Source organism: Nocardia sp. NBC_01499 (assembly GCF_045040275.1).
Classification (GTDB): domain Bacteria; phylum Actinomycetota; class Actinomycetes; order Mycobacteriales; family Mycobacteriaceae; genus Nocardia.
Genome location: NZ_CP109426.1, coordinates 9,190,728 through 10,113,473, shown reverse-complemented (window position 1 = coordinate 10,113,473; position 922,746 = coordinate 9,190,728). Strand labels below are relative to the sequence as shown.

689 protein-coding genes, 1 tRNA gene and 9 pseudogenes (2 of these 699 running past the window's edge) are annotated in these 922,746 nt (G+C 66.6%); 313 read left to right on the top strand and 386 right to left on the bottom strand.

The window, feature by feature from the left end:
• A protein-coding gene (locus OG203_RS45460) for a mannitol dehydrogenase family protein (protein WP_405163400.1) crosses the window boundary here: on the bottom strand, positions 1-1,144 show its 5' portion. 413 nt of this gene lie to the left of the window's left edge; the window shows 1,144 of its 1,557 coding nt (coding positions 1-1,144); its start codon is at positions 1,142-1,144; its stop codon lies beyond the left edge, outside the window.
• A gap of 537 nt (positions 1,145-1,681) precedes the next feature.
• Positions 1,682-2,638 (bottom strand): hypothetical protein, encoded by a 957-nt coding sequence (locus OG203_RS45455; protein WP_405163399.1) that lies wholly within the window; start codon positions 2,636-2,638, stop codon positions 1,682-1,684.
• Positions 2,639-2,711: 73 nt separating this feature from the next.
• Between OG203_RS45455 and OG203_RS45450 the strand changes: the two genes are divergently transcribed.
• The 7 genes from OG203_RS45450 (at position 2,712) to OG203_RS45420 (ending at position 10,543) form a co-directional block, all read left to right on the top strand.
• On the top strand, positions 2,712-3,761 hold the full coding sequence (locus OG203_RS45450; RefSeq protein WP_405163398.1) for a Gfo/Idh/MocA family oxidoreductase: 1,050 nt from the start codon (positions 2,712-2,714) through the stop codon (positions 3,759-3,761).
• 129 nt (positions 3,762-3,890) lie between these two features.
• Positions 3,891-4,784: a bile acid:sodium symporter family protein gene (locus OG203_RS45445; RefSeq protein WP_405163397.1), complete on the top strand. Its 894-nt coding sequence runs from the start codon at positions 3,891-3,893 to the stop codon at positions 4,782-4,784.
• A 67-nt stretch (positions 4,785-4,851) separates the two neighbouring features.
• Positions 4,852-6,462, top strand: a complete 1,611-nt coding sequence (locus OG203_RS45440) for a serine/threonine-protein kinase (RefSeq protein WP_405163396.1) — start codon at positions 4,852-4,854, stop codon at positions 6,460-6,462.
• A 47-nt stretch (positions 6,463-6,509) separates the two neighbouring features.
• Positions 6,510-8,066 carry an AMP-binding protein gene (locus OG203_RS45435; protein WP_405163395.1) on the top strand — a complete coding sequence of 519 codons (1,557 nt, stop codon included), beginning with the start codon at positions 6,510-6,512 and terminating at the stop codon, positions 8,064-8,066.
• A gap of 9 nt (positions 8,067-8,075) precedes the next feature.
• A complete protein-coding gene (locus tag OG203_RS45430) occupies positions 8,076-8,873 on the top strand; it encodes a M50 family metallopeptidase (RefSeq protein WP_405163394.1) in 798 nt (265 codons plus the stop codon).
• A gap of 155 nt (positions 8,874-9,028) precedes the next feature.
• Positions 9,029-9,913: a DUF5995 family protein gene (locus OG203_RS45425; RefSeq protein WP_405163393.1), complete on the top strand. Its 885-nt coding sequence runs from the start codon at positions 9,029-9,031 to the stop codon at positions 9,911-9,913.
• 66 nt (positions 9,914-9,979) lie between these two features.
• Positions 9,980-10,543, top strand: coding sequence for a DJ-1/PfpI/YhbO family deglycase/protease (locus OG203_RS45420; RefSeq protein WP_405163392.1), 564 nt, complete (start codon positions 9,980-9,982; stop codon positions 10,541-10,543).
• Here the strand turns inward: OG203_RS45420 and OG203_RS45415 are convergent.
• The gene (locus OG203_RS45415) at positions 10,538-11,107 is read right to left on the bottom strand and encodes a gluconokinase (protein ID WP_405163391.1); all 570 of its coding nucleotides are present in this window, start codon (positions 11,105-11,107) and stop codon (positions 10,538-10,540) included. The genes OG203_RS45420 and OG203_RS45415 overlap by 6 nt on opposite strands.
• A 106-nt stretch (positions 11,108-11,213) precedes the next feature.
• Complete coding sequence (locus OG203_RS45410) at positions 11,214-12,092, bottom strand: dihydrodipicolinate synthase family protein (protein WP_405163390.1); 879 nt, start codon at positions 12,090-12,092, stop codon at positions 11,214-11,216.
• Between the two features lie 125 nt (positions 12,093-12,217).
• Here OG203_RS45410 and OG203_RS45405 point away from each other — a divergent pair, with 125 nt between their 5' ends.
• Genes OG203_RS45405 through OG203_RS45395 form a run of 3 tightly spaced genes read left to right on the top strand, consistent with a single transcriptional unit; the run spans position 12,218 to position 14,203 of the window.
• A complete protein-coding gene (locus tag OG203_RS45405) occupies positions 12,218-13,138 on the top strand; it encodes an LLM class F420-dependent oxidoreductase (RefSeq protein ID WP_405163389.1) in 921 nt (306 codons plus the stop codon).
• 13 nt (positions 13,139-13,151) lie between these two features.
• Positions 13,152-13,301, top strand: coding sequence for a class I SAM-dependent methyltransferase (locus OG203_RS45400; RefSeq protein ID WP_405163388.1), 150 nt, complete (start codon positions 13,152-13,154; stop codon positions 13,299-13,301).
• Positions 13,298-14,203 (top strand): dienelactone hydrolase family protein, encoded by a 906-nt coding sequence (locus OG203_RS45395; protein ID WP_405163387.1) that lies wholly within the window; start codon positions 13,298-13,300, stop codon positions 14,201-14,203. Before OG203_RS45400 ends, OG203_RS45395 begins: the two co-directional genes overlap by 4 nt.
• Before the next feature lie 7 nt (positions 14,204-14,210).
• Here the strand turns inward: OG203_RS45395 and OG203_RS45390 are convergent, their stop codons facing one another.
• The 3 genes from OG203_RS45390 to OG203_RS45380 form a co-directional block, all read right to left on the bottom strand.
• Complete coding sequence (locus tag OG203_RS45390; RefSeq protein ID WP_405168198.1) at positions 14,211-15,707, bottom strand: FAD-dependent monooxygenase; 1,497 nt, start codon at positions 15,705-15,707, stop codon at positions 14,211-14,213.
• An 11-nt stretch (positions 15,708-15,718) separates the two neighbouring features.
• Positions 15,719-16,303, bottom strand: a complete 585-nt coding sequence (locus OG203_RS45385; RefSeq protein ID WP_405163386.1) for a TetR/AcrR family transcriptional regulator — start codon at positions 16,301-16,303, stop codon at positions 15,719-15,721.
• Positions 16,304-16,384: 81 nt separating this feature from the next.
• Complete coding sequence (locus OG203_RS45380) at positions 16,385-17,284, bottom strand: LysR substrate-binding domain-containing protein (protein ID WP_405163385.1); 900 nt, start codon at positions 17,282-17,284, stop codon at positions 16,385-16,387.
• A gap of 117 nt (positions 17,285-17,401) precedes the next feature.
• Between OG203_RS45380 and OG203_RS45375 the strand changes: the two genes are divergently transcribed.
• Positions 17,402-18,520, top strand: a complete 1,119-nt coding sequence (locus tag OG203_RS45375) for a PQQ-dependent sugar dehydrogenase (RefSeq protein ID WP_405163384.1) — start codon at positions 17,402-17,404, stop codon at positions 18,518-18,520.
• A gap of 5 nt (positions 18,521-18,525) precedes the next feature.
• Here OG203_RS45375 and hutI read toward each other — a convergent pair whose 3' ends face one another.
• From hutI to hutH, 5 genes are all read right to left on the bottom strand, one after another.
• Positions 18,526-19,683, bottom strand: coding sequence for an imidazolonepropionase (gene hutI, locus OG203_RS45370; RefSeq protein ID WP_405163383.1), 1,158 nt, complete (start codon positions 19,681-19,683; stop codon positions 18,526-18,528).
• Complete coding sequence (locus OG203_RS45365; protein ID WP_405163382.1) at positions 19,671-20,975, bottom strand: formimidoylglutamate deiminase; 1,305 nt, start codon at positions 20,973-20,975, stop codon at positions 19,671-19,673. Before OG203_RS45365 ends, hutI begins: the two co-directional genes overlap by 13 nt.
• Positions 20,972-22,171 carry an allantoate amidohydrolase gene (locus OG203_RS45360; RefSeq protein WP_405163381.1) on the bottom strand — a complete coding sequence of 400 codons (1,200 nt, stop codon included), beginning with the start codon at positions 22,169-22,171 and terminating at the stop codon, positions 20,972-20,974. The genes OG203_RS45365 and OG203_RS45360 overlap by 4 nt, the downstream gene beginning before the upstream one ends.
• A gap of 37 nt (positions 22,172-22,208) precedes the next feature.
• Entirely contained in the window at positions 22,209-23,861 is a 1,653-nt protein-coding gene (hutU, locus tag OG203_RS45355; RefSeq protein WP_405163380.1) for a urocanate hydratase, read from the bottom strand.
• Between the two features lie 66 nt (positions 23,862-23,927).
• Complete coding sequence (gene hutH, locus OG203_RS45350; RefSeq protein ID WP_405163379.1) at positions 23,928-25,487, bottom strand: histidine ammonia-lyase; 1,560 nt, start codon at positions 25,485-25,487, stop codon at positions 23,928-23,930.
• An 87-nt stretch (positions 25,488-25,574) separates the two neighbouring features.
• On the opposite strand from hutH, the gene OG203_RS45345 reads away from it, so the two are divergent.
• Positions 25,575-26,360 carry an IclR family transcriptional regulator gene (locus tag OG203_RS45345; RefSeq protein ID WP_405163378.1) on the top strand — a complete coding sequence of 262 codons (786 nt, stop codon included), beginning with the start codon at positions 25,575-25,577 and terminating at the stop codon, positions 26,358-26,360.
• A 3-nt stretch (positions 26,361-26,363) separates the two neighbouring features.
• On the opposite strand, the gene OG203_RS45340 is transcribed toward OG203_RS45345, so the two are convergent.
• Positions 26,364-28,832, bottom strand: a complete 2,469-nt coding sequence (locus tag OG203_RS45340; RefSeq protein WP_405163377.1) for a transglycosylase domain-containing protein — start codon at positions 28,830-28,832, stop codon at positions 26,364-26,366.
• A 178-nt stretch (positions 28,833-29,010) separates the two neighbouring features.
• The gene (locus tag OG203_RS45335) at positions 29,011-29,808 is read right to left on the bottom strand and encodes an SAM-dependent methyltransferase (protein ID WP_405163376.1); all 798 of its coding nucleotides are present in this window, start codon (positions 29,806-29,808) and stop codon (positions 29,011-29,013) included.
• Positions 29,809-30,060: 252 nt separating this feature from the next.
• Here OG203_RS45335 and OG203_RS45330 point away from each other — a divergent pair, with 252 nt between their 5' ends.
• Genes OG203_RS45330 through OG203_RS45320 form a run of 3 tightly spaced genes read left to right on the top strand, consistent with a single transcriptional unit; the run spans position 30,061 to position 31,934 of the window.
• Complete coding sequence (locus OG203_RS45330; protein WP_405163375.1) at positions 30,061-30,516, top strand: MarR family winged helix-turn-helix transcriptional regulator; 456 nt, start codon at positions 30,061-30,063, stop codon at positions 30,514-30,516.
• Entirely contained in the window at positions 30,513-30,935 is a 423-nt protein-coding gene (locus tag OG203_RS45325; RefSeq protein WP_405163374.1) for an organic hydroperoxide resistance protein, read from the top strand. Before OG203_RS45330 ends, OG203_RS45325 begins: the two co-directional genes overlap by 4 nt.
• Before the next feature lie 15 nt (positions 30,936-30,950).
• Positions 30,951-31,934 carry a zinc-binding dehydrogenase gene (locus OG203_RS45320; RefSeq protein ID WP_405163373.1) on the top strand — a complete coding sequence of 328 codons (984 nt, stop codon included), beginning with the start codon at positions 30,951-30,953 and terminating at the stop codon, positions 31,932-31,934.
• Positions 31,935-31,939: 5 nt separating this feature from the next.
• Here the strand turns inward: OG203_RS45320 and OG203_RS45315 are convergent, their stop codons facing one another.
• The 3 genes from OG203_RS45315 to OG203_RS45305 all read right to left on the bottom strand — a co-directional run bounded on the left by OG203_RS45315 (position 31,940) and on the right by OG203_RS45305 (position 35,358).
• Complete coding sequence (locus tag OG203_RS45315; RefSeq protein ID WP_405163372.1) at positions 31,940-33,487, bottom strand: phytoene desaturase family protein; 1,548 nt, start codon at positions 33,485-33,487, stop codon at positions 31,940-31,942.
• Positions 33,488-33,611: 124 nt separating this feature from the next.
• Entirely contained in the window at positions 33,612-34,319 is a 708-nt protein-coding gene (locus OG203_RS45310; RefSeq protein WP_405163371.1) for a hypothetical protein, read from the bottom strand.
• Positions 34,320-34,425: 106 nt separating this feature from the next.
• The gene (locus tag OG203_RS45305) at positions 34,426-35,358 is read right to left on the bottom strand and encodes a PDR/VanB family oxidoreductase (RefSeq protein WP_405163370.1); all 933 of its coding nucleotides are present in this window, start codon (positions 35,356-35,358) and stop codon (positions 34,426-34,428) included.
• Positions 35,359-35,505: 147 nt separating this feature from the next.
• Between OG203_RS45305 and OG203_RS45300 the strand changes: the two genes are divergently transcribed.
• From OG203_RS45300 to OG203_RS45255, 10 genes are all read left to right on the top strand, one after another.
• Positions 35,506-36,663 carry an acyl-CoA dehydrogenase family protein gene (locus tag OG203_RS45300; RefSeq protein WP_405163369.1) on the top strand — a complete coding sequence of 386 codons (1,158 nt, stop codon included), beginning with the start codon at positions 35,506-35,508 and terminating at the stop codon, positions 36,661-36,663.
• A gap of 26 nt (positions 36,664-36,689) precedes the next feature.
• Positions 36,690-37,214 (top strand): YiiD C-terminal domain-containing protein, encoded by a 525-nt coding sequence (locus OG203_RS45295; protein WP_405163368.1) that lies wholly within the window; start codon positions 36,690-36,692, stop codon positions 37,212-37,214.
• Positions 37,211-38,104, top strand: coding sequence for an alpha/beta fold hydrolase (locus OG203_RS45290; RefSeq protein ID WP_405163367.1), 894 nt, complete (start codon positions 37,211-37,213; stop codon positions 38,102-38,104). Before OG203_RS45295 ends, OG203_RS45290 begins: the two co-directional genes overlap by 4 nt.
• A gap of 9 nt (positions 38,105-38,113) precedes the next feature.
• Positions 38,114-39,247 carry an ABC transporter ATP-binding protein gene (locus OG203_RS45285; RefSeq protein WP_405163366.1) on the top strand — a complete coding sequence of 378 codons (1,134 nt, stop codon included), beginning with the start codon at positions 38,114-38,116 and terminating at the stop codon, positions 39,245-39,247.
• A gap of 46 nt (positions 39,248-39,293) precedes the next feature.
• Complete coding sequence (locus OG203_RS45280) at positions 39,294-40,667, top strand: ABC transporter substrate-binding protein (RefSeq protein ID WP_405163365.1); 1,374 nt, start codon at positions 39,294-39,296, stop codon at positions 40,665-40,667.
• An 11-nt stretch (positions 40,668-40,678) separates the two neighbouring features.
• The gene (locus OG203_RS45275) at positions 40,679-41,569 is read left to right on the top strand and encodes a metallophosphoesterase (RefSeq protein ID WP_405163364.1); all 891 of its coding nucleotides are present in this window, start codon (positions 40,679-40,681) and stop codon (positions 41,567-41,569) included.
• 4 nt (positions 41,570-41,573) lie between these two features.
• The gene (locus tag OG203_RS45270; protein WP_405163363.1) at positions 41,574-42,536 is read left to right on the top strand and encodes a carbohydrate ABC transporter permease; all 963 of its coding nucleotides are present in this window, start codon (positions 41,574-41,576) and stop codon (positions 42,534-42,536) included.
• Positions 42,526-43,338 carry a carbohydrate ABC transporter permease gene (locus OG203_RS45265; RefSeq protein ID WP_405163362.1) on the top strand — a complete coding sequence of 271 codons (813 nt, stop codon included), beginning with the start codon at positions 42,526-42,528 and terminating at the stop codon, positions 43,336-43,338. The genes OG203_RS45270 and OG203_RS45265 overlap by 11 nt, the downstream gene beginning before the upstream one ends.
• Positions 43,339-43,537: 199 nt before the next feature.
• On the top strand, positions 43,538-44,722 hold the full coding sequence (locus tag OG203_RS45260) for a lipase family protein (protein WP_405163361.1): 1,185 nt from the start codon (positions 43,538-43,540) through the stop codon (positions 44,720-44,722).
• Positions 44,719-45,408, top strand: a complete 690-nt coding sequence (locus OG203_RS45255; protein ID WP_405163360.1) for a DUF998 domain-containing protein — start codon at positions 44,719-44,721, stop codon at positions 45,406-45,408. The genes OG203_RS45260 and OG203_RS45255 overlap by 4 nt, the downstream gene beginning before the upstream one ends.
• A gap of 12 nt (positions 45,409-45,420) precedes the next feature.
• Here OG203_RS45255 and OG203_RS45250 read toward each other — a convergent pair whose 3' ends face one another.
• The 9 genes from OG203_RS45250 to OG203_RS45210 form a co-directional block, all read right to left on the bottom strand.
• Complete coding sequence (locus OG203_RS45250) at positions 45,421-46,425, bottom strand: acyl-ACP desaturase (protein WP_405163359.1); 1,005 nt, start codon at positions 46,423-46,425, stop codon at positions 45,421-45,423.
• A 100-nt stretch (positions 46,426-46,525) separates the two neighbouring features.
• Positions 46,526-46,762, bottom strand: a complete 237-nt coding sequence (locus tag OG203_RS45245; RefSeq protein ID WP_405168197.1) for a hypothetical protein — start codon at positions 46,760-46,762, stop codon at positions 46,526-46,528.
• On the bottom strand, positions 46,759-48,327 hold the full coding sequence (locus tag OG203_RS45240; RefSeq protein ID WP_405163358.1) for a PfaD family polyunsaturated fatty acid/polyketide biosynthesis protein: 1,569 nt from the start codon (positions 48,325-48,327) through the stop codon (positions 46,759-46,761). Before OG203_RS45240 ends, OG203_RS45245 begins: the two co-directional genes overlap by 4 nt.
• Complete coding sequence (locus tag OG203_RS45235; protein ID WP_405163357.1) at positions 48,324-50,495, bottom strand: beta-ketoacyl synthase; 2,172 nt, start codon at positions 50,493-50,495, stop codon at positions 48,324-48,326. The genes OG203_RS45240 and OG203_RS45235 overlap by 4 nt, the downstream gene beginning before the upstream one ends.
• Positions 50,492-56,830, bottom strand: coding sequence for an SDR family NAD(P)-dependent oxidoreductase (locus OG203_RS45230; protein WP_405163356.1), 6,339 nt, complete (start codon positions 56,828-56,830; stop codon positions 50,492-50,494). The genes OG203_RS45235 and OG203_RS45230 overlap by 4 nt, the downstream gene beginning before the upstream one ends.
• A gap of 31 nt (positions 56,831-56,861) precedes the next feature.
• Positions 56,862-57,467, bottom strand: coding sequence for an SGNH/GDSL hydrolase family protein (locus OG203_RS45225; protein WP_405163355.1), 606 nt, complete (start codon positions 57,465-57,467; stop codon positions 56,862-56,864).
• Entirely contained in the window at positions 57,464-58,714 is a 1,251-nt protein-coding gene (locus OG203_RS45220; RefSeq protein ID WP_405163354.1) for an NAD(P)/FAD-dependent oxidoreductase, read from the bottom strand. Before OG203_RS45220 ends, OG203_RS45225 begins: the two co-directional genes overlap by 4 nt.
• A gap of 149 nt (positions 58,715-58,863) precedes the next feature.
• Positions 58,864-60,531, bottom strand: coding sequence for an AMP-dependent synthetase/ligase (locus OG203_RS45215; protein WP_405163353.1), 1,668 nt, complete (start codon positions 60,529-60,531; stop codon positions 58,864-58,866).
• 112 nt (positions 60,532-60,643) lie between these two features.
• Positions 60,644-61,576: a LysR family transcriptional regulator gene (locus OG203_RS45210; protein ID WP_405163352.1), complete on the bottom strand. Its 933-nt coding sequence runs from the start codon at positions 61,574-61,576 to the stop codon at positions 60,644-60,646.
• Positions 61,577-61,923: 347 nt separating this feature from the next.
• Here OG203_RS45210 and OG203_RS45205 point away from each other — a divergent pair, with 347 nt between their 5' ends.
• Entirely contained in the window at positions 61,924-63,057 is a 1,134-nt protein-coding gene (locus tag OG203_RS45205; protein WP_405163351.1) for a BTAD domain-containing putative transcriptional regulator, read from the top strand.
• A gap of 75 nt (positions 63,058-63,132) precedes the next feature.
• On the opposite strand, the gene OG203_RS45200 is transcribed toward OG203_RS45205, so the two are convergent.
• A complete protein-coding gene (locus OG203_RS45200; protein WP_405163350.1) occupies positions 63,133-63,672 on the bottom strand; it encodes a hypothetical protein in 540 nt (179 codons plus the stop codon).
• A gap of 213 nt (positions 63,673-63,885) precedes the next feature.
• On the opposite strand from OG203_RS45200, the gene OG203_RS45195 reads away from it, so the two are divergent.
• From OG203_RS45195 to OG203_RS45185, 3 genes are all read left to right on the top strand, one after another.
• Positions 63,886-64,314, top strand: a complete 429-nt coding sequence (locus OG203_RS45195) for a hypothetical protein (protein ID WP_405163349.1) — start codon at positions 63,886-63,888, stop codon at positions 64,312-64,314.
• A gap of 77 nt (positions 64,315-64,391) precedes the next feature.
• A complete protein-coding gene (locus OG203_RS45190) occupies positions 64,392-64,574 on the top strand; it encodes a hypothetical protein (RefSeq protein ID WP_405163348.1) in 183 nt (60 codons plus the stop codon).
• A gap of 141 nt (positions 64,575-64,715) precedes the next feature.
• On the top strand, positions 64,716-65,015 hold the full coding sequence (locus OG203_RS45185; RefSeq protein ID WP_405163347.1) for a lipoprotein: 300 nt from the start codon (positions 64,716-64,718) through the stop codon (positions 65,013-65,015).
• Here OG203_RS45185 and OG203_RS45180 read toward each other — a convergent pair.
• On the bottom strand, positions 65,012-66,265 hold the full coding sequence (locus tag OG203_RS45180; protein ID WP_405163346.1) for a PucR family transcriptional regulator: 1,254 nt from the start codon (positions 66,263-66,265) through the stop codon (positions 65,012-65,014). The two genes, OG203_RS45185 and OG203_RS45180, sit on opposite strands and share 4 nt — an antisense overlap.
• 126 nt (positions 66,266-66,391) lie before the next feature.
• Between OG203_RS45180 and pruA the strand changes: the two genes are divergently transcribed.
• From pruA to OG203_RS45110, 14 genes are all read left to right on the top strand, one after another.
• Complete coding sequence (gene pruA / locus OG203_RS45175; protein ID WP_405163345.1) at positions 66,392-68,029, top strand: L-glutamate gamma-semialdehyde dehydrogenase; 1,638 nt, start codon at positions 66,392-66,394, stop codon at positions 68,027-68,029.
• Positions 68,029-68,997, top strand: coding sequence for a proline dehydrogenase family protein (locus tag OG203_RS45170; protein ID WP_405163344.1), 969 nt, complete (start codon positions 68,029-68,031; stop codon positions 68,995-68,997). The genes pruA and OG203_RS45170 overlap by 1 nt, the downstream gene beginning before the upstream one ends.
• A gap of 150 nt (positions 68,998-69,147) precedes the next feature.
• Positions 69,148-70,584 (top strand): amino acid permease, encoded by a 1,437-nt coding sequence (locus OG203_RS45165; RefSeq protein ID WP_405163343.1) that lies wholly within the window; start codon positions 69,148-69,150, stop codon positions 70,582-70,584.
• A 220-nt stretch (positions 70,585-70,804) separates the two neighbouring features.
• Positions 70,805-71,599, top strand: coding sequence for an NAD-dependent epimerase/dehydratase family protein (locus OG203_RS45160; protein ID WP_405163342.1), 795 nt, complete (start codon positions 70,805-70,807; stop codon positions 71,597-71,599).
• Between the two features lie 115 nt (positions 71,600-71,714).
• Positions 71,715-73,115: a sugar porter family MFS transporter gene (locus OG203_RS45155; RefSeq protein ID WP_405163341.1), complete on the top strand. Its 1,401-nt coding sequence runs from the start codon at positions 71,715-71,717 to the stop codon at positions 73,113-73,115.
• 5 nt (positions 73,116-73,120) lie between these two features.
• Positions 73,121-74,152 carry a lactonase family protein gene (locus tag OG203_RS45150; protein WP_405168196.1) on the top strand — a complete coding sequence of 344 codons (1,032 nt, stop codon included), beginning with the start codon at positions 73,121-73,123 and terminating at the stop codon, positions 74,150-74,152.
• Positions 74,149-75,114 (top strand): LysR family transcriptional regulator, encoded by a 966-nt coding sequence (locus OG203_RS45145; RefSeq protein ID WP_405163340.1) that lies wholly within the window; start codon positions 74,149-74,151, stop codon positions 75,112-75,114. Before OG203_RS45150 ends, OG203_RS45145 begins: the two co-directional genes overlap by 4 nt.
• A 10-nt stretch (positions 75,115-75,124) precedes the next feature.
• Complete coding sequence (gene kdgD, locus OG203_RS45140; protein WP_405163339.1) at positions 75,125-76,051, top strand: 5-dehydro-4-deoxyglucarate dehydratase; 927 nt, start codon at positions 75,125-75,127, stop codon at positions 76,049-76,051.
• On the top strand, positions 76,048-77,184 hold the full coding sequence (locus tag OG203_RS45135; RefSeq protein WP_405163338.1) for a mandelate racemase/muconate lactonizing enzyme family protein: 1,137 nt from the start codon (positions 76,048-76,050) through the stop codon (positions 77,182-77,184). The genes kdgD and OG203_RS45135 overlap by 4 nt, the downstream gene beginning before the upstream one ends.
• A gap of 15 nt (positions 77,185-77,199) precedes the next feature.
• Positions 77,200-78,651 (top strand): aldehyde dehydrogenase (NADP(+)), encoded by a 1,452-nt coding sequence (locus tag OG203_RS45130; protein ID WP_405163337.1) that lies wholly within the window; start codon positions 77,200-77,202, stop codon positions 78,649-78,651.
• The gene (locus OG203_RS45125) at positions 78,648-79,928 is read left to right on the top strand and encodes a glucarate dehydratase family protein (RefSeq protein WP_405168195.1); all 1,281 of its coding nucleotides are present in this window, start codon (positions 78,648-78,650) and stop codon (positions 79,926-79,928) included. The genes OG203_RS45130 and OG203_RS45125 overlap by 4 nt, the downstream gene beginning before the upstream one ends.
• A gap of 127 nt (positions 79,929-80,055) precedes the next feature.
• Positions 80,056-81,450 (top strand): amidase, encoded by a 1,395-nt coding sequence (locus tag OG203_RS45120; protein WP_405163336.1) that lies wholly within the window; start codon positions 80,056-80,058, stop codon positions 81,448-81,450.
• Between the two features lie 29 nt (positions 81,451-81,479).
• Positions 81,480-81,962 carry a pyridoxamine 5'-phosphate oxidase family protein gene (locus OG203_RS45115; RefSeq protein ID WP_405163335.1) on the top strand — a complete coding sequence of 161 codons (483 nt, stop codon included), beginning with the start codon at positions 81,480-81,482 and terminating at the stop codon, positions 81,960-81,962.
• Positions 81,963-82,041: 79 nt separating this feature from the next.
• Entirely contained in the window at positions 82,042-82,566 is a 525-nt protein-coding gene (locus OG203_RS45110) for an Lrp/AsnC family transcriptional regulator (protein WP_405163334.1), read from the top strand.
• A gap of 44 nt (positions 82,567-82,610) precedes the next feature.
• Here the strand turns inward: OG203_RS45110 and ald are convergent, their stop codons facing one another.
• Positions 82,611-83,717 (bottom strand): alanine dehydrogenase, encoded by a 1,107-nt coding sequence (gene ald, locus OG203_RS45105; protein ID WP_405163333.1) that lies wholly within the window; start codon positions 83,715-83,717, stop codon positions 82,611-82,613.
• 268 nt (positions 83,718-83,985) lie between these two features.
• Between ald and OG203_RS45100 the strand changes: the two genes are divergently transcribed.
• The 4 genes from OG203_RS45100 to OG203_RS45085 all read left to right on the top strand — a co-directional run bounded on the left by OG203_RS45100 (position 83,986) and on the right by OG203_RS45085 (position 86,933).
• Positions 83,986-84,627 (top strand): GntR family transcriptional regulator, encoded by a 642-nt coding sequence (locus OG203_RS45100; protein WP_405163332.1) that lies wholly within the window; start codon positions 83,986-83,988, stop codon positions 84,625-84,627.
• Entirely contained in the window at positions 84,627-85,862 is a 1,236-nt protein-coding gene (locus tag OG203_RS45095; RefSeq protein ID WP_405163331.1) for an MFS transporter, read from the top strand. Before OG203_RS45100 ends, OG203_RS45095 begins: the two co-directional genes overlap by 1 nt.
• 275 nt (positions 85,863-86,137) lie before the next feature.
• Complete coding sequence (locus tag OG203_RS45090) at positions 86,138-86,512, top strand: RNHCP domain-containing protein (protein ID WP_405163330.1); 375 nt, start codon at positions 86,138-86,140, stop codon at positions 86,510-86,512.
• Positions 86,513-86,522: 10 nt separating this feature from the next.
• The gene (locus tag OG203_RS45085; protein ID WP_405163329.1) at positions 86,523-86,933 is read left to right on the top strand and encodes an RNHCP domain-containing protein; all 411 of its coding nucleotides are present in this window, start codon (positions 86,523-86,525) and stop codon (positions 86,931-86,933) included.
• Between the two features lie 50 nt (positions 86,934-86,983).
• Here the strand turns inward: OG203_RS45085 and OG203_RS45080 are convergent, their stop codons facing one another.
• The 9 genes from OG203_RS45080 to OG203_RS45040 all read right to left on the bottom strand — a co-directional run bounded on the left by OG203_RS45080 (position 86,984) and on the right by OG203_RS45040 (position 97,411).
• Positions 86,984-87,877, bottom strand: a complete 894-nt coding sequence (locus OG203_RS45080; RefSeq protein WP_405163328.1) for a hypothetical protein — start codon at positions 87,875-87,877, stop codon at positions 86,984-86,986.
• A 106-nt stretch (positions 87,878-87,983) separates the two neighbouring features.
• Entirely contained in the window at positions 87,984-89,441 is a 1,458-nt protein-coding gene (locus tag OG203_RS45075) for an FAD-dependent oxidoreductase (protein ID WP_405163327.1), read from the bottom strand.
• An 86-nt stretch (positions 89,442-89,527) separates the two neighbouring features.
• Positions 89,528-89,821 (bottom strand): sensor histidine kinase, encoded by a 294-nt coding sequence (locus tag OG203_RS45070; RefSeq protein WP_405168194.1) that lies wholly within the window; start codon positions 89,819-89,821, stop codon positions 89,528-89,530.
• 151 nt (positions 89,822-89,972) lie between these two features.
• Positions 89,973-91,277, bottom strand: a complete 1,305-nt coding sequence (locus tag OG203_RS45065; protein ID WP_405163326.1) for an IS256 family transposase — start codon at positions 91,275-91,277, stop codon at positions 89,973-89,975.
• A 165-nt stretch (positions 91,278-91,442) separates the two neighbouring features.
• A complete protein-coding gene (locus OG203_RS45060; RefSeq protein ID WP_405163325.1) occupies positions 91,443-91,910 on the bottom strand; it encodes a hypothetical protein in 468 nt (155 codons plus the stop codon).
• A 259-nt stretch (positions 91,911-92,169) separates the two neighbouring features.
• The gene (locus tag OG203_RS45055; protein ID WP_405163324.1) at positions 92,170-93,435 is read right to left on the bottom strand and encodes a cytochrome P450; all 1,266 of its coding nucleotides are present in this window, start codon (positions 93,433-93,435) and stop codon (positions 92,170-92,172) included.
• A 115-nt stretch (positions 93,436-93,550) separates the two neighbouring features.
• Positions 93,551-94,927, bottom strand: coding sequence for an FAD-dependent oxidoreductase (locus OG203_RS45050; RefSeq protein WP_405163323.1), 1,377 nt, complete (start codon positions 94,925-94,927; stop codon positions 93,551-93,553).
• On the bottom strand, positions 94,924-96,144 hold the full coding sequence (locus OG203_RS45045) for a cytochrome P450 (protein ID WP_405163322.1): 1,221 nt from the start codon (positions 96,142-96,144) through the stop codon (positions 94,924-94,926). Before OG203_RS45045 ends, OG203_RS45050 begins: the two co-directional genes overlap by 4 nt.
• A gap of 31 nt (positions 96,145-96,175) precedes the next feature.
• A complete protein-coding gene (locus OG203_RS45040; protein WP_405163321.1) occupies positions 96,176-97,411 on the bottom strand; it encodes a cytochrome P450 in 1,236 nt (411 codons plus the stop codon).
• Between the two features lie 242 nt (positions 97,412-97,653).
• On the opposite strand from OG203_RS45040, the gene OG203_RS45035 reads away from it, so the two are divergent.
• The 6 genes from OG203_RS45035 to OG203_RS45010 are packed head-to-tail and all read left to right on the top strand — an operon-like array spanning position 97,654 to position 102,677.
• Positions 97,654-99,312, top strand: coding sequence for a fatty acyl-AMP ligase (locus OG203_RS45035; RefSeq protein ID WP_405163320.1), 1,659 nt, complete (start codon positions 97,654-97,656; stop codon positions 99,310-99,312).
• Positions 99,313-99,351: 39 nt separating this feature from the next.
• On the top strand, positions 99,352-100,140 hold the full coding sequence (locus tag OG203_RS45030) for a ferritin-like domain-containing protein (RefSeq protein WP_405163319.1): 789 nt from the start codon (positions 99,352-99,354) through the stop codon (positions 100,138-100,140).
• Positions 100,141-100,144: 4 nt separating this feature from the next.
• Complete coding sequence (locus tag OG203_RS45025) at positions 100,145-100,720, top strand: PaaI family thioesterase (RefSeq protein WP_405163318.1); 576 nt, start codon at positions 100,145-100,147, stop codon at positions 100,718-100,720.
• Positions 100,717-100,974: an acyl carrier protein gene (locus tag OG203_RS45020; RefSeq protein WP_405163317.1), complete on the top strand. Its 258-nt coding sequence runs from the start codon at positions 100,717-100,719 to the stop codon at positions 100,972-100,974. Before OG203_RS45025 ends, OG203_RS45020 begins: the two co-directional genes overlap by 4 nt.
• The gene (locus OG203_RS45015) at positions 100,971-101,819 is read left to right on the top strand and encodes an SAM-dependent methyltransferase (protein WP_405163316.1); all 849 of its coding nucleotides are present in this window, start codon (positions 100,971-100,973) and stop codon (positions 101,817-101,819) included. Before OG203_RS45020 ends, OG203_RS45015 begins: the two co-directional genes overlap by 4 nt.
• A 15-nt stretch (positions 101,820-101,834) precedes the next feature.
• On the top strand, positions 101,835-102,677 hold the full coding sequence (locus OG203_RS45010) for an acyl-ACP desaturase (RefSeq protein WP_405163315.1): 843 nt from the start codon (positions 101,835-101,837) through the stop codon (positions 102,675-102,677).
• A 61-nt stretch (positions 102,678-102,738) separates the two neighbouring features.
• On the opposite strand, the gene OG203_RS45005 is transcribed toward OG203_RS45010, so the two are convergent.
• The 9 genes from OG203_RS45005 to OG203_RS44965 all read right to left on the bottom strand — a co-directional run bounded on the left by OG203_RS45005 (position 102,739) and on the right by OG203_RS44965 (position 112,109).
• Positions 102,739-103,248 (bottom strand): PaaI family thioesterase, encoded by a 510-nt coding sequence (locus OG203_RS45005; protein ID WP_405163314.1) that lies wholly within the window; start codon positions 103,246-103,248, stop codon positions 102,739-102,741.
• 118 nt (positions 103,249-103,366) lie between these two features.
• A complete protein-coding gene (locus OG203_RS45000; RefSeq protein WP_405163313.1) occupies positions 103,367-104,017 on the bottom strand; it encodes a response regulator in 651 nt (216 codons plus the stop codon).
• A complete protein-coding gene (locus OG203_RS44995) occupies positions 104,014-105,252 on the bottom strand; it encodes a sensor histidine kinase (RefSeq protein WP_405163312.1) in 1,239 nt (412 codons plus the stop codon). Before OG203_RS44995 ends, OG203_RS45000 begins: the two co-directional genes overlap by 4 nt.
• Positions 105,253-105,309: 57 nt before the next feature.
• Positions 105,310-105,726, bottom strand: coding sequence for a hypothetical protein (locus tag OG203_RS44990; RefSeq protein WP_405163311.1), 417 nt, complete (start codon positions 105,724-105,726; stop codon positions 105,310-105,312).
• A gap of 137 nt (positions 105,727-105,863) precedes the next feature.
• Positions 105,864-107,615, bottom strand: coding sequence for a hypothetical protein (locus OG203_RS44985; RefSeq protein ID WP_405163310.1), 1,752 nt, complete (start codon positions 107,613-107,615; stop codon positions 105,864-105,866).
• Positions 107,599-107,988 (bottom strand): hypothetical protein, encoded by a 390-nt coding sequence (locus OG203_RS44980; protein WP_405163309.1) that lies wholly within the window; start codon positions 107,986-107,988, stop codon positions 107,599-107,601. Before OG203_RS44980 ends, OG203_RS44985 begins: the two co-directional genes overlap by 17 nt.
• Before the next feature lie 159 nt (positions 107,989-108,147).
• Positions 108,148-109,425, bottom strand: coding sequence for an ABC transporter permease (locus OG203_RS44975; protein ID WP_405168193.1), 1,278 nt, complete (start codon positions 109,423-109,425; stop codon positions 108,148-108,150).
• A gap of 163 nt (positions 109,426-109,588) precedes the next feature.
• Positions 109,589-111,163: a Na+/H+ antiporter gene (locus OG203_RS44970; RefSeq protein ID WP_405163308.1), complete on the bottom strand. Its 1,575-nt coding sequence runs from the start codon at positions 111,161-111,163 to the stop codon at positions 109,589-109,591.
• Positions 111,164-111,257: 94 nt separating this feature from the next.
• Positions 111,258-112,109: an alpha/beta fold hydrolase gene (locus tag OG203_RS44965; protein WP_405163307.1), complete on the bottom strand. Its 852-nt coding sequence runs from the start codon at positions 112,107-112,109 to the stop codon at positions 111,258-111,260.
• 132 nt (positions 112,110-112,241) lie between these two features.
• Here OG203_RS44965 and OG203_RS44960 point away from each other — a divergent pair, with 132 nt between their 5' ends.
• The 3 genes from OG203_RS44960 (at position 112,242) to OG203_RS44950 (ending at position 115,555) form a co-directional block, all read left to right on the top strand.
• Entirely contained in the window at positions 112,242-113,159 is a 918-nt protein-coding gene (locus OG203_RS44960) for a cupin domain-containing protein (protein ID WP_405163306.1), read from the top strand.
• A gap of 294 nt (positions 113,160-113,453) precedes the next feature.
• Complete coding sequence (locus OG203_RS44955; protein ID WP_405163305.1) at positions 113,454-114,572, top strand: glutamate--cysteine ligase; 1,119 nt, start codon at positions 113,454-113,456, stop codon at positions 114,570-114,572.
• 176 nt (positions 114,573-114,748) lie between these two features.
• The gene (locus tag OG203_RS44950) at positions 114,749-115,555 is read left to right on the top strand and encodes an SAM-dependent methyltransferase (protein ID WP_405163304.1); all 807 of its coding nucleotides are present in this window, start codon (positions 114,749-114,751) and stop codon (positions 115,553-115,555) included.
• A gap of 63 nt (positions 115,556-115,618) precedes the next feature.
• On the opposite strand, the gene OG203_RS44945 is transcribed toward OG203_RS44950, so the two are convergent.
• From OG203_RS44945 to OG203_RS44920, 6 genes are read right to left on the bottom strand one after another with little or no spacing between them, the layout of a single operon-like run.
• Complete coding sequence (locus OG203_RS44945) at positions 115,619-116,848, bottom strand: cytochrome P450 (RefSeq protein WP_405163303.1); 1,230 nt, start codon at positions 116,846-116,848, stop codon at positions 115,619-115,621.
• Positions 116,849-116,859: 11 nt separating this feature from the next.
• Complete coding sequence (locus OG203_RS44940) at positions 116,860-118,101, bottom strand: cytochrome P450 (protein ID WP_405163302.1); 1,242 nt, start codon at positions 118,099-118,101, stop codon at positions 116,860-116,862.
• Complete coding sequence (locus OG203_RS44935; protein ID WP_405163301.1) at positions 118,098-118,703, bottom strand: GTP-binding protein; 606 nt, start codon at positions 118,701-118,703, stop codon at positions 118,098-118,100. Before OG203_RS44935 ends, OG203_RS44940 begins: the two co-directional genes overlap by 4 nt.
• On the bottom strand, positions 118,678-119,031 hold the full coding sequence (locus OG203_RS44930) for a DUF742 domain-containing protein (RefSeq protein ID WP_405163300.1): 354 nt from the start codon (positions 119,029-119,031) through the stop codon (positions 118,678-118,680). The genes OG203_RS44935 and OG203_RS44930 overlap by 26 nt, the downstream gene beginning before the upstream one ends.
• A complete protein-coding gene (locus tag OG203_RS44925; RefSeq protein ID WP_405163299.1) occupies positions 119,028-119,456 on the bottom strand; it encodes a roadblock/LC7 domain-containing protein in 429 nt (142 codons plus the stop codon). The genes OG203_RS44930 and OG203_RS44925 overlap by 4 nt, the downstream gene beginning before the upstream one ends.
• On the bottom strand, positions 119,456-120,874 hold the full coding sequence (locus OG203_RS44920) for a sensor histidine kinase (protein ID WP_405163298.1): 1,419 nt from the start codon (positions 120,872-120,874) through the stop codon (positions 119,456-119,458). Before OG203_RS44920 ends, OG203_RS44925 begins: the two co-directional genes overlap by 1 nt.
• 683 nt (positions 120,875-121,557) lie before the next feature.
• On the opposite strand from OG203_RS44920, the gene OG203_RS44915 reads away from it, so the two are divergent.
• Positions 121,558-121,989, top strand: coding sequence for an SRPBCC family protein (locus tag OG203_RS44915; RefSeq protein ID WP_405163297.1), 432 nt, complete (start codon positions 121,558-121,560; stop codon positions 121,987-121,989).
• 50 nt (positions 121,990-122,039) lie between these two features.
• On the opposite strand, the gene OG203_RS44910 is transcribed toward OG203_RS44915, so the two are convergent.
• On the bottom strand, positions 122,040-122,954 hold the full coding sequence (locus OG203_RS44910) for a LysR family transcriptional regulator (RefSeq protein WP_405163296.1): 915 nt from the start codon (positions 122,952-122,954) through the stop codon (positions 122,040-122,042).
• Positions 122,955-123,096: 142 nt separating this feature from the next.
• Here OG203_RS44910 and OG203_RS44905 point away from each other — a divergent pair, with 142 nt between their 5' ends.
• The 3 genes from OG203_RS44905 to OG203_RS44895 are packed head-to-tail and all read left to right on the top strand — an operon-like array spanning position 123,097 to position 126,619.
• Positions 123,097-124,194 carry a tartrate dehydrogenase gene (locus OG203_RS44905; RefSeq protein ID WP_405163295.1) on the top strand — a complete coding sequence of 366 codons (1,098 nt, stop codon included), beginning with the start codon at positions 123,097-123,099 and terminating at the stop codon, positions 124,192-124,194.
• Positions 124,191-125,498 carry a 2-hydroxycarboxylate transporter family protein gene (locus OG203_RS44900; RefSeq protein ID WP_405163294.1) on the top strand — a complete coding sequence of 436 codons (1,308 nt, stop codon included), beginning with the start codon at positions 124,191-124,193 and terminating at the stop codon, positions 125,496-125,498. The genes OG203_RS44905 and OG203_RS44900 overlap by 4 nt, the downstream gene beginning before the upstream one ends.
• Positions 125,495-126,619 carry a glycerate kinase gene (locus OG203_RS44895; RefSeq protein WP_405163293.1) on the top strand — a complete coding sequence of 375 codons (1,125 nt, stop codon included), beginning with the start codon at positions 125,495-125,497 and terminating at the stop codon, positions 126,617-126,619. The genes OG203_RS44900 and OG203_RS44895 overlap by 4 nt, the downstream gene beginning before the upstream one ends.
• A 10-nt stretch (positions 126,620-126,629) precedes the next feature.
• Here OG203_RS44895 and OG203_RS44890 read toward each other — a convergent pair whose 3' ends face one another.
• From OG203_RS44890 to uraD, 19 genes are all read right to left on the bottom strand, one after another.
• Positions 126,630-127,376, bottom strand: a complete 747-nt coding sequence (locus OG203_RS44890; RefSeq protein WP_405163292.1) for a class I SAM-dependent methyltransferase — start codon at positions 127,374-127,376, stop codon at positions 126,630-126,632.
• Between the two features lie 18 nt (positions 127,377-127,394).
• Positions 127,395-127,832 carry a hypothetical protein gene (locus OG203_RS44885; protein WP_405163291.1) on the bottom strand — a complete coding sequence of 146 codons (438 nt, stop codon included), beginning with the start codon at positions 127,830-127,832 and terminating at the stop codon, positions 127,395-127,397.
• Positions 127,833-128,045: 213 nt separating this feature from the next.
• The gene (locus OG203_RS44880; protein WP_405163290.1) at positions 128,046-128,669 is read right to left on the bottom strand and encodes a class I SAM-dependent methyltransferase; all 624 of its coding nucleotides are present in this window, start codon (positions 128,667-128,669) and stop codon (positions 128,046-128,048) included.
• Positions 128,670-128,716: 47 nt separating this feature from the next.
• A complete protein-coding gene (gene alc, locus OG203_RS44875) occupies positions 128,717-129,745 on the bottom strand; it encodes an allantoicase (protein ID WP_405163289.1) in 1,029 nt (342 codons plus the stop codon).
• Positions 129,738-131,063: an allantoinase AllB gene (allB, locus tag OG203_RS44870; RefSeq protein WP_405163288.1), complete on the bottom strand. Its 1,326-nt coding sequence runs from the start codon at positions 131,061-131,063 to the stop codon at positions 129,738-129,740. Before allB ends, alc begins: the two co-directional genes overlap by 8 nt.
• Positions 131,056-132,237 carry a glycerate kinase gene (locus tag OG203_RS44865; protein ID WP_405163287.1) on the bottom strand — a complete coding sequence of 394 codons (1,182 nt, stop codon included), beginning with the start codon at positions 132,235-132,237 and terminating at the stop codon, positions 131,056-131,058. Before OG203_RS44865 ends, allB begins: the two co-directional genes overlap by 8 nt.
• The gene (gene gcl / locus OG203_RS44860) at positions 132,234-134,039 is read right to left on the bottom strand and encodes a glyoxylate carboligase (RefSeq protein ID WP_405163286.1); all 1,806 of its coding nucleotides are present in this window, start codon (positions 134,037-134,039) and stop codon (positions 132,234-132,236) included. The genes OG203_RS44865 and gcl overlap by 4 nt, the downstream gene beginning before the upstream one ends.
• Before the next feature lie 150 nt (positions 134,040-134,189).
• Positions 134,190-135,065: an NAD(P)-dependent oxidoreductase gene (locus tag OG203_RS44855; protein ID WP_405163285.1), complete on the bottom strand. Its 876-nt coding sequence runs from the start codon at positions 135,063-135,065 to the stop codon at positions 134,190-134,192.
• Complete coding sequence (locus OG203_RS44850; protein ID WP_405163284.1) at positions 135,062-135,862, bottom strand: hydroxypyruvate isomerase family protein; 801 nt, start codon at positions 135,860-135,862, stop codon at positions 135,062-135,064. The genes OG203_RS44855 and OG203_RS44850 overlap by 4 nt, the downstream gene beginning before the upstream one ends.
• Entirely contained in the window at positions 135,859-136,239 is a 381-nt protein-coding gene (locus OG203_RS44845; protein ID WP_357383995.1) for a gamma-glutamylcyclotransferase, read from the bottom strand. Before OG203_RS44845 ends, OG203_RS44850 begins: the two co-directional genes overlap by 4 nt.
• Before the next feature lie 129 nt (positions 136,240-136,368).
• Entirely contained in the window at positions 136,369-137,436 is a 1,068-nt protein-coding gene (locus OG203_RS44840) for an XdhC family protein (protein ID WP_405163283.1), read from the bottom strand.
• A gap of 17 nt (positions 137,437-137,453) precedes the next feature.
• A complete protein-coding gene (locus OG203_RS44835; RefSeq protein WP_405163282.1) occupies positions 137,454-138,896 on the bottom strand; it encodes an NCS2 family permease in 1,443 nt (480 codons plus the stop codon).
• Between the two features lie 139 nt (positions 138,897-139,035).
• Positions 139,036-141,369 carry a xanthine dehydrogenase family protein molybdopterin-binding subunit gene (locus OG203_RS44830; protein WP_405163281.1) on the bottom strand — a complete coding sequence of 778 codons (2,334 nt, stop codon included), beginning with the start codon at positions 141,367-141,369 and terminating at the stop codon, positions 139,036-139,038.
• A 118-nt stretch (positions 141,370-141,487) separates the two neighbouring features.
• On the bottom strand, positions 141,488-142,888 hold the full coding sequence (locus OG203_RS44825; RefSeq protein ID WP_405163280.1) for an 8-oxoguanine deaminase: 1,401 nt from the start codon (positions 142,886-142,888) through the stop codon (positions 141,488-141,490).
• Positions 142,885-143,355, bottom strand: a complete 471-nt coding sequence (locus OG203_RS44820; protein ID WP_405163279.1) for a (2Fe-2S)-binding protein — start codon at positions 143,353-143,355, stop codon at positions 142,885-142,887. The genes OG203_RS44825 and OG203_RS44820 overlap by 4 nt, the downstream gene beginning before the upstream one ends.
• Positions 143,355-144,224, bottom strand: coding sequence for an FAD binding domain-containing protein (locus OG203_RS44815; RefSeq protein WP_405163278.1), 870 nt, complete (start codon positions 144,222-144,224; stop codon positions 143,355-143,357). The genes OG203_RS44820 and OG203_RS44815 overlap by 1 nt, the downstream gene beginning before the upstream one ends.
• 2 nt (positions 144,225-144,226) lie before the next feature.
• Complete coding sequence (gene pucL / locus OG203_RS44810) at positions 144,227-145,102, bottom strand: factor-independent urate hydroxylase (protein ID WP_405163277.1); 876 nt, start codon at positions 145,100-145,102, stop codon at positions 144,227-144,229.
• A gap of 3 nt (positions 145,103-145,105) precedes the next feature.
• The gene (gene uraH, locus OG203_RS44805) at positions 145,106-145,405 is read right to left on the bottom strand and encodes a hydroxyisourate hydrolase (protein WP_405163276.1); all 300 of its coding nucleotides are present in this window, start codon (positions 145,403-145,405) and stop codon (positions 145,106-145,108) included.
• On the bottom strand, positions 145,402-145,914 hold the full coding sequence (gene uraD / locus OG203_RS44800; RefSeq protein WP_405163275.1) for a 2-oxo-4-hydroxy-4-carboxy-5-ureidoimidazoline decarboxylase: 513 nt from the start codon (positions 145,912-145,914) through the stop codon (positions 145,402-145,404). The genes uraH and uraD overlap by 4 nt, the downstream gene beginning before the upstream one ends.
• Positions 145,915-146,076: 162 nt before the next feature.
• On the opposite strand from uraD, the gene OG203_RS44795 reads away from it, so the two are divergent.
• Complete coding sequence (locus tag OG203_RS44795) at positions 146,077-147,582, top strand: PucR family transcriptional regulator (protein ID WP_405163274.1); 1,506 nt, start codon at positions 146,077-146,079, stop codon at positions 147,580-147,582.
• 43 nt (positions 147,583-147,625) lie between these two features.
• Here OG203_RS44795 and OG203_RS44790 read toward each other — a convergent pair whose 3' ends face one another.
• Positions 147,626-148,165: a MarR family winged helix-turn-helix transcriptional regulator gene (locus OG203_RS44790; protein WP_405163273.1), complete on the bottom strand. Its 540-nt coding sequence runs from the start codon at positions 148,163-148,165 to the stop codon at positions 147,626-147,628.
• Positions 148,166-148,240: 75 nt separating this feature from the next.
• On the opposite strand from OG203_RS44790, the gene OG203_RS44785 reads away from it, so the two are divergent.
• The 3 genes from OG203_RS44785 (at position 148,241) to OG203_RS44775 (ending at position 152,035) form a co-directional block, all read left to right on the top strand.
• Positions 148,241-148,960, top strand: coding sequence for an SDR family NAD(P)-dependent oxidoreductase (locus OG203_RS44785; RefSeq protein WP_405163272.1), 720 nt, complete (start codon positions 148,241-148,243; stop codon positions 148,958-148,960).
• A 125-nt stretch (positions 148,961-149,085) separates the two neighbouring features.
• Entirely contained in the window at positions 149,086-150,018 is a 933-nt protein-coding gene (locus tag OG203_RS44780) for a family 2A encapsulin nanocompartment shell protein (RefSeq protein WP_405163271.1), read from the top strand.
• A complete protein-coding gene (locus OG203_RS44775) occupies positions 149,990-152,035 on the top strand; it encodes a family 2A encapsulin nanocompartment cargo protein cysteine desulfurase (protein WP_405163270.1) in 2,046 nt (681 codons plus the stop codon). Before OG203_RS44780 ends, OG203_RS44775 begins: the two co-directional genes overlap by 29 nt.
• 119 nt (positions 152,036-152,154) lie before the next feature.
• Here the strand turns inward: OG203_RS44775 and OG203_RS44770 are convergent, their stop codons facing one another.
• Positions 152,155-153,165 (bottom strand): polysaccharide deacetylase family protein, encoded by a 1,011-nt coding sequence (locus OG203_RS44770; protein WP_405163269.1) that lies wholly within the window; start codon positions 153,163-153,165, stop codon positions 152,155-152,157.
• 205 nt (positions 153,166-153,370) lie between these two features.
• On the opposite strand from OG203_RS44770, the gene OG203_RS44765 reads away from it, so the two are divergent.
• On the top strand, positions 153,371-154,882 hold the full coding sequence (locus OG203_RS44765) for a putative glycoside hydrolase (RefSeq protein WP_405163268.1): 1,512 nt from the start codon (positions 153,371-153,373) through the stop codon (positions 154,880-154,882).
• A 15-nt stretch (positions 154,883-154,897) separates the two neighbouring features.
• Here the strand turns inward: OG203_RS44765 and OG203_RS44760 are convergent, their stop codons facing one another.
• Positions 154,898-156,118, bottom strand: a complete 1,221-nt coding sequence (locus OG203_RS44760; RefSeq protein WP_405163267.1) for a phthiocerol/phthiodiolone dimycocerosyl transferase family protein — start codon at positions 156,116-156,118, stop codon at positions 154,898-154,900.
• Positions 156,119-156,265: 147 nt separating this feature from the next.
• Here OG203_RS44760 and OG203_RS44755 point away from each other — a divergent pair, with 147 nt between their 5' ends.
• Complete coding sequence (locus OG203_RS44755; protein ID WP_405163266.1) at positions 156,266-156,748, top strand: cation:proton antiporter regulatory subunit; 483 nt, start codon at positions 156,266-156,268, stop codon at positions 156,746-156,748.
• A gap of 12 nt (positions 156,749-156,760) precedes the next feature.
• Here OG203_RS44755 and OG203_RS44750 read toward each other — a convergent pair whose 3' ends face one another.
• Positions 156,761-157,477, bottom strand: coding sequence for an SDR family NAD(P)-dependent oxidoreductase (locus tag OG203_RS44750; RefSeq protein ID WP_405163265.1), 717 nt, complete (start codon positions 157,475-157,477; stop codon positions 156,761-156,763).
• A gap of 87 nt (positions 157,478-157,564) precedes the next feature.
• Between OG203_RS44750 and OG203_RS44745 the strand changes: the two genes are divergently transcribed.
• The 3 genes from OG203_RS44745 (at position 157,565) to OG203_RS44735 (ending at position 162,694) form a co-directional block, all read left to right on the top strand.
• On the top strand, positions 157,565-158,131 hold the full coding sequence (locus tag OG203_RS44745) for a TetR/AcrR family transcriptional regulator (RefSeq protein ID WP_405163264.1): 567 nt from the start codon (positions 157,565-157,567) through the stop codon (positions 158,129-158,131).
• Between the two features lie 12 nt (positions 158,132-158,143).
• The gene (locus OG203_RS44740) at positions 158,144-158,929 is read left to right on the top strand and encodes an alpha/beta fold hydrolase (protein WP_405163263.1); all 786 of its coding nucleotides are present in this window, start codon (positions 158,144-158,146) and stop codon (positions 158,927-158,929) included.
• A gap of 288 nt (positions 158,930-159,217) precedes the next feature.
• Positions 159,218-162,694, top strand: a complete 3,477-nt coding sequence (locus tag OG203_RS44735) for a DNA-directed RNA polymerase subunit beta (RefSeq protein ID WP_405163262.1) — start codon at positions 159,218-159,220, stop codon at positions 162,692-162,694.
• 51 nt (positions 162,695-162,745) lie between these two features.
• Here the strand turns inward: OG203_RS44735 and OG203_RS44730 are convergent, their stop codons facing one another.
• Positions 162,746-164,281, bottom strand: a complete 1,536-nt coding sequence (locus tag OG203_RS44730) for a DHA2 family efflux MFS transporter permease subunit (protein WP_405163261.1) — start codon at positions 164,279-164,281, stop codon at positions 162,746-162,748.
• A 27-nt stretch (positions 164,282-164,308) separates the two neighbouring features.
• Positions 164,309-165,214 carry a 4-hydroxy-tetrahydrodipicolinate synthase gene (gene dapA / locus OG203_RS44725; protein ID WP_405163260.1) on the bottom strand — a complete coding sequence of 302 codons (906 nt, stop codon included), beginning with the start codon at positions 165,212-165,214 and terminating at the stop codon, positions 164,309-164,311.
• A 71-nt stretch (positions 165,215-165,285) separates the two neighbouring features.
• Between dapA and OG203_RS44720 the strand changes: the two genes are divergently transcribed.
• The 4 genes from OG203_RS44720 (at position 165,286) to OG203_RS44705 (ending at position 169,373) form a co-directional block, all read left to right on the top strand.
• On the top strand, positions 165,286-166,164 hold the full coding sequence (locus OG203_RS44720; RefSeq protein ID WP_405163259.1) for a LysR family transcriptional regulator: 879 nt from the start codon (positions 165,286-165,288) through the stop codon (positions 166,162-166,164).
• A gap of 76 nt (positions 166,165-166,240) precedes the next feature.
• Positions 166,241-167,692 carry an MFS transporter gene (locus OG203_RS44715; RefSeq protein WP_405163258.1) on the top strand — a complete coding sequence of 484 codons (1,452 nt, stop codon included), beginning with the start codon at positions 166,241-166,243 and terminating at the stop codon, positions 167,690-167,692.
• 50 nt (positions 167,693-167,742) lie between these two features.
• Positions 167,743-168,393, top strand: coding sequence for a class I SAM-dependent methyltransferase (locus OG203_RS44710; protein ID WP_405163257.1), 651 nt, complete (start codon positions 167,743-167,745; stop codon positions 168,391-168,393).
• Between the two features lie 257 nt (positions 168,394-168,650).
• Entirely contained in the window at positions 168,651-169,373 is a 723-nt protein-coding gene (locus tag OG203_RS44705) for a PAS and ANTAR domain-containing protein (protein ID WP_405163256.1), read from the top strand.
• A gap of 2 nt (positions 169,374-169,375) precedes the next feature.
• Here the strand turns inward: OG203_RS44705 and OG203_RS44700 are convergent, their stop codons facing one another.
• Positions 169,376-170,098, bottom strand: coding sequence for a GAF and ANTAR domain-containing protein (locus OG203_RS44700; RefSeq protein WP_405163255.1), 723 nt, complete (start codon positions 170,096-170,098; stop codon positions 169,376-169,378).
• Positions 170,099-170,322: 224 nt separating this feature from the next.
• Here OG203_RS44700 and OG203_RS44695 point away from each other — a divergent pair.
• Positions 170,323-170,396, top strand: a tRNA-Pro gene (locus OG203_RS44695).
• Positions 170,397-170,486: 90 nt separating this feature from the next.
• On the opposite strand, the gene OG203_RS44690 is transcribed toward OG203_RS44695, so the two are convergent.
• The 3 genes from OG203_RS44690 to OG203_RS44680 all read right to left on the bottom strand — a co-directional run bounded on the left by OG203_RS44690 (position 170,487) and on the right by OG203_RS44680 (position 173,454).
• On the bottom strand, positions 170,487-171,737 hold the full coding sequence (locus OG203_RS44690; RefSeq protein WP_405163254.1) for a hypothetical protein: 1,251 nt from the start codon (positions 171,735-171,737) through the stop codon (positions 170,487-170,489).
• Positions 171,738-171,861: 124 nt separating this feature from the next.
• Complete coding sequence (locus OG203_RS44685; protein ID WP_405163253.1) at positions 171,862-172,107, bottom strand: helix-turn-helix domain-containing protein; 246 nt, start codon at positions 172,105-172,107, stop codon at positions 171,862-171,864.
• A gap of 771 nt (positions 172,108-172,878) precedes the next feature.
• Positions 172,879-173,454: an SMI1/KNR4 family protein gene (locus OG203_RS44680; RefSeq protein ID WP_405163252.1), complete on the bottom strand. Its 576-nt coding sequence runs from the start codon at positions 173,452-173,454 to the stop codon at positions 172,879-172,881.
• Between the two features lie 421 nt (positions 173,455-173,875).
• On the opposite strand from OG203_RS44680, the gene OG203_RS44675 reads away from it, so the two are divergent.
• Positions 173,876-174,445: a DUF6790 family protein gene (locus OG203_RS44675; RefSeq protein WP_405163251.1), complete on the top strand. Its 570-nt coding sequence runs from the start codon at positions 173,876-173,878 to the stop codon at positions 174,443-174,445.
• A gap of 86 nt (positions 174,446-174,531) precedes the next feature.
• Here the strand turns inward: OG203_RS44675 and OG203_RS44670 are convergent, their stop codons facing one another.
• From OG203_RS44670 to OG203_RS44650, 5 genes are all read right to left on the bottom strand, one after another.
• Positions 174,532-175,437 carry a CAP domain-containing protein gene (locus tag OG203_RS44670; protein WP_405163250.1) on the bottom strand — a complete coding sequence of 302 codons (906 nt, stop codon included), beginning with the start codon at positions 175,435-175,437 and terminating at the stop codon, positions 174,532-174,534.
• Between the two features lie 755 nt (positions 175,438-176,192).
• Complete coding sequence (locus OG203_RS44665; RefSeq protein WP_405163249.1) at positions 176,193-177,938, bottom strand: CocE/NonD family hydrolase; 1,746 nt, start codon at positions 177,936-177,938, stop codon at positions 176,193-176,195.
• Positions 177,935-178,381 carry a hypothetical protein gene (locus OG203_RS44660; RefSeq protein ID WP_405163248.1) on the bottom strand — a complete coding sequence of 149 codons (447 nt, stop codon included), beginning with the start codon at positions 178,379-178,381 and terminating at the stop codon, positions 177,935-177,937. The genes OG203_RS44665 and OG203_RS44660 overlap by 4 nt, the downstream gene beginning before the upstream one ends.
• Before the next feature lie 239 nt (positions 178,382-178,620).
• Positions 178,621-178,821 carry a hypothetical protein gene (locus OG203_RS44655; RefSeq protein WP_405163247.1) on the bottom strand — a complete coding sequence of 67 codons (201 nt, stop codon included), beginning with the start codon at positions 178,819-178,821 and terminating at the stop codon, positions 178,621-178,623.
• 41 nt (positions 178,822-178,862) lie between these two features.
• Positions 178,863-179,621, bottom strand: a complete 759-nt coding sequence (locus OG203_RS44650; RefSeq protein WP_405163246.1) for an SDR family NAD(P)-dependent oxidoreductase — start codon at positions 179,619-179,621, stop codon at positions 178,863-178,865.
• A gap of 195 nt (positions 179,622-179,816) precedes the next feature.
• On the opposite strand from OG203_RS44650, the pseudogene OG203_RS44645 reads away from it, so the two are divergent.
• Positions 179,817-179,918: pseudogene (locus OG203_RS44645) on the top strand (hypothetical protein); the annotation flags it as partial.
• A 92-nt stretch (positions 179,919-180,010) separates the two neighbouring features.
• Positions 180,011-180,275 (top strand): annotated as a pseudogene (locus OG203_RS44640) (AMP-binding enzyme); the annotation flags it as partial.
• 88 nt (positions 180,276-180,363) lie between these two features.
• On the opposite strand, the gene OG203_RS44635 reads toward OG203_RS44640, so the two are convergent.
• Entirely contained in the window at positions 180,364-180,957 is a 594-nt protein-coding gene (locus OG203_RS44635) for a TetR-like C-terminal domain-containing protein (RefSeq protein WP_405163245.1), read from the bottom strand.
• 291 nt (positions 180,958-181,248) lie between these two features.
• The gene (locus tag OG203_RS44630) at positions 181,249-182,094 is read right to left on the bottom strand and encodes an SAM-dependent methyltransferase (protein WP_405163244.1); all 846 of its coding nucleotides are present in this window, start codon (positions 182,092-182,094) and stop codon (positions 181,249-181,251) included.
• A 431-nt stretch (positions 182,095-182,525) separates the two neighbouring features.
• Between OG203_RS44630 and OG203_RS44625 the strand changes: the two genes are divergently transcribed.
• The 9 genes from OG203_RS44625 to OG203_RS44585 all read left to right on the top strand — a co-directional run bounded on the left by OG203_RS44625 (position 182,526) and on the right by OG203_RS44585 (position 193,631).
• Positions 182,526-183,110, top strand: coding sequence for a hypothetical protein (locus OG203_RS44625; RefSeq protein ID WP_405163243.1), 585 nt, complete (start codon positions 182,526-182,528; stop codon positions 183,108-183,110).
• Positions 183,111-184,030: 920 nt separating this feature from the next.
• Positions 184,031-184,795, top strand: coding sequence for an AraC family transcriptional regulator (locus OG203_RS44620; RefSeq protein ID WP_405163242.1), 765 nt, complete (start codon positions 184,031-184,033; stop codon positions 184,793-184,795).
• A gap of 151 nt (positions 184,796-184,946) precedes the next feature.
• Positions 184,947-186,113: a 4-hydroxybenzoate 3-monooxygenase gene (locus tag OG203_RS44615; RefSeq protein WP_405163241.1), complete on the top strand. Its 1,167-nt coding sequence runs from the start codon at positions 184,947-184,949 to the stop codon at positions 186,111-186,113.
• A gap of 836 nt (positions 186,114-186,949) precedes the next feature.
• Positions 186,950-187,876 carry an ArsR/SmtB family transcription factor gene (locus OG203_RS44610; RefSeq protein WP_405163240.1) on the top strand — a complete coding sequence of 309 codons (927 nt, stop codon included), beginning with the start codon at positions 186,950-186,952 and terminating at the stop codon, positions 187,874-187,876.
• A 115-nt stretch (positions 187,877-187,991) separates the two neighbouring features.
• A complete protein-coding gene (locus tag OG203_RS44605; protein ID WP_405163239.1) occupies positions 187,992-189,215 on the top strand; it encodes an MFS transporter in 1,224 nt (407 codons plus the stop codon).
• Between the two features lie 10 nt (positions 189,216-189,225).
• Positions 189,226-190,410 (top strand): cytochrome P450, encoded by a 1,185-nt coding sequence (locus OG203_RS44600; protein WP_405163238.1) that lies wholly within the window; start codon positions 189,226-189,228, stop codon positions 190,408-190,410.
• Positions 190,411-190,412: 2 nt separating this feature from the next.
• Positions 190,413-191,189 (top strand): methyltransferase, encoded by a 777-nt coding sequence (locus OG203_RS44595; protein WP_405163237.1) that lies wholly within the window; start codon positions 190,413-190,415, stop codon positions 191,187-191,189.
• 310 nt (positions 191,190-191,499) lie between these two features.
• On the top strand, positions 191,500-192,615 hold the full coding sequence (locus OG203_RS44590; protein ID WP_405163236.1) for a cytochrome P450: 1,116 nt from the start codon (positions 191,500-191,502) through the stop codon (positions 192,613-192,615).
• 14 nt (positions 192,616-192,629) lie between these two features.
• Positions 192,630-193,631: a hypothetical protein gene (locus tag OG203_RS44585; RefSeq protein ID WP_405163235.1), complete on the top strand. Its 1,002-nt coding sequence runs from the start codon at positions 192,630-192,632 to the stop codon at positions 193,629-193,631.
• 64 nt (positions 193,632-193,695) lie between these two features.
• On the opposite strand, the gene OG203_RS44580 is transcribed toward OG203_RS44585, so the two are convergent.
• Complete coding sequence (locus OG203_RS44580) at positions 193,696-193,884, bottom strand: hypothetical protein (RefSeq protein ID WP_405168212.1); 189 nt, start codon at positions 193,882-193,884, stop codon at positions 193,696-193,698.
• Between OG203_RS44580 and OG203_RS44575 the strand changes: the two genes are divergently transcribed.
• Genes OG203_RS44575 through OG203_RS44560 form a run of 4 tightly spaced genes read left to right on the top strand, consistent with a single transcriptional unit; the run spans position 193,816 to position 196,106 of the window.
• Positions 193,816-194,184, top strand: coding sequence for a TetR/AcrR family transcriptional regulator C-terminal domain-containing protein (locus tag OG203_RS44575; RefSeq protein ID WP_405168192.1), 369 nt, complete (start codon positions 193,816-193,818; stop codon positions 194,182-194,184). The genes OG203_RS44580 and OG203_RS44575 overlap by 69 nt on opposite strands.
• Before the next feature lie 53 nt (positions 194,185-194,237).
• Positions 194,238-194,654, top strand: coding sequence for a hypothetical protein (locus OG203_RS44570; protein WP_405163234.1), 417 nt, complete (start codon positions 194,238-194,240; stop codon positions 194,652-194,654).
• 21 nt (positions 194,655-194,675) lie between these two features.
• Positions 194,676-195,602, top strand: coding sequence for a hypothetical protein (locus tag OG203_RS44565; RefSeq protein WP_405163233.1), 927 nt, complete (start codon positions 194,676-194,678; stop codon positions 195,600-195,602).
• A gap of 30 nt (positions 195,603-195,632) precedes the next feature.
• Entirely contained in the window at positions 195,633-196,106 is a 474-nt protein-coding gene (locus OG203_RS44560; protein ID WP_405168191.1) for a hypothetical protein, read from the top strand.
• A gap of 42 nt (positions 196,107-196,148) precedes the next feature.
• Here OG203_RS44560 and OG203_RS44555 read toward each other — a convergent pair whose 3' ends face one another.
• Positions 196,149-196,763: a TetR/AcrR family transcriptional regulator gene (locus tag OG203_RS44555; RefSeq protein WP_405163232.1), complete on the bottom strand. Its 615-nt coding sequence runs from the start codon at positions 196,761-196,763 to the stop codon at positions 196,149-196,151.
• Between the two features lie 344 nt (positions 196,764-197,107).
• Here OG203_RS44555 and OG203_RS44550 point away from each other — a divergent pair, with 344 nt between their 5' ends.
• Entirely contained in the window at positions 197,108-199,999 is a 2,892-nt protein-coding gene (locus OG203_RS44550; RefSeq protein WP_405163231.1) for a helix-turn-helix transcriptional regulator, read from the top strand.
• A 223-nt stretch (positions 200,000-200,222) separates the two neighbouring features.
• Here the strand turns inward: OG203_RS44550 and OG203_RS44545 are convergent, their stop codons facing one another.
• A complete protein-coding gene (locus OG203_RS44545) occupies positions 200,223-200,894 on the bottom strand; it encodes a hypothetical protein (protein WP_405163230.1) in 672 nt (223 codons plus the stop codon).
• A gap of 56 nt (positions 200,895-200,950) precedes the next feature.
• Between OG203_RS44545 and OG203_RS44540 the strand changes: the two genes are divergently transcribed.
• Positions 200,951-201,628, top strand: coding sequence for a class I SAM-dependent methyltransferase (locus OG203_RS44540; protein WP_405163229.1), 678 nt, complete (start codon positions 200,951-200,953; stop codon positions 201,626-201,628).
• A 414-nt stretch (positions 201,629-202,042) separates the two neighbouring features.
• Here the strand turns inward: OG203_RS44540 and OG203_RS44535 are convergent, their stop codons facing one another.
• The 3 genes from OG203_RS44535 to OG203_RS44525 all read right to left on the bottom strand — a co-directional run bounded on the left by OG203_RS44535 (position 202,043) and on the right by OG203_RS44525 (position 206,613).
• On the bottom strand, positions 202,043-203,002 hold the full coding sequence (locus OG203_RS44535; protein ID WP_405163228.1) for a lipase family protein: 960 nt from the start codon (positions 203,000-203,002) through the stop codon (positions 202,043-202,045).
• A 416-nt stretch (positions 203,003-203,418) separates the two neighbouring features.
• Entirely contained in the window at positions 203,419-204,840 is a 1,422-nt protein-coding gene (locus tag OG203_RS44530; RefSeq protein WP_405163227.1) for an alpha/beta hydrolase family protein, read from the bottom strand.
• Positions 204,841-205,476: 636 nt separating this feature from the next.
• Positions 205,477-206,613, bottom strand: a complete 1,137-nt coding sequence (locus tag OG203_RS44525; RefSeq protein WP_405163226.1) for a GNAT family N-acetyltransferase — start codon at positions 206,611-206,613, stop codon at positions 205,477-205,479.
• A 74-nt stretch (positions 206,614-206,687) separates the two neighbouring features.
• Between OG203_RS44525 and OG203_RS44520 the strand changes: the two genes are divergently transcribed.
• Entirely contained in the window at positions 206,688-207,929 is a 1,242-nt protein-coding gene (locus tag OG203_RS44520; protein WP_405163225.1) for an MFS transporter, read from the top strand.
• On the opposite strand, the gene OG203_RS44515 is transcribed toward OG203_RS44520, so the two are convergent.
• From OG203_RS44515 to OG203_RS44500, 4 genes are all read right to left on the bottom strand, one after another.
• Complete coding sequence (locus OG203_RS44515) at positions 207,851-208,669, bottom strand: hypothetical protein (protein WP_405163224.1); 819 nt, start codon at positions 208,667-208,669, stop codon at positions 207,851-207,853. The two genes, OG203_RS44520 and OG203_RS44515, sit on opposite strands and share 79 nt — an antisense overlap.
• A gap of 15 nt (positions 208,670-208,684) precedes the next feature.
• Complete coding sequence (locus tag OG203_RS44510) at positions 208,685-209,959, bottom strand: diaminopimelate decarboxylase family protein (protein ID WP_405163223.1); 1,275 nt, start codon at positions 209,957-209,959, stop codon at positions 208,685-208,687.
• 32 nt (positions 209,960-209,991) lie between these two features.
• Entirely contained in the window at positions 209,992-210,711 is a 720-nt protein-coding gene (locus tag OG203_RS44505; RefSeq protein ID WP_405163222.1) for a 2OG-Fe dioxygenase family protein, read from the bottom strand.
• A gap of 66 nt (positions 210,712-210,777) precedes the next feature.
• Positions 210,778-212,142: an ATP-grasp domain-containing protein gene (locus OG203_RS44500; RefSeq protein WP_405163221.1), complete on the bottom strand. Its 1,365-nt coding sequence runs from the start codon at positions 212,140-212,142 to the stop codon at positions 210,778-210,780.
• Positions 212,143-212,380: 238 nt separating this feature from the next.
• Here OG203_RS44500 and OG203_RS44495 point away from each other — a divergent pair, with 238 nt between their 5' ends.
• The 3 genes from OG203_RS44495 (at position 212,381) to OG203_RS44485 (ending at position 216,964) form a co-directional block, all read left to right on the top strand.
• On the top strand, positions 212,381-213,007 hold the full coding sequence (locus tag OG203_RS44495) for a hypothetical protein (protein WP_405163220.1): 627 nt from the start codon (positions 212,381-212,383) through the stop codon (positions 213,005-213,007).
• Between the two features lie 771 nt (positions 213,008-213,778).
• Positions 213,779-215,305, top strand: coding sequence for a M4 family metallopeptidase (locus OG203_RS44490; protein WP_405163219.1), 1,527 nt, complete (start codon positions 213,779-213,781; stop codon positions 215,303-215,305).
• A 249-nt stretch (positions 215,306-215,554) separates the two neighbouring features.
• A complete protein-coding gene (locus OG203_RS44485) occupies positions 215,555-216,964 on the top strand; it encodes an FtsW/RodA/SpoVE family cell cycle protein (RefSeq protein ID WP_405163218.1) in 1,410 nt (469 codons plus the stop codon).
• Positions 216,965-217,016: 52 nt separating this feature from the next.
• Here OG203_RS44485 and OG203_RS44480 read toward each other — a convergent pair whose 3' ends face one another.
• From OG203_RS44480 to OG203_RS44465, 4 genes and pseudogenes are all read right to left on the bottom strand, one after another.
• A complete protein-coding gene (locus tag OG203_RS44480) occupies positions 217,017-217,631 on the bottom strand; it encodes a delta-60 repeat domain-containing protein (protein ID WP_405168190.1) in 615 nt (204 codons plus the stop codon).
• A gap of 87 nt (positions 217,632-217,718) precedes the next feature.
• Positions 217,719-218,360, bottom strand: a pseudogene (locus OG203_RS44475) (delta-60 repeat domain-containing protein); the annotation flags it as partial.
• Between the two features lie 136 nt (positions 218,361-218,496).
• Entirely contained in the window at positions 218,497-219,621 is a 1,125-nt protein-coding gene (locus OG203_RS44470) for a TerD family protein (RefSeq protein WP_405163217.1), read from the bottom strand.
• A 386-nt stretch (positions 219,622-220,007) separates the two neighbouring features.
• A complete protein-coding gene (locus tag OG203_RS44465; RefSeq protein WP_405163216.1) occupies positions 220,008-220,523 on the bottom strand; it encodes a hypothetical protein in 516 nt (171 codons plus the stop codon).
• Positions 220,524-220,764: 241 nt separating this feature from the next.
• On the opposite strand from OG203_RS44465, the gene OG203_RS44460 reads away from it, so the two are divergent.
• From OG203_RS44460 to OG203_RS44450, 3 genes are all read left to right on the top strand, one after another.
• A complete protein-coding gene (locus tag OG203_RS44460) occupies positions 220,765-221,016 on the top strand; it encodes a nuclear transport factor 2 family protein (RefSeq protein ID WP_405163215.1) in 252 nt (83 codons plus the stop codon).
• Between the two features lie 8 nt (positions 221,017-221,024).
• Positions 221,025-221,567, top strand: coding sequence for a TetR family transcriptional regulator (locus OG203_RS44455; protein ID WP_405163214.1), 543 nt, complete (start codon positions 221,025-221,027; stop codon positions 221,565-221,567).
• Between the two features lie 583 nt (positions 221,568-222,150).
• Positions 222,151-223,254: a hypothetical protein gene (locus OG203_RS44450; protein WP_405163213.1), complete on the top strand. Its 1,104-nt coding sequence runs from the start codon at positions 222,151-222,153 to the stop codon at positions 223,252-223,254.
• Here the strand turns inward: OG203_RS44450 and OG203_RS44445 are convergent.
• The 6 genes from OG203_RS44445 to OG203_RS44420 form a co-directional block, all read right to left on the bottom strand.
• On the bottom strand, positions 223,213-223,713 hold the full coding sequence (locus tag OG203_RS44445) for a cysteine dioxygenase (RefSeq protein WP_405163212.1): 501 nt from the start codon (positions 223,711-223,713) through the stop codon (positions 223,213-223,215). The genes OG203_RS44450 and OG203_RS44445 overlap by 42 nt on opposite strands.
• Positions 223,710-223,982, bottom strand: a complete 273-nt coding sequence (locus OG203_RS44440) for a hypothetical protein (RefSeq protein WP_405163211.1) — start codon at positions 223,980-223,982, stop codon at positions 223,710-223,712. Before OG203_RS44440 ends, OG203_RS44445 begins: the two co-directional genes overlap by 4 nt.
• A 38-nt stretch (positions 223,983-224,020) precedes the next feature.
• On the bottom strand, positions 224,021-224,389 hold the full coding sequence (locus tag OG203_RS44435) for a hypothetical protein (protein WP_405163210.1): 369 nt from the start codon (positions 224,387-224,389) through the stop codon (positions 224,021-224,023).
• Positions 224,382-225,134, bottom strand: a complete 753-nt coding sequence (locus tag OG203_RS44430; protein WP_405163209.1) for a glycoside hydrolase domain-containing protein — start codon at positions 225,132-225,134, stop codon at positions 224,382-224,384. Before OG203_RS44430 ends, OG203_RS44435 begins: the two co-directional genes overlap by 8 nt.
• Before the next feature lie 63 nt (positions 225,135-225,197).
• Positions 225,198-225,554 (bottom strand): hypothetical protein, encoded by a 357-nt coding sequence (locus OG203_RS44425; RefSeq protein WP_405163208.1) that lies wholly within the window; start codon positions 225,552-225,554, stop codon positions 225,198-225,200.
• Between the two features lie 59 nt (positions 225,555-225,613).
• Positions 225,614-225,985, bottom strand: coding sequence for a hypothetical protein (locus OG203_RS44420; RefSeq protein WP_405163207.1), 372 nt, complete (start codon positions 225,983-225,985; stop codon positions 225,614-225,616).
• A gap of 244 nt (positions 225,986-226,229) precedes the next feature.
• Between OG203_RS44420 and OG203_RS44415 the strand changes: the two genes are divergently transcribed.
• Positions 226,230-226,853, top strand: a complete 624-nt coding sequence (locus OG203_RS44415; protein ID WP_405163206.1) for a hypothetical protein — start codon at positions 226,230-226,232, stop codon at positions 226,851-226,853.
• Between the two features lie 112 nt (positions 226,854-226,965).
• Here the strand turns inward: OG203_RS44415 and OG203_RS44410 are convergent, their stop codons facing one another.
• A complete protein-coding gene (locus tag OG203_RS44410) occupies positions 226,966-227,433 on the bottom strand; it encodes a hypothetical protein (protein ID WP_405163205.1) in 468 nt (155 codons plus the stop codon).
• A 247-nt stretch (positions 227,434-227,680) separates the two neighbouring features.
• Here OG203_RS44410 and OG203_RS44405 point away from each other — a divergent pair, with 247 nt between their 5' ends.
• A complete protein-coding gene (locus OG203_RS44405; RefSeq protein ID WP_405163204.1) occupies positions 227,681-228,568 on the top strand; it encodes a hypothetical protein in 888 nt (295 codons plus the stop codon).
• Between the two features lie 602 nt (positions 228,569-229,170).
• Here the strand turns inward: OG203_RS44405 and OG203_RS44400 are convergent.
• The 4 genes and pseudogenes from OG203_RS44400 to OG203_RS44385 all read right to left on the bottom strand — a co-directional run.
• Positions 229,171-229,992: pseudogene (locus OG203_RS44400) on the bottom strand (glutamate ABC transporter substrate-binding protein); the annotation flags it as partial.
• A gap of 99 nt (positions 229,993-230,091) precedes the next feature.
• A complete protein-coding gene (locus tag OG203_RS44395) occupies positions 230,092-231,345 on the bottom strand; it encodes a hypothetical protein (RefSeq protein WP_405163203.1) in 1,254 nt (417 codons plus the stop codon).
• A gap of 48 nt (positions 231,346-231,393) precedes the next feature.
• The gene (locus OG203_RS44390) at positions 231,394-232,266 is read right to left on the bottom strand and encodes an SAM-dependent methyltransferase (RefSeq protein ID WP_405163202.1); all 873 of its coding nucleotides are present in this window, start codon (positions 232,264-232,266) and stop codon (positions 231,394-231,396) included.
• 150 nt (positions 232,267-232,416) lie between these two features.
• The gene (locus OG203_RS44385) at positions 232,417-233,835 is read right to left on the bottom strand and encodes a class I SAM-dependent methyltransferase (protein ID WP_405163201.1); all 1,419 of its coding nucleotides are present in this window, start codon (positions 233,833-233,835) and stop codon (positions 232,417-232,419) included.
• Between the two features lie 179 nt (positions 233,836-234,014).
• Between OG203_RS44385 and OG203_RS44380 the strand changes: the two genes are divergently transcribed.
• On the top strand, positions 234,015-234,788 hold the full coding sequence (locus OG203_RS44380; protein WP_405163200.1) for a hypothetical protein: 774 nt from the start codon (positions 234,015-234,017) through the stop codon (positions 234,786-234,788).
• Between the two features lie 110 nt (positions 234,789-234,898).
• Here the strand turns inward: OG203_RS44380 and OG203_RS44375 are convergent, their stop codons facing one another.
• Together OG203_RS44375 and OG203_RS44370 are read right to left on the bottom strand one after the other, a co-directional pair.
• The gene (locus OG203_RS44375) at positions 234,899-236,071 is read right to left on the bottom strand and encodes a P1 family peptidase (RefSeq protein WP_405163199.1); all 1,173 of its coding nucleotides are present in this window, start codon (positions 236,069-236,071) and stop codon (positions 234,899-234,901) included.
• A 4-nt stretch (positions 236,072-236,075) separates the two neighbouring features.
• Positions 236,076-236,693: a TetR/AcrR family transcriptional regulator gene (locus tag OG203_RS44370; protein ID WP_405163198.1), complete on the bottom strand. Its 618-nt coding sequence runs from the start codon at positions 236,691-236,693 to the stop codon at positions 236,076-236,078.
• Between the two features lie 116 nt (positions 236,694-236,809).
• On the opposite strand from OG203_RS44370, the gene OG203_RS44365 reads away from it, so the two are divergent.
• Complete coding sequence (locus OG203_RS44365) at positions 236,810-238,219, top strand: APC family permease (protein WP_405163197.1); 1,410 nt, start codon at positions 236,810-236,812, stop codon at positions 238,217-238,219.
• Here OG203_RS44365 and OG203_RS44360 read toward each other — a convergent pair.
• Entirely contained in the window at positions 238,207-238,680 is a 474-nt protein-coding gene (locus OG203_RS44360; RefSeq protein ID WP_405163196.1) for a hypothetical protein, read from the bottom strand. The two genes, OG203_RS44365 and OG203_RS44360, sit on opposite strands and share 13 nt — an antisense overlap.
• A 136-nt stretch (positions 238,681-238,816) precedes the next feature.
• Here OG203_RS44360 and OG203_RS44355 point away from each other — a divergent pair, with 136 nt between their 5' ends.
• The 5 genes from OG203_RS44355 (at position 238,817) to OG203_RS44335 (ending at position 244,202) form a co-directional block, all read left to right on the top strand.
• Positions 238,817-239,932, top strand: a complete 1,116-nt coding sequence (locus OG203_RS44355; RefSeq protein ID WP_405163195.1) for an FAD-dependent monooxygenase — start codon at positions 238,817-238,819, stop codon at positions 239,930-239,932.
• A gap of 10 nt (positions 239,933-239,942) precedes the next feature.
• A complete protein-coding gene (locus OG203_RS44350; RefSeq protein WP_405163194.1) occupies positions 239,943-240,584 on the top strand; it encodes a TetR-like C-terminal domain-containing protein in 642 nt (213 codons plus the stop codon).
• Between the two features lie 445 nt (positions 240,585-241,029).
• A complete protein-coding gene (locus OG203_RS44345) occupies positions 241,030-242,220 on the top strand; it encodes a PucR family transcriptional regulator (RefSeq protein ID WP_405163193.1) in 1,191 nt (396 codons plus the stop codon).
• A 272-nt stretch (positions 242,221-242,492) separates the two neighbouring features.
• Positions 242,493-243,707 carry an acyl-CoA dehydrogenase family protein gene (locus OG203_RS44340; RefSeq protein ID WP_405163192.1) on the top strand — a complete coding sequence of 405 codons (1,215 nt, stop codon included), beginning with the start codon at positions 242,493-242,495 and terminating at the stop codon, positions 243,705-243,707.
• 126 nt (positions 243,708-243,833) lie between these two features.
• Entirely contained in the window at positions 243,834-244,202 is a 369-nt protein-coding gene (locus OG203_RS44335; RefSeq protein WP_405163191.1) for a MerR family transcriptional regulator, read from the top strand.
• Positions 244,203-244,494: 292 nt separating this feature from the next.
• Here the strand turns inward: OG203_RS44335 and OG203_RS44330 are convergent, their stop codons facing one another.
• Entirely contained in the window at positions 244,495-244,911 is a 417-nt protein-coding gene (locus tag OG203_RS44330) for a hypothetical protein (RefSeq protein ID WP_405163190.1), read from the bottom strand.
• Between the two features lie 280 nt (positions 244,912-245,191).
• Positions 245,192-246,295: an alpha-hydroxy-acid oxidizing protein gene (locus OG203_RS44325; RefSeq protein ID WP_405163189.1), complete on the bottom strand. Its 1,104-nt coding sequence runs from the start codon at positions 246,293-246,295 to the stop codon at positions 245,192-245,194.
• Between the two features lie 182 nt (positions 246,296-246,477).
• Here OG203_RS44325 and OG203_RS44320 point away from each other — a divergent pair, with 182 nt between their 5' ends.
• Entirely contained in the window at positions 246,478-247,386 is a 909-nt protein-coding gene (locus tag OG203_RS44320; protein ID WP_405162543.1) for an IS5 family transposase, read from the top strand.
• An 8-nt stretch (positions 247,387-247,394) separates the two neighbouring features.
• Here the strand turns inward: OG203_RS44320 and OG203_RS44315 are convergent, their stop codons facing one another.
• Complete coding sequence (locus tag OG203_RS44315; protein WP_405163188.1) at positions 247,395-247,883, bottom strand: MarR family winged helix-turn-helix transcriptional regulator; 489 nt, start codon at positions 247,881-247,883, stop codon at positions 247,395-247,397.
• Between the two features lie 115 nt (positions 247,884-247,998).
• On the opposite strand from OG203_RS44315, the gene OG203_RS44310 reads away from it, so the two are divergent.
• The 6 genes from OG203_RS44310 to OG203_RS44285 all read left to right on the top strand — a co-directional run bounded on the left by OG203_RS44310 (position 247,999) and on the right by OG203_RS44285 (position 257,142).
• Positions 247,999-249,522: an FAD-binding oxidoreductase gene (locus tag OG203_RS44310; RefSeq protein WP_405163187.1), complete on the top strand. Its 1,524-nt coding sequence runs from the start codon at positions 247,999-248,001 to the stop codon at positions 249,520-249,522.
• A gap of 82 nt (positions 249,523-249,604) precedes the next feature.
• Positions 249,605-252,511, top strand: a complete 2,907-nt coding sequence (locus OG203_RS44305; RefSeq protein WP_405163186.1) for an FAD-binding and (Fe-S)-binding domain-containing protein — start codon at positions 249,605-249,607, stop codon at positions 252,509-252,511.
• A 14-nt stretch (positions 252,512-252,525) separates the two neighbouring features.
• Positions 252,526-254,133 carry a benzoylformate decarboxylase gene (gene mdlC, locus OG203_RS44300; RefSeq protein WP_405163185.1) on the top strand — a complete coding sequence of 536 codons (1,608 nt, stop codon included), beginning with the start codon at positions 252,526-252,528 and terminating at the stop codon, positions 254,131-254,133.
• A gap of 174 nt (positions 254,134-254,307) precedes the next feature.
• Positions 254,308-255,507 (top strand): cytochrome P450, encoded by a 1,200-nt coding sequence (locus OG203_RS44295; protein WP_405163184.1) that lies wholly within the window; start codon positions 254,308-254,310, stop codon positions 255,505-255,507.
• Positions 255,508-255,546: 39 nt separating this feature from the next.
• On the top strand, positions 255,547-256,134 hold the full coding sequence (locus OG203_RS44290) for a TetR/AcrR family transcriptional regulator (RefSeq protein WP_405163183.1): 588 nt from the start codon (positions 255,547-255,549) through the stop codon (positions 256,132-256,134).
• 339 nt (positions 256,135-256,473) lie between these two features.
• On the top strand, positions 256,474-257,142 hold the full coding sequence (locus OG203_RS44285; protein ID WP_405163182.1) for a hypothetical protein: 669 nt from the start codon (positions 256,474-256,476) through the stop codon (positions 257,140-257,142).
• 69 nt (positions 257,143-257,211) lie between these two features.
• On the opposite strand, the gene OG203_RS44280 is transcribed toward OG203_RS44285, so the two are convergent.
• From OG203_RS44280 to OG203_RS44260, 5 genes are all read right to left on the bottom strand, one after another.
• Positions 257,212-257,547 (bottom strand): ribonuclease domain-containing protein, encoded by a 336-nt coding sequence (locus OG203_RS44280; protein WP_405163181.1) that lies wholly within the window; start codon positions 257,545-257,547, stop codon positions 257,212-257,214.
• A gap of 228 nt (positions 257,548-257,775) precedes the next feature.
• Positions 257,776-260,295: an ABC transporter substrate-binding protein gene (locus tag OG203_RS44275; RefSeq protein ID WP_405163180.1), complete on the bottom strand. Its 2,520-nt coding sequence runs from the start codon at positions 260,293-260,295 to the stop codon at positions 257,776-257,778.
• A gap of 13 nt (positions 260,296-260,308) precedes the next feature.
• On the bottom strand, positions 260,309-260,662 hold the full coding sequence (locus tag OG203_RS44270) for a hypothetical protein (protein WP_405163179.1): 354 nt from the start codon (positions 260,660-260,662) through the stop codon (positions 260,309-260,311).
• 159 nt (positions 260,663-260,821) lie between these two features.
• A complete protein-coding gene (locus OG203_RS44265) occupies positions 260,822-261,397 on the bottom strand; it encodes a GNAT family N-acetyltransferase (protein WP_405163178.1) in 576 nt (191 codons plus the stop codon).
• 117 nt (positions 261,398-261,514) lie between these two features.
• Positions 261,515-262,048: a GNAT family N-acetyltransferase gene (locus OG203_RS44260; RefSeq protein WP_405163177.1), complete on the bottom strand. Its 534-nt coding sequence runs from the start codon at positions 262,046-262,048 to the stop codon at positions 261,515-261,517.
• A 513-nt stretch (positions 262,049-262,561) separates the two neighbouring features.
• On the opposite strand from OG203_RS44260, the gene OG203_RS44255 reads away from it, so the two are divergent.
• A complete protein-coding gene (locus OG203_RS44255; protein WP_405163176.1) occupies positions 262,562-263,395 on the top strand; it encodes an SDR family oxidoreductase in 834 nt (277 codons plus the stop codon).
• A gap of 184 nt (positions 263,396-263,579) precedes the next feature.
• On the opposite strand, the gene OG203_RS44250 is transcribed toward OG203_RS44255, so the two are convergent.
• Positions 263,580-264,266 carry a TetR/AcrR family transcriptional regulator gene (locus OG203_RS44250; RefSeq protein WP_405163175.1) on the bottom strand — a complete coding sequence of 229 codons (687 nt, stop codon included), beginning with the start codon at positions 264,264-264,266 and terminating at the stop codon, positions 263,580-263,582.
• A 35-nt stretch (positions 264,267-264,301) separates the two neighbouring features.
• Here OG203_RS44250 and OG203_RS44245 point away from each other — a divergent pair, with 35 nt between their 5' ends.
• Positions 264,302-265,675 (top strand): FAD-dependent monooxygenase, encoded by a 1,374-nt coding sequence (locus OG203_RS44245; RefSeq protein ID WP_405163174.1) that lies wholly within the window; start codon positions 264,302-264,304, stop codon positions 265,673-265,675.
• A 241-nt stretch (positions 265,676-265,916) separates the two neighbouring features.
• Here the strand turns inward: OG203_RS44245 and OG203_RS44240 are convergent, their stop codons facing one another.
• Positions 265,917-266,489, bottom strand: coding sequence for a TetR/AcrR family transcriptional regulator (locus OG203_RS44240; RefSeq protein ID WP_405163173.1), 573 nt, complete (start codon positions 266,487-266,489; stop codon positions 265,917-265,919).
• Positions 266,490-266,601: 112 nt separating this feature from the next.
• Positions 266,602-267,489 (bottom strand): LysR family transcriptional regulator, encoded by an 888-nt coding sequence (locus OG203_RS44235; protein ID WP_405163172.1) that lies wholly within the window; start codon positions 267,487-267,489, stop codon positions 266,602-266,604.
• A gap of 191 nt (positions 267,490-267,680) precedes the next feature.
• On the opposite strand from OG203_RS44235, the gene OG203_RS44230 reads away from it, so the two are divergent.
• Positions 267,681-269,219 carry a serine hydrolase domain-containing protein gene (locus OG203_RS44230; protein ID WP_405163171.1) on the top strand — a complete coding sequence of 513 codons (1,539 nt, stop codon included), beginning with the start codon at positions 267,681-267,683 and terminating at the stop codon, positions 269,217-269,219.
• A 346-nt stretch (positions 269,220-269,565) separates the two neighbouring features.
• Entirely contained in the window at positions 269,566-270,699 is a 1,134-nt protein-coding gene (locus OG203_RS44225; protein WP_405163170.1) for an acyl-CoA dehydrogenase family protein, read from the top strand.
• A gap of 300 nt (positions 270,700-270,999) precedes the next feature.
• Here the strand turns inward: OG203_RS44225 and OG203_RS44220 are convergent, their stop codons facing one another.
• Positions 271,000-271,788 carry an SDR family NAD(P)-dependent oxidoreductase gene (locus OG203_RS44220; RefSeq protein ID WP_405163169.1) on the bottom strand — a complete coding sequence of 263 codons (789 nt, stop codon included), beginning with the start codon at positions 271,786-271,788 and terminating at the stop codon, positions 271,000-271,002.
• Between the two features lie 177 nt (positions 271,789-271,965).
• Between OG203_RS44220 and OG203_RS44215 the strand changes: the two genes are divergently transcribed.
• The 3 genes from OG203_RS44215 to OG203_RS44205 all read left to right on the top strand — a co-directional run bounded on the left by OG203_RS44215 (position 271,966) and on the right by OG203_RS44205 (position 274,321).
• Complete coding sequence (locus OG203_RS44215) at positions 271,966-272,460, top strand: hypothetical protein (RefSeq protein ID WP_405163168.1); 495 nt, start codon at positions 271,966-271,968, stop codon at positions 272,458-272,460.
• Positions 272,461-272,468: 8 nt separating this feature from the next.
• Positions 272,469-273,377: a TIGR03620 family F420-dependent LLM class oxidoreductase gene (locus OG203_RS44210; RefSeq protein ID WP_405163167.1), complete on the top strand. Its 909-nt coding sequence runs from the start codon at positions 272,469-272,471 to the stop codon at positions 273,375-273,377.
• Between the two features lie 404 nt (positions 273,378-273,781).
• Entirely contained in the window at positions 273,782-274,321 is a 540-nt protein-coding gene (locus tag OG203_RS44205; protein ID WP_405163166.1) for a cysteine hydrolase family protein, read from the top strand.
• Between the two features lie 112 nt (positions 274,322-274,433).
• Here OG203_RS44205 and OG203_RS44200 read toward each other — a convergent pair whose 3' ends face one another.
• Entirely contained in the window at positions 274,434-274,763 is a 330-nt protein-coding gene (locus OG203_RS44200) for a hypothetical protein (RefSeq protein ID WP_405163165.1), read from the bottom strand.
• Between the two features lie 341 nt (positions 274,764-275,104).
• Between OG203_RS44200 and OG203_RS44195 the strand changes: the two genes are divergently transcribed.
• Positions 275,105-276,265: a GGDEF domain-containing protein gene (locus OG203_RS44195; RefSeq protein WP_405163164.1), complete on the top strand. Its 1,161-nt coding sequence runs from the start codon at positions 275,105-275,107 to the stop codon at positions 276,263-276,265.
• A gap of 30 nt (positions 276,266-276,295) precedes the next feature.
• Here the strand turns inward: OG203_RS44195 and OG203_RS44190 are convergent, their stop codons facing one another.
• On the bottom strand, positions 276,296-277,048 hold the full coding sequence (locus tag OG203_RS44190) for a transporter substrate-binding domain-containing protein (protein ID WP_405163163.1): 753 nt from the start codon (positions 277,046-277,048) through the stop codon (positions 276,296-276,298).
• 232 nt (positions 277,049-277,280) lie between these two features.
• On the opposite strand from OG203_RS44190, the gene OG203_RS44185 reads away from it, so the two are divergent.
• The 4 genes from OG203_RS44185 (at position 277,281) to OG203_RS44170 (ending at position 281,859) form a co-directional block, all read left to right on the top strand.
• Entirely contained in the window at positions 277,281-278,000 is a 720-nt protein-coding gene (locus OG203_RS44185) for a TetR/AcrR family transcriptional regulator (RefSeq protein ID WP_405163162.1), read from the top strand.
• The gene (locus OG203_RS44180; RefSeq protein ID WP_405163161.1) at positions 277,997-280,093 is read left to right on the top strand and encodes an acyltransferase family protein; all 2,097 of its coding nucleotides are present in this window, start codon (positions 277,997-277,999) and stop codon (positions 280,091-280,093) included. Before OG203_RS44185 ends, OG203_RS44180 begins: the two co-directional genes overlap by 4 nt.
• A 111-nt stretch (positions 280,094-280,204) precedes the next feature.
• Positions 280,205-281,083: an alpha/beta hydrolase family protein gene (locus OG203_RS44175; RefSeq protein ID WP_405163160.1), complete on the top strand. Its 879-nt coding sequence runs from the start codon at positions 280,205-280,207 to the stop codon at positions 281,081-281,083.
• 56 nt (positions 281,084-281,139) lie between these two features.
• Complete coding sequence (locus tag OG203_RS44170) at positions 281,140-281,859, top strand: haloacid dehalogenase type II (RefSeq protein WP_405163159.1); 720 nt, start codon at positions 281,140-281,142, stop codon at positions 281,857-281,859.
• Between the two features lie 224 nt (positions 281,860-282,083).
• On the opposite strand, the gene OG203_RS44165 is transcribed toward OG203_RS44170, so the two are convergent.
• Both OG203_RS44165 and OG203_RS44160 read right to left on the bottom strand, forming a co-directional pair.
• Positions 282,084-282,761: a DUF998 domain-containing protein gene (locus tag OG203_RS44165; RefSeq protein ID WP_405163158.1), complete on the bottom strand. Its 678-nt coding sequence runs from the start codon at positions 282,759-282,761 to the stop codon at positions 282,084-282,086.
• Between the two features lie 599 nt (positions 282,762-283,360).
• Positions 283,361-284,119: a nuclear transport factor 2 family protein gene (locus tag OG203_RS44160; protein ID WP_405163157.1), complete on the bottom strand. Its 759-nt coding sequence runs from the start codon at positions 284,117-284,119 to the stop codon at positions 283,361-283,363.
• 133 nt (positions 284,120-284,252) lie between these two features.
• Here OG203_RS44160 and OG203_RS44155 point away from each other — a divergent pair, with 133 nt between their 5' ends.
• Positions 284,253-285,125 carry a helix-turn-helix transcriptional regulator gene (locus OG203_RS44155; protein WP_405163156.1) on the top strand — a complete coding sequence of 291 codons (873 nt, stop codon included), beginning with the start codon at positions 284,253-284,255 and terminating at the stop codon, positions 285,123-285,125.
• Between the two features lie 113 nt (positions 285,126-285,238).
• Here the strand turns inward: OG203_RS44155 and OG203_RS44150 are convergent, their stop codons facing one another.
• Positions 285,239-286,378, bottom strand: a complete 1,140-nt coding sequence (locus tag OG203_RS44150; protein ID WP_405163155.1) for a lipase family protein — start codon at positions 286,376-286,378, stop codon at positions 285,239-285,241.
• Positions 286,379-286,450: 72 nt separating this feature from the next.
• Between OG203_RS44150 and OG203_RS44145 the strand changes: the two genes are divergently transcribed.
• The gene (locus OG203_RS44145; protein WP_405163154.1) at positions 286,451-287,059 is read left to right on the top strand and encodes a TetR/AcrR family transcriptional regulator; all 609 of its coding nucleotides are present in this window, start codon (positions 286,451-286,453) and stop codon (positions 287,057-287,059) included.
• 21 nt (positions 287,060-287,080) lie between these two features.
• On the top strand, positions 287,081-287,917 hold the full coding sequence (locus OG203_RS44140) for an SDR family oxidoreductase (protein WP_405163153.1): 837 nt from the start codon (positions 287,081-287,083) through the stop codon (positions 287,915-287,917).
• Positions 287,918-288,058: 141 nt separating this feature from the next.
• Here the strand turns inward: OG203_RS44140 and OG203_RS44135 are convergent, their stop codons facing one another.
• The 14 genes from OG203_RS44135 to OG203_RS44070 all read right to left on the bottom strand — a co-directional run bounded on the left by OG203_RS44135 (position 288,059) and on the right by OG203_RS44070 (position 305,082).
• Positions 288,059-289,780: a hypothetical protein gene (locus tag OG203_RS44135; RefSeq protein WP_405163152.1), complete on the bottom strand. Its 1,722-nt coding sequence runs from the start codon at positions 289,778-289,780 to the stop codon at positions 288,059-288,061.
• 179 nt (positions 289,781-289,959) lie between these two features.
• On the bottom strand, positions 289,960-291,372 hold the full coding sequence (locus OG203_RS44130; protein ID WP_405163151.1) for an FAD-binding oxidoreductase: 1,413 nt from the start codon (positions 291,370-291,372) through the stop codon (positions 289,960-289,962).
• Between the two features lie 12 nt (positions 291,373-291,384).
• Positions 291,385-293,631, bottom strand: coding sequence for an MMPL family transporter (locus OG203_RS44125; protein WP_405168189.1), 2,247 nt, complete (start codon positions 293,629-293,631; stop codon positions 291,385-291,387).
• The gene (locus OG203_RS44120) at positions 293,631-295,322 is read right to left on the bottom strand and encodes an AMP-binding protein (protein WP_405163150.1); all 1,692 of its coding nucleotides are present in this window, start codon (positions 295,320-295,322) and stop codon (positions 293,631-293,633) included. The genes OG203_RS44125 and OG203_RS44120 overlap by 1 nt, the downstream gene beginning before the upstream one ends.
• Positions 295,322-295,909 (bottom strand): methyltransferase family protein, encoded by a 588-nt coding sequence (locus tag OG203_RS44115; RefSeq protein ID WP_405163149.1) that lies wholly within the window; start codon positions 295,907-295,909, stop codon positions 295,322-295,324. Before OG203_RS44115 ends, OG203_RS44120 begins: the two co-directional genes overlap by 1 nt.
• 25 nt (positions 295,910-295,934) lie before the next feature.
• Complete coding sequence (locus OG203_RS44110; protein WP_405163148.1) at positions 295,935-297,065, bottom strand: GNAT family N-acetyltransferase; 1,131 nt, start codon at positions 297,063-297,065, stop codon at positions 295,935-295,937.
• Positions 297,062-298,174 (bottom strand): DUF3419 family protein, encoded by a 1,113-nt coding sequence (locus OG203_RS44105; protein WP_405163147.1) that lies wholly within the window; start codon positions 298,172-298,174, stop codon positions 297,062-297,064. Before OG203_RS44105 ends, OG203_RS44110 begins: the two co-directional genes overlap by 4 nt.
• Entirely contained in the window at positions 298,158-298,973 is an 816-nt protein-coding gene (locus tag OG203_RS44100) for a phosphopantetheine-binding protein (protein WP_405163146.1), read from the bottom strand. The genes OG203_RS44105 and OG203_RS44100 overlap by 17 nt, the downstream gene beginning before the upstream one ends.
• On the bottom strand, positions 298,970-299,611 hold the full coding sequence (locus OG203_RS44095; protein WP_405163145.1) for a hypothetical protein: 642 nt from the start codon (positions 299,609-299,611) through the stop codon (positions 298,970-298,972). Before OG203_RS44095 ends, OG203_RS44100 begins: the two co-directional genes overlap by 4 nt.
• Positions 299,592-300,689 carry an SDR family oxidoreductase gene (locus OG203_RS44090; protein ID WP_405163144.1) on the bottom strand — a complete coding sequence of 366 codons (1,098 nt, stop codon included), beginning with the start codon at positions 300,687-300,689 and terminating at the stop codon, positions 299,592-299,594. The genes OG203_RS44095 and OG203_RS44090 overlap by 20 nt, the downstream gene beginning before the upstream one ends.
• Entirely contained in the window at positions 300,686-301,843 is a 1,158-nt protein-coding gene (locus OG203_RS44085) for a hypothetical protein (RefSeq protein ID WP_405163143.1), read from the bottom strand. Before OG203_RS44085 ends, OG203_RS44090 begins: the two co-directional genes overlap by 4 nt.
• Positions 301,836-302,720 (bottom strand): diiron oxygenase, encoded by an 885-nt coding sequence (locus OG203_RS44080; RefSeq protein WP_405163142.1) that lies wholly within the window; start codon positions 302,718-302,720, stop codon positions 301,836-301,838. The genes OG203_RS44085 and OG203_RS44080 overlap by 8 nt, the downstream gene beginning before the upstream one ends.
• The gene (locus OG203_RS44075) at positions 302,720-303,676 is read right to left on the bottom strand and encodes a 3-oxoacyl-[acyl-carrier-protein] synthase III C-terminal domain-containing protein (protein ID WP_405163141.1); all 957 of its coding nucleotides are present in this window, start codon (positions 303,674-303,676) and stop codon (positions 302,720-302,722) included. The genes OG203_RS44080 and OG203_RS44075 overlap by 1 nt, the downstream gene beginning before the upstream one ends.
• 452 nt (positions 303,677-304,128) lie before the next feature.
• Complete coding sequence (locus tag OG203_RS44070) at positions 304,129-305,082, bottom strand: TetR/AcrR family transcriptional regulator (RefSeq protein ID WP_405163140.1); 954 nt, start codon at positions 305,080-305,082, stop codon at positions 304,129-304,131.
• A 69-nt stretch (positions 305,083-305,151) separates the two neighbouring features.
• Between OG203_RS44070 and OG203_RS44065 the strand changes: the two genes are divergently transcribed.
• Complete coding sequence (locus OG203_RS44065) at positions 305,152-307,194, top strand: CocE/NonD family hydrolase (RefSeq protein ID WP_405163139.1); 2,043 nt, start codon at positions 305,152-305,154, stop codon at positions 307,192-307,194.
• On the opposite strand, the gene OG203_RS44060 is transcribed toward OG203_RS44065, so the two are convergent.
• The 6 genes from OG203_RS44060 to OG203_RS44035 form a co-directional block, all read right to left on the bottom strand.
• The gene (locus OG203_RS44060) at positions 307,195-308,106 is read right to left on the bottom strand and encodes an alpha/beta fold hydrolase (protein WP_405163138.1); all 912 of its coding nucleotides are present in this window, start codon (positions 308,104-308,106) and stop codon (positions 307,195-307,197) included.
• A gap of 48 nt (positions 308,107-308,154) precedes the next feature.
• Complete coding sequence (locus OG203_RS44055; RefSeq protein ID WP_405163137.1) at positions 308,155-310,185, bottom strand: CocE/NonD family hydrolase; 2,031 nt, start codon at positions 310,183-310,185, stop codon at positions 308,155-308,157.
• Positions 310,186-310,369: 184 nt separating this feature from the next.
• A complete protein-coding gene (locus OG203_RS44050) occupies positions 310,370-311,890 on the bottom strand; it encodes a flavin-containing monooxygenase (RefSeq protein ID WP_405163136.1) in 1,521 nt (506 codons plus the stop codon).
• The gene (locus OG203_RS44045) at positions 311,887-313,065 is read right to left on the bottom strand and encodes an FAD-dependent monooxygenase (protein ID WP_405163135.1); all 1,179 of its coding nucleotides are present in this window, start codon (positions 313,063-313,065) and stop codon (positions 311,887-311,889) included. Before OG203_RS44045 ends, OG203_RS44050 begins: the two co-directional genes overlap by 4 nt.
• Before the next feature lies 1 nt (position 313,066).
• Entirely contained in the window at positions 313,067-320,242 is a 7,176-nt protein-coding gene (locus OG203_RS44040; protein WP_405163134.1) for an amino acid adenylation domain-containing protein, read from the bottom strand.
• 335 nt (positions 320,243-320,577) lie between these two features.
• Positions 320,578-321,804, bottom strand: a complete 1,227-nt coding sequence (locus tag OG203_RS44035) for a Glu/Leu/Phe/Val dehydrogenase dimerization domain-containing protein (protein ID WP_405163133.1) — start codon at positions 321,802-321,804, stop codon at positions 320,578-320,580.
• A gap of 290 nt (positions 321,805-322,094) precedes the next feature.
• On the opposite strand from OG203_RS44035, the gene OG203_RS44030 reads away from it, so the two are divergent.
• Entirely contained in the window at positions 322,095-324,200 is a 2,106-nt protein-coding gene (locus tag OG203_RS44030; protein ID WP_405163132.1) for a glycosyltransferase family 39 protein, read from the top strand.
• 58 nt (positions 324,201-324,258) lie between these two features.
• On the opposite strand, the gene OG203_RS44025 is transcribed toward OG203_RS44030, so the two are convergent.
• Positions 324,259-324,783 (bottom strand): gamma carbonic anhydrase family protein, encoded by a 525-nt coding sequence (locus OG203_RS44025; protein WP_405163131.1) that lies wholly within the window; start codon positions 324,781-324,783, stop codon positions 324,259-324,261.
• Positions 324,784-325,448: 665 nt separating this feature from the next.
• Here OG203_RS44025 and OG203_RS44020 point away from each other — a divergent pair.
• From OG203_RS44020 to OG203_RS43995, 6 genes are read left to right on the top strand one after another with little or no spacing between them, the layout of a single operon-like run.
• Positions 325,449-326,594, top strand: a complete 1,146-nt coding sequence (locus OG203_RS44020) for an LLM class flavin-dependent oxidoreductase (protein ID WP_405163130.1) — start codon at positions 325,449-325,451, stop codon at positions 326,592-326,594.
• A gap of 13 nt (positions 326,595-326,607) precedes the next feature.
• Entirely contained in the window at positions 326,608-327,456 is an 849-nt protein-coding gene (locus OG203_RS44015; protein ID WP_405163129.1) for a class I SAM-dependent methyltransferase, read from the top strand.
• Positions 327,457-327,497: 41 nt separating this feature from the next.
• Complete coding sequence (locus tag OG203_RS44010; RefSeq protein ID WP_405163128.1) at positions 327,498-329,894, top strand: hypothetical protein; 2,397 nt, start codon at positions 327,498-327,500, stop codon at positions 329,892-329,894.
• Positions 329,895-329,931: 37 nt separating this feature from the next.
• Positions 329,932-330,213 (top strand): acyl carrier protein, encoded by a 282-nt coding sequence (locus OG203_RS44005; RefSeq protein WP_405163127.1) that lies wholly within the window; start codon positions 329,932-329,934, stop codon positions 330,211-330,213.
• Positions 330,210-332,552, top strand: coding sequence for an MMPL family transporter (locus tag OG203_RS44000; protein WP_405163126.1), 2,343 nt, complete (start codon positions 330,210-330,212; stop codon positions 332,550-332,552). Before OG203_RS44005 ends, OG203_RS44000 begins: the two co-directional genes overlap by 4 nt.
• Positions 332,553-332,576: 24 nt before the next feature.
• Positions 332,577-333,566 (top strand): enoyl-CoA hydratase/isomerase family protein, encoded by a 990-nt coding sequence (locus OG203_RS43995; RefSeq protein ID WP_405163125.1) that lies wholly within the window; start codon positions 332,577-332,579, stop codon positions 333,564-333,566.
• Between the two features lie 22 nt (positions 333,567-333,588).
• Here OG203_RS43995 and OG203_RS43990 read toward each other — a convergent pair.
• The 3 genes and pseudogenes from OG203_RS43990 to OG203_RS43980 form a co-directional block, all read right to left on the bottom strand.
• A pseudogene (locus OG203_RS43990) lies at positions 333,589-336,000 on the bottom strand (type I polyketide synthase); the annotation flags it as partial.
• Positions 336,001-336,029: 29 nt separating this feature from the next.
• Positions 336,030-341,672 (bottom strand): type I polyketide synthase, encoded by a 5,643-nt coding sequence (locus OG203_RS43985; protein ID WP_405163124.1) that lies wholly within the window; start codon positions 341,670-341,672, stop codon positions 336,030-336,032.
• A 67-nt stretch (positions 341,673-341,739) separates the two neighbouring features.
• Positions 341,740-342,735: a ParB/RepB/Spo0J family partition protein gene (locus OG203_RS43980; RefSeq protein ID WP_405163123.1), complete on the bottom strand. Its 996-nt coding sequence runs from the start codon at positions 342,733-342,735 to the stop codon at positions 341,740-341,742.
• 842 nt (positions 342,736-343,577) lie between these two features.
• On the opposite strand from OG203_RS43980, the gene OG203_RS43975 reads away from it, so the two are divergent.
• On the top strand, positions 343,578-344,033 hold the full coding sequence (locus OG203_RS43975; protein ID WP_405163122.1) for a DUF2867 domain-containing protein: 456 nt from the start codon (positions 343,578-343,580) through the stop codon (positions 344,031-344,033).
• Here OG203_RS43975 and OG203_RS43970 read toward each other — a convergent pair whose 3' ends face one another.
• From OG203_RS43970 to OG203_RS43960, 3 genes are all read right to left on the bottom strand, one after another.
• On the bottom strand, positions 344,034-345,215 hold the full coding sequence (locus OG203_RS43970; RefSeq protein ID WP_405163121.1) for an acyl-CoA dehydrogenase: 1,182 nt from the start codon (positions 345,213-345,215) through the stop codon (positions 344,034-344,036). It lies immediately after the preceding gene.
• 211 nt (positions 345,216-345,426) lie between these two features.
• Positions 345,427-346,395, bottom strand: a complete 969-nt coding sequence (locus tag OG203_RS43965) for an NADPH:quinone oxidoreductase family protein (protein ID WP_405163120.1) — start codon at positions 346,393-346,395, stop codon at positions 345,427-345,429.
• A gap of 167 nt (positions 346,396-346,562) precedes the next feature.
• On the bottom strand, positions 346,563-346,985 hold the full coding sequence (locus OG203_RS43960) for a hypothetical protein (RefSeq protein WP_405163119.1): 423 nt from the start codon (positions 346,983-346,985) through the stop codon (positions 346,563-346,565).
• 194 nt (positions 346,986-347,179) lie between these two features.
• On the opposite strand from OG203_RS43960, the gene OG203_RS43955 reads away from it, so the two are divergent.
• Positions 347,180-347,434: a hypothetical protein gene (locus tag OG203_RS43955; RefSeq protein WP_405163118.1), complete on the top strand. Its 255-nt coding sequence runs from the start codon at positions 347,180-347,182 to the stop codon at positions 347,432-347,434.
• A gap of 49 nt (positions 347,435-347,483) precedes the next feature.
• On the opposite strand, the gene OG203_RS43950 is transcribed toward OG203_RS43955, so the two are convergent.
• Positions 347,484-347,969, bottom strand: coding sequence for a MarR family winged helix-turn-helix transcriptional regulator (locus tag OG203_RS43950; protein WP_405163117.1), 486 nt, complete (start codon positions 347,967-347,969; stop codon positions 347,484-347,486).
• A 160-nt stretch (positions 347,970-348,129) separates the two neighbouring features.
• Between OG203_RS43950 and OG203_RS43945 the strand changes: the two genes are divergently transcribed.
• From OG203_RS43945 to OG203_RS43925, 5 genes are all read left to right on the top strand, one after another.
• Positions 348,130-348,597 carry an SRPBCC family protein gene (locus OG203_RS43945; RefSeq protein ID WP_405163116.1) on the top strand — a complete coding sequence of 156 codons (468 nt, stop codon included), beginning with the start codon at positions 348,130-348,132 and terminating at the stop codon, positions 348,595-348,597.
• A 14-nt stretch (positions 348,598-348,611) separates the two neighbouring features.
• Positions 348,612-349,766 (top strand): epoxide hydrolase family protein, encoded by a 1,155-nt coding sequence (locus tag OG203_RS43940; protein ID WP_405163115.1) that lies wholly within the window; start codon positions 348,612-348,614, stop codon positions 349,764-349,766.
• A gap of 35 nt (positions 349,767-349,801) precedes the next feature.
• On the top strand, positions 349,802-350,650 hold the full coding sequence (locus OG203_RS43935; protein WP_405163114.1) for an LLM class flavin-dependent oxidoreductase: 849 nt from the start codon (positions 349,802-349,804) through the stop codon (positions 350,648-350,650).
• Between the two features lie 155 nt (positions 350,651-350,805).
• Positions 350,806-352,338, top strand: a complete 1,533-nt coding sequence (locus tag OG203_RS43930) for an alpha/beta fold hydrolase (RefSeq protein WP_405163113.1) — start codon at positions 350,806-350,808, stop codon at positions 352,336-352,338.
• Positions 352,339-352,379: 41 nt separating this feature from the next.
• A complete protein-coding gene (locus tag OG203_RS43925; RefSeq protein ID WP_405163112.1) occupies positions 352,380-352,934 on the top strand; it encodes a GNAT family N-acetyltransferase in 555 nt (184 codons plus the stop codon).
• Here the strand turns inward: OG203_RS43925 and OG203_RS43920 are convergent.
• The 3 genes from OG203_RS43920 to OG203_RS43910 all read right to left on the bottom strand — a co-directional run bounded on the left by OG203_RS43920 (position 352,931) and on the right by OG203_RS43910 (position 355,750).
• A complete protein-coding gene (locus OG203_RS43920) occupies positions 352,931-353,302 on the bottom strand; it encodes an avidin/streptavidin family protein (RefSeq protein WP_405163111.1) in 372 nt (123 codons plus the stop codon). The genes OG203_RS43925 and OG203_RS43920 overlap by 4 nt on opposite strands.
• 42 nt (positions 353,303-353,344) lie before the next feature.
• Positions 353,345-353,980, bottom strand: coding sequence for an AAA family ATPase (locus OG203_RS43915; RefSeq protein ID WP_405163110.1), 636 nt, complete (start codon positions 353,978-353,980; stop codon positions 353,345-353,347).
• A 225-nt stretch (positions 353,981-354,205) separates the two neighbouring features.
• Positions 354,206-355,750 (bottom strand): amidase, encoded by a 1,545-nt coding sequence (locus OG203_RS43910; RefSeq protein WP_405163109.1) that lies wholly within the window; start codon positions 355,748-355,750, stop codon positions 354,206-354,208.
• A 17-nt stretch (positions 355,751-355,767) separates the two neighbouring features.
• On the opposite strand from OG203_RS43910, the gene OG203_RS43905 reads away from it, so the two are divergent.
• The 4 genes from OG203_RS43905 to OG203_RS43890 all read left to right on the top strand — a co-directional run bounded on the left by OG203_RS43905 (position 355,768) and on the right by OG203_RS43890 (position 360,267).
• Positions 355,768-355,908, top strand: a complete 141-nt coding sequence (locus OG203_RS43905) for a hypothetical protein (RefSeq protein ID WP_405163108.1) — start codon at positions 355,768-355,770, stop codon at positions 355,906-355,908.
• A gap of 790 nt (positions 355,909-356,698) precedes the next feature.
• Positions 356,699-357,208 (top strand): SET domain-containing protein, encoded by a 510-nt coding sequence (locus tag OG203_RS43900; protein WP_405163107.1) that lies wholly within the window; start codon positions 356,699-356,701, stop codon positions 357,206-357,208.
• 471 nt (positions 357,209-357,679) lie between these two features.
• A complete protein-coding gene (locus OG203_RS43895; protein ID WP_405163106.1) occupies positions 357,680-359,236 on the top strand; it encodes a prenyltransferase/squalene oxidase repeat-containing protein in 1,557 nt (518 codons plus the stop codon).
• A gap of 188 nt (positions 359,237-359,424) precedes the next feature.
• Entirely contained in the window at positions 359,425-360,267 is an 843-nt protein-coding gene (locus OG203_RS43890; RefSeq protein ID WP_405163105.1) for an SAM-dependent methyltransferase, read from the top strand.
• 63 nt (positions 360,268-360,330) lie between these two features.
• Here the strand turns inward: OG203_RS43890 and OG203_RS43885 are convergent, their stop codons facing one another.
• Positions 360,331-361,800: an APC family permease gene (locus tag OG203_RS43885; RefSeq protein WP_405163104.1), complete on the bottom strand. Its 1,470-nt coding sequence runs from the start codon at positions 361,798-361,800 to the stop codon at positions 360,331-360,333.
• Between the two features lie 101 nt (positions 361,801-361,901).
• Here OG203_RS43885 and OG203_RS43880 point away from each other — a divergent pair, with 101 nt between their 5' ends.
• The 3 genes from OG203_RS43880 to OG203_RS43870 all read left to right on the top strand — a co-directional run bounded on the left by OG203_RS43880 (position 361,902) and on the right by OG203_RS43870 (position 364,857).
• Positions 361,902-362,630 carry a hypothetical protein gene (locus tag OG203_RS43880; RefSeq protein ID WP_405163103.1) on the top strand — a complete coding sequence of 243 codons (729 nt, stop codon included), beginning with the start codon at positions 361,902-361,904 and terminating at the stop codon, positions 362,628-362,630.
• Between the two features lie 140 nt (positions 362,631-362,770).
• A complete protein-coding gene (locus tag OG203_RS43875; RefSeq protein ID WP_405163102.1) occupies positions 362,771-363,814 on the top strand; it encodes an NlpC/P60 family protein in 1,044 nt (347 codons plus the stop codon).
• A 368-nt stretch (positions 363,815-364,182) separates the two neighbouring features.
• On the top strand, positions 364,183-364,857 hold the full coding sequence (locus OG203_RS43870) for a YitT family protein (protein WP_405163101.1): 675 nt from the start codon (positions 364,183-364,185) through the stop codon (positions 364,855-364,857).
• 105 nt (positions 364,858-364,962) lie between these two features.
• Here OG203_RS43870 and OG203_RS43865 read toward each other — a convergent pair whose 3' ends face one another.
• Both OG203_RS43865 and OG203_RS43860 read right to left on the bottom strand, forming a co-directional pair.
• Positions 364,963-366,459 (bottom strand): FGGY-family carbohydrate kinase, encoded by a 1,497-nt coding sequence (locus tag OG203_RS43865; RefSeq protein ID WP_405163100.1) that lies wholly within the window; start codon positions 366,457-366,459, stop codon positions 364,963-364,965.
• Positions 366,460-366,547: 88 nt separating this feature from the next.
• A complete protein-coding gene (locus OG203_RS43860; protein ID WP_405163099.1) occupies positions 366,548-367,555 on the bottom strand; it encodes a ParB N-terminal domain-containing protein in 1,008 nt (335 codons plus the stop codon).
• A gap of 330 nt (positions 367,556-367,885) precedes the next feature.
• On the opposite strand from OG203_RS43860, the gene OG203_RS43855 reads away from it, so the two are divergent.
• From OG203_RS43855 to OG203_RS43835, 5 genes are all read left to right on the top strand, one after another.
• Positions 367,886-370,153 carry a molybdopterin-dependent oxidoreductase gene (locus tag OG203_RS43855; RefSeq protein WP_405163098.1) on the top strand — a complete coding sequence of 756 codons (2,268 nt, stop codon included), beginning with the start codon at positions 367,886-367,888 and terminating at the stop codon, positions 370,151-370,153.
• A gap of 237 nt (positions 370,154-370,390) precedes the next feature.
• The gene (locus OG203_RS43850; RefSeq protein WP_405163097.1) at positions 370,391-370,984 is read left to right on the top strand and encodes a methyltransferase family protein; all 594 of its coding nucleotides are present in this window, start codon (positions 370,391-370,393) and stop codon (positions 370,982-370,984) included.
• Between the two features lie 36 nt (positions 370,985-371,020).
• Positions 371,021-372,415 carry an ABC1 kinase family protein gene (locus OG203_RS43845; RefSeq protein ID WP_405163096.1) on the top strand — a complete coding sequence of 465 codons (1,395 nt, stop codon included), beginning with the start codon at positions 371,021-371,023 and terminating at the stop codon, positions 372,413-372,415.
• Entirely contained in the window at positions 372,412-373,533 is a 1,122-nt protein-coding gene (locus OG203_RS43840) for a cytochrome P450 (protein ID WP_405163095.1), read from the top strand. Before OG203_RS43845 ends, OG203_RS43840 begins: the two co-directional genes overlap by 4 nt.
• Positions 373,530-374,612, top strand: coding sequence for a cytochrome P450 (locus OG203_RS43835; protein WP_405163094.1), 1,083 nt, complete (start codon positions 373,530-373,532; stop codon positions 374,610-374,612). The genes OG203_RS43840 and OG203_RS43835 overlap by 4 nt, the downstream gene beginning before the upstream one ends.
• Positions 374,613-374,620: 8 nt before the next feature.
• Here the strand turns inward: OG203_RS43835 and OG203_RS43830 are convergent, their stop codons facing one another.
• Entirely contained in the window at positions 374,621-376,177 is a 1,557-nt protein-coding gene (locus OG203_RS43830) for a phytoene desaturase family protein (protein WP_405163093.1), read from the bottom strand.
• A gap of 6 nt (positions 376,178-376,183) precedes the next feature.
• Positions 376,184-378,400, bottom strand: coding sequence for an MMPL family transporter (locus tag OG203_RS43825; protein ID WP_405163092.1), 2,217 nt, complete (start codon positions 378,398-378,400; stop codon positions 376,184-376,186).
• A 225-nt stretch (positions 378,401-378,625) separates the two neighbouring features.
• Here OG203_RS43825 and OG203_RS43820 point away from each other — a divergent pair, with 225 nt between their 5' ends.
• The 3 genes from OG203_RS43820 to OG203_RS43810 all read left to right on the top strand — a co-directional run bounded on the left by OG203_RS43820 (position 378,626) and on the right by OG203_RS43810 (position 382,022).
• Positions 378,626-379,027, top strand: a complete 402-nt coding sequence (locus OG203_RS43820) for a nitroreductase/quinone reductase family protein (RefSeq protein WP_405163091.1) — start codon at positions 378,626-378,628, stop codon at positions 379,025-379,027.
• A gap of 351 nt (positions 379,028-379,378) precedes the next feature.
• Positions 379,379-380,632 carry an alpha/beta hydrolase gene (locus tag OG203_RS43815; protein WP_405163090.1) on the top strand — a complete coding sequence of 418 codons (1,254 nt, stop codon included), beginning with the start codon at positions 379,379-379,381 and terminating at the stop codon, positions 380,630-380,632.
• 88 nt (positions 380,633-380,720) lie between these two features.
• Positions 380,721-382,022 (top strand): NtaA/DmoA family FMN-dependent monooxygenase, encoded by a 1,302-nt coding sequence (locus OG203_RS43810; RefSeq protein ID WP_405163089.1) that lies wholly within the window; start codon positions 380,721-380,723, stop codon positions 382,020-382,022.
• Here the strand turns inward: OG203_RS43810 and OG203_RS43805 are convergent.
• From OG203_RS43805 to OG203_RS43795, 3 genes are read right to left on the bottom strand one after another with little or no spacing between them, the layout of a single operon-like run.
• Positions 382,011-383,183: a mandelate racemase/muconate lactonizing enzyme family protein gene (locus OG203_RS43805; protein ID WP_405163088.1), complete on the bottom strand. Its 1,173-nt coding sequence runs from the start codon at positions 383,181-383,183 to the stop codon at positions 382,011-382,013. The genes OG203_RS43810 and OG203_RS43805 overlap by 12 nt on opposite strands.
• Positions 383,183-384,517, bottom strand: a complete 1,335-nt coding sequence (locus OG203_RS43800; protein ID WP_405163087.1) for a cation:dicarboxylate symporter family transporter — start codon at positions 384,515-384,517, stop codon at positions 383,183-383,185. The genes OG203_RS43805 and OG203_RS43800 overlap by 1 nt, the downstream gene beginning before the upstream one ends.
• A 15-nt stretch (positions 384,518-384,532) precedes the next feature.
• Positions 384,533-385,648 carry a mandelate racemase/muconate lactonizing enzyme family protein gene (locus OG203_RS43795; RefSeq protein WP_405163086.1) on the bottom strand — a complete coding sequence of 372 codons (1,116 nt, stop codon included), beginning with the start codon at positions 385,646-385,648 and terminating at the stop codon, positions 384,533-384,535.
• A 138-nt stretch (positions 385,649-385,786) separates the two neighbouring features.
• Here OG203_RS43795 and OG203_RS43790 point away from each other — a divergent pair, with 138 nt between their 5' ends.
• Positions 385,787-386,500: an FCD domain-containing protein gene (locus tag OG203_RS43790; protein WP_405163085.1), complete on the top strand. Its 714-nt coding sequence runs from the start codon at positions 385,787-385,789 to the stop codon at positions 386,498-386,500.
• A gap of 446 nt (positions 386,501-386,946) precedes the next feature.
• A complete protein-coding gene (locus OG203_RS43785) occupies positions 386,947-387,519 on the top strand; it encodes an LmbU family transcriptional regulator (protein ID WP_405163084.1) in 573 nt (190 codons plus the stop codon).
• Between the two features lie 55 nt (positions 387,520-387,574).
• Here the strand turns inward: OG203_RS43785 and OG203_RS43780 are convergent, their stop codons facing one another.
• The 4 genes from OG203_RS43780 to OG203_RS43765 all read right to left on the bottom strand — a co-directional run bounded on the left by OG203_RS43780 (position 387,575) and on the right by OG203_RS43765 (position 391,631).
• Complete coding sequence (locus tag OG203_RS43780) at positions 387,575-388,531, bottom strand: hypothetical protein (RefSeq protein ID WP_405163083.1); 957 nt, start codon at positions 388,529-388,531, stop codon at positions 387,575-387,577.
• Positions 388,532-388,851: 320 nt separating this feature from the next.
• Positions 388,852-390,432 carry an amino acid adenylation domain-containing protein gene (locus tag OG203_RS43775; protein ID WP_405163082.1) on the bottom strand — a complete coding sequence of 527 codons (1,581 nt, stop codon included), beginning with the start codon at positions 390,430-390,432 and terminating at the stop codon, positions 388,852-388,854.
• A gap of 39 nt (positions 390,433-390,471) precedes the next feature.
• Positions 390,472-391,239 (bottom strand): hypothetical protein, encoded by a 768-nt coding sequence (locus OG203_RS43770; RefSeq protein ID WP_405163081.1) that lies wholly within the window; start codon positions 391,237-391,239, stop codon positions 390,472-390,474.
• 41 nt (positions 391,240-391,280) lie between these two features.
• Entirely contained in the window at positions 391,281-391,631 is a 351-nt protein-coding gene (locus tag OG203_RS43765; RefSeq protein ID WP_405163080.1) for a phosphopantetheine-binding protein, read from the bottom strand.
• Between the two features lie 286 nt (positions 391,632-391,917).
• Between OG203_RS43765 and OG203_RS43760 the strand changes: the two genes are divergently transcribed.
• Positions 391,918-392,562, top strand: a complete 645-nt coding sequence (locus tag OG203_RS43760; protein ID WP_405163079.1) for an FMN-binding negative transcriptional regulator — start codon at positions 391,918-391,920, stop codon at positions 392,560-392,562.
• Positions 392,563-392,630: 68 nt separating this feature from the next.
• On the opposite strand, the gene OG203_RS43755 is transcribed toward OG203_RS43760, so the two are convergent.
• The 9 genes from OG203_RS43755 to OG203_RS43715 all read right to left on the bottom strand — a co-directional run bounded on the left by OG203_RS43755 (position 392,631) and on the right by OG203_RS43715 (position 402,102).
• Positions 392,631-393,404, bottom strand: coding sequence for an ABC transporter permease (locus OG203_RS43755; RefSeq protein WP_405163078.1), 774 nt, complete (start codon positions 393,402-393,404; stop codon positions 392,631-392,633).
• A complete protein-coding gene (locus tag OG203_RS43750; protein ID WP_405163077.1) occupies positions 393,401-394,375 on the bottom strand; it encodes an ATP-binding cassette domain-containing protein in 975 nt (324 codons plus the stop codon). Before OG203_RS43750 ends, OG203_RS43755 begins: the two co-directional genes overlap by 4 nt.
• Before the next feature lie 45 nt (positions 394,376-394,420).
• On the bottom strand, positions 394,421-395,266 hold the full coding sequence (locus OG203_RS43745; RefSeq protein ID WP_405163076.1) for a DUF4097 family beta strand repeat-containing protein: 846 nt from the start codon (positions 395,264-395,266) through the stop codon (positions 394,421-394,423).
• Positions 395,267-395,313: 47 nt separating this feature from the next.
• Positions 395,314-395,820 carry a toxin-antitoxin system HicB family antitoxin gene (locus OG203_RS43740; protein WP_405163075.1) on the bottom strand — a complete coding sequence of 169 codons (507 nt, stop codon included), beginning with the start codon at positions 395,818-395,820 and terminating at the stop codon, positions 395,314-395,316.
• 129 nt (positions 395,821-395,949) lie between these two features.
• Positions 395,950-397,161: an alpha/beta fold hydrolase gene (locus tag OG203_RS43735; RefSeq protein WP_405163074.1), complete on the bottom strand. Its 1,212-nt coding sequence runs from the start codon at positions 397,159-397,161 to the stop codon at positions 395,950-395,952.
• Positions 397,162-397,169: 8 nt separating this feature from the next.
• Entirely contained in the window at positions 397,170-397,364 is a 195-nt protein-coding gene (locus OG203_RS43730) for a ferredoxin (RefSeq protein WP_405163073.1), read from the bottom strand.
• A gap of 4 nt (positions 397,365-397,368) precedes the next feature.
• A complete protein-coding gene (locus OG203_RS43725; RefSeq protein ID WP_405163072.1) occupies positions 397,369-398,568 on the bottom strand; it encodes a cytochrome P450 in 1,200 nt (399 codons plus the stop codon).
• Between the two features lie 43 nt (positions 398,569-398,611).
• Entirely contained in the window at positions 398,612-400,888 is a 2,277-nt protein-coding gene (locus tag OG203_RS43720) for a DPP IV N-terminal domain-containing protein (protein WP_405163071.1), read from the bottom strand.
• A gap of 20 nt (positions 400,889-400,908) precedes the next feature.
• Complete coding sequence (locus OG203_RS43715; protein WP_405163070.1) at positions 400,909-402,102, bottom strand: cytochrome P450; 1,194 nt, start codon at positions 402,100-402,102, stop codon at positions 400,909-400,911.
• 289 nt (positions 402,103-402,391) lie between these two features.
• Between OG203_RS43715 and OG203_RS43710 the strand changes: the two genes are divergently transcribed.
• A complete protein-coding gene (locus tag OG203_RS43710) occupies positions 402,392-403,300 on the top strand; it encodes a phytanoyl-CoA dioxygenase family protein (RefSeq protein WP_405163069.1) in 909 nt (302 codons plus the stop codon).
• Positions 403,301-403,375: 75 nt separating this feature from the next.
• Here the strand turns inward: OG203_RS43710 and OG203_RS43705 are convergent, their stop codons facing one another.
• Genes OG203_RS43705 through OG203_RS43690 form a run of 4 tightly spaced genes read right to left on the bottom strand, consistent with a single transcriptional unit; the run spans position 403,376 to position 430,838 of the window.
• On the bottom strand, positions 403,376-404,602 hold the full coding sequence (locus OG203_RS43705; protein ID WP_405163068.1) for a cytochrome P450: 1,227 nt from the start codon (positions 404,600-404,602) through the stop codon (positions 403,376-403,378).
• Positions 404,599-404,829 carry an MbtH family protein gene (locus tag OG203_RS43700; protein WP_405163067.1) on the bottom strand — a complete coding sequence of 77 codons (231 nt, stop codon included), beginning with the start codon at positions 404,827-404,829 and terminating at the stop codon, positions 404,599-404,601. Before OG203_RS43700 ends, OG203_RS43705 begins: the two co-directional genes overlap by 4 nt.
• 10 nt (positions 404,830-404,839) lie before the next feature.
• Entirely contained in the window at positions 404,840-412,945 is an 8,106-nt protein-coding gene (locus OG203_RS43695; RefSeq protein WP_405163066.1) for an amino acid adenylation domain-containing protein, read from the bottom strand.
• 1 nt (position 412,946) lies between these two features.
• A complete protein-coding gene (locus OG203_RS43690) occupies positions 412,947-430,838 on the bottom strand; it encodes an amino acid adenylation domain-containing protein (RefSeq protein ID WP_405163065.1) in 17,892 nt (5,963 codons plus the stop codon).
• Between the two features lie 255 nt (positions 430,839-431,093).
• On the opposite strand from OG203_RS43690, the gene OG203_RS43685 reads away from it, so the two are divergent.
• Genes OG203_RS43685 through OG203_RS43665 form a run of 5 tightly spaced genes read left to right on the top strand, consistent with a single transcriptional unit; the run spans position 431,094 to position 436,507 of the window.
• Entirely contained in the window at positions 431,094-432,281 is a 1,188-nt protein-coding gene (locus OG203_RS43685) for a LeuA family protein (RefSeq protein WP_405163064.1), read from the top strand.
• A complete protein-coding gene (gene leuC, locus OG203_RS43680) occupies positions 432,281-433,702 on the top strand; it encodes a 3-isopropylmalate dehydratase large subunit (protein WP_405163063.1) in 1,422 nt (473 codons plus the stop codon). The genes OG203_RS43685 and leuC overlap by 1 nt, the downstream gene beginning before the upstream one ends.
• A complete protein-coding gene (gene leuD, locus OG203_RS43675) occupies positions 433,690-434,325 on the top strand; it encodes a 3-isopropylmalate dehydratase small subunit (protein WP_405163062.1) in 636 nt (211 codons plus the stop codon). The genes leuC and leuD overlap by 13 nt, the downstream gene beginning before the upstream one ends.
• Positions 434,322-435,494, top strand: a complete 1,173-nt coding sequence (locus tag OG203_RS43670; RefSeq protein WP_405163061.1) for a pyridoxal phosphate-dependent aminotransferase — start codon at positions 434,322-434,324, stop codon at positions 435,492-435,494. Before leuD ends, OG203_RS43670 begins: the two co-directional genes overlap by 4 nt.
• An 11-nt stretch (positions 435,495-435,505) precedes the next feature.
• On the top strand, positions 435,506-436,507 hold the full coding sequence (locus OG203_RS43665; RefSeq protein WP_405163060.1) for an SAM-dependent methyltransferase: 1,002 nt from the start codon (positions 435,506-435,508) through the stop codon (positions 436,505-436,507).
• A gap of 53 nt (positions 436,508-436,560) precedes the next feature.
• Here the strand turns inward: OG203_RS43665 and OG203_RS43660 are convergent, their stop codons facing one another.
• Genes OG203_RS43660 through OG203_RS43640 form a run of 5 tightly spaced genes read right to left on the bottom strand, consistent with a single transcriptional unit; the run spans position 436,561 to position 453,368 of the window.
• Positions 436,561-437,715 carry an alpha-hydroxy-acid oxidizing protein gene (locus OG203_RS43660; protein WP_405163059.1) on the bottom strand — a complete coding sequence of 385 codons (1,155 nt, stop codon included), beginning with the start codon at positions 437,713-437,715 and terminating at the stop codon, positions 436,561-436,563.
• Positions 437,716-437,725: 10 nt separating this feature from the next.
• Positions 437,726-438,481 (bottom strand): thioesterase II family protein, encoded by a 756-nt coding sequence (locus OG203_RS43655; protein ID WP_405163058.1) that lies wholly within the window; start codon positions 438,479-438,481, stop codon positions 437,726-437,728.
• The gene (locus OG203_RS43650; RefSeq protein WP_405163057.1) at positions 438,481-450,843 is read right to left on the bottom strand and encodes an SDR family NAD(P)-dependent oxidoreductase; all 12,363 of its coding nucleotides are present in this window, start codon (positions 450,841-450,843) and stop codon (positions 438,481-438,483) included. The genes OG203_RS43655 and OG203_RS43650 overlap by 1 nt, the downstream gene beginning before the upstream one ends.
• A gap of 41 nt (positions 450,844-450,884) precedes the next feature.
• Complete coding sequence (locus OG203_RS43645) at positions 450,885-452,042, bottom strand: cytochrome P450 (protein WP_405163056.1); 1,158 nt, start codon at positions 452,040-452,042, stop codon at positions 450,885-450,887.
• 3 nt (positions 452,043-452,045) lie between these two features.
• Positions 452,046-453,368, bottom strand: coding sequence for a lysine N(6)-hydroxylase/L-ornithine N(5)-oxygenase family protein (locus OG203_RS43640; protein WP_405163055.1), 1,323 nt, complete (start codon positions 453,366-453,368; stop codon positions 452,046-452,048).
• A 455-nt stretch (positions 453,369-453,823) separates the two neighbouring features.
• Between OG203_RS43640 and OG203_RS43635 the strand changes: the two genes are divergently transcribed.
• Genes OG203_RS43635 through OG203_RS43625 form a run of 3 tightly spaced genes read left to right on the top strand, consistent with a single transcriptional unit; the run spans position 453,824 to position 457,130 of the window.
• On the top strand, positions 453,824-454,849 hold the full coding sequence (locus OG203_RS43635; protein ID WP_405163054.1) for a helix-turn-helix domain-containing protein: 1,026 nt from the start codon (positions 453,824-453,826) through the stop codon (positions 454,847-454,849).
• A 25-nt stretch (positions 454,850-454,874) separates the two neighbouring features.
• Positions 454,875-455,636 carry a class I SAM-dependent methyltransferase gene (locus tag OG203_RS43630; RefSeq protein ID WP_405163053.1) on the top strand — a complete coding sequence of 254 codons (762 nt, stop codon included), beginning with the start codon at positions 454,875-454,877 and terminating at the stop codon, positions 455,634-455,636.
• Positions 455,637-455,684: 48 nt separating this feature from the next.
• Positions 455,685-457,130 carry a purine-cytosine permease family protein gene (locus OG203_RS43625; protein ID WP_405163052.1) on the top strand — a complete coding sequence of 482 codons (1,446 nt, stop codon included), beginning with the start codon at positions 455,685-455,687 and terminating at the stop codon, positions 457,128-457,130.
• 75 nt (positions 457,131-457,205) lie between these two features.
• Here OG203_RS43625 and OG203_RS43620 read toward each other — a convergent pair whose 3' ends face one another.
• Positions 457,206-458,423: an ROK family transcriptional regulator gene (locus OG203_RS43620; protein ID WP_405163051.1), complete on the bottom strand. Its 1,218-nt coding sequence runs from the start codon at positions 458,421-458,423 to the stop codon at positions 457,206-457,208.
• 107 nt (positions 458,424-458,530) lie between these two features.
• Here OG203_RS43620 and OG203_RS43615 point away from each other — a divergent pair, with 107 nt between their 5' ends.
• A complete protein-coding gene (locus tag OG203_RS43615) occupies positions 458,531-460,051 on the top strand; it encodes a carboxylesterase/lipase family protein (RefSeq protein WP_405163050.1) in 1,521 nt (506 codons plus the stop codon).
• Positions 460,052-460,057: 6 nt separating this feature from the next.
• Here the strand turns inward: OG203_RS43615 and OG203_RS43610 are convergent, their stop codons facing one another.
• The 3 genes from OG203_RS43610 to OG203_RS43600 all read right to left on the bottom strand — a co-directional run bounded on the left by OG203_RS43610 (position 460,058) and on the right by OG203_RS43600 (position 464,353).
• Positions 460,058-462,001: a YhgE/Pip family protein gene (locus OG203_RS43610; RefSeq protein WP_405163049.1), complete on the bottom strand. Its 1,944-nt coding sequence runs from the start codon at positions 461,999-462,001 to the stop codon at positions 460,058-460,060.
• Positions 461,998-462,675: an ATP-binding cassette domain-containing protein gene (locus OG203_RS43605; protein WP_405163048.1), complete on the bottom strand. Its 678-nt coding sequence runs from the start codon at positions 462,673-462,675 to the stop codon at positions 461,998-462,000. Before OG203_RS43605 ends, OG203_RS43610 begins: the two co-directional genes overlap by 4 nt.
• A 73-nt stretch (positions 462,676-462,748) precedes the next feature.
• Positions 462,749-464,353, bottom strand: coding sequence for an FMN-binding glutamate synthase family protein (locus OG203_RS43600; protein ID WP_405163047.1), 1,605 nt, complete (start codon positions 464,351-464,353; stop codon positions 462,749-462,751).
• A gap of 359 nt (positions 464,354-464,712) precedes the next feature.
• Here OG203_RS43600 and OG203_RS43595 point away from each other — a divergent pair, with 359 nt between their 5' ends.
• Positions 464,713-465,186, top strand: coding sequence for a hypothetical protein (locus OG203_RS43595; RefSeq protein ID WP_405163046.1), 474 nt, complete (start codon positions 464,713-464,715; stop codon positions 465,184-465,186).
• Positions 465,187-465,260: 74 nt separating this feature from the next.
• Here the strand turns inward: OG203_RS43595 and OG203_RS43590 are convergent, their stop codons facing one another.
• The 3 genes from OG203_RS43590 to OG203_RS43580 form a co-directional block, all read right to left on the bottom strand.
• Positions 465,261-466,574 carry an aldehyde dehydrogenase family protein gene (locus tag OG203_RS43590; RefSeq protein ID WP_405163045.1) on the bottom strand — a complete coding sequence of 438 codons (1,314 nt, stop codon included), beginning with the start codon at positions 466,572-466,574 and terminating at the stop codon, positions 465,261-465,263.
• A gap of 161 nt (positions 466,575-466,735) precedes the next feature.
• Positions 466,736-467,701, bottom strand: coding sequence for an alpha/beta hydrolase (locus tag OG203_RS43585; protein ID WP_405163044.1), 966 nt, complete (start codon positions 467,699-467,701; stop codon positions 466,736-466,738).
• A gap of 14 nt (positions 467,702-467,715) precedes the next feature.
• On the bottom strand, positions 467,716-468,258 hold the full coding sequence (locus OG203_RS43580; RefSeq protein WP_405163043.1) for a hypothetical protein: 543 nt from the start codon (positions 468,256-468,258) through the stop codon (positions 467,716-467,718).
• 124 nt (positions 468,259-468,382) lie between these two features.
• Here OG203_RS43580 and OG203_RS43575 point away from each other — a divergent pair, with 124 nt between their 5' ends.
• Entirely contained in the window at positions 468,383-469,003 is a 621-nt protein-coding gene (locus OG203_RS43575) for a TetR family transcriptional regulator (protein WP_405163042.1), read from the top strand.
• A 64-nt stretch (positions 469,004-469,067) separates the two neighbouring features.
• Here the strand turns inward: OG203_RS43575 and OG203_RS43570 are convergent, their stop codons facing one another.
• On the bottom strand, positions 469,068-469,517 hold the full coding sequence (locus tag OG203_RS43570; protein ID WP_405163041.1) for an SRPBCC family protein: 450 nt from the start codon (positions 469,515-469,517) through the stop codon (positions 469,068-469,070).
• A 465-nt stretch (positions 469,518-469,982) separates the two neighbouring features.
• Between OG203_RS43570 and OG203_RS43565 the strand changes: the two genes are divergently transcribed.
• The gene (locus tag OG203_RS43565; RefSeq protein ID WP_405163040.1) at positions 469,983-470,588 is read left to right on the top strand and encodes a winged helix-turn-helix domain-containing protein; all 606 of its coding nucleotides are present in this window, start codon (positions 469,983-469,985) and stop codon (positions 470,586-470,588) included.
• A gap of 66 nt (positions 470,589-470,654) precedes the next feature.
• On the opposite strand, the gene hemC is transcribed toward OG203_RS43565, so the two are convergent.
• From hemC to OG203_RS43540, 5 genes are read right to left on the bottom strand one after another with little or no spacing between them, the layout of a single operon-like run.
• Positions 470,655-471,623, bottom strand: coding sequence for a hydroxymethylbilane synthase (gene hemC, locus OG203_RS43560; protein ID WP_405163039.1), 969 nt, complete (start codon positions 471,621-471,623; stop codon positions 470,655-470,657).
• A 9-nt stretch (positions 471,624-471,632) separates the two neighbouring features.
• The gene (locus OG203_RS43555; protein WP_405163038.1) at positions 471,633-472,217 is read right to left on the bottom strand and encodes an O-methyltransferase; all 585 of its coding nucleotides are present in this window, start codon (positions 472,215-472,217) and stop codon (positions 471,633-471,635) included.
• Complete coding sequence (locus OG203_RS43550; RefSeq protein ID WP_405163037.1) at positions 472,210-473,208, bottom strand: hypothetical protein; 999 nt, start codon at positions 473,206-473,208, stop codon at positions 472,210-472,212. Before OG203_RS43550 ends, OG203_RS43555 begins: the two co-directional genes overlap by 8 nt.
• On the bottom strand, positions 473,208-474,467 hold the full coding sequence (locus OG203_RS43545; RefSeq protein ID WP_405163036.1) for a cytochrome P450: 1,260 nt from the start codon (positions 474,465-474,467) through the stop codon (positions 473,208-473,210). The genes OG203_RS43550 and OG203_RS43545 overlap by 1 nt, the downstream gene beginning before the upstream one ends.
• Positions 474,468-474,518: 51 nt before the next feature.
• The gene (locus OG203_RS43540) at positions 474,519-476,153 is read right to left on the bottom strand and encodes a PfaD family polyunsaturated fatty acid/polyketide biosynthesis protein (protein ID WP_405163035.1); all 1,635 of its coding nucleotides are present in this window, start codon (positions 476,151-476,153) and stop codon (positions 474,519-474,521) included.
• A gap of 185 nt (positions 476,154-476,338) precedes the next feature.
• Here OG203_RS43540 and OG203_RS43535 point away from each other — a divergent pair, with 185 nt between their 5' ends.
• Genes OG203_RS43535 through OG203_RS43525 form a run of 3 tightly spaced genes read left to right on the top strand, consistent with a single transcriptional unit; the run spans position 476,339 to position 478,562 of the window.
• Positions 476,339-476,629: a hypothetical protein gene (locus tag OG203_RS43535; protein WP_405163034.1), complete on the top strand. Its 291-nt coding sequence runs from the start codon at positions 476,339-476,341 to the stop codon at positions 476,627-476,629.
• Between the two features lie 2 nt (positions 476,630-476,631).
• Positions 476,632-478,203 carry a peroxidase family protein gene (locus tag OG203_RS43530; protein ID WP_405163033.1) on the top strand — a complete coding sequence of 524 codons (1,572 nt, stop codon included), beginning with the start codon at positions 476,632-476,634 and terminating at the stop codon, positions 478,201-478,203.
• Positions 478,200-478,562, top strand: a complete 363-nt coding sequence (locus tag OG203_RS43525) for a hypothetical protein (RefSeq protein WP_405163032.1) — start codon at positions 478,200-478,202, stop codon at positions 478,560-478,562. Before OG203_RS43530 ends, OG203_RS43525 begins: the two co-directional genes overlap by 4 nt.
• Positions 478,563-478,736: 174 nt before the next feature.
• Here OG203_RS43525 and OG203_RS43520 read toward each other — a convergent pair whose 3' ends face one another.
• Both OG203_RS43520 and OG203_RS43515 read right to left on the bottom strand, forming a co-directional pair.
• The gene (locus OG203_RS43520) at positions 478,737-486,212 is read right to left on the bottom strand and encodes a beta-ketoacyl synthase N-terminal-like domain-containing protein (RefSeq protein WP_405163031.1); all 7,476 of its coding nucleotides are present in this window, start codon (positions 486,210-486,212) and stop codon (positions 478,737-478,739) included.
• A gap of 36 nt (positions 486,213-486,248) precedes the next feature.
• Positions 486,249-492,353 (bottom strand): SDR family oxidoreductase, encoded by a 6,105-nt coding sequence (locus tag OG203_RS43515; RefSeq protein ID WP_405163030.1) that lies wholly within the window; start codon positions 492,351-492,353, stop codon positions 486,249-486,251.
• Between the two features lie 337 nt (positions 492,354-492,690).
• Here OG203_RS43515 and OG203_RS43510 point away from each other — a divergent pair, with 337 nt between their 5' ends.
• Positions 492,691-493,131, top strand: a complete 441-nt coding sequence (locus OG203_RS43510; RefSeq protein ID WP_405163029.1) for a LuxR C-terminal-related transcriptional regulator — start codon at positions 492,691-492,693, stop codon at positions 493,129-493,131.
• Here OG203_RS43510 and OG203_RS43505 read toward each other — a convergent pair.
• From OG203_RS43505 to OG203_RS43490, 4 genes are read right to left on the bottom strand one after another with little or no spacing between them, the layout of a single operon-like run.
• The gene (locus tag OG203_RS43505) at positions 493,115-494,515 is read right to left on the bottom strand and encodes a wax ester/triacylglycerol synthase domain-containing protein (protein WP_405163028.1); all 1,401 of its coding nucleotides are present in this window, start codon (positions 494,513-494,515) and stop codon (positions 493,115-493,117) included. The genes OG203_RS43510 and OG203_RS43505 overlap by 17 nt on opposite strands.
• Before the next feature lie 12 nt (positions 494,516-494,527).
• Complete coding sequence (locus OG203_RS43500; protein WP_405163027.1) at positions 494,528-496,039, bottom strand: HAD-IB family hydrolase; 1,512 nt, start codon at positions 496,037-496,039, stop codon at positions 494,528-494,530.
• A complete protein-coding gene (locus OG203_RS43495) occupies positions 496,026-497,804 on the bottom strand; it encodes a 1-acyl-sn-glycerol-3-phosphate acyltransferase (RefSeq protein WP_405163026.1) in 1,779 nt (592 codons plus the stop codon). The genes OG203_RS43500 and OG203_RS43495 overlap by 14 nt, the downstream gene beginning before the upstream one ends.
• Positions 497,805-497,830: 26 nt before the next feature.
• Positions 497,831-498,064, bottom strand: coding sequence for a hypothetical protein (locus OG203_RS43490; RefSeq protein ID WP_405163025.1), 234 nt, complete (start codon positions 498,062-498,064; stop codon positions 497,831-497,833).
• A 226-nt stretch (positions 498,065-498,290) separates the two neighbouring features.
• Between OG203_RS43490 and OG203_RS43485 the strand changes: the two genes are divergently transcribed.
• Positions 498,291-500,498: a hypothetical protein gene (locus OG203_RS43485; RefSeq protein ID WP_405163024.1), complete on the top strand. Its 2,208-nt coding sequence runs from the start codon at positions 498,291-498,293 to the stop codon at positions 500,496-500,498.
• Positions 500,499-500,531: 33 nt separating this feature from the next.
• Complete coding sequence (locus OG203_RS43480) at positions 500,532-502,322, top strand: fatty acyl-AMP ligase (protein WP_405163023.1); 1,791 nt, start codon at positions 500,532-500,534, stop codon at positions 502,320-502,322.
• A 5-nt stretch (positions 502,323-502,327) separates the two neighbouring features.
• Here the strand turns inward: OG203_RS43480 and OG203_RS43475 are convergent, their stop codons facing one another.
• Positions 502,328-502,573 carry an acyl carrier protein gene (locus OG203_RS43475; RefSeq protein WP_405163022.1) on the bottom strand — a complete coding sequence of 82 codons (246 nt, stop codon included), beginning with the start codon at positions 502,571-502,573 and terminating at the stop codon, positions 502,328-502,330.
• Between the two features lie 147 nt (positions 502,574-502,720).
• Between OG203_RS43475 and OG203_RS43470 the strand changes: the two genes are divergently transcribed.
• From OG203_RS43470 to OG203_RS43440, 7 genes are all read left to right on the top strand, one after another.
• Positions 502,721-503,266: a hypothetical protein gene (locus tag OG203_RS43470; RefSeq protein ID WP_405163021.1), complete on the top strand. Its 546-nt coding sequence runs from the start codon at positions 502,721-502,723 to the stop codon at positions 503,264-503,266.
• Positions 503,263-503,796, top strand: a complete 534-nt coding sequence (locus tag OG203_RS43465; protein WP_405163020.1) for a hypothetical protein — start codon at positions 503,263-503,265, stop codon at positions 503,794-503,796. The genes OG203_RS43470 and OG203_RS43465 overlap by 4 nt, the downstream gene beginning before the upstream one ends.
• Positions 503,797-503,834: 38 nt before the next feature.
• Positions 503,835-504,440: a hypothetical protein gene (locus OG203_RS43460; RefSeq protein WP_405163019.1), complete on the top strand. Its 606-nt coding sequence runs from the start codon at positions 503,835-503,837 to the stop codon at positions 504,438-504,440.
• On the top strand, positions 504,440-505,063 hold the full coding sequence (locus tag OG203_RS43455) for a hypothetical protein (RefSeq protein WP_405168188.1): 624 nt from the start codon (positions 504,440-504,442) through the stop codon (positions 505,061-505,063). Before OG203_RS43460 ends, OG203_RS43455 begins: the two co-directional genes overlap by 1 nt.
• A 19-nt stretch (positions 505,064-505,082) precedes the next feature.
• Positions 505,083-505,607, top strand: a complete 525-nt coding sequence (locus OG203_RS43450) for a hypothetical protein (protein ID WP_405168187.1) — start codon at positions 505,083-505,085, stop codon at positions 505,605-505,607.
• Positions 505,608-505,724: 117 nt separating this feature from the next.
• Positions 505,725-507,128, top strand: coding sequence for a class I adenylate-forming enzyme family protein (locus OG203_RS43445; RefSeq protein WP_405163018.1), 1,404 nt, complete (start codon positions 505,725-505,727; stop codon positions 507,126-507,128).
• Positions 507,129-507,238: 110 nt separating this feature from the next.
• Positions 507,239-507,646 (top strand): nuclear transport factor 2 family protein, encoded by a 408-nt coding sequence (locus OG203_RS43440; RefSeq protein WP_405163017.1) that lies wholly within the window; start codon positions 507,239-507,241, stop codon positions 507,644-507,646.
• Between the two features lie 55 nt (positions 507,647-507,701).
• Here OG203_RS43440 and OG203_RS43435 read toward each other — a convergent pair whose 3' ends face one another.
• Positions 507,702-509,162, bottom strand: a complete 1,461-nt coding sequence (locus OG203_RS43435) for an SAM-dependent methyltransferase (protein WP_405168186.1) — start codon at positions 509,160-509,162, stop codon at positions 507,702-507,704.
• Positions 509,104-509,280 (bottom strand): hypothetical protein, encoded by a 177-nt coding sequence (locus OG203_RS43430; protein ID WP_405168185.1) that lies wholly within the window; start codon positions 509,278-509,280, stop codon positions 509,104-509,106. The genes OG203_RS43435 and OG203_RS43430 overlap by 59 nt, the downstream gene beginning before the upstream one ends.
• On the opposite strand from OG203_RS43430, the gene OG203_RS43425 reads away from it, so the two are divergent.
• Positions 509,227-509,523, top strand: a complete 297-nt coding sequence (locus OG203_RS43425) for a hypothetical protein (protein WP_405168211.1) — start codon at positions 509,227-509,229, stop codon at positions 509,521-509,523. The two genes, OG203_RS43430 and OG203_RS43425, sit on opposite strands and share 54 nt — an antisense overlap.
• Positions 509,524-509,985: 462 nt before the next feature.
• The gene (locus OG203_RS43420) at positions 509,986-512,892 is read left to right on the top strand and encodes an AfsR/SARP family transcriptional regulator (protein ID WP_405163016.1); all 2,907 of its coding nucleotides are present in this window, start codon (positions 509,986-509,988) and stop codon (positions 512,890-512,892) included.
• On the opposite strand, the gene OG203_RS43415 is transcribed toward OG203_RS43420, so the two are convergent.
• From OG203_RS43415 to OG203_RS43350, 14 genes are all read right to left on the bottom strand, one after another.
• Positions 512,844-513,782 carry an ACP S-malonyltransferase gene (locus OG203_RS43415; RefSeq protein WP_405163015.1) on the bottom strand — a complete coding sequence of 313 codons (939 nt, stop codon included), beginning with the start codon at positions 513,780-513,782 and terminating at the stop codon, positions 512,844-512,846. The two genes, OG203_RS43420 and OG203_RS43415, sit on opposite strands and share 49 nt — an antisense overlap.
• Positions 513,779-514,990, bottom strand: coding sequence for an FAD-dependent oxidoreductase (locus OG203_RS43410; RefSeq protein WP_405163014.1), 1,212 nt, complete (start codon positions 514,988-514,990; stop codon positions 513,779-513,781). The genes OG203_RS43415 and OG203_RS43410 overlap by 4 nt, the downstream gene beginning before the upstream one ends.
• Positions 514,987-516,042, bottom strand: a complete 1,056-nt coding sequence (locus OG203_RS43405) for an LLM class F420-dependent oxidoreductase (RefSeq protein WP_405163013.1) — start codon at positions 516,040-516,042, stop codon at positions 514,987-514,989. Before OG203_RS43405 ends, OG203_RS43410 begins: the two co-directional genes overlap by 4 nt.
• A 43-nt stretch (positions 516,043-516,085) precedes the next feature.
• A complete protein-coding gene (gene fabG, locus OG203_RS43400; protein WP_405163012.1) occupies positions 516,086-516,841 on the bottom strand; it encodes a 3-oxoacyl-ACP reductase FabG in 756 nt (251 codons plus the stop codon).
• Entirely contained in the window at positions 516,838-517,104 is a 267-nt protein-coding gene (locus OG203_RS43395; RefSeq protein ID WP_405163011.1) for an acyl carrier protein, read from the bottom strand. The genes fabG and OG203_RS43395 overlap by 4 nt, the downstream gene beginning before the upstream one ends.
• 41 nt (positions 517,105-517,145) lie before the next feature.
• The gene (locus OG203_RS43390; protein WP_405163010.1) at positions 517,146-518,111 is read right to left on the bottom strand and encodes a beta-ketoacyl synthase N-terminal-like domain-containing protein; all 966 of its coding nucleotides are present in this window, start codon (positions 518,109-518,111) and stop codon (positions 517,146-517,148) included.
• Positions 518,108-519,307 (bottom strand): beta-ketoacyl-[acyl-carrier-protein] synthase family protein, encoded by a 1,200-nt coding sequence (locus OG203_RS43385; RefSeq protein ID WP_405163009.1) that lies wholly within the window; start codon positions 519,305-519,307, stop codon positions 518,108-518,110. The genes OG203_RS43390 and OG203_RS43385 overlap by 4 nt, the downstream gene beginning before the upstream one ends.
• A complete protein-coding gene (locus tag OG203_RS43380; protein ID WP_405163008.1) occupies positions 519,291-520,271 on the bottom strand; it encodes a beta-ketoacyl synthase N-terminal-like domain-containing protein in 981 nt (326 codons plus the stop codon). The genes OG203_RS43385 and OG203_RS43380 overlap by 17 nt, the downstream gene beginning before the upstream one ends.
• Positions 520,268-521,401: a beta-ketoacyl synthase N-terminal-like domain-containing protein gene (locus OG203_RS43375; protein WP_405163007.1), complete on the bottom strand. Its 1,134-nt coding sequence runs from the start codon at positions 521,399-521,401 to the stop codon at positions 520,268-520,270. The genes OG203_RS43380 and OG203_RS43375 overlap by 4 nt, the downstream gene beginning before the upstream one ends.
• Positions 521,398-522,918, bottom strand: a complete 1,521-nt coding sequence (locus OG203_RS43370) for an AMP-binding protein (RefSeq protein WP_405163006.1) — start codon at positions 522,916-522,918, stop codon at positions 521,398-521,400. Before OG203_RS43370 ends, OG203_RS43375 begins: the two co-directional genes overlap by 4 nt.
• Positions 522,915-523,145, bottom strand: a complete 231-nt coding sequence (locus tag OG203_RS43365; protein ID WP_405163005.1) for an acyl carrier protein — start codon at positions 523,143-523,145, stop codon at positions 522,915-522,917. The genes OG203_RS43370 and OG203_RS43365 overlap by 4 nt, the downstream gene beginning before the upstream one ends.
• A gap of 168 nt (positions 523,146-523,313) precedes the next feature.
• Complete coding sequence (locus tag OG203_RS43360; RefSeq protein WP_405163004.1) at positions 523,314-525,101, bottom strand: aldehyde dehydrogenase family protein; 1,788 nt, start codon at positions 525,099-525,101, stop codon at positions 523,314-523,316.
• Positions 525,098-525,757 (bottom strand): class I SAM-dependent methyltransferase, encoded by a 660-nt coding sequence (locus OG203_RS43355; protein WP_405168184.1) that lies wholly within the window; start codon positions 525,755-525,757, stop codon positions 525,098-525,100. The genes OG203_RS43360 and OG203_RS43355 overlap by 4 nt, the downstream gene beginning before the upstream one ends.
• Before the next feature lie 5 nt (positions 525,758-525,762).
• On the bottom strand, positions 525,763-526,629 hold the full coding sequence (locus OG203_RS43350) for a helix-turn-helix domain-containing protein (RefSeq protein WP_405163003.1): 867 nt from the start codon (positions 526,627-526,629) through the stop codon (positions 525,763-525,765).
• A 457-nt stretch (positions 526,630-527,086) separates the two neighbouring features.
• Here OG203_RS43350 and OG203_RS43345 point away from each other — a divergent pair, with 457 nt between their 5' ends.
• Positions 527,087-527,734, top strand: coding sequence for an RNA polymerase sigma factor (locus tag OG203_RS43345; RefSeq protein ID WP_405163002.1), 648 nt, complete (start codon positions 527,087-527,089; stop codon positions 527,732-527,734).
• 80 nt (positions 527,735-527,814) lie between these two features.
• On the opposite strand, the gene OG203_RS43340 is transcribed toward OG203_RS43345, so the two are convergent.
• Positions 527,815-529,200, bottom strand: coding sequence for an FAD-dependent oxidoreductase (locus OG203_RS43340; protein ID WP_405163001.1), 1,386 nt, complete (start codon positions 529,198-529,200; stop codon positions 527,815-527,817).
• Positions 529,201-529,224: 24 nt separating this feature from the next.
• Positions 529,225-530,397, bottom strand: coding sequence for an acyl-CoA dehydrogenase family protein (locus tag OG203_RS43335; protein WP_405163000.1), 1,173 nt, complete (start codon positions 530,395-530,397; stop codon positions 529,225-529,227).
• Between the two features lie 211 nt (positions 530,398-530,608).
• On the opposite strand from OG203_RS43335, the gene OG203_RS43330 reads away from it, so the two are divergent.
• The 10 genes from OG203_RS43330 (at position 530,609) to OG203_RS43285 (ending at position 540,934) form a co-directional block, all read left to right on the top strand.
• On the top strand, positions 530,609-531,328 hold the full coding sequence (locus OG203_RS43330; protein ID WP_405162999.1) for a DUF2867 domain-containing protein: 720 nt from the start codon (positions 530,609-530,611) through the stop codon (positions 531,326-531,328).
• Positions 531,329-531,432: 104 nt separating this feature from the next.
• Positions 531,433-532,665 (top strand): cytochrome P450, encoded by a 1,233-nt coding sequence (locus OG203_RS43325; protein ID WP_405162998.1) that lies wholly within the window; start codon positions 531,433-531,435, stop codon positions 532,663-532,665.
• Positions 532,665-533,720, top strand: a complete 1,056-nt coding sequence (locus OG203_RS43320; RefSeq protein ID WP_405162997.1) for a UbiA family prenyltransferase — start codon at positions 532,665-532,667, stop codon at positions 533,718-533,720. Before OG203_RS43325 ends, OG203_RS43320 begins: the two co-directional genes overlap by 1 nt.
• Positions 533,721-533,731: 11 nt before the next feature.
• Positions 533,732-533,983, top strand: coding sequence for a phosphopantetheine-binding protein (locus OG203_RS43315; protein WP_405162996.1), 252 nt, complete (start codon positions 533,732-533,734; stop codon positions 533,981-533,983).
• Complete coding sequence (locus tag OG203_RS43310; RefSeq protein ID WP_405162995.1) at positions 533,980-535,134, top strand: beta-ketoacyl synthase N-terminal-like domain-containing protein; 1,155 nt, start codon at positions 533,980-533,982, stop codon at positions 535,132-535,134. Before OG203_RS43315 ends, OG203_RS43310 begins: the two co-directional genes overlap by 4 nt.
• Complete coding sequence (locus OG203_RS43305) at positions 535,131-535,622, top strand: hypothetical protein (protein ID WP_405162994.1); 492 nt, start codon at positions 535,131-535,133, stop codon at positions 535,620-535,622. The genes OG203_RS43310 and OG203_RS43305 overlap by 4 nt, the downstream gene beginning before the upstream one ends.
• Entirely contained in the window at positions 535,615-537,720 is a 2,106-nt protein-coding gene (locus OG203_RS43300) for an AMP-binding protein (protein WP_405162993.1), read from the top strand. The genes OG203_RS43305 and OG203_RS43300 overlap by 8 nt, the downstream gene beginning before the upstream one ends.
• Positions 537,717-539,213: an MFS transporter gene (locus tag OG203_RS43295; RefSeq protein ID WP_405162992.1), complete on the top strand. Its 1,497-nt coding sequence runs from the start codon at positions 537,717-537,719 to the stop codon at positions 539,211-539,213. The genes OG203_RS43300 and OG203_RS43295 overlap by 4 nt, the downstream gene beginning before the upstream one ends.
• A 30-nt stretch (positions 539,214-539,243) precedes the next feature.
• On the top strand, positions 539,244-540,173 hold the full coding sequence (locus OG203_RS43290) for a polyprenyl synthetase family protein (RefSeq protein WP_405162991.1): 930 nt from the start codon (positions 539,244-539,246) through the stop codon (positions 540,171-540,173).
• Positions 540,174-540,430: 257 nt separating this feature from the next.
• On the top strand, positions 540,431-540,934 hold the full coding sequence (locus OG203_RS43285; protein ID WP_405162990.1) for a hypothetical protein: 504 nt from the start codon (positions 540,431-540,433) through the stop codon (positions 540,932-540,934).
• A 150-nt stretch (positions 540,935-541,084) separates the two neighbouring features.
• Here OG203_RS43285 and OG203_RS43280 read toward each other — a convergent pair whose 3' ends face one another.
• The 13 genes and pseudogenes from OG203_RS43280 to OG203_RS43220 all read right to left on the bottom strand — a co-directional run bounded on the left by OG203_RS43280 (position 541,085) and on the right by OG203_RS43220 (position 598,612).
• The gene (locus OG203_RS43280; RefSeq protein WP_405162989.1) at positions 541,085-541,678 is read right to left on the bottom strand and encodes a DUF2867 domain-containing protein; all 594 of its coding nucleotides are present in this window, start codon (positions 541,676-541,678) and stop codon (positions 541,085-541,087) included.
• 121 nt (positions 541,679-541,799) lie between these two features.
• Positions 541,800-543,215 (bottom strand): cytochrome P450, encoded by a 1,416-nt coding sequence (locus OG203_RS43275; RefSeq protein WP_405162988.1) that lies wholly within the window; start codon positions 543,213-543,215, stop codon positions 541,800-541,802.
• A gap of 24 nt (positions 543,216-543,239) precedes the next feature.
• On the bottom strand, positions 543,240-544,454 hold the full coding sequence (locus OG203_RS43270) for an aminotransferase class I/II-fold pyridoxal phosphate-dependent enzyme (RefSeq protein ID WP_405162987.1): 1,215 nt from the start codon (positions 544,452-544,454) through the stop codon (positions 543,240-543,242).
• Positions 544,455-544,533: 79 nt separating this feature from the next.
• A pseudogene (locus tag OG203_RS43265) lies at positions 544,534-550,896 on the bottom strand (SDR family NAD(P)-dependent oxidoreductase); the annotation flags it as partial.
• A gap of 78 nt (positions 550,897-550,974) precedes the next feature.
• Entirely contained in the window at positions 550,975-553,206 is a 2,232-nt protein-coding gene (locus OG203_RS43260) for an MMPL family transporter (RefSeq protein ID WP_405162986.1), read from the bottom strand.
• Between the two features lie 205 nt (positions 553,207-553,411).
• On the bottom strand, positions 553,412-565,105 hold the full coding sequence (locus OG203_RS43255) for an SDR family NAD(P)-dependent oxidoreductase (RefSeq protein WP_405162985.1): 11,694 nt from the start codon (positions 565,103-565,105) through the stop codon (positions 553,412-553,414).
• Positions 565,106-565,119: 14 nt separating this feature from the next.
• Positions 565,120-575,934 (bottom strand): annotated as a pseudogene (locus OG203_RS43250) (SDR family NAD(P)-dependent oxidoreductase); the annotation flags it as partial.
• 11 nt (positions 575,935-575,945) lie between these two features.
• Positions 575,946-582,470, bottom strand: coding sequence for an SDR family NAD(P)-dependent oxidoreductase (locus OG203_RS43245; RefSeq protein WP_405162984.1), 6,525 nt, complete (start codon positions 582,468-582,470; stop codon positions 575,946-575,948).
• Between the two features lie 42 nt (positions 582,471-582,512).
• The gene (locus OG203_RS43240; RefSeq protein WP_405162983.1) at positions 582,513-588,002 is read right to left on the bottom strand and encodes an SDR family NAD(P)-dependent oxidoreductase; all 5,490 of its coding nucleotides are present in this window, start codon (positions 588,000-588,002) and stop codon (positions 582,513-582,515) included.
• Between the two features lie 231 nt (positions 588,003-588,233).
• A complete protein-coding gene (locus OG203_RS43235; protein WP_405162982.1) occupies positions 588,234-596,390 on the bottom strand; it encodes a type I polyketide synthase in 8,157 nt (2,718 codons plus the stop codon).
• Positions 596,390-597,157: a beta-ketoacyl synthase N-terminal-like domain-containing protein gene (locus tag OG203_RS43230; RefSeq protein ID WP_405162981.1), complete on the bottom strand. Its 768-nt coding sequence runs from the start codon at positions 597,155-597,157 to the stop codon at positions 596,390-596,392. The genes OG203_RS43235 and OG203_RS43230 overlap by 1 nt, the downstream gene beginning before the upstream one ends.
• 94 nt (positions 597,158-597,251) lie before the next feature.
• Complete coding sequence (locus OG203_RS43225; RefSeq protein ID WP_405162980.1) at positions 597,252-598,370, bottom strand: AMP-binding protein; 1,119 nt, start codon at positions 598,368-598,370, stop codon at positions 597,252-597,254.
• On the bottom strand, positions 598,367-598,612 hold the full coding sequence (locus tag OG203_RS43220) for a hypothetical protein (protein ID WP_405162979.1): 246 nt from the start codon (positions 598,610-598,612) through the stop codon (positions 598,367-598,369). The genes OG203_RS43225 and OG203_RS43220 overlap by 4 nt, the downstream gene beginning before the upstream one ends.
• Before the next feature lie 165 nt (positions 598,613-598,777).
• On the opposite strand from OG203_RS43220, the gene OG203_RS43215 reads away from it, so the two are divergent.
• Positions 598,778-599,488 (top strand): thioesterase II family protein, encoded by a 711-nt coding sequence (locus OG203_RS43215; protein ID WP_405162978.1) that lies wholly within the window; start codon positions 598,778-598,780, stop codon positions 599,486-599,488.
• Between the two features lie 50 nt (positions 599,489-599,538).
• On the opposite strand, the gene fni is transcribed toward OG203_RS43215, so the two are convergent.
• The 3 genes from fni to OG203_RS43200 form a co-directional block, all read right to left on the bottom strand.
• On the bottom strand, positions 599,539-600,621 hold the full coding sequence (fni, locus tag OG203_RS43210; RefSeq protein ID WP_405162977.1) for a type 2 isopentenyl-diphosphate Delta-isomerase: 1,083 nt from the start codon (positions 600,619-600,621) through the stop codon (positions 599,539-599,541).
• A 90-nt stretch (positions 600,622-600,711) separates the two neighbouring features.
• Positions 600,712-601,395 carry a L,D-transpeptidase family protein gene (locus OG203_RS43205; RefSeq protein ID WP_405162976.1) on the bottom strand — a complete coding sequence of 228 codons (684 nt, stop codon included), beginning with the start codon at positions 601,393-601,395 and terminating at the stop codon, positions 600,712-600,714.
• A gap of 120 nt (positions 601,396-601,515) precedes the next feature.
• Positions 601,516-602,208 carry a hypothetical protein gene (locus OG203_RS43200; protein WP_405162975.1) on the bottom strand — a complete coding sequence of 231 codons (693 nt, stop codon included), beginning with the start codon at positions 602,206-602,208 and terminating at the stop codon, positions 601,516-601,518.
• Between the two features lie 272 nt (positions 602,209-602,480).
• Here OG203_RS43200 and OG203_RS43195 point away from each other — a divergent pair, with 272 nt between their 5' ends.
• Positions 602,481-604,058, top strand: a complete 1,578-nt coding sequence (locus OG203_RS43195; protein ID WP_405162974.1) for an adenylate/guanylate cyclase domain-containing protein — start codon at positions 602,481-602,483, stop codon at positions 604,056-604,058.
• Between the two features lie 3 nt (positions 604,059-604,061).
• Here the strand turns inward: OG203_RS43195 and OG203_RS43190 are convergent, their stop codons facing one another.
• The 4 genes from OG203_RS43190 to OG203_RS43175 all read right to left on the bottom strand — a co-directional run bounded on the left by OG203_RS43190 (position 604,062) and on the right by OG203_RS43175 (position 609,979).
• Positions 604,062-605,297 (bottom strand): hypothetical protein, encoded by a 1,236-nt coding sequence (locus OG203_RS43190; protein WP_405162973.1) that lies wholly within the window; start codon positions 605,295-605,297, stop codon positions 604,062-604,064.
• A 155-nt stretch (positions 605,298-605,452) separates the two neighbouring features.
• Positions 605,453-607,468, bottom strand: coding sequence for an ArnT family glycosyltransferase (locus tag OG203_RS43185; protein WP_405162972.1), 2,016 nt, complete (start codon positions 607,466-607,468; stop codon positions 605,453-605,455).
• 251 nt (positions 607,469-607,719) lie between these two features.
• A complete protein-coding gene (locus tag OG203_RS43180; protein ID WP_405162971.1) occupies positions 607,720-609,255 on the bottom strand; it encodes a sensor histidine kinase in 1,536 nt (511 codons plus the stop codon).
• Complete coding sequence (locus OG203_RS43175) at positions 609,233-609,979, bottom strand: response regulator transcription factor (protein ID WP_405162970.1); 747 nt, start codon at positions 609,977-609,979, stop codon at positions 609,233-609,235. Before OG203_RS43175 ends, OG203_RS43180 begins: the two co-directional genes overlap by 23 nt.
• Before the next feature lie 294 nt (positions 609,980-610,273).
• On the opposite strand from OG203_RS43175, the gene OG203_RS43170 reads away from it, so the two are divergent.
• The 3 genes from OG203_RS43170 to OG203_RS43160 all read left to right on the top strand — a co-directional run bounded on the left by OG203_RS43170 (position 610,274) and on the right by OG203_RS43160 (position 614,065).
• Entirely contained in the window at positions 610,274-611,152 is an 879-nt protein-coding gene (locus tag OG203_RS43170; RefSeq protein ID WP_405162969.1) for an alpha/beta fold hydrolase, read from the top strand.
• Between the two features lie 640 nt (positions 611,153-611,792).
• On the top strand, positions 611,793-613,229 hold the full coding sequence (locus OG203_RS43165; RefSeq protein WP_405162968.1) for a flavin monoamine oxidase family protein: 1,437 nt from the start codon (positions 611,793-611,795) through the stop codon (positions 613,227-613,229).
• 104 nt (positions 613,230-613,333) lie between these two features.
• Entirely contained in the window at positions 613,334-614,065 is a 732-nt protein-coding gene (locus OG203_RS43160; protein WP_405162967.1) for a response regulator transcription factor, read from the top strand.
• 6 nt (positions 614,066-614,071) lie between these two features.
• Here the strand turns inward: OG203_RS43160 and OG203_RS43155 are convergent, their stop codons facing one another.
• From OG203_RS43155 to OG203_RS43100, 12 genes are all read right to left on the bottom strand, one after another.
• Positions 614,072-615,469, bottom strand: a complete 1,398-nt coding sequence (locus OG203_RS43155) for an FAD-dependent oxidoreductase (protein ID WP_405162966.1) — start codon at positions 615,467-615,469, stop codon at positions 614,072-614,074.
• The gene (locus OG203_RS43150) at positions 615,462-619,808 is read right to left on the bottom strand and encodes an amino acid adenylation domain-containing protein (RefSeq protein ID WP_405162965.1); all 4,347 of its coding nucleotides are present in this window, start codon (positions 619,806-619,808) and stop codon (positions 615,462-615,464) included. The genes OG203_RS43155 and OG203_RS43150 overlap by 8 nt, the downstream gene beginning before the upstream one ends.
• A gap of 3 nt (positions 619,809-619,811) precedes the next feature.
• Entirely contained in the window at positions 619,812-621,647 is a 1,836-nt protein-coding gene (locus OG203_RS43145) for a non-ribosomal peptide synthetase (RefSeq protein WP_405162964.1), read from the bottom strand.
• Positions 621,644-622,534: an alpha/beta hydrolase gene (locus OG203_RS43140; RefSeq protein ID WP_405162963.1), complete on the bottom strand. Its 891-nt coding sequence runs from the start codon at positions 622,532-622,534 to the stop codon at positions 621,644-621,646. The genes OG203_RS43145 and OG203_RS43140 overlap by 4 nt, the downstream gene beginning before the upstream one ends.
• Positions 622,527-623,591: a methyltransferase gene (locus OG203_RS43135; RefSeq protein WP_405162962.1), complete on the bottom strand. Its 1,065-nt coding sequence runs from the start codon at positions 623,589-623,591 to the stop codon at positions 622,527-622,529. Before OG203_RS43135 ends, OG203_RS43140 begins: the two co-directional genes overlap by 8 nt.
• Positions 623,592-623,643: 52 nt before the next feature.
• Entirely contained in the window at positions 623,644-624,444 is an 801-nt protein-coding gene (locus OG203_RS43130; RefSeq protein WP_405162961.1) for a tryptophan 2,3-dioxygenase, read from the bottom strand.
• A complete protein-coding gene (locus OG203_RS43125) occupies positions 624,441-625,622 on the bottom strand; it encodes an aminotransferase class V-fold PLP-dependent enzyme (RefSeq protein ID WP_405162960.1) in 1,182 nt (393 codons plus the stop codon). Before OG203_RS43125 ends, OG203_RS43130 begins: the two co-directional genes overlap by 4 nt.
• Positions 625,619-626,446 carry a phenazine biosynthesis protein PhzF gene (locus tag OG203_RS43120; protein WP_405162959.1) on the bottom strand — a complete coding sequence of 276 codons (828 nt, stop codon included), beginning with the start codon at positions 626,444-626,446 and terminating at the stop codon, positions 625,619-625,621. Before OG203_RS43120 ends, OG203_RS43125 begins: the two co-directional genes overlap by 4 nt.
• The gene (locus OG203_RS43115; RefSeq protein ID WP_405162958.1) at positions 626,446-627,330 is read right to left on the bottom strand and encodes an LLM class flavin-dependent oxidoreductase; all 885 of its coding nucleotides are present in this window, start codon (positions 627,328-627,330) and stop codon (positions 626,446-626,448) included. Before OG203_RS43115 ends, OG203_RS43120 begins: the two co-directional genes overlap by 1 nt.
• Positions 627,327-628,229, bottom strand: coding sequence for an L-tyrosine 3-hydroxylase (locus OG203_RS43110; protein ID WP_405162957.1), 903 nt, complete (start codon positions 628,227-628,229; stop codon positions 627,327-627,329). Before OG203_RS43110 ends, OG203_RS43115 begins: the two co-directional genes overlap by 4 nt.
• Positions 628,226-628,696 (bottom strand): VOC family protein, encoded by a 471-nt coding sequence (locus tag OG203_RS43105; RefSeq protein ID WP_405162956.1) that lies wholly within the window; start codon positions 628,694-628,696, stop codon positions 628,226-628,228. Before OG203_RS43105 ends, OG203_RS43110 begins: the two co-directional genes overlap by 4 nt.
• Before the next feature lie 319 nt (positions 628,697-629,015).
• Entirely contained in the window at positions 629,016-630,203 is a 1,188-nt protein-coding gene (locus OG203_RS43100; RefSeq protein ID WP_405162955.1) for an MFS transporter, read from the bottom strand.
• Positions 630,204-630,292: 89 nt separating this feature from the next.
• Between OG203_RS43100 and OG203_RS43095 the strand changes: the two genes are divergently transcribed.
• From OG203_RS43095 to OG203_RS43060, 8 genes are all read left to right on the top strand, one after another.
• On the top strand, positions 630,293-630,769 hold the full coding sequence (locus tag OG203_RS43095; RefSeq protein WP_405162954.1) for a MarR family winged helix-turn-helix transcriptional regulator: 477 nt from the start codon (positions 630,293-630,295) through the stop codon (positions 630,767-630,769).
• A 171-nt stretch (positions 630,770-630,940) separates the two neighbouring features.
• Entirely contained in the window at positions 630,941-632,419 is a 1,479-nt protein-coding gene (locus OG203_RS43090) for an FAD-binding protein (RefSeq protein ID WP_405162953.1), read from the top strand.
• A gap of 83 nt (positions 632,420-632,502) precedes the next feature.
• Positions 632,503-634,302 carry a gamma-glutamyltransferase family protein gene (locus OG203_RS43085; RefSeq protein WP_405162952.1) on the top strand — a complete coding sequence of 600 codons (1,800 nt, stop codon included), beginning with the start codon at positions 632,503-632,505 and terminating at the stop codon, positions 634,300-634,302.
• A 34-nt stretch (positions 634,303-634,336) separates the two neighbouring features.
• Positions 634,337-635,404: a methyltransferase domain-containing protein gene (locus OG203_RS43080; RefSeq protein ID WP_405162951.1), complete on the top strand. Its 1,068-nt coding sequence runs from the start codon at positions 634,337-634,339 to the stop codon at positions 635,402-635,404.
• Positions 635,405-635,406: 2 nt separating this feature from the next.
• The gene (locus OG203_RS43075; protein ID WP_405168183.1) at positions 635,407-636,585 is read left to right on the top strand and encodes a cytochrome P450; all 1,179 of its coding nucleotides are present in this window, start codon (positions 635,407-635,409) and stop codon (positions 636,583-636,585) included.
• Between the two features lie 139 nt (positions 636,586-636,724).
• Positions 636,725-636,901 (top strand): aldehyde dehydrogenase family protein, encoded by a 177-nt coding sequence (locus OG203_RS43070; RefSeq protein WP_405162950.1) that lies wholly within the window; start codon positions 636,725-636,727, stop codon positions 636,899-636,901.
• A gap of 25 nt (positions 636,902-636,926) precedes the next feature.
• Positions 636,927-638,783, top strand: a complete 1,857-nt coding sequence (gene asnB, locus OG203_RS43065; RefSeq protein ID WP_405162949.1) for an asparagine synthase (glutamine-hydrolyzing) — start codon at positions 636,927-636,929, stop codon at positions 638,781-638,783.
• Positions 638,784-638,827: 44 nt separating this feature from the next.
• Positions 638,828-641,119, top strand: coding sequence for an ATP-binding cassette domain-containing protein (locus OG203_RS43060; protein ID WP_405162948.1), 2,292 nt, complete (start codon positions 638,828-638,830; stop codon positions 641,117-641,119).
• Between the two features lie 3 nt (positions 641,120-641,122).
• On the opposite strand, the gene OG203_RS43055 is transcribed toward OG203_RS43060, so the two are convergent.
• The 4 genes from OG203_RS43055 to OG203_RS43040 all read right to left on the bottom strand — a co-directional run bounded on the left by OG203_RS43055 (position 641,123) and on the right by OG203_RS43040 (position 645,987).
• Positions 641,123-643,273: an SGNH hydrolase domain-containing protein gene (locus tag OG203_RS43055; RefSeq protein WP_405168182.1), complete on the bottom strand. Its 2,151-nt coding sequence runs from the start codon at positions 643,271-643,273 to the stop codon at positions 641,123-641,125.
• Positions 643,274-643,471: 198 nt separating this feature from the next.
• Complete coding sequence (locus tag OG203_RS43050) at positions 643,472-644,287, bottom strand: alpha/beta fold hydrolase (RefSeq protein WP_405162947.1); 816 nt, start codon at positions 644,285-644,287, stop codon at positions 643,472-643,474.
• Between the two features lie 556 nt (positions 644,288-644,843).
• On the bottom strand, positions 644,844-645,335 hold the full coding sequence (locus OG203_RS43045) for a DinB family protein (RefSeq protein ID WP_405162946.1): 492 nt from the start codon (positions 645,333-645,335) through the stop codon (positions 644,844-644,846).
• Between the two features lie 25 nt (positions 645,336-645,360).
• Entirely contained in the window at positions 645,361-645,987 is a 627-nt protein-coding gene (locus OG203_RS43040) for an SAM-dependent methyltransferase (protein ID WP_405162945.1), read from the bottom strand.
• 48 nt (positions 645,988-646,035) lie between these two features.
• Between OG203_RS43040 and OG203_RS43035 the strand changes: the two genes are divergently transcribed.
• A complete protein-coding gene (locus OG203_RS43035; protein ID WP_405162944.1) occupies positions 646,036-646,662 on the top strand; it encodes a helix-turn-helix domain-containing protein in 627 nt (208 codons plus the stop codon).
• A 448-nt stretch (positions 646,663-647,110) separates the two neighbouring features.
• Positions 647,111-647,335 (top strand): hypothetical protein, encoded by a 225-nt coding sequence (locus OG203_RS43030; RefSeq protein ID WP_405162943.1) that lies wholly within the window; start codon positions 647,111-647,113, stop codon positions 647,333-647,335.
• A gap of 17 nt (positions 647,336-647,352) precedes the next feature.
• Here the strand turns inward: OG203_RS43030 and OG203_RS43025 are convergent, their stop codons facing one another.
• On the bottom strand, positions 647,353-647,967 hold the full coding sequence (locus OG203_RS43025; RefSeq protein WP_405162942.1) for an FMN-binding negative transcriptional regulator: 615 nt from the start codon (positions 647,965-647,967) through the stop codon (positions 647,353-647,355).
• A 267-nt stretch (positions 647,968-648,234) separates the two neighbouring features.
• Between OG203_RS43025 and OG203_RS43020 the strand changes: the two genes are divergently transcribed.
• Positions 648,235-649,380: an LLM class flavin-dependent oxidoreductase gene (locus tag OG203_RS43020; RefSeq protein ID WP_405162941.1), complete on the top strand. Its 1,146-nt coding sequence runs from the start codon at positions 648,235-648,237 to the stop codon at positions 649,378-649,380.
• Between the two features lie 226 nt (positions 649,381-649,606).
• Here OG203_RS43020 and OG203_RS43015 read toward each other — a convergent pair whose 3' ends face one another.
• The 13 genes from OG203_RS43015 to OG203_RS42955 all read right to left on the bottom strand — a co-directional run bounded on the left by OG203_RS43015 (position 649,607) and on the right by OG203_RS42955 (position 663,731).
• Positions 649,607-650,479 (bottom strand): hypothetical protein, encoded by an 873-nt coding sequence (locus OG203_RS43015; protein ID WP_405162940.1) that lies wholly within the window; start codon positions 650,477-650,479, stop codon positions 649,607-649,609.
• A gap of 57 nt (positions 650,480-650,536) precedes the next feature.
• Positions 650,537-650,896, bottom strand: coding sequence for a hypothetical protein (locus tag OG203_RS43010; protein WP_405162939.1), 360 nt, complete (start codon positions 650,894-650,896; stop codon positions 650,537-650,539).
• A gap of 115 nt (positions 650,897-651,011) precedes the next feature.
• A complete protein-coding gene (locus OG203_RS43005) occupies positions 651,012-652,556 on the bottom strand; it encodes a M28 family metallopeptidase (protein WP_405162938.1) in 1,545 nt (514 codons plus the stop codon).
• Positions 652,557-652,827: 271 nt separating this feature from the next.
• The gene (locus OG203_RS43000; protein WP_405162937.1) at positions 652,828-654,291 is read right to left on the bottom strand and encodes an MDR family MFS transporter; all 1,464 of its coding nucleotides are present in this window, start codon (positions 654,289-654,291) and stop codon (positions 652,828-652,830) included.
• Positions 654,292-654,557: 266 nt separating this feature from the next.
• Positions 654,558-655,373, bottom strand: a complete 816-nt coding sequence (locus tag OG203_RS42995; RefSeq protein ID WP_405162936.1) for a MerR family transcriptional regulator — start codon at positions 655,371-655,373, stop codon at positions 654,558-654,560.
• Positions 655,374-655,468: 95 nt separating this feature from the next.
• Entirely contained in the window at positions 655,469-656,614 is a 1,146-nt protein-coding gene (dgoD, locus tag OG203_RS42990) for a galactonate dehydratase (RefSeq protein WP_405162935.1), read from the bottom strand.
• On the bottom strand, positions 656,611-657,366 hold the full coding sequence (locus OG203_RS42985; protein WP_405162934.1) for an SDR family NAD(P)-dependent oxidoreductase: 756 nt from the start codon (positions 657,364-657,366) through the stop codon (positions 656,611-656,613). Before OG203_RS42985 ends, dgoD begins: the two co-directional genes overlap by 4 nt.
• A 17-nt stretch (positions 657,367-657,383) precedes the next feature.
• Complete coding sequence (locus OG203_RS42980; protein WP_405162933.1) at positions 657,384-658,328, bottom strand: sugar kinase; 945 nt, start codon at positions 658,326-658,328, stop codon at positions 657,384-657,386.
• Positions 658,329-658,501: 173 nt separating this feature from the next.
• Entirely contained in the window at positions 658,502-659,113 is a 612-nt protein-coding gene (locus OG203_RS42975; RefSeq protein ID WP_405162932.1) for a bifunctional 4-hydroxy-2-oxoglutarate aldolase/2-dehydro-3-deoxy-phosphogluconate aldolase, read from the bottom strand.
• Positions 659,103-660,005: an SMP-30/gluconolactonase/LRE family protein gene (locus OG203_RS42970; protein WP_405162931.1), complete on the bottom strand. Its 903-nt coding sequence runs from the start codon at positions 660,003-660,005 to the stop codon at positions 659,103-659,105. Before OG203_RS42970 ends, OG203_RS42975 begins: the two co-directional genes overlap by 11 nt.
• Positions 660,006-660,112: 107 nt before the next feature.
• On the bottom strand, positions 660,113-661,171 hold the full coding sequence (locus OG203_RS42965) for an ABC transporter permease (RefSeq protein WP_405162930.1): 1,059 nt from the start codon (positions 661,169-661,171) through the stop codon (positions 660,113-660,115).
• Positions 661,168-662,691 (bottom strand): sugar ABC transporter ATP-binding protein, encoded by a 1,524-nt coding sequence (locus tag OG203_RS42960; protein ID WP_405162929.1) that lies wholly within the window; start codon positions 662,689-662,691, stop codon positions 661,168-661,170. Before OG203_RS42960 ends, OG203_RS42965 begins: the two co-directional genes overlap by 4 nt.
• Positions 662,682-663,731 (bottom strand): substrate-binding domain-containing protein, encoded by a 1,050-nt coding sequence (locus OG203_RS42955; protein WP_405162928.1) that lies wholly within the window; start codon positions 663,729-663,731, stop codon positions 662,682-662,684. The genes OG203_RS42960 and OG203_RS42955 overlap by 10 nt, the downstream gene beginning before the upstream one ends.
• Before the next feature lie 142 nt (positions 663,732-663,873).
• Between OG203_RS42955 and OG203_RS42950 the strand changes: the two genes are divergently transcribed.
• Together OG203_RS42950 and OG203_RS42945 are read left to right on the top strand one after the other, a co-directional pair.
• Positions 663,874-665,106, top strand: a complete 1,233-nt coding sequence (locus OG203_RS42950; RefSeq protein WP_405162927.1) for an ROK family protein — start codon at positions 663,874-663,876, stop codon at positions 665,104-665,106.
• Between the two features lie 23 nt (positions 665,107-665,129).
• A complete protein-coding gene (locus OG203_RS42945; RefSeq protein ID WP_405162926.1) occupies positions 665,130-665,813 on the top strand; it encodes a hypothetical protein in 684 nt (227 codons plus the stop codon).
• A gap of 114 nt (positions 665,814-665,927) precedes the next feature.
• Here the strand turns inward: OG203_RS42945 and OG203_RS42940 are convergent, their stop codons facing one another.
• On the bottom strand, positions 665,928-666,896 hold the full coding sequence (locus tag OG203_RS42940) for an Acg family FMN-binding oxidoreductase (protein ID WP_405162925.1): 969 nt from the start codon (positions 666,894-666,896) through the stop codon (positions 665,928-665,930).
• Positions 666,897-667,121: 225 nt separating this feature from the next.
• On the opposite strand from OG203_RS42940, the gene OG203_RS42935 reads away from it, so the two are divergent.
• On the top strand, positions 667,122-667,547 hold the full coding sequence (locus OG203_RS42935) for a hypothetical protein (protein ID WP_405168181.1): 426 nt from the start codon (positions 667,122-667,124) through the stop codon (positions 667,545-667,547).
• Between the two features lie 84 nt (positions 667,548-667,631).
• Here the strand turns inward: OG203_RS42935 and OG203_RS42930 are convergent, their stop codons facing one another.
• Positions 667,632-668,738 (bottom strand): esterase/lipase family protein, encoded by a 1,107-nt coding sequence (locus OG203_RS42930; RefSeq protein ID WP_405162924.1) that lies wholly within the window; start codon positions 668,736-668,738, stop codon positions 667,632-667,634.
• Positions 668,739-668,848: 110 nt separating this feature from the next.
• Here OG203_RS42930 and OG203_RS42925 point away from each other — a divergent pair, with 110 nt between their 5' ends.
• On the top strand, positions 668,849-669,832 hold the full coding sequence (locus tag OG203_RS42925) for a GlxA family transcriptional regulator (RefSeq protein ID WP_405162923.1): 984 nt from the start codon (positions 668,849-668,851) through the stop codon (positions 669,830-669,832).
• 471 nt (positions 669,833-670,303) lie between these two features.
• Here OG203_RS42925 and OG203_RS42920 read toward each other — a convergent pair whose 3' ends face one another.
• The 7 genes from OG203_RS42920 to OG203_RS42890 all read right to left on the bottom strand — a co-directional run bounded on the left by OG203_RS42920 (position 670,304) and on the right by OG203_RS42890 (position 680,303).
• Positions 670,304-671,929: an amino acid adenylation domain-containing protein gene (locus tag OG203_RS42920; protein ID WP_405162922.1), complete on the bottom strand. Its 1,626-nt coding sequence runs from the start codon at positions 671,927-671,929 to the stop codon at positions 670,304-670,306.
• A gap of 121 nt (positions 671,930-672,050) precedes the next feature.
• Positions 672,051-672,482: a hypothetical protein gene (locus OG203_RS42915; protein WP_405162921.1), complete on the bottom strand. Its 432-nt coding sequence runs from the start codon at positions 672,480-672,482 to the stop codon at positions 672,051-672,053.
• A 76-nt stretch (positions 672,483-672,558) separates the two neighbouring features.
• On the bottom strand, positions 672,559-677,397 hold the full coding sequence (locus OG203_RS42910) for a hypothetical protein (protein ID WP_405162920.1): 4,839 nt from the start codon (positions 677,395-677,397) through the stop codon (positions 672,559-672,561).
• 21 nt (positions 677,398-677,418) lie between these two features.
• Positions 677,419-677,715 carry a WXG100 family type VII secretion target gene (locus OG203_RS42905; protein ID WP_405162919.1) on the bottom strand — a complete coding sequence of 99 codons (297 nt, stop codon included), beginning with the start codon at positions 677,713-677,715 and terminating at the stop codon, positions 677,419-677,421.
• A gap of 203 nt (positions 677,716-677,918) precedes the next feature.
• Positions 677,919-678,719: a DUF6585 family protein gene (locus tag OG203_RS42900; RefSeq protein ID WP_405162918.1), complete on the bottom strand. Its 801-nt coding sequence runs from the start codon at positions 678,717-678,719 to the stop codon at positions 677,919-677,921.
• Positions 678,720-678,859: 140 nt separating this feature from the next.
• The gene (locus OG203_RS42895) at positions 678,860-679,303 is read right to left on the bottom strand and encodes an SRPBCC domain-containing protein (RefSeq protein ID WP_405162917.1); all 444 of its coding nucleotides are present in this window, start codon (positions 679,301-679,303) and stop codon (positions 678,860-678,862) included.
• A gap of 70 nt (positions 679,304-679,373) precedes the next feature.
• Positions 679,374-680,303, bottom strand: a complete 930-nt coding sequence (locus OG203_RS42890; protein ID WP_405162916.1) for an RNA polymerase sigma-70 factor — start codon at positions 680,301-680,303, stop codon at positions 679,374-679,376.
• Positions 680,304-680,472: 169 nt separating this feature from the next.
• On the opposite strand from OG203_RS42890, the gene OG203_RS42885 reads away from it, so the two are divergent.
• The 13 genes from OG203_RS42885 (at position 680,473) to OG203_RS42825 (ending at position 694,792) form a co-directional block, all read left to right on the top strand.
• Entirely contained in the window at positions 680,473-680,958 is a 486-nt protein-coding gene (locus tag OG203_RS42885; RefSeq protein ID WP_405162915.1) for a carboxymuconolactone decarboxylase family protein, read from the top strand.
• Positions 680,959-681,544: 586 nt separating this feature from the next.
• Positions 681,545-681,760 (top strand): hypothetical protein, encoded by a 216-nt coding sequence (locus OG203_RS42880; RefSeq protein ID WP_405162914.1) that lies wholly within the window; start codon positions 681,545-681,547, stop codon positions 681,758-681,760.
• A gap of 89 nt (positions 681,761-681,849) precedes the next feature.
• Complete coding sequence (locus OG203_RS42875) at positions 681,850-683,352, top strand: dolichyl-phosphate-mannose--protein mannosyltransferase (RefSeq protein WP_405168180.1); 1,503 nt, start codon at positions 681,850-681,852, stop codon at positions 683,350-683,352.
• Positions 683,353-683,486: 134 nt separating this feature from the next.
• The gene (locus OG203_RS42870) at positions 683,487-684,503 is read left to right on the top strand and encodes an ABC transporter substrate-binding protein (RefSeq protein ID WP_405162913.1); all 1,017 of its coding nucleotides are present in this window, start codon (positions 683,487-683,489) and stop codon (positions 684,501-684,503) included.
• Between the two features lie 12 nt (positions 684,504-684,515).
• Positions 684,516-685,328, top strand: coding sequence for a siderophore-interacting protein (locus tag OG203_RS42865; RefSeq protein WP_405162912.1), 813 nt, complete (start codon positions 684,516-684,518; stop codon positions 685,326-685,328).
• 106 nt (positions 685,329-685,434) lie between these two features.
• Positions 685,435-687,777, top strand: coding sequence for a bifunctional salicylyl-CoA 5-hydroxylase/oxidoreductase (locus tag OG203_RS42860; RefSeq protein WP_405162911.1), 2,343 nt, complete (start codon positions 685,435-685,437; stop codon positions 687,775-687,777).
• 5 nt (positions 687,778-687,782) lie between these two features.
• Positions 687,783-688,565: an SDR family NAD(P)-dependent oxidoreductase gene (locus OG203_RS42855; protein ID WP_405162910.1), complete on the top strand. Its 783-nt coding sequence runs from the start codon at positions 687,783-687,785 to the stop codon at positions 688,563-688,565.
• A 1-nt stretch (position 688,566) separates the two neighbouring features.
• Entirely contained in the window at positions 688,567-689,106 is a 540-nt protein-coding gene (locus OG203_RS42850) for a MarR family winged helix-turn-helix transcriptional regulator (protein ID WP_405162909.1), read from the top strand.
• On the top strand, positions 689,106-689,957 hold the full coding sequence (locus tag OG203_RS42845) for an enoyl-CoA hydratase family protein (RefSeq protein ID WP_405162908.1): 852 nt from the start codon (positions 689,106-689,108) through the stop codon (positions 689,955-689,957). The genes OG203_RS42850 and OG203_RS42845 overlap by 1 nt, the downstream gene beginning before the upstream one ends.
• Positions 689,958-689,959: 2 nt before the next feature.
• Positions 689,960-691,129 (top strand): acyl-CoA dehydrogenase family protein, encoded by a 1,170-nt coding sequence (locus OG203_RS42840; RefSeq protein WP_405162907.1) that lies wholly within the window; start codon positions 689,960-689,962, stop codon positions 691,127-691,129.
• Between the two features lie 35 nt (positions 691,130-691,164).
• Positions 691,165-692,802: an AMP-binding protein gene (locus tag OG203_RS42835; protein ID WP_405162906.1), complete on the top strand. Its 1,638-nt coding sequence runs from the start codon at positions 691,165-691,167 to the stop codon at positions 692,800-692,802.
• Positions 692,799-693,209 (top strand): RidA family protein, encoded by a 411-nt coding sequence (locus OG203_RS42830; RefSeq protein WP_405162905.1) that lies wholly within the window; start codon positions 692,799-692,801, stop codon positions 693,207-693,209. The genes OG203_RS42835 and OG203_RS42830 overlap by 4 nt, the downstream gene beginning before the upstream one ends.
• Before the next feature lie 5 nt (positions 693,210-693,214).
• Positions 693,215-694,792 carry a carboxylesterase/lipase family protein gene (locus tag OG203_RS42825; RefSeq protein WP_405162904.1) on the top strand — a complete coding sequence of 526 codons (1,578 nt, stop codon included), beginning with the start codon at positions 693,215-693,217 and terminating at the stop codon, positions 694,790-694,792.
• 60 nt (positions 694,793-694,852) lie between these two features.
• Here the strand turns inward: OG203_RS42825 and OG203_RS42820 are convergent, their stop codons facing one another.
• The 3 genes from OG203_RS42820 to OG203_RS42810 form a co-directional block, all read right to left on the bottom strand.
• Positions 694,853-696,118, bottom strand: a complete 1,266-nt coding sequence (locus OG203_RS42820; RefSeq protein ID WP_405162397.1) for an IS256 family transposase — start codon at positions 696,116-696,118, stop codon at positions 694,853-694,855.
• Positions 696,119-696,273: 155 nt separating this feature from the next.
• On the bottom strand, positions 696,274-697,737 hold the full coding sequence (locus tag OG203_RS42815) for an alpha/beta fold hydrolase (protein ID WP_405162903.1): 1,464 nt from the start codon (positions 697,735-697,737) through the stop codon (positions 696,274-696,276).
• A gap of 461 nt (positions 697,738-698,198) precedes the next feature.
• Entirely contained in the window at positions 698,199-698,606 is a 408-nt protein-coding gene (locus OG203_RS42810; RefSeq protein ID WP_405162902.1) for a MerR family transcriptional regulator, read from the bottom strand.
• A gap of 49 nt (positions 698,607-698,655) precedes the next feature.
• Here OG203_RS42810 and OG203_RS42805 point away from each other — a divergent pair, with 49 nt between their 5' ends.
• Complete coding sequence (locus OG203_RS42805) at positions 698,656-699,525, top strand: NAD(P)-dependent oxidoreductase (protein WP_405162901.1); 870 nt, start codon at positions 698,656-698,658, stop codon at positions 699,523-699,525.
• A 35-nt stretch (positions 699,526-699,560) separates the two neighbouring features.
• Here OG203_RS42805 and OG203_RS42800 read toward each other — a convergent pair whose 3' ends face one another.
• Positions 699,561-700,547, bottom strand: coding sequence for an ABC transporter ATP-binding protein (locus OG203_RS42800; RefSeq protein ID WP_405162900.1), 987 nt, complete (start codon positions 700,545-700,547; stop codon positions 699,561-699,563).
• A gap of 259 nt (positions 700,548-700,806) precedes the next feature.
• On the opposite strand from OG203_RS42800, the gene OG203_RS42795 reads away from it, so the two are divergent.
• Both OG203_RS42795 and OG203_RS42790 read left to right on the top strand, forming a co-directional pair.
• Positions 700,807-701,817, top strand: coding sequence for a hypothetical protein (locus tag OG203_RS42795; RefSeq protein WP_405162899.1), 1,011 nt, complete (start codon positions 700,807-700,809; stop codon positions 701,815-701,817).
• A 43-nt stretch (positions 701,818-701,860) separates the two neighbouring features.
• The gene (locus tag OG203_RS42790; RefSeq protein WP_405162898.1) at positions 701,861-702,394 is read left to right on the top strand and encodes a DUF1990 family protein; all 534 of its coding nucleotides are present in this window, start codon (positions 701,861-701,863) and stop codon (positions 702,392-702,394) included.
• Here OG203_RS42790 and OG203_RS42785 read toward each other — a convergent pair.
• The gene (locus OG203_RS42785; protein ID WP_405162897.1) at positions 702,391-703,017 is read right to left on the bottom strand and encodes a DJ-1/PfpI family protein; all 627 of its coding nucleotides are present in this window, start codon (positions 703,015-703,017) and stop codon (positions 702,391-702,393) included. The genes OG203_RS42790 and OG203_RS42785 overlap by 4 nt on opposite strands.
• A 78-nt stretch (positions 703,018-703,095) precedes the next feature.
• Between OG203_RS42785 and OG203_RS42780 the strand changes: the two genes are divergently transcribed.
• On the top strand, positions 703,096-704,433 hold the full coding sequence (locus OG203_RS42780) for a PLP-dependent aminotransferase family protein (RefSeq protein ID WP_405162896.1): 1,338 nt from the start codon (positions 703,096-703,098) through the stop codon (positions 704,431-704,433).
• Position 704,434: 1 nt separating this feature from the next.
• On the opposite strand, the gene OG203_RS42775 is transcribed toward OG203_RS42780, so the two are convergent.
• The 4 genes from OG203_RS42775 to OG203_RS42760 all read right to left on the bottom strand — a co-directional run bounded on the left by OG203_RS42775 (position 704,435) and on the right by OG203_RS42760 (position 707,839).
• Positions 704,435-705,028 (bottom strand): class I SAM-dependent methyltransferase, encoded by a 594-nt coding sequence (locus OG203_RS42775; protein ID WP_405168179.1) that lies wholly within the window; start codon positions 705,026-705,028, stop codon positions 704,435-704,437.
• Positions 705,029-705,182: 154 nt separating this feature from the next.
• Entirely contained in the window at positions 705,183-705,839 is a 657-nt protein-coding gene (locus OG203_RS42770; protein WP_405162895.1) for a maleylpyruvate isomerase N-terminal domain-containing protein, read from the bottom strand.
• A 115-nt stretch (positions 705,840-705,954) separates the two neighbouring features.
• Positions 705,955-706,881: an SDR family NAD(P)-dependent oxidoreductase gene (locus tag OG203_RS42765; RefSeq protein ID WP_405162894.1), complete on the bottom strand. Its 927-nt coding sequence runs from the start codon at positions 706,879-706,881 to the stop codon at positions 705,955-705,957.
• Between the two features lie 307 nt (positions 706,882-707,188).
• Positions 707,189-707,839 (bottom strand): class I SAM-dependent methyltransferase, encoded by a 651-nt coding sequence (locus tag OG203_RS42760; RefSeq protein ID WP_405162893.1) that lies wholly within the window; start codon positions 707,837-707,839, stop codon positions 707,189-707,191.
• Positions 707,840-708,014: 175 nt separating this feature from the next.
• Here OG203_RS42760 and OG203_RS42755 point away from each other — a divergent pair, with 175 nt between their 5' ends.
• Entirely contained in the window at positions 708,015-708,824 is an 810-nt protein-coding gene (locus OG203_RS42755; protein WP_405162892.1) for an MBL fold metallo-hydrolase, read from the top strand.
• Between the two features lie 41 nt (positions 708,825-708,865).
• Here the strand turns inward: OG203_RS42755 and OG203_RS42750 are convergent, their stop codons facing one another.
• Positions 708,866-709,273 carry a nuclear transport factor 2 family protein gene (locus OG203_RS42750; protein ID WP_405162891.1) on the bottom strand — a complete coding sequence of 136 codons (408 nt, stop codon included), beginning with the start codon at positions 709,271-709,273 and terminating at the stop codon, positions 708,866-708,868.
• 58 nt (positions 709,274-709,331) lie between these two features.
• Here OG203_RS42750 and OG203_RS42745 point away from each other — a divergent pair, with 58 nt between their 5' ends.
• On the top strand, positions 709,332-709,913 hold the full coding sequence (locus OG203_RS42745; protein ID WP_405162890.1) for a TetR/AcrR family transcriptional regulator: 582 nt from the start codon (positions 709,332-709,334) through the stop codon (positions 709,911-709,913).
• Here the strand turns inward: OG203_RS42745 and OG203_RS42740 are convergent.
• From OG203_RS42740 to OG203_RS42730, 3 genes are all read right to left on the bottom strand, one after another.
• Positions 709,900-710,361: an SRPBCC domain-containing protein gene (locus OG203_RS42740; RefSeq protein WP_405162889.1), complete on the bottom strand. Its 462-nt coding sequence runs from the start codon at positions 710,359-710,361 to the stop codon at positions 709,900-709,902. The two genes, OG203_RS42745 and OG203_RS42740, sit on opposite strands and share 14 nt — an antisense overlap.
• 144 nt (positions 710,362-710,505) lie before the next feature.
• Positions 710,506-710,943: a hypothetical protein gene (locus OG203_RS42735; protein ID WP_405162888.1), complete on the bottom strand. Its 438-nt coding sequence runs from the start codon at positions 710,941-710,943 to the stop codon at positions 710,506-710,508.
• 116 nt (positions 710,944-711,059) lie between these two features.
• Positions 711,060-711,647 (bottom strand): MFS transporter, encoded by a 588-nt coding sequence (locus tag OG203_RS42730; RefSeq protein WP_405162887.1) that lies wholly within the window; start codon positions 711,645-711,647, stop codon positions 711,060-711,062.
• Positions 711,648-711,957: 310 nt separating this feature from the next.
• Here OG203_RS42730 and OG203_RS42725 point away from each other — a divergent pair, with 310 nt between their 5' ends.
• Positions 711,958-712,413 (top strand): nuclear transport factor 2 family protein, encoded by a 456-nt coding sequence (locus OG203_RS42725; RefSeq protein WP_405162886.1) that lies wholly within the window; start codon positions 711,958-711,960, stop codon positions 712,411-712,413.
• A 45-nt stretch (positions 712,414-712,458) separates the two neighbouring features.
• Here the strand turns inward: OG203_RS42725 and OG203_RS42720 are convergent, their stop codons facing one another.
• Positions 712,459-713,142: an alpha/beta fold hydrolase gene (locus OG203_RS42720; protein ID WP_405162885.1), complete on the bottom strand. Its 684-nt coding sequence runs from the start codon at positions 713,140-713,142 to the stop codon at positions 712,459-712,461.
• Positions 713,143-713,229: 87 nt separating this feature from the next.
• The gene (locus OG203_RS42715) at positions 713,230-715,959 is read right to left on the bottom strand and encodes an AAA family ATPase (RefSeq protein WP_405162884.1); all 2,730 of its coding nucleotides are present in this window, start codon (positions 715,957-715,959) and stop codon (positions 713,230-713,232) included.
• Between the two features lie 192 nt (positions 715,960-716,151).
• Here OG203_RS42715 and OG203_RS42710 point away from each other — a divergent pair, with 192 nt between their 5' ends.
• The gene (locus OG203_RS42710; RefSeq protein ID WP_405162883.1) at positions 716,152-716,817 is read left to right on the top strand and encodes a hypothetical protein; all 666 of its coding nucleotides are present in this window, start codon (positions 716,152-716,154) and stop codon (positions 716,815-716,817) included.
• A 2-nt stretch (positions 716,818-716,819) separates the two neighbouring features.
• Here OG203_RS42710 and OG203_RS42705 read toward each other — a convergent pair whose 3' ends face one another.
• Positions 716,820-717,728, bottom strand: a complete 909-nt coding sequence (locus OG203_RS42705; RefSeq protein ID WP_405168178.1) for an alpha/beta hydrolase — start codon at positions 717,726-717,728, stop codon at positions 716,820-716,822.
• A gap of 238 nt (positions 717,729-717,966) precedes the next feature.
• Between OG203_RS42705 and OG203_RS42700 the strand changes: the two genes are divergently transcribed.
• Positions 717,967-718,530, top strand: a complete 564-nt coding sequence (locus tag OG203_RS42700; RefSeq protein WP_405162882.1) for a helix-turn-helix domain-containing protein — start codon at positions 717,967-717,969, stop codon at positions 718,528-718,530.
• On the opposite strand, the gene OG203_RS42695 is transcribed toward OG203_RS42700, so the two are convergent.
• On the bottom strand, positions 718,519-719,583 hold the full coding sequence (locus OG203_RS42695; protein ID WP_405162881.1) for an FAD-dependent monooxygenase: 1,065 nt from the start codon (positions 719,581-719,583) through the stop codon (positions 718,519-718,521). The genes OG203_RS42700 and OG203_RS42695 overlap by 12 nt on opposite strands.
• A 3-nt stretch (positions 719,584-719,586) precedes the next feature.
• Here OG203_RS42695 and OG203_RS42690 point away from each other — a divergent pair, with 3 nt between their 5' ends.
• A complete protein-coding gene (locus OG203_RS42690; protein WP_405162880.1) occupies positions 719,587-720,033 on the top strand; it encodes a TetR/AcrR family transcriptional regulator in 447 nt (148 codons plus the stop codon).
• Positions 720,034-720,125: 92 nt separating this feature from the next.
• Here the strand turns inward: OG203_RS42690 and OG203_RS42685 are convergent, their stop codons facing one another.
• Positions 720,126-720,866 carry an alpha/beta fold hydrolase gene (locus tag OG203_RS42685; RefSeq protein ID WP_405162879.1) on the bottom strand — a complete coding sequence of 247 codons (741 nt, stop codon included), beginning with the start codon at positions 720,864-720,866 and terminating at the stop codon, positions 720,126-720,128.
• Positions 720,867-721,047: 181 nt separating this feature from the next.
• On the opposite strand from OG203_RS42685, the gene OG203_RS42680 reads away from it, so the two are divergent.
• The gene (locus OG203_RS42680) at positions 721,048-721,650 is read left to right on the top strand and encodes a TetR/AcrR family transcriptional regulator (protein ID WP_405162878.1); all 603 of its coding nucleotides are present in this window, start codon (positions 721,048-721,050) and stop codon (positions 721,648-721,650) included.
• Between the two features lie 16 nt (positions 721,651-721,666).
• On the top strand, positions 721,667-722,785 hold the full coding sequence (locus OG203_RS42675) for an ADP-ribosylglycohydrolase family protein (protein ID WP_405162877.1): 1,119 nt from the start codon (positions 721,667-721,669) through the stop codon (positions 722,783-722,785).
• 108 nt (positions 722,786-722,893) lie between these two features.
• Here OG203_RS42675 and OG203_RS42670 read toward each other — a convergent pair whose 3' ends face one another.
• Entirely contained in the window at positions 722,894-723,364 is a 471-nt protein-coding gene (locus OG203_RS42670) for an SRPBCC family protein (protein ID WP_405168177.1), read from the bottom strand.
• A 36-nt stretch (positions 723,365-723,400) separates the two neighbouring features.
• Positions 723,401-723,928, bottom strand: a pseudogene (locus OG203_RS42665) (YbhB/YbcL family Raf kinase inhibitor-like protein); the annotation flags it as partial.
• A gap of 139 nt (positions 723,929-724,067) precedes the next feature.
• Here OG203_RS42665 and OG203_RS42660 point away from each other — a divergent pair.
• On the top strand, positions 724,068-724,757 hold the full coding sequence (locus OG203_RS42660) for a GntR family transcriptional regulator (RefSeq protein ID WP_405162876.1): 690 nt from the start codon (positions 724,068-724,070) through the stop codon (positions 724,755-724,757).
• 512 nt (positions 724,758-725,269) lie between these two features.
• On the top strand, positions 725,270-726,175 hold the full coding sequence (locus OG203_RS42655) for a DUF1152 domain-containing protein (protein WP_405162875.1): 906 nt from the start codon (positions 725,270-725,272) through the stop codon (positions 726,173-726,175).
• A gap of 152 nt (positions 726,176-726,327) precedes the next feature.
• On the opposite strand, the gene OG203_RS42650 is transcribed toward OG203_RS42655, so the two are convergent.
• Genes OG203_RS42650 through OG203_RS42640 form a run of 3 tightly spaced genes read right to left on the bottom strand, consistent with a single transcriptional unit; the run spans position 726,328 to position 728,473 of the window.
• Positions 726,328-726,873, bottom strand: coding sequence for a TetR/AcrR family transcriptional regulator (locus OG203_RS42650; RefSeq protein WP_405168176.1), 546 nt, complete (start codon positions 726,871-726,873; stop codon positions 726,328-726,330).
• 24 nt (positions 726,874-726,897) lie between these two features.
• Positions 726,898-728,283 (bottom strand): amidase, encoded by a 1,386-nt coding sequence (locus OG203_RS42645; protein ID WP_405162874.1) that lies wholly within the window; start codon positions 728,281-728,283, stop codon positions 726,898-726,900.
• Positions 728,270-728,473: a hypothetical protein gene (locus OG203_RS42640; RefSeq protein ID WP_405162873.1), complete on the bottom strand. Its 204-nt coding sequence runs from the start codon at positions 728,471-728,473 to the stop codon at positions 728,270-728,272. The genes OG203_RS42645 and OG203_RS42640 overlap by 14 nt, the downstream gene beginning before the upstream one ends.
• A 123-nt stretch (positions 728,474-728,596) precedes the next feature.
• On the opposite strand from OG203_RS42640, the gene OG203_RS42635 reads away from it, so the two are divergent.
• The 6 genes from OG203_RS42635 to OG203_RS42610 all read left to right on the top strand — a co-directional run bounded on the left by OG203_RS42635 (position 728,597) and on the right by OG203_RS42610 (position 733,335).
• The gene (locus OG203_RS42635) at positions 728,597-729,490 is read left to right on the top strand and encodes an MBL fold metallo-hydrolase (protein ID WP_405162872.1); all 894 of its coding nucleotides are present in this window, start codon (positions 728,597-728,599) and stop codon (positions 729,488-729,490) included.
• 135 nt (positions 729,491-729,625) lie between these two features.
• The gene (locus OG203_RS42630) at positions 729,626-730,186 is read left to right on the top strand and encodes a GNAT family N-acetyltransferase (RefSeq protein ID WP_405162871.1); all 561 of its coding nucleotides are present in this window, start codon (positions 729,626-729,628) and stop codon (positions 730,184-730,186) included.
• A 372-nt stretch (positions 730,187-730,558) separates the two neighbouring features.
• Positions 730,559-731,212 carry a TetR/AcrR family transcriptional regulator gene (locus OG203_RS42625; RefSeq protein ID WP_405162870.1) on the top strand — a complete coding sequence of 218 codons (654 nt, stop codon included), beginning with the start codon at positions 730,559-730,561 and terminating at the stop codon, positions 731,210-731,212.
• Positions 731,209-732,630: a CoA transferase gene (locus OG203_RS42620; protein ID WP_405162869.1), complete on the top strand. Its 1,422-nt coding sequence runs from the start codon at positions 731,209-731,211 to the stop codon at positions 732,628-732,630. Before OG203_RS42625 ends, OG203_RS42620 begins: the two co-directional genes overlap by 4 nt.
• A 100-nt stretch (positions 732,631-732,730) precedes the next feature.
• On the top strand, positions 732,731-732,958 hold the full coding sequence (locus OG203_RS42615; RefSeq protein WP_405162868.1) for a hypothetical protein: 228 nt from the start codon (positions 732,731-732,733) through the stop codon (positions 732,956-732,958).
• 77 nt (positions 732,959-733,035) lie between these two features.
• A complete protein-coding gene (locus tag OG203_RS42610) occupies positions 733,036-733,335 on the top strand; it encodes a hypothetical protein (RefSeq protein WP_405162867.1) in 300 nt (99 codons plus the stop codon).
• A 381-nt stretch (positions 733,336-733,716) separates the two neighbouring features.
• Here OG203_RS42610 and OG203_RS42605 read toward each other — a convergent pair whose 3' ends face one another.
• A complete protein-coding gene (locus OG203_RS42605) occupies positions 733,717-734,262 on the bottom strand; it encodes a hypothetical protein (protein WP_405162866.1) in 546 nt (181 codons plus the stop codon).
• A gap of 383 nt (positions 734,263-734,645) precedes the next feature.
• Entirely contained in the window at positions 734,646-735,617 is a 972-nt protein-coding gene (locus OG203_RS42600) for a zinc-binding dehydrogenase (protein ID WP_405162865.1), read from the bottom strand.
• An 81-nt stretch (positions 735,618-735,698) separates the two neighbouring features.
• Between OG203_RS42600 and OG203_RS42595 the strand changes: the two genes are divergently transcribed.
• Positions 735,699-736,325: a TetR/AcrR family transcriptional regulator gene (locus OG203_RS42595; protein ID WP_405162864.1), complete on the top strand. Its 627-nt coding sequence runs from the start codon at positions 735,699-735,701 to the stop codon at positions 736,323-736,325.
• Here the strand turns inward: OG203_RS42595 and OG203_RS42590 are convergent.
• Entirely contained in the window at positions 736,311-737,579 is a 1,269-nt protein-coding gene (locus tag OG203_RS42590; RefSeq protein ID WP_405162863.1) for an FAD-dependent oxidoreductase, read from the bottom strand. The genes OG203_RS42595 and OG203_RS42590 overlap by 15 nt on opposite strands.
• A gap of 69 nt (positions 737,580-737,648) precedes the next feature.
• Here OG203_RS42590 and OG203_RS42585 point away from each other — a divergent pair, with 69 nt between their 5' ends.
• Positions 737,649-738,218, top strand: coding sequence for a TetR/AcrR family transcriptional regulator C-terminal domain-containing protein (locus OG203_RS42585; RefSeq protein ID WP_405162862.1), 570 nt, complete (start codon positions 737,649-737,651; stop codon positions 738,216-738,218).
• 72 nt (positions 738,219-738,290) lie between these two features.
• Here the strand turns inward: OG203_RS42585 and OG203_RS42580 are convergent, their stop codons facing one another.
• Both OG203_RS42580 and OG203_RS42575 read right to left on the bottom strand, forming a co-directional pair.
• A complete protein-coding gene (locus OG203_RS42580) occupies positions 738,291-739,046 on the bottom strand; it encodes an SDR family NAD(P)-dependent oxidoreductase (protein ID WP_405162861.1) in 756 nt (251 codons plus the stop codon).
• Positions 739,043-739,807, bottom strand: a complete 765-nt coding sequence (locus OG203_RS42575; RefSeq protein ID WP_405162860.1) for an SDR family NAD(P)-dependent oxidoreductase — start codon at positions 739,805-739,807, stop codon at positions 739,043-739,045. The genes OG203_RS42580 and OG203_RS42575 overlap by 4 nt, the downstream gene beginning before the upstream one ends.
• 159 nt (positions 739,808-739,966) lie before the next feature.
• Here OG203_RS42575 and OG203_RS42570 point away from each other — a divergent pair, with 159 nt between their 5' ends.
• The 4 genes from OG203_RS42570 to OG203_RS42555 all read left to right on the top strand — a co-directional run bounded on the left by OG203_RS42570 (position 739,967) and on the right by OG203_RS42555 (position 743,295).
• Complete coding sequence (locus OG203_RS42570; RefSeq protein WP_405162859.1) at positions 739,967-740,797, top strand: helix-turn-helix transcriptional regulator; 831 nt, start codon at positions 739,967-739,969, stop codon at positions 740,795-740,797.
• Between the two features lie 66 nt (positions 740,798-740,863).
• Complete coding sequence (locus tag OG203_RS42565; protein ID WP_405162858.1) at positions 740,864-741,739, top strand: LLM class F420-dependent oxidoreductase; 876 nt, start codon at positions 740,864-740,866, stop codon at positions 741,737-741,739.
• Positions 741,740-741,888: 149 nt separating this feature from the next.
• Complete coding sequence (locus OG203_RS42560; RefSeq protein WP_405162857.1) at positions 741,889-742,527, top strand: O-methyltransferase; 639 nt, start codon at positions 741,889-741,891, stop codon at positions 742,525-742,527.
• Positions 742,528-742,530: 3 nt separating this feature from the next.
• Positions 742,531-743,295: an SDR family NAD(P)-dependent oxidoreductase gene (locus tag OG203_RS42555; protein WP_405162856.1), complete on the top strand. Its 765-nt coding sequence runs from the start codon at positions 742,531-742,533 to the stop codon at positions 743,293-743,295.
• A gap of 25 nt (positions 743,296-743,320) precedes the next feature.
• Here the strand turns inward: OG203_RS42555 and OG203_RS42550 are convergent, their stop codons facing one another.
• The 8 genes from OG203_RS42550 to OG203_RS42515 form a co-directional block, all read right to left on the bottom strand.
• Complete coding sequence (locus tag OG203_RS42550; protein WP_405162855.1) at positions 743,321-744,028, bottom strand: hypothetical protein; 708 nt, start codon at positions 744,026-744,028, stop codon at positions 743,321-743,323.
• A gap of 13 nt (positions 744,029-744,041) precedes the next feature.
• Entirely contained in the window at positions 744,042-744,584 is a 543-nt protein-coding gene (locus OG203_RS42545; protein WP_405162854.1) for a hypothetical protein, read from the bottom strand.
• Entirely contained in the window at positions 744,584-745,345 is a 762-nt protein-coding gene (locus OG203_RS42540; RefSeq protein WP_405162853.1) for a hypothetical protein, read from the bottom strand. The genes OG203_RS42545 and OG203_RS42540 overlap by 1 nt, the downstream gene beginning before the upstream one ends.
• Entirely contained in the window at positions 745,342-745,662 is a 321-nt protein-coding gene (locus tag OG203_RS42535) for a type VII secretion target (RefSeq protein WP_405162852.1), read from the bottom strand. The genes OG203_RS42540 and OG203_RS42535 overlap by 4 nt, the downstream gene beginning before the upstream one ends.
• A 232-nt stretch (positions 745,663-745,894) precedes the next feature.
• Positions 745,895-746,761 (bottom strand): SAM-dependent methyltransferase, encoded by an 867-nt coding sequence (locus OG203_RS42530; RefSeq protein ID WP_405162851.1) that lies wholly within the window; start codon positions 746,759-746,761, stop codon positions 745,895-745,897.
• A 173-nt stretch (positions 746,762-746,934) separates the two neighbouring features.
• On the bottom strand, positions 746,935-748,260 hold the full coding sequence (locus OG203_RS42525) for a hypothetical protein (protein ID WP_405162850.1): 1,326 nt from the start codon (positions 748,258-748,260) through the stop codon (positions 746,935-746,937).
• A gap of 82 nt (positions 748,261-748,342) precedes the next feature.
• Positions 748,343-748,867 carry a CAP family protein gene (locus OG203_RS42520; protein ID WP_405162849.1) on the bottom strand — a complete coding sequence of 175 codons (525 nt, stop codon included), beginning with the start codon at positions 748,865-748,867 and terminating at the stop codon, positions 748,343-748,345.
• Between the two features lie 120 nt (positions 748,868-748,987).
• Complete coding sequence (locus OG203_RS42515; protein ID WP_405162848.1) at positions 748,988-749,689, bottom strand: TetR/AcrR family transcriptional regulator; 702 nt, start codon at positions 749,687-749,689, stop codon at positions 748,988-748,990.
• Between the two features lie 100 nt (positions 749,690-749,789).
• Between OG203_RS42515 and OG203_RS42510 the strand changes: the two genes are divergently transcribed.
• A complete protein-coding gene (locus OG203_RS42510; RefSeq protein ID WP_405162847.1) occupies positions 749,790-750,917 on the top strand; it encodes an FAD-dependent oxidoreductase in 1,128 nt (375 codons plus the stop codon).
• Between the two features lie 33 nt (positions 750,918-750,950).
• Here OG203_RS42510 and OG203_RS42505 read toward each other — a convergent pair whose 3' ends face one another.
• Positions 750,951-751,874, bottom strand: coding sequence for a helix-turn-helix domain-containing protein (locus tag OG203_RS42505; protein WP_405162846.1), 924 nt, complete (start codon positions 751,872-751,874; stop codon positions 750,951-750,953).
• Positions 751,875-752,168: 294 nt separating this feature from the next.
• On the bottom strand, positions 752,169-752,654 hold the full coding sequence (locus OG203_RS42500; RefSeq protein WP_405162845.1) for an NADAR family protein: 486 nt from the start codon (positions 752,652-752,654) through the stop codon (positions 752,169-752,171).
• Between the two features lie 181 nt (positions 752,655-752,835).
• On the opposite strand from OG203_RS42500, the gene OG203_RS42495 reads away from it, so the two are divergent.
• On the top strand, positions 752,836-753,306 hold the full coding sequence (locus OG203_RS42495) for a GNAT family N-acetyltransferase (RefSeq protein WP_405162844.1): 471 nt from the start codon (positions 752,836-752,838) through the stop codon (positions 753,304-753,306).
• A gap of 224 nt (positions 753,307-753,530) precedes the next feature.
• Here OG203_RS42495 and OG203_RS42490 read toward each other — a convergent pair whose 3' ends face one another.
• Entirely contained in the window at positions 753,531-754,592 is a 1,062-nt protein-coding gene (locus tag OG203_RS42490; RefSeq protein WP_405162843.1) for a cytochrome P450, read from the bottom strand.
• 78 nt (positions 754,593-754,670) lie between these two features.
• Complete coding sequence (locus OG203_RS42485) at positions 754,671-754,748, bottom strand: tryptorubin family RiPP precursor (protein ID WP_405168175.1); 78 nt, start codon at positions 754,746-754,748, stop codon at positions 754,671-754,673.
• Positions 754,749-754,937: 189 nt separating this feature from the next.
• Here OG203_RS42485 and OG203_RS42480 point away from each other — a divergent pair, with 189 nt between their 5' ends.
• The 5 genes from OG203_RS42480 (at position 754,938) to OG203_RS42460 (ending at position 758,973) form a co-directional block, all read left to right on the top strand.
• The gene (locus OG203_RS42480; protein ID WP_405162842.1) at positions 754,938-756,173 is read left to right on the top strand and encodes a cytochrome P450; all 1,236 of its coding nucleotides are present in this window, start codon (positions 754,938-754,940) and stop codon (positions 756,171-756,173) included.
• A 16-nt stretch (positions 756,174-756,189) separates the two neighbouring features.
• Positions 756,190-756,600 (top strand): amidase family protein, encoded by a 411-nt coding sequence (locus OG203_RS42475; protein ID WP_405162841.1) that lies wholly within the window; start codon positions 756,190-756,192, stop codon positions 756,598-756,600.
• Positions 756,582-756,971 (top strand): amidase family protein, encoded by a 390-nt coding sequence (locus OG203_RS42470; RefSeq protein ID WP_405162840.1) that lies wholly within the window; start codon positions 756,582-756,584, stop codon positions 756,969-756,971. Before OG203_RS42475 ends, OG203_RS42470 begins: the two co-directional genes overlap by 19 nt.
• Positions 756,972-757,156: 185 nt before the next feature.
• Positions 757,157-758,362, top strand: coding sequence for a glycoside hydrolase family 76 protein (locus OG203_RS42465; protein ID WP_405162839.1), 1,206 nt, complete (start codon positions 757,157-757,159; stop codon positions 758,360-758,362).
• A gap of 206 nt (positions 758,363-758,568) precedes the next feature.
• Positions 758,569-758,973 (top strand): hypothetical protein, encoded by a 405-nt coding sequence (locus OG203_RS42460; protein ID WP_405162838.1) that lies wholly within the window; start codon positions 758,569-758,571, stop codon positions 758,971-758,973.
• Between the two features lie 175 nt (positions 758,974-759,148).
• On the opposite strand, the gene OG203_RS42455 is transcribed toward OG203_RS42460, so the two are convergent.
• Positions 759,149-759,766 carry a TetR family transcriptional regulator gene (locus tag OG203_RS42455; protein WP_405162837.1) on the bottom strand — a complete coding sequence of 206 codons (618 nt, stop codon included), beginning with the start codon at positions 759,764-759,766 and terminating at the stop codon, positions 759,149-759,151.
• A 169-nt stretch (positions 759,767-759,935) separates the two neighbouring features.
• Here OG203_RS42455 and OG203_RS42450 point away from each other — a divergent pair, with 169 nt between their 5' ends.
• Positions 759,936-761,153: a phthiocerol/phthiodiolone dimycocerosyl transferase family protein gene (locus OG203_RS42450; protein WP_405162836.1), complete on the top strand. Its 1,218-nt coding sequence runs from the start codon at positions 759,936-759,938 to the stop codon at positions 761,151-761,153.
• A 3-nt stretch (positions 761,154-761,156) separates the two neighbouring features.
• Here the strand turns inward: OG203_RS42450 and OG203_RS42445 are convergent, their stop codons facing one another.
• On the bottom strand, positions 761,157-762,077 hold the full coding sequence (locus OG203_RS42445) for a PLP-dependent lyase/thiolase (protein WP_405162835.1): 921 nt from the start codon (positions 762,075-762,077) through the stop codon (positions 761,157-761,159).
• Between the two features lie 210 nt (positions 762,078-762,287).
• Here OG203_RS42445 and OG203_RS42440 point away from each other — a divergent pair, with 210 nt between their 5' ends.
• Complete coding sequence (locus OG203_RS42440; RefSeq protein ID WP_405162834.1) at positions 762,288-762,953, top strand: epimerase; 666 nt, start codon at positions 762,288-762,290, stop codon at positions 762,951-762,953.
• Here the strand turns inward: OG203_RS42440 and OG203_RS42435 are convergent.
• Positions 762,950-763,747 (bottom strand): helix-turn-helix domain-containing protein, encoded by a 798-nt coding sequence (locus tag OG203_RS42435; protein WP_405162833.1) that lies wholly within the window; start codon positions 763,745-763,747, stop codon positions 762,950-762,952. The genes OG203_RS42440 and OG203_RS42435 overlap by 4 nt on opposite strands.
• A 123-nt stretch (positions 763,748-763,870) precedes the next feature.
• Here OG203_RS42435 and OG203_RS42430 point away from each other — a divergent pair, with 123 nt between their 5' ends.
• A complete protein-coding gene (locus OG203_RS42430; protein WP_405162832.1) occupies positions 763,871-764,809 on the top strand; it encodes an NAD(P)H-binding protein in 939 nt (312 codons plus the stop codon).
• Here OG203_RS42430 and OG203_RS42425 read toward each other — a convergent pair.
• A complete protein-coding gene (locus OG203_RS42425; RefSeq protein ID WP_405162831.1) occupies positions 764,763-765,542 on the bottom strand; it encodes a class I SAM-dependent methyltransferase in 780 nt (259 codons plus the stop codon). The genes OG203_RS42430 and OG203_RS42425 overlap by 47 nt on opposite strands.
• Positions 765,543-765,759: 217 nt before the next feature.
• Here OG203_RS42425 and OG203_RS42420 point away from each other — a divergent pair, with 217 nt between their 5' ends.
• From OG203_RS42420 to OG203_RS42410, 3 genes are all read left to right on the top strand, one after another.
• On the top strand, positions 765,760-766,563 hold the full coding sequence (locus OG203_RS42420) for an SDR family NAD(P)-dependent oxidoreductase (protein WP_405162830.1): 804 nt from the start codon (positions 765,760-765,762) through the stop codon (positions 766,561-766,563).
• Between the two features lie 23 nt (positions 766,564-766,586).
• Complete coding sequence (locus OG203_RS42415) at positions 766,587-767,300, top strand: DUF2306 domain-containing protein (RefSeq protein ID WP_405162829.1); 714 nt, start codon at positions 766,587-766,589, stop codon at positions 767,298-767,300.
• Positions 767,301-767,800: 500 nt separating this feature from the next.
• Positions 767,801-768,658, top strand: coding sequence for an NAD(P)H-binding protein (locus tag OG203_RS42410; RefSeq protein ID WP_405162828.1), 858 nt, complete (start codon positions 767,801-767,803; stop codon positions 768,656-768,658).
• An 18-nt stretch (positions 768,659-768,676) separates the two neighbouring features.
• Here OG203_RS42410 and OG203_RS42405 read toward each other — a convergent pair whose 3' ends face one another.
• Positions 768,677-769,210 (bottom strand): GNAT family N-acetyltransferase, encoded by a 534-nt coding sequence (locus tag OG203_RS42405; protein ID WP_405162827.1) that lies wholly within the window; start codon positions 769,208-769,210, stop codon positions 768,677-768,679.
• Between the two features lie 267 nt (positions 769,211-769,477).
• Between OG203_RS42405 and OG203_RS42400 the strand changes: the two genes are divergently transcribed.
• From OG203_RS42400 to OG203_RS42390, 3 genes and pseudogenes are all read left to right on the top strand, one after another.
• Positions 769,478-770,350, top strand: coding sequence for an LLM class F420-dependent oxidoreductase (locus tag OG203_RS42400; protein WP_405162826.1), 873 nt, complete (start codon positions 769,478-769,480; stop codon positions 770,348-770,350).
• Between the two features lie 147 nt (positions 770,351-770,497).
• A pseudogene (locus OG203_RS42395) lies at positions 770,498-770,566 on the top strand (hypothetical protein); the annotation flags it as partial.
• 74 nt (positions 770,567-770,640) lie between these two features.
• On the top strand, positions 770,641-770,784 hold the full coding sequence (locus OG203_RS42390; RefSeq protein ID WP_405168210.1) for a hypothetical protein: 144 nt from the start codon (positions 770,641-770,643) through the stop codon (positions 770,782-770,784).
• A gap of 56 nt (positions 770,785-770,840) precedes the next feature.
• On the opposite strand, the gene OG203_RS42385 is transcribed toward OG203_RS42390, so the two are convergent.
• Entirely contained in the window at positions 770,841-771,734 is an 894-nt protein-coding gene (locus OG203_RS42385; protein ID WP_405162825.1) for an alpha/beta hydrolase, read from the bottom strand.
• Between the two features lie 41 nt (positions 771,735-771,775).
• Here OG203_RS42385 and OG203_RS42380 point away from each other — a divergent pair, with 41 nt between their 5' ends.
• Positions 771,776-772,249 (top strand): MarR family winged helix-turn-helix transcriptional regulator, encoded by a 474-nt coding sequence (locus tag OG203_RS42380; RefSeq protein WP_405162824.1) that lies wholly within the window; start codon positions 771,776-771,778, stop codon positions 772,247-772,249.
• A gap of 43 nt (positions 772,250-772,292) precedes the next feature.
• Here the strand turns inward: OG203_RS42380 and OG203_RS42375 are convergent, their stop codons facing one another.
• Both OG203_RS42375 and OG203_RS42370 read right to left on the bottom strand, forming a co-directional pair.
• The gene (locus OG203_RS42375) at positions 772,293-773,087 is read right to left on the bottom strand and encodes an alpha/beta fold hydrolase (RefSeq protein ID WP_405162823.1); all 795 of its coding nucleotides are present in this window, start codon (positions 773,085-773,087) and stop codon (positions 772,293-772,295) included.
• A 173-nt stretch (positions 773,088-773,260) separates the two neighbouring features.
• Positions 773,261-773,707, bottom strand: coding sequence for a hypothetical protein (locus OG203_RS42370; protein WP_405162822.1), 447 nt, complete (start codon positions 773,705-773,707; stop codon positions 773,261-773,263).
• Positions 773,708-773,942: 235 nt separating this feature from the next.
• Between OG203_RS42370 and OG203_RS42365 the strand changes: the two genes are divergently transcribed.
• Entirely contained in the window at positions 773,943-774,101 is a 159-nt protein-coding gene (locus OG203_RS42365) for a hypothetical protein (RefSeq protein ID WP_405162821.1), read from the top strand.
• Positions 774,094-774,684 (top strand): helix-turn-helix domain-containing protein, encoded by a 591-nt coding sequence (locus tag OG203_RS42360; protein WP_405162820.1) that lies wholly within the window; start codon positions 774,094-774,096, stop codon positions 774,682-774,684. The genes OG203_RS42365 and OG203_RS42360 overlap by 8 nt, the downstream gene beginning before the upstream one ends.
• An 8-nt stretch (positions 774,685-774,692) precedes the next feature.
• Here OG203_RS42360 and OG203_RS42355 read toward each other — a convergent pair whose 3' ends face one another.
• Positions 774,693-776,246, bottom strand: a complete 1,554-nt coding sequence (locus tag OG203_RS42355) for an acyl-CoA carboxylase subunit beta (RefSeq protein ID WP_405162819.1) — start codon at positions 776,244-776,246, stop codon at positions 774,693-774,695.
• 284 nt (positions 776,247-776,530) lie between these two features.
• Positions 776,531-777,289, bottom strand: a complete 759-nt coding sequence (locus OG203_RS42350; RefSeq protein WP_405162818.1) for an alpha/beta hydrolase — start codon at positions 777,287-777,289, stop codon at positions 776,531-776,533.
• 244 nt (positions 777,290-777,533) lie between these two features.
• Here OG203_RS42350 and OG203_RS42345 point away from each other — a divergent pair, with 244 nt between their 5' ends.
• On the top strand, positions 777,534-778,733 hold the full coding sequence (locus tag OG203_RS42345) for a dipeptidase (protein ID WP_405162817.1): 1,200 nt from the start codon (positions 777,534-777,536) through the stop codon (positions 778,731-778,733).
• Positions 778,734-778,756: 23 nt separating this feature from the next.
• On the opposite strand, the gene OG203_RS42340 is transcribed toward OG203_RS42345, so the two are convergent.
• Both OG203_RS42340 and OG203_RS42335 read right to left on the bottom strand, forming a co-directional pair.
• Complete coding sequence (locus OG203_RS42340) at positions 778,757-779,569, bottom strand: SAM-dependent methyltransferase (protein WP_405162816.1); 813 nt, start codon at positions 779,567-779,569, stop codon at positions 778,757-778,759.
• Positions 779,570-779,766: 197 nt separating this feature from the next.
• On the bottom strand, positions 779,767-780,396 hold the full coding sequence (locus OG203_RS42335) for a TetR/AcrR family transcriptional regulator (RefSeq protein ID WP_405162815.1): 630 nt from the start codon (positions 780,394-780,396) through the stop codon (positions 779,767-779,769).
• 159 nt (positions 780,397-780,555) lie between these two features.
• Between OG203_RS42335 and abc-f the strand changes: the two genes are divergently transcribed.
• Positions 780,556-782,154, top strand: coding sequence for a ribosomal protection-like ABC-F family protein (abc-f, locus tag OG203_RS42330; protein WP_405162814.1), 1,599 nt, complete (start codon positions 780,556-780,558; stop codon positions 782,152-782,154).
• Between the two features lie 85 nt (positions 782,155-782,239).
• Entirely contained in the window at positions 782,240-782,893 is a 654-nt protein-coding gene (locus tag OG203_RS42325) for a CatB-related O-acetyltransferase (RefSeq protein ID WP_405168174.1), read from the top strand.
• 74 nt (positions 782,894-782,967) lie between these two features.
• Here the strand turns inward: OG203_RS42325 and OG203_RS42320 are convergent, their stop codons facing one another.
• Positions 782,968-783,528: a GNAT family N-acetyltransferase gene (locus OG203_RS42320; RefSeq protein ID WP_405162813.1), complete on the bottom strand. Its 561-nt coding sequence runs from the start codon at positions 783,526-783,528 to the stop codon at positions 782,968-782,970.
• Between the two features lie 199 nt (positions 783,529-783,727).
• Between OG203_RS42320 and OG203_RS42315 the strand changes: the two genes are divergently transcribed.
• On the top strand, positions 783,728-783,991 hold the full coding sequence (locus OG203_RS42315) for a hypothetical protein (protein WP_405162812.1): 264 nt from the start codon (positions 783,728-783,730) through the stop codon (positions 783,989-783,991).
• Between the two features lie 11 nt (positions 783,992-784,002).
• On the opposite strand, the gene fdxA is transcribed toward OG203_RS42315, so the two are convergent.
• On the bottom strand, positions 784,003-784,350 hold the full coding sequence (fdxA, locus tag OG203_RS42310) for a ferredoxin (RefSeq protein WP_405162811.1): 348 nt from the start codon (positions 784,348-784,350) through the stop codon (positions 784,003-784,005).
• A 110-nt stretch (positions 784,351-784,460) separates the two neighbouring features.
• Here fdxA and OG203_RS42305 point away from each other — a divergent pair, with 110 nt between their 5' ends.
• From OG203_RS42305 to OG203_RS42295, 3 genes are all read left to right on the top strand, one after another.
• Positions 784,461-785,390, top strand: coding sequence for a LysR family transcriptional regulator (locus tag OG203_RS42305; protein ID WP_405162810.1), 930 nt, complete (start codon positions 784,461-784,463; stop codon positions 785,388-785,390).
• 176 nt (positions 785,391-785,566) lie between these two features.
• Complete coding sequence (locus OG203_RS42300; RefSeq protein ID WP_405162809.1) at positions 785,567-786,613, top strand: alpha/beta hydrolase family protein; 1,047 nt, start codon at positions 785,567-785,569, stop codon at positions 786,611-786,613.
• A 174-nt stretch (positions 786,614-786,787) separates the two neighbouring features.
• Positions 786,788-787,156 carry a hypothetical protein gene (locus tag OG203_RS42295; RefSeq protein WP_405162808.1) on the top strand — a complete coding sequence of 123 codons (369 nt, stop codon included), beginning with the start codon at positions 786,788-786,790 and terminating at the stop codon, positions 787,154-787,156.
• Between the two features lie 61 nt (positions 787,157-787,217).
• On the opposite strand, the gene OG203_RS42290 is transcribed toward OG203_RS42295, so the two are convergent.
• The gene (locus OG203_RS42290) at positions 787,218-788,228 is read right to left on the bottom strand and encodes a LacI family DNA-binding transcriptional regulator (RefSeq protein ID WP_405162807.1); all 1,011 of its coding nucleotides are present in this window, start codon (positions 788,226-788,228) and stop codon (positions 787,218-787,220) included.
• A gap of 275 nt (positions 788,229-788,503) precedes the next feature.
• Here OG203_RS42290 and OG203_RS42285 point away from each other — a divergent pair, with 275 nt between their 5' ends.
• The 4 genes from OG203_RS42285 to ileS all read left to right on the top strand — a co-directional run bounded on the left by OG203_RS42285 (position 788,504) and on the right by ileS (position 795,805).
• Positions 788,504-790,084, top strand: a complete 1,581-nt coding sequence (locus OG203_RS42285; protein ID WP_405162806.1) for a sugar ABC transporter ATP-binding protein — start codon at positions 788,504-788,506, stop codon at positions 790,082-790,084.
• Positions 790,085-790,139: 55 nt separating this feature from the next.
• Positions 790,140-791,270, top strand: a complete 1,131-nt coding sequence (locus OG203_RS42280) for an ABC transporter permease (protein ID WP_405162805.1) — start codon at positions 790,140-790,142, stop codon at positions 791,268-791,270.
• A gap of 64 nt (positions 791,271-791,334) precedes the next feature.
• Complete coding sequence (locus OG203_RS42275; protein WP_405162804.1) at positions 791,335-792,318, top strand: substrate-binding domain-containing protein; 984 nt, start codon at positions 791,335-791,337, stop codon at positions 792,316-792,318.
• A 337-nt stretch (positions 792,319-792,655) separates the two neighbouring features.
• Positions 792,656-795,805 carry an isoleucine--tRNA ligase gene (gene ileS / locus OG203_RS42270; RefSeq protein ID WP_405162803.1) on the top strand — a complete coding sequence of 1,050 codons (3,150 nt, stop codon included), beginning with the start codon at positions 792,656-792,658 and terminating at the stop codon, positions 795,803-795,805.
• A gap of 251 nt (positions 795,806-796,056) precedes the next feature.
• Here ileS and hrpB read toward each other — a convergent pair whose 3' ends face one another.
• Together hrpB and OG203_RS42260 are read right to left on the bottom strand one after the other, a co-directional pair.
• Positions 796,057-798,498 carry an ATP-dependent helicase HrpB gene (hrpB, locus tag OG203_RS42265; RefSeq protein ID WP_405162802.1) on the bottom strand — a complete coding sequence of 814 codons (2,442 nt, stop codon included), beginning with the start codon at positions 798,496-798,498 and terminating at the stop codon, positions 796,057-796,059.
• A gap of 230 nt (positions 798,499-798,728) precedes the next feature.
• Entirely contained in the window at positions 798,729-799,688 is a 960-nt protein-coding gene (locus OG203_RS42260) for an SDR family NAD(P)-dependent oxidoreductase (protein ID WP_405162801.1), read from the bottom strand.
• A gap of 55 nt (positions 799,689-799,743) precedes the next feature.
• On the opposite strand from OG203_RS42260, the gene OG203_RS42255 reads away from it, so the two are divergent.
• Positions 799,744-800,160: a MerR family transcriptional regulator gene (locus tag OG203_RS42255; RefSeq protein WP_405162800.1), complete on the top strand. Its 417-nt coding sequence runs from the start codon at positions 799,744-799,746 to the stop codon at positions 800,158-800,160.
• 111 nt (positions 800,161-800,271) lie between these two features.
• Here the strand turns inward: OG203_RS42255 and OG203_RS42250 are convergent, their stop codons facing one another.
• Together OG203_RS42250 and OG203_RS42245 are read right to left on the bottom strand one after the other, a co-directional pair.
• The gene (locus tag OG203_RS42250) at positions 800,272-800,793 is read right to left on the bottom strand and encodes a nuclear transport factor 2 family protein (RefSeq protein ID WP_405162799.1); all 522 of its coding nucleotides are present in this window, start codon (positions 800,791-800,793) and stop codon (positions 800,272-800,274) included.
• Between the two features lie 74 nt (positions 800,794-800,867).
• A complete protein-coding gene (locus tag OG203_RS42245) occupies positions 800,868-801,728 on the bottom strand; it encodes a class I SAM-dependent methyltransferase (RefSeq protein WP_405162798.1) in 861 nt (286 codons plus the stop codon).
• Positions 801,729-802,038: 310 nt separating this feature from the next.
• On the opposite strand from OG203_RS42245, the gene OG203_RS42240 reads away from it, so the two are divergent.
• Complete coding sequence (locus OG203_RS42240) at positions 802,039-802,536, top strand: hypothetical protein (protein WP_405162797.1); 498 nt, start codon at positions 802,039-802,041, stop codon at positions 802,534-802,536.
• On the opposite strand, the gene OG203_RS42235 is transcribed toward OG203_RS42240, so the two are convergent.
• Together OG203_RS42235 and OG203_RS42230 are read right to left on the bottom strand one after the other, a co-directional pair.
• Positions 802,451-802,645: a helix-turn-helix domain-containing protein gene (locus tag OG203_RS42235; RefSeq protein ID WP_405168173.1), complete on the bottom strand. Its 195-nt coding sequence runs from the start codon at positions 802,643-802,645 to the stop codon at positions 802,451-802,453. The genes OG203_RS42240 and OG203_RS42235 overlap by 86 nt on opposite strands.
• A gap of 10 nt (positions 802,646-802,655) precedes the next feature.
• Entirely contained in the window at positions 802,656-803,615 is a 960-nt protein-coding gene (locus OG203_RS42230) for a helix-turn-helix transcriptional regulator (protein WP_405162796.1), read from the bottom strand.
• Positions 803,616-803,756: 141 nt separating this feature from the next.
• On the opposite strand from OG203_RS42230, the gene OG203_RS42225 reads away from it, so the two are divergent.
• The 8 genes from OG203_RS42225 to thrS all read left to right on the top strand — a co-directional run bounded on the left by OG203_RS42225 (position 803,757) and on the right by thrS (position 811,834).
• Entirely contained in the window at positions 803,757-804,218 is a 462-nt protein-coding gene (locus OG203_RS42225) for a VOC family protein (protein WP_405162795.1), read from the top strand.
• Positions 804,219-804,259: 41 nt separating this feature from the next.
• Positions 804,260-804,751, top strand: a complete 492-nt coding sequence (locus tag OG203_RS42220; protein ID WP_405162794.1) for a hypothetical protein — start codon at positions 804,260-804,262, stop codon at positions 804,749-804,751.
• Between the two features lie 170 nt (positions 804,752-804,921).
• Positions 804,922-806,265, top strand: coding sequence for a family 1 glycosylhydrolase (locus tag OG203_RS42215; RefSeq protein WP_405162793.1), 1,344 nt, complete (start codon positions 804,922-804,924; stop codon positions 806,263-806,265).
• Between the two features lie 108 nt (positions 806,266-806,373).
• A complete protein-coding gene (locus tag OG203_RS42210) occupies positions 806,374-806,973 on the top strand; it encodes a winged helix-turn-helix domain-containing protein (RefSeq protein WP_405162792.1) in 600 nt (199 codons plus the stop codon).
• Positions 806,974-806,976: 3 nt separating this feature from the next.
• A complete protein-coding gene (locus tag OG203_RS42205) occupies positions 806,977-808,284 on the top strand; it encodes an MFS transporter (RefSeq protein ID WP_405162791.1) in 1,308 nt (435 codons plus the stop codon).
• A gap of 217 nt (positions 808,285-808,501) precedes the next feature.
• Positions 808,502-809,760, top strand: a protein-coding gene (locus tag OG203_RS42200) for an IS3 family transposase (RefSeq protein WP_405162070.1) whose coding sequence is annotated in 2 segments (ribosomal slippage) — positions 808,502-808,775 and positions 808,775-809,760 — 1,260 coding nt in all. Because the reading frame shifts where the segments join, the coding sequence is not laid out codon by codon here.
• Between the two features lie 13 nt (positions 809,761-809,773).
• Positions 809,774-810,424 (top strand): SDR family NAD(P)-dependent oxidoreductase, encoded by a 651-nt coding sequence (locus tag OG203_RS42195; protein ID WP_405162790.1) that lies wholly within the window; start codon positions 809,774-809,776, stop codon positions 810,422-810,424.
• A 165-nt stretch (positions 810,425-810,589) separates the two neighbouring features.
• Positions 810,590-811,834 carry a threonine--tRNA ligase gene (gene thrS, locus OG203_RS42190; RefSeq protein WP_405162789.1) on the top strand — a complete coding sequence of 415 codons (1,245 nt, stop codon included), beginning with the start codon at positions 810,590-810,592 and terminating at the stop codon, positions 811,832-811,834.
• A 130-nt stretch (positions 811,835-811,964) separates the two neighbouring features.
• Here thrS and OG203_RS42185 read toward each other — a convergent pair whose 3' ends face one another.
• On the bottom strand, positions 811,965-814,085 hold the full coding sequence (locus OG203_RS42185) for a HelD family protein (protein WP_405162788.1): 2,121 nt from the start codon (positions 814,083-814,085) through the stop codon (positions 811,965-811,967).
• 96 nt (positions 814,086-814,181) lie between these two features.
• On the opposite strand from OG203_RS42185, the gene OG203_RS42180 reads away from it, so the two are divergent.
• Entirely contained in the window at positions 814,182-814,805 is a 624-nt protein-coding gene (locus OG203_RS42180) for a TetR/AcrR family transcriptional regulator (protein WP_405162787.1), read from the top strand.
• A gap of 6 nt (positions 814,806-814,811) precedes the next feature.
• On the opposite strand, the gene OG203_RS42175 is transcribed toward OG203_RS42180, so the two are convergent.
• Positions 814,812-815,150: a hypothetical protein gene (locus OG203_RS42175; RefSeq protein WP_405162786.1), complete on the bottom strand. Its 339-nt coding sequence runs from the start codon at positions 815,148-815,150 to the stop codon at positions 814,812-814,814.
• A 272-nt stretch (positions 815,151-815,422) separates the two neighbouring features.
• Between OG203_RS42175 and OG203_RS42170 the strand changes: the two genes are divergently transcribed.
• Entirely contained in the window at positions 815,423-817,033 is a 1,611-nt protein-coding gene (locus OG203_RS42170; RefSeq protein WP_405162785.1) for an acyl-CoA carboxylase subunit beta, read from the top strand.
• A 197-nt stretch (positions 817,034-817,230) separates the two neighbouring features.
• Here OG203_RS42170 and OG203_RS42165 read toward each other — a convergent pair whose 3' ends face one another.
• Positions 817,231-818,334 carry a ParB N-terminal domain-containing protein gene (locus tag OG203_RS42165; RefSeq protein ID WP_405162784.1) on the bottom strand — a complete coding sequence of 368 codons (1,104 nt, stop codon included), beginning with the start codon at positions 818,332-818,334 and terminating at the stop codon, positions 817,231-817,233.
• A 670-nt stretch (positions 818,335-819,004) separates the two neighbouring features.
• On the opposite strand from OG203_RS42165, the gene OG203_RS42160 reads away from it, so the two are divergent.
• On the top strand, positions 819,005-821,839 hold the full coding sequence (locus OG203_RS42160) for an AAA family ATPase (protein ID WP_405162783.1): 2,835 nt from the start codon (positions 819,005-819,007) through the stop codon (positions 821,837-821,839).
• A gap of 150 nt (positions 821,840-821,989) precedes the next feature.
• Positions 821,990-822,748, top strand: coding sequence for a thioesterase II family protein (locus tag OG203_RS42155; protein ID WP_405162782.1), 759 nt, complete (start codon positions 821,990-821,992; stop codon positions 822,746-822,748).
• Here the strand turns inward: OG203_RS42155 and OG203_RS42150 are convergent.
• The 7 genes from OG203_RS42150 to OG203_RS42120 form a co-directional block, all read right to left on the bottom strand.
• On the bottom strand, positions 822,745-828,039 hold the full coding sequence (locus OG203_RS42150) for a type I polyketide synthase (RefSeq protein ID WP_405162781.1): 5,295 nt from the start codon (positions 828,037-828,039) through the stop codon (positions 822,745-822,747). The two genes, OG203_RS42155 and OG203_RS42150, sit on opposite strands and share 4 nt — an antisense overlap.
• Before the next feature lie 4 nt (positions 828,040-828,043).
• Entirely contained in the window at positions 828,044-843,925 is a 15,882-nt protein-coding gene (locus tag OG203_RS42145; RefSeq protein ID WP_405162780.1) for an SDR family NAD(P)-dependent oxidoreductase, read from the bottom strand.
• A 72-nt stretch (positions 843,926-843,997) separates the two neighbouring features.
• Positions 843,998-845,338: a methylaspartate mutase gene (locus OG203_RS42140; protein WP_405162779.1), complete on the bottom strand. Its 1,341-nt coding sequence runs from the start codon at positions 845,336-845,338 to the stop codon at positions 843,998-844,000.
• A complete protein-coding gene (locus tag OG203_RS42135; RefSeq protein ID WP_405162778.1) occupies positions 845,335-845,841 on the bottom strand; it encodes a cobalamin B12-binding domain-containing protein in 507 nt (168 codons plus the stop codon). Before OG203_RS42135 ends, OG203_RS42140 begins: the two co-directional genes overlap by 4 nt.
• Positions 845,842-847,089 carry a type III PLP-dependent enzyme gene (locus OG203_RS42130; protein ID WP_405162777.1) on the bottom strand — a complete coding sequence of 416 codons (1,248 nt, stop codon included), beginning with the start codon at positions 847,087-847,089 and terminating at the stop codon, positions 845,842-845,844. It abuts the gene before it with no gap.
• Positions 847,086-848,567, bottom strand: coding sequence for an AMP-binding protein (locus tag OG203_RS42125; RefSeq protein WP_405162776.1), 1,482 nt, complete (start codon positions 848,565-848,567; stop codon positions 847,086-847,088). The genes OG203_RS42130 and OG203_RS42125 overlap by 4 nt, the downstream gene beginning before the upstream one ends.
• 120 nt (positions 848,568-848,687) lie before the next feature.
• Positions 848,688-850,214 carry an AMP-binding protein gene (locus OG203_RS42120; RefSeq protein WP_405162775.1) on the bottom strand — a complete coding sequence of 509 codons (1,527 nt, stop codon included), beginning with the start codon at positions 850,212-850,214 and terminating at the stop codon, positions 848,688-848,690.
• Positions 850,215-850,355: 141 nt separating this feature from the next.
• Here OG203_RS42120 and OG203_RS42115 point away from each other — a divergent pair, with 141 nt between their 5' ends.
• Complete coding sequence (locus OG203_RS42115; protein ID WP_405162774.1) at positions 850,356-850,604, top strand: phosphopantetheine-binding protein; 249 nt, start codon at positions 850,356-850,358, stop codon at positions 850,602-850,604.
• A 10-nt stretch (positions 850,605-850,614) separates the two neighbouring features.
• Here the strand turns inward: OG203_RS42115 and OG203_RS42110 are convergent, their stop codons facing one another.
• From OG203_RS42110 to OG203_RS42045, 14 genes are all read right to left on the bottom strand, one after another.
• On the bottom strand, positions 850,615-851,559 hold the full coding sequence (locus tag OG203_RS42110) for an ACP S-malonyltransferase (protein WP_405162773.1): 945 nt from the start codon (positions 851,557-851,559) through the stop codon (positions 850,615-850,617).
• A gap of 101 nt (positions 851,560-851,660) precedes the next feature.
• Positions 851,661-852,560, bottom strand: coding sequence for a proline iminopeptidase-family hydrolase (locus OG203_RS42105; protein WP_405162772.1), 900 nt, complete (start codon positions 852,558-852,560; stop codon positions 851,661-851,663).
• Positions 852,561-852,570: 10 nt separating this feature from the next.
• The gene (locus OG203_RS42100) at positions 852,571-868,674 is read right to left on the bottom strand and encodes an SDR family NAD(P)-dependent oxidoreductase (protein WP_405162771.1); all 16,104 of its coding nucleotides are present in this window, start codon (positions 868,672-868,674) and stop codon (positions 852,571-852,573) included.
• A gap of 1 nt (position 868,675) precedes the next feature.
• The gene (locus OG203_RS42095; RefSeq protein WP_405162770.1) at positions 868,676-884,107 is read right to left on the bottom strand and encodes an SDR family NAD(P)-dependent oxidoreductase; all 15,432 of its coding nucleotides are present in this window, start codon (positions 884,105-884,107) and stop codon (positions 868,676-868,678) included.
• Between the two features lie 39 nt (positions 884,108-884,146).
• Entirely contained in the window at positions 884,147-888,955 is a 4,809-nt protein-coding gene (locus tag OG203_RS42090) for a type I polyketide synthase (RefSeq protein ID WP_405162769.1), read from the bottom strand.
• A 53-nt stretch (positions 888,956-889,008) separates the two neighbouring features.
• Positions 889,009-894,321 carry an SDR family NAD(P)-dependent oxidoreductase gene (locus tag OG203_RS42085; RefSeq protein ID WP_405162768.1) on the bottom strand — a complete coding sequence of 1,771 codons (5,313 nt, stop codon included), beginning with the start codon at positions 894,319-894,321 and terminating at the stop codon, positions 889,009-889,011.
• A gap of 215 nt (positions 894,322-894,536) precedes the next feature.
• Entirely contained in the window at positions 894,537-895,199 is a 663-nt protein-coding gene (locus tag OG203_RS42080) for a class I SAM-dependent methyltransferase (protein ID WP_405162767.1), read from the bottom strand.
• A gap of 24 nt (positions 895,200-895,223) precedes the next feature.
• Positions 895,224-896,306 (bottom strand): HAD-IIIC family phosphatase, encoded by a 1,083-nt coding sequence (locus OG203_RS42075; protein WP_405162766.1) that lies wholly within the window; start codon positions 896,304-896,306, stop codon positions 895,224-895,226.
• The gene (locus OG203_RS42070; RefSeq protein ID WP_405162765.1) at positions 896,303-897,421 is read right to left on the bottom strand and encodes an acyl-CoA dehydrogenase family protein; all 1,119 of its coding nucleotides are present in this window, start codon (positions 897,419-897,421) and stop codon (positions 896,303-896,305) included. The genes OG203_RS42075 and OG203_RS42070 overlap by 4 nt, the downstream gene beginning before the upstream one ends.
• Positions 897,414-897,695, bottom strand: a complete 282-nt coding sequence (locus OG203_RS42065; protein WP_405162764.1) for an acyl carrier protein — start codon at positions 897,693-897,695, stop codon at positions 897,414-897,416. Before OG203_RS42065 ends, OG203_RS42070 begins: the two co-directional genes overlap by 8 nt.
• A complete protein-coding gene (locus OG203_RS42060; protein ID WP_405162763.1) occupies positions 897,692-898,552 on the bottom strand; it encodes a 3-hydroxyacyl-CoA dehydrogenase family protein in 861 nt (286 codons plus the stop codon). Before OG203_RS42060 ends, OG203_RS42065 begins: the two co-directional genes overlap by 4 nt.
• Positions 898,549-899,997 (bottom strand): FAD-dependent oxidoreductase, encoded by a 1,449-nt coding sequence (locus OG203_RS42055; protein WP_405162762.1) that lies wholly within the window; start codon positions 899,995-899,997, stop codon positions 898,549-898,551. Before OG203_RS42055 ends, OG203_RS42060 begins: the two co-directional genes overlap by 4 nt.
• Entirely contained in the window at positions 899,994-900,446 is a 453-nt protein-coding gene (locus OG203_RS42050) for an SRPBCC family protein (RefSeq protein WP_405162761.1), read from the bottom strand. Before OG203_RS42050 ends, OG203_RS42055 begins: the two co-directional genes overlap by 4 nt.
• Positions 900,447-900,584: 138 nt before the next feature.
• Positions 900,585-901,859 carry an LLM class flavin-dependent oxidoreductase gene (locus OG203_RS42045; protein ID WP_405162760.1) on the bottom strand — a complete coding sequence of 425 codons (1,275 nt, stop codon included), beginning with the start codon at positions 901,857-901,859 and terminating at the stop codon, positions 900,585-900,587.
• Positions 901,860-902,112: 253 nt separating this feature from the next.
• On the opposite strand from OG203_RS42045, the gene OG203_RS42040 reads away from it, so the two are divergent.
• The gene (locus tag OG203_RS42040) at positions 902,113-902,961 is read left to right on the top strand and encodes a mycofactocin-coupled SDR family oxidoreductase (protein ID WP_405162759.1); all 849 of its coding nucleotides are present in this window, start codon (positions 902,113-902,115) and stop codon (positions 902,959-902,961) included.
• Between the two features lie 57 nt (positions 902,962-903,018).
• On the opposite strand, the gene OG203_RS42035 is transcribed toward OG203_RS42040, so the two are convergent.
• The 5 genes from OG203_RS42035 to OG203_RS42015 form a co-directional block, all read right to left on the bottom strand.
• Positions 903,019-903,513: a flavin reductase family protein gene (locus tag OG203_RS42035; protein WP_405162758.1), complete on the bottom strand. Its 495-nt coding sequence runs from the start codon at positions 903,511-903,513 to the stop codon at positions 903,019-903,021.
• 47 nt (positions 903,514-903,560) lie between these two features.
• Complete coding sequence (locus OG203_RS42030) at positions 903,561-904,622, bottom strand: hypothetical protein (protein WP_405162757.1); 1,062 nt, start codon at positions 904,620-904,622, stop codon at positions 903,561-903,563.
• A gap of 14 nt (positions 904,623-904,636) precedes the next feature.
• A complete protein-coding gene (locus tag OG203_RS42025; protein WP_405162756.1) occupies positions 904,637-905,899 on the bottom strand; it encodes a cytochrome P450 in 1,263 nt (420 codons plus the stop codon).
• Between the two features lie 132 nt (positions 905,900-906,031).
• Positions 906,032-906,301, bottom strand: coding sequence for a hypothetical protein (locus tag OG203_RS42020; RefSeq protein WP_405162755.1), 270 nt, complete (start codon positions 906,299-906,301; stop codon positions 906,032-906,034).
• 231 nt (positions 906,302-906,532) lie between these two features.
• The gene (locus OG203_RS42015; protein ID WP_405162754.1) at positions 906,533-908,125 is read right to left on the bottom strand and encodes an MFS transporter; all 1,593 of its coding nucleotides are present in this window, start codon (positions 908,123-908,125) and stop codon (positions 906,533-906,535) included.
• A 114-nt stretch (positions 908,126-908,239) separates the two neighbouring features.
• On the opposite strand from OG203_RS42015, the gene OG203_RS42010 reads away from it, so the two are divergent.
• Complete coding sequence (locus OG203_RS42010; RefSeq protein ID WP_405162753.1) at positions 908,240-908,848, top strand: TetR/AcrR family transcriptional regulator; 609 nt, start codon at positions 908,240-908,242, stop codon at positions 908,846-908,848.
• A gap of 12 nt (positions 908,849-908,860) precedes the next feature.
• Here the strand turns inward: OG203_RS42010 and OG203_RS42005 are convergent, their stop codons facing one another.
• The gene (locus OG203_RS42005) at positions 908,861-909,433 is read right to left on the bottom strand and encodes a TetR/AcrR family transcriptional regulator (RefSeq protein WP_405162752.1); all 573 of its coding nucleotides are present in this window, start codon (positions 909,431-909,433) and stop codon (positions 908,861-908,863) included.
• A 65-nt stretch (positions 909,434-909,498) separates the two neighbouring features.
• A complete protein-coding gene (locus tag OG203_RS42000; protein WP_405162751.1) occupies positions 909,499-912,285 on the bottom strand; it encodes an AAA family ATPase in 2,787 nt (928 codons plus the stop codon).
• 876 nt (positions 912,286-913,161) lie between these two features.
• Between OG203_RS42000 and OG203_RS41995 the strand changes: the two genes are divergently transcribed.
• The 4 genes from OG203_RS41995 (at position 913,162) to katG (ending at position 917,450) form a co-directional block, all read left to right on the top strand.
• Positions 913,162-914,364 carry a cytochrome P450 gene (locus OG203_RS41995; RefSeq protein WP_405162750.1) on the top strand — a complete coding sequence of 401 codons (1,203 nt, stop codon included), beginning with the start codon at positions 913,162-913,164 and terminating at the stop codon, positions 914,362-914,364.
• Positions 914,365-914,369: 5 nt separating this feature from the next.
• The gene (locus OG203_RS41990) at positions 914,370-914,597 is read left to right on the top strand and encodes a ferredoxin (RefSeq protein WP_405162749.1); all 228 of its coding nucleotides are present in this window, start codon (positions 914,370-914,372) and stop codon (positions 914,595-914,597) included.
• Between the two features lie 164 nt (positions 914,598-914,761).
• Positions 914,762-915,178, top strand: a complete 417-nt coding sequence (locus tag OG203_RS41985) for a Fur family transcriptional regulator (RefSeq protein ID WP_405168172.1) — start codon at positions 914,762-914,764, stop codon at positions 915,176-915,178.
• Positions 915,179-915,215: 37 nt separating this feature from the next.
• Positions 915,216-917,450, top strand: a complete 2,235-nt coding sequence (katG, locus tag OG203_RS41980) for a catalase/peroxidase HPI (protein WP_405162748.1) — start codon at positions 915,216-915,218, stop codon at positions 917,448-917,450.
• Between the two features lie 84 nt (positions 917,451-917,534).
• On the opposite strand, the gene OG203_RS41975 is transcribed toward katG, so the two are convergent.
• Positions 917,535-919,475 carry a potassium transporter Kup gene (locus OG203_RS41975; protein WP_405162747.1) on the bottom strand — a complete coding sequence of 647 codons (1,941 nt, stop codon included), beginning with the start codon at positions 919,473-919,475 and terminating at the stop codon, positions 917,535-917,537.
• Positions 919,476-920,181: 706 nt separating this feature from the next.
• Between OG203_RS41975 and OG203_RS41970 the strand changes: the two genes are divergently transcribed.
• Positions 920,182-922,746, top strand: partial view of an FAD-dependent oxidoreductase gene (locus tag OG203_RS41970; RefSeq protein ID WP_405162746.1) — the 5' portion only. Its footprint extends 588 nt past the window's final position; only the first 2,565 of its 3,153 coding nucleotides appear in the window; it begins with the start codon at positions 920,182-920,184; its stop codon lies off the right edge, out of view.

Sequence of the window (922,746 nt, the reverse complement as noted above, 5' to 3'; positions counted from 1 at the left end):
ACCGGCGCATCAAATCGTCTACCGTCCTGCGCAATTCGGGTGTCGCGAGGGCAAGCGTCGGCCCCTGCTCGTCCAGCATGAACTGCCTGGCCAGCGCCGCGAGCTCCGGGCTCGCCGTCGCCTCGGCGATGGTGCGGTGGCCGGCCACGCCGCCGAGATAGGCGAGCAGCATGTGTGTTCCGTTGAGCAGCCGCAGCTTGGCGAGCTCGTAATCCTTGACGTTGGAGACGAATTGGGCGCCGCCGAGTTCCCACTGCGGGCGCTCGCCATCGAAATCCTCGATCGTCCAGGTCATGAACGGCTCGGCCGATACCGGCGCGAGATCCTCGATGCCGCCCAACCAGTTACGGGCGACCGCGGCGTCGGTGGGCGCGGTCGGCTGCACGATACGGTCGACCACGCTGTTCGGGAACTGCACGTGCCTGGCGATCCACTCGGCCAGATGATCGTCGCGCAGCAGCGCGAAATCGATGACCGCGCGGCGCAGGGTGCTGCCGTTGGCGCACAGGTTGTCGCAGCTGATGATCACCGGCGGGGTGCTGCCCCGGCGCCGGACCAGCTCCAGGCCCTGTGCGAGCATGCCGATCGGGGTGATCGGCCTGGTCGGCGACCGGAGGTCGTGGCGGACGCCTGGGCAGTCCACCTCCAACCGCCCGGTGACCGGCGAGACGCAGTAACCGCTGGCGGTGACGGTGAGCGTGACGATCTTGACGCGCGGGTCGGCGATGCGCTGCGGCACGCCGATCAGGTCTGTCGGGGCGTGTACGGCCTCGGTGATCGACCCGACCACCTCAACGCGCGCCTGCCCGTCTTCGTGCAGCAGCGTGGTGTACAGGTGGTCCTGCGCCCGCAGCGCGTCGACGACCGTCGGGCGGTTGATCGCGACGGCGGCGATGCCCCAGCGCGGATCGCCGGTCTCGTTCATCGCGTGCTGGGTTGCCAGGGCCTGATGGGCCCGGTGGAACGAGCCGCAGCCGAGGTGCAGGATGCCGGTGGTCAGGCTGCGCGGGGCGAACCCAGGCCTGGCGACCGAGTCCGGCAGCTTGGTGAGCATGTCGGTGGACAGGCGCGGCACCACCTTGCCCGGTATCCGGGCGTTCATTTCGGTATGAGATTTCTTCGCCGTAATCAGCGGCACACGCATGTGCGGCCTCCGTTGGGTCTGCGAGAAGGGGCGATATAGAACGCCGTATCAGCATTGACTAAGCGACGTTTCACACGTTAGGTCAGGTCGGCCAGTATTTCGACAGCAAACCCCGAATTGCCCAACTGAAGGCACTTCGCAGCAGGTCATCACCTGTATTGCAAATATTCCGTAAAGCACCACCTCAGGGCGCATGAATGGACGGTAACAATCGGAAATACGCACTCCGCAAATGGTTGCCGGTGACCTCTGTCACGCGCACTCATTTCCGTTTTGCCCGATAGGAAACGCTTTAAGATTGCTCTAAGATTTGCTGGGTAATTGCCGACTTTTCCAAGGGGAATACGGCGTAAACGCCCGCCTCGAGGGTCGGTGAGACGACGAGAAGCGCTGCGGCATACATGCTTCCGGATGGAAGCATCACCGGGACGGACGCCGCGACGAAGGGCCAGATCGTTCGCAAGACTAAGGTTGCTTCACAGTTGCGGAAGGCCGCCGGTGTGAACCGATCGAATTCCACTCTGCCGCGACACGCCGCTAGCCCACCGCGCGAGCCGCCCGGCGCGTCGCCACGATAGCCAGCACCCCGGCGGCCGCTCCGAACACAGTATTCGACGCCAGATCCACAAGCAGGGAGCCGCCGCCCTCCGGCCGCATCGGAAACGAGATCCACACATACGTCAGCAGCGCGCCGACGCCGAGCGCACAGGTGTGCCGTTCGGTCCACCCGGTCCGGCGCGACCAGCACACCACCAACCAGGCACCGAGGCCGACCACGACGGACCACACCCCGACACCGATCCACCCGTGCCAGTCGGACGACACGAGGATGACACTGGAACCCACCAGCGACACCAGCCCGACCCGCCACGGCGCTGGCGGCCGGCCCGCCGTCCGGGCGATACGCGGGGGCACGAGCATCAGGGCGGCGGCGACCAGCACCACGATCACCACCATCATCGAGCCGAACTGCCATGGCGAGGCGAGGAAACACCCCTCACTGTAATTGCCATAGAAGACGAGCACGGCACCGGCGACGAACAACACCGAGCTGACCACCAGCCCGATTCGCCCGAGCCACAGCACATTTCGCCGCTCCCCCGCCATGGCTTCGACCAGGACGATCGGCACACAGATGCTCCAGATCGTGTGCAACGACAACACCTGCTGCGTCAACGCGACACTCATCCCGAGCGCCGGGAGATACGTAGGCCCGTGCAACAGGTCCCGCTGCGCGTACGAGTCGTTCCACAGCAACTGATCGACCGGCCCCTCCTCGAACAACGCGTACGCGGCCGCGAGCAGCACCATCGTCGGCCAACCGCGAGTCCGTCTGCCGACCTCACGCACCAGCAGCGCGCCGCCGCCGTACATCGGCGCGAGCAGCAGACCGAGCGGCAACGCGGACACGGTCAGATTGCCGAGCAGGAATTCACCGACAAAGGGCGCAACCACCAGCAGGCCGAGTACCGGCCCCCATTGAGTCCGCCCCATACCTGGCACGGTAATCAGCCGCGGCCCGTCGATCACGACCCGAATTCCTGGGACGATCCGCTAGCGTCGAAGGATGACGCTCCAGGTCGCTGTAGTCGGGTACGGGTTGGCCGGGTCGGTCTTCCACGCGCCGTTGATCGCCGCCGAACCGCGCATGCGGGTGGCGGCGGTGGTCACGTCGTCGGACGAACGCGCGGCGCAGGCCCAACGCGAACACCCCGGCGTGCGGGTGGTCGCCACCGCCGATGAACTGTTCGCGGACCCCGCCGGAATAGACCTCGTTGTCATCGCGACCCCCAACCGCACGCACGCCCCATTGGCCAGGCAGTCGCTGGACGCGGGCCTGCCGGTGGTGGTCGACAAGCCGTTCGCGGTATCGGTCGCCGACGCCGAGGATCTGATCAAACGCGCCGAACAGGCCGCTATAGCGCTGACGGTCTTCCAGAATCGGCGCTGGGACGGCGATTTCCTGACCGTGCGCACCCTCGCCGAGTCGGGCAGGCTCGGGCAGGTGCGGCGCTTCGAGTCCCGGTTCGAGCGCTGGCGCCCGGTGCCGAAGGGCGGCTGGCGGGAGCTGGGCGACGCCGCCGACGGCGCCGGACTGCTCTTCGACCTCGGCAGTCATCTCATCGACCAGGCGCTGACCGTGTTCGGTCCGACGAAATCGGTGTATTGCGAACTGGATCGGCGGCGTACCGGCATCACGACCGACGACGACGCGTTCGTCGCGCTCACCCACGCCTCGGGCGTTCGATCCCACCTGTGGATGAGTGCCGTTGCGCCGCAACTTGGTCCACGATTCCGGGTGCTCGGTTCCCAAGCGGGTTACCTCACCTACGGGCTCGATCCACAGGAGAGCGCACTAAGGGATGGTCGCCGCCCCGATGACGGCAAACCTTGGGGCACAGTCGAATCCGATAACTGGGGCGTTTTCGGCGCCGAGGGTGCCGTCGAACCGGTCCCCACCATCGCGGGCAATTACCCCGCCTTCTACGCCGCGATGGCCGCCGCCCTGCTCGACGGCGGCGCGGTACCGGTCGACCCGCGTGACGCCGTCGCCACGCTGCGCGTACTGGAAGGCGCGCGGCGCTCGGCCGCCGAGGGCGAGGTCGTCGCCGGGTAAACCGACGGCAACCGTGACAACGGCTCAGCCCTCGGCAAATTGACTGGCAACCTCCGCGATTGATCGATAACGTCGACGCCCGTGTGTCGGCCGTGCGTTGGCCGCTCGTTCGGCTGAGAGGAGATCCCCATGGGGTCAACGATTTTCGCGGTGTTCCTACCGCTTGCCCTCGCCCTTGTGATGTTCGGGCTCGGATTGACCCTGGCTGTAGACGATTTCGCGAGGGTGCTGCGTTATCCGAAAGCGGCGATCGTCGCGCTGGTGTGCCAGATGGTGCTGCTGCCCGCGGTCTGCCTCGGCCTGATCTACCTGTTCCAGCTCGAAGGGGCGCTCGCCGTCGGCATGCTGTTGCTCGCCGCGTCGCCGGGCGGGCCGTCGGCCAATCTGTTCAGCCACATCGCGGGCGGCAACGTCGCGCTCAATATCACCCTCACCGCGATCAACTCGGTGCTCGCCGTGTTCACCATGCCGCTGATCGTCGCGTTCGCGTACAGCCAATTCATGGACGGCGACGGGTCGTTCGGGCTGCGACCGGACAAGTTCGCGCAGGTGTTCGCGATTGTGCTGGTCCCGGTCGCGATCGGCATGTGGGTGCACCGCCGGTTCACCGGGTGGGCCGAGCGGATGCGCGGCAACGTCAAGATCCTCTCGATCGTGGTACTCGCGCTGGTGGTGCTCGCGGCCGTGGCGAAGAACTTCAGCACGCTCACCGAGAACATCGGCACACTCGCCTCGCTCAGCCTGGTGTTCGCCGTGATCAGCCTGGCCGTCGGCTATTTCGTGCCGCGACTGTGCAAGGTCGACGCCGATCAGGCGATCGCCTCGGCCATGGAGATCGGCGTCCATAATGGCGCGATCGCCATCGCCATCGCGGGGTCGGTGCTGCACAACGACGCGATGGCTGTCCCCGGCGCGGTCTACGGAGTGCTCATGAACATTCCCGCCGCGATCGCGGCCTATCTGCTGGCCAGGTATGTGCGGCAAGACAGTCCGGCGCCGGTGCCGGTGCGTACGGCCAACTGAACCAGACACCGCGTCGAGCGGTAGGTAACCTTTCGATGTTCGACACTCGAAGGGAATCAGCATCGCGATGCGACCGCTCGGCGCCGACGATCCACCGCGGATCGGCGATTACCGCCTACTCGGCGTGCTCGGAACGGGCGGCATGGGCCGGGTATATCTTGGCCGCAATGCCGGTGGCCGCACCGTCGCGGTCAAGGTCATCCGACCGGATCTGATCGGCGACAACGAATTTCGGGTGCGGTTCCGCCGCGAGGTCACCGCCGCGCAACGGGTCGGCGGGCAGTTCACCGCGCCGGTCCTCGACGCCGATGTCGACGCGAACCCGCCCTGGCTGGCAACGGGTTACGTAGCCGGATTCTCGCTGACCGAGGCGGTCGAGGCGTACGGGCCGTTCACCGGGAGCTCGCTGCTTGTGCTCGCGCACGGGCTGGCCGAAGCCCTGGTCGCGGTGCACGCCGCCGACCTGGTGCACCGCGATCTCAAACCCTCCAACGTGCTGCTCGCCCTCGACGGACCCAAGGTGATCGACTTCGGCATCGCCCGCGCGATCGACGACAGCCAGTTCACCACCACCGGAAAGGTCATCGGCTCACCGGGATTCATGTGTCCCGAACAGGTGACCGGCGATCCGGTCGGCCCCGCAAGCGATGTGTTCGCGCTGGGCGGCGTGCTGGTGTTCGCGGCAAGCGGGCACGGTCCGTTCGGGGTCGGCGAGATGGTGCAGCTGCTGTGGCGCGTGGTCTACGAGGAGCCGCGGCTCGACGCGGTGCCGCAACGACTGCGCCCGCTCATCGCGGCCTGCCTCACCAAGGACCCCGCCGCCCGCCCGACCCCCGAACGCATCATCGCCGACCTGACCGCCCTCGGCATTCCCGGCCGCAGCGGCTGGCTGCCCGGCCCCGCGCTGGAGGAGGTCAGCAGGCGCGCGGTGCAGTTGCTCGATCTGGATTCCCGACCGTTCGAGGTGCCGGAGGCACTCGCAAAGCCGGTCACGGATCCGCTGCGGACCGCCGACACGGTGGTGCGGCCGTTCCAGGATCCGAACGCGCGGACCGCGACGAGCCTGCCCGCGGCCGGACTGGCGGATGCCGAGCCGCAAGGGTGGTGGCAGGGTGCACCCGAAGTGCGGCCGTATTCCTATGGGCCGCAAGACAGTTCGTACCAGCCCCAGCAACCCACCCGCCGCCGCCAACGCCGCCGCGCCGCACTGATCGCCGGTGCGCTGGTGTTGCTCCTCGTGATCGCGGGCGCCGCTTTCGTGATAACCAAGCAATTCACTGGCAACTCCGGCGGTTCCACCGCGCATCCCGCCGCATCGACCGGCGGTCCCGCCGCGAACCTGTCGGAAGCGTTTATCGGCGAATGGAAAGGTGTCGCCGATGACAGACTCGGCGGTTACGACATCGTGCTGACATTGCACGAGGCAAGTGTTGGCCAAGAAGCCGGTAGCTCCTCGAATACTGGACATGTCGCGGGCCTGACATGCGGTCGAGCGGAAACGCTGACGACCGCGGCGCCGAACGAAATCACGCTGACCGCCAGGCTCACCGTGGACGGCGGCGGCTGCAACGACAACGGCGCGACCACAACGGTGCGGCTACAACCCGACGGCAGGCTGTCCTACAGCACCCACGGAGTCCTCGGTGATATGGCGGGAATTCTGACCAAAACCTCATGACCCGGTCTGCGCTACCGGGTAACTGTGGAAGTGGCAGACTGCGAATCATGGGCGATGCTTTGGGCAGCATGTCAACACCAACCATTACCTGCGCGGGCCGTGTTCGGTCGCAGGCCGAGGCGCATCAGCGGGCGGGTCGGCTGGCCGCCGCGCTCGCGGCGGCGGGGGTGAGACCCGGGGACCGCGTCGCGATGATGATCCGCAATGACATCGAGTTTCTCGAGGTGTCCCTTGCCGTCGCGGCCTGCGGGGCGAATTCGGTGCCGATCAATACGCGCTGGCAGGTGCCCGAGGTCGCGCACGTGCTCGACGACAGCGGCGCGCGGCTGGTCATCGCGCACACCGAGTTCATCGATATCGTCGAACAAGCTGTGCCGCAGGACGATACGACCATTCTCGAGATCGCCATGCCGAGCGAACTGCTCACCGAGGCCGGGCTCGACGCGGCGCTGGCCGAGACGACCGGCAGGCACGCGACACTGGAGCAATGGATCGACACGCACGTCGAACCGCTCGGCCGCATCGAGGGCTCCCGCGACGACTCGACCGGCCTGATCTACACCTCCGGCACCACCGGACGACCCAAAGGCGTACTGCGCGAACGGATGACGCCACACCAGTGGTTATCGATCGCCGGTAGCGCGGCGAAGCGGCTCGGGCTCACCCCACGCGGACAGGCGGTGATTCCGGGGCCGCTGTATCACGCGAGCCCGAACGGGATCGCGACGCTCGCACTGCGGGTCGGCACCAACATCACCATCATGCCGCGCTGGGACGCCGAGCAGTTCCTGCGCATCGTCGACGAGCGCCGCATCACCCAGGCCAAGGTGGTGCCGACCATGTTGTCCCGGCTGCTCTCACTGCCCGCGGCGGTGCGCGGCCGATACGACGTTTCCAGCCTCACCCATCTCATCCACTCCTCGGCTCCGTGTCCGCCCGCGTTGAAGCGGGCCGCGATCGACTGGTTCGGGGACGCGCTTGTCGAGTTCTATGGCTGCGCCGAGGCGGGCACGATCACCTGGATCTCCGCCAGCGAGTGGCTGGCGCATCCGGGCAGCGTCGGCCGCCCGACCGACGGCGCGGCCGCCATGGTCGTCGACGACGCGGGCAATCCGCTGCCCGCGGGCCAGACCGGCCAGGTGTTCGTGCGCGGCGCCGATTACTGGCCCAAGTTCCGCTACCTGCACGAAACGGGCGAAGAGGACAGTCCGGTACCGGGCTTCCTCGCCGTCGGCGATCGCGGCTATCTCGACGACGACGGATACCTCTACCTCACCGGACGGTCCAGCGAGATCATCATCTCCGGCGGCGTGAACATCTACCCCGCCGAGATCGAGAACGCGATCATGGCATTAGAGGGCGTCGAGGACGTCGCGGTGTTCGGCATCCCGCACGACGGTGACCTCGGTGAAACCGTTGCCGCCCAGGTCGTCCCGCGACCCGGCGCCGCGCTCACCGAGGAAAGCATCCGCACCGGCCTCGCCGACCAGCTCGCCGCGTACAAGGTGCCGAGGGTGCTGCGGATCGTGGCCGAACTCCCCCGTGACGATGCGGGGAAGATCTACAAACGTCGGCTCCGAGCGGAGATGTCCGGCGCCGGATAAGGTGCGGCGGTGGACAGAGCCGAATGGGTCGAGCATGGCACCTCCATCGTCGACCGCTTGACGACAACACAAGCCCAGCCGCCGTGGTGGTTGGTGGCAGGGGCCGGGGTGGTGGCGCTCGTGCTTGTCGGATACACGCCCATCTGGCGATTCACCCGCAATATCGTCACCATCGCGCACGAGGGCGGGCACGCGCTTGTCGCGCTGCTCACCGGGCGCAGGCTCAACAGCATCCGATTGCATTCGGACACTTCGGGTCTGACCGTGTCGAGCGGAAAACCCTACGGCCTCGGCATGATTCTCACGACGATGGCGGGTTATCCTGGACCGCCGCTGCTCGGGCTCGCCTTCGCCGCGTTGCTCGGGGCGAGCCGGATCACGCTGATGCTGTGGGTCGCCATCGCGCTGCTGGCCGCGGTGTTGATCATGACGCGCAATGTCTACGGCATGCTGACGGTGTTCGCGGTCGGCGCGACGGTGTTCGCGGTGTCCTGGTTCGGCACCGACACGCTGCAGGCGGGTTTCGCCTATCTCGGCGCCTGGTTCCTGCTGCTCGCCGGGGCGCGCCCGGTGATCGAGTTGCAGCGCGGCCGTTCCCGGCAGCTGCGCAGCCGCTACCAGGAAGATGTCGCCTCCGACGCCGACCAGCTCGCTCGGCTCACCCACCTGCCCGGTCTGCTGTGGGTCGGGTTGTTCGGCGTGATTGCGGTGGGGTCGCTATTGATCGGCGCTGGTTTCCTGATTACCGACATCTCCGGGATCTGCCTCCCGAATCTGTCCGGCGGGTCCTGCCCCACCGGGGGATAACGCCACGGCTGTTGTCGCGCGGCCAACGGATCATGATCGACTCGGCTAATGTTGGGCCAACTTCGGTTTCGCCGGAGTGTTCTCGACCCACCCTCGCCGTCGTCGACCGTCAGCGCACGTCGCCAACGCGGTGCGCGAACATCCCGGAGCAGCACATGATCACGACCCGCCGCGTCGCCCTCGTCACGACCCTGCTACTCGGCTGCGCCACGCTGTTCGGCGCGGGCCAGGCCGGTGCCGCCGCCGACTCCGCCTGTGGCACCGCGCTCTCGCCCGCCGAAATCTCCTCGATCGCTGACCTTTCCGACACCAGCACGCTCACCGGCACCTCAATGCAGCGGCTGGAACAAGCCGTCGAACAGAATCGGCAACTCACCGCGATCCTCGTTCAGCATCGCGATCTGCGCGGCGTCTTCGCGCTCGGCCTCGACGCTGTCGAGCAGGCGGCGGTGATGCCGTTGCAGCGCGACCCGGCGGCGTTCGCCGATCCCGAGTGGGCGCATCGGATCAGCCTCGAACTGCTGTCCCGATTCCTGCGCAACGTGCACGCCGAATTCACCGGCGCGCCAACCGATCCGCAGTGGACCAACTACTTCGACCTCACCCGCCGCTGCGACCTGTCCCCCGCCCGCGTCGCGATGGCCGGATACGACGCCCATCTCTCCGTCGATCTCTCCTACGCGGTGGCGGCCGTCGGCGGCACGCCCGCGAACGCGCCCGACTACTTCAAGATCGTCGACGCGATCGCGCAGCAGGGTTCGCTGATCGTCGATTCGACCAAGGACATCTATCACGGCGACCTCGGCCCGCTGTGGCGGTTCTACTTCGTCGGCGAGGGCCTCGACCTGCTCGTCGGCCAAGGCGTGGCCACTCCCCAACTGCTGCGCCTCGCGGACGCGGGCGCCAACGTGGTGATCTTCGGCAACGGTCTCGCCCTGACCGACCCCGCCCTCGCCCCGGCCGCCCGCGTCGAGATCGACGCCCTCTGGCGCAGTGCCGACGTGGCCTTCGAGGTGCTCACCCGGCTTGGTGGGCTGTAGAGGTTTAGCTTTCCGGATTCGCGGCACGCCTACTCCTGGGACGAATGATGGAAGGAGTGTCGGCACATGCCGGAAGACCTGAATGGGACGCGCGTACTGATCATCACGTCGAACACGGGGGTGGAGCGTGATGAGCTGCTGGTTCCACAGAAAGAACTGAAGGATCGGGGTGCGACCGTGGTGCATGCCGCGCCCAAGAACGAGCAGGTGCAGACGTTCGAGCACGACACCGAGAAGGACGTGACGGTGCAGCCGGATTCGTCGTTCGATGATGTCGAGGTCGATGACTACGACGTGTTGGTGGTGCCCGGTGGCACGGTCAACGCGGACAAGTTGCGGGCCGAAGATCGCGCCGTTGAGCTGGCCAAGGGGTTCGCGGCGGCGGGGAAGCCGATCGCCGCGATCTGCCATGGGCCGTGGCTGCTCGTCGAGGCCGAGCTCACCCCGGACAAGACGTTGACGTCGTATTTCTCGCTGCGCACGGATGTGGTCAACGCGGGCGGCAGATGGGTCGATCAGCCGGTGGTGCGGTCGGCCGAGAACGGTTGGGCGCTGATCACTTCCCGCAATCCCGACGATCTCGCCGACTTCTGCGGGGCGATCGCCGAGGAGCTGGTCACGAAGTCATAGATCAGCGGCCGGTCGAAGCTGGTCGCGACGTTGTCGGTCGCGCAATGCCGCCGACGTTTCGCGGGCCAGTTCGACCGGGTCGCGGGTCGCGTCGACCGTGCTGCCGTGCTCGTCGCCTGCCAGGGGCTCGAGCGCGGCCAACTGCGAGTCGAGCAGGCTCGATGGCATGAAGTGTCCGGTGCGGCCGGTCATTCGCCGCGCGAGTTCGTCGCGCGGCGCGGCCAGATGCAGGAAGAAGGCGTCCGGGGCGGCGGCGCGCAGTCGGTCACGGTAGGCGCGTTTCAGCGCTGAGCAGCTGATCACGCCGCCCTGGGCAGAGCGTTCGGCCAGCCAGGCCGCCACCTCGTCGAGCCACGGCGCCCGATCCTCGTCGGTCAGCGGGATGCCCGCCGACATCTTCGCGATGTTCGCCGCCGGGTGCAGGTCGTCGCCCTCGGCATATTCGACGCCGAGCGCCGTCGCCAGCGCCCTGCCCACCGTCGACTTGCCGGTCCCCGACACCCCCATCACCACTACAACGGGCAGCGCTCGCTCCGGCACATCGGCTCCTTTGCTCTCGCGCATCGCCCCGACGGTGGGCGCTGCGGCAGGTTCGATCTGACATTAGCGCGGCCAGGGCGATGCCCCGTCGGGCTCGGTCAGCTATCGACCGCCCCGGCCAGGCTCGGCATCATCGGCTAACCGCTGCGATCAGCTCGGCGATCGTGCGACGAGTGTCGTCATCCACCGGTAGCAGTGGTGGTCTCGGATCGCCCGCTTCGATGCCGAGTGAGTTCAGGCCCGCCTTGACGGTCCTCGGCAGGCCGCCACGGCCCAACGCGAGGAGCAATGGTTCCAACCGTTCGAACAGCTTTGTCGCCGAGGCGGTTTCACCAGCCGTCAGCAGTCGCCACACCTCCACGACCTGCTCCGGCACCAGACCCGGTGCGGCCGTGCACCATCCGGTGGCTCCGGCGGCGAACGCTTGCAGCGCAAGCCGATTGCTGCCGTTGAAGACGGGCACGCCGGCCTCGCCGAGCTCGGCGATCCGCGCGATATCTCCGCTGGACTCCTTGACCATCGTGATGTTGTCCACGGCCCCAACGAGTTCCATCAGAAACTTCGGCGTCATATCGATCCCACTCGTGCCGGGATTGTTGTAAGCCATGATCGGCAGCCCCACCGACTCGGCCACCGCCGTGAAATGCCTGCGCACTTCGTCTTCGGTCAACGGCCAGTACGCCACCGGCAACATCAACAGCGCGGTGGCCCCGAGCCGTTCCGCGAGCCGCGCGCGAGCGATAGTCCCCGCCGTGCTCAACTCCGACACCCCGACGACCGTCGGCACCCGCCCATCGACCTGCTCCACACAGATCGTCGCCACCGCGGCCCACTCCTGATCATCGAGATACGCGCTCTCCCCCGTACTCCCCAGCGGCGCAACAGCATCCACCCTCGCGTCGACCATCCGATCTACGATCCCGCGCAGCACCCCCTCCGCGACCTTGCCGCTATCGGCATCGAACGGCGTCACCGGATACGCCACGATCCCCGCGATAGACCCAGTCATCGAAAACCCTCCATTCCTCGACTCGATCATTCCTCGAATGCGGCGCGTGGCGCAGGTCATAGTGAGGGATAGACCGCACACCCCGGCCGGACCGAGCGGAAACACCCTGGGGCACCATGGTGATCATGGAACTGCGCATCTTCACCGAGCCGCAGCAGGGTGCCAGCTATGACACACTGCTGACCGTTGCCAAGGCCACCGAGGACCTGGGATTCGACGCGTTCTTCCGGTCCGACCACTATGCCGCGATGGGCGACGCGGACGGGCTGCCCGGCCCGACCGACGCGTGGATCACCCTTGCCGGGCTGGCCCGCGAGACGAAGCGGATCCGACTGGGGACCCTCGTCACCGCCGCCACCTTCCGGCTGCCTGGCCCGCTGGCGATTCAGGTCGCGCAGGTTGACCAAATGTCGGGCGGCCGTGTCGAACTCGGTCTCGGCAGTGGGTGGTTCGCCGAGGAGCACGCCGCGTACGGGATCCCGTTCCCCGCGGACAAATTCGCGCGTTTGGAGGAGCAGCTCGCGATTATCACCGGATTGTGGTCGACCAAGCCGGGTGACAAGTTCGACTTCGCCGGCGAGCACTACCAGCTCACCAACTCCCCCGCCCTGCCGAAGCCGGTACAGGAACCGGTGCCGGTGCTGATCGGCGGTCACGGCGCGCACCGGACGCCGCGGCTGGCCGCGCAGTACGCGACCGAGTTCAACATGCCGTTCGCCTCGATCGAGGACAGCGTCGCCCAGTTCGGGCGGGTCCGCGCGGCCGCCGAGGCGCACGGGCGCGGGGCCGACGACCTGGTCTACTCGAACGCCCTCGTCACCTGCGTCGGCGCCGACGATGCCGAGGTGGCGCGGCGGGCCGCGGTGATCGGACGCGAGGTGGACGAGCTCAAGACGAACGGTCTGACCGGTTCGCCCGCCGAGGTGGTCGACAAGATCGGCCGATACGCCGAGATCGGCGCGCAGCGGATCTACCTGCAGATACTGGACCTCGCCGATCTCGACCACCTCGAGTTGATCGCCAGCCAGGTGCAGGCACAGCTCTAACATCCGGTTGTTCATGGCTGGCCGGTCGCGCTTCGCTGAGGAGACGGTCGCCGACGCGGTGGCGGACGGGGCGCGGCAGGTGGTGATCCTCGGCGGCCAGCGCGCGCCGTTGCCCGGAAAACCGGGCGGGTCGCGGCGGTGGGGCCTACCTTGGTTGGCATGACGCCGCTGCAGCGCTATATCGCGGAAGAGATCGCCGCCGATCATGCCGACGGCTTACTGAATCGCCGTGAGGCGTTGCGGCGCCTCGGCCTACTCGGGTTCGGCATTCCGGCGGCCGCCTCGTTGCTCGCCGCCTGCGCCAGCCAGCACAACGATCAACCTTTGACGTCGCAACCGCCTTCCGCTCCAACAACATCCGCGCCGCCCGGGTCGAGCGCCGCGGTGGCGACGACGCCGATTACCTTCGCGGGCCCCGACAATCGGCAATTGCAGGCTGCCTGGGCCGCTGCGGCGCAACCCCGTGGCGGCGTGCTGGTCATCCACGAGAACAAGGGCCTCACCGACCATATTCGTTCGGTGACAGGACGATTCGCCGGAGCCGGATACTCGGCACTCGCCGTCGACCTGCTCTCCGAAAAGGGCGGCACCGCCGCCTTCACCGATCCGGCCGAGGCCACCGCCGAGCTCAGCAAGATCCCGCAGGACCAGTTCGTCGCCGACCTGCGCGCTGGCCTCGACGAGCTCGGACGGCGGGTCCCGGACAAGAAGCTCGGCACCACGGGGTTCTGCTTCGGCGGCGGCCTGGTCTGGCTGCTCCTCGCCTCCGGACCGTCCGCGCTCGCCGCGGCGACACCGTTCTACGGCCCGTTCCCCGACAACGGCGATCTTTCCGCCTCCAAGGCCGCCGTGCTTGCGATCTACGGCGCGTTGGACACCCGGGTGGACGCCACCCGCCCGGCCGCCGAGGCCGCGCTGGGCCGTTCGGGCGTTCCGCACGACATGTGGGCCGCACCGGATGCCGACCACGCGTTCTTCAACGACACCGGGCCGCGCTACGCACCGGCCGCCGCCACCGAGGCGTGGCGTCGGGTATTGGATTGGTACGGAACATATTTGGGCTGACCAGGGATCACCAGGCGGCTAAGAAGTCCTGGATCGGCGCGGGATCGGTGGCGATGACGCCGATGTAGCCGTCAGGACGGACCAGCACCAGCGTGCCTGGGCCTGCTGGGTCGATGTCGTAGTTGCGGAAGGGCTCGCCAACGCCGGTGGCTGTTCCGTCGCCAGGTTCGATCACTAGCGCGCGGACCCGATCACCCTGCGCGCGAACGACTTCGGCGACCGCCGCGGCGGTATCGGCGCCGAAACCGAGCACCGTGAAATGCGTGCCACGGAACAGGTCGAACAGGCTGGAATCACCGCATTGAGCGTCGGGCGCGCGGTCGCCTGCCCGCACAGCGCCCGGCGTCTCACGTGCGTCCACGGCCAACGGTCCGCCACGGTAATTGACCTTCAGCTGAAAGATATCCAGACTCCCCTGCCCCGGCTCGGCGTCCTGAAAGTCGCGTCGATGCGAGCGTGTCGTCACGTCGAGGACCCGTGCCGCGATCGGAAACCGCTCGGCCTCATAGGTATCCAGCAGCCGGTCCGGGCCGCCCGACAGCACGGCCGCCAGCTTCCAGCCCAGGTTGTAGGCGTCTTGCACGCTGGTGTTCAGGCCCTGCCCACCGGAGGAGGAATGCACGTGCGCCGCATCGCCGGCCAGGAACACCCGGTCGACCCGAAAACGGTCGACCATACGGACGTTCACCCGGTACACCGAGATCCAACGCAGCTCGAACAGCCGGATATCCGAGCGGCCGGACCGCTCGTCGAGGATCTTCTGCACCGCCGCCACGGTCAGCTCGGGCACGTCGTCTGCGGTCATCGAGGCAATGAACTGGTAGTAGTCGGTGCCAGGCATGGACCACAGCGAAAAGCGTTCCCGCACATCGCCGGTCGTCAGCATGTGACAGTACGTGCCGGTGAGCCCCTTCGCTTTGACGTCACCGATCAAAGTTCGCTCGGTCTCGAAGGTTTCGCCCTCGAAGCCGACGCCGAGCGTCTTGCGCACGACGCTGCCACCGCCGTCCGTGCCGACCAGGTACCGGGAGCGCACCTGCTCGAGTTCCCCGTTGCGGCGCAGTGTCACCGTGACACCGGTCTCGTCCTGGACGAAATCGACCAGCTCCGTGCCCAATTCGAGGCGGCCGCCGAGTTCGAGCAGCCGGTCGCGCAGCAGCTCGTCGGTGCGCCACTGCGGCAGGATCCACGCGTTCGGATAGGGCACGCCGTGCTCGCGCTCGAGTGGTGACAGACCAAGCATCTCGTGCACCGTCCGCGTCCATTGCACCTGCGTGTCCGCGTACATGCGAAACGACGGGAACACGGCACCGTGCGCGAGCACCTCGTCGATCAGGCCGAGATCGTCGAAGACCTCCAGAGTCCTTGGCTGCAAACCCTTTCCGCGCGAGCCGATAAAGAGTTCGGTCGCCTTGTCCACCACCAGGCAGTCGATCCCACGCCGAGCAAGATCGCAGCCGAGCGTCAGCCCGGTCGGCCCGGCGCCGACGATCAGCACCGGCAAGTCTGTTGTGGTCATCTATCTTCTTTCGTCGAGAAAGTTCGGGTGAGGATCGGCAGCAGTAGTTCGTCGACCAAGTCGATGAAGAACGCCCGGTCCATGGGCTCGCCGAGGAACATCCGGCGCATGATCTGCCCCTCGGATACCTGGTGTGCCAGTTCGGTTTCGGTGCCCTCGGGCAGGTCGCCGCGCACGATCGCGCGGTCGACGATGGTGCGGAACGGGCCGAGATCCTCATCGGCCACGTGTTCGCGCAGCGCCGCCGCGAGTTCGGCGTCCACCCGCATGGCGTGCATCAGGCCGGTCATCATGGTCACGTAGTGGTCGTCGACCTGCGCGTTCAGCTCGACCAGCGCCGCGATCAGGTCGCCGCGCACCGTCCCGGTGTCCGGGATATCGGCGACATACTCCGCGTCGTGCGCGTCCATCGCCGCCTTCACCAGTGCGGGCTTTCCCGGCCACCGCCGATAGATGGTCGCCTTGCTGGCCTGCGCCCGCGCCGCGACGGCATCCATTGTCATTGCCCCGTAACCGATTTCGCCGAGCAGCTGGTAGGTGGCAGCGAGTATCGCCTGCTCGCGTTCGGCGCCCCTGATCACACTACCTCCAAGTGAACGGTACGGTTTCGTTCACTAAGAACGTAACGGAAGAAGGCTGGTCGGCACAAGGCCGACGCCCGATTAAGACGCTTGATCGCCGAGCGCGACGTCCCGGCAGGCCTCGAGCAGCGGATGCAGCCGCTCCATGGCATTGGTGCGCACCGCGAGCACCGTGGGCAGCGCGAGCACACCGGGCGTGCAGACCGGCAGGAAGGCCACCCGGCTGCTGTGCAGCAGCCGCGCGTGCGGCGCGTACAACACGGTCCACCCCGCGGCACCAGCGCCGAGCGCGGCGAGGGTGTCTTGAATCGACACCTGTTCTGGACCGAAGACCGGCTCGAATCCCACCTTGCTGCAGGCGGTCAGCACCAGATCATCGAGCAACGCGTTGTTCTGCCGGTTGGTCAGATACAGCGGCAGCTCGGCGAGCTGGGCCAGATCGACGCAGCGCTCGGCGGCCGAGGGGTGATCGGCGGGCAGCGCGACGACGAGTTCGTCGTGCCATACCGGAATCTGGCGCACGCCCTCGGGCGCCGCCACCTCGCCGCGCAGAAACGCCGCGTCCCACTCGTGCTCCGACACCTTGCGCAGCCGCTGCCCGAGGGCCGCCGAGGTCAACTCAACCTTCACCCCCGGCGCGCGCTGCTTCAGCGCGACGAGCAACCGTTCCAGCCGTTCGCCCATGCCACGGCTGGTCCCGATCCGCAACACGGTCGGCGCAGTCAGGAAGTCGGCGACGCTGGTCCGCGCGCGCCGCTCGGCGGCGAGCACCTTCTTCGCGGCAGGCAGAAACGCCGCCCCGGCCTCGGTGAGCCGGACGCTGCGAGGCGACCGTTCCAGCAGTACGACGCCGAGCTCGCGTTCGAGCCGGCCCAGCTGCTGGCTGACTGACGATTGCACAATCATCAGCCGTTCCGCCGCCCTGCCGAAATGTAGCTCTTCGGCCACCGCGACGAAATACCTCAGTTGACGAAGTTCCATGACCTCAACGTGGTTCGGGGACAAGACTGGGTCAGGCTACCGCCCGCGGTGCGCGGCCTAACGATGTGGCTTCATCCCGCGCGCCGCGCACACACGAATATCGCCGGAGGTGCCCGCGTGAGTTATGTGAATGTCAGGTCAGCGCGTCGTCACATTGTTGCTGTCGCGATCACCGTATTACTGGCCGCGACGGCGATCTCGGCATGCGAAAGCGACCGGCCCACACCCTCCCCCGCGACGGTAAGCGGCACCGCGCCGAGTAAACCCACCGGCGCACCCGACCTCGGCGCACCGGAGGAGATCGCGCACGGCATCGATGTCCCGTGGGGGCTGGCATTCCTGCCCGACGGCAACGCACTCGTCGCCGAACGCGACAGCGCGCGGATACTGCGGATCGGGCCAGGTCATGCGCCCGAACAGGTCTATCAGGTGCCCGGCGTGGTCGCGGCCGGTGAGGGCGGACTGCTCGGCTTGGCGTTGTCGCCGCAGTATGCCGAAAACCATTACATCTATGCCTACTTCACCGCCGAATCCGATAATCGGATCGCGCGATTTCGGCTCGACGGTCCGCCGGAAGTGCTGTTCGACGGGATCGCCAAGTCCGTCAATCACAATGGCGGCCGGATCGCGTTCGGGCCGGACGGCATGTTGTATGCCGGGACCGGCGACGCGGGACAGCGCGATCGGGCGCAGGATCCGGCGAGCGTCAATGGGAAGATTCTGCGGCTGACCCCGGAAGGCCGACCGGCGCTGGACAATCCGACACCGGGTTCGCCGGTGTACAGCCTCGGGCATCGCAATGTGCAGGGGCTGGCCTGGGATCGCGCGGGACGGCTTTTCGCGGCGGAGTTCGGGCAGGACCGGTTCGACGAAATCAATCTGATCGAACCGGGACACAACTACGGCTGGCCGGCGGTCGAGGGGATGGGCAGCACGGATCGCGGATTCACCGAACCGTTGACGACGTGGGCGACCGCGGACGCCTCCCCGTCCGGGATCGCGATCGCCGGAGACACGCTCTACGTCGCGGCGTTACGCGGTGAACGGCTGTGGACCGTGCCGCTGCGTGACGGCGCCGTCGGCCAGCCCCGAGATGTGTTGCGGGGCAGCTACGGTCGGTTGCGTACGGTCGCGGTCGCGCCGGATGGCGCGCTGTGGCTCACCACCTGCAACACCGATGGTCGCGGCACTCCACGTCCGAACGACGATCGCGTCCTTCGCTTCCCGGCGCGGTGAGCCGGTCAGTCGGCCATCGGGACGCGGACCCGCTGACCGAGCCGCCACACCGCGTAGGTCAGCGGTACTCCTGGGCGGTAAGCCAAATGGGTGACCGACGGTGCGTCCAATACCTGGAGATCCGCGCGAGCACCGACGCGGACAACGCCCACATCGTCGCGACGCAACGCCTTCGCGCCGCCCGCGGTCGCCGCGTGGACTGCCTCGGCCACCGAAAGTCCCATCTGCAGAACGGCGGTGGCGACGCAGAAGGCCATCGAGGTGGTGTACGAGCTGCCGGGGTTGGCGTTGGTGGCCAGCGCGACCGTCGCACCCGCGTCCAGCAGTGCGCGGGCCGGTGCGAGGCGCTGCCTGGTGGACAGGTCGCAGGCGGGCAGCACGGTGGCCACGGTGTCGGAGGTGGCGAGGGCTTCGATATCGGCATCGGTCAAGTAGGTGCAGTGGTCGACGCTCGCCGCACCGTGCCGCACCGCCAGTTGCACGCCGGGGCCTTCGCCGAGCTGATTGCCGTGCACCCGTAGGCCGAGTCCGCGCGCGGCGGCGGCGCGCAGCACCCCTTCCGATCGATCCTCGTCGAAAGCGCCTGTCTCGCAGAAGACATCGGCCCACCGCACATACGGCGCGACGGCGTCGAGCATTTCGCCGCACACCAGGTCGACGTAGGCGTCGGCATCCATATCGAACGGGACCAGATGGGCGCCGAGAAACGTCACCTCATCGGCGGCCGCCGCGGCGAGCCGGGCCGAGCGCAGTTCGTCCGCGACGTTGAGCCCGTACCCGGTCTTGGTTTCCAGGCAGGTGGTGCCCTGCCGCCGCGCCTCGGTGATATGCCGCGCCAGATTGACCGACAGCTGGTCGTCCGTCGCGGCCCTGGTGGCCGTCACGGTGGTGGCGATGCCGCCCGCGCGGTACGGGCGTCCGGCCATCCTGGCCTCGAACTCGGCGGTGCGGTCACCGGCGAAGACGAGATGGGTGTGGCTGTCGACCCAGCCGGGCAGGGCCGCCCTGCCGTCGAGGTCGACCCGATCGTCGGCCGCCGGAGCGGAATTCGCCGGTCCGACCCAGGCGAAGTGCTCGCCATCCAGGACAACCGCGGCGTCGCGCAGCGGGCCGCCCTCGGTGTTGGTGGTGAGTTCGCCGATGCCGGTGATCAGGGTCGACACAATGCCTCGATTTCCTCTCGCAACACGGTTTCCGGATGTGCCACTCGCAGATGGCGGTGCTCGGACACGACGGGACGGCCCGCGACGAGCACCGAGCGGATATCGCTCGCGGTCGCGGCGAACAGCGCGGCGGCCGGTGCCGTGCCCGCCGTGCGGATCGAGTCCAGGTCGATGGTGACCAGGTCGGCCGCGGCGTTCGGCTCGATCCGGCCCGCCTCCGGCCAGCCGATAGACGCGTGATCGGTTGCGGCACGGTACAACTCGGCCGGGTTGAACCGGCCGCGAGCCCGGCTGGCGAGCCGCTCGTCGAGTTCGAGTGCGCGCCACTCCTCGAAGGCGTCGATCACCGCGTGACTGTCGGTGCCGAGGCACAGACCCACTCCGGCGTCCGCCAGTGCACGGGCCGGGCCGATGCCGTCGCCGAGGTCGCGTTCGGTGGTTGGGCAGAAACACGCGCGAGTGCCGCTCTCGGCGAGCAGATCGATGTCGGCGCTCGTGAGGTGGGTCGCGTGTACCGCGACCGTCTGCGGGCCGAGCAGGCCCGCCTCCGCCAGCACTGCGGTCGGCGTACGGCCGTGCGCGGCAAGGCAATCGGCGTTCTCCGAGGGCTGCTCGGACAGGTGCGCGTGCACCGGCCGACCCTGCGCCGCGGCGGCGACGACCGAGAGCGCGGCAGCCGGGACGGCCCGCACCGAGTGCGCGGCGACGCCGGTCCGTACCAGCTCCGGTTTCGGCGTGAACGCGGCGGCGCGTTCGGCCCACGCGTCCACCGTGCCGTCGCTGAACCTGCGCTGATGCTCCCCAAGCTCGACCCCGAATCCCCCTGTCAGATAACACGTATCGAGCAGCGTCAGCCGAATACCGGCGTCATCGGCGGCCGCCGCGAGTGCCGCGCCCATCGCGTTCGGATCCGAGTACCGCGCACCACCGGGAGCGTGATGCAGATAGTGGAACTCGCCGACACTGGTGTATCCCGCCAACACCATCTCGGCGTACACCCCGCGCGCAAGCCGATAGTAGGAGTCGGGATCCAGTTGGGCGGCAACGGCATACATGCGCTCCCGCCACGTCCAGAACGTGCCTTGATCGTGCTGGGTGCGCCCGCGCAGCGCACGGTGGAAGGCGTGCGAGTGCGCGTTGGCGAAACCGGGAATCGTCAATCCCGCGAGCACCGTGCCGGTGCGATCGGTATCGCGGGCCACCGACTGGATGGTCGCGCCGTTCACCTCGATCGTCACCGCCGCGGCCAATCCGTCCGGCAGCCAGGCGTATTCGGCCCAGTAGGTGCTCATCCGGCGAGCTCCTCCAGCACCCGCGCGAGACCCTGTGCGCCGCTGGCGATGTCGGCGGGCTCGGCGTATTCCTCCGGGGCGTGGCTGATCCCGGTCGGATTACGCACGTACAGCATGCCGGAGGGAACATGCGCGGCGAGGATGCCCGCGTCGTGTCCGGCGCCGGTGGGTAGCGCAGGCACGCCGCCGAGCACCTTGTCCATCCGGTTTCGGAGGGTCTCATCGAAAACGACGTCGTCCGAATAGGACTCCTCGGTGACGGTGAGCTGACACCCTTCGCCCTCGGCGGCCGCCCGCGCCGCCTCGGTGATGTCCTCGACCAATGCCGCGGTGCGGCCGTCACCGGCGACGCGTGCGTCCAGCCACAGATCGACCGAGGACGCGATGACATTCGTGCCACCGGGATTGGGCACCAGCCTGCCGACCGTCGCGCGCGCGTCCGACATCGCGGCGGCGGCCCGGCGCGCGGCCGCGACGACCGTCGCGGCCGGGATCATCGGATCGTGCCGGTCGACGAGCCGGGTGGCGCCCGCGTGATTGCCCTGGCCGGAGAAGGAGAATCGGTACCTCCCGTGCGCGATGATGCTGCTTCCGGTGGCGATCGGACTGTCCAGCTCGATCAGCCCGCGCCCCTGCTCCACGTGCAGCTCCACGAAACAGCCGATCTGGGCCAGTGATTCGGGATCGGCGCCGAAACGCTTCGGATCGGCACCGGCCTTCACCGCCGCTTCGGCGAGCGTGACACCGTTGTTGTCGCGCAGATTTCGGGCGCGATCGGCGTCGATGGCGCCGGTGAGCAAGCGGGAGCCGAGGCACGGCACGCCGAACCGGCCGCCCTCCTCCTCCGCGAACACGAGCAGCGCGAGCGGCTTGGCCGGGGTAAAGCCCTCGCCCTGCAAGATCTGCACGGCGGCGAGCGCGCTGGCCACGCCGAGCGGACCGTCATACGCACCGCCGCCTGGCACCGAATCGAGATGGCTGCCCGTGACGACCGCACCGGTCCCTGGACTTCCCCACCAAGCCCAGATATTGCCGTTGCGATCGGTGTTCACGTCCAGGCCGCTGTCCAGTGCCTGGTCGATGAACCAGTCCCGCAACTCGAAGTCGGCGTAGTCGTAGACGTGCCGCGAGTAGCCGCCGCGCCGGGAATCCCTTCCGACACCGGCGATCTCGCCCATCAGCTCGTTCACGCCCACCGCGTTACTCCTGTCATGCCGTGCTCTCGGTTTCGGTTCACGGCGCCTCGTGCATCGGAATGCGCACGCCGCGTTCGGTAGCCACCGCACCGGCAATGTCGTAGCCCGCGTCCACGTGCCGGATCACGCCGGTGCCAGGGTCATTGGTGAGCACGCGCTCGATCTTTCGCGCGGCCAGTTCGGTACCGTCGGCCACGCACACCTGCCCGGCGTGAATGGACCGGCCCATGCCGACGCCGCCGCCGTGGTGGATCGACACCCACGTCGCACCGGACGCGGTGTTGAGCAGCGCGTTGAGCAGCGGCCAGTCCGCGATGGCGTCGGAGCCGTCGGCCATCGACTCGGTCTCGCGGTACGGCGAGGCGACGCTGCCGGAGTCCAGATGGTCGCGGCCGATCACCACCGGCGCGGACAGTTCGCCGCTGGCCACCATCTCGTTGAAGCGCAGACCGGCCAGGTGCCGCTCGCCGTAGCCGAGCCAGCAGATGCGGGCCGGAAGGCCTTGGAAGGCAACGCGTTCACTGGCCATCCTGATCCAGCGCCGCAACGATTCGTTCTCCGGGAACAGCTCGATCATGGCGCGGTCGGTGGCCGCGATGTCCTTCGGGTCGCCGGACAGCGCCGCCCAGCGGAACGGGCCCTTGCCCTCGCAGAACAGCGGGCGGATGTAGGCGGGCACGAAGCCGGGAAAGTCGAAGGCCCGCGCACAGCCGCCGAGGGCGGCCTCGCCGCGCAGCGAGTTGCCGTAGTCGAACACCTCGGCACCCTTGTCGAGGAAGCCGAGCATGGCCCCGACGTGCTCGGCCATCGATTCGCGGGCCCGATCGGTGAACTCGTCCGGCTTCTTCGCCGCGTAGTCGGCCCAGTCCTCGACGGCGATGCCGCGCGGGAGGTAGGCGAGCGGGTCGTGCGCGGAGGTCTGGTCGGTGACGATCTCGGGGTCGAGGCCGATCGCGAGCAGCTGCGGCAGCACCTCGGCGGCGTTGCCGATCAGGCCGACGGACAACGCCTTTCGCTGCCTGCGCGCGTTCGAGACCCGGATCACCGCGTCGTCGAGGTCGGTCGCGATCTCGTCGAGGTAGCGTTCCTGCACCCGCCGCTGCGCGCGGGCCGGATCGCACTCGATCACCAGCGCGACACCACCGTTCATGGTGACCGCCAGCGGTTGCGCGCCACCCATCCCGCCGAGCCCGGCGGTCAGCGTGAGCGTGCCGGCCAGGGTGCCGCCGAACCGCTTGTCCGCCACCGCCGCGAACGTCTCGTAGGTGCCCTGCAGGATGCCCTGGGTGCCGATGTAGATCCACGAGCCCGCGGTCATCTGGCCGTACATGGTCAGCCCGAGCGCCTCTAGCCTGCGGAACTCCGGCCAATTCGCCCAGTCGCCAACGAGATTCGAGTTGGCGATCAGTACCCGAGGCGCCCACTCGTGCGTGCGGAACACCCCGACCGGCTTGCCCGACTGCACAAGCAGCGTCTCGTCGGTCTCCAGCGTCGTCAGGCACCGCGTGATCGCGTCGAAGCTGGCCCAGTTCCTGGCCGCCTTGCCGGTGCCGCCGTAGACAACCAGATCCTGCGGCCGCTCGGCCACCTCCGGATCGAGATTGTTGTGCAGCATCCGCATCGCCGCCTCGGTCTGCCAACTCTTGGCAGTGAGCTGCGTGCCGCGCGCCGCCCGAACTATCCGACTCATAGAACCAACCTCCAATGGATTCCTGCCGCCGGCCTTGGCCGCGGCAAAGTTCGAAAGGCCCTGCTGTCACGATCCGTTCGAGGACGCGAAGTGCGGGGCGACCGCGCGGGCGAGGTCGCCGGAGCGGACCAGTTCCTCGGCGGCGGCGATTTCGGGAGCGAGATGACGATCCGAGCCGGGACCCTCGACCTTCGTGCGCAGCAAGGCCAGCGCCGCGGCGGTGGCGGGTGCCGGACGCAACGGCGCACGGAAGTCCAGTGCCCGTGCGGCCGTAAGGTATTCGACGGCGAGCACGGTGGTCAGACCCTCGACCGCGGTGCGCAGTTTGCGGGCGGCCGACCAGCCCATCGAAACGTGGTCCTCCTGCATCGCGCTGCTCGGGATCGAGTCCACCGACGCGGGCACGGCCAGCCGCTTGAGCTCGCTCACCACCGCGGCCTGGGTGTACTGCGCGATCATGTGCCCGGAATCGACGCCGGGATCACCGGCCAGGAATGCCGGAAGTCCATGCGAGCGTGCGACATCGAGCATCCGGTCGGTGCGGCGCTCGGCCATGCTCGCCACGTCGGCCACCGGGATGGCGAGGAAGTCGAGCACGTAGGCGACCGGGGCGCCGTGGAAGTTGCCGTTGGATTCCAGCCGCCCGTCCGCGAGCACCACCGGATTGTCCACGGCGGCAGCCAATTCGCGACCGGCGACCAGCTCGGCGTGCGTGACGGTGTCCCGCGCCGCGCCGTGCACCTGTGGCGCGCAGCGCAGCGAGTAGGCGTCCTGCACCCGATTGCAGTCCGGCCCACGATGACTGGCCACGATCTCCGAACCGGCCAGCGCGGCACTGATCCGCGCCGCCGAGCGGGCCTGGCCGGGATGCGGGCGCAGGGCCTGCAGGTCGGCGGCGAACACCCGGTCGGTGCCGAGCAGCGCCTCAACGCTCATCGCCGCGGTGAGGTCGGCGACATCGAGGAGCATGTGCAGATCGGCAAGCGCGAGCACCAGCATGCCGAGCATGCCGTCGGTGCCGTTGGTCAGCGCAAGCCCTTCCTTCTCGGCGAGCACGACCGGCTTGATTCCGTTGGCGCTCAAGGCCGTTGCCGCGTCGGTGACGTTTCCGGCGGCATCGCTGACCTCGCCCTCACCCATCAACGCGAGGGCGACCGCGGCCAGCGGCGCGAGGTCGCCGGAACAGCCGAGCGAGCCGTATTCGTGCACGATCGGGGTGATGTCGGCATTGATCAGCGCGGCCAGCGTTGCGGCCGTCTCCGGCCGGATGCCGGTGTGGCCGGTCGCCAGGGTGCGCAGGCGCAGCACCATCAGCGCGCGCACCACCTCCCGCTCGACCGGGCGGCCCGCCCCCGCCGCGTGCGAGCGGATGAGCGAACGCTGCAGCGCGACCCGGCTCTCCTGCGGGATGTGGCGGGTCGCCAGCGCGCCGAAGCCGGTGGACACGCCGTAGGTCGGCACCGTCCCGGCGGCCAGCGCGTCGACGTGCGCCCGCGCCAGGGCCAACCGGTCCTCGGTGGCCTCGCTCAGGTGAACCTTGGCGCCGAGCCGCGCGACGGCGACGACCTGTTCCCCGGTCAACGGTCCGTCGAGTGCCACGGGCGGTAGCTGTGCAGTTTCGGGCATGGGGTCCATTCCACCGTCGCGGCGGGCAGTGGAGAATGAGCGCAGGTCCGATTCCGTCTGATATCCAAGACTTGCCGAGGAGATGGCATGGGAACAAGCAGCGACGTCCCGGCGTTGCGCCGCGGCTTGGCGGTGTTGCAGCTACTCGCGGGCCGGGCCGGGCCCATCTCCGCCTCGACCATCGCGCGCGAACTCGGCCTGCCGAGGTCGACCACCTATCACCTGCTCGGCGAGTTGGAAGCGGCCCGCTTCGTCACCCGCCTGCCCAGCGAGCGCCGCTACGGGCTCGGCATCGCCGCGTTCGAGCTCGGCTCCGCCTATCTGCGCCACGATCCCCTGGAACGGCTGGCCGGACCGCTACTGCGCGAACTGGTCGAGCAGGTCGGGCACAACGCGCACCTCGGCGTGCTGCACGGCAACGAGTTGCTCTACTTGATCAAGGAACGTCCGTCGCGCCCGGAAACCCTGGTCACCAACGTCGGCGTGCGGCTGCCCGCGCACCTGACGGCCTGCGGCCGCGCGATCCTCGCCTATCTGCCCGCCGCGCAGATCCGCGCGCTGTTCCCCTCGGCGTCCTCGTTCGTCCGCCGCACCGAGCGCGGACCCAATTCGCTCGCGTCCCTGCGCAGCATCCTCAGCACCGAACGCAATCGCGGCTGGGCCTGCGAAGACGGCCACGTGACGCCGGGCTTCGCCTCCGTCGCGTATCCCGTCTTCGATCACAACCAACGCCCGATCGCGGCCATCAGCGTCACGCTGCGCCACCACTGCGAGGCCACGCCGTGCCCCGCCGACTGGGCGCCGCTGGCCGTCCGGGTCAGGACGACCGCCGACAACCTCACTCAGCGCATCGGCGGCCGGGTCACTCAGTAGCGGCTAGCCGGGTGACCGGCCCGAATCCTGCGGCTGTTGCGGAGCGCATGGATTGAAGAACGAGGGCGGCAGCATGGGAATGGGTTGCCCGCAGTCTTGCGTTCCGGTCGTCGGCGCGGGCGGGGGCGCGGAGGGCGAGACGGAGACGGAGGGGACGCCGCCGGGCTGACCGCCGATCGAGGCAGGTTTGGGGAAGTCCTCGTTCGGGGTGCCCTGCAGTGCCGCGTCCATCGTGTCCTTCCAGATATCGGACGGCAGCCCGGATCCCCACATGACATTGCCCTTCGAGGTCTCGAGCGCGGTGCCGTCGGGGGTACCCACCCAGACGGCCGTCGACAGCGACGGGGTGAAGCCGACCATCCAGGCGTCCTTGTTCTGACCGGTGTCGCCGAGCTGGGTGGTGCCGGTCTTGGCGCCGGACCTACGGCCGCCGGCCAACCCATGTTTCAGTGACGACGCGGCGATCGGTTCCATCGCCGCGGTTACGTTGTCCGCCACCGCCTTCGAGACGCGCTGCTCACCGGCCACCGAGCCGCGATCGAGCAGTACCTGACCGTCGGCCGCGACAACCCGCTGCACCAGGTGCGGCTTGTGGTAGACCCCCGAGGCCGCGAAAGTCGCGTACGCCGAGGCCATATCGTGCACGCGGACCGAGTACTGGCCGAGGATGATTCCGGTGTTGGGTGGCGAGCCGTCCGGCTCAACCAGGGTCTTGCCGAGATCGGGGATGGTGTCGGGGATGCCAGCCTTGTGCGCCATCGCGGCGATCTTGTTCGGGCCGCCGGAGCCCATATCCAGCTCCATCCGATAGAAGCTGGTGTTCAGCGAGAGCCGGAGCGCTTCGGCGATGGTGCAGGTGCCGCAGGTTTCGCCGGGCTCGGCGTTGGTGATCTTCTTCGTGGTACCCGGCGCGGTCAGATCCGAGCTGTCGTACATCTTCGACAGCGGAATGCCGAGATCCAGGTTCTCGGCGAGACCGAACACCTTGAACGTCGATCCGGTCTGCAGCGGGTGGTCGGCGAAGTCCCAGCCCTGCCCGTTGTCGCCACCGTAATATGCCTTCACCGCACCGGATTTCGGGTCGACCGACACCACCGCCGTGCGTGTCTCCGGCCGCTCGCCCGGCATGTTCTTCTGGACCGCGTCGACCGCGGCCTGCTGTGTCTTGTTGTCGATGGTGGTGGTGATCTGCAGGCCCTGGGCGTTGAGCTGACTCTCGCTGATGCCCGCGTCGGCCAACTCCGCGATCACCTGTCTCTTGATCAGGCCGTTGGGGCCTTGATCGGACTTGTCAGCACTGCTCTGTGCCGCCGGAACCACCTGCGGGAACTGCATTTTCGCTCGGTCGGCCTTGGTCATCGCACCGGTGTCGACCATCGCGTCGAGCACGTCGTTCCAGCGGCTCTCGGCACCCTTGCGATTCTTCTCCGGATCCAGGTTCGATGGTTCCCTGGGGAGCGCGGCCAGCATCGCACCCTCGGCCGGAGTCAGATCCGGCACCTTCTTGTTGAAGTAGGCCTTGGCCGCCGCGTTGATGCCGTTGGCGCCGCGACCGAAGTAGATGGTGTTCAGGTAGGCGGTGAGGATGTCGTCCTTGCTCCACTGCCGCGCCATCTTCGCCGAGATCACCAGCTCACGCCACTTGCGGCCGAGTGCGTGCTCGTTGCCGACGTAGGCGTTCTTGACGTACTGCTGGGTGATGGTCGAGCCACCGCCCGCGTCCTCGCGGTTGAGCAGGTTGTCGCGCAACGCACGGCCGAAACCGGGGATCGAGAAGCCGGGGTTGGTGTAAAACGTTCGGTCCTCGATCGCGATCACGGCATTACGCACATGCGGTGGGATCTGATCGATGGAGACGTCGGTGCGGTCGCCCTGCGGCGGTACCACCTTGTTCAGCACGGTTTTGCCGTCGGACGCCACGATGGTCGCCACCAGGTTGGTCTTCAACGCACTTGGCCGGGGAACCGTGGCCATGTTGTACGCGACCACGAAGGCCGCGCACGGCACGATGATGACCAACGCCAGCAGGATGTAGAGAACGCGACGGATGGTCCGCCACCGCGATCTCGTGACCGCAGGTCGGGGACCCCCGGGGCCGTTCGGCCGAGTTGCCTTGCCGGAACGCTGATTTCGTTGTGCGGGGGCCTCGCCGAGGTTTGCGGGCACCCGCCTTTGTGGCACCTGTGTATTCGGCGCTCCCGGACCAGGGCGCTGTCGCGGGGGCGGGACTGGACCACGCGGATCCGCGCCCTGTGGTGCCGGACCGCGATACGGCGGGGCACCCGACGGTCGTACGCCACCCGGCGGTACCGGGCCGGGCCCCTGCCGCAGCGGTGGCATCGGCCGCGCCCCCTGCGGTGGTCCGGACGGACGCGGTGGCGGATAGCCGCCCGGTCCCGGTTGCCTGCCGCGAGGAGGGCGACCGTTGTTCGGTCCATCGTCGTAGGGCGAAGTCACAGCCTGGGTCTCCATAGCTCGAAACGGTCTGCCCCGCAACGCCATCCACATCACGGAAGGCGTCGCGGTTCGCAGGAACGTTACGCAATCACCCCGGCGGGACCCGCGCCAGCACCCTGACACAGGGCAGCCATAGTCCCTACCAGGGCATCATCGCGGGATCACCGAGGAGGTCCAGGACGGTGCCGCCGCCTCAGGGCTTGTAGCCGATGCCGCCCCACGCGGCGGAGGGTTCCTCGCTGGTGGCCTCGGAGTCGGCGCGCCACTGGTTGACCGGAACGATGCCGGGCGGTACGAGCTCGAGATTCTTGAAGACTTCGCGGATCTGGTCGACCGATCGTACGTAATACGGAACGGCGCCGGTTTTCGAGTAGTAGTCCGAAAGGCGCACCAGCCGAGGATCTTCGGAGGTGCCCTCGTACATCGCGAAATAACTACCGGATGGAATGGCTTCGATAAGCGCGCCGGTGATGCGCATAACGTCATCCCAGGTGCGCGCGTGGCCGAGAACGCCCATGAACATGACCGCGATCGGCTTGCTGAAGTTCAGAATGTTGCGCGCCTCGACGACAATCTGATCAGGATCGTGGAAATCTGCTTCCACAAGTGCGGTAACACCTTCGTCGGTGGTGGTATTGACCAACAGCGCGCGAGCGTGCGCGAGCACAAGTGGATCGTTGTCGACATAAACGACCCTGGCGTCCGGCGCGACCGATTGCGCGACCTCGTGGGTGTTCTGCATGGTCGGCAGCCCGGTGCCGACGTCGAGGAACTGATGGACACCGGCCTCGGCCGCGAGGTAGCGCACCACGCGGATCAGGAACTTGCGCGATTGCCGCGCCATCGTGCCGATATTGGGATACACCGTTATCCCCGACTCACCGGCTATTCGATCGACTTCGTAATAGTCCTGACCACCGAGCCAGTAATTCCAGATTCGTGCGGAATGGGGTACATCGGTGCGGATCAGCCGATCGCTTTCGCGGACCATGATGCGGCTCCTCGAGAGGGTGGTACGTGCGGCTGACTGTACAAGCGTCCAACGGCCGGTGTCGGCTAATTCGAACATAAACACCGAAGAGTCAGATTGGACACGAGTCGCGTGTTCCGCAGTGCGCGCGGCGTCGCTTCTCATCAGCCCGGTTGGCTTCGACACTCTACATCCCAAGACGTCCAGGACTGTGACCGGGAACACCCAGTTGATTGGTTGTGCACAATATAGTTGCGGACTACGTTTACAAACATGACCGACGACCATCTCACCCTCGATGAGCAGCTGTGCTTCCCGCTGTACGCGGCATCCCGGGCGATGACGGCGGTCTACCGGCCGAAACTGGAACGGCTCGGGCTGACCTACCCGCAGTACCTGGTAATGCTCGCCCTCTGGGAACGCGACGGGCGTAGCGTCGGCGAGGTGTGCCACGCGCTCGCGTTGGACTCGGGCACGCTGTCTCCGCTGCTCAAACGGCTGGAGGCGGCGGGTCTCGTGCGGCGGCGGCGCGCGGCCGACGACGAACGTCGCGTCGATATCGAACTCACCGAACGCGGCCGCGAACTGCGCGCCGAGGCCCGCGGCATCCCGGCCGAAATGGCCGAGGCCTGTGGCCTTTCCGTTGACGAATTCTTGGCGCTGCGCGCAACCCTGCGGCGACTCACCAGCGCACTCTCGGCACCACCGATCGAAGGAGAACAGGCATGAAGATCCTCTACACCGCGGAGGCCTTGGCGACCGGCGACGGCCGCAACGGGCACGCCCGCACCACCGACGGCAAGGTCGACGTGGACCTGGCCACCCCGCCGGAGATGGGCGGCAGCGGCGCGGGCACCAACCCCGAGCAGCTGTTCGCGGCGGGCTACGCGGCCTGCTTCCATTCGGCGCTGCGCCTGGTCGGCAAGCAGGACAAGGCGAACGTCGACGATTCCGCGGTCGGCGCGAAGGTCGGCATCGGCCCGAACGACGCCGGCGGTTTCGAGCTCGCGGTCACCCTCGAGGTGTCGCTGCCCCATCTGTCCCGCGAGGACGCGCAGGCCCTCGCCGACAAGGCACACCAGGTGTGCCCGTACTCCAACGCCACCCGCGGCAACATCGACGTCACCGTCGTTGTCGCCGAAGACTGAACGAAGGAGCGAAGCATGCGTGCGGTAGTCATCGAAAGTTTCGGCGAGCCCAAAGACGTACTGACCACGGCGGAGCGGCCGCAGCCAGCACCGGGCGAGGGTGAGGTTCGGGTCGAGCTGATCCTCGCGCCCATCCACAATCACGACCTGGCCATCGTGCGCGGCGTGTACGGCTACCAGCCGCCGCTGCCCGCGATCCCCGGCACCGAGGGCGTCGGGCGGATCGACGCGCTCGGCTCCGGTGTCACCGGACTGACTGTCGGCCAACGGGTTACGGTGTCCGGCGCGCAGAACGTGTGGGCCGACTACTTCGTCACCAAGGCCGCCCAGGTGGTGCCGGTGCCGGACGCGGTGTCCGACGAGACCGCCGCCCAGTTGCTCGCCATGCCGCTCAGCGCGCTGATGCTGCTCGAGGATCTCGAGGTGGCGTCCGGGGACTGGATCGCGATCAATGCGGCCAACGGCGCGGTCGGCAGGTTGGTGAATGTGCTTGCGCGGCAACGCGGTGTCAACGTGCTCAACCTGGTGCGCGGGCCGAAGTCGGTGGCGGCGCTGCGTGCCGCTGGCTTCGAGCCGGTCTTCGACACCGAGGCCGAGGGCTGGCGTGACGCGGCCGTCGCCGCGACGTCGGGCGCGCCGATCGTGCGCGCGGTCGATCAGGTGGGCGGACGCGCGGCCAGCGATGCGATGGCATTGCTCGCGCCCAAGGGTGAGCTGATCTCGTTCGGCGCACTGTCCGGCCAGCCGCTGACCCTGAGTCCCAGCGACCTCATCTTCAAACAGACTGTGGTCAAGGGTTTCTGGGGTTCCAAGCGGATCGAGGAGACCTCCGCCGAGGATCGCAGGCGGCTGATCGGCGAACTGGTGTCCGCGGCGGCGCAGGGCGTCCTGCGGCTCGACGTCGAAGCCACCTACCCGCTCGACGCGGCGGCCGACGCGGCCGTCGCCACCGAAAGCCCTGGCCGCAGCGCGAAGATCGTGTTGGCCCCTAAGGTCTGACGCGCTTACGGGCGCGGTTCGAGCACGGCCATGGCGGCATTGTGACCTGGAATGCCGCTGACACCGCCGCCTCGGACCGCGCCCGCGCCGCAGAGCAGAACATTGCGGTGGCCGGTCGAGACACCCCACCGGGCGGCCGGGTCCGATTCGGCGTCGTCTCGAAAGGGAAATGCCAAGTCGCGGTGGAAGATATGACCACCGGGCAGACCGACCTCCCGCTCGAGATCGAGCGGGGTCTTCGCTTCCAGACACGGTTCGCCGTTCTCGTCAACGGCCAGGCAATCGCCGATCGGCTCGGCGAGCACCGAATCAAGCTGCGCCATGGTCGCTTTCACGAGCTCAGCCTTCACCGCCGGGTCCTTGGCGAAAAGCTTTGCCGGGGTGTGCAATCCGAACAGGGTGAGGGTGTGCGCACCCTGCGCGGCCAGCTCCGGCGACAGGATCGACGGATCGGTCAGCGTGTGACAGTAGATCTCCGACGGCGGCGCCGACGGAATCCGGCCGATCGCCGCCTCGCCGTAGACCCGGTCCAGCTGTGCGTACGATTCGCCGATGTGAAAGGTCCCGGCGAACGCCTCGCGCGGATCGACCGAGCTGTCGCGTAGCCGGGGCAGGCGCGTCAGCAACATGTTCACCTTCAGTTGCGCGCCTTCGGGTTTCGGCTCCTGCGGTTCGCCGAGCAGCCGCGCCAGCTCGTGCGGCGCGGCGTTCACCAGCACGTGCCGAGCGCCGATCACCCCGCCCGAACAACGCACTTCGGCTGCGCGACCGTCGGTTTCGATCGAGGTCACCGCACAGTCGGTGACGATCTCCGCGCCCGCCGCGCGCGCCGCGTCGACGAGCGCATCCGTCAGCGCACCCATACCGCCAACCGGCACATCCCAATCCCCCGTCCCGCCGCCGACCACGTGATACAGGAAGCACCGGTTCTGCCGCAGCGACGCATCATGCGCGTGCGTGAACGTCCCGATCAACGCATCCGTGAGCACCACCCCGCGCACCGTGTCGTCGGCGAACTCCGACTCGATGATCTCCCCAAGCGGCCGCTCGAACAGTGCCTCCCAGGCCATCTCGTCATCCACGACACCACGCAATTCCGCACGCGACGGCAACGGCCGCGTCAACGTCGGAAACACCCGCTCGGCCAGCCGCCCCGTCATCGCGTAAAACCGTTGCCACGCAACAAAATCCCGATCCGACCCGGTCAGCCCGACGAAACTCGCCCTCGTCCGCTCTTCGGACCCGGTATCCACCAACAGCCCACCCGCCCCCACCGGCGTATATGACGAAATCCGCCGCCGCCGCGTCGCGAACCGCAACCCCAACTCCTCGACGATCTGGCGCGGCAACAGGCTCACCAGATACGAATACCGCGACAACCGCGCGTCCACCCCCGCGAACACCCGCGCCGACACCGCCGCCCCGCCGGTGGCCGACTGCCGCTCCAACACCGCCACCGACCGCCCGGCCCCGGCCAGATACGCGGCAGCCACCAACCCATTGTGACCACCACCAACAACCACCACGTCATACGACGACCGAGTCGGCTTCATCCGTCCTCGATAGCACGGATTCCGGCCGATCGACACCCGAACACCGCGAAGACCCCGCCCGGTCACGAGGACCGGACGGGGTCGGGTGTCCCCCAACGAACGCCGTTGGGATCTTCCCCACTACCTACTTGGCCGGGGGCGCCGGGGGCATCGGCGGCTGGGCGATAGTGGCGAAGTACTGGATCGCCGCACCGATGGCGACCGGGGCGGTCACCAGGATCTGGCCCGTGACGGTGCCGAGGGCACCGACGGCGATGATGCCGCCGAGGCAGCCGATGGCGGCGGCCGGGATGAACGGGCCGAACATGCCGACGATGGTGGCAGCCGCGGCGGTGGCACCGAGGATGCCGCCGAGCACACAGCCGACGGCAGCGCCGCCGAGACCACCGACGAGGGTGCCGATGGTGGCACCCATCGTGATGGTGCTGGTCATGCGGGTCCAGGCGGCCTGTTCACGGTCGTAGTCGGTCTTCCACGGCGCCTTGTCCTCGAACGGAAGGGCGACCGGCTTGTAGACCGCCTTGTCCATTTCGAACTGCGGCGTCAGCGTCGCGGTGTGATCGGAGATGTCGGCCGCGATCGGGTACTCGAACTCGTCGACCCGGAACTTCAACGGCGTACCCGCGATGGTGGTGCCGTTGGCCGCCTTGATCTTGAACACGCCGTCCTCGACGACCATCGAGCCGCCGTCGGTCTTGATGACGGTCTGCGTCTCGGTCGCATTGGCCGTGAAATCGACCGCGTCGGCCCCTGCGGGCTGAGCGGCGGCCGTGCCGGCGGCGATGCCGACTGCGGCGGCCACTCCCGCGGCCACCGCAACAATTTTCCTCATCTGTACCCTCTTCCTGTGGAGATTCGGCACGCAAGCGTGCCGCGTGCCGGTCGCGGATCGCGCCGACAAGTCAATGCCCGGCTGCCGGTGGCGCCGTGCGAACCGGTCAAAGATCCAGCACGAGCACGTCCGACCTGGCACGCGAGACGCACAGCATCATGGTGTCGCCGCGCGCCCGCTCCTCGGCCGTGAGCAACGAATCACGATGGTCGATATCGCCTGCGCGAACGGCTGTTTCGCAGGTGCCGCAGGTGCCTTCGCGGCAGGAGGTGACGATGCTGATGCCCGCCCGCTCCAGTACGTCGGCGATGGATTGGTTCACCCCGACCCGGAAAGTCGCACCGCTGCTTGCCAATCGGACCTCGAAGGCCTCGTTCGGCGCGAATTCCCTTGGCTTCGGCACGAATCGCTCCAGATGCACCGCCAGCCCTTGCCGCGCCCCCTCGGCTTCCACTGCGGCGAGTAACGGCTCTGGCCCGCAGCAGTAGACCGCGGCATCGCGGTGCCCGGCCAAGATCTCGGCGAGCGGCAGCAGCCCGTGTTCGTTCTGCGGCAACAACTTCGCGGCCGGATACCTGTTCGCGAGATCGTCGGCAAACGCCATGTGCGCGCGGGTGCGGCCGCCGTAATACAGCGACCAGCTCGCGCCTGCCGCGTCGGCTGCAGCCACCATCGGCAGGATCGGCGTGATCCCGATACCGCCCGCGACGAAAACATACCGCCCGCAATCAACCAGCTCGAAATTGTTGCGCGGCATCGACACTCGCAGCACAGTACCGGGCAGAGCGGTACTGTGCAGATAATGCGATCCGCCACGGCCGCTTGGCTCGTGTAAGACCGCGATGCGCCAGTGGCTCGACTGCGCCGGATCACCGCAGAGCGAATACTGACGGACACCCGAGGCACCCACAGCAACATCGATGTGCGCGCCCGGTGTCCACCCCGGCAACGCCGCGCCCGCGACCGAGGCAAGTTCGAGCGAGAACACACCCTCGGCCTCGTCGCGGCGAGCCGCAACCCGTACCGGAAACTCAGTCATCTCTGCCTTCTTTCGCGGGTTGGTCGGGCCAGATCACCGTCGCGGAGATCCCGTGGCAACGCACCAGGCGAACGGGCAGTCGATTCGCGCAATCGACGTTGACTATCGCCCCGACTCAGACGGCCCATCGGCCCCGAAACTTGCGCCATGACGACTGTGGGGCAATTGGTGGACAAAACCACCCGGTTCATTCGTGACCAGGTCGTTCCGGTGGAACGCGAGGTCATCGTCGACGGGCGGGTGATGGACGACGCGCTGCGCCTCGACCTGCAGAAGAAGGCCAAGGAGGCGGGCGTTTTCGGCCCGCTGTCCGACCCGAAGTACGGCGGACTCGGCCTGGATACCCGGGCTCAGGCCCAGGTGCTCGAGGCGGCGGGGGCCAGCCTGCTCGGCCCGATCGCGGTCAACGCCTGGGCACCCGACGACGGCAACATCCATCTGCTCGCCCACGTGGCCGACCCCGAGCAACAGCAGCGCTACCTCGCGCCGCTGGCCGCAGGCGAGGTGCGCTCGGCGATCGCGATGACCGAACCGGCACCCGGCGCCGGATCCGATCCAGGCATGCTGCAGACGGTGGCCGAGGAGACCGACGACGGCTGGATCATCAACGGCGCCAAGCACTTCACCACCGGCGCGCAGGGCGCCGCGTTCACCATCTGCGTGGCCCGCACCGGCGACGGGCCGACCATGTTCCTGGTCGACCAGGACAACCCCGGGCTGCGGGTCGGCCGCCGGATGCCGACGCTCGACCACACCAGCGCGCCCGGCGGACACTGCGAGGTCACCTTCGTCGACTGCGAGGTCCCCGATTCCGCCGTGCTCGGCGAGGTCGGCCAGGGACTGGTACTCGCCCAGGTGCGGCTGGCCCCGTCCCGGCTGGTGTTCTGCATGAACTGGCTCGGGCTCGCGGTGCGCGCACACCATCTCGCCATCGAACACATCAGCACCCGAACCTCTTTCGGCGTCCCGATCGCCGAACACGGGCTGGCCCAGGGCATGGTCGCGGACAACGAGATCGACATCGCCGCCGCCCGCGGCGTCATCCGCACGGCGGCCGAGACCATCGACGCGCAGGGACCGACCTCGTCGCAGGCGCGCCACGACGCGTCGATCGCGAAAACCTTCGTCTCCGAGGCGGTCTGGCGGGTGCTCGACCGCGCCGTCCAGCTGCACGGCGGGCTCGGCGTCTGCGAGGACTACCTCGTCGCCCGATTCCTGGTCGAGGCCAGGGCTTTCCGCATCTACGAGGGACCGTCCGAGGTCCTGCGCTGGTCCATCGCCCGGCGCGCACTGCGCAATCGCTGAACCGTAATCGCTGAAGGGAGAACCGCATGACCACGCGAGAGATCGCCGGCTTCGCCGCCGCCTACCCCGAACTCGACGGTGCCGCTGTCGACTACGAATACCTGCGGGCCGTGTCGCAGGACCTGGTGCCGTTCGGCCGCCACGTCGGCACCCTGATCACCGAGATCGGCCCGGAGCGAGCCGTTGTCGAGATCCCCGTCGCGGACACCGTGCGCAATCACATGGGCACCGTGCACGCCGGTGCGCTGTTCACCGCCGCCGATATCGGCGGCGCCGCCGCGTTCGTCGGCGCGGCCGCCCCGCGCCTGTCCACCATCGAGCGCCTGGTACTGCGGGCGGGCACGGCGTCCTACCGCAAGCCCGCCCTCGGCCGGATCCGCGCCATCGCCACCGTCGACCGGCGCGAGCTGGCCGAGGTGCTGAGCACGACCGTGTCGAACCGTTTCGAGTTGTCCGGCAAGGCTTCCCTGGTCGACGACAGCGACGTGGTCGTCGCCAAGTTCACCTTCGACTACGTCTGCGATGTGACGATCCAGGAGTCGGACCGGTGACCACCGCGGCTCCCAAGAAGGGCTCCGAGTTCGCGGCCCTCGAATCGACGACGGTCTCGACCTCCGACGGTGTCACCTTCACCGTCCGCTTCCTGCCCGGCAAGAAGGCCGACGCACCCGTAGTGCTGATCCTGCCCGCCATGGCGATGAAAGCGAAGAACTACCTGCTGCTCGCAAAAGAGCTGAACGCCCAGGGCCTTTCGGTCGCCACCTGCGACCTGCGGGCACACGGCGAGGCACAGCCCGAACTCGGGCTGCACCGCAATTTCGGCTACCGGGAGATGCTCGAGATCGACATGCCCGCGATCGTCGCCGCTGTGCGGCAACGGTTTCCGGGCGCGCCGATCCACCTGTTCGGGCACAGCCTCGGCGGACAGGTCGCGCTGCTGTACGCCGCCGCTGAGCCGGACAGCGTCGCCGGGGTCACCGTCATCGGCACCGGCACGGTGTTCTGGTGGGCGTTCGGCCCGCGACGCTGGTTCGAGGCGCTGAGCCAGATCCAGTGGATCGGCCTGGTCGCGCGCTGGAAGGGCCACTGGCCCGGCGGCGTGCTCATCCCCGCGCCGATGCCCGGCGGCGTCATGCGCGACTGGGCGATGCACTCGCTGACCAGCTACTACCGACCCAAAGGCAGTGCGCGACAGTACAACACGCTGCTGCGCACTATGACAGCGCCGGTGCTGGTCATCTCGCTGTCCGACGACGTCCTCGGCCCGAAGTCCAATGTCGACTTCCTGGTCTCCCGGATGCCGAAGGCGCGCGTCACCCAGTGGCACATCGACGAGGACTCGCCGATCGCGCATCGCGATCACTTCACCTGGGTCAAGGATTCCCCGGCGATCGCGGCCCGTGTCGCGACCTGGATTGTCGCCGGCGAACTGCCCGGCTGAGGAGAACTGGTGGCAAGACTGCGAATTGACAAGGTGTCGAAGCAATTCGGCGCGACCTACGCGGTGCGCGAGGTGAGCCTCGACATCGCCGACGGCGAGTTTCTGGTGCTGCTCGGACCGAGCGGCTGCGGCAAGTCGACGCTGCTGCGGATGATCGCGGGCCTGGAGGATCCGACCGACGGCCTGATCCTGTTGGACGACAACGACATCACGCACCTTGCGCCGCAGCAGCGCGACCTGGCGATGGTGTTCCAGAGCTACGCCCTCTACCCGCACCTCACGGTGGCCAAGAACATCGGCTTCCCGCTGCGCGCCAGGCGCACCCCGCGGACCACGATCGCCGAACGGGTGGCCGAGGTGGCCGCCGTGCTCGGGCTCGACGAGCTGCTTCGCCGCAAGCCTGGCGCGCTCTCGGGCGGCCAGCGGCAGCGAGTCGCGTTGGCCCGCGCCATGGTTCGCGATCCCGGCGCCTTCCTGATGGACGAGCCGCTGTCGAACCTGGACGCCAAACTACGCAGCGCGACCCGCGCCGAGCTGATCGCGCTGCACCGCAGGCTCGGCGCGACGTTCCTCTACGTCACCCACGACCAGGTCGAGGCGATGACCATGGCCGACCGGATCGCGCTGCTCAACGACGGGCAGGTGGAGCAGGTCGGCACCCCGACCGAGCTGTACGACCGGCCGCGCTCCACCTTCGTCGCCGGATTCCTCGGCGCCCCGCCGATGAACCTGTTTCCTGGCACCGTCACCGAACGTGACGGCCGACTGTTCCTGGTGGCCGACGGCATCGACGTCGAATTGGCCATCACCGCTGCGGATTTCGGCACGACCGTAGACGTCATCGCCGGAATCCGCCCCGAGCAGCTTCGGCTCGACGCCACCGCCGCCGACCTCCGCGGCCGGGTGACCATGGTCGAGAACCTGGGCAGCGAGGAACTGGTCCACTTCACCACCGGCGACCACACGCTCTGCGCCCGCGCGCCGCGCCCCGCCCAGGTCAACGCCGACGACAGCATCGGGCTGCGCGTCGATCCCGCCCACCTGCACCTGTTCGATCCCGCGTCCGGTCTGCGCATGACATGGCAAGAGCCGCAGCGGGATTCGCTACGCGAGGGCGCCGAAGAAGTCGTCGCCGTCGCCTGACTCGTGACAACGCCGTCCGACATCCCCCATCAATGAGGAGAACACCGTGAACCGCACCGCGCCCATTTTGGGCCTGGTGTTCGCAACCACCGTCGCGCTCAGCGCTTGCGGCGGACTCGGGAGCACCACCACCGATTCGAACTCCAGCACCGCGCAGATCCCGGACCTGAAGCCGGATCAGCACGTGTCCATCGTGTTCGAGTCCTACAACTACGGACTCGCCGGAGCGTGGACCGATACCTTCAACACGCTGATCGCCGACTTCCGCAAGAAGTTCCCGAACATCACGGTTACCGCGCAGAAGCCGCAGGGCAACAGCCCGAACCCGGCCACTGACACCATCTCCAGCATCCAGAACCAGACGGTCGCCGGTACCCCGCCCGACGTCGCGCAGCTCGGTTTCAGCGACCTGGACTACACCGTCCATCAGCTCGGCGCCAAGCCGCTGGACACGCTGGTCTCCAAGGAAGAGGTCCAGCGCAACTTCGACGGCGCCAAGTATCCGTACGCGCCCAAGGCCCGCACGCTCGCCGATTGGGACGGCCACACCTACGGCGTACCGTTCGTCTTCTCCACCCCTGTCCTGTATTTCAACGCTTCGCTGTTCACCCAGGCCGGACTCGATCCCGCCAAGCCGCCGAGCACCTGGCAGCAGGTCGCCGACGCGTCCGCCGCGATCACCGGCAAGACCGGTAAGGGCGGCATCTACGTCGACTGCCTGACCAAGACGGCCAAGGACTGGTGCTTCCAGTCGCTGGTCCGGTCCAATGGCGGCCGGGTCATCTCCGAGGACCGCAAAACCCTCGACTTCGCCGACGCGCCCGCCGTCGAGGTCGCCCGGATGCAGCAGCAGCTCGTCGACTCGGGCAGCATGCCGAAGCTCAACCAGAAGCAGGGCTACGAGGCCTTCGCCCGCGGCGATATCGGCATGATCTTGGAGACCAGCGCGATCCAGGGCACCTTCACCACCGGCGCCAAGGACAAGTGGGACCTGCGTGCCGCGCCGATGCCGAGCTTCGCGGGCAAGCCGACGGTGCCGACGAATTCCGGTGCGTCGCTGCACATTCTGTCCAACGACCCGGCCAAGCAGCGCGCGTCGTGGGAGCTGATCAAGTTCCTCACCAGCGAAGAGGCCTACACCAAGATCTCGGAGGGCATCGGCTACCTGCCGCTGCGCACCGGGCTGATGGATGACCCTGCCGGACTGAAGGATTGGTCGGCGCAGAATCCGCTGCTCCAGCCGAACGTCGCCCAGCTGGCGAACATGGAGCCGTGGATCTCCATGCCAGGCACCAACTATCTGCAGATCCGCGACGGCATGATGGACGCGGTCGAGGCGATCGTGTTCCAGGGCAAAGATCCGCAGTCCACCCTGACCGCCGCCCGCGATCAGGGTGCCAAACTGCTTCCGAACTCATGAAGGGGGACATCATGAACGGGCACAGCATGAATGGGGACGGCCGCGACGGCGTCACGATCGTCCAGCTCACCGACACCCACATCCGGCCCGCCGGTCAACGGGTGCACGGCAAGGTCGACACCTACGAGAACCTCACCCACGTGCTGCAGCAGCTGCGTGCCTCGCAGCAGCGGATCGACGCGCTGGTGCTGTCGGGCGATCTCACCGATGACGGGTCGCCCGAGGCGTATCGGCGGCTGCGCGACGCGGTCGAGCCGGTGGCCGCCGAGCTCGGCGCGCAGACGGTGTACGTGATGGGCAATCACGACGAGCGCGCGGCGTTCGGCACCGAACTGCTCGGATCCGATTCCGCCACAATCGATCCCGACTTTACCCACGACGTGGTCACCGATGTCGCCGGGCTGCGGGTCATCGCGCTGGACAGCACGACACCGCGCCGCCACGACGGACGGCTGGAACCGGAACAGCTGGACTGGCTCGCCGCTCAGCTGCGCGAGCCCGCGCGGCACGGCACGCTGCTCGTGCTGCACCACCCGCCGATCCCGTCGCCGATCGCGACCACCGAGTACCTGCGGCTCGAACAGCCCGAGCTGCTCGACGAGGTGCTCTCGGGATCGGATGTGCGGCTGATCATCTGCGGGCACAACCACCTGACCGGTGCGGCCGCGCTCGGCGCCATCCCGGTCTGGATCGGACCCGCGCTGTCCTATCGGATCGATCCGATCGCGCCGGTCGGACGGCACCGCGGGCTGGTCGGCTTCGGGTACAGCCGCATCGATCTGCTCGGATCGTCGTTGGTGGCCACCGCGATCGAGGCGACACCGGCCGAAAGCGTCTACGACAGAACGGAACAGGACGTGCTCGATCAGCTCGCCGCGTTGGCCGCGGCCGAGACCAGGTAGGTCGATGTTCGTCATCGAAATCCCCCGCGCTACCGAGGAAGTGGCCGAGCCGGTCACTTCCCCGGTGCCGCAGTCGCGCCGCCTCGCCCGGTTCCGCCGGGCGGGGCGGTTCGTGGTGCCGTACCTGTATCTGGCGCCCGCGCTGTTCCTGCTCGTCGTGTGGACCTATCGGCCGCTGGTGCAGGCGTTCGAATTGTCCACCTACTCGTGGAATCTCCTGCCGACCTCGCCGATGAAGCCGGTCGGCACGGGCAATTACGAACGGCTGATGGAACTTCCGGCGTTCTGGAATTCGATCGGCCGGACCGGTGTGCTGATCGCGGGCATGCTGCCGTTCACGGTGCTGCTTCCGGTGCTCATCGCGCTGGCGAGCAAGCGGGTGCGGGGGCGGGCGAGGACGATCTATCAGGCGTTCATCTTCGTGCCGTTCCTGGTGGCTCCCGTTGCGGCGGCGGCGGTTTGGCGGTGGCTGCTGCATCCCGGCGCCGGGTTCGTCGACCAGCTGCTCGGCTCGAAACGCAACTGGGTGTACGACGTGAGCACCGCGCACCTGGTGATCATCGGAATCACCGGCTGGCAGCTGCTCGGGTTCTCGGTGCTGGTGGTATGGGCCGGATTGGCGGGTATCAGCGGGGATTACCACGAGGCCGCCCAGGTGGACGGCGCGAGCCCGGCGCAGATTCGGCGCTGGATCACCCTGCCGCTGCTCTCGCCGACGGTGATGTTCCTCGTCCTCACCACCGTATTGCTCAGTCCCATCCTGACTTTCCCGCTCATCGACTCGATGACGCAGGGCGGTCCGGCGCAGGCCACCACGAACATCTATTACCTGCTGTGGGACTACGCCTTCCACAGTTTCGATGCCGGGCTCAGCGCGGCCGCCGGAGTGCTGTTGTTCGCCGGATTCGGCGTAATCGCCGGGATCCTGGTGTGGATCTCGGAAAAGGTTGCCTTCCATGATGATTGATCGAATACGCAATGTGGGTAGCCATGCGCTGCTCGCGGTGACCGCCATTGTGTGCATTTTCCCGGTGTACTGGCTGTTCGCCACCTCGCTGCGCAGGCCGGAGGACGTCACCTCGCTGTCGCCGATTCCCTGGCCGATCTCGTTCGCCAACTACGCCGACGCCGCCGAGAAGGTCGACGTGCTCGGGCTGATCGGCAATACCTTCTTCGTCGCGGCGCTGGCCGCGGCGGGCCAGTTGCTCGTCGCCCTGCTTGCCTCCTACGCGTTCGCGATGTACACGTTCCCGTTCCAGAAGGTCCTGTATCTGGCGTTCGTCGGCACCTGGCTTGTCCCGTTCCAGGTGACCATGCTGCCGAACTACGTGCTGCTCACCCAGCTCGGCCTGATCAACTCGCTGATCGGCGTCGTGCTGCCGACGCTGTGCTCGGCGCTCGCGGTGCTGCTGCTGCGCCAGCACATGGCGAGCTTCCCCAAGGAGCTCGTCGCCGCCGCCAAGATCGACGGTCGCTCCTCGTGGTCGATCCTGTGGACGGTGGTGGTGCCCAATCTGCGGCCCGCGCTGGCCGCGCTCGGCATCCTGCTGTTCATCAATGCCTGGAACGAGTACTTCTGGCCCGCGGTCGTGCTTCGCCAGTCCAACAGCGTGCTCCAGCTCGGGCTGCGCAGCTTCATGGGCACCGAGGGCGACCAGTGGGGTCCCATGATGGCGCTGGCGAGCCTGGCGTGTCTGCCCGTTCTCGTGATGTATCTGTTGTTGCAACGCCACATCGTGAACGCGTTTGTGCGGTCTGGACTGAAGTAGTTTCAGGTGGTCGGTTACGAATCGGTGCGCGATCTGAGATTCCGCTCACTCGGCGATGCGGAGACGGCGATCACAGGACATCCTGATCTTGCTTGGAACGGCACGCCCCGGCGAATCCGACCGGGCAGGCGAATCGTAGGGGCCGTGCCGACACGGGGATCGAGACAGAGCGCGGCAGAGTCGAAGGAGCGAATGGATCGTGCGTCCGAAGAGGGCACTGACGTGGGTTTCCCTGGCCGCGACGGTGGTGCTGGCCGCGGCGAGCTGCGGTTCGTCGTCGGACACCGGTTCTTCGGACACCGGCGCGCCGCCGCAAAAGCCGGGCACGCTGCTCTCCCACCGACCACTGACCAACGGCGGCCCGATGATCTCGGCAGCCGCCGCCTCGGCGACCTACATCCGATACGTCTCGACCGCACCGGATAAATCGCCCATCGAGGTCTCCGGCGCGGTGTATCTGCCGAAGGGCGCGGCACCGGAGGGCGGCTGGCCGTTGGTCGCCTACGGGCACGGCACCTCCGGCGTCGTCAACGACTGCGCACCGACCAGCTCTCCCTCGCTGTACGGCAACGACACCACCGTCACGGAATTGCTCAACAACCACAAAGCCGTGGTGATGACCAACTACCAGGGGCTCGACGGCCCCGGCTCGGCACCGTATCTGCAAGCCGAGTCCTCGGGTTACGACGTGCTCGACTCCGTCCGGGCCGTGCGACAGCTCGAGCTGCCGGTGACCAAGGACGTTGTGCTCGTCGGGCTCTCCCAGGGCGGGCGTGCCACGGAGTCGGCCGCCGAAACGGCCAAGGACTACGCACCGGAGCTGAAGATCCTCGGCGATGTGCTGCTCTCGCCCGCGCTGCGCAGCGAACTCGCCGAGGCCGCCGCGACGAACACCTTGACCGTCGGTCAGTACCTGCTGCTGCCCTACCTCGTTGCCGCGGTGCGCTACGACCATCCCGACTACTCCTACGACAAGCTCCTGCACGGCCCGCTGCTCTCGGCGGCGCCGCGGCTCGAGGGACTCTGCACCGGCCAGACAACGCTGAGAGATCTGGCCATCGGCCAAACGGCAACACCGGCCGCCGCCCAGTTCGTCGACGACGCCGCGCACAGCGCGCTGGCCGACTACGAGTCCGGCGGCAATCTCCCCAAGGTCGCCACCGACATCCCCACCTTCATCTCTCGCGGCGACAGCGACGACCTCGTCAACACCGCGTGGGGAAACCAGGCCGTCGCGGACATGTGCGGCCTCGGCGTCAACCTGGTCGACCATGTGCTGCCCGGCGGCCACGAGGCCTGGCGCGCCCGCGGCGATCTGGTCACCGCGTGGATCACCGACCGCTTCACGGGTGCCCCCGTCCCGCCGACCACCTGCCGCCGTTGACCGCGCGCCTGAAAACCGGTGCGGCCCTTCTGTTCCTGACGATCACGTACTACCTCGCCGAGCTGATCGTCGGTAACCGCTGGCACGACGCCAACCCTTACAGCTGGTCCGCCAACATGATCAGCGACCTCGGCGTCCCCGAATGTTTCGGCGATATGGCCCAATACGGCGCCAGCACGCCCCGCTACATCTGTTCGCCGTGGCACGCATGGATGTCCGCCGAGTTCGTGCTGCTTGGCGTCCTCGTCCTCGCCGCAGCGCTATTACTCACCCCGCTACTGCCCAAAACCCTTGCCGGACGGTCGATTCCCTACCTCGCCCTGGTCAACTGCCTCGGCATAGTCCTCGTCGGCACCTTCCCCGGCAGCGCGGGCGAGGTGCCGGGCGGCAACCACCTGCGCGCCGTCCTGCACCCCACCGGCGCCTACCTGGAACTACTGTCCGGCCTGGCGATCATGATCATCATCGCCCGCGTCTACCGCACCCATCGCGCTTACACGGCGGTCACTGTCGTACTCATCATCGTCACCGTCGTCGGCATGATCACCAGCCTCGCCCCAGACCACCTCGGCCTGGGCGCAGGCACCGCCGAACGCCTCGCGATCGACCCGTTCGTCGTCTGGCGAATCCTCACCGGCATCGTCGTTTTCGTTGCCCTGCCACGGCTCTACCGCCCGGCCGGCTGAGGCCGATCTCGATCAGCTCAGGGTGGTGGTGAGGGGTGCGGAGTCGCGCTTGGTGGCTTGGCGGGCGGCTATGCGGTCGCGGCGCTCTTCGAACTTGAGGATGTCGCGTTCGTACTTGGCGAGGTAATCCGCGAGTTTGTCGCGGGTCTGCTCGCCGGCGGCGGTGAAGTCGTCGCGCTCGAAGATCTTCCAGATGCGCAGCACCGGCATCACCACGTCTTCGAGGTGCTGGCGCATGTCGTAGATGCCGTGCTTGGCCATCAGGACGCCGTAGCGGCGGAAGTTCGGGTTCTCCGCGCCGGGCATCTGGAAGTTCATCAGGGTGAGCGCGATCGCCTCGATCGCCTGGTCGGGGACCAGGTCGAGGGCGGCGCCGCACATGTTGCGGTAGAAGATCATGTGCAGGTTCTCGTCGGCGGCGATGCGCTGCAGCATCTTGTCGGCGATCGGGTCGTCGCACACCCGGCCGGTGTTGCGGTGGCTGAGGCGGGTGGCGAGTTCCTGGAAGGTCACGTAGGCAACGCCGAGCAGGAATCCGGTGTCGGGAACATCGATCGGATCGACGTTGCCGTACTTGGCGACGGCCAGCGGGTCGAAGCCGGTGGTCATCGCGATCATTCTGGCGTTTTCCAGTTCGACCGGGTCGACGCCGCGGGTGACGACCAGGTAGTCACGCAGCACGATGCCGTGCCGGTTCTCCTCGGCGGTCCAGCGACCGACCCAGGTGCCCCAGGCGCCGTCCTGGGAGAAGTTCTCCGCGATCACCCGGTGGTAGGAGGGCAGGTTGTCCTCGGTGAGCAGGTTGGTGATCATCGCGGCCTTGGCGACGTCGGATAGCCGCGACTGGCTGGGGTCCCAGTCGACGCCGCCCATCGCGGCGAAGTTGCGGCCCTCGTCCCACGGCACGTAATCGTGCGGGTGCCAGGCCTTCGCCATCGACAGGTGTCGATTGACATTCGCTTCCGCGACCGGCTCGAGCTCGGTGAGCAGCTCGAGCTGGGTCAGAAGTCTCCCCATTTGCGTTACCCCTCAGACATTTTGGCTCAGCATGCGCTGGACCGGAAGACGGCCACCAGCGCGACAACCTCCGCGAGCCTACGGATCCGTAGGTGGCAATTCAACCGGCCAACCTGGTGCCCCCGGAACTGGTGGCAGTGCCGATCAAGGCGGTGTCGTTGGTTGCTGCGCGGAAGCGCGGGTGGTCGAGAATGTCGTGCAGGAACTCGGCGGTCGTGGCAATCCCCTTGCCGCGGACGTGGGTTTCGGCGAGAGCACGGCGCATGCTGGCGATAGCTGCGGGACGGTCCGGCGCCCAGACGATGATCTTGGCGAGCAGGGAATCGTAGTGCGTCAGCGTGAGCGTTGCTCCATCGGTCGCGGAACGAATCGGGTGCAGTCGGCGGGTAGCCGCGCACCCGCGGTGCGTAGCTGAGCGATTCGGGTCAGATACGCGGCGCCGAGCATCATCTGGTCGGCGATATCGGCGACGTGGCGGTTACTCAGCGCGGCCAGGTAGGTCCCGGCGACCCAGTTGTTGAACCCACCCATCGCGGGCCCGCACCACACCTGGTAGTCGGCGACACGGTCGGCTTCACCGCGGATACTCCACCCGGACGACAGGCCCAGGTACCACCGAAACACCAGGGCCATCTTGCGTTTCGGGTCCTCGGCCGCGCCGACCAACTGTGCCGGGTCGCGTTCGGTGAAGTAGCTGACGCAGTCCTGCCACACGGTGTCCATGGGCCGCCGGAACAGCGTGGCCGCGAGGTCACGGCGCGATTCGGCTGGGATGTCGTCGATTCCGGCGTAGGCGCGGTAGGTGTCGTACAGCCGTTGCGCGCGGGCGGCGAACATGGTGCCCCGGCGCAACACCTGTACTTGCACACCTAGTTCGAACATGTCCGAGGACGGCGCCATCGTGCAGTCGGCGAAATCCGCTTGGGCCAGTAGCTGTTTGGTGGTGTCGCACTGGGCGGCCTCGCGGGTGGCCTGGTTGATCGAGCCGGTCACCACGTAGGCGGCGCCGAGCGCGAACGCCGCCGCGGCCGCGGCGGGTGTGCCGATACCGCCCGCGGCACCGATCCGTACCGCCGCCGCGGCCGGCAGGGTGCTGCGATCGCGCGCGGCGATCAACTCGGGCAGCAGCACCAGCAGTGGCCTGCGGTCGGTGTGCCCGCCGGAGTCGGCCTCGGCGGTGATGTCGTCGGCCATCGGCACCTGCTCGGCCAGGCGTGCCTGCTCGGCCGTCACGTCGCCCGACACGACCAGCTGACGCAGCAGATTCGCCGGTGCGGGACGCAGGAACGGTTCGGCCACCTCGACGCGAGAAACCTTGGCGATCAGCCGGTTCCGCACTTCGAGTTGCCCGTGCCGATCAATGCCGAGTCCCGCGACCCGGTAGCGGACGACCTCGGCGGTGAGGCCCATGAATGCCGACGCCTCCACACAGCGCACCTCGTGCCGCAGGCAGGAATCGACAATCGCCCGTTCCAGGGCAGGTTCGGCGGGACTGTGGATCAGGTTGCAGGCGAACGGCTTTCCCCGCAACGTGGCACTCAGTTCGGCCAGTGCCGCGTCCACCACGGCAGGTGTGACGCCCGCGGCACCGTACGAGGCGAGATAGCCGGCCCGCGCCATCGCCGAAACCAATGCCGGGGACGCGATCCCATTGGCCATCGCCCCCGCCGCATATGCGGCGCGCACGCCATGGGTGGCGTGGAACTGCTTGTCGCCGAGCAGTTCCGGAGGCAGCGGCGCGACCGCGGTGAGGACCTCCGACCGAGCGGCGATCCCCTCGTCCGAGGTAGCACCCACCTGGCCGTCGTGACGCACGATCCAGCACGGTCGCCGCACATCGAGCAGTAGTGCGCTGATCTCGTCGGCCGTCTGCGCGACAACGCTCATCCGGGACGTGGTCATGAGCCGTCCTTCCGCTCGCCGAGTTCGACCGCGAGGTCGCTGAGTTCGTAGATGCGCAAGCCCGGTTTCCAGAGCGAGCCGTCCACGATGACGGTGACGCCGTGCGGTCCGCGCCGGACCTCCTTGATGTGCGCCTCCAGTTCCACCGTGCCGTCGGTGGGCAGGAACTGGCCGCGGTAGCGCCAGCTGAAGGCGATGTCGGCGGGGATGCGGAAGACCGGATCGCTGAGCGAGTCGGCGAATCCGGCGTCCAGGATCCACTCCTGCACCGCGTGGATGACCGATTCCACGCCCAGCGAGCCCGGTATCACCGGATCGAGGTGGAAGTGGCGGTCGAAGTACCAGTCCGACGCGTCGATCGCGCGCAGCGAATGCAGATAGCCCGCTTGGTATTTCCCGCCGCCGTCGACCACGTCGATGTGGTCGATGAGGGCCAGGGTCCGGCGCGCGCACAGCCCAGCGTGCGGGTCGGCGCGGCGAGCGGCGACGTCGATGGTCCGAATCGGTGCGCCCGCATGCTCATCCAGCCAGGTCGGTGCCGCCTTTCCGGCGTCGAGGCCGGTCTGGTTCGCCAGCGCCTCGTCGCTGAAGTAGCCGAACATGGTCTCGCCGGAGTAGAACGGTTCGCCGTCCACGCTCAGCGTGTAGTCGAACGTCTGCAGCGACGAGCCGGGCAGGATCGTGGTCGACAGCAGCCGGGACGACTGCTCGATCGTCTTGTCGCGCAGGTCGAGCTGCCGCAGTATTGTCGCGGTGCCGCCGAGGTTACGCAGGCTGAGCGTCACGCCCGGCTGGGTGAGCGTCGGCCCGGCGTAGTAGCCCATCAGCAGCGCGGCCTGCAGCGAGGTTTCCATGTAGACGAAGTGCGGCATGGACTCGTTGGCGGTGTCGCCGTAGTACCAGGAGTCAGCGGGTGAGTCGTATTCGCTGGTGTAGGCAGCGCCGTCCAATCGGCCTCGTGCGCCGTCGAATTCGATGACTCGGTCGACGAGCAGCAGGCCGCCGGTGGGCAGGCGGGTCGCCCGCACTCCGGTGTATTCGGCGAATTCCGGTCCCATGGCGATGCTTTGATCCCCACGGGAGAGGTGCGTCATGTGGAATTCGTTGAGCAACAGGCCCGGAGCGGCTTCGCCCGGTCCCACTCCGGCGCCGACGGGCTCGACGACGGTAACGGTGACCCGCAACTCCCCTTGTGCACCAGCGATACTCGCCGTCGCGGTGACGTGCGGCCGTAGTACCAGGTCGATGTCGGTGACAACGAGGTCCATGGTTCCGGCGGCAATGCCCTCGACCGCACCGCTCACCTGCGCCGCGGTCAACGTGCTTCCCGACAGGCACAGCTGCATGCCGGTGAACAGCGCGAACACCTCCGCCGCCTGCACCGCCGCCGCGCGTGGGTCGCCGTCGAAATGCGCGACCACGCGGCCTTTCCCGGTGCCGCCACGCAACTCGATCGTCACAACCTCGGTGAGTACCAGCGGCCCGGAGGCGGCGAGCCGCGCCACCGATGCGACGCCGGAGCGCTGATACCCGGCCCCGAACACGCTGACGACGTCACCCTCGGTGAGTCGAACCAGGGCAGCGTGGTCCAGACTGCCGCACCGAGTACGAGCCAGCGCCTTGAATGCCGATTCCGCTGCGGCGACCACCGGCTCGGCGGCCGTGACACCGGCGGAACCGGTGCCGTTCGAGAGCCCGTCGCGGCCTGCTCGCTGACCACGGGCGGCGATGGCGCGACCGTCGACGGAGACACCGCCGGTCGCGGCGGCGGCGGGATCGGTGCTCGCCACGCGGGCGGAGGTCGCCGCGCGCAGCGTCCGCTGCCAGGCCGCCCGCTGCAACGCCACCTGAGCGGTCAGCGCCGAACGATGCGCGGCGACGACGCCAGAGCGAATCTCGCTGAGCAGCTTGGCATCTCGTGACCCGCCGCCGACCACCGCGGCAGCGATCTGCCCCGCCATCGGGCTGCCCTCGGCGCCAGTACCACCGTTGTCGAACCTCAGCGCCACGGTGTCACCGCTCGGCCGTTCGCTTCGCGACGAGGCGGTCGCATGCTCCCGACCACTTGTTGTCGCCGCGTCTGTGTGCTCTGCCGGTGTCGCAGCAGGCACCACCGGGGACCCAGCCACCGGATTGAACGGAATTCCATCGAACTCGATGACCGTCATGCCATCCACCGCCGCACCGAGGTCTGGAACTTCTCTGTCAGGTCCGGTGTCGTCACCACGGTGACGTCCGAGAATCGTTGCAGCACTGTGCCGTCCGCCGTGGTCGCGGTGGCGTCGATGCGGGCATCGACGCGCCCTGTTCGCGGGTTGTCCACGGTGAGCAGGAAGGTCTCGTCCGTGGGCAGTGGCCGATAGTAGTCCACCCGGCCGACTCCGAGGGGCAGGCAGGCGCCGCCGAGCAGGCGGTAGCCGAGAACCGGTGGGCCCTGCAGGATCAGGTCGGCGAGGACCGGGTCGTGCAGGCGGCCCGCGTAGGCGCCGTTCGCCACTCGTGTTGCCGGGAGCGAGCATTCGAAGACGATGGCGTCATCGGAGGCCGCCCGCACCAAGCGCAGGCCTTGCAGGGCCGGGGCGTGGAACTGGATGGCGTCGCGGTAGATATCGGCGTCGCTGGCCGATCCGCTCGGAATCAGCTTGCTCGGCGCCTCGTCCGCTTCGGTGGCCATCAGCAGAGTTGCCCGGAAGTGCGCGACATTGCCGCCGCGGATGTTCGCCTCGACCAGGGTCCGGCCGTCGGCGGTCGCACCGGGGATCAGCTCGAGTTCCAGTTCGTCCACCGGACGATCGAACACGATGCCCTTGAGCACCTGGAAGTCCCTGGCGCCGACCACGGTTCGGCCGACCAGGCCGCGCTCGGCGAGGTTGATCATCGCGCCGAGGCCGAAAGTGGCTGGCAGCACGACATGTTCGCCGATGCGGTGGGCCTGGATGATCGGCTCATCCACCAGGCTGGTGATGACCCTGCGTGCGGCAACAGCACTCGGATCGACCGCGACGCCGCCGGACAGCCCGTTCGCGGGGCCGATGAGGACGACGGTGTCCTCGCGATGGTCCACCGTGAACTGCTCGGTGAACGCCGCCGCCCCGACCTCGGGGTCGAGCAGCGCGATACCGCGGGACAGGAAGTGACCGCGCAGCGCGGGTGTCACCATGCCGCCGTCCCAGGCGCCCCAGTCGATCGCGGTGACGTGGCAGTCGGGATGATGCCGCCGCCAGCTCACCGCGAACCGGGACAGTGCCTCGTTCGCGGCCGCGTAATCCGCCTGTCCCGCATTGCCGAACAGGCCCGCGACCGAGGTGAACAGCACCAGATGCCGCAGTTCACCGAGCGCGGCGAGCACGGTGGCCAGTCCGGAGATCTTCGGATCCAGCACGCGACCGATGGACTCGGCAGTCTTGTCCGTGATCATCGAGTCCGCCAGCACCCCTGCCCCGTGCACGACACCGGTAATGGCGTCCCGCCACGGTGCGAGCGCGGAACTCACCGCAGCATCGTCGGTGGCGTCCACCGCGAGATACTCGGCCCGCGAACCCAATTCGGTCAGCGTGGCACGGATCTCCCTGGCGGCCAGTACCCCGGCACATGCGCGCTCGATTTCTCGGGGCTTCGCTCCCGTGCCCGCCAACGCGCGAACGGCAGCGGGTTTGAGGTCCGCATCGGAAACGCCTGTTGCCCAGTCGGGTTCAGGAGTCAGCTCGGATCGCCCGAGCAGAACGAACCGTGCTGCACTGCGTTCGGCCAAGGCTTTGACACACGTCGCCGTGACCCCACGCGCGCCGCCGGTGACCAGCAGAACATCCGCCGCTGTCAGCAGACTCGGCCGCTGCTCGACGCCGGGACGCACGATGGTGACGGAACTGGCAGACGCGTATCCACTCGGCACCAGCGTCCGCCGCTGGCCCGCCGCGTCGATTCCGACTTCCAGGGTGTCCCGTGCCGCGTCGAACAACTCGGCCGTGACGAGGTCGGCCAGCCGTTCCGGCGCGACGCCCGGCGCGATGTCCAGCGCCCGGCAGAACAGTGCCGATTGTTCGGCCGCAAGGGTTTTCATGACACCGCCGACGCCGCCGAGCAGCGCATGTACCGGATCCGCCGTACCTGTGAAGCCGAGGTGACCGTCGAGGCGGGTGATCGTGACGAAGCTGGCCCTGTCGTCTGTCTTCTGCAACAGCGGCACCGCCTGACCGGCGGCCAGAATGGTCTCGCCGATCCACCGCTGTGCCGACGCCCAATCCGGCGAACCGCCATCAAGGACGACGACACACACGTCGACGGATGCGAGCGCTGTCAAACCTGCCGCACCGCTGATGCGGTGAACTGTCCAACCGAGCGCGCCGAGCGCGGATTCGATTGCCGCACAGTCCGGCTCGGCCGCTCCGCTGAGGTCGAGGAGCGCGACATCGGCATCCGCGCGATAGGGCGCGACGGCCCGGTCCAGCGCCGGCAGGGTGATCAGTTCGACGGCGTGCCGCGGCGTTTCGGCCGCGGCCTCAGCTTTTGGGTGGACATCACCGCCCACCGACGTGGCGAGCTCGTCCACGATCTGATCCAGGGTGCGCAGCGTGCCCAACTGTTCCGGGCCGAGGCTCGGTAAGTCCGGAAACCGTTCCTGCAGTGCACCGATGACCTGCACCCGCTTGATCGAGTCGACACCGAGATCGGCCTCCAGATCCATGGACGGATCCACCATCTCCACCGGGTAACCGGTCTTCTCCGCGACCACCTCTTGCAGCGCGCGTCGCAGGATGTCACCGGTAGGTGCGCCCGCTTCAGCCGGGACGGCAACACTGGACGGGACCGTTCCATTCGGAGCTAAATCTACCCCGTTCAGACTGCTGGAGGCCCCATTCGGCTCAGCCTCCCCGAGCAGGCTGGCGATCTGATCGAGCGTACGCAAGGTGCCGAGCTGCTCCGGGCCGAGGTTCGGCAGGTGCGGGAAGCGTTCCTGCAGCGCACCGATCACCTGGACCCGCTTGATCGAGTCGACACCGAGATCGGCCTCCAGATCCATCGACGGATCAACCATCTCCACCGGGTAACCGGTCTTCTCCGCCACCACCTCTTGCAGCGCCCGCCGCAGCGCGTCGGCCGATACCTGGTCGTCGGCCACCGGTGCGTGCGAGCCGTTCCCGTTCGTCCGCACCTCGGCAATGACCGGTGCCGCAACAGTTTCCACGGGGGCCACCGGCTGACGATCGTCGACGACCGGCGCGGTGGTCAGCGGCCGACGCTCGGGCGCCGGCTCGAGCGCGGGCTGTCGTGCGGACTCCACCCGACGAGCGACCGGAGCCGCCGCCCGGGCCGCGGGCGCGAAACCACTTTCCAGCTCGGCCAGCTGCGCGAGCACATCACTTGCCCGCGAATGGCTTTCGCTGATCGCGACACCGTGATCCTTGACGGCCTCGATCGCCCGCACCATCGCGTCATCGAGCGACCCGGCACCGAGGACACCCGCGAGCCCGCGGGCCATATCCAGCTGTCCGTCGAGGAATTGGCGGTGTGTCTGCAGGTGCTGCGCGAGCGCGCTGTCCAGCGCATCCGCTCCTGGGTCGTAGGACTGCTTGGGTTGATACACGGTGGTCTCCGTTGCTTCGGTGAAAGGTGGGGCCACGGCCGCTATTTCGGGCTGGTGATCGACCACGGTGTCGACAGGCACTGACACGGGTGCCGCCAGGCTCACGCGGTATCCGTCGTCGAGCGCGGCGGCATAGGACGTGCGCCGACTCTCGGGCACGTATTCGGGTGCCGACATCGTCACGGTCATCGCGCGACTCGGCTTGTGCCGCACCGAGACCGGGGCGGCATGCCGGTTGATGTCACGCAGGCCGAAGCCGAGCACGGCCAGCCGGACGGCGGCCCGCGCCAGTGCGAGATCGCTGTTACCGATCGGACCCGAATCGGTGGGGATGGCGACGACGTCGTCGCCGAGGGTGCGCCGCACCAGCGAGGTCAGCACCTGCTTGGGACCGAACTCCACGAACACCGTGCAGCCCGCCGCGCGCATCGCCGTCACTGCCGACGCGAATTCGACCGGCTTGCTGAGCTGTTCGGTGAGCAGATCCCGGTTGGCCGCGACATCACTGCCGTAGTGCGCGTCCGGCGTGTTCGCGTAGACGGGTGCGTCCGGCTCGCCGATCGATACTGTCGCGGTAGCTTGCGCGAACGCCGACACCGCGTGCGCGACATACGGCGTATGGAAGGCACCGGACACCGGCAGCGCCCGGGTGGCAACGCCGCGCTCGGCACTGCGCGCGACCACCGCGGCGACGCCATCGGTCCCGCCGCCGATGACGACCTGATCGGGCGCGTTGTGGTTGCAGATCCACACGTCGTCGATGCCGTCGAGCAGTTCCTCGGCGGTCTCCCTGGCGGCACCGAGCGACACCATGGTGCCCGCTTCGACACCGTCCTCCGGCGTCATCGCCACACCGCGCGCCCTGGCCAGTGCGAAGAACTCCTCGGTGCCGATGGCACCGGAAGCCCACAGCGCGGTCAGTTCACCGAAGCTGTGCCCGAGGTAGCCGTCGGCGCGGAAGCCGTACCCGGTCAGCGTCTTGAACTGTCCCGCCGCCAGCGCGCCGATCGCGGGCTGCGCGAATTCGGTGCGGCGCAAAGCGGCTTCCTGCTGCCGCGCGGTCTCCTCATCGAAGGCGGGCGGCGGAAAGACCACCGACGACACCCGTACCGGCGCATCGGTGAACGCGATGTTGGCCGCGTCGAAGGCCGCGCCGACCGTCGGATTGTTCAGTGCCGCATCGAGTCCCATGTCGACGTACTGGCTGCCCTGCCCGGCGAACAACGCGCCGACCTTGCGGTCCGGCAGCGCGGCGGCCCGGAAGTACACGCCTTCGGGGTGATCCCACACCGCTGCGTCCGGCCTGCGCACCAGCTCATCGACGGCGAGAGTCCGCAGGTGCTCGGTATTCTCGTCGTCCACCGACACGAATCCGATGCGCGCGTGGCCTTCTGGGATGTCGCCACCGTCCACCGGATCGGCACTGCGTACCGCGTCGACCAGTGCGGCGACATCGGGTGCGTGCCACAGGTGTGCCCGCGCGGTCCGATGCAGCACCGGCTCGTGGCGGGACGAATCGGCCTCTTCCAGGACCACGTGAAAGTTGGTGCCGCCGAACCCGAATGCCGACGCCGCGGCCCGGCGAATCGGACGCTGCGGATCACGGATCCACGGCCGGGTGCGCGTATTCACGTAGTACGGCGCATCGTCGGGGGCTATTTCCGCGTTGGGCGCCGACACATTGATGGTGCCGGGCAACACCTTCTGATGCAGTGCGAACGCGAGCTTCATCAGGCTCGCCGTGCCCGCGGCACCCTTGGTGTGCCCGATCTGCGATTTAACGCTGCCCAGCGCGGCGAACTTCGGCTCCGAAGTCGCGTCCGACAGCAGCCCTTTCAGCGCGGTCAGCTCGGTCTTGTCCCCCACCGGTGTGCCGGTGGCGTGCGCCTCGATCAGCGCGACATCGGCGGGCGAGCACTCCGCGTCGGCGTAGGCGCGATCAAGCGCGACCCGCTGCCCGCTGGCCCGCGGCGCGTAGATGCTCTTGGCCCGCCCGTCACTGGACGAGCCGAGGCCGCGGATGACGGCGTAGATCCGATTGCCATCGCGCCGTGCGTCTTCCAGCCTGCGCAACGCGAGCATCGTGATGCCCTCGCCGAGCAGGGTGCCGTTGGCGTCGGCGGCGAACGGACTGATCTGCCCGCTCGACGACAGCGCGCCGACCTTGCTGAAACACATATAGATGAAGATGGTGTTCTCGGTATCGACGCCACCGGTGATCATCATGTCGGCCCGGCCGTCCTGCAGCTCGGCGATCGCCGTCCGCAGTGCGGCCAGCGACGCCGCGCACGCCGCGTCGACGGTGCAGTTGATGCCGCCGAGACCCAACCGGTTCGCCACCCGGCCCGCGGTGATGTTGGCGAGCAGGCCGGGGAACGAATTCGCCTCCCACGGCGCGAACGCGGCGACGAACTTGTCCGCGATCGCGTCCGCGTCGGTATCGGAGAGCCCGACCGAGCGCGCCGCTTCCTTCAGCACCGGCGTCGACAGCCGCGCGGCCAGCGGATGCATCAGCGGCACCGGCCCGGTGGTGCCGAGCACCACGCCGGTGCGGCCGGGGTCGTACCAGGTGGCATCCACCGCACCGGCGTCGATGAGCAGATCGCGGGCAACGCCGAGGCTCAGCGTCTGCATGGTGCTCGTCACCTCGAGCTGGTTCGGCGGCAGCCCGAATTCCAGCGGGTCGAACTCGATATCAGGCAGGAACGCGCCGCGACGCGAGTACGTCTTGTCCGGTGCGTCCTGATCGGCGTCGAAGTAGTCGTCGAGGCTCCATCGCGACGCCGGCACCTCGGTGGTGCAGTCGACGCCGTCGACGATGTTCTGCCAGTACTCACGATGGTTGTGCGCGTTGGGCAGCAGCCCGGACATCCCGACAATGGCGATCGGGTTGCGCGCCAGGCGTCTGTCGTCTGTCACGAAAGTTCCTCTCGAACCGGATGGAGAAAGATCAGGCGGCGACGGTGGTCGCGGTGCGCGACGCGATGAGCTCGGCCGCGCCCGCGGCGAACATGTGATGGCCGAGCGAGCTCGGGTGCAGGCCGTCGGCGGTCCACACCTCGGGCAGCGCCCAGTCCGGCTCGGTGGCGATATCGAGCAGCAGCGTGCCGGTGTCGGCGGTGACCTCGGTGAGTACCGCGTTGGCGAAGTCGAAGCGTTCCCGCAGCAGCGCACGGAAACTGTCCGGCACCGGGAGCCGCGCGGGGATATCCGGGTAGCTCGCGGCGAACACCGTTGCGCCACTGGCTCGTAACGTCTCGAAGACGGTGGTCAGGTTGCGTTCGAAACGCGCGGCGTCGAAGTCGCTGACAAGATCGTTCACCCCGACGACGACACCGAAGAGTCCGGCGCGAGCCGAAACCGCCCTGCGCAACTGCTGTTCCACCACGACCGTCGTGGTCGCGCCGTGCACGCCGAAGTTACGTACCGCGGCGGGCCGCAGGCCGAGCTGGCCACCGAGTCGCGGCACCCAGCCGCGGTAGCCGCCCCCGGCCGCGGCGTCGCCGCGGCCCTCGACAAAGCTGTCCCCCAATGCCGTCAGGCCCGGGACACTCATGCGGAGACCCCAGCCTTGGTGACATGCCGTGCCGCCGCCGGGAAGTCGACCTTCTCGTACAGGTCGGCCAGCTCCTGCTCACCGAAGTACTTGTCCGGGGAGTAGATTCCGGCGATCAGGCCGAAGAAGCCCTTCGTGTACTCCGCGTCATAGCTGGTGGCCCGGAACACCGAGTCGTAGTACGGCGTCAGCGACAGTTCCGAAATGCTCTGCGTCAGTTCATAAGTGCTCGCGCTCTGCAGGTCGCGCTCGCGCTGGTACTCGGCGAGTACCTCGCCCATCGGCCGCACGCCGGACAGGCCCTCGTGCACCAGATCCGACAGCAGCTGCGCGTACTTGAAGGCGTCGGTGATGCCCCAGCCGGTGAACGGATCCTTGTGGTAGCCAGCGTCACCGACGAGCGCCCAGCCGGGGCCGAAGGAGCGGCGGCGGTAGTTGTCCGGGTACAGCATCGGCCGGAACTGCTCGACCCGCTTGCCCGTATCCCGCAGGCGCGCACCGAGTTCCGGGTCGATCTGGGAGACGATCTCCTGCACACCGGCGTCGGGGTCGGTGCGGAACTCGCGGAAGCGATCCCGCTTGCGCATCACCGCGACCAGCTGCAGACCGTCATTGGTCGGCCACGCCGCGAACTGCTGCTCACCGAAACCGGTGCGGTGCTGCATGCCCCAGTCGAGGCCGTCGTAGTAGGAGTAGTAGATGAAGCACGCCGCCGGGGACCCCTCGTACACCTCGGCACCGACCGCCTTGGCGACCGTCGAGTTCGCGCCGTCCGCGCCGATCACCAGCGCGGCGCGGAACTCCTGCTCGGCGCCGTCGCCGACCTGACCCCGGATACCGACAACCTGGTCGCCGTCGAAAACCAGCTCGGTGACGGTGAATCCGTTGATCACCTCGACACCGGCGTTACCCGCCGCGTCGACCAGGATCTTGTCCAGCACGGTGCGGCGCGGGCAGTACACGGCGTCGATGCCGTCGGCCGACACATCGGCGAAGCCCTTGATGACGATGTCGGTGTAGGAGAAGTTCAGGTGGCGGATCGCCGGGGCGCCCGAGGCGACGACCTGGTCGAGCAGTCCCCACGACTGCAGCAGGCCTAGCCCGGCCTGGTGGATGTAGTGGGTCGAGGGGGTGTCGCTTGGAAAGGTGGCGCGGTCCACCGCGAGGACACGGTAGCCCTTCCTGGCGAGCAGCATGGCCAGCGGAGAACCCGCGACCCGAGTTCCGACAACGATGACGTCGTACATGTTCGCATCACTTTCCGGTAGTCGAATACTGAATTGAGTCTGTGGCCGTCACGGGGTGCGAACCACCGGGGGCAGCCGTAATTCATCGGGCGATTGGCGTGGCCTATCTACGCAGTCCGGGCCGGACCGAGTAGCGGGCAGACAGCGGTCTATAGCGCGGGCTGGCGGGCCCGATAGAGATCGTCGATATCCGCCGCATATGCCGTCGCGATGGCGGCCCTTCGCAATTTCCGGGACGAGGTCAACAATCCGTCCTCGACGGTGAAATCACCGGCGACGATTCGGAATGCGCGAATCGACTCTGGCCTGGAGACAAGCGAATTCGCGTCGTCGACCGCGGCCTGGATGGCGGCCGTCAGATCATCGTCGGGGGCGCCGTCACGCCAGCGCCGCACCTGAATCGGATCCAGGGTCACCAGCGCGGTGACGAAGTCGCGTCCGTCCCCGACGACCATGCAGTTGCTCACCAGCGGATGCAGCCGCACCCGGTCTTCCAGGGGCGCCGGCGCGACGTTCTTGCCGCCGGAGGTCACCAGGATTTCCTTCTTGCGGCCGGTGATGCGCAGGTAGCCGTCGGCGTCGAGTTCACCGATATCGCCGGTGCGCAACCAACCTTCGGCGTCGACGACGGATTGATCGGCGGCGGCGCCCCAGTAGCCGGGCGAAACGTGCGGGCCGCCGACGAGCACCTCGCCGTCGATGTCCGCGATCGCCACCGATGTACCGGGGATCGGTCTGCCCACGGTGCCAAGACGATTCGTCTCCGGCGCGCTGACCGTCACCGCGGTCGCGGCCTCGGTGAGCCCGTAACAGTTCAGCAGCACCACGCCGAACCCGGCGAAGAAGCCCGTCGTCGAATCATCAAGGGACGCACCGCCGGAGATGACATAGCGCAGCCGACCGCCGAGCGCGGCCGCCACCGGATGCGCCGAAGGTTCCGGACTACCCTGCGCGCCAAGCAGTTCCAGCCCGCGCGCCACCGCATCCTGCTCCTCGGTGCCGGACAGCATGGTGCGGCAGTACTTGCGAATCTTCTCCAGCCCGAACGGAATCAGCGCGAGGAAGGTCGGGCGCAGCATCGGCAACACCGGCACCAGATCGGGAATGCCGGGCAGCAGATGGGTGCGGCTGCCGCCCGCCAGGCACGCGAACAGGATGGTCTGGCCGAACACGTGCGACAGCGGCAGGGCGAGCACGGTCGTCCCGTCGAACATCGCGCCGCACTGGCGCACCGTGTTAACCGAGGAGACGAACATGTTGCGGTGAGTGATCAAGCAGCCCTTGGAAACTCCGGTGGTGCCGCTGGTGTAGACGATCATGGCCACGTCCTCGGCGCGTACCGCCGCGACGCGGTCGGTGATGGCGGGGTCGACCTCGCCGCCCGCCCAGGTGGCGAGCTGGGCGAACGTCCACACCTCCCCCGCGCCCGCCGCCGTCAGGCGCTCGGCATCCGCCTCGTCCTCAGCGGCGAAATACGCACTGCCGCTGTCGCTCAGGATGTGCTCGATCTGCGAGTGCGATGAGGTCGGATATACCGGAACCACCACCGCGCCGAGGGCGAGCAGCGCGCAATCCAGCAGCGCCCATTCCAGACTGGTGCGGCCGAGGATCGCGACCCGATCCCCCGCCGCGACCCCGCGCGCCGCCAGCGCCGAGGCGAGTGCCATGGCCTGGCGGTCGACGTCGGCACAGGTGAGTTGCGTTCCGTCCGCACCGCACAGCGAAAGCCGTTGCGGGTGTCGCGCGGCCGCCCCGGAAATCACCGAGTACAAACTCGCGTCGTCCGGGAGATCGATTCCATTCTCGGTGCTTGACACCGCGGTGACAGAAACTAGGTTCACAGTGTCGAATTCTGGTCGCCGACACCGAATTACGGTCCGTTCGATATCGCGGTTCCTACCGCGCGAATGTCATGGCCTATCGAAGGGACTAGGCCGACACCGCGCGGGCAATATCGATGCGTGCCGGCTCAGGCGATTCAACGCACTCCAGGAAAAGCGATACCGCCGGATTCGTCTCGTCCGCACGCCACACCGCGTACAAATCCAAAGTCGGCACCGGATCGAGCAATTTGACCGCCACCGAACTACTGCCCGGCGCACCCATACCCATCGAAATCGCGCGCGGCAGCGAGGCGAAACCCACCAGCGGCCGCACCGAAACCATGTGCGCGGTCGCGCCGGGATCGTCCGCGGTCTGCGCGACCGACAGCGTGATCCTGGTATCGGCCGCCGCGCGGAAGATCGAGTCGTACATGGCCGGACACTGTTCGCGGGCGAACAGCACACACTCCTGGCCCTCCAATTCGGCGAACGGCACGCCGGGCCGGTCGGCCCACCTGTGCCGCCTGCCGACCACCGCCACCAGCGGAACCCGGTGCAGCAGACGCCGATACCGGAAATCGGTGGTGCTCGGATGGCCGTACACCAGTGCAAGGTCGAGCGAGCCGTCGGAGAGCGCGGTGAGCTGTGGCCCGGTGCGTTTCTCCCACAGCGACACCACGATGTCTGGGTGCTGCTCGGTCATCTTGGTCAGGGCGTCCGGCAGCACATGTCTGCTGGCCGGAAGGTTGTAACCGATGTTGAGGGCGCCCGCCCGCCCCTCCGCGGTCGCCTTGGCGACCTGGGCGGCCCGGTCCATCTGAGCGACGATGATCCGGGCTTGACTCTCGAATTCCCGTCCCGCCGGGGTCAATTTGACCTCGTGCGAGTTGCGTGCGACCAGTTGCACGCCTAGCGACTTCTCCAGCTTCTGTAGCTGGGCACTGAGACTGGGCTGCGTGAGATGCAAGCGCTGCGCTGCGCGGCCGAAATGCAGCTCTTCGGCAATTGTGATGAATGAAACCAGATGTCGGAACTCCATGCCGCCGGCTCCTTTTCCGCGTACCCCGAAAGGTAGGCCGCGTCGGGTAACCCCGGATGAACCGCGATCGCACGGATGTTGCCGGGACCGTTGCGGGCGGGTGAACTCGCCCTGGTCCAGCGGCGGAGTGTGCTAAGTCGATTGCCGTGACCATCCAGCATCCCCGATCGGACCGGGCAGGGCAAGCCCCGACTCGCCGTCAGCGGCTGGAAAACGTTGTCGGCCAGCGACAATGCCGCCGACGACACGGCTTCGGCACGCGCGACCCCCGCTCGTCTGCCGCGACGATCAGCGCGCTGGGTAGGCTCACGGATGAGGTGTCGATGCTGTCGTGAGGAGTTTCCGCAATGCCCGAGGTTCGCGCGCAGTTCGGCGTGCTCGGTGCGGTGGAGCTGACCGTCGACGGTGTCGGGCAGGCGCTCGGCGGGCCGAAACAGCGGGCGGTACTGGCGTATCTGGTGATCAACGCGAATCGGCCGGTATCGGTGGAGGCGCTGGCGCAGGCGGTGTGGGAGGACAACCCGCCGCCCGATATCAGGGTCAGCCTGCACACGATCGTCTCCAATCTGCGTAAACCATTGCGGGACAACGGCATCGACGCGCGGACGATGCTGGCGCAGGTCGGTCCCGGCTATCGGGTCACGGTGGCCGACGGTGCCAGCGACGTACAACGGTTCCGGGTGCGCAAGGACGCCGGGTTGCGGGCGCTGAGCACAGGGCAATTCCGGACGGCCAGCGAGTTGCTGTCCAGTGCGCTCGGCCAGTGGCGCGGGCCGGTGCTCGCCGACCTGCGCGGGCTCGGTTTCGCCGACGCCTACGCCACCGTGCTCGACGACGACCGCCTCGGCGCCATCGAGGCGCGCGCCGAGGCCCATATCGCGCAGGGACGCGCCGCGGCCGTGGTGTCCGAACTCGCGCTGCTCGTCGGCGAATACCCACTGCGCGAACCACTCTGGGAACAGCTGATCACCGCCCTGTACCTGGACGGCCGCCAGTCCGACGCGCTCGACGCGACCCGGCGACTGCGCGCCACCCTCGCCGCCGAACTCGGCATCGATCCGAGCCCGCCCATCCGCGAGTTGGAGGCGCGCATCCTGCGCCAGGATCCCCTCAACGGCCGCGCGCTGGCCGCCGCGGCCTCGATCGGTGCGACGACCATCGTCGACCAGGGTTCCGGCGCGCACATGGCATTGCTGCGGGAGCGCTCCGGCATGACCTACACCATCACGAACACCAGCACCCGCATCGGACGCCTGCCCGACAACGACATCGTGCTCGAACACGGCAAGGTCAGCCGCCATCATGCGGCGATCCTGCACAACGGGATCACTTATCTCATCAAGGATTTGATGTCGTCGAACGGTGTTTTCGTCGACGGGATGCGCATTGTCGATGCCGACGTGCTGAACGACGGTGCGGTGATCCGAATCGGTGACTACGAGCTGACTTTCACGGTTGTGCCGCCGGAATCGCTGGGCTGAGACTCGGCCGTTGGTCCGTCGTTAGCGAACCGTTGGTAGGTGCGACGAGAGTTGTCCTCAGCCGAAACCGGCTGGTCAACACCCCTCTAAGACCGCAGACATGGTCTGTACCCCCGTTCCTCGCCCCCTGCGCGCACTGCCCGTCGCGCCGGGAATCCGCGGCGGGTGGTCGGTTTCGGCGTTCTCTTTCCACCTGCAAGGTCGGCGGCTGTTCAGCGGCGCGGAGTGGGTTGCGCTGACGGCGAGGTTGTTTGAGTTGGCCGGGTGGGGCTCGGGGTGGGTGTTCGGGTCGGGGTGGAGGCTGTTGCCGGAGGTGATGTTGTCGGGCGCTGGTTCAAGGGCGGCACCGTTGTTGGTCGGCAAGTTACGGATGGGCGCGGCGGCGGCGTGGTTGAGCTTGGTGGTTTCGAGGTGGAAACTGTTGTCGGGGTGGATGTTCGGGGTGGGGTGGTGGAGGTCGTCGGCGAGACCGATGTGGTCGGTCGCTGGCTGCTGGTCGGTGTTGGCGTGGTTCCACAAGGTACTGGCGATGGCGATGGCGATGGCGATGGCGATGGCGATGGCGATGGCGATGGCGATGGCGATGGCGATGGCGATGGACAGACCGTCGCGCATGGACGCGGCGAGCGGCCCCCGATATCGATCGTCACCTCGATCGATACCTCGATCTGGGGTGGCTGCGTTGCGGACGAGGGGGTCGGCAAATCCGTCGTGGATGTAGGCGTCGGCAGATCCGTCGTGGTCGTGATGGTCGGCGGGTCCGTCGTGGTCGTTGGAGTCAGCGGGTCTGTAGTGATCGATGGGTCTGTCGTGATCGGCGGATCAGTTGTGGTCGACGGATCAGTTGTGGTCGGCGGGTCTGCTACCGGCGTGGAGTCCAACGGCTCTGCGATGGGCGCGGTGTCCGATGGCCCCGCTGGCGGGGTGGAGTCCGACGGCTCCGCAGGTGTGGAATCCAACGGCACGATCGGCGGGTCAAGTGCGGTCGTGTCTCCCCCGGGCGTGCTCGACCCCCCAGGCGCGGCACTATCGGTCGTATTCGGCACCGCCGGAACAAGATCCGCCGATTGGTCGCTCGTCGGATCAGGCAGGCTGATCGACAACGCCGACCGGTTCTCGGGCGTGTCCGGCCGCGCCGCGGTCTGCGCCGCCGACCCCGAAATCAGCAACCCGGCCACAACCACCAACGATCCGGTAATCGGCCCGGATCTTCGCATCGTTCGCGCCGCCCGCCACCACTCTCCGACTACAGCTTGAATTCCGAACACCGTGTGGAGCATGGCACGAAGCACGTCACCCTGCGCTCCCCAGTCGATTGGGGAACCTGGCTCGGCGTGAGCGCTACAGCGAAGGAGGCAAGCGAAGCCTTCGGCGCACGTCTACGTGACCTTCGCAAGGACGCCGGACTGACCGGCAGGCGACTTGCCGATACTGACGACGCAAGCGGTGCGCGGTCGGACGCACGAGCGATCATCTCCGCAGCAATGGAAGATCTGCGAGCTGACAGCGAGGTGTAGCGCCCGATACGCATGGTTTCGGTTTGTCGGCGGCGGGGCCGATGTGCGCGGGCGGGGCGCGGGCAGGAGGCATGGATCGGTTTGCGTGGACGGGGGTGGTGGGGGCGGGTAGGGTCTCCCCATTCTGATGAGGAGAACGTGATGAAACGCATTGCCTTGCTGGTCATTGGGGCTGTGGTGGCACTGTCGGGGTGTAGCTCGGCGGCGAGTACGGGGGCGGCGCCGACCACCGCGTTGAATCCCGCGGTGCGCGGGAAGTCGTGCCAGGACTACCTGCCGGTGCTGAGCAAGTTGAAGGAGGTCAGTGCGGAGTCGGCGAACAAGACTGCGGAGGACTCCATTTCGATGCTCCAGCAGTCGGCGCAATGGCCAACCCTCAGCGAGGTGGACCGGCAATCGACCATCGCCGGAATCCGCGACGCCGCAACGGGAAAATGCTAGCGGGGTCCGCCCTCGCGACCGTGCTCACGCCGGTGCAGTGCGAGCTGGATCTCCAGTAGGAGGCGGTCGGCGGGGTCGGTGAGATCGATGCGGAGGATCTCTTCGACGCGACGGATGCGGTAGCGCAACGTGTTCGGGTGAACCTGGAGAGCGGTGGCGGCGTTGCGTACATCGCCGTGTTCGCGCAGGTAGGTATCGACGCTCTCGCGCAGACTCGAGGAATGCTTGTGGTCGTAGTCGGACAGGGTGCGCAGGCGCAGGTCGTGCAGTTCGGGTCGGGTGCCGACGAGGTCGAGGATTTCGCCGAGTAGCACGGCGGTCCGAGATTCGGCGAGCGTGGTGACCCGGCCGCGCGGATACGTCGCGATCGTACTGTCGAGGACCCGATCGACCTCACGCCTGGCGTCGGCGACACTGCTCAGGTCGGGCACGGGACAGGCGATCGCCGCTCGAAGTGCCAGCGCGCGTTTGGATTCCAGCTGCTCGACGAGCTGGCGAGTCCAGGCGGTAACGGCATGCGCGGCTTTATAACTCGGCAACAGGACATAAACGCGGTCACCGAGCGCGGCCGTCACCGAGTCATTGCGAAATGAACTGGCGCGCAGCCGAAGCATGTTCCCCAACGCGGAAGGCTCAGTGGCAGAAGCAGTTTCGGTAGCGGTGAGCGCGAAGCCGACCACGGCCGCCGGACCGGTCAACGGCAAGTTCAACGCACTCACCACCGACGCGACATCAACAGACCCACCCTCACCGAACAGCCGCTGCACGAGCAACGCCTCGGTGGACGGCGCGTCAAGACTGCGCGAGATGAGCCGAGCCGCGATGGCCGATGCCCCGCGCAGGATCTCCGGCGCGTCCGGCTTGAACGGCCGATCCCCCTGCTGCAACCAGATCGTGCCGAGCACCCTCGGCGCCCGAGCGGCCCCATCTGCGGGATGCCGCACGCTCACCGCGAGCCTGCGCTTGATGTTCAACCCCTCGTGCTCCGGCACATCGATGACCTCGTCGGTCCGTCGCAGCCGGTCGAACACGCCCCACTTGCGCAGCACCGCCAGATACTCGCGCGGCCCCTCCCTACCCAGAATCGACATCACCCGCATCTGGTCGGCCGCCTCATCCGAGGCGGAATAGGCCAGCACATGAGACTGCGGGTCTTCGATCGACACCATGCCACCCGCGTTCTGCGCAACGATCTGCGCCAAACCGAACAGGTCGATGTCCGCGGCAACAAGCCCACTATCAACAGCCACGACTACGCCTTTCGGCCAACTCGACAACACACTCATCCCATCTTTGTCCTTTTAGCCCATTTCCCGGGCACTTTTCCGGTGTTGACTTCGGCTGACCTCAGTATCGCCATATCCACAGGAGGAACTATGGACGCCGTCGTGTCCACACCGCGGCCGGTCAACGAACCGGTCGGCACGTTCGCACCCGGTAGTGCGGAACGTACACGGTTGCAGGCGAAACTGGCCGAGCTCGGCGCGACCCCGACCGAGGTGCACCACGTTATCGCGGGCGAGCACCGGCGCAGTTCGGGCAAGACCATCAAGGTCGTGCAGCCGCACCGGCATGCCGCCACGCTCGGCACACTCACCACCGCGAAGCCGAGCGACGTGCAGGACGCGATCAACGCGGCCACCGCGGCGGCACCCGCGTGGCGGGCACTGTCGTTCGAGGATCGGGCCGCGGTGTTCTTGCGCGCCGCCGACCTGCTGGCCGGTCCGTGGCGCGAAACCATCGCCGCCGCAACGATGCTCGGACAGTCGAAGACCGCGTACCAGGCCGAGATCGACAGCCCGTGCGAGCTTGTCGACTTCTGGCGGTTCAACGTGCATTTCGCGCGGCAGATCCTGACCGATCAGCCGATCTCCTCCCCCGGCGTGTGGAACAAGGTCGAATACCGGCCGCTGGACGGCTTCGTCTACGCGATCACCCCGTTCAACTTCACCGCCATCGCGGGCAACCTGCCGACCGCGCCCGCGCTGATGGGCAACACCGTGGTCTGGAAGCCGGCGATGACCCAGTCGGTCGCCGCGTACTGGACGATGAAACTCCTTGAAGCGGCCGGTCTGCCGCCCGGCGTGATCAACCTGGTGAACGGTGCGGGACCCAAGGTCTCGGATGTGGCGCTGGCCGACCGCCGACTGGCGGGCATCCACTTCACCGGTTCCACGGCGACGTTCCAGCACCTGTGGCGTTCGGTCGCGGCGAACATCGCCGACTACAACTCCTACCCTCGGCTGGTCGGCGAGACCGGCGGCAAGGACTTCGTCGTCGCGCACAGCTCGGCCGACCCTGAGGTACTGACGACGGCGCTGATTCGCGGCGCGTTCGACTACCAGGGCCAGAAGTGCTCGGCCGCCTCGCGCGCGTTCATCCCGAAGTCGGTGTGGGCCAAGATGGGTCGCGAGTTCGTCGACAAGGTGGCCACGCTGAGCTACGGCGATGTCACCGACTTCAGCAACTACGGTGGCGCGCTGATCGACAAGCGCGCGTTCGACAAGAACGCCGAGGCCATCGCCCGTGCGAAGGCGACGCCGAGTCTGTCGATCGCCGCCGGCGGGCACGCCGACGATTCGGTCGGCTACTTCGTCGACCCGACCGTGCTGCTCGGCGAGGATCCGACCGACGAGGCGTTCAGCACCGAGTACTTCGGCCCGATCCTGTCCGTGCACGTCTACGACGACTCGGTCCGCGGCTCCTTCGAACAGACCCTCGACCTGGTCGACAAGGGCTCGCCCTACGCGCTGACCGGTGCGATCATCGCCGACGACCGCACCGCGATCGCCAAGGCGACCGAGGGCCTGCGCTTCGCCGCGGGCAACTTCTACATCAACGACAAGCCCACCGGCGCGGTCGTCGGGCAGCAGCCGTTCGGCGGGTCGCGCGCCTCGGGCACCAACGACAAGGCAGGCTCGGCACAGAACCTGCTGCGCTGGACCTCCGCCCGCACCATCAAGGAAACGTTCGTCCCGGCGACCGATCACCGCTACCCGCACCAGGAGCTCTGATGGCCTTCTCCGCTCTGCTGCGGCCCGCCATGCTGGCCGCGTCGCGCTCGCCGCGCATGGAACGCACCATCACCAGGATGCCGACGACCAAGAAACTGGTCGACCGGTTCGTCGCCGGTGACTCCGCGGATCAGGCGGTGGCCGCCGTCGAAGCCCTGCTCGGCTCCGGCCGGTATGTCACCATCGACTACCTCGGCGAGGACACCACCGAGATCGAGCAGGCCCGCACCACCGTCACGCACTACCTGCACATGCTGTCCGCGCTGGCTCAGCTTAATGTTCGGGCGGAGACGGAATCTGTTCGGCCGCTGGAGGTTTCGCTTAAGCTGTCGGCGCTCGGCCAGTCCCTGCCTCGGGACGGTCACGCGATCGCACTCGAGCACGCGCACCGGATCTGCGCGGCGGCGGCCGAGGCCGGGGTCTGGGTGAACATCGACGCCGAGGACCACACGACCACCGACTCCACCCTGGCCATCGTGCGCGAACTGCGCGCCGACTTCCCCAGCCTCGGCACCGTGTTGCAGGCGTACCTGCGCCGCACCGAGGGCGACTGCCGGGACATGTCGGGCTACGGATCGCGCATCCGGTTGTGCAAGGGCGCGTACAAGGAACCGGCGTCCGTCGCGTATCAGGGTCGATCCGAGGTCGACGCGTCCTATCTGCGCTGCCTGCGGGTGCTGATGCTCGGCGACGGCTACCCGATGGTCGCGACCCACGATCCGGCGCTCATCGAGGCCGCGCAGCGGTGTGTCGAGACGACGCATCGCAAGCCCGACGAGTTCGAGTTCCAGATGCTGTACGGCATCCGCGACGCGGAGCAGCGCAGGCTGGTCGACGAGCGCAACCATCTGCGGGTCTACGTGCCCTACGGCGACCAGTGGTACGGCTACTTCATGCGCAGGCTGGCGGAGCGTCCGGCCAATGTCGCGTTCTTCCTGCGTTCGCTGAAACCCGGTAGTCAGCGCTAACGGCGTCCCCGTCCGGTTGGCCAACCAGCCTGAACTTTATTTGGCCAACTCGCCGATCACACTCGCGCTGTGGTCGTATTTAGTAACCACAGCTCGAAGTGTGATCTGCGTTACGCATCGTCGCGTGACGCGGAGGACGAAAGGAACCACATGTCCATCGCGGAGTTGCGCATCCAGATGCTGCGCCGTAAACCCATGGGGCAGGTCGACGACGAGGGACCTGCCGATGAGCAGTTGTCGCGGTCGCTCGGCCTGTGGCAGCTCACGGCGATCGGCGTCGGCGGCATCATCGGCGCGGGCATCTTCACCCTGGCCGGTGCGGTAGCGCACAAGGTCACCGGACCGGCGGTGCTGATCTCGTTCCTGATCGCCGGTGTCGCCAGCGCGGCCGCGGCGCTCTGCTATGCCGAGTTCGCCGGGATGGTGCCGAAGGCTGGTTCGGCATACACCTACGGTTACGTCTCGCTCGGCGAGATCGCGGGCTGGTTCATCGGCTGGGATCTGCTGCTGGAGTACATCGCGGTGGCGGCGGTGGTCGCGATCGGCGTGTCCGGCTACTTCCGCTTCCTGCTCGGGCAGGTGGATATCTCGCTGCCGGACTGGATGATGGGCGCGCACGGCACCGGATCAGGCCATGTGGTCGACGTTTTCGCGATGCTGTTCTGTCTCGGCACGGCGTGGCTGCTCTCGCGCGGCATCAAGAGCGTCGGCCGGTTCGAGACCATCGCGGTGGGCATCAAGGTGGCCCTGGTCGTGCTGATCGTGGTGCTCGGCGTCTTCCACATCGACAGCTCGAACTACACGCCGTACTTCCCGTTCGGCACCGGCGCGGTGTGGACCGGCGCGGCCACCGTGTTCTTCGCCGTGTTCGGCTACGACGCGATGAGCACGGCCGCCGAGGAATCGACCGACGGCAAGAAGCATCTGCCGAAGGCCATCCTCTACTCGCTTGCCATCGCGATGGTGCTGTACGTGCTTGCCACGCTCGTGCTGACCGGCATGCAGAAGTACAGCGAGATCAGCCCGACGAGCGGGTTCTCCACCGCGTTCGAATCCGTTGGCATGCCTGGCATCGCGAACATCATCGCGATCGGCGCGATCGTCGGCATCGTCACCGTGGTGCTCACGTTCATGCTCGGCGTGACCCGCGTCTGGTACGCGATGAGCCGCGACGGGCTGCTGCCGGAGTGGTTCGCCAAGACGCACCCGGTGCGGAAGGTGCCGACCAGGGTGACCTGGATCGTCGGCATCGGTGCCGCGTTGATGGCCGGTCTGCTCGATATCACCGTGGTCGCCGAGCTGACCAATATCGGCATCCTGATGGCCTTCATCGTGGTCTCGGTCGCGGTAATCGTGTTGCGGCGCACCAGGCCTGACGAGCCGCGCGAGTTCAAGCTGCCGTTCATGCCGGTGGTCCCGCTGATCGGCATCGGCTTCTCGCTGTATCTCATCTGGTCGCTGCCGTGGCAGACCTGGGTGCGGTTCGTGGTGTGGCTGGTGGTCGGGCTTGTCGTGTACTTCACGTACTCACGGACGCATTCCAAGCTGGAGCGCACGGGTTCGGCGGATACGGCCGAGGTCGTCTGAGGATTTCCGAGGGGCACTGACGCCAGCTTCTCGGGCGGGTTGGGTGGGTTGGCCGATGGCCGCCCACCCAGCTTTATTTTCAGAGCAGACACTGATGCTCGACTGGCATCAGTCGATATCGAAAGGGTGTTGGACACGTATCAGTCCAGCGCCTTAGCCTTCTGACACGTCGCACGGCGAGTGATCCATCCCACACTCGCCGGTGCACACAGGAGGACACATGGCTCGGATTCTGATCACCGGCGCGGGCGGTGGCATCGGCACGCTGATGCGGCCGCGACTACGTCACCCCGACCGCGTTCTGCGACTGCTGGACCTGACCGAACTCCCCGCTCCCACAACGGATGAGCGGGTCGAGATCGTCACCGGATCGCTCACCGACGCCGACACCATGGTGGCCGCCTGCCGGGATGTGGACGCGATCATCCATCTCGGCGGGATCAGTCGCGAGGACAGCTGGGAGCGGGTGCTCGCGGTGAATGTCGATGGGACGCATACCGTTCTGGAGGCCGCGCGGCAGGCGGGCGTCTCGCGAATCGTGCTGGCGTCGAGCAATCATGCGGTGGGGTACCGGGCTGTCGAGACGGACCCGAATCTCATTGCGGGAGAGGCACCCCCGCGACCCGATACCTATTACGGGTTCAGCAAGGCGGCGATCGAGGCGCTCGGCAGTCTCTACCATTCGCGGTTCGGTATGGACGTGATCTGCGTTCGGATCGGGTCGTGCTTCGAGCGGCCGAATGATGTTCGGGGACTGTCGATGTGGCTGTCACCCGATGACTGCGCGCGACTGTTCGAAGCCTGCGTGAGCGCGGAAAGCCCTGGCTTTCGAGTGATTTGGGGCGTGTCGAAGAATACCCGCGCGGTGGTGTCACTGCGGGAAGCCGAGGCGCTCGGTTACCGCAGCCTGGACGACGCGGAGAAATTCGCGACGGAGCTCCCCGATGGCACGGCACCGACGTTTATCGGCGGTGCATTCCTCGATACCCCGCTCGGCACGCCGAATCCACTCTGACGCAACTCGAAACGCATAGCGCGATACCGAGTTCGCATCACGCTTTCCCTCAGTACAGCCCGGTCGGCGTGTGACGCTGAGGGCACTTGCTCGACCGCGAAAGAAGCGCAGCACAATGCCAGACAAATCAACGGTGCAGGCACGGAAATCGGCCCTCGGCACCAATGTTCATTTCCTCTATTTCTTCGGCGCGCTCGGCGGCATCCTGTTCGGCTACGACCTCGGTGTCATCTCCGGTGTGCTGCTGTTCCTCAAGGACACCTGGGAGCTGACCTCGGTGACCAAGGGCGTGATCGGCGGTTGCCTGGCCGCCGGCGCGATCATCGGCGCGGCCATCGCTGGCCGGATCACCGATCGGCTCGGCAGGCGCCGCGCCATCATGATCGCCGCCGTCGTCTTCGGCATCGGCGCGCTCGGCTGCGCGGCGGCACCGACGGTGCCGATGCTGGTCGTCGCCCGATTCATCACCGGGATCGCGGTCGGCTGTTCCTCCGCGACCGTGCCGACCTATCTGTCGGAGCTGGCGCCGACCAGGGCGCGCGGTGCGTTGTCGACATTGAACCAATTGATGATCGTGTCCGGCATTCTCATTGCCTACATTGTCGACTGGGCGTTGTCCGGGTCGGGGAACTGGCGTTTGATGTTCGGGCTCGCCGCGATTCCCGCGGTGGTGCTGTTCCTCGGATTGACGGTGCTGCCGGAAACGCCGCGCTGGCTGGTGAAGGCGGGGCGCGAGGACGAGGCGCGTGCGGTGCTCGCCGGCACCCACCGGTCGAATGAGATCGACGCCGAACTCAACAGCATCCGTACCGTCAACCAGCTGGATGTACAGCAGAAGGGCCGTCTGCGCGACCTGTGGGCGCCGTTGGCCAGGCCCGCGTTGGTCGTCGCGCTCATCCTCGCCGTCGGCCAGCAGTTCTGCGGCGTCAACGCGGTAAACCTCTACGCCCCAACGATGTTCACCGATCTGGGTTTCGGCAACTCGACGTCGCTGCTTGCGGCCATCGTGCTCGGTGTTGTCAAGGTGGCGTTCACCGCGTGGGTGATCTTCGTGGTCGACCGGTGGGGTCGCAAACCGCTGCTGCTGCTCGGGAACGTCTGTATGGCGTCGTCGCTGTTCCTGCTCGGCATCATCGTGCTCACCGTCGACAATCACACGGTCACCGGGTTGACCACGCTGATCCTGCTCAACGTCTACCTGGCCGGCTATGAACTCGGCTGGGGTGCGGTGGTCTGGGTGATGATGGCGGAGGTGTTCCCGCTGCGCGTGCGTGGCGTCGGAATGGGTGTCGGCAGCGTGGTGCTGTGGAGTTCGACGTTCGCCATCACCTTCCTGTTCCCGGTGATGAACGACCATCTCGGCCTTGCCAAGTCGGCCTGGTGCTTCGCGGCGGTCAGCGTGGTGTTGTTCGTGCTGGTGCGGCGGTTCGTGCCGGAAACCAACGGGCGCAGCCTGGAACAGATCGAGCTCGATCTGCGCGCCAGGGTCGGCGGGCGCGCCACGGAGCGGGCGTGATTCGCATGCCGCCTGCCGAAACACGCAGCGTCGTCTACGTATCGAACGCCGACAGTCGCGAGATCTCGGTGCTGCTACTCGACGCCACCGGCATGCTCACGCCGGTGACGTCGGTACCGGTGGACGGAACGGTGATGCCGTTGGCGATCAGCCCGGACCGCCGGTTCCTCTATGCCGGGCTGCGCTCGGAACCGTTCTCGGTCACGGCTTTTGCCATCGATCCGTTGTCGGGCCGACTGGCGGCGTTGTCCACCACGCCGTTACCCGACAACATGGCCTACCTCGCTACCGACCGAGCGGGACGGTTCCTGTTCAGCGCCTCCTACAGCGGCAACAAGATCGCGGTCAATCCGATCTCGCGTAACGGCACCGTGGGGTCGCAACCGGACGAGGTCATTCCCACTGCGCCGCATGCGCATTCGATCCTCGCCGATCCGTCGAATCACCATGTGTTCGTTGGCGTACTGGGTGGCGACCACATCCTGCAGTACCGCTTCGATTCGACCGCGGGCAGGCTGATACCGAACCGGCCTGCGGCCGTCGGGACCGAACTCGGTGCGGGACCGCGACATATCGTCTTCCACCCGACCGGCCGGCTGGCCTTCGCGACGAACGAGCTGGACGGAACGGTCAGCGGCTATCTGTTCGATCCGGTGACCGGCACGCTGACGCCGGTGTCATCGATATCCGTTCTGCAAGAGGGCTTTTCCGGTAGCCCATGGACATCGGATATTCACGTGACCCCCGACGGCCGCTATGTCTATGTGTCCGAACGAACTTCGGACACCATCGTCGGCTTCCGCGTCGACGGCACACCCGGCGCTCTCGAACTCCTCGGCCACACCCCCACCGAGTCCCAGCCGCGCGGCTTCGCCATCGATCCGCACGGACGCTTCCTGGTGGTCGCCGGCCAGAAGTCCCACGCGATCACCAGCTACGCCATCGACCAGGACACCGGTGCGCTCACCCCCATGCACCGCGTCCCGGTCGGCCGCAACCCCAACTGGGTCGAGATCATCGACCTGCCCACCGCATGACCCGCCACCTGGACGACGCGCGCCCGTGGCTGCGCGATCGCCCGCAGCATCGACCGGAGGCGGGCAGGCTGGCAGCCATGGTCTCACTGGAGCAGGTCCGAGGGTTTGTCATGGTCGCCGACGAGGGCAGCTTCCGCCGTGCGGCGGAGCGGCTCCGGATGACGCAGCCGCCGTTGAGCAGGCAGATCCAGAAGCTCGAGCGCGATATCGGGGTCGAGCTGTTCGATCGCAGCCAGCGGCAGGCGCAGCTGACCCCGGCGGGTGCGGTGTTCCTGATCGAGGCGCGCAGGCTGCTCGCCCTCGCCGAGGGCGCGCCGGGGACCGCGCGGCTGGTCGCGGCGGGCGGCGCGGGCACGGTGCGGATCGGCTTCACCGCGGCGTCCGGATTCGGGTTCCTCGGCCGGTTCCTCAATCACATCGAGCAGGGGCTGCCGGGGGTCGAGGTGGTGCTGCGCGAGATGGTCAGCTCGGATCAGTTCGAGAACCTGCGCAGCGGCAAGCTGGACCTCGCACTGGCCCGCCCGCCGTTCGACCGCACCGAATTCGACTGCGAGCTGGTGCATTCCGAACGCCTCATGCTCGCACTGCCCGACGCGCACCCGCTCGCCGCCGACGGCCCGATCGCGGTCGAGGAGCTCGGTGGCGAGACACTGCTCGTGTACGCGCCGGGTCCGGCGCGGTATTTCGCCGATCTGGTCGCGGGAATCCTTGCAGCCGTGCCTTATACGTCGACGCACGAGCTGACCCAGGTGCACACCATGCTGGCGCTGGTCGCCGCGGGCCGTGGCCTGGCGCTGGTACCGGAGACGGCCAGTCATCTGCATCCCGACGGCGTGCGGTTCCGGCCGCTGGACGGCGTCGACGATCCGGTTGTCCTGTACGCGGTGTGGCGACGCACCTGCGCGAACCCGGCGCTGCCTCGGGTCGTGCGACTGCTCGACTCGCTGCCACCCGTTCATTGAAAGGAAGACAATGTCGCATCTATCCGCTGCAGAACTAGGGCCTGCGCTCGGCAAGGGTCTGCTGTCGTTCCCGGTCACCCATTTCGACGCGGACCTCGCGTTCGACGAGGCCGCGTACCGCAAACACATCGCCTGGCTTGCGCAATACGAAGTCGCCGGGCTGTTCGCCGCCGGGGGCACCGGTGAGGGCTTCTCGCTGACACCGTCCGAGATCGATCAGGTGGTGCGTGCGGCGGTCTCCGAGACCGGCGGACGGGTACCCGTCATCGCACCGGCGACGGCAGGCACCGCGACCGCCGTCGAGCAGGCCAGAGCGGCGGAAGTCGCTGGGGCCGAAGGCATTCTGCTGCTGCCGCCGTATCTCACCGAGTCCGGTCCGGCGGGCCTGGTCGAGCATGTCGCCACCGTCTGCGCGGCCACCTCGCTCGGCGTCATCTTCTACAGCCGCGCCAACGCCACCTGCAACGACGTGACCTTGGCGCGGATGGCCGAACGCTGCCCGAACCTGGTCGGCTTCAAGGACGGCGTCGGCAATATCGAGACGATGACCCGGATCTACGCGCGGCTCGGCGACCGGCTCACCTACATCGGCGGGCTGCCCACCGCGGAGACCTTCGCCCTTCCGTACACCGAAATGGGTGTCACCACTTACTCTTCCGCGATCTTCAACTTCCTTCCTGAGTTCGCGCTCGCGTTCTACCGCGCCGTGCGGGCGCGGGATCGCGATACCGTCTACCGGCAGCTGCGCGAGTTCGTCATCCCCTACCTCGACATCCGCGACCGGCAGCCCGGTTACGCGGTGTCCATCATCAAGGCCGGGCTGACCGCGATCGGCCGTCCCGCCGGACCGGTGCGGCCGCCGCTGACCAACCTCACCGAGGACGAGCGTGCCGAACTCGGCGCACTGATCCGCACCATCACCGGACCGGCGGCATGACCGGCGCGGCAACGCTGGATCGCATCGTCGACGTCACCATCTCCTCGGTCGCGCTGCCCCTGCCGACCGGCATCAGCGATGCCAAGGTGTTGACGGGACGGCAGCGGCCGATGACCGAGGTGGCGGTGCTGTTCGCCGAGATCACCACCGCGGCCGGGTTAACGGGCCTCGGCTTCAGTTACTCGAAACGGGCAGGCGGGCCTGGGCAATTCGCGCACGCGCGTGAACTCTCCCCAGTGCTGCTCGGCGAGGATCCCAGTGATATCGCCAAGATCTGGGACAAGCTCATGTGGGCGGGGGCGTCGGTCGGTCGCAGCGGGCTTGCCGTGCAGGCGATCGCGGCGTTCGATGTCGCGCTGTGGGACCTCAAAGCCAAACGTGCCGGGTTGCCGTTGGCCAAACTGCTCGGAGCGCACCGGGATTCGGTGCGCTGCTACAACACCTCCGGCGGATTCCTGCACGCGCCGATCGAGGAGGTCCTGGACCGGGCGACGGAAGCGCTGGCAAGCGGGATCGGCGGCATCAAACTCAAAGTGGGGCACCCGGACAGCGCCGTCGACCTCGCGCGGGTCACGGCGGTGCGCGAGAAACTCGGCGACCGGGTGCCGTTGATGGTCGACGCCAACCAGCAGTGGGATCGGGCGACCGCACGCCGCATGTGCCGTGCGTTCGAGCCGTTCGGTTTGGCGTGGATCGAAGAGCCCTTGGACGCCTACGATTTCGACGGCCACGCCCGCCTCGCGGCAACCTTCGACACCCCGATCGCAACAGGTGAAATGCTGACCAGCGTGGCCGAGCACACCCAGCTCATCCGTGCGAGCGGTGCCGATATCGTGCAACCCGACGCGCCACGAATCGGCGGCATCACCCAGTTCCTGAAGGTGATGACCATGGCCGACAGCGAAAACCTGCGACTGGCCCCGCATTTCGTGATGGAGGTGCACGTCCACCTCGCCGCCGCCTACCCGCGCGAACCCTGGGTCGAGCACTTCGAATGGTTCGACCCGCTGTTCGACGAGCGCCTGGAGATCGCCGATGGGCGAATGCATCTGTCGGGTCGTCCCGGCCTCGGGGTGACCCTCAGCGAGCAAGCCCGCGCCTGGACCGTGGCCGAATACTCGACCCGCGCCTGACCTTTCGGAGGAATCATGGACACCGACCCGAACGACCTATCCCGAATCATCGGCGCGGCAGCGGCATCCGCCGCCCAGCTCGCCGACTCCACCCCGGCCGGACGCGCGCGCTGGCTCACCAACGCCGCCGACGCGCTCGATGCCGCGGCCGACGAACTGATCCCACTCGCCGCCGAGGAAACCCATCTTCCGGAAAACCCGCGCCTGCGTGGCGAATTGGCGCGCACCACGTTTCAGCTGCGCCTGTTCGCGGAGGTGCTGGCCGACGGCGAGTTCCTGCGCGCCACGGTGGACCACGCGGACCCGCAGTGGCCGATGGGTCCGCGGCCGGATATCCGCCGCAGCGTTGTCCCGATCGGACCGACGCTGGTGTTCGCCGCGAGCAACTTCCCGTTCGCGTTCAGCGTCGCGGGTGGCGATACCGCCGCCGCACTGGCCGCGGGCTGCCCGGTCATACTCAAGGCGCACCCCGGGCATCCGCGCTTGTCCGCGCGCACCGGAGTCATCGTGCGCGACGCCCTGATCGAAGCAGGGGCCCCGGCCGGAATCTTCGAGGTCATCCACGGTATCGACGCAGGAACCACCGCACTGCGTCACCCGGCTATCGCTGCGGCGGCCTTCACCGGGTCGGTACCAGGCGGGCGTGCGCTGTTCGATATCGCCACCGCACGTCCACGGCCGATCCCGTTCTACGGTGAACTGGGCAGCGTCAACCCGGTGGTGGTACTACCGGAAGCTGTTCGCGCGCGCAGTCGCCAGATCGTGGCGGGTTTCCTCGGCTCGTTCACCCTCGGCGCCGGACAGTTCTGCACCAAGCCAGGCCTACTGTTGCTGCCCGCAGGCCACGGCCTCACCGACGCACTCCGTACGGCCGTTCGCGAGGCGCCTGGGCAACGGCTACTCAACGATCGCATCGTCGACGGCTTCCGCGCGCGGATCACCAGCCTGCGCGAACATCCTTCGGTCACAGCGCTTTCCCTGCCCGATATCGGAGACGACCTGCTCGCCCCGACGTTGCTGAAGGTGTCTGCCGCCGACTTCCGCGCCGGTGGCGAGCTGCTGCGCACCGAATGCTTCGGCCCCGCCGCACTGGTGGTCGAGTACGCGAATCCCGCTGAGCTGCAGTCACTTCTCGAGGAACTCGAACCAGGCCTCACCGCAACGGTCTTCGCCGAGGACAACGAAATCGACGCCGTTCGCCCACTACTGACCGCGCTCACCGCGCTGGCCGGACGCCTGATCTGGAACGAATGGCCGACAGGCGTAACCGTCACCTGGGCTCAACAACACGGCGGCCCCTATCCGGCCACCACCGCACCCACCACCACCTCGGTGGGCACCGCCGCGATCGACCGATTCCTGCGCCCCGTCGCCTGGCAGGGCTTCCCCGATGCCCTGCTCCCGCCCGCGCTGCGCGAGGAAAACCCTTGGCGCCTACCGCGCCGCATCGACGGAAAGCGTGACTGACCATGTCCCCTGTCATCACCGACGTCCGCCTCACCCCCATCCTCATCGCCGACGCACCCCTGCTCAATGTCGGTGGCGTGCACCAGCCGTACACGCCGCGACTGATCGTGGAACTCGAAACCGACAGCGGCACGGTCGGTCTCGGCGAAACCTACGGCGACCACCAATACCTCTCCCGCGCAACGGAACTGGCACGACACCTGATCGGCATGCCGGTTTCCGCGAGCAACGCGATCCGCTTGCTCGGCGCGGGAGACACCCGCCTACTCGACGACAACCCGGTCGCCGGAGGTCTGCGCGGCACGCTGACCACGGACAAGGTCCGGCTCAGCGTGATCTCGGCCTTCGAGACCGCGGCACTCGACGCGCACGGCCGCGAACTCGGCCTGCCCGTGCACGCCCTGCTCGGCGGCAAGGTGCGCGACCGCGTCGACTACTCCGGCTACCTGTTCTACAAGTGGGCCGAACACCCGATGCCGGACGCGCCCACCGACGAGTGGGGCGAGGTGCTCGACCCGGACGGCGTCGTCCGGCTGGCCGAAAGGTTCAGTGCCCATGGCGGATTCCGCTCGTTCAAGCTGAAAGGCGGCGTATTCCCGCCCGAGGAGGAAGTCGCCGCGATCACCGCGCTGGCCAAGGCGTTCCCCGAGCACCCACTGCGCCTCGACCCCAACGGCGGCTGGTCACTGGCCACCGCGACCGCGGTCGCCGAACAGCTCACCGGTGTCGTGGAATACCTCGAAGACCCCACCGCCCGCCTCGCCGACATGGCCGAACTGCACCGCCGCACCGGAATGCCGTTGGCCACCAACATGATCGTCACGTCCATCGACGAGATCCGCCCCGCCTTCGACGCGAATGCGGTCCAGGTCGTGCTGTCGGACCACCATTTCTGGGGCGGCCTGCACGCCACCCGCGACCTCGCCGCGGTCTGCCACGCCTACGGCAAGGGCATCTCGATGCACTCCAACACCCACCTCGGCATCAGCCTCGCCGCGATGACCCAGGTGGCCGCCACCGTCGCGGACCTCGACTACGCCTGCGACACCCACTACCCGTGGCAGGCCGAGGACATCATCACCGCACCGTTCGCCTTCACCGACGGCGCCATCGAGGTCACCGACACCCCAGGCCTCGGCATCGAGCTCGACCGGGACGCGCTGGCGCGGCTGCACGAGCGCTGGCAGTCGATGCCCGCGCTGCGCGATCGCGACGATGTCGCCGCCATGCGCACCGCCGATCCCGGATATCGCCCGCCGAGTTCGCCGAAATACTGAACTCTCTGTGATCCGCATCCGTATAGATTGCGAAATGGTCATACGGCTATCTACTGTCGGGTCTTCGGCCCGACGGCTCAGTCGTGCTGGTCACGCGATCGAGCGTGGCCGAGAGGAGCGGTAGTAGATGGATCTCCAGGACGTCGTATCCGCGGGTTTGGTCGAGCAGCGGGAGTTGCTGGAGCAGGGAGTCCTGTCCTCGCAGGAACTCGTCGCCGCCACGCTGACGGGCATCGACGCGGCCGCTGACCTGAACGCGTTCACCCAGGTGCTGCACGAACAGGCCCGCGCCGAGGCGATCGAGCGTGATCGGGAGCGCGCCGCGGGCGAGGTGGGCCCGCTGCACGGCATCCCGATCGCGATCAAGGACGAGATCGATATCGCCGGCCTGGTGACCACCTTCGGCACCCGCGCCAACTCGACCCCGGCCAAGGCCGACGCCGAGGTCGTGCGCCGATTGCGGGCGGCGGGAGCCGTGATCGTCGGCAAGACCGCGATGCCGGAATTCGGGCAGTGGCCGTTCACCGAGTCGAGCACCTACGGCGTCACCCGCAATCCCTGGAATCGAAACCACACCACCGGCGGCTCCAGCGGTGGCTCGGCCGCGGCGGTCGCGGCGGGCCTGGTCCCGGTCGCGATCGGCAGCGACGGCGGCGGCTCGATCCGGATCCCGTCGGCCTGCTGTGGGCTGTTCGGCCTCAAACCGCAGCGCGGGCGGGTGCCGGTGGCGCCGTTCGAGCAGCTGTGGTGGGCGCTCGGTGCTACCGGGCCGTTGGCCAGGGGGGTAGTCGACTCGGCGATCGTGTACGACGTGATCCGCGGCAACACACCCACCGACCGGTTCACCGCGCCGGACCCGGTGATGTCGTTCGAGCAGGCCGCACGGCAGTCGACAACGGGTCTGCGGATCGGCGTCAGCACGACCTCGCCCAACCGACTGGCGAAGCCGGATCCGGAGCACGTGCGCGCGGTCCGCGATACCGCGAAACTGCTTGCCGAACTGGGACATTCCGTGTTCGAGGTGGATCCGCACTACCCCGAGTCGCTGCACGCCTTCTTCCCGCAGTTCTTCGGCGGCGTGCGGGACGAAGCCGACCACGTCGAGCATCCCGAACGCCTCGAACGCCGCACCCACCAGACCATCGCGATGGGTGCCTGGGCCAGGCGCCCCGTGGTGGAGTGGGCGATCCGGCAGGGAGAATCGTTGGCGCGCAAGGTAGATCGCGTCTTCGTCGACTGCGACCTGCTGCTCACCCCCACCCTCGCGGGCCGCCCGCCGCGCATCGGTGCGCTCGACGGCGCGAGCACCGTTCGCGCCCAACTCAGGTCCGTCCCGTTGGTGGCCTACACGACGCTATGGAATGTGACGGGCCACCCGGCCGCCTCGCTGCCCGCCGGCGTCGGCGCGGACGGGCTGCCGCTGGCGGTGCAGCTGATCGGGCCGAGCAATGGCGAGACGACCATCCTCACCGTCGCCGCGCAGCTGGAACAGGCTCGGCCGCACGCTCGTCCGCTGGCCTGACCGCCGATGCGGCGGCTAAGGTGGCCGGTGTGACCGAATTGGGCGATATCGCACCACCTTTCGTAGAACTGGCGCACCGCATCGTGTGGTGCACGGCATCCACGACCGATGCGGCGGGACGCCCGCGCAGCCGCGTCCTGCATCCGATCTGGGAGTGGGACGGGCAGCAGCTGACCGGCTGGATCGTCACGGGGAAGACCCCGGCCAAGTTGGCCCAGCTCACGCACAGTCCCTATGTGGCGTGCAACTACTGGGCGCCGACGCACGACACGTGCCTCGCCGAGTGCGCGGCCGAATGGGTCGACGATGTCGGGACGAAGACCAGGCTGTGGGAACTCTTCAAGAGCACACCGGCACCGCTCGGCTACGACCCCGGCGCGATCGGCGTCCCCGGATGGACGGGACCGGAGTCGCCGGATGTCAGCCTGCTGCGCCTGCGGCCGTGGCGACTACGCGTGCTGCCCGGCAAGGACTTCCTGACGGGATCGTCCGCGATCTCCTGGCGTGCGTAAACGCGACTAGCGCAACGATATAGCGAAGATCATTCACAAATAAGGCGGATTTACGAACAAGATTCTGTACGGTCGAGGTATGCGCAAGAATGATTCACCCGGCGGCTCGGTTCCTCCCGTGCCGCCGATCCATCCTCCGGCCGGGGTACCGATCGATGATATCGACCGGATCCTGCTCGACCAGCTCGCGCGGGACGGTCGGATGACGAACAACGCGCTCGCCGCAGCCGCGGGCATTGCGCCGTCGACCTGCCTCGGCCGGGTACGAGCGCTGGTGGAGCGCGGCGTTATTCGCGGGTTCCACGCCGATATCGATCCGGCCGCGCTCGGCCGGAGCCTGCAGGCCATGATCGCGGTGCGGTTGCGCGCAAGCGCCCGCCAGCACCTCGCCGAATTCGGCGAGCAGATGTCGGAGTTCGAGGAGGTGCTCAACGTGTACTTCATCGCGGGCGCCGACGACTACCTGATCCACGTCGCCACCTCACACACCGACGAACTGCGCCGGTTCGTGCTGAACAATCTGAGCGAGCATCCGGCCGTCGCCTCGACCGAGACGATCCTGATCTTCGAGCACATGCGGCCGAGGACGAATCCGACGACATGACAAGGACGGCCGACCCGGTGGATCGGCCGCCCTTGCGAAATGTGTTACGCGGCCAGGCTTTCCGCCACGTAACCGTGCGCGGCCGCGACAGACGCGGACAGCAGCACACCACCATGCGTACTGAGACCGTCCGCCAGGCCCTGGTCCTTCGCCACCGCCTCGCGCCAGCCGTGCTGGGCCAGCGAAACCACGTACGGCAGTGTGGCATTGGTGAGCGCGACGGTCGAGGTGTAAGGCACCGCGCCGGGCATGTTGGCGACGCAGTAGAACACCGACTCGTGCACCCGGTAGGTCGGGTCGGCGTGCGTGGTCGGCCGCGAATCCGCGAAGCAGCCGCCCTGGTCGATGGCGATGTCGACCAGCACCGAGCCCGGCTTCATCTGCGCGACAAGGTCATTGGAAACCAGCGTCGGGGCCTTCGCGCCGGGGACGAGCACCGCGCCGATCACCAGATCGGCCTCGCGCACGGCCTTTTCGACCTCGAGGCGGTTGGACATGATGGTCCGCACCTGGCCCTTGTACTGCGCGTCGATCTCGCGCAGGCGGGCGATGTTCAGGTCGAGGACGGTCACCTCGGCGCGCATGCCGTGCGCGATGGCGATCGAGTTGCCGCCGGCGACGCCCGCGCCGATCACGACCACGTTGGCGGGCGGGGTGCCTGGCACGCCGCCCATCAGCACGCCGCGGCCGCCGCCGTTGCGCATCAGGTGGTAGGCGCCGGCCTGCGGGGCCAGGCGACCGGCGACCTCGCTCATCGGGGCGAGCAGCGGCAGCGAGCCGTCGCGGCCGGTGACCGTCTCATAGGCGATCGAGGTGATGCCGGAGCTCAGCAGCGCGTCGGTGCACTCCTTGGAGGCCGCGAGGTGCAGGTAGGTGAACAGCACCTGGCCGTCACGCATGCGTGAATACTCCTCGGCGACCGGCTCTTTCACCTTGAGCACCAGTTCGGCGGTGGCCCAGACCTCGTCGGCGGTGTTCAGCACGCGCGCGCCGGCGACGGTGTATGCCTCGTCCTCGAACGCCGATCCACGACCGGCACCGGACTCGATGTACACCTCGTGCCCGCGGGAGACGAGCTCGTGCACACCGGCCGGGGTAATCGCAACCCGATACTCGTGGTTCTTGACCTCGCGGGGGACCCCGATCTTCACCTTTGTGCTCCTGAATGTCGATGGATGGATGTTCACGTCTGTCGATAGGCGATCCGCATAATATGGATCGTTACTGCTTAAATTATGAATATCATGCAAGATCAGGTCTAGATCTATGAAGATAATTCTTCAGATTGACTGATATATCGTCGAATCATCAGATCGACTACGGCTGGGCGGCCCTCGTTCGCACGATGTTCGGTCAGCAGGCCCGCCCGTAACAAACCTCACAGTCGGTCAACCGTTGATCTTGCCTAAGATACAACTTGTGTCTAAGACGTATTCATCAGCTGAGCAGGCCTATCGCGAGGTGAAGGAACGCATCCTCACCGGGACGCTGTCGGGTGGCGAGCTGATCAGCGAGGGTGAGATCGCGGCCGACCTCGGCACGTCGCGGACGCCGGTGCGCGAGGCGTTCCTGCGGCTGGAGACCGAAGGGTGGATGAAGCTCTATCCGAAGCGCGGCGCGCTGGTGGTGCCGATCCCGCCGGACGAGGCCGAGCACGTCGCGTATGCCCGCTATGTCGTCGAGGCTGCCGCGGTGCGCGCGCTGGCATCGACCGATCGCACGGCGCTGACATCGCTGTTCCGTTCCTCGCTCGACCGGCAACGCGAACTGGCCGCCGCCGGTGATCTCGACCAGTTCGCCCTGGTGGACACCGACTTCCATCGCTCGTATGTGATCGCGGCGGGTAATCCGCTGCTGGCGAGCTTCTACGATTCGCTGCGCGAGCGGCAGCGCCGGATGAACAGCGTCGCGCTGCGCCGCGGCCCGATCGACATCGACCGGATCATCGAACAGCACGCCCACCTGGCCGGCCTGATCGAAGCCGGTGACGTCGACCGCTTCGCCACCGCGTTAGCCGAGCACCTCTCCGGCGTGCACCAGCTAGAACTACGGGGGCTGTGATGGCGACGCTGACCACCGAGGTCCGGCCCGCGCCCACCGAGGTCGCGGCGAAGGCGTGGTTGGGTGTCGCCGCCGCGATGTTCGCGATCGCCTGGGGCGGAAACGAATTCACTCCGCTGCTGGTGATGTACAAGAACCACGGCCTGCCCGCGACCACCGTCGATCTGCTGCTGTTCTACTACGTTCTCGGCATCGTGCCCGCGCTGCTGATCGGTGGACCGCTCTCAGACCGGTACGGGCGGCGCGCGCTGCTGCGTCCGGCGCCGCTGATCAGTGCGGCGGGCTCGCTGCTGCTGGCGTTCGGCTCCGCGTCGGTGCCGGTACTGTCCGCCGGACGGGTGCTGTGCGGGATCGCGCTCGGGCTGGCGATGGCGGTCGGCAGCAGCTGGTTGAAGGAACTCGCGCAACCACCGTTCGGACCGGCGCTGCCCGGCGGCACCGGGGCACGACGCTCAGCGATGAGCCTCACCGGCGGCTTCGCGGTCGGCGCGGGATTCGCCGGTGTACTGGCACAGTGGGCGCCGTGGCCGAACACCCTCGCCTATCTGATCAATGTGACGCTGTGCGTTCTCGCCGCATTGTGGGTGGCGCGTGCCCCGGAAACGGTGCTCCCCCAGCAGAATCCGGGTCGGTTGATCGATGACCTGAAGGTGCCCGCCGCCGCCCATCGCCGATTCCGTTGCGTGGCACTGCCGGTCGCGCTGTGGTTGTTCACCTCCGCCGGAACGGCTTACGCGATCATGCCGACATTGATGGCCCCGCACATCCACGGCGCGCCGATCGCGTTCTCGGCGCTCGTCGGCGTGATCACGCTGAGTTGCGGTTTCGCGATCCAGTCCGTGGCCCGGCGGATCGACAAGCCGGGCACCGCACGCGCGGCCGTCGTCTCGCTGGTCTTCGTGACATGCGGAATGGTCGCGGCCACTTGGGCTTCCGGCGCACTGACACTCTGGGCGACCCTGGCAACGGCCGTCGTGCTCGGCGCGGGTTACGGCATCGGACTGGTCGCCGGATTACAAGAGATCGAACGGATCGCGCGCCCCGACGATCTAGCCGGACTCACCGCGGTGTTCTACTCGATGAGCTACCTCGGCTTCGGCGCACCCGCACTGCTGTCGTTCCTGCATCAACAACTCGGCTTCGGCTACCCGCCCATGTTCGCCGTCGCCGCCCTCGCCGCGGCGGGCAGCCTGGCGCTCGTTGTCCGCAACTATCGCGACCGATCCCTCGATTGATTTCGTCTGCCGACAAAATCGGTGGCGGCCATGCAGCGCGCGTTGCTACGGTTGCCGCCGCGCCGGTTGCGCGCGAGTGATCGGTTTACCCAGGGCGGACAGCCCGTGGAAGAAAGAGTGTTTATGACCCGGACCGCGCCGAGCGCGCCTCACCGCGTGGCGTCGAGCCGCACCGGTTCCGCCCACGCCCGCACAGCCAACAGCCGCTAAATACGCTTCGAGGCGCGCTCGGCCTGCTCCTGCTGCATTCAACCCTCAGCAAAGGAGTAATCCGGGTGTCAGACAACACCTCTCACGGTCCGAGCGCATCGCTGCGCACCGACACTTTCCCCTGCGTCCGCTGCGGTCTCGTCGTGTCGACGCTCGCGCCGGACAGCAGCTGGCGCAACCACTGCCCGAGCTGCCTCCACTCACGGCACACCAACGACCACGTCGAGGGCGGCGCCTCCGACTGCCGCGCCAGGATGGCGCCGCTGTCGATCGCCGTGCTGCGCACCGGCGAATGGGCCGTGGTGCATCGCTGCACCCGCTGCAATGAGCTGGCGCTGCACCCCGTGTGCGGCGATGACAACCAGCTCATCCTGATGCGCATGGCGGTCCGGCCGCTCTCCGAACCACCGTTCCCGCTCGAAGTCTTCGGCGACCTGTAGGAGGTGCGACATGCCACGCAGAAAACCGGCGGCCCGCCGCCCGCAACGCGTCAAGGACGTATTACACGGCCGCGCAGGCGAATCCGGCGACGCGTTCCGCTGCGTCGGCTGCCGAATGGACATACCGACCGTCGCACCGGGCACCGCCCACCGCAACCACTGCCCACACTGCCTGGCCAGCCGCCACGTGGACCGACGCGTCCCCGGCGACCGAGCCGAGCTGTGCCGGGGGCGTATGGAAGCGGTGAGCATGTCCGCCCGCGACGACGGCGAATGGCAACTCGTGCATCAATGCCTGGCCTGCGGTTCCCTCAAAGCGAACCGCATCGCGGGCGACGACAACGCACTGGCTCTCGTGCGAATAGCGTTGCGCCCGTTGGCCGATCCCCGCATCGGCCACCGAGCGCTGCTCGCGCTGTGAGGGTGTCCGGTGCCTACCGCGCGATCGGTGGGCACCGGAACCAGCGCTTTCTATGTTGATTCGCCGGTCGATTCAGCGTCGGCCGGTTGGGTGTCGGACTGCAGCGCGCGGCGCACCTGGGCGGCTTCGGCGTCGAGTGCCGCCGCCTGAAGGTACGCGGCGGTGGTTTCGGCGAGGAGGGTGGTCCAGCGGGTGACGCGTTCGGCGCGGTGGGCGACTTCACGCTCGGCGAGCGTGGTGTCGTCGCCATTGGCGGACGCCTCAGCTACGGCGGTGTGTGCTTCGCGCAGCTTCTGGTCGGCTCGGAACTGCAGTTCGCGGCAGTGGTCGGGGTCGAAGACCTCGGAGCGGATGTCGGAGGCTTCGGCTTCCAGTTCGATGATGCGGGCCAGGCGGGGGTCGGACTGGTCGATCGTCTCGTCGGGGGTCCACGCTTCCTCGGTGGATTCCCATGGGAGGTCGAAGGTTTCGTCGTTCAGCGCCTTCTGCTCGAGGAAGCGGCGGTGGTCTTCTTCGGCCCACTCGAGGTATTCGCGGTATTCGGTCATGTCGTCGTCGGTGATCGGGCGGTGCCGAGGGTGGGCGGTCATCGATACCGCGAGACTGCCGTCGGTGTAGCGCAGGATCACCGTGACGACGGTGACCGGGGTCGGTTCCGGCCGGCCTTCCACGCGCGCCATCATCACCTCGTAGCGGTACTCCTCCACCGCCCGGTCGCACGCCTGCTCGAACACCCCCGAGGCGATCTCGTAGTGCTGGCCCGCGGTGCTCCCGGTCAGTGGATGCGATTCGCCGAGGCGGTTCTCGCCCGACTCGACGGTCGTCCCGTCGTGGACGATCTCCCAGGTGTAGGACTCGGCGAGCTCCTCGGCGGGCGTTCCCGGCCGCGCCTCGGTGGTGTCGGTGACGTCGTGCACAGTCCGCTCCCATCTCTGGTCGAACATGGCGGAGGCGGCACGCTTTCGAAGCGCCGTTCCGCTGGCGGTTGCACGCCTATATTTCTCCTTCCGAGCCCAGCACGCCAGCGGCAAATCTGGGGACCCTCGAGCGTTACGCGGCGAGGGCGACCGCGTCGGCCAATACCGTCGAGATCGACTCGCCGTAAACGCGGACCTCGGCGCGGATCGCCCGCTGCGCTTCGGTGCTCTCGCCGCTCAACAGCGCGTTGAGCATGGTGGCGTTGACGACCTCGCTCGGCGCGACGAGCAGGCCGGTCATCGCGAAGTAACTCAGGAAGGTCGGGTCAAATCCGGTTGTGCCGCTGGTGAACTGCTGGGTCATCCGTTCCAGCGCGAGGTCGAAGTACTTGTGCAGCAACGCGATATTCTTGAACGGCGCTCCGCCGGTGTGTTCGACGCCGGGCCAGCGGAGGTCTTCGAGCGCGCTGAGCCACCAGGCCGGGTGGGACGCGCGCTGGATCGCCGCGAGCGCGTCCCGTTCGAAGCAGGGCCCGTCCTGTTCGCGCAGGCAGGTGGCGATGCTCTCGGCCTGGATGGCGGCCACCGTCATGCCCTGACCGTAGATCGGGTCGACAGTGGACAGCGCGTCACCGAGCACAAGCAGTCCGGCGGGCCACCGCCGCAGCTGCTCGTAATGCCGTCGGACGCAGACCGGAACGCGAAAGCCGCGCGGCGCGGTCAACGGTTCGGCAGCGCGCAGCGCCTCGGCGATGGCGGGACTGATCAGTTCGGTCAATCCCCGTTCGAACCCGGCGACACCGGTCGGCGGATACTGGCCGCCGATCCCGGACAGGCACGCGCTCCAGACATCGCCCTCGATACGCTTCAATACCCCACCGGCCGGATTCCCTGCGGTGCAATCGTTTTCGATCACCAGCAGCGCGGCGACATCCGCACGATTCGGCACGCGGTAGTAGCGGGTGCTGTAACCGATCCCCGACGTGACGACCTCATCCGGCGGCGCGGGGTAGCCGAGGACGGAAAGCCATTGCGGCAGTTTCGAAGAGCGTCCGCTCGCGTCGACGACCAGGTCCGCCGGCACGGTGGTCGCATACTCCGGCTGGCTACCGTACCGGCACTTGACGCCAGTGACTCTCGTACGGTCGGCGGTGGCGCACAGGTCGACGACCGTCTGCTCATAGCCGAACCGCACGTTGGCAATCGACCGCACCCGCTCGCGAATCGCCTGCTCGACAAGCCCTCTGCTGTAGAAGGCACCGCGCTCCGGCGCGGGCATTGTCATCGTGCCGTAGCGATTGGTCCACTTCAGCACGGCGTCGGTCAGCGGAAAAGCGCCGAGCCGCAACACATCATCGAGGAAGCCGGGAAACAGTCGCTCCAGAATCTGCTCGCCGCACGGCAGCATCTGATGCAGATGAAACGACTGCGGAACACCGCGCCGCTGCACCCCCTCCCCCGGCTGCTCGTCGCGATCGAGCACCACCACCTCGCCGTAGTGCTCGGAAAGCGCTCGCGCCGACAGCAATCCAGCGATCCCACCACCGATGACCACTGCCGTATTCCGCTGACCACCCTGCGAACTGTCCATACCGATAACGCTAGGTGCCCGCACCCGCCCCCTACCTCACTCTCCAGCATGAAGGCCGCATCACACGCGAGTATGAGTCGCAGGCCTCAGACCGACTGCGGGAAGGCGAGGCGGAATAGGGCGCCGTTAGGGGCGGATTCGGCGGTTACGGTGGCGCCGTGCAGATCCGCCACCTGTTTGACGATGGCCAAGCCGAGGCCGTGGCCGGGTTTCGCGCGGGCGGTGGTGGATCGGTAGAAGCGGTCGAAGATGTGCGGGAGGTCGGCGGGTGGGATGCCGGGGCCTTGGTCGCGGACCGTCAGGACGTTGCGGTGGAGTTCGACATGGATGACGCCTTGGGGCGGGCTGAATTTGGCCGCGTTGTCGAGGAGGTTCGTGATGGCGCGGGTGAGTCGGGCGGGGGTGCCGTGGATGGTGATCTGTTCGAGCTCGTGTTCGAATGCCAGTGTGGGCCAATGGCGTTCGGCAGTGCGGAGGCAGTCGACGACCAGCGGGTCTGTCCAGGTAACGGTGTAACTCGGGTTGATTGAACTATTTTCGGCCGGCGGTGAGTCGGCCTTCGAAGGTGATGTCGAAGGCGTTGAGCGCGGCTTTCCATCGGGTGATCCATCGTTTCTGGCCCTCGCCGGTGGGATCGAGGGCCATGACCGCGAGGTAGACGCATTTGAGGGCGGCTTGCTCGTTGGGGAAATGGCCGCGAGCACGGACCGCGCGGCGGATACGAGCGTTGACCGACTCGATCGCATTCGTGGAACAGATGACCCGTCGGATCTCGGTGTCGAAGGCCAGGAACGGAGTGAACTCGGCCCACGAGGTTTCCCAAAGCCGCACGATAGCAGGATATTTCGTGCCCCAGGCCTCGGCGAACTCGTAGAACCGTTCCAACGCCGCGGCTTCGGTCGCGGCGGTGTAGACCGGTTTCAAGGCTTTGGCGATCACGGCCCAGTCCTGGCGCCCGGCATAGGAGAACGACGCGCGCAGCAGGTGCACGATGCAGGTCTGAACGACCGCGGCCGGCCAGGTCTGCCCGATCGCTTCGGGTAGTCCTTTGAGCCCGTCGCAGACGAGCATGCAGACGTCCTCGACACCACGGTTTTTCAGCTCGGTCAGGATCTGCAACCAGAACTTCGCGCCTTCACCGCCGTCACCGGCCCAGAGCCCGAGGATCTCGCGGCCGCCCTCGACCGTGACGGCCAACGCGAGGTAGATCGGCCGGTTGGCGACCTTCCCGTCGCGGATCTTGACATGGATCGCGTCCAGGAAGATCACCGGATAAACCCGGTCCAGGGGCCGGTTCTGCCATTCGGTCATGCCGTCGATGACCTTGTCGGTGATGGTCGAGATCGTCTGCTTGGACACCTCGGCGCCGTAGACCTCGCGCAGATGCGCCGAGATCTCGCCATGAGTCAGGCCCTTGGCCGAGAGCGACAACACCATGTTCTCCACCCCGTTCAACCGGCGCTGGCGTTTACGCACGATCTGCGGCTCGAAACTGGCGTCGCGGTCACGCGGGACATCGATCTCGACCGGACCGACATCGGTCACGACCGTCTTCGAGCGGGTTCCGTTGCGGGAGTTCGGTGTTCCACGACCCGCCGGATCGCCGTGGTCATAGCCGAGGTGATCGGTGATCTCCCCGTCCAGAGCGGACTCGACCACCATCTTGGTCAGCTGCCCCAACAGACCGTCTTCGCCGGTCAACTGCAGCCCGCTCGCGCGGGCCTGGGCCACGAGCCGGCCCACCAGCTCGGCATCCACCACCGACGACTTCGCTTTCCTGGGTCTGGCCACCGAATCAGTATCGACCACATCGACCGCCACCACATCAGAGTTCATGTGCCACTCCTTGTTTCGGAGTTACACCGTTGTTTGTACAGTCCCGGCGACTCTGCCCCGGCAAGTAGCCGCAAGAGACGCGGGACCCGGCGCCGCTCCGGCTTCGGGTCCCGCACACCGACCGAAATCGCCTAGTACTGCAGCGGACGATCCAGTGGTTATCGGTTACGTGCCGATGGTCAGGGTAATGGGGGTTGCCTTTGCTTCCGGGTACTTGACCTGGCGTTCTTCGCCTACATGGCAGCTGGCTGTTATAACGTGCTGACCTGCGCGGACGCGGGCGAGGGTGGCCTGGCCTGTTTGGCCGGGAAAGACGCGATCGCGGCTGTCGTGGAAGACGATGAGGGGGTTGTGGCCCCCTGCGACCGGAAATGTGTCATCGAAGAACGCCCAGCAGTTGATGTTCGAGAACTCCGCGTTCGGGTTGACGACCGTCACATCGATTGTCGTGCCGAGTCCGTCGCCTCGGTCCGGGTTAACCGTCGCGGTCAGCGTCGGGGGTGCCAACTGGCTTCGATAGTCGGTCCGGATCGGTGCTGCGGTCGTTGCGGGTGCGACGAGCGCGGCTCCTACGAGTAGCGCCATGACCCCGCCCGTGCCGAAAAGTGACCAACGGCCCCATGTTTTGCTCATGCTGTTCGCGCTCCCCACCTGTTCCCTGCTGCAAGCAAATGCATGCGGCTGCGACGATCCTATACACCTCCGCTGGCTGTACACATCCTATTCGGGGAACCACGCTTGTAACCCAATTCCATTGCAGCAGAAGTCATCTGCGGGACGGCGAGTCTCGACGACGGGCAATCCTCGTCGAGCCGACTTCACTATGAGTGACTCACACGCGAGGGACCCGGTGCCCCTCCGGCCCCGGGTCCCTCGCACCGACCGAGGTCGGCTAGGCAGGCGTGAAACGCGTGGGCAACGACTCCAGCCCACGGATCACGACATTCGGCTTGTACGACGGCGTGTCGGTGAGCACGTCGATGTCCTTGACCTTGCGCAGCAACACCTGCAGCAGGACTTCCATCTCCAGCAGGGCCAGCGGCGCGCCGAGGCAGTAGTGGATGCCGAGGCTGAAGCCGAGGTGCTTCTTGGCCGGGTTCTTCGGATCGGCGTAGCGCGCCACGTCGACCCGGTCCGAGTCGACGTACGCGTCATCGTCGCGGTTGGCCGAATTGATCAGCACCACAACGCCTTCGCCGGTCTCGAAGTCGTGACCGGCCACGGTGATCGGCCTGGTGGCGGCCCGGGTGGTGATCTGCACCGATGGCTCGAGGCGAAGCAGTTCGTCGGGCGCGTAGGCACACAGATCGGGACGCGCACGCAGCGCCGCGATTTGATCGGGATTGCGCATCAGCTGCAGCATGCCGGTACCGACCAGGTTGGCGGTGGTCTCGTGCCCGGCAACGAAAGTGGTGATGCAGGTGGCAAGCAACTCCTGCTCGGTGAGCACATCGCCGCGATCCTCGACCTGGGACAGCACGCTGAGCAGGTCGTCCTTCGGGTCCTTGCGCCGCTCGTTGAGCAGCTCACGGAAGTAGCCCATGAATCCGCGCGACCCGGCGCTGCGCGCCCGCAACGCCTCCTCGGGCAGCGTGTAGTCGTGGTCGAAACCGCGCGCCAAGTCCTGCGACCACTGGTGCACCTGGTCGTAGGCCTCCGGCGGCACGCCGATCAGCTCGCAGGCGATGATCAGCGGCAACGGGTAGGCGATGAACTCGATGAGATCGAATTCCCCTGCCGCCAAGGCCTTGTCGACGAGCTGCTCGGTGAGTTCCTCGATGCGCGGGCGCAGCCTGGTCACCATGCGCGGGGTGAAACCCTTGGTCACCAGGTTGCGCAGCCGGGTGTGGTCCGGCGGCTCCATCCAGAGGAACGAGGTGGGCAGCTCCTCGGGCGCGTCCTCCGGCGATACCGTCGGATGCATCATCGCGGCCTCTTCCGCGTGACTCCACGCGGTCGTCGACAGCACGGCGACGCAGTCCTCGTAGCGGGTCAGCAGCCGATGCCCGAGCGGGGTCTGGTGCACCCGGCCCGCCTCGCGCAAGACGCGTGCGGGCTTATACGGGTCGGATCTGCCTTCGGGGCCGAGCAAATGGGCGATCGCGGTCTGTACGGAATCCTGTTCCGCGACAGCCGTGCTCGCGTGCGACGAGTCCATGTCGAGTGGTCCCTCCTGTGCGGTGCACCGACGAGCTGCCGGTGCTGCCGGTCGTTCGGAATACGTCAGCGTTCGGAATGGGTAAGGAGGTGCTCGCCCGCGACAATGCGGGCCGTCACCTCGTCGGCTCGATGGGGATCGGTGTGCGGTCGACGGACGGTTGCCCGCCGAAGTCGGTGGCCGCGGCGGCTCTGCCGTTGCCGCGCAGCAGGATTCGACTCGCGATGCGCGGCCGCAGCAGCGCGGTCGGCGGTTCGACGAGATTGGCCACGCGCAGAAAGGTCCGCCCGACCAAGGGATCCACGTGCGCGGCCCGGTGCACACGCGCTACGTAGGCATTGGTGAGGCGAGTTCGCGGCGTGCGCGGGCCGACCACACCGGGATGACTCAGGTCCGCGCCCGCGGCCAGCTGCCAGGCGACATCCACCACTTTGCCCGCGGCGGAATAGAACCGGGCGGGCAGATCGGCAGACTCGGCACCGTCGTGCAGACAGTCACGCAGGGCGAGAGCCTGCTGCGCGGCCACCGCCATGCCCTGGGCATATAGCGGATTGAAGCTACACAGCGCGTCACCGAGCACCAGAAAGCCTTGCGGCACAGCGTCGAGCCGCTCGAACCGGCGGCGCACCGGCGACCGGAAGCGGTGCGGCACAGCATCGTCGAGCGGTTCGGAGGTGGTCACGATCTCGTGGATGTCCGGCGCCGAAATGGTTCCCGCGAACGCCGCGAAGCCCTCGGGATCGGTGGGCGGATGGTCGCCGAGCATCCCGGCCAGGGTGACGTGCCAGCGGTCGCCCTCGACCCGAATCGCCCCGCCGCCACGGCCGTTCGGTCCGGTGGAGATGATCACCGAGGAGTGGTCGCCCAGCTGCCCAGGCGTGCGCCGGAACATCCGTGACGCGTACCCGAGATCGACCTCGAGCCGATCCTCCGCCGGTGCCTGCGCGCCGAGGGCGGTCAGCCACGCTGGCGCTCGTGATCCACGCCCGGTCGCGTCGACGACCAGGTCCGTCGCGTGCGCCTGCGCGCCGTATTCCCCGGAGACCGACACCGCGCGCACGCGATGCGCGTCGCCGATCAGCCCGCGAGCGGCCCCCTCGCACAGGCGAACTCCGGGTGCGGCCAGAGTCCGTTGCCGCAGTACCGATTCCAGCAGCGGCCTGGTGGCCATCACCGAGGTGAGCCCCGTCGTGGTCGGCGCGACCCGCAATCCGCCTACGTACCAGCGGGTTCCGACGAGCGCCTCGGCGGTGGTCGCGCCACGCTCGGCCAGCTCGGAGGTGAACCCCGGGTACAGCTGTTCGATGATGGTGCGACCGCGATCGAGCAGCCCGTGCAGATGCCGCGCCTGCGGCACCCCGCGCCGCACACCCGCCCCCTCGACGCTGTCCCGTTCGAAGAGGGTCACCTGCGAGAAATAGTCGGAAAGCACACGGGCGGCGAGCAATCCGGCGATGCCTGCACCGAGCACCACCGCATGCGACTCCGTCACAACGTCACCGGCAGCGCCATGATGCCCCGATGGATCAGACTCGGCTGGTAGGCGATGGTGTCCGCCGCGAGCGCCAGCTTCGGTGCCTGGTCGAGCAGTTGGCCGAGCGCCGCTTCGGCTTCGATCCGGGCGAGGGGCGCGCCGACGCAGTAGTGGATGCCGAGGCTGAACCCGAGATGCTTTCGGGCAGGCCGGTTTCCGGCGTAACGGGTGATATCGAACGAGTCGGCGTCCGGAAAGACTCGATCGTCCCGGCTCGCCGACGCGGTCAGCACGACGACACCGTCGCCGCGCTGGAACCGATGTTCGCCGACCGCGGTGTCCGCCAACGCGACCCGGATGGTGAACTGGGTCGGTGCGTCGTAACGCAGCATCTCCTCCAGCGCGGGACCCATCAGCGTCGCGTCATCCCGAAGCAGCGCAAGCTGTTCCGGATTGCGCAGCAAGGCCAGCATGCCGTTGCCGATCAGATTGATCGAGGTCTCCATGCCGGCGACCAGCGTGAGCAGCGCGATGCCGATCACCTCCGGTTCGGTAAGCAAGCCGTCCACGCTGGCGGCGACCAAGGCGCTCAGCAGATCCGGCGTCGGGTTCGCCTTCTTCTGCTGGATCAGCCTGGCGAAGTAGCCCATGCACTCCATCGCCGCCATGCCGCGCGCGGCCACATCGGCCTCGCCGAGCAGCGAATCCGGGTCGCTACCACGGGCGATCGCCAACTGCCACTGCCGGAACAGCGCGGCATCGGCGGGATCGGCGCCGAGCAGCCGCACCGGCACCATCGCCACCGCCAGCGGCACGGCCAGCCCGTTCAGCACATCCAGCTCGCCGCGGCGCACCGCGGCCTCGACCAGGTCGCGCACGACCTGTCCGGCCAGGGGCACCATCTCGGCCATCATGCGCGGCGTGAACGCCTTGGCGACCAGCTTGCGGTAGCGGCCGTGCTCGGGCGGGTCCATCCGGACGAACGAGCCGGGGATCGCGGCGGTGGTGTCGCGGAACGGGCTGATGCCGGCGGCGTAACCGTGGCCCCAGTCGGCGCCGGTCAGGATCGCCGCGCATTCCTCGTAGCGGGTGATCAAAGTGACTGGGACGTCGCCGAATTCGTAGGGGAACAGCGGCGCGGCGTCGCGCACCCGGCGATAGGCGGGATACGGATCGGCCCGCTCGCTCGGATCGAAGGCGTCGAAGGTGACATCGGCGGGGATGGCAGTGCTCATCGTGGCTCCTGTATCGGTGCGAATCCGCGCCTCATCTGCTTTCCAGCCGGACGCGAAGTTGCGACATGCCGCGCACGACCACGTTCGGGCGGTACGGCGGTTCCTCGAGCAGGGTCATCGTCGCGACCCGCTCGGTGATCGCGCGCAGCACCACCTGCATCTCCAGCCGGGCAAGCGGCGCGCCGAGGCAGTAGTGCAGGCCGAGCCCGAAGGACAAGTGCCGCTCCGATTTTCGGCCTCGGGCATAGCGGGCGATGTCGAAGCGGTCGGCGTCGGGGAAGGCAAGCGGGTCCCGGTTGGCCGAGGCGAGCAGCACGATCACCGCGTCGCCCGGCGCGAAAGTGCGCCCGGCGATGGTGATGTCGTCGTGTGCGGTTCTGGTGGTGAGGTGCACCGGCGCGTCGTAGCGCAACACCTCGTCGACCGCGGGTTCGCAGAGTTCGGGATAGGCGCGCAGCCGCTCGAACTCGTCCGGGTTGCGGATGAGCGCGAGCACGCCGTTGCCGATCAGATTCACCGTAGTCTCGTGCCCGGCCACCACGAGAATCAGTAATGTGCCGAGCAATTCGGTGGATGTCAGCTTCGCGCCCGCGTCGTCGGCCTGCACCAGCGCGGTGATCAGGTCTTCGCGCGGGGATTTGCGCCGCTCCTCCGCCAATTCGCCGAAGAAGTCGAGGAAGGCGTAGACAGCGGCGGTACGCGCGGCGAGTTCGTCCGGCGACAACAGCACGTCGGGATCGAGGCCGCGGGCGATGGCCGTCGAAATCTCGCGCACATGCTCGTGCGCGTCCGCCGGCACCCCGAGCAGGTCACACACCATGGTCAGCGGCAGCGGATAGGCCAGCGCGTCGAGCAGGTCGACGTCGCGCTCGGCCAGCATCTTCGCCAGCAGGTCGTCGACCAGCCGCTCGGCCCGCTCCCGCATGCCGCTGATGGTGCGCGCGGTGAACGCCTTGCTCACCAGCCCACGCAGCCGGGTGTGGTCCGGCGGCTCCATCCACAGGAACGATCCGGGCAGCTCGACATCGCTGTCACCGTGCAGCAGCTGCGGCTCTTCCGCGTGGCTCCATCGAGGGTCCTGCATGATCGTCTGCGCCTCGTGATGACGGGTCACCAGGTGCATATCGTGCGGGCCGGGCACGAACGGGCCAGCGTCGCGCAGCACCGCGTAACTGTCGTACGGGTTGTGCCGCATATGCGGCGCGACGCTCTCGATGACCGCCAGCTGGACCGGGGTCAATTCGACCGCCGAATGGTCGGAACTCACCGGCAACTCCTGGATCGCTGAAAAGGGAAAGAACAGCACGTAAATTCAGGTAGGAAAGTAATTCCGCGGTCCATCGTCGTGCTTCCCGACACCAGGGAGCGGCGGCGATCACCCGTTCCTATCGCGCCATAGTCGAAATCCTTTATCGTGCACTACGATTGGTTGATCGTCCTTCTTTATCGAACACCGCAATTCACAATCAGTTCAAGGCACCGTCACAATTCGCTGTTGTCGTTGCAGTCATGAATTCTGCGGAATCGGTCGAAACCCTGCACGGCCGCATGGCCGAGATCGCGGCCGGGCATCCCCGGGTGCTCGCCACGTTCTGGTCGGTGTCGGAAACCGTGGACTACGCCGAGCTGCACCGGCGCTCCCAGGCGGCCGCGGGCGCACTGGTCCGGCGGGGTATCTCGCGCGGCGAGCCGGTCGGCATCCTGTGCCCCAACGCTCCCGAGTTCCTGAGCAGTCTGTTCGGGGTGGCGGCGGCAGGCGGTGCGGCCACTCCCCTGCCATTGCCCGCGGGTGCGCGGCAGCTGAGCGGATATCCGGCGAAGCTGGCGGCCATCGTCGAGGCGGCGGGCATGCGCACCGTGCTGATGTCGCATCGTTTCGCCGAGCTGGCCACACTGCTCGGTGACGCCGTTGATGTCGAATTGGTAGACACCGCAACGCTGTTCGACGAGACCGACACCGAAGACATCCCACTGCCCGTGCTCGGCTCGGACGATCTCGCCATCGTGCAGTTCACCTCGGGCAGCACCGCGACGCCCAAAGGTGTTCGCCTGACCCACCACAACGTGCTCAGCGGGTTGGCCGCGATCCGCACCGGCATCGCGCTGGATCTGGCCGACACCGGCGGCTTCTGGCTGCCGCTGTTCCACGATATGGGCCTGTTCGGCACGCTCTCGGCGATCCTGCGCGGCATCCCCGCGCACGTCTGGTCGCCGCTGGCATTCGTCAAGGATCCGGCGCGCTGGCTCGCCGAATTCGCCAGCAGCGCAACGACGATCACCGCCATGCCGAACTTCGGTTACGAGGCGCTGCTCGCCGCAGTACCGCCGGAGCAGGTGGCCGACTACGACCTGAGCAACTGGCGGATCGCGTTCAACGGGTCCGAGCCGATATCCCGCGAGGTGGTCACGGCGTTCTGCGAGCGTTTCGCGCCAGCGGGCTTCGCGCCGACGACCATGTTCGGCGTCTACGGCATGGCCGAGGCCACCCTCGCCGTCGCCTTCCCGCCGCTGGGCCGAGAGCCGCTGTTCGAGTGGGTCGATCGCGCGACGCTCTCGGATGACGCACAGGCACAGCGCGTTTCGGCCGACGCCTCGGGCGCGCGGGCGGTGGCGGGTGTCGGCTCCGCCGTCGACGGCATGCGGTTGCGCATCGTCGACCAGGACGACCGCGAGCTGCCCGACGGTGCGGTCGGCGAGATCCTCATCCAGGGCCCGTCCGTCACCGACGGCTACCTGACCGCCGAGCCCGAGACCGTGGCCGGTCTGTTCACCGACGGTTGGCTGCGCACCGGCGATCTCGGATACCTGCGTGCAGGTGAGCTTTTCGTGACCGGCCGGTGCAAGGACATGATCACCGTACGCGGCGTCAACTACTACGCCCAGGACGTCGAGGCCACCGTCCGCGACCTCGACGGCGTCTACAAGGGCCGATGCACGGCCGCCACCGATCCCGACGGCGCGGATGTGATCGCGCTGATCGCCGAATCCGAACTGACCGGCGCGGCCGCCACGGCGCTCGGCGACCGAATCAGGGCGCGGGTCTCGGCCGAACTCGGGCTTGCCGCAGTCGAGGTGTACCTGGTCGCGCCGCGCAGCATTCCACGGACCAGCAGCGGCAAGCTCAAGCGGCTCGCCGCCCGCGATCTCGTCGCTTCTCGAAAGCACTGACCACCAAGCCACTTCGCACCAACCGAACTGGAGTCACCTGTGCACAGCTATGAAGTCTTCCGCCATTACGAGCGCCTGCATTGGAAACTGGCCGACCTGGATCTCGACGCCGTCGACCGCACCCTGGTCCGTCCCGAGTACGTGACGCTGGCCAAGAGCGCCACGATGGGCGAGTCCAACGTCATCGCCGCCGTGCACGGCTTCATGAACGAATTCGTCGACGACTACGACTTCTCCACCTTCGCCGTGGTGTGGGGCTACCAGGAAGTGCAGCACCACTACGCGTTTCGGTCCTGGCTCGGCGCGATCGGCGAGAGCGTGGACGACAAGGTCGTCGACTCGATGCGCGAGCCCTACGCGCCGGGCAGCACGCCGTCGGCGACGCTGGCGACCAACATCATCTCTGAGCTCACCGTCAACCACATCTACCGTGCGGTAGCCAGCTGGGTGCAGGAGCCGGTGCTGAAAGGCCTGCTGCTCAACGCGAGTCGCGACGAAGCGGGCCACGCGCGCGAGTTCATCTATTACGCGACCAAGCGCCTCGAGCAGCGTCCGGAGGAGCTGCCCTCCGTGCTCGAGACGCTGTATGTGTACAGCTCCGAGGCCAAGATCAAGCATCCGGTGAGCACCTTCAAGGCCGGCATCAGCGAGCTGGGCGAGCACGAGACCATCGACACCGGGTTCGACCTGTTCCTCGAGCAGGTCGCCGCGGAGGGTGAGCTGGATGTGTTGCACGACAAGGTGCGTCGCACCTTCGCCAACATGACCGGGCTGGAACTGTCGAGCAATGCCAAGGTCCGCCGTGCGCTCGCCGACGCGATCGCTTAGCACGATGGACCAGGCAATCGCCGTAGGCGCAACCGTCGAGCCGCCGCACCACGCGGCGGACACCGTTCAGGTGCCGTGGTCGGTGATCCCCGATTACCACTGCTTCGGCTGCTCACCCCATAACCCGACCGGTCTGCGGTTGGCCTTCACCCCGCATCCCGACGGCCTGCAGGCCCGGTTCCGGCTCGGCCGCGAGTTCGAGTCGTATCCCGGTGTCGTGCACGGCGGCCTGGTCGGCGTGATCTGCGACGAGGTGATGGGCAACCTGATCGTGCTCGCGCGTAACTATCCCGCGTTCACCGTCTCCCAACGCACCCGGTTCATCACACCGCTGCTGGTTGACCACGAATACCGCTGCGTCGCAACACTGTCCGAGCAGGCGCCGGATCGGCCGATCCAGGCGTCCGCGGAGATCCTCGACGGCAACGGCGCCGTCTGCGCGGCCTCGACCGCCGCCTACCAACGGTTCGCGCTCGACGATGTGCGCCACCAACTCACGCTCGGCGACGACGAGGTCGCCTTGCTCTCCGACGCGCTGTCCGCCGCGAATACCTTCTCTACGAATGGAGTTCACTCATGACGAATCCCGCCGACATCCTGCGCACCGTCACCGAGATCGCCGCCGCCGAGACCGGCATCGCCGAGGCCGACCTGCTGCCCGACGTGGATCTGCGCGGCATGGCGGGCGTCGACTCGGTGCGAGTGCTGCGCATGGTCGCCAAGATCGAGCGCACCTACGACATCGAGATGGAGGACGAGGACGTCTTCGGCCTGTCCACGCTCAATGATGTGGTCAAGGTGGTCGACCGGGCGTTGCGCGAGGACGCGGCATGACCGTCACCGAACAGCCGGTCACCGCGGACACCAATCAGCACTACGACCTGGATCCGGATATCTTCGGCCAGTTCCTCGACCCGCTGCGCAAGTACAGCTCCGCGCTGTACGCCACCGATACCGACACCTTGGCGCAGGCGCAGCGCAACAAGCTGCGCTTCGTCGCCGATCGGCTCGGGCTGCGCGGCGGCGAGCGACTGCTCGACGTCGGCTGCGGCTGGGGTTCGCTGATCCTGTTCATGGCCGAGGAATTCGGCTGCGACACACTGGGTGTCAGCCCGGCGCCGCGGCAGCACGAGTACATCGCCGAACAGGCGCGCGCCCGCGGGGTCGCCGAGCTGGTGCACACCCAGGTCGGCCATTTCGAGCGGCTCGACCTGCCGCCGCGCAGCGTCGATGCCGTCACGCTGCTCGGCTCGATCGTGCACATGCCCGATCTCGGCGAGATCTTCCGCCGTTCCCGCGCGGTGCTTCGCCGCGGCGGCAGCCTGTATGTCTCGGAGAGCTGCTTCCGAAATGCCGCGGCGCGCACCGCGTTCGACAGCAAGGTCGGCACCGAGTTCGTCCGCGAGGACATCTTCGGCTGGGGCGATCTGCGGCCGCTGTCGGATCTGGTGACGGCCGCGGAGGACGCGGGTTTCTCGATCATCGCGGTGGACGATCTCACCGAGCACTACCGGCGCACCATCGACGACTGGATCACCAATGTGTACGCCTCCGCCGAGCGCATCGACGCGCACGGACCTGGGCTTGCCGCGAAGCTGCGGCACTACCTGGAGATCGCCAACGCCGGATGGGGTTACACGACAAAGCATTACGCGCTGACCTGTCGTAACGCCCGCTGAGGCGAGGAGAGGCACATGGATATCGAGTCAACACTGATTCCCGTCGGCGAGGTGGCCGAGGCGGTCGACGGCTTCCTCGCCGCCTCCCCCGCGGCCAGGGCCTGGGATGTGGAGACCGCGTTCACCTGGTCCCGCGCCGACGCGGGCAGGCTCACCGAGGGGCAGCGGTCGGCGGTACAGTTCGTCACGCTGATCGAGGACCACCTGCCCGGCTATTTCGAGGTCTACCACCGGTATTTCCCGGTCGATGACAGCGTCAGCCGGGAGGCGTTCATCCACAACCGCGAGCTGTACCACTTCACCGTCCGCTGGGCCCTGGAGGAGGACACGCACGCACGCGCGTTGACCAGGTATCAGGAAGCATCCGGCATCGCCGAACGTGGTTCGCTGCGTTCGGAATTGGCGATCGAGGGGCAGAAGCCGTTCGACCTGCCCTACGACCATCCGGTGCAGTTCTTCGCCTACGCGCTAGTGCAGGAGAAGGCGACGCAGATGTACTACCAGCAGCTGCGGGACGTGGTCGACGATCCGGTGCTCGCGTCGGTGCTTGCGCGGCTGTCGCGCGACGAGGCACGGCATTTCAGCTTCATGGCCGACATGGTCGGCCGCTACCTGCGGGTGCACGGCGACGCGACGGTGGAGCCGATCCGCGATGTGATCGCCAACTTCCGAATGCCGTTGGCCGGCACCATGCGTGGCTATTGGCGGTGGGCGCTGAAGATCGCCGATGTGGCGTCCTACGACCACACCGAGGCGTACGAGCATCTGGTGAAGGTAATCGATCGCGCGGTGGATGCCCGCACGGATCGAGTGGACGAATTGGTGCGCTTCATCGGGGAGTGCACCACCCTCGCCTGATTTCGGGCGCCGAAATGGCCCTGCCGCAGAAGTTACTGAGCGGCAGGGCCATTCGCGTTGTCTACTTCTCCGGGGCCAGCACCAGGATCGTGGTGGAGCCGTGCGCGATCAGCTTGCCGTTTCCGTCCAGAATCCGGCCCTCGGCCGTCGCGGTCCGCCTGCCGACGTGAATCGCGTTGGCCTCGCAGGTGAGTCGCGAACCGTCGAGGGTGACCGACCGAATGAAGTTCACCTTCAGCTCCAACGTCGTATAGGCAACGCCATCACCGAGTTTGGTGAAGACCGCGCTGCCCATCGCGGTGTCCATCAGGGTCGCGATGACCCCGCCGTGCACGGTGAACATGGCGTTGATGGTGGCCGGGTTCGGATCGAGGTAGTACCGCGTGTAGCCGTCCCCCGCGGATTCCAGCCGAATTCCCAGCGACGCGCCGACGCCGAGGTTTTCCTGCAGCCCACGCTCGAAAACCGTGGTCAGTTCGTAGACGCGGGACGACACGGTGGCGTCGACCTGCGTGGCTGCGCCGTTGGTGTGCGTGCCCGGCTCGTTGGCATGTGTCTCGGTGCTGGTCATGGCCTCTTCCTCCCTGGCGAACGATGCCAGCCCATTCGATCAGCGCCCGGTGAACGCCAGGAGGCGTGCCTCCCTTGCATTTTCAGCTTCGATCGGGTCATCGAAACAAGGGGTCGGTTCAACCGGTCGGCCTGCCGGTACTCAGCAGGCCGCGGTGGTAGGCCTCGGCGACCGCGGCGGCGCGATCGGTGACCGCGAGTTTGGCGTAGATGTTCACCAGGTGGGTTTTCACCGTGGCCTCGGTGATGAACAGCCCGGCGGCGGCCTCCCGGTTCGTGTTTCCGGCGGCGACCAGCCGCAGTACCTCGAGTTCGCGCTTGCTGAGCGGTCCTGGCGCTGGCGTGCGCACCCGATTCATCAACCGTGCGGCCACCGAGGGGGCGAGCACGGCTTCCCCCTTGGCCGCCGCCCGGACCGCACGCAACAGGTCCTCGCGTGGTGCGTCTTTGAGCAGGTAACCGGTGGCGCCCGCCTCGATCGCGGGCAGCACGTGGCTGTCGGTGTCGTAGGTGGTCAGCACCAGCACCCTGGCGGTGACGCCGCGCCTGGCCAGCTCGGTGATCGCGGCGACGCCGTCCATGCCAGGCATCCGCAGGTCCATCAGGATCACATCGGGGCGCAGGGTGGCGGCGAGTTGGATGGCCTCGGTACCGTCTGACGCCTCGCCGAGCACCGTGAAGCCGGGATCGCGGGCGAACATGCTGCTGAGGCCGTCTCGGACTACCGGATGATCATCGACGATCAACAAGCTGATCTTCGTGTCGGTCATGCCCGCACCTCGCTAGCGGGTACACAGGCCGAAATACCCGTGCCGCCACCAGGTTCGGACTCGACCCGCAGGCTGCCCGCGAGCGCCTCGACCCGCTGACGCATCGCGACGAGCCCGAACCCGTTGTCGCCGAGCCGATCCGGATCAAAACCTGCCCCGTCGTCGCGCACGTCCAAGACCACCTCGTTCTCCATGTACGACAGTGTCACGCCCACCCTGGTCGCCCGCGCGTGCTTGGCCACATTCGCCAGCGCCTCTTGTGCGGTGCGTAGTAACGCCACTTCGACATCGGTCGGCAGCGGCCGCGCGGTGCCGGTCGTCGCGGCCTGCGTCGGTATGTCGTGCAACGCCGACCAGCGGGCGGCGACATCGGTGAGCGCGTCGCTCAGCCGTGCCGTCTCCAACTGCTCGGGACGTAACGCGTGCACCGAGCGCCGCGCCTCGGAAAGGCTCTCCCTCGCCAAAGTCGTTGCGGCGCCGACGTGCCGGCGCCGTGCGACCGGGTCGGCGTCGGCGTGTTCGGCCGCGTGCAACTGGGTGATGATCCCGGTCAGCCCCTGCGCCAAGGTGTCGTGGATTTCCCGTGCCATCCGCTCGCGTTCGTCGCGGACCCCACCGGCGCGTGCCTGACTCAGCAGCTGTTCGTGCAAGCCCGCGTTTTCCGAGAGCGTCGCTTCGAGCCGCTTGTTGGCCGCGCTCAGTTCGACGAGCGCCTGCCTGCGCTGCTCGTCCTGCATACCGCTGTGCCAGGCGAACCAGGCGAAACCACACATGGGCACCGCGTTCGCCACCAGTACGGCGAGATAGAAGACGAGGCCGAGCACCGTGCTCTTGTCCAGCTCGACGGCCTGTGCGGTGCCCGCGATCATCGCGACCGCCGCGACACCGGCCAGCCGCCACGGCCACGGCAACAGGCGGAAGGCGTACACGTAGGCGGCGGGCGTGAACAATCCGAACCAAGGGTCGCGCACCACAAGGATCGCCGAGAGGCCGAGCAGCACAGTGAAGAACACGGCCATCCGCGGCGGCTGCGCTCGCCACTCGGGGTGCAGGGTGACCATCCACAGCATCCACGCGGCGGCCAGCGCACACAGCAGCAGATCGAAGACCAGCGACCGGCCAGCGGGCTTACCCAACACGGTGAACATCGCGAGCAGAGCCAGCAGCAGATAAGGCCCTATGGCGACCACCGCGGGCCAGCCCCGCGCCCGCGCATTGGCCAGGGCCTCGGTCATCCATCTCCTCCCAGGTCGGTCTTCGACCACCAACCTAGTCACGGCTGCCATCGCGTCCTAAGCGAACGCCGCACGCACGTGCTTGCCGTTCACGACGACGACCACGGCCAGCAGCACGATCCCGCACATGCCCTGCTGAATCTTCAGCCACACCGGAAACGGGCCGGGCAGTGCGATGATCACCGCGATGGCCACCACCATGATCGCCGAGACGATCCGCAGCCGCAGGTAGGCCCGTGCGGCACCGCCTGCCGCACGGGAGGCGAACAGGAGCATCAGGATCGCGGTGACGGCAACGATCGTCACGCGGACCCATACCGCGTCGTTGACCACGGCGGTCTTGTCGCGCAGCACGACGATCGCGAGGAAGGTCACCGCGCTGATCGCCGCGTAGATTCCGACAAGCCATCGCGCACTGCGCAATGCGGTCCGGGCGCGCGGATGTTCAGCGAGGGCGACACGAGAGCTGTTCATGGACAGAGCCTTTCGTCGACTGCGGAGTTGCTCTCAGCCTCGCAACGGCGCACCGCACAGACATCGCCCGTTCCGGCGGACCCTCGGTGGATTTCGGCACTCCACCGGACGGCCGAGCGCATCAACCGATCGGTTGATCAGACGTGCACCATGACGCGCTGGTCATCGGCGTTGACCAGGCCGAAGCCGGTGCGTTGCTCCAACTCGGTGAGCCTGCGCAGGATCGCTTCCGGATCAGGGAAGCCGTGCAGGGCTAGTTCGGCGAGTAGTTGGCCGCGGAACGGCATGAGTGGGGCCACCGCGCCGAGGATGACCAAGGCTTCCAGTAGGTCGCGGTCGTAGTCGAGCAGGGCGTAGATGCCGCCGGCGTCGAGGGTGCGCCACACCTCGATGAGGCGGTCGTCGGGCACGGTGTTCAAGCCGCTGTCCAGGTAGAGGTGCTTGGCTACCTCGGGGAGTTGGTCCTGCACAGCGGCGAGGAGGGCGGCCTGGGGTGTTGCGTCGAGGACACCGTCGACCACGCGCCGCATCCGTTCGAACAGCTCCACATACCGCTCGCCCGGATGGGCGTGGGTGCGCAGCAGCGCCATTTCGTCGGCATCGTCGGGCTCGATGCCCGGCGCGACGATGTCGATGGCCGAGTCCGGGCCGTACACGACTATCGCCCGGTGCAGGCCGGAGGACAGCGCACTGAACACCAATTCCACTGTGCCGCTGCCCGATTGCGGCGACGCGTCGGGCGCGCGACCGCGCAGCAGCACCCGTTTGCCGAGCCGGACTACGTATTTGCCGCGCCGCGCGACGGTCACCTCGACAGCCGCCGTGCCGAGCCGCACGATATGGCGGCGGTCGAGCAGCACACCGAAGGCCCGGCGCAGGCCCTCGGCAAGCTCCGCGTCGGCGGTGTCGGCCACTTTCCGAGGCTCGGCGTTCAGGTCGGTGAGCAGTACCGTGTACGCGCGTTGGCCCGCCCGCCAGCGAGCGGTCGAAACATGCAGCGGTGCCGCCCATTTCGCCGACTCCGTCGGTGCACGCGACAAGATCAACGCTTCCAGCGTCGCGACGTCGGCCTCGGTGATGCGCGCCAGTTCGCGCACCCGGCCGGTGACGTGGTCGACGATCAGGTTGGCCAGCTTGCCCATATCCTTTTCGCCGGTGCCGAGCAGGATTTCGACGAGCCGTCGATCCTCGAAGAAGAACCCGCGCAGCAGCGCGAGCACCAGATCGGTTTCGGTGTACAGCCGATCGCAGCGGCGGCGCACGTCACGCCACATGCTCTTGACGCTGAGATAGCCGAGCAGATATCCGTCCTGATCGTCGGCGAGCCCGGTCGCGAGCACGTTCACCTTGCGACGGATGCCAGCCTCGCTCACCCGAATCGTCCTGAGGTGCGCGCTGATCGGCAGCGACATCGCCAACGTTGCCGCGCGGTCACCGACCATCGGGGCGAGATCGCCGTCCGCCGCGGGGCCGAGGATGTGCGGCGCCTTCCCGGAGAACAGGTTGATGGCGGCCAGCATGGGTGCCGTGGCCACCGGGCTGTGCACGGTGTTCACGTCGAACTCGGCGAACAGCGCCAGTCCCTCGATCAGCGGCCGCAGCACGGCGGACACCGTGTGGTAGGCCACCGCGTCCCGCTGTATCCAATCGACGGCGCGCCCGTCACCGCTCAGCGCAGCTCGCGTCATCCGGTATTGCAGTCCGGTGATCGCGAAACCGACCGCCGAGTGAAAGCACCAGTGGTGGGTGAACTCGTGCAGGCACCCGAGCGTCAGCTCCGGTGATCCCTTGCCCGGGTGCAGCAGCTCGTCGAGGTGATCGGCGAGCCGGACGGCGCCGAGATGGGTGAGATTGCTGGAAAGGTCTGTCCAGCTACGGGTTTGCGCCACCGTCGCCCTCGGGCAGGCCCTGCAGGCCGAGACCGTCGATCAGTTGCTTGATCACCTGCGCGTCCGGCGCCTCGCTCTCGCTGAACGAGATGATCGCCGAACGGTCCACCTCGCTGCCGTCGGAGTACAACACCTTGGCACGCAACTCGATCCGCTGTTTTCTGCGGTTCTTCAGCGCCCACGCGGCCAGCGCCTGAATCGTCGGAATCGCGAACGCCACCGCGAGCACCAGCATGGTCGGCTCGCCGTAGCGGCTGCCCGGCACCGCTTCCGGCGTCAATCCCGGTGACTGCGTGGCCAATTCGCGGCTGATGTCCTGGACATCGGCGTGATCCAAGTCGAATAACGTGATTTTCACCGGTTCGGCGGCCATCTGACGACTCCCAGCTCTCGGCCCGCCGCGACACTGTCCGCCGCAAGCGCTGGCACCCGAGTATCGAGCAATGTCGGGTGGTTGTTAGCGAATTGCGGTTTCTCGCCTTCCAGCACGCGGAATTCGCGGCCGGAACAGCCGAGCGAGCCGCAGCACGCGTTATGCCGGGGCGGGCCGCCCGGTTCCGGTGCGCCGCAATCCTTTGTAGTCGTAGAAGCGGGTGATCACCAGGCCGAGCACGAGGCCGACGGCCAGGCCGAGCGCCGCCATCCACACGCCTCGCGACAGGCCGGCCGGGCCGCTGGCGTCGAAGTAGAGGATCGCGCGGACACCGAGGAACACCTGGTGCATCGGCTCGAACGAGGCGAGCCAGCCGAAGTACTTCGGCGTCGCCTCGATCGGCACGGTGCCGCCGGAGGAGGGCAGGCCGAGAATGATGAACAGGATGAGGTTGATCAGCAGGCCCGCCGAGCCGACGGCCGCGAGCACGGACAGGCCCGTGACGCCGACGGCGATGATGGCCAACGCGCTGTAGAGGAACAGCCCGAGCGGGTGATCGATCGGCATGCCGAGTGCCTTCGCCACGATAAGAAACACTCCCGCAACGACATTCGCGGTTACCACCATGACGCCCCACTTGATCAGCAGGGTATGGAAGCGCGAGATGGGTGTCGGCGGGAAGTGGACGAACCACGGCCCGTACTCGGTGGGCACGAAGCCGAGCTGCGCGTCGATCATCGTGTGAATGGTCATCGAGCCGACCAGACCGGCCAGCAGGAGCAGCAGCGCGTAGAAGAACGCCGTGAGACCCTGACCAGTACCGCTCGGCAGCGGGTGGAACGGTTCGACCCCGATCTGCAGCGGCTCGGCGAGTGCCACCCGGGTGGCGCCGCTCAGCTCGGGCGCGGGCGGACCGCCGGGCGGCGGCGTCAGCTGCGCCTGCACCTGCTGGGTGAGTTGCGCGCCGACCTGCTTGTTCACCTGCTCCAGCGCCTGGTTGCCGATCTGGGTGACGATCTCGGTGACGAAGGCGCCGCTGCGCGGATTGGTCTGCAACGTGATGATCGGACGTTGGATGTCACCGGGGATCACGCTGCCGACGCCGAGGATGCCCAGTCGTTTGCTGAAGTCGCTCGGAATGAGGATTGTTCCGTAGACCTTATTGTCCTGCATCCGCTGCGAAGCCTCGTTGACGGCGAGCACCTGCAGATCGATCTTGTCCGAGGGCACCGCCTTCTTCAGCCCCTCGGTCACCTCGTCACCGAACGTGACGTGCCGCTGCTGCCCCGGCGCGCCGATGGTGTCACCGACGTCCTGATTGACCAGTGCGATCGGGAAATCGTGCATGTTCGCTTCCGGATCGACCACATAGTCGAGATACATCGTGCCGAGCAGGGCCATGAACACGGCAAGGATGGCGACCGGCAAGAGCCACATCCGCAAGCCGAGGCGGCGGTCCGAGCGAGCTGCTTCCACGCTGTCCGTAGTCACGGTTTCGGACGGTAGCAGCAGACCGGACGATGATTCGGGAGCTTCGCCGGGCCGTTTGCTATGAAGATGCGGACAATCCGATTGCATTCCGCAATCGGATGACCTATCGCTAAGGCGAGCGTAGGTCGAGGCGGCGCATCACTCGATCCACCAGATCCGGCGGCACGCCCGGTTCCCGCCGCGCGGCCATTGCTTCGGTGCGCCCGGCCGAAAGCACCTCCTGATTGATCCGGTCGAGTTTGCGGTTGAGGCGGAAGCTGCGCTCGGCGGCGGCCTTGGCGTCGTCGGCCGCTTCGGGATCGGCTCGGGCGAGCCGTCTTTCGATACCGACGTGCAACCGGTCGTAGACCTCTTCCGGCAGGTTCTCGGTGCGCGCGACCTCCTGTAGGCGGGTCAGCTCGGCGCGCAGGATGCGAGTCCACAACTGGCGCTCCATGTTCCGCTCCGCCTCGGTATCGACGCGAACTCCGGTCGCGCGCACCACAAGTGACAGAGTCGGCCCCTGAATGAGCAGCGTGAACAACACCAAAGCGAAGGCGGTGAACAGGATTCCGCTGCGCCACGGGAAATCGGCGCCCGACTCGGTGTTCAACGGCACGGCCAGCGCTAACGCGACTGTGGCCACGCCACGCTGGCCCGCCCACCAGGTGACCATGGTCTCGCGCCAGGTATACGGCTCGTCGGCCTCGCGACGACGCCACCAGCGGCCGAACAACGCCCAGGTCGCCATCAACCACACCAACCGGATGCCGACGACGGCGGCGATCACCGCGCCGGAGACACCGAGGAAGCCCGGCCACTCCGGACCGACATCACGCAGCACGGTGGCCAACTCCAAGCCGATCAGGCCGAAAGCGATTCCGGTGACCAGCATTTCGATGATCGCCCAGACCGAGTCGCCGATCAGCCGATAGTCGCTGTCGCCGAAATCGGTGGCCGCGTCCGTCAGGTACAGCGCGCACACCAGCACCGCGAGCACCGCCGACCCGCCCAACGCGTCGCCGAGCCGATACGCCGCGAACGGCAGCGCCAGACCCAATGCCACCTGCCACGCGGCCTCGTCCAGGCGCCGCATCAGCCAACTGCCGCCCCAGCCGAACACCAACCCGACCGCGACGCCGACCACCGCGGACAACACGAAATCCATCGCCGCCGACCACGCGGAGAACTCCCCCGTGACCACCGCCTGCACCGCGATCCCGTACAGCACGATCGCGGTGACATCGTTGAACAGCCCTTCCCCCTCCAGCACCGCGACAAGCCGCCGCGGCAACCCGAGCCGCCCGGCCAGCGCGCCGACGGCCACCGGGTCCGGCGGTGCCACCAGCGCGCCGAGCACGCACGCGGCAGCAAGCGGCACCACGGGCTCCCACAGGTGCACCGCCACCGCGACAACGGCCGCGGTGGCGAAGACCAACCCGACCGCCTGCAGCGCGATCACACCCCAGTTCTGCGCGAACGTCCGCCACGAGGTGCGCCGAGCCGCCGCGTACAGCAGCGGCGGAAGCAGCAGCGGCAGAATCAGATCCGGCGAGACCCGCACATCCGGCACCGCCGGTATCAACGCGAGCACACACCCGTACACCGTCATCAGCACGGCCGGGGCCACGCCGAGCCGCCGCCCGATAGGCTGGGCGAGGATCGTGCCGAACAGCACGAGAAACGGCAACTCCAGATGACTCACGCCAACGCAGTCTGTCTTCGGTTTCTGAGAAACCAGACCGCGCCAGCCTGAGAATCGCTGATGTGTTGACGCGCCCGAGGCCTTGCCGGGTGCGCTAGCCCTGCACGCTGCCCGCCGCCGTCTCGATCACCGCGGCGACCGCCTTCGGCTGCGACAACGCGACCGCGTGACTGCCCGCCTGCTCGACGGTGGTCGCGTTCATCCGCTTGGCCATCTCGCGCTGTCCGTCGGCGGGGATCATCCGGTCGTCCTTGGCGACCAGCGCCCAGCTCGGCAGCGACTTCCAGGCAGGGACACCGCTCGGTTCCATGAACGAGGCCACCGCGATCGGGCGCTGTGCGGCGGCGAGCACGGTCGTCTCGCTCTCCGGCAGGTCCTGGGCGAAGTTGTCGTGGAACTTGTCCGGCGCGATGACCAGCTCCTGGCCGACCCCGCCGCCGGGCAGCGGAAACTCGTGCGGCACACCGATTTTGGTGGCCGGTCCGCCGAACTTGGCGTCCAGCGCGCCGACCGGCTCGCCCTGGTCCGGGGAGAACGCGGCGATGTACACCAGGCCCGCCGCCTTCGGCGAACCCGTTGCGGCATTGGTGATCACAGCACCGCCGTAGGAGTGGCCGACCAGAATCGTCTTGCCAGGCAACCCATCCAGCACGCTGCGGATGTAGGCGGAATCGTAGGTGAGCCCGCGCAGCGGCACGGCCGCCGTCGTCACCTGATAGCCGTCGTGCTGCAGCTGTGCGGCGACCTTGCTCCAACTCGACCCGTCGGCGAACGCGCCGTGCACAAGCAGCACGGCAGGCTTGTTCGCGTTCGGCGCCGGGTTCGGCTCGCTGTCGGCGGACGCGGTGCAGGCCGAGGCGGTCACGCCGAGCGTGACCGCGGCGACGGTCAGTACCACGCCGCGCAGGCCGCGTGCCGCGCTGAAGCGGGAAGTGTTGTTGCGCATGGTTTTTAGACCCTTCGATGATGGAACGTACGGACTCTCGCGGCGAGCAAGCTCCAAGTTAGCTGGACAATCAGGCAATAGCTATGCTTCAAAAGCCGAGATAGTTTGCCGAAACTCCAGGAGCGTGTGATCGTGTTCACCCAGACCGAGGACCTCGACGCGTTCTCGGAAATCCTGGAGGCCGTCCGGCTACACGGGGACACCGTCGTCCGGTTCGCCCCGCCGCAACCATTCGAGGTGACCATCCCGGACGGCATCCGCCTGTTGCACATCGTGGAACGCGGCACGATCCGGCTGCGCGTCGGCGACGACCCACCGATCCTGCTCGGCCCGGGCGACCTGGTACTGCTCGGCTGCGGCGACGCCCACTCGCTCAGCGTCGGCACCGGCACGACCCCACGGCCGCTGCGGGATTCGGACACCTTCCGCCTCGACACCGAGCTCGCCGATCCCGAGGCGCCGCGCTGGGTCACCGGAACGTTCGCGGTGCAGGAAGCCATCGCGGCACCGCTGCTGTCGGTACTGCCGAGGGCGATCCACATTCCGGCGGACCCGAGCCACCGTCCATGGCTCGCGGCCATCCTTCCGGTGCTGCTGATCGAGGTGACCAGCCCGAATCCCGGTGCCTCCGCGATGATTTCGCGCGTACTGGATCTGCTGTTCATCCACACGCTGCGCGCCTGGTTCGCCGGGCACGATGCCGCGCCTGGCTGGCTGACGGCCGCCATGGATCCCGCGCTCGGCCCGGTCCTGGCCGCCATCCACCGGGACCCGAGCACACCATGGACCGTCACCACCATGGCTCGTGACGCCAGCATGTCCCGTTCCGCCTTCGCCGAACGCTTCACCCGCCTGCTCGGGCGCGCACCGGCGGCCTACGTCACCGAGCGCCGCCTCGACCACGCCGCCGAGCTGCTGCGCTCGACCACCGACCCGGTGTCGCGGATCGCCGCCGACATCGGCTACACCTCCAACGCGGCGTTCAGCCGCGCCTTTCAACGCCGATACGGCGACGCTCCGCAACGCTGGCGCAAGCTGACAGTGCGGTGAACGAGTTGTCCGGTGGACGTCCGGGCGATCACCGTTTGGGGTGCGCCACACTGCGGCAATCTGGTGCTTACGAGGCAGTTCCCCGAGGTGGTGAAAGGAGAGTTCGATGATTATCGGAATGGTCAGCCACTGGGTTCGCATGGTGCTAGATGTGATCGGTATTTGACCCGACGATTCACGAACGTGCTACCGCGTGGAGACCCGCGAGACCGTTCGGTCTCGCGGTGCTCTCCGCACGACCGCGGTAACTCCGAAAGACGCCTATGACCTCGACGGACGGGTAATCTAACCGCCATGGACGCAGACACTGCGACCGTCGGTGTCGAGGAGGAATTCCTCCTCGCCGATCCCGAAACCGGTGCGCCTGTCGCGAAAAACGTCGAGGTCGCCAGGACCGCGGCCGAACTCGGCATCGATCTGCAACTCGAACTCACCCGATGCCAGGTGGAAACCAGCACCGGCGTGCACAACGATGCCACCGAGCTGGCAACGGAATTGCGCGATCTGCGCTGCGGCATCGCCGCCTGCGCGGAGAAGAACGGCACCAAGCTACTCGCGGTGGCCATTCCACCAACCGTGCCGGACAAGTTCCCGATCACCGACATACCGCGCTATCAGCGGATCGCCACGGCGTTCGGCATGCTCGCGCAGGAGCAGGGCCTGTGCGGATGCCACGTCCATGTAGCCGTGCCCGACCGCGAAAATGCCTTGCAGGTCAGCAACTTCCTGCGCCCCTGGCTGCCGCTGTTCTTGGCGCTCACCGCGAACTCGGCCATCTATCGCGGCATCGACACCGGCTTCGCCAGTTGGCGAAGCATTCTGTGGCGGCGCTGGCCGAGCGCCGGTCCGCCACCGTATTTCGGCTCGGTCGCCGAATACGACGCGATGGTCGCCATGATGCTGTCCAGCGGCAGCATCCTCGACAAGAAGATGGTCTATTGGGATGTCCGCCCGTCACTGAGCTTTCCGACGGTGGAGGTCCGCGTCAGCGATGTGCCAGCGACGGTCGAGGAGACGGTACTGCTCGCGACCCTGGTCCGCGCGACGGTAATGACCGCCCAGAACTCGTTGGCGCGCAACATATCCGCGCCACCGGTCAGCGACGAGGTGCTGCGCGCGGCCTACTGGAAAGCGGCGCGCACCGGCCTCGACGGCGACGCGGTAGACCCGGTACATGGCCGCATCATGCCGGTACCCGACCTGCTCGCCGAACTCCTCGGCTACGTCGGCCCGGCACTCGACGAGCTCGGCGACCAGCAACTGGTCACCGACTCCCTCGCCGCCGTCCTGGCCCGAGGCAACGGAGCGATGCGACAGCTCAACGCCTTTCGCGCCAACCACGACGTCGGCGATGTCGTGACGGAGCTGGCGGCAGCTACTTTAGAAGGCTGTCCCGCGACTACCGCCACATGAGACAGAAGATGTGCCCCACTGGAGTGGGCAAACGTCGGGCGGGGGTCGTCACGTAACTCTCTGCAACAGCGAAACATGTTGTGGTCAAATGTGACTCGTCATTGAAGCAGGCCCCCTCCGCCGCCGAGGCTCCTACGATGAGAACCGACAGAGTTCACGACGAGGGGGCAAGAGAGATGACCGACCTGACCCACGTGATCGACCAATCCAAGCCGAGTATCGCCCGGGTGTACGACTACCTGCTCGGCGGCAAGGACAACTTCGCCGTCGACCGGACGATCGGCGACCACTTCAAGAACAACCTGCCCGGCTCGGTGGCCATCGCCACCACCAACCGGCAGGCGCTGATCCGCGCCGTGCGCGACCTCGCCCGCGATGGTGTGCGGCAGTTCATCGATCTGGGCAGCGGGCTGCCGACCGCCGACAACGTGCATCAGGTCGCACACCGCTACGCGTCCGACGCCAAGGTGGTCTACATCGACAACGATCCCATCGTCCTCGCGCACGGCCGCGCACTGCTGGCCACCGACACGAACACCACTGTCTTCCAAGCGGATCTGCGTGACCCGCGTTCGATCAGGGAGCACCGCGAGGTCATCGAGATGATCGATTTCGACCAGCCGGTGGCGGTCATCTTCAGCGCCATCCTGCACCACCTCAACGACGACGAGGACCCGGCCTCGGTGGTGCGCTACTGGTCCGAGCAGCTCTCGCCCGGCAGCCTGGTGTACATCTCGCACTTCCGCTCGGGCGACAACCGGGAGACCGCTGTCGCCGAGGACAAGCTCCAGTCGACCTTCGGGCGCGGCCGCTGGCGTAGCGACAAGGAGATCGAGGCGCTGTTCGGTGAGCTGGAGATCCTCGAACCCGGTATCGCGCCCTGCGCGAGCTGGCGGCCGGATCTGACGGCAATCGACACGGCGGACCGCGAATTGACCATCTGGGAACAACTCATCGTGACCGGCTTGGCACGGAAGAACTAGCGGACATTCGAAAGGGGTGCCGCAACGCGCCACCCCTTTCGCGAATACAGCTGTGCTACTTGACTACTCGGCGGGCTCCAGGATCACCGGCAGCTTGCCGTGACCGTTCGAGATGAAGCTGACCACGGTCCCCAACTCCGCAGGATCCGCCGCCAGGCGCATGTTCGGGAAGCGCGCGAAGATGGCGGGCAGCGCGAGCGCCGCCTCCAGCCGGGCAAGCGGCGCGCCGAGGCAGTGGTGCACGCCGTGCCCGAAGGCCAAGTGGTCCTTGGTAACTCGGGTCACGTCGAACTCGTCGGCGGTGTCGCCGTGCACCTTCGGATCCCGGTTGGCCGCCGCGTAGGCGGGCAGGATCGGGTCGCCCTTGGCGATGTGCAGGCCCTCGATCTCGATGTCGTCGACCGCGAAGCGCAGCGGCAGGTGCGCGACCGGCGCCTCGAAGCGCAGCGACTCCTCGATCAGATCCGACCAGCTGACCTTGCCCTCCAGCACGGTCGCCCGCTGCTCGGGCCGGGTGATCATCGCGTAGATCGCCTGATCGAGCAGGTTGACCGTGGTCTCGTGGCCCGCGCTGATGACGAGCAGCAGCGTGTCGATGAGCTCCTGCTCGGTGAGCTTCGAGCCGTCGTCCTCGCTGCGGTGCGAGATGAGCAGGCTGGTCATGTCGTCGCTGGGGTTTTCGCGCCGGTAGGCGACAAGCTCGGCCAGGATGCGGTACATCTCCATGTAGTTGGCCTGCGACTCCTCCGGGCTGAGGGCGGTGTCGAAGATGCCGTCGACGCACTTGCGCAGACCGGGATTCAACGATTCCGGCACGCCCATCAGCTCGGAGATGACCTCGATCGGCACCGGATAGGCGAAACCCTCACGCAGATCGACCACTTCGCCCGCCGGCACCGCAGCGAGCTCGGTGAGCAGCCGCTGCACGATCCGGTCGATGCGCGGCCGCATCGCCTCGGTGCGCCGGTGTGTGAAGGCGGGGGCGACCAGCTTGCGCAGCCGCCGGTGGTCGGCGCCGTACGCGGTGAACATGTTGTTCACCGCGACCCAGAGAAACAGCGGCCAGTCCTGCGGCACTTCACCTTTGGCGAAGGCGGGCCAGTGCTGCCTGGCATCCTTGGACACTTTCGGATCGACGAGCAATCGCTTCAACAAGTCCGCGTCGGTGATCGACCACGCGCGCACGCCTCCCGGCAGCTCCACCATGGTCGCCGGTCCACGCTCGCGCAGGCGGGCGGCTTCTCCTTGAATGTCGGTGCCCGTCGGGTCTAGGACTAGAGGCTCAGTGTCCATCGGGGGTCTCCTTAAAACACGTTCAACGGTGGTGACTTAGGGAAGACTACCGGGAGGGAGACCAGTGCTCGGTGGAAAGGACCTGGCCGCCAAGACAATTCGTTGGCGGCGACAGCAAGACTCAACTCGGGCAACGCATCGAGAAGCTGATCGATGGCGTCCTGCACGATCAGGTAGGCCATCGACCTGGCGGGGCAGGCGTGCGGGCCGACGCTCCACGCCAGATGCGAGCGATTGTCCACGTACTCACCGACACTGATGGTCGGGTCGTTGTTGCAGCCGGACATGCTGATCACGACCGGCTGGTGCGCGGGCAGCCACACCCCATCGATCAGTATCGGCTGCCTCGGGTAGGACACGCAATAGTTCGCCATCGGCGGGTCGGTGAACAGCACCTCGTCGAGCGCGTCGCGGGTCGAAAGACTGCCGCCGAGAACGTTTCCCGCGAAGCGTTCGTCGGTGAGCATCAGCAGCAGCGTGTTGACGATCAGGTTCTGCTGCGGCTCGATGCCAGCGCCGTACAGCGTGACGAGCTGGTGGATCATCTCCACGTCGTCGAGCTTGGCCGGATGCGCGAGCAGCCGCGAGGTGATGTCGTCACCGGGTTCTTTGCGCTTGGAGTTCACCAGATCGAACAGCGCGTCGGTGAGCATCGCGTTGCCCTTGTCGGCGTTGACGCCCTCGAAGATCGCGGCCATGCCGGTCGCGACCTGCTGGCCGATCTCCGGCGGGCAGCCGAGCGTCGCGTTGAGCACCGCGAAGGTGAGCGGAAAGGCGTACTGGCTGATCAGGTCCGCGGCGCCGTCCTGGCAGAAGGCATTGATCAGCGGGATGGCGATGCGCTCGACGGTGGCGTGCAGGCTGTGCAGGTCGACCTCGGCGATGGCGGCCACGTTGGCCTGCCGGTACTTGCCGTGGTCGAGGCCCGCGCTGCGCAGCGCGTTCGGCCGCCACTCCAGCATCGGCAGGATCGGGCACTCGCCTGGCACGCCCTTCTGCCAGATGCGCGGGTCGGCCGGAAAGTGCTCGGGGTCGTTGAGGATTCGCAGCGCGGTGTGGTAACCGATCACCAGCGTGGCCGGCACGTCCGGCGAGAGGTCGACCGGCACCAGCGAGCCGTATTCGCGGCGCATCTCACGGTAGGCGCGGTGCGGGTCGGCGGCGAAATCCTCCGAGTACAGCGACACCCGTGGGCCGTCGGTGTCGATCGGTGATCCGTGCTGGACCGGGCAGGAACGCGATGGCGTGGTCAAAGACGTGACTCCTGACGATGGAACAGGAATTCGACGAGCGTGATGAGGGACCGCAGGCAGGTGCCCCGGTCACGTGCGTCTAAGGAGGTGATCGGGGTATCGGGCGCTAGGTCCAGTGCGTCACGGACCTCGCCTAGCGGAAAGTTCCGTGCGCCTTCGAACTGGTTGACCGCCACCGAATACGGCACCCCGCGCTCCTCGAGCACCGAAAGCACCTCGTCGGACTTCTCGATGCGCCGGGTGTCGACCAGCACCAGCGCGCCGAGCGCGCCACGGGCCAGCTCTTCCCACAGCGGCACGAACCGCTGCTGGCCCGGCGTGCCGAACAGGTAGAGCGCAAGCTGCGGGTTCAGCGTGATGCGGCCGAAGTCCATCGCGACGGTCGTTTGGGACTTGCCTGGCAGGCCGACCATGTCGTCGACGCCGACGCTGGCCTCGGTGATCGTCTCCTCGGTGCGCAGCGGCTTGATCTCCGAGACGCTGCTCACGAAGGTGGTCTTGCCGACCCCGAAATTGCCTGCCACCAACAGTTTTACGGAACGGGTAACGGTCTCCGGCACATAGTCGACTGGACGATCAGACGGCGAGAGCACGGAGCCCATTAAGTACCTCCTCGAGCAGAGCGATCTCCGGCACATTTTCGGCCGGGGTAGGTGTGACCAGATGACCGTTGTCCATCAGATCGGCGACAACGATCTTCACTACGGACGGCGGCAGATCGAGGTAGGCCGCGATCTCGGCGATCGACAGCGTGCCTCGGCGGCTACAGAGAGTGATGACCCGGCGTGCGTCGGGCGCGGCACCCGGTGACGGGTCCTTCGCGGCACGGACCAACGTGACCAGGTCCAACTCGCGGGTGGGACGGGTGCGTCCCCCGGTGCGCACGTATGCCCGAACCAAATCGGGATCACGCCGGGCCCGTGATGTCATGGCAATTCGCCACCATCAACACGCCTGCGCGGCTGGCTGCCGAGCTCGTGTCCGACCCGTCCGGCGAGTTCGTTCATCCGGTGCGCGATGAGCGCGACGTCGATCTCCGGGGTGGTCGCCACGCCGAGCAGCGCGCCGTCACCCGCGGCGGTGATCAGGATCATGCCCTGGTCGTATTCGGTCATGTTCTGTCGCACACCGTTATCGCCGTCGCCGCAGAACTCCCCGAGTGCCTTGCCGAGCGAGCGCAGGCCCGACGCGGCGGCGGAGAAACGCTCGGCCTGATCGCGCTCGATCCCCGCCGAATGCGCGATCCGTAAACCGTCCTCGGACAACAGCACCGCGAATCGGACGCCAGGGACGTTGACGAGATCTTCGAGTAGCCAGCCCAGCTTGTTACTGCTGTCGGTCAAGGGTGTGGCCATCAGGATGTCATCCCTTCCGTGTGATCGGAGTGATCGGACTGATCGGAGGCGGCGGCGCGGCCGCTCTTGGAACCGGTGTGCCAGGCGGCGGCGACATCGGGCCGGGCGAGGCCGGGTTCGGTGCGCGGACCGACCGGAGCGAGCGCGACCGTCCGGCGGCGCCGCTTCGGTAAGCCGCCGCTGGTGATCTCGTGCACGGCGAATTGCTCACTCTCACTGGGCTCTTCGTCGCTCTCCGGTGCCCGGTGCGCTGCGCTCGCGGTAGCAGCCGCGGGAGCGGGAGCGGGTTCGGCGGGTATCTCGACCTCGCGGGCCGGCACTGCCTCCTGGATCGGCTGCACGGTCATCAGCAAGGCTTCGGGGATGTAGACCATCGCGCGCATGCCGCCGTAGACGTTCGGGCCGTCGATGTAGACGGTGAAGCCGTAGCGACGGGCCAGCGCGGCGATGCCGGGGAAGCCGACCTTGGGCGCCGGGCCGAGCTGGTGGATGTCGACCGAGCGCTCGTGCGCGAGCACCTGCCTGGCCTCCTCCATCTGCTCGGCGTTCATCCGCACGCCGGCGTCATCGATGATGACGGTGACGCCGTGGTGGCCCTCCTGGAAGCTGACATCCACGAAAGACGTTGGCGGGGAATAGCGCAACGCGTTGTCGAGCAAGGTGGCCAGGGTGTGCACGAGCGGCTCGACCGCACGGCTGATGACCACCCGATCGAGCTGGGTCGGGCGCACCCGCAGGTAGTCGCGCACGCGGCCGACCGCGCCACCGACGACGTCGGTGAGCGACTGGGCGGGCCAGCGCCTTCCTGGCAGGCCGCCGCAGACGATCACGTAGGACTGCGCCTGACGGATCATCTGCTGCACGGTGTGGTCGATGCGGGTGAGGGTTTCGTACACCTCGTCCTTGCGGTGCTCGCGCAGCGCGGAGCTGACCACCTGGCTGACGTCGGCGCCGAGACTGACCACCGACGTGCCGAACGAGCGCACGGCCGCGCTGGTCGCCTGCCTGGACGCGGTCGACACCTCGGTGCGGACCTTCTCCTCGGCGGCCTTGATCGCCTGCTGCGCCTCGTGATTGGTCTGGTCCCTGGTTTCGGACCGCAGCAGGCTCAGGTCGTCGGCGTATCGCTCGGCGACCCAGCGTAAAACCTGCGCGATGCGCGAGTTCTCCAGGCCCGGCGGCACTTCCACCGTCGGGGCCGGGCTGTCGAAGCGTCTGATCGCCTCGGCTACCGACGGCATCGTGGTAGTCGCGAAGCGCTCGACGGCCTCCTCCGCGGCTCGCTGCTCTCTACTGAGTGCTTCGGCCCTGGCTCGCTGCTGTCGCGCGTACTGCACCGCGTACAACGCGACGCCCGCCGCCACTACGAGGGCGGCGGCGAGGATCCATGAAAGCACCACGGCGATATCTTGATTCATCAGTTCTTTCGTCGTCGATTGGCGCCGAGGATTGGGAGCGCTTGCGAGCGCGCATGCGCGAGGCCGCGCCGACTCTCCGTCATGTGCTTCGTCCCGCCTTCCTCGCGACGCCGACCAGCACACCCTGGTCGGATCTGGTCCACGTCGGAGGACCGGCTACCTGCCGAACAACAGATTGTGTCCGAACAGTTACCAGAACCCGACGCCCCGACATTAGCAGCAATGCAACCAGTTCTCTTCAGATCCACTCACATGATTGCGTTTGCAGACAACAGATGACGAGTGCCGCAAGATAAGCAATAATGCTGCGCCACTGCTGATCACGACCGCTTGCCACGCGATGACCAGCGGTCTTTCCGGAGTTGCGATAGAGGACACATCATCCGATCTATCGGCGGTGCCGCACATCTCGCACATGCCGTCAACCGCGCCTATCCGAAGCGGGTGGGAGAACAGGGTATTCGGCCATACACCGACTGGAAGTTTGCTGGAACGTCCAGTTTGTTATTGGCCTGGTTCGTCCTAGTCGTCCGCGATGCCACACCGGTGAAGGTTGCTCAAATGTCGCCCGACCAGGCTCGCTCGGACGGTTCGGGTCCGATCATGAAGCCCAACTGAAGGGCAGACCGCCGAACCTCCGGCATCAACTAGGGCGAACCGCGAGTACCGGATACTATGCGGCAATGGCAAAGCTGAAGGTCTCCGTCGATGTGCCGATCTCGCCCGAGGAAGCGTGGTCGCATACGTCCAATCTGGCCGAACTCGACAAGTGGCTGACAATGCACGAGGCGTGGCGCAGCGAGGTGCCCGCGGAGCTGACGGTCGGTACCCAGCTGGTCGGTGTCGCCTCGGTGAAGGGGTTGCGGAACCGGGTGACGTGGACCGTCAAGGCCGCCGAGGCGCCGCGGCGACTGCTGCTGACGGGTGCGGGCAAGGGTGGGACCAAGCTCGGTCTCGAACTGCTGGTCGCGCCGAAGGGGACGGGCTCGGAGGTGACTGTCGACATCGAGCTGGGCGGCAGGCCGTTGTTCGGGCCGATCGGCGCCGGTGTCGCGCGGGCGGTCAAGGGCGATATCGAGCGCTCACTGGACAAGTTCGTCGCGCTGTACGCCTGAATCAGGCTGCGCCACAGAGCCAATCAGGCTGCGCCGCAGAGCTACAGGCGCTAGCGCGCCATGCCGGTGATGCGGCGGCCGAGCCCGGACTTCAGGTGGTCGATGACGGCACGGGTGCGGCGCGGTAGCGGGGCGGCCGCGGCATAGACCGCGGCGATATCGGCGCTCGGAGTCCGCATGTCGGGCAGTACCTGGATGAGTGTGCCGTCGCGCAGCAGCGGCTCGACATGCCAGAGCGACCGCATCACCAGACCCCGTCCCGCCAAACACCATTGGGTGATCACGTCGCCGTCGTTGCTGATCAGGTTGCCGGCCACCCGGACCGCGATCTCCTTGTCCCCGTTCTCGAATCGCCACAGCGCGTAGTCGGATTCGTTCTCGCGCAAGATGATGCAGGTGTGCTGTTCGAGTTCCCCGAGGCTCGCCGGTGTTCCGTTGCGCCGCAGGTACTCCGGTGACGCGCACAGCACCCTGCGGTTGACCCACAGCCGGGTCGCGGTCAATCTCGAGTCCTGTAGCGGGCCAACCCTGATGTCGATGTCGAAGCCGGTGCCCGCGATATTCAACGGCAGCGACGAGAGTTCCAGATCCACCTGCACCATGGGGTTCCGCTCGACGAAATCGCCGACCAGCGGCGCGATATGCGCCCGCCCGAGGCCGATGGTCGACCGGACGTGCACCCGGCCGCGCAGTTCGTGGCGTTGCTCGGCGATCGAGTCTTCCAGCTCCTCGAGTTGCGCGGCGATCACCGAGGCGCCCGCCGCGTAGCGCTCCCCCTCCGGTGTCAGCGCAAGCCGCCGGGTGCTGCGCTGCACGAGCAGCACGCCGAGCCTGGCCTCCATCTGCGCGAGTCGCTTGCTGACCGAGGACACCGAGACGCCGAATTCGCGGGCCGCCTCGGTCAGGCTGCGCGAACGGGCGACGATGTCGAAGAATGTGACGTCGTCGGTGGACGCACCCGGCACGGCGACCTCCTCGTCTTTTCCACTCCGGAAAGAGTCTCTTTCTCGTTCCGCGCTTTTGCCACGGAATATCCGAGCCTACCGTTGTGATCGGCCCCTCAGCACCGAAACCGGGGCGCTATCAACGAGATCGGAGAACGCGACGATGGGTTCAACGCATCGCATTGCCGTCATTCCAGGCGACGGCATCGGCAAAGAAGTCGTGCCGCAGGGAGTTCGAGTACTCGAGGCCGCCGCGGCCGCATTCGACTTCGGACTCGAATTCACCGAGTTCGACTACGCGAGCGCGGACTATTACACGGCGACCGGCGCGATGCTGCCGGACGGCTGGTTCGATGAGCTTGCCGGGTTCGACGCGATCTTCTTCGGCGCGGTCGGCTGGCCCGAGGTTGTGCCGGACCACATTTCGCTGTGGGGCAGCCTGTTGCAGTTCCGGCGGCATTTCGATCAGTACGTCAGTTTGCGACCGGTCCGGTTGTTGCGTGGCATCAGCAGCCCGCTGGCCGGACGGCGGCCAGGCGAGGTCGACTTCTATGTGGTCAGGGAGAACACCGAGGGCGAGTACTCGAGCATCGGCGGCAAGATCTTCGAGGGCACCGATCGGGAAACGGTGGTCCAGGAGACGGTGATGACACGAACCGGGGTCGATCGAATCCTGAAGTACGCCTTCGAACTCGCCGAGCGGCGGCCGAAGCGGCATCTCACGTCGGCGACAAAGAGTAATGGGATTTCCATTACGATGCCCTATTGGGATGAACGTGTCGCTGCCATGGCGATGGACTATCCCGATATCGATGTCGACAAGTATCACATCGATATTCTGACTGCTAATTTCGTGCTGCATCCCGACTGGTTCGATGTTGTCGTCGCGAGTAATCTCTTCGGCGACATTCTTTCCGACCTCGGTCCCGCGTGCACCGGCACCATCGGGATCGCACCGAGCGGAAACATCAACCCCGAGCGGCTGTTTCCGAGCCTTTTCGAGCCGGTGCACGGGTCCGCGCCCGACATTGCCGGAAAGGGGATCGCCAATCCGATCGGGCAGATCTGGAGCGGGGCGATGATGCTCGAGCACCTCGGCGAGCAGGCCGCAGCCGATGCCGTGCTGGCGGCCGTCGAAACGGTACTCGCCCAAGGGAAGCCGGCGCTGACGCCGGACATGGGCGGGGACGAAACGACGGACTCCGTTGGCGGACAGGTGCGCAAGCAGCTCGAGTCCGCGACATCGATGGCCCGATCATGAGTCTGCAAGCCAAGACCTCGCGGTCGTTCACACTGCCGACACTCGACGGAATCCCGCTGATAGTCCCGATCATCCTCACCGCGGGGGTGCTCGCCGCGGGCGTCTTCGACGCCATACCGAAGAACATGATCGGCGGGCTTGCCGTGATCGTCGGGCTCGGCATGCTGCTCGGGCCGCTTGGCAATCGGCTGCCGGTCATCTCGAAGATCGGTGGCGGCGCACTGATCTGTCTGATGGTGCCGTCGGTGTTGGTGTACTTCAGCGTGTTCAACGCGAACACGTTGTCCGCCGTGAACGCCTTGATGAAGGAGGCCAACTTCCTCTACTTCGTCATCAGCACGCTGGTGGTCGGCAGCATCCTCGGGATGAGCCGAAAGGTGATGGTCGGCGGACTGATTCGCATCTTTCCGCCGCTCGTGCTCGGGACGGTGGTCGCGGTGTCGGTGGGGATCGGTGTCGCGATGACGTTCGGATACAGCTTTCATCGGGCGTTGTTCTATATCGTGGTGCCGATTATCGGCGGCGGCATCGGTGAGGGGGTCATTCCGCTGTCCTCGGCGTACGCGTCGGCGTTGGGCGGGGAATCGGGAAGCTATGTCGCGGAACTGATTCCGGCGGCGATCATCGGGAATATCGCGGCGGTCATCCTCGCGGGGCTCTTGCGCAGGCTCGGTGATCGCCGACCGCAGCTCGACGGTGGGGGTCGGTTGGTCAAGGTCGCGGCGCCGGATGTCACTGCGGCCGCGCCGGTTTCGCGGCCCGACATCGCCGCGCCCGGTCGCAATCACGCGCTGGGCGTTCTGCTCATCTGCGGCCTGTTCGTGCTGGCCACGCTACTGGAGCAGATCGTGCACCTGCCCGCGCCGGTGCTGGTGATCATCATGTCGGTGCTCTGCAAGCTGTTCGGCGTCTTCCCCGCCGCCGTCGAGGACAGCGTGCGCGGCATCTACACGGTCATCGCGCGCTACTTCATCTATCCGACCATGATCGGTCTCGGCATGCTGTACCTGCCGTTGCAGAACATCATGGGGGTGATCTCGGTGGGTTATGTGGCCGCCTGCATCGCCGTCGTTGTCGCGATGGCGGCCACCGGATTCTGGGTCGGGCGAGCCATCGGCATGTATCCGGTCGACGCGGCGCTGGTGACGGTGTGTCACAGCGGGCTCGGCGGAACCGGTGATGTGGCAATACTTTCGGCCTCGAATCGGATGAATCTGATGCCGTTCGCGCAGATCTCGACGCGGATCGGCGGGGTGACCACCGTCATTTCGGCGGCGGCGTTGATCAGGGTGTTCGAAGGATGAGGGTGTTGATCGCGCCGGACAAGTTCAAGGGCAGCCTGACCGCGGCCGAGGTCGCGGGATGGCTCGCCCTTGGTCTTGCGAGGTCCGGTGTCGACAGCGTGCGGCTGCCGCTTGCCGATGGTGGTGACGGGAGTGTGGCTGCCGCCGTCGCGGCTGGGTTCGCCGGGCGTTCGTACACCGTCGCGGGTGCTATGGGAACACCGCGGCGCGGCAGGATGGCGGTCCGTGGCGACACCGTCGTCGTCGAGGTCGCGAATACCTGCGGACTGGCTACCCTGCCCGGTGCGCGGAAGCAGCCGCTCGATGCGTCGAGTCTCGGTCTGGGACAGGCGGTTCGGCAGGCGCTGCGGTTGTCGCCGCGGCGCGTGGTGCTGGCGCTCGGTGGCAGTGCGAGTACCGACGGGGGTATGGGACTGCTTACCGCCCTGGGGTTTCGCTTCATCGACGGCTCCGGGCGGATCTTGCCGCCGAGCGGCCGGGCGCTGCTCGATATCGCTGCGATCGATACCTCTGCGGCCGTCCGCTTACCGGCGGTGGACCTTGTGGTCGCCTGTGATGTCACCAACCCGCTGACCGGGCCTGAAGGGGCCGCGGCTGTGTACGGTCCGCAGAAGGGAGCCGATCCGGCAGAGGTGCGGCTGCTCGATCGAGGGCTTCGCCGTATGGTAGAGATGTTGTCCCGCAGCGGTTTTCCCGAGGCGGCGGATCTTGCCGCGACGCCTGGTGCGGGTAGCGCGGGTGGGCTCGGATTCGCAGCTCTGCTGCTCGGCGCTCGCATGACCTCTGGGGCGGAATTCTTCCTCGACCTGCTCGACTTCGATCGTCATTGCGCTGACGTTGACTTGGTCATCACCGGTGAGGGCAGCCTCGACGCGCAGACCGAGCACGGCAAACTGGCCGTGGCCGTCGCCCGGCGCGCGAAACCCATTCCCGTTATTGCCGTTGCAGGACGCAACGAGATCCCCCGAACGCGTAGAACAGGTTTTGCCGACGTCTACGCGCTTACCGACTACACCGATCGGGACACCGCGCGCGATCCCACGCTGACAGCCGACTTACTCGTGCGGATCGGCTGCCAGATCGGGCACTCACGGTTGCTGGAGTCGACCCGCGCTCAGTGATTTCGGCCGCTCAGCCAGGCAGGTCCGCGGTGACGAGCCGGTATCCGAGATCGAGGTGCGGTTGATCGAGGAGTTCGGCGTAGCGGGTGTGCCATGCGCCGGTCTCCAGATCCGCTCGTAGCCGCGACAACCCCTCTCGCAGAAGTGGTTTCGGGGTGAGTGCCAACATCGACATGCCCGCTTGGACTGTCTCGTCGAGATACGCCTCGGGCCTGCGCCAATAGGCGCCCCCGAAGCCGTCTACGCAGTCGTGCGGAACCGGGATGATCTGTATCTCAGGATCTTTCAACAATGCCGTGAGCCGGGTAAGCGAGACGCTGAGTCTCGCATCCGTTTCCGCGGCCGCCGGTAGATAGTCGCGAACCAACCAGAACTGCCGGAACGCCGCGTGATCCCAGGTGAGAATCGCGATGCGGCGCCGGGCGACTCGAACCATCTCGACGATGCCACGCTCGAGGTCGGACCAGTGATGGATGGTGAGCACGGCGAGCGCCGCATCGACCGAGCCGGTAAGCACCGGCAGGTGTTCGGCGGTCGCACGGACCGCCGATGCCGCGCCTGCCGGGCGTTGCGCAATCATCACCTGGCTGGGTTCCACCGCGAGCACCGTCTGGTCCGGCTCGTACGAACCGGTGCCCGCGCCGATATTCAGTACCGTTTCCATGCCGCGCAGCGCATCGGCAATCGCGTCTTCGATGCGCGGATCAGGCTGTCGGGTCAGCGAATACGTCCGACCTGTCGCGTCATAGACGGTCATCGTCGCACCCCGGCGCGGTCAGCAATCCCACGACGACCCCTGGTGGCCGGGGCAGTAGACGAGAATAGTCGGATGAGAAGCCCCGAGGACCAGCTTCCCGCCGGACTCCGTCTTCATGGTGTAGTCAGAGTTGATTTCGTATGCGCCTTGCCTGGTCGGCGTCCACTGCATGGTCGCGATGCCGTTCTGCGTCGGAATCGGGTTGTAACAGGTCGTGTAGCCATTGCCACTGATGCAGAATCTGACCGTCCCCTCCACGGGCGGGGTCGCTGTGACCGTCAATGCATAGGTCGAACCGACCGACCACTGACCATGGTCGGAGGACACCGTCAGTGGCGCGTCATGCCCCACCGGGGGATCCGCGGCAGCGATAGGAGCGGCGAGCACCATAGCCGCGGCGGCCGCCGCGGCACCCAGACCAAGCCGACGCAGACGCCCACTCGTATACGTTGTCATCACAGCTGATTCCCCCTCGATTTTGAAGCTACGTACCGGGCCGCGGCCGAGCCGCACCCACCATGCACACTACCTGCGACATGATCGATCTCACTCGCGAACGACGGCGACGCTTACACCCAGATCCCTTGAGCCGTAAGGTGATTCGCTCAGCACGGGTCGGACATTGCGAAGCTTTCAGAGTAGCTGCGATACCTCCCCCACGACGCACCCTCAGCTGGCGGAGGCCCAGAACAGTGCGTGTCCGGTGTCGCCTTCGGCAACGAACTCCTGGCGGGTGATCGTCAGTCCCGCGCGGGTCAGCCAGTCACGATAGGTGCTGGCATCGGCCTGACTCCACCACATCGTGGCACCGCCGCCGAGCCAGTTGTCGTCGGTGCCGGTCCACGCGGTGTGGCCGGTCGTGCCGACAAACCAGCCGCCGGGCCGCAGCCACGTCGCGATCTTGTTCAGCACGGCGAATTGCTCGTCGAGCGGCATGTGGATGAGCGCGTAGAAGCAGACGACGGCGTCGAACGAGTCGGCGGGAAAATCGAGATCCGCCGCATCGGACCGGATGAATTCGGCCTCGGGCACGAGGTCCCGAGCCCTGTCGATCTGAACCGCACTGATGTCGACACCGACGACGCGTCGTCCTGCCGCGGTCAGGGCGCGGGCGACCGGAAGTCCGGACCCGCAACCGAGGTCGAGGACGACGCCGTCGACCGGGATGTGGTCGCACAACTCCGTCAACCACACCTCGTACTTCGTCTCGGCGCCGTACGCCTCGTCGTAACGAGACGACAGCACGTCGTATCCCAACCGAACGAGTTCCTTCGGGTCGTCATCGACATCCATCAGAGCATCGTCGCACCGCTTGCGGCGGATCGCCGCTCAATATCCGGTCACCGCTTGTCGGAGAGCCACCGGGAGTTCAGCTCGCGCTCGGCGTCCGGCGTCAGCGCGCCGAGGATCCGCAGCCGGGCGATGCCGCCGTCCGGGTAGATATCGACGCGGACGTGGGTGGCCGGTCGGCTGGCCGGTGCGAGGCGGAAGCGGTGCGGGGTGTCGGGCTGGAGGGTGGTTCTGGGGAGCAGTTCGAACCAGGCGGGATCGTCCGTGGGCGGAAGGGGTTCTGGCCCTTGATGATCGATGGCGAGGATCCGAGTCTCCCCCGGGGCGTTGAACAGCAGGTTGCTGGTGTCGAGTTCGATCAGCGCTGGCACGCCTTGGGCGGCGAGTTCGATGACGGCCCAATCGTTTCCGGTGTCGCGGCGGCGCGCGGTCTCCCAGCCTTCGGCCTGGTTGCGGGCCAAGCCGGGCGAGAGCATGTTGTCGGGGGCCGAGTAGAACATGTTGGAGCAGGCCACGGTTCGGGCGCCGTTGTCGAGGGCGGCCAGGTCGACGGTGAGGCCGGTGAGCAGGGTCGGGTCCGGGACCACCTCGCCGTGGACGCGCAGACGGGCGACGCCGCCGTCGGGGTAGATGTTGAGGCGGACGTGGGTGAAGATGCGGTCGTCGGCGACGGGCAGCTCGTGCTTCGCGTCACCACCCAGTGCGCTGCGCGGCACGATTTCCACCCAGTCGGCTGAATCCAGTTGGGACGGTGCCGGATAGCCGGGTGCGCGGCAGGCTTCGATCGAGGTGAAGGGCGGGTAGTTGCCCTTGAACCAGGCGGTGTCGATGACGACGCCGCGGATCACGCCTGGCATGCCGAGCCGGATGATGGCCCAGTCGTGGCCTGGGCCGCGATGGCGGCGGGTCTCCCAGCCGTCGTACTCCTGGCCCTTGGGGCCGAAGGTGTGCTCGGCGAAGCGGGGTTGCCAAGGGTTGATGAGGTTTTCGCGTTCCTCGAACGACTCGTCGCTCGCGGCGATCACACCGGCGCGGTTGGTGCGCAGCGCCAGGTCGGGCAGGCTGGTGAAGTCAGACATTGTTCCCTATCCGGTTGGGGTGCAAGGAGATAAGGCTTCCGGCGGGCGGGTGGCCGTTACCGACGACGCGGCCGCGGAGCCAGGTGGCGTGGACGAGGCCGCGCAGTTCGCGGCCGCCGTAGGGTGTGATCGGATTCTTGTGCGCCAGCGCGCCGGGATCGACGGTGATCGGCGCCCACGGGTCGAAGGCGACCAGGTCGGCGTCGCAGCCGACGGCGATCCGGCCCTTGTGCGGCAAACCGGCCAGTTCGGCGGGCGCGGCGGCCATCCAGCGGACCACATCGGTCAGCCGGAACCCGCGCTCGGCGGCGGCGGTCCACACCGCGGGGAGGCCGATCTGCAGCGACGAGATACCGCCCCATGCGGTCGCGAAATCGCCCTCTTTCAGGTCCGGCGTGCACGGTGAATGGTCGGAGACCACGCACGACAGCACACCGTCGGCCAAGCCCTGCCACAGCGCGTCCTGATTGCCCGCGTCGCGAATCGGCGGGCAGCACTTGAACGCGGTGGACGACGCCTCGGCGGCCGAGAGGGTCAGATAGTGCGGGCAGGTTTCCGCGGTGATCCGGACACCGCGCGCCTGCGCGGCCGCGAGCGGTTCCAGGCAGGCGGCCGCCGAGACGTGCAGGATGTGCGCACGCACGCCGGTCAGTTCGGCGAGCGCGATAACCTCTTGGACCGCAGCCTTTTCCGCTGCTCCCGGGCGCGAATCCAGGAACGCCCGGTACGACCCGTCGACCGGATCATGCAGGCGCACCGGATCTTCGGCGTGCACGACGAGCAGCCCGTCGAACGCAACCAGCTCGCGCATCACCTGCTCCACCTCGCCGAGCCCGAGCGGCGGGAATTCGTCGACCCCGGACGGTGAGAGGAAGCATTTGAAGCCGACAACGCCCGCCTCGTGCAGCGGCCGCAGCGATGCCAGGTTGCCGGGAATCGCACCGCCCCAGAAGGCGACGTCGACATGGCATTGCCCTTCCGCCACAGCCTGTTTCGTCGCCAGGTCGGGCACGGTGACCGTCGGCGGCAGCGAGTTGAGCGGCATGTCGACGATCGTCGTCACCCCGCCGGCCGCGGCGGCCTTGGTGGCCGTGGCGAAACCCTCCCACTCGGTACGCCCCGGCTCGTTCACGTGCACATGCGAATCCACCAGGCCTGGCAGCACGACAAGGTCGGCGAGGTCGGTGGTGGCCGCCGCGGCGAGCACGGCGTCGTAGTCCGCCAGTGCGGCGATCTTGCCGTCCCGCACGGCGATCGAGGCCGCGCGAATTCCCCCCGGCAGTGCGACCCGCCGGGACCGGATAACCAGATCATGCATGAGCACTCGCTCCCAGCCAGGCTCCGGCGATCTCACCGGCGAGCCGTTCCAACAGGGGTCCTGCCTTCGCCATGCAGACCTCGGGGTCGGGCTCGAAGTCGGTCAGCGCGTACGCCTGCTCGATGTGCGCGCGACGCAACTGTTCGCCGCTGAGCGAGCGTTGCCCGGCCACCGCGACGACCGGCACGGCGGCACCCGCCGCGGCCCGCGCGACCCCGACCGGCGCTTTGCCGTGCAGGGTCTGCGGATCGAGGGAGCCCTCGCCGGTGATCACCAGCCGCGCCCCCGCGACCTGCTCGGCGAAGGACATCAGTTCGAGGATGATGTCGATACCCGGCCGCACGGTCGCGCCGAGGAAGGCGAGCGCGGCGTAGCCGACACCGCCCGCGGCGCCCGCGCCCGGCCGGTCCGCGACATCGGCACCGAGGTCGCGTTCGACGATGGCGACCAAACGTGCCAGGCCCCATTCCAATTCGTCGATATCGCCGGGCCGCGCGCCCTTCTGCGGGCCGTAGACCTGTGCGGCGCCGCGCGGGCCGAGCAGTGGGTTGTCCACGTCGGAGGCGACGATCACCGGCACCTGCAGCATGTCGCTGGCATCGATGCGCGCCAACCTGGTCAGCGCCGCAGCGCCGCGGGGCAGCTCGCGACCATGGTCGTCGAGGAATCGGACGCCGAGCGCGGACATCATGCCGACTCCCCCGTCCGTGCACGCGCTGCCGCCGAGCCCGAGCACCACGCTGCGGGCACCGCGGGTGGCGGCCGCCCGGATCAGTTCGCCGGTGCCGTAACTGGTTGCGGTCATGGCGGTTTGGAAGGTCGGCCGAATAGGCAGCCGACGCAGGCCGGACGCTTCCGCGAGCTCGATCACGGCCGCCTCGCCCCTCATCGCGAACGAGGCCGCCACCGGTAACCCCAGCGGACCGGCGACACTCGTCTGGAAGCGGACGAAGCCCGACTCCACGACGGCGTCGACCGTGCCGTCGCCCCCATCGGCCACCGGCATGGTGACGACGGGGATGTCCGGGCGAACCCGGCGGAGTCCGGTCGCGAGGTGCGCGGCGACCTGAGGCGCGGTCAGCGACCCCTTGAACTTGTCGGGGGCGACGACGCAATGTCCATCGCGCCACCCGCCGCGCACCGCTGTCGAGAGCGAAGCGTCCGGCCCGCTCACCTGCCGCCTCCGACCGGTTCCGGTTCCGGTTCGATGGCGACGGTGGCTGTTGGCGCGTCCGCGGCGGACAGCGCCAGTTCCTCGAATTCGACGATATTGTCGATTTCCAAGCCCATGGACACGTTGGTGACGCGTTCGAGGATGCATTCGACGACCACCGGCACCCGATGCTCGACAATCAGCTTCTTCGCATCTTCCAAGGCCTGGCCGATGTCTTGGGGATCGAAGACACGAATTGCTTTGCAGCCCAGCCCTTCCACCACCTTGACGTGATCCACACCGTAGCCACCGACCTCGGGGCTGTTGATGTTGTCGAAGTCGAGCTGCACGTAATAGTCCATGCTGAACGCCCGCTGTGCTTGCCGGATCAGACCCAGGTACGAGTTGTTCACCAGCACATGGATATACGGAATGCCGAACTGCGCGCCGACAGCCAATTCCTCGATCAGGAACTGGAAGTCGTAATCGCCCGAGAGTGCCACCACTGTCGCGTCCGGATCGGCCGTTGCGACACCGAGTGCCGCGGGCAGGGTCCAGCCGAGCGGCCCGGCCTGGCCCGCGTTGATCCAGTGTCGCGGTTTGTAGACGTGCAGCATCTGTGCCGCCTGGATCTGAGAAAGACCGATAGTGCTGACGTAACGGGTTTCGGGTCCGAACGCCTTGTTCATCTCCTCGTAGACCCGCTGAGGTTTGATCGGCACGTTGTCGAAATGGGTTTTGCGTTGACCCAGCTGCTTTCGTGCCCGCACCTGCCCCGCCCAATCACCGCGATCGGGCAACTGTCCCGCCGCGGCGAGTTCGCGAGCGACCTCGATGAACACCTTCAGCGCCGCACCGGCATCCGAAGTGATGCCGAAGTCCGGAGCGAAGACTCGACCGATCTGAGTCGGCTCGATGTCGACATGCACGAAAGTGCGGTCCTTGGTATAGGTCTCGACACCACCGGTATGCCGGTTGGCCCACCGATTACCGATACCGAGCACGAAATCCGATTCGAGCATCGTGGCATTGCCATAGGGATGTGAGGTCTGCAGCCCAACCATCCCCGCATACAGCGCGTGATCGTCGGGGATCGTGCCCCAGCCCATCAAAGTCGGCACCACAGGAACACCGGTCAACTCAGCGAACTCGACAAGCAGCTCCGCAGCATCGGCGTTCACGATGCCACCACCCGCGACGATCAGTGGACGCTCAGACGCATTGAGCATCGCGATCGCCTTCTCAGCCTGAACCCGCGTCGCGGCCGGGCGATGCACCTGCAACGGCTCGTAGGTCTCGATGTCGAACTCGATTTCAGCGAGCTGCACATCGATCGGCAGATCGATCAACACCGGTCCCGGCCTACCCTCACGCATCAACCGGAACGCCTTCTGAAAAGTACCCGGCACCTGCGCGGGCTCCAGCACAGTGACCGCCCACTTAGCAACCGGCCCAGCGATCGAGGCGATATCGACAGCCTGAAAATCCTCCTTGTGCAACTTGGCCACCGGCGCCTGACCAGTGATACACAAGATCGGAATCGAATCCGCACTCGCCGAATACAACCCGGTGATCATATCCGTACCCGCAGGACCCGAGGTGCCGATGCACACACCGATATTGCCTGCAGTAGCACGGGTATAACCCTCGGCCATATGCGAAGCAGCCTCGACATGACGAGCCAGCACATGCTTGATCCCGCCATGCGCGCGCATCGCACTATAGAACGGATTGATCGCCGCACCAGGCAGACCGAACGCCTGTGTCGCGCCTTCCTTTTCGAGAATCAACACCGCGGCATCCGCGGTACGCATCCGTGCCATGTCAACCCTCCTCGTTCTGGCGTGTACTGCGTGACCGCATCGGGTGCAACACCGCACTGTCGGCAGGTTTGTCGCTGCGAATCCAGCCGTCGGGCAGCCGGATACCGCATTCCTCGTGGAGCGCGAGCGTTTTTGGCATGGCGTGCACCCTCATGCTTCGCCCTTGCCCGACAGCGCCTCCGCGACCAGCAGCAGCCCGGAGTGGTCCAGCGAGCCGTAGCCCATGGCCCTCGCCGCGGCGATGAGCTGGGCGGTCAGCGCGCCCATGGGGATGGCCACCCCGGCCTCGCGGGCGGCCTGCTGGATGATGCCCATGTCCTTGTGATGCAGGTCGATTCGGAAGCCGGGCACGAAGTTGCGGGCGAGCATGGTCTCGCGCTTGAGCTCGAGGATCTTGCTGCCCGCGAGCCCACCGGCGAGCACGTCGAGGCCCTTGGCCGCGTCCGCGCCCAGGTTCTCCATCAGCAGGATCGCCTCGGCGACAAGGGCATACGTGCCACCGACGACGAGCTGGTTGGCGGCCTTGACGCATTGGCCAGCGCCGTGATTGCCGACAAGCGCGAAGGTCTTGCCCACCGTCTCGAAGATCGGTGTGGCGGCGGCGAAGTCGGCCGCGGACCCACCGACCATGATCGACAGGGCCGCGTTGATCGCACCGTTCTCCCCGCCACTGACCGGGGCGTCGAGCACTCGGAGCCCGTTCTTCTTGCCCTGCTCGGCGGTCCACTTGGCGGTCTTCGGGGTGATCGTGGAGAAGTCGATGTAGAGCGTGCCGGGGACGGTGTGCTCGACGATGTCGGGGAAGACCTCCTCGATCTGCTCGTCCTGCGGCAGCATCGTGATGACGATGTTCTTGTCCCGGACCGCCTCGGCGACACTGGCGGCCGCGGAACCGCCCGCCTCCTTGAGCTTTTCCAAACCCTTGGGACCGATGTCGTACCCGGTTACCTCGTGCCCGGCCTTGACCAGGTGCCCCGCCATCGGGCTGCCCATGATCCCGAGGCCGATAAAACCGATCTTGCTCATTTCATCCACGTCCAATCAAGCTCGGGGTCTTTGTATTCGAGGCCGATCCAGCCGTCATAGCCAGCGGCGCTGAGTGTTTCGAACAGCGTGTCGAAGTCGAGATCGCCCGTCCCCGGACGGCCGCGACCCGGATCATCGGCGATCTGTACATGGCCGATGTACTGCGCGTAGCTCTTGATCACCTGAATCAGGTCCTCGTCCATGCGGGCCAGGTGGTAGAGGTCGCAGAGGAAGCGCACGTTCGGCTCGCCGGTCTGCTCGAGCACGCGCACGGCCTGCTCGGCGCGCACGATCGGATAGTGCGGCGACTCATGGGCATTCAGCGCCTCGACCAGCACGGTGGCGCCGATCCGGGCGGCGGCGCGAGCGGCGAGGCGCAGGTTCTCCAGGGCGAGATCGTCCTGCTCGACCGGGTCCTCGCCCGCGATGCGGTTGCCGTACAAGGCGTTCAGCGCGCGGCAGCCGGTGCGTTCGGCGATCCCGACCGCCACCTCGATATTGTCGCGGAACCGGGCGATCTCGCTGGGGACGGAAACCAGGCCGCGACCCACCGGAATCAGATCGATGAAATTCAGTCCGACCAACCGCACACCGGCATCATCGATCGCGCGAACGAATGCATCGATCTCTTTATCGCCCGGCGTCGGATCTTCCCCGAAGGGCCACCAGAATTCGACCGCTTCGAACCCGGCGTCTTTGGCAGCGGCCGGACGCTCGAGCAATGGCAGGTCGGTGAATAGAATAGAGCAATTGACGTCGAATTTCGGGAGACCGGACTCCCCTTCGTAATGCTTCACTCAGCTCCTTCGCGGTATTTCTTCCAGCTGCCGATGCGGGTGATGTCGATGAGTTCCGGGTACGACGTCGGCGGTCGGCGCAGCACCATCGACAGGACCGAGCGGCCGTCGTCCAGCTCGATCGCGCCGAGCTCCAGCTCGGGCGGTTCCGCAGGTAGGAGGTGTTCGCGGAGCACGTCGAGTGGCACGTCGAACAGTTCGCCGGTGATCGAGTAGCCGCCGTCCGGCGACGGGTCGAGACCGGGAAAACGGTCGCCGACCGAGAAGAATCGGTAGCGCGGAGCGGTTTTCGCTTCACCGGCGAACGGCGCACCGTTCAACAGATGGTTGAGCGGCCCGCCGCGCATGGCGGAACCGTTCAGGAAAATCAACGGCATTATCGGGTCCTTTTGTGTCGAATTTAACCAAGTATGCAGGGATTACGCGGTATCGGGATAGATGAGATCAACCCAAAGCTGCTCGATCATTCCGAAGTCGATTTCGTATGATGCTCCAGCCGAACGCTTTCACCAGGTGGGAACTAAGTCCCGGTGGATCGGCCCGTCGCTGGTCGTCAGCGACCGCGTCGAGCCGCCGCGCCGAACAGCGACGATCTCCGCCGCGATGGCAACGGCGGTCTCCTCGGCCGTGCGCCCGCCGAGATCCAGTCCGATCGGCGAATGCAGCACGGCCAGTTCGGCTTCCGAGAGACCAGCGGCACGCAGACTGGCCATCCGCTGATCATGGGTGCGTCGCGACCCCATCGCGCCGACGTAGGCGACGGGGAGCCGTAATGCCTTCTCCAGCAAGGGGATATCGAACTTGGCGTCGTGCGTCAGCACGCACAGCACGGTCCGGGAGTCGACCTCGGTGCGGGCCAGGTAGCGGTCGGGCCACTCCACGACAACCTCATGAGCGTCGGGGAATCGCGCCTGCGTCGCGAACACCGGGCGGGCGTCGCAGACGGTGACGCGATAGCCGAGAAACCGGCCGATCCGCGTCACCGCCGCCGCGAAATCTATTGCGCCGAAGACGATCATGCGCGGCGGCGGCACGTAGGATTCCACAAAGACCGTGCTCTCCCGCTCGCCGCAGCCGATGACCCGCACACCGGTAGCGCCTACCTCGAGCATCGCCCTGGCTTCCGCGGTTACCACCGGATCGAAACTCGCCCCGAGTGTCCACCACGGCCCCAAAGCCATTGCGGCGCCGGTGTTCAGGTCGCGGACGAGTGCCACCGGCTCGGCGGATCGCAGCAGCGCCTCGATCGTGTCGTACTCGTCGGGGGTGATCGGCTGGATGAACACCTCGATCGTGCCCCCGCAGGTCAGTCCGACGGCGAACGCGTCGTCGTCGCTGTACCGGAAGGTTTCGCGCATCGACTGTCCGGTGCGCAGTGCCTCGCGGCAGAGCTCGTACACGGCCCCCTCGACGCAGCCACCGGAAATGCTGCCGATGACAACGCCTTCGGTGTCCACCGCGAGGGCGGCGCCCGGCGGTCGCGGCGCGCTGCCGCTGACGCCGATGACGGTGGCGACGGCGTAGGACTTGCCCGCCGTGTGCCATGGCAGGAGTTCTACCGCGAGATCACGCATGGTTCTTGTTCGCCGTTCTATCCGCCGAGCAGTAGTTCGATGGCCGCGATACCGAAGTAACCGGCGAACACGACGCCGACAACCCAGATCAGCCAGTGGATTTCGCGGAACTTGCCGCGCGCCGCCTTGATCACCACGTAGGCGATGACGCCGGCGCCGACACCGTTGGTGATCGAGTAGGTGAACGGCATCAGCACGATGGTCAGGAAGGCCGGTACCGCGACCTCGAGGTCGGCCCAGTCGATCTTGCGGGCCTGGGTCATCATCAGCGCGCCGACCAGCACGAGTGCCGGTGCCGCGGCCTGGATCGGCACCACCGCCGCCAGCGGCGTGAACAGCACTGCGAGACAGAACAATCCACCGGTCATCACGCTGGCAAGTCCGGTACGCGCACCCTCACCGACGCCCGTCGCTGACTCGACATACACGGTATTGCCCGCACCGCCGCTGATCCCGCCGATGACCTGCGCGACACCATCGATGGTCAGCACCTTGCCGAGGCCGGGCATGGTGCCGCGCTCGTCGAGCAGTCCCGCCTCGTCACAGACCCCGAACACCGTGCCCATGGCGTCGAAGAAGCCGGTCAGCACCAGGGTGAACAGCACGGCGCCCGCGACAATCCCACCCGCCCTTGCGAATCCGCCGAACAGGTCGACATTGAGCAGCAATCCGAAATCCGGCGCGGCGAAGAACCCCTTCGGCGTCTCCGGCACCACCGGCCCCCACGTCTTCGGGTCGATCTTCGTCAGCGCGTTGACCGCGATGGCGAGCACCGTGGCGATGGTGATGCTGATCAGGATGGCGCCGGGCACCTTGCGGATGAACAGCGCCAGCATGACCAGCAGCCCGACGGCGAAGATCACCACGGGCCAACCGACGAGGTGACCACCGGTACCGAGGGTGACCGGCGGGCCGGTCTGCGAACCGTGGCCGACCACCCCGGCCGACACCAGGCCGATCATCGCGATGAACATGCCGATCCCGACGCCGATGGCATTCTTCAGCGACAACGGGATGGCGTTGATGATCATGGTGCGCAGGCCGGTCGCGGCCAGGATCACGATGATCACACCCATCAGCACCACCAGGCCCATGGTCTGCGGCCAGGTCATGTGCGGGGCCGCCTGAAAGGCGACCACCGGAACCACACCGAGCCCGGCGGCAAGGGCGAGCGGAACATTGCCGACGAGGCCCATCAGGATGGTGCTGAGCCCGGCCGAGAACGCGGTCGCTGTGGTGAGTTGGGCGATGCTCAGGCTGTTGCCGTCGATGTCCTGCACCCCGCCGAGGATCAGCGGGACGAGCAGGATAACGTAGGCCATCGCTACGAAAGTGGTGATACCGCCGCGGATTTCGCGGGAGATGGTGGTCTTGCGGGTGCTCAGCCGAAAGTATCGGTCGAGCGGGGACCTTCCGGTGACCGGCTCCGGGACGGAGGAGTGGGTCTGGACTTGGGTCATGGCGTGCCCTCCTCGGGGCATGGCCGACCTACGAACCGGTATCAGTGGCCGGATCGCGTGGTTCGGTTCTGCTGTTGTGGGGTCTGCGCTCTCGTGTCGTGTAGACGATGCCCGGCATGCGAGACACAACCCCTGTTGATCAACTGCTCCGGATGATGTCTTCCGGACGCACCGGCACACGGTTGATGTGCACGGTTCCTCCCGCGGATCGGCATGCGTCCCGAATGGCCGAGACGATCGCGGGAGTCGAGGAGAGTGTGGGTGGCTCTCCGGCGCCACGCAGCCCGTATGGGGCGTGCGGGTCGGCGTTTTCGAGAATCTCCAGCCGCTGTGGCGGCGTATCGAGAATCGTGGGGATCAGGTAGTCGGTGAAGGACGGGTTGAGCACCTTTCCGTCGCGGACTTGTATTTCCTCCATGACCGCGAGGCCGAGGCCCTGGGCGGAGCCGCCGTGGATCTGGCCCTCCAGCGACAAGCGGTTCATGATCTTTCCGACATCCTGGACGGCGTCCAGGGCGACGACCTTGACCAGGCCGAGTTCGGTGTCGACATCCACAACGGCCCGGTGCACGCACAAAGCGAGCTGGGTGTGGCTGTTGCCCTGGCCGGTAACGGGATCCATGCCCGTGGTCGGCTTGTGGTGGTATTCCCTTGTCTCCTCGATGATTTCGTCACCGAGCAGGTCGACGAGCGCGATGTGCACCTCGCCGGTGCGGGAGACCACCTTGCCGCCCACCAATCGAAGGTCGGCGGTGGCGCCGAAACGTCCTCGGGCGAGGGCGAATACGCGCGTTCGCACCGCCTCGCACGCGGTCTTCACCGCGCCGCCGGTCATGTAGGTCTGCCGGGATGCGGACGAGGAACCGGAGTCGCCGACCTGGTTGTCGGCCGGGTGAATGGTGACCCGCTCGATGCCGAGTTCGGTGCGCGCGATCTGCGCCTCGACGGTGACCAGCCCCTGGCCGACCTCGGCCGCGGCGGTGTGCACCAGCGCGACCGGTTCGCCGCCGATGACCTCCAGCCGCACCCGGGCGGTCGACAGGTCGTCGAAGCCTTCGGAGAAGCAGATGTTCTTGATGCCGACGCCGTAGCCGATGCCGCGCACGACGCCCTCGCCGTGCGTGGTCTGCGAGGCGCCGCCGGGTAGGTTGCGGATGTCGGAGGCGTCGAGCGGCGCGGGCAGCGGCATCGCGCGGGCCTGACCGAGCATCTCGACCATCGGCATCGGCGCGTGCACGATCTGACCGGTCGCCAGCTTCGAGCCCTGCGCGACGGCGTTGACCTGACGGACGTGGATCGGGTCGAGATCCAGGGTCGCCGCGAGCTTGTCCATCATCGACTCGTGCGCGAAACACGCTTGCACCGCACCGAATCCGCGCATCGCGCCGCACGGCGGGTTGTTGGTGTACACACCGTAGGCGTCGATCTTGATGTGCGGAATCTCGTACGGGCCGAGCGCGAGTGAGGACGCGTTGCCGGTGACGTTGAGCGTCGCCGAGGTGTACGCGCCGCCGTCGAGCACGATCTGCACCTCGGCGAAGACGATCTTCCCCGCGCGGGTCGCGCCGTACTCGTAGCGCATCTTCGCCGGATGCCGGTGCACGTGCCCGAAGAACGATTCCTCGCGGTTGTACATCATCTTGATCGGCTTGCCGGTGTACAGCGCGAGCATGCCCGCGTGGATCTGCATGGACAGGTCCTCGCGGCCGCCGAACGCGCCGCCGACGCCGGCCAGGGTCATCCGGATCTTGTCGTCGGGCAGGCCGAGACAGGGGCCAATCTGTTTGAGGTCGTTGTGCATCCACTGGGTGGCGACGTAGAAATCGAGTCCGCCATCCTCACCCGGCGCGACCAGGCCAGCCTCCGGGCCGAGGAACGCCTGGTCCTGGATGCCGACCTCGTACTCGCCGGACACCACCACATCGGAGAGCGCGCGCCCGACCGCGATATCGCCGACCCGGACGGGCTGGTGCCTGGCGATGCCGCCGCGTTCCTGCACCTTGTTGGCCTCGGGGTCGGCGACCACCGCGAGCGGATCGGTGATGGGGGTCAACACCTCCCACTCGATGGCGATCACCTCGATCGCGCGGCGCGCGATCTCCGGATGGTCGGCGGCGACGAGCGCGATCGGCTCGCCGTGGTGGCGGACCTCGCCGATGGCGAGGACCGGCTGGTCCCAGGTGTGATCGAGGCCGTAGACGTTGCGGCCAGGCACGTCCTCGTTGGTGAGCACGGCGTACACACCGGGCAGTGCGAGCGCCTGGCTGATATCGATGCTGACGATGCGGGCGCGGGGATGCGGGCTGCGCAAGGTCGCGCCCCACAGCATGCCGTCCATCCACAGGTCGGAGGCATAGGCGAACTCGCCCTTGACCTTCAGGGTGCCGTCGGGGCGCAGCGGGCTCTCGCCGATGCCGCCTTTACCCGGCGCGGCGACCTCGCCGGGGAACCGCGTCGTGCGTGCGGTGGTCATCGCTTCTCCTCTTTCCGGCGCGGGCTAGTACAGCCCTTCGACAACGTCGTCGGTGTGCACATCGGCCGAGGAACCCGGCTGATGAACACGCCGCGCGCCGAGCGTGGGTGCGGTGTCGTCATGGCCGTCCCCGCATCAGTCGCTGGTGGGCGTTGGCGCCCGCTCGGCCGATCGCGTCGTGCGAGACGGTGCGCAGTTCGTCGTTTTCTACAACGGTGCGACCGCCGACGAGCAGCCTGGCCAACGGTGGCGTCGGCCCGAAAACCAGTGCGCAGACCGGATCTTCGACCGCGGCCCGGAACCCGTCGACCCGCCACATCGCGATATCAGCGAGCTTGCCGACCTCGAGGCTGCCGAGTTCCTGCTGGCGGCCGAGATTGCGTGCGCCGCCGAGGGTTCCGATCTCCATGGCCTGCCGGGCGGTGAGCGCGGTCGGCCCGTGCACGGCCCGCTGGAACAGCATGGCCTGGCGCATCTCCCCCGCCATCGAGGTCAGTTCGCTCGACGCCGCGCCGTCGACGCCGAGGCCGACCGGTGCTCCGGCACGCAGCAATTCGGAGACGCGGGCGATGCCGGCGCCCAGGCGCGCGTTGGAGCTCGGGCAGTGCGCCGAGCCGGTGCCGGTCTCGGCGAAGCGGCGGATATCGGCGTCGTGCAGGTGCACCGCGTGCGCGAACCACACGTCCTCGCCGAGCCAGCCGAGCTTCTCCATGTATTCGACCGGGGTGCAACCCATCTGCTCGCGGCAGTGCTCTTCCTCGTCGAGCGTCTCGGCGAGATGGGTGTGCAGCCGAACGTTCTTGGTGCGTGCCAGGAGAGCGGCGTCGGTCATCAGACCCTCGCTCACCGAGAACGGCGAGCACGGCGCGACGGCGACGCGCAGCATCGAGTCGAACGACGGATCATGGTACTTGTCAATGGTTTCCGAGGTGTTGATCAGGATCTCGTCGCGATCCTCGACCACCTCGTCCGGCGGCAGGCCACCATCGGACTGGCCGCGGTCCATCGAGCCGCGGCACGGGTGGAAGCGGATGCCGAGTTCGTGCGCGGCGCGGACCTCGGCGTCGAACAGGTCGCCGCGGCCCTTCGGGAAGACGTAGTGGTGATCGCTGCTCGTGGTGCAGCCGGTGAGCGCGAGCCAGCCCAATCCCGCTGCGGCCGCGCCGTATACGACATCGGCGTCCATGCTCGCCCAGGTGCGGTAGAGACCGGTCAGCCATTCGAACAGCGTCGAGTCCTGGAACAGGCCCTGGCTGGCCCACTGGTAGAGGTGGTGGTGAGTGTTGACCAGGCCGGGGGTGACCAGGCAGCCGGTGCCGTCGATACGTTGCGCGTCGGGCACGATGGGTGCCGTTCCCGCGCCGAGGGATTCGATCCTGCCGTTCGCGATGACGAGGTACCCGGACGCGATCTCCGGACCGACCACCGGTGCTATATAGGCATTTTCGATGACAGTCTTGCGCCAACCCGTCGCCCGGCCGCCACCCCGCACCGAATCGCTGCGCGATGCTGTGTTCATGCTCCCGCCTTCCGCTCGGCCGCCAGGCGCACGGCATCCAGGATCTTCTCGTATCCGGTGCAGCGGCACAGGTTTCCGGCCAGCGCCTCGCGGATCTCCACGTCAGAGGGATCGGGGTTGTGTTCGATCAGGTCGTGCGCCTGGATGATGAGGCCCGGTGTGCAGAAACCACATTGGACCGCGCCCGCTTCGACGAACGCCTGCTGCATCGGATCCAGCTTCGCGCCACGCGCCAGGCCCTCGACGGTCCGCACCGAGCGGCCCTCGGCCTGCCCGGCCGCGACCAGGCAGGAACACACCGGCGTGCCGTCCAAATAGACTGTGCAGGAACCACATTCGCCCTGTTCGCAGGCATTCTTGGAGCCGGGAAGGCCCATCCGCTCGCGCAGCATGTAGAGCAGGCTCTCGCCCTCCCACACGTCGTCGACGGTCTCCGTGGCACCGTTCACGTCGAAGGTCACGCGCATCAGGCTGCCTTCCTTTCTGTTAGGTAGTCCGTCCATGCCCAGCCCAGGGTGCGGCGGGCCAGCACCGACAGGGCGTGCTTGCGGTAATCCGCGGTGCCGCGCACGTCATCGATCGGTTTGGCGGCGGCCGAGACGAGCGCGCCGAACTCGCGCAGCACCCGCTCGGTCAGCGGGGCGGGATCGTGCCACGGCAGTTGCGTGGCCAGGAATTCCTCGGCGGGTTCGGCGCGCAACGGCGTCGGACCGGACGAGCCGATGCCGGTGCGCACCGTTCCGCTGTTCGGATAGAGCGCGATGGCGAACGAGCAGACCGCGATCACCATGGCGTTGCGGGTACCGACCTTCGAAAAGTACTGCGGCCCTTCGGCGGGCGGCAGCCAGACCGCGCTGATCAGTTCGTCGGCTTCCAGGGCGGTCTTGCGCACCCAGATGTAGAAGTCGTCGATCGGGATCATCCTGGTGCCTCGGGCCGCCGACGCGACCTCGACCACCGCGTTGCCGGCGAGCAGCGCGGGATGGGCGTCGCCGGCCGGGGACGCGCCACCGAGGTTGCCGCCGACGGTGCCGCGATTGCGGATCTGCGGCGAGCCGACGGTGCGGGAGGCCTGGGCCAGGCCGGGCAGCTGACTGCCGAGCCGGTTGATGATCCGGACGTACGGCACGCCGGAGCCGATGCGGATCTTGCCGTCGATCTCCTTGTAGTCGAACAACTCTCGGCACGGGTTCAGGTCGAGCAGCGCGCTCGGGCGACCCTTGTCGAAGTTGAGTTCGACCATCATGTCGGTGCCGCCCTGAATGGGCGTGGCGTCCGGACGGCCTGCTTTGATGTCGAGGGCGTCCGCCCACGAGGTGGGTCGTAGGAAATCCATCGTCACTCCCACGCCGGACCGGCGGCGGGCGCGTCCTCGCGCAACACGGTGCCCTCGATCAGGCCGTAGGGGCGATCGGCGGCATAGAAGACCTCGTTGTCGTTCGCCAGTCCGAAGGCGGACAGGTCGACGACAAAATGGTGCTTATTGGGCAGCGACAGCCGGACCTCGCCGATCTCCGGGCAGGTGTTCAGCACTCGCTCGCCCATCGCGTACAGGGTCTGCTGCAGTGAGTAGCTGTAGGTCTCGGCGAATGCCTCCAGCAGCGCGCGCCTGGCCTCGCGGTAGGTCTTGTCCCAGTCGCTCGGCTCGCCGGTGAAGCGCCACTCCGCGTTGACCTCGGTGGCGAGGACGCGGTCGTAGGCCTCCTTCAGCGTCGTGTACTTGTCCTTCAGGTAACCGTGGAACTCCGAACCGGTGGAGTTGAGCACCACCAGGCCCTGCAAACCCGCGACAACCCAAGCCTTTTCGCCGTCGTAGTGCACCCGCGCGGTGCGGGTCTCCTGGCCGGAGCGGACGAACGAATGCTGCTCAGTGCTCGCGTCGAGCACGATGCGCTCCCAGGCGTACTCCTCGATGCTGACCCGCGCGTGGTGAATGGTCGGCTGCGAATCGACGAAATGCCGTGCCAGCAATACACCGAACGCCTCGGGCGAGGTGATGCCGTGCTCCTTGGCGAACGCGAAGACGGTGTTCTTCTGCGTGTCCGTCGTCAGCACCGCGCCGTTGTCGCCGGTGCGGTGCACGTCATCCATGTCGCCGGAGAGGGCTACCCCGACATTGAGATCGCGGATCTCGTGCACTCCACCGTTTTTCGTCGCGCTGACGACATGGGTCTCCGCTTTGCCATATCGGTTCGGTCCGAGCTTGATCGACATTGTTCAGCTACCTCGATAGGTGGAGTAGGAATACGGACTGAGCAGCAGCGGCACGTGATAGTGCGCGGCCGGGTCGGCGACGGTGAAGTCGATGGCGACCGAGGGGTAGAACGGGCTGATCTCGCCGGTGTCGAAAGTCAGCCGGTGCGTGCCGGTTTCGGGAGCGGGCAGGTCTTTGACGCGGCCGTCGTCGTCGGTGTGCCGCTCGGCGAGCACCGTTCCGTCACCGCGCGAGAGCTGAACCCGCAGCCCCGCCGCGGGGCGGCCGGTCACCGCGTTCAATACGTGGGTGGACAGACTCACCTGTCCCCCAGCAGCTTTCGTACGCGCAGCCGGGTGATGTCGGCGAGTTCGCTCTGCACCTTGATGCGCTCGTCGAGCACCGAGTTCGCCAGGCGCTTACGCAGCTCGGTGAGCATCTCCTCGGCGCTGCGGCCGGTGGCGCGGATCAGGAAGACATGGCCGAAGCGATCCTCATAGGCCAGGTTGCCGGCGGCAAGTTCTGTACGCACCGCGGCATCGGCGGTTGCGGCACCGGACTGTTCGCCGCGCGACCACGCGGCCTCCCGCTCGGATAACTCCGCCTTGGCCCGGTCACCGATGCGCGGATGCGCCGACAGCGCCTCCTCGACCTCCGGCCAACTCAGCTCGCACACCGCGGCAACGGCCGCGGCCACGGCGCTCGCGGCGTCGGGATAGGGCCGGGATGCCGCCACCTTCTGCGCCCACTGCCGGGACGCGCAGCAGGTCAGCAGTTCCTGCTCGGCCCGGTCCGGCGGCAACGAGTTGAGCCATCCGATGTCGCCTGCCATCTGATCTCCTGTCGGGGTTCGCCACTCTGTCCCGCAAGTACACCCGCCGGGGAACACCGCAGCTAGAAACGAGAAATCTGAACTGTGCGAGAGTTCACACCGAAGTCTTTGTGCGAATGTCCAAGGGCGTTTACCAGGGGGGCGACTGTTAGCCTTCGCACCGTGCGCCTTCGATCACTGCTGACCATGGCGGACCTGGGGCTCGAGCTCGTCACCGGCGAGGAAGAGCTGGACCGGTTCGTGCGTTGGGTGGTGACCACGGACATGCTCGATCCTGGTCGCTACCTGTCCGGCGGGGAGCTCGTGCTCACCGGCCTGCAGTGGCGGCATGATCCCGCCGACAGCGAGGTGTTCGTCAGAGCGCTCGCCCAGGCCGGGGTTGCGGGGATGGCCGCGGGTGACGCCAGGTACGGCGGTGCGCCGCCGGACGTGGTCGAGGCCTGTCGCAAGCATCGGATTCCGCTGTTCACGGTGCCGGAGACGGTGGCGTTCGCCGCGGTCACCGAGCAGATCACCCGCAATCTGTCGACCGGGCGGGCCGCAGATCTGACCGCGATCCTCGACCGGCATCGCCAGCTCGTCTCGGGGGCCGGGCTCGGGTCGGTGCTCGACCTCATCGAACGCGATCTCGGCATGCGATGTTGGGTGGTGTCGTCGACCGGGCGGGCGGTGGCCGGGCCTGGCACGCCGCCGCCGGTCGAGGTGACCACCGCGTTTCTCAGTGCCCGTCGGCTGCCGTTTGCGTTTCTGCATGAGGGCAGCCGGTTTTCCCTGTTCGCGGTCGATGAGCATCGGACCTCGCGAGCCGCGGACTGGTTCCTGGTGTTCGAGGGGGACTACACCGAATGGCCCGAGGAGCGGCGCGCGCTGGCCGGTGAACTGGCCGCGGTCGTGTCGCTGGAACGCGCCCGACAGGACGATCGGCAGAGCGCCGAGGGGCGGCTCGCCCAGGAACTCATCGAGCTGATCGTGTCCGACGCGAAACCGACGGAGATCATCTCGCGGCTCGAACTGACCGGCCTCGGGCCCGCCGAAACCTATATCGCGGTCGCGGCCGCCGCCGATGACACGTTGCGGCCCGGTGAGTTACGCGTGCTGCTGCGCGAAATCCTTTACGGCAGAAGGCCAGCCGCGGGGGTGGTGGACGGCGAGGCGATCGCACTGATCCCCGCAGGCCCGGATACCCCGGTGATCGACGAAATCAACCGTGCGGTAACCGCTTTGGAGCCCGGACTACGCGGCAGCCGACTATCGGTCGGCGTCAGTGGTGTCGTCGACGGCGAGGGCCTGCGCGGCGCGGTCGAAGAAGCTCGCTACGCGCGCCGGATGGCCGCGGGCCGACTACAACCCGCCAGCGTCGTCGGCCACGACGAGCTTGCCACCCACATGCTGCTGCTCGCCTCGGTCCCCGACGAGGTCCGCCGCATGTTCCGCCTCCGCCTGCTCGACCCCCTCACCACCTACGACCAGGACAACCGCGCCGACCTGGTGCACACCCTGGAAACCTTCCTCGAGGTCTCCGGCTCCTGGACCAAATGCGCCGATCTCCTGCACGTCCACGTCAACACCCTGCGCTACCGCATCCAGCGCATCGAAGAACTCACCGGCCGCGACCTGTCCCGCCTCGAAGACCGCGTCGACTTCTTCCTCGCCCTCGCCCTGCGCTGAGTCGCACGCGGGTCCGCCTGACAGTCAACGACTTTGGCCTCGGCTACGTTTCCGCGGTGCCGACCTGGATGATCTTGCCGAGACCGAGGCGGGTCATCAGGTCCTGATGCAGGATACGGAGCAGGTCGGCCAGGTCGGCCTGCTGCGCTGCGGTCAGACTCGAGAGCAGGTCGAGCTCGCGGCCGAGCACCTGGTCGACCAGTCGTTCGACCTCGGCGTGTCCGGCGGGAGTGAGCGCGATGACCACGCCGCGCGAACCGTCGTCCAGTGTGGTCCGGGTGACCAGGCCGCTTGCCTCGGCGCGGCCGACCCGCTGGGAGATCGCGCCGCCGGTGAGCATGGTGCGTTCGGCGAGTTGCCGGGTGGTCAATCGATACGGCGGGCCGCTGCGGCGCAGCACGCTGAGCAGATCCAGCGTCGCCGCGTCGGCCTGTTCAGCGACGAGCACCCGGCGCCGGTCGTCACCAAAAGCCTTGGCCAGATGCCATATTCGCGTTACGACGCCGATGCTGTCGACCGGGGTTCCCGGCCGCTCACGGAGCCACGCGAGCGCGATAGCGTCGACCGGATCATTGTCGTCCATGCCACTCCTCGGTTGCGTTTAGGCCTAAATGAAGTCTACGTTTAGGTCTAAATGTACTCGATAAGGGAGATCGACATGGGACGCAACATCGTAGTGACCGGCGGAGCCACCGGGATCGGGCGGGCGATCGCGCGCATCTTCGCGGCCAAGGGCGACTCGGTGGTGATCACCGGTCGCCGGGCCGAGCCGTTGCACGCGACAGCCGAGGAAATCGGCGCGACGGCACGGGTCTGCGACGCGACCGATCCGGCGCAGATCGAGGCACTGGTCGCCCAACTCCCCAGCGAGATCGACGTGTTGGTCAACAACGCGGGCGGCAATACCGACTTCGACACGGACGCACCGACCGACCTGCGGGGGCTGGCCGACGCCTGGCGGGCCAACCTGGACGCCAACTTGATCAGCGCGGTATTGATGACCTCCGCGCTGAGCGAGCGACTGGCCACCCCGGGGGCCGTGGTGAACATCGGCTCGATCGCCGCGGACAAGGGTGCGGGCGCCTACGGTGCGGCCAAAGCCGGACTCGCCTCGTGGAACACGCAACTGTCCGCCGAGCTGGGACCGCGCGGCATCACCGCGAATGTCGTTGCCCCCGGCTACATCTCGGATACGGAGTTCTTCCGCGACAAGCTGACCGACGAGCGCCGCGCCGCACTCATCGCCGCCGCGCACACCCGCCGCCCCGGCGTTCCCGAGGATATCGCCGCCGCAGTGCACTACCTCGCCTCCCCCGCGGCCCGGCAGGTGACCGGTCAGGTGCTCGCGGTCAACGGCGGCGAACGCACCACGCGATGAGTGGCGAAAACGGGGCGCGGCGCGCGGCGTAAGGCGGGCAATAGGGGCGATCCGGGCAACCGGGAGGGTAGGGGCTAGCATGATCGAGCTGGTAACGGTGGATTTGCCGATCCCAAGGTGGTTCGATGACGAAAGCTGTTCCACGGCCGGTTGCGCTGGGCGATGATGCTGCCCGGACACTGGCTAATGCCACGAAGTCCGTTCCGCAGATGGAGTCGATCACCCCACGGTGGTTGGTTCATCTGTTGAACTGGGTGCCCGTCGAAGCCGGTATCTACCGGCGTAACCGGGTCACCGACGAACAAACCGTCGATATTCAATGCGATAACTTCGACGAGTCTCCGCTGCCGGAGACATTTATCGACTACGAGCGAGACCCGCGGGAGTACCGACTCAAGGCGGTGCACACGATTCTCGATGTGCACACCCGCGTCTCGGATCTGTATTCGAGCCCGCACGATCAGATTGCTCAACAGTTGCGGTTGACCATCGAGGCAATCAAGGAGCACCAAGAGGGCGAGCTGATCAACAGCCCGGACTACGGTCTCATCGCGAATGCTACGAAGAAGCAACGGCTCTCGACGATCGCCGGGCCGCCGACGCCGGACGACCTCGACAATCTGATCACGAAGGTCTGGAAAGAGCCGGGGTTCTTCCTTACCCACCCGCAGGGCATCGCGGCGTTCGGTAGGGAATGCACCCGGCGCGGTGTGCCGCCGCCGACCGTGAGCATGTTCGGGTCGCAGTTCCTGACCTGGCGCGGGATTCCGATCATTCCGTCGGACAAGGTTCCGGTGGAACGAGGGAAGACCAAGTTCGTGCTGATCCGCACCGGCGAGGCCCGTCAGGGCGTGGTCGGTCTGTATCAGCCGGGTCTGGCCGGTGAACAGGGACCGGGCCTTTCGGTGAAGTTCATGGGTATTGATCGCAGCGCGATCGCGTCATATCTGGTGTCGCTGTACTGCTCGCTGGCGATCCTGACCGACGATGCGGTGGCAGTGCTCGACGGAGCCGAGGTGGGCAAGTTCCATGACTACGCACCGACCTACCGGAGCTGACATCTCACGCCCAGCGGAAGATGGTGGCGCCGAGTGGATGCTGCCGGACGAGGCGACGCTGAATCGCCTTGCCGGTGCGTTCTTCTCGGCGCTGCCGTCGGGGTCGGCGGGCCTGCCCGCCGCTCCGGTGGGCCTGAGTGTCGCGCAGCCCGATCTGCCGACTTCGCCGCCGAACGTGCCGGTGCCGTCCCCGGTGCCCGCGGCGACAGCGGCTGGTGCGCCGGGGTTTTCCGGCGCGACGCATCCCGGTGGACATCCGCCGGAGGCGGCATCGCCGGGCGCACAGGGCGTTTCGAGTGCCACGCCGCCCGGCGGACGTACGCCGGAACCGTCGGTCCCCGGAGTACCGGGGGTTTCCGGTGTGACGCCGCCAGCTTCGTCTGGTGCGCAGGGACTTTCAGGTGCCACACCGCCTGGCGGCAGCACACCCGAGCCGTCGGTGCCTGGCGTGTACGGCACCGCGCCGCCCAGCGGTCGCACATCCTCGGGTGCACAAGGGTTTTCCGGTACCACGCCACCCGGCGGCAGCACACCGGACCCGTCGGTACCGGGCTGGGGACGCGACGTGCCCATGGCCGACGCGGCGGGCCCGCCCGCGCACCCGCCGGTGAGTACCTCCGGAATACACAACGACCCATTTCTCACGACGCTGCCGTCGTTGCGCGGAGTGCTTTCGCCGCAACGCTTTCCCGATGCCGCGGCACCGCAGCCGTCCGCGGCACCGAGCTTTTACTTCCTGGACTCGTACAGCCCCGCGACGTCGTCCGGTCCCGCTCGACTGCCCGACACGCACCCGATCTTCGACGTGCACGCCGTCCGCAACGATTTCCCGATCCTTCGGGAACGGGTCAACGGCCATCCGCTGGTGTGGTTCGACAATGCCGCGACGACGCAGAAGCCGCGCTCGGTGATCGAGCGCATCGCCCACTTCTATGAGCACGAGAACTCCAATATCCACCGGGCCGCACACGAATTGGCGGCCCGCTCGACCGACGCCTACGAGCAGGCCCGCGATATCGTTGCCCGGTTCATCGGCGCGTCCTCGGCGGAGGAGATCATCTTCGTCCGCGGCGCCACCGAGGGCATCAATCTGATCGCACAAACCTGGGGCCGCAAGAACATTCACGCGGGCGACGAGATCATCGTCTCGCACCTCGAACACCACGCGAACATCGTGCCCTGGCAGATGCTTGCCGCCGAGACGGGCGCGGTACTCAAGGTCATTCCGGTCGACGACAACGGCGAGCTGATGCTCGGCGAATACACCAGGCTGCTCTCCGATCGCACGAAACTCGTTTCGGTTACTCATGTTTCGAACGCGCTCGGCACCATCACGCCGGTGCGCGAGATCGTCGCCGAGGCGCAGCGGGCCGGGGCGGTCACCCTCGTCGACGGCGCGCAATCGGTACCGCACACCAGCATCGACGTGCGCTCGATCGGCGCCGATTTCTTCGTGTTCTCCGGCCATAAGCTGTTCGGGCCGACCGGAATCGGCGTGGTCTACGGAAAATCCGAGATACTGCAAGATGTTCCGCCCTGGCAGGGCGGCGGCAATATGATCAGCGATGTCACGCTGGAGCGTTCGTTGTTCCAGCCGCCGCCTGGACGTTTCGAGGCGGGCACCGGCAATATCGCCGATGCGGTCGGGCTCGGCGCGGCCATCGAATACGTCGAGCGCATCGGCATGGACGCCATCGCACGCTACGAGCACGGACTGCTCGAGTACGCGACCCCGCGCGTCGCCGCCGTGCGCGGCATCCGACTGGTTGGCACTGCCGCCGACAAGGCGAGCGTGCTCTCCTTCGTAATGGCGGGCTACGAACCCATCGAGGTCGGAAAGGCGTTGAACGAGAAGGGCATCGCGGTCCGCGCCGGGCATCATTGCGCCCAGCCGATTCTGCGTCGCCTCGGCCTGGAGGCAACGGTGCGTCCGTCGTTCGCCTTCTACAACACCTGCGAGGAGATCGACCGAATGGTCGCCGTCCTCGAACAACTCGCCGCTCGTTCGCCGCGGTGACTATCGCGTTCGGCACAACTCGACCACGCGCCTTTACGTCAGCCGCACACCCCTGCGGCTGACGTAAAGGATTGTGCGCCAACGACAGTAAGGCGCAGCCCCACCTCCCACTTCGCTGATCAGTACGACTTGGCCTTACCCGAATACCGCGGGTTCAACGTCCCGGACAAGCGCGCAGGGAAGGAGATCTGCTTTGGGTTGCCATCCGAGGTGTAGCGCTGTTCCGGGTTCGCGGCGAGCCGATCCAGCCAGTAGGTCGAGTCGAAGTCGACCGGTGTTGCGCCGGAACGGATTCGGGGCACAGCCGTGGCATCCAGTTCGCCGTATTGCGAGGGAGCCGGCTCGGCACCGACCAGCAGCACCGCCTCGAACGAATAGTTCGTGCCATCCCAGCTGCCCGCGGTGGCCAGGGTGCGGTCGGTCGGTGCGATGCCGAGCGGCAGCGCCATGGTCCGCACCGGTCCCGGTGTCGCCGACACGATGGCGCGGACGTTGTCCGCCAGCTCGCGTTGGACTCCGACGCCGTCCAGCTGCCCGAGGTTCGCGTGGGTCGCGGTGTGGGCGCCGATCTCGTATCCGTGTGCGGCCAACCAGGATAGGGCTCGCGGATCTGCACCGAACGGCTGATTGTTGACGTAAAAAGTCGCGGTCGGCGCGAAGTCCGGATACTCGGCCCGGAACTGTTCGAGGATGCCGACGGCGGTGTCGGGCGCGACCTTGCCATCAGCGGTGAACGCGAGCTGGCTGAGCGTCGAGTCGTCGAAGGTGAGCACCACCGGATGCGTGCCTGCGGGCAGGTCGATGGCGCCGGAGATGTAGGCGGCGGTGGTCACCGGACGGTAGTTCTCGCGATGTAGTCGTTCGAGTTCGGCGCGGAATTTCGCTGGCGTCTGGTCATATTCGCTCTCCGGCTCGGACACCAGCTGGTGGTACATGAGGACGGGCACAACGCCGAGCTCATTGGCGCCCACCGCGGCCGGATCGGGTGCGGGACTGCTCGACGGCGGCTTGCTCCCCGTCGGCGCATCTCGCGGGTCGGCCCGGTCATGGTCCGCCGCACAGGCCGCGGCGGCCGTGAACACCAGCACCGACAACATAACTCGAACACTGATAGTCGCGTTCTTCGTCACCGCGCAAACAGTACGCGAGCTCGACCATTTCGTAGCGTAGGGAACACGGGCAAAGTAGCGACGGGCGCGGGCCGAACCCGCGATAGTTGAGCCATTCTCCGGACGAAAGTTGGTGTGCGCGTTGCTAGAAAGACTAGGCGTTACAGGACACCGGCGGTTGACGACAGTCCTAGTTATCTCAGCCTTATCAATTCTTATCGCTTCTGTGACCCTCAGCTGGGTTCGCACCGAACCCAAGGGATTGACCGTCACCGGTCTCCCGAACAGTCTGGTCGGCGCGGCGACCTTGTCCGCCATGACATTGCGTGTCGACGCGGGTGCATACGACCCCGCGGCCATGCAGCTCGAGCTCGACGGCAATCCGGTCTCCGGCACTGTCGACGGCCGCACGGTGGTGTACCGGCCGGGTGCGCTGCCCGATGGCGAGCACAAGTTCACCGCCGAGATCCCGCCGAGTTTCCTCGGCTTCCTCCGCACCGGCCCCGGCGTGTCCAAGACGTTCACCGTCGACAACGAGCCCCCAGCTTTGGAACTGACCCAACCCGCTGGCGTGTCTTCCTACCGCCAGCCGGTTACCTTGCGCGGCAAGGCAACCGGGGCGCAGCGCGTCTCGGTCGGCACGCAGACGGTGACCCCCGCCGACGACGGAACGTTCGAGATCCCGATGCCGAGGATGCAAACCGGCGCCAAGGTGGTCGCCGTGGACGCGGCGGGCAACGAAGCCACCCAGGCGATCACGGCGGCGGTGGAGCAGCCGCCGATCAAGGCGGTGCACGTGACCGCGTACGGGTGGTCCGACGACGGACTCCGCGAGGACGTGTTGACCATGGCCCGCGACGGGCGGATCAACACCGTGCAGCTCGATATCAAGGACGAGGACGGTGTCGTCGGCTACGACTCGCAGGTGCCGCTGGCCCGCGATTCGGGTGCCGTCACGCGCATCTACGACGCCCCTGCCGCACTGCGGCAATTGCACGACATGGGTATTCGCGTGGTCGGCCGGATCGTCGCGTTCCGGGACGCGATGATGGCCGAATGGGCCTGGCAGAACGGTCGTCCGGACTGGGTCGTCCAGGACCCCTCCGGCCAGCCGTATTCCAGCAGATACGGCGCGATCGCCTTCACCAACTTCGCGAATCCCGAAATACGCAGATATAACATCGATCTCGCGGTCGAGGCGGCCAAGCTCGGCTTCGACGGAATCATGTACGACTATGTCCGGCGCCCGGACGGCGCGCTGTCGCAGATGCAGTTCCCCGGCTCGACCGTGTCGCCCACCGTGTCGATCGCCGAATTCCTCCATGAGAGCCGCGATCCCGTGCGCGACGCCGGTGCCGAGCAGAGCGCCGCGGTATTCGGCGTCGCGGCCACCAGGCCCGAGGAGATCGCGCAGAACATTCCGATGATGGCCAAGTACGTCGACTACATCGCGCCGATGCTGTATCCCTCGCATTGGAACGCCGGTGAATACGGTGTGGCCAACCCGAATTCGCAACCGTACGACATCATCTACCGCTCGTTGCAGGATTTCCGCACGCAAACCCAAGGCACCGGGGCCAAGATCGTGCCGTGGTTGCAGGACTTCAGTCTCGGCGTCGATTACGGCTCCGGTGAGGTCCGTGCGCAGATCAACGCCGCGAACGACGCTGGCATGAACGGCTTCTTCCTCTGGAGCCCGACGGTGCGCTACCACCTCGCGACAAGTCCATCGGACTGACCGGCAGAGGACTCGCTATACGACCGACAACAGGCGACTTCGCAGCGCCGCGACGATTGCCCGATGACTGTCGGTCAGTTCCGGCATGAGCAGGTCGACGCTGAGTCGACCTGCGAAGCCGGTGATCACGAAGAACGGCGTCGGGTTCGTCTCGACCAGGTCGGGCGGTAGCGATGCGTCGAGATGGAACAGCGGCCAGAAGTCGACCAGTTCCAGCGCGGGCGGATGGCGCAGGGTCGGGATCTTGCCCCAGTTCGTGGCAAGCGCCCCCGCCGGTGCCTGCTGTAGCTCGTGCAGCACGGTCACCTTGCTCCCCACCGCCCGCACTGCGGCGTGCTGGATTGTCCGGTCGGCAAGATCCGTGGCGAGCCTGGCGCCGATCGCCCGCGCGATATCCGCGAGATCGACGGCATCGCCCTCGGTGATGTAGCGCCCGTAGCCCAGGATGTTCGTGCCCGCGGTGAAGGCCACCGGCGGCGAGAGGCGCGACCGCAATTCCACCAGGAAGGCGTAGGCGGTCGCGGTCAACGGCACCTCGTGCACGTCCGCGATGGCGAGCAGGATGGCCGCCGAGACCAAGCTGTTGATCGTCGTGCCATGCCGGTGGCCGAAGTCGACCAGGGCCGCGGTCTGTGCTTCATCGAGTTGGCAACGCAGGCAAGACAGTTCGATGAGTTGCCGATCACCGACCGGTGCGTCGCTCGGCGCGGCGGCAGCGGCTGCGGCGTCGGCGAGATCGATGCCGCGTTCGGCGTACAACGCCTCCAGCGACATCGGATACCCATGCCGCCGCCTCGATGGAACAGCCGTTCCCGCAACGAAATCGGTGTACAGCGACCAGAACTCCGCCAATATCGCCAGCGCGTGATGCCCGTCGGCGATGCTGTGATGGATGAGCAGAGTCACGTTCGCGCGATCGCCTTCGCGCACCACATGCAGCTCGCACACCGCCCGGGCCGCGTCCAGGTCCGTGTCGTAAAGGACGGACGCGACGTCACCGTCGAACACCCGGATCACCGGCGGCGCCGACGAGTTGACTATCGACGCCCCCTGATCATCGGCAACGACATGCGCACCGAGAATCGGGTACACCCGCCGCAGCGCGGCGAAGGCCTGGGACAACGCCGCGATACCGAGCTGCCCACGCACTCGAACGGAGTACCCGACAAACAATCCGAGACCGACATAGATCGCCTCGGTCGGTGCCAACGGTCTAATCGCAGATGTGGTCGTCACGGTGGATCTCCTCAGTGGCCTGATGCCTCGGTAGTTCACAGACTCCAGCCGGGTCAGCTACCCTCAAGCTACAATACGAACGACCGATCGGTTAGTTACCATGATCAGCATCACACCCCGAACAGCGCGCGCGGTTAGTCTGGTGAGGTGAACGTTGAGGTGACGCGCCTGCCGGGTATCGGTGTGCGCAAAGACTTTCCGATCAAGGGCGTTCGCCGCCGCATCGGCGTCATCGATCACAAGGACGGCACGATCCACCTGATCGTCAGCAAAGCCGACAATCCGGAAGCTACCGACCAGATTCCGCCGTCGGCGTCGGAGGCGGCCGCGCTGGCCAACCTGCTCGGCGCCCCACAACTGGTAGCGCAGCTACGCGAGGAACATCGCGAATTCGACGGCGTGCACACTCGGCAGTTCGCCATCCTCGGCGGCTCGCCCTACGCGGGCCGTCCGCTCGGCGAGACCGAGATGCGCACCAGGACAAGGGTTTCCATCGTGGCCATCATGCGAGGCGGTGCGGTGATCCCGTCGCCGGGCCCGGACTTCACCTTCGCCGCCGGTGATCTGCTGGTGATCGTCGGCACCGCCGAGGGACTCGACGCCGCCGCCAGAATCCTCACCGACGGCTGAGACTTTCCGCGGTCAGCCGCTGAACAGGTCGAAGACTTCTTCCGCCCGGTCGCGGGCGCGGTACATGTCCCAGGCGGTGGCGGCGAGGTCGTCGGGATCGAGGGTGTGGCCTTCGAGCGAGCCGAAGCGGGCCGGGTCGGCGGTGACCATGGCGTGGATGTCGCCACGTTCGATGAGGCCGCCGATGGTGAGAGTGCCCGCGTAGACGCCGCGGTCGGCGAGGGCGGCATGGAGGGTGACGGCGTAGTTGCGCAACGCGGCCGAGGGCAAGGCCAGGTGGCCGAGCATCGGCATCGGACGAACGCTGGAAAGCCCACCCGCGAAGATCAGGGCGCCGGCACCTCTGGCGAGCATCGCAGGAAGGACCTCGTGCACCATATCGATGGCGGGCCAGACCCAGTCGAACGCGGATTGCGCTGTGACGGAGTCTATTTCGTCGAGCGGGATGGGTTGCTGCGTCGGGCCGGGACCGTAGTAGGCGAGCTCGATGTCGCCGTCGCTTGCGATCTCGGCGAGAATTGACCGCAGACGGGCCCGGTCGGTGATGTCGGCGACATACGCGGCGGCGTCGATGCCTTGCGCGGCAAGCTCTTTCAGGTAGCCCTCGTGCCGCGCCGCGCCCCGCGAGATCAGCGCGACGCGGAATCCTTCGCTACCGAAACGCCTGGCCATGGACATTCCGAGGCCGGGTCCGACACCGACGATCACGGCGGTTGGTGTGCTGGACATGATGCTCCTTCGATAATTTGAGGAGGCCCTCAATTTCAAAAATAGCACGAAATCGAGGAGCCCCTCGACTTTTGTAAGATGGCCCTTATGACCAAACCGTTGCGCCGCGACGCGGCCCGCAACCGCGAGAAGCTGTTGTGCGAGGCCGCCGGTGTGTTCACCGAACAGGGGCTCGACGGCTCGCTGGAGGAGATCGCGCGGCGGGCCGGGGTCAGCATCGGGACGCTGTACAACCACTTCCCGCACCGCGACGCGCTCATCGACGCACTGCTGCCGCAGCGCCTCGCCGCGCTGGACAAATTCGCCGCTCGGGCCGAGGCCGAGCCGGACGCGTGGACCGCGTTCACTCGGTTCATCGAGGAACTACTCGGTCAGATGACCGCCGACCGCGGGCTGCTCGAGGCGTTCACCGGCGACCATCCCGCCGCCGCCCAGCTGACCGAGGCGTGCCATCGCGGGATGTCACACCTGTCGACGCTGCTCCAGCGCGCTCGTCGGGCGGGCGCGATGCGCGCCGACGCAAGCGACGAGGACGTGGTGCATCTGGTGTGGGCACTGTCGCTGCTCGGCGAGACGACCGGGTCACCCGTGTGGCGCCGTAGCCTGGAACTGGTCCTCGACGGCCTGCGCCCTACCAACCAACCGATCCGATAGGGGAACAACACCGTGCCATATGCCAAGGCCGCCAACGGCGTTCGCCTCGCGTACCAGATCGCGGGCGAGGGCACTCCCCTGCTCCTGCTCGCCGGGCAAGCCAACAATCATCACTGGTGGGACGGGATCCGGGAGGATTTCCAGGGCCGATATCGCACCATCACCCTCGACTGGCGCGGCACCGGGGACAGCGATAAGCCCGACGAGCCTTACAGCACAGTCGGTTTCGCCGATGACGTGGTCGCGGTGCTCGATGACCTCGGCATCGAGCGGGCCGCGGTGTACGGCACGTCCATGGGTGGTCGCGTCGCGCAATGGCTGGCCGCCCGCCATCCCGACCGGGTGCATGCCCTGGTCCTCGGCTGCGCCTCCCCCGGCGGCAAACACAGCCTCGAACGCGGACCCGATATCCGGAAGTCGCTCATCAACCCCGATCCGGACGCGGCGAGACAGGCACTGCTTGAACTGATGTACACCCCGGAATGGTTGGCGCGTACCACCGGCCCGTACAACACCCTCGGCGATCCGGCCATGCCCGCCTACGCCAAGCGCCGCCACCTGATGGCGAGCAACCGGCACGACGCCTGGAACGTGCTGCCGGACATCGCGACTCCCACCCTGATCGTGCACGGGACCGATGACCGGTTCAACCCGCCCGCGAACGCGCCGCTGCTCGCCGAGCGCATCCCGCACGCTCGGCTGCGGCTGATTCCCGGCGCACGGCACGCCTACTTCGACGAATTTCGGGATGTCGCAAGCCCCCTCGTCCTCGATTTCCTCGACGAGGCGCATACATAGCGCCTATCACCCCGAAAGTCTTGACGCAGGCAACTTCCCGAGGTTATGATTCCCATAGAGGAAACATTCGACGTGGTTCTTGCATGAGCCCAAGTCTCGAATGCCTATTGTGGTGCGCTTAATAAGCGAGTAACTTGGGACGTTGCGCTGGCTGCCTCCTGTCCGACCACACGAACCATTATTTTGTGAATCACCACGTGGTGTTCGCTTCTTACGGTGTGCGAGTTTCGTTCGGGTAGGTGACCACACGCAATTCATCAGCAGTGTGAGGTCGCGGAAGGACGCACCGTGTCAGTCTCGTCCCAAAAAGTCACCACTACAGCCCAGGTAGTTGCCGGAGTCCCCGGCGCCCCGAAGCGGGTGTCGTTCGCCAGAATTCGTGAACCCCTGGACGTGCCAGGGCTGCTCGACGTGCAAACTGACTCGTTCGAATGGTTGATCGGCGCGCCGCAATGGCGTGCGCGGGCCGCCGCGCGTGGCGAGAACAACGCGGCAGGCGGCCTCGAAGAGGTGCTCGCCGAGCTGTCCCCGATCGAAGACTTCGCGGGCACCATGTCGCTGACGCTGTCCGACCCTCGATTCGAAGAGGTCAAGGCCTCCATCGACGAGTGCAAAGACAAGGACATGACCTACGCGGCGCCGTTGTTCGTCACCGCGGAGTTCATCAATAACAACACCGGTGAGATCAAGAGCCAGACGGTCTTCATGGGAGATTTCCCGATGATGACCGACAAGGGCGCCTTCATCATCAACGGCACCGAGCGCGTCGTCGTCGCCCAGCTGGTTCGTTCGCCGGGGGTCTACTTCGACCACTCCGTCGACAAGACCACCGAGAAGGACCTGCACAGTGCGCGCGTCATTCCGTCACGTGGCGCGTGGCTGGAGTTCGACATCGATAAGCGCGACACCGTTGGTGTCCGCATCGATCGTAAGCGCCGCCAGCCGGTTACCGTGCTGCTCAAGGCATTCGGCTGGAGCGCGGAACAGATCGTCGAGCGTTTCGGATTTTCCGAGATCATGATGTCGACGCTGGAAAAGGACCACACGGCGGGCACCGACGAGGCGCTGCTCGACATCTACCGCAAGCTGCGTCCGGGCGAGCCGCCGACCAAGGAGTCCGCGCAGACCCTGTTGGAGAACCTGTTCTTCAAGGACAAGCGCTACGACCTGGCGCGCGTCGGTCGCTACAAAATGAACAAGAAGCTCGGTCTCGACATCGACGCGGCCACGCTGACCGAGGCGGATCTCGTCGCCGTCATCGAGTACCTGGCGCACCTGCGCGCGGGTGACAAGACCATGACCGCCGAGGGCGGGGTCGAGGTGCCGATCGGGGTCGACGATATCGACCACTTCGGCAACCGTCGGGTCCGCACGGTCGGCGAGCTGATCCAGAATCAGCTCCGGATCGGCCTGTCCCGGATGGAGCGGGTGGTTCGTGAGCGGATGACGACGCAGGACGTCGAGGCGATCACGCCGCAGACCCTGCTCAACATCCGTCCGGTCAGCGCGTCGATCAAGGAGTTCTTCGGCACGTCGCAGCTGTCGCAGTTCATGATGCAGGACAACCCGCTCGCGGGCCTGACCCACAAGCGTCGACTGTCGGCGCTCGGGCCCGGTGGTCTGTCGCGGGAACGGGCCAGCATCGAGGTCCGCGATATCCACTTCAGCCACTACGGCCGGATGTGCCCGATCGAAACTCCGGAAGGGCCGAGTATCGGCCTGATCGGCTATCTTTCGGTGTTCGCCAGGGTCAACCCGTTCGGTTTCATCGAGACGCCGTATCGCCAGGTTGTCGACGGTCGGGTGACCGACGAGGTGGTCTATCTGACCGCCGATGAGGAGGAACGGTATATCCGCGCGCAGGCCAACTCGCCGGTCGACGCCACGGGGCGGCTGCTGGAGAGCAAGGTCCTCGCGCGGCGCTTCGGTGACGAGGTCGAATTCGTCTCGCCCATCGAGGTGGACTACATGGATGTTTCGCCGCGCCAAATGGTTTCGGTCGCGACGGCGATGATCCCGTTCCTCGAGCACGACGACGCCAACCGCGCCCTGATGGGGGCGAATATGCAGCGTCAGGCGGTGCCGCTGATCCGTTCCGAGGCGCCCGTCGTGGGCACCGGCATGGAGCTGCGGGCGGCCATCGATGCGGGCGATGTGGTCGTCAATGAGAAAGACGGTGTGGTGGAAGAGGTTTCGGCCGACTACATCACCGTGATGGCCGACGATGGCACGCGTAAGAGTTATCGTCTGCGTAAGTTCGCCCGGTCGAATCAGGGCAACTGCGTCAACCAGCGGCCCATTGTCGATGAAGGGCAACGGGTCGAGGTCGGTCAGGTCCTCGCTGATGGGCCGTGCACCGAGAACGGTGAGATGGCGCTCGGCAAGAACCTGCTCGTCGCGATCATGCCGTGGGAAGGCCACAACTACGAGGACGCGATCATCCTGTCGCAGCGTCTGGTCGAGGAGGACGTGCTCACCTCGATCCACATCGCAGAGCACGAAGTCGACGCTCGCGATACGAAATTGGGCGCGGAGGAGATCACTCGCGATCTTCCGAACGTCTCCGATGACGTGCTGGCCGACCTCGATGAGCGCGGCATCATCCGGATCGGTGCCGAGGTGCGCGACGGCGATATTCTCGTCGGCAAGGTGACCCCGAAGGGTGAGACCGAGCTGACCCCGGAGGAGCGGTTGCTGCGCGCCATCTTCGGTGAGAAGGCGCGCGAGGTCCGTGATACGTCGCTGAAGGTGCCGCACGGACAATCCGGGAAAGTCATTGGTATCCGGGTGTTTTCGCGGGAGGACGACGACGATCTGCCTCCCGGTGTCAACGAGCTGGTGCGGGTATATGTGGCGCAGAAGCGCAAGATCCAGGACGGCGACAAGCTCGCCGGTCGCCACGGTAACAAGGGTGTTATCGGCAAGATCCTGCCGACCGAGGACATGCCGTTCATGCCCGACGGCACCGCGGTCGACATCATCCTGAACACCCACGGTGTGCCGCGTCGGATGAACATCGGCCAGATCTTGGAGACCCACCTCGGGTGGATCGGCAAGACCGGCTGGGAGATCACGGGTGCACCCGACTGGGCCGCGACGCTGCCGGCAGAGATGCTGGCCGCGCCCGCCAACAGCAATATCGCGACACCGGTGTTCGACGGTGCTCGCGACGAGGAGCTCACCGGGCTGCTCGGCTCGACGCTACCCAATCGCGACGGTGACGTGATGGTCGGCGCGGACGGCAAGGCCACGCTGTTCGACGGCCGCTCCGGCGAGCCGTTCCCGTACCCGGTGGCGGTCGGCTACATGTACATCCTGAAGCTGCACCACTTGGTCGACGACAAGATCCACGCCCGCTCGACCGGTCCGTACTCGATGATCACCCAGCAGCCGCTCGGCGGTAAGGCCCAGTTCGGTGGCCAGCGCTTCGGTGAAATGGAGTGCTGGGCCATGCAGGCCTACGGCGCGGCCTACACGCTGCAGGAGCTGCTGACGATCAAGTCCGACGACATCGTTGGCCGCGTCAAGGTTTACGAGGCGATCGTCAAGGGCGAGAACATTCCGGAGCCGGGCATTCCGGAGTCGTTCAAGGTGCTCCTCAAGGAACTCCAGTCGCTGTGCCTCAACGTCGAGGTGCTGTCTTCGGACGGCCTCGCGATCGAGATGCGCGACGGCGATGACGAGGATCTGGAGCGCGCCGCTGCGAACCTGGGCATCAACCTGTCCAGGAACGAAGCGGCGACCATCGAGGACCTGCCGAGCTGAGGACCGTGCGCCGAGATCACCTGCCGGGCAGGTGATCTCGGCGTATCAGCGCTAAACGTGTACCGCGACAGCCGCGTCGGCCAGATCCGGGTTCTTCGGCTTGGTGCGCGGCAAGAAGAACGCCGGAACCAGGGTGAGGATGATGAGCACCAGCGCGACGATGTAAGAGTGACTGAATGCCGTTGCGGCCTCTTTCAATCCGGCCTCCAGCGCACCGGGTGGCAGCTGACTCTTCAGCTCCGGTCTGGTGGTCGCCGCGATCGCCATGCCGGCGAACTGCTTATCGTTGAGCAGCGAGGTGAGCACCACCGAGATCGTCGCGGTACCGATCGAGCCGCCGGTCTGGTTGATGATGTTCATCAGTGTCGAGCCGCGGGCGACCTGCTGATGACTCAACGTCTGGATCGCCGCGGTCATGATCGGCATCATCGTGCAGCCCATGCCGAGACCCATCACGAACAGCGCGGTGAGCATGAGCGGATACGAGGTATCCACCTTCAGCTGCACGAAGAACGCCGTGCTCAGCGCGATCAGCGCGATACCGACCATGACGATCTTGCCAGGCCCGATCTTGTCGACGAGTCGTCCCGCGATCGGCATGGTGAGCATCGCGCCCAATCCCTGTGGCACGAGCAGCAATCCGGCATGCAACGGCGACTCGCCACGCACCTGCTGCAAATAGGCCGACAGCAGCAGGCTGCTGCCGAAGAACGCGATCGCGAACAGCACCATGGTGAGGACGGCGAAGGTCAGCGCACGGTTGCGGAACAGGTGCAGGTCGATCAGCGGGTGCTCGGTACGCAATGCGTGGAACACGAAGCCGATCAGCAGGATCAGGCCGATGATCGCGGGCAGCAACACCTTCGCCGCCAGCACCGTCCCCTCACCGGGAATCGACGAGACACCGTAGAGGAACAACGCGAGACCCGGCGAGGCGAGCAGCATGCCGACGAAGTCGAACGACTCCGACGGTTCCGGCTTGTCCGAGGGGAACACGACGTACGCCAGGATGAGCGCGATGATGCCGATCGGCACATTGATCAAGAAGATGTACTGCCAGTGGAACTCGATGAGCCAGCCGCCGAGAATCGGGCCGGAGATCGGGCCGAGCAGCATCGGCACGCCGAGCACCGCCATCACCCGGCCGACCCGCTGCGGGCCCGCCGCGTGCGTCATGATCGTCATGCCGAGCGGCATCAACATGCCGCCGCCGATGCCCTGGATTACGCGAAACGCGATGAGCGACTCGATGTTCCATGCCAGCGCGCACAGCACCGAGCCGAGTACGAAGAACGTGAGCGCGGCCATGTACAAGCGTTTGGTGCCGAACCGGTCCGCCGCCCAGCCGGTCAGCGGGATGACGGTGGCCAATGCCAGCGTGTAGCCGGTCATCGTCCACGCCGCGATGGCGTAGCTGGTGTCGAACTCGATCTGGAAGGTGGGGAGCGCGATGTTGACGACGGTGATATCGAGGATGGACATGATCGCGCCGAGCACGACCACGCCCGCCACCTTGAAGACGGCCGCGTCCAACTTGTCGGCGGTCGGGTCAGGCGCCGTCGCCTGATTATCCGGAGGTTGAGTCACCGCTTCAGCGTTGCACCTCCTCGGCTCCTACACCAGCAATTTCTGTGGCAATTCGGCAGAACAATTTTCGAATGCGGCCAAAGCGGCCGATGTGGCGGCCCCGCTGGCGGGAAGTAAGGGCAGGCGAACCGCCGGGCTCGGGATGCGCCCCTTGGCCGCCAGGACCGCCTTGATGACGCTCGGGTTGGGTTCGGCGAAGAGGGCGGCCGACAGCGCTGCCAGGCGGTGGCCGAGGGCGCGGGCCTCGTCGAGCGGGCCGTCGCGCCAGGCGGTGACCAGGGCGGCGAACGACGCGGTGACGAGGGTCGAGGAGGCGAGGATGCCGCCAGCGGCACCGAGGGCGAGCAGGGGTGCCGCGTACAGGTCGTCGCCCGCGAGGACGGCGAAATCGACTTGGCGCGTTCGCATCAGCTCGATGGTGGTGTCGTCGATGCTACCGACGGCGTGTTTGACGCCGATGATGTTCGGCTCGTCGGCGAGCTGGCGCAGCGTGTCGGCACCGAGGGTGCGGCCGGTGCGGTACGGAATGTTGTAGATGACCAGGGGCACGGGGCTGGTGGCGGCGAGGGCCCGGAAGTGCGCGAGCACGCCCGCTTCCGACGGGCGGGTGTAATACGGGACGACGGTGAGCGCGGCGGTGATGTGCGGGCTGAGGGCCGCGAGCGCCTCGATCGAGTCGGCCGTGCAGTTGGAGCCGGCGCCGACGATCAAGGGGGCGTGGTGTTCTCGGCACACGCGGGCGCAGATCTCGACGACGAGTCCGCGTTCGACCGCGTTCAGGGTGGCGGCCTCCGCGGTCGTGCCGAGCGCGACCAGGCCGGTCGCGCCCTCGGCAAGGGCCGAGTGGGCAAGTCCTTCCAACGCGTCCGCGGCTAGCGCGCCGTCGGCGGTGAACGGCGTGACAAGGGGAACGAATAAGCCTGCGAGCGTCATAGGCACCAGCCTGACCCGATTGACCCTTCAGGTCTAGTTCACGTTCCTACGGTGGAGCATAAGGTGAACTGATGCTCGATATTCGTAAGTTGCGGCTGCTTCGCGAGCTGGCACACCGCGAGACCATCGCGGCGGTCGCCGACGCACTCGCCTACACGCCCTCGGCCGTCTCACAGCAGCTCAGCGCGCTGGAACGCGAGGCAGGCGTGCCGCTGCTCGAGCGGACCGGCCGCCGGGTCACGCTGACCCCGGCCGCGCGCACGCTCGTCGAGCACGCGGAGACGATCCTCGCGGTGCTCGAACAGGCCGCCGCCGAACTGGCCACTACGCGCGCCGACCTGACCGGAACGCTGCGGATCGGTGCGTTCCCGACCGCCGTTCGGACCATCCTGTCCCCCGCGCTCGTCGCACTGAGCCGTGATCATCCCGGGCTCGAGCTGATGGTGACCGAGCTCGACCCGGCGACCGCGCCCGCCGCCTTGCGCGCGGAGACGCTCGACGTCGCGCTGGTTCAGGAGTACGACTATGTGCCCGTCGAGCCGGATCCCGCGCTCGACACCGAGCCGCTGCTCGAGGAAACCATCTATCTCGCCGCGCTATCCGACGAGCCGTTGGCCGGTTGGCGCGAAACCTCATGGATCGCGGGGACTCCCGATACGTTATGTCACACGATGACCGTGCGCGCCTGTCAGGCAGCGGGTTTCACGCCACGCATCCGTCATCATGCCGACGACTTCGGCACCGTGCTCGCGCTCGTCGCGGCCGGGCAGGGTGTCGCGCTAGTGCCGGAACTCGGTGCGTTGACGTGCCCGGCAGGGGTCACGCTCACGCCGCTACCGACGCGACGGCGGACACTGCTGGCGTACCGGCGCGGCACCGGGAACCATCCGGCCGTGCTGGCCGCCCGCTCGGCATTGCGCACGTCCGTCGCGGCGATGCCGCAGCCGTGACGGCGCCATCACACTGCTCTGAATACTTGCTGTCCCCTCGGGTAATCGGTCCGCACTGACCGAAGGTGGGTGGCCTGTGAAGACGATATCGACCGATATTCCGGCGCGGCTCGATCGTTTGCCATGGTCGCGCTGGCACTGGATGGTGGTGATCGGGCTCGGGTCCGTGTGGATCCTTGACGGCCTCGAGGTCACCGTCGTCGGCAGCGTGGCGAGTCGGCTGTCCGAGCCGGGTAGCGGCATAACCATCACTGCCGCACAGGTTTCCGGGCTCGCCGCGGCGATGTATGTCACCGGGGCTGGCTGCGGCGCGCTGTTCTTCGGTTGGCTCACCGACAGATTCGGCCGCAAGAAGCTGTTCCTCATCACCCTCGCGGTGTACCTGTTCGCGACAGCGATGACGGCGCTGTCGTTTTCGATGTGGTGGTTCATCCTGTTCCGCTTCCTCACCGGATTCGGCATCGGCGGCGAGTACGCGGCGATCAACTCCGCGATCGACGAACTCATCCCGCGAAAGTTTCGCGGGCGCATCGACATCGTGATCAACGGGACGTTCTGGCTCGGCGCCGTTGGCGGTTCGCTGCTGTCCATCCTGGCGTTGAATACCGATCTGTTTCCGCCGAACATCGGCTGGCGCTTGACCTTTGCGCTTGGCGCAGTCTTCGGGCTGATCATTCTGGTTGTGCGGCGCCATGTTCCGGAGAGTCCGCGCTGGATGTTCATCCATGGGCGCGAGGACGGGGCCGAGGCGATCGTCGGCGATATCGAAAAGCAAGTCGGCGCCGATACCGGTCGTGCACTGGAGGACGTGTCGGACCAGCGGATCGAGATCCACCAGCGGCACACCATCAGCTTCCGAGAGATCGCCGCGGTGATGGTGAAGCACTATCCGCGGCGCAGCGTCCTCGGGTTCTCGCTGTTCGTCGGGCAGGCGTTTCTCTACAACGCCATCACCTTCAATTACGCGCTCATCCTGTCGAAGTCGTTCCACGTGGCCGACGATCGGGTCGGCTACTACTTCGCGGTGATCTGCTTCGGCAACTTCCTCGGGCCGTTGTTCCTCGGCAAGCTGTTCGACACGGTCGGGCGTAAACCGATGATCGCGGGCTGCTACATCGGTTCGGCGATCCTATTGTTCGGCACGGCATGGCTTTTCGCGGCGGGAGTGTTGTCGGCGGTGACGCTGACCGCGTGCTGGACCGCGGTGCTGTTCGTCGCCTCCTGCGGCGCAAGCGCGGCGTATCTGACCGTGAGCGAGATCTTTCCGATGGAGACCCGCGCCATGGCCATCGCGTTCTTCTACGCGATCGGGACCGTCGCGGGCGGCGTGGCCGGGCCGCTGGTGTTCTCGAAGCTGGCCGCCGACGGTGATCCAGGCAAGACCGCACTCGCCTTCGCCATCGGGGCCGCCGCGATGTTCGCCGCCGGGCTCGTCGAGGTGGCGTATGGCATTCGGGCGGAAGGTCGTTCGCTCGAGGACATCGCGAAGCCATTGAGTGCCACCTCCGCGCCGGCCAAGACTTCCTAAATTGTCTCAGACAATTTAGTCTTGAGGTCAGTTACGCCGAAGGGACACCGATGTCAGCCGCCATGCCGCACGCACCGACCCGCGCGTTCAACAACCTCGTCACCCACGGCTGGAATCGGCTCGCCAGGGTGTACAACATCCCCCTGGTACAGCGGGTCGCCTACCGGCCGCCGCAGGACGAGATCATCGCGCAGCTGCGGCAGGCCGATATTCGGCGAGTCGCCGATGTCGGTTGCGGCACAGGGATTCTCGCCTCTCGCATCCAACAGGACCTCACGCCCGAGCTGGTGTACGGCTGTGATGCGTCCGTCGGCATGCTGCGGCAAGCGAAAGCCCGCTCCGGCCAGGTGAATTGGCTCAACGGACGGGCCGAGAACCTCGGCCTACCCGACGGCGCGGTCGATGCCGTGGTCTCGACGCACGCCTTCCACTTCTTCGATCATCCGGCGGCGCTCGAAGAGTTCCACCGAATCCTCTCCCCCGGTGGGCTGCTCGCGATCGTCCTCATCAATCCTCGCCACCGGTTCGCGCAGTTGCTGCAGCCGACACCGATTCAGGGGGTCGCGTACTTTCCGTCGCCCGACGAGATGCGGCTGTTGGTCGAGGCGGCGGGATTCCGGGTCACCGAGCAGCGCCCCGTGCACCGGCCGGTCCCTGCCGTGCTCGTGCCGGATGTACTGACCGTCGCCAGGCGCGCTTGATCAGGGAACCACTGTGGCACAACCGCTCTGGATTCTGACGGCGCGGATCGATCTCTTCGACCGGGTGTCTGACGTCGCGCGCACAGCCCACTGGTACGTCTGACCTCGCCGTTTCGCACGTCATCCCGCTCGCCGAGCCTCGCCGACGAACAGTCGGCCAGCCCAGGTAATCTAGTCGACCGGAACGCGCTGCCCCAGACCCCGCCAGCCGACCGTCTTTGATACTGACATCGGTCTAGATCGAGAGGGGCAGGTCGTTGGATCAGTCTGTTGATGTTCCGGAACTCGCGCACGGGGGCGGCAAAACGCCGACAGTAGAGCCCATCGGGTCCGAGACGGTCCGGCCGGTCGAGGAGGTACTCGTCGCGGGCAGGGCGCAGGTCGCGGGAACCTTTCGCTTCTGGCTCGCCGACCAGCGCTGGGAATGGTCCGACGAGGTCGCGCTCATCCACGGCTACCAACCAGGATCGGTGCGCCCGACCACCGAATTGTTGCTCTCACACAAACATCCAGAGGACCGCGAGCAGGTGGCCAACACGATCGCCCGCACCGTCGAGACCGGCGAGCCGTTCTGCAGCCGCCACCGGATCATCGACACCAAAGGGGCTGTGCACCACGTCCTCGTGGTCGGCGACGACATGGTCGGCGACGACGGCGACGTGATCGGCACGTCAGGGTATTACGTCGACATCACCAACGCGCTCGAAGAAGACCGCAGGCTGACCCTCGACGGCGCGCTGCCCGAGCTGTACTCCGCGCGCGCGGCGATCGAGCAGGCCAAAGGTGTCCTGATGGTGATCTACGGGATCACCGCCGAACAGGCGTTTCGGGTGCTGACCTGGCGTTCCCAGGAGACCGGGACCAAGCTGCGCGCGCTGGCCACCCAGCTCGTCGCCGAGGTCAGCACGCTGGACGGGCCGATGGTCGAGCTGCGCACCCGGTTCGACCATCTGCTGCTCACCGTGCACGAGCGCCTGTGAGGTCAGCGGTCCAGGATCTTGTCCATATCGATGGTGCGATCGACCACGCCACGAGCCAGCTCCGGTAGCCGCGCGCGGGTGCGGCGTGCGTAGCCGCGCAGGGCGTCGAAGGCGGCTTCGGGGTCGAGATCGCCCTGCGCGGCGAGCATGCCTTTGGCCTGCTCGACGACAATGCGGCTCTGCAACGCCAGCTGCAACTGCCCGTTGACCGTCTTGTGGTCGGTGAGCAGACGGGCCTGCAGAATCGCGATACTCGCGATATCGGCGAGCGCCTGCCCGACCAGCAGATCGTCCTCGGTCATCTGCTCCTCGCCCGCGCTGAACAGATTCAGCGCGCCAACCCGGTCCGTCCGCAACCGCAGCGGCAGCGCGTACACCGACCGAAAGCCTTCCAGCAGAGCCTGTTTCGCGAACGCGGGCCACTCGTCGCGCACCTGCTCGAGGTCCTCGACGATAACCAGCTCACTGCTGCGATACGACTGCACGCACGGCCCGTCCTGCGCCTGGATCTGCAGCAACTCCAGCCACCGCGTCGCCTCACTCGTCGACGCCAGCACCTTCAACTCACCATCCTGCCCTGCCAGCAGCACCGCCGCGGTATCGACGGGTAGCAGGTCAACGGCGCGATCCAGCAGCTCCTGCACCACGTCCACCGGGTCGTAGTCCTCCACCAGCGAGTCCGCCAGCTGCACAAACGCCTCGACCAGTCGCCGTTCCCGACTCATACCCGCCGTCTCCTTCCGCTACACCGGCCCCGTGGACACCGGCACTTTCCTACTGTCGGGAATGCCCCCACTGCTCGCCGCCAATCGACCCCACCCCCGGACCTGCGCCACACCCCCTGCGGCCGACCAGCTTTCACGCCCTCCGCCACGCCGCTCACCAGGCGATTCGCTCTCCCGGCCGCACCTGAGGTAATCTCTTCGAGCGCCCAGCGATGGGCGCGGAACGGGCTGTGGCGCAGCTTGGTAGCGCACCTGACTGGGGGTCAGGTGGTCGCAGGTTCAAATCCTGTCAGCCCGACAGAAACGCCAGGTCAGAGACACTCTCTGACCTGGCGTTCAGTGTTTGAATCGAGCCGACGGCACATCAACAGCACAAATTGGGCGCCTGTCAGGTACTGCCGAACAACTCTTCGATGATCGATCGGTGATCGGGCGCCATGTCTGGCATGTCGGTGTAGTGGGTACGAGCGATATCCTTCGTGTTGCCCAGTTGCCTCCGGGCAGCATCGCCGTCCTGGGTCCGCTCATATACCCGCGTCGATACCGCCTTGCGCAGAGTCCGCAGCGTCACCCACTCGAACTCGGTCCCGCGAGCCTCCCGGAACGCGCGGTTGAAATTGTTGGGACTGCGCGGGGTGCCAGACCTCGACGGAAGCAGCAGACCATCCGGATTCGGCCGCTTCGAGTCCTCTAGCTCTTTCACCAGGGCACGCACCGCCGCCGCGCCATATCTGGAGAGCCACACGCCGCGCCAGCCGTTCTCCGACTTGGGGACGGGCTTGCGAATCCATCCGCCCGTGCCCTTGCCCTTCGTCTCTATCAGGGTTCCGGTCACCAGCAGATAGGGGTCGTCGGTATCGAGGTCACGGATGTCGTCGAGCAGCACGGCAAAGATCTCATAGGGCCGAAGACCGGTGTCGAGATCCAGGTCGAAGACCAGCGGAATCGCGTAGTCGCGAGGTGGGCCCGAGGTGTATTCCGTGCCTCCCGGGACCGCCTTGCCGTCCGCCCAGTCGCGCAGTTGCTGCCGCAACCGCGGTAACGCTTCGAGCTCGCGAATCTTGCCGCGCGCCACCGTCTTTCGCTTTCCCAGATACACAGTTCGGTCGATCGGGTTGTCCGACCATCCGAGCGCGCGAGCGGCGATATCCATCATCCGTCGCAGAATTATCCTGTGTTGCTTGGCTTTTCGCCGATTCCCCCTGGCGATGATCTTGCGCAAGTGGGCATCCAGCTGCCCCGAGTCGGCTTGCCAGATCGCCATCCATCCAATGCTGTTCTCGATTTTGATCGTTGCCGAGTTCGCGCGCTTGTCGCGACTGACGAATATCTCACGGCGGTAGTCTTCGATATTGCCCTCGGTCTCATCCGGATCCGCTTCCATCTCCGAGAGCAGGATGGTCCCGAGTTCCAGAAGAGTCGTCTTCACCGTGATCGAGGCACCTCGATGCTGGGGCTTGAGATCCCGAAGCTTCTCCAAGAGGCGGGACTTGGCCTGTTCGGCCGTCTTGGCGTAGGCCTGAACAAGTTCGGGCCCGGACGGGAAGTAGAACCTCGTCGCAGCTCGATAACTGCCGGTCGGCTGCCGCTTGACCGAAATTTCGCCGTACGTGCCGACCGGGTGCTGTTGGCGGCTCATTCGATCACTTTCCCCACCCAGCGGCGGCAGGAAGCACGGATGCCAACCTGGCCGTGTGGCCTTCCAGATCTCTCAACCTCCGCCCAGCGGCGGCACAGCCCGGAACTCCCCGCATGAACTCCTCCTAACCATCTTCCTTTGCGGTGATAGTCGACCCACCTCCGTTCCTGAGCTGCTCTTCCTCCCACGCCAGCAGGTCGTCGAGCCGGTAGCGGCGAAACCGGCCAATCCTGGCAAACCGAGGACCGCGACGACCCGACGCCCAGACTGCGAGTGTTTTGGCGGGCACCCTCAGTCGTTGAGCAACCTCCTCGGTGCTGAGCCAGGCCGCTTCACCCGTTTCCACGAGGAAGACTCCCGCCCGGGGCATGACAATTCAAGGCTCCAAAGTGTGCTGTATGGTTGCCGACCGTCAGGTAGCCGTTCGAGCGCTCGTGTCGAACGAATGGCCCTCCAAGGTCTCGCATGCAGGTTGGGCTCACCGCGCAACACGCGCTCCTTAACTGAGCGGTCGGTAAATCATGCCAGCGCTTGCCGAATGAGGACAACCATTGAACCGATAAGGCATTCAACATCATGACACCCTCCCTAAGTCCGGCCCGTCAATCAATTTGAGAGAGTTTCCTGTCGCCACTACCTCTAAGTACCACTAAGGCTCGAAGCATCCCGTCAGCTCCTTCTATAACCAGAATTGCAATAATTCTGCGTGGATACCAGCCCAGTTAGAACATTCCATATGGGGGCTTAGAAAGCTTCCATGCATCGGGGCGTCGGTCGCGCCCTGAGGTCGGCGGGGCGGGAGCCCGATATACCGGCGACATGGCTTGCCGCGAGCAAGCGGCAGACCGTTGCGAGGCTCACGAATCGCGACACGATCGTGTTTCTGTCGGACTTCCAGACGCTCAGCCGGTTGCAGAGTCCGGCATCGGCGTCGGCAGCGCGCCGAAACCAGATCTCGGCCTTCCCCGTGGGCGTAGTGGTCGTGTCCAGAGGGGGACACAACCACTGCACGCCCACGAGGGCATGATCCGCAACTTCTTCGGTGCGATCGAGGTCGATATCGATGCCGAGCTGGCCGCGCTTGGGCCGACCGGTTACCGGTCGCTGCGCGTGCGCGACACCCTGTTCCGATCGGCTCATGTCAATCGGTGTCCAATCGCCGAGCCGCATCCCACAGCAGCGCACCAAAGTTCTCGTAACGATCATCATCAGGACTGCTGCCGTCGCCGGTAAACCATTCGTACGCGGCCCACTCACCGTCCTGCGCGGCGCCGTCGGGGTGCAGCAGCCAGCACACGCCGGGCCCGCCATCGTCTTGTGCGATCAGCAAGCTCTGCTCGAGGATCGAGCGACTAGTGTCGTCGATTGCGGAGCTCCAAGCCTCCACGAGCTCGGGGTCGCGTTCGGGAAGCCACCCGATCTCGTCCACGTTGAGCAGATCGACATGGTCGACATAGCCAAAGCCGTTGCTGGCCATCAGAAAGTTCCGGTACGTCGGCGGCAGTCGAGTGCCGAGCCGCTCTTCGGCAGCCGATACGGCGTCCGCACTCGCCGGCTCGTAGCCGATCCATCCCTCACGTTCGACGTGACTCCTGACGAAAGTCCCGGCCCCGTTCTCCTCGAGCGCACGCAACAAACTCGAATTGTCCAGGAACTTCGAACCATAGTCACGCAGGAACGTGCGCCACTCGGTGATGCTGAAAGGGCGAATGTCCACGCGTGAACTCCTCTGCAGAGTGTTGATTGATCAGCCACACCAGTTGGCCATACAACGAGAACTACGACTTCGGCCGAACATGCTGGTGGGGTGGCACCGCTGTGCGGTGCACCCCACCACTCACTTCGAGACAGAACCTAGTGGCCCGCGCCCGGGCCGGAGCCTGGGCCGCTGGGCGGTGGCCACGGCGGGGGCTGCCAGCGCGAGGGCTGCCGCGGCGGCGATTCCCGCAGCGGCAATGCCGCGGCGAAGGGTGAGCAGGTGCATCTGATCTCCCGATCCAGGACGACGATTCGTCCTTGCTGTCCGGGCCGCGACCGTCCGGTCGGGCCCCACCCTCGGAGGCTAACAAAAAGGGTGCGTGCTCGTCTTGCGGCGTAATCCGGGAGACAGATTGTGTCACAAGGGATTACATCGCGATATGAGCAACACGTCTTACCTAGCACAGACCTCAGCCCCTCTGATCTGGCCGCTCATCGCGGTCGTCGGCGCACTTGTTGCTACCCGGCACAGTCCCTCTCGCGCGGCCGCATTGGAGACCTGGCAGCGGTGGTGGGCTGTAGTCGCGCTCGGCTTCGGCAGTTTGTGGATGACGTTCGCGTTCCTCATGGTGCCGGAGGTGATGGCGACCGCGATCGGGTTCGACTCGACTCCGTTCCAGTTCGAGATCGCCTTTGCCAACCTCGGGCTCGCGGTGATGGGTTTTCGTGCCGTCTCGGCCTCGGCTCGTGAACGCATCACCATCGGCCTCGGCGCCGGAATGTTCCTGTGGGGCGCGCTGATCGGGCACGTCTACCAGTGGTTCGCGCACGGCGATCACGCTCCTGGCAACACTGGTGGGGTCCTGGTCTGCGACCTGCTTTTCCCTGCGGTCATGATCGCCCTCGCCTACCGCGCACAACAACTGTCCACACAGCAGCTTGGGACTTCGAACCTGTTGTCCAGCAGCATGATTGACTCGTCGCACGCAGCCGGGAGCAGGCGGGCATGAACACGACAGGTAATTCGGCGGAACCGCGAACGCGGCTCGACCTCGTCGGCAAACAGCGTTTCGAAGTGCGGTGCCGTACGCGGTGATCAGCGTGCACCGAACATCTGAGTCCACCACGGTCCCGTGTCGAGCAACGAATTCCCGCGCCCGGTAGTGCCTTTCAGCGCACCGATGCCCACCGATGTCCAGGAGCATTTGAGTAGCTCCTCCCGGTGACCCGAGCTGCTCAGCCAGCCCTGCATGGCCTCCCGGGGGTTACTCGCCCCCAGCGCGATGATCTCCGAAACCTCGCCCCGGTAGCCTTGCGCCTTCGCCCGATGCTCGGGGTAGGGGTGGGCAGGGTCGGGGCTGATGTGGTCGAAGTACCTTCGGTCTCGCATTTCCTGGTTGTGCAGGCGCGCGGCCCGGGTCAACCGCTCATCCAGTCGTAGTGGCGGACAACCCTTCTTGCTTCGCTCGGCATTGGTGAGGTCGAGGATCTGCTGCTCCCACGCCGTCGCACCCTCGCCAGGGCCCGGTTTCGTCGGCTCCTCCGGTTTCGTGGGTTCCTCGGGTCTCGTCGGCTCTGCTGGTTCGGTCGGCTCGGGATCCCCGCCCGAACAGTCGGGCGCCGCCGGTTCGTCGGTTCCGGTGTCGACGAAGGCGTCGCTGATCCACCGACCGCTGTCGAGCTTGTCCCACACGTCGGTGGCAGCCCATGCGCCCTTGACGCGGTCGCCACGAGTCGTGCACACGATCGTCACCCGATTGCCGTGCCGAATTCGGCCGACCTTCGGACTCCGCAAGCTCGGACCGGACCGCACATTGACCGGCCAGCGGCCGTTCGGCGACTCGACGGTCCCCGTCACCGGCTCGTCCGGCTCAGCCTCGGCCGGGCCGGCCAGCGCTCCCCCGGTGACGACAGCGACCACGCACACCGCACCGAACGCGGCCCGCGACCGCCGACCAGCGCGCTCCCGCAACGCATTCCACATCTTCAACCCTGCATTCATCGACATCGCCTCTCCCGCTGGACATTTGGCGATTCGATGGCGGTGACTACGATTCTCACAACTCTCCGTACTCGCGCTGATCCAGTTCCGATCAGCGGTGAAGCCACCTTGATCCACCTGCTGATCAGTACCGAAGCGTAGAGGCCGATGACGCGGCTGCCGAGTTACATTAGGTCTCGGTAATTCGAGTCAAGGTCAGCCTGAAACCGCCACCGCGATCCGGCGGCAGATCTCCCCGACTGCCGTGGATGTTGCTGACAATCAACACAATTCGTGGCGGAATGGTCGTTGAATGCGGTCGCCTATGGCCGTGGCATGGCCATAGGCAGGCACCGCGCGCGCCGTACTCGGCCACCACAGTGCCGGCCACCCCCAGCGTCGATCCCAGAAAAGCCGCATAACCGCGCCAGCGCCGCCGCGGAGACCTGCGACGGTTTGATGCCGCCCTTTTCGTCAGAGGTACCTTTCTGCCCTTCGCTCATCATCCCGATCTGCTCGCATTGTCACCGCTTCGATTCCACCACGTTATAAGCCGTGCGGACCACAACGTCTATCGCCGGGACTACCTGTGACACAACGTATCTCAGCCGCTCAACTCGCATAATGTCGGCCTAACAATTACGAACAATCCGGCGGCGGTGCGAGGGCGATCCGACCAGCCGGGGAGGGCACGAACACGATACGTGCTTGTGCCCCATCGGATTTGGCGCCTGGGAACCGTTCACCGCTCCCGGTACCAATTCCGCCCCGTCCGACTACGAGCGGGGAATGCAGGGCAGCAGGACATATGGCCGCTGGTCGGCCGCTCCGGTCAGTGTCGTCTGCCCGTCGAAGACCGGCTTGTCGCGGTCACCCGGCAGTTCGTGCCAGTACGCACCGCTGCCGAGCAGTTCGCGACCATAGGCAGACTCTTGTTTGCCGGGCAGGCCGTGGGTGTAGTCCTGACCACGCACCGACACTCCGATCTGGTATCCGGCCGGCGCGACGATCGAGAACGGCCAGATTTCGACATCGGCTTCGTATACGGTCCCTGGATCCACCGGCGCCGCTTCGGTATGCGTGTGCCACGGACGATACGGCAGCGAACGGTCCGCATCGAGGGTCCGCTGCGACAAGCGCAGCCATCCCTGTGCGAGGGGCCCGTGCGGTTCGAATGCCGTGGGGAACAAGACCTCGGTCCCGTCGGGATCGAACAAGTGCATGGTGACGAACAGATCCGCATCGGCTGTCGTCGATGAGACGAACAACTTCAGCGCGGCCGGCCCGGTGAGCTCCAACTCTTCCTCCAGGACCGGCAGTTTGAACATGACCCCCGCCGAGCGCGCCTCGAACGTCACGCGCTGATCCGTCGAGGGGACGTCGCGGGTGATCGACCCGGAGTCGATATCGAGGAAACAACGAGTCCACTCGGTCCTGGCCAGCGGCCACTCGTTCTCCGCGCGGACGAAGAAGTCCTCCGGGGTGCGCACTTTGAGCTGGACCGGGGGCTTGGTGTCCCAGCCGTTGTCCTCGCCCTTGAGGAAATGGTCGAAGAACTGCCGCTGCAGGTCGAGTCCGTAATTCGTGTAGAACTCGGTCCAGTGCTCCAACCCGTGCACTTCAAGCCACTTCTGTTCGGAACCGACTCGGGTGAATGCCTCGAAGTTTCCGCGTGAATGCAGCCCCATCCCGCCCCAGTTCGACGCGGACAAGACCGGAACGGTGATCTTCTCCAGCACCGCGGAACGATCCTGGTAGTAACTGTTGACCGTCGGGTTCTCCCGAAGGACGTCACCGATGGCGATCGCGTTCTCCGCGAGCTCAGCTTCCGTTCGGATCGGCAGCCCGGAGACGCGGCGTCCGGTGTGCGGGTTGACTTCGGCGTCGGCGCGGCCGTGCTGCACGCTCGTGACCTGATACGGCATCCAGCTGGGCAGGAATTCGGACGCGATGCCACCGTGATGGGTGTATTCGCGGTAGTAGTCTGAGGCGCCCTCCCACGGGCAGATGGCGGCCAGATGCGGTGGCGCGAGTTCGGCGACCTGCCACTGATTGCTGGCCAGGTAGGAGATGCCGAGCAGGCCGATCTTCCCGGTGCTCCACGGCTGCGCGGCCGCCCACTCGATGCAGTCGTAGAGGTCCTGCGTTTCCTGCGGCGAGAAGAAGTCGATGGCGCCTTCGCTGGCACCGGCGCCGCGGGTGTCGATTCGCACGCAGGCATAGCCTGCGGGGACCCATCGTTCGGGGTCTGGATATTCCCATACCTGGTAAGCGTTGGTGGAATGCTCGGCGACCTCTGGATGCTCGTCGAGCAGGCTCTTCAGCTGGCTGGTAAAGCCCACCGCGAACGGCAGTCCCTTGCCGTAGGGGCTTGCGGCGAGCAGCACGGGGTGCGCTTCGTCGTCGTCCGGACGGAAGATGTCCGCGGCCAGGGTGATGCCGTCGCCCATCGTGATGCGCACGTCCCAATCGACGCGCATGCCGTCGCGCAGCTCACTCTTCGGTGCGTAATGTTCTGTCATGACAAACCTTTCTGTGAATACACAATAGGTGCCCGGCCCATTGCCGCCATGGCGGCCAAGCCGATGATGGGAATTACCGTCAGTTGGATTATTCCGGCGGTCTGCCAGCCGAAACTGTCCCGCATATGAGCGAAGAAGTATCCGGACGCGGCGGCGGGAATGTACATCGCGGCGACGAACAGCCCGCTCACCCGTCCGAGATATTTGACGTCCACCGAACGTTGCATCAGCGCACTGGTATTCGTGTAAACGATGCCGGTGAAGGAAATACCGAGGAGCAATGAGAGAACCATTTGCACCGGGAGCGGAGTGACGAAGCCGAAGAAGGCGCCGCCCAATATCATGATGCCGAGAAAACCGGTGCCGCAGTCGCGGGGCCCGATCCTGCAGGAATTCGGCGTAAGCGTCGAAGATCCGCGTGCCCAACCTGCGGTTGTCGGCATCGGCGACATCGTCGAGCAGCGGCCGGAGGGCGGGGAAATACCGTAGATCCCACACCAGAGTCCGGTCTTGCCGAGGATAAGTGAATCCGGCCAGCGCCCTGGTCATTGCCGCTTGCGCACGGGCGACCGCGACGAATTGTGCTGTGGTCGAGCGGTTTTCGCTCAGCGCGGATCCGGGTAGGAACTTCATCACCCGCAGTACGCGCGCGGCGGGGGCGTCGGCTCGCGCCAGACCGTACTCATATCTTCCGTCGACTCCGGACCGTGGGGATCGGCAAGGCCGGGGCCACCTCGGCGAGATGGAGCAGCACAACGGTCTGTTCATTCAGTGGCGGCGTGCTGACGCTGAGCCCGCTGGCCGCCATGAGGGCGTCGAACGGGGGCAGCACCGATGTTTCATCAGGTGCCGTCAGAGCGTGAATCCGGTTGGTGCTCAACATGTTCACTCCTGAGGGAAGGCTGGATCGGTTCCGCTGGACGGCTAGGACGCGACCCAGCCGCCGTCGATCAGCAGGCTCGAGCCGTGGATGTACGCGGCCGCAGGCGAGGCCAGGAAGGCGACGGCGGGCGCGATATCGCCGACCTCGCCGACGCGACCTGCCGGTGTCGAGTCGAGCATCGTTTTCTCGTACTCCTCGTCGGCGAGGAGATGGGCGTTGATGCTGGTCCGCACATTGCCGGGCGCTACCGCATTCACCCGGACTCCCCTCGGCGCGAACTCCGCGGACAGCGACTTCACCAGAAGTTCGACCGCACCCTTGGTGGCGCAGTAGGCGGTCGAGTTGGGGAATCCGACGTAGCCGCAGATCGACGAAACGAAAATGACCGCGCTTCCGTCGGGCAGGTGTTCCGCGACAGCCCGGGTGAGGCGGAACGGGGCCCGCACATTGACCGCCCATTGAATATCGAGTTCAGAATCTGGCGTCTCAACGAAGGGCGTCGGCAGAAAGACGCCGGCCGCATGGACCAAGATGTCGATCGATCCGAAGCGAGCAAGTGCCTTGGCGACGATCTGCTCCGGAGCCTCATCCGCGGTGAGTTCGACGCTCAGTCGGTCTGTTTCCGCGCCGGTGTCCGCGAGTTCGGCGCGGACGGCATCCAGGCGCTGTTCGTCGCGGCCGACTAGAAGAACCGAGGCGCCCCACTGGCTGAGTTCGCGCGCGATTTCCGCGCCGATGCCCGAACTGGCGCCGGTGACCACCGCGACCTTGCCCGCGAGTGACGTGTTTGTCGGGGACATTATGAATCCTCTTCTGTGCGCCGGTAACTACGAAAATCTCTGCAGGCGTTGATGATCCGATCGACTGCTGAGGTCGGGACGAGGCGGGAGCAGACCAGCGGCCGAGCGCCGTCTGATGGGCCGTCGCAGACTCGCCCCGCATCCTTAATGTAATGATTCCTGCATTAACAGCAGTATGTCCCGTGCCGCCCACTAATGCAAGAGTTCTTGCAAAACTCAGCTCGGCGGACGGACACTGTGGTGCCGCACTGGCACGCACCCTTCACCGACGTACTCGACTGGTCCGACGCTCCGGTCACGAAGTGGTTCGTGAACGGACAGCTCAACATCGCCTACAACTGCGTCGACCGCCACGTCCTGGCCGGCCACGGCGACCGGGTCGCGATCTACCTGCCGATGACCGCGAAACCTACTGGTCCCGCTACTCCGAGCAGGGCTGGTACTTCGCCGGCGACGGAGCCGAGTACGACGAGGACGGGGCCGTGTGGGTGCTCGGCCGGGTCGACGACGTCATGAATGCCTCCGGGCACCGCATCTCCCCCGCCGAGGTCGAATCGGCCCTCGCCGAACATCCCGATGTCGCAGAGGCCGCGGTAGTCGGCGCGGCGGACGAGACCACCGGGCAGCGCATCGTCGCGTTCGTCATCCTGCGGCAACGGCGTCGAACACACCGGCGACATGTCGACGCTGGTCGACCCGACGCGATCCGGGAAAGTATTTCCCCACGGTGAGAAGGGTGTGGTCAGCTGCCCTCGGTGAACGCGCGGTCGACCAAGGCCTCGAGCTCGAGGCCTGCGGGAGCGTACCCGAAGATCGCGCGGAGGTAGATCGGCGCGAGAACGATGTCGAAGATCCGCTCCACAGTGGGCGGGTTTCCGCCTTTCTCGGCTCGGTGATGGTCGATCGCCTGCTGGATCTGCGCCATCCGTCTGCCGAGGTAGGCGGCCGCATCGACCGCGGGATCGGCCTCGCCCTCGATGAACAGGGGGGATCGGGCCATGGCCAAGGCGCGATAGAAAGCGAAACCCTCCCGCGTCTGCACCTGTTTCGCGACCGCGTTCGCCCAGTCCAGCAGATCGCGCCGCAGATCTCCCGAGTCGGGAAACGGCGACTCCTCGATGAGCTGAGTGACCGCGACATCCAGTACAAGCGACTCGATCGTGCCCCAACGACGATAGAGGGTGACTTCGTGAATGCCGGACCGCTCGGAAACCTCCCGGATGGACAGGGCGTCGCGGCCTTCACTGAACAGTGACCGTACGGCGTCGTGCACCTTCTGGCGGGTCTTCGCGGTGCGTCCCCCGGGACGAGCCCGACCGGCCTGTGGCTGGGTCATACTCGAAGGTTAGACTAGATCTGCAAGTTTAGCTGCATTAAGCTGGGACGTGCACGGCGCGACCGGAAGTCGTCATCAGTTGCAGCGCAGCGCTTACGTCATCCGCCTTCACGATGCCCGCCTCCAGGCGGCGGGCCGGTAGGCCCACAGTGCCGCAGCCACCGCAGGCCGGCCTCGCGGAGGATGGCCATGCCCAGGGATCGATCCTCGCGGTGTATTCGGCCGGTCCGTTGTTCTGATCCGATCGCAGCGGGGGTGTCCTCCGCGAAGGCCGATCCGGTCGAGGTCGGTTCAGGGTTTGCGGCCTACCCCCGCCCAGACCCACGCGGTGTCGGTGCTGGGGTCGAAACCGGGCATCGGCCGGTCGAGGAGATCGGGGCGCCAGTCCACCACCGACACCACCCCTGGCTCCACGAGGTCGGTTCCGGCGAACAGGGTTTCCACTTCGGCCCGGCTGCGCGCGACGAACGTCAGACCGGCCTGCTCGGCGGCTCGTTCGACGTGCGCCATGGCGCGTGGATCGAAATCCCCGGTGGGGTGACTGAGGGCAATAAGGCTGCCGGGAGGCAGCGCAGCGAGCAGCCGTTCGATGATGGTGCGTGGATCGTCTTCGTCGTCGCGGAAATAGATCATGACCGAGATCAGCATGAGGGCGATGGGGCGGTCGAAGTCGAGCGTGCCGGTGAGAATCGGGTCGGTCAGGATCGAGACGGGATCGTGCAGATCGGCGTGGATGTAGGCGGTCCTGCCCTGCGGTGTGCTGCCCATCAGGGCGCGGGCGTGCGCCAGCACGACCGGATCCTTGTCGACGTAGACGATGCGGGCCGAGGGGTCCAGCTCCTGGGCCACCTCGTGGGTGTTGCGTGCGGTCGGAATGCCGGTGCCGATGTCGAGGAACTGGGTGATGCCCTGCTCGGCGATCGCGTAGCGGACCGCGCGCCAGACGAACGCGCGGTTGGCGCGAGCCATGGTCCGGATGCCAGGGATCAGGGCGGCGACCTCCTCGCCGAGGGCCCGATCGGCCGGGTAGTTGTCCCTGCCGCCGAGCCAGTAATCGTAGACCCGCGCCTCACTCGCGACCGTGGTGTCGATTGTGGTCGGTAATCCGGAGTCCGCCCCGCCGCGGCTGTCCGACATGATCGACCCCTCTCCGCGCTGCTCACGCACGTCTTGCCGATCACACCACACCGAGCCGCCGACCGTGGCGACTCGCCGAAATACGGAAATATCGTTGCAGGTACCCCATTCATCGTGGAGTACATGACCGCCGCGTAAGTTCGTGCGCGCCGCATAGCGGTCACTCACGTATCGCTTCCTGCACCGACGGTCACCGGCCGTCGCGTTCCGGTCGCTCGAGTGAGCCGTAGCCGCTGGCCGCCAGCCGATCTCGTGACTATCCGGTATTAGCCGCAGAGCCCGCGTTCGTGAACGTCCGGATCTGCCGATGTGCGTGCGTTGCGACGTGGCCCATCCATGGTCGGCGCGGTTCCGAATAGGCTCTTGGACCGGTCCTGGGCTTTCAGTGTGATCGGTCATCATCGGTTTCGTCGCTATCACAGGAGGCTGGAATGGGTGCTCGAATGGTGGGGATCGGCTCGGCGTTGGCGGTGACTGCGGCGATGCTGAGCGCAGGGATCGACACTGTAGCGATAGCACACGCCGAGCCTGCCACTCAATCCCAGAACGACGCGGCCGAACCGGGTACCGGCCGGTCCGCCAGGGTTGAGTCGGATGGCGACACCACCGGGGTGACACAGGAGGCTTATGACGCCTACTACGCGCTGAAAGAGCAGAAGAAGTTCCGCTTTCTCGTCTTCAAGATCGTCGGCGCCAGACTTGACCAAGTCGCGCTGGAGACGGCCTCCTCGTCGACCGATTACGACGACTTCATCGAAGCAATCCAGGCGGGAGGCGACGGCGCGTGCCGCTATGGCGTCTATGACTTCCAGTACGAGCGTGACGGCAAGCAGCACCGCAAGATCTTTCTCATCGGTTGGGCGCCCGAGGATGCAAAAACCAAGCAGCTTAGCCCCTACGCGAAGGGTGTGGATTCGGTCCAGAAAAGCCTGGCAGGCACGACGTTCTACGCGGCGCGCGAGCAGTCGGAACTTTCCTACAATGCGTTATTGGAGAAGGCTCGCGAGACTCCCTGATCGCCCACGCCACGCCCGGTGAGTAGCGATAGCAGCGGCAAATCCGGCTCCGAGAGCACAGCCTGCGCAGACCACCATCACGCCCACCTGACGACGTCCGGAAATCAGCATCAGACGTTCTACGTCGCACTCGCCCGTGCTGACTTCAGTCGGAACCAGTGAGCGGTAATGCCGCGACCCGCGCGGTCAATGAGGAACAAACGCTGGCCAACCGTTGATCTCGCGAACATGCTCATAGCCGAGTTGCGGACACCGCAGCTGGGGCGGGATCCTCGGAGCGGGGTGCGATCCATGTGCCGCACCAGACCGACACCGGCAACGGCCGTGACGGTGGCAACGGGTACGCAGCCTTCATCTGGACGTCCTGACGCTGAATCATCACGGCTCCGGCAATCTCCGCAACAGCGGGATGAGGCGCACATTTCATGGGCCGAAAAGCGTGAACGATCAAGAACATCAGCAGGTCGGGGCACTCCAACGTGTCCCGACCTGCTGCATTGGTGCAGACGAAAGGCTCCGACCTCACTCGCCCCGAGCGACAATCTGCAATCTACGAAACCCGTGGCAATGCAAGCAATTCGCAACATCACAACGATAGAGCCTGCCCCTGCACCGCATCGGCACAAGCTGACTCCAGAGGGCGATTAGCGGTAGTCAGCGTAAGACGTTCTGCATGACATTCGTCCATGCTGGCTTCAGTCGGAAACAACAAGCTGGTCATCCGTCCAAATCGGTTGGCTGACAGCGCTTCGCAACGCGCGCAAATGCCGCATATCGCGGGTTGGTCAGCCGTCCAAAATGGTTGACCGACTACGCTTCCCGGCGCGCGCTCAGCCGATTATGTGGTGTCCGGCGGTTTGGTGATCGGCTCGTCGGGTGGAGAATGATGTTGCGCGGTATCGCCGGTAAAGTGGCGACCGATGCCGGAACCTCGCCAATCTGCCGCGCCCCCTCCGACGTTCCCGAAAGAGGTATCGCACGGTGCGGGCTGGCTCGCGCACGGCTTCCACATCGAGGCCCACTCGCACACCGATGGTCAACTCGTGTACGCGGCGTCCGGCGTCTTGGCCACCACGACCGAGCGGGGCACCTGGGTCGCGCCCGCGAACCGGGTGACGTGGACGCCGCCGGGATTCGTCCACTCGCATCGCTTCTATGGCAGGACCGATGCGCGCCTCGTCGTCATCCCCGCCGATTCGTGTGATGCACTGGTGGCGCACCCCAGCGTATTCACCGTGAATCCCTTACTGCGCGAGGTACTCCTAGCGCTGACCGATCGGCGGGAAGCCCGCCCCGGCGCCTACGAACGGCTGCGCGCCGTGGTGATCGACGAACTCGTCGAGGCCCCGAGCCAGTCCCTGCACCTGCCCGAACCGCGCGACGACCGGCTGCGTGCCGTCACCGATCTACTACGCGACGATCCCGCCCAGACCACGACCCTGGTCGAGCTGGGACGGACCGCCGCAGCGAGCGGGCGCACCCTGAGCCGCCTGTTCCACGCCGAGCTCGGCATGAGCTTCCACCGCTGGCGGACAATCTTGCGGATCCACCACGCCCTGGTTCATCTCGGCAACGGCCAATCCGTCACCGACACCGCGATCGTCTGCGGGTGGTCCAACCCCGACGAGCTTCATCGAGGCGTTCACCGCCGTCGTCGGCCAGACGCCGGGTCGCTACCAGGCTGATCTGCACGACGGTAGGTAACCCCGCCACAAGTTGGCGAGTTTGCCATATCGGCTGTCCATTTACCGGTTGGCGGAAATGGTTGACGCGACCACAGTGGTGATCGGCGCGCGTGCGCCACCCGGGCTGATTCTCGAGGAGTATCGAAAACACATGAGCACAACTGCTGAGAAAACTTTCGTGGTTATCGTCGGCGGCGGAGTTGCCGGGCTCGCACTCGGTAATTTCTTGTTGCGCAGCGGAATTGGCTGCATCATTTTGGAGAAAGACAGCTGTGAATACGTCGAGCATCGGCAACGGGCCGGGGCACTCGACGGTCGCGGTGTACGCATGCTCCGCGAGTGGGGACTCGAAGAGGTTTTCGGAGACTTTTCCGCCGGACCCACCGACTCGGCGGGCTTCCCGCTGCTGATCGACGGCGAACCACGACTGTGGGACGCCGCTGATGACGACAGCGAGGGCATCTTCTGTCCGCAGCAGATCCTCGTCCGAAACCTTATAAAAGTCTTTCTTCGTGATGGCGGAGACCTTCGTTTCGAAGCCGCCGACATTTCCCTGGAAGACCTCGGTGATCGACCGACGGTCCGCCATCTGGACGCCACCGGATCCGCGAAGGTGATCGACTGCGAGCTGATCGCCGGGTGCGACGGCGACCGCGGCATCAGCAGGCCGTCCATACCTGCCGACATCCTCACTCGCTACGCCCACGAGCACGGGTATGCCTGGCTGGCCGTTCTCGCCGATGTCCCGGCGGATCCGCTGGCGGTGATGGCAGTGCACTCTCGCGGCTTCGCCGCGCAGATAACCCGCGGCCCGAACGCGAGTCGCTTCTACCTGCAGTGCCCGCTCACCGACACCCTCGATCAGTGGCCCGACGAACGCATCTGGAGCGAACTGGGCGCTCGGTTCGGCCGACCCGTCGCGGCCACGGGTCCGATCACGGACAGACAACTCGTGCCACTTCGCAGCGTGGTGTACAGCCCCATGAGCTACGGAAGGCTCTACCTACTCGGCGATGCGGCACATATCGTTTCACCGATGAGCGCGAAAGGGATGAGCCTCGCCCTGCACGACGCCGAAGTATTCGCGCGGGCTGTCATCCACCAAGTCGAGAAGGACGATTCGAGCTTGCTCGACAGCTACTCCGAGACTTGTCTGCGACACATCTGGAACGCTCAGACATCCGCGGTCTGGATCACCGAGACAATGCACAACTCCGGTGATGCTTCCTACGAAGGTGAATTCCGCAAACAGCTCGCCCGCGTAGAACTGGAACGCATGATCGAGTCACCCACGGCCGCGAACCGCCTTTTCGAATAACTCGGCGCAGAGTGATCCGAGACGAGTGAGCCCTCATCAGCGTAAGACGTTCTGCATCGCACTCCCTCGTGCTGACTTCAGCCAGCGCGAGTGAGCGATGATGTCGCTGCGAGGGCGTTGGTCAATTGCCCAGATTGGTTGGTCGACAGGGCTTCCCGACGCGCGGTAGTAGCCGATGGGCGTGCCTACGGAGCAGTCGGGCGTCCTGGCTATTTGAGGCGTTCAGTCCAGATCGAATCGACCTCAGGCTCGCAGCGGACCAGGTGTAGGGCCACGGCTCCTGCGTGCTGACCTACCTGGCCGAGGAACTACACACTGGGACGTCGCGGTGACCGGGGTGCAGGCGTAGCGGCGCGTCAGTCCGGCAGCCAGTGCAGCTCGTGTGCCATTCCGCTGACTGTCAAGCTGCGGCGGAGGTCGATGGGGTGATGAGAGGTTGGCCGAAAGCTTTTGTCGGGTCGTAGGTTTGGCGGGTTTGCAGGCAGTGGTGGAGTTGGCCGAGCATCTTGTTGAACAGGTGCCGGACGGCAGGGACGTACCGGTCGCCGTGGTCGCGGCGACGCCGGTAGTGCCCGTAGGCGGACCGGATAAGGCAACCAGGGTGGTGCCCCACACCCAGCCCAGGGCCGCGAGGCGATCGTTTTTGATTCCTTGGTGGGTGATGGAGATGGTCTTGCCGGATGCTCGGGTGACCGGCGCCGAGCCAGGCTCTGCGGTGGTCCCTTTCCCTCTGACAGTCGACATAAGACACATTTCTGTACGATGAATTGGTGTTTCGGATACGGTGCACCGTTGATGATCTTATGCGGGTGTCCATTGCTCAACACCCAGAACCGATGGCGGAACTGACATTTGCGTTGGAGATGCTGCAGCGTGGGGGTTCGGATCCGATATTTACTTCTTGGCGGCAGCGGATAGCGAGGACGTGGGACAAACCGGCAGGATTGCTGCTCGAGTTGGTGTCACCGTCGGGCGCTGGGCCGTTCTTTCTCGATCCGCCCAGCCCAACGCTCGAGGAAGGCGTAGACCGCGTCTTATCCACCCCACGGGCCGAGGTGCGCTCGGAGCTGGGGCGAATGTGCGCGATCGATCGCCCGATCACCCCTTGGCTGCGCAGGCTCGCCGACAAGGACCGCGAAGCCTGGCAGGTGCTCGAGCAGGCGTTGAACGCGGCTTACCGCACCATCCTCGCCAGCCAGTGGCCCAGCATTCGCGCAGGCTTCTATGCCGAAGTCGCCTGGCGTGCCCGGTATCTCGCCTCGTACGGCTTGCATGCGACCCTGACCAGTCTCGGCCCGTCCATTCGCTGGTTCGACCAGACCCTGGAAGTCGACTGCCCACGCAATCTGAATTTCGTGCTCGATGGCCATGGCATCGTCCTGCAGCCCTCACTGTTGTGGACCGGGCATCCGTTGGTCAGTTATCAGCCTGATGGGCCTCTGATACTGATCTATCCGGCTGTGACACCACTGCCTCTGCTGGAACCGGTTGCGGCGGAGAGCGATCCACTGACGGCGTTGCTCGGTGCGACCCGTGCTCAAGCGCTTCAGATGCTGACTCGCGAGCACACGACTAGTGAGCTCGCCCGAGATCTGTCGACCACCGTCGCGGCCGCGTCCCGGCAGGCGAAAGTCCTCCGTCAAGCCGGACTCGTCACGTCCTTCCGCGACGGCAAAGCTGTTATTCATACATGCACCCACCTCGGCCTCGACCTCCTCACCGCGCCTACCGAAGTACCGAATTCACGGCAAGGCAACGTTTGATTCCTGGCGCAAAGGTTAGACGCGCGCTTCTCCGACCGGCACAGTGTGAAGCAGACGAGCCGAAGGTTCGCAATCAGGGAATAGGTCCTTGAAAAGTGGTGGGGGGATTCGGAATATGACCGGTGCATCCGCCCCGCCGAGCCGCTACCGCGATGCTCTTGCTATTGGCGAGTTTCGCGCGATCTTCGTGTCCCAGGTCATTTCTACGCTCGGTGCAGTGATCGTGGAAATCGTGCTGACGGTCACGGTGTACGACCGCAGTCGATCCGCACTGTTGGCCGCACTCGTCCTCACACTGAGTTTCCTGCCCTATCTGTTCACGGGCGTTTTCGGGTCGTCACTCATCGACCGGTTTCCGACTCGGGCTCTGCTGATCAGCTGCAACCTGGCGTCGGCCGTGACGACCGCACTGATGGCTGTGCCGACCATACCCGTACCCGGCCTGCTCGTACTGGCCTTCGCGCTCGGTTCCATCGCACCGGTGTTCGCCGGTGCCCGAGCCGCCACGCTGCCCGAGGTGCTCCCGGCAGCCGCCTTCGCGCCGGGGCGAAGTCTGCTACGAATCGTCGCGCAGGGCGGGCAAATCGTCGGCTTCGCTGTGGGTGGAGTGCTGCTGGCGGTAATGCCGCCGAATAGTGCGTTACTGATGACTGCCGGGTGTTTCCTGGGATCGGCGGCCGTGCTACGAGTGGGGACCCGCGAACGGCCCTGCGGCTCCATGACGCGACCCCGGATTCTGCGCGACTCGTTGGCCGGGCTCGGCTCGGTTCTCCGGACGCAGCCCCTCGGCGGGATTTTGACCCTCGGCTGGGCGGTGCCCTTCTTCGCCGCCGCGCCGGAGGCGCTGTTGATCCCGTATGCCCGCCAAGGTGGGGCGGGAGGCATCGAAACCGGTCTACTGATGGCGGCTATGCCTACCGGATTCGTGCTCGGTGAGGTGCTGGTGATCTGGTACGTCGCACCCGGCACTCAGATACGGCTCATCCCGCTACTCAGCCTGCTGTCCCTGGTGTCACTGCTTGGCTACTCACAACGGCCGAACCTCACGGCAGCCGCCGCGTTATTGCTGCTGTCGGGCATGGGGGGAGCCCACCATCTCGGATTAGATCGGTTGCTGGTCGAGGCGCCCTCGGATCTGCGGGCACGAGCGCTCAACATCCAACCGTCCGGGTTGATGTTCGCCCAGGGGGTCGGTTTCCTCACTGCGGGTGCCGTGGCCGAGAGCATCCCCATCCACGTGGTCGTGGCGGCCTCAGCGGGAATCGGGACGATCATCGTCGCCATCTGCCTACGAAATCTCGGCCGCTCGGTCCCATATTTCCGATTCAGCAAAATATAAGGATTCAGCAATGCTCGACAATGCTTCCTTCACGCTGCGCGACCCCAACGTGATTGCCAATCTCTACTCCTACTACACACTTTTTCGCGAACTCGATCCGGCGCATTGGGACGAACGATTGCGGGCGTGGATATGCACCGATTACGAGACCTGCCGACATGTGCTGCGCAGTCCGGAAATTTTTACCGCGGACCCTCGGCGACTAGGGATCGAAATTCCTGATGTGATGCTCACACTCCAGGTGCTGGATCCTCCGGAACATGCACCGATCCGCCAACTCATGGCCGCCGCTTTCCGTGCGCAGGACATGCCGGAATTCGAAAGGACGGTGCGATGTGTTGTTCGAGAATGTATCACGCAGCTTCCCGCGCACAGTTCGGTCGACCTGACCACTCAACTCATCGGTCCGATCGCATTACGGTCCGTCTGCGGTTTCCTCGGTGTGACTGTTCCGGATCTCGACTGGTTCGTCGAGGTGTCGGATCGGCTGGTTCTCGGCATGGACGGTGGCTATGTGCCGGAAGCGATACCGGGCGCGGTCCGTGCGCGGGAAGAGCTCTCGACACTCGTCGCGACCTGGATCGAAGAGGATGTGCCCAATGGCCTGGTTGGTTTCCTGCTGCGAGCTCAGCGTGCGGAAAACGTATCGCGCACCCTTCTGGTAAATACGGTTCGCGCGACCCTGCACGCCGGTCATTCCTCGACCAGTAGGTTCATGGAGAATGCCGTATTGATCTGCCTGCAGAATCCCGGTATCAGAGCAGAACTGCGGCAGCTCTCGGGAACCGAAGCCATGCGGACGGCCGTCGACGAGCTCATGCGTTTCGACGGTCCCGTCCAAGCGGGCAGCCGTTTCTGCGTGGTGGACACGGTCCTGCGTGGCCGGAAGATACGTCGGGGCGAGATGGTGACCGTCATTCTCGGTGCGGCCAACCATGATCCACAGGTCTTCGACCACCCAGAGCTGCCGGATCTGCAGCGTAAACCGAATCCGCATCTGGGATTCGGCCGAGGTATTCACTCATGCCTGGGGGCGGGAATGGCTCTGTTGGTGACGCAGATTTTTCTGGAGGAACTATTGAACGTCTACCCGCATGCATCTCTCATCGACGAGCCGAAACGCCGGATCAGCGGCACGGTCCGCGGCGTCGCCAGTATTCCGGTGGTGCTGCTTCCTGCGCACTCGGTGGTCTGACGATGGGCGGCACCTCCGATACCCATCGACTCGTTGATCCCTACGAGGTCGCGGCGCTGTATTACGACTTGACCGTGTCGCATCCGATCGGCAATACGACCCCGCAGCCGAGTTTCTTTGCATCCCTTGCGGATGTGCGACAGCGGGTGTTGGAGATCGGGGCCGGAACCGGACGCACGACGCTGGCTGTTGCCGAGCGTGCCCGATCGGTGTGGTGCTTGGAGCCCTCACCGGCGATGCGATCACTTCTACTCAACCGTGTTCAGCACAGCGCGCTCCCGCCAGATCGGGTCACGATTCTGCCGTTCCGGGAGCTCCCCGAGACACTGCCGGGGCGATTCGACTACGCGGTGCTCGCCGGCGTCCTTGGCTCGGTCGCCCACGACGACCGTCCGAGGCTTTTCCGAACTATCGCCGGTCATCTGACGCACGGGGCAATTCTCGCATCGGACATGTTCGGTGACACCGACTTCTCTCCCGCGTCGCCAGTGTTGATCGCCGAGGCACGCCTTGGGGAGATTCGATACACCACCCATGTCGAAGTAACCGACGCCGTTTCGGGACCCGAAGGCGGTATCGCCGAAACAAAATACGTGTACCGAACATATTTAGGGTCGCAACTGCTCACCGAAGAGGAACAGGTACAAGTCAGGCACGGCACGACGCGCAGCATTGTTATCGAGCAGTTGAACGAGGCCGGATTCACCGTGCTCGCACCTGGACAGCGCGCGGGCAGTGTCGTGGCTCCGTTGGATGTGTTGCTGGCCGAACGTAATTGACTGCTCGCCGTGACCCGGTGAGACCTTATGTTCGAGAAAGGGGGTGTTCGGAAATGATGTACTGGCACTGAATCCATGAATGAAATTCGGTTACAAGATCACATTGGCGAAAATGAGAAGAAGGGTCCCCATCTGTTCGACGGCTCCGGCCCGGCAGATGGGGCCCGCCCATCGCGAGGAAAGCTTCGGAAAGATGCCACCCCATCGTCAGACAACGGTTCATGAGATTCCGCCTGATTTCTCGTCGCAATTCGATCCGTATCCGATACTGGACCGGATACGCGAAGCGGGCCCTATACAGCGAGCTCATATGCCGGGGATCGGAGAGTTCTGGATCGTCACCGGCTACGACGAAGTGCTGGCGCTGCTCACCGACGACCGGCTGCGCGCCGAACACCAGAGCGACGAATCTACGCCAGCGCCTGCCGCCGATACCGACAACCCGGTAGCGCACACTCTCCTGGCCGTCGATCCGCCGGACCATACCCGGCTGCGCCGCTTGGTTACCCGTGCATTCAGAGTCCGCCGCATCGCGGCGCTGCGCCCCCGCATCCAGCAGCTCACCGGTGAACTCCTCGATACCATCACACCGGCGGGCGAAGGTGATTTGGTCGCCGATCTGGCGGTCCCGCTCACCATCGGAATGATCTGTGAGCTGCTCGGCGTGCCAGCGGTCAACCGGGCAGACTTCCGGCGATGGTCGGTAGCCGGTGTTCTCCCACCCGCGCCGCCGGAAATTCTGCGTCTGGCCGAGGAAGCACAGAAGAAACTGACCGGCTACTTCCGGGATCTGATCGAGCAGAAGCGAGCTGACCCGCAAGACGATCTGCTGAGCGACCTGGCCTGTGCGGGCTCCGGCGACAACGCCCTATCGGATACGGAACTGATCGGCATGGCAATCTTGCTCGTCATCGCCGGGCACGACACGACCGTCAATCTCGTCGGCACCGGCCTGATGACGCTGCTACGTCGTCCCGACCAGCTCGCCACCCTGCGCGCGGACCCGAGCCTGCTGCCCGCCGCCGTCGAAGAACTTGTCCGCTTCTGCGGTCCAATCGGCCTGGGACTCGCCCGCTTCGCCGCGGGAGACATCGAGTTCTCGGGAGTACGAATCCGCCGAGGTGAACTGGTCATGGCGTCGCTCGCGGCGGCCAACCGTGATCCTGCCCGGTTCGACCGGCCCGCCGTGCTGAACGTCGCACGAAACGAACTAGCCCATCTGGGCTTCGGCTACGGTATCCACTTCTGCCTCGGGGCCGCACTCGCCCGCTTGGAAGCCACGGTGGCCATCGGCACTGTGCTCCAACGGATTCCAGATCTGGCCCTGGCCAAACCCGCGGAACAACTACGGTGGCGGACAACGTCGCTCCGCGGTGTCGCTGAACTGCCGGTAACTTTCGCACCCCAACCGCGGCCGCAAGACTGACCTCAGGGGGGAGCTTGGACACCTGGGACCAAGAGCGTTACGCCGCAGCGTGTACCGCGGTCACGCGCGTCTGCGCGGATGACCGGCTCGGCCAAGTCCTGCGTAGCGCGCGGTTCGAGACCGGTGATCTGCTGGCGGCATTCAACCGCCATAGGCGCAGCGTCCTGATATCTGTAGCGCTGGAGTCCGCGCGCTGGCGTGTGGCCCGCTGGCGGGCCGAGCGCGAGCGCCGCCTTGTACGGATCGAGGAGGCCGGGCACAAGCCGTGGGCGCTGGTGTGGTGGCTGAGCGAACGGCTCGGTCAACTCCTGCTCGTTGCTGGTGTCGGAGGTGGCCTGATCGTCACTCCCCTCGCGGCGTTGCAACTCAACCAGATCATTGCCGGGCCCGAGCCGAGCCGTCTGCCTGACAATCAGGAGTGCTACACACTGTCGACGGGCATGGCGGGAGCCACAGAACTGGCCTACCTCCTGATGCTCGCGGTGATCTGTGCGCTGGTGATCGCCTCGAGCACCGTCCTGCTTCGGCAGTCGGACAACAGCATTGACTCACTCACCAGGCGCCAGCAGCGGGCGACCCGCGCTGACGATCTCTGCATCACAGCACGTAACGACTGGAGCCGAGCACTGACACGGCGGGTACTCGAACCATTCGCCCTCGCCCTGCTGGAATCCGCCATGCCGTCACCAGCAGCGCTACGGTGTGCTGCTGTGCTCGGCCTGGTTAAACAAGTCGCAATGAGCGCACTGCGGGCGGCAGTTGACTTTCTCCGGCTCGCAGGACGCGCATCGCGAGCCGTCGCGTATACCGCCGCGCTGCTGATACTCGGCGGCGTCGCAGGTTCCAGCGCGCTTTGCGTAATTATCTTCGCGTTCGGGTCGGTCTTCTCAGTCTTCGGCGCGGCAACGGGGATGTGTCTCAACAGCGAGCCGGGCCTGCACCTACTGGCTGCTCTCGGGGCGATGCTCGTGACAGGCCTACCTGCCAAATGGCTCGTAGAGCGGTTGTTTCCCTGACCCTGGCCTCCCGACTGGTGAAACCGACAGTTGAATCCGCGAGCTGCGGCCTAGGTCCGAGGACTCATGTTCGACCGAATGTCGGGCCTTGCACGCAGGCGTTGTACCGAGTGGCGTTTACGTGGACAGCCGCGACGACCTGCTCGACCTCATGGCCGATGCGGTACAGGACGACCACGTACCGCTGCCGGGAGACCGGCGTGCCGACCTCGAGGCGTACGCCCACCACGAGCGCGAGCTGTGGCTGCGGCATACCTGGCTGGCCCCGCTGCTGGCCACCCGACCATCGCTCGGTCCCAACTGGCTGCGGAACCTGGAACTGACATTATCTCCCGGGGTCGACAGAGCTCCGCGCAATCATATGGCAGTGCCGAAGGTAGAAACATCCGCGAGTAGGCGGATATTTATGAATCCGATAACGGTTCCAAGGCGGGATCTTTCGTGTTTCCGGGGACCTCTGGGCAATGCGCCCGAGTGGATGTACCGTTTGCGATGTAAGGGAGCCGAGTTTGCCGACCGCGGGCGTCGAGACAGTCTTGACTGTGGTCGCTGAAGGACCGGCAACGCGGTGCCGGTATGGGCTCGGATAGGAATGAGGGTGCGTCCATGGGGGATTCGGGGAAACGGTTCGGTGTCGACCTATACGAACTGGAGCAAGCTGCGAAGGGGGATTTTCCGCAGATCGCGTTGGACTACAGTATTGCGATCGGCAGCTGCAACAGCGTCTCAGATGGGCTGGCGCAGGTTTTGGAGCGGCCAGTGTACTTCGGTGGTTCCGCGCAAGGTCCGGTGTATGACGCCTATCGCGCTCTGCATGCGACGGTGCTTGGTTTCCTGACAGATACCCAGAAGAATCTGGAAGACACCGCGACGGCCCTGGACAAGGCGGCGCAGTATTTCGCTGGGACCGATCGAGAGGCCGGCGACGAGATGAACCGACTTATGCGCGACGATCCGACACTTGGCGCCACGCAGAACCCGCCGAAGCAGTATGGGCCGGGCCACCTCAGGTACGACTTCTAGTGGATTGGGAGGTGGCGGGAAATGAGTTTCGATCAGCTCATGCAACACGCACATGACATTGCCGACAAGGCCGCCGAAATCGCGCGCAGGGAGCGGACGCCCGCTACCACCGGCAGATCCGGCGTCGGCGCCCCGCCGATGGACCAGATCAGGCAGGAATTCGCCTCGATCGAGCCAGCGTTCGAGCCGTTCACCAAGATGCCCGATCCGGCGCACTACGACTCGCTGATCAATGATCTGAAGCGGGCGATGGGGCAGGTGAACACCGGCTCCGCTCCCCCGACGCAACTCACCGGCGATGTGATGTTGTCGAACGTCGACCTGGCCCACATGACGACCGACGGCAGCTATCTGGCGGGCTGGACCGGCGAGGCCGCGATGGCGTTCAAGAAAGACTTCGTCGATCCCTTCGGCATGGTTGCCGGAAATCAGTTCACGGCGCTGTCGACCATGCGAGGTGTCCTCGAGGCACATCAGGCGATGTGGGCCGCGGCGCGCAAGGATATCGACAATATCGCGGAAACCACATTGCATGCGTTGGACAACGTCGGTGGTTGCAACAAGACTCAGTGGAGTTACCTGTTCACGGTGCTCTCCGCGGTCGCCACGATCGCTTCAGGGCTTATCACCGTCGGAACCGGCGGCGCTACGGCGCCGATCGTGCCGGTCGCAGCGGGCGTCGCCCTCGGCAATGTGACCTTGGGCGGTGCGAATCTCTCGCAATCCGGCAACTCCGCTGAATCCGTCATCAGCTCGATGATGCAGGGTATCGATACCCTGCGCCAGCATATTCAAGACGTCGAGCAGAACCATATCGCAAATTACATCCCACCGCTGATCGGCGCATTCACCGGTAACACGGACAAGCTTGTCGCCGCACGGCCGACCTTGGCGGGAATGAGCCTGCCCGACCTCTACGGCGACCACGGCATGGGCGGCCGCAATTAAGATGGGGGCGGTACCATGATTGATTTGGCGATGCAATTGGACAATATCCGTGTCCGTGTGACCGCACCTGGCACGGACATCGAAGCAGAGTTGTCAAGGCGTACCGATATCGCGTTGTTCTTCAAGGACAGCGATTACGCGTTCGTCAATGAACCGATAATGGAGCGGGCGTTGACGAGTATCGCCAGGCTGCTGTGGGTCGGGTGGCAGCGTGAGTACAGACGGGCGATCGAGTATACAAATCTGAGCATCGATGCCGAGAATGCGGCGGATTTCGCTTTCTTCGCCGAGCGGGACGCCGTCGAGGCGGCCGGCGAATCGAGCAACAAGCGGATCACGGTCGCCACGGTAGGCATGAAGAGTTTCTCGGTGCACATCGAGCCCGACACCGTCCGGGACCTATCCCAAAGTGAGTTCTGTACGAGCGTCTCCGAAGCTGCCGGAAACTTGATTCAGAACTACCTGGCCGAGGTCGGCGAGCTCAAGAAGCGGTACTACGACTGACCCCAGTTCGGCGCGGTCCCCCCGAACAGCATCCGCAGGGGATCACCGTGCGGTGTCGGCGATTTCGCCGACGGAGGCGGACGCGAGTCCCGCAAGCAGGCCCGCCGCCGTGGTCTGGAACATATCGAGATCGCCGTAGAGCCGGGCAACGAGCAGCGCGCCTTCCAGGCAGCTGATGATCATGTGCGCCTTCTCGCGCGCAGACCCGGTGAAGGCGAGGGTGTGTTCCCGCTGTCCCTGTGTCAGCACTTCGGACAGCCATGCCTGATTTCGTTCGAAGAAGTGGACCACCGATTGCTGCATCGGTTCCGACAGGGTCCGGTACTCGGCGGCGAGCATGCCGCACAAGCACATTCGCTGCTCACGCAGGACACCCGCGTATAGGCTCGCATAGTGCTCGAGCCGGGCGGGGGCGTCCTCGTCGCTGACCGTCGCCAGCGCATCGAAGAACCGTTGCTCATATCGCTGCACGAGCGCGAGCCCCAGCTCTGCCTTGCTCGGAAAGTGGTAGTGCAGAGCCGGTTTGGAGATCGCCAGGACCGCGGCGATGTCGGCGTAGCTGAATCCGTTGAATCCCCGGCTCTGCACAATTCGCTCGGCGGCGTCGAGGATGTGTGACCGGGTGCTGCGGTCGCCGCCCGGAGTGCGTGGCGTCATGGTCTCCTGCCTCTTGACTATCTGGCGGGTCCTGGTGAGAATTTGACCTACTAGTAAATCAGTGTACTTCGGGCGGCCTGATCCAACAGCGTCCGTTCTGCGAAGTTGTTGCGGTATCGGCATTTTCGGTCGAGCGTCGAGCATCGCGGTCCGGGTGTCGTACGGGCTTCGCCGAGCCGGGAACTCGTCCATGGAGGAGGGCGAGCCCGGCCAACGTCATGGGGTGACGGATTGGCTGCGGCGGCCGAGTCCGCCTGTGCCCGTAGGACATCGCCGACAATCTCGGATTCCCAGGCGGCAAGAATATGCAAGGACTCAGTGCAATCGACTCAACGGCCGCACCGGTGGGGACGTCCGGAGCGGGTGAGTCGCTCAGGTGCCCGCCGCACGACGGTCCGGCCGACCGGTTGATCGGCCGACAGGACGAGCTCGATCGGATGGCGGACCGGATCGACAAGTTGGTCGCGGGAGAGGGCGGGGTGGTTCTCCTCGAGGGCGAACCCGGCATCGGCAAAACCGCAGTGCTCAGGGCGGCAACACAATTGACGGCCGCGCGCGGGCTGCGCGTGCTGTGGGGCGAAGCCAAGGAGCTCGAACAGCATGTGCCGTTCGCGGCGATCGGGCCACTGCTCGCCGCGGTCGAGGCGGTGGCGCCGACCACGGCGGAGCCCCTCCGGAACCAAGGGGTCTTCACCGGCACAATGGCAATCGGGTACGAGATGGCGGCGATCGCAACCCTGCTTGCCGCGACCGAGACCTTGTGCGCGACAGGGCCGTTCGTGGTGATCCTGGACGACGCACACTGGGCGGATCCGTCGAGCCTGCTGGCACTGCATCGGCTGGGAGAACTCCTCAACGAGCTCCCGCTGCTCCTCATGCTCGCGGTCCAACCGCTGCCCCGTGAACGTGGGCTGTCGGGCCTGCTCGCTGAATTCGAGTCGCGAGGTGTCGAACTGGTGCGACTCGGGCCGATGAGCGATTCGGAAACTGCTGTGCTGGTGGAACTCTTGCTGGGCGCGGCTGCCGGGCCGCTGCTGTCGGCGGCCGTCGCCAGCGCAGGCGGCAATCCGCTGTACGTCACCGAACTGGTTACCGGAATGTCGCAGGCCGGGATGCTCGAGTCCGGGGAAATCAGTTCGGACGCATGGACATTCGAAGGGAACGGATCGAGAAATATCCGCCTGCCGGAATCGCTGACCGAGGCGATCCTGCGGAGGCTGGACCATCTTCCGGCCCGATCACAGCAGATCCTGTCGATGGCGGCGGCATTGGGCCAGGGCGTCGAAGCGATCGAGCTGTCCGAGGTGCTCACGGCCCCGCTCATCGACGTGTGGAACGTGATCAGTGTGGCGGTCGCGTCGGGAATCCTGATTCGTTCCGGCGCCGAGCTGACCTTCCGGCACGATTTGATCCGTCAGGTGCTTGCCGACCAGCTCCCGCCCACTTCGCGAGTGACGCTGCAGCTGCGAGCGGCGCGGGTACTGATGTCGATGGAAGCGCCAGTGGAGCGCGTCGCGATGTACCTGCTGGCCGATGACGGCCCATTGGACGCGACCGGTCTGGAGTGGCTGACGAACGTCGTGGAGAGGCTGGTGATCCGTGCGCCGGAACTGGCTGCCGGACTGCTCGCTCGGGCCATCGAGACCAGCAGACTCGACCCGCAGCGCCACGACGAGTTGCGGCTCTGGCAGGTCAGGGCACTGCTGTGGAGCGGGAATCCGACCGAGGCCGAGGCGGTGGCGCGGCACGCGTTGTCGCAGGGCGCCACCATGGTCGGTCGGCGACAGGAAGTCGGCACCATGCTGCACTGGCTGCTGGCCCATGCGTGCTTCGCCCAGGGAAATCTGTCCGACGCCGTCCACGTCGCCGAGTCGGTACTCGCCAAGCCCGGCCTGAGCTCACTGCAGCAGGGGCAATTTCACGGGTTTCGCGCCTTGTCCAATACTCTGCTCGAGCGTTTCGATATTGCCGAAGAGGCGTCAGCACAGGCGATTTCGACCGGCCTCGCGAATGCGGATCCGGTCGCGACGGATCTGGGTTCGCTCGCGCTCGGCTTGTTACGGCTCCACCAGGGATTTCTCGATGAGGCGCGGCAACTCGGCGATCGACTGGCGCGGAACTTCGAATCCAATGGCCGTCGGCAGCTATCCAACATCGAGCCGTACTCGCTGAGCGGTCGTTGCCTGACCGAGCTCGACGAACACGCGATCGCGGAAAAGACACTGACGCTGGCAATTCGGTACAGCGAACACACCTCCGGTACATATCTCGGCTCGAACCGGCTAGAACTGGCACGATCACACTTCCTGCGGGGGCACTGGGACGAAACCCTGGCAGCACTGCGCGCCTGCCGAGACGCACCGGATATCTTCGGATACGCTGCGGCGGCTGAGTGCCTGACGGCTCTCGTCGCGGTGCATCGCGGCACGTTCGCCGGTACCCCGGAGTCGCTACCCGCCCCCGATGATCGGTTGGAGGGCCTGGTCTACCGGTATCTGCACCCGTGGGTACAGGCGCTGGTATATGAGACACAAGGTGATTCGAGCCGGGCCATGGAAACACTGATCGGCCTTTGCGAGGAGTACACGGACGGACTGGCGCCGGCCACGGTGAGTCAGATGTATCCGGATCTGGTGCGCGTGGCGGTCGCTGCCGGGCGGGCGGATGTCGCCGCCAATGTCGCCATCGCCGCCGACGCGTTGCAGGCGCGTCATCCCACGCACAGCCGACGCGCTACGGCGGCGCTGTGCCGCGGGCTGGCCGAGGGTGATTCCGCGCTTGTCGCCCAGGCCGTCGAATCGTTCCGGCAGGCGGGTCGCCCCTGGTATCAGGCACAGGCGAACGAAATGCTCGCCACCCTGCTCGCGGGCGACGGTCATGCCGAGCAAGCTCGATCCGCATTGGCGAACGCGATCGACCTGTACACCGGATTCGGCGCCGAGTGGGATATCGCACGGGCCGACGCGCGCCTGCGGGAATTCGGGATTCGCCGTGGCCGCCGCGGCCGCCGCAACCGGCCCAAGACCGGCTGGCAGGCGCTGACACCCACGGAGAAGAAGGTTGCCGCACTAGTAGCGCAGGGACTATCGAACCCCGAAATTGCCACCAGAATGTTCCTGTCGCCCCGCACTGTGCAGTCGCACCTGTCGAAGATTCTGACGAAACTGCGTCTGCAATCGCGGATTCAGGTAGTCGTTGCCCTGGCTCAACAAGGCACATTCACGACCACGGGTTGAGCTTCGATTCGTTTCTCCCAGATGGGGATTAGGCTCGCAGAACCTACCGAAACAGGGCAGGGCCGAGCTTCTCAGCCTGTTCGGCAAACACGGCGAACGCATCCACGTACGCACCCGAGCCCCCATCGCTGAAGCCGACCAACCCTGCTACCCGCCTGGGAGACATCGCTTTTAGCTCCCTACAGTGGTTCGACCGTGCCCCATGCCATTCGGGTGTGCGTGGCTATGCCAGCTTGGCAGCCAGTGTGCGGATCACCTCGGACAGCACCTTGTCCCGCCATACCTCATCGGGCTTGACCCTCGGGTGGCTGCCACTCACCTCGAAATAGAGCTGATTGCTATGGCATGCTATGGCTGGCTCACTAACGTTCGTGAAGTTAAAGCACTGGATGCCCGCGGCATTCAGGTCGACGGGACTGCCATGGTCGGCCTCCATCTGGCGCTCGTAGTACAGCGTGACCGCAGCGCGCGTAGAGATCACGGGGATCGTGATCCCGACAGAGGGGCCGAGAACCAAAGATCTCTTACCCGGCGACGATGCGGGCAATTCGAGGATGTAGTCGCATTCTCCCTTCGGGAGAACCCCCGTAAGAGCAAGAGTGGAGGGATCACGGATGGAGACCGCTTCCGAATGTCGTTCGATATTCGTTGCTTGCGGCAGGATCGCGAGCAGTTCCTGATCGGTCAGCACACCGCAGGTGTCCGGCCAGTCGGAAGCGGCGACTGACCCGTCCGGTTGCACGCTCACCGCGATCTTGCCGGAAGGCCGTGCCGAACCGAACGTGATCTCGGTGTCCGATGAGGAGGTAGTCGATAGAGAAGTGCCGGTATGGGGTGTCGACGGCGCCCCACCGCACCCCGCGAGGAGGCCCGCCGACACGAACAACCCGGCCATCAGTCGTAGACGAACCCTCATCATCACCTCAGAGATAGTGTCCTGGGTCAAAGATCTTGACAGAATCCAGTGGCTCGCGACAGGCCCCCGGAGCAGGCGGCGGGTCCTTCGCGCGATGGCTGTGTAGTGCCGTATTGCCCGGTGGTCGAGTACTCGCCGTCGATGCCGACCCGCGCCACCTCACCGACCTACCCGGCCGCGGTGGCGAGGTCGCCCAGCTCGACCTTGTCGCCAACGACATCGCTGAAGGCGCATTCGATTTCGTCCACACCCGATTCGTCCTACTGCACATTGCCGATCGCGACATCGTCGTGGAGCGATTGGCCCGAGCGCTGGCACCCGGCGGCGTGCTCGTGCTCGAAGAAGGCGATGGGCTCGGAGTACTCGATGAAATGCCAGGTGCTTTCGGCGAAGTTTGGCGCGCCTTTGCACGCTCGACCGAAATCGCGGGCGCGAGTCAATCGTGGGCCCGGAACCTGCCGACGCAGTTGGAGGCACTCGGGCTCGTCGATGTTCACTCCGAAGCGGACATCCCGATGTTTCGCGGAGGCTCACCGATGGCACGCATGTGGAACCTGACCTGGGCACAAGCCCACGACACCCTGGTCGGTCTCGGTGTCCGGCCCGAGGTGATTGCCGCCGCGCAGGCTGAACTGGAAGACGAACAGCGATGGCTCTACGCCCCGCCCACGGTCCGTGCATGGGCCCGCCGACACGATATGCCCGGGCTGTGAGCGGGGCATCCGCTTCTGCCGCTTATCGCGCGGTCGCTGAACCACGTTGCTGCCCAACACATCCGGTAATCACCATAAGACGTTCTGCGTCATACCCGTCCATGCTGACTTCAGTCAGTCCAGGTGAGCGGTAACCAGCCGAATACCGCGGGTCGGTCGGTGGTCCAGATCCGTTGGTAGACACGGGTTCCCAACGTGCGCTCATGCCGAATAGCGTGCATCTGCTGTCGCCGACTGCGCCCGTTTGGCGACACGGGCGCAATACGCGGTCATGCCGGAAGGGACTCGCATCATGCCGACCATCCAGCAAGGCGGGGTTTATACCGGTTCGTCCCCTCATTAAGCGTTGTTATATGCAAACGGACGTGAGGCGGTTTCCTTTGCGCGGTCCCGTAGGGGGTGGCTTGGTAATGCCTAGGGCACGTTGCTGGTGCTGCACCCGCTGGGTGCCGGTGTGTCGGTGTTGAGGCGTTCCTGTAGCCACGCGAACGCGGCGGGATTGCCTCCGAGGGCCTCGTGGAGGTGTTTGCTCGCGGCGGAGCGCGTGTAGGTCACCGGAGTTCCGGCGGCACAGTAGTTGTCGACCATTCGATCGGTCGTGGCGACCGGATTCCATTGGTCGGCTACGCCTTGGTACACATACAGTGGCGCGGTCGGGGCCGGAGCGCCCAGTGCGGTCGAGTCGAGTGTCTCCTTGATCGTGGGCAATGTGAGGAATTGAGTCAGCGGCATGTCCAGATACCGCGACCAGTGGGGGCCGCGTTGTGTCAAAGCCCAGGTGGTCGCGCATTCCGACCGGATCTTGTCCACTACGGCGCTGCCCTCCGGGGTCAGGTGTCGCCCCAGCATGGCACCGAACTCGGGAGAGGCAGCCGCCAGAGACGCGAGGATCATGCCGACCTGGCCCGAGGTGTCCTGGTCGTCGTTGCTCAGCATGACGGCGGCGAGATCGGGTACCGGACCGCCCATGGTGGCACCGGCGAGGTTGATTTCGGGTGCGTAGCTCGGCGCCATCTGGGCCGTCCACCCGGTCGCCAGGCCGCCGGCGGAGTATCCGGCGAGTCCGACCCTGGTGTGTGGGTTCAGCCCGAGCGGGCCGAATCGTTGGGCGGCCCGGATACCGTCCAACACCATGTACCCGGGTTCCTTGGCGACGCCGAAGTGACCGAACCGGCCTTCGACGTCGGGCACCGACACCACCCAGCCCTTGAGCAACTCCGGCACGTAGAACGGCAGCTGCCCCCCTGTCGCTGTGACCGGCGCGTCCGCGCGCTGTAACTCATAGGACGGCACGCACTGCGGGCCGGAACTGTCCTCGAAGAGCTGGTGTGACACCAACGGGCGATCCGGTGGGGCGCCTGCGGGCAGGATCACCGTGGTGACCGTGACGTCGGGCTGGTCGAACAGATCGGTGGTTGCGGTACAGCAGCTGCCACGACTGTGCCGGTACCGGCAGGAACGGCAGCTGCACCGGGCGCGACCGCAGGATCGTGCCCGGCTCCGCGGCCGCGAATTCCTCCGGCGGCTGGTAGAACGGATCGACCTGCGGCATTGGTGGATCCGCGTGGGCGGGCACCGGTAACCCGGCACCAGCCCCGACCGATGCGACAACTACCGCACCGATCACCGCTGCCGTGCGGATACCTAACCGGGGTAACAGGAACCGGCGTGGACGCATATCGGGGAACATATCGACCTCCGGTGAGATGCACGGGTGTGGATCTGTTCGCTGGAATCACTCCTCGGATTACTTCTCGTATCCGAGTACTTTTCACGACAGTGCGCCAACCTTACGGGATCAGCAGTCCCCAGTAGATCGCCCAGGGCACGAAGACCGCCCCGGCGGCAAGCAGCAGGAGCAGCCGTAGCCGATCACCACCGATGGTCTCGTGGCGATGTCGCCACCATGACAGCCCGGTGGCGACCGTCGCCAGCACCATACCGACCGCGAGCAGTTGCAGGACGAGCCACGGGATCGGCCGGGCGAGCACGAGCGGACCCAGATGGCGCATGCCGATAATCTGCAGCAGCCCGAAATAGCCGAGGAAACCGGTGACGGCGAGTGCGCCGGTCGCCACGAGCACACGGGCCTGGCCGCGCACCGGCGATAGCGCACGCCGTCGGCGAATCCTGCTTACCAGCCCCGCCAGCGGGTATGCCGCGAACGCCACCAGGAACAGCACGAGCGCAAAACCCTGCGCCCACAACGATTCATACCAAGCCAACGGTGGCAACGCCTCGGTCTGGCGGTCCTGGGGTGGCGGCGATTCGACCACCACATCCCGTCTCCCCTCCGCCAGCGCCGTGAGCCAGCGACCAACCAATTCCGGATACTGCGGGGCGAGTTGCGTCAGTGTGTTGTACCCACGCTCACTCGTCGCCTCGAGGTCTGGGCCGCCGCCCGGCACGAATTCGATCGCGTAATCCCGATTACCGCCGCGCTCCAATGCATCGGCGACAACGCGCGAGCCCTCCTGCGGCGGGTGCGATATGTCGTACTCACCCCACAGCGCGAGCAGCGGCTGATGAACTCGCTCCAGTACCGGCGCGGGTTTGTAATCGGCCTCCGGAAAGAGACCCAAGGCGACGATGAGCCGAGTTCCATTGTGCGCAAAAGTCTTCGGCATGGACCCGGATACACCCTGATGCCGGATAACGTTTTCCTGATACCAGGCGGTCTGCCGGGCCCCACCCGTGCCCGAGGCACCCACGGTGATCACAAAGCCGACGTGATCGGATCGCGATGCCGCCAGTGGAGCCACCCAACTGCCCTCGCTTACTCCCCACAACCCGACCCGCGCCGGATCGACATCCGGCCTGCTGCGCAGCAATTCGACAGCGCCGAGCGCGTCCTCGGCGAGCACACCGTAGTCGCGGTGCGTCTTCGAATATCCGATCGTCCGCTTGTCGAAGGTGAGCGTCACCAGCCCGAGCCGCGCGAACATCTCCGCGTGCTGGCGCACATCGGCCCGGACCTTCCAGTCCGAGCCGCCAAGCAGCACGATAGCGGCGCCCGGTTGTCGCCCTGTCGCTGGTGCAATGACGGTGCCGTGCAACACCACCCCACCGCTGCCGGTGAACGACACGTCCGTGGTGGACATGTCGAAGTCCTGCGCGGAAACCGCGGGAGCGAACGACAAGACCGTCGCCAGCAGCGCTGCGACAACCACCAGTCCACACCACGTGCGGCGCGCATAGCGTGCACTCGTCATCGACGGATCCCCTCAACAGTGCCCGGTCATGAACCAACAATGCCGACCGACCGTCAGTCCGCGAATCACCCTACGATCGTAATGTCATGCCTTACCGAGGTATTGGCGTTCGCGACGGCGTTCACGCCGTCGGGGGCAGTTGCCCGATAGCCCGCTGACATCTGAACGTCCGTACATCAGCGATGACGTTCCGTATCGCACACATCCATGCCGGCTCCAGTCGAGACGAGTGAACGATAATGCCAGATCCGCGCGTTGGCCGGCCGTCCAAATTTGTTGGTCGACAAGGCTTTCCAAAGCAAAACGCCTGGGCGGCAACACCGTTGCGGTCGCCGAGGCAATGCCCACTCATCCAGCCCACTGACGATTCCCGACGGCGGAGCCCGCCGGCCCCCTCGCGCCGCACGCCCAACATCCCCGTGCCACCCCTCCACCTCGGCATCGAGCGCCGCCCTGCCGCGCCCCGGACACCGAGAACCCCAGGTCAGAAGCAAATTCTGACCTGGTCCGGTGCCATGTCCGGCATCGCGGAAGGCACGGTTGAAGTTGTTCGGGCTGCGCGGGGTTCCGGCCCGCACAGTTCTGTCGTGCCGGTCGCTATGACGACGAGTCCATCGGGAAGTTGCCCGACAGGGGTCAGCTATGCCCCGTGACCAGTCGTGCAAAGGTGTCGTGCAGGTCCGGGGAAAGCCCCTTGACGTAGGCATGCTGGCGGACCAGTCGACAGCCTCGGCGCTGTTTCGCCTCTTCGGTGCCGGTCGAGTAGTGGATGACGCGCACGCCGAGGCGCCAGGCCCGCTCGATCAGGTGGTAGAAGAGCAGCCCGAAGTAAACCGGTAGGCCCTCGGTAGCCGCGTAGTCGAAGCCGGCCGTACGTACGTACATCTCTTCGTGGCGGCGGAAATACAGTAGGGAGCCGACCGCATCGCCGTCCAGCCGGGCGAACTCCACACCGGCGTGCTCACCCGCGTGCCGGGCGATGGTATTCCGCAGCCGCTGCACGGCGCTGTCGTCGAAGGTGCCGTACTTGCGGTTGAGCTGCCTCTCCAGCCGGTCCACCTCGGCTAGTGCGGCTGGATCGAGCGGTCGGGACTCGTACCGCACTCCGGCATCTGCCAGCTTCTTGGTCTCACGCCGTACGCTGTTGCGCGCGTTCCTAGTCAGGGGGGTCTGGTGTGTTCCCTGGATGTATGCATCAAAGCCGCCGTCCGGCACGTCCAGCACGGCGGCGCGGTAGTGCGGGAAACAGACATAACCACGTTCCGTGAGCACCTGCCGGAGAACGGTCATCCCTTCATCGACATAGAGCATTCCAACACTTCTCAATGCTCTCCGCTGTGCGGCATTTTCCGCCTCGGCGAGCAGGTCGTGCAGCACACTCGCTTGCCAGGCACTATCGGATTCCACCGCACTCGCGCCTATGCGAGTGTGAGCTGGATTCCTACCGCCGAGAAAGAGCGACGGCATCATGGCATTGACCACATCGGCGCCCTCTCCCACCGCACAGGATTCAATGAATTGCGCGGCAAGAAAGTTCAGGCGACAGAACGGAAAAGGCGAATCAGCGGCCATCGGATAACAGGGAAGAGTAGCCAGGGCCCCTCCCGGAATCGTCAACCGCAGGTAGAAGGGAGGAATATCAGCTGTCTCTTCGGCCACCCGCAACCACGGCCGTGACGCATAGAAGTTGCCCGCTCCCAGCGAGGCGTCCCACTCGAACGGGTCCAGATCGCGAACGCTGGAAGCCTCGCGGCATGCCGGTCTCGGCTGCATGGGTTCCCTTCCTAATTCCCTGTTGGCCATATTCCTTGTTGACGCTGTGTCGGTCGAGTTGATTGACTGTCGGGGTGCTCGAGACGGACCGACTGCTGAAGTGGGTTCTGGGTTCCGACATTCCACGTCCTGCGCTTCGACCACTCACGTCGATTGGCATCAACTTTGCGGCCCTCTCCGTGTTCGCCACATATTTTGGGCCGTGGCTCATAGGGAAAGTGGGCGCTACTGCGGGGCAAGCCTCCACCGCGTACATTGCGGCCGGCCTTGCCGGTGTTGCGGGTGGGTATCTGGGTGGCCGGATCACCGACAGATTCGGACCACGTCCCGCGGTCCTCCTCGGCTCCGCCGCCCAGGTGGCCGGGAGTGCCGTGCTGCTGCTGCCCGGCGTCGGCGTGGGCACGGCGTGCGCGGTGCTCATCGTGGTGACATCGCTACAACCGGTGCGTGGTGTTGCACAACGCATCGCCTTGGCGGACACCGCGCCCGAGAGCCGTCGCGAGAGACTCTTCGCCGGGTACCGCCTGGTCATCAACGTCGGAGCATTCGCAGGGCCGATGTTGGGCGCCGGCCTCGTCAGTCGGAGTTGGTGGCTGCTCCACCTCGAAGTCACCATCCTCTTCCTTATCTCAATGCTCGCCGCCCTCCGCGTTCATTACCACGCCCCCGCGACGGCAGGCAGGCCGTCGCGTGGTCGGAGCGGTCTGGTTGTACTGGGCGACTGGAGGCTGTACGCCCTCATGCTCGCCACCACCTTGGCTTGGACTGTGGTCTACATGTACGAAACCGTCCTGCCGATCGCGCTCACCCAGAGCTACGGGCTGTCCCCCGCTACCTGGGGCATCCTCTACTCCCTCGGACCGGTGCTCGTAGTTCTGCTGCAACTGCGGATCAGTCGCTGGACTGCGGATGGATCCCCCCGCATCCGGCTCGCCGCCGGCACGGTGGCGATGGGCGCCGCATTTCTCGTCCTCACGGTGGACACGTCGCTGTGGGCGGTCGTCATCGTGGTGGTCACCTTCCTGGTCGGCGACATGGTGTGGGGACCAGCGAGCGAGACCGCGCCGCTGCGTCTGGCCGCCGCGGAACACCGTGGTCGGTACGTCGGTGTGCTCACCTCCAGCATTTGGCTCGGGAGCGCCCTTGCACCGGGAATCGGACTCCCACTCCGGCAGGCCTACGGCGACACCGTGCTGTGGGTGGCGGCGTTCGCTTTCGCCGTATTGTCGGGCGCGGTCTACGTCGGGGCCGACGTGCTCGCCGTATCCCGCGGCGGCGACACCGGGTCCGGCAGCGACCGCGCCAACTCCTCGTAGATCTCAACTGCCCGTTCGTATTGCGCCTGCCGCTCCCGTGGCACCGCAACCTCTGCCTCATCATCCGGCGGCAGGATGGTGTGGCTGGACTCCAGCGTCGTGTGCCACTTCGCTTGAGACTGCTCCTCTGCCTCGGACCACCTGCGGATGCGCCCGTTCCGCCAACTCAGCATCGATTCCTGGAACGGCAGTCGAACCTGTTCGCAGTAGCCACGCAGCACCGTTTCCGGGTGCCGCCGGAAAGCATCACCCTCCACGACCACCGGCGGATGACCGAGTTCCGAGCGGATGCGGGTGAACAGCGCGTGCAGCGCCGTGTAGCCGAACTCGTCCTCGGTGAAGTTCCCTTTGAGCGGCGTCAGCGAACGCAGCACTCGTCTGGGGTGCCGAATGATAAAGGTGCTGGTGATCCTGGTCAGCAGGTTGTCGGTCAGGTACGGGCCGGCCTGAAAGGCCAGGTCCTTGACGAACACCACAGGCGCAGCCACCGAGAACACCGCCTGCGCTGCGGCTCGTGCGTCATAGTCGGCCTGCTGCGGCTGGTTGCCATAGCGGGCCGAGCGGCGCTCGGGCCCGAAGTAGTAGCAGTCTGTGTACGGCTCGTGGACGACGCGGGTGTCGGTACGGCACGAGAAGGTTTTCTCGAAAGCCGTTGACACTGAGCGGGGTACCGCCCACAGCGCGACGAACCGCCGCTCACCCGGAAGTGATTCCGGCTTGGATTCGGTCTGCTTGCTCAACTGTCCTCCTAGTCTCTAGGGGTGCTGGTCGAAGCGGAAGATGTCCTCATCTGTCTCGGCACGCCACACCAATTCGGCCGCTCCGCCGCTAACCGCGACCACGCCGACGCGCGGTCGATTGAAACTCGTGGCGCGGGTTGTGCTGTAGGCCCCCGCGTCGCGCACGGCGACGAAATCTCCACGGCGGATGTCGCCCGGCAGCCCGGCGTCGAGGGAGAACACATCACCCTCGTAGCACAGCGGCCCTCCGAGGAAGTACGAGACATCCGGCGCTTCCCTGCGCAGCGCCTCGTAGCGGTGCCGTTCCGCCACCCCGGCTGTCGGCAGCAGGTTCAGCCCGCCGTCCAGCAGAACCCACGTTCCCGGGACGGTCCGCTTGACCGCCGCGACCCGGGTGAGGAGCGTCATCGCATCGGAGACCACGGCCCGCCCCGGCTCCCAGATCACTCGTAGGTCCCCGAGACCGTACCGGTCCAGCAGCGCACGTACTCCTTCGGCGAGGGCAGCCGAGGAGAAGGACTCCTGCTCCCCCGGGTCCTCCTTGGCGGCTTGCACCTGGCTGAGTCCGGCCACCGCCCCCTTCAGCCGCTGAATGCCCGGGACTCCGAAGCCGCCGCCGAGATTCAGGTGGACGAGTGGGGTCTGCTCCCTGAGCTTGGCCGCCCAGGCAATCACCGTCCCCAGCGCCTCCAACAGCGCCGGCACGCTGACGATCTGAGAGCCGAGATGGCAGTGCAGGCCGGTCAACCGTAGTTGCGGCCTGTCCCGGATGGCTGCGACAAGCCGGTCGGCGTCGGCGGTGGCCAGTGGCCACCCGAACTTCGACGGCGTGGTGCGCTCGGGCAGCGGTAGCGTACCCGCGTAGATGTCCTGGGGCGGGAACACCCTCAGGCCCACCGGAATCGGCTCTCCCCTCGATGCGGCGAACTCCGCCAGGGTGTCGATCTCCTCCGCACCATCGATGTTGACGTACACCCCGTGCTCGACCGCCGCACGCAATTCGTCGACGGTCTTCACCGGGCCGTTGAAAACGATCTTCTCCGGCGGGAATCCAGCGCGTAGCGCCGCCCGCAGCTCGTAGCCCGAAACCACGTCCACGCCGAATCCGTGGTCACGGACGACTTCCGTCACGGCAGGCAGGTGGTTGGTCTTGAGCGAATACAAGACGGTGTCGGGAGACAGGTCACCAGCGACAGCCGTCAGGTTGGCCCGCAGTCGGTCGAGGTCGAGGACGTATACCGGTGTACCCCAGCGTTCGCCGACGGCGGCCAGGCCGCGTGCGTCGCTCACGACTCCACCTCGCTCACGCTCGCTCACAACGCTCACATCCCGGCGGGCACGGAGGCGGCGCCATCCCCGGCAAGGGCCTGGCGCTCGAACTCGGCACCGTACTTCCGGGTCTCCCAGTCGTTGAATGCGACGATCCACAAGTCGCGGTGGCCGCCCATCTCGTCCTTGGCAACGATGTCGGTGGCGTTGTGCCACATCGCGCCGTCCTGGTAAACCAGGGCTTGATTGGGCTGGAGCGTGACCTCGAAGAAAGGGTCACCGCCGCCTGTCGGCATGAGCTGATTGGTCCCGCCGGTGATGTTCCGGCGAGCGAAGACCGCGAGCATGCCGTAGTCGTGACCGTCACGGTGTGGACCCTCGGGAACCGAGATGCCCGCCACCTCAGGAGTGGAGATGACCCGGCACTGATGGACATTGAGCTGCCATGAACGGTCACGATCGAGGTCGAGCGCTCTGGCCCCGGCCGCGATCTGTGGCGACGGGTCGATGCGCAGCGGCTCGAACGGCCGCTGGACGCCACCCATGAAACCGTTCACCATGCGCGGCTGGAGGAAGGGGCGATGCGGCAGTAACTCCAGCTTCCAAGCGTCAGTGCTCTTGTCATAATCCACCCTGTACTGCGAGAAGCGGCGGAAGCGCTGGCGGCCACCGGTAAATTCGTCCCGGGGGAGCTTGTCGAACTCAGCGAGGACGCTCGGGTCGGGTGCCGGGATGTCGATCACGCGGTACTTGCTGTCCCAGGGGTTGACCATGATGGTGACTCCTTCCATCGATAGGTACGCGGGCTGCACGTGAGGTGCTTGCGATGCAGCCTGTGATCAGCTCTCGGAGCAGGTCACGAGATGGATCTGGGCGAGCGCTGCATCGGCTCTGCGGCCTGCCTCGGCAGAGGTGGTAGCGGCGGCGACGACATGGCCGTACAGCTCGTGGTTGCTTGTCGGCGGTCCGACCTGGTAGCCCGGCACAGCCTTCACTTCGACCTCGGAAACACCGTCGATGCGGCCGGCGAGGTCGGCGCCGTACACGGCCCGCACGGTGCCGCGTTCGCGAGCCATGAGGTAACGGGAGGCGGCGCCACCACTCCGGGCTGGCGTCAGGTCGGGGCGTTCGCCCAGGTGCATCCGCACAACCTGCTCGCGATAGCGAATGCCGTAGGCCAGTTCCACCAGGTCGGCGATCTCGGCGCCGGCGATGCGCGCGTTGATCTCGATGAGCTTCGGCCCGTCGGCGGTCATCCGCAGCTCGGTATGGGCGGCACCGAAATCGAAGCCGATGGCGGTAAGACTGTCGAGTGCCGTCCTGGCAAGAGCGGACGTGACCGACTCCGGCAGGGTGGAGGGGAAGGTGTCGCCGATCTCCGCGAAGTAAGGGGCAGCGCCGAGCTGCTTGTCCGTGACACCGATGAGTGTCGTGGCCCCGTCGTACGTCACGGTCTCCACGCTCACTTCGTAACCGAGCGCATACTCCTCGACCAGCACCCCGGGTCGGCGGCGCTGACCACGTGCGTCGTAACGCTGCCTGACGATCTGCTGAAAGTACTCGCTGACATCGGTCTCGGTGAAGGCCAGCGAAACACCCGTACTAGCGGATTCGGTCATCGGCTTGATGACGCAAGGGAATCCGAAGCGATGTGCCGCTTCCAGTGCTTCGGATTCCGTCGTAGCGTGCACGAACTGTGGTGCGGGAATCCCGGCTGCGAGGCAAGTCCTCCGGGTCTCCAGTTTGTCCCGGGCGGTGGCAGCAGCCGCCGGAGCGAGACCGGGGAGTCCGAGTGCCGCTGCGGATTCCGCGACGAACGGGAGGTTGTAGTCGCAGTGGGTGTAAAGGCCGGCCAGGCCCCAGCTCCCCACCAGGTCACCGACGGCGTCCAGGACCCCAGCCGACGAGTTGGTGTCGCCAACGATCACTTTGGAGACGCAATCGGAGAAGACGGCCGAGTAGTTGCCGAGCCCCTGATATCGCTCGGGGTCGTTGCTGACGAAGATCACTTCACAGCCGAGCCGATGCGCAACCTCGAGGGGCAGTAGGCCGGAGGTGGAAAGCTGCGCCTCCACCATTGCGAACAATGGCTTGTCACTTGGCGACATGTGAGAGACGCTAGCTGCTGTACGGATGATACTCAACTTCTTTTCAATACCGAGACGCGTTCGCAAATCCGTTGGTACGCTTGGGTTTTCATCCATCGCGCGCCACGGGCGTGTCCACCGTCCACCGGCACCGACTACCCTCTGCGGCGTCGCGATTCCCGGCGCGGACGGGCCGACCGTGGAGGGGTGGGAGTTCCGTTGCGGGCGAAGGGGTTTCCCGATGACAGATCAGCCAATTTACAATCGCGTCAGACACGCTATAACGCGATTGCTAGCCGCGCATACACACGGCAGGAAAGTGTTATGTGACGGCGGTCGGGTAGGCTGGTGAACCGTGATCAGGATTCGACATCTGGTTCTGGCCGGTATCGTGGCGACGAGTGTGACCGCGTGCGGCGTGTCCAGGTCGGATACGTCGGAGTCGGCGGAGACGACATCGGCTCCGACGACTCGCACGGCGTGCAACGCCAGTGCGGCAACCGGATCCGTCTTTGCCACCGAGGGACGCCCTGATAGGCCGCTCACGATCCAGCTTCCGCAACTGACGGGCTGGCAGGTGACGCAGGCAGAAGGGGACGAATTGGTGTTGGGTCGTGCCGATCAGCACGCGGGGAAGGACATCGCGACCGTCACCCTCCGCGTGGACCGTCCGCTCCCTGCCAACACCATCATCGCATCCGCGTTCAGTACGGACGGACACGAATGGCGGCAGTCACGATCCGAGACCATCGATATGTGCGGTCGGTACGCCACCCGGGTCACCGGAATTATGCGCGCCGCCGGTATCGACGGAACCGACATCTACCACGAGTTCCTCAATTCCGATTACATTGCAGGCGAAATGCTGTACCCGATCCGAATGTCGGTCCAGACAACGGCCGCCGATCAGCACACGTACCAACCCGATATCGACACCTTCGTCAACGGACTGCAGATCGTGCCGATACCTCCGACCGGTTGAGCAGCGTCGTTTCATGCGGCGATGATGGCAACCCACTCCACCATGCGGCCGGATACGCTGTCGAACCGTGATACGTAGCTCCACATAGCTCCGCGGTTCGGCTTGCCGTACAACGCCTCTGGCGGCCCCGGCCACCACCGGTGGCCGGGGCCGCCGAAGCGGCGGGGATGGCGCGGGTTCGGCCTGCCGCCCGAAGCTGGTCCAGGCTCCTGAGACGACACCGGCTCCGGTACATGCTCCGCCGCTGTTGGTATCCGGGGAGGCGGGGTGAAGAGCCCGGCACTCGAGCTGCGCGAATCGTGAGCTGGCTTGCGGCACTGAAGAATTGTTGATCCCCATCATGAGCAGGTGTCGTACATTGATCGGCCCACGACGTTGGAAGCTGTTCTGTCCGAGCACTTTAGGCGATCGGATTCTCGCCTTCTCGGACATTGAATGTAATCGGATGTCGGTGTGATCCGATGCGGCAGGGCTACCTGACCTGTCGCGAGTGAAGTCGAAATATATTCGCGCATAACAACTTATGACTTGCGTCCCGTTAGCTCAAAGATTCCCAGCTTTTCCCCAGTCTCGTCTCCAGTCGAGTTGATCACCCGTATGTGGTTCTACTTGGTCATGAAACCCACACATAAACGGGCGGGTCGAAATACCGCCTTCGCGATAATTGCTGTCGGGGCAATGATCTTTGCGTCTGGCCCTGGCGCTAGCGGGCAGCCGCCAGCCAGTCCATCCGCACCGGCGAGTTCGGATTTGTCTGTCGTTCCGAAAGAAGTGACCACAGATCCCCAAGGAGCCGTCGAGCAGGTGGTCCCGAAGGAGCCGATCAAGGTTCCGGCGGGAACGGCTGCCGATGCCAAGGCCGCGGCGCAGGCGCACGCGGCCGGTGTGCAGAAGGCGCTCGGCGGAAATGGCGATACCGCAGGTGTTCTGGTTGTGGAGTCTGTGTTCCGGGTTGGTAAAGGGTCAACGGTCCGGCTGCGTCAGGAGATCGACAAGGTACCGGTGTTCGGCGCGTCGGCGGCGGAGTCGCTGACCGCCGACGGTTCACTCATCTCGGTGACCGGGTCGTTGTCGAAGAAGTCGCAGGGCAAGTTCGCGACGACCACACCGTCGGCGCAGGTACAGCAGACCGCGCTGAAGAAGGTCGCCGAGCAGAGTAAAGCCGCGCCCGACAAGCTGACCGTCACCGAGACGAAGTCCTACTGGTACGACGCGAAGCTGGTTTCCAAGGGTCATGCGCAGAGCGTCGCGGTACCGGCGTTCAAAGTCGACATCAAAGGCCCCAGCGCCGACAAGAAGGGCGAGCCCGCGACCTGGATCGTCTTCGTCGACGCCAACAACACCGGCAAGGTGCTCGACAGCTGGAGTGAGACCAAGCACCTCAACCGGGTCGTGTGCGACAACGCGAACCAGCCCATCGACCCCAACCAGGCAGGCTGCGGCACCGACAGCATCCAATCGACCAGGGCGGAGGGCGAGGCTCCCAGTGGCATCGAGGATGTCGACAAAATCTATGACTACCTGGGCAACACCGAAAAGTTCTACGCCAAGTACACCCAGGTGGCGAACCTGACCAACTTGATCGGCAATGACACCGGGGATGGTCACGGTCAAGCGTTGCGCGCCACCGTGCGTCTCTGCACCGTCGACGAGTGCCCGTATCAGAATGCTTTCTGGTCAGGCACTTACATGGCCTACGGTTCGGGTCTGACCACCGAGGACATCACCGCGCATGAACTCACCCACGGCGTAACCCAGAACACCAACGGCCTGGTCTACCGCGATGAGCCCGGCGCGATCAACGAGTCTATGTCGGACGTGTTCGGCGAGCTCACCTTCCTGGTGGACACCGCGAACCCGTGCAATACCGCCGAGAATCGGTGGAAGCTCGGTGCCTGCAGCTCCATTGGTGTGATCCGGGATATGGAGAACCCGAAGGCGCACCAGCAGCCCGACTCCTACAACGGGCAGTACTGGTACACCGGTAGCGGCGACAACGGTGGCGTACACACCAACAGCGGAGTGGGCAACAAGACCGCGGAACTCCTTGTCGACGGCGGCAGCCTCAACGGCGTGACCGTTACCGGTTTGGGTATCGAGAAGACCGCCGCGCTCTACTGGACCACCCAGACAATTCTCTCGGCCAATTCCGACTACGCGGCATTGTCGAGTGCGCTGAAGAACGCGTGCAACACCAATGTCCAGAACAGCACCGCCGGCACAACGGCCGCCGATTGCGTCCAGGTGGCCAATGCCACCAAGGCCACCGCGTTGCCGCAACTGCAGACCCGCACCTAACAACCACTATTGGGGTAAAGCCGGATGTCTCACCGCGCTCGTCATGAGCTCGGTGAGACATTCTTTGCCCTTCGGCAATGTTGTTGTAGGGCGGCCGATGACCACCCGGCTCAGGGCGCTGAGGCCGGTCCGTAGACGCCAGCCGGGGCCGGTAACGGTCAGTGCTGAACGGCGGTCACCGTGCTACATCAAGCGCGGTGGTCCAGGCGGTAGGCTGCTGGCCCGCCGCCGTAGGCGTTACCGTAGGGCGTGATCGCGTTTCGAGAACGCCATGGCGTGCACGGGTCCGATCGAAGCAACCCGCGCCGCGCGGAGCTGAGTCTCTGCGTTGCGGCGGTGATCCTCACTGCCTGCGCGGGCTCGGCAATGGCGGTCGGCGCCGGTGTCGGCGCCGACGCCACCACGGTGCGATCGCTCGCGGTGTTCGCCGGGCTCGTGCTGTTCGCGCATTTAGCGGTGCGGCGCTGGGCACCGATGGCCGATCCGGTGATCCTGCCGTGTGTGGTGTTGCTGAACGGGCTCGGGCTGGTGTTGATCGACCGGCTCGACCACGCCGCCGCCGGTACCGAGGCAGGTTCGGACGCCGCACATCAACTGATCTGGACCGGTATCGGACTCGTATTGTTCGCCCTGATCCTGGCTTTCGTCCGCGATCACAGCCACCCCGCACGTTATGGATACACCTGCGGGCTGACAGGCGTTGTCGCGCTACTGATTCCGGCGGTGCTGCCAGCACGGTTCAGTGAGGTCAACGGCGGCAAGAGCTGGATCCTGTTGCACGGCTTCTCGATTCAGCCCGGCGAGTTCGCCAAGGTGCTGCTGCTGATCTTCATCGCCGCATTCCTGGTCGCCAACCGGGAACTGTTCACCAACGCGGGTAAACGCTTCCTCGCCATGACCTTTCCCCGGCTACGCGATCTCGCACCGCTGCTGCTGGTCACCTTCGTCTCGGTCCTGGTGCTGGTGTATGAGAAGAATCTGGGATTCTCGCTGCTCATCTTCGGCACCGTGCTCGCGATGATCTACATCGGCACCGGCCGACTGTCCTGGTTGATCATCGGCATCATCATGTTCGCCGTCGGCGCCGTGATCGCCTACTACCTGTTCGATCATGTCCGCGTCCGAGTTCACGTGTGGCAGGACCCCTTTGCCACCTACTACACCACCGGCTACCAGATTTCGCAGTCACTGTTCGGGATGGCGACCGGTGGACTGTTCGGCACCGGGATCGGCGCGGGCCAACCACAGAGCGTGCCGTTCGCCAAGACCGACTTCATCATCGCCACCATCGGCGAAGAACTCGGCCTGGTCGGCCTGAGCGCGGTCATCGCGGTGTTCCTGGTGATCACCGTCCGCGGCTTCATCGCCGCACTCACCACCCGCGACGCCTTCGGCAAACTGCTCGGCGGCGGCCTCGCCTTCTCACTGGGCTGGCAACTGTTCGTCGTGGTCGGCGGTGTCACCAAGCTGATCCCACTGACCGGCCTGACCACCCCGTTCATGTCCTACGGCGGATCATCGCTACTCGCCAACTACATCATCATCGCCCTGCTGATCCGAATCTCACACGACTCCCGCACAGCCCCAACACCTCCCCCACGCCCACCCAACGCGATCGCAGAAGCGAAAACCGTCCACGTCAACCGGGCCTCCCACTGATCACCGCCGCAGTGCCTGAAGGTTGGCCGTCTTCGGACTCATTCGCCCGGATTCATCCCTGATAACGGACGATAGCGAAGTTATCACCCAGAGCAGGATCGCTGGTCACCCCTGCGACCACGATCTTGCCGTCGGATTGCAGTGCCACGGCGTCGGCGCGGTCGGACTGCGACCCCAGATCGGTGCTCACCGTGCCTGCCTTACCGAAGGTCGCGTCGAGTTGCCCGCTACTGGTGTAGCGAGCGACAGCGAAGTCGTCCCCGGTGCTCGCACCACGACTGGTCCCCACCGCGACGATCTTGCTATCGGGTTGGATTGCGACAGCGTTGGCGACGTCGGATTTCCCACCGAAATCAGTCGACACCTTTCCACTGTCACCGAAGCCGGTGTCGAGTTTGCCGTCGGTGGTGTAGCGAACGATCGCGAAATTGTCGCCCTGCGCGGGGTCGTGGGTCGAGCCAGCCACAACGACCTTGCCGTCGGATTCCAGTGCGACCGCGTGGGCGTGGTCGGCTTGGGTGCCGAGATCGGTGGAGACTTTACCGCGGTCGCCGAAGGTGGTGTCGAGTTGCCCGGTACTGGTGTAGCGGGCAACAGCGATGTCGTCCCCGGTACTTGTGCCGTGACTGGTCCCGACCGCGATGATCTTCCTATCATTTTGGACCACAACAGCATTCGCGACATCGGACGTACCACCGAAATCGGTCGACACCTTCCCGCCATCACCGAAGCCGGTATCGAGTTTGCCATCGGTGGTGTAACGGACGATCGCGAAATTGTCACCCTGCGCGGGGTCATTGGTCGAGCCGGCCACCACGATGTCACCGTCGGACTGCAGCGCAACGGCGTTGGCGCGATCGGCTCGACTGCCGAGGTTGGTCGAGATTCTGCCGCCGTCACCGAAGCTCGAGTCGAGTTGCCCGGTGTCGGTATAACGGGCGATCGCGATGTTGTCCCCGGCGCTTGTGCCGTGGCTGGTCCCGACGGCGACGATCTTGCTATCAGGTTGGACCACAACAGCATTGACGACATCGGACTTGCCACCGAAATCAGTCGACACCTTCCCGCCAGCACCGAAGCCGGTGTCGAGCTTGCCGTCGGTGGTGTAACGGACGATCGCGAAATTGTCACCCTGCGCTGGGTCATTGGTGGCACCGGCGACAACGATCTTCCCATCGCGTTGGATCGCAACAGCATTCGCACGATCTGAGGTGCCGCCCAGATCGGTGCTCACCTTCCCCGCCGAACCGAATCCCGAATCCAGCCCGCCCGCCGATGGCAATACCGTGCCGTTCGAGGCCGAGCACGCAGTGAGCGCCAGCCCGACGACGACGGCACAGCCCAAGCGCCGAAGGAGGTCCCCGGCCGTTCCTGTGTGACTTGATGAGCGCAACATGTGGAGCTACCTCATTTCAATATTGAAGGGGTAGAGCCATAGTTCGACATAGTATCGATCTGTCGGTTCCGTCTGCTGGACCGAATCGCCGCTGACGCCGCAAGTACTGATCTCGGCAACCGAAATTGTTGTGCTATTACAGAAACGGTGCGATCTGTTCGGCGGCTTCGACCGGATGGCCGGCCTGGATCGGCTGATCAAGGGCCCGTAGTTTCCACATACCTTCCGCACGATAGACCTTCGCCACCACCATGCCGGTATGTGCGCCGCCGACGCGCAGATTGGCGCGGGCGAGTTCGGTGTCGGTTGCCCCGTCGATCAGACGCCAGTACGCATTGCGCACCCGTTCGAAGGTGTGGCCCGCATAGGAGGTCACGGTGAACACCACCGCCGTCACCGTGGGCGCGAGGCGGGTCAGGTCCACGGCGATGGTCTCGTCGTCACCTTTGCCTGCACCGGTGAGATTGTCTCCCAGGTGCCGCACCGCACCGTCACTCGAGGACAACTTGCCATAGAACGCCGTGTCGACGAGGTTGTCGCCGGCGAAGATCAACGCCGAGGCGTCCAAGTCGATCTCGGCCGCGCGCACCCCGAATCTGCCATGCACCCGGACCGGATCCCAGCCCAACGCCATCTTCACATAGGTCAGCGCCGCACTTCCCTTCCGCAACGGCACTTCATGCCCCGCGGCCGAGGCACGCGGATGGTTGCTCGTCTGCGGCGATCCGGGAATCAGCTGCGGGGAGGCGATTGCCAATGAGCTTTCCACGACGACACCATGGGCAGTGACCAACGTCGCGAACCCACTGCGGTAACTCTGCCCGAGCGCACGGACTCGCCACCCGGGCCCCGTTCGGTCCAGATCCACCGCCACGACCGTCGACGCCACCTCTAAACCCTCGATCACGTACTCGTACAGCAGGTTTCCAGCAATATCGGCGATACATAGCTGCGGCGCGGGATAGTCACCCAGGTGCGCGTGCTGGTCGGCCAGCGCAATAACCACCCGCACGTGTTCGATCCCGGGCGGCACCGCGTATAGGTTGACTACCAGTGAATTCGATTGTCCCGCTGTCGATATCAGGCCCACCCCGGGTCCGCTTGGTTGGTTGTAGAAGATCAGATCCCCCGCACCACGCACCCTCCCCCTGTCGGTGAGCAGCAACGCCGACAGCTCTATCGCCGCGCTATGTCGAACCGACACCGTGAGCTCATCGACATCGAGATCCGCCACCTGCCCTTGACTCAACCCCACGGCCATCCCACCACCCTATGTCGGCAACCAGCCATCGAGCACGTGACGCGGTTCATCACTGAACCGCCAGCGCGACTGCGGGATTCACCGATCTATGCGGGCTGAGGTTGCGGTCTTGCGGTTCAGTTCTGGTACGCAACCCTGACCCGCAAGGCGTAAGTGCCCGGTCAGTGTCCAATCACTGGCTGTCACCAGTAGGGAGCTGACAGCCAGTGCCACACATCGGCGACCGACGGAACAGGAACGCACTCTTCTAGCTACTTACGGCGCGATCGGAAGGGTGAGATGTGCTGCGGCACATAATATCCGCATCTGGCAGCCGATGAGCGGATGCTTGGGTATTCATCGCAGCAGAACAGAGCGGTCGTCCTCTGCGCAATGCGGCTCTGCTGTCAGCCGCCGACTGTGGCGAGCGCTGTCGTCCAGTCGGTGGCGATAGCCTCCTGAGCTGTCTGCAGCGGCACCGTGCCGTTGCAGACCAGTTGGTGCAGGCGGTTTTCCACGCTGTCCTTGGCGTTGGGTGAGGCGCCTGGTTCCACCCAGAGGTTGCGCGGATCGTTCGGGTCGCCGCCTAGTTCCAACGGAACAAGATGGTCGTATTCGGCCGAGGAGAGCGGGCCGGTGTAGTCGTAGGACTTGGCGTTGAGCTTCTTCTCGGCATCGGTGATCGAGGCCGGTGGCCGGATGGACTTGGTGTAGCCGGACCGGCAGATGGTCGAGTCCAGGGTATCGGGGGTGACCTTGGGATTCGTGGCGCCGGGTGTGCAGACGGGATCCGGGAGGGCTGCACCGCCCGCGGAGGTTCGGTAATGGCAGTTGCTCGGCTGCGGTTCGACCACGTAGTTCCCGGAGGGGCCCGGCCCCACCGGAATTGTGGCCAGCGCCGTGCCCGTGGATACGAAAAGCATTGCCGTCACACCTATTCCGACCACAATCGCTCGCGTTCTCATGCCTAATCCTAAGCAGTCACACGCCACGACGGCCGCAAATCGACTGAGACCCTTAGGTGAACGGTATGCAAACAGGCGAATCGGAGAGCCCCGCATGAGGTTTCGACGTCAACCTCGATGTCGCTCCCCCGGCGTCCCCGCCGTCCTGACCGGGCGCGCGGCGATTCGAGACTATTTATCGGCCATCTCCAGCACGCCGATGAAGATAGCCAGCTTTGACACCACGGTCTACGACACATCCGACCCGGAAGTCATCCTCATCGAGTGCGACGCCGCAGGAACGGTCACCTCGTCCGGGAAACCATTCGTCATGCGATACATCCAACTGCTGCGCAGCCGCGACGGCGAGATCATGACCTGGCGCGACTACTGGAGCCCGCTGCAAGGAGCCGAAATCCTCGGCGGCATACCCGAAACCTGGTTTCCGACAGACGATCCCGCCTCAAAATAGCTCCGGCCGTGTCCTCCGACAACAAACCAACCCGCGCGCAGCAGCGCCGACGCACCGAGGACCGCATCCTCACCGCTGCCCGGGTGCTGTTTTCCGAAGTGGGCTACGAGCGGGCGACCGCTCGCGCCGTCGCCGACGCCGCGAACGTCGACCCCGGCCTGATCACCTACTATTTTCGGTCGAAGAGCGAACTGTTCTCCCGAGTCACCGAAATAGCAGCGGAGGAGCCAGTTTACGGATCGCCACAACAAGTCACGGAACTCCTGCTTGCCGCGATCCACGCCAAACTCAGCGATGAGCCGTTATCGACGTTGGCCATGCTGCGATCGATGCTGACACATCCCGAAGCAACCGAAGGCGTCCGCCAGTCCCTGAGCCGGCAGCAACAGCAACTCAGCGACGCCCTGACAGCCGACAATGCATTGTTGCGGACCGGTCTGACCAGTGCGATCACCCTCGGCGTCGTGGTCGGCCGTTACATGTTGAAGCTGGACGGGCTCCGCGATGCCGATCCCGGCGAAATCACCGCGCTACTGCGCCCCGGTATTTAGTCGCTCACATGCGAGGAAAACATGCCGACCGACAACTCGCCGGACTATGCGCAGTCGAAAAAACGCGGCCCCGCAACGTGATTCGCCTACAAAGGATCTAACTTGTGCCAACAGTCCGGCATAACCCTGACACATACCCGATGCTGCGCTGCGGACGGCCCACGAACTGCGTCAACTCAACCGGCAACCGACAATACGACACACCCCTGAACTATGTGGAGAAGTTATGTCGCGCAGTCCCGACACCGAACCATGCGCATCACCCGCCTTTGATCGAAACCAGCTCAGCGATCCGCACCCTGAGAACTCGTAGCCCAGCAGTGCGCTAAGTAGCCGCGGAGCGCGCGTTTTGAGCGGACGGTGGCCGACCTCTGATCGGTTGGCCGCCAGCACCTTTGGAACGTCCGTTACTAGCCGATATGCGTGCGTCTGCACCGGAGGCCACAGCGACGTACGCCTAGATCACAGGCGCACGCTGGGGCTGCGAACGTGCGTAATCAGAACCAGGCCGCCTACGCCTTGCCTCGAACGTCTTAGTCTGCGATTATCTTAGTAGCTAAGACGTTTTAGAGTGGGGGATGTCATGAGCTCCGAGTCCGTGTCGATGTCTCGTCGTTGGGTCTGGGCGCCGATTACGGCACTGCTGCTGTTCGCGCCGATTCCACCCGAAATATTAACGGGCTCAACGTCATTCGAACTCTTTCGCCGGTTCGACCCGTATGTGGCCGAGATGCTGACCTACGGTTGTGCCGCGCTGCTCGCACGGGCGGTGGTGCGGCACAAGCGACTTGGTTGGGGCGCTCTGCTCACACTCGCCGTGGCCTACGCCGTGGCCCAGGAGTTTCTCATCGACCGAACGGCGCTGCTGCCCATTGTCGGTCGGCCTCTCGACGCACCGGTCTACGGCGGGCACGCACTCGGCGTCAACTGGTTGTGGACCGTATGGGCGGTGGGCGCGGAGGCGGTCGGACCGATCATCATCGCCACGCTGCTGATCGAGGTGTTGTTTCCACGCCTGCGCACGGACCCGTGGATCGGTCGCAACGGCGCGATCATCACAACACTGGCGCTGCTCTACGCAGGCAGGGGGGCATGGCGCATCTGGAAGTCCGTGGAGCCCGTCATCTACGGCCGCTTCGTCGCGGACCCGGCGTGGTGGCTGGTGCTCGCAGGTGGGTTGATCGTCGCGGTGTTGGTGGTGAGCGTGCTCGTGCGACGGCCCCGGCAGGCCATCATCGTCCATCGCGTGGACCGGCCCGCACCCGGCTGGTGGCTTGTCGGGGTGACAATGGCGATGTTGTCCACCGGTTGGTACACACTGGAGCTGTTCATCTACCGCGACAGCTTTCAGCGGCTTCCCGCCTTCGTGCCGTATATCGCAGCGGGATTGATCGCACTGCTCGCGGTGACGTCCTTGCGGCGCTGGTCGGCCGGTCGAGGGTGGGACGACCGGCACCGCCTCGCGGTGGCCGGTGGCACCCTGATCGGCTGCCTTCGCCTCACCGACCGGGAAAGCACCTTGTCCTACACGCCGTTCGAGTTCGTCGTTGCGGCAGGCATCGCGGTGGTGATCGCCTGGGCCGCAATCCGTAACCGGCAGGCACTGCATTCAGATACCGACGACACCCCCGCGGGCTGGCGGATCTCACCAATCCAGTCCAGCGTGTTCGATCGCGAGCTGGGATAGGTGGCCGCTGTCGATTCGGTAGCGCGTCATTGTGGTCAAGGCCGGTGCGTACAGGTGCAGGCTGACTGCTGGAGCGGGACCGCGGTTGGCGACGTCATGCAGATGTCGTGGGCCGAATGTCCGGTATCGCGAGGCGGAATATACGCGGTTACGTAGCCGTACTTTTTCGCCGTCTGGACGCGGGGTCACCACGGTCTCGTGCAGCACGCCGCGGAGCACAACGAAGGCTCCACTCGATCCACCGTGGTCGTGCAGGCCGGTGAACTGGCCGGGGCACCATGTCGTCAACCAGGCTTCGCGATCGGGGGTGGTGGCTATGCGGTAGAAGTAGCGCTGTTGCGGGTCGAATCGGATGAAGGGCCGCCACAGGTCCGGGGTATCTGCCAGCATCATGACGAGTTGGCCGAGTGTTGTGCGCAGATCACCGCATTTCTCGTCATCGAGGTATTCGTTACTCATGACATCACCGCCACGGCTACCGCGGTTTTGGCGGTAGCGCCCTGGTCGTATAGCCGCCGCCAGTCGACGGCGCCGGCCGATCCGGGCGCGAACATGGATAGCGTGTACTCGACCTGCCATAGCCAGTAGGCGTATTGCTCATCACCCGCGGCGGCGCGGCAGAGCGGCAGATGCCGACGGGATTCGCGGAACCGCTGCATCTTCACGGGGAAGATGCGGGCTTGGCCGCGCAACGGATTAATGTGCGAGGAAACTTCGTTGGTGTTCATAGCCAGTCCTGTAGTTCAGTGCGTTGTTCGGTGGTTTCCTAAGACCACCCTTCGATTACTGCTGCGATCTCCACCGGCATCGGTGGCAGGTCGGGAACGGACTGGATATAGGCAACCAGCTCCGTGATTACGCGCTGCAGTTCTCGCCGCGCGGTGTCGCATGCCGTTAGCTCGGCATCTTTGTGCCGAAGCATGGCAAGCGCCATATTTTGGATTGCCTGAGCGGAACTGACCTCGGAATTCTCGGCCGCCGCCATCGACTGCTCCATCTGCGCGATCAGTTTCCGTCGCTGATAGCGGTGCATGAGAATGAACTGCAGCCCACCCGCACCGAGTAATGTGCCGATGATCGACATGACGTTATACAGGGCGGAGCCGGACATGTCTTTACCTCGTTTTTCAGCCATGGGCGATCGGTCCGAGGAGTGCCGCAGTCCGGTCCGACAGTTCTTTCACCGCATCGAGGATGGCCTGAGCCTGATCTTTGGCGAGCATTGGCGCCTGAGGTGGCGGGCTCGGCTGATTCAGGTGCAGATTCCACTGGCCGAAGTCGGGTCGACGCACTTCGTTGACATCACATTCGGCGCCGCCGACCAACACAGAGCCAAGGTCATTACGTTGATAGAGGTGGATGCCGTCATAGACCTGACCACCCGACCATGCCTGGGTCTGCCACAGATAGATCTCCGGGGTCCATTGATGGACGCGCTGACAGACATAATATGACCCGTACACTCCGACCGACTGCACCCCGAGAAAATCGACACACGCTTGAAGGTATTCGTTGATGTCGACTTGCTGTTCAGGGGTGCTGTCGAAATCGCAGGAGAAATAGACGACGGCATTATCTGGGCCACCACACATCTTATGCTGATCCCACGCCCGGCGAACATCGTCGTAGCCCCCGTTGGCGCCGCGTAGCATCATGTCGGCCGTGGTTTCCCAGTTGCTCACCAGTGCCTGATCGGCAGCGATATAGGATTTCGCCTCATCGGCAAGCAGGAGCTTGCCAGGCAACTCCGAGCCACCGTCCGACAGGTATCGGCAGATGCCCGAGTAGATGGATGCTTGGACAGCATTCCCATATGGGCGACTTGCCGAGTCCAGAATCAGCGGATACGAATACCCTCGAGGAATGTACAGGTTGACCATTTCTAACTGCCTATGCCAATTTCACCGCACTCGCCGCGGCGACAAGCTGATCGGATCCGAGATCTAAATCGGCCGCAGATTGCAGACGAAGTCCGTCGGCGAGCGGAACACAAAGTCACAATCGGGGTTCGGGCAATTGACCGGATAACGCGTCGCCTTACTCCTGGTCACGCAGGCGCCGCAGATGAACCCGATATATGCAGCGCCAGTGGATATCACATGCGGTACGTCGCAGATATAGTCGGCCCGATTTGTGCACTGCACTTTGGTGCCCAGTTTTCGTATCTCACATTGTGGATGCATTTCGGACTCATATTCGGACAAGAGTTCGGCGTCCATATTCATTTCCTCCACCTCGCGCAACCTCGGCAAAATGTCCTGCTTGTTACTATTGTTCGCCGATATCAGCGAAGCGATCACGGAGTTCCGGTATCGCGACGATTTCCGCCCGAGCGGCTCGTTCTACTTCGTCGATCACTTCACGACAGCTCCGCAAGCACTTCGCGGCACAAATCGATGAGCTCGATAATTCCGTCGCCGGTCAACGAGATATCCGCGATCAGGTCTCCGTTGCGCTCGATCACCAGGAACATTTGTGTCCTTGCGCGGTCGACATATATCATCAGCCGATCGGATCCGCCACGTAATTCAATTTCTCTATCGTGGCATTCGAGCACAGTAGACAGATCTTCGTAGTGCGCTTTCAGCGCCCTGATCGTTTCTGCTTCCGGCTCTACTATGTTGCCTATATCGATGGTATCGGCGAGCTGCCCAAGATAGTTGACAATATGCTCACGGAGCGTCATCCCCAGCGGGGACTCCGGCGGTTCATCAGACAGCGGATTCGACATGGCGACCCGCTTTCATCTGGATACGCCGACATAACCTGGGCACCTGGCCCATTTCATCTAAGGGGCGGCAGGTGGCTTCGTTCTGGCCGATAGCTCTTTGCCGCTTCGTTGCGGACATGTCGCCAGTGTGGAACCAGCTAGATAGATCGGCAAGCATAAGCACTTAACAAGTGCTAATATTGACCTTATCGTGACCCAGTGGCTCTTGATCAGCCACACCTGTCTAGACCACAGGATGGATAGCATGGACGCACTGCGACTCGGCAGCCGGGTCAAAGCCAGGCGACTCGAATTGCGGTTGGCCAGAACCGATCTGAAGGCTCTGGGCGGTCCGAGTGGCGATACGGTCCGGCGCATCGAGGAAGCGGTCGTCGCGCCGGCGAGCATCCGCCGAGCGACCCTGGAGGGCCTCGATATTGCCCTGGGGTGGCGACAAGGTAGCTGTCAGGAGATCCTGGCCGGGCAACAACCCGTGACAACGAATGACTACACCACGACAACGATCGCCCAGCAGGCCCTGTCCGGTATCGACAAGGAACTGCGCGTGGTCCCGGGGTGGATGGTGACCAATCTCGCGGCGTTGGTCTCAGAGTTGATGATCCTCACCCGCGTCGACCAGGTGAATATCCGTCAGATCACCGAAACCGTCTCCCGCACACACACTTTAGCGACAGATATGCTCGCACTGGCGGCAGCCGCCGAACGCAACCCCGCCGAACTCGCCCAGCTCATCGGGGTGGTGGAATCCGCACGTAACACGCGAACCGACCACACCGATACCGTTAATTATGGTTCCCGCAACGATGCGGCCCAGAGCTCTGGCGATGTGGCGCGCTTATCTCGATCAACATCCGTGCCCCAGTGTTGATGAAACCAGCCCGGGTCGAACGACGGTCCGCCGGTCCATCGCACGGGGACGAGCCAAATCCGATAACTGGTCGTGCGGCTCGATGACGTCATTGCCGGAACTCGAATAGATATCAGGTGGCGCGGAACGTGACCGCGCGATCGTCGGTCGCCGCGGCAGGCACTCCGACCGTGATCCGCCTGGTGCCTGGAATCAGCAATGCCGTCGCGGCGCCACGGCCGGGAGCCGTCCACGCGAAAGCCCCCGAAGGTACGGCGACCCGCCAGCGGTGGACTCGCCCGTCGCACCGGATCCAGGCCCCGCACTCACTACCGCCGGTGGGCGTGCACCCGGACTCGCTGAGGATTACCTCGACCGCGGCGCGGGCCGCGCCATTGCCCGGGCAGCAGGCGGTGCCGGAAACCGTGGCGAACTCGTCGAGCCCGCAATCCACACCGACATCGGGATCTACGGTGATCGCAGCACGGGTGGACGGGCTGGCCAATGCGGCAGGGGCAATGCTCATTTCCGCGACGACCGCAGGCGCTGCCGGATGCCCGATGCGGTGCGCACTACGCATCTTCTTCTTACTCGACCTCATGACAGGCCTCCTCGATTTCTCCGGGATACGATTCCGCGAGAAACTGACTATCGCCGAGACAGAACTTTTGTTACGCCGTTCGCGGACGCTGTCACAGCATCGAGACAGGCGCCGACGATAGGACCCGCGGCAAAGTATCAGTGCGGCATACTTTTGGTTACAGGATCAGCGAAATCACCTTTGCCACTATTTCGGCAGTAGAGTCGCGTATCCGATTCACTACACTTTCGGAAGCCAGGAAAAAGTCATGTCAAACGATGTAAACCTCTTCGTCCGCACACAAACAGTGACGGTCGATGCCACCGGGAAAGGCGTCGCAACCTTTACGGTAGGAAATTTTGGCCCCAACCCGACCGTCGGGAACTCGAGCCTCAAGGTGACAACACCATTCTTCGTGAATATCGACAGCACCGGCGTACTTCCTCCCGGCATGGTGACACTGTTTCAGGATTTGCGTCCCGACGTCCCGTCGATTGTCAAAGTTCCGGTCGGCCCCGGACTCGCGGCAGGCGCTACACAAACTATCAATATTCCATTCATGTTGCTGCCGGGTGCGCCGACGGTGGCCCCCGGTGGGCGGGCGACCTTCACCACCGAGCCCGGTTCGGCGGATAACGACTTGGATCTGTCCCGCAACAGTCAGCAGTACTATGTGATTCGTTCCGTGCTCCCGGTACCGGCGAACGGCACCGTCAGCCTGCTGTACACATACGATAATTTGTTCCTGAAGCCGGCCAATCAGTGCTACATGCCTGTTCATCTTTTCAACAACGGCCCGAATCCGACACAGAAGAATTCTTATTTGACCCTGTTCACCCCGTTCTACGTGAACTTCGGCTCCCCGTTCGTTCCTCCCCTGCTCCCGCTAGGCATAACGTTCGATGTCCTGTATTCCAATCCGGACCCATCGGTGCCCGAGATCGCCCGGGTCAAGATCCCGCCTGGACTCGGCGGGCTACTCAATAACGAGATAACGGTGCAGATTCCGCTGGTGTCTGTCGCCGGCGGCCCACGATGCTCGGTAGCGGGTGGCGGCATCTACGTGCCGGACCTGGCCAACCCCACCAATCCGGACACCGACCCGGACCGGTCAACCAACCACCATCCGTTCGGTTTGGTCCTGCTTGGTTCGTGAATTCGCCGCCGAGCAGACAACCATGATCAACGTTTCGATGTGCTCCGTTCGAAGCACAATCGGTTGACGAATACCGGATCAGCCGCGAGGAGATTCGCCACCTGGTGGATCTCCTCGCGGATTGCCTGCCGTCGCACTCGATCGGCCGGGCCGCATGCGGCCCGGCCGATCGAGTCTAATCCGGTATTCGCCTACTGCTCCGGGCTGAAATCAGTTGCCAGACCACACCATTGCCACTGGCCGTTGTTCTTCTGCCAATTCACCGCGACGTCCTCGGTGTTCACATACTGCTTGTACCGGTCGGGCACATTGCTGAACCACATATGAGTGGTGGACTGCCCCTTATCCGCACTGCTCTGCGTCACGCCCATGATGTCGATATGCGGCTGCACATCCTTGAGCTCATCGGCCAGCGCCGCGTCCCGATTGGGGATCATCTGGGCGATCAGCATGCCTGCGTCGGGTTTGGAAGTGGTACATGCCGATTCGACCAGCTGATCAGAGTTCTTGCTGACAACCGCGTTCACCGCGTTGTTCACCGCGGCCGTCAAATCCGCGTCGACGGCGCCGGTGCCTCCGGAGGCGGCGGTGGTGCGGCCGAATACCGCGGGCGGATTCGGCATCGGGTATCCGGACCCGCCGATGTTGTTGTCGAAGGCGGTCTTCCAGCTGCCGTCGGCGACCATATCCGAGACCGCCGCGGTGAGCTGCTGCTGCCGGTTCGTATCGCCCTTCTTCAGGCCGATGCCGTAATACTCCCTGGTGAACGGCTTACCGACCAGCTTGAATTCGCCTGGGCTCTGTGCGGCATATCCGGCGAGGATCACGTCATCGGTGGTCACCGCGTCGACCGAGCGGTCGCGCAGACCCGCGACACAATCGGAGTAGGTCGGACGCTCCATCAGCTGCACCTGCGAGGAGAAATCGTTCTTGATCTTGTCGGCCGCCGTCGATCCGGCGGCGGAGCAGGTCTTCTTGCCGTTGAGACCGTCCGGACCAACGATATCGCTATTATCGGCCCGAACCAGGAGCGACTGCCCCGCGATGAAATACGGACCGGCGAAGGCAACCTGTTCACTGCGTTGCTTGTTCATCGAGTACGAGGCGACCACCAGATCGACCGCACCGTTGTTGATCATGTCCTGGCGATTATCGGATTGGACGGTCTTCCAGGTGATACCACTCTCGGCGACGCCGAGTTTCTTCGCCACATACTTGGCGACGTCGATATCGAACCCGTGGTACGTCCCATCCGCGTTTCGCATCCCGATACCGGGCTGATCGGCCTTGACGCCGATCGTCATTGTGGAAGCCGAGGGTTTATCGGCTGTATTGTTCTTGTCGTCCTTGCTACTACAGGCCGCAACGAGCAGTGCGCCCATGCAGAGCAGCACCAATATCCGATTCCTCGCGAGCGAGTTCATCGATGAACCCTTCCTGTTGTGTGGCGTGTGCCGGAACTAACCGCAAAAGCTGGGCCGGAATCGGTGCGAATTGACCTCCTTTCGGTCCATCCCAGGGGACTACCAGGTGACCGTGAGGCGCGTGGCTCGGCGGAGCAAGAGGTTGGCGAGGCGGGGTGCCGGGGCTTCGGCCGTGAGAGTCAGGTTCGGCAGGGCCTCGGCAAGGGCGGTCAGGGCGTGCTGCGCGACGAAACGGGTGTAGAGAGCCCCGGGGCAATAGTGGTCGCCTGCACCGAAAACGAGCGTGGGGGGAATGTCGTCGCGTTGATAGTCGAAGCTGTGGGGTTCGGCCGTGCCGTGCACCTCATCACGAGCGCCGGAGTGCATGAGAAGCAGCAGACGAGCGTCTCGCGGGAGCTCGACGCCGGCGAGTGTGACGGGGTGTCTGGTGGTGCGCAGCCAACCGATCAGGGGTGGGTCCACTCGCAGGGTTTCTTCGATCGCGGTGCAGGCGCGTTCGGGGTGGTGCGTGAGATGACGGTAGCCATCTCCGGTGAGCAGGTGCCGCAGGGCGGTGGTGATCAGCAGGGCCAGGGTTTCGGTGTTCGTGGTGAGGACCTCCATGAGGGTTGAGGCGATCTCGGCGTCGGTCAGCGGGGTTCCGTCGGCGTCGCGGTAGGTGGTCCACGCGGTAGTGAGGTTGGCCTGTGGGTCGGCGCGATATCGGCTGACCAGATCGGTACAGAGTTTCCACTGCTCGACCACGGCCTGAGCACAGCGCCGTTGATCGATGGGCTGTTGGAATGACCACAGGAGGTCGGACATGCCGGACGAGCCGTCGATGACGCACTGTTCCTCGTGCGGTGTGACGCCGATCAGATCGCTCATGACGCGCATGGTCAGCGGTTGCACGTAGTCGGCGAACAGCTCGCCGAAGCGGTCCGGTCGGGCAGCGAAGGCTTCGGCTGCCTCGCGGGCACGGCTTTCGATGCGGGGTTGCCAAGGGGCGAGCCTGGTCGCGCTGGTCGGCCATACCGCCGTGAGGGCGTTTCGGTAGCGAGTGTGGATGGGGGGATCGGTGGACGCGGCTACCGGAACGTCGTGGACGGCCGTGTAGATCCGGCTTGCCTCGGGGTCCATGGGCTGGATCGGGTCGTAACTGTGGGCCGGTGTGTAGGCGTGCTCCCGGTCGCGCAGTACTTCGGCGATATCGTCGTGGCGGGAGACGACCCAGAGCTCGAGGTCGGAGTCGTGGTAAACGGGATGGTCGTGCCGCAGATGGGTGTAGACGGAGTGGAAGTCGTCGTCGGCGTGCCGGGCGATGTCACCCGGGATGTGGGCAGGGCAGCGGCGGTGAGTGGTCGTATCGGTCATGGGGCCTTCCTGAACTCTGCTGAGCGGGGGGCTATGACAGACAGGTCACTACTGGGTTGGGCCGTGCATCAGGCAGGCGAGGTAACGCGTCTTGTCGGCCAGGAAGGCGAGGATGTCGGCGAGCGCCGCGTCCATGACTTCGGCATAGGCGGTGCCGAACTTCTCGGCGATCAGTGTGCGGTTGTCCTGGTAGACGCGGCCGAAGGCGAGGCAGGTGGGGGCTATGTGTTCGGTCAGGTCGTGCAACTGTTCGAGGGCGAGTCCGGCGGCGCGGATCTGTTCGCGGACCTGAGCGTCGCTGGGCAGCGGGCAGAAGGCGAAGGCGTCGCGGCACATGGTGAGTTCGGCCTCGGTGGCCGGGACCCGCTGGGTGTAGAAGGTGACCAGGATCGGGGCGCCGATGCGGGCGACGCGGGCCAGCTCGCCCAGGCCTGTCACGGGGTCGTTGAGGTGGGGAAAACTGTCGAGGGCCCAGACCGCGTCGAAACCGCCGGATGCATAGGGCAGGTCCATCGCGTCGCCGAATTCGAAGCGGACCCGGTCGGACAACTCCGCGGCTTCGGCCCGCCGGGTGGCTTCGGTGATCTGGGCCTGGCTGATGGTGCATCCGGTGATGTCGAGCCCGCGCTGCTCGGCCGCGTGAATCGCGGGGCTGCCGTGGCCGGAGCCGACGTCGAGCAGACGCGCGCCCGCGTCGAGACCGAGCAGGTCGCAGAACAGATCGGTCATCCGATTCTGGGCAAGGGTCGTGAGTTGTGCTGCGGGCAGCGGCGCGTCGAGGTCACCCGGCTGCCACCGGCCGTAGTGGAAGCTGTCGCCGCTGATCAGTTTGCAGAGTTCGTCCGAGGCGTCGTACCAGGCGGCGACCTGTGCCGTCGTGAGCGTGTGTGGGGTGCCGGGGACTATTGGGGTCGTAGTCATGGGAGCTGGACCCACCGTTTCCGCACGAGCGAGTTCATCGTGGTGAACCCTTCCTGTTGTTTCGGAGTGCGCGAAGCCAACCTCAACAGCAAATACTGACCGGTCTTTCGGTTTTACCGGGCGAGATTGGAGATATTGCGGCCGAGGTGATCAGATCTCCAGCCGCGGCGGCCTGGCCACCAACATGACCCCGCTGTCGCTCAATGAAGTGACACCAGCGAGATGCTCGGCCAGCGCCGCCCGCATCTCGGCCTCGCGCGGATGGCCCTGATACCAGAGTCCAGCGATGACCCGAGCCGTCACCTCCGGATCGCCTTCCGGGAACTGCACATTCACCGTCAACGGGTAAAACGACAGCTCGGTGAAGCCGCGCGCGGCCAGGACCCGGCCCGCCTCGGCAAGCAGAAAGCCTTGATGGTCGGGGCGTTCGCCCGCGATCGGCGCGCAGATCCGATTGAGCAGGCCGATCACTTCGTTGTCGGGCGCCCCTTGCACCAGCACGATGCGGGCTTTCGGATGGTTGATATCGCAGACCCTGGCCATCTCGGACACCGCGAGCACTGGGTCGTCGGCATAATGCAGCATCCAGGTGGCGACTACGCCGTCGAAAGATGCGTCGGCGTACGGGAGTTGCTCGGCCCGGCCCGGCTGCACCTCGATAACGTCGTCGCGCATGCTCCGCACGCGATCGGCATCCGGTTCGATCGTCGCGCACGAGCCGATCTCGGCGGCGATGGCCGCGACGACCGCGCCGCTGCCGCCACCCACGTCCAGCACCCGCTCATTACCGGCCAGCACCTCGATGACCGGGGCGATATCCTCGCGATGCAGGCGCTGCTCGAACGGCAGCCAACCGGCCTGACTCAGATCATGCGGACCGCGATAACTGTCCGGATGCGGATACGGCCCACACAAGGTGTGCGCTGGCACGGCGGGACCGCCGGGGCGGCGGGCCAAGCAGAACAGATGCCACTCGACGTCCATGCCGGGGAAGTTCGGGACGAATTCGCTTTCGCGGGCGTGCACTACGGTCAGCCCGGCAGCCGCGAGCCGCTCGAGGTAGACCTCGGTGGGATAGCTGGTGGCCCTGACCTGCTGGCCCATCCAGATCATGTCGTAGTTCTCGACATCGAGCGGGACAGTCGCGAGGACAAGACAGCCACCGGGCGCGATCCAGGTGCCGATGCGCGCCAGGGTGGCGTCGAGGTCGTGCCGGGGCATCTGCAGGAGTGGGAAGAAGGCGCACACCGCATCGAAAGATGCTGCCCCCGGGGCGAATTCGCGCACATCCAGCTGGTAGAACACGCCGTCGGGAACCTGCCGAGCGGCCAGTTCCACCATGGTCGCCGACACGTCTATTCCGGTGACCGCGAATCCGGCGGCGGCCAGCCGGGCCGCGGTGGGGCTGCCGGTCCCGCAACCGATGTCGAGAACCCGCGCGCCCTCGGGTAGGCGGGCGATCAGCCAGTCGAGCGCGGCGTGCTGTTCGGGCAGATGCCCGTAGGCGCGCTCGTATTCCATACCGAGGACGTCGAAGGGGCGGGCGGCACGCTCCGCGGAGGCGTCCATGGCTCCCCCTCCTCGCCGCTCGGTCCTGTTGTTCGCGAGCTCACTCACAGTGGCCTCCCCTGACCGAGACGTGTCAGATTGCTGATTACTAGCTAATCGGAGCTGCAGACCTAGTTTAATGATCATGCCCGTCTCTGTTGGCACAACGCGCGGGAGTCATCGTGAACGCTCACACCGTTATGAACGCTCGGAACGAATCGACTACCCAGTACGCCGGATACTTCGCACTGCGCGCCTGTCTGCTCGGTCCGTCCCGCACCAAAACGCTGACCGGTCAGGAGCTGATCGATGTTGGGCGGTTGGTGTACGGCGACCCCTCGGGGATGTCGCTGTACGGCGTACCCGCACCGCAGATGGCCACCCACGGGCTGCGCATACTCGGCCGCACCGCCATCGAATGCTCGGTCGACGCCTATGCGATCGCGGTCGCGAACTGGCTCGCGGCCAGCGAATTCGCCCCGCCCGCAGACGCATTCGTCGCCGACCTGTTCTGCGGATCGGGCAATATCGGCTATCACCTCGGCGACCGGCTCGACATCCCCGTGCACGCCGCGGAGCTCGACCCGCTGGTATTCGACCACACTCGGCACAACTTCTCGGTGATGGACATCGGGGTGAACCTGCAACTGCTCGACTACCGAGACCTACTCAGCAAACTCGGCGCGAGCAGCCCGACCGATATCTACGTGGTCGAGCCGCCCTGGGGTCCCGCCTTCACCGCGGACGGGCTGAACCTGGCCACCACCGCACCGCCCGTCCCGGAGATCCTCGCCGATATCGCCGCTTCCCGGCGGGGCGTCCCATGTCTGATCGTGATCAAGACCAACGATCAGATCGCCTACGACTCACTCGGTTCCTGCTTCGCCGAGGCTCGGCATCTGACCTCGGTCACGCCCGCACCGGTCCTGCCGACCGGCGCGAATATGGACTTCCACGTGTACCAACTGGAATGACCCGCGATCTCCGGCCGAGCTGGTTCGAACGGGGGCGGGCCACCACCTGTTCTACTCCCCCGAAGCGGCCCAACCGCAATCGACAAGGGCGGCCCGTGATCATCGCCCGCCTATCGAATTCCGTTCGCCAGCAAGGACTTCAGCTGGTCGTGTGGGAGGGCGGGCGAGTGGTGGCCGTCTCGACCGGTCATCGAGGTGTTCACGATGAGGGCGTTCAGCACCGCCTCCTCGACCGCCTCGACGACCGCGGTGTACATCGAATCCATCCGGTTCCACGGCAGGCGGGCAGCGGTCACGAGGTCGGCCGCGGTGGGATCGCCGATCGGAAAACCGGTGTCGGAGGGGCGATCTCCGGCGGTGGAGAAGGCCAGGAACAGATCACCGGAGAAGAGGCTGCCGGTGGTGCCGGTGCGGGCCAGTCCGAACGGAACTCGGCGGGCCATGGCGGTGCACTGTAACGGGTCGAGCGGGGCATCGGTCGCCACGACGACGATGACCGAACCCGAACCGCCTGGCGCGGCAGGCATTCGGTCGGGCCCGGTGCCCCAGTCGGTCGATTCCATCGGATTGCCGACCGCGAGCTGATCGCCGACACGCCGTCCGCGGATCGTCAATTCGTGCCGGGAGCCGAAGTTCGCCTGCAGGAACACCCCGACGGTGTAGGTGTGCGGCCCGAACTCGACCAGTCGTGACGCGGTGCCGCTGCCGCCCTTGAAGGCGTAGCAGTTCATTCCGGTGCCACCACCGACCGAGCCCTCGTCGAGCGGCCCGGTGCGGGCCGAATCCAACGCGGCCACAACGTGTTCCGGTGTGACGTGGCCGCCGTTGATGTCGTTGAGGTAGCCGTCCCAGGTTTCGGCGCAGACCGGGAGCAGCCACTGCCTGGCGAGCGCCGGATCGGTCTTGTTGATCCACTGGATCGCGCCGGTGTGACAGGCGCCGATGGCATGGGTGTTGGAGATCGTGACGGGCATCGACAGCTGGCCGACCTCGTCGATCCATGCGGTGCCGGTCATTTCGCCGTTTCCGTTGAGCGAGTAGCGGCCCGCGGCGCACGGCCGACCGACGCCGGAACGGCCGCGCGGCAGAATCGCCGTCACACCGGTGCGTACCGGGCCGACGCCGACCCGAAGGGGACCATCCCCTTCGATCAGCGTCTGATACCCCACCTCGATTCCGGCCACATCGGTGATGGCATTGCACGGACCCGGCGTGCCGTCGGGCGCGAGGCCGAGTGCACGTGCCCTTGGGCGTCCGTCGGGGGAAAGTGATCGGTGCTCCATCGGGTCATCCTTCGGGCGTCGTGATGTCGAGGCAGTGCGTGGCTGTCCGCGCATAGGAGCAGATCAGTTCGGCGGCACGGGTTTTCGTGATCGACCGGTTCCGGCTGACGATGTGCAGGCCGTAGGCGTCCTCCAGCGCAACCAGATTCGCGGCGACGTCCAGGATCGGCGCATCGATGGTGAAGTGCCCCTGTGCGATTCCCACTTCCAGCGCGCTCAGGTACACCGCGACCTGCTGCTCGAACAGCGCGGTGATCAGGTCGCCGTGCTCGGCGGCGACGCTGCGATAGGCGGCCAGTCGGTACAGCGCGACGACCAGTTCATCGGCCTCCGAGGCAGGCAGTCCCGCCCAGATCAACGCGCCGATCTTCGCGCGGGCGTCGGTGATCGTGGCGACCATGGCCAGCCTGCCGCCGAAGAACCGGTCGCTGGCCTCGCGATGAACCTCGCGCAGCAGGTTGTCGAGGTCATCGAAGTAGTAGTGCACCGTCGCGGGCGAAACCCTCGCGAACTCGGCGACCTCACGGATCTTGAGCTTGCCGACGCCACGGTCGGACACCGCGGTCAGCGCCGCATCGAGAATCACCCGACGGGCCGCCTCCTGATCCTTTCGGCGTGCCATCCACCCCTCCTGCTACCTCATGTTGATGACGAATTAACTATTCGTAACGTCAAAAACCAGATCTGCACAGCATCTTTAGGTCATTCTTTGACTGTACATCAAAGAAAGGACCGGCCATGGCGACCCAGACCACCGGCCAGACTGCCGACGACGACCATCAACAACCCCGCTACCGCCAACAGCTGTCGCGCGCGCTTGGCATGGGGGAAAACATCCTGATCACGCTGTCGGCGGTGACACCAGCGTCGAGCGTGTTCATCATCATTCCGTCGATCCTGTTGGCGGCGGGTGGGGCGTCGGTACTGACACTGGCCATCGCGGCGGTGGCGTCGGTGTTCATCGGACTGTGCTACGCCGAGCTCTCGGCGACCTTTCCGATCGCCGGCGGCGAATACACCTGGGCCGCACGACTACTCGGCCGACCCATCGGGTTCGCCCTGTTCGCACTCACGCTGGTGAACGGGGTGTTGATCATCTCGGTCATCGCCCTCGGCACCGGCGACTACCTCGGCGTCGCGATACCCCAGCTCGGTGGAAAATGGGTCGGCATCGGCGTCATCGTGGTGACGACCGGCATCGCGGTGCTCAACATCAAAGCCAACGCCTGGGTCACCGGTGTTTTCCTGTGCATCGAGATCGCGGCGATCGCGGTGCTGGTGTTCCTCGGATTCAGCAATGTCCAACGCGGCCCCTCGGAATGGTGGCACGCGGTCACGATCGCCGACGGCAGCCCGGCTCAGGTGGGAGCGGGAGCGCTGGCCGCCCTCATCCCGGTGGCACTGTTCGGCTACAACGGCTACGGCACCGCGGTCTACTACGCCGAGGAAACGAAGAACGCGACGCGAACCATCGGCCGCGTGATCATGGTCTGCCTGGCCGCCACCGTCGCCATCGAAATCCTGCCGCTGGCCGCCGTTGTCCTCGGTGCGCCGTCGATGACCGACCTACTGACCAGTCGAGCACCGATGAACTACTTCCTGACCGCGCGCGGCGGATCCACGGTGAACACCCTGGTGAGCGTCGGCATCGCGATCGCGATCGTGAACGCGGTAATCGCCATCATCCTGCAGATCTCGCGACTGGTGTTCGCCTCGGCGCGCGACCGGAGCTGGCCCGACCCGATCGATCGGGCGCTTGGCAGTGTGCATCCGCGGTGGCACACACCGGCGGTCGCCACCGTCGTGGTCGGGGCGTTGGCCGCCGTCGCGGCGGCCGTATTACCGCTGTCCTGGCTGATCACCGCCACCGGCGCGGGACTTGTCCTGGTGTACCTGTTCGTCGCGCTCGCCGCGTTCCGGGTGCGTAGCCGTCCGATATCCGGTGGCTATCGGATGCCGCTGTGGCCGCTGCCGCCCATCATCGTCGTCGCCGCCATGGGCTATGCGGCGTACAGCGTCCTCGACGCCTCCTGGCAGCAGATGGTGGTCGCCGTCGTCGCCATGCTGCTCGGCTGCGCCTATTACCTGATCTACCTGCGTCCGCGTCCGGAGCGCTGGCAGCTGCCCGATCCCATTCAGGAATCGTGAGGCACGAGGGTCGCCACCAGTTCATCGAGCACGCCAAGGAATTCCGTCCGATGGATTTCGGTGGTGAAGACGGTTCCGTCGTGCTCGGGATGCGTTCGCAGATGTTCGCGGCGCCAAAATTCCAGTGTGATCGTCAGTAGCTCCCCTGTGCGGAACAGGCAGGTCACGACGTTGTCAGTCGTGGGGCCCCAGTCGAGGAAACCCGGGAAGCGTTCGGACAGTTGGCCGTTGGGATCCTGGTCCGGGTGTACCAATGTCGCGGTACGCCGAACGGAGCCGCGGAACTGGGGGGTGTACACCAGGTTGTCGTCGCAGGTAATCCATTGGTTCGCTGCCCAGAGGTCGACGCGGCGAAACGGAGCTTCGGCGGGATGGACGTAAGCGCGGGTGAACGCGCCGAGGGCAGTGTCCGGGCTGCCCACCTCCGCGGCGAACTTGCGCCTGTCACCGATCAGTGTCACGCCCGCACCGTGACAGATCACACCGGCAACGCGCAACGAAATAGATCGGCTGAGTCACTAGCAGGCGCTAGCTTAAAGCGACAAAATGACGCTATAGTGAAGGTGGTTGGAAAGCCGACACGACGAAGGAGCGACCATGCGGATTTTGATCAGTGGGGCAGGAACAGCCGGGCTCAGCGCCGGCATCGACTTGGCGCGGGCCGGTCACGAGGTCGAGATCGTCGAGCGGGCGAACGTGTTGCGCGCCAACGGCTCTCCCATCGACGTGCGCGGCGAGGCTATCGAGACCGCGCGCGGCATGGGCATCCTCGACGCGGTGCATGAGCACCGGATCACGATGACCGAGCAGACGATGTTCGTCGACCGGTCCGGCGCGGTCGTCGCCCCCTTGGCGATGCAGGAGATCAACGAGACGCCCGATGACATCGAGCTCCCCCGCGAGGACCTCATGACCATCCTGCGGCAGACCCTGCCCGAGCAGGTCGATCTGCGCTTCCAGGAGCACATCGTGACGCTGGTCGACGACGGGGACCTGGTCACGGTCACCTTCGCCTCCGGCCGCCAGAGCGCCTATGACATCGTCGTCGGTGCCGACGGGGTGCACTCGGCGGTGCGCCGGCTGGTGTTCGGGCCGGAGCAGGAGTTCACCGAGCACCTCGGGGTGTACGTCGCGATCGGGGATGTACCCGGCCAGGTGACTCCCGGCACCGCCCGCGTGACGGAGATCCTCAACCTGCCGGGACGCTTGGCCGGCGTGGCCCGCTACCACGACAAGGCGCTGGGGATCTTCGAGTTCCGGTCCGAGCCGATCGACTACGACTACCACGACCTGAACGCGCAGAAACGCATCCTGGCCGAGGCCTTCGCCGGGATCGAGGATTGGCAGGTCCCCGAGCTGGTCAAGACCGTCCAGGACGACCCAAACCTCTACTTCGACGCGATCGCCCAGATCCTCATGCCGAGCTGGCACCGGGGACGGGTCGTGCTGATCGGGGACGCCGCGCACTGCGCGACGCCGATGGCCGGGCGCGGCGTCTCGCTGGCACTGCTCGGCTCGTGGACGCTCACCGAGGAACTCGGCAGGCACGGCGACGACCTAGCGGCGGCCTTCAGTGCCTACGAACAGCGCCACCGCCCGCACGCGGCGGCGGCCCAGGAATTCGCGCGCGCCGGAGCCGACCTCATGGTCCCCGCCACCTGGGCGGACATCGCCACGCGCAACACCCGGCTGCGCGCGGCCCAGCCGCTGTAGGCTGCCGTCCGTGGCCGAGAACGGACCGACACGAGAACCTGGCCGCCGCCCGGGCGGGCGCACCGCTCGGGTGCGGCACCGGATTCTCGACGCCGCCGCCGCGCTGATCGCCCGCGAAGGGATCGGTGGCCTGCGCTACGACCAAGTCGCCGAGCTCGCCGACGTCAACAAGGCCAGCGTCTACCGCAATTGGCCCGATCGCACCACGCTGGTCGCCGACGCGCTCGCCACCTTCGGCGCCGACGCCGCTCCCCTGCACGATTCCGGCGACATCGACGCCGACCTCGTCGACTTCCTCGAGGCCCTCGCGGCCGCCATGGCGAGCCCGCAAGGCCGGGCGCTGCTGAGCGTGGTGGCCTCGGCCAGGGAGAACCCCGAGCTGCGGGCCATCGTCGACGAGGTGTTCGACCGGCGGTTGGCAATCCTGCACGACCGCCTGCGGACCGCGGTCGAACGCGGCGAGCTGCCCGCGATCGACCTCGCCTTCCTCGGCGAGATGCTCACCGGACCCGTCCAGCTGTTCGTCACCCGCGGTGCCCGCCCGTTCACCCGAGCCGACGCGCACCAGGTGAGCACGACCGTGCTCGCTGGCGTCCGTGCCACCGCCCACGACGGAGCCCCGCTCGACGCCGAAGAAACTCGACACCCGTGACCCCGCTGCGAATGTCTTGTCCGCCACCAACATTGACGAGATCTTTCGGCCGGACGGGCTGATCTCGTTGTGATCGGGAAGTGATGTGGTGCGGGTGTAGCCACTGCCCACGTCCGTTAGCGTCGGCTGGGTGAGGGAACTCATTCTCGCGGTCGTGGTGTCGTGTGCCGTCACCACCCGGATACGTATGACCGGTAGATGTGCCCGCGTCATCATCCTGCCAGGCGGGTGAACGTATCGAGATCGAGCCGATTGTGCGGACGGATCGGATCTTGTTGACGCAGTGGGCAATACCGCCGATCAACGGTCACCACGATCAGGAGGGCGGGCAGTAACGCGGGCCTAGGTCAAGGAGCTGAGGCCGCATGGTGCGGTCGATTTCGCGCAAGCGGCGTGCCCGTGGCCGATCATCGAGGAGACCATCGCGCTCGTCGGGGAGGATCCGGTGCGCTGGGCAATCGAGCTTGGCGGCGAAGTCGCGGTACAGATCCTCGCGGAGGTGCCGTCCCTCGGTGGCGGCGCCGGGGCCCGCGAACGGCTCCGCCGCGGCACCGAGGCGTCCGCCGTGCAGGTACTTGCCTCCCTCTTCGAACAGTCCGGGGAGCCCCCGCCGATCAGCGAGCCAACGGCGGATGGGATGCGCGAGCATGTCCACCGGGGCATCCCGCTCGCGCATGTGTTGCGCGGGCTGCGCATCGCGCACGCGCGGACGACCGAGGCGTTCCACCGTGCCTGCGCCGAACTCCTCGATCCGGCCGCGGCCATCGAAGAACTCGCGGCGGTCACGCAAGCACTGTTCGACCGCATCGACAAGCTCGCCGACGCGATGATCCGGGAATACCTCACCGAACACGCCGCGTGGAGTGTCAGCACGGCTGCCGCGCGCGCCGGTGTCGTTCGCGCACTGCTTTCCGACAGTCCACCCGCGGACACCGAGCAGGCTGCACGCACCCTCGGGTACGACCTCGACCGCACGCACGTGGCTGTCGTCCTGTGGTCGGACTCGCCCTCCGCGAACCCCGCGCTGCAGACGGCCGCGACCGAGCTGCTGCGCTCACACGGCGCGACCGCGACGCTGGTGGTGCCGATGGCGTCCGGCCAGGTGTGGGCGTGGGGCGCCGTGCGTGCACCGATGGCCGGTTCAGCGGACGCCCGCGCGCTGGCCCCCGACCTCCAGCCACAGCACGGACTGCACGTCGGCATCGGCCTTCCCGCCAACGGTGTCGACGGTTTCCGCCGCTCGCACGCCGAAGCCGAACGGACGGAACGATTCGAACACCTGCGCCGCGAGGCCGGACAACAACCACGCGAGTCGACTGCCTACGCCGACGTCGCCGTCGCGGCGCTGCTGACCGCCGACCTGACGGCCGCCGGCGAACTCGTGCGTCGCGAACTCGGCGCGCTAGCCGAACGCACCGAGACGATGGCGACCCTGCGAACAACCTTGCGGCAGTACCTCGACGCCGAGCGCAGCTTGGTGACCGTGGCCCAGCGCCTGCACATCGCTCGCGGCACCGTCACCTATCGCGTACGGCGGGCACAAGAAATACTCGAACGCGCAGTGGACGAACGCCCTTTCGCACTGCGGACCGCCTTGGAGCTTGCCGAAGAGCTTGGTGACGCGGTCCTGCGCTGAGCGCGGGCAAGGCAGCCGCGCGCAACGTCGCGGCGCAGTCTTGCGCTCGCAGACCAAGAGGCCCCTGCCTTCCCCACGGTCTTATAGGTGATGCCGGAACGCTTCCGGCGCGCACGTCGAAGGCGGCGACCACGTACTACTCGTCGTGCGTGCCGAAGAAGCCGCGTCGACCACGACCGCTCCGCTGATCTACGCGCGCCGGGTCTTCGGCACACATTCCGCCCTCGACCTCGCCAGCTGACCCCGCACCACTACCCGAAAGAGCGCAAACAATGAGCATCGCCCTGGACGCACCGCACGTCACCGACGAAGCCCGCGAGCTGCGCGCCGAACTCGTCGAGCGCGCCGCCAAGCTGCGGACGCTGATCGCCAGCAACGCCGACCAGACCGACCGCGAGCGCAACGTGCCAGCGGCGAACGTCGCCGCGCTGGCCGAGAGCGGCCTGCTCTCCCTGCTGCGGCCCGCTCGCTACGGCGGCCTGCAGACCGACCTCCGCACGCTGCTCGAGGTCAGCCGCGAGGTCGGCCGGGCCTGCGGCTCGACCTCCTGGATCACCACGCTGCTCAACGTCAACTCCTGGTTCGTCGGGCTCTTTCCCGCCAAGGCGCAGGACGACGTCTGGGCCGACACCCCGCAATCCCGCGTCGCTGGCATCCTCGCCCCCTCCGGGACCGCGGCGGCAGCCGACGGTGGATACCTCGTCAGCGGCCGGTGGGCGCCTGCTTCCGGCAGCGCGCACGCGGACTGGGCGCTGCTCGGAGTGCAGCGGCCGGACGCGGAAGGCACCACCGATGCCACCGGGCTGGTGCTCGTGCCGATGTCGGAGCTGACCGTCGAGGACACCTGGTTTGTCGTCGGGATGCGAGGAACCGCATCGAACACGCTGGTCGGCAAGGACATCTTCGTTCCAGCCCACCGTTTCCACTCCACGAAGGACGCGGTCGAAGGTCACTACGCCACCCCATACACCGAGGAAGCGCTCTACCGGTCGGCATTCGTGCCGGTCGCCACGCTCGTGCTGGCGGGGCCCCAGCTGGGACTTGCCGAGGCCGCCGTCGAAATCCTGCGGGAGAAGGCACCACAGCGGTCGCTGACCCAGACGTTCTACGACATCCAGGCCGAAGCCCCGTTCATCCAGCAGGCCGCCGCACAGGCCGCGTCCCTGGTCGACTCCGCCCAGCTGCACGCCTACCGCGCGGCGGCGGACATCGACGAGGCCGCGCACCACGGGATCCTGCCGGACTACGACGCCAGGGCCAGGATCCGGATGGACGCCGCGGTCGCCGCAGCCAACGCGCGGGAGGCGATCCGCCTGGTGTGCTCCGCACAGGGCGCCTCGAGCTTCGGCGAATCGAACCCGCTGCAACGGATCTGGCGCGACAGTGAGACCGGCAGCCGGCACGGGGGCCTGCGCTCCGATATCGCCTCGGACGCCTACGGCAAGTCCCTCTTCGGCATCCGCGGCACGGTGACCGCATTCATCTGAGCACTTCCGACATCCGGGGTGAATCCGCCTGGCGCGCCGCCGAGGGCAATCTCGGCGGTGCTGTCGCCGGCACAGCGCGATGCGCACACGCGTCGGGGCCTGCCAACGTTGAACCCGAGAGGCGCTGTGCAGCAACCGAACCCCGACTCCGCCGACGACGCCGGCACCGCCGACAAACTCGACGACGACACCTATCCCGCCTACAGCATGGGCCGCGCCGCGGAAATACTCGGCGTCACCCAAGCGTTTCTGCGCGGTCTCGACGCCGCGAAACTACTGGCACCGCAACGCTCCTCCGGCGGACGCCGCCGCTACTCCCGCTACCAACTACGCATCGCCGGGCGCGTCCGCGAACTCGTCGACACCGGCAACACCCTCGAAGCGGCCTGCCGCATCGTCATCCTCGAAGACCAACTCGCCGAAGCCCAACGCCTCAACACCGACCTCCAACACGCACTCGACAACCGGACATCCACCAACCCCACCGCGGACTGATCGACCGCAGACCGCCCATGGAGTGAACTCGCCTCCCCCGCAGCTGGTTCGACCTACCCGCCGGGCGGCCGGAAACCCACCCATCGGGTCGTTCCCTCAACTCAGAATGTGCAGCGCGGTCGACAGCACCCCGCAAAAGACCAACGGCCCGAGTGAACTCGGGCCGTTTCAGTGCGCGCACACGCCGATTACACAACGTTGCCCGGATCTGCTCATCAGGCGCGAGGCCCTCCAGACCCGGGCGCGTCGCGGTTCCGAACCATCGGTCAGGGTGCGCCGCGGGTGGGTTGTGTCACCAACTGTCGATGCCCATTACCCGGGCCGCGTCGTTGATGGCGTTGTAGTGCGGAATCGACATGCCGGACTGCTTGTCCTCCGACGGAAGATTCCGGTCCGTCCGCCGGAACTCGTCGCGAGCGGCAGCCAGCAGACTGGTCCCCTGGCCGACCGGCACCTTAGTCGTTCCGTGAACAGGCTGCGATCTAGCAGCCGTCTGGCTACCCGCCCTTGCCAGGATGTTCCGTGCCTGGTTGTAAGCGGCCGCCTCGATCCTCTTCGGGTTCGACAACTCGGTGTGCGCAATCGGCAGGACTGTCGCCGAAACAGGTTGAGCTACTGCACTTTCCGCAGAAAGCAGACAGAACATCGCTGCCGCTACGCCGATAGCAGCGCCCTTGCCGTATATCGAGCTCGTCTTGTACAACCGCATAGCTTCCTCCCTCGAGCCTGATCGTCATTCGTTGAAACGGACCACCCAGCAGACGGTTCCGATCAGTAGCGTAACCACCTCGGCCCCATCGGCGTTCCGTTCTCATCAAGCGCGCGTCGGCTAGATAGGGGACGGCTCAGCTTGTCGCGCAAGACATTACGGTCACACCCGCCGATGCTGGGACCGGATCATCCGGACACGTTGGCCAGCAGAGAGGTGATCCCGCCCTTCGACCTAGGTCTCGGGCCTCTTCGGCAAGCGCTGAACAGTGACGAACGGGCTATCCGGTCGGCAAGATCGCCGCGGGGGTGAGCTCGGCGATGGCTGGGTAGCCGTCGAGGCCCATGAGCAGGTCTGTTTCTTGTAGGAGCGCGTCAAGCACACTGACTATGCCGTCAGAACCGCCGCAGGCGAGGCCGTAGATGTAGGGGCGGCCGATGCCGACGGCGGTCGCGCCGAGGGCGAGGGCCTTGACGACGTCGGCCCCGGAGCGGATACCGGAGTCGAAAAGCACCGGCGTTCCGGCGGCGGCCGCGACGACGCCGGGCAACAGATCGATGGCGGCTAGCCCGCCATTGGCTTGTCTGCCACCGTGATTGGAGCAATAGATGGCGTCCACGCCCGCGTCTTTGGCGCGCCGGACGTCGTCGGGGTGACCGATTCCTTTGAGAATCAACGGAAGATCGGTGAGCGAGCGGAGCCAGGGCAGGTCGTCCCAGGTGAGGCGGTTGCCGAAGATCGAGTTCCAGGTGTCCATCGCGGCCGAAGGATCTTCCTCGGGTGATTTCGGCAGCAGCTGCTGAAACACCGGATCGGTGAGATAGTTCGCCAGGCACTCGCTGCGCAGCCGGGGTGAGTTGGTCAGCGAGGGGTCGCGGGGTCGCCAGCCGGTGTGCCAGCAGTCCAGGGTTACCACCAGCGCTCGGAAACCGGCGGTTTCGGCGCGTTGTACCAGGCTTTGCGCCAGGTCGCGATCGGTCGGGGTATAGAGCTGGAATATGCCCGGGGTGTCGCCGAAATGTGCGGCGACGGTTTCGAGCGGGTCGACGGCCATGGTGGACGCCATCATGGGTACCCCGGTGCGGGCCGCGGCCTGAGCGGTCGCGACCTCACCGTGCCCCTGTGGATCGCACAACCCGATCACGCCGACCGGGGCCAGGAAAAGTGGCGTCGCCAGGCTCATGCCGCACAACTCGACCGACAGATCACGGTGTTCGCTCGCGCGCAGCATGCGGGGCAGCACACCGAGTTTCCGAAATGCGGCCACATTGTTGGACTGGGTGAATTCATCGCCCGCCCCGTGCGAGACATACGACCAGATATCGGCCGCCATCGTGGTGCGCGCCTTGTCCTCTAGTTCGGTGTAATCCGCGAAGTTCGTCATGTCGTTCCTTTCCGATCGTCGAGGCGGAGCATGGGTGAGCTAGGGCCTGTTTCATAAGTGCTGGGGCAGCGCAGATGAGCTGAAAGTTGTTGCGGTGGTTGGCGTGTTGGTGACCTGATGCGAGGGAGGTCTCCGGTAAAGGGGTTTAGCGACCAAGCAAAACCTTGAATACCGGAGACCTCGTGACCAGCGTATCGGTCGCGGGGCGTGCGGATCTGACCGATGCCCAGTGGGCGCGGTTGGAGCCGTTGCTGCCCCGTGGTGTGAAGGCGGGCCGTCCGCCGAAGTGGACGAAACGGCAGCTCATCGACGGGATCCGGTGGCGGACCCGCACCGGCACGCCGTGGCGGGATGTGCCGGTGCGGTATGGGCAGTGGCAGACGATCTATGGGCTGTTCCGGCGCTGGCAGCGTGGCGGGAGGTGGGCCTTGATCCTGAAAATGTTGCAGGCCTTCGCTGATGCTGTCGGCGCGATCATCTGGCAGATCAGTGTGGACTCCACCATCATGCGGGCCCACCAGCACGCCGCTGGCGCCCGCCGCGACGGCGACGGGCAGAAACATCCACCCGGCGGGGTCGAAGTCGAACCCGCCGACCACGCGCTGGGTCGCTCGCGTGGCGGATGGACCACGAAACTGCACCTGGCCTGTGAGCAGGGCCTACGGCCTCTGGCGTTGCTACTGACCGGCGGCCAAGCCGGTGACAGCCCGCATTTCGCCGCCGTGCTCGCCTCGATCCGAGTGCCACGCCTCGGACTGGGCAGGGCGCGGGTCCGACCAGATCGGGTCCTGGCCGATAAGGCCTACTCCTCCCGCGCCAACCGCGCCTACCTGCGCCAACGCGGGATCAAAGCCACCATCGCAATCCCGGGTGACCAGGTGGCTCACCGCCGTAACCGCGGCTCGGCCGGCGGTCGGGCACCGGCCTTCGACTCCGAGGCTTACCGAAACCGCAACGCTGTCGAACGCGGCATCAACCAGCTCAAGCAACACCGTGCTGTCGCAACCAGATACGACAAACTCGCCGTCCGCTACCTGGCCACGATCCACATCGCCGCCATCAACCAGTGGCTCCGATGCCCCGACTTATGAAACAAGCCCTAGCCGTGCAGGACTGGTCTGAGCATGCGAATCAGGGCCGGGGAGGTTGCCAGGGAAGCAAGCGCCGGTCGCAGGCTCGAGGCCAGGGCGACGCGGTCGTCGGCGCTCAGGTGTTGCAGGAAGTAGCGGCGTACCCGGTCGATGTGTTCGGGGGTGACGGCACGCAGCAGTTCGTGGCCTGTCTCGGTGAGCACGACCTCGACGCCTCGTTTGTCGGCCTCGGCCCGCTGCCGGTCGACCAGGCCGCGTGCCTGCATGCGCTTGATCTGCTGGGACAGCCTGCTCTGGGAAAGCAAGGCCGCCTCGGCCAGTTCGTTCATCCGCACGCGGAGATCCGGTGCCGCCTCCAACGCGACCAAGATCCCGTATTCGTCCAGTGTCAGTCCGTGCCCACGCCTAAGGTCGGTATCGAGGCGGTCGAGCAGTAATCGGCTGGTGAACACCAACGACCACCACGCCATCATCTCATCGGCTTCCCACCTGCTCATATGTTCAGTATCTGCAGACTTTCCGTGCGCGACCATGATCACATCCCCTTCTTCGCAACTCTTCAGCTACTATACAATTTACATTAAATTTGATGTAAATCGAGAGGAGATTGCTATGAGCGACATCGCAAAGCTGCTCCACCGGCACCAGCCCTCGGCACAGCGGAGCTTCCAGGATTTGGTACACGATCGGCTTCCCTCGACTCCGGTGTCATTCCCGCAGGACGCCACGTTCGACGAGGCGACCGCGAGCTGGAACTACCTGGCACCCGCGCAGCCGGTCGGCGTGGTAGCCCCGCGTTCGACCGCGGAGGTGCAAGAAATCATCCGCTGCGCTCGCGAGGCCGGCGTCACGCAGTTGGCCATCCGCTCGGGTGGGCATTCCTTCGAAGGCGCCAGCCTCGGCGGCCGAGACGGTCACGCGGTGGTGATCGACATGGTCGAGATGAACGACATCACCATCGACCGCGACGCGCAGACCGCGACCGTCGGCGGTGGCACCCTCACCGGCAACCTGATGGTGGCGGCCTTCGAACAGGGCGGGCTGATGCTGCCCACCGGCGAATGCATCGCTGTCGGCATGGGCGGTCAAATCCAGTGCGGCGGCTACGGCCACTACTCACGCACCTACGGCATTCTCACCGATCGTCTATTGCGGGCCGAGATGGTGCTGGCCGATGGATCCGCGGTCACCGTGGACGAGCACACCAACGCGGATCTGTTCTGGGCGATCCGCGGCAGCGGTACCGGCTCGTTCGGCGTCATCACCAGCCTCACCGTCCAATTGAACAAAGCCCCCGCCGCACCCGCGAACTTCTTCATCAAATACCCGATGACCGACGCCGCGTCGTTCGCGTCCACATTCAAGGCGATGCAGGAGTACTCACTCACCGCGCCGCCCGCGTTCAATCCGATGATCGTCATCTGGCGCGGGAACCTGGAAATCCTCGGCTCCCTGGCCACCGAAACCGCGGCCGAACGCGACGCGCTCGTCGCGGACATGCGCGAAAAGCTCCCGCCCACCGACCAATTCGACATCCAACCGGCCGACTACGTGGAAACCATGCGGATCCAAGGCCTCGAGGACACCTCCGCGCCGTACTACCCCGACCTCAGCGATGTCCGGCGCGAACGCCGAGAGCACCTGCGCTACATGAAGATCAAGGCCGGATTCGTCCCCGAACCGTTCACCGACGAATTCATCGAAACCCTGGCCGAATTCGCCATCACCCAACCCACGGAAGGACTACGGATTCAGATACTGGGCCTTGACCCGAATTCCGGACTTCCGGCCGAAGCCACCGCCATCAAGAACCGCGACTGCCCGTGGCTGATGGGGATGTCGTGCTGGGTGCCACTCAGCGACGCGGGTGACATCGCCACAATGGAAGCGACCGGCAAGAACTACGAACAGTGGCTCAACCAGGCCTACGAGATCTTCTATCCGTACACCACCGGCGGCTACATCGGCGACGACGACTACGCCGAAGGCGACCAAGGCCGTGACATGTTCGACAGCTACTACGGCCGACACCTGCCGCAGCTCAAAGCGGTCAAAAGCAAATACGACCCCGACAACCTGTTCCACCACAAACTCAGCATCCCGGTATCAGACGAGCCATCGGCGCCGCAGCGCTGACGCGCGGCCACCAGATCAAAGATCGGCTTTCAGCCCATATTCGGCATTCGTTGACCGGTTCGTTGCATCGAAGGAGCTGACCGTGAAGTTGTGGCAACCACTTCTCCATGCGCCCGCGCTGCTGGATTCGCCCGGCGGCTGTGCCGACGCCGCGCCTGCGGAGTTGGCCGAGGGTTCTCCCGCGTCGTTGCAGGCTGATTTGGCGGCGTTGCTCGATGCGGACAAAGTGCATGCGCGGGCGATTGATCTAGTGCGGTATGCCAGTGATTACAGCCCTTACCGTTTGATTCCGAAGGTGGTGGTGAATCCGCGGACACCGCAGGAGGTCGCCGCGGTAATGGCATACGCCCGCGAGCACAGGCACACGGTGACCTTCCGGGCGGCGGGCACCAGCCCGAACGGCCAGGCGGCAGGCGACGACATCCTGGTCGATGTGCGCCGCGGCTGGGCCGGCACGATCGTGGCGGACAAGGGTCGACGGGTCCGGGTGCGCCCGGGCACCATCCTTGCCATGGCCAACGTGGCTCTCGCGCGGCACGGGACCCGGTTGGGGCCCGATCCGGCCAGTGGCCATGCGTGCACGGTGGGTGGCGTGATCGCCAACAACTCGTCCGGTTTCGCGGCGGGCGTGACCCAAACCGCCTCGGCCACAATGCGTTCGGTCACGGTGGTGCTGCCATCGGGGACGATCGTCGACACCGGCGCCGACGATGCCGATGAGGCGCTCGCGACCGCAGAGCCGGAGTTGGCGGCGGGGCTGATGCGGATCAAGGCCGAGATCGAGGCCGATGCCGAGCTCGCGGACCGCATCCGCCGCAAGTTCAGCATCAAGAATGCCAGCGGATATCGGCTCGACGGCTTCCTGATCGGCGCGACACCGGCGCAGATCCTCACCCGGCTGATGGTGTGTTCCCAAGGCACACTGGGATTCGTCGCCGAGGCCGTCTTCGACACGGTGCCGCTGCTGCCCGCACGCGCCACGGCCTTTCTGCACTTCGACACCCTCACCCACGCCGCCGAGGCGGTGCCGAAGTTCACCGCAGCCGGTGCCCAGATCGCCGAACTGCTGGACGGCCGCACCCTGCGCGCGTGCGCGCAGTTGCCCTCCGCGAATCCGGCCTGGGCCGAACTGGATCCGGATTCGGCGACACTGCTGGTGGAGGTGCGCGCCACTGACGAGGCGGCGCTGGATGCGGCTTTGTCGGCGGTGGCGGCCGTGCTCACCGACTGCTCGCTCACCGAGGCCGGTGGCTTCACCCGCGACCCGGCCGAGATCGCCGCATATTGGGAGATCCGTGAAGCGCTGGGCGGTTTGGTGGGGATGCAGCGCCCCGTCGGCGCCACCATGCTTACCGAGGACGTTTGCGTGCCGCCCGCCCGGGTCGCCGACGCAGCGAAAGACCTTGTCGCCCTGCTGGACAACCACGGCTACGACCCCTCCCTGCAGGGGCATGCCTCGGCCGGCAACTTCCACTTCTCGCTGATGGTCGACTTCGGCACCGACGAGGGAAAGAACAACTACGCGAAGTTCATGGCGGAGCTGGTCGAGCTCATCGTCGGGAAATACGACGGTTCCCTCAAGGCCGAACACGGCAGCGGCCGCAATATGGCGCCGTTCCTGCCGATCGAATGGGGTGACAAGGCAACCGATCTCATGTGGCGGATCAAGAAACTGTTCGACCCGCACGGGGTGCTCGCCCCGGATGTGCTGCTCACCCGCGACCGCAACGTGCACATGAAACACCTGCAATCGATACCGCGGGTGGAAGACACGATCGAGCACTGCATCGAATGCGGTTTCTGCGAACACGTCTGTCCCAGCCGCCATCTCACCACCACTCCCCGTCAACGCATCGTCGTGCGCCGCGAAATAGCGCGCCAGGGCGGCGATACGCCGTTGCGGCGCACGCTGCTCGAGCAATACGAGTACGACGCGGTGGAAACCTGTGCAGGAGACGGCAGTTGCTCGATCGTCTGCCCGGTCGACATCGACACCGGCACCATGATGAAAGCCTTCCGCCACACCGAACACACTGCGCGAGAAGAGAAAATAGCGCTGCTGGTTGCCGAGCGCTGGGGCACGGTCGAGCGGATGGCTCGGGTGGCGGTGCGCATGGGTCACCTGCTGGGCGCCACCGCGATGACGGCCATCACCGGCCTGCTGCGGCGAGTCGTCAGCACGGAGCTGATGCCCCGCTGGATGCGCGAAATGCCTGCCGCGGCACCGGCGAAGCTGCCGCGGACCGAGCGCGGCGGTGCCGCTGCGGTCTACTTCCCCGCCTGCATCAACCGCATCTTCGGCCGCAGCCAACAGGATCGGCATGACCTGAGCCTGCCCGCGGCTCTGGTCACGCTCTCCGCCCGCGCCGGGATGCCGCTGTGGATCCCCGACGATGTGCGCGGCAGCTGCTGCGCCACGGTCTGGCACTCCAAGGGCTATCAGGACGGCAACACCTACATGGCCAACAAGATTGTCGAAAACCTGTGGCGCTGGTCCGATTCCGGCGCCTTACCGGTCGTCATCGACGCCGCCTCCTGCACCCTTGGCGTGCTCGACGAGATCACCGACTACCTCACCCCGGACAACGCGGCCCACCGGGCCGCGATGACGGTCATGGACGCCACCACCTGGACCAAGCAGCAACTGCTGCCCAATCTCACCGTCGAGAAACTGGACCGGGTCGCGGTGCACCCCACCTGCTCGACCCGCCACCTCGGCATCGACGGCACACTCACCGAGATCGGCGCCGCGCTCGCCGAGGAAGTGGTCGTCCCCGCGAATGCCACCTGCTGTGCCTTCGCCGGGGACCGCGGCTTCCTGCACCCCGAACTCACCGAGGCGGCCACCCGCGACGAGGCCGACGAACTCGCCGGCCAGCACTTCGACGCCTACCTGTGCAACAACCGAACCTGCGAAATCGGGCTCGAACACGGAATCGGCGGTCACTACGAATCATTCGTCTTCGCCATGGAACGCCGAACACGCTGAGGAAGGAAAGCAGCATGACGACGGTACGAGAAGCTTCCTACGAGGTCCTGCGATCGCTGGGAGTCACCACCTTTTTCGGCAATCCAGGATCGAATGAATTGCCGTTCCTGCAAGAGTTCCCAGACGATTTCCGTTACATCCTCGCCCTCCAGGAGGGCGCCGGTCTCGCGATGGCCGACGGCTACGTCCAATCCACGGGAAAACCAGCGCTGGTCAGCCTGCACTCGGCGGCGGGTGTTGGCCAGGCGATGGGCAACCTCGTGAACTCTTGGCAAGCGGGAACGCCACTTGTGCTGATCAGCGGCCAGCAGTACCGCCCACTGATCACCTTGCAGGGCATGCTCACCAACCACGATGCGACAACTCTGCCGCGACCGCTGGTCAAATGGAGCTTCGAAGCTCCGTCACCGCAAGCGGTTCCGGCCGCCCTGGCCCGAGCGGTCGCCTGCGCGACGACCGCGCCGACCGGGCCGGTGTATCTCTCTGTGCCGCTGTCGGATTGGAACGAACCCGCCGACACCGGCAACCTGCCCTACCTTTTGGGCCGCCAAGTGGCAGGACGGCCCGTAGCCGAGCGCGCGGCGCTGCGTGAACTCGCCCGGCGGCTGGACACCGCCGAGCATCCCGTTCTGGTCCTCGGACCCGACGTGGACGCCTACGGCGGCTGGGACGCCGCCGTACGCCTCGCCGAAAAAGCGGGACTACCAGTCAAATTCGGGACATACGAATACCCGAGGATCTCCTTCCCGACCAAGCACCCCTGCTACCAAGGCACCCTCGGCGCGAGTATCGGCCAGGTCCGAGATCAACTGGCCCCCTACGACTTTGTCGCCTGGGTAGGCGGCGCGGTGCTGCCTTACCACGCCTGGGAACCGGGACGATACCTGCGCGAAGGCACCGAACTGACCCTCGTCACACCCGACCCCGACCAAGCCGCACGCGCACCACTCGGCAACGCCATCATCGGCGACCCCGCCGAAGCGCTAACTCAGCTCGCCGACTGGGTCACCACCACCCGGCCACTGCCCGCACCGATGAAACGACCTGCGCCGGTTGATATCTCGGCGCAGCACACAGATACGGTCAGCGAGGTTCAGTTCCTCCAAGTACTCGCCGAACACCATCCGGAGAACGCCGCGTGGGTGTACGAAGCGCCGTCACTCGGCGCGTGGTGGGACAGACTGCCGATCACCGAGCCCAACAGCTTCTTCTGCGGCGCTGCCAGTGCCCTTGGCTACGGGCTACCCGCGGCGGCCGGAGTCGCACTGGCCCAACCGAACCGGCCCGTGCTAGCGCTCATCGGCGACGGCTCGGCCAACTACAGCATCACCGGCCTGTGGAACGCCGCCCAGCACAACCTCGACATCACCTACCTCATCGTGCACAACGGCGCCTACCAAGTCCTCAAGGACTACGGCACCTGGCTCGACGCCGACGGACTACCCGGCTTGAACCTGCCCGGCATCGACTTCACCGACATCGCCACCGGTTACGGCGTCCCCGCCCGCACCGTCACCACCACCAGCGAACTCGCCGACGCGCTGAAACAAGCCTTCGGCACCCCCGGTCCGCACCTGATTCAGGTCCAAATCACCGACGAACCCAGCACGATATTCGACTGAAACATACAGCGGCACAGCAGTATACGGTGTCGGTCGACGGAAACGGCTGCCAGCGTTTCGAGTTCGTCGGATGTCGGCCATTTGCTGGAGGACGCCGACGGCCGGCACTACCGCTGCGCCATCGAACGCCCAAACTGGTAGTAATGCTATCGTTTTGGACGTAGGCTGGCTGTCATGACGCAGGTACCTGAAGTGCCGCTGTACATGCGGCGCGTTGTCCTCGATCCGAGTCCGGCGCTCGGTGCAGCCCGTGAGTCGGTCGGCGTGCAGAAGATCGACACCGCGCTGGGAATGCCGGCCTACCTGGTGACCCGTTACGACGACGTCAAGGCGGCGCTGGCGGCCCCAGAGCGGTTCTCCAATCGCAAGCCGCCGGGCTGGTTCGCCGGTGCCCCGGCGGTTGCCGATGATGAGCACGCACAGTCCACCGCCGGGAATCTGCTTGGCATCGATCCCCCCGAACATCTGCGGCTGCGCCGCATGCTCACCTCCGAGTTCACCGTCCGGCGGATGAGGCGCCTGGAGCCGCGGATTGCCGAAATCGTCGACCAGCACCTGGACGCGATGGAACAGGCGGGCGCGCCCGCCGACCTTGTTTCCAGTTTCGCGCTGCCGATCCCGTCGCTGGTGATCTGCGAATTGCTCGGTGTCCCATACGAGGACCGCGCAGACTTTCAGCGGCGTTCGTCGCGCCTGCTCAATTTCAGAATCCCGCCCGCCGAGCGCTTCGCCGAGAACCATGCGAGCCGCGAGTACATGATGACGCTGGTTCAGCGGGCGCGGCGCGAGCCGGGCGAGGACATGCTCGGCATGCTGGTTCGCGAGCACGGCACCGAGGTCAGCGACTACGAACTCGTCGGTATCGGTGTACTGCTGTTGCTGGCCGGACATGAGACAACGTCGAATATGTTGAGCCTTGGCACTATTGCGCTGCTGCAACACCCCGGGCAACTGGCCGCCGTCCGAGACGACCCCGACGCCCTCGGACCGGCCATCGAGGAACTGCTGCGGTACTTGTCGGTAGTGCAGCACGCGATCGCGCGGATCACCACGTGCGAGGTCGAGGTCGGCGGCGTGGTCATTCCGGCGGGGCATCTGGTGATCCTGTCCCTGCCTGCCGGTAATCACGATCCCCGCTTCATCCACGCGCCGGACACCTTCGATGTCAGCCGCGGTGCGCCGGGTCACCTGGCATTCGGTCACGGTGTGCATCACTGCCTCGGAGCGCCGCTGGCGCGGATGGAGATGCGGATCGCGTTCCCGGCGTTGCTGCGTCGCTTTCCGCACCTGGCGCTGGACGAGGACCTGTCCGAGGTCCCGTTCCGGGAACTGAACCTCGTTTACGGCGCGGAGTCGCTGAAGGTGCGGTGGTGAGCTTCGCCCCGCGGTGACCTTGCGCGGTAGCGTGAGCCCATGTCCGCCAGTAGCGTGCCCGGCCTGCGATCCGATGCGGCGCGCAACCACCTGCGGATTGTGACCGCCGCCGCCATCGCCTTCGAAGAGGACGGTCCCGGGGTCTCACTGGACGACATCGCGCGCAGGGCGGGCGTGGGAATCGCGACGCTCTACCGGCGTTTCGGGACCCGCGAGGAACTCATCAAGGCCGCCGCCGAGCATGTCTTCGCCGCCGAGGTCGTCGCGGCGATCGTCGAGGACGGGGCGGATCCCTGGGCAGATCTCGTCGCGACACTGACCGCCACCATCGATGCGTTCGCCGCTCATCCGGTGCTGACCGCACTGGCAAAAGAGCACGCGGTGTTCGATATCGACACCAGGGACGCCTACGCGGCCGCCAAAGAACGAGTGCTCGGCCGCGCCAGGGACGCGGGTGTGGTGCGTTCGGATCTGACCACCGACGATATGACGGCGGTGGTCTGGATGGCACTGGCCATCGTGCACAAGACGGGCCGCGACGCCGCTGCCAACAGCCGCTACGTGACCATGCTCCTCGACGGACTACGTCCGACCGGGCGGGACCTGCCCGCAGCGCCTCGCTCTTGACCAACCAGCGTGCGTCCGGCGCCGATCGGGAATCTGTATAGCGGAGCATGCCGGTTCTATCAACTGTTCTCGAGAACTGGTGACCCCCAACATTATTGGGGCTTTGCAGGACATGCCAGGGCGGTCGATGATCGATCAGGGGGTGTGACACCCCCGATCTGATTACCGCACCGATCTATCGAAGATGACCATTCGCGAACGCACCGCGCCGCCGGTTTCGGCCGGTCCGAGATCACGAGCCGTGTCGAAGAGTTCGTTGTCGATGCGGAGTAGGTGATGCGGGCTTACGCGCGGGAATGTTGTTGACTCGCTGCCGTTTTGGCTCGAAGGAGTTTCGTCATGTTCAGAACAATGTGCTACGCACGGGCGGCCCTGATCGCGGTGAGCTGTACCGCAGCCGCGATGGCGGTCGGCGCCGGTCCGGCACAGGCCGACAGCTCGACCACGGTCAGCCCGGCCGGGGCCGGCGTCGCAACCGCGAACTATAACGCGGTGGTCTTCGGGACCGGCGCCGCGACCGTCAATTGCTATACCGGCACGACCAGCGGCGGTTCCGTTCCCCCAGCACCGAACAACAAGAACTCGAGCGGCCCGGTAACCGTGTCGCTCGGGCCCTTGACCCTGGGCAGATGCAGCACCGACCAGTCCGGTCGCACCGTCAAGGTAACAACCACCGGCAACTGGGGAATCGCGGCGCAGAACGGGTCACCGATCGCCGCCGGGCTGGTCATTCCCCAAGGGGGACTGACAATCACAACCAGTGGATCGGTGAACTGCACCACCGTATACGCGCCGGACGGACCCGTGACGGTGCCCGGTACCTACACCAACAGCGTCGACAACGGCGGCCTGAAGTCGCTGCCGTCGATGACGGTCCTCGATGAAGTGCCGAACCGGACAACCGGTGACGCCTCCTGCCCGACGGGAGATTCATGGGACAGGGTGTCAGCCACCTTCTTGGTGAACAACCCCGCCGACCCAGGGCACATGATCACCGTCGGTCCGTAACTCCGTCGGATCCGACCGGAGCCCTGATCGATTGCCCGACAACACATCCAAGCAAGAGTCGGACGCGGTTCAGCAGCTGAAGTCGATCTTTTCGAACGAGTTGTCGCGGCCGGTGGTGTAGTAGTCCTCTCGAGTAGCTTGGCCGGTGATGATGCGCCGCGAACCTCTGTCGGACGAGCCGGGCGTGACGACGGTGTATTCGTGGTAGTAACCCGTGGCCTGCTTGGGAAGCACACGCCCCTTGTTGGCGAAGACGTCGCCGTCCTGGGGAAACGAGAAAGGACCGCCACTGTCGATCTGATCCAGTGTGTCGTGCGCTTGCGCCGGTAATTTGCTGTTGCACGTCGAGCCGACGGTGGCTGCGGCCGGTGCAGGTAGGCACACGGCTGGACCGAAGACCAGCACCCCCGCAGCGAGACCAGCGGCGGCACGAGTCCTGGCTGCTCTGATTATTCGCATGGCCAGGAAGTCTGGCAGATACACCCGCGTACCGGTCCGATCGAAACATAGCGCGCGTGTCGCAACCCCGCAGCCGCTGACGCCCGGGTTCAGAGCCTCGGTGCGCCGAGACCGCGACCACCGCTGCCGTCAAGTACGCCGAGGCTGAAGGGGCAAACCTACCGGTGGCACGCGCTACTTAGGTGGTGTCTGCGGGTTCTCGTCGGCGTCGCCGGGGCACCAGGCATCGGGAAGCTGTGCACGGCTAGGGAATTCACCACAATAGGCTTGAATCTTCGGGACTACGTTGCCGTTTTCGACGCGCAGCACAGAAATCTGCTTGTGCTTGGGCACATTCGGGCGCACATCCCCGCCATAGTTGAACGTCCCCGTAACCCCTTGCACGGTCCCGATCTTGGTGATCTGCCTGGACAGCGCGACCAGGCCGACATCACCGGAAATGGTGCGGCGCAACTGTTCCACCGCCGCGATATACACCTGCATGGCGTCGTAGGTCAGTGCGGCGTGGCTGTCCAGGGAGCGCTCGTCATCGTTCTCGAAGGTGAACAGGTTCGCGAGATCAGCATAGAACTCGGGGGCAGCGCCGGGCTCGGAGTCGGTGATCGGAGCCGGCGCGAAGGACATGAAATAGTAAGGCACGTCCGCGATTCGGCGCCTGGCGGCGGTGTCGGCGACATGCCTTGTCACGTCGTCGTCGCCGATGATGACCGTCTTGTCGTTGCCACCGCATTTCGACGCTCCGTCGAGGAAGGTGCCGAAATCGGGGACGCCGCGGGCGGCGAAGAAGGCGACGCCGCTGCCGGAGCAATTGTCGGCGCCCGCCGCGCCGGCGTCGCCGATCAATCGGTCGCCGGGTTCCGGCCGCTGGGACTCGGTGCCCTGACCCGCCGGAGTGAAAGCCGTCGCCTGCACGGTGAACCCCAATCGCTTGAACCAATAGGTCGCGTCATCACGCAAATTGGCGCTGTAGAGGTCGTTCGGGTCGCCCGAGTAGTAGACGCGAGCCGTCTTCGGTGTCGGCAAATGCGCGGCGAAGCCCGCCGCGGTCGCGGCCTCGCTGCGGTCCTGCGGCGCGACCTGAACGAACAGCGGAATCCAGTCGGCGAGATAGTCGAACGACAACGTCGTCGCGACAGTCGGGATGTGCGCGTCGTTGAGTTCGGCGACGGTGTTCTTGGTTGCGGCGTTGCTCAGGTTCAAGCCGATCACCCCGACAATGGTCGGGTCTTTGTGCGCGGCGTCGATCACCTGCGCGGCGACCTCGGGACCGTAGTGCATATCGCGTCCCGCGTTGCCGATCAGGACGCGCACGATCGGCGCGGTGGCACCGGGGGCGTCGAGTTGGCGGTTCTGCGCGACGGCCAGACCTTCCAGGCTTTCACGTTCGGCGGTCAACCCGGCCGCGGTGCCACCCTCGGGGGCGGTGAGCGCCTCGAGATCGATCAGCGTGACATAGGGCCGCTCGGGGTGGTCGCGGTGTCGCTGCTCGGCCGTCTGATTCTGATCCCGAATCGTCTTCTCCACCAACCCGATTCGGTCTTCGACCCGCTGATCACGGTCGGCCGGTTGGAACAGGTCGTACGCGCCGTCGGTCAGTCCGATGCATTCGTCGCCCGCGGTGTGCAGCGATTCGATGTCGGTATCGCAGTGCGCGCGAAGGAAATCCGCGTGGTTCTCGATGGTCGTCACGCCGACGGCAGCGCCCGCGCCGACCACCGCCGTAACGACCAGCCCTGCCGCGGTGCCGATCAACCGCTTCTTGCGCCCAGACATGCCGGGCCGCAACGGTTTCAGCGGGCCAGCGCCGAGGTTCGGGAACAGCGGCTCGTCGGCGAGGTCACGCCCGTTCTGTTCCGGCGTATGCACCTGCGGCTGCGGCGCGTGTTTTATCGGCTGCAGGCGCTTGATGATGAGTCGACAGATCTGGCGCAGGCTCATCGGCCCAGGCTGCTGCGGATCACCGCTGCACAGCACGTCGAGCAGCGCCCTGCCGAACAGGGTGAAGGAATCCTGGCTGGCCAGTTGGGCGGGATCCTTCGAACTGGACGCGCACAGCAACGCGACACCACCGGATCCGAAGCCGTCCTCGCGCGCTACCTCCTGCTCGAGAGCCTCGTCGATCTCGGCGGCGGTGGCTTCGTACGCCTCGTCGAGCACCACCTCCTGCTCGACGACCTCCTCCACCTTCGCGTCCGCGACTTGTTGCACGTCGCTTTGGAAGTCGTTGACCGCGTGCGCCGCGAAACACGAGTCGAGGATGACGATTCTCGCGCTCTTTGGTGCGGTGTTCTTCAGCGTGCGAGACAACGCGGAGACCCGCAGGCTGGTCTCCACCGGGGCGGGCTCGTGGGTGTCGCGCAGCAGCAGGCAATAGAACCGCTGCACCTCGAAGAACGCGCCGTGCCCGATGTAGGTGACGAGCACGAGCATGCCTCGGCCGTGCCTGCTGCGCGTTCGCCGCATGTGTCCGCGCAGGAACGCCTCGATCCGATCGAAATGCTCGACTGCGGAGCAGTCACTGTCGAACAGGTCGAGCACGTTGTCATCGGCCAGCCGCAGGCCCGTCTCGCTGGTCAGATAGTCCTTGAGCCCCAATGCGGTTCTGCGGAAGGCCTTCGCGGGCGTGAACCGTTCCAGTCGCGGCCAGCTGCTCGCCCCACAGATGATCGCAACCGTTTTGTCGGTATCGTGCACGCTGTCGTTCGTGTCACGCCCGATCGTCGCCGGCGAGGAACTGTTGCAGTATTCGCTCGTGACGGTCCGTCAACGGTCCCGTCACATCCACGCTCTCGCCGGTATCGGTACGGCTCAGGTGCACGGTCGCGTCGTAGCGGCGGGCCGCCCATCTGGACAGCTCGCGGATCAGCAACGCCGCGGTCGGCGAGGTCAACACGATCGTCAGAATCGTCCCGAGATCCTGATGCAGCTCATTGTCGCGAGACCGCGTGGCCGCCGCCTCCGGCACGGCTTCGCCGAGACTGTCCGAGAGATCAGCGCATAGGTCGTCGGCGGTCGCGAGATCCACGCCGGGAAACGAACACGTCACCACGATCTCATCCATGCCTGATCACCCCTGTCCTCCCGTTCACGCGCCGAGAATCACCACTCGATAGCCCGCCACCCGTACTGCAATCTATACCCGACACCCTTCTCGCAGAACGTAATCCGCCGAACAGGCAATCTGGGCTCGCACCACGATGACCGAAACGCCTCATCGTCGTCAGTCCGGGCGCACCTGGCTGGTCGGGTGCTGGCGGCGGGCGGCGAGCCGGGGCTTCACCATGTGGACCGCACCGCTGATGTGGTTGGGCGGGAGGGGATCCGGTGTGGGCAGGAGTCGGTAGCCCGCGTTGTAATACATGCGAATGTTGCGTTCGCTGCGGGCGCCGGTGAACAGGATGAATCGCTCGATGTGCGGTGGAGCGAGAGTTTCGATCAGGCGCAGTAGCTGGGAACCGGCTCCCCGGCCGGTCAGGTCGGGCGCGACCATGAGCCGTCCGACGTGCCAGTCACTGCCTTCGACCTGGCCGCGTACCGCAGCCACGAGACGTCCGCGTTGCCGCACGACCAGGGTCATCGACGTGGTAGCCCACGCCAGTACCTCGTCGTGGGTTTCGCGCAGTGGCGGAAGGTCGAGCATGTTGTTGAGCACTGCCTCCGGAACCCAGCAGCATCGTTGTAAGACAACGAGTTCGGCGAGATCGTCTGCGGCGAAGCGGGACAGTGTGGAATCGGCGAGCACGTTCGAGAGGGCGTCGCGGGTTAGCTCTATCTGATACGGCGACTGCGCGGCCATGAGCGGGTTCCTAATCGGTCTACGGGCAGGTCGGGTATTCGGCGGGGTCGCGCGGTGACTCCGGCACCAGGTGTGGGTGGACTTCCAGGGCGACTACGCCGCGTGAGACATCGAGTGTCAGCGCATCAGCTTGTGGAAGATGAGGAAATCGCACGGGGTGGCGAGCAGCGGCACCAGGTGTGGGTAGCTCTCCTCCAGCCCGCCCTTACGCTCGAGGACGTACCCGAGCCGCAGATACCAGCCGCGCAAGAACTCCTTCACCGGATGCGCCCAATTCCGGGGCACCAGTAGCTCCAGCTGCACCGTCCGCGCGCCTCGCTCGACACAGTGGCGCTCGGCGAAATCGACTAGGGCTCGGCCGATTCCGGTGCCGCGCCGCTCGGGCGCGCACACCAGCATGCCGAATTCGCCGATGCCGTCGGCCAATTGCCGAATACAGGCGGCTCCAACGATTCGGCGATCCGCATCGCGCGCAACGGCGACATGGCCTGCGGTGATCAACCCCGCCAGCTCGGATGTCGTTGTGCGGCTTGCACCGTCACACCACAGTCCCTCTTCTGCCACCTCGTACACCCGATTCACCAGGTCGGTAAGCTCCGCGACCAGCGCGGTATCGCCCGCCGCCGTCGGCAGCATCTCGATGGACACCATCGGTACTCCTTCTCGCATCGTGCCATGCGGCGTGCGGCCACCGGCTATCAAGACCATCCGCCCTGTCACGCTCCGGGAACGAGCACGAACGTCGAAAAGATTCGGGTCATGTAGATGACAGCTTTCCGTGCACGGGCCTGCGGCCGCGTGGCCGTCGGGAAGCGCTCGATAAACGGCCGCTGACAATGTCCGCGATATCGAAACGCACAGCCTGAAAATAGGACGCGTCACCGCACAGAGGGAAGCAAAGGTCGCGTGTTTCAGCCGAGCGGCTGGCCTGATCCGGCTCATCGGCGGGGGTCGGCAAGTACTGCTGTCGAGTCCATGGCCTCCGGCACGATACAAGAACTCAATACACGCACATGCTGATGTGTGCGCGTCTGCGTCGGAAGCCGACTCGGGCAGCCACTCGGCGGAACTATTCAACCAGCTGGCCGGTTCCCTTGCTCGACAACGAATTCTATGGTTCGAGCCGTCTGAATAAAGGAGTCGAATTCTTATGTTGGTGGCCGCATGTCAAGAATGAGATTCCTCATAACGGGTGCCTCCAGCGGCATCGGTCGAGCGGTTGCCGTCAGACTCGCGGAGGGTGGGCATGAGGTTGTGGCTGGAGTGCGGCGAATTGCCGACGCGCCAGCCCACCCGCGCATCCGGCCGGTAGCGCTCGACGTCACAGACGCCGCGCAGCTGGCTGCGGCGGCGACGGATGTCGGGCCGCTGAGCGGCTTGATCAACAACGCTGGAGTCACCTTTTCCGGACCCATGGAGCACATACCGCTCGATCGTTTGCGCGAGCAGCTGGAGATCAACGTTGTCGGGGTCCTAGCCGTGACGCAGGCGTTCTTGCCCGCGATCAGGGCTGGCCGTGGACGCCTCGTCATGATCAGTTCGACCGCCGGACTCGTCGCCACTCCCCTGCTCGGCGCCTACAGCGCCTCGAAGTTCGCCGTTGAAGCGATCGCGGACACGCTGCGTCAGGAACTGGCGCCATGGGGTGTTCCCGTCATCGTGGTCAACCCAGGTAGCTTCAGATCGCGGAACCGGGCCAAAACCGAGGCAACGGTGCAGACAGACCGCGCGATCATGGGCGAAACGGCAGAGCGCCATTACGGCCAGGCCATGGATGCCGCCACTCAGTTCAACAAAAAGGTAGAGGCCGGGGCCGGAGCACCGGAGCGGGTCGCCGCCGTCGTCGAGCGAGTGCTCACCACGCGCCGTCCCCGACCGCGCTACCTCGTCGGTACCGACGCACGAGTAGCCGTCGCTCTGAAGCGACTGCTGCCGGCCCGAACCATGGACACGCTCCTGACCAGAACCATGGGCCTGCCACGGAACTCCCCGAATTGATACTGAACCACTTATCGCCGATGTCGGTGCGGCGGCCTCGTGCGCGCAAACGTCCTCTCGTGGCGCGAGGCGGGCGTTCTGCGCGCGAAATCGACTGCGGCGCAGAACGTCCGATAGCGCTGAATGTGGTGTGCCGCGTAGCTGGTTTCCGATTCGGGTGAGATCGGTCTCGGTGCCTTCGTGATCACTTCGCCGTCTGCTGAGAGTCCGCGATCCCGGTGAGGATGCGGCGCAAGCCGAACGAGAACTGTTCGGCCGGGCTGCGGTCGGCAGCCTTGGTCATCTGCGAAACCCGGGGATACGCACCGCTCTCGATGACCTTGCGTAAGTACGGGGCGACGGTGGCGCGCCACTGGTCCTCGGTCTGACCGGTGCGCCGCTGGGTCTCTTTCTCGGCGAGCTCGCGCATGACCGCGCCGCGCACGTAGTCCCTGATCAGTCCGACGGCCGAGGCGGTGGCGGCGATATCGGAGGTCAGCGGGGCGGCCGCGGCGAGGGCATGTTCGAGGCCGCGCAGCCAGTTGGGGCCGAGGGATGGTCGGCTGGCCAGCAGCGGGGCGAGCCAGGTGTGCCGTAGCCACAGTTCGCGCTCGTGGTGGGCGTACGCCTCGAGGTCGGCGCGCCAGTCTCCCGTCAATGGCACGTGGCTGTCCTGTACCGCATCGGCCATGAGGTTCAGCAGGTCGTCGCGGCTGTCCACGTAGCGGTAGAGCGTGGTCGTGCCGGTCGACAGCTCGGCGGCGACGCGGCGCATCGACAGCGCGTCCAGGCCCTCGGCGTCGGCGATGGCGATGGACGCGTCCACTATGCGCTGCACGCTCAGGGCCTGACTTTTCGGCCGGTACGGTTCGCGGTCCCAGATCAGCGACATGGACGGGAGTCTAGCGAAGTGGGTACAGTGTGCCCATGAGCGGGCACACTGTTCCCACAGAAGTTTTGATCGTCGGCGGCGGATCCGTCGGGCTGATGCTCGCGGTGTTGTTGCGCCACCACGGTGTCAAGCCCCTCGTCGTCGAGGAGAAGCCGGCGCTCTCGCCCCACCCAAGGGCCACCGGCATCGGGTCGCGGTCGGTGGAGATCCTGCGGGAGGTCGGCCTGGAGCAAGCGGTCAACGAGGCCGCTGTCGACTTGCGGGCGGGGAAGATCAAAGGGCGCACGCTCGCCGAGGCCGACTTCACCGAAAGCGCTGAGTGGAAGGCGAAAAGCGCGGTCGAGCTCAGCTACACACCGGCCCGGATCCGCGGCACCTGCGCACAGAACCGGCTCGATCGCGTGCTGATCACCAGGGCGGGCGACGTGGAGTTCGGCGTGGCGCTCGACTCGTTCGCGCAAGACCCCGGCGGCGTCACCGCGACCCTGTCCGACGGGCGTGTCGTGCGGGCGCGCTATCTGGTGGCGGCCGACGGTGTGCGCAGCCGGGTTCGGCAGATCCTCGGGATCGGCGTCACCGGTCCAGGCGTGATGGGTCAGGAGACAACGAGTGTCCTGTTCCATGCGGATCCGCGCCCGCGCGAGCCGTTCGCCATGTGCAATATCGAGCATCCGGACGCGACCGGCCTCTTGGTGACCGTCGACGGTGAACGCGAGTGGGTGTTCCTCACCCGCCTCGACGCGGAGCCGACGCCCGACCTCCTCCGCACCGCGCTCGGCGACCCGTCGATCGAGGTGGAAATCCGCAGCGTGCTGAGGTTCCGGGGGCGCGGCCAGGTGGCCGATCGGCTCTGCGTCGGGCGGGTTTTCCTGGTGGGCGACGCGGCGCACGCGATCCCCCCGCTTGGCGCGTTCGGGCTGAACACCGGCATCGCCGACGCGCATAATCTGGCGTGGAAACTCGCGCACGTCCTGCGCGGTGCGGCCGGGCCCGAGTTGCTGGAGACGTACCACACGGAACGCCATCCGGTGGCCCTCATGACGATGGAGCAGGCGCGCCTGCGGTTCGGCGATCCGTCCCTGCACTGGGGAAAAGACATGGCGGCGGCGCGCAAGGCAGCGGGAGCGATCAACGCGCCAGTGGTGCATATGGGCTACCGGTACGGCGGCGCGGAACTCCCCTCCACCGAGGACGTCGCCCTCGACCTCGACGGGTCGCCGGGATCTCGCCTGCCGCACATGTGGGTGGCCGACGGGGTATCCACGCTGGATCTCGTCGGATCGCAATGGTGTGTGCTCACCGCCGATCCCGGCGTGGATGCCGACGTTCCGGTGCACCTCGTGGCCGACTGGCCGTACGGGACGGTCCTGGTCCGCCCTGACGGGTTCGTGAGCCGCCCGTACGGCTAGCCGCGCCCGGCACTCTCGCAACCCGCGCGGCTCGAATCGGCTGCGACAATGTCTCGAAGATCAACGTCGCCGACAGACGCACTACTTTGCCGCGACCAACGTCTCTCGAACACCCGAAATTGCCGATTTCCGCGAGTTGCCCCAATTGCAGTGTTGGCTGCCAAAAACGGCGTGCTGTCGACCGTGGTTGCTCGGCCGCGCGCTTTCGATCTCAGTGTGCGCGATAGCTTTGATCGGGCTGTTAGCTAGCGCCGGCTCCGGCCGCGCGTACTTCGGCGAGCGCTTGCCGTACCAGCGGGCCGAAGCCCTCGCTGTTGTTGGGGTCGATCCACTGCTCGAAGGCGATCTCCCAGGCGAGCGTGCCCAGTTGCGCGGCAACGCGCGCGGTCAGGCTCGGGACGCCGCGGCGGTTGAGGGCCTCGATCATCGAGGCGGTGAGGTCGATCCTTTTCAGGGCTTCGCGTTCGCGCAGTTCCGGATTGGCGTTCAGCACGGCCTGGCGCCGGCCGCTGAACTCGCGGCGGTCGGCGGCGAAAAACGTCCGGCCGAGCGCATCGAGGGCGTCCGCTACCGCGTCGAACGGCCCGGCCGCCGGCGGCGCCGAGGCGATCCCTTCGGCGAGCACACCGGTCAGCGCGCCGCTGCCGAAGAGCACCTCGCGCTTGTCCGGGAAGTGCCGGAAGAACGTGCTCTTGGTGAGCCCCGCACGCTCCGCGATCTCGATCACGGTCGTGTTCTCGTAGCCGCGCTCCTCGAAGAGCTCGAGGGCGGCGGCGGCGAGTCGTCCTGGTGCGTCGGGTTGCCAGCGAGCCATGGGAACAGCGTACGGGACTTCATCCCATCACTGGCCAGGAGAGGTCACCGATGAGCGACGCAGGCCCAGAGGCATGTTCACGGCAAAATCGTGGTCGCACCGCGTTGGCCGGTCATAGCGTGATCGGGCCGAGATCGGTGACGGTCTGGGCGAGGGCGCGGATGAGATCGGTTTCCGCGGCGTCCCGCCAGACGAGTGCGAATTCGGCGGGTGGCGCGTCTCGGATGGGCAGATAGGCGATTTCGGGACGAGGTGCGAGTCTGATGGCTTGAGCGTGGACCGGTGACACGGCCTCGCCGGTAGCCAGAATGGGGATCATTTCCGCAAAGCTCCGCACAGTGGGCCCGACGGGGATCAGACGGCCGCTTGGGGTGTGTGACGGCACGAGAGTTCGGCGCCAGTAGTCGGGGGTCGCACCCGCCATCACCGTGTGGTCTGCCAGATCCTCGTAGCCGACCGATTCTTGTTGCGTCAGTGCGTGTTCGGCAGATACTGCCAGGACGACCGGGTCGGTGAAGACAACGGGGCCGACAGTCAGGTCCGGCTCCCGTACCGGCAGCCATAGGATCGCCGCGTCGATGGCCCCCGCGCGTAGCGGACCGAACGGGTCGCTGAACTGCACCGCACGGATCTGAATTCGGCATCCGGGTCGCCGAGTGGTGAAGGCATCGAAGACCGGGCGCAGATCGTCGGTGTTCCAGCCGAGCATCCCGATTCGCAAGACGGCAGCGGTCGTGCGCGCGGTCTGCCTGGCCCGATCGATACCGGCGTACAGCCCGGCGTAATGGGGACGCAAGTCGTCGCGAAGTTGCTCCCCGAGCGGGGTCAAGCAGACATTCCGGCGAGTCGATCGGTCGAACAGCGCCCCGCCGATGAGACGTTCCTGATATTTGATGGCCTGGCTGACGCGCGCCTGCGTGACGTGCAGGCGGGTGGCCGTGCGACCGAAATGCAGCTCTTCGGCCAGGGCCAAGAAGATCTCGATATCTCTCAGTTCCATAGCCACCCCAGCCGACATAACACATTGGTTATGAAATCTTACGTGATCGGCCGTTGATCCGGGATACCCGGGCTGGGCATTCTCGAACTTGTACCGCCACAGCGGGCCGCGTCAACGACAGACCGGTATCAGCCAGGCGGACAACAACATTCACGAACCGACCGCGCAACGCAGGCAAGGAATACATCACCATGTCGATCACCCTTACCGACCAGGACAAGAACACGCTGCGAGTCGCAGCGTGGGGCGCGGTTTCGCTGCTGGCCGCCACCGGCGGCACACCGCACAAGGCCGCCACCAACGCCTCCCTCGCCCTGACCTCGGCGACCGGCCCGATCGGGCACGTACTCGCCACGAAAGCCAGCGAGATCAAACTGAACGGCAAGACCGTCGCCGAACTCGCCGACCAGGTATTGCCGGCCCTGACCGCGACGATGAATCTGCTGACACAGCAGGATCGCGCTGAGGCCGACAACTTTCGCACGACCATCGCCATCGCCGTCGACGCAGCCGCCCGGCCCCGCAACGGCGAGCCAAGCCCCGCCGCCACCGCGATGGCCCGCAAGATCACCGCAGCCCTCGACGCCGGGGCGGACAGTGGGGCCCCGTCGACCGGGCAGGATCGTCCGGAACTGCAGAAGGCGATCGAGGAGATCGTCGATTCCGGTATCGCCGGGCTGACGCTGCGCGTGCGCGATGAGCGGGGCGAGTGGGTCGGCAGCGCCGGGGTCGCCGAGCTGGGCGGCAACGCGAAGCCGCCGATCGACGGGTATGTCCGGATCGGCAGCAACACCAAGACCTTCACCGCGACACTGGTCTTGCAACTGGTGGGCGAGGGCAGGATCGGGCTGGACACCTCGGCGGCGCACTACCTGCCCGAGCTCGGGCTGGACGAGCGGATCACGGTGCGAATGTTGTTGCAGCACACCAGCGGAGTATTCAACTTCACCGGTGAGCATTACCCGGACGGGACGATCGCGCTGGGAATCGCCTCGGCGGGTACCCCCTTGGCCAACGAGTGGGCCGACAACCGGTTCCGCACTTACCTGCCGGAGGAGCTGGTGGAGTTCGCGTTGTCCAAACCGGCGCGGTTCGAGCCCGGGACGGACTGGAGCTATTCCAACACCAACTACGTGCTTGCCAGGCTGTTGATCGAGAAGGTCACCGGCCGCTCGTATGCCGCAGAGATGCAGCGGCTGATCCTGGGACCGCTCGGACTGTCGGGCACCATCGCACCGACCACACAGTCGGAACTCCCCGAGCCGCACGCCCACGCCTACTACCGATACGACGGCGATCAGGGCAAGACGCTCGACGTCACCGAACAGAACCCCTCCTGGATATCCAGCGGCGGCGACATGATCTCGACCAGCCAGGACCTGCACACGTTCATCTCCGCGCTGGTGACCGGCAAGCTGCTGACTGCCGAACTGCTGGCCGAGATGTACACGCCGCACCCGACGGGCATCCCTGGCATGGACTACGGACTGGGGGTATTCGTGAAGGACAGCGGGCCCGGTGGCACCGTCATCACGCACAACGGCGGCGCCGCAGGTCACGCGGCCCTGATGTACAGCACACCCGACGGCAGCACGACGCTGACCGCCACGCTGAACTATGTGGACGACTCCGCGCTGTCCCTGGGAGGCCCGTTCCAGGCGGCGAACCAGCGGCTCGTCACCGAAGTGTTCTGCGGCGGGCAGACCGATCCGGCTCAGCCGACGGGCTGAACACCCGCGAGCGCACGTTCCGAGAGACGGATTCGTAGCCGTCGAATAGGAGCGCGAACGCGAAGGGCCACGCCGAACTCAACGAGCTCGGCGTGGTCCGGTTCGCGTCCTCGGACGTGCGGACATCCGCCCAGCAACGGCACGTCGTTCGGCTGGCCGGTCATCGCAGCCGAGAACCTAGCGGCTGCCCCGGCCATCCAGTCGGCGGAGTCATTCGGTCAACTGGCGGTTTCGCCGGTCGTCGCCGTCTTCTAAGTTCGAACCGTGCACATGATCGTGGCCAGTCGGTATCGCAGACGCGGAGAACGGTGTTCTCGGCTCTTCCTCTCACCATGGCGGGTCGTCAATGGAGATTGAGAAGTCCGGCGCCTGCGTATCGTTGCTCGACGATGCCCGTAGTGCGGCAAAGGAATTGGCGGTCGAAGCCGCCGCGACCGAGCGGGATCGCAGGGTCACCGAAGCGAGCGCCGCGGCAGCTCGGCGCGCGGGGGCGTTCGCCTTGGGCGTGCGCCGCTCCGATGGTGGACTCGAGGTCGACCTCACCACCAGGGTCCAGTTCTTGGGTGAGCTCGGGCGAGGCTGTCCCTCGACGGCGTGGATCGCGGCCACGACCTACGAAGCGAAGCGATTGTTGCAGATCGGGGTGTCGGACAAGGCGTATGCCGACGCGTTCGGTGACGTCGACAGCGTGGTGTGTTCCTCGGCGCGGCCGGGGCGGGCCGTACGTGAACCCGGCGGACTGCGCATCTCCGGTCGATGGCCCTACGCCTCGGGCTGCGAACTGGCCGAATGGGCGATGCTGTCGGTGCAGCTGCCCGGCGACGCCGCGCCGCAGCCTGCCGCGGTATTCGCCCGCACCCGGGACTTGGTCGTCGACCGGGACTGGCACATGGCGGGACTGAGCGGCACTGGAAGCCACACCCTCGTCGGCCATGACGTGTGGATCCCGGACTCCCACGAACTCGACTTGCCCCGCATCGCTGCCGCACTCTCGAACATCGCGATCGCGGTGGGCCTGTTCGCACCGCTGTGGGGTGCGGCGCGCGGCGCCCTCGACGTGGTGGCCGCTGTCCTGGCGGCGCGGTCGTCACCGAATCCTGCCCACGCCACGCTGGCCGACTCGCCCGGCGCTCGGCGCAACTTCGCCGTGGCCGCACACAAGATCGATACCGCCGAGCGCCGCATGCTCGGAATCGCCGCAGCTGTCGACGCCACACCGCCCGGCGAGGCGCTCGCGGCCGAGGAGCGTGCGCGGCTGCGGATGGATCTGATCACCGCGGTACGTGAGTGCCGCAGCGCGTTCGAGGACCTGCTGGACCTGCACGGATCCAGCGGTCTGGACAACGCCAACCCACTGCAACGGTACTGGCGAGACTTCGCGGTGGGATCGCGCCACGTCCAATTCACCTCACACGTCGTCGAGGAGGACTACGGCGTCCTGCTGCTCGGAGTAGCCGACGCACCCTCCGGGATGCTCTGAAACCCTCTCGGCCACACGGCAACTGGACGAACAGGGCGTCAACTCAGCACGGGAGCCGTGCAGCGGCATCCCATTGGTAAATGTCGCACCGCAGGGATCGTGCGTAGCAACCCCGGCGAGGCTCCAAAGCAGCCGATCCTATCCGCCGCCCTGTCTGTTGCGATCCGCCCCAGTCGGCGTGACGCGCGCACCGCGACACCATGCCGCGATGCGCGCGTCGGTCATTCGGTCCAGACTGTTTGGGCTGGTAGAGCGCCTCCAACGCACGCCATGCCGATTGCACAGTCGGGCATGCGACTCTCAGGCCGTCTTGATCGCACCGCCGTCGATGATGTGGTCCGCGCCGGTGATGCTGCCGGCCAGCGGTGAAGCCAGGTAGCCGACCAGGGCGGCGACTTCGGCGGGCTCCACGAATCGGCCGCTGGTAATCCCCATCGCGGTCGGCAGCTGCGCCAGGAGTTGCGCATGCGGCACGCCCATCGAACGCGCGAGCTCCGCGCCGTAGCCCTGCGGGGACTCCCACATGGAGGTGCGCACTGGGCCGGGTGAGATGGTGTTCACCCGCACGCCCAGCGGGCCGACTTCCTCGGTGAGCGCCTTGCCGAACGCGGTCAAGGCCGCCTTCGCCGTGGTGTACGGCATCGGCCCGGCGTGCGGCATCCTGGCTCCGTTGGACGAAATGTTCACGATCGCGCCCTTCCGTCGCAGCAGGCTGGGCAGTGCAGCACGAGTAGTACGGACCGCACTGAAGAAGTTCAGCTCGAACATCCGCTGCCACTGTTCGTCGTCGAAGGTGGCGAAGCCGCCGGTCTGGCCGCCGTCGCTGTCGCCGCCACCGACGTTGTTGACCAGCAGGTCGATCTCCCCCAGCTCGGTCAAAGCCCGTTCGACGAGCTGGACGGAGCCCTCGGCGGCGGAGAGGTCGACCGGCACCGCGATCGCCCCGGACGCGGCCAGTTCCGGCGGGACGGTGCGCGAGCCGGCGACCACGCGCATGCCCTCCCCGATCAGCGTGGTGACGATGGCCAAGCCGATACCTCGGCTGGCGCCGGTCACCAAGGCAGTCTTGCCGGCTAGTTGAACGTCCATGTCTTCAACCCTTCCCAATGCATCATCGAAGACCCCAATGGGATCTTAACTGCAACAATAATGTTGCAGTTAAGAAGTTACAAGTGGCACTCCTGTAGTGACTTTTCTTGGCGAGGAGGTAGCGGGCGACACAGCAGGATCGGCCACGACCGGCTGGATGTCCGCGGCGAGCGGACCGTGCAGGCGATTCTCGCGGCGGCCGAATATGTACTGAGCGCCGATCCCACGGCTCCCATGGAGCAGATCGCCGTCGCGGCCAGGACCACCGTCCATCGGCGGTTCGCCACACGCGCCGCGCTGATCAACGAGTTGACCGGGTGGGCGGCCCAGCGGTGCGGCGACGCGGTGCTGCTCCGGGTCGGCGGCGCCAACGGCGGACTCCGAGTCGTGAGCAGCACCGACCAGTACCCGCGTAAGCGCACACGTAGTGACCAGATGCGCTGTTCGAGTGCTACGCGGGCCGGACGCGCCACGTACTGTCCGCCACCCAAGTCAACGGCGTCGGCTCATGCCACGACCCGCGCGCTCGATCACGCGCAAACACGTTGTCCAGCAGTCGGTCTCACGAACGTCCACTCCGCCGAATTCAGTACCACGACCGGTTTCCGAAGCGTGCCGGGCATATGGGACATGCCGGTGTTGTTCATCCCACGTGACGGCCACATGATCTAGGAGACCCCGTGAGCGCGACATTCGTAGATGTCGAGGATGTTCGTCAGCGACTCGGGTCGTTCGGCGTATGGATTGCCCCCATGACGCTGTTGACAACGCCGGTAGCGACCCAGCGTGCGCAATTCGCCCGCATCGAGAGTCTGGGCTATGGCTCGCTATGGAGTGGTGAGCCGCCAGCGGATTCGCCGATGGGTGGACGTGAAGCGTTCGCCGAACACGGCGTGATGCTGGCGGCAACGGAACGGATCGTCGTCGGCACCGGCGTCGCCAACATCACGCGCCGAGATCCGGCAGCCATGCACAGTGGTGCGGCTACCCTCGCCGAGGCATATCCGGGCCGGTTCATCCTCGGGATAGGTGGGCAGACCGGCGATAGCCCGCTGTCGCAACTCCGCGCGTACCTCGACGGTATGGATGCCGCAGCCACGCAAGTTCTTTCGGAAACCGCCTATCCGCGTCTGCTCGCCGCGCTCGGCCCCAAGACTCATGACGTCGCCGCGCAGCGAACCCACGGCGTCCATCCGTTCATGCAGCCGGTCGAGCACACCGCGAACGCGCGTCGCCTTCTCGGCCCGGAACCGCTGCTGATCCCGCACCAGTTCCTGATGCTCAACGAGGACGCCGAAACCGCGCGCGGCGCAATACGTTCGGTGTTCGGCTCCGATGCGGGACTTCCGAACGGATTCTACGCGAACAACTTTCGACGGCTCGGCTTCACCGACGACGACCTGCTCGATGGACTCAGCGACCGTTTCATCGATGCGGTGTTGGCCTGGGGCGGCCGGGACGACATCGTCTCGCGATCGCGGGCACACCTGCACGCGGGTGCCGACCATGTTCTGCTGCACCCGATCGCGCACGACCTGACCGCAGCCGTCGACCAACTCGAACTCCTCGCGCCCCTGCTCCACAACTAGCCACAAGGTCCGCCGCTCTATCACCGCCTCGAACTTGAGTACGTCCGCGACCCGCGCGTTCGCGGACGTACGGCGGCCACCCGTTGATCAGTTGGCCGCCAACGTGTCTCGAACACCCGGCAGTGCCGCATGGCACGCGCTTTGTGCCGACAAGTCCTATCCGTCACACACAGATTGCGCCTGTCACCGGGCAGGACGCACTACAACGAGCAATGCTCCCAATCGATTTCGTCGAGACGAATCCGATCATCCTCGAGCCAATCCCAGATCAGCTGGCCGACACTGGTTGACTGACAACACTTCCCAACGCACGCTCACGCCGAGTATGGACCGGCAGTATGGTGCCGCGTACCGGAAACCGCTGACTTGACCTGAACTAGGGTTTAGCTTCTATCGTCGGCTCAATGAGCGATGCGCTGATCGTTGTCGATATGCAAAACCTGTTCGTCGATTTGGTGGGAGCAGATGGCCCCCGGGTCATCGCCGCCGTGAACCGGCAGGTGGCACTGGCGGCCGAGAGTGGTCGCCCGGTGTTCTACACCCGCGACATCGCGCCGATCGATCTTCCGGAGGGTGATCCGGAGAACCGGACCGAGCTGCATCCCGGCCTGGATGTTCGAGGCACCGTCGTCGACAAGGGGCCTGGCAAACGCGGCGGCTTCTCCGGCTTCGTCCTCGGTCCGGTGCTGGAACCGCAGCAGGCGTACGGAGGCGGCGGCCTTGGACCGCTGGTCCGGTTGGCCCGCGACAGCGGGGCCAGCTCGGTGACCGTGGTCGGTATCGCCGCCGACGTCTGCGTTGCGGCGACGGCGCGCGATGCACTACGCCTCGGTTACGAGGTGACGGTCCCGGTCGAGGCCACCGCATTCGTACACGCCCATCCCCATGGGGACCGGGCAGCGCTGACCGAGTTGCGGGATGCCGGAGTCACCGTCATCGAGTGAGCGAACCCGTCCCGGGGACGAAGCGGCAATGACCGCCTGAACCCGCACCGCCTACCGCACGTCGGCCATCCGCCCAAACTGGTTGGCTGACAGCACTTCCCAACGCGCGACTTCAGGGCGATGGTTTGGTCTCGATCTCGAGCCCTTCGAGCGCGGCCAGCACCGCGGCCATGTCGCGCACTCGCCCGAAATACTCCACCTCGTAGGCATCCTCGAGGAGCGGCAAGACCCTGTCCAGCCACCCGATACATTCGACCAGGATTCGACGACGAAAGTCATCGAGTGCCCCCGATAGCGCCGTGAAGACGCAACCCGCGACGTTCGCATCCACCACCACCAGCTCCACATCCGCGATGTTCACCCCGCGCGCGCGTGGCGGAAAGGGGGCTTGCTCGTGCTCGCCCCACAGCTGTACGAGCAACTTGCGACTCGGCGTGTTCATACTCGAAAGCCTTGTCTCCCAAGCCAGTGGCGGCGATACCCGAGTTCTATGGGACGGCCAGCCTCGAGAACGAATGCACGATATGCCACGAACCGCGCGTTCGTGACCAAACCTGACACAACAGACAAATGCCAGCGGAGTCAGTGTTTCGGCCCGCACGCGCTGCCGCGACATGCGGAGCTGGCGGGTCACCCTGGGGCCGTTGGCTCCACCAACGCAGAGATGCAGGAATGATTCCGATTGGAAAAGATTCGTGAAACAGTTACCATTCAGCTACCCACAGGGTGACGTGCATAACAAGCGGCCGACGATGTGTCGGCCGGAACAAGGCGGTGGTTCTGATGGCCGACAGCCGGTCGCTGATGCGGAGTTGGTGGCGCGATCGGGCCGGTTACGACTGGTTGGTCGACGTGCTCGAAATCCATTCAGCCGTGCGCTACGTAAAGGCGATGATCGGCGCGGGCGGTGCGGTGATGTGCTTGGTCACCGCGGTGTCCCTGATCTCGCGCATCGGGCCGCGCAACGCGTTCTTCGAGATCGGCTGCTGGCTGATCGTCGGGCTCACCGCGCTGTGGGCCCTGCGCTGGTGGCTGTTGCCATGGCCGAGCCGAGCTGAAGCGCTGATGTGGTGTGCCGGAGCCGATCTCGCGATCACCTTCGGCGCGCTTGCCGCGGAGAACCGCGTCTACGGTGCCCTGGTATCGACGCTGATGGTGGTCGTCGGCATGTTCGTGATCTTCCAGGGCCCGCTGATCCTCGGCCTGCACATCTGCTGGTCGCTGGCGTCGGGCTTGGTGCTCGTCACGCTGCTCGTGGCCGACGACCCGGTCCACACCGGCGCCGCGGCCGGTGACGTCCGGCTCGCGATCGCCATCATGTTGATCCTGGTGGCGCTCAACGTGGTCGGACTGCCCACCGTCCAGTTCTGTCACTGGCTGTGGCGTCAGCACGCACTACTCGACCCGTTGACCATGCTGCTGAACCGGCGCGGCCTCGATTACCACCTGTCCTACATATTCCGGCCGAACACAACGGAATACGCCTACATAGCCGCGCTGGATCTCGATCGGTTCAAAGACGTCAACGACACTTTCGGCCACTCGTTCGGTGACGAGGTCCTGGCGCGAGTGGCCGAGCGGTTGCGTTCGGCCGCCGATCCGGACGCGGTGGTCGCACGCACCGGCGGTGAGGAATTCGTGGTCCTCGGCCGGCTGCGCGACGAGCCGGTCGCCGCGATCGCCGAGCGGCTTCGCGGTGCCATCGAAACCATGCCGGACGCATCGGTCCTTGTCACCGCCAGCGTGGGCGCGGCCCTGTGCCAGATCACCGACCTGCGCGATCCGGCGGTCACGCGACGCATCCTGCACCGCTGTGACACCGCGATGTATGAGGCAAAACGCGAGGGCGGCAACATCGTGGTGATCGCGGACTCGGAGACCGCCCCCGACGCCGATCACGACATGCGACATCACTTCTGCCTCAGGACGATCGACCGATCCTAGAGTGCGTCCTACCGCCCGGACAACAGATGCCTATTTGCTGACGTCGGTGCCGAAGTACTTCTCGGAAATCTTCGCCAACGTGCCATCGGCGCGCAGAGTCACCAATGCCTTGTCGACATCGGTCATCAGCGCATCACCTTTGCGGGCCGCGAACGCCTGCAGGCTGGCAGCGCCGGTTTTGCCCGCGATCCGCACACTCGTATCGCCGGTCTTCTTCGTGTATTCGGCCACGGCGAGATTATCGTTGACGGTGGCGTCGACCCGGCCGATCTTCAGCAGCTGGATGGCCTGCACAAAGCCTTCCACCGCTTCGATTTTCGCGCCCGCGTTCGTGGCGACCTTGGCCCAGGTGGTCGTCGCGGACTCCGCACAGGTCTTGCCATTGAGATCGGCGAGCGAGGCGATGCCGTTGTTGTCGGTGCGGGTGACGATCACACCTTCGGAGTAGGTATACGGCTGCGACAGCGCGTACTTGTTCTTGCGGTCGTCATTAACCGTCACCTGGTTGGCGATGAGGTCGAAGCGCTTCGACTCGAGCCCGGCGAAAATCGCATCCCACGGAATCTGCACGAACTCGACTTTCTTGCCGAGCTTTTCGGCGACCGCCTGGACTACCTCGATGTCGTAGCCGGTGAGCTTGCCGTCGGAGCCCTGATAGCTGAAGGGAGCGTAAACGCCTTCGGTGCCGATCTTCAACACATTCGGGTCGGCACTGCCGCAGGCACTGAGCCCGGTGGCGGCGAGGACGGTGAGCATAACGGCGGCGAACAGCTTGCGACGCACGGGATTCCCTCTCTTCGGTGTGCGAACAGCAGATACGTCCACACACCACACAAACCCGACTCAGGAAACTCCGAGACGATCTAACAGACGCTATCCCCCTCGCGGAGCGCCGAGTGCTTCTATGCGGAATTAGGTCGATGCTTTCCGCGATATCGACTCGTCATTAGCTGAGCTGTCCAGAGCACTGTTCACGATTCGGTCTCATGTTCTCGCGCATGGCATAGTGAGCGCCATGGGAGCCCCTGGAACCGCGCGCGCACGAGCCCGCGCTGAGCTGACCCGCGAGATCCTCGCGGTGGCTCGTCGCCAGCTCGCTACCGTCGGGGCCGGCCAGTTGTCGCTTCGGGCGGTGGCCCGAGAGCTGGAGATGGTGCCGTCTGGGCTCTATCGATACTTCGCGAGCCGCGACGACCTGCTGACGGCGTTGATCATCGAGTCGTACGACGCGGTGGGCGATCGAGCCGAACGTGCCCGCGCCGAGGCCGTCGAGAACGATCACCGCGGCCAGTGGCGCGCCGTCTGCGACTCGGTGCGCGGCTGGGCCGTGACCTACCCGCAGGAATTCGCCCTGATCTACGGGTCGCCCGTTCCCGGCTACCAGGCCCCGGCCGACACCGTCGCCCCGGGCGGCCGCGTCTACCTGCTCCTGCTCGACATCGTTGGCGCGAGTTCCCATGCTGGACAGCTGATTCCACCGCGCACTGAACCGCCGCTGCGGACTACCCTTGCCGAAGACGCGACGGCCTTGCTTTCCACGTTCCACGTTTCCGGACTCCCCCCGGCCGTCCTGCTCCGAGCCATGACAGCCTGGACCCAAATACTTGGCGCGATCAGCCAAGAGCTGTTCGGTCACCTCGACCTCGCATTCCGCGATAACGCCGAGTTTTTCGGCTACACCGTCGAGCTCATGGCCGACGTTGTGGGACTTCCCCCTCGACGGGAGGCGCCGTGACGCGACCTGCCGGCGTCGACCTCGCGAACTCCACCAGCTCGGACAAGTCCGGATCGATCGGCTATCGCGCTGATCTGGACGGCCTCCGTGGGCTGGCGATCGCGTTGGTCGTGGTGTTCCACGTGTGGTTCGGTCGCGTATCCGGTGGCGTGGACGTTTTCCTGGTCCTGTCCGGCTTCTTCTTCACCGGATTACTGGTGCGCCGGACCGAATCGACCGGATCGGTGGGCATAGTTCCCACGCTGCGGCGCACGGCACGCAGGCTGATTCCGGCCATGGTGGTCGTGCTGGCCGCGATCGTGGCCGCGACGGTGGTCTTGCGCCCCTACACCCAATGGTCGGACATCGCCGCCCAGACGTTGGCCTCGATGCTCTACTACCAGAACTGGCAACTCGCGCTGACCTGGTCGGACTACCTGGCCGCGGATCCGTCGGTAAGCCCCTTGCAGCACCTGTGGTCGATGTCGGTACAGGGCCAGTTCTATCTTGCCGCGCTCGTGCTGGTCGCATCGATCGCGTGGGCGTGCCGTCGCGGCGGACGAGCAACACGGCTGCGGCCGGTGCTCGGCGCGGTGGTGGTCGTGGCGGCCGTCGTGTCGTTCGGTCTCGCCACGACGGGCACGGCGACCCATCAGGGCTGGAACTACTACGACAGTTTCGCCAGAGCGTGGGAGCTACTCGTCGGCGCGGGCCTGGCCATCGCGGCCCCGTATCTGCGACTGCCGCACAAGCTTCGGATCGTCTTGGCTGGGCTCGGCCTGGCCGGTGTCACGTTGTGCGGGTGGCTGATCCTGGACGGAGCCAACCGATTCCCCGGCCCTTACGCCCTGCTTCCGGTCGGTGCCACCGTGGCGCTGATCGTCTCGGGCAACAACCTCGCCGCCGATCAGCGGCCGCTGTTCAATCGGCTCTTGTCGACGCCCGGAATCCGCTGGCTCGGCGATATCGCCTACCCGCTGTACCTGTGGCATTGGCCGATCCTCATCTTCTACCTCGCCGAACTCGATCACCCAAGTGCGGGACTGCTCGACGGTCTCGGCATCATCGCGGTCTCGGTGCTGCTGGCCTGGGCCACGCACCGCATGATCGAGGAACCGCTGCGGGTACGTTCGCAGGGCGGCGACGTCGCGAAACATTCGGTGCGATCGCGGCGCACCGCCACCGCCCTGGTGACGGCGGCGGCCGTGCCGATGGTCGCGGTCACCGTCCTGTGGCAGATAGCGGTGGGCGTCAGTCCGCCACAACCGGTCGGTGCCCTGGATCCGGCGATGTATCCCGGGGCCGAAGCGCTGGTATCCGGTAAGTCCACACCGCACGCCCGAATGCGGCCAACGGTTTTCGAAGCGCCCGCGGACGCGCCGCCGCCCACCGGGGACGGATGCATCGCCGATTGGGACAACGCCGAGCTCATCACCTGCACCTACGGCGACCCGAACGCCGAGCGAACCCTCGCGGTGGTCGGCAGCTCGCACGCCGAGCACTGGATACCGGCGCTACAGGTACTGGCGCAGCGACATCCCTTCCGCATCCAGGTCTATCTGAAGATGGGCTGTCCGCTCACCCTGGCCGAGGACGCGACGTACAAGGGCGAGCTGATCCCCGATTGCCGCGACTGGTCCCAGCAGGTGATCGAGCGGCTCGGCGCCGACCGACCGGATTGGGTGTTCACCACCGGCACCCGGCCACGCGACGACACCGGCGACGAAACACCACTCGAGTACCTCGACGTCTGGTCGGCCCTCGGCGCCCGCGGCCTCAACGTCATCGCGATTCGAGACACTCCGTGGCTACGCAGCGATGGGGTTCGCTACAAAGCCATCGACTGCTTGGCAAAGGGTGGCGATCGAATCAGCTGTGGCATGAAACGCACGGACGCGCTCGACCCGATCAATCCGGAGCTCGCGCCGAGCTGGTCGTTCCACAACGTATATCCGATCGATCTCACCGACGCGGTCTGCGAGCGTGCGGTGTGCCCGGTCGTCAACGGCAATATCCTCGTCTACCACGACGAACATCATCTGACCGCAAGCTATTCGCGCTCACTGGCCGACGAGCTGGGCCGCCAACTGCAGCCCGTGCTCGGCTGGTGGTAGACCCCGAACCGCTACGGTGAACACGATAATGTCCGACATCGCGTGTGCGAGAACAATGTGGTCGGTGTGGTGGGGGTGATGGGGATCGTTCGTCGAGCCCAGATACTAACTGTGGCAACGGTACTCGCGATCGTTGCCGTCATCGTCGGAAACACGGCCACCGAACGGGCTTTCCCCGCAGCGATAACCTCCGATACCGCACCAGCAGGTCCGGACACACCGCTACGAATCGGCTACGGCACCTCCCCGGACACGTTCGGCGACCTGTATCTCCCCGCCACCGGAGCCGGGCCGTATCCCGTAGTCGTGCTGATCCACGGCGGCGGATGGTCGCAGAATCGAACGCTCGACCATGTCGGACCGCTGGCATCGTCGCTGGCCCAAGCGGGCGCCGCGGTCTGGAACATCGAGTATCGGCGAATCGACGGCGCTGGTGGCTGGCCGGTCACCCTCACCGACGTCGATGACGCCGTGCAGGCCCTCGCCACCGTCGTGAGCCAACGGTCCGGCAACCGCATCGATCTGCAACGGGTCCACCTGGCCGGGCATTCGGCGGGTGCGCAACTGGCGGCGTGGGTGGCGGGGCGACGCATCGATGCGAAGGGAACGACTGCGGCAGTTCACATTCGGAGTGTCACTCTGATGGCTGGAGTGCTCGATCTGGTATTCGCGGTGAACAACGGGCGCGACGCGTATGTGCGCAAGCTACTCGGCGGCCTGCCCGACGAGGTCCCCGACCGCTATCGGATGGCTTCCCCGATCGAGCACCTGCCCAGCGGCATCCGGATCAGCGCCCTGCACGGCGACAGGGACCATGTCGTTTCCCCTGAGCAGAGCCGACGCTATGTCGCCGCTGCCCAACGGGCAAGCGCGACAGCCGATCTGCGGATTCTCGATGGCATCGGTCACGGCGAGTTCGCCGACGCCAACTCACGGGCGTGGGCGGCCGCCCGCAGCACCATCCTCGATCACGTCACAACACTTCGATAAACCACAGGCTCATGGTGCCGCGCCGCCGGTGTTCGCTCCCGTGCTTGGATCGGGTCATGACCGATACGGGGAGGGCGCCACGGGCGTTGCTGTTCGACGTGCAGGGTACCGCCACAGATTTCCATTCCACGGTGTGTGGCGAGGCGGCGCGAATCAGCGGTGGACGCCACCGCGGCGTGGATTGGGCCGAGTTCGTCGGCCGTTGGCGTGCGGAGTACTTCACGGTACTGAAGTCGGCGAAAGGAGACCGGGACAACTGGATAACGGTGCACTCGGTGTATCGGGACGCGTTGGCGCGGCTGCTGGCCGAATACGGCATCACCGACTTCTCGGCGCCCGAGCGCGAGGACCTCGCCCTCGCCTGGCAGCGGCTCGCGCCCTGGCCCGATGTGGTGCCAGGTTTGGCTCGGCTGAAGGACAGGTTCGTGCTTGCCACGTTGTCGAACGCCGATGTGTCTGCGGTAGTGAACATCTCGAAGCGAGGTCGCCTGCCCTGGGATGCGGTGTTCGCCGCCGAGATGGCCGGTGTGTTCAAACCCGACCCCGTCGTGTACCAGATGGCGGCGAGGTATCTGGGGTTGGACCCGGCCGAGATCATGATGGTCGCGTGCCATAAATACGACATCAAGGCCGCGGGTGCGCTCGGATTTCAGACGGCTTTCGTCGCGCGCCCGCTCGAATTCGGCGTACATGGACAGGTCGACGTTTCCTACGACGACGAATTCGACATCAACGCCCGCGACTTCCTCGACCTCGCCGACCAACTCGGCTGCTGACAGCGCCTACCGCACCGCTGGAGTCGAGGACTTCGGGAGTTCGGTTGCCCGCCAGCCATTTTCGGTGCACCAAGAATCTCGGTCGCAGCCCCCGGAGTACGGCCATATCCTGAGTGGATGCCGCGTTTCGAGCGGCCGTACTTGGTGCTGGCGCAATTGGCCGAAGAGATCTTCGCGTGCTGCCCGCGCTGTGGCGGTCGCGCCGTGGTGCTGTGCTCAACACCTCATGCCCGATGTTGTGGGCTCGTCCGAAGCGAGCCCGCCGACGTGGACTGTGCCCGACCGGATGTGAGCGCGATGATCGCCGCGACCACCGTCCACGCCGGAACCGCGAAGGCCGCGATTCGCTCCATCCCACCGATCCCCACCACCGGACCATGCCCGGTGAAGAACAGCACCGCCGACAACACCGCGGCGATAGCGAAGGCACGACTGACAACCCGTGCCCGCCCGAACGCGGCGGTCGCCGGCCCGAACCCCGCGCAGACGAGCCCGATATTGCCCAACCCCAGAATCAACAACGCGCCCAACACATGACGGTTCTCGTCGATGTCGGCGGGAACCAGCCCGACTATCACCCAGCCGACCGCGCTGGCCGCAAACAGAACGCGGGCGGCCCGCGTCATCGCCGTCCGTCCTAAGAACGCGCCGGTCATTAACACCCCTACCAGCAACAAAACCCCTTCGATGAGGAAGGAGGCGTTCACGACCGCGTGCAGTGGTGAACATACATACCGAGGGCGGGACTCATCCCAAATCCGGCAATCGACGTTACCCAGATCGCTGATGTTGTTGGTTGCCCAGCTGTAGTGAGTCGTCCACGCGGCTCCCACGACCAGCTGCGCGATCAGAAACTGTGCGGCACCGACCAGCCACGCCACTGCGCCGATCCTGCCGGTCACAACGACCTTCCTACCGTAACGCCGAGGCACGCGAAACCTGTTGCGGCACGGTGTGATCGACGCCAAAGAACGAGCGCTCGGTCAGGATCATATCGATGGCGTTCACGCCGGAGTTCCGGCACCGCAAACTGGATTAGCACGGCATCAAGCTACGGAAAATGACCTACGGCAAGGAGCCTGCTACCTCTCCAATGTCAGGTCGTGCCAGCACTATTGCCCGCCCGCATCACCGAAGATCCACTGGCCGTGGCCATCCCGAGCCACTGGCATCGATCGACCGTCCGGTACCGGCTCCCGCGACCGAAAGCGGCGAGCCCCGGATCTGGAGCTTCCGATCATCCAGTCGCCTATGGCCTACTGGTTCAGTACTGATGCGACATAGTGCACCCGTCATCCATGATTTCCACAGCCATTCACCGTTCGACGGCAGCTATAGGAAAAGGGAGAACAGCGATAAGGGCGGACACGGACAATTCAAATGTATCGCGGCAGGTGATACGCAACTACTCGACCCAGCCAGGGTCGTCAGCAATGTGCAAGTATTCTCGAACTCCTGCAACGGCGGCTGAAGACCCGACCGATAATGCCCACCGAGTGGGTCAGAAGACGCCGTTGTTGTGCGGCAGCTGTGCCGGAACGGGGGCGACGACGTCCCAATGCTCGACGATCTTGGCGTCCTTGACGCGGAACAGGTCGTAATACGCTGCCGGGACGCCGAACTCGCCCTCGGACTGCAGCAGGACGAAATCGCCCTCGGCGATGACCTGGTGGACCTTCCGATAGACCAACTTCTTGCCCTGTTCGGCCCACTTCGCAACGGCCGCACCGAAACCGGCCAGGCCGTCGGCGGCCTCCGGGTTGTGCTGGTGGTAGGTCTCGGTGGAGATGTAGTCGGTCAGCACCGAATAGTCCGCGCCGACGAAGACCTTCCGCGCGAACTCGGTGACCATGGCGCGGTTGGCCTCGGTCTTGTCGGCATCGGTGACCTCGGTGGGGCCGTCGGTCTGGGTGCGCCCGGAGGCAGTGGTCCGCACGACGGGAGTCAGGGCGTCCCAGTGTTCGGCGAGCTTGCCGTTGGCATCGACGCGGAAGATGTCGAAGCCGACCAGCGGGTCGGGGCCGAAACCGTAGTAGGTGCCGTGCAGCGCGACCAGGTTGCCGTCGGCGATGACGCGGGCGTCCTCGTATCGGAAGTCGGGGCCGAGTCCAGCGACCAGCTTGTGCAAGGCCTCGGGGCCGTCGGCGGCCAGGGCGCTGTGCTGGATGTAGTCGGGAGCTACCCAGCGGTCAACCGCGCTCGGGTCCTTCTTGTCGAACAGCTCAGTGGTGGCGGTCAGCACGATGTCCTTGGCGCTCATGTCAGTACTCCTTAATGATTTCCGACACCGCTGCGGTGCCGGGTTCGTCAACAACTTCAATTTAGGAGGAAATAGCCACTGAAACGAGATACGCTGACGACTAGCGATGGTCAAAAACCGACATCCCCCTGCCGTGAAGATCCCCGAGATCTCCTTTGTCGCACCCGTCGGAACCCCCGCCGGGGTCGAGGTGTTGTCCCTAGCCGAACTGCGGCGTCGCATCCCCGGCGAACAGCTCGCAATCCCCCAGCGGCCAGAATTTCACCACCTGCTCACCCTCACCGGCGGCTCCCTGCGACACATGGTCGACTTCACCGCTTACACCCTCGAACCCGGCGCCTGGCTGTGGATTCGCCCCGGCCAGGTCAATCAATGGAGTGACCTCACCCACGCCGAAGGCACGCTGATCCTGTTCCAGCAGAGCTTTCTCACCCCGGCCACCGTCACCACGGCCCGCATAGACGACCCACACGCCGCCGTCCTGCACCACCCCCTCCCCAGCGACGCCGCCGCCCTGCACCGGGCCACCGACCACCTCACCGCCGAATTCCACGCGTTCGGACATCTCCCCCTCGACGTCCACACCGCGGCCCTGCGCCACCTGCTTTCGGTCCTCGTGCTGCGCCTGGCCCACCTCACCGCGCCCGCCGACGCACCCGCCACCGAACCCGACCCCACCTACCTGCGCTTCCGCGACGCCGTCGAACACGACTTCACCCGCACCCGCCGAGTCGAGGACTACGCCAACACCCTCGGCTACTCGGCTCGCACCCTCTCCCGCGCCACGCTCACCTCCGCCGGAATCGGAGCCAAGGAGTTCATCGACCGCCGCGTCGTGCTCGAAGCCAAACGCCTACTCGCGCACAGCGATCAGGCCGCCGCCCGCATCGCCGACCGCCTCGGCTTCGCCAGCGCGACCCACTTCAACAAGTACTTCCATCAGCGCACCGGACAGACCCCGATCGCCTTTCGTGACGCGACCCGGGCACGTCACACGGGCAACTGAACGCCTTGAACGCGACGCTGTTAGACGAAGCACCCGAGCGGTCGGACGTCGCGGGTCGCGCGTTCGGCCGACGAGATCGGCTGTGGCACAAGATATCCGCTCGGCTTCCCCGTTTATCGAAAGACCGCGGCCAAGAAGGCATTGGTGTCGGGTTGGGCGTCGATGAGCACACGGTCGTGATCGGCATCGGGATAGCTGAGTAACTCGATGTCGCGCGCGCCCCGGTTTTTCAGCTCCAGGATCAGCTGCCACACCGAGGGGGCGAACACGTCGGTGTCGACGAGGCCCTGGGCGATGAGAATGGGACGGCGGTAACCGGTCATCGGCGCGTCCATCAGGGGGTGGGCGAGCATGTCGAAATCGCCGACGGTCAATGGCCTGGTGAGCATTTGGCCGACCGATACATCTGCCATCCGGTTGCTCATGTCGGTCAGGCAGAGGCGTTCCGCGTCGGCGATGATCTGTTTGCCGAGCGGGGTGAGGTAGCTGTCCAGATCGAACTGCGGGCGTGCGGCTTTCAGTCCGCGCAGGACGTAGGCGAGGTAGGCCTTCGCGCCCGGCAGCACGAGGTCGGGTATACCGGGCTGGCCCGCGGTGCTCGCCAGCTCGAGCTGTCCGGCGATGCTCGCGCCGGGGGCATAGGCCACGGCGGCTCGATAGTCCAGTTCCGGCGCGTATTCGGCGACCAGGGCCGCGGTGAACAGCGTGGCCTGCCCGCCCTGGGAATGTCCGGCCACGGCCCACCGCGGTGCGAGGCTGGGATCGACCGCGTGCGCGGCCCGGATCATGTCGATCGTCGCGTGGGCCTCCGCCGGGCCGTCGAGGTAGGCGTGCATGCCGGGGGTGCCGAGACCGATGTAGTCGGTGGCCGCGACGGCGTATCCGTGCCGGACCAAATTGGTGAGGTCGTCCTGGTATCCGCCGAGGTCGGTGGTCGAGGGTGCGCAGTTGTCCGCGATGCCGACGGTGCCGTGGTTCCAGGCAACAACCGGCCATCCGCCCGCTGGCGGTGTGCCAGCCGGGATGAACAACGCGCCGCTCGACAAAGCGGGCACATCCTCGTCGGTCCTGGTCCAGTAGACGAGTCGTCGCGCCGACGCGGCACCGTCGAGATGCAGGCGTGCGGGCATCTCGTCGACCTGAGTCACGGTGCCGGGGATCTGCGGCGTAACAGGTTGCGCCCCAGCGGATAACGCCGACGAACCGAGCACCGCCGCAATGACCATGACGACAGCCATCGACCCGATACGCATCGCACCAACTCCTTCTCTATGTCAGCGAGCATAGAGGATGTTGAGCTGTCAGGGTGGGCTAGAATTTCGGATATGGCCGCACCGCGTGGACGTCGCATCGACGAAATCGGCGAGGAGAGCAGGCGGCGAATCCTCGATGCCGCCGAGGAGTTGTTCGCGGAGAAGGGGTTCGAGAAAACGTCATTCGTGGATATCGCGCACCGTTCTGGCATCAGCCGTGGTTCGATCCCGTGGCATTTCAAGAACAAGGACGGGCTGCTGATGGCGGTGGCCGAACGCGCCATCGCGCGGGGCATCCCGGCCGGACAACTCGCTGCCGAGGTCGCGAGCCCGCGGCGGCTGCTCGATCAGGTCGGGCAGATGATGAAAGAGCACGACACGACGCTGCTGTACATGGTGCTCAACGAGATCCTGGCAGGTGACAGCCCGCTGCGGGAGCAGTACGTCGAGTTCTTCCGTCGCCGCCGCGGCGGCACCGCCGACTGGATCCAGGCCTGCCCCGCCCCCGCCACACCCGGCACCCGCGCCGAAGTCGACGTCCTGGCCGCAGTGATCAACAGTGCCCTGCTCGGCCTGCACCTGCAATGGACCTTGGACCCCGCCGGGGTCGACTACGACGCGGCGGTCGAGCTACTCGGCCGTCTCACGGAAAAAGAGCTCGGGCTCGCACCCGATCGGTAGCGCACGTAAAGGAGAACCAACATGCAGTCTTACGACGGGCGGACCGCCTTCATCACCGGTGGGGCCAACGGGATCGGATTGAGCATCGCCCGCGCGTTCGCCCGGGCGGGGGCCAAGATCGCGATCGCCGACATCGACGCCGCCGCACTCGAGCGGGCGAAGGCGGAGCTGGCGGAATTGACCGAGGTCGAGTCCTATGTGCTCGACGTGCGTGATCGCGAAAGCTATGCGGAGGTCGCCGACGCGGCAGAGCGGGATCTCGGGCCGGTATCGCTGTTGTTCAACAACGCCGGTGTCGCCTCCGCGATGTCGGTCACCGAGCTGAACTATCAGCTGTGGGATTTGGCGATGGGGATCAACCTCAACGGTGTCTACAACGGCATCGCGACGTTCCTGCCGCGCATGCTCGCCCGCGGCGGCGTCGGCCATATCGTCAACACCGCCTCCGGCGCCGGGCTCGCACCGGTCGGCGCCGGATTCCTGTACAACGCAGGCAAATACGCCGTCGTCGGGCTGAGCGAGGCATTGCACCAAGAACTCGCGGACAAAGGCATCGGAGTCAGCGTGCTGTGCCCGGGACCGGTCGCCACCGACATCATCACAAGCAGCCAACGACTCGCTCTCCACCACGGTGCGACCGTCACGCCCGAAATCGCCGCAGCATTAGACCAAGCCGACGCGGCACTGAAACGCCACGGCATTCCCGTCGACACGGTCGGCGAGATGGTCATCGACGCGGTAACCAACAACCGCCTCTATATCCACACCGACGACACCGCCGCCGAGCCCATCCGAACTCGCACCGCAGCACTGCTAGCCGCGATGCCATCGGCCCTCGCCACCCAGCCGACCGACTGAAACCGACTGCCAGGCAAGAACTTCCGAAGCCCGTCCGCGAATGCCGAGCCACGCACGCCGGGCCAGCGAGAGGCGGGACTGGAAGCCGCTGCGCCCCAAGCGAAGTCGGATCAGAAAGCCCGTCAAGTAGCGTCACGATCGTCAGAGGGTTTTGATGAACCGAGCCAAGAGCTCGCCGCTGTAGTCGGGTTGCCCGTCGTTCTGTGTCGCGGCGGCGCTGATGGTATCGATGTGGTTGTAGCCGGGTAGCGATACGACCTGGGCTGCGGCGGGGGCTGGGTAGAAGACGTTGGTGGCGAACTGGACTGCGCTGTCTCCGGCCCACGCGACGAAATTCGGTTTCGGTCGGCTCATGCCGTGGTAGCGCAGACCGGCCATTTCGCCGCCGCGGGCACCGCCGTAACCGGCACCGATATCGATGACCAGTCGCATCGGGAAGTAGGTTTCCCAACCGGCGCCCGATGCTCCGTCGGCTAATGACCCGGTCGCCAATTGCCGTGCCGTATCACGAATATCGCCGACTTCGTGATTCGGCGAGGTGAACGGGATGCCGCGGACGTCGTCGTAATTCCGCCACGTGTACAGGGCGGTGCGGTCGGTGGGGGCGACCCGCTGTTGCGGGCCCGCGCTGAATCGCAGGAAGTTGCCGAACAGCGGAAGCTGGGTGAGCTCACCGGGATTCGGGAAGCTCTTGGTCTGCACCGGGCCGCCGGACAACGCGCCGACACCCTGCTGCAACAGCTGGAAATTGTTCGAGTTGTTGTCGATCAGGACACCGAGCAGTGCGGTGTTGGTGAACCGGTAGTCGCGGATGGTGCCCCAGCCGTCCGCACCGTTGGTGGCGAAGGCGGTCCAGGTCGGGGCGAGCAGGTACGCGAGGGTCGCGTCGATGCTGAAATCGTGCGGCAGGTGCGCCAGCAGCTGGCTCGCACCGTCGGGATCCAGATACGCCGCCAGTCCGGCGAGCCGCATCAGCATGAATGCCTCGGTGCCGAGCACCGGCGTCGGCCCGAAGATGCGCGGCAGGATGCCCGCCCGGAATCCCGCCTGCACGACCGAATCGGCCGTGCCGACAACGGCATTGGTGATGTCGTGCAGCAGCGGAGTGTTCTGGATCGCCACCGGATCCGAGGAAATCAGCGAATCCTGGGACGCGAACGCCGCACACTGGTCGGCGCCGGACCGGCCGTCGAAGTCCCAGTCGGAGAAGAACCCGGTCACCAGCCCGCCGAGCGAGATCCCGGTGCACACGAACTTGCGTTGCCGCGCGTCCTGGTCCGGAATTTCGTGCAGCATGATCTCGTATTCGTCGCGGACGACACGCGCCATTCCCATGAAATCCAGCACCGGCAGATCGGCGGAGGATTTGAAGCCAGGGAAAGTCTGCCCGGCGATCGGCAGGTGGTTGAAATAGTAGTCCACCGCGTCGAGATAATTGTGCGTCTGTAGCGCGTAGTCGAATCCCGTATTCTCATCGAGACACGAACTGCGCCGGGCCAGTGCCCAGAACTCGATATGCTGTCCCATCGCGCGCGCCGAGTGCACGGTATTGAATCCGACATTGTCGGAACCGATCGCACCACCGAACATGCCCGGCTGCTGAATGACCACATGATCGGCGTCGGCCGACGCGGCGGGCCCATCGACCGTACGGTAACGCAGAAATCCGACCCGGTCGCAACTCGCTGGATGCGGCGGCGCATCCGTCGGCAGCGGAAGTGCAAGGCTCACATACGAAGTGACAATTCCGTCGCGGGTCGACAGCACGTTCTCCTGCCGATCGGCCGCCGCGCTGATCGGGAAGGAATCGGCGGCGGCGCCACCGACCGGGAGGAGGGCGGCGACGATTACCGCGGTCGTCACCCACCCGAATGAACTACGCCACCGCCCCCGCTGTGCTGCTCGCCCATACTCACTCTGACTACGCCCCCATCGGCGGACAACACTGTGCATAGATAGCACGTTGCCACTGGCTCATACATCCGTCCAGATGGAAGGTGACAGAATAACCAACACCTTTTCGGCACAGATCACAAGCCAAATTAGGCGCGTTTTTCGCGTGTACGTATATAATCTTCCGAAGAATCCTCATATGCCCTATCGGCGATCTTATTCGGATCAAGGGCGGCGAGCTTGGCGGGGTCGGCGGTCGTCGGGGTGTGCAGATATCGCAGTGCGCTCTCGTCGAGGCAGATGTCATCTAGCTCCGCTACCAGGTCACCGAGGACCCGACCGGTGAGACGATCCGGTCGCACCCCGCAGATCATCATGATCTGGCAGTAAGGATCGGCGGCGGTGGCGCCAAGATACGGCGAGCGAATGGCCTGGGTGAGCACCGAAATCGAGGTGAAACACCCCGTATCGGCCCGGTAGCGGCCGAACAGACTGTGTATGCGATGAAACGCCGACCGGTACCGCGACAGCGGCACCCAGGCGACAAACCACCGAATCGGATGGCCGATACCGTAATTCAACACCGTGTCGGCGAGAACTTCGGCGTCCTGCAGCGTGAGATGGCGCGGCGCGCACACGATGGCGGCACCAGCCCCGGCCTGTGCGAGCCGCTGCAACGGAGCCGGCGTATGCACCGCGGCGCGCCGATATGCCGACCGGGTGACCTGACTGACGCCGCGGCGCAGTCGCCCACCCGCTGTCGCCGGACGCACCTGATAGTTCGCCCATTGACCGAAACGCGGTGAGCGCCGGTCGGATACATCGGTCCAATACCCGCGCTGCATCCGGGCCCCGCGCGCCTCGGTCATCAGCGAAACACCATGCTCCACGAACAGATCGATACTGCGAAAGGTATTGGCATCGTTGGTAAGCCACACCTGGGACTTGTCGATTCGGAGAACGTCGAGTTCGAGGCTGACGATGACGCCATACCGACCGCACCCGGTGAGCAGGCGCCGCAACTGCGCCGGGTCGTCATCCCGACCGCACCGGCGACGCTCGGCCGTCGGCGTGACGTACTCGATCGCCCGAACATTGTCGACGAACAGCCCATAGAGATGGGAAGCAGGACTCACGCCACCCACGGACGCGAACCCGCCCGCCGTGATATGCCGATGATCGCCGACTATAGGCAACCCGAGCCCGCAGGCGGCGAGACGGCGATCGACATCGGCCAGATAAGCGCCCGCCTCGACGGTGACCGAACCAACCTCCGGATCGACCGCGCGAATCCGATTCATGCCCGTCGTCACGAGCAGCGCACCGTGCTCGGCCAGGACGAGATCATTGCCCGAGTGACCGCTGCCGCGAATCACCAACCGCTGACCGAGCGCGGTTGTCTCCGCGACGGCCGCGACGACATCCTCGGCATCGCGTGGCAAATACACCTTGAACGGGTCTTTCGGCGCGATGCCGGGATCGCCGATCCGCGACCAGTCGAAACCGAGGTCGGCGATACTGTCGTGCGACCACGCGCGATGCCCGAATTCCTTGGGATTCATGGCCTTTCCGTTCTACGAGGTGCTGATCGACGGTGCCGGTGCGGGTTCGGTGCGCTGCCGCCTCGACTCGATTGCCGAGCCCGGCCACCAATTCCAGCGACCGAGAACGGCCATCGCCGCGGGCACCAGCATCAACCGGACCAGGACCGCGTCGATCAGGATGGCGGTCGCCAGGGAGAAGCCGAACTGCTTCAACTCCAGGACGTCGGCGGTCAACATGCTGAGCAGGATCGCGGCCATGATGGCCGCCGCCGCGCTGATCGGGCGGGCGCTGTGGGTCAACCCCTCCCCGACGGCCGCCCGGTTGCGTTCGGCGGCATCCGGCTCGTCGGCGCGGCGCCGCCATGCCTCCCGAATCCGGGCCAACAGGAACACCTCGTAATCCATCGACAGCCCGAACAGCATCACGAAGACCGTGACCGGGAGATAGACCTGTAAATACCCGACCGGCGTGAAACCGAGCAGCCGGTGACCGTATCCCGATTGGAAGATCAGGATCGTCAGCCCGACGGACGCGGCGGTGACGAGCAGGTTCACCAGCACCGCCTTCACCGGTATCGCGACGCTGGCGAAGACGAGGCTCAGGAACAACAGCGACAATCCGAGCACCAGCGCGATCACCGCGGCGGTTTTGTGCTGCGTCTCGTGGGTGAGATCCAGGAACTGGGCGGTGGTTCCGCCGACCAGCATCGTCGGATCGTCCGGGTCGGTCGTTGCGATCCGGCGCAGGTCGCTGACGAGGTCTGTCGCCGCCGCCGAGTCGACGGGCAGATCCGACACCGCCACCTGCAGCAGGTAACCGTCCGCCGGATAGGTGGACGTGGCCGTGATGTGCGCATGGGTCGCCACTCGGGTCGCGAGATGCTCTGCGCGCTGCATGTTTTCGGCGTTCATGGGCCCGTGATCGGCTGCTGTATAAGCGATTTGGATGGGCCCGAGCAGGCCGGGGGTGAACTTCTGCGCCAAAACCGCGTTGGCACGGCCGGATTCGGTGTCGGCCAGCGCTTGCCCGCCCAGGTTGAGACCGTAGCGCAGACCGCCGACGGGTATCGCGGCGAGCAGCAGAGCCGCCACCACCAGCAGTCCATATCGCCATGGCCGACGCATCACCCGCTGCGCCCACCGGGTCCAGCGATTGGCCGCGTCGACGGTGCCAGCTGCCGCGTCCGAGGGACGCGCCCACGCGGGCAACGCACCGCGGTTCACCCTGGGGCCGAGCATGGCGAGCACCGCGGGCAGCACCGACACCGCGACCGCGAGCAGGCTGAAGACGGTGGCCGAGATCCCGACCGTGATCTCGTGGAACACCGGCGAATTCACCAGCAGCAATGCCGCCAGGGTGATCACCACCACCAGCGCCGAGATCGTGATGGTGATGCCGGCGGTCGCCATGGTGGTGCCGACCGCGGCGGCGATGCCGGCGGTGTCACCGCGGTCGGTGATGCCCCGTCGCGCGAGTTCCTCACGGAATCGGCTGACGACGAATAGTGAATAGTCGATACCTATTCCGGTGCCGAGTGTGGTCGCGACGGTCACCACGAGCACACTGAAATGCATCGTCGGCATGAGCAACGCGATGACCCCGAAGGCGGTGGCCAGCCCGGCGCCGGCCACGATCAGCGGCACCGCCGCGGCAACCACGGCACCGAACGACAACACCAACACCAGCAAAGCGATGGGCAGGCCGATGGACTCGGCGCGCGCGGTGTCGTTGCGTTCCACGGTGGCGAGATCGTTGGTGGCGGCCGAATATCCGGTCAGCGACACCCGGACCGCGCCCGCGGACAGCCCCGTCAAGCGCGACTGCAGCGATGCCGCCAGGCGCGCGCGATCGTGCGCGCCGACCTGGTTCAAGACGATGAGCGTGAACGCGGATCGCCGGTCCGCCGAGATACGCGGCAGATGCAGCGGATCGACCGAGGCGAAAGGGTCGACGACTGTCCCGACACCGGCGGTGCCGCGCACCACGTCGCTCGCGTCGGCGATCACCCGCCGATATTCGGGATCGTCGACCGTGCGGTCGGCGGAGTCGAAGACGATCATGTCCTGCTCGGCGCCGAGCAGCGGGAACTTGTCCCGGCTGAGCTGCGCGACAACCGCCGCGTCCGATCCCGGCACGGACACATCCGCCGGTGGCAAGTACCGGCCGGTCACGGAAAACCCAGTGGCTCCGACGATTACCACCAGCAGCCAGCCGACCAGCATCGCGGTTCGATGCCGCGACACCAAGACACCCCACCGGTAGGCGAGATCGTTCATCACGCCAGCTCCGTGGTACCGGCGGCGTCGATCACGCGGCCAGGCATGGCACCGTCGGTGAACTGCCGCCACATGTGACGACGTCGCGGCTTTCCGCTCGAGGTGCGCTGCAACATCCGGGAGCTGCCCGCGACCAGCGTGATCTTCGGGGACGCACCGAGTTCCCGCCGCAAAGTCTGATATGCCTTGTCCGCCCAGCGTTCCGGCGCCGCGGCGGCGAAGACGACAACGGTGGGTTGGCCCGCCTCGGTGGTGCACACCACCGTTAGTTTGGTGCGGGGCAAACCGGTGGCCTCGGTGATCCGCGCATCGAGGTCTTCGGCATATACGTTGCGGCCGTTGATGGTAATGCTGTCGCCCATTCGACCGAGCACGTACAGATCCCCGTCGTGCACGAATCCGGCGTCCCCGGTGTACAGCAACCCGTCGCGAAAGGTCGCCGCCTGCTTCTCGGGATTGCCGCGATAACCGACGGCGACGCAACTCCCGCCGACCACGATCTCGCCGAGTGATCCGTCGGGCAGCGCCGTGTCATCGTGATCGACGATGCTGACCGATATACCGTGGTCGGCGGTCGGCAGCCCGTGCCCGATCAGCCAGCCATCGGCGATGGAACCGGGGCAGGACTCCAGCGGAGCCGACTGGTCGATCCGCACCGTCTGACCGAAACGCAGTGCCGCCGAGTCGATCCGGACCGTCGGCACCGGTCGCCCGCGCTGCGCCATGCTGACCGCGAGCGTGTTCTCCGCGAGTCCATAGGCGGGCAAGAAGGCCGACGACGAGTCGAATCCCGCCGCACTCGCGAACTCGCTGAACTTACGCAGCACGGCCGGATCGACCGGTTCGGCACCGACCACGATGCTGCTCAGCCTCGACAGGTCAAGGGAGGCAAGTCGATTGGGCGAGACCCGGCGCGCGGCATAGATCAGCCCGAACGTCGGGCAGGCGGTATGCCTGGCCCGTCCCGGACCGAAGCATTCCAGCCAGCGGGCGGGGTCGCGGAGAAACTGATCGGGTCGCATCAACCACAGGTTGTCCTGGTGCGTCACCGCGAACAGCATGCCGCCGATCAAACCCATGTCGTGATGCAGCGGCAGCCAGCACGCCACTCCCCCGGTGGCATCGCCGTCGCCCCACGACTGGTAGGCGGCGAAGTTGGCGGCAAGATTGTTCCAGGTCACCATGACGCCGGTGGGCCGGTCGGTGGAGCCGGAGGTGAATTGCAGCAGCGCGATCTCGCCGGGATCGCGCACCAGCAGTTCGGTGTCGGCTTCGTCGTCGGCGACCACCCACACCGTGCTGACCTGATCCGCCTGTGCCAGAGCGGTTTCGCACAGTTCGGCGTATTCGGCGGTGGTCGCCACCACCGTCGGCTTCGCCTCGGCGAAGACGTTCGCGAGGTGGGCGATATACCGGTCGGTCGCGCGCAGCAGCGGCGGTGCCACCGGGCAGATGGTGCCACCGGCGACCCAGGTGCCGAACAACGCACTGAGCATGGTTCGCTCCGCGCCGATCACCAGGCAGACGACATCCCCGGGCCCGACACCACATTCGGCGAGTCGGCTGCCGACGCGTCGCGCCGACCGCGCGAGGTCGCGGTACGACAGATAGCTCCAGCCGCCGTTGTCCTCGGCCACGTGGACACCTGTCTGCTCGGCAGGCCGGGACAGCCATGCTGTTACCGAATTCATCACCACACCCCTGGTACTAGATGGGCCGACCGTTTCCGGTAGGAGACATAGTCGGAACCGAAAGCCTGTAGCAGCGCCCGTTCTTCGAGCACGATGCGCGGCAGGAAGCCGACCACGGGCACCAGGATCGCCGCCGCCAGGGCGACGCCATTGCCGACAGCGAGCCCGAATCCGGCCAGGGTCAGCAACGCGCCGGTGTAGGCGGGATGGCGCACCGCCCGATACGGACCCTTGGTCACCAATCGATGGGCGCTCTGAATGGTGACCACCGGTTGAAAGAACTGCCCCAGCGAACGCACCGCCCACAGGCGCAGCGCGATACCGAGGAAGACCAGCGCGATGCCGGCCGCGAACAGCACCCATCCGCCGGATAACCGCGCCCACGGCACGACAAACGGCGTGCTCACGATCAACACGAATCCGAGCAGCCCGCTGCCGAGGACCAGCCACACACTGCCGTGATCATGTCGGCTGCCCGGCGCACGCACACTGTTTCCGCGCAGGAACACCACAAGTTCGGCAAGCTGCCAGCACGCCACGGCCGTCCAGAACAGCACCGTGGCAGCCGGTGTCGCGATGGGAAACAATCGTGCCTCCTGATTCGAAAGATGGCTACACAGTGGCAATTTCGAAGTGCACCGGCGCACCGCCCAGATCCGGTGCCGTCTCCCGTTTGGCCAGATGATCGACCATGACGTTTACGTCGGTCGGTTGGGCAAGCAACCCGCGCAGCGCACCGCTCAGCGGGTCGGCCCGGTCGAGTCCGAGGGCGACGAACGAACACCCCTCGCGGCGCAGCCAGTTGTTCGCATGGGCGAGCAGGGCACGCAGCACAACGGTTTCGGCAGGCGGCACACAGAGATTCACGACCGTCCGATACCGGAATTCGCCGCCCGGGCCTGGCAGCCGTGGCACCCGAGTGACCGGGGCGAAGGCATTGAACACCGGTCGCAGCGCGGCGATACTGCGCGGATAGCGCATGACGCGCATCTGCTTGAGGACGTGCTGATCCCACAGACCGAGAAACCCGACGACCTTGCCGTCGCGGCGCGCGATCAGATAGTCGGAGATGTCCAGGCCGGGGCACTGGTCGATCCAGGCCCGCATGGTCTGCTCGTCGAAGACCGGCGTGCCAGCCCGCGCGGGTGCCACCTGCTCCCACAGTCGAACCAGCTCCGGCACCTCGGCGTCGGTCGCGTGCTCGACCGTCACGCGAAACCGCGCGGTGCGCCGCGGCCCCATCAGGGGAATGCTGTGCGAGCGGACGACGGCCGCCTGATGCAGGCCGAGCCCGAACGCGGCCATCGCGTCCCGGCCGCGATCGATCGGATCATTACCGGCAAGCACGGTGCTGATCCGCAAGCCGTCGAGGCCGACCAGCTCCTCGGCGACCCGCTGCGCCCACAGTGCCAGCGCGACCGCGATCCGGCGGCGACGATGGTCCGGATCCACCTTCAGATCTCCGATATAGGCGACATCTCTTGGCACGCCGTTGAAATGCAGCCGCCGCCGGGAGACCCCGATACACCCCACCGGCACACCATCGGGTCCGTCCACGACGCCGACCCGCCATGGATCGCCCTCTAGCCTGCTGAGTTCGAAGAAGTCGGGTTCGCGGTGGATGCACAGACTGATGTCGCCCTCCATCGGGCAGCTGGCCGCCAGTCTGACCAAGGCGTCGTTGTCGTCGGCGCGGGCGTCGCGGACCGTGGCAACGTCCGCGCTGGCAAAGGATTGGCTCACGCGATCTCCTTGTCGATGTCACAGACGACGAAGCGACGCTGCGAGAAGCTGCGATCGCCGCGAATGAGCTGCGTGCCGAGCTCGTCGTCCTCGATGACGTGCTCGCGCACGGATTCGGGCACGTCGGTCCACCCGACGAAGTTGCGGAAGCACAACCGGGCGTGCGGTAGCGCGGTGCGCACGACTTCGCCGAACAGCTCATCGATCTGACGGGCGTCGAGCCATTCGCAGATGTTCGACAGGGAGAACCCGCCGATGCTGTTGTCCGGACGAGTGCGCAGGTAGTCGGCAAAGCTGCCATCGATGAGGGTCAGCGTGCCCTCGCCCTGATCGGACGCGAGGTAGGGCGGCCGGCCATCCGGTTCGTCCATCGGGTAGCTGCCGGTGAGCAGCTGGTGCAGAAAGTAGTTGTCGCGCACCGGAAGTTCGGTCAGCGCGTTCTCGATCAATCGGCGGAAGTGTTCGCCGAAATCGATCTTGCCCACCTCGGTGAAGAAGTTCGGGTTGTACACCCGATGCATGACGCGCTGATTGAGCAGGACCTTGAAAAGACCGCGCCAGCGTCGCGTATCCCACTTCTCGTAGAAGAAGTTGCGCTGCTCGTCCAGCGACTGCAGCGCAAGCAGTTCGTTGATTCGCCTGCGCGGATGGACACCGGTGGTGAACAGCCCCACCGCGGCTCGGGCGGCGCGCTCGGTCGCCCCGCTATCGAGCACGCCGGATTCGATGGCATCGAGCCGCCGGTCCCAGTACTGCCTGGCCGCCGGCGTCAGCCGCTCCCGCAGTCGCAGGTACTGGCGTCGGCGCAGGGCCGGATTGGTTGGCGCGCCGCCGAGCATGGCGGTCGCCGCGTGCGGGCTCAGTTCCGCGACCACCGCGGCCTTCAACTCGATCAGATGGTTCTGCGTCCGGTTGAGATCGATGGCCACCACATCGGCGGCCCCTTCGGCCAGCAGTGACAGCGCGGTGCAGCCGCCGGAGCCGACGATCGCGATCGGCTGGTGCAACTGGGCTTTCAGCGCCTCGATCTCGAGACGGGGGTCCTCCCGGACCTGCGCGAAAAAGAGCCGGTCGTCGACGGCACCGCCGAGATCAATGCGAGTCGACATGAGCGTTCCCCCGGTCCTGCGCGAGCAGCGCGACTAGATCAGCGATCGTGTCCACCCGCTGCAAATCGGCGTGAGTGAGGATCACGTCGAACTCCTCTTGCAGATCGATGACCATCTCGACCAGCGCGACGCTGTCCACGCCGAGATTGGTGACGGGCGTCTGCGGTGTCAGCGCGCCGCGGGTCGATGGAATTAGCTCGCCGATGCGTTCGGCGACAACATCGAAGGTGATCGGTGGCATAGGTGCACTACTCCCGGTGATGTGGCGGCGTTCCATGGCGATGGCGGCGGCGATGCTGACCGGCCCCCGATGCTCGCCGCGAAAACTGTGGTGGCAGAAGCGGATACGCGGATCGTCGCGGCGACCGGCGAGTGCCGAATCCGAGGCCGGATGCTGCAGGTGATAGTCGAGGAGCCGAGTGTCGGCATTGTTCGGGTCGGCCTTGAACAGCGCCTCCTTGACCGTCCACCAGCGCAGGCACCGGTCGGGATCGGTCGCCAGGTCGACCTCGTCGGCCCGCAGAAAGAAGCGGGCCACCGCCGGATCCAGCGGGCGCGGCAGCTCGCTGTCGATCCCGATGCCGAGCAACCGGTCCGGCACCGGCGGCACCGCGATGGCGGCCATCGCCCCACCGCCGGTGTAGCAGGCGGAGGCGCGCCGATGCGGGAAGCTCAGATCCGTTGCCGCTTCGGCACTTCCAGCACAGGCGAGGGCCAAGGCAAGCACACCTCGCGAGCTCGCCCTGTGCCGCGGTGCCGCATGGCCAGCGCTCAGTATGAGGATCCGCACCCGGTTCACGACCGGCTCCGTTTGGCCGATTGTTCGACGAGGAAGTCGACCCGTTCGTCGTACTCGGCCAGCGTGCGAGCGTAGATCTCCTCGTCGGCGGCGGAGAAGCGGGCGAGGGTTTCGGCGATCGCCGCCTCGCCGTACCGCTCGGCCATATCCTTCAGCGCCTGACCGACATAGGCGATGTGCCAACGCTCGTCGAGCATGATCCGTTCGATCGTGGCGCGCACCGCCGCGGGCGTACCCGGCACCCGCAGGTGCTTGCGATACTGCGAGACCACCCGTTTCTCGAAGACCTGGGTGATCGCCATGACCTCCATCAGATTCGCGGGCACCCCGATGGCGTCGAGGTATTGGTCCTGGTAGGTCTTGCCGAGCTTGATCGGCAGCCGATCGAACTCGGCGATGCAGTCGGTCCAGTACTTCGAATGGTTCGCCTCGTCCGAAAAGTGGTGGGTCACATCGACTTGCAGCGGGCCGCGAATCGTGCGGGCGACGCGACCGAAGAACAGCGCGCCGTTGATCTCCGACGAGCGATAGAAGCTGAGCACCCACAGCTCGTTCTCGCTGAGTTCGCTGTCGGGGCCGGTCACCTTGTCGGAGGGGAGCGGCCGGGGAATGGGCTTGTCAGGCGTGTGCGGGGACATTCGACCTCCTTTGACGTCGGCCCCATCGGGTGGCGACGAGTTCCTGGCACACCGCTTCGACGAGCGCGACCGGATTCGGTGGGCGGTAGTCCGGCCACACGGCGCGCAATCGGCGATTGTCGAAATGCTTGGTGTAATACAGCTGGTCGGCGAACGGGGAGATGGAGTCGAGGGCCGAGCGCAGCGGGCCGCCGGTGCCCGCCGCGGCCTCGAGCACGGTCCGGAACGTCGCCGCGTCGCAGACCAAGGGCGGCAGCAGGCGCCGACGGCGAAACGCCTCGTCGTCGCCGAAGGCATCGAAGGCGATGGTGACCAACTCCCCGAGCGGCAGCGTGTCCTCGGGTGCCGGACAGACGTGGTAGATGCCTCCTGCGGTGGTCGGCTCGAGCAGTGCCAACAGCGCCGAGACCGCGAAGTCGGTGGTCGAGACCGTCACCGGGGTGGCCGGATCACCGGGCAGCAGTGACAGCAGCCCGTAGTAGTAGAGCCGCAGTGTGGTGTGAAAAGCGTTGTACTGGTTCACCGTTCCGGTGGCATCGTCGGCGATCACGGTCGGCATGCGGGCGATGACCGTGGTCGGCATGCCGGGCGACAGCAGCGCTTGTTCCCCTGCCCACTTGGACCATTCGTAATGGTTGACGAAGCCGCGATCCTCGCCAGGATCCTCGTGCACGGTGCCGACCGCCTTACCCACCGCGTAGAGCGTCGACAGGACTACCAGCCGCTCCAGTGCCGGGCAGCGGCGCGCGAATTCGCCCACTTTCGCGGTTCCGGCCACGTTGACCGCCGCCGCGTCGTCCCGGTCGACGGTGAATCGGGTCAGCGCCGCGGTATGCACGATCGCTGTGACGGGCGCGGGGTCGATATCGGAAAAGGGCTCGGCGTCAAGCAGATTCAGCGGTACCACGGTGACTCGATCGCTATCGTTCGCGGCGGCGGTGACCGCGGCCCGCTTGGCGGCGAATTCCGTCCGGTCCGCGGCCCGCACCGTCAGGATCAGCCGATGCTGCGTGGTCGCCAGCAGGGCGGCGGTCAGCCTGCTGCCGAGATAGCCGTCGGCGCCGGTGAGCAGAATCATGCTGCCACCCCGCGTAATTCGGCGGCCACCGCCGTCGCGGCGGCGATCGGGTCCGGCCAGGCCGCGGGGTCGTTACCGTGCCTGGCCGTGATGGCGAACAGCCACCGCTCGAGGCCGAAGGCAAGACAGGCGCTATGGGCTGGCGCCGATCCGCAGGTGATGTCCATCAGTTCCCCGAAGTGTTCGTGATGCTTGTTGGTCGAGGCGAGCGCTAGGTCATCGAAGCGCGCCTCGGTCTTGACCGCCGAAATCCGTTGCAGCAGTGCACGAGGATCGGTGGCGGGTGCGAAGAACGGATCCGTCGCCCCCTCCCACTGCAGCGGAATGTCCAGCTCGCGGCAGAAGCGGTCAACCACGTCGCGGGCCCGGACCACGAAGGCGGCCGCGCAGTCCCGCGTACCGAGGCACACGATCTCCCGCATGCCGAAGACCCGTTGGCGGCGCAGCGGTTGGCAGCTCTGTTCATGCCGGAAGCACACGTTGCGCGTGGTGAAATACTTTGTGCTGTCGAGCTTTTCACCCTGATGAGCGATGTAGATGTGGTAACAGGCCGCCGGGGTGAGCGCCGCGGCCACCGGCATCGGCTGCCCTGCGGTCACCGCCGGTTCGCCACCCGTATCGTTGCCTGGCAAGGCGACAAAGGTTGCCTGATGGGCGAATCCGCGTAGGTAGCCCAGCCGGTCCAACACGGCCAGATCGATCATGGCTGGATGCTGTTCCGCCTCGGCGTCCCATAACGCCGCCAACGCGACCACGGCCTGGTCGATCCGGTTCCATAACTCCAGCAATGGGCCATGCAACCGGACCTGTCCGGTCGCCTCCTCCCAGCGCAAGCCGATATCCGCGGACGCAGAACGACTTTCGGTGACCGGCGCGGCGGCGAGCTCGGGTGCGGCCTGAGTCACGCCGCCGCCGAATCGGTCGACCATCGTGGCGATATCTCGAAAGTCACCGCGCCGCAAGTCATCCGCATCGATCGGCTGACCCCTCAGACGCTCGATCAACTGCAGCAACTCGGGAACATGTACTGACCGCAAGTAGCGGCGTTCGAACAGCGGGGTGTCGTCGGTGAGCTCGTCGGCGGGCAGATCGGCCGCCTTCTCCAGAACCCAGGCGTGCAGGCGGGTACGTAGGTCAAAGTTGGTGTCAGGCATCGAGATAGTCCTCCCCCATGATGTCGGCATTGGACAGGTAGTTCAGGCAGCGCCGCGACAGGGCCCGGCGCCGCTGCCGCTGCGACGGGTGCTGCCACGCCAGCTCGGCTACCTCCCACGGCTCGGCGAAGCCGGCGTCCGCGTAGACCATCGGGTTGTAGTACTCACGCCAGCTCGCCAGAAAGAAGTCGCGCAGTTCCGCGCGCACCGCCGCGACGGTCTCGGTGTCCCACGACGGTGCGCACGCCTGCCACAGCGCCGCGACGACCTCGCGGCCGAACACGAGGTGACGAGTCTCCTCGCGATGGTGGTTGTCATTGATGAAGCGGGCCAGCGGATGCAGCCGGTCGTCACCTGCCTGAATGCGATTGAGCTCGTCGGCGATCTCCTCGAACACCATGGTCTTGGCGAAGAACAGGAAGTCTTCGACATCGCGGGCCCGCTCCGCCGACAGCTGCACCTGGTGACTCGGGTAGATGCGGGCATATCGGGTGCAGAAGCCGCCGAAATAGATGCTGTGCTTGTTCTCCTCGTCGAGGAAGTGATGCAGATAGTCGGTGACGTTCAGCAGATCCTTGCGGTAGAGCCGACTGGCCAGCCCGTTCATCAGCGTCTTCTCGCCGTGGATGTTGAGGCTGTAGAAATTGGCCGCCTCCCAGAAGGCAAGCCGCATCCGGCCGCCCTCATCGAGGTCGTCCCACAGCGGCGTGCCATACAGGCTCACGTGTTCTGGGCTGGTGAACCAGTCGGCCTCGGGCTCGACCGAGGTCGGCCATTCCACTGCGGTGTAAGGGTTTTGGTACGTGCGCACCGACACTTGACTCAGGCGTTGAGACAGGTCGGCGGCATGCGCGAGGGCCTCTCGCAGGGCGGGCATCAGGCGGCCTCCAGGATCACGCACTGCCAGTTGAGCCCGAATCCGGCCATGACCAGCGCTATCCGTTGTCCCGCAACGAGTTTGCCGCTGTCGAGCAGCGCGGACAGGTTGACGATGTTGTCGGCCGAGATCACGTGACCGACCTCGGCCATGGACGGCGCCCATACCTGGGCGTGGTCGATGCCGAGCAGCGACGCGAGCACCTCCCAGGCCCGGGTATTGGTGTTCTGGGTGACCACCCAGTCCAGGTCAGCGGTCGTGAGCCCGGCTCGGTCCAGGGTCTCCAGCACCAGCCTGCGGGTGTAGGTGAAGTAGCTGCCGACCGTCTCGTCGTCGCCCGCCGCGGCCAGGCCACCGTTGGTGAGCTGATGCGCGGTCACGTAGCGAAACCCGGTCGGCGCGCGCCCGACCAGGCAGGCCGCGGCACCGTCGGAGATGAGGTTGTACGCCTGTTCATAGCGTGCGTGTTCGGGAAACCGATCGGCCGAGACACACAGCACGGTGCGCCATCGCGGTTCGCTGGCAAGCATCGCCGTTGCGATCCGCATCGAACCCAACATCGAGGTACACGCCTGCTGGCCGAGGCCGATCACCACGGCATCGTCGAGCCCGAACTCCGACTGCAGCCGGGAGCCCGGAAACTCCATCAGGTATTTGACGTCGCGGGTGCGCTCCCAAGCCTCGGGCGAGCCGAGGTTGCCATTACACGGAAGGCAGGTCGCGTACACGATCGCATCGACCTCGGTCAGCCGATTCTGCTCGGCCAGCGGCACGACGGCCGAGCGGGCCAGGTCGTAAGGCGTTGTCTCGCTGCCGCACACGTGGTGCCAGCCGAACCCGGCATATTCCAGGTCGCCGACGTCACTGACCAGCAATCCATCCTTTGCCGATTCGGTGAGATGCCTTTTGCGTTCCCCTAGGGAATAGCTGAATCCGTCCAGATAAAAATCGCTCATGGGTACCCGTTCCCTCATGGGTGCACAGCTGTCCACCGCTCGTCCGACCGCGGCGTCGGGATTACTGGGTGTGACCGAAGTGAGCCGATCTACTCAGGCTCACTGCGACCATTACAGCATCTACACCTTCTTCGAACAAGAGCCCTTGTTCGGAATCGGTGATCTTGTTCAGAACGCCAAGTTGTCTCAACAATGTGCACGACACGATCGGCTATGCGTCACCGAAAGGCTTGTCTACCTGTACTTTTCATCCAATAGCCCATCGACATCGACAACCAGGACCTGCCGCGGCGCGGGTGAACCTTCCAGATCGAACCCTCGGCGGGATGGGAGCGAGTGGCGAACGCGAGATCGGCTCTGCGACAGGCACGTACGCTGCCGCAGATTCGCCCACCGCGTCGGCGGGGTGCGAAAACGCAACTACGACAGCGCGATCCGCAATCGACGACGGCTCAGCTCGACCGCAGCGCGGATGGTGATTTTCCGGCATCGTCGGAGCCGATACCGGCGCGTACCACGTTGACGAAATTCACCAGATCGGAGATGAGGTCGTCGATATCTCGGCCGGTCGAGGAAGAATTGTCGAAGAACCAGTCCGCGACACCGTCGAAGAGGCCACCGATAACGACAACCGCGAGCTGATGACAATCGACCTCCGCGGCGACGACGCCGTGTTCTCGCCATAATGCCGCGAGAAAATCCGCTCCCCAGCGCCGGTTCGCCCGTCGCTGCGCTTCTACGTTCTGCGATATACCGCCGAGCTCTCTAAACGAGATCATCGCGAACCGGCGGTCGTCGAGCAAACCGTGCACGAATGCGGAGACAAGTCTTCCGGTGATTTCTTCGACGTCCGGCGACGCGTCTACCAGCGCAGCTGCCATGCGCTGCTGTATGCCCTCGAATATCTCATGCAGAATGCCGAGAATGCATTCTTCCTTATTCGCGAACACCTCATAGAAGGCTTTATTGCCGACATAGGCGGTCTGGCACACCTGTTCGATCGAGGTGTTCGCATAACCGTTGCGGGCGAAGAGATCCACGGCGGCATCGAGTAGCTGACGACGACGCAGTTCGCGTCGTTGCTCGGCATCCAGACCGCGTATTCGCCGTCCGACCGGCCGGTACGACGCGGGCTCTTGCGTATCCGAATGGGCCCGGGCATCTCCCATGCCCCTACGGTAGCAAAAGAACCGTCCATCTCGAGCGGCAATCAAGATCCCCAGAATGGCGAGACTGCCGCAGCGAAGAAACAACTTCGCCGCGAACAAATGATCAAACCACGTTCTCATGACACCGCCAAGACATGGCTCATGCCGCGAAACAGTCGCATGTTTGCCGATTCTTCGCTGGCCGCGCGGAGCCGGTGCGAAGGCGTCTGAAAAGAGCACTAATTGCGAAAAAGCCATCTTGTCCGTCGCTGTACTGTGCTGTACTTCGTCGCAAGGTGGCCACTTGGCGAAGGGGAGGATCGGGCGATGCGAGGACTACCGCACATGACCTTGGGGGTGGTGGTCGGTATCGTCGTCGCGGCGGCGGCCGTGCTGCCGGGTCCGACGACGGCATCCGCTCGCGCGCAACCACCGGTGACCGTCCCGCCCGGGGTCGGTGTGCCTGCCGATTACCGGATGCCCCCGACCACCTTCGGGGTGGGTTACGACCTGGGGAAGGTGATCCCGTTGTCGAACGGGACGCAGATCACCGCGGACGTTCGCTATCCCACCGATCCGGCTACCGGCGGCCCCGCAGTTGGCCCGTTCCCCGTAGTCGTCAACCTCACCACCTACGGTGCGCTGAACGGGGTCATCACCAGCGCGATCACCAGTGTCTTCGACGAACTGCACATCGCGCTGCCCGACGAGCTGAAGGACGCGCGTCGCATCCTCAATCAGGCCACCAGTCAGCAGGACGTGCTGGTGCGGCGCGGCTACATCGAGGTGATCGCCGATGTCGCGGGCACCGGATCGGCCACCGGCGCCTGGAATCCGGCCGCCGCCGAGGACGGCCTCGACGGCACCGAGTTGGTGGATTGGGCGGCGCGGCTGCCGAATTCGAATGGCAATGTCGGCATGTTCGGCTACTCGTTCCCCGGTGTCACCGCTATGCGCACCGCCGAGCAGGAACGTCCGGGAAGCCCGTTGAAGGCGATGGTGATCCACAATACGCCCAACGACATCTACAAGTCGTTGGTCACGCACGACGGAATGTTCAGCCCGATCCTGCTAACGGCCGACATTCCGCTCGTGCAATACCTCGGTGTCCTCGGCCCGTTGCTCAATCTTCCGCTGACCCCGCAGATCGTCGCCCAGGCCCTGATCGATCATCTACGGGCCGCGTTCGCCTCGCCGGACAGCCCGCTGCTCAAGCTGTTCGACGCCTATCAGGATGGATCTTTCGCGCACAAGGACCAGTGGTGGGCCGAGCGTGACTTCGGGCCGCACCTGGATCGCATCGCGCAAAACAACATTCCCACGTACTTCGTCGACGGGATCTGGGATCTCTACCAGGACGGCGCTTTTCAGAACTATGCCCAGTTGCAGAACATCGCGGCGGGACGACCGCAGTACGGGCCGATGGACCCGAATCAGAAGGGGGATCCGAGGTTTCAGCTACTGCAGGGTCCCTGGTATCACGTCGAGAACGGCGCCGGACCCTACGTGCGCATGGACACCGACCCCATCACCGTCGCCTGGTTCGACCACTGGCTGAAGGGGATCGACAATGGCGTGGCGCAGGATTCGCAAACCCTGCACGTCGTCGACCAGTCAGGACACGGCGCCAACACCACCTCCTACCCCTTTCGCGAGGCTGCGCCGACCACCTACCGCCTGACCGCCGGGACTCTCGGCACCGAGTCGAGCGCCGCGGGTACGCCTCCCGACCAGTTGACGTACTCCCCGGTCGATAATCCGTGCAACCGGGAGAACTTCGAACAGTGGACCGCCGGTCTGCTCCAGTTCGTCCTCAACCTGGTCGACATCAACGACCCGTGCGCCGCCAATAACGTTGGGCCGCAATATGGCCCGACCTACACCGGTCCCCCGGTGGACGCACCGACCATCGTCGCGGGTCCGGCGACCCTGTCGACGTATATCTCCTCGACCGTCGATGAGGCCGCCTTGCAGGTCTACCTGGATGATGTTGCGCCGGACGGTAGTTCGAGCAACATCACCGGCGGCGCCCAGCTGGCGACCGCGCGCACGCTGGATCCGGACAAGACCTGGCGCACCTCGACCGGCGCCGTCCTGTCCGCTGAACACGACTTGTCCTCGGCGGGCGACACACCGCTCACGCCGGGGCAGATCACCCAGCTCGATATTCGCCTGCGCCCGACCTACTTTCGCCTGGAGCCCGGGCATCGACTGCGCGTTCGGATCAGCACGGGCAACTTCCCGTCCTCGTTCCCGGCGCCGACGAAGATTCCCGGCCTGCTCGGTTCCACGGTCCAGATATTCCACGATGCCGACCATCCGACGACCCTGGTCGTCCCACTGGCCCCGGCCGACGAGTTGCACCTGTGATCACGGTGGACCGAGGAACGGCAGGACGACGGTGCAGGTAGGAGCCTGCGCATGGGTCGGATCCAGGGTGTTGCGGATCTCGCGGACCACGATCGGGTCCGCGGGCAGTTCATTGTGGTCCGTCGCATCGGTCGGGCACAGATCCTGCACGACGATGTTGTGCACGTTCGGTCCGTCCAGCAGACCGGTCGTGTAGGGAGTGGCGATTTCGTCATAGCGAGTGACGATGGTGGTGAACGAAATCGCCGGTGCCACAGCGGGATCGGGGTTGAGTTGGCGCAGCGCGGGCGAGTCAGGGGTCAGCTGGCAGGGTCCGCACTGTCCGATCGCCGCCGCGCCGGGCCCCGTTGCCACCATCGGCAGTAGCTCGGTCAGACCGCTGATCGTCGAACCGTGCAGCGGTGCGGCGAGCGCGAGGTAGTGGTCGATTGTCGGTGCCCCGCCGAGGTGCTCGAGATAGTAGAACGGCACCGCACCCCCCATCGAATGACCAACCAGATCCACCCGTTCGGCGCCGGTCGCGCCTAGGACACGGTGGATGAAGGCACCGATCTGACCGGCGCTGTCTTCGACGGGTCCCATCGCACCGATCGTCGAGCCGAGCAGGCCCGTGCCGAAGGTCGTGCTGAAGACGCAGTAGCCGTCGGCGGATAACGCGGGCGCCAAGGTCTGCCAGGTGATCGTGTCGTTCGAGACACCGTGCAGCAGCACCACCGGATTCGGGTGCTCGGCCGTAGGTCGGCACGACCAGTCGTTCGCGCCGGGCGGCGACTGGCCGGGGGTGATCAGCTGTGCCTGCACCCCGGACAGGAAGCTGTAGGACGGGTCATCCGAGTCTGCCAGCGCGGGCACCGGCCGCACGACCATGAGCAGGATGCCGGGAACGAGAGCGTACTTCCAGTTTCTCGCCACATGATGATCTTCGTAGTCGACGCGCCCCGGGATGGGACGCGTCCTCGACTACCAGCCAGGATCCTGGCCGAGCGGGGCATTCACCCAGCTCGGCGCGTCCGGATCCAGTTGAAGGTGCTCGGCTGCCAGCCCGCTGCCGAACAGGGTCGGGCCGAGCGGCATGGCCTTGGGGAAGTCGCTGGCGTAGACGTCCACCCGTAGCCGATGTCCCGGCGCGAGCACCGCGTCGGTGGGGATCAGACCGATGTCGAGCACGACCGGTTGTCCCGGATTCACCGGCAGCCGTCGCGCCGCCGACAACACCGGGTACGGGTCGGCGTAGTCGCCACCGGCCGAACGGGTGCTCTTGTCGTCGTCTATCTCCCGTAACGAGGCGACGAGCTGCCCGGTGGTCAGCACCGTCGAACGACCGTCCGGCGCAACATCATTCACGCTTGCCGCCCAGAACCCGTCGGCGGTGTCGTGCACCACGTTCAGATGCACCGCGATGGGGCCGGAGAGGGTGGTCGCGGTGCCGACCGGCGGGCTGGTGAAGGTGAGCCCGTCGTGCTCGTGGATGCGATCGTCTTGCACACAGTCGGCGAAGATTTCGAAGGGATCGGCGACCGCGCCCTGTTCGCCGTCGCGCGAGCACATGCTCAGCACCCCGGGCGCGACGGTGAGCCGGGCAGCGTCGGCGTCCGGCTGCGTGACGAGGCTGCCGTCGTGGACGCTGCCCGTCGCCGTCCCGCTGGGCGCGGCCGACAGATACAGCCGCCGATACGCCATCCCCGCCCGGGGGAACTGATCGGTCGTTGTCCAACCGCCGCCCTGCTGCCACAGCGTCAGCGGGCCGAAACCGTCGATGCCGTTATCGATATCCTTGAGCCAGTGGTCGAACCAGGCCCGCTGCAGCACATCGATGCGCGGCGGCTCACCATCGCGTCCGCGCATATCGAAGCCCGCCGTGACATGCATGCCGTCGCCGTAGACGAGCTGTTTCTGCCCGGGCGGCAAGGGAATCGCGTTGTAGATGCGTGGCCCGGCGTTCGCGAAGGCGTCGTGCCAGCCGCCGACGAGCATGGTCGGCACGGTGATCCGCTCGGGGTGGGCGATCCACGCCTGCCGGATCGTGCTGTCTGGATCGAGCATTTCCCTGGCCGCCGGGTCGAGTACGTCGAAGTTCGGCGCGATCAGCGCCTGACTCACGCCCATGAACGCCAACGGGTCGGTGACTCGGTCCATCAGCCACTTCATATCGAAGTGGCCCTGCAGCAACGAGACAACGTCGGGCACGAACTTGGTGACGTTCACCATCAGGAGATACGGCACCAGAATCCCGATCGGCGCACCGCCGGGGAGGTAGGCGTCGCGCAGCAGATCGTTACCCGGCACGACCGGGAAGATCGCCTGCAGCGCGGGTGGGTGGGCCGCGGCGGCCTCGATCTGATTGATCGCCGAATAGGAGACCCCGTTCATCCCGACCCGGCCGTTCGACCACGGCTGACGCGCGGCCCAGTCGATCACCTCGGGAATGTCGGCCTGGTCGCGCGGACCCCACGGCTGCCAATCCCCCTGCGAGAATCCGGTGCCGCGAACGTCGACCACCACCTGGGTGTAGCCGGAGCGAATCAGGTTGCGGTCCACCGAGAAACTACGCGCCAGACCGCCGCCCGCCGTTCGGGTGAGATCGGTGATGCCCTCCAGCGGTGTGCCGGTCAGGTCAAGATCGCGGAAGAACTGCACCACCGCGTCCGACAGCCCCGGGATGGACACCAACGAATCGAGCACCATCGAGCCCAATTTCGTGTACGGGGTGAGATTGACGATGACCGGCGTTGGCGTGTTGATCGGCCCCGCCGCGTCGGCCGGACGGTACACATTCGCCTTCAATACCGTGCCGTCGCTCATGGTGACCGGCACGTCCCAGTCGATGTGCACACCCGAATACTGTTGCGGCCCATCCTCGGTCGCGGTCCACTGTCCCGCCGAATCCGAAGGCTCCGCGAATGCCTGCGCGGGCAACACCATCGCGGCGACCAGCGCCACCGGCGCTAGCAATGGCAGCACTGTACGAACGATCACGCCGCTGAATCTCATTGCGCCCCTTTGCGTTACGACGCCGCTCCGTCGCGGCCCGCAAAAGAAAGCGTAAGCATTCACACCTGCGGTATGTACCTTTTGGAAGCTTTTCTCGCAGCTGCACAACCGAACCCGAGTCGCGTTGGTCGAACAGCGAACGACCGACGCGCTCAGCACCCCCGCGCTCGGTGACGCTCCCCCGTCAGGTGAGCTGGTAGTCGCGCAGGCGCACTCGACGAGTACGGCGCCACATGTTTACCTGCGAGCCGGGCCAGATCGCCGGACGGCCGTTGGCGGCATCGATCAGGTAGTTGGTGCAGCCGTTGTGCCCCCAGGCGCCGCGGCTGGTCGTGCGCCAGCCGCGTTCCATGAATTCTTGCTGCGCTTCGGGTTTGGGCTCGATCGTGCGCAGCTTCCGGTCACGGAAGATGGTCGCGATCTTGGTGAGATAGTGGGTCTGCAGCTCGATGTTCACGATCGCGGAGGTGTGCGCTAATTGCCCGTAGGGCCCCATGATCATGAAGAAGTTCGGGAAGCCAGCGATGCTGATTCCGAGGTGGGCCGCGTAACCGTCCGGGTAGGAATTCTTGGCGATGGTGTTTCCGTTGCGGCCGGTGATCGGGAGGTTGCGGAAGAAGTCGTTGGGTTGAAAACCGGTGGCCCACACAATGGTATCGACCTGACGTACGTCACCGTGTGCGGTAACCACGGTGCCGGCCTCCACTCGCGCCAACCCACTCGGTATCACTTCGACATTGGGTCTACCGAGTGCGGGATAGAAGTCATTCGACATCACCGGACGTTTGCAGCTGAACAGGTAGTCCGGTGTCACCTTCGCCAGCAGCTCAGGATCGGAGATCTGGTGGCGTCGATGTACTGCCGCGATCTTCTCCCACAGCCGATCCACCGACGGGTGGTACTGCGCGACGTGCAGCAACTGGGTGATGCCCGCGGCGATAAGACGCTGCAGCCTGCCGAATCCCGGCATATACCGCAACGCCAGCTGATCGCGTCGCGGGAAGTCACGATCGCCCGGTTTCGGAATGACGTAGGCCGGTGTGCGCTGGATCAGATACACCTTCTCGGCCTTGTCGGCCAGCGGCGGCAGCACCTGCGCGGCGCTCGCGGAGCTGCCGATGACGGCGATGGTCTTGCCGGTCGGGTCGAAGTCGTCGGCCCATTCCCGGGTGTGAATCTGCGCCCCGGCGAACGAATCCCGTCCTGGAATATCCGGAGTGAACGGTTCATAGAGCGGGCCGAAGCCGCCGAAGACGAGTTGCGTCCGGAACCGCCGCCCGTCGGAGCTGGTCAATTCCCATTCGCACGCGGCCTCATCGAAGGTGAAGTCGACGATGTCGGTGTCGAACCGCATGTGTTGTTCCAGGTCGTATTCGCGCGCGATCTCGTAGGAGTACTCGAGGATTTCGGGCTGGTCGCAGTAGAAACGAGACCACGGGCGTTTGTAGAAAAAGGAGAACGAGTAGAACGTGGACGGCACGTCCACCGAACAGCCCGGGTAATGGTTCTGCCGCCAGGTACCGCCGAGACCGGCGTCCTTCTCCAGGATGAGCAGGTCGGTGAATCCGGCCTCCTTCAGTCGAATCGCCATGCACATCCCGCTGAATCCCGCACCTATCACTACGATCTGCGTTCGGGTGACGCCATTGCTGTTCCCGGACAACGGTTTACGATGCTTCCCGGCTCGGGGTGCCCGCTCACTCATAGGGTCGCGCCGGGGAACGTGAGGGCTTCGCGTAGTTCGCGGATCAGCCGTCCCTTGGGCACCACGCGAATCGCGGTGTCGCGCACGATGCTTCGCACTGTGCTCGCGCCCTGTTCGAAGCCAGCGACGCGGTGCGCGGTGTTGAGCATCGTGCGGGTGCGGTCCCGCCGTTCGCGCTCGTATCGGCGCAGCCCGGTCCAGACCTCAGGCGCGCTTGCGAGGTTGCGGGCCAGCACGACGCCGTCCTCGATGGCCATACCCGCACCCTGGCCGAGGCTGGCCAGCATCGGGTGCGCGGCGTCGCCGAGCAAGGTGACCGGGCCTTCGCCGCGTCGTTCCAGGAACGCCCGGTCGCTTTCCGGCACACCGAGAATCGCGTCCTCGGGTGTCACCTCGATGGCAGCGCGCACCTCATCGGGCCAGTCCGCGTAGGCGCGGACAATCTCGTCCTTGTCGACCTGCCACTTCCTGGCGTCGGTCTCGGGCATTTCCTTGGTGGCCCACCAGTAGGCGCGCCCGTGCCCGATGTCGATCAGTCCGAAGCGTTGTCCCTTGGCCCAGTAGTGCGTAACCGAGCCGGTACCGAACTTCGAGTGTTCGAATGGAACAATCGACAACCAGGAGATGTAGCCGCCGTAGCGTTCCTCGTCGCCCGGTCCGACCAACTGTTGGCGAATCTGCGAATGGATGCCGTCCGCGCCGATCACCGCGTCGCCGTCCGCGACGCGACCGTCGGCGAACTCCACCCGCACCCGGCCGGAGTCCGGGTCGGTCTGGTATCCGATCGCGGCGGCGGCGATGTAGATCGGAATGTCGCGCGCGTGCTCCAACATCGCCTGCTGCAGATCGGTACGACTGATCAGCACACTGGCTTTCGGCACCCCGGCCATCGCCTCGGGGTAGGGCAGGGTCCGCAACAAGCGGCCGGTCGAGGTGCGGATCTGATACGATTTGACGACCTGGCCGCGTTCTTCGAGGCGAAGGTCGAGGCCGACGCTGTGCAGCGCGGTGTTGGCGTTGCCGGCGACGGACAACCCGAACCCGGCGGCCTTCAGCTCGGGAACCTGCTCGTAGACCTCGACCTCGATGCCGAGCTTGTGCAGTGCGATGGCAGCGGTGAGCCCACCGATGCCCGCCCCGACCACGATCACTTTAGGGCCGTTGTCTCGAACCATGTCATTCTCCAATCAGGTCGTCGATCAGGGTTGCGACTCGGGCGACGTGCGGTTCCTCGACTATCGATAGGTGGTTGCCTGGAACGGCGAGCACCGTCAGCCGCCCGGTGGTCAGCTCACCCCAGCCGTTGGCGGGGTCGTCGTGCTTGCTGCCGCCGACGCGGTGCAGCAACTCGAGCACCTCGGGCAGCGGTTCGGTGGCGCGCAGCAGCGTCACGTCCACATCGATGGCCTCGGGCCGGTAGGCGAGGATGGCGCGCGTGTTCGCCGCGTAGATGCCGAACAGCCTGCGGATCACCGCCTTGGTACTGCCCTCGGGCAGCACCCCTTCCCGCACAGCGAGTTCGGCCATGTGCTCGAATGCGTCGTCCTGCGTGGCGAATTCGCCGAGCGCCGCCAACTTGGAGTCACCGCCCCGTTGCAGCAACAGCAGCTCCCAGAAGAAATACCGCAGCAGGATGTCCTCGGCGGTGTCGTCAGGGGCATCGATGTCAAGGTCGGCTTGCCTGGCCGGATCGAGCACCACGGTGTCGAGGATGACGAGGTCGGCGATCTGTTCGCCGGCTCGGCGCAGTTGCCTGGCCATTTCGAAGGCGACCAGGCCCCCGAAGGACCAGCCGCCGATCAGGTAGGGGCCGTGCGGCTGTACGCGCCGAATGGATTCGAGGTAGTAGGCGGCGAGTTCGGGAACGGTCGACAGCGGTTCGGTGCCCGCGACCGCACCGGCGGCCTGCAGACCGAAGAACGGCACGTCCCGGCCGAGTCGTCTGGCGAGGGGCACGTAGCACAACACGTTGCCGCCCAAGGGATGGACGAAGAACATCGGGCGGCGGGCACGGATCGGCACCAGCGGATCGAACACCGCGTCCGCCGCGCCGAGACGCAGCCGTTCGGCGAGCGCGGCGACCGTCGGCGCGACCAAGAACTCCGACAGTGGGATGGTGAGCCCGAAGCGTTGCTCGACCTGAACGACGAATCGCATCGCGGTCAGCGAGGTGGCGCCGAGGTCGAAGATGTTGTCCGTGGTGCCGATTGTCGGTTGCCGCAACAGATTCGCGGCGATTTCCACCAGTGCGCGTTCGTAGTCGTCCTGCGGCGGAACGGCCGAGGACAGCGGCGTGGTGAGCGTCAGCCGGTCGAGCGCGGCGTCGTCGCGCTTCCCGCTCGCGGTCAACGGCAGGGCGGGCAGCCACTCGAAATGCGTGGGCACCATGTACTCGGGTAGGAGCGCGCGCAGGTGCTTGCCGAGCTGATCCATGTCCGCGCGGTCCGGCTCGCCGACCAGGAACGCGGCGAGGAAGGAATCGTTGCCGCCGTGGCGGCGCACGGTGACGGCCGCCTCGGTGATGCCGGGATGGTCGTCGGCGAAACGGGTGATGGCCAGCTCGATTTCGGCCGGTTCGACCCGGAAGCCGCGGACCTTGACCTGCGCGTCGACCCGGCCGGTGCACACCACGTCGCCACTGGGCAAGACGAAGCCGAGGTCGCCGGTGCGGTAGAGCCGGGCCCCGTCGGGCAAGGACGGATGCGGCACGAATCGTTCGCGGGTCAGTTCCGGCTGATCCAGATATCCCGCGGCCAGGCAGCTGCCACCGAGGTAGATTTCGCCTTGCGCGCCGAACGGCATCGGACGCAGCCGCGCGTCGAGAACATGCACCGCGGCGCCGTCGATCGCGGTCCCGATCGGTGGCAGCGCCGGGAACATCGCCGGGTCCCCTGTCATGGAACAGCTTGCGGCAACGTGTGTTTCGGTGGGGCCGTACTGGTTTTCCAGGAGCACCCCTGGCAACTGGGCGCAGAGTCGCCGGATCGCCTCGGTCACCAGCAGCTTCTCGCCGGAGGATGCCAGAATTCGCACGCTGCGTGGCCAGCTGTCGAGCGCGGCCGCGGTCTCGGCCAGTTGCTGGAGTGCGACATAGGGCAGGAAGATCCGTTGCACGCCTTCGCTGTCCAGCACCCGGAGCAGCGCGGGAATGTCGCGCCGATCCGCGTCGGAGATTAACACCAGGGTGCCGCCGCCGCACAGGGTCGAGAAGATCTCTTGGAAGGAAACGTCGAAGCTGAGCGGTGCGTACTGGGCGGTAATGCCGCCGACGGCACCGCTCGGCACGCGGTTCTGCCAGGCCACCAGGTTGGCGAGCGCGCGACGCGGCATCGCGACGCCCTTGGGCGTTCCGGTGGAGCCAGAGGTGAACAACACGTAGGCGATGCTGTCCTGGTCGACCTCGGGCAGCGCTCGGCCGCCGGGTTCGGCTGTGCCGGTGCAGATCTCGTCGGCGCTCAGCACGACCGACCGCGCGGGCAGCAGGTGCGTGGTCGCGGCGTCGGCGATCACCAGGAAGGGTTGGGCTCGGTCCACCATTGCCGCGATCCGTTGCGGCGGATAGCTGGTGTCGAAGGGAACCGCGGCGCCGCCCGCTTTCAATACGCCAAGGATCGCGGCAATGGCCTCGGGTGAGCGGTCCATCGCGATCCCGATCCGGTCACCGGGTTGCGCCCCCTCCGATAACAGTCGCTGGGCCACCAGGTCTGCGGCGTTGCCCAATTCCCAATAGGTCCACTGCCGGTCACCGAAGGTGATGGCGGCGGCGTGCGGTGCCGCCGCGATCCGGGCGTCGACGGCGGCGACGACGTCGACCGCCGCGGCGACCTGGGCCGACCGCAGCACGGAATCCTCAGCGAGGAAGGCGAAATCGGGCGCTTCGTCCGGGCGCGTCACGATGCGGCGCAGCACCCCGAGCAACTGGTCGGTGTAAAGGTCGGCCTGCTCCGGGGTGAAAACGCCGCTCCGGCAATCTATTCGCAGTCGGATCGGTCCGTCGAGCGGATCGGCGTAGGCGTTGACCAGCAGGGTGAAGTTGGTCTCTTCCCAAGTGCGGTAATCGATCAGGTCGATGCCTGGCAGTTCGAGAGCCGCGGCCAGCTGGCGGAAGTAGACGTAGTTGAATGCCGTATCCAGCACAGTGGCAGCGAGATCCTGCTGGATGGCGCTGAGCGGATAACGCTGATGCGGATGGGTGCGCTGTTCGGTGCGGAACGCCTCGCGCACCAATGCCAGCCAGCTGGTTGCCGCGGTGTCGACCCGGATCGGGACGGTGTTGAGGAACAGTCCGGCGATACGTTCGGCGTCGGCAAGCTCCGGTCGGCCATGTGTGATGAGGCCGGTGGTGACGTCGGTCGTCCCCGCGGCCAGGCCCAAGGTCGCGCAATGGGCCGCGAACAGTACGGATTTGAGAGTCGTCTTCGCGGCCCGCGCGAATTCCCGTACCGCGTCGGTCAGTTCGTCGGCCAGCTCGACCTGACGGGTGATGACACCGTCCGGTCCAGGGCGACCATGCGGACGGAAGGCAGGCGGCTGGACCAGGGGCGCTCCGTCCAGCATGTTGCGCCAGAAGTCTTGTGTCTCAGTGCTTTCCAGGGCGCGTTGCTCCGCACGCACATACTCCGCCGCCGACGGCAACACCCGGTCGGCGACGGGCCCGACCGCTAGCCCCCATCCGTGCGCATAGTCCTGCAACAACTCGCTGACGAGGTTGGCGACACTGCCGCCGTCGAGGATCGCGTGGTGGAAGCTGAGCACGAGCTCCACGGTGGACTGGCAGACGAATACCTGGAACCGATACAGCGGCGCCTGGTCGAATCGATAGGGATACACGCGCCGCTGTTCGATGTGCTCATCGATCGCGGCCTGGGAGTCCTCGTCCCCGAGCGTACGCAGATCGGCGATCTCGAGCCCACCCCGGACCATCCGGTGCTCGACTTGCAGCGGTTCGGAGAACCCGCCGAGATCGAAACTGGCGCGCAGCACCGGATGCCGGGCCACCAATAGGCCGAAGGCGTGCCGGAATCGTTCGCCGTCCCACGGCATGACGAAGCTGTACTGGAAGACATCGTGGTACATCGCCGAGTCGTCCCGAACGCGGCTGTAGTAGAGCAGACCGAGCTGCATGCGGCTCACCGGGTAGGCGTCGACCGCGTCTTCCAGCCGGGCACGGTCCACTGCGGGCACCAGCTCGAACGGCCGCAGGCCCGCGTCGGTCGAAGGACCGATGGTCGCGCGGCTCGCCAGCTCCGCGACGGTCGGGTGCTGCGTCAAGTCGTTGAGCGAGAAGTGAATTCCCTGCTGCTCCGCCGCCGATCGAATCCGCAGCATCAGAATGGAATCGCCGCCGGAGAGGTAGTAGTCGTCATGGATGCCGACCCGGTCCTTCTCCAACACCTCCGCCCAGATGTCGGCCAAGATCGCCTCCGTCGCGTTGCGCGGCGCGGTGTCCGTCTCGTCGGATATCTCGACGGAAGTCGGCGCGGGCAGCGCCCGGCGATCGGCTTTACCGTTCGGGTTCAAGGGGATTCGTTCGATCCGGACGAGCTGCGACGGGATCATGTACTCCGGCAACGTCTTCGCCAGCGCCGCGCGGCTCCGCTCGGGCGTCTGCTCGGCATCGGCGACGTAGTAGCCGACGAGATATGGTCCACGAGTGGCCGATTCAGTGCTCACCACGACCGCGTCCCGCACGCCGGGAATCTCGGCGAGCGCGTTCTCGACCTCGCCGAGCTCCACTCGGTTGCCACGGATCTTCACCTGCGTATCGAGTCGTCCGAGGAACTCCAGGTTGCCGTCGGCCAGCCACCGCGCGCCGTCCCCGCTCCGGAACAACGCGCCACCCGGGACGAAGGGATCCTCGATGAACCGTTCCTCGGTCAGCTCCGGCCGATTCAGATAGCCGCGCGCGACGCCGACCCCACCGATATACAGCTCGCCGGGGACGCCGACAGGCTGCAGCTGGCGTTGCGGATCGAGCACGTACAGCCGGAGGTTGTCGATCGGCCGCCCGATCGGGACCCGATCGATCGGGCGGTCCGGGCAGTCGTAATAGGAGACATCGACGGTGGCCTCGGTCGGTCCGTACAGGTTCACCAACCTCGGCGCACCGTCCCGGTGGTCGGCGAAGACTCGGTTGAACTGCGCGACCCGGGCAGGCGACAGCGCCTCGCCGCTGCAGAACACCCACCGCAGCGAGCTTGCCTGTGCCCTTCGCTGTGGCGAGGATTCGAGCAGGTCGAGGAACGGTCCGAACATCGACGGCACGAAATGCAGGACGCTGACCCGATGCTCGGCAATCGTCCGCAGCAGTACCAGCGGATCCTTCTCGCCGTCCGGCGGGAGCAGCGCCACGCTCGCGCCTTCGACGGCCCACCAGAACAGCTCCCACACCGACACGTCGAACGAGATCGGCGTCTTCTGCAACACCACATCATTGGCGCCGATCGGGTAGCGCCGCTGCATCCAGGCGAGCCGGTTGACCACCGAACGGTGCTCGACCATCACCCCTTTGGGCTTGCCGGTCGAGCCCGAGGTATAGATGACGTAGGCCAGATTCTGGTCGGTGCCCACCGCTTCCGGCGTACCAGCGGGACCCGCCAGCACGTCATCGATGAACAGTGCGCGAACCCCGCCATCGAGCTGCGGCAGCCGGACATCGCGATCGACCAACGCCACCTCGGCCCCGCTGTCGTCGAGCAGGAAACGGATTCGGTCGACCGGGTAGCCGGGATCGATCGGCACGTAGGCCGCACCGGATTTCAGGACGCCGAGCAGTGCCGCGAGCAGCTGCGTGCTTCGTCCGAGTACTACCGCCACCCGGTCGTCGGGGCGAATACCGCTGGCGCGCAACGCGTACGCGACCCTGTCGGCACGGGCCTCGAGTTCGGCGAAAGTGACTGGCGCACCGTCATTTCCGCCAACGACCGCTACCCGGTCCGGCGTGCGGGCGGCCTGCCGCTCGAACAAGCTGGACAGCGTGGGCGCGCCGGACCGTTCGACCGAGAACCCTTGCCTTTCATACGCCAGATCGGCGTGCTCGGCGGCGGTGAGCATCGACAAACCGGCGACCGGCTCGTCGGGCCGCTCGACGCCATTGCGGATGAGGTTCTGCAGGTGCCGCGCGCACGCCTCGATGGGAAAGTCCGCATCGAACACATCGAGCGCGTAATCCAGCAGGATGGTGAGCGCGCCCGACTCGTCCAACGCCACGGCCCGCACCGACAGCGCCTCCTGATTGTGCAACGGCGCGGTGCCCCAGTCCGCCATGCTGACTCCCGGCAGCGGAGCGACATGGTGGTAGGGCTGGTAGGTGACCGTGACGTCGTAAAGCTGTTGCACGCCAGCGCCATTGCGCGGTAGCGCACGAACGATGTCGCCGATTCCTGGACGATCGTGGTCCCGCATGGCGCGGGTGGTCGCTCGGGCCGCCGCCGCGAGTTCGCGCATCGACACCGCGTCATGCACGACCAGTCGGAACGGCAAGTTGTTCACGAACAAACCAGCGGTAAACCAGTCGTCCGGGGTGTGCCGATTGAAGAACGGAACGCCGAGCACGATGTCGGTGCCGCTGTGTACCCGGGAGAGATACGTCGCGACGGCCGCCGAGAGGAACGCGAACTGCGAGCCGCCGACCCGCTTCATCCCGGCCGCCAACTCCGGGGTGACGGTGAAGGTGTAGTTCCCGTTGCGCGCCATGCGGACTGAGCGAGCGCCGGTTTTCCTGGTGAACAAGGCGGGTTCGACATCGGCAAGTGCGGCCCGGAAGAAATCGAGGTCTGTCTCGTGGTCGGCGCTCGCCCGATAGCGGGCTTCGGACTCGACGGCGGCCAGATAGGACGGCGCGGCGATATCCAACGGCTTACCGTTGCGCATGACGTGTTCGTAATCGGCCGCGACCTGACTGACCATCAATTCGTGTGTTACGCCGTCGGTGACGAGATGGTGTGCCTTCAGATAGAGATAGACGACCGACGGGCTCTCCTTCAGCACGGCGGCCCGATACATCCGGGTGTGCCGCAGCGCGAACGCCTCCTGGGAATCGCGGTCCTGCCAGTCCGCACACGCGGCGGCCGGGTCCGGTGCCCCGGTGAAATCGACCGTCTCCACCTGCGGTTGCTCGACCTCGACCCACTGGAACGGCCGCCCGTCGCGCTCGTCGAAACGGAGCATGAAGGCGTCATTGCGCAATAGCGCCCGTTCGCAAGCGGCGAGCAATACCTCCGTATCGACTTCACCATCCAATCGGCGCCACACGGCGATATTGAACTGCGGATCAGCGGTGGGCGCATAGGATTCGGCCACCCAGATATCCCGCTGATAGGCGGTCAATGGATATTCAGAATATGCGCTCATCGAAATCCTCTCCGGCACCGGACGATACGATCCGAAATCGAACGCCTTGATCAACAGCCAAAGCTGATTAACCGGCACGGGGAAGGGAATTATCACCTTCAACATTGCCACTATGACCAGATCGGTATAGGTGCGCGTCCGCCTCATCGGACGCGATCAAGACCTAGGGAATCTATATGACCGATCGGTCGGCAATCTAGTGGAAGGGGAGGTGTCCTGCATCACAGAGGCAGGTGACTGGCGCGAACGTCACTAATCGCGCAAAAGGGCCGAGTCAGGCGGAGCGGGCGGCCTCGCCGACACAGCCGAGAGGATCGAAGCCGCCGTCCGATGCGTTAGACGAGCTGGTCGAGGGCGATTTCGAAGGCCGTGCTCGCCACATTCGTGGTGAGGTCCGAGCGGGAATGGCAGCGGTCGAGGGCGGTGGCGATGGTGGCCGAGATATCGCCGAAGATCGCCTCGTCCGACACCTCGACATCGCCCTGCATCAGCAACGCGAAAGCGCGGGCCATGCCGCAGTTGGCGATGAAGTCCGGCACCACCGCGACGCTCTTGTCGGCGTGCTCGTAGATCGGCCCGTAGAAGATCTCGGAGTCCGCGAAAGGCACGTTCGCGCCGCTGGCGATCACCTGCAATCCGTTCGCCGTCATCCGATCGATCTGATCATGGGTGACCAGACGCGACGCCGCACACGGCAGGAACACGTCGGCGCCGAGATTCCAGATGCGGTCGTTGATCTCGTCGAACGGCAGCGCCCCGTCGGCGTGCAGCGTGTTACCTCGCTTGGCCAAGAACAACTCTCGGGTTTCCGCGAGCGTGTACCCGGCCGGATTGAGCACACCGCCGTCCCGGTCGATGATCCCGACGATCCTGGCCCCCGCCTGCGCCGCGTAGTAGGCGGCTGCCGCGCCGACATTGCCCCAGCCCTGGACGATCACCCGTTTCCCGGCGAGTTCACCACCGTAGATCCGGTAGAAATGGCGCACCGATTCGGCGACGCCCCAGCCGGTAATCAAGTCCGCGACAGTGTATTTGCCATTCGGATTCGGCGTGAAGCGCCGATCCTCGACCACCTTCGCCACCCCGAGCCGCAGCTGACCGACCCGCTGGACGAGTTCGCGATCATCGGCGCCGTAGTGTCCGTTGACGACACCTTGCTGCGGATGCCACAGCCCGTAACTCTCGGTGATCGGCACGACTTCGGCCATCTCGTCGACATTGAGATCGCCTCCGGTGCCGTAATAGGCCTTCAGCAGCGGCGCGACCGCCCGATACCACCGGCTGAGTACCTCGCGCTTGCGCGGATCACGCGGATCGAAATCGATCCCCGATTTCGCGCCGCCGATCGCGGGCCCGGACACGGTGAACTTGATTTCCATGGTCTTCGCCAGCGATTCGACCTCATTGCGATCGAGTCCGCGGCGCATCCTGGTCCCGCCGCCCGCCGCCCCGCCGCGCAACGAGTTGATCACCACCCAGCCCTTCGCGGTGGTCTCGGAGTCCTGCCACTCGAACACGATCTCGGGAGCCTTCTCCTCGAACTGGGCAAGTAGGTTCTTCATCTGCGTGTTCCTCACCGTTCGGAATGTGCCCTCGACCAAAGGAGCAGGGCGGCAACGCAACTGTGAATTCCCGACGATTTCCGCGCAACCTGCCTAGCGTCTCCAACGCAACCTGCGCAGAATGCCTGCCGCAACCGCCATGTAGTGCGACAAGATGCCTAGCAATCCGGCACAACATTCGACCGGCCGATCCGGCTGGCTCGATGGCTCCCAGCAACTTCACGGCGGGCTCCCAGGGCGTTCGCCGCAGCGGTTGCGTCAATGGTGAGGTGACTACAACTATCGGGGCGATGCCCGAGCTGAGTGCGACGCCGCGGCGAACCGACGGACATCGCACGGTCTGGGAACGGATCGCCCTGGTGGTCCTGCTCGTGGGGACCGCGGTGCTGTACCTGTGGAACATCACCAGCAACGGCATGGGCAACCAGTTCTATGCCGGTGCGGCGCAGGCGGGTTCGAAGAACTGGGAGGCGCTGCTGTTCGGCGCGGTCGACCCGGAGAACTTCATCACCGTCGACAAACCGCCGGTCTCGCAGTGGGTGATGGGCCTGTCCGGGCAGATCTTCGGATTCAGCAGCGCAAGCATGCTCATCCCGGAGGCGCTGATGGCGGTCGCCGCCGTCGCGTTGCTCTACGGCGCGGTCACCCGGATCAGCGGCCGCACGGCCGGACTGCTCGCCGGCGCGTGCCTGGCGCTGACACCGGTGGCGGCGTTGATGTTCCGCTTCAACAATCCCGACGCGGTGATGGTGCTGTTGATGATGGCGGGCGCGTACTGCACGGTGCGAGCGCTGCAACGCGGGTCGACGCTGTGGATCACGCTGGCCGGTGTCGCCCTCGGCTTCGCGTTCCTGGCGAAGATGCTCGAAGGGTTGATGGTGCTGCCCGCGCTCGGGCTCGCCTACCTGATCGCGGCGCCGAACCCGATCCGGACCCGCCTGCTGCAGTTGGTCGCCGCCGCGGTGGCGTTGATCGTTTCGTCCGGCTGGTACGTGCTGGTGACCCTGCTGTGGCCCGCCTCGTCGCGGCCCTATATCGCGGGTTCGACGGACAACAACTTCATGAATCTGGTGCTCGGCTACAACGGGTTCGCGCGCGTCCTCGGACGTAATCACGGACCGGCACGCGGCGGTCCCGGCGCGACACCCGGTCGGAATCCGGGCGTCCCCGGACAGAACGCCGTTGTCCCCGGGCAGAACCCCGCCGTGCCCGGGCAGAATCCCCTCGTCCCCGGCCAAGGCCCCGGCGCTGGTCAAAACCCTGCGGCGCAACGAGGTTTCGGTGGTTTCGGTGGCGGCCAGAGTCACGGCCTGAGCCGATTGTTCGGCGGTGAGTTCGGTTTCGAGATCGCCTGGTTGCTGCCCGCCGCGTTGCTGGCCTTCGTGCTGGTCCTGGTCGCAAGGCGCAAGGCGCCGCGCACCGACCTGGTGCGTGCGGGCGCGATCGTTTTCGGCGGTTGGACGATCATCGACGGACTGGTCCTCAGCTACATGCAGGGCACCATCCACCCCTACTACAGCCTGTCCATCGCTCCCGCGATCGCCGGTCTGTTCGCCATCGGCGTGTTCGAAATGTGGCGTACCAGGGAAAGTTGGTTCGGTCGCATCGGGCTTGCGGCGCTCATCGCGGTCAGCGGTATCTGGAGTTTCTGGCTGCTCCAACGCAACTCCGCCTGGCAGCCCGAACTCCGGGTGGCGATCCTGGCCGTGACCGTGCTGGCGGCGGCCGCGCTGCTGGTCCCGTGGACAGCGCGGCTGAGGCAGCGGGTCGCGGCCGTAGCGTTGATCGCCGGATTGCTCGGCGCGATCGGCGGTTCGGCGGCGTACGCGGTCGAAACGGTCGGCACGCCGCATCTGGGTGGCGGCCCGACGGTCGGCCCGGCCACCTCCCACGGCAATCGTGGCGGATTCGGCACCAGCCAGGACAACCCGCAACTGGACACCATGCTGGAACACACGACGACCAAATGGTCGGCGGCCACCAACGGCTCATCCACCGCCGCAGGCCTCGAATTGTCCACCAACACACCGGTAATGGCGATCGGCGGCTTCAGCGGCAGCGACCCGGCACCCACGCTCGAGCAGTTCATCGACTACGTCAAGAACCACCAGGTCACCTACTACCTGGTCCAGAACAACAATCGCGGTGGCAACGGCGCACGTCCCGCTCCTGCCGAAAACGCCGGTGGCGCAACGCGACCCAACGGTAGCCCCGCACGCACACCCGGCAACCCCGCTCAGGCACCCGGCAACGCTGCCCCCGGCACTCCCGCCCCGGGCGGCGGCCCCGGCTTCGGCCGCGGCCACACCGACATAACCACCTGGGTAACAACCAATTTCAAGCCGGAAACCATCGGATCGACCACGGTGTACAACCTTTCGGGCTACCAAGGCTGACATCCCGAGCAGCCATGATGCCGGTCGACTGAGGAATCTCCTCAGTCGACCGGCATCACTAGATCGCGACAACGCCTTTGCGGTGACGCCGCGCGAGCTCGGCGTAGTAGCCCGGATTGATCTGAATCCACGCTTCGAAATCCGTGCCCGCTATCGGACGCCTGACCCGCATCGGCGAGCCAGAGGCGAGGACGCCGGGCGGGACGTCGAATCCCGCGGGCACCAGGGAATGCGCGGCGATCAACGTACCTGCGCCGATCTTCGCGCCGTCGAGCACCGAGCTCATATTGCCGAGGATGCATTCCGCGCCGAGTATCGCCCCGTGCACCAAGCAGCCGTGCGCGACGGTCGCACCGGGTCCGATCTCGGTGAGCATATCCGGCACACCGTGCAGAATTGAATTGTCCTGGACATTCGCGTCTTTCCGAACGATTATCGGCGCGATATCGCCACGAAGCACCGCGCCATACCATATCGACGCACCCGCCTCCACCTGCACATCGCCGATGAGTGTCGCAGTCGGCGCGATGAATGCCTCGTGGTTGACAACCGGACGCTTACCTTCGAACTCAAAGAGATTCATGCGAAAACAATAAGCACGTCGGCCTGGCGGACACCATGTGCGCGAACGACTACTGACCTGGCGGAACAGCGGCCCGACCGTTGACACGTTGGATCGGGAGCGGCTACCGTGCAAATACGGCCAATGGGAAAGTCGAACGACCACCGGGATACCCGGTCCGGACGGTGTCGTCGTATCCGTCAAACGCAATTCAATGGCCCGAATGCGCTTGATCACCTGACGCAAAAGGGGATTCTCATGCCAGCACCAGCCAGTCGCCGACTGCTGCTCATCGGCTGGTCAGCATACATTGTTGGATTTATTTTACATTCTATTGCGCATATTTATATGTGGAGTCACACCCCCGTCGCCGTGCTGATAATGGGCGCTCTCGCAGATGTTGTCGGGATAGGCATTTTGATCATTATCTTACGAAGACACCCGCTGGCCGCTAACGCTCTCGCACTTTTCGGAGCCGCCGTCGCAATCGGCCTGATTCTGATTCACATCCCGGTCTACTGGGGCCCCTTCAGTCAACCGTGGCACTTCGGAGAAATGGCCCTCCCCTACTGGTTATCACTCGCCGCGGCCGTCGCGGGCGGGCTGACGGCATCCGCTATCGGACTATACGTCGGTCGCCTGACCTCGAATCGAAGCCAACGAAATGGTCACTCATGGATCTCACAATGAAACGCTTTCGGACAGGACTACTCGACGCCGGTCTGCATCCTCGATTCACCCCCGATATGCTGCTGCGCAGCAGCCAAATGCTGGCGGCGGCGGGCGGCGCGGATTCGCTGTGGGTTCCTGATCATCTGATATCGCTGCAGCCGCAGTCGGTCTGGACGCCCAAATACGTCGGCGCCGCGCATTTGGTGCCGCGCATTCACGCCTGCTACGACCCGTGGCTCGCCCTCGGCTATCTGGCCGCGAAGAACGGGCTCGCCCGCAAGCGTCTCGGCATCGGGGTCACCGATACCGGCCGCCGCAATCCGGCGGTGACCGCGCAGGCCGCCGCGACCCTGCATCTACTGACCGGTGGACGCGCCATCCTCGGCATCGGCCCCGGCGAGCGTTTGAACAACGAACCATTCGGCGTCGACTGGCGGACACCGGTAGGCCGGTTCGAGGAAGCGATGGCAACGATTCGCCTGCTGTGGGATTCCGACGGAAAACCGGTCAGCCGCGAATCCCCGTACTTCCCTTTGCACAACGCCGTTTTCGACGTGCCGCCGCATCGCGGGACCAGACCGGAAGTCTGGATCGCCGCGCACGGACCGCGCATGCTCCGCATCGCGGGTCAGTACGCCGACGCCTGGCTGCCCGGACTCTCCATCCAACCGGAAGACTATTCCGCGGGCCTCGACCAGATCCGAACGGCGGCCTCCGATGCCGGGCGCGATCCGATGGCCATTCTTCCCGCGGTGACCTTCACCATTCTCACCGGACCGACCCGCGACGCGGTCGACGAGCTCTGCGAGAGCGTCGTCGCACGAACCCTCACCATCAATGCCTCGGCGAAGATGTGGGCACGCCACGGCGTCGAACACCCACTCGGACCGACATTCTCGGGCGCGCAGGATCTGCTGCCGCAGAAGCTCGACGAACCGACCCTGCTTTCCTATGCCGAAAAGGCGCCGAGCGCGCTGGTGCGCGACCTGAACATGGTCGGCACGCCGAGCGAGATCGTCGAACAGATCGCCGAATGGCGCGATCACGGCGTCCGCTACGCCGTATTGCTGAACGTCAGCTACTTCCAGCACAGTCTCAGCAAGGGAATGGCCGCGAACGCGCTGCTTGTCCAGATCATGCGGCGGCTGCGTCGACTCTGAACGGAGTACTCACGTGGCCGAATCACTGATCGCCAGCGTATCCGACACCGCACGCTGGGTCGCCACCTATCGTGCGGACGAATCCGCAAGACCCGACGCGCTTTTCGATGATTTCCTCGCCGCGGAACTCGCCGGCGAGCGTGGCACGGCGATCGCCGCCGCGGCTAAACGCACGCTGCTCGGCGCCTGGTTCTTCGTAGCCCGCACGAAACTGATCGACGACATGATCGCGACGTGCGTGGCCCGAGGCTGCGATCGCGTCATCAATCTAGCGGCCGGGTTGGACACTCGCCCATACCGACTCGAGCTGCCGCCGGATCTCGAGTGGTTCGAAGCCGACCTGCCCGCGATGATCGACGAGAAGGAACAGCGACTCGCACAGCGGACCCCGCGCTGCCGGATCAGTCGACATCGCGTCGACCTGGCCGACCCGGCGGCGCGCCGTGATTTCTTGAACACGGCCGTGCAGAACGCGGAGAAGACCGCGGTGATCTCGGAGGGACTGCTGCTCTATCTCAGCGAGTCCGAGGTCAGCGCGCTGTCCTCGGACCTGACGCGGCCCGAGATCGCCTGGTGGATCGCCGATATCATCTCCCCCGCGTTCGTCGCACTGTCGAAACCCGCGCTGCGCGGCAAGATGAACAACCTCGTCGTCAAATTCGGGCCAGCCACCGGCATCGGCTATTTCGAGGGCGTTGGCTGGACCATCGAGGACTCCTCGTCCCACCTCGTCGCCGCGGACCGCTGGCATCGGCTACCACCGCTCTTACGGCCGTTCGCCCGCCTACCGCAGCCCGATCCCCGGCGACCGGGCTGGTTGCCGACCTCCGCGGTCGCCCTACTCGGACGCCGCAAGGCCTGATTGTCGAATCTCACCGTTCCAGTTGTGGAGGAAGCCGACCTATGTCTGACAGCCGCACCAGACGACTGCTCGCCGTTGTGTCACAACGCAATACGATCGGCCCGGCGGCGAGTCGCGTACTCGCCGACCTGGCGGGATCGCGCGAGGTCGATACCGCCGCCGCACCGCCGCACGCCGCCATGGCGCAACCCGAATACGAACAGGTGCTGACCAGGGCCCGTCGCTTTCTCGACGCGGTCGCGCCGGAGGACCCGCTTTCGCTCGTGGTCGCCGATTCCCTCGACGCTCTGCCGGATGCCATCGCGACCGCCGCCGCGGGTGACGACGCCGTGCTCACCCTGCTGATCATCGATCACGACGAATGTCGTTACCGCGCCGCCGAACCCGACACGGTGAACAGGATGCTGGCCAAGGTCGCGATCTCGCTACCCGACACCGTCGAATTCGATCCTGGCCCGCATACCGTGCACGTGTACACCGACCCGGATCTCGACACCTGCTACGCGGAGGAGCACTTCACGCCGCGATGGATGCCGACGGACGCGTGGGTCATCGCCGCCGATATCGCCTGCGCGTTCATCGACTCACTACAGGTCAACCTGTACAACCGGCTCCGCCCCGAGTTCTCGAGAAGCACTATCGCACAGGAGCTTTCGGGCTTCATGAACCGGCAGGCCGGTCGGGACTGGGGCCTGCACTACTACACCGGATCCGGCGTAGCCACGTTCATCGACGATATGGAAGCCCACGCCGTAGCCAACGGCAACCCCATCGTCAGGGCGCCGAGCGAGCACAGTCACGGCTGCTCCGCGCTGGCCCGCTGGACGCTGGACGGCGCGCCGTTCGTCATCGTCACGACCAGCGGGATGCACGACGAGTTCCGCGGCACCCTGGCCAACCATGTGGCAACGCGCAGTCGTGGTTTCATCGTCTGCTGCGATTCGCGACCGAATCAATGGCACCCGTTCCAGGGCACCATCCACCGCACCGGTGATTCGCGGCCGTCCTTGCGGGCGCGCGGCTTTCCGGTCGTCTACATCGAGCGGACCGAGCACATCGGCGAGGGCCTACGCGAGGCGTTCGCGGCCTACGACACCGACAGCGGGCCGGTGATGATCCTTGCGACACGCGAAGTGCTGCAAGCCAATCTGGACGTGGACCGGACGCCCGAGCCCGCTGCGCCACCCCGAGTGGAGTCGATACACACGCCCGAACTCACCCGGCTGTCCGAACTGCTCAACACCGCGCGTACCAGGCTGCTGTGCCAGGTCGGCCCACTGTCCAAGGACGCGCAGGAGCTGATGTACACCCTGGCGAGCCGCGCCGGTATCGCGCTGGCCGATTCGGTCGCCCAGCCCGGCACGGTAACCCGCTACCGCGACGGCGCCCGCGTCCCGGAATACCTCGGCACCCTCAGCATGTACGGCTATTCGGCCAGGGTGCACCAATACCTCTACGACAACGGCGAATTGCGGTCCGCGGACGAGCAGAGCGTGCTCTTCCTCAACAGCGCCATACCGCAGATCGACACGCCGTTCGCCGATTCGTCACTGCGCAGGCTTGCCCCGATCCAAATCATTGAACACGCCATCGACCAGGCCCCGTTCGCGGGCTTGACGGTGACCGGTCGCATCGAAGAGGTGTTGCGCGCCTTGCTCGATCGCCTCGACGTCGATCCCGGCGTGCTCGCCTATCGACAGGCCGCGATCGCGTCGACCACCGATTCCTATGGCGATGTCGTCGGCCTGCTGCCATTGCGGCCGATGACGACGAACTACTTCTTCCGCCGCCTCGGATCCGTGCTGGAAGAGCTTATCCAGCAACGGGATTACCGGTATGTCGGTGTCTACGACATCGGCCGCGTCGGCCTCACCGCGGTGAACAACCTGCCGCGCACCAACCGCAGCTTCTCCGGCTGGTACGGACGCGGCTTGATGGGCGACGGCCTGATGGCGCTGCCCGGCGTCGCCACCCGGCGCGACGAGAATATCCTCTGCTTCACCGGCGACGGGACGGCCTCGATGACCCCCGACATCCTGCCCGCGCTGGTGCATCAGATCGCCGTCGACCACGCGCCGATGCCAAAGAGCCTCACCATCTTCCGGTTCGTCAACGGCAGTCACTCGGTCATCCGCACCTATCGCGAGGGACTTCGTCCCGGCGCGGTCAGCGGGCAGACCGGAGTGCTGAGCTTTACCCCGCAGGACTGGGAGCGGCAGGTCGGTCCGCTCACGATCCGGCATCGACGGGTGAGCGCCTTCGACGACGTTCCCTTCGCCGATCACCTCGATGCGAGCAACACGATCAACCTCTATTCGATCTTTCTCGGTCACAACAACGAAGGTGATGGTCTGAGCCGGTTTTCTATGTTGGGATGGCAACGTGACGAACTCGCGCCCGCCGCAGTGACGGCGGCCGGAACCTCGCTGCCATCCTGACGAAACACCAACGCCGAGTGGACGAGAAGGAGCCGTTATGGACCGAGCCGTGATCGAGGAACGCGTCCGCACGCTGATCAGCACAACGATGGCGTTACCGACCGACGAGATGGACGATCCCGCGACGAACCTTCGGGAAGATCTTGGCATGGATTCGATGGACTTCGTCGATCTGCTCGTCGAATTGGAACGCCACCTCGGCCACCGGGTAGACCGGGAACTGCTGATCGACATCCGTACCGTCGGCCAGGTCGTTGACCTCGTCTATAACCTTGCCGCACAACGTGAACAGGCCGGGACGGCCGAGGCCGCTCGTTGACCAGGCAGGTGCCCGCGGCGCCGGATCGTGATGCCACCGAGCCTGATCCGTCCGAGTCCGCCGGCCGGACCCGGTCGGGCTGGCCGGACCGGGTAGCCGGATTCACGGCCCGACGCATCCGGCCGCTCACCGCCGTCTGGGTCGTACTGCTCGTCCTCGGCGCGCTCGGTGGCGCCTCGCTGGCCAATTCACTGAACAGCCAAGGCTGGGACGTCCCCGGCTCTGGCACCGTCGCCGTCCGCCAGGAGCTCGCCGAGGGGTTGGCCGGCCGCGGCGCGACCGACCTGCAGCTGGTGATCCACGACAACCAACAGACCGTCGACAGCCCGGCCTTCGAACAGCGCGCGAAAGAGGTCTTCGACGCGACCATCGCCGATGCGCGATTGCAGGTGAGCGGCAGCTTCGGCTGGAACACGCTGTCCCCGTTGAACAGAGCCAAATTCGTCGGCGCGGACCGGCACACCGTGACCACCGCCATCGGGATCGGCCTCGACAACGACCAGGCCACCAAGACGGTGCCGGTGGTACAGCAGGATCTGGCCGCGCGATTCAGCGGGCAGGGTCTCGATGTCGCCATCTTGAGCGTGCAGGGGATGCAGGGCGAGGCGAACACACTTGCGGCCGAGGGCCTGGTTCGCAGCGAGCTGCTCGCGTTCCCACTGATCGTCATCGTCTTGCTGCTGTTGTTCCGCAGCGTGATGGCGATGGTCGCGGCGATGGCGACCACGATCACCGCCATCGCGGTGACGCTCGGCATCATCGGCGCGATCGCGGCACGCGCCGAACTGTCGATATTTGTCGAAAACATCGTGCTCATGCTCGGTTTGGGCGTCGGAATCGACTACTCGCTCGTCATGATCAAACGCTTCAAGGAGGAGTTGGCCCTCGGCAACGACGTGCCCGAATCGGTGGCGATGACGCTGCGCACCAGCGGCCGTACGGTGCTCACCTCCGGGCTGACCATCATCGTGGCGGCACTGCCGTTGTTCATCGTCCGGATGAACACGATCGTGTCGCTCGCTGTCGGCGCGGTGGTCGTTGTCGCGGTGACCACCCTGACGTCGCTGCTCCTGCTGCCCGTACTGCTGCACGTCCTCGGCACCCGGGTCAACGCGGGCAAGATTCCGATTCCGGCCAGGTTCCGCACCGACGAATCCGCCGACGAGTCCCAGTTGGCGTCGCATCGGTGGCATCGCCTGGCCACGACCGTGATGAACCATCGGCTCGCGTTCGCCGGCGCGGGCATCGCCGTCCTGCTCCTGCTCGCGATTCCGGCGGCGGACATGAAACTGTCACTGCCCGGCCCGGAGATCTTGCCGTCGTCATCGAATATCGGGCGCGGATTCGACCGGGTGGCAGCGCAATACGGTCCCGGTGTCGCCTCGCCGATCCAGGTGGTGGTCCGTACCGACAACGCCGTGACCGACCCCGCCGTCGGCGCCGAACTGAGCAGGCTGGTCGCGGACCTGTCGGCGCTTCCCGATGTCGCCGCGGTGAACTCGGCACTCACCGTCACCCAGCAGATCTCGCCCCAGTTGCAGTGGCAGGCGCTCGACCCGGCCACCTTCGACCGGCTCCCCGGCGACGCGCAACAAGGCTTGCGGTACTACGTGTCCGGGGATCGACACAAATCAGTCATCGAAGTCATCTCGGCCAAGTCTTTCGCGGATGAGGCCACCATCGATCTGCTGGATCGGGTTCGTGCGCGCACCGAGGCACTGCCCGCCACCATGCACGCCGATGTCGGCGGCAATACCGCGCGGGCGGTGGACCCGAACCACGAGATCGAGCGAAAGCTCCCCTGGGTCATCGCCATGATGTTGATCGCGCTCTATCTCGTGCTGCTTGTCTCGTTCCGCTCGATTTTCCTGCCGCTCAAGGCGATTCTGATGAACGGGCTCGCGGTCGGCGCGACCTTCGGTGTCATGGTGGCGATATTCCAGAAGGGATGGCTGCCGCAGGTGCCTGGTCTCGACCAACCCGGATATCTGTTGTCCTTCGCCCCGATACTGGTGCTCGCGTTGATGGTCGGCCTGAGCACCGACTACGAGGTGTTCCTGCTCAACCGGGTCCGCGAGCGATACCTGCGCACCCGCGACAATCGGGATGCGGTCGCGGTCGGCATCGCGCGCACCGCACCGCTCATCTCCGGCGCGGCGGTGCTGATGATCTCGGTGTTCGGCGCCTTCGGCTTCGGCGGCTTCCTCCCGATCGAACAGATCGGCATCGGACTCGCCGTCGCGGTCGCACTCGACGTCACCATTATCCGCAGTGTGATCGTGCCTGCGGCGATGAGTCTCATGGGCCGCTGGAACTGGTGGCCCGGCGATTCGACCTGACCCCACTTCCAGGGAGTGTTTCTGATGGATACGTTAGAGCTCAGTCAAACGGGCCGGGTAGTCACTGCCCGCTACGTCAACCCGCCGTCGAACTTCATCACCGCCGCGTTCATCCGCGATCTCGATCTGCTGACGCGGGCGGTGGACGCGGATCCGTCGGTGGGGGCCGTCGTATTGACCGGCGGGGTCGACGGCCGGTTCCTCGGGCACGCGGAGCCGACCGCGCTGCGCGACAGCTCCGCCGTGGCCCCCGCGCTCCCACCCGCCCTGATGCACGTCGGCGTGCGTGCGATGGATTTCGTCATGCGCGTACCCGGTGTCGACGCCGCCGTGGAGCGCTACGGCGGCACCGCTGGCGTCGGCGCGGTCTGGGCGCACCGGTGGCGGCGGACCATTCTGCGCATGAATCGTTCTGGTGCGGTGTATCTTTCGGCGATCAACGGGCCCGCTCTCGGCGGCGGATTCGAGATCGCTCTCGCCTGCGATCTGCGCTACGCCGCCGACGACGAGCACATCGTGCTCGGCAATATCGAGGTCTTGGCGGGACTGTCGACCGGTGGCGGCGGCAGCCAGCGTCTCGCGCGCATGCTCGGCACGGCGCGGGCGCTTGACCTGCTGCTCGACGGCGCGACGCTGACGGTCCGCGAGGCACTGGACGCGGGCATCGTCCAATCCGTAGTGTCCCCTGCGGATCTGCTCGAACACACCCACGCGACGGCGGCCCGGCTGGCGGCTCGCCCGAGGACCGCCCTCAGTGCCCTCAAGTACAGCGTCTACTTCGGTGCGAGTCAGTCCCTGACGCAGGGCCTGCTCACCGAGGCCGCCGAGTTCCTCGGGGCGGCTTCGGCTACCGCCGCGCACCGCCGCTTGTCGGCACTCGTCGACGACGTCGCCGCGCTCGGCGAGACCCCGTTCGTTGCCCAACCGCAAGCCTGGCGCGACGGGACCAGAGTCGGCCGGAAATACGCTGTGCCGGAACGCAACCCGGCGGTGGCGACGCGGCCGGTACCGTAGATCGCCTGTCGCACAAGGGTGGTCAGGATGTGCCGTCGGCAACCGGACGTGTGGTTTCGACGGCCTCCAGCCAAAACCGGCTGCGCTCAAAAGGATAGGTGGGCAGAGCGATCCGTCGGGCGGGCGGGATTATCCGAGACCAATCCACTCTGGCTCCGCAGGCGTATGCCGAAGCGACGGCGACCGCGATGTCGTGCGCACCGCCCTGGTCGAACGGCGCGAGACCGGCGATCACGACCGCTCGACCGGCACTGTCGGCTTCGGCGACCGACTCGGCGATCCGGCTCGTCGATTCGGATCGCGGACCTAGCTCGATGAAGGTGCGGTAGCCGGCGGACACGAGTTCGGCGATCCGCCCCGTGCCCTCATGCGGCAGGTCATTCGAGATCGCCTCCCGCGCGGCCTGATCCAGCGTCGAGACACCCGCCAACAGCCGACCCGCCGCAGGACACGCATTGTCATCGACGACGGGGACCTGACCTGGCAGATACTCCCGCCACAGCGCGGCCGCCGCGACAGCGAGGGCGAACAATCCCTGCCGGGCGATATCGTCGCGGTCGGGCGGCGGTGCGCCCTGCGCATCGGCCACTACCGCGAGCAGGTCCACTCCCCCTTGCTGGACAAGGGCTTCGGTGCACGCGCGGAACCGCTCGGCGAAAACCGGTGCGGCGCCGAGCAGATCGGCCGCCGCGCGGTGCCATCGGGAGCTGTCGGCACCGACGACGTACGCGACCCGGTGGCCGCCCTTGGTGCCGACGCCCCAGGCGATGCCATCCCGGTACACCATCCGCTTCGGCGCGGGCTGCTCGGCGAGTACCCGCAGGGCAGCACGCAATTCGGCGCTGTCGGCACCGACGACGGCGGCGCGATGTTCCAGGTGCGCCCGGGTGGCGGCCAGGCTGTAGACGACGTCGGCCGACCGGTGCTCGGGATGGGCGTCGAGCCAGGCACCCAGCCTCGCGGCCTGCGCGGCTAGCGCCCGCGCGGTACGCGCGGACAGCGTCAACACGATCGGCGCGGCCGGATTCGACAGCGCGGGAACCTGTTCGGACGACTGCTCGACGGGCGGCTCCTCCACAACGACGTGCGCGTTGGTGCCGCTGGCGCCGAACGCGGAGACCCCGGCCCGGCGCGGCCTGCCGTTCGGGTGCCGCGGCCACGATTGCGGCGTGGTCAGCAGCGACACTGTCGCACCGGTCCAGTCCACCCGGCTGGAGGGCACCTCCGCATGCAACGTCTTCGGCAGGGTGTCGTGGCGCAACGCCATGATGATCTTGATGAGCCCGCTCGCGCCCGCCGCGGCCTGGGTATGACCGAGGTTCGACTTCACCGAACCGAGCCACAGTGGGTGATCGGCGGAATGCGCACGCCCGTAGGTCGAGAGCAGAGCATTCGCTTCGATCGGATCACCGAGCGTAGTTCCGGTGCCGTGCGCTTCCACCGCGTCGACGTCGGCGGTGCGCAGACCGGCGTCCGCGAGCGCGGCGCGGATGACGCGCTCTTGCGATGGCCCGTTCGGTGCCGTCAGTCCGTTGCTCGCACCATCGGAATTCACCGCCGACCCGCGCAGTAGGGCGTGGATGTGGTGGCCGTTGCGCTGTGCGTCGCTGAGCCTTTCCAGCAAGAGCAAACCCATGCCCTCCGACCAGCCGGTGCCATCGGCGTTGTCCGCGAAGGATTTACACCGGCCGTCCGGTGCGAGTGCTTGCTGCCTGCTGAACTCGAGGATGACCGACGGTGTCGCCATCACGGTGACGCCGCCCGCGACCGCGAGATCGGTTTCGCCGCGCCGCAGCGATTGCATCGCCAAATGCGTCGCGACCAGTGATGAGGAGCAGGCGGTGTCCACCGTCAGCGCAGGACCGATGAATCCAAAGGTGTAGGCCACCCGTCCGGAGAGGATGCTGCCCATCATGCCGAGACCCCACCGGCCATTGAGGTCATCCGCGTGCTGGGCGGACAGCCAGGTGTAGTCCTGATACATCGTTCCGGCGAACACACCGGTCGCGCTGCCGCGCAGTGTCGCGGGATCGATACCCGCGTGCTCCAACAACTCCCAGGTGCCCTCCAGCAGCAACCGCTGCTGCGGATCCATCGCGATCGCCTCGCGGTGGCTCAGCGCGAAGAACCTCGGATCGAAATCGGCAACGCCCGACATGAATCCGCCGGAGCGCACATAGGAGGTCCCCTTGTGATCCGGGTCCGGGTGGTACAGCTTCTCCAGGTTCCAGCCGCGATCGTCGGGGAAGTCGCCGATCGCGTCCCGTCCCTCGGCGACCAACTCCCACAACTCATCCGGCGAGTGGACACTGCCCGGATAGCGGCAGGCCATCCCGACCACCGCGATCGGTTCGCCGCGACGCTGCGCGTCCTCGCGCAGCCGCGCGTTCTCCTTCATCGACGCGCGTAGCGCGCGTACCAGTTCTTCGGCGTCAATTGCCATGGTGGGCAACTCCTGTCGAATCAGTCCTCGGACAATGCCTGCCGGATGAGCGACTCGACGTCCATCGCGTCCAGCGCGTCGGCGGCCGCACTCTGGCCGACGTTGTCTGCTTGCTCCGGCACGGCGGTGTCGGACAGCGCGTCGTTCAGGTAGTCGGCGAGCGCGATGGGCGAGGGATAGTCGAAGACAACCGTGGTCGGAATGACAAGGCCTGTTTCGTAATTCAGCCGATTGCGGAGTTCCACCGCGCCGAGTGAGTCGAAGCCCATATCGGTGAAGGCGCGTTCCGGATCGACCGCGTCGGCCGACGGATAACGCAGCACACTCGCGACCTCGGCACAGACCAACCGCAGCAGCTCCAATCCCCGTTCAGCCCCGGGCAATTCGGCAAACCGCCGTTGGGCCGTTCGGGTCGTTGCCGTCTGCGCGGCGGCGGGAACGAGATCCGCGAGCACCGGCGAAAGCGGGATTCCCGAGGCGCGCAGCGCGGCCGGATCCAGCTTCAGCGGGATGACCATCGGTTCGACGGACGCGGCTGTCGCATCGAACAACCGCAGTCCGCTCTGCCGGTCCAGCTCCAGGAAGCCCACGCCGGTGAGTCGCGCCCGGTCGGCCGCCGCGAGATCCCGGGTCATCGCACTCGGCTGCTCCCACATGCCCCACGCCATCGACACCGCGGCGAGGCCACGCTCGCGCCGCCAGCTGGCCAGCGCGTCCAGAAAGGCGTTGGCTGCCGCGTAATTCGCCTGTCCCGGTGCGCCGATCGCGCCGGCCGCCGACGAGAACAAGACGAACGCGGCGAGGTCGAGGTCGGCCGTCAATTCGTGCAGGTGCCATGCCGCGTTTACCTTCGGGCGAAGCACTCGGTCCAGCCGCTCCACGGTGAGCGCGTCGACCACGCCGTCATCGATCACACCGGCCGCGTGCACGACCGCGCGCAGCCGATGTTCGGCGCGGACCTTCGCGATCAACGTCGCGAGCTGATCGCGATCGGCGACATCGCAGGCCGCGATGTCGACGGCAGCACCCGAATCACGCAGTTTGGCAGCGAGTTCCGACACCCCCTCCGCCTGTTCGCCGCGGCGGCTGACCAGTATCAGGCTGCGCACTCCGTGCTCGGCGACGAGATGTTCGGCGACGAGGGCGCCGAGTCCACTGGTGCCGCCCGTGATCAACACCGAGCCGTCGAGTTCGCGCCAGGGTGGTGGTCCGCCGGATGGTCGCAGCGGCCGTAGCCGTGGCACGAGCACCTTCCCGTCCCGCACCGCCAGCTGCGTGATCCCCCCGCGCACGGCCGTGACGACGGTATCGAATTCGCCGGGGTCCTCGACATCGGCGAGGACGAACCGATCCGGATGCTCGGTCTGGGCGCTGCGGACCAAGCCCCACACCGGGGCCACCCGCGGATCCACCACCGACCCGTCCTGGGGCGACACTGCGCCTCGGGTCCGGAAAACCAAGCGCGCTCCGGCGAACCGCCTGTCCGACAACCACTCCTGAACCAGACGCAGCGTATGGTGCGTGACCGCCGCGGTCTCGCTCGGCACGTCCGCGCTATCGATGGACGCCGATATGCCTGCCGCGGGGTCAACGAAGACCAGATCCGGGACGGGTGCACCAGCACCGATGTCCGAGAGCAGCGCCGCGAGGTCGGAGTATCGGCGTGCATCCAATGTCGGCAGCGCACCGATAACCGCGATCGCGGCGGGCTCGGGCGCTTGTGCGGGCTGGTCGATCGCGTGCCAGCGCCAACCGAACAACGAATCCGATGTCCCGGCGCGCGCTGCGGCGAGTTGGGACAGCGAAACCTTTCGTGCGAGTACCGATTCGACCGAAATCACCACGGTGCCCGACCCGTCGATCGCGGTCATCCGCACCGAATCCGTTCCGGCCGAGGACAATCGGACCAGCAACGAGGAGGCGGACCGCGTCGTCGGCTTGATCCTGACCCCGGACCACGCGAACGGCAACCACACGGTGCCGTCGTCGTCGGGTCGTTCCAGGAACGCGGCATGGAAGGCCGCGTCGAGAGTGCCTGGGTGCACCAGGAATTCGCCGGACCCGGTGTCGGTCGGCACGGCGTCGATCTCGGCGAAGATGTCGTCACCGTGCCGCCACGCCGCACGCAGCCCTTGGAACCGCGCCCCGTAGCCGAGGCCACGTTCGGCCAGCCGAGGATACAACTCGGCGATGTCGAGAGCGACCGCCCCTGGCGGCGGCCAGTCCGAATACTGTTGCACAGCAGCCGAATCAGCGCTCAGCGTCGCCACGGCATTGCGGATCCACCCGTCGCCGAGGTTGGCATGCAGGGTGAACGACCGCTGCCCGGCACCGGACACTTCGATGCGGGCCTGCACCGCTACGGCCCGATCGGGTGGGACCACCAGTGGCGCCTCCAGCGTCAATTCGGTCAGCACCGGCGTGCCCCATCGCCCACCGAGATGTGTCGCGATCTCGACGACGGCGGCGCCCGCGACCACGGTACTGCCGAAAACCGTGTGCTCGCACAGCCATGGTTGTGCGGACTGCGACCACTTGCCGACGAACAGCCACCCGGTCCCCGCCGCGAGTTCCAGCGCTCCGGCGAACAGTGGATGCTGGTCGGGGACCATGCCGGAGTCGACGGACACCGTGTCCACGGATTCTCGCTCGACCCAATACCGCTGCCGCTCGAACGGATACGTGGGTAGTTCGATGCGTTCGCCGCTGTCCGGCAAGCCCGCGGACCAGTCGACGGCCACGCCGCCGACATAGGCCCGTGCCAGTGCGTTCAGCAGGGTGACACCCTCTGATATGCGCGGCCGCATCGTCGGGACGACGACGGCGGACTGCCCGGAGTCGTCGAGATGCCCCCGGGCAAGCACGGACAACGCGCCGCCGGGACCGACTTCGAGGAACGTGTCGACCCGCGCGTCGGTGAGCCAGCCGAGACCGGCGCCGAATCGCACGGTATCCCGGACATGACGCACCCAGTACGCGGCGGTGCCGAACTCGTCGGACGGGGCGCCCGTCAGATTCGACACGACGGGTATCCGCGGACTGCCGACACTGATCCGCTTGGCGACATCGGCCAATTCGGCGAGCATCGGTTCCATGAGCGGCGAATGGAAGGCATGGCTGACGGTGAGCCGCTTGGTGCGCCTACCGGACGCCTGCCATCGTTCGGCGATCGCGACGACCTCGTCGTGCGCGCCCGAAAGTACCACCGCCGCAGGGCCGTTCACCGCCGCGATGGCAACGCGGGTGTCCGAAGCGGCGAGATCGGCACGGATCTCGTCCTCGGATGCCGCGACAGCGACCATTGCCCCGCCCGGCGGCAAGGCCTGCATGAGCCGGGCGCGCGAGGCCACGAGCAGGCACGCGTCCGACAGGTCGAGTACGCCGGATACGTGGGCGGCCGCGAGTTCACCGACGGAATGCCCGATCAGATAAGACGCTCGGATGCCGAAGGATTCGATGAGCCGATACAGCGCGACCTCCACGGCGAACAGCGCCGCCTGGGTGTAGCCGGTCTGATCGAGCAGCCCCGGTGTGCCCGTGCCCGCGATGATCTGGTCGAGCGGCTTGTCCAGGTGCCGATCGAGTTCGGCGTGCACCTCTCGATACGCGGCCTCGAAAACCGGGTAAAGCCTGGCCAATTCGGCACCCATACCCACGTATTGCGCGCCCTGCCCGGGAAACATCACCGCGATCGTGGACCTGCGGTCGAGACGAATACGTCCCTTGACGACCGAACCGGCGCTGTCACCGTCGGCCAATGCGGCGAGGGCGGTGCGCAATTCGGTGTCACCGGTGCCGATGATCGCGGCGCGGTGCTCCAGATGTGCTCGGGTTGTGGTGAGGGCGTTCGCGATATCAACGGAATCGTGGCCGGGGTGGGTGTCGAGCCAGGTGCGCAGCTGTGCGGCCTGCGCATCGATAGCTCCCGGGGTGCGCGCGGACAATGCCCACACGATCGGCGCTTCACCGCGCAGCTTCGGTGCGACCGGAATCGCTTGCCGCGGTGGCTCTTCGACGATGACGTGCGCGTTGGTGCCACTGATGCCGAAGGCGGAGACCGCGCCCCGACGCCGCCTGCCGGACGGGTCCGGCGGCCACGGCCTGGATTCGGTGAGCAAGGACACCGCACCGCTGCCCCAGTCCACCTTGCGAGTGGGCACATCGACGTGCAGGGTCTTCGGAAGTGTGTTGTGGCGCAAGGCCATAATGGTCTTGATGAGGCCGCCGACACCGGCGGCGGCCGAGGTGTGGCCGATATTCGACTTGATGGATCCCAGCCACAGTGGGCGCTCTGCCGATCGCCGACTGCCGTAGGTGGCGAGCAGCGCGTTGGCTTCGATCGGGTCGCCGAGTGTGGTTCCGGTGCCGTGCGCTTCGACCGTGTCGACGTCGGCGGGAGTGAGCCCGCCGTCTGCCAGGGCGGCCCGGATGACCCGCTCCTGAGACGGACCGTTGGGTGCGGTCAGGCCATTGCTCGCGCCATCGGAATTCACCGCCGACCCACGCAGTACCGCGTGCACATGATGGCCGTTGCGCCGCGCGTCGCCGAGTCGTTCCAGCAACAGCAGACCCATGCCTTCGGAAAAGCCGGTGCCGTCCGCCGCGTCGGCGAAGGATTTGCACCGACCGTCCGGCGCCAGCGCGCGCAGTCTGCTGAATTCCACATGCACCGAGGGGGTGGACATCACGGTGACCCCACCGACGACCGCGAGGGTGCTCTCACCGCGTCGCAACGACTGCGCGGCCAGGTGCACGGCCACCAGCGACGAGGAGCACGCGGTGTCGATACTGAGTGCCGGTCCGAGGAACCCGAAGGTGTACGCCACCCGGCCCGAGGCGACGCTGTCCATCATCCCGAGACCCCAGCGGCCGTCGAGACCGGCCGTCGGCTCCCGGGTCAGGTAGCAGTAGTCGCCGCTGCAGACACCGAGAAACACTCCGGTCGCGCTGCCGCGCAGGCCCGCTGGATCGATGCCGGCGCTTTCGAACAGCTCCCAGGTGCCCTCCAGCGGCAATCGGTGCTGCGGATCCATCGCCACCGCGTCGCGCGGGCTGATCCCGAAGAATGTCGGATCGAATTCCGCTGCTCCAGAAAGGAATCCGCCCTGGCGCGTGTAACTGGTACCGAGGTGAGCCGGGTCGGAGTTGTACAGATTCGCTACATCCCACCCACGATCTTCGGGGAAATCGCCGATGGCATCGCGACCTTCGGCGACCAACTCCCACAACTGATCCGGCGAGTGCACCTCACCTGGATAATGGCAGGCCATTCCGACCACCGCGATATCCGAATCCGCGGCATCGAGTGACTCCGAAATAGGCGCTGCCGCAGTTGATTCAGCGGATACGGTGCGATCCGGCATGATCCGGCCGAGCAGGTACTCGGCGACCGCGGCGGGATTCGGCTGGTCGAACAGCATCGTCAACGGCAGCTCGATGCCGCTGGCCCTTGACAACTGTTCGGTCAGCGCAAGGCCAGCCAAGGAGTTATACCCGTAATCGAGATAGGCCCGGTCCGGCACCACCTCGGTGGGTGCACAACCGAGCAATGACGCGGTCTCGGTGAGCACGAGATCGAGGCAGAGTTCATACCGGTCCGCCGGTGCCGCCGCCGAAACGCGTTGCGCGAAACCCGAACCCGAGGTGTCCGTCGTATCGGTCATGAGTGATCTTCTTTCCGGATTTCGCGCAAGCAACGCGGCCGTTGTTCACATCTCGACCAGATCGGGATTACGCTGACGATTCGGTTTCCGAGCGCTGATCGAGCAGGTAGGCGAGTTGTTGCCAGCCGCGCGAGTGCTGTCGCGCGAGTTTGGCAATACTTGGCGCACAGTGACTCGGAATGTTATGGACAACCGAGCCCCAATCGGCGCCATTGTCGAATGGGGTCTCCAGCCAGCGCAGCAGTTTGCGCCCGGCATCAGTGAAGCGGAGCGACGGATCTCCGCGCAACTGCCGCAGCACGTCCGCGGTGCTCGCCCATTGCACGGCCGAATCCGGCCCCACTGTGCGAGTGGGATTGTCGACGACATCGGATGTCGGTGCCGCATCATTGCCGGACCAGCGCGCGCCCTGGCGCAGCTCTTTGCGCACCTCCTTGGCCGTGGTGACCGAGATCCCCGCCGCCTGCGCCACCGCCCGCGCCGACAGGGTCCGGTCGGCGGTGAACAACTCGGCGGCACGCCGTCTACCCTGCGAGATGTCGGTTCGATGGAGCACGCCGTTGCGCGCTATGCGGCCGGTCGACTGAGGAATCTCCTCAGCCGACCTGGTGCGGATCGCCGCGACGGTCTTGGGCGAGATTCCGGCCACGGCGGCGATCGCCCGGTCCGACCATTGCGGATAGGACAAAAGGATACGAAGTGCCGCGGTCTTCCGATCGGCCAGCGAGAGTGGCAGGCCATGCTCGGCATTCAATTTCACTGCCAACACGAATGCCTCGGCCGTGCTGCCATCGAAGAGGACAGCGGATATGGTTGTGTCACCGCGGAGCTGGGCGGCCCGAATCCGGTGCACGCCGTCGATTACTTGCTTCGTAGGCCGGTGGACGACTATCGGCGGGAATCTGGTTGTCGACTCGGCGAGCATCCGAATATGACCGGAATTCTCGCCCGCCGTTCGTGGCGGGGAGTCCGACGGTAGCAGATTCGCGATGGGCAAATCCACTCTCGCGGAGCACAATCGCTCTATACCGGCCGAGCTGTAGACGAAGTTGTTTTCTGCCATGGGCACACCGAAATCCATGGGCACCGTCCTTTACTATACTGTCCGCGTAGGGCAGAATTTCTCAACCATCGCCCGGCAACCCCGTACACCGCCCCTCTATTTCACATTCGCCGCATGACAACATGCGGAAAGCGAAACAAAGGAATATCGTAAAACTTGACGACCATTCGGCTGGGCATCAAATAATACATCCGGTATTCAGCGGAATCAGCCGGATAACCATGCCTTCCCCAACAATACCTCGGGGCGAAGACTGACATTAGACACAGATAGTGGGGGCAGCTACCTTCTTGTGGTCCCGCTCGTTCTCGCTATGCCGCGTCCGCGCCGTAAGATCAAAACTCTTCAGCGTGCCATTCGCCATTACTCATCCCCTTCCCTCCATGAGGATTGGACCACACTTCGGCAATCGAGGCAACAAGCAAACGCAATCCGACACGCCCGGAATGATCATTCGACTAGCCGTAATAGCAATATCGCATAACAAAGCCGCGCCGGAGTCGGCGGCATTATTTACCGAGGATTAATGGCGAACTCCGGATTCAATAGGTACCGTGGGGGTTGTTCTTTCGCATTCGACGCGTATGGGGTGAGCGCGGCTCGGGCTACCGATCCGAAACCGCGTGGCACGCAACGCGATCGAGTCACCATCACGCCCCGCACCGGCGGCACCTCCAGCCGCCGCAGGATAGAACCGGTCCAAGTCGGCTGGTCTGCTAGCTGTGTCGAACCCGAGACAGACACGGCGGGGATCGGGCAGACTCCTACTACGAGAGGTCATAGTTCTTTGGTCGGGCGAAGACGGGTGGAGGATGAGGACGACGCCGAAACAGGTTCGTCGGGTGGATGCGCCGCCGAAGATGCCGATAAGCGAGGACATGGTCGAGGTCGACTATGTGTCGGCCTTCGAGTTGAGTGCCTCGGGGTCACGGGACACGCCCGAACTGTGGTCCCGTTTGGTGTTCGAACAAGCGCCCAAGCTCATGCGGGCACTGCTGCGGACGGGGTGGCGGATCATCCTCGGCCTGCGCTTGGGGCCGAGGTCGGCCGACCACGTGCTCGGCTGGCATATCGCCGATCGCGGACCGGATTTCGTTGTGCTCGAGTCACATTCGCGGATTCTCACAGCACAGAACATTGTGCTGACCACCGAATCGACGGTTACCTGGGCGACGCTGGTCCGCTTCGACCGCCGCCTCGCCCGCCTGGTCTGGGCCCTCATGAAACCCGGCCACAATATCGTCATCCCCTATCTACTCAGGCGTGCGGGCAGATCCGACCAGGCCGACTCCGGGTGATCACTCGACCAGGTCGAGGAACTCCCAGTGCGCCTCGGGTTGTGCACCGCTGAGCCACTTTCCGCAGTTCTGCAGGATCACCGGACCCGAGGTGATGTGCTGGGTGCCGGTGCCGAGATCCCGGAGGAACCGTTCGATCGGACCACGCCGGATCGCCGTCGTCGCCGCCCATCGGTGCACCGTCTGGCCGACGTCGTGCACGGTCCACGTCGTGTGGTTGAGTACCAGCCGGATCAGCGTCTCCTGCTCGGTGCTCAGCAACTCACCTGCGGCCAGGGTTTCCTCATGCCCCTGCCACACCTGCATCACCCATGCGCGTGCCGCGCGCAGCTTGGCTTCGGCAACCGCGTACTCGGCATGGAACTGCGCGGTGTCGACGGCGGCGTTGAACGTGCCGGACTTCTTCGAAGCGTAGAGCTTCAATTCGTCGAGCAGTCGCCGACCGACACCGAGTGCCCAGCCGGTGTGCACAATCGCGGACGTGTTCACCACACCGATGCGATAGACCGCGCCGCCGTTGGCGGGGACCATCGTCGTCGCGTGATATGTATGCGTCTGCGGGACATACACATCGGTGCAGTGATAGTCGATGCTGCTCGTCGCACGGAGTCCGAGCACATCCCAGTTGTCGACGAGAGTCACCTGCGATTTGGGCATCGTCAGTATCCGAGGCTCGCCGGTACCCTCGACCAGGATCGCACTGTGGATGTGCGTAGCCAGCGCCATACCTGAGGCGAACTGCCACTCCCCGCTCACCAGGTAGCCGTCGTCCACGGGGACAGCCCGGCCGGGGCGGGTGCCGTGGCCGGAAAGCAAGGCATGGTCACCCCCGGCGACATCCGGGAACAGCTCGGCCGCCGCCACGGCACCGAGATAGGCCGCGGTGGTGCCGGTCATCAGCTGCAACGCCATCATGGTCCATCCAGCGGAGGCGTCGTAGTAGCTGAGCCGCTCAGTCGTCTGAATCAACTGGCGCGGAGCGAATTCGTAACCGCCGAGATTCGCCGGCAGGCCGGCGCGGACGATCCCGGCGGCCAGCAACGACCGCGCGGTATCGTCGGTGAGCCTGCCGAGGTGGTCGGCCGCCGCCGCGTTCGCTTCGATGGACTCGCCGAGCGCGTCGATCCGTTCGAGCATCGCGGGGAATTCTTTGCTGATGTGTAGCCAAGCCGAGGATGTCATACGCTTCCTCCCAGGATTCGATATCGCATTGGGACACAGCGCGTTTGGTCACCTCGGGCGCCCCGCCGCGCCACTACCACTCTCCGCCGCGAACCCCTTCGGCGCAAAGAGCACAGTCGGCTCAGCGGAAACCGCCCAGCTGCGAACTGGGCGGCCGCGTTACCTCGATCTCGGCATCGGCCAGACCTTCGCCGCCTCGATTCGACTGGCGTCAGCGAACTTCGAGGACGACCTTCCCGACCGCACGCCGTTCATCCAGCTCCAGCAGAGCTTCCGCGGCATGCCGGAGCGGATAGGTCGAGCCGACGATGGTCTCGATCGCGCCGGACTCGAGGTGCGGTAGGAGCCGATCCCACTGTGTGCGCAGATATGCGGGTTCCAGCCACCACACCCGCCCGAAGGCCGACCCTCGAACGTCGATGTCGCGGTTGAGCAATCGGTTGACCTTGACGGTCGGTATCTCGCCACCGGTGAAGCCGAGAACCAGCAGCCTGCCTTCTGATTTGAGGCAGCGCAGCGAGTCGGTGAACCGATCCCCACCCACCGGATCGAGCACCATATCGACGCCGAGCCCGCCGGTCAGTCTGGCGACGCTATCGCGGAATCCATCGACCGCCACAACCTCATCGGCACCCGCCTTGCGCGCGATCTCGCCCTTCTCCGGCGTCGACACCACCGCGATCACCCGCGCACCCATCGCACGCGCCACTTGGATTCCCGCCGTTCCGACACCACCGGCAGCACCCTGGATCAGCACCGTCTCCCCCGGCCGCAGTCCACCACGACGAACGAACGCATAATCGACGGTGAGGTAGTTGATCGGCAACCCGGCACCGGCGCTGAACGAAACATGATCGGGCAGCGGAAACACAAGCCGAGCATCCACGGACAACAGCTCCGCGTAACCGCCGAACACCGGGATCGCGGCCACACGGTCCCCGGGCGCGAACCCGGTACCTTCCGCCGCAACCCGAACCACCCCCGCCACCTCATACCCGGGAACGAACGGCAGATCCGGTTTGAGCTGATACTCCCCCCGAGTGAGCAGCACATCAGGAAACGTCACCCCCGCAGCATGAACCTCGATCAACACCTCCCCCACACCCACCACCGGATCATCCACTTCGCGATACACCACCGCCGGTGGACCGTCCAGCCTCATGATTTGAACCGCGCGCATCCAACTCTCGCTCTCCCCCGCACCCACCCCTGGGCGCTACCGCCATTACCACCAAACAATACGGGCACGCGCAGCTCTTGCGCTCGGCGGCGTTCAGCCATTGGCTGGCGGCAGCGCAGGGTCAGCTGGGACAAACGTTGGCTGGCAGTCGATTTCGTGAAAGTCCGCTATCCGGCGGGGAAGACGAGGTCTGGGCTTCGGTAGTGGTCGACCGAGCCTGCGGCCCAGTGCACCTCCAGTTCGGAGTGGTATACATGGCCTGCGACCGGGTTCGCCAGATTGCCCGCACGGTGCGACTGGTACCCGCTGCCGCAGGGGGATGGGGTGTCGAAGACCGTGTGGTCGCCGTCGAGCAGTCGTACCACGACGTTGCATTCGGAGCCGTTGGCGAAGTTCGTGTCGGCCCAGTAGCTGGCTTCGTTGCCGGAATCTTCTTCCTTCACGCAGACCTGCGCATAGCCCGGACCACCACACTGCACCTGCCCGGGGAACGCCGCGGCCGAGCCCGCGCCGACCGTAGCCATACCGGCGGCCACTGCGGCACCGGCCAGCAACGCCGACCCGCGCGTCACGAAATGGGCGAGAACCAATTTCCTACCTCCTCGTGTCCCGGCGCGTTCGGCCGGAACCCCCACCATGCCAAAGCATGATCATTTCCGGGTAAGACGCCGATCACCAGAGAAACCGGCAGGCTCCAGCATGTCGAAACGCCTGAACCAGGTTCGCTCGCTACCCTTGGCCCGCGCTAACCGGCGCACTCGAATTCACGCGAGAGGATCTCACTGTGCGGCTTGGGTTTTCCGGCAGCGTTTTCGCCGCCGCCATCGGCGCTCTGGTCATTGCCGCCACGCCAGCGGCTGCCTTGGCCCAGTCCCCTGGATCCAACGACGGCTCCACCTGGAGTGGTCTCAACCATCCTGGCCGGACCGATCCCAGCGATCCGCACAACAACAAATGGAACTGCGACCGACACGGCAACTGGCACAACGACGAGCACGACGCCCACGGACATAAAGACCCTCGTTGCACGAAGTGGTGACCAGACAACAGACAACCATCCGCGCTGAGCTCACCGCCTTCGACGTCGGCTAAGTCCCCGCGAGGTCGCGCTCGGCCACTCGCGCCAGCATGCTCAGCACGAGCTCGCGCTGAGAACTTGGCACCCCGTCGAACGCGCGGGCCTCGGCGGCATCACGGGCAACGGCGAACTTGGCATAGACCCGCTTACCTGCGGCCGTGATGCGCGGGATCCGCACGCGTCGGTCCGTCGGCGCGACGGTGCGCGTGACGAGCTTCTGCTGTTCGAGGCGGTCGAGCACGCTGATCAGCGTCGATTTGTCGACGCACACGATGCGGCTGAGTTCGAGTTGGTTCGCCTGCTCCCCGTCGGCCAATGCCGCGAGGACGAGCCAGTCGCGCATGTCCTTCAACCCGATCTCGACCGCGGCGCCGTCGAGATGGCCTGCCATGCGCGCGTTCGCCGCGTGCAGCAGGAACGCGAGGTCGTTGGGACGGTTGTGCGGGTCGGCGGCCGGACCGTTCGCGGTGGCATCGGGCGGTCGTCGAGTCTCCATGACAGGCATGGTATCCGGTTCGGCAAGTTAGGCCAAGTTCATATCAGTTTACTCCAGATCATCTTGACTCAAACTATCTAGACTCGTAATGTTTGGGCCTGCCCGTGCGGTGACGTTGTGTCGAGCACGGGGCAGTCATCAGGTGAATCAGGAGAACCGCATGTCATCCGTACCTCGTCCACTCCAGATCTCGCGCGACATCGTCATCGCCGCACCGCCGTCCTCGGTGTTCTCGGTGCTCGCCGATCCGCACCGGCACGCCGATTTCGACGGGTCCGGCACCGTGCGCACCGTGGTCTCGGGACCGGACCGGCTGAGCATGGACGCCACCTTCAAGGCCGCCATGAAACTGTTCGGCGTGCGCTACCGAATCGTGAACACCGTCGTCGAATTCGAGGCGGATCGGCGCATCGCGTGGTGCCACCCCGGCAAGCACCGCTGGCGCTACGAACTCGAGCAGGTCGACGGCGGCACGCGGGTGACCGAGACCTTCGACCTGTCCACCTCACCGGTACGCGGACTACTCGTGCGCACGCCGTGGCCGCGCTGGAACGCCGAAGGCATCGAGAAAACTCTGCCAAGGCTCAAGACGCTGGTCGAAAACGCGGCCGTCACCTCGCACTCGTAACCAAGGAGAGCACAGTGCAATCCGCACCTCGTCCATTCCGGATCGATATTCCCGAAGCAGACCTCGCGGACCTGGCCCAGCGCCTGGACCACACGCGATGGCCCGATGAATTACCCGGGGCCGGTTGGTCTTACGGCGTCAGTAAGGGGTGGCTGCGGGATCTGGCCCACTACTGGCGCAACGGCTACGACTGGCGGGCGCACGAAGCCGCGCTGAACGCGCACCCACAGTTCACCATCGATATCGATGGGCAGAACATCCACTTCCTGCACGTCCGCTCCCCAGAGCCGGACGCGACACCGCTGATCATCACGCACGGCTGGCCGAGCACGATCGCCGACTTCCAGGCGATCCTCGGACCGCTGAGCGATCCCCGCGCACACGGCGGCGACCCGGCCGACGCCTTTCACCTCGTCGTCCCTTCGCTGCCCGGATACGCCTTCTCCGGACCGACCCGCGAACGCGGCTGGGGAATCAACCGCACCGCCCGCGCCTTGGCCGAGTTGATGAGCAATCTGGGGTATCAGCGCTATGCGGTCCAGGGTGGGGATTTCGGCAGTCTCATCGCACCGGAGCTTGGCCGGGTTGCCGGCGAACGGGTGATCGGAATCCATGTCAACGCACTGGCTTTCGCCGCTTGGCCGATGACCTCCGAGGAGCGCGAGCTGCTCAGCGAAGCGGACCGTGAGCGGGCGCGCGACCGCGAGCGCTGGTGGTACGGGCGGTCGGGCTACATGCACGAGATGGGCACCCGCCCGCAGACGATCGCCTACGCGCTCAACGACTCTCCGGTCGGACAGCTGGCCTGGAACCTGGAGTGGTTCGTCGACTACGACCCCACGCAGACCGAACAAAGCCCCGTCGATCGGGACGCGATCCTGACCAATGTCACCATCTTCTGGCTGACCGCAACCGCGGGTTCGGCGGCGCGGCTCTATTTCGAGGTCGGACCCGAGTTGCAGGGCGGACGGCCGGCCTCGTCGGGGGTTCCTACCGCGGTGGCGAACTTCCCCGGGGACAACGCTATTCAGGATCTGGCGCGGCTGTCCAATACGGTCACGCGCTGGCGCGAGTACGACCGCGGCGGGCACTTCCCCGCGTTGCAGGCGCCGCAGGAGCTGGTCTCCGATATCCGGGAGTTCTTCCGCTCCCTGCCTGGCACGCTGTGACTCCCGAATCGTCCAGCCGCAGAAAGGAATCGCTTGTGCAGGTCGGCATCGGACTTCCGAATCAGGTCCGCAATCTCACCGCGTCGATCATCCCGCGCTGGGCGGCGCGGGCCGAGGAGGCGGGGTTTTCCACCCTCGCCACCACCGGACGCTTCGCGTACCCAGGCGTGAGTGACACCGTCGCGCTGGCGGCCGCGGCCGGGGCGACCACGACTATCGGACTGCTCAGTGCGGTCCTGCTTGCCCCGACGTGGCCAAGTGCCTTGCTGGCCAAGGAAATCGCGGGGATCGACGGTGTCTCCGGTGGCCGCCTCACCCTCGGCGTCGGGGTCGGGTCGCGTGAGGACGAATTCAGTGTGCCCGGACACGGCCTCCACGGTCGCGGTGCGCGCTTGGCATCCGATCTGGCGACCTACCGCGACGTATGGGGTGGCGAGCCGGTCGGCAACGGACCGAATCCGGCTGTGCCATCGCGAACTCGACAAGTCCCCATGCTGTTCGGCGGCTACTCCACTGCCACGCTGAACCGGATGGTCCGCTGGGGCGAGGGCTATATCGGCGGTTCGCTGCCGCCAGCCATGACGGCGCCCAGCTTCGCGGCGGCGAAACGAGCCTGGCAGCAGGCAGGTCGTCGGGGAGCCCCGAAACTCGTCGTACTCAACTACTTCGCACTGGGTGACACTGAGACCGGCCAGGCGAACATCCGGGACTTCTACCGGCTGGCCCCCGAATCCATCGCCGATAACGCCGTGCTCTGCACCACCCCGACCATGATCAAACAATCCATCGCCGACTACACCGACCTCGGTATCGACGAGATCATCTTCGTCCCCGCCACAGACGATCTCGACGAGGTCACCCGGCTCGCCGATATCGTCACCTGAACGGGTCGAAGTCGTTGCGGCGCTTATCGAATGCGCCGAGCCCCCATGAGCGAGCCGCCGACTGAACCGTCGGCGGCTGGCCGTCTTGATCCCCAGTCGTGACCAGAGCGATGTGGACACAGCATCATTCGTTCGAGCCCAATATGCTGACACCTGTGTTTGAGCACTGGCGTAGTCGAGCTGCCCTCATCCTCACGGCGATGGTGCTGATCATCGCGGCCGGAGATCGTCTGGCGATAGCGTCCCCGGACACTGCGCCCGGCGGGGTGGCCGGGGTGGCGGTGCCGAAGCTTTCCTGGGTCGACTGCGGGGATCCCGGGTATCAGTGCGCGACAGCGGACGTGCCGCTCGACTATCACCATCTGGCGGCCGGGACGATTTCCCTGGCGGTGCGCCGGCATGTGGCCGGTGATCAGGCGCGGCGGATCGGATCCTTGTTCGTGAATCCCGGGGGGCCAGGGGGTTCCGGTGCCGGGTTCGTTTCCAGTGTGGTCAAGACGATGCCTGCGGAGATCGCGGCGCGGTTCGATGTGGTGGGGTTCGATCCACGTGGGGTGGGCAAGAGCCGCGGGGTCAAGTGCTGGACGGCCGACGAGATGCAACGCGAGTGGGCACAGGTGCCCGCGCAATGGCGGCCAGGGGCTTTCGAGCGCGGACAGGACTCGGCCGCGCGGTTCGACGCGGCATGTCAGGCGCGCAGTGGGGACCTATTGCCTTATATCGGAACCGAATTCGTGGCCAGGGATATGGATCTGCTGCGGGCCGCGGTCGGGGACGACGAAATCAGTTATCTCGGAGTGTCTTTCGGGACCATGATCGGGGCGGTCTACGCCAACCTGTTCCCGCGCCGAATTCGGGCATCGGTGCTGGACGGGGCCTACAACCCCGAGACCTATGCCAACGACCCCTACACCTATGACTACGGCCAATACCGGGACCTGGAGGGCGCGTTCAACCGATTCCTCGGCTGGTGTGCGGACGATCGAACGGCATGCCAGTTCGGCGATCCGGCGCGGGGCGGACCCTCGGCCGCCTTCGACGCCCTCGTCTCCGATCTCACCGACAACCCGGTGCGCGACGAGAGCGGTCAGGTCCTCGCCAACGGAGCGTCGCTCGTCTACGGAATCATGATGCAGCTCAACGGCGGTCGCGCGGTATGGCCCGCCATCGCCGACTCGCTCCGGCAAGCCGCCGAACACCGCGACGGACCCGCACTGCGCCCGGTGGGCCGTTACGCCGAATTCTTCGCCGCCAATGTGGCGGTCGAATGCGCCGACCGCGTATACCCGCCCTCAGCACTGGAACTCCAAGCGCGCCTTGCCCTCGACGTCACCGCCGCCCCACGCATGGGCCCGGTCGCCGCCTGGGGACCACCCGGCTACGACCATTCCCACGCCAATGCCTGTCAACGCTGGCCCGCACCCCGAGCCAGCCGCTATGCGGGTCCGTGGTCTGCCGCCGGATCGTCCCCGATCCTCGTAGTCGGCACGACCGGCGACCCCGACACGCCCTACCAGGACGCGGTCGCCTTGGCAGGCATGCTGGAAAACGGCCGCCTCCTCACCGTCAACGGAGAGGGCCACTCGGGCTTCGGCCACAGCCAGTGCGCCCGCGACACCGAAACGACCTATCTGATCGAATCCGCCACCCCACCAACCGGAACCACCTGCGCAGGCAATACCGACTGAATACCGCGACCCGGAATGCGACGCCTCGATAATAGGTGTCCGTGAAGATCATCCTGCCGGTGCCGCGGACCGAGGGTGCGGCCGCGTTACAGCTGCGCCCATGGCGGTTCGACGACCTGCCCTCTTTGCTTGCGGCGCACCGTGATCCGGGTCTGCGACGCTGGCTCGCCAGTCCCCTGGTCGACGAAACCGATGCCCGGACATGGATGGGCGCCCAAGCCGACGGCTGGATTGATGCCACACGATTCAGTTTCGCTGTCGTCACCGCTAACGATGATCATTCGCTCGTCGGCCATGTGGTGGTGAAGATGGCCACGCCCGGGGTGGCCGAAGTCGGGTATTGGACCGCAGCTCACGCCCGCGGCCGTGGTATCGCCGCCCGTGCTCTCGATGCTGCGTCTCGATGGGCGCTGGCTGAACAGGACATCGTCCAACTGAACCGGCTGGAGCTGCTGCACGCACAGGACAACCACGCCTCCTGTCGGGTGGCGAACAAGTGCGGTTACACCCTGAGGGACCTGCTCCCCGCCGCACCTCCCGCCTTCCCTAGCGATGGGCACCGACACGTGCGCAAAGCCGGTGAGAAGCCGGTCTAACGGGTGAAGGTGTCGCTGTTGGTCAGGACCGCGTGGGCCCACGGGAGGGTGAGGAGTTCAGGTGGGGCGCCGGGGCGCGGCGGTTTGACGGCCTGGTCGGAGACCAGATGCCACACGGTGTGCAGATTTCCGTCACGCAGCAGACCGGTGAAGGAGCAGATGGCGAGGATATCGCCCGCGGCGACGAACGAGAATTGGACGCATGGGCCGATGTGCAGCCCCTGAATCGGGACTGCGGTGCCCGCGAAAGCACTGTCACCCAGCGCAGTTTCGAAAGTGCCACGCAGAGTGCCGTCGCCGTCGTCAGTGATGGTCAGGCGCGAACCGTATTCGTTGCGCCACAGTCCCTTCCAATCGATTTCCGCCATGTCCGCAGCATACCCAGGAAGACGATAGACGGGACCGGCCACTCACAGCCGAGCATTGCGGACCGTGACGGCCATCCGACGCAGCCTGCCGCGCAGCAGACTGTCCGTGTTGGGCGTCAGAGTCAGGCCGACAGTGTCGGCGATACGGTCGGCTACTGCCGCCACCGTGGTGGTGTCGGTCCGAATGTGTTCGGCGAATTCGGGTTTACTCAACTGGTCGAGGCAGTAGTCGAGCTTGTCCACGGCGAACTGTTCGCGGCGAAGTAGTAGATCGCCCTTGCCGATATGGCGCAGGACAGGCGCGAAACCGAGTCCACGATCACTGAGACGATTCAGCACCGTTTCCCGCTCGGCCAGCAACGCGAAATGACGGACATTGTGCCCCGCCTCGCGCAACCGCCCCACTGTCTCGGCGAAGTATCGAGGTTCGACCACCGTCATCGGTGCGATCACCACCCCGTGGTGCTTACGCAGCACGTGATCGAGGACTTCGTACACCCCTTCCCGCCAGCTGGGATAGCTCTGGAAGTCGGCACGCAGACCCGACGGCATCATCCGATGCAGACCGAACCCCACCTGTTCGGGATCACAGATGACACTTCCGGGAAGCCGCCGACGCAGCTCGTGCGCGGTCTGGGTCTTTCCTCCGCCGAAGGGCCCATTGATCCAAATCAGCATGGCCACAACCCTATCTCCGATACCAGCGCGCCCCGGCGGCCTGGATTCCCGCCTGGAAGTCACCGACCGTCTCCCGGGTAACAGCCTCTACCGGTTACCGGGGGACTTTCGGCAGTCTGTGGGGCGATCTGGTTGTCCGGCAACAGGTCTCGCGACACACGGCTCTCGGCCGTATCAGTGTGGGGTCGTTGGCACCGTCCACGTGGAGTGGCCGGACGATGTCGATCACCGGTCGCCGCTGGCCTCCCGCCCGTCGCCGTCGCCGGCCGGGTCCATACCTGCGACCGCGGGGGCGAGAGGGGGTTCGAGGTGGCTCCACGGTTGGGCTTGTTCGAGTTGGGCGGCGAGTTGCAGGAGTAGGAATTCGGAGCCGAGCGGGCCGACGAATTGGGTGCCCAAGGGGAGACCGTCGGCGGTGTGGTGCAGCGGCACGCTCATGGCCGGGCGGCCGGTGACGTTGGCGAGTTGGGTGAACGGGACCGGGGCCAGGTTGGTGAGGACGAGGTCGCGGTAGGTCGGGGTGCGCGTGATCGCCGTGCCAGCACGGAGTTCCAGCAGCATGGCCATGATCTTCTCCACGGCCGCGGGTGGTTTGGTCTGGCCGATGCGCAGCGGCGGCTCGGCGAGTGTTGGCGTGAGCAGCAGGTCATAGGTGCCGTGGAATTCGCTGAGCGCGCGAGTGTAGGTATTCCACCGACCATGGGCCTCGATCAGCGCCGTGGCGGAGTGTGCGCGCCCGGCGGCGGCGACCACGCGGGTGATCAGATCGAAGTCGGATTCGCTTGCGCCGCTGACCTTTCGGGCATGGGCGAGCCTGGCGGCGAGGTTGGCGGTCCACACCGTCATGAAGTCGTGCGCCATCTGCCTGCTGTCCATGCGCGGCGCGGCGACCTCGACGTGATGGCCCAGCTGTGCCAGCAGCGCCGCGGTCGCCTCGACCGCGCGCACCGCCTCGGCGTGCACCGGTGCGCCCAGGGGGGATTCGTGGGTGAATCCGATGCGAAGTCGACGCGGTGGCGTATGCACCGCCGCCGCGTAGGACTGAGCGGACCGGTCCGCCAGATAGGGGCCACCGGGATCGGGCTCGCTGAGGAGGTCGAGCATCACCGCCGAATCGCGGACACTGCGCGACAGCACACCGGCGGTGGCGGCGCCGAAGATATTCTCGGCGAAGTCCGGACCCGCCGGGACCAGGCCGCGCCCTGGCTTGAGACCGAACAGCCCGGTGCACGCCGCCGGGATACGGATCGAGCCGCCACCGTCACTGGCACCGGCCATCGGCACGATCCCCGCCGCGACCGCGGCACCCGAGCCACCGGAGGAACCACCCGGAGTGTGGTCGAGATTCCACGGATTGCGCGTCGCACCGTAAGTCCGGGTTTCGGTGACCGCGACGGCGCCGAACTCGGGCGTTGTGGTCTTGCCGAAGATCACTAAACCGGCGTCGATCCACCGCTGCACCACCGTGCTGTTGTTGTCGGCCTTCACTTTTCGCAATGGACCGGTACCCGACGCCGTGGGATAGCCCGCGAAATCTTGTCCGAGATCTTTGAGCAAGAACGGCACGCCGGCGAACGGTCCTTCGTTCGGTCGTGCGGCCGCCGCCTGCCCGGCCTCGTCCATCCGCAGGCTGATCGCGTTGATCTCAGGGTTGACCTGTGCACAGCGAGCCGACGCGACCTCCAGCAGTTCCGTCGGGCGCACCTCCCCCTTGGCCACCAACTCGGCCAGACCGACCGCGTCATAGGTCCGATATTCGTTGTACCGCATAAACTTCCCTTTCGGCCGTGACCACCAGCATCGGCAATATCGCTGACGAGTTCGTGGGGTCGAGCACCGACATCATGCACCCCGTCCGTTGTCGCGTCATGTTCGGCGGGCTGTTGTCGGCCGCTCGACTGGCTGAGATCAACCAGTTGGCGAACTGATTCCTCCCCATGGCCGGTTCCCGTGCGCGCCATCTGCACGACGAAATGACTTACGTCGCTGCCCATTTCTGGGGCCCAGTGTCGGACGTATCCAATCCATGGGGGCCGCAGATTCGAATACGTGGGGCATACGGTGCACCAGACGGTCTGGTCTACCTCTCCTGGAATGGGGTTCAACCATGCGTCTCGATCCGACTCGAATCGCTACCGTCACCGCATCTTGCGCCATGGTGGCCGCAAGTCTCGCTGTCCTTGGTCCGGTAGCCAACGCGCAGAACGGCAAGTTGGCGTACATGTGCCGGAAGATCGTTGCGGTCGGTGACGGTGGCAGATACAAAGGCACCGACTGCAGAGTCTCACCACAGTCAGGCCCCACGTCCGGGAACATCAACGACCCCTTCGCCATGAGAGGTCCGGGTATCCAATACATCTGCGGTCCGGTCCCGGACGGCGGGCCCCTCGGCAATGTCAGTCACGCGGGTAAGACGTTGAATGTCTATGGGTACAGCTGCTCGACGAACGTCAAGGAATAAACCCACGCCGCGGGTCGCACCCGCCCGCCCACGGCACCAACTGCTGTTGGTCGGATGATCACGGGGAACTGATGGCGGGATTTCCCGAGAGAGGAGTTACCTCAGTTCCCCGTGATCGTTTGTCCAACAGTGCATCTCGGCAGGTTGCCAGCCGAGCGCGAATGCCGCCGCTCGGGGGTGGTAACAACGACACACCGGTGCCGCCGTGCGAGGCGCGGGGCCGACCTCCGGTGCGACAATTCGGGCACGATAGGGGCATGGTCGAATCCTGGATCACTCCGAAGGCTGTCAAGGGCGTCGGTAGCGCCATCGCCGGGCGGGGGCTTGTCGCTGTCGAGCCGATCGCCGCGGGCCATACCGTCGCTGCCAAGGGTGGTCACATCGTCACCACCGATGAGCTGCACCGACTCTCGGAACGCTTGCAGAATTCGGAGATCCAGATCGACGACAACCTGCACCTCGTCGCGAAGACCGACGACGAGTACGAGCGGGTGATGCTGTTCATCAATCACTCCTGCGAGCCGAACGTCGGGTTCGCGGGGAACACACTGCTCGTCGCCATGCGCGACATCGCCGACGGTGAGGAGTTGACTACCGACTACGCGTTATTCGATGACTACGACGGCTCGATGGACTGCTCCTGTGAGCATTCGACCTGCCGTCGGGTAATCGATGGCCACGACTGGCGGCGCCCCGATCTGCAGGCCAAGTACCGCGGTTACTTCTCCCACTATCTCGCCCGCCGCATCAGCTCTTCGCACGCGTAACGACGAGACGCGCGCAGGTCCACGGCAGCCGTTGAGCGCCAGTCGATCTCGCGAGCGGGCATGGGTCGTCGGCCGACCTTGCCGCCTCTCACCGAACAATCCGCCCCACCACCCTGGCCACATCATCGAAATCCAACAACTGGCCATCACCCAACCGGAACACCCAACCGACACCGTCGCCCGCATCCTCGGCAAACCTCCCCGCACACGCGAGTCCTTCCCGACCGAAAACCTCGGTGCCTTCCGGCATCTCCCGGCACGAGCCGCAGACTCAAGACGAATAACATTGGCGCCCAACAGGTTTCATTAAAAAAACCGTCATCCGGGGTTCCTCGCGCCCGCGCGGCCAAGATCGCCATTTCGACGCGTCCGCCCCATTGTGGGAGGACCATATTGTTGTATGTCCGAACGAGTTGTCGCGCGGCAACTCACCAACCCACCCCTCGACCTCGCACCCCGGAAGACTGCCACATGCGACCCGCGACACCCACCCACGCCCAAGCAAGTTGGTCCGCTGACCCCTTCCCGCCGCTCCTCGCCCCCGCGACCGAACGCCTGCGCTCCCATCTGCTGGCGCGCGTCGGTCCCGACGGCGCGGTCCGCGACCCCTGTCACAGCCGGGTCCTCGAATCCGTTCTGGCGCTGAACCTCTTGGAGCGGACCGGTCTGCAACCCCAGCGGCGGACTCGCCTCGCCGACTATCTACGTACCGAGGCCACGACAGACCCACTGGACCGGATCCTCGTCGACCTGGCCCTCACCCGCACCGCGACCGCGGGCCCCACCGCAGGACTGGCCGAGGAGTTCCTCGCTCGTGCACCCGGATTCACCGGCGCCCGCAAACACGCCATGTTCGACGCGACCTTCGCCCTGTACGGCCTCTCACCCCGCGGCCCGCTCGACACGAGCGCCTTCGACCTGACGGGCTTGCACTGCTGGGCCAGGGCACAGGTCACCGCCGTGAAGATAGTTCTCGCCGATGCCGCCGGCCGGCACAACCACATCAGCGACGAGGACGTGCGAATCCTGCTGGAAACCCAACGCCAGGACCAGGTCTGGGAGAACAACGTCCTCATCCATCTGTGGGCGCTGCACGCCCTGCACCGCCTCCCGCACACCGAAAACGTCGTGGCCGAGGGGGTGCTCAAAGCCATGGCCCATCAGCGGGAGGACGGTGGGATGCCGTTCGTCGGCGACACCGACACCTGGTGCACCGCCACCGCCGGTGTCGCACTCGCCGCCGCCAGCGCCCCGCGCGAGGTCCTGCACAGCATCGCCGCGCACCTACTATCCCAGCAGCAGCCCGGCGGCGGATGGTCCTACACCGACGTGGCCTACCAAACCGACGTCGACGACACCTCGGTCGCTATCCAGTTCCTGGACACACTCGACCCGGTCGGATATCGCGAGCCGATCCGCCGAGGCGAGCAGTCACTGATGGCGGTCCGTAATCCCGATGGCGGATTCCCCACCTACATCGGCGGGGCAGCGTCCGAAGCCTGCATGACCGCCGCCGCGCTCGACGCGCTCACCCCGCAGTGGCAACACCACCGCGACACCATCGCCTCCGGGCTCGACTTCCTGGCCGGGCAGCAACACGAGGACGGGTCCTTCCCGCCGGACTGGTCGAGCAGCCGCTTACACACTGTCTTCCGCGCTCTGCTCGCCGCCACCCGCAACCCGCAACACCAGCCAGCACACCTGCGGCAGATGACCAAACAGATCATGGCCCTCGTGCTGGACGGGCAGAACACCGACGGCGGTTGGGGGCAACAACACCGGGAACCGAGCGACCCGATCAGCACCGCCTACGCCCTCATCGCCGTGTGCCACCAGGACGACCCGGCACCGGCCGTACGCGCGGCGACCTACCTACTGGCCTGCCAGCGCGACGACGGCAGCATCGCCTCCATCCCCGATTCGATCGGACCGCGACCGCTGCGATTCACCATTCCGATCCTCGCCGACATCTTCACGCTGCTTGCCCTCGGCCACCTCTCCCGCCGCATCGCTGCGCGTGCTCGTTGAGGGCTGTCCCCGCCCACATCGCGCCGAGCCCGCCCACGCGGAGTATCGACTCGAGAACAGGTTCGGTACGGATTTGCGGCCGATGGAGGACTCACCGGAATATGCTGACGCCGTACGTTTTGGCGAGTAGCAACTTGGAATGGTGAGCTTTGCAGAATCCTGCGCGGCCACCCGCGGAGAGGAGCATCATGTCGGATGGTCGCGATCGGTCCGGTCCTCGCTTGCCGACCACCATCGACACTACGAAACCGCACGAGGCTCGTTTCTACGATTACTGGCTCGGCGGTGCGGACAACTATCCGGTCGATCGTGCGCTCGGCGACAGAATCGCCGCGCACGTCCCCACGATCCGGACCATGGTTCGCCACAACCGCGCCTTCCTCGGTCGCGCCGTGCGCTACGCGATCACCGAACTCGGCATCACCCAGTTCCTCGACATCGGCACCGGCCTGCCGACCGCCCGCAATACCCACGAGGTTGCGCAGGAGGTCGATCCGGCGGCCCGCATCGTCTATGTCGACAAGGATCCGCTCGTGCTCGCCCATGCCCGCGCCCTGATGACGAGTACCCGAGCGGGCAAGACCGCGTTCATCCACGCCGATCTGCACGACCCCGAGTCGATTCTGGCCGACCCGACCCTGACCGCCACCCTCGATCTCGATAAACCGGTCGCCATCACGCTGACCATGATCATGATGTATTTCCGCGATACCGACGATCCGCACGGCATCATCGCGCGACTGTTGGACGCGGTGCCCTCCGGCAGCAGTCTGACGATCAGTCACCCCACCGCGGATTTCAACGCGCAGGCTACGGCGGAGGCCGTGCGGGCCTGCGAGCGCGCCGGTATCACCATGGTCCCGCGCACCCGCGCCGACACCGAAAAGCTGTTCGCCGGAACCGAAATCGTGGATCCTGGCGTGGTCACGCTCGAGGACTGGCACCCCGAACTCGCCGAGGAATCGCTGTACGAGGTCGATCCCGACGCCGGGCCCGCCTGGATCTGGGCGGGTGTGGGACGCAAACTCTGATCGACGCCCGAATACCTTCGGCCGCACACTCCGGTGCGGCCGAAGGTGATGGTCAGCTCGCGGTCAACGCGGCTCGTCGACGAACACCCGCCGCATCTCCGACAGCCGCGCCGGGTGCCGTCGGTACAGATAGACGAGCACGGCAACCCCGATCAGATACCAGACTCCGATGACCAGGCCCGCCTGACTCGACGGGTAGGTCAATGGCGTGACGAACTTCAGCGCCCCCGCACCGATCCCCATCGCGGTGATCCAGGCCGGCACGAACGCAACGATGCCGAGAACCGGAATCACCAGGTGCAGTAGCCAATTGAATTCGGCACGCTGTCGTCGTAGGTAGAACATGACGCACGACAGGTTGAACACCATGTAGACGGCGATCATGACGCCGGCGAGGATCGTCGCGAGGAAGACGAAGGCCGTGGTCGGGCCGAAGTGCAGACCGATCGGCAGGCCGATGGCCAGCGTCACCAGCAATTGGACGACCACGCCGACGTGCGGCGAGTTCCACCGAGGATGCGTGCGCGACAGCGCGGCAGGCAGCAGCCCGATCCTGGACATGGCATACCAGGTGCGGGTCGTCGCCAGGGTGCCCGCGTTCCCGTTGGCGAAGGTCGAGTTCAGGATGGCGAGCAACGCCACCACCCAGCCGATCCCCCACACATCGCGGGCCAGTGCGATCCACGGGCTCCCGTCGCCGAGCTCGCCGAAGCTCGCATACCGCTGCGGCCCGAAGAACACGTCGCCCGCGTAAGTGGTGAAGACATAGAGCAGGCCGATGGCAAAGCAGGACGCGACGACGGCGATCGGAATGGTGCGGCGCGGGTTGCGGGCTTCCTCGGCGAGCGGTGCCGAGGCCTCGAAGCCGATGAACGCCAGGATGGTATAGATCGACGCCGCGGCGACACCGGAAAACCCGTGGTAGCCCTCGACTGTCGCGAAACGCAGCGTGAAAACCGATGTGGTGTTTCCCGATCCGGCCTTGACCACGAGCCAGCAGGCCAGCACGAGAAATACGAGAATCTCGAACAGGCCGAGGACGGTGCCGACCTGCGCGCTGACCCGCACGCCGCGATAGTTCAGCAGGGCGATCAGCACGGCCGCCGCGATCATGACCACGACCCAGGTGGCGGTGAACGGCCAGTCGAACTCGCTGTGCATCACCGAGCCGACCAGATAGCCGACGAGGATCGTCGTCGTCGGACCGATCAGCGCCTCGACGAGCGCGTAACCCCAGCCGACCAAGAACCCGACCATCGGATGCAGTGCCTCGGCGGGGTAGGTATAGATGCTGCCCGCCGACGGCAGGTGTTTGGCGAGCTGCCCGATCGAACTCGCGACCAGCAGACACGCCACCAACGCGAGCAGCACCGCGAGCGGCAGCGCGCCACCCGCATAGGTGGCGCCGACCGCGATCGACAACGCGACCGCGCCCGCGGGCGCCATCGAGGTGACGGATTGGAACAGCACCTCGCGCAAGCCGATAGCGCCGCGCGCCAGGCCCGACGATCCGGTGGAATCGGTGGTCGCCATAGCCGCCCCCTTCGTCTCCGTCCTACGAGCATGCGGTCTCCCCCGCTCCCGCACTGGCGTTTTCACGTGTCTGATCCGCCGCGGGAGGACCATGCTGAGGTATGGCCGCCGATACGACTCGATCCCTGGCATCAAGCCTGGCCCGCTACAGCGCGACGCTGGCCGGGACGGTCGGGCTCGCCTACGCCCCGGTCGGGGGCGAACGGGCCGTCGCGCTCGGCGAGTGGACCGGCGGGGTGGCCTGGTCGACCAGCAAGGTGCCGCTGGCGATCGCCGCGCTGCGGGCGGCTCCGGTCGCCGCGAAAACGGCGGTGGTACCGGCCATCACCGTCTCCGATAACGCCGCGGCCGAGCAGCTGTGGTCGCTGCTCGGATCCCCCGCCGACGCCGCGGCGGCGGTAGCGGCCGTACTGCGCGACGGCGGCGACACCGTCACCCGCGTGCCATCGCGGCGCCGCCGCCCGCCCTATACCGCCTTCGGTCAGACGGAATGGACTGCCACGCAACAAGTTCTGTTCACCGCGCAGCTCCCGTGCCTCGACAACGGCCCCGACGTCCTCGCGCTGATGCGGGCGCTCGCCCCGGAGCAGCGCTGGGGTCTGGCCCGGTTGCCGGGGGCGGCCGCCAAGGGCGGCTGGGGTCCCGACGAGCAGGGAAACCTGGTCCGTCAATTGGGCGTGCTCCCCAACGGAGCGGGGTGGACCGCGGTGGTCCTCGGCGCGCAGCCGACGTCGGGCGCCTTCGTCGACGGAATCGCGCTGCTCGACCGACTCGCCGAGTGGGTCGGCGGTCACCTTCAGCGGCTACCCGCCGGACGATGTCTACGATAGTCGGACGGTGACGCGACGACACCGACTAGATCTCGATCCACGGTGCTTCGAAAGCAATTGAGCCGAACCGCATTACGGACGGAGGTATGGTGGATTCTCATCCAGTTTTCCGGAAGGCCTCGATCCGAACGGATTACGTCATGGGGTACTCGCATCGCCGACTGACCTATCCAGGCATCCTGTTGTGCGCACTGAGTGTCGTTGCCGGACTGTCGATCCCGGCTCGTGCTGAGCCATCACCGCCGCCGGAACCGCCCAGCGCGTATGTCGATGTCGCCGCGGCCACGGTATGGACCACGCCGCAGAGCCCACGTCCGGTCGATCAGCCCGCCTTGACCAACCCGGTCGACGTCCCCCGCTGGATAGCGGATATGACGTTGGCGGAGCAGGAAGCCCTCACCTCCGACAACCTGACACAGACCCAGGCGTTGTATGGCGATCGTGTGTATGTCCTGCGGCAGCAAGGTGATTGGTCCGAGGTGGTGGTCCCCGGGCAGCCGACACCGAAGAACGCGCTCGGCTATCCCGGCTGGATACCCAGCGTTCAGCTGACCACCAGCCCGGAGTTCGCCGCGCTGCAGACACTCACCCCCTTCGCCCTCGCCGACCGCTCCTCGACCACCTGGCTGTACAGCGACCCCGAGCTCACGCGCCGAGACATCGAAATCAGCGCCAACACTCGGCTTCCGGTACTCAGCCGCACCGGTGACGGGATCATGGTCGCCACCCCGCGCAGTGGTCCGAGATGGCTGGACGCCAGCAGCGCCGATGTCTATCCGAAACCCACCGACATCCCGTATCCCACCGCCACCGATCTGGTGCGGACCGCGACCACATTCCTGGATCGCCCGTATCTGTGGGGCGGACGCGCCGGGTTCGGCATGGATTGCTCCGGATTCACCTCGACCATCTATCAGATCCACGGAATCACCCTGCCCAGGGACGCCGGACCGCAAGCCACCGACGGAAACGGCCGCCCGGTCGACAAGAATGATCTACAACCAGGTGACCTGCTGTTCTACGCGCACGACACCAAGGACCCCGGCTCGATCTATCACGTCGCGATGTCCATCGGCGGCGATCGGATGATCGAGGCATACGATTCCGCCACCCCGGTACGCATCACCCCGGTCCGATTCGGCCAGGACTACTGGGGCGCGGAACGCTATTTGCACGGCAGATGACCCGAGCAGCCTTGCGGCCCTTCGGCAGTTAGCTCGGCACACATTGGACGGCTTTTCGATTCGACGCCACCTCGCCTGAGCAGCGTTCACCGACGTTCCCTGCCTCCCATCGAGGCGAGTGATGACCACCACTGATGGGTTGATCCGATGATTCGCCCGTCCTAGGCTTTGCGATGGGGGTTCATAGATACCCAGGTCTCGGTCGAAATGCCAAAGGGGGCAGGCTCTTTCGCGGTCCGGCTAGTAGTTCGGCGCTGGCCTGGCAAGAGTGGCATCGTTTTCCAATGCACGGAGGGGGCCCACATGTTGATCGCTGTCCAGATGACCGAACCTCGATCAGTCGGCAACGCGACCGGAAGAATACCCGCGTGAGCTGGGGACGCGCGGGCCTCTCCCACGCATTCCGAATTCCGACCGTCTCGGAGGCGACGCGGTTGGTTGCGGGATTGGTGCTGTCGGCCGTAGGCACTGTCATGAGCCTGCGCGCCGACATTGGTGTGGCGCCGTGGGACGTGTTCCACGGCGGCATTGCCCACAGCACACCGCTGAGTTTCGGGCAGGCGGTCATCCTGGCCGGGTTCCTCTTGATCGGTGTGAACTGGATACTCGGTATTCCGCCCGGCATCGGCACCGTATGCAACATGGTCTTGATCGGGCTGCTCGATGACGCGCTGCTTGCCACCGATATCGGTGCGCACCTTGCCAACGGGCCGATCGTCGCACGCATCCCGGTGCTGTTCATCGGGTTGGTGTGCATCGGGTTCGGCGCCGCGCTCTATATCAGCGCCGGACTCGGTGCGGGACCGCGTGACAGTTTTCAGCTTTCGCTGTCCAAGACCTTCAATCTGCCGGCGGGGGTGGCACGCACCCTCATCGAAGCAGCCGCCGTCGGAATCGGATGGCCACTCGGCGGCAATGCCAACTGGGGTACCGCGGCAGCGGTCTTCCTCATCGGCCTGATCATCCACGCGTCCTTCGCGCTCCTGCATCTCGACCGCACCGGTAAACGGACGCCAAGCGCGCCGCAACGTCAGACCACATGAGAGCACGATGGTCACGCCGTGTGACTCTGCCGCCTCACTACAGTGCCGCTGCCGCACGCCCTGCCGTATGCGATAGCGACGGGCAGGGATGGCCGCACGTGAGCGTCAATCGTTGTGGTGGGCGCGCCAATCGGCTAGTTTCGCGTGCACGTTCCGCAGTGCCTGGTAGGAGTCGAGGTAGACCTCGAACAGTGGGTCCAGTAGGTCTGCTCGTTCGTTGTCAGGGGTGAAGACACGGTCGATTGTCACGGCTCGGTCTGTGGCGGTGGCGATGTCGGGATAGATCGCGGCGCCGACGCTTGCCAGTAGTGCCGCGCCGAGTACGGCGCTGTAGTCGCGTGTTTCGAGCCGTTGTACCGGTCGGCGGAGTACGTCGGCGAAGATCTGCGACCACAGATCGCTGTTGGCGCCGCCGCCGGAGAAAGTGACCGATGCCAACGGTGTACCGCATGCGGTCTCGACGGCGGCAAGGACCTGCCGTCCGGACATGGCGACACCTTCGAGGACTGCTCGGGACAGCTCCGCGCGCGAGGTGGTCGCGCTGAGGCCGAGGAAGCTGCCGCGCACCGTGGCGTCCCACAGCGGGGCGCGTTCACCCATGAGGTAGGGGGTGAATACGACGCCGGAGCCGCCGGGTGCTGCCGCGGCGGCCTCGGTCACCACTTGCTGAACTGTGCGCGCGCATGTTCGGCTCCACCACCGCAGTGCCTCGCCCCCGGCCTGGGTCGGACCCGCGTGCACATACAGGCCGTCGATGGGTGGGAAGGTCACCACGCCGTGGCTCGCACAGGCGTGTTCCGAGGTGCCTGCGACGACGAGTGAAGTGCCGCAGGCGATCATCGCCCGGCCGGGTGTGATGAGGCCGGAGCCGTAGATGTCGCCGAACGCGTCCATGGTCCCGACGACCACGGTGGCCGAGCCCAGTAAGCCGACGAGCTCGGGGGCGACTACCGCGCCCACCGGTTCCGCCGCACCCGCCAGCGGGGGCAGACGCTCGGCCAGCCCGTCGACAAGGCGCACCGCATCCGCGAGATATCCGGTGCCGTCACCATCGACGAGGCCGACGGAAGACAGTCCGTCGGTAGCGATTTCGCCGGTCAGTCGCGCGTTGATGTAGTCCTTCGGGCTCAATACCCACCGGGTGCGCCGCCAGACCTCGCGATCGTGGCGGGCCACCCAGAGCGCGCGTGACACCAGCCGGGAAGCGTCGAAAGTGAAAGGGCCACCCCAGATCTGAGCCTTCTCCTCGGCAGTGAACCGGCCGTCGAGCTCGCGGGCGACCGCAGCGCACCGTTGATCCTGCCAGGTGATCGCGGGCATCAGCGGGCGAAGGTTCGCGTCGACGAAGATGTGGGTGTTGACCTGACTCACCACGCCGACGGCTCGAACCGACTCGGGCGCAACGTCTTTCAGGACTGCTTCGATGCCGCGAACACAGCCCTGCCACCAGTGCCCCGGGTCCTGCTCGGCCAGGCCAGGACCAGGACGTGTCATCACATGCTCGGTCGCGCACGCGCGCACCAGTGGGCCGCCGACGGTGAACACCGCGACCTTGACCGCCGTCGTACCGACGTCTATGCCGAGAACCAGCTCGTTACCCATTCCACCATCCACCCGACCAGCATCCACGTTCGCTGGCTTCACCGGGGTACGCAGCGCCGGGGTCCTCCACCGAACAGGGTTGTCAGCCTTATCCGGATGAAGTGTCGTCGGGACCTGGGCGAGTATCGCGCCCGGTCCGCTTGGCCAGCTCGTTCGCGAAATTCTGCCAGTTCGCCGCGTATTGCCGGGCGATGCGAGCGATCATCGCATCGCAATGCGACGGCACGCCCGCCAGCATTCTGTCCCAGGATTCGGGATCCAGGGGTTGAGTACCGAGTAGCCGCAACAGGATTCGCCCGGACTCGCTGAACCGTACCGCAGGGTGCTTCTGCAGGCCGCGGAGGAGTTCGGCCAGGAGCTCGGGACTCTCGTCTTGGGTATCCGAGCCGGACGATCGCCGCGATTTCGACGGCACGGGCGGCTCGCCCCGTTGCAGTCTGGCTCGAACGTCGCGCACCGTCGCGGGCGAGACACCGGCTTCGCGCGCGATTTCCCGCAAAGACGCGTCCGGTCGGTCCGCGATCAGTCGCGCGGCGCGCATACGTCCAGCACTCGGGTCGGTGGGGCGCATCTTTCCGTCGAGGCCCAATCGGCTGTGTAAACCAGGGAGGTCGGCACCCGAGCGACGTCGAATCGCCGCCACAGTCTTGGTGGCCAGACCTGTACACGCGGCAATGAAGCCGTCTGACCATTGGGGATGCGTGGACAATATGCGTACGGCCGCGGCCGTACGATCCGCGAGAGTCAAGGGCATACCGTGTGCGATATTCGCCTTCACCGCCACAACGAACGCGTCCATCTCGTCGCCATCGAAGAAAACCGCCGCGACCTGGGTTTCACCACGTAGTCGCGCGGCGCGCAGCCGATGGACGCCGTCCACCACGGACATCGACGATCGGTGGATGATGATGGGCGGAAGCGTTATGTCGAGGCTCGCTATCAACCTGACGTAATCGGGGATCTCACCGGCCAGCCGTGGCGTCTCGCCGATCCGCACCGAATCAATAGGAACTAATTCGACCGCATGCAAAACCTCGCGATCCGTGAATTCGACATCGACAACATGGCCGATGCCGTCAGAGTTCGCACTCGTCACAATATCACCACCCCAGGTCGCCGCCCCGCTGCCAACGAAGGCGGCCGACCTATACTGCCTAGAAATACGATACAGACCTGGTTATTACCCCTCCCCATTCCGGAAATCGGCCTGAATTAAAATAGGTTACGAGTTTATCCTTATCATAACATGATGAATTCTTCGCCGCAGGCAAATCGATATCGCGCCCTCCCCGGATGCCCGACGTCGATCCCCCTCGACTGCCTGCGCCGGGCTGTTCAACCCGGGGAGATCCCTACTTGAACGGCACTACCCGGCGTGAATCAGAACCCGTTGCCACGGTTGACAATTCGAGCGCCTCATATCAAGATGACTGACAGCACCCGGACATCCAGCACCGTCGTTGCTAATCATCACCCCCGCAACAGGATACGATCACCGAACCGAGACTCCGGACCAACACACAGCGAGATGGTTCCATTGTCCGATAACAGTCTTCCTTCAGCGCGGCGCACACATCCTGGCAATGCGGGGACCGACGCTGCCCTCGGTCGGCCGGTGCGCACCTATTGCCGAAACTGTGAGGCACTCTGCGGTATGACAGCCCTGGTCAACGGGCCATCGGTGCTGGAACTACGACCGGATCCCCGCCACGCGATCTCACACGGATACCTGTGCCGGAAAGGCATCGCGATGGCGGGCATCCAGCACGACGACGCCCGAGTACTGCACCCACTGCACCGAACCGACACCGGCGACTTCGAACAGGTCAGCTGGGAACAGGCCGTCGCCGATATCGCACGGCGGCTGGACGCGATAGTCGAAGAATCGGGTCCGGATGCCCTCGCCTGGTATCTCGGAAACCCCGCGGCGTTCAGCCCGACGCATTTGTTCTCGGCACTGGTGTACATGCGGTTGCATGGCAGCCGCCAACTGTATTCGTCGATATCGCAGGACGGTGCCGCCAGATTCGCCGCGTCGGCATTGCTGTACGACGACCCGACCTTCATCGGGATACCCGATATCGAGCGCCTCGACCTGATCGTCATTATCGGCGCGAACCCGTTCACATCCAATGGATCGCAGCTCGTCATGCCGAACATTCAGGCACGTCTGCGGGCCGTCGTGAACCGGGGTGGCCGGGTTATTGTCATAGACCCTCGCCGGACCGACACAGCCGACGCTTTCGAGCACATCCAGATCAGGCCGGGCACAGATGTATGGTTACTCTCGGCAGTGCTCCGCCTGATACTGGAGAGCGACGAATTCGATATCGACTACGCGGATATCTACGCGCGGGGAATCGAGATACTGAAATCGACGGTCGCCGGCGTTACGCTCGAAGAGACGGCACGCCGAACGGCAGTATCCGAGGCGGAGATAGTCGACCTTGCCGATGCTATAGCCAAGGCAACGAGAATGGCGGTGTACGGGCGCACCGGCACCTGTACGAGTGCCGAAGGCACGCTGGTGACGTTCTTGATGGACGCACTCAATATCCTCACTGGAAACATGCTCGACAGTGGCGGCGTACTCGCCGGCTGGACACCGTGGCCGATGCGACTGGCGGCGAACCTCCTCGGCATCGACGGCTACGACCGATATCGATCACGGATCGGCAGGATTCCCGAGGTATTGGGATTCATGCCCGCCATCGAACTCTGGACGGAGATCGCGACGCGAGGCGTCCGTGCGCTGTTCGTCTCCGCCGGGAATCCGGTGCTGACCGTGCCGGGAACCGCTCAGGTGAAGGACGGACTTTCCGCGCTCGAACTCTTCGTCTCCATCGACTTGTATGTCAACGAGAGCAACCGGAACGCCGACTACATTCTGCCTGCCACCACCTGGCTCGAACGCGCCGACAGCCAATTCACCCTATTGCCGCTCATGGCTCGACCGTTCGTACAGTCCACTCAGCGCGTGGTACTACCGCGAGGTCAAGCCCGTGAGGAACGGGAAATCATCCGTCGGCTGCTCTGGGCGGCGCGACCGAGGTCGATAACCCGCCGCGCGATCTCCCGGCTGCTCGCCGTACTTCTCTCGATCGATATCGGGGCGACGATACATCGTCTGAACAGGGCACTGACGATGCTCTCGCGCGGGAACGCGGCGGCCGAACACGGGCACGCCGGGATATCCCTGCGCCGCGCACCGCGTGGGCTCGTCCGGCACATTCGCCGCCACGGCCGAGTGGATCTAGCCCCCGGCCCGATCGTGGCGCGGCTGTCGAAAGTCTTCGCTGAACACACCGAGCCGGATCGGGCATACCCCATGCTGATGATCGGCCGACGCGAACGGACATCGTTGAACAGTTGGCTGCACCTGCCCACCAAGCGACGCGGTGCCCCGACGCTGCAATTGGCACCCCAGGATGCGCAGGCACTCGCGGTGGACGACGGTGACAGAGTCCGAGTGAGTTCCAGGGACGGGCAGTTGATCGCCACCGTCGAAATATCCGACAGGTTGTTGTCGGGAGTCGCGTGCCTGCCACACGGATGGGCCTCGTTCGAAGGCCATGGATGCAATGTCAACAACATAACGCCGGATCGGCTCGAATCCGTCGACAAGCTCTCCGGGATGGCCCGTCTCAACGCCGTGGACGTGCGCATTTCGGCGACCGATGCGTTCGAAATATGAGGTGTAGCACCGAGTGGAATGGTAATGCGCATGCGAGATCTACAACCGCGCCAACACAATCGGCCAGGGTTCAGTGAGGTAGTTCGACGGTGGGAAGGCGCGGACAGCTACGGACGAAGAGTCACGCTGTTCGCGAGAATCGCCGCGTGCGTCGCCCTCTTTTCCCTGACGCGGATATGCCTGCTCAGCCTCGGGATCAACGCCGTCGTGCTGCAGATCCTCGGGTGGTCGGTGTGGTTGATCTGGCTCTCGATCTTGTTTCCGAGAGGCCGACGTCGCTATATACGGGAAGATCCGAGTACCGCCTATCAGCGCGCGGCGCACTATCAGATCATTCCCGGATTCTCCGGATTGTTCGTCCTGCAAATGGGCCCCATTATTTCCGCGGTGGCCGACCTGACGATAATCCGCTCGGCGAGCGAAGTCGGCTGGCCACTCCGCGCGATCGGATTGGCAGTGACTCTGAGCGGTGTGTTCCTCGTTGTCGCTTCGGTCCGCGCGATCGGATTGGCGTCTGTCGGCTTCGCCGACGAGTATGAAACGACACCGCCTGCCCATCTGGTTCGGGGAATTTACAGTTGGTTGCGCCACCCCATTGCCTTCGCCGGGACATTGGGCTCGACCGGGTTGATCATCGCGCTCGGTGGCAATATCGCGCTCGCGGTGGTCAACGTCGCGGTGCTGGCAATCTACGGACCGCTGGAAGATCGGCGCTTACAGGGGGTGTTCGGCGAGGTCAACGCCTCTTATCAGCGCAGGGTGCGACGCTTCGTGCCGATACGTCGTCCGGAAGTTCTCCTCGACAAGCGAATGCCGGGCACGCCTGCCTGATATCGCCGACATCGATCATGCAGTAAAGGACTAGGAATGGCAGCCGAAGATTCACCGATTCCGCGACGTGGGCGAGTCGCACGCACCGTTCCGCTCATCGCCATGGCCGGTAATACCACCGCCGCAACACTGGTCGCCGCGCTACGCCGTGGCTCCGACGCCGATGCCATGCGAAAGCATCACGAGAAGACCGCCAAGCAGTACGCCGAGTACCTGGGCAGATCCAAGGGAATGTTGATGAAGGCGGGGCAGATACTGTCGTTCACCGGTCTCGGATCCACGCTGATCGATGAACACCAGGGCGTGTACGCCCGAGCGCTGGCGCGGCTGCAACAAGACGTCGAGCCGATGCCGTTCGACACCGCCGAGCAGATTGTCGAAGCGGAACTCGGACGGTCGTTGCCGTCGGTATTCGCCGAATTCGACCGCCGCCCAGTCGGATCCGCGTCGATCGGTCAGGTCCATCGCGCCCGCCTGCTCGACGGGCGCGAGGTAGCCGTCAAGATCCAGTACCCGGGAGTCGCCGACGCCATCCGAGCCGATCTCGCCAATACGAAACTGCTTGCCACATTTTTCCAGATGGCCAAGACGGCCGCTCCTGGCCTGCTGCACGCCGACATGACCTCGCTCGCCACCGAGGTTTCCGCGAGAATAGGCGACGAGATCGACTACCGGACAGAGGCCGAGTACCAGAACGAATTCAGCGCGGCCTACCGTGGCCATCCGTTCATTCGAATACCTACGGTCCTACCGGACTTCTCGACAAGCAGAGTGCTGACGCAAGAATTCGCCGACGGTATGCGCTACGAGGAAGCGGTCGAGGCCGAGGAGCAGCTTCGTGACCAGTGGGGCGAAGCGGTCTACCGGTTCACCATCGGAAGCGTACGGCGATTCGGCCTGTTCAACGCGGACCCGCATCCGGGGAACTACCGGTTCAACGCCGACGGCAGCGTGACATTTCTCGACTTCGGCTGTGTGAAGCGATATCCCGAACATCTGGTCGTCGCCATGCAATCGGTGATGAACGCCGCGGTGGACAGCGACGCGAACGCCCTGTTCGCCGGTCTGCTCGAATCCGGGGCCGTCGAGACAACGACGGATCTGACGCCGAGCGACACGCTGGAATGGTTTCGTTCGGGCCTCGATCTGTTAACGGGCCCGCAGCCCTATACCTTCGACCCCGTGTCCACCGAATCCGGTGTGCGCGAGAAGTTTTCGCCGATCGGTCCGCACCGGAACGTCGTGTCCCGCCTTTCGATGCCGCCGGACATGCTGATGATCTTCCGGGTCGAGCTCGGCATGTATTCGATCCTCGCTGGCCTGCGGTCGACGGGGTCATGGGAGACGATCCGGTGCGAATGGGATCGCGACGGCGAACCCGCTACCGCGACGGGGATGTTGGACCAGGAATTCTGGAGGGCACGAACGTGAAAGATGTCCCCATCGACGAGGTGCTGGTGCTGACCAGCTATGCGGACGTTTCTTCGGTGCTGCGCGGGGTCGGCTGGAGCAATGATCCGCGCCTGCACTACGACGCGCCACCCGAGGCGGCGAAGATTCCGCCGATCTTTCTGATGTTCTTCGACGAGGTCGATCACCATCGGGTGCGCGAGATCCTGAACCCGACCTTCACCAGGAGCGCACTCGAGCCCATTCGACCGCTGATCTCGACCATTGTCGACGCGGTACTCGACGGGCTCGCCGAGGAGACCTCGGACATAGTCGACCTGGTGCACAATTACAGCGAGTTGATCCCGCTTGCGGTGCTGTCCGAGCTCCTCGACGTCGGTCCCGAGGCCGCCGAGGCAATCCGCATCCACACCGCCGACGTCGTCAAAATCCTGCAGGTCGGCTCCAATGCCGCCGATTTGGCGGACAGTATCGACGCGGCATTCGAATTGACGGCGGTCTTCACGCCGTTGATCGTGGATCGCCAGAAAAGGCCTGGCAACGATCTCATCAGCGGCCTGCTCGCGTACGGCGGTGTCACGGTCGACGAGGTCCTGGCGATCTGCATGATCCTGCTCGCGGCAGGCTACGAGACGCCGGCGGACACCATCAGCAACGGCGTGCTGGCCCTGCTGCGACAACCCGACCAGCGTAAGTACCTGTTCGCCGATCCGGCACGGGCGGTGGAAGAACTACTCCGGGTGGCGGGATCGATCCGGCTACTCAAGCGAACGGCGTTGATAGACCAGAAGATCGGCGATCTGGACATACCTACCGGCACTACCGTTGTCGTCGATCTGCATCGTGCCAACACCGATCCGCGGCGCTATGCCGACCCGGAACGCATGGACCTGACCCGGCAACCACGAGCGCACGTCGGGCTCGGCAAAGGCGCGCACATGTGTCTCGGCGCCACCTTGGGCAGAATCCAGACCGGCGAAGCATTGACCCGGCTTTTCACGCGGTTTCCCGACATTCGACTAGTCGACAGTCACCGGCCGCAGTGGCGGACGATGAAGGAGTTACAGGGGCTCCTCGCGCTTCCGGTGAAACTCGGTCCTGAGTTCCGTGGCGCACCGGAGCTTGGAGCCGACCGATGAACGCGAATACCGATGCCGCGGTTGTCCTTTCCGGCTACGAAGACGTATTCCAGGTGTTGCGCGGTCCGGGCTGGAGTAGCGATCCGAGCAGATTCACCGATGCCCCAGCGGCAACGCGCGACATTCCGCCCTCGATGCTGATCCTGATGGACCCGCCCGGCCACACGCGGCTGCGGCGGCTGCTCAGACCGTCTTTCACGCGTAGAGCGATCGAACAGGCCGTGCCGAATATCGCCGTGACCGTGGATTCCATCCTGGACGGGCTCGGCGCGGAATTCGATATTCTCGCCGATTACGCCGAGATCGTGCCGCTTGCCGTCATGGCAGACCTGATGGATGTCGGCGCGGAGGGTGCCGCCCTCTTCCGTGCGCACACGCCGAATCTGGTGAAGATACTCGAGGTGGACTCGACAGCGGACGATCTCGCCGCGACGTTCGACGCCGCGTTCGACGTCAGCCTCTTTCTGACGCCGCTGATACTGGAACGGGCAGACCGTCCGGGCAACGACTTCATCAGCTCCATCGTCGAGCACAGTGACCTCACGGTGGATGAAGTCCTTTCGGTCTGCATTTTGCTACTCGCAGCAGGTCAGGACTCGGTGGCGCACACTATCTGCAATTCTGTGCTCGCACTGCTGGAGCACCCCGACCAGCTCGGCCTGTTGCATGCCGACCCGAAACGGGCCGTCGAAGAACTACTCAGGCTCAATGGATCGATCCGGCTGCTCAAGCGCATGGCACTGGTCGATCAGCGGGTCGGCGATCGCGTAATACCGGCTGGCACAACGGTCATACTCGACCTGCACGGCGCGAATACCGACCCGGCCGCATACCCCGATCCGCACCGGTTGGACCTGGGACGGCCATATCGAGGTCATGTCGCCTTCGGCAAAGGCCCGCATGTCTGTCTCGGCGCCGCCCTGGCGAGGGTGCAGATGATCGAGGCGCTGACTCGCCTGTTCACTCGCTTTCCGGCGATACGCCCGGCGGCAGCGGAGCTGCAGTGGCGTACGTCGGCCTCGGTGTACGGCCTGCGCGAGCTTCCCGTACGGGTGGACGGTGCTCCCCCAAGATCATGAGACCACGCTCAACGTCCGGCGATCACGGTGTACAGGCGGCGGCGCGCACGACCACGAATGCCGTTCTGCCGCAACGCCGCTCGTGCGGCGAACGCGCCACACGCACCGTGGACGGCACCGCCGGGATGTGCGGCGGAGCTTCCGAGATAGAGGTTGCGGACGCACGTCTCCGGCCCGCCGAGTCCGGGTAGCGGCCGGAAGATGGCCTGTTGGTGCAGGGCCATCGTCCCGCCGATTCTGGTGCCGATCGCCGTCATATCGCTGGGGCGCTGGACATTTCGGCCGACCAAGGCATTGGCGAAGCCCGGCGCGTGCGCCTCGATGACCGCGTCGATGTTCTTCGCGAGCAGTTCGGCGGAGTCGTCGTCGGTGACGCCGTGCGGCATAAGCGTGTAGGCCCAGGCCGATTCGGTCCCGGTCGGGGATCTGGTGGGGTCACACGTGGTCATCTGGCCGAAGAGCATGAACGGTCGAGCCGGTATCGCGCCGCAGGCCAGCTCGGCGCCCCAGCGGAGTAGGCCGCGCTCGTCCGCGCCGAGGTGCACGGTACCGGCACCGCGCAATTCCGGCGCGAGCCACGGAATAGGTTGCGACACCGCATAATTAACCTTCACCACGGCACTGTCCGGGGTGAAGTGGCGCAGATCCCGCTGCACGCGATCGGGGACCGCGTCGGCAGGCAGCAAGCTCCGATACAGGGTAGGCGCTGAGGTATTGGCGATCACCGCGCGACGTACCGCGATCGTCGCACCATCCGCCGTGCGTACCGCGCTCACACGACCCGCTCGTACTTCCAGGCCGGAAACCGTTACATTGCAGCGCAATTCGGCACCGGCCGCACGGGCGCGGGCCACCAGCGCTTTCGTTAGTTCGCCAGCACCGCCCACCGGGCACGGGAAGCCGGTGTCCTGGGCGAGCATGGTCAGTAGCCAGCCGGTAACACCGGAGAGCGGGGCGTTCACGGCCAGGTCGCCGTGACCACAGTTGCCGAGCAGCAGCAGCCGGGCATGCTCGCTGCGGAACAGTTCACGGGCCATGGTGTCGGCGGGCAACGTCAGGAACCGAACAAGACGCGTCAGCTCCGGCACGCCCTCGGCACGCAGCAGCCGGACCGCCTCCCGAATCGGGTGCATACCGCCGATCCCGATCTGCAGCAACGGATCTCGCACTCGACGCCAGTGCGCAAGCAACTCCAACCATGCCTTGGCGTCCGCGCGGTGGTGGCGGCCGAGTTCGTCGGCGGTCTGCTGTGGATCCGGGTAGAGACCGACGCCGTCCGCCGGTGTCCTGGCTGAGGCGAGCACGGTCGGGGCGTATGCCCAGCGCAAGCCGAAATCGCCCAAATCCAGGCCGCGCAACACCGGCGAGACCGGGGCAAGCGGATAGTTCGCGCTGAACAGATCGGTCTGGAAACCGTCGAACAGCTCTGCGGAACGGACCGCGCCACCGAAATCCGGTTCTTGTTCGAGCACAAGGACATCCCACCCGGCGTCTGCCAGCAGATTCGCGGCCACGAGCCCGTTGTGCCCCGCCCCGATCACCACAGCGTCAACGCTTCCAGTCATCAGCAGTCAGGGCATGGTGCCCGTCGCCGGGTCCATCTCCCTATCCCCCTTTCGATTCGGCGCCGGTCGGGTCATCCACTCGTGCAGCGATCGCATCGGGCCTGGCGCCCACCAGTTGAACCGCCCGAGCATGCGCATGAAGGCCGGGACAAGCAGCAGCCGAACAACGGTCGCGTCGACGATCGCCGTCAACGCCAGGCCGAGCCCGAACATCTGGATGAATGTCACTTTAGCGGTAACCAGGCCCCCGAGGATGATCGCCATCAATACTGCCGCGGCGGTGAAGATGCGACCGGTGCGTACTATGCCCATCGCGACAGCGCGCGTGTTGCTCGCCCCCGTCCGGTCCGAACTCAGCCACTCCTCCCGGATTCGGGACAGCAGGAAGACCTCGTAGTCCATCGACATCCCGAAGACAACACAGAACATCAGGATAGGGATGCTGGCGTTCAGGTATCCGGTCGGCGTGAATCCGAACAGCCCGGCGAAATGACCTTCCTGAAATACCCATACCATTGCGCCGAACGCCGCGGTCAACGACAACATGTTCATAACAAGCGCTTTGACGGGTAGCACGATACTTCCGGTCAACACGAACAGCACACACAATGTGGAGAGCATCACCAAGAGGGCGACCGCGGGCAGGCCGGCCATGATGGCGGCGACGAAGTCCGCATTGGTTGCCGCGTTCCCGGTGAACATGACCTTGCCGGGTGGCGGTATCGCGCGCAACGCCGACAGTTCGGTTTTCGCCCGGTCCGAGAACGGGTCGACCGAGGTGGCCACGGCCACTACGGCCCCCGCGTCGTTGCGGTATCCCGGCGGCGCGAGGAAGACCTGCGTGCCGCCGACGAATATCCCGCCGCCGGACAGCACGGTCGAAACGTCCGTGACCCTGGACATGTCAGCGGCATACCGACTCAACTGAACGTCGTCGCCCTGGAAATCCGGCAGGACGACGTAGGTGACCGAATCGAAATTCTGCGCGAAATCCTTACGCAGGAGGTCACCGACGTCCCGGCTCGGTGCCGCTCCCCGGTGGAGCACTCGGTCGTCGGGATATCCGAGTTGGATCGAAATGAACGGCGTGCCGAGGAGTAGCAGTGCTGCCGTGATCACCACCGCGACCGACATCGGACGCCGCATCGCCGCGGTTGCCGTCCGATACCATATCGTCGACTCTGGTTGTCCGGGTTGGCTTTTGCTGATTCGACGAAACGCCGAGGCGACATTGTATCTATCGATGCGCGGGCCGAGCGCGACAAGCAACGCCGGTGTGATGACAATGGAGGCCGCCGCGGCGCAGGCGACGACCGCGATACCCGTGTACGCGACCGACCGCAGGAAATACATCGGATAGACGAACAGCGCGGCCATACCGATCCCTACCGCAACGGTCGAGAACCATATCGTGCGGCCCGCGGTCTGGACGGCGATCAACGCCGCGGATTCGTAGTCCGCGCCCGCGGCCAACTCCTCCCGGTATCTGCTCACGATGAACAGGCTGTAATCGATGGCGACCGCAAGACCGAGCGCGGTAGCGGTGTTGAGGGCGAAGACCGAAACGTCGGTCACCAGGGTGAACGCGCGCAAGATCGCGAGGGTCGACACGATGGAAAACAGGCCGATAACCAGCGGTAGCAGCGCCGCGACAACGCTGCCGAATACGAGAACGAGAACGAGTGCCGCAAGGGGCAGCGTCACCATCTCCGCGCGAATCAGGTCTTTGACGATTTGGTCATTGACGTCGTGCAAGGTTGCCGCGTATCCGCCGACCGCGACCGTGACGCCGGCGAATCGCGGCACACTGTCGCTGATCTCCTTGGCGGCCTTTTGTATTCGTGTCTCGTCACCGGCGATATGGCCAAGAACGAGTGCGGTCTTTCCGTCTTTGCCGTGCAATGCTGTCCGCAGTGCCATCGACGCGGTCCAGTACGACTGAATATCGCCGACGTCACCGCGCGCGGTGAGCAACGACACAAGGCTGTCACCGGCGGCGCGCGCTTGCGGGCTATCGACGGTGTCGGCCGCGGTGACGGTGAGCACGAGGTTCGGTTGCGCGGTCCCGAAGTGATCGCTCAAAAACCGGGTGGCACGGGAAGACTCCGCGTCTGGCGCCACGAATCCGCCCGCGAGCAGCCGAGTCGCTGTCCCGGCCCCCAGTGCCGCGAAGAGGACGGCGGCAAGCACCGCGCCGATGAGGACACCCCGACGTCGGCGCACCGCGAGAACAGCAAGGCACCTCAGCACACAGTGGAGTCTCTCGGCATCCGGCGCGGAACGCAACCCTTGTTCAACCGCGACGGTGCCGGTTCAATAAGACGGCACGGCAACCGAACTCGCGAAGACGAGCGGAGAGTGAAATCCTTGACGGCGACTAAGCGTACCGCTGTTCAGCTCTTGACAGATACATACTGTAAAGGGATAAACCCTATTCACCGCTGGGTTATGCGTGTCACCGGGAACCGGATTTTCTCGACCACCTTCGAATCCCCACCGACGGTGCAATTACACACCCGAGGGCGCAGGTCCGGAGTCATCCGTAGCTGCCTCCTGGTTGCACCGATCTACGACGAGCACCGAGTCGTACTCGTGGCGGCAAAGGGTGGGGACGACCGTAACCCGGATTGGTACGCGAACCTTGTGGCGCACGCCGAGGTAGAACTAGTTATCAACGGACAGCGCAGCCGCTTCCGAGCCCGGACCGCCACCGGCACCGAGCGGGCGGAACTGTGGCCGCGGATCGTCAAAACATATCGACGCTACGGCTGGTACCAGCAGCGAACGACCCGCGAGATCCCCGTCGTGGTTTGCGAGTCGACGGGCGAGATCCATAGCAGCCCAGCATAATTCACCGATGCCGGTCGATCTATATGTCCTTGCGTGAAGATCGGTTCGCAAGCAAGGTAGGGCTATGACCGACTACGAAACCACCCGTCGTGTCGTCACCGGGCACGGACCATGAGCATTCCACTCCGGCGGAGGGACCGCGTGCGCCAAGGGGTGATGCGCCGCTCGACGCGGTTGCTCGCGAGCATGTTTTTGATTGCCGCGACAGTGTTCTCCGGTGCGTGTGCTGCGCATCGTCCGGACAGCCCTGCGGATCCCGTCGCGGGTGTTCAACTGGAGACACCGGTTTGGCGGCCGTGTGGGGACAACGGGGCCGAGTGTGCCTCGTTGCGGGTGCCGCTGGATTGGGGTGTGCCAGCGAGTGATCGGATCACGCTTGCGCTTGCTCGCCAGCGCGCACGGCATCCTGAGCTGCGCATCGGGCCATTGTTCTTCAATCCGGGCGGTCCCGGTGGAGCGCCGGTGTGGGGTGTCCGGGACTATCCCAACATCTTCGCTGCGGAGCTGCGCGACCGATTCGACATCATCGGTCTCGACCCGCGTGGCGTCGGCGACAGCCGCCCTGCCATCACCTGTCCGATTCCGCCGGTCAGCCGGGATGTGACCGAATTTCCTTCCAGTGCTGCCGAATTCGACGCGCTGTCCGACTACAACCGGTCGGTGGGCACGGAGTGCCTACGGGCTACCGGCCCCTTGCTCGAGCATGTCGACACCGTCAGCGCGGCCCGTGATCTCGAGGCGGCCCGCCGCGCGCTCGGCGGGGACAAGTTCACCTGGCTCGGCCTGTCGTACGGCAGCCTGCTCGGCGCGACGTACGCCCACCTCTACCCGGCCAACATTCGTGCCGCCGTACTCGACGGACCGGTCGATCACGCGGTCACCGCGCGGCAGTTCTTCCTCGACGAAACCCGCAGTGCCGAGGACTCTTTCGCTGGCTTCGCCGACTGGTGCCGATCCGACACCAGCTGCCCGCTGCACGATCGCGATGTCGCCGTCGACTATCGCGATCTGCTCGACCGGGCAGAACACCAACCTGTGCCCGCCAAAAGCACCGCCCCCGGCCTTACCGCCGCACAGATCGGCACCGGCACCTACGGAATGCTCAGCATGCGTATCTTGTGGCCCCGACTGGCAAACGCGATTGCCGACGCGGTCGCGATGACGCCGGACGCCTCCGGCTTCAGTGAGCCCGACGGAGTAGACGCGAGCAAACCCGCCTACCGCACCATCATGTGCCACGACTTCCCCACCGATGTCCGCGATTTCACCGACCTCGCCGACCGCATCGCCACCGCCCGCCGCACCGCACCGCTCACCCGCGGCAACGTCGAGGGCGCCGACGTACAGGCAGGCTGCCTCGGTTGGCCGATCACCGCAGCCAACCCAGCCTCCCCCATCGAGGTGCACGGGGCACCCCCGATCATGATCGTGGCAGGCACACACGATCCGGCGACCCCACACCCCTGGGGCGAAGCAATGGCAAGCCGAATCCAGGGATCATTCCTGGTGACCTGGAACGGCTACGGCCACACCGCCTACCTCAACGACCCGGACACCACCCACCGCGAAATCGACTACCTGCTCGATCCCCTTACGACACGATAGCGCCCGGATTCGAGTGCAGGCTCGGTCAGTTTCGTTCACGCAGAAGCTAACCATCGCGGCGGGCGATCAGGCCCCCTAGCGTCGAGGGGTGGGTGCTACACGGCGGCGGCCGTTGAAAACCGTTACCGGAGTCAGTGGTTCGCCGGATGTGTATGGGGCCGCGGTGGATCCGGGGCAATCCACGGTGGCATCGGCGATCGAGATCGCAAAGCTGGCCGAGGCCAACAAGTTCGACGCGCTGTTCGCCGCGGACCTGCTGAGCTTCGGGACACAAGGGGCGATCGGGGCGCAGGAGCCGCTGATCTTCTTGTCCGCGTTGAGTTCGGTGACCACCCATGTCGGCCTGATCGCCACGGTGACAACGACTTTCCATCATCCGTACAACCTGGCCCGATTGTTCGGCACCCTCGATCACGTCAGCAACGGGCGCGCCGCGTGGAACGCGGTCACCTCGTCGGTGGGCGAGGAGAACTATGGTGACCAGGATCTGCCGTCACCGGAGGAACGCTACGAGCGCGCCGCGGAATCACTCGAGGTCGTCAACGCGCTGTTCGACAGTTGGCGGCCCGGCGCGCTGACGGCGGACGGGCACGGCGGCGCGCTCCTCGACGCGGAATTGGTCCGGCCGATTACCCACGCGGGCAAGTACTTCACGGTGCGTGGACCGTTGAACATCCCGCCGCTGCCGCAGCGACGTCCGGTGCAGTTCCAGGCCGGCCAGTCCGAGGCCGGTGTCGAACTGGGGGCGCGATTCGCCGAGGTGGTCTTCACCTCACTGCCGACCCTGGCTGACGCCATCACCTACGCGAAGAAGATCCGCACCCGCGCAACGGAATTGGGGCGCGCGGACGGACTGCCCCTGATCATGAGTTCGTTCCACGCGACCTACGGCGCCTCCGAAGCCGAGGTCCGTCGCCTGGTGCGCGAGCGAGCCGAGGCCACCGATTTCGACGCCGGTCGGATCGCGCTGGCCGACATGCTCGGTGGCGGCATCGATCTATCGGGTCTCCCGCTGGATCAGCCGATCCCGGAACAGCTGCTGCCCGACGTGCGGTCGGTGCGCCGACGCCGCGGCCGGGTCGAGATCTTCAGCAACTTCGCCCGCTCCGGAAAAACGTTGCGCGAGTTGATCGTCGCGGCCAAGGACACCGGTCACTGGGCGGCCGCCGGCACGCCGGAGCAACTCGCCGACACGATCGCCGAACGCTACGACGCGGGCGTGCTCGACGTGATCAGCCTCGGCGGCCTCGCCGACGCACGCACCCGCGACTTCCTGCTCAACGGCCTGCTCCCAGAACTCCGGCGCCGCAACATCATCGGCACCGATTACCTCGGCACCACCTTCCGTGACAACCTCGAATTGCCTCCCCTACCGCCGTCAGGCGTGTAAGGCACGAAAGACGCGGTGCAGTTCAGCCTTGTCCTCGAACCCGATACCGGGTGTATCGGTGAGGCGAAGTCGGCTGTGCTCGATGACGGCGTCGTCCGCGAAGCCGCCGGTTGGCTGGAATTCGCCGGGATAGGACTCGTTACCGCCGAGCCGAAGGGCCGCGGCGATGTGCAGCGAGAACTGGTGGCCGCCATGGGGAATGCACCGGCGAGCCGACCAACCGTGCTGACGAAGCATGTCTTGGATCCGGAGGTATTCGACGAGTCCGTAGCCGAGCACGGGGTCGAACTGGAGGTAGTCGCGGTCGGGACGCATGCCCGCGTAGCGAATGAGGTTACGGGCGTCCGGCAGTGAGAAGAGGTTCTCGCCAGTGGCCAGCGGACCCGGGTAGCGCTCGGAAAGTGTTGCGTGCAGGGCGAAGTCGAGCGGGTCGCCGGGTTCCTCGTACCAGAACAGGTGGTACGGCGCGAGGGCCCGACCGTAGTCGAGCGCGGCGTCGAGATCGAATCGGCCGTTGGCGTCAACAGCTAGGCGCGAGCCGTCGCCGTCGAGTACCTCCAGCACCGCTTCGACCCGTTTGACGTCGTCGGCCAGGCTCGCGCCACCGATCTTCATCTTCACCACGTCATAGCCCTGTTCGAGGAACCCGCGCATCTCGTCCTGGAGCTGGGTCAGCCCCTTGTCCGGTGCGTAATATCCGCCCGCCGCGTAGACGAATACCTCCTCGTCCGGCGCGCCGAGACCGTAGTGCTGGACAAGCCACTGATAGAGCGGCAGTCCGGCGAGTTTGGCGGCCAGATCGAACAGCGCCATATCGACGACGCCGACGGCGACCGATCGTTCGCCGTGCCCGCCCGGCTTCTCGTTGCGTAGCATGTGATTCCATGCCAGCGCGGGATCGATGGCGGCACCGTCCTCGGTCAGCAGTTCGTCCGGATCGGCCCGCATCAGCCGCGGGATGATGCGGCGGCGCAAGATCTCTCCCGCGCTGTAGCGGCCGTTGGAATTGAAGCCGTAGCCGACGACGGGTTCACCGTCTCTGATCACATCGCTGACCACCGCGACGATGGAACAGTCCATGGCACTGAAGTCGATGAAGGCGTTGCTCATCGAGGAACTGATCGGCACAACACCTTCGTGAATAGCGACGATTCGTGGCATTACTTCTCTCCTACTGTGGTTTTCGGGCGGGTAAGCCCGATGGTTCTCGCGGCGAGTTCACGATCGATGCCGTCGGGTTCCCATCGCGCGATGACGACGGTCGCGACCGCGTTGCCGAGGACATTGGTCAGGGCGCGCATCAGCGAGAGGAAGCGGTCGACCGAGAGGACGAGCGCTAGTCCGGCGACGGGCACCAGGCTGGTCGCGGCCACCGTGTTGGCCAGCGTGATGAAGGCCGAACCGCTCACTCCGGCAGTGCCTTTCGACAACACCAGGAAAATGAGGAACAGTCCGAGTTGGTCACCGAAGCTCAGCGGTATGCCGTACACCTGGCCGATGAAGACCACGCAGATGGGCACGACAACCGCGACCCCGTCCAGATTGAACGAAAACCCGGTCGGCACAACCAAACCGATCACGCTGCGGCGGCAGCCGATCTGTTCCAGTCGCTGCATCAGTTGCGGCAGTACGGCTTCCGAGGACGAGGTGCCGAGCACGACCGCGAACTCCTTGCGCAGCACCTTGATCAGCCGCCACAGCGAGAATCCCGCGAGCAGCGAGACACCGCCGAGCACGACGACCACGAAACTCACCAACGCGACGGCGGAGACCGCTACCAGCTTCATCAGTGCGGTAAGGGTTTCCGGTCCGTACTTGCCGACCGTCGCGGCGACTGCGCCGAACGTGCCGATCGGCGCGAGCAGCATGATCATGCCGATCATCCGGAAGAACACGTCGCTGAGTTTGGCGCAGCCGTCCACGATCGGTTGGGAGATCCGATCCGGCATCCGCAGCAACGCGATGGCGAAGAGCACCGCGAAGATCAGCACCTGGATGATGCTGCCGGTGGCGAACGCGTTGACCGCGTTGTCCGGCACCATCTCCGACAGGAAGTCGCCGAACGAGTTGTGGCCGGTGCCGCCGTTCACATAGCTGGACAGGTCACCGGAGGCGTGTGCCGGTGGCGCGACATCCGCGCCGGGTCGCAGCAGGTTCACCGCGAGCAACCCGACAAGCATGCCGACCGTCGTGACGATCTCGAAGTAGATCAGCGCCCGCGCCGCGATCCGGCCCACCGCCTTCATCCCGCCGGTCGCGACGATCCCGGTGACCATCACCAGGAAGACGATCGGCGCGATGAGCATCTGGATCAGCGCGATGAACGCCTTCGCGATCGGCTGCGTGCTCGCCGCCGCGTCCGGCGCGACGATGCCGAAGATCGCCGCGAGAATCGCCGCGACCAGCACCTGAAAGCTGGTGTTGGTGGCCAGCCTGCGCCACCGCGGATGCGGCGTCATCGACTCCGGCGCCGCCTCGGTTGCCGTATCGCTCATTGCTATCGCCGCACATCACTGGTCACGAACGAGCGTGTCGCGCAATGCCGCGCGATCGACCGTGAGGCCTAGACCAGGCCGGTCCGGCACGGTGATCCGGCCGTTGACGGGTTTCGGCGCGTCCGGGAACAGCAGTTCGCCGACCTGCACCATGCCGAGGTGCCATTCGAGAATCCAGCCGTTCATCAGCCCGGCCAGGGTGTGCAGATTGAACAGCGGCCAGCCGCCGCCGTGCGCGAGCGGCAGGTTGTAGATCTGTGCGAGATGCGCGGCCTTGCGCGCCTCGGTGAAGCCACCGCAGTAGCAGACATTCGGCTGCAGGATATCGACGGCTTGCTTTTCGACCAGCTCGCGCAGCCGCCAACGATGCCCCTCCATCTGCCCGGCGGCCAGCGGAATCCTGGTGTGCCGCCGCAGATCCGCCATCGCCCTTGCGTCGTTCTGGTGCAGCGGCTCCTCGAACCAGGTCAGGTTCGCGTCCTCGACGGCACGGCACAGGCACGCGGCCTCGGTGGGTGTGAACAGGTAGTTGGCGTCGATCATCAGGTCGATGTCGGGGCCGACCGCATCGCGGACCGCGTGAATGCGCGCCGCGTCTTCGCGCCAGCCGCCCTTGTCGACCGCCACCACCAGCTTCAGCGCGGTAACACCCTGATCCAGCTGCAATTGAGCTGCGGCGCAGAGGGTTTCGCGGTCGTACTGCGGGAAGCCGAACGTCACATACACCGGCACCTCGGTGCGCGCGCCACCGAGCAGGCTGGCGACTGAGCGGCCCGCCTCCTTGCCCTTGATATCCCACAGCGCGATATCGAGCAGCGAGAGCGCGCTCGACACCACCCCGGTCATGGTCCGCGGATTCAGGGTGCGCCAGACCTTCTGATGAATGGCCTCCACTTCGCGCGGATCCATATCGACGACGGCGGGCAGGAAGTGCCGCTCCAGCGCGACCACCACCGCCCTGGCCAGGAAGTGCCCGGTCAGGGCGACACCGGTCAGACCATCGTCGGTCTCCACCTCGCAGAATACGAACTCGCGCTGCTCCTCGCGGCCGTAGCCGCTGACTCGCTCGCTCAGTAGCGGCACGTCGATCGAGGTCGTGTGCACGCTGGCCCGGATGTCTTTGATTCTCATTCCGTCCTCCTTCTTTTCCATGGACGGTGGAGTGAGTTTGCGCGCACGAATCGTCAACTGTCAACGATTTGCAATTGACGATTCACTATGCGAGACTGCGGAGCTGTTGACCCGGTGTGGGTAAAGGGAGTGACGGTGATGACCGAACAGACGCAGGCGATGACCGCGCTGCAGCGCCGAGTGGCTGAACACCAGTCCAGCTCGCTCTTGCAGCTGATCGCCGAGGAACTCGAGCAGTTGATCATCACCGGCGCGCTCACCGGCGGCGACCGGATCAACGAGTCGTCGCTCGCCGCGCGGCTCGGCGTCAGCCGAGGACCGGTGCGCGAGGCACTGCGTCAGCTGGAACGCGGCAAGCTGGTCGAATTCCGTACCAACAGAGGCATGTTCGTGCGCGAGGTCTCGGTGGCCGAGGCCGCCCAGCTCTACGACATTCGCGCCAGCCTGTTCGGATTGGCCGGACGCCTTGCGGCCGAACGCATCACGCCCGAGCAGCTGACCGAGTTACGCGCGAAGGTCGAACAGCTCCAGGCCGCCGTCCCCGCGGTCGACGACTACTACCCGCGCAACGTCGACCTGCACCGCACCCTCGTCGCGCTCTCGGGCAACCCGCGCCTGGCCGACCTCTACGACGACGTCTCCAAAGAGCTACACCTGTTCCGCCGCCATGGCCTCGAATCCGACGCCGCCCGCTGCGTCTCCAACGATCAACACGGCGAAATCCTCGACACCATCGCCGCCGGCGACACCGCGACCGCTGGGCGACTGATGGAAGCACACATCCTTTCCGGCAAAGAGCGAATGCTCGCCGCAGTGACCGGGCCCGATACAGCGCCGTCACCTTTATCATAAATTCAGCCGAAATACAATAGGCAATGCGCGCGCGGTACACCCATCGATTCGTACCGGCCGGGACGTATACAGTCGGGAAATCTCCAACCGGAGCGATTAAGTTCGACTCGCCACAGGGCGTCGACTGCTATCCCACGGTCGACGCGTCGGCAGCAACGGGGGCAAACGTAGCACCAAATTCACTACCCGACCACGGATCAGGTGCCTGCATTGCGGGCCGTTCGGGGGCCTGCCTGATCCTGCCGTTCGCCAACTGCCAACGATGCCAGCGACTATCACCCGCGAATAGACAGCGAACGCGACCGTACTTTGTCAAGAGAGTTCGGAGTTTCGTTATGAACAGACTCAACAGATCTTATTCCAACCACGCGGCATTGACGCCGCCAGCGCCCGCCGATTTCGCGGGAGCGCCGAATGGGTCGGAAACCGCTGAAGAGTACATGCTGATGACCTCGGTAGGACTCCAGATCACCGACCAACTGTGCTTCGAGTCATGGGAGCAAGCCGGCCATCGCCTCTCCGGCGTTGTCGACTCCTCCACCTGGTGTCTCGGCGATTGGCTCGTATACGGTAAGCGTCATTTTCCGGACCGCTATCATCGCGCCATCCGTGCCGCCGGGCTGCAGTATCAAACCCTGCGCAATTATGCCTGGGTCGCGCGTCGATTCCCGCTCGAGCGGCGTCGCTCCCGGCTGAGCTTTCAGCATCACGCCGAGGTCGCCTCGCTGCCGGTGGAGGAACAGGACTGGTGGCTCGACCAGACCGAACAAGAGACGTGGACGACGAAGCAACTGCGCAACCGCATTCGAGAAGAACAGGTCGATCCCGCCAAACGCGAAAAGCCGCAGGACAATGTTGTCGCTGCCGCTATCGCGCGGCTGCCGATCGCAAGCAGCCATTTGCCGTCCTGGCGCCGAGCGGCCGCCCACACGGGTATCGACTTCGATGAATGGGTGTTGCTCGCCCTCGATCGCGCGGCCGAGCAGACCTTCGATCGCACCACCGCGATACCAGCCTGATCACGCACCCACACCGGCCGACGCAGCCCACATCGCCCGGTGTGGGCCCTTCAGGTCAGCAATCGTGCAGCACGGAGCGAGCCAACGCCATCGCCGCGGCTTCGGTCCTTCGATAGGCACCGCGTTCGATGCGGTCGGTGATCGCGCTGACCAACTCCAGCCGTTTACCGCCGAAGCTGGCGTCGTATCGCAACAGCACCGGTATCGCGCTGGTGACCAGATAATGCAGATACGTATTGTTCCTGATCAGGATATCGCGCAACACTTCCTCGGCCGTGCCGCGTAAGGTCGTCGGCGGCAACGAGAAATCCGGTGTCAATGGCACGTCCGCGCTATAAGAAGCGAGCGACCATAATTCGGTGCGCAGCAACAGGTCATTGTCCCGCACGTGCGCCCGATACGCGTCCGCCGCGGCTATATCCTCGGCCCGCAACAACCTACCGATGACGGCGCTACGATACGTGAAGGCCGACCGACGGTCACGACAACCGGACGATATCTCCACCGCCGCCATTTCGTTCAACTTCGTCAGCTTGTGCACCAGGATGCCATGGCCGACCGTCGAATACATGGAGTTGTCCCTGGTATCGGACAATTCGACTATTCTCGAACTCTGCGCTGTCAATGGCCCTGGATTGTCGAGCAGACCGTTCGGCGATCGAGCGAAGAGCGCGTCGATGGCGATATCCTGTTGATCACCCCAGCGTCGAGCCAGCTGAGAAAAGGCACCGGCGGTATCGAGTTGCATAATGGCGACCGCGGCGGCCAAGGCATTCGTCACATACTGAATGGGACACGATTCGGTCAGCGTGCGTACCCGGTCCGGCAGCACGATCAAGCCGACTTCATCGCACGCGCGCAGCACGTCCGACAATCGTGACGCGTAGCTGCGGGCCATGACGTACTCACCCAATCCAGGCAGCACGGCTATCAATTGCTGCAGCGTGGGGCCCATCGCGCGGTCGAGCCAGGTCTCGTCGCGCCACAGCCGCGACAACGTACTCTTGGGCACCTTCGAAAGAGCGGACAGATCGGACAAATTGACGGACTGGTCCGCGGCGAGCTCCCCTAATGCTCGCGGTGGCAAAAATGTAGCAACCACAATGCGTCCCGTGCCCAATGAATCTCGATCAGATATCCGGCGCCACGTCGGCACCGGTACCCAACGTACCGGGCACGGAACAGGCTCCCGACCGAAGCCATATATCTTTACGTTTTCCTTATTAGCCGGTTATCCTCCGGCATTCACTCCATTCTCGAAAGATTGCCGCAGCGCACTCGATCGCTATCATTCGGCGAATTCACCGAACTCAGGACGCCGGTGCTTTCGTATCACTGGCCGAGGGCGTCGAGCAGCGCGCGAGCCTGCTCGTCCGACATCGACTCCACTCGCGCGAGCGCCTGCGCCACCGGATCGGTCGCCGAGCGAACCAGCGAGGGCAAGGACTTGCGATCGATCTTCCCGTTGACCGTCAGCGGGAAATGATCGACGACGTGCACGACGGACGGCACCATGTAGTCGGGCAGCCGGTCGCGCAGCATCGCCCGCACCGACCTGCCGAATTCGGCGGGTGCCTCGGCGACCACGTAGGCGATCAGCCGAGGCAGGCCGCTCACGCCCGGTTCGGCGACGGCCACCGCCTCGCGCACCCCGTCGATCACCCGTAGCGCGGCCTCGACCTCGCCGATCTCGATCCGGTAGCCGCGGATCTTGACCTGCTGGTCGGCCCGCGCGACGAACATCATCGCCCCGTCCTCGGTGCACCGGACGAGGTCGCCGGTGCGATACATGCGCGCGCCGGGCGTCGGCGAGAACGGATCGGCGACGAAGCGGGCGGCGGCGAGTCCTGGCCGATGCCGGTAGCCGCGTCCGACGGCGATGCCGCCGACGTACACCTCGCCGACCACGCCGGGCGGCGCCGGATCGCCGTTGTGGTCGAGGACGTACAGCAGCACATTCGCGATCGGAAGACCGATCGACGGCACGCTCGGCGACCGCACGGCACACTCCTGCCAGGTCTGCACGATGGTGCCCTCGGTCGGACCGTACCCGACGAAGAACGTGGCCGTCTCCGCCCACCGGTTACGCAGCTCGGCCGAGATCCGGTCGCCGCCGGTGATCACCGTGCGAATCTCGGGGACGGTCGCCGGATCGATCGTCGACAGCAGTGCGGGTGGCAGGTAGATCAGCGTGACACGGCTGTCTCGGATGGTGCGATCGATCGAATGCTCGGCCGCCGCCAGATCCGGCGGCGCGAGGCAGAGCGTGCCGCCGGACCCAAGACCCATGAACATCTCCCACACCGAGGCGTCGAAGCTGAACGAAACGAATTGCAGCACACGGGAAGACGGGTCGAGCGCGAAGTCGGTCAGCGAGGCGCGGATGACGTTCGCCAGGCCGCCGTGGGTGAGCTCGACACCTTTCGGTCTGCCGGTGGTGCCCGAGGTATAGATCACGTACGCGAGCTGGTCCGGTCGCACGGCGATGCCAGGATCGCGGATCGCCCCGTCCGAGGGGATGTCGTCGAGGTCGATGATGTCCACCCCGGCCGGGATGCCCAAAAGCCCAGTGCCGCAGGTGAGCACGGTGCGCAGGCCGGAATCGCGCACCATGTACTCGCGACGGTTCGCCGGGTAGGCCGGGTCAAGCGGCAGATACGCCGCGCCCGCCTTGAGCACCCCCAACACCGCGGCCATCTGCTCGGGCGAGCGCGGTATGGAAATGCCGACGAGACGTTCCGCGCCGATGCCACGCCGGATGAGTTCCGCGGCAATGGTGTTCGCCCGCGCGTTGAGTTCGCCGTACCCGATCTCGCTGCCCTCGTGCCACAACGCCGGTGCGTCCGTGGTCTTTTCGGCCCACCGCTCGACCATCGCGTGCACCGGCAGCCAGTCCGCGCCGTCGTTCGTCATCCGCGCCCCTCCCGTGTCCCGTTCCCGCTGTGCGCCCACTCAGGACCAGAGCACCAGGTCGCTGCCGATCCGGCCGACGAAGGAACTCACGCTGATCCGCTCCACGCCCTCGCTGGATTCGATGCTGTGGAAGTTGCGGCTGTTGAACAGGATGAGTTCGCCAGGGGACGGCTCGATGCGCACGTGGGCGCAGCCATCGACCAGCGACGAGTCGTAGGCGTAGCTGCCGGGGACGAGCGCCTCCTCAGCGCCCGGATCCCAAGGCCGGTTGTGCACGTAGGTGACGCCGCCGCTCTCTGGCATCTGGCAGAAGACGTTCCAGGTGATCTGCGCGTCGACCGCCCCGATCGCCCAGCCCGGCGCGTCATTGGGCGCCCAGTCGCAATGCAGCAGTCCCTTGCGGATCACCCGGACCAGCCCGGCGAAGTACTCCTGGTCGCCCTCGTAGGCGAGGCCGACCGTGCCAGGCCAGGCCGCCGCGATGGCGTCGGTCACGAGCTCGAGCAGGTCACCGCTCTGCGCGAACACCTTCCGCCTGCGCTGGTTGGCCGCGGGCGCCGCCGCGAAATAGGCGCGGCGGTTCTCCTCGCCGCGCCGGTGCTCGTACTGCGTGATGCCGATGCGGCCGACCGGCGGCTCGACATCGCGGTAGTAGTCGAGCCCGATCCGCTCGATGCCGTCGACCGCGTCGCGGCGGGTCTGCTCGGACAGGAATTCCGGCACCGAGACGGCCGCGATCTCGTTGTCCAGCAGTGCTTTCAGCAGTTCCGCGTCGAGCTTCTCGGCGCGTACCAGGTTCCACATCATGCTCTCCCCGGGATGTTCTCAGTGGGTGATGCCCAATCGGGTCACGACGTCTCGTCGACTCGGCGCGTCCACGCGTCCGAGGTGCCCGCCACGCGGGCGAGGCGCTCGATCGTCTCCTCCTCCAGGATCTGGCGGGAGGTGATCCGTATGCCAGCGGCATCGGCCCGCACCGCCACCCGCAGGCTGGTGATCGAGTCGCCGCCGAGCACGTGGAAGCTGTCCGTGACGCCGATTCCGGCGTTGTCGAACACCTCGCGCCAGATCGTGACCAGTTCGGCCTCGATCGGGCTGCGCGTGGCGGCGTCGGCCACCTCGCGGGACATGTGTTCCAGCACGGCCCGCTTGGCGGGCGACAGCTTTGCCAGCCGGGCGGACAGGTCGTCAGAGGGCATAGTCATGCTCCATTTGTTCTTGACTCAGCCGAATTCTTTTTCCCGACACGGGAATTGACTGATGTTCTCGATTCTCATCGGACCCGTCGTGATCTGGCAAGCGAAAGGCGATGAGCGGCAAGCGATGTCTTGTCGGCAGGACATTCCATCCCTGCGCGGACCGATTTCACCGGCGATTGTGACAGCATCGCGTCAGCTGTGACTTACCCGGTCACTATTCGCGGCGGCCGACCCGGCCTGTTCCGCAATGGCCAGGATTCATAATCAGCGAAAGGAAACCTTTCGGATGTTCGTTCCCGCGCAATACCGCACACCGGACAGCAGTTGGTTGGTCGAGCTGTTGCGGCGCAATCCCCTTGCCCTGCTCTTGACGAATGGCAGACCGGGCGAGGTGCCCTACGCGACGCATCTGCCGGTGATCTTCCGGCAACCACCGCCCGCCGAGCCGCCGCCCGAGCTGTCGGGCACGGTCCTGCTCGGCCACCTCAATCGGGCGAACCCGCACTGGCGGGCACTGTCGTCGAGCACCGACGCGGTGCTCGTTTTCACTGGTCCGCACGCCTATGTCTCGCCGACCGTCTACCGCACCGAACCGGCGGCGCCGACCTGGAACTACACGGCCGTGCACGTGCACGGCCGACTGCAGAAGATAGGGACGGCGGTGGAGACGATGGAGGTCGTCAAGTCGACCGTGCGCGCGTACGAGGACGAGTTCGGCGCGGGTTGGGACATGTCCGGCTCGATCGAGTACTTCGAGAAACTGCTGCCCGCCGTCGGCGCGTTCCGGTTCGTCGTCTCGCATACCGACGGCATGTTCAAGTTGAGTCAGGAGCAGGAACCGGCGGTCAGGGAACGCGTGGTGTCCGCGTTCATGGACCGTGGGTCGTGCCCGCATCGCGAAACCGCCGAACTGATGAAACGGCTTGCCTGAAAAGAACTTCCGGTGCCACCAATCCATTGGTGACACCGGAAGCGTGTTATTGCACAGATTTTCAGCGATTATTGTACGGCGGTCTGACGGGTGAATACCGAGGCGGCCCATGCGGCGCCGACCGCGGCGATACCGCAGCACCAAATCACCGACAGCCACGCATGATTGCCCATCGGCCCGCCGAGCAGCAGCGCGCGCAGCGTCTCGATGATCTGGGTCATCGGCTGATTGGCGGCGAACGCGCGCAGCCAGCCCGGCATGGCGTCGGTCGGCGCGAAGGCGCCGCTGAGGAACGGAAGCAACGCCAGTGGCAGTGTCATGCTCGACGCGCCCGCCGGGTTCTTGGCGATCAGGCCGAAAGCCGTTGCGAGCCAAGCGACCGCGAACAAGGTGAGTGCGATCAGACCGATCGCCGCGAGCCACTCCAGGATGTTGGCGCTGGGCCGGAACCCGATCGCCAGCGCCACGATCACGACGATCCCGATGCCGAGCAGCGAGCGCAGGGTGCTGCCGATGACGTGGCCGAACAGCACCGAGGGTCGTGCGATCGCCATCGTCTTGAACCGGTCGATGATGCCCTCGGTCATATCCGTGTTGACCGCGATCGCGGTGCCCTGAGCGGCGTAGCTCACGGCCATGAGCACGATGCCGGGAACCACATAGTTGATGTATTTGACGCCGCCGGTGCCGATGGCACCGCCGAACGCGTAGTTGAACAGCAGGAGCATGATCAGCGGCACCAACATCGCGAGGATGAGCTGGCCCGGATTACGCGAGGTGTGCCGAAGTTCCCGGCGCACCATGGTCGACGAATCGGCGACCGCGCTGGCAACGGTGGTCATGACGCACTCACTTTCTCGTTCTCTTTCTCGTTCTCGGACTTGCCGTGGCCGGTCAGCGCGAAGAAGACATCGTCGAGATCCGGCGTGTGCACCGACACCGTGTCGACCGGGATGGCGGCGTCGAACAGCTTGTCCAGCACCGCTTTTACCTCCGCGGCGCTGCTACCGCCGCCGATCTGCAAGGTGAAGGCCTCGTTGTCGCGGGTCGTCGCGCCGAGGCGGCGGGCGCCACGGTCGAGGGAGTCGGCGTCGGGGAACTGCACGCTGATGTGCCCGCCTGGCACGCGCTGCTTGAGCTCGGCCGGGGTGCCCTCGGCGACCAGCTTGCCCTGGTCGAGCACCGCGACGCGGTCGGCCAGCTGGTCGGCTTCCTCCAGATATTGTGTGGTCAGGAAGATGGTCACGCCGTCGTCGACCAGTTCCCGGATGATCTGCCACAGGGTGTGCCTGCTGCGCGGATCGAGGCCGGTGGTCGGTTCGTCGAGGAAGATGATGCTCGGCTTGCCCATCAGGCTCATCGCCAGATCCAGACGACGTTTCATACCACCCGAATACGTCCTGATGATCTTCTTCGCCGCGTCGACCAGCTCGAATCGCTCGAGCAGTTCGGCGCAGCGCTGCCGTGATTCGGCGCGGGGCAGGTGGTTCAGATCGCCCATGAGTAGCAGGTTCTCCTCGCCGGTGAGGAAGCGGTCCACCGCCGAGAACTGCCCGGTGACACCGATTGTCGCGCGCACAAGCGGGCCGTCCTCGAGCACGCTGTGCCCGCCGACCCACATCTCCCCGCCGTCGGCCGGGATCAGGGTGGTGAGAATCTTGACGGTGGTGGTCTTGCCGGAACCATTGGGGCCCAAGAGCGAGAAGACGGTACCAGGGGCCACGTTCAGATCGATCCCGTCGAGCACGGTCTGCTCACCATAGGATTTGCGCAGGCCGGTCGCCGTGATCGCCATTGGAGAGATGTCGGCCATCTCTCCTCCTTTCATTTCCTGTGATTGGCTGGAGTAGTCGTCCAGCTATGCGCTGCCGTCGGCGGCGCGCCGAACGACGATGTCTCCGGATTGGGTGCGTGCCCGCACCTTGACCGTGCTGTCGAACTCGTCGGGGTTGGTGTGCGCCGGAAGCGCGCTGTGCACCGACCCTTTCGTGCTGCTCGCGTCGACCCAGGCGGCGGTGCCCTCGCTGATGCCGATCTCGATGTTGCCGTCGCTGTTCATCAGGTCCGCGCGGCCGTGCGTCAACCGGCCGACCCGAATGGCGCCGTCGACCGTCTTGGCGGTGACATTGCCGCCAGCGCTGCCGAGTTCGATGCCGCCGTTCACGGTGCTGAGGTCGAGGTCGTCGGCGGCGTCGCCGATCCAGATCTGCCCGTCGGAGCTGCGGAACCGGACGTTGCCGTCGGCCTCGTTGATCCGTACCGAGCCCGCCGAACCGCCGATCTCGGCGGCACCGGTGATGTGCCCGACCACGAGGTCACCGGCGGACAGGCGCGCCTGCAGTGTGCCGATGCTGTCGAGTTGGACCAGTCCCGCGTCCATCCGAACGTCGATTGCGCCGAGCGAGCCGGACGCGTGCACCTGGGCGTTGGCCAGCTTCGCCGTCAGGCCGGAATCGACCGGCAGTTCGATGGTGACGATGATCGCGCTGCGCTCGCCCGACCCGCCGGGTGCGGTGACCGATAGTTGACCGGCGGAGAAGTTGGTTGTGACGTTCTCGGCCAGCTTGACGTCGGTCCCGTTCGCTTTGTTACCCGGCTCGACCCGCACCACGGTGTCGGTGCGAGCGCTCGCGGCGAGGCGCACCTCGGCGCTGCCCGCGACGAGCGTGACCGCGATGGGTTCCGGCGTATCGAAGGTTGGCATGACGAATCCCCTTGTCTCAGTTGTATTTTCTTTCGTTCCTGCGGTACTCAGCCCACCCAGCCGGTGAACCGTGCTGATCGGTTGCCGTCCTTGCGCACCCGCTTCGACCGAGGGTCGCCCGCGAGGGCCGCGCCGACCGCCTGGACCAGCCAGGCGTTGACCGACATCCCGGCCGCGGCGGCGGCGGCCTCGATGCGCTGTTTGAGTTGTTCCGGCGGACGGAAGTTGATCCTGGATACGGCACCGTCGTTGCCGACGACCGGCGCGTCCTGGCCGGTGCTCGTCGACCACGCCCACGCTTGGTCGTCCTCGGCCTCCTCGCCGTGGGTGACCACGAAATGTGGCTCGCGGCCGCGCAATCGGAGCTCGACCGAACCGGGTACCAGGTCCTTGCTGATCTCGTCCGCAGCGGCGGACAACACATCGAGCATGGTCAACCGGGTGGCGGACGCGACCGACGAAGCCAGTCGCTGTGCCATCGCGGCAGCCTCGCCCGAATCAGCCGCCGCCAGAAGTTCTTGCTGGAGGTTGTCGACATAAGGCGTAAGGTCCATGGCGCAACAGTAACGCCATCATGGCGCCAAGTCAAGAATGATGGCGCCATGGATATGCAAGCACCGCCGAAAACACGCGATCACGTGGCGCCATGATGGCGCCACGTGAGGTCGAAGAGCCGGTACGCACTAGACGGACCGGACCGCGCTCTGCGCCATGAAATCCGTGGCTGTCCGCAGCACCGTGTCGTCGGCGCGGAATACCGAGATGTGGTCGCCGTGCTCGCGCATCAGCAACTCGCCGTTCGACAGGCCGGACGCCACCCGCTCCGAGGCGCCAGGATGGGCGGTGTGGTCGTCCCCGCTGGTGACGACGAGCGCGGGTTGGGTCACCTCGGCCAGATATCGGCCGACATCGGTCGTGGCGAGCGAACTGTTCAGTCGGCAGTACCGGTAGAGCGATTCCGGACTCGCATACGGGTACAGCACGAGGTTGGCCACGTCGGCGGGAGTGTTGGTGAGCATCGCCTGACAGAACGCGGCGTGCACGGCTCTGGCCGCCGCGCGATCGCGGGCGGCGGTGGCCATCAGCTCGACCATCCCCTGCTCGTGTTTGGTCATCGGACCGTCGGCGCCGAAACCATACGAGCCGTGCCACAGGCTGAGCGAGCGAACGCCTGCCGGTCGCAGTGCGGCGGCCGCCAGGGCGATCACCGCCCCGCCGCAGAGTCCGACGACGTGCGCGCTCGGCACGCCGTAGTGGTCCATGACCGCGAGCAGGTCGGCGGCCTGCGCCTCGGTGTTCACCGCGAAATCGTCGGGTTGGCCTGCCGCGCCGAACAATCCGCGGGTCTCCCAGGTCAGCACCCGACGATCGCGGGCAAGAAAACGCACCCAGGATTCGGTGAGCACGGCGGGCATGCCGCAGGCGGGGACGAGCACGACGGTCTCGTCACCCTCCCCCGCGTCATAGACGTTCAGCGACATGCCGTCGAACGAAGTGGCGCGCGCTGTGCGGGCGAACGCGTCGAAGCTGTTCGCCACGGTGTCGGCGACGACGGACTCGACCTCGCCGAGCCGATCCGCTGGAACAACCCCGACGACGGTCATGCGGTCGCCGAGCGCGAGCCGCTCGCTCAGCACGCGCTCGAAAACCTCTAGGCCATCGAACGACTCGTCATACGACAGCACCAACCCGTCGACCCCGGCCCGCTGGATGATCCGGTCGAACAATCGCCGCACCGCCTTGCGCTGGCCGACGGACCAGTCACCGCACGAATCACCAGCGCTGAAGAACGGCACGACCCGAACCGGTGCACCTATCCCCTCGACGAGTGGCTTCGACGACAAGACCGCCGAAACAAGCTGTCCGATAGCATCTTTCGCGTCTCTGCCAAGCATCTGACCACCTAACCTTCCTCCGTGATGGCAAGGCAGGGACACACCTGGATGGCCAGCCGCGCCGCTTTGTGGAAGTGGGCGGGCGGCTCCGCGGCAAGCAACACCACCCGCCCGCTGTCCTGGTCCTGGTCGAACACTCCCGGGGCGGTCAACGCGCACATGCCCGCGCCGCAGCAGCGTTCCCGATCCACGCTCAACCGCATCGGCTCACCCCTTGTCCCAGGTGACGGGCAGCCGGTGCACGCCATACATGGCGCCGGTGCGCAGCGGCACGTCTTCGGGTGCGGCGCCGAGACGCAAGGTGGGGAACCGCGCGAGCAGCGCCGGAATGGCGACGCGCATCTCGACCCGGGCGAGCTGCTGACCGAGGCACTGGTGGATGCCGTGCCCGAAGGCGAGATGCCCGGCGGCGCGGCGCTCGATGTCGAGAGCGTCGGGGTCGGCGAATCGGTCGGGGTCGCGGTTGGCCGCGTGCAGCGAAAGAACCAGCGTGTCACCGTCTTTGATCTGCTCGCCGCCCAGCTCGACATCGGCGAGCGCGGTGCGGACGGAGAAGAACTGGATGCTCAGGTAGCGCAGTAGCTCCTCGACCACCCGGTCGATATCGCCGTCGCCCCGACGCAGCGGGGCGATCTGGTCGGGATTGGTCAGCAGGGCGAAGACGCCGAGCGCGATCATGTTGGCCGTGGTGTCGAGGCCGGTGCCGAGCAGCAGGGTGCCGACGCCGGTGAGTTCCTCGACGGTCAGATCGCTTGCCGCGACGTCACTGAGCAGGTCGTCGGTCGGTGTCGCGCGCTTGGCGAGGACCAGCTCGTGCATGTACTTGTCCAGCGCGGTCATGATCTCGACGGTCTCCTCCGGGGTCACGTCCAGTTCGTTCAGCCTGGCCACCCGTTGGAACACGTCCTGGTCCTGATCGGGAACGCCGAGCAGGTCGCAGATCGTCAGTGTCGGAATGGGTCTCGCGAAGGTCCGCACCAGGTCCACCGACGGCCCCTCACGGTCCATCGCGTCGAGGCAGTCCGCCGTGAACTGCTCGATCCCCGCGGTCAGTTGTGCCATCCTGCGGACGGTGAACTTGCCGGTCAGCAACTTCCGGAAGCGGGTGTGCTCCGGCGGGTCGAAGGCGCTGAAGTGCCCTGGCGGTGCCGCGGGAATGGTGATGCCCTCGGTGCCGGGGAACGGCGAGTGCATGAGTTCGTGTCTGACACTGAACCGTTGATCGCCGAGCACGGCGCGTACCAGCGCGTGACTGGTCACCAGCCAGCCGACGTGGCCGTCCGGGAAGTCCAGTCGACGCATCGGGGTGTGCGCACGAAGGTCGGCCAGCTCCGGCGGCGGATCGAACGGCCGGTCGGCGACCTTCTCGATCGGCAATTGCACGGGGGCGGAGAGTGATTCGGTCATATCGTTTTCCTTACCGAGGAAAGACAGTGGGATGGCGGGCGATTCACCCGAACAGCTCGGCTACGGCGTCCATGTCCATCGGGATGGGCGCGAGCCGGTACCCGGCGGGTGGTTCGGCACCCATGACATTGCGGACGAGGAAGTCCCATCTGCGCCGGTTGATGTGGTGCTCGTAACCGTTGCCGTAGTGGTCCGCGCCGGGGATGAGCAGTAGCTCGAAGTCCTTGTCCGCCTGGACAAGCGCTTCGGCAAGCCGCAATGTCAGCTGCGGCGAGACGCTGTCGTCGAGACCGCCGTGCATCAGCAGCAGCTTGCCGGTGAGCCGCTGTGCCGCATCAACATTGGACGCTTCGGTGTACGCGGCGCCGAGCGGCCCGTTGTACATCTCGGCGACCCCCAGGTCGACGTACCGCATGTCGTGCATGCCCGCCTCGGCGACACCGGCCTTGAACACCTCAGGGAAGTCGAGCATGGCCCGCACCGCGGCGAACCCGCCGGAGGACACCCCGAACACGCCGACCCGATCCAGGTCAAGCCACGGACGGCTCGCGGCAAGCTCGCGCAACGCCGCGACATGGTCGTCGAGACCGCAGCCGTCCCCGACCCGCCCGTAGGAGTCGTCGTGGAACGCCTTGCTGCGGCCCGGCGAACCGCGTCCATCGATCGCGACCACGGCGAAGCCAAGTGCCGCAAGCACTTCCGCGTCCGAGCCGTAGTAGCCGGAATCGAAGCACGGGCTGACCCGATTCGCGATCGGGAAGCCGTACGGATGATCGAGCACCGGGTAGCGCTCGGCCGGGTCGAATCCGTGTGGCAGGTACAGCATTCCGTGGATATCGGTGGCGCCGTCGGCCGAGGTCGTCCGGAATCGCTGCGGCGCGGTCCATCCGGTCGCCGTAAGCCGCGACACGTCCGCCCGTTCCAGTTCGACGAGCACGGCACCGTCCCAGCCGCGCACCGTGCTCACCGGCGGGATGTCGCTGGTGGACGCCGAATCGATGAAGTACGACCGATCCGGCGACACCGTAACGGCGTGATCGAGGTCGTCGTCGACCAGCCTGGTGAATCCGGCACCGTCCAGCCCGACGCGACACACCGTGCGGCGGTAGGGATCCGCCGCGACGAGACCCGATGCCACGAAGTAGACCAGGCGCCGCTGTTCGTCGACGCGCAGGATTTGCTGCACGGCCCACTCCCCGGCGGTCACCTGGTGCCGCGGTTCGCCATTCGCGCCGTACAGATACAGGTGACCCCAGCCGTCACGCTGGGAGTACCACAGCACCTCGCCCGAGCCGAGCACCTGGACCATGGGGGCCTGCGCGAACCGCTGTGCCGGTTCGGCCCTGGTCGCCGCGGACTCGGTCACCAGCGTGCGCACCTGGCCGGAACGCGGATCGAGCCGGTGCAGGCTCAGCGTCTTCGTATCCCGCGTGGTGTTCAGGTAATACACCGCCGCACCGTCGCTCGCCCACCACGCCCACTGCCTGCTGATCGGCGAGATCATCGACATCGGGATGGGCTCGGCCAGCGCGGGCACCGCGGTGCCGGTGGCGACGTCGAGCACAACGAGCTCGGCCATGGGCTGGCGCTCGTCGCCGGGTATGGCGAACCGCTGGGTCAGCAACTCCGGGGGGCCGCCGTCCGGGGGCAGCGCCCGCACCAGATGCGTCTCGCGGACACCGCGCTGGTCGGTTCGGTGGGTGAGGACGCGGGTGGAGTCGGGCGACCAGGCGACGGCGGGCGGCAGGTGCGGTATGCCGATCCGGGACAGCAGGGTCGAGTACATGAAGTAGTCGGGATTGGAGCCGTAATCCTGTTCGCGGGTGCCATCTTCGGTCAGCGCCCAGTCCTGGCCACCGTCGACCGCGCGGGCCCGCAGGTCGTGTCCGTCGAGGAACACCGCGGTCTTACCGTCGGGTGACACCACCTCCAGCATGGTGCCCGCCGGACGCGGTTCGGCCGGTGCACACGTGTAATCGCTTACCGCGCAACGCCAATGCTGGCCGAGCGCGTCGAACTCGACCGCGTCGCCGATCGGCTCGAACGCCGCGAACGGCAACGCCGTCGCGTCTACGTCCGTACCGGCCGCGGCCGCGAGGGCCACCGCGAGCCGCTCCTGGTCGAACGCCGGCCTCCTGCTGCCCTCGGCCGGATCGACGAGGATGAATCGCCGTCCCCGCTCGGTGTCCACCGAGTACCAGAAGCCGCCCGCCGTCCAGTGCGGCTGAATCTTCGCGCCGCGCACCAGGTTTCGCCGGTTATGCCGCAGCAGTTGCTCGGCGGTCCGGTAGGCGCTTTCGGCAAGCTCGATCCGATCCATCCCGATTTCCATCGACGCGCTCACTCGACGACGACCGGAAGCTTCGACACCCCATTGAGATTGGGGCTGGTGAGGAACGACGGCGTGCCCTCCGGGTCGACGCGCAGCCCGGGGAATCGGTCGAACAGCGCGTTCATCGCGATGCGACCCTCGCGCCTGGCGAGTGCGGCGCCGATACAGAAGTGCACGCCACGGCCGAACGCCATGTGCGGATTCGGCTCGCGGGCCGGGTCGAAGACGAACGGATCGGCGAAGACCGACCCGTCCCGATTGGCCGTCGGAATCCACACTCCGACAAGCTGATCGGGTCCGATCGTGACGCCGTCCAGCTCGACCTCGGCGTTGGTGACCCTGGCCATCATGCCGATCGGCGGGAAGTAGCGCAGCGACTCCTCGATCAACGTCGGCACCAGACGCCGATCCGCGCGCACCTTCTTGTCCGCCTCGGGGAACGCGTCGAGACACAGCACGGTGCTGCCGATCAACGCGGTGGTGGTGACGTGCCCGGCGACGAGCAACGCGTTCGCGAAGTTCACGATCTCGGCCTCGGTGAGCCGCTCGCCATCGATCTCGGCCTCGACGAGACTGGTCAGCATGTCCTTGCGCGGGTTGGTCATTCGCTCCTTCAGCAGCACGCGCAGGTAGTCGGTGATGTGCCTGGCCTGCTCGAGCACGAAGTCGATCTCGTTGTCGAGTTGTTCGTCGCGCTCGACCAGCGAGTACTCCATCGTGCCGCTCATCATCGCGTCGACCCAGCCGTGGATCAGCCCGTGGTCGCTGGCCGGCACGCCGAGCAGCTCGGTGATCACGGTGATGGGCAGCGGGTAGGCGAAATCGGTGACCAGGTCGAAGCCGGGCTGGTCGGCGACCTTCGCGAGCAGGGTGTCCACGATGGCGTGCACGCGCGGTTCCAGTTCACCAATTGCCTTGGGCGAGAACGCGGCCGAGACCAGCTTGCGCAGCGCGGTGTGCCGCGGCGGATCGAGCTGGGTGATGGCGCCCTCGTCGAACTCGCTGTTCTCCGGGATCAGGCGGCCCGTGCCGGACGAGAAGATCGCCGGATTGTTCAGCACCTGCAGCGCGTTGGCGTGGCCGTGCACATTCCAGATGCCGGTCTTCTCGTCCCGCTCGACGCCTCGCGGCGCCCGCATCTGCTCATACATCCAGGAGAACCGCTGTTCATCCAGCTTCCATCGCTGCGCCAGTACGGACATGACCTCTTCCCCTGACCGCCGATTCAACGGCATATTCCATCGAATTCGCTTGCTGTTTCCGCCGATCATCGCAATACGCGGAATTACGATCGATTCTTTCAGGTCGCCTTCGCCCATGTCGATATGCACGGCTTTCCGCACTGTCCCGGCGCCAGGACAGCGCGGGGTTTGACACCGGGCTGGCCAGCCTCGTATTTTCCGAATTGAATCACAGAATCGCGCGCCTGACCCGGTAGTTCAGGATTCGACAGAATAGCGCGCGTACCGAACAGTCGAAAGGGACTGCACGATGTTCGACGCCGAAACAATTGTCCGTGAATACGAAACGAACGGTTTCGCGATTATCCGCGATGTCCTTGACACCGAACTGATCGAGGAGGGCCGTTCGCACGTCGAGTGGCTCGGCCGACGCTATCCACACCTGCGCCCGGAGGAATATCATCACCCGCTGATGCGCAACGACGCCTTCTGGGTGCGCATGGTCACCGACGACCGGCTCGTCGATATCGCCGAGCTGTTCCTCGGTCCGGATCTGGCCTGCTTCACCGCGCACTACGTGTGCAAGCCACCGAAGGACGGCAGGCCGGTGCTGTGGCACCAGGACGGCGCCTACTGGAAGTTGCAGCCGATGTCGGCGCTGACCGTATGGGTCGCGATCGACCCGTCCACCAGGGAAAACGGGTGCCTGCGCATCGTGCCGGGCAGTCACCGCGTGCCGATCATTCCCCCGCGCACCCGCACCGACACCCCCAATATGCTCTATTCACAGACGAATCAAGACCTCGTCGACGAATGGGTGACAAAGGCGGGCGTTGTCGATATCGAACTCGCCCCCGGTGACGTGTCCATCCATCACCCGAACATCCTGCATTGCTCCGAGCCCAACACCTCGAACACCCGCCGGTGCGGCCTCGACGTCGGCTACATCGCGACATCGACGGCGGTGGCCAACGAAGGCCTCTACCTCGACCCGATCCTGGTGCGCGGCAAGGCCGATGCGGGCGCCAACAACTACCGCAACTATCCGGCTTACTCCCCCGACGAGTCGATCCCGTTCCGCGGCCACGAGCGGTGGAACGACCGGATCACGGAGATCAACACCCGCGGCGGATTCGTTCCCGCGGCGGCGGGGGAAACACCGTTGGAGACCACGCACCGCATGGTCCGGCGGCTGCAGGAGGGCACGGTCAGCAGGTGACCTCCCGAACGAGCGAGCCCCTCTCAGATCATGAGAGGGGCTCGCTCGTTTTTCGCTACCGCCGGGGCCGTGCGGTCACACGGTGCGCAGCGGCAGGGTATGGACGCCGGTCATGCCCGGGTTCGGGATGAACGTCGGCGGGTTGTCCGGATCGGCGCGCAACACGGGGTAGCGATCGAGCAGAACATTCAGTGCCACACGGGCTTCCAGCCGTGCCAGGGGCGCGCCGAGGCAGACGTGCAAACCGCGCCCGTAGGCCAGGTGCGGGTTCGGATACCTGGTCGGGTCGAACACATGCGGGTCGGGGAACCTGGTCTCGTCCCGGTTCGCCGCACTGAGATACAGCATGATCATCTGATCCTTCGGCACCAGCCGTCCCGCGATCTCCACCTCGGCCAGGGTGGATCTCGCGACCGCAGGCAGCGGGCTGACCAGACGTACCGTCTCGTCGACGAAGGCGGGCAGCATCGAGCGGTCGGCACGGACCCGCGCGGTCCAATCCGGCTGCGCGTCCATGCACAGGACGGTGTTGCCGAACATCATGGTGGTGGTGATGTGCCCGACGAGCAGCAACATGACCGCGAAGTTCACCAGTTCGGTGTCGGTCAGCTTGACGCCGTCCATTTCGGCGGCGACGAGATGGCTCAGCAGGTCGTCGCGAGGTGCCCGCCGTCGTGTGTTCGCGTGCTCGCCCATGTAATCGAACATCGGCTGCACCTTGTCGATCAGTCGCTCGCCCTCGGGCGGGGTCTCCGGCTGGTCGGCGTCGGCCAGGGAGATCTTGTAGGTGCTGTCCAGAATCGCCGTCGCCCATTCCTTGAACAGGTCGCGGTCGGAGCCGGGTATGCCGAGCAGTTCGGCGATGACGATCACCGGCAGCGGATACGCGAGATCGGCGACCAGCTCGATCTCCTCCTTGCCTGCTGCGGCGTCGAGCAGTTCGATGGTGATCTCGCGGATCCGCGGCTCCAGGTCGGCCACGATCTTCGGGGTGAAAGCCTTGCTGACCAACCCGCGCAGCCTGCGGTGCTCCTCGCCGTCGAGCTGAATGAGGTTGCCCTCCTTGTGCTCGTTGACCTCCGCCGAATCGAACAGGCGCTTGATATCGGAGGAGAAATGCGCCGTGTCGCCGAAGATCTTCATGATGTCGTCATAGCGGTAGACGTTCCACACCCCGGTCGCCTCGTCGAAAAGAACGGGCTCGTCCGGCTGCCGCCCACGGAGCCAGAAATGATCGGGGTGGATATTCCAGCGCTCGGCCATGTCGATCATCGGATACTTTGTCATCGGAGTGCTTGTCATCGAATACCTACCTCATCCGCGGCCATCGCGTCGCGCAGGCTTTTCGGGCGCATGTCCGTCCAGTTCCGCTCGATGTGGTCCAGGCAGTTCTGGCGTTTGTCCGGGCCGAGTGCCACCCGCCAGCCGGCGGGGATCTCGGCGAACGCGGGCCACAACGAGTACTGCTCCTCGAGGTTGATCAACACGAAGAACTCGCCGTCCTCGTCGTCGAACGGGTTGGTGCTCATAGTTTTCCTCCTAGTCGTGCGCTCGGTGCGTGCGGTCGGCGAGGGCGCGCTCGATCACGGCGCAGATGGCGGCCGCGTGCGCGGGTTGGGACATGTCGCGGTGCGCGCATCGAATGCGGTGTTCGTGAATCTCGCCGAGCACGTAGGGCTTCCAGTCGGTGGCGAAGGCGTGGTCGTCCACCGTGGCGGTGAAGAACAGCACGTCACCGTCGAAGACCGGGGTGGTGAACTCGTCGAGCAGCACCGCCTGCTCCCGTGTGATGGCGGCGACGGTCAACAGCAGCTGCTCGAGGTCGGCTTCGTCCTCGGCGGGGCCGAGGAAGTCGCGGATCATGTCGCGGCTGCGCATATCGTCGAGCACGTCGTCGTCGGAGACCTCGGCCATCGCTCCACCGCCGCCGTTGGTAGCGGCGTCCAGGATGGCGAGCAGGTCCACCTCGTGGCCGCGGCGGCGCAGTTCGACGGCCATCGCGTGCGCGTAGGCACCGCCGGCGGACCAGCCCATCAGGCGGTACGGCCCCTCGGGCTGGATCGACATCACCTGCGCCACATAGTCGTTGACCATCTCCTCGACGGAACGCGGGCGCGGGCGCGTCCGGTCGAACTCGCGCGCCTGGATGCCGTACAACTGCCGATCGGGCAGGTAGTTGACGAATCCGAGGTACGGCCAGCACAATCCGCCGCCGGCCCGGATCAGCCACAGTGGCGGTCCTTGCCCGTCGGTCCGCATCGGCAGCACGGGCGCGAGCGGATCCTGCGCCGCGTCGCCGGTGTCGGTCCTGAGGTTGGCCGCGAGGTCGGCGACGACCGAGTGCTGGAACACCGTCCTGACCGGCACCGCGATTCCCATGGTCGCCTTGATCCGGCTGGCCAGCCGGATGGCGAGCAGCGATTGGCCGCCGAGGTCGAAGAAGTCGTCGTCGAGGCCGACCCGGTCGACGCCGAGCAGCTCGGCGAACAGCGCGGCGAGCGTCACCTCGTCTTCGGTGTGCGGCGGCCGGTACGCCGTCGCGGCGAACTCCGGGTCCGGCAACGCGGCCCGGTCCAGTTTGTGGTTCGGCGTGAACGGCAATCGATCGAGCGGGACGACCGCGGCCGGGACCATGAAACTCGGCAACCGGGTCGCCAGGTAGGCGCGCAGGTCATCGGGCTCGGACTGTGCCGCGACCACGTAGGCGACCAGGCGGGCGCCCGCGTCGCGAGCGATCACCGCCGCCTGGGCGACCCCGGGGTGTTCGGTCAGGACGGCCTCGATCTCCCCCGGTTCGATCCGGAAGCCCCTGACCTTCACCTGGCCGTCCACCCGGCCACGGAATACCAACTCCCCCAGTTGATTCCACGCGACCAGATCGCCGGTGCGGTACATCCGCTCGCCGACACCGAACGGACAGGCGACAAACCGCTCGGCGGTCAGCCCCGAGCGCCGCAGGTATCCGCGCGCCAAACCGGTACCCGCGACATACAGTTCACCGACCACACCGGGCGGTACCGGCCGCAGGCGCTCGTCCAGTACGTAGGTGCGCATGTTGTCCATCGGCCGCCCGATCGGTACGCCCGTACCAAGTAGTTCCGGCACCACCCGGTGACTTGTCGCGAAAACCGTTGTCTCCGTGGGCCCGTAGCCATTGACCACGGCGAGTCCAGGACACGCGTCGAGCACCCGGGTGACAGCGGCCGCGGAAACCACGTCGCCGCCGACCCACACCTCGCGCACGCCGGCTAGACACGTCGGATCCTGATCGACGAGAACCGCGAACAGCGCTGCCGTCAGCCACAATCCGGTGAGCTGGCGGCCGGTCACCAACGCCGACAATGTCGCTACGTCGAGCACCTCGGCCGGGGCGACGACGACTCGGCCGCCGCCGAGTAGCGGAACCCACAGCTCATAGGTCGAGGAGTCGAACGACTGCGGCGAGTGCAGCAGCACGTGCTCGTGGGCGCCGTCGCGGTATCTGCGGTCCGTCGCCAGGCTCACTACGGCCTGATGGGTCACCGCAACGCCTTTGGGCACGCCGGTGGATCCCGACGTGTACATCACGTAGGCGAGACGGCCGCCCTCGTCGACCGCGTGCGGCGTCGGCTGGTCCGTCTCCGCACGGAGCTGATCGACCACCACCCTCGGGCAGTAGTCGTCGTCCTGCTGATCGGCGAAGTCGAGGGTGCACACCAGCATCAGCGGACGCGCGTCGCGCAGCATGAATGCCACCCGCTCGGCCGGATATCCCGGATCGACCGGTAGGTACCCACCACCGGCCTTCAGCACGGCGAGCACGGTGATCACGTAGTCCAGGGACCTCGGCAAGGCAACGGCCACAATGGATTCCGGTCCGACGCCCAGGTTGCCGAGGTTGGCCGCCATCGTGTCGGAGACCCGGTCGAGTTCCTGATAGGTCAGCGACCTGGTGTCGGCCGTGACCGCGATGGCGTCCGGTGTCGCGGCGGCCTGTCGGTGGAACATCGCCGGAATCGTGTTCAGCGGCAGCGGGATTGCCGTGTCGTTGAGCTCATCGACGACACTGTCGTGCTCGCCGGGTACGAGCACGTCGAACGCGCCAACCGGCAACGCCGGGTCAGCAACGGCCTGTGCCAGCACCTGCTGGAACCGGTGTGCGATCTTGGCGACGGTGTCGCGGTCGAACAGGTCGGCGTCGAACTCGACGTAGCCGACGGCGCCGCCACGCGCGAGATCGGGGGCCAGGTTGAAGAACAAGTCGAATTTCGGTGTGCCAGTCCCGGAAACGGGCTCGACCGTCGCCACCAACCCCGGCAGGCGCAGTTCCGCGGCCGGACTGTTCTGCCAGGCCAGCACGACCTGGCACAGCGGGTGGTAACCCGCGGCGCGGCTGGGATTGAGCAGCTCGACGAGGCGGTCGAACGGCACATCCTGGTTGTCGTATGCGGCCAACGCCCGGTCTCTGACCTGGTCGAGTAGCCGCGCGAACGACGGGTCGCCGCCCAGCCGCACGCGCAGCACCCAGATGTTGACGAAGATGCCGACCAGGTCGGTGAGCGCGTGGTCGACGCGGCCCGCCTGGGGTGCGCCGAGGGTGATGTCGTCGCCGCTGCCCATCCGGTGCAGCAGGATGGCTAACGCGGCCTGCAACGCCATCGAGACCGTCACGCCCAGATCGCGCGCCAACTCTTCGATGTCGGCGAAAAGCTCTGGGCTGAGGGTGAATTCGACCTGGCCCGCGCGTCGGCCACCGGTCGCACCGCGTGGTCGGTCCAGCGGCAGCGGTAGTGGTTCGGGTGTGTCGGCCAGTTCCTGGCGCCAGTACTCGGCCTGGATCGACGTGAGGCTGTCCGGGTCGGACTCCTCGCCGAGCATCAGCCGTTGCCAGATGGCGTAATCCGCGTATTGCACGGCCAGCGGCTGCCAATCCGGCGGCTGTCCCGCCGTGCGGGCGGTGTATGCCAGCGCGAGATCGTGCACCAGCGGGGCGGCGGAGCTACCGTCGCCCGCGATGTGGTGCAGCACGAGCGCGAGCACGTTGTCGTCGTCGGCCACCCGGAACACCTTGGCGCGCAACGGGATCTCGGCGGAAAGGTCGAACCGGTGACCAGCCGCATCCGCCAAAGCGGCGGGTAGATCCGTCGGCGCGACGTCATGGACGACCACCTCGGTCGCCACCTGCTCGACAGGCAGGATGCGTTGGTAGGGCATGCCGTCGTCGTCTTCGGCGATGACCGTGCGCAGACTCTCGTGCCTGCCGATCACGTCCCGAATCGCCGACCGCAGCGCGGCGACGTCGAGCCCGCCGCGCAACCGCAGCATCGTCGGCATGTTGTAGGTGGTCGACGAGTCCTCGAACAGGTGCCGGAACCAGACCCGCTGCTGAGCGAACGACAGCGGCACCCGCTCGGGACGGACCTGCGGGGTCAGCGGCAGCCGCGCCTGCTGCGCGGTCTCGACGGCGGTGGCAAGCCCGGCGACGGTGCTCGTCTCGAACACCACCCGCACCGGCACCTCGACGCCGAGTTCCGCCCTGATGCGCCCGACCAGCCGGATGGCGAGCAGGGAATGCCCGCCCATGGCGAAGAAATCGTCATCGACACCGACCTGGCTCAAGCCGAGCACCTCGGCGAACAGACCGGCGAGCACGCCCTCCTGCGGCGTCCGCGGCGCACGTCCGCCGCCGGATCCCGCGTAGTCGGGTGCGGGCAGCGCCCGTCGGTCCAGCTTTCCATTGGGCGTCAACGGAATTCGACCGATGGCGACGACGGCGGACGGCACCATGTAGTCGGGCAGTCGCTCGCGCAGGTAGTCGCGCAGCGCCGAGAGCACCGCGCCGACGTCGCGCACGCCTGCCGGATTGTTGGCCAGCATTCGATCGGTGCGGGTGTTCGGGACATAGCCGCCGAACAGCGCGGTTGCCCCGGCAGAACCATCCGGCCAGAGCACGGCGTCGAAGTTCTCGGCCGCGTCGGACCAGGTGACCAGCGAACCCCAGCCAAGTCCGTCGGCCAGGTCCCGCAGCTCTTGCGGATCGACGGCGGTGTCGGTCAGGCGCGCGTTCGGAATGGCCGCGATCCGCGTCGCGCGGGCCGCCTCGTTCCGGCAGAACGCCTCGACGCCCGCCAGATCGTGCACGTGTTCGCCCCAGGTGAGCACCGGCAGATCGCCGAGGGACACCGGCGCGGTAGGCGCCTTGTGCAGGACGACCTCGTAGCGGTGCTGGGTCAATTCATTGTGTGCGGCACCGGATTTCAGCTGGATGTCCACGCCGACCGCCGTATTGTCGGCCGCCCACCTGGTGAACCATTCGGGGTCGAGCACCAGTTCCTTCTCCAGGAAAACGGCGTGCTCGACGGCGGCCCGCACGGTGGCTTCGGTGGCACCTGGAAAGCGGGCGCGGTGTACGGCGGTGTGCAACAGCCGCAATGAGCGGGCGTTGCGCACGTCGCCGACGATGACGCGGCCGCCCGGCGCCAAGAGTTCCATCGCCGCGCGCAGCGTTCGATCGAGATACCCCGCGTCCGGGAAGTATTGGACAACGGAATTCAGCACGATCGTGTCGAAGACCCCGGCGGGCAGGCCGGAGGTATCGTCGGCCGCGAGGCGGCGCAACTGGATTCGGTCCGCCCAGCCCGCCTCGTCGACCTGCCGTCGCAGCCGGTCGATCGCCGTCGCGGAGAAGTCCGTGCCCCAGTATTCGTCGACATGCGGAACTATGTGTGCCAGCAGCAGTCCGGAGCCGACGCCGATCTCGAGTACCCGGCGTGGCGCGGTCGACAGCACGCGCTCGACCGCGGCGTCGCGCCACTGCCGCATGTCGACGAGCGGAATGGGCTTGCCGGTGTAGCTGGAATTCCAGCCGGAGAAGTCCTCCCCCAGGTCGGCGACGCCCGACTCGTACATCCGCTCGTACACCTCGAGCCATTCGCGCACCTGCTCGGCCGGTGCGCCGGTATCGGTCAGATCCGGCACGACATAGGCGACCAGCCGCGCGTCGTTCTCCTTGTCCGCACCGGCGACCACGACCGCGCGCGACACCGCGGGATGCTCGGCCAGTGCGGCCTCCACTTCCCCCGGCTCGATGCGGAAGCCGCGCACCTTCACCTGGCTGTCCGCTCGGCCGTGGAAGTCCAGCGCGCCCAGGGAATTCCACGCCACCAGATCACCGGTCCGATACATCCGCTCGCCATCGGCGAACGGGCAGGCGACAAACCGCTCGGCGGTCAGACCCGACCGTCCCAAATAGCCACGCGCCACACCGAAACCCGCCACATACAGCTCGCCGACGACTCCGGGCGGAACCGGGCGCAGACTCTCGTCCAGCACATAGACCCGCATGTTGTCCATCGGCCGACCGATCGGCACGCCCGTACCAAGTGCTTCCGGCGCCACCCGGTGACAGGTAGCGAAAACCGTTGTCTCCGTGGGTCCGTAGCCGTTGACCACGGCAAGACCGGGACATGCGTCGAGCACTCGCGCTACCGCCGCGGGCGACACGACGTCGCCGCCGACCCACACCTCACGCACTCCGGCCAGACATCCCGGATCCTGATCGACCACGACACCGAACAACCCTGCGGTCAGCCACAATCCGGTGAGCTGCCGACCGGTGACCAACGCGGCCAACCGCGCCGCGTCGAGCATGTCGGTCGGCGCGACAACCACCCGACCGCCACCAAGCAAGGGCACCCACAACTCATAGGTCGAGGAATCGAACACGTGCGGCGAGTGCAACAGCACCCGCTCGTGGGCACCGCCGCGGTACCGATGGTCCGCCGCCAGACCGACCACACCCTTATGCGTCACCGCGACACCCTTGGGCACGCCCGTCGACCCCGACGTGTACATGATGTAGGCGAGCCGGTCACCATCGCCGACAACTTCCGGGACCAGTTCGTCTGTGGCAACCCGCAATTCGTCGATCTGCACCTGCGGCAGGCCGTCCGGCGGGGTGAAGTTCCCGTCCGTGACCACGACGACGGGCGCGGCGTCGCGCAGCATGAACGCCACCCGATCCGCCGGGTAGTCGAGGTCGATCGGCAGGTAGGCCCCGCCCGCCCGGAGCACGCCGAGATAGGTGATCACCAGTTCGAGCGAACGCGGCAACGCGATCGCCACCAGCGATTCCGGACCGACGCCGCGACGAATCAGGTTGCCCGCCACCGTATCCGCGAGACGGTCCAGTTCTTGGTAGGTCAGAGTCGTGTCGCCGCATTCCGCCGCGACGGCGTCCGGGGTCGTAGAGGCCTGGCGTCGGAATGCCGCGTGAATCGTCAGATCCATTGTGGGAGCAGCGGTGTCGTTGAGGGTGCCGAGCAACCAATCCGTCTCACCCGGTTGGAGCACGTCGATGGTGCCGACGCGGTGCCGTGGCTCGGCCACGATCTGGCGCAGCACGTCGCGGAGTCGCACGCCGATCAGCTCGACGGTCGACTGGTCGAACAGGTCGGCCGCGTACTCGATGACGCCACGCACGCCGGTCCCGGTGGCGTCCGGGCCGAAATTGAAGAACAGGTCGAACTTCGCGGTGGTGGCGGCGAACAGCTGCGGCATGATCACCAGGCCTGGCAGTTCGAGGTCGAGCCTGGTGAAGTTCTGCCACGCGACCATGACCTGAAAGAACGGGTGATAGGCCAGCGAACGGTCCGGATTGAGCAGCTCGACGAGCCGCTCGAACGGCGCGTCCTGGTTCTCGTAGGCGGTGAGGGCCTTTTCCCGCACCTGCCGCAACACCTCGTCGAACGACGGATTCCCGGCCAACCCGACCCGAAGCACCCAGGTGTTGACGAAGAACCCGACCATGTCGACCAGCGCCTCGTCGGTGCGGCCCGCGATCGGCGAACCCATGGTGAGATCGTCACCGCCGCCGAGTCGGTGCAGCAGGACGGCAACGGCGGCCTGGAACACCATGGACACGGTCGCGTCGTGACGGTGCGCCAAATCCTGGATGGCCGTGAACAACTCCGGCTCGACGACGACGTCGACGGAACCGCCGCGATTGCCCATGATCGCGGGCCGTGGCCGATCCACCGGCAACCGCAGCGGCTGCGGGATATCGGCCAGCTCCTGCCGCCAATAGCCGACTTGAGCCGCGAGCAAGCTGTCCGTGTCGGCGGCACTGCCGAGCAGTTCCTGTTGCCACAGGGTGTAATCCACGTACCGGACCGGCAGCGGGGACCAGGCGGGCGCGGCACCGTCGAGCCGCGCCTGATACGCGGTGGCGAGGTCCCTGACGAACGGCACGATCGAACCGCCGTCGACGGAGACGTGGTGGATCATCAGCACCAGCACGTGTTCGGTCGCCGAGCAGCGCAGCACCCGCGCCCGGATCGGGATCTCATCGGACAGGGTGAACGGGCACTCGTACATCTCGGCGATGACGGCGTCGACATCGTCGGCGGGCACCGGCCGCACGGGCACGTCCAGCCGCACGTCGTCCGCGCGCAGCACCTGCTGCATCGGCGTACCCGTGTCGTCCTCGACGATCAGCGTCCGCAGACTGTCGTGCCTGGCGACGACATCGGCGATCGCCGCGACCAGCGCCTCGATATCGAGGGTGCCGCGCAGCCAGAACACCGCGGGAAAGTTGTAGGTCGGCGACGGCCCGGTGAAGCGGTAGAGAAACCACAAACGCCGCTGGGCGAAGGAAAGCGGGACCATGTCACTCCTCGGTCATTCTGCGAAGCTTGGGCCTGCGCGACGGGGCAGCGCTATCGAGGCGCTCCGCCAGCCCAGCGACGGTCGGTGATTCGAACACCAGGCGAATCGGCAGCTCGACGCCCAACTCGACGCGCATCCGGCCGATCAGCCGGGTGGCGAGCAGCGAATGCCCGCCGAGTAGGAAGAAGTCGTCGTCGATGCCGACCCGGTCGACACCGAGCACCGCACCGAACAGTGCCGCTAGTGCCTGCTCCCGCTGGTTACGCGGGGGTCGATATTGCATCGCGGAGGCGAAGTCCACCTCGGGCAACGCTTTACGATCGAGCTTGCCGTTCAGCGTCAACGGGAGGGCTTCGATCACCGCCACCATGGCGGGCACCATGAAGTCCGGCAGCCGCTCGTTGACGAACTGACGCACCGAGGCACCGTCGAGCGCACCGCCCGATGCCGAGGGCACCACGTAGCCGATCAGTCGTTTGCCACCGGCACCGGCGAACTCGCGCGCAACCACAACGGCTTGCGCCACACCGGGATACGCGGTCAGGGCGGCCTCGACCTCACCGAGTTCGATGCGGAAGCCGCGCACCTTCACCTGGTCGTCGACGCGTCCGGAGTACTCGAGCACCCCCGCCGCGGTCCAGCGCACCAGATCGCCGGTGCGGTACAGCAACCCATCCGAATCGAACGGGTCGGCGACGAACCGTGACGCGGTCAGCCCTGGTCGGCCGAGGTATCCGCGAGCCAGCCCGGCACCGGCGATGTACAACTCGCCGACGACGCCGGTCGGGACCGGCCGCAGCCACGAGTCGAGCACGTACATCCGCGCGTTGGCCAGTGGCCGGCCGATCGGCACGGAATCCCCTGCCGCGGTGGCATTCCCGGCCTCCGGGACGGGGTAGGCGGTGGCGTAGAACGTCTCCGTCGGCCCGTAGCCGTTGACGACCTGGATGCCGGGCACGGCGGTCCTGGTGCGCTCGACCATCGCCATGGTCAACGGCTCGCCGCCGAGCACGATGGTGTCCGCGGCGATCTCGGTGCCCGCGTGATTGAGCACCTCCTCGAATGCCGAAGGCACCGTGGTGATCACGCCGCCCGACCACCGGTCGAGCTCGCCGAGGGCGAGCACATCGCGGATCACCTCGGCACTGCCGCCGACGCTGAGCGCGGTGAAGATCTCGAACACCGAGGCGTCGAACGACACCGACGTACTGACCAGCGAGCGCGGCGCGGGTTTGTCGCCGAGCAGCGCGGCCATCGCAATGGCACCGTTGACCATGTTGCGATGCGTGGTGGCAATGCCTTTCGGGCGGCCGGTCGAACCGGAGGTGTACACCAGGTAGGCCAGGTTGGCCGGGCGGAGCGGGCCGCCGCGATCGGCATCGGCGAGGTTCGCGGCGTCCGCGTCGCCCGCATCATCGATGAACAGGAACGGCACGTCCGTGTCCGGCAGCACCGGCGCCGTGGCGGTGTCGGTGAGTATCGCCACCGGTGCGGCGTCGACGATCATGTATCGCACCCGGTCGAGCGGATAGTCCGGGTCGACCGGGAGGTACGCACCACCCGCCTTGAGTACCGCGAGCATCGCGACCACGACCTGCGCCGATCTCGGCAATGCCAGCGCAACCCGCTGTTCGGGGCGCACACCGTGCCGAACCAGCCAGCGCGCCAATCGGTTCGACCGCGCGTTCAGCTCCAGGTAGGTCAGGCTGACGTCGCCGCAGACCACCGCCACCGCGTCCGGTGTTGCGGCGACCTGTCGTTCGAACAGCTCGGGGTAGGTCACCGGTGGGAGCGGTACCTCGGTGTCGTTGAGCTTGCGCAGGACCAGTTCTCGCTCGATCGGGTCCAGCGTGTCCACCCGGCTGATCGGCACGGTCGGGTCGATCGCGAGTTGGCCGAGCACACTGGCCATGCGGGCCGCGATGTTTCGTGCGTCGTGCTCGTCGAACAGGTTGTCCTGGTACTGCAGGACGACACGGAGGTAGGGCGCCGTGTCGGCCACCACCATCAGCGGATAGTGGGTGCCGGTCTGGGAACGGATACCGGTGATCGAGACCCCCGCCGCCGTATGCGCGTCGGTGAGACCGGTGCGGTCGACGGGGAAGGATTCGAACACCACCAGGGTGTCGAACAGGTTGCCGAGCCCGGCCGCCTGTTGGATATCGGCGAGACCGTGGTGGTGCTGGTCCATCAGGGCTGCCTGCCGGTTCTGCAGGCCGGTGAGCAGGTCGGCGAGTGTGCGTCCCGGCGCGCAGCGCACCCGCACCGGCAGGGTGTTGATGAACAACCCGATCATGGCGTCGGCGCCGGTGAGCGCGGCCGGGCGGCCGGATACGGTGGCGCCGAACACCACGTCCGCTCGACCGGTCAGTTGGCCGAGCACGATCGCCCACGCGCCCTGCACGATGGTATTCGCGGTGACGCCCAGTTCCGCTGCCCGCCTTGACAACTCACGGGCGGTCTCGATGGGCAGCACCACCTCGGCCTGGGCGGGCCGACCCCCTACCGCGCCTTGTCTGGCACCGGCGAGCAGCATGGTCGGCTCGTCCAGCCCGGCGAGTTCGGTCGCCCAGGCCGTGGCCGATGCCGCGGGGTCCTGCTCGGACAACCAGACCAGGAAGTCGCGGTAAGGGCGCGTCCTCGTCAGTCCTGCGGTGTCCCCGCCGGAGCCGTAGAGGCGCAACAACTCCGCCATCAGCAACGGCAGCGACCAGCCGTCGAACAGCGCGTGATGGACGCTGAGGACCAGCTCTGTCTGCTGTGTTCCCATCCGTACCAACGTCATCCGCAGCAACGGCGGGACGGCGCGATCGAAGTGAGCGGCGCGATCTTCGACAAGCAGTCGTTCGAAGGCCTCGACGCGCTCGCCGTCGGCGAGTGCGGTCAAATCCCTATCGCGCCAGGGCAATTCGACGTCATCGAGCACGATCTGCACCGCACCGCCCGCCGCGTCCTGCACGAACGCGGTGCGCAGATTCGGATGGCGCCGCAGCAGGGCCTGGCCCGCCGCCCGCATCCGCTCCGGATCGACCACGCCGGACAGGTGGAACACCAGTTGCATGTGGTACGCGTCGAACGAGTCACCGGCCAGTTCGCTGTGGAACAGCAGCCCGGACTGGGTCGGGGTGGTCGGCCATACATCGACGACTCCCGGGTAATCCCGTTCCCATGCCTCGATTTCGGGTTGACCGACCGACACCAGGGCGAGATCGGACGGTGTCAGCCCACCGGCACCTGGCCGCGCCACGTGCCTGGCCAGCCCGGTCAGCACGGCAGACCACAGCTGCGCGAGCGCGCGCACCCGCGCTTCCGAGAGCACACCCGCCGCGTAACTGAACACGGCGGCCAGCTGCGGGCCATCCTCGGAATCAGTTACGGCGGAGGCGATCTCCAGCGCGGACATCGCGGGTAGGTCCGCATCCGGACGCGGCGCCCCGATGCCGGGGATGGCCTGCCAGCCGACATCCCTTGCGGCCGAGGGCAAATCGGTGGCGGCGAGCTGACCGAGGTAGTTGAATCCGAGTTGTTGCGCCGGATACGCGGCGAGCTCGGCCGCCGTCTCCGGGTTGAGGTAGCGCAGCAGGCCGTAACCGATGCCCTTGTCCGGAATCGCCAGCAGCTGTTCCTTGATCGACTTGACCAGACCGGCGACCGCGCCGCCGCCATCGAGCACGTCGTCGACATCGATGCCCGAGGTGTCGAGCCGGACCGGGAACATGCTGGTGAACCAGCCGACCGTGCGGGAAAGGTCGGCACCGGGCACCACCTGTTCCTCCCTGCCGTGCCCTTCCAGCCGCAGCAGCACCGAGGTGTCCTCGGTGCCCCGCCACCCACGCACCGCGACCGCGAGCGCGGCGAGCAGCCCGTCCTCGACACCGCCGTGGAACGCCGAGGGCACCGCGGTCAGCAACGCCTTCGTCGTCGCTACCGGCAGCTCGATTCGCACCGTCTCGACCGTGGCCGCCACATCGACCGCCGGGTCGAGCGGCCGTGATCCGATCAGCGGATCGGTTCCGCTCAAAATGGTTCTCCACAAGGGCAATTCAGCAACGCGTTCGAGCCGGGACGCCTCGTCCACCAGCGCGTGCGACCAGCGCCGTGCCGACGTTGCCACCCTCGGCAACGTCACCGGCCGATCGTCACGCACCCGTTCCCACGCGGCCGCGAGGTCGGGCAGCAGGATGCGCCAGGACACGCCGTCGACTACGAGGTGGTGCAGCACCAGCAGCAGCCAGCCCGGCCCGTCCTGCTGCCGCAGCCAGACGAACCGCACCATTTCACCGGCCGCAGGGTCGAGTTCGCCTGCGGCGGTGTCCAATTCGTCGCGGACCCGGTCGTCCCACGACCGCTCGGGTCGCCAGTCGGCGCGCCGGGTCAGCCGCGCGAGGTCCACCGATTCCGGCGGGCCGACGACGAGGCCCGTGTCCGGTCCGGTCGCCAGCCGGGATCGCAGGATGTCGTGCCGCTCGACAACGGCCGTCAAGCTGGAAACGACTCCGTCCCAGGTGATCTCCGCGGGCAACCGCAGCACCATCGACATGGCGAACCGGTTGTGGCCGCCGCCGAGTTCGAGCAGGTATCTCGCCGCGGGCGGCAGCGGCAGCCGACCGACGCCGCCACCGTCGAACTCCGGCAGGACCGGTCGGGCACCGTCGGTCCGGTCGAACACGACGGCGTCGGCCAGCATGGCGACGGTCCGGCACTCGAATACCTGGCGCGGCGTGAGCTCGATACCCAACGCCCGCGCGCGGGCGACCACCTGGATCGAGCGGATGCTGTCCCCGCCGACGGCGAAGAAGTCGTCATCGGCACCCACCTCGTCCAGGCCGAGCACCTCGGCGTACACCCCGGCCAGGAGCCGCTCCTCGACCGAGTCCGGCGCCCGGTACGAGCCGCCGCCGAAGCCGGGCTCTGGCAACGCGTTTCGGTCCAGCTTCCCGTTCACCGTCAACGGCAACCGGTCGAGCAGCACGAACGCCGAGGGCACCATGTAGTCGGGCAGCCGGGCCGACACGAAACCGCGCAGCTCCGCCGCCGAGACACCGGAGGTCAGGTCGACATCGTCGTGCACGCCGGTCGTTCCGGCGACGACATAGCCGACCAGGCGCCGACCACCGCTCGGGTTGTCCATGGCGACCACAACCGACTGCGTGACCGCCGGGTGCGCGGTGAGGACCGCCTCGACCTCGCCTGGCTCGATCCGGAAACCGCGCACCTTCACCTGGCTGTCCGCGCGGCCCGCGTACTCCAACTGCCCCAAGGCATTCCAGCGGGCCAGGTCGCCGGTGCGGTACATCCGCGCGCCCGCGCTGCCGAACGGATCGGCGACGAACCGGTCGGCGGTGAGGCCGCCGCGACCGTGATAGCCCCGGCCGACGAGACCACCGACGTACAACTCACCGACCACACCGGACGGCACCGGCGCCAAACCCGCACCGAGCACATACATCCGTATGTTGGCCAGTGGGCGGCCGATCGGCACCGCGCCGGTGTTCGCGAACTCGTCGAGCTCGTTGATCTCGAACACGCTGGCGTAGAAGGACTCACTCTGGCCGTACGCGTTGATCAGCCGCGTGCCGGGCAGCGCGTCGCGCACGCCGCGCACCAGCCCGGATCGCAATGCCTCGCCCGCGAAGACGATGGTGTCCACGTCGATCTTGCCCGCGAGCTGGCCGATGAGCCCGGACAGCACCGAGGGCACGGTGCTGAGCACGCCTCCGGTCCAGTTCTCGCGTTCGCCCAACACGAGCACGTCGCGGACCAATTCGACGGTCCCGCCCGCGCACAGCGTGGTGAACAGCTCGAACAGCGAGACGTCGAAGTTGATCGAGGTGCCCGCGAACGTCCGGGTTTGGCGCGTCACGCCCACCGAGGAGATCAGCGCGAGCAACCCGTTGGTGACGCTCTCGTGCGTGATCGCGACGCCCTTCGGCGTGCCGGTCGACCCGGACGTGTACATCACGTAGGCCAGGCTCTCCGGCCGGATCGGCACCGGGCGTCGGTCGGCCGCGCCGTGCAGTTCGGCCAGGTGCAGCACGGGAATGTCGGTGGCGGGCAACACTTCCGCCGTATCGTCGTCGCTGAGGATCAACCGGGGGCGTGCTTCGGTGAGCACGTGGTCGAGCCGCCTGCTCGGATACGCCGGATCGATCGGCACATAGGCGCCACCGGCCATCAGCACGGCCAGCAGGGCGACAACCAGGTCCGGTGTCCTCGGCAGCGCGACGGCCACCAAGGTCTCGGGGCCGACACCCTTGTCGCGCAGCGCATTAGCGACCTGGACCGCCCTGTCGGCGAGCTCTCGATAGGTGAGCTCGGTGTCGGCCGACACCAACGCGATCGCGTCGGGCACCTCGGCGACCTGTCGTTCGAACAGGTCTACGAGGGTCACCGCGGGCAGCGACGCGGCGGTATCGTTGCGGCCCTGCACCATTCGCTCGCGTTCGGCCGCGTCCATGATCTCGACCGCGCCGATCCGCTTCGCCGGATCGGCGACGACCTCGCGCAGCACTCGCGCATACCGGGTGGCGATCAGTTCGACGGTGCCGTGGTCGAACAGGTCCGTCGCGTACTCGAGCACGCCGATCGCGCCGCCGGTGTCCGGATCGGGGGTGAGGTTGACGAGCAGGTCGAATTTGGCGGCGACCGGCGGCGTCGGCTCCTCCTCGACCCGGAGGCCGGGCAGGTCCAGCGCGAACGGTGCCGTGTTCTGCCAGGCGAACATCACCTGGAACAGCGGTTGATACGCGGTCGACCGCTCGGGGTTGAGCAGCTCGACCAACCGCTCGAACGGCGCGTCCTGGTTGTCATAGGCCGCCATCGCCTTGTCGCGCACCTGATCGAGCAGCTCGGTGAACGGAGGATTCCCGTCCAGGCCGACCCGAAGCACCCAGGTGTTGACGAAGAACCCGACCAGGTCGACGAGGGCTTCATCGGTCCGGCCTTCGATCGGCGAACCGATCGTGATGTCCGTGCCCGCCCCCAACTGATGCAGCAGTACGGACAGGGCCGACTGCAGCACGATGGACGCGGTAGCACCGGCGCGACGCGCGACGGTGTCCACCCCGGACATCACCTCCGGGTCGACGGTGAAATGCACTCGACCACCACGATGGCTCGCCACCGGCGGCCGGGGCCGGTCCGTCGGAAGTGCGAGGGGCGCGGGCACATCCGCCAGTTCGCGCTGCCAGTAGCCGAACTGTTCGGCGAGCAGGCTGGCCGGATCGCCCTCGTCGCCAAGCATTTCGGCGTGCCAGAGCGCGTAATCCGCGTACTGCACGGGCAATTCCGGCCAGTCGGGCATCCGTCCCGCCAGCCGCGCCGTATATGCCTGCGACAGGTCGCGGGTCAACGCGGCCGCGGAACCGCCGTCCGCGGCGATGTGGTGGATCACGAGGACGAGCACGTGTTCGTCGGGTGCTACGCGCAACAACTCGGCGTGCATCGGGATGCTGGCGTACAGGTCGAACTCGTGCGCCGCGACGGCGGCGACGGCGCCCGGCAGATCCTGCTCCGCCACCGGAATGACCGAAAGCCCCTGCGGCACATGGTCGACGGGCAGCACGCGCTGCGCCGCCGCGCCGGTCTCGTCCTCGACGATCAACGTCCGCAGGCTCTCGTGCCGACCGATCACATCGTGGATCGCCGAACCGAGCGCGGCGGTGTCCGGCACACCGAGCAGGCGCACGGCGAGCACGAGATTATAAGTGGCGGAAGGACCTTCGAAGCGGTCGATGAACCACATGCGCCGCTGCGCGAACGACAGCGGCACCGTTTCGGGCCGCGCCGCGCGCACGAGCGCCGGCCTGATGCGCGATCCGGCGCCGAGCCTGCTCGCCAGCCGGGCCACCGTCGCCGCGTCGAAGACGGTCCGGATCGGCACCTCGATCCCCAGCTCCGCCCTGATCCGGCCGACGAGCCGGGTGGCGAGCAGCGAGTGGCCGCCGAGTGCGAAGAAGTCGTCGTCGATGCCGACCCGATCGACGCCGAGCACCTCGCTGAACAGTGTTACCAGGACCTGCTCGTTCGGGTTCCGTGGCGCCCGGTACCTGGTGCCGACGAACTCCGGCGCAGGCAGTGCCCGGCGATCCAGCTTTCCGCTCGGGGTCAGCGGGAATCGGTCGAGGACGACAACCGCGGCGGGCACCAGGAACGTCGGCAGCCGCTGCTCGACGAACGCCCGCAACTCCTCGGGAGCGGTCGGGGAGCCGACCACCGCGTACCCGACCAACCGCGCCGCCGAGCCGGTGTGATCGGCGACGACGACCGCCTGCCGTACCGACGGATGCTCGGCCAGCGCCGCCTCGACCTCAGCGGGCTCGACCCGGTAGCCGCGGATCTTGATCTGCGTATCCGCGCGACCGGCATACGCCAGCACCGCGTCGGCGGTCCACCGGCCGAGATCGCCGGTGCGGTACATCCTGGCACCCGGCGGACCGAACGGGTCGGCGACGAACCGGCTCGCGCTCGGCCCGGCCGCTCGGTGATAACCACGGCCCATGCTCGCGCCAGCGACGTACATCTCGCCGACCACGCCCGGCGGCACCGGCCGCAGCGACGGGCCGAGCACGTACACCCTGACGTTGCCGAGCGGGCTGCCGATCGGCACACTGCCCTCGGCCGACGGCGTTTCGTGCGCCGCCACGGTGAAGGCGGTGGCGTAGAAGGTCTCACTTTGACCGTAGGCGTTGATCATTCGCGTGCCGGGCAGTGCGGTGCGGATGCGCGCGGTCAGCGCCGAGGGCAATGCCTCGCCCGCGAACACGACGGCATCGGTATCGACGCGACCGGCCAACTGGTCGGTGAGTTCGCCGAATGCCGAAGGGACCGTGCTGATCACACCGCCCGTCCAGTTCGGCCGCTCCCCCAGTACCAGCACGTCACGGACCACCTCGACGCAGCCGCCGGTGCTCAGCGTCGTGAACATCTCGAAGACCGACACGTCGAAGCCGATGGAGGTGCCCGCGAGCATCCGCCATCCCTTGGCCACACCGAGGCGGTCGACCAGCTGGGCGACACCGTTGACGACATTGCCGTGCGTGATCGCGACGCCCTTGGGTGTTCCGGTCGAGCCGGAGGTGTACATGACGTAGGCGAGGCTGTCCGGCAACGTATTACGGGCCGGATCGTCATCGCGTCCCGCGGTCATCTCCTCGACGGTCAGCCTCGGGATCTCCGTGTCGGGCAGCATCGAGACCGTCCGCGCATCGGTGAGGATCAGCAGCGGCTCGGCATCGCGAAGGACGAATTCCAGTCGCGCACCGGGGAATTCCGGGTCGATCGGCAGGTAGGCGCCGCCTGCTTTCAGCACCGCCAGGATCGCGATGACCAGTTCGGCCGAGCGCGACAGTGCGACGGCGGTGACACTCTCGGGTCGCACGCCGATCTCGATCAGCTTGTGTGCCAACCGGTTTGCCCGCGCGTTCAGCTCGAGGTAAGTCAGTGTCGCCGTACTGTCGACGACCGCGACCGCATCGGGCGTCGCGGCGGCCTGCCGTTCGACCAACGCCGGAATCGTCATCGCGGAGTGGGGTGCCGCGGTGTCGTTGTACCGTGCCAGCCGGTCGTGCTCGGCCCTTGTCAACAGGTCCCGTGTGGCCAGTCGCCGGTCCGGCGCACCGGCCAGCCAGCCGAGCACCCGCGCGAACCGGGTCGCGATGTCATCGGCACCGGCCCGATCAAACGAATTCCGTTGGTATTGCAGCGAGATTCGCAGGTGCGGATCGGGCGTGGCCACCACCGTCACCGGATAGTGGGTGCCGGTGAGCGGACGGATGCCGGTCACTTCGATGCCCGCCGCGATGCGCGCGTCGCTGATCCCGATCCGGTCCATCGGATACGACTCGAACGCGACCAGCGTGTCGAACAGTTCACCGAGTCCGGTCAGCTGCCGCAGGTCGGTGAGTCCGATGTGGTGGTGTTCCAGCAGCGCGGCCTGCTGATGCTGCAAGCGGGCCAGGAACTCGGCAACGGTGTCGGATGCCTTGCAGCGCACCCGAACCGGCACGGTGTTGACGAACATGCCGACGATGGCGTCGACCCCGGGGATGGCCGGTGGCCTGCCCGACACCGTCGCGCCGAACAGCACGTCGTCGCGGCCGGTCAGCTCGGCGAGCAGCAGTCCCCACGCGCCCTGCAAGATGGTGTTGACCGTCACGCCGAGTTCCGCCGCACGCAGCGAAAGTGCCTGTGCGTCAGCGGGAGACAGCGGCACCTCGGCCACCCCGATCGGGGATCGGTCCGGTTCTGCTGGCATCGGTCGCGCCGCCGTGTGCGCGGCAAGCAGCGTCGGCTCCTCGACGCCGTCCAACTCGTCCGCCCACTCCTCCAGCGAGAGATCGCGGTCTTGATCGGCGAGCCAGGACAGGTAGCGGCTGAAATCGCGCGGCCGTGGCAGCGCCCGCACGTCACCGGCCGCCGTGTAGAGGCTCAACAACTCTCGCAGCAGGATCGACAGGCACCAGCCGTCGACCAGCAGGTGGTGGGAGGTGAGCACCAGCTCCGCGCGGGCCGATTCGGTGTGCACCAGCGCCAGCCGCAGCAGCGGCGGGCTGTCCAGGGTGAAGGGACTGTGCAGGTCATCGGCCAAGATTCGGTCAAGCTCCGCAGCGGAGCCGGTGCGCAGATCCAGCTCCTGCCACGGCAGGCGCACGCCGCCGACGACAGCCTGCACCGGCTCGCCGTCGGCGCCGGTGACGAACCCGACGCGCAGCCCAGCGTGCCGGTCGAGCAGGACCTGTCCGGCCGCCCGCATCCGGTTCGCGTCGACTTCGCCCGCGAGATGGAAGACAAGTTGCACCCGGTAGGGGTCGAAGGTCGAGTCGACCATCGAGGCGTGGAACAGCAGCCCGGATTGCAAAGGCGTCAGCGGCCAGATGTCCGCGAGCCCTGGGTAGCGGGCCTGCAACGCATCGATCTCGGGCTGGCCGACCTCGACCAGCGGGACGTCCGACGGGGTGAGCCCGCCCGCGTCCGGCGAATCGAGATGCCGTACCAGTCCCGATGCCGCCTCTTGCCACAGCCGCGCGAGTTCGCGCACGTGATCGTGGGACAGCACGCCGCTCGGGAAGCCGAAGGTGACACGTAAACGCCGCTCGCCCTTGGTATCCACCACCGCCGCGGTCACGTCGAGTGCGGACGCCGCAGGCAACTCCGGCGCGGTCGGCGCGGAGAGCGCACCGGCTTCGGGCGCTGGCCACCAACCGATTTCGCGCGCCGCCGCGGGGACGGCACCCGCGACGAAACCACCGATGTAGTTGAAGCTGATCTGCCCGGCCGGGCACGCCGCGAGCGTGCCCATGGTCGCCGGGTTCAGGTAACGCAACATCCCGTAGCCGATCCCCTTGTCCGGGATCGCCAGCAGTTGCTCCTTGATCGACTTGAGCATTTTGCCCGTCGCCGCAGCGCCGGAAAGCACCTCGTCGGGATCGGCGATGCCGACCTCGAGCCGCACCGGGAACACGCTGGTGAACCAGCCGACCGTGCGGGAAAGGTCGGCACCGGCGACGATCTGTTCCTCGCGCCCATGGCCTTCGACGCGCACCAGCACGGAGGTGTCACCGGTGCCGCGCCACAGCCGGACCGCCACCGCGAGCGCGGCGAGCATCCCGTCGTTGGCGCCGCAGCGGTAGGCGGCGGGTAGCTCGGTGAGCAGTGCGGTGGTGTCGTCGGCGCAGAGTTCGACGCTGACGCTGCGCACCGTTGACATCAGGTCGATGGCGGGGTCGAGCGGCCTGCTGCCGATCAACGGGTCGGGTCCGGCCAGAATGTCTTGCCACAGTTCAACTTCGGCGATCCGGCTCGGGCGCGCGGCCTCCTCGACGAGCGCATGCGACCACCGCCGCACCGAGGTGGTGGCCGGTGCCAGCTCGACCGCACGACCGCCACGCACCTGATCCCATGCGGCGGCAAAGTCGGGCAGCAAGATCTGCCACGACACCACATCGACGACCAGGTGGTGCAGTACCAGCAGCAACCGGCCCGGCGACGCACCGGCGTCGAACCAGACGATCCGCGCCATCACCCCGTCCGACGGCACCAATTGTGCTGCCGCCGTCTGCAATTCGCGCGTCAACAGCTGGTCCCACGCGTCGCCCGTCCAGCCACCGTCCCACTCGACGCGCCGGATCAAGTCATCGGTGTTCGCGATATCGCCGATGACGAGACCGGCCTCCGGTTCGTCCACCAGCCGGGTGCGCAGCACCGCGTGCCGGTCGAGTACCGCGGTCACCGTCGCCGCGATTCCCGCGCCGTCCGCGTCCGGCGGGAGCGCGAGCAGCACACTCTGCCCGAAACCCGCCCAGCTGCCGCCGAATTCGCGCACATACCGGGCGACCGGAAGCAGCGGCGACCAGCCTGTCGCGTCCTCATCGAGTTCGGCCGGTTGCGCGGTGGTCGGCTCGGCGATGCCCGCGACCTCCGTGAGGCGTGCCACGGTCCGGTGTTCGAACACCTGGCGGGTGTTGATCGCGATACCGGCGGACCGCGCGCGGACGGCCACCTGAATGGACCGGATGCTTTCCCCGCCGATGGCGAAGAAGTCGTCGTCGACGCCGACCCGATCCAGCCCGAGGACGTCGGCGAAGATCTCGGCCAGGGTCTGTTCGATCGCCGAAACCGGTGCGCGGTAGGACCCGCCAACCGCGTCCGGATCGGGCAACGCCGCTCGATCCAGTTCACCGGTCGCGGTGACAGGCAGCCGGTCGAGCACCACTATCACCGAGGGCACCATGGCGGCGGGTAGCTGCCGCGCCACCAATGTCCGGAGATCGGCGGTGGAGAAATCGGCGTTCAGGTCGACGCTGAGTTCCACGTCCGCGGCACCGGCGCTCGCCGCCGCGACCGGCACCACGTAGCCAACCAATCGCTGTTCGCCGGAACGGTTTTCGCGCGCAACCACCGCGGCGGTGGCCACGCCGGGATGGGCGACCAAAGCGGCCTCCACCTCGGCCACATCGATCAGCAGGCCGTCCAGCCTGACCCGATCGTCGGCCCGGCCGACATACTCCAGGCGCCCGTCCTTGTCGTAGCGCGCCAGGTCCCCGGTTCGGTACATCCGAGATCCATTGGGGCCGAAGGGATCCGCGATGAACCACTGCGCGGTCCGACCGGGACTGCCCGGATAGCCGCGAGTCACCTCGGTGGCCACATAGACCTCACCGACGGCCCCCGGCGGCAGGACGCCGAGTCCCGGCCCGAGCACGCGGATTCGGCCGCTGTCGACGATGCCGTCATCGCGGCGGACCGGCGACGGGGTGTGTTCCAGCGAACCTAGAACGTCCGTTTCGGCCGGACCATGAACCCACGTCAGTACGGGACCACCAACGGTCTTCGCGTGACCGGACAGCTCGATCGCACCGACCGGCCGGGTCGAATCCGCGAGCACCTGGCGAAGGACCCGAACGAACCCTTCGGCGATGCGCTCCACGCTGTCCCGGTCGAACAGGTCGGTGGCGTATTCGATGCTGCCGCACAGCCCACCACCCGGCTCGGGCACCACATTGAAATGCAGATCGAACTTGGCCGTCCCGGTGGCGACAAGCTCCCATTCCGCCCGCACCCCCGCGAGATCGAACCCGTCTAGCCTCTCCTGCCAGGCGAACATCACCTGGCACAGCGGGTGATACGCCAGCGAGCGATCAGGATTGACCAATTCGACGACGCGATCGAACGGCGCGTCCTGATTGTCGTACGCGGCCAACGCCTTATCGCGCACCTGCGCGAGCACCCCGTCGAACGACAGACCGGCGCCGAGCCGCATCCGAAGCACCCAGGTGTTGACGAAGAACCCGACCAGATCGGCAAGCGCCTCGTCGGTCCGCCCCGCGATGGGCGAGCCGATCGTGAGGTCGTCACCACCGCCGAGGTGATACAGCAGCACCGACAGTGCGGCTTGCAGCACCATCGACTCGGTCACGCCGCGCGCGTCGGCGAGATCGGCCAGCCCGGCCCGCAACTCGGGCTCGACGGCGAAGTCGAGCACGTCGCCGCGATTGCTGACCGTCGACGGTCGAGGGCGGTCGGTCGGCAGCCGCAGCGGCTGACGAACGCCGGCCAACTCCCGACGCCAGTAACCCAGCTGACGCCCGAGCACGCTGTCCTCGTCGGACGCCTCGGCCATCAATGCGTGCTGCCACAGCGTGTAATCGACGTACTGCACCGGCAGGTCGACCCAGTCCGGCGCGTGGCCGGCGCAGCGCGCCGCGTACGCCGTCGACAGGTCGCGCCCAAGTGGCACAACGGATTCGCCGTCGGCGGCGATGTGGTGCAGCACCAAGACCAGCACATGCTCGTCGGCGCGGACCCGGAATACCTCCGCCCGCACCGGCAGGTCACCGGTGAGGTCGAACAGTCGGCGCGCGGACTCGGTCACCGCGTCGGCGACCGACTCGGGCGACACCGACACGACCGGCACGTCGAGCACGGCTTCGTCGGCGGGCACCACGAACTGGTAGCCGATACCGTCGGCGTCCTCGGCGACGAGGGTGCGCAACGCCTCGTGCCGGCCGAGCACATCCCGCATCGCCGCGGCGAGCGCGCCGAGATCCAGCGGACCGGCGAGTCGAAACACGGTCGGCACGTTGTAGGTCGCGCTCTGGCGACCGAGCCGGTGCAGGAACCACAGCCTGCGCTGCGCGAACGACAACGGCACCCGGTCCGGGCGCGGCCTCGGTGCCAGCGCCGGACGCACCGGCCGTCCCGCGGCAAGCCGCCGCGCCAGGTCGGCGACCTTCGGTTCCTCGAACACCGCGCCGATCGAGATCTCGACACCGAGCTCGGCGCGAATCCGGTTGACCAGCCGCACCGCGAGCAGCGAATTCCCGCCGAGCACAAAGAAGTTGTCATCGATGCCGACCAGGTCGAGCCCGATCAGTTCGGCGTACCACGTCGTGAGTGCCTGCTCGTCCGCGGTCCTCGGCGCCCGGTACTCGGAGTGCACGACCTCGGGATCGGGTAGCGCGGCGCGATCAAGCTTCCCATTCGGACTGACCGGCAGCCGGTCCAACAGCCCGTACGCCGCGGGCACCATGAACTCCGGCAGCTGCCGCGCGATATGCGCCCGCAGTTCGGCCACGCCGACGTCGCCGACGGTGGCCACATAGGCCACCAATTGCTTTCCCCCGCCGACCGGATCGGCACGGGTCACCACCCCGGCGCCGGTGACGGCGGGATGGGTAGTGAGCACCGCTTCGATCTCACCCGGTTCGATCCGGAAGCCACGAATCTTGACCTGCGCGTCCGCCCGATCGAGGAAGACCAGCTCGCCGGGCGCGGTCACCGCGACGATGTCGCCGGTGCGATACATCCGCTCGCCCGCCGCGCCCCATGGGCACGCGACGAACCGCTCAGCGGTGAGTCCGGGCCGCCCGAGGTAACCACGGGACACCCCGGAACCGGCCAGATACAGCTCACCCGACTGACCCGGCGGAACCAGTTGCAGCGCTTGGTCGAGCACGAAGACGCGCATGTTGTCATAGGGGCGCCCGATCGGCAGTTCGTCACCGATCGGTGTGCCCGCCGCGATCGAGTGGCTGGTCGCGCCGACGGTCACCTCGGTCGGCCCGTACACGTTGACGAACGTGGTGTCCGGGCAGTCGCGCAGTGCGCGCGCGATGGTCGCCGGTCGCACGCGCTCCCCGCCGGTTACCACTTTGCCAAGTCCCGCAAGGCATTCGGGGTCTTGCTCGACCACCAGGTCGAGCAGCGCCGAGGGCAGGCACACCGCGGTCAACGCGTGCGCGGCGATCAGTTCGGCGAGCATGGCGGCGTCGAGGTCGCCCGGCGGCGCGATCACCACGCTGCCACCGTGCGTCAACGGCACCCACAGCTCGTAGGTGGCCGCGTCGAAGGTGTGTGGTGAGCGCAGCAGCACCCGCTCGTAGTCCGCGCGCCAGCTCCGATCCACGACGAAATCGACAACGTTGCGGTGGGTGACGCCGACGCTCTTTGGCACACCGGTCGAGCCCGAGGTGAACATGACGTACGCCAATCGGTCCACCGACCCCGGCGCGCTGATCCCCTGCTCCGGCAGCGGGCCGAGTTCGTCGAGCACAACGACCGGCAACGCACCACCCGACACAACGTCCGCGTGTGCGGCGGAAGTCAGGACCGATACGGGCCGGACATCGCCGAGCATCGCCGCCACCCGCTCCGCCGGATAGCCCGGATCGATCGGCACGTAGGCACCGCCCGCCTCGAGCACCGCGAGCAGCGCAACCACCAGATCGACCGATCTCGGCAGCAGCACGGCCACCAGCGACTCGCGGCCGACCCCTTGCCGCGCAAGCACCGCGGCCAGCCGCCCTGCGCGCGCGGTGAGCTCCGCATAGGTCAGCGTGGTCTCGTCCGCGACAACGGCGATCGCGTCGGGCGCCGAGTGCGACTGCCGCCGAACCAGATCCGGAATGGACAACTGGGGAGTCGGCAGCGCGGTCGCGTTCAGCTGACCCAACAGGTAACCCTCGTGCGCGGGCGGCAGCACCGCCAACCGGCCGACCGGAACCTCGGGCCTGGCGACGACGGCACGGATGAACTCGACCAGGTCATCGCAGAGGTGACGCAGCTGAGCCGCGCTGTACAGGTTGGTCGGTGCGTCCATCCGGACGTGGAACTCGCCGTTCGCACCGCCGTCCCAGTACAGCGAGATCACCAATTCGTCGATGATCCCCCACGGCCCGAGAAACAGCCGCGCGGGACTGCCCGCGAAGTCCGGCCCGTCGACGAAGGGCATCAGGTTGATCAGGACACCGAACGGGCTGCGCGCCGTTCCGGCGACACCCGTGTTACGCCGGATATCGGTGATGTGGTGATCGGCGTGCGCGAAAACGCGGCGCTGTTCGGCGGCCACCGCCGTCGCGACGTCGGCGAAGCTCGCGGACAAGGGAATTCGCACCCGGATCGGCACGAGGTTCAGCGTCAGTCCCGGTGTCCGCGCCACCTCGCCGCGCCGATTCTTGACACTGAGCGAGAACAGCGGCTCCTCGAGGCCGCAGCGTCGACCGGCGAACACGGCGACGGCCGCGGTCAGCAGTGCGGTCGTCCGCACACCGAGGTTGTCGGCCAACTGCTGCCAACGATCGGCGTCGAACCCGGGCAGCGTGACCACGCGGCTGACCATCCCGATCGCACCGGCCAGCTCGGCCCTGACATCCGCCGGACTGTCGCGCCGGTCCAGGTCAGCGTCGAGTGATCCGAACGGGCCCGTACGCGGACGTGGCAGCTGGGCGGGTGTCGGGTCCCCGGCCAGATACTCCTGCCAGAATCGCGCGTCCTCGGTGAACCGCGCCGACTCCCGGTACCGGCGATCGGTGTCGGACAACGTCTCCGGGTCGCCGAACCGCACGGGCGGCACGACATCTCCGTCGTGCAGTGCCGTGTAGACCTCGGCAATCCGCGGCGAGACCATGGTGATGGCGCTGAACCCGTCGGCGACCAGGTGCTGGAAGACCACGACGAGCAGGAATCGGGTCGACGCCAACCGGACGGTGCCGACCCGGTAGAGCAGGTCGTCGGCCAGATCGAACGGGGCACCGACCACATCGACCAGTGCCGCGACCGCCGCCGCGTCGGGATCGGCGGCCGCGCTGACGTCGATCGCGAACGGCACAAGCCGATCCGGTGCGCCGACCACCTGACGCAACCCATCGGCGTCCTCCCGGAAATTGACAAGGACCGCCTCGGTCTCACCGAATACCACCCGAAGCGCGGCGGCAAGAACGTCGAGGTCGACCGCTCCCGTTATCTCCCATAACAGGGTCGGGTTATTGGAAACCTCGGGCGTCATTTTATGGGCAAGCCACAGGCCTTCCTGTGCCGCCGAAATACCGAACGAACGCAAAACAATTGCCCCCTCGCCATCGCTGATCCCACCGGAGCATATGTGGGCATTAACCACCCTCGCGGCAGCGAGGGCGGCCAGTCAATATCGGGAACCCGCCCCCATGATTGGGGCGGCAATAAGCGAGCCGAGGTCGGCGCGATCTCGTCCCGTCAACAGGACACCGCCCGTCAGCGCCAGGCAGAACGACCCGAATGCCCACACATGATGCACGCCCAATTGACAGGTCTGATCAGCGAACAGCAAGCTGGGAAATATAAACGGGAGTCATAGCGGGGGCCGACACAAAGCGCCCGACAAAGGCAGGTTAGCGTGCTGTATCACGACGAATTACCACTGCGCAGAATACGAATCTTCGACACAACCCTGCGGGACGGCGAACAGGCGCCGGGAAACGCGATGCGGCCGGAGCAGAAACTCGATATCGCGCTTGCGCTGGAATCGCTCGGTGTCGACGTCGTCGAGGCCGGTTTCCCGAGTTCGTCACCGAGCGACCAAAAGGCGATCGCGATGGTGGCGTCGTCGTTGACCTCCGCGTATATCGGCACGCTGAACCGGCCGGTGCGCGAGGACATTCGCATCGCCGCCGAGTGCGGTGGCACCGAACGTCACCACCTGCAGATCATGGCCACCGGCAGCGAGATCCACCTGAAGCACAAACGCGGCGTCGAACAGGCCGAGGCGCAGGCGGAGGTCATCGAGGCGATCGAGTTCGCCAAATCGCTCGGCGTACGCAACGTCACCCTCGCCATCGAGGACGCCTCGCGCGGCGCCGACACACTGCTGCGGCCGCTGATCACCGAATCGGTTGCGGCGGGCGCTGATTCGGTCACCGTCGCCGACACCACCGGCTGCCTGGTGCCGACCCAGTACGGCGGGCTCATCGCGCGCATCCGGTCCTGGATTCCGCCGGAGATCGTGGTGTCCACGCACTGCCACGACGACCTCGGACTGTCCCTGGCCAACGCGCTGGCCGGTATCGAGGCCGGAGCCGACGAGGTGCAGACCACCCTGGCCGGCATCGGCGAGCGGGCAGGCAACACACCGCTGGAGGAATTGATCGCGGTACTCACCTACAACGGCGACGCGATCGGCGCGACCACAACGGCCGAGCCCGAGGGGCTCTACACGGCGTTCGAGATCCTTTGCGAGACAATCGCGTTGACCCCGCCGCGCAACAAGGCGATCTTCGGCGTCAACGCCTTCGCCACCCAGGCGGGCATCCATCAGGCGGGCATGCTGCGCGCCCCGATCACCTACGAGTACATCGAGCCCGTTCGGTTCGGCAGGCAGCGTTCGCTGCTGGTCGGCAGGCACTCGGGCCGAGCCGTGCTGCGCCACGCCCTCGACGAACTCGGCTTGCCGATCGACGAACAACTCGTCGACCGCGTCTACACCGAACAGATCGCCAACCGGTCCAATGGCGAATGCCTCGACCTGGCCGGCCTGAGCGAACTCATGCTGGCCACCCATGCCGCCGGCGCGGGAGGCGCGGCTTGATGAGCGGGGGCACAACGCTTTTCGAGAAGGTCTGGAACAGCCACGTCGTCGACCGCCGCGCCGGCGAGCCGGATCTGCTCTACATCGACCTGCACCTGATTCACGAGGTGAGTTCACCGCAGGCGTTCGACGGTCTGCGCCTGTCCGGCCGGACGGTGCGCCGCCCGGAACTCACCCTCGCCGTCGAGGACCACAACGTCCCGACCGACTCGCTGCTCGTGCTCGACCCGATGGGCAAGCAGCAGGTGGAAACGTTGCGGCGCAACTGCGTCGAACACGGCATCGAACTGTTCCGCCTCGGTGACCGCAGGCAGGGCATCGTGCACGTGGTCGCGCCCGAACGCGGTTTCATCCGGCCTGGCATGTCGGTCGTCTGCGGCGACAGCCACACCTCGACGCACGGCGCGTTCGGCGCGCTTGCCTTCGGCATCGGCACCACGGACGTGGAACACGTGCTGGCGACCCAGACACTGTCGCTGTCGCGGCCGCGCACCATGGCCGTGGAGTTCACCGGCGAACTGCCACCGGACGTCGCGCCCAAAGACCTTGTCCTGGCGTTGAACGCGCGTATCGGGGCGAACGGCGCGCATGGCCACGTCATCGAGTATCGGGGCGGGGCCATCGAGCAGATGTCGATGGAAGGCCGGATGACGGTGTGCAATATGAGCGTCGAGCTTGGCGCGCGGGCCGGGATGATCGCGCCGGACAAACAGACCTACGAGTACCTACATGGCCTGCCCGGCATGCCGGACGGCAAGGACTTCGACGATGCCGTCGCATACTGGGAAACACTGCGCACCGACCTCGACGCGGTCTTCGACGAAACGGTGCGCATCGACGTCGCCACGCTGACCCCGTATGTCACCTGGGGTACCAACCCCGGCCAGGCCGTGCCCATCGGCGAGCGGGTGCCCGACCCCGCGACAGCGACCGACGCGCAACGCGCGGCCGCCGAACGCGCGCTCGACTACATGGGCCTCGAGCCCGGCATGCGGATGGCTTCGATCGAGATCGACACCGTCTTCGTCGGCTCGTGCACCAACGGGCGCATAGCCGATCTCGAGGCCGCGGCCGAGGTACTGCGCGGCCGCACGGTGGCGCCCGGCGTGCGCATGCTCGTGGTGCCGGGCTCGATCGACGTCCGCCAGCGTGCCGAAAACAGTGGCCTGCACAAGGTGTTCATCGAAGCGGGCGCGGAGTGGCGGCTGTCGGGCTGCTCGATCTGTCTCGGCATGAACGACGACCGGCTCACCAGCTCGGCGCGCTGCGTGTCGACCTCGAACCGCAACTACGAGGGCAGGCAGGGCCCTCGGGTCCGTACCCATCTGGCCGCACCCGCGGTCGCGGCCGCCAGCGCCATCACCGGAAAACTCACCGCGCCAAGCGATCTGCCGCCCCTGGAGGCACCGTGCAGCCCCTGATTCAACACACCGGACGCGGTATCACGCTGCGCCGCAGTGATATCGACACCGATCAGATCATCCCGGCCGAGTACTGTAAGCGACTCACCAAGACCGGCTACGCGGACGCGCTGTTCGCCGAGTGGTGCGCCGATCCGGACTTCGTACTGAACCGGCCGAGCAGCGCGGGCGCCGAAATCCTGATCGCGGCACACAACTTCGGCACCGGCAGCTCCCGCGAGCACGCGGTCTGGGCCCTGCGCGATTGGGGTTTCGTCGCGGTCGTCGCCAGCAGTTTCGGCGATATCTTCCGGCGCAACGCGCTGAAGAACGGCCTCATCCCGGTCGAACTGCCCGCGCCCGCTGTCGCCGCACTCGCCGACCGGGTGGACGCCGAGCCGGATACCGATCTCACCGTCGACCTCGTCGGTCAGGAAATCCATTGCACCGCCCTGCGTTACGGCTTCGCCATCGACCATCGGGCCCGTCGACTGCTGGTCGGCGGCCTCGACGAAATCGCGATGACGCTGATCAAGGACAGCCGCATCAGCGCCTACGAGCGCACCAGACTGGACTGGCTGCCGAGCATCCGAGCGACCGAGCCGCTTGCCTACACCGGCGTCGCCGAAGCGCGGCAACGATGACCGGCCGCCCGGTGGCCGAGCGCGTCGGCAAGCTGGCCCGCAGCGGGCTGTTCCGGTTGCTGGCCGAGGGCCGCGGCAAGGAGGTGATCGACCTCGCGCTCGGCATACCCGCCGCGCCGACGACACCACCCGGCCTGATCGAGCTTGCCTGCGCCGCGCTGCGGGAAGGCCATAATCAGTACGAGCTGCCCGAGGGCAATGCCGCACTGCGGCAACGGATCTCAGCCGAGTTGTCGGTGCCGACCGACCCGGACACCGAGCTGACCATCACGGTAGGCGCCAGCGAGGCGCTCACGTCGGCGGTGCTGGCCACCATCAACCCTGGTGACGAGGTCATCGTCTTCGAACCGGTCTACGAGAACTTCGTCAGCGCGATCGTCCTAGCGGGCGGCGTGCCACGGCTGGTCGCCATGCACGCCCCCGACTGGCGGTTCGACAGCACCGAATTGCGGGCCGCGTTCGGCCCGCGAACGAAGGCCATCGTGGTGTGCACACCGAACAACCCCACCGGTCACCTGCTGACCCGGCCGGAGTTCGCCGAGATCGCCCGACTGTGCGAGCAATGGAACGCCCTCGTCATCTCCGACGAGATCTACGCCAGCTACGTCTACGACGGCACCAGGCACGTGTCGGCCGCCGAGCTGCCCGCACTGCGCGAGCGCAGCATCGTGATCGGCAGCCTGTCCAAGAGTCACGCGGTGAGCGGGTGGCGGATCGGCTACCTGCGCGCGAGCCCAGCGCTGACCCATGCCATGCGCCGCGTGCATGCGGCGGTGTGCGGCGGCGGCCCGGCGCCCTTGCAGGAGGCGGTTGCTCGCGCCGCGGCCGAGCCCGGCTTCTTGCGGCCGACCGAAAACCTTGGTGCGCAACGCGATCTGGTCATCTCGATCTTCGACGAACTCGGCTTGCGCTGCCTGCCGCCGGACGGCGGGTGCTACACGATGGCCGACATCCGGGCATGCACCGACGAGGACTGCGAATCGTTCGCCTACCGCCTGCTGCGGGAAACGGGGGTGATGGTCGCGCCGGGGAAGTTCTTCTACGCGACCGAGGCGAACGGCGCCCACCTCGTCCGCATCGCGTTCAACCGACGCCTGGAAACCCTCGACGAGGTCCGGCAGCGGCTTTCGGTGTATCAGGCCGAAGACCACCATTTCACCGCACGATAAGGAGAGGCAATATGTCGAACGAACCTTCGGCGACAACAACTGTGGGCACCGATCGGCGTGTCTTCGACTACATGCAGGGCTACCTCATGTGCTCGCTGTTCGCCGCGCTGGAGTCGGCCGGGGTGCTGACCGACCTGGCGACCACCGGCTTGCGGCCAAGCGATGTCGGCTCGAACAAATTCCTCACCAAGGCGACGCTCGAGTACCTCGCTCAGCGCGACATCGTCAGCACCGACGGTGGCGACCTCTACCAACTGACCGAGTTCGGCCGCGCCGTGCACGCCGATCGCGGCTACCTGGTGTGGCTGACCGGCGGTTACGGCGAGGCACTGACCTCGTTCGCGGATCTGCTCACCGACAAGCAGACCTTCGGCAAGGACATCGACCGCAACGTCAGGTGGGTGGCGGTCGGCTCCGCGATCATCGGCAAGCAGGATCTCTGGCCGCATGTCGCCGACGTGGTGCGCGAGTTCGAGTTCCACCACATCGCCGATCTCGGCTGCGGCAACGGCCACTATCTGATCTCGCTGTGCCAGGAGGTCGGCGTGGCCGGCATGGGCGTCGACATCAGCCCGGACGCCTGTGCCGAGGCCGAACGTGAGGTGTCGAAGGCGGGACTCAGCGACCGGATCAAGATCATCGAAGCCGATGCGGGCAACCTGAAGGCCGTGCCTGGCATCGACGACATCGACCTGGTGATCACCTTCTTCTTCCTGCACGAGGTCCTAGAGCACGGATACGACGTGCTCGTCGCCTACCTGCGCCAGATCCAGGAGAGCCTGCCCAAGGGCGCGCACATGCTCACCGCCGAGGTCGGGCCGCCCGAGTTCGAGCAGGACAGCCCCGAGCTGTTCACCCCGGAGTACGCGCTCACCCAGGCGCTGATGGAGCAGAAACTCCTGACCGAAGACGGCTGGCGGCGGGCCTTCACCGACGCCGGTTTCGAAGTGCGGCAGGTCATTCGGCCCGAACTGCCGGAGGCCAGGATCATCTTGGCGAAGAAGCCGGACTGAGCCAAACGTGATAGCGGGTCGGTCCGTGGACCGACCCGCTATCACGTTGTCTATCAGATACTGTGCCGCAACGCTTCTTCGGTCAGCTCATCGATCGCGCGGTAACCGGCGGTGGCCAGCGCAAGATCGAATTCGGCGAGCAGGCAACGCACTACGTGTTCGACGCCCTGACGACCGGCCAGCGCCAACCCGTAGATGTACGGCCGACCGTAGAGGACCGCGTCCGCGCCGAGGGCCAGGGCCTTGAGCACATCGACGCCCGAGCGCACGCCGGAGTCGAACAGCACCGGGAAGTCGCCGCCGACCTCGGCGCGGATGTCGGGTAGCGCGTCGAGGGCGGCGATGGTGCCGTCCACCTGCCGCCCGCCGTGCGTTGACACGATCACGCCGTCGACACCGATAGCCGTGGCCTGCTTGGCATCTCGCGGATGCAGCACGCCTTTGAGCAGGATCGGCAGCCGGGTCTGCCCGCGCAGCCAGCCGATATCGTCCCAGGACAGTCCTGGGTTGGCGAAGACCTGCGACCAGCGGGCCATGACGGCGCCGTGGTCGGCGTACTCGGGCAGGCCGGCCAGGAAGACCGGGTCGTCGGCGATATTCACCGCGCCGTGCCCGTGCAGCACCGGCAGGAAGGCGTTGTCGAGATCGGTGGGGCGATAGCCGACCACCGGTGTATCGACCGTGACGACGATGGCACCGTATCCGGCGGCCTCGGCGCGCCCGACCAGCGAGGTGGCCACGTCCCGGTCGGACGGGACGTACAGCTGGAACCAGCGAGCCGCCGTCGGCGCGGCCGCCGCGACCTCCTCCAGGCCCACCGAGCTGACGGTGGACAGCACGAACGGCAACCCGAGTGTTTGTGCGGCAAGGACACTTTCGACCTCTCCCGCCGGATGAACCAGTCCTTGCGAGCCGACCGGCGCCAGCAGCACCGGTGCGGGCAGCGTGTGCCCGAACAGGTCGACCGTGAGGTCGCGCTCGCGTACATCGCGCAGGATCCGCGGCAGCAGCCGCCAGCGCTCGAAGGCGGCCCGGTTGGCGGCCGCCGTTGCTTCGGTGCCCGCCGCGCCCGCGATGTATCCGAACACCTCCGCCGACAGCACGTTACGTGCGGCCGCGGCCAACTTGGTTGGGTCGGTGGGCAACTCCGGCCGCGTGCCAGAGACACCGGCCCGATAGATTTCGCCGGTCAGATCGCCGTACGCCATGACCTCTCCCTCACTCGGCGCCAGCGAGCAGCGCGAAGTGGTCGACGACAGCGTCGAGCACCTCGCATCGGCACTGGCTCAAATAGAAATGGCCGCCGGGGAATTCGCGCAGGGCGAAGCTTTCGGTGGTATGCGTCTGCCAGGCGGCGGCGTCGGCGTGGTCGGTGGCCGGGTCGTCGCGGCCGAGCAGTGCGGTGATCGGTACCGAGACCCTGGTATCCGGTGCACAGCGGTAAGCCGCCATCGCCTGATAGTCGTCGCGCAGCGCGGACAGGCTGAGCCGCAACACATCCGGGTCGGCGAACAACGCGTCGACGGTGCCGCCCATCAGCCGCATCTCGTCGACCAGCTCGTCGTCGCTCGCGCCAGCGCTCAACAGCAGGCGGCGCGGGCGCGATGGCGCGTTGCTGCCGGAGGCGAAAAGCCGGGTGACCAAGCCTGGTTCGGCGATCTCGAGCAGCCGGGCGACCTCGAAACCGACGATCGCGCCCATGCTGTGGCCGAGGATCACGGTGGGTTTGTCGTCCAGGGTCGTCAGTGCCTCGGCGACCTCGCCCGCCATCGCCGTGATGTCGGTGGCCGCCGGTTCGGCCTGGCGCCACTGCCTGCCGGGATACTGGATCGCGACGACCTCGACGTGCGGCGGCGCGGCCGCCGACAGCGGCATCGCGGAACCGGCCGAACCTCCGGCGTGCGGGAAGTACAGCACCCGATATCGTGCGTCCGGTTTCCGATGGAAGACGGTGGTCCATCCGTTTGCGCGCATCACGCTATCCCTTCTGCTCCGGTCGGCTGGCTACGCAGGTGATCGACCAGGTCCTGCGGGGTCGGGAAGTCGAAGATCAATGTCGCGGGCAGCGGTACGCCGGTGGCCTGAGACACCTTGTCGCGCAGCTCGATCGCGCCGAGGGAGTCGAGTCCGAGTTCGCGGAATTGCGCCCCCGGTTCGATCGCGTCCGGTGACCGCATGCCGAGCACCTCGGCCGCCGCGGTGCGGACCAGCCGTAGTAGCCCATCCCCCGAGTCATTGTGCGCAGCAACAGGTTCCGCCGCTGGCACCGTGCATTGCGGTGCCGCCGCTTGGCTTCGCGGGGCGAGAACGTTGGTGTCGGCCGCGATCAGCGCTCCGGTGCCCCGGGCGACGGCACGATCGAACAGACGCACCAGGCGGTCCTCGGTGATGGTCTCGCCGTCCGGTTCCCAGGTGATCGCGACGCCTGGCAGGGATCGCGCGTTACGCAGTTGGGCAAGGCCGTCCAGGTAGGCGTTCACGGCCGCATCGACGGCCGGGCCGGGGCTGGACGTGGCAGTGACGAACGCCGACAGGTCGAGAGGTTTCGTCAGTTCGTCCAAGTGTGCCGCAGCAAGCGCCTTCGCTTGCCATGCGTTATCGAACCCCATCGCAGGCGAGTCTGTTTCAACGTTGTGGACGACGCCACCCAGCCGGATGTCGTCCCGATCGAGATCGGCCAGCAGTGCCGCCACCGCCGCTCGGCTACCCAAATCATCGTTGCGAATGACGATCTGGGCACCTTGTGCGCGCAGTTCCTGAACAAGCTCCGGGTCGGCCTCGCCGACGAGCACCAGCGTACGCACCCCGTGGGCGCCGACAAGATGGCGAGCGATCGACGACGTACCCGGCCCGGTGGTGAGCAGCACCGCTCGATCGGTCGGCCAATCCCGCATGCGCAGTATCAGTTTGCCGATATGCCGCGCCTCGGCCATGTGCCGGAACACCTGTGGCGCCTCGGTGACGTGCTGGACGGTGGTCGGGATCGGCGTGAGGACCCCGGCGTCGAACAGGTCGAGGAGTTCGTCGAGCATGGCCCGGACACCGTCGGGTCCCGGGTCGCGAATGTCGAACTGCGCGTAGGTGACACCGTCGTAGCGGGCGGCGACCTCCCTCGGGTCACGGGCATCGGTCTTGCCCATGTCGAGGAACCGGCCGCCGGGGGCAAGCAGGCGCAGCGAGGCGTCGGTCAACGGCCCGGCCAGGGAGTTCAGCACCACATCCACGGCGGGATGCCCAGGCGAGTTCGCCCGGAACCGGTCCTCGAAGGCGCCGTCCCTGGAGGAGGCGATGTGATCGTCGGGTATTTCCCACGCGCGCAGCGTTTCCCACTTACCCGGACTTGCGGTGGCGAAGACGTCCGCGCCCAGGTGACGGGCCACCTGAATGGCCGCCATGCCGACGGCTCCGGTGGCGGTGTGCACAAGGACACGTTCCCCCGCGGTGAGCCCGGCCAGCCTGTTCAGGCCGTAGTAGGCGGTGAGGAAGGCGATCGGCACCGAGGCGGCCTCGGCGAACGACCAGCCGTCGGGTATCCGCGTCAGCAGCCGGTGATCGCCGACCGCCACCGGGCTCATCACGTCGACCAGGCCCATCACCCGATCGCCGACGCGAAGCCGGTCCACCTCTGCCCCGATCGCAAGGACCACTCCGGCGCCCTCGACGTTCTGCACGACCGAATCCTCCGGCGTGCCCGCGCGCGGCGAGACCACGCCGAGGGTGGTCAGCACGTCGCGGAAGTTCAGTCCGACGGTGTGCAGTGCGACCCGCACCTCGTTGGGTTGCAGTCGGCGCCCCGATGACGGTGCGACGACGGTATGGATGCCATCAGGCGAACCAACCCCGGCGTAGTCGAGCCGCCAGTACGGATCCGGCGGAATCTCCAGTGCCGCAGCGGAATAGTCGACAAGTTCGGTGCGGTGCGGCTGCCCGTCGCGCAGGATCACTTCGGGTTCGTCGCTGCCGATGGCACGAGGCAGCGCCAGTGCCGAGGCCTCGCCGCCGTCCTCGTCGACCAGCGCGAGCCGCCCGTGTTCGCCGCGCAGGGCGCGAATCAGACCCCATGCCGCGCGGGCCGCGGGCACTACCCTGGTCTCGCCGGTACCGAGCGCGTCGCGGGTGAGGACGGTAACGCGGCAGCGGGCCAATTCCGGTGCGTCGAGCACCTGTTGGACCTGATCCCGCAATTCGGTGAGCAGCTCCGCCACCGCGCGGCCGTCGACGGTGTACGGCACCACGATGCGGTCGGGCAGGCCGCGGCCGTTGTCGCCGAGTGCCGAGAGCAGCCCGGTCACGTCGGCGTGGATTTCGGCGCGCAGCGATTCGCTCAGCCTGGCGACCGCGTCACCGCCGGATTTGGTGATCACCACCGCCCTCGGCGCACTGCCGGGGTCGGCGCTATCGGCGACGGGTGTGCAGGCCCACTCGCGCAGCGCGGCCGTCGCCGGTCGGGCCGGTTGTCCGGTCGCGGGCGCGAGAATCAGCGAATCGATCGTCGCGACAACGGCATTCGTGGTGTCGCGCAATTCCAACCGGTAGTCGTCGGGCCCACGCCGCGCGATTCGGACGCGAACCTGCGTTCCGACGCGGGCATACCGGTGATAGCCGGTCCAGACGAATGGCAGCCGGACCACACCGGCGCCGGAGGTCCAGATCACCTCGGCGGCCTCGATGGCATGCAGCGCGGCGTCCAATAGGGCCGGATGCAGACCATACGGATCCGGCGGCCAGAGTCCAGGCAGTTCGACCTCGGCGCAGATGTCGGTGCCATCGCGCCACATGGCGGTGACGGCACGCAGCTCCGGACCGTAGGCCAGGCCGTGCGCGGCGAGCCCGCGATAGATCTCGTCGCGGCGCACCGGCGCCGAATCCGGTTGCCACGCAGCGTCAGCACCGGGCGGCGGCGCGGCGGCCGCTAGGGTGCCGCTCGCGTGCCGCACCCAGTCGTCATCCGACTTCGCATAGATGGCAACCGATTTCGTGGCATCGCCGTGCACGACGACCCGCAACGGCACGGACGCGCTGGACGGAATCGGCAGCGGCCGTTCGATGGCCAGCTCGGCCACCCCGTGGCGGCCGGTCGCGGTGGCGGCATGGTCGGCCAGGTCCACGTACGCCGAGCCGGGCAGGATCACCCGTCCCCCGACCACATGGGCGGCCAGCCACGGGTGATCCCGCAGCGAGACCTCCCCGGACCAGACGATCCGATCGGTGTCGGGAACATCGACGGCCGCACCGAGGATCGGGTGCTCGCGCGGGCCACGCACCGACGCGGAGCCGGACTCCAGCCAGTATCGACTGCCCTGGAATGGATAGGTTGGCACCGGAATTCGCCGCCCGTGCCAGCCAGTGACAACCTGCTGCCAGTCGATATCGATTCCGGCGATATGCGCGTGCGCGATCGCGGCGAGCAGCGTGCGCGCCTGCGGGCGTTCGCGACGCTGCAATGGCACCACGACCACGTCGTGTTCCCGCAGTGCGGCCGTGGCCAACCCGGAAAGGGTGCCGTCCGGCCCGATTTCGATGAATCCGGTGGCACCGGCGGCCTCGGCCGCGCGGATGCCGGCGCCGAACAGCACCGGTTCGCGCAGATGCTGCACCCAGTACCTGGCATCCATCGGCTCCGAACTCCCGACGACCCGGCCGGTGACATTGGAGATGATCCGCAGTTGCGGCGGGTGATAGGTCAAGCCAGCGGCGACGCGTTCGAATTCGGCGACAACGGGATCCATCAGCGGGGAGTGGAACGCGTGACTCACGTCGAGCACGGAGGTCTGGAAACCCTGCTCTCCCAACCGCTGTGCGATGGCGGTGACGACATCGGCCGTGCCGGAGATGACGATGGACCGGTCGCCGTTGACGGCCGCGATACCGGCCTGGTCGGCCACCTCCGCCAAAGCCTGTTGCACGACGGCCATTCCGGCCCGGACCGACACCATGGCACCGGTCCCGGGGGCCGATCCCATCAGCCTGCCGCGCGCCGCCACCAGTGTCGCCGCATCCTCGAGGGTCAGCACGTCGGCCACGTGCGCGGCCACCAGTTCACCGATCGAATGGCCGATGACTGTGTCCGGCCGCAGCCCCCACGCATGGCCGAGGCGGTAGAGCGCCACCTCGAAGGCGAACAGCGCGGGCTGCGCGTAGGCGGTATCGCGCAGCAGCGCCGCCTCGGCCGAATCCCGTTCGGCGAACACGATTTCCGCGAGGTGATGATCGAGGTGCGGGTCGAATGCCGCACACGCCTGATCGAATACCTCGGCGAAGACAGGGAACTCGGCATACAGTTCCGCGCCCATCCCTGGTCGCTGCGTGCCCTGCCCGGCGAACATGACCGTTACCGGGGTGCGCCGATTGCCGCGGACCGGCGGGTCACCGGCGCCGTGCTCGGTCAACGCCGCCAGGTGCTCGACGAGTTCGGTTCGGTCGGCGGCGGTGAGCGCCACTCGATGGGTGAAGTGGGTACGCGCGGTCGCCAATGTTGTTGCCACATCGGACATGTCGATATCCGGCTGCGCGTCGAGCAGGTCGTGCAACTGCCGGGCCTGCTGCCGTAACGCGGTATCTGTCTTGGCGGACAACAGCATTGGCAGCGGCACCGACGGTCGTTGGTCATCCGCACGTGGAGTGTCGACGTGCGGCGCCTGCTCGATGAGCACATGCGCGTTGGTGCCGGAAATGCCGAACGACGAGACCGCCGCGCGACGCACCCGCTCCTCGCCGGTCCAGGCCACCGGCTCGGTGAGCAGCCGCACCGCCGCCGCCTCCCAATCCACATGCGGCGTCGGCGCGCTGACGTGCAAGGTCTTGGGCAGCAGTCGATGTCGCAGTGCCATCACCATTTTGATGACGCCACCGACCCCCGCCGCCGCCTGCGCGTGCCCGATATTGGATTTCAGCGAGCCGAGCCACAACGGCCGGTCACGATCGCGACCGTAGGCGGCCTGTACGGCCTGCGCCTCGATCGGGTCACCCAATCGGGTGCCGGTGCCGTGCGCTTCGACCGCGTCCACGTCGGCGGCGCGCAGTCCGGCCGACGCCAGTGCCTGTGCGATGACTCGCTGCTGCGCCAGCCCGTTCGGTGCGGTCAGACCGTTGCTGGCGCCGTCCTGATTGATCGCCGAGCCCCGCAGCACGGCAAGCACCGGATGTCCGAAACACTGTGCCCGCGAGAGCCTTTCGACGAGCAGCAGGCCGACGCCTTCGCCCCATCCGGTGCCGTCGGCCTCGGCGGCGAAGGCCCGGCATCGGCCGTCGGCCGCCAAGCCCTGCTGGCGGGAGAATTCGGCGAACAAGCCCGGCGACGACATGATGGTCACGCCACCGGCCAAGGCCAGCGAGCATTCGCCCGATCGCAGCGCCTGGGCGGCCAGATGCAGCGCCACCAGCGAGGAGGAGCATGCCGTATCCACCGTGATCGCCGGACCCTCCAGGCCGAGCGAGTAGGCGACTCGGCCCGAAAGCACGCTGCCGGACGTCCCGGTCAGCAGGTATCCGGCGGACTCCCTGGTCGGTTCGTGCAGGCGCGGCCCGTAATCGCTGGCGACCGCGCCGATGAACACGCCGGTCTGCGTTCCGCGCAGCGAATCCGGCACGATGTGGGCGCGTTCCAGCACCTCCCACGCCGTTTCCAGGACGAGTCGCTGCTGCGGGTCCATGGCCGCCGCCTCACGCGGTGACACACCGAAGAACGCCGCGTCGAAGCGGTCGACCCCGTCGACGAAACCGCCTTGCCTGGCCGAACTGGAGCCGACTCCGTCATCGAACAGTGTGCTCAGATCCCAGCCGCGGTCGGCCGGGAACTCCCCGACCGCGTCAACGCCGTCGGCCACCAGTCGCCACAGATCCTCCGGCGACCGGACGCCGCCCGGATATCGGCATGCCATCGCGACGATCGCGATCGGATCCTCCGACGGAGGCGTGTTGGTCTGAGCGGCAACGGTTTCCGTCGTCGTCACCGGCGCGTCGCCGATCAACGACAGTAGGTGTTCGCTCAACTCGGCCGGCGTCGGGTAGTCGAACACCACCGTCGACGACAGTCGAAGACCGGTCACCGAGGCAAGCCGATTGCGCAGCTCCACCGCCATCAGCGAACCGAATCCCGAGTCACGGAACGACATCGACGGATCGGCGAGTTCGCCGCCCGCCACGGTCGCGGCCTCGGCGAGCACCGCCCGCAGCACCACCGCCGACCGCCGATCGGCCGGATGCTCCCGGACGCGGCGCACCCACGAGGAGCTGTCGTCGGCGGCACCACCCTGGTGCCGCGCGGAGCGGCGGACCAGCCCGGCGAAGATCGGCCGCAGCCCTCGGCGCTGCCGCAGCGCCGCCAGATCGAACCGGGCCGCGACCACCGCCGGTGCCTCGTCCGCCGCGGCGGCGTCGAAGAGGTCGAGTCCGTCCTGCGGGTTGATCGGCAGCCATCCGGCGCGGGCCAGCCTGCGCAGATCCGCCTCGCCGAGCCCGCCGACCATCCCGTCGTCGACCGCCCACACGCCCCACGCGTACGCACCGGCGGGCAGGCCGAGGTGACGGCGGTGCTGCGCCAGCGCGTCGAGGAAGGTATTGGCCGCCGCGTAATTCGCCTGACCGGCATTGCCGAGGGTGGCGGCGATCGACGAGAACAGGATGAACGCGCGCAGCGGCAGGTCGCGGGTGAGTTCGTGCAGGTTCCAGGCGGCGGTCACCTTGGGCCGCAGGACATCGTCGAGCAGATCCGGCGTCAGCCGCTGCACGGTGGCGTCACGCAGTACCCCGGCGGCGTGCACGACCGCGCCGAGCGGCCCGCGCGCGCATACTTCGGTCAGCAACTGCGCCAACGCGTTCCGGTCCGCCACATCGCAGGCGTGCACCTCGGCCATCGCGCCGAGGTCCGCGAGTTCGGCAATGACCTTGTCCGCGTGCGGACTACCCGGTCCACCACGCCCGACCAGGATCAGTCGGCGCACGCCGTGGCGCCGCACCAGATCCTTGGCGACAAGCACACCGAGCGCGCCAAGCCCGCCGGTGATGAGGACACCGGTATCGCGGTCGAACGGCGACGTGCGGTCCGCGGTGGGCAGATACCGAGCCAATCGTGGTATCAGGACCTGGTTTTCGCGCACGGCGAGTTCGGGTTCGCCGCTGTCGATGGCCCTGGCGAGCGCGGGCCAGGTGAGGGACTCGTCCACGTCGAGCAGGACGAACCGATCCGGATGCTCCGATTGTGCGGACCGCACCAGGCCCCAGAGCGGCGCTCGGCGAAGGTCGAGGGGTTCGTCGACGACGCCGACGGCGCCACCGGTCAGGAACATCAGCTGGCTGCCGGCGAACCGCTGGTCGGCGAGCCACTGCTGAATCAGGCTCAGCGCGGCATGTAATCCCGCGGCGCTGTCCTCGGGAAGCGTTGTGGTCGAGTCATTTTCGGATTCCGCCGAGGTGAGCAGCGGAACCAGTACGGTCCGTGGCGCCCGTATCGCACCGGCGTCGATCAGTTCGCCCAGCGCGGCCAGGTCCGCGACGGTCGTGACATCGGCCAACCCCGCAAGACCCACCGGCCCGCCGACGACGGCGATATCGCGCACCGGGGTTCCCGACGCCGCCGGCAGTGGCTCCCAGTTGACCCGGAAGAGGTTGCGCCGCACCGCCTCCGACGGTCCGTCAGCATGCTGTGCGGGTAGTGGCCGCAGGCTCAGCTCGTCGCCGGTGAGCACCGGACGACCCTGCTCGTCCCACACCGCGACCGACACCATGTCGTCGCGGACGAACGTGAGGCGGGCACGCAGCGCGGTCGACGTCGTCGCGGCCACCCGCACCCCGGTCCAGGTGAACGGCAGGCATATTCGCCCGGCCGAAGTCGCCGCGTCGAGCGCGGCCACCTGAATCGCCGCGTCGAGCAGCGCCGGATGCACGTCGTAGCCGCGTGTTTCGACTCCCTCGGGCAGCTCGAGCGACAGGTAGACCGAACGATCCGCCCGCCAAACACCCCGAATACCTTGAAAGGCCGGGCCGTACTCGTAGCCGAGATCCGCCAGGGCGTCGTAGATCTCGTCGACGGAGACCGGCTGCCCGGTCGGCGGCCACACCTCGGGCCCCGGGACAGCGACGCTCGTATCCTGTTGCGACAGCTGACCTATCGCATTCGTCCGCCATGTCTCGCCGGAGCCCGCGTCCTTCGCGGCGGGCCGGGAATGCACGGCCACCGGACGCCTGCCGCCGTCCTCGAGTGGCCCGACGATGACCTGTAGTTCCAGCGGACCGCTCAACACCGCCGGTGCCTGCAGGGTGAGTTCGTCGACGCCCGCGTACCCGATGGCGTTCGCCGCGTACGCGGCCGCGGCCAGGAACAACGTGCCAGGCAGCAGCACCGTCCCGTCGACGACGTGATCGCGAAGCCAGGGCTGGTCGTCCACGTCGATGGTCCCGCCCCAGATGAATTCGTCACGCCCGGCGGGCGCGGTGCGGGTCGGCAGCAGCGGATGGCCCTGCCCGGATTGCTTCGGCTCGGTGAGCCAGAAGCGTTGCCGCTGAAACGGATACGTGGGCAGATCGACCCGTGGCACCGTGGCCGCCGGAATCTCTACCGCGTCGGCCCTGGTGAGTGCGGCGTAGAAATCGTCGAGCCCGTCGTGCCCACGATGCGCGGTCGCGACGGTGCCGACCCGGCTTCCCGGCACAGTTTCGGCGATCTGCTCGACGGTGACGGTCAGCACCGGATGGGCGCCGACCTCGATGAACCGGCTGTGCCCGTGCGTGACCAGATCGTGCACCGCCGCTGCCCACCGAACCGGCTGGCGCACGTTCCGCCACCAGTACTCCGCCGTCAGCCGGGTGGTGTCGATCGGCTCGCCATCCACCGAGGAGTAGAACGGGATCGTCGATGGTCCGGGCGTCACCCGGGCCAGCGCCGCGAGCAGTTCGTCGCGCGCCGCCTCGAGATGCGGGGTGTGCGCGGCGCAATTGATGGCGACCGTTTTGGCGTTCACTCCCTCGGCGCGCCAACGCGCGACCAACTCCTCCACCATCGCGCGCGGACCCGATACGACGGTCTGGGTCGGACTGTTCAGACAACCGATCGACACGTCCGGGTAGTCGGCCAACCGCTGCTGTACCTGGTCCTCGGGCAGCGGCACCGAACCCATGGTTCCGCCGACGCTGCCCATGGCCTTGGCCATCGCCGCACTGACCGCCGCCGCGTCGGCCAGGGTCAGCGCGCCCGCGATATGCGCAGCCACGATCTCGCCGATCGAATGACCGGCCACCGCGTCGGGCCGCACGCCGTGTGCCTGCCAGAGGCGCGTCAGACCCACCATGACCGCGAACATCAGCGGCTGCACGATCTCGTCCCGCTCGAAATCCTCGGCCTGCCCGTGCCGCAGCATCTCCACGACATCCCAGTCGAGGTGGGCGCCGAGCGCATCCGCGCACTCCCGTACGTGGCGCGCGAAAATCGGTGCGGCCGAGTACAACTCGCGTCCCATACCCACCCACTGCGAACCGTGGCCTGGATAGACGAAAACCGTCCGCGCCACCGCGCCCGACAGGTCGCGATGCACCGCGGCCCAGTCGACGGATCGGCCCGCGCTGTGCGCCTGGCCGAGCGTCTCATAGCTGTCCGCGAGCGTGTCCCGATCGCGGTGCATCGTGGCCAGCGTGGAAACCCGGATGTCGGGCACGGTTTCGGCGATCTGCTCGACCGCGATGGTCAGCACCGGATGCGGGCTCGCTTCGATGAAGGTGCGATGCCCGGAGGCAAGCAGCCCGCGCACGGTCGCGTCCAGCTGAACCGGCTCGCGCAGATTCCGCCACCAGTACTCCGCCGTCAGCTCGGTGGTGTCGATCGCCTTGCCGTCCACCGAGGAATGGAACGCCACCGTCGACGGCATCGGCGTCACCTCGGCCAGGGCGGTCAGCAGCTCGTCGCGGATCCCGTCCACGTGCGGGCAGTGCGAGGCGTAGTCCACCGCAATGGCTTTGGCGTTCACCCCGGCATCCTGCCAGCGCCCGATCAGTTCCTCGACGGTGGCCCGATCGCCCGAAACAACCGTCTGTACAGGGCTGTTCACGCATGCCACGTACACACCGGGGTGCTCGGCGAGCGCCGCGCGCACCTGCTCGTGCGGCAGCGGCACCGATCCCATGGTTCCGGTGCCGGACAGGCTTGTCAGCGCCTTGGCCCGCACGGCGCTGACGAAGGCGGCATCGGCCAAGGTCAACGCGCCCGCGATATGCGCGGCGGCGATCTCGCCCTGTGAGTGACCGATCACCGCGTCCGGCCGCACCCCGTACGCCTCCCACCACCGCGCCAGGCTCACCATGACCGCGAACAGGATCGGCTGCACGAGTTCGACCCGCGCCAACTCCTCGGCCTGTTCGCGCTCGAGCACCTCGACCACATCGCAGCCGATATGCGGGCGCAGCGCGTCCGCGCACGCGCGCAGGTGACTCGCGAAAACCGGTGAGACAGCGGCCAATCGGCGGCCCATCCGCATCCATTGCGCGCCCTGGCCTGGAAAGACGAAGACCGTGCGGCCGTATTCCTCGGCGGCGCCGGTCAGTATCCGTGGATCGGTATCCCCGTCGGCCAGCAAGCGAAGCAGATCACGCGGGTCCTCGGTATCGGTGATGACCGCGCGATGCGCGAAGTGCGTCCGGGTAGTCGCCAAAGCTGTTGCCACAGCGGCGATCTCGATATCCGGTCGAGTCTCCAGCAGCGTGCGCACTTGCTGTGCCCGATCACGCAGGGCCGCTTCGGTTTTCGCCGACACCAGCAGCGGCAGCCGCACCCGGGCCTTGGCGGGTGCGACAATCGGGGCTTGTTCCACGATGGCGTGCGCGTTGGTGCCGGACACCCCGAACGAGGACACACCGGCCAGGCGCGGCCGCTCTTGCCGCGGCCAGGCGACCGGCTCGGTCAGCAGGCGAATCGCTCCGGACGCCCAATCCACGTGCGGCGTCGGCTCGTTCACGTGCAGGGTCGGCGGCAGCAGCTCGTGGCGCAGCGCCATCACCATTTTGATGACCCCGCCCACTCCGGCGGCCGCCTGGGCATGCCCGATATTGGATTTCAGCGACCCGAGCCACAGCGGCCGCTCCCTGTCTCGCCCATAGGTGGCGAGCAGCGCCTCGGCCTCGATCGGATCGCCGAGCGTGGTCCCGGTGCCGTGCGCCTCGACGGCGTCGACCTCGGCCGCGGTCACGCCGCCGGATCGCAGGGCCTGGTGGATGAGGCGTCGCTGGGCCGGTCCGCTCGGAGCGGTCAGCCCGTTGCTCGCGCCGTCTTGATTGATCGCCGACCCACGCAGCACCGCAAGCACCGGATGCCCCGCCCGCAGCGCGTCCGAGAGTCGCTCCAGCAGCACGACACCGGCGCCTTCGCCGAGGCCGAAGCCATCGGACGCCGCCGCGAAGGCCCGGCAGCGTCCGTCCGCCGACAATGCGCCGAGCCGGGAGAATTCGGTGAACATGCCCGCCGACGACATCACTGTCACCCCACCGGCGACCGCCAGCTCGCAGTCCCCCGTTTGCAGTGCGCGGCGGGCGGTGTGGATGGCAACCAGCGACGACGAGCACGCGGTGTCCAGCGTGACCGCGGGCCCCTCGAAACCGAAGGTATAGGCCACCCGCCCCGACATCACGCTGGCGGTATTGCCGGTGAACGCATACCCGCCCGACTCCCCCGCCGCCATCCAACGCGGCCCGTACTCCTGAGCCATCGCACCGACGAACACCCCGGTTCGGCTGCCGCGCAACGACATCGGATCGACTCCGGCACGCTCGAAGGTCTCCCACACGCATTCGAGCACCAACCGCTGCTGCGGATCCATGGCCAGCGCTTCACGCGGTGCGAGACCGAAGAACCCCGCGTCGAAGCGGTCGGCCTCGGTCAGGAACCCGGCCGCCCGCTGGTGACTGGTCCCCGCGCCGCCCGATTCGTCGAACAGGGCCGACAGGTCCCAGCCACGATTGTCCGGAAACTCCGACACCGCGTCCACGCCGTCGATGACCAAGCGCCACAGGTCTTCCGGCGATCGGACCCCGCCCGGATACCGGCAGGCCATCGCCACGATCGCGACCGGTTCATCGCTCATCGGCGGCGCCACCGTCTCGGCTACCGCCTCGGCCGCGGCCTGCGCGGCCAGGTGCTCACTCAGTGCGGCGGGAGTCGGGTGATCGAACACCACGGCCACCGGCAGTCGCACGCCGGTGGTCGCGACCAGCCGGTTGCGCAGCGCCGTCGCCCGCAGCGAATCGATGCCCAACTCCGCGAACGTTGCCGACGCGTCGAACGCGCCGTCCAGCATCGCGCCGACCTCGGTCAGCACCGCTTCGCGTAACTCGGCGGCCCGTACGACGTCAGTCACCCGATCTCCTCGACTTCCTTGCGTTCCTTGCGATTTCCCGCTCAACATGTGACGTCGAGCCGGGCCAGGCCTCGGGTCACCAGGCCGTCCTTCCACCGCACCGACCCGGCGCCCTCGGCAAGCCGCAACCCAGGAAACCGCTGCCACAGCCGGGGCAGGGCGATCTTCAGCTGCAATCGGGCCAGCGGAGCACCGAGGCAGTGATGCACGCCGTGCCCGAAGGTGAGGTGCTGTGCCGGACGCCGCCCGCCGACCGGGTCCGGTTCGGCGAACACGCTGTCGTCGTGGTTACAGTGCACCAGCGACACGATCACCGCCTCGCCCGCGCGAATCACCGTCTCCCCCAATGGCACATCCTCGACGGCCACCCGGGGGAAGCTCACCGGGGTCGTCGGTGTGGTGCGGATCAACTCCTCGATGGTCTTCTCGTCCACCGCATCCCAGGTTGTTCCGCCGGACAGCAACGCGAGCACGGACATGCTCAACTGGCCCGCGGTGGTCTCGTATCCCGCCATCAACAGCGCCAGTCCGAAATTGATCAGTTCGGCCTGCGACAGCGTGCCGCCGTCATTGGCGCGGATCAGCACGCTCAGGAAGTCGTCCTGTGGTTCCCGCCGCTTCCGGCTGATCAGCGAGGACATGTAGTCGACAAGGATCAATTCGTGCCTGGCTCGGTGGATTTCGCCGTCGGGGACGGGCTCGGCCACGCCGAACAGCGCGACGACCGAATCCTCGAAGCGCGGCCGATCCGCGGCAGGCACCCCGAGCAAGGCTCCGAGTGTGGCCACGGGCAGCGGCGCGGTGTACCCGGAAACCAGGTCGGCGGGTCGCCCACCGGCCGCGAGCGTATCCAGGAGTTCGTCGGCGGTCCGCTCGATGAACGGCGCCAGCTCGGCCACCCGCTTGGCGGTGAAGGCGGCCGCGGCGATGCGGCGCAGCCTGGCGTGCTCGGCGCCGTCCATGCTCATGATCGAATTCGGCGACGGGTTGACCGCATGCCATTTCGGCGCCTCCGGCCGCGCCGCCGCGGCCCGGCTGAACCGTTTGTCGGACAACACCATTCGCCCTAGCGCGTACTCGGTGACCAGCCACATGTGCGCGCCGCCGGTCACCGGCACCCGTTGCACCGGCCGACGCGATGGCGGATCGAGGAAGGCGGGCAGCGGGCCGAGGCCGAGCCGGGACGCGACGATGGACATGAATCAGCTCCCGAGATCGATAGCGACGAGTTCCTGACCAACCCGTCGGCTCAGCATGGATTCGGCGATCTCGCCACTGCGCACGGCGATATTGGACAGCAAGGACGCCGAAAGCCCGTGGGATTGTTCGGTGCCGCCCTGTAGGTAGATCCCGCCGGGCAGTTCGAGATCGCCGATCAGCCGGTAGTCCCGCGCCACCCGATAGCTGCCGTCGCCGTCGCGCTGCAGCTGACCGTCCAGCTCGCGCAGCAGCCCCGACGGTTGCATGGGCTGGTAGCCGGTCGCGCAGACCAGCAGATCGGCATCGAGTCCCCTGGTCGTGTCATCGAGCAGCGACCGCACCGACAGCCGGGCGCCGACACCGTTGCGCTGGATGCCAGCGACCCTGGACAACCGCAGGAACCGCAGCCGCTCCGCATGGCTGACCTCGTCGTCGTAGGCCCGCCGGAACAGGTCCCTGATCACGTCGTCATCGACCACCGAATAGTTGGTGTTGCGGTGGTAGCGCCAGAACACGTCCCTGGACTCGTCGGTGCCGAAGTAGTAGTCGTCGACCGCGTTCGGGTCGAAGACCTGATTCGCGAACGGCGTGCTGTCGGCGATCGAGTAGCCGTAGGACGGGATGACGGCATAGACGTCGGCGTGCGGCAGCGCGTCGTAGAGGAATCGGGTGATCTCGGCCGCACTCTGCCCGGCACCGGCCACCACCACCCGCCGCAGGTCGCGGGGATCGCAGCCGTCGAAGCGTTCGATGAATTCCGAACTGTGCCAGACGCGTTCGCCGCGTTCGATACCCGGCGGCATGGCGGGCACCAGGCCGGTCGAGATCACCACGTTGCGGGCATTGACCACCCGGTATTCGTCGCTGCTCCGATCGCGGACCACCACCTCGAGGTGCTCGGCGCGCTTATCGCCCTCGGGCAGCCGCACCGCGGTGGCGTCCACGTCGTAGGTGACCCGGTCGGCCACCATCGCCGCGGCCCACTCCAGATAGTCGTGGAACTCACGGCGGGTCGGATAGAAATCCTGATTGTTCACGAATTGCGCAAGTCGGCCCTTCGCATGCAGATAGGAAACGAAACTGAACCGCGAGGTCGGATTACGAAACGTGGCAAGGTCTTTGAGAAACGACACCTGCATCTTCGTCGACGGCAACAGCATGTTCTGATGCCAGCCGAATGCGGGCTTGCGTTCGAAAAAGGCGACGGTGGCCTGGCCTGCCGATGCCGCGCTCTGCTGCTCTTCAAGCGCGATGGCCAGGGCAAGGCCGGACGGGCCGAAACCGATGCCGACCGTATCGTAGGTCTCCGACGAAGGGGTCCCCATAGGAATTCCCCCTGATATTCCAGACAACAAATGCTCAACCAACTCTCGAATAGATGGCCGCCGAGCCGAAACGGTATCGCGACTGATAAACGTATTGCCACGCTAAGCTCGCCGCGGAATTCATTCAAGGCCGAGGCGCGTGATCGGTGACGGCGGTCGAATTACGTCCTGTGGACAGGACATCCGCGCGTCGCTCGAACGGGAGATGCCTTGCGTCAGCGGCGGAATCCGGCCGCTCGTACGACGTTTTGCGCCCACGACCGGTGGGTACGCCTACCCATAGTTTGCCGGTCGGACGTGCGCCAAGCCCTGCATCGGTGGCGTCCGGCTCTCGAGAACCTCTGTACCCGTCGGGTGCGAGCAGGACCGCAAGCGAGTTCTGCGGCAAGCTAACGGTGTTCGCAGCGAGTGGAGCACCAGACGGTCGAGGGGAGTTTGGCTTGAGTTCCAAGACGTTGGCCGAGATCGCCGGTGACGTGGGCATGACCATCGCGGATGTGGCTGTCCTCGCCGGGCTCGATGAAAGCACAGTGAGTCGATTATGGACCGAGCCCAAGTGGCTCGATCGAGTCAGGGGACGCACGCTACAGGCCATCATCGGCGTGGTCCCCGGCGTCGCGGAGCTACTGGTCGACTACGCGCTGACCCGGCGACGGCGCGAGTTGATCGACAGCCTCGCGCAAGAGGGCCTTCGGGTCCGCGAGGACATCTTCCGGTATCTGGTCGCCATGGAACACATGCCGGAGCAGTGGGTCAGCAGCGTGCTGGAGGCGGCCCTCTACATCATGCGCGGTGACGATCGCAACGCCGCGGCGTGCCTGGCCCGGTTCTGGGGCAGGGAGCAGGACCAAGCGCTCGGGTTCATCTGGAATACCGACGCGAACATCAGTCTCATCGCCGATACCAACCCGCTACTCGGGAAATCATCGGAGATGTCCGAGCGATTGGCCGAGCGCGGCAATTCCTTTCACGCTATAATCGCGCACGCGACGTTCGTCCATCATATCGCCAAGGCCACCGGGGTCTTGATGCGTGATTCCGAATCGAAAACGCTGGACCGGCGATCCGTCATGCCTTATCGTAGCGGGGTGATGGGATGGATCATCCAAACCGGAGATACCGATGAGGCACTACGCTACAGCAAAGATGTCGAACAGAACACTTTGTTGTCAATAGTCGAATCATGGGCATTCCCAACCTATACCCGCGATGCCGCGGTGACGACCGATTTCTCGGTCCCCCGTTCGCTGCTCTTGCGGAATTTCGCGGAAAGTATCGTCCATGAGATCGGCACATCCAACGATGCCTATCTCCATTATCTGGTCAGTGTCGCCATCCCGCTCATGCTGCAGCGAGATCCGACATTGGGACTTCGGGCCGGCGAAATCAGGACCGAATTGCGAGGTCGTATCGAGGTAGGCAGTACGGTCGCCACCAAAAAGATGGCGCCCGCTCTGCTGAGTCAGTTGGAAACTGTGTGATATGGGCTGCCGACCGCGGAGTGAGATGGAACTGGGTGCAGAAATTCTGGAAGGTCGGAGTTACCAGCGGAACGCCGAATTCTGGACGCGGATCATCCGCGAGCGGCGCGACCGATACCGCACCGATCTGACCGATCGCGCGGTGCTGGCGGCGGTGGGTGACCGTACCGGCCAACGGGTTCTCGACGCGGGGTGTGGTGAAGGTTATTTGTCGCGCATACTCGATTCCGGTCATGCGCGGGTCGTCGGCATCGATGCGTGCGCCGAACTGGTCGAGGCGGCACGCGGCGCGGCCGATCACGAGGGACGCGACATCGTTTACCATCACGGAAGCGTGACCGCGTTGCCGCTGGACAGCGCCACTTTCGACTGTGTGGTCTGCAATCATCTCGTCAACGATCTGCCCGATCCGGCACCGGCTTTCGGCGAATTCGCGCGTGTTCTCAAACCCGGCGGCAGACTCGTCGTGCTGATGCTGCATCCCTGCTTCTATCGGACGCCGACCGACGACGATACGACCAACGAATCGGTGTCCGATCAATACTTCGAGGTCCGTTCCTTCACCCAAAACTTCCGAGTCGCCGGTGAGTCCTCGCCCGCACAGGTCACCGTCTGGATGCGTCCGCTCGAAAGTTATCTGTCCGCATTGACCGACGCCAATTTCTCCTTGACCGCGATACAGGAGCCGCGACCGACACCCGAGCAGGTCACCGCCGATCCATGGTGGCGGGATAATTTTCGTCGACCGACCTTCCTGCTGGTGGTCGCCGAGCGAAAGGCTGGCTGACGACACCGGCCAGACATTGCCGCGAGACAGCATGGGAGTTCGATAAGGATGTCAAGTAGCCGCGCCCTACCGACGATCGAACGCAAGGGTATCGAATCCACGGCCGACGATGAGCGCTCCGGAATACCGCGACATCATTTCTGGCTCTGGGCGGCGGCCAACCTCAATCCTTTCGTCATCTCCTCCGGACTGCTCGTCCTCACGCTCGGCCTCTCCTGGAAGAACGCCCTCATCGCGATCCTCGTCGGCACGGCGATCGGCTACCCGCTGGTTGGATTCGTCGCACTTGCCGGTCTCCGCGGTGGGGCGCCGACCATGACCCTCAGCCGCGCGACGTTCGGCTACAGCGGTAACAAGCTGCCAACGCTGGTGGCATACCTGGCCTGCATCGGCTGGGAGGCCATCGCGTTGTTCCTCGCGGCGACGGCGACCAGAACCCTTGCCAGCCGGGTCTTTCCGGATGCGAGCGACACCACCCTGCTCGTGCTCGGTCTCGTATTACCCGGTGCCGCAACGATAGTGATCGCCGTCTACGGCTATCACCTGGTGATCCGCGCCCAGAAGTGGATAACGGTCGCCATCACGATCGCGATCATCGGCTACTGCTGCCTAGTTCTGCCGAAAGTCGGTCTGCCCCACCACATGCCGTCGGATGGCGGCAGACCGCTGCTGGCCGGCGTCACCTTCGTCATCGCCGCGGGCGGCCTGGCGTGGGTGATGACCGGCGCCGACTACAGTCGCTATCTCCCGGCGCGGGCCGACCCGCGCGGTGTGGTCGGCTGGACCACGCTCGGCGGGGCCATCGCGCCGATCGTGTTGATGTTCTTCGGTGTATTCGCCGGTGTCGCCAGGCCCGATCTCGCCTCGCGGGCCGCCGTTGATCCGATCGGGGCACTTGTCCTGCCGCTGCCGACCTGGTTCTTCGTGCCGTTTCTGCTCACCACGATCCTCGGGCTCATCGGCAGCGGTGTCGTCAATCTGTACTCGTCGGGGCTCAACCTGATCACCCTCGGCATCAAGGTCTCCCGGCCGCGCGCCATCGCGGTCGACTCGACGCTGATCGTGCTGGCAAGCAGCTATCTCATCTTCCTGTCGCCGGGCTTCTTCGCGAGCTTCGAATCCTTCCTCACCATCCTCGGCATCCCGCTCGCCGCCTGGTGCGCCATCTTCCTGGTCGACTTCTACCGACGGCACCGAACCGGCTACCAATTCGCCGCCCTCTACCCCACCACCGGCACCGGCGAACGCAACAACCCCGCCGCCCTCGCCGCCATGCTGATCGCCACCGTCATCGGCATCGCCATGGACACCTCAGGACACCTCGCGTCCGCCCTCGGCGCAGGCCCCAGCGAGCAGGCCTGGTTCGCAACCTTCGCGTCGATGAAACCAGGACTCCCCGCCTCATTCCTCATCGGCGGCATCCTCTACCACCTCTTTCTGCGTCAACAAACCCGCCGCCACCTGCCCCCGACCGAGAATTCGCCGAACACCTGAGGCGACGGTGCACGGCGCAAGGCGGGTGCGAAAGCCAAGGATTTCGCTGCAGTCAGCTCGGGTCGGTGGCGAATCTCAGGAGTGGTGTCGGCGCGGGACGGTCGCTGGATCGGAAAGCGCTGCACGGCGGGCGAATTCGATGACACCGAGCAGGGCCGCGTCCGCGCCGAGGAGGGCGGGGGTTACCTCTGGTTCCGCGGTGGGCACTAGCGCGCGTCGACCCGAGAACTGGTGCCGGATCACCGGACCCAACCATGGAAACCATTGCGCCAGTACACCTCCCAGGACCACCTCGTCGAGATCGAGTAGGGAGGTGATCGACAGTATCACGGTACCAAGGGCCCGTCCGGCGATGTCGACGGCCGCGAGTGCCCGCTCGTCGCGGCGGGCGAGCGCCTCGGCGAGCCGGTCGGCGGCGGGGCCGAGTCCGTCGCGCCGCAGCACCTCGCCGAGACCGGCGGCGGTGAGCACTGCTTCGGGACCCGCGTAGCCAACCAAGCAGCCGCGAGCACCGCAGACGCAGGGCGGTCCGTCGATGGCGACGGGCATGTGGCCCGGCTCTCCGGCAATGCCGTGGCTGCCGGTGTGGATGCGCCCGTCCAACACCACGCCACCACCGATACCGGTACCCGCGGCGATGTAGACCACGCCGCGTGGGCGTGCCGGATGAGCGTGGTATTCGGCCAGCGTCGCGGCGTTCGCGTCATTGATCACCTCGATCGGACAGGTCAGCTCGGGAAGCCGCGCGGCGATCAGCGCGCGCAAGCGGACCGATCGTAGCCAGCCGAAATCCGGTGCGGCGAGCACTGTTTGGGCCTCGTCGTCGCCGATCGGCCCCGCCATCGCGACCGCGACGCGCACCAATTCCGCGTCCGGCGGTGCCGCGGTGTTCGCTCGTCGCACCGCCGCGGCGACCGCGTCCGCCAGCGCGGCGGGCACGCCAGCGGCGCCGCGGTGTGGTGCGGCATCGCGCCACACGATCGTGCCCGCGAGATCGGCGACGGCGACGCGCAGTTGTTCGGAACTGATCTGCACCGCGATGGTCGCCGCGCGCCGCGGGATCATCCGGAGCAGCCGTCGCGGGCGACCCCGGCCGCCGCCATGCAGGACACCGTCCTCGGACACCAGTCCGCGCGCGACGAGGTCGGCGACCATGGTGGTGACCGAGGCGTGCGACAGCCCCGTCGCCGCGGCGATCTCGGTGCGCGCACAGGGGCCGTTGTCGGCCATGTGGCGCAGCACCAGGCCGAGGTTACGTCGCCGGACGGCCACCGAATCGTGTGCCTGTCGCATCTCCACACCTCCGAGACTATGCAGGTCAAGAATTTTTTCAACCATTGACTTATTACCTGCCGACTCACGAACATACCGGTGATCGCACGAAACGAAACGAGGTCGCGATGCACATCAATCGCCGGATGGTCCTGCTCGGAGCGGGTGCCATCACCCTCGCGGCCGCCTGCTCGACCGAACGCCCCGCCTCCGACGTCGTCAAGACGATCTACGGTCCGGTCCGCGGCAAGCGCCGCGACACCGGCATCGCCTTCCTCGGCGTGCCGTTCGCCAAGCCGCCGGTCGGTGAGCTGCGCTTCGCCGCCCCGGCGCCGCCAGCGCCGTGGACCGAGACGCTGGAGTGCACCGCGTACGGGCCGACCGCGCAACGCAAGTCGATGGGCGAGGTGACGACCATCCCCGAGCCGAGCATCCCCGGCGACGCCGTCCTCAGCGTGAACGTCTTCACCCCCGACCCGTCCGCGCGCGGACTGCCCGTGCTGGTGTGGATCCACGGCGGCGGCTTCATCGCGGGCAGTCCGGCCAGCCCCTGGTACGACGGCGCCGCGTTCAATCGTGATGGGGTGGTGCTGGTTTCGGTCGGCTACCGGCTCGGGATAGACGGCTTCCTGCATCTGGACGGTGCGCCGGACAACCGGGCGGTGCTGGACTGGATCGCGGCCCTGCGGTGGGTTCGCGACAATATCGCCGCGTTCGGTGGCGATCCGGCCAAGGTCACCGTCGCCGGTCAGTCCGCCGGTGGCGGCGCGGTGTGGGCGCTGATGGCCACACCTGCCGCGCGCGGGCTGTTCCGCGCGGGCATCTGTGTCTCCGGCGCGGTGACCCAACCGAACGAGCTGGCCGCGGGGGCCGCCGTGGCCGACCTGTTCACCAGGCGCACCGGCGTGCCCGCGACCGCCGCCGCGTTACGCGCCCTGCCGGAGAACACCGTGCTCGATATGCAGGACGCGCTCCAGGCGCCTGGACCGGGTAGCGAGACCGTGCCGATGCTGGGTTTGGCGCCGTTCACCGACGGCAAGCTGATCCCCGAGGCAACGTCGGCAATGCTGAAAGACGGTGCGGGCGGCGACATTCCGCTGCTGCTGGGTTTCACCAGGCACGAGTTCAACATGGCGGCGGCCATGATGGCGCAGAACCCGAGCGCGGCGGCCGCCAGCCCGCTCGCGAACGCTGGTAAGGGTGTCGATATGGATGCCTACCACGCCGTCTATCCCGGCGCGGACGCGACCGAACTCGCCGGACAGGCCATCAGCGACACCATCATTCGCGGGCCCTCGTACCAGGTCGCCGAGGCTCGCGCGCGACTGAACCAGCCCACCTGGCTCTACGAATTCACCTGGACCTCAACGGCTCCCGGCTACAACGGGATGGCGGCGCACTGCAGTGACCTGCCGTTCGCCTTCGACCTGCTGCGCGCTCCCGGCGTCGCCCAGGTCGAGGGTGACGCACCGCCCCAGGCACTGGCCGACGCCATGCACGCGGCCTGGGTCGGCTTCGTCAAAGACACTGCGCCCGGCGCGAACTGGCCCCGCTACACCTTGGACGAGCGGCAGACCATGATCTGGTCGGATCAGAGCCACGTCGAATCCGACCCGTTCGCCGCGCAACGCCCGATCTGGAGTGCGTGACACGGCTCAGATTTCGACGGCGGGATGGAGACGGTCGAGGGACCAGATTCGTTGCCGGTGCACGGCGAAGGTGGTGCACCCGAGGGATACGAGCAGGAATGCGAGCAGAATCGCTATGTCGCGCAACAGATTACCGGTCAGTCCGCCGGAGACGGTGACCCGGAGGCCGTCGACGAGGTAGGTCATCGGCAGGAGTGGATGGAGCATGCGGAACGGCGCGGGTGTTGTTTCGACCGGATACAGCCCGCCGCACGAGGTCAGCTGCAGAATCAGCAGTACGAGCGAAAGTCCTTCGCCGACAACGCCGAACGCGACCCGCAGGAAGTGGTCGATCGCGACGAACGCCGCGGCCGCGAGGATCATCAGCCCGGCCGTCCATATCGGGTGCACAGGATCGAGCCGCAACCCGACCTGGACGACGCCGTAGAGGATGAGCCCGCCGGCCACCGCAAGCCCGGCCACCGGAAGCCAACCAGCGACGGCCACGGTCAGCGGGCTGATCCGGCTGGCCACGGCGCGCTGGTTGAGCGGCTGGATGAACAGGTACGCGAGCAGCCCGAGCACCCACAGGGCGATCGCGAAGAAGAACGGCGTCAACCCGCGCCCGTACAACCCGGCCGGGTTGAGATTGTGGCTGACGATGCCGACGGGCGAGCCGAGCACATCGGCCGCGGCGGCGGTCTGTTCGGGACTGGTATCGGGGATCTTCGCCAAGGCCATATCGACCGTGTCGGCGACTTTGGTTGCGCCGGAATGCAATTGGTCAGCACCGGTCTGCAACGTCCGACTGCTGGCCTGTAACGACGCGAGACTGTTGGTGATCTGAACGGCACCACCCGAGACGACCGTGGCACCCGCGGTAAGCGCGTGCAGTGGCGCCGCGGCGGCACGCAGGTTCTGCTGCACGGTATCGACGTTGCCCGCGAGCTGGCCCGCTTTGTCGCTGGCCTGGACCGCAGCGTCATGGGCTTGTCTGGCGGTATCCGCCGCGTTACCCGCGGTCGTCGCGATCGTTTGCGCGTGGTCGAGCGCCTGCCGGAATACGGGGTCGGCCAGTAACTCTGGGTGCGCGACCGCGAGCTGGCGCAGGTCGGCATTGCCCTGGTCGGCTTGCTGATGCACCAGATCGACACCGCCCCTGACGAGTTCGAGCGACTGCGCGGCGGCACCGGTCGCGTTCGACAGCGCCCCGGCCGCCGTCGGCAGCGTCGCGGTGCCGGTGTCGACCAGCTGACTCACCGCGGCGTCCACCTCGTTGCTCGCCTGCGCGAGTTGCTGTACGCCGTCGGTGATTTGGGCGGCACCGGCGGTCGATCCGTCCAGACCGGTGGCCAGCGCGGCGGTGCCCTGCTTGGCGAGCACCGACGAGTCGACCAGGGCGTGCACGCCGGTCGACGCGACGTCGAGTTGCTGTTTGACCAGGGTGAGGTCGCCGTAGATGGCTTTGGCGTATGCCGCGTGCGCGGCAGTGTTCACCTGGTTCTGCAGTTCGGAGCGCGCGACATCGGCGACCACACCGACGATGAAGTTGTTGGCGTCGTTGAGAGTGATTCCGAGAGTGGCCCGTTCGGGGATCGGGTCCTGGGCGCTGATCAATTTCCGACTGAAATCCGGCGGGACGGTGATGGTGAAATAGAAGCGTCCGTGCACGAGTCCGTCCTCGGCCTCGTGCCGATCGACGAAGTGCCACTGGAACTTCGGGGTGGCGCGCAGTTGCTGCTCGAACTGTTTGCCCGCGTCGACCACCTGACCGTTCGCGGTGACCGGCTGGTCCTCGACGACCACGGCGACCGGAATCTGATCGGTCTTACCGTAGGGGTCCCAGTTCGACCACAGATACAGCGACCCGTACAGCAGCGGCACCAGCGCGAGCCCCACCGGAACGAGCTTGCGCAGCAGCGGACCACGGAATCGCCGAAACTCGAGCAGCGCAAGACGTAGTGCCTTCACACGTTCTCCTGGAGGTCGGGCAACTCGGCATCGCGGGGGTGGGCGAGGGTGATCACCGTGACGTCGTCCAGCGGCGGCGGTTCCGACGCGGCGGCGATGACGGTGCAGCCGTGATCGGCCAAGGCGCGCAAGCACTCCCAGACCCACCGCGCCGCACCGCTCGTGCAGCCCGCGCCGACATCATCGACAACGATCGCGCCCGGCTGTTGCGCCGCCGCCAACGCCACGGCCAGTATCAGCTGTTCGCCGGGTGCCAGCTCCCCCACCTGTAGCCGCGCGGCGGGCACGGGCACACCCATCGCGGCGAAGGTCGCGTCCAGGGCGGCCGCGGTGAACCGCGCTCCCCCGATCAGCGCGCGCTCATCGATCACCTCGCCGACCCGAAGCCGCGGATCGAGCACACAGCCTGGATCGAGCCGCGCGACCGCCACCAGGTCCTGGATCGCGCGCGGCTGTTCGTCGTAGCGTCGACCGCCGACGACGAGGCGACCGGTCACCAGCCGCAATCGGCCCGCCAACGCCCACAACAGTGACGTGCGCCCCGACCCCGCCGACCCGACCACCACGGCGAGCCGACCCGCGGGGATCTCCAGGTGAACGTTCTCGAAGGCACACCCCGCCGACCCGCGCGCAGCGAGGTTGCTGGCAACGACCTCAACACCCACCCATGTCACCCGATCGAGCATAGAGACCGTTCCGTTTGCTGAGCGGCAATGCCGCACCCCGGCGATTCCACCCGCGCAACCGTCACCCTCGGACACCCTGAATATCGGGCTGGAACGAATCCGGCGCGGCCGCCGCCCAATCCACGGCCCACGACTCCGGCGGCTCGACCAGCAGTTGTCGCGGAGCAAGCCATTCATAGAGCTCGGCATAGGAATGCTGGCCGGTCGGCGACACCTTCTTGCGGAGCATATGGGTATTGAGGCGCGCCGGATCGGAGACCCCGAGCGACGCCATGATCTGCACGGCCTGGCTGACCGTCGCCTCGTGATAGCGACGCACGCGCACACTCTTATCCGCGACATCCAGTGCCCGCGCCCGCCGCGGATCCTGCGTCGCGACACCGACCGGGCACTCGTTGGTGTGACACAGCTGCGCCTGAATACACCCGACCGCCATCATCATCGCGCGCGCGGAATTCGTGTAGTCGGCGCCCTGAATGAGGCGCTTGACGATGTCGTTGCCGACGGCGACCTTGCCGCTTGCCCCGATCTTGATCCGGTCGCGCAGCCCGGTCCCGACGAGCGCGTTGTGCACCGTCATCAGCCCATCGGTGAGGGGAAGACCCACGTGATCCTCGTATTCCAAAGGCGCAGCGGCGGTTCCGCCTTCGGCACCGTCGACGATGATGAAATCGGGTGCGGTGCCCTCCTCGAGCATGGCCTTACAGAGGGCGAGTACTTCGATACGGGAACCGACACACAATTTGAAACCCACCGGCTTACCGTCGGCGAGTTCCCGCAATCGGGCGACGAATTGGATCAGCTCACGCGGGGTATGGAAAGCCGAATGCGCCGAAGGACTTACGCATTTCTCGTGTGCGGGCACGCCGCGATATCGGGCGATCTCCTCGCTGACCTTCGCCGCGGGCAGGACGCCGCCGAGGCCGGGCTTCGCGCCCTGGCTGAGTTTGATCGACACCGCCTTGATCTGTTCATGAGCGGCCAGCTCGGTGAACTTGTCCGGATCGAATCGGCCCTCGTCCGTGCGGGTGCCGAAGTATCCCGAGCCGATCTCCCAGATCAGATCACCGCCGCCGTCGAGGTGATACGGCGTCAGCCCACCCTCACCGGTGTCGTGCGCGAATCCGCCAAGCGCCGCACCCTTGTTCAACGCCCGCAGCGCGTTGGCCGACAGTGCGCCGAAACTCATCGAGGAGACGTTGAGCAGCGACATCGAGTACGGCTTGGTGCAGTCCGGGCCGCCGATCAGCACGCGCGGATGCGCCTCGGGTTCCGGCACGGGGGCGATGGAGTGAACGAGGTACTCGTAGCCGACCTCCTCGATGTCGCGTTCGGTGCCGAACGAGAGTTCGCCGTGAATGCCCTTCGCCCGCTCGTAGATCATCGAGCGGACGTCTCGGTCATACGGCCGCCCGTCGAAGTTGCGCTCGATGAAGTACTGCTGCAACTCCGGACGCAGACTCTCCAGCAGGTACCGCAGGTGACCGAGCACCGGATAGTTCCGCAGCACCGAATGCCGCTTCTGCACCAGGTCGTAGACGCCGACCACGAGCAATACAAGCAGGATGACGAGCAGCGCCGACCACGCCCACGAGCCGATCGACGCGGCGACCCCGACCGCGACGGTCGCCATCGCCAGGAACCCGACTATGAAGAACCTCAGCATGTGCGCGCTGTACCCGCCAGCAGCAAGATCATGCTCATCGGGCCGCCGACTGTGGTCCCGCTCTCTGTGGTGCGCGCAGGGCATCACAGAGCCGATCGCGGCGCCCGTCGGCGTGGCTGCTCGCCCCCGCACCCTCGGCTGGCTAAGCTGGCATCCGCCGTGCGACGTGGCGGCGTCCGCATGGTGTACGGGGAAGCGACCCGCCCGGTTGCCTGCTTTGCTGACACCGGGCGGGTCGCACTTTATCCGCACCATTCAATCGCGCCTTAACTCACGTGAAGAACGACTTACACAAATGGCCGGAAATGATTGCGCGCCTTAAACTCCCACCACCAACCGTATTCGACGGAAAGTTGGCGATGGGTAAACACCGCGCACCACGAAAGCCTGACGTCCCGATGCGGTTGGCGATGGTGTCGACCGCCGCGCTGCTCACCGCATTGATCTCCGCCGACCGCGAAGGACCACACGGCGGCCCGACGCCGAACCGGGAACACACCACGTCAGGACTGGCCAGCGGCCCCTACACACTGCCACCGAGCAACGAGCCGGAACCGGCACCGGCTCCCCCGAACGCGGCGCCTCCTTTCCTCGGCGACTTCGCCCCCGACCCCGAACCCGCCGCCCCCACCCTGCCAAAGCACCGTCGAGACGAACCGGCACAACCGGTCGACGATCCCGACGCCCCGATCGACCACCACGACGTCGTCCGCGGCGCGACGGCCGCATGGGTCTCTGGCACCGAGCAGGGCTACGACTGGCTGATCCACCTCGAGCGCTACATCGCGGATCACATGATGTCCGCTTTCCACCAGCAGGAGCGCACCGTCTGATCGCCCCTCAACCTTGTGGACGACGTTCGCGACCACGCGCCGACTGATCGTTCGACAGAAGCCGATCAGACCCGCTAGGTGAGCGGCACGTGCAGGATCGCTTTCTTGTGGCTGAACGTTTCCAGGGAGTACCGGCCGTGGTAGTGGCCCATGCCGCTGGCGCCGACGCCGCCGAAGGGGAGGTCGGAGTCGCGGAGTTGGGCCATGGGGAGGCCGAAAGATATTCCGCCGGAGCTGGTTTCGGTGATCAGGCGTTCTCGGGTGGTGTCGGATTCGGTGAATACGTAGAGGGCGAGGGGCTTGTCGCGGTCGGTGATGAATTCGATGGCGTGGTCGAGATCGGCGACGAGGACGATGGGCAGGATCGGTCCGAAGATTTCCTGTTGCATGACAGGAGAATCCGCGGCGACATCGGTCAATACGGTCGGCGCGATGTAGTTTCGGTCGCGGTCGTGCTTGCCGCCGGTGACGAGGCGACCCGAATCCAGCAGCGGGACAAGGCGATCGAAGTGGCGTTGGCTGACGATTCGGCCGTAGTGGGTTGATGTCGCGGGATCCGAGCCGAACCGCTCGGCGACGGCGTCGGTGAGCGCGGCCGCCAAAGCGCTTGCCGTGTCGGGGTCGGTGAGTACGTAGTCGGGGGCGACGCAGGTCTGTCCGGCGTTGGAGAACTTGGTGGCGGTCAGCCGGGCGGCGACCTCGGTGAGGTCGGTGTCGCGGTCGACGAATGCCGGGGACTTGCCGCCGAGTTCGAGGGTCACCGGGGTGAGCTGCGCGGCGGCGGCGGTCATCACGATGCGACCGACGGCCGCGCCGCCGGTGAAGAAGATGTGGTCGAAAGGTTCGGCGAGCAGCGCGGTTGTCTCTGGCACGCCGCCTTCGACCACGACCAGGGTGTCGGCGTCGAAGTACTGCGGCAGCAGTTGACCGAACAGCGCCGAGGTCGCCTCCGCGATATCACTCGGCTTGGCCACCACCGTGTTTCCCGCCGCCAATGCGCCGGCGATGGGCGCGAGCAGAAGTTGCACCGGATAGTTCCAGGTGCCGATGACCAGCACCACGCCGAGCGGGTCGTATCGGGTGGCCGCGGTGGTGCCGTCGGGGTACCCGTAGCCCGACGCCGGGACGGATTCGGGCGTCAGCCAGGTCTCGAGGTGGCTCAGCAGATGGTCGATCTCACGGACGGTGAAGTCGATTTCATAGTCGTAGGCCTCCTTTTCGGGCTTGTGCAGATCCTCGTGCAACGCGGCGGCGATATCGGGTCCACACTCGGTCAACAGCGCACGCAACCGCTGGAGTTGGTGCGTCCGCCAGGCCAGTGGCCGGGTCAGTCCGGCTCGGACCGGGACGCGAAGGCGGGTGACGAGCTCGGTCGGGTTCGCACTCATCGATGCGGCTTCCTTTCGCACACTCGTCCGCCGCACAGTGCCCCCGGCGCAACCGAGTAGTAGATGGCAAGTCGCTATCAGTGTGACCGCACCCCGATGTTCCGGTCTACGCAATGTTCGTCTTGGCCCCTCGGACACGGCACGGAACAAACCCGTCGACGCTACGCCACGGCACTGCGTTCGCGCGGATTATCCTGTACCACACGGGCATTGAGCAGTTCCGCGAACTCGCCGTACACCTCACTGACGGCACCGGCCGCGGCCGGGGAGACCGCCTCCAGGCTGAGGAATCCGTGTATGAGACCCGGATAGACGAGCGTGGTGACCGGCACGCCGGCGGAGGTGAGTGCGCGGGCGTAGGCGAGACATTCGTCGTGCACCGGATCGAACTCGGCGGTGGCGATCACGGCTGCGGCGAGGCCGGTGAAGTCCTTGGCCAGCAATGGCGAGGCGGGCGCGTGATCGCAGGCGGTCGCGTCGCTGGCGAGGTAGATCTCGGCGAAGTCGGCGGCCTCGCCAGGACTCATCACATCGCCGGTCACGTAAACGCTGTACGACGGGTAGTTGAAGCGATGGGAGAGATCGAGATTCGGGTAGGCGAGCAGTTGGGCGGCCAGCGGCCTGCCCTCGTCCCGAAAGCCGAGCGCTACCCCGGCGGCCAGGTTCGCCCCCGAACTGTCCCCCGCTACCGCGAGATTCCCGCCCCCGTATTCGTCGATGTGGTCGGCGATCCACCGGGTCACCGTCAGGCAGTCGTCGTGCGCGGCCGGGTACAGGTGCTCCGGCGCGAGCCGATAGCCGACGCTGACCACCACCGCACCCAGGTCCCTGCACAACCGGCGACCGATCTGGTCGTGGGTGTCCAGATCGCCGTACACGAACGCGCCACCATGGAAATAGGCGACGGTCGGTACCCGTCCGGTCGTCTTCGGCCGGTACACCCGCACCGGCACACCGGCCAGGTTGTCATCACCTATCGAGTTGACCTGAAGGGGCGGGTTCGGCGACATCGCGAGCGCCAGCAACGCGTTTCGGGCCCGCTTCTCGGCGATGGTCAGCTCCCTGGCCGGCGGCGGCACAGCTGCCAACTGCTTGATGAGGCCGTCGATGGCTGGATCAAGTGGCATGGTGTTCTGTCCCTTCAGTTCAGATAGGAGCGTTGGGTGTGCGGGCCGCCGGTGATCCAGTCATTCGCACCGTCCAGCACATACCCGTCGCCCTCGTACTCGATATCGGGAGAAATCACCGGCACCGGCCGAGGGGCGCGAGCAGCCGCGGGCACATCGGTCAACGGCGACAGCTCGGCGGGGAGGTCGAAGGCGATGCGGATGAACTTGCCGTTCGCGACGACGTAATGGGCGCGGAAACTGGTCGTTCTGACCTGACCCGGCGCCAAAGGCCCAGAGGCCAAACGTTTTACGCGCTCGAGCGCCACCAGTCTCTCCCGCACCCGCGCATAAACATCGCGGCGGTTCGCGCTGATGCGCAGGTCGTCGACGAGCATCGTTTCGGTCACACCGTCGTGCGTATTCTCCATCCAGCGCAACGTATCCGACGCGCCACGGGTGAAGCCGACGCCATAGATATCGATCCGGACGTTCTGGTGGTAATACCTGTTTACTACCTCGCGATAGTTGCCGGAGTTGTACAACTCTACGTATCGCGCGAACTCGGTTTCGTTCATCAATCCGTCCTCTTCTCGAGAGTGCAGAGCAACGACATACCGCAACTAAGCGCTCGCTTACCTCTAAGCGCTTGCTTAGTTTGCTCCGGAGTTGCCATACTCGTCAATACGCAGAAGGAGGCATATGACCGACACCACACATCCCGCGGCTAACCCGAAGACCCGCCTACTGGCCTCCGCGATCGAAGCCTTCGGCATCAAAGGCTTCCACGGCACCACCACCCGCGATATCGCCGCGGGCGCGGGCATGAGCCCGGCCGCGGTGTATGTGCACCACAAGTCGAAGGAAGACCTGCTCTACCTGATCGCGCTGGACGGTCACCAGCGCATGGCGCGCGCGTTCGCCGAGCAGATCGCGGCCACCGACGACCCGGCACAGCAGCTCGCCGGGCTGATACACGCCTTCGTGCTCGAATACGCGGTGAACCACACGCTCGCGCGCATCGTCAGCTACGAACTGCGCTCACTGCGCCAGGACCATCGCACGGAGATCCTCGCGATCCGACGCGAGGCCCTCACCATGGTCCGCGAGATACTGCACGCCGGTAACGCCAGCGGCGCCTTCGACGCCGACAACGTCGACATGACCTCGATCGCGGTGCTCTCCCTCGGCATCGACGTCGCCCGCTGGTTCCGCGACCAAGGCCGATTCACCCCGGCGGCCATCGCCGACCACTACGCCGGACTCGCCCTCCGAATGGTGGGCGCGTCGGTGGCCGAGCGCGCACCGACAGGCGGTCGATGAGGCAGGCGGTTCGGCTTCGCGGGATCGAAGCAGAACCGCCTGCGTTCATTCGGTCAACTCTGGCTCAGGCGGCGGATTCGGCTGTCTCGCGGAGCTTTTCGAGCCACACGTGCATGGAGTTGGCCAGTCCGTCGCGCTGGTTGTCCAGGTCGGCGCGGACGGGGTCGCCGTCCCAGGACATGGTGCTGTGCACGACGGTACCGTCGTCGTCGGTCTCGAAGGTCCACAGGTGGATGCCGGTGATGCCGTGCTGGGATCCGCCCCAGAGGATGCGGTGCGGTGCGTCGACGGCGTAGATCGTGGACTCGATGCCGATCCTCGGGGTGTGCCAGTGGAAGGTCGAGCCCGGCTTCAGCGGTTCGTCCATCGAGGCTTCGGTGATGTCGGTGCGCCAGCTGGCCCAGGCGTCGATGTCGGTGTGCAGTGCCCACACCTTGTCGATCGGCGCGGCGATGCGAACGCTCTGCTCGACGACGACCGCGGCGTCGGTGTCGGGGTGCTCGGGGTAGGTCATATCGGTTCTCCTCAGACGAGATCGGATCCGGCATCCAGAGGCCCTGAATCCCGGTGGGGCACACGGCGAACAGTTCGACGACCGGAAGCGGGGCGCATGGCGTCGAGGACGGGCAATCAGACTGGCGTCACTGATATGGATGCTCTGCATTTGCGGCCGAGTTCTCGCCATTTTCATGGAATCCACTGGGGGCCCGTGCATTTCAGAACATCCAACAGTTACGCTAATTCACGCGCAATACCGTGGTCAACGGATTACCACTGGGCCGATGGTCGCAAATAAGCGACTGGATCAAAGGTCTGGCAATTGCGGTCGTAGCAATGCACAGATCGGACGATTCGGTCCATCGCGCGCCGCGCCCCGACCGAAGCGCATGGCCGAGATTGCATCCAGCACCGTCGGCGAGTCGGACACACAGCCGACCAATCCAATCTAGCTGGATAGCTTGGGATTACAGTTTCCGGCGTGACCGCCGCCAACTTAGCCGACCCCGCCCACCGGGCCACCGCCGCCGCAATCGCCGTCGATCTCATCACGGCCATCCACAACGGTCACTATCAACCAGGAGACAGGCTCCCCTCCCAAACCCAGCTGATGACCACCTACGGCGTCTCCATGGCCACCGCGGCCGCGGCCCTGCGCAAGCTGCGCGAGCACGGGCTCACCACCACCCAGCCCGGCCGGGGCGTCTACCTCGCCACCACGTTCCCGCACGGACAATTCGCCCAAACCGCCACCACCACTGGCGATCTCAGCACCTCCGACGACGATCACTTACCCGGCGAGAACACGCCGCAACGCTGGCAGCAGCGCTACACCGACATCACCACGCTCTACCACGCCGCCAGCCACCTGACCACGCTCGCCCAGCGCAACGAACAGGCCGAGCAGCACGCACCCGACACCAGGAATCCCCTGCGCAATCTGCACCCCACCGTCCTGCACACCCTGGCGCACACCCTCACCAGCACCGCGCACCACATCATCAATCACGGCCCGACGCCCACCACCCACGTCACCATCACCGCCGCGCACCACATACTGACCGGCGACGGACGACTCCCGAACTGACATGTCGGCCAGCGCCGCCGCTACCAGACCGACTGGGGTGCAACGGCTTCCTTGCCGAGAACGCGATCAGATCGGCGAGCGGTCCGTGCCGTCCCGCACCATGATCTCCCGGCACCGCGGGATCGAGTCGATGAGCGTGCCCGCTCCTTGGCGCAGCAGATCGGAGCCGACGAAGAAGCCGAGCGCGTGCGGCTCGTCGGCCACACCCCAGTGGTGGGAGTCGATCCACCGCACGCCATCGAGGTCGAACACCTTGCCGTGCAATGACAGTCGACCGGTCGCATCGGTGGTACAGAGCCCGGCGATCGGTGAATTGCAGTGCCCCTGCAGGGCGTGCAGCATGGCGCGTTCGGCGTCGGCCTGCCGGTGTGTTTCGGGATGGTCGAGCCGTGCGGCCACTTCGAGCAGCTCGATATCGTCGGTGCGGGCGACGAGGGCGATGGTCGCCGCACCGATCGGCGGGCACATGACCACGATCGGCAGCACCTCGGCGATCCGGTGCCGCAGCTCGACGCGGTGCAGACCCGACACCGCCGCGATCAGCGCGTCGAAATGCCCCTCGTCGAGCCGCGCCAACCGGGTGTTGACGTTGCCGCGCAACGGTTTCACCCGAAGGTACGGATAGTGCAGGCGCAGCTGAGCGGTGCGCCGGACGGAGCTGGTGCCGACCACAGCCCCCTCCGGCAATTCGGCGAGCCGCGCACCGGTGCGGCTGATCACCGCGTCGTGCACGTCACCGCGGCGCGGGTACGCGGCGAACGTCAGCCCGGCGGCGAGGGGCACGTCGCCGGGGATGTCCTTGAGGCAGTGCACCGCGAGGTCGGCCCGCCCCTCCCGCAGCGCGTCATCGATCTCCCGCACGAACGCGCCCTTACCGCCGAGCCGGGCCAGGTCGCCCATCCACCGGTCACCGGCGGAGGTGACTTTCACCAGTTCCGTTGCGGCCCCGAACTTTGCGAGGTTGTCGGCAACCTGCGCCGCCTGGACGAGGGCCATCGGACTGGATCGGGTGGCGATCCGGATGATGCGCGACATGAGCCGGACCTACCGCTGCCAGGTCCGGGCGCCGATGACCAGACCAGAATCCCAGTTGAGCAGGGTCACGTGCATGCCCTCCTGGGTGGGGATCTCGGCCAGGAACTGGCCGACCCTGGTCGGCTGACCCGCCGACCACATCGGTTGTGGCAGCAGATCATCGCCGATATACAAGCCACCGGGCAGCAGCAGTGTGAGCAGGTCGTCGCGGCGGCGGAACTTGCCGGGCCGACAGTCGGCGAACACCAGGTCGAACCCGGACCCGACGTAGTCGTCGAGCCAGCTGTCGGCGTCGGTGGTGTGCACGGTGATTCGGGCATCGTCGCCGAGCACGCCACGGGCAAGGGCCGCCATCGGACGGTCGGCCTCGACGGTGATCAGCTGCGAGTTTGTGGTCATCCCGGACAGCAACCAGGCCGAACCAACGCCGACTCCGGTGCCCAATTCGAGCACCCGCCCGTTGGGTTTGGACGCGGCGAGCGTGCGCAGCAACGCGCCGGTCCGGTTGGTGCACGACATCACGAAACCCGCGTCGGCGGCGGCCTTCTGGGCCTGCACCACCAGCGGCGGCAAGACGGCGGGTTCATCATTCATCGCTGTCCTCCAGAGCTCGGGCCAGGCGCAACGCGCCGTAGGTCAGGATCAGGTCCGCGCCTGCGCGTTTGAGCGCCCGCGCGTATTCGAGTTGGACCGAGATCGGCGCCGCGGCGAACAGCTGGTCCTCACCGGAGACACTGAACGCGGTCAGCGGCGCCCTCGTCATGCCGCGCAGCTGGGTGAGCAGGTCGACCGAGGTCATCACCGGCTGCACCAGCAACCCGTCGGCACCCTCGTAGATCCAGCGGACGGCCTGGTCGAGCGCCTGGCCGGGCTGGCTCGGGTCGATCTGGAAGCCGCGGCGGTTGCCGCGGCCGGGATCGGTGTTCATCGCCGACTTGTAGACACCGAACAGCGCCGAATCGAAGATCACCGACGGCGTGACGCTGACATCGGTGAACCCGGCCTCGTCGAGTTCGAACCGGATCGCCTGCACCGATCCGTCGAGCACGGCCGCCGGGCCGACGATGTCGGCACCGGCCTGCGCGTGCAACACCGACATCCGTGCCATCAGTTCGTAGGTGCCGTCGATATCGGTGTGCCCGCGCGAATCGAGCAGCACGCATTCACCGCTGTCGGTCCACGCGCAGCCGCAGACCTCGGTGGCGATCACCATGTCCGCCACCGCGTTTCGAATGGACTGGATCGCGTCGATCATCAGGTTGTCCGGCTTCAACGCGTCGGCGGCGTCGCGGGTCTTGTGCTCGCCGTAGACGAGCACGCGACACGCCCGTACCCCGGCCGCGTTCAGCTCCATGGCATAGTCGGCGATCTCCGAAACCGCCACGGCGCCGGGCAGATACCGATAGCGGGCCGGGTCTCGATGGTCGGGCTGCACGAGGATCGGCGCGACCAGATCGGCCGCGCTCAGCAGGTCGCGATGCAGCAGGTGCCGCATCCGCGACCGGGCCCGCAGTGGATTCACGCCGGTCACGTCGAGCCGACGGCGGACCGGGATAATGGTGGTCGGGCTCTTGGCCTTGGTCATCAGTGCTCGCCCAGCCCGACAACGAGGTGCCGGGGAAAGCCTTCGGGTCCACGAACGAGCTGACCTTCCGGTCCCTCCAGCGGCCACGGATCACGCAGGAAGAGCTGGCGCACCGACTCGGCGACCGTGGCCGCGCCGAGGCCGCCGCCTACGCAGTTGTGGTGGCCGAGACCGAAGTGCAGCTGGTAGATGTGCGGCGGCCGGTCGAGGCGGAAGGCCATCGGGTCGGACACCTGGTCCTCGTCGGACATCGCCGATTCGAGGGCGACAAGCACCAGGGTGCCCTCGGGGATGGTGGTCTCTCTAGCGGTGCCGGCCGCGACGGTGTACTCGCTGCCGGTCACCCGGGAAACCATCTTGAAGAACGGGTTCAGCCGCAACGCCTCCCACACATACGGGTCGAATTGCTTCGGATCCTGCGCGACGTCTTGCAGTGGCAGTTCCGGGCGGCGCAGCAACTGCTCGACCAGATGCGTCGCCGAACTCATGCCGTTCTCGACGAAGCCGAGCAGGATGCCGCCCAGGTTGATCGTCACCCGCTCGTCGTCCATGTCGAGGCCGGAACCGATGCTGGTGCTCTGCAGCCTGGTCAGCAGATCGCGGTGCGGCACAGTGACTCCCGCTCGCCGCTGCGCGACCAGGTCCCGCAGGCAGCCCATCAATTCCCCACCGGCGTGCTCGGTCGCCTTGCGCATCTCCGGGTCATTACCGAAGTTGGTCACCATGTCCGCGAGAATGGGCCGCACCCAGGCCGACAGGTCGTTCGGGTCGGCGCCTCGGAAACCCAGGTATTCCAGGCACATCCGGATGATCACCTTCCGGACGAACCCGCTGGCGACATCGATCCGGCGGGTGGGCCATGCCTCGTCCAATGCTTCGCTGGCGAAGCGGCCCGCGACCTCCCTGAGCCGGGGCAGATCCTCCGGGGCGAGCATGACCTGCATCATCCCGCGTTCGCGCCAATTGATGACCTCCCCATCGGTAGCCAGAATGTGGCGCCCGCCCAACGCGGTAGCCAGCGCTGGGTCGTACCGGACGTTGAAGATCTCATGGCGCAGGAGCACCTCGGTCACGTCGGCGTACCTGGTCACCACGGTGAACGCGGGCGTAACCAGGATCGGCCGGTCGGCGCGCAGCTCGGCGAACAGTTCCTGCGAGTCACTGAGGAACCACTTCTGTAGCAATTCCACCTGACCCATCGGACCGGCGGCGTCGTACTGTTCCAGGTAACCGCCTGCGATCGTCTCGGTTGTCGTCATTGGATCGACCTCCATCTAGTTGTTGGTGCGGGAATGCGGTCGGTTGGTCGTTCAGGGGAGGCGACGCGGGGCGAAGGCGAAGGCCGCGTCGGGTACGGCGACCCCGTAGCCGCGTAGCTGCTGCGCCCGGGTGAGCACGGCGGCGCCTTCGAGCAGATTGCGGGCTATCTGGACGACGGAGCGGTCCGCCGGGTCGGACAGGAAGCCCGAGGCGGTCCACTGGTTGAAAGCGCCCATCGCGGGACCGCACCAGATCTGGTAGTCGCCGCGGCGGGTGTCCGCCCCCTGGATCGCCCACCGGCTCGACATGCCGAGGTACCAGCGGAATACCAGGGCCATCCGGTGCTGCTCGTCGCGTTCGGCCCTGGCCACCTGGTCCGGCTCCCGTTCCTGCCAGAAGGCCCTGGTCTCTTCCCATACTTCGTCGAAAGACGTTCGGAACAAATCTTTTTCGACTTTCGCACGAGTCTGCTCCGGCACGTTCGCCCACGAGGTGTTGCCGGCGTAGATCTGGTAGAGGCGCTGCGCGCGAAAAGGAAACATCGTGCCCCTGCGCAGGACCTGCAGCTTGATGCCCAATTCGAACATGTCCGCCGCGGGCGCCATCGCCACGTCGGCGACACTCGCCCCGGCGAGCATGCGCTTACCGTCCGCGGAGAGGCCGGACTCGATCGCGGCCTGATTGATCGAACCGGTCAGCACATAGGCCGCGCCGAGGGCGAACGCCGCCGCCACCGCGCCAGGAGTGCCGAGACCGCCCGCCGCGCCGATCCGGATCGGCCGGTCGTATCCGTAACGGCGCGAAAGGGTGTCGCGCAGCGCGAGGATGACCGGGAGCAGCGCGGTCAGCGGGCGGTTGTCGGTGTGACCGCCGCTGTCGGCCTCCACGGTGATGTCCTCGGCTACCGGCACTCGCGCGGCGAGTTCGGCTTCCTCTGGGGTGAGCTGATCCCGATCGACCAACTCCCGCAACAACTCCACGGGTGCGGGAGCCATGAAATGCGCGGCAACCTCGGGCCGCGACACCTTCGCGAAGACACTGCGCGGACGCTGGATCCGGCCCGCGCCGTCCTGGGTCAGTCCGCTCGCCGCGACCCGAACGACGGCGGGTGTGAGCTCCATGAACGCCGAAAGAGATACTGCCGGAACGTTATTGGCCAGCAGCAGGTCGGCCACCGCTTCCTCGGTGGCCGACTCGGCAGGTGAATGGATAAGGTTCACTCCCCAGTTGGACCTGCCTGGCAACGCCGAAACCAGTTCCGCGACTGCCGCCGCCACCGTCGCCGGCGCGAGCCCGGCGGCGCCGAAGAAGCCGAGCATGTCCGCCCGTGCCATCGCGATCACCATGGCGGTGGTCGCGATGCCATTGGCCATCTCCCCGGACACGTACGGGAAGCGGACGCCGTGTGTCGCGCCGAAGGTGCTGTCGCCCAACTGCTCCGGGTAGAGCGGCGGCAGTAGGCCGAGGACCGAGTACTGGCCAGCACCGGCACCCATCACGGTGCCGCCGATCGCCACACCGGCCGCGGACCCGCTGTCGTCGGCGAGGAGGTACATCGGCTCACGGGTACGTGCCGCAAGCGCGACTATCCCAGGCCCACCGAATACCGGTTGTTCCCCGTCGGGGTGCCAGGTGAGCGAAACACCCTCGGTCCAGCTCGTCCGAGGCAGCACTTCAGGTTTCATGCGCACGGCCTTAACTGTCGACGTCAGGGCGGGAAATCCGTCCCGAACCAATTCTTGGGCAGCATGGTCGCCGATTCCATGAGAAGAAAGTAATGGTACCCGCCTGGTACACAATGGATCCGAAGGTTGCAGTGCCCGAGCATTGACCGATTCGCGGCGCCTTGTCCACACTGAATGCGTTACCGGTGTTCGACATCCGACCCGAGAAGGAATACATGTCCGCAGGTCATGGCTTTGCCCAACATCTCGACCAACAACAGGGGAATTACCTGAAATTCGTCGAGGTTGTCCTACACACTATTCGCCGGTTGTTACCACAGAGCCTGCATCATCGATTCGACACAATCGTGGCAAGTGGACCGGCCTTCGCTATCGCCATGGTCGTTTTATTCACCGCGCTCCCCATTCTGGGGGTAAAACTCGCTTCCGGCAAGAAGCGAACGGCCTGTGCCACGAAGAGAGACACGGAGGTATGAGAATGAAAGCCCGGAGCATCGCCACCGATGGTGCCGCGAACCGCCTGCGGTACCTGGCCCTGACGAACGGCAAACCCGTGTGGGATCTGGCCCAGCGCTACGCGCCGGTGCGCGAGGGTCTCAACACCTATCTGATCGACCACGCGATCCGCGAGATGCCGCCGCGCCCAGAGCCGTTGAGCACCATGGCCCCCTACACCTCCTGGTCTTCGCTCAACGACCGGACCTACAGCGGGCGGCACCTGCCGCCGATCGACGACGCGGAGACCGGCAGGCCGCCGGTCAAGGCGACCGAGAGCCTGTTCACCCGCGCGGGCGGGATGATCCCGTGCCGCCGCTCGACGGTCATGCTCGCCTATTTCGCGCAGTGGTTCACCGACGGTTTTTTGCGCAGCGACAGTCACGTGCCGCCGGACCCGCGCAAGAATTCCTCCAACCACAGCATCGACCTGAACCAGTTGTACGGACTGACCGACGAGGCGACCGAGCAACTGCGCAGCCACGAGGGCGGCCGGCTCAAGAGCCAGTCCATCAATGGCGGCGAGTTCCCGCCCTATCTGTGCGAGAACGGAAAGATCAAGGCGGAGTTCTCGACGTTGGGCGTGGTGCACTGGAACGAACTCAACAAAGCACAGCGCGACACGTTGTTCGCCACCGGTAGCGACCGAGGCAACAGTCAGATCGGTTTCACCATGCTCACCGTGCTCTTCCTGCGTGAGCACAATCGGCTGGCGCGGATGCTGGCCGACGAACATCCGGACTGGGACGACGAACGGCTGTTCCAGACCACCCGCAACATTCTCATCGTTGTCCTGCTCAAGCTGGTGCTGGAGGAGTACATCAACCACATCACGCCGTACCATTTCCAGTTCAAACTCACCCCGCGGCTGAGCAACAATGTGGCGGATTCGCCGTGGCAACGGCAGAACTGGGCCTCGGTGGAATTCAATCTGGTCTATCGGTGGCACAGTCTCATCCCCTCCGTTCTCACCGTCGGCGGACGCGAACTGCCCGTCACGCAGACCCTGTACGCGGGACCGCTGCTGCCGAAGGCCGGACTCGGCCGCACGTTCGAGGAGGCCTCCAAGCAGGGGGCCGGGCAGATCGGGCTGTTCAATACCGACCCTTCGCTGGTACCAACGGATCTGGCCAGCATCACCCGGTCCAGGCAGCTGCGACTGGCGCCGTACAACGCCTACCGCAAGCATCTGAAGATGCGCCCGATCCACGACTTCCGGCAGCTCTCCAGCGACCCGAAGGTGTACAGCGCGATTCGCGACCTCTATCGCAGCGTGGACGACATCGACCTCTACGTCGGGCTTTTCGCCGAGGAACGCGGCTCCGACGTCGCCATCCTCGGGCCGTTGCTCACCAAGATCATCGCGATCGACGCGTTCTCCCAGGCGCTGACCAATCCCCTTGTCGCGCCGCGCATTCTGACCGCGGAGACGTTCACCGAGATCGGTATGGAGGTCATCGATTCCACCAAGACCCTCTCGGATGTGCTGCACCGCAACATGCCAGAAGATCCCCAGCCGCGCCTGGTGACCATGACCCGCCAGGACATCCGATGACCGTCGAGGAGAAGGCGCAGACGCTGATGGCGGACGCCGCGACACTCGAGGAGTGCGCCACCCGATTGGCCGAGCTCGGCACCCGCCTGCAAGGGTCGACCGGCGTCTCGTCCGAGTTCTGCGCCTTCATGACCGCGTACGCGGCTCGTTGTCGCACGGCCGCAAAGGATCTCGAGCAGATCGTGGCCCGGCTGGCCGGCAATACCGCCGTCGGCCAGCCGACACCGGTCGGGCCCGTGCCGATGCCGCCCGGTGTTCAGACCTTGCTGCAGTACTCGCAGATGGCCGTGAGTCGGCTCCCTATCCCCGGCAAGTCGTTCATCGTCGGCCGAACCCCGCCGAAGCCGGAGCAACGCTGAACAGCTAGCCGTCGCCAATGGCACCGCACGAAAGTGCGGTGCTATTGGCGTGTCGTCTGTGCTCGGTGCAAAGGTGCCGGGCCCGGGTCGACATCGTTGTCGATCCAGGCCCGTATCGGGCGCCGTTGCCCGCCGATTCACTCGAAGATGTACTGCCGCGGTCGATATGGGTGTTCAGTCGGCGCTGGTCGCCGACGGGTAGTCCCACTCGCGCACGGTCACGCCGTCGTCGAGCAACTCGGTTCGAATGAAATAGAGCTCGCCGGGCTGGTTTCTGATACGTGCCGACCGTAAATCCGCGGCGGGCAGCACATCGCGGGGATGCACGCCCGCGCGTTGGGCCACGTGATCGCGGACGGCGACCTCGATGAGGCGTCGCATGCCAGCGCAGTCGGCGGGCAGGTCGTACAGGTCGGCGACAGCGTTCGGGAACCAGTCGAGGCTTTCGAGGTCGAGCAGGCTGAGGTGGGTCGTGTCGTCGTGGAACGTCGAAAGGCCGAAGCCGGGGACGTGGCGCCGATCGCGCAGGAACGCGGCCCGCTCGTCGAGGGACGGACGGGCCAGCGGGCCCATCGGCAGCAGCAGCTCCACCAGCCGGAAGCAGACAAGTGGTCGATCCCCGGACGAGACGCGGACGTCGAACATGGGCAGCATGTCATTGTCACCGTCGAATCCGGCGAAGCGCGCGTCCACCCGGAGCAGGCCGGTATCGGGGAGCGCCGCGTAGAAGTCGGCGGTGGCCACCCGGTAGGGGAAGCCCACCTGACCGGGGTCGATCCGATCGGACCACAGATTCAGCTCGGCGTGCGGGATCACGTGGATGGCGGCGTCGAGCAGGCCGGGGTGCAGGTAGCCGCGGGGCACACCGCCAAGCCCGGCGTCCAGGACACCGGACGCGCCGAGCGCGCCTTCGCGCAGTTCCGTCAGATGCTGGAAAGCCTTGCCGTGGAAGACCCTTCCGCGCGCATAGGGCAGCTCGGCGGGACGCAGCGAGGTCAGCGGCAGCAGTGTCGGCAGCGGTGGTGGTGGAGTGCCGACGAGGGCCGTCCCCGTCGCGACGGTCACGTCGTCGGTAGATCCCTCCCGTCGGCACCAGAGTTCGACGTGCACGGAGTTGTCTGCTGCCGCAACCACCTTCGTGCTCAACCGCACCGGCCGATCGATCAGTAACCATTCGCGGACCCGGACGTCGCGCAGCCCGGTGACCCGCTCGCCGGTGTGCTCGGCGGCCGCCCCTGCGATCCGGTCGAGCATCGACATCATCGGGAAGGCCGGAGCGGTCCAGATCGGGCGGTGATCGGCGAGCCAGGTGTCGATCGCCGGATCGAGTACCTCATCGGTCGAATTCTCGCTATTCCCAACACCTTCGGGCGTGATGATCCGCATGCCGAGGTCCGTGGCGTGATAGATCCGGCGGCCGTCCACCCAGAGCCAGGCGTCCGCGATCGCGAACGGGCCGCGCTCGTCGGTTCCGGCCTCGGTGACCTCGAGTTCCACGGTGACGACGGCGTCATCGGGAATGACCTGACCGCGGAACTTCCAGGTCACCGGGCGGTCGTGTAGCGCTGTCTCGAAACGTGGTTCGACCAGCCCGGCCGCCATCCCCTTGCGAATCATGTAGCACTGGAGCAGTTGCAGCATGGCCTCCAGGCCGAGCGACCCCGGCTGCACCGGGTCCTGGAAGAAGTGCGCGCGGAAGTACCAGTCGTCGGGACGGACCGTCTTCTCGGCGCGGAGCCTGCCGAGCCCGGCCCGGCCGCCGTCTGGCCAGTAGCCGGTGATCCGGTCCAGCATCAGCAGCATCGATCCGGCCAGCCGTGGCGGACCGGCCAGCAGGCTGTGCAGGTCGAGCGCGGTCGCGGTGGGCAGTGTCAGCTGGGCGAGGTCCTCGTCGGTGGGCGGCAGTCCCTGTTGTTCGGCGAACGCGTCCGGAGGGAAGAAGCCGAAGACGCAGTGCAACTGGACAACTCGGTGATCGTCGGCGAAGACCGTCAGCCCGAAGGAGTCGATGATCATGTCCTCGGTCCTTGACCGGCCGACCAGCTCGACCTCGGTCCGCAGCACCCGGGTGGTCGAGGTGATCGAGCCGTCCAGGGTGCCGTGTCCGTCGAGGTTGCGGAACAGGAGTTCGCTTGTGCCGGGCCCGGAGTCGCCGGTGTAGAGCGCGAGCCAGCCGCACGGCTGCAGTGCGACCTCGAGCAGCACGCAGAACGGCATCGCGTGGTCGCCGTTCTCCGACCAGTACCAGGCCGTGGCCGGGACATCGTATTCGACGGTCATCGTGCTACCGACCGCGTCGCCGGGCAGGCAGGCGAGATCGGTGATCCGGCTCATGAAATGGTAAGGCGGACCGGGCAATCGGGCGGTGCGGGTCGCGCCGTCCATGCCGGCGAGTCTGGCGCCCATCATGTCGCTGGGGCGGCCCCACGCGCACGCGAGCAGCGAAGCGTAGCCGAGTTCGGCGTCAGCGGCCACCGCGACGGCCTTCGTCTCCGCGTGGCCGACCAGTCCGCCGAGGCCGGACAGCGGCACGGGCTCGCCGGTCTGCTGCGCGGCGGGGGCACCGAGATGACGCCAGTGGTCGAGCGGCCAGTCCGGCACCAGCCGAAGGGCAAGGCCCGCAACGTGAAACGCCTTCACCCCGTCGACACTGCACAGCAGGTCGGCGGTCAGCGTGGGGTACGGGCCCGCCGTGATGTCGCCGACGAACAGCTCATAGACAAGGATCCGGCTGGCCGGTGTCGCCTGTCCTCGGCAGCGCATCTGGTAGCTCTGATCCGGCACGACCTCGAAGCGCCAACCGTCTTTGTCGAGCGTGTGCCCCAATGCCGTGAGGTAGAACGCCATTGTCTGCAGACAACCTTCGAGCATCAACGTCCCCGGCATGCACGGGTCATTCGCGAAGTGCCCCTTAAAGAACCAGCTGTCGGGCGCGATCGGCAACTCCGCACGCAGGTAGCCGCGACCGTGCGGCCCGCCGTTGGGATCGAATTCGGTTATGGTGCTGAACAATTCGAGGCCGGGATGCATCAGTCGCGGTGTGCGCACGTGTGCACCGGCTTTCGCCAACGCCGGACCGAAGCAGTCCGCGAGCCGACCGGCGGAGAACGCGGACACCTCGTCCGGCCCGAACGGGCGCGTCTCGCCCCGGACGACCGGCGGATCAGACGGCCGCATCGGCGTCGCCAAATCGGCGGCCTGCCACAGCACGCCCTTGGAGGCGGCCAGTTCCTCGTCGGTGAAGAATCCCGCCTGACCGTCCCGAACGCTCAGCCGCAGTTCACCATTCACCCAGCAGTCGTAGTGGAAGAAGAACAGCCGGACCCCGTCGTGTTCGGCGTGGCCGTCGATGGTGATCTGGTAGGTGAGTGTTTCGCCGGGGACCGGTGGGCGGCCGTGGTACGTCGGCGTCATGCCGAGCAGCCGATAGACCCGGTTGCCGTCGTTCCGTAAGTCGACGCCGAGCCAGCTGATGAGCAGCAGGTCCGCCTGGCCCGCTTCGATCATGATGCCGCCCGGCATCTGCCCGGCCGGGTCGAGGTACCAGGAGTCAAGCCGCACGTCGGTCTGGGTCCAAATCGTACCCGTGCCCATGGATCCCGGTATCGCGTCGATCCGCAGGACCCGATCGGCGAGCAGCATGGGGGGCGCGGGCATTCTGGTTTGCCGCTGCTGACCGTCCTGCGGGGCGAACAGGGGGCCGAATACGGCAGAGATGGGACCGGTGGCGAGGAACTCCAGATCGCTCCGATCGAGTGTGGTGTCGCGAAAGTCCTGAGGCGGCACCGGATTTCCCGGGCCGTCTCCGAGCAGCAGCATCGTCGCCGCACGGTGGGTGAGGAACCGGTGTTGGAAATCGTGTTGCAGGGCAAGGAAATCGCGGTGGGCCCGGCTGACGGTGTCGTGGTGGACAACCAGGGCCGCGCCCAGTGCAGCGCCCGGTCGCGTTAATGGTGGCAGCACGGTGATCTGCTCCGCGCGTGCGGGCAGCCGTCCCGTCGACCCATTGAGTTCCGAACGGCCCTCTTCGGGAACGGGTGTCGGCGCCGCCAACCGGATAACCGGCGGATGCGCGTTGAACCGCAACAGCCTGCCCGCACCTACCCGGCCCTCCTGATAACACTCCGCCAACCGCGCATACAGGGCCGCGTCGTCGACTTCCACGCCGGCGGCGATCAATTCCGCCACACACCTGGCCAACTGGTGCACCCCGGACCGACCCGTCTCGTCCAGCGCCACCGCGAGGTGTTCCCGATCGCCGAGCGTCTGCCCGATCCATCCGGTACACACGGCCCTCGGCCCGTGCTCGAGGAAGATCCGGACGCCGTCCGCCCAGGCGCGTTCGACGGTGCCGCGAAAGTCGACACCGTGCACCGCGTGCGCGAGGCTCGCGTCCGCGGCCGCGTCGGCGTCCGCGGTGAACCAATCCCCTCGGCCGCAGCTGTAGAACCGCACGCCGGGCACCGGCGCGGTCGGTCGCAGATGCAGGCTGCGCCACTGGTCCGCGACCTCAGCCAACAATGGCGCGTGCACCGCGAGGTCGTAGTCGAGCGGCAGCGCGAACTCGGCATCGAGGGTGGCGAGCACCCTGGCACACGCCGCCGCTTCGCCGCCGATGGCGCAGGAGACGGGCGAGTTGACGGCCATGAGATAGACCGCCGGCTCGTCCGCGAGCACCTGCCGCACCCGATCCGGTGCCACCGCAACGACATAGCCGACCCACCGCTCGCCCGCGATGCCCGCGCGCCGCCACACTCGACGGACCGCGTCGAACCCTCCGGCGAGTTCCGTGGTGAACAACGGCGATTCCCGAAGATCGTCGATCAGGGCCGCCAGGTCGTGCCACGCGCCGAGCGCGGTGAGCGCCGCGCTCTCCCCCGACGAATAGCCAAGTGCCGCATGCGGAGTGACGCCGAGAACGTAGCGGGTGAGATGGGTGTGCAGATGACTGAGATAGGCGGCGCCGCAGATCCGCAGCACCGCGTCGTTGGGCCGGGTATCGCCGTCGTACACCCACGAGATCGCGTCGACCAGCGGCGGGCACTGCGCGATCAGCTCGGCCACCGGCTGCGGAAACGCAAGGGCCAGTTCCTGTCCCATACCGGGATAGGCGGCCGCGCCACCGGTGTAGACGAAGGCGATCTCACCGTGGATGGGCCGCTCCCGGAACACCGCCCAGCTCGGCTGCGACGCGTCCCCGCGCAGCCAGCGGCCTGCCCGCTCGGTGCGCTCGGCAAGCTGATCCGGATCCGCCGCCAATACGACCAAACGGGCTGGGCCGGAACGGGATCGGTGATCCAGCTCGACCGCTTCGATGACCTCGGCTCGGTTCGCGCCGGAGTACACGTACGGCCGCGGCGCCGGTTCGGCGAGCCAACCCGCCGCATCGCCAGCTCGCAGGCTGGTCCGAACCGGCGCCGCGGCGATCGGGTCCGTCGACACCCGCGCAGCCTCGCCCGCGAGCCAAGGGCGGGCGGGCGCGGCAGGCGACGGTCGGGCCCGATGACGGAGGGCCCGCACCGCCGCGGCCACGGACACCAGTCCGCTCGCCGCGTGCGCGGAGCCGAAGAGCGCGGTGGTCGCCGCGCCGAATGCCAGCCCTGGCCCGGCGGAATCATCGGGATCGATGATCGCCAGTACCGGTTCGCCGTCCCGGCGGGCGTGGTCGAGGTTCTTCAGCGCGAGCACGACGGCGGCGTCCCCGTGGTCGCGCTCGAGGCCGAGACCGGCCATGGCCGCGCGATGCACGGGCTCGTCGGCGAGGTCGACGGCACCGACCAGCGCGGCATCCGCCTCGCCCGACCTGATGGCCCTGGCGGCGACCGCGAGCGCCACCTGTCCGGACGCTTCCTCGGCGGAGATCGCGAAGCTCGGTCCGGTCAGATCGAGCTGCCAACTGATCCGGTTGGCAACCATATTGGCGAGACAGCCCAGCACGGCGGCGGTATCGAGCGGCGGCGCGACCGCGTCCGCCGACGCGGGGTCGATACCGAGCTCGCCCGCCCGCACCCGCCAGCGCAGGTTGAATCGCGCGAGCTCCGGATCGCAGCCCATGCCGACGAGCACGAGCGTTCGATCGTCGACAAGTCGAATTCCGTCGGCCGCCTCGCGCGCGGCCTCCAGGACCAACAGCTGTTGTGCTTGGGCCGCACCGAGATCGGCGGGCGGCAGCCGAAGGTCATCGAGCTCGACCTCGAGGGTCTGCCTGGTTGCGGACGGCGCGACACCGCTGAGCAGCGCCTTGGTGAAGTCGGCGGTGTTCCGACCGTCACCGACCCTGGCGCCGATCGCGACAACGGCAACCTGCGTCGCGGCTGCCTTGCTAGTGCTCGGCTTTCGCACCGCGGCCGCCAGATCGTCGGGACCGTGCGTCCAGGAGTCCACGATCAGATGCGCGTTGTTGCCGCCGAATCCGAACGCGCTGATCGCGGCCCGCCGCGGCCCCGCCCACGGCTCGTTCTCGCGCAGCACCCGCAGCGGGGTTCCGGCCAGCGCGGGCAGCGGCCGCTGCACCCCGGGTGTCAGCGGCCGCACGCCCGCCTCGATCGCACCGAGCACCTTGAGCAGACCCGCGACACCGGCCACGGTCATCAGATGACCGAAGTTCGCCTTGGCCGAGCCGACCGGCAGATCGGCCGACTCGGCGAAAACGCGGGCGTTGCTGCGTACCTCGGTCGTGTCGCCGATCGCCGTCCCGGTCGCATGGCATTCCAGCAGCGACACCGTCTCCGGCGCGCAGCCCGCCGTGGCATATGCCTGCCGCAGTGCGCGTTCCTGGCCTGCCTGGTTGGGGACGAGCAGCCCGTCGCGCCGACCGTCGTTGCCGAGTCCGATCCCGCGCAGCACACCGAGAATCGGCACGCCGCGCTCGACGGCGTCGGGCAGCCGCATCAGCGCGACGATCCCCGCGCCCTCGGCGGGCACGAGACCATCCGCGTCGCTGTTGAATGGCCGTGACCTACCGGTCGGGCTGAGCGCCGACAGCGAGGTGAATCCGATGTGGACGAACAGATCGTCGGCGCTGTTCACCGCGCCCGCCAGCATCAGATCCACGGTGCCGTCGTGCAGCCGGTCGCACGCCAGCTTCACCGCGTACAGCGACGACGCGCAGGCAGCGTCCAATGCGAACGCGCCGGCGCCGAGACCGAGGGCACGGGCAAGCAGATGGGTGGTCAGTCCCGGCCAGAACCGGCCGCGCGGGTCAGGTGTGAATTCCGCACCGAGCCAAATACTTTCGGCATAGCGGGCCATGGTGGTGCTCGGCAGCGTGAGATTGCCGAGCACCAGCCCGCACCGCTGGCGCTCCGGCACGCCCTCGCCCGCCTCCCGCAGTGCCTGCCGTGCCGAATCCAGGACCCACCGGACGCCGGGATCGAGAGCGTTCAGCTCGTCGGGCGGCAGCGCGAAACCGGTCGGGTCGAAGGAATCGTCGAAACCGGTTACGTAGCCGCCGATTTCATGCAGCGCGAAGTCCGCGCCTGGTGTCAGCACCGACGCCGGAGGTACCCGCCACCTACCGTCGGGAGCGTTGGTCAGGCTCGTCCGACCGGCGATCACCAACTCCCACAGTGCCATTGGGGACAGCGCGCCGGGCAGCACGCAGCCACGACCGACGACCGCGATGGGCGCGGTGGCATGGAAGGGCGACATCGGCATACCTCCAGATCAGCGGGATGGTTGAGTCGATCAGCGTGGCCGTGCGACCAGTTGGAGCCCGGAGAGTTCGGCGACCGTCGTACCGTCCGCCCTGATCAGCGTGGCGTCACAGACGGCGTCGACGTCGTTGACGGTGCCGCCACGCACCACACAGCGCAGCGGTTCGTCGGTGGGCGGGCCGGGATGGAACCGGCACTCGCGGATCGACATCGGCAGCGTCGCCGTGCCGAGCGCCTGCTCGGCCCAGAGCACCGCGAGCTGAAACGCGCCGTCCAGCGCGGCCGGGTCGATGCGCCACGGTTCATTGGGCCAGCCGAGCTGACGCACCCCGACCACGGTGCCGATAGCCGTTGCCGCCGTTGCCCCTTCGATGTCGGTGAGCGCCTGGAAGCGCGGTCCGTGGAACAACGCGGGTCCGGCATATGCCGTCGCCGGGTCGACCGGGGCGAGCCCGGAATGACCGCCGCCGAGGTGCGGTGCGTGCGGCATCGACTCGCCGTCCGGGAAAACCGTTGCCCGGCAATGATGTTCGCCGTACTGTCCGGCCAGCTCCAGCTGTGGGGTCTGCCCCGCCGTCCGACGGGTGTGCACGACGAAGTTGGCCCGGCCCGAATCCGGCACGGTGGCCTTGGCGAGCACCTGGATGTCCTGTGCCACCAGGACGCGGTCCGACAGACCCGCGTCCGCGTCGACCGCGGCCCGCAGGAACCAGTCGAGCATCATCGCCAGCGGGACGACCCGACGCCCGACGATCATGTGGTCACGCAGCTGCGGATGGGACGAGTCGCTCACCATGATCTCGGCCGTGTGCTCCGCCGGGTCGGGGTCCATGGCCGCAGCGGCCCCCGCCGCGATGAGCACCCGTACGTCCGGCGAACCCGCGGTCAACTCCTCGACGAACGCCGCGGCGCCCGGCGCCAGCTCGATCAGATCGACATCGCGCCGACGGAACTGCTCGGCGAGTTCAGGTCCGACCATCCCGCCGTGCCATGGCCCCCAGGCCAAGGACTTCACCACGATCCCCGGATCCTTTGCCTGCCAACCGGATGCGAGATGTTCCAGGATTCGGTTGGCCATCGCGTAGTCGCACTGACCGGGATTGCCGTAGCTGGCCACCACGGAGGAGAAGACACAGACCAGCCGCACCGGGTCGGCGCGAAGCTGCTCGGACAGGTGCCCGAAGCCCTCGGCCTTGATCCCGACGACCCGATCGAACTGCCGATCGGTCTTGTCCGCGACCAGGCGGTCGGCCAGCACTCCCGCGCCGTGGATGAGCCCGGTGATCGGCCCCCACTTCGCGCGGACCTCGGCCAAGGCCGCACGCACCGCCGCGGGGTCGGTGATATCGGCGGCCAGGTAGCTGGTCGGCGAGCCCGTGGCCGCGAGTTCGGCCAACGTCTTGCGTACCTCCCGGACGGCGAGCACCCGACGCACCTCCTTGTCCACGTCGGCCGGATTCGGGCGACGGCTACTCCGGCGGGTGCGCGCGATAAGTGCCTGGCGCACACCGGATTCGCCGATGGCGCCGCGCAGATCGGACGGCTCAACCGCCAGTGCCGTCCGCCCGATCAAGGCCAGCCGCGGTCGACGGGCCCGCGCGAGCGCCAGCGTGCAGGCCGCCGTCACCCCGCGGGCGCCGCCCGTCACGACGATCACCGAATCCGCGTCGATCGTCTCGTCGGTCCGTCCCGGTACCAGCGGAGTCGGCCGCAGCCGCAGCTGACTCCTGGTGCCATCGGCACGCAGCGCCACCTCCGGTGCGGAACCGCCGCCGAGCAGTTCGGCGGCCAATGCCGCGGCGACATCGGTCGAATTACGTCCCGCGCCCGCACAATCGATCGCTTTGACGGTCGCGCCCGGCCATTCCCTGGCACAGGTGCGAGCGAGCGCGGCCAGTCCGCCCACCCAGGCGCGGCGTGCAGAGGTGCCGCTGATCCCGAAGTCACCACCGGTGTCCTGCACGGTGACGAAGGTTCCGCCCTTGGCCGTCATGCGGGCCGCTACCGCTCGCGCACACCGGAATGCCGCGCGCTCCACCTGAATACCGTCTTCCTGGTTGGTGATACGACGCAGCCCACCGAGGAACACGACCGTGTCGAGCAGACCGACCGTGTCCGCGTCCGCGTCGGTATAGAGCACGGCCGTGACACCCGCGTCCTGGAGCTTCGCGATCAACGCCTCGGCGATGCCGCCGCCGTCGTCGGTGACCGCCACGGTGCCGCGCAGCAAACCGGGCAGCACCAAGCCTGGCGGCGCGACCGGGACCAGGTGCGGGGTCAGCCGTGTCAGGCCGGACCGAGATTCGCCCTCCTCGTCGTCGCGCCCGCCGCTCTCCTCCTTGCGCCGGGACGGGGTTGCCTGCTCGCGGGCCGCTTCCGGCCTGCGCAGGTAACCGGAGATCTCCCCCATGGTGCGCAGCCGAGCCAGTTCGGCGGGGTCGAGCTTCGGCAGGCCGGGGACGCGCTGGCGGATGGTCGACAGGATCTGCACGCGTTTGATCGAGTCGACGCCGAGGTCGTGTTCGAGATCCATGTCGGTGCCGAGCATGTCGACCGGGTAGCCGGTCAGCTCGGCCATGATGGTGAGGAGTGTGTCCTCGATGTCTACCGCGGCGTCTTCGGCTGCCGGTGCGGGTTCCGGAGTCGGTTCGACCGCAGCGGGCGTCGCTGCCGGAGTCGGTGCGGTTACTGCCGGAGTCGGGGCGGCCGCTGTAGGAGTCGGTGCGGCCGCTGCGGGAGTCGGCGCCGGGGCGACTGCCACCGCAACCGCGGGCGCATCAGGAGTGGCGGGTGCGGCCTGCGCGAGTGCCGGAGTGACGCTACGCGCGGATTCCGCCGGTGACCTCGGCACGGCCGCATGCCCGTTGCCGCTGGCCCGCTCGGGTGTCGCGGGGGTCGTCGGCATCGGCAGCGCGACAGCCATATTCGGCGACTCACGCACCGGGATCGACGCGAGATCCGCCGCGGGTGCTCCGCTCAGCGCGGTGATCATGCCGTTGAGGGTGGCCTCGCTGGTACGCAGGTACGCGACGTGGCCGTCGGCGAGCGCACGCTGATACGACGAATGCACCTCGCTGGTCTGCCGCTGGATCTCTTGCAGCGCCCCAAGCCATTCGGTGGGTTCGGCGGCGCGGCGCGGCGGCCCGATCTCGGCACCACCGTGGTCGGCACGCGCGACCAACGCGCCGGTCGTAGTGCGGGTCGAATCGTCGTGATCGTTCGGCATCGGGATCTCCACTTCGTCTTCATAGGGCGGATGAGGCTTTCTGTCGGTGGTGCTACGAGATTCGATCGGCGTCGAGTCCAACGCGATCGGTTCGATCGGCGCGACGCCCTCGGGTGGCGGATATGGCTTCCCGTACTGGGTACCGAGCAGCTCGACCGTCATCCGGTTCTTGCCGGTGGGCGCCGCCCGCTGCGGTGAAAGTCGCAGTGGCGCAGCGTCGATGGCCACGCCGTGCACGGCAAGCTCGCCGATCGCGTGCTGCAGTGCCGTGACCCCGTCGTGCCCCTTGCGGTCGAGTGCCACCGCCACATGCGCACGGGGACCGAGGATCTGGTGCACCAGCCCGGTCAACGCGGTGCCCGCGCCGAACTCGACGAACGTGCGCGCCCCCGCGTCGTACATGGCCTCGATCTGGTCGGCGAAACGAACCGGCGAGCTGAGCTGGCGGACCAGCCGCGCCCGGATCTCCGCACGGTCGGCGGGATACCTTGCGGCGTCACTGTTTCCGTAAACGGGAAGCCCAGGGGCCGCGATCTCCAGCGCGTCCAGGAATGCCCCCAGTCGCTCGCCCGCCGGTTTCACCAGTGGACTGTGGAAGCCGGTCGAGGTGTTCAACCGTTGCGCGGTGACGCCGCGGTCGGCGGCCCGCTGTTCCAGCGCGGCGAGCGCGGCATGGGTGCCCGAAACCACCGTCTGGTCCGGACTGTTCAGGTTGGCCACCCACAGCGCGGCGTGGTCGCCGATCAGCGCTTCGGCCAGCGCGGCGTCGCCGCCGATCACCACCATGCCGCCGAGCGTGCCGCCCGCGTCACGCATCAGTTCGCCTCGCGTACGGGCCAATCGCACCAGTGCCTGGAGGTCGAAGCAACCCGCGGCGTGCAGCGCGGTCAGTTCGCCGAAGCTGTGCCCGCCCAACAGGTCCGCGCGCAGCCCGACCTGCTCGGCCAACCGCAGCTGCGCCGCGCACTGCACGGCCAACGCGGGCTGGGCCCACTCGGTCGCACGCAGCTCGTCCTCCAATCGCTGTCGGTCCGCCGCGTCGAAAACCGGTCGGGGGAAGACGATCTCGTGAATGGACCGGTCGCCGAATCGCAGGTCGGCCGTCTCGTCCCATGCCGCAAGGGCTTCGGGGAAGGCCATCGCCAGATCGGCGCCCATGCCGGTGTACTGGGCGCCCTGCCCGGAGAACAGGAACGCCACCTTGCCCGGTTCTGCCGGACCGGTCCGGTACTGGATGCCCGGACGGGTGAAGGGTTCCTCGGCGTCGGCGGTGAGTCGGGTTGCCGCCTCCTCCGCGAGTCCGTCCAGCTCGTCCGGTGCGCCGACGAGCGACAGCCGCAACGGGTCAGAGGCACGGAAATCGGTCCGGGAGTCGGACCGCAACCGGTCGACCAGCTCCGCCCCCGAGCCAGCGCTGAGCATGACGAGTTCAGTGGATACGGGATACATCCGCTCGGCGGCCCGACCGCCCCGCGCGGGAACGTACTCCTCCAACGTGACGTGAAAGTTGCTGCCGCCGAAGCCGAAACTGGACACCGAGGCCCGGCGCGGATGATCCGGGCCTCTGACCCATGGCCTCTTCTCCGTGTTGAGATAGAGCGGGCCGTCCTCGAGGTGCAGGTCAGGGTTCGGCCGTTCCACCTTGATGGTCGGCGGCAGCACCCGATGCTGCAGCGCCAGAACGGCTTTCATCAGGCTCACCGCGCCTGCCGCCGATTTGGTGTGCCCGAACTGCGATTTCGCGGAGCCGACCGCGCACCACCTACCCCCCGACGGCCCCGCCTCGGCGAAAACCCCGGACAGCGCGGTCATCTCGGCCAGGTCCCCCGCCTTGGTACCGGTGCCGTGCGCCTCGACCAGCTCGACCGTGGCCGGTGAGTACCCGGCCATGTCGTAGGTCCGCAGCAGCGCACGCGCCTGCCCCTTCGGCACCGGCGCGTAGATCGCCGTGCCCTGTCCGTCCGACGAACTTCCCACCCCGCGCAGCACCGCGTAGATCCGGTCGCCGTCGCGCTCGGCATCGTCCAGCCGCTTGAGCGCGAACATGGCCAGGCCCTCGCCGAGCATGGTCCCATCGGCCTTATCGGAAAACGGGCGGCAATCCCCCGACGGCGACAGCGCGGGCGTCTTGCTGAAGCACATGTACATCGTGATGTGGTTGAGCGTGTCCACCCCGCCGACGAGCATCAGGTCGGTCCGGCCGAGTTCCAGTTCGGCGACGGCCGCCGACAGCGCCGCCAGCGAGCTGGCGCAGGCCGCGTCGGTGGTGCAGTTGATGCCGTGCAGGTCGAGCCGGTTCGCGATCCGCCCGGCCACCACATTGCTCAGCAGGCCGGGAAACGTCGCCTCCTGCCACGGCACGTAGTTGTCCGCGATCCGGTCGCAGATCTGCTCGGCCTCGGCATCGGGAACTCCGCTGTCGCGCAGCGCTTTCCGCCACACCGGCCGCTGCAGTCGGCACGCCATGTGCAGCAGCAGTTCCAGCGCGCCGGTGCCGATGATGACGCCGGTCCGTTCCCGCACCGCCGCCGACAGCTCGCCGCCGCCCGCGGCGTCGCGCAGCGCGCGCTCGGCCACCGGCAGCGCGAGCAGTTGCGCGACATCGGTGGCGGGCAGCGTGGTCGGCGGTGTGCCGTAAGCGAGCGGGTCGTAGCTGGTCGGCGACAAAAAGGCGCCGCGCCGCGCGTACGTCTTATCCGGCGCGGCCGGGTCGGGGTGGTAGTAGTCATCGAGCAGCCAATGGCTGGGTGGTACCTCGGTCATCAGGTCGCGACCGGCCAGACAGTCCCGCCAAAAGCCCGGGACGTCGGACGAACCCGGCATCAGCGCGCTGACGCCCGTCACGGCTACCGCGAGACGGCGCGTCTTTGGTCCGCGAGCACCCTTGTCTTTTATAGGAACATTCTTCACGATTTCCAACATAACCACTTGGCAGCACACCCGAACAATACGAAAAATGACCCGGGCCGAACGATGTAGACTGCAACTTATCTAGCTATCTAGCTATCTCAAATAGCTTCCGTTGAGCGCGCTATGCATTTAGAATCAGTCCAGTACGCATCGGGATGACTGCTATTTCAGGGTTAATTCGCCAAGATTGTCGATCATGATTGCGCCGCATTAGTGCCGTAATAGTGTTTGCAATTACGTCGTGATAGCGCGTTAGCAAGTCATATCTAATGCATGATCCGTCTTAGCGCCCCCTCCACCCTATGGTGCAGTCCCGGAACTGGAGGAGAGTGCCGCCATGTCAGCATCGCGCGATCCCATCGAGCTCAGTGCCACAACCATCGAGCTAGCCCGGGAGGCATCCAGCCAATTGGCCAAGTTGATCGACATCATCAAGAAGCTCGAGGAATCCGCCAGCGACCACAGAATAGATCAGATGGTTCATATATCGCATCGCCCCGGTTTCGGTACCGGCGAACGTGGAGCGCCACACCCTAAAATCCAAATCGAACTTCCCGATATGGGGTTGACCAAACGTGAACAGCAGGTGCTAGGCCTGCTCATCGAAGGGCTCACCAATCGGCTCATCGCCCGAAAGCTCGGTATCGCCGAGGCGACCGTCAAGAATCACCTGCACTCGATCTTCATGAAGCTCAAGGTGACCGGCCGGGCCCAGGTCATCGCGATGATCTTGAGCGGGCGAGCAGGCGCCGCACCCCCGCCTACCGAAGGTCGGTGAAGCCTTCCTCGAGACAACTCATGAAAGCGGGCAGATCGGTGACCGCGGCGGCGTCAACGGTGACGCCGACCGAGGCACCGGACCGCCGGGAGATCATGATCGCCGTCACGGCGCAGCCGGGCACCGGGCCGAAGCACCAGAAGTCCTGGATGGCCGCGCCGGACAGATAGAACCCGCGATCGAACACGGGGATCTGGCTCAGCTGGACGTCGAAACTCAGCCCGATCCGCCGGGCGACCTCGAGCACCAAGGGAGTGGGCAGCCGATTGAGCAGGGTCGTCACGATATCGAGGCCGCCGAGGTCGAATGCGCCGTTCGCCTCGGTGAGCAGCCGATGCACCGCGGCGAGCCGGACCAGCGGATCCTTCTCGGCCATCGGCGCGGCCACCCGCACCCCGCCGAAGCGGTTGCCCGCCATCGGCCGGTTCCCGCGAACCCGCAACGGCATCGCCACCGAAAGCGTCTCGGGCGCAGCGCCATACAGCTCGTGGTAGCGGCGAAGGCCACCCGATACCGCGGTGAGGAAGACGTCGTTGATCGACGCACCGGCGGTACTCGCCGCGGCCCGTAGCCCGTCGACCGGCACCGTGAGCAGGTCGAGTCGTCGGGTGGTGCCGCGCCCGCTCAGCAGCGGCGACAGCGGACCGACCGGGCGTGGCGCCAATTCGACGACCGTGCGCAGCATTCGGGTCAGCTCCACGACGGCGTGCTGCGGCTGTGCCGCCGCCCGCAGCGCCTCCTCGGCCAGCCGGAACAGGCCTGCGGAGACCAGGTCGGCCCCCAAACGCGAAGGGAGCAGCGACAATACGGAGGGCGGCGGCGGCACGGGAGGTACCGGCGGTTGCGGCTTGTCCGACCTCGGCTCGCGCTGACGGCTGAGCAAGGAGGTCAGCCACGAGATGGCGGCCTGACCGTCGGCCATGCTGTGATGGAAGCGCAGGATCCAGGCCGCGGCGCACGCCTTGCCTTCCCACCGCACGCCCTCGACCAGCACGCTCTCCCAGAGCGGTCGATTCGGGTCGAAGGGCGCCCCGGCCATGGTCTCGGCCAGGTCGAGCAGTTCGCGGCGGCCGGCGGGCTCGGGCAGCCGCACCCGCCGGACGTGGTGGCTCAGGTCGAACTCCGGGTCCGCGGTCCATACCGGCGACGCGGGATTCAGCAGGGGGGTCACCGGCCGCTCGCGCAGCCTCGGCACCATCCGGGTTGCCCAATCATGGCCTGTGCGAAGGCGTTCCCAGTCCGGCACCTGGTCGAGCAGGAACAGCCCGATCAGCGGTGAGCGCAGCCTCGGGTCGGCCTCGCAGCGCCACATCAGGGCATCCAGGGCGTTCAGCTGCCTGGGCAGGTTCCAGGCACCGGCGCCGAACTGCTCCGCAAGTCTCATGATCGTCGCTCCTCAGGCGATGGGATGGTCGTGCGGGACGCCGACGAGCGTCTCCAGATAGCGCTGACGGACCTGCTCGATCCGCGCGTCGAGCTCGCGGATCGGCCAGTCGGTCACATCGATGGGCTCATGGACGACCACATCGATTCGGCCGGGCCGTGCGGTCCACGCGTTGCGGGCCATGAGCTGGCCGGCGTTGCGAATGACGATGGGCACCACCGGAACCGCGCCCCGGCGGGCAAGCAGGAAGCCGCCCTTCTTGAAGGGACCCGGCATCGGGGTCCGCGACCGGGTGCCCTCCGGGGCGACCGCCAGTGAGAGCCCCCGCGACAGACAGTCCAGCGCGGGGCCGAGGAAATCCGGGGCGAGCAGCTTGGCGTCCCGGTCGATGAACATGACGTCCATCAGCCTGCCAAGCTGGGACAGCCCGGGCGTCGCGGCCAACTCGGCCTTGGCGAAACCGGTGTAGTCCTGGCCGAGCAGTTTGATCATGATCGCCAGGTCGAGTGGACTCTGATGGTTGAACAGGAACACCGCGGGCCTGCGGGCCCGCAGATTTCGGGCACCGAGCACCCGCAATCGGATGCCCGCCAGACCCAGGTAGGTGTCGCTGGCAAGCAGCACGCCGAGTTCGGCCGCACGCCGCGGATCGGCGCCGAGCAGTCCGACGCACAGGCCAGTACTCACCCCTACGGCGAGCCCGCCGTACGCGGCGGCCGAGCGCATCGCGTTCAGTCCGACGGCGGAGTTTGCCGTATCCGATTGCAGCACAGCCCAATTCCGGTCGGCGGCCAGCGCGCCGAGCTCCGCACCCGGACTCACGGCGCAGGGTTTGCCGACCATCTCCAGGAACGGGACGTCGTCGACGGTGTCGGCGTAGGCATAGCTGGACGCGAGATCGATATCGTGCGTCACGCTGAACGCCTGTACCGCAGCCGCTTTGGCGGGTCCATAGAGTAGCGGGCCGGTCAGCTCTCCGGTGACCACACCGTCGACCACCGCCAGTTCGGTACACAGCACCTGCTCGATGCCCAATTCCCTTGCCATGGGATCGATTTGATAGCGGGTCGCGGCCGAGACCAGCACGATGGTGTGTCCCTTGCGTCGATGCGCCTGCATCAGCGCCCACAGGCCCGTGCGCAGGCGACCCGCGAGGGCGTCGACGAAGACACGTTCGCCGAGCAGCCGTAGCTCCTCCTCGCGGCGACCGGCGCACAGGCGCAGTGCCAGCCGATACGCCGACGGGATGTCGTCGTCGGACTCCCCGCGCAGCCAGGTCGGCACGAGCCACCTGGCCAACGGCAGCCCGGTATCGAGGAATTCGCGCAGCAGAGCCGTGGCGGAGGCGCCAGGTCGACCGAGCCGATCGGCCAGCATCGTTGGCAGGATCGGCAGCACCGCCGGCAGAAACGCGGTGATCGATTGCCCGTCAACCAGCGTGCCGTCGAAATCGAAGAAGGCCGCGATCCGCGGACCCTCCTGTCCCCGCAGAACGCCCTCGACGTGCGCGTCAAAGACGTTCATCCAACCCCCTCAGCAGACCGGGCACGGTGTCGGACCTGGCGAGGCGGACGAGCTGGTCGACCAGCATTGCCAGTTCGTCCGCGAACTCGGCACGTGCCTGCGCCGCAGCCGATTTGGATTCCAGCAATCCCTCCGCCGCGGCCGCCGCCAGCGCGGCCCGGCACAGCTCGCGCGAGACCGACTCCGGCCAGTGCACTGTGTTCATGTCGATACCGGCGAATACCTCGGCGCAGGACCAGCGACGCCGATCCCGCAGCGGTTCGGGAGTATCCCTGAGCCACACCGCGACTCGGTGAAATGCCTCGAGCACCGGCCCGAGTAAACGGGGCGCGAGCAGGAACGACTGGTTGCCGAGACTGGCCGAGATCGGGTCCTCCGGCCTGCGCGCCCGCACCAACTCGACGGTTTCGCGGCGCAGGATCTCGTCGTATTCCGCCGCCTCGGGGAGCACGAAGACATGCTTCAACAGCTCACGCAGGCGCAGTGCCCGAGCCGTCGGGTCGACCGCGTCCTCGGCCGCAAGCAGGGCGAGTTCGGCGATCGCGCGCATGATCAACCAGTGGCTGCCCGAATAGCGGTAGTAGGCCGCGAGTTGGTGCTGCTGTGCGCCAATTCGGTAGCCGGGCTGGAAGTTTCCCTCGACCTCGGTCAGTACCCCCGCACGGACCAGGCGGTCGAGAACGGCCCGCACACCGCGCGGCCCGCGCAGCCTGTCCTTGCCCGCCACCGGGATTCGCCGATTCGCGGCGAAGGCGAGCAGCGGCTCGAGGGCACGGCTGATCTGCCGCAGGCTCTGCGGACCGCGCTCCCCTTCGGCAAGCACCAGGGTGAGCGCCGATTCCACGGTGAACGGTGTCGCGGCGGCGAGTCGGTGCGCAAGCTCGTGCGTGATCGTCTCCACGGCGGCCCAGTCGCCGGCGTCGCCCACCGACACCAATTGCTCTCGCAGCGATAGGGGTTCGCCGAAGACCAGTCGTGCGGTGCCGCCGCGCGCGACCCGGTTGGCCCGGTAGTACCGCAGCATCCCGGACAGGCCCTCCGGCCGCTTCGGTTCGCCACGATCCTCGTCGACCAGTGTCCGCGCTTCGGGCAGCACGTCGTAGGTGATCGAGACCGGGACCAGGTACAGGTCATCGATCCTGGCGTCGTGGAAGGCATTGACGAGGATGCGCAGCAGGCCGGGACGAATCCGGCGCAACCGGCCGGTGCGGGTCCGGCCCGCCTCCGGATACCACTCCAGGTGCGCGCATCGCTCCAAAAGGTGGGCCAGGTATGCGCGCACCGCGAAGTGATAGGTCGGGTCGCGGCCGAAATCCCGCTTGATGAAGATCGTTCCGGCCCGGCGGCCGAGCGCGCCAAGTGGCCAGAACGACAGGTTGTCGCCCGCGAGCCGGTAGGTGCGCGGCAGCCCCGCGCTGCGCAGAATCCGGTCCAGCAGAAGGGAATCCGCGTAGGAGCGGTGCGCGGGCAGGAAGACCATCGGGTAGCGGCCGCTGAGCTCCCACACCTCGGTGAGTCCGACGACGTCGTGCTCGAGTCGCCAGGCGGTGCCGGTGATCGGGTAGAGCAGCAAGTTCATCAGCCGCCGCGCCAACTCCTGGCCGCCGATCCCCTCGGCGACCAGTCCCGTCACGTCGTCGGCCAACCGACGTTGCGCGACACCGCTCGGCAGCTTCGCTCTGATCGACAGCCGAAGCACCTCCGCGTTCCCGGCCCAGCGGTCGAGGATCCTGGCGGCCGTCCGAGCCCGACGTCGTTGTGCCAAGCCATGATTCGACAGGCGCAACGGGCTCATGCGCTCATCACCCGCACCGGCTCGTCGAGCGGGATCGCCGAGAGGACGATCTCGGTCGAGGCGGCATCGACGTCGACCCGAATGCGGGCCGTGACCGCGCTCGGATGCGGTCGCTGAACCAGCCACGGCCCGTACTGCTCCCCTAGCTCGGGCAGGGAACTTTCCATCCACGCCAGCAGATCACCGGCCCACTGAATCATCGAGACCACCGCGCACACGGCATCTGCCACCCTCCTCGCCGACGAAACTCACCAATGAATATCGATTGAGAAAATCCCCCTTAATGCGTTTCTCCATAGTATTCACCGATTCACTATGGCGCCCTGGGGAATTCGATCCACGACCAAAGTAATTCCTAGGACAATGGGACCGGTTGTAGTCCGTTGACTGGCGAGTCGACCGCGAATTAGCGTTGCTGCTGGATTATCTGATTCCCTCAGGCCAGGAGGCAAGGCCATGAAAACTGGCAAAATATCGGCCGCTCGATCGAACGGCCGTGCGGTCCGTACGCGACCGCCGCGATTCATCTCGCCACACGAGCGCGAACATGACGACGATATTCAGCGGCTCAAGGCGGCCGCGCTGGAACTAGTGGAGATCGCCGAAAACGTGCGCGAAGTATCCCATCGGGCGACCGCGCTGGTCGGACAACCGCCGCCCTTGCGCGCGCCGCAAGCCGGAATGGCGGTGGCCTACGGTCTACTCGGCACATTGACCAACCGGCAGGGTCTCGGATTCGCCTTCACCGGCGGACTGGTCGGCGCCCTCACCGCCACCCTCGGCGGGGTGTTCGGGCAGACCAGCCTGGCGGTGCAGATCATGGTGAGTTCGCTGAGCCTGCGGATGGCGGCGCTGAAGCTGGTCCATCCGGAGCTCACCGAGGATCCCAAGCTGGTCAGGTTCATCGATGCGGCCTTCGCCGGCAACGAGATCGAGACCATCGACGCACTGCAGGTGCTGTTCAAGGATCGCGGCGCGGTCACCGGACTCAGCGGGATCGCGCCGATGTTCGCGGAGATCCTCAGCGTGAAGGCGCTGCAGGACAAGAACCCGTTCAACGACGCGTCGGCGTGGGGGGTGGCGTCGGGGAAGGCGGCACCGACCACCGGACTGCTGCTCGGGGTCTCGACCAAGGTGATGACCCGGTTCGACCGAGGAGCGGGCGGGGCACGGCCGATCGATGCCGGTCCGCATGTTTCGAACGCGCTCGCCGATGCGGGTTCCTTGCTCGGATTCCTCGGCAATATCGTGCTTTTGGGCAACGACGGGCGCATCGTCATTCAGACGATCGTGGCAAAGGACGGTGTCGAAAGATATGCCATCCAGGTGCCTGGAATGCGACCCGGGCGCGCACGCAACGAGTCACCGCAGGACCTCGTCGGCGCGTTCAGTGCCACGCTGAAAAACGAATCGACCTACAGCGGCGCCCTGCACAGCGCGATCGATCAATACGGCATCCCCGACGGCGCGGAGGTCGCGCTCATCGGGCACAGCGCGGGCGGGCCCGCCGTCATGAACCTCACCCAGGAGGCGGAGTTCTGCCGCCGCTTCAAGGTCACCCACGCCATCGCGGTCGGTTCGCCGGTGCAGCACAAACATCCGGTCGATCCCACGACATGGGTCGCCTCGATCACCAACCAGCACGACATCGTCCCGTCCTTGGACGGTATCGGCGCCGGCAGCTGTTTCGACCTGCATCCGGACTGGTGCACCGTGAGCTACACCGAGCCAGCGCATCAATTCCCCGAATGCCACAGCCCCGCCCACTATCTGCACAATCTCGAGCACCTGCTGCCGGAGGCGGTGGAATACATGGAGGAGCAACTCGCGCCCTATCACGGCGAGGTCATCAGGAGCCAGCTCTACCAAACCTACGACCAGCCGCCGAGGCCGGTCGGCTATCCGTTCCTCACCGTGCCGTCGCAAACGGTCGACACCACCTCCGGCCCCGTCCAGTTGCCGGTGATCTGCAGCGATGGTCGCGGTCTCATCGCGTTCTTCGCCGCCGACGCGAAGGCGGCCGCCGCCCTGCCCGACAGCAGGGACCTGGGCAGGCTGGTGCCGATCGCCCCTGGCCGGGTGCTTGCGGCCCTGCTCGCGATCGACCAGCGCGACGGCAGCCTCGCGCCGTTCCGCTGTCTGGCCGCGGGCCTGGTGGTGCCGGGACCCTGGAAGTCCGGGTTGAGCACGCTCACCGAGCTGCTCGGCCGAGCCGATCAGGGCGGCATCGGTTTTCGCCCGCTCGGCATGATGGTCTCGACCGACGAGGCCGACGACCTCAACCGGGAGGTGTGGGGGTATCCGTCGCTGCGCGCCGATGTGTCGGTGGCGGTAGGACCGCTGCGCACCTCGGTCGCCGCCTACGCCGAGGACGGGCAGATTCTCGGCATGAGCGGCTTGCTCGGACCCGGAATGCCTTATCCGGCCCGCGATTTGGTGTTTTACTCGCGGCTCGACCGAACTGTGCAGCGCTCGCAGATGGATATCAAGGGCCGGATCTGGGCGCATCCGGCGACGACCGCCCGGCTGAAGATCGGCCCGTCCAAGGAGCCCATCGCGCTGCGCCTGCGCGAACTCGGGCTCGACGGCGCTCGGCCGCTGTTCTGCCTGTCCACCAGGGGATTTCAGTCTCGGATCGGCGCGGGCGCCGCACTCACCACCTGACCCGACGAGCACTGCTGGCAATGAGGAGACAAGATGCGTGGGGATTCCATTCTCGACCTGTTCGCCGCCGATCGTGCGCGCCGCCCGGATCGCCCGTTGTTCACCTACGTGGACAAGACAGGCGGCGACGGTGTCGCCTTGACCCCGGATTCCCTTGCGGCCGAGGCGAATCGGGTGCGCGGGCTACTCGACGGCGCCGGGTTCGTGCCTGGGGATCGGGCCGTGCTCGCCTACCCGCACGGGCCCGAATTCATTGTGGCCCTTGTCGGTTGCCTGATGGCGGGCGTGGTGCCAGCGCCGGTGCTGCCGCCCGTGCCCGGCGGCGGGCGCGGCAACGAGGCCGGGTTCATCGCCGCGGTGCGGGACTGCCAGGCCCGTGCCGTGCTGACCTGTACCGGCTACGACGAGCTGCGAAAGTTGGCCGTTGCCAACGGTGCGTTGACCAGAGGCGGGCTGCGCTGGCCCGAGGTGCCCTGGTACGCGACCGACCAGCCGGACGCCGGTCCCGGTCCGGACCGGCCGTGGTACGCCCCAGCGAACAGTGACGAGCGCGCGATCCTGCAGTACACCTCTGGCTCTACCGGCACCCCACGCGGCGTGGTGATGACGCACCGCAGCCTGCTCGCCGAGGTCGAATCGAATATCCGCGACTACGGCATGGGGCCGTCGACCGTCGGGGTCTCCTGGCTGCCGCATTACCACGATTTCGGCCTCATCGCGGTGATCCTGAACGGGCTGAGCGGTAGTGGGCACATGTACCTGATCTCGCCGCTGGACTTCATCCGGTCACCGGCGATCTGGTTCGAGACGATGTCGCGGGTCGGCGCCACCGGTACTCCGGCACCCAACTTCTCGTTGGACCTTTCGGTCCGCCGCACCACCCCGGAGCAGCGGCGAGGCTGGGATCTCAGCCGGGTGGAGCTGGTCATGTCCGCCGGGGAACCGATCCTGCCGAGGAGTGTCGACCGCTTCTTCGACGAGTTCGCCGAGGCCGGCCTTCGCCCCGAGTCCTTCTGCCCGACGTACGGGCTGGCCGAAGCCGCGCTCAGCGTAAGTTCCTGGGGCAAAACCAGACTCACCGTCGATGCCGACGCGTTGGCCGAGGGCAGGGTGGTTCCGGTCGACGGGCCCGAGGTGCGGCGTGCCACCACCTATTTCGGCTGCGGCCGGATAACCAAACCCGACTCCCGCGTCCGCATCGTCGACCCGGACACGCACCGGCCGTGTCCGGCGGATCGGGTCGGCGAGATCTGGTTCGACTCCCCAACCAAGGGCGCGGGGTATCTCGGCCGCCCGACCGAGACCGCGGAAACCTTCTACGCCAAGGTGGCCGACGACGAGGATCCCCGCGGCTACCTGCGCACCGGGGATGTCGGTTTCTTCGCCGACGGCGAGCTGTTCATCACCGGCAGGCTGAAGGACGTGATCATCGTGCGCGGCCGCAACTATCACGCCGAGGACCTGGAAGAGAGTGTGCGCCAATGCCATCCGCTGATCCGGCCGGGCGGCATCGCGGCCTTCTCCGTCGCCGCGCCGGATGGCACGGCCGAGCAGCTGGTGGTGTTCGCGGAGACCAGCGCCGCGCCGCCGGGCGAGCCACTGACGGTGGAGATCGCCGACGCGATCCGCAAATGCCTGCGCCTGGACCACCAGATCTCGTGCGACGCAGTGGTTATCGGCGGGCCGGGGTTGGTCGCCAAGACGACGAGCGGCAAGGTGCGCCGCCGGACCTGCCGGTCGATGTATGTCGCCGGGGAGGTGCCTGGGGCGATGACCGTTGGCGGAACGGGGGCCGCCGGGTTCATCCCGTCGGCCACCCCGTGACTCGACTACCTCGCCGGATCGGCCGCAAGTAGTTCGGCGAGCCGTCCGATGCTGTCCTCCATGAGGAAATCCACCTCCGTCACATCGAGGTCGAGTTCCTCCTGGAGGACGACGGCGAGTTCGACAAGGGCCACCGAATCCAGGTCGAGGTCGGCGAAAGTCAGCTCGGGCCTGATCTTTTCCCGCGGAATAGCGAAATGCCGACTGATGACGGTGAAGATCGCGTCTCGCATCGAGGTTTCTCTGTCCATTGTCGTTCTCCTCGCGGTCGGTGCGCATTGTCGGAGAATCTGCGCATAGTTGGATCTTTGCAAGGGCCAACCGAATAGGCGAGAGGAGTAAAGGACTGAACCGAAAGTAGCTATGCCGCCCCGTAATTGCCGCAAGGAGGTAAAACGATGACAGTGCTGAACGGCGCAAGGATGGCCGCGGTCGCGGCATTGATTCCGGCCGTACTCTGCTATTTCGGACCACGAATGTACGACCTGGTAACCACGCCGCACCGGCTCGATCGCGCGGTGGTTTCGGCGGACAAATACAATCCGGCGCTGCTCCAGATCGTCGATCATGAACAAGGGACGGTGGCGGCATTCGCCCCGCTCGGCAACGCCAACGCGGCATTGCGGAGCGTGCTTGTCACCGACGCGGCCGTCGCGGCGCAGCTCGACGCGCTGATCGGGCAGATCGCCAAGGATCTCCATGGCATTCTCGAGCACGCAGGGACGAACGTCGCCACGCTGGTCGTGGCGCTGAACACCCTGCGGGCCGAGATCGATGGACTGCGCGTGCCCGCCGACGGCGCGACTACCGCGCTCACCGGTGACCGCACCACCTTGGCCGCCGTCCTCGACGATGCCCGCGGCACCGCGGCCGCCGTTCATCGCGCTCGCGTCTCCGCGGACAGCGCCGCCGATGATCTCAGCGGAAAGCGGGCGACACGGTGATCTTCTTCGGACGACCAGGCGGACCGGCCCGGCTGGTGCTGTCGATCGTGGCCGTCGGCGTGCTCGGCGTGCTCATCTTCGTGGTGACCACTCTGAATACCCGACTCGATCATCAACAGCGCGTCAACCAGATCAGCGTTACCGCGTCCGGGAGCATCGTCGACGTCAACGACAAGCTGACCAGCCAGCTGCACCAACTCACCGAACTGACCCATACCGCGCAGAGCGCGCTCGACGCCACCACCGCGCTCGGGCCGCTACTCACCCGGCTGCACGATGCGATCACCCCTGCCGCAAGGCAATTGGGGTCAAGCGCCGATGGCGCGCGGCGCACCGATGCCCAGCTGACCGATATCAACGGCATTCTCGGCGAGGTACAGAACACCATTGTGCCGCTTGTCGCTTCGGCCGGCACGTTCGGCGACCAGGGCAAGCAGCTGCTCGCCGTTTTGCAGGGACTGGTCGGCGATCTGCAGGCGTCGGTGGCCGCGGCGCACACCATCAATCGGATGCTTCCCCTGCCCGGCTGAGGCTCGACCCACCCGAACCCGACCGTCGACTGGACCCAATGATGCCCAACGACAACCCGTTACCCCGCACCGCCGTTCTCACCGCGTCCGGCCGCTACGCCGTCGCGACCGAATGGATGGGCCGACTTGCCGCCGCCATGGCCGCGGTGCTGCTCGTCCTCGTCCTGATATCCATCCAGAAGGGACTCGACGTGCAGCACAGCTCCCGCGCCATTGTGCGCAACTTTCAGGACACCAACCGCTACTTCGCCGAGCGCACCGATCTCACCGCACCGGCGACCGCACGGCAACAGATCGAACAGCTCAAAACCGTACTCACCGAGCTGAATACGGCCGCAGGCGCGGACGCCGATCAGCTCGCCGGAGTGCTGCCCGACATGCGTTCACTGCTCACCGCGGGACAGGACGACGCGAGCATCGCAAGCCAACTGCGGACGATCGCGCAGACGCTGCAGGGCGCCGCGACATCGATACACCGCATCGCCGCCGACGCGAACTCGACGGTCACCGCCGTCAACAACCAGCTCACCGCCGCGATCGGTCTCGTCGACCAGCTGAACGCCGAATTAGGCCGCACCGCCGGCAAACTCGCGCCCATCCCCCCGCAAGACGGCTTCATTCCGGCTCCAGGAGGTACCCGATGATGATCACCAGGCGGGCCTTCCTGTTGACCGTGTTCTTGTTCGGGATCACACCGGCCGTGATCCTGTCGGTAGTCAACGGCTTCCTGCCAACACCACGCGATGTCAGCGATCCACTCGGTCGCCCGTCCGCACTGAGTAACGAACTCATCGATTCAGCGGGCCAATTCGACACACTCACCACGACGCTCATTCCCAAGCACGCCCAACTCGCGTCCGGTGCACAGGCTTTCGTGCCGCTGTCGAGTGATCTACAGCAGCTCACCGACAAGGCGGGCGCGTTCTCCGGACTCGCGGCCAACCTCGGTAAGTCCACTGCGACGGTGGTTTCGGTCGCCGGGCCGCTGCCCGGCCTGCTGAATCACGTTGCGGGGCGGGTCGATCAAGCGAGTTCGACCGTCGGCGCGCTGTCTACCTCGGTGGGTTCGGTGGGTACACAGCTGGATTCGGTCCACCACGAACTGCTGACCGTCCAGGTCACCCTCGCGGCGCTCGGCCCCAAAGCCGCCACGCTCGCGGCGACGCTGGCCACCATTCAGGAGGAAGCCGCCCACGTATCGGAATTCGGTCCCCTGCTTGCCATTATCGGCCCACTGGTCAACGGCCTCGCACCGCCGCCGCATTGACCCCGTGCGAAAGAGTCCAATGCTGCGACTGTCCTGGGCACTCGCCCTCTCCCTCACCCTCTCGGCTCTCGTCGGGATCCTGATCCTGACGCGCGACCTGAGCATTACCAACGATCTGTTCAAAGATGGTGTCGCACAGGCGAAAACCATCGATCACACCACCGATGACGCGCTGCGGGGTGTGCCGAATCTCGGGCCCGCGGACGCCGCGGTCAACCAGGGCATGCCCCAGGTGGTTGGAGTTATCGACGCCCTCACCCGCGCCGATCAGACCCTCGGCACCCTGGCCGACCAGCTCCAAGCCTTGGTCGACGCCCTCGCGTCCACGGACGCTCCGCTCGCCGGCATCATCCAGGTCGGCGATTCGGCCGCCGACCAGGCCAACGTGGCGGCTGGCCAGTTGGCACAGATCTCCGACACATTGGGCAAGGCCGACGCGCAGGCGCAGCTGCTCGGACGCCGACTCGACGAGACCCTCGCGCTCGGCGCGACCGTCGACTCGAAGCTACGGGTTGCGCTGCTGCTGCCGAAGGTAGGTGGTTAGCCACTTCTCCGCTCCGCCCTGACGAGAACGCACGCTCAGCGAGGACCGACTCGCCGGGATCCATCCGCAGACCGATCGGTACGGTATGAGGAAGGTTCCGACGCGGAGGAGCTCTCGATGGACGAATTCCGGTCCAAGGCGGATCACGCGGTCGAGTCGTTGGCCGGCCGAGACGACGTGGCCCTGATCCACCACAATCGCTGCCTGACCGGGGCCGAGCTTGCCGCCCTTGTCTATCGACTTGCCGCCGCGCTGCGTGCGGCCGGGGTGTCGCCCGGTCGCCTGGTGGCGATCCACGCCGAGAACAGTCCCGAAGTCGTCGCGGTACGGATGGCAACCCACCTGCTCGGGGCCTGCGCCGCGGTCTTCCCCACGCACGCGAGCGATGAGCTGCTCTCGTTCACCGCGGCGGATGTGTTGGTCACCTCGCCCCGCTTCGCCAGGGACGGCGCCTACAGCCTCGGGCCCGCGCCTGGCCGCACCGATCTGCTGGCCATCGCGGCGACCATGCCCGCCACTCCCAGTCATGGCAACGCCGCGCCCGACGATCTGTGCTTCATCGTGTTCAGCGGCGGCACCACCGGCACTCCGAAAGGCAGCTGCCACACTTATGCCGACCACAGTGCTCTCGTCGGCGCGCTTCGTGAGCCGGGAACCCGGCTGCTGGTTGTCACGCCCCTGGCCTATCTTGCGCAAAGTCTCGTCGACGGCGCGCTGGCGTCCGGCGGTCAGGTCATCCTGCTCGACTCGCCCGTCCCCTTCGACCCCGCCGTTGTGCTCACCGCGATCGAGCGCCACCGCGTCACGAACCTGTTCCTCGTCGAACCCCAACTCTTCGCTCTCGCAACACATCCCGATCTCTCCGCGTATGACATATCGAGCCTGCGCCGCCTACTCCATCTAGGCGCTGCCGCACCCGCCGCCGCCCGCCGCACCGCATTGAACCGGCTCGGCCCGGTGCTCTGCCACGGCTACGGCAGCAGCGAAACCGGACTCGTCGCCATGCTCGAGCCGGCCGAATACACACCGGATCTACTCGACACCGCCGGAAAGCTACTGCCCCACAGGCACATCCGCTTCACCAACCCGGACGGAACACCGGCCACGTCCGGCGAACCCGGCGATATCGCGGTCGCCGGACCAGGCGTCGCCGTCGGCTATTGGCGTCGCCCCGACCTCGATTCGGCTATAGCTGACGGTTGGCTCGATACCGGCGATGTCGGTTTCCTCGATGCGGATGGCTACCTGCACATCCTCGGCCGCCGCCGCGACATGATCGGCGGCATCTTCCCCGCCCAGATCGAGAACCTGCTCTACCAACGCCCCGAAGTGCTTCTCGCGTCGGCCTTTTCGGACACAGACCACTTCCACGCCGTCGTCGTGCCCGAGCCCGGTGTCGCCGTGGATCCGGCGCGACTGGCCGCCGACGCATTGGCCGCGCTCGGTGTACCCGTCACGGTCACCCTCGCCGACCACATCCCGCTGACCGAACAGGGCAAACCCAATCCAAAGGTTGCATAGACCCGCTCACCGGCGCGAGCCAGACTGCTTATAGCTCGCCAGACAATAACTGATCCGCAGCGTAATCGGCACGCCGCGTTGCGGATTCATCATCGATGAAGGAGCACACCGTGAGCGCGGAATCCAATATCAAGACGGTCGAATCCCTCTACGCGGCCTTCGTACAGGGTGACATTCCAGGCCTCCTGGCCACCCTCGGCGAGGACATCGACTGGGCCAGTGAGACCACCTCCACCGTGGCACCCTGGTACGGCGTCCGACACGGCAAAGAGGCCGTCTCGTCCTACCTCCAGCAACTCGCCGAGACCCTGGAGGTAAAGGACTTCACCCCACTCCTGTACGCGGTCGCCGACAGCGACATACTCACCGTAGTCCGCTTCCACGCCGTCAACCGCGCCACCGACCGCCCCATCACCATGGACCTGCACCACCAATTCACCTTCCACGGCGACCACATCACCTACTTCCGCGGCACCGAGGACACCGCCCAAGTCGAGGCCACCTTCCACCCGGCCTGACCGCGGCGGCCCTGACCAGTTCGGCGGTGTCCCGGTGGAATTCGGCCCCGGTCGGTCACTCGATGATCGTCCGGTGCCGCTGCCAGTTGCGGGCGACCATGCGGAAGAAGGCCGGATTGATCACGAAGCGACGGAATGGACGGATGAAGGCCATGTACAGGGTGCCGAGTAGGCCGTTGGGGCGCACCAGGATCGTCATCTCGCCGCGGTAGTCGGTGGTCGCGTCCGATACCCAGCCGACATGCATCAGCGCGTGCACGGTCCGGCTCGCGTACTCGCCGACCCACTCTCGGTCGTTCTGATAGACCGAAACCCACGGAGCTGCACGCTGATCCGGGCCGCGGTCGCGGAAGGCCGCGTCCTCCGGTAACCGCGCGCGCAGCGAAACCACCCGCGCGTCGAGGCCGGCCCCCGGGCGGTCCAAGCCGAACCACGCGCCGAGCCGCTGGCGGACCACGTGCAGGAACATGGCCACCCGCTCGCCCTCGAAAGCGCCATCCCCGTCGGCGATCTGGCGTACCAGCTCCGCGAACTCGTGGCGCGCGCCGCGCGCGGGCAGCACCCACACGTCCTCGACCCGGAAGTCGGGCGCGACCTCGGGTAGCCGCCACCCCCGCGTGAAATAGGTGGAATTGGGCAGCCGCACGGCTCGGACCTCCAGATGTTCGGGCGATGGTGTGGGAGACAACGAGACAGACCGCGCGGGCGGGACCGCGGATACAGCTCGGTCCGGGATCGCGGCGGCCAGCCAGCCCGCCGGTTGCGGGCCGACCTCGCGGCCGAGTCCGATGGCCGGATCGTCCACGGCGTGCACCAGGCCGACCCAGCCGTGCCCGGCCAGCCAGTGCGGAACATCGTCGCGAGCCGAAAGCCAACGCGCGCCCTGTGATTCGACCCGATTCCGGGAACTGCGGCCGGCCTCGCCGAGCATGGTCGTCTGCAGGTGTTCGAGCAGCAGCTGGCTGCCCGGGGCCGCGGCCCGTCGCGCGGTCGCGAGCAGCGCGTCACCGTCCGCGTCGGACAGATACATCAACAATCCCTCGATCAGCCACACCGACGGCCGGGTCGGGTCGAATCCGGCGTCGGTCAGCGCCGTCAGCCATTCGCCGGTGAGATCGGCGGCGACCGGATGCCAGTGGCAGCGCGGCCGCAGGTCGGCCAGGTGCGCGACCGACTGCTTGAACCGGCACATATCCGGCAGATCGATCTCGAACCACTCGGCGTCGGGTGGGCAGGTGAGCCGGAACGGGCGTCCGTCCAAGCCACCGGCCAGGGTGACGATCTGTCGAACCCCGTCGCGAAGCGCGGCCTCGATACGGTCATCGAAGTACCGCGTGCGAATCGTGAAATAGGCAGGGAAGCTTGGTGTTTCGCCGAGTACCTGCCACACCATCTGCGTGCAGTGCCGCATGTCAGGATGGTCGGCGAGCGTGCCGGTGAGCCAATCGGCCAGCGGATCACGGAACAGCGCGTCGGAACGGATGCTCTCCGCATGCCGCTGCCAGGCGACGAACAGTGCGGTCTGGCCGACACCGTCGGGAACGCGCAGTTCCGCGAGGGATCGTGGGTTGACGGTGGTCATGGCGACTCCGGGGTTGGCACGGATTCATGAATTCGCGCTGCCGTTCGATCAGGCCGTTCTCGAATTCGACGGAATGGATGAAGTTGGTGACGCCACGGTTTCGCTCCGCGGAGTTGGGCGGGGGTCGGCTGGACATCACAACAGAGTCGAGGGCCGGGTCGCCGGATACAGCGCGGCCTCGGCTCGACCCCGCGGTATCGAATCCAGGTACATCGCCAGTGCACTGCCGGTGCCGGTCGGCATCAAGAACGGCGGCGTGCGGGTGGACGCGCTCGAGGTCAGGGCTGCGGGCTAGGTGTTCCCGGCATCGATGCGGACTGGCGCGTCGCGCTGATCCGTAGCTCGGACAATCCGGACGGCCACGTGATCCTGCGCGGTGGCGCCACCGCCCCCAGCTACCTCACCTCGCGGCAGCGCTCGCCGAGCACCGGGGAATGCGTGAACGGACACCGGGACACGTCACAAACCTAATAGTCGCTTCTATTCCCGCTCGACGGTCGACGCAATGCTCCGATTTTGCTGAATTACATAGTTCGACCAGTGATGCACAAAGTGCATCACTGTTTTGGGGATGCGTCGGAGAACTGCAAAGTTTGATTACTCGGCATCCTCCGTCCCCCTGAACTACGGGCTTGTCAGTACGATGATAGTAATTATCCTGTTTACCGTAACGCAGGAATCCGTAGCTTTCACATAACACCAAGTGGGGGCCGGGTGGGGTAGGGGTGGAGGCTCCGTGTGGCAAGGGGAACACTGGGTGGGGCAACCGAGCGATGACGCGGAGGAAACGACGGGGCGGTGCCGCATCAGACTGCTCGGCGCCGTCCAGGTGGACGGTCCGCGCGGGCCGATGCCGCTGCAGGGCAGTGTGCCTCGAACACTGATGGCGCGGTTGGGGATTCACCCTGGTGAACCGATCAACCGACAGGCGATGATTCGCGCCCTGTGGGACGACAGTCCGCCGCGCACCGCGCCCAACACCCTGCGCAGCCACCTGACCCGGCTGCGCGCGCAACTGTCGGCGGCGGGCTTCGGCGGGCTGATCGCCACCGACGGCATGTGGTTCGCGCTGTCCGAGGACATCGATTCCGACGCTCGAATATTCGAGGACATCGCCCGGTCCGCCAGGGAAAGGCTGGCCGCCGGAAATCCGGCGGCCGCGGTAGCGGCTATCACCCCCGGTTTGGAAATGTGGCGCGGCGATCCGCTTGCCGACTGTCGGCCGAGCGAATGGGCCCAGGCCGAATCCGCCCGCCTCACCGAACTCCGCACCGGAATGCTGGAAACGAAATTCCGCGCACAGATATTGCTCGGCGAGCGTGAGAGCATTGTGAGCGAATTAGAGCAATTCGTCTTCGACTACCCTTTCCAGGAACGCTTCTGGGGCCTGCTGATCACCGCACTGGCCAGTTCCGGGCGCCGCGCCGAGGCGCTGTCCGCCTATCAGCGAGCACGCACGATATTGACCGAGCAACTCGGTATCGAACCGGGTCACGACTTGCAACTATTGCAGACTGCGATCCTGAACGGTCAATTCGTCGGACCTGGCGAACCTATTCCGACGATCCGCCTCGCGAAGTCGGCGCCCACAGTCGAACAGCCTAGACCGACCGGCAATATAGTGCCCATCCCGCCGACAAGTTTCATCGGACGCCAATACGAACTGCCGACCTTGGTCACCCTGCTGCGCTCCACCCGGCTGTTGACCCTCACCGGCGTCGGCGGCACCGGGAAAAGCAGGCTGGCCATGGAATCCACCCGCCAGGTGTCCAACATGTTCCCCGGCGGAATCTGGTATCTCGACCTGTCCATGCTCGACCAGCCGGACCTGCTCATCCACCAGTTGCTCGAAGTTCTCGACATCCGCGACCGCACCGCGCCGACCCTGCTCGGGCAATTGATCAGTCGGCTCGCCGACGCCGATACCCTGCTGCTGCTCGACAATTGCGAGAAAATGGTCGACGCCTGTGCCGAACTCGTCGACAACCTGGTGCGCAGCCTCCCGCGACTGCGGATCCTGGTGACAAGCCGGCACGCGTTGACCCTGCAGGGCGAGCATATATTGGCGGTTCCGCCGCTCGCGTGCTCGCCCGAACTCGAAGCCAATCCCGCGGTCGATCTCTTCTGGGATCGCGCGGCGTCGACGGTGGGTGAGCTTGCCTCGCCCGGACCACGCGACCGTGCGCTCGCCGTGCAGATCTGCCAGCGGCTGGAGGGTATTCCGCTGGCCATCGAACTGGCCGCGGTGCAACTGCGAATACTGTCCCTAGACGATCTGCTACGACGGCTCACCGACCGCTTCCAGGCGCTGGCCTCCGGACATCGCAGCGCGCCGAAACGGCACCACACGCTGCGCGCCACCATCGACTGGAGTTTCGATCTCTGCTCGCCCGCCGAGCAGGTCCTGTGGGCGCGACTCTCGGTGTTCCGTGGCACCTTCGACCTCACCGCCGCCGAATACGTCTGCCATGACGAAGCCCTCGGCTCGGCCGATTTCACCTCGCTCATGGCGAATCTGGTGGAGAAATCCATTTTCGCCAGGGAGACCCACCCGGTCGGGGTTCGTTTCCGAATGCTGGACAGCGTCAGCGAATACGGCCGGGAATACCTGCGAAGATCCGGTGAGGATATCCGTATCCTGAACCGGCACAGCGATTACTATCTGCAGCTGGTCGAAAGCAGCCAACGGGCCTGGTTCGGCCCGAACCAGCTGGATCGGCTGAATAGAATCCGGATGGAGCTGGCCAACCTCCGCGCCGTCTTCGATCACTGCACCACGCACCCGGAGCAAACCGACGTCGCGCAACGGTTGTCCGCCGGACTGCACCTGCTCTGGGCGGGCTGCGACTACACCGCCGAAGGTCAGCATTGGCTGAACGTCGCGCTGGCGACGGCCAAGGAACCGTCGCCGGCCAGGGCCGCGGCGCTATGGGTCAGTGCCCGCATCGATTTCCTGCAGGGCGACCCGGTCGAGGCGCGCGCAAAATTGGACGAGGCCGCGCGGCTCGCCACCCGATTCGGCGACGAGCGCACCCTGACCTACATCATGCACATCGGCGGGTCCGGCGAGCTGATCGGCAACGACGTCGACGGCGCCAAAACCACCCTGCGCCGGGCTTATGCCCGGTATCGCGAATACGGCGGCGACAAAAGCGTGGCGACGCTGTGCGGCATTCAACTGGCAATGGCGCACGTACTCTGCGGCGACCCGCAGACCGCCGTCGAGTATCTGCGGCAAGCGCTGCAAGCATGCGCCGCCGTCGAGGAGGAGTGGATTCGCTCCTACGGGCTGTATGCCATGTCCTGTGCGATGTACGAGATGGGAAATCCGGAACAGGCATTGACGCTCGCTCTCGAAACGCTGATCATCAAACACCAGTTCCGCGACATGGTCGGCTTGGCCACCGCCTTCGAACAGGCGGCACGGCCGTTGGTCGATCTCGGTCACGGGCGCGACGCCGCCCGTGCGCTAGGCGCCGCGAACCAATGCTGGGACGCCCTCGGCAAATCCTGGTTCGGCGGATCGCGGGCATGGCAGTCGATCCACGACTACGTCAGAGAAAGGTGCGGCGCGGATCTACCAGAGCCGGTCTTCCAAGAGGAGTTCGATCGAGGTTATTCCAGACCGCTGCTTGAATTGATTCCGTTCACCACGGGCGGATGATTCCCTCGACCGGGTTGGTGGTTGTCCATCGGTTCGATCGGCACGATCGGATCGCGGCGAGTCAGGTCGACCAACGTCTGTCCCGGCCCGGCGTCGAGCAGTCCGGCGAACTCGAATTCGCGGGCGGTCGCCAGGGTTTCGCTCCAGCGCACCGGCATCGGCAACGCTCGGATCAACAGCTCCCTGATCTCGTTCGGATCGGTATGTTGGCGAGCGTCGATCGCGCACAGTAACGGTGAATGCCCGCTCCGGAACTCCTGCGCCTGCACCGCCCGCCGCCAGGCAGGCAGCACCGCGATCATCCGCGAGCTGTGCTGCGCGCCGTCGATCGGCAGCAGCTCCGCGCGCAGACCGTCCGCCCCCGCCAGCTCGATGGCCTTCGCCACGAGCGCGGCATCACCCGAAAGCACGGCCTGGCAGCCGCTGTTGATAGCGGCGACCTCCAGGACTCCGGGGACGGCGGCCCGGGTACTCCTGCGCAGCCGTTCGATCGCGTCGAGCGTTGGCGCCACTACCGACACCATGGCACCCGGCACATGCGCGTTGCGACACAATCGCCCGCGTTTCAGCGCGAGGTGCAGGCCGCTGTCGACATCGATGACCCCGGCACAGGCAGCGGCCGTGAGTTCGCCGAGGCTGTGGCCGAAGACCAGCGGCGCCCGCGTGCCACGACCGAACCGGGACTGCACCGCCACGATGCCGAGAGCGTAGATCACCGGCTGCGCCACCGCCGGGTCGAATAGGTCCAGATCATCCACCTGGAACGCGCCGAAGATGGCGAACAACTGTCGGATCAGTGGGTGCGCGCTGAAGCGCAGCAGCGCCTGTTCCAGAAGTTCGTGCGATATTCCCTCACCTGGGAACACTATCCCGAAATCGATGGCGGTCATCCGGCCTCCACTCTGGTTGTCGCGCATACATCAAGGGGGACAACGCTTTCGAGGAAGCGGTCCACGCCGGCGACGGCGGTGAAGTACCGCTCGGTAAGGACCGGATCGTCAGCGATCATGGTCAGCGCGCGGACGCGGCGATGCGGCACGAGCCGAGCACTGGCCATCGTCACCTGAAAGCGCGGTCCCAACAGCGCACACTGGGCGGCTGCGTAGCTGTGCAACGCCGCGTCCACTGCGTCCGGGTCGGCCAGACCGTCGGGTCCGAGGCCGCCGATTTTGTCGACGAGCAGTTGAGCCTGACTCAAGGCATCGGTGATGCCGTCGGCGCTGATCGAATCCTTGTGGTGCGCAGCATCACCCAACAGTACCCAGCCAGGCCCGGTCGGCTGCCGGAAGAAATTGCGCTGCGCGCCATGGCCATAGATCCGGCTGTCCAGCCGACCCGCCGCCATCCGCCGGTGCAACTCGGGTGCGGTGCCCGCGACCGCCGCCCGCAGCGCCTGCTCGGCCCTGCCGCGGATGAGCGGGAATTCCTCCTGTGGAAAGTAGGCGCCGATCAGGGTGTGCCCACCGTGGGTCGGCACACAGCCTACCCAGCGCCGCGACGCCCCATATGCCTCGAACCCGGCCGCGACACCGGCCCAGAAACCGTAATAGACGCAGGTCATTGTCGGCCGCTCCAGCGTGGTCGGCGCGCCGACGAGTGCCGCGACGGTCGATCGCATGCCGTCGGCGCCGATCACCAGCCGCGCCCTGGCCGACGCACCGTCCGGCCCGAACCGCACGCCGGCCACCCGTCCGTGCTCGGTGAGTAGACCGGTCACCGAGCACCCGTCGCGGAACTCGACACCGGCCTCGACAGCGGCGGCCGCCAACAACGGGTCGAGCACGAATCGCCGCGGCGCGTAGGCGACATCGCCACCGGCCACCTCGGCCCAGCCCCGCACTCGGACATCGCCGACCTGGTACAGCGCGCTGGTGATCGGGGGGCAGCCGGTCGCGGCGAGCCGGTCGCGCAGGCCCCACCGGTCAAGCAGTGCGACTCCGGGCTGATGGATGTACAGCGTGGAGAGCGTGTCGGACGGAAATCTGCCACGCTCCAGCATCAGTACCCGAAACCCTTTGCGCGCCAATAGCATTGCCACCGGAGCACCCGCACACCGAGCGCCGACCACGATCACGTCGTACGTACCGCGCTCCGTCATCGGCCCAGCCCCGCTTTGTCCAGCGCCTCGGCCACCGCGCGCAGCGTCGCGATCCCGGCATCGACCTCGCGGGTCAACAGGATCACCGACAGCGTCGTCACCCCCGCCGCGGCGTAGGCGGGCAGCCGGTCGGCGATCCGGGCCACCGAGCCGAGCAGGGCGGTGCGGTCCACCAGTTGGTCCGGGACAGCGGCCACCGCCGAGCGCAGCCGCCCGGCGAGGTAATGCCGCTGCACCTCGGCCGCGGCCGCGCCATAACCCATGCGCGCGGCCAGCCGGTTGTAGTAATTGTGGGTGCGACTGCCCATGCCGCCCAGGAACTGGGCGGTGTAGACACGCGCCGCCTCGCGGCAGTCGGCAAGGTCGTCGCCGACTACCGCGGGCAGGCTCACCGCGATGTCGAAGCCGGTCAGATCGCCACCACGTCCGGCGCGCAGCCTGGCCAAAGTCGTTGGCGCGTTTTCCGGTTCGAAGAGCACAGACAGCACGCCGTCGCCGATCTCCCCGGCCAACTCCAGGTTGCGCGGGCCAACAGCGGCCAGATAGATCGGCACGCGCTCGCGCACCGGCCGCATGCCGAGCCCGAGCGGCTTGCCCGGACCGCCCGGTATCGGCAGGCGATGATATTCCCCCTGATAGGACAGTGGTTTTCCGGTCGAGCGCAGCGCGGCGCGGACCACGTCGACGTATTCGCGGGTGCGCGGCAGCGGGTCATCGAACGGTTGCCCGTGCCAGCCCTCGGCGACCTGTGGCCCCGACAATCCCAGCCCGAGCCGAAAGCGCCCGTCCGACACCGCGTCCAAGGTGGCCGCGGTCATCGCGGTCATCGCCGGGGTGCGGCCCGGCATCTGCATGGCCGCGGTGCCGAGCTCGATCGTGCTGGTTTGCGCGGCCAGCCAGGCCAGCAGGGTCGCCGCGTCCGAACCGGTCTGCTCGGCGGTCCAGAGCACCGCGTAGCCGAGCTGTTCGGCTGATCGGGCCAGCACGGCCAGGCGTTCGTGGCCAGGGCGGCCGCGCACGCCGAGATAGCGCAGATTCAGTCCGAGGCGCACTAGGTCACCGCTTCCGGTGCGCAGCAGCGGTCGGCGACGACCATCAGGGCACCAGCCCGCCGTCGATACCGATCACCTGTCCGGTGATGTAGCGAGCCTTCGCCGACACCAGGAACGACACCAACTCCGCGACCTCCATCGGCTCGCCCGCCCGCCGGAGGGTGATACGTTCCAGCAGCTTGCCTCGGGCGGTCTCGGCCACCGCCGCGGTCATATCGGTACGGATCAGGCCGGGCGCGACCGCGTTCGCGCGGACGCCGAATCGGCCGAGTTCCCTGGCAAGCGACAGGGTCAAGCCGATGATGCCTGCCTTGGACGCGGCGTAGTTGGCTTGTGTCGCATTGCCGTACACGCCCGCGACCGAGGACATGGTGACGATCGCGGCGTCGCCGTGGCGCATCAGCGGCATGGCCGCGGCCCGGCACAGCTGGTACGTGCCACCCAGATTCGTGTGCACTACGTCCGTCCAGTCCGCGTCGGTCATCCTGGCCAGCTGCCCGTCGCGCACGATGCCAGCGCAGGCGACGACCGCGGCCACCGCACCGAGCTCGTCCTCGGCGGCCGCGAGCAGCGCACGCGCCTCGCCCGGCTCCGCGATATCGGCCTTGTGCGCGAGCACCCGTGCTCCCGCCCGCTCAGCGGCCGCGACCACCGCCATGGCGGCATCCGGCCGATTTCGGTAGCAGAAGGCGATATCGAAACCATCGGCGGCGAGGCGCTCTACGACGGCTCGGCCGATGCCACGCGAGCCGCCGCTGACCACGGCCACCGGCCGCACATCGGTGCGCACGCCGGTCATCGCGGCACCGCGGATAACTTGTCCGCGACGAGGTCATAGAGGGCGCCGAGGCTGAGCACCTCGGGCAGTTCCTCCTCGCCGATCTTCACCCGGTACGTCTTCTGCACCAGCACGATCACTTCCATCGCCGACAGCGAGTCGACACCGAGATCGGCGGCGAAACCGGCTGTGTCGGTGAGCGTTTCGACCGGCAGTTCGAGCTCATCGGCGATCAAGGCGCGCAGCTCTTCCCGGTCGAGCACGCTGGTCTCGTTGTTCGACATGGGCGGATGTCCTTTCGAATATGTTTGCACGACAAGGGTTTTCAACGACCAGGCGGGCCGGTGAGGGTGGCAACGGCGAGGTTTCCGTGGCCGGCGGCGGTGACGATCAATCGCCGCGGCGGCACGGATGCTTCGGCGAGGCGGCCGACGAGCAGTCGGATCGGGGTGAGGCAGCCCGCGTCGGGGACGACGTGGGTGTTGGTCAGTAGTCCGGCCGGCACGTGGGCGGACAGCCACCGCGCGACCGCGGTGCCGACCCTGGAGTCGTCGAGCACCGCGTCCACCGCCGCCTCGGTCGCCAACGCGCCGCCGACCAGCCGTTCGAGCACCGGGGCGACGTCGGGCGCGACCGGCTCGAGGAAGGCCGAGCGGGCAGCGCAGTAGCCGTACACGGGTGCGCCCCGAGCCGCGGCTGCCGCGGCGGATTCGCAAATCAGCACCGCCGCACCGCGATCGGCCTGCCCGGCGACACGCTGCCGTGGCGCAGGCGCCTCGGTGGCACCGACCAACAGCACCGATGCCCGGCCGGCACCGAGCGCGCGCGCCGCGATCGCGAGGGCGTCGAGCCCCGCGGTGGCCGGCGAGTTCGTGGTCAGGGTGAACCCCCTGAGCCGGTGTTCGGCCGACAGCCGACCGGCGAACATGCTCATCGCCATGAAAGGCGCGCGCGCCGGCGAAAGCTCGGCCGCGGTGGTGTCGATGATGGTGCGGTCCATGGCCTCCAGCAGCTCGGCGCCCGCGTTGTTGGTGCCGATCACAACGCCGGTGCGTTCCGGGCCCGCGGCCGCCACCGCCCCGCTGTCGGCGGCGAGGGCGGCCCGCGCCGCGGCGAGCAGGTACTGACCGGCCGCGGGCACCTTCTTGTAGCCACGCCCCGGCAGCGCGGTGGCCGGATCGAACCAGTCCGCCGTTGCGCCTGGCATCGGATGTAGCGCGGTGGCCGGTCCGGTCACGCCGGGCGCAACGATGCCGAGCGCGGTAACGGCGAGGGTGGCGGTGGTCATCATGGCGCCACCCCGCGGAGCACCAACGAGGTGTTGTTTCCACCGAAGGCTGCGGTGTTGACCAGCACCGCGTCGCCAACCAACGGCACAGGGCCGGTGCTCGGCAGCCAGACATCGCAGTCGGGGTCCTGGTCGACGGGCACGTTCGCGGGCATCGTGTTGTGCCGCAACAGCAGCGCCGCGGTGAGGCAGCCGAACGCACCGGCCGCTCCCGCCGTGTGGCCGATCATCGCCTTCAACGACAGCAGCGGTAGCCGATCGGTGCGCTCACCGAACACCCGGCGCAGCGCCTGGCTCTCCACCACGTCGTTCAGCCGGGTGCCGGTGCCGTGCGGGATAACACAGGCGATCTCGTCGGCGGCGAGCCCGGCCGCCGTCAACGCCTCGGTCATCGCTCGGATCACCTGCTGCCCCGCCGGATCGGGCGCGGTCGGGTGGTAGGCGTCGCAACTCCATGCCGCCCCGGCCAATTCGGCGTATGGCCGCGCGCCGCGGCGGCGCGCGGCCTCGGTCGACTCCAGCACCACCATGGCCGCGCCGTCGCCGAACATGGTGCCTGCCCGTTGTGCGTCGAAAGGCCTGCAGCGCAGCGGATCTGCCGCGCCCATGCGGTCGAAGCCGCCCATACCGACCCTGGTGACCCCCTCGCCGCCGCCGACCAGGACCCGTTCGGCCTCGCCGGCGCGAATCATGTCCAGCGCGATGGTGAGCGCGTAGCCACTGGCCGAGCACGCGTTGCCGACGCTGACATTGTCGGCGCGCGAACCGATCGCGGCACCGACGGCGGCGGCGGTGATGGTCAGCGGGCTCCACGCCGATCCGCCGGTTCCATCCGGACCTCGGCATACCTCGTGCGCATCGGCATTGCCCATCTCGACGCCGAGTACCACCGGGAGTTCCCGGCATTGCGCGGCGGTGATTCCGGAGTCGGCCACCGCTTCCCTAGCCGCGGCGACGGCAAGCCGCGGCCCGCGACCGAGCGGCACCGCGCCCAGCCGGTCGGGTTCGACCGGCATGGCAGCCTGCGGGGTCAGATACATCCGGGTGGCGCGCATGTTCATGTGCGGCAACGGCACCTCGGACGGCGCCGCGCCACCCGCGAACAGCCCCTGCCAGTAGGCGGTCTGCCCGGTGCCGAGGCAGCAGCGCGCACCGAGTCCGGTCAGCACGACCCGGTTCGCTTCAGCACTGCGGTTCACGGTCGGATTCCTTTCCACCACAGGGCTTTTCCAGCAGCACCGCGGCCGTCGCGCCGTCCTCACCCTCGGCGTCGGGGCCGCCAGCGACGGCAAGGACACCGACATCACCGGCCGGTTGTCCGGCGAGAAACTCCGCCCCGACCGCGCACTGCAACACCCCTAGCGCCCCGGAACAACGGCCGAGTCGTGCGGTCAGATCAAGCGTCCTCGGGTACCCGAGGCCGGATCCAGCGCCGAGTCGCAGGCCGACCCTGCCGCGGGATTCGGTGCCGGGCCCGGACAACGCGGCCCGCACGGCCGATTCCGGATCGAGGGTGCGGCCGTAGCCGCGAATCGCGGCGTGCGCGACGGCGCCCCGCGCCCTGGCATGATCGGTGGATTCCACGACAAGCGCCACCGCGCCGTCGAGCCATCGGTCGGCACCGGTCTCCCGGTGCAGCTTGGCCACCGGCGCGGTATCGGGTTCGACCCCGATGACCAGGGCAACGTCCGCCCGTCCTGCCACGGTCAGCGTGCGCGCCCACGCTACCGCGTCCAGCCCGCTCGGCGTTCCGCTGCAGAGCGTGAGGTTGGGGCCGCGCAGTCCGTGCGCGATGGCCACCCAGCAGGCGGTGACGTTGCTCGACATGTGCGGCACCCTGATCGGGCTGATGTCGGCGGCGGTGCCCGAACCGATCGTGTCCACGAAGTCGCATACCGTGTCCAGATTGCCGAAGTTGCTGCTCACGATGATCGCCGCGGTATCGAGATCGGCGCCGAGCAGGCCGGCGGCGCGCAACGCTCGCTCGGCCGCACCGAGCGCAAGCCGCGAGGCCCTGTCCTTATGCCGCAACCCGCGGCCGGTGATATCGCGCTCCGGCTCGAACGCGGGACCGGTCGCCGAGCCCGGCGCGAGCAGGTCGGCGACACCCGCGAGTCCCGTGACAGCCCAACCCATTCCGGTGATCACCGCGCCGATGGTCATGCCGCCGCCACGACCGCGACGGCGTTGATACCGCCGAGCCCGATGGCATTGATCTGCGCGGTGCGCAGCGCCCCGGTGGCAGGCACCTCGCCGACCAGGCGCAGCCCGGTCGCCTCGGGCATGGGCCTGGTCAGCCCGTGGATCGGCGGCACAACGCCGTCGCGCAACGCGAGCACCGCCGTCACCAGGCTCAGCAAGCCGGAACCGCCGCAGATGTGCCCGACGCCTGCCTTGATCGAGGTGATCCATGGTCCTGGTGTCACCCCGGCGAACACCTCGCGCAAGGCTTGGGTCTCGGCAAGGTCGTTGTGGATGGTGCCGCTTCCGTGCGCGATCACGAAGTCCACCTCCGCCGCCGCTACCCCACTGCGCCGGTGCGCCTGCCGGATGGCCCTGGCCAGCGACACCGGATCCGGCACCGTGTGATGCGAAGCGTCGCAGTTCATTTCGATACCGCGCAGCACACCGTGCACCGGTCCCCGGTGCCCACCCTGTTTACGCACCACCAGTGCCACCGCGCCCTCCCCCATCACCATGCCCCGCCGGTCCGCGGCGAACGGCTGGATTTCCCGCGGTGCCGGGTATTGGACCCGGTCGAAGCCGCCGAACGCGCTTTCGGTGATGGCGTCGGTCGCGGCAACGACGACCGTGTCGGTGGTTCCGGACTCGATCAGATCGGTGGCCATTCCGAGCGCGTACAACCCCGCGGCGCACGCGCTTGCGACGGTTTCGGTGCGACGCACGCCGAGCCGCTCCCGCAGCGCCCGCGCGAAATGCAGATCGGCCGGGGCCAGCGGGATGCCGTCACGCCACCACAGCTCGCCGGAACGCGACTCGCGCAGCGTGGTGCCGACCAGCACCGGGATATCGGCGGCCCGTTCGCGCAGACCGGCCGCGTCGAGCGCGCTATCGACCGCGCGGACCAGCCATCGGGTCGCTCGAAACGGCTCGTCACGGCCGGGTTCGGCGCGGTCGTCGATCTCGTAGGCGTTGCGCATCCGGTAGTTGGTGCCGTCGAAGGCACGCAGTGGCGCGACGCCGGTGCGGCCCGCACACAGGGCGCGGTATATCTGCGACGGTGTCGAACCAAGGCTCGTCACGGCGGTCATGGCGGCGATATCCCAGCTCACACCGATTCCCGCCGATTCATCGACGGGTCACTGCGCAGCAGGAAGCGGGCCAGCTTGCCGACCGATGTCGTCGCGAGAACGTCATGCATCTCGATCCGGGACGGGCGTTTGTACGGGGCAAGGCTGAGCTTGAGCCGCGCCACGATCGCCTTGCGGACCGCCTCGGGTTCACACTCCGGCGCGGCGACGATGTGTGCGATCGCCTGTTCGAGACCGTCGTTGTCACGGCGAGCGACCACGGCGCAGTCCGCGACACCCGGCACCGCGCGGATGACCGCCTCGACCTCCTGCGGCGCCACCTTGAATCCGCCCATGCTGAGCAGATCGTCGGCTCGGCACAGGTAGTGCAGATCACCGGCGGTATCGCGATAGCCGACATCGCCGGTGTAGACACCACCGTCGGCGAAGGTCGGCGGCACCGCCCGTCGGTCCAGGTAGCCGAGCGCCACCGAACCGCCCGCCACATGCAGCCGACCCTGCCTACCGTCGGGCAGCACCGCACCCGACTCGTCGCGGATGGTGATCCGCATGCCTGGCACCGACCGGCCGAGCGAGCCGTTCGGCGCGGCCGCCGGATCGGTGGCGACCACGATGTGCAGGATCTCGGTGGCCCCGAGCCCGTTGATCAGCGGGACGCCGAAGGTCTCGATCACTCGGCGCGCCAGATCGATCGGATGATGTTCCCCCGCCGACACCGCGAGCCGAACCGAGGTCAGGTCGACGGGCTTGCCCGCAGCGGCCAGTTCGACCAGGCCCGCGTAGGCCCGTGGCACCGCGCACAGCACCGTCGGCCGATGCCGCGCCACCGCCGCGGCCACCGCGTACGGATCCGGCGGGCCGGACAGCAGCACCGCGCAGGCACCCGCGGCCAGCGGGAACAGCAGCGAATTGCCGAAGCCGTACCCGAACGAGAGCTTCGCCGTCGACAACACGACATCGTCGGGGGTGAGCCGCAGCACGCTGCCGAATCCGTCGAGCACCGCGCGGATACCGGTCAGCGCGTGCCGTACCCCACGGGGGTGGCCGGTACTGCCGGAGGTGTACTGCACGAGCAGTTCCGCGTCGGGAGCGAAATCCGCAGGGCGCGCGGACACCGGCCCCGGCGCCGGACCGAGGACGACCTCGGGAGTTTCGGGCACGCCGAGCAGCGGTACGAGCGTGCGCGCGCGCTGCTCGGCGACGTTCAACCGGACCGCCGCGACCCCGCTGTTGGCCGCGATATCGGCAATCTCGTTGTCGCGCAAGACCGGATTCACCGGAACGGGGACACAGCCGTGCCACCACAGGCCGAAGATGGTGACCATCATGGCGACCGAATCGTCGGAGACGACCAGCACCCGGCTGCCTGGCTCGACACCGGCCGCGAGCAGCGCGCCCGCGCACCGGGCGGCGGCCTGCTCCAGTTCGGCGTAGGTCAGCGTGCCGTGCTCGGTGTCGGCGCAGGCGATGCGATCCCCGCGTCCGGCGCGCACATGGCGCGACAGCAATAATTCGATCGGGTTCGACACGACGCTCATAGGTCATCCCGTAAGAGGGAGACCAGGGCGGCGAGCGAATCCGTACCCGCCACATCGTGCATGTCCAACGTCTGCCCGAACGAGCGCTCTATCCGGGCGATGAATTCGATTTTCTGCAGTGAATCCATTTCCAGGTCTGCCTGGAATGAACTGTGTGAGCCGATTTCGGTATCGTCTATATCAAGAACAACCATCAGTATATCCCGAGCCCGATCGAGCACAGCCACGTTTCCCCTGACCATATTCATGGTCTCCTTCCGCCTGCCGAGTACGGCTAGGGTTGAAAATTCCACACTTCCCCCGTCGACAACTTGCCAGAGGGCCGATCGAATTGCGCGACGTTCCCCCTTTGAGCGCAATAAATGCCGCGCGATGGAGCAACAGATGTACACCGGTCACAATCCGGGCAAATCGGGCGCGCGCGCCATCAGCGTCAGCACGTCGTAGCGGGCGACCGGCACCTGCTCCTGGTTGCACACTTCCGCATCCCAGCGCACCTCACTGTGCGTGGTATTCGGCCGCGGCGTGATCTGCGCGGCGGTCAGCCGCACGGTCAACTCGTCGCCGGGCCGGACCGGTCCGAGGAAACGCAAATTCTCCAAACCGTAATTCGCGAGGACCGGCCCCCGCTCGGTCGTGGTGACAAGACCAGCCGCCACTGACAACACCAAATAGCCGTGCGCGACTATCCCGCGAAACATCGGATTCTTACGCGCGGCGTCCTCGTCGGTGTGCAGATAATAGTGATCTCCGGTCAATTCGGCGAATTCCGCGATATCGGCTCTGGTAACCGTGCGTGGCCCGGCGGTCACGGCATCGCCGGGGCGCAGCTCGTCGGCCCACATGCGCAGCGGATGCCGGACCGGTCGCGTGCGGGCCGCACCACGCAGCCACGTGCCGGTCGCCCCGGCCAGCGTCGACGGTGCGGCGCGGATTGTGGTGACGCACAACTGCGCGTGCACTCGATCGAGGCACTCGGCCTCGCTGCGGTCGAGCGACGCGATCACCGCGGCCGGGAACGAAACGACCTCGGCGAAGGGCGCGGCGGCCGCCGCCAGTTCGCGGGCCGCCGCCGGATCGGGTGCGACGATCGCGCAGTGGGTGCGGCGCGCACCGCGGCCGAGCGCGGCGGCCAGCTCCGCCGCCGAACCGTAACCGAGTAGCACGGCCACCGGACCGCGGATGCCGAGTTCTGGTGGTGCTGCCCGCGCCGGATCAGCTTCGACCAGCACCGGGAGCAGGTAGTTGCCGCCGCTCGGCGCGAGGGCCGCATACCTGACCCTCGCGTCGATGGTCAGCTCGGCGAGTTGGGCCACCACCCGAGTCAGGTGTGCCGCGCTCGGGAGCGGACCCATGCGCGCGTCCGGGTCGCGCGGATCCCCGGCGACGACTGCGGCCAGCCGGTCCGCGAGTTCCGCACGTACCCGCGGCACCAAGACGGCTGGGACGAAGATCTGCCGCACCGCATGTGCGGGTCGACCGGTCCACCGTGTCATCGAGTCGACAACGTGGTCGGCGAACAGCTCGACGGCGGCGGTACCCGGTTCGGCCCCGGTACCGAGCACCGCGACGCCGCCGGAGCGTGCGCCGCCGGGCACCAACAGCTCACGCGGCGTCAGCAACGATTCGAGATCGTCTGTGCCGCAGCTGAATTGCAGCACGCCCTCGGGCAGCTCGGCGGTGCGCACACACTGGGTCACCGAGGCAAGCAGCGGGGCGAGCAGCGGCGCCGACCGGATCAAACACGGCCGCCCGGCCAGGAACGCGGACGCGAACCGGTCCAGGGCGGACAGGATGGGTAGTTCCGCATCGAGCAGGTGCACCGCCGCGCCGGTGCCTGGCACAGCCATTCGCCTGGCCGCCGTCGACCCGGTTCGGTCCAGGAAATCGGCTTCGCCGAGCGTTATCCGGTTACCGGCGGGCAGCGCGCGCAGCCCGAGATCGGCATAGCGGCGCAACAGACCAGTCGCGGCCTTGACCTCCAGCTCGGTCTCGTCCGGGCGCACCCCCAGCTCCAGTGCCAGCTCGGCGAACTCGGCGCCACGTCGCCGGACGACTCGGGCCAGCTCCTTGAGCATTGCCGCCCGATCATGAAAACCGGTGTCCCGCAAGGCGGATACGCCCACCTCGCGGGCGTACGCCAGGGCCGAGGCTAGCTCCGCGCCGACCGCCGATGCCGTCATGACCTGCGGAATTCGGCGTAGATCGCCGGGACGGCGGTCTCCTCGGCGACGCCGGGCAGCCGGACGACCATCGTCGACTCGGTCAGCGCCAACCTCTGCCATCCGATCGCGAAGGCGGCGGCAAGATCGGCGGGCATCAGGTGCGGCAGGTGCTCGAATGCCCGGGCGGGCAGGCCGATCTCGGCGAACCCGGCAAGCACCGCGCGGATCGCGGCCGCGCCGAGTTCGAGCATGAACACCGTCGCCCCGGCCCGACAGGCCCGATGCAGGGCGGCGGCATAACCGGCCTGCGCCGCGGGCGGGCAGACATCGAACAGGCCGCAGTCGACCACGGTGTCGAACCGATCCCGATAGTCCGGCAACCTCAGCGCGTCGCCGACCACGAACTCGGCAGGCACCCGGGCCGCCGCGGCCTTGGCACGCGCCTGCTCGATCGCGACGGCCGAGATGTCGACACCGGTGACCGGATGGCCATGCCGAGCCAGCGCCGACGCCAATTCCCCAGTGCCGCACCCGGCGTCGAGGACATCGCCGGTGATCCGGCCGGCCGCCATCAGGTCGACGAACTTCGGCTGGACGCGTCCGATATCCCAGGGTGCCCGCGCACCGATCGGCGTGCGCCCGGCATAGATGGCGTCATAGGTGAGCGCCCGCATCGAGCTCACGCGCCATTCGACAGCGCGCCCTGGCGCCATGCACTACGGAACGCCGACGGCGTGCTCGCGCAGAAGCCTTTGAAGGCGCGCAGAAAATGACTGCTGTCGCGATAGCCGACCAACGCGCCGATCTCCTGAATCGGGAGTACGGTGTCGCGCAACAAACCCTGCGCTTTCGCGATACGCAGTCCGGTCACATAATCGATGTAGCGGGTACCGGTATGCTTTTTGAAGGTTCGGGAGAAATGAAACCGGCTCATATGTGCCGCGCGGGCAGCGTCGTCCAGCGACAATGTGCAACAGGTGTAATTGTCGCGGATGTACTTCAGCGATTCCTCGATACCTACCGAGGCATGGCCGCGATCCTCCTCGACCGGCGGCGGCTCGGCGCCGGCCGTATCGAGCCGCTCGCCGAACCAGCGCAGTTCGTCGGTGAATCGCCGCACCGGTTCCGGCGGCAGTCCGTCGTGCAGGTCCGCATCGGTGAACGCGGGTGAGTACGGGATGACCACCGCGTCGAGCCCGGCCATCACCAAGCGCAGATGATCGAGCGCGCGGGTGCCGCGGGACTCGTCGATCACCACGATCCCGACCGGCTTACGGGCCAGCGAGCCGCGGCCGAGCCCGTCGAGCGCGTTGTTGATGGCGTTCGAGCAGGTGCTGTTGCGCACCTCGGCCACGAGCACGACCGACTGTGCCACGCCGACCGCGGTGCGCAGCGACGCCGCCGACGGTGTCGGCCGCACGATGGCACCGCCGGGCGCGACGTAGCGCTCCTCATGACCGATACCAACGTCGTGCGTTGCGCTGCGCAGCCAGGTCAGCACCCGGGCGACCCTGGCACTTTCCTGCGGATGGTCGCTGATCAGCACTGTTGTGGGACTACCAGCGCGCGGGCCTGGGGCGGCGATGGGCCCGATCCTGATGCTTCGAAGCTGAGTACCGCTCTCGTTCACCTACCGAGTACAACCCCTGCTCGTTGTACGGCCGCTGCAAATGTGTTGCAGCAACATATGCCGAACGCCGCAGTGCTGGTCAACGGCGGTACGGATCGGACAGCAGCGTCGGCGCGACCGACCAGCAGCGGCCGCGACCGGGGCCGTCCGCAGTGTGTTTGCATATTAATTTCATGCCGCAGTGAACAAAACCAATGCGCCTGATACCAGGGAAACGCTGAGCATTAATCGGCATTCGTTGCTGTATCCGTCGGCATCTGTTGCGCCCGCCCGTGAACCATTGCTCAGTTCCACCGATCGACCGGCAATTCGTTGACGCCATATATCGAGCTCGCAACGCTCTAACTCATATGGCTATCGAAAAGGCTGACACATGAGCATCACCGAAATTCAGGTAACCCCTAATTCCCGGCCCGCCAATTCGCCGAAACCCGATTCACCACACATGGATCCGGCAGAAGTGCTGCGCAGACAGAATCTCGTCGCGGCGTGCGTCCAGGGCAGTCAGGCGGCGTGGCGAGCGCTGATCGACGAGTATTCCCCGCTCGTCTGGTCGATCACCCGCACCTTCCGCATGGCCAATTACGACCGCGAGGACGTCTACCAGTCGACCTGGGCCAACGTGGTCACCCACCTCGGTGATCTGCAGTCGCCGGAGCGGCTGACGGCCTGGCTGGCGACGACAACGCGCAGGGAGTGCCTGAAGCAGATCAAACGCAATGCGCGTGACATCCCGATCGGCGACAGCAGCACACTGGAGACCCCCGACCATGAGGCCGAGGCCACGGTGCACCAGGTGTTCCGCCGGGTCGCCGGCGCGGAGGTGCGCGACGCGTTCCGCCGTCTGCCCGACCGGGATCAGCGACTGCTCGGACTGCTGGTCTCCGACAGCGCACCCAACTACGACTCGGTCAGTGGGCAGCTCGGCATGCCGCGCGGTTCCATCGGACCGCTGCGCGGGCGTGCGCTGGCCCGGCTGCGCGGATTGCTGCCCGAATCGGCCCTGATCTGGGTCGCCTGAGCAGGCTCCCGGTGTGCTGAACAGCCGGTTCTTCCGGAGTTCGGACCAGCGCTCCGGCCGGACCGGTTCGTCTTCGGTACCTACCGCGACAAACCAGCGGAGCGGCTCGCGGCCAGCATTTCGTGGCGTTCGACGACCTTGACCCGTTCCCGCTGCTGAGGTTCGCCGAGTGCGCGCTCATAGGCGTCGAGGCGATACCAACCAGCCCAGGTCGTGAAGGGAATCCCCTGGCCGGTCAACCACTGCGTGACGGCGTCGGGATCCGGCGCGACGGCGCGCGCGAAACCGGGCGCGTCGTCGAGCAGACAGGCAACGGTTTCGTTGGCATCGCCCTTGGTGTGGCCGATGAGACCGACCGGGCCCCGTTTGATCCACCCGGTCACATACGTGGCGGGCAGGTATCGGCCGGCCGGGTCCGTGGCGGCGGCATCGATGAGCACCCGGCCCGCCTCGTTCGGCACCGTGCCAGCGACCGGATCGAACGGCAGCTGCGGAATGTGTTGCGAGAGATAGCCTACCGCCCGGTAGACCGCCTGCATGTCCCAATCCTTCGACACACCAGTGCCTTTGACGTTCCCCGTCCCGTCCAGTTCGGTGCGTTCGGTGCGCAGGCCGACCACCCTGCCGTCCGCGCCGAGGATTTCGGTCGGCGATTCGAAGAAATGCAGGAACAGTTTGCGCGGGCGCGCGCCGACATCACGAATGGCCCACTGTTCCAACGTGTTACACACCATGTCGATCTGTTTGGAGCCGCGCCGCGCGTCCTGCGAACCCGCGTCGTAGTCGATGTCCGCCGGATCGACGATCACCTCGATGGTCGGCGAGTGGTCGAGTTCGCGCAGTTCCAGCGGGGTGAATTTGGCCTGGGCTGGTCCGCGACGGCCGAACACGTGCACTTCCATGGCCCGATTGGCCTGCAGACCGGCGTAGACGTTGGGCGGGATCTCGGTGGGCAACAGCTCCTCGCCGGTCTTGGCGAGCACCCGCGCCACATCCAGCGCGACATTGCCGACACCGAGCACGGCCACCTTCGCCGCGGTCAACGGCCAGGCACGCGGCACATCCGGGTGGCCGTCGTACCAGGACACGAAATCGGCCGCGCCGTAGGACCCGGCCAGCCCGATGCCGGGAATGGGCAGCGCGCGATCGGCATCGGCGCCGGTCGAGAAGATCACCGCGTCATAGAAACGCCGCAACGTGGTCGCATCGATGTCGGTGCCGTAGTCGATATTGCCGAGCAGCCGGACCTGTGGCTTGTCGAGCACCTTGTGCAGCGCGGTGACAATGCCTTTGATCCTCGGGTGGTCCGGCGCTACTCCGTACCGGATCAAACCGAACGGCGCGGGCATGCGCTCGATCAGGTCGATACTCACCGGCACACCGGATTTCATCAACGCGTCGGCGGCGTAGATCCCGGCCGGTCCGGCACCGACGATCCCGATCCGCAGCGGGCGTGCGTCAATCATCAAGCTGTCCTTCCGATTTCGTGGTCAGGCGCGACGCGGTACCGGGATGACGTAGCGGCCGAAGACCAGATCCCGCAGGACCTCCTCGCCGCCCTCCACGATCGACACGTAGCGAATATCGCGCAGCAGCTTCGCGATCGGCAGCTCGTTGGTGTAGCCGAGGCCGCCGAACAGCTGCGAGCCGACGCTGGCGATATCCCAGCCCGCCTGACCGCAGAACAGCTTCGCGGTGAGCGCGTTCTTCAACGTGCCGTGCTTGCCGAACACCGTCGCGGGATCCGGCCCGGTCATGATCCGGTCGTATTCGCGGGCCGCCCGCAGGCAGTGGCTGCGCATCACCTCGATCTGCATCTCCATCTGCCCGAGCGTCTGCGCGAACACCGGACTGTCCAGCAGGGTGGCGCCGCGCAACGGCTTGTGCTTGGCATAGGTCATCAGGTGGTCGCGGATGCGGCGCGAGATGCCGATCGCGGTGGCGGCGATCAGGATTCGGCTCGCGTTCAGGCCGATCTCCAGCAGCCGCAACCCCGATCCGGCCAGCCGGTTGGTGGCCGGTACGCGAACACCGGACAGCCGCACCTGGTACGTGTGTGAGGAACGTACGCCGATGACATCCCAGCGCTTGATCACCTCCACCCCCGCGGTGCCGGCGGGCACCAGCACGGCAAGGAAATCCTCCGGGTCCTCGGCGGAGCGGGCGAGCACGACGAGGAAGTCCGCGAAATCGGTATTGGTGGAGAAGAACTTCTCCCCCGTCAGCACCAGATCCGCGCCGTCGCGGACAGCGACGGTCTCGATGCGGCCCAGTTCGCTGCCCGCCTCGCGTTCACTGCCGAGGGTCGCGCAGAACGTGCCGTTGGCCGCCATCGGCGCCAGGTAGTCGCGCCGCAGTTCCGGCGAGCCGTACAGCTGCACCATGCTGGTGCCGAGGATCGAAATGAACAGCGTGAAGGCGACACCCGCGTCGCCGTAGGCGAGATCGTCGACAATGCCGACGCTGTCCTCGAGGCCGATACCGCGCCCACCCACCTCCGGTGCCAGCCACCAGTTGGCCAGCCCGGTCGCCCGAAACCGCTCGTACAGCTCCACCGGCTTGTCGGTCAACGCGTCAAGCACCGCATGATCGCCGCTGAGCTCATCTTTCACATACTGCCGAACGGCTTTCGCCTCTTCCGGCCTCAACTGTTGGGTTTCCATCGACCTCGCACCTCACTTACGGGACTTCTCTCGTCGTCACGATCACCGAGGGCGCTACGCGGATACGGGCCCGATGCCATGGCAGCGCGGCAGTATCCACATCCATGCCGGGACCAGGGCGATCCGCACACACCGGTCAGCCGCTGCGGTGTTATTCGAAACACACTGTGCGCCAACATAATTACCCTGGACCATCGACTACCCTCGGCACGTGGCGGTCGATCCGCGACCACGGCCTGTTTCCGCTGATGATTCTCGACAGGCAGCTACATCCACCATGACCCGTTCCACCGAAGGAACCAGCATGATGTTCTCCCGACAGATCCCGAATTCCGAGTTCACGTCCCGCCCATGGCGTATTCATGAAATCTTGGACGACGGTTACATTCTCGAAGATGTATGGGCGCGCCCACTCCCCGGCGGTCCCGACGACTTGGCGATCCACGTCTGGAATACGACCAAACCGGAAAGACCGATGTCGGATTTCAACCCCGTCGTTCGTTTCCTGTTCGACGTGCGGTGGCGGCTGGGCGGTTTACTCGGCTGGGATAGCGAGCGACAGCAGGTCGGGAAACGGGTGGCCTCACTGCGCGACAATCTGCCGGAAGACTTGCGCGCCGTGCGCGGGCCGGATATGCATATAACACCATTCAAGTCGGTGTATCTGACTCATGACGAATGGACAGCGGAATTCTCCGGCGCCATGGGACACATTGTGATGCACCACGGATGGGTGCGGGACGAGACCGGCACGTACTACCCCCAGATGGCGGCACTGGTGAAACCGCATGGCCTCTTCGGAAAGGTCTACATGTACGGCATCGCCCCGCTCCGGCGATTTGTCGTGTATCCGTTGATGTTCCGTACGGAGAGCCGACAGTGGCCGAGCGTCCGGCAGGAGTGGGCCCGCCGGCAGCCGGATACCCAGTAGGGCTCCGCCGCAACAGGATCCGGCCATCACCCGGGCGGACTGTATCCGTTGCGATGTCCGCGAGATCTGTCGTGCGTTACCACTCGCACGGCAGCTAGGACAACGTGAACCAGCCCACAGACCTCGCACTCGCCTTGAACCCGTTCGACCAAGGCTTCAAGGCCGACCCGTATCCGGTGTACGCGGAGCTGCGTGCCAGGCTCCCGATCCACCGCTCACCCCTTGGTGCCTGGATCGTCGCCGATTACTCGACCTGCGACCACATCTTGCGCAGCCGCAGTTTCGGCAAGGACTTCGCCAACTCGACGTTCTTCGATCAACTCACCGCGCTCATGGGCGACGATATGCCCCCGTTCCTTGGGTTGGGCATCGATGGTGACGCACGGCCGTTCATGTTGACCGACCCACCGGAGCACACGCGCCTTCGCGGCCTCGTCGCCAACGCCTTTACCCGGAGCACGGCAGGGACAATGGGCCCCCTTGTTGCCGCGGCGGCCGAGCGTGCCGCCGAAAAAGCCAGGACCGCAGACGATTTCGTCAGCGAGGTGGCCGAGCCATTTCCCATCGAGGTACTCGCCGAGGTACTCGGCGTTCCGGCCGCCGACAAAGCGAAGTTCACCCGCTGGTCCCACTTGGTGGCCGGAGTGCTCGACATCAACTTCTCGATTCCCAAGGAGGTCGCCCAACAGCGGCAGGCCGCCATCGACGAGTCGCTCGAGTACTTCCGTGACATGGCCCGGACGCGCACGACGGGAAACGGATTGATCAACAGCCTGGCCGACGTGAGCGACACCTCGGGCAGCCTCAGCCTCGACGAGGTCGCGGCGACCTGCCTGCTGATCACGGTCGCTGGACAGGAAACCACCTCGAACACGCTTGGCAACATGATGATCTGCTTCGCGCGTCATCCCGACCAGTATCAGCTGCTGCGCGGCAATCGGTCGCTGCTCGAACCAGCGGTGGCCGAAGTGCTGCGTTACGAGCCGCCGGCACACGAGGCCGGGCGAATCGCGTTGTCGGACATCGAGATCGGCGGTCAGGCAATCAGCAAGGGTGATGCCGTCATGGTCCTGCTCGCCTCGGCGAACCGGGAAGCCGTCGACGACGGTGATGCCTTCCTTGTCGATCGGGCAGAGGTGAAATCGCTGTCCTACGGCCTGGGGATCCACCACTGCCTCGGCTCCGCACTGGCCAATTCCATGCTCACCGCGTTCTTGTCGAAGACCCTCGATCGGTTCGCCTCGGTATCGGTCGACGAACCGATCGCTTACAAGCCTGGCATGGGGCTGCGCGGCCCAGAGAGACTAACCACGGCCTTCACCACGGCAGGTGACTGATGGCCGATTTCGCGCGACGGGTTGGTCAGCTCCTTCGGGTCGGGTCCCCGCGTTTCACCGCGTTGTATTGCACGGGATTTCTGGCCGGGACCACACTGGCCGACGGGATATCGGTCCGGCTGCTTGCCGCGTGGCTCGGGTACTGGTTGCTGTTCTGTGTCGCGGTGGAATGGCTCAACCGGTTGGTCGACCTGCCCGCCGATCGGGTCAATCAACCGCAACGTACTCGAATGGCGTTGTCGTTCGGGGTACGCACACTGCGCCCGCTCATCGTGGCGATCTGGCTCGCGGTGGCGGTGTGGTCGATGGCATTGGTGTGCACGCTGCACTCGCCCCCTCGACAGGTGACGGCGGCGGTGGTGCTCTCGATCAACATTGCCATCGGAATCGGCTATTCGATCGGACGTTTCGCCAAGCGACGGCCGAAACTCGCGCTGCTGCTGCTCAGCGCCACCACGGTGCTGCCGATGGTCACCGGGGTCGTCGCCGGCGCCGACATACCGACCGGGCGCGAGCTGGTGGTCCTGGTCGCCGGTGCACTGTTGCTCGGCACCTCGTCGCTGGCCATCGCCGGTGCCAAAGACCTCACCGATATCGTTGGCGACCGGCTGATCGGATACCAGTCGCCGTGGGTGAAGATCATCGGATCCGGGCCGGGTCGCAACGCCGTCGCGCTGCTTGCGGTGCAGATCATCGCGGCGATAGTCATTGCGGTAGCTGGTAATTCGGCCTTCGCGGTGGTAGCCCTTGCGGTTGTGCCGCTGGAATTGGCGGTCGTCGTGCTCGCCACCCGGGGCCGCTCGATGGCCGACTTCGTCGCGATCCGCGAGTTCATGTATCTGGTGACCATGAGCAACGTCGCGCTGACCGGCATCGCCGTCGTCGGCGAGGTGGATTATCTGGCGATGGTCGCCGCATGCCTGCTCGCCTGGACCGTGTTGTCACGGTACGCGCACTGGCATCGGCAGTTCTCTTGGACTGTGCTGCAACATATTTCGACCCTGGCGCGTCGCGTGCCGACGAGTGTGCTCGCGACGAGTACCGCCCGATTATAGGAGTTGGACCAATGCCAATAGATGACGAACTGCGCGCGGCCGTGGCCAAGGCGAGCGGCCTGCAAGCCAATGACGTCGACGACCAAGACACCTTGGACGATCACCTCGGCATCTCCTCGCTTGACCTGATCGAGATATACGGATACTTCGAGGAGAAATACGACATAGTCATCACTGATCAAGAGGCAGAACCGATTACGACGCTCGGCCAGATGCGCTCACTGATCGAATCGAAGGTGGACGCGAAGGTTATCCATCGATGACCGGAAACGCATTGATCACCTACGCGCAGACCCGCACTGCCGCGGCGCCGAACCTGGCGACGCTCTGGGCGAATCTGATCTCGCTGACGGTACCGACCGCCGCGTCCATTCCTGGCGTCGGGACAGACGCGGACTATCGCGCATTCACTTTGTCCGATCCGGGAACCGACCGTGCCGACCCGCGCTATCGCGACATCTGGCGGGCGGCGCTCGCCCCGGTGCTGTCGCGCATCGCGGAGGTCAACGGTGATCCCCGACGCGCACGGCCCATTGTGCTTGTCGCCACCGTCATGGGCTCACGCCCCGAGTACGACCGACAGGCACCCGCGCACGGGATCAAGAACGCACTGGCCGACGACGTCGCCGCGGTATCGGAGTTGCTCGGCCATCAGGCGGACGTGCTCGGGATCGGCTCCGGATGCGCGGCGGGCACCACCGCGGTCGGCATCGCCCGAAGCCTGATCACCACGGGGCGTGCCGATTTCGTGGTCTGCCTCGGCGCGGAAATGGTGTCGCTCGAGGTGCTCACCTTGTTCACCGCGCTCGGCGGGCTCGCCCGCGAGGGTGTGCTGCGCCCCTTCGACGAACATCGCACCGGAATGGTGCCGGGGGAAGGATGGGGTGTGCTGATTCTGGAGTCCGAGCGGTGGGCCGACCGGCCGTTGGGGGCCGTGCTCGGCTACGGCGAGGCGTCGGATGGTTACGACATCGTCGCGCCGTCACCGGACGGTGTCGGCCTGTCGGCGGCGATCGGCCAGGCGCTGGCCGAGTCGGGCCGCGGGGTGGCTGACATCGGCTGGATCTGCGCGCACGGCACCGGTACCCGAGCCAACGACGCGCTGGAGGCGCAGATCTACGACGGGCTGTTCCGCCGGCGCGAGCAGCAGCTGCCCTGTGTATCGATCAAGGGCGCGACCGGACATTGTCAGGGCGCGGCCGGCGTCATCGAAGCAGCGGTCGCGTGCACATCCCTGGCCGAGGCCATGGTGCCGCCGAATGCCGCGGCGCTGACCGTCGATCCGATCGTCGCGGCCCTCGAGCGCGTCCAAGTGCCGCTGACACCAAGCACTCTCGCGCCATCGGCCGCGGTGTTGTCGACATCGTTCGGCTTCGGCGGATCGGTGTCGGCGATCGTGATCGGACAGCCGTGACAATCACCGATATCGAGACGCTGCTGCCGTTCGGCCGCACCCGATCCTGGATCGTCCGCGAAGGCGGGCCGGATGTCACCGAGGCCGAAGTCTGTCTGCTTGCCGTCACCGATCTGCTGGCCGACCTGGATACGCGCGCCGCACGGGTCGGAGTCCTCTGGTCGTCGTCGAGTTCGGGCAGTGACGCCTACGCGCGAGTGCTCGAACGGCTCGGACATCCACGCAAGCGGGTGATCGCCGCGGCCGGGCCACTCAGCGGTGCCAATGCCGATGCGGCCCTGATCAGTACGCGATTCGCGTTCACCGGCCCGTCGGTGTCGGTGTTCGGACCGTGGACCGAACACCACGATTGGCTCGCACACCACTACGTGGACAGCGGTCGAGCCGACGTGATGGTGGTCGGATTCTGTGTCGCGCGGGACGACCGTGTCGTCGCGGGCGTCACCGGTGTCGTGGGACATGGACGCGAAGGAGTGGCCGGTGATTGATCTCGCCGAGCGGCTATGGGGTGTACGCGCAACGGCATTGGCTCCTGCCGACCTGCTCTACATCGACGAGCAGGGCCGGCGAATCACCGTGGGGCACTTCGCCGAACAGGCCGAAGTATGGTGCCGTGACCTTGCTTGCGCCGGGGTCGGCCCCGGCGAGCTGGTGGTATGCGCCGCACAGACATCGCCGAATTGGCTTGCGGCGCTTGCCGGCCTCTGGACGCTCGGCGCGGTGCCCATCATCGGGCGGTCCTCGACGCCGCGGTCGATCCTCGACAGCACCGCTCGAAGAGTCGGTGCGTCACATGTCTTGACGGTGACCGCAACGGGATTCGCCGCCGATGCGGTCGATCGGACCGGGCCGCGTCCCGAGCTCGGCACCGGACCCGGACGACTTCTGTTCGGACAGATGACGTCCGGCAGCAGCGGCGAGCCGAAGTTGGTCGGCCACAACCGTTCCGGCGTTGCCGCATTCGCCACAAGCGTGTCGGTGCTCTATCAGGCCACCCCGGATAGTCGCATCCTGACTTCCGCGGACATCAGCTTCGGATACGGGTTCGGCAACACCGTGCTGATTCCGATGCTGACCGGCGCCGCCGGGGTGTTGTGGTCCGACCCGGCGAAGATCGAGGCGCTGATGGCGACGATCGAACGGGAATCGGTCACTATCGCGGCGCTGTCGCCCAGAGTGTGGGCCGGAATCGCGCGCCGCCTGCGTACCACCGACGGCGCCGGACCATTGCGGACGATCGCATCGGCGGTGTCGGCGGGCGAACCGCTGTCCGACGAGTTGCGCGGGCGGCTCGAAGAACACTTGCCGCTGCCGATGATCGACGGCTACGGGGCTACCGAGGTACTGCACATCGTGGCGGCACGGCGGTCGGCTGCCGCAGGTTTCACCCCGCTGACCGGCAGCACACTCGGGACCGCGACGGTCGCGGCCGATACTGTGCTGACCATCACGGGCCCGATGGTCTCGCGACTGTATCTGCATGCCGGTCCCGACGATCTGTTGACATTGACCGGCGACACCTTTGTCACCGGCGACGCGGTGCGGGTCGATGATGACCGCCTGACCATCGTTGGTCGCGCCGACTTCCTGATCAATCGTGGAGGGATCCTGTTCTCACCGGTAGAGCTGGAGACGATGGCGCGCGAGATTCTCGGCGTGGAATCCGTTGCCGCGCACGTCGAGGTGCGCGGTGCGCGAGCGGCCAAACTCGTTCTCGGCGTTGCGGATCGGGATTCCACACAGACGCCGGTCCAGCTGGGCAAGCAGCTGCGCCGCGGGCTGGTCGACGCGGCACGGCACCATCTCGTGCCGGATATAGTCGCGCCGCTCGCCGCACTGCCGCTGACCGACACCGGCAAGCTCGACCGTCGCGCCGCGGCGGGCATGCTTGCCCGTCGGGTCGGGTCGACGGTGCGCTGGCGAGACCTGTCCGCGGCGCCGGGCCCTGCCATCGTGCTGCTGCCGTGCGCCGGTGCCAGCGCGGATTTCTACCGCGATGTCGCTGCCACGGCGAGCTGTGCGGTGTCGGCGATCGAGTTCGATCTGACCGCGGTGGCCGATATCGACGAGCTGGTCGACACGATCGGCGCGTATCTCCTCGCCGAAACCGCGCCGGGAGACCGCATCATCGGACACAGCCTCGGCGCGACAATCCTTGCCGCGGTGGCGGCACACCGGCCCGATGCCGTACTCGACCGGATGACCATCGCGTTCTGTCCGCCACCACTGGACCCAACGACCGAGGAATTCGCCGCCCTCACGCTGGAGACCGACCGGATGCTCGCGCTGCGGTTCGCCGGCCAGCCGAGCGCCCTGGCTCGCGCGCGTCGCCGGGTCGAGACCGACCTGTCGGCGGCCGGCGCCTGGCTCGATCGGCTCGGCAAGCACCTCGCCACCTTCCGCGCCGATGTCGAGGTGTCGGTTGGCGACGACCCACTCAACCGGGGCGCGGAGCCGATAACCATGTGTCACAACCATATTCGGATTCCGACAGGTGGCCACTACCTACTGCTCACCGATCCGAAGCAGGCATTAGACCGCATCACCGCACGCACACCAACACCGGACATCGAGGAGATCGCGTGACCCCATCACCATCATCGACGCGGGCGAGCATGGCGGGACCCGAAGGACCAAAGAGCATCCTGCCGGTGGGTCTCGGCATCGGCATCGCCACCTTCTTCCTGATTCTGGACCTGACCGCGATCAACGTCGCCTTCGAGCCGTTCCAGCGCGATCTGGACGCGACCTTCGTTGGCATGCAATGGATCCTGGACGCCTACGCGACAAGCATGGCCGCCATCCTGCTGCTCAGCGGGGTGTGCGCCGACCGGTTCGGACCCCGCGCGGTGATGTACACCGGCGCCGGAATATTCGCCGCCGCTTCGATTTTGGCCGCCGTGTCACCCTCGGTGGGCGTGCTCATCCTGGCCAGGTCGATCCAGGGTGTCGGAGCGGCCGCGCTGTTGGCGTCGGTGCCCGTGCTCATCGTGCACAACTTTCCGAAGGAGCGCCGACTCGTCGGATTCGGCATCTTCGGTGGCGCGTCGGGCGTCGCGCTGGCGGGCGGGCCGCTGATCGGCGGGGCCCTGATGACCATCGGCTGGCAGTGGATCTTCTTGGTCAACCTCCCCGCCATGCTGTGCGTGGTCGTCGCCCTCTACTGGTGCCGCAGCATCGGCCAGCCCGGACAGGCATTGGCCGGTCGCGTCGTGTCCGCCCTGGTACTCGGAACTTCGCTGTTCGCACTGGTTTTCGCGCTCACCCACGCCTACGACATGGGATTGGGCGACGCACGCATCGTGTCGGCCCTGGTGGGGACCGTTGCCGCGGGCGCGGTGTTCGTGGCCCTGCAGCGCTACCCCGCATTCGAACTGATCGATCTCGCCCTGTTCCGCAATCGCACGTTCGTCGGCATCAACGTGATCACCCTCCTGGTGTACATGGCCGTGTTCCCCCTGCTGCTCATCTCGGTGCTGTATTTCGAGATCGTCAACGACCTGAGCCCGGTACAGACCGGGCTGCGGCTGATGGTTCTGACGGTCGCGCTGTTCGTCGGCAGCGCGGCGGCCATGCCGATCCAGGGCGTGATCGGCCGGACCCATGCGATCACCGTGTCGCTGGTGGCGCTGACCCTCGGACTGGCATTGCTCGCGCTGCTGAATACCGGAAGCTCGTGGACGATTCTGATCCCGGGGTTCATCGTCGCGGGTCTCGGGTTGGGCATCTTCAGCCCGCTGCGCGCCGAAGGCACCGCGGCACTGGTGCCAGAGGAGACCACCGGTATGGCCTCCGGCACCGGAAACAGCCTGCAGGAACTCGGTGTCGCCGCGGGCGTTGCCTTCTCGGGTTCGCTGTTCTTCCAGACCATGCGGGACCGGCTCGGCGTCGGATTCGACGAGCTGCGCGAACGTTCCGTCAACGCGGGGCCCGTTCCGCAATCGGCGGTCACGCAGCTCACTGACGCCTTCGTGACCGCATGGGATCGCGTGGTGATATTCGGCGCGGCCACGATCGCGGTCGCCCTCGTCGTATGGCTGGCCACGGGCCGCGAGAAGATGTTCCGCTATGAACCGTGAGGTCATAGCGGGCGTAAAGGGAGTATTACGGTGATTTTCGATCCGAATCATTTCCTGGGTCGTGTCGACACACTGGTACACCAGACGCTGGACGCCGACCGCTGGAAACACGTTCCCTACGTACAGGATTCGTTCAGCCCGCCGGCTCTCGCGCGGCGCCTGCACCGAGCCGGCGGCAAGCGAATACGACCACTGCTGGTGTATCACGGGATGACAATGGCGCACCTGCGCGACGAGTACGACCTCGATCGCGGCGTCCGCCTCGCGGCGGCGGTGGAGTTGCTGCATCTGTTCGGGCTGCTGCAGGACGACATCATGGATGACGCGTCGTTGCGGCGCGGGATGCCAACCGCCGCACCGTTCGTGCTCGACGAGCTCGGACTGCGCGCGAGCGAGCACCCCGCCGCGCGGCGGCACGCGAACTCCATCGCGATACTGGCCGGCGATCTCTGTGCGGCCTTGGCCAACGAAATGGTCGCGTCCGAACATCCCGCCATTCGCCGGGTCTGGGCCGAACTGTGCTCGGAAATGGTGCTCGGCCAGTACGCGGATGTCGTTGCCACCGTCACCGGCGAGAGCGATCCCGACCTGCTGCGCCGCATAGCCAGTCTGAAATCGGGCAGATACTCGATCCACCTGCCGCTGAGTCTCGGCGTTCTGGTCGTCGACCACGATCAGGACCTCACCGAACTCGCGCAGGCATGCGAAACCCTCGGTGTGGCTTTCCAACTCGCCGACGATATGCGCGACCATCAGCATTCCGTCACCAGCGGTAAGGATCAACATCTCGATGCGGCGAACGGCCGCATCACCTACGCCGATATGTTCACCGGCACTTCGCAATCCATTCAACGGTCGATCGAAGCCGCGGTGGCGATGCTGCGCAACGTCGGGTTCGACGACCGCCGGCTCGATGATCTACAGACTCTCTTCTGCGGCGTAATTACCACGGCCGCTTAGTATTTCAGGTCGGCAAATCGCCGACCGGTTGGGACATAGCGGAATTCACCTTCCGCGTCACAGTTGTGCGCCAAATCCATTGGGGCCGTTGACAATTGGAGACAAATGCGGCTAGAAATCACACTGATAATGCGATATCCTGATCTTGTTCTCGAAGGAAAAACATTCCACAGAGAGCTGAATGAATATCCCCTGAATAAGCGTGCAACAGCACAGTAGTAGGAGATACGGAAATGGCATCACGATACGTCCGCCCCATGGCTCTGATGGCTGCAGCGGCACCAATGGTCGCGGCTCTCGCACTTCTTCCGGTCGCCCCCGCTCAGGCCGCCGCCGGCGACCTGAGCTGTAAGTCGGCACTCACCCTCAACCTCACGCCGCCATTGAAGGCAGGTGGTACCTCGAATGCCGCGATCAGCGGCAACCTCAGCAATTGTTCGTCGAGCAACGGCCAGCACTCGGACCTCGCCTCGGGCACGCTGAGCGGCACCGGCTCGATGACCGCCACCGCGGCGGCCGATGATCCGTGCGGGCTGGCGCTCACCGGGACCGGGACCGCCGCGATCGCCTGGGCGTCGGGCAGCAAGAGCACCTTCGACCTGAAGTTCTCCCCCGACCTTTCGCTCACCGCCACCGTCACCGACGGTGCGTTGAAAGGTGATGTGATCACGGTGACCATGGATGGCGCCCAGCCGAACCCCGGCTGCGCTACCGATGGTCTCTCGAGCCTCGCTGTGCAGGGATCGATGGCCTTCGCCTGATTCCGTTCGTAGTCACGAGCTGACCGATGCGGCACCCGTCGAGTCCCGGCGGGTGCCGTTCGTCTATCGATCAGGAAATACCGCAAGCCCGCCGCGCACGCAAAACGCTCGGCCGGGAAACCCCAGCCGAGCGTCGGGCCAAGCTACAGATCATCCCGCCTGGTGCATCCGCCACTCGCGCGAGATCGCTCGGAACAGCGGCGGGTACACCAGCCGCTGCCGCAGCGGCGAGATTCCCCACATGTAGAGCTTTCCGAATAAGCCGTTCGGTTTGACCAGCGCTGTCATTTGGGCGTAGTAGTCGCCCTTCTCGTCCTGCACCCAGCCGAGGTGCATCAGCGCGTGCACAGTCGAGTTGGCGACCTCCGCCAGCCATTCGTCGTGGGTCTGATAGACCGACGTGAACGGTGTCACCAGCATGTCCGGCCCACGAACCTCGCGCAGATCGGACGGCAGCCGGTCGCGCAGCGACATCACCCGCTTGCCGAGCCCCTTGTCCGGCTTGTCCCAGCCGAGCAGCGCACCGAGCTTCCAGCGGAAGGACCAGAGCGTTCGGACGATGATGTTGGAGTCGGCGATGGCCGAATCATCGTCGTCGGTCATCTGCCGCACCAGGCGAACGAGATCGTCGGGCCCGCCGTACGTCGGCAGCTTCCACACGTCCTCGACCTCGAAGTCGTCCGTGAACTCGTGCACTCGCCAAGGCCGAGAAGTGTATTCGGTGTTCGGGAGCTTCAGCTTCATTCGTTGACCTCCATCTGTACTACGGGAAACAGTTTCCGGACTGGCCGGGATACGCGCGAGCCAGTTGCGGGACACGTCGATCGCCGTGTCCCGCAACGCCTTCGGCACCACCCGCTCGACGTCACACGCGGGCCGGAACCTCCTTCCGTCGCCGCAGCGCCATCCGCGCACCGCGGTCGGACCTGATCAAAATGCCGCGATGATGCACCCGCTCCGGAGTCATATCGGGACGATGCAGGTCGAAGGTGGACAGCACTACGCGCAGGACAGATTTCATCTCGTCGATCGCGATCTTGTCACCGGGGCACCGAGTGATGTTGCCCCCGAACGGCGCCCAGGTACTCAAATCCAGTTTGGTGTCGAAATACCGTTCGGGACGGAATGCCTTCGGATCGTCGAAATTGCGCTTATCAGTACTAAGCAGGTGGGAACTCGCGAATATGGTATCGCCGGGCTCGTAGAAGACACCGCCGAGCTGGATCGGCTTCATCACCTCGCGAGGCATAAGCATCGGCAGCGGCGGGCGCAGCCGCAGAATCTCATAGCAGACCGCTTGGAGGTAGGCATCGCTGGTGCCCGCATCGATCTCGGCCCGGACGCGATCGAGTTCGGCGGGAAACCGGCTCAGATATTCGAGAGCCCAGGCGACGCTCGACACGGTCGTCTCGGTGCCGGCGAGGAACAGCGTCATGATCTCGTCGCGAAGTTCGACATCGGACAGCTTATGGCCGTCGACCTCGATGGCGAACATCGCCGACAACATATCGTCGCCGAACTCACCGATCGCCCGACGTTCGTTGAACGCCTCGAACAGGAGTTCGTCAGCACGGCGACGGTGCTTCAGGAATGCGCGCAGTCCGGTTTTCGGAATCGCCCGCATCAACCAGTTCGCGAAGGGTGACATCTGCTCGAGCGGGAATGCCGCGGTCATATGGTCGTTGAGCGCGACAACACCCATGATCTCTTCGAACAGTTCGGGCCAGCGCGACGGCGTCACCTTGCCGAAGACGACCTCGCGGATCACCTCCACCGTGAAGCGGTGGATAACCGGGCGCAGCGGCATGACCTGGTCGGTGGGCCAGCGGGGAATGTCGCGTTCGGCGAGCTCCGCGATGGCGGCCGTGATGCGCTTGTATGCCGTGCCTCGGAAACTCGGCAGGAGTTCCTTGCGCCGAGTAATATGCTCGTTCCCGTCGAGAAAGGCGAGACCGGTCCGGCCGAAGAACTTACGGGACACATCATTTCCGTTGCCGGTATGCAGGATATCCGGAGACATCTGGAACATCTCCCTGATATCACCCGGGTCGGAAATGACATACAGGTCGGGTCCTGGCCGCAGTTGCAGCTTGAATCGATGGCCGAGCTGGTCACGGAGCTTCTCGGTGTAATCCGTCTGATACTTCGTGAACAGATACGTCTGTACTATTCCTGGTGCTTTCGGCGCCGGCAGATCAGTCGCCCGCATCGTGATCGGCGGACGCTGCGCGGCATGATCTATCGGGCAACGACCGACGGAAGTCGTCGTGCTCGTACTCATATCCATGATTACCTTCCGTGGATTTCAGAAAAGGTTCTTGTCCCGCAACTTCTTCGACACCTCGATGAAGTTGTGTAATTGCTCGTCGGTGTGAGCGGCATTGATGATGATGCGCAGCACCGCCTGACCTCGCCGAGCCGCCGGATACAGGTAGGGCGGAACCCGGATGCCCTCCTCGAGGTATGCGTGGAAAAGCTCGACGCATCGACGCTCGTCACCGATCACGAGCGAGGAGAAACAGGTCTCGGTGTCGGTGATCGGCAATTCGGCGTCAACCAGCATCTTGCGGAAATCGTCGACCTTCGCCAGGTAGCCGTCGACGATCTCCGGCTCGTCGTAGGCGAGCAGTTTGGTGATGTAGTCCGTGCCCGCCGCCGCAGGCGCCGACATGCCAGCGGTGAATGATCCGGTGCCGGAAAGCAGTTCGAAACTCAAGATGGCGTTCGCGGGCCCGGCGATCAGCCCGCCCTCGAGCCCGACGGCCTTCTTCATCGACACCATGATGAAGTCGGCACGCCGCATACCGGCGTACTCTTGGGCGAATTTGCGGTGGGGCGCACCGTAGAGCAGGAACCCGTTGGCGTCGTCGACATATGACACCGCACCGTATCGTTGGCACACGTCGACCAATTCGTGCATCGGCCCGACCGTTCCGTCGATCGAGTACACCGACTCGAACACCACGACGACCCGCTTGCCCGGCAACCCTTTGAGAACCTCTTCGAGGTTCTCCGCCGAATTGTGCTTGAACGAGAAGATCCGTTCGCCGAACTTCAGGCCCTCCACCGCTTTCCACAACGACCAGTGCGCGTCGCGGTCATAGACGAAGACCACATCTCGGTTCACCATGGCCACACCGGGCATATACGAATGCGTCCCGGACATCGCGTTGATAAAGCCGATGTTCGCCAGGGTGCCGGTCCCGAAACTGATCGCCGCTTCCTTCTGCAGGTACTCGGCTACGGTGGCCTCCATCGCGAGGTGGCCGGGCGAAATACCTTGCACGGTGCGGGATCCGCCGCTGGCCAGGCCATATTTCTTGGTGGCCGCCAGCAGGCAGTTCATCACATCGTCGCGACGCTGGAGGTTCAACATGTTCACCGACGCGAAGTTCGAGACCAGCGTGTCGGTGCCGTGTGTCGCGCCGGGAATGACGTTGGACACCGGCGGTCCGGTAATGCCTGCGGCACGTATGCCTTCGGCGAACTTGTCGAAATTCCAACCGGGCAGGGTAGTCATCGTGAGTAGACCTCGCTTTTCTTCATAAGCTGTTGACTGTGTCGGCCGCGCGTGCCGCATCCGGCCGCGTCCCAGGTCCTCATCCGCTGATGTCCGCAGGCGCCATGGCCTCGGCCTCGGCCTCGATATGCGAAGTGCCGGTTGCCAGTTCGCGCAACCTGTCGAGCAGACCGGCGTCGCGCAGCTCGGCGAGCGGAATCGCGGCAAGCAGGGTGCGGATCTCGTCTTGCTCGGGCGTCTGCGTGCCGACCGAGGCCGACGCCGGTTTCACCAGCGTGAGCAGATGCCGGGCGATCGCCAGGGACGTCGGGTGGTCGAACACGAGGGTGGAGGGCAGTTGCAGGCTGGTGAGCCGGGTGAGCCGGTTGCCGAGTTCGACCGCGCTGAGCGAGTCGAACCCGTAGGACTGCAGTTCGCGCTCCGGATCGAGTGCATCGCCCGCGTCGTGTCCCAACACCGCCGCGACCTGGGCGCGCACCAGATCCAGCACCACTTTCTCCCGGTCCGCCTCGGCAACGCCGGCCAGGCGCTGGTCCAAGGAGCGACCGCCGTCCACACCGGCCGCGGGCGCCCGCACCAACCCGCGCAGCAGCCCAGGCAGCATGCCGCCCGCCGCCTGCCTGCGCAGCGCGGCGTTGTCGAGCCGCACCGGAACCAACAGCGCGGCGTCGAGGCCAAGCGCCTTGTCGAACAACTCGAGCCCGAGCTCGACCGACAGCGAGCGCACGCCCATCCGTTCGAGTCGAGTGATATCGGATTCGTGTAGCCGCGCGGCCATTCCGGCATCACCCGCCCAGAGACCCCACGCCAACGAGGTAGCCGGGAGTCCGTCTGCCCGCCGTTGCGCGGCCAGCGCGTCGAGTGCGGCGTTGGCTGCCGCGTAGTTCGCCTGCCCGGGGCTGCCGATCAACGACGCCACCGAGGAGAACATCACGAACGCGGCCAGACCCCGGTCCTTGGTGAGTTCGTGCAGATGCCATGCGGCGTCGGCCTTCGGTGCCATCGCCCGATTCACCTGATCCGAGGTCATCGACTCGACAACGCCGTCGTCGAGCAGGCCTGCCGCGTGCACGACCGCGCACAATGGTTCGGTCACCGAATCCAGCAGGCGCGCAACCTGATCGCGGTCGGCCACATCACACGCCTCGACCCGCACCTGAGCACCCGAGGCCGCCAGCTCCGCCACCAGTTCCGCGGCCCCCGCCGCGTCCGGACCGCGCCGACTCACCAGAACCAACCGGCGCACATCGTGCTGTTCGACCAGATGTCGAGCCAACAGCGCGCCGAGACCGCCGGTGCCACCGGTGATCAGGACGGTGCCGTCCAGCTCAGGAGCGGTCGGCACGGTCAGCACGACCTTGCCGATATTGCGGCCCTCGCGCAGGAACCGGAAGGCCTCCTTGGCACTGCGCACATCCCAGGACCGCACCGGTCCGAGGTCGATCGCGCCCCGTTCGAAAAGCGCGAGCAGTTCGCGCAGCATCTCCTGGATTCGATCCGGTCCCGACTCCATCAGGTCGAAAGCTCGGTACCGCACGCCCGGATGCGCGCCTGCCACCTCGTCGGCCGCGCGGATGTCGGTCTTGCCGATCTCCAGGAACCGGCCGCCACGCGGCAGCAGGTCCAACGACGCGTCGACGAACCCACCGGCGAGCGAGTTCAGCACCACATCAACACCCTCACCCGCGGTCGTGTCCCGGAACGTGTTGCGAAACTCCAGGTCACGCGACGACGCGAGGTGGTCGTCCGCGACGCCGCGATCCAGCACGGCATCCCATTTCGGGCGGCTCGCCGTCGCGTACACCTCCGCGCCGATGTGGCGGGCCAACTGCACGGCCGCCGAACCGACGCCACCGGCCGCGGCGTGCACAAGCAGCCGCTCCCCGGCCCGCAGATCCGCGAGATCGAACAGGCCTCGGTAAGCAGTGAGGTAGACAATGGGTACCGATGCCGCCTCGGCAAAGGACCAATGCGCCGGCATCGGGGCAAGCATGCGCCGATCCGAGACCGCCACCGGCCCGAACGAGTCCGCGACCAAACCGAAGACCCGGTCGCCCGGCGTCAGGTCGGTGACCTCCGCCCCTACCTCGAGCACAACGCCAGCGGCCTCGGTGCCCATATCCGCCGCGCCGGGGTACATATCGAGCGCGATCAGCACGTCACGGAAGTTAAGGCCCGCGGCCCGCACCGCGATCCGCACGTCGCCCGCGGCCAGCGGACGGTCACCATCGGACGGCAGGACGGCCAGACCGTCCAGCGATCCCTTGGTCGCCGTGGTCAGGCGCCACGCACCGTCCGGCAGCACGGCGGCCTTGGCAAGTCGCGGTGCCGTCAAGCGGCCAGCGCGCAGCGCGAGTTGCGGTTCGTCGAGCCCGGCCACCGATCCCCACTCCGGCTCGCCGGTGTCGTCGAGGTCGACGAGCACGAACCGGCCGGGGTGTTCGGACTGGGCGCTGTGCACCATGCCCCACACCGCGGCCTGGGCGATATCGGTCCGTTCGGTGCCGACCGCCACCGCGCCTTTGGTCACCACGACCAGGCGCGTGTCGACCAACCATTCGCTCACCAGCCACTGCTGCACCAGCGTCAGCGCGTCCGCCGCGGCCTTGCGGGTGCCTGTTGCCGGGTCGCCCGCCGGGGTCTCGACCGTGGCAAGCACCAGGTCCGGCGCGGGCATACCCGTGGCGACCTCGTCCTCGAGCGCGTACAGGTTCGCGAACCGCGCACCGTCGGCCGCGAGATCGCCGAGTACCGCCAGGCGCACCTCGCTCGGTTCGCCGGCCGGGACCGTCACCCAATCGACCTGGTACATGGGCAGTTCGGTGCTCTTGCGCGCCCGCTCGAGCTGCGCGGGATCCACCGTGCGCACGGCGAGCTTGTCGACAGTCAGCACCGGGTCGCCGACCGCACTGATCATCGCGATCCGCACCGCGGACTCGCCCGCCGAGCCGACCCGCACTCGCACGCTGGTCGCGCCGGTCCGGCCGAGTCGAACACCCGACCACGCGAACGGAAGCACCACCGGATCACCGGGCCTGGTGTCGAGCATCCCGATATGCAAGGTGGCGTCGAACAGGGCGGGGTGAATGCCGAATCCGGTAGCGGCTGTACTGTTTTCGGGTAGCGCCACCTCGGCATAGACATCCCCGTCGGCCCGCCATACCGCACGTACGTTCCGGAACAGCGGTCCGTAGTCGAGGCCGTATTCGGTCAGCATCGGGTAAAGCCCCTCCACCGGAACGGCTTCGGCACCGGCGGGTGGCCACTGCAGACCGAAGTCGGTATCGATGTCGGTTTCCGTCTCGGCGGTAAGCGTGCCCCGCGCGTGGCAGGTCAGCGCCGACTCATCGGGGTCGGAGCTCTGCGCACCGGACATAATCGTGATCTCGCGGCGGCCGTTCTCATCCGCCGCGGCTACGGTCACCTGTACCCGCCGCGCCGACCCTTCCTCCAGGACCAGCGGCGCCGCCAGGGTCAGTTCCGCGAGCACCGGGTAACCGAGGTGCCGTCCGGCGGTCAATGCCAGTTCGACCAGGCCGGTGCCGGGAACGAGGGTCACGCCGAGCACGACGTGGTCGCGGGTCCACGGTTGGCTATCGATGGACAGCCGGCCGGTGAACACCCATTCGTCGCGGGTGCCGACTCGGATCGCACCGGCCAGAATCGGATGCTCCAGCGGGTCGAGACCGACCGCGTCGGCCTCGCCGCCCTCACCTCCCGAAACCTGCCAGTACCGTTCGTTCTGGAACGCGTAGGTCGGCAGGTCGACGCGCACAGCTCCGGTACCCGCGTAATAGGCCTGCCAGTCGACGCCGACACCGAAGAGGTGGGCCTGCCCCAGGAATCCGGCGAAGACCTCGCTCTCGCGACGGCGAGCACGCATCGCGGGAACAACCACGACATCCTGGGCACCGAGCCCATCGAGGCTCTGGCGAATCATGGTGGTCAGGGCGGCATCGGGGCCTAGTTCCAGGAACTTTCGAGCACCCAACCCGTACAGAGTCTGCACACCATCGGCGAACCGCACCGCCTGACGCACATGCCTGACCCAATACTCAGGATCGGTCAACTCCGAAGACACCAGCTTGCCGGTCACATTCGACACCACCGGAATCTCTGGCTCATCGAACCGCAGCCCGCTGGCCACCTTCCGGAACTCAGCAAGCATCGGCTCCATCCGCGGCGAATGAAACGCATGCGACACCCGCAACCGAGAGGTCTTACGATCCGCCCACCCTGGCAACCACTCCTCTACCGCATCGGCGTCCCCCGAAACCACCACTGCCCGCGGACCATTCACCGCAGCAATCGCCAACCGACCCACAAACCCGGTCAACGACTCGGCCACTTCCGCCTCACTCGCCGCCACCGCGACCATCGCACCACCGTCGGGCAGTGCACCCATCAACCGGCCGCGTGCCACCACCAACGCACACGCATCAGCAAGCGACAACACCCCGGCAACATGGGCTGCGACGATCTCACCGACCGAATGACCGATCACGAAATCCGGACGTACGCCCAGCGATTCGACCAACCGGAACAACGCAACCTCGACCGCGAACAACGCGACCTGCGTGAACTCCGTCGAATCCAACAGCGCCGCATCCTCGGAATCCGCTGGTGCACTAAGCAATTCACGCAACGACCGACCAAGCAGTGGCTCCGCCTCGGCACACACCGCATCCAAGACTTCAGCGAACCGCGGGAAGGCCTCAGCCAACTCAGCACCCATCCGCGCCCGCTGCGCACCCTGCCCGGTGAACAAGAACGCCGTCTTCCCACCAACCGGCGAACCCTCCACCACAGGCTCACCAGCCGCCAAACCCGCCAAACGAGACAACAGCTCATCCCGATCCGAAGCCACCACCACAGCCCGATGCTCCAACTGAGCCCGCGACGTCACCTCGGAGAAACCCACATCCACCGGCTCGATCTCGGGTCGGCCCGCAACATGCTCGCGCAACCGATCGGCCTGCGCCGCCAACGCGGCCCCGCTGCGAGCCGACACCACCACCGGTGCCACGCCGAGCCGTCGGTCCGCTGGCGCCGCCGGTGTCTCGGCCGCGGCTTCCTCCAGAATGATGTGCGCGTTGGTACCGCTCACGCCGAACGACGACACCGCCGCGCGGCGCGGGCGTTGCGCGACGGTCCAGTCCCTGGCCTCCGTCAACAGCCGGACCGCACCGGACGTCCAGTCGATGTGCGGGGACGGTTCGTCCGCATGCAATGTGGGCGGCAACAGTTCGTGCCGCATCGCCATCACCATCTTGATCACACCGGCCACACCCGCGGCCGCCGACGTGTGCCCGATATTGGATTTGATGGAACCGAGCCACAGCGGATCGTCGGTCCGCTCCTGCCCATAGGTCGCCAGCAGTGCCTGTGCCTCGATCGGGTCACCCAAGGTGGTGCCGGTACCGTGCCCCTCGACCACGTCCACGTCCGCCGGGTTCAGGCCCGCGTTCGCCAGCGCCGCCCGGATCACCCGCTCCTGCGCGGGACCGTTCGGCGCGGTGAGACCGTTGCTCGCACCGTCCTGGTTCACCGCGGTGCCGCGGACCACCGCGAGCACCCGATGGCCGTTACGCCGCGCGTCCGACAGCCGCTCGAGCACGACGGCGCCGACACCGTCGGCGAAGCCGGTGCCGTCGGCGCCCGCCGCATACGATTTGCAGCGGCCATCCGGTGCAAGCCCACGCTGCCGACTGAACTCCACGAACAGGAACGTCCCGGACAGCACGGTCGCGCCACCGACCACTGCCAGCGAGCATTCCCCGGACCGCAGCGCTCGCGCCGCCAGATGCAGCGCCACCGCCGACGAGGAGCACGCGGTGTCGATCGACACCGCGGGCCCCTCCAGTCCGAGGGCATAGGAGATTCGCCCCGACGCCACGCTCGATGACCTACCGGTGAGCCGGTAACCCTCCAGTTCCGGCGCCGCCCCGCTGCCATAGTCGGAGCCGGTCACACCGCAGTACACACCGGTATCGCTGCCCGAAAGCGACGTCGGATCGATACCCGCGCGCTCGAGTGCCTCCCACACCACCGGTAGCAACAACCGCTGCTGCGGATCCATCGCCAACGCCTCGCGAGGACTCACCCCGAAGAACTCCGCGTCGAAGTCACTGACACCGTCGATGAAGCCGCCGCCCTGGGTGTAGAGCTTTCCTGGCCGATCCGGATCCGGGTCGTACAACCGCGCCAGATCCCAGCCGCGGTCACCCGGCAGTTCCGACACGGCGTCACGCCCCGAAGCCACCAGCTTCCACAGCTCATCCGGGGTGGTGACCGCACCGGGATAACGGCAACCCATCCCGACGATCGCCAACGGTTCACTCGACCGGGCCAGGATGCGCCGGTTCTCTTGGCGCAGCCGGTCGGTTTCCTTCAACGATGTCCGGAGCGCCTCGACGAGGTCGTTCTCATTGGTCGGCATATCTCGTGTAACTCCAAGTCAGGCGCCCCGAAGGGCGGATGGATCGGCAACCCTCCGTGGGCAACCGGATCGTTTTCAGCTCTATGTGCGGGCCGCGACCGGCATCGAGTCGGCCATCGGGTCGTCGGTGTCCGATTCGCTGATGCCGAACCGGGCGTGGATCCGCCGCAGGGGGGCGGGCGCCCACCAGTTCGCGGCGCCGAGCAGTCGCATGAAGGCGGGCACGAGCACGCCGCGGACCAGGGTCGCGTCGAGCAGAATCGCCAACGGAATACCGATGCCGAGGCCCTTCACATAGCTGATGCTCGAGAACGTGAGCCCGACAAAGGCCAGGGCAAGCAGCAGTGCCGCGTATGTCACGACCCGGCCGGTACGTTCCAGACCGACCGCGACCGCCTCCTGGTTCTGGCCTGTCCGGCGGTATTCCTCGGTAATGCGCGAGAGAATGAAGACCGCGTAGTCGAGCGACAGTGCGAACGCGATCGCGATCACCACGATGGGTGCGAGCCAGGTGAGTCCGCCGGTGACGACGATGTCGCCGACGAGCCATTGCAGGTGCCCCTGTTGCAGAACGAACACCAACGCGCCGAAGGTGGCCGACAGGCTCAGCGCGCTCAACAGGATCGCCTTGAGCGGCAGCAGCACGCTTCCCGTCAACAGGAACAGCAGGATGAAGCTGCCGATCACCAGGATTGCCAACGCGATCGGCATCCGCTTGCCGAGCAGGTCGAAGGTGTCGACCGAGACGGCGGGCGTACCGCCGACCGCTACCGGGAACGGCGCGGTAGTCGCCCGTACCGCGCGCACCATCCGCGCACCGTCGTCACCATTGGGGTCCACCTTGGACACCAGGGACAAGTACGTGGCGTCGGCGGCGGCGAACAACTGCTGCGAGGCGGCATCCGGTTCCGCCACTTTCCGGCCGTCCTGATAGCTGCCGGTGAGCGCGTCCACCCTGGCGATGTTCTCGATCTTCGAGAGCTGTGTCGCGTACTGGTCGATGTCGGCGGTCCGCGAAGCCGGATTTCCGATCTTCGTCGCCACCACCTGCATCGGATCTTGTTCGCGGTTGTCGAAGTTGCTACGGACGGCCGAGGCGACCTGCGCTGACTGCGCCGACGGCGGAAGTATCTGTTCGTCGGGCAGCCGGAGCTTCAAGTCGGCCGCCGGAAGAGCGAGGAACAGCAGGAACGCCAGCACTGCGAGCAGGCACGGCACCGGGCGCCGCATCACGAATGTCGCAAGCTTGTGCCAGGAGCCGTCACTGTCGGCACGGGCGACCACGCCGCGACGGCGACGTCGGCGCCCCTCGACCCGTGGCCCCATCCACACCAGCAAGGCAGGCACCAGCACCAGGGTCAGGGCGGCGGCGGTGAGGGCGGTGAACATGGAACCGACGGCCAGCGAACGAAAGACCGTGAACGGCAACACCAGCATGGAGCCGAGCGCGATGGCCACGGTGATTCCGGAGAAGACCACGGTCCGCCCCACCGTCCGCATCGTCGTGCGGATGGCGTCCGGTATCGCGGCACCACCGGCGAGTTGTTCGCGATACCTACTGATGAACAGCAAGCTGTAGTCGACGGCAAGACCCAGGCCGAGGAATGTGGTGACCATGGACACGATGTCCGCGGTCTCGAGGAAGAACGAGACGACGAACAGCATTCCCATCACCACAACCGTCGTCGCGATCGCGACCGCCAGTGGCACAAGCGCGGCCAGGATACTGCCGAAAATCACCGCGAGCAGGATCAGCACCACCGGCATGAAGAAGCCTTCGGCCTTCAGGGAATCCTGGGCCGCGGTGTCGAGCGCCTCCACCCACATGAGACCACCACCGCCGATGGTGACTCGGAGTCCCTGCACGGTCCCCGAGTAGGTGCCCTTCAGTTCCTTGGCACGAGCCTGGACCGTGTCGAAGTCACCGTCGATGGTGCCGAGCACCAGCGCTTGCTTGGCGTCGGTGCCACGCATCGCGGTGGATTTCGTTGTCCAGTAGGAGACAACGTGGCTCACGCCCGCCTCGGCGGCGACCTGTTCGGTCAGCCGAAGGCCGGCGGCGGTCACGGCCGGGTCGTCCATCCCGCGCGAATCGTCCACCAGGATCGCGAGATTCGGCGGCCCCTGGTCGAACTCGCGCTTCAGCGTCTCGGCGGCACGCGCGGATTCGGTCGACGTACTGTCGTAACCCCCCAGGGTGACCCGCGATCCGAGCCCGGAACCGAGCGCCGCGAAACCGAGCGCGATGATCAACGTGATGAGCAACATCCGTTTGGGTCGGCGGATGGCCAGATCGGCAAGACGGTTCAGCATCGGACACCCCGGGGTTCGATGCGCGAGCAGCACCCACGCGTAACCTGCTGCGACATTTCTGGATTCCTCTCCAACGGACGACCTGCGCACGACTGTTGAATCTCGACAGTGCAGAGCCGATGGCCGTCCGACTGGATACACATCGGTCGAAACTCGATCGGAGTGCCGGGGCCCGGGTGCGATGCGCCCGTGCCCCGGCGTCGACTCAGTTACTCGCGCCCGCTTCGCGCGCCAACCGGATCAGCGCGTCGGCCGCCATATCGTCGATCGACTCGGTGGTCTCGGCGGCCGACGCCGCGTCGACCCGATCCCCCTCGGCCAGCTCACGCAGCGCGTCGAGCAGGCCGGATATCCGCAGGCGCTCGATCGGGATCGAATCAACCAGGCGGCGGAATTCCTGCTCCTCGGTGCGCCTGCGCCCGCTCGGCGCGGTATCGGGCGCGACAACGGTCAGCAGGTATCGGGCGACCGCCGCGGACGTCGGGTGATCGAAGACCAGCGTCGCGGGCAACCGCACGCCGGTGACCTGAGTGAGCCGGTTGCGCAACTCGACCGCGCCGAGCGAATCGAACCCGAGATCCTTGAAGGCACGGTCGGGTCCGACCGCGGTCGCGGACGTATGTCCGAGCACGGCCGCGACCTGCGCCTGCACCACCTCGACGACGACCGGCTCCCGATCGGCCACCGAGACACCGGCGAGCCGCTCGGCCAGCGACCCGGTCGTGGACTCGCTGCGCCGCAACGGGGCTCGCACCAGGGCCCGCAGCAACGGCGGCAACATCCCCGCCCGCGCCTGCGACCGCAACACAGCAAGATCAAGCCGCACCGGCGCCAACAACGCCGCATCCAACCCCAACGCCCGATCGAACAGATCGAACCCGAGTTCAGTAGAAAGCGCCCCAACGCCCATCCGCTCGAGACGCGCCAACTCCCCCGCATCGAGCCCACCGGTCATGCCCGTCGCATCCGCCCACAACCCCCACGCCAGCGAGCTACCGACCAACCCTTCGGCTCTGCGCTTGTGCGCCAACGCATCCAATGCGGCATTCGCCGCCGCATAGTTCGCCTGACCGGGGCTACCGATCAACGCGGCAGCCGAAGAGAACAGCACGAACGCCGACAAACCCATATCCGCGGTCAGCTCATGCAGATACCACGCCCCGTCGACCTTCGGATGCATCACCCGCGCCAACTGCTCCGGCGAAAGCGATTCCACCACACCGTCATCGAGCACACCCGCCGCATGCACCACCGCGGTCAACGGATGTTCCAACGAATTCAACAGCGCTGCAAGCTGATTCCGATCGCCGACATCACAGGCCTCGACCCGCGCCCGCGCACCCAGCCCCGCCAGATCAGCGACCAACCCCGCCACTCCCTCAGCCTCGGGACCACGCCGACTCACCAACAGCAGATCCTCGACACCGTGTTGGCTGGCCAAATGCTTGGCAACCAGCGCACCCAAACCGCCGGTGCCACCAGTAATCAACACCGTCCCCGCACGATCCAATGGCGCCGAGGCCAACGGCCCCACCGTTACTCGTCCAAGCCGCGGCGCCAGCAACCGGCCCCCACGCACCGCCAACTGCGGCTCGTCCAGGTCGAGTAGCGTGCCCCATTCCAGCTCACCGCCTTCGTCGAGGTCGACGAGGATGAATCGGCCAGGATGCTCGGACTGTGTGCTTCGTACCAATCCCCATACCGCCGCGGCCGCCACATCCGGCGCTTGCGCTGCCACCGCTACCGCATTGCGCGTCACCACGATCAACCGTGCTTCGGTCAGCCATTCACTCGCCAGCCACCGCTGTACCAACTCGAGCGCTTGGCAGGCAGCCGACCGCGCAGCGACGGCGGCATCAGCCATATCTGCTGTCCCCGTGGCGATTTCGATCCCGGCCAACACCACATCCGGCACCACCGCGCCGTCGGCGAGCGCTTTCTCCAACATTTCCAGACCGGCGAAACGCGCACCGGCTGCGGCGAATTCACCAATCACCGCCACCTGTGCCGCCGTCGACGAGGTCGCGGCGATCGGGGTCCAATCGACCTGGAACAGCGAGTTCTGCTTGCCGCGTTGCGCACTCTCCAGCTGCGATTGCTCCACCGGGCGCATATCGAGGCGCGCCATGCTCAGCACCGGCTCGCCCTGGTCGCTGACGATGTCGACCTGGAAGGCGGAGTCTTGCGCCGGGCTGATTCGCGCGCGGACCCGGGAAAGCCCCGGACGGCCGAGCCGCACCCCCGACCACGAGAATGGTAGTACCGCAGCGACTTCCGGCCCTTGCCTCAGCAGGCCGCCGTGCATTGCGGCGTCGAACAGGGCCGGGTGGATGCCGAATCCTTCGCCGCCGGTGTCGTCGGGTAGCGCGACTTCGGCGTAGACGTCGTCGCCGGCGCGCCATACCGCCCGAACACCTTGGAATGTCGGCCCGTAGTCGTAACCGAGGTCGGCCATGCCCGCGTAGAGCGCGTCCACCGATGCGGGCTCGGCGCCGGCCGGTGGCCATTCGGCGGGCCAGTTGATGACAGGTTCGGTTTCCGGTGCAAGCACGCCGCGCGCGTGACAGGTCGCTTCGAGCTGTTCGTTGTCACCATTGGTTTCCGGTCGGGTGTAAATCGCCACCGCACGACGCCCATCGACATCAGGCTGCCCGACGGTGACCTGAACCTGAACGGCCACACCCTCTTCCAACAACAACGGTGCTTCGAGCACTAACTCATCAACCACCGGACACCCACCATGACCACCCGCAGCCAACGCCAACTCGACCAACGCCGTACCCGGCACGATGACCACACCCAGCACCACGTGATCACCTGTCCACGCTTGGGTTTCAGTGGACAACCGCCCCGTAAACACCCACTCGTCACGATCACCGACCCGCACGGCGCCCGCCAGAATCGGATGCTCGACGCGACCCAACCCAACTACCGCCGCATCACCACTGCCACGATCAGGCGAAAGCCAGAACCGTTCCCGTTGAAATGCGTACGTCGGCAATTCGACCCGCCGCGCACCGGCCCCGGCATAAAACGCCGGCCAGTCGACGTCGGCACCGAAGAGGTGGGCCTGCCCCAGGAATCCGGCGAAGACCTCGCTCTCGCGACGGCGAGCACGCAAAGCGGGCACAACCACAACATCCTGCGCACCGAGCCCATCCAGACTCTGACCCGCCATCGCCGTCAACACGGCATCAGGGCCTAGTTCCAGGAACTTTCGGACACCCAGCGCATACAGGGTTTGCACGCCATCGGCGAAGCGCACCGCCTCGCGCACATGCCTGACCCAATACTCAGGATCGGTCAAATCCGAAGACACCAGCTCGCCGGTCACATTCGACACCACCGGGATCCGCGGCTCACTGAACCGCAGACCACTGACCACCGTCCGGAACTCAGCAAGCATCGGCTCCATCCGCGGCGAATGAAACGCATGACTGACCCGCAACCGCGACGTCTTACGATCCGCCCACCGCGGCAACCAATCCTCCACCGCCTCCGCATCCCCGGACACCACCACCGCTCGCGGACCATTCACCGCAGCGATCGCCAACCGACCCTCGAAACCAGCAAGCGACACAACCACTTCGGCTTCCTCGGCCTGCACCGCGACCATCGCCCCGCCAGCAGGCAGCGCACCCATCAGGCGGCCACGTGCCACCACCAACGCACACGCATCAGCAAGCGACAACACCCCCGCCACATGCGCGGCCACGATCTCGCCCACCGAATGACCGATCACGAAATCCGGACGTACGCCCAGCGATTCGACCAACCGGAACAACGCGACCTCGACCGCGAACAACGCCACCTGCGTATATTCCGTCGCATCCAACAGCGCAGCCTCCTCAGAATCCGCTAGCGCACTGAGCAATTCGCGCAGCGAACGGCCCAACAACGGATCCGCCTCGGCACACACCTCATCCAGGACTTCGGCGAACCGCGGGAACACTCCAGCCAACTCCGCACCCATCCGCGTCCGCTGCGCACCCTGCCCCGTAAACAAAAAGGCCGTCTTCCCACCAACAGCACCGCCGTCGAACACACCAGCCGATGACCCACCAGCCGCCAAACCGGCCAACCGAGCCAACAACTCATCTCGATCCGAAGCAACCACCACAGCCCGATGCTCCAACTGAGCCCGCGACGTTGCCTCCGAGAAACCCACATCAATCAACGAAACATCCGGCCGCGCAACCAGATACGCCCGCAACCGATCAGCCTGACCACGCAACGCCGCGACACTACGAGCCGACACCACCACCGGCACAGCACCAACCGGCCGCACCGGCGCCGGGTCGTCGGGCGCCGCCACTGGCGCCTCCTCCAAGATCACGTGCGCATTCGTGCCACTGACACCGAACGACGACACACCCGCACGCCGCAGCCGACCATTGGCTGGCCACTCCCGTGCCTCGGTCAACAACTCGATCTGCCCGGTACCCCAATCCACCTGCGGCGACGGCGAATCCACATGCAGCGTGGGCGGCAGCAGCTCGTGCTGCAATGCCAGCACCATCTTGATCACACCTGCCACACCGGCCGCGGTCGAGCTGTGGCCGATATTGGATTTGATCGACCCGAGCCGTAGCGGGCCGTCGACCCGCGCACGACCGTAGGTCGCCAGCAACGCCTGCGCCTCGATCGGATCACCGAGCTTGGTACCGGTGCCATGGCCTTCCACTGCGTCTACGTCGGACGCGCCGAGTCCGGCGTTCGCCAGCGCTTGCCGGATCACCCGCTCCTGCGACGGACCGTTCGGCGCGGTCAAGCCGTTGCTGGCACCATCCTGGTTCACCGCACTGCCGCGCACCACCGCAAGAGCGCGATGACCGTTGCGCCTGGCGTCCGAAAGTCGTTCTAACACAATAAGTCCAAGACCATCGGAGAATCCGGTGCCATCGGCGGCAGCCGCGTACGCCTTGCATCGACCGTCGGCGGCGAGACCGCGTTGCCGACTGAAGTCGATCAGCAGCTGGGGTCCTGCCATCACCGAGACACCGCCGACCAGCGCGAGCGAGCACTCACCCGAGCGCAGCGCCTGCGCGGCCACATGCAGGGCGACCAGCGACGACGAGCACGCCGTATCCACCGACATCGCGGGGCCTTCCAGGCCCAACGAATACGCGAGCCGTCCCGATACGACGCTCGTTGTCGTCCCCGTCAGGTGATATCCCTCCAGTTCCGGCAGCATCGACTGTCCGTAACCCGAGGCCGTTGTGCCGATGAACACGCCGGTATCGCTGCCGCGCAACGACATCGGATCGACACCGGCGTTCTCCAACGCCTCCCACGCCGCTTCGAGCAGCAGCCGCTGCTGCGGATCCATGCCGAGCGCCTCGCGCGGGCTGATCCCGAAGAAGTCGGCGTCGAAATCACCGGCACCGTCGACGAAACCACCACCGCGTGCGTACAGCGTCCCCGGCTGATCCGGATCCGGGTCGTACAGCCGTTCCAGATCCCAACCGCGATCGGTCGGCAGCGGCGACACCGCGTCCCGGCCCGACGCCACCAGCTCCCACAATTCCGCGGGCGAACTAACGCCGCCGGGATAACGGCAGCTCATTCCGACAATCACCAACGGGTCTTCGCCCGCCGCCGGTCGTTGCCCAGCCCGCACCACCGGTCGCGGCTCCTTGACGGCTCCGCCGATCTCGGCCAGCAGCAACCGGGTGACCGCGATCGGTGTCGGGTGGTCGAAGACGAGGGTGGCGGGCAAGCCGAGGCCGGTGGCCTGGGTGAGCCGGTTGCGCAGTTCGACCGCGCTCAGCGAGTCGAACCCGAGGTCCTTGAAGGCACGGTCGGAGCCGATCGCATCGGACGAAGCATGTCCGAGGACGGACGCGATCTGCGCCTGCACCAGTTCCAGTACGACCTGCTCGCGGTCGGCCGCCGGGACGGAGGCGAGCCGGTTGGCCAACGATCCGCCCGCAGGTGCGCTGCGCCGCAACGGGACTCGCACCAGGGCCCGCAGCAACGGCGGCAACATCCCCGCCCGCGCCTGCGACCGCAACACACCAAGATCAAGCCGCACCGGCGCCAACAACGCCGCATCCAACCCCAACGCCCGATCGAACAGATCGAACCCCAGCCCCGCAGACAGCGCACCCACACCCATCCGCTCCAGACGAGCCAATTCGAGCCCACCAGTCATACCCGTCGCATCCGCCCACAACCCCCACGCCAGCGAACAACCGACCAACCCCGCGGCCCGGCGCTTGAACGCCAACGCATCCAACGCCGCATTCGCCGCCGCGTAATTCGCCTGACCGGGGCTACCGATCAACGCGGCCACCGAGGAGAACAACACGAACGCCGACAACTCCATCCCTGCGGTCAACTCGTGCAGATGCCACGCCGCATCCACCTTCGGACGCATCACCCGCGCCAACTGCTCCGGTGAAAGCGACTCCACCACACCGTCATCCAGAACACCCGCCGCATGCACCACCGCAGTCAACGGGCGCTCCAACGAATCCAACAGCACCGCAAGCTGACTCCGATCGGCGACATCACACGCCTCGACCCGCGCCCGCGCACCCAACGCCGCCAGATCAGCGACCAACTCCGGCACGCCCTCGGCTTCGGGACCACGCCGACTCACCAATAGCAGGTGCCCAACACCGTGCTGCTCGGCCAAATGCTTGGCAACCAACGCACCCAAACCACCGGTACCGCCAGTAATCAGCACTGTCCCTTTGGGATCCAATGGCGCGGGAACCGTCAATACGATCTTGCCGATATTGCCGCCTTCGCGCAGGAACCGGAACGCGTCACGGCCGCGCCGCACATCCCACGTCCGGATCGGCGCATGCACAAGCACACCCTGCTCGAATAGCCCGACGATCTCACCCAGCATCTGCTGGATCCGTTCCACACCCGCCGCATCGAAGGTGTCGAAGGCCCGGTATCGCACTCCGGGGCGGGTCCGCGCGATCTCCTCCGGATCGCGGATATCGACCTTGCCCAGCTCGACGAATCGGCCGCCGCGTGGCAGCAAATCCAGTGTCGCGTCGACGTATTCGCCCGCGAGCGCATTCAACACCACATCGACACCGGCGTCATCGGTCGTCGCGAGGAACGCGTCACGGAACCTGCGGTCCCGTGACGACGCGATGCATCGATCGGGAATCCCGAACGCGCGCACCGCATCCTGCTTGGACGGGCTCGCCGTCGCGAATACCTCCGCACCGAGATGACGGGCGATCTGCACCGCCGCCATGCCGACCCCGCCCGCGGCGGCGTGCACAAGCACCCGCTCACCGGCGCGCACGGCCGCCACATCGACCAAACCGTAGTACGCGGTCAGATACGCCACCGGTACCGCCGCCGCTTGCGCGAACGACCAATTCGACGGCATCGGCAGCAGCAGCCGCCGGTCCGCCACCGCCATCGGGCCGAACGCCTCGAGCACCAAGCCGAAGACCCGCTGGCCCGGTTGGAAATCGGTTACCGCCGAACCGACTTCGAGCACGACACCCGCTGCCTCGCTGCCGAGCGGCGCCTCCCCCGGATACATACCGAGCGCGACGAGCACGTCGCGAAAGTTCAGGCCCGCGGCGCGAATTCCGATCCGCACCTCCCCGGCGGCAAGCGGTCGGTCACCGTCGGAGGCGACGATCGCCAGGTCCTCGAGCGAGCCCTTGTGTCCGATCGACAACCGCCAGGCAGCACCCGGCGGCTGCGCGGGCACTCGACCGAGCCTCGGCGCAAGGACCGTATCGGCGCGCACCGCAAGCTGGGGTTCGTCGAGGTCGAGCAGTGCGCTCCAGTTCGGCGCGCCGCCGGCGAGGTCGACGAGGACGAACCGGCCGGGGTGCTCGGACTGAGCACTGTGCACCAGGCCCCAGATCGGCGCCTGCACCACATCCGGTGTCTCCTCGCCCACCGCGACGGCGCCACGGGTCACCACGATCAGCCTGATGTCGGTGAGCCATTCGCTCGCCAGCCATCGTTGCACTAGCGCCAATGCCTGTGCCGCGGTCGTCCGCGTGGCCTCGGCCATATCCGCCGCGCCGGGCGGGGACTCGATCGCAGCAAGCACCGCTTCGGGAGCCGCAGCACCGTCGGCAACGGCCCTTTCGAGCGCGTCGAGATCCGCGAAATACTCACCCGCGACGGCATTTTCGCCGAGCACGGCGATCTCGCCGAGCACGGCGAGTCGCGCGGTCCGCCGCGCGGTGGCGGTGACCGCGGCCCAGTCGAGGTGGAACAGCGAATCCTCCGCGCCACCGTGCGCACGGTCGAGCTGCGCGGGCTCCACCGTGCGGAATACCAGCTTGTCCATACTCGCCAGCGGCTCGCCGTTTTCGCCGACGATGTCGACACGCAGCGCGGACGCACCCGCCGGGGTGATCCGCACCAGCGCCCGGGTGAGGTCGGTCGCTGCCAGCCGAACACCCGACCACGAGAACGGCAGGACGATCGAGTCGCCCTGCTCTTTCTCGAGCAGCCCGCCGTGTAGCGCGGCGTCGAACAGACCGGGATGAATCGCGAAGCCGCCGTTGTCGGTACCGTCTGGGAGCGCGATCTCGGCGTACACCTCGTCGTCTCGTCGCCAGACCGCGCGCACGCTCGCGAACGTCGGGCCGTAGTCGTAGCCGAGATCGGCCATGCCGGCATAGAGCGCGTCCGCCGAGATCGGCTCCGCGTCTTCCGGTGGCCACACCGGGTGCCATCGCGTGACCAGGTCGGACTCGAGCGCGAGCCAGCCGCGCCCATGGCAGGTGGCCTCGCTCGGCTCGTCCGCGGCGCTGGTTTCCGGGCGCGAGTAGAGGGCGAACTCGCGGCGGCCCGCGTCGTCCACCGGGCCGATCGTGACCTGAATCTGTTGCACCGCATCGTCATCCAGGATCAGCGGCGCCGCGAGCACTAGTTCGTCGAGTACGGCGCAGCCGACCTCGCGGCCAGCCGCCATGGTCAACTCGACCAGCGCGACACCCGGCACGATCACCGAGCCGGACACCACATGATCACGGGTCCACGACTGCGTCTCCTGCGAGATCCGGCCAGTGAACACCCACTCATCACGATCACCAACCTGCACCGCCGCCACCAGGATCGGATGCTCAACCCGCACCTGCCCAGCAGCCCCAACATCACCACCCAAAGACGTCGGCGCCAACCAAAAACGTTCCCGCTGAAACGCATACGTCGGCAACCCCACCCGCTGCGCACCAGACCCGGCGAACAACACCGACCAATCCACACCAACACCCACAACATGCGCCTCAGCCAGCGACAACACAAAACGCTCGAAGCCACCCTCACCACGACGCAACGACCCGACAACGCCCACCCGCGCAGCCGCGTCGTGTGCCTGGATTGTTTCTTCCACCGCCAACGTCAACACCGGATGCGGGGAAACCTCCACAAAACAATCCACCCCACCATCAACCAAACCACGCACCGCGCCCTCGAAACCGACACGGCCACGCAAATTCGCGTACCAATACCCGGCGTTGAGTTGCGCGGTATCGATGTAGTCACCAACCGCGGTGGAGTAGAACGGAATACGTCCTGACACTGGAGCGATCGATCCTAAAAGCTCCAGCAATTCCGCTTCGATGGCCTCGACCTGCACCGAATGCGACGCGTAATCCACCGCGACCCGCCGCGCGCGGATCTCTTGGCCTTCACACCACACCAGCAACTCATCGAGTGCACCGGGCTCACCGGCAACCACTACCGCCGCAGGACCATTCACCGCCGCGACCGAAAGCCGCCCTGTATACGGGACAAGCAGTTCCTCGACCCGCTCTACTGGCAACGCCACCGACATCATCCCGCCGCCACCGGCCAAACGCTGCCCCACCAGACGACTACGCAACGCCACGACCCGTGCCGCGTCATCCAGAGACAACCCACCCGCCACATACGCAGCAGCGATCTCACCCTGCGAATGACCCACCACCGCAACCGGTTCCACACCATAAGAACGCCACAACCGAGCCAACGAGACCATCACCGCAAACAACGCGGGTTGGACCACATCCACCCGCTCCAACGACGGCACACCAGCCACTCCCCGCAGCACGTCTTCGAGCCGCCAATCCACATACCGTGACAAGGCTTCACCACAGGCAGCGATCTCCGCCGCGAACACCGGCGAGGCTTCCAACAACTCCACCGCCATCCCCACCCACTGCGCACCCTGCCCCGGAAACACAAACACCGCTTTGCCCCCAAGTCGGCGACCATGGCACACCTGTGCCGAGGGCTCGCCAACGGACAATGCCTCCAGTCCCGCCAGCAACTCCTCGCGATCGGTCGCAACCACCACCGCACGGTGGTCGAGCTGCGCCCGCGTCGTCGCCGCGGAGAAGCCCACATCCAGCAGCGACACTTGGTGCCGCGCAAGCACATCCGACCTCAATCGCGCAGCCTGCGCCCGCAATGCCTGGTCGCTGCGGGCCGACACCAGCACCGGCACCACCGAAAGCTCGGTGGGTTCGCTCACGTCTTCGACCGGCGCCGCGCCTTCGATCGCCTGCTCCTCGATCGGTGCCTCTTCCAAGATCACATGGGCGTTCGTGCCGCTGACGCCGAACGACGACACACCCGCACGCCGAGGCCGGCCATCGGCTGGCCAGTCCTGCGCCTCGGTCAGCAGTTCAACCTGCCCCGAGCCCCAATCCACCTGCGGCGACGGCGAATCCACATGCAGGGTGGCTGGCAGCAGCTCGTGCTGCAATGCCAGCACCATCTTGATCACGCCGGCGACACCGGCCGCCGTCGAGCTGTGTCCGATATTCGATTTGATCGAGCCAAGCCACAGCGGACCATTGGCCCGCTCGCGTCCGTAGGTCGCCAGCAGTGCCTGCGCCTCGATCGGATCACCCAGCTTGGTGCCCGTGCCATGGCCTTCCACCGCGTCCACATCGGCCGCCGTCAGACCCGCATTCGCCAAAGCCTGCCGAATCACCCGCTCCTGCGAAGGACCATTCGGCGCCGTCAAACCATTACTCGCCCCATCCTGATTCACCGCACTACCACGCACCACCGCCAACACCCGATGACCGTTACGCCGCGCATCCGAAAGACGCTCCAACACAATCAAACCCAAACCATCGGAGAACCCGGTACCGTCCGCGCCCGCCGCGTAGGACTTGCATCGGCCGTCCGGCGCCAGGCCACGCTGACGACTGAAGTCGACGAACAAGGTGGGACCGGCAAGCACGGTGACGCCGCCGACCAGCGCCAGCGAGCATTCACCCGAGCGCAGCGCCTGGCTCGCCAGATGAATCGCCACCAGCGACGCGGAGCACGCGGTGTCCACCGACACCGAAGGGCCCTCGAGACCGAGAGCGTAGGACACTCGACCCGACACCACGCTCGTCGTCCCGCCGGTCAACCGGAAGCCCTCGATCTGCGGCAGACTGCCCGCGGGCATCGCCGCGTAATCCGACGGCCCGACACCGCAGAAAACTCCGGTATCGCTGCCGCGCAACGAGTTCGGATCGATGCCCGCGTGCTCGAACGCCTCCCACGCCGCCTCGAGCAGCAGCCGCTGCTGCGGGTCCATCGACACCGCCTCGCGTGGGCTGATCCCGAAGAAGTCGGCGTCGAACTCGCCGACGCCGTCGACAAAGCCGCCCTGGGTGGCATAGGAGGTGCCGAGCCGGTTGGGATCGGCGTCGTAGAGACCCGCTAGATCCCAGCCGCGATCGGTCGGAAACCCCGATATCCCGTCACGACCCGCGGCCACCAGTTCCCACAACTCGTCCGGCGAGTTCACTCCGCCCGGGTATCGGCAACTCATCCCGACGATGGCAAGCGGTTCGCTCGCACGGTCCTCGAGCTCCCGGAGCCTGGTCCGTGTCTCGTTGAGATCGACGGCGACCTTCTTCAGGTACCGAACCAGCTTCTCCTGCTTCGGGTCGGCGCTATCAGTGCTCATGTCCCTAATTCCCGTCATGCCTCGCCGAATTCGGCGTCGATGAGTTGGAAGACCTCGTCCGCCGTCGCCGCGGCTTCGATGAGTTCGTTCGTGTGCTGACTGCCGTCGACGACGGCGGCCAGGAGAGTGCGCAGCCGCCCGGCCACGCGTTGCTGCTCGGCCGCCGTGATCGCGGCGAACATTGTCTCCAGCTTGTTCAGTTCCTGATCGATCTGCGGTTCCGCCGTGCCGCCTCCGAGGTCCGCGAGGAGCACCCGTGCGACCGCGGCCGGAGTCGGATGGTCGAAGACGAGCGTCGCGGACAACCGCAGACCCGTTGCCTGAGTGAGCCGGTTACGCAGCCCGACCGCGGCGAGCGAATCGAATCCGATCTCCTGGAAGGCACGGCCCGGGTCGACCGCCGCGCCGGACGTATGCCCGAGCACGGCCGCGACCTGCGCCTGCACCAACTCGAGCACGACCCGTTCGCGATCGGCCTCCGCCACCCCGGCCAGCCGCTGCGCCAGCGTCGCACCGGTGGATTCACCGCGCCGCACCGGAGTTCGCACCAGTCCGCGCAGCAGCGCGGGCAACATCGCGGCCCGCGCCTGCGTCCGCAACGCGGCCGGATCCAATCGCACCGGCGCGAGCAACGCCTCGGCCGAACCGAGTGCCTGGTCGAACAGCTCCACTCCGAGTTCGGCGGGTAGGGCGAGCACACCCATCCGTTCCAGCCGCGCGAGTTCGGCATCGCTCAGGGCACCGGTCATCCCGGTGCCATCGGCCCACAACCCCCACGCCAGCGAACTCGCGGGCAGACCCGCGGCACGCCGCTGGTGTGCGAGTGCGTCGAGACAGGCATTGGCGGCCGCGTAGTTCGCCTGACCTGGGCTACCGATCAACGCCGCCACCGAGGAGAACAACACGAACGCCGACAACTCCATGCCCGCGGTCAACTCGTGCAGATGCCACGCCGCATCCACCTTCGGACGCATCACCCGCGCCAACTGCTCCGGTGAAAGCGACTCCACCACACCGTCATCCAGAACACCCGCCGCATGCACCACCGCAGACAACGGACGCTCCAACGAATCCAGCAGTTTCCCAAGCTGATTTCGATCGGCGACATCACAGGCCTCGATTTGTGCCCGCGTACCCAACGCCGCCAGATCCGCGACCAACTCCGCCGCACCCTCGGCTTCAAGGCCACGCCGACTCACCAACAACAGGTGCCCGACACCGTGCTTGCGGGCCAGATGCTTGGCAACCAACGCACCCAAACCACCAGTGCCACCGGTGATCAGGACTGTTCCGTCCGGATCGAGAACCTGCGTCGTGCCCGTCGCGTCGGACACCCGAGCGAGCCGCGGCGCCAGCAATCGGCCCTCGCGCATCGCGAGCTGTGGCTCGTCGAGGTCGATGAAGGTGCCCCACGCCGGTGGTTCATCGCTGGTGACTTCTCGCGGGTCGGTCGAGACGGCACCGTCGACATCGACGAGCACGAAACGTCCAGGATGCTCGGACTGCGCGCTGTGCACCAGGCCCCACACCGGCGCCTGCGCGATATCGGCCGCTGCCGCGCCGACCGCGATGGCGTTGCGGGTCGCGACCACCAGTCGCGCCTCGCCGAGCCATTCGCTCGCCAGCCACCGCTGGACCAGGCCAAGCGCACTGACCGCTGTCGCACCGGCCGCCGCTGCGGGATCGGTTGTCCCGGAGGCGATGTCGATACCCGCGACGACCACGTCCGGTGCCACACCGCCGTCGGCGATCCCCGCTTCCAGTTCGTCAAGATCCGCGAAGCGTTCTCCCACTCCGGCAAGGTCGCCCAGGATCGCGACCCGCCCCGGCTGTTGCGCCGCGGCTGAGACCGGCACCCAGTCGAGGCGGAACAGCGGGTTCTGTTCGCCGCGTCGCGCGGCCGCCAACTGCTCTTCCTCGATCGGACGGACATCGAGTCGGTGCACGCTCGCGATCGGCACACCGTCCGCACCGGCGATATCGAGTCGCAGTGCCGTATCGGCCGCCAACCCGATCCGAACCCGCAGCCGCGTGTCGCCGACCCGATCGAGCCGCACGCCGGACCAGGAGAAAGGCAACCCGCCCGGCGAATCACCGCCGCGGTCGAGCATGCCGAGCCCGCCGTGCAGCGCGGCGTCGAACAACGCCGGGTGCAGCCCGAATCCCGCTGCCGAGCCTGCGATTTCGGGCAGCTCCAGCTCGGTGCAGACCTCGTCACCACAGCGCCATGCCGCGGTAACGCCGCGGAAAGCGGGACCGTAGTCGAAGCCGATGTCGGTCAGATGCGCGTGATCGTTCACCCGCGCATAGAGCGCGTCGACGGGGATCGGTTCGGCACCAGCAGGAGGCCACTGCAGCGGCCACGACGCCAACGACTCCCCCGCCACGGCCAGCGATCCACGCGCATGACAGACCGACTCGAATTGCTCATCAGCAGCATCAGATTCGAGGCGCGAGAAGATCGCTACCTCGCGACGCCCTTCAGCGTCGGACCGGCCCACCATCACCTGAACCTGGCGTGCCACATCATCGTCCAGAATCAGCGGCGCCTCGATGATCAACTCGTCGAGCACTCCACACCCGAGCTCACCACCCGCACTCAACGCGAGCTCGACCAACGCCGCACCGGGCACCAGCACCATCCCGAACACCACATGATCACGCGTCCACGACTGCGTCTCCTGCGAAATACGGCCGGTGAACACCCACTCATCACGATCACCAACCTGCACCGCCGCCACCAGGATCGGATGCTCAACCCGCACCTGCCCAGCAGCCCCAGCATCACCACTCCGGCGATGAGGCGAGAGCCAATACCGTTCCCGCTGAAACGCATACGTCGGCAACCCGACTCGTTGCGCGCCGCTATCGGCGAACAACACCGACCAATCCACACCAACACCGGCAACGTGCGCCTCGGCCAGCGACAGTAAGAACCGCTCGAAGCCACCCTCACCACGACGCAACGACCCGACAACGCCAACCCGCCCCGCCGGGTTATGCGCTGCAACAGTCTCTTCGACCGCCATCGTCAGCACGGGATGCGGGGAGACCTCGACAAAACAATCCACCCCACCATCAACCAAACCACGCACCGCACCCTCGAAACCAACCCGGCCACGCAAATTCGCATACCAATACCCCGCATCGAGCCCCGCAGTATCGATATAGCCACCAACCGCAGTGGAGTAAAACGGAATACGACCCGACACCGGAACAATCGACCCCAAGACCTCGAGCAACTCCGCCTCGATCGCCTCGACCTGCACCGAATGCGACGCGTAATCCACCGCGACCCGTCGCGCGCGGACCTCTTGGCCTTCACACCACGCCAGCAGCTCATCGAGTGCACCGGGCTCACCGGCAACCACCACCGCCGCAGGACCATTCACCGCCGCAACCGACACCCGACCCGCATACGGAACAAGCAGTTCCTCGACCCGCGCCACCGGCAACGCCACCGACATCATCCCGCCCGAGCCCGCCAAACGCTCACCGACCAGACGACTACGCAACGCCACAACCCGCACCGCATCATCCAGAGACAACCCACCCGCCACATACGCAGCAGCGATCTCACCCTGCGAATGTCCCACCACCGCAACCGGTTCCACACCATAAGAACGCCACAACCGCGCCAACGACACCATCACCGCAAACAACGCCGGCTGGACCACATCCACCCGCTCCAACGACGGCACACCAGCCACCCCCCGCAGCACGTCCTCAAGACGCCAATCCACATACCGCGACAACGCCTCACCACAGGCAGCAATCTCCGCCGCGAACACCGGCGAGGCTTCCAACAACTCCACCGCCATCCCCACCCACTGCGCACCCTGCCCCGGAAACACAAACACCGTCTTAGGACCAACCGGCGTCCCCTCGACCACTCCGGCATCAGGCTCACCGGCCGCCAAACCAGCCAATCTGGTCAACAACTCATCCCGCTCCGAAGCGACCACTACTGCCCGATGTCCCAACGACGCTCGCGTCGTTACCGCCGAGAAGCCGACATCCACCAACGAAACATCCGGCCGCGCAATCAAATACGCCCGCATCCGATCAGCCTGCGCGCACAACGCCGAAGCGCTCCGCGCCGACACCACCACCGGCACCACCGACGGACCAGCGCTAGGGTCCTGCGCGATCGGCGTCTCGAGCGGCGCCTCCTCCACGATCACATGCGCGTTCGTGCCACTGACACCGAACGACGACACACCCGCACGCCGAGGCCGACCGTTAGCCGTCCACTCCTGCGCCTCGGTCAGCAGTTCGACCTGCCCCGAATCCCAATCCACGTGCGGCGACGGCGAATCCACATGCAATGTCGCGGGCAATACCTCATGCTGCAACGCAAGCACCATCTTGATCACACCCGCCACACCGGCCGCCGCCGACGTGTGTCCGATATTCGACTTGATCGACCCGAGTCGCAGCGGGCCGTCCGCCCGCTCACGTCCGTAGGTCGCCAGCAGTGCCTGCGCCTCGATCGGATCACCCAGCTTGGTGCCCGTGCCATGGCCTTCCACCGCGTCCACATCGGCCGCCGTCAGACCCGCATTCGCCAAAGCCTGCCGAATCACCCGCTCCTGCGAAGGACCATTCGGCGCCGTCAAACCATTACTCGCCCCATCCTGATTCACCGCACTACCACGCACCACCGCCAACACCCGATGACCGTTACGCCGCGCATCCGAAAGACGCTCCAACACAATCAAACCCAAACCATCGGAGAACCCGGTGCCATCGGCAGCCGCCGCATACGCCTTGCATCGCCCATCCGGCGATACGGCCCGCTGCCTGCTGAACTCCGTCAGCGTGTACGGGCCCGCCATCAGCGTCACACCGCCCGCCAGCGCCAATGAGCACTCACCCGAGCGCAGCGCCTGGCTCGCCAGATGAATCGCCACCAGCGACGAGGAGCACGCGGTGTCCACCGACACCGAAGGTCCCTGCAGCCCAAGGGTGTAGGAGATCCGTCCCGACAGCACGCTCATCGTGGTGCCGGTCAGCCGGTACCCTTCCAGGTCCGGTGACGCCCCGTTGACATAGTCGGAGGTGACGCCGCCGCAGAACACACCGGTATCGCTGCCGTGCAACGACGTCGGGTCGATCCTGGCGTCTTCCAGGGCCTCCCATGCGGCCTCCAGCATCAACCGTTGCTGCGGATCCATCGCCAGCGCCTCGCGCGGACCGATTCCGAAGAACTCGGCGTCGAAGTCACCCGGTCGCTCGAGGAACCCGCCGCCGGTCGTGTTCACCGTCCCGAGCCGGTCCGGATCCGGGTCGTACAGCCGCTCCAGGTCCCAGCCCCGATCCGTCGGCAGGCCCGAGATCGCGTCGCGGCCCGAAGCGACCAGATCCCACAACTCCTCCGGTGCGGACACCCCACCCGGATACCGGCAACTCATCCCGACGATCGCCAGCGGCTCGTCCGTCGTCGACCGATGCGACCGCGCCACGGGACGTTCGGCATCGGCGCCCCCACCGATTTCGCCGCGAATCAGTCGCGCGACCGCCGCGGGTGTCGGATGGTCGAAAATGAGGGTGGCCGGTAGCCGCACGCCAGTGGCCTTGCTCAACCCGTTGCGCAGCTCGACCGCGCTCAGCGAGTCGAATCCGAGGTCATGGAATGCCCTTTCGGGTCCGACCGCAGCGCCGGACGCGTGTCCGAGGACCGCCGCGACCTGTGCTTGGACCAACTCGAGCACGATGCGCTCCCGATCGGCCTCGGCCGCCTCGGCCAGCCGCCGCGCCAACGACCCGCCCACCGCGGACCGAGTCCGCACCGGGACCAATCCACGCAGCAGCGCAGGCAACATGCCCGCCCGCGCCTGCCCACGCAGTGCGGCGATATCGAGCCGCACCGGTGCCAGCAGTGCCGCGTCCGTTCCCAGCGCACGGTCGAACAATGCCAACCCGAGCTCGGCGGACAACGCGCCGACACCCATGCGCTCGAGCCGCGCCAGATCGGTCTCGCCGAGTTCACCGGCCATACCGCGCGCATTGGCCCACAGGCCCCACGCCAGCGAGGTCGCGGGTAGCGCCGCGCCGCGCCGCGCGATCGCGAGCGCGTCGAGCGCGGCGTTAGCGGCGGCATAGTTGGCCTGGCCGGGGCTGCCGATCAACGCGGCGACCGAGGAGAACAGCACGAACGCGGACAGCCGCATGTCCGCGGTCAGTTCGTGCAGGTGCAGCGCCGCATCGAGTTTCGGGCGCAGTACCCGATCCAGCTGGGCCGGGGTGAGCGATTCGATCATACCGTCGTCGAGCACACCCGCCGCGTGGACGACCGCGGTCAACGGCAGATCCAGCGAATCCAGCAGTGCCGCAAGCTGATCGCGATCCGCGACATCGCACGCCGCGACCTGCGCCGCGCAACCGAGTTCGGCCAATTCGGCAACCAACTCGTCGACCCCCTCGGCCTCGGTGCCGCGCCTGCTCACCAGCAACAGCCGCCTTGCCCCGTGCGAGTGGGCCAGATGCCGCGCGAACACCGCGCCCAAACCACCGGTGCCGCCGGTGATCAGCACGACCCCGGTCGGATCGAACACATCCCCGGTTCGCTCGACGGCTGTGTGCCGGTCCGGTTGCGGCGCAACCGATACCGCCGCGTGCCCGAGCCGCGGTGCGAACCAGCGACCGTCCCGCAGGGCGAGCTGCGGCTCGTCCATGCCGATCAGCGCGCCCCAGTCCGGCTCGTTTCCGTGGCTTCCTTCCCCGTCGATGTCGACGAGCACGAACCGTCCCGGATGCTCGGACTGGGCACTTCGCACCAGACCCAACACCGCGGCCTGCGCGATATCCGGTGCCGGGTAGCCGCTCCGCGCGTCGTCGCGCCCCGTACCGACCTCGACCGCATTGCGCGTCACCACGACGAGCCGTGCGTCGGCCAGCGACGCACTGGCGAGCCAGCGCTGCATCAGCTCCAACGCATGCGCGGTCACCGCCCTGGCCGCCTGCGGTATCGACAGCGGGGACGCCTCGTTCTCGTCCGCCGGGGTCCTGATCTCCGCGATAACCAACGTGGGTGCCGAAACACCTTCGGCAAGTGCGTGTTCCAGCGCCATCAAGTCGGCATAGGATGTGCCTTCCGCAGTGTCACTCGCGCCGAGGTGTGCGACCTGAACCGGCTCGCCGCCGACTCCATCGGCGACCACTTCGGCCCAGTCGACCTGGAACAGCGAACGTTGCGGACTACCCGCACCTTCGAGCTGCGTCTGCTCGACCGGGCGCACGACGATGGAGCTGATCGAGACGACCGAAGCTCCGGAGTCGTCTACCGCGTCGAGTCGCAGCGCGGACTCACCGGTCACGATGGCACGGACCCGCAATCGGGAGCTGCCGAGGCGATCGAGCCGCACACCCGTCCAGCTGAACGGCATCTTGTGCCTGGTGTCCGCGCCGTCGATCAGCAGCACGACACCGCTCTGCAGCGCCGCGTCGAAGAGCGCGGGATGAATCCCGAACCCGGCGCCGCCGGTGGTGTCCGGCAGCTCGACTTCGGCATAGGTTTCCTGGCCGTTTCGCCAGGCCGCGCGCACGCCTTGGAAGACGGGACCGTAGTCGTAGCCGAGGTCGGTCAGGCGGGCGTAGAGCGTGTCGATCGCGAGCGGTTCCGCGTCGACCGGTGGCCACTCGGTCGGCCACGCGGGTGCCTGTTCTGCCGCGGACGCCGCGAGCACGCCGCGCCCGTGGCAGATCACGTCCCGCTCGGCGTCGCCGCCAGCGGCTTCCGGACGCGAGTAGATCGCCACGTCCCGACGGCCATCCGCACCGGCCTCGCCGACGGTGACCTGCAACTGCCGTGGGACACCTGGTTCCACGAGCAGCGGTGCTGCCAGCACCAATTCGTCGAGGACCGGACTCCCGGTCTGCCGACCGGCCGCTAGGGCCAACTCGACCAAACCGGTGCCCGGCACGACGATATTGCCGAGGAGCAGGTGCTCGGCGACCCACGGCTGGGTTTCGGTGGACAGTCGGCCGGTGAACACCCACTCGTCCCGATCACCGACCGACACCGCGGCCGAGAGCAGCGGATGTTCCATGCGGCCCAACCCGGCCGCCGCCGCGTCCCCGATCCCGCTGTTCGAGGCCAGCCAAAACCGTTCTCGCTGAAAGGCATACGTCGGCAACCCCACCCGACGCGCGCCGGTTCCGGCATAGAACGCCGACCAATCCACCGGTATCCCGGCGACCTGGGCCTGTCCCAGGAAACCGGCAAAGGATTCAGCGTCTCGACGGCGGGCGCGCAACGCCGGGACCAGCACAGCATCCGTGTGCTCATCGAGCGACTGCCGCGCCATCGCCGTCAACACGGCATCAGGACCTAGTTCCAGGAACTTTCGGACACCCAGCGCATACAGAGTCTGCACGCCATCGGCGAAGCGCACCGCCTCGCGCACATGCCTGGCCCAATACTCAGGATCGGTCAACTCCGAAACCACCAGCTCGCCGGTCACATTCGACACCACCGGAATCCCCGGCTCATCGAACCGCAGACCACTGACCACCTTCCGGAACTCAGCAAGCATCGGCTCCATCCGCGGCGAATGAAACGCATGCGACACCCGCAACCGAGAGGTCTTACGATCCACCCATCGCGGCAGCCACTCCTCCACCGCCTCGGCGTCCCCCGAAACCACCACCGCCCGCGGACCATTCACCGCAGCAATCGCCAACCGACCCACAAACCCGGTCAACGACTCGGCCACTTCCGCCTCACTCGCCGCCACCGCGACCATCGCACCACCAGCAGGCAACGCACCCATCAACCGACCACGCGCCACCACCAACGCACACGCATCAGCAAGCGACAACACCCCCGCCACATGAGCCGCCACGATCTCACCGACCGAATGACCGATCACGAAATCCGGACGTATACCCAGCGATTCGACCAACCGGAACAACGCAACCTCGACCGCGAACAACGCGACCTGCGTGAACTCCGTCGCATCCAACAACGCGGCATCACCGGACTCTTCTGGCGCACTAAGCAACTCACGCAACGACCGACCAAGCAGTGGCTCCGCCTCTGCACACACTTCATCCAAGACTTCAGCGAACCGCGGGAAGGCCTCAGCCAACTCAGCACCCATCCGCGCCCGCTGCGCACCCTGACCCGTAAACAGGAACGCCGTCTTCCCCCCGACAGCACGACCCTCGAACACCGTGGTCACGGGTGTGTCCGCAGCCAAGCCGGACAGCCCGGCCAGCAACGCCTCGCGGCCCGACGCCACCACCACGGCCCGATGCTCGAGCAGTGCCCGTGACGTCACTTCCGAGAAGCCGACGTCGAGCACCGAATCCTGCGGCCGCGCAATCAGATACGCGTGCAATCGAGCCGCCTGGTCCCGCAGAGCCGAAGCATTACGCGCCGAAATCAGCACCGGCACCACGCCGATGGACCGCACCGACGCGATGTCGGCGGGCGCTTCGCCCGGCGCCGACTCATCGAGCGGCGCTTCTTCCACGATGACGTGCGCGTTCGTGCCACTGATCCCGAACGATGACACCCCGGCCCGACGCGGCCGCTCCGAAGCACGCCACTGCCGCGCCTCGGTCAGCAACTCGACCGCACCCGAGTCCCAATCCACGTGCGGCGACGGCGAATCCACATGCAACGTGGGCGGCAACATGTCATGGCGCATCGCCTGCACCATCTTGATCACACCCGCCACACCGGCGGCCGCCGAGGTGTGCCCGATATTCGACTTGATCGACCCGAGCCACAGCGGGCCATCCACCCGTTCGTGCCCGTAGGTCGCCAGCAACGCCCGTGCCTCGATCGGATCACCGAGCTGGGTGCCCGTGCCGTGTCCCTCCACCGCGTCGACCTCGGCGGCGCTCAAACCCGCACTCGCCAAGGCCTGCCGGATCACCCGCTCCTGCGACGGACCATTCGGCGCGGTCAGCCCATTGCTGGCACCGTCCTGGTTGATCGCACTACCGCGGATCAACCCGAGGACCCGATGACCTTTCCGCTGTGCGTCCGAAAGACGTTCCAGGACAAGTAATCCAAGCCCGTCCGCGAAGCCGGTCCCGTCCGCCGCCGCCGAATACGCCTTGCAGCGGCCATCCGGCGCCAGGCCACGCTGCCGACTGAATTCCACGAACAGGAACGGACCGGCCAGCACCGTCACGCCGCCGACCAAGGCCAGCGAACATTCCCCGGCCCGCAATGCCTTGGCCGCCAGATGGATTGCCACCAGCGACGAGGAGCATGCCGTATCCACCGTGACCGCGGGACCTTCCAGCCCGAGGCTGTAGGCGATCCGGCCGGACACCACGCTGCCCTGGGTGCCGGTCAGCCGGAACCCCTCCAGTTCCGGCGGCATCGTGCCGCCATAGTCCGAGGTCACCGCGCCGGTGAAGACGCCGGTGTCACTGCCGCGCAACGACGTCGGATCAATACCCGCGTCCTCGAAGGCCTCCCACGCCGCCTCGAGCATCAACCGCTGGGCCGGATCGATCGCCAGCGCCTCGCGCGGGCTGATCCCGAAGAAGTCCGCGTCGAAGTCACCGACACCGTCGACGAAGCCGCCCGCGGTCGCCGTCACCGTCCCGAGGTGATCGGGGTCCGCGTCATACAGCCGCGCCAGATCCCAGCCGCGATCACCCGGTAGCAGCGTCATCGCGTCGCGTCCCGCCGCGACCAGCTCCCACAGCTGCTCGGGTGAGGTCACCCCGCCTGGGTATCGGCAGCTCATACCGACGATGGCGAGCGGCTCGCTGTCGCGTTCCTCCAATTCGCGCACCCTGCGATTCGCGGTGCGCAGTTCCGTGGTCACTCTCCGCAGGTAGGTGCGGAGTTTCTGCTCGTCCGTGTGGTCGGTCATGCCGATCCGAGCTCCTTGTCGATAAGTTCGAACATCTCGTTGTCGGACGCGACATCGAAGTCGGCGGCCGACTCGCCGTCCGCGTCCGCTGCGGGGCTGTTGCTCCCGCTGAGCAGCGCCCGCAGTCGGTTGCTGAGGTAACGCAGCCTCGGCTCGATGTCGGCGAGTTGGTCCGCATCGCTCGCCACGGTGATCAACAGGGCGTCGAGCCGCCGCAACTCCTCGTCGATGGGCGAGCGGCCCTTCTGCTCGGTGCCACCACCGACGTGCGTGAGCAGCAGTCGCGTGACCTCGATGGGGGTCGGGTAGTCGAAAACAAGGGTGGCCGGCAACCGCACTCCGGTGGCCTGAGTGAGCCGATTGCGGAGTTCGACCGCGGCGAGTGAGTCGAATCCGATGTCCTTGAAGGCTCTTCCGGCCTCGACCGCGGCGCCGGAAGCATGTCCGAGCACTGCTGCGACCTGCCCTTGCACCAATTCGAGAGCGACCTGTTCCCGATCGGCCGCCGACAGGCCCGCCAGCCGCTCGATGAGTGATCCGCCGGCTTCGGCGCGCCGTGCCGGTGTGCGCACCAGCCCGCGCAGCAGTGCGGGCAGCGTTCCCGCGCGTGCTTGGGTACGCAGCGTCGCGAAGTCCACCCGCAGGGGCACCAGCAACGCCGCGTCCACGCCGAGGGACTGGTCGAACAGCTCGAGTCCGAGCTCGGCGGACAACGCCCCGACGCCGGTCCGCTCCAGCCGAGCAAGATCGGTCTCGTCCAGCTCGCCGGTCATGCCGGTCTCGGCTGCCCACAGGCCCCATGCCAACGAGCTGGCAACCAGACCTTCGGCGCGCCGGGTAGCCGCGAGTGCGTCGAGAGCGGCGTTCGCCGCGGCGTAGTTCGCCTGCCCCGGAGTTCCCAATTGCGCTGCGGCAGAAGAGAACAGGATGAATGCCGACAACTCGTGCCCCGCGGTCAGCTCGTGCAGATGCCTGGCCGCGTCGATCTTGGGCCGCATCACCCTCGCCACCTGCTCCGGGGTGAGCGATTCGATCACGCCGTCATCGAGCAGACCCGCCGCGTGCACGACCGCGGTCAGCGGATGTTCCAGCGAATCCAGCAGCCCCGCAAGCTGATTCCGATCGGACACATCGCAGGCGACAACCCGCGCACTGGCACCGAGCGCGGCGAGGTCTGCGACCAATTCGGCGACACCATCGGCGTCGGGGCCACGGCGACTCAGCAGCAGCAACTGCTTGGCACCGTGCTTTCCGGCCAGATGTTTGGCGAACAGCGCGCCCAAACCGCCGGTGCCACCGGTGATCAGGATCGTCGCGTCCGGATCGAGCGGCGGCGGAACCGTCAACACGACCTTGCCGATATTGCGGCCCTCGCGGAGGAATCGGAACGCCGCACCGCCACGACGCACATCCCATGTCCTGATCGGCGCGGGCACGAGCACACCCCACTGGAACAGCCTGGTGATTTCCAGCAGCATCTCCTGGATCCGGTCCAGCCCCGCCGCCGACATCAGGTCGTAGGCGCGGTACCGCACCCCGGGATGCGCACGCGCGACCACCTCCGGATCGCGGATATCGGTCTTGCCCATCTCCAGGAATCGGCCGCCGCGCGGCATCACTTCCATTGTCGCGTCGACGAATTCACCGGCGAGCGAGTCGAGAACCACGTCGACACCTGCGCCGCCGGTCGCGTCGAGAAAGCGATCGCGGAAGCCGAGGTCCCGCGACGAGGCGATCCGATCCTCAGGAATCCCCAACGCGCGCAACACATCCCACTTCGACGGGCTCGCTGTCGCGAATACCTCCGCGCCGAAGTAGTCGGCAAGCTGCAACGCGGCCATCCCCACACCACCGGCGGCGGCGTGCACGAGCAGTCGCTCACCGTCGCGCAGGTCGGCGAGATCGACCAAGCCGTAGTAGGCGGTCAGGTACACCACCGGCACCGCCGCGGCCTCGGTGAACGAAAGGCAGGACGGCATCGGCACGATCGCCCGCCGGTCCGCTACCGCCACCGGCCCGAAGGACTCGGTGATCAGGCCCAGCACCCGATCGCCGGGTGCCAGATCGGTGACCTCCGAGCCGACTTCGAGGACGACACCCGCCGCCTCGCTGCCAAGCGGCGCCTCGCCCGGATACATGCCGAGCGCGATAAGTACGTCACGGAAGTTCAGGCCCGCGGCCCGAATTCCGATCCGCACCTCCCCGACGCCGAGCGGCCTGCCGCCGTCGGAGGGGACGATCGCCAGATCCTCCAGCGAACCCTTCCGGCCGATCGACAATCGCCACAACTCAGCACCGTGCGTCGCTTCCCCAGTGGCCGCGCTCCGTGCCGTCGGTGCCGCAGGCACCCGGCCCAATCGTGGCACCAGCAACCTACCGTCGCGCACCGCGAACTGCGGCTCGTCGAGGTCGAGCAGTGCGCTCCAGTCCGGATCGGGACTCTCATCGAGGTCGATCAGGACGAACCGGCCCGGGTGTTCGGATTGCGCGCTCCGCAGCAAACCCCACACCGGCGCGGACGCCACATCCGCCCCCTGTTCGCCGACGGCAATCGCGTTGCGGGTCAGCACGAGCAGCCGCGCCTCGGTCAGCCACTCGCTGGCCAGCCACCGCTGAACCAATTGCAGTGTCCGACTTGCGGTCACCAGTGCGTCCGTGGCCACATCGTCGGTCGGCGCCGCGGCCACGACGAGAACCGCGTCCGGAACCGCCGCGCCGTCCGCGAGCGCCTGTTCCAACATGTCCAGATCCGCGAAATGCGCACCAGCGGTCAGCAATCCGGCCGCGTCGCCGACAGCCGCGATCCGCGCCGAGCCGGGCGGGCCCGCCGTAACCGTCGTCCAATCGACCTGGAACAAGTTCGGCGCGCCGCGTTGCGCACTCGCCAGCTGCGTCTGTTCGACGGGGCGAACGGCGAGGGCATCGACGGAAACGACAGGCACGCCGGTCTCGTCGACCACCTCAATGCGCAGCGCGGACTCGCCCGCCGCACCGATCCGCGCCCGCGCCCTGGTGGCTCCCGTCCGGCCGAGTCGCACCTTCGACCAGGAAAACGGTAGATCCACCGACGATTCGGCGTCCTTGGTCAGCATCGCGCCGTGTAGCACGGCGTCGAACAACGCGGGATGGAGGCCGAAGCCCGCGCCGTCGGCATCCTCGGGCAACGCCACCTCGGCGTAGATTTCGCCGCCGCTGCGCCATGCCGCTTGGACACCTTGGAACAGGGGTCCATAGTCAAGGCCGATATCTGCCAGTCGGCTGTAGAGCGTGTCGACGGGGATCGGTTCGGCACCAGCAGGAGGCCACTGCGCCGGCCACGACGCCAACGACTCCCCCGCCACGGCCAGCGATCCACGCGCATGACAGACCGACTCGAATTGCTCATCGGTGGCACTGGATTCCGGACGCGAGAAGATCGCCACGTCCCGACGCCCCTCAGCATCAGCGCGACCCACCACCACCTGGATCTGACGCGCCGCCTCATCATCGAGAACCAATGGCGCCTCGATGATCAACTCATCAACGACCCCGCAACCCAACTCACCCCCGACGCACAACGCGAGCTCGACCAACGCCGCACCGGGCACCAGCACCATCCCGAACACCACATGATCACGGGTCCACGACTGCGTCTCCTGCGAGATCCGGCCAGTGAACACCCACTCATCACGATCACCAACCTGCACCGCCGCCACCAGGATCGGATGCTCAACCCGCACCTGCCCAGCAGCCCCAACATCACCACCCAAAGACGTCGGCGCCAACCAAAAACGTTCCCGCTGAAACGCATACGTCGGCAACCCCACCCGCTGCGCACCAGACCCGGCGAACAACACCGACCAATCCACACCAACACCCACAACATGCGCCTCAGCCAGCGACAACACAAAACGCTCGAAGCCACCCTCACCACGACGCAACGACCCGACAACGCCCACCCGCGCAGCCGCGTCGTGTGCCTGGATTGTTTCTTCCACCGCCAACGTCAACACCGGATGCGGGGAAACCTCCACAAAACAATCCACCCCACCATCAACCAAACCACGCACCGCGCCCTCGAAACCGACACGGCCACGCAAATTCGCGTACCAATACCCGGCGTTGAGTTGCGCGGTATCGATGTAGTCACCAACCGCGGTGGAGTAGAACGGAATACGTCCTGACACTGGAGCGATCGATCCTAAAAGCTCCAGCAATTCCGCTTCGATGGCCTCGACCTGCACCGAATGCGACGCGTAATCCACCGCGACCCGCCGCGCGCGGATCTCTTGGCCTTCACACCACACCAGCAACTCATCGAGTGCACCGGGCTCACCGGCAACCACTACCGCCGCAGGACCATTCACCGCCGCGACCGAAAGCCGCCCTGTATACGGGACAAGCAGTTCCTCGACCCGCTCTACTGGCAACGCCACCGACATCATCCCGCCGCCACCGGCCAAACGCTGCCCCACCAGACGACTACGCAACGCCACGACCCGTGCCGCGTCATCCAGAGACAACCCACCCGCCACATACGCAGCAGCGATCTCACCCTGCGAATGACCCACCACCGCAACCGGTTCCACACCATAAGAACGCCACAACCGAGCCAACGAGACCATCACCGCAAACAACGCGGGTTGGACCACATCCACCCGCTCCAACGACGGCACACCAGCCACTCCCCGCAGCACGTCTTCGAGCCGCCAATCCACATACCGTGACAAGGCTTCACCACAGGCAGCGATCTCCGCCGCGAACACCGGCGAGGCTTCCAACAACTCCACCGCCATCCCCACCCACTGCGCACCCTGCCCCGGAAACACAAACACCGCCTTAGGACCAACCACCCGCCCCTCGACAACATTCACCACCGGATCACCAACAGACAGCCCCGCCAACCCAGCCAACAACCCGCCACGATCAGACGCCACCACCACGGCGCGGTGCTCCAGGTTTGCCCGCGTCGTCGCCGCCGAGAAACCGACGTCCAATGACGAAACATTCGGCCGCGCAATCAAATACGCCCGCAAGCGATCGGCCTGATCCCGCAACGCCGAAGCACCCCGCGCCGACACCAGCACCGGCACCACACCGACCGGCCGCACCGACTGAACGTCAGCGGGCACCTCGACCGGTGCCTCCTCCACAATCACATGCGCGTTCGTGCCACTGACACCGAACGACGACACACCCGCACGCCGCGGCCGCTCCCGCGATGCCCGCCACGCCCGTGCCTCGGTCAGCAGCTCGACCCGCCCCGAATCCCAATCCACGTGCGGGGACGGCGAATCCACATGCAATGTCGCGGGCAACAGTTCGTGCTGCAAGGCAAGCACCATCTTGATCACACCCGCCATACCGGCCGCCGCCTGTGCGTGTCCGATATTCGACTTGATCGACCCGAGCCACAGCGGCTCGCCTACCCGCTCGCGGCCATACGTCGCCAGCAACGCGTGCGCCTCGATCGGATCACCCAGTTTGGTGCCGGTGCCATGACCTTCCACGGCGTCGATGTCAGCCGTTGTCAGGCCGGCGTTCGCCAAAGCCTGCCGAATCACCCGCTCCTGCGATGGACCGTTCGGCGCGGTCAGCCCGTTACTGGCGCCGTCCTGATTAACCGCGATGCCACGCACCACCGCAAGCACCCGATGACCGTTGCGCCGTGCGTCCGAAAGCCGTTCCAAGACAACAAGACCGGCACCTTCGCCCCAGCCGACGCCATCGGCCGCCGCCGCATAGGACTTACACCGACCGTCCGGAGACACCCCACGCTGACGACTGAACTCGACGAACACATTCGGTCTGGCCAGCACGGTGACACCGCCGACCAATGCCAGCGAACAGTCCCTGGACCGCAGCGCCTTACAGGCCGAATCCATTGCCACCAGGGACGAGGAGCACGCCGTATCCACCGTCACCGCAGGACCTTCGAACCCGAAGGTGTAGCTGATCCGACCCGACGCCACGCTGCCCGCCGACGAGATCGTGAGGTAGCCCTCGATCTCGGCGCTCTTAGCACTGCTACCAGCGACGAAGCCGTAATCCTGATACATCACACCGCAGAAAACGCCGGTATCGTTGCCGCGCAACGAGTTCGGATCGATGCCAGCGTCCTCGAACGCCTCCCATGCCCCCTCCAACAGCAACCGCTGCTGCGGATCCATCGCCGATGCCTCACGGGGGCCGACCCCGAAGAACTCCGCGTCGAACTCGGCGACCCGCTCGACGAACCCGCCCGCACGGGTATAGGAAGTGCCGGTACTGTCCGGGTCCGGGTCGTACAACCGCTCCAGATCCCAGCCGCGATCGGTGGGGAACTCCGAGGTCCCGATGCGTCCTTCGGTGACCAGCTCCCACAGCTCCTCCGGCGTGCTCACCCCGCCCGGAAATCGACAGCTCATTCCGACGATCGCCAGCGGTTCACTGGCCCGCTCCTCGAAATCCTTTAGCTTCGACCGTGTTTCGTTGAGATCAACGGCTACTCGCTTCAGCGACTCGATGAGCCGCTGCTGCGTGTCGTTGCTATCCACACTCATTGCACTGTGCTCCTGGGTAGTCCGGCCTCGCCGGTGCGCTCGTCATGCCTCGCCGAACTCGGCGTCGATCAGCTGCAAGATCTCTGTTGCGGAGGTGGCGGCCTCGATCTGGGTCCGGCTGCTACTCGGCTGGCCGTTGTCGGTGCATACGGCGAGCAACGTGCGCAGCCGTCCGGCCACGCGTTGCTTCTCGCCGAACTCCACTGCGGCGAGCAGGTTTTCGAGTTTGGTCAGTTCCTGATCGAGTAACGGCTCGTCGGCGCTGCCCGCGACCTCGGCGAGCAGCAGCGCGGTGACCGCCGCGGTGGTGGGGTAATCGAAGACCAGGGTCGACGGCAGCCGCACACCGGTGACCTGAGTCAATCTGTTGCGCAACTCGACCGCGCCGAGCGAGTCGAAGCCGAGCTCCTGAAACGCCCGTGCCGGGTCGATCGAGCCGGGCGATGGGTGGCCGAGGACCGCCGCGACCTGGGCCTGCACCAGCTGGAGCACAATACGTTCGCGTTCAGCCGCCGGGACCGACTCGATCCGCTGTACCAGCGACCCGCCCGCTTCGGCGCGGCGGGCCGGCGCGGGTACCAGCCCGCGCATCAGCGCCTGCAGGTTGCCCGCCCGCGCCTGTTCTCGCAATGCGGCTGGATCCAGCCACACCGGCACCAGCAACGGCGCGTCCAGCGCGAGCGTCAGGTCGAACAACTCCAGCCCGAGTTCGACCGGCAATGCACGGACGCCGATCCGTTCCAGCCGCGCGACCTCGGTCTCCGCGAGTCCGCCCGCCATGCCGGAAGTGTTCGCCCACAGCCCCCACGCCAGCGAATTACCGACCAACCCCTCAGCTCTGCGCTTGTGCGCCAACGCATCCAAGGCCGCATTCGCCGCCGCGTAATTCGCCTGACCGGGGCTACCGATCAACGCGGCCACCGAGGAGAACAACACGAACGCCGACAACTCCATGCCCGCGGTCAACTCGTGCAGATGCCACGCCGCATCCACCTTCGGACGCATCACCCGCGCCAACTGCTCCAGTGAAAGCGACTCCACCACACCGTCATCCAGAACACCCGCCGCATGCACCACCGCAGTCAACGGGCGCTCCAACGAATCCAACAGCCCCGCAAGCTGACCCCGATCACCAACATCACACGCCTCGACCCGCGCCCGCGCACCCAACGCCGCCAGATCAGCGACCAACTCCGGCACGCCCTCGGCTTCAAGGCCACGCCGACTCACCAGCAACAGCTGTTTGACCCCGTACCGCTCAACCAAATGCCGCGCGAACAACGCACCCAAACCCCCGGTGCCACCGGTGATCAGGACGGTTCCGTCCGGGTCGAGTACTGCTGTCGCATTCGATGCCGCGGTATCGGCCCGTACCAGGCGCGGCGCGAGCAGGCGGCCGCCACGCACCGCGAGCTGTGGCTCATCGAGGTCGAGCAACGACTGCCACGCGGGCTCGCCGTGCTGCTCGAGGTCGACGAGCACGAACCGATCCGGGTGTTCGGATTGCGCGCTGCGCAGCAGACCCCACACCGGCGCCTGCACCGGGTCCGGCGCTTCGCCGCCAACAGCTACCGCATGGCGGGTCACCACCACCAACCGCGTCTCGCCGAGCCATTCACTCGCCAGCCAGCGCTGTACCAACTCCAGCGCCCGCTCGGCGGCCGCCCGTGCGGCCGCCGCCATGTCGGCCGGGGGCACCGAGACCTCGATCGCGGCGAGCACCGCATTCGGCACGACCGCACCGGCGGCGAGGGCGCGCTCGAGGGCGTCCAGATCGGCGAAGCGCTCGCCCTGGGCCGCCAGTTCACCGAGGACGGCAATTCGCGCGGCTTTCGACAGCCCTGGAACGACTGTGGCCCAATCTATTTGGAACAGCGAACGGTGCGCGCCCCGCTTGGCGCCGTCCAGGTCGGCTGGCTCCACCTGACGGAGGACCAGCTGGTCGACGCTCACCACCGGTTCGCCGTGCTCGCCGACGATATCGATCCGCACGACGTTGTCGCCCGCCGATGCGATCCGCACCCGCGCCCTGGTGAGGCCGGTCTGCCCGATCCGCACTCCCGACCACGAAAATGGCAGGGCCACCGGCGAACCAGCGTCCGTGTCCAGCAGGACACCGTGCAGTGCGGCGTCGAACAGCGCGGGGTGGATACCGAACCCTTCGCCGCCGACAGGTACATCCAGGTCTTCGGGTAGTACGACCTCGGCGTAGATCTCGGCCCCGACCCGCCACGCCGCCCGCAGGCCGCGGAAGGCTTGACCGTAGTCGTAGCCTGCCTCGGCCAACTGCGCATAGAATCCCGCCACCGAGATCGGCGTCGCTCCCTCCGGCGGCCACTCGATCGGCAACCACGACGGCGCGACCGCCGCTTCCGCAGCGGCGAGCCAGCCGCGCGCGTGACACGTCGCTTCGGGCTGTTCATCAGCCCCGTCGGTTTCCGGTCGGGTGTAGATCGCCAGGCCACGACGCCCTTCCGGATCAGGCTGCCCGACCGTGATCTGAACCTGCAGTGCCACACTCTCTTCCAGCACAAGCGGCGCCTCGAGCACCAGCTCATCGAGCACCGGACTGCCGCTACGGCGACCCGCGGCCAACGCCAACTCGACCAACGCCGTACCCGGCGCGAGCACCGCGCCGAGCACCACGTGATCACCTGTCCACGGCTGGGTTTCAGTGGACAACCGACCGGTCAACATCCACTCGTCACGATCGCCAACCCGCACCGCCCCCACCAGAATCGGATGTTCCACGGGCGCCAACCCGGCCGCCGCCGCACCCGCGGCCCCAGTACTCGGGGTCAGCCAATACCGTTGCCGCTGAAACGCATACGTCGGCAACTCGACCCGCCGCGCACCAGTACCGGCATAAAACCCCGACCAGTCCACTGGCATACCGGCGATCTGAACCTGGCCAAGGAAGCCGGCGAAAGCCGCCGAATCGGAAACCCGCGCACGCAACGCCGAAGCCAGCACCACATCCTCGTGCTCGTCCAGACAGTGGCGCACCATCGCGGTCAACACCGCTTCGGGGCCTAGTTCCAGGAACTTTCGGACACCCAGCGCATACAGAGTCTGCACACCATCGGCAAACCGCACCGCCTCGCGCACATGCCTGACCCAATACTCAGCATCGGTCAACTCCGAAACCACCAGCTCGCCGGTCACATTCGACACCACCGGAATCCCCGGCTCATCGAACCGCAGACCACTGACCACCTTCCGGAACTCAGCAAGCATCGGCTCCATCCGCGGCGAATGAAACGCATGCGACACCCGCAACCGAGAGGTCTTACGATCCACCCATCGCGGCAGCCACTCCTCCACCGCCTCGGCGTCCCCCGAAACCACCACCGCCCGCGGACCATTCACCGCAGCAATCGCCAACCGACCCACAAACCCGGTCAACGACTCGGCCACTTCCGCCTCACTCGCCGCCACCGCGACCATCGCACCACCAGCAGGCAACGCACCCATCAACCGACCACGCGCCACCACCAACGCACACGCATCAGCAAGCGACAACACCCCCGCCACATGAGCCGCCACGATCTCACCGACCGAATGACCGATCACGAAATCCGGACGTATACCCAGCGATTCGACCAACCGGAACAACGCAACCTCGACCGCGAACAACGCGACCTGCGTGAACTCCGTCGCATCCAACAACGCGGCATCACCGGACTCTTCTGGCGCACTAAGCAACTCACGCAACGACCGACCAAGCAGTGGCTCCGCCTCTGCACACACTTCATCCAAGACTTCAGCGAACCGCGGGAAGGCCTCAGCCAACTCAGCACCCATCCGCGCCCGCTGCGCACCCTGACCCGTAAACAAGAACGCCGTCTTCCCACCAACCGGCGAACCCTCCACCACACCAACCACGGGCTCACCCGTAGCCAAACCAGCCAACCGAGCCAACAACTCATCTCGATCCGAAGCAACCACCACAGCCCGATGCTCCAACTGAGCCCGCGACGTCACCTCCGCGAAACCCACATCGAACAACGAGACCTCCGGCCGCGCAAACAGATACGCCCGCAACCGATCAGCCTGACCACGCAACGCCGCGACGCTTCGAGCCGAAACCAGCACCGGCACAGCACCAACCGGCCGCACCGATGAAACCTCGGCGGGCACCGCGACCGGCGCCTCCTCCACAATCACGTGCGCATTCGTGCCACTGATCCCGAACGACGACACCCCGGCCCGACGCGGCCGCTCCGAAGCACGCCACGGCCGCGCCTCGGTCAACAGCTCGACCGCACCCGAATCCCAATCCACGTGCGGCGACGGCGAATCCACATGCAACGTGCGCGGCAGCAGCTCATGCCGCATCGCCAGCACCATCTTGATCACACCCGCCACGCCAGCGGCCGCCTGGGTGTGCCCGATATTGGATTTGATCGTCCCGAGCCAGAGCGGGTTGTCCCGGCCCTGGCCGTAGGTGGCCAGCAGTGCCTCTGCCTCGATCGGGTCGCCCAATGTGGTGCCCGTGCCGTGCCCCTCGACCACATCCACATCCGCCGGGGTCAGCCTGGCGTTCGCCAAGGCCTGCCGGATCACCCGCTCCTGCGACGGGCCGTTGGGGGCGGTCAAACCGTTGCTCGCGCCATCCTGGTTCACCGCGCTGCCGCGCACCAGCGCGAGCACCCGGTGCCCATTGCGTTCGGCGTCGGAAAGCCGTTCCAGCACAAGGAGGCCGACGCCCTCACCCCAGGCGACGCCATCGGCGGCCGCCGCATAAGCCTTGCAGCGCCCGTCCGGGGACAGTGCCCGCTGCCTGCTGAATTCGATGAACGGGTTGGGGCGCGCCATCACCGTCGCGCCGCCGACCAGGGCCAGCGAGCAGTCGCGGGCGTGCAGCGCCTTTGCCGCCGAATCAATGGCGACCAGCGATGCCGAACACGCCGTGTCGACGGTGACCGCCGGACCCTCCAGTCCGAAGGCAAAGCTGATCCGCCCCGAGGCCACACTCGGCGCCGAGGCGATGGTCAGATATCCCTCGATCTCCGTGCGCCGCGCGCTCTCACCCGCCACGTACTGGTAGTCGGAGTACATCACCCCGCAGAAGACGCCGGTATCGGTGCCGCGCAACGTGATCGGGTCGATTCCCGCGTCCTCGAACGCCTCCCAGGCCGCCTCGAGCAGTAACCGCTGCTGCGGGTCCATCACCAGCGCCTCGCGCGGGCTCACCCCGAAGAACTCGGCGTCGAAATCGGCCATACCGTCCAGGAACCCGCCGCCGCGGGTATAGGCGGTGCCGGGATGATCGGGGTCCGAGTTGTACATGCCCGCGATATCCCAGCCGCGGTCGGCCGGGAACGCGCTGGTGCCAATTCGCTCCTGCGCGACCAGCTCCCACAATTCTTCCGGCGAGCCGATGCCACCCGGGTATCGGCAGCTCATCCCGACGATGGCCAGCGGTTCGCTGATTCGGTCGACGAGCTGCTGATTCTCGCGGCGCAACCGCTCCGATTCCTTGAGCGACCTGCGCAGCGCCCCGACGACGTCCGGTTTCTCGACGGCCATGCGTGTTCCTCCATGTCCTTGCACGCCAATGTCCAAAGCCCGGGTCGCCATCAGTGCGGCAACCGTCGGGCCGAACTCTTGGAAGAGCACCGGGCCGCGGCGGCAGATACACCCGGTGTCGTTGCTGCACAAGAGTTCTCGCCGGATCCAGTCAGTGCCAGCAGCAGGTGGCGGCCGCGCAACCGTGGTCGATCCAGGTTGCGCGGCCGCGGATGAGGCATGGGTGCGCCGTCAGTCGCTGAAGGCCCGGTCGATCAGGTCGTCGAGATCGAGCGAGTCGATCTCGTCGTCCAGTTCGGAGACCGCTTCCTCGATGTCGGAGCCGCCGGGGGCGGGCTCGGCCGGAAACAGCAACTCGCGCAACCGCTCGGCGAGTGCGGCGGTGGTCGGATAGTTGAAGATCACGGTGGCCGGGATCTGTACGCCGGTGTCCTGCTTGACCTGGTTGCGGAACTCCACCCCACTGAGCGAGTCGAAGCCGATCTCTTTGAACGTCAGCTCGGCGTCGATCTCATCGGGGTCCGGGTAGTCGAGCACGGTCGCCGCGATCGAGCGAAGCAGCTCGATCAGCCGCTCCCGCTGCTCGTCGGCTGACAGCCCGGCCAGTTCGTCGGCGAGGCCCGGCGTAGCGGCCGGTTCCACCGGCGGCACCGCCGGAACCAGTGCCCGCAGCACGGCGGGGACCCGCTCCCCGATCCGCAGCGCGGCCCGATCCAACAGCACCGGCACGAGGATCGCCGCCTCGTCCCGCAGTGCGGCATCGAATAGTGCCGTGCCCGTTTCCGCGGGCAATGGCACCATCCCCATGCGGCGGAATCGGGCAAGCGCCACCTCATCCAGTTCCGCAGCCATACCGAGTTCCCAAGGGCCCCAAGCCAACGCACGCCCGGGCAGCCCCTCGGCCCGGCGATGCGCGGCCAGCGCGTCGAGGAAGCTGTTTGCGGCGCCGTAGTTGGCCTGGCCCGCATTGCCCGCGGTGCCGACGATCGAGGAGTACAGCACGAACTCCGCCAGCGGCAGTTCCTTGGTCAGTTCGTGCAGGTGCCAGGCGGCATCGACCTTCGGCGCGAACACCCGGTCCAGCTGTCCGGTGCGCATGGTTTCCACGCCGCCGTCGTCGAGCACTCCGGCCAGGTGCACGACCGCGGTCAGCGGTGCGTGCGTGGGGATTTCGGCGATCCGCTCGGCCAACGCCGCGGCGTCGGACACGTCGCAGGCCGCCTGGGTGACCTCGGCACCGAGCGCGGTCAGCTCGGCCGCCAGCTCCGCCGCGCCGGGCGCCTCGGCGCCGCGGCGGCTGAGCAACAGCAGCCGCCGCACCCCGTGCTCGGCGACCAGGTGCCTGGCGAACAGGGCACCGAGCGCGCCCGTGGCGCCGGTCAGCAATACCGTGCCGTCCGGGTTCCAGCGCGACGGGCGACCGGCGGCGGCCGCCGGGGCCAGCCGCGGCACCTGCGCCACCCCGGCCCGGATGGCCAGCTGTGGTTCGCCCGCCGGATCGACAGTGGCGAGCAGCCGCAGCGATTCGTCGCGTCCGTCGGTGTCGACCAGCACGAACCGGTCCGGATGCTCGGACTGCACCGAGCGCACCAAACCCCACACCGGGGCGAGCACGAGATCGGGCGACTCCTCGGCGGAGACCGCGACCGCGCGCCGGGTGGCGATGATCAGTGGTGCCGCGGCGGCGGGGTCGGCCAGACGCTGCTGCACCAGTTCGAGGACCTGCCGTGCGACCGCTCGCGCGGCACGGGGCACCGTGCCGGAACCCTTTGTGACATAAACGATCTCGGGCTTCTGTCCGGCCGGTGCCGCACCGACGGGCACGGTCGGCCAGTCGATGCGATACAGCCCGTCGGTGCCGCCGCGCAGCTGCCCGGCGGTGGCTGGCATCAGTGCCAGCGATTCGACGGTGAGCACCGGCGCACCGTCCGGCGTGGTGATGGACAGCGCGACCTCGGCCGGGCCGGTCCGCGCGCAACGCACCCGCACCCGAGTTCCGGCCGGTGCGGTGGCGCCGATACCCGTCCAGGCGTAGGGCAGCAGCACTTCGTCCGGATCGGTGCCGGTGAGCAGGGTGAGCATCGGGTGCAATGCGGCATCGAACAACGCCGGGTGCAGGGCGAAGGCACCGGCGGAAACGGCTGCGGGCAACTCGATTTCGCCGAACACCTCGTCTTCGGCTCGCCACAGCGACTGGAGGCCGCGGAAGGCTGGCCCGTACTCGTAGCCGCGTTCGACCAGGCCGGGATAGAAATCGTCCAGGTCGACCGGTTCGGCATAGCGCGGCGGCCACTCGGGGGCGTCCGGCGTAGACACCGGTCGATCGGTCAGCCAGCCCGTCGCATGCCTGGTCCATTCGCCGGTCGAACCGTCGGCAGGGCGGCTGTACACATCGATGGCACGGCGGCTCGATTCCGTTGCGGCACCGCCATTTTCCGGTCCAACGAGCAGTTGCAGCACGACCGCGTCCGCGGTCAGCGCGAGCGGTGCGTGCAGCGTCAGCTCCTCGACGGCCACCGCACCGGTGGTCTCGGCCACCGCACGCAGGGCCAATTCCACGAAGGCGGCGCCGGGGAGCACCGGCGTCCCGAAGATGGTGTGCTCGGTAAGCCACGGGTGGTCGGCGATGGCGAACCGGCCGGTGAACACGCGTTGTCCGCTGTCGGCCAGGTCGGTGGCGGCGCCGAGGAACGGATGGGTCACCGCGGCCAGCCCCGTGCCGGACAGGTCACCGGACGCCGACACCGCCCGCACCCAGTACCGCTGATGGTCGAAGGCGTAGGTCGGTAGCCGCACCGGACGTCCCGGCCGCTGCGCCATGCCCGGTAGGGCAGCCAACGCGACCGGCACTCCCGCCACCTGCAGCCGTGCCAAAGCCTCTGTTACACAACGTGTCTCGGACCGGTTGCGGCGCAGCAGCGGGACCGCGACCGTGCCCTCGGTATCCGCGAGGGTCTCGGCGGCCATACCGGTGAGTACCGCATCCGGCCCGGCCTCGACCAGCACCTGCGCCCCGGCCGCCACCGCGGCGCGCACGCCGTCGGCGAAGCGGACCGTCGCCCGCACGTGCCGCACCCAGTACTTCGGCTGCTGCAGTTCGCCCGGCTCGGCCAGGCGCCCGGTCACATTGGACACCATCGGCAGCTGCGCCGGCGCGTAGTCGACCGTCTCGGCCACCGCGAGGAACTCGGCGAGCATCGGTTCCATCAGCGGCGAGTGAAAGGCGTGCGAAACCCGCAGCCGACTCGTCTTGCGGCCCTGCCCGGCCAGCTCCGCCGCGGCCTCGACGGTCGCCGCCTCGACACCGGACAGCACGGTCGCTATCGGCCCGTTGAGCGCCGCGATCGATACCTGATCGGCGGTGCCGCCCAGGATCTCGCGGACCTCGTCCTCGTCGGCCTCGACCGCGATCATCGCCCCGCCGCGCGGCAACGCCTGCATCAACCGACCGCGCGCGGTCACCAGCCGCGCCGCGTCCGCGAGCGAGAACACCCCCGCCACGTGTGCGGCGGCCAGTTCCCCGATGGAATGTCCGATCAGCACGGCGGGCTCGACCCCGAACGATTCCAGCAGCCGGTAGGCCGCCACTTCGAAGGCGAACAGCGCGGGCTGGGTCAGCGACGTCTCATCGAGCAACCCGGCCGATTCGGACTCGGCCGCGGCCGCCACCACCGTGTCGAGCGGCTGCTCGAGCAGCGGGTCCAGTTCGGCGCAGACCGCTGCCCAGGCGGCGGCGAACACCGGAAACCGCTGCGCCAGTTCGACACCCATGCCGAGGCGCTGACTGCCCTGGCCGGAGAACAGCACGCCGACGCCGGGCGCGGTCTGCGCGCTGCCGGTGACGACACCGGCGGCCCGCTCGCCGCGGGCCAGCGCGCTCAGCCCGGCCAACAGCTCGGCCCGGTCCCGCCCGAGCACAACGGCTCGCTGCTCGAAGCGGGTGCGCCCAAACAACGCGGCCGCCACATCGGCCGGATCCGCCGCGACATCCGCGCTCAGCGCGTCGTGTAACCGGGTCGCTTGCGCGGCCAAGGTCCGCGCGGTGCGCGCCGTCACCACCCATGGCAGCACTGCCTTGGCTGAATCATCTTCTGCCGCAAGGACATCGGCAGCATGATCGACGACGGGCAGCAGGTCACCCTGCTCCAGGATCACGTGGGCGTTGGTGCCGCTGATGCCGAACGAGGAGATCGCCACCCGACGGGGACGGTCGTGCTCCGGCCACGGGCGCTGCTCGGTCAGCAGCCGCACCGCGCCCGCGGCCCAGTCGATCCGATCGGACGCTTCCTCGGCATGCAGGGTGCGCGGCAGCACACCGTGCCGCATCGCCATGATCATCTTGATCATTCCGGCCACCCCGGCGGCGGCCTGGGCGTGGCCGATATTGGATTTCAGCGAGCCGAGCCACAGTGGTTCGGTGCGATCGCGGCCGTAGGTGGCCAGCAGCGCCTGCGCCTCGATCGGGTCGCCGAGGCTGGTGCCGGTGCCGTGCGCTTCGACCGCGTCCACGTCGGCGGGGGCCAGGCCGGCGCCGGTCAGCGCGGCCCGGATCACCCGCTCCTGGGCCGGGCCGTTCGGCGCGGTCAGCCCGTTGGACTCACCGTCCTGGTTGATCGCGGAGCCGCGCAGCACCGCGAGCACCTGATGCCCGTTGCGGCGCGCGTCCGACAGGCGTTCCAGCACAACCACACCCACGCCCTCGGACCAGCCGGTCCCGTCGGCGTCGGCGGCGAAGGCCTTGCAGCGGCCGTCCGCGGCCAGGCCGCCCTGCCTGGCGAACTCGACGAACATGCCTGGCGTCGACATCACCGTCACGCCACCCGCCAGGGCCAGCGTGCAGTCGCCGGCGCGCAGCGCCTGCGCCGCGAGATGCAGCGCGACCAGCGACGACGAGCAGGCCGTATCCACCGTCACCGCAGCGCCTTCGAAGCCGAAGCTGTAGGCGACGCGGCCGGAGATCACGCTGTTCGCGGTACCGGTGAGCGCATGCCCGCCGAGCGCCTCCGGCACGTCGTCGAGCCGAGGTAGATAGTCCTGCGGCATCGCACCCAGGTAGACCGCGGTCCGGCTGCGCCGCAGCGCGGCCGGATCCTGTCCGGCATGTTCGAGCGCCTCCCAGGCGACCTCGAGCACCAGTCGCTGCTGCGGATCCATCGTCTGTGCCTCACGCGGGCTGATCCGGAAGAATCCGGCGTCGAAATCGCCTGCACCGGAGAGGAATCCACCGACCTGCGCGAAGTTCGCGGCGGGCAGCGGCGGCCAGCCCCTGTCGTCCGGGAATGCCGCGACGGCGTCGACGCCGTCGGCGACCAGTGCCCACAGCTGTTCGGGATCACTCACGCCGCCGGGCAACCGGCAGCTCATCCCGACGATCGCGATCGGGTCGTCGGCCACCGATGCCGCTGTGCCGGAACCGGATTCCACCTCGGCCTCGGATTCGCCGCCGAGTTCGGCGCGCAGATGGGCCACCACGGCGGTCGGCGTCGGATGGTCGAACAGCAGCGAGCTCGGCGCGCGCAGGCCGGTCGCGGTGTTGAGCCGGTTGCGCAGTTCCACCGCGGTGACCGAGTCGAAACCTTGTTCCTTGAAGGTGCGTTCGGCCTCGATCGCGGCGGGGTCGGCGTGCCCGAGCACGGCCGCGGCCTGGGCGCGCACCAGCCGCCACAACTCCGAGGTGGACGGTACCTCGGTCGCGGCGTCGCCAGCCTCGTGCTCAGGGGCCGAGCGTACGGCACCGCGCACCGGGCGGGTTGTCCGTTCCGGCGCCACCGGTGCGGCACCACCGCCCACCCAGTGCGGCGACCGCTGGAATGCGTAGGTGGGCAACGCGATCGGCTGACCGCCGGGCAGTAGCGCCGCCAGATCCACCGGCACCCCGGCGGCATACAGCTCGGCCAGCGAGGTCAGCAGCCGCAGCAGTTCGGGCTCGTCGCGACGCAGGGTGCCCTGCACGACCGCGTCCTCGACGGTGTCCCCGATCGGTCCTGTCAGCACCGGATGCGGGCTAACCTCGAGGAAGACCGAATGGCCTGCCGCACCCAGTGCCGCAACGGTTTCCGCGAGCCGCACCGGCTGCCGCAGATTCCGGTACCAGTACTCGGCGTCGAGTTCTGCCGGATCGAGGCGGCCGCCGGTGACCGTCGAGTAGAAGGCGATCCCACTGTCGGTCGCGGTGCTCGCGACCTCGACCGCGAGCACCGCGTCCCGGATCGACTCGACCTGCGCCGAGTGGGAGGCGTAGTCGATCGGGATGAGTCGGGCCCACACGCCCCGCGCCGTCGTCTCGGCAACGACCGCGTGCACCGCGTCCACCTCGCCGGAGATCACCACCGCCCGTGGGCCGTTGATCCCGCCGATCGAAACCCGGTCGGTGTCCACCTCGGCGACGGGCAGTGCCAGCGACGCCATCGCGCCGCGCCCCGCCAGCCCGACGGCGATGGCGCGGCTGCGGCCGACCGACAGCCGCAGGCCGTCGGCCAGCGAGATCAGTCCCGCGGCACAGGCAGCCGCCATCTCGCCCTGCGAATGTCCGACCACCGCGTCCGGCACGACCCCGGCGGCCCGCCACACCTGCGCCAGCGACACCATCACCGCGAACAGCGCTGGCTGCACCACATCGACCCTGGCCAGCGCGGCCTCGTCGCCGAGCGCCTCGCGCAGCGACCAGTCGACCAATCCGGTGAGTTCCCGCTCGCACTCGTCCATCCAGGCCGCGAACACCGGCAGGCTGTCCCACAGTCCGAGCGCCATGCCGAGCCACTGCGGGCCCTGGCCGGGAAATACCATCACCACCCCGGTGCGCGTGCTCGCGACGCCGGTGACGGTGTTCGGCGCGGGCTCACCGTCGGCCAGGGCGGCGAGCCCGGCCCGCAGCTCGGCGTGATCGGCGGCGAGCACAACGCCGCGATGCTCCAGCTCCGCGCGGGTGGTCAGCGTCGAGTAGGCGAGATCGGGCAGCGCGATGCCGGGGCGCTCGGTGACCCACTCGTGCAACCGCGCGGCCTGGGCGCGCAACGCCGCCGCGGATCGACCGGAGACCAGCACCGGAACCACTTGCGGTGCAACGTCGTTCACCTTCGGTGCCGACTCCACCGGCGCGGCCCCGACCACGAGGTGGCAGTTGGCGCCACCGATGCCGAACGAGCTCACCCCCGCCACCCGCGGCCCCGCCGGCCACGGCGTCGTTGCGGTGTTGACCCGAAGTCTCCACTCGTCCATCGGAATCGCCGGATTCGGCGCGGCATAGTTCAGGCTGGCTGGCAGCACCCCGTGCCGCAGCGACAGCGCCACCTTGATCAGGCCCGCGACACCGGCCGCGGCGTCGAGGTGTCCGATATTGGTCTTCACCGAACCGACCAGCAGCGGCCGGTCGGCATCGCGACCGGCGCCGAAGACCGCGCCGAGTGCTCGAGCCTCCACCGGGTCGCCCGCGCGCGTGCCGGTGCCGTGCAGCTCGACATAGCCGACCTCGCCGGGCGCCACCCCGGCCCGCGCGTACGCCTGCGCCAGCGCGGCCTGCTGGGCCGCGGCGTCGGGGACGGTCAGTGCCTGCCCGTCGCCGTCGTGATTGACCGCGCCGCCGAGCAGCACACAGTAGATCGGGTCGCCGTCGGCGACGGCATCGTCGAGCCGCTTGAGCACGACAACCCCGGCACCCTCGCCACGCACAAAGCCGTTGGCCCGAGCGTCGAAGGTGTAACTGATCCCGTCCGGGGACAGCGCGCCCGCGCGAGCGAACGCCAAGGTGCTCTCCGGCATCAGATTCAGGTGCACGCCACCGGCCAGCGCGATCCTGGCATCCCCGGACAGCAGGCTCTGGCTCGCCAGATACACGGCAACCAGGGACGACGACTGCGCCGTGTCGACGGTGACGCTCGGGCCGTGGAAGCCGAACCGGTGCGAGACGCGGTTGGCGATCACCCCGCGCCACAGCCCGGTCAGCGAATGATGCGACACCGCGTCGCCGCCGTGGCTGGCCACAAGCGCCGCGTAGTCGTCGCTGGTGGCGCCGAGGAAGACCGCGGTGTCGCTGCCGCGCAGGCGAACCGGCGCGATCCTGGCGTCTTCCAGTGCCTCCCAGCTCAATTCGAGGGCGAGGCGCTGGCGCGGATCCATCGCGGCCGCCTCCCTCGGGGAGATGTCGAAGAATCCGGCATCGAATTCGCTTACCCGATCCAGCAATCCGGCCCGACGGAACTGGGCGAGCTCGGCGGTCTCGGCCTGCCACCGGTCATCGGTGATCGCGGTGATCGCGTCGGTACCGTCGCACAGCATCCGCCAGAAAGCCCGCGGGTCATCGGCACCGGGCACCCGGCAGGACAATCCGATGATCGCGACGGCCGCTCGGCCCGTCTCACCGGGCCGCCGCCCGCGTTCGTTGTCGCCCATCACGTTCCAGACCTCCTGGCCACAGCTATCACGTCCTTAGCAGGAGCCCCGAGCACCACATCCGGATACGGTCGGCCGCAACCGATTCCAGCGATCAGGTCGGCACGGTCGTCGCCGGCGTAGGCCGCCCGCAACAAGGCCTGTTGCGTGGCGGTGTCCGGCACGGTCGGGGTCGCGCCGTCGCACCCGGACATGCTGCCGACCAGCACGTAGTACACGACGTCCCCGTCGGCGACCGCATCGGCCAGCCGTTTCAGCACGGCAACGCCCGCGCTGCCGTTGGCCACGCCGAGCATGCGCTCCAGCGCCGGGTCAAGATGGACGCCGTCGGCGAGCACCAGCCGCGCCGCCCCCGAACGCAGGCTCTGATACGCCAGGCCCAAGGCTTGGTCGCCACCGAGGAACATCGCGGTCTCGGTACCGCGCAGCGCCTCCGGCGACATACCGGCGTCTTGCAGTGCCGCCAAGCCCAATTCGACAACCAGCCGCCGACCCGGATCCAGCGCGGCCAGCTCCGGCGCGGACGTACCCGACGTCGCCGCGGCGAACTCGCCTGCGCCGTAACTCCCTCCGTCCCTGGCCCGCTGATCTCGCGGCGTCGGCCACGGCGCGTGCGGCAGCGGCGGGATCGCGTCCGCGACCTCGCTCAGCACCTCCCAGAAGGCATCGGGGTCGTCCGCACCGGGCAGCCAGCACGCCAGCCCGATCACCGCCACCGCGGCGCAACACTTTTCCGCGGTGCGCCGCTCGAGTAAGTTGTCCCCCATTGGTCAAGACCTCCCTGGCCGTAGATATGCCGTTGAGATCGAGAGCCCGGTCGGCGAAACCTGGATACAGCGGGTAGCGAGAAACCTCACATGATCAACGGCAGCCACCGCGGTTGATCAAATCGTCGGCGCGCGAATGCACGACGAAGCGACGACCGCCCGCCCCGGACGCCAGATTCCCGGTGCGCAACCAACCGTCCGGGCTGAACTTCGTGGCGTTGACTTCCGGTGCGGCCAGGTAGCTGGTGATCGTGCAGGGACCGCGCACCTCGAGCCGCCCCCGACCGGCCTGGTCGGGCTCCACGATGCGGAACTCGTCACGGTCGGACAGCGTTCGCCCGATCCGACCAGCCCGATGGTCGAGATCGTCGGACGGCGCGGATTGGCACAGCAGCCCCTCTGCCATGGCGAACGAGTACTGCACGGTGACACCGAAGAGCCGGACCAGGGCGTGCACGTCCGCGGATTTCACCGCCGCGCCGTCGATCTGCACCAGTCGCAGCGAAGGACTCGCGGGCACCCCTCGGCCGTACCAGCACCGCGCCTGGGCAGGCAGCAGCGGAAGCACGGTCGCGCCGTGCCTGGCGACGGCGGCAGTGACTCCGGCGTAATCGGTGGCCCTGGTCAGCACCACCCGTGCCCCCGAAAGCAGTGCGCCCAGAATCCCTGGGCAGCCGAGCGCGTAGTTCTGCGCGACGGGGACCGACACCAAATAGCAGTCGTCCGTGGTCAACTCGGCATTGCGGGCGGCCAGCCAGACACTGAGCAGATAGCCCGCATGTGTTCGCGGGATCAGTTTCGCGACCCCGGTCGCATCGTCACAGGTCAGATAAAGGGCCACCGCCGACCCGTCGATATCGGTACCGGCCGCAGCATATTCGAGGATCTGCTCGGTCCGCGCGGCGCTCACCGCCGCGCCCGCCATGAGTACTGGTCGTAACCCGGAAAGCAGGTACCCCAGTAGATCGATCACAAAGCCGATCGAATTGCGCGAGCGCAACGGTACCGCCTCGCCGGGGACGAACCGGCAGCGCAGTATGCCGCTGCGCCGCGCCGCCGCCGCGTACACCGCCGCGAAACTCAGGGTGCTGTCGTCGTCGGAGACGGTGCTGCCAGGAAATCGGCGCAAGGCCTCGACCAGCTCCGCGGTCAGAGTCGTCGACGCGGCGTGTGCGGTGGCCGCGGGCTCGGCGGCCTGTTCGAGCATGATCATGACGCCACCGCGCTGACCAGGCCACCCTTGGCCGAGACGGCAATACCCATGTCCCTCAATCCTTTCCGGTCGGCCCACCAACCGGTTGCCAGGTACCGCACCATGGCCTCGACCAGGGTGCTGTCGTCGGCGAAGCCGGACAGATCCCGACCACCGCGTCCGAGTTGCACTGTCCCGCAGTGGGTCTCCATTTCGTAGCAGAGGCAGGCGTAGCGCACTCGGATGCGTACGATCCAGGCCACCGCAGCGGGTGCGAACAACGACGGCCGACACGGCGTATCCAACCGGGGCCCTCGAGCATCAATATGTCCGACAGTCTGCAGTATCGGACTCGAGAGGAAGCCATGAACAGCGCGAAATCTGACATTGCCGAAGACCGGGCGCGATGGATTCGCACCTTCCAGCCGATGCCAACCGCGGCATTGCGACTGGTCTGTTTTCCGCATGCCGGCGGTTCGGCCGTGTACTACCAGCCGCTGGCGGCGGCGCTGTCATTGCCGATCGAGGTCTGCGCGGTGCAGTATCCCGGGCGTCAGGACCGCAGAAACGAGCCATTCGTAGACGATATCCGCGTCCTGGCCGACCGGACGGCCAAGGTGCTGCCGCCCGACGGCGTGCCGACCATATTCTTCGGACACAGCATGGGCGCGACGGTCGCATTCGAGGTCGCGCTGCGCTGGGAATCGCTGGGGCACAGTCCGATACGACTGTTCGTCTCCGGGCGACGGTCGCCGTCGGCGCGGGCAAGCTATCAGATTCCGCTGGCCACCGAGGCGGACGTGCTCGCGGAGATCCGGCACCTCAACGGCACCGACAATCGCCTGCTCGCCGATGACGACATTCTGCGCATGATCATTCCCGCGGTGCGCAACGATTACCGGGCGGTCGAGGCGTATCTCGCGGCACCGCACACCGCGGTGCACTGCCCGACGATCGCCATGTGCGGAAACAAGGATCAGCGGGTGTCCGGCCTCGATATCGAGAAATGGCGCGGCCACACCAACTCGGCGTTCGCGGTGCACATGTTCGGCGGCGGGCATTTCTATCTTGAACAGCGCTGGCAGCAGGTGGCCGAGCTCATCGAACGCCACGTCTCGCTCGAATCGCGCGCGGCGTAACCGTCGGCGCCGAGCCACCGCAAGAACATCCCGATGACCCGGTGAACGGGTCAGGAATTCGGGCGGTCCGGGTTCCGCCGTCGGCTGCGCACCGCGAACTCATCGGCGTCGATTCCGCGCATTCGGCAGAACTCGCGCAGGTCACCGCCGATCAACAGGTCGCATTCGGCCAAGCCGGCCGGGGTGTGCGCGCCGAGGACGGTCATGATCCGGCGTAGCTGATCGAGCCACGTCTCGATCATGTCGATGAGCGCCGAAACACCGTGGTCCACCAGGGTGCGCAGAAACGGTCCGGCGACACCGACCGCGGCGGCCCCGAGCGCGAGCGAGCGGGCCACATCCAGGGCTGAACGGACGCCGCCCGAAGCGAGGATGCCGACACCGCGCACTCCGGTGGCGTCGAGCAGGCATGCGGCGGTCGATTGCCCCCACCCTTCGATGAACGTGTAGTCGGCGACGGGACGGCGACTGTTCTCGATGCGGGCGAAGTTCGTGCCGCCACGACCGCCGACGTCCGCGGCGGCGACGCCGAGATCCCTTACCCGCAGCACGGTTTCGCGGCTCAGGCCGAAGCCGACCTCCTTGACGATCACCGGTACCGGCACCGCGGCGGCGATCTGTTCGATCCGCGCCTGCCAGCCGTCGAAATCGCGATCGCCCTCGGGCATGACGATCTCCTGCACCGCGTTGAGGTGGATCTGCAACGCGTCGGCCTCGAGCAGATCGATCGCACGCAGCGCGTCCTCGACCGTGGTGGCGGCGTTGATGTTCGCCATCACGAACCCGTGCGGGTTCTCCTTGCGCAGCACGCGGTAGGTGTCCGCGGCTGAGCTGTCGCGCAGATAAGCGCTGACCGACCCCGACGCTATCGGCAGCCCGGTTTCCCTGGCCGCTATCGCCAAATCCCGGTTGATGATTCCGGTGCGCGTGCTGCCGCCGGTCATACCATTGATGAACAGCGGTACCGCGCACGGCTTTCCGGCGAGCCCGGCGGCAAGCGACACCGCACCGAGATCGATGCCAGCCAGTGCGTGGTGCACGAACGACACCGCGTCGAAATCGTTGCCACCCGCCCCACCGCGCTGCTGCTGGATGGCGTAGTCGACATGATCGTCCTTGCGATCACCGATCATCATCGGTTCCTCTCGGTGGCCGTCATAACTGTGAGAACGACAACCGCCGCACCGAGATACAGCGGGGGCCGCCGGAACGCTGGCCGATGATCAGGACCTGGCCAGTTCGTCGTCGGGACCGAGCACGATGCGCGGCGTCCGCGCGGGGTCGAGCCAGCGAAGTACGCGAAGCAGATCGGATCGTTCGAGACTGACGCAACCCGAGGTGTCGCCGGATCCGTTGGCGTGCAAGAAGATCGCACTGCCGAGTCCGGCGACCGCGGGTACGTTGTAGGTGATGAACGCGAAGTAGTCGTACTGCGGGGCGACCTGCCACAGCGCCTCGCTCCCGCCGCCGGGGTCGGTGCCGTGGTGAAATGTGTTGTAGCCCAGGCTCGTTGGGTTCTCGTTCCACCAGTCACCCTCGGTGAGCACGTGATAGGGGTAGCGCGTCCCCGGATCGGGTTCGATGCCGTAGATGGTGTCCCCGAAGCCATACATGCCGGTGGGTGTCGACGGCACCGACTCGCGGTGATGATCGCTGAACCCGTCCTCGCCGATCCTGGCGACCATCGCCGGAAACGCGCGCCGCCAAGCCCCGTCGACCTTGTCGAATGTCTCCAACATCGCGCGGGTGGTCGCCGCAGTCGGCGCGTGCACGACCACCGCCTGGGTGCTGATCGCCGGGACTCCGCCCAGCGCGGCAGCCAGATCAGCGCCGGGGCGGCCGTATACCGAGGTCGTCGAGACCGCGGCGAGGACCACAAGACCCGCGACGCACTGGATGGCCGTCATGAGCGCGACGCTACTGCGCGGTACCGCGATCGAGTGGGCGACGCACGGTGCGGAGACCCTACCGACAGCCCGCTTCCCCGGAGCCGACCCACTCGACCGCTCATCGCATTGTGCCGACGGCTATTCGTCCGGGTCATCTTTCGGCTTGCAGAGTTTCACGTAATTGGCCTCTTCGACGTCTTTGGTGCCCGGCTCGGCGGGCGGCGGCTTCCAGGTCGATGTATAGCACTCACCGTACGGCTGCTTGACCTCCGTCAATTTCTCCGTATCGAAGTAGCCTGCCATCCCCGCACCGGCCTCTTTCAGCGCGTTGTACAGATCTATGGCCATCACGTAATAGAACTTCAGCATGCCCTGTTCATCGAGTATCAACTTGTCGGAGTAATCCTCCGTATACTTCTTCTTGGCGGCTATGTACTTACCCCGGAAAGTCGAGTTATCGCAGTAGCTACGTCGAAATTCGTTGGTATAGGAGTAGCTACCGGCGACAGCGTGCCGTGCGTGCAGGTCAGGACTGTCGAGGTTGCGCATCGGCGAGCGCCGGAGGATCTTGTCGATCTTCCCGAGCGCGTCGTTGTCGAAGCTCTTGGGATCACACAGACCGTCCGCATTCGCGAGCGTGAGCCTGGCCTGCCATTCGACGGCGTACTCGTTCGTTCGCAGATCATCACGGACCGTCGCGACGTCGTGGTCGCCGAAGAGCTCCTTCATCTCCGCGGCGGTCGGCTCTGCCTGGGCCGACCCGGCCGCCCCGCCCGCTAGCACCAACCCCAGGCAACTCACAGCGAGCATCGAGACGAAACGTGTACGCACCAAAACACCCTTTCCTTCGGTCAGTCCGCCGAAACAGCTAGTTCCGGAGCCGACTGCGTCCCGTTGCCGAACACGCGCCGTGCCGCAGGGGTATTCGGCGACAACACAGGCCCGGATGGGTCGACCCGGTGCGACGAGCGGCAATCAGCGGCCTGAGCGGCGGCAGGAGTGGCTGAGCAGGCACGGGTCCGGAACGTGTCGTACGGTTTTATCAGCACGCGGTGTCCTCGGTGCTGGGCGTTACCCATGACGGCCTAGAAAGAGGGTTGCTCATGCTCGACGATCAGGCAGACATCTCTCCCCCGCAAGACACACCGTTCGATGACGGATTGTGGGACGCGGTCGCGTCGGCGTTCGCGCGCCATACCGGACGGCGGGCGGCGATCGCCGCGAACGGTGTCGGGTTCGTCATGGTCGCGGTGCAGCTGGTCGTTTTCAGCATTCCGTGGTCGGGCGGGCACTCCCACTTCCGGCGTGATGCCGTCGTGGTGAGCACCATCGGTGTGGTGTTCTTCCTCGTCGCGATATCGGTCGGTGTTTACCGGGGCGAGCGTCGGGCCGATCGGGCGTTCGGCTGGGTGCGTCAGCGGCGTACGCCGACGGCCCAGGAGCGATCGTTGACGTTGAGCTTCCCCTGGGCCGAGGCCGTCGACGAGTTCGCCGTCTGGCTCGTCGCAGCGATCGTGGTCGGCGTCGTGCACGCCACCCTGGGATATCCGGTCCTGTACACGGTGCGAGTCGCACTGGTCGTCGCGCTCGCGGGGCTTACCGCCGGTGCGCTGTCGCTGCTGCTGCTGGAGCGGGTTGCCCGGCCGGTACTGCGCGTTGTCTTGGCCGGAGAGGCACCACCGGCCGGTGCCGTGCTCGGTCTACGCGGGCGGCTGGTGCTCGCGTGGGTACTGAGCGGGGCCGTGCCCGTGGTGCTGCTCGGCACCGCGCCACTCGGACTGACGCCCGCGGAGCGCGAATGGCTGCCGGTGTCGTTGGCCGTGCTCGCGGCGTTGAGCGTCCTTGCCGGCCTGGCGTTCATCGCCGCGATGGCCTGGTCGCTGGTAGAGCCGGCGATCGGACTGCAGGCCGCGCAACGACGGGTGCAAGCGGGCGATCTGACCGCGCAGATCCCGGTCGATTACGGCGGCGAGGTCGGTCAGCTGCAGGCCGGGTTCAACCACATGGTCGAGGGCATGCGTGAACGGGAGCGGCTGCACGACCTGTTCGGCCGCCACGTCGGGACCGAGGTCGCCCGTTTCGCATTGACCGGCGGGGTGCGTGTTGGTGGCGAGCGGCGTCCGGCCAGCGTGCTGTTCGTCGATCTGATCGGCTCGACTTCGCTGGCCCAGCGTCTGCCACCGGAAGCAATGGTGACGATGCTGAACGACATGTTCGCCGAAGTCGTCCGATGCGTCGGCGCGGAAGGCGGATGGGTCAACAAATTCGAGGGCGACGCCGCACTGTGTGTATTCGGCCCACCCGATAACACCACCGGACACGCCGCAGCGGTACTACGGGCCGCCCGGTCGCTGCAGACCGCGCTGGCTGCCCTCGCCGAACGCTATCCCGAACTCGACGCCGCCATCGGCGTTGCCTCCGGGGTCGTCGTTGCCGGCAATATCGGCGCCGAGCACCGCTACGAATACACCGTCATCGGCGACCCGGTCAACGTGGCCGCCCGGCTCACCGAACGAGCCAAGACGGTGCCCGAACGGATACTGGTCGCGCACGACACGATCGCCGACGCGGCCGACGAAGCCCGGTGGTGGCAGCCGCACGAAACGCTGATGCTGCGCGGCCGCTCGACGCCGACCAAGACCTTCGCCCCGGTCCCGGTCAACGACCCGGCGCGAACCTGAGGGCTACCCGAGGGTTGCCGAGAGCTCGTACCGGCCGAGCACCCGCTGGACCAGTGCGGCGAGCTGCTCGGCGTCGACCAGCTCCGGCGGATGAAACCCGTTGACGCGCAGCGTGATTTCCCCAGCGGACTCGGCCACCAAGACATAGAGATTGCCGCCGCGTTCGGTCAGCACGGCACGCGAGTCGAGGCTCTGATTGACCAGGCCGAGCCGAACATTCGCGGCCGGTCGGCCGTCGATGCTGAGCATCGCGGGGTCGAGTTCGCCGAGATTGGAGCACACCGTGACGGTCGCATCGGCGGCGACCTTACGCACCAATACGTTGAACAACCCGCGCGGCAGCGCGACCGCGATCGGAATCAGCGGTGGCGCGGACTGTCCCGCCGCCGCGCGCAACTTCTCCTTCATCAGCGCGCGCAATGGCGCCAGGTCGGTCAGCACGCCGTCCCGAAGGTCGACCTCGAAATCTATGGCGGCCAAGGCATTCGCGCGACGATCCGCCTCGGTGCGGGTACTGACCGGCATCATCAGCCGAGCCAGCCCCTGTTCGTCGGTGCGGCCGATCTCGGTGGCGATCGCCGCCATCACCGCGACCGCCAAGGTAGTCGCGGATCCGCCGCGGGCTCGGGCGGCCGCATGCCAGCGCCCCGCCGCAACGGTCGCTTCGACCGTCGGCAAGCGGAAGTCGTCCGCGACCCGCTGGGCCGCAACGCCTTTGGCGTCTCCGCGCTTGGCCATGGCCATTTGCGCACCGAGGCCGACAGCCTTCAGCAGCGCCCCGCCGCGCCGCGCCGCATCACGAATATCGCAGTACAGCAGTCGCATTCGCCCGAATTCGTCGGTCGGATAGACCAGGTCGAACCGCTTGTCCGCGACGGCCTCGGTGATCGCGGCACACAACGCGCGCGCGTCGGCGATCGTGTGCGAGGCAAACAGCGACACCGCGCTTTCCCCGTTGTCACAGGTGGTCACCGCCAACCGCCATGCGGGTCCGCCGAAGGTGCGTAACTCCGCGCGCCCTCGCTCGGCGATCCACGTCTCGAGCTCACCACGCGGAATAGCCGCCGTGACCTCGAGCGGAGCGAATTCGGCCCGCGCACTCCACCGGTCACCCGCGGCGGGGATCATTGCCGCCGCGACCACCCGTCCCAGCCTGCCGTGCCGCAACGCGGTGTGAAAGTCCGCGAGCGCGGCCAGGTCCACCGGGCGGTCGTAACGCCAGACCGCCTGTATCGCCAACGTTCCACCCAGCGCGGAATGCCCCCGCGCACTGACACAATCGATGTCACCGAGGCGGTACATCACACAGATCTCCCTCGAGCTGTCGTAACAGCCACAGCGGTGCTGCTGCGTTGCTCGACTAGACAGAGCATCCGTGTCCGGCACCGCCGCGGTCAACTCTGAGCCCCGGTGAGCTGGTAGACGGTACTGTCGCCGACCGTTGTCGCGGTGTAGCCGGCCTTGACCCATGCGGTGATCTGGCTTGCGCTGCCCTCGGATTCGTGGCCGGGGCCATGCCCGTCCGCGTTGTCGGCGATGAAGTACGTGATGTCGCCGTTGGCGACATACTGCTGGAATTCCGCCAGGGTCGGCGAGTTGTCACCGCCGGTGAATCCACCGATCGCCATGATCGATGTGCCGGTGGCGAGTTCGAGACTGCCCGCCGTCTGCGAACCCACTGTCGCCGCGGCCCAACGACTGTTGGTGTTCTTCAGCAGTTGCTGCAACGCCGTGTTGTTGTTCGAGGTCGAGCGGCCAGGCCCACCGTCGTCATGACCTCCGGTCCGGTCGATGGACTCGCCGTCGGGCGGTGTTCCCGCCGTTCTCGCGGCGTCGGCCGAGTTCGGCATTCCGCCGGGCGGTCCTCCGCCGGGACCACCACCCATCCCGCCATCGGCGACCGGACCCGAGGTCGGAATGGAACCGGTATGTGGCGTCGCCGCTGTGTCGATCGCATAGGCGGTCGTTCCCGCCAGCCCGAACAGCAGACCGGCGATCGCGACGACAGCGGTGAGTCTGCCGAGTCTGTGCGCGCCGGTCACCACGATCGCGGCCACCACGATGGCACCGATCAGCACGCTCCAGCGCAGCGCCGGATACCAGTCGGGAGTGCGGTCGAGCAACACGAAATTCCATACACCGGTTGCGGCGGACATAGCACCGAGGGCGAGGCGCGCCTGCACAGATTGCCTGCCGCGCCACAACTCGACCACCGTGATCCCCACCAACGCGGCGATCGCAGGCGCGAGCGCGACGGTGTAGTAGGGGTGAATGGTGCCCTGCATGAAGCTGAATACGACACCGGTCACGAGAAGCCAACCGCCCCACAGCAAGAGAGCCGCACGACGCCGTCCGACCCGTGGGCTCCTTCGAGTGAACCACAGTCCCGCGACCAGCCCGATCAGTGCCGCAGGCAGCAGCCACGAGATCTCGGTCCCCATCGAAGCACCGAACAACCGGGTGACTCCGGTGCTGCCACCGAACGCGGTCCCGCCACCTCCGCCACCACCGTTGCCCGACCCGCCGAGCACTCGACCGAGTCCGTTGTAACCGAGGGCGAGATCGAGCAGGCTGTTGTCGGTCGACCCGCCGATGTACGGGCGCGACGCACTGGGCCACAAGCTGACCAGAGCGACGAACCAACCACCCGAAATCACCAGCGCGACAACAGCTCCCAGCAGCTTGCCGATCCGATGCCGGAGGCCGATCGGCGCCGCGACCAGAAACACCACACCCAGCGCGGGCAGCACCAGGAACGCCTGCAACATCTTGGTGAGAAACCCGAACCCGACCGCGACACCCGCCAGCGCAAGCCAACGCCCACTGCCGTTCTCGGTAGCGCGCACCGTGCAATACGCCGCCGCGACCAGCAGCAGCACCAGCAGCGCATCCGGGTTGTTGAACCGAAACATCAGCGCCGCAACGGGAGTCAAGGCCAGCACCACACCGGCGAGCAACCCGGCGGCCGGACCACTCCACCGCCGCACCGCACCGTGCAACAACCCGACCGACGCCACCCCCATCAACGCCTGCGGCACCAGCATCGACAACGAGCTGAACCCGAAAAGCCTGCCGGACAACCCCATTACCCACAACGACGCGGGCGGCTTGTCGACGGTGATCGCGTTGCCCGCGTCCAGCGAACCGAACAGCAGCGCCTTCCAGCTCTGTGTGCCCGCCTGCACCGCGGCCGCGTAGAAGTCATTGGCCCACCCGGACCGGCTCAGCCCCCATAGATAAAGGACAGCGGTCGCCGCGAGCAAGACCAACAGGCCCGGGCGAGCCCACCTCGGCTGATCAGGCGAACCGTGCAGCAGCCGCGCCGCGCGTGATTGATCGTGGACCGAGCTGTCCGTGTCGGATCGGCGAGCATCGGACGCCGAGCGCGGGCGCGAGGTAGCGGTAGTCATCTCACGATCGTCGGGCCGCGGTGTGGGTCGGATCTTTGCGCGAGCTGTGCGTTCGCTATGCGCAAAAGGCAATACCGACCTCGCAGCCGTTCATAGCTGACGCATAGCTTCGCCCCATCTCCGGCCAACGTGGTGCCTCGACGATTGCCGTATCGGCCCAGCTAGGGCCGACGGTCTCGACATCCGAGATCCGACACGAGGAGGAACCTGCCTGGATTCCGCTGCCCTGATTCTCGAACCCGCCGAAGTCCCTACGTCCGCTTGGCGTAGGGACTTTCGCCGGGCAACCAGACGGTGAATACCGTATCGCCGGGCACGCTGGTCACCCCGAGCACGCCACCGTGGGCTTTGGTCACCGCATCGGCGATCGCCAGGCCGAGACCGGTGCTCCCACCCCGCCGCGACCGGGACGAATCGCCGCGACTGAAGCGCTGAAAGATCGCCGGTTGCAGGTCGGCCGGAATTCCCGGTCCGTTGTCACGCACCAGCCATCGCGCGCCGCCGGAGCTGTCGCATTCCAGCGAGACGGTGACCTTGGTGCCGGGCCCGGTATGCGTGCGTGCGTTGGCAAGCAGATTGCCGAGTACCTGATGCAGCCGGACGGCATCCCCGGTGATCAACACCGGCTCACCGGGCAGGTCGAGCGCCCAGCGATGGTCCGGGCCCGCGATGTGCGCGTCGCTCACCGCGTCGATGGTGAGCCGGGACAGGTCGACCGGCTCGTGTTCGAGCGGCCGCCCCGAGTCAAGTCTTGCCAGCAGGAACATATCCTCGACCAGTGTGGTCATCCGCCGGGCCGCCGCGTCGACCCGGTCCATCGCGTCGACCATCTCGCCGGGCGCCTCGGCCCGATTGCGTTGTGCCAGTTCGGTATAGCCGCGGATGGCGGCGAGCGGCGTGCGCAGCTCGTGGCTGGCGTCGGCCAGGAACTGGCGCACCCTGGTCTCGCTGTCGTGCCGCGCCGAGAGCGCCTCGGCGATGTGCTCGAGCATCCGGTTGACCGCAGCACAGAGTTGACCGACCTCGGTGCGCGACTCGGCGTCGATCGAAACCCGAACGGGCAGCGTCACTTCCCCGCGATCCAGTTGTAGATCGGCGACCTCTGCCGCGGTAGCCGCGACGCGGTCCAACGGCATGAGTGCGCGGCGAATCAGCCAGAGGCCAACGGTGATCGCGATCAGCAGCGCGGCCGCGATGGCCGCAACCAGTATGCCGACCACCCACGCCAGGGTCGCGTCGACCGAGGCCAACGGCAGTCCGGTGACCACCGTCGTCCCGCGCCAGGTCGGATCCGCGATCACGCGATAGCGGCCCTGCCCGTCGATGTTCAGCGTGATCGGTTTGCCGTCGACGGCGACCTCGGCGAGCTGGCCGCGGGCGGCATCGGACAGCGCCGACTCCGACCCGTCGGCGCCGATTTTCCCTGCGGCGGTGACGGTTCCGTGGTCGACCGCCGCGCCGATCGCGTCCGGCTGGATGCCGCGCCGGTCCAGAAAGTCGGGGCCAGGCCCCACCGGCGTATCCGGCGGTGGCGGTGGCCGAACACCGGGTGCGATGCCGAGGCTTGGTCCGCCACCCGCGCCACCGACCGAGTGATTCTGCGCGATGACCAACTCGGTATCCAGCTGATGCACCAGAAACTGTTGCAGCGCAAGTACTGTCGCGGCACCGATGCCGATGACCACGGTCGCGAGCAGCAGCGACTGGCCGACCAGCAGGCGAGCGCGCAGCGACCAGCGGCGCGGCGACCACCGGCGGCGCGGCTCAGTCCGCGGGCTTGAGGACATATCCGGAACCGCGCAGGGTGTGGATCATCGGAGCCCGCCCGCTGTCGATCTTCTTGCGCAGATACGACACATATAGCTCGACGATGTTGGAGCGACCGCCGAAGTCGTAGCTCCAGACGCGGTCAAGGATCAGGGACTTGCTCAGCACCCGCTTGGGGTTGCGCATGAACAAGCGCAGCAGCTCGAATTCGGTGGAGGTCAACGCGATCGGCTCCCCCGCTCGTTGCACCTCATAACTGTCCTCGTCCAGCACCAGATCGCCGACCACCAGCCGGGCGCCGCTGTCCGGTGTACTCACCCCGGTCCGCCGCAGCAGCGCGCGCAACCGCAAAATGAGCTCCTCGATACTGAACGGCTTGGTGACGTAGTCGTCGCCACCGGCGGTCAACCCGGCGATCCGGTCCTCGACCGAGTCCTTCGCCGTGAGCAGCAGCACCGGCAACTGCGGAATCCGCTCCCGCAGCTTGGCAAGCACCTCGAGCCCGGTCATATCCGGCAGCATCACATCCAGCACCACCACATCGGGCCGGGTTTCCCTGCCGATGGTGACCGCGCTGCGCCCGTCACAGGCCGAACTGACCTCCCAGCCCTCATACCGCAACGCCATCGCCAACATCTCCGCCAGCATCGGCTCGTCATCCACCACCAGCACCTGGACCGAACTACCGTCGGCGCGGCGCAGCACAATACGCTCGGTCGGGCTGGAGGCGGACGTCAGCGGCATCCCCCTATCCTGGGCAGGTCCGCTATGCGGCCGCTGTGTCCCGGCTGTGTGGTTGGTGTGAGCGCCGCACCGCTACGGCACGTATCCGGCAATCGTCTGCCGCGCGAGTTCCTGGCGCGCCGGCTGATGCCGCCCGAATTCGCCGACACCGCACGGTAACGGGCATGGTGTTGTGGTGGGGGATTGTATTGTGATTCATCGCAGGCAGGATGTCTGCGTTTGGGGTGGGGGGTGACGCTCCCTCTTGAGAACTGCGTCGGGGTGGCTGATTCGGGTAACGAAGGCGGGGAGAACATGACTGAGATCGGGGAGCACAGTCAAGGTACGGCGGAGTGGGTGCAGACTCGGGATGGGCGGCGGGTGTTCGCGATGGTGTTGGCGGGGCCCGGGAGCGATATCACAAGGCCGACTGTGGTTTTCGAGGCGGGGGCCGGTGCGGGGCGGTCGTCCTGGGGTGCGGTGCAGCCGGGGGTGGGTGGGTTTGCGCGGGCGATTGTCTATGACCGGTCGGGGCTTGGGCGCAGTGCGCCCGATCTGACTGATCGGACCCTGGGGCGGATGGCCGACGATTTGAACGAGGTGCTCGATCACTTCGAGCCAGGGCCGTTCATTCTGGTGGGACACAGTGCGGGTGGGCCGATCGTGCGGCTCGCCGCCGCGCGGCGTCTCGACCGGATCGCCGGTCTCGTGCTCGTTGATCCCACCGACGAGGCCGCCGAGGTGCTGTTCAGTCGTGGCTTCCGTCGGATGGAGCGCGGGGCGCTCGCCGTCAGCACGGTCCTCGCTCGACTCGGGTTGCTCAAACCGATGTTTCGCGGGCAGGCGCGCGACTTCCCCGCCGACGTTCGTCACGATCTGGAGCGAGAGGGATTCAATCCCAGCGTGATTCGTACCCAACGGCAGCAGGCTCGCACGTTCCTCGATGAACTCGCCACCTGGCGCGACAGCCCGCCCGACCACGCGTCCATCCCAGTGACCGTCATCTCGGGCGCGTTACCCGGCGACGGCATGAACGCGACGATGCGCGCGCAGGCCATCGCCTCCCACGCCCACCGCACGGCACAGTCCCCCCTCGGCCGCCACGTCATGGCCGAACACTCCAGCCACTACGTCCCCGTCACCGACGCGGACCTGATCATCAGCGAAATCGCCAGATTGATCCCGTCGACGTAGGACAACGACAGACGCCTCGGAAATAGTTACCGAGACCACATCCATAAATTCCGCTAGGTGGCCGCGGCAGGAATCGAACCAGAGGTCCCAAAAGGCTCGAATGCCCCAAATTCGACAATTCCTTTCCAGCACCGATACCGCATGCCGAACCGCGCCCGTTAATTCCGGCCAACCGCACGACAGATAGCAGCCTGAACGGTCGGTTACTCGTAGCCTCAGCCAATGGTCGAGAGATTGCAAACAATTAGCCACAGCGCGAACCAACCGGTCGCGAGAGCGTGACATGTCATGTCCACTACCCAACATGACAAGGCGTATTCATGCCGGAAGATGCAGCGTCAATCAAGTCGCCTGCGATTAGATACACCCCAAACAGGAACATAAGTGTGATAACGGTCACATCCAGCCAGGCAAACATCATCCAGGCAGAGAGGTGTGAACCACCCTCGCCGAGTTAAGTTTTAGCTACTGAAACTTGTTTGCTCCGGTTCGCGCACCTTGATACGATAATTTCATCCATATGGATGAAGATAAGTGAGTGCTCCAATTTCCGTCAGCGTTATGGTTTGTCGATGAGTTCGGTTCACAATAGTGCGAATGAGCCGGTGGGAATCAAGCGCAGTTCACCGGAGGGAAAGCAGTGCAGGGGTTAACGCAAGAAGACGTACGACATACCTTCGACAATGGTCTACCGTCTCGGAACAACATAGGCACCGCGATCATTGTCGGTGCCGGACTGTCCGGTCTCGCCACCGCCTACGAATTAGCGAAGCAAGGAACCCAGGTCACCGTCCTCGAAGCGACCGACCGCCCTGGCGGTAGAACGTGGACGCTCCGTCACCCCTTCGCCGACGGCCTGCGCGCGGAAGCCGGCGCGATGACGGCCACCGAGCAGTGCCACTACACGATGCACTACCTCAGCGAAATGGGCATCGAGACCGAGCCGAGCGATCTCGTCGACACCGATTTCATGTACTACCGCAACGGCATTCGGATCCGACCAGACCGGGTCGATGATCATGCCGAAGCCCTTGGCCTGCACGCGGACGAGCGGCATCTCACCGTCGCGGACATGTTCGCCCGCTACGTCACGAAGTTCAACGAGAACATCGGCCCGGAGATCAGCCAGCTCGACTGGAACCCGACACCGAATCTCCTAGAGCTCGACCAGATCTCGGTGCGCCAGGCACTCGCGGACCGAGGCGCCTCCGCCGCGGCGATCGGACTGATCGAACCGCTGTTCCTCGAAATGCGCGGCGGCGAACTGGAATCCGCCTCGGCGATGGCCTGGGCCCGCTACGAGTCGAGCCCACGATCCTTCTCCACCGCGGGCGCCCAGTGGTACAAGATCAAGGGCGGCACCGACACGCTCGCTCGAGCACTGGCCGACAAGATCAAAGACCGCGTCCTCTACCGAAGGCCGGTCGTCCGCATCACCCAAACCGAGGACGAAGCGCAGGTCACCTTCCTCGACCGCGACAGGCTGCAGACATTGAGCGCGGACCGCGTCATTGTCACCGCGCCGTTCAGCAGCATGCGCCACCTCAACTTGTCGATGGCCGGTCTTTCGGCGGCGAAGCACTCGACGATTCGCCGCCTGAAGTACGTGTCGGTCCTTCGCGTCTTCCTGCAGATGCGCACGAAGTTCTGGCCGGAAGATCGCCTGATGTTGTCGACCGATACCGCCATCTGCACGGTCCGCGACGCCACACCACGGCTGCCGGGCCCCCGCAAGATCATCGAATGCTGGCTGACCGGCTGGCCCGCCCAGGCGGTGGCGAGCATGAGCGACGACGAGCGAGTGAATTTCGCGCTGAACGAGCTGGAGCCGATGCTGCCAGGCGCACGCGCGAACTTCGAGCTCGGCACCTCCGTGGCCTGGGACAACGAGCCATATGCTGCGGGCGCCTACATCCTGCCGGAGCGCGGCCACGCCGAGCTGATGGCCAACACCCGAACTGCCGAAGGCAGAATACATTTCGCCGGTGAACACACGGCATTCGAACCGAATGGCGGCTCCATGAACTACGCACTGGAGTCGGCTATTCGAGTCCTCCTCGAACTATCCGCCCTCTGACATCTCGCCGCCGCCTCCGCTCGGCTCAGCACAGCCGAGCCGGTCGGCGGCGTTGGCAACGCAAGAAAAACAACTGAATGTATGACACCGGAAGGAGGAGCGCTTTGCTTCATCCGCGCTTGTTGATCGTGGCGGACTGTGAGGGGATCGAAGACACGGTCAACGACCTCAAACGGCACGGTTTCGAACCCGAGCCGACCTCGACGGGGGCCCATACCCTGGCCTCCTACTCCGATTTCGACGTAATCCTCATCGACTTGGACTTCACCGACTTCGACGGATTGACGCTGTGCCGAGAGATCCGCCGGGCCAGCGACATCCCGATTATCGGTTTCTCTTCCTTCGAACTCGACCAGGTTCTCGCACTGGAAGCCGGTTGCGACGACTGTGTCGTCAAGCCGTACCACAGCCGTGAACTCATGGCGCGCCTCAGAGGTCTGCTGCGGCGCGTGCACATGATGTCCCAACCCGCGCTCATCGTCGGTCAACTGGAGATCGATTCGGCGCTACGCGAGGTCAGAATCGGCAACCGGCTGATCGAGCTGACCCGCAAGGAGTTCGAGCTGCTCCGCCTGCTCGCCACCGAGCCGCAGAAGGTCTTCTCCAGAGCCGAACTGCTGCAACGGGTTTGGGGGTATGACGACGTGGACGCCGAGGTGACGTCCTTGGCAAGCCGGACGATCGACACCCACCTGAGCAGCGTCCGCAAGAAGCTCGGCTCCCCGGACTGGATCGTCACCATCCACGGCGTCGGCTTCCGCTTCAATGACGAAGCGTCGCACGGCAAATCGGCGCAGGCCGCGGTGGCGGCCCACGCCAGCGGGACGGCGGGCTAGGCCAAACTATCCTGTCCGCTTCTGCTGCGGCGTGAACGAGCCGCCGTACAACTCGGCGAATTCGCCGATGATGGCGTCCTGTTCGGCGCGAATGTCTCGGCCTGCGCACAACGAGTCCAGCGCCGCGCTCGTCTCCTGATGCAGTCGCTGTGCCGCGTCGTAGGGCATATGGGTGAACGCCACCAACTGGTACAGCGGTGTGTACAGCTCGGGCCGCAGCTCGTGTAGCCGTCGCTCCAGCGCGCGCCGCGCCAGAAACAGCGGACTGTTCACGTGGTCGGACAACTCGTCGAGATTCCGCATCGACAACTCCGCGAGCGCGTGACCGGCCTTCACCCGCACGTCGCTGTATTCGTCGACAACGACCTCCGCCACGGTCGCGACGGTGCCACCCTCGTAGCGGACCGCGGCCTGAAACTTCTCCAGCAGACTCGACAACGTGGCGGCGTCCTCGAAACTGCAGTTGATGCCCTGCCCGTAGAACGGGACAACGGCGTGCGCGGCATCGCCGACCAGCACCGCGCGCCGATGGTGATACGGAGCGGTATTGATGATCCTGAGCTGGCCGGGACTGCGGCTGGCGAGTTCTTCGCCGACCTCGGCCATCCGGCCGAAGACATCGGGGAACTGGGTCGCGCAGTAGTCGCTGATCGCCTCGGCCGACGGCAGGCCCGAAAAGTGCCTTCCCCCAACATCTTCGACCATCGGCTTGAACAGACTGGTGGTGAACGTCTGGTCCCGGTTCGGCTGGGCCTGCAGGAAGTGATCGCCACGCGGCCACAGATGCATACCCGTCGGGTCCGCGTCGCGGTAGTCCATGGTGATCTCGGCGTAACCGTGCGCGATGGTGTCGCGGGTCATCCACATGTCTTGCGGATGTGCCGCGACGATGGCGTCACGCACCACACTGTTGGCGCCGTCGCAACCGACGAGCAAGTCGCCGGTGACCCAGGTCGAGGAACCGTCCCGATCCCGCAGCAGCGCGGAAGGACGCGACGTGTCCACATCGACGCACTCCTGCCCGTAATGAATCCGGGCACCCGCGCGCAATGCCTGGTCGCGCAACAGGTCCTGCAGAGTCCCGCGCGGAATGGACAACAGGTGATGGTTGTACATCGTCCCGTACGCCTGGGTGGAGATCGCGCCATCTCGATGGTGAATGATCCGTTTCGCCAGCACCGAGCCCTGCAGATAGAGGCGTCGCTTGACCGATCGCGGCAGGCAATCGAGCCCGCGCGAGGTGAGCGTCAGATTGAACGAGTGACCCGACCCGGTACCAGCCGACTCCGTTTGCCGCTCAAAGAGATCCACCTCCAGTCCCTGCCGTCGCAGCAATGTGGCCAGTGCGCAACCAACCGGCCCGGCGCCGATGATGACTACCGAGCGCAGTTCCAGTTCACTCATTGTGATCTCCTGTTTCGGCGCGCCCGTCCGGCTGCGCGATGGCGCCAACGGCGCGGAAGTACTCGAACATTCGGTGGATCCATCCCGGATCTACCTGCGGATAGGGACATCCGACGTCGGCGAGCGCGCTCCTGGATTTCTCGTTGTCGAACGAGTGCGCGCCGAGGCGCATCACGCCCTCGCGCATGAGCGGAACGAGCGGGCCGAGGCCGTACCGTTGGTCGTCGGTCTCGGCGGCCTGGCGTTCCAATGCGGCCATCCACGTGGATCCTTCGGCCGGGTCCGTCGCGTAGCCTTCGGCGCGGATGGCCTCGATGATCGTCGGCCAGGCGAGCCCGTCCGGGTGGTACAGGTGCCAGTTCTCGTTGTCCGATTTGCCCTCGGACAGGCGGATGATGGCTCGTGCCACGTAGTCAACCGGCAACAGGTCGATGGCCGGGGTATCCACGATGTCGTCCGGGTAGCAGCCGAGCAGCGCGAACCCCTTCATCTGCAACCAGAAGAAGTCGTCGTGCCTGCAGGCGCCGGTCCGGCGGTGACCGGCGATGCGGCCGACGCGATGGATGGTGACCGGCAGTCCGGCGTCCCGCGCCTGCAGCGCGAGCTGCTCGGCGACCCATTTGCTTTGCGAATACCCGATTCCCAGCGACGCGGGGTCACCAGGCACCGTATCCTCGCCGACCCGACCGGACGTGGAGTCGGGCGGGAAAACGCCGAGCGTGGAGATCAAGCGCAACGGGGTGCGGTTGATCCCGCAGAAGTCCAGCAGATACCGCAATCCGTCCACGTTCGTGCGCTTGACCGTGTGATACGGGACAACGAAGTTGATGTGCGCGGCCGCGTGATAGACGTCGGTCACCTCACGCGCCAGCACTTCGAAGTCGTCGCCGAGGCCGAACCGCGGTTGATCGAGATCGCCGAGGCAGATCTCGACCTCGTCGAGTCCGGAGGGGTCGAGCGCGAACTTGCGGAATGTCCTGCGCAAGCGATCCCGCCCGTCAGCGACACTGTCGGCGCGGATCAGGCAGCGCACGCGATGCCCGGTGCACTGCAGCTCGTCGAGCAGGTGGCTACCGAGGAATCCGGTTGCGCCGGTGAGGAATACGGTGCCGTTGTCGGGTTCCCGCCGCTCCCCCACGACCAGATCGTGCAGGCGGGCGTCCTCGCTCAGGTCCGGTGCCGCGGCCGCGGTGCGGTCGGCGAGACTCTTCGTCATCCCGCGCGGTGTCGGAGTGCTCAGCAGCGTCGACAACGCGACATCGGTGCGGAAGCGCTGCTTGACCTGCCGGTGCAGGCGGGCGGCGAGCAGCGAGTGCCCGCCGAGCACGAAGAAGTCGTCGTCCGGTGCGGTCGGACGATTACCGAGCACCTCGGCCCACAGCTCGGCCATCATCCGCTCCGAGTCCGTCCATTCGACATCGGACCGTTCCTCGGGCGTCACGGACTGGGTCGGCAGTGCCGCCAACGCTCGGCGATCGGTCTTCCCGTTCGACGTCACCGGAATGGTGTCGATGCGGGTGACCTGTCGCGGGATCATGTACCCGGGCAGCACGGCACCGAGCCGAGTCCGCCAGTCCCCCGGCGGTTCCGCGTCACTCTGCACGAAGGCGTGCAGCGCGCGGTCACCACCCTCGTCCACCACGATCACGGCGGCCGCGTCCACACCGAGTTCCCGCTCCACCGCGGCCTCGACCTCGCCGGGTTCGACGCGGTAGCCGCGAATCTTGACCTGGTCGTCCTTGCGGCCGCGGTAGTGCAGGCGCCCATCCGGCGCGAGCACGACCACATCGCCGGTGCGGTACATCAGCTGGCCGGGCACGAACGGGTCGGGGACCATGGCTTGGCGCGTTTTGTCCGGCAGACCGATATAGCCGGGCGACACAACGGGTCCCGCGACGCACAGTTCGCCCTCGACGCCGAACGGCGCCAGCCGGTCCGTGCCGGTCGAATCGGCGTCGAGCACATACGCGTCGACGCCCGCGACCACCCGGCCGATCGACGGAATGGTCGGCCAGGTGTCGGGATCGTCGGGCAGCTGATCCCAGCTGCAAAGGTGCGCCTCGGACGGCCCGTAGGCGTTGATCAGCCGAGCGTCCGGATTCGCGCGGAACATCGCCCGCACGTCCTTGGTGATCACCAGCCGCTCGCCGGTGACATATACCTCGCGCAGGTCCGGAAGTTCCACCGTGGACGACCGCAGCACGGCGGCCAGCTCGCGCAGCGTGACGTACGGGAGATAGGCCCGCTCGACCCGCTCGTCGGCGAGCAGCGCGGCAAGTGCCTCGAAATCGGTGCGCGCCTGCGCGGGCGGAATGACCAAAGCGCCACCGTTGCACAGGGTTCCGAAGACCTCGATGGCGAACACGTCGAACGCGGGCGGCATGTACTGCAGCGTGCGCATCCGGCGGTCCGAGGTGAAGATGGCCTGGTTGTGCACGAGGTTGGCCAGCGTGATCTCCGGCATCCGGACGCCCTTGGGGCGGCCCGTGGAGCCCGAGGTGTACACGACGTAGGCCGTATCCTCCGGCGTCTTCCGCGCTCCCTCGAAGGAGGCTGTCCCACTGCCTATTTCGGACGAGTCGATGATCTCGAGCCCCACCGGTGACGCCATACCCGAGATGTCGATCTCGGGCGCACGCACCAGAATTGTTGCGCCGCAATCGTTCAAGGAGAAGTTCAACCGCTCCCATGGTTGATCGGCGTCGAGCGTGACGTAGCTGCCGCCCGCGCGCAGGATGCCGATGACCACCGCGATCAGCTCGAGCCCCGGCCGCATCAGCACGGCGACCGGCTGCCCGTCGCGGACTCCCCGGTCCATCAGGTTCGCCGCCACCGCGTCTGCGCGCCTTGCCAATTCGTCATACGTGGTCGTCGCACCGTCCGCGATCACCGCGGGTTCCGAGCTCGCCGACTCGGCGCTCGCCGTGAACAGGTCGGCGGTCAGCTCGGTGCCGAGTTCGGGCGCGTCCTTGCGGCGCGCACACAGCTCGCCGATCGCCCGCTCTTCCTCGTCACTCGTCCAGTCCAGATCGTTGACCTGTGTGTCCACGTCGGTGAGCACGCTGTCGAGCAGGGTCTCCAGTCGCCGCGCCAGATAGGCGGTGAAGTCCTCGCCATTGGCCGCGGCCGTCGCGTGCTCGACGAACAGCGTGTAGTGGTCCGATGTTTCGTCCACCAGGATCGCCAGGTCGTATTTGGCGCCACCCGCCGCGTGCTCCCACGTCCGCACGCCCCAGTCCGGCAGGTCCAAACGTCGTGCGGCGGCAGGCATTACGGTGACCATCGCGTTGAACAAGGTCCCGTCCTGATTGCCACCGGTCGCGCGGATCTCGCCGAGCACCGCCTCCAGGGGCGCGTGCCGATGCCGAAGCGCTTCCAGCACTTCGCGTTTCACCGCACGCAGCACGTCACGAGTGGTCGCCCCTCGGTCGAGTCGATGGTGCAGCACCACGGTATTGGTGAGGTGCGCGAGCACGTCCGCGTCACCGGCGCCGCGTACGGAGACCGGAATACCGAGCAGCACGTCGTCCTGACCGGTCTGCCGGTGCAGCAGCACGAAGCTGAGGGCGACGAAGAACATGCTGGTGGTGACGCCCTGCGCGGCGCAGAATTCACGCACCCGCGCCGACACCCGCTCGTCGAGCAGCACCTGCCGGATCACATGGCGGGTCGGCCCGTCGCCCGGCAGCCCGAGCGGGGCGGCGGCCGGGGCGTTCGTCAGCTTGTCCCGCCAGTAGCGCAGCGTTTCGGCATTGTCGGCCAGCTCGGCCCAGCGCTCGTACGCCTCGATGGCCTGCCGCCGGTCGCGGCGCGGCAGCTCATCGCCCTGCGCCACCGCCGTGTACTCGGCCTCGAGTTGGCTGAGGTACGGCTTCCAGGACATGCCGTCGAAAACGGTGTGATGGATGTTGAACACCAGCACGCTCCGGCCCGCGTCGGCGAACCGGAGGTGGCGTACCCGCGCGAGCGGACCGGCGCGCAAATCGAAAGCCGCACCGGCGATCTCGGCAACCTGCCCGGCCACCCAGGCGTCGGCGTCGCCGCCGGGAAAGTCGCGCTCGTCGACGATCGGTGCCAGCTCACGGTGCACCACCTGGCACAGCTCACCGCCGGCGTTCATCTCGAAGGTGGTACGCAGCGCGGCATGGTCGCGATGGACAAGGTCGAGCGCCTCAACGAGATAGCCGTGATCCAGCCGGATGCCCAAGCGCAACACCAGTGGCTGGTTGTACGCCGTCGGATCGTCTCCGTAGATGCTGTCGAACCACAGACCGGGCTGGGCCGGTGAGGCAGGCAGGTGCTCTGCGCCGTTCGCTGTCTGTTGATTGGTCGCTGTCATATCTCAGCCTCGCGCACGCTTGGTGCGAATCAGGTCGGCGACACCGTTGATGGTGCTCACGCCGACGATCTCGTCGGGCGCCAAGGCGACACCCAACACATCCTCGAGTCGGGCCCCGAAGTCGATCAATTGCAGTGAGGTGACCCCGCTTTCGATCAGACCGGCGTCCACGGCGATCTCGCCCGACCCGGTGATATCGGCCAGCGTCGAACGCACCACCGCGGCGAGCCGGTCCTCGGTGTCGCGGCCCGTGCTGCCGGTGGCTTCGCTGTCGACGACCTCGTCGACGTCCTTGGCCGCGAGCCACGACGCGAGTTCCTTACGATCGATCTTGCCGTTGGCGTTGCGCGGAAACGCGTCGAGTACAAGCACCGTCGACGGAACCATGTAGTCGGGCAGGCACTTTCGCAGATGGGCCGTCAGCTCGTGCTCATCGATCTCGTGACCGGTCGCCGGTACACACCACAGCGCGAGCTGCCCGGCAGCGCCACCGCTCGGGACGGCCTGCGCCACCGTCTGCTGAACGCCGGGGAACGCCTCGGCGGTCACCTCGACATGGCGCGGCTCGACCCGGAACCCGCGAATCTTCACCATCTGGTCGGTGCGCCCGGCCAGCACGATCTCACCGTCCTCGGTCAGCTTGGCCAGATCGCCGGTCCGCAGCAGGCGATGCCCGTCGTGCCGGACGAACTTGCGCCCGGTGAGTTCCGGGTCACCGAGATACCCCGATGCCACGCCGTCGCCCGCGATGCACAACTCGCCGATCGTGTCCGGCGGGCATTCGTCCAGCGCCTCGTCGCGCACCGTCATCTCGACGGTGGGCATGGGTCGCCCGACCGGGATCTCGGACTCGGACACGTCCGCCGCGGTGATCTTGTGCACCGCGGTCAGCGCCGAATTCTCTGTGCAGCCAAAAGCATTGAACACATCACCATCGACGACGGCGAGCGCGCGTTCGAGGTGCGACGCGGACGGGAAGTCACCGCTGACGATCACCGTGCGCACCTTGTCGAGGCTCTGCGAATGATGCTCGACAAGCAGGTTGAACAGGCCGACGGACAGGTTGAGCACGGTAATCCGCTCGCGCGCGATCAGTCTCGCGAGATCACCGAGCGGCGGCATCTCCTGCGGCGCGACGGTCAAACGGCCACCGCGCAACAGACAGGTCCAGATATCGGTGGTCGACGCGGCGAACGCGGGCTGCGCCAGTTGCAGGAACCGATCCTCCGGTCCCGGGGTGAAACCGGTGAGATGCTGGGAAACCCTGGAAATCCCGCGATGCGCGATCACCACACCCTTGGGCGCGCCGGTCGAGCCCGACGTGAACAGGATGAACGCCGGTGCGGCCGCGGTCACCGCGGACGGCCCCGACTCGGTGGACAACGACGCCGCGGCCGACAGCAGCTCACCGACCGGCAGGCACGCCTGCGCGGGAAATCCGTCGGGCGTCGCGCCGTCGGTCACCGTGACAACGGGCTCGGCGATCTCGAACATCCGCGATTTGTGCGCCGCGGGATGCACGGGATTGAACGGGACCACCACGAGACCGGCTTTGAGGATGCCGAGAAACACCTGATAGGTGGCGAGGCCGCGGTCGAGATGCACCCCGACCCGCGCCCCCGTTGTCAGCCCGCGATCGCGCAACGCCCGCGCGATCTGGCTGCTGAGGTCGTCCAGTTCGGCGTAGGTCAGCGTCGTTTCGCCGTCGGATATCGCCTCCCGTTCGGCGTATTCGCGCGCCGTCCGCACGAATGCGTCGACGATCGTCTCGGTGGTCGCGGCCTCGGTCGAGTCCGTCGCGACGGACTCGGCCGGTGTGGCGGTCAGTGTGTCTTTCATGACGCGGATGTCACCGTTCCTTCCGGTGTTGGTGAGCCTCGGCGGCGCGGCGCCAGGCCGAGGTGCCGCAGGCTGGTCCGGCCGAACGGCGTCGACGGGTCCGCGAGATCCAGCGGCAGGTCGAAGTGATCTCGCTCGGGAACTATCTGCGCGGTGACCGAGACCGACTGCACGGCAAGATATTCCGCGTACATCTCGTGCTGGCGCAGATACGTTCGCGTCTCGTGCCGCCCGGCGGCCAGCAAGATCGAGTCGCACCGTGGCGGCGGCATCCGCAGCGGGCTGCAGTCGCGCGCGGTCTCCGGCGTCAGCCGGACGGCCTCGTTGACGTAGGTCTCCGGGATCTCGGTGAGGTCGTAGAGGCCGCTCAGCAAACACGCGCTGCGGACCCGGGGCGCGTCGGCACCGGCCAGGGCCGCGGCGAGCAGATGCGCGCCCGCGCTGCTCCCCGCGACGTGCAATTGCTCCGGATCGATCCCCAGCATCGGCCCGGTGGTGACGAGCCACTCCAGGGCCCGTGCCACCGAGGCGATCATGCCGGGCACCGTTCGGTCCGGCGCGAGCCCGTAACCCACAGCGACATAAGCACATCCGTGCGCCACCGCCTGCTCGGCGGCGAAGCAGGCGTCATCGATGCCGGACTCCTGCCAGTGACCGCCGTGCACGAAGACGAGCGCGGGTGTCCGCGGCCCCCGGGTCCCTTGCGGAACCGCGGGAAACACATGGCACCGCTCGCCGTGTCCCTCGCCGTACGGCACGGCGATGTGCACGTCCAGGTGGGACCGGGCGGCGTCGCTGTGCGTCCGGTACCGCTGCAGCGATCCGACCGGGTCACGCGCGACCGAACTCGGCGAGTACTCGCGATCGAGGAGAGTCAGCTCATTCATCGGCCTTACGCCCCTCGATGACGCCGTGCGGCGTCCAACCCTCGTTGCGGATCCGCCTGATATCGGCGAAACCGGCTGCGACGAGCCACTCTTCGTGCTCGCGCCACGGGTAGATAGTGGATTCCTCTGACGGCAATGTAGCGAAGTACACATTGTCCAGAGCGGTATAGAGCGGTCCGCGGCCGTCGTCGTCGGCGAACGCGTTGAACACGATCACCCGGCCGCCGGGCGGCAACGCCGCGTGCGCCCGCTCCAGCAACGCCTGATTCTGCTCGGGTGACCAGATCACGAACTGGTGCGCGAACAGCGCCATGTCGTAGCCGAGGGGCAGCGGGTCGCCGAACATGTCGCCGGCGACGACGTCGATCCGGTCGCCGAGTCCGGCGGCCGCGATATTGTCACCGGCCACCTCGACCGCGCCCGCGAGGTCGAACACCGTGATCTTGATGTCCGGGTGCGCCTTCGCCAGCGCGATCGCGTTCACCGCGTCGCCGCCGCCGACATCGAGGATCCTGGTCACGCCGCTGTAGTCCACCTGGTGCAGCAGCACCGGGTTGGACAGCTCGGACCAGGAATGCATGCCGCGGAAGAACAGATTCTCCAGCTCCGGTGTCTGCTCGAGCCTGGTATAGAGGTCGTTTCCCTTACCGGGCAGGTGTTTCAGGCCGAGGTTCTTACCGGTGCGCAACGACTCGGCGTACTCCTTCGCGGGCAGGTAGGACAGCCGCTGCTGGAAGTCGATGATGTTGCGGATGAGCGGCCAGGTGCCGTCCGCCATCGCGGCGTGCAGCATTTCACTCAGCGTGTACTCCGCTCCCTCGCGGTCGGTGAGGCCGAGCGAGGTCGTGCCGAGCAGCAGCTGCCGCGCGGACTTCGGGGGTATGCCGAGCCCCGCCGCGGCCTGGTCGCTGGTGGACGGGCCGTTCAGGTCGAGGTATTCGAACAGTTGCAATTCCGAGGCCGCGCGCAGCTGCTGAAAAGCAGCGAACCCGAACAACACCGGGACAAGCGAGGTGAGGTCGACCGGTTTCGTCAGCTCGGTCTTCAGTTCCGTCATCGTGATCGTGTTCCTCCAGCAGTCGGTGTTCTTACGTTGGTGTCGGCCGCGTCTAGAGCCGGGTGCGGAATGTCCACAGTTCCGGGAAGAAGCGGTGTTCGTTGATGGCACGGAGCCACGGTGCTCCGTCGGTACCCGCGGTCCCGCTCTTGCCGCCGAGCATCCGTTCGACAACGAGCAGGTGGGTGGCCCGCCAGTGCGAGAACTGATACGCCACCTCGAGCATGGCCTCGGCCAGCCGGTGCGCGTCGTGATGCCGGTCCGGCTGGCGATAGATCTCCAGCCACACGTCTTCGACGAGCGGATTCGACTCATGTTGTTCGGCAGGCGGTTTCGCGAGACAGTCGGCCGGAACCGAAAATCCTTGCCGGGCAAGATGTTGCAGGACCGCGTCGTACAGCGACGGCTTGGCCAGCTCGGCGCGCAGCATCGAGTGACCGTCGCGCAAGGCCGCCGTTACCTGACGCTGCGGCCGGTTACCCATCACGAATTCCAAAGCGCGATAAGCGAAGGACTGGGTACCGGAGGCGTCGTTGAGCACATGCCGGAACGCCACGAACTCGTCCACCGACATGCCGTTCATCGACTCCCAGCACGCTACAAGAACCCGCTGCGTGCGGGTGGCCCGCGCCAACGCCAGGCAGGTGCCTGGCACGTCGTCGCGTGCCAGCGCGTCACGGGCGGTGTCGAGGTCATCGATCACCGCGCGGAACAGCAACTCCTTGACGTGACTGATCAGGATGAAGTTCAGCTCGCCTCTGGCTTCGCTACGCGGGACCTGCAACTCGTGCAGTTCGTCCATGTGCGCGTACGTAACGTACTCGGGCGCAACGTATTCGGGAGCGCGGGTCATTGTGTTCCTTCCACGGCGTTGCACAGCGCGTCGACCGCGCGCGACACCTGCTCGCGCGTCACATACAGCGGCGCGAAGGCGAAGCGGATCAGGTCCGGCGGCCGTGCGTCGACGTGCACGCCGCTGTCGGCGAGCGCGGATTCGACCTTCTCGGCCTCGGCGACTCGCAGCGCGAGGTGCCCGCCGCGGCGATCGGCGTCCCGAGGGGAGGCAAGCTGGTTCAGCAATTCCGGACGACGCTCCGCGAGACATTCCAGGAAGTACTCGCCGAGCTCCTGCGAACGCCGGTGCAGCGCATGGATACCCACCTCGACCAACGGATCGAGGGCATGGTTCAGGCCGACGAGGCTGAGCAGCGGTGGCGTGCCGGTGCGGGCCCGATCGATGCCGTCGGCCGGGATGAACGTCTGCGTCATCGCGAACGGCTTCGCGTGCCCGTGCCAACCTGCGAGCGGGAAGTCAACGGTCGTCTGGAGTCGAGTCGGGACGTAGAGGAAAGCCGGTGCCCCTGGGCCGCCGCCGAGGTACTTGTAACCGCAGCCGACGGCGAGATCGACCGCATTCGCGTCGAGATCGACCGGGAGCACACCCGTGGCGTGGCTGAGATCCCACACCGATATCGCACCCTTGGCATGACACAGCGCGGTGATCGGCCGGATCTCGCGCCGCTCCCCCGTTCGAAAGTCGACGGGTGCGGCGAGCGCCGCCGCCACCTGCGCGCCGTTCTCCTCGAGATAGGTGTCGAAGCCGTTGCGCGACTGCACAATCAGCTCGCGGTCGAGCAGCCGGGCCACCGAGGCCGCGATGTACAGATCGGTGGGAAACGACGCTTCCTCGATCAGCAGCACCGGGCGGTCCACCCGCAGGCGACACGCGGCAACCAGCGCGTTGAACAGTGTCGTCGAGGTAGTCTCCCCGGCGACCAGCACCTGTCCCGGCCCGGCACCCAGCAAGCTGCCCAGCTTGTCGCCGACCGTCCGAGGCAGATCCAGCCACCCGTCCTGGAACCAGGCCTGCACCTGGCGCGGCGCCCACTGGCCGGACACGACGCGGTCGAGTTCACCGACCAGGCTGTGCCGTGGCGGGCCGAGCGAGTTTCCGTTGAGGTGAATGGCGCCGTCGGTGGCGAACTCACGCGCGTACTCCGCGAGCGGATCGAGATCATTACGAATTGTCATGTCGCACTCGCTTTCTGGTCGTCGTCGGGGACCCACACCTGCCCGGTGATCCGCACGCGCGCGGTGCCGTCGGTGATCGTGCCGGTGCAGCCGAAAACCGACTCGGCACCGTGTCGCGTCACCTGACGGACCGTCACGGGCGCCGTGCCGTCAGCGGCCAGGCCGAGCCCGGTGACACCGAGCGCGGCGGCCGCCGGTAGGCAACCGGCGTCCTCCGGGATGCCGAACCCGGGTGCGAACACGCAGGCAAGCACCTCCTGTCGATCCGGGTCCCAGCGAAACGCGGTGAGATCGGTGAGCCCGAGTTCGCGCATGCGGTCGAGATCCGGAACCGGCAACGATCGCGGATCCTCGGTGACCCGAACGAAGTTGAACGCCCGGCCGACGCCACCGGCGTGCGGTGTGCCGACACCCCAGCCGAACAACGCGGGATCGTGCGGAATCTGTTGGTGCACAAGAGGTCCCTCGAACGGCACCCGGACCTCGTTGCCGTCGGTCCACAACCATTGGGGGCCTGCCTCGGCGGTGCGCCCGAGGTCACCAGGGTCGAGGTGATCGGTGCCGACCAGACAGGCGGCGACACCGGCAAGGGAGTGCGTGGCGAACGGTGTCTCCCCGTCGCTGTTGAAGATTCGCGAGGCGAAGGTCCGTTGCGTTCGCGAGCACTCGCTGACCAACGCGGTCTCGTCTGAATTACCTTGGCGCGCATACACAGTGGCTTCCGCAACCACGTCGTCGTCACACCGGCCGTCCGGGATGAGCACGTCCAGGGTGCTGCCACGGCCTGGTGCCGCGCCGAACATGTCTACTCGCAGTACCCGCATCACTCGCCTCCCAAATGCTTCTCGGCGAAATCGACGACAACCTGTTCGTCGCCCTGGTACGGCTGGTCGTGGCGCGGCCAGTGCACGACGAGGTCGGTCATCCCGATTTCCGCGAGCTCGCCCGCGGCATCCTCGTAGGCGGCCAGCGAGCTGGTGATCCCGCCGGCGGCCGCGTCGGCGACGAACAGCTTGTTCAAGGTGGCCGGGTCCCGGCCCGCCCGCTCGCACGCGGCATCGACGCCACGCACCTGGTTTCGCAGCATGGGGACGACCTCACGCAATGGCCGCATGCGGAAGTCGTTGGGCGGTCCGGAAGTGACCCAGTACCGCGCGAACTCGGCAGCGAGTGCCATACCCCTCGGCCCGGTCGCGGCCACTGCGAAGGGCAGTCGCGGCGCGTCCCCGGCGCGGGGGTGGAAGTCCACGCCTGCCGCGGTGTACCAGCGTGACACCTTTGTCACGGAGCCTCGGACAAGTACTGCGTCGAGCAGCTCGACGAACGCCTCGAACCGGTCGGCACGCTCCTTGGCGCCGAGGTCGGGGCCGCCGAGGACGCTCGCATCGAATCCGGGTGCGCCGGAGCCGAGTCCGCAGATCAGCCGTCCGCTCGCGATATCGTCGACGGTGACGAGTTCCTTGGCGAGCGCGACGGGATGGCGAAAGTTAGGGGTGGCCACGAGCATGCCGAGGCCGATGGAGTTGGTGACGGTGGCGGCGGCGGTGAGGGTCGGTATCGACCCGTACCACTGGCGATCGGCGAGCCAGCGCCACATCAGGTGGTCGTAGGTCCAGGCGTGGTGGTAGCCGAGTTGTTCGGCGGCGCGCCACCGTTCGGCGGCGACCTTCCACTCGTGCTCGGGCAGTAGGACAATGCCGTGTTTCATCGGTGCGCCTCCTCGAGCCGCATATCCGATACCAGCCGGGCCGCTCGGTCGAGCACGTCGAGGACGCCGGTGAGCAGCGGTCGCATCACCTCGCCCGACTGGTTGGAGACGACCGGATGGTGCTGGCCGTCGACATTGGGGTACAGCCCGTTGTGCTGCAGGTCATCGGTGAGATCCGCGATGCGGGAGTCGAGCTGCGCGACGAATTCGGCGTGGCTCACCGGGCGCCGGACAGTCAGGAAGAAGTTGTCGTACAGATCCTCCTTCTCCCTGGACACGCTCACGCCGGGTGCGCCGGCCGACTGCTGCAACAGCGAGTGTCCGTCCGGCACAAGATGATCGGCGATGTGGCTGTGCGTGATGCCGTTGCGGGTGACCGCTTCGTCGAGCGCCGCACAGGACGGGTCGGCCTGCCACGGCATCTTGCCGCGGAACAGTCGCCGCACCGGCCGATAGTCCGGTGCCCACGTACCGCTGAATGCGGGGTGCTGCAACGCCATTCGCGTTCTGATGTCGGCGTGATAGTGCTCGCGCGGGACGGTGGACGAGTAGAGCAGCATCGCGCTGTAGCCGTCGACGCAGGTGGACAACAGTTCGAGCTCGCGCTCACCGGGTCCGTCGTCTTCGGGGTGATGCCATACGACGTCGCACATCGCCCGCCACAGCAGGAACGAGACCTGGTGACCCGCTATCCAGCGGTACCAGAACAGCCGTTCCTCCTCCACCGGTTCGGTGCCGAAAAGGCTGTACTCCGGCACATCTCGGTCAGCGACCTCGGTCTCGTGAGCCTCATCGGAGGAGCTTTCGAACCCATCGCCCAGCGGCGGCATGAACAGTACGTGTGGCTGCAGCGGGGGCGGCAGCTGCTCGGCAGAATCATCTACAGTGCGGTTACTCACGACCCTGCTCCTGGAAAGTAAAGGAATTCCATTTCGAGGCCGTTGGGATCGATGACGTACAGGCTCTGCATTCCGTCCGCATCGGTGACGATGTCGGAGGGCGCCTCGTCCCTGACCCAGGGGATGTCGGTCGACTCCCGCGCCTTCAGCCAGTGCTCCCGAAGCGCTACGAGGTCCTCCGGCCGGTTCACCGTGATGCCGACGTGTTGGTATTGGTAGCCGAGCGGGTCCGGGCCGTCCTTGGTGTGCTCGGCCCGGTCGAAGACGTGGAACCGCACGTCTCCGGCTTTCAGTTCAACCAGCTTCTCGATTCCCGGCAGTCGCTCGAGAGTGAGTGGCGAGAAGCTGTTGAGCTTCCATTCCACTGTGGCGCCGAGGAATTCCTGGTACCACCTGATCGTGGAGTCCACGTCGTCGGTCTGGATGGCGAGGTGGTGAAATCTCGGCGCGATGTCAAGCCCGTGCATCGGATGCCTTTCCGTCGCGAATGTGCTCGTGATGGGCCCCTCACCGCAGTGGGAGGGGATCGTCCAACACTTTCCATACTCGACGGACGGCGGCGTCCGGACAATCAAATGGGGTTCAAGAAACCCTTAAATCGTTGTCAGACAACAATTATCGACACTTTTCGAAAACCTGTGCCTGCCAGGGGGTTTAGCGATCACCGAACCGGTTATTCCGCCGTACAGCGGGATTCGCGAATCGCCTACCGACACGTAGGTTTGCGGACCGCCGAGCCGGGCTGCCTCGATTGACGAAATATGCGGCGCCGCAACAGGATTCTCACTAGCCTTCGGCGGACGCCTGCTGCAGTGACACACCGGCCTCCCCTGACTGATGCGCACGCTGCCGCAGATCCGGTATCACCGTGACGAGTCCGCACAGCGCCATCGCCGCGCCGATCCACAGCGGTGCGGTGAGGCCGAGCCCCGCGCTGATTCCGATGCCGCCGAGCCACGGCCCGATGACGACACCGATATTGATGGCGGACCCGTTAACAGTGTTGACCAGCGCACCTTCGTTGGACACCGACATCACCCTTGCCGCCATGGCCGGGTTGAGGGGCAGACCGATCAGCCCGAGCAGCACGGTGGCGACGACCGTCGGCGCCTTGTACTCGACCGCGAGCGCGAAAGCGGCGAGCACCAGCATCAACGCGATCAAACCGCCGAACAGAATGGGCCGCGTGTAGCGGTCCGCGAACCGGCCGACGACGGCATTACCAACCACCGTGGCGATACCGTAGGCGGCGAACAGCAGCGGTACCGTCGCCGGTGCGAAATGCGTGGCATCGGTGAAAATCGGTGACAGGTAAGTGAATCCGGCCACGACCGAGCCGATGACGAGGGCGTTCGTCGCGTACGCGCCCCACAGTCGCAGGTTACCGAAGGCCTGGATTTCGGCATGGAAATTCAGCGTCTGCGCGTTGCCGCCGGACGGAACCAGCGCGACGACCGCGGCGATACACGCGACCGCCAACACATCGACCAGCCAGAAGCTCGCCCGCCAACCGAAGTGCTGCTCGATGAACGTGGCCACCGGCAGGCCGACGACCTGGGCGACCATCATGCCGCCGTACAGCACCGACATCGCGCGCCCGCGCCGCTCGGCGCCGACAAGTCGCACGCAGACCGCCGCGCCGACCCCGAAGAACGCCGAGGCGGCCAGCGCGGTCACCACCCGCGCCACCACGAGCACCCAATAGTCTTGCGCCAGCGCGCCGATCGTCTGCCCGACGACGAACACCACGAGCAGCCAGACCAGCGACTTCTGCTGCGCCACCTTCGAGAGGCCGACGATCAGGATCGGGCCGCCGACGACCATGCCGAAGGCGAAGATCGAGACCAGATAGCCGACGGCGGCGATGGACACACCGAGATCACTCGAGATGCCGGGAATGAGCCCGGCGACCATGATCTCGGTCGTGTTGAGGCAGAAAACACCAAGGCCCAGCACGTATACGGCGAAAGGCATGCGTACCTTCCCTACGAGTCGGTCTAGCACTGTTACCGTAAACTAGTTTCCAGCCGGAAATCAACCCCGCGACCGGTGAGGAGAAACCAGTGGCCCATGACGACAACGCGCCAAGCCAGGTACTCGACGGGCAGGACGGGATAGAGAACGCGCTGGCGCACCTGACCTGTGTCCTGGTGGCGCGCCGCACCCGAACCACACCCGAGCGGGTGACCTGGCAGCAGTACGACGTGCTCGAAATGCTGCGCCTGCATGGCCCGATGACGCCGTCGTCACTGAGCGATGCGTTGAGCGTCTCGCGCCCGACGATGTCGAAAGCCCTTCGCGTGCTGAAGGATCAGGGTCTGGTGCAGCAGGCGGCGCTCGGTACCGATCGGCGCGAACAGACGACCTCGCTCACCCCTATCGGACGCGAATTCCTCGACCGCGCAGCCGAATGCAGGCGCGACAACGCCAAGATCGCCGCGTCGGCGCTCACCCCGACCGAACAAGCCGCCTTCGCCGAACTGTGCGGCAAGGTCGCCGAAGCGATTCACGTGGCAGGCCAGCACGCGATATCGTCGTGACCTGCCAAAGGTGCTGAATCTTATATCGCTTCAAGAGGTTTTGACAGTAACTTGAAGATTCTTTGGATGTGCATGGCACGCCGGGCCGGTTATGTTCGATGTATTGGAAATGGGCCGCAGCCAACGTGTTTGCGAACGGCCTGAAACCCATTGCATCGAAGGGAGTTTGCCGTGCCTGAAAACAGCGGCGGCACAATACGCGGTACCGGAGCGAAATCCGCTGTCGTCGGTTTCGATCCGATCGAGCGCGCCTGGGTCACCGGGGAAGCGACGAAACCGTCGTTCGCCACCGCGCCCGTGCTCGACGGCGAGCTGCTCGTCGACGAGGCGTCCCGCGAGGCGGTCGCCACCGACCTCGGCAACATCACCAACCACAAGCCCGCGGCGGTACTGCGGCCGCGGTCGGCGGACGATATCGCCGCGATGATCCGCTTCTGCCGCGCCCATGACATCACCGTGTCGACAAGGGGCAACGCGCACACCACCTTCGGCCAGGGCCTCACCGACGGACTGGTCATCGAGAACCGCTACCTCAACCGCATCCACTCCATCGGCAAGGACGTCGCCGAGGTTGACGCGGGAATCCTGTGGAAGGACCTGGTCAACGCCGCCTACGAGCAAAAGCCGAGGCTGACACCGCCCGCCATCACCGGCTACACCTCGCTGACCGTCGGCGGAACGCTGTCGGTGGGCGGCCTCGGCGGTCTCGTCGGCGCGCTGAACACCGGCTTGCAGGTCGATCACGTGCGCGAACTCGAGGTTGTCACCGGAACCGGCGCCATCGAGCGCTGCTCACCCGAGCACAAGCCCGACCTGTTCGAGGCGGTGCTCGGTGGGCTCGGCCAGTGCGGTGTCATCACCAAGGCCGTGGTCGACCTCGTTCCCGCGACCGAACGTGCCCGCACCTACGTGCTCGAATACACCGACAACGCCAAGTTCTTCAGCGATGTGCGCACGCTCATCGAGCGACCCGCCATCGACCACGTCTACGCCGAGCTGTACTCCCCCGAGTCAACGCCGTCGCACCGGCTGTTCGCGACGGCCCTCTACGACCCGGCGACGCCGCCGAACGACAAGGTCGCCGCCGAGGGCCTGACCACCGAGCCGATCATCGACGACACCACCTACCTCGACTACGTGTACAAGATCGACACGCTCGTCGACGGCATGCGGGAAACGGTGAACTGGGACCGGCTCGTCAAGCCGTGGTACGACGTGTGGTTGTCCGGCGCCGTCGTCGAAGACTATGTCGCCGAGGTTCAGTCGCAGCTCAGCGCGCGCGATATCGGGCCATACGGCATCAGCCTGCTCTACCCGCAGCGGCGCTCGCACATGACCAGGCCCTATCCCCCGGTGCCAGAGGCGAACGGATCCGACTGGGTGTTCGTCCTCGATATCAACACCGTCGCCGAGGCGCCTGGCATCGATCCGGAATTCATCGAGGAAATGCTCGACCGTAACGAGCGAATGCTCGCCCACGCGCGCAAACAGTATGGCGCCGTGCTCTATCCGATCGGCTCACTTCGCCTCACCGCGCAGGACTGGCGCACCCATTACGGCGACAAATGGTCGGCATTCCGGGCCGCGAAATCACGGTACGACCCGAGCGCCATCCTCGCCACCGGTCAGAAAATCTTCCAAGACGAGTAACCGCTTTTCGCCGGAGTAAACCGTCGATTTCGCACTCGTTCAACGACCTCCGAATACGCATTCAGAATCAGAGGAGTAGCCGCATGCCTCCATCCAAGCCCGAGCTGACCGGGACCACCGGTGCCGTCGCGAGCACCCATTGGCTCGCCTCCGCCGCGGGCATGAGAATTCTGGCGAACGGCGGCAACGCCTTCGATGCCGCCATCGCCGCCGGATTCGTGCTCCAGGTCGTCGAACCGCACTTCAACGGGCCGGGCGGTGACCTGTCGATCGTCGCGCATCGCGCGAAAAGCGATGATGTGCAAGCGATCTGCGGTCAGGGCCCGATGCCGCGTGCGGTCAGCATCGATACCTTCAGCGATCTCGGACTGAGCAGCATCCCGGGGTCGGGCCTGTTGCCCGCCTGCGTGCCAGGCGCATTCGGCGGCTGGATGCGGCTACTCGCCGAGTTCGGCACCATGCGCCTCGCGGATGTCCTGCAACCCGCGATCGGCTACGCGGACAACGGTTTTCCGCTGCTGCCGGAGACCGCGCGGGCCATCAACGTGCTCGCCCCGCTGTTCCGCGAGGAGTGGACCGGGTCAGCCAAGACGTATCTGCAGGGTGGCACCGCGCCCGCCGCGGGCAGCCGCTTCCGTAATCGCGCGCTCGCCAACACCTATCAGCGCTTGATCAAGGCGGCGGAGTCCGCGTCGACCGACCGCGAGGCCCAGATCCAGGCCGCGCACGACGCCTTCTACAAGGGCTTCGTAGCCGAGGAGATCACCGAATTCCTCGCCACCGGACCGATGTTGGACGCCACCGGCAGGCGGCACCGCGGCCTGCTGACCGCGGCCGACCTCGCCGACTGGCAGGCGACCGTCGAGACCGCGCCCAGTCACGGCTACGGTCCGTACCAGGTCTTCAAGCCGGGACCGTGGTCGCAGGGTCCGGTGTTCCTGCAGCAGATCGCGCTGCTGAACGGATTCGATCTGCAGAAGATGGGCCAGGGCAGCGCCGACTACCTGCACACCGTGACGGAGTGCACGAAGCTCGCGATGGCCGATCGCGAGGCCTGGTACGGCGATCCCAACTTCAGCGACGTGCCGATCGCCGGGCTGCTCGACGAGGACTACAACCGGCAGCGGCGCGCACTGGTCGGCGACCGCGCCGACCTGACCCTGCGGCCTGGTTCGCCGGGTGGGCGCACCTCGTTCATTCCCGATCGGTCCGAGCCGGACTACCCGGCGGCCGAGACGGAGTGGATGTCCCAGCTGCGCAACGGATTACCGACGATCCTCCAAGAGACCACGACCAAGGGCGACACCGTCACCGTCACCGCCGTCGACCGGCACGGCAACATGGTCGCCGCCACGCCGAGTGGTGGATGGCTGAAGAGTTCGCCCGCGATCGCGAGCCTCGGCTTCCCGCTCGGCACCCGCGGGCAGTGCGGCTACCTCGCCGAGGGACACCCGAACTCGCTAGCACCCGGCAAGCGGCCGCGGACGACGCTCAGCCCGAGTGTTGTCCTGCGCGACGGGCGTCCGTACGTCGCGTTCGCCACCCCCGGTGGCGACCGGCAGGACCAGTGGACCTTGCAGTTCTTCCTCAATGTCGCCGACTTCGGGCTCGACTTCCAGGCCGCGACCGAAACCACCGCCTTCCACACCGACCAGGTCCCCGCGTCGTTCACTCCGCACGCGCACCGGCCCGGCGTCCTGGTTGCCGAGGAGACCTGCGATCCGGCTGTGGTCAAGCAGCTCGAACAGCGCGGCCACGAGGTCGACCTCGTGCCCGCGTACTCGCTGGGCCGGGTCTGCGCGGCCGGGTTCACCGACGACGCGGAGTTCGTCAGGGCCGCGGCGAGCCCGCGCGGCCGCCACGCCTACGCGGTAGCCGAATAGCGCTGGGCAACAATATTTTTCGAAAGGAACAACGATGACGACCACCGAGCACCAGCCGGAGATCATCGAACTCACCGATGAGCAGCAACGCAGGGAGTGGCAGGCGTTCACCCTGTCCGACCTGCCCGAGATGATCAGTGCGATGCACGTCTGCCACGCGGTACGTGCGATCGCCGACACCCCACTGCTTGCGCGGCTCCGGTCCGGCCCACGCCGGGCCGACGACGGCCTGCTGGCCGGAATCGACCCCGATATGGGACCCGGTTTCCTGCGCTACCTGGTCAATCGAGGCATCCTCGAAACCCGAGGCGAGGAGTTCTTCCTGACCCGGCTCGGCGAGTTCCTCACCACCGATGTGTCCCTGGCCCGCCTCGGCGTCTACGTCGACGCGTACGGCATGGTCACCAGCAGGACCGGCGATCTGCTCACCGGCAAGGCCGTCTACGGCAAGGACGTGATCCGCGACGGCGGCAAGCTCGGTGCCCACTGCGACACCCTGTTCTCCGCCTTCCATACACCGACACTGCTGACCGCCATGCGTGGCCGCAACGTCACGCGCATCCTCGACATCGGTTGCGGCGGCGGGCAATTGGTAGTCGACGCTTGCCTGCGCGACCCTTCGCTGACCGGTATCGGCCTGGACATCGATGCCGACGCCGTCGCGGTGGCCAACGAGCACGCGCGCACCTCGGGCGTGGCGGATCGGGTCAAGTTCGTCGTCGGCGACGCCTTCGCACCGAAGACCTGGCCGAAGGAATGCTTCGAGGCCGACGGGCTGTGCATGATGAGCGCGCTGCACGAACACTTCCGGCACGGCGAGCAAGCCGTCATCGACCTGCTGAACGAGATCTCCTCGACCTTCCCCGAGCTGAAGATCCTGCTGGTCGGCGAGCCCGAAATCCGTTATGACAGCAGGGAAAACGACGACGACTTCTTCCTCATCCACGTACTGACCGGCCAGGGACTGCCCCGCGACCGTTCCGCCTGGTTCGACGTGTTCGAGAAGTCCGAGCTGACCTGCCGCCGCATGTACACCCGACCGGAAGCCGGGCCTCGCCTCTGCTTCTACGACCTTGCGGCCAGGGAGGAGGCCACGTCGTGACCATGACAATCTCCGCCATCGAGACCGACATCGACGTCTTCTCGACCGAAGCACTCCTCGACCCGGCCCCCTACTTCAAGAAACTGCGCGACGTCGGGCCCGTCGCCTATCTGACCGAACACGATATGTACGGCCTGTTCCGCTACGAGCAGGTACGCGCGGCGCTCGTCGACTGGGAAGGGTTCAGCTCCGCCCAGGGCATCGCGATGAATCCGACCGCCAACGAGCTGTCCGACGGCTCGATCCTCTCGATGGACCCGCCCCGGCACAAGGCGCTGCGCAGGGTGCTCGACGACGCCCTGCGCCCCAAATACGTGCGCCAGGTCGCCGACAGTATCGAGCAGCTCGCCGATGACCTCGTCGATGAGCTGATGGCGCGCGAAGAGTTCAACGGTGTCACCGATTTCGCGGCCAAGCTGCCGGTTGACCTCGTGATGGACCTGATCGGCTTCCCGCGCGACGAACAGCGGGACAAGATCCTGGTCTGGGCGCTCGGCGCGTTCAATTACTTCGGACCGCCGGGTGAGCGTCAGCTCTCGACTTTCCCCGACGTGCAGGCACTCATGCAGTACCTGGTCACCGACGCGACCCCGGACAAACTGCTCCCCGACAGCTTCGGCCAAATCGTCTGGGAGGCAGCCGATCGCGGCGAGATCAGCGAGAACGAAGCCTTGATGACCATGAGTGCCTACGCCTGCGCCGGGTTGGACACCACCATCGCCGGGGTGGCGAGCACCCTGTGGCTGCTTGCCCGAAATCCGGAGCAGTGGAAGGCAATTCGAGAAGACCCCGACCTCGTCCCAGGGGCTTTCCTGGAGGGCATCCGGATGGAGACACCGATCCAGTCCTTCTCCCGGGTCACCACCGCCGACATGGACATCGACGGTGTGACGATTCCCGAGGGCGCCAGGGTCCTGCTCTCCTATGGCGCGGCCAATCGGGACGAGCGCCAGTACCCCGACCCCGACGAGTTCCGAGCGGACCGAAACCCAACGGACACAGTCGGTTTCGGCTTCGGCGTGCACAACTGCCCCGGCCGCACCCTCGCCTCGATGGAGGCGAACGCGCTGTTCGTCGCACTCGCCAAACGAGCGACCACCCTCGAACTCGCCGGCGACCCGCACCGGACACCGAACAACATCACCCGGGGGCTCGACACCCTGCCCATCCGCATCTCCTGAGGGAGCGAGCATGCGAGCGGCACAAATCGTCGAGTGCGGCGCCCCACTCGCGCCGCGCGAGCCCCTTCCGCGATGAGCGATTTCAGCACCAGCGGCATCACCGTCATCGACCGCTTCTGACGCGGACCGGGAGGACTTCGTGGATACCTCGGGTAGCACCGTGGGCCTAGCGGCCCGCAAGTTCCTGTCCCGGGCGCCGGGCGATCCGGCCGCCCCGTTCGGCGGTGCCAAGGCCTCGGGCGTCGGCCGGGAAATGGGACGTGCCGGGCTCGACGCGTATCTGGAACCGAAGACGGTGTGGGCGACCCTCGCGTGAGAGACGACATCGAAAGGACAGGACGATGTGTGGAATCGTCGGTTGGGTAGATTTCGATCGTGATCTCACCGCCGAGCGCCGAGTTGTCCAGAAAATGGTGGACACCATGGCATTTCGTGGCCCGGATGCCGAGGGGATGTGGCTGCGTCCGCATTGCGCCCTAGGGCATCGGCGGCTCTCGGTGATCGATCTCGAGGGCGGCAAGCAGCCGATGGTCACGCCGGAGACGCTGCCCGACGGGACACCGATGGCCGGGATCAGTTACAGCGGTGAGGTATACAACTTCACCGAACTGCGCGACGAACTCACGGCGCACGGTCACCGCTTCGCGACCAGGAGCGACACCGAGGTCGTCTTGCGGGCGTACCTGGAGTGGGGCGTGGACTTCGTCGGACGGCTGAACGGCATGTTCGCCTTCGCGATCTGGGACAGCCGCGTCGACGAATTGCTGTTGTACCGGGACAGATTGGGCATCAAGCCGCTGTTCTACTACCCCACCGCGAACGGCGTCCTCTTCGGGTCCGAGCCGAAAGCGATTCTCGCCCATCCGGAGAGCCGAGCGGTCGTGACGCTCGATGGGCTGCGCGACATTCTGTCCTTTGTTCGCGTTCCCGGGCAGACACCGCTGCAAGGCATGTACGAGGTTCGTCCCGGACACGTTCTTCGGGTTCGCGCCGGTCGGCGGACCGAGCAGAAGTACTGGCAGCTGACATCCCGGCCGCACACCGACGATATCCCCACGACCGTCGGCAAGATCCGAGAGCTGTTGGAAGACATCGTCTCTCGCCAACTCGTCGCCGATGTTCCGCTGTGCACCCTGCTGTCCGGCGGTTTGGATTCCAGCGCGTTGACCGCGATCGCGCAGCGCGGGCTCGCCGGGGATGCGCGCATCCGCAGCTTCTCGGTGGATTTCGAAGGACAGGTGGAGAACTTCGCGTCGGAGCCGCTGCGTGAGGCGCCGGACCAGCCGTTCGCGGAGGAGTTGGTGCGCCACGTCGGCACCGACCATCAGACGATCTTGTTGAACAACGCGGATTTGGTCGCCCCGAACGTCCGGTCGGCGGTGTCGCGGGCCTGGGATCTCCCCTACGGCGACGGCGATCTCGGCCCGTCGCTCTATCTGTTGTTCAAAGCGGTACGGGAGCAGTCGACCGTCGCGCTTTCCGGCGAATCCGCGGATGAGGTCTTCGGCGGCTACCTGTGGTTCCACGACGAGAAAGCCGTGCAGGCCAACACCTTTCCCTGGCACGCACTCGGCGAGCGGTCCGTGATCGAGCAGTCAACGGCCTTCCTTGATCCCGATCTGATTGCGCAGCTGAACCTTTCGGAGTACATCGCCGATCAGTACGACACGGCTCTGCGCGAAGTTCCGCACCTGGCCGGCGAGACCGGACACGACCGGCGGATGCGGATCGCGAGCCACCTGAATCTGACCAGGTGGCTTCCGGTGATGCTGGACCGCAAGGACCGGTTGAGCATGGCCAGCGGGATCGAGGTTCGTGTTCCGTTCTGCGACCATCGTCTGGTCGAGTATGTGTTCAATGTGCCGTGGTCGATGAAGACGTTCGACGGACGGGAGAAGAGCCTCTTGCGCGCCGCTACTGCGGACCTATTGCCGGAATCGATTGTGAAACGCCGCAAGGCACCGTATCCCTCCACCCAGGATTCCGGCTATGACCGGGCGATCAAGCAGATACTCGGCAAGATTGTCGCCGAGCCGAGCGCACCGGCGTTGCGACTGTTCGACCTCGACGCGATCGATAAGCACCTCAACGCGCCGGTCGACCGTGCCTCGTCCATGCCGGAAAGGGGGCTATACAACGAAACCCCGATTCGCCTCGCCGAGTGGGTATCCGACTACTCGGTGCGCGTAATGATATAATTTCCATTTGGAAACTAGTTGGGATCACGCTGAGGGGAGTGGGTATGTCGGATCGAGGCGGACGGCGCGCGAACGACAGTATTACGCTGCAAGGCGTCCGAGAGAACAACCTGAAGAACGTGTCGTTGGAGATCCCGAAGGGGCGGCTGACCGTCTTCACGGGTGTCTCGGGTTCCGGAAAGTCGTCGCTGGTCTTCGGCACGATCGCGGTCGAGTCGCAGCGCCAACTCAACGAGACCTTCCCCTGGTTCATCCGCAACCGGCTGCCGAAGTACGAGCGCCCGCACGCCGAGGGCATGTCGCATCTGTCCACCGCGATCGTGGTCGACCAGCGACAGATCGGCGGCAGTTCCCGATCGACCGTCGGCACCATGACCGAGATCAATCCGATTCTGCGCGTGCTGTTCTCGCGGCACGGAAAACCCAGTGCGGGCGAGTCGACCATGTACTCGTTCAACGTTCCGCAGGGCATGTGTCCCGAATGCGAAGGGCTCGGCCGCACCGCGCGACTCGACCTCGACCTGCTCCTCGACAAAAAGAAGTCGCTGAACGAGGGCGCCATTACGTCGCCGTTGTTCGCCGTCGGCGGCTATCCGTGGATTACCTACGCCCAATCCGGCGTGTTCGATCCCGACAAGCCGTTGCAGGAGTTCACCGAGGAGGAATGGGAAAAGCTGCTGCACGGCGGGGGTTTCAAAGTCAGGCGCCCCGGCAAGGACGTCACGCATTCGAATGAATACGAGGGTATTGTCGTCCGGTTCAATCGGCGCTACCTCAAGAACGGCCTCGACGCGCTGAAAGAGAAGGAGCGCAAGGACGTTGAGCTGGTCGTGCGGACCGGCACCTGCGAGGTGTGCGGCGGCGGGCGGCTCAACAAGGCCGCACTCGCGTCGAAGATCAACGGCAAGAACATCGCCGACTACGCGGCCATGGAAGTGAGCGAACTGATCGTCGAGCTTGGGCACATCGATGATCGGGTCGCCAAGCCCGTCGTCGAGGCCGCGACCAGGGCGCTGGAGCGGTTGGAGTCGATCGGGCTCGGCTACCTCAGTCTCGGCCGCGAGACCTCCACCCTGTCCGGCGGCGAGGGCCAGCGGCTCAAGACGGTGCGCCACCTCGGCAGCAGCTTGAGCGATCTGACGTTCATCTTCGACGAACCGAGCGTCGGCCTGCATCCGCGAGATGTGCACCGGCTCAACGAACTTCTCGGTGTGCTGCGCGACAACGGCAACACCGTGCTCGTCGTTGAACACAACCCGGACGTGATGGCCGTCGCCGATCGCATCGTCGACATGGGCCCCGGCGCCGGTTCGCACGGCGGCGAGATCGTGTTCGAAGGGACGTACCGGAAGCTCCTGAGCGCCGACACGCTCACCGGTCGCAGGCTCCGTGAGCACACCGGCCTGAAGGAAGATGTCCGCGCGGCCACGGGCTCGCTGAACATCGAGAATGCCAAGCTGAACAACTTGCAGGACGTCTCCGTGCGTATCCCCGCCGGTGTGCTCACCGCGGTGACCGGCGTGGCGGGCTCCGGCAAGAGTTCGCTCATCTCCGGCGCTTTCGCCGAACAGCACCCGGATGCGGTGATGGTCGACCAGTCGGGTATCGGCATCTCCTCGCGCTCGACGCCCGCGACCTATGTCGACATCATGGACACCGTCCGCACCCTGTTCGCGAAGGCCAACGACGCCGATCCCGGACTGTTCAGCTTCAACTCCACCGGTGCCTGCCCGGCCTGCAAGGGGCGCGGCGTCATCGAGACCGACCTCGCCTACATGGACCCGGTCACCGTGATCTGCGAGGTGTGCGAGGGCAGCCGATACAACCCAGAGGCACTCTCGAAGACGTTGCGCGGCAAGAACATCGCCGAAGTGCTGGCGCTCACCGTCGAGGAGAGCCTGTCCTACTTCACCGAGGAGAAGGTGACCGGCAAGCTCGCCATGCTCCAGGAGGTCGGGTTGGCGTATCTGACGCTGGGCCAACCGCTTTCGACGCTGTCGGGTGGCGAGCGGCAACGCCTCAAGCTCGCGCACCGGCTCCAGGACACCAGCAGCGTCTTCGTGTTCGACGAACCGACGACCGGCCTGCACATGGCCGACGTCGACCGGTTGCTCGCCCTGTTCGATCGCCTTGTCGACGAAGGGAATACGGTCATCGTCGTCGAGCATGACCTCGAAGTCGTCAAGCATGCCGACTGGGTGATCGACCTCGGGCCGGACGCGGGTCGCCATGGTGGTCAGGTGCTATTCGAAGGCACCCCACAGCAACTCACGTCGGACAAGCGGTCGGTCACCGCCGAATACTTGCGGGCCGACCTCGAACGAGGAGACCGCTGAGGCTCAGCCGAGTGCGCGGTCGGCCAGCGCGGCGACGACCGGGGTGAGGGCCTTGGCGTAGGTGACCGTCAGATGGTTGTCGTCGCGGTAGATCAGGTTGTTGCGGTTGATGAGTGGGCAGCGGTCGGCGGTACAGAACAGGTCGGTGAGGTCGACGTACTGACCACCGCCCGCCGTCGCCGCGGCCCGCTCGGCGGCGATGCCCGCGTCGTTCACGGCGACCTGGCGCGTCGGCGCGCAGGCCAGCGCGTCGTCGAGATGGTCGGACACGCAGGTCGGCGCGGTGCTGTGCGGGTCCGGAATCGGTCCTAGGACAAGGACATTCGCACCGGTAGCGCGTAGCTGCGTGGTCAGGCGGGACAGGCTGTCGATCCAGGCTTGGTCGTAGGTGGTGAATCCGAAGTCGCCGCCGTAGCGCCGGGACATGCTCAGCACGATCAGCCGTGGATGCTCGGCCTGCAACCTGGCCAGGATCTGGTGGCGCCACTGCACGCATTCGGTGTACTCCCGGCCCAGGTAGGGGCTGGTGATGGGCAGTTCCATCAGCGGACAGGTGACCTTGCTCAGCGTCTCCAACCGCCACTGCCGCTGCTCGGCGACCTGCTCGAAGGCCGGGCTCCACATCGCCGCATGCGAATCCCCCACCAGTGCCACCGTAGTGGGCGAAGCGGGATCGCCTGAGACACACTCGGGCTGTCCGAGGTCGAGCCATGAACGCACGCAACCGTTTCCGAATACCGCCGCCTTATCGCCCGGCGCGTCGGCGAGGGCCGGGGAGAGATTCGACGGAACGGCATGCGGCTCAACCGATGCCGCGATGGCGGCCTGCACCTGCGCGGTCACCTGCCGCACCGCCGCGTCGTGCGGATCGACGGCTTCCGACGGTGGCGCGGGTGCCGCCATGACCGTGAGGGCCTCGGCCGCCGCCCCATGACCGACCGGGACGGGCACGAACACCAGCAACCCCACCCCGACGCCGACGGCGACCGCGGTGACGACGCCACCGCTGGCGAGGCTCCAGCCCGCCGAACGCCGCAACGGTGCCGCGAACCGGACGGGATCCTCGACGAACCACAGGGTGAGCATCGCGAGGCCACCGGCCGTCACGACCGCGCCCACCGCGCCGACCGCATCGAGGCTGTGCCCGAGCAGCCGCGGCGCGAGCAGCAGCACCGGCCAGTGCCACAGATACCAGGAGTAGGAAAGGCGGCCGAGTGACCGCAGCGGCGTCACCGACAGCGCTCGACCGACGCCCCAGCGGGTCCCGGCGCAGCCTGCGGCGATGACCAGTGCCGCGCCGAGGACCGGCAGCAGCGCCGCCGTGCCGGGAAATGGTGTCCGCCCGTCTAATCGGGTGCAGGCCAACACAATCAATGCCAGCCCAAGCCATCCGGCGACCGTTGCCAGCGATTCCGGCAACCGCCGCCAGACCGGGACCGAGAGCGCGACGATGCCGCCGAGGGCCAGTTCCCACGCGCGGGCGGGCAGTGCGAAGAACGCCCACGGCGGCAGGGTGCGCGTCCAGTTCAGCGAAACCGCGAACGAGGCCGCGGCGACCAGCGCGAGCACAAGCAGATACGGGACGGGCGAGGCGTCGGCTCCGGCCCTGTGCCGACGATGCGCGAACCAGGCGACCCCGATGATCAGCGCGGGCCACAGCAGATAGAACTGCTCCTCCACGCCCAGCGACCAGTAGTGCTGGAACGGTGAGGGCGGTGCGTCGGCATTGAGGTAGTCCGTGCCGTTGAGCGCGAGCCGATAGTTGCCCGCGTACAACGCGCTCGCGATCCCGTCACCGAGAACAGCGCGCGCCTGCAATGGCGGCAGCAACACCGCAGCACCGACCGCCGTCGCGACCAAGACAATGCCAGCGGCAGGCAACAATCTGCGGGCCCGCGCGCCATAGAACCGTGCGAGTCTTATCGTGCCGGTGGCCGCCACTTCACGCCACAGCATTCCGGTGATGAGAAAGCCGGAAATCACGAAAAAGACGTCAACACCGACAAATCCGCCGCCGACACCGAGCACGCCGACATGGAAGACAACGACGGCAAGCACCGCGACAGCGCGCAGCCCCTCGACATCAGGCCGGAACCTCGCGCGCGCGGACCGCACGCGGTTTTCCGGGTCCGCCGAGTCGGCCTGCCGCACCATCAATCCACCGGGCGCAGTCCCTATCATGGGACGCATTCTTACCGACTCTTGCCGACAATGTCGCAACGACATTTGATAATGAAGTCGCACTGAAAAACTCTGTAAGCCTCGCTTACCGAAAACGCGAGTTTAATCATCGAACGGGACATGACGGCGGCTTTTCTCGCGTTTTGCCGCCGCCATGTCCCGTTCGGTGCCTTATTCGTTGAGGAAGTTCAGCAACTCTGTGGCGACGAACTTGGGGTTTTCCTCTACGAGCCAGTGACCCGCGTTCGGCACGTCCACGGCGCGGACGATGTTGGTCATGCGCGGGGCCGCGGTGGCCCGGATCGAGTCGAGTTGGCCCTGGGCGGACATGAGCAGAGTCGGGACATTGGTCGGTGCCGCCGCCACGGTGTCGCGAACGTCCTTGTCGAGGGCACGGTAGAGCTCGAAGCCGCCCGACAGCACCTCGGGGCGACGATAGGTCCGGGCGTACTCGTCGATCTCGGCGTCGGTGAACGGGGACCGGTCCGAGGTGCCACCGAACGCCGTGCCGCCGAACGAAACCTGGGGATAGAACAGCGCCAGATACTCGCGGACATTGTCACCGACCACCGCCTCGGGAACCTTCCGTTGCGAGTGGAAGGCAATATGCCAGCTCAGCGAGCGATAGGTGGCCGCATCGATCGCGGGCCCTGGCAGCGGCAGATCGAGGTAGCCGAGCCGAGCGGTTTCGGCGGGGAACTGAGCGGCATACTCGAACGCCACCGCAGCACCGAAGTCATGCCCGACAACACGCGCGTCACGCAACCCGAGCCGATCAGCGATCAGCGCGTGCACATACCGCGCAAGCGTGGCTTTGTCATACCCCGTCGGCGACCCGGCACTGTCCCCAAGCCCAGGAAGATCCACCGCATAAACAGTGTGCCGCTCAGCAAGCGCAGGCATAACCGGCCACCACCCAAACCACGTCTGCGGCCAACCATGTATCAACACCACCGGCGTACCCCTCCCCCCGGTCACATAGTGCATTCGAACACCATCAACATCAGCAAACTCGTGCCGAAAGGTGCTCTTGAACTGCGGGTCACTCTGAGTAGCAACGGCATACCCGGGAACGTCCGCATCTGACGTGCCACAGGCCGCAGCACCAATTGTGAGTAGAGCGGTGAACATGACTGCCGCCAGCTCCCGCGCGAATCGGAGAGGGCGGCGCGACGTCGGCCGTGGTGCGGTAATCATAGTTTCCTGTCATAGAGACTGTCCGGAGTCAGTACGTGAATCAGAGGCGATGACGGCCGGAGTGCGATGACCGCGGGTTCCTTTCGTAGCCAGGGTTTTTGGACCCAACGCGCGAAACGGAAGGCGTCGCGAGACGACGGCGGCGGACGGCGGGTGCTTGTCGCGGAGGAGGTGCATAGTCAACGCTCGAAGTCGAACGGTGCGCGACGCACGGTCGCGATGCGGCGGCCGTGGGTTCCATTGGCGAGAAAGGTGTTTGGAGTCAGCGCGCGAATCGGACGGCGTCAGGCTACGACGGCGGTGATGTGGTGGACATGGGTTCCCTTCGCAGGGAAGGTTTTTGGAGTCAGCGGCCGGTCGTGCCGTCGATCAGTTCGCGGAGGATGTCGGCGTGACCTGCGTGGCGGCCGGTTTCCTCGATCATGTGGGTGAGGGCCCAGCGGATGCTGGGGGCGCGGGTTTGCGATCCTGGGCGAGGGATGGGTGCGGCGAGGTCGGGGCATCCGTCGAGGATCTTGTTCGCGCGCGCGACGGTCTCCTGGTAGCGGGCGAGGATATCGGCCACGCTGTCCGCTGGTGACGCCTGGAACGTTGCCTGCCAGTCGGTGACTTTGTCGCCGAGAAACGTTGCGCGTTCGACGAAAGTCAAGTGGTTGAGTAGGCCGAGCAGGTTTGTGCCCGACGGGACCGCGGCAGTTCGGACCTGTGGTTCGGGGGCGCCGTCTACCTTCGCGGCTATCGAGATCCGGAGGTAGTCGAGGAATCCGCGCAGGATCGCGGTCTCGCTGCTTCCGGTTCGGGGCGGCGGGGTGTCGCTACGGCGGAAGGTGGTGGGCATGGTGGTCTCCTTCGTCGGGAGGGGGTCAGGCGGTGCGGCGGATGAGCAGGACGTGATCGGTGACCTCGGCGGTGTGCCCGCCCGGGCCGGTCGCGATCCGGCGGGGTGCCTCCGCGCGCTCGACCGTCCAGGTCGTCGGGTCCAGGTCGATGCCCGCAGCGACCTCCTGTGGGCTCGGGTACCGAATGTCGGGGTCCTGGTTCCACGACCACGGCGCGGTCGAGCCGTGGTCGACGACCAGCAGCAGCCCGCCCGGTCGCAGCGTGAGCCCGGCCGCGCGCAGGACGGTTGCCCGGTCCAGGTCGAAAGAGGTGTGCAGGTAGTGGGCGCTGATCAGGTCGAATCGGCCCTGCGGGAAGGACTTGCCCAAGTCATGTCGCTCGGTGACGACCCGGTCCCCCAGACCGCTCGCGCGGGTAAGACCGGCGAGTCGCTCGACCGCAACGGCCGAGATGTCGACGGCGGTGACCCGCCACCCTCGGCGGGCAAGCCACAACGTGTCGCCGCCGTCGCCGCAGCCCAGGTCCAACACGTGGCCCGGCGGCAGGATTGAAACCGTTTCGGCGAGAAGATCATTCGGCCGCGGGTCGGTGGCGGACGGACGGCTCGCGTAGACGCCGTCCCAGAACGCGACCGCATCGGTGGTGCTCATCGGGGCTCCTTCTGTCGGGACTTCCCCAGTCTCGCCAGACGCACCACGATGTGGCACGAAAACTTGCGGTTCTGGCAAGATGGTCGCGTGGGCCACGAAACCGAAGACGTGCTCGACCTGGTGGGGCCGCGCCTGCGTGCGCTGCGGCGCGACCGCGGCATCACCCTCGCCGACCTCGCGGCGACGACCGGAGTTTCGGAGAGCACCCTGTCCCGACTGGAGAGCGGTCAGCGCCGGGCAACCCTGGAATTGCTGCTACCGCTGGCCCGTACCTACGACGTCCCGTTGGACGACCTCGTCGGCGCCCCACGCACCGGCGACCCCCGCATCCACCTGAAACCGATCAAGCGATTCGGGATGATCTTCATCCCGCTATCCAGGCGGCCGGGCGGCACGCAGTCGTTCAAGATGATCATCCCCGCGACGCCGACACCGCTCGATCCGACACCGCAGACACACGAGGGCTTCGAATGGCTCTATGTGCTCAACGGCCGCCTGCGCCTGGTGCTCGGCGAGCGCGACATGACGTTATCGCCCGGTGAGGCAGCCGAATTCGATACATCCTTGCCGCACTGGCTCGGCAGCGCCGACGGTGGTGTGGTCGAGCTTCTCATCCTGTTCGGCCTGCAAGGGGTGCGTTCGCACGTGCGCGCGAACCCGGCAGCTAAATCCTGAAACTGCTGATCGCGCACGGCCGCCCGATCGTTCAGTAGTGGCCACGAATGTCGTAATGAGCGAAATCCCAACCGCTTTCGATGCCGCGCTCACCGCCCACCGCGGCGCCGACAGTGCGGATCGCCGCGGCCGTGCAGTCGCCGAGCACCGCGGCGAGCCGGTCGGCGTGCCCCCTGATCCTCCGGATCGAGCAGCGGGACCGCGATATTGCCCGCGTAGATGAACAGAACGCGCGCTACGCCGCTGCGCCCCTGAGTCTTAGCCGAAACCTCGTCGCCGAGACCAACTTTGGACTGCGGCGGACGGGCGAAACTGCCTCGCTCCGGACCGAATGGAACCTGCACAGCTTGGCCCAGCCAATACCCCAATGATGCTGTCTGCCAACATGCTTCACACCGACTGCCAAGCAGCACTACCGAATGCCCGGCACCGCTGCAAGAGTGTCCACATGACAGAGCAGAACACCGATCGTCCACTGTGCCCCAAATGCGGCGCAGCGATGACCCCCATCATGTACGGCTACCCCTCCAGCATCTCATTCGACCGCGCCGAGCGCGGCGAGATCGTTTTGGGCGGCTGCGTCATCACCCCCGACTCGCCGGACTGGGCATGCAGGACATGTCGCACAGACTCGGACGACGACATAGACATCCCCAGCTTCATGCCCGAATAGCCTGTGCTGCTACGGGCTCAGGCCGTGCGCGCTCGCCGCACGGCACCGGCCACGTCGTCGCGTCCGTCGGCGGTCAACCCCGAGATCACGCCGTCGATGTCGGCGGCGGACCGATTCTGGCTGAGCTTGAACTTGGCCTCGACACGCGTGATCGCCAATTCGACCCCGACGATGGCACGCAATTGCCCCGCGATGAACCGTGGCGGCGCGTCGTCCACGGACCATGCTTGCGCCCGCCCGACCTCGTGACGTTCGGTCAGGTCGCGGACGAGCCGTTCGACCCAAACCGGATCGTCATGCACGGTGAGCCGCCCGTAGACGTGCGCGGTGACGTAGTTCCAGGTGGGCACCGCACGCCCGTGTTCGGCCTTGCTCGGATACCAGGCCGGCGAAACGTATGCGTCTGGACCGCGCACGATGACCAGTGCCTCGCCGATCACCGGCCGCCGCCACTGATCGTTGTTGCGGGCGAGGTGACCGCGCAACGTCCGCGCGCCGTGGTCGTAGACGAACGGCAGCATGGTGGCGACCATGCCGTCCGATGTCGCGGTGATCAGATCGGCGGCGCCGTGCTCGGTGAGCAGCTCGGATACGGCCTGCTCGTCGGCAGCGAAATGTTCGGGGACGTACATCCTTCCAGCATTGTCGGCCGGACCGGTCTTCCACCAGTGCCGATTCGACGGCAATTATCGGGCGAATTGGCCTGCCTGCACCACCGCTTCGACGGAAGCGTACGCCGCACCGCCGCAAGAACTTCAGTCGGACTGCGCGCCCTGATGCGTTCACGCACAATGGGTACGCGTAGTTGATCAACCCGACGGAATCAGCGGACGCGAGCTGGGGTCGACGGGACAATCGGTGGATGCCCGACGCGGGCATGCCGGTCGAGAGGGGACCCCATGCCGGACTCGCACAGTTCGCGATCATTCGCCGTCGGCGCTATGGCCGGTGTCAATCCCCCGCTGGGCGCCGCGCGTTTCGTGGTGCGGATGGCCCGACTCGGCCGACTGGATTCGGTGCTGGCGCCGGATCATTTGATCAGCGTGTTTCCGCGAGCCATCTGGGACAGCGACTTCACCCCGCAGGCGAAGGTGGTCAACAGCCCCGACGAGCAGTTCGATTACGCGCCGCTGCTTGCCCATCTGGCCGCCGGGGCGGGAAAGGTGCAGCTGGGGGTCGGCGTGACCGATCCGCACCGCAGGCATCCGGTGCTGCTGGCGCAGACGTTTCTCACGCTGGCGCATATGACAAAGGTGCCGCCCATCCTGGGACTCGGATCCGGCGAGACCGAGAACCTCGATCCGTACGGATTCACCTGGGACCGTCCGGTCAGCCGCCTCGAGGAGGCACTGCAGGTTATCCGCACGGCACTGACCGCACCGGAATCCATCGAATTCGCCGGAAAGTATTACCGAATCGACCGGGCGCCAATGGATTTGAAGGCACCGCCGGACCGGATGCCACAGATATGGCTCGGCGCGCACGGGCCACGCATGCTCGAACTGACCGGGCGGTACGCCGACGGCTGGTACCCATGGGAGTCGATGTCACCGGACGAGTACCAGCGACGACTGAAGCTGGTGCACACCTCCGCCCGCGCCGCCGGACGCGACCCCGAGGCGATCGTCCCCGCACAGATGATCTCGATGCTCACCGCGCGCACCCCCGCCGGTATCCGGCGACTGCTGCGCGCCCAAGCCGTCCGCTACCTCGGCTTGCTCGCACCGGACGCGGTATGGGCGCGCTGCGGTGTGAAACATCCTTTCGGAGAAGGCTTCCGCGGCCTGATCGATCTACTGCCGCACCAGCTGACCAAGACCGAGGTACAGGAGGCGATCGCCGAGGTCACCGACGAGGTACTGCACGAATGGCTCATGATCGGCACTCCCGCCGAGATCCTCACCCGCATCCGCGCCCTGTCCGACGCGGGCCTGCGCCACGCCATCGTCTTCCCGAGCGGCGCCCTCGTCTCCAACGCCGACGCGGCATTCGGTTACGGCGTCGTGCTGTGGTTAGCGGCGCGATTGCGCCGACAACCGACCTAACCGACCGAGATGCACTGCTGGACAAGTGATCACGGGGAACTGGTGGCGGGGGCTTCTCGCACGAAGCCGCCACCAGTTCCCCATGATCAACCGACCAATAGCGCGTCGTCAGGCGGTTGACGACTCATCGAGGCAGGGGTAGTCCGGCGGGTGACTGCCGGGATCGTCACCGTAGCGGTTTGTGGCGGCAGCGCTGACATGATGCGCACTGCCGCGTGGGCATTCCCTATGCGGCTGGTGACGTCATCGATACCGGAAGGCCCGACAGGGCAGCTGCTGAGGCGGCGATCTCCGCGATGGGCTTGTCGGCCAAGCCGTCCACGGTGACCATTGGCGACAGGAAAGTCCTCACGTTTCTTCTGGCAAGGAATCTCTGCCAGCTCGGAAGCTGCCGTAGGTACACCTGGTCTTCGTAGAGGATGAAGGCGATCACCTGCCGGGGGTCTCGCGATGTCGCGCGCAGCGGGACGACCCTGATCTCGCGGACAGATTCCCAGCCGACGCTCACCCCGCTTTTCGGCGTGTGCACGCCATCGGAGTCGAGCACAAGCTGCGCGTGCTTCGGCAGCGCCCAGGCCACAAGTATGTAGCCGACGTACGCGATGACCGGGACGGCCACGACCAGCACCACACCCGTCAGCCACGGACTGGCCACCAACACACTCACCGCGAGCAGCATAACGACCATGACCAGCCACGGAGCCGTCGCCCGCAGCAAGCCCGCGACCGTCACCCTGACCTCCAGCCTCTCGGACGACCCCGGCATGACCGGCTCCCGAACCGACCCCCGGCTGACGTTCAAGAGCCGGATCAGCGCGAGCTTGCGACGGCTCACGGCAACGGTCACCCCGAGGGTGCCCGCAATGATCACCAGCACGAGAACCGAGACCGGCGTGTCAGTCGCGGCCGCGAGATACCCCAGCAGCCCGCCCACGACCAGGCAGACGGGGATGCCGAGTACGTACAACCAGACCTTCGAGCGCTTCAACGCGTTCTCGGCATGAGCCGTCGCGATCCGATCGATCTCAGGATCGGTGGCGGGCTCACCGCGCATGAGCGCCTTCCGGATGGCCGGGTCTAGTTCGCGCCAGGTGTTCATATGCTCCCCCGTTCGAAGGGGCGTACTTTAACCGATCAAAATGACTGCTTTGTCGCGCTATCGCCGGGGGCGGCGGAATTTGCTCGCGGCGTGGATCATCCAGGGCGCGGCAAGCCCGGCCGCCAGCGCCGCAAGCGGGACGACGACGTGGCCCCACGTATCACGGATCGGGTGGTAGCGGGCGACGCCGTCCCGGATTTCGAGGTAGCCGAGCGGGCGTATATCAGCGCCACCGCCGACACCGCCGTCCGCACCGCCGAACGCGATGCCCGCGCGTGCGACGGGGATGACGGTGATGCCGTCGACCGTGACCGGCTCGCCGAAAACCGTTGATGCGCCTGGTTTCCCGCCGATCAGATCCATCATTGCCGCGGTCGAATCCGCTGGCTGGAAAACAGGATCCGGCAATGCCTGCATGGTCGAGAACCTCCAAAGCCGTCGAAATGTCTGAGCTAGAGGCTAACCACCTGCGAAGGGCAAAAAGCAACCCGGCAGGTGATCGCCCCGCCGGGTTGCCTTGAGTCGCAGACGTTTACATGACGAACCCGCCGTGCTGAGTCTGGACCTTTCCGCGCTGCTCAGGAGCAACCTTCGCGGCCGGGGTCCGGCTCGGCGGGTGATCGGAGAACGCGAAGCTCGCGAGCGAGTAGGCGATCGCCCCGGTGTTCACGGCCAACGCCTTGTCATCGATGTTCTTGATCGTGTCGCAGGCCGAGTGGTAGCAGGAGTCGTAAGCCTTGCCCGCCTGACCGCCGAACATCTTCTGTTCCTCGGGCGTCTTGATGCCCTCGGCACCGGTGAACAACCCGCCGACCGGAATCCCGACCGCCATGAACGGGCCGTAATCCGAGCGCCCGTCCAGCGCCGTGGGGACGTGCGGCAGGCGGAGCAAGTCGAAGTAGCTGGCCAGGTTCTTCTCGAGGTCGACCGAACCGGCCGGTCCCGCACTGCCGTCGTAGATCATGTACGAGAAGTTCGGCGAGGCGATCATGTCGTAGTTGGCGTAGACCGAGATCTTGGTGCGGTCCGCCTCGGGCAGGCTCGTCACGTAGTGGTCGGAGCCGAGCAGACCGAGTTCCTCACCACCCCACCAGGCGAACCGGACCTTGTTCTTCGTCGGTACCTTGGCCGCCTGCAGCGCGACCTCGAGCAGACCCGCACTGCCGGAACCATTGTCGTTGACGCCCGGACCCGCAAGCACGGAGTCGAGGTGCGACCCCGCCATCACGACCTTGTCCGCGTTGCCGCGCTTGGTCTCCGCGATGATGTTGCTGGTTGTGCGGGTCGTGCTCTCGGTGTCGGTCTTCAGATGTACGACCGTGTTCGCCGGGGAGGCCAGATCCTCGCCGACGGCGAAGCTCGCACCGACCACCGGCACGGTGATGCCGGGCCCGCCGAGGGTTCCGGTGAAGGTGTCGGTACGGCCGGGCTGACCCTCGTTGAAGATGATCACGCCTTTGGCCCCGGCCGTCTGCGCATTGCGTGCCTTGTCGGCGAAAGTGCAAGTGCCGCGCTGAATCAGGGCGATGTTGCCCGCGGTGAAGCCCGCGAAATCCTGCGCCTCACAGCCGGAGGTCGAACCCGGTGCCGCTGGCGGCGGCAGCACTAGATCGACGGCCTGGACCGTCCCCGTCACATCGCCGGAACCCGAATAGGTCAGGGTGGCGAAATCGCCGAACTGGCTGCTGTTCGGCTGGGTCGGCTTGTACGTCTTGGCATCGGGTGCGACCTGCGCCAACGCGGCCGTCGACTTCTCCTGGAAGAACGGGAAGTCGAACTTCTGCACCGTCACCTGGTAGCCCGCGCCGCGCAGCTTTCCGGCCACGTAGTCGCTGGACTTCTCGAAACCGGGGGTGCCCGAGGCGCGCGTGCCGCCGTTGGCGTCGGCGATCTTCTGGAACTCCTGCAAGTGCCGCTTGATGTTCGGCGCCTGGACGGACTCGGCCAGTTGTCGCTCCGGCGGCGCGCTCGGGTCGGCATGCGCGAACCCGGCCAAGGAGAGCGAGAGAACGAGGGGCACAGCGGCGGCCACGGCGATAACGCGACCGGCTCTGGCACGGCGGAAGATATGACGCATTTGAGCTCCTCCAAAGGGACGGAATAATCCCGATGATCGGAGATTAAGCTGCGGCGTCCCCTCGATGAAACCCCAGTTGAAGTGGGGAAACAGGTTGCGCGGGTGGGGAATCCGCAGTATGAGTACCCGACGAGACCCGCACTCTTTCCGGGGATCCGCACCGTTTATAGACGGCTAGAACTAGGTGCGGATCCCGTGAAAGAGTGCAGATCTACGGCGTAAACGACGAAACCCCCGGCGTGACAGCCGGGGGTTTCGTGTCGAATTATGGTCAGCCCTTGATCAATTCGGGGGCCGCGGTTTCGGACTCATCGGATTCATCGTGTGCGGCTGCCCGATTCGGGAGCAGCAACGCCATGACGATCACGATCAGCGACAAGACGGCGGACACCAGGAAGGCCAACCGCATGCCGTCGAGGTGCGCGGTGATCGCGTCGGTGCCGGCGGCGACGAGCGAATCGCCGCGCGCCGACATCACGGTCACCGCCAGCGCGGTACCGAACGCCGCGGCGACCTGCTGCAGGGTGCCGAGCATGGAGCTGCCGTGCGAGTACAGGTGCTGCGGGAGCGCGCCGAGGCCGAGCGTGAACACCGGGGTGAACGTCGCGGCCAACGACACCATCAGCAAGATGTGCAGACCGAGCAGCTGCCAGTACGGCATGGACATCGAGATCTGGGTGAACCCGCCCAGCGCCGCGGTGATCCCGATCGACCCGGGAACCACCAGCAGGCGCCCGCCGAACCGGTCGAACAGGCGCCCGATGGTCGGTCCGAGCAGACCCATCGCCAACCCGCCCGGCATCACGAGCAGGCCGGTCTCCAACGGGCTCAGCTCGCGCAGTTTCTGCAGATACAACGGCAGCAGGATCATCGACCCGAGCATCGCCATGAACGCGAAGGACATCAGCACCAGCGCCTTGGTGTAGGTGCCGGCCAGCAGCACCCGCAGATCCAGCAGCGGCGTCCCGGAGCGCTGCAGGCTCAGCTGACGGAACACGAACCCGGCGATGAGTGCCACACCCGCGGCGACGATCAGTGCCGGGCTGGTGAGGTTGGTGCTCTCGAATCGGCTGAGCCCGAACACCAGTCCGCCGAAGCCGAGCGCGGCGAGCACCACGCTTGCCCAGTCGATCGCGCCGGCTTGCGGCTCGCCGACGTTCTCCAGCTGGCGAAGGCCGAGCCAGGCGACGACACCGGTAATCGGCAGCACCAGCACGAAAAGCCAACGCCACGAACCGATCTGCAGCACCAACCCGGAAATCACCGGACCCATCGCCGGCGCCACCGAAATGGCGAGGGTGACATTGCCCATCACCCGGCCGCGGTCATGTTCGTGCACGACGGTCATCAGCGTGGTCATCAGCAGCGGCATCATCACCGCGGTGCCGCCCGCCTGGATGATCCGACCGAGCAGCAGCACCACGAAGGTCGGCGCGACGGCCGACAGCGCGGTACCGGCCAGGAAGATACCCATCGCCGTGGCGTATGCCCGCCTGGTCGAAACCCGTTGCAGGAACCAGCCGGTGGTCGGGATGATGGCCGCCATCGTGAGCATGAACGCGGTGGAGACCCACTGCGCCGCCCGCTCGGTGACCTGGAGGTCCTCCATCAGCCGCGGAATCGCGTTGATCATGATGGTCTCGTTCAGGATCACCACGAAGGTCGCGAGTACCAGCACCCGGATGACTGGCGGTGTCCGTCCTCCCGAGGTGGGAGCGGATAGTTCGGCGGACATCGGATACCTCCGGGTAGAGCGTTGGCAGGAAAACGTGTGGCCAACCAGGTTCGAGGTCCCGTCGCCACAATGATGGAGACGGAGTGGGTTGCTCGAACTCATCGGGCGCGCACCAGTAAACCGGGCGGGACCGACACAATTCATGGGGTTTTCCTGATTATCCGGCCACGATTGGTACCAATATCGCAGGTCAGAAGCGCTTTCTCGCAGACGTCAAGATCGAATCGTGACCCTGATCACCCATCTCGGAGGCACTTCTCGAGCAGTCAGGTCAGGGTGACCGCTAGCTCGTAGATGATGTCGGATTCGTCGGCATGGGCGGGGTCGCGCAGGAAGATCTGCCTCGGCCGCCAGTCGGATTCCTCGTTGTGGTCGAGCAGCCACTGATGCAGTGACTCGAATCCGAGGGCGGTCATCATGTCGGACTTGGGTATGCCGAGGTAGATCTCCCGCCCGGCCTGCTCGGTCCCGACGATCATCTCGGGGAACTGCTTGGCAACCGCGTCGATATCGGATTCGCTGATCGGACAGCAGAATTCGACCGGCGCGTCGTCGTCGGCGCCGAGTTCGCCGTGGTAGCGGAGGAAGGGCAGTCCGGCGATGCCCTCGGGCCGTGGCACGGCGGGCCCGCCGAACCGGGCGAACAGCGGGGTGGCGAATTCACCGATCTGATCGGCGGTGAGGTGGTCGGTCTGCCTCAACACCGTACGTGCCGGGATATCCCGGATCGAGACGTCGTACATGGCAACCTGCTTTCCGGTCAGTTGGGCAATGAGGAATCCGACCAACTCGCCCTTGGCGGCGAACGCACGCTGCTGCTCGTCCCAGTAGGCGCCCAACTCGCGCGCCCGCTGCTCGGGCGGCAGGTCCAGGACACTCCGGATCCGGGTCAGCGGCATGTCAAGCCGACGCAACCGCGCGATCTGCCGAGCCCGCGGCAACTGCGTCGACGAATACCAGCGGTAGCCGGTATCGGCGTCGACGTGTGCGGGCGGCAGCAGACCCGATTCCGCGTACAGCCGAAGAGCCTTCGGCGAAAGCCGAGCCAGCCGGGCGAACGTGCCGATCGAGAGCGACTCCACTGTCACCTCCTCATGACAAGGGAACTTCCCTCGGTGTCCAGCGTGCGGTCGGCCCCGAGGTGAAGGTCAAGCCCCGCGTTCGACCGCGCCATGATTCACCATTCGGCGAAGGATCCGTCCTTTCGATACCAGACCGGGTTGCGCCAACGATGCCCCTGTGCGGCGGCGCGGGCCACCGCTTTCTCGTCGATCTCGATGCCAAGGCCCGGCGCGTTCAACAGGTCGACGTAGCCGTCGCGGTAGGCGAAGACGGTGGGGTCTACGAGGTAGTCGAGTAGGTCGGATCCGGTGTTGTAGTGGATGCCGAGGCTTTGTTCCTGGATGAGGAGGTTGGGGGTGGCGAAGCCGACTTGCAGGCTGGCCGCCAGGGCGATCGGGCCGAGGGGGCAGTGCGGTGCGAGGGCGACGTCGCGGCTCTCGGCGAGGGCGGCGATCCGGCGGACCTCGGAGATGCCGCCCGCGTGCGAGAGGTCCGGTTGGACCACGGCGATGCCCTGGTCGAGGACGGTGCGGAAGTCCCAGCGGGAGTACAGTCGCTCGCCGGTCGCGATGGGAATGCTTGTCGCGCGGGTGATCTCGCCGATCCGGTCGCTGACCTCGGGCACCAACGGTTCTTCGACGAAGAAGGGCAGGTACGGCTCGAGCAGCGGCAGCACCCGGCGCGCCATCGCGACGGAGAGTCGGCCGTGGAAGTCGACGGCGATATCGAAGTCGTCGCCGGTGGCTTCGCGGACCGCGGCGACGCGGTCGACGATGTCGGTGGTGGCGCGTGGTGTGTCGATCGCCTCTAGTTCGGCTGATCCGTTCATCTTGATCGCGGTGAAGCCCTGCTGTTTTCGTTCGAGCGCGGCTTGTGCGACGTCGTCGGGCCGGTCACCGCCGATCCAGCTGTACACCCGGACCCGATCGCGCACGGCGCCGCCGAGCAGCTGCCAGACCGGGACGCCGAGCGCCTTGCCGGTAATATCCCAGAGGGCCTGGTCGATTCCGGCGACCGCGCTCGACAGGATCGGCCCGCCCCGATAGAAACCGCCCTTGGTGAGCACCTGCCAGTGCGCTTCGATGCTCATCGGATCTTTGCCGACCAGGTAGTCGGCCAGTTCGTTGATCGCGGCGGCGACGGTGTGCGCGCGGCCCTCGATGACCGGTTCGCCCCAGCCGGTGACGCCCTCGTCGGTATCGATGCGCAGGAAGCACCAGCGCGGCGCGACCAGGTAGGTGGTCAGTGCGGTGATCTTCACCGTGACTCCTTTCGTACGCTCCAGCCGCCGTCGACGACGAGGTTGGCGCCGGTGATGAACGAGGCGTCGTCGGAGGCGAGGAAGGCGACCGCGGCGGCGACCTCCTCCGGCGCACCTAATCGGTCCAGCGCCGTTGCCCGCGCGGACAGTCGTCTACCCTCCTCGTCGACGTCGTCCCAGACCGGGGTGAGGACCGGGCCGGGCAGGATGGCGTTGAATCGCACTCGGGCCGAGCCGTATTCGACGGCGAGCTGCCGGACCAGGGCGGTCAATCCGCCCTTCGCCGCGGCGTAGACCGGATAGCCGGGCAGCCCGAACTGCGCGTGCACGCTGGAGATGGCGACCACGTTGCCGGTGCGCGACCGCAGATCATCGATGAAGGTGCGCACACCGAGGAACAGCGGCGTCAGGTTGATCGCGAGCCCTTCGTCCCACTGCGGCCGGGTCAGCTCGTGCGCGGGGATGGTTGCCTGCATAGATGCGTTGCTGCACAAGGAATCCAGCGGACCGAACAGCTCGTTGACCCGGTCCCGCAGCTCGACCCATGACTCTTCGCGCGAGACATCGCATCGCACGAACTCGGCGCGATGACCTGCCGCGCGAATCTTCGCGGCGACCTCCTCGCCCGCGGGTTCGGCGATATCGGCGATGACGACCGAGGCTCCCTCGGCGGCGAGGCGATGCGCCGTCGCGGCGCCGATACCCGACGCCGCGCCGGTGACGACCGCGACTCGGTCTGCCAGACGACTCAATGCTCTTCCCTTCGTAGTCATCGCTGAATGTCTGTGCCGGTGAGCAAGTCGAGTTCGTGCCGGAACGGCAGACCGGTCCAGTCGCCCGGTACCGATACCGCGAACGCGCCGCAGGTCGCGGCCAGCTGCAAGCTGTGCCGAACGGAACCGTCGTCGAGGACGCCGGCAAGGTATCCGGCGACGAACGCGTCACCCGCTCCCACCGGATCGACCATGGTCACCGGCACCGCCGGTTGCCTGATCACCCTGCCGCCGTGCAGCGCGAGCGCCCCGTCGGCACCGAGCTTCAGTACCACCTGCGACGGACCAAGCGCGACAAGGGATTCGGCCATCGCCGCGTGACTCGCGGTTGGCACCAGTAGCGCCGCTTCCTCGGGCCCGGCGAAAACGATGTCCGACCGGGACACCAGTTTCGCCAGCTCCGCGGCGGCCGCCGATCGTGGCCACAACGCGCTGCGATAGTTGATGTCCAGCGATACCGTCACACCCGCGTCGACGGCCGCATCCAGCGCGGCGTGCACCGCGTCGCGTGCGGACGCGCTCAGTGCCGGAGTGATGCCGGTCAGGTGCAGGACACCAGCAGAAGCGATCTGTTCTTTGTCCACCTCAGCCACAGACAGCCGCGAACCAGCCAGACCCCGCCGGTAGTAAGTAACCCGAATCCGGTCCGCGGTACGGCGTTCCCGCACCATCAGTCCACTCGGCAGCTCCGGATCGATCCGGCAGCGGGATACATCGACGCGCTCGGCCCGCAGTCGATCCAGCACCATCGTGCCGACCGCATCATTACCAACGCTGCCCACCCAAGCGCTCTCGTACCCCAACCGCCTGACACCGATGGCGACGGTCGCCTCGGCACCCGCGAAATCCATCCGCATCGCCGCACCGGGAGCCAACGGCCCCGGTTCCACCGCCGCAACCACCCCAACAGCCTCACCGAGGGTTACCAGCTTGCCCCTCATAACAATCCGCTCCACCCTGCCGCCCGGTCACTCACGACTGCACCCCGCGCGCACGGGTCCACGCCGTGCCAACCTCATTCGCGCACGCGCACGCGCACTCACCACCGCACCCGCAGCACTCGGCTCCATCGCGCGAAACGCCACGCGCTCATGACTCACTCGCGGAAGCCGACTCACGACAGCTCCTCGAGCAGCACAGCCGCGCGCTCGCGCAGTGCGTCGAGATCGCCGCCGACGCAGGCGTCGCCGATGAGGGGGGACCCGATGCCGAGGGCAGTGGCACCGGCGTCCAGGTAGGCCTTGGCCTCGGTGAGTCGGACGCCCCCGGTGGGCACCAGTGGGATATCGGGCAGCGGAGCTCGAACGGCACGGAGATAGTCGGGACCGCCGACCGACGCGGGGAAGACCTTGATCATGGTGCTGCCCGCCACCCATGCGTGGTGAATTTCGGTGGGGGTGAAGGCTCCTGAGATCACCGGGACGCCTAGGCGGCGGCCTTCATCGATCACCTCGTCGCTGACGATCGGGGTGATCAGGTAGGCGGCACCGGCGTCGACCGCGCGGGTCGCGTCCTCGGCGGTGCGGACGGTACCGACGCCGATCGGGTAGGCGAATCCGGCACAGTCACCGAGCGCGTCCAGTGCACCGTCGCTGGTGAGCGTGAATTCGACTGCGGTGATGCCGGATTCGTGCAGTACGGCGGTCACCTCGGCGAACCGGGTTGCGGTCGGCGCCCGCAGGATCGCGATGACCGGCGTCTCCAACCGCAAGGGGCTATCGGCCATCGCTACGCACCAATCCCGCATCCGCGTACAGGGTTCCGGGCAGGCCGACGGCTCCCGGGACGCAAGCGAACAGGCACCCGGCATCGGGTTCGCACGCCACCTCCCCCTCCGCGGCGGTGGTGATCACCAGCACGTCCAGGTCCGGCCCGGCGAAGGCACAGCTGGAAACCTGCGCTGGTCCGACCTCGACGATCACGCGCCGCTGCCCGGCGGGGTCGAAGGCGTGCACCTGTCCCGCACCCCACACCGCCACCCACACCCAGCCTTTGGCATCGACGGTCAGCCCGTCTGGCTCGCCGTGTTCGAATCGCGCGAACGGCCGACCGCCGCTGAAAGTGCCGGTGGCGAGGTCGTATTCGAAGGCGTCGACCTGTTTGGTCGGACTGTCGGCGTAATAGAGGGTGGTTCCGTCCGGACTCCAGCCGAGTCCATTGGAGATACTGACTCCGTCGCGCAGCGTACTCAGCGCACCGTCGGGGTCGAGCCGGTAGAGGGCGGCGCGGCCCCGGACGCCGTCTTCGGACATCGTGCCCGCGAGCAGGCGGCCACGAGGATCGACCTTCGCGTCGTTGAGACGCCGCCGAATCCCGTCGTCCGGCAACGGTATTGCGGCGAGCCGGGTGACGGTGCGGTCGTCGATCCGATAGATGGCGTTTCCCGCGGTGACGAGCAGTCCACCGGACGCGCAGGGTACTACCGCGCTGATCGGCGGCTCCAAGCTGATCTTGGATCGGTGCGTGAGGTCGATCAGTCTTCGGTCGAGGGTCGCTCGGTGAATGTGTCCGCCGCGGATGTCCACCCACAGCAGCTCGTCGGTCCGGCTGTCCCACACCGGACTTTCACACAGCAGCCCCGGCGGCGGAGCGCACGGATGCGCGCGCAATGTGATCATGGTTCGCTCCTGAAAGTCGGTCGGCTACGCCGATTACGTCTGTCTACGGGAGATAGCTGATGCCCCGGCCGAATGGCTCGCCGCAGTGCGCGACTCGTGCCGAGGCACTAGGTCGGTAGCCCGACCGCCCGTTCACCACTACGTCGTTGCTGAATCACCACGGCGGCAACCAGCAGCGATCCCTGCGCGACGTTCTGCCAAAATGTATTGACCCCAACAACATTCAGCCCATTATCCAGGGCGCCGAGCAGTACCACCGCCAGCAGCGTGCCGCCGACCGTGCCCTTGCCGCCCTTGAGCGCGCACCCGCCGAGCGCCGCCGCGGTAATCGCCTTCAGCTCGAGACCCTCACTGCCCGATACCGGCTGCCCCGATCCGGTGCGCGCGGTCAGGATGATGCCCGCGAGCGCGGCAACCACACCGGCGAGCACGAACACCGCGATCAGGTACTTGTTGATGTTGATGCCGGAAAGCCTTGCGGCGGTGTCGTTGCCGCCGATGGCGTAGATATTGCGGCCGATATCGGTGTATTTCAGCAGCACATGCACGGCCACCGCGACGATCGCGAGGATGATCACCGGAACCGGCAGCCCGAGAATCTTGCCGCGCGCCAGGAAGATGAACAGGTCGTTGTCCAGCACGAATCCCTGGGCCTTGCCACCCGAAATCAATTGGGCCAGACCTTTATACGCGGCCAGGGTGGCCAGCGTCGCGATCACCGGGTTCACTCGTCCGTAGACAATGATCAACCCGTTCACCAGGCCGAGCACTACCCCGACGCCGACCGCGGCGAGGATGCCGAGCAAGGCGTTGCCCGAGGCCGCGGTGAACGCCATCGCGCTGATCACCGAGGCGACGCCAGCTTGCGAGCCGACCGAGATATCGAGCGCACCGCAGATGATCACCACGGTCTGCACGACGGCCAGCAACCCGAATACCGTGACCGCGTCGCCGATTCCGGCCAGATTCGCCGGATCGAGGTACCCGTCGTTGAGCGACCCGAAGATCGCGACGATGACCACGAGCGCCCCGATCAGACTGAGATTTCCGGTGCCGATCGCGTGCAGTAGTCGTCGCGGGGTGAGCGCGGCAGTATAGCGGGCCAGCGGGGCCGCCGGTGTAGCGGTCGACGCCACCGGCGGCAATTCGAGTTGTTGCTCGGTCATTGGTTTCCTCGAGATGTATGCGACGTAAGGTCTGCGGCCATGGCCAGCGCGAGAATGGCCTCCTCGCTGGCCGCGCTGCGATCCAATTCGCCGGTGACGCGTCCGTGCTGCATGACGACGATCCGGTCGGCAAGGCCGAGTACTTCGGGTAGTTCCGAGGAGATCACCAGCACCGCTACCCCGGCTTCGGCCAATTCCTCGATGATTCGGTAGATCTCGGCCTTCGCGCCCACGTCGACACCGCGGGTCGGCTCGTCCAGGATCAGCACCTTGGGTTTGCGGGCCAGCCAGCGGGCAAGCACCACCTTCTGCTGGTTGCCGCCGGAGAGTTTGCGCACCTCCTGTTCGATCGAGGGCGTGCGCACCCGCAGCGATTCGACATAGTGCTGGGCGAGGCGACGTTCCTCGCCCGCCTTGACGATTCGAAACCGCCGCAGGTGGTCGAGCATGGCCAGCGAGATGTTGTCGCGCACACCGCGATGCAGCAGCAGTGCTTGGGCTTTCCGCTCCTCCGGCGCGTAACCGATACCGGCCCGCACCGCGTCACGCGGCTGACGCAACCGCAGCTGCTTGCCGTCGACCCGCACCACGCCGGAGCGGATCGGCAGGTCACCGGCCAGCGCACCCGCCAATTCGGACCGGCCCGCACCGACCAGTCCGGCGAGTGCGACCACTTCACCGGCCCGCACCTGAAGACTCACCTCCCGCACGTCGTCGGTGGTGACCGCGTCGACGTCGAGCATGACCTGGCCCGGTGTGCTCGGCCCGCGGGCGAACAGCGTGGACAGGTCCCGGCCGACCATCATGCGGACGATCTCCTGATCGTCGGTCTCCTCGGTCGCCCGCACACCGACCAGCGCACCGTCGCGCAGTACCGCGACCCGATCGGCGAGCTGGAAGATCTCCCGCATCCGATGCGACACATAGATCACCGCCAGCCCGCGCGCACGTAACCGGCCGATCAGTGCGAACAGCGATTCGGTCTCGTGGTCGGACAGCGAGGAGGTCGGTTCGTCGAAGGCGATCACCTTGGCATCGGTGGTCAGCGCCCGCATGATCTCGACCAGCTGCCGTTGCGCGGCAGTCAGTTTCGACCCGACGGTGTCCGGGTCGAGGTCACGATCGAAGCCGAGCCTGGCCAGGTCGGTGCGCATCCGCTCGCGCAATGCCGCGCGGTCGAGCAGGCGCCCCGCCTTCCTCGGCAGCGCCCCGAGGTAGACGTTCTCGGCGACCGACACATGCGGGACGATCTCCGGCTCCTGGCCGATCACCCGGATCCCGGCCGCCCGCGCGTCGGCCGGGGTGGCCGGTTCGAGCACGACGCCGTCGAGCTCGAGCCGACCACTGTCGGGGCGGTGATCGCCACCGATAATCCGGATCAGGGTGGACTTGCCCGCGCCGTTCTCGCCCATCAGCGCGGTCACCGCGCCCGCCGGGAAGTCCAGGCTCACGTCGCGCAGGGCGGGCACCCCGGCGAAATTCTTGCTGAGGCCGGTGGCGCGCAGGCCGGTCAGCTGCATGTGACGCCCGCCTGCTGCCAGCTGGTGGAGTCGACCATCGTCGTCGGCGCGAAAGCCTCGGCGGGCATGGCCTTTCCGTTCTTCAGGTAGTCGTACATCGTCTGCACCGCGAGCGCGCCGACGTCCTTACCGTTGATGAACAGCGCCGCCTTGAACCCGGTCGGTTTGCCGCCGCGCCACTCCTTGCAGGCCAGGTAGGCGCCGAGCCCGACACCGAGCACATTGTCGGCGGCGTAACCGGAGTTCTGGATGGCGGCGACGCCGCCGCTGACGTTCTCGTCGTTGCAGCCCATGACAATCCAGTTCTTGACCGACCGGTTGCCCGCGACCGTCGCCGAGATCTTGTTCTGCGCGTCCGAAGGGGTGTTGTCGGTGCCGACGTCGATCACCTTGACGTCGACCCCGGCCGCCTCGCGGAAGGCCTTCTTATTGGCCTCGACGCGGTCGGTGCAGACCGTCACGTCCTGCTTCCAGGCGTCGACGATCGCGGTCTCCTCCGGCTTCCAGCCCGCCTTCTTGAAGTCCTCGCCCGCCCGGCGACCGACCTCGGTGCCCATCTGCGTTCCGCTGAAGCCGACGCGCGGAACCAGTTGATCCTTGGCGCATTTCGCCGGATCCGGGCCGGACGTGCAGACCTGGTCGTCGGAGGTCAGCAGTGCGACGCCACCGGTCTTGGTGAGCTGCGCGACCTGCGGACCGACCGACGGATCCGGCACAACGACGATCACGCCGCTCGCTTTCTGGTTGATCGCATTGTTCACCTCGGTGACCGCCTTGTTCGCGTCATTGCCCAGGTTGACGACCTTCAGATCGACGCCGAGTTCCTTGGCCCGCGCCTTGGCGCCCTCGGCCTCGCCGATGAAGTACTCCTGGTCGCCCTGTTTCTGGGCGTACACCAGGCTGACCGCGCCCGTCTGGTGCTGTGGGCCAGTGGCGGACGAGTCGGTCTCCTTGCCCGATGAGCAGGCGGTCGCGGCCAGCGCCAGCGATACCCCGCACAGAACGGCACTGGTCCAACGTCGTCGATGGGTCCAGGACATGGGCACTCCTCGGTGATCTGACGCATACTCGCGTCGTAACGTGATGACGGTTACAGTAAGACTTCCGATAACTGTTGTAAATACTGTTGGTCGAAGTCGTTGGGTATGTTTGCGACCACCAGCGGACGAGGAGGCCCGACCCGTGTATCAGCTGACCGCGCGCGACATTCGACGCCGCAACAGGTTCGGCGTACTACAGGCGGTATATGCCGCCATCGGCCATATCAGCCGACAAGAGATCGCCAGGGCGACCGGCCTGTCGTTCGCCACGGTCGGCAACATGATCTCCGAACTGCTCGACGTTGGGGTGCTCATCGAACTCGGTTACGACGCGCCCGGCATCGGCCGACCGCGCGCCCAGCTCGCGATCAATCCCGAGCGCGGCATGCTGATCGGCGTCGATATCGCCGAAACCACCATCCACTTCGACCTTTTCGACCTGGCCATGACGGTGCAGCGATCGGTCGAGATCCCGGTCGATCCGGCGGCCACCGCGCCCGACGACGTCGTCACGCTCATCACCCGCGGCATCGGCGAGCTGACCGCCGGTGATGCGGAGAAGGTGCTCGGCGTCGGACTGAGCGTGCCGGGACTCGTCGAACCCATCGGCGGCGTCTCGGTGTTCTCGCCGTACTGGCATTGGCATGATGTGCCGCTCTCGCAACTGCTCGAACAGCATCTCCCCTACCCGCTCTACCTGGACAATCCGCTCAAAGCCAGTACCGCGGCGCATCTTTGGTTCGGCGCGGGCCGTGACGTGGACGATCTGATCGTCGTCACGCTGCGCGCGGGTGTCGGCATCGGCGTGGTCGTCGAGGGGATGCTCTATCGCGGTGTCACCAACAGCGCGGGCGAATGGGGGCACACCAATCTGGTGCTCGATGGACGCGAATGCCGTTGTGGGCGAATGGGTTGCGTCGAGGCCTACGTCAGCGCGCCCGGCATCGTGCGAACCCTGCGCGAGCTCGCGCCGTCGAGCCCGCTGCTCGACTCCGACGATGCCGTCACCATCGCGGCCATCGCCGAGGCCGCCGGTCGTGGCGACACCGTCGCACTGGAGGTCATCGACAAGACCGGCCACTACCTCGGCGTCACCGTGGCCAACCTGGTGAACCTGTTCAACCCGAGAACCATCGTCTTCGGCGACCTGGTCGCGGACCATCTCGGCGCCCCACTGCTGGACGTGACCCGCCGCGTAGCCGCCCACCACGCCATGACCGACCCCTTCGACGCAGTGACACTGCAACTTTCGACACTGCCACACAACCCGGCCAGCCTCGGCGCCGCCACCTTCGCCCTGGAAGGTTTCCTAGCCGACCGCGAAACATTCGGCTCGATCGCCGCCCGCCGCGCCCAACGAACCTCCACCCCCTGACCTTCATCCCTAGACTCACGCAGATGACGTACGAACCCGCCGTGTGGGCCGCCGTGGCCATGGGGGCCGTGATGGCGTATCGGCTGCGCTGGTGGAATGACATCCCCGAATCACGGCTGTTCACACTGGCGTTCGGTGCACTCAGTGCCGCTTACATCCTGGCCGTGCAGCCGGTCGTCGAAGGACTCAATCGCCTCTCGATCAATGTCACCGGAAGCGCGATCGCCCTGCTCGCCTCCGTCCTGTTGGCCACGATCTCCTTCAGCGCTTTCGCCGCCGTCGCGCTCGAAATCCTCACCGGCTCTCGGCATCCTGGCCGTTACGTCGGCATGGCATGGGCCGTGGCGGCGGCGATATTCGTCATATGCTGGATCGCCGGCGACGCTCGGTACTCGAAGGCGTTGAATTCGTTTACTGCGGTGGATGCGCCCGCGAAGGTTTTCGCCATTACCTATGTGACCCTCGCGATCGCGACAAGCCTGACCAGCGTGGCCGCCACCTGGCGGGTGCTTCAGCGAAAAGGCCTGCGCCCCAGGCTTCGTCGCGCCACCGTCGGGCTGTTCGTGACGGCCATCTGCTTGCTCGGGCTGGCCATCTCCCTGTTGCTCAACACGCTGATACTGGACCTGCCGTCGGACAGCGCCCAGATCATCGAGCAGATCTGGTGGCCGCCGATCACCATTGCTCTCGCGATCGCCGGGCTGTGATCGAAGCGAGGCCGTCGGATGCGACGCACCGCCCGCCGATGCCGTCAGCGGCCGTCAAGCGGTGGCGATGGCTTCGATCAGCTCAACGCTGAACAGGGTTGACCCGGCAACGGGTTACGCGTCGATGGTGTCTTCGACCGCGCGGCGCGGGGTAGACGGTAGTGGGGCGGAATCGGTTGGTACCCAGCCGATTCGGATCATGGTCTGGGGGAAGGCGCAGTCGTAGAGGACAGCGGATCGGATGTCGTCGCGCAGTTCGGGGAGGCCGAGCGGCTCGGTTTGCAGGCAGCTGGACAGGCCGAGGCGGGTGGCTTCCAGTAGCAGTGCGCTGGTGGTCTCGCCCGCGCGCAGTTGCGAGCGCCTGTCGTCGTGCGGGGTGCAGATCACCAGCCATTCCGCGGCGTCGGGGTCCGCGTGGCGGTCGATCAGGTCGGCGTCGGCGAACACTCGAGCGGGGATCTGATCAGACAAACGCGGGTGCGGAACATTGAACCCTGGCACGCCGTCCACCGTCCGGTGCCCACCGCTCCACGCGGCGAGTTCGAGCTGATAGCCGGGGTCGGCCGCGTGCCGGACCACGGCATCCTGAAACGGCCGCACCAGGCGGAGGCGAAGCGCGTCCGGGACATGGCGCACCACGGCGCCGAACTTCGCCGCATTGCTCGAGATCGTCTTGAGGTACCCGGCCGGAATCTCCAACGAGCGATAACCACGGCGATCGCTGTGCCGTTGCAGCAACGCGGCGCCGAGTTCGATATCGGCCTGGGTCGGCTGATGCGGCGTCAGCTCGATGGTCGCGAGATGGTCGGGTTCGGCAGGGTCGGGCAGCTGCGTCACGTCGGCGGACCAGCCGAGGACAGCGAGCGCGACCCGCAGATGATGCAGCGCCGCACCGCAACTCACGATCAGCTTGCCCTGCTGTGGATCGCTCGAAACGAGGTGCCGTTGCTGGTCGGCCCACAGCTCGATCCCATGATCGCGGATCCGCCAGCGCCACGGCTGGGTGTTGTGGATCGACGGCGCGCGCGAGGCCATCTCCAGCGCGATCTTGACCGTGTCCATGGTCGGCGACGGCGGTGCCATGACCTCGGGTCCATCCTTCCAATCGGCAGTGTTCGATGGCGCATCACCATGGTTGAGCTGGCCGTTCGTGATCGACGCCGATTCCAGTCTCACCACAGGGCAGCTGTCTGTCATCGAGTCGTGTGTCACTCGCCCCGGCAACAGGGGCCAGAACATGTCAGACGAGGGAGATATGCTCCGCGATGTTCGGGTCGGGTTCCGCCAACGTTCCAGGAGATCGCTGTGCTGAGTTTCGCTCGCAAGTCCGGTATTGGCGCACTGTTTATCGTCGCGTTTGGGTTGCCGGCCGCCGGCATTGCCACCGCGGCACCCGTGACGGTGCCATTTCAGCTAGCCCCCGCGCCCTTCGGAAATCCGAACGGCAGCTTCGATGTGCCCGCGATCAGTTGCGCGGCGATCGTCGGTGACCAACCCGGCGTGCTGGTGATTACCGGCGGGAAACCGGGCGGATGGGGCTGCATGCTCACCGCACCCGTGCAGTGGATCAACCTATCGACCGGAGCGACCGGCGCTACCCGCCTGTCCGACGGCTTGAACGGAATCCCCGCCCAGGCCTCGATCGCCACCGGCGCCGGACAGGTCGTCGTCATCGTCACCTCGCCCCAAAGCGGAACGGTCACACCCGGTTTCGCGACGTTCTCCGTCCCGTAACCGGCCGGGCGCCGCCGGATCGTCGATCGATACGGCGGCGCCGAGGCGTGATTGCCGCGTAAACCGTTGCCGGTCAACGGGAATTCAGATCAGCCAGGGGTTGACGCTGCAGACCAGATCCGGATGGGCGACGGGGTCGAGTGCATTCAGCGCGATGGATATCGCCCTTGGGGAGTAGAGCATCGAATTGTGGTCGGAGATGTCCTGTGGACACCCGTCCTGGAGGACGATGTCGTTGACCGTTGCCCCGGGTCCGGCCGTGAGAAACGTCTTATCGAATGGGGTGGACACCTCGTCGTAGATCCCGCCGACGATCGTGTAGTCCACGCCGGGGACCGTGTCGCCGCCCTCGTTCACCTTGGCGACAACCTTCGAGTCGTACACCTGCTGAATTCCGCCCGCACCGAGCGCCTGCGTGAACGGCACGTGCAGGTCGATGCTGCCTGGCGGCAGTTTCGCTTGGATGGCCAACATCAGCGTGGCGAAACTGTCGAGTGAGGTGCCGTGATTGGTGCCGCCGTAGGTGATGAGGTGTTTCACCTTGTTCCGAGCGGGATCGTCGGGATTCGCACCACCCTCGTACTTGAGGTACAGGCGCGTCTCCAAGGCGGCTTGCGAGTGCCCGATCATGTCGACCTGGCTGGCGCCGGTCGCCGCGAGCACGCGGTCGACGAAGGTCGCCACCTGTTTGGTCGACTCCTCGATGTCGCCGGTGGCCCCGGGCAGCAAGGCGTCGAGTCCTTGACCCCGAACAACAGGACGGCCGAAATTGAACGTGAACACGCAGTAACCCGCCTGCTTCAGCTGCGGAGACATCGAGGCATAGGCGCCGTAGGCGTTGGCCCAGGTTCCGTGCACCAGGACGACCGGCCGAGGATGGGCGTCGTCCGGCTTGCACGACCAATCGTTGGCGCCCTGGGGTGCCGCATCCGGGAAGGCGAGTCCATAGGCGAAGGCCGCCGCCTCGTCGCGTAGCTCGGGGCCGTACCCGATCGTGTCGGAGGCGCGCGAGGTGGGCGCCGGGTCCGCAACGGCCACTTCGGCATTCAGCCCGAGCGCGATGAGGGTTGCCGCCGTGACCACCGCGATATTGCGAGGCCGGACGCGATTCAGGTCGAGTGCGGCGCGGCGCCGTTTCCGGCGAGCTTCGGCGTGTCCCCGGTGCGGCGGGGAGGTTGTCGTTCTGGTCATCACGTGCTCCCTTCGTCCTGACCCGGCCTTACTGGTCGGTTGTCCATAATGTCGCCAGAACGAGACAGCAAACGAGTAGCTATCTGGCCGGTTATCGGTAGGATCGCGACATGAAGATGGTGGCGATCGTCGTTCCCGCCGGAGTGAATACCTTCGATATGGCCATGGGTGGCCAGCTCTTCGCCGGTGTTCGCCTCCCAGACGGCAGTCCCGGCTACGACGTGCGCTTTTGCGGCGATCCCACGGTCGCGCTGGCGTCGGGCAACGAGTGCGGCATGTTGCAGACCACTTGGCCGCTGGCAACGATCGAGCAAGCGGACACGGTGATCGTTCCGGCCGCGGCGAGCATCTTCCAACCCGCGACCCCGGACGTCATCGAACCCCTCGATCCTCGACTGGTCGTCGCGGTCCAACGCGCCGCGGATCGCGGTGCACGCGTGGCGTCGATCTGCACCGGCGCCTTCGCGCTCGCCGCCATGGGGCTGCTGGATGGAATGCGGGCGACCACCCACTGGCTCTATTGCGACGAACTAGCTCGGCGCAGCCCACTCGTGCAGGTGGATCCGACGGTGCTGTTCGTCGACAACGACTCGGTCGTCACCTCGGCGGGAGCGACCGCGGGCCTGGACATGTGCATGCACCTGGTCCGGCGCGATTACGGCTCGGCGGTCGCCACCGATACCTCGCGCCTGCTGGTGATGCCGCTGCAACGCGACGGCGGCCAAGCCCAGTTCATCCCCCAGTACCTGACGCCGCGGGATGCCACCGCGCTACAACCGGTGCTGGACTGGATCGACCACAACCTCGTCAACCCACTCACCCTGGCCGACATCGCCAAGCACGCCGGACTCAGCGTCCGAACCCTGCAGCGCCGCTTCCGAACCCAGCTCGGCACGACCACTCTGAATTGGCTACTGGCCGCCCGCATCCACCGCGCCCAATACCTCTTGGAGACAACGGATCTGTCCGTCGACCGCATCGCCGCGGAGTGCGGTTTCGGATCCGTCGTGAATCTGCGCCACCACTTCACCCGCCAAGTCGGCACCCCACCGCGCAACTACCGTCGAACGTTCAGCCACCGAACCGCCAGCTAGACAAGCAAATTCGGCTCTCGCGGTATCGGTCACCTCCCCGCCCCGGTGACCGCGCGTCAATCGCCGACTCTGCATCCGCACCGCCTCACGCATTCCCGACGCTCCGCCCCGCCCAGGAGACCGCACCTCAGTCACCGACTTGGCAACCGCACCGCATCGTGCATCGCCGACGCCCGCCCGAGCGACCGCACGTCAGTCGCCACACTCGGCACCGCACCGCTTCACGCGGTGCCACCACCCCGTCCCGGTGACCGCACCTCAGTCACCGACTCGGCATCCGCCCCGCTTCGCGCATCGCCGACGCCCCGCCCAGGAGACCGCATGTCAGTCGGCGGCTCGGCACCGCGCAGCTTCGTGCATCGCTGCGCCCCGCCCCGGTGACCGCGCGTCAGTAGCCGGACTCGGCGCCGCACCGCTTCGCGCGTTGCTGCCGCCCCGCCCTCGCCAGCAACCAGCGACCAGCGCGTCCCGCTAGTGTCGCGCCAATTGCGGCAGCGACCGATGCAGACCGCCGGTCCGCGGAATCGCCGCGACTGCGGCCGGACGCGCGTGCACCTGCTCGACTGCCCGTCGACGCAACTGCGCACGATCCTGTTTTCCATTGCGGGTCAACGGAATCCGGCGGGTGCGCACGAATCGGCTCGGCACCGACGTCGGGGGCAACTGCTCGCAGAGGCAGCCACGGAGACGCTGGAACAAACCTTCCGGCGCACAGTCGGGGTCGGCGGGCTGTATCCAGGCGACCACACTCGTGTCGCCATCGACGTCGACCACTACCACCACCGCGGCGGCGACGTCGGGATCCGCGAGCAGACAGCGCTCGATCTCCCCCGGCTCGATCCGCTCGCCGCGGATCCGCACCTGGTCGTCGATGCGCCCCAGGTACTCCAACTCGCCATCGACCAGCCGAACCCGATCGCCGGTTCGATAGAGCATGGGAACCGACGAGCCTTCGGGCGCCGTGACGAACGCACGCGCGGTCAGGTCGGGCCGGTTCAGATAGCCAAGGGCCAACGGGACGCCGCCGATGTGCAACTCGCCCTCGTCGCCGGGTTGTACCGGCAGGCCGTCCTCGCCGATAACACTCAGCACGCAGTTGTCGATCGGCCGACCGATATACACCTGGCCGATGTCCTCCGGCTTGCCCGGACAGGTCCACGCCGTCACATCGATCGCGGCTTCGGCCGGGCCGTAGAGATTGTGCAGGGCCGCGGGCAGGGTCGCGACGAATTCTCGCGCCACCCGAACCGGCAGCGGCTCACCACTGCAGAACACATGCCGCAACGACGTGCATTGAGCCGCGTCCGGCCACCGCAGGAACTCGCGCAGCATCGACGGCACGAAATGACAGATAGTGACCTGATGCCGAACGATGGCCTGGGCGACCGACACCGGGTCCCGGTGTTCCTCCGGTGCCAGGAAGACGCATCGTGCCCCGGCAATCACCGGCAGCAGCAGCTCCCATTCGGACACGTCGAAGGTGACCGGAGTCTTTTGCAGAATTCGGTCATCGGCACCGACACGGTAGGTGTCGCGCATCCATTCCAGCCGGTTGCACAGCGCGAGACCACACACGATCACACCCTTCGGTGCGCCCGTGGATCCCGAGGTGAACAGCACGTACGCCGGTTGATCCGCAGGCACCTCAGATAACGGGTCGAGTTCGTCCACGTCGGCTTCGCGTGGCATGTCGACGGCGCGCAAACCGCACTCGACCACCAGCTCCCTACCCGCGCCGGTCACCAACGCCACCTCGCAATCAGCGATCTCGGTGACCTGCCGAATCCGCGCCGAGGAGTCGTTCAGATCGACCGGGAGGTAGGGCAGGCCCGCCTTCAGCACACCCAGCAGCGCGACGAGCAGGGCCGGGCTTCGCGGAATCGCGACCGCGACAGGACGGGCCCGCGGCGCGGTCGCGCGCAGCGTCCGCGCGACCGCATCCGATCGCAGCTCCAGCTCCCGATACGTCAGCTCGCCAGAGCTATCGGATACCGCGATCGCCTCAGGCGTTGCCATCGACACCGCACGGACCAGGCCCGGAACACCGTGGCGAACAGTGCGCTGAACCGTTCGGCCGCGCAACTCCAGAGCCGCCATCGAGAATTGGTGATGCAATCAGACCTCCACGCTCCGACACATGTCCTGAATGTCACGGTAGAGCGCGAAAAGCCCGCCGAGGACGGCCCTGACGCAACATTTACGAGGTTGGAGATACAGCTCACGAAAGTGGTGCGGGATGCTCCGAGACAAGCACGCCCCACACACTCTGCAAACTCTGGCGTCGGCGAAGTTCCATCATCGCGCCGTAACGTCGGGTCGGCGACACCGACGCCTGGCAGGCACACCACTGCGTCAGCACAAGCAACGATCGCTGGTCACGCTCGTCCAGCGAGACGAGCAGGGTCGCATTCCGCTGCGGGAACGCGGGCCAGTCCACGTGCAACAACACCAGCGACTCCTGGTCCGGCTGCGCGACCACGGCCTGCACATGCAGTTCCGGCCAATCCAACGCCGAAATCGGCTGCGGCACAGCCACCTTCTCGACCAACGCCTGCGCGTCCAAGTTGCCCGCGCGGACGAGATAGGCCGTCCAGATCAACCCTGATCCGAGGAGCAGAGTGAAACCGATCAGCCCAACCGCTAGGCCCACCAATCGACAGTAAGCCGAAATGGACCACGGCGTAGCAGGATTCAGCGGTCCTTAACACCCGCGTGCTCGATACTCCTCAGCGGTCGCCGTCACTGGATGCGATGGGACGTACGAGCGGAGTTGATCCACCGGTCTCGCCACACGGTTCCAGTTCCGGTACTGGCTCCGGCCCAACTCCGTGCCGGGGCTCCGGTTCAGGTTTGGGTTCCGACGCAGGTTCGTGCCCGGGCTTTGGTTCGATCCCCGATCCAGGCATCGGCATCGGGACAGGACCGGGACCAGGCCCAGGTTCTAGCTGCAGCCCAGGCACCGGCTCCTGCCCAGACCCAGGTTCGAACACAGGTTCCGGTTCAGGCCTAGACCCCGTCCCTGGTTCCGATTCAGATCCAGGCTCAGGATCAGGACATGGCTCAGGATCAGGCACCAGCTCGGGCCCCAGCCCTGGTTCCGGCTCAGGCTCCGGCACCGGCTCGGGCTGAGGTTCCGGCACCGGTTCAGGCCTCGGCCCTGGTTCGGGCTCCGGCTCGGGCCCTGGTTCGGGTTCGGGTTCCGGACGGGGTTCGGGTTCCGGCTCGGGCTCCGGCTCAGGTTCCGGTTCGGGCTGAGGTTCGGGTTCCGGCTCGGGTTCGGGTTCCGGCTCGGGCTGAGGTTCGGGCTCGGGCTCGGGTTCGGGCTGAGGTTCGGGCTCGGGCTCGGGCTCGGGCTCGGGCTCAGGTTCCGGCTCGGGCTGAGGTTCCGGCTCCGGCTCGGGCTGAGGTTCCGGTTCCGGCTCGGGCTGGGGTTCCGGTTCGGGCACGGGCTCGGGTTCCGGCTCCGGCTCGGGCTCAGGTTCCGGCTCCGGCTCCGGCTCGGGCTGAGGTTCCGGCTCGGGTTCGGGCTCGGGCTCAGGTTCCGGCTCGGGCTGAGGTTCCGGTTCGGGCACGGGCTCCGGCTCCGGCTCGGGCTGAGGTTCCGGTTCCGGTTCGGGCTGGGGTTCCGGTTCGGGCACGGGCTCGGGTTCCGGCTCGGGCTCAGGCTCGGGTTCCGGCTCGGGCTCAGGTTCCGGCTCCGGCTCCGGCTCCGGCTCCGGCTCGGGCTCAGGTTCCGGCTCCGGCTCCGGCTCGGGCTGAGGTTCCGGCTCCGGCTGGGGCTGGGGTTTCGGTTCCCACACAGCGTTGTTCGGAGGGGCTGGCGCCTCGTACTCGGGGATCGGCGGTACCCCGAAGTACCTTGGCGTGTAAGGGATCTTCGACGACGTGTCGGGGATCTCGTCGGGTGTTCGTTCGCCCTCGGGCGTCGGCTGAGGCGCGGGGGTTGGCTCTGCGGCGGGTGGCTGTTCGCTGGTCTGTGCCTGCTCGCCTTCTGGTTGCTGTCGACCGTCAGGTTCTGGAGCCGACTCCGGCTCCGGGCGCGACTCCAGTTCCGGTTCCGGATGCGACTCGGGCTGGGGATGCGGGTCCGGTGTTGAGGGCGGTTCGGCGGTGGGATTCCCTTCCGCGCCAGCAGGTTTCCCGTGTTGCTCGAATTCCGATCGGAATTCTCTGCGCTGTGTGCGGAACTCGTCGATCTGGTGTTGCAACTCCATGCGCTTGGCGAGTAGTTCGGTGGGCCGTAATCCCGCCGCTTCGAGAGCGGCTGTCCGCTCCGCGAATTCGTCTGCGCGACGGGCGAATGCGTCTTCTCCGGCGCTTCGCAGCTGCTCCGGGGTCATGCCTTCCGGGTCGATGCCAAGAGCCCGTACTTTCTCGCGGATCGAATCGATGATCTCGGCGGGCTGCCGGATCTCAGTTGACGCATGCTCGCCAGCTGGCTTCGACGTGCTCTCGGGTCCCGATGGGGCTTCCGGCTGCGGGTGCGCGGCGGGTTTCGCAGGGTTTCCAGGCTGCTCGAATTCGGATCGGAGGTCTTTTCGCAGGACGAGGACGTCGTCGATCTGCCTTTGTAGTGCCTTGCGCTGGGCGAAGTGTTCGTCCGGTGGTAGACCTGCGGCGTCCAGGTCGGCCATCGAGCCCGTGAGTTCCGACAGGCGGCGCACCACGGCATCCATACCGGCGCGCTGAATCTGCTCAGGGCTCATGTCCTTCGGATCAACGCCAAGCCCGCGCAGCTTCTCGCGGATCGAATCCGAAACCTCTCCTGGTCGTTTCACCTCCGCCTGCGGCTGTTCCTCGCCGTTCGCACGAGGCTCGGCTTGCCGCTGTTCCGTTCCAGGAGAATGCGTTTCGGACGCCGCCTGCTTTGCGGAGCTCGCCTCAATAGGCGTCTCGGCCCCGGTCGGGGACGGGCGGAGTTCGGGGGTACCCGCACGCGGTTCGGAACCGGTCGTGCGAGACTCGGTACCACCCGCTCGGGGCGTTGCCGCTTCGGAGCGCGGAGATTCGGGCGCCTTCACAGACTGCTTCGACTGCGGACCGCCCGTGCTGTCTGTCGACCTCGGGTGGCTTCCGTCGCCGCTAGCGGGCGCATGTGGCGCTGTGGGTTGCGCCTGCGTGCCGCGCGATGCCGGAGTGGAGCCGGACGGATGCGGTGCACCGGGTGACTGGTCCACACCATTCGGCCGTTCGACACCCGACTGTTCGGTCGCACCGACGGGGTTCTCGCCGCCGGTTTTCGTTGTGCCGCCGACCTCGGTTCCGGAGGATTTGATCTCGACACTACTGAGCGACCCCTGTTCCAGCGGAGCACCTTTCTTATCCCCGGACCCGGCGGCTCGCGGCTCGCCGGTCGACACCTCGCCGTGCTGCTGCACAGACCCTGGCCCCACGCGACCCTCCTGCGGCGCAACAGAATTCGTGCCAACACTCGCGTGCCCGGTCGGATCCGGCGCGTGTTGCGCTTCAACGACCGGCGGCTCGCCGGCCCGCAGCTCGGCGACAGGCACCTCGCCGTGCCGCTGCACTGACTCCGGCCGCGAACCGACTTCCTGCGGCGCACCAGAATTCGTGCCATCGCTCGCGTGTCCGTTCGTGTCCGGTGAGTGCTGCACCCCATCGACTGGCGACGCAGCGACTCGCGGCTCGCCAGTAGACACCTCGCCGTGTCGCTGCACAGACTCCGGACCCACGCCAACCTCCTGCGGCGCAACGGAATTCGAACCATCGCCCGCATGTCCCGCCGGATCCGACACGTGTTGCACCTCAACGACTGGCGACGCGGCGCCCCGTGGCTCGCCAGTAGACACCTCGCCGTGCCGCTGCACAGACTCCGGACCCACGCCAACCTCCTGCGGCGCAACGGAATTCGAACTATCGCTCGCATGTTCGGCCGGATCCGGCGCGTGTTGCGGCTCGACAACCGACGGTGTGCCGGTCTCCTCCCTCGTGTGGGTCGGCGTGCCGGTGCCCTCCCCCGAGTGAGTCGACGTGTCGATACGCTGCCCCACGTGGGGCTGCCCACCAGTGCCCTCCCCCGAGTGAGTCGACGTGTCGATACGCTGCCCCACGTGGGGCTGCCCACCAGTGCCCTCCCCCGGATGGGTCGACGTGCCTGTCTCCTGCCCCGCGTGAGTCGACGTACCAGCGTCGCGCCCCGCATGAGTCGACATACCAGCATCGCGCCCCGCATGAGTCGACATACCAGCATCCCGCCCGGGATGCGTCGACGAGGTAGCGCCCTCGCCACCCTGCCCGCCCGCGACCTGAGATTCCTTGGGCCCGGCAACAATTCCGGACTCATCGTTCCCGAAGTGCGCCGGTGTCACCGCGTTCACACCCCGGCTCGAAGTACCGTCCGGCAGACCGGCACGACTTTCGCCGTTCCGCACCTCGGAATTCGTGTTGGACGAGCTTTCACCCTGATTCCGGCTACCACTCGGTGACTCCCCCGAATGACTACCAGCGGTAGACGATCCGCTCTCAGTCCTGACTCCGTTGTGTGACGGATCCGCAGTGTGCGGCGTCGAACCATTGTCGGTGCCGCCACGTGAACCGCCATCCGCACCAGGTCGAACCCGCGCGGAACTCCCATCGCCGCCGAACCGTGCGGCATCCGGCGCGTTGAAACCCCTTACGCCAGGCCCATGTCCGGATGACGAATGACGAAATCCCTTGCTACCACCCGTCAAAACTCCGTACGCCGCGCCGCCGGTCAGCAGTCGCGGGTCCCAGGTCCACCCATTGGCGATACCGCCGACACCCCATGCCCCCAGCGCGCCGACCATTCCCGAGCCGGCACCGACGGCCGCCCCTTTGAGCGCACCACTCCAACGCCCCTCGGGCAGTGGCACTTTCTTCGCCGCTTTGCCGAGCAGGCCCCCGACTGGCCCGCCGACCGCACCCGCCGCCGCAGCGGTGTAAGCGGTAGTGCCGACCCGGTTCCAATCAATGCTGCCACGATGTCCAGCCCCGACCTGGTACTGCTGAATAGCCGCGTCCTGCCCCGCACCGAGCACGGTGCTGAACACGACGTGCTTCGCCGTGAACTTGGCGAGCGCCGCGATACCGGTCTTCGCCGCGAACCGCGCGATGGCGCTGACCGCGCGCTGACCGAGCAGCCGCACCACCAACCGGGTTGCGGCGGCGGCCGCCGCTTCGACCAGTGGCGCGGTCGGCGGAAACAACCATGCCGCGGCGATTTCGACGGCGAGCATGGCCAGCGAACTGATGACGAGGATCTTGGTGTATTCGATCTCGGTGCCGAGGGCGTCCGCGGATTCGACCACGTAGTCGAGGATTTCGGCCAGCTGCTCCAGCGATTCCGGGCCGCGATCGAGCTTGTCCAGCGCGGCGGTCATCTCCTCGGCGCCGTCACCCCAGGGGTACGCCTCGATGGTCGCCTTCCTGGCGGCGGCCAGATCCGGTAGTAGTTCGCGGATGTCCGCGGCGGCCTTGCGCCAGTCGGCGGCGATGGCCCACATCTTGTCTTCGTCGCCGTCGGGCCAGTCCGATCCGGCGACCCAGCCGAGCCATTCCAGCCCGCTGGGAATAGTGATGGACACGCGTTGTCAGCGGAAGTCGTGCTACCGCCGGTCCATTCGAGCCAGCAGCTCGGCGGCCTCGTACTGCCCGTCGGCATATGAGTCGAGGGTCTTGGCCGTATTGCTCATGCCTTCGGTGAGGTTCTTGTGTGCCGCAACATAGCCCTGCGGGCCGTCGGCGAAGGAGCTGCCGTATCCGTCGCCGCCCCAGGCCGCGCCCTTGCTCACCAGCGAGGTCTCCAGGGTGCTGAGAATGTCGTTCATCCGATCCCGCAGCATCCCCATTTTCCCTGCCGCACTGCGCAATTGCTCCGGGGTCACCCCGACCTTCGACGCCACACCAATCCCTTTCACCAACGATCAGGATTCCGACGATGTCAGCGGTGGACGGCGCCGGAAAGATCTGCGGCACCGATTTGACGAATCCCTGACATGCACTGCGGTGCAATGCTTCTCAACAGACCCTCAGCTCACCGCCGGTCGCGACGCTGACAACAATGACAACCGAGCCGGGCGACTTTGACGCTTCTTTGACACGCCCGCTACAACGAGCGCGCATGCTCCGCTCGCATCCGCTCCGCCAACGTGCGAAAGATCGTGAAGTTCGGAATCAAGCTCACCGGAAGCGATTCCAGCGGCGCGGACTGTCCCGCCACTCCGACGCTGACCCACCCGCTACCGATCGCGATATCAGTCACCTGAGACCACGATTGCGACCGCTCCCCCGCCCCGATCTCCGCCCGAGTCATCCAGAAGTGCTCGAAGTCGAGACACCCACCCGCCTCGAGCACCCTGGCCGCCCGGGGCAACTGCGCCTCGGTGATCGCCCGATCGATCTCCGGACCCCACTCTTCCGGATGTTCGATCCCCTGCCGCAACACAATCGGCTCACCGAGCGTATCGACAAGGGTGTAGGCATGCGAGACCTGCTCCGGCGCAGGAGCATTCGCATGCTCAACGATACTGCGCCGCAAGGTGGTCGTGTCGTACCGGACGCACCGAGCCGCGCCTCCCACAATCACAACGAGGCCACGCTCATACAAATCCAGCCGCGCCCGGCGGTTCCGGCCTTGTATATAGGCCAGCCACAACAGATCCCACAGCAGCCGACCACCGATCATCAGCATGCCCGTCACCCCGACGATGGCCAGCACCGGCACACCGCTCACGAAACCGAACACCGTCACCAGGGCAGCCGCCAGCGTGGCGACGCTCTCGATGACATACCGTCGGATATCGGGTTGCGCTGCCGCGTAGGTTCTTCGGTGCGACCCCAGATCCGCCCGCGCCGCGACACGACCGATATCAGCGCGAAGATCGACATCACGAGCAGGATCCGTCACGACGGCTGACTATGCCCCGATTCCCAAACCCCGGCCAACGTCCTTGACGGAACCTATACACCCGGCGTGCAAAGCTACCGATGGTCGAGCCAGATTCAGTGAACACCGCCAGTCCGCGACGGAATCTGCACGACTCCCGGTCAGACCCCGTCAAGCACCTCGCCGAACCGAGGCAGAACAGCCTTCCAACCACGCTCCAACGCATTACGAGCCATCTTCTGCCGACGGTTATCGATATCAAACCCCGATTGCGTCAACAGAAGTCGCGTGCCGTGCCCCTGCGGCTGAATCGTCCAGTCGACAACCCAGCGCGCAGGACGTTCAGCCCGCAGATCGACCCAGGTATAGGTCAACTGTTCAGGTGGCCGGGCCGTCAACACTTCGCAGGCGATCTCCGCGGTCGGCTGCGTCGGCACCACGAAGATGAAATGCGTTCCGACCGACGCGGCGAACCCGACTGATCCCATCAACCAGCGCTCGATCAGCTCCGGCTCCGTCAGCGCGCGCCACACGGTGTCCGGCGACTGCGGGAAGAAGCTGCCGATCTCGACCGCGGCGGGATCCAACTCGGAATCAGAGATCATCGGCGCACCGCCGTTACGAATCCAACCATGCCGCCCAGCATTACACGACGAATCGCCATTACCCTCGAACTCAGCGACGCAAGGCGGTTTCGCGTTGCATGTGCGAAAGCTTCTCGGGGTTGCGCACGGCGTAGAGGCCGGTGATGAGGCCGTCGTCGATGCGAAGCGCCATGACCGTGTCGACCTCGCCGTCGAGTCGGAGGACCAACGCCGGGGCACCATTGACCTGGACAGGCTCGACCGACATCTCGGCACGGATTCTGTCGAATCCGACGGCAAGCAGGCGAGCCACGGTGTCGGAGCCAACGACAGGCCGCGGCACAGCCTGCTTGATTCCGCCACCGTCGCCGAGGAACACGACGTCCGGCGCGAGGATGTCGAGCAGGTTTTGCATCTCACCGGTTTCGACCGCCCGCTGGAATGCCGCTAGCGCGTCGCGAGTCTCGGCCGGGGAAACCACGCCGCGCGGTCGGCGCGCGGTGACATGCGCCCGCGCCCGATGCACGATCTGACGCACCGCGGCCGGGGTCTTGTCGACCGCTTCGGCGATCTCGTCATACGACAGATCGAACACTTCGCGCAGCACGAACACCGCACGCTCGGTCGGCGCGAGCGTCTCAAGCACCAGCAGCATCGCCATCGACACGCTGTCGGCCAACTCGACATCCTCGGCCACGTCGGGCGCGGTGAGCAGCGGCTCGGGCAGCCAGGAACCGACATAGGACTCCTTGCGCCGACCGAGCGTGCGCAACCGGATGAGCGCCTGGCGGGTGGTGATCCGGACCAGGTAGGCCCGCTGATCCCGGACCATGTCGAGATCGACACCCGCCCACCGCAACCAGGTCTCCTGCAGCACGTCCTCGGCGTCGGCGGCCGAACCGAGCATCTCGTAGGCGACGGTGAACAGCAGGTTGCGGTGGGCGACGAACGCGGCGGTCGCGGGGTCCGGGCTGCTGCTCGGACCGCGATCTTCGTGCGCGGTCTCCGACGTGCCTGCCATGGGTGGCTCCTGTCCTAGCTCTCGACTATGTCCCCACCAGACACCGCGCCCCGCGGTTTTGTGACACCACTCGCCTGTGGCACACGTCACGCGGCAACCCCTGTCACACGGAACGGGCCGTCGGCATCTCATGGTCGTTCAATGCAACACCACGAGTGAGGACGAAGCCATGGAACCCCGTTTAGACCTGTTCACCAACGAGATCGGCGCCAAGTTCGGCAAGCGGTTCGCCAACGCGAGCCTGGTGATCGGGCAGTCGTCGCTGCCGAAGGCCACCCAGGAGCTGGTGTCGTTGCGCGCCAGCCAGATCAACGGCTGCGGTTGGTGCATCGACTTCCACACCAAGGACGCCGCGGCCGCCGGTGAGAGCGCGCTCCGGCTCCACCTGGTCGCCGCCTGGCGCGAGTCCACCGTGTTCACCGAGGCCGAGCAGGCCGCGCTGGCACTCGCCGAGGAGGGCACCCGGCTCGCCGACGCGCACCAGGGCGTATCCGACGCGACCTGGGCGCTGGTACGCGAGCACTACGACGACGACCAGATCGCGGCGCTGGTCGCCCTGGTCGCCATGATCAACGCGTCCAACCGGATGGCGGTGATCGTGCACCAGAAGGGAGGTTCGTACCAGCCCGGCATGTTCGACAGCCTGGTGAACTGAATGGTGGCCCGGCCAAAGAGTCGTGCCCGCCTTGTTGCCCGCATGGTCGGGCGCACGGGCGGTGGCGTGCGCATCGTCGCCCTCGGTGTAATACACGGTCACCGAGTCGCCCTCGATCCTCGTCGCCGGGCCGCCGGTCTCCTCGAACCGAATCACGCGGCCATCGCGGGCCGTGAACTCGTAGACGTGGTGCAGGGTCGAGGACGCCCTCGAGTCTCCGCTGCCGCCGCTCGTCGTGGTGAACATCCGCAGACAACGACCCTGCGCGGTCAACCCACTGTCCCACGCGCGCTGGAGCTGGGCCGAGCGCTGGATCGTCGCGTACGCCGCGAAGAGAATCCCGGCGATCATCAGTCCGGGAATTATGTAGAACAGCACTACCATTGCGGTCTCCCGAGATATCAACCCTGCACGCTGTTCGATTCCATCGAGACTGTGCTCGGGCCGTTACGCGCTACGCATCATTTTTCGATCATTCGTCGCGGAATGATCGAAAAATGATGGGGGTGGGCGAGGGGATACGTAAAGCTATCGGTGAGCCGAGCGGTCCGGACGGGCGGGCCGCAATTCGATCAGGTAGGCCGATATGACAGAACCACCGAAGACAAAGCAGCACAATGCCGTCCGGTCGCTAGGGCCACGGATAGTTACTCGGGCATATGCGCTGAAGCTGATGGCGCGGACGCCGCAATACCAAGGGAATTGGAATTACGGCAACGCCATCCACGACGCCAATATGGTGCTCGGGCGCATCGCTGTGCGTGCCGGGCACATCGATCCCGAGTTACTGACATGCAACTAACCGTTGCAACGCTTGGGATTTCACCCCGGGTTCAGTTGGCGGAACGGACGTCTGCGTAGGGTCGGGCCATGGTCGGGGTGGAACGATGGATGGCTCGGGCGGTGGCGGACCCGTCGGTGATGCGGACCGAGCCCGGGTTGGGTGATACCGCACGCGGCTGGTGGGTCACGATCGTGCTGACGCTGATCGCGGCGGTCACGCGGTTCGTGCGTCTTGGCTCGGCGACCGATGAGGGGACGCCGGTCTTCGACGAGAAGTACTACGCGGTGCAGGCCCGGGAGATGCTGACCAACGGGATGGGCATCGAGGACAATCCCGGGTATGTGGTCGTGGTGCACCCACCGGCCGGAAAGCTGCTGATCGCGATCGGCGAAGTCCTCTTCGGTTACGGCCCACTAGGCTGGCGGTTCTCGGCGGCGGTGGCCGGAACGCTGCTGGTACTGCTGGTGATTCGGATAGTCCGGCGGTTGGCTCGGTCGACTATGGTCGGCGCCATCGCGGGAATCCTGATGATCGCCGACGGCGTCACCTTGGTCTCCTCGCGGATCGGCATGCTCGATATCTTCCTGACGATGCTGGTCACCGCGGCGTTCGGCTGTCTGATCGTGGACCGCGACGAAGTCAGGGCGCGGATGGCACATGCCGCTGAGCGGATCGCGCTGACTCCGTTCGGACCACGCCTCGGCGTGCGATGGTGGCGGTTCGGCGCCGGTGTACTGCTCGGATCGGCTTGTGCCACAAAGTGGTCGGGCGCTTACTTCGTGGTGTTCTTCGTCGTCCTGAGCCTGGGGTTCGATGCCGCCGCGCGACGGCGTTACGGCGTGGCGCGCCCGTTCGTGGGCACGATCGTCCGCGATGCGGCACCGGCGGTGTTCGCGCTGATCGTCGTGGCCGTCGGGGTGTATCTCGCGTCCTATGCGGGGTGGTTCGGCAGCGAAACCGGGGTGGACCGTTACGCCGTCGGGGCGCAGGGCGGCGATGGCGGGTTCCTCTCGTTCGTGTCCGTGGCGTTGCGGTCGCTGTGGTTTCAGCAGCACGCGGTGCTGGACGTGCACACCCACCTGACCAATTCCGCGGGTTTCCACCACCCGTGGGAGTCCAAGCCGTGGACGTGGCCGATGGGGTTGCGGCCGATGTTGTATCACTTTTCCGAACCCACCGGATGCGGGCGATCGAGGTGTGTGCGAGCGATCATGCTGCTCGGCACCCCCGCGATCTGGTGGCTGGCCCTGCCCGCGGTGGGGTGGGCGCTATGGCAGTCGGTCACGCGACGCGACTGGCGATGCCTGGCCGTGCTCACCGGCTACGCGGCGGGGTGGCTGCCCTGGTTCGCCGTGCTCGACCGGCAGATGTACTACTTCTACGCCACCGCGATGGCACCGTTTCTGGTCATGCTGCTTGCGCTGGCGCTCGGTCAGATCCTCGGGCGTGCGACCGAGTCCAGTGAGCGCCGCGAGACCGGGCTGCTGGTGGTCTGCCTGTATCTGGGGGTGGTCGTGGCGAACTTCATCTGGAACTACCCGATCCTGACGGCAATGCCGATCACGCCGTCGACTTGGGAGCAGCATCTCTGGCTGCCGAGTTGGCGCTGAGCCGTTCGCTACGCCCAACTACCTTCCACAGCAACACCATTGGGCGATTGCGCCGAGCACCCCCGACCTGTGCGTGATCAACTTCATGTAGGCAAGGCTTGCCTAAATTGCGTACAGTCGCTCTAATGGCCGCTATGGACACAATCCATATCTCCCGCCGCCGCCTGCTCACCACCGCCTGCGCGGTCGGGCTCGGCGCCGCGGTCACGGCGTGCGGCGACCGGTCTCCGGACGGGCCGTACACGGGCCCGGGCGGATGGTCATTCACCGACGACCGGGACAGTACTGTCCGAACAAAGGAAGCACCGTCCCGGATCGTTGCGTTTGTCGGCGCGGCCGCGATGCTCGCGGACGTCGGCCTACGGGATCGCATCGTCGGCGTCTTCGGCGAAACACGCACGGCGGCAGACGAACTGGCACCGCTGACCGGCGGTCTCGACCTCAGCAAGGTGACCATACTCGGTAACAACTGGGGCGAGTTCAATGTCGAGAAGTACGCGGAGCTCGAACCCGACCTGCTGGTCACCGATATGTATGTGCGTGACCGGCTCTGGTACATCCCGGACGAGAGCAAGGCGAAGATTCTGGCGATCAATCCGAATGTGGCGGCGGTGCGGGTAGCGCGCCGGACGCTGCCGGAGACCATCGCACGCTACACCGAGCTCGCTCGCGCGCTAGGCGCGGATCTCAACGCGCCCAAGGTAATCCAGGCCAAGGCGCGATTCGATGCCGCGACACAGGCGGTCCGTGACGCGGTCGCGCAACGCCCTGGATTGCGCGTCATGGCCGCCTCCGCCGCGCCGGGCATCTTCTACGTCTCCGATCCGAAAATGTCCGCCGACCTCAGCTATTTCACCGAGTTGGGGGTGGACATGGTGAAGCCGGACCACCTCGGCGCCGACGACTTCTTCGAGCAACTGAGCTGGGAGAACACCGATAAGTATCCGGCCGATCTGATCCTGCTCGACCGCAGATCCACCGGCCTGTCGCCGGAAGCGCTCGCCGCCAACCCGGTGTGGCGCGGCCTACCTGCGGTGCGCGGCAACCAGATCGGCGGTTGGCAGCCGATATACCGCTTCTCCCACGCCGGGACCGCGCCGCTGCTCGAGGATCTGGCCGCCGACATTCTGCGCTGCACCAAAGTCATCTGAGGAGGAATCCCCATGCGCGCCCAGCCTTTTCGCTTCTTCGAGAACGTGCCGGTCCTGCGAACCGAGCTGCTCAGCCCGTCCCAGCTCCGAATCGTCTTCGGCGGTACGCCATTGGCGGGCTTCGCCAGTGGCGGACGCGATCAGAGCCTGTCGCTGTTTCTCCCCCAGCCTGGCCAATCGAAGCCCTGGATACCGATCGACGCCGGTGACAACTGGTTCACCGAATGGCGCGCCGCCGATCCCGCCGTCCGCGCGGTGATGCGTGCCTACACCGCGCGCGAGCATCGGCCCGAAACCGCCGAGCTGGACATAGATTTCGTCCCGCATGCCGACGGCGGACCTGCCTCACGCTGGGCGGCACAGGCGAAACCGGAAGACCGGGTCACCATTCTCGGCCCTGCCGACGGCGATAACCGCAGCGTAGCCTTCCGCCCGCCCGGCGACGCCGGATGCGTGCTGATCGCCGCCGACGAAACGGCACTGCCCGCGGCCACCAGCATCCTCGAATCGCTACCCGCCGGAACCGTCGCCAAGGTCTGGATCGAGGTCCCGCACAAGGCCGACCGCCGGCAACTGCACACCAAGGCCGACGCCGAAATCACCTGGCTGGTGCACGACGAACGCGACCGCGGCCAGATCCTGCACGCCGTCCAAGCCGCCGCCCTGCCGCACCACCGCCCCTACGCCTGGATAGCGGGCGAATCCGGCGTCGTCCGCGCCCTACGCCGCCACCTGGTCACCGAACGCCGTATCCCCAAGGCCGACATCACCTTCCGCGGCTACTGGCGCCTCGGCGCCTCGGAAGACGACCTCCGCAACGAGTGACGCGGCTCGCCATAGCTCCTCGAGCAGCGGGCAGTTCGCCGAAAGTGCTTTATATCTAAAGCTTTAGATGTAAAGTACTTTCTACCGCGACTCTCGAGGAGAACGCATGAAGGTCGTGTGCATCGGCGGCGGGCCCGCCGGACTGTACTTCGGGTTGCTCATGAAGCAGCTCAACGCCGATCACGAGGTCACCGTGGTCGAACGCAACCGTCCCTACGACACCTTCGGGTGGGGCGTGGTCTTCTCCGATGCCACGATGGAGACGATGCGGGCGTGGGATCGGGTCACCGCGGACCGGATCGAGTCGGCATTCAATCATTGGGACGATATCGAGCTGCGGTTCAAGGGGCGGGTCTTGCGCTCTGGCGGACACGGTTTCGTCGGCATCGGCCGCAAGAAGCTGTTGAACATCCTGCAGGCGCGGTGCGAAGAGGTGGGGGTCACGCTGGAGTTCGATCGAGACGTCAACTCCGACAGCGACTTTCCCGATGCGGACCTGATCGTCGCCGCCGACGGCATCTCGTCCAAGATTCGCGGCAGGCACCGGGAAGTCTTCGTGCCCGACCTCGTGACGCGCCCGAACCGCTACATCTGGCTCGGCACCGAGAAGCTGTACGACGCTTTCACTTTCGACTTCGTCGAGACCGAACACGGTTGGCTGCAGGCGCACATCTACAAGTTCGACGAGAACACCAGCACCTTCATCGTCGAAGCGCCGGAACACGTCTGGCGGGCGCACGGTCTCGACAAGGCCAGGCCGGACGAGTCGGTGGCCTTCTGCGAGCGCGTGTTCGCCGACAATCTGCAAGGCGAGAAGCTGATGACGAACTCCCGTCATCTGCCAGGGTCCGGCTGGCAGAACTTCCAGCGGGTCAAATGCGAGCAGTGGTGGCTGCACAACGGCAACAGCCACGTCGTACTGATGGGCGATGCCGTGCACACCGCGCACTTCGCCATCGGTTCGGGCACCAAACTGGCTCTGGAAGATGCCATCGAGCTGGTGCGTCAGCTCGGCGAGCACGGTGACACGCCCGCGGACCTGCCCGACGTGCTCACTAACTACCAGCAGGTCCGGTCGATCGACGCGCTGCGGCTGCAGAACGCGGCCTGGAACGCCATGGAGTGGTTCGAGGTGTGCGGCGAACGTTATTGCGACCAACTGGAACCCGAGCAGTTCATGTACTCGATGCTCACCCGCAGCCAGCGCATCAGCCACGAGAATCTGCGCCTGCGCGACAAAGGCTGGCTGGAGGATTACGAGCGCTGGTTCGACGCGCGGGCCGGTGTGTCCAGAACCGCCGAAGAGCCTTCCGTCCCACCGATGTTCACGCCGTACACGGCTCGTTCGGTGACGCTGAAGAATCGGGTGATCGTCTCACCGATGGCCCAGTACTCGGCCGTCGACGGCATACCAGGCGACTTCCATCTGGTGCACCTCGGCGCCCGCGCGCAGGGCGGCGCCGGGCTGGTGTTCGCCGAAATGACCTGCGTTAGTGCGACGGGCCGGATCACGCCCGGCTGTCCAGGCCTGTACACCGACGAGCAGCGGCGGGCGTGGCAGCGCATCGCCGACTGGGTGCACGACAACACCGACGCGAAAATCGGTATGCAGCTCGGACATTCAGGCGCCAAGGGTTCCACCCGGCGCATGTGGGACGGCACCGACCAGCCGCTCACCGCCGACGATGATGAACCGAACTGGCCGTTGCTCTCGGCGTCGCCACAGCAGTACCTCGATGGGGTGAGCCAGTGGTCACGCGAGATGACCCGTGCCGACATGGACGAGGTGACCACCCAGTTCGCCGACGCCGCCCGCCGATCCGCCGAGGCGGGCTTCGATTGGCTCGAATTGCATTGCGCGCACGGCTATCTGCTGTCCAGCTTCATCTCCCCGCTGACCAACCAACGCACCGACGCCTACGGTGGTTCGTTGGCGAATCGGCTGCGCTATCCACTGGAGGTGTTCGCTGCGGTACGCGCGGTGTGGCCCGCGGAACTGCCTATGTCGGTGCGGATTTCGGCACATGACTGGTTCGAGGGCGGCATCACCCCGGCCGACGCGGTCGAGATCGCGAAGCGGTTCAAGCAGGCGGGCGCCGATCTGATCGACTGCTCCTCGGGCCAGGTGACCAAGCAGGAACAACCGACCTTCGGGCGCATGTGGCAGACCCCCTTCGCCGACCGGGTGCGCCAGGAGGCGGGGATCGCCACGATCGCCGTCGGCGCGATCTCCGAGGCCGATCACGTGAACAGCATCATCGCCGCCGGCCGGGCCGACCTGTGTGCCATCGCCCGCCCGCACCTGGCCAACCCGGCCTGGACCCTCACTGAGGCGGCCAAGATCGGCTACACCGAACTCACCTGGCCCAAGCAATATCGGGCCGCCAAACGGCAATTCGAAGCGAACATCCAACGCCAGCAGGCCGCCGCGGCGGCCGGGAAAGGCTGACCGGCATGTCAGCAGACGACAGTCTCGCCGATCGGCACGCCCTCGTGACCGGCGGATCACGCGGCATCGGCGCCGCCATCGCGAACAGGCTGGCGCACAACGGCGCACGCCTCACCGTGCTTGCGCGCGACTTCGCCCGCGCCACCGAAACCGTTGCCCAGCTGCCGAAGTCGGCGCAGGCGCACGCCATCGCCTGCGACGTCACCGATCCGGCGGCGGTCGCCGCCGCGTTCGCCGATGCTCGCCTGCTGCACGGCGCGGTCGACATCCTGGTCAACAACGCCGGGCAGGCGGCAAGCGCACCGCTGCGGCGCACCACCGATGAACTGTGGCAGCGCATGCTCGCGGTCAACCTCACCGGCACGTTCTTGTGCACGAGAAGCGCGGTCACCGACATGCTCGCGGCCGGGCGCGGCCGGGTGATCAACATCGCCAGCACCGCGGGCCTGCGCGGCTACCCCTACGTCACCGCCTACGCGGCGGCCAAACACGGCGTGATCGGCCTGACTCGTGCTCTGGCACTGGAACTCTCGACGACGCCCATCACCGTGAACGCGATCTGCCCCGGCTTCACCGACACAGACCTGTTGCAGGAGAGCGTGACCCACGTGATCGAGACGACCGGCCGCACCTTCGAGGACGCGCGAGCGGCCTTCACCCGGCACAACCCGCAGGGACGACTGGTCGAACCGGACGAGATCGCCGCCACCGTCGCCTGGCTCTGCTCGGACGCGGCGGCTTCGCTGACCGGCCAGTCGATTTCGGTCAGCGGCGGGGAGGTGATGTGAGGTGAGCACCCGGCACGAACTCGGCGACGAACGCATCGGCATGGAGGCCCGCACGATCTCCGGCGATCACCTGGACGTGCGGCTGTGGCTGCGATTGTTGGCCACTACCAACGAGATCGAGCAGGAGATCCGCACCCGCCTGCGCGTGCGGTTCGCCACCACGCTCCCCCGTTTCGACTATCTGGCCCAACTCGATCGGCATCATGACGGTCTTCGGATGAGCGCGCTGTCCCGCTATCTGATGGTGACCGGCGGCAATGTCACCGGCTTGACCGATCAGCTGGTGGCCGAGGGCTGGGTCGATCGAATACCCGACCCGGTCGACAAACGCGCGACGCTGGTCCGGCTGACCGACCTCGGGCGCAAGCGATTCGAGGAGATGGCCGCCGAACACGAACGCTGGCTGACCGAGATGTTCGCCGGTTTCGGCCGCGGCGACGAGCAGGCGCTGTTCGATCTGCTCGGCAGGCTCCGCGTCCACCTCGCCGCGACAGCCGACCTCGCCGATACCAATGCCTCATCGAACCACCAGGAACCCTGATGACCCAACACCTCGACCCCGCACTGCGCGAGGCCAATCGCACGACACTCACCGACTACACGAGCACGCATTTCCAGTGGCAGGTTCACGAGGGTGTCGGCACGATCATGCTCGACCGCCCGGAGCGCAAGAACCCGCTGACCTTCGACTCTTATGCCGAGTTACGAGATCTGTTCCGCCGCTTGGCCTATGCCGATGATGTCGCGGTGATCGTGCTGCACGGCGCAGGGGAGAACTTCTGCTCGGGTGGCGACGTGCACGACATCATCGGCCCGCTGATCGCGCTGCCCGCACCGGAGCTGCTGATGTTCACCCGGATGACCGGCGATCTGGTCAAGGCGATGCGGGCCTGTCCGCAGCCGATCGTGGCCGCCGTCGACGGTGTGTGCGCCGGGGCGGGCGCGATTCTCGCGATGGCGTCCGATCTGCGCATCGGAACCGCCCGCAGCACAACGGCATTCCTGTTCACCCGGGTCGGGCTCGCCGGGTGCGATATGGGCGCCTGCGCGATCCTGCCACGCATCATCGGGCAGGGACGCGCGTCCGAATTGCTGTACACCGGACGGGCGATGACCGGTGACGAGGCGTTCGCGTGGGGGTTCTTCAACCAGCTGGCCGAACCGGAGCAGCTGCTCGACGCCGCAGGGCAGCTCGCGCGCCGGCTGGCCGACGGACCGACCTTCGCGCAGGGCATCACCAAAACCATGCTGCACCAGGAGTGGTCGATGACGGTGGACCAGGCCATCGAGGCCGAAGCGCAGGCCCAAGCCCTGTGCATGCTCACCGAGGACTTCAAACGCGCGTATCACGCGTTCCGCGACAAGCAGCGGCCGAAGTTCGAAGGGAACTAGTCATGTCCGAAGAGCACTGGGACTGGCCGTTTTTCGAGGACGAGCATCGGAAGCTGGCCGCCACACTGCATGACTGGGCCGTCGGCAACCTGGTCGACGACACCGGCACCGACATCGACGACCGCTGCCGTCGACTGGTCCGCACCCTCGGCGACGCGGGCTGGCTGCGATACGCCGTCGCGGGGACCGAGTTCGGTGGTTGCCGCGACCAGATCGACACGCGCGCAATTTGTCTCGCCCGCGAAATCCTCGCCGAGCATGACGCGCTCGCCGACTTCGCGTTCGCCATGCAAGGTCTCGGCTCGGGAGCGATCAGCCTGGTGGGCACCGACGAGCAGAAGCGACACTATCTGCCGCGAGTGGCCGCCGGTACCGCGATCGCCGCGTTCGCGCTGTCGGAAGCCGACGCGGGCTCCGATGCCGCCGCGCTGTCCTGCGCCGCACGCGCCGACGGCGACGGGTTCGTCATCGACGGCGCGAAGACGTGGATCTCCAACGGCGGCATCGCCGACTTCTACGTGGTCTTCGCCCGCACCGGGGAAGCCGAAGGCGCACGGGGCATCTCGGCCTTCATCGTCGACGCGGACACCCCAGGCCTGCACATCGCCGAACGCATCGACGTGATCGCCCCGCACCCACTCGCCCGACTGCGTTTCGACGGCTGCCGGGTGCCTGCCACGCGGCGACTCGGTGCCGCGGGTTCGGGATTCGCGATCGCGATGCGCACCCTCGATGTCTTCCGCACGTCGGTAGCGGCGGCCGCCGTCGGTTTCGCCCGGCGCGCCATGGCCGAGGCGCTCACCAGGGCGACCTCGCGGCGCATGTTCGGCGGGGTGCTCGCCGACCTGCAGTTGACGCGGGCCGAACTCGCACAGATGGCCACCACGATCGACTCGACCGCGCTGCTCACCTATCGCGCGGCCTGGCAGCGCGATCAAGGGCGATCCGTCACCCGCGAGGCCGCGATGGCCAAGATGGCGGCAACCGAAGGCGCCCAACGGGTTATCGATGCCGCCGTACAGATGTGGGGCGCGCTCGGCGTTGTCCACGACCAGCCGGTCGAGCGGCTCTATCGCGATGTCCGGGCGCTGCGCATCTATGAGGGCGCCACCGAAGTGCAGCAATTGATCATCGCCCGCGAGGTACTGCGCGGCGCCACCGCGGCGTCCTGATCCACGATTTTCCTTCTCCCCCACAAGGTTCGGCCATGACAAGCGCGCACATCGACACCTTCGCCCGCGACAACCTGCCCCCGATCGATCAGTGGCCCGACCTTGTGTTCGACGCACCCGAGCTGCGGTTCCCGGACCAACTCAATTGCGCGAGTGCACTACTCGACCGTCAGCTGTCCGACGGCAACGGCGACCGACTGTGCGTGCAGGCGCCCGGCGGGCCCCGGTGGACCTATGCCGACCTGCACGCACAGGCCAACCGCATCGCCGCGGTGCTGGTGCACGATATGGGGCTCGTGCCGGGCAATCGGGTACTGCTGGACGCCCCGAACAATCCCATGCTCGCGGCGTGCTGGTTCGCGGTGATGAAGGCCGGTGGTATCGCCGTCACCGCCATGCCGCTGCTGCGGGTCAAAGAGCTCACCCAGATCGTCGACAAAGCGCGAATCACCCACGCGCTCTGCGATTCCGCGCTCGCCGCGCGAATCGATGCGGTGGCAGCGGCCTGTCCCACGCTGGGTCAGGTGCGCTACTTCCACAGCGCGTCCGACGACGGTCTCGAGGCATTGATGGCCCGCCACGACGGACGATTCGACACCGTGGCCACCGCCGCCGACGATGTCTGCCTCATCGCCTTCACCTCCGGCACCACCGGTGTGCCGAAGGCGACAGTGCACTTCCATCGCGATGTCATGGCGATCTGTCATTGTTTCCCGCAGCACATCCTGCGGCCGGAACCCGATGACGTGTTCATCGGCAGTCCGCCGCTGGCCTTCACGTTCGGCCTCGGTGGTTTGCTGCTGTTTCCCATGTCGGTCGGGGCCTCGACGGTGCTGCTGGAGCAGGCTGGCCCGCCGATGCTGCTCGATGCGATCGAGAGGTTCGGTGCGACAGTCCTTTTCACCGCGCCGACCTCGTACCGAATCCTTGCCCGCCACGACCTACGCGGCACCTCACTGCGCAAATGCGTCTCTGCGGGCGAATCTTTGCCACCGAGTACACGCACCCGATGGCGGGAAGCAACCGGCCTCGAGTTGATCGACGGCATCGGCGCCACCGAGATGCTGCACATCTTCATCTCCGCCGACGAACTGCACGCCAGGCCCGGCGCGACGGGCCGCGCGGTACCCGGATACGAGGCGCGCGTCGTCGACGCGGACGGAAATACGGTGGGCCCCGGTGAGATCGGGCTGCTCGCGGTGCGCGGTCCGACGGGCTGCCGATACCTCGCCGATGAGCGCCAGACCGTCTATGTGCGCGACGGCTGGAACTACACCGGCGACGCCTACTCGATGGACGTCGACGGCTACTTCCATTATCAGGCCCGCTCCGACGACATGATCGTGTCGTCCGGCTACAACATCGCCGCACCCGAGGTCGAGGACGCCCTCGCCGGGCATTTCGCGGTCGCCGACTGCGCCGTGGTCGGCGTGCCCGACGAGGATCGCGGTCAGATCGTCAAGGCGTATGTGGTGCTGCGCGCGGAGATCGAGGAACGGGACGGGATGGTCGAGGAATTGCAGGATTTCGTGAAACAGACAGTGGCTCCGTACAAGTACCCGAGGGCCATCGCCTTCGTCGACGCACTGCCGCGCACGCCGACCGGCAAGCTGCAGCGCTTCCGGTTGCGTGAATTCGGTGCGGTGCACGGTGATTCGGCGGCGACGGCATGAGGGTGCTGCAGCCGCCTGGGTGGCCGCGTCCGCGCGGGTACGCGAATGGCATTGCCGCGCGCGGGGAATTGGTGTTCGTGGCTGGCATGATCGGGTGGGACGCCGATGGCGTGTTCCACTCCGACGACATCGCCGATCAGGTGCGCCAGACGCTGCGCAATATCGTCGCGGTGCTCGCCGAAGCAGGCGCCGAACCCGCGCACATCGTGCGAATGACCTGGTATGTCACCGATGTCGACGCCTATGTGCGCGCGTATCGGGAGATCGGGGTTGCCTTCCGCGAGATCATCGGCGACTTCGGCGCGGCGATGACCGCCGTCGAGGTGAGCCGTCTGGTCGAGAAAGACGCCAAGGTCGAGATCGAGGTCACCGCCGTGATCCCGGACCCGCCGCGAGCGCAGGAGTGAGTCCCATGGGAGTTGTTGTCACGACCACGGCGGGTGCCGTCGAAGGTCGCAGCGACGGTGAGCTTTTCGTCTTCAAAGGCATCCCGTACGCAGCCGCACCGGACGGGCCGCTCCGCATGCAGGCGCCCGTCCCGGCTGCCAGTTGGGACGGCATCCGACCGGCACTCCACTTCAGTTCCGCCCCACCGCAATTGCCGTTGACACCCGGCACCCCACCGTTGTGGCGGCCCGCCGATGGCCTCGACTGTCTGAGCGTGAACGTGTGGACTCCAGGCGGTTCCGGCGATCGGTTGCCCGTCATGGTGTGGATCCACGGCGGCGGGTGGAAGGCGGGATCGTCCAGCGATCCGGCGCACGATGGCGCGATACTCGCTCGCGGCGGTGTCGTCCTGGTGACGTTCAACTATCGAGTCGGCTTCGAGGGTTTCGGTTACGTCCCCGGCGCACCCGCCAATCGCGGCTTCCTCGACCAGACCGCGGCGCTGCGCTGGGTGCACGACAATATCGCCGCGTTCGGGGGCGACCCGGACAACGTGACCCTCTTCGGCGAATCCGGCGGCGGACTTTCCATCGCCGCCCTGCTCACCGCGCCCGCCGCACGCGGACTGTTCCGGCGCGCCATCGTGCAGAGTCCCGCGGCGCGCCTGCTCCCCGAGCGGGAGGCTCAACGAATCGCCGAAATCATCGCTGCCGCACTAGGTGTCAGGCCTGCCGAGCTCGCGACGCAGACACCGCTCGCCTTGCTGTCCGTGCAGGACGAGCCGCTCGCCGCGATGGAGGCCGACCCCGGCGCGTGGACCACACCGGAGGCGATCACCGCCTTCACCCCCGTCATCGACGGCGTCACCGTGGTCGACAAGCCTTGGCTCACAATGAGTTCGGGAGTCGCCCGCGATATCGACCTGATCACCGGCTCGACCCACGACGAGTTCACCCTGTTCGCGCTGAGTCGCGGCCTGCTCCAACCCAGCGCGTCGACGATGATCAAGGGACTGCCGACCTTCGCGCGGATGACCGCCCGCGGTCTGCGCCGACACGGACTGCCGCGAACTCGGCGCCCCAGCCAGCTGCATACCGTCGATTTAGCCACTACCGCAGCCCATCTCGGACTTCCGCCCTCGGCACCCGACGCCTATCGTGCCGCCTACCCCGGCTCGACCGACGCCCAGCTCTACGTCGTGATGTACTCCGACGCCATGTTCCGGATGCCAGCGATCTGGCTCGCCGAGGCACACACCGCCGCGGGCGGCCGCAGCCACGTCTACGACTTCACCTGGGCCAGTCCAGCTCTCGGCGGCATCCTCGGCGCCTGCCACGTCGCCGACATTCCCGCCACCCTCGGCAACACCGGCAGTCCCCTGGCCACCTTCGTCCTCGGCGGCCCCCGCCCCCCGGAAAGCCTGCTGCGCCTCTCCGAACAACTCCGCTCCTCCTGGATCTCCTTCGCCACCACCGGCGACCCCGGCTGGCCCGAATTCACCCCCACCCACTCCCTCACCCGAATCTGGAACACCGACCCCACCGTCACCGCCAACCCTTTAGCCGCCTCCCGCCAAATCTGGCAAGAACTCTCCGGCCCCTGATCGCCTACTCGAGCCGCCAGGGGAGTTTCGGTTTAACGGTGGATCCGGTCTCGGTGTGGGTTAGTTCCCGGTCGGGTGGATCCGGCCTTCGAAGGTGATGGCGAAAGCGTTGAGGGCCGGTTTCCACCGCATCGCCCATCGTGCCCGGCCATGACCGGTGGGGTCCAGGGAACGGGTCACCAGATACAGGCATTTCAACGCCGATTGCTCGCTGGGGAAGTGCCCGCGGGCGCGGATCGCGCGCCGGTAGCGGGCGTTCAATGATTCAATCGCGTTGGTGGAGCAGATGATTCGCCGGATCTCGACGTCGTAGTCGAGGAACGGTGTGAACTCGGTCCAGGCGTTGTTCCAGAGTTTGACGATCGCCGGGTAGCGGCCACCCCATTTCGTGGTGAACTCGCCGAACCGTTCGCGGGCCGCGGCCTCGGTCGCCGCGGTGTAGACCGGTTTGAGGTCGCGGCTCATCTCGGCCCAGTGCTGACGGCCCGCGTAGCGGAAACTGTTGCGCAGCAAGTGGATTACGCAGGTTTGCACGATCGTGCGTTCCCAGACGGTGTTGATCGCCTCGGGCAGCCCCTTGAGTCCGTCACAGACGGCGATGCAGACGTCGGCGACGCCGCGGTTCTTGAGCTCTGTGAGCACTTGCAGCCAGAATTTGGCGCCTTCACCGCCCTCGCCGGCCCACAAACCCAAGATGTCGCGTTCCCCGGCGGTGGTGACGCCGATGACCACATAGATCGGGCGGTTGGCCACCTGACCATCTCTGATCTTGACGTGGATGGCATCGATGAACAGGACCGGATAGACGCGATCCAGGGGCCGGTTGCACCAATCGACCATCTCCGCGACAACCTTGTCGGTGATCGTCGAGATCGTGTCCTTCGACACCGAGGTTCCATAGATCTCGGCGAAATGCGCCGAGATCTCGCCGGTCGTCAGTCCTTTCGCGGTCAACGACAACACGATCTCGTCCACCCCCGACAGTCGCCGCTGACGCTTGCGGACGATCTTGGGTTCGAACGAGGAACTCGTATCGCGCGGGACATCGATGTCGACCGGACCGATCTCGGTGACCACGGTCTTGGATCGAGTTCCGTTGCGGGAGTTGCCACTTCCACGCCCAGCCGGGTCGTGCTTCTCATAGCCGACGTGCTCGGTCATCTCCGCTTCCAGCGCGGTTTCGAGCACGGTCTTGGTCAGTTGGTTGAGCAGCCCGCCCGGCCCGACCAGATCGATTCCTTGTTCCTTGGCCTGAGCGAGCAGCTGCTGGGCCAGCTTCTTGGTGTCCACCGCATCGTTGGTCACGGCATCGAGTGTCTCCGACATTCGTCGGTCCTTCCTGCCGAACCATCAGGTTCGGCCAATCGGACCGAGATCAAGATCCGCCGTTATCCCGACACTCCCGCCGCCAGCCCGTCGAACGGGACATGGTGGCGGCAAAGGTCGAGTGGAGCCGCCACCATGTCCCGTTCGACGATGGGCTAGGGGCTGGCTTCTACTTCGGTTTTGAGCTGGTCGGCCGACTCGCCCAGGAGCGGGATTGCTGCTTCGGGGTCGGGGTTTTCCGGGTTGGGTTGGGCGGGGACGGCTAGGGGTGGGTCGGCGGTGGCGCATTCGACTGTGGCCGTGGGGAGTTCGGCGTCGAGTAGGTAGGTGTTGACGGCGTCGTTGACGCAGGCGTTCGGCGGAGTGGCGGCGTAGAGGCCGTGGGCGCCGTCGTTGTGGACGACGATGAGGACACTATCGAGGGTTTTGGCCATGGCTTGGCCGTCGACGAAGGAGGTCTGGGTGTCGCCGTCGGATTGAACCACCAGTCCCCGTGGGTATTTCGGGGCGCCGACCTTGATCAACGGCTCGACCCTGCTGGTGTGGAAGGAGCAGGCGTTCGGGCTGACTTGGCCGACGGTGTTGCCGTAGGGGAAGGTGTCGCGGGCCGAGCGCATGTCGCGGAAGTAGACCTCCATGTCGGTCGGCCAGTCCCAATCGCACAGTACGGCAGCGTTTACCGCGTCCGACATGCCCTTGTCGTCGCCGTCGCGTTCGGTGATCGCGTTGTCGTCCAGGGCGTCGGCCGTTTGGGCGGCGTGATTGTTGCTGGCGTTCACGTCGGGTCGCGCGGGTGCGCCGTGCACCTCGTCAAGCACGTAGTGCATGCTCTTGGCGAAGGAGGCCCAGGACTTGCGGTAGCGGGTGAATTCGCCTACGGCTCCGTCGAATTCGTCTCGATTGCCGAAACCGCCGACCGGGCGTTGGGTGATCGCCGCGGCGATGGTGTCGATGGACGCGCGTACCGCTTCCGGCTTCGCGCCGAGATGGAACACCGCGTCGCGCTCGGCCGTCCACGCGGCCCAGTCCTCGAAGTTCTTCTTGGTCGCCGCGACGTTGTTCACGTCACCGTCGCGCCAGCTGACGCGCGGGTCCAGCGATGAGTCGAGCACATTGCGGTTCAGATGGTCGGGGAACATCTCCCCGTAGACAGCGCCGAGCCAGGTGCCGTAGGAGACCCCGAGATAGTTGATGACGGATTCGCCGAGTTGGCCGCGAATGTTGTCCATATCGCGCGCGGTATTCATCGTTGTCACGTAACGACGGAACTCGCCACCGGTTTGCGCGCACGCCGCTTCCTTGGCTTTGGCCTGCTCGACGAGCTGGATGAGGTCATTGTCGGTGGGGCGCGACTGGGAGGAAATCGGAAACCGGGTTTCGTCGATGGGCGCGCAGGCGGCCAGGTTCGTCGACTTACCTACTCCGCGAACGTCGATGCCGATGATGTCGTACACCTGCCCGATCGGTTGTTCGGCATATCCAGATGGCATCGCCAATCCCGCGCCGCCCGGTCCGCCGGGATTGGTGAACAGCACGCCGAGGCGCCGTTGTGGATCTTTGGCGGCAGCCCTGCTCATCGCGATATCGATCTGTCCGAGACCGGGATCGCGGTAATCCATCGGCACCTTTACCATCGCGCATTCGAGGCCAGCGAGCTGTTCACCCTCGCATGCCGCCCACTGCACATTCGATGCCGGACGCTCCTGCACTGTCGCCTTATCACCCGGCCGAGCTTCCGGCTCCGATTTGCTACAGGCGGGAGCAAAGATCGCGACCGTGGTGAGCGCCGCAACCAATATCGCCAATGGCCCTGTGCCGCTTGGTGGCCGCGGATAATCCGCCCGTTGCCGCGCAACGAGTCGCCGACGTGCGGTCGCAGCGAAGTTCCTGATTGCCATGATCGACTCCCCTGGTCTCAACCGAATGAAGGCCACCCGAGCTATCAAATAGCAAACTACACAGGATCGCCGCCATTCCCTTGACGAACACGAGATTCGAATGCCGAACTTTTGTGCACTCTGTCAGCGACGCCGCGGCACTACGTCGACGGCATCCGTCGGTAATGCTCGCGCCCGGCCGCTCAGGCGGAGACAGGCAACTGGTCAGCGCCGTCAAACGGTGGATAACTCTCGCTGCCCGTTCGCTCGGCCGCGTCGATGTAGTCGGCGAGCGCGTCACGGGATTGCGCGAGCCGGTCCAGCTGATCGTTCAATCGCCGCAGCCTGGCCCGCATCGCGGCCAGCAATTCGGGACACCCTGGCAGCTCCGGAGCCTCCCCTACGGCACACGGCAACAGGTAAGCAATATCCTCGGAGGAAAGCCCGGCGCCGAGCAGATGCCGAATCTGCTTAACCCGCAGGTCGGCGGTCTCGTCGTACTCGCGGTAACCATTCGCGCCACGCTCCGCCGCCAGCAACCCCTGGGCCTCGTAGTAGCGCAACTGATGGGCATTGACGCCCGTCCGACTGCTCAATTCCCCGATCAACATCGAAACCTCACTTGACCTTCACACCGGTATCAACGTTGATGATGCTGCCATGAGCAACGAAACATCCGTGACAGTCATCGGACTCGGGCTGATGGGCCAGGCACTCGCCGGCGCGTTCCTGAAGGCCGGACACCCGATAACCGTGTGGAACCGCACCACCGCCAAGGCCGACCAGTTGGTAGCCGAAGGTGCGCGGCTCGCGCCAACGGTCGGCGACGCGCTCGCGGCAAGCCCCCTGACGATCCTCTGCCTCACCGACTACCAGGCCATGCACGCACTGCTCACCGGCGATACCGAGCCGAACGGCACGACTTTGATCAACCTCACCTCAGGCGACTCCGCCCAGGCCAGGGCAGCCGCCCGCTGGGCCGAGCAGCGTGGCGCCCGCTACTTGGATGGCGCGATCATGGCCATCCCGCAGGCGATCGGGACGGCCGATGCGGTGATTCTGTACAGCGGACCGGAGTCGGATTTCGAGACACACAAGTCGACACTCGACGCGCTCGGCACCGCCACCTACCTCGGCGCGGATCACGGGCTGGCGTCCCTGTACGACGTGGCTGGCCTGGCCATGATGTGGAGTGTCCTGAACGCCTGGCTCCAGGGCACCGCCCTGCTCAGGACGGCCGGTGTCTATGCCGCGACCTACGCGACGTTCGCCAAGCAGATCGCGACCGGCGTGGCCGAATGGCTGCCCGGATACGCCGAGCAGATCGACAGCGGCTCCTTCCCCGCCGAGGTATCGGCCCTGGAAACCGACGCCCGAGCGATGGCACACCTGATCGAGGCGAGCGAGGCGGTGGGCGTCAACGCCGAACTGCCGAAATTGATCAAGGCAATGGCCGACCGCTCGATCGCCGCCGGACACGGCAAGGAGCAGTACCCCGTGCTGATCGAGGAATTCAGCAAGCCCGCATAGTTGGGCCGCAAGGTTTTTGGTGAACTCGGCCGCGGTCAATCGTCGTTGCGGTCGAGGGAGTCGCGGATCGCCACCTGGGCAGGGTGGGGCAGGGTGTGCATGATTTCGCGGACTCGGTCTTTGCGGCGCAGGACCGCTTGGCGGACGGGCATGCCGGGAGTGGCCTGCATTTGGGGAGCGATGCCTTCGACTTCTTCGGCGCCGCCGTGATGGTGGCCCGCGTCGAACATCGCTTGCTCGCGGGCCATTTGGGCTTCGTCCTTTTCTTCGGACATGCCGATCGGGCCTTGCATGCGGCCGTTGAGGAATTGTTTGACGACGGGCTCATCGGAGGTGAGCAGGACCTCGCGCGGGCCGAACATGACCAGTTGGCGGCGGAAAAGCATGCCGATGTTGTCGGGGACGGTGCGGGCGAGGTTGATGTTGTGGGTGACGATCAGGATGGTGGCGTCGATCTGGGCGTTGATGTCGATCAGCAGTTGGCTCAGATAGGAGGTGCGGACCGGGTCGAGGCCGGAGTCGGGTTCGTCGACGAGGATGATCTGCGGGTCGAGTACCAGGGCGCGGGCCAGGCCGGCGCGCTTGCGCATACCACCGGAGATCTCGCCGGGCAGCTTGCCCTCGTCGCCGAGCAGACCGGTCATCTCCAGCTTTTCCATGACGATTTGTTTGATCTGCGACTCGGACTTTTTCGTGTGCTCGCGCAGCGGGAAGGCGACGTTGTCGTACAGGGTCATGGAACCGAACAGCGCACCGTCCTGGAACAGCACGCCGAAAAGTTTGCGGATCTCGTAGAGCTGCTTGTTGGAGCAGGTGGTGATATCGGTGTCGCCGATAAAGATCGAGCCCCGTTCCGGACGAAGCAGCCCGATCAGCGACTTCAGAAATACGGACTTACCGGTCCCCGACGGGCCGAGTAGCGCACTTACCTCACCGTATGGCAAAGAAAGCGAAACGTCTTGCCAAATCCGCTGCGAGCCAAACGATTTGGTACAGCCTTCAGCCCTGACCGCGACGCCCATGTTCGACCTCCATAGATTCCCGACGAGAACCCACCGGCGAGGCCTAACGCCCCCGACATCTCGTGCTGGACCGTCGATCCACTGTAAGGCCGTGCGCGGCGAAGTGGTCGAATTCTTGTCGCATTTACCGATTCGACGCATCAACGAAACTGGACGGTTGACCTGATCCTGTTGACTGCTCGCTGATCGACCGTCGATCACCGGCAGATAGCCAGCGGGGGGATGTGCTGTCGCGGCTCTTGGTTGCGAAGGGTGTCGTATGTCCCGGTTCGGATTTCGACGTGGTGTCGCGGCCGTGCTGGCCGCGGGTTCGCTGCTCGCCGGTGTGTCGTTCGCCGCGCCCGCCTCCGCTGACGCATACGACCCTGGCGCCGTTCCGCTGAGCCAGTACGCGCCCGCCGGTGCGCACGAGGCGGTGAGCACGGCGGCGGTGTATCCGTGCCAGGCCCTGTATGCCGTGTACGACGCGGTCGGTCACGTGCTCGGCAACCATTCGAATATGACCTGCACGCACGAATTCCCCGGCGGCCTCGACTCGCCGGTCGGTGTTGACTTCTACTACCCGAAGGACATCGCCACGATGACCAGGGTGCCGACGGTCATCTGGATTCCCGGATTCTCCTCCGAGCCCGGCAATTACGACGCCAGCGCCAGGCTGTGGGCGAGCAACGGTTTCGTCGTCGCGATGCCGCACGACCTGATCAACTCACTCGACGAACTTCCCCTCGCTGCCGCCGGGGCCTTGTCCGCGGCCAATCGCGATCCGCGAAATGTATTGCACGGCAGGCTCGATCTCAGCCGCACGGTGATCGGCGGTCACTCCGGCGGTGGCGGCGCGGCAATCAATGGTGCCGGTATTCCACCGAACATTTACCAGCTGATCGATCCGGAATTCCGTATTATCGGCGCGGTGCCCACGCAGCCGGGACCGGTGGCGGCCGCCTTCCTCGTCAATGTTCCCACGCTGTACCTCACCGGGTCCGCAGACTTCATCGTTCCGCATTTCCTGCCGCGATTGGTCGAATACGAACTCGAATTCAACGCACCCGCAATCCTCGTGTGCCTCAAGGGCGTAACCCACTGGACCCCGTTCGACGACGCCGCGCACAACCCGATGGCGAGCATCACGCTGGCCTGGCTGCGGTACCTGGTCGACGGCGACAAGACCGCGGCAAGCTACTTCGTCGGCCCGGACTGGAAACTCCGCGCCGACCCCGCCGTCGACTACGCCCTGCGCAATGGACGCGCCGACAACCTCCCCGCCGCTTAGTCGTATTCCATTTGGCGGTAAGACGGCGGTTAGGGTTGCGGTTGTGGATACCGACCCCCTGAGCGGAGTGAACTACAGCCCCGCGGGAGTGACTCGACCTGGCGACGAACAGTGGACGGCGGAGGTCTCCGGATTTCGGCGCTTCGCGCGTACCGTCGTCATCGGGCATGGGGACGCCGAGTGGGACAGTGCAGCGGAAGCTGTTATGCGCTGGGATATCAAGCGGCGCAGCGGTTTCCGGGTCACACCGTGCGATGACGCGGGTGAGCGGGTCAGCGAAGGAGCACGGTATCGGATCACGGCCGGGTGGGGGCCGGTCGCGGTGCACGAACCGGTGCGGGTCGTCGCGGTTGTCGATACCGCGGATCGGCGCGGGTTCGCCTACGGCACTCTTCCTGGCCATCCGGTTTCGGGGGAAGAGGCCTTTGTGGTTCATCGGGACGCGGACGGGACCGTCTTCCTCACGCTGCGGTCGCTCACCCGGCCCGCTCCGGCGGGGCCGTGGCGGGTGATGTTCCCGCTGCTGCTCGTCGCGCAGCGGTTCTTCCGCCGCCGCTACCTTCGCGTCATGCGCTAACGCACAGTGGCCGGTTCCTGCAAGTACGGGGCGATGTTTCGCATCGCGCCTCCTACATAGGCTTCCTTCTCCCCTACCGGAGCGACGTAATACAGCGCCTCTTCGGCAGCCTGAACACTTTCCAGGCGCGCGATCATCCAGGCCGCGAGGTAGGGCGAGGCGAGGCAGCCACCGGCCGTCGCGACGTTGCCCCTGGCGAAGAACGGTTGATTGAGCACGTCTACACCGGCCGCCTCGACCCAGGGCTTGGTCGTCAGATCGGTGCACGCGGGCACACCGTCGAGCACTCCGAGTCTGGCCAAAACCAGTGTGCCGGAACACTGTCCGGCCAGCAGCTGCCGGGACGGGTCGAGCCGCAGCCGGGCCATGAGCGCTCGGTCGGCGACGACCTCGCGCGTCTGGCTACCGCTGCCGACGACCACCGCGTCCGCGGCGCTGGCCTCCTCTAGGGTGGCCATCGACTCGATCACCACACCGTTCATCGAACGGACCCGCCGCGTCGGACTGGCGATCGAGACACGCCAGTCCGGCTTCTTGATCCGGTTGAGCACGCCGAGCGCGATCAGGGAGTCGAGTTCGTTGTAGCCCTCGAAGGTAAGGATGGCGATGTGCACGGCAGTCACCTTTCAAAGTTGTTGCCAGGCACTGTATTGCTTCTCATCCAATACGATCAAGAAATTGTCATGCATACAATGACGCGCGTGGGTTCGTCTCGATACAAAGGCATCGTGGATGCGTTGGCGTCCGATATCCGGGCGGGCCGGTTGCCCTCGGGGACGCGATTGCCGACGCACCGCCAGCTCGCGGCCGAGGAGGGGATGGCGTTGGTGACCGCGTCGCGGGTCTATGCCGAGCTCGAGGCCATGGGCTTGGTGAGCGGAGAACCGGGTCGGGGCACCTTCGTTCGCGAGACGACGCTGCCGCCCAACCATGGCATCGAGCAGCCCGGGGCGGCCGCGGACATGATGGATCTCAGCTTCAACTATCCCTCGCTGCCCGGTCAGGCCGAGATGTTGCGGCAGGCATTGCGTCAGCTCGCGTCCTCGGGCGATGTGGAGGCCCTGTTGCGCTACCAGCCCCACGGCGGGCGCCCGCACGAGCGGGAGACGGTGGCTCGTCACCTGAATCAGCATGGGTTGCCGGTCGGCGCCGAGCAGGTGCTGATCGTCAACGGCGCTCAGCATGGCTTGGCGGCCGCGGCGATGGCGATGCTGCAACCCGGCGACGTGGTGGCGGCCGATGCGCTGACCTATCCGGGCTTCAAGGTGGTCGCGCACGCGTTGCACCTGGAACTGGCACCGCTGCCCGCGGCGGGCGACGCGGCCGATCTCGACGCGTTCGAGCAATTGTGTGCGACGCGGCGAGTCCGGGCCGTGTACGCGATGCCGACGCTGCACAACCCGCTCGGGTGGGTCACGACGGCGGCGCACCGCGAGCGGTTCGTCGAAATCGTCCGCCGCTACGAACTTCTCATCATCGAGGATGCGGCGTACGCGTTCCTGGCCGAGCAGCCACCGGCCCCGCTGGCCGCGCTCGCACCCGAGCGGACGATCTACGTTTCCGGGCTCTCCAAGAGTGTCGCGACCGGTCTGCGTTTCGGATTCATCACGGCGCCAACCGCTTTAGTGTCTGCGATCGAGCGAACGATCCGCGCGACCACCTGGAACACGCCCGCGGTGATGACGGCGATCGCGTGCCGGTGGCTCGAGGACGGCACCGTTACCCAGTTGGAGGTGCAGAAGCGCGATGATGCGCAATGCAGGCAGACGATTGCCCGTGCGGTTCTCGATGGACTCCCCTACGTCGGACATCCGTCGTCATACTTCCTTTGGCTCCCGCTGATCGAAGACGTGCGAGCCGATCAGATAGCCGCAGAGCTTGTGCGCGAACATGTTTCGGTGTCCACGGCGGAGCCGTTCGCCGTATCCGCCAACGTGCCACACGCGATTCGGCTTGCGCTCGGCTCGACCGACCTCGACACCCTGCGCGAGGCGCTCGGCAGGGTCAAACAGGTCGTCGACGCACACACCTACCGTTGAGCTAGGTCCGTTGGATCGTGGCGAACCATGCCGGTGCGCCGTCGTCGCCGTGATATCTCGTCAGTACCCGGTCGGCGTCGATGGTGGCGATATGCCATCCGTCGCCTGCCTCGAACGGCGCTCGCAGCTCTTGCCGACTGACGGGATGCGGACCGGTATCGGGTCCAATGTCGCTGAAGCACAACACATATAGGGTTCCGCCCTGCTCGATCACCGACGCGAGACTCGCCACATATCGCGGTCGTTCGTCGGCGTCGCAGGTGTGGAACATGCCGCAGTCCAACACAGTTGGGAACTTGCGGCCCAACTGCTCCAGTTGAAAAGCATCGGCCACCACGAACTCGACCCCGAGGCCCCGATCGTCGGCTTTCTGTCTGGCCAAGGCCAGTGCCGTCTCGGCCACGTCGACCCCGAGCACCGAAACTCCCAGGGAGGCAACGTAAAGAGCGTTGTCACCGGACCCGCATCCGACATCGAGTACCGCTCCGGTGAATCCACCTTGCGATCCCACGCGCTCGATCGCCGGTTGCGGTCGGCCAATATCCCAAGGCGCGGGACCATCCTGATACGACGCATCCCAGGGCAGCCCCGTCATCCGCTCGTGGCTGGTCGGCTGCCGACCGCTGAATGGATCATCCGCTGGCATCGTGATCCCCTTCCGGTAACCGACCATGTCCCCTCATCATGGCACTTACGGGGGGCAGATCCAGTCAGTCGGCTTGTAGTGGGTCACGTGGAGGGCCGGGTGATCATCCGATGACGAGTGGGAGTTTCGCGGCCAGCTCGCCCAGTTCCGCCTGTTCGGCGTCTGTCGGGACCCGGCGGCCGGTGCCGATCAGTAGTGCGTCCTTGTCGGACAACGACGCGGGAAACGTTGCCCCGACGATCTTTTCGAGCATCTCGCGGGTGCTGGCCAGGGTTTTGCTGGGCGGGTCGGCGGCGTCCGGGAGGTGCGCGATCAGGTCGAGGTGGTGCAGCGTCCACTCCAGGACGTAGGCGGAGAGGTAGTCGCTCACGGTGAGCACCTGGTCTTGGGTGCTGACCCGGGCACCATGGTTCGCGAGTTCGGCGGCGCGGCCTGCGGCGGAGCCGACGTCGTCGAGGTGGAACTTCAGCAGCGCCGGGTCCTGGTAGGCGGCGGCCAGGCGGACGATCAGCGCGTCGAGCGGGTCGTCGCCGGTCGGCAGCGTTTCGGCGATCGTCCAGTAGGTCACCGCGTCCCGTGTCGGTGCCGCGTCGGTGGGGGTCACCAGGGTGATCAGGACGTCCTGTGCGTCAATGATCAAGTGACACACCAGATCCCGCACCAGCCAGCCGGTGCAGCCGGACGGCCGCCCGAAGTCCTTGTTCGAGAGTTCGGCGACGGCCGTGCGCAACGCTGCCCATGAGCGTGAGAAGGGATCCACGGCGGCAAGCTAGCAGTGCTCGGCCGCCGTGGCGACCGGTTTTCGCGATCTCCACCCGCGTCAGTCCGGGTAGGTGCGCGAACTCCGGCTCACCGCAACCGCTTCGAGGTGTGAATCAGGAATGTCGGTGTTGCGCACGGGCGATGGTGCGGTCCATGAACCACGCCATCAGCCCGGGCGCGACCGCGGCGAGCCAGTGCATCAGCCGACCGGACAGGGTGGGGACGACCGAGGCGCGACCGCGGGCCGCACCGACGAGCAGAGCGTGCGCGACGGCGCTCGCCGAGATCGGCGTCGAGGAGCTCAATGCCCGCAGCTCCGGGGGTTTGGTCGCGGCCTCGGCCGCCAACTGCGGGGTGTCGACGTCGGGCGGCATGACGACGGTGACCGTGACGCCGTGCGGTTTCAGCTCTTGGCGCAGCACTTCGCAGAGCGATCGCACGGCGGACTTGCTCGGGCTGTACGCGCTGTAACCGAAGCAGGGCAGTACTGCGGCCAGCGACGAGATGACGGTGATGCTGCCGCGTTCGCTGGCGCACACGTCCGGTAGCGCCGATTGGATAACATGCAGCGCCCCAAAGTAATTCACCGACATGTGCCGGACGAAATCGGTTTCGTACAGTCGGGCGAAGTAGTCGGGCTTGGCGATGCCCGCACACGCGATCACCGCGCCGATTTCCCCATGGCGGGCACGGGCGTTCGCCAAGGCGGCATCGACCTGCGTCCGGTCCGTCACGTCGGCGGCGAACACCGCAAGTCGCGGCGCGGACTCCGCGAACGCCGAAAGGGATTTCAGTGCAGTGTCTTCCAGCGCTAAGACACTTACTCGGGCGCCCACCGACAGTGCCAACTCGGTCACCGCCAGTCCGATACCGCTACTTCCGCCGGTGATCACGACATGGCGACCGCTCCAGTACCGCACCACGTCGGCAGGCAAGGCAGCCCGGACCTCCGGCGGCGAGACGTGGCCGGACAAAGGCTGCGGCCCAACACAATCCGCCGACGTCCCGGCACGGTCGGTCAGGTAAAGAGGCTGAGACATGGCAGGCACTTCCTTCCGTCACAATCGCCCGGCAACCACCGGGCGTCTCAATCAGGTTGGACGCCCCTCGTCAGAGCAATGCCAAGCCGACCACAAAGACAGGTAAGAATCCGCCCATCAACCAATCCAGCCTTCGACACCCCGAATTCTTACATCCCTCTGCCATTACCCCACCACCCCTTTGACATCAGCAACGCACGCTATCCCCAAACCCCTCGAGAGGAACCAACATGCCCCCATTCCTGCAATACATCCTGCTCCTCAACCTCATCAACCAATTGACCAACGGCTTCATCAGCAACTAACCTCACCGTTTCCGCGCACCCACCGCGAGAACAACAGGAGCCGGTCGCCCACCCTCCGCGAATCGTTCCAACGTCAGACCGGCGTCCAGGAATGCGTGCAGCAGATCGGGCAGCGGCCAGTGCGCTGCGCCGACCTTGTCACGTAGGCCAGCGTCGGTCCAGGACGCGGTCGTCCAATGCTGGTGGAGATAGCCCGGCCGCAGGACGATAGCGGCGGGATCGGTGCGATCGGCGAAGCCTCCGCAGAAGCACGGATGGACCCCTACGTGCACGAACACCCCGTCCGGTCGCAGCACCCTTGACACTTCTCGCAGCACGGAGGGGTATTCGGGCATGTCGGTATGGACCATCACCGCTACTACAGCGAACAGGGATCCGTCACGGATGGGCAGGTGCGCGCCATCGGCACGCGCGGTAGGTAGACGGTCGCGGGCATGACGCAGCATTGCGGAAGAAAGGTCGACGCCCAGTGGACGCCAGCCCAGGCTTCGGATCAGCGGCGCGTATACACCTGTGCCGCAGCCGATTTCCAAACATGGGCCGGTTCCTGAACCGAGTAGTTCAGACAAGGCGTGCTTGATCCCTATCGGATCGCCGTCGTGCGCGACGAACTCGTTTTCGTACCAGTCAGCGATCGAATCGTAGGCGGCCATTCACCCAGTGCAGCATCGGTTCACCACCGATGCCGCGTATATCGCAGCGGGCGAACGGTTTCACCCCAAGGCGAATAGTGGTGTCTGCGTTCGCAAGACGCGCTGGAGGTTTGGTTTCCCGCCGGGTGGTGCTGGTGTAGAACGGGGGTGGGTGTACTTAGCGGATGAGGTGGGTATGAAGATCTGTTTGACCTGTGCGGTGGAGCATGATGATGCGGCGCGGAGTTGTCGTATCTGCGCGGACGAGCGGCAGTGGGTGCCTGCGGCGGGGCAGCAGTGGACGACGCTGGACAAGCTCTCGGCGGCGGGGCATCGGGTGGTGGTGCGTGAGTTGGAGCCGGATATGTTCGGGGTGACGGTTGAACCGCAGGTCGGCATCGGGCAGGAAGCTCATTTGGTGCGGACGCCCGCGGGAAATGTGCTGTGGGACTTGACCGGGTATGTCGACGAGGATGCCGCGCGTCGGGTGCGTGAGCTCGGCGAGGTGGTCGCGATCGTGCCGAGTCACCCGCACCATTACGGGGTGCAGGTGGAGTGGAGCCGGGCGCTCGGCGGTGTGCCGGTGCTTGTCGCCGAGGCCGATATGGAGTGGATCGCGCGTCAGGACGCGGTGATTCGCCCATGGTCCGGTCAGCTCGATCTGCTGCCAGGTATCACCGTGCGTCAATTGGGCGGCCACTTTCCCGGCAGCGCGGTGCTGCACTGGGCGGCCGGAGCCGAGGGCAAGGGTGTGCTGTTCAGCGCGGACACCATCCACGCCAACCCGGATCGTAAATCGGTCGCCTTCATGCGTAGCTATCCTAATCGCATCCCGCTGTCACCCGCGGTGGTCGAACGTGTCACGCGCACTGCGGAAGAGTTCGAATTCGATCGGCTCTACGACAATTTCGGCAAAATCATCGATGGCGATGCCCGCGCTGCCGTCCGCCGGTCCGCCGATCGCCACATCGGCTGGGTGCGTGGCGATTTCGACGCCCTGACCTGAGATCCGAACTCCGCCACCCGCATTCGTGACCGAGTGTTCCGTCAGCGGGTGGCGGGTTCGGGGGTGAAGCCCCAGCGTGCGGTGTCGGTGATCTGCACGAGGCGCGAAATCCGATCGCCACGAGTGGTGATGATGTGCGCGAAGGCGGCGTCGACCTCGGTGTCGCCGCTGCGCGCCGGGCCCCAATAGCGGCCGAGTACGACGACACGGTCGGTGCCGACGGGGAGGTATTCGCTGGGGTCGACGTGAATGTCGTACACCTTGCCGAGCACACCCCACATCCGTCGAATCATGTCCTCGGGCCCGTGGTGCGATCCGGCGACGCCGTGCGGCATGCCCGCGCTGATTTCGCCGACGAAGTCGTCGGTGAGCAGCGCCTCGAGTCCCTCGATGTCGACTTTGGCCAGCGCGGCGTAGAGCTGTTCGGCGGTTTCCGTTGCTGTGTTCACCATTCCTCCTTGCTAGTATTAGAGAGCCTCCTCTAATACTAGCTGTAAGATTGCTGACATGCCACGACCTGCGATATACGACACCGACCTGCTGCTCGATACCGCGGCACGGATCGTCGGATCGGCCGGCGTGGGCGGACTATCCGTCAAAGCGGTCGTCCGCGCTTCGGGCGCACCGAGCGGATCGGTGTATCACCGCTTCCCCAACGGCGCGGCGCTCAGCGGCGCGCTCTGGGTTCGCACACTCGAACGATTCCACGCCGGATTGCTGCCCCTAATGGCCGCCGACAATGCGGTCGAGGCGTGCGTCGCCGCCGCTCGTTATGTGCTCACCTGGTCACGCGACCACCCCGACGAGGCGCACGTCCTACTGGCAGGCCCCGCCGCCTACGCACCCGACCGATGGACACCCGAACAAACCATCCGCAACACCGAACTCGGCTCCGCACTCCGTGCCGCGGTCGCCGCCGTTGCCGGTCGACTCGAACCAGCCGAGCACGCCACCGACAAAGTGGTGATCGCCGTCATCGATCTCCCCTACGCCATCATCCGGCGCTATCTCGGCACAAACCTCGAAATCCCGCACCATGTCGAACAACTCGTCGCCAATTCCGCCCGCGCGATAGTCACTGCGGAATAGTGGACTTCTCGGCCTCCAACAATCCATTGATATGGTCTGCCAGCCATATGACGGCGGCCTCCGACCCCTCCGCGACACGATCGGTGAATGACACCGGACTGTTGGCAACGCCATGTGCCCGATCGGGGTTGATCCACTGCGAGCGGCTGAACAGGGTCTCCTCGCCACGTTCCGCGAAGGTGTATTCAAGGGTGGCGTCATGCCCGCTGTCGTACAGCATCACGTGCCGAGGGCGCTCGTACTCGCGCACTTCCCAATACAGGTGAAAATCGACCCCGTCGGTGACGCCGTGTTCGTAGATGCGGTCGCCCAGCCGGAAGGGCCGCTCGGTGACGCCGCCGACCGACCGGGTGTACGGGTGCCACTGCGGCCAGAATCGTGCCTGCGTGATCAGGTCGAAGACAGCCTCGATCGGGCCCTGCAGAAGAACCTCGAACCGCACACTCATGACGACCTCCGGAATCGGCGCAACGACCGCCAACGCGACCTCGCTCAGCAGTAAATCCGGACATGCTGGGTACGAACGAATCATTCAACCATGCATAAAGGTCTTCGCATGGTGACCCTGGCCACTGATCGGCACGGTGCGTACTTACCGCCGGTTCCCGATTTCCTTCGTGAGGGCGATGATATCGGTCAGCACTTGGGGCGCCGCGTTGCATTCGTCGGTGGTGACGCGCTTGCTGCTGCCGTCGCGGTAGTTCACGGTCACCGCGTAGAAGTACGAGTCGCGGCAGTCGTTCGGCCCGGTGTAGGCGTCGGTCAGCGTCCGGAAGTCCGGGCTGTCGACCTTGTCGAACAACTCGCCGCGCCGCTGGTTCTGCACCGTGTCGTCGACGGTGTAGAACTGGTTGACTCCGGCGAAACCGCCGGTCTGGTTCACCTCGACGCTGGTCGCCTCGGAAGCGCTTGTCCCGGACTGACTTTCGCCGATGCCGCGGCAGCCCGCGGAGGCGAGCAGCAGCACACCGACCACAACAGCGAGAAGCAGCGGTTGCGCGAGCCCGCGGCGGGACCGAGATTCGCTCATAGCCGCAGAGTATCGGTGTGGGCACGTCAAGACAATGGTGTCCGCTCCCCAGTTGCCTTCCGGCGAGGGCGCACTGGCGTAACTGGGCACCGGAAACCTCTGCGCCACAGAATGACTCAAGATTTCGATGACGCTGACTGCCCACCTGCGGCGATGTCCGCATCGGCAATCCGCCTGCTACGAGTCGGCGTTCGGTCCGCCATCAGTAGCACGACAGCGACCGCCGCGAAGGCGACCACCCCGGCAGCGACAGTCTGCACTCGATAGTCGAGCTTGGCCACTATCGCGCTGCCCAGCGGCAGGGCCAGGGCATTCGGCGCGAAGATCAAGGTGCTCGCGGTGGCGGCTACTCGGCCGAGCAACGCGTTCGGGGTCTCGCGTTGTACGGCCGTGAACGCGGCGATGAGCGGACACGGCAGCCCCAAACCGATCGCGAGGCTACCGCCGAGGACAACGGGAAACCACGGGGTGGCGCGCGCGAGCACGCCCAGCGCGAAAAGGGCGATGCCGCATGCGGCGAACGTACGGTCGCAGGATCGGCACAGCAGCGCCCCGGCCGCGAGCCCGCTGACGACCGACCCGATACCTTGCACCGGGGTCGGTACACCGACGAGAGTGGGCGCGCGATGCAGGCCGAGGTCGAGCATCGCAAAGGTCGCGCTGCTGCTCAGGCTGGCAGCGGCCAGTGCCAGATTGGTGACCATCAGCAATCGACGACGCCGGACCCGATCGGCGACGGGGCCGAGCGCCGGACCGAAAAGCGTTGGGAGCCAAACACAGAAGCCGACCAATGCGGCGAGACTGTTTTGGAGCCGGTCAGCGTCTTGACCCAGACCCCGGCGGTCAGGAGCATCGCCGAAGTACCCCGCACTCTAAGACAGTCATCCGATGATGGGATGTGAATCGGACGACCGGGTGAGCCAGCTGAGGTGATCCATCGCACAGCGTGGCGGATCGGTCATATCGCTAAGCTATGAATCCTGGCGAATCTATCTCGGTAAGGACGGAATGGGCATGCTGGATACGGGACGCACACAGAAGATCCGCATTATCGAGCAGTTCTTCTTCCGAATCTCGACGAAGGATCTCGACGGCCTCCTCGCGCTGTGTACCGAGGACACGCAGCTGTCGATTCCTTATCAGCTGCCCGGCTTTCCGGCCTATATCGACGGTGCGGGCGAGATACGCGAGGCATGGTCGGCATTGGACCGATACGAACCGAGCACGATCACGGTCGCCAATGTCGAACCGATGCTGGATCCGAACAGCTTCCTGGTAGAAGCCAAGGGGCACATGGTTATTCGCGAAACCGGCAGGCCTTACCGCAACGACTATCTGAACATTTTCCGCTTCCGCGGCGGAAAGATTGCCGAATGGATCTGTTATCGCGATCCGACGCGACAGATTGCCGCCTTCGGCGCCGACAAACTGGCGCTGGCGGCGGAGTCGTTGACACCGATGGCGTTGTGACCACTGGCCGTTCACAGATCGCTGTGCACGGCCAACTGCCCGGGGCTACTCGGCCGCGGTTCGAATGAGGTTCGCGACGACGTCGGGGCGGGAGACGTAAATAGCGTGGCTGCCGGGGGTTTCGACGACGGTCGCGCCGATCCGTTCGGCCATGGAGGCCTGTGCGGTGGGCGGGATCATCTTGTCCTCGGTGACGCGCAGGTACCAGCTCGGCTTGAGCCGCCAGGCGGGCTCGCTCACGGCGCCACCGAGCGCCTCCAGGCCCCACGGGACCTGGGAGTCGGCCAGGAACGCGGCATCATGCTGCGAGAGGTCACCGGCGAAGGACTCGTGGAACTTGGTCCGGTCGAGGAACAGGTAGCCCTGCTGCGGCGCCAGGATCGGGGGCTGCGGTCCGTCCTGGGGGAAGCTGGCGATGAGCGTGTTCACCGACTCGCCCTTGTCGGGTGCGAAGGCGGTGATGTAGACGAGCGCGGCGACCTTGTCGTGGGTGCCCGCCTCGGTGATGACCGCGCCACCGTAGGAATGTCCGACGAGAACGACCTCGCCGTCGATGTCGTCGAGGATCTGCCGGGTGGCGGCCGCGTCGTCGGTGAGGGACTTGGTCGCGTTCTGCACCACGCGCACGCTGATTCCGTCCTTGGCGAGGTCGTCATAGACCGCCCGCCAGCCGGATCCGTCCACGAAACCTCCGTGGACCAGGACTACCGTCTTGTTCTGCGCACTCATACCGGGACTCCTCTGCACTGAATTGCTGGTCGGCACAATCGAATCTAGGTTCGTGGCAGCGACGGTGAATCCGTCAATTGACGTATATCAGCCGGGCTTCCTGCTCATCGCGTCGCGCAGTGCGCTGCGCGTGGTGATGCCGAGCTTCGGAAACACGCGGTGCAGATGGGTGGAAACCGTGCGCGCGGACAGGAACAGCCGCTCGGCGATCTCCTTGTTGGTCAGTCCTGACGCCGCCAGCTCGGCGACCGCCTGCTCCTGCGGTGTCAACGCCGAACCGCGGACCTCGGTGGGCGCGGACTCACCGGCCGCGCGCAGCTCCGCTCGCGTGCGTGCCAACCACGGAACCGCTTGCAGTTGTTCGAATACGCGCGCCGCCTTGGTCAAATGCGCTCGGGCAGCGGCGGATTCGCGCTCTCGGCGCAAGCGTTCGCCGTACAGCAGTTCTACTCGGGCACAATCGAATACCCATCGTGCACTATCCGGCGTGGTCAGCGCGTCCTCGAACAGACCGCGCCAATCGGGTGGATCGGTAACGGCGAGAGCGGCTTTGGTCAGCATCCGAAGCCTGGTGGAACGCTCGGGCAGACCGGCCGCGACGGCGGCCTCGGCGTGCGCCCGCGCCTCGACCATCCGACCGCTGCGTGCCGCCGCCTCCGTGAGATCGAGTACCAGCCACAGCGCGTGCGGTGTGTAGCGCGGAAATGCCCCCGGTGCGTTGACCGACGCGGCGTGCCGGTATGCCTCATCGAAACTCGATCGGCCGAGCGCGGAAAGGCATCGGATGTGCGATGAGTACCCGGCGTAGGTCGCGAGGCGGCGCGGCGCGGCCCACAGCAACAACTCCTCGGCGGCCAGGTCGGCGGCGTCGGTGTGGCCACGGGCCGCGTCGACGAGTGCGCGCAGGAAGCGGCCTGGCCCGGCGAGCAGTGTGTAACCGAACTCGGCACACAACTGCAGCCCCTCGTCGGTGACGTCGATCAGTTCAGCCCAGTCGCCATCGAAGAAATCGACCAGTGCGATCAAGAACAGGGCTTCGATGGCCTTGGCGACCGCGCCGCCGCGGCGACCGTCGGTGATCACTCGCCACAGGGATTCGCGGGCAAGACCGACGCGATCGACGTAGGCGGCGGCCGTCGCGACGCGGACGATCCGCAAGGGATCGGCGGAAAAGCGCAGCCCGTCGAGTGCGTCGGTGAGCTGGCGCAGTGCGGCCGGTGTCGCTTCGACCGGATTGGCGAAGACGTTGTGCAGCAACGACAAAGTGTCCGTCGGTTGCGGCTCGGCGCGGTCGAGCACATCGCTGATGTCGTCCCAGAGTTCGGGCTGCCCGCTGTAGAAGCCGACATACAGCAGCGTGTGCAAGGCCTCGACCATGGTGTCCTCGCCGACGGCGATATCACGTTCGTGAACTCGAATAGTGGCCAGTAGCAACCGATTCGCGGTGGCGGCGTCGCCCTCGTCGTTGAGCAGCTTGGCGGCCGCGGCGACCGCCACTGCCAGAGAAGGTGTTTCGCGGACCTCCGCGCGGTTCGCGTCGAGCAACAGCCGTGCCGCTTCGGCCAGATCGCCGGTGATCAACGCTCCAAGATACGCCGCGCGCGCGGTGCGCCTTGCCCGATCGGAGTCCGAGCTGCTCAGCTCCGCGGCCCGCAGCATCGCGGCCGTCGCGCGTCTACTGTCGCCATGGCGAATCATCTGCTGCGCCAACGCTTCCAGTGACGCGGCGACCTCGTCGTCGGGACCGACCGCCGCCTGCCCGAGATGCCAGGCCCGGCGCTGCGGTTCCCTGGCCAAGGCCTCGGCGAGGATGCGATGGACCTGACGGCGTTCCTCGCTGGTCGACTGCTCGATGACCGCCGCGCGGATCAGCGGATGCCGGAACTCCCACCGGCCGGTCCGCGGGTTCGCACGGACGATCCCGGCGCGCTCGGCGGCCGGTAGATCGGCACGCCCCTCCGGTGTCGGCAGACAGTCCGCCAAGGTCACGCTGTTTTCGGCACCGGCGAGAATGACGAACAACAGCATCCGCCGCGTGCCATCCGGCAATCCCGCGAGCCGATCGGCGAACATTCGCTGCAACCGGTCGGTCAGCGGCAACACCGCGGGCAGATTGGCCGGGGAGGTGCCGTTCTCGAAGGCGGCGGGCAATTCGAGCAGCGCGAGCGGGTTACCGTGCGCGTCGGCGCGCAGGCGTCGGCGCACCCGCGCGGTCAGCGCCGGATACACCGCGCGCAGCAGCGCGTCGGAGTTGTTGTCGTCCAGCGGCGCCAGGTCATGAACTCGGAAACCGCTGCGAGTGAAGCCGTCGTCGGATTCCGCGCGCACCGCGACGAGCAAGCGGATCTCGCTGCCGGTCCAGCGGCGGGCCGCGTAACTCAGCGCCATTGTGCTGGACAGGTCAAGCCACTGCACGTCGTCGACGATCAGCAGCAGCGCGGCATCCTGTTCCGCCGACGCCCGCAGCAGTGCCAGTGTCGCCGCGCCCGCGATCAGCTGCATTGGCATCGCGCCCGACGCCAACCCCATGATCACGCGCAGTGCTTCTCGATGCGCGGCACCGAGCTTGTCGATGTCGTCCAGGAGTGGGTGCAGCAGCTGATTGAGCGCACCGAACTTCAGCTCGGCCTCGTACTCGAGCGCCGCCGCCCGCAACACCCGAATGCCTTGGGACGCGGCGATATCGGCGGCCATATCCAGCACGGCGGTCTTGCCGACGCCCGGCTCGCCACGGATAACCAACACCGGCTGGTCGCCCGCTTGCCCGCGGACGAACGCCGCGACCAAGTCGTGCTCGACCTCGCGACCAACCAACACGGCGATCCCAACCCCCTTCGACAGGACTGTGCACCGAGTTAACGCCACCGGTGAACAGAAATACAAACACTTCGCTTGGCGGGCGGATCGGACACACGGGCGCTGACCTCTTCGCCGCCACCGCGTTGCCGCGGACTCGCACGACACGCTCGCCTCGACCGTTTTGTCGGTGCTCGGCATTATTCTGCGGTGATGGCCACACCTGACTCGGCACTGCGCCGCCTGCTGCGTGATACTGGAAAGTTGCTGCAGCCGTATGGGTTTCACGGCGCCGAACCCGTGTGGGTGCGGGTCGAGCCCGGTGGTGTCGCGTCCGTGGGCCGCACCAGGGTTTCCCGCACCTGGACCGGCGGACAGCAGGTGCTCAGCTTCGGCCTGGAGCTGAGCACCACGCCGACGGGCTGGTGGGACTTCGGCAACTGGCGCAACGCGCGACTAGGCCTATCTCCCACGCCACTGGAAAAAGCGACCGGTCCCGGCCTGATCGACATGCACGCCCTACCGGACGAGCTCACCACGATGTGGACGGTTCGGCTCGACCCGGACCAACCCGGCCAGCACGTGCTGCAGGCCGACATCGATGCGATCCGCGCCGAACTCCCCCGACGCGTGCACACCTACGCGCGCCGAGCAATCCGACTAGCGGAGCCCGACGGATATCTCGACGAACTGCTGACCCAACCCGACCCACAAGCCCGGATATTGGCGGCGATCGTTGTCCTGCTCGCCGACCGCGGGCCGGGACCGGATCTCGACAACGCGATAGATCAGCTCCGCAGGTGCTTCGCGGAACAAGAGCAGCCCGCCGACGCGGCAGATGCCATCGTCTACGCGCAAACCCGAGCCGCCCTGGTTTGACGCTACTGAAGATCGTGGAGCCAGGATCCCAACGCATCGGTGAACTGCTGGGAGAACGGCAGCGGTTTGCCGTACTCGGCCCCGGTCGAGGGCTGGTCGCCGATGTCTTTGAGGACATGGTCGGCCTGAGTGAGGTGTACCGACCGCAGCCGTGTGTGTTTCAGCGCGTCATCGAGACGGGCCACGTCTACGCAACGAATCTGAATGTCCTTGTCGGCGCAGCTCGTCAATACGTTCAGTGCTGCGGGCAGGTTCGACGCCATCGCGATCGGGTCGAGTTGATCCTGGGTCGCCAGCGGTTTCGAGTTCGCCGCGACAAGCCCTGCGTCGCGCAACGGTTGCGGCAGGTCGTCCGGGATGGTCCCGACGGCCCGGACTTGATCGGTGGCCGCCGATAACCCCCGCCGGATGCTGTCGCCGTCGGCTCGGGACAGCTTGCCTGCCTGTTCAGCCGTGTCCACCTGGCCGGTGATCTGCCGAGTCATCAGGTCCATCGTTCGATCGGTTTGCGGCTCGATCAGTCCGAGTGCGGAGAGGCCGGGAATGGGATCCGCCCTGTGGTCGGCGAGGGCCAGCGCGACCAGCGCCCCTTGACTGTGCCCGATGACTCCGATCTTCGAGTGGTCGATGCCCTGTTGTGCGGCAAGGAAATTCAGCGCTGCCGCGGCGTCGTCGACGATCTCGTCGTAGGACAGGTTCGACATGTCAGGGAAGGGGCCCATCCCGGTCTTGCCGGTCGACAGCTTGTCGTATCGCAAGCTGGCGAAGCCGTGGCGGGCCAGCACATCGGCGAGGTAACGCAACGTGCCGACCGAGCCGTCGACCACGGCGCTATCCCCATCGCGGTCCGTCGGTCCGCTACCGGCCACCAACAGCATCGCTGGCACCGCCCCGGTCGCGCCGTCCGGCATCCGAAGGCTGCCGGACAAGGTCAACGGGCCGTGCGCGAAGGTGACTTCGCGATCGGTACCAACCGACGGGGTTCGCGGGGACTCACTGCGAGGCGGACCGCTGCCGCATGCGCTGAGCACGACAGCAAGCACACCCACGAATCCCATCGCCAGCTTCATCCGGTTCCCCCGCTGATCTCGGCATTATCATTATCGATAATGATAATGTCCTTGCCGTCGAGAAACTAGGCTGATCCTGATGACCAGTGCCGACCTGCTGCTGCACCCGATCCGCCTGCGTATCGTGCAGGCATTTCTCGGTGATCGTGCGTTGAGCACAACCGGGCTGCGGACCGAGCTCCCCGATGTGCCGCCCGCCAGCCTCTACCGCCATGTCGCCCGCCTGGTCGACGGCGGGGTGCTCGCCGTTGTCGCCCAGCGCAGGGTGGGTGGCGCGGTGGAACGCACATACGCGCTTCGGGTCGCGGCAGCGAATGTCGGCCCGGACGACGCCGCCGAGATGACCCCGCACCAACACCGCCAGGGATTCCTCGCCTTCGTTGCCGGGCTCGTCGGAGACTTCGATCGCTATGTCGCGCAAGGAGATATCGACCCGCTCCGCGACGGCGTTGGCTATCGGATGGCTGGCATGTGGCTCGATGACGCGGAGTGGCAGGAACTGGTCCGCGATCTCGCCATCGTCTTCCAATCCCGACTGGCCAACACTCCAGGCCGCGGCCGCAAACGCCGACTCGTCGCGACCGTCGTACTTCCTGGCGCCGAATCCGACACCGCGGCAACCGAATCGGGGTCAGCGCCCTGAGGAGTCGGCTGCGCCGCCGAACATGGCGACGGCCGCGCGGCCGTTGGCCTGGTTCTCGGTGATGTACGGGCGCAGTTCTGTTTCGTAGGCGGCGAAGGCGGTCAGGTGGTCGTTGGGCGCTTCGGCAAGTGTTCGGGCCAGGGTTCTGGCGCCGATCAGGGCTTGTGAGGTGCCCATGCCGCTGGTGGGGGCTGCGCAGTAGGCTGCGTCACCGACGAGGGCGATCCGGCCTTGTGACCAGTGGTCGAGGTGGACTTGGCAGGATGAGCCGAAGTGGAAGTCTTCGGCGGTGGTCATTGCTTCCAGCAGATGTTTTGTCTGCCAACCATTTCGGGCGAAGGCGGCGCGTACGGCCTGCTCCTGGTCGGGGCGGTCGCGCCGGTCCAATTCGGGCGAGTCGGTGGCGAAGGAGAGGCTGACGGTCAGGCGGTCGCGGTCTTCGGCGCTGAAGAGGTAGATCGCGGTGGTTCCCGCGGACTGCAACAGGCCGGTGTGGTCGAGGCCGAGGTGGTTGGCGGTGGAGAATCCGGCGCCGGAAAGTCCTAGGTGGCAGAGCATTTCGTCGTGCGGGCCGAAGGCTAGTCGACGGACCGTCGAATACACTCCGTCCGCGCCGAACACCAAGTCGAACTCGCGCGCCGGGGCGTGCTCGAAGGCGACGGTGACGCCGGACGCGTGCTCGGCCAGCGCGGAGATCGAGTCGCCGAATACGTATTCGACAGTGGCCGAGGTGTTTTCGTGCAGGATGCGGGTCAGCGCACGTTTCGGTACCTCGAGTTCACCGGCGAACGATTCGGCGGGGAGTTGCCCGATCTCCGCGCCGGTCTCGTCGATCAGTGTGGTGCCGCGCATCTTCGTCTCGTGACGGCGGATCTCGTCGAGGATGCCCATCTCGGCCAGCACGTCGAGCGCCTCGCCGCGGAAATCGACGGCGTATCCGTTGTCCCGAGCGGCTGGCGCGCGTTCGACCACGGTCACGTCAAATCCGTTGCGGTGCAGGAAGTAGGCAAGAGCGGGTCCAGCCACGCTCGCCCCGGAGATCAGAACCTTCATGGGATGGACCGTAGCCCGAATTTGCCCACGACCGTCCGCGACATTGCCGCCACCGCCGGCGTGAGTCACGCCGCGATCGGCTACCGCTTCGACTCCAGGGATGCGCTGCTCACCCAGGCGCTGGTGGCGGCGGTGGACGAACTCAGCGACGAAATCGCCCGGGTCCCGGCCGACGAGCCGGAGCAGCGCTGGCAGGCGCTGATCGATAGCTTCACCACGCATCGGGGGCTGTGGGTTGCCCAACTGGAGGCGGCTGTGCAGGCCGAGCGGTCACCGGAGGTGCGAGAGCACCTTGCCGGAGGGCAGCGTGAGGGACGGGAAGGGATGGGCGGCTCCGTGCCGCTCGCATTGCTGACCGGTCTGATGATGCAGTGGCTGCTCGACCCGGAACACGCGCCGTCCGGCGCGGACGTGACCGCCGAATTGCGCTCGCTCGCAAGCGAATTCTGACGGGCGTCGACCTGGATTGTCGTATGAGAGTGGGTGACCGGTTCTCCCCTCCAGTGAGCCGGTCACCCACCCCCGCACGACCTACTTCCTGGTCATGGAGCCGCGGCTCCTGGATTGGCGCCACGCTCGGGCGCGGTGGCACGGCTGATGTCATCGATGCCGAGCCATTTGATGGCGTGTGCGGACACGATGCGCGCGAGCTCCACGGGGGCGTCGCGGGCCACGAGGTGACCGGCACTCGGCACGCTGGCGATGGTGACGCGGTGGTTGGTCTTGCGTAAGCGGTTCACGTCGGCATCGTCGAGCGGCGATCGGCCGCCGCGCACGTGCAGGATCGGCAGCTCCAATCCCGCAGCCGCGGCGACGAGTTGGTGGCTCGACGCGAGGATGTCGTCTACGAGATTCTCGTGCCGGTCACGCATTCCCCAGTCGTCGAGCCAGGAGTGCACCCGGTGCGAGTCGACATCGGGAACAACGTCAACGAGCACAAGGCCAGCGGCCCGATGCGCGGCGAACGGTTCCGCGAGGGCGGTGATGGCGGCGAGCCCGCCGAGGGAGGCGCCGACCACGACCATCGGCGCCGGCTCGCGGCGCATCATCTCGAGCACGTCATAGGCGACCGCCCGCAGTGTGGTCGCCCGCCCGGAACTGTCCCCGTGACCGCGCAGGTCGTAGGCCACTGTGCGCAGCCCGCATTTGATCATTCGCGCCGCGACCGGCGCCCAGACACCGCGGCGCTCGCCGCCCGCGTGCAGCAGCAGGACCGTTGGGCCCGTGCCGGTCACGGTGGCTCGCAGCGTGGCGTCGCGCAGGGTGAGGGTGATGTCGGTCATCGCGGCTCGCCCCAATGCCGCGGAGTCAGCTCGAATCGTCGACCGAGATCTCCCCAATTATCTTCTAGCACTTCGCATTTCCCCCGCGAAATCGTGATGTCGATCATGCGCCCTCCCTACCTTGAGTGGTCAAGGTTAGGTTACGGAGGGCTACCTTGGCTGTCAAGGTAAGGTGTCAACGGTGAACGCCACGAGAATGCGAAGGTCGCCGGAAGAGGCACGTCGGGTGATCCTCGACGCTGCGGCTTCGCTGCTGGCCGAGGGCGGCGTCGCCGCAGTTCAGGTGCGCGCGGTGGCCGCGCGGGTCGGCATGACCGACGCGGGCGTCACGCATCACTTCGGCAATCGCGAGAAGCTGCTCACCAAGCTGCTTCGACACGGTGGACGCCAGCTGCAAGCCGCGTTCCAGGAAGTCCTCGCGACGTGGCTCGACCACGGCGCCGATCTTCGCGAGCTCGTCGAGTCGCTCGAAAACCTGTACCGGCACGGCTACGGCGAACTCGCGGTGGCGATGCACGCGGCGGGATATCGCGATACGGGCAGCGGCATGCTCGATCCGGTTGTCGAAGCCCTGCATCGGCTTCGGGCGCCGGGGAGCTCCATCGATGACACGCGACTCGCGGTCGCGAACCTCCACCAGGCGATGGCGACAGAGGCGGTGTACGGCAGCGCCTTTCGGCGCAGCGCCGGCATCACCGGGACCGCGGCGAGCGAGTCGACCGGTCAGGTACTTTGGTGGGCACGTCAACTGCAACTCGCGCTCGGAATCGAAGCGGCGCAATAGGATCAACGTCGCAGCGATGGAAGGCATCCCTGCTCCTCAAGCTGACGGGCGGCCCGACGGACGGCTCGCCGACGCGGTCGATCAGGGCGCGTTGTCGCGCACACTCGAGGCGCTGCACGCGAAGCTGATCGACCGACGGCGGGTCAGCGTCGGCGACCGGCGGCTATCATCTGACACGATGCATATCGACTTGATGGTGGATTCACTTGATGGGCTGTCCGTGGGGGACGCGTTGGGTCAGCAATTCCCGGTCATGCGCCGGTCGATTTCGGACCTGCGCGCTGGCAATCTCCCGCCCGGACCGTGGGGGTGGACCGACGACACCGAAATGGCCTGCACCGTGGTTACCGAACTCGGCGAGCACGGCGGAATCGACCAGGATCGGCTTGCCACCGTCTTCGCGCGACGGTTCGATCCGAGCCGTGACTACGGCTTCATAGCCAACAGCACATTGCGGCGGATCCGGGAGGGCGCGCGCTGGCGCGAGGTGGCCGGGGCCGCATACGACAACCAGGGTTCCTGTGGCAACGGTGCGGCCATGCGGGTCGCGCCGCTCGGCGCTTTCTACGCTGGCGATCCGGAAAGGATTGCGGCCGAGGCGATCCGGTCGGCGCAGGTGACCCATATGCATCCGGAAGGTGTCGCCGGAGCGGTCGCGGTGGCGCTCGCGGCGGGTCAAGCCGCGCATGCCCGCCTGTCCGGGACTCGGCCCACACCAACAGAATTCATTACCACCGTCCTGGACCGCCTCGACGACGGTGAGACGAGCCGACTGATTCGCCGCGCCCGCACCCTGCTCGGCGGCTCCGCCGAACAGGCCGCGCACGAACTCGGCAACGGATCTCAGGTCACCGCGCAGAACACGGTGCCGTTCACAATGTGGGTCGCGGCAACGCATTTGAACGACTACCCCACCGCGATCGCCACTTGCATTGCGGCGGACGGGGATATCGACACCACCAGCGCCATCGTCGGTGGGATCGTCGCCGCGCATACCGGCACCGCCGGGGTACCGCAGATGTGGCTTGCGGCACGAGAACCGTTGCCCGACTGGTTCGATCCGCACCTGCGAACGCGACGGCGCAAGAGTTCCGGAATCGGCCGCGTTCGAAAGTGGTTGTCCGGCGCGTCGTAACCGATCGATCTCGCTGCCGCAGTTGATGTTTCGGCAGGTCTCTCGCCATACACCGACTACTCGCCCTGGGTCGCGGCCGGACAAGCGGCCGCGACCCGCGCCGGCAAGCTAGGCCTTGGCGGCGGCGGCCCTTCGGCGGACGGTGCGCTCGAGGATTCCGAGGGTGGACTTGAGGGCGGACTCCGGAACCACCGGGAAGACAAGGCGCTGCTTCCACTCCTCGTCGATCTCGGACCAGTCGTAGTACGACGTGACCAAGGTGCCCTCCTCGGTCGGCTCCAGCCGGTAGCCGTAGATGTGGCGGACCTGCGGGCGCAGGCGGCCCTCGACGGTCCAGGCGATCTCCTCGTCCGGAGTGAGCTTGGTGATGACGACCTCGACGTCGTACTTGCCAAGGGGGCGGTCCCCCAGCGCTTCCCGGTCCATGTGGACGAGGAACCGGTCGCCGGTCTGCTCGACCCGCTCCCCTTCGGCGTCGAGGAGCATGCCCGACGCGTCGATGTCCACGTGACCCTTCGGATCGGTCAGGATCGCGAAGATAGTGTCGGCAGGGGCGGGGATGAGCCGGGAAACCTCGATCCGTTCGGTGTCCCGATGCGGCGCCTCCCCCGCGAGCGGCGTTTCGGCAGTCGCGGTCAGGACCGCGCGGCCGAGGATGTGGCCGGTCATGGTGAAACCGAGAACCGCCGGAGTGGCGTCGGCCGGGACGCCGATGGACTCGACGTCGAGGGCGTGCACCACGACGAAGTAGCGGTGCGGACCGTGCCCGGCCGGCGGGGCCGCGCCGAGGAAGCGGGCCGCGCGGGCGTCGTTGGGGAGTTGGAACGCGGCCTCGGGCAGGCCCGAGCCGGTGTCGTCGCCCGCGCCTTCTGGCAGTTCGGTGACGGTGGCAGGGATGTCGGCGACCGCCCAGTGCCAGAACCCGGACCCGGTGGGGGCGTCGGGGTCGTAGACGGTGACGGCGTAGCTCTTGGTGCCTTCGGGGGCACCGCTCCAGGACAACTGCGGGGAAATGTCCTTTCCGCCAGGGACGCTGGCGGAGAGCTGCTCGGGCGACCAGGTGGCGCCGTCGGTGACGTTGGCGCTGGTAACAGTGAAGGAGTCCGCCTCGGGGAGGCGGGCGAAGGGGTTGTTGGCGCTCATCGCGTCGTTCCTTTCAAGCCGTGCTGTGGAGTGGCGGCGATGCGGCCGGCGGAGGGCCGCTGCGTCTTCCGGGATGTCGCCACTAGATCGACACTAACACAGATAATCGATTATCCAATGAATGATCTATACTTGGGGCATGATCCGGACGGACCGTGCCTCGACCTCGTCGGGGAAGACGATGCTCACCGAGCAGATCTACACCCACCTGCGGGATGCGATCATGCGTGGGGATTACGCCCCCGGTGCCGCCCTCAAACCGCAGGACCTCGCCAGAGAACAGGGCGTGAGTCTGGCCGTTGTGCGCGAGGCGCTCGTGCGGGCGGTCGGCGACGGCCTTGCCGACCGGCTGCACAACCGCGGTTTCGCCGTCCCGACGTTCTCCGATCGGCGTTGGCAGGACATCGCGGAGGCGCGGCGGACCATCGAGCCGGTGCTGCTGCGCATCTCGATCGAGCGCGGGGATGTCGAATGGGAGGCCCGGGTACGAGCCGCCCACCATCGGCTGTCCCACACTCCGGCGTTCGTGGCGGCGGAAGGTGAGTTCTACAGCGACGCATGGTCGGAAGCCCACCGAGTTTTCCATCGGACACTGCTGGAGGGGTGTGGGAATCCCGTCCTACTGGAGACCTTCGACCGGATGTGGACCGCGAGCGAGTTGGCTCGCCGGTGGTCGGCGCAGCGCAATCCCAACCGGGACGGTGCTGACGAACATCGGCGGTTGGAGGAGGCGGCGCTGGCTCGCGATGCCGACACTGCGGCGGAGACATTGACTCGGCATCTCACGTTGACCGCGACCGGGTTGACCGAGGTCCTGCGGGAGGGCTGAGACGTTCCGCGAATCTGGGTGGTCATGGCCCATCCGGATTCGACTGCACCAGTTCAGTTTCCGACGTCATGGTCGGCGAGCATCGGATGACGACACCATCATCGGCGGCCGCCGCCACATCATCATGACCACAGCGCTATAGCAACTCGGACCACGGCCACCGCGAGCACGGCTGCAATCAGTCTGCCAGACACCAGGATCGCGCCGAGTCCGACACTGCCGACCCTCTGTCCATTGATTCGTTCCCTCTCAGCACACGCGCCGCTAGACGTCACCGACGGCAAGGTGGCGGGAACGATGAAATCGGCATTAGTTCGACGCGAGCTGTCGGCCGCGATCGGCGCGTGTGGATGTCTTGCGCCGCAATGCATCCCGCACATAGGCGGGGGGTTAAGTCTGTGCACCGGGGCAGCAACCTGGCACGATGTTGTCGCCGTCGCCATCATGGCTGAATGACTTCGTTTCGCTTGGTCGAGCCACCTCTGTTTACACGTCTGCGGAGCGCTTCGAGGGTGCTGATCGCCGGGGCTGGTGGCGGATTCGATGTGTACGGTGGTCTGCCACTCGCCGTAGCACTGGAAGGGCTTGGCAAGAAGGTGCATCTGGCGAATCTGTCGTTCAGCGACCTGCGTCGGACCTCACTCGACGATTGGCTCGCGCCGGGGGTCGCGGCTGTGCGCCCCGGGACCGACGGCAATGACGATTACTTCCCCGAACGCACCTTGGCGCGATGGCTGGCGAGCACCGGTCGTGAGCCGGTCGTGTACGCCTTCCCCAAGTCCGGCGTCCGTCGCCTGCGAGCCGCCTACCGCGCGCTCGTTGATCACCTCGACGCGGATGCTTTGGTGCTGGTCGACGGTGGCACCGACATCCTGCTCCGCGGGGACGAGGCAGGGCTCGGCACCCCACACGAGGACATGACCAGCCTCGCGGCTGTGGCAGGGCTGGACGGCATCGAACGACTGGTGGTGTCGATCGGTTTCGGTATCGACGCCTACCACGGCGTCTGCCACGCCCATGTGCTGGAGAATCTCGCCGCGCTGCAACGTCAGAACGCGTTCCTCGGCGCGTTTTCCATACCGCCGGACAGCGCCGAAGCCACGGCCTACCTCGCTGCCGTCGACCACTGCCTGGCCGATACTCCGTTACGCCCCAGCATTGTTCACTCTCAGATCGCCGACGCGTTGCGCGGAGAATTCGGCGACGTCCATGCCACCGACCGCACCCACGGCACAGAACTGTTCGTGAATCCCCTGATGGCGATGTACCTGGCCGTCGACCTTCCAGCCCTCGCGCGCAGTGTCGAGTACCTACCCCTGCTCGACTCGACCGACGACGCCTACGAGGTAGTACAGATCATCGAAGCCCACCTGTCGTCCCGCCCAGAACCCCGCCCGCCCAGTGCCATTCCGCACTGACTGCGCACTGCCGTGCGCCAGCGTGAATCACCTTCGCTCGCTGGACATCCGGCGTTCGGCATACGCATCAGCGTGGCGCCCCAGCAACTGCTCGGTCTTGCCTGGTGTCATCGATCGCCTCGCGGTCCGAAGCACGGAGCAATGACAGGTGATTATCCGGTGGCGAACAGGTCGTTGACGAGTCGGTGGGCGTATTTGGCGTTCAGGCCGTCGGGGCGAAAGAGTATGCGGTACATCATGGGAGCGACTACGCGGTCGAGGACGTTCTCGGTATCGGGTATGGATTCACCGCGTAGGTGGGCTCGGGTCATGATCAGGACGATCTGTTGGGCGGCGTAGTCCGAACACTGTCCGGCGTTACCGCCGTCGGGGTCGCCGAGCAGGGCGTCGCGGATGTAGGCGCGACCCGGGGGTGAGTTCATTTCGTCGAGGAATTCCTCGGCCCAGGCGGTCAGGTCGGCGATCAGGGAGCCGTGGTCTTGCGGTTCGGTTTCCGGGCGGAGGCGTTCGACGGCGACGTCGGAAAGCAACTCGCGCAGGTCACCCCAGCGGCGGTAGATCGTCGATGGGGTGACTCCAGCGCGGGTGGCGATCATGGGAACGGTGAGCGCGTCGCGACCGGCTTCTGCCATCAGCTCGTGCGTGGCCGTGTGGACCGCCTCTTGGACGCGACTGCTTCGCCCTCCGGGACGAACCATCGGTTTGCGACTCATCTTCTCACCTTAAAGCAAATTACTTGCGTCAAGCAGGCGGTCCGGTGCGGTTTGTTCATAGGCGCGACCAACGCTCAGCAGGGTGGCTTCGCCGAAGGGGTGTCCGATCAGCTGCATGCCGATCGGCAGTCCCATTCGGTCATGGCCGACCGGCAGTGACAGCGCGGGGGTGCCGGTGATGTTGGCCGGCGCGGCGAGTCGAACGTAGGCGTCGGAGACCGCTTCGGCGGTGCCGTCGGGCCAGGTCACGGTTTCTTGGCCGACCGGGGCGGCGGTGAGCGGAACCGATGGCGCCGCGATCAGGTCGACCTCCGCCAGCATGTCGGTCCATGCGCGGCGCATCATCGTTCGGGCACGTTGGGCGCGTAGGTAATCCCCCGCGGACAGGAGTTCACCGGCTTCCAGTAGGACGCGGATATCGTCGCCGTACTGCTCGCCGGACGTGCGCAGGGTTTGTTCGTGGGCAGAGCTGGCCTCCGGAACCATCAGTCCCCACTGGGTGGCCTTGATGTAGCGGGTCATGGGGATCTCGACGTCGACGAGTTGGGCGCCGAGGTCGCGCAGGTGCTCAATGGCTCGCCAGACCGTGGCCGTTATCTCGGGGTCGACGTGGTCGAAGTAGTAGTTGTTCGGTATCCCGATCCGCAATCGGGTGAAGTCGGGCGGGGCGGTCTCGGCGGGCGTGTGGACCGACGCCGGATCGCGAGAGTCGTACCCGGACAACGCGTTCAGCACCAGGGCGGCGTCGGCGACGGTGCGGGTGATCGGGCCGACGTGGTCCAGCGACCAGGACAGCGGGACCACCCCGTGACGGGAAACCCGGCCGTAGGTCGGCTTGAGGCCGACGACGCCGTTGAGCGCCGCGGGCACCCGGATCGACCCGCCGGTGTCGGTGCCCACCGCGAAGGTCGCCGCGCCGGATGCGACGGCGACGGCTGATCCACCACTGGATCCACCCGCGACCCGGGTGGGATTGCGGGCGTTGCGCGTCTGCGGGGTGATCAGGCCGTAGGCGAATTCGTGGGTGTGCGTCTTGCCGAGCAGGACGGCTCCGGCAGCGTCCAGGTGTGCGGCGACGGCGCTGTCGGACTCGGCGCGATGGGTGGCCCGGACGCGCGAGCTGGCCGTGGTCGCGATACCGGCGACGTCGATCAGGTCCTTCAAGCCCATGGGTATTCCGTGCAGCGGACCGCGTGAACGTCCGGCGGCGATCTCGCGTTCGACCGCGCGCGCCGCGTCGCGGGCCCGATCGGCGGTCACCGTGACGTAGGCGCCCAACCGCGATTGCACCTGATTGATGCGGTCGAGCACGGAGTCGACCAATTCGACGGGCGAAAGCTCCTTCGCTCGGATCGCGGCGGCCGCCGCGGTTGCCGTCAGCTCATACGGTTTCATCGTGGTCCTTTGCCCGGTAGGTGGCCGCGGGTGCGATATCGGCGAAATCGAGCTCACGCAGGACCGCGACGACGGAGTGGATGTGCTCGGCGGTGACGGCCAGACCGGCATGACGCTCGGGCGACAACACCAGCCCCGCGCGGGCAGCCAAGCGCGCCGCTTCGGATGTGGTGAGTGACGGTGTGGACAAGAGACCTCCCAGCGGTCATGATCGACAAGCGATCTGCAAAAGCGAATGATTTGCCTTAGTGAGAGCGTAGGGGCTATCGTAGATTAACGCAAATCAATAGCTTTTACCCTTGGAGGACTTCCGATGCCCGCAACCTCAGCGACCGCCCCCTCCTGGACCGTCGGCGACCTCACCATCCATCGCATCGACGAGATCGCGCTGCCAGCACACACCGGCGCCTGGCTGCTCCCCGCCGCCACCCCCGAGCTGGTGACCGAACAACGTTGGCTGCACCCGGATTTCGCCGAAGCCGACGGCACGCTGAACCTGAACAGTCATACCTTCGCCGCGACGATCGATGGATTGCGCGTGCTCATCGACACCGGCATCGGCAACGGCAAAACGCGCGCGAACCCGGCCTGGAACAACCTCGACACCGACTACCTCCAGCGCCTCGTCGCGGCCGGATACCCACCGGAGTCCATCGATCTCGTTGTCCTCACCCACCTGCACACCGACCACGTCGGCTGGAACACCCACCAGCACAACGACACCTGGGTTCCGACCTTCCCCAACGCCCGTTACCTCACCTCGAGCACTGAATGGCAGTTCTGGGCCGACTACGACATGGACCAGCCACGCCGGCAGATGTTCGACGATTCCATCCACCCCATCAACGACGCCGGGCTACTCGACATCCTCGACGTCCCCGACTCGGGCCTCGACGTAGTCCCCGGACTCCGCCTACTCCCTACCCCCGGCCACACGCCCGGACACCTAGCCGTCCAACTCAGCAGCCGCGACCACACCGCACTGATCACCGGAGACTGCATCCACCACCCCGTCCAATTCGCCGACCCCACTATCGGCAGCTGCGTCGACATCGACCCCGGCCAAGCCGAAACCTCCCGCCGTGCCCTACTCCAATCTCTCACCGGCACAGACACTCTCATCCTCGGCACTCACTTCCCGCCACCCAGCACAGGTTTCGTCGTCAACAACGAAACCACCTACCGACTCATCCCCACATCGGACTGAAAGGTCACGTACCCGGCCCGCCCGTCGACTTGGCCAGCCAGGTGTCCAGGAAACATCTCATTCGACGGAGTTTCCTGTGCGCGTGTAGCGAAAACGGCGCGACGATCGCGGGCAAGCCGACCTAGGCTGCCGACCATGGTCGACCACGCGCCTGAGCTGATACGCACTGAGCGACTGACACTTCGGAAGGTCACATCCGATGACCTACCGGCGATGATGGATATCCACTGCGACCCGGCGGCCAACATATACCGGCCGGACAAACCGCGATCGGCGAACGAGTCTCGGGCGCTGCTCCAAGCCTGGTTACGTGACTGGGCCGAGCATGACATCGGCTACTGGGCGATCGAGGCGGTCACCACGGACGAGACCATCGGCTTCGGCGGACTACGACTAACCGCCCGCGACAGAGAAGAGGTGCTGAACCTTTACTACCGCTTCCGGCCGAGCTCCTGGGGTCAGGGCTACGCATCAGAGATGGCAACGGCGGCAATGTCCTTGGCAGAGCGGACACGGCCAGAACCCGTCGAGGTCATGACGACAACAGACAACACACCATCCCGGCGGGTGGCCGAAAAGCTGGGCTTCACGATCGTCCGCTCGGCGCAAGAAGACGGATTCACCAACATATACCTCCGCAGAGTCAGAAATACTCACTCCGACAACAGGATTCGCGAACTCGAATCTCCAAGCTGACCGATGCCCGCATCGCTCACCACCGCTTTTGCCGCCGCATCACACGTGTGTGGAACTCGCTACCCGCCACACCCAACAGCACTGCGCCGCAAGAGCACTGAGAGTTGCCGCGTTTGCGCCGAAGCCTCCTGGACGAATGATCACGGGGAACTGGCGGCGGTCGCTACTCGAACAATGCCGCCACCAGTTCCCCATGATCTTGATCGCCGTTCCCGCAACGCGACGCCAGCGGCCAGTCAGTGCGCGCCGCGGCGGCCAAGTCCGCTCAACCGACCCGGTCACGCGTACGCCCCCTTGCTCAACACTCCCACATCGGATACCGTTCAGTATCGGATACCAAACGGTATCCGTTGCCGACGTCGAGGAGGCGCAGTGCCGAAGTCGCCGACGAAGCGTCGCCCGTTAACGGTCGCGGCGTTGCTGGATGCCGCGCAGGAAGTGTTCGCCGAGCAGGGTTTCGGCGCGACTTCCGTCCCCGAGATCTGTGGACGCGCCGGGCTGACCAAAGGGGCGTTCTACTCGAACTTCCCCGATAAAGAGGCGCTGTTTCTCGCGTTGTTCGACCGGCACAACGAGGCGACGCTCGAGCGGGTGCGGCTGGTGTTGGCCGAGTCGGCGGGGCTGCTGGTCGGTTCCGATCCGCCGCGACTGCCTGGACCGCATGACGAGCAACGTCAGTGGTTCTTGATCTCGATGGAATTCACGTTGCACGCGATTCGGCATCCCGAGGTGGCTGCCGCGCTCGCCGAACACGAGGAACGTAGCCGTGCGGCACTCGCCGATCTGCTGGCCGACGCGTTGGCCGCGATCGACCGGGTCCCCACGATCGCGGTCGACGAGCTGGTGCGGTTGGTGGTGGCGGCTTGCGAGGGCGGCGACGCGCAAACGTTGACCGAAATCGCCGCGACCGGATCCGCACGAGAGAGCGTGCGTGCACGCCTGGTACCGCTGCTGCTGCGGGAATACACGCGGACCGCCGACGAATCAGATCCCAGTTTCCCTGGCACACAAGGAGAATCGACGTGACGTCGAGCAACGCGTTCGATCCGGTCGAGCATCTCGACCGACTCTTGGCCGACGTCGGCTTATCGCATGCCGCGGCCGGCGGCCGGGTGAGTTTCACGGGCAGCGATCCGATCGTCGCGTCCCGTCACCGGCTCGGTGCCTGCATCGGCATCCCGATCATGGCGGGCGCCGTCGGCGCGGCCGCGCTGTGGCGGCATCGCAGCGGGCAAGCCCAGGACCTGCACTTGGACCTGCGCCAAGCGGTGCACGGCATCACCCCGACCGCATTCTGGCACCCGGCCCTCGCCGGTGAGCGGGCACCCCACCCCCTGGTGCTCGACAATCCTTTCCTGCTCGGTTCCTACCGCACCCGCGACGGCCGAACGGTGATGGCATCGGGCGTCTATCCGCACTTGGCCGCCCACTGGTGCCGGTTCCTTGATGTGCCACCGGATCCCGACAAGGTCGCCGCGGCCATCGAGAAATGGAACGCCTTCGAACTCGAAGAGGCCGCGAACGCGGTCGGTCTGCCGTTCTGCGTGGCGCGCACCCCGCAGGAATGGCTCGCTCATCCGCAAGGTGCGTTGCTGGCCGGTCAGCCGGTGATCGGACTGGAACACGTCGGCGATGGGCCGCCGCGCGCATTCGACCCGTCGGATCGACCACTCGGTGGTGTGCGGGTGCTGTCGTTCACCCACGCGATCGCCGGTCCCGTCGTCGGCAGAACACTCGCCGAGCAGGGCGCGGATGTCCTGTGCGCGACCCGCCCCAACGACTACGAGCACGACTTCATCTACGACGAGGCCAACATCGGATCGCGCAGCGCGTACGTCGACATGAGCGACGAGCGCGGCAGGGCGCGTGCGGCGGAATTGCTCGCCGACGCCGACATCGTGGTCAACAATCATCGCGGCGGCAAACTCGACAAGCTCGGCCTCGACCCGCATCAACTCGCCGAAAAGTACCCGGGCGTGATCAGCGTGTCGGTGACTTGCTACGGATCCACCGGGCCCTGGGCCGACCGTGGCGGATTCGACATGAATGGTTCCGCCGCTTCGGGTTTGATGACCCTCGAGGGGACACCCGAGCAGCCAGCGTTGCCGCCCACCGGCCTGATCAACGACTTCATCACCGGCTATATGGGTGCGGCCGGTGCCACCGCGGCACTGTTGCGACGCGCCACCGAAGGCGGCAGCTGGCACGTCACGGTCAACCTCACCCGGACCGCGATGTGGTACCAGACACTGGGCCTCGTCGACCCCGCCGATGCCAATTCCGATGAGCAGCACCAACTTCGCGAACCCGTCGCCTACGACGCCGACACACCGCTCGGAGCGCTGCACACCCTGGCCCCGCCGGTCGCCTTCAGCCGAACACCGCCGCGCTGGAACGATCCGGCACTGGTCCCGCGCGGATCCAGCCAACCGCACTGGATCTGATGCGAGCCCCTAGCACTGTTGGCATGGCAAGTAGCGGCGTTTCATTTGCCGACCCGCTCGCTACCTTGACTGCACAAACCGTGACAGGAAGGGAATTGCCATGAAGCACTTTGGATTTCAAGCGATTGCGACCGGAGCGTTCGTATTCGCGGCAGTGGTGGCGGCCGCACCCGCGATGGCCGAATCCGGGATCGCCCTCGACCCCTCCCCCGCCCCGGTGGCGGCGGACTCGGTCGCATCGGGGTCGGACTCCGGGTCGGCGAGCGGCTCGGCGAAGCTGTTCTGCGGTATCGGGACTCCCGATCCGAAGCCTTGGTGCGGACACTAGTCGTGCTGCTCGGCAATCCACGGCCTCGGTGCTAGGACCTCTTGCCAGACTGGCGTTTCCCTAGTGACATGGTCGGCATGTTCACATACGTGGTGACGGCGGAGTTCGCGAACGACGACGTGCGGGAGGAGTACCTCGCCTGGATGCGGGGCGGGCACGTGGCGAAGGTGCTCGAGCTCGGCGCGGCAGTCTCGGGGCAGGTGGTGCTGCTCGAGGACGGGCGCGTCGAAGGACGGTACGTTTTCCCGGATCGGGACACCTTCAAGGCGTACGAGTCCGGCCCAGCCGTCACCCTGCGTGCGGATGGTGCGCGATTCACCGAGTCGGGCAAGGTTGTCTTCACCCGGTGCACCGGAGAGGTCCTCTTCGGTACCTGATCTAAATCCCTTGTCGGCGCAATAGATTCGGTGACGACCTCATCCTCGGCCACATACCGCGCGCCGCTCGCTCCGAACAGTCGGCTACCCGCGCGTCGTCGTAATCTCACCGACGCTCACTACCGACGACCGGGCAACCGTTGACACCCCCGCCCGGCCTGCCCGGTCCGCCCGGCCTGCCCGGTCCACCCGGTCTGCCTGGCCCGCCCGGCCCGCCTGGCCCGGTCTGCCTGGCCTGCCCGGTCTGCCCGGTTCCGCCTGGTCTACCCGGTTCCGCCTGGTCTACCCGGTCCGCCTGGCCCGCCCGGTCTACCTGGCCCGCCCGGTCTACCTGGCCTGCCCGGCCCGCCTGGTCTACCTGGCCCGCCTGGCCCGCCCGGTCTACCTGGCCTGCCTGGTCTGCCTGGTCCGCCTGGCCCGCCCGGCCCGGTCTGCCTGGCCCGCCCGGTCTACCTGGCCTGCCTGGTCCGCCTGGCCCGCCTGGCCCGCCCGGCCCGGTCTGCCTGGCCTGGCCCGGTCTACCTGGTCTGCCTGGTCCGCCTGGTCCGCCTGGTCCGCCTGGCCTGCCCGGTCTGCCTGGTCTGCCTGGCTTGCCTGGTCTGCCTGGTCTGCCTGGCCCGCCCGGTCTGCCTGGCCTGCCCGGTCCGCCTGGCCCGCCCGGTCCGCCTGGCCCGCCCGGTCTGCCTGGTCCGCCTGGCCCGCCCGGTCCGCCTGGCCTGCCTGGCCTGCCTGGCCTGCCTGGCCTGCCTGGCCTGCCTGGCCCGCCTGGCCCGCCTGGCCCGCCCGGTCCGCCTGGTCTACCCGGTCCGCCTGGCCCGCCCGGTCTGCCTGGCCCGCCCGGTCTGCCTGGCCCGCCCTGCCCGGTCCGCCTGGCCTGCCTGGCCCGGTCTGCCCGGTCTGCCCGGCCTGGACTCGTGGCGCTAACAAACCGACCGAAGTCCTTGCGCAACTTTTTCTTTGCCCGAAACGACGGCGACGCCCGACGCCCCTCGACCACGCATCTCGCCGCCGTCGACTCGGAATCCGCCTGCTGCCCCTGCGACACGAACGCTCGCACACCTACACGTGCGTTTGGCTCGCGACTCCGAGAGGCATTGTTGGACAAACGATCAGGGGGAACTGACGTAACTCACCTCTCGGCCGATGCCGCCACCAGTTCCCCATGATCATCCGACCAACAACAGTCTGCGCCGTGGGCGCGGCTGCCCGCACATCAGCGGGCGTGGATGTCCTGGGCCACAGCAGATCTCACCCACACCGCGCACCCAACAGCGTGTGGCCGTTGACATTCCAGCGAGACGCGGCGTCGGCTAACCCACCGATGGCACCAGCACGATTCTGCCGAACACCTCCCCCGCCTCCATCTTCTGATGTGCCAGAACGGCCTGTTCCAGGGAAAGTTCCTCGTGCACAACCGCTTCCAGCTCACCACGACTAGCGGCGGCGAACAGTTCCGCGGTCACAGCGCGTCGGTCGGGTACGGACACGGTGTCGGCGCTGAAAGTGGCGAACGACATCGACCGCTGGAAGCCAGAGATCATCGCCTTGCCGAAGTCCGCCGGCGGCATGCCCGCCATCGCGCCGACGACGACCATGCGACCGTTCGGCTCGAGCCTGTCGAAGAACGACGGCAGATCCGGACCGGCGACGATATCGATGATGACGTCGTACGCTGCGGGAGCATCGTCCGCACCCTGCCCGGCGCGGTCGAGCACGTGCGTCGCGCCGAGCTCGCGCAGGCGATCGCCACGCTCGGCCGACGAGGTCGTGACCGCCACCGCTCCGGCACCACCACGAGCCGCGAGCTGGACCGCCATCACACCGATACCACCGGCCGCGCCACGCACCAACACCGACTCGCCGCGAGCGAAATGGGCATGGCGCAAAGCAAAGTGGGCCACCATCGCGGAGCTGCCGAGTGTCACCGCGGCAATGGACGACAGGGTCGCCGGGACGGCGACGAGAGTCTCGGCGGCGACAAGAGCGTGCTCGGCGTAGCCGCCGTACACCCCGGTGAACCCCCACACGCGCTGACCGACCCATGCGGAGTCGACACCATCGCCGACTTCGGCCACGGTGCCAACGACCTCTTGGCCGGGGATCCGACCGGGCGTGGCTCCGAAGGCAGCCAGCGCGCCACTTCGGATCAGGGCGTCGACGCCGCCGACGCCGATCGCCTCGGTCGTGATCAGCACCTGTCCGGCGGCCGGTTTCGGGTCGGTGAGGTCGACGACCGCGAGGGTCTCTGGACCGCCGAACGCTTGAACCATCACTGCTTTCATGGTGTCTCCCTGTTCTTTTCGATCGGAACTGACCACCGGAACGTAACGGACGCCCCCGTCCGTTTAGCTAAAGTGAGAGCGGTGACCACGCATTTGACTCACACCATGCGCTCCGATGCCAGGGACAACCGCGAACGCATCCTCGACGCGGCCCGCACGGTGTTCGTCACCGACGGCCTCGACGTACCGATGCGAGAGATCGCCCGCCGCGCCGAGGTCGGGCCCGCCACCCTCTATCGCCATTTCCCGACCAAGGAACTGCTGGTCGCCGAGGCGTTCACCGACCAGATGCGCGCCTGCCGGGCCATCGTGGACGACGGGCTCGCCGACCCGGACCCCTGGCACGGCTTCTGCCGCACGATCGAGCAGCTCTGCGAGCTGCAAGCGCGCGATCATGGCTTCACCGCGGCCTTCATGTCCGCCTTCCCGCACGCGATAGACTTCGCCGCGATCCGCACATCCTCGCTGACCGGCGCCGCCGAACTGATCCGAAAGGCCAAGGGCACCGGCCGGCTGCGCCCCGAGATCGTCGTGGACGATCTCATCCTCATGATCATGGCCAACAACGGCATTCAGGCGAGGACACCGGCGGCGCGAGTCGCGGCCTCCCGACGCTTCGCCGCGCTCATGATCCAAGCGTTCCAAGTCTCGCCGGTGGCCGCGCCGCTGCCGCCGGTGCCACGATTGATGCCGTTATCGCCCAAGTGATCGCGTCGCGTCGGCGAGTTCCGGGTATTCCGGGAGCGCCCAAGCGCCGCCCCGGTCCTCTTTGGAGCGCCTCGCGACGAGCTCGGGGATGTGCAGCGAGCAGGCCAACGTCGTGAGGGCGTGGAAGGCGTCGATGCCGAGCTGGTGTGTCGGCATGCCGAGTCGCAGCAGACGTGGTTTCACCGTTGCCTGGATCTCGTCGACGAACGGCCGCAGCGTGGTGTCGTAGTTCGCCAGGGCTTTGGGCAGGTCATGGGGACGTCGGTTGATTTCACCCGCCAGGATGTAGGCGCCGACCAGAGCGCCGGAGACACCCATGCCGCTGTAGGGGGACGCGCAGTGCGCGGCATCGCCGACCAGGGCGACGCGGCCTTTGGACCAGGTGTCCGTGCGTACCTGCAGCACCTCCTGCGAGTAGAAACTCTCGGTTGTTTCCATGCCGTCGAGGAACCGCTCGGTCTGCCAGCCCGCGTCGCGGAACTTCTCGGTCCAGAACCGCTTCTGGCGTTCGACCGGCTCACGGTGGATGGCCGAGGCTTCCTCGGACGTTTCCCGCAGCACGAAATAGACCTGGGTCTCGGCCGGATTGTGGCTGCGGCGCATGATCATTCGGCCGCGGGGGGCGTGGTAGGTGTCGCGGATGTTGCCGTCGGTGGCGATGCGCGGAATGAACCAGTACGCCATGTGGATGCCCACCGGCCAGTACGGATCGGGCGAACCGTACGGCAGGATCGCTCGACGGATGCGTGAGCCCTGCCCGTCCGCGCCGACCAGCAGGTCGAATTCGCCGGAGGTGCCGTCGGAGAAGTGGGCGAGGACTCGATCCTCGTACTGCTGGAAGCGGTCGACGCTCGCGCCGAAGACGTAGTTCACCTCGTCGTTCGTCGCGTCGTGCAGGATGCGCACCAGGTCGCCGCGCATGATCTCGTACTCCGACGTCAGCGTCTGCCGACCTTGGCCGGAGGTGTTGGCCATGATCGTGCCGCGCGCCTTGCCGTGCGCGTCGACGAACGAGACGCCCGCTTCGTCCACGAGCTTGCTCCGGACGACCTCGAGCAGGTCCATGCGCTCGATGGCGTCGATGCCCTGGCCGCGAAGGTCGACCTGCGCGCCGGTGGCGCGTAGTGCGGGGAAGCGTTCGACGACGGTGACCTGATGACCGCCGCGGGCGAGCCAGAAGGCCAGCGCCTGCCCGGCGATTCCGCCGCCGCAAATGAGGATTCTCAGGGCGGGGGCTGTTGATTCGATTGCCATATCGTCCACCTTTTCTATCGGTGATAGGTTCACTTTTACATGGTTGCCTATCACTGATAGATTGTCAATGTGGCCAAGCTGAACCGTGAGAATGTCATCGCCGAGGCGCTCGATCTGCTGGACGAGGTCGGCCTGGACGCCGTCAGTACGCGGCAGCTGGCAAAGCGACTGAACGTCGAGCAGCCGTCGCTCTACTACCACTTCCGCAAGAAAGAGGACCTGCTCGACGCGATGGCCGAGGCCGCGATGGCCCCCCATGCGACCGAGCCGCTGCCGACCCCCGCCGACAACTGGCGTGACTGGTTCCTCGAGAACATGCGCAGCTTCCGGCGCACACTGCTGGTACACCGCGACGGAGCACGGCTGCACGCCGGAACCCGCCCCGGGTCAACGGATCTCGACCGGCTCGCGCACAAGATGGCGTTTCTGGTCGCGTCCGGTGTGCCGGAGCGGGACGCGCAGATGGCGATGTTGGCCGCGGGTCGCTACACGGTCGGCGCCGCGCTGGAAGAACAGGCGGACCACGGTCACAGCACCGACTCGATGGTCGATCTACCGCAGATTGATCCCGAGTCGGCGTTCGAGGCGGGGCTGGCGCTGATCGTGGACGGTCTGGCACATCGCGTCGAGCGCGCGTAGGCGCCTCGAATGTGCGGCACTGCCGTGACAACCAGGGCCAGCTAGGAGCGGCGGACCCGGAAAGTCACACCGTCAGTGCGCGGTGAGTCCGCCGTCGACGACGACTTCCGCGCCTGTGACATAAGAGGATTCGGCACTGGCGAGGAAGAGCATGGCGTACGCGATCTCGCTGGCGAGGCCGGCGCGGCGCATGGGTGTGCGGACGATGTCCGGTTGCCGGTCTCCCTGTTCGTCGAGGATGTCTTGAATCATGGGTGTGGCGATGACGCCCGGGTGCACGGAATTGACCCGCACGCCGCGGGTGGCGTATTCGACGGCCGCGGTCTTGGTCAGCAGCCGTACCGCTCCCTTGGACGCGTGGTAGGCGGCGGCCCCGCCACTGCCGACGATGCCGAGAACCGATGAGGTGTTGACGATCGAGCCGGCACCCGATGCGCGCAGCAGCGGCATGGCCGTTTTCATCCCGAGCCAGGTACCGGTCTGGTTGACCGCGATCACTCGATCCCATGCATGTTGCTCAGCGTCCTCGACCCCACTCCAGTCGACGACGCCCGCGATATTGATCAAGATATCGAGACCGCCGAACTGTCGGCGGGTCGACTCGATGACCCGCGCCCACTGCTCGGCCGAGGAAACGTCCAGCTGAGCGCCGAGGACCTCGGCGCCGTCGGCCCGTAGTCGCACCGCGAGCCGCTCGACAGCAACCTCATCGATGTCGGTGACGACCAGCCGCGCGTCCTCGCTGGCGAACAGTTCCGCGGTGGCGAGCCCGATGCCGCCGGTCGCGCCGGTGATCAGCGCGACCTTGCCGGTGAGTCGTCCGCTCACTGTGCGGTCCATCCGCCGTCGGCGGCCACCAGCGCGCCGGTGATGAAGCTCGCCGCATCGGAGCAGAGGAACGCGACGGTCTCGGCGATCTCCTCGGGCCGACCGATCCGGCCGATCGGGTGCGCGGACCCGAAGGAGGCGAGCATCTCGCGGCCGTTGTCGACCACGCCGTCCATGATGTCGGTGTCGACCACGCCGGGCAGCACCGCGTTCGAGCGAATTCCCTTGGGCCCGCCCTCGATCGCGAGCACGCGGGTGATCTGCGCGAGCGCGCCCTTCGAGGCGGCGTAGGCGGTCTGGGTCGCGAAGGCGACGAGCGAGGAGACCGACGCGATCGATACGATCGCACCGCCGCCGCCCGCCTCCATCACCCGGAACGCTTCGCGGGCCTGCACGAAGTTGCCGCGGGCGTTGATCCGCAGGATCGTGTCGAACTCCTCGACGCTGGTTTCGGTGATCGGCTTGTTCAGGGTGCGGCCCGCGTTGTTGACCAGGATGTCGAGCCGCCCGAACCGGTCGACGGCCAATCGCATTGTTGCGCTGGCCAATTCCTCATCGGAGACGTCGCCGACGAGTGCGGCCACATGGTCGGGATCGTGCAGGGCGAGTTGCTCGACGTCATCGAGGCGGTCGGTGACGATCAACTCGGCACCGCGCGCACGCAACAGGGTGGCGGTGGCGTGGCCGATGCCGCGGGCCGCGCCGGTGACGACGGCGACCCGGCCGGTGAGATCCCAGGAGGACGGGATGGTGGTGGTCATGGTTCCCTTCAATGCTGGTCAGCGCCGTCGAGCGTTCGCGTCGATGCGCTGGTCGATGTCAACCACGATGGCCGGATCGCGATCGCCATGGGAGGCCGCCGCTCTCGTGGGAGTAACGCACCCAGGATGTCGGCGCCTGACCCGACCTAGGATGCCGATATGGCACCTTCCGAGCTCGGCGACTACCTGCGCGCCCGCCGCGCACAGCTGCGGCCGGACGAGGTGAATCTGGCGACCTACGGTCCCCGCCGGGTTCCTGGCCTGCGGCGCGAAGAGGTCGCGCTGCTGGTAGGTCTCAGCGTCGACTACTACGTGCGACTCGAGCAGGGACGTGAACGCGGACCGTCGGCCCAGGTGGTCGACGCGCTGGCCAACGCGCTGCGCCTGGACGACGACGGTCGAGGGCACCTGTTCCGGCTGGCCGGGCTGAGTCCCCGGGCCCGCGCGGCCGCCGTTCCGGACCGCGTCGACCCGAGCTTGCTCCAGCTCATGGACGCCTGGCCGGACAACCCGGCCATCGTCTTCAACCGCGCCTACGACGTGCTCGCCGGCAACGCGATCGCCGACGCGCTGTTTCTCGACTGGACGCACTCGCGCAACCTGATGCATGTCGTATTCACCGACCCCGCCGCGCGCACCTTCTACGTGGACTGGCATGACGTGGCCCGCAATTCGGTAGCCGGTTTCCGGCTCGGCTACGGCGAAGCACCGGACGATCCGCGAATCCAGCAGGTCTGCGCCGAATTGCTCGACCGTAGTCCGGAATTCGCGCAGCTGTGGACCACGCACGACGCGCGCGGAAAAGCCTTGGAGAGCAAGCGCTTCGACCACCCCGCCGTCGGCCCGCTGACCCTGACGATGCAAACCTTCGACGTCCGTTCCAGCCTCGGACAATCACTCGTCGTCTACCACGCCGAACCCGGCTCCCCCAGCCGCGAAGCCCTCACCCTGCTCGGCACACTGGCCGCGACGGCCCGCGAAGGTTCCTGACCGCGAGCCATGGCCGATTCCGCCCTCAGGATCTACCGTGGTGATACGGATCACTAGGGGGATTTCATGGATCTCGGTTTTCATATCGCCGATTTCGAAATCGACGGTGGTACTGCCGCTTTCGCCGGTGAGCTGGCCAGGGTCGGTGTCGCGGCGGAGGCGTCGGGGGCCACGTGGTTGTCGTTCATGGACCACTACTTCCAGATCGAGCTGACGGGTCTTCCGGCGGAGTCGGCCATGCTGGAGGGGTACACCACGCTCGGTTATCTAGCGGCGCACACCTCGACGATCGATCTCGGCCTGCTCGTCACCGGTGTGTCCTATCGGCATCCCGGCCTGCTCGCCAAGATCGTGGCCACGCTCGATGTATTGTCCGGCGGGCGGGCGATATTCGGTATCGGGGCCGCCTGGTTCGAGCGCGAGCATCGCGCGCTCGGTGTGCCGTTCCCGCCGGTCGCGGAACGGTTCGAGCGGCTGGAAGAGACGTTGCGCATTTGTGCGCAGATGTGGGATCCACAGCGCGACGGGCCATTTCGAGGCAAGCATTATCAGCTGGCCGAGACGCTCTGCTCACCACCGCCGATCCACCGGCCCAAGGTGCTCATCGCCGGAGGCGGGGAACGTAAGACGCTGCGACTGCTCGCGCGGTACGGGGACGCCTGCAACCTCGTCGGTTCTTCGCCCGAGGATGTCAGGCACAAGCTCGACGTCCTGCGGCGGCATTGCGATGAGGTCGGCCGGGACTTCCGCGAGATCCGCACGACGATCGTCGCCGCCAATCCGCGGCCGACGCCGGACACGTGCGATGAATTCGTGCGCGGGATGGTCGATTACGCCGCACTCGGCGTGCACGAGGTGCTGGTCATCCCGATGGGTGGTGCACCGGCGGCGTGGATTGATGGCATGGCGCAAGCCGTGCCGCGGCTCGCCGAACTCGGGTGAGGCGATGTTGTGCCACCGCGCAGGGTTGGCCGTTTCGCGGTAATGGTTGGCCGCCCGCCGCCAATCTGCCATTTTAGGCTTAGCTCATGGCCGGGCCGTACGCGGAGGCCATCCGAATTATGTTGTGCTGCAATAGATTAGGAGACCAGATGATGATCGATGAGACGCACCGCCCGCTCCGCGACCCCGCGGTCAACGCCGTCATCGACAGACTCGCGGCGGCGCAACAGTATCCCCCCGACGACCCGCGGGCCCGTCTCGAGCGCGATCCGCACGACTACAGCGAGTACGGCTACTCGATCGCCCCGCAACAGGGTGACCTGATCTACCTGCTGTGCCGTGGCATTCGCGCCACCAGGGTCGTCGAGTTCGCGACCTCCGTCGGCATGTCGACGCTCTACTTCGCCGCCGCCGTGCGCGACAACGGCGGCGGCACGGTGATCGGATCCGAGATCGTGCCCGCCAAAGTCGCCACCGCCCGGCGCAACCTCGCCGAGGCCGGACTCGCCGACTATGCCGACATCCGCGAGGGTGACGCGCGCGCGACGCTGCGCGACCTCGGCGGTCCGGTCGACTTCGCACTGATCGACGGTTGGCTCGGCGTCGAACCGTCGCTCGCTCGCGAGGTCATCGAAATCATCGCCCCGCAGTTGCGCATCGGCGGCTATGTCATGAACGACAATGCCGAACCCGATTTCCTTGCCTACGTTCGTGATTCGGCCAACGGCTTCCTGTCGGTGACACTGCCGCTGCACGGCGGTACCGAACTCTGCGTCAAGGTGGCATAGGACATGGGCAATCTCGATGGAAAGGTCGCACTGGTCACCGGCGGCAGCCGCGGCATCGGGCGCGGCATCGCCGAACGTCTTGCTCGCGACGGCGCCCTGGTCGCGGTCCACTACGGCAGTAACGAAGCGGCGGCGAAGGAGACCGCCGAGTCCATCACCGCGGCCGGTGGGCAGGCGTTCCTCGTTGCCGCCGAACTCGGCGTCCCCGACGACGTGGACACGCTCATGGCCGCACTGGAAACCGGCCTGCGCGCACACGGGAAGTCCGCGATCGACATTCTGGTGCACAACGCGGGCCTGAACATCATGGGTAGACCGATCGAGGCCCTCACTCCCGAGGAGTTCGACCGGATGGTCGCCGTCAACGTCAAGGCGCCGTTCTTTCTCACCCAGCGGCTACTGCCCCTGCTGCGTGATGGCGGCCGGATCATCAACATCTCGTCGGTCTCCACCCGGGTCGCCTCGGCCCACGGCATCGGCTATCCGATGACCAAGGGTGCGCTCGACGTCTTCAGCCACAGCTTGGCCAAGTACCTCGGCCCGCGCGGCATCACCGTCAATTCCGTCGGCGTCGGCTTCACCCACACCGACATGACCGCTGCGGCGCTGGCCGATCCGGCGAACGTCGAACGCAACCTCAGCCTGACCGCGCTAGGCCGAATCGGCCAGGTCCCCGACATCGCCGACGCCATCGCCTTCCTCGCCTCCGACGACGCCCGCTGGATCACCGGCACCAAGCTCGACGTCACCGGCGGCGTCGGCCTGTAAACATCGCCGAGGAGACGCGCCACATTCAGTCGTCTCGTATCGCCATGGCCTGCAATGCTTTACGAAAGTGCGGGTGCGCTTGGACAAAGGCGAACCGCTCGTCATAGATCGGCCGGAACACCGCTGGCTCGGTTCCCCTCCCCAGCAGCATCAGCACCACGCAGACGCCGATGGGAATCGAGCCAGGGAAGAACGCCCATACCAAGGGTTCGACCACTGTCTGAAAGTCGGCCTTGTACCCGGCCCAGGCGGCAACGATCAGGATCGTCAAGGTGAGCAGGTTCGCGGCCATCACCGCAGCGATCACCGCGGCGATGCGGCGGGCGCGTCGGCCAGCGCGTTCGCACCGGTCGCAGACCGGCCAGTCACCGACGAGGATCGTCGACATCGGTGAGAGCTGCTTGGTCGGCCAATTCGCCACAGAGACCCGATGGAACCGGGGATGTTGCTTCGAGTCGTAGAAACACACCCTGATCGGCGCACGTGCCACCGCGGCCCGCCCATGCCGACTGCAAACGTCAGGAAGTTCCTGAGCGATCTCCAATTCGAGCGGTTCGACAGTCCGCGTCACCACATCCTGATACAGGCGTTCGGTGCGCGGCAGGGGTTCTCGGCAGCGGCGCAGCGTGACCGTCACATCGCCCGCGCCGCTCCATGGCCGTTGATACGTCATCGGCGGTCCGCCCCGCCGGTCGTCACCGGCGGGGCCGTCTACTTGATCGTGGCGGACCATCAGTCCTCCCTGTTCATTGCAGCCAGCCCCGTTGACGCCGGTCCCGGTAGTAGACGTCGTCGTCATCGGGTTCGTCGGGGGTGACGATCCGCTCGCGGTCGGGTTTGCGCGTTCCGGGAATCACATTGCGGGGCACCCCAGGATCGCTGAGGTACGCGGCCACGGGTGTCGAATCTGGCGGTACTGCCGATGTCGGGCTTGCCCCGGGCCTAGGAGGTGATGTTTCCGGGGCAGACGACGGGTCGGGGACCTCATTGCGATAAGTCTCCAGAATCTGTTCCCCGGCGCGAGCCAGCCGCTGCATGTCCTCGGGCGTTCTACTCGCGCTATCGGCAGCGATCTTCGACATCGCAGCCTCACTGAGCCGGGTGAACGATTCGCTGCGGGCCAGATCTCGCAGGCTGCCCTGCCCGTTCATGATCTCGCGCAGCTGCTTCTGCAGGTCTTTGTCGATCCCTGGACTGTCGGCGAGAATCTTCAAGGCCTTCGACAGGTGACGTGACACACCGATATCGTTGCCGACCAGGTCGAGCATCGGCTCGTTGTCGCGCTTCATCACGACACACCGGGATGATCGTATGAAGAGGCGGGGAGCGCGGGAATCTTCGAAGCTTCCATCGCGGCGCTGATTCCCCCCGACATCACCCCGACCAGTGCCTCGGAAGCATTCACCATGTGGCCGAGGTTGCCGACGATCTTGACAACCCGGGTCGCCATGTAGACGGCCAGAGCCGCGGAGACAGCCTCCAGCGCCGCTGCGGCACCGGCGCCGACGACGGTCGAAGCCGATGCGATGGCCGCAGCTTGAGTGACCGCCCATTCGATGGCGAGATCGCCGAGAGTCTGTACCAGGTCGGCGATTCCGTTGGCCATACCGTAGGAGGCGAGCGCGTACGCGGAGATCTCGTCGGCGACTTTGCTCAAGGCGTCGGCTTGGCCGTCGAGAGCTGTGGTCAGCGACGAGAAATACGAGCGTGCGCTCTCTGCCGCGTTTCCCTGCCAGGACGTCTCCGCGTTCTTCATCGCGGCATCGATTGCCTCGTGGTAGGCCTGGTTGTACTCGGCCAGCTTGCCGATCGCGTCAGCGGACTTTTGCAGCGCGACCCAGTCTCCGGAGAGATTGTTGGTGATCGTTGCGAGGCAGTTGAAGCCGCCGCCGTCCACGAAAGGGCTTGTCGCCATGGCAATGAGGTTGTTGAGGTGATACGTCAAGCTGGTGCCGTTGCCGCTGATGATGAGCTCGACATAGTCGTGGATTGGATCCGAGGATTGCGGTTCGGACAACTTTTCGACGGGATAGGCGGTCGATGTCGTCACTTGCCGGACCTTCCGTAGTACGCGTCCATCTTCTTGGCTCGCTCAAAGTCGGTGGTCCGGTACATGCGCGAGGCCTTGGTGAGTTCGGTAGACGAGTTGTCGGTCACTGTGCCCAAGCGCTCGTAGTTCGCCTTCAACTGATCACACGCCTGTTGCAGCTGATCGAGTACGGGCTCGAGGACGAGACCACCACGGTTTTGGACTTCGAGCCACTTCTGGGAGTAGGCGACGGCCTGACTGTTGTCTTCGGCAATCTTCCACAACCCACGAGCCGCCAAGTCCACGTCGTCGGGGCTGACTCGGAAATCTCCAGACATCCATCCACCTACTGATTCTGTGGTCGTCGCTCTTGCAGCGAAGCGCGGGTAACTAACTCCTGCAAAGTATCTGACGCAGCTCGATGCTCATCGGTTCCATCGAGTCGGCGCAGGCCTTAGCCGATGCGTGCGTACGACATCGTCGTCAGGACGGCTGTCCGATCGACTTCTCCCCCAGTGCCATCCATGGCTACACGAGCACGCTGCCACAGCCGCGTATCGCGGGCGGGGTTCAGGGTTTGCGCAGGATTCCGCCGTATTCGTAGACGTTGGTGCGGCGTTCGGTGGCGCCGATGTATCGGCGCAGGGGCTCGGGGACCGGTTCGAGGGGTGGCTGGTTTGGGTCGGGGCGCCAGTCGACGAGGTTGACGAGGCCGGGGGTGATCTGTTCGAGGCCGTCGAACAGGGCGTCTACCTCGGCGGGGGTACGGCTCTGCCAGGGGATTCCGGAGGCGTCGATCTTCGCGGCGAACGCTTCGCCGAGGGTGGGGTCGTCGCTGACGACCTGAGAGAAGGCGAGGTGGCTGCCGGGCACCGCGACGTTATCGATGATGTGCCGCAACACATGTCGCGCGCCCTTGCCGACCTTGTCGAAGTCTTTGAGGTGATGGCCGACGGACAGGAACAGCACGGCGACCGGCTCGGTGAAGTCGATGAGGTGTCCGACATCGGGGTCGGCGAGGATCAATTCGGGCGTGCGCATGTCGGCGGTGACGACGGTGGTGCTCGCCCGGTAGTCGGCGAGCAGCGCGCGGCCGTGCGCAAGGACGATGGGGTCGATATCGACGTAGACGACGCGCGCGTCCGGGTTGAACCGCTGGGCGACCTGGTGGACGTTGTTGTCGGTCGGCAGTCCGCACCCCATGTCGAGAAACTGGCTGATGCCAGCTTCCTCGACCAGATAGCGGACCGCGCGGTAGAGGAATTGGCGGTTCTGACGCGCGATGTCGACGCATTCCGGAAACCGACCAAGCATATAGAGGAGGATGTCTTGGTCGGCCTGGTAAATGTCCTTGCCGCCCAGCATCCACCCGTAGGCGCGCGCTGAGGTGGGCCGATCGAACGAGATCGCCCGATCGTCCCTGTCGCTCGAGCTCATCGTGACGTCCTCTCACCCTGCGCTACGCAGCTGAGCGCTGGCTTCGATGTGGCTATCTCCACCACATCGAGCACGACAGCTGGTTCGAGTCGTCAGCCGCTGCACGCGTCTCCACGAATATAGCGGTACTCAGGTGATTTGGACGCAGACTGCGTACCTTGGGCCGAGCCCGTTCAGGCCCTCCCCGAGTCCGCGGCGGTCAGGAACAGATTGGTGAGTTGGGTGATGATCGCGTCCCGGTTTCCGTCGAACTCCGGACTGGTCAATCCGGTCTCCGATAGCCCATCGAGCACCGGGGTGTGGATGTGACCACCGGGCATGTCTGCACCCACTACGTCGCGCAATAGTGTTGCGCGATAGGCACTTTCGTTGGACAGGTAACTTCCACCGCCGCCTGCCCAGGCGGTCGAGTCCGGCGGCGGGCCGTCGGGAACGGGGACGCTCGGTATGGTGGGCAATCCGCAGGCCGTGATGACCGGCAGTGCGGGAAGGAAGGGCAGTGCGGTATCCACCGAGGTGCGCACCTTGACCGGGAACGGCCCGGGAACGGCTGCCATCTCCGGTAGCGGCAAGGTCGATCGAGTCCACTGCGGTTCCGCACCCGCGGCAGCCGCGGTATTGGGGACGCGGCCCAGGTAGCAGATGGATTCGTTGTCTGCCTTTCCGCCGCGCCACGACCCGTTGGTCTGCTCGAGGTCGAATTCGCCGGGGCTGCCGACGCTGACCGTGGCGAACAGGTCCACCCGGTCGGCGCCGTCGGTCAAGAACGGCCGCAGGGTCTGTTCGACGACGCCGTCGCCGAAGTCACGCCAGCGCACCGGGAGCATCGCGGCGGCGAATTCGACACGGCCGTGGTCGGTTTCGATGATCTTGCCGTTCAACGCAAGGGCCGCCGCGCCGGACGGATTCCCACCTCTGATGTCGGTGTCCAACTTGAAGGGGTCGAAGCCGGTGATCAACATATGCCGGGTGGTCGAGCGGGGCGTCGAGAATGCGATGGCATCCTGGCCGCGACCGGAGTGGTCGATCGCCGCGACGAGATCCGCGCGCTGCTGTGCGGACAATCCGAACGACGGCTTCCACTGCCGCACCGACGCCACTTCGGCCAGCCGAGCCCAATACAGCGGCCGATCGTCGCTCGCGGATAGCGAGCCGCTCGACTGCTTGCCCTGGGCCCGGCCGACCGCGTGGTGCCACAGCTTTCGCGCATCGGCGGTGGCCAACGCGAGTGCCGCAGGGTAATCCGTCGTCGAACAGAGATCCGATACGAACGATTGCACGAGGTCGGTGAAGCCGCCGCCCTCGATCAGCGCGGCTGGCTCCGGCCTGCGCAAGCGCGCTTCCTCCGGACCGAGCTGGATCGACTGATCGATGCATTCGGCGGCGGGAATCCCTTCCGGGGCAACGTCATTGCCAGCTGCCGCGGGACCGCCGAGGGCAATCGGCGCGATCAGCGCTATGACGACCGTCGACAGTCCCGCACGGATATTGCTCAGCAATGACGTTCCTCTCCCAGTGCTTCCCGAACCGCGTGCAACGTAGCTATGCGGCCGAAATATGTTCTATGCCAACATATTCAGCTCAGTTTTGGGGCCGCCCGACGTTCTCCGGGAACTGCCCATCGACGTTCCCCGGCGGCGTGAAGCGAGCCACGATGAAGGTGCTCGGCTGAGCGAAGATGGTGCCCGCCGGACACGAGCCGATGCCAACGGTCATCTGCGTGCTACCTTTCCACACGACCTGGGTGAAGTGTCCGGTCGCGGACGAAAAGCCGGGATGGTTGTAGTCGTACGCGCTCGCCTCGGCCATCCAGCTCTGCACCGCGTCATCGAAACTGACGTTACCGGTCCCGGCATACAGGTTCTCCCCATAGCGGCCGCCCGAATCGGAGTGCTCGAACTTGCACGCCTCGGCGTATTGCTTTGTGCTGGAAGACAAATCGGCGTTCCACGTCAGTGCGGATGCTCCGTACTTCGCACGCGAGGCGTTCACCACGGACAGCATCTGATCGTTGGACGTGTCCGCACCGGCCGGAACGGCGCCGACAACCGACCCCGCGGCGAGGGCCACCAGGACACCGGCAATCGTTGACCACAACTTCTTCATTCGATTTCCTTCCGATTGGTAGAGACACCGAGCGCAAGCAAGGTTAGGGCTACGTGGCCGATGCCACAAGAGACTGCTCCCCACACGGCATCGGGCAGATGTGCTGCGCTGCAGCGCCTCTCACCCGTTGGACAGGTGCAGGGCGGTGATGCCGGTGAGGACGAGATCGATCCCGGCGAGGAACTGCTCGCGGTCGTCGTGCTCGCGCAGTTGATCCGCGACGGCCCGGGTGAACGGGTAGTCGTCCGGGTCGAGGTCTTCCCATGCCGTCGAGGCGGCGTCGAGGAACTCGGCGCGGCCGACACCGGGACCGAGATCGCGACCGTTCGCGACGTTCTGACTGGTGGCGCCGAGGATGTAGTGCACAAGTGCCGAGGTCGCCGTGAACCAGTTACCCGCTGGCACGCCCAGCGCGCGGACCTGCCGACCGATGCTTTCGAAGATCCGCGGCGTCACCGCCCCCCAGGGACTGCGGGAGAACTGCAAAGCGAGTTGGGTAGCGAACCACGCGTGTTCGTCGATCGCGTCGAACAGGGCGAGCGCGACGGCGCGGATCTCGTCCTGCGGTGAGCCCGCGGACTCGGCGGGCGCGCCGGCCAGCGCGGCGACGACGACGGCGTCGGTCGCGGCGGCGAGCAGCTCCCCCTTGTTCGCCACATGCCAGTAGATCGCCCCGGGCCCGGTGGCGAGGCGCTCGGTCAGCGTCCGGAACGTCAGCCCGCCCTCGCCCGCCGCGTCGAGCAGCTCGACGGCGGCCTCGACGATGCGTTCCCGGGAGAGCGCCTCTGTACGTCGTTCCGCCTTGCGTGTCCGCGGTGCCATGCCGCCATCTTGACATGTCTGGAGCGTTGTTCCAACATATTAGCCTGGAACGACATTCCATAGATGGCCGCGAGACGGCCTCGCCCCTGAAGGAGCCACCATGCCCACTCCCGTCACGATCATCGGCGCCGGACTCGGCGGCCTCACCCTGGCCCGCGTCCTGCACGTGCACGGCATCCCGGTCACCGTCTACGAGGCGGAACCCTCGCCGACGGCCCGCTCGCAGGGCGGGATGCTCGACATTCACGACTACAACGGACAGCTCGCCCTCGCGGCGGCCGGACTGATGGACGAGTTCCGCAGCCTCGTTTTGGACGGCCGTCAGGCGATTCGCGTTCTCGACCAGGACGGGACCCTCCTGTTCGACCAACCCGACGACGGCACGGGCGGACGCCCCGAGGTGCAGCGCGGCGCGCTGCGACAGATCCTGCTCGACTCGCTACCCGGCGACACCGTCCGATGGGGCCACAAGGTCAGCGAAGTCCGCGCACTCGGCGCGGGGCGTCACGAGGTGAGCTTCGCCGACGGCGGCACCGTGGTCACCAGCTTGCTGGTGGGCGCGGACGGCGCTTGGTCGCGAGTCCGTCCGCTGCTCTCCGACGCGGTACCCGAGTACTTCGGCAGGTCGTTCATCGAGACCTATCTGTTCGATAGCGAAACCAGGCACCCCGCCGCCGCGAAGGCGGTCGGCGGCGGGTCGATGTTCGCGCTCGCGCCGGGCAAAGGGATCCAGGCGCATCGCGAAAGCGGCGACACGCTGCACACCTACGTGGTGCTCACCGAGTCGCGGGACTGGTTCGCCACCATCGATTTCACCGATGCCGCCGCGGCCGCCGCGCGGATCGCGCACGAATTCGACGGCTGGGCACCCGAACTCACCGCGCTGATCACCGACAGCGATACCGCGCCGGTCCTGCGCCCCCTCTACGCGCTGCCGATCGAACACCGGTGGGACCGCGTGCCGGGGGTGACCTTGCTCGGCGACGCCGCGCACGTCGCCGCCTCGAACGGCGAGGGAGCCAACCTGGCCATGTACGACGGCGCCGAGCTCGGCAAGGCCCTTGCCGCACATCCCGATGACGTCGAGGCCGCGCTCACCGAATACGAGCAGGCCATGTTCCCGCGCAGTACCGAGGCCGCCGCCGATGGCACCCAACTTCACGAGTCCCTCTTCGGCGACAACGCGCCCTACAGCCTGGTCACCGAGTTCACTGGCCAGACCGCATGAGCCACTAGCCGAACAGCTTGCGCCGGACGCGATTCACAGCTTCGCGGCCGCGGCCATTATCAGCGCACGCGATCGTTCCGGCGTCTCGGCCTGTACGGCGAGCCGGTCCATCACCTCGCGATAGAGGTGGAGGTCCTCGCGACGGTCAAGATACAGCGCGGTGGTCAGCTGTTCCAGGTAGACGATGTCGGGCAGTTCCAGCTCGGCGAAGCGCAGCATCGTGAACGAACTGCCTGCCGCCGCGTTGCCGCCGGACTCGTAGGACAGCACCTGGATGATGACCCGCGAATTGTGCGACATCTCCACCAGATGCTCGAGCTGTTCGCGCAATACCTTCGCGCCACCGACCGGCCGATGCAACACGGCCTCATCCACCACCGCCCACAGCGTCGGCCCGCCACGGACATCCAGGATCTCCTGGCGCTTGGTGCGCAACTCCACCCGTCGAGCCGCCTGGACGTCGAGACTCGGCCGATCGGGTCGACGCGGCCACTCGGAGTTGTCGTAGCCGACCGCGACAACGGCGGTGGCGTAGTCCGCGGTTTGCAGCAACCCCGGAACCAGTTGTCCTTCAAAGGTTCTGATCGTCCGCGCCGCGCCCTCCAACCCGAGGTAGGTCTCGAACCAGGACGGCAGCAGATCGTTGTATCGATGCCACCAGCCCGGCTCATTGGCCTTGAGAGCCAGATCTACCAGGAGTTCCCGCTGGTCGGCATCGGTGACCCCGTACAGTGCCAACAGATCTACGACGTCGCGTTCCTTGAATCCGGTGCGGCCGAGTTCGAGGCGGCTGATCTTGGCGGAGGAGCCGCGGATGTGATCGCCTGCGGCTTGCGGCGTGATGCCGCGGCCCTCACGCAGCTTGCGTAATTGACCGCCGACCGCGATGCGCAGCGCCGTCGGGCCGCGTTCCGCGACACTCGAATCGACACCGATGCGGTCCGGTTCTGCGGCCATGAGCGTCCACTCCGATGTTTGAAGACCACCAGCGGTGCGCGCCCGTTACCTTCGCAAACCACACCGCGTTCACCCTGATGATATCGCTCGAGTACGACAGATCAATCGAACCCCGACCGAAACGAGACGGATGTTCGCGCGAGGCCGAACCGTCCATCGATCGACGGTACAAAACCGGCTTCGACCGTTAGCTGACGATTACCAACATGCTGGTCGGCATGGTTCCCGGCTGGCGGGAGCCCACCGTGGCCGAATCACGCTGCTGGAGAATGCCATTCCAGCTCGCCACCTCGATCACCGGTCCAGCCGTGACCGGGCCTCCATCAGAGCGAAACCGAGCAAGTTCAGACCGCGCCAGCGCGCGGGATCGGTCGCGTGTTCGTCCGTCGCGGCCAGCCCGATACCCCAAACACGGTCTACCGGGCTGGCTTCGACCAACACCCGCTTGTTCGTGCCGAGAAGGTACGACCGCAGTTCCGCATACTGCCCAAACTTAGCCACGCTGCCCTCGACGACCACCTCGAAACACTCAGCTGCCCACGTCCGCTCATCGAAACCGCGCACCAGCCGACCCAACCGCTTCGCCTCCGCCGGGCTACGCGCCGCCACTATCCGCCCCCGCGTTTCCTTGTCACCGAAGATCCGGGCCTTTTCCGCCATCATCCAGTGTTCGGCGGAGGGGTAGGTCGTTCCATCGACGACGAAGGGAGACGGCCACCACTGACTCAAACAGCTCGCCCCCACTCCCCCACCCTCCAATGGCCGATGACCCCAGAACATAAGCCATTTCGGATGAGCCCCCGCCCGGACCGCCGTGACGAGCCCCTCTCGACTACGGCAGCCCACCGCTGTCTCCAACCTCATACCGACGATCCTCGCATCCGACACCGACAACCAGCCACCCAATAACCTGACCACGGGCGATATCGCGCCAACGTCGCCGGTGTGCAACGCTGATTCGATGCCTGTAGCCCTGCGCCACTTGGACGCCCGCCGCTTACCCGCCTGGCTCGCGCACAGTCGAGACGAGTACACCAAAGATCTTGTCGTGATGGGCCAGTCGCCCGAGGACGCCTACCAGCAAGCTGGCGAAAGCCTGGCCCGCTCCTTCCCCTCCGGCATGCCGAAGCCGGGCCACGTGGTCTTCGACGTGATCGATGACGCCGAGACAATCGTCGGCTACCTCTGGATCGGACCAGCCAGCAGCGGCCTCGTCGGCGCCTGGTGGATCTGGGACATCACGATCGACGCCGACAAGCGCGGCCAGGGCCTCGGTCGAAAGGCCATGCTCCTCGGCGAGCAATACGCCCGAACACAGGGCGCCACCACCCTCGGCCTCAACGTCTTCGGCTTCAACACAGGCGCCAGAGCCCTCTACGAATCACTCGGCTACGAAACAACCTCGATCAAGATGCTCAAGAAACTCGACTGACATTCCGGGTAACGGGCGGAGTTCGGTGCTCCCACGGCGGAATCTCGCGTCGTGGGTTCGGGCTACCAGGCCAGCTCACCTTCGACGCTCGGCTACCGAGACCTCGGTCAGGCGTACGACCGAGGAACGGCGCCCTCGCGTGAGCGTAACTGTTTCTGCCGCACGAGCATTCGCGACCCAGGCGGCCTTGCGATAAGCCTGGAGCATGCCCGCAGGGCATGAACCTACTGTGCCACAGGCGATCCAGCGCACACCCGCACGGACGCGATCTCGAGCAGTCCGTCGAGTTCGACCTTTCCGACGGTCTGGTTCGGGTCGACTCGGAGGCCGTCGCGACGTGCGAGGTCGAGTACGCGTTCGGCCAGTGGCATGACCATGTGACGGCCCCAGCATCGTTCCGACACATGGCCGAACGGGAGGTAGCCGGGGTGACTCTCGGGGTCGAGGCTGTCCCATCGTTCGGGGCGGAACGCGTCGGGGGCCTCCCAGAGCCGCGGGTCGCGCTGGCTGAGCAGGGGAAGCAGGAGGAGGTCGTCGCCAACGTCGATCCGTGCGTCGACCGCCGAATACTCAGATCCCTTGAGGCGCAGGAGATTCCAGGACGGCGGCAGCAATCGCAGGGCCTCGAGCAGGATGTTGCGATTCGAGGTTTCGGGATCGAGCGGCGACGCCAGCCACAGGGCGCTGGTGACCAGAGCGGCCACCGTGAAACACACCGGCGCCGCGACCCTGCGATACAGGTACATGGCGTATTGGCGATCGCGAAAATCGTTGGCCTGGAACACCTGGGTCGCCAACTTCGACAGCGGTCGCTCCTGCCCCGTTCTGCCGATCAGCGCGGCACCCGAGATAACCACCGACCAGGTCAGCTTCGGCGTCAACTCGAGCCTGCGATCGACGAGCACCCGGAAGCGCATATCTTCACGGCCGAAGACGAGATCGCGAACGTAGTCGTGCGCCCGCTGCGGCCAGACGCCGACGAGCGGGCCATCGGCATCGAGCGGAGCCTTCAACGCTGTGCGCACGTCCACGCTGACGGCCTGCATGAATGTGGCGGCATCGGCCCGGCTGACCAGCCGCCGACGCACGGGCTTGAAGGTCGGGCGTTCGTCGTGCCGTGCTGGCCTGGCGCCGAGTACCGCGTCCATCAGGTCGGCTCCGGCGATGCCGATGGTGTCGGGCTCGAGCCGAAACAGGTCCGTACCACGGTACTTTTCGAAGAGCTCGGCGATTCGCGGCGCGAAGACAACGGTCCGTGAATTTCCGGCACTGTGCCGTATGGACATGACGACTCCTGGATGACAAGTGGGACTCGCGCCCGACGGGGTAACAGGCGGGCGCGAGTGCAACAACTAGCTGGAGGGTCAGAGCCACCCGTACCAGGCGTACTTCTTCAGGCTCTTCTCCTGCTTCATCCTTTTGACCATACGTACGAGAGTCATGACTCCACCTCTGGGTTGTGAGCGTGTTCGGTGCGTGCACCTGGTTCACAGGTACTCGCCGAGCGTATGTGAAACTTGTTACGCGGCAGTGTCTTTTCGTAAGAAATAGATTCATATGATAGTTTTGTGACGGAAAAATTACGCGTCGTGCGTACCGTGGAAGATCGGGAAATCTTGCACACTCGGCGAATGGCTAAGGCGCCCATGGATATCGCGACCTCGACACCCATCGAAACGCTGGACGACGACTTCTACGCTGATCCGCACGCGCACTACCACCGTTGGCGAGAACGAGGCCCGGTGCTGCGCGTACAGGCGCCCACCGGAGTGGTGGCCTGGCTGGTCGTGGGTTACGCCGAAGCCCGTGCCGCACTGCGGGACTCGCGGTTGCGCAAGAGCGCCGACGGAATCGAAGAGCTCTTCCGCCGCAAGCATCCCGAGGCGCCCGCGAACGCGCCGCTCGCCAACCTCGATCACAACCTGTCCAACAGTGACTCGCCCCAACATGTCCGGTTGCGCAAGCTCGTCAACAAAGCCTTCACCACGAGGGTCATCGCCGAGCTGCGGCCGCACATCGAGGAGACCACCAACTCGCTACTCGACGAGATGGCCGAACACGACGAGGTCGACCTGCTCGCGACATTCGTGCTGCCGCTGCCGGTCCGGATGATCTGCGACATGCTCGGGGTGCCACGCGACGATGTGCCCGGGTTCCAGCGTTGGGCCGGTGAGCTTTTCCAGATCGTCGGTGACGAGCGTGCCGAGGCATTTCGTGAGTTGCGTTCCTATCTACGGGGATTGGTGGCGCGAAAGCGGGCCGACCCGGGCGTCGATCTGCTCTCCAAGCTGATACACGCCCGTGCCGACGGTGAATCGCTCACCGAAGCCGAGCTGTTGGACATGGCCGTCCTGCTGCTGGTGTCCGGTCACGGAACGACGGTGGACCTGCTGACAACCGGGTCCCTCGCACTGCTGCGCGACGATTCGCTGTCGCAGACGTTGCGTGCGAACCCGTCGGCGCTGCCCAGTGCCGTGGACGAGTTCCTGCGATTCGAAGGCCCGATCCACTTCTCCACCATCCGCTACACCGCCGAACCGGCGCGGATCGGCGATGTGCAGATCCCCGCGGGCGAATTCGTGTATGTGGCCGTTGCCGCCGCGAACCATGACCCTGCGTATGTCACCGAGCCCGACCGTCTCGACATCGGGCGCGATGCCAGCCAGCATCTGGGTTTCGGTCACGGCGCCCACTTCTGCGTCGGCGCGCCCCTGGCGCGGATGGAGGCGACGGTGGCGTTCTCCGCTCTGCTCCAGCGCTTCCCGGACCTGCGACTGGCAGGCCAGTACTCAGATCTGGTCTGGCACAACAAGTTCGGCTTCCCCACCCTCACCGGACTTCCGGTGCGCCTTGACCCCGCCGTGTAGTGCTAGAAAGGGTGGCGTGAGTTTGCTTGCCGAACAAACCCGTTGGTTGGACGCGACCGATCAGGCCGCACTCGTCGCCTCGGGGGAGGTGAAGCCAAGCGAACTCGTTGAGGCCGCGATCGAGCGGATCGAGCAGTTCGACCCGGCCCTCGGCGCGGTCACCCTGCGTTACTTCGACCAGGCGCGCGCGGCCGCCGCGGCGGCACCGACCGGACCGCTGGCCGGTGTTCCGTTCCTGATCAAAGACCTTTTGACCGATGTCGCGGGGCAGGTCTGCACCGACGCCAACATCGCGCTGAAGGCCAAGGCCCAGCCGGCCGAGACGGACAGTCCACTGGTGGCGCGCTTCCGCGCTGCCGGGCTGATCTTCGCCGGACGGACGTCGAGCCGCTCAACTGGACTCTCGACGTGCTCGGCGCCGAGGTGAGCGCCGCGGATCGGCAGGCAGCACTCGATGGCGTCGCCGGGTTCGCCCGGTCCGTCGTGAGCTGGTGGGACGACCACGACCTGCTGCTCACCCCGACACAGGCCGAACCGCCGCTGCCGAACGGCACGCTCGGCTCCGACCCGTCGGACCCGCTGGCCCCACTGCGCCGCAGCCAGCAGTTCGCGCCGTTCACCCCGTTCGTCAATTTCACCGGCCAGCCCGCGATCACCCTGCCCCTGCACGTAGGGGCCGACGGTCTGCCGATCGGCGTGCAACTGGTGGCCGCGCCCGGCCGCGAGGACCTGCTGCTGCGGGTAGCCACGCAACTGGAGATCGCGGCGCCGTGGCAGGACCGCCGCCCGAATCTGTAGCTCGCAACGGGTAGCGACGCGGCCGACCGCGTTCCTCGATCCGACACCGGCAGGAGCCGCGCTCGGCGGTTGACGCCTGCCCTGACGCGGTCGCTCACCGAGCCGCGGTGGTCGTTGCGGGATAGAATAGAACCGCATGGTTTCCGGCTGCGGTGATCGTTGTTCAGTAAAGGGAGTCCGAGCGGATGGATCGCCGGAACAAAGGAATCAGCCGGCGCAGGGTGCTATTGGCAGGTGGCGCGTCGGTCGCGTTGTCCGTGGTCGCGGAGCCGACGCAAGCGGTGATGATCACGCGGAAAGTGTCCGCTGGTCCCGAGGAGCCGGGTAAGCGGGCGGACCTCGCGGAACAGGCGATCGTGCAGCGGCACGTGCGCACGCTCTGGGGGCAACCACAGATGCGGCTCGGCACGCTGCTCTGGCCAGCGTCCTTGCTCGACCAGTCGTTCATGCGATGGTGCTACTGGTGGCAAGCCCACCTGCTCGACTGTGCGATCGACGCCGCGTACCGCGCCCGCACCCCCGAACGCATCAGCCGGGTCGCCGCCGTCGCGCGCGGCATTCGGACCCGCAACCTGACCGGCTGGACCAACCGGTACTACGACGATATGGCGTGGCTGGCGCTGGCGCTCGAACGCGCCGACCGGCTGCTCGGTATCCGGTTCGGCGATGCCGTCGGCGACCTGAAAGCCGACTTGATCGACGGCTGGAACCCGGCCGTCGGCGCGGTGCCATGGCGCTCCGGCGACGAGTACTACAACACCCCCGCGATCGGTCCGACCGGTATCGCGATGGCACGGTTGGGCGAAGTGTCCCGCGCCGGACAACTCGCGGACTTCCTGTACACACGATTGCACGACACCAAAAGCGGCCTGATCCTCGACGGTGTCCACGAGCCAGGCGGACGGGTAGAGCGGACGGTGCACACCTACTGCCAGGGCGTTGCCATCGGGCTGGAGACCGAATTGGCCTTGCGCACAGGAGAATCGGACCATCGCAGGCGCGTGTCGGCCCTCGTTGACGCAGTCGGGGAAGGGCTCACGGACGCCGGGGTGATCGCCACGGCGTCCGGGGACGACTCCGGGTTGTTCATGGGAATCCTCGCTCGATATCTCGCGGAAGCCGCACTGGCGCTGGGCGATACCACCGCCGCGAATATCGTGCACGTGTCCGCACGGGCAGCCTGGAAAAACCGCGCCGAGGTGGACGGATTACCGCTGTTCGGCGTGGACTGGACCCGCCCGGTCACCGTGCCGCAGCCGTTGGGAACCTTTCCCCAGCTCACGCACTCGTCCACCGTTCCGTCGGCGAACCTGAGCCGCGACCTCTCGGTACAGCTGAGCGGATGGATGCTGCTCGAAGCGGATTACCAGCTCGCCGCCGCGGGACGCTGAGTCCGTAGCGGCCGCTGCCGACCAATAACTCCTCGACGCTCCGAGCTGGGCCATGTGATCGCCTGCCTATGGCTGATCGCGGTGTCAGCGGAAGTATCAGGTGCGTGTCAGGTCGGCATCAGTCGGCCCGGCGACAGTGTGTCCATCGAACAAACGACCGGCACCGACACAGTCAGTGCCACAACCGATTTCGAGGAGTACACGACATGTCCACCACCATCAGCCTGACCGACCAGGACAAGAGCACCCTGCGCACCGCCGCCTACGGCGCCGTCGCACTGATGGCCGCCTCCGGCGCACCGCACAGGGGCATCACCCACGGCTCCATCGCCCTGACCTCGGCGACCGGACTGATCGGGCACGTGCTCGCCGCCAAGTCCAAAGACATTCACCTGCAAGGCAAGTCCGTCGCCGACCTCGCCGACCACGTACTGCCGAGCCTGACCGCGGCCATGCACCTGCTCGGCAACCAGCATCCCGGCGAGGCCGACAACTTCCGCGACACCGTCCTGGTCGCCGTCGAAGCCGCCGCCCAGCCCCGCAAAGGCCAGCCGAGCCCCGCCGTGGCCGCGATGGCCCGCAAAATCACTGCGGCCCTCGACGCCGCCTGACGAATGCCTAACCGGCACAACACAGTTGGTCGCGGGGTCCGCTCCGGACCCCGCGACACGGAAAACCCCAGGTGCGGCCACCGCCCATCGAACCCAGGGACGGCCGAGCGGCCGCTAGTGTCCGCGCGACAGCGGGTCGACATTGGCCCCAGGACAAGACCAATCCCTTTCACGTTCACAGGGTTGGCAGCTCCCTGCACAGCCGCCGATAGATGGCGAGCACCGGCGGTGCGCCGAGAGCCCCTGTGGGCGAACCGGTTTCGTTCCATTCCCGGAATGCGGCGAACAGGACCGTACCGGCGACGGCGAGCATGAACCGCACCCGTGAGCGTGCCGTGGCGGGGATTGTCGCGAGCAATCCGTCGGTGCGCTCGTTCGCCGCGGCCGTTGCCGCCGCCATCAACTGTGGCGATGACGCGACGACCTTGTACATCCGCGCCGCCGCACCGACGTCCGCGTCGTTGTCGATCTTTGCCAGCACGCTGCCGAACGCTTCCTCGACGTCGCGCAGGCGCACCTCGTGCGGATCGGTCCGCGCGAACAGCTCATCGACGGCGTCGCTGATCCCCCACGGGTCGTAGACGAGCGCGCGGTCCCTGGTCGCGAAGTACCGGAAGAACGTGCGCGCGGAAACCCCGGCGCGCGCGGCGATCTCATCGACGGTGACCTGGTCCGTGCCGCGCTCAATGGCCAGCGCCACCGCGGCCGCATGAATCTCCAGCTCGGTCTGCCGCCGTCGGCGTGCCCGCAGATCCGGATTTCGGCGCTCCGCGGGGGTATCTGTGTCCGGCATCACTCCAGCCTAACAAAGTGACAGAAATTACCATCATGACAGTTGGTGCCGCCATGGCAGAGTCTGTCATTCGAGCTTAGCCTGTCGGTAGCCGGCCTCCCCCTACCAGTGCCGATAGGGGTCGGTTCGAGGCTTCTCTACCCCCGGTGAAGTCGAAGGAGCCAAGTTCATGACGTCGTCACAGCTGTTGGTTCGCCCACTCGCGCCGAGCGAGATGTTCTATTTCCGGTTCGGGGTCTACGTGGGGTATTCCGCGCAGGTCCGCGGCAAGCTCCATCAGGCCGCGCTGTCGCAGGCATTCGAGATCCTGCGTACGGCTTACCCGATCCTGTCCGCCCGGCTGGTGCTCGACCACACGAGCAAGCCGTCCATCGAAGCCGCTCCGGAACTGCCCGCCGCGATCGACGAAGTAGCAGGTCCCACCGACGACCCGCTGTTCGGACTACCGGACCTGAACGACCGGGCCTCAGCGATTCACACGGTCCTCGGCAGCGACGACACCGCAACGGTGACCCTGCTGACCCATCACGCCATCGCCGACGGTCACCACTCGCTGCACCTGCTATCCGAACTGTGGAACTTCTATACGGCCTGCGTCGCCGACGCGCCGACCGTTCCACCTCGTCACGACTACCCCCATTCGCTCGAGCACCTACTCGAGCAGCGCGGCATCGCCACCGGGCCAGTTGTCGAGCCGCCGGACACGGACGCGTTCGCCGCCTTCGTCGACGCCGATAACCTGTCGAGCCTCCCCGAGCGCATTCGTATTCGCCTGTCCGCCACCGACACCGCGGCCCTGCTCGCCACCGGGCGTAACCACGGAACCACGATCAACGGGTTGGTCTCCGCCGCACTGCTGGCCGCCACCGCGCAAAGCCGCGGCGTCGATATCGACACCCTCCACTACACCTACCCCGTCGACCTGCGCACCCGACTCAGCCCCCGGATCGGATACCCGGAGGGGACCAATGTGCTCGGCATGGCCTACTTCGTTGCGGCTCCGCGCAGCGACGACGACCTCCTCGCGCTGGCCCGAGCGGTCACCGGCACACTTCGCGAGGGACTCGCCACCGGCGAATTGTTCACCTGGAGCGCCCAATTGATGTCCACGGCCGCCGAGGGCGGTTTCGCACCCGCCGCCGAAGGGGGTCTGTCGCCATTGCTGGTGTCGACGAACTGGGGGGTCATTCCGCACTTGCCCACCCCCGCCGACCTCGTCATCGAAGACTTCCATCCCGCCATGCCGAACGAACCGTTGTCCGCCGTCGCGCCCTACGTCATCACGACCTACGCCGGTCAGCTCACCATCGATGCCGCAGCCGACGCCCCCGACACGAGCCGACTCATCGCCGAGCATCTGCACAACTTGGCCCAGCTTGCGCATTAGCCCTTAGAGGCCTTTGAAGCCATGCGAGGCGGCTACCACCACCGTGGTTTCCGAAGGCCGGACGCGTCCTTGTCGATGCAGGAGTGCGAGTGCCGCGAACGCGGCATTGGAGCTGGGTTCCCAGCAGTATCCGAGGGACCACATGCGCCGATGCCATTCCGCGGCAACGGGATCCGACACGACAACCGCGCCACCTTCGGAACCGGTGGCCGCCACGACCGACTGACGTGTCGTGGTGTCTCCGGCGATGGAGGGAAGTAGGCGGGTTTCACCCCGAAAGGTTGTCCGCCAGTCGGTGCCCTGCTCGAGCACCGCGTGTAGTCGTGGAAACGGTTCAACCAGATACAGCCTTGGCATGCCCCTCGCGATGTCGGTGAACCCCCGATAGATTCCGTGTGCGAGATCCCCACGCGAACTGGGAATCACCATGGCATCGGGAGGTCCGCCGTGTGCCGTCATGATCTCGTCGGCGATGCCCTTGAAGTACTCGATACCGAAGGGAGAGCATCCGACAACGGGTACAACGTAATTGGTGGCATTGAAAGCCTGCCCGGACGAACACCGAGCAGCGACGAATTCCCATCGATCGTCATAGGTGTCGAAGATCTTCACCTCCGCCCCGAGTGCGCGGAGGTGCTCGACAAGCTGTTGCGGCACATCCGATGTCATCGCGATAACGCCCTGGACGTCGTTGGCCGCGCAGAAGGCACTGATCGACAAGGCGGCGTTTCCCGACGACGCCGCGACCACCGTGTCGAATCCGGTGACCTTCGCCCAGCCGACCGCGCCGAGCCCGAACCTGTCCTTATGCGATCCGGTGGGGTTGCGGCTCTCGTCCTTGACCCACACCTGCGACCCGAGCCCGACCCGCTCGCTCAGTCGCTGAAGCGGAGTCGCCCCGGCCCCCAACGTGATCGGGTCCACGAGCGGAAGCTGAACCGACCCGTTCTCGGAAGAGTCGTAGACGCAGTACAGATTGGACGGCGCCCCCGCCCGCAGACACGCCGGACATCCCGACGGAAAGTGCACCGGCTCGTATTCGCGTGCGCAGGATATGCACCGTAGAGCGGTAAGGAACGTGTTGATCGAGACTGTCACAGGTATTCCCCCGGCCGTTCAGGCAAGATTCCTGACATGAAGGTAATCCTCTTCGGCGCGACCGGCATGATCGGGCAAGGGGTCCTCACCGAGTGCTTCCGGGACGAGCGGGTCGAACAGATCCTCGCGGTCGGGCGCGGCTCGCTGGGTATCGAGCACCCCAAGCTGCGCGAGCTGGTCCAGCCCGATCCGACAGATCTGTCCGCGATCGCCGGTGAGCTGCCGGAGTTCGACGCCTGCTTCTTCTGTCTCGGCGTCTCCTCCGTCGGCATGAACGAGCAGGACTACCGCCGGATCACCTACGACCTGGCCTTGCGAGCCGGTCGCACGCTTGCCGCCGCGAACCCGAAGCTGACGTTCATCTATGTCTCCGGGCAGGGCACCGACAGCACCGAGCAGAGCCGCTCGATGTGGAAGCGGGTGAAGGGCAAGACCGAGAACGATCTGCTCGCACTTCCCTTCCAGGCGTACATGTTCCGGCCCGGATTCGTGCAGCCGATGGACGGTGTTGTCTCCAAGACTCGGTTGTATCGCGCCGCATACGCACTCATCGGGCCGCTGATTCCACTGTTCAAGCGGCTGGCGCCGAACGCGGTCAACGACAGTCGGGAGATCGGTCGCGCGATGATCGCCGTCGCGGCCTCGGGGGCGGACACTCGGGTGCTCACGCCCCGGGAGATCACCGCGCGAGCCACGCTCTAGGCAGCGAGCACTCCTAACGCGTGTTCGGAGTCGGAGCCCGGCTCGGCTTGGTAGATCCACAACTGCGACTCGGGATGATCGGGAAGGGTCATCACGTGCTGGTAAAGCGTGAGCGGACCCACTACCGGATGGCGAAAGTGTTTGACGGCGCTGCCTTTTCGGTGAATGTCGTGACGCGCCCACATCTGACGGAACTTGCCGCTGCGCAGCGACAGCTCCCCGATCAGCTCGATCATCTGCGGCGCGTGCGGTCGGGGTCCGGCGGCGGCCCGCAGCGTCGCGACGGTGCATTGGGCGAGCTGGTCGGGGTCCTCGACGAAACGGGTCACCGCATCGTCGAGGAAGGCCATTCGAGCCAGGTTGTCCCGCAACGGTATTCCGTCGTAGAGGGCATCGGCGGGCCCATTGCGGGCGATGACCTCCAGCCAGGGCGTGACGAGCATCGCCGGGGTGGTGATCTGCGGTAGCAGCCCGGTCAATGTGCGATGGGTGTTCCCGTGCGCTTTCGGCGCGGGTCTGCTGGGCGCGGCGAGAGCGCGCAGGTAGGTGTGCGCGTCGTAGTCGAGCCGCAGTGCTCGGGCCAGCGCGTCCAAGACCTGGGTCGAGGGGCGTTTCTCGCGACCTTGCTCCAGGTGCACGTAGTAATCGGTGCTGACCCCGGCCGACATCGCGACCTCTTCCCGGCGCAGGCCCGGAACCTGGCGTGCCGCACCGGGAATCAGCCCGACCTGCTCCGGGCGCACGAGCGCACGCCGCGCGCGCAGGAATTCGGCAAGGGCTCCCGGTTTCGTCACGCTGTCCAGATTATGCGTTGCCCCTGTTTCGGGGTGGGTGCGTCAGCACTACCCCGCAGCCGCGGACCGCTCCTACCGTCGACAACATCGAAGAGACACCGTCGCGAAAAGGAGAACGACCTGATGTTCGTGGTGACCGGAGCGACCGGACGTACCGGGCGGGTAGTGGTCGATGAGCTACTTCGAGCTGGCCGCGCCGTGCGCGCGATCGGACGCGACAGCCAAGGCCTGGCACCGCTGGCGGCGGCTGGTGCGGAGCCGTTCGTGGCCGAGCCGACCGACCGCGCCGCACTCACCGACGCCTTCACCGGCGCCGAGGGTGTCTACGTGCTGGTCCAGCCCAACTACATCCCGGACAGCCCGGACTTCCCTGCACATCAGCGAACCATCGTCGACGCCATGACCGCAGCACTCTCGACCGCCGGAGTCGGACGGGTGGTGACCCTGAGCAGTTGGGGCGCGGACAAACCAGCTGGCACCGGCCCGGTCGTCGGACTGCACCAGCTCGAGCAACAGACCAACACCCTCGACGCCGCCGTAACTCACTTGCGGGCAGGCTATTTCATGGAGAACCTACTCGGCCAGATCGAGACCATCCGCGGCGCCGGGGTCGTCGCCGTGCCGTTCGATCCCGATATCGCCATGCCGTTCATTGCCACCGCCGACATCGGCCGAGCCGCCGCCCACAGTTTGCTCACCCCGAGTGCCGGGTCGGACATCCGCGAGCTGCATGGTGAACGCGATCTGAGCATGGCTGAGGTCACCGAGGTCATCGGCACGATCGCCGAGCTGCCCCGGCTGCGCTACGTGCAGCAGTCGATCGAGGAATTCGCCGCGGCTCAGCGTCGCGCCGGAGTGTCGCAGAACGTCACCGGCCTCATGGTCGAGGTCGTGCACGCGATCAACTCGCGGCACACCGTGACGCTGCAGCCACGCTCGCCACGCACCACCACCCCGACCAGTATTGAAACCTTCGTCGCCGAAACGCTTGTGCCGCACCTTCAGTCGGCGTTCGTCACAGTCGCCGGACGCGCAGCACGCAGGTCAGCATCGGGAGGGTGAACTCACCGCGGGCGGTCTCCGGGCGGCTCGCGAGGAAAGCGCGGATCCGGCCCAGCGTGGCCTGTTGCTCTTGATCCGGCATGACCAGCATCCCCGCGCGCGTCGCGAGCGTCGCGACGAGTGAGTCGGCGGTGCGCCGCTGCCCGTGCGGGAACTCGGCCTGCTCGGGCGAGCCGAACCGGGCGGCCGCGCCAGACTTGGGACGATGCAGGTCGGCCGTCTCGGCACGCCAGCTGACGGGCAGGTCACGCGGACCGATGGCCGCGCTCCCGCTGATCTCTGCGAGCTCGGCAACCCAATCGACCCGGTCGTCCATGACGTTCCACAGACCAGCAAGCACGCCAGCGGGTGTGAGAACTCGGGCTATCTCGGGCCCGGCGACGTCCATGTCGAACCAGTGCATGGCGTTCCCGGCCAGCACGGCATCGACGGACCCGTCCGGCAGCGGAATCGCCTCGGCGCTCCCCGCCAGGGCACGAACAACCGGCAGAGCGCGACGCAACTCGGTCAGCATCGCCGGATCGGGTTCGACCGCAACGACTTCGGTACCCAGCGCGAGCAGCGTTCCGGTTAGTTTTCCGGTTCCGGCGCCGAGGTCGAGCACTCGCGGACCAGGCGCGCGTTCGAGCGCCCACCGCACCGCGGTCTGTGCGTAGTCCGGGCGGTGTTCGGCGTATGCGACAGCCGCAGTGCCGAACGACGAGCTGAGAAGTCGCCGGTCATCTTGGTGCACGCAATCACCCTACCTACCTGTGATGTCCCGGGGGCGCTTCCTCGACAGCCCACAACCGTCACCTTACGGTTCAAAACTTACAGCCGTTACCTCTTGCCTTCGCTCAACTTCCAGTCGTATCCTTACATCCGTTAGCTCAAGGGATCGAACCCGATGGACTCGTTCCCCGAGCGCTCGCACAAGCCGGAAGTAGGTCCGATCAATGCAGGTAGATCGCATGAGCAAGGTGTGGTTCATCACCGGTGTCTCGCGGGGGTTCGGCCGGGAATGGGCTTCGGCCGCACTGGAGCGGGGCGATCGAGTGGCGGGCTCCGCTCGCGATATGGCGGCCCTGAACGATCTGGTCGCCGAGTACCCGGCAACGTTTCTGCCGTTGCGGCTCGATGTCACCGACAAGGACGGTGTTCGCATCGCCGTCGAGCAGACGGCGCGGCATTTCGGGCGGCTCGACGTCGTGGTGAACAATGCCGGATACGCACAGTTCGGCATGATCGAGGAGCTCACCGAGCAAGAGATCAGGGCGGAGCTGGAGACCAATCTCCTTGGGCCACTGTGGGTTACGCAGGCGGCGCTACCGATTCTGCGGGCGCAGGGCAGCGGGCACATCATCCAGGTATCCAGTCTCTGGGGAGTTGTGGCGTCGCCGAATGTTGGCGCGTACGCCGCGTCGAAATGGGCACTGGAGGCCTTGTCACAATCCTTGGCCGCCGAGATCGCCGATTTCGGCATTCACGTCACCGTGCTCGAACCCGCCAGCTACGACACCGGGTTCACATTGACCCAATTCACCACGGCGCATCCGGCTTACGACAAGGTCCGCGCCGTCGACTACTCCGGGCAACGCTTCGGCGAACCCGGCGCGACCCGCTCCGCACTGCTGGCCCTTGTCGACGCCGAGAAACCACCGCTGCGCCTGCTACTCGGGCACTCAGCACTGCAGATCGCGACGGCGGAGTACGAATCCCGGCTCGCGGTGTGGAACGAATGGCAACCGATTACCGAAGCCGCACAGGGCAACTGACCTAAGTATTGGAGTTTTCTCGCATGTCCGCAGTCATGTCACAGGCCGTTCGCCGTCGCTGGTGGTGGTTCTTGTGGAGTCTTCTTGTCCTGCTCGCGATCGGTATCGCGGGCTACTTCGTGACGCCGTACCTGTTCGGCAGCTCGACCGTGCCGATCGACAGAGCTATCCCCGGCTATTACGTGAGCCTGGTGGTGCACGCGGTGCCAGCGGGCCTTGCCTTGATTATCGGGCCGTGGCAATTCGTGCCGCAGTTACGGAAGCGCTTTCCTAAATTGCACCGGACAGCGGGCCGGGTGTATTTGGTCTCGGTCGTGGCCGCCTCGGCCGCGGCGTCGTACTCCGCGGCAGTGACGCCGAGCGGTTTCCCGTTGCAGGTCGCGTTTTACATGCTGGTAGTTGCCTGGTTGTACACGGCCACAAAGGCTTATCGAACGATCCGGCGCCGTGAAGTGCAGTTGCACCGAATCTGGATGATCCGCAACTATGCGTTGACCTTCGCCGCCGTAACCCTGCGCCTTTACCTGCTCGCAGGCACGCAGGCGTCGTCGATCTTCCACCTGTCACTGGCGTACCGGGATATCTATACCGCGAGCGCGTGGGCCGCTCTCCTCGGCAACGTCCTTGTCGCCGAATACTTCATCATCCAAACCACATTGGCCCCGCTGGCCCGCGCGGCGCGGCGGCACACCACCACGGTCACCGAGACGCCGCAGCCGTTGAGCCAAAGCCGCTAGGGACTTCTCCGTCTCGAGTAGGCGAGCGCACGTGAACGGCTAAGTGCGAATAGCACATTCGCCGTGCCGTCTCCCCTGGTGATCATGCCAGGCAAGAACTCGAGCAACGTGTAGACGCCGAGCGGCATGAGCTCTCGCACGCGCTGGGGCGTCAGGCCGAGCACCGGGACAAAGCCGTCAGCCGCGGCACCGTAGTAGAACGCGTCGAGGTCGCCGACCGTGGCACGGATCCGTGCGGCCAGCCCGGTGACGGCATCGGTATCGGCCAGGTCCGCCGTGATGACGTGCGCGGTCGTGCCGGTCAGCTCTATTGCAGCGTGGCGCGCGCATCATCGACGATTGCGAGCGGCGGTTCTTGGCCGCGCTCGGCAAGTCGCACGCCGAACAGCTGAAAAACGGCCTGCATACGGTGATTGTGGCCAACCAATAAGCCTATGCGGGTTGCACTTTGAGCTAGACACCCAAGCGGGGCGCCGGGCGTGGGCAGGTTAGGGTCGCTTATGACGACTCGGCCTATTGCCGTGACGGGGGCATCCGGGAATATCGGTGGTGCCGTCGTGCGGGGTCTGCTGGAAGCCGGACAGGCGAATGTGATCGCGTTGGCCCGGGACGCTGGGCGGGTCATTGATCTTCAACGCGCAGTGCCGGTGCGCAGTGCCGACTACCGGTCCCACACGCAGATGGCCTCAGCTCTGGCCGGGGTCGGGACGCTGGTCTTCATCTCCAGCGATGGCGAGGCCGCGTCGATGCTCGTCCATCACATCAACGTTGTGGACGCGGCCGTCGCGGCCGGCATTGACCACATCGTGTATCTCAGCATCCTGGACATCGAGCCGGACTCCCCGTTCTGCTTCGCCCCGGTGCACCGCGAGACCGAACGAATGCTCCGGAACAGCGGCCTCGCACACACCATCGTGCGGGCCTCCATCTACGGCGAGTTCTTCACACAGTGGGTCACCAAAGCAGCCAGCTCCGGCGAACTCACTCTCCCCATGGGTTCCGGACGGGTCTCACTCGTCGCCCGTGACGACGTCGCCCGCTGCCTGGTCGCCTGTACCCTCCAACGCTCAGCCTCCCTGGTGCAAGCGACTGGCGCACGCAGCTATGACCTGGCCGAGTTGGCCGCGCTAGCCAGCCGGTTCAGCTCTCGTGCTGTCACAGCCATCGACGTCGAACTACCAGAATTCTGTTCCCTTCTCCTGCGCGACCATCTCACCCCGTGGTGGGCCTACGCCTACACCAGCATGTTCGCTGCGGTGCGTGAACAACGCTTCCGCACCGTCACCCACGACATCACCACATTGACGGCACGCAGCCCGATCTCCTTCGAGACGATCACAGAACATGTCCTCGATTGACGAGTTCGAAGACGCGAGTCAGATGGTTCGCGCTGCCGGAATGATCGGACGATCGTCGGGACCTGGATTCCGGTTCACCTCGGTGCCGAACATCCCCGGCTCATCGAACGCGAACCCCATGGCCCGCAGGAACTCTCGGCCAGAATGCCAGCCAACGGCGGTATGGGTACGGATGGTCTCGAATCCCCGCGATCGCGCCTCGCCGAGTAACGCATCCACGACCGCACGACCCAGCCCGCGACGCCGGAACTCGGGACGAATCACGAACAGTCCCAACGAGATCGCCTGCGGATGCGGATAGCGCTGCACCGCGTCGATCATCCCAACGACCCGGCCGTCGACTTCGATTACCAACAGCACCTTGTCGTCGAGATCCGAGCCCTCGGGCAGCACGTAATACAGGCTCTGCACATCGCCGGGCGCCGAAGGCTGCCCGGTCTCCGCGACGAACCAGTCCTCCGACGCCGCGAACACCTCCAGCACCGCCGCCTCGTCCTCGGGCACCAGATCCCGCACCACCACGGACAGACCGCCGACCGTCAAATCCGCCACGCCGCGAACTTACCGCCCGGACCACGACGATGAGAAAGCTCCCTCCTTCGACCACTCGACCATCGACATGCGTGACGTGGGCTGACAACTCCGATACGCGCTGCTGGACAAACGATCACGGGGAACTGACGTAACTCACCTCTCGGCCGATGCCGCCCTCAGTTCCCCGTGATCATCCGACCAACAGCAGTCGGTGTCCTGCTCGCTCCGCCGCAGGTGAAGGGGTGGGGTGGTGCGAACTGTGGGTGGGGGTGGTAGGAACGAGACGTGGTTGGATTTCGCTTCGGGGTAAATATGGTGTCGCCGGGTCCGCGGGCCGGGTGGGTGGACAAGGCTCGTCGCGCGGAAGTGCTCGGGTATGACGTTTTCGCCGTGCCGGATCACCTCGGTATGCCCGCACCGTTTCCGACGTTGTTGCTGGCGGCGGAGGCCACCGAGCGAATTCGGTTGGGCACCTTCGTGTTGAACACGCCGTTCTACAATCCGACGCTGCTTGCCCGGGATGTTGCCGCACTGGACCAGTTCAGTGGCGGCAGGGTCGAGCTGGGGCTGGGGGCGGGATATGTGAAGGACGAATTCGATGCCGCCGGAATACCGTTCCCCACCGCGGGCGCCCGCATCGATCACGTCGAGCAGACCGTGCTCACCCTGCGCAAGCTCTACGCCGACCCCGAATACCAACCCGCGCCCGCACGTCCGGAGGGGCCGCCGATTCTGATCGCCGGATCGGGAAACCGGTTGCTGCGCATGGCCGCTCAGCACGCCGATGTGATCGGCCTGCCCGGTGCCGCCGCTCCGAAATCCGGTCCGCTGAGCGCCGCGAGCGCGGACGAGGTCGCCGAACGCGCCGAATACGTGCGCGGTTTGCTCGGCGAGCGTCGCGATCGAGTGGAACTCAACCTCTTGGTATGGGCGGTGGCCACCCCGGCGGAGCGGGACACCGTTGGCGAACGGGTGCGCCAGTCCCTGCCCGGATTCACCGACGACCAGATCGGCGCCGCACCCGCGGTCATGGTCGGCACACCACAGCAGCTCGCCGATAGCGTGCGCGAATGCCGAGAGCGTTACGGAATCACGTATTTCACTGTGCTGGAACATGATCTGGAGAGGTTCGCGCCAGTCATCGAACTACTGAAGTAGTCCGGCGGAGCCTCTCCCGGCACGGCGCGCGAGAAGCTCTGTGAGCCTTGGCTTTCCGGGTCCGGTGGATCATCGCTTCCACCAACGCCACCCGCAGGAGCGTCACCCTCGCTAACGGCACGCTCACCGAACCGAAACCTCGCCCTCGTGGACGTCGTGCGGGAGGTCGCCACGGAGCTCGGCCGCACACCCGCCCAGGTCGGGCTGGCCTGGCCCCTGCGGAGCCCGGGCGTAACGGCACCGGTTATCGGCGCACGCATCACCGCGCAGCTGGGGACAATCTCGGCGCCATGGAGGTCGAGTTCACCGCCGCCCAACTGGCCCGCCTCGATGAGGCCAGCGCGATCGAGCTCGGGTTCCCGCACGACGTGCTCGCCCGCGCCACCACCCCCGCATTGACCCGCGGCGACCTGAAGATCGAAACCCGCCGCTAGATTTCTTGCCGCGAGTTGTCCGTCGCGGCAAGGCTTCCGGGAGTGACCGCGACACGTCAGCCGATGCGCTGGCCGAGGAAGTGTGCCGCGCGGTCCAGGGCCTCGTCGGCTTCGTCGAGCATGCCCGTGAAGGACTGGAACACGTGGGGCAGGTCGGCGGTGATGTCCAGGATGACGTCCACACCGGCCGCTCGCGCGCGGGCGGCAAGGCGGGTGGAATCGTCGAGGATCATTTCGTTGGTGCCTGCTTGCAGGAGCATCGGCGGGAAGCCGCTGAGGTCGGCGAGGGTCGCCGGGCTGAGCAGGGGCTGGTGTGGATCCTGCCCGGCGAGGTACATGGCGCCGTTATGTTCCAGGCTCTCGCGGGTGAACAGCGGGTCGGTCGCCGCTTTGGTGTCCATGCTTTCGCCCGTGCGGGTCATGTCGAGTCCGGGTGAGAACGCCACGAGCGCGGCGGGCATGGGCAGGCCGGCGTCGCGGGCGGCAAGGCAGGTGGTGACGGTCAGGCCGCCACCGGCGGAGTCTCCGGCGAAGGCGATGGTCGACGGGTGTTCGCCGCTGTCGAGCAGGGCTCGGTAGGCGCTGAGCGCGTCGTCGATCGCGGCCGGGAACGGGTGTTCGGGCGCGAGTCGGTAGTCCAGTGAGTAGGCGCGAAATCCGGTGCGGGTCACCAGGTTCGCGGTCAGCGACATTGCCGTCTCGGGTGAGCCGAAGACGAAGCCGCCGCCGTGGAAATACAGGATCGTCCCGGCTCGCGCCGCGTTCTCCGGTTCGACGAGCACGGCGGGCCGGTCGCCGAGTGTCGTGGCTCGGGTGCGTATCTCGGTCGGTACGTCCATCTGGGCCATCAGAGCCCGGAATCCCGCGCGGATCTCCGCGACCGAGCCGATTCCCGCAGGTCGCGGCTGCCGCAGCAGCGCATCGATTTTCGCACGTTGTTCCTTGCTCATGTACACCTTCCCAAGAAGTATCTTCCAGTACACTATATGCCATGGAATCTAAAACGGGTAGCGATGCCGTCGACCTGCCGGGATTGTTCGCCGATCTCGTCCGGTGCGAGACGCGGCTGTACAACGCGCTCAACGATCGCCTTCGCGAGCGGCACGGGATCGTCACCTCGCAGTTCGAATCCCTGCGCTACCTGCGCGATCACCCCGGAGCCCGGGTGGCCGACCTCGCGAGCGAGTTCGCCGCCGGTGTCGGGGCGATCAGCAAAGGTGTCGATCGCCTGGAGAAGCAGGGATGGATTGCGCGGCAACCGAATCCGGCGGATCGCCGGTCGTCACTTGTGGCCCTGACGGCCGACGGCGCACGCCTCGTCGAGGCAGCGGAGCAAACTTTCGCCGAGCGGCTGACCGAACTGCTCGGCACTCTCGCCGGTCCATCGTTGCCGACTGTCGCACAAGCCCTTTCGCAGCTGCGCGGCGTGCTCGAGCGCGACCAGGTCGGCCTGCCCGCAGGGTGATCGACATCGCCACCTTCGTGATGTGCGAGCCAACCGTCCGGGCTCAGGGTGCGTTGAGGAACGCCGTGACTTCGGCGACATAGTCTTCGCGTGTGACGATCGCGTGCCCCGCGTCGGGGTACATCACCAGCCGTCCGTGTGGCATCAGGCGCGCGGTTTCGGCGAACATCTCCGGCGTCCAGAAGTAGTCCCGCTCCCCGCAGATCACCAGGGTCTCGGTCTCGATCGCGCCGAGCCGGTCGTGCACGTCGAACTGATCCTCCGCGCGCAGCAGCGCGATAGGGTCGGCAGGATTCGGGACCTTCATCAACACGGTCAGCCGCATCGGTATCGCCAGCAGCCGTTGCAGTACGCGATTCTGCGTGAATCCGGCGACCAGCGCGTCGGCGCGAAGCCGGCCGTCCCGTTCCAAGCTGGCAATCATCGCCAACCCCGCCCGCTTCGCCAGTGGCCCCAACCGGTAGGCCGCGCTCGCCACCACAGCTCGGCGCACCACCTCGGGATGGTCGGCAATGAGCTGCAGTGTCAGGTCTCCGCCGGTCGAGTGGCCGAGCACATCAACTGGCTCACCGAAGTGCGCGGCCAGGCCCGTCGCATGGCTGGCGGCAATGTCGGCGAACGTCGCGCCGACCGGAAGGCCAGGCGCACGACTTGTGTAGTACACCTCGAAACCCGCGCGGGCCAGCGGCTCCACGCTCGCCATGGCGATCTTGAGCATCCGGCCCGTTGGGTTGGCGTGATCGAGTGCGAACCCCGCGAGATACACCAGCGGCCGACCACTACCCACCCGGAGATAGGGCTCACCACTGGTGAAGACGCCCTCGACTACGGCTCCCACAGGCCTCCTTTCGACTCCGCCCTTGCCATTTGGCGGCGTGCCGCCGAGGTAGCTCCCCCATTCCGTTCAGGTCGCCAGCGCGGCTTATCTCGTCCCATCATGCACGGATATCGCCATGACAGCGAGTCATCCCAAAGGTGTTGCATCCCGGTGGCTTTCACTGCGGCGACCCGTTACGGGAGGGCTACCTGGCCGTACAGATGACCGTGGACAGTCGGATCGTTGGCGAGCACGAAATCCACTACGTCCCAGAACTCTTGCACGCGAGGGTGAGCCAGTCCGTCCTCGCGCGAGAGCAGCGTTCCGTGGATCTGGCCGCCCGATCCGTCCTGGCACGCCGGAACCAATGTCGCGGCAGGATGCGGGCTTCCTTGCACGGGCCCGACTCGGCACCCGAACGTCACGTGGTCGTCGACGATGTTCTCGCTCCAGGTGCCAAGGATGACGTCGATCCATGTCTCGTGCGGCTGATCGGTGTGGTGATAGGAGTTCGCGTAGTACACCGCATGCACCTCATCACCGCGACTGACGAAATTCCATGTCCGCTCGACGGGTTCGCCGCAGCACGCGCACTCATATGTCCTGACCTGACGCCCATCGAGGTCCATTGCCAATTCCACTCGCCAGACGCTACCCATTCCGGAGGCAAGACACCTACCCGAGGTAGGACAGGACCTGGTCATGCACCTGCGGCAGATCCTGCGTGGAGACCCGCTGCCCGCCGGTTACACAACCCGCACCAACTGACCGGCCGCACGCACCCGACATGACGACGTCTCGGCTCACCGTGAACCCGTCCGGTCCGCGCCGAGCGGTGCCCCTGTTCGGCGCTCCGTTCGAGGGGACAGACCAGGGATGCGATGTCGCGGAATCACCATCGGCGACAGCGAATTCGGCTACGCCAAGCTCGCCATCCGCTGCGCGATCACCCTGGTCGACCAGCGCCCGCTTCGGCAATCCAGCAAACCCATTTGCGGAAAATGCAAGGCGCGGGCACAGTGCACCTATGAGTGATGATGCGGTGCTTGCCGCGGTCGGCCCCCGCCTGCGCGAGTTGCGGCGTCGCCGCGATGTCACCCTGGCCGCCCTGTCGGAGACCACCGGGATCGCGATCAGCACCCTGTCCCGGCTGGAGTCCGGGCAACGCAAACCGGGTCTTGAACTTCTGCTGCCGCTGGCCAGGGCCTACCGGGTGCCGGTCGACGAGTTGATCGGCGCCCCAACCGAACTCGACCCACGAGTGCAGCTGCGGCCGTTCACCCGCAACGGCATGACCGTCGTGCCGCTGACGCGCAATCCCGGCGGACTACAGGCGTTCAAACACATCGTGCCCGCCGGTCTGACCGAGGGTCGCGAACCCGACCCTCGCTCGCATGAGGGCTACCACTGGCTCTACGTCCTGCGCGGCCGCCTACGCGTCATACTCGGCGACAAGGACCTCGTCCTCACCGATGGCGAAGTCGCCGAATTCGACACCCACCTCCCGCATTGGTTCGGCAACGCCGACGACCACTCCGTGGAATTCCTCAGCATCCTCGGCCCCCAGGGCGAACGCGTGCACATCAAAGCCCGCTATCGCCCCGACGACCCTCGCTGAAGAAATACTCACATCGGATACACCGAATGCTTGCGCGGATTGAACTCCGGCTTGGCCGGCGGCTTGTCGCGCAGCAACCGCAGCGCGTGCCGGATCTCCAGGCGGGTGCGCGCTGGTTCGATGACCGCGTCGATGTAGCCGCGTTCGGCGGCGATCCACGGGGTCGCGATCGTCTCGTTGTAATGGTTGACCATGAACTCGCGCGCGGCGGCCCGCTGCTCCTGCGGCACCGCCGCCAATTGCCGCTTACCGATGAGATCGACCGCGCTTTCGGCGCCGATCACCGCGATCCGAGCCGTCGGCCAGGCGAAACTGATGTCCGCACCCACCTGCCGGGCCGCCATCATGCCGTAGGCGCCGCCGTACGACTTGCGCACAACGAGGTTGATGATCGGCACCGTTGCCTCGATGATCGCGCGCGGGACCCGGCCACCGCGGATGATCACACCGTTGGCTTCCTGGTCGAGGCCGGGCAGCACGCCGGGGGTGTCGACGACGAACACCAGCGGAATGTTGAACGCGTCGCAGAGCCGGATGAAGTAGGTCGACTTGTCCGAGCAGGCCGCGTCGATGGAACCACCGAGCACCAGCGGCTGGTTGGCGATCACACCGACCGGATATCCATCGACGCGAGCGAATCCGGTGATCAGATTCGGCGCCATCGCGGCGCGGACCTCGTGGAATTCACCGTCGTCGAAGATGCGGAGCAGGATCTCGTGCATGTCGTACCCGGTGCGATCGGAATCCGGGATGATCCCCTCGAGCTCCCGATCGGTAGCGATGATCTCCGGCTCCAAGCCGGGATTGACGACCGGCGGTTGCTCGAGGCAGCTCGTCGGCATGTAGCTCAGGTACTGGCGGGCCCAGTCGTAGGCCTCTTGTTCGGTGCCTGCCACGTGATGCAGGGTGCCGCGTTTGGCCTGGACCTCGGCGCCACCAAGATCCTCGGCCGTGATGTCCTCGCCGTTGACGGCTTTGATCACCTCCGGCCCGGTGACGAACATGTAGGAGTCCTTGGTGCCGATGAGCACGTCGGTGTTGATCGGCCCATACACCGAACCCGCCGCGCACTTGCCGAGAATGATCGACACCTGCGGCACATACCCGGACAGCTTCTCCAGCACTCGGGAGATATCGCCGAACGAAGCGATCGAGCCCACCGCGTCCTGGATACGCGCACCGCCGGAATCGTTGATCGTGACCACCGGGCACGCGTTGTCGAACGCGAACTGCAGCGCCCGCATGAACTTGCGCGCGGAGGTGACACCGACCGATCCGCCGTACACGGTCTGATCATGGGCGATCAGCACCACCGGGCGGCCGCCGATCAACCCACGACCGGTGACCAGCCCGTCGCCGTAGAGGCCGTCCGGTTGGTCAGGTTGACGAGCCAGGGCATTGGTCTCGATGAACGTACCGGGGTCGAGCAGCATGTGCACCCGCTCGCGGACGCTCGGAATGCCCTTCTTCGCCCGCTTGGCAACACCGGTTTCCCCCGCGGGCTCCGTAGCGATCGCCAGGATCTTGACCAATTCATCGAGCTTCGCCTGGGTATCAACCACGCTTGCCGCCACCTTCCTACCATCTGTCGTGCCTTGGCGAGGTTAAGCGGTACGGACACAAGAGCGCATCACCGGCTGCCAGATGCGGGACAGGTCACAGTTCGGACCTGATTCGTATGGCATCCCCAACAGCACGAGCGCTGCGCCCGGACCAGCCGCAAGGACGGTGCCGGGTGTCGTTTCGTCTGATGCGGGGAAGCATCGAAGTGACCGCCGAACCTGCGGCGATGACGCTGGACGAAGGCCGGTGTCCGGCGCGAAACCGGACACCGGCACCTGTCAGGTCACGCCGACAGGGTGACGGCTTGTCCGAGATGGCGGGTGAAGAATCGGGCTCCTGCATCGATATCGAATCCGCGCATCTGGTTATGCCTGCCCGGATAGACGTGCAATGACTTGTCCAGCGAGGCACAGGCATCGAACAACGTGAGGCCGGGTTGGCGGCCGATTTCCGTGTCGTCCCAGGCGATCGTGAACTCGACGGGGATGGTGATCTGCTTCGCGGCTTCGATCAGTGCCTCGTATGCGAAGACCGGACCGAAGGCCGCGGCGGTGATCCTGGGTTCGACCGCCGTCAACATCAGTCCGATCGCGACGCCCAGTGTCATGCCGCCGTAGCCGATCGGTGCTTCGGTGCCGATGTCGGGAAGTGCCTGCAGTGCGTCGATGGTCGCCTGCCATTCCGGCACAGCGCGTTCGGCGAGAGAAGTGTTGTAGTCGGCGATGATCGGAGCCATCGGCTCCCCGGTTTCCCGAGCCCGCACGAATGCGGCGCGGGCGGCGTCGTCCGCGGCGTCGCGCGGCCGATCGCCGTGTCCCGGTGCGTCGATGGCGGCGACGGTGAACCCGCGGGTGGTCACGAGGTGGTGCGCGTTGGCGACCAGTCCCGGCGCCTTCTTGTGGATGCCGCCGGTGTGACCGCTCAGAATCAGCGGTGCGCCGCTCGAACCGGACGCCGGTGACCAGAGCACACCGGTGATGTCGCCCAGCGTGAATTCGCGTTCGATGACACCGTTCAACGATGTCTCAGAGAGAAAATGCATGGTGTTGTCCTTCGGATTGCCTTGTGGTTCAGGCGCTCCCGGCGACACCTACGTTATTCGCCCGACCGTAACGTCAGGGGGAGCACCCACATGGATACTGCGTTCATGGGGTCTCACCTCCTCGCGGTGTGTCACGGTCTCGAGCAGGCTAGCAGCCTAACCGTCGAGCCGCCCAACCCTTTTCCTGCTGACCGGCAAGACCGGAACATTCGACACCGATACCGCGCACGTATAGAACGGAGTAGTGACAGCTGATCTGCTCGCTCGCGCACACGCCGTCCTCCGCGACACCCCGGTGGTGGATGGCCACAACGATCTTCCATGGGCCATGCGCCTCCTGGCCGGTTACGATCTCGACGCCGTCGACCTGGCGACGGATCAGCGTGCGCGTCTGCACACCGATCTCGATCGGCTCCGCACCGGCGGGGTCGGCGCGCAGTTCTGGTCGGTGTACGCACGGAGCAACCTGGCCGGGGACGCCGCTGTCAGCGCGACCCTCGAGCAGATCGACTTCGTGCGAACGCTGACCGAACGATTCCCCGATCGACTCCAATTGGCGTGCACCGCAGACGAAATGGAGGCCGCCCGCGCCGCGGGCCGGATCGCCTCGCTGATGGGTGCCGAGGGCGGCCACAGCATCAACAGCTCGCTCGCGACCCTGCGCGCCCTGCATCGACTCGGCGTGCGATACATGACCCTCACGCACAACGACAATGTGCCGTGGGCCGATTCGGCCACCGACGAGCCGAAGGCCGGTGGGCTGACCGCGTTCGGCGAAGAGGTGGTGCGGGAGATGAACCGCGTCGGCATGCTGGTCGACCTGTCCCACGTCTCCCCCGACACCATGCGCGCGGCGCTCGCGGTATCCGAGGCGCCCGTGATCTTCTCGCACTCCTGCGCCCGCGCGATCTGCGACCACCCGCGCAACATCCCCGATGATGTCCTGGCCACGCTGCCCGCCAACGGCGGTGTGGCGATGGCCGCCTTCGTCGGATACTTCCTGCTGCCCGCCGCGAGGGATTGGTCGGCGGCGGCCGATGAGTACGTGCGCGCCAACGGCTTCCACCGACTGGACTGGTCACCGGAGGCGACCGAATGCCGTCGGACATTCGAGACCACTCACCCGCGCCCACCGCTGACCGTGGCGACGGTGGCCGACCATCTCGATTATCTGCGCGAGGTGGTCGGCATCGATCACATCGGTCTCGGCAGCGACTTCGACGGCGCCAGCTACCTGCCCGCCGGCCTGGACGACGTCTCCGGTTACCCGAACCTCATCGCCGAGCTACTCGGCCGCGGCTGGTCCGAACCCGATATCGGAAAACTGACCTGGCACAACGCCGTTCGCGTCCTCCGGGATGCCGAAGCCGTCGCCGAACGCCTGCAAAGCAGCCGTCGCCCCTCCAACGCCACCATCGCTCAACTCGACGGTTCCGCACGCTGAGAACCGCGCGACTCCAGGCCTGCTCAGACCTTCTTGCCGACCGCGCCGTAGAGCGATACCCGCTTGTCATAGCTTTGCGGGTGCGCGATGCCCTCGCTGCGCCATCGGTGGATCACCGTGACACCGGGCTCGACGAGTTCGAGTCCGTCGAAGAAGCGGGCGACTTCGGTGTGCGAGCGCGCACGGACGGGGATGCCGCGATCCGCGTAGACCTGCAACAGACGCGCCATGCCCTCCGGGTCCGCGTCGCCTTCGTCGAAATCGGTTGTGACATGGGACATCGCCAGATAGGAGCCCGGCGCCAAGGGCGCCATCAACGTATTCACGATGTCGTAGACGTCGCCGGGCACGAAGTGCAGCAACGCCATGAGCGACAACGCCACCGGCTGCGAAAGATCCAGCGTCTTGCGCAACTCCGGCGCGTCGAGGATGGCGGCCGGATCCGCGGCATCGGCCTGAATGTAGGTGGTGCGTCCCTCGGGTGTGCTCACCAGCAGTGCCCGCGCGTGCGCGAGCACAAGAGGGTCGTTGTCGACGTAGACGATCCGGGACTCGGACGCCTGTTCCTGGGCGATCTGGTGCAGGTTCGGCTCGGTCGGGATGCCGGTGCCGATATCGAGATACTGCCGAATCCCCTGCCCGGCAAGGTAGCGCGTGGCATGCCGCATGAACTCGCGATTGGTGCGGGCAGTCAGCTGGACGTGGGGGAAGTCCTTCAGCGCCTGCTCGGCGGCCACGCGGTCGGCATCGTAGGAGTCCTTGCCGCCGAGGAAGTAGTCATACATCCGCGCCGAGTGCGCCACGTCAGTACGCAGGTCGATAGGGCCGTCTGACACGCCTAAGTCTCCTTGTGCGTTGGTATCTGTCTCAACGAGGTATACCGCATCCGAGCAATCGACCTGATGAGATCCGGTGGTCCTGCCGCACTGTACCCCCGCCTACCGACGCGGAGAGTCGATCGTGTCTGTGTCGCAACACTTCCCGTGAAATGGAAGAGTCCAGTTCGGTCAGTTCCACTGGGTCTCGAAACCCGTCAGGTTGCGTCCGGTTCGGTGAATGCTCCGGCCTGTGCGGCGAGCACGGCGCTCGCGGCCGCGTGGTCCGGGAGGTGCGGGTCCGGCGGGGTGCGCAGCAGTACCAGCCGGTGATAGACCGGTGCGGTAGCGGCGATCAGCAAGGCGCGCGCATCGATGTGCGGCGCCAGCTCGCCGCGCCGAATCGCTCGCTCGATGATGATCTCGGACTGCGCGTACCGGTCCTCCCACAGTTGACGCAGGGCTCGGGCGGCCTCGTCGGATCGGAACGAGACCGCGATCAGCGCCACCGCGATCGACGACTCCTCGGCCATGGAGTCCTGGATCTCCTCGTTGAGCGCCGCCAGATCGCCGCGCAGGGAGCCGGTGTCGCGCGGGTGCCACGCCATATCGCTGGCCGCGGCGAAGACGTCGGTGAGCAGACCGCCGACATCACGCCAGCGGCGATACACCGTAGTTCGATGCACTCCCGCGCGGGCGGCGACCGTGTCCACGGTGAGCGCGTCGTAACCGTGCTCGGTCAGCTCCGCGCGGACCGCTTCGAGAACTTGGTCGCGGATGCGGGCGGTTCGGCCGCCCGGCCGCTGGGTAGGTGGGGTCGGCGGGACGCTGTCGCGTGCGGAATTCATGGTCGGTCATCCGATTGCTTGACGGGGTAGGTCGGTAGCGCTATCTTAATGCAACAGTTGTCGCACTAAGTGAGGTTATGCCGATGCTCATTCGAAGTGTTCACCCGGCCCCGCGATCCCCTATCACCGTGCCGTCCTCGAATGCTTCGGAGTGTGCGTATGCCAACCCAGATCACCGCGCTCGCGGTCAGCAAGTCCTTCCATGGCCGACTCGTTCTCGATGAGGTGACGTGTTCGCTCGCCGCTGGTGAGCGCACCGGGATCATCGGCGAGAACGGATCCGGCAAGACCACCCTGCTTCGCCTGCTCGCCGGGCGAGAACAACCCGATCAGGGCGAGATCGTCGTGCACGCCGACGGCGGCGTCGGCTACCTCACCCAGGACGAGCAGCTACCGCCACACATGACCGTCCAGCAGGTCATCGACTGGGCACTGAGCGAGCTACGCGCGATCGAGCGGCGGATGCGCCGCCTCGAGGTCGCGATGGCCGAGGGCGACGAGTCGGGAATGGCCGAATACGGCGAGCTGACAACCGTTTTCGAACTGCGCGGCGGTTACGACGCCGACGCTCGGGTGGAACGTGCGCTGCACGGACTCGGCTTGGGCCTGGTCGACCGCGACCGCACGGTCGGCGGGCTGTCCGGCGGCGAGCAGGTCCGGCTGCGCTTGGCCGCGGTATTGGCGGCCGGGTCCGAGGTGCTGTTGCTGGACGAGCCGACCAACCATCTCGACGACAACGCCCTGACCTGGCTGGAAGACCATCTGCGCACCCGTCGCGGCACGACGGTGACGGTCTCCCACGACCGGGTCTTCCTCGAGCGAGTCGCGACCAGTCTGCTGGAGGTCGACGCGGACAAGCGGCGGGTCATCCGATATGGCAACGGCTACACCGGATTCCTGACCGAGAAGGCGGCGGCGCGACAGCGGTGGGCGCAGGCACACGCGCAGTGGCGCGACGATACCGACCGGCTGCGCGAGGTCGCCGCCACCACGGCCCGCCGCGTCGCACCGGGCCGGGCGATGAAGGACAACAACAAGATGGCCTACGACCGGGCCGGTGGGCGGGTGCAGCAGTCGCTGGCCAGCCGGGTCCGCAATGCCGAGGAGCGGCTGCGCCGGCTGCTCGCGGACCCGGTGCCGCCGCCACCGGAACCGCTGCGGTTCGCGCCGACCCTGCGGTCAGGCCATGCACGCGGCAGTATGCTCGACGCCTCCGACATCGCTGTCGCGGGCAGGTTGGACCGGATGAGCCTTACGCTCGCCGCGGGCGACCGACTGCTGATCACCGGCCCGAACGGCGCGGGTAAGACCACGCTGTTGCGCGTGCTGGCAGGCGCGCTCACTCCGGACAGCGGGACCGTAACCCGCAGCGGCACAGTCGGTTACCTCATGCAAGAACCACGTTTCGCCGAACCCGGGGACTCGCTGTTGGCGGCCTTCGCCCGCGGTCGCACGGGAGATGCCGCCGACCGATTGATGTCGCTGGGCCTGTTCGACCGCGCCCAGTTCTCGACGCGCGTCGAGAACCTGTCCACGGGTCAGCGGCAGCGGCTCGCCTTGGCGCGGTTGGTCAGCGAGCCCGTCGATGTGCTGCTGCTCGATGAACCGACCAACCATCTGTCGCCCGGTCTGGTCGAGGACCTGGAAACCGCCCTGGCCGATTATCGAGGCGCCCTCGTGATCGTCAGCCACGACCGCAGGCTGCGGACACGCTGGCGGGGCGCTCGCCTCGACCTGCGGGCGACGGCATCCGTCTGAAGATTCCCGAATACCCACGTACCGAAGGAGTTTCGCTGTGCCCGACCGCCCCTTGATTCCCGCGGACCCGACCGTGCTGCACCCCATGCCCGGCCAGCCGCGCGTGCTGCTGCTGAAGCCGCTGATCACCTCGCCCCTGATCGAGGTCGGCGAGTTCTCCTACTACGACGATCCCGACGACCCGACCGCGTTCGAAACCCGAAATGTGCTGTACCACTACGGCCCGGAGAAGTTGATCATCGGCAAGTTCTGCGCACTCGGCACCGGAACGCGGTTCATCATGAACGGCGCCAATCACCGCATGGACGGTCCGTCGACATTCCCGTTCCCCACCATGGGCGGCTCATGGTCGGACAACTTCGACCTGCTCACCGGCCTGCCGAGCCGAGGCGACACCGTCGTCGGCAACGACGTCTGGTTCGGCAACGGCGTGACCGTGATGCCCGGCGTGCGGATCGGCAACGGCGCGATCATCAGCACCGGGTCCGTGGTCACCGGCGACGTGCCCGATTACGGCATCGTCGGCGGCAATCCGGCCCGCCTCATCCGAACCCGCTACCACGACGAGGACATCGCCAGGCTGCTGGCGGTGGCTTGGTGGGACTGGCCTATCGAACACATCACCGAACACGTGCGAACGATCATGTCCGGCAACATCACTGACCTCGAAATCGCCGCCGAATCGGCCTCACCAACCAGTCCGCGATCGGCCGAGGCCCCATCGGCCGAACCGCGATAACCCAACCCCCACCAGCCAATTCCACCTGACCACAGTCGACGCCCTAACCGCCGCCATCCTCAACGGCCGCTACGCTAACTCCGCTCACTAGCAACCCAATCCGCCTGTCGCAGCTCATATTCCACCTCACCATGCTCGGTACCCGGCAGCGGATCATCGAAGTGAACGTGAAATGTCCGAACATATCTCAAACCGACCTTCTCCATCACCCGACGAGAGCCGACATTGACCGCCATAGTCTGAGCCCACACCCGCTCAACCCCCAGCTCACTGAACCCCTTTCCAACCAGCGCCCGCGCCCCCTCCGTCGCATACCCCCGCCCCCACACCGACGCCACCAACCGATACCCGAGCTCCACCTCCCTGACACTCCCGTCCTCCGCCGGCTGAATACCCAACCACCCCACAAACTTTCCGCCCGCCCGCTCGATAACGGCCCACCGCCCCGCCGGCCCAACCCGATAGTCCCGCAGGATTCCCGGCAACACCTCACGCTCGATCACGACACGTGGCGTGGGTTCTCCGGTAAGGAACCGCATCACCTCAGGATCACTGTCCAACAACACCAAATTGTCGACATCAGCCTCCGTGAACCGCCGCAACACCAACCGCTCCGTCTCCAGAAACACATCCACCAGCACTCCTCTCCCGCGTACACATCACCCGAATCCTCCGAGATGGGATGCTCCGACCATGACACCTTGGAACCTACTTGTCATCGACAAGGCCCTGCGGGCGAGCTGGGGCGCCGACACCTGTTCCCCGGATGACGTCGCTCGTGCCGACTGGCAACCCGACAACCCCGCGTAGGGTCACTGCGACATCACCGCTCTGATGGTCAACGACTTCTTCGGCGGAGACCTGGTGGTCGGCGAGGTGTGGCTCAACGGGGAACAGCACGGTTTTCACTGGTGGAACCGCTTGCCCACCGGCATCGAACTCGACCTGACTCGTGACCAGTTCCGACTAGGTCAGACCATCACCGCTACTCGCGTCGTCGAACGCCCACCCGGCCCCACTCGCCACCGATGGTCCGAGTATCTCCAATTGCGAGAGCGCGTAATCGGCCATCTCGGTCCGCTGCCAGACCCCATGTGAGCCGGGCGAATTCAGCACTCTGGCCGAGACTGATATTCCTGCACGTAAATCGTGTCGACGCCCAGCGCACCAATCACCGTCCCGCCGCCCGGCTGCCCGAGTGGTGTTGTCCGTCCGGGCAGTGGCTCGGCGAAGAAGCGGGCGTTCTCGATGACGAACTGCTCCTGCCCTGTGGGAAGGTCATCTTCGAAGTAGATCGCCTCGACCGGGCAGACCGGTTCGCAGGCCCCGCAGTCGATGCATTCATCGGGCTGGATGTAGGCCATTCGCTTGCCGATGAAAATGCAGTCCATCGGGCATTCCTCGATGCAGGCCCGGTCCAGGACGTCGACGCAGGCGGCGCCGATCACGAACGTCACAATGTTCTCCTCAGCTGTCCTTGATCCGCGACTCGGTATAGGCACGAGCCTGGTGCCCACTCGTGCGGGCCGGTAGGGCCCAATACCCCATCACCTCATAAGCTGTCCTTATGACCCTGCCGCCGGTAACACCCGATCTGGAGGTGCTTGACCTGCTTGTATCGGTGGCGGAGCTGGGCAGCCTCGGCGCGGCCGCGCGACGACACGGCATCAGCCAGCCCGCCGCGGGCATGCGGCTCAGTGCGCTGGAGCGGCGACTGCACCTTCGGCTGCTGGATCGCGGGCCCACCGGGTCGTCGTTGACCGACGCCGGTCACACCGTGGTCGACCTCGGCCGCCCAGTGCTGGCGGCCGCACTGCTGATGACGGACGGTATCGCGGCCCTGCACCGCGCCGAACGCCCGAGCTTGCGCGTCATGGCGTCGAAAACCATTGCCGACCATCGCATTCCGCATTGGCTGACGGCACTGCGGAAGATCCGCCCTGACCTGGCGGTGGCACTGGACGTGGCGAATTCCCGGCAGGTGACCGCAGCGGTACGCGACCGCGAGACCGAGCTCGGCTTCGTTGAAGGACCCCATCCCCCAGCGGGATTGGGTAGCCGCGTACTCGTCGCCGACGAGCTCGTAGTGGTCGTCGCGCCGACTCATCTGTGGGCCGTCCGGAGCCGTCCGGTGACCCTGCGCGAACTCGCCGACACCCCGCTGTTGTGGCGGGAGAAGGGTTCCGGAACCCGCGACACGGTCTGGGAGGCACTCGAGATTCATGGCACACCGGCCGCACCGGCAGCCGAACTCGGCTCGGCCGCAACGATTCTCGCTACTGCCCGCAGTGGCATCGCACCTGCGGTGGTCAGCCGCCTTATCGTGGCGCACGAGCTACGCGCCCGCACCCTGCACGAGGTGCACCTGGCCGACTCGACCACCCTGACCAGAAAGTTTCGCGCCATCTGGCACCGCCGGACACCACCCAGCGGTCCCGCCGAGGACCTGGTCGAGCTCGCCGCTCGCATCGAGGCGGCGCGAACACGGAGACGGTAGACCTCGAATGTCGCTGCTACCAATAGATAGCAGCGGTGTGGCGGCTGGCGCGAAAGACCGTCGAGTTACTGCTAAAGGTAGATAAGGCGGCCGGGCGGCGGTTAGATTGGTGCCTCGTGGGGAGACGAGCGGTTTTGGCCGCGGTAGCGATTACATTGTTTGCGAGCGTGGGGGCGGTGGCTTCCGCCGATCCGGCCGTGGAGCACGAAGGGTTCAGCTTTCAGTTCGGGGATTTCACCGCGACCGGGCAGCTGGACTATCCGGCCGGGGCGCGGAATGCGCCTGTGGTGGTGTTGATTCCGGGCTCTTCGCCCGAGGACCTCAACGCCGATGTCGGTCCCTCGCACATATTCCTAGATATCTCGAACGATCTGACGCGGCGTGGGTATGCGGTCATGCGATACAACAAGCGCTACGTTCGCGGCCCCGGTGATGTGGACTACGAATCCTATGGGACGAAGCTCGATCTGAACGGGATGCGCGACGACGCCGAGCGAGTGTTGCGGGCTGCCGAGCAGGACTCGCACGTGGATCCGCGGCGAGTGTTCTTGTACGGGTGGAGCGAGGGCAGCACGGTCGCCGCGGCCCTGGCGACGACGCATCGGGAGTTGGCGGGCACCATCTTCCAGGCGCCGGTCACTGTGCCGTGGCGGGTCGTGTTCGGATATCAGACGGAGTTCGTGGAACTGCCCTATCTGCAGCGCTACGCGGTGAACGGGAAACTCAGGCCGGATGAGTTGCGGCGCGCCTATTCCGGTGACGGTGGCCTGGTAGCGCGCTCGGCGCTGATATATGCCTGCGTGAATGCCGCGGGCGGGGATTTCACCGCGAATCCGGATTACGACCTTGATCACGACGGCATGCTGGATATCGATCTGGAGCTCCGGCCAGGCGCGGAGGCGTTTCTCGATCACTGGCTCGCCGGGAATTCGATCTACGCGGCGGGACGGGCGCTGCCAACGGTCACCGAACAGGCCCGGGAACTGAGTGGGCCTGTTCTGGTTCTGCAGGGAACCGAGGACGCCAATGTGCCGCCCGCCGGCGCGACCGCATTGGACGCGGCCCTCACACTGGCAGGCAATCGCGACCATACCCTGCGAGTGTTCCCCGGTCTCGGGCATTCGCTGGGGCTCGCACCGGATGTAGTGCGCGACAACTTCGAACCGATCGACCCGAGCGCACTCGACGCCATCGGTCAATGGCTCGACGCCCATGTCCGCTGACGAATTTCAGGCACGACCGCGGGCCTGAATGCCCGCACCGCCCCAAGTGTCATGAATCGAAACATACTGCAAGACAGCAAATCTGACGGCCCGTTGAGGCATTACGGGTGGCCGGTCAGCGCGGTAGGTTGAGGTTCGAGATTACCGGCAACGGCACGGGAGTGACTGATCGATATGCGCCAACGAACACTTGCCATGCTCGGCATCGCGTGTCCGATGTTCGCCGCCGCCTTCGTCGCTGCCGCCCCTTACGCCGCCGCGACGGATTACCAACCGGCACCTCAGGTTTCGTGCAACGACTACTGGTGCCGCAACGACTCGGATGACACCTACCGGATAGACGCGACGGTGCAGTGCGGGCCCGCATTCCCCTTCATCCCCTACTACACCAACATATTCGCCTATCTACCGCCGCACCGGACAACGCTAATCGGGTCTAATTGCCCGAAAGGCTCGGTGCCGGAGGTAGTCACGTACCACGCCGTGATCGACAACCGCCCGATCCCACCCTGGCCCTTCGCCGGTACCGGCTCATCGATCTGAGCCAGCGGCCCAACCAGATCCGCGCGGCGCAGTTACCAACCATCTGCAGCGAGGCAGCGCATCAGGCGACGACGATCCGCCGGGTACTTTCCCGAACGCGAAGCCGAGCAGGCAGCACAACACGTTGCACCGGAAACACTTCCCCAGCGATCCGCCGTAGCAGCAATTCGGTTGCCCGCCTGCCAATTTCGTAACTCGGCTGCTCCACCAGGGTGATCGGCGGCGCGAACCCCGCCCAGCTCATCTCGTCGAACCCGGCAAGCAGAATGTCCGCCGGGAAGGTGACACCGGTATCGGCGAGCGCGTTCAGCGCGCCGACCATCATCAGGTTGTTGCCAACGAACAGTCCGTCGGGTCGGTCGGCCAGCGCAAGGACCGCGCGCGCCGCCGCCCGCCCTCCTTCGCTGCGATAGTCACCGCGCAGCTCGAGCGCCGGGTCCGGTTCGATGCCCGCCTGGCGCAGCGCGGATCGATACCCGCTGAGCCGCCCCGTCGCCGTCGACGCGTCGGACGGCCCGGTAATCATCGCGATGCGCCGACAACCGGCCGCGATGAGATGGCCGACCGCCTCCTTGGCGGCCTTCTGATTGTTGACGGTCACGCTGTCGACGTCGGCCGAGCGCAGCCGCCGGTCGATGACGACCACCGGGATGCCGCGCTCGGTGAGTGTGCCGATGCGGCTGTGCGCGGTGGAGGACGGCGCCAGGATGACGCCCGCCATCCGCTCGCCCGCGGCGACCTCGAGATAGCGCTGCTCCTTGTCGAGGCTCTCGTCGGAATTGGCGAGGACCACCGAGTAATCGCGTTCACTGGCAGCGTCTTCGACCCCGCGGGCGAGCGCGGTGAAGAACGGGTTCTGAATGTCCGCGATGATCAGGCCGAGGACCCTGGTTGCCCGGGTGCGCAGGGATCTGGCCTGGCTGTTCGGACGATAGCCCAGCTTGTCGACGGCGACGCGCACGCGCTCGCACAGCTCCGGCGCAACTCGAGGATCGGCGTTGAGCACCCGCGATACCGTGGCGGGCGAAACACCGGCCAGTGCCGCGACGTCGCGAATCGTCACCGTCGCCATCTGCGGCGTACCCCCTTCGCGCCAGCGCCGGATGCTGCGGTGCGAGCGTGAAAACGATTTCCTCGCACTGCGGTTGAGCATTGCTGGTGGGCACTGTAGCCGACAAGTTCTGGCGCTCAATGGTCTTGACGGCTCGATGAGTCGAAATTTACCGTATCAGAAAACGATTTCTGAGACCGATGTCACACTGGGTGGACCAGTCACCATTCACGCGGCACCCACCGGTCGACGAAGGGGAGGGGTCAGGTGGCACGTATCGGACTTCACGGAATCCCATGACCGGCACCGACGCTCGCGCGCCGTTGCTCGCCATGAGCGGCATCGTCAAGGAGTTCCCCGGCGTGAAAGCGCTGCGCGGGGTCGAGTTGACGTTGCGCGATGGCGAGGTGCTCGCACTGCTCGGCGAGAACGGCGCCGGTAAGTCGACCTTGATGAACGTGCTCGCCGGAGTGTTCACCCCCGACGAGGGCAGCATCGAAATCGAAGGCAGCCCTGTGCATTTGCGCTCCCCCAAGGACGCCGCCCGGCACGGCATCGCGATGATCCACCAGGAGTTGAACCTGGTGCCGGAGTTGTCGATCGCCGACAACATCTTCCTCGGCCAGGAACTGCGCACGATCCGTGGCACGCTGAACCGGACGGAAATGGACGCGCGAACCAGCGCGCTGCTGGCCAGGGTGGGTCTGGACTTGAAGCCGCGCAGGCTGGTTCGGCAATGCCGCCTCGCTGAACAACAGCTCATCGAGGTCGCCAAGGCGCTCAACCACGACCTGAAGATCCTGGTGATGGACGAGCCGACCTCCGCGCTCACCGAGGCGGAGGTGGAGCGGCTGTTCGCCGTCATCCGAAACCTGACCGCACACGGCGTCGGCATCATTTACATCTCGCACCGGCTCGAAGAGCTGGAGGAGATCGCCGACACGGTCACCGTGCTGCGCGACGGCGCTTACGTCGCACAGCGACCGATGAAAGACACCCGCCGCGCCGAACTCATTCAGCTGATGGTCGGCCGTCCGCTCGGCGAGCTGTTCCCGCGCAGCACCGAGCAGCACCAAGGTGGCCAAATACGTTTGACCGTAAAGCATTTAACGACGAAGCCAGCCGCGGGCAGCGACGCGGTGCCCCTGCACGACCTCTCATTCGAGGTTGCCGAAGGCGAAATCGTCGGGCTGGCCGGACTGATGGGGGCCGGTCGCAGTGAGGTGCTCGAGGCCATCTACGGGGCGGCCACCGGCGTCAGCGCGACGATCAGCCTCGCGGGCCGTCCTTACCGCCCACGCAGTCCACGTCGCGCGATCGCCCGCGGCATCGCACTCGTCGCCGAGGATCGCAAGGCGCAGAGCCTGATGCTTGCCAACACCGTGCGATTCAACGCGTCGCTGGCGGCGCTGAATCGGTACCTGCGTCCATGGCGCACGGTCGACGCGAAGCGAGAACGCGCCGCGGTCGCCGCCAAGGTCACCGAGCTGAAGGTGAAGACCGCGTCGCTCGCCACCATCGTCGACACCCTGTCCGGCGGCAATCAGCAGAAGGTCGTGCTCGCCAAATGCCTGCTCACCCAACCGTCGGTACTTCTCATGGACGAGCCGACCCGCGGCATCGATGTCGGCGCGAAGGCGGAGGTGCACGCGCTGATGGACGAACTGGCCAGGAAGGGCGCGGCGATCCTCGCGGTGTCGTCGGAGCTACTCGAACTGATCGGCATGTGCGACCGCATCCTCGTGCTGTGCGAGGGACGGCTCACCGGCGAGTTCCATCGAGATCCCGCGCGTGGCGCCCCATTCGACCAGGAAGCGATTCTCGCGGCGGCGATGGCCAGGGCGCCCGCTACCGGCGCCGAGCGCGAAGCAGGCTGAGCGCGCCGACACAGAGAACTCCCCAGCCGACGCAGTGCGACCACCAGGACCACGAATGACGGACACATCCCCCACCGCTGACCAGCCCGCCGGGTTACGGTCGCGGCTGACCCGGCTGACGCCATTCCTCGGCGCCGCACAGGGTTACATCGGTCTGCTGCTGGTGATTCTCATCGGCATCGGCACCAAGGGCCAGTACTTCTGGAACCAGACCAACATCACCAACGCCATCACCGCGTTCTCCTCCCGCGGCATCCTCGCGGTCGGCGTCACCCTGGTGATCCTCACCGCGGGCATCGACCTGTCCGTCGGCTCGATCCTCGGCATCGGCTCGATGACCGCCGCGATGCTGCTGGTCCATCAGAGTCTCAGCCCCTGGCTGATCGTTCCGGCCTGCGCGCTGGTCGGTGCGTTCTTCGGACTGTGCAACGGACTCGGCACCACCGTGCTGCGGATCCAGTCGTTCGTCATGACGCTGGCCATGTTGTCCGTGGTCCGCGGCATCGACCGGCAGGTCTCCGGCAATGTCGCCGTCGGCACGGCCGTCTCCGACGAGAACGGGCACCTCACTCCCAACGCGTCCGACTTCGCCCTGCTCGGCACCCCCGGCCATACCTTGTTCAAAGGAACCTGGCTGCCGCTGTTCGGTACCGCCGGGATCTCCTATCCGGTGCTCGCCTTCGTCGCCGTCTGCGTCATCGCCCAGCTCGTCCTGTCCAAGACCACCTTCGGCCGCCACATCTACGCCGTGGGCGGGAATCCAACTGCCGCACGACTTTCCGGCGTCAACGTGACACTGGTGGTCATCGCGGTCTTCACCCTGTCCGGCATGCTCGCTGGATTCGCCGGGCCGATCGATGCCGCTTACCGCGCGTCGGGCGACCCGCTGGCCGGTTCCGGGTACGAGCTGGATGCCATCGCCGCCGCGGTCATCGGCGGTGCGAGCCTGGCCGGCGGAAAGGGTGCTATCACAGGCACTTTCGTCGGAGCGCTGATACTCACCCTGCTCGATAATGTGCTCGGCCTGAACGCGGTCAGCGACAACCTCCAGCTGATCATCAAGGGCCTGATCGTCGTGGTCGCCGTTGTCCTGCAGCGGCCTGGATTCTTCCGTGGTCTCACCGGACCGCTGGCCCGGTGGCTACCCCTCGGTCGGGGTCGCCCGCACGAAAGCAGCGGCACCTGATGCCGTTTCGCGACCGAGGCCGTCGGGCCGAAGTCGTCGCCCACCCTCTGTTCCAGGAGTGAAAATGCCATCGATTCGTCGCTCAGTTCTCACGGCGGCAGCGCTGTGCACGACGGCCGTGGCCGCCGCGGCTTGCGCGTCCAGCCCGCCGAGTGCCTCCGACGGCGGCCAGTTCGTCATCGGATACTCGCAGTCGAACAATGCCGAGCCGTACCGGGCGCAGCTCAACCTCCAGCTGCAGTACTTCGTCAAACAGCACCCCGACCTCAAACTGCTACCCATCACCGACGCGCACCAGGACAGCGCGACGCAGGTCAGCCAGGTGCAGACCTTCATCCAGCAGAAGGTCAACGCGCTCATCGTCTCGCCCAACGAGCCGGCCCCGCTCACCGCGGCCGTGCAGCAGGCCTGCGACGCCCACATCCCCGTCATCATCTTGGACCGCACTGTCAGCACCGACTGCTACGACTCGTTCATCGGCGGCGACAACTACGCCATCGGCAAGCTCGCCGGGGCGGCCGCCGTGCAGGCGCTACCCAACGGGGGCAATGTCGTCGAACTCCGCGGCATCCTGTCCGACCAGCCACAGGTCGACCGCGACAAGGGTTTCCGGGACGCGATCGCCGGGCACAACGTGACCATTATCGAAGAGCAGGAAGCCAAATGGCTGAAGGCCAACGCCACCACCGTCATGCAGCAATGGCTGTCCAAGGGTGACAAGATCGACCTGGTCTACGCGCACAACGACGACATGGCCCTCGGCGCCCAACTCGCCATCCAGGGCGCGGGCAAGGCCGGCTCCATCCAAATCATCGGCATCGACGGCCTCGCCATCCCGACCGGCGGCATCCGCGCCGTCCAAAACGGCCAGCTACTCACAACTTTCGTCTACCCCACCGGCGCCGAGCAAGCAGTCAGCACCCTCGAACAGATCCGCAACCACCAGACGGTGCAAAAGAAGCAGGTCCTCGACACAACCCAGGTAACCCCAGCCAACGCCGCCCAGATCTACCAGCAGTACGACATGTCCGACAAGGTAGGCGGCTGACTCCTCGCAGTCCGAGCATCGAGAGATGCCGCGGTTACGCCGCACGACTATTGGCCCGCAAGCATCGCGAGGCGAGGTGGTGGCCGTTGCCTCAGGCTGAGTTCGGCGCCCTGTTAGTCTCAGGTTCAACGGCGTTGATCCGGCTATCACCGGGAAGCCTCCGGAAGAACAGACCTCGGTCTCAGTAGAACCGGACGTCCGTCGCACGTCATAGCGACCTAATGAGCGGCGCACGGAGTACGTGCGCAAGCGGGGTGGTACCGCGGCTCCCAGGTTTCTGGGTGTTCGTCCTCGCACGGGTTACAACACACTGCCTGTGCGAGCAAGGGAGCCGAATATGGTCCACACCGATCGAGTCGCGTCGCCGTTCAGCGCGCTCCCGGCGCGAATCGAGCTTCCCGAGATCGAGCCGAAGATCATCGAATGGTGGACCGCGAACAACATCTTCGCGCGCAGCCTCGAGCGTACCGTCGACGGGCCGAGGTGGGGTTTCTACGAGGGTCCGCCCACCGCCAACGGGTCGCCGGGCGTGCACCATGTCGAGGCGCGGGTCTTCAAAGACGTGTTTCCGCGGTTCAAGACGATGAAGGGGTACTCGGTTCCGCGCCAAGCCGGTTGGGACTGCCATGGTCTGCCGGTCGAGTTGGCGGTGGAGAAGGAATTGGGACTCAACGGCAAACCCGAGATCGAGAAGTTCGGGGTCGCCGAGTTCAACGCCAGGTGTCGTGAGTCGGTGATGCGGCACGTCGGCGAGTTCGAGCAGCTGACCCAGCGCATGGGGTACTGGATCGACCTCGCGCACCCGTACACCACGATGTCGCCGGAATACATCGACAGTGTGTGGTGGTCGCTGAAGCAGATCTTCGATGCCGGTCTGCTCACCGAAGACTTCCGCGTCGCACCGTACTGCCCTCGCTGTGGCACAACGCTGTCCGATCACGAGCTGGCCCAGGGCTATGAGACGGTGACCGATCCGTCGGTGTATGTGCAACTGCCCCTGGTGGATTCGGTTGCGGGGATCGAGGATGTCCAGCTGTTGATCTGGACGACGACCCCGTGGACGCTACCGTCCAATACCGCCGTTGCCGTGCACCCGTCGGTCAGCTACGTCATCGCGCGGACCGCGACCGGAACATTCCTTGTCGCCGAGCCGTTGGTGAACACGGTTCTCGGCGAGGATGTTTCGGTGCTGGCCACCGTCACCGGTGCGGAACTGGACGGACTCCGGTATCGCCCGCCGTTCGACATCGTCGATATCCCCAACGCGCACCGGATCGTTCTCGCCGACTATGTCACCACCTCCGATGGCACCGGTTTGGTCCATCAGGCTCCAGCCTTCGGCGCCGACGACCTGGTTGTCTGCCGCGCCAACGGACTGCCGCTGGTCAACCCGATCGAGGCCGACGGACGTTTCTTCGGTGACCTGCAGCTGATCGGTGGCCTGTTCTTCAAGGATGCCGACCCGGTGCTGATCCAAGAGTTGGAGAGACGCGGATTGCTGTTCCGCCGAACCGATTTCGAACACAGCTACCCACATTGCTGGCGTTGCCACACTCGATTGATGTACTACGCGCAGCCGTCCTGGTACATCCGCACCACCGCGGTACGCGACGCACTGCACCGCGAGAACGAGCAGACGAACTGGTTCCCCGACACCATTAAGCACGGGCGCTTCGGCGATTGGCTGGACAACAATGTCGACTGGGCGGTATCGCGCAGTCGGTACTGGGGCACCCCGCTTCCGTTGTGGCGCTGCACCAACGGGCACATCACTGCCATCGGATCCCGTGCGCAACTGAGTGGGCTTGTCGGAGAAGATGTTGCGGAGATCGATCCGCACCGGCCCTATATCGACGCGGTAACCTTCACCTGCCCGGACTGCGATACCGTCGCCACCCGCGTCCCGGAAGTCATTGACGCCTGGTACGACTCGGGATCCATGCCGTTCGCCTCGTTGGGTTATCCGCATGTGGCGGGCAGTGTCGAAGCGTTCGAACGCAACTACCCCGCGCAATACATCTGTGAGGCCATCGATCAGACCCGCGGCTGGTTCTACACGATGATGGCGGTCGGCACGCTGGTGTTCGACCGTTCCTCCTACGAGAACGTCGTCTGCCTCGGTCATATCCTGGCCGAGGACGGCCGCAAGATGAGCAAGCATCTCGGCAATGTCCTTGCGCCGATTCCCTTGATGCACGACCACGGCGCCGACCCGCTGCGCTGGTTCATGGCGTGCGTCGGTTCGCCGTGGTCGGCGCGCCGGGTCGGACCCGGTGTGCTCGAGGACATTTCGCGCCGATTGTTGATGACCTACTGGAATACGGCCTCGTTCTTCGCGCTGTACGCGAGCAATTCGGCCTGGAGTCCGCAATCAGCGGCCGCGGTGGCGCAACGCCCCGTGCTGGATCGATGGATCCTGAGCGAGCTGCACAACCTGAGCGCATCAGTGGACGCTCGCCTGGAGTCCTACGACACGACCGGGGCGGGTCGGCTGCTGTCGGAATTCGTTGATGTCCTGTCGAATTGGTACGTCCGACGCTCCCGGCAGCGGTTCTGGGATGGTGAGCAGGATGCGTTGTCGACGCTGTTCGAATGCCTCGATGTCTTGACGCGTCTGCTGGCACCGTTCGTCCCGTTCATCACCGAACACGTGTGGCAGAACGTCATTCGCTCCGGCAACCCGCTCGCGCCGGAATCGGTGCACCTTTCCGATTGGCCCACAGCGGATCTGGCGTTGATCGACAAAGACCTCGCCGACAACGTCCGCACCGCGCGAACGTTGGCCGAGGCGGGCCGGGCGGCGCGCAAGTCCAGCAAGGTTCGCGTCCGCCAGCCGCTGGCCAGGGCACTCGTCGGTCTCCCGCCGGGGGCCGTGCTCCCACAGGACCTGCTCGATGATGTGGCCGACGAACTCAACGTCAAACACCTCGAACTGTTGCAGTCGACAGCGGCGGTGATCGACGTCAGCGTCAAAGCGAACTTCCGCGCGCTCGGTAAACGCTTCGGCAAACAGACTCAGGCCGTTGCCAACAGCGTGCACGCCGCCGACCCGCAACGCCTTGTCGAGGAACTTCGGGACCGCGGATCGGCATCCGTTGATTTCGAAGGGGCCGAAATCGCCCTCGGCCCAGACGATCTGATCGTCTCGGAACTCCCGCGCACCGGTTGGATCGTCGAAGCGCAGCGAGGAGTCACCATCGCGCTTGACATCGAGATCACCACCGAACTCGCCGCCGAGGGCATCGCTCGCGACGTGGTCCGAGCCATCCAAAACGCCCGCCGCGACGCAGGATTGGACGTCTCCGACAGAATCGCCCTCACCATCGCAGCCGACGAAACCGTGCTGGCCACGGTGCGACAGCATGAAACCTTCATCGCCCACGAAACATTGGCCACCTCAACCACTCTCGTCGACTCCGTCAGCGAGGGGTTCGCCGCGACAGTCGGCGAAGCCGCCGAAATCACCGTCCGAACGGTGCGGGCCTAGCCGTGTTGCGGGCGGTGCCGCAGTGGGCAGCCACGGTAATGGGACCCTCCGCCCAGGCGGGTTTCGGGTAACGGCCACACAGATCCACACCCTGAGGCCAGCCGGTGCTTGACCAGCTGCGGCGCGCGTTACGGGCGGCGCCTCGGTGGGCGGGCACGGTAGTCGGATCTTCCGGCCAGGCGCATTTGGGGTAACGGCTGCGCAGATCCGCGCCCTGGGCCAGCAGGTGCGCCGGCGCGAACAGGCTGCGCCTAGCCGCGACCCGCGTTACGGGCAGTGCCTCGATGGGCGGGCACGGTGGTGGGATCTTCCGGCCAGGCATGTTTGGGGTATCGGCCGCGCAGGTCGGCGCGGACCTGGGGCCAGCCGGTGCGCCAGAAGGAGGCGAGATCCGCGGTGACGGCTACCGGGCGTTGGGCGGGTGAGAGGAGGTGCAGCACGATCGGGATGCGGCCATCGGCTAGGCGTGGTGCTTCTGTCCAGCCGAAGACTTCCTGCACCTTCACCGCTAGTACCGGCGGGTCGGTCGAGTAGTCGAGACGAGGGTGACTGCCGGAGGGGACCGCCATGCGTTCTGGCGCCAGTTCGTCCATGCGGGTGGCGTCCGGCCAGGGCAGCAGGCGGCGCAGTGCCTGTCCTGCGTCGATACGTTCGAGGTCGGCGCGGCGGCGGGCGGTGGCGAGTTCGGGACCGAGCCAGTTGTCGGCGGTGGCGAGGAGTGACTCGTCGTCGACCGAGGGCCAGGGGGTGCCGAGGGTGCGATGGAGGAATTCGAGGCGCTGGCGTAAAGCGATCGCATCGGAACTCCAGCGCAGCACGCCGAGTCCGGTCGAGCTCAGTCCACGACGCAGCGCGGCGCTGAGCAATTGGCGATCGGGGTCACGAATCGGCTTCTCCGACAACAGGATCGCGCCCAGCCGCTCGACCCGCCGCGCGACCACATCGCCGTCGATCCAATCGACCTCGTCGACGGTCGTCAACAGGCTCGATGCGGCTCGGCGGGCCAGCTGTTCATCGGCGACCGCGGCCAACCGAATCCACCCGTCGGAACGACCGGGATCGCGCGTCGCCACACCGACCGCCAACCATTCCGTATCACCTATGCCGGAGCCGGGTTGCAGCGTCACCGCGGTGCCGCCGACCATGAGATAGCTCGCCGACCCCGGGCCGCGCCGCCGCGCCAACCGCTCCGGATACGCCAGTGCGACAACGAAAGCCGGATCATCGACCCCGTCCGACGCCTCGACCAAGCGAGCCAGTCGCTCGACCTCGCGCCGCCAGCGCGCCGGTCGCTCGCGTCGCAGCACACGCAGACCGGACGTGAGATCGACTCCGGCCGTTAGGGTGTCGTCGTCGAGGACGGTGACCACTTCCGCGGCCGCCCGCGCACCGACGACCGCCGCGCCGTCGAGCAACGCCCGCGCCAACCGAGGATGCAGCCCGATCGCGGCGATGCGCCGCCCACGCTCGGTCACCGCACCGTCCTCATGCACGGCCCCCAACGCGCGCAACACATCTCGGCCTGCCGCCAACCCACCGGGCGGCGGCGCATCCCACCAGGCGAGGCCGTGACCGTCGGCCGTGCCCCAGCACGCCAGTTCCAACGCCAACCGCGTCAGATCCGCCGTCCGAATCTCCGGCTCCGGATAGGCGGGCAGCGTGCTGTTCTCATGTTCCGGCCAACATCGCCACACTCGTCCCGCAGCCTCGCGCCCGGCCCGCCCCGCCCGCTGCTCTGCCACCGCCGCCGAAACCCGAACTGTCGCAAGCCCGGACAGCCCACGCCCGCGATCGATGCGCGGCACCCGAGCCAATCCAGAATCCACTACCGCCCGCACCCCCGGCACCGTCAAACTCGATTCCGCGACCGCCGTGGACAACACCACGCGCCGCCGCGCCCCGGGCCGCAACGCCGTGTCCTGCCCCTCGGCGGAAAGCCTGCCGTGCAGCGGAACGAGATCCACGCCATCAATATCGGCCAGAAGCGTTGTCGTGCGACGGATTTCGGCCGCCCCGGGCAGAAAGACCAGCACATCACCATCGGTCCCGGCGAGCGCGGCCCGAGTAGCACGCGCCACCTGCGCCTCAACCCGCTCCCGAGGCAACGGCGGAACATACGACAGCTCAACCGGATAAGTCCGCCCCTCGACGTGCATCACCGGCGCCGCACTATCTCCACCCAACAGCACCGAAAGCCGTTCCGCCGCAACAGTCGCCGACATGGCAAGCACCTGCAGCTCCGGCCGCAACCCGGCCCGGGCATCAAGCAGCAACGCCAACAACAGATCCGCGTCGAGATGCCGCTCATGACACTCGTCCAGCACAACAACATCCACCCCCGCCAACTCCGGATCCCCTTGCAACCGCCGCACCAACAACCCCGACGTGACAACCTCGACCCGAGTTCCCCGCCGCACCCGCCGATCCCCGCGCACCGAATACCCGACGCTCTCCCCCACCGACTCCCCCAGCAAAGCGGCCATCCGCCCAGCCGCGGCCCGAGCCGCCAACCGCCGAGGCTCAGCAACCAACACCCGCCCCGCAGTCCCCGCCGCCAACGCCAACGGCACCAACGTCGTCTTCCCAGTCCCCGGCGGCGCAACCAGCACAGCAGTCTCCCGCTCCGCCAGCACCTCGACAACACGATCGAGAACACCACGAACCGGCAAATCAGGAAGCTGAGGCAGTTTCATCACCCCCCAGTCTGCTTCCTCACCCCCACCCACCAAGCCCCCACCCACCCCCGGACTGCGACCATCGGCGCGCGTTTGGCCGACAACCCCCAAAAGACACTCCTGGACAAGCGATCACGGGGAACTGACGGCGGAGCCCTCTCGAACAATGCCGCCACCAGTTCCCCATGATCACCTGACCAAGACCCCGACCAACGAGACCCACCCGGCGCCCGGATACCGTCGCGGATCTAGTGACTTGCAGACGCGTCGAGCCCTGTAAGCCGCGACGAAAGCTCCCACAATCGAGTGGCTTGATCTGGATCGGTGGCGTGATCGCGCACGCCGGTGATCATCTCGTCGCTGTCCGTAGGTTCGGCGATATCGCAGTCCTCGCAGTAGACACCTCCGATGCCTGCCAATCGGGGCGACGTGGCGGCCCAGATCTGGGTCGCCGCGCCCTCCTGCGGAGTCTTGAACTCGGGATCGACCAGATTGCCGTCGCCGTCGATCCAGCCGCGTTCAATCATCTCCGCCGGGCTCAGGTGACGTTGCAGCGGAGTAAGGATGGCTCCCGGATGCAGTGAGAAAGCGCGGATCCCGAGGTCGCGACCACGGCGGTCGAGCTCCATCGCGAACAGCGCATTCGCCGTCTTGGACTGGGCGTACGCCAGCCACCTGTCATAGCCGCCGGTGAACTGCGGGTCGTCCCATCGGATCCCGGACAGCTGGTGCCCGGCCGAGGAAACGGCCACGATCCGCGCACCCTCTGCGATCGCCGACCACAAGCTGTTGACCAGCGCGTAATGACCGAGATGGTTCACCGCGAACTGGGCCTCCCAGCCTGGCCCAACCCGCGTCTCTGGGCAGGCCATGATTCCCGCACCGGCGATGAGGATGTCGATGCGCCGCTGTGCGGCCAGGAAGCGGTCTGCGAATCCCCGCACACTGGCGAGATCGGCGAGGTCGAGCGAATCGACCTCGACCCCGTCGATATCCACGACCGCCTGTCGTCCTATTTCCGGCCGCCGTGCGGGCACAATCACCCGCGCGCCCGCAGCAGCGAGTGCACGCACGGTCGCCAATCCGAGCCCGGAATATCCGCCGGTCACGATGGCGAGCTTGCCGGACAGATCGATACCGTCCAGGACTTCCGTCGCGGTGCTGCGCGGGCCGAATCCGGAACCGATTTTGCGCTGTGCCGTAGTCATACGGCGAAGCTAGGAGCTAGACCAAGGTCTAAGTCAACCTCATAGGATCGGCGCCATGGCCGACACCACACTGAGCATCGGACAGGTCGCGGCACGCACCGGGCTGAGCGTGCACACACTGCGTCTTTACGAGCGCGACGGGCTGCTCGCCGGGCCGGTGCGGCGCGACTCCGCCGGCCGCCGGGCATACACCGAAGCTGACGTGCAATGGCTGTCCTACTGCATAAAGTTCCGCGCCTCCGGCATGCCGTTGGCCACCATCCGACGGTTCGCCGACCTCGCCCGCCACGGTCCCGACACCCAGCGCGAGCGCCTGGAACTACTGCTAGAACACCAGCAACACGTCACCGCCAAGATCGCCGAACTCACCGAATGCCTCGATGTGATCAGCGACAAGGTCCGTACCTACGAACGACACGTTGCTCACGGCGCTGCCGTCGACCTGTGGCGCCTGCCTGCACCCAGGACGTAGCGGCGAACTCAACACCGGCACTGCCGAATCCAGGCCGGTTCCCGCGCAAGCGCGGCGTGGGCTGTCCGATGTGGGTCGAACGGCCCACGCCGAGCGCGTGGTGTCGGTCGGTTAGCCGAAGGTGGTGTCGGCTGGGATTCCGGACTGGCGGAATACGTCGGCGCGGTCGTAGTAGTCGTCGTCGGAGACGATCTCGTTGCCGCGCATTTGGAGGATGGCGACGGCGGGTACTGAGAATGGTTTGGGGGCTCCGGTTAGTTGTCCGCTGAATGTCCAGTTGATCGCGACTTTGTCCGCGTTGCCGAATGCGTCGTCGACCTTGATGGAGGCGCCCTGGATGAAATGCTTGGTGTTGGTTGCCCACTGGGCGACCCCGTCGCGGCCGTTGTTGGTGCGCCAGAAGGCGTGGTCGGTGTAGCGGGCGCCGTCGGTGGTGAACAGGGTGGCCAGGGCCTGTGGGTCGCTGGCCTTCCAGGCTGCCTCCCACTTTTCGGCGATGGCGGGCTTCCCGTCGGGCTTATCGGATTTGTCGTCACCGCACGCGGCCAGCGCGGATATTCCGGCGATGGCGAGCGCGGCGGCGGTGATGAGGGTGACGGAGCGGCGGACCGCGGTGTTGGCTTCTCGTTGCATGTCGTAAGAGTGCTGGTTGGGTGGGTTCACTCGCGTCGGTAGTTTTCACCTATCCGCCACCGGTGGTTTCTCGTTCAGGGGCGGCGAGCGGCCCAGACGACGCGTTCGGTGCGTACGGCGAGGTCCGGTCGGCGGAGGATGCTGTGCGGGCTGTTCGTGTCGAGGAGTTGATCTAGGGCGGTGAGGTCTTTCGCCGAGAGGTTGTCCACGACGGTGTTGCGGATGCGGCGGAGCCCGTTGAGCGCGTAGCGGCCGACTGCTTCGGAGCGGGAGTGCTCGATGTCGACGGTGATGGTGCGTTCGCCTTCGAGGGTGAATCCCGCGGCGGTCAGTTTGGGGCCCCAATCGGCGCCGCGGTGGGGTACGTGTTCGGCGTGGTAGCGGTCGCTGGCGGTGTGGCAACGTTCCTCCAGGCCGGGCGCGTTTTCGGGGGCGTCGGCGGGGAGGAATCTGGGGAAACCGGCGAGTTCGATGACGGCGAAGAGGCCGCCGGGGGCGAGGGTGTCGTGGACCTGACGCAGGGTGCGGTCGGGATCGGCCATGTGGTGCATCGAGGCCGAGGCCCACACCAAGTCGGGCGTGCCGAGGTCGGGCCAGGTCGTGTCGAGGTCGGCCTGGATCGCGCGCACGCGGCCGGAAAGTCCTTTCTCGCAAGTCTTTTCGCGTAGGCGGTGCAGGTGGTCGGTGGAAGAGTCGACGGCGAGCACGTGCGCTTCGGGGAAACGTGTCAGCAAGGCGAACGTGCCTGCGCCGGTTCCACAGCCCAGGTCGACGATCCGGCTTGGACTCGCCGCTACCGGCAGCCACTCGACGATGGACGCGATGTGCTCCCCGAGTACTTCCGCGTCGAGGTCGAGGATTTCCGCCTGGTCATCGTCGCGCCCGTGGTCGTGTCCGTGCTGGTGGGCGGGTTGGGTACCGTGATCGTGGGTCATAGCGCCACGGTAAGTCGGCCATGCGCCATATGCACGGTTTGTTGCCTATATGGCAAGTCGATGGGTGCTCAGCCTGCTGGAAACGCAAACGACCCGACCGATCGCATCGCGGCCGAATCCGGTTTCGGTGCGACGTCGCGCCCGCAGCGGCGGCACCACGCACCGAAGCACCGCCTGCGACATTCGCGATGTAACGAAAGCCGTTGCAGCACAGCACCACCCAGCGAAACTATGGGCTGGACAGCGCATCGCGGAGTCGGGAAGATCAGCACTGTCTCGATTCTATGTCGAGGCCGCCAACATACTCGGCTTGGAGAAGTCATTGATCGACCCTCGGCAACCCGAGCCAACCAGCGTCACCGCGTTCATCGCGGGCGTCCTGGCCTTCCTCGGCGGAATCGTCATCTTGTGCGAACTACCCGTCTTCTTATCGTTCGGCTTGGCCGACATCGGCGACCCATCCATGTTCTTGAACAAGCTCGAAGAACTGCTGCTCGGCGCGTCCGGGCTGCTACTCGTGGTCGGTGGAATCCGGATGTTACGCAAGAAGACCGCACGCATTCTGCTCGGAACGGGGAGCATCGGCATTCTCGCCATATCTGTCATCACCATTCCCGCCTGCGGCTATGGCAGGGAATGTGACGGCGTCACCGCTGCACAGCACTCCGTCTCGGCGACCGTCGATTTCGACCAGTGGTCATCGCTCGGCGTGGCATTCAGTATCACGGTGCTGGTGTTGACATACCTGCCGAGCATTTCGCACTGGCTGGCGCATCGGTTGATCCCGCGCCGAGCGCCGCTGAACTGAGGTGTGCAGTTCGGTCGGATCCCCACTGACCGTTCTCGATCCGGCTGAGCGAGGACGGACTGCGCCGCGCGCGGGTCGCCAGCTCGTCCAAGGACCAGCCCGTCGCCACCCGAAGCGCATCACTGTGATCGTTCACCCGCCTTCAGGAGCGCCTCCGCCAGTGCGCGACAACGCCTTCCGAGTTCCGGCGGATCGAGCACCTCGAATTCGTGTCCGAGTAGCAGCACACGCATGAGCACAGCGTCGAGATTGTCGGCGCCGCTGAGTATTTCGCAAAGCTCCGCGCCTCGCGGGCGTACGACGGCCGCCGACGCCGAGAACCGCGAACGCACCGTCTCCGCCGACGCGTGCACGAGGAACCGCGCCTGCCGCGAGTAGACCCGGCTCGCCACACCCTCCTGCACATAGGTCGCCGCGTCGGGCGCGACGCGTGGCCGGAAACGCCAGGTCCGTGCGGACACCTCGGTCATCCGGTCCACGCGGAAGCTGCGCCAGTCGTCACGATCGAGGTCGAAAGCGAGCAAATACCAACGCCGTTCCGAAGCGACCAGTCGATGCGGCTCGACCCGCCGCCGTCGCAACTGGTCGCCGGACGGGTAGTCGAAACCGACCTCGACCTCATCGCGGCAGGTGCGCGCCAACGTCGTGAGCGTTTCCGAATCGACCGACGCCCGGCCCCCGCCGAAGGACTCCACCGAGCCGGACAGCGCACGCACCTCATGCCGCAATCGAGTAGGCAGCACCCGGTCGAGCTTGGTCAACGCGCGCAATGCGGCAGCACCGGCCCCGCCACCCGCGCCGACGAGCAGCGACACCGCGGTGGCGATCGCCTCCTCGTCGTCGAACAGCAGTGGCGGCAGATCCGGTCCAGGCCCGAGTTGGTAGCCGCCGCCAACACCTTGGGCGGCATGCACCTGATACCCGAGCGTGCGCAGCCGATCGACATCGCGCCGCACCGTGCGTGGCGTGACACCGAGCCGGTCGGCCAGTTCGGGACCGGTCCAAATCTGGCGCTGCTGCAGCAAACCGAGCAGCGTGAGCACCCGCTCGGTCGTATCCCGCTCCACATCCCTTGCCACGTCACCCTCCTTGCCCGAGAATAGCGGACCGATCCTGTCCGCTAGGAGTGTCAGGGTGAGCGCATGGACGTGGGGGGACTCGATCGTGTGGAAGTCCCTCCGCGACCATCAACTCAGAACCACTACGAATGGAGCTATCCGATGAGCCGCGACGTCCAGATCACCTTCGACGCGCATGACCCGCGGGCCCTGTCGATCTTCTGGCGCGACGTCCTCGGCTACGTTCTGCCCGGCCCGCCCGGCGTCGACCTGCCCGAGGGCGCCGACCCGCTCGCGGCATGGGACGAGTTCCTCGCGCGAATCGGCGTTCCGGAGCACGAGCGCGCTACGAGATCGGCCATCGAGGACCCGGACGGGCAGCGCCCTCGGCTGTTCTTCCAGCAGGTGCCGGAGGGCAAAGTCGCCAAGAATCGCGTCCATCTCGACGTTCGCGCGGCGCCAGGCCTGCAAGGAGCGGAACGGATGGCCGCGCTGGAGGCCGAGTGCGATCGGCTCGTCGCGCTTGGCGCGAAACGCCTGCGGCGCACCGATCCCGCGCCCCCGATGGAGGCCGGACTCATCGTGATGGCCGACCCCGAGGGCAACGAGTTCTGCCTCGACTGACCCGGTCCGGGCCTGAGCTGGTATGCGAAGCGCGGCGAGAATTGCGCGATGCCGCACACCTGTTCAGGCCCGCCCGCGGGACGCTGGTACCTAATCTCGCGCTGCAGGCCACGTTCCGCAGCCTGCCCGACGGCGATCTGCGCGCGGAAGTGCAGACCGCGCTGCAGGATTCTGAACTTTCCCTGCTGCACCAGGTCGCCACTGCCTACGCCGAGGTATCCGACCTTATCGGTTTGCGGCCGATCCCCGGCGCCAGCTACCCGACGCTGGCCCGCGTCGGCACCGCCACCCTGCGCGGGCTGATTCTCATGACACCCACCAATCCCGACCTCCTCGGTCTCCGCCTGCGGGTCAACCCATTCGGGGAGCCTACCGACGCCAAGTGGTCCGAACCCGTACTGACGATCACCTCGACGGTGCTGGCACTGCTGGAACCCGACCCCGCTGTCGAATGGACTGACCAGCACGATCACGCCATCCGCACGCGACTGCAGGTCGTCGCGGCCGACCGACCGGCATCGTCACAGGTTTGACCACCGCGAACCTCTTGATTGCCTAGCGGAATTCGCCGAGCCGGAAGCTAGTAGGAACGAAACCGTCTGCGTCCCTGTCAAATCTGACCGCACGGCAGCGACTCGCCGGACCGAACCCGACTATCGCACGTTCCGCCCGAAGACGGCGAGCATCCAGTTACCCTGAGGTGATGCGATTCCGGTTTCGTAGGTATGCCTTGGCCGTGCTCGCTGGCGCCGCGTCGACCGTGCTGTTATGTACGAGCGCGCCAGCGGCCCCACCGCTTCAACCGGTCGCCGCATCGTTGGACGCGGGTTTCCTCTGGGGCGTCGCCGCCTCCGGATTCCAGTCCGAAGGCCATGCGCCCGACAGCAATTGGTCGCGGTACATCTCCTCGAGCCACGGCTACGACCCGCTGAACGACTCGGTCGACTTCTATGACCGCTATGCGTCGGACATCGACTTGGCGGCCGGGCTCGGCGTTCGGGTGTTCCGAGTCGGTATCGAATGGGCCCGATTGCAACCGGCACCGGGGATATGGGACGAGCAAGCATTCCATTTCTACGATGGCGTCATCGCGAATATCGTGCGCGCGGGGATGCGACCGATGATCACCCTCGACCACTGGGTGTACCCGGGCTGGGCCGTCGACCGCGGCGGCTGGCGCAATCCGGGCATGGTCGACGACTGGCTGGCCAATATGCGCGCGGTGGTCGACCACTATGCCTCCGCTAATCCGCTGTGGGTCACCGTGAATGAACCGGCCGCCTACATCGCGCAGGAGGTCGGCCACGGCGCCGCCGATCCCGGCGACATGCTGGAGCGGATCGCGCAGGCGCACAACGCCATCTACGACTACATCCACCAAATCCAGCCCGGCGCACAGGTAACCAGCAACGTCGGCTACGTCGCAGGCTCGGAAGCACAGGTCAACGGGGCACTACTCGATCGGATCGGGAACCGGCTCGACTACGTGGGCCTCGACTACTACTTCGCCTACGATCCGGTGCAGTCGCTACTCGGATCCATCACCAGGGCAACCGGATCCGCCATGCCGAACCTGCCGGGCCAGAACATCTGGGATCTACCCTTGCGCACCGAGGGCATCTACTATGCGCTGCAATTCTATTCGCGCCGCTTCCCCGGCAAACCGCTCTACATCGTCGAGAACGGCATGCCCACCGACAACGGCCGCCCCCGGGCCGACGGCTACACCCGCAGCGACCACCTGCGCGACACCGTCTATTGGATCCAGCGCGCCAAGGCCGACGGCATGAACGTCATGGGTTACAACTACTGGAGCATCACCGACAACTACGAATGGGGCAGCTACACACCACGTTTCGGCCTCTACACAGTAGACGTGCTCGGCGACCCCGGCCTCACCCGCCGCCCCACCGACGCCGTCGGCACCTATACCCAACTCATCAACGAAGGCGGCGTCCCCGCCGACTACCACCCCACCCGCGGCCCCTCGTTCTGCCTACTGATCGATCCCCCAGCCAGCTGCCTGGGACCGGTCGGGGTCCCGTAGCCGCGGCCCTCGCATCACACACTGCAGTACGACTCGTGCAGCTGGTCTGTCCATGTCACGCAACGACTCTCGCTTGTAAAGAAGTCTTTCTAAAGATATCTTTAGATGGTGGCTGATCAGGATTCGCCCCGTTCCATCCAGCTGACCGACCCGCGAGCGCTGCGCGCCTACGCGCATCCGACCCGGTTGGCGCTGGTGGGGCTTTTGCGGCGCAGTGGTCCGATGACGGCCACTCAGGCCGCAGACGCTATCGGGGAGAGCGTCGCCAGTTGCTCCTTCCATCTGCGCCAGCTCGCGAAGTACGGGTTGGTGGAGAAGGCCGGGGGTGGTCGCGGGCGGGAGAAGCCGTGGCAAGCCACCGCGATGTTCACCAGCTGGGAGGCGCACACTGCGGATCCTGCGGCGGCAGCGGCCACGGAGGCGCTCGAATTGGCCGTTGCCGAGCGGTATTTCGAAATCATGGCGCGTTGGATTCAGACGCGTGCCGAGGAACCGGCCCAGTGGCAGGAAGCCGCTCGGTTCGGCGACACCATGCTGCATTTGACGGTGGCGGAGTTACACGAGCTTGGCGAAAAGTTTCAAGAGTTGATGCAGCCGTATCTGGAACGAATCGACGACTCGACCAAGCGCCCCGCTCACTCGAGGCCAATTACCGTGTTGCAGTTGGCCATTCCGCTGGACACCAACAGGGACAACCCGCAGGGCTGAGCAGTGACCGCCGCTGATCGAACTTCCGATACGCCAATTACGCTGTCCACCAACGGAAAAGGCTGGCTCCCCGAGCTCCTGCGGGACGTGAGCTTCCGCCGCTATTGGACCGGCCAGACGATGTCCGGATTCGGCGACGAGGTCTCGGTCGTGGTGATTCCGTTGGTCGCCGTTCTCGTCACGCATGCCGATGCCGCACAGATGGGCTATCTCGCGGCGGCGGGATGGCTGCCGCACTTGCTCTTCGGCTTGCACGCCGGAGTCTGGGCGGACCGCCGAACTCGTCGCCGCCGTGTGATGATCGCGGCAGATCTGGGTCGCCTCGTCCTCATTGCCAGCATCCCCCTGGCCTATCTCTTCGACGGACTGACCCTCACCCAGCTCTACGTCGTGGCATTCGCAGCGGGCACGCTTTCCGTTCTCTTCGACGTCTGCAACGCGCCATTGTTCCCCGCTCTCGTTCCGCCACAACGATATATAGCCGGCAACTCCCTACTCAACGGCAGCCGCGCCATGTCCCGGATGGCCGGTCCAAGCATCGGCGGCTTCCTGATACAGGTGCTGTCGGCACCGTTCGCCCTGTTCGCCGACGCGGCCTCGTTCGCCGTCTCGGCCCTCACCTTGTCCAGCATCGCACCGCCCGAACCATCGCCTGAGCGAGCCGCGCGCGGCCAGCTCATCGAAGGAATCCGGTACATCGCGCACTCCCCCATCATGCGCACCGCACTCGCCGCCACCGCCACCGCCAACTTCTTCACCATCATGGTCGCCGCGGAGTTCATGCTCTACGCCACCAACGCCTTGCACCTCGAACCCGGCCTGATCGGCATAGTTTTGGGCGCGGGCGCCGTCGGCGGGTTACTCGGCGCGTTCCTCGCCAAACCGCTCACCACCCGAATCGGCGTCGGCCCCACCTTCCTCCTCGGCTGCATCTGTTTCCCCGCCCCCATGCTGCTGATCCCCGCCGCTCACGGCCCGACCCCCGCCGTCCTCGGCCTCCTCTTGGCAGCAGAATTCGGTTCCGGGCTAGGCGTGATGTGGCTCGACATCGCCGTCTCCTCCATTCTCACCGCCATCACCCCGAACAACCTGCGCTCCCGCGTCTTCGGCGCCTATCGCACCATCAACTTCGGCACCCGCCCCCTTGGCTCCCTCACCGCCGCCGCCCTGGCCACCACCATCGGCCTGCGCCCCACCCTCTGGACAGCCGTAATCGGCGCCCTCACCGCATCTTTGTGGCTCGTGCCTTCCCCACTACGACGGCTCCGCGAACTCCCAGGTGCCGAGGACGTTCGAGACGTGGTCAAGTAGCGCCGTGGCCAATTTAGTTGTGTCACAACACAATGCGACTTGGTCACGCGCCACCTACCCACTGTGGTTGGTGGCGGTGAGAAGATCAAAATATGACCGAGGGGCTAGTGGCGGTGGTAACGGGAGCGAATCAAGGCATTGGCAAGGAGATTGCGCGGGGCTTGGCTGAACCGCCCCGGCTTTTCGGCCGCTTCTTTCCTTGTGAAGGATGTGGGCCATGCCCAAGCGTTATCCGATCGAGCAGCGTGAGCGTGCGGTGAAGATGGTGCTGGACCGCCTCGACGGGTATCCGTCGGCGTATGCCGCCTGCCAGGCGCTCGCCCCGAAGCTCGGTGTCCACCCGGAGTCGTTGCGGGTCTGGGTGAAGCAGGCCCAGATTGACACCGGGAAGGCTCCCGGTGTGACGAGTGCGGAGCAGGCGCGGATCAAAGAACTCGAACGCGAAGTCCGAGATCTGAAGGAGGCCAACGAGATTCTGAAAGCTGCCTCGATTTTCTTCGCGCGGGAGATCGACCCGCGCCGCCGGTGATCTGTGCGTTCATCGATCAGATGCGGGGGCTGGGTTTCCGGGTCGATCCGATCTGTCGCGTGCTCACCGAGCAGGGCGTGCAGGTCGCCGGACGAACCTATCGGAACTGGAAAACCGCGCCGGCTTCGGCGCGGACAGTGACCGACGCGCGCCTGACCGACGCATTGCTGGCCACCATCGGCACGCCCGAGGGAATGTATGGGCGCCGCAAGATGACCCCGTATCTGCGCCGCCAGGGCCTCCAGGTAGGGATCGGCACCGTCGACCGACTCATGCGTGACGAAGGTCTGTCGGGCGTGGTCCGCGGCGGCAAACACCGCACCACGATCGGCGGGAAAGGCGCCGGTCATCGCCGCGCCCCGGACCTTCTCGACCGCGACTTCACCGCAACCGAGCCAAATCGCAAGTGGGTCACCGACTTTACTTACGTGCCCACCTGGTCGGGGTTCGTGTATGTGGCGTTCGTGATCGACTGCTTCTCCCGTTCCATCGTGGGCTGGCAGGCCGCCACGATCAAGGACACTGCCATGGTCACCACCGCACTGAGAATGGCGCTGTGGCGGCGCGATCACGATGGTCACGCCGTTGAGGATGGATTGATCCATCACAGCGACGCGGGATCGCAATACACCTCGATAAGATTCGCAGAAACCCTTGCCGCAGAACAGATTGCGGCCTCGATCGGCAGTATCGGCGATGCCTACGACAACGCCCTGGCGGAGTCGACGATCGGGCTGTTCAAGACCGAAGCCCTCGCCCGTGACAGCCCGTTTCTCACCGGGCCACTGCGGGCGCTCGACGATGTCGAGTACGCGACGATGGAATGGGTCGACTGGTACAACAACCAGCGGCTGCACAGCCTGCTCGGCCATATCCCACCCGTCGAGTACGAAGCCGCCTATTACGCTCAACAACAGCCATCCCAGCCGGTGATGACTCAACCATGAAGCCGGCCGGAAAGTGGGGACGGTTCAGGCTGCCCGTGGTTGCACGGTATGGCTCGGCTCCCGCGACCTTGCCGCGGGTCTGTCCGCCGCTGCCGAGATCGACGGTGATGTCAGGGTCGTTGAACTGGATGTCACCAAGGATGTCAGTGTCATGGCCGCGGCTGAAGAGATCGGTTCGGGTGGCCGGGTCGATATTCTGATCAACAACGCGGGAATCGGTGGTAGTCGCCCTGCGGTCGAGGCCACTACGGCCGACGACTTCGCCGATGTCCTCGATGTCAATCTGCTCGGCGTCGTACGGGTCACGCATAGTCTGCTGCCGCTGCTGCACAATTCTGTGCACCCACGCATCGTCAATGTCTCCAGTGGCCGCGGGTCGTTCGCCATCAACAGTGACCCCGAACGCATGGAGTCACAGCTCCAGGGACTGGTCTATCCCGTATCCAAAACCGCACTGAACATGCTCACCTACCAATATGCGCGCGCCCTGCCCAACTTCCATATCAACGCTGTTGATCCGGGTTTCACCGCGACGGCGTTGAACAATCACACCGGCACGAGCACGGCTGCTCAGAGCGCGCAAACAATAGTGCGCCTGGCGCTCGCATCCCCGGACGGCCGAACCGGGCTGCTGTTCGACGCCACGGGGACTATCGACTGGTAGACCAGCTCCGTCTGCACGGCGGAAAAGCAATTGTTGGGTGGAATGTGGTGGGTGTAGGGTCGCCGACGTGCAGCGCGCTCAATTCATCACGACGCCGGACGACGTCCCGGCGCGCTGAACCTTGTTCTGAGCAGAGCCCCGGGCGGATGCCCGGGGCTTCGCCATGTGGTCATCCGCCCTCGACTGGAGGAGATCCACATGTACGACCATCGGAAACTCGGCCGGGAACTCGGGTTGTTCGATACCGACCCGTTGATCGGCGCCGGGCTGCCGTATTGGTTGCCCGACGGTGCGATCGTGCGCCACAGCCTCGAGGAATACGTTCGCAGTGCGGAACGACGGGCGGGGTACCAGCACGTGTACTCACCGGTGCTCGGCAAGCGTGAACTGTACGAAATATCCGGGCACTTGGCACATTACGACGATGACATGTTTCCGCCGATGGACCTCGGTGCCGAGCAGGTGGTGCTGCGGCCGAGCCTGTGCCCGCATCACGCGGTGATGTATCGGTCTCGCTCGCACAGCTACCGCGAGCTTCCGTTGCGAATGGCCGAGCTCGGCGCGATGTATCGATCCGAATTGTCCGGCGTACTAGGCGGTTTGACCCGGGTGCGCGGCATCCAGCTCAATGACGCGCACATCTTCTGCACCCTCGACCAGGTCGCCGACGAGGCCACCGGCGCGCTGGCGCTGATCGGTTCCGCGTATCGGGCCATGGGCATCGGCAATGCGCGCTACCGGCTGTCGCTGCCCGGCCCGAGCGGGAAATATGTTGCGGCGCCGGACATGTGGCAGCGCGCGAGCAAGATTCTGAGCGAGGTGCTCGATCGGTCCGGAGTCCGGTACGAGGCGGTCGAGGGCGAGGCCGCGTTCTACGGCCCGAAGATCGATATCCAGGTGACCGATCACGCCGGGCGGGAGTCGACCTTGTCCACTGTGCAGGTCGACTTCTATCAGCCCGAGCAGTTCGACCTGCATTACATCGGCGCCGACGGTGCGAAGCATCGCCCGGTCATGGTGCACCGCAGCATCATCGGCAGCGTCGAGCGGGTGGTCGCCCAGCTGATCGAAGAGCACGGCGGCGCTTTCCCCGCCTGGCTGGCACCGCTTCAGGTGGCGGTGCTGCCGATCTCCGACGCCGAGGAGCCCGCCGCCGCAGAGCTTCTCGACCGTTGCCTCGCCGCGGGCCTGCGCGCACGGGTGGTGGCGGAGGGCAGCCTGGCGGCACGGGTACGAGAAAACCGTTTGGTGCCATACCAATTCATTCTCGGCCCGGCTGAGACCGCGAACGGCGATGTGGCGGTACGACTTCGAGACGGACGCCGCCTACCCGCCCAACCCGCCGACAACGCGGTGGCACGTATCCGTGCACTGATCGAGGCCAACGACACCCACCTGTGGACCGACTGACAACCGCGCCGGTTGCCCACAAAGACACCTTTCTGACTGACCGGCGCGCCGCGGCCGCCTCCGAAACGTTTCGGAGGCGGCCGAATCAGACGGTGTCCCCGAAGTCAGCTCCGATACGGCTGCGTCAGCGTCAGACACTCATCGCGGGTTCCTGCACCAACGGCTCCGGCAGATCATCGGCGTGAATGATGCGCAGATTGCTGACGGCTCGCGTCAGCGCGACGTAAAGGCGTTGCAGCCCACGCTGTTCCGAGTCGGCGATGCGGGATGGTTCGACAACCAGGACGGTGTCGAACTCCAGGCCTTTGGCGAGCGTCACCGGAATCAGACTCAACCGCGCGGTGTCGATGCTCGTTCCGTCGGCGCCGAGCACGACATGCGCTAACCCGTTGTCGGAGAGCACTTTATGGAGTCCCGGGATATCCCGGTCGGCGGCGATGAGTCCGACGGACCCTTCGTCGGCCAGCGCAGCGGCACATGCCCCGGCAACCGTCTCGTTCATCTCCCCCGGCGCCGTCTTCGTGATGCGCAGCGCATCGGCCGACTGCCGATACGACGCCGGACCACGCAGTTCCGGGGCGATATGCGGCAGCAGTCGAGCGGCGTAGTCGATCACCTGTGCCGGAACACGGTAGCCCCGGGTCAGTTCCTCGATCTGCCCGTTCGCCCTGCCGAGATGGTTGAGCACGGAGGCCCAGTCCTCGACGGCCGAGGGGCTGGTAGCCTGCGCCAGATCACCGAGGACCGTGCAGGAGCCCGTCACGCGACGGGCGATCGCCCGAATCTGCATGGGGCTGAGGTCCTGCGCTTCATCGATCACGATGTGGCCCAGCTTCATCGGACGCTCGATCATCGCCGCCGCCGCATCGATCAGCGCCAGGTCGGGGCTGGTCCATTGCATGTCTTTCAGGCTGCGCGGGCGCGGCCCGCACAGGATGGCCTGCTGTTCCTCGGCGGTGAGGACGCCGTCGGCCGCGCGGGCGAGCTGATCGGGGTCGGTGAGGAGATCGAAAACTAGGCGATCGGCACTGGCCTCGGGCCACATCTTATGGACGGCACGAACAATCGCCTTGTTCCGGCGAAGCTGACGCAGCGTGGTCGAGGTGGCCGGATCCCCGGCCCGTTCCATCTGGCGCAGCACCAGCAGACCCAGACGCAGGGCGAGCAACTCGATCCCGCTGCCGTAGTCGGACCCGCGGTCGCGCACCTCCGCCAGCTCGTCGGCGATCTCGTCGGGATACACGTGCCACGTGCGTTGCAGGTGCTTGACCTGCACGGTCTCCTCGTACGGCCGGATTCGCGACCACAGGTGGCGCCGGATGACCTCGGCCATCCTGGCATCGCCCTTGAGCCGCTCTACCATCGGATCATCGGCGGGGGTGACGGTGATGCCCGCCAAGTTGGTCAGCTCATCGACGGTGGTCTGCAATACCTCGACCTCGCCGAGCGCGGGCAGCACGTTGCGGACATAGGCGAGGAAGGAACGGTTCGGACCGATGACGGCGACCCCACCCTCCCGCTGCAACCGTTCCCGCTCGGTGAACAGCAGATACGCGAGACGATGCAGGCCGACAGCGGTTTTCCCGGTGCCGGGCGCCCCTTGGACACACAGTGTGCGGTCGAGCGGCGCGCGCACCAGGCTCATCTGTTCGGGCTGGATCGTGGCGACGATGTCGCGCATCGGGCCCTTGCGCGGGCGTTCGATCTCCGCGGCAAGCAGATCGCTGCCGTCGGACCGCGCGAACCACGGGTCGAGCGGTTCGTCCTCGAACGCGGTCAGCTCGCCGTTGTGGTCGAAGCCGTACCGGCGGCGAATCCGGACCTTCATCGGATCCTGGTGGCTCGCTTCATAAAACGCGCGCGACAGCGGGGCACGCCAGTCGATGACCATCAGTTCGCCGGCCGCGTCACTGACGCCGCGGCGCCCGATATAGACGCGATCGCTGTCCGGCGCGGCCGACGGCGAACCGAGATCGCGAATGTCGTCGTAGACCTCGCCGAACGGAAAGTCCAAGCGCCCGAAGAACAGTGGCACGTCTTCGAGGTCGGACAGCTCCTTGATCTGCTTGGTGTGGAACTGGCGTGCCGCGAAGTTCTGGAACTTGTCGAAGACATCGCCTTCGCCCCTGCCCGTCTCGAGCGCGTGGACTGCCGCGTCGCGCATGCGGGCAAGCGCGGCGCGGCAGTCGCTCAGGTAGTCGCGTTCGACGCGAATCTCGGGCTCGATGTGGTCGTGCTCAGTGTGCTGCATGGTCGCGTCAACCCCCACCTCGGCAAATACTTAACTTGGTCAATTATATAACCAAGTCAAGTTATTAACGCGGTCGGATTTCGCTAGGCTGAGCCCATGGAGGAACCCGGGTTGCGCGAGCGCAAGAAGAGCCGCACGCGTCAGGCGATCGTGGACGCTGCCTTCGCGCTGTTCCAGGAATCGGGGTTCGACGGCGTCTCGGTCGCCGATATCGCGGCCGCTGCTGAGGTTTCCAAGCCAACCCTGTTCGCCTACTTCCCGACCAAGGAAGATCTGGTGCTGCGCCGGTTCATCGGCGGCGGGCGGGGGTCCGCGGTCGTTGTGCGGGAACGCCCGTCCGGCATGTCCGCACTGAGTGCGCTCCGCCAGAACTTCCTCGACCTGCTCGCCAAGCGCGATCCGCTCACCGGACTCAACGACAGTCCGGAAGCCGTCACCTTCCACAACCTGCTCTACTCGACGCCCGCCCTGATGGCTCACCTGGCCGGATACATGGTCGCCCAGGAGCAAGATCTCGCCGACGCGCTGCGCACTACCGTCCAGCCGAGCGACGAGTTCACCGCGCATCTCGTTGCGGCACAAGTCTTCAGCGCGCAACGGATCCTGACGTATCACAACGCCAAGGCAATACGATCCGGCCAGCGGGCCGACGACATCTACCCCGCTGCGGTCGCCCGAACCGAGACCGCCTTCGACGTCTTGGAATGCGGTGTGACCTGAGCGCCGTTACTCAGTGCGTCGTCGCCGATCGCGGACGGTCACCGAGATGACCGACCGAGCCAGCGCACGTAGGTCGTCCGGAATGAGCAGGGGTGCTACCGCGCCCTCGAAGCCCTCCAGGATCGCGCCGTCGGACCAGCGCACTTCATAGCGGTACCAGCAGCGGACCTCGCTCGGGTGGTACGGCAGTTCGAGCTCCAAACGCACCGCCATCTCGACCAATGCCGCCGCGACCTGGGCGGCCCCGCCCGTGTTCGTCACCTGCCACCAGAGGGGGCTGGCGCGGTCGTCCTCGGAGATTTCGACCAGGTACGTCAGCTCGCCCCGGTCGCTGAACTCGGTCACATCTGCCACCCTGCCAGAACATACCGGACCGCCGAACCAAAACCCGTGCGCGACGGCGCATCTCGCTCAGTGTATCGGCGGGTTCCCTGGCCTGCCGCGACGGCGATACCGTCGAAGGCAAACCTGGACAGCGATTGTGCGGATCCCGAGTATCTGGCCACGGCAGCTGTTTAGGGGTGTGGCCAACGCGTTTAGGGGGCAATCGGGATGCCGCAACCCGCCGTGACGCAGCCACACTTGCCGCAGACCTCTGCGAAGAATGGGCGGAATCCATGACCGTGATCGACGAGATGGGCGGAACCCACGCGGCAGCCGAACCGCGGCGGCCGGGGCCGAGCATGCACAACAAGCTCGCCGAACTCGACGCGCGACGCGAGCGCGCGGCGGCGGGGCCGTCGCAGCAGGCCACGAATGCCCAGTGGGTCCGAGGCAAGCTCTCGGTCCGGGAACGGATCGAGCTGCTCTTCGATGACGGCAGCTTCCGCGAGATCGAACAGTTCCGCAGGCATCGGGCCACCGGATTCGATCTCGAGGATCGCAGGCCCGACACCGACGGCGTCGTCACCGGCTGGGGAACCGTTTACGGCAGAACGGTTTTCGTCTACGCGCACGACTTCCGAATCTTCGGCGGATCGCTCGGGGAGGCGCACGCCGAGAAGATCCACAAGGTGATGGACCTCGCGCACTCGGCGGGCGCGCCGATTGTCAGCCTCAATGACGGGGCGGGCGCGCGCATCCAGGAGGGCGTCAGCGCGCTGGCGGGCTACGGCGGCATTTTCTCGCGCAACGTGCGGGCCAGCGGAGTGATACCGCAGATCAGCGTGATGCTCGGCCCGTGCGCTGGCGGCGCGACCTACTCCCCCGCGCTCACCGATTTCGTGTTCATGGTCCGCGGTATCGCGCAGATGTATATCACCGGGCCCGACGTCGTGCAGTCGGTGACCGGTGAGGAGGTGACCCACGATGAGCTCGGCGGCACGGAGGTGCACAGCAGTATCTCCGGCGCGTGCGCGTTCGCCTACGACACCGAGGCGGAGTGCCTCGCCGAGGTCCGATTCCTCATTTCCCTGCTGCCGTCCAACAATCGGGAGCTGCCGCCGGTGCGGCGCGGTGGCGACCCGCCGCATCGGCGCAACGACGCGCTGATCGACCTGATTCCGAGCAATCCGAATCACGCCTACGACATCACCCCGGTGATCGAGGAGATCGTCGACGACGGCGAACTGTTCGAGGTGCACGAGCATTGGGCGCGAAACATTATCTGCGGACTGGCCAGGATGGACGGGCACGTGGTCGGCGTCGTCGCCAACCAGCCCGCCGTGCTGGCCGGTGTGCTCGATATCCACGCGTCGGAGAAAGCGGCCAGATTCGTCCAGATGTGCGACGCGTTCAGCATTCCCTTGGTGACGCTTGTCGATGTGCCCGGATTCCTGCCCGGCACCGCACAGGAACATGGCGGCATCATTCGACACGGCGCGAAGCTGTTGTACGCCTACTGCAATGCCACCGTCCCGCGCGTGCAGGTTATTTTGCGCAAAGCGTTCGGCGGCGCCTACATCGTGATGGATTCCAGGTCGATCGGCGCCGATTTGTCCTTCGCCTGGCCGACCAACGAGATAGCGGTCATGGGTGCGGCGGGTGCCGCGAACGTGGTGTTCCGCAAGGAGATCGCGCAGGCGTCCGACCCGGAATCGACGCGCAGCCAACGCATCAAGGAATATCAGCAGCAATTGATGCATCCCTATTACGCCGCCGAGCGTGGGTTGGTCGACGACGTGATAGATCCCGCGTCGACCAGGTCGGTCCTCGTCGATGCCCTGGCCATGTTGCGCGCGAAGAGCACCGAGCTGCCCGCCCGCAAGCACGGGAACCCGCCGATGTGAACCAGCCCGTAGTCGGTTCGATATCCGTGCTGTCCGGTGCGCCGTCCGAGGCGGATACGGCGGCGTTGATCGCGGTCCTGCTTATCTGCCTCAGCCATTCGAACAATGCGGCAGGACAACAGTTTCCGGCCGAATCGGTAGCATGGCAACGACCGGGCGGCTATCGACCGCCCGGGATGTGGAGTCGGTGACGCGAATCAGGACGCGTCGGCGATCCGCCGATTGAGCACCGCGGCGAATTGCCGCAATTCCTCCGAATACTGTTGCGCGAGCGCGGCGACGGCGGGCACACAGTGATCAGGCAGGTTGGCCGCGAGCTTGTCGCGTTCGGCGATGGCCGCGGCCGACGCCTCCAGCCAGCGCAGCAGGACACGGCCCGATTCGGTGAAACGCAGCGAGGGGTCGCTACGAAGCCGCTGCACGATCGGCGTCAGGTCTGGCGTCCAGCGACGTTGTGCCACAGCGGCATTCACGTTCCGCATAGTGGTGTCGGCGCGCTGCTCGGCAGGCTCGGCGCGGCGTTCGAACCGCTCGGTGCGCTGCCGCTCGGCGGACTCCACGCGCTGCCGTTCCGCAGACTCCACGCGTTGCCGCTCGGCGGACTCAGCGCGCTGCCGCTCGACCTGCTCGGCGGCCCGCTGACGCGGCGGCACCGGATCCTCGCCGCGGCGCAACCGATCTCGGACATTCTTGGCGGTGGTCGCGGATATCCCGGCCGCCGTGGCCACGGCCCGCGTCGAGGCGACCGGGTTCGCGACGAACAGTGCGGCGGCCCGCAGCCGCCCCTCCCGGCTGCCCGCCCGGTGCAGCACGCCGTTGCGGGCGATCCGATCGGTCGACTGCGGAATTTCCGCAGTGGCGTTGCGGCGGATCACCCCGACGGTCTTGTCCGAGATGCCGGATGCGGCCGCGATGGCCCGATTCGACCATTCCGGATAAAGCGAAACTATCCGCAGCGCAGCGGCTTTCCGGTCGGCGAGCGACAAGGGCAGACCATGGGTCATGTTGAGTCTCACTGCTAGGACGAACGCCTCTCTCGGCTCGCCGTCGAAGAACACCGCGGTGATCGTGCTGTCGCCACGCAATTGCGCCGCCTTCAGTCGATGCCGTCCGTCGATGACGTGCATCGTCAGCCGGTGCACCAGGATCGGCGGCAAATCATCCGGTGATTCGGCCAGCATGCGCACGTGCGCCGCGTTCTCCCCTTTTACGCGCGGCGAGTCCGCGACCAACAGCTCCGCGATCGCGAGTTGCACGACTTCACCGAGATCAGCTGACCAGCCGGGCGTTGTATTACTCAACGATCTCCCCCGGACGCTCCCGCACCACAGTGTTCCTATCCGCGCAGCCAAATCACAGCACCCGCTCCGAGCCAGGCAAGGAAAACCGTCGTGCCTCGTCGTTGATCCTCGAACAGATCCACCCACTGGTCAACCCCTGTATCTACGTTCAAAATGGCACCGCGCAAGGGTGCCGAGCCATTCGGCCATTCCGCTGTCTGCGCAGGCGACAAAATGGCGATGCCGGATTGCGGTATGTGTTACGCCCAAGCAACATAGTGATGCGTCAACCAAAAGAATCCAGATCATTCCGCGCGGTTGCCACCCACAGCCGACTCCCAGCGTTCAGCCCCCGGTTTTGGCGGGTTGACATGGCTGTGACGCTACGGGCAGCCTTGGTGATCGTGGTCCGCGCAGTTCACGCGTACTGGCCGTGATTCAACAAAGGTGTCGAGGATTGGCGGGCCATGTGATTTCCCGGCTAGATAGGGAGGCAGTGAGCCGTGTCCAACGAAATCAATCCGCACCGATACTCATCGACCAGTAACGCGATTATCGAAGACAGGTGAGCGTTCACCGGCTGAGGCAGTAGCACCGCGTAGGGGCGCGGTAGCGCACTTCGGCCGGTTCGACGGGGGTGGCCTGAAGATCGATCGGCCGACTCCGCGGTGATCCTGCGGGCGTCGGCCGAATGGACGCCCGCCGAAACACGGGCACGGGCACGTTCAGAGGAGGAAACGTGGCCTTCCTGGCCTTTTTCACCGCTTTAGAATACCTATTGAATTCGCTTAGTGAGATAATGGAAGGTTCCGGCCAGCTCGTTCTCGTCAAGGGGGCACCTGCGAGCGGCAAGACGGAATTACTCGGTAAATTCGCTCATCATGCTGTCGAGTCCGGAGCGTGGTTGTTGTACGCGGCCGGATCGAGAGCCGAACATTCGATTCAAACCGGGATCATCGACCAGCTGTTCACCAGTCCCGGATTGCCGGAAAATACCGTCGAGCGGATCACGGAATTGGTGGTCGCCGACCCGTTCCTCGGCACCGGCCGGCCGGACAGCGCGGCGGTCCGCCACGCGCAGGCCCGCACTGTCCACGAGATATGCGCTGAACTGGTAAATCTGGCCAGGACGCGACCGGTCGTCATCTGCGTCGACGACCTGCAGTTCGTGGACGACTGGTCCTTGCAGCTACTGCTTTCGGTGCAGCGGCGCATCACGTCCTCGCGGATCCTGCTCGTCGTCACCGAGCGCGCGCCGTACAACCCGAGCTGGCCCGCGGGCCAGGCCGAGGTCATCCTGCATCCGCATCGCCAGCTGACGCTGGCGCCATGGTCGGTGGCCGGGGTGACCGAGGCGTTCGCGCAGTGGATGGACGCGGCGACCGCCGAACGGCTCGCCACCGCGGCGCACGAGTTGACCGGCGGCCATCCGATGCTGGTCGAGGGGCTGATCGAGGACCACCGCAGCCGCGAGCGGTCCTGCGGTGCCGCGAGCGACTGCGGCCTGCTCGCGGTGGGCGCCGCGTTCGGCCAGGCGGTGCTCGCGTCCGTGCGTCGCCTCGAGCCGGAGTTACTCGATGTGGCGCAGGCCATCGCGGTGGTCGGCACGCACGGCACGCCCGAAATGATCAGTCGCATACTGCGAATCAAGCAGAAGGCCGTCGAGCAGGCGATCGACATCATGACCTCCGCCGGCCTGCTGCGCGAGGGCAACTATCGTCATCCGGTCGCCGAGGAGGCGGTACTCGCCAGCCTGTCGGCCGAGTACGGCGCACAGCTACAGTTGCGCGCCGCCGAAATGCTTTACGAGCGCGCCGCACCCTCCGGCGCGGTCGCCACCCACCTGCTCGCGGCGGACAGTGTGCCGGGCTCATGGGCGGTCCAGGTGCTGCGCGACGCCGCCGATCAGGCATTGGCCACCGACGACAGCGACGCGGCGGCACGCTGCCTCGAACTCGCGCTGACCGCGGTCACCAATGACCATGAGCGACTGGAGATCACCGGCACGCTCGTGTTCGTGACATGGCGGGTGAATCCATCGGTGGCCATCAGACATGCCGCACCGCTACGTGCCGCGCTGGAACGGGGCGAGCTGCGCGGCCGGCCCGTCGTCGCGGTGCTGCGCTGCGCGCTGTGGACCGGCGACGAGCAGATGGTCGCCAAATCGCTTGCGGTCCTTTCGGAATCGCTCGGGCCCGACGACGCGCACACGGCCGCTCAGATACGGGTGGCCAGGCTCTGGTTCTACGGTCCGTCGCACGCGCGGCTGCCCGATTTCGGCGACCCGTCCCGGACCAGCGCCGAACCGTGGACCACGGCGACCAACACGCTGAGCACGGTGCTGACGCACGGTGGCAGCGATGCGGCGACGGCAAGTGCCGAACAGGTCCTGCAGAGCTGCCAGCTCGGCGACATCGAACTGGAGTCGGTCGCGGCCGCGATCATGACGCTTGTGGCCGGGGGTGAGGTGGGCCGGGCGATCTGGTGGTGCGACGAGATCATCCGGGATGCCTTGCGGCACAACGCGATCACCTGGCGGGCGGTGCTGAGCGCGTTGCGTTCCGGCATCGCCTTCCGGCGCGGCGAACTCGCCTCGGCCGCGGCTCAGGCCGAAGCCGCGCTTGCCCTGCTGCCGACCGAGAGCTGGGGCGTGCTGATCAGCGGCCCGTTGACGACGATGCTGCTGGCCAATACCGCGATGAACAACATGGACGCGGCGGCGGCCGCGGCCCGGCATCCGGTCCCGCAGGCGATGTTCGGCACGGTGAACGGATTGATGTACCTGCATGCCCGCGGTCAGTACTACCTGGCCGAGGACCGGGTGCTCGCGGCCATCAGCGACTTCCAGACCTGCGGCAGGCTGATGCGGGAGTGGGCACTGGACGTGCCGGTGCTGGTGCCGTGGCGGGTGGATCTGGCCGAGGCGAACCTGCGCCTCGGGCATGCCGCGGTGGCACGGGAATTGGTGAAACAGCAGTTGAGCCAGCAGACTCCGCTCGACGCACGGACCCGAGGAGTATCGCTGCGGGTGCTTGCCGCGTGCAGCGGTCCGACGCAGCGCGCGGCGTTCCTGCAACAGGCCGTCGAGTGTCTGCAAGGGCCGGGCGACCGGCTCGAGCTGGCGCGGGCGCTGTCCGAGCTGAGCCAGGCGCATCAGCAGCTCGGCGAGTTCGAGCAGGCGCGCGCGCTGGCCCGGCGGGCCGCGCAGGAGATGAAGACCTATCGCTCCGGGGCGATGGTGATGCAGTTGACGCGCGAACGGACCAAGCCGATCCGGACGTCGGTCGTCGAGGAACGGCACGAGCCGGTGCCTCGGCTCAGCGAGGCCGAGCGCCGGGTGGCCGAGCTTGCCGCGCTAGGCCACACCAACCGTGAGGTGAGCAGGCGGCTGTTCATCACGGTGAGCACGGTGGAGCAGCATCTCACCAAGGTGTATCGCAAGCTCGGCGTCAACAGCAGGGCCGACCTGCCCACCGGCCTCGCGCTGCACAACAACGCGGTGCCCGGCGGTGACGTCGACGCCTGATCGAACCCCTACTCCGCCATACGATTCGTACGGCGGAGTAGGGGCGGCCCTGTAATCGCGGCGGTGGGGCCGCGCGCACTAGCGAACCCTCGGTGATACCGGCTTGAATCGAAGTGGCGCGGTGCGCCGAGCTGTGGAGAGGGATGACGAATGAGCACGGTAAAAACGTCCGCCGAAACCGGTGCGTGGGTTCGGCGATTCCATCCGGCGCCCGACGCGGCGACCCGGCTGATCTGCTTCCCGCATGCCGGGGGCTCGGCCACCTTCTACTTTCCGGTCTCGCGCGCGTTGTCACCCGCGATCGACGTGCTGGCGATCCAATATCCGGGACGGCTTGAGCGGCGCAACGAGCCGTGCGTCGAGGACATCCACGAGCTGGCCGACCTGGTGGTCGAGCAGCTCGCGCCGTGGCTGGACCGGCCGGTCACGCTGTTCGGCCATAGTTTGGGCGCCACACTGGGATTCGAGGTCGCGCGCCGACTCGAGGCCGAGGGGGTGACCCCGCTGACGCTGTTCGCGTCCGGCCGCAGGGCGCCGTCCACGCATCGCGACGAGTACGTGCATCGCTACGGCGATGACGCGCTCATCGAGCAGATCGGCCGGATGAGCGGAACGGACGCCAGGGTCCTCGGCGACGAGGAGATGCTGCGCATGATCCTGCCGACGATCCGCGGCGACTACAAGGCCGCCGAGACCTACCGAATGCGGCCGGGACCGCCGCTGGCCTGCCCGATCTCGGTACTGACCGGTGACGAAGATCCTGAGGTGACGCTCGATGAAGCGCAGGCCTGGGAAGGACACACCAGTGGCGGGTTCGAGTTGACGGTGTTCCCCGGCGGGCACTTCTTTCTCACCGACCATGTCGCGGCGGTGCTGGAACAGATCAAGCAGGCGGCGGTCGCCCACTAGCCGCCGAGTTCCTTGTCCAGGATGGCGAACAGCTCGCTCGCCGTCGCTTCGGCGAGATCGTCGGGGTTGTCGACGCCGAACATCGTCTCGTGCAGGTGTTTTGCCAGCGCGGCCACCGAGGGGTAGTCGAATACCAGGCTCGGCGGCAATGCGCAGGCGGTGGCGGCGGCCAGTCTGTTGCGGAGTTCGACCGCGCTGAGCGAGTCGAATCCCAGGTCGTGGAACTTCTGGTCGACCTCGATCGCGTCCGGACGGTCGTGACCGAGGACGGCTACCACCTGGGTCCGGACCAGCTGTCCGATGGCGCGTTCCCGTTGCGCTCGACTCATCACCGAAAGTTCCTCGCGGAGTACGGGATCCGGTGTCGTGTTGGTGTGGACGGTGCGTCGCGCGGCCGCGGGGACCGCGTCGCGGAGCAGGGCGGGTAAGTCGTGCTCGCGAGTGCGCAATGCCGCGGCGTCGACTCGCAGCGGCACGGTCACCGCGGTGTCGGTGCGCAGTGTGGCGTCGAACAGGGCAAGCGCCTCGTCGACCGGGAGTGCGGGGAAACCCTGGGCTCGCGTCCTGCGCTGGACCTCGTCGAGTTCTTGTGTCAAACCTGTACGCACGTCCCATAAACCGAAGGCGGCCGAAACCGCTGGCAGGCCAAGGGATCTGCGGTGGGTGGCGAGTGCGTCGAGGAACACATTGGCGGCGGCGTAGTTTCCCTGCCCGCCGGGCAGGACGTGACCGGCCGCGGAGGACAGCAGCACGAAGCAGGTGAGGGCCGAATCGCGAGTGAGTTCGTGTAAGTGCCACGCCGCGTTAGCCTTCGGTGCGAGCACCACGTCCATCTGGTCCGGTGTCATCGCATCGATGAGGCAGTTGTCCGAGGTACCCGCGGCGTGCACGACGGCGGTCAATGGATGTGCGGCGGGAATCGCGGCAAGCAGCGCCGCGAGTGCGTCCCGGTCGCCGACATCGCAGGCCGCCACGGTGACCTCGGCACCTGCCGCGACCAGCTCGGCCCGCAGGGCGGCCGCGTCCGGCGCGCACGGGCCGCGGCGGCTCGCCAGTAGTAGATGGCGAACCTTGTACTCGGACACCAGGTGTCGCGCTATCAGTGCGCCGAGGCCGCCGGTACCGCCGGTCACCAGCACCGTGCCGTCCGGGTCGAACTCCGTGAGCGTGGCGGCGGCCGTGGCTCGGCCGAGCCTGGGCACCAGCACGGCGTCGGCGCGGACGGCCAGTTCCGGCTCGCCGGAGCCGATCGTGAGCGGGACAGCGGTCGTGAGCGGGACGGTGGTGGCGAGCGGCGCGGCGGTCGCGAGCGATACGGCGGTCGCGAGCGGCGCGGCGGTGGCGAGGTCGGTGTCGGCGGCGAGGTCAGCGTCGGCGGCGAGGTCAGCGTCGGCGGCGAGGTCGAGCAGCACGAACCGGCCGGGGTTCTCCGCCTGTGCGGCACGCACCAGGCCCCAGACCGGCGCCTGGCACACGTCGAGGTCCTCGTGGTCGTTGGTCGCCACGGCGTTCCTGGTGACAATGACCAAGGTGGCGGACCGTGATTCGGCCAACCACGCGCGCATCGTCGACAAGACGGCGTGCAGGACGCTACGCAACCCGGAAGGCACCGGACCCGTAGGTGTTCGACATTCCAGCACAACGACTTCCGGCGCAGAGGCAGTCTCGGCCAACACCTCCCATGTGCACCACGACACGACCCTCGGCACGACCGCGGCAGGCGACCACCGCACTTGCCATAGGTCGCCGGTGTCCGGCGTGGACGTCAACTGCTCCGGTGATACCGGACGGAAGGTGATGGCGTCGATGGTCGCGACGGGTGTGCCCGACGGATCTCGCAACGCCAAGGACATCGTGCCGCCGTCGCGCCGCAGCGTTGCCCGTACGGCGGTCGCGCCGGTCGCGTGCAGGGCGACATCGCCGAAGGAGAACGGCAATTCGGTGTTCGGGCGATCGGGGTCCTCGGTGACGCTCCACGCATGCAGTGCCGCGTCGAGCAGGGCCGGATGCAGGCCGAAGGCGGCGGCATCGGCGGATGCGGTCGCGGGCAGTGCGATTTCGGCGAACACCTCGTCGCCGCGCCGCCATGCCGCGCGCAATCCCTGGAAGGTCGGTCCGTAGCGGTATCCCTGATCCAGCAGGGTTTCGTAGACACCGGACAGATCGGCGGGCACGGCGTCGGCGGGCGGCCATTCGGTCGTCTCCTTGACTGCCGCTCGTACTTCCGCGGCGAGCACGCCGGTAGCGTGCAGTGTCCATGGTTGCGCGGCACCTGGCAGATCGGCTTTGGCAAAGATCCGCAGCGGCCGACGGCCAGCGGCATCGGCGCCGTCGACCACCACCTGGACCGCGACCCTGCCGCTCGCCGGGAAGATCAGGGGCGCACCGAGGATGAGTTCCGCGACCGCCGGGCAGCCGATCTCATCGCCCGCACGTACCGCCAACTCCACGAAACCGGTGCCAGGGAACAGGATTCGATCGAACACCGCGTGATCGGCAAGCCACGGCTGGATTTCCGGCGACAGCACGCCGGTCAACCCCACACCACCGGTATCGGGTGCCTCGATCCCCGCGCCGAGCAGCGGGTGGGCAACGGGCCGTTGGCCAAGACCGGACGCGTCGACGGAACCGGGTTGATCGAGCCAATACCTCCGGCGCTGAAACGAATACGTCGGTAACTCGACCCGCCCACGCCGACCGTAATAGGCCGACCAATCGACGGATGCCCCCGAAGTGTGCAATGCCGCGAGCGCCGCCAACGCGGTGCTGGGCTCCGGCCGGTTCCGCCGCTGCATGCTCAGGCACACGATCGTGTCGGCATCGGCGGACTGCCGCGCCGGTCCGGTCAGCGCGCCGTCCGGCCCCACCTCGACGAGCCGAGTCGCCCCCGCGTCGGCCAGCGACCGAACCGCATCGGCGAACCGGACCGTATCGCGGACATTACGCACCCAGTGCTCCACCGAAACCCCGTCGACCCGCGTACCCGTGACGGTGGAGAACAGCGGAATCTTCGGTGCCGCGTACCCGATATCCGCTGCGACAGCCCGGAATTCGGCGATCATCGGTTCCATCAACGCGGAATGGAAGGCATGCGAAACCCGCAACCGAGTGGTCCGGTGCCCCTCCCCCGCCAATCGGTCCGCCACCGCGAACACCTCGTCGGCGACACCGGAAAGCACCACCGCCCCAGGGGCGTTCACCGCCGCAACCGCCACCGCGCCGGTGCACAGCGGCCGGACCTGCGCCTCGGTCGCCTGGACCGCCACCATCGCCCCGCCCGGCGGCAACGCCTGCATCAGCCGACCACGCGCCGCGACCAACCGCGCCGCATCCGCCAGCGACAGCACCCCCGCCAGATGCGCCGCCGTCAACTCACCGATCGAATGACCCGCAACGAAATCCGGCCGTACACCCCAGGATTCGAGCAACCGGAACAGCGCGACCTCGAAGGCGAACAAACCCGCCTGCGCCCACATCGTCTGCTCGAGCAACGCGGGATCAGCACCCCACATCACCGCACGCAACGACCCGGCCAGCCGCGAGTCCAGCTCCGCGACAACAGCATCGAACGCCTCGGCGAACACCGGGAACGCCGCCGACAACTCCCGTCCCATCCCCAACCGCTGTGCGCCCTGACCGGTGAACAGAAAAGCGGTCGAGCCTTCACCGGCAGTGCCGAACACCGCGTCCGCGGGCAACTCCCCCGCAGCGAGACCGTCGAGGCGGCGCAGCAGTTCAGCCCGATCGACACCGGTCACCGCGGCACGATGCCGAAACTGCGTCCGCGAGTTCGCCAGCGACAATGCCACATCAGCCGGTTCGAGCTCCGGCCGCGCAGTCACGAACGAACTGAGCGTTTTCGCCTGTGCCCGTACAGCTTCCGCGGTCTTGGCGGACAGCACCCAGGCGACCGCCGGTAACGCCCCATCCCGCACCTGCGGCGCCTCGATACCGGAATACCCCTCGATGATCACGTGCGCGTTGGTCCCGCTGATCCCGAACGACGACACCCCGGCCCGGCGCGGACGCTCCGTCACCGGCCACGGCCGCGTCTCGGTAACCAGCTCGACGGCACCGGAGTCCCAGTCCACGTGTGGATTCGGTGCCGCGAGATGCACGATCCCCGGCACCGACCCGTGCCGCATGGCCAGCACCATCTTGATCACGCCCGCCACCCCGGCGGCCGCCTGCGTATGGCCGAGATTGGATTTCACCGAACCGAGCAACAGCGGGTGGTCGCGCTCACGCCCATAGACCGCGAGCAAGGCCTGCGCCTCGATCGGATCGCCGAGTGTTGTTCCGGTGCCGTGCGCTTCGACCACATCGACCTCGGCGGGACGCAGCCGGGCCGAGGCGAGCGCCTGGCGGATCACCTGCTGCTGTGCGGGTCCGTTCGGGGTGGTGAGGCCGCTGGAGGCGCCGTCGGAATTGACCGCACTGCCGCGTAGCACCGCGAGGATCGGATGACCGTTGCGCTCGGCGTCCGAGAGCCGTTCGAGCAGCAGCATTCCCGCGCCTTCGGAGCATCCGGTGCCGTCCGCCGCCGCCGAAAACGATTTGCACCGGCCATCTTTGGCCAGCCCACGCTGAGTACTGAAGTAGACGAACATGTCCGGGGTCGTCATCACGGTGACCCCACCGGCCAGCGCGAGCGAGCATTCACCCTGCCGCAGCGACTGGGCGGCCCAGTGCATCGCGACGAGCGACGAGGAGCACGCGGTGTCCACCGTGATCGCCGGACCGTTCAGCCCGAGCGTGTAGGCGACCCGGCCGCTGACCAGGCTGCCATCGCTGCTGCCGAGACCGTAGTCGTGATACATCACCCCGGCGAAAACCCCGGTGCGACTTCCCTTCAACGAGCTCGGATCGATGCCCGCCCGTTCGATCGACTCCCACGCGGTTTCCAGCAGTAGCCGCTGCTGCGGATCGATGGTGAGCGCGTCACGCGGCGCGATGCCGAAGAACGCCGCGTCGAAATCGGCTGCGTCGTAAAGGAACCCGCCCTCGGTGGCGATGCTCTTACCCGCCTTGCCCGGTTCGGGGTCGTACAGCCCGGCCGTGTCCCAGCCGCGGTCGGTCGGAAACGGCCCGACCGCGTCGACGCCGTCACGCACCAGCTGCCACAGCCCGTCCGGCGTGCTGACACCGCCGGGATAGCGGCACGCCATCCCCACGATGGCGATCGGTTCGGCGGCCGCATCGGTCAGTTCGGCGTTGCGGGCGCGCAGCCGCTCGTTGTCCACCATCGTTCGGCGGAGGGCTTCGGCCAGCTGCTCGACGGAGACATCCACGACCTCACCTTTCCGTTTCGGTATCGTCCGCGAGCGCGGCGCGGACCAGGTCGTCGATGGTCATGTGCGCGACGGCCGCGATCCGCTCCGGCGCCGGGGTCACCGGTTCGGGCGGCGCCGCGGCGGGACCGTCGGGCAACAGCTCGGTGCGCAGATACCCGGCAAGCACCCGTGGGTTCGGATAGTCGAACATCATGGTGGCCGGCAGTCGGATACCGAGCGCGGATTGCAGCCGGTTGCGCAGTTCGATCGCGGCAAGTGAGTCGAGGCCCATCTCGGTGAAGCCCATGTCCAGCGATTCCGGCTCGGCATGCCGGACCGCCGCGACATGCGTGCGGACGAGATCGAGCAGCACGGCCGTGCCCGCCTCGGCATCGAGACCGGCCAGCCGCTGGGTCAGCGACACCGCGCCCGCCCCGTTCGTACCGCCGGTCGCCGTCCGCCCGCTCGCGTGCACCTGGCGACGGGTCGCGGAGCTGGCCAGTTCCCGAAGCATCGGCGGCACACCATCATTCGCCGCCGTCAGTGCCGCGACGTGCACCCGCATCGGCACCAGCACCGCGGCGTCGAGCCGCACCGCCTCGTCGAACAACACCAGCCCCTCCGCCGAGGACATCGGCGGCAGGCCGAGATCGGCCATCCGCTTTTCCTCGCGACCGGCGTCGACACTCGCGCCGCCGAGCCCGGTCGTGGTCGTCCACAGCCCGAAGGCCAGCGCGGTGGCGGGCAGGCCGGCCGCGCGCCGGTAGCCGGCCAGCGCGTCCTCGAATCGGTTCGCCGCCGCGTAATTCGCCTGCCCCGCGCCCATCACCAGCCCGGAGACCGAGGAGAACAGGACGAACGCGGTGAGGGGCAGGTCCTTGGTCAGCTCGTGCAGGTGCCACGCCCCGTCGACCTTCGGGCGCAGCACGCGGTCCAGCTGCGCGGGCGACAGCGACCCGATGAGCGCGTTGTCCATCACGCCCGCGGTATGCACGACCCCGCGCAGCGGCCGGTCGGCCGGGATGCCCGCGAGCAGGTCGGCCAGCGCGGTCCGGTCGGCCACATCGCAGGCGACGACGGCGCATTCGGCGCCGAGTTCGGTCAGCTCGTCGCTCAACCGCAGTGCGTCGGGTGCCGCCGGGCCGCGGCGGCTGGTGAGCAGCAGGTGCCGGATGCCGTGCACGGTGACGAGGTGGCGCGCGATCAGCGCGCCGAGTCCGCCGGTGCCGCCGGTCACCAGCACGGTGCCGGTCGGGTCCCAGGTGGCGGTGCCGTCGGCGTCGCCCGCCGGGATGCCGGTGAGCCGGGGCGCGCGAATGTCGCTGCCGCGCACCGCGAGTTCGGGCTCGCCCATCGCGGCAAGCACGGGTACAAGTCGCGCCGGTTCCCAGCCCTCGTCGGTGTCAACCAGGAGGAATCGGCCCGGATTCTCCTGCTCGGCCGAGCGAACCAGACCCCACACCGGTGCCTGGCTCAGTTCGGCGGCCGCGCCGTCGAGCGCGACGGCACCCTCGGTGAGCAGCATCAGCCGCGAAGGTGTCAGCCGTTCGTCGGCGAGCCAGGAGCGCAGCACGGTGAGGACGTTGTCCAGCACCGACCGCACCGCGGCCGGGACGTCCGGGCCCGGCAGTTCGGGGCAGCGAAACAGCACCAGTTCGGGCACGACCGCCCCGGTGTCGAGCGCGGTGGTCAAGGCCGCGAGATCGGCGAACACCGGCACTGTCAATCCGGGAATCTCCTTACCTACCACAGCCATTGGTGGCGCGTCCGCCATGCCCGCGGTGCCGCGCGGCAGCTGACTCCAGCCGACCCGATAGAGCGAGTCCCGCTGTCTGCTACCGACCGAAGCGGCGGCCGCCGCCGCGACCCGATCCGGGGTCACCGCCCTGACCACCAACGATTCCACCGTCGCGACCGGCGTGCCGCCCGCGTCCGACAGGTCGAGCCGCACCGCGTCCGAGCCGACCGTCGAATCCGAACTGACCCAGGCGATTCGGGCGCGCAGCCCGGCCGCGCCACCGGAGTGCAGGCGCACCCCGGCCCAGGAGAACGGCAGCTGCGACGCACCGACATCCTGTGGTGTGCGGCCGTTCAGGAAGTCGGTCGCGCTCAGCGCGGCATCGAGCAGCGACGGGTGGATACCGAACCGAGCCGCCTCGGTGCGCGCGTCCTCGGGCAGCGCGACCTCGGCGAAGATCTCAGTGCCCCGCCGCCACACGGCCCGCAGACCACGGAACATCGGGCCGTAGTGGTAGCCCTCCGAGGTGAGGTAGTCGTAGACATCGCTGATGTCGACGGGTTCGGCTGCGGCGGGCGGCCATTCGCGGTAGCCGACATCGATCGTCTCTGGCGCCGCTTGCGCGCGCAGCACCCCGGAGACATGGCGGGTCCACGGCACGTAGGCGGGTGCGTCCTCGACCCGCGAGTAGATGGCCAGCGTTCGGCGCTGCTCGTCGTCCGCGGCGCCGACCACCACCTGGATCGCGGTGCCCCGCTGCTCCGGCAGCGGCATCAGCGCCTCGATGATCAGTTCCTCGATGACCTCACAGCCGACCTCGGCGCCCGCCCGCAGCGCGAGTTCGACATAGCCGGTGCCGGGCAGCAGTACCGTGCCCAACACGTTGTGATCGGCCAGCCACGGGTGGGTTTCCAGGGACAACCGCCCGGTGAGCACCGCGCCGTCGCCCTCGGGTGACACGACGATCGCGCCGAGCAGCGGATGCCCGGCCGCGGCCTGGCCGATGCCGGTGGCGTCGGCCGGAGCGGCGGTCGGCATGTCGAGCCAGAAGTGCTGGCGGGCAAAGGGATACGTCGGCAACTCGACCCGCACCGGCTTGGCCGGGGCGAAGAACCGCGCCCAATCCACCTCGGCACCGTCGATGTGCAGTGCGCCCAGCGCTTCCAGTAACACTTCCGGCTCGGGCCGGTTACGCCGCGACAGCGCCACGACCAGGTGCTCGTCACCGTCGAGGCAGGCTTCGACCAATCCACTCAGCACACTGTCCGGCCCGATCTCGACGAACCTGGTCGCGCCCAGCGCGCGCACGCCGTCGGCGAACCGAACCGCTTCGCGCACATGCCGAACCCAGTACTCGGGTGCGGTCAGATCCCGCGGTTCGCCACCCAGCGTCGAGACAACGGGAATGAACGGCGCGTGGAAGGCCACGGTTTCGGCGACGCGCCGGAACTCATCCAGGATCGGTTCGACCAACGGCGAATGGAACGCATGCGATACGCGCAACTCGGTGACCCGGCGGCCCTGCGCCCGCAGCGTCTCCGCGATCGCCGCCACCTGATCGCCCGCGCCCGAGATCACCACGGAGCCAGGCTCATTCACCGTGGCGATACCGACCTCGGCGGTGAGCAGCGGTACTACCTCGGCCTCGGTGGCGCGCACGGCGACCATGGCCCCACCGCTCGGCAGCGACTGCATCAACCGGCCGCGCGCCGCGACCAGGGTCACCGCGTCAGGCAGCGAAAGCACCCCGGCGACGTGCGCGGCGGCCAGCTGGCCGATCGAATGTCCGAGCAGCACATCGGGAACAAGGCCCCACGATTCGAGCAGCCGGTACTGCGCGACTTCGAAAGCGAACAGCGCACATTGGGTGTACGCGGTCTCGTTGAGCAGTCGCGCGTTCGCCGATTCCGTTGCGGCGAACAGGATCTCGCGCAGCGGTTGGTCGAGCAGCGCGTCGAATCGCCCGCACACCTCATCGAGCACCTCGGCGAACACCGGGTGCGCGGCATACAGTTCGCGCCCCATGCCGGGCCGCTGCGCACCCTGCCCGGAGAACAGGAATGCCGTGCGGCCACCGGTTTTGGCGACACCGGACAGCACCGTGGCCGACTGTCCGCCGACCCCCTCATGGTCGGCGGACAGGAGCACCGACCGGTGCTCGAACCGAGCCCGCGTGGTCGCGAGTGAGAACGCGGTATCGACCAGATCCGGGCTCGCCGCCAGGTGTGCGCGCAACAGGTCCGTCTGTTCCCGCAACGCCGCCTCAGTGCGCGCCGACAACACCAGCGGAACGAGCGCGGGCCGCTCCCGTGCCGGATCACGTTGCGGCACAGCGACAACGGGCGCCTGCTCGAGGATCACGTGCGCGTTGGTTCCACTGAGTCCGAACGAGGACACCCCGGCCCGCCGTGGCCGACCCTCGACGGCCCACTCGACCGGCTCGGTCAGCAGCCGGACGGCACCCTCGGCCCAGTCGACCTGCTTACTCGGCTCGTCGACATGCAATGTCTTCGGCAATATCCCGTGCCGCATCGCCAGCACCATCTTGATCACGCCGCTCACCCCCGCGGCGGCCTGGGCGTGTCCGATGTTCGACTTGATCGAGCCGAGCCACAGCGGCCGATCCTCTTGTCGCCCTTGCCCGTAGGTGGCCAGCAGTGCCTGCGCCTCGATCGGATCGCCGAGTGTGGTGCCGGTGCCGTGCCCGTCCACCGCGTCGATATCGGCGGGCTCGAGCCCGGCCGCCGCGAGCGCCTGCCTGATCACCCGTTGCTGCGACGGACCGTTCGGCGCGGTCAACCCGTTCGACGCGCCATCGGAATTGATCGCACTGCCACGCACCACGGCGAGCACGGGATGGCCGTTGGCGACCGCGTCGGACAACCGTTCCACCAGCAGCAAACCGATGCCCTCGGCCCAGCCGGTCCCGTCCGCGGCGTCGGCGAACGCTTTGCACCGGCCGTCCGGAGCCAGGCCGCGCTGCCTGCTGAAGTCGACGAAGATGCCTGGAGTCGGCATCACCGTCACACCACCCGCCAGTGCCATGGTGATCTCGCCAGCGCGCAATGCCTGGCACGCCATGTGCAAGGCGACCAGCGACGACGAGCACGCGGTGTCAACGCTCACCGCCGGGCCTTCCAAACCGAGGCTGTAGGCCACCCGGCCCGACGCGATGCTGCCCGCGCTGCCGTTGCCGAGATAGCCCGCGAGTTCGTCGGGCACCTCCGCCGATCGGCTGCCGTAGTCGTGGTACATGATCCCCGCGTAAACCCCGGTACGCGTGCCCCGCATCGAGGACGGATCGATGCCCGCCCGTTCGAACGCTTCCCACGATGCCTGCAGTAGCAGTCGTTGCTGCGGGTCCATCGCCATCGCCTCGCGCGGCATGATGCCGAAGAACTCGGGATCGAATTCGGCGGCGTCGTAAAGGAATCCGCCGTTGCGCACGTAGCTCTTGCCCGGTGTTCCCGGCTCCGGGTCGTACAGTGCGTCGATGTCCCACCCGCGGTCGATCGGGAAGTCGGCGACCGCGTCGCGGCCCTCGGCCACGAGCTGCCACAGCTGCTCGGGACTGCTGACGCCGCCGGGGAATCGGCAACTGATCGCGACGATCGCGATGGGCTCATCGGCACCGCGCGCGATCGGAACCGCTGGCGTCGTCGTCTCGACTGTGTCTCCGGCGAATCGAGTCGCCAGGAATGCGGCCGCCGCAGCGGCATTCGGATGATCGAAGACGAGTGTCGCCGGCAGCGGCAGGCCGGTCGCCGTGCCGAGCAGGTTGCGCAGTTCGACACCGGCGAGCGAGTCGAATCCGAGCTCACGGAACGCGCGGTCCGGCTCGACGGCAGCGGGGCCAGCGTGTCCGAGCACCGTTGCGGCATGGGTGCGGACCAGGTCGAGCAGGCGACGCTGCCGTTCGGCCGGGGTCAGCCCGGCCAGCTCGCGGCGCCCTGCGCCCGATCCGCTGGAACTCGCAGGGCGCTGGGTGTTTTCGCGGCGCAGACCGCGCAGCAGGGCCGGAATGTTGTCCTGTCGTGCGCGCAGCGCGATCGGGTCGATCCGCAGCGGCGCGACGACGGTTGTCTCGGCGCCGAGAGCGGCGTCGAACAGGGCTAAGCCCTCCTCGACGGTCAGCGCGGGCGTGCCGAGTCTGCGCATTCGATCCAGATCGGCCTTGGTGAGTTCGCCGCCGAGGCCGGTGTTCACCGCCCACATTCCGAATGGCAAAGCGGTGGCGGGCAAACCCGCGTGCCGACGATGCTCGGCCAGCGCGTCCAAGAAGACATTGGCGGCCGCGTAGTCGCCCTGACCGGATGCGAGTACCAGGCCGCCTGCCGACGAAAGCAGTACGAACGCATCGAGTTTCAGTCCGCTGGTCAGTTCGTGCAGATGCCAGGCGGCATCCACCTTGGGGCGCAGCACCGCGTCGACCCGGTCCGGGTCGAGTCCGCCGACCAGTCCGCCGTCCGCCACCCCGGCCGCGTGCACCACGGCGGTGAGCGGGTGCGCGTCCGGGATGCCAGCGAGCAGCGCTGCGAGGGCGTCGCGATCGGCGACGTCGCAGGGGGCGATGACGACTTCCGCTCCGTGCGTGGCGAATTCGGCGGTCAGCGTGTCCACGATGGGCACGGCGAGGCCCTTGCGACCGACCAGCAGCAGCCGCCGGACGCCATGGGCTCGCACCAGGTGCCTGGCGAGGATCAGGCCGAGCCCGCGGGTCCCGCCGGTGATCAGCACCGTGCCTTCGGTGGTCCACGGCGCATGACCGCTCCCGCCGGACATTCGGGCGAGCCGTGGCATGGTCGCCACTCCGTCGCGCAATGCCAGCTCTGGTTCGCCCGAAGCCACCGCGGCGGCCAGTGCCGCCTCCGATGCCGTAGACCCGTCGACGTCGACCAGCACGAACCTGCCTGGATTCTCCGCCTCCGCCGCGCGGACGAGGCCCCACACCGGGGACTGGCCGGGATCGATGTCGTCGCCGGGTGCCGCGGCGACCGCGTGCGTGGTCACGACCGCGAGCCGTCCTGTTCCCTCAGCCAGGGTGTCCTGAACGAGTCCGAGGGCGTGCCGAGTCGCCGCGTGCGCCGCCGTCGGCACGTCCGTCCGCGGCCGTTCGATCCGGGCGATCACCGGTGCCGAAAGTGGTTCCGGGGCAAGCGGTCCGGTGGGTATCGGTAGCCAACTCACCTGGTACAGATCGTCGGTGACTCCGGCCGCCGCGCTGATCCGGTCGGCGGATACCGGTCGCGAAACCAGTTGCCGGACAGTCGCAACAGGCCGACCGGCGTCGTCGGCGACGAAGATGGCCGATACCTCATCGCCGCGAACTCGGCGCAGATGTACCCGTACCGAAGACGCACCTGTGGCGTGCACCGTGACGCCGCTCCAAGAGAACGGCAGCAAGGTGTCGCCGGTCGCCGCACCCGACTCGTCGAGCAGGTCCGCGTGCATCGCGGCATCGAGCACCGCGGGGTGCAGGCCGTACCGAGCCGCCTCCCCTACCGCGTCGATCGGCAGGCTGACCTCCGCGAACACATCAGCCCCTCGTCGCCACGCGGCCCGAAGGCCTTGGAACGTCGGACCGTATCCGTAGCCGCGATCGATGAGCCTGTCGTAGACGCCGTCCACCGGAATCGGTGTCGCACCCCGCGGCGGCCACTCGGTGAGGTCGAATGCCGGTGCCGCGGCGTTGGGCACCAATAGCCCCGCGCCATGTCGCACCCACGGCAGTTCCGGATCGTCACCGCGAGAGTGGATGCGCACCGGGCGGACACCTGAGTCGTCCGGCCCGCCGACCACGACGCGCAGCACCACACCGCCCGAGCGCGGCACGACGAGTGGCGTCTCCAGAGTCAATTCCTCGACGACTGGACAGCCCACCAATTCGCCTGCGCGCAAAGCGAGTTCGACAAACCCGGTGCCCGGAAGCAGGATGCTGCCGAGTACCTCGTGGTCGGCGAGCCACGGCTGCGCATCGATCGACAGCCGCCCGGTGAGCACCACCTCGTCCGCGTCGGGTGACGCGACGGCGGCACCGAGCAACGGATGATCGACCGCGGCCAAGCCGACCGCGCCGAGGCCGCGTGCGGCACCGCCATCGGTGTCGAGCCAGTAGCGCTTGTGCTGGAACGCGTAGGTCGGCAGATCCACCGTGGCACCGGTGCCGAAGTAGGCGGCCCAATCGACGCCGACGCCTCGCGCCCAAGCCCGCCCGAGGGCGGTGACGAGTTGACGGGCGTCGGCCCGGTCGCTGCGCTGGACCGGAATCATCGCGACCTCCGGCCGGATCGATTCGGCGGCCGTCGCTGACAGCGTCGCATCCGGACCGAGTTCGAGAAATGTTGTGACGCCCTGTGATTCGAGGTATCGAATACCGTCGTCGAAGCGGACGGTTTCCCGCACGTGCCGCACCAAGTAGTCGGCGTCGAATTCCGCGATAACGCGCCCGGTCAGGTTCGACACGATCGGCACCGTCGGTGTCTGATACTCGATCGTCTCCGCGACAGCGCGGAACTCCTGGAGCATCGGCGCCATCAACGCCGAGTGGAACGCGTGCGAGACCCGCAACTGAGTTGTCTTGCGGCCCTGCGCTCGCAGCCCCTCGGTGACGGCGAGCACCTGCTCGGCGGCACCGGACAGCACCACCGAGCCCGGCGCGTTCACCGCCGCGATTTCAACGCCCTCGGTCAACAGCGGGAGCACCTCGGCTTCACTCGCTCGCACGGCCACCATCGCCCCACCCACGGGCAAGGCTTGCATCAGCTGGCCGCGCGCAGCCACCAACCGCGCCGCGTCGGGCAACGACAAGACCCCGGCCACGTGTGCGGCAGCCAGTTCGCCGATCGAGTGTCCAGCCACGTAATCCGCTCGCACACCCCAGGATTCGAGCAGACGGAACAGCGCGACCTCGACCGCGAACAGGCAACCCTGCGCGTACCCGGTCTGGTTCAGCAGATCCTCGTCGGCACCCCACGCCACCGCACGCAATGGCAACTCCCACTGTGTATCCAGTTCCTTCGCGACAGCGTCGAAGGCCGCCGCGAATGCCGGAAACGCTTCATACAGCTCACGTCCCATACCCAGACGCTGCGAGCCCTGACCGGCGAACAGCATCGCGAGCTTGCCGTCATGCACCGAATCAACCACCGCCCCAGCGCCGTTCGCGACCGCCGCCAACGCTTCCGCCAACTCGTCTCGCCCGTCAGCCAGCACTACAGCCCGATGTTCGAGCGCGGCACGAGCCCTGGCAAGCGAGCGCCCGGCATCGGCGATCTCGGTGTCCGGCAACACATCCAGATAGGTCCGCAGCGAAGCAGCCTGATCGCGCAAGGCATCCGATGTCCGCCCGGAAACAACCCACGGGACCAGCGCGGGCCCCGGCGCGACGACCCGCTCTTCAACAGGCGCCTGCTCGATGATCAGGTGCGCATTGGTCCCGCTGATCCCGAACGACGACACACCGGCCCGGCGCGGCCGACCGGCCTCCGGCCACGGCATCGACTCGGTCACCACCGCGACCGCACCCGATTCCCAATCCACCTGCGGCGTCGGCGTTTCCGCGTGCAGCGTGCGGGGAATGACCCCGTGCCGCATCGCCATCACCATCTTGATCACCCCGGCCACGCCAGCGGCGGCCTGGGTATGACCCATGTTCGACTTGATCGAGCCGAGCCACAGCGGCTGGTCCACTGGCCGCTCCTGCCCATAGGTGGACAGCAGGGCTTGCGCCTCGATCGGATCGCCGAGCCGTGTCCCGGTGCCATGTCCCTCGACCACGTCCACGTCCGCCGGTGCCAACCCGGCCCCGGCCAACGCGTTCCGGATCAACCGTTGTTGCGCAGGACCATTGGGTGCGGTGAGACCGTTACTCGCACCGTCGGAATTCACCGCCGACCCACGCACGACGCCGAGCACCCGGTGCCCGTTGCGGCGAGCATCGGACAACCGCTCGAGCAGCAGCATCCCGACGCCCTCACCCCACCCGGTGCCGTCGGCGGCCGCACCGAACGACCGGCAGCGCCCGTCCGCGGCGAGTCCGCCCTGCCTGCTCATATCGATGAAGGTGTCCGGCGTCGACATCACCGTCACGCCACCGGCCAACGCCAATCCGCAGTCACCGCGGCGCAGCGCCTGCATGGCCCAGTGCATCGCCACCAGCGACGACGAGCACGCGGTATCGACGGTCACCGCGGGACCCTCCAGGCCGAGGGCATAGGCCACCCGCCCGGACACCACACTCGCGAGGCTCCCGTTGCCGTGATAGCCGGCCAGCTCCTCGGACAGCGGTCCCAGCCGCAGACCCCAGTCGTGGTACATCACCCCGGCGAACACGCCGGTCTCGGTGCCGCGGACCGAGAGCGGGTCGATACCGGCCCGCTCGAAGGTCTCCCAGGAGATCTCCAGCAGCAACCGCTGCTGCGGATCCATCGCCTGCGCCTCACGCGGACTGATCCCGAAGAACCCGGCATCGAATTCCGCCGCGTCGTAAAGGAATCCGCCCTCGCGCGAGTAGCTGCGGCCCGGCTTGCCGGGCTCCGGGTCGTATACGTCGCGGTCCCAGCCTCGATCGGTGGGGAAGTCCGAGATGACGTCCCTGCCGTCGGCGACAAGTCGCCACAGATCTTCCGGTGAGCGAACATCACCGGGGTACCGGCACGCCATGCCGACGATCGCGATCGGTTCATCCGCGGGTGCCGTGACGACCGGCTTGCGCGGTGTCGGCGCGGGACGCACACCGGAGACCGCACCGGCCAGGTGACCGGCCAGTGCGCGCGGCGTCGGATAGTCGAAAGTCATTGTCGCGGTGAGGCGAAGTCCGGTGTCGGTGTTGAGCCGGTTGCGCAGTTCTACCGCAGCGAGCGAGTCGAAGCCGATCTCGGTGAACGCCCGGTCCGGCCCGACCTCCGCGCCACTGTCATGGCCGAGCACCGCCGCCGTCTGCGTGCGCACCAGCTCCAGAAGTAGCTGTGCCCGTTCGGATTCCGGCACCTCGGCCAGCCGGCGCGCGAGCGAGGAATCTTCGACGGGCGCAACGGAACCGGCCCGCCGCACCGAATCCCGAACCAGCGCACGGGCTACCGGCGGCGGGTTGGCCGGGAGAGCGCGCGGGTCGAACCGCACCGGAACGACGGCTGGCTCGTTACCAGCCAGCGCGGCATCGAACAGCTCCAAGTTCTGGGCGACCGTCAGCGTGCGCAGGCCGAGGCGTTCGATCCGGCGCAGGGCCGCCGCGTCGAGCCCGGCCGCCATACCATCGCCCGGCCACAAACCCCAGGACAGCGCGGTGGCGGGCAGGCCGATAGCCGCACGGTGCGTCGCCAATGCGTCGAGGAACCCGTTGGCCGCAGCGTAATTCGCCTGTCCGACGCCATCGAGCAGGGCCGCCGTCGACGAGAACAGCACGAACGCGGACAGGTCGAGGCCGCGAGTCAGTTCGTGTAAATGCCAGGCGGCGTCCACCTTCGGCCGGAATACGGTGTCCAGGCGCTCCGGTGTCATTGCCGCGATGAGGCCGTCGTCCAGCACACCGGCCGCGTGCACCACGGCGGTCAGCGGATGCTCGGCGGGGATCTGCCGCAGCAGCGCGGCCAGTGCGGCACGATCGCCGACGTCACACCCGGCGACGACCACCTCGGCACCCACGGCGGACAACTCGTCGCGCAGATCGACAGCGCCCGCGGCGGCAATGCCACGCCTGCTGACGAGCACCAGGTGCCGCACCCCGTGCACGGACACCAGATGCCTGGCCAGCCGCGCACCGACCCCACCGGTACCGCCGGTGATCAACACCGTGCCCACCGAATTCCACGGCACGGCAGCCGGTTTCGCCGGGCGCGGCACCATCGCGAGCCTCGGCACCAGGATCTCGCCATCCCGCACCGCAAGCTCGGGTTCGCCGGACCCCACCGCGGCAAGAATCGCCGCATCCGCGTCCGTCGAGTCCACCAGCACGAACCGGTCCGGGTGCTCCGCCTGCGCGGCGCGCACCAGCCCCCACACCGGAGCCTGCGCCAGATCAATCGGCTCCCCCGGCCGCACCGCGACGGCCGAACGCGTCACCACGACCAAAGCCGTTGTCGCCGAACGCTCGTCGGCCAACCACGCCCGCAGCTCCGCGAGCACAGCGACCGACACCGCGCGGACCGCCACCGTGACACCACCGTCCGGCGTGCTCGGACAGCGGTAGACCACCGAATCCCGCTGCCCGCCATTGGGTGCCCGGTCCACCGCGACCCAGTCCACTCGAAACGGTTGTGCCGCATACCCGCCCGTCCGCAGATGCCCTTCGGGCAGCGGCCGCGTGCGATAGGAATCCACCGTCGCAACGGGTAATCCGGCCGCGTCGGCGAGTTCGATGGCCACCGCGTCTGTCCCGTTCGGCGTGATCCGGACGCGCAACGATGACGCCCCCACCGCATACCTCGACACGCCGGTCCAGGCGAACGGCAGCCGGGTGACCGTGCCGACCGGGTCGTCGGAAACCAGGTCGGTCGCGTGCAGCACGGCGTCGAGCAGCGCTGGATGCAAACCGTACGCCGCGGCATCCGCCGCCGCTTCCGGCGCGAGTGACACCTCCGCGAAAACCTCGCTGCCCCGACGCCACGCGGCACGCAGACCGCGGAAGGCAGGTCCATAGCCGTAGCCCTGTTCGGCAAGCGCCGCATACCAATTGGTGAGGTCAACGGGTTCGGCGCTCGGCGGCCACGCCGCGGACATCGGTTCGATGGGCTCGCCGGAACCGGCGGGAGCCAGCACACCGCTCGCGTGCCGCACCCATTCCTCGTCCACCATCGCACCGTCTTGGCGCGCGTACACCTCGACCGCCCGATGTCCGGCAGCGTCCGCCGCACCGACCACGACCTGCACCACGATCGCGCCGTCGGCGGGCACTGCCAGGGGCGCGTCCAGGGTCACCTCCACGAGGTACCGACAGCCGACCTGGTCACCGGCGCGCAGCGCCAACTCGACGAAGGCGGTACCCGGCAGCAGCGTGCTGCCCGCGATGACGTGATCGGCCAGCCACGGCTGCGACCGCAGCGACAACCGCCCGGTCAACAGCACCCCGTCCGACCCGGCCAGCTCGACCACCGCGCCGAGCAGCGGATGCTCGGCGGGCAGCTGGCCGGCGCTCGCGGCGTCGGCGGAACCGGCGGCCTGCGCCAGCCAGAAGCGCCGACGCTGAAACGCGTAGGTGGGCAAGGCAATCAGCCGTCCGCCCGAGCCCGCGAACACCCCGGCACCATCCAGCGTGGCCCCGCGCGCATGCGCATGGCTCACCGCCGAAACCAGCTCGCGGCTCTCCGCCCGGTCCCGGCGCATCGTCGGAATCGTTACCGCGGTGGCATTTCCGACCGCGAGACACTCCCGGCCCATGGCCGACAACGTCGCGTCGGGCCCCACTTCGAGGAACGTACTGACGCCTTGATCGGCCAACCACTGGATACCGTCACGAAACCGCACCGCGGCCCGGACATGCCGCACCCAGTACTCCGGACGGCACAGATCCTCGGCATGCGCTGCCATACCGGTCACGTTCGAGACGATCGGGATCTCCGGCACGGAGTAGGTCAAAACCCTTGCGATGCGGCCGAATTCCTCGAGCATCGGTTCCATCAGCGGCGAGTGGAAGGCATGGCTCACCCGCAGCCGATGGGTCTTCGTCCCCGCCGCCGCGAACTCGGCGAGCAACGCGTCGATGGCCCGCGCGTCACCGGAGACGACCACCGCCTCGGGACCGTTGATCGCGGCGATGCCGACCTGGCCGGTCAGCCGCGCGAGCACGTCGGTCTCGCTGGCCGCGATCGCCGCCATCGCCCCGCCCGCCGGGAGTTCCTGCATCAACCGGCCGCGCGCCGCGACGAGGGTCGCCGCGTCCTCCAGCGAGAGCACACCGGACACGTGCGCCGCGACCAGCTCACCGATCGAGTGCCCGGCCACGAAATCCGGTCGCAGTCCCCAGGATTCGAGCAGCCGGAACAGCGCGACCTCGATCGCGAACAGCGCGGGCTGCGCGTACGCGGTCTGGTCGAGCAGGGCCGCGTCCGGCGACCCCGGCTCGGCGAACAGCACATCCCACAGCGAACGGTCGAGCTGCAGATCCAGGTAGCCGACGGCCGCGTCGAGGGCCTTGGCGAAGACGGGATAGAGCTCGCTGAGTTCCTTGCCCATCCCGAGCCGCTGGCTGCCCTGCCCGGTGAAGAGGTAGGCGAGCCGCCCGGTCGGCGGCGCACCGGTGAACACACCGGCCGCGGGCACACCGGACGCCACCGCATCCAGGCCGCGCCGGAGCTCGGCCGGGTCCTCGGCGACGACAACGGCCCGGTGCGCCAGCGAAGCCCTACTGGTCGCCAGCGAAAACCCGAGGTCGGCCACGGTGTGCTCACCCAGGTGGGCGGACAACCGCCGAGCCTGATCGCGCAGCGCCTGTTCGCTCGCGGCCGACACCACCACCGGCCACACACCCACCGACGCGCTAGCGGGCATCGGCTCGCTCACCGGCGCGGGCGGTTCCTCCAGAATGACGTGCGCGTTGGTCCCACTGATCCCGAACGCCGACACCCCGGCCCGGCGCGGCCGCTCACCACCCGTCCAGGCAACCGGCTCGGTCAGCAGCTCGACCTGCCCTGCCGACCAGTCGACATTCGGTGACGGCGCATCCACGTGCAATGTCCTCGGCAACAAGCCATTACGCATCGCCAAGATCATCTTCAGCACGCTGGCCACCCCGCCCGCGGCCTGAGTGTGCCCGAGATTCGACTTCGCCGAGCCGAGCCACAGCGGCTGCCCGTCCGGCCGTCCCTGACCGTAGGTGGCGATGATCGCCCTCGCCTCGATCGGATCGCCGAGCATGGTGCCGGTGCCGTGCGCGTCGACCGCGTCCACCTCGGCCCCGGTGAGCCCGGCCGTGGCCAGCGCGCGCCGGATCACCTGACGCTGCGAGGTCCCGCTCGGCGCGGTCAGCCCGTTGCTCGCGCCGTCCTGATTGACCGCGCTACCGCGCACCACCGCGAGCACCTGATGGCCGCGCCGCTGCGCGTCGGCCAGCCGTTCGACCACGAGCAGCCCGATGCCCTCGGCGAATCCGGTGCCGTCCGCGGCGGCGGCGAACGCCTTCACCCTGCCGTCCGGCGCGAGTCCACGCTGCCTGCTGAACGCGGTGAACATGCCGGGACTGCCCATCACCGCGACACCGCCGACCAGTGCCAGGGAGCATTCGCCACGTTGCAGCGCCTGGGCGGCCAGATGCAAGGACACCAGCGAGCCGGAGCACGCGGTGTCCACCGTGATGGCTGGCCCGGTCCAGCCGAGGAAGTAGGCCACCCGGCCCGATACGACGCTCGGCGCGTTGCCGGTCATCAGGTAGCCGTCCAGGCCCGCGGGCGCCTCGTGCACGCGCACCCCGTACTCGTGTACCTCGGCGCCGATGAATACGCCGGAGTCGCTGCCGCGCAACGACAACGGATCGATTCCGGCCCGCTCCAATGCCTCCCACGCGGTCTCCAAGGTCACCCGCTGCTGCGGGTCCATCGCTAACGCCTCACGCGGGCTGATACCGAAGAACTCGGCGTCGAACTCGGTCGCGGTGTCCAGGAAGCCGCCCCGGTCGACATAGCTCTTGCCGACCGCCGCCGGATCCGGATCGAACATCGTCGCGAGGTCCCACCCGCGATCGACGGGGAACCCGGACAGCACCTCACCTTCGTCGATCAGCAACTGCCACAAGGCTTCCGGCGAATCGATGCCGCCGGGGAACCGGCAGCCGATGCCGACGATGGCGACGGGCTCGTCGAGCACCGCAGGACCGAGCACGGGCAACGACGGGTCAACGATGGTCAAGTCGAGCAACTCGGTTCGGAGGAACTCCGCGAGCCGGGTAGGGGTCGGATGGTCGAACACCACCGTCGGCGGCAGCGCGAGACCGGTTGTCCCGCTGAGCCCGGCCTGCAAGGCCACCTGCCCCAGCGAGTCGAGACCCTGCTCGCGGAAGGCCCGCTCGGTGTCCACCGTCTCGGTGTCGTCCTTGGACACCGCGCGCAACACCACGCTCGCCTGTGCGCAGACGAGCGCGACCAGCGCCCGCCGCTGTTCGGGAATCGGCAAGGCCCGCAATCGGTCCGCCCACCGACCACGCTCGAGTTCGGACTGACTTCTGTTGGACTCACTCATTCTGCGCACTCCACGGCAACCCGAAAACTCTTGTCAGGAAAGCGAAACACCCGGCCACACCCCTAGATGCCCTTAGGAGCGCGGCGCGAGCGCACTGTCGTCCGCCGGTACGGGTGTCGCCTCGTCCGGCCGCTGGTATTCGATCTCCGCCCACGCTTGATCGTCGAATTTCCTTCGGACATAGGACAAGTCGTTCAACAGCCCGGCGGAGGTGATTGTGCGCGGCTGCTTGGTGCCCGCCGCGCGACGCAACGGCAGCGACCCGAGCTCGCTCCAGCGCAGCCAGCCGTTGTCGTCGATGTAGCTGCGGGTCCGCCCGTGATTGTCCGGATGCACGCAGTACGGGATGTCCAGGTAGCCGCGCTCGAACGCACGCAACAGCGCGCGCCCGATGTCGGCATCCAGGTCGAGCACGGCGTCGACCAGCGCACGCGCTTCCAGGTAGGTCTCGGAGTCGCCTGGATCGTTCGGATCCGGCGTCGTGTCGCGCGCGACCTGCGCGGCGTGTTCCAGCGCGGCCACGTTCTCGGCGATGGTGGGGATGCGCCGCGATTCCGCGACCGTCTTCACGATGAGGCGCGCCGCGCCGGTGCGCACCGCGAGTTTCGCGGCCTCGCCGAGCAGCAGGTAGGCGCCGCCGTCGGTCATCGGATACATGCCCATGTAGGCGTAGATGACGACGTGCCAGTTCTCGGTCGGCAGCAGCTCGCCACACAGCCTGCGCAGCGCGTGCACCGCCTCGACATCCTGCGCGAAACTGGATTGCTGCGCGTAGCTGACCGACAGACTGCGAATTCCGTACTGCGCGAAGAAGAGTGCCTCCAGGAAGCTGATCGCCACCAGCTGGCTCGGCGGGCACAGCTGCCCGAGCATGCAGCCGCCGAAGGTCTCCAGGTGCGGCTCGACGCCGAGTTCGAGCAGGCCCGCGAAGCGTTGCGTGCCCTCCGCCCAGTTACCCACCGAGGCGGCCAGCGGGGTCCGGCCGTATGGCAGGCAGTAGGAAACCGGTCCGCCTTCGCTGGCGTTGAGCATCGACCTGGCCAACGCGGCGAAGATATCGAGAGGCACCGCCGAGCCGTGCCGCACCTGGACCGGAAAGTCTTCGCCCCGAATGCCTTCCAGCACACCCGCCGTTGTCGCCTTGTCGTAATTGACGATCGGATATCCGTTGAGCGCCCGCTTCTCCCGCAGTGCGCGATCGACCGCCGCGAGGTCGCCGACCCTGGTGTAACTGTCCAGGGTGATCGTGCCGACCGTGTCGGCCTCGGCATCCTTGGTCGCGCGCAGTCCGGCGCGCATGGCCGGCGGATCACCGAAGCCCATCCGCGGCTGCACCACCAACCCGCCGCTGCCAGCGGTCCGCCGGACGAACTCCCCGAAGTCGACCGGTGGGTGCTCGAATTGCCCACTCATGCTTGGATTTCCAGTTCTTGCGCCGCCACCCGCGTCGGCGTCGTGATGGCGTGGACGAAGTCGCGGAACTCGGTGATGCTGCTGGCCGCGTCCTCGAATACCGCGTCGAATCCGGCGGCGGTCAGTGCTCGTGCGCGTTGCTCGACGCCGTCGTCGGCGATGCCGAGTTTGCCGCCGATCACGACCGGGATCTGGGCGAGCACGGCGTCGGCGCGCACGTGTTCGATCAGCCGCATGCCGTCCTGGTGGCCGTGTCCGTTGATGCTGCCGATCACGATCAGCACTGGCGTGAGTTCGCGGCATTCCTGGGCGAGCACCGCTACCGGAACGCACGGTCCGAGGTTCACCGTGTGGAAGCCGAGTTCCTCGATCAACAGTTGCAGATACACCAGATTCCACGTGTGCGAGTCCGACACCGTGCCACTGATCACCACCGTGCGGCGCCCCGGCGTCAGCACGGACATCTCGGCCCCTATCGGGTCACCGGTTTCGGGCTGCTCCACTCAGATACCCTCCGTACTCTCGAATTTCGCTGGCAGAACGTGCTCGACGCGTCGGTAATCGATGCGGGAAGCGGAGACGACCCGGTCCCCGCGCACGAGCACCTCCATCGGCGCCGGCCTGCCGAGAAACATCAGCAGGCTGGCGGTCGGCCCGTAGGCCCCGGTGTTGGGGACCGACAGGAGATCGCCCGGCTCGACCGGCGGCAGCGCGATATGCCTGCCGAGCACGTCGCCCGGCGTGCACAGCGGACCGACCAGGCTGGCCTGCTCGCCGCGCGAATCCGGTGCCAGCCCAACGGCTACCGGCAGTAGACGACCGAGGCCCGACATACCGCCGAAGGTGTTGATGCCCGCGTCGGCGATGACGAACTTGCGGCCGCGACTGATCTTCACGTTGCTGACCTGGGTCACCAGCGTGCCGCTCGCGCCGACCAGGAACCGGCCGGATTCGCACGCGATCTGTGGCCGCCCGGCCCGCCAGCTCGGCAGGTACTTATCCAGCGCGACGGCCAATTCGCCGCGCAGCGTCGGATAGGCACCGCGCTCGCCGGGCACGCCGTAGGGCGCGGCGAAGCCGCCACCGATGTCCAGATACCGCAGCGGCAGTTCGGCCGCCGCGGCCAGTTCGGCCGCGGTCGCGATGGTGTGCTGGAACTCCCCGATCAGGCTGGCCTCGTCCGCGTTGCTCAGCGGGAAGAAGTGCATCCCGGCCAACCGGGTGCCAGGCACCTCGCGCAGCGCGGGAAGCAGTTCGATCAAGGTCTCGCTGTCGAACCCGAATTGCGAAGGGACACCGGTCATTCGGATGCTCGTCGCGGCGCTGGCCGTGACGCTGTTCACGCGAAGCAGGCAGTCCGCGACCACGCCATGCGCGGTCGCGACGGCACCGACGCGGCGAACATCGGTCACCGAATCCGTGGAGAACAGCCGGACGCCGTGCCCGATCGCCTCGGCGAGCTCGCCCGCGGTCTTGCCAGGTCCGGTGTAAAGGCAATCCGCACCGGTGAATCCGGCCGCGAGCGCGGCGGTGAGTTCGCCGGTCGAGCTGATCTCGGCTCGGCAGGACCGCGCGCCGGTGCGCAACTCGCGCACGATGCCAGGATGTGGATTGGCCTTCAGCGCGTAGAAGAGTTCGAACTCTTCCGGTAGCGCGGCGAACAGTTCGTCGCGGGCCGCCGCGAGTTCGTCGAGGTCGTAAACGTAGAGCGGAGTGCCGAACTCGGCGGCCAGCTCGGCGTGGCTGATCATCTCGGCTCGTTCAGCATCGCGACCAAGGCCTGCCGTGCGTGCTTGCCGTGCAGCGTGAGCGGAAGCTCGTCGACGATCCGGCAGCTCGCGGGCACCTTGGCGGGCTCGAGCCGTCGCGCCATCTCCTTGAGCACCACGTGCGGTCCGAGGTCGGTCGTCACGAAGATGGTGAGATCGCGCCCGTTGTCCGGGGGCAGCACGGCGGCGGTATGGACGCCGGGGATATCCAGTGCGGCGGCCTCGATTTCGAGGGTGCTCATCCGAATGCCCTTGCGCTTGAACATGTCATCGCGCCTGCCCTCGAAGTACAGGTAGCCGTCGGCGTCGAGGCTGCCGTAGTCACCGGTGCGCAGCCGGAGCAGGCCGGAGCGTTCGTCGTGCTCGAAGGTCGCCGCCGAGAGGCCCGGCGCGCGCCAATATCCGGGCATCACATGGGGTCCGACGACGACGATCTCACCGACCTCGCCGCTGGGCACCTCGTTGTCGTCGTGGTCGAGGATGCGTACCTCGGTGCCGGGCAGCGGCAGGCCGACCGAGTTCGGGCGGGTGTCGTCCTGTTCCGGCGGCATGATCGAGATGCGCTTGCATTCGGTCTGGCCGAACTGCCGGACCACCCGCACGCCCGGAAACGCTTCGCGCAGTGCGGAAATGGTTGCGGCTGGCAGCGCGGCACCGGTATTGGTGAACATCCGGACCGGCGGCGGCGCCACCGATTCGCGCTGCGCCAGGGTGACGATCATGGCGGCCAGCGAGGGCACGATCGGCACGACGGTGGCGCCGACCTCGCGCATCCGGCGCAGTAGCAGCAGATCGGATTCCTCCCCGGCGAGGACCAGCTCCGAGCGCCCGAGGCAGGACAGCAGCACCTTGTAGAGGCCGTAGTCCCAGGACAGCGGGAAGCGGCAGAACACCACATCGTCGGCGCGATACCGCAGCACCGCGTTGATCGACCATGCGGCGAAGGTCATCTGGGCGTGCGGGCAGGTCACCGCCTTGGGCGCGGAGGTGCTGCCCGAGGTGTAGACGAGCACGGCGATGTCGGTTGCCGCTGGTCCGTCCGGATCCGCGGTCGCACCGCGCCCGACGATGGCGCGCACCTCGGGCCACAGCTCGTCGAGGTCGTGCACCGGCACCGAGGCGAGCTGGCGCAGCGGCGCCACCGCCGCCCCCTCGGCGATGACGAGCACGGGTTCGGCATTGCCGAGCACCGACGCGAGATGGAATTCCTTCATCGCGGGATTCAGCGGCACGAAGATCGCGCCGAGCCGCGCGCAGCCATAGAACATCGCGACGAGCTCGCGGCGGCTGCGCAGCTGTACGACCACCCGGTCGCCGCGCGAAACCCCTTGTTCGGCAAGCCATTCCGCGAAAGCATCGCGATGCTGGGCGAGGGCGCGGTAGGTCAAGCTGCCGTCCGAGTCGGTGACCGCGCGGTGCAGCGGCGTCTCGGCAACGGCCTCGTCCAATAAGTCGGACACACGTTTGTTATGCGGTCGCATCATGTCGCCAATTCCGGTGTTCTTCGACAATGAGAGTATCGGCCGGCAATTCACGCCGACAGCGGAAGGCTATCGACTATCGGGCGTGCGTACCCACCCCTAAACCGTGCGGCCGACCCCTAATGCGGAATTGCCCGCTGCGACCCGCGCCAGCCGCGCGCGATCGACCTTGCGGTTGGTATTCAACGGGAATTCATCCACATATCGGAATTCCTTGGGGACCATTCCATGCGGCAGCCGTTGCCGTGCCTGCCTGGCCAGCTCGACGGTGGCCAGTCGGGCACCGGTGTAGAACACCACGAGTTCGGTTGCGCCGTTGTGCGTCGCGGCCACCGCGACCGCGTCCGCCACCCCGGCGCAGCCGCGCACCGCGTGCTCGACCTCACCGAGCTCCACCCGCCAGCCCTGCACCTGGATCTGACTGTCCAAGCGGCCGAGGTAGGCCAGTTCGCCGGTGGCCAGCCGTCGCACCCGATCGCCGGTGCGGTACCAGGTCCGGCCGGACCGTTCGAGGAAACGGCCGCTGTTGTCGGCGGGGTCCAGGTAGCCGGAGGTCAGTTGCGGCCCGGCTATGCAGAGTTCGCCCTCGTCGTCCTCGCCGTCGAGTAGCAGGTAGTCGTGCCCGTCGTGGATCGCGCCGATCGGCACGACCCCGTTCACCGCCAGCGCGCCCGAACTGTCCGGCGACCAGCGGTGCACCGCGATGGTGACCGTCAATTCCGTTGGCCCGTACAGGTTCTCCACCGTGGACCGGGGTGCCGCCGCTTGCCAGTCCTCGACGTCGGCGCAGCGCAGCGCCTCACCGGCGAAGAAGCTCCAGCGCAGCGTCGGCATCGACCCTGGCGTGAGGCCGCCGAGGCGGCGGACCAGCGCGATGGCCGACGGGGTGGCGAACCACACGGTGATCCCGCGTTCGGCGAAGAACTGCGGCAACTTTCGGTACGCCTGAGCGGGCACCGCGTGCACGGCCGCGCCCGCGCCCCACCCGCAGAACAGGTCGAACATGGCGCAGTCGAAGTTCAGGTCGAAGGTCTGGGAGAACACGTCGTCGGTGCCGAAGTCGTAGCGTTCGTCCAGGATTCGGAAGTAGTGCTCGGTGCTGCCGTGGGTGATCGGCACCGCTTTCGGCCGCCCGGTCGAACCGGAGGTGAACAGCACGTACGCGGTCGCGGCAGCATCTACCGAGCGCGGTCGCGCGAGCGCGGTGCCGAAGGGGATGCGCAGTCCTGGGTCGACGAGCGCCGGGTGCTCCGGCGCGAACACCCTGACGCGCGAGTCGGCCTCGGCCATCGTCGCGATGCCGTTCTCGTCCGCGATCACCGCCGAAACCCCTGCTATCGCAAGCATCTGCCGGATTCGCTCGACCGGAAACGACGGCGGCAACGGCACCACCGTCGCCCCCGCGTAGAGCCCGGCAAGCACCCCGACGTAGGACACCATCCCCTTGTCCGCGAGCACCCCGACCACCGGCGCATCGGCCAACGCGCCCGCCCACGCCAACGCCCGCTCGTGCACGGCCGCGTAGCTCAGCATCTCCGCGCCGACACGGATCGCGACCCCGTCCGGCGCGGCGGCGAGACCGCGCAGGAATCTCGTGTGCAGTCCCCTGACGATCGGCTCGTTCACAATTGTCCTCCTAGTGGAAAATAGGGGTCGGCAATGGCGTCGGCCGTGCCACGATGGAAACGACAAACGGTGGACGGTAAGTAACGACGAAGAAACCGGCTCGTTGCCTGCCGCCGCCCTTATGCCGACCGGGGAACAGTTATGTGGGACGATAAATTCGAGGAACTACTGCGCGGCTTCTTGCCATTCCTGTCCATCGACGAGCCACTCGACGGCGCGGAAAACCTGCGCGATCTCGGCCTCGACTCGGTCGGCACGGTGGAGTTGCTCGCGCAGCTGGAAGACGCGTACGACGTCCGATTCCTGGACGACCTGCTGAACATGGACACCTTCGCGACCCCCGACGTGCTGTGGGCGACGCTGACCAAGATGACCGCACCCACCGGCTGACCCGACGACCTCACGAGGCGACCCGGCGACGCGGCCGCATCGCCATCCTCGGGTTCACCGCGACGACCTCGAAGTTGCGCGTGGTGCACCCGACCCTGGAGAACATGCTGTCCTGGCCGGCGACCAGCAGGGTGCCAATCCCCTTGCTGCTCAACGTATTCAACACCTGCGGCCAATGCACCGGCCGAACGAAACCGTCCAGCAGCATGTCCCGGATCTGCGCCCCGGTCCGCACTATCGACCCGTCCTGATCCGCGACCACCGGAATACTGGGGTCGGCGAAGGCGAGCTGGCTGAACACCTCGTCCTCGACCCGATCGCGCAGCGGCCCGAACACGCTGGCGTGCATCGGCGGTCGCATCGCGTACAGCGGCAGTCCGCCCACCGAACGCAACCGCGCGCGCAGCCGTTCCGCGCTGTCCTCGTGCAGCGTCACCAGGTGGAAATCGTGGTCGACGTAGCACGACAGCTCGTACCATTCGCCCTCGCGATCCAGCTCCGCCAGCGCCTCGGTGAGCACGTGTTCCGGTGTGCGAGCGAATGATTGGGTCACCACGTCGCGGTGTTCGACCGCGAAGTACTCGTCGAGGCAACGCGCCAAGCGCGCGGTCATCCATACCGCCTCGGCGAAGCTGAGCGACCCGACATGCACCGCGGCCGCCTTGCCGCCGAAGCTCGGCCCGACGCACAGCTCCGCCTCGGCGTCGAGCGAGTCCGCCGCCCACTCGGCCAGCGCCAGACAGTTCACCAGGAACGCGACCTGCGCGAATTCGGTGTAGTCGCCGGGTGTTTCGCGATAGCGGTCGAGCAGCGAGTAGCCGAGCACGGCATCGGCCTCGGCGAGAAGCTTGCGCGCGTACGAGTTGACCACCATGAACTTCGCGACGTCACCGAAGGCCGTCGGCCCCATGCCCGGGAAGACGATTGCTTGTTCAGCGCTACGGCCGATCTCCATGTTCGTGTCCTGCCTGCCGAGAGATGTCCATTCGGTGTCAGTGTCCCGGCGGGCACCGACCCTCAGAACCCCTAACGCGCCCCTAGCCATACCCCCGGATATCAGCCGAGGTCGGTCAGGAACTCGCGCAGCACCACCCGGAAGCGCTCGGGTTCCTCGAGGTGCGGCAGATGGCTCGACTCCTCGAACAGCACCCAGCGCACGTCCGGGATGAGCTGCTCGAACGGCCGCATCGTCGCGGGCGTCGCCTCGTCGTGGCGGCCGGAGACGAGCAGCGTCGGCACCGCGATATCGGGGCAGCGGTCCTCGACCGACCAGTCGCGCAGCGTGCCGATCACGTGGAACTCGCTCGGCCCGTTCATCGCGTAGTAGACGGTGGGGTCGTTGTAGATCTCGTAGAACGAGGCGAGGTAGTCGCGCGGCCACGGCACGAGGCGGCAGACGTGTTTCTCGTAGAAGGGTTTCATCGCCGCGTAGTACTCGTCGGATTGCGTGGTGCCCGCGGCCTCGTTGCGCAGCAACGTGTCGTTGACACCGGGGGGCAGCGCGTCTCGCAGTACCTTCATCTCCTCGCGCCAGAGCGGGTAGGAGGCGGGCGCGTCGGCGATCACCAGTCCGCGCAGCCCGGGCGGGCTGGCGGCGGCGTGCTCGGCCGCGAGCATGCCACCCCAGGACTGTCCGAACAGCACGTAGTTGTCCGCTATACCCAGGTGGCGCAACAGGTTGTCCAGCTCGTCCAGGAACAGCTGTACCGTCCAGAACGCGACGTCGCGGTCGGGCAGGTGGGTGGAGCCGCCGTTGCCGATCTGGTCGTAGTGCACCACCGGCCAGCCGTCCTCGGCCAGTGCCGCGAGGTTCGTCAGATAGTCGTGCGTGCTGCCGGGGCCACCGTGCACAACCACCAATGCCGGTGCGTCCCTGCCTCTTTCACCGGTCACGCGGTACCAGGTGTTGAACTCACCGAAGGGGACGGTGCCCTTGGCTGCGGGTGCGGTGGACATTGTCGTTACCTCATCGCGGTGTCGCGGCGGCGCCGGGCAGCGCGCCGAGCCACTGCTCGATCACCTCCGCCGTCGCGCCCGCCTGGGATTCGAGCATGGTGAAATGGTTCGCTTCGACGGGTCGCAACACCTGTGTGGCGTCCCAGGGTTGGGCCTGCCAGCTGGTGTCGGCGGCGTCCATGGGTTCGGCGAAGAACGATTCGAGGCACTGCACGAACAGCACCGGTGCCGCGATCCGCCCCGGCGCCATGCCGCGCAGCAGATCGGCGTAGCGGCCCATCGAGGACAGTCGCGCGCTGTCGAAACCGCCGAACGCCGATTCCATGTCCAGCATCCCGAAGACGAGTTCCTTCGCGATGCCGATATCGCCGCCGCCCTCGCTGCGGTAGGTGTCGAGCAGCACCACACCGGTCGGCGGTATGCCGCGCACGGTCTCCAGGTATTCGGCGACGGCGTAGGCGAGGGTGCCGCCCGCCGAGTAGCCGAGCAGCGCGAAGGGGTGCCCGTCCGCGGCGGCGAGCACGCTGTTCGCGATCACCTCGATGGCGGCTGCGGCGGTGGCGGGCAGCGGCTCGCCGGGCGCGAATCCGGACAGCGGGACGGCGAGCACGGTGCGGACGTCGCGGAATCGGGCGGCGAGCCGGGCGGTTTGGAAGACGCCACCGGTCGCCATCGGCGTGCTGATGCAGACCAAGCGCGGATCCGCGGGCCCCTCCGCCAAAGTCAGGGGTTGTGTCCCCGCGTCGAGGTCGGCCGCCGAATCGAAGCTCGGGCGCAGGCCAGCGGTCGCGGTAAGCAATTCGAAACCCTGTGGGAGGCGGTCCGCGTAGACGGCGGCGCGGAAGAGGGCGCTCACCGTGTCCGGGCCGCCGGTCTGGCTGGTCGACGGCCGCGTATCGCCGAGGTCGGCACTGAGTTCGGCCCGCAGGTAACGGGCCAGCTCGGCCGGACTCTTGTTGTCGAACACCACCATTGGCGGCAGTCGAAGACCGAGTGCCTTGCCGAGGGTGTTGCGCAGTTCCATCGCGGCGAGTGAGTCGAATCCGCTTTCCAGGAAGTCCCGTGCCGGGTCGACGTCGTCGGGGTCGGTGTGGCCGAGCAGGGCCGCGGCGCTGCGGCGGATCACCTCGACCAGGTGCGCCACCTGTCCGTCCTCGTCGAGATCGGCGAGCGCGCGCCGTAGCGAGCCGGTATCGACGGTGCCCGCCGCCGTGCGTCTGCGGACGGTGGTGACCAGGCCGTCGAACAGCGGCGGGAGGTCGCTGCCCGCCGCGGCCAGTGTCGCGAGGTCGAGCCGGACGGCGGCGAGGACCGGTGCGCCGACGATGCCCGCGGTGTCGAACAAGGCCAAGCCCTGCTCCTCGGTGAGCGCCTCGATTCCGGTGCGCGCCATACGCTTTCGGCTCGTGTAGTCGAGTCCGCCTGCCATTCCGGTGTCGCCACCCCACATGCCCCAGGCCAGTGACTGCCCGGCCAGTCCGTTCGCGCGTCGGTGCGTCGCCAGGGCGTCGAGGAAGGCGTTCGCCGCCGCGTAGTTGCCCTGTCCGGCATTGCCGAAAATGCCTGAGACAGAAGAGAACAGCACGAACGCGGATAGATTCTCGGTGAGTTCGTGCAGGTTCAGGGCCGCGTCCACCTTTGGCCGCAGCACCGTGTCCATGCGCTCCGGTGTCAGCGACCCGATCACCGCGTCGTCCAGCACGCCCGCGACGTGTACCACCGCGGACAGTGTGCGTCCGTCGAGGAGTTGGGCCGCCGCGGCGCGGTCGGCTATATCGCAGGCGATCAGCTCGACTTCGGCTCCGCGAGCGGTCAGTTCCGAACACAGCTCGGCCATGCCGTTGGCGGCCGGACCGCGTCGGCTCACCAGCACGAGCTGCCGCCCGCCACGGTCGACCAGATGTCGCGCAAGCAGCCGACCCAGCCTCCCTGACGCACCGGAGACGAGTACCGGGCCCGTACCGAAGTCTGCGGTGGCGGGCTCGCCGACCGGAACCTTGGTGAGTCGGGCACCGAACACCGTGCCGTCACGCACCAGTACCTGCGTCTCACCACGCGACAGCGCGGCGCGGACATCGAGCGAATCGTCGGTGTCCACCAACACAATTCGGCCGGGATCCTCGGCCTGCGCGGACCGGATGAGGCCGCATACTGCAGCGCCCGCCAGATCGGTCACGTCCTCACCCGGGCGGGCGACGGCGCCCTTGGTGACCACCGCGAGGGTCGACTCGGCGTACCTCGGATCGGCCAGCCACTGCTGGAGCACGCCGAGCACGTGGCGGGTTGTCGTGTGGACGGCGGCGCTGTCGTTGCCCGGCTCGACGGCCAAGGTCGCCACGTCGGGCACCGGACTGCCCGCGGCGACGGCGGCCCAGTCTGCCGTCGATGCCTCGACTGAGCCGAGTGGGACCGGCGACCACGCCACCTCGAACAACGCGTCATGGAAGGCGGGACTCGTCGGGCCGAATTGGTCGGCGGGCACCGAACGCGACACCAGCGATCCGACGGAGAGGACGGGCTGACCTTCGCCGTCGGCCATGGCGAGGGCGACGCTGTCCGCCCCGAGGTGGGTGATCCGGACGCGAAGCACCGACGCTCCCCCGGCGTGCAGGGCCACGTCGGACCAGGAGAACGGCAGGATGAGCGCGTCGCGCGCGTCGTCGCTGTCCGCGCCGCCGAAGCGCAGGCCGTGCAGGCAGGCGTCCAGCAGTGCGGGGTGCATTCCGTATCGTGCGGCCTCGGTGTGGGCGGCGTCGGGCAGCGCGACCTCGGCGTACAGGTCGCCCGCCGCGGTCCAGGCGGAGCGCAGGCCGCGGAACAGTGGGCCGTAGTGGTAGCCGCTGTCTTCCAGGAGTTCATAGGCGTTGTCGAGTTCGACCGGGGTCGTACCGGGCGGCGGCCAGGTCATCAGGTCGAAGGTCGGCTGCGGCGCGTGTTCGGTGAGGACGCCGCTGGCGTGCAATGTCCATGGCAGGTCGGTCGTCCGGGAATGGATGGTCAGGGTCCGAGACGCGACATCGTCGGGTTCGCCGACCATCACTTGGAGCTGAACACCGTCGTGATCGGGCAGCACGAGGGGCGCGTGCAGGACCAGCTCGTCCAGTGCGGCGCAGCCGACCGCGTCGCCCGCTCGGATCGCCAGTTCGACAAACCCGGTGCCGGGGAACAGGATCGAGCCGCCTACCCGGTGCTCGGCCAGCCACGGCTGGGTATCGACCGACAGTCGGCCGGTGAGCATCGTCGCACCGTCCGGAAGGACCACCCGCGCCCCGAGCAGCGGGTGGTCTACCGCGTCCATGCCTATCGAGGCTGGGTCGTCGTGCTGGGAATCGTCATTCAACCAGAAGGTTTCGTGCTGGAAGGGGTAAGTGGGCAAGTCGACTCGATGTGCGTGGTGGCCCGCGAAGAACCGTGCCCAATCCACTCGCGCACCGGAGGCGTGTAGGCGAGCCAGGGCGGTGACGACGGTTGTTGCCTCGTCGCGGTCGGCGCGCAGTGTCGGTACCACCGTGTTGTCGCCGAACCTGGTTCCGGTGGTGTCGATTTCGTCGAGGGTTTGCTGAATCATTGTGGCCAGCACCGCATCCGGGCCGATCTCTACGAAGCGGGACACACCCGCATCGGCCAGATAGCGCACACCATCGGCGAAACGCACCGTCTCGCGCACGTGCCGGACCCAATACGCGGCGTCGAAACGATCGATGAGCTGACCGGTCAGGTTCGACACCACGGGCAGCTCCGGCACTTGATAGGCGATCGTCTCGGCGACAGCGCTGAACTCCGCGAGCATGGGTTCCACCAAGGCCGAGTGGAACGCGTGCGAGACCCGCAGCCGAGTGACCTTGCGGCCCTGCGACTCCCACCGATCCGCCACCGATCGCACCTGCTCATCGGCACCGGACAACACCACCGAGCCCGGGGCGTTGATCGCCGCGATACTCACGCCATCGATCAGATCCGGGGTCACCTCGGCTTCGCTGGCCTGGACGGCAACCATCGCGCCGCCGACCGGCAATGCCTGCATCAACCGACCGCGCGCCGCAACCAGTCGAGCCGCGTCCGGCAGCGACAGGACTCCGGCCACATGCGCCGCGACCAATTCGCCGATCGAATGGCCGGCCACGAACTCCGGTCGCACACCCCAGGATTCGAGCAGGTGGAACAGTGCCACCTCGAAGGCGAACAACCCGGCCTGTGTCCACCTGGTCTGTTCGAGCAAGGTTGCGTCATCACCCCACAGCACCTCGCGCAATGGGCGCTCCAGCTGCGTATCGAGTTCGGCCGCAACAGCATCGAACGTCTCGGCGAACACCGGATAGGTCGCGTGCAGTTGCTGCCCCATCCCCAACCGCTGTGCGCCCTGACCGGAGAACACCATCGCGGTCTTGCCGCCGCGCACCGAATCCGCCACGCCAGCAAGGTCGGCCAGTGCCACCTCGAAATCGCTGCGGTTGTTGGCGATTACGACCATGCGGTGATCGAATGCCACGCGCTCGGTCGCGAGGGTGAATGCCACGTCTACTGGGTCAACGTCCGGGTTGTCGGCGACGAATGCCCGCAGCCGCTCCGCCTGACTGTGCACCGCCTGGCTGGTCTTTCCGGACAGCACCCACGGAACCATCGTGTCTGACCGACGCTCACCGATGGCACTGATTTCCGGTCCCTGCTCGATGATCACGTGGGCGTTGGTGCCGCTGATACCGAACGAGGAGACAGCCGCTCGCCGTGGCCGATCCACCTGCGGCCACGGCCGCGCTTCGGTCAACAACTCCACCGCGCCCTCGGACCAATCCACCTGCGGCGTCGGCTCATTCACGTGCAAGGTCTTCGGCAGCACACCATGGCGCATCGCCATGATCATCTTGATGATGCCGCCGACACCCGCCGCGGCCTGCGCGTGCCCGATATTGGATTTGATCGACCCCAACCACAACGGATCCGCAGGCCTGTCCTGCCCGTAGGTCGCCAGCAACGCCTGCGCCTCGATCGGATCACCGAGCTTCGTGCCGGTCCCGTGTGCTTCGACCGCATCGACATCGGCGAATGACAAACCGGCATTGGCCAATGCCTGCCGGATCACCCGCTGCTGCGACGGTCCGTTCGGCGCCGTCAAACCATTCGACGCACCATCCTGATTCACCGCGACGCCACGAACCAACGCGATCACCGGATGACCAAGCCTGCGCGCATCCGACAGCCGCTCGACCAGCAGGACACCGACGCCTTCGGACCATCCTGTGCCATCGGCGTTGGCGGCGAACGATTTACAGCGCCCATCGGCCGACAACCCGCGCTGTCGACTGAACTCGATGAAAGGATCTGGTGTCGCCATGACGGCCACGCCGCTCGCCAGCGCCAAGGAGCACTCGCCCGAGCGCAGCGCCTGACTCGCCAGGTGCAGCGCGACCAACGACGACGAGCACGCCGTATCCACCGTCACCGACGGACCTTCCAGCCCGAACACATACGACAACCGCCCCGACGCGATCGCACCGGTCGCACTGTTGGCCGCGTAGTCGTGGTACATCATCCCGGCGAAGACACCGGTCGCGCTGCCGCGCAGCACATTCGGATCGATGCCCGCTCGTTCGAATGCCTCCCATGAACATTCGAGCAACAACCGCTGCTGCGGGTCCATCCCGAACGCCTCGTTCGGGCTGATCCCGAAGAACGCCGGATCGAAATCGGCCGCGTCGTAAAGGAACCCACCCTCGCGCACGTAACTCTTCCCCGCCACACCGGGTTCCGGATCGAACAACCGGCCGATGTCCCACCCTCGATCGACTGGGAACTCCGACACCGCGTCCACTCCGCCGGCGACCAGCCGCCACAGATCCTCCGGCGAGGCAACACCACCCGGATACCGGCACGCCATACCGACGATGGCGATCGGCTCGTCGAGGTTGCCCTCGGTCGCGGTGACGACCGCCGTGTTCGACGCCGCGCCCGACAGCAGGCCGACCACGTACTCGGCGACGGCGTGCGCGTTCGGATAGTCGAACACCAGCGTCGCGGGCAGGCGCACGCCCACCGCTTCGGCCAGCGCGTTGCGGAACTCGACGGCGCTCAGCGAGTCGAAGCCGAGTTCATTGAACGCCCGGTCGGGCGCCACCGCCTCCGCACCGTGGTGTCCGAGCACCGCCGCCGCACGACCACGCACCAACTCGAGCACCGCGTCGAGCCGTTCCGCCGCGGGCAGCGCGGCCAGCCGACTCGTCGCGACGCCGGTGAGCGCGGCCTTGCGGCGTGATCGGCTGCGGACCAATCCGTGGAACAGCGTGGGCAATTCGTCGCCCGCTCCGCGCAGGGCAGCGATGTCCAACTGGATCGGCAGCAGCACGGGCTCATCGATGGCAGCCGCGGCGTCGAACAGCGCGAGGCCCTGTTCGTGGGACAGCGCGCCCATCCCGGACCGCGCCAGCCGCTGCAGCCCCGCCTCCGTCAGCCGCCCGCTCATCCCCGCGCGGCCGGCCCACATGCCCCAGGCCAGCGACTGCGCGGGCAGTCCGTGCGCGCGACGGTGCACGGCCAGGGCGTCCAGGAAGGCGTTGGCCGCCGCGTAATTGGCTTGTCCCGCATTGCCGAGGACACCGGCAGCCGAGGAGAAGAGCACGAAAGCGGACAGGTCGCTGGTGAGTTCGTGCAGGTTCATCGCCGCGTCCACCTTCGGCCGCAGCACGGCGGCCAGACGCTCCGGGGTCAGCGAGCCGAGCAATCCGTCGTCCAGGGTTCCGGCCACGTGCACGACGCCGGTCAGCGATCGACCGTCCAGCAGCGCGGCCGCCGCGGCACGATCGGCCAGGTCGCACGCGACGACCTCTACGTCAGCGCCGAGAGCGGCCAGGTCGGCGCGCAACTCGGCCATGCCGTCGGCGGCCGCGCCACGCCTGCTCACCAGTACCAGACTGCGGACGCCGTGCTCGGCGAGATGGCGAGATACCAACCGCCCCAGCATTCCTGCGGCGCCGGACACCAGCACCGGACCGCTGCCGAACCGTTCGACCCGCGCCTCATCCGGCACCGGAACCCGCGCCAGTCGTGCCGCGAACACCGCACCCCCGCGCAGCACGATCTGCGATTCGCCGATCGATAGCGCGACCGAAAGATCCAGGGAGCCATCGGTATCCACGAGGACGACGCGGCCGGGGTACTCCGCCTGCGCCGCGCGCATCAACCCCAACACCGCGGCACTGGCCAGGTCCGTGATGTCCTCGCCGGGCAGCGCCACCGCGCCGGTGCTGACGATCGCCAGCACCGATGTCGCGAACCGTTCGTCGGCCAGCCAGGTCCGCGCTCGATCGAGTGCCCGCCAAGTCTGCGCGTGCACGGCGGTGGCGTCATTGCCCCGTTCGGTAGTCAGGACAACGACATCGGGTGGCACGTCATCGAATACGCTCCCCCACTCGATGATTCGCATCGGATCGGCACCTACCGGCGAAATCGGCGACCACGTCAGCTGGAACAACGAGTCCGTCGATCCGGACGACTCGAGTTGCGTCGCCGATACTGGCCGAGAAGCCAGCGACCGGACCGATAGCACGGGCGCTCCGGTCGGATCGGCCACGTCCAGCGAGATGGCTTTCACACCAGCGGTTTTGATCCGCACGCGCACTTCGGTCGCGCCAGCCGCGTGCAGCGCGATCCCCTGCCACGCGAACGGCAATGCCGCCTCGCCGTCGTCCGCGCCGAGCAGCGCGTGTACGGCGGCATCGAGCAGTGCGGGGTGGATGCCGAAGCGCTCGCCGTCCGCCAGGGCCTGTTCGGGCAGGGCGACCTCGGCATAGACGTCGTCTCCCGATGTCCATGCGGCGGTGACGCCCTGGAAGGTCGGGCCGTACCCGAACCCCTTGTCCGCCAGCGCGGGATAGAGATCGTCGACCGGAAGGGGTGTCGAGCCCGCGGGCGGCCAGTCCGCGCCATCGAAAGCCGGAGCGGTAACCCGTTCGGACAGCACGCCTTCGGCGCAGAGTGTCCATGGCGCGGTGACGTGGTTCTCGTCCCTGGCGTGAATGGTGACCGTGCGATCGGCGGTGTCCTCGAGCGGGCCGACGCTGACCTGGAACTGGATTCCGCCGCGCGCCGGAAGCGCCAGCGGAGCCTGAATCGTCAACTCCTCCAGGGTGCTACAGCCGACCTGATCCCCGGCTCGGATGGCCAGTTCGACGAAGGCGGTACCCGGCAGCAGCACCGTACCGAGCACGGCGTGGTCGGCCAGCCACGGCTGATCGCGCACCGACAACCTGCCGGTGAGCACGACGGTGTCGGTCTCCGGTGCGGGAATGATCGCGCCGAGCAGCGGATGCTCGATGGCCTCCAGTCCGATCGCGGTCGCGTCCGAGGTCATGACTTTCGGGGCGAGCCAATAGTTTTGGTGCTCGAACGGATAGGTGGGGAGATCGACTCGGCGCGCGCCGTTGCCCGCGAAGAACCGCGCCCAATCCACCCGCGCGCCGCAGGCATGGAGGCGAGTTACAGCGGTGACCACGGTGGTGGCTTCATCGTTATCGGCACGCAGTGTCGGCACGACCCGCGCGTTAGTCGAGGTGTCGTCGAGCGTGTGCTGAATCATCGCCGCCAGCACCGCATCCGGTCCCAGCTCCACGAATCGAGCCACACCCGCGTCCGCCAAATACCGCACGCCATCGGCGAAACGCACCGTCTCCCGTACATGCCGCACCCAATACTCGGCATCGAAACGCTCCACCAGTTGCCCGGTCAGATTCGATACCACGGCAAGTTCAGGCACTCGATATGTGACGGATTCGGCGGTCGCACGGAATTCCTCCAGCATCGGCTCCATCAACGCCGAGTGGAACGCATGCGAGACCCGCAAGCGAGTTACCTTGCGGCCCTGCGCCTCCCACTGATCGGCGACAGCGGTTACTTGCTCAACGGAACCGGACAGCACCACCGACCCCGGCGCGTTGACCGCCGCGATACTCACGCCCTCGACCAGGTCCGGAGTTATCTCGGCCGCGCTGGCTTGCACGGCGATCATCACGCCACCGACGGGGAGCGCCTGCATCAACCGACCGCGCGCCGCAACCAACCGCGCCGCATCCGGCAGCGCGAACACTCCGGCCACATGGGCCGCTGTCAGCTCACCGATCGAGTGACCGCCAACGAACTCTGTTCGTAGACCCCAGGATTCGAGCAGCCGGAACAAGGCCACCTCGAACGCGAACAGACCAGCCTGCGCCCACTGTGTCTGCTCGAGCAAGCCGGGATCGTCACCCCACACCACCTCGCGCAATGGCCGTTCCAAATGCGTATCCAGCTCCGCGACAACGGCATCGAACGCCACGGCGAATGCCGGATACGCGCCATACAGCCGCTGCCCCATGCCCAACCGCTGCGCACCCTGACCGGAGAACACCACTGCGGTCTTTCCACCGCGCACCGAATCCACGACACCGTCGGCGATCGAGGCCAGATCCGCGGCCAGCTCTGCCCGCTCTGAACCGATCACCGCCGCACGGTGTTCGAATCCGACCCGCTCGGTCGCCAAGGTGAACGCCACATCCATCGGATCCAGCTCCGGGTGGCTTTCCACATGTGCCCGCAGCCGCTCGACCTGAGCGAGCAACGCCTGCTTCGTCTTTCCGGACAGCAGCCACGGAATCACCGGCAGGGCAACCCGATCAGGCTCTGCCGTCACGTCATCGGGTGCCTGCTCGATGATCACATGCGCATTCGTGCCACTGATCCCGAAGGACGAAATCCCGGCCCGCCGCGGCCGATCGTCCGCAGGCCACGGCCGCGCCTCGGTCAACAACTCGACCGCGCCTTCGGACCAATCCACCTGCCGCGTCGGCTCTTCCACATGCAACGTCTTCGGCAAGACACCGTGCCGCATCGCCATGACCATCTTGATGATCCCGCCGACTCCCGCGGCGGCCTGCGCATGCCCGATATTCGATTTGATTGAACCCAACCACAACGGATGATCCGCAGGCCGATCCTGCCCATACGTCGCAAGCAATGCCTGTGCCTCGATCGGATCACCGAGCGTCGTCCCGGTCCCGTGCGCCTCGACCGTATCGACCTCGGCGGACGACAGACCGGCATTGGCCAACGCCTGCCGAATCACCCGCTGTTGCGACGGACCGCTGGGTGCCGTCAAACCATTCGATGCCCCATCGGAATTCACCGCCGACCCCGCCACCACCGCCAACACCGGATGGCCGTTGCGTCGTGCGTCCGACAACCGCTCCAGCACGAGCACCCCGACTCCCTCGGCCCATCCCGTCCCATCCGCGGTCGTGGAGAACGACTTACACCGCCCATCCGCCGACAACCCACGCTGACGACTGAACTCGACGAACATGCCCGGTGTCCCCATCACCGCCACCCCGCTGGCCAGTGCCAGCGAGCACTCCCCCGACCGCAATGCCTGACTGGCCAGATGCAACGCCACCAGCGACGACGAGCACGCCGTATCCACCGTCACCGACGGCCCTTCCAGCCCGAACACATACGACAACCGACCCGAGACCAAACTCCCCCCGCTGGCCGCCGCGGCCTCCACGCCTAACCCGTAGTCGTGATACATCAGACCGGCGAACACTCCGGTCGCGCTGCCTCGCAACGAATCAGCCTCGATGCCCGCGCGTTCGAAGGCCTCCCACGAGCATTCGAGCAACAATCGCTGCTGCGGATCCATGTACAACGCCTCGTTCGGACTGATCCCGAAGAAGTCCGCATCGAATCCACCTGCGCCGTAGAGGAACCCACCTTCACGCGCATAGGTCTTGCCCGGTACGCCCGGCTCGGGGTCGTATACGTCATCGATGTGCCAACCGCGATCGTCCGGGAACTCCGTCACCGCGTCCACCCCGTCGGCGACCAACCGCCACAGATCCTCCGGTGTCGAAACCCCATGGGGATAGCGGCAACTCATCGCCACGATCACGATCGGCTCGTCATCAATCGGTGTCCGCGCCGCTACCGCGCGTGCCACGGTGACGCTCCCGGCGAGCTTCTCGACGAGGTGACCCGCCACCGCCTGCGAGGTCGGATAATCGAAGATCAGCGTCGCGGGCAGCCGCAGCGCGGTCGCCGCGTTCAACTGGTTACGCAGTTCGACCGCGGCCAGCGAATCGAACCCCAACTCCTGGAACGCTTTATCCGGCGCGACCGCGTCGGGCGATGCGTGGCCGAGCACCGTGGCGACCTGAGTGCGCACCAAGTTCAGGACGGCGTCCGCGCGTTGTGCCTCGGTCAGTCCGGCGAGGCGCTGCGCGAGCGCGGTGCCATCGCCGCTGGCGACCTGCCGTGCCGGGGTCCGGACGAACCCGCGCAGCAAGGCCGGGATGGTGTCCGTGCGCGTCCGCAGGGCCGTAACGTCGACCCGCATGGGGACCAGCAGCGGGTCCCCGATGCCGAGTGCGGCATCGAAGAGGGCGAGCCCCTCCTCGGCAGTGAACGCAGGAATTCCCTGGCGCCGCATACGATTACGGTCCGCATCGGTCAGCCACTGGCTGAGGCCCGCGTCGATTCCCCACAGTCCCCAGGCCAGCGTGGTCGCGGGCAATCCCGCTTCCCTGCGGTGCACCGCGAGGCCGTCGAGGAAGACGTTCGCCGCCGCGTAACCGCCCTGCCCGGCCGCGAGGATCATGCCACCGGCCGACGAGAACAGCACGAACGCGGACAGGTCGAGGTCACGGGTCAGTTCGTGCAGATGCCACGCGCCGTCGGCCTTCGCGGCGAGCACACCGTCGATCAGTTCGGGCGTCAACGCGCCGATCAGCCCGTTGTAGGCAACGCCCGCCGCGTGCACGACCCCGGTCAGCGGATGTTCGGCGGGCACGGCCGCGATCAGCTCGGCCAGGGCGGCTCGGTCGGACACGTCGCAGGCGACAAGGGTGACGTCCGCGCCGAGTTCGGTCAGTTCGGCGCGCAGGTCGTCGGCACCGGGCGCGGCCGGGCCGCTGCGACTGGTCAGTACCAGCCGTCGTACTCCGTGCCGGAGCACCAGGTGGCGGGCGATCAGCGCGCCGATTCCGCCGGTGCCGCCGGTGATCAGGACCGTGCCATCCACGCCCAACACCAGTTCAGATCGATCAGTCGCTGTGACTCGAACCAGCCTCGGCACCAACACCTTTCCCGCGCGCACCGCCAACTCCGGCTCGCCGAGTACCACCGTCGCGGTGGCCACCGCCGCTGACTCGTCGACGTCGGCCAGGACGAACCTGTCCGGGTTCTCCGCCTGCGCCGCACGCACCAGTCCCCATACCGGCGCTTGGCTCAACGTGATCTCGGCCGATTCGGTCCGCGTGTCCACCGCGTTCCTGGTGACCACCACCAGCCGCGCGTCGGCGAAACGCGGCTCAGCCAGCCATTCCTGCAAGACCGCCAGCACCCGGTACGCGACCGAGCGCGTCGCAGTCGGCACCTCGCCGTCTGCCTCCGGGCATTCGAACACCACGACATCCGGCACCGGCTCGCCCGCGACGAGCGCTTCCCACGTTCCCGTCGAGTGCTCAACAGCGGACACTGCGGCAGGCTGCCACTCGATGCGGAACACCGAGTCGCCCTGCCCCGCCGCGTTGATCTGATCGGCCGACACCGGCCGCGACACCAGCGACGCCACCGAAAGCACCGGCCTGCCAGCGGTATCCGCGACCTGCACCGCGATACTGTCGGCGGAGGTCGGCGCGATCCGCACGCGCAGCGCCGAGGCGCCGACGGCGTGCAGGGCGACGCCGTTCCAGGCGAACGGCAGCACGGTCTCGCCGTCGCGGTGTCCGCCGTCCTCGAGTATCGCGATGTGCATCGCGGCGTCGAGCAGTGCGGGGTGGATGCCGAAGCGCTCGGCGTCGGGCCGGGCCTGCTCGGGCAACGCGACCTCGGCGAATACCTCGTCCCCTCGCCGCCAAGCCGCACGCAGCCCCTGGAAGACCGGTCCGTAGCCGTAGCCTGCGCGCGACAGCACCGCATAGGCGTCGGTGACCGCCACCGACTCCGCACCCGGCGGCGGCCATCGCGTCAGATCGAATTCGGTTGTGGCCGTCTGATTTCCGAGCATGCCCTCCGCGTGTACCGTCCACGGCGCGGCCGGATCGTCTTCGCGGGAATGGATGCTCAGCGAGCGACGGCCGGTGTCGTCCGGCGCGCCGACCACGACCTGCACGACAACGGGGTCACCGTCGGGCAGCAACAGCGGTGCGCGCAGCGTCAGCTCCTCCACTGTCCCGCAGCCGACCTCATCCCCCGCACGGATGGCAAGTTCTACGAATCCCGTGCCGGGCAACAACACTCGACCGAACACATCATGCTCGGCCAACCACGGCTGGGTACTGGTCGACAGGGAACCGGTGAACACCACGCCATCCGAATCCGCGAGCACCACAACGGCACCGAGCAACGGGTGCGCGGCCGAACGCAAACCGAGCGACCTCGGATCACCGCCGGTCGACGGCTCGGCCGCCCAAAACCGTTCCCGCTGAAAGGGATAGGTCGGCAGGTCGACCCGTCGACCGACGGACATCACCGCGGCCAAGTCGACTTGCCCGCCGCGAACATGCAGCGCACCCAGCGAGGTCAGGAACCGGTCGAGGCCGCCGTCGTCGCGGTGCAGCGAGCCGACGATCACGTTGTCGGGCACGATCGCGTCGACCGTCTGCTGCACCCAGGTGGTGATCACCGGATGCGGGCTCACCTCGACGAAGGTGTCGTAGCCCGCTTCGGCCAGCCCGCGCGCCGCCTGCTCGAATTCGACCGGCTCACGCAGATTCCGGTACCAGTACTCGGCATCCAGCTCGGTGGTGTCCACCCAATCGCCGAGCATGGTGGAGAAGAACGGAACCGTCCCCGCACGCGGTGCCACCCCGGCCAGTACCGCGGCGAGCTCGTCGCGGATCTCGTCGACGTGCACCGAGTGCGCGGCGAAGTCGACGCCGGGCACCATCCAGCGGAACACGCCGGCCTCGGACAGCTCAGCCCCCAGGGCATCGAGTGCAACCGGGTCACCAGAGACGACCACCGAGGCAGGACCATTCACCGCCGCGACGGAAAGGCGACCGTCCCACGCGGCCAACCGCTCTCGCAGCGGGCCGACCTCCTGGGCGACGAACATCATCGCGCCCTTACCGGTGAGCGCGCGCAACGCTTTGCTGCGCAGCGCGACGATCCGGGCCCCGTCGTGCAGCGAAAGTCCGCCCGCCACCACGGCCGCGGCGATCTCGCCCTGGCTGTGCCCGACCACCGCCCGCGGCTCGACACCGCAGGAACGCCACAGCGCCGCCAGCGACACCATCATCGAAAACAGCACCGGCTGAACCACATCGACACGCTCCAGCGGCGGCGCATCGGGGTCGCCGCGCAGCACGTCGAGCAACGACCACTCGAGGAACGGATCCAGCGCCGCCGCGCACGACCGGATGCTTTCCGCGAAAACCGGTGCCGACTCCAGCAGTTCGGCGGCCATACCCGCCCACTGCGAGCCCTGACCCGGGAACACGAATACCGTCTTGCCCGTGACATCGGCGCGCCCATGGGTGAGGTACGGATTGTGCGCGTCGTCCACCAGTGCTTGCAGCGCCGACCGCAATCGGTCCCGATCCGCAGCCGCGATGACCGCGCGGTATTCGAAGGTGGCGCGGGTATTCAGCAGGGAGACAGCGAGATCCGCGACGCTGGCCTCGGGATGGGCATCGAGGTGCGTGAGCAGCGCACGGGCCTGATCCTGTAGGGCCCCCGCGCTTTTGCCGGACAGCAGCAGTGGCGCCGCCGACGCCGGGGCGACTGCTGGCTCGGGTTCGTCTTGTGGCGGTGCCTGTTCGATGATCACGTGCGCATTGGTGCCGCTGATCCCGAAGGAGGAGATCGCGGCGCGGCGCGGATGCTCGGCTTGCGGCCACGGCCGCGTCTCGGTCAGCAGTTCTACCGCACCGGATTGCCAATCCACCTGTGGCGTTGGCTCTTCCGCGTGCAGCGTCTTGGGCAGCATGCCGTGACGCATCGCCATGACCATCTTGATGATCCCCGCCGCACCGGCCGCGGCCTGAGTGTGCCCCATGTTCGATTTGATCGACCCCAACCACAACGGCCGATCCTGCGCCCGCCCTTGGCCATACGTCGCCAGCAACGCCTGCGCCTCGATCGGATCACCCAGCTTCGTGCCGGTACCGTGCGCCTCGACCACATCGACCTGATCCGCGGGCACCTGCGCATTCGCCAGCGCCTGGCGGATCACCCGCTGCTGCGACGGACCACTCGGCGCGGTCAAACCATTCGACGCGCCATCGGAATTCACCGCCGAACCGGCCACCACTGCCAACACCGGATGACCATTGCGCAGCGCGTCCGACAACCGCTCGACCAGCAGCACACCGGCACCCTCGCCCCACCCGGTGCCGTCGGTGCCCGCCGAAAACGACTTCGACCGACCGTCTTTGGCGAGCACCGTCTGCCTGCTGAACTCGACGAAGGTGTCCGGTGTCGCCATCACCGCGACGCCACCGGCGAGGGCAAGGGAGCATTCGCCCGACCGTAACGCCTGACTGGCCAGGTGCAGGGCGACCAACGACGACGAACACGCCGTATCCACCGTCACCGACGGACCTTCGAAGCCGAACACGTACGAAACACGGCCCGAAGCAATGGCACCGGCGGCGTCGCTGAAGGCGTAATCGTGATACATCAGACCGGTGAACACCCCGGTCGTACTGCCTTTCAACGTGGCGGGATCGATACCGGCCCGCTCGAACGCCTCCCAGGAGATCTCCAGCATCAGGCGCTGCTGCGGGTCCATGTACAGCGCCTCGTTCGGGCTGATGCCGAAGAACGCGGGATCGAAATCCGCAGCGTCGTAAAGGAATCCACCCTCCTTGGTGTAGGACTTGCCCGGCTTACCCGGCTCGGGGTCGTACAGGTTCGCCACGTCCCAGCCGCGGTCGCCGGGGAATTCCGAGATGGTATCGACGCCGTCGGCCACCACGGTCCACAGCTGCTCCGGTGAGCTGATGCCACCGGGAAAGCGGCACGCCATGCCGATGATGGCGATGGGTTCGCGGGTCGCCGCGGCCAGCTTCCGGTTCTGCCTGCGCAGCCGATCGGTCTCCTTCAGCGACGCTCGCAGTGCGTCGACCAGCTTCTGATCGTTGTCGGCCATGTCAGTTTCCCGCTTCTTGTCTTGCGTCGTCGTCGAGGGTGTCGAGGGCGAGGTTGATCAGGCTGTCGGTGTCCATCTCGTCGATGGCGTCCTGTTGATCGTCGACGTCGTCCGCCGGGGCGCCGCCGAGGTGCAGCAAGCTGTCCAGCAGTCCGGCCGCACGCAGCCGGTCGAGCGGAATGGCCTGCAGCAGGCGGCGGACCTGCTCTTCGTCCGATCCGGTGGCCGTATCGGTGTGCTCGGGTGCCAGTTCCGCGTCGAGCAGCTTCGCCATGGCGCGCGCGTTCGGAAAATCGAAGACGAGGGTCGCTGGCAGCTTCAGCCCGGTCGCCGCGGCCAGCTGATTGCGGAACTCCACCGCGGTGAGCGAGTCGAAACCGAGATCGCTGAAGGCCCGGTCCGGCTCGATCGAGGCGGGTGTGGCGTGCCCGAGTACCGCCGCGGCTTCCCCGCGAACCAGGTCGAGCAGCGCGGCGTCACGCTCCTCCGGTGCCAGCCCGGCCAGGCGGAGTCGCAGCGGCTCGGCCGTCGCCGCGGTGGCCCGGCGGCCCGCGCCCGGCACGAGCTCGTGGTACAGGCGTGGCAGCTCACTCTTGTTGCGTGCCAGCGCATCCAGGTCGAGTAGCAGCGGAAGCACCATCGGCTCGTTTACCGTCGCCGCCACATCGAGGAGCTGAAGCCCTTGTGCCGCAGGCAGACCGGTGAGCCCCGCGCGTGCCATTCGCTGTCGGTCGGCGGCGGTGAGTTTGCCTGCCATGCCCGCGTCGGCGGTCCACCTGCCCCACGCGAGGGATTGTGCGGGCAGTCCCTGCGCGCGCCGATGGACAGCTAGCGCGTCGAGGAAGGCGTTCGCCGCCGCGTAGTTACCCTGGCCCGCGTTGCCGAGTACACCGGCCGCGGAGGAGAACAGGACGAATTCCGACAGGTCCATGTGCGCGGTCAGTTCGTGCAGGTTGAGTGCGGCATCGACCTTCGGACGCAACACCGTGTCCATCCGTTCCGGTGTGAGGGCGCTGATCACGCCGTCGTCCAGGACGCCAGCCAGGTGCACGACGCCGGTGAGTGAGCGTTCCGCGAGCAAGGTCGCCACGGCGGGTCGGTCGGCGACATCGCAAGCGACGAGCTCGATTTCGGCGCCGAGATCGGTCAGTTCGGCAGCCAGTTCCGTCATGCCGGGGGCGTCATGACCGCGTCTGCTGACCAGGATCAGCTGCCGCACACCGCGTTCGGTCACGAGGTGCCGTGATACGAGCCGCCCGAGCATGCCCGAGGCACCGGATATCAACACCGGGCCGGTGTGCACGGGCATCGGGGTCGGCTCGCCGACCGGTACGCGGGCCAGCCGCGCGGCGTGCACCACGCCGCCACGAACGGCGACCTGAGGTTCGCCGGAGGCCATCACGCGGGACAACAGCTGATTCGGATTGTCGGTGTCGTTGTCCAGCAAGACGATTCGATCCGGGTTCGCGAGTTGCGCGGCCCGCACCAGCCCCCACACCGCGGCACCCGCGAGATCTGTGATGTCTTCGCCGGGCAAACCCACTGCGCCACTGGTCGATACGACGAGGGTGGCCTCCGCGAATCGTCCGTCGGCCAGCCACTCCTGCAATACACCCAGCACGCGGCCGGTCGCGGAGCGCACCGCCGTCGCGTCGTTTCCCGGTGGGCAATGCAGCAGCACCACTTCGGGTTCGGCATCGGCGGGCAGGCCATCCCACTCGGCGATGGACAGCGGTTGCGCGGCGTCGGCGGGGATCTGCCGCCATCGCACGTGGAACAGCGAATCGTGGAATTGCCCGGCACGCAGGTCGGCGGTCGACACCGGTCGGGACACCAGCGACCGGACCAGCGCGACGGGTGCACCGGCCCGGTCAGCCACCGCGAGGGTGATGGCGTTCTCGCCGCTGGCGGACACATGAACCCGAACCGTGCGCGCACCGGTCGCGTACAACTCGACACCCGACCATGCGAACGGCAGCACCGTGGTTTCAGTGTCCGCGCCGGTGAGCAAACCGGCGTGCAGGCAGGCGTCGAGCAGCGCGGGGTGCAGACCGAATCGGCCCGCCTCGTCGTGCGCGCCCTCGGGCAGCGCGACCTCGGCGAAGAGATCCGTGCCGGACACCCACGCCGCACGCAGGCCACGGAACACGGGGCCGTACTGATATCCCTTGTCCCACAACACGTCGTAAGCGTTCGTAAGTTCCACAGCGGTGGTGTTCGGCGGCGGCCACTGAGTCAGCTCGAAGGACGGTTGTGGCGTGCGCTCGGCGAGCGTGCCCGCCGCGTGCAGCACCCAGGGCGCGCCCGGCAGCCGCGAGTGGATCGTCACGTCGCGAGTGCCGGAGTCGTCCGCGCCGACCATCACCTGCAGCTGGACACCCCCTTGGTCGGGCAGGACGAGCGGCGCGTGCAGGACGAGTTCGTCAAGCACTCCGCAATCGACCGCGTCGCCCGCCTGAATCGCCAACTCCACCAACGCCGTTCCCGGCACCAAGATCGTGTCGGCGACGCGGTGATCGGCCAGCCACGGCTGCGTGCTCACCGACAATCGGCCGGTCAGCACCGCGCCGCCGGTCGGCAGCGGCACCACCGCGCCGAGCAACGGGTGTCCGAGGGAGTCCTGGCCGACTGCCGACACGTCGCCGGTCCGTGCCGACGGCGCGACCCAAAAGCGTTGGCGCTGGAAGGGATAGGTGGGCAGGTCGACTCGGCGGGCACCGTGGCCCGCGAAGAAGGACGCCCAGTCCACCGGTACGCCGGAGGCGTGCAGCCGGGCCAGCACGGTGACGATGCTGGCGGCCTCGTCGTGGTCGGTGCGCGAGGTCGGTACTACCACTACGGGGTCAGCGTCGTCGAGGGTGTGCTGAATCATGGCGGACAGCACGGCATCCGGGCCGACCTCTACGAATCGAGCCACACCCGCGTCCGCCAAATACCGCACACCGTCGGCGAAACGCACCGTCTCCCGCACATGCCGCACCCAGTACTCGGCATCGAACCGCTCTACCAGCTGCCCGGTCAGATTCGATACGACGGGGATCGCGGGCACCTGGTAGGCGACGGTCTCCGCGACGGCACCGAAGTCGGCCAGCATTGGTTCCATCAGGATCGAGTGGAACGCGTGCGATACTCGCAGTCGAGTTGTCTTACGGCCCTTAGCCTCCCACCGCTCGGCGACGGCGAGCACCTGCTCGGCCGCACCGGACAACACCACCGAGCCTGGCGCGTTGACCGCCGCGATACTCACATCCCAGGCCAAGTCAGGGCGCAATTCTTCTTCACTGACCTGGATGGCGACCATCACCCCGCCGGTTGGCATGGCCTGCATCAACCGACCACGCGCCGCCACCAACCGGCCCGCGTCCGCCAATGACAGAGCACCGGACACATGGGCGGCGGTCACCTCACCGATGGAATGCCCTGCCGCGAAATCCGGTCGAACACCCCATGATTCGAGCAACCGGAACAAGGCCACCTCGAACGCGAACAACCCGGCCTGCGCAAACGCGGTCTGATTCAACAACTCCGCGTCAGCACCCCACACCACCTCGCGCAACGGCTGTTCGAGATGCGGATCGAGTTCGGCAACAACGGCATCGAATGCCGCCGCGAACACCGGATACGCCTGGTAAAGCCGCTGCCCCATCCCCAACCGCTGCGCGCCCTGACCCGAGAACACCACCGCGGTCATTCCGCCACGTACCGAATCCGGCACAGCGCCATCGAGATCGGCCAACCCGCGCGCCAACTCGACGTTGTCGCGGCCGAGCACGACCAGGCGATGGTCGAATCCCACTCGCTCGGTCGCCAAGGTGAATGCCACGTCCATCGGATCCACGTCCGGATGCTCGACCACGAACGCCCGCAGCCGCCGCGCCTGACTCGTGACCGCCTGCGGTGTCTTTCCGGACAGCACCAACGGAAGTATCGGCAGCGCAACGCAATCGGGCTGCTCCGTCGCCACATCGGGTGCTTGCTCGATGATCACGTGCGCGTTGGTGCCGCTGATGCCGAACGAGGAGATACCGGCCCGCCGCGGATGGCCGTTTCGGACCCACGCCCGACTTTCGGTCAGCAGCCGAACCTGTCCCGTCGTCCAATCCACCTGCGGCGTCGGCGCATCCACGTGCAGGGTCTTCGGCAGCACTGCGTGCCGCATCGCCATGACCATCTTGACGATGCCCGCCACTCCGGCCGCGGCCTGCGCGTGCCCGATATTCGATTTGATCGAGCCCAACCACAACGGATTATCCGCAGGCCGGTCCTGCCCATACGTCGCGAGCAATGCCTGCGCCTCGATCGGATCGCCGAGCGTGGTCCCGGTCCCATGCGCCTCGACCACATCCACCTCGCCGGGCGACAGCCGTGCATTGGCGAGGGCCTGCCCGATGACCCGCTGCTGTGCTGGACCATTCGGCGCGGTCAGCCCATTCGACGCCCCATCGGAATTCACCGCCGAACCAGCCACCACCGCAAGCACCGGATGACCATTGCGGCGCGCGTCCGACAGCCGTTCGACCAGCAGCACACCGACGCCCTCGGCCCAGCCGACCCCGTCCGCGGCGGCGGCGAAAGACTTCGCCCTGCCATCCGGGGCCATGCCCCGCTGGCGGCTGAACTCGATGAACATGCCCGGTGTCCCCATCACCGCCACCCCGCTCGCCAATGCCAGCGAACACTCCCCCGACCGCAACGCCTGGCAGGCCAGGTGCAGGGCAACCAAGGACGACGAACAGGCCGTATCGACGGTTACCGACGGCCCTTCCAGCCCGAACACATACGACAACCGGCCGGAAACCAGGCTCCCCCCGCTGGCCGCCGCGGCCTCCACACCCAAGCCGTAGTCGTGATACATCAGCCCGGCGAACACACCCGTCGCGGTCCCCTTCAACGTCGCGGGGTCGATGCCCGCCCGTTCGAACGCCTCCCAGGCCGACTCGAGCAGCACCCGCTGCTGCGGGTCCATCGCCAACGCCTCGTTCGGGCTGATACCGAAGAACGCCGGATCGAAATCCGCTGCGTCGTAGAGGAATCCGCCCTCCCGCGCATAGGTCTTACCTGGCACGCCCGGCTCCGGGTCGTACACGTCGTCGTCCCAGCCACGGTCGCGCGGAAACTCCGAAACCGCGTCCACCTCGTCGGACACCAACCGCCACAGGTCCTCCGGCGACCCGACCCCGCCCGGATAGCGGCAGCTCATCGCCACGATCGCGATGGGCTCGTCGTCGGCTGGTCGCCGCGCCGCCACCGCACGCGGCGTCTCGCTGATCACCCCGGCCAGCACGGTGGCGAGATGGCCGACTACCGCGGCCGCGTTCGGATAGTCGAAGACGAGGGTCGCGGGCAACCGCAGCCCGGTCGCGGCGTTCAACTGGTTGCGCAACTCGACCGCGGCCAGCGAGTCGAACCCCAGCTCCTGGAATGCCCGCCCCGGCTCGATCGCCGCCGCGGAATCGTGGCCGAGCACCGCGGCGACGGCGGTGCGGACCAGCTCCAGCAGCACTCGATCTCGTTCAGCCGCAGTCGATTCCGACAGCCGGGCACGCAAGGCCGCGTCACCGGCGATAGCGGCGCGCGCGAGCTGGCGAACAGGCATCCGCACCAGACCGCGCAGCAGCGCGGGTAGTCCGGCGGCGCGCGCACGGAGCACTGCCTGGTCCATCCGCAATGGCACGACGACCGCGTCATCGGTCCGCAAGGCGGCGTCGAACAGCGAGAGGGCCTCATCGACCGGCAGCGCGGGCAGTCCCTGCGCCCGCATTCTGCGTTCGGCCTCGTCGAGTTCCTCGATCATGCCGGTGTGTACGTCCCACAGTCCGAATGCCATCGCTGTCGCGGGCAGGCCGAGCGAGTGCCGTTGTGCGGCAAGAGCATCCAGGAAAACGTTCGCTGCCGCGTAGTTGCCCTGCCCTGCGGCGAGGACCATGCCGCCCGCCGAGGAGAACAGCACGAATGCCGCGAGATTCAGGTCCGCGGTCAGCTCGTGCAGGTGCCACGCGCCGTCCGCCTTCGCCGCGAGCACGCTGTCGATCCGGTCCGGCGTCAGCGCGCCGATGAGACCGTTGTCCGCTGTTCCGGCGACGTGGATTACCGCGGTCAGTGGGTGCTCAGGGGGTATGGCGGCCAGCAGGTCCGCCACCGCCGCGCGGTCCGCGACATCGCACGCGGCGAGCGTGACCGCCGCACCGAGTTCGGCAAGTTCGTCGCGGAGTTCGGCGACGCCCGGCCCGTCCGGACCACGACGGCTGCTCAGCAGCACATGGCGAATCCCGTGATGCACCACCAGATGTCGGGCCACCAGTGCGCCTAGCCCGCCGGTGCCGCCGGTCACCAGGACCGTCCCGTCCAGGTGCCAGTCGACCGGGTGTCCCACGTTGATCGATCGGGTGAGACGCGGTACCAGAAGGTGGTCGGCGCGCACAGCGATCTCTGGCTCGCCTGAGGCGAGCAGCAGCGGCAGCACGGCGTCGAGGTCCGCGCGATCATCCAGGTCGGCGACTGCGAATCGGCCAGGTTGTTCCGCCTGAGCGGCACGGATCAGTCCCCAGACCGGTGCCTGACGCACATCGACGGGCATCCCCGGGGAGGTGGCGAGCGCATTTCTGGTGATCACCACCAGCCGTGATTCGGCGAAGCGAGCGTCGTCCGACACCGCGTGCAGGAAGGCGAGCACGTCGTGCGTGAGCTGCCGAACACTCGCCGGCACCGAGTCGGCGGACGAACGACATTCGTACACCACAACTTCGGGGAAGGGGTCGCCGTCGATGTCCTCCGCCCAGTGCGCCCACGCCACTGTCTCGCTGGGCGACAGGGGGATTCGCTCCCAGCCGATGCCGAACAACGCGCCGGTTCCTGGCCGCGTGAGCTGTTCCGCCGATATCGGCCTGCCGACCACCGAGTCGACCGACAGGACCGGTCGCCCCGTCTCGTCGGCGGCGAATAGTGAAAGGCGTTCGGCGCTCGGCTGATCGATGCGGACGCGCAGTGTGGTCGCACCGCTCGCGTGCAGGGTTACACCGGTCCAGCTGAACGGCAGGACCGCGGCACCGGCACTGTCGTCGATCAGCGCAGCGTGCATGGCGGCGTCGAGCAAGGCCGGATGTATGCCGAACCGTGCCGCGTCGGCATGTGCTTGCTCGGGTAATGCGATCTCGGCGAACAGTTCGTCGCCCCGTCGCCACGCGGCCCGCAGGCCCTGGAAGACCGGCCCGTAGCCGAAGCCACGGGCGAGCAGGATGTCGTAGGCATGGTCGACAGCGATAGCGCTCGCATCGTTCGGCGGCCATGCGCTCAGATCGACGGCGGGTGGTGCGGCAGCGGTGAGCGTGCCCTCCGCGTGCACGGTCCACGGTTCGTCGTCCTGTTCGGGCCGGGCGAAGATTCGAACCGGGCGGCTGCCCGCGGCATTCGGCGCATCGACGACGACCTGGAGTCGCACGCCACCGTGTTCGGGGATCACCAAGGGCGCGCGCAGGGTCAATTCCTCCAGCCTGTCGAACCCGAGTTGCGCACCGGCCCGGACGGCCAGTTCTACGAAACCGGTGCCGGGCAACAGAATGCTGCCGAGCACGTCGTGATCGGCCAGCCACGGATGGGTGGCGGCGGCGATCCGGCCGGTCAGCACCAGCCCAGCGGAATCCGGTGCGGGCAGAGCGGCCGCCAGGAGTGGATGCCCGAGCGCTTCGAGGCCAGCGGCGGCGACACCGCCGAGGTCGACGCCGAGCCAGTCGGCCAAATACTCTCTGGTGTCCAGCCAAAAGTGTTGGTGTTGAAAGGGATACGTGGGCAGGTCGACTCGGCTAGCGCCGTGGCCCGCGAAGAACCGTGACCAGTCCACTCGCCCGCCGGAGGCATGCAAGCGGGCCAGTGCGGTGACCACGGTGGTGGCCGCATCGTGATCGGTGCGCAGCGCAGGCACCACCAACGCATCGGTGTCGTCGAGGGTGTACTGAATCATTGGCGCCAGCACCGCATCCGGGCCGAGCTCTACGAACCGGCAGACACCCGCGGCCGCCAAATAGCGCACACCGTCGGCGAAACGCACCGTCTCCCGGACATGCCGCACCCAGTACTCGGCGTCGAAACGCTCCGCCAGTTGCCCGGTCAGATTCGACACCACCGGAACCACCGGTGACTGATAGTCGATTGTCTCGGCGACCGCGCGGAACTCCGCCAGCATGGGCTCCATCAGCATCGAGTGGAACGCGTGCGAGACTCGCAGCCGGGTTGTCTTACGTCCCAGCGCCTCCCACCGCTCCGCCACCGCACGGACCTGCTCATCGGCACCGGACAGCACCACCGACCCCGGCGCGTTGATCGCCGCGATACTCACACCCTCGATCAGATCCGGGGTCATCTCCGCTTCGCTGGCCTGCACGGCGACCATCGCTCCACCGACCGGAAGCGCCTGCATCAACCGACCGCGCGCCGCGACCAACCGGACCGCATCCGACAGCGACAGCGCACCGGCCACATGCGCCGCGGTCAACTCACCGATCGAATGACCAGCGACGAAATCCGGCCGCACACCCCATGACTCGTACAACCGGAACAACGCGACCTCGAACGCGAACAACCCCGCCTGCGCCCACATCGTCTGCTCGAGCAGGCCCGGATCATCACCCCACACCACCGCACGCAATGGCAGGTCCAGATGTGAATCGAACGCCGCGGCAACAGCATCGAACGCCGCCGCGAAAGCCGGGTACACCGCGCACAACTCGCGCCCCATCCCCAACCGCTGGGCGCCCTGACCCGAGAACACCAGTGCGGTACCACCGCCACGCACCGAATCCAGCACGGCACCAAGACCGTCCGCGATCGCGGCTAAGCCGTCGATCAGCCCGTCTTGGTCTGCGGCGACCACTACCGCGCGGTGCTCGAACCCCACTCGCTCGGTCGCCAAACTGAACGCCACATCGATCGAATCGACGTCCGTGAAAGCCCTCAACTGCCGCGCTTGGTCCACCAGCGCCTGCTTCGTCTTCCCCGACAGCACCAAGGGAATCACCGCCATCGGTGTCCGGGCGACGGGGTCGTTCGGCGTAACCGCTTGCGGTGCTTGCTCGATGATCACATGGGCGTTCGTGCCGCTGATACCGAACGAGGAGACAGCCGCTCGCCGTGGCCGATCCACCTGCGGCCACGGCCGCGCCTCGGTCAACAACTCCACCGCGCCTTCAGACCAATCTACTTGCGGTGTCGGCTCATCCACATGCAACGTCTTCGGCAACACACCATGACGCATCGCCATGACCATCTTGATGATCCCGCCGACACCCGCCGCGGCCTGCGCATGCCCGATATTCGATTTGATCGAACCCAACCACAACGGATCCCCGGCCCTGTCCTGCCCATAGGTCGCCAGCAACGCCTGCGCCTCGATCGGATCACCGAGCGTTGTTCCAGTACCGTGCGCTTCGACCACGTCGACACCTTCAGGCGACAACCGTGCGTTGGCCAGCGCCTGCCGGATCACCCGCTGCTGCGCCGGACCGTTCGGCGCCGTCAAGCCATTCGACGCACCATCCTGATTCACCGCCGAGCCACGAACGACAGCCAGCACCGGATGGCCGAGTCGCCGCGCATCCGCGAGCCGCTCGACGATCAGTACCCCGACTCCCTCGGCCCACCCTGTGCCATCAGCACTGGCGGAGAAGGACTTACAGCGCCCATCGGCGGCCAGACCCCGTTGGCGGCTGAACTCCACAAAGGCCTCCGGCGTAGCCATCACCGCGACACCGCTGGCCAGCGCCAACGAACATTCGCCCGACCGCAACGCCTGACTCGCCAGATGCAGCGCAACCAGCGACGACGAACACGCCGTATCCACCGTCACCGACGGGCCTTCCAGCCCGAACACATACGACAACCGCCCCGACGCGATCGCCCCGGTAGAGCTGTTGGCGGCGTAGTCGTGGTACATCATCCCCGCGAAAACACCAGTTGTGCTCCCACGCAACAGATTCGGATCGATACCCGCTCGTTCGAAAGCCTCCCACGAGCATTCCAGCAACAACCGTTGCTGCGGATCCATGCCAAGGGCCTCGTTCGGACTGATGCCGAAGAACGCGGGGTCGAAATCGCCTGCCGAATAAAGGAACCCGCCCTCACGCACGTAGCTCTTGCCACGCGCGCCCGGTTCCGGGTCGTACAAACCGGAGGTATCCCACCCTCGATTCGCCGGGAACTCGCCGACCGCGTCCACCCCGTCGGCGACCAGCCGCCACAGATCCTCCGGCGATGCCACGCCACCCGGATAGCGACATGCCATGCCCACGATCGCGATCGGTTCGTCGACCGATCCACCGGCAGCCGTCACCACCACGCCCACTGTTGCGCCGCTGAAGATTTCGAGCGCCAGGTAGCGAGCCAGCGCCATGGGGCTCGGATAGTCGAATACCAGCGTCGCGGGCAGCCGGGTTCCGACGGCCGCGCCGACGGCATTGCGGAACTCGACCGCCATCAGCGAGTCGAAGCCGAGTTCATTGAAGGCCAGATCCGGATCCACCGCGTCCGAACGGGTGTGACCGAGAGCAGTCGCGGTCTGTTCGCGAACCACCTCCAGCAGTGCGGCGAGCCGTTCGTCCTCGGGCAGTCCGGCGAGGCCGCTGACCGCGGGAGCGATACCGGCAGCAGTGGTCGCGCGCCGACGCGATCGGGTGCGGATCAGTCCGGTGAATACCGGCGACAAGTCGTTGTCCGCCACCGCTTTCAGGTCCAACTGTATCGGCAGCACGTTGGCTGCTCCCGCCGCAACAGCCGCGTCGAACAGTGCCAGCCCCCGCACCGCGGTGAGCGGCTCGACCCCGTTGCGCGCCAGGCGATCTCGATCGACCGCGGCGAGGCTACCCGCCATCCCGTCGGTCTCGGCCCACATGCCCCAGGCCAGCGACTGCGCCGCAAGCCCCCGCGCGCGCCGGTGTACGGCCAGTCCGTCGAGGAACGCGTTCGCGGCGGCGTAGTTACCCTGCCCCGCGGTGCCGAGCACGCCTGCGGCGGAGGAGAACAGAACGAACAGGGACAGATCCATGTCCTGCGTGAGTTCGTGCAGATTGAGCGCGCCAACCACTTTCGGGCGCAGCACGGCATCCATCCGCTCCGGCGTCAACGATCCGATCACGCCGTCGTCGAGCACACCGGCCAAATGCAACACACCGGACAGCAACGGATGCGCGGCCAGCACGTCGGCGAGAGCCGCGCGGTCGGCGACGTCGCAGGCGATCACCTCGACGGCGGCGCCCCGTTCGATCAGTTCCGCCCGCAGTTCGGCCATGCCGTCGGCGGCGTCACCGCGACGGCTCACCAGCAGCAGGTCGCGGGCCCCTCGATCAACGAGGTGGCGGGCGACCAAGCGGCCCAATGTCCCCGACGCCCCTGAGATCAGCAGGGTTCCCGCAGTCGCGAAAGCCGCTCGCGCCGGACCTGATTCGATCGCTACTCGGGCAAGCCGAGCCCCGAATACAGTGCCGTCCCTGACGATCAACTCCGGTTCACCCGCAGCCACGGCGACCGCCGTCGGTAGCGAACCATCGGTGTCCAGCAACACGATTCGACCGGGCTGTTCGGTCTGCGCGGCGCGTACCAGCCCCCAGACGGCGGCACCCGCCAGGTTCGGTGTGTCCGCACCGGGCAGCGCCACCGCGTCGCGCGTCGACACCACCAGCGTCGCGGATGCGGAGCGTTCATCGTCCGGCCACGCCTGAAGCGCCTCGAGGACACGGCAGGTCACCGCCTGGACAGACGCGGCGTCGGCACCGGATTCGGTGTCGAGCACGACAAGGTCCGTTACCGGCGCACCGACCGCGATCGGCGTCCAATCCAGGTGGAACAGCGAGTCGTGCGCGCTCGACCGAGCGGACTCGGCGGAGATGGGCCGCAGCGCAAGGGATTCGACCGACAGCACGGGACGCCCGAGGTCGTCGGATACGTCGACGAGCATCCCGTTGGGGCCCGGCGTGATTCGGGCCCGCACCCTGGTCGCGCCGGTGGCGTGCAGTTCGACGCCGGACCAGGCGAATGGCAGGACCGCCACGTCATCGAACAGGTCGGTCAGTGCGACCGCCTGTAGGCAGGCGTCCAGGAGCGCCGGGTGTATGCCGAATCGGTCGGCACCAGCGGTGGCCGACTGGGGCAGCGCGACCTCGGCGAATACCTCGTGACCGGATACCCATGCCTGCTCGAGGCCCTGAAAGACCGGACCGTAGTCGAGACCGGCCTCGGTTGTCTCCGGGTAGAAGTTCGCCAGGTCCACCGCGGACGCGGCGGCAGGCGGCCATTCACCCTGTGTCACAGGGTCTTTCGCGCCTATGTCGACCAACGCGCCTTCAGCGTGCAGCAGCCACGAGGTGTCGTGGCGGCCTTCGCCACGGGAGTACATCGCCACCGTGTGCAGACCCGCCACATCACCAGCGCTCACCACCACCTGGATGTCTACGCCGCCGCTTTCCGGGATCACCAGCGGTGCCTGGATGGTCAGGTCCGCGACGACGGCACAGCCGACCTGATCGCCCGCGCGGATCGCCAGTTCGAGGAATCCGGTGCCGGGGAACAGGATCAAGTCGCCGACGCGATGATCGGCCAGCCACGGATGCATGCCGAGGGACAGCCGCCCGGTCAGCACGGCGCCATTGGAGTCGGCCAGCGGCACGGCCGCGCTCAGCAACGGGTGTCCGGTGGCGACCAGGCCCGCCGACTCGACATCGCGAGCGCCGGGCCGGGGGTCGACCCAGAAGCGTTGGCGTTGAAAGGGATAGGTGGGGAGGTCGACCTGTCGTGCACCGGTTCCGGCGAAGAACGACGCCCAATCCACCTGCACCCCATGGACATAGAGGCGAGCCAGGGCGGTAACGACGGCGCTGACCTCGTCGTGATCGGCACGCAGTGTTGGCACCACCAGTGCGTCGGCGGCCGTGTCGGTGCCGTCGAAGGTGTGCTGAATCATGGCCGTCAGCACCGCGTCCGGGCCGAGCTCCACCACCCTCGACACGCCCTCGCCCGCGAGATACCGCACCCCATCGGCGAAACGCACGGTCTCCCGCACGTGCCGCACCCAGTAGTCGGCATCGAACCGCGCCGCCAACTGCCCGGTCAGATTCGACACCACCGGAATCACCGGTGACCGGTAGTCGACCGTCTCGGCGATAGCGCGGAACTCGGCCAGCATCGGTTCCATCAACGCCGAGTGGAACGCGTGCGAGACCCGCAACCGAGTCACCTTGCGGCCCTGCGCCGCCCACCGGTCGACGACCGCCGACACCTGATCCGCCGCACCGGACAGCACCACCGAGCCCGGCGCGTTGATCGCCGCGATACTCACACCATCCACCAGGTCCGGGACCATCTCGGCCTCGCTGGCCTGCACCGCCACCATCACCCCGCCGACCGGAAGGGCCTGCATCAACCGACCGCGCGCCGCGACCAACCGCGTCGCATCCGCCAGCGAGAGGGCCCCGGCCACATGCGCCGCGGTCAGCTCGCCGACCGAATGACCTGCCACGAAATCCGGTCGAACACCCCATGATTCGAGCAACCGGAACAACGCCACTTCGAGCGCGAACAACCCCGCCTGCGCGAAGACGGTCTGGTTCAACAACTCCTCGTCGTCACCCAACACCACTTCGCGCAGCGGCCGCTCCAGATGCGAATCCAGCTCCGCCACCACAGCTTCGAATGCCTCGGCGAACACCGGAAACGCCGCGCACAACTCCCGCCCCATCCCCACCCGCTGCGCACCCTGACCCGAAAACACCACCGCTGTCCCACCACCGGTAACCGCACCGCGCACCACCCCGGCCGCCGACTCACCAACAGCCAACGCCCCCAACGCCGCACCTCGATCACCCGCGAGCACGACCGCACGTCGCGCCAGCCCCGCCCGGCCCGTCGCCGCACTGAAAGCAACATCAACCGGCGCCAGCTCCGGACGTGCCGCGAGCCACGACTCCAGCCGCTGTGCCTGCGCACCGAGCGCCGCGTCGTCCCGCGCCGAAATCACCAACGGCAGCGGCACATTCACCGGCCACGCCAACGACTCGGCCGGTGCCGATTCCGGTGCCTGCTCGATGATCACGTGCGCGTTGGTGCCGCTCACCCCGAACGAGGAGATCGCCGCCCGACGCGGATGACCGTGCTCGACCCAGGCGACCGGCTCGGTGAGCAGCCGGACGTTCCCCGCGGTCCAGTCGATATGCGTGGACGGTGCCGACACGTGCAGAGTCCGCGGCATCGTGCGGTGCCGTAAAGCCATGACCATCTTGATGATTCCGCCGACCCCCGCCGCGGCCTGCGCATGCCCGATATTCGATTTGATCGATCCAAGCCACAGCGGCCGATCATCCGGACGGTTCTGTCCATATGTCGCCAGCAACGCCTGCGCCTCGATCGGATCACCGAGCGTGGTCCCGGTGCCGTGCCCCTCCACGACATCGACCGCACCGGCGGGCACCCGCGCATCGGTCAACGCCTGATGGATCACCCGCTGCTGCGACGGACCGCTCGGCGCCGTCAAACCATTAGACGCACCATCGGAATTCACCGCCGACCCCGCCACCAACGCCAACACCGGATGACCATTGCGCCGCGCGTCCGAGAGCCGCTCGAGCAGCAACACACCGGCACCCTCCGACCAGCCGGTGCCATCGGCCGACTCCGAGAACGGCTTGCATCGACCGTCCGGCGCGAGCCCACGCTGCTTGCTGAACGCGATGAACGGACCGGGCGTCGCCATCACCATCACACCGCCCGCCAACGCCATCGAGCATTCGCCCGATCGCAGCGCCTGGCCCGCCAGATGCAGCGCGACCAGCGACGACGAACACGCGGTATCGACGCTGATCGCGGGCCCTTCCAGGCCGAGGGTGTACGCGATCCGGCCGGAGATCACCGCGGCCGAGTTGCCCGTGGTCAGATACGCCTCGGCCACCTCGGGGACGGTGTCGAGCAGGTATTCGTAGTCCTGGATGCCGGATCCGGCGTACACGCCGATCTGCGCGCCGCGCACCGAGTCGGGTGCGATGCCAGCGCGCTCGAACGCCTCCCAGCAGATCTCCAGCATGAGCCGCTGCTGCGGGTCGGTGCCGAGCGCCTCTTTGGGGCTCATGCCGAAGAAGGCGGGATCGAATCCGGCTGGTTCGCTGAGGAATCCGCCCTCGTGCACATAGCTGGTTCCGGTCCGGTCCGGTGCGTCCGCGTACAGCCGATCGAGGTCCCAGCCACGGTCGGCCGGGAACGGCGTCACCGCGTCGCGGCCCTCGGCGACCAACTGCCACAGGGCTTCCGGCGAATCGACACCGCCGGGGTACCGGCAGCTCATCGCGACGATCGCGATCGGCTCGCGCTCCCTGCCCTCGACCTCGCGCAGCCGCTGCCGGGTCTGATGCAGATCCGCGGTCACCCGCTTGAGGTAGTCGAGGAGCTTAGCGTCGTCCGACATCCCAGTCCCACCGTGTCTTTCGTGGTTGTACGGTCGGGCTCAGCCGAGCCCGAGTTCCGTGTCGATGAAGGCGAAGACGTCGTCGGCCGACGCCGCCGCCAGCTGTGCCTCCGTCTCAGTGCCTGTCGCGCCGAGGGTTTCGGTCGCGGCCGTGAGCAGCGCCTGTAGGCGATTGGTGACCTTCAACCGCTCGACGTCGGTGCGGGCCAGCGCCCGCACGGTCGCGTCCAAGCGGTCCAGGTCCGCCAGTACCGAGGCCGCCCCGAGGTCGTCGCCGTCGCACAGCTCGGTGCGCAGGTAGTCGGCCAGAGCAAGGGGGGTCGCGTGATCGAAGATCAACGTGGCGGCCAGTTTTCGGCCGGTTGCCGCGCTCAGGGCGGTCCGTAGGTCGACCGCGGCGACCGAGTCGAAGCCGAGGTCCTGGAAGGTTCGTGTCTGGTCGAGCTCGGCGGGGTCGTCGTAGCCGAGCAGGGTGGCCACCTGTGCGCGGACCAGTTCGAGCACGGCGCGGGCCTGCTCCGGTTCGGTCAGTCCGGCCAGCCTTGTGATGAAGGCGGTGGTGGAGGGCTCCCCGGCCGTGTCGTCAGCCAGTAGCTCGCGGACCTCGGGCAAGCCGTCCAGGAGGGGTCGTGGGCGTTGCAGCGTGTAGGTCGGGGCGAATCGTGCCCAGTCGAAATCCGCCACGATCACGTCGCCGCGGTCGTCGTGCAGCACGCGGCGCAGTGCCTCGATCGCCAGTCGCGGAGCCATCGCCGGTGCGCCGATGCGGCGCAGCAGTGCGCCGAGTTCGGCGTCGACCATGCCGCCGTCCCAGGAACCCCAGTCGATGGCAGTGGCGACTCGCCCGCGCGATCGGCGTTGTGCGGCAAGGCCATTGAGGTAGGCGTTCGCGCTGGCGTAGGCGGCCTGCTCGCCGCTGCCCCAGATCGCGGCGCCGGAGGAGAAGAGTACGAAGGCGTCGAGTGGGCGGTCGGCGAGTAGTTCGTCGAGGTTGTGCGCACCGACTACCTTGGCGTGGCCGACCTCTGCGAATTCCTCGATGCTGAGGTCCGATAGTGGTGCGAGGCGCTGTGCGACTCCGGCCGCGTGGATGACCGACGTGAGGTCGGGCAGGGTGTCGAGCAGTTGGCTCAGCGCGTCCCGGTCGGCGACGTCGCAGGCCGCCACCGTTACCCGCGTGCCGAGCTCGGTCAGCTCGTCGGCCAGCGCGTCGACTCCGGCGGTGGCCCGGCCGCGGCGGCCGACGAGCACCAGATGGTCGGCGCCCTCGGCGGCGAGCAGGCGCGCGACGTGCGCACCGATTCCGCCGGTGCCACCGGTGATCAACGTCGTGCCGCGTGCGGACCATGCGCTCGTTGGGCGGTCGTTCAGCGGCGCGCGCATCATCCTCGGCACGAGTATCCGATCCCCTCGGATCGCCAATCGGTCCTCGTCCCCGGCTCCAATGGGCAGGCGGCACAGCCGATCGGCCATTGTCTGGTCCGGTGTGCCGGTCACGTCGATCACGCCGCCCCACGAATTCGGCTGGTCGAGACCGAGCACGGCGGCCAGACCCCAGATCATGGATTGCGCCGGGCTGGTCAACTCGGCGTCGTCGGTGACCGCGACCGCGCCGGAGGTCACGCACCACAGCGGCGCGGTCAGGCCCGCGTCGGCCAATGCCTGAGCTAGGACGACGGTTGCGGCGGCACCCTTGGATAGCCCGGGATGCCTGTGGTGCGGCCGATCATCGAGTGCGAGAAGCGAAATCACCGTGACGGGCTCCGCGTCGCGGAATTGAGCGGCGAGTGCGGTGCGGTCGTCGCCGAGCACATCGACCGTGATGAACCGTGCGCCGAGAGCCGTGAGCGCGGTCGTGATCGCGGTAATCCACAGGTTGTCCGGATGTTCCGCCGGGATGACGGCCAGCACGGCGCCTGCGGGTTCGACGGTGGTCACGTCTAGCGGTTGCCAGGCCATCCGGTAGCGCCACGAATCGACCAGTGCCGCTTCCTGTTTGCGATTGCGCCAGGCTGAGAGCGCGGGCAATACCTCGCCGAGTGCTGTCGCGTCCACCCGGAGCTGCTCGGCGAGGGCGGCTGGGTCCGCACCGTCGATAGCTGCCCACAGTGCTGCGTCGCCGGAACCTGCGGCGACCGGCTGCGGCGTGCTGGCGGCCCAGTAGTGCCGACGCTGGAAAGCGTAGGTAGGCAGATCAATTCGGTGCGCGCCGCGTCCGGCGAAGAACTCGGCCCAGTCGACCGTTGCCGCGCCCCTGGCGTGCAGCTGCGCGACGGCGGACACGAGTTCGCGCTCCTCGCTGCGGTTTCGGCGCAATGCCGCCGTGAAGACCACGTCCGCGTCCGTGTCGAGACAGTCGGTGCCCATCGGTGTCAGGGCGGCGTCGGGGCCGAGTTCGAGGAAGGTCGTGACGCCCTCGTTCGCCATCCAGCGCACCGCGTCGCCGAACCGCACCGCTTCCCGCGCATGCCGCACCCAGTGGTCGGGCGTACCGATTTCGGCCGCGTCGACGAGCTTGCCGGTCAGGGTCGAGACGATCGCGACGGTGGGTGCCCGGTAGGTCAGCCCGGCGGCCACCTCGCGGAATTGGGCGAGCATGGGGTCCATCAGCGGCGAGTGGAACGCGTGCGACACCCGGAGCCGAGTTGTCTTGCGGCCCAATGCCGCGAAGTGCGCCGCTACTGCGGTGACGGCGTCCTGCACGCCCGAGATCACCACGGACGGCCCGTTCACCCCGGCCAGACCGACCTGCTCGGTCAGTAGCGGGGTCACCTCCTGCGCGGTGGCATGCACGGCGGCCATCGCGCCGCCTGCCGGTAGGGCTTGCATCAACCGGCCGCGGGCGACCACGAGTTCGGCCGCGTCGGCAAGCGAAAGCACCTCGGCGACGTGGGCGGCGGACAGCTCGCCGATCGAGTATCCGGCGAGCAGATCCGGTCGGCCGCACCATGATTCGAGCAGCCGGTACAGCGCAACCTCGATGGCGAACAACCCGGCCTGGGTGTACATGGTCTGCTGCAGCGTGTCCGGGTCGTCGCCCCACAGCACATCCAGGAGCCTGCGATCGAGCCACTTGTCCATGGCTTCGGTCACGTCGTCGAGTGCGCGCGCGAAGACCGGGAAGATGCCGTACAGCTCCTTGCCCATGCCGAGGCGTTGCGCGCCTTGGCCGGTGAACAGGAACGCGGTTCGCGCGCCGGTGCGGACGGCACCGGTCTGGACTCCAGCCGGGTCGCCTTGTGCGAACGCGCGCAGGGCACGCTCGAATTCCGGGCGGTCGGCGGCGATCAGTACCGCGCGATGTTCCAGCGCAGCCCGGGTTGTCGCCAGCGAGTAGGCGGTATCGAGCACGCTGAGTTCGGGACGGTCGGTGAGGAAGTCGGCCAGCTTGGCCGCCTGCGCCGCGAGTGCTCCCGCGCCGCGTGCCGAAAGGGGCAGTGCCAGAAGCGATCCGGTTATCCGCGCGGCGTCGGGATCGTCGGCTATGTCGGGGACGTCCGGTGCCTCCTCGATGATCACGTGAGCGTTCGTGCCGCTCAATCCGAACGAGGAGATCCCGGCCCGGCGCGGCCGATCGGTGGCCGGCCACGGCGTCGGCTCGGTGAGCAGGGTGACGTTGCCCGCCTGCCAGTCCACGTGCGGTGTCGGCCGGTCGACGTGCAGCGTCTTCGGCAGCATGCCGTGCCGCATGGCCTGCACCATCTTGATGATCCCGCCGACGCCCGCCGCCGCCTGGGTGTGACCGATATTGGACTTGAGCGAGCCGAGCAGCAGCGGCCGATCCGCGGGCCGGTCCTGGCCGTAGGTGGCGAGCAGCGCCTGCGCCTCGATCGGATCGCCGAGTACCGTTCCGGTGCCGTGTGCCTCGATCGCGTCGATATCCGCGGTGGTCAGGCGCGCCGCGGCCAGCGCGTCGCGGATCACCCGCTGCTGCGACAGCCCGTTCGGCGCGGTCAGGCCGTTGGACGCGCCGTCCGAATTCACCGCGGTGCCGCGGACAACGGCGAGCACCGGATGGCCGTTGCGGCGTGCGTCCGATAGTCGCTCGACGAGCAGCATGCCCGCGCCCTCACCCCAGCCGGTGCCGTCGGCGGCCGCGGCGAAGGACTTGCAGCGGCCGCTCGGGGAAAGCCCGCGTTCCTGGCTGAATCCGATGAAGGACACCGGGGTCGCCATCACCGTCACTCCCCCGGCCAACGCGAGCGCACACTCACCGGAGCGCAGGGCGTGGATCGCCCAGTGCAGCGCGACCAACGACGACGAGCAGGCCGTGTCCACCGTGACCGCTGGGCCCTGCAGACCGAGCGTGTACGCCACCCGGCCGGACGCGACGCTGGCCAGTCCGCCGGTGCCACTGCTCTCGGAGTAGTCGTGGTAGACAACGCCCGCGAAGACGCCAGTGCGGCTGCCGCGCAGCGAGTCCGGGTCGATACCGGCGAGTTCCAGCGCTTCCCAAGACATTTCGAGCAGCAACCGTTGCTGGGGATCGGTGTCCCTCGCCTCGCGTGGGCTCAGCCGGAAGAAGTCGGCGTCGAATTCGGCGGCGTCGTGCAGGAATCCGCCTTCCTTCGAGTAGGTGTGGCCTGGTGTCGCCGGTCGTGGATCGTAGATGTCGGCGACGTTCCAGCCGCGGTTCTCGGGGAACTCGGTGATGCCGTCGGTGCCCGAGGCGACCAATTCCCACAGGTCATCGGCCGACCCGACGCCGCCGGGGAATCGGCAGCTCATGGCGACGATGGCGATGGGTTCGCTGGCCGCGGCCTCGAGCTGGCGCAGGCGCCGCTTGGTCTGCTGCAAGTCCGTGGTCGCTCGTTTGAGGTACTCCCTGAGCTTCTCTTCTGTGTCCATCGACCGTTCCTGCTTGTCCGAAAGTTGCTGCGCCTGTTGACCGTTGCCCGCGGCTAGGCGAGGCCGAGTTCGCTGTCCAATGCGGCGAAGAGTTCGTCGTCGGAGGCGGCGTCGTAGTGCCGTGCCGGTTCGGGTGGGTCCGCGTTGCCGTGCGCGTCCTGCCAGCCGCGCAGCAATGCCTCGAGGCGGGTGGTGATCCTGGTGAGTTCGATGCCATCCGGCAACGTTCCGGCGAGGAGGTCGGCCAGTCGATCGACCTCGAGCAGTACCGGAACGGCGGGGTCGGCGGTGACCGGTGCGAGTGCGATGTCCAGGTATCCGGCCGTCGCTCGTGCCGTCGGGTAGTCGAAGACCAGCGCGGCGGGCAGTTTCAGTCCGGCGGCCCGGCCGAGGCGCTTGCGCAGTTCGACGGCGGCCAGCGAGTCGAAGCCGAGTTCTTGGAACGCCCGATCCGCTGCTACCGCTGCCGCGGACGGGTGGCCGAGCACGGCCGCCACTTCCGCGCGGACCAGGTCGAGCAGCACCCGTGCCCGTTCCGGAGCGCTCAGTTCCGAAAGCCGCTGCCGCAGCTCGGCGTCTCCGGCGCGCCGGGTGCGACCTGGTACTCGCACGATCTCACGCAGCACGGGGGGCAGTTCGGTCGCGCCTGCCCGCAGGACAGCGTGGTCGAGACCGAGCGCGACGACGGCGGGCTGGTCGACGGTGAGTGCCGCGTCGATCAGGCGTAATCCCTCGTCGGTGGACAGCACGGGTGTGCCCAATTGGTCTATCCGGCGGCGCAATTCCGGATCGGGGCCGACGAGTGGCTCCCATGGGCCGAGCATGATCGAGGTGGCTGGGCGGCCCAGCGAGTTCAGGTGTTCGGCGAAGGCGTGCAGGAAGGTACTCGCGGCGGCGTGATTCGCCTGGCCCATCGCGTGCAGGAGTCCGGTGGATGAAGTCAGCAGCACGAAGGTGGACAGATCACGCAGGGCCGCATGGAGATTCAGTGCGCCCTCTACCTGGGGGCGGAGCACCGCGGACAGCTGTTCTTGCGACATTGTCGCGAACAGTGCGTTGTCCGTGGCGGTCGCGTTGTGCAGCACGGCCGTCACCGGATGCTCGGCGGGTACGTCGGCCAGCATGGTCGCCAGCTCGTCCTGGTTCGCGAGATCGCATGCGGCGATGCGGGTTTCGACACCCAGCTCGGCCAGCTCGGCGGTGAGGTCGGAGTTCGGCGGGCCGGTCAGCAGTAGTCGTCGAGCGCCGTACGCGGACACCGCGTGGCGTGCCAGTATCGCGCCGACGCCCGAGGTGCCGTCGGTGATCAGCACGGTGCCCGTCGCCAGTGACATCGGCCGGTCGCCGCGCGATATCGGCAGCAGACGCGGGACGAGCACCGTGCCCGCCCGCACCGCGACCACATCCTCCCCCGCGCCGAGCGCGTCGGTCAGCGCGGCCGCGGTGATCGTTTCGCCGGTGTCCAGCAGCATGATTCGGTCCGGGTGTTCGGCCTGCGCGGCGCGGACCAGTCCCCACAGCAGCGCCTGGTCCGGGTCGGCGGCGTCGGTCGCGTGCCGGGTGAGCACTACGAGCTTGGTTGCGGCGAGCCGGTCCTCGGCCAGCCAGGAGCGCACCGCGGCCATCGTGTCCGCGACAAGCGCGCGGCGATCCGTGCCCGGAACACACTGGAACAGAACACTTTCTGGTGGCTGATCGATGTTTGCCAACGTCGCGATGTCGGGATATGCCGGCAGTCCGAGCCCGGCAATCCCCGGGCCCAAGGCGGCGGGTTCGGCGGCCGGGAACGCAGTCGGGGCCGGTATCCAGTCCAGCCGGAACAGCATGTCGAATGCGACCCCGGTGCTGAGGTCCGCCACCGTCACCGGCTGGAACCGCAGCGATTCCACCGACAGGACGGCGCGGCCGGTGTCGTCGGCGAACAACACTGTCACGCCGTGCTCGGCCGACGGCGCGACATGCACTAGCGAAATCGCGGAATCCCTACTATGCCACGCAATTCGAGTCCAGGTGGCGGGCATGGACGCGGTCGCACCCAGGTGGAACCGGGACAGTTGGACCGCCGCCTCCAGCAGTGCCGGATGCGTCTCGAAGGAGCCCGCGTCGCTGGCTTCGGGGAGCACGATCTCGGCGAAGAGTTCCTCGCCGCGGCGCCGGACCGTCCGCAGACAGCGCAGTGCCGGTCCGTACAGATGGCCCTGTTGTGCCTCGTATATGTCCGCGACGGCGATCGGCTGTGCGTCGGCGGGTAGTCCGCCGAGCAGGGACGGTGCCGTCGGTGTTGGTCCGGTCGCGAGGGTGCCCGTCGCGTGGACTGCCCATGCCCGCGCACTGCTTTCGGCACGCGAGTAGATGTGTAACGGTCGGTCGCCGACCACGTCCGGGCCGCCGACTACGACGCGTAGGTCGGTGCCGCCCTGTTCGGGCAGTACGAGCGCGGCGTTCGCGGTGAGATCGCGCACCAGTGCGCAGCCGAGTTCGTCGGCCGCTCGCAGCGCGAGTTCGACGAGGGTAGCGCCGGGTAGGACTGCGGTTCCGAGCACGTGGTGTTCGCCGAGCCAAGGCTCAGCCTGCGTGGACATTCGGCCGGTCAGCACGAGGCCCTCGGGCAGCGCCACCGCGGTGGGGACCAGTGGATGCCCGGTGGTGTCGAGGCCTGCCTCGGCGATCCCGGTGCCGCCGGACCGGGACGCCAGCCAGAATCGTTCGTTCTGGAAGGCGTAGGTGGGTAGGTCGATCGGGCGAGCGCCATGCCCGGCGAAGAACGCCGCCCAGTTCACCGGCGCACCCGACGCATACAGGTTGGCGAAGGCGGCGACCACGGTGCTGACCTCGGGCTGATCACCGCGCAGTGCGGGAACCACCAGGGTGGCGGCGGTATCGTCCTCATCAATGGTGTGCTGAATCATGCTCGCCAGCACGGCATCCGGGCCGAGTTCGATGAACCGGGTGACGCCCTCAGCGAGGGAATACCGCACGCCGTCGGCGAAACGCACCGTCTCCCGCACGTGCCGCACCCAGTAGGCGGCATCGAAAGCATCGACGGGGCGACCGGTCAGATTCGACACCACGGCCAGCTCGGGTACTCGATACGTGACGGATTCGGCGATCGAGCCGAACTCCGCCAGCATCGGTTCCATCAGGACCGAGTGGAATGCGTGAGACACCCGCAACCGAGTTGTCTTGCGGCCCTGTGACTCCCACCGATCGGCGAGGGCGAGCACCTGCTCCGCCGGGCCGGACACCACCACCGAGCCGGGCGCGTTGATCGCCGCGATACTCACGCCGTCCACGAGGTCAGTGGTCAGCTCGGCTTCGCTGGCTTGCACCGCGACCATCGCGCCACCGGTGGGCAATGCCTGCATCAACCGACCGCGTGCCGCCACCAATCGGGACGCGTCCGTCAGTGACAAGGCCCCGGCCACGTGCGCCGCGGTCAGCTCGCCGATCGAATGCCCGACCACGAAATCCGCTCGAACACCCCATGATTCGAACAGTCGGAACAAGGCGACCTCGAAGGCGAACAGACTCGCCTGCGCCCACATCGTCTGGCTCAGCCGATCTTCGTCATCACCCCACATCACCGCGCGCAGTGGCCGCTCCAGGTGCGTATCGAGTTCGGCCACCACCTCATCGAAGGCTGCCGCGAACGCCGGGAACGCCGCATACAACTGGCGGCCCATCCCCAACCGCTGCGCACCCTGACCCGTGAACACCATCGCGGTCAGCCCGTCGCGCGCCGCGTTCCGCACCACATCCACCATTGGTGTACCGGATGCCAACGCCCCCAACGCCGTAACGCGATCGTCGGCGAGTATGACCGCACGATGCGCCAATGCCGCCCGGCCCATCGCCAGCGTGTAAGCCACATCGATCGCATCAGAGTGCTCGTCGAGATGAGCGAGCAGCCGCCGCGCCTGGGCCCGCAGAGCCGTTTCATCGCGACCCGAGACCACCCACGGCAGCGGAACACCCGTCGGCAACGACAGCCGTTCCGGCACAGCGAATTCCGGTGCCTGCGCCACGATCACGTGCGCGTTCGTGCCACTCAGACCGAACGAGGAAATCCCGGCCCGTCGTGGCCGATCGACCTCCGGCCACGGCCGGGACGCGGTCAGCAACCGCACATTCCCCGCCGCCCAATCCACCTGCGGTGTCGCCTCTTCCGCATGCAGTGTCTTGGGCAGGACACCATGACGCATCGCCATGACCATCTTGATGATCCCCGCCACTCCGGCCGCGGCCTGAGTGTGCCCCATGTTCGATTTGATCGACCCCAACCACAACGGCCGATCCTGCGCCCGCCCTTGGCCATACGTCGCCAGCAACGCCTGCGCCTCGATCGGATCACCCAGCTTCGTGCCGGTGCCATGCGCCTCGACCGCATCCACATCAGCGACCGACAGACCGGCACTGGCCAACGCCTGGCGGATCACCCGTTGCTGCGACGGGCCATTCGGCGCCGTCAAACCATTAGACGCACCATCGGAATTCACCGCCGACCCCGCCACCACCGCCAACACCGGATGACCATTGCGCCGCGCGTCCGAGAGCCGCTCGAGCACCAGTACCGCGGCACCTTCCGAACAGCTCATCCCATCGGCGGCGGCCGCGAACGACTTGCACCGGCCGTCGCTCGCCAGGCCGCGCTGCGTGCTGAAGTAGACGAACATATCTGGGTTCGCCATCACCGTGACGCCGCCGACCAGCGCGAGCGCGCATTCGTTGCGGCGCAACGCGGCAGCGGCGAGGTGCAGCGCCACCAGCGACGACGAACAGGCCGTGTCCACGGTCGCCACCGGCCCCTCCAGTCCGAGGGTGTAGGCGACCCGCCCGGTGACGAAGCTGCCCGCGCTGGTGCCGCCGACCTCGACACCGAGCGCGTAGTCGTGATACATCACACCGGCGAACACACCGGTCGCGCTGCCCCGCAACGACGTCGGATCGATGCAGGCACGTTCCAGTGCTTCCCACGAGGTTTGCAGAAGCAGACGCTGCTGCGGATCGGTCGAACGCGCCTCGTTCGGGCTGATCCCGAAGAACGCCGGATCGAAATCCGCAGCGTCATAGAGGAAGCCACCCTGCCGCGAGTACGTCTTACCCGGCCTGCCCGGCTCCGGGTGGTAGAGGTCGGTATCCCAACCGCGATCGGTGGGAAAGGTGGAAATGGTGTCGACTCCGTCGAACACGACGCGCCACAGGTCATCCGGGGTGCTGATGCCGCCGGGAAACCGGCAGCCCATGCCGACGATCACGATCGGATCCGCACTCGTCGCGGCGGTGGCCGCGGCCAGCTTCTGCCTGGTCTCGCGGAGGTCGCCGAGTGTCCGCTTCAAATAGTCGAGCAACTTCCGTTCATCGCTCACGACTCCACCTCGCTAACGCTCGGCTCCGTCGTGCGCGATGGCACACTGCGTCGTCGGTTCACTCGCTGACGCTCGCTCACAGCTAACTCCCTACGCACACCTGCTCATATCGGCAACCGGTCCAAAGTCCCTGCTACCGAACATCATTCAAGTCGCGGACGGACTGATTGACCACACGCACCTGCCCCTAAATCCCTATTCGGACCCCTACCCGTTCATCGCTTGCGCAGCAGGGTGATGCCGTCGGCCATCACCAGCAGCGAAAGATCCACCCGCTCGTCGTCGCACAGGGTCGCGTTGAGTTCGCGGACCGCGACGGTGTCCGCGTCCTGCGCGGCCGGATCGATCACCCGGCCGAAGAACAGCGTGTTGTCGATGATGATCAGGCCACCGGGCCGGACCAGGTCGACGCACAGTTCGTAGTAGGTCGGGTAGTTCGCCTTGTCGGCGTCGATGAAGGCGAGATCGAAACTGCCGGGCCCGCGTTCGGCCGACAGCGCGGCCAAGGTGTCGACGGCGTCGCCGACGCGCAGCTCGATCCGGTCGGCCACCTCGGCCCGCCGCCAGTACGGCGCCGCGATGGCGGGCCAGCGGTGGGTGATGTCGCAGGTCACCAGCCTGCCGCCGACCGGGAGCGCGCGGGCCATGCACAACGTGCTGTACCCGGTGAATGTGCCGATCTCGAGTACCTGTGCGGCACCGGTCAATTGAACGAGCATGCCGAGCAGCTGCCCCTCCTCCGCCATCACCTGCATCGCCACGCCGCCGGGCAGATCTGCTGTCTCCCTGCGTAATTCGCGCAGGATTTCGTCATCGCGGAGTGAGACATCGCGCACGTAGCCGAGCAGGCCGGGTGTGCTGTCGAGCTGGTTGGCCATGGTTGTCCCCTTTCTGGACCGAGGTCACTGCGACGGCATCGGCACGCCCAGTTCGGGTGCGATCAGCCGGATGGTTGTCGATTCGGGCTGACGGTCCGGCACCAGATGCAAGCGCTGGATCCCGTCGACCGGGGCGAGGGTGGCCAGGCAGGCACAGGCCGCGTCCTCGAATCCCGCGAAGCGGTAGGCGATCTCCATCATCCGATTGCGTTCGGTGGCGCGGAAGTCCGCGACCAGGTGTACCCCGGCGCGCGCGGCCCGGTCGGTCAGCCAGCGCAGGATGGTCGCGCCAGCGCCGAACGAGACGACGCGGCACGAGGTGGCAAGCAGTTTGACATGCCATGCGGCAATGCCTTTGTCCAGCAGCAGGATTCCCACCGCGCCGTGCGGACCGAACCGATCGGTCATGCTGATCACCAGCACCTCGTGGGTGGGATCGGCCAGCAGCGCGCGCAGGTCGGCATCGCTGTAATGCACACCGGTCGCGTTCATCTGGCTGGTGCGCAGCGTCAGCTCCTCCACCCGGCTGAGCTCGTCCTCGGTGGCCCGCCCGATCCGCATCTCCAGGTCGAGCGAACGCAGGAAGTCCTCGTCCGGCCCGGTGTAGCCGTCGCGTTCGGCGTCGCGCCGAAAACCGGCCTGGTACATCTGCCGACGGCGACGCGAGTCGACGGTGGCCACCCGCGGGGTGAACTCCGGCAGCCCGGTCAGCTCGGAAACCTGTTCGGCCGCATAACATCTGACCTCGGGCAGGTGGTAGGCGACCTCGGCGCGCTCGGTGGGCTGGTCGTCGATGAACGCGAGGGTGCCGAGCGCGAAGTTGAGCCGCTCGGCGATCCGGCGCACCGAGTCCGACTTGCGGCCCCAGTTGATCTGCGGCAGCACAAAGTATTCCGCGAGACCGAGCGCCTCGAGCTTCGCCCACGCGTGGTCGTGGTCGTTCTTGCTCGACACCGCGTGCAGGATGCCGCGGGTGTCGAGTTCATGCAGCACGGCGCGGACGGTATCGGAGACCGTGCCCGCGCCGTCCTCGGACAGGGTGCCCTGCCACAGCGTGTTGTCCAGGTCCCAGACCAGACACTTCACCATGGTCGGTGCTGCGTTCACGGCCTGCCCTCCCTACTCGGTCCGAGGGCGGCACGCGCCAGCATGAGCTGGCACAGTTCGGTGCTGCCCTCGATGATCTCCATCAATTTCGCGTCGCGATACGCGCGCGCGACGACATGGCCGTCGTGTGCCGCGGCCGAGGCCAACACCTGCACCGCGGTCGCCGCACCGCGCGCGGCATGCTCGGAGCTGACGTATTTGGCGAGCACGGTCGCGGTGACCAGCTCGGCGGAGCCGCTGTCCCAGCAGCGGCTGGCATGCTCGCAGACCCTGGTCGCGATCTGCTCGGACACCACCAGTGCCGCGACGTGCCTGGCCACCAGCTGGTGCTCGCCCAGCGGTTTGCCGAATTGTGTTCTGGTGGCGGCATGTTCGGTCACCTCGGCCAGGCAGGCGCGCAAGATGCCGACACAACCCCACGCGACCGACATGCGGCCGTAGGACAGTGCCGCGGTGACAACCAGCGGCAACGACAGTCCGGCGCCGCCGAGCACCGAGGTAACGGGCACCCGGACCGCGTCCAGGGTGATGTTCGCGTGTCCCGCGGCGCGACAGCCGAGCGGATGCGGCACCCGTTCGATCGTCACGCCGGGCGCGGACGCCGGGATAACCGCCGCCGCGGCACCATCGCCGTATCGGCCGAAGATCACCAAGTGGTCGGCGTAGGCGGCGGCCGTCACCCAAACCTTCGCGCCATCAACAACTATCGAGTCACCGCTCGCGGTGAACGACGTCGTCAGCGCGGAAAGGTCACTGCCAGCATCGGATTCGCTGAACCCGACCGCGGCAAGCGCCCCGCCGGTCAGCAACGGCAGAAAAGCTGCGCGCTGTTCACGGGTGCCGAGTCGCTGAATCGTCCACGCCGCCATGCCCTGTGAGGTCATCACGCTGCGCACCGAACTGCACACCGCGCCGACCCGCGCGGTCAGCTCACCATTGTGTTCGCTGCTCAGCCCGAGTCCGTTGTATTGCGTTGGCACTTCGGCGCACAGCAGCCCGCGCTTGCCGAGGTCGACCAGTAGGTCACGCGGTAGCGCACCCGCCAGATCCCATGCCGCGGCATCCTCGCCGAGCAATTCGACGGCGAGGTCGGCGGGCTCGGCCGGACTACTCACCGTCGGGCGCACGGAGTCTGGCGACCAGCGCGACCATCGCGCGCACAGTGCGGAAGTTGTCCAGCTTCAGATCCGGGCCGCCGATCGCGACGCCGAACGTCTGCTCGAGGTGCACGACCAGTTCCATCGCGAACAGCGACGACAACCCGCCCACCACGAACAGCTCGCGATCGACCTCCCACGAGGTCTTGGTCTTCTTCGCCAAAAAGGCCAGCAGGGACCGTTCGACGTCGTCGTCATCGGTCACCGAGGCGGGGACAGCGGATGCAGTCATTGCAATGACTCCTCGTAGTGATAGAAACCGCGGCCGGTTTTGCGTCCGAGGTCGCCGCGTTCGATCAGGTCAAGCAGCAGCGGGCAGGGGCGGCAGCCCTCGTCGCCGGTGCGTTGCAGCAGCACCCACAGTGAGTCGGCGAGGTTGTCCAGGCCGATCAGGTCCGCCGTGCGCAGCGGGCCGGTGGGGTGGCCGAGGCAGCCCTGCATCAGCGCGTCCACGTCCTCGGCGCTTGCGGTGCCGTCGTGCACGATCCGGATCGCGTCGTTGATCATCGGATGCAGCACCCGGCTGGTCACGAAGCCGGGTGCGTCGCGGACCACGATGGCCTGCCTGCCGAGTTCGGTCAGCAGCGAGCGCACCGAGGCCAGCGTGCGGTCACCGGTCTGCGGACCCCTGATCACCTCGACCGTTGTGATCAGGTACGGCGGGTTCATGAAATGGGTGCCGATGAGTTCCTCGGGGCGTGGCACCGCCGTGGCCAGCTCGGCGATCGGAATCGACGACGTGTTGGTGATCAGCGGGGTGCCCGGCCGGACCGCGGCGGCGACCTCGGCGAGCACCTTGGCCTTGAGCCCGGCGTCCTCGGTGATCGCCTCGATCACCGCGACCGAGCCCGCCGCGCCCTCGGAATCGACGCTGGTGACGAGTTCGCCGCGGCGCACGTCGGCGGGCAGGGCGGCCATCAGCTGCGCCATCCTGAGCTGTCGCTCGATCGCCGCGCGGGCCTTGGTCAGCTTCTCTTCGTCGACGTCAACGAGTTCGACGGGCAGGCCGTGCCCGAGCGCGAGCGTGGTGATGCTCGTGCCCATCACGCCCGCGCCGAGCACGGTCAAATGCATTGCCGCCGTGGTCATCTCGCGCCTTCGACTTGCGGTAACGGCAGGTCCTCGACCACGGCGGCCGGGTACGGCAGCTCACCGAACTCGGGGAACTGCGCGATCGCGGCGGGCGCGGTCAGCGGCGGCCGCTGCGGGCCGCGGATGAGCGACCACATCAGTCGCGGGCTCATCATCGCCGCCGGCGACCCGGTCAACGCGGTCATATCGTGGGTCACCCGCGACATCGCGAAGTTCGCCGCCGCGGTCCGTTGCCAGCGCGCGGTCATCCGCTGCTGGAACGGGCCGAGCACGCCGGACAGATCCATCCCGAACAGCTGCTCCATCCGCACGTTCGTCTCGACGCCGGGGAACCAGCGGTCGTTGCCGAGCGCCATCTGCCACGGCCAGTTCCCGGCTTTCGCGATCGCGGCCTGCGCCTTGACCACCGACTCGCGGCCGAGCCCGGTCCGGTCGAGGCGCTCACTCAGGGCCAGCGCGCCGAGCGCGGCGACCGACATTCCGGTCGCGTAATTCGGGCTGACCACGGTCACCGCGTCGCCGATCGCCACGAAATTGCCGGGCATCCGCATCTGCTCGAAGAACCGGCGCCGGTTCGCGGTGGCGCGGGAGGATCGGATGGTGCCGAGCGGGCGCGCGGCGGACAGGATGTTCCCGATGATCGGATGACGCAGTGCCAGTGCGTAATTGAGGAACCCTTCCTCGTCATGCGGCGGATGCGCGCCCCTGGTGCCCATCAGCGCGACGATCCAGCGGCCGTCCTCGTTCGGCATCAATGCCGCACCACGACCCGGCCGTCCGGTCGCGGGCTCCGCCTGGATCAGCACGCCGGGGAAATCGGCGCCTGCACCGTCGGGCAGTTCGTACCAGCGGCCCGCGTACGCGAGACCGGCATCCAAGAACTGCTCCTCGACCATGGGCAGACCGAGTTCGGTAAGCCATTGCGGCGCTTTCGATCTCGCGCCGGTCGCGTCGACGACGAAGTCGGCGTCGAAGGTCCGCTTGCCGCCGTCGGCGTAGACGCCGGTGATCGTGTCGCGGTCACCGCGCAACCCGGTCGCCGTTGTCGCCTCGGCGACGGTGATCTTCGGATCGCGCAAGACCTGTTGCCGCACTACGAAATCCACCAGGTGCCTGCTGCTGTTGATCACGAACGCGTCGGTCGCGAACCGCCCGGACCAGCCCTCCGCGGTCAGGATCAAGAACTGGTTCCCGATCGAACGACGTTGTGCGCCAGCGGCAATGAGCGCGTCGGTAGTGCCGGGCAGGAGTCGGTCGACGGCCTGCGCCCCGCCGCCCATCAGCATGTGATTCTGATATGCCTGCGGCAGTCCCTTACGCGGGCCCGGCGCGGCCGGGTAGGCATCCGATTCCAGCACGACGACCTCGTCGACGTGCCTGGCCAGCACGGCCGCCGACAACATCCCCGCCATGCCGCCGCCGAGCACCACCGCGCGAGTCATCGTGCCTTACCCTCCGTCGCGCGCTGGTGCGCCTCCCGCTCCAGCGCGACGAAGGTCGACACGAGATCGCGACGCATCTTGCGGTAGAAGACAAGCCAGAAGAACGGCACGAAACCGCCGTGCAGTGCGACATCGCGGCTCACCTTCACCCGGCCGGGGCCCGCGGGCTCGTAGCGGGTGTCGATCAGCATCTTCCCCATCGGCATCGGGGATTCGGTGGAGAACGACCGCTGCGGGTCGACCGCGGTCACCTTGAACGGACCCTTGGCGTTCTTCGGCGTGCCCTTGGGTCGAGTCCAGCCTTGGGCGCCGGGCACGAATTCGCCTTCGAAGCCGGAGCCGAGCAGGTGTGGATCCCAGGTTGACCAGCGTTCGACATCCGTCGCGGTATCCCAGATAGACGCGAGATCGCCACTGATCGTGGCCGACTCGCCGAATTTCAGCTGCATTGTTTGTACCTTCCTCACCTGCTGGCGAGCGAGAACTCGAGCGCCCCGTCGGTAATATTCAAATCCGGCGGCGGACGCCTCCGCTATATCCATCGGCCCCTAGCCTGCGACAGCGCACCCCTAAAAGAGCGGGGGTTGTCAACCGGCCGTCGGCGGGGTCGGCCCGAACTCCTCCATATCGGTCCTGATGACATAGTCGGAGACATCCTTTGCCGGCACCTCGACCCGGCTCAATGCCTCTTTGACGGGTATCGCGAGCCGGTCGCGCTTGGCTTGTTCGTGCGCCTCGCGCCCGTCCACGAATTCGGGCATCACCTCGCGGGCGAACAGCTCGAGCGATTCGCAGATGTGCTCGTGCGAGGTGGTACCGGTCTGCGCCTGGAAGATAATCTGGTCGACCCCCGCGTCGGCGTACGCGCGCACCATTTCCCGCAGCTTCTCCGGTGTGCCGATGCCCCGGCGCAGCGACTCGAGCCGCGCGACGAGATCCGGCGGCAGCTGTGCCCTGGTCGCGTCGTCCAAATGCCTGGTGAATCCGGCCATTTCGCCGTACTGCGCGAGCTCGGCCGCGAGATCGGTGACGCCGGGCCGATGTTCGCCGCGCAGGTAGTAGTGCGCGAACCCGTAGGCGAAGAAGTGGGCGCCGTCGAGACCGCGGTCGTAGGCGGTCTCCTGATCCTCGTGACACAGAAACGGCATGACCACAGAGAAATTCGGGTTCACCGCCCGGCCGATCGGCACGCACTCCTCCGAGGCGAGGATCGAATAGTAGGACTCGACCCACTTGCGCGCTTCTTCGAGAGTGACGAAAGCCAGTGAGAGCGCGCCCATTCCGTAGCGGGCGGCCGTGTTGATGGTGTCCGCCGAGCTGCACGCGACCCACAGCGGCGGATGCGGCCGCTGCTTCGGTTTCGGGACGACGTTGCGCGGCGGCATGCTGAACCAGGTGCCCTGATGCCCGGTGAAGGGCACCTCGGTGAGCATCCGGATGACCACGTCGATGGCCTCGCGCCACTGCTCCCGCTTGGTCGCCCGTTCGATGCCGAACGCGCCGAGTTCGTGCTGCGTGCTGCCCTGCCCGGTGCCGAAATCGACTCGGCCGCCGGAGATCAGATCGAGCGTCGCCAAGCGTTCGGCCACGCGCGCTGGATGGTTCACCGCGGGCGGCAACGACACGATCCCGTGCGCGAGGCGGATCCGCTTGGTCCTCGCGGCGGCCGCGGCGAGGAACACCTCGGGCGCCGACGAATGCGCGTACTCGTCGAGGAAGTGATGCTCCGCGGCCCAGACGTAGTCGAAGCCGAGCCGATCGGCCAGCTCGACCTGTTCGAGCGACTCGCGCAGCACGCGCTCGTCGCTGTCGGCCGACCAGGGCCGCGGCACCTGATGATGGTAGAGCAGTCCGAATCTCATGCTTTGCTGTCTTTCATCGGGAAATGTGCGGGAATAACAGCAAGTATTCGTTCGTCTTTTCCGGACAACAAGACTTCGGCCGTGGTCGGTCCGAAGTCAGGGGTCGGTCACCAGATTTCGGCACCCGACGGTAAGGGAGCCCCTAAATATCCACCGGCCGTGCCGATTAGGGGCCCGGCAGCCGGTCCACAGCGACGTCGGGACGAGTAGAAATAACCTCGAAATATTTCTCGACGCAGCAACGGAGGACCTCATGGGCCGAGTGGAAGGTAAAGTGGTCGCGATTACCGGCGCGGCACGTGGGCAAGGACGAAGCCACGCCGTGCGATTGGCCGAGGAAGGCGCCGATATCATCGCGATCGACTTGTGCGCGAACATCGATATCGTCGAATATCCGTTGGCCAGTGCGGAAGATCTCGAAGAGACCGTGCGGCTGGTCGAGAAGACCGGCCGCCGGATCGTGGCGAAGCAGGCCGATGTCCGCGACTACGCGGCGCTGCGCACGGCACTCGCCGAGGGTGTGAGCGAACTCGGCAAGCTCGACGTCGTGATCGCCAACGCTGGCATCAGCCCGGTCGGCGCGGGTCGACCGGCCGTCGCCTTCACCGACACCGTCGACGTCAACCTGAGCGGCACGCTCAACACCGTGCACGCGGCACTCCCGCACCTCGGCGACGGCGCGTCGATCATCGTCATCGGCTCGGCGGCCGGGCTGATCACGCACTACGGCCCGCTCGGCGCGATGGGGCCGGGTGGCATGGGCTATGCCTTCGCCAAGACAACGCTTGCCGCCTACGTCAACTGGTTCGCCACCGTCCTTGCTCCGTCGGGCACCCGCATCAACGCGGTGCACCCCACCAACGTCGACACCGACATGCTGCAGAACGAGGCCATGTACAAGGTCTTCCGGCCTGACCTCGAGCACCCGACGCGCGCGGACGCCGAGCCGGCCTTCCCGATGGTCCAGGCGATGCCGATCCCCTACGTGCAGCCGATCGACGTCTCGCACGCGGTCACCTTCCTGGCCTCCGACGAGTCGCGCTATGTCACCGGAACACAGCTGAAGGTCGACGGCGGGGCGGTGGTCAACGCGGGCAAATGACCCGCGGCCGAACAACTACCTCGAGCCCGGCCGATCGGCCGGGCTCGAGTGCTGTTGTCAGGCGTGCAGCTCGCGAAAACGGCTGCCGTGGAACACAAGTGGCTCCACCTCGGCGCGGGTGGCGAGGCGGTGGATGCGCAACAGGACCACCGTGTGGTCACCGCCGGGCACCTCGGCGTCGATCGCCCCCTCGATCCAGGCGGAGGCACCGACGACGAACACCGCGGCACCATGGCCGCGGTGTAAGTCGATGTCGCGGAAGCGATCACCGGTGCGGGCCGCCAGCGCGCGGGCCGTCTGCTGCTGGCCGGTGCCGAGCAGGCTAACGCCGAGACAGCCCGCGGCGGCCAGCCGTGGCCAGGTCCGCGAGCTGTTCTGCACGCAGAACGAGACCAGCGGCGGGTCGAGCGACACCGGGACGAAGGTGCTGACGGTCAAGCCGCACGGCAGCCCGTCCACCTCCGCGCACACCGCGACCACGCCGCTGGGAAAGCAGGCGAACGCGCCGCGCAGCTCCACACCGCCGGAGGGAACCTCGTTGAGTTCGAACATGATTCAGCTCCGCTCGGCTGCGGAATCCGCGACGCGCCCGCGCTCGATCAGATCCGGTGCAGCACGAAGTCGGTCGCGGCGGGGCCGCCACCGAACAGGCTGTCCACCCGGCCGCTGAGCACATAGGTGCCGTACGGGGTCACGGTGAGATCGGTGGGCGCCGGTATCGCCCACGGCTCGTGCCTGGCGACGGTCCTGGCCGACACCCAGCCGTCGGACGTCGCCAGCTGCGTGACCGCCTCCGAACCATTCTCTGCCGCAAGATGATTCGAGACCACGAGTAGTGAACCGTCGGGGCCCATGGTGATGCCGTCCGAACCGAACAGCATGCGGTCCAGCTGCACCTGCGCGATCGACTTCGGGTCCGCCGCCGGGATGCGCGCCAAAGTGCCCGCGCTGTAGTTCATTCCGAGCACTACACCGTTGGCCTCGTCGAGCGCGATGCCGACAACGCCCGCGCCGTGCGCGCTCGCCGCGAGCAGCGGGTGCTGCACCACGACCGACGCCTGGAAGTCCGGGGTGACCTTGTAGACCGCACCGGCCGCCGGGTCGCAGACATAGGCGGTGCCGGACCGATCCAGCGTCAGCCGGTCGGCCGCGTACACCGGCCCCGCGCCGATCGCCAGATCGACAAGTGCCAGTTGACGTCCGGTGACCAAGTCGTAGACGAGCAGGCCCGCGGACTTGAGCGTGGTGTTCGGCGACGTGCGCGCACCGAAGCCGAAGTCGTGGAAGGCGACGAGCAGCCGGAGCCTGGCCATATCGACCTGTAGGCCGACCGTGGAGACGACCCGAGGATCCTGCTCGGTGATGAACGGGGTGAGCTCACCGTCGGCGCCGACGATCGAAATCGTCCCGCGCCCAGTCGAACTCACCAGGAAGGCCTGGCGCATCGGATCCCACACGACGCCTTCGGGATACAGCGCGTCCGCGCGAATGGTCAGCGAGGGTGGCGCGGAGAGGATGAATGGCATGGCTTCGGCCTTCGTTTCGGAACCGTTGGGCGACAAGGCATTGACCGCCAGCACGCCGGGGACTACCGCCGCAGCTCCGGCCGCGATCGCCGCCGTGCCGAGCATGGTCCTTCGGCTGAACTTATGGGTGGACACACGAGCTCCCTTCCTCACCAGGTCACCGGCAGTTCGCCGTTGACACCGTGCACGAGGGTGCCGCTCTTGAACGACAGCGACTCCAGCGGAACCGCAAGCCTCAGCCCGGGAATCCGGCGCAGCAGCGTGCCGAACACGACCTCGAGCTCCACCCGCACCACATTCGCGCCTGGGCACTGGTGGATACCGTGACCGAAGGCGGAATGGCCGCGGGCGTCGCGGTGGATATCGAAGGTCGCGGCGTCCGGGAACGCGTCGTCGTCGCGGCTGGCCGAACCGGTCAGCACGATGATGCCCTCCCCCTTGCGGATCAACTGCCCGCCGACCTCGACGTCCTCGGTGGTGACCCGGGCCGGGCTCGAGTCGGCGATGCTGAGGTAGCGCAGCAGCTCCTCGACGGCGCCGGGGATGAGCGAGGGATCGGCCGCCAGTTCGGCGAGCTGATCCGGGTGCTCGAGCAGCACCAGGGTGCCGAGCGCGATCATGTTGGACGCGGTGTCGTAGCCGCCGAAGAGCATCGCCTTGGCGATATTGACGATGTCGCCACGGTCGAGCCCGCCGCCGTCGCGGTTCTTGACGATGATCCGGTGGATCACGTCGTCGGCGTCGGTGCTCTCCTTGGCCGCGATCAGCTGGTTGAGATAGGTCTCCATCTCGACCTGCGCGGCCATCATCTCGTCCTGTTCGACATCACTGCGGACCAGGGTCTGGGTGACGCGCTTGAACAGTTCGCTGTCCGCCGCTGGCACCCCGAGCAGCTCGCAGAACAACAGCGCCGGTACCGGAAACGCAAGGGCCTGAATGAGATCCACCGGTCCGTCGGCCGCGAGCATCGCATCGACGTGCTCGTCGACGATCTCCTGGATTCGCGGGCGGAGTGCCTGCACCTTCTGCAGCGTGAGCTCGGGGGTCAACAGGCGACGGCGGGCCCGATGCGCGGGCAGGTCCATGGCGACCATCGGGAGCTCGATCATCTGAATGACCTCGTCCGGGGCGGGGACCTGCAGCGGATAGCCGGGGTGCTTCCAGTTCGAGCTCATGGTCGTATCGCTGAGCACCTGTTTGGCGTCCTCGTGCTTGCTGACGAGCCAGACCTCTTTACCGGACCACCGGAGCTTGCCCTTGGCCACCGGATTGGACGCCCGCATCTGCGCGTATTCCGGCGGTGGCGCGAAGGGGCAGGATGGCTGCCTCGCCAACGGAAAGTCATAAGGTTCCGTTGTGTCGTCCGTACCGCCTGCCGATTCCGCGGCAGTCACATCGACGAAGTCAGTCATCTCCAGAACACCCTTCGAACTCCGGTGGGGGGTAAAGCTTTTGCGGCCAATTGCAAAAACTACCGGCGTCCGTGGCATTCTCAGCCCCTAAACAAAGCCCCTAACACCCCTGGACCACCGCCACGGGCGTGCTCAGCAGCCGATGTGCACCAGTCCGGCGTCGCAGAGCTCCTCGGCCCACAACTCCATATCGGCACGAGCGTTCACCGGGTCCGCTCCCCAGACCAGGGCCAGCATGTTCGCCGCGGCGTCGCAGTCGCCGCCGTGCTGGCGCAGCGCGATCCACATGGCCGCGTTCACCGAGCTGTACCGATAACCGGCGCCGGTCAGCTCGGAAGTCAGGACCAATGACCCATCGGCGAGGATCGCGGCCGATACGCCGGGGCTCGCGTGCACTCGCATATATATCTCTCCGCTAGGGCGTCCGGCCGACCGGCCGGAAAGACATCCAAAGGTGCAGCCAGTATTCATTTTCAATCCGCCTTCTCGAACTGTTCATTGATGCGATGCGCATGCGCTGAAAGGATGGAGAAATTGCAGACATCAACCGAATTCGATGTAGAGGACTCGCTCGTCAGTGGTGACCGCGCCGCGGTCGGCTCGACGGTCCGCGAACCGACCGCGGGCGCGCCCTCACTTGCGGGCGGTGGCCTGTTTGACCGCAGGTCCTCGGCTTGCCATCGGCGCCTGGCCGGCCGCCTGCTGGTCGGCGTAGGAGATGTGGTGCAGCCGCCACGCCGCGAACAGCGCGGCGAACACGGCGACCCCGACGCCGACCATCGCGCTGGTGTGCAGCGACGTGGTGAAGGCGACCTTGGCGATATCGAGCAGTGCCGGACCGTCCGGCGGCGGCAGCTGGGCGCCGACCGACGTTGCGGCGCCGACGGTTTCGTGCACGGCGGGCGGCAGCGTCGCGTTCATCGCGTCGGGCAGCTGCTTGTCGAATTCACGCGTATAGATCGCCGCGCCGATACTGCCGAAGATCGCGATGCCGGACGCGCCGCCGAGTTCCTGGAACGTCCGCTGCAGCGCGTACACCGAGCCGGTCCGCTCCGGCGGGGCGATGCCGACGATCAGGTCGGTCACCAGCACCAGGACGGCACCGCTGCCGCCACCGATCAGGGCGATGCCGATCAGCACGAGCCACAGGTTGCCGTCGGAAGGCAGTTGTGTCATCACCGCGAAGCCCGCCGCGATCATCAGGAACGCGCCACCGATCACGTAGGCGGGCCGAATCTTGTTCACCAGCCCCGCCGCGAGCGGCGCCATCATGCCGGTGACGACCGGCACGACCAGCATCCAGAGCCCAGCCTCCAGTGGGCGCTTACCCACGACCTCGAGCAGGTACTGGGTGCTGAAGAGGCCGAACCCGAGCACGCAGAAGAACGCGAACAGGCTGAGCAGCAGCACCGGCGCGAAACCCTTGTAGCCGAACAACTTCGAGTCGATCATCGGGTTGGCCAGGCGCCGCTGCCTGATCAGGAAGATCGCGGCGAGGACGACACCGACGCCGATGCTACCCACCCGAATCGGCGAATACCCTTGCGTGGCCCACTCTTTGACGCCCCAGATGACGGTGAGCACAGCGGCAAGCGAGAGCACCGAGCTGAACAGGTCGAACTTGCCGACCAGGTGCCTGGGCACCTTCGCCTCGGGCACCAGCGTGACGACAAGCACCAGCAAAACCAGGATGATCGGCACGTTGACCAGGAAGATCGAGCCCCACCAGAAGTTGTTGAGCAGCAGCCCGCTGATCACCGGACCAATGCCGGTGCCTGCCGCGACGCCGGTCGACCACACCGCGATCGCGCTACGGCGCTGCTTTTCGTCATGAAACAGGCTGCGCACCAACGCAAGTGCCGAGGGCATCAGCGTGGCACCGGCCAGCCCCTGCACCGCCCGTGCCGCGATGAGCAGTTCGGGGCTGGTCGCGAACGCGGCCGAGACGGAGGCCAGGCCGAAGACGATCGAGCCGATCAGTAGCAGCCTGCGCCTGCCGATCAGGTCACCGAGCGCGCCCATGGTGATGAGCATTCCGGCCAGCACGAAGCCGTAGATATCGATCATCCAAAGCTGTTCGACGCTGGTCGGTTTCAGACTGGCGGAGATGGACGGGACCGCGAAGAACAGCACCGTGAGGTCCATCGCGATCACCAACGGCGGGAGGGTCAGGGCACCCAGGGCGAGCCATTCTTTGCGCCCGGCAAGGGGTTTTGCATCAGTCATGAGGAGAATATACACCCGTATTATACCTACGTACAATCCACTCGTATAGAACATTTGTCTGACACGAACGAACGTATAATACGACTGTGTGGAATAGTTGATAGGATGTAGCCCATGGGACATCGTGAGGATCTACTGGTCGGCGCCAAGCGCTGTCTGATCGAGATCGGGTACGCGCGTACCACTTCGCGCGACATCGTGGCGGCCTCGAATACCAACCTCGCCTCGATCGTCTACCACTACGGCTCGAAGGAAGCCCTGCTCAACGTCGCACTCATGGATGCGATCAAGGACTCGGCAGAGGGACTCGGCCGCACGCTGAATACCGAAATGGCCCCGGACGCCACCCCGATCGAACGCTTTGAGGCGATCTGGAGCAGCCTGGTCGAGCAGTTCAGCGCCCAGCGTCAGGTGTGGTTGGCGAGCTTCGAGGTCTTCGCCCAGGTCGACCGGGTGCCGGAGGTGCGCGAGGCGCTCGCCGCGGCGATCCAGGACGGCCGCGAAGGCATGACACAGATGTTCCAAGCCATCACCGGGCAGGACAACGCCGAACTCGACGAAGGGACCGTGCGCGCGATGGGTTCCTTTTTCCAGGCACTCGCGACCGGGGTAATGTCGCAGTGGCTGGTGGAACCCGAGCGCGCGCCGAGCGGGCAGGACCTGGCCAATGCCCTGCGGTTGATGGTGTCCATGACGGCGCCCGCGGTGGCGACCGGTCATTGAACCGACGCGAAACTACATGTCGCGCAACGTTTTCACGGCAAGGGCCAGCTGCTCGCCGTCCATCAGCGCGGCCGCCGGTGCGATCAGATGCGTTATCGCGACGCCCTGGAAAAGCATGAAGTAGAAGGTCACGACGGCTCGCGCCTGCTCGTCGGACAGATCAGGGTGCACCTCGCGCAACATCACCGTGAGATCGGCCAACGCGTTTTCGGTCGCCTCGGCCATGTACTGCTGCGACTCCGGCGAGCGCGCGACGAGCAGCGAGTTCTCCGCGCTCATCAGGATCGCCTCGTGGTTGCGCCGCACCACCTCGAGCATGCCGGTCCAGGTGGGCGCCAGGGCATCGCGCAGCGGTTTGTCCGCCCCGCCGGTCCGGATCGCGTCCTCCATGCCGTCGCCGATCTCGGTACCGAGCGACTCGGCGATCGCCTCGGTGATCAGCCGATCCTTCGAGCCGAAGTGGTAGCCGATGGCCGCGAGGCTGACCCCGGCCGCGCTGGCGATATCGCGCGCGGTGGTCTTGGCGAGTCCGCGCTCGAGAATGGCCTTACGTGCTCCCGACAGCAGGTCTTCGCGATTGCCCATCAGTCGAGATTAGCAGCGTCTTAGACATTTGTAGTAGACATATGTCTCACCATCGTCCGTCGCGGCTACAGACTGGCGTCGGCGCCCTCGTAATCCTGCTCGGACACCGTGCTTTCCTGCAGCGCGGGCCCGGTCGGCAGGTCGGCCCTGCTGCTGATCCCGAGCTTGCGATACACCTTCGTCAGGTGCTGCTCGACCGTGCTGACCGTGATGAACAGCCGACGGCTTATCTCCCGGTTGGTGTAGCCGAGTGCCGCCAATTCGGCGACCCGGCGCTGGGCGTCGCTGAGCGTCGGCGCGGAGTCCGCGCTCTCCTCGATCGGTTTCTCGGTGGGTGCCGCTCGCCCCTCGGCCATCACCAGGAACATCACCCCGGATTGATGGGTCCGCATCTCCTGCGTCGCGCGCCGAGCCACCGCCCGTGCCTGCTCGAGTTCGCCGACCTCCTGGTAGACCTGACTCAGCTCGGACAGCGCCGTGGCAAGCTCCAGCCGATCCCCCGGCCGCTGGAGACAATCGACGGCTTGGCGCAGGAAGGCCGCGCGCTGATGCGGCGCGCTGCACGCGGCCAGTACTCGGAGCGCGACGCCCCTGGTGCGCATGTCAAGTGGCACACGCTGATTCAACTGTTGGCGCACCAATTCCCTTGCCGCACCGCTGTGCCCGAGGCGCCGGTTGGCCTCGGCCAGGTCGACGCGCCACGGGATGAAGGCGGGGACATCCAGTTCCCAATCGCGCATCAATCGACCGCAGGTCTGGAAGTCGCCGACCGCCGCGAGCACCCGATCGGTGGCGAGATGGTATTTGCCGAGGGCGTGCAGGTAGGTCAGCCCGGTCACCGTGCCGAACATGGCCTCTGGCACCGGAATACCGGCCGCCTCCTCCGCCGCCTTCAGGTTGCCCATCATGGTGTTGGCCAGCAGGATCGTGGTCAGCGGGCTGCCGATCATGGCACCCCACCCCTCGGTCGGCAACAGTTCCAAGGCGGCGTCGGCCTGCATCGCGGCCGCCGCCAACTCGCCGCGCCGCAGCAGCGCACCGGCGCGCAGCGCGGTCAGCACCGCCTGCCAGGTGACGAGTCCGCGGCGCTTGGCATCCTTGATCAGCCTGTCGCACATGGCGACCGCGCGATCGAGCCGATCACCCGCGATCAGCGACATGATCGCCGCGGCGACCGCCTCCAATTCCAAATCGTCGAGACGGCAGCTCTGCAGGACCTGTTCGGCGCTCGCGGTGGCGGCCGCGCTGCCGCCGTGGGTCAACACCGTGCTCAGGGTGTTGGCCGTCATGGTCCACGGTTCGTTGTTGACGCGGGCGGGGTCGCCGAATTCGGGCAGCCCCTGCTGCGCGGGGCCGAAGATCGAGAGCCGCGCGATTCGTATTTGCGCCGCGAGATGCGCATCCTCGGGGCCGATCAGTTTCGGCAAAAGGGTAAGGCATTTCGCGACGGTTTCCTTGTCGCCGTTCCACAGTGCGCAGCGCAGTACCGCGATCACGTCTCGACCCTGCAGTTCGCCTCGGTCAAGCGGACCGTGCAGCGTCGCCGCGTATCTGGTCGCGACCGACGGATTGATCCGCCAGTAGAGAAGGACGAGCGTGCTGGTCATCCGGATCTTCTGCGGGGCGGCCGCGCTGGTCAGCGCGAGTTCAAGGCAGCGCGTCGCCATGGCGATGTTTTCGTCGGCCTCGGCCTGGTCGGCGGCGATCCGCAATACGCGGACCGCCCAGGGTGCCGGAATACTGCCCGCCGCCAACAGCCGCTTCGCGATAACACCGCAGGACGCGGCGCGCTGATATTGCAGCTCGGCGGTCCGCATCTGCAATTGCACGCTCCGGTCCGCCGACAAACTCGCCAGCAGGACCTGCTCGGCGGCCGGGTGCCGGATTCGGCATTCGCGCAGCAGACCCATGCACGTCAGCATTTCGATCGATTGCTCGACGACGTTCTGATTGATGTCGGTGATGCGGGCGACCGATTCGACGGTGGCGTCGGGGCCGAGCACCGCGATGGCGTGCACGACCTCGATCAACTGCGGCGCCAATCGGCAGACGAAGCCGAGCACCGCCTGCATGTATTTGCGGCCGACCGCAGGCGGCGCATCGGCGGTATCGCCGCTTGGCCAACCGGCTTTCGCCTGATCGTCGGACAGTGCGGCGAGCAGGATCGGGTGGCCGCCGGTCAGCTCGTGCCAGGCGGGGGCCAGGCGCTCGGCGGTCGCCGGGTCGACCCACTGGGTGAGGGTGTCCGCGACCGCGGCTAGGGGCCACAGCTCGAGGCGCACGGCGCGGTGCGGCTGACGGACGACTTCGGCGTGACCCGCCGACCAGGTGGCGGGGTAGGGCTCGCGCTCGGTGATGGCGATCAGTATTCGAGAGGAGGTGATGCGCCGTCGCACGGCGAGCAACAGTTGGAGGGACTTGTCGTCGACGAACTGGATGTCGTCGACGCAGATCACCACCGGCTTGACCTTGGCGAGGTTGAGCAGCACGCGGCATATTTCGCGGATATTCTGTGCTGCGCCGAGCTGCTGGTAATTCGAATCGTCGACATTCGGGAATTCTGTCGCGTCGAGCAGACCTGCCATGCGCTCGATGGCCTCTTCCGGCAATTCCGAATTGCCGAACAATTGGCCGATGACGGCGCCGTGCATCGATTGTTCCGTTTCGGACCCCGTCGCATACAACGATAATGTGCCGGATCCGACGGCGAGCTGCGAGAATTCTCTGAGTAATGTTGTTTTACCGATGGATAATCCGCCATTGATAAGTACGAACCGTCCCGAACCGCCCATTACGTCGTCAAGGGATTCCGATAGACAGTCCAACGCGGCTTGATATGGCGTCTGAGCCACGTTCACTCCTCTCCTCTTGTCAATATGCCTATCATCCGAATCGCGGCGCGTGTTCGTCCGGCATCGCGGTCCCCTACCGCGGGAATAAGCTCAGCGGACGGGCCTGCACATAGGGCCGTCCCGATGCCGACGGTGCCGTCGGTCAACCGTGCGAACCTGGGAGGTTGCTGGAAGACGCTCCCCACCACGGGGACCCGTCGTCCAGCGAGAGCTCGGCCCGTGCTCGGACTCGGACGGAGTACTGCTTGCACCACCCCCGCATCGTCGCGCCGCACTCGTGGCGGACACGATGGTCTGGCTGCTGGTCGCATTGCGCGCAACTGGTCCTACGAGCTGAGCCTTCTCGCCTACGACGGCGTTGTCAACCCGGAAATTCTGGGGTCGATTCGAATTGCGCGGTGTAGATCAAAAGGGTTCGACTCCGACTTTTCCGACAAAGAACCCATGCATTACGCACCCATCATGTGCCCGAAAGACGCCACTCGCTACGAGCGACACCCGCGCCCAGAGATAACCACTCGTTTAGATCCGCATCTTAACCGCTGTATCTCCTGACACAAGTGACGGAGATTCCGACGTCTGCCGAGGACGCTCCGATCATCCTTCTTCGAAAATAAACCGACCACCAAGGACTGCGCGTACACCGCCGACGACCAGGCTCGGTTGCCAAAAGAAATTACCGCAGGCGGGGTGACACAAGGGTCGAAACCGGCCCGAACTGGAGTGAAATACCCATTTCGGTAAGGGAACCCCTACGTCTCCCAAGTGAGCCGTCAGGGGGTGTGTCTTATCACCGAGCGGTGAGAATCGAATTGATTTCAGATCCACCGCATCGGAGGGCCTCATGAGCCGAATGAAAAGAATAAGGACCGTCGCATGACCGCGAATATCGAGGCGCCGCAGTACCCCTTCGGGGCGCCCTTCCGCCTCGACATCGACCCGCATTTCGTGAAACTCCGCAAGGACGACCCGATTTCGCGCATCCAGCTGCCCTACGGCGGCGAGGGCTGGCTGGTCACCCGGCACGCCGATGCCAAAGTGGTGTTCACCGATCAGCGATTCAGCCGCGCGGTGACCATCGGCCGCCTCGACCTGCCGCGCATCATGCCGACGCCGACCAGGCCCGCGTCGATTCTGAGCATGGATCCGCCCGAGCACACCAGGCTGCGCAGGCTGGTCGCCAAGGCGTTCACCAGTCGCCGGGTCGAAGAACTGCGCCCGCGCGCGCAGGAAATCGTGGACAGGCGGCTCGACGAGATCGAAGCGGCCGGGTCGCCCGCCGACCTGGTGCCGGAGTTCGCGTTGTTCTTACCGGTGACCGTGATCTGCGAAATGCTCGGCGTGCCCGCGCGGGATCACCACCGATTCCGGGCCTTCTCGGACGCCTTGCTGACCACCACCGCCTACAACCCCGAGCAGATCGCCGCCGCCCGCGCGGCCCTCGACGAATACCTCATCGAATGTGTGGCACAGCGCAGAGCGCAGCCGACCGGCGACCTGCTCGGCGCGCTGGTCACCGCGCGCGACGACGAGGACAAGCTGAGCGAGGTGGAGCTGATCACCTTGAGCCAGGAACTGCTGGTCGCGGGCCACGAAACCACCTCCAACGAGATCGCCAACTTCGTCTACCTGCTGCTCACCAACCCGAAGCAGTGGGAATTGCTGTGCGACAGACCGGAATTGGTGCCCGGCGCGGTCGAGGAACTGCTGCGTTTCGTGCCGCTCAACACCAGCGGCCAGCTGCCGAGGGTGGCCACCGCGGACGTCGAACTCGGCGGCGTCACCATCAAGGCGGGCGAATCGGTGTTCGTCAACGCGCAGTCCGCGAACCGCGACGAGGACGTCTTCGATGACCCCGCCGAGCTGAACCTGCTCCGGGAGCACACCCCGCACCTGGCGTTCGGTCACGGCGTGCACCACTGCCTCGGTTCGCAATTGGCGAGAATGGAACTGCAGGTGGCGATCGGCACGCTGCTGCGCCGGTTCCCGGGTCTGCGGCTCGCGGTGCCGTTCGAGGAGGTGCCGTGGAAGGTCGGTCTGATGGTGCGCGGGCCGAAGGTCCTCTCGGTGACCTGGTGATACAGATGGATGAACTGTGGCGAATCGAAGTCGACCGACGCACCTGCATCGGCTCGGGGATGTGCAACGCCATCGCCCCGGCGCACTTCAGCCTCGTCGACGGCCACTCCAGCGCGTCCGCCGAGCCGATCCGGCCGGACGATCTCGTCATCGACGCCGTCCACTCCTGCCCGGTCGAGGCGTTGCGCGTGCGTGCGTTCGACACCGGAAAGGTGCTCGCTCCTGAGGGGTGAGCGAACAAGGGTAGCCGGGCTGCGACACTTGCCGTCGAGCCCGGCTACCTGCGTAAACTCCGGCGGGACAACCGATCTCGGGACGAATTCCGCGAAACCGCCCGCAGCCAAGACTTGAATGAGTAATACTTCGGAACGTGTCCAACCCAGCCGAATTCGAGCAGATGCTGCGCGGCGCGGCGTTGCGCGTGACGGCACCGCGACTGGCGGTACTCACCGCGGTGCACGACCATCCGCATGCCGATACGGACACCATCCTCGGCCACGTGCGCCAGACCCTCGGTGCGGTCTCCCACCAGGCGGTATACGACGTACTGCGGGCACTGACCGCCGCGAAATTGCTCCGGCGCATCCAGCCGATGGGCACCGTGGCGCGCTATGAGACGCGCGTCGGCGACAACCACCACCACCTCGTCTGCCGGTCGTGCGGCGTCATCGTCGATGTCGAGTGCGCTGTCGGCGAGGCCCCCTGCCTGACGGCCGCGGACGACAACGGTTTCGTCCTCGACGAGGCCGAGGTCATCTACTGGGGCCTATGCCCGGACTGCGCGGCGCTACCCGCGCCGCTACCCAATACGTGAACACAGCCCGATTCACTCACTCCCGAAAGGAATTGCCGTGCCCGAGGAAACCCCGCCCATCGGAGAGGCAAGCACGGAGCCCGCGGAAAGCGGTTGCCCCGTAACGTCTGCCCGCCTCAAGTACCCGACCGAGGGCGGCAGCAACCGTGACTGGTGGCCGAACCAGCTCAACCTGAAGATCCTGCAGAAGAATCCCGCCGTCGCCAATCCCATGGGCGAGGAATACAACTACGCCGCGGAATTCAAGACGCTCGACCTGGCCGCGGTGAAGCAGGACATCGAGGCCGTGATGACGACCTCGCAGGACTGGTGGCCCGCCGACTACGGCCACTACGGCCCGTTCTTCATCCGGATGGCCTGGCACGCCGCAGGCACCTACCGCATCAACGACGGCCGCGGCGGAGCCGGTGCGGGCATGCAGCGGTTCGCGCCGCTGAACAGCTGGCCCGACAACGCGAGCCTGGACAAGGCGCGTCGCCTGCTCTGGCCGGTCAAGAAGAAGTACGGCAAGAAGCTCTCCTGGGCCGACCTGATCGTCTACACGGGCAACGTCGCACTGGAGTCGATGGGCTTCCAGACCTTCGGTTTCGGCGGCGGCCGCATCGACCAGTGGGAGCCGGAGGAGGACGTCTACTGGGGTCCCGAGCACACCTGGCTCGGCGGCGACGAGCGCTACACCGGTAAGCGTGATCTCGAAAACCCCCTTGCCGCAGTGCAAATGGGTCTGATCTACGTGAATCCGGAAGGGCCCAACGGCAATCCGGATCCGCTGCTCGCGGCCACCGACATCCGTGAGACGTTCCGCCGGATGGCGATGAACGACATCGAGACCGCCGCGCTGATCGCCGGTGGCCACACCTTCGGCAAGACGCACGGCGCCGGCCCGGCCGATCACGTCGGCCCCGAGCCCGAGGCCGCTCCGCTGGAGGAGCAGGGCCTCGGCTGGCGTAGCACCTTCGGCACCGGTGTCGGCGGCGACGCGATCACCAGTGGACTCGAGGGCGCCTGGACGCCGACCCCGCGGACCTGGGACAACAGCTTCGTCGAGACCCTCTACGGCTACGAGTGGGAGAAGACCAAGAGCCCCGCCGGTGCGTGGCAGTGGATCCCGAAGGACGGCGGCGGCGCAGGCACCGTGCCCGACGCGCACGACTCCGCGAAGTCGCACACCCCGGTCATGCTGACCACCGACCTCTCGCTGCGCGTCGACCCGATCTACGAGCAGATCACCCGGCGCTGGCTCGATCACCCGGAGGAGCTCGCGGAGGAGTTCGGCAAGGCTTGGTACAAGCTGACGCACCGCGACATGGGCCCGATCGTGCGCTACCTCGGCCCGCTGGTGCCGCAGGAGACGCTGCTGTGGCAGGACCCCGTCCCGGCGGTGACGAACGACCTCATCGGGGCGGCCGACATCGCGACCCTGAAGAGCCAGATCCTGGGGTCGGGTCTGACTGTGCCGCAACTGGTTTCGACCGCGTGGGCGGCGGCGTCGTCGTTCCGCGGCAGCGACAAGCGCGGCGGCGCCAACGGCGGGCGCATCCGGCTGCAGCCGCAGCGCGGCTGGGACGTCAACGAGCCCGATCAGCTCACGCTGGTGATCCCCGTGCTGGAAGGCATCCAGGAGGCGTTCAACTCGGCGCAGACCGGGAACACGCGGGTTTCCTTCGCCGATCTCGTTGTGCTCGGTGGCGTCGCGGCGGTCGAACAGGCCGCCAAGGCAGCGGGTTTCGACATCGAGGTGCCGTTCACCCCCGGCCGGACCGACGCCACGCAGGAACAGACCGACGTGGAGTCCTTCGCCGCGATGGAGCCTGCCGCCGACGGCTTCCGCAACTACCTCGGCAAGGGCAGCCGCCTGCCCGCCGAGTACCTGCTGATCGACCGGGCGAACCTGCTCACCCTGAGCGCCCCCGAGCTGACCGTCCTCGTCGGCGGCCTGCGCGTGCTCGGCGCGAACCACCAGCAGTCCCCGCTCGGCGTATTCACCGCTGCCCCAGGGTCGTTGACCAACGACTTCTTCGTGAACCTGCTCGATATGGGCACGAAGTGGGAGCCGACATCGGCCGACGAGGGCACCTACGAGGGCAAGGATCGCGGCACCGGCGCGACCACCTGGACCGGCAGCCGCGTCGACCTGGTCTTCGGGTCGAACTCGCAGCTGCGCGCGCTCGCGGAGGTCTACGCCACCGACGACGCGAAGGAGAAGTTCGTGCGCGACTTCGTCTCCGCGTGGGACAAGGTCATGAACCTGGACCGGTTCGACCTGGCCTGATCACTCGGTATCAGCAATACGGCACCCCGCGAACACAGTTCGCGGGGTGCCGCTCCATTTACGCTGCCCGACAACGATTTTGCGCTACACCTCGACTCGCTCGCCCATGATCACCGTGCGCTGCCCGGGCAGACCGAAGTATTCGGCGGCGTCGGCGGTGATGTAGGACGTGGCGATGAACAGGTGCTTGCGCCACCCTGCCATCGTCGGCGCGGGTCCGCGCTTCAGCTCGATCTTCGACAGGAAGTAGGAGGCGTTGTCGACCGAGATCCGGCCCTCGGTCTTCGTCGGGTCGAGCAGGCGCAGGGTGTCGGGGATGTGCGGGGTCTCCATGTAGCCGAAATGCGCTGTCACATGGATGATTCCGTCATCGCCGTAGCCGAGCGCGTCGATCTCGGTGCGCTGCGCGTCGGGTACCCGAGGCACCGGAAGCGTGTCGATCGACAGGATCACCACGTGCTCGTGCAGCACGTGATTGTGCTCGACATTGGCCCGCATCGCCAGCGGCGCGGTCTCCATGCCACGGTTGAGGAACACCGCGGTGCCTGGGACCCGCACCAAAGGTGGCTGCCGGTCCCGCAATCCGTCGATGAACTCGCGCAGCGGGCCCTCTTTCTCCTCGCGCGCGCGGGTGACGACGACGCGACCGCGCGCCCAGGTGGTCATCACGGTGAACGCGGTGATCCCGATCAGCAGCGGTAGCCAGGCGCCGTGCACCAGCTTGGTCAGGTTCGCCGCCAGGAACATCGTGTCGACCGCGAGCAATGGGATCGCACCGAGCAGGACGAGCCAGAGCGGAGTGTTCCACTTGATCCGGGCGAGATAGAAGAACACCAGCGTCGTGATGGAGATCGTCGCGGTCACCGCCATGCCGAACGCGTAGGCGAGCGCGGCGGAACTGCGGAAGCTGAACACCAGGGTCAGCACCGAGAACATCAGCACCCAGTTGATCCACGGCACGTAGATCTGTCCGATGGTCGATTCCGAGGTGTGCGCGATCCGTAGTCGCGGCAGATAACCGAGCTGCGCGGCCTGCGAGGCCACCGAGTAGGCGCCGGTGATCACCGCCTGCGAGGCGATCACCGTGGCGGCGGTCGCCAGCAACACCAGCGGCAACCGTGCCCAGCCCGGCGCGAGCAGAAAGAACGGACTACCAACGGTGCCTTCGTCACCCAGAATCAGCGCACCCTGCCCCAGATAACTCAGCACACAGGCGGGCAGCACCAGCCCGAGCCAGCCGCGGGTGATCGCCTTCCTGCCGAAGTGCCCCATGTCGGCGTACAGCGCCTCGGCGCCGGTGATGGCGAGCACGATCGCGGCAAGGGCGAAGAACGCGATGCCGAAGTGCCCGAACATGAAGCTCAGCGCGTAGGTCGGCGACAGCGCCTTCAGAATCTCCGGATGCCGGGCAATACCCGATACACCGAGCAGCCCGATCGACACGAACCAGAGGATCATCACCGGCCCGAACAACCGCCCGACCGCCGCCGTGCCGCGCCGCTGCACCGAGAACAGCACGAGGATGATCACCGCCGTGATCGGCACGATCAGCTCCTCCAGCCCGGGCTGCACGATCTTCAGGCCCTCCACCGCGGACAACACCGAGATCGCCGGAGTGATCATGCTGTCGCCGAAAAACAGTGCGGCACCGAAGATTCCGACCCCGGCCAACAGCGTGGCCGCCCGGCCACCGCGCTCGCCACCGAGCCGGCGCAGCAGCGTGATGAGCGCCATGATCCCGCCCTCACCGTCGTTGTTCACCCGCATCACCAGCGAGATGTAGGTGAAGGTGACGATGATCATCACCGACCAGAAGATCAGCGACACAACGCCGTACACGTTGTCCGTGCCGATCGGCACCGGATGCGGATCGCCCGGATTGAACACCGTCTGAATCGTGTAGATCGGGCTGGTCCCGATATCCCCGAACACTACCCCGAGCGCCCCGACCACAACGGCCGTCCGCACCGATGTGCCCTTATCGCCCGCATGCGTCGACGGACTCACCTCGACCCCTGTGTCCATGACTCTCCTCGCTGCGCGGCCCGCACCCATCGTGCCGTGGTTTGCCGCATCGTCACTGTAACCACGCGGCGCGTCGGCGCTCGTCGCGTAGCGGCCTGATCAGCGTCGGGGCCGACGGCCACCTTGCCCGTGCGCTTGCCGATCCGCAGCCGCCGAATAGCCGGAAGCTTCACGCGCTCCTCGCACCCTTCGGACGGCGCACATCCGCGCCGATGCGACGCTCGGCAACGACTTGGCTGCCGACCCCCCTTGACGCGCCAGCGGCCCGAGTTATAGCCCGGTACGATCCGAGATGGCATGGCGCACAGACGATCCCCGTGACGCATCACCGCTGGTCCGGATAGCCGACACCACCGCGGATCCGAAACACGCGTTGGTCTATCGCGCCGACCGCGCCGGATGGCCTCCGGAGGATCTCGACCGCACGCGCGGCGTGGCGGGTGAACCGGCGGCGAATTCACAGCACCGACATATGAATTCACGTACTCTTATACACAAGTCCCATCGCGGATCGGTCGCTAGTTCATCACCATTGGATAACAGGTAGTCAGCGCTGTTCGCATGCTTGCGCGCTGACGCCTGACTTAACGTGACGATCGAGGTCAAACCGGATGTGCATACAGGTACAAACGCGTGCCGACGCGCTACGCCGGTCAGTTGGGGATCAGGGCAGCGGGTACCGCGTGCTGCCGGGCGGAGGCAAGGCATGAGCCATCCGCCCGATCGAATCGCCAACTGGCACAATGGATTCCGCAGATTCGGCGGACGCACCGGCATGCTCAGCGGCCCGCCGCTGATCGAGATAAGGGAACCGGGGCGCGCGGCAAGGCAGCTGATGTTGAGCGGCCCGATCACCTTCGGCCGCAACGGCGACAATGAACAATTGGCCGACGCCGCGATTTCGCCGCGACATCTACGGCTGGTGCCGAGCCCGACGGCACTGTCGGTGGTCGATCTCGGCAGCCGCAACGGCACCACCGTCAACGGCGTCCCCCTCACCGGGCGCGCGGCGCTGACCACCGGCGATACGGTTCGACTCGGTGACACCCAAATCATCGTGCTGTACGAACCGGTCACCGAACCGCTGGCCAGGGTCGACCCGGACGCGCCGAGCGAGCCGCCCGCCGCCGCACCGCCCGCCACCGCACCGCCGGTCGCGCCACCGCCGTCCAGGGTGCTCGCCCTTGCCAATCGGATCCTCGATATCGATCCGACCGGAAAACGAAATCCATTCCCCGTCTCCACCGAATTACCGACCCGGGTATCGCGGAAGATGTGGCAGCTCGTGCGGATCGCGAGCATCGTCGTCTATCTCGAAATGGTCGTCGCGATGTTCGTTCGCCCCGCGGGCGGGTTGTTCCTCTTCTTCGGCGTTGTCGTGCCGCTACTACCGGGTCTATTCCTCATCGCGCCCGGGTTATGGCGAAACAGCTGCCCGCTGGCCGCGACGAACCAGATCCCGCGGGTACTGAACTTCACCCGCGGCAAGAATCCGCCGGATTGGCTATATGCCAAAGGCTATCTCGTGGCGACCGCGTCGTTCTTCGGCATTGCGGGCGGCAGGCTGGCCGGCCTGGACCGCAACGGGGTGGCCGCGGGCATCGTGCTACTACTCGTCGCCGTCGCCGCCTTCACCGGCGGCGTGCTTTTCAAGGGCAAGAGCGGCTGGTGCAGCAGTATCTGCCCGTTGTTCCCGCTGCAACGCGCGTACGGGCAGACACCATTCGTCACCGTGCCCAACAGCCATTGCGAACCGTGCGTCGGCTGCGCCAAGAATTGCTTCGACCTCAAGCCGCGCGCCGCCTACCAATCGGATCTGACCGATCCGAAGCACGCGTGGAGCGCGCCGCGCAAACTGTTCGCGGCCGCGCTACCCGGCTTCATCCTCGGCTTCTTCACCCTGGCCGGAAGATCCGAAACCAGCATCGTGCAGCGCTATTCGGTGCTCGCGCTGTTCATGATCGTCGCCGTCGGTTTGTTCTTCGCGCTCGAGGCGATGACACCGCTCAGTATCGCGACGATCAGCGTCGGGTACGCGGCGCTGGCACTCAATATCTTCTACTGGTTCGCCGGAGCCACCCTGGCCAGGTCGTTCGCGACGGTCACCGGGCTCAGCGCACCCTGGCTGCATTGGCCGATCAGCGCCGCGATCCTGTTCGCCACGACCGTGTGGATAGCCAGGACCCGCGTCGTCGAACTGCAATTCGCGCTCAGCACCGGAACCCGCACCGAACCGGTATTGCTGTCGATACCGAAGATCCGGCCGAAGGACGCGGAAAAGCCAAGCGAGCCCGCGGCTTCGGTCACCTTCGACGGCGTTCAGGTGGACGCGGAGAGCGGAATGAGCCTGCTCGACCTCGCCGAACGGGGTAAACAGACGATCGAGGCCGGTTGCCGGATGGGTGTCTGCGGCGCGGACCCGGTCGCGGTGCTCGACGGCATGGCGTGCCTGTCACCGCCGGGACAGGACGAACGGAACACGTTGCGGCGCCTCGGTTTCGCGGACAACACCCGGATGGCCTGCTGCGCCCGAATCGGCAAAGGCGCCGTCGAGGTCTCGCTGACGCCGGAACCAGGCAACACGCACCGACCGAGGCCGAGGCGGTTCGACCGGTCCATCGTCAGCGTCGCCGTGATCGGCAACGGCATCGCCGGGGTGACCGCCGCGGACTTCCTCCGGCGCAACCACCCCGACTGCGAAATCCACCTGGTCGGGCGGGAATCGCATCCGCTGTACAACCGCATGGGCATCTCGCGGCTGGTGTACGGGCGCTCGGCAATGCAGGGGCTGCATCTACTACCCGAGCAGTGGTACGACGACCATCAGATCACCACCTGGCTGAACACCCTCGCCACCAGCATCGATCTCGCTGGACGCCGGGTCTTCCTCGGCACCGGCGAAGCGCTGCCCTACGACCGCCTGATCCTCGCCATGGGCGCGAGCAGCGCGCTGCCACCCATCGAAGGACTCGCGCGGCCAGGCTGTTTCGTGCTGCGCGAGGCCAGCGACGCGATCTGGATCCGCTCCTATGCCCAGCAATTCCGCTGTGCCACCGCGGTAGTCGCCGGTGGCGGGTTGCTCGGCCTGGAAGCCGCGCACGCACTGCACCTGCTCGGCCTGCACGTCACCGTGCTCGATCGGGGTGACCGGTTGCTGGCCAAGCAGATCGACGCCCGCTGCTCACAACTGGTGCTCGACCACTTCACCAGAACCGGCATCCAGGTGTTGCGGCACGCCGAAACCGTCCGCGTCACAGGCGATCCCGCGGTC

Bases quoted from the DNA above. Each gene is read 5' to 3' on its own strand.
- OG203_RS45010 (WP_405163315.1), top strand. From the start codon at position 101,835: ATGGATATCGAGTCAACACTGATTCCCGTCGGCGAGGTGGCCGAGGCG.
- OG203_RS45400 (WP_405163388.1), top strand. From the start codon at position 13,152: ATGGCTGGCCGGTCGCGCTTCGCTGAGGAGACGGTCGCCGACGCGGTG.
- OG203_RS44370 (WP_405163198.1), bottom strand. From the start codon at position 236,693: ATGGCACGCCGAAAGGATCAGGAGGCGGCCCGTCGGGTGATTCTCGAT.
- OG203_RS45320 (WP_405163373.1), top strand. From the start codon at position 30,951: ATGCGTGCGGTAGTCATCGAAAGTTTCGGCGAGCCCAAAGACGTACTG.
- OG203_RS42650 (WP_405168176.1), bottom strand. From the start codon at position 726,873: ATGGTTCGTCCCGGAGGGCGAAGCAGTCGCGTCCAAGAGGCGGTCCAC.
- OG203_RS44525 (WP_405163226.1), bottom strand. From the start codon at position 206,613: ATGCAGCCGAGACCGGCATGCCGCGAGGCTTCCAGCGTTCGCGATCTG.
- OG203_RS44035 (WP_405163133.1), bottom strand. From the start codon at position 321,804: ATGAAGAACCTACTTGCCCAGTTCGAGGAGAAGGCTCCCGAGATCGTG.
- OG203_RS44560 (WP_405168191.1), top strand. From the start codon at position 195,633: ATGCAATTGGACAATATCCGTGTCCGTGTGACCGCACCTGGCACGGAC.
- OG203_RS43880 (WP_405163103.1), top strand. From the start codon at position 361,902: ATGGCCGCCGATACGACTCGATCCCTGGCATCAAGCCTGGCCCGCTAC.
- OG203_RS42635 (WP_405162872.1), top strand. From the start codon at position 728,597: ATGCCCGCAACCTCAGCGACCGCCCCCTCCTGGACCGTCGGCGACCTC.
- asnB (WP_405162949.1), top strand. From the start codon at position 636,927: ATGTGTGGAATCGTCGGTTGGGTAGATTTCGATCGTGATCTCACCGCC.
- OG203_RS44925 (WP_405163299.1), bottom strand. From the start codon at position 119,456: ATGGCCACACCCTTGACCGACAGCAGTAACAAGCTGGGCTGGCTACTC.
- OG203_RS43230 (WP_405162981.1), bottom strand. From the start codon at position 597,157: ATGGGGGACAACTTACTCGAGCGGCGCACCGCGGAAAAGTGTTGCGCC.
- OG203_RS42505 (WP_405162846.1), bottom strand. From the start codon at position 751,874: ATGGCCGCAGAACCGGACCGCATCGGTGTCGATTCGAGTGTCGCGGAA.
- OG203_RS43875 (WP_405163102.1), top strand. From the start codon at position 362,771: ATGGGGTACTCGCATCGCCGACTGACCTATCCAGGCATCCTGTTGTGC.
- OG203_RS43615 (WP_405163050.1), top strand. From the start codon at position 458,531: ATGCACATCAATCGCCGGATGGTCCTGCTCGGAGCGGGTGCCATCACC.
- OG203_RS45085 (WP_405163329.1), top strand. From the start codon at position 86,523: ATGCCACGCAGAAAACCGGCGGCCCGCCGCCCGCAACGCGTCAAGGAC.
- OG203_RS44020 (WP_405163130.1), top strand. From the start codon at position 325,449: ATGAAACGCTTTCGGACAGGACTACTCGACGCCGGTCTGCATCCTCGA.
- OG203_RS42845 (WP_405162908.1), top strand. From the start codon at position 689,106: ATGACCCAACACCTCGACCCCGCACTGCGCGAGGCCAATCGCACGACA.
- OG203_RS42430 (WP_405162832.1), top strand. From the start codon at position 763,871: ATGTTCGTGGTGACCGGAGCGACCGGACGTACCGGGCGGGTAGTGGTC.
- OG203_RS43460 (WP_405163019.1), top strand. From the start codon at position 503,835: ATGATGCCCAACGACAACCCGTTACCCCGCACCGCCGTTCTCACCGCG.
- OG203_RS44915 (WP_405163297.1), top strand. From the start codon at position 121,558: ATGGCAAAGCTGAAGGTCTCCGTCGATGTGCCGATCTCGCCCGAGGAA.
- OG203_RS41985 (WP_405168172.1), top strand. From the start codon at position 914,762: ATGCTGCGCGGCGCGGCGTTGCGCGTGACGGCACCGCGACTGGCGGTA.
- OG203_RS42705 (WP_405168178.1), bottom strand. From the start codon at position 717,728: ATGCCGGACGGCGCGACCGGGGCGGTGCCAGCGATGCTGTTGGTGGCC.
- OG203_RS44410 (WP_405163205.1), bottom strand. From the start codon at position 227,433: ATGAGGTCGAGTAAGAAGAAGATGCGTAGTGCGCACCGCATCGGGCAT.
- OG203_RS42015 (WP_405162754.1), bottom strand. From the start codon at position 908,125: ATGACTGATGCAAAACCCCTTGCCGGGCGCAAAGAATGGCTCGCCCTG.
- OG203_RS43355 (WP_405168184.1), bottom strand. From the start codon at position 525,757: ATGCGGGCGCTCACCTATGACGCCATCTATGCCGGGCGCACGCCGATC.
- OG203_RS42880 (WP_405162914.1), top strand. From the start codon at position 681,545: ATGACAGAACCACCGAAGACAAAGCAGCACAATGCCGTCCGGTCGCTA.
- OG203_RS42110 (WP_405162773.1), bottom strand. From the start codon at position 851,559: ATGGAGATCGGCCGTAGCGCTGAACAAGCAATCGTCTTCCCGGGCATG.
- OG203_RS43985 (WP_405163124.1), bottom strand. From the start codon at position 341,672: ATGACCGATACGACGGACACCTCGGGTTCGGGTTTCGCGCAACGCGTT.
- OG203_RS42180 (WP_405162787.1), top strand. From the start codon at position 814,182: ATGGAGGAACCCGGGTTGCGCGAGCGCAAGAAGAGCCGCACGCGTCAG.
- OG203_RS44445 (WP_405163212.1), bottom strand. From the start codon at position 223,713: ATGAGTAACGAATACCTCGATGACGAGAAATGCGGTGATCTGCGCACA.
- OG203_RS44905 (WP_405163295.1), top strand. From the start codon at position 123,097: ATGGGTTCAACGCATCGCATTGCCGTCATTCCAGGCGACGGCATCGGC.
- OG203_RS42615 (WP_405162868.1), top strand. From the start codon at position 732,731: ATGAAGCACTTTGGATTTCAAGCGATTGCGACCGGAGCGTTCGTATTC.
- OG203_RS44070 (WP_405163140.1), bottom strand. From the start codon at position 305,082: ATGGCTTTTTCGCAATTAGTGCTCTTTTCAGACGCCTTCGCACCGGCT.
- OG203_RS44670 (WP_405163250.1), bottom strand. From the start codon at position 175,437: ATGAATGCAGGGTTGAAGATGTGGAATGCGTTGCGGGAGCGCGCTGGT.
- OG203_RS44580 (WP_405168212.1), bottom strand. From the start codon at position 193,884: ATGCCGCAGCCACAGCTCGCGCTCGTGGTGGGCGTACGCCTCGAGGTC.
- OG203_RS45270 (WP_405163363.1), top strand. From the start codon at position 41,574: ATGTTCGTCATCGAAATCCCCCGCGCTACCGAGGAAGTGGCCGAGCCG.
- OG203_RS44430 (WP_405163209.1), bottom strand. From the start codon at position 225,134: ATGGTCAACCTGTACATTCCTCGAGGGTATTCGTATCCGCTGATTCTG.
- OG203_RS43125 (WP_405162960.1), bottom strand. From the start codon at position 625,622: ATGACAATTCGTAATGATCTCGATCCGCTCGCGGAGTACGCGCGTGAG.
- OG203_RS45300 (WP_405163369.1), top strand. From the start codon at position 35,506: ATGACGACTGTGGGGCAATTGGTGGACAAAACCACCCGGTTCATTCGT.
- OG203_RS43550 (WP_405163037.1), bottom strand. From the start codon at position 473,208: ATGACCAAGGCCAAGAGCCCGACCACCATTATCCCGGTCCGCCGTCGG.
- OG203_RS43600 (WP_405163047.1), bottom strand. From the start codon at position 464,353: ATGCTGAGGTTCTTCATAGTCGGGTTCCTGGCGATGGCGACCGTCGCG.
- OG203_RS42600 (WP_405162865.1), bottom strand. From the start codon at position 735,617: ATGAAAGCAGTGATGGTTCAAGCGTTCGGCGGTCCAGAGACCCTCGCG.
- OG203_RS44615 (WP_405163241.1), top strand. From the start codon at position 184,947: ATGAGCACAACTGCTGAGAAAACTTTCGTGGTTATCGTCGGCGGCGGA.
- OG203_RS45110 (WP_405163334.1), top strand. From the start codon at position 82,042: ATGCGCAAGAATGATTCACCCGGCGGCTCGGTTCCTCCCGTGCCGCCG.
- OG203_RS43255 (WP_405162985.1), bottom strand. From the start codon at position 565,105: ATGAGCACTGATAGCGCCGACCCGAAGCAGGAGAAGCTGGTTCGGTAC.
- OG203_RS44075 (WP_405163141.1), bottom strand. From the start codon at position 303,676: ATGAGCGATTTTTATCTGGACGGATTCAGCTATTCCCTAGGGGAACGC.
- OG203_RS44055 (WP_405163137.1), bottom strand. From the start codon at position 310,185: ATGAGATTCAGCGGCGTGATCGTTCGTACAGTGCTGCCATTGCTAGCG.
- OG203_RS44415 (WP_405163206.1), top strand. From the start codon at position 226,230: ATGGACGCACTGCGACTCGGCAGCCGGGTCAAAGCCAGGCGACTCGAA.
- abc-f (WP_405162814.1), top strand. From the start codon at position 780,556: ATGCCAACCCAGATCACCGCGCTCGCGGTCAGCAAGTCCTTCCATGGC.
- OG203_RS43885 (WP_405163104.1), bottom strand. From the start codon at position 361,800: ATGGCGACCACCGATTCCACCGGATCGTCGGGCCTGGCGCGCGGCGCT.
- OG203_RS44245 (WP_405163174.1), top strand. From the start codon at position 264,302: ATGAGCGGGCACACTGTTCCCACAGAAGTTTTGATCGTCGGCGGCGGA.
- OG203_RS43790 (WP_405163085.1), top strand. From the start codon at position 385,787: ATGACCGAACAGACGCAGGCGATGACCGCGCTGCAGCGCCGAGTGGCT.
- OG203_RS42095 (WP_405162770.1), bottom strand. From the start codon at position 884,107: ATGTCGGACGACGCTAAGCTCCTCGACTACCTCAAGCGGGTGACCGCG.
- OG203_RS43010 (WP_405162939.1), bottom strand. From the start codon at position 650,896: ATGCAGGCATTGCCGGATCCTGTTTTCCAGCCAGCGGATTCGACCGCG.
- OG203_RS42225 (WP_405162795.1), top strand. From the start codon at position 803,757: ATGAGCCGCGACGTCCAGATCACCTTCGACGCGCATGACCCGCGGGCC.
- OG203_RS43085 (WP_405162952.1), top strand. From the start codon at position 632,503: ATGCCTCCATCCAAGCCCGAGCTGACCGGGACCACCGGTGCCGTCGCG.
- OG203_RS43345 (WP_405163002.1), top strand. From the start codon at position 527,087: ATGAGCATCACCGAAATTCAGGTAACCCCTAATTCCCGGCCCGCCAAT.
- OG203_RS45150 (WP_405168196.1), top strand. From the start codon at position 73,121: ATGCCGCCTGCCGAAACACGCAGCGTCGTCTACGTATCGAACGCCGAC.
- OG203_RS45410 (WP_405163390.1), bottom strand. From the start codon at position 12,092: ATGACTGGGTCTATCGCGGGGATCGTGGCGTATCCGGTGACGCCGTTC.
- OG203_RS44665 (WP_405163249.1), bottom strand. From the start codon at position 177,938: ATGACAGAACATTACGCACCGAAGAGTGAGCTGCGCGACGGCATGCGC.
- OG203_RS44530 (WP_405163227.1), bottom strand. From the start codon at position 204,840: ATGACGAGTGCACGCTATGCGCGCCGCACGTGGTGTGGACTGGTGGTT.
- fabG (WP_405163012.1), bottom strand. From the start codon at position 516,841: ATGACCGGCGTGCGCACCGATGTGCGGCCGGTGGCCGTGGTCAGCGGC.
- OG203_RS42360 (WP_405162820.1), top strand. From the start codon at position 774,094: ATGAGTGATGATGCGGTGCTTGCCGCGGTCGGCCCCCGCCTGCGCGAG.
- OG203_RS43820 (WP_405163091.1), top strand. From the start codon at position 378,626: ATGCGTGTCACCGGGAACCGGATTTTCTCGACCACCTTCGAATCCCCA.
- OG203_RS44140 (WP_405163153.1), top strand. From the start codon at position 287,081: ATGCAGTCTTACGACGGGCGGACCGCCTTCATCACCGGTGGGGCCAAC.
- OG203_RS42555 (WP_405162856.1), top strand. From the start codon at position 742,531: ATGGGCAATCTCGATGGAAAGGTCGCACTGGTCACCGGCGGCAGCCGC.
- OG203_RS44655 (WP_405163247.1), bottom strand. From the start codon at position 178,821: ATGTTGAGCACCAACCGGATTCACGCTCTGACGGCACCTGATGAAACA.
- OG203_RS42710 (WP_405162883.1), top strand. From the start codon at position 716,152: ATGGCCACACCTGACTCGGCACTGCGCCGCCTGCTGCGTGATACTGGA.
- OG203_RS45015 (WP_405163316.1), top strand. From the start codon at position 100,971: ATGACCGTCACCGAACAGCCGGTCACCGCGGACACCAATCAGCACTAC.
- OG203_RS43590 (WP_405163045.1), bottom strand. From the start codon at position 466,574: ATGAGTGCGAACCCGACCGAGCTCGTCACCCGCCTTCGCGTCCCGGTC.
- OG203_RS42515 (WP_405162848.1), bottom strand. From the start codon at position 749,689: ATGGCACCGCGGACACGCAAGGCGGAACGACGTACAGAGGCGCTCTCC.
- dapA (WP_405163260.1), bottom strand. From the start codon at position 165,214: ATGACGCTCGCAGGCTTATTCGTTCCCCTTGTCACGCCGTTCACCGCC.
- OG203_RS42045 (WP_405162760.1), bottom strand. From the start codon at position 901,859: ATGAGATTCGGACTGCTCTACCATCATCAGGTGCCGCGGCCCTGGTCG.
- OG203_RS44390 (WP_405163202.1), bottom strand. From the start codon at position 232,266: ATGACTACGACCCCAATAGTCCCCGGCACCCCACACACGCTCACGACG.
- OG203_RS42520 (WP_405162849.1), bottom strand. From the start codon at position 748,867: ATGAAGAAGTTGTGGTCAACGATTGCCGGTGTCCTGGTGGCCCTCGCC.
- OG203_RS42415 (WP_405162829.1), top strand. From the start codon at position 766,587: ATGTCCGCAGTCATGTCACAGGCCGTTCGCCGTCGCTGGTGGTGGTTC.
- hutU (WP_405163380.1), bottom strand. From the start codon at position 23,861: ATGAGTCGGATAGTTCGGGCGGCGCGCGGCACGCAGCTCACTGCCAAG.
- OG203_RS43700 (WP_405163067.1), bottom strand. From the start codon at position 404,829: ATGAGCACCAACCCGTTCGACGACGAGGACGGCGAGTTCTTCGTGTTG.
- OG203_RS44385 (WP_405163201.1), bottom strand. From the start codon at position 233,835: ATGGACGCCTCCGCGGAGCGTGCCGCCCGCCCCTTCGACGTCCTCGGT.
- OG203_RS43945 (WP_405163116.1), top strand. From the start codon at position 348,130: ATGTCATCCGTACCTCGTCCACTCCAGATCTCGCGCGACATCGTCATC.
- OG203_RS45060 (WP_405163325.1), bottom strand. From the start codon at position 91,910: ATGAGCAAAACATGGGGCCGTTGGTCACTTTTCGGCACGGGCGGGGTC.
- OG203_RS42005 (WP_405162752.1), bottom strand. From the start codon at position 909,433: ATGGGCAATCGCGAAGACCTGCTGTCGGGAGCACGTAAGGCCATTCTC.
- OG203_RS45170 (WP_405163344.1), top strand. From the start codon at position 68,029: ATGGCCTTCTCCGCTCTGCTGCGGCCCGCCATGCTGGCCGCGTCGCGC.
- OG203_RS42170 (WP_405162785.1), top strand. From the start codon at position 815,423: ATGACCGTGATCGACGAGATGGGCGGAACCCACGCGGCAGCCGAACCG.
- OG203_RS44065 (WP_405163139.1), top strand. From the start codon at position 305,152: ATGCGAGGACTACCGCACATGACCTTGGGGGTGGTGGTCGGTATCGTC.
- OG203_RS43595 (WP_405163046.1), top strand. From the start codon at position 464,713: ATGGGTAAACACCGCGCACCACGAAAGCCTGACGTCCCGATGCGGTTG.
- OG203_RS44315 (WP_405163188.1), bottom strand. From the start codon at position 247,883: ATGAGCAGGTGGGAAGCCGATGAGATGATGGCGTGGTGGTCGTTGGTG.
- OG203_RS43340 (WP_405163001.1), bottom strand. From the start codon at position 529,200: ATGATTGACGCACGCCCGCTGCGGATCGGGATCGTCGGTGCCGGACCG.
- OG203_RS44325 (WP_405163189.1), bottom strand. From the start codon at position 246,295: ATGACGAACTTCGCGGATTACACCGAACTAGAGGACAAGGCGCGCACC.
- OG203_RS44500 (WP_405163221.1), bottom strand. From the start codon at position 212,142: ATGGATGAAAACCCAAGCGTACCAACGGATTTGCGAACGCGTCTCGGT.
- OG203_RS42250 (WP_405162799.1), bottom strand. From the start codon at position 800,793: ATGCAACGAGAAGCCAACACCGCGGTCCGCCGCTCCGTCACCCTCATC.
- OG203_RS42960 (WP_405162929.1), bottom strand. From the start codon at position 662,691: ATGCAGCTGACCGGCCTGCGCGCCACCGGCCTCAGCAAGAATTTCGCC.
- OG203_RS45365 (WP_405163382.1), bottom strand. From the start codon at position 20,975: ATGAGCACCTACTGGGCCGAATACGCCTGGCTGCCGGACGGATTGGCC.
- OG203_RS44120 (WP_405163150.1), bottom strand. From the start codon at position 295,322: ATGAATTCGGTAACAGCATGGCTGTCCCGGCCTGCCGAGCAGACAGGT.
- OG203_RS43575 (WP_405163042.1), top strand. From the start codon at position 468,383: ATGACCGACACCACACATCCCGCGGCTAACCCGAAGACCCGCCTACTG.
- OG203_RS43625 (WP_405163052.1), top strand. From the start codon at position 455,685: ATGTCAAGTAGCCGCGCCCTACCGACGATCGAACGCAAGGGTATCGAA.
- OG203_RS43830 (WP_405163093.1), bottom strand. From the start codon at position 376,177: ATGACTGGAAGCGTTGACGCTGTGGTGATCGGGGCGGGGCACAACGGG.
- OG203_RS42420 (WP_405162830.1), top strand. From the start codon at position 765,760: ATGAGCAAGGTGTGGTTCATCACCGGTGTCTCGCGGGGGTTCGGCCGG.
- OG203_RS44775 (WP_405163270.1), top strand. From the start codon at position 149,990: ATGACTACGCACCGACCTACCGGAGCTGACATCTCACGCCCAGCGGAA.
- OG203_RS45425 (WP_405163393.1), top strand. From the start codon at position 9,029: ATGATCACGACCCGCCGCGTCGCCCTCGTCACGACCCTGCTACTCGGC.
- OG203_RS43755 (WP_405163078.1), bottom strand. From the start codon at position 393,404: ATGACCACCGTTGCCAGCGCGGTCGCCGATTCGTCGACCATGGTGCGC.
- OG203_RS42590 (WP_405162863.1), bottom strand. From the start codon at position 737,579: ATGGCAATCGAATCAACAGCCCCCGCCCTGAGAATCCTCATTTGCGGC.
- OG203_RS43175 (WP_405162970.1), bottom strand. From the start codon at position 609,979: ATGCCGCTGACGTCCGCCTCCAGCCCGACCGAGCGTATTGTGCTGCGC.
- OG203_RS42965 (WP_405162930.1), bottom strand. From the start codon at position 661,171: ATGACCGAGCAACAACTCGAATTGCCGCCGGTGGCGTCGACCGCTACA.
- OG203_RS42840 (WP_405162907.1), top strand. From the start codon at position 689,960: ATGTCCGAAGAGCACTGGGACTGGCCGTTTTTCGAGGACGAGCATCGG.
- OG203_RS43055 (WP_405168182.1), bottom strand. From the start codon at position 643,273: ATGGTGCGGCAGGCCGACTCGGCGGACCCGGAAAACCGCGTGCGGTCC.
- OG203_RS43865 (WP_405163100.1), bottom strand. From the start codon at position 366,459: ATGGGTAACGAGCTGGTTCTCGGCATAGACGTCGGTACGACGGCGGTC.
- OG203_RS45020 (WP_405163317.1), top strand. From the start codon at position 100,717: ATGACGAATCCCGCCGACATCCTGCGCACCGTCACCGAGATCGCCGCC.
- OG203_RS44080 (WP_405163142.1), bottom strand. From the start codon at position 302,720: ATGCCCGCCCTGCGAGAGGCCCTCGCGCATGCCGCCGACCTGTCTCAA.
- OG203_RS42055 (WP_405162762.1), bottom strand. From the start codon at position 899,997: ATGACTCGCGCGGTGGTGCTCGGCGGCGGCATGGCGGGGATGTTGTCG.
- OG203_RS43185 (WP_405162972.1), bottom strand. From the start codon at position 607,468: ATGACTACCGCTACCTCGCGCCCGCGCTCGGCGTCCGATGCTCGCCGA.
- OG203_RS42550 (WP_405162855.1), bottom strand. From the start codon at position 744,028: ATGGTCCGCCACGATCAAGTAGACGGCCCCGCCGGTGACGACCGGCGG.
- OG203_RS44465 (WP_405163216.1), bottom strand. From the start codon at position 220,523: ATGCTTTTCGTATCCACGGGCACGGCGCTGGCCACAATTCCGGTGGGG.
- OG203_RS42440 (WP_405162834.1), top strand. From the start codon at position 762,288: ATGAAGGTAATCCTCTTCGGCGCGACCGGCATGATCGGGCAAGGGGTC.
- OG203_RS43195 (WP_405162974.1), top strand. From the start codon at position 602,481: ATGCTCGACGATCAGGCAGACATCTCTCCCCCGCAAGACACACCGTTC.
- OG203_RS43235 (WP_405162982.1), bottom strand. From the start codon at position 596,390: ATGGGCGACAACGAACGCGGGCGGCGGCCCGGTGAGACGGGCCGAGCG.
- OG203_RS42820 (WP_405162397.1), bottom strand. From the start codon at position 696,118: ATGTCGGAGACACTCGATGCCGTGACCAACGATGCGGTGGACACCAAG.
- OG203_RS43390 (WP_405163010.1), bottom strand. From the start codon at position 518,111: ATGATGACCACCGCCACCCTCGCCGTTACCGCGCTCGGCATCGTTGCG.
- OG203_RS42215 (WP_405162793.1), top strand. From the start codon at position 804,922: ATGCGATTCCGGTTTCGTAGGTATGCCTTGGCCGTGCTCGCTGGCGCC.
- OG203_RS44895 (WP_405163293.1), top strand. From the start codon at position 125,495: ATGAGGGTGTTGATCGCGCCGGACAAGTTCAAGGGCAGCCTGACCGCG.
- OG203_RS44785 (WP_405163272.1), top strand. From the start codon at position 148,241: ATGGGACGCAACATCGTAGTGACCGGCGGAGCCACCGGGATCGGGCGG.
- OG203_RS44690 (WP_405163254.1), bottom strand. From the start codon at position 171,737: ATGAGCCGCCAACAGCACCCGGTCGGCACGTACGGCGAAATTTCGGTC.
- OG203_RS42285 (WP_405162806.1), top strand. From the start codon at position 788,504: ATGACCGGCACCGACGCTCGCGCGCCGTTGCTCGCCATGAGCGGCATC.
- OG203_RS45380 (WP_405163385.1), bottom strand. From the start codon at position 17,284: ATGGAACTTCGTCAACTGAGGTATTTCGTCGCGGTGGCCGAAGAGCTA.
- OG203_RS42630 (WP_405162871.1), top strand. From the start codon at position 729,626: ATGGTCGACCACGCGCCTGAGCTGATACGCACTGAGCGACTGACACTT.
- OG203_RS42325 (WP_405168174.1), top strand. From the start codon at position 782,240: ATGCCCGGCCAGCCGCGCGTGCTGCTGCTGAAGCCGCTGATCACCTCG.
- OG203_RS42350 (WP_405162818.1), bottom strand. From the start codon at position 777,289: ATGCATTTTCTCTCTGAGACATCGTTGAACGGTGTCATCGAACGCGAA.
- OG203_RS42675 (WP_405162877.1), top strand. From the start codon at position 721,667: ATGGAAGGCATCCCTGCTCCTCAAGCTGACGGGCGGCCCGACGGACGG.
- OG203_RS42860 (WP_405162911.1), top strand. From the start codon at position 685,435: ATGAAGGTCGTGTGCATCGGCGGCGGGCCCGCCGGACTGTACTTCGGG.
- OG203_RS45405 (WP_405163389.1), top strand. From the start codon at position 12,218: ATGGAACTGCGCATCTTCACCGAGCCGCAGCAGGGTGCCAGCTATGAC.
- OG203_RS42890 (WP_405162916.1), bottom strand. From the start codon at position 680,303: ATGGCAGGCACGTCGGAGACCGCGCACGAAGATCGCGGTCCGAGCAGC.
- OG203_RS42410 (WP_405162828.1), top strand. From the start codon at position 767,801: ATGACGACTCGGCCTATTGCCGTGACGGGGGCATCCGGGAATATCGGT.
- OG203_RS45200 (WP_405163350.1), bottom strand. From the start codon at position 63,672: ATGCGCGACGGTCTGTCCATCGCCATCGCCATCGCCATCGCCATCGCC.
- OG203_RS43320 (WP_405162997.1), top strand. From the start codon at position 532,665: ATGGCCGATTTCGCGCGACGGGTTGGTCAGCTCCTTCGGGTCGGGTCC.
- OG203_RS44230 (WP_405163171.1), top strand. From the start codon at position 267,681: ATGTCGATCACCCTTACCGACCAGGACAAGAACACGCTGCGAGTCGCA.
- OG203_RS45315 (WP_405163372.1), bottom strand. From the start codon at position 33,487: ATGAAGCCGACTCGGTCGTCGTATGACGTGGTGGTTGTTGGTGGTGGT.
- OG203_RS44285 (WP_405163182.1), top strand. From the start codon at position 256,474: ATGTTCAGAACAATGTGCTACGCACGGGCGGCCCTGATCGCGGTGAGC.
- OG203_RS44840 (WP_405163283.1), bottom strand. From the start codon at position 137,436: ATGCGTGATCTCGCGGTAGAACTCCTGCCATGGCACACGGCGGGCAAG.
- OG203_RS42100 (WP_405162771.1), bottom strand. From the start codon at position 868,674: ATGGCCGACAACGATCAGAAGCTGGTCGACGCACTGCGAGCGTCGCTG.
- OG203_RS44355 (WP_405163195.1), top strand. From the start codon at position 238,817: ATGCGGATTTTGATCAGTGGGGCAGGAACAGCCGGGCTCAGCGCCGGC.
- OG203_RS43505 (WP_405163028.1), bottom strand. From the start codon at position 494,515: ATGAGACTTGCGGAGCAGTTCGGCGCCGGTGCCTGGAACCTGCCCAGG.
- OG203_RS44625 (WP_405163243.1), top strand. From the start codon at position 182,526: ATGGGTGCTCGAATGGTGGGGATCGGCTCGGCGTTGGCGGTGACTGCG.
- OG203_RS45000 (WP_405163313.1), bottom strand. From the start codon at position 104,017: ATGACCGACACGAAGATCAGCTTGTTGATCGTCGATGATCATCCGGTA.
- OG203_RS42645 (WP_405162874.1), bottom strand. From the start codon at position 728,283: ATGAAACCGTATGAGCTGACGGCAACCGCGGCGGCCGCCGCGATCCGA.
- allB (WP_405163288.1), bottom strand. From the start codon at position 131,063: ATGCATGATCTGGTTATCCGGTCCCGGCGGGTCGCACTGCCGGGGGGA.
- OG203_RS42485 (WP_405168175.1), bottom strand. From the start codon at position 754,748: ATGACTCTCGTACGTATGGTCAAAAGGATGAAGCAGGAGAAGAGCCTG.
- OG203_RS41990 (WP_405162749.1), top strand. From the start codon at position 914,370: ATGGATGAACTGTGGCGAATCGAAGTCGACCGACGCACCTGCATCGGC.
- OG203_RS45025 (WP_405163318.1), top strand. From the start codon at position 100,145: ATGGACCAGGCAATCGCCGTAGGCGCAACCGTCGAGCCGCCGCACCAC.
- OG203_RS43855 (WP_405163098.1), top strand. From the start codon at position 367,886: ATGACTGACAGCACCCGGACATCCAGCACCGTCGTTGCTAATCATCAC.
- OG203_RS44920 (WP_405163298.1), bottom strand. From the start codon at position 120,874: ATGAATCAAGATATCGCCGTGGTGCTTTCATGGATCCTCGCCGCCGCC.
- OG203_RS42535 (WP_405162852.1), bottom strand. From the start codon at position 745,662: ATGTCTGGAGATTTCCGAGTCAGCCCCGACGACGTGGACTTGGCGGCT.
- OG203_RS45225 (WP_405163355.1), bottom strand. From the start codon at position 57,467: ATGAGTGTCCCGGGCCTGACGGCATTGGGGGACAGCTTTGTCGAGGGC.
- OG203_RS45435 (WP_405163395.1), top strand. From the start codon at position 6,510: ATGGGCGATGCTTTGGGCAGCATGTCAACACCAACCATTACCTGCGCG.
- OG203_RS43130 (WP_405162961.1), bottom strand. From the start codon at position 624,444: ATGACCCGCGCTCCCGAATACGTTGCGCCCGAGTACGTTACGTACGCG.
- OG203_RS42155 (WP_405162782.1), top strand. From the start codon at position 821,990: ATGAGCACGGTAAAAACGTCCGCCGAAACCGGTGCGTGGGTTCGGCGA.
- OG203_RS44290 (WP_405163183.1), top strand. From the start codon at position 255,547: ATGTCCGCCAGTAGCGTGCCCGGCCTGCGATCCGATGCGGCGCGCAAC.
- uraD (WP_405163275.1), bottom strand. From the start codon at position 145,914: ATGGCAGGCGACATCGGATGGCTCAACTCGTTGCCGCCGGACCGGGCC.
- OG203_RS42895 (WP_405162917.1), bottom strand. From the start codon at position 679,303: ATGATCTCTGATTCCGAGTTGGATCCCGCCGCGGTCGAGATCGGCAGC.
- OG203_RS43030 (WP_405162943.1), top strand. From the start codon at position 647,111: ATGACAGAGCAGAACACCGATCGTCCACTGTGCCCCAAATGCGGCGCA.
- OG203_RS44555 (WP_405163232.1), bottom strand. From the start codon at position 196,763: ATGACGCCACGCACTCCGGGCGGCGACCGCAGCACCCGGTCACACATC.
- OG203_RS44750 (WP_405163265.1), bottom strand. From the start codon at position 157,477: ATGTCCAGCACACCAACCGCCGTGATCGTCGGTGTCGGACCCGGCCTC.
- OG203_RS45305 (WP_405163370.1), bottom strand. From the start codon at position 35,358: ATGACTGAGTTTCCGGTACGGGTTGCGGCTCGCCGCGACGAGGCCGAG.
- alc (WP_405163289.1), bottom strand. From the start codon at position 129,745: ATGTCTGACTTCACCAGCCTGCCCGACCTGGCGCTGCGCACCAACCGC.
- OG203_RS42105 (WP_405162772.1), bottom strand. From the start codon at position 852,560: ATGTCCACCGCACCCGCAGCCAAGGGCACCGTCCCCTTCGGTGAGTTC.
- OG203_RS43620 (WP_405163051.1), bottom strand. From the start codon at position 458,423: ATGCGACAGGCACACGATTCGGTGGCCGTCCGGCGACGTAACCTCGGC.
- OG203_RS43585 (WP_405163044.1), bottom strand. From the start codon at position 467,701: ATGCCACTTGATCCAGCCATCGACGGCCTCATCAAGCAGTTGGCAGCT.
- pucL (WP_405163277.1), bottom strand. From the start codon at position 145,102: ATGTCGATCAAGCTCGGACCGAACCGATATGGCAAAGCGGAGACCCAT.
- OG203_RS42490 (WP_405162843.1), bottom strand. From the start codon at position 754,592: ATGTCCATACGGCACAGTGCCGGAAATTCACGGACCGTTGTCTTCGCG.
- OG203_RS43360 (WP_405163004.1), bottom strand. From the start codon at position 525,101: ATGACGGCATCGGCGGTCGGCGCGGAGCTAGCCTCGGCCCTGGCGTAC.
- OG203_RS45135 (WP_405163338.1), top strand. From the start codon at position 76,048: ATGACCGGCGCGGCAACGCTGGATCGCATCGTCGACGTCACCATCTCC.
- OG203_RS42610 (WP_405162867.1), top strand. From the start codon at position 733,036: ATGTTCACATACGTGGTGACGGCGGAGTTCGCGAACGACGACGTGCGG.
- OG203_RS43280 (WP_405162989.1), bottom strand. From the start codon at position 541,678: ATGAAGCTGAAGCTCCCGAACACCGAATACACTTCTCGGCCTTGGCGA.
- OG203_RS43720 (WP_405163071.1), bottom strand. From the start codon at position 400,888: ATGGATCGGATCGAGCTTGCCGAAAGCGCCTACCGGACCGCCGAGCAA.
- OG203_RS42185 (WP_405162788.1), bottom strand. From the start codon at position 814,085: ATGCAGCACACTGAGCACGACCACATCGAGCCCGAGATTCGCGTCGAA.
- OG203_RS44435 (WP_405163210.1), bottom strand. From the start codon at position 224,389: ATGGCTGAAAAACGAGGTAAAGACATGTCCGGCTCCGCCCTGTATAAC.
- OG203_RS44790 (WP_405163273.1), bottom strand. From the start codon at position 148,165: ATGGACGACAATGATCCGGTCGACGCTATCGCGCTCGCGTGGCTCCGT.
- OG203_RS45145 (WP_405163340.1), top strand. From the start codon at position 74,149: ATGACCCGCCACCTGGACGACGCGCGCCCGTGGCTGCGCGATCGCCCG.
- OG203_RS43630 (WP_405163053.1), top strand. From the start codon at position 454,875: ATGGAACTGGGTGCAGAAATTCTGGAAGGTCGGAGTTACCAGCGGAAC.
- OG203_RS43910 (WP_405163109.1), bottom strand. From the start codon at position 355,750: ATGCGGTACAACGAATATCGGACCTATGACGCGGTCGGTCTGGCCGAG.
- OG203_RS43660 (WP_405163059.1), bottom strand. From the start codon at position 437,715: ATGGCGTACGGCGATCTGACCGGCGAAATCTATCGGGCCGGTGTCTCT.
- OG203_RS44040 (WP_405163134.1), bottom strand. From the start codon at position 320,242: ATGAGCGCATATTCTGAATATCCATTGACCGCCTATCAGCGGGATATC.
- OG203_RS44200 (WP_405163165.1), bottom strand. From the start codon at position 274,763: ATGAACACGCCGAGTCGCAAGTTGCTCGTACAGCTGTGGGGCGAGCAC.
- OG203_RS44010 (WP_405163128.1), top strand. From the start codon at position 327,498: ATGTCTGACAGCCGCACCAGACGACTGCTCGCCGTTGTGTCACAACGC.
- OG203_RS43525 (WP_405163032.1), top strand. From the start codon at position 478,200: ATGACCGTCGAGGAGAAGGCGCAGACGCTGATGGCGGACGCCGCGACA.
- OG203_RS42035 (WP_405162758.1), bottom strand. From the start codon at position 903,513: ATGTTCGAACTCAACGAGGTTCCCTCCGGCGGTGTGGAGCTGCGCGGC.
- OG203_RS45205 (WP_405163351.1), top strand. From the start codon at position 61,924: ATGCCCGAGGTTCGCGCGCAGTTCGGCGTGCTCGGTGCGGTGGAGCTG.
- OG203_RS45240 (WP_405163358.1), bottom strand. From the start codon at position 48,327: ATGACCACGTCCCGGATGAGCGTTGTCGCGCAGACGGCCGACGAGATC.
- OG203_RS42510 (WP_405162847.1), top strand. From the start codon at position 749,790: ATGCCCACTCCCGTCACGATCATCGGCGCCGGACTCGGCGGCCTCACC.
- OG203_RS45395 (WP_405163387.1), top strand. From the start codon at position 13,298: ATGACGCCGCTGCAGCGCTATATCGCGGAAGAGATCGCCGCCGATCAT.
- OG203_RS45420 (WP_405163392.1), top strand. From the start codon at position 9,980: ATGCCGGAAGACCTGAATGGGACGCGCGTACTGATCATCACGTCGAAC.
- OG203_RS45440 (WP_405163396.1), top strand. From the start codon at position 4,852: ATGCGACCGCTCGGCGCCGACGATCCACCGCGGATCGGCGATTACCGC.
- OG203_RS43450 (WP_405168187.1), top strand. From the start codon at position 505,083: ATGCTGCGACTGTCCTGGGCACTCGCCCTCTCCCTCACCCTCTCGGCT.
- OG203_RS42115 (WP_405162774.1), top strand. From the start codon at position 850,356: ATGTGGGACGATAAATTCGAGGAACTACTGCGCGGCTTCTTGCCATTC.
- OG203_RS44935 (WP_405163301.1), bottom strand. From the start codon at position 118,703: ATGGGCTCCGTGCTCTCGCCGTCTGATCGTCCAGTCGACTATGTGCCG.
- OG203_RS44450 (WP_405163213.1), top strand. From the start codon at position 222,151: ATGAGCTCCGAGTCCGTGTCGATGTCTCGTCGTTGGGTCTGGGCGCCG.
- OG203_RS43240 (WP_405162983.1), bottom strand. From the start codon at position 588,002: ATGGCCGTCGAGAAACCGGACGTCGTCGGGGCGCTGCGCAGGTCGCTC.
- OG203_RS45185 (WP_405163347.1), top strand. From the start codon at position 64,716: ATGAAACGCATTGCCTTGCTGGTCATTGGGGCTGTGGTGGCACTGTCG.
- OG203_RS42450 (WP_405162836.1), top strand. From the start codon at position 759,936: ATGACGTCGTCACAGCTGTTGGTTCGCCCACTCGCGCCGAGCGAGATG.
- OG203_RS43135 (WP_405162962.1), bottom strand. From the start codon at position 623,591: ATGACGGAACTGAAGACCGAGCTGACGAAACCGGTCGACCTCACCTCG.
- OG203_RS42295 (WP_405162808.1), top strand. From the start codon at position 786,788: ATGCGCCAACGAACACTTGCCATGCTCGGCATCGCGTGTCCGATGTTC.
- OG203_RS43025 (WP_405162942.1), bottom strand. From the start codon at position 647,967: ATGTACGTCCCCGAACATTTCGCTGCCGACGAGCAGGCCGTATCCGAG.
- OG203_RS45250 (WP_405163359.1), bottom strand. From the start codon at position 46,425: ATGGGGAGACTTCTGACCCAGCTCGAGCTGCTCACCGAGCTCGAGCCG.
- OG203_RS43150 (WP_405162965.1), bottom strand. From the start codon at position 619,808: ATGACAGCGACCAATCAACAGACAGCGAACGGCGCAGAGCACCTGCCT.
- OG203_RS42795 (WP_405162899.1), top strand. From the start codon at position 700,807: ATGTCCCGGTTCGGATTTCGACGTGGTGTCGCGGCCGTGCTGGCCGCG.
- OG203_RS44365 (WP_405163197.1), top strand. From the start codon at position 236,810: ATGGCGACCCAGACCACCGGCCAGACTGCCGACGACGACCATCAACAA.
- OG203_RS42305 (WP_405162810.1), top strand. From the start codon at position 784,461: ATGACCCTGCCGCCGGTAACACCCGATCTGGAGGTGCTTGACCTGCTT.
- OG203_RS42805 (WP_405162901.1), top strand. From the start codon at position 698,656: ATGAGCAACGAAACATCCGTGACAGTCATCGGACTCGGGCTGATGGGC.
- OG203_RS43020 (WP_405162941.1), top strand. From the start codon at position 648,235: ATGCCGGACTCGCACAGTTCGCGATCATTCGCCGTCGGCGCTATGGCC.
- OG203_RS44240 (WP_405163173.1), bottom strand. From the start codon at position 266,489: ATGGCTCGCTGGCAACCCGACGCACCAGGACGACTCGCCGCCGCCGCC.
- OG203_RS42335 (WP_405162815.1), bottom strand. From the start codon at position 780,396: ATGAATTCCGCACGCGACAGCGTCCCGCCGACCCCACCTACCCAGCGG.
- OG203_RS43695 (WP_405163066.1), bottom strand. From the start codon at position 412,945: ATGGTCCCGCTTTCCTTCGCCCAGCGGCGTTTGTGGTTTCTCTACCGC.
- OG203_RS44225 (WP_405163170.1), top strand. From the start codon at position 269,566: ATGGAGATTGAGAAGTCCGGCGCCTGCGTATCGTTGCTCGACGATGCC.
- OG203_RS43730 (WP_405163073.1), bottom strand. From the start codon at position 397,364: ATGCGGTTGAGCGTGGATCGGGAACGCTGCTGCGGCGCGGGCATGTGC.
- OG203_RS43800 (WP_405163087.1), bottom strand. From the start codon at position 384,517: ATGAGCGATACGGCAACCGAGGCGGCGCCGGAGTCGATGACGCCGCAT.
- OG203_RS43645 (WP_405163056.1), bottom strand. From the start codon at position 452,042: ATGTCCATCGTCGCGTCCCGGCTCGGCCTCGGCCCGCTGCCCGCCTTC.
- OG203_RS42315 (WP_405162812.1), top strand. From the start codon at position 783,728: ATGGTCAACGACTTCTTCGGCGGAGACCTGGTGGTCGGCGAGGTGTGG.
- OG203_RS44630 (WP_405163244.1), bottom strand. From the start codon at position 182,094: ATGTCGGACAGCCGCGGCGGGGCGGACTCCGGATTACCGACCACAATC.
- OG203_RS43315 (WP_405162996.1), top strand. From the start codon at position 533,732: ATGCCAATAGATGACGAACTGCGCGCGGCCGTGGCCAAGGCGAGCGGC.
- OG203_RS44545 (WP_405163230.1), bottom strand. From the start codon at position 200,894: ATGGCCGGGTTGTTCGTGTCGGCGGGCCTCCTCGCGGGGTGCGGTGGG.
- OG203_RS45345 (WP_405163378.1), top strand. From the start codon at position 25,575: ATGGGAACAAGCAGCGACGTCCCGGCGTTGCGCCGCGGCTTGGCGGTG.
- OG203_RS44045 (WP_405163135.1), bottom strand. From the start codon at position 313,065: ATGGTTCGAGACAACGGCCCTAAAGTGATCGTGGTCGGGGCGGGCATC.
- OG203_RS44980 (WP_405163309.1), bottom strand. From the start codon at position 107,988: ATGGCCGCCGAACCGGTGAAAATCACGTTATTCGACTTGGATCACGCC.
- OG203_RS44825 (WP_405163280.1), bottom strand. From the start codon at position 142,888: ATGAACACAGCATCGCGCAGCGATTCGGTGCGGGGTGGCGGCCGGGCG.
- OG203_RS45065 (WP_405163326.1), bottom strand. From the start codon at position 91,277: ATGAACTCTGATGTGGTGGCGGTCGATGTGGTCGATACTGATTCGGTG.
- OG203_RS42695 (WP_405162881.1), bottom strand. From the start codon at position 719,583: ATGAAGGTTCTGATCTCCGGGGCGAGCGTGGCTGGACCCGCTCTTGCC.
- OG203_RS42140 (WP_405162779.1), bottom strand. From the start codon at position 845,338: ATGAGTGGGCAATTCGAGCACCCACCGGTCGACTTCGGGGAGTTCGTC.
- OG203_RS42570 (WP_405162859.1), top strand. From the start codon at position 739,967: ATGGCACCTTCCGAGCTCGGCGACTACCTGCGCGCCCGCCGCGCACAG.
- OG203_RS44880 (WP_405163290.1), bottom strand. From the start codon at position 128,669: ATGGATGTCGATGACGACCCGAAGGAACTCGTTCGGTTGGGATACGAC.
- OG203_RS43555 (WP_405163038.1), bottom strand. From the start codon at position 472,217: ATGAATGATGAACCCGCCGTCTTGCCGCCGCTGGTGGTGCAGGCCCAG.
- OG203_RS44420 (WP_405163207.1), bottom strand. From the start codon at position 225,985: ATGTCGAATCCGCTGTCTGATGAACCGCCGGAGTCCCCGCTGGGGATG.
- OG203_RS44025 (WP_405163131.1), bottom strand. From the start codon at position 324,783: ATGAATCTCTTTGAGTTCGAAGGTAAGCGTCCGGTTGTCAACCACGAG.
- OG203_RS42730 (WP_405162887.1), bottom strand. From the start codon at position 711,647: ATGGTCACCAATCTGGCACTGGCCGCTGCCAGCCTGAGCAGCAGCGCG.
- OG203_RS44745 (WP_405163264.1), top strand. From the start codon at position 157,565: ATGACCAAACCGTTGCGCCGCGACGCGGCCCGCAACCGCGAGAAGCTG.
- OG203_RS42855 (WP_405162910.1), top strand. From the start codon at position 687,783: ATGTCAGCAGACGACAGTCTCGCCGATCGGCACGCCCTCGTGACCGGC.
- OG203_RS42800 (WP_405162900.1), bottom strand. From the start codon at position 700,547: ATGGGCGTCGCGGTCAGGGCTGAAGGCTGTACCAAATCGTTTGGCTCG.
- OG203_RS44185 (WP_405163162.1), top strand. From the start codon at position 277,281: ATGGGAGCCCCTGGAACCGCGCGCGCACGAGCCCGCGCTGAGCTGACC.
- OG203_RS43725 (WP_405163072.1), bottom strand. From the start codon at position 398,568: ATGACCGAATCACTCTCCGCCCCCGTGCAATTGCCGATCGAGAAGGTC.
- OG203_RS42755 (WP_405162892.1), top strand. From the start codon at position 708,015: ATGAAGATCTGTTTGACCTGTGCGGTGGAGCATGATGATGCGGCGCGG.
- OG203_RS43950 (WP_405163117.1), bottom strand. From the start codon at position 347,969: ATGGAGACTCGACGACCGCCCGATGCCACCGCGAACGGTCCGGCCGCC.
- OG203_RS43075 (WP_405168183.1), top strand. From the start codon at position 635,407: ATGACAATCTCCGCCATCGAGACCGACATCGACGTCTTCTCGACCGAA.
- OG203_RS42255 (WP_405162800.1), top strand. From the start codon at position 799,744: ATGGCCGACACCACACTGAGCATCGGACAGGTCGCGGCACGCACCGGG.
- OG203_RS44260 (WP_405163177.1), bottom strand. From the start codon at position 262,048: ATGGTGTCCATCGAGATGCTGCCGACGGCGGCGGGCGATACCGCGCTG.
- OG203_RS44160 (WP_405163157.1), bottom strand. From the start codon at position 284,119: ATGAGCGCCAAGGACATCGTGCTGACCGCCACCACTGAGCTGTTCGAC.
- OG203_RS43795 (WP_405163086.1), bottom strand. From the start codon at position 385,648: ATGAGAATCAAAGACATCCGGGCCAGCGTGCACACGACCTCGATCGAC.
- pruA (WP_405163345.1), top strand. From the start codon at position 66,392: ATGGACGCCGTCGTGTCCACACCGCGGCCGGTCAACGAACCGGTCGGC.
- OG203_RS45415 (WP_405163391.1), bottom strand. From the start codon at position 11,107: ATGCGCGAGAGCAAAGGAGCCGATGTGCCGGAGCGAGCGCTGCCCGTT.
- OG203_RS43970 (WP_405163121.1), bottom strand. From the start codon at position 345,215: ATGACATCCTCGGCTTGGCTACACATCAGCAAAGAATTCCCCGCGATG.
- OG203_RS44595 (WP_405163237.1), top strand. From the start codon at position 190,413: ATGGGCGGCACCTCCGATACCCATCGACTCGTTGATCCCTACGAGGTC.
- OG203_RS42545 (WP_405162854.1), bottom strand. From the start codon at position 744,584: ATGAAGCGCGACAACGAGCCGATGCTCGACCTGGTCGGCAACGATATC.
- OG203_RS42575 (WP_405162860.1), bottom strand. From the start codon at position 739,807: ATGACCACCACCATCCCGTCCTCCTGGGATCTCACCGGCCGGGTCGCC.
- OG203_RS44085 (WP_405163143.1), bottom strand. From the start codon at position 301,843: ATGCCTGACACCAACTTTGACCTACGTACCCGCCTGCACGCCTGGGTT.
- OG203_RS44150 (WP_405163155.1), bottom strand. From the start codon at position 286,378: ATGCGTATCGGGTCGATGGCTGTCGTCATGGTCATTGCGGCGGTGCTC.
- OG203_RS44890 (WP_405163292.1), bottom strand. From the start codon at position 127,376: ATGACCGTCTATGACGCGACAGGTCGGACGTATTCGCTGACCCGACAG.
- OG203_RS43140 (WP_405162963.1), bottom strand. From the start codon at position 622,534: ATGAATGAGCTGACTCTCCTCGATCGCGAGTACTCGCCGAGTTCGGTC.
- OG203_RS42025 (WP_405162756.1), bottom strand. From the start codon at position 905,899: ATGACTGACTTCGTCGATGTGACTGCCGCGGAATCGGCAGGCGGTACG.
- OG203_RS42530 (WP_405162851.1), bottom strand. From the start codon at position 746,761: ATGAGCTCGAGCGACAGGGACGATCGGGCGATCTCGTTCGATCGGCCC.
- OG203_RS44330 (WP_405163190.1), bottom strand. From the start codon at position 244,911: ATGCGGTTGTACAAGACGAGCTCGATATACGGCAAGGGCGCTGCTATC.
- OG203_RS44590 (WP_405163236.1), top strand. From the start codon at position 191,500: ATGCCGGGGATCGGAGAGTTCTGGATCGTCACCGGCTACGACGAAGTG.
- OG203_RS43480 (WP_405163023.1), top strand. From the start codon at position 500,532: ATGCGTGGGGATTCCATTCTCGACCTGTTCGCCGCCGATCGTGCGCGC.
- OG203_RS42020 (WP_405162755.1), bottom strand. From the start codon at position 906,301: ATGCGAGTGCACGCGAGCCCCGGCGTATCGGCCGCGATCCTCGCCGAT.
- hrpB (WP_405162802.1), bottom strand. From the start codon at position 798,498: ATGAAACTGCCTCAGCTTCCTGATTTGCCGGTTCGTGGTGTTCTCGAT.
- OG203_RS44205 (WP_405163166.1), top strand. From the start codon at position 273,782: ATGAGCGATGCGCTGATCGTTGTCGATATGCAAAACCTGTTCGTCGAT.
- OG203_RS42390 (WP_405168210.1), top strand. From the start codon at position 770,641: ATGGAGGTCGAGTTCACCGCCGCCCAACTGGCCCGCCTCGATGAGGCC.
- OG203_RS43775 (WP_405163082.1), bottom strand. From the start codon at position 390,432: ATGACGAACGACGGCGCGGACTGGCTGCCGGTGCACGCGATGGTCGAG.
- OG203_RS45160 (WP_405163342.1), top strand. From the start codon at position 70,805: ATGGCTCGGATTCTGATCACCGGCGCGGGCGGTGGCATCGGCACGCTG.
- OG203_RS43285 (WP_405162990.1), top strand. From the start codon at position 540,431: ATGGCTCTGATGGCTGCAGCGGCACCAATGGTCGCGGCTCTCGCACTT.
- OG203_RS44675 (WP_405163251.1), top strand. From the start codon at position 173,876: ATGAGCAACACGTCTTACCTAGCACAGACCTCAGCCCCTCTGATCTGG.
- OG203_RS42660 (WP_405162876.1), top strand. From the start codon at position 724,068: ATGATCCGGACGGACCGTGCCTCGACCTCGTCGGGGAAGACGATGCTC.
- OG203_RS42090 (WP_405162769.1), bottom strand. From the start codon at position 888,955: ATGGACACAGAAGAGAAGCTCAGGGAGTACCTCAAACGAGCGACCACG.
- OG203_RS44005 (WP_405163127.1), top strand. From the start codon at position 329,932: ATGGACCGAGCCGTGATCGAGGAACGCGTCCGCACGCTGATCAGCACA.
- OG203_RS45095 (WP_405163331.1), top strand. From the start codon at position 84,627: ATGGCGACGCTGACCACCGAGGTCCGGCCCGCGCCCACCGAGGTCGCG.
- OG203_RS43455 (WP_405168188.1), top strand. From the start codon at position 504,440: ATGATCACCAGGCGGGCCTTCCTGTTGACCGTGTTCTTGTTCGGGATC.
- leuC (WP_405163063.1), top strand. From the start codon at position 432,281: ATGAGCGGGGGCACAACGCTTTTCGAGAAGGTCTGGAACAGCCACGTC.
- OG203_RS43670 (WP_405163061.1), top strand. From the start codon at position 434,322: ATGACCGGCCGCCCGGTGGCCGAGCGCGTCGGCAAGCTGGCCCGCAGC.
- OG203_RS43580 (WP_405163043.1), bottom strand. From the start codon at position 468,258: ATGAACGAAACCGAGTTCGCGCGATACGTAGAGTTGTACAACTCCGGC.
- OG203_RS43965 (WP_405163120.1), bottom strand. From the start codon at position 346,395: ATGCGCGCGGTTCAAATCATGAGGCTGGACGGTCCACCGGCGGTGGTG.
- OG203_RS45455 (WP_405163399.1), bottom strand. From the start codon at position 2,638: ATGGGGCGGACTCAATGGGGGCCGGTACTCGGCCTGCTGGTGGTTGCG.
- OG203_RS42080 (WP_405162767.1), bottom strand. From the start codon at position 895,199: ATGGCCAACCAGCTCGACAGCACACCCGGCCTGCTCGGCTACGTGCGC.
- OG203_RS44990 (WP_405163311.1), bottom strand. From the start codon at position 105,726: ATGAACAGCTCTCGTGTCGCCCTCGCTGAACATCCGCGCGCCCGGACC.
- OG203_RS42980 (WP_405162933.1), bottom strand. From the start codon at position 658,328: ATGAGGGGCAAGCTGGTAACCCTCGGTGAGGCTGTTGGGGTGGTTGCG.
- OG203_RS43275 (WP_405162988.1), bottom strand. From the start codon at position 543,215: ATGAGTACGAGCACGACGACTTCCGTCGGTCGTTGCCCGATAGATCAT.
- OG203_RS42720 (WP_405162885.1), bottom strand. From the start codon at position 713,142: ATGAGTGCGCAGAACAAGACGGTAGTCCTGGTCCACGGAGGTTTCGTG.
- OG203_RS45335 (WP_405163376.1), bottom strand. From the start codon at position 29,808: ATGGTCCGCGAAAGCGATCGGCTGATCCGCACCGATGTACCCCATTCC.
- OG203_RS45155 (WP_405163341.1), top strand. From the start codon at position 71,715: ATGCCAGACAAATCAACGGTGCAGGCACGGAAATCGGCCCTCGGCACC.
- OG203_RS44885 (WP_405163291.1), bottom strand. From the start codon at position 127,832: ATGACAACGTATACGAGTGGGCGTCTGCGTCGGCTTGGTCTGGGTGCC.
- OG203_RS44955 (WP_405163305.1), top strand. From the start codon at position 113,454: ATGGACGCAGACACTGCGACCGTCGGTGTCGAGGAGGAATTCCTCCTC.
- OG203_RS43570 (WP_405163041.1), bottom strand. From the start codon at position 469,517: ATGACCTACCCCGAGCACCCCGACACCGACGCCGCGGTCGTCGTCGAG.
- OG203_RS43225 (WP_405162980.1), bottom strand. From the start codon at position 598,370: ATGATCATGCTCGAACAGGCCGCCGAGCCCGCGGCCACCGCACACGCC.
- mdlC (WP_405163185.1), top strand. From the start codon at position 252,526: ATGACGACGGTACGAGAAGCTTCCTACGAGGTCCTGCGATCGCTGGGA.
- OG203_RS42495 (WP_405162844.1), top strand. From the start codon at position 752,836: ATGCCTGTAGCCCTGCGCCACTTGGACGCCCGCCGCTTACCCGCCTGG.
- OG203_RS43180 (WP_405162971.1), bottom strand. From the start codon at position 609,255: ATGTCCTCAAGCCCGCGGACTGAGCCGCGCCGCCGGTGGTCGCCGCGC.
- OG203_RS45165 (WP_405163343.1), top strand. From the start codon at position 69,148: ATGTCCATCGCGGAGTTGCGCATCCAGATGCTGCGCCGTAAACCCATG.
- OG203_RS43735 (WP_405163074.1), bottom strand. From the start codon at position 397,161: ATGCTTGGCAGAGACGCGAAAGATGCTATCGGACAGCTTGTTTCGGCG.
- OG203_RS43410 (WP_405163014.1), bottom strand. From the start codon at position 514,990: ATGACGGAGCGCGGTACGTACGACGTGATCGTGGTCGGCGCTCGGTGT.
- OG203_RS43845 (WP_405163096.1), top strand. From the start codon at position 371,021: ATGGCAGCCGAAGATTCACCGATTCCGCGACGTGGGCGAGTCGCACGC.
- OG203_RS45325 (WP_405163374.1), top strand. From the start codon at position 30,513: ATGAAGATCCTCTACACCGCGGAGGCCTTGGCGACCGGCGACGGCCGC.
- OG203_RS43745 (WP_405163076.1), bottom strand. From the start codon at position 395,266: ATGCCAACCTTCGATACGCCGGAACCCATCGCGGTCACGCTCGTCGCG.
- OG203_RS44270 (WP_405163179.1), bottom strand. From the start codon at position 260,662: ATGGATGAGATCGTGGTGACGTGTTCGTTTCCCGGCGTGGATCTCGCG.
- OG203_RS43395 (WP_405163011.1), bottom strand. From the start codon at position 517,104: ATGTCGAACAACGAGACCAGCGTGCTCGACCGGGAAGAGCTGCGCGCC.
- OG203_RS44620 (WP_405163242.1), top strand. From the start codon at position 184,031: ATGCCGGAACCTCGCCAATCTGCCGCGCCCCCTCCGACGTTCCCGAAA.
- OG203_RS44090 (WP_405163144.1), bottom strand. From the start codon at position 300,689: ATGATTCTGCTCACCGGCGCCGACGGCTATCTCGGCAGCAGGCTGACC.
- OG203_RS43415 (WP_405163015.1), bottom strand. From the start codon at position 513,782: ATGACCGCCATCGATTTCGGGATAGTGTTCCCAGGTGAGGGAATATCG.
- OG203_RS42010 (WP_405162753.1), top strand. From the start codon at position 908,240: ATGGGACATCGTGAGGATCTACTGGTCGGCGCCAAGCGCTGTCTGATC.
- OG203_RS42970 (WP_405162931.1), bottom strand. From the start codon at position 660,005: ATGATCACATTGCGCGCGCATCCGTGCGCTCCGCCGCCGGGGCTGCTG.
- OG203_RS43310 (WP_405162995.1), top strand. From the start codon at position 533,980: ATGACCGGAAACGCATTGATCACCTACGCGCAGACCCGCACTGCCGCG.
- OG203_RS42920 (WP_405162922.1), bottom strand. From the start codon at position 671,929: ATGGCGGCTCTGGAGTTGCGCGGCCGAACGGTTCAGCGCACTGTTCGC.
- OG203_RS44505 (WP_405163222.1), bottom strand. From the start codon at position 210,711: ATGGTCAACCCCTGGGACAGCAAGTACCGCGTGATCGACATCCCGGCA.
- OG203_RS44170 (WP_405163159.1), top strand. From the start codon at position 281,140: ATGACCGATACGGGGAGGGCGCCACGGGCGTTGCTGTTCGACGTGCAG.
- OG203_RS42865 (WP_405162912.1), top strand. From the start codon at position 684,516: ATGCGCGCCCAGCCTTTTCGCTTCTTCGAGAACGTGCCGGTCCTGCGA.
- OG203_RS44815 (WP_405163278.1), bottom strand. From the start codon at position 144,224: ATGGATTTCCTACGACCCACCTCGTGGGCGGACGCCCTCGACATCAAA.
- OG203_RS43485 (WP_405163024.1), top strand. From the start codon at position 498,291: ATGAAAACTGGCAAAATATCGGCCGCTCGATCGAACGGCCGTGCGGTC.
- OG203_RS42050 (WP_405162761.1), bottom strand. From the start codon at position 900,446: ATGCAGCTGAAATTCGGCGAGTCGGCCACGATCAGTGGCGATCTCGCG.
- OG203_RS44945 (WP_405163303.1), bottom strand. From the start codon at position 116,848: ATGGACACTGAGCCTCTAGTCCTAGACCCGACGGGCACCGACATTCAA.
- OG203_RS42500 (WP_405162845.1), bottom strand. From the start codon at position 752,654: ATGTTCTGGGGTCATCGGCCATTGGAGGGTGGGGGAGTGGGGGCGAGC.
- OG203_RS42765 (WP_405162894.1), bottom strand. From the start codon at position 706,881: ATGTCTCAGCCTCTTTACCTGACCGACCGTGCCGGGACGTCGGCGGAT.
- OG203_RS45275 (WP_405163364.1), top strand. From the start codon at position 40,679: ATGAACGGGCACAGCATGAATGGGGACGGCCGCGACGGCGTCACGATC.
- OG203_RS44700 (WP_405163255.1), bottom strand. From the start codon at position 170,098: ATGAGTCGGGAACGGCGACTGGTCGAGGCGTTTGTGCAGCTGGCGGAC.
- OG203_RS44570 (WP_405163234.1), top strand. From the start codon at position 194,238: ATGGGGGATTCGGGGAAACGGTTCGGTGTCGACCTATACGAACTGGAG.
- OG203_RS42925 (WP_405162923.1), top strand. From the start codon at position 668,849: ATGAAGATGGTGGCGATCGTCGTTCCCGCCGGAGTGAATACCTTCGAT.
- OG203_RS43335 (WP_405163000.1), bottom strand. From the start codon at position 530,397: ATGGAAACCCAACAGTTGAGGCCGGAAGAGGCGAAAGCCGTTCGGCAG.
- OG203_RS45340 (WP_405163377.1), bottom strand. From the start codon at position 28,832: ATGGAGACCCAGGCTGTGACTTCGCCCTACGACGATGGACCGAACAAC.
- OG203_RS43100 (WP_405162955.1), bottom strand. From the start codon at position 630,203: ATGCCTTTCGCCGTATACGTGCTGGGCCTTGGTGTTTTCTGCCTCAAC.
- OG203_RS44220 (WP_405163169.1), bottom strand. From the start codon at position 271,788: ATGGACGTTCAACTAGCCGGCAAGACTGCCTTGGTGACCGGCGCCAGC.
- OG203_RS44125 (WP_405168189.1), bottom strand. From the start codon at position 293,631: ATGAACGATCTCGCCTACCGGTGGGGTGTCTTGGTGTCGCGGCATCGA.
- OG203_RS42065 (WP_405162764.1), bottom strand. From the start codon at position 897,695: ATGACTGCATCCGCTGTCCCCGCCTCGGTGACCGATGACGACGACGTC.
- OG203_RS43035 (WP_405162944.1), top strand. From the start codon at position 646,036: ATGTGGCACGAAAACTTGCGGTTCTGGCAAGATGGTCGCGTGGGCCAC.
- OG203_RS43805 (WP_405163088.1), bottom strand. From the start codon at position 383,183: ATGCCACGAATCGTCGCTATTCACGAAGGTGTTGTGCCGATCAGTTCC.
- OG203_RS42835 (WP_405162906.1), top strand. From the start codon at position 691,165: ATGACAAGCGCGCACATCGACACCTTCGCCCGCGACAACCTGCCCCCG.
- OG203_RS44820 (WP_405163279.1), bottom strand. From the start codon at position 143,355: ATGCGCGTGACCTTCGACGTGAACGGTGCCACGGAGACCGTCGACGAC.
- OG203_RS44565 (WP_405163233.1), top strand. From the start codon at position 194,676: ATGAGTTTCGATCAGCTCATGCAACACGCACATGACATTGCCGACAAG.
- OG203_RS45130 (WP_405163337.1), top strand. From the start codon at position 77,200: ATGGACACCGACCCGAACGACCTATCCCGAATCATCGGCGCGGCAGCG.
- OG203_RS44720 (WP_405163259.1), top strand. From the start codon at position 165,286: ATGCTCGATATTCGTAAGTTGCGGCTGCTTCGCGAGCTGGCACACCGC.
- OG203_RS44440 (WP_405163211.1), bottom strand. From the start codon at position 223,982: ATGAACACCAACGAAGTTTCCTCGCACATTAATCCGTTGCGCGGCCAA.
- OG203_RS43270 (WP_405162987.1), bottom strand. From the start codon at position 544,454: ATGACTACCCTGCCCGGTTGGAATTTCGACAAGTTCGCCGAAGGCATA.
- OG203_RS42465 (WP_405162839.1), top strand. From the start codon at position 757,157: ATGGATCGCCGGAACAAAGGAATCAGCCGGCGCAGGGTGCTATTGGCA.
- OG203_RS44995 (WP_405163312.1), bottom strand. From the start codon at position 105,252: ATGACCGAGGCCCTGGCCAATGCGCGGGCGCGGGGCTGGCCCGCGGTG.
- OG203_RS45330 (WP_405163375.1), top strand. From the start codon at position 30,061: ATGACCGACGACCATCTCACCCTCGATGAGCAGCTGTGCTTCCCGCTG.
- OG203_RS42565 (WP_405162858.1), top strand. From the start codon at position 740,864: ATGGATCTCGGTTTTCATATCGCCGATTTCGAAATCGACGGTGGTACT.
- OG203_RS43540 (WP_405163035.1), bottom strand. From the start codon at position 476,153: ATGAAACCTGAAGTGCTGCCTCGGACGAGCTGGACCGAGGGTGTTTCG.
- OG203_RS41995 (WP_405162750.1), top strand. From the start codon at position 913,162: ATGACCGCGAATATCGAGGCGCCGCAGTACCCCTTCGGGGCGCCCTTC.
- OG203_RS42870 (WP_405162913.1), top strand. From the start codon at position 683,487: ATGGACACAATCCATATCTCCCGCCGCCGCCTGCTCACCACCGCCTGC.
- OG203_RS43705 (WP_405163068.1), bottom strand. From the start codon at position 404,602: ATGACAAGCACTCCGATGACAAAGTATCCGATGATCGACATGGCCGAG.
- OG203_RS44470 (WP_405163217.1), bottom strand. From the start codon at position 219,621: ATGGCCGTGGGGTTGAGTCAAGGGCAGGTGGCGGATCTCGATGTCGAT.
- OG203_RS44845 (WP_357383995.1), bottom strand. From the start codon at position 136,239: ATGCCGTTGATTTTCCTGAACGGTTCCGCCATGCGCGGCGGGCCGCTC.
- OG203_RS42365 (WP_405162821.1), top strand. From the start codon at position 773,943: ATGCGATGTCGCGGAATCACCATCGGCGACAGCGAATTCGGCTACGCC.
- OG203_RS44855 (WP_405163285.1), bottom strand. From the start codon at position 135,065: ATGAGCAAGATCGGTTTTATCGGCCTCGGGATCATGGGCAGCCCGATG.
- OG203_RS43500 (WP_405163027.1), bottom strand. From the start codon at position 496,039: ATGAACGTCTTTGACGCGCACGTCGAGGGCGTTCTGCGGGGACAGGAG.
- OG203_RS43380 (WP_405163008.1), bottom strand. From the start codon at position 520,271: ATGACCATCGGCGCGGTGATCACCGGAATGGGTTGGGCTGTCACGGGA.
- OG203_RS45210 (WP_405163352.1), bottom strand. From the start codon at position 61,576: ATGGAGTTCCGACATCTGGTTTCATTCATCACAATTGCCGAAGAGCTG.
- OG203_RS43045 (WP_405162946.1), bottom strand. From the start codon at position 645,335: ATGCCCACCACCTTCCGCCGTAGCGACACCCCGCCGCCCCGAACCGGA.
- OG203_RS42815 (WP_405162903.1), bottom strand. From the start codon at position 697,737: ATGGATTACCGCGATCCCGGTCTCGGACAGATCGATATCGCGATGAGC.
- OG203_RS42775 (WP_405168179.1), bottom strand. From the start codon at position 705,028: ATGACGGGGCTGCCCTGGGATGCGTCGTATCAGGATGGTCCCGCGCCT.
- OG203_RS45445 (WP_405163397.1), top strand. From the start codon at position 3,891: ATGGGGTCAACGATTTTCGCGGTGTTCCTACCGCTTGCCCTCGCCCTT.
- OG203_RS42690 (WP_405162880.1), top strand. From the start codon at position 719,587: ATGGACCGTAGCCCGAATTTGCCCACGACCGTCCGCGACATTGCCGCC.
- OG203_RS42130 (WP_405162777.1), bottom strand. From the start codon at position 847,089: ATGATCAGCCACGCCGAGCTGGCCGCCGAGTTCGGCACTCCGCTCTAC.
- OG203_RS42260 (WP_405162801.1), bottom strand. From the start codon at position 799,688: ATGACTACGGCACAGCGCAAAATCGGTTCCGGATTCGGCCCGCGCAGC.
- OG203_RS45295 (WP_405163368.1), top strand. From the start codon at position 36,690: ATGACCACGCGAGAGATCGCCGGCTTCGCCGCCGCCTACCCCGAACTC.
- OG203_RS42560 (WP_405162857.1), top strand. From the start codon at position 741,889: ATGATGATCGATGAGACGCACCGCCCGCTCCGCGACCCCGCGGTCAAC.
- OG203_RS43765 (WP_405163080.1), bottom strand. From the start codon at position 391,631: ATGCCCTCTGACGACCTGTCCGCCCGGCTGGCAAAGCTGTCGCCCGCC.
- OG203_RS43040 (WP_405162945.1), bottom strand. From the start codon at position 645,987: ATGAGCACCACCGATGCGGTCGCGTTCTGGGACGGCGTCTACGCGAGC.
- OG203_RS43890 (WP_405163105.1), top strand. From the start codon at position 359,425: ATGTCGGATGGTCGCGATCGGTCCGGTCCTCGCTTGCCGACCACCATC.
- OG203_RS43545 (WP_405163036.1), bottom strand. From the start codon at position 474,467: ATGACGACAACCGAGACGATCGCAGGCGGTTACCTGGAACAGTACGAC.
- OG203_RS43260 (WP_405162986.1), bottom strand. From the start codon at position 553,206: ATGCTGAACCGTCTTGCCGATCTGGCCATCCGCCGACCCAAACGGATG.
- OG203_RS42460 (WP_405162838.1), top strand. From the start codon at position 758,569: ATGTCCACCACCATCAGCCTGACCGACCAGGACAAGAGCACCCTGCGC.
- OG203_RS43425 (WP_405168211.1), top strand. From the start codon at position 509,227: ATGGCGACTCCGGGGTTGGCACGGATTCATGAATTCGCGCTGCCGTTC.
- OG203_RS45265 (WP_405163362.1), top strand. From the start codon at position 42,526: ATGATGATTGATCGAATACGCAATGTGGGTAGCCATGCGCTGCTCGCG.
- OG203_RS43980 (WP_405163123.1), bottom strand. From the start codon at position 342,735: ATGGCAGAAAACAACTTCGTCTACAGCTCGGCCGGTATAGAGCGATTG.
- OG203_RS43915 (WP_405163110.1), bottom strand. From the start codon at position 353,980: ATGCTGATTTGGATCAATGGGCCCTTCGGCGGAGGAAAGACCCAGACC.
- OG203_RS42145 (WP_405162780.1), bottom strand. From the start codon at position 843,925: ATGAGTGAGTCCAACAGAAGTCAGTCCGAACTCGAGCGTGGTCGGTGG.
- OG203_RS43370 (WP_405163006.1), bottom strand. From the start codon at position 522,918: ATGAGCGTCGTGTCGAACCCGATCGAATTATTGCTGTCGCGCCATGTG.
- OG203_RS44930 (WP_405163300.1), bottom strand. From the start codon at position 119,031: ATGACATCACGGGCCCGGCGTGATCCCGATTTGGTTCGGGCATACGTG.
- OG203_RS43470 (WP_405163021.1), top strand. From the start codon at position 502,721: ATGACAGTGCTGAACGGCGCAAGGATGGCCGCGGTCGCGGCATTGATT.
- OG203_RS44265 (WP_405163178.1), bottom strand. From the start codon at position 261,397: ATGGCCGCGCAGTCGCCGTATCAGATAGAGCTAACCCGCGACGCCCTC.
- OG203_RS44380 (WP_405163200.1), top strand. From the start codon at position 234,015: ATGAACGCTCGGAACGAATCGACTACCCAGTACGCCGGATACTTCGCA.
- OG203_RS42885 (WP_405162915.1), top strand. From the start codon at position 680,473: ATGGAACCCCGTTTAGACCTGTTCACCAACGAGATCGGCGCCAAGTTC.
- OG203_RS42930 (WP_405162924.1), bottom strand. From the start codon at position 668,738: ATGACCAGAACGACAACCTCCCCGCCGCACCGGGGACACGCCGAAGCT.
- OG203_RS43715 (WP_405163070.1), bottom strand. From the start codon at position 402,102: ATGTCCGTACTGGCGCAGCGATGGAAGCTGGATGAACAGCGGTTCTCC.
- OG203_RS43120 (WP_405162959.1), bottom strand. From the start codon at position 626,446: ATGCGGGTACTGCGAGTAGACATGTTCGGCGCGGCACCAGGCCGTGGC.
- OG203_RS44295 (WP_405163184.1), top strand. From the start codon at position 254,308: ATGACGCAGGTACCTGAAGTGCCGCTGTACATGCGGCGCGTTGTCCTC.
- OG203_RS44835 (WP_405163282.1), bottom strand. From the start codon at position 138,896: ATGACCCAAGTCCAGACCCACTCCTCCGTCCCGGAGCCGGTCACCGGA.
- OG203_RS42275 (WP_405162804.1), top strand. From the start codon at position 791,335: ATGCCATCGATTCGTCGCTCAGTTCTCACGGCGGCAGCGCTGTGCACG.
- OG203_RS42380 (WP_405162824.1), top strand. From the start codon at position 771,776: ATGGAATCTAAAACGGGTAGCGATGCCGTCGACCTGCCGGGATTGTTC.
- OG203_RS42245 (WP_405162798.1), bottom strand. From the start codon at position 801,728: ATGACCCACGATCACGGTACCCAACCCGCCCACCAGCACGGACACGAC.
- OG203_RS44250 (WP_405163175.1), bottom strand. From the start codon at position 264,266: ATGTCGCTGATCTGGGACCGCGAACCGTACCGGCCGAAAAGTCAGGCC.
- OG203_RS44965 (WP_405163307.1), bottom strand. From the start codon at position 112,109: ATGCGCAACAACACTTCCCGCTTCAGCGCGGCACGCGGCCTGCGCGGC.
- kdgD (WP_405163339.1), top strand. From the start codon at position 75,125: ATGTCGCATCTATCCGCTGCAGAACTAGGGCCTGCGCTCGGCAAGGGT.
- OG203_RS45005 (WP_405163314.1), bottom strand. From the start codon at position 103,248: ATGACCAGCACCGAGACACATGCCAACGAGCCGGGCACGCACACCAAC.
- OG203_RS43895 (WP_405163106.1), top strand. From the start codon at position 357,680: ATGCGACCCGCGACACCCACCCACGCCCAAGCAAGTTGGTCCGCTGAC.
- OG203_RS42745 (WP_405162890.1), top strand. From the start codon at position 709,332: ATGCCACGACCTGCGATATACGACACCGACCTGCTGCTCGATACCGCG.
- OG203_RS44405 (WP_405163204.1), top strand. From the start codon at position 227,681: ATGTCAAACGATGTAAACCTCTTCGTCCGCACACAAACAGTGACGGTC.
- OG203_RS42290 (WP_405162807.1), bottom strand. From the start codon at position 788,228: ATGGCGACGGTGACGATTCGCGACGTCGCGGCACTGGCCGGTGTTTCG.
- OG203_RS44095 (WP_405163145.1), bottom strand. From the start codon at position 299,611: ATGTCCCCGCACACGCCTGACAAGCCCATTCCCCGGCCGCTCCCCTCC.
- OG203_RS43785 (WP_405163084.1), top strand. From the start codon at position 386,947: ATGACCTCGGTAGGACTCCAGATCACCGACCAACTGTGCTTCGAGTCA.
- OG203_RS43205 (WP_405162976.1), bottom strand. From the start codon at position 601,395: ATGACGGCCATCCAGTGCGTCGCGGGTCTTGTGGTCCTCGCCGCGGTC.
- OG203_RS43005 (WP_405162938.1), bottom strand. From the start codon at position 652,556: ATGCGTCATATCTTCCGCCGTGCCAGAGCCGGTCGCGTTATCGCCGTG.
- OG203_RS44105 (WP_405163147.1), bottom strand. From the start codon at position 298,174: ATGTCGACTCGCATTGATCTCGGCGGTGCCGTCGACGACCGGCTCTTT.
- OG203_RS42975 (WP_405162932.1), bottom strand. From the start codon at position 659,113: ATGGCCGATAGCCCCTTGCGGTTGGAGACGCCGGTCATCGCGATCCTG.
- OG203_RS43015 (WP_405162940.1), bottom strand. From the start codon at position 650,479: ATGAACACCTGGCGCGAACTAGACCCGGCCATCCGGAAGGCGCTCATG.
- OG203_RS44235 (WP_405163172.1), bottom strand. From the start codon at position 267,489: ATGGAACTGAGAGATATCGAGATCTTCTTGGCCCTGGCCGAAGAGCTG.
- OG203_RS44660 (WP_405163248.1), bottom strand. From the start codon at position 178,381: ATGCCGACAACCGCAGGTTGGGCACGCGGATCTTCGACGCTTACGCCG.
- OG203_RS44030 (WP_405163132.1), top strand. From the start codon at position 322,095: ATGCCCGAGCTGAGTGCGACGCCGCGGCGAACCGACGGACATCGCACG.
- OG203_RS44255 (WP_405163176.1), top strand. From the start codon at position 262,562: ATGTCAAGAATGAGATTCCTCATAACGGGTGCCTCCAGCGGCATCGGT.
- OG203_RS43710 (WP_405163069.1), top strand. From the start codon at position 402,392: ATGTTCGACGCCGAAACAATTGTCCGTGAATACGAAACGAACGGTTTC.
- OG203_RS43060 (WP_405162948.1), top strand. From the start codon at position 638,828: ATGTCGGATCGAGGCGGACGGCGCGCGAACGACAGTATTACGCTGCAA.
- OG203_RS43510 (WP_405163029.1), top strand. From the start codon at position 492,691: ATGTCAGCATCGCGCGATCCCATCGAGCTCAGTGCCACAACCATCGAG.
- gcl (WP_405163286.1), bottom strand. From the start codon at position 134,039: ATGGCACGGATGCGTACCGCGGATGCCGCGGTGTTGATTCTCGAAAAG.
- OG203_RS43900 (WP_405163107.1), top strand. From the start codon at position 356,699: ATGGTCGAATCCTGGATCACTCCGAAGGCTGTCAAGGGCGTCGGTAGC.
- OG203_RS43995 (WP_405163125.1), top strand. From the start codon at position 332,577: ATGGATACGTTAGAGCTCAGTCAAACGGGCCGGGTAGTCACTGCCCGC.
- OG203_RS42280 (WP_405162805.1), top strand. From the start codon at position 790,140: ATGACGGACACATCCCCCACCGCTGACCAGCCCGCCGGGTTACGGTCG.
- OG203_RS43740 (WP_405163075.1), bottom strand. From the start codon at position 395,820: ATGGACCTTACGCCTTATGTCGACAACCTCCAGCAAGAACTTCTGGCG.
- OG203_RS43475 (WP_405163022.1), bottom strand. From the start codon at position 502,573: ATGGACAGAGAAACCTCGATGCGAGACGCGATCTTCACCGTCATCAGT.
- OG203_RS42740 (WP_405162889.1), bottom strand. From the start codon at position 710,361: ATGAGTGTGCGGTTCGAGGTTCTTCTGCAGGGCCCGATCGAGGCTGTC.
- OG203_RS44975 (WP_405168193.1), bottom strand. From the start codon at position 109,425: ATGTGGCTCTTGCCGGTCGCCATCCTTGCCGTGTTCATGGCCCTGCTC.
- OG203_RS43000 (WP_405162937.1), bottom strand. From the start codon at position 654,291: ATGTCCGCCGAACTATCCGCTCCCACCTCGGGAGGACGGACACCGCCA.
- OG203_RS44605 (WP_405163239.1), top strand. From the start codon at position 187,992: ATGACCGGTGCATCCGCCCCGCCGAGCCGCTACCGCGATGCTCTTGCT.
- OG203_RS43520 (WP_405163031.1), bottom strand. From the start codon at position 486,212: ATGTCGCCCTTCCATGCCACCGCGCCCATCGCGGTCGTCGGTCGTGGC.
- OG203_RS42685 (WP_405162879.1), bottom strand. From the start codon at position 720,866: ATGACCGACATCACCCTCACCCTGCGCGACGCCACGCTGCGAGCCACC.
- OG203_RS44195 (WP_405163164.1), top strand. From the start codon at position 275,105: ATGGCCGACAGCCGGTCGCTGATGCGGAGTTGGTGGCGCGATCGGGCC.
- ileS (WP_405162803.1), top strand. From the start codon at position 792,656: ATGGTCCACACCGATCGAGTCGCGTCGCCGTTCAGCGCGCTCCCGGCG.
- OG203_RS42060 (WP_405162763.1), bottom strand. From the start codon at position 898,552: ATGACCACGGCGGCAATGCATTTGACCGTGCTCGGCGCGGGCGTGATG.
- OG203_RS43760 (WP_405163079.1), top strand. From the start codon at position 391,918: ATGTTCGTTCCCGCGCAATACCGCACACCGGACAGCAGTTGGTTGGTC.
- OG203_RS43080 (WP_405162951.1), top strand. From the start codon at position 634,337: ATGACGACCACCGAGCACCAGCCGGAGATCATCGAACTCACCGATGAG.
- OG203_RS43155 (WP_405162966.1), bottom strand. From the start codon at position 615,469: ATGAGTGAACTGGAACTGCGCTCGGTAGTCATCATCGGCGCCGGGCCG.
- OG203_RS42160 (WP_405162783.1), top strand. From the start codon at position 819,005: ATGGACGCCCGCCGAAACACGGGCACGGGCACGTTCAGAGGAGGAAAC.
- OG203_RS45235 (WP_405163357.1), bottom strand. From the start codon at position 50,495: ATGACGGTCATCGAGTTCGATGGAATTCCGTTCAATCCGGTGGCTGGG.
- OG203_RS44830 (WP_405163281.1), bottom strand. From the start codon at position 141,369: ATGACCACCGCACGCACGACGCGGTTCCCCGGCGAGGTCGCCGCGCCG.
- OG203_RS43245 (WP_405162984.1), bottom strand. From the start codon at position 582,470: ATGAGTGTGGATAGCAACGACACGCAGCAGCGGCTCATCGAGTCGCTG.
- OG203_RS44340 (WP_405163192.1), top strand. From the start codon at position 242,493: ATGAGCATCGCCCTGGACGCACCGCACGTCACCGACGAAGCCCGCGAG.
- OG203_RS43665 (WP_405163060.1), top strand. From the start codon at position 435,506: ATGTCGAACGAACCTTCGGCGACAACAACTGTGGGCACCGATCGGCGT.
- OG203_RS42760 (WP_405162893.1), bottom strand. From the start codon at position 707,839: ATGGCCGCCTACGATTCGATCGCTGACTGGTACGAAAACGAGTTCGTC.
- OG203_RS44375 (WP_405163199.1), bottom strand. From the start codon at position 236,071: ATGGAGCACCGATCACTTTCCCCCGACGGACGCCCAAGGGCACGTGCA.
- OG203_RS42735 (WP_405162888.1), bottom strand. From the start codon at position 710,943: ATGAGCGAATCTCGGTCCCGCCGCGGGCTCGCGCAACCGCTGCTTCTC.
- OG203_RS44635 (WP_405163245.1), bottom strand. From the start codon at position 180,957: ATGACCCAGCCACAGGCCGGTCGGGCTCGTCCCGGGGGACGCACCGCG.
- OG203_RS43750 (WP_405163077.1), bottom strand. From the start codon at position 394,375: ATGGCCGACATCTCTCCAATGGCGATCACGGCGACCGGCCTGCGCAAA.
- OG203_RS43835 (WP_405163094.1), top strand. From the start codon at position 373,530: ATGAACGCGAATACCGATGCCGCGGTTGTCCTTTCCGGCTACGAAGAC.
- OG203_RS41975 (WP_405162747.1), bottom strand. From the start codon at position 919,475: ATGGACACAGGGGTCGAGGTGAGTCCGTCGACGCATGCGGGCGATAAG.
- OG203_RS43770 (WP_405163081.1), bottom strand. From the start codon at position 391,239: ATGATGTGGAACCTGGTACGCGCCGAGAAGCTCGACGCGGAACTGCTG.
- OG203_RS42875 (WP_405168180.1), top strand. From the start codon at position 681,850: ATGGCTCGGGCGGTGGCGGACCCGTCGGTGATGCGGACCGAGCCCGGG.
- OG203_RS42945 (WP_405162926.1), top strand. From the start codon at position 665,130: ATGACGTACGAACCCGCCGTGTGGGCCGCCGTGGCCATGGGGGCCGTG.
- OG203_RS42955 (WP_405162928.1), bottom strand. From the start codon at position 663,731: ATGTCCTGGACCCATCGACGACGTTGGACCAGTGCCGTTCTGTGCGGG.
- OG203_RS44050 (WP_405163136.1), bottom strand. From the start codon at position 311,890: ATGAGTGAGCGGGCACCCCGAGCCGGGAAGCATCGTAAACCGTTGTCC.
- OG203_RS42940 (WP_405162925.1), bottom strand. From the start codon at position 666,896: ATGGCACCGCCGTCGCCGACCATGGACACGGTCAAGATCGCGCTGGAG.
- OG203_RS44130 (WP_405163151.1), bottom strand. From the start codon at position 291,372: ATGAATCCCAAGGAATTCGGGCATCGCGCGTGGTCGCACGACAGTATC.
- OG203_RS43105 (WP_405162956.1), bottom strand. From the start codon at position 628,696: ATGCACGGGCTTGACATCGCGCCGAGATTTCACCACCTCGCCATCCAG.
- fni (WP_405162977.1), bottom strand. From the start codon at position 600,621: ATGATCGGTGATCGCAAGGACGATCATGTCGACTACGCCATCCAGCAG.
- OG203_RS43530 (WP_405163033.1), top strand. From the start codon at position 476,632: ATGAAAGCCCGGAGCATCGCCACCGATGGTGCCGCGAACCGCCTGCGG.
- OG203_RS44685 (WP_405163253.1), bottom strand. From the start codon at position 172,107: ATGCCCCGGGCGGGAGTCTTCCTCGTGGAAACGGGTGAAGCGGCCTGG.
- OG203_RS45035 (WP_405163320.1), top strand. From the start codon at position 97,654: ATGAATTCTGCGGAATCGGTCGAAACCCTGCACGGCCGCATGGCCGAG.
- OG203_RS43640 (WP_405163055.1), bottom strand. From the start codon at position 453,368: ATGGGGACCCCTTCGTCGGAGACCTACGATACGGTCGGCATCGGTTTC.
- OG203_RS42725 (WP_405162886.1), top strand. From the start codon at position 711,958: ATGCTGGATACGGGACGCACACAGAAGATCCGCATTATCGAGCAGTTC.
- OG203_RS42385 (WP_405162825.1), bottom strand. From the start codon at position 771,734: ATGAGCAAGGAACAACGTGCGAAAATCGATGCGCTGCTGCGGCAGCCG.
- OG203_RS44145 (WP_405163154.1), top strand. From the start codon at position 286,451: ATGGCCGCACCGCGTGGACGTCGCATCGACGAAATCGGCGAGGAGAGC.
- OG203_RS44900 (WP_405163294.1), top strand. From the start codon at position 124,191: ATGAGTCTGCAAGCCAAGACCTCGCGGTCGTTCACACTGCCGACACTC.
- OG203_RS44610 (WP_405163240.1), top strand. From the start codon at position 186,950: ATGGCGGAACTGACATTTGCGTTGGAGATGCTGCAGCGTGGGGGTTCG.
- OG203_RS42455 (WP_405162837.1), bottom strand. From the start codon at position 759,766: ATGCCGGACACAGATACCCCCGCGGAGCGCCGAAATCCGGATCTGCGG.
- OG203_RS42825 (WP_405162904.1), top strand. From the start codon at position 693,215: ATGGGAGTTGTTGTCACGACCACGGCGGGTGCCGTCGAAGGTCGCAGC.
- OG203_RS45075 (WP_405163327.1), bottom strand. From the start codon at position 89,441: ATGGACAGTTCGCAGGGTGGTCAGCGGAATACGGCAGTGGTCATCGGT.
- OG203_RS43445 (WP_405163018.1), top strand. From the start codon at position 505,725: ATGGACGAATTCCGGTCCAAGGCGGATCACGCGGTCGAGTCGTTGGCC.
- OG203_RS43050 (WP_405162947.1), bottom strand. From the start codon at position 644,287: ATGCACTATGTGACCGGGGGGAGGGGTACGCCGGTGGTGTTGATACAT.
- OG203_RS44395 (WP_405163203.1), bottom strand. From the start codon at position 231,345: ATGACCGATACGACCACTCACCGCCGCTGCCCTGCCCACATCCCGGGT.
- OG203_RS45080 (WP_405163328.1), bottom strand. From the start codon at position 87,877: ATGTTCGACCAGAGATGGGAGCGGACTGTGCACGACGTCACCGACACC.
- OG203_RS43115 (WP_405162958.1), bottom strand. From the start codon at position 627,330: ATGAAACACGGCATTGTCCTACTGCCCGAGCACGAGTGGAAGGTCGCC.
- OG203_RS44310 (WP_405163187.1), top strand. From the start codon at position 247,999: ATGAGCGACATCGCAAAGCTGCTCCACCGGCACCAGCCCTCGGCACAG.
- OG203_RS45310 (WP_405163371.1), bottom strand. From the start codon at position 34,319: ATGAGGAAAATTGTTGCGGTGGCCGCGGGAGTGGCCGCCGCAGTCGGC.
- hemC (WP_405163039.1), bottom strand. From the start codon at position 471,623: ATGTCGCGCATCATCCGGATCGCCACCCGATCCAGTCCGATGGCCCTC.
- OG203_RS43920 (WP_405163111.1), bottom strand. From the start codon at position 353,302: ATGGCGGAAATCGATTGGAAGGGACTGTGGCGCAACGAATACGGTTCG.
- OG203_RS44460 (WP_405163215.1), top strand. From the start codon at position 220,765: ATGAAGATAGCCAGCTTTGACACCACGGTCTACGACACATCCGACCCG.
- OG203_RS42040 (WP_405162759.1), top strand. From the start codon at position 902,113: ATGGGCCGAGTGGAAGGTAAAGTGGTCGCGATTACCGGCGCGGCACGT.
- hutH (WP_405163379.1), bottom strand. From the start codon at position 25,487: ATGCCCGAAACTGCACAGCTACCGCCCGTGGCACTCGACGGACCGTTG.
- OG203_RS45220 (WP_405163354.1), bottom strand. From the start codon at position 58,714: ATGTACGACGTCATCGTTGTCGGAACTCGGGTCGCGGGTTCTCCGCTG.
- OG203_RS43170 (WP_405162969.1), top strand. From the start codon at position 610,274: ATGACTGAGATCGGGGAGCACAGTCAAGGTACGGCGGAGTGGGTGCAG.
- OG203_RS44650 (WP_405163246.1), bottom strand. From the start codon at position 179,621: ATGTCCCCGACAAACACGTCACTCGCGGGCAAGGTCGCGGTGGTCACC.
- OG203_RS44710 (WP_405163257.1), top strand. From the start codon at position 167,743: ATGTCAGCCGCCATGCCGCACGCACCGACCCGCGCGTTCAACAACCTC.
- OG203_RS42810 (WP_405162902.1), bottom strand. From the start codon at position 698,606: ATGTTGATCGGGGAATTGAGCAGTCGGACGGGCGTCAATGCCCATCAG.
- OG203_RS44780 (WP_405163271.1), top strand. From the start codon at position 149,086: ATGACGAAAGCTGTTCCACGGCCGGTTGCGCTGGGCGATGATGCTGCC.
- OG203_RS44950 (WP_405163304.1), top strand. From the start codon at position 114,749: ATGACCGACCTGACCCACGTGATCGACCAATCCAAGCCGAGTATCGCC.
- OG203_RS45450 (WP_405163398.1), top strand. From the start codon at position 2,712: ATGACGCTCCAGGTCGCTGTAGTCGGGTACGGGTTGGCCGGGTCGGTC.
- OG203_RS45055 (WP_405163324.1), bottom strand. From the start codon at position 93,435: ATGGACTCGTCGCACGCGAGCACGGCTGTCGCGGAACAGGATTCCGTA.
- OG203_RS42700 (WP_405162882.1), top strand. From the start codon at position 717,967: ATGACCAGTGCCGACCTGCTGCTGCACCCGATCCGCCTGCGTATCGTG.
- OG203_RS43215 (WP_405162978.1), top strand. From the start codon at position 598,778: ATGCCAACCGCGGCATTGCGACTGGTCTGTTTTCCGCATGCCGGCGGT.
- OG203_RS42480 (WP_405162842.1), top strand. From the start codon at position 754,938: ATGGCTAAGGCGCCCATGGATATCGCGACCTCGACACCCATCGAAACG.
- OG203_RS43655 (WP_405163058.1), bottom strand. From the start codon at position 438,481: ATGCGCGCAAACGGATGGACCACCGTCTTCCATCGGAAACCGGACGCA.
- OG203_RS44600 (WP_405163238.1), top strand. From the start codon at position 189,226: ATGCTCGACAATGCTTCCTTCACGCTGCGCGACCCCAACGTGATTGCC.
- OG203_RS43145 (WP_405162964.1), bottom strand. From the start codon at position 621,647: ATGAAAGACACACTGACCGCCACACCGGCCGAGTCCGTCGCGACGGAC.
- OG203_RS45045 (WP_405163322.1), bottom strand. From the start codon at position 96,144: ATGAGCACTGCCATCCCCGCCGATGTCACCTTCGACGCCTTCGATCCG.
- OG203_RS45120 (WP_405163336.1), top strand. From the start codon at position 80,056: ATGGATCTCCAGGACGTCGTATCCGCGGGTTTGGTCGAGCAGCGGGAG.
- OG203_RS42830 (WP_405162905.1), top strand. From the start codon at position 692,799: ATGAGGGTGCTGCAGCCGCCTGGGTGGCCGCGTCCGCGCGGGTACGCG.